Below are 922,746 nucleotides of genomic sequence, written 5' to 3'. Positions count from 1 at the left end.
TACGACCCGTCGAGCCAGAACAGGCTCGCGAGGAGAACCTGGAACGGATCCTTCTGCAGATTGACGATGTTGGTCGACTGATGACCGAGCACGTGGTTGAGATGTTTCGGCGACATCGAGTGCTGCAGGATGGTCGTCATCAGCAGGATCACGAGCCACACACAGGTCACGGGAGCCGAGCGGATTCGATCCCAGATCCACGCGCCGGCGCTCGTCAGTCGGGCCACCTCGTCTCCCACTCGTCAGCCCCGGTGATCAGTGTGCCGGTCGAGCGACGCTCGCGCCGGGGACCGGGACACACTCAGCGCGCGATGAGCCGCACGACGATGCCGAGCACGATCCCGATCGCCCCGGCGATCGCACCCACCGTCGCCCACCACGTGAGGTCGTTGGCCAGCGCATCGGTGGCCGCTCGGGTCAGGGCGTTGCCGGTGGAGTGATTGACGAACTGACGGTCGACCAGCGTCGTCGCGTTCAGCGCCGCCAGCCAGCTCAGCAGGGCCGCCAGCAACCCGCCCAGACCGAGTGCGATCAGCACCGTCCCGCGCCGTCGGGCGACGAGCAGGGCAAGCAGACCGGCGATCACCGCGACCGCGGTCGCGACGTATCCGATCGTCGTGATCTGTTGTCCGACGGTGTGATACCGACCGGCCTCGAGCCCGCTACCCTCGGCCATCGGCACCTCGATCTTGCCCGGAACCGAGGTCACGAACGGCAGGTTGGCGCTCTTGAGCGCCCGGTTCACCATCGCGGTGATGTCGAGTTGCATCTCCTGGGAGCCGCCCGCGGGCGCGGGATCGAAGAGCCAAGAATGCTGCTGTCGGACGAGATCGGCGAAGTCCGCGGGGAAGTCTTGCCCCTGCGTGTAGCGCTTCGCGAACGGTTCGATCAGCGTCGACGCCCCGGGCACGTTGACCCGGGAGGACACCTGCTCGGTGATCTCGTCGGCGATGAACGCCTGCACCTGTGGGTCGTGCGCGAGCGGCGCGGCCACGTCGGCGAAACCGTCGGCATCGACCACCCGCTCGGCCGCCCACATCGACGGCAGGGCGACGACGATGGCCACCATCGCGACAAGGGTCAGCAGCGCACTGAGAAACGTTCGCACCGGCACGAGGGTACCTGTCGAGACTCGCTCACTCGTCGGCGATGACCCGGGCCCGGCCGACGATCAGCGGGTCGGGGGTGCCGACGAGCTCGTCGTTCTTGCCCTTGTAGTCGAACAGGCTGAGCACGTGACGCATCGCGTTGATCCGCGCGCGTTTCTTGTCGTTGCTCTTCACCACCGTCCAGGGCGCGATGTCGGTGTCGGTCTTGGTGAACATCGCCTCCTTGGCCGCACCGTAGGCGTCCCACTTGTCGAGCGACGCGAGGTCCATCGGGGAGAGTTTCCACTGCCGGACCGGGTCGATCTGCCGGATCGCGAAGCGGGTGCGCTGTTCGAGCGGGCTCACCGAGAACCAGAACTTCACCAGGTTGATGCCGTCGTCGACGAGCATCTTCTCGAACGCGGGGACCTGATCCATGAACTGGTCGTACTGCTCGGGGGTGCAGAAACCCATCACCCGCTCAACGCCGGCCCGGTTGTACCAGGAGCGGTCGAAGAAGACCATCTCGCCACCCGCGGGCAGATGCTGCACGTACCGCTGGAAATACCACTCGGTGGACTCGCGTTCCGAGGGCTTCTCCAGCGCGACGACCCGCGCGCCACGGGGATTGAGATGCTCGTTGAACCGCTTGATCGTCCCGCCCTTGCCCGCGGCGTCGCGGCCCTCGAACACCAGCAGGTGACGCTGGCCGGTCTGCTTGGACCATTTCTGCAGCTTCAGCAGCTCGATCTGCAGCCTGCGCTTGGTCACCTCGTACTCGCGGCGACTCATCCGCTCCTCGTACGGGTAATCCTCACGCCAGGTGTCGACGACGTTGCGTTCGGGCAGCGTCAGCAGTACCGGATCGTCGTCATCGTCGTCGTTCACCTCGAACTGGGTGGTGTCGTGCAGATCGACGAGGCTCTGCAGCGCTTCGCGCCCGTTGAGCTTGCTGAAGTCGGGGCCCAGGGTTTCCAGATCGTGCAACTCGGTCACGGATCAACGATATGCCGCGGTCACGAACGTCGCGTGTCGAAGGGGTGAACGTCGAAGGGGTGAACGAGGAGACCTTGGACCTGGGAAGTCGGACAGACCTGAGGAGTCGGACCCGTGAAATCAGTTGTGCAGGTCGATCGAGCCGTACTTCAGGCATGCCTTGCCGCTGGTGGTGTCGACGGCCGCGGCGAACCCGCCCGAGCATCCGACGCCGGGCTGACCCGAGTACGCCTGGCCTCCCCAGCCACCGATGGCGACCGAGTACCCCCCCGCGCGGGCCTGGGCGACCGAGAGCGCCTTGGGTCCGGTGGTGATGGAGTACGAGGTGCCGTTGGTGGTGGCCCCGGCCAGCGCCGAGGAACCGGGCGCCTGGTTGATCGCGGTGGCGTTGCCGCCGCGGTCGGACACGGCCACCGCCGTACCCCCACCGGTTTCCTGAGCGCTGGCGTTGCTGCCCACACCGGCGCGCGCGCCGCATCCGCTGGTGCCCTGAATCTGTTGCACCTCATGACCATTCGTCGCATTACAGGTGACCGCCTGGGCACCACCGCCACCGAGGCCGAGGCCCCAGATCGCTCCTGCGCCGCCCACCGCGACGATCAGGGCCCGTGTCGCAAACCTGTGAATACGCAACGTGAATCGGCCTCCTCGCCGTATTGGGACAGCCATCTGACGATGGCGGAAGTGAGACCAGATGGTCAGACTGAGCACAGCGTACTCCCGTCACCGACGCCGACCCGGCCGACTCGGTCACGGAACGGCATCTATTGCCCGCACACTCGTCGCCCGACCGTGACCACCCGAACGCCAACGGGGCCCGCCGATCGAAATCGACGGGCCCCGTTGGGTTTTGACGTTCGAAATCAGGCTTTTGCGCGGCGCTCCGACTCCGCGGTGAGACCTTTCTTGGCGGTCTCCACGGCGGTCTTCTGGCCACGTTTGACGAGCATGCCGGGCAACTTCACCTTGAGGTCGATCTCGAGCTCGAACTCGACGTGCGACCCGTCGCCCGACGGCGTCACCGTGTACTTGCCCTGTTGCTCGGCCAGCATCTTGGACTCGATGAGACTCCAGGAGCAGGTGTTGTCGGTCCACGCATAGGAGACGGTCTGATCGTCGTTGACGCCCGCGGCCGACACGGTCATGGTGACCTGATCGGGCGTGCCGTCGTCGTGTTCGGACACGATGGCGGCCGCCTTGTGTGGACCGGACCATTCGGGCAGGGATTCCACATCCATCAGCACCTCCATCACGACCGACGGGGGTGCAGCGACATCGAACTCGGTTCTCGCAGAGACAGCCATGCGCAGAATGTACCGCGCGGTGAGGTGCCGCGGCAGGAGAACCTCATCGGAGCAGGCCGGATCCGGCTGCGGCTCCTCAGACCTCGCGGTCGACGAGGTTCAGCGGCCACGCCTCGTCGGGGATGTCGCGCACGCCGCAGGCGATGTCGGTGGCGGTGAACCAGCCGCGGAAATGCAGGATCTCGCCGATCACCGGGTTGCGGACGGTGGCGTCGCACCGGAACCGCTGACGTTCCTCGTCCCATCCCTCGATGTACTTCATCTGGGCGCCGAACAGTCCCTTCATCCCGACCTTGGGGCCGCGGCCGAGCCAGCGCATCGGGCCGCTCTCCAGCAGTAGTTCACCGGCGTCGGTCACCGACGGCTCGATCGGGTAGAGCAGTTCGGGTCCGTCACCGAAATAGTCGACGAGGCCGGTGCGGCCGGCGACGAGCAGCGAATTCAGTTTGCGCGTCCCCGAGGTGTAGTCGAAGCTGCGCAGTACGGCCAGGTTCTCTCGACCCAGTTCGTCGGTGTAGCAGTAATGTCCCTGGCTGAACGGCACCATCCGGCTCGTCTTCGAGGGCAGCGCGTTGCGTTTGCCGTAGTACCAGAAGAACGGTGGCGGCAGCGCCGGGGTGATGTAGACCGACTCGAGGATGCCGGTCCCGATCTGGGCGACGTTCGAGGTGGAGTCGATGCTGTAGCGCCACGCGATGTTGGGGTGCAGACGGTCGAAGTCGGAGCCGAGGACATCTCGGTACACCGGTGTCACCGCCCCACCACCTCCCGCAGATGTGTGCCCCACGACATGTTTGAACGAAGAACCTACTATGTCGTCGTTCACATCGGGAGCCCGAGGTGGTCGAGAGCCCGCACGACCCCGCAGGCCCGGCGGGTGGCGATCAGTGCGCGGCGGCGGCGTCGCAGAGGCGTGCGAGCTCGCCGATCACCTGGTCGAGCGGGGCCACGCTGCGCTGCGTCTGGCACAGTCCGACGGCCCCCTCGATGGCGGCGACGACCAGGTTGGCCAGGGAATCGGCCCGCTCGGGGGCGACGCCCTCGGAGACCAGCCGGGCCGCGATCAGCCGCAGCCAGTTACCGAAGATCTCGTCGGCCTCGTCGGCGACGGACGGCTCCGATCGCCGGGCGAGGCCGCCGGCGAGGACCGGGCAGCCGAACTGGTAATCGGTGGCGACCAGCATTCGCCGCCACACGTCGCCGATCCCGATGATGGCTTCGGCGGGTGAGCCCGGATGCTGACCTCCGATGCGGGTGGCGATGAAATCACCCGCGTAGCGCACGGCCTCGGTCATCAGCTGCGTCTTGCCACCCGGGAAGTGGTGATAGATCGAGCCGCGCGGGGCCGAGCTGGCCGCGATGACATCACCGATCGAGGTGGCCGCCACACCGTCGCGACCGATCAAATCGGCGGCGTGCACGACCATGCGCTCACGCGGGCCGCGTGAGCGGGTCTTGGTCGTCACGATGTCGGTGGCCTCGTCACCCATCGGGCATCACTCCTATGTAGGCCTTCATAATGCGGCGCTTCTATGCAACCATACATAATCATGACGACCTCAACGAACACATCCGCCTCCACCGACCCGAGCGCGATGTCGGGGCTCGAGCTCCTGCGCGCCTGGCAATCCACCCCCGACGACGATCGGCCCAGCATCGGCCGGCTGCTCGGTATGCGCCCGGTCCGCATCGAGGAGGGCGAGGTGCACTTCGCCGTCACCCCCAAGGCAGACTTCGCCAACCCGCTCGGCACCGTGCACGGCGGCATCTGCGCCACCTTGCTCGACTCGGTGATGGGCTGCTCGGTCCACACCACCCTGCCCGCCGGCGTCGGCTACACCACCCTCGAACTGAAGGTGAACTACATCCGGTCGGTGGCCCTCGACGCCGACGAGCTGACCGGCGTCGGCACCGTCATCCACGTCGGCGGGCGCACCGCGACCGCCGAGGGCAAGGTGTTCGCCGCCGACGGAAAGCTCGTCGCACACGGCACGACGACATGCATCGTGTTCCGCTAGTGCCGAATCCCCAGCTCGTCGGAATACCTACTGCTGCAGCGGTATCCGAGTCCAGGGGCTCGTCGGATCGGTGAGCAGCAGGCTCAGCACAGGACGCGTGCGGGCACAGGACTCGTCGGCCGCGGCGGCCGGGTCACGGGCATCCTCGGCGGAGGCCAGCGCCCGACCCCACTCGAAGCCGAGCACAAACGCCGTCCAGTCGGCGTAGCGCTGCTGCGCGCGTCGGCCCAGGTCGATGATCGCCGCCCACGCCCAGATCTCCTCGACCAGTCCCGCACGATGACACATCCGCACCAGTTCGACGGCCTGCCCGAGTTCCCACGCCGCGGTGCTGACCGGCACCTGCTGCGGCAGGGTTCGCGAGAGCGCGATGGCCTGCGCGACGGTCCGTGCTCGGGCGGCGTCGACACCACTCGCGGCGGCGATCGCGTCGGCAGCAGCCGGGTCGAGCCGTATCGCCGACCGCGGCGCCCCCGGCTGCATGTGCGTCAGTCCTGCGAGGACGGCGTCGTAATCGGCGGTGACCAGCCCGAGGGCCAGTAGTTCGGTGGTGTCGATGGCCGACGCGGTGTCGGTGATCGCCCATGCCCGACGGATGATCTTGCGGATCGAACGATCGCTCTCGGCCATCGTCAGGTGGTCGACGGGATCCTGCGACGTGCTGACGGCGAAGAATGCGCCACACGCCAGCCCGCGGAGCTGCTCGACGGTTCCGGGGTAGCCGCTCCATCGGATCGGGCCACCGGTGACCGGCATCGGCGGCGCCGCGATGGTGGGTGGCGCGGGGACAACCGTGGGTGAGGCGGTCGCCGTGACGACGGTCGGCGAGCTCGCCACACCGTCCTCGACGCCACCCAGCGCCGCCCGCAGCGCGGCGGCGAAGTCACGACACGACGGATACCGCTGGGCGAGGTCGGCCGAGCATGCCCGGCTGGTCACGTGATCGACCTGGAGGCCGACCGTGCTCCCGAGCATGTCGATCGCGGTGCGGGCGAGTTGCGCCTGATCGTCGGCGACTTCGGCCGGGCCGGCGAAAACGAAGCCCGTCAGGTACGGGTGGCGCTGCGCGTCGAGCAGGATCTCGCCGGCCCGCAGGTCGGTGTGCGCGAGGCCGTGCGCGTGCGCATGATCGAGGGCGTCGGAGACTGCCGCGACGATGTCGGCGACCGCATCCGGCGAGAGCGGCGTCCCGGATTCGGCGAGGAGGGCCCCGACATCACTGCCGTCGACGTACGCCGTCGACACCCACGAGACCCCGTCCCCATCGCTGCCATTGTCACCACCACCGCCACTGTCACTGTCACCGCGGTCGTGGACCGGGACGATATGCGGATGCAGCAGCGACGAGGCGATGTCGACCGCGCGAGTGAACCGTGCGCGAGCGTCGGCATCGTCATCGGCCCCGGGGTGCGGCACCGTCAGGACATCGCGTCGGGGCAGCCGCGGATGGTCGGCCAGATACCGCTCACCGAGGGCACCGGGCCCCAACCTCCGCACGATCCGGTAGCCGGCGAGGTCGTCGCCCACGGACAGAGTCGTCATGAGTCAGGACGCTACCGCGAGGTCAGTTCAGGAAGGACTCCCGGAGCCGCCGTTGGTCCTCGACACCGATCTCGAGACCGCGGCTGAAATATCCCTCGATCCCGCCGTAGGCCGTGTCCACCTCTGCGAAGGCCGCGTCGAGGTAGGCGGCATCCACCCCGAGTACCGGAATCAGTAGGTCGGGATCGCCACCGGCGGCGGCGAAGTCGTCGAAGACCGGCTTGAGGGCGGGGACGAGGCGCTCGTTGGTGAGCAGATAGTCGTGGTAGACATCGTCTTTCGCGACACCCATCAGGGTGAGGAAGGATGCCGCCGCCCAGCCGGTCCGGTCCTTTCCGGTGGTGCAGTGAAAAAGCGCGGGCGCTCGATGCTCGCCGAGCAGTCCTCGATAGAAGGACCGGTAGGACGAGCGCGCGCTGGACAGCGACACCAGTTCCCGATAGGTGCCCGCAATCAGGTTCCGCGCCTTGCCCTCGGACAGTTCCTGGCCGGCCATCGCCACCGTCTTCGGATCCGACAGGAAGGCCCCGATGTTGGCCGGAATCGCCAGGGTCGCGTCGGCGAGCACGTCGAGGTGGATGTCGACGACGTCGTCGAGTTGGGGATCGGGCAACGCTTGTCGCTCGGTGGCCGAGCGCAGATCGTAAATCGTGCGCAGGCCCAGCTCTTCGAGGTGCGGCAGGTCGGCGGTGGCCATGGCGGAGAAGTCCGTCGACCGGTACAGCTTTCCCGACCCCACCGTCCGACCGTCCGCGGTCGTCCATCCGCCGAGGTCACGCAGATTCGGGAGGGTCTGGACGGGACTCGGAGCACCCGGCGAGGAGGTCATCGCACGAGTATCCCAAACGGGCACCCGCCGGGTCGTCGGACGCGACGGGGAATTCACCTCCTGTTCGGATATCCTGAACGCCGTGGTCGAGCACTCCCCCTCCGGACGTCATCCCGGTGCCCGGATCCGCAGCGCCCGCATGACGAGCGGGGTATCGCTGCGCGAGTTCTCCCGTCGCATCGGGATCAGCCCCGCGACCCTGAGCGCCACCGAGAACGAGCGGACGGGCATCAGTGTCGAACGACTCGAGACGATCGCCGCGGCGTTGGGAATTCACCCGTCGACACTGCTCGAGGACGGTCCTGCGCCCGGCTTCGACGAGTCCGGGACCACCGACGACGGCGCGGGCACCACACGGGCGTGGCGCGATTTCGGCGGCGCCGAGGTCGCCGACCCCGTCCTCGATGCGGCACTGAGTTGCATTGTGGCCAAGGGATATCACGGGTGCTCCATCCGCGACATCGCCGACGCGGCAGGCCTGTCGGTGGCGTCGCTGTACCACCATCACGAGAGCAAGCAGGGCATGCTCGTCGATCTGTTCGACCAGACGATGAACGAACTGCTCGACCGCGCGGCCGGAGCACGGGAGGACGCGGGCGGCGATCCCGTGCGCGCCTTCACCCTCATGGTGGAAAGCCTTGTCCTCTACCACAGTTACCGTCGGCGGCTGTCGTTCCTCGGCGCCACCGAGATGCGCAGCCTCCTCGAGCCCAACCGGCGCCGTATCGCCGATCGGCGCGTCGCGCTGCAGCGCATGTTCGACACGGAGGTCGATCGCGCCGCCGCGCAGGGCCGGTTCGGAGCCCCGCGCCCTCGCGACGCCTCCCGCGCGGTCGTCGGACTCTGCATCGGTGTCGCCGACTGGTACGACCCCGACGGCCCCGACACCCCCGAGCGGATCGCCGCGCTCTACACGCGGTACGCCCTCAATCTCGTCGGTTCACGCCCGTCGTAGTCCGAACATCTCCGCAATGTTCGGAAAAGCCGAACATTGCGGGCCGAAATGTGCTCCCGGTACACCCTTGACGATCGACGGTTCCTTTGTCTGATCACGGTATTGACACGCAGAAGCCCAGCAGGCACCCTTATCGAGACCGATCGATCGCTCAGTTTTCGCCGGGCGACGAGCACTCCCACCGAGAGGACCCACCCGTGACCGCATCCGAGAAGACGCTGCAAGGACGCACCGCCATCATCTCCGGCGGCAGCCGCGGAATCGGTGAGGCCATCGCGGTTCGGCTGGCCCGGGCGGGCGCCAACATCACCCTGTTGGCCAAGACCGCCGAGCCGCATCCGAAACTCCCCGGCACCATCTACACCGCGGCGCAGGCCATCGAAGAGGCCGGCGGACAGGCGCTGCCGATCGTCGGCGACATCCGTGACGACCAGCAGGTCGCCGACGCCGTCGCCGCGACCGCCGAACGCTTCGGCGGAATCGACATCGTCATCAACAACGCGAGCGCGCTCAACCTCACCGCGACCGCCGAGATCGACATGAAGCGTTACGACCTCATGCAGGACATCAACGCGCGCGGAGCATTCTCCTTGTCCCGCAGCGCAATCCCCTATCTGCGCAAGTCCGACCACGCCCATGTGCTGACCCTGTCGCCGCCGATCTCCCTGGAGCCGCACTGGTTCGACGAGATCGGCACCGCCTACACCGTGTCGAAGTTCTCCATGACGATCGTCGCCCTGGGCCTGTCACGGGAACTCGCTGCCGACGGCGTCGCGTCGAACTGCCTGTGGCCGCGCACCACCATCAGCACCGCTGCCGTGCGGAACATCCTGAGCGAGAAACTGATCGCCCGCAGCCGCAGCACCGAGATCATGTCCGATGCCGCCTACGCGATCCTGTCGAAGGACCCGGCCGCGGCCACCGGCCAGTGCTATATCGACGACGAGGTGCTCTCCGCCAACGGGGTCACCGACTTCGCGAAGTACCGCACCGTCGACAGTGACGACGAGCTGGAGCTCGATTTCTGGACGACCCGCCGATAAGGGTTGCGGTGAGATCGGCGAATCCGGTCTCACCAGGGCGTGGCCCGGGCTAGGATGATCGCCAGCGTCGGCGGTGTCCTCAAACGCGAGATCCGTCGCGACATCATCGACGCACCGGTCGGCGAGGTGGCCCGATGAGCCTCGAGGATTTCCGACATGTGCTGGGGCACTTCCCCACCGGGGTGACCGTCGTGACCGCGATGACACCGCAGGGCCCCACCGGGTTCTGCTGCCAGTCGTTCTCGTCACTGTCGCTCGACCCGCCGATGGTGCTGATCCTGCCCGCCCGGACGTCGACGACCTGGCCGCGGATCGAGGCTGCCGGACGTTTCTGTGTGAACGTCCTCGGCCACGATCAGGCCGATCTCGCACTCGGCTTCGCCCGGTCCGGCGGTGACAAGTTCGCCGGCGTCACGTGGGCGCCCGGCCACAACGGGGCACCGCGTATCGACGGCGCCTGCGCCTGGATCGAGGCCGAGGTCGCGTCGATCGGCGACGGCGGCGACCACGTCGTCGTCCACGGCCGGGTCTCCGAACTCGCCGCCGACAGTTCGGTGGCGCCGTTGATCTTTCATCGCGGCGAGTTCGCACAGCTCAACTGTGCGTGACCCTTCGCAACCCCCCACTCCAGAGAAACCGAATCGCAGGAAAACATCATGCGCGCAGCAATGTTCTACGGACAACAACACGTCGAGATCGTCGATGCCGACGAACCGACACCCTCGGCCGACCAGGTCAAGATCAAGGTGGGCTTCAACGGGATCTGCGGGTCGGATCTCCACGAATACTATGCAGGCCCCCTCAACATCCCCACCGAACCGCACCCGCTGACCGGGCAGCAGGCACCGCTGATCCTCGGTCACGAGTTCTCCGGCACCATCACCGAAATCGGTTTGGATGTCCAGGGATTCGACGTCGGCGACCGGGTCGCGGTGGAGCCCATCTACTCCTGCGGCACGTGCGACCGCTGCACGAGCGGGCATTACAACACCTGCGCCCAGATCGGCTTCCACGGGTTGATGGCCGACGGCGGGATGGCCGAGTACACCGTGGTACCCACTCGCATGCTGCACAAGCTGCCCGCGGATCTGCCGCTGGAACTCGGTGCACTGGTCGAGCCGATGTCGGTGGCCTATCACGCCGCCTGCCTCGGTGAGGTCGGACCGGGCGATCACGCCGTCGTCTTCGGTGCAGGGCCCATCGGCATCGGGCTGTGGTATGCCCTTCGAGGTCTGGGGCTCACCGACGTCACCGTCGTGGAACCGTCGGCGCCGCGTCGCGAGGCCATCGCCGCTCTCGGTGCGCGCGTACTCGATCCGACCACCGACGACGTCGTCGCGGTGATCGCCAAGGACACCGATGGCCGTGGCGCCGACGCGGTGTTCGACGCCACAGGTGTCACCGCGACCGTGGCGACCGGATTGGCATGTCTGGCAGCACGTTCGCCCTTCATCTGTGTCGCCGTCTACGAGAAGCCGATCGAGACCCCGTTGCTCAGCCTGCTGTTCGGCGAGTCCCGCATGCAGGGCTCGCTGGGCTACACGTCCGCCGATTTCGACGCGGTCATCGAACTCATGGCGGCCGGGCATTACGACACCACCGGCTGGGTCACCACCGTGCCGATCGACGACGTCGTCGCCGAGGGCTTCGACGCGCTGCACGCCGGGAAGAAGATGAAGGTCCTCATCGAACCGACCCCCGCCTGAGGTCACGGGGTCACCGGCCGATGAGCAGCCGCACCCGTCCGTCGGTGTCCTCGCGACGTGCGTTGACCCCGTAGACCTCTCGCACGAGTCGGGCGGTCAACACGTCGCCGGGCGGTCCGTCGCCGACGATCGTGCCCCGATCCATCACGACGACGCGGTCGCAGTACACCGCAGCCAGATTCAGGTCGTGCAACGCCACCACCGCCGTGAGTGGTGAGTCCGCGACCCGGGCCAGGATGTCGTGTTGGTGACGTAGATCGAGGTGATTGGTGGGTTCATCGAGCACGACGATGTCGGCGCGCTGCGCGAAGGCCCGGGCCAGCAGGACGCGTCGTCGCTCGCCGCCGGACATCTCGTGCAGGGTTCTGTCGAGTAGTCCGTCCACCTCCCACAGGCGGGCGAGTTCCTCGATGGCGCGGTGATCCTCACCCCGGTACGGCCGCCAGTCGGACATGCCGGCAGATCGCCCAAGCAACAACACGTCCCGGGCCGTGAACGGCAGTTCGCTGTACTCGTCCTGGCCGACCGATGCGACCATGCGGGCCCGCTCGGAGTCCGAGTGGGCCCGCATCGGTCGGCCACGCAGTCGGCATACGCCGCGCGTGGGTCGTGCTATCCCGGCGAGCACACGTAACAGACTCGTCTTGCCCGAGCCGTTCGGGCCGACGAGTGCGACCTTCTCACCGTCATCGACGCGTAGCGAGACCTCTCGCACCGCGATGACCCCACGGTGTTCGACGCTGACGTCCGACACCTCCACCGCTGCAGCCGAACCGGCTCCCGGCTGCGCGGCGGCGTCGGCAATGCTCACCGCGACGGCACGGTGGCAGCGGTGGCCGCCACCAGCTTCTCGAAACTGTCGACCGCCGACGGTGACGGATTGGACGAGTCGGCGGGCAGCATCACGATCCGCCCGGCGCGTACCGCTTCGAGCGTGCTCACCCCCGGTTCCGCGAGGAATTTCGCTCGGGCGTCGGCCTCGCTCTCGCCGTAACCCCCGTACTTGACCACGATCCACTCGGGTTGGCGCCGGATCAGGCTCTCGGTGGAGATCGTGGCGTAGGTCTCGTGCTGATCGGCGTAGGCATTCTGCAGTCCGGCACTGTTCAGCATGGCATTCGGCAGCCCCGACCCGCCGTACGCCGACAATGGGTCCTCGGAAGAGAAGTAGTAGACCCACGCAGCGGTGTGCCCGGTCGGCGCTCGTCGGGCGGCGGCGATCCGCTTGTCGAGTGCGCTCGCCGCAGCATCCGCGGTCGCCGACGTCCCGAACACGGTGCCCAGGCGCCGGACGTCGGCGCCGATGGTGCCCAGGTCGACCGTCGGTGCGGCATCGGTGGATGCGTCGTGTCCGCACTCGCCCTGTACCGTCAGCATCGTGATCCCCGACTTCCGAATCTGAGCGGGGTCGGCGTTGAACAGTCCGTAGCCGAAGACCAGGTCGGGGTTGGCGACGATGATGTTCTCGGTCGTCGGGTCAGAGGGATCGACGATCAGGGAGTCGTCCGGCCGGTGGGTGAGCGAGGCGGGTAGCGGCGCGCCGAATTCCCCGGTGCGCGCGATGATCTTCTGTGAGGCCCCGGCAGCGTCGAGGATCTCCACCGCTGCGGTTCCGACGGTGAGTACCCGTTCGGGCGCTTTCGCCACCGTGACATCTTTGCCGCAATCGGCCAACGTCACCGGATACCCTTGTGCCGCTGATGAATCAGCGGCTCCACCGGAGCCATCCGAACAGCCGAGCAGGATCACGGCGAGCACCGCCACGCCACCGACGACCGGAGCACGTCGAGACGACCAGAGATCTCGTAACACAGTTTCTTCCTTTTCTTTCGCGGGAGTAATTGCGGCTCAGTGCGATTCGGAGCGCCGTCGCCGGTGGAGCAGATACATCAACAGTGGGGTCCCGATCAGCGCGGTCAGGACACCCAGCGGGATCTCTCTGGGCGCCAGCGCGGTTCGGGCAAGGGCATCGGCAGCGATGAGGACCGACGCGCCGATGAGCGCGCTGGTCGGGATGAGTAATCGGTGAGTGGCGCCGACGAGGTGCCGGGCCAGATGCGGAACGACCAGACCGACGAATCCGATGGCGCCGCTGACCGCGACCGCGGCGGCGATCGCCAACGCGGACAGCACCGCAACGCGCAGTCGCAACCGTTGGGCATCGACACCGATGCTGCGGGCGACGTCGTCACCGAGCCCCACGGCGTCCAGACGCCTGCCCCAGAGCGCGAGGACGGCCACCACCAGCACACTCACGGCGACGAGTACCGGTACCTGCTGCCATGAGGACTTGCCGAGGGAGCCGAGCATCCAGAACGTCACCGCGCGCACCGCATCTCGGTTGTCGGAGAGGACGACGACCAGGTTGGTCACCGCGGCCGCGAAGTAGCCGACGGTCAGACCTGCCAGTACCAGTCGCGAACTGCTCAGCGCCCGGGCTCCGCCGAGCAGGCCCACCACCAGCATCAGCGCGACGACCGCCCCGAGAAACGCCCCGGTTGTCGCGCCGGCCACCCCGACAGCCGCGCCGAATCCCGTGGCGATCACCAGCGCCGCCCCCAGCGACGCACCTGAGGAGACGCCGAGCAGGTACGGATCGGCGAGGTCGTTACGGACGATCGCCTGCAGCGCACAGCCCGTCGCGCCGAGCACGCCGCCGACGCAGAGGCCGACGATCACTCGCGGTAAGCGCAACTCCCACAACACCGTTGCCGCCGCCGAGGTCGGGGTGGTGCCACCCGTACGGGTCAGGGCGTCGAGGACCGCACCGGGTCCGAGGGTCACCTGACCGACACCGACCATGAGCACCGCGAGCACCGGGGTGCCCACGGCCAACACGGTGAGCACCGCGGCGGGCCGGCCCCATCGCCGTCGCGCGGCGGGGGCCTCCCGGTTGACGAAAGGGCGTTTGACTCGTACGGTCACGCACAAATGATAACCGTTTCCATTAAGGCTGGGTGACATGGGGCATACCGCGCTGCTACGGCTGTGGCAGGGGCGGCGAACGACGTTGCTTGCGTTGATCGCGATCGGTGTGGCCATCGCCGCGAGTTGGCTCGCCCAGGCATTGCTCACCTCGCAGATCTTCGCCCGGGTACTCACCGGCGGTGGTTGGTCGCGCGACTCGCTCGTGCCGATCACCGTGGCGCTGGCGCTCGTGCTGATCGCGCGGCCGATCCTCGTGCTGCTCCGGCAGCTGATCGCGCAGGCCGTGATGGGGCAGATCAAGGCCGATATCCGTTCTCGCGCACTGCGTTCGTTCGTCCGCCGCAGCGCCGGCGATCCCGGGGCAGGCCGTAGCGGACGCGACCACGCCGTGGTCGTCGACGGGGTGGAGAATCTCGACGCTTACCTGTCGGGCTACGTGCCACAGATCGGTGTGACCGTCACGGTGGTGCTGGCCGCAGGAATCACCATGATCGTCATCGACCCGATGACCGGCGTCATCGCGATCTGCGCAACGATCACTCTCCCTTTCCTACCGCGCCTATGGGATCGGGCGCTGGCCGCGCGCGGGTCCGACCACTGGGACGCCTATCAGGAGTTGCACGCAGAGTTCGTCGAATCGATGCACGGGATGACGACCCTGGTGACCTTCGGTGCCGACGAACGTCGCGAGCAGCAGCTCGCCGAGGCCTCGAAGTCGCTGCTGCACCGGACACTTCGCCAGCTTCGGATCTCGTTGATCGAGTCGGGTCTCTCCGGTTTCTCCCTCGCCGCGATACCCGCGGTGGTCCTGGTGACGGTTGCCCTCGGGCGCGACCACCTCTCCGCGTTCGATGTCTTCGCCCTCGTTCTGCTCTCGATCGAACTCGTGCGCCCCTTCCGCGACCTGGCATCACAATGGCACGCAGGTTACCTCGGGACGTTCTCGGGCCCGGGAATCCTCGACCTGTTGGACGAGGAGTCGGCCCACGCAACCGCCGCATCCACCTCGCGCGCCGAATCCTTCAGTGATGCAGCGGTTCCGAGCGCCGACGAGCCGCCGCTGCGCCTGGTGTCGGTCACCGCACACCATCCGCGGGCGAGCGCACCCACCCTCATCGACGTCACGCTGACGGCCCACCCCGGGATGACGGCGATCGTCGGCGCCACCGGGTCGGGCAAGTCGACGCTGGCGGCCGTGGCATGCGGCCTGCTCGCCCCCGACTCGGGAACCGTTCTGCTGGACGGCCGCGCGCTCACCGAGGACGAGCGTCTCCGACACGTCGCTCTCGTGGCCCAGGACTGTGTGCTGTTCACGGGTACGGTGGCCGACAACATCGCTCTGGGCCTGCCGGCAGGGGCCGACGACGACGTCATCGTCCGCGCTGCCGAGACTGTCGGAATCGGCTGTGACAACGACGGTTTCACCCTGGATACGCCCGTCGGCGAGAACGGTTCGCTGGTCTCGGGCGGGCAGCGTCAACGGGTGGCGATCGCGCGCGCCCTCGTGCAGGATCGTGATCTGCTGATCCTCGACGAGGCCACCTCCGCACTCGATCCGGAGTCCGAGCGATCCGTGCTGGCGGCGTTGCGCTCGAACCATCCCGATCTACCGATCATCGCCATCACCCACCGAAGCGCGGTGGCCGACGCGGCCGATCGCGTCGTGACGGTCGATCGGGGCCGAATCGTCGCAGACAGCCAGGTAGTCGTCGCCGGCAGGCAGGAAGCCCATGACTGACCCCCGCATCCCGGCGCCAGAGACCCCGCTGGTCCCCGGAAAACCCCTTACCGCAGCTGATTCCGACGACTCCTCCGGTACCACCCTCGGCGGTGTGATCGCCCCGATCGTGGCCTTGTCCGCCCAAATGCGAGACCAGACCCGGTTGTTCGTCGGTGTGGTGGCGATCGTGTGGACGGTGCTGGTGCTCGGCATCTGCTCATCGCTGCTGTCGGTGGCGACGGCGTCGGCGCTCGTCTCCCGGGACGGTTCGGTGCCGGTGATGCTCACCGGACTCATCGCCACCGTCGTCGGGATCGGAATCGCCTCGTGGACCGAGCAGTGGTTTGCACACGTCCTCGCCTATCGCGTGATCGACACCATCCGCCTTCGGGTCCATCGGGCCATTGCCCGACTCGCCCCGCTCGGACTCGCGCGGCGCACATCCGGTGACACCATCTCCGCGGCGATGACCGATGCGGAGAGCCTCGAATGGTTCTACGCGCACACCGCAGCACAGGTGGTCGCCGGAGCCGCCGCAGGCGCCACCGTCTCGATAGGCGCCGTGGTGTGGCTCGGGCCCGTGGGTCTACTGCTGCCGCTGGCGCAGGTGATCGTCGTCGCGATACCGCTGCTGCTGTTGCCCACAGCCGTGAAACAGGGCCACGCACTGCGCAACTCGATCTCGCAGATGTCGGCGGATGCATTGGCCGCGCGCACCAGCGCCCGCGAGTCGGTACTGCTCGGCCGGCTCGACGTCGTCGCCGCGGAGGCGGCCGAGGGAACCAGACGCATCCAGCGGGCCAGGCGCGCGCTGGCGGTCCGCGGTGGCATCGAACAGGGCCTGATCGAGGCGACAACAGTCGCCATCGTGTTGGCCGCGTTGGTGTTATCGGTGCGCGCCGTCGGTGCCGGAGAGCTGGACCCGGCCATTGTGCCGGTCCTGGTCACCTTCGCCGGCGCCGGGGTCTCGCCCGCCATGGCCATCACCGGTGCGCTGGGCAAGCTCGGCGAGTCCTCGGCCGCGGCGTCTCGGGTCCACCGTCTGATCACCACCGCCGGTGTCCGCCCGACAGCGACTCGGACGGCCGCCGGAGATCCCGAGACCACCTCGGCGTCGGTGGAGATCTCCGCGCTCACCGTCCGCTATCCCGAGGCATCCGATCCGGCGGTGCACCTGCTCGATCTCACCGTCGCCGACGGTGAGACCCTCGCCATCGTGGGCCCCAGTGGCGCAGGCAAATCCACGATCGCACTGGCACTGGCCCGCCTCATCGCCGAGGAATCCGGTCGAATCCTCATCGGTGGTGTCGATGTGGCCACCCGCACACCGGAGCAAACACGGCAACACGTGATTCTCGTCGGTCAGCACGCGCACATCTTTCACGCCGATGTCCGCGACAACCTCCTGTGTCCCGAGGCCTCGGACCCCGACATCTGGAATGCGCTCGAGAACGCCCGGCTCGCCGATCACGTCCGGGGGCTGCCGGACGGTCTCGACACGATGATCTCCGAGCGCGGCGCAACATGGTCCGGCGGTGAACGCCAACGGCTGGGTCTGGCCCGCGGGCTGCTGCGCGAGCCCGATGTCCTGGTCCTCGACGAGCCGACCGCGGGGCTGGATCCGGACACCGAAGACGAGTTCCTCACGGCCCTGCGCAACGCTCGCCGGGATCGCACCACGATCATCGTGTCGCATCGCGTCGCGGTGATGCGCGCCTGCGACCGTGTCGCCCTGCTCGACGCCGGGCGAATCCTGGCCACCGGACACCACGACCAGCTGGTCGAGACCTCACCGGCCTATCGCAAGCTGATCGGCACCGCCGATGATGGCGACCCGGCCGAGTGGTCGCGGTGAGATCCGGTCGAGCCCACCGGCGAGTTGTTGTCCGCTACGAGTTGGTCGAAAGGAGGTGAATCCATGTCGGAGATCACGATCGTCGCTGTCGAAGAAGAACGTGCCGAGGAGGCGGTGCTCGCACCCAATTCCAATCATCACGGTCACGTGGCAACCGCCTTCTCCTGGGAGTGATCCCGGAGGAGCTGGTGTCGGCGCTGCCCCGGGACACGTTCCGGGGCAGCGCCTCTCGTCCTCTCGACCGTCTGAGTTCCGTTCCGTGCCGTTGCCGGCCGCCATTGTTTCCTGGAGTGTGTCATGACAACCCCACGCCCGTTGATCTCCGCCGCCATCGCGCCGGCCACCGGCGTCGAGATACGTCCACTCGACGCCACGTCGTGCGTGATCAGCCGCGGCGAATCGCATCACGTGATCGGGTTGCCCGCCGCGACTGCAGTAATACTCATGACGGCGTGGCAGGCCGGTCGCGACGACCTGATGGGTGAGGACCTCGCGCGCGCCGTCCGGCCACTGCGCGCCCTCGTCGACGCGCACGCACACTCGTCGACTCTCGCAACGGACACCGTGAGCGTGCCGGAAGTTCCCCGCCGTGGCATCAGCGCGGTCATGACCGGTGACGACGACCTCGTCGAGGCGTTCGTCGAACTGGCGCATCCCGATGACGGTCTCGTGCCCTTCGCATGGACGGGCGCTCGTGCCGCTGTCAACCGGGCGTTCACCGCGAGAACCGCTCTGGTCGTGGGCATCCGCGGTGCACGGGAGTCCGATTTGATCGACATCGATCGGATGTGCCACGACATGCGGGTGCGGTGGATACCCGTCGAGCTGACGCGCAGTCGACTGTGGGTGGGCCCTCTGGTGACCCCGGGATGCGGTGCGTCGTACGAGGATACGGCCGCACGCCGGCTCGCGGCCGCGCGGGACACCCGCGTTCACCGCGTGCTGCGCACCCCCGCGACCACCGGCGATCAAGGTGCGTCACCGGCCGAGCTGGCCCCGTTGATCTCCGCCGCGCTCGACATCATCGCCGACGGTGCCCCCGCATCGTCGGATCGCGTCGCCGGAGGAGGTGATGTCTTGCACGAGTTGTGGATCGCCGACGACGGGGTGGCCCACCGACGTCACCCCGTTCTGCCGATGCCGCACCGCACGACCGTCCATCGCGATCACACGATCGATGACCTCGTCGACGATCGCACGGGGGTCATCGTCCGCGTGCGCAGCGTCACCCATGATCGCCGCGTGCCCGCCACACTCGCCACCCGGCAAGCCGACGTCGCCGACATCCGCGCCGTCAGCCCGTGGGCCAACAACATTCTCTGCCAGGGCTCGGCGTTGGACGACGCCGAAAGCGCACGGCTGGCGGCACTCGGTGAATCCGCGGAACGCTACTGCGGCAACATCCTCGACACCCTGCCGGTCACCTGGGGCTCCTTCGACGAGCTCACCCGACGCGGCATCCCAGTGCTCGATCCGCGAGAACTGGTGCTCTACAGCGACGATCAGCATCGCTCCCCCGGATTTCCGTTCGTCCCGTTCACCCGCGATCTCCGCGTGCACTGGGTACCCGGGCTTCGTCTCGCCGACGGCTCCGACGTCCTGGTGCCCGCCTCGCTGGTCTATGTCAACTGGTACTCCGCCGGTTTCGCCGCGGCGCCGCCGACCAACTTCTGCGCCTTCGCCGGCATCGCCGCCGGACCCGACGAGGACTTCGCCGTCGCCGGCGCCCTCGAGGAGATCATCGAGCGTCACGCGACGATGGTGTGGTGGCTCAATGCCGCGCCGCTACCGGCGGTCGACGGCATCGAGATGCCCGGTCTCTCACCGGGGATGCGCCAGTTCGTGATCCACCTCGACAACGAGTTCGGCGTCCCGGTCGCGGCGTCGGTGGTGCACGACGACGTCGACGCACTGGTCAATGTCGGGTTCTCCGCCCGGCCGCGGTTCGCCGACGCCGCGCGCAAGGCGCTCACCGAGGCATTCACGCTGCAGGAGGGATCACGAGATCTGTTGCGGTCCAACGGTCTGCACTGGAAGGTGATGGCCGACGGCGAACTCAACGGGCGCGCATTCAAACCCTGGCGGGCCGACCGCGCCTACCTCGACGACTTCCGCGCCGACATGCACGACTGCGACGACCTCATGGTGCAGCAGCAGGTCTACCTCGATCCGCGGGCCCGACACCGCATGGCGCATCTGCTCGAGCCGACGACGAGTATCCCTGTGCGGACCATCGCCGAACTCCCGACCCGATCTGCCGCGGGGTATCGTGATGCGCTACTCGCGAACGGAATCGATCCGATCGTCGTCGACATCACCACCGGCGACATCGGTAGCGCGGGGATGCGCGTGGTGCGGGTCATCGCGCCGGGGACCGTCGGCAACGCGCCGGCGGCGTTTCCCTTCCTCGGCCGGTCACGGGTCCGCGACCTCGCGGTGCAACTCGGCTGGCGGACCACCCCGCTCGCCGAGGATCAACTCAACTATTTCCCGATGCCGCATGCCTGACACGCTGCGCGCCACACGAATACGACATCGCGGCGACATTCCCGTGGCATTTCGGCACCATCAGGTGTCCTTACCCCGACGCGATGGCGTCGACGCCCAGGCCGTCGTGGTCGACCTCGCTGCCGTCGATGACCCGGATTCGCTGCGGTGGGCGGCACTGCGCCACTGGTGGTCGGCCGATCACCATCGGCTGCCGCGCAGGTTCGCCGCGGGCGACGACCTGGCGGCCGAGGGCGCACCGACACTCGACGTCGCGGCCCTGGGCCTGATCGATCCCGATCTGCTCACGGAGCCGGGATGCCCGGTCACTCAACCGGATACGCACTCGCCGCGCTCCTGGGTGGCCGCCACCCGATGTCGATTGTCCGCGACCGAGGGAGCCGGGTACCGCTCCGGTTGGGTGCCCTACACCCTCGCCTTTCCGCGCGGATGGGATACCGAGCCCGGCGAGCCCCGCGATCATCCACCGTTCCTCGCCGGCCTCGGTGCGGGTCGGACCCATGCGGCCGCGGTCGCCGAGGCGTGGGCGGGCCTGGCCGTGGAGGACGCGCTGTGGCGGTGGTGGTCGGGCGACCGGCCCCAGGTCGTCGACGCCTCGGTCCCGCTGCATGCGCAGACGGCCGGCCTGTGGGCGGACTGCCCGTTGACGCTCACACTGCAGTTGTTGCCCACGTGTCTGGGTGGCGTGGTAACCCTTGCCGCGGTGGATGATTCGGAGATCGTCGCGGTGGGCGGCGGCTACGGACACGATGTGCGGGCGCAGCGCACGGCGATAGCCCGGGCGCTGTGGCAACTGGTCACCGCCCGATCCCTGGGCGAGGCAACGAGTCCCATGTACTGTGCGGGCACGTCAGGGCTGCCACCACACCGGGCCGAGCGCGACTATCTCTGCGCCGCGGGCCCGCGCCACCGTCGCCTGCTGGATCCGGTCGCCCACGTGCAGCTGCTCCTCGATCCGCTCGTACGCAATGCCGTTCACGAACGGATCGGATCCCCCGTTCTCGTCGCGAAGACTCCACTCACGCACGACGAGCACGGCCGGGCTGCGGCGCTGGAGAACCTGCCGCACGGACACGCGTGGCGCGTCGACCTGTCGCCCCCCGATGAGGCAACCGGTTGCTGCGTGCGACTTCTCGTCCCCGGTGCGGCGACGCTCCCTCTCGGCGCGTTCCCGCCCGACCCGTCGGTCACCGCTACGACGCGGGGTGCGCTCCCGTTTCCGGGCTGGTAGACCGATCCGCCGGTGGTCGGCGGGAATGGGGCGCCGTGTCCACCGACACAATGCCGTCGGTCTGGTCGGGTCCGGTGGGCATGGCGCACACGCCGTCGACGCACACCTGGCCGGCCTGCCCGATCATCTCGAGCGGCAAAGGCGACGAATCGTCGTCAGGCATCGGCGCGCTCCCGGGCCACCGTGCGCAAGGCGTCGGCGAAGGTCTCCGGCGACTGCGCGCCCGAGAGACCGTAGCGTCCGTCGATCACGAAGAACGGGACGCCACTGATGCCGTACACACGGACCTGCGCGATGTCGGCGGCCACGGCGTCGGCGTAGGTGCCGTCGGTCAGGGCGCGAAGCGCATCGTCGCGGTCGAGTCCGATGTCGGCCGCGAGATCGGCGAGGTCGGCGGCCCGTCCCACATGCCGACCTTCGGTGAAGTAGGCGCGGAACAGCCGCTCGACCATGTCGAGCTGGCGCCCTTGGGCTTTCGCGAAGTGCAGCAGTTGGTGCGCCTTGAGCGTGTTGGTGTGCTGCAGCGCGTCGAAGTCATAGGTCAGTCCCGCCTCGGCGGCGATCGCGGTGACCTGCGCCAGCATCTGCCCGACCTGGTCGCGGGGCATGCCCTTGTGGCCGACGAGGAAGTCGACCTCGGTGCCGTCGAAGTCGACCGGGGTGTCGGGGGCCAGCACGAAGCTGTGATAGGTGACGGTGACCCGATCGGCGAGACCGGATTCGGCGAGACCTGCCTCGAACTTGCGCTTGCCGATGTAGCACCACGGGCAGGCGATGTCGGACCACACGTCGACGGGGATCGTTGAACTCACGAGCGGTTCAACCGTCGTCATCGGGCCCGCATTCCGGCCCCGCGCGGCAGATACCGCAGAAGGTTCGCTCCCGACGCGACGTTCCGCGGAATCTGCGCAGACGCCGAAGGCCGGCCACCCCGTACGGGTGACCGGCCTTCGCACGTGTAACGCTATGTGAGCGTTGGGTTCTGATCAGATCAGAAGCCCATGCCGCCCATCTCGTCGCCACCCGGCATTGCCGGGGCCGGGTTCTTCTCCGGCTTGTCGGCGACGACGGCCTCGGTGGTGAGGAACAGAGCCGCGATCGAGGCTGCGTTCTGCAGCGCCGAGCGGGTGACCTTCACCGGGTCGTTGATGCCTGCGGCCAGCAGGTCCTCGTAGGTGCCGGTGCCGGCGTTGAGGCCGGTGCCCTTCGGCGAGTTGAGGATCTTGTCGGCGACGACGCCCGGCTCGAGCCCGGCGTTGAAGGCGATCTGCTTGGCCGGAGCCGACAGTGCAACCCGGACGATGTTGGCGCCGGTGGCCTCGTCACTCTCGAGCGAGAGTGCGTCGATGGCCGGCTCGGACTGCAGCAGGGCCACGCCACCGCCGGCGACGATGCCCTCTTCGACGGCAGCCTTCGCGTTGCGGACGGCGTCCTCGATGCGGTGCTTGCGCTCCTTGAGCTCGACCTCGGTGGCCGCGCCCGCCTTGATGACCGCAACACCGCCGGCCAGCTTGGCCAGGCGCTCCTGCAGCTTCTCACGGTCGTAGTCGGAGTCGCTGTTCTCGATCTCGGTGCGGATCTGCGCCACGCGACCGGCGATCGCGTCGGCATCGCCGGCGCCGTCGACGATGGTGGTCTCGTCCTTGGTCACCACGACCTTGCGGGCGGTACCGAGCAGCTCGACGCCTGCACCCTCGAGCGAGAGGCCGACCTCTTCGCTGATGACCTCGCCACCGGTGAGGATGGCGATGTCGGCCAGCATGGCCTTGCGACGGTCACCGAAGCCCGGAGCCTTGACGGCGACGGACTTGAAGGTGCCACGGATCTTGTTGACGACCAGGGTCGAAAGGGCTTCGCCCTCGACGTCCTCGGCGACGATCAGCAGCGGCTTGCCGGCCTGGATGACCTTCTCCAGCAGCGGCAGCAGATCCTTGACGGTCGAGACCTTGCCCGACACGAGCAGGATGTAGGGATCCTCGAGGACGGCTTCCTGACGATCGGCGTCGGTCACGAAGTAGCCCGAGATGTAGCCCTTGTCGAAGCGCATGCCCTCGGTGAGCTCCAGCTGCAGCCCGAAGGTGTTGGACTCCTCGACGGTGATGACGCCTTCCTTGCCGACCTTGTCCATCGCCTCGGCGATGAGCTCACCGATCGATGCGTCGCCTGCGGAGATGCCGGCCGTCTGAGCGATCTGCTCCTTGGTCTCGACCTCCTTGGCGCTCTTGAGCAGCGACTCGGTGACGGCCTCGACGGCCTTCTCGATGCCGCGCTTGAGGCCGAGCGGGTTGGCGCCGGCGGCGACGTTGCGCAGGCCCTCGCGCACGAGCGCCTGGGCGAGCACGGTGGCGGTGGTGGTGCCGTCACCCGCGACGTCGTCGGTCTTCTTGGCAACTTCCTTGACGAGCTCCGCGCCGATCTTCTCGTACGGGTCCTCGAGCTCGATTTCCTTGGCGATGGAGACACCATCGTTGGTGATGGTGGGGGCGCCCCACTTCTTCTCCAGAACGACGTTGCGACCCTTGGGGCCCAACGTCACCTTGACAGCGTCGGCGAGGCTGTTGAGGCCCCGCTCGAGGCCGCGGCGGGCCTCTTCGTCGAACGCGATTTGCTTGGCCATGGGTAAGTGATCCTCCGATAGGGGGTGACACCAGGTATCTATGGCCGGACTCGGTGCCCGCGACGGACGACCGGTGTGTCATTCGGAACCGATCTCACCGTCCCGACCTGGCACTCACGGTCCGTGAGTGCCAACGTCCGTTTTAGCACTCGGCCATGGCGAGTGCAAGGTCTGGTCGGACCTCCTCAGCCGTGGGCCACGAGCAGCGGCACGAGTTGTTCGTCGGCGGTCCACGCGCCGTGGTGCCCGATCATCCTCGCCTCGAGCGGTTCTGCGTCGCCGCGGACCAGCACGGTGCGGTCGCGGGCGACGGCCACGACATCACCGATCCGTTGCACGATGTCCGGATTCACCTCGATGCCGAACCACGCCTCGTCGACGGCCTGCTCGCGCGTGGCGACGCGGGCGTCGGCGCCGAGTTCGGTGGTCCACGTGGCGAGAACGTCGTCGCGGGCGCCGTCGGCGACGTAGAGGTGGCGCACCCGCGGTTCCCCGGCGATCATCTCCACCCCGGCCGTCCAGTGCGGGTCCGCGTCGAGATCGACGCGCCGTCCCGCGGCGAGCATGCCGTGATCACCGGTGACCGCGAGCACGGTGTCGGCCGGCAGATCCGCGGCGAGGTCGGCGACGAGTGCGTCGACGGTGCGCAGCGTCCGCACCCATTCCGGTGAGCCGGGGCCGTATCGGTGTCCGGCGGCGTCGAGGTCGGAGAGATAGGCGTAGACGAAGCCCCGGCGACCCGACCGCTGCGCCAGCGCGGTGCCCACACCCTCACGAACGAGATCGGGGGTGTTGGCGGCCAGATGGCGTCCGGTGGCGCGGAAGGCCACCTGGGTCAGGCCGGTCCCGCGGAACTCCCCGGGCATCACGTAACTGATCGACACCCCGTGCTCGGCGAGTCCGGCGAGCGCGCCGGCAAGCGGGGCGACGAGATCGGGTGGATAGGTGGCCATGGCCGATGGTCCGTCGGCAGCGTCCATGGTCCAGCGCAACGCGTTGAGCATCCGGCGCGGGCCCGTGGTGCGGCAGTGGTCGTCGGGCCGGAAGGCGTAACCGATGATGCCGTGCAGGCCGCACGCGGTACCGGTGGTCAGGCTGGTGATCGAGGTGGCGGTGGTTGCCGGGAACCCGGCCCGCAGGGTGGTGGTGTGCAGCGCCGACAGCGTCGGGGCGACGTCGGCATGACGGTGCAGCAGCCGATCGCCGAGACCGTCGACGAGCAGCAGTACGACGTCGGCGGCCGCGACTTGCGGCATCGACGCAACCGGTTGCGGACCGATACCCAACACCCCTGCGGCCCAACCCATTACACCGGCAAGGGTGTCGGGGTGGCCGGCCCATCGCGTCGGTGGGAGTTCGTCGAGCGACTCGCCGGGGATGTCGGTGGTCATGACCCGCCATTGTGCACGACGCGGCGCACGGTCAAGTCCGCAACAGCCGTACCAGCACACCTGCTGCATGGGCGCATGCGGCACGCTCCGCGCCGTCGGCGTCACCTGCCTCCAGCGCGGCAACGATCCGGCGGTGTTCGGTGACCGCGAGCCGCCGATTGACCTCGAGTGCCCACATGTCCGAGCGGTACAGGTGTGACTGGGTGTCGAGTTTGAGCAGGGCGTCGCACAAGGGCTTGTTGCCCGAGAGCGTACGGACCGCGGTGTGGAAGTCGAGGTCGAGTTCGGCGTCGCGCCGATGGTCGGCGGGGCGCTCGAGCATCTCCTCCTGACGGCGCACGTGCTCCCACAGGACTTCGAGGTCGGCGAAGGTGACGCGGGCGGTGGCCTGCCGGGCGGCGAGACCGTCGAGGACCTCGCGTACCTCGAACACCTGGCGCAGCATGTCCTCGTCGAGCACCGCGACCTTGGCCCCGACGCGCGGGGTGTATTCGGCGAGCCCCTCGACGACGAGCTGCTGCACCGCCTCGCGCACCGGGCTGCGCGACACCTCGAGCCGGGTGGCGAGCCCGGGCACGCTCAGCGGCGTCCCGGGGCCCATCGTCCCGTCGAAGATCTCGTCGCGCAGCCGACGCAGGACGGCCTGGGTCAGCAATGCCCCATCGCTGTTGTCGACGCTCATCGCCTTGCAGCGTAATCGGCGCTCACGCCGGGCGTGCCGCGCCGACCCGCGCCGCCTCCCGCTCGGCACCCTGCGGTGCGATCCCCGACTTCATGCCGGCCAGCTTGGCGTTGATGTTGTCGGCGATGGTGATCGGCGGGTATCCGGGCTGATCGGTGCGGGCACATCCGGGCAGCGTCTCGATGACGGCGTCATGGTTGCCGTCGAAGAAGAACGCCGCCGAACGCCGGCGCAGGATGCGACCATCGACGACCGGCGGATCGACGCGATGGATCGTCGAACGCCACCGGTCGTTGGTCCAGCGCGCCATCGCGTCGCCGAGATTGACGATGAGCGCACCGTCGGCGGGCTCGACGTCGTGCCAGACGCCGTCGTGGTCGAGGACCTGCAGCCCGGGTACCTGATCGGCCCACAACACGGTGAGGATCCCGAAGTCGGTGTGCGCGCCCATCCCGGTGAGCTCACCGATCAGGTCGATCTCCCCCTCGGGCAGGGTGTAGTTGTTCATCTTCAGCGCGTCGATGGAGTGGTCGACCATCGTCGCGAAGTAGCCGTCGGGAAGACCGAGCGCATCGGTGAACGCACACAACAGGATTCGGGACACGGTGCGCGCCTCGTCGAACCACCGCTCGACGGCCGGCCGGAATCCCGGGGCCGCGTCGGGCCAGGTGTTGTCGGGATAGCTCGCCACCGGCAGCCCGGATACCCCCGGGTACCAGTCACGTTCGGAGCCGACGGTGAACGCCTCGTAGAAGTCGTTCATCTGATTCGCCGCGGCCACACCGAGACTCATGCTCAGCGACTCGCTCTTGGGCGGGCTGTAACCGCGATTCTCCCCCGGCCGGGTGTAGCGCTTCTTGACCTCCAACGGCAGGGCGTAGAACTCGTCGAGTGCATCGGCCAGGCCGGTCATCACCTCCGGTGCGACGCCGTGGCCGACGATCTGGATGAAACCGACTCCGGCGCAGGCCTCATCGAGGGCACGGGCGACCTCGGCACGCGCCGACGGGTCGGCGTGCGGATCTCGGTAGGCGGAGATGTCGATGACGGGGACGTGAAACATGGTCAGCCTCTCTCGGATGTGAGATGTGAGCGGGTCTGATCAGCGGCGCCGGTGCACGAGCGCATTGAGCACGCTGAACACGGCGAACACCGCGATCCCGAACAGCGACGCGAGGATGATCGCGGCGATGAGATCCTCCGATTGCAGTCGCGAGCGGTAGATGTCGAGCAGGGTGCCGATGCCGGGCTGGCCCTTGGCGAAGAACATGTCGCCGATGATCGCACCGACGACGACGAGGCCCGACGCGGTACGGAAACCGGTCATGATCGCCGGAAGTGCCGAGGGCAGTTCGAGTTTCCACAGCCGGGCGGGAATCGACGCCCGTGACAGGGTGAACAGTTCGTGAGCTCCGCGGTCGACCGACATCAGCCCGAAGTGGGTGTTGGCGATGATCGGGAAGATCGCGATGACGACGCACACGATGGTCCGGGCGGTCATGCCGTAGCCGAACCACAATCCGATGAGCGGCACGATGGCCAGCACCGGGATCACCTGGGCCACCACCGCCCACGGGTAGATGGCGCGTTCGAGGAATGCCCCGCGACTCATCACGATGCCGATTCCCACGCCGAGTATCGCGGCCACCACGAAGCCCACCAGGCTGACCCGCGCGGTGACGAGCAGCGCGTCGAGCATGGGGTCGACGTGGGCCTTGTCGAGCAGCGAGGTGGTCAGCACCTGATGCGGTGGGGGCAGCAGGAATCGTCGCTCCGGGCTCAGGATCTGGTAGCTGACCAGGTACCACAGGGCGATCCCGACACCGAACGACAGCGCCGGGGGTGCCACCATCGCCAGGGCCTTGCGTGTGCGCGCCGCCGTTCCCGGTGACGCCGCGCGCGGCACCGCGGCGGAATCCGTCGCCGGGGCCGGGGCCTCCGTCGGGACCGGGTTCTTCGCCGGGGTCGAGTTCTTCTTCGGGACAGCGCTTGTCAGGGTCATCATGCACCTCGCAGGGTTGTGGAGACCTCGGCCACGTGGGCGGTGAAGGCCGGGTCGAATCGCAGTTCGGGGTCGCGCGGATAGGGGAAGTCGATGCGCAGATCGGCGACGATGCGGCCGGGCCGCGCGGACATGACGATGACCCGGTTGGCCAGGAACACCGCCTCCGACATCGAGTGGGTGATGAACATCGCGGTGAATCGGTGTGCGGTGTAGAGCCGCAGCAACTCCGATTGCATGTCGAGGCGGGTCATCTCGTCGAGCGCGCCGAACGGCTCGTCGAGCAACATCACCTCGGGGTCCTTGGCGAGCATGCGCGCCAACGACACCCGCATCTTCATGCCACCGGACAGCATGCGCGGCAGTTGTTTCTCGAAGCCGGTGAGCCCGACCGCCTCGATGGCGTCGGCGGCGCGGGACCTGCGCTGCGCCTTGGGCATTCCGGCGAGTTCGGCACACAGCTCGACGTTGGCCTGCACCGAACGCCACCCGAGCAGGGTGGGTTCCTGGAAGATCACGCCGACCGAGTCGGTGGCCAGGGCGACGCTGCCCGAGGTCGGCGACTCGAGACCGGCGGCCATGCGCAGCAGCGTCGACTTACCGCAGCCCGAGGGACCGACCACGGCGACGAAATCGCCTGTGGCGACGTCGAGGTCGACCTCGGCAAGGGCTTGGGTCCCGGACTCGAATCGTTTGCGCGCCCCGGCCACCGAGATGACCACTCCCTTGCGCAGGTGCCGGGCGTCCGGCTCGTTGACGGTGTCGATGAGACTCATGGGCGCTCCTGGTGCTGGGCCGGCGAGATGGCGGGTGGACGAGGTCGAGATGCGATCGCACTACATGTAGCGACCACACCGGCTGCGTGGTGACGATTCTTGATTACATGTATTGCGATCGCGTGACCTTCTGTGAACTCTATGTGTCGAACATCCTCGTCCCATCCGGTTTCACCTGCACAGATCCGGACAATCGCCAGCTCAGGTGCCATTCCCTCCGGCCGCAGACGGCCATCGCCGCTTACATGTAGCCGAGTGGCCCCACGCGGCGTTGTGTCCTACGTTTACATGCAATTCGTTCAGTCCCAGTCCAGGAGCACCCCATGCGAATCCCGACCACCTCCCTCCGCGCCGCCGTGGCCACCGCCGCGGTGGCCACCTGCCTCGCGGCCATCACCGGCTGCACCGACTCGTCGAGCACCTCCGGCGCCGCGTCGAGCCTTCCGCCCGCGCCTCCGCAGTACAACCTGGCCGCGTCGTGCCCGAAAGATGTTGTGGTGCAACTCCAGTGGCAGCCACAGTCCGACATGGCCGGCGTCATCGGCCTGCTCGGCCCGGGCTACAGCGTCAACACCGATCAGAAGTCGGCCACCGGGCCGCTCGTCTTCGACGGCAAGGACACCGGCGTCGACATCACCCTGCGCGCCGGCGGGCCGGCGATCGGATTCCAATCGGTGCCCTCGGTGATGTACTCCGACGATTCGATCGATCTCGGCTTGGTGCACGGCGACCAGATGGTCTCGGCGGCGACCGCCCAGCGCGTCGTCGGCGTGACACCGCTGCTGCAGTACAACCCGTCGATCCTCATGTGGGACCCGAAGGCCCATCCGACCTGGAAGACCATCGCCGACATCGGCAAATCCGACGCAACCGTCGTGGTGTCCAAGGACCAGGTCTTCCCGCAGTGGCTGGTGGCCAAGGGCCTGCTCAAACAAAGTCAGCTCGACACCGGATACGACGGCGCCCCGGCCCGTTTCGTCGGCGACCCGACCATCGCACAGCAGGGCTTCGCCAACTCCGAGCCGTATATCTACGAGCACGAGACGCCGTCCTGGGACAAGCCCGTCGCGTACGCGATGGTCAAGGACGCGGGCTACGACGTGTACGCCTCGAACGTCACCGTGCGCGCCGACAAACTCGACTCACTGCGCGCCTGCCTGACCAAGCTGGTCCCGATGATCCAGCAGACCGGCAAGAACTATGTCTCCGCACCCGAGGCCATCAACACCACGATCACCGACTGGGTGAGCCAGGACGTCGCGTTCACCCCCTACAGCAAGGGCGAGGCCGCCTACTCGGCGCAACTGCTCAAGGACAAGGGCGTGATCGGTCCGGATTCCGCGGGCGCCTGGGGTGGCTACGACCTCACCAAGGCCCAGACGTCGATCGATGAGCTGATCCCAGTGCTGAACAAAACGGGTGCGAACCTGCCGGCCACCCTGCCCGCCTCGCAGCTGTACACCACCGAGTTCATCGACCAGAACATTCGCTGACCAGGAGCGACAGGCGGGGATTGCGGGCGGAATAAAACTTGATAGTGGTGCGCTCAACTTGACATAAGAGTGCTTCACCGAAGCGCCCCGAGTCAAAGGAGATCATCATGGCAACCAACGGCCGTCTCGTTCCCGCCCGTCGCGCCGCGACCCCGTTCTTGAGCCCGTTCCGGATGTTCGAGGACAACCGCGGACTGCTCGACTTCTTCGACACCGCCTTCGCCGGACTCGAACCCACGCGGTTCGCCGACGCGTGGACCCCGGCGGTGACCGTCGAGGAGACCGAGAGCGCCTACATCGTCGAGGCCGAGCTGCCGGGCATCAAGCGCGAGGACATCAGCGTCGAACTCGACGACAACGTCCTGCATGTGCACGGTGAGACCACCGAGGTCGAGCGCACCGGCGAGGTACGCCATCAGACCCGGCGCACCGGCAAGTTCGACTATCGCCTCGGGGTACCGGGAGAGGTCGACACCGACAAGGTCGAGGCCACACTCACCGATGGCGTCCTGCGTCTCGAGCTCGCCAAGGCCGCACCCGCGGTCGCCCGGCGCATCGAGATCACCGACGGCTCGTCCGACGCGAGCTGACGTACCTGCCCCTTCCCCAGCGGCGCCGCCCGGAACACTTCCGGGCGGCGCCGCTGCATGGTGGGCCACTCATTCGGGTGGGCCGCTCATTCGATCGGTGTCATCTCCCCCGCTCGAGCACGCATTCTCCGCAATACCGGTGCTAACGTCACGCACGGTGGTGCGCACGGAGGGCTGTGCGCGCCCGCAGCAGGTGCGGTGCTCGATGCAGTGGAGGCGCGGGGGATGCAACGATCCGGTGAGCGACAGATCGCCGGATACCGCGTGGCCGACATCCTCGGACAAGGCGGCATGGGTACCGTCTACGCCGCCCATCACCCGCGGCTACCGCGAATGGTCGCGCTCAAGGTGCTCAACGCCTCGGTGTCGGCCGACCCCGGATTCCGCCAGCGGTTCCGACGCGAAGCGCACCTCGCCGCGACCCTCGAACATCCACACATCGTGTCGATCTACGACTGCGGTGACGACAACGGACTGCTGTGGATGAGCATGCGTCTCGTGCGCGGCACGTCGGTGGCCCAACTCGTCGCCGACGCACCGCAGGGCATGCCGGTGCCGACCGTGCTCGCCGTGCTGCGCGACACCGCCCGCGCCCTGGACTTCGGGCATCGCCGCGGCATCGTGCACCGCGACGTCAAACCCGGCAACATCCTCATCGACACCGAGATCGACCAAACCCTGCTCGGCGACTTCGGCATCGCGCGCCAGATCGGCGCCGACGACGGGCTCACCGCGGCCGGTACCTTCATCGGCACCTTCGATTACTGTTCACCCGAACAACTTTCGGCACACGAGCTCGACGGCCGATCCGATCAGTACAGCCTGGCATGTATGGCCGCCCAACTGCTGACCGGGTGCAAACCGTTCCAGGGGCCCACCGTCGCGACGATCATGAAGGCACACCTCGTCGATCCGCCGCCGTCGATCTCGGCGATGCGTCCCGACCTGTCGCCGGCCATCGACCCCGTCTTCCTGCGCGCCCTCGCGAAGAGTCCCGGCGATCGGTACCCATCCTGCGCGGAATTCGTTCACGCACTGTCGGTGGCGCTGTCGACTCCGACGCCGGTGACTCCCCCGCCGGCGTCGGTCGCTGCGACGCCATCTGCGCCCTCGCCGGCCGATGCCTACGCCCAGACCCAGGTTTCGTCGGGTTCGACACCGACGCTGGTGCCCTCGCACATCGAATTCGTCGGTGCGGCACAGGAGTTCACGTACACACTCTCGGGCATCTCGCACACCGTGGCACTCCGCCGGATACGCGCCACCCGCGATCTGCCCCAACATCGGGTGAGCGCAGGTGATCTCGGCGGATGGGTCGCCTCGGCGGACAACGTCGTCGATCAGGCGTGGGTCGGCGACCAGGCGTGGGTCGTCGGCGAGGCCCGGGTCGCCGACAATGCCGCCGTCCGCGACAACGCCTTCGTCGGCGATCGTGCCGAGATCCGCGGTACCGCACGGGTCGACGGAAATGCATCGGTGTTCGGCGAGGCCGTCGTCTCCGGCGGCGCCCGGATCTCCGGTGATGCCGAGATCATCGGGCACGCACGGGTATCGGGCACCGCGTGGGTGTACGAGGAGGCGGTCATCGACGGCGACGCCGGCGCCATCGGCAATGCCCGTGTCTGCGGCCACAGCCGCGTCGCCGAGAACGCACTGGTCGACGAGTACGCCATCCTGTCCGAGAACTGCCGGGTCGGCGGTCATGCGCGGGTGCGTGGGCACGTCCGCATCTCCGGAGCGGCCACCATTGGCGGCAGCACCGTGATCGACGGGCGCGCACGGGTTCACGGGAATGCCCAGGTGAACAGTGAGGCCCACGTCGGCGGCGATGCGGTGGTGTTCGGCGACGCCGTGATCACCGGCACGGCCCGCGTCGCCGACGACGAGGTGTCGACGGGGACGCGGGCCTGAGAACGACGGTGCCGCAGCCGCTCACGCCTGCGAGCCGGTGACCCCGCTTCCTACTTCGGACTCCACCGGGACGTCGGCGGTCGAGCGACCGGCCACGCGACCCGCACCGGTGAACCGGCTCAGGACCAGCATCAGGATCGCGCCGAGTGCCGCGCCGACCGGCCAGCTCAGCGCCGTGATGTTCTGCGACTCGGGCACCAGCGCCACCAGCGCGGCCACCACACCCGAGATCACCAGCGCCGCCACCGCGGCCGGGTTGAATCCCCGGGTGAAGTGGTAGGCGCCGTCGGGATCGACCGAATACAGATCGGCGACCTTGGTCTTCTCCTTGCGCAGCAGGTAGTAGTCGACGATGAGGATGCCGAACACCGGGCCCATCAACGAACCGACACCGCCGAGGAAGTACACGATCGCGGTCTCGCTACCCCAGACCTTCCACGGCAACACCACGATCGAGAGTACCGCGGTGATGATGCCGCCGGTCCGGAACGAGATGTACTTGGGCGCGACGTTGCTGATGTCGTAGGACGGCGAGACGAAGTTCAGCACGATGTTGATGCCCACCGTGGCGATCGCGAACAACACCGCGGCGATCACCACGACGACGTTCGAGTCGATCTTGGACACCAGCGCCACCGGGTCGAGGGTGCCGTCACCGAACACCTTGAGCGAGCACAGGGAGATGATGATCGAGAGCACCACGAATGCCGTCTCGTTGAGCGGAATACCCAGGGCGTTACCGCGTTTGATCGCCTTCTTCGATGGCGCGAACCGCGCGAAGTCGGCGTAGTTGACCAGCGGGCCGGCCATGTAGGCGATCATCAGGAAAGCGACGGCGACGAAGGCGGCGATGGTGCTCGGTAGCGACAGGACGTCGCCGACGCGCGCGTGCCAGTTGATGCTCCAGTCGGCCTGCTCGAGCATCCAGATGGCCAGTGCGATCATGCCGATCCACACCACCGGTCCCGCGAAATCCGAAGCCTTGCGGACGATTTCCATGCCGTAGCTGAGCACCAGCAACTGCACCGCCCAGAGCACCATGAAGGTGATCCAGCCCAGCGGGCTCTGCCCGAGGAAACCACCGGTGGTCCAGGATTCCATGCCCGGCCAGATGCGCACGATCAGCACGATCACCGCCAGCGATGCCAGGTAGGTCTGGATGCCGTACCAGAACACCGCGACCAATCCGCGCAACAGGGCGGGGATGTTGGCGCCGAAGATGCCGAAGGTGGCGCGGGCGAACACCGGGAACGGTACGCCCACCTTCTGCCCGGCGACACCGATCAGGTTGGAGCCCAACCAGAGTCCGAGCACACCGACGAACAGGGCGAGCATCGTCTGCCACCCCGACAGGCCCAGGGCGAGCATGCCGATGGCGAAGGTGTAGCTACCCAGGCTGTGTGCCGAGGTCATCCACAGACAGAACAGGTCCCACGAGCGCCAGGTGGCCTTGCCCTCCGCGGTGGGCGCGAGATCGGCATTGAGCAGCGCCGAACGCTCCGGCGTCTGCTGAATTGTTGTGTCGGTCATCAGTTCTCCGAAAAGTGAAGTGGGTCAATCATGCTGGGGGAAACCCAGGTTGATGCCGCCGTGTGACGGATCCAGCCACCGCGATGTGACCGCCTTCTCCCGTGTGAAGAAGGCGTAACCGGCACTGCCGTACGCCTTCGCGTCGCCGAACAGCGACGCCTTCCAACCCCCGAAACTGTGGTAGGCCACCGGAACCGGGATCGGCACGTTGATCCCGATCATCCCGACGGTGACCTCCCGCTGGAATCGTCGGGAGGCCCCACCGTCGTTGGTGAAGATCGCCGTGCCGTTTCCGTAGGGAGAAGCATTGATGATCTCGACGCCCTCGGCGAAGCCGGACACCCCGACCACCGAGAGCACCGGTCCGAAGATCTCGTCGGTGTAGGCCGCCGAGTCGAGCGGCACCCCGTCGAGCAGCGTCGGGCCCAGCCAGAATCCGTCTGTGCCGCCGTCGAACTCGCCGTCGCGACCGTCGACGACGATGCGGGCACCGTCGGCCTCGGCGATGTCGATGTAGCCCGACACCTTGTCGCGGTGCGCCGCGGTGATCAACGGACCCATGTCGCAGCCCTTGCGGCCGTCGCCGGTGCGCAGCCCGGCCATCCGGGAGGCGATCCGCTCGATCAGCTCGTCGGCGATCGAGTCGACCGCCAGCAGCACCGACACTGCCATGCATCGCTCACCGGCACTGCCGAATCCGGCGTTGACCGCGGCGTCGGCGGCCAGGTCGAGGTCGGCGTCGGGCAGCACCAGCATGTGGTTCTTCGCGCCACCGAGCGCCTGCACCCGCTTGTCGTGTGCGGTGCCGGTGGCGTAGACGTACCGCGCGATCGGCGTGGAGCCGACGAAGGAGATCGCCGGGACGTCCGGGTGGGTCAGTAGGGCGTCGACGGCCTCCTTGTCGCCGTGGACGACGTTCAGCACGCCCGGCGGCAGTCCGGCCTCGGTCATCAGCTCCGCCAGCCAGTTCGCCGCGGACGGGTCCTTCTCGCTGGGCTTGAGGATCACGGTGTTGCCGGCCGCGATGGCCAGCGGGAAGAACCACAGCGGCACCATCGCCGGGAAGTTGAACGGGCTGATGATCCCGACCACGCCCACCGGTTCACGCACCGAGTACACGTCGACGCCGGTCGAGACATTCTGGGAGAACTCACCTTTGGACAGCTGCGGCATGCTCAGGGCCAGCTCGACGACCTCGAGTCCGCGCGCGATCTCGCTGGCCGCGTCGGAGAGCACCTTGCCGTGCTCGGCGGTCAGGATCTCGGCGAGCTCGTCGCGCCGCGCGGCGAGCAGTTCGCGGAAGCGGAGCATGACCGCCTGGCGGGCCGCGATGGAGGCGTTGGCCCACCCGTCGAAGGCGCCGACGGCGGTGGCGACGGCCTGCGAGACGTCGGCGGCACTGGCCAAGCGCACCTGCTTGCTGACCTCACCGAGCGCCGGGTCGTAGACCGGAGAGGTGCGCTCGGAATCCCCCGCCCATGCCTTGCCCCCGACGTAATGGTCGAGCACCGTGGTGGTCACTTCGTCACTCCTTCGATCGTCTTGCTGGACAGTACTTCTCGATAGATGGCCATGGCCTCGCGGACCTCGTCGTCGGAGACGATGCACGGCGGGACCACGTGGATGCGGCTCTCGGCGGTGAATGCGAGCAGCCCGCGCGCGGCGAGTTCGGACTTCAGTCCGGCCACCTGCGCCGCGGGCAGCGGTTCCCGGGTGGCGCGGTCGGTGACGAGTTCGATCGCCCAGAACACGCCGACGCCACGGACCTCGCCGATGATCGGCAATTGCGCTGCCAGCGCCTCGAGTTCGGGTCCGATGACCTCGGCGCCGACACGTGCGGCGTTCTCGACGATGCCCTCCTCGGACATGGCGTCGAGGGCGGCGACGACCGACGCCGCCGCCAGCGGGTGTCCGCTGTAGGTCAGTCCGCCCGGGAAGACCCGGTGGGCGAAGGTCTCGGCGATGGCGTCGGAGATGATGACCCCGCCGATCGGCACATATCCGGAGTTGACGCCCTTGGCGAAGGCGATGAGGTCGGGCACCACGTCGTGCGGCTCGAAGGCGAACCACGTTCCGGTGCGGCCGAATCCGGCCATCACCTCGTCGGCGATGTAGACGATGCCGTACTTGTCGGCCAGTGCGCGCACGCCGGCGAGGTAGCCGGGCGGGGGAACCATGATCCCCGCGGTCCCGGGCACCGATTCGAGCAGGATCGCCGCGATGCTCGCGGGACCCTCGGCGACGATGGTCCGCTCCAGATGTGCCAGTGCCCGTTCGCATTCCTGCTCCGGGGTGCTCGCCCAGAACTCCGAACGGTAGAGGTAGGGACCGTGGAAATGGACGTGGCCACGCGCGAACTCGTTGGGCACGCGCCGCCAGTCACCGGTCGCGACGACGGCGGCACCGGTGTTGCCGTGATAGGAGCGGTAGGTGCTGAGCACCTTGTCACGGCCGGTGTGCAGGCGGGCCATGCGGATCGCGTTCTCCACCGCGTCGGCGCCGCCGTTGGTGAAGAAGACCTTGTTCAGCCCGTCGGGGGCACGCTCGACGATGCGCTTGGCGGCCTCGCCGCGAGCAAGGTTGGCCGTCGCCGGAGCGATGGTGCACAACGTCTGCGCCTGCTCGGCGATCGCCGCCACCACGCGCGGATGCTGATGCCCGATGTTGGTGTTGACCATCTGGCTGGAGAAGTCCAGATAGCTGCGCCCGGCGTCGTCCCACACCCGGCAACCGCTGCCGCCGGTGATGACCATCGGGTTCAGATCGGCCTGCGCAGACCACGAATGGAAGACGTACTGGCGGTCGAGCTGATAGGCCCGATCCTGCACCGAGCTCTCGAGAGTGCTCATCTCACTTCTCCTTTCGCACGGCGACGCCACCGCGGGTGAGGGTCGGGATGATGTGCTCGCCGTACATGCGCATCGTCTCCTCCTTGTTGTCGTGCTGGAGGTAACCGGCGAACTGGTCGACACCGAGTTTGCCGAGCGCCTCGAGTTTGGTGAGGTGGTCCTCGACGGTCCCCAGCACACAGAAGCGGTCGACGATCTCGTCGGAGACGAAGTCGGCGTGGGTGTTTCCGACCTGACCATGCTGGTTGTAGTCGTATCCCTCGCGGGTCTTGATGTAGTCGGTGAGGGCGGCGGGGATCGAACCGTCGGTGCCGTAGCGCTCGACGATGTCGGCGACGTGATTGCCGACCATGCCGCCGAACCACCGGGACTGATCACGCTGGTGATCGAGGTCGTCGCCGACGTACATCGGTGCTGCCACACAGAATTTCACGTCGTAGGGATCCCGGCCGGCATCCGAGGCCGCCGAGCGAACGGTGTCGATCATCCACGACGCGATGTCGAGATCGGCGAGTTGCAGGATGAATCCGTCGGCGATCTCACCGGTCAGCGCCAGCGCCTTCGGGCCGTAGGCGGCCACCCAGACCGGCAGTGACGAACCGGAGCTCCACGGGAGTCGGACCGTGGCCCCGTTGATCTCGACCTCACGGGAATTGCCGAGTTCGCGGATGACGTTCACCGACTCACGCAGATCACGCAGGGTGGTCGGTTTGCCGCCGGTGACCCGGACCGCCGAATCACCGCGCCCGATACCGCAGATGGTGCGGTTGCCGTACATCTCGTTGAGCGTGGCATACAGCGATGCGGTGACCGTCCAATCGCGCGTCGCGGGATTGGTGACCATCGGTCCCACCGTGACGCGCCGGGTCTCGGCGAGCATCTGGGCGAACAGCACGTAGGGCTCCTGCCACAGCACGTGCGAGTCGAACGTCCAGACATGGCTGAAGCCATGCGATTCCGCGAGGCGGGTGAGCGCGATGGTGCGCGCCGACGGCGGATGGCATTGCAGGACAACTCCGAAATCCATGATGCTCCTAGATGAGGTACTGGCTGAGTTCACGGCGGACGAATTTCCCGTGGCCCTTGGTGCCGACGTAGTCACGGTCTGCGACGACCACCGAACCGCGGGACAGGACGGTGTCGACGGCGCCGTCGATCTCGTATCCCTCCCACGCGGAGTAGTCCATGTTCATGTGGTGGGTCTTGCCCATGCCGATCGACGTGTGCCCGGCGGGGTCGTAGATCACGATGTCGGCGTCGGCGCCCGGTGCGATGACACCCTTGCGTCCGTAGAGGCCGAACATCCGGGCCGGGGTGGTCGCAGTGATCTCCACCCAGCGTTCGAGACTGATCTTGCCGTCGACCACCCCCTGGTACAGTAGGTCCATCCGGTGTTCGACCGAGCCGATGCCGTTGGGGATCTTGGTGAAATCCCCGATGCCCATGTCCTTTTGGCCCTTCATACAGAACGGGCAGTGGTCGGTGGACACCAGTTGCAGATCGTTGGTGCGCAGGGCTTGCCACACCTCGTCCTGGTGGTGATCGTGCTTGGATCGCAGCGGCGTCGAGCAGACCCACTTGGCGCCCTCGAAACCCGGTGCGCCGAGCTGATCCTCGAGCGAGAGATACAGATACTGCGGGCAGGTCTCACCGTAGACGTTCTGGCCGGCGTCGCGGGCGGCGGCGAGTTGACCGACGGCCTGCTTGGCCGAGACGTGCACGATGTAGAGCGGTGCGCCGGTGAGGTTTCCGAGCATGATCGCCCGGTGGGTGGCCTCCTCCTCCAGCTGCCAGGCGCGGGCGATGCCGTGATAGTACGGATCGGTCTTGCCGGCGGCGACGAGCTGCTCGGCCAGGACGTCGATCGCCGGGCCGTTCTCGGCGTGCATCATGGTCAGCAAGCCGGTCTCGGCCGAGACCTGCATGGCCCGCACGATCTGCGCGTCGTCGCTGTAGAAGACGCCCGGATAGGCCATGAACAGTTTGAAACTGGTGATGCCCTCGTCCTGCAGGCCGGCCATGGCGGCCAGCGAATCGGCGTTGACGTCGCCCACGATCTGGTGGAACGAGTAGTCGATCGCGCATTCACCGTCGGCCATCGAATGCCAGGTCGCCAGCGAATCCTGCAGTCGCTCACCGAACTTCTGCACGGCGAAGTCGATGATGGTGGTCGTACCACCCCACGCCGCGGCCCGCGTGCCGGTCTCGAACGTGTCGCTGGCCTGGGTGCCGCCGAACGGCATCGACATGTGGGTGTGCGCATCGATGCCGCCCGGGATGACGTACTTGCCCGTGGCGTCGATGACGGTGTCGGCGGTGGTGGCCAGATCGGCACCGAGCACCGTCGAACCGGGTTCGAGCAGGGCGACGATGCGCTCACCGTCGACCAGGACGTCGGCTGCGCCCTTGCCGGTGGCCGAGACGACGGTGCCGCCGTGGATGAATGTGGTTGCCATGGAGATCCTCTCGCGAGAAGGCGCGGTCAGCGGGCGTGGATGGCGTCGTAGCTGTCGGGGCGGCGATCGCGGTAGAACTGCCAGTCGTTGCGGACCGTGCGTACGAGGTCGAGATCGAGGTCGCGGACCACGATCTCCTCGGTGTCGGTGGAGGCGACCTCGCCGACGTAGTTGCCGCGCGGATCGGCGAAGTAGGAGCTGCCGTAGAAGGTGACCGCCTTGTCGCCGAATTCGCCGCTCTCGGTGCCGATCCGGTTGTTGGCGGCGACGAAGTACTGGTTGGCGGCCGCGGCGGCGGGCTGCTCGAGTTCCCACAGTCGGTTCGAGAGCCCGGGTTTGGTGGCCGAGGGGTTGAAGACGATCTCGGCGCCGTTCAGGCCCAGTTCCCGCCAGCCTTCGGGGAAGTGCCGGTCGTAGCAGATGTAGACGCCGACCTTGCCGACAGCGGTGTCGAAGACCGGGTAGCCGAGGTTGCCGGGCCGGAAGTAGAACTTCTCCCAGAACCGGTCGACGTCGGGGATGTGGTTCTTGCGGTACTTGCCCAGGTAGCTGCCGTCGGCGTCGATGACCGCGGCGGTGTTGTAGTAGAGGCCCGCCATCTGCTCCTCGTACACCGGCAGCACGATGACGATGCCGAGTTCCTTCGCGATCGCGGCGAAGCGTTCGGTCAGCGGACCCGGGACGGATTGCGCGTATTCGTAGTACTTGGCGTCTTCGACGATCCCGAAGTACGGGCCGTGGAAGAGCTCCTGGAAGCAGACGATGTTCGCGCCCTGAGCCGCGGCCTCGCGGGCCAGGCCCTCGTGCTTGACGACCATCGACTCCTCGTCGCCGGTCCATTCCGCCTGGGTGATCGCCGCCCTGATCACGGTCATCGCTTGTTTCCTCCGTCGTCGGTGGGACTCGTCAACTTGTGATTGAATAAATGACACTCTGGCGAGTAAACATTTCCGGAATATTTCTCACTATGGAGTATGTGTTACGACCGCGGGGCCGAAACGACAGAATCTCCTCACAAGACACTTCTCGATCCCGACCGACCGCCCCGACCGACCCACCGAGGTATCCGATGACCGTGCACGACCCCGCCACCGAGGTGACGCCGCAGCGCATCGTGATCGACGACCCCACACCTGCGGGGATCGCCGGTGCCATCGGACGGATGATCCGCAATGGTGAACTCGTCCCGGGTGATCGTTTACCCACGGTGCGCGACCTGTCCGCCCAGCTCGGGGTCTCCCCCGCGACCGTCAGCTACGGGTGGAAGGCGTTGTCCCGCTCGGGCCTGGTGGTCTCGCGCGGACGCAGCGGCACGTTCGTCGCCGACGGCGCCGTTGCACCGGAGGTGCCCCGGGTGTCGCGCACCGCGACGATGGCCCGCACCCACGGCAGCATCGGGCTCGATCTGTCGAAGGGGTCACCGGACCCCGAGCTGCTCCCCGAACTGAAGGCCGCACTGTCGAATGTGGCCGAGCGGGCCGCGACGACCAGCTATCACGATCATCCCGTGGTTCCCGAGCTCGGCGACCTGCTGCGCACCCGTTGGCCGTCCAAGGCGCAGGCACTGACCGTCGTCGACGGCGCCCTCGACGCGGTGACCCGCTCGCTGCAGGCGGTCACCCGCTTCGGTGACCGCGTCATCGTCGAGGACCCGACGTTTCCGCAGTTCCTCGATCTCCTCGACACCCTTGGCCTGCAGCACATCCCGGTGCCGATCGACCGCCACGGGCCCGATCCGGATGCGTTCGCCCGCGCGATGGCCCAGGCCCCCACGGTGGCGCTCCTGCAGCCGCGCGCCCACAACCCGACCGGTGTCAGCATGACCGCGGCCCGCGCCCGCGATCTCGCGCGTGCCGTCCGGGGGACGCGGTGCGTCGTCATCGAGGACGACCACAGCGGCGCCGCCGTCGCCGCCCCCGACATCAGCCTGGGCCGGTGGCTGCCCGATCAGGTGGTCCATGTGCGCAGCTTCTCCAAGTCACACGGCCCCGACCTGCGGATCGCCGCGATGACCGGTCCGCGCGACGTGATCGACCGGGTCACCGCCACCCGTATGCTCGGACCCAGCTGGACCCCGCGCCTGCTGCAACGGGTGCTCTATGAACTGCTCACCGACGAGACGTCCGTCGCCGCCGTCGACAACGCCCGCGCGGCGTATCGGGCCCGCCGCGCGGCACTGGTCGAGGCGTTGGCGGACAAGGGAATCGACGTGGGCGGCACCGACGGCCTCAACGTGTGGGTGCCGGTCTCCGACGAACGCAACGCATTGATCCATCTGGCCGCCAACGGCATTCAGGTCGCACCGGGTGATCCGTTCATCGTCGAGCCGCAGCGCGGTGGCGACCACGTGCGCGTCACGATCGCCACGCTGCGCGACGACGTCGAGCGGGTCGCGGCGACCCTCGCGGCAGCGGCGTCGGGAAACCAGGCGGATTTCTACCCGTTGCGGTGATCGGGGCCGGTGGTGGGGTCGGGCAGGGAGGCAGACGTCGGTTGCGCCGGAACTACCGGACACGTAATCTCGACAGAGTAGCCAACCCATCGCGGTGGGTATGGAAGTGAGCCGCAGGATTACTCGCCGGATGACGAGGCCTGCGGCTTGCGTCGTTCATCAGCCAATGACGTTGTGCAGTTCGACAGCGCCACGGAGTGCCTCGAGATAGTCCCGACGACCGATGCGCGCTTGCACTACGGCGCCGCACACAACATCGGCAATCCACAATGCCGGCTCGAGCCGACCCACAGCATGCTCGCCAAGTGAGGCAGTAGATACTCCATACACTTTCGCCGATGTCGACGGTCAGTCGCGCCCGGTTCGACGTGCACGGTGACGAGGGCGGTCACCGGCAGCTCAGCCACCGTTGCCACTAACTCCGCCCGGCGCTCCTCGCTACTGCCGTGCCAATGCACCTTGGGCTCACCAATCCGCATACTTTCCATCGTCTTGCGGAGCTCAGACACGTCGTCCTCCTCGCATAACGCGGCGGTGAGGAGATATGCGTTCGGATCGAGGTCCGGGCGCGACCGGCTCTCATCAGCCCACGCCGTCAGCATGAAAGGATCTTATCGACCGGTTGCGACAACTCTCGAGATCGGCCGCGGTCCAACTGTCCTCACCGGATCACTGATCCGACAGGGACACCTCACCGCAGCTTGCGCCGCAACAACTTCCCGGTGGCGGTGCGGGGCAGTTCGCCGACCAGCTCGATCTCGCGCGGATACTTGAAGGCCGCCAGATGATCTCGGCAGTAGTCGATGAGCTCCTGCTCGGTCGGCGCGACCATCTCCGCCGAATCCTCCTCGGCGACATCCTTTTCGGAGGCTTCCAATTCGGCAACAACAACGAAGGCTTTGACCGACTCGCCACGGTAGTCGTCGGGGATGCCGACCACCGCCGCGTCGAGCACCGCGGGATGAGTGCGCAGGACCCGTTCGACCTCGTTGGGCCAGACCTTGAAACCGGAGGCGTTGATGATCTCGCTCTTGCGGTCGATGACATAGAACCAGCCGTCGGTATCCATGAAACCGATGTCCCCGGTGCGCAATTCGCCGCCGGCGAAGGCCTCGGCGTCGGCACGAGGGTTACGCCAGTAACCGCCGATCACCTGCGGGCCGGAGACCACCAGCTCGCCGATCTGGCCGGGCGGTAGATCTGCTCCGTCATCACCGACGACGCGCACGACGGTGTCGAAGACCGGCACCCCGACCGAGAGCACCCCGGTTTCCGAGTCGAAGGGCGCCTGCGCGCCGATGGGCACCATGTGCGACGGCGACGACGTCTCGGTCAGTCCGTAGACGTTGTGGATGTAGCCTCCGAGACGATCCTGTAGGCGCGAGGCGATCGCCGGATCGATCGGCGCCCCACCGGACAACCGAAGTTCTAGGGAGTCGAGATCCCCTGGCAGCAACGATGGTTCGTCGGCGAGTGCGATGTAGGCGGTGATCACCGCAACCATGAACCGGGGCCGGGTACGGCGGATCGCGTCGAGGACGACGTCGGCCCGGAACCGGTGGGTGAGCACCAGCGGGGACCCGGTCAGCATCGACAGCGCCGCGGCCCCGATCAGGCCGGTGACATGGAACAGCGGCGAGGCGGCGAGGATCGGCTCGGCCCCGAGTGCGCACCATCGTCGGTAGACGTGCGCGCTGAACACGACGTTGGCGTGGGTCAGACACGCACCCTTCGGCGGCCCTGTGGTGCCGGAGGTGGCCATCACCACCGCGATGTCCCGCGGGCCGATCGGTCGAGGCGCAATGCCTTGTCGCGCACGCCCATTCGCGATCAGTGTGCGAAGGTCGACGGCATCGGCGACGGTGCGGCGGGTGACCTCGGCGAAGAGCCTCGGCTCGTCGACCGGACCGCTCGGTCCGTCCAGCGGTGACGTGGTGATCACGACGCGCACGCTGCTGGTTCCGTCGGCGAGCAGTGGTGAGACGACGTCGAGGTAGAGGTCGTCGAGTGCGACCAGCGCCGTCGGCGTGTGGTCGCGGAGTCGTTGCCGGAGTTCGTCGGCGGTGACCATCGGGCTGATGAGCGCGGCGATCCCTCCCGCCCGCCACGCCGCGACGAGACAGATGATGAACGCGGGGTCGTTCTGAAGGAGCATGGCGAGTCGATCGCCGGGTGCGAAGCCGCGCGCGACCAGCAGACCGGCCACCGCGTCGGCAGCCTCGTCGACCTCCCGCCACGTCATCGTTTGTCCGAGGTAGTCCAGCGCGTTGCCATCGGGCCGGTCGGCGACGGTCGCCTCGAACATCTGCAATGCATTCGCAGCGCCCGGCGTCAGGTGCGCACCCAGATCCGGGGCATAGTGGACCAGCCACGGGCGCCGGTCGTAGTCGCCGGGGCCCGGGCCGCTCGTCGATCGTCGGGGATCGAGGTCGTCTGGTGTGCGCATCGCGTGCGTGAGTGTACGGCCGCAACCCGCACAGCAGTGGTAAACGCACGAATCGCGACGCGCGCCCGACTCGGCCCGTACATTGTTCAGCGTGACTGAACCTGCGGTGGGTGCCGCGGTGCGACGAGCGCGGGAGAACGCGGGGATGACCCTGCGTGATCTCGCCGGGCGCCTCGAGGTCAGTGTCGGCACGATGAGCGCGATCGAGAACAACAAGGTCGCCGTCACCGTCGAACGACTCAACGCCGTCGCCGCGGTGCTCGGGGTAACCGCCGGCGCCCTGCTGGCCGGCGACACCTTCGTCCGTCCGACTCCGGCTCGCGGGGACGACGACTGGCGACACTTCGCCGACCTCGACCTCGACCCCGTCCTGGCCGCCGCGGTGGAGGTGTTCACCGAGACCGGCTATCACGGTGCCACCATGCGCGTGGTCGCCGGCGCGGCGGGGATCAGCGTCGCCGGGATCTATCACCACTATCGGAGCAAGCAGCAGCTACTCGTCGCGCTCTTCGACGTCATGATGACCGAGGTGCATTGGCGGATGTCGGCAGCTGCCAATGAAAATCCGCATCCGGTGCCATCTTTCGCGCTCATGGTGGAGGCGCTCGCCCTGTGCCACACGCACCGGCGCGACCTCGCCTTCATCGCCGCCACCGAGATGCGCAGCCTCGAGGAGCCCGACCGAACCCGCGTCGCCGACTCGCGACGCCGTGTCCAACAGCACCTTGACGTCGTTGCCGCGGACGCCGTGGCGGCCGGCGAGTTCACCACCCCCAACCCGCACAACACCGGCCGGGCCATCGCCACGATGTGCATGGCACTGCCCTACTGGTACTCATCCGGCGGCCCGCAATCACCGGCCGAGGTCGCCGCCGAATACGCCGAACTCGCCCTGGCGATGATGGGCCACCGAGTTCAGCAGAACTGAACTCGCCCGGCCCACTTCGTCACCCGAACACCGCTAGGCCGAGGGGGTTGACGCACCCCGGGGGCATCTGTGATGCTCATCTCACTGAACCCGGCCTGAACGATCGCTCGCACAGTTCAGAACACTCGCTCATCACTGGAGGATCAACGATGACCACCGCTCCCGAAGCCCCCCAGCTCACCGAACTCCTCGACAACGCGCCGACCAACTGGGGCAAGTGGGGCCCCGACGACGAGGTCGGCAGCCTCAACTACCTGACCGCCGAACAGGTGATCGCCGGCGCGTCGCTCATCAAGAAGGGCGCGCTGTTCACCCTGCAACGCCTGATCGGCGACCCGAAGGGCGATCCGGTCTGGCCGGGCCGCAGCCCCGCCACCCGCGAGATGATCCTCGACGAGTCGCACTGGGACGACGGTGGCGACGGCCCCGCGTTCCCCGGCGGCCTGCACTACGCCGACGACAAGATCAACGCCTTCCTGCAGGGCTCCACACAGTACGACGCGCTGGGACACGTCTGGTACGGCGGCAAGATCTGGAACGGCTTCGACGCCCGGACCACCATCGGCGGCCTCGACAAGGCCAGTGTCGAGCCGATCGCCGAGCGTGGCGTCGCCGGCCGGGCCGTGCTGCTCGACATGGCGCGCCACCGCGGCGTCGACCACCTCGGCCCGCGCGAGACCTACGATCACACCGATCTCGAAAAGTGTGCGCAGGCACAGGGAATCGAGATCAAGCCGCGCGACATCCTGATCATCAGGACCAACCATCTCGAACTATTCTTCCAGCAGGGCGACAAGTTCTACGACGACTTCTGCGAGCCGGGCCTGGTGTACTCACCCGAACTCGTGGAGTGGTTCCAGGCCAAGGAGATCCCCAACCTGGTGACCGACACCATCGCCAACGAAATCACCACCGACCCCAACAACGGGGTCGCCCTGGTGCTGCACAACGCGTTGATGCGCAACCTCGGCATCGCCTTCACCGAGATCTGTGACCTGGAGAAGCTCGCCGCCGACTGTGCCGACGACGGAGTGTACGAGTTCTTCTATGTCGCAGCACCGTTGAAGATCCACAACGCCACCGGCTCGCCGGTCAACCCGGTGGTGATCAAGTGAGCGAGGGACTCTACGCCGCGCGACCCTGGTCATCGCTGTACCCGCCGGGCACCGCCGGTGACATCACGACGGAGTACGTGTCGGGCCTCGCGTTGTTCGACGCCGCCGTCGCCGAGAATCCCGACGACGTCTTCCTGATCTACTTCGATCAGTCGTTGACCTTCGCCGAGGTCGATCGCGCCTCACGTGCCGCCGCAGTCACGTTGCGCGAGCATGGTTTCGGCGATGGTGACCGCCTCGGTCTGTACGTCCAGAACAATCCGGCGTTCGTAATCGGACTCCTCGCCGCGTGGCGGGCCGGTGGCGCCGCCGTGGCGATCAACCCGATGAACAAGGCCCGCGAGCTCACCTATCTGCTCACCGATTCCGGCGCCGTGGCATTGCTCACCCTCGACGACCTCTACACCGGTGTCGCCAAGGGGGTCATCGAGTCGGGGTCGACGTCGGTGCACACCGTGATCACGTGCTCCGCGTTGGACTTCCAGACGCGCAGCGATCCCCGGTTGTTCGCCGAGCTCGAGCGCACCCGGCCCGAGGGCACTCTCGATCTGGTGACCATCATCGACGACTTCGTCGGTGGCGACCTCCCGGATGTCTCTCCCGGGCCCGATGATCTGGCCGTCCTCGCCTACACCTCGGGAACCACAGGTAATCCCAAGGGCGCCATGAACACTCATGGCAATCTGGCGTTCAACGCGCAAACCTATCGGGACTGGACCGGACTGAAACCCGGCGAAGGAATCCTTGGTATCGCGCCGCTGTTCCACATCACCGGACTGGTCGGTCACGTCATGTTCGCGATGATCGCCCGCTCACCGCTGATCCTGGCACATCGCTTCGAGCCGTCGGTCATGCTCGACGCCATCCGTGAACACCGTCCGGTGTTCACGGTCGCCGCGATCACCGCGTTCAACGCTCTCGCGTCGGCGCCGGGTGCCGGCGCCGACGACTTCGAGAGTCTGCGCATCCTGTACTCCGGTGGCGCGCCCATCGCCCCGGCGATGGGTGATCGGCTCGAGCAGGTCTTCGGGGCCTACATCCACAACATCTACGGACTCACCGAGACCAATTCCCCGTCTCACGGTGTGCCGCTGGGTGTTCGGGCGCCGGTCGATCCCGCGTCGGGAGCGTTGTCGGTGGGTGTGCCGGTGTTCAACACGGTGGTGCGCGTCGTCGACGAGGCGGGCAACGACGTCGCTGTCGGCGAGGTCGGCGAGTTCGTGACGTCCGGCCCACAGGTGGTGGCCGGCTACTGGAACAAGCCGGAGGCCACCGAGAAATCGATCCCCGGCGGCGCCCTGCACACCGGTGACGTCGGCTTCATGGATGCCGACGGCTGGTTCTATCTCGTCGACCGCAAGAAGGACATGATCAACGCCTCGGGCTACAAAGTGTGGCCCCGTGAGGTCGAGGACGTGCTCTACACCCATCCGGCGGTGCGTGAGGCAGCAGTGGTCGGCGTGCCCGACGACTATCGTGGCGAAACCGTGAAAGCCTATGTGTCCCTTCGGGAGGGACAGTCCGTCGATCCCGATGAACTGATCGCCTTCTGCAAGGAGCAGATGGCCGCCTACAAGTACCCGCGCTCGGTGGATGTGGTCTCGGACCTCCCCAAGACCGTCACCGGCAAGATCCTGCGGCGGGAATTGCGCGACCAGGGCTGACGCCCACAGCGCCCTCCCCACCGCCGACAGCGCTCACCAGCGCCGTGACAGCGCTTAGCTGGGCGCTGTCGGCGTGTTGACGGGCGCTGTCGGCGTGTGGTTGGGCGCTGTCGGCGTGTGGGCGGACGCTGTCGGCGTGCTGGCAGGCGCCGTCGGCGCCGACAGCTCAGCTCAGCTTCTCCACGCAGACGACCTTGTGCCGCTGGTCGTAGGTGTAGTAGTTGGTTGTCGCGTCCGGGCAACCACTCTCGTCGGTCGCTCCGGGGAGTACGGCAAGGATGCGACGGGCGTCGGAATCGGTGGAGTTGCACGGGACGTGCGCCGGGTCGCCGAAGCTCGGCACCGTCATGCATTGTCCGACAACCCAATCCGTGTCGAGGCACAGCGCGCCCTGTTGTGTGCCGCCCTGGGTGACGTAGTAGGTCTGGTCGACGTCGGACGGGCAGGCCTCCTTGGTCGGCGATTTGGCCACCACCACATAGTTGGCGGGCGCCTGTCCGCAGGTCGCGTGGTCGATCTTGGCGTCCATCATCGTGCCGGACAGGTAGACGCACTGCCCGATCGCGGCGTCGAAGTCGACGTCGCCACCGGCGTCCTGGCTCTCGGTGACCGAAGAGACCGGCGTGGACTTGCTGAACGGCAGCGCCGAACAGCCGGTCAGCGCAAGCGCAATCAGCCCCGCCACCCCGAGCGCACCCACGAGTCGCGCCGACAGATATCGCACCATTCTGGATTCCCCCTTCACGCTGGCCCCCTGCCATCGCCGGAGAAACTGTACGACACATCCGGCAATGTTCCGATCCCGGGCTCGCCGATCGCGCGACAATGAGTCGGTGAATTCCGATGTCGAGTGATCTCGCGGCGATCGTGGTGGTGTTGGCCGCGCTGATCGTCGTCGGCCTCGTGGTGCTCATCCGGACCCGGCGGGTGGTCGCGACGCCGACCGAGCGTGCCGTGCACACCGCCTTGCACACGGCGTCGCTGGCCGCGCGATCGCTACGCGGCGGGCTCGGTGCCGAATCCGCGCGCGACGCCCTGCCACCTCTGCGTTCGCTGACCGCTGCGCAGGGGGTGGCCCTGTACGACGCGGACGCCGAAGCACTCGCCCACGACGACGACCCGGTGTGGACCACGCGTGTGCTGACCGCGGCCGACGCGGCGGCGGCCTCGGCGCTGGCGCAGCAGCGGCGGGTACTCGTCAACGATCCGTCCGGCCCGGACTCCCCGGTACGCGCGCTGGTCGCCGAGCCGCTGATCGCCGGGGACGCCGGCGCGGGAGCGCTCGTCGTCGCGACGGTGAGCCGCCCGGGCCCGGGCATGCTCGGCGCCATCGCGGAGGTCGCCCGGTACGTCTCCGATCAGGTGGAGCTGGCCGAACTCGACGCCTCGCGGGCGCGGCTCGACCGGGCCGAGGTCCTGGCCCTGCGCGCACAGATCAGTCCGCATTTCATCTACAACGCGCTCACCACGATCGCGTCATTCGTGCGCACCGACCCCGACCGGGCACGCGAACTGATCATCGAGTTCGCCGACTTCACCCGCTACTCGTTCCGCGCGGCGGGCGAATACACCCTGCTCTCCGACGAACTGCGCAACATCGACCGCTACCTGACCCTCGAACGCGCGCGCTTCGGCCCGGCACTCGACGTGAAACTGCATGTGGCGCCAGAAGTTCTGGGTGTTGTGCTGCCGTTCCTGGCCCTGCAGCCGCTGGTCGAGAACGCGGTGCGGCACGGGCTGGCCGCCAAGGGCGGCGGATCGATCACGATCACCGCGCGCGACGAGGGCACCGACTGCGTCATCACCGTCGAGGACGACGGCGTCGGCATGGACCCCGAGCTCCTGCGGTCTGGAGACATCGACGCGCTCGATCCGCCCGCCTCCCGAGACGAATCGGCGGGAGCCCGAGTCGGACTCACCAATGTCGACCATCGGCTGCGCGCAGCTTTCGGCAACGACTACGGCCTGGTGGTCGACACCGGCATCGGCGCGGGCACCAAGGTCGGGATGCGGGTCCCCAAATTCCGTGCCGGGGTGCGAGTATGACACCCATGGCACTGTCGGTCCTGGCTGTCGACGACGAACGCCCCGCCCTCGACGAACTGGTGTTCCTGCTGCGCCGCGCGCCCGGGATCGGCGAGGTCTTCGCCGCCGGCGACGCCACCGGAGCGCTGCGTGAACTCGGCGACCACCGGATCGACGCGGTCTTCCTCGACATCAACATGCCCGGCCTCTCGGGCATCGAATTGGCCACCGTGCTGCGCAAGCTCAGCAGTCCCCCACAGATCGTGTTCGTCACCGCGCACGACGACCGCGCGGTCGACGCATTCGACGTCGGCGCGCTGGATTACCTGCTGAAACCGTTGCGCGAGGACCGGTTACGTGAGGCGGTGGATCGGGTCGCCGCCGCGGCCGCCCCACCCACGACCACCTCCGAGTCGACCGCGCGTGACGACGACGTCATCCCCGTCGAACTGGGCGGGGTGACCTCGTTGATCCGACGGGATTCGATCTCGTGGGTCGAGGCCGTCGGCGATTACGCCCGGCTGCATTCGGCGGACGGTGCACACCTCGTGCGGATTCCGCTGTCCACCCTCGAATCCCGATGGCAGGACAAGGGATTCGCGCGTATTCACCGGTCGTATCTGGTGGCGCTGGGTATGGTGACGGGGCTGCGGGCCTCCGGCTCGACGACGATGGTGGCGGTGCGCGCCAACGGCCGTTCGGGGGCGGTGGAACTCCCGGTGAGCCGCCGGCAGGTCCGGGAACTCAAGGATCGCCTCATCCGGGACCCGATGCGCGCCTACCGAACCGGAGACGAGCAGTGACCTCGGACCGGGGCGAGACGCCTCCGGGCCCGGAGCGTCCACCGCAGCGGGAGCGGGTGGTGCTGGCCCGCCGACGCGGCGCACGCGTGGTGCGTACGCGGGTGGAGGTGCACGAGCAGACCGAGGTCGGCGACGCCCTGGTGCGCGGCCTGATGCGCGCACAGCTGGGTTTGGCGTTGCGGCTGGGCCTGAGCGTGACGGCGATCATCGCACTGGTTCCGTTGCTGGGCATCGTCTTTCCAGCGCTCGGCGAGTACACGGTGTTCGGCATCCGGGTGTCCTGGTTGGTCCTCGGGGTGCTCGTCTATCCGCTGCTGTATCTGTTCGGCAGACTCTACGTGCATCTGGCCGAGCAGGCCGAACGCGACTTCATGGGCGTCGTCGACGACGACGCGGGCGCCGGCCCCTCGGAGCACGACTGATGTCGGGGACGATCCTGACCGCGTTCGCGCTCGTCGCGGCGGCACTGGCGACCATCGTCATCGGCGCCTACGGTGGGCGCTTCGCGCGCACCACCTCGGACTTCCTGGTGGCCTCACGCAGCGTCGGCTCCCGATGGAACGCCGCCGCGGTGTCCGGTGAATACCTCTCGGCGGCATCATTTCTCGGTGTCGCCGGGCTCGTCGCCAAATACGGCGCGGATGCGCTGTGGTATCCGGTCGGCTTCACCGCGGGATACCTCGGGCTGTTGCTGTTCGTTGCTGCCCCGCTGCGACGGTCGGGCGCCTACACCGTGCCCGACTTCGCCGAGTTCCGCCTCTCGTCGAGGCCCGCACGTCAGACGGCGATGCTGGTGGTGGTCGTCGTGTGTGTGTTGTACCTGATCCCGCAGTTCCAGGGCGCCGGACTGACACTCAACATCCTGCTGGGCGTACCGGTCTGGGTGGGTGCAGTGACCGTCGGGGTGATCGTGATCGTCAACGTCGTCGGCGGTGGCATGCGCTCGATCACGTTCGTCCAGGCATTCCAGTACTGGTTGAAGCTCACCGCGATCGGGGTGCCCGCGCTGGCCCTGGTGATCGTGTTCCTCGCACACCGTGAACCGGTCGGCGAGCCCGCGCCGCCGCGCGTCGACGTCGCCACCACCGTCGACATCACCACCGACACCGTGCTGTCGGTCCCGGAGACCGCCGGGGTGCACGTCACCGGCACCATCGACGGCTCACACGTCGACGACGCCGCCTTTCGCGCGCCCGGTGAGTACACATTGAGCTCGGGCAGCACCATCCGGCTCGACGCCGGCGCGGCCACCCCGGTGGTGGCCGGCGCCCCGACGACCGGTGCGTCCTGGGTGGCGCCGGGCGGTGGGCTCGGCGGCAATCATCCCCTGTACCAGGTGTATTCGATCATCATCGCGACCTTCCTCGGCACCATGGGGCTGCCGCATGTGCTGGTGCGGTTCTACACCAACCCGGACGGACGCTCCGCTCGCCGGACCGCTCTGACTGTGATCGCCCTGCTCGGCCTGTTCTACCTGTTCCCGATGTTGCTCGGGGTCTTCGCGAGACTCTATGTGCCGCAACTGTTGATCACGGGTACCTCCGATGCCGCGGTGCTGCTGTTGCCGTCGGCGGCGATCGGCGGGGTGGCCGGCCAACTCCTCGCCGCACTCGTGGCCGCGGGCGCGATCGCCGCGTTCCTCGCGACCTCGTCGGGACTGCTCGTCAGTGTGGCCGGGGCGATCTCCACCGACGTCTTGCGTGGGCGCATCCGCGATTTCCGGGTCGCCGCCGTGATCGGCGGGGTGATCCCCATCGTGTTCAGTGTGGCCGCAACGTCTCTGGAGTTGTCGCGCACGGTCGGCCTGGTGTTCGCGGTCGCGGCCTCGACCCTGTGCCCATTGCTGATCCTCGGCATCTGGTGGCGCCGACTGACCCCCGCGGGCGCCATCGCCGGCATGCTGGTCGGTGGTCTGTCGTCGGGCACCGCAACATCATTGGCGATCGCCGGCGGTATCGGGGACACCTCGTTGGGCGGATGGCCCGCGGTCATCGTCGGCTTCCCCGCAGCGGTGACGGTGCCGCTCGCCTTCGCGACGATGATGCTCGTCAGCCTCGCCACCCGCACCCGCGTACCCGGCGACCTCTCGCGCACCTTCGCGCGGATGCACGTCCCCGAACGAGTCGGGATGGGCGTCGAACGCCTCCCCCGCGACGGGTCGGCGTAGTGAGGTCACGCGCCGTCACCAGGAGCACTCGGCGACCCGCCGAAAGTTGCCGCCCAGTACCGCGGTGATGTCCTCGGCGGCCCAACCACGTTGGGCGAGATGGCTTCCCAGGGTGACGAAAACCTCGGGCGCCATCCAGCGGATCGGCCCCCACCGCGTGTAGGACTCGTCGAACGCCTCGGGATGGTCGTGGATCTCGGCGAGGAAGTCCTCGGCGTCGAAGGAGTGATCGGTGCTGACGCCGACGTGCTCGATGCCGACGAGTTCGACCGCATACTCGAGGTGGCGGGCCATCGCCTCGAGCGTCGGGGTGTTGGGGCCGAGGAAGATCCCGACACCGGTGATGCCGACGACCCCGCCGGTCGCGGCGCACTCGCGGGCCTGATCGTCGGTGATGTTGCGAGGGTGATCCCACACACCGCGCATGCACGAATGGCTGTAGATGACGGGCTTGCTCGACACCTCGCACAGATCCAGGCCGGTGCGCACCGAGCAGTGTGAACCGTCGGGCACCATCCCGGCCGAATTCATCTCGGCGACGAGGTCTCGACCCCACGCGGTCAGTCCGGTGTCGTCGGTATCGAGGCACCCGCACCCGGCACGGTTGGCGTGGTTGTACGACGGGAGCATCGTGCGAACGCCGAGGTCGACGAACCGGGCAACGTTGTCGAGGTCACCGTCGAGGGGATTGGAGTCCTCGAGATCGAAGGCCACCGCGATCCGCCCGACCGCGGCCTCGATGTCGGACGGCGTCGTCGCGAGCGCCAGGCCCGGGTGGTCGGTGATCGCGGCCCGGAAACGCCTCAGCAGCAACGACGAATCGTCGAAGCTCTGCGGCGAGTAGCCGACGTTGACCGACACATATGTCGGCCCGTGGCGGTCGAATCGCCGCAGGTATCCGACGTCGGCGTCGGGTTGCAGCGGCAGACATGCGTGCTGATCCCACAGAAGCGTCATACGGCCATCCTCTCCCCCGTCGTGTCGTTGCGTGCCCATCGACACCGACCGTTCGTCGGGGCCGACCGACCGCCCACCGCACGGATGACCGGTTTCGTCGTGTGACCCGCGCCACCCCATTGTGTGTGACATGGACCTCATTAACTCTATGAGTCATCGACCATCACAGTTTGGGCGAACCATCACAGTTTGGGAGGATCTCGTGTCCACTGTCGACCAACCCACGCCGGCGTCGCCGCCGGCGCCCGCGCATCCGACGGGCGAGCAATACGTCGCGATGCAGGCCAGTCCGCAATTCCAGGATCTCAAGCGCACCCTGCGCCGCTTCGTGTTCCCGATGACCGCCTTCTTTCTGCTGTGGTACGCGGTGTACGTGCTGCTCGGGGCGTTCGCGCACGACTTCATGGCGACGCCTGTGTGGGGTGACATCAACCTCGGCCTCATTCTCGGCCTGTTGCAGTTCGTGACGACGTTCGTCATCACCGGGCTCTACGTCCGTTTCGCCAATCGTGACCTCGACCCCAAGGCCGAGGCGATCCGCACCGAGATGATGAACGAGGCCGCCAAATGACCACTCTCGCAGCATCTGCCGCCGTGGGTAACCCCATCGCGAACATCGCCATCTTCGTCGCCTTCGTCGCCATCACGTTGTTCGTGGTGATCCGCGCGAGCAAGAAGAACGCGTCGGCCACCGACTATTTCACCGGTGGCCGCGCGTTCTCCGGACCCCAGAACGGCATCGCCATCGCCGGTGACTATCTGTCCGCCGCGAGCTTCCTCGGCATCGCCGGCGCCATCGCCGTGTACGGCTATGACGGCTTCCTCTACTCCATCGGATTCCTCGTGGCATGGCTGGTGGCGCTGTTGCTCGTCGCCGAATTGCTGCGCAACACCGGCAAATTCACCATGGCCGACGTCTTGAGCTTCCGCCTCAAGCAGCGCCCGGTACGACTGGCGGCGGCGATCTCGACACTGGCGGTCTCGCTGTTCTATCTGCTGGCACAGATGGCCGGTGCCGGCGGCCTGGTCGCCCTGCTGCTCGACGTGACCTCACGGACCGGGCAGTCGATCGTGATCGCCGTGGTCGGCGCGCTGATGATCGTCTACGTGCTCGTCGGCGGAATGAAGGGCACCACCTGGGTGCAGATCATCAAGGCCGTGCTGCTGATCGCGGGTGCCGCGTTCATGACGGTCCTGGTGCTGGCCAAGTTCGGGCTCAACGTGTCCCACATCCTGGGCGGCGCACAGGATGCGATCAGTGGATCGTCGAGCGAAAAGGTCGCCGCCCGTGACGTTCTCGCGCCCGGCGCCAAGTACGGCGGGTCGATGGAATCGCAGATAAACTTCATCTCACTGGCCATCGCCCTGGTTCTCGGCACCGCCGGCCTTCCGCATGTGCTGATGCGTTTCTACACCGTCCCGACCGCGAAAGAGGCTCGGCGCTCGGTGGTCTGGGCGATCGCGCTCATCGGTGCGTTCTACCTGTTCACCCTCATCCTCGGTTACGGTGCCGCCGCGATCGTCGGACCCGACCGCATCCTCGCGGCCGCAGGCAAGGAGAACGCCGCAGCGCCACTGCTCGCCTTCGAACTCGGTGGCACGATCCTGCTCGGCATCATCGCGGCCGTCGCGTTCGCGACGATCCTCGCCGTCGTCGCCGGACTGACGATCACCGCCTCGGCGTCCTTCGCCCATGACATCTACGCCAGCGTCATCAAGCGCGGCAAAGTCAGCGAGGACGACCAGGTCCGCGTATCCCGCTATGCCGCAATCACTCTCGGCGTCCTCGGAATCGTGCTCGGCATTCTCGCCAACGGCCAGAACGTGGCCTTCCTGGTGGCCCTGGCGTTCGCCATCGCCGCCGCGGCCAATCTGCCGACCATCGTGTATTCGCTGTACTGGAAGCGCTTCAACACCCGCGGTGCACTGTGGAGCATCTATGGTGGCCTGGGTTCGACGCTGCTGCTCATCGTGTTCTCGCCCGCGGTCTCCGGTAAGGCCACCTCGATGGTCCCCGGTGCCGACTTCGCCTGGTTCCCGTTGGAGAATCCCGGCATCGTCTCGATCCCGTTGGCCTTCGTGCTCGGTATCGTCGGCACGCTGACCTCGCCGTCGGATCGCGGTACCCCCGAACGCAACGCCGAGATGGAGGTTCGCTCCCTGACCGGTGTGGGCGCCGAGGAGGCGGTGGCGCACTAGGACGCCATCCGGTGACCCGAAGGCGTGTCTCCCGAGGTGATCTCGGGAGACACGCCTTTACCATTCGGGCATGACCAACTGCATCTTCTGTGCGATCGTCGCGGGTACGGCACCGAGTGTCCGGGTGTCGGAAACGGAAACCACCTACGCATTCATGGACATCGCGCCGGGTAACGACGGCCATCTGCTGGTGATCCCCAAGCGCCACAGCACCGATCTACTCGACATCGACGCGCAGGATCTGACCGCGGTCACCCTCGAAGCGCAGCGGATCGCCCGCGCAGTGGTCGGCGACCTCGACGCCGACGGCGTGAATCTCCTCAACTGCTGCGGCGCCGACGCCTGGCAGACCGTCTTCCACTTCCACCTGCACGTCATCCCGCGGTACGCCGATCGGGACCGGGACCGCCTGCGACTGCCCTGGCAGCCGGGTGTCCCGGGAGATCGACAGGTGATGACGGACTTCGCGGATCGGCTGTCGGTGGCGCTGGACTGAGGGGCGCTGGGCTGAGGGGCACTGGGACGGGGCGACTCGGCGTCGCGGGGCCTCATCTCCCCAGGATGTCGTCCTCGACGTAGAGGCGCAACGCCCTCGCTCCGACGAGTGCTGTCCACACCTGGTGGTAGTCGAGGTCGTGGTACTTGTGAGCAACCTGGATCCGAATGCCGACGATCAGAGTCCACGGCTGGCCGTCGAACTCGTTGCGGAATCGCGCCGGGAGGTGCGACGCAGTGTCGCCGATGCGGCCGATCACCGCCTCGGCCGCACGTTGCTGACGCCAGCTTTCCAGGAGTGCAGGCTTTCCATCGGCGACGAGCTCCTCAGCCTCCCGACAATGGTCGATGAGGTCGTCAAGGCGGTCGAGCACGCGTTCGCCATAGCGCTCGCTGATCGAGACGCGACTCTCTTCGGGCATCAGAGAGGCACCGCATCGGCGAGGACCCGCCGGGAGAAGCGGTTGTCGGTCAGAGCACCGTCGCTGACCACGTCGACATCGACGCCCAGAAGCTCTCTCAACTCACCGATCAGAACCCCAACCTCTCCCAGATGCGTATCGGGGAGAAAGGTAACGAGGAGATCGAGGTCGCTGTTCTCGGTATCGGTTCCGCGGGCCACCGAACCGAATACGCGGACATTGTGGCCGCGGTGAGCCGAAACCATCTCACGAATCTCTTCTCGGTGTCGACCTACCAGTTCCGACGGCCGCAGCCGTGTCGCCGCGTCGACCTTGGCCGCAACATCGGCTGTGACCGTTCGCTTTCCGCCCTCATAGGCAGAGATATGTGGTTGTGCAATACCGGAGGCGTCAGCCAGTTGCGCCTGAGTCATTCCGGCGCGCCGCCGCCGCCGACCGATCTCTGCACCATCCATACCCAGAGGATATACCAAGATTGGTATCGATTCTGGTTCGTCTGACGCACAGAAGTTCACCTCTGCCGCCTTCGCGCCCCTCGCCCGGTGTTACCGGATACCCAGCACGACGACGTCGTTCACGGTGTTCGGCCGATCGTGGCGGAAGCAGGTCATCAAGATGGCGCCGGGTACCGGCAGGACCCCGGATACCTTGTCGCAAGGCGCGGGTCGCGTCGTTGCCTGCCCATCGGCGGCGATCACCGCCACGACATTCGGTCCGGTCGTGGCCACCACCCCGCTCACGATGCCATCGCCGACGGCGGCGAGTCGTTGTCCGACCGGAATCTCGTCGGGTATCCCGTTCGGATAGAGGTCGACGCCACGGATGGTCGAGGTCGACGCGCTTCGCAAATCGACCATCCCGCTCATGGTTCGGCCGTCGGCGCAATACCAGTCGGTTTGCAGGTAACGGGCCTGGCCCACCGCCCTCATCAACATATCCAGACTGGGTGTGCCGGGCACTGTCGTGACCGAATCATTCTGTGACACATCGACAATCGCCAACTTTCGCTCGTGGATCGACTGACGCTCGAAAACTGTCGCCACACGGTCACCGTCCACGGCGATGATCGACGCCTCGGAGTCCGGTGACGTCGGGAGGCCGATGTTACGCGCGACTCCCGACGTCGCATGGAATGTCACGAGCGATGGCCGCTCCCCGCAGGTCGAGATGGCCACCACCGCCGACGACGTCGTCGTCGACACCCTGAAACCACCGAAACACTCACGGGCCGGCGTCGTCCATCGCGTGTGGCCGGTGCGGACATCGAGCGCTCCGATGGTCGTTGGGCGGTCGTTGCGGTCGTAAGCGATCACCCCCACGATTGACGCTCTAGTGGCCCCGGGTACCCGAACTCGCCAACCTTCGGCGTTGGTCCACAGCCGCTCCCCCGACACGGCATCGATCCCGACGAGGGCATTCCGGTACCCCCCGTCCGAACAGGTGACCAGGACGACCTCGTGCCCGGCCGGCCCTGCAGCCCATATCCCCACCGTGCGGCAACCGAACGGTAGATCTGCGAACGATCGGGCCCACCGCCGCTGCCCGGTCTCACCGTGGTAGGCAGCCACCGAATCCCGGCCCAGCACAACGAAACCTGGTCCGGCCGGGGTCACCGAGAACGGACCGAGTGCAGGTACGGTGTAGGCGATGCGGGTTCCCAGGCTTGTCGGAATCGATGGGACGGGAACCGCTGCAACGGATTTTACGGACGACCGAGGTGTCGCCACGACGTTCGAGCCGACAGCGGCGCACACGACGACCAGACCGCCGGCAAGCGCGCCGACGAGCACGGCTCGTGTACCGGTGGTGGCCGCCGGTCCGCCCGCGCGAACCGCCGCGACCAACAGCACCGCCACCGATGCAGCCATCAACGTCAACGCCCACCGCGCGATCGCGATGACGGGCGCAACGTCGAAGCCCAACAGCTCGTCGTCGGCGTCGTTCGACGGCGATCCACGCCACGCCCATGCGGCCACCGCGACCGAGGCCGCGAGAAACACGGAGATCGCCGGGGTCACCAAGAACGCGATTCGACGCCGGACACGTCTCACCATCACCCCGGTCACGGCCGCGAACAAAACCACCGCCTGCACGATGGCCATTCCGACCACCGTGCCGAGAAAAGAAGTGACAGAACCGAAGTCACCTCCGATCAGCGTGGCGGACCGCCGACTGAAGAAGGCCACGACAGCCATCACAGCCGCGCCCAGCCCGCCTCCCGCTGCCAGGAGCGCGGCCCCCTTCGACACAGCTCGACCACACAGCTCTACCCCCATCCGACATCTCCCCCCGAGTTCCCGGCGTCAGCCGGCGTCGTTGATTCGTGCGAACGGTTGTGCCGCCTCGAGTTCGTAGGCGAGTTCGAGCAGCGTTCGCTCGTCACCGAGGTCGGTGGTGAAGTGCATGCCGAGGGGTAGGCCCTGCGAGGTCTGCGCGAGCGGCAGGCTGATACCCGGCGCGCCGGAGGTGTTGTTGGCCGGGGTGAACGCGACGTAGCGGGTCAGCCGGTCGAAGATCTCATCGAAATCGCCTGCGGGATCGAGGTATCCGATCTTCGGGGTGGTGTGTGCCAGTGTCGGCGAGAGGACCGCGTCGAAGCGGGCGAAGGTCTCCCGGAAGCGCACGGTCGACTGTTTGAGTCCGCGGATCACCGACGGCGTACGCCACATGCGGCGCAGATACAGGCGCGAGAGTCCGCGGGTGAACGGATCGAGCTTGCTGCGGTCGAAACCCTTGTCGATCATCCGTTTTCCGAATCGGTCCAACGAGAACGCCAGCATCGCCCAGTAGTCGGTGAACTGGGTGACATAAGCACGGTCGACGGGCACCGGGATGAATTCGGTGCGGTGGCCCAGGCTTTCGAGGAGTTCGGCGGTGGCGGTCAGGCCGGCCTGGGTGTCGTCGTCGAGTAACTGTCCGGTCAGCGGCTCGGTGAGCATGGCGATGCGCAGGCGCCGCTCCGACGGCCCCTCGACGAGACCCACGGGTGGGAGACCCGGTGCCGGACAGAACTTCTCGGCATCGGCGAGGAAGTGGGCGGTATCGCGCACACTGCGACTGATGACCCCGTTGGAAATGAGGTCGATGGGCATCGCCTTACCCTCGGGCGAGGCCACCACCCGGTCGCGGCTGGGTTTGAGCCCCACGAGTCCGCATGCGGCGGCCGGAATTCGGATCGAACCGCCGCCGTCGTTGCCGTGCGCGATCGGCAACGCCCCCGATGCGACGAGTGCGGCCGATCCGCCGGAGGACGCACCCGAGGAGTAGTCGGTGTCCCAGGGATTGCGGGTGGGGTCACGGTCGACGAATTCGGTCGTCGCGGTCAGGCCAAACGCCGGCAGCGTCGACGCCCCGACGATGTTCAGTCCGGTGGCGAGCAGTTGATCGGTGAACGGCTCGTTGGCGGTGGCCACCCGTTCGGAGACCGCCGCGGACCCGTGGGTCGTCGGGATACCCGCCATCAGGGTGTTGTTCTTGATGACCGAGGGCACGCCGGCGAACACCCCGCCACCGAAATCGTCGGCGGCGGCACGCTTGCGGGCACGTTCCCTGTCATCGATGGCGATCGCGTTGATCTGCGGGTTGACCCGGTCGATCCGCTCGAGCGCGGCGTCGACGGCCTCGGTCGCCGAGATCTCACCCGCGGCGATGGCCGCCGCCACACCGAGTGCGTCGGACTGCCCGAGTGCGTCGTCTCCGAATGCATGCACATGCCTCATGCGCGCCCACCCTAGCGGGCGTCGACCCTGATAGCGTCCACTCCATCCACATGCACACGAAACGGGGCCCGGGGATGACGCGACGAGCACGACGCGGACTGTTGATCGCGGTGCTGGCCATCGCAGCGCTACTCGTTCCGGTCGGTGTGGCTCCCGAGGCCCACGCGGCCGGGCACATGGTGTCGGCGGGCTCGCCGTCGGAGAAGCTCACCACCATCGTCGTGCACTCCGATGCGATGGACCGCGACATCCCGCTGACGGTGATCAAGCCGCGCGATCCGTCGCAGCCGCGAGGCGTGCTGTATCTGCTCAACGGCGCAGGCGGCGGTGAGGACAGCGCCTCCTGGCTCGCGCGGACCGACATCGAGTCGTTCTTCGCCGACAAGAACGTCTACGTCGTCATCCCCGAGCAGGGCGCATTCAGTTACTACACCGACTGGATTCGTCGTGATCCGACGCTCGGCGTCAACAAGTGGTCGACGTTCCTCGGCTCGGAGTTGCCCGCGGTCATCGACTCGACCTACCGCACGAGCGGGCGCAACGCGATCGGCGGTATCTCGTCGTCGGGAACCTCGGTGCTCAATCTGGCGATCGCGCACCGCGGGCTCTATCGGGCGGCAGCGTCCTACAGCGGTTGCGCCTCGACGTCGGACCCGTTGGGCCAGCAGTACATCAAGCTCGTCGTCGACGGTCGCGGCGGTGGCAACACCGTGAACATGTGGGGCCCCGACAACGGGCCGCTGTGGCGTGCCAACGATCCCGTCCTCAACGCGGGCAAGCTGCGCGGCACCGCGCTCTACATCTCCAACTCCAGTGGTCTGCCCGGTCCGCACGACACCCCGAAGGCGGTGCGCGACCCGATCACGCTGACCGATCAGGTGGTGCTCGGCGGCGGGATCGAGGCGGCCACCAGCATCTGCACCCAGCAACTCCTCGGACGCCTCAACGGACTGCACATCCCCTACACCGCCGACGTCGGCCGGCCGGGCACCCACTCGTGGGGCTACTGGCAGGATCAGCTCCACCGGTCATGGCCGTTCCTCCGACGCGCGATCGGCGGCTGATCAGGCGATCATCGCCATCACATCTCCGGCCAGCCGGGCGGCGAACGCGTCGTCGATGGCCTTGCCGAAGACCGCGTGGTGATAGAGCGGTGCGATGATGTGGTCGAGGATCTGCTCGACGGTCGGCGTGGACTCGCCGCGGTCGGTGGCACGGGCCACCATCTGCTGCGCCTGCGTGCGCCGAATCTCCCAGCACGGGCATTCGTCGACGAGTTCGTCGCGTGCGACGACCATCGCGCGCAAGTAGGAGCGGCGTTTGGGCCGCCCGATGTCGGCGGCGATGATCTGTGCCCAGTCGGTGAGATCGCCACGCAGACTGCCGGTATCGGGAAGATCATCCCCTTGGGTGAGGGCGGCGACCGCCACCTCCTCGACGAGTGCGGTGATCGATCCCCAGCGCCGGTAGATCGACGTCGGATTGACCCCGGCGATCTCGGCGACCTGCGGGATGGTCATGGTCTCGCGCTCGCCGGCACCGACGAGTTGTCCCACGGCGCGGTAGACGGCCTGCTGCACGCGCGCACTGCGTCCACCGGGCCGTCGTGGGTGCTGCCCCTCGTCCACCTGCACATTCGTCGCCGTTGTCGCACTCATGGAATCGATTATTGCAAACTGCGTTGCTTTAGGGGTCCATCCCGGCTAGTTTGACTAACGCAAACGTCTTTGCTTTTGCCAGCTCGTCAACTTCGGAGGTTCCCGTGTCGCGACTACATCCGCACCGCGCGTTCTGGGTGGTCACCGCCACGGTGGTGATGGTGCTGTTCGCGTCGGCGGCGCCCTCACCGCTCTATCCCGTCTACCAACAGCTGTGGGGTTTCTCGTCGTTCACCCTGACCGGCGTTTTCGCGATCTACGTCGTCACGATGCTGATCAGCCTGCTGTCGGTGGGATCGCTCTCCGATCACATCGGCCGACGGCCCGTTCTCGCGGTTGCTCTGGTCCTGCTGATCGCGAGCATGGTGTTGTTCCTGGTCGCCGACGGCGTCGGCACGCTGATGGCCGCTCGTGCGCTGCAGGGATTGGCGACCGGTGCCGCGATCGGCACCCTGACGGCGACCGTCGTCGACATGGCACCGAGCCCACGCCTGTCGTCGGCGATCACCGGGGCGGGGCCGACCATCGGTCTCGCCGGCGGGGTCGCAGTGGCCGGCGTTCTCGTTCAGTATGCTCCCCACCCTCGCTTCCTGGTCTACGAGATCGTCCTCGCCCTCTACGCCGTCCTCCTGATCGCACTGCTGATCGTGCCGGAAACGTCTGAGCGCGTGGGCTTCTCGTCACGACGTCACCTGCTCGGCACCCTGGCACCGCAGGCGTCGGTGCCCGCCGCGGTGCGCCCGCTGTTCTGGGCGGCCATCCCCGCGTTCGTGGCCACATGGTCGCTCGGTGGCCTCTACCTCTCGCTCGGCTCATCGGTGGTGGCGCGCGTATTCGGCGTCGCCAATCACGCCGAGGCGGGCCTACTGCTGTTCGTCTTCTTCGCGGCCGGCGCGCTGACCTCGTTGCTGGTCACGTCGTGGGCGCCGCAGGCCAAACTGGCCTTCGGCTATCCGGCGCTCGCCGGTGGTGCGGTCATCTCGCTGGCCGGCGTGCTCACCGAGTCACTGCCGGTGTACATCGTCGGCTCGCTGATCGCCGGATCCGGATTCGCCGGGACCTTCCTCGGCGCATTGGACTCGATCAGCGCGCAGACACCCGCTCCTGCGCGCGGCCAGGTCTTCTCGGCGGTCTTCATCGTCAGCTACGTGGCCTTCAGCGTGCCCGCGGTGATCGCCGGACTCGTCGTCGGCCACCTGGGTCTGCGCGCCACCGTCGCGATCTACGTCGGGTACGTGCTCGCACTCGCCGTCCTCGGCGGACTGGCGTCGGCGCGCACCCGCCGGCGGGCGAATCTCCGGGCCCGGGTTTGCGCCCGCGACCTCGGAGAGTATGAAGGTAGGCATGCACCTGAAATTCAGTTCAAGTGAAGAAGCCTTCCGCGACGAACTTCGGACATTTTTCACCACCGCGATCCCCAAGGACCTGCGCGAACGCTCGGCCGCCGGGAAGCTGAACTACCCCGAGGACATCGTCACCACCACCCGCATCATGAACGAGGCGGGCTACGCCGTACCGCACTGGCCGACCGAATGGGGCGGCCAGGACTGGACCCCGATCCAGCACCACATCTACCGCGAGGAGATGAGCCTCGCGTCGGTGCCCGACATGCTGCCGTTCAACGCGGGCATGATCGGGCCCGTCATCGCCCAGTTCGGGTCGCAGGAGATGAAGGAACGCTTCCTGCCCAAGACCGCCAACCTCGACATCTGGTGGTGCCAGGGCTTTTCCGAGCCCGAGGCGGGCTCGGACCTCGCGTCGCTGAAGACCCGCGCGGTGCGCGACGGCGACCACTACGTCGTCAACGGCCAGAAGACCTGGACCACCCTCGGCCAGTTCGCCGACTGGATCTTCTGCCTGTGCCGCACCGACCCCGACGTCAAGAAGCAGGCCGGCATCTCGATGCTGCTGTTCCCGATGGACACCCCCGGCGTCGAACTGCGTCCGATCCAGTTGATCGACGGCGGCTACGAGGTCAACGAGGTCTTCTTCAACGACGTGCGGGTTCCGGTGGAGAACCTCGTCGGCGAGGAGAACCAGGGGTGGACGCAGGCGAAGTTCTTGCTGGGCAACGAGCGCAGCGGTATCGCGCGCGTCGGCTACACCAAGACCAAGCTGGCCCGCGCCAAGGAACTCGCCCGTGAGATCACCGCGGCCGACGGCAAGCCGCTGATCGAGGACCCGTTCCTCGCCGCGCGCCTCGCCGAACTCGAGAACGAGATCCTCGCCCTGGAGCTGACCCAGCTGCGTGTGGTCGCATCGTCGGCCGACGGCAAGCCCAATCCCGCGTCGTCGCTGCTCAAGCTCCGCGGGAGCCAGCTGCAGCAGGAGGCGATGGAGTTGCTCGCCGACATCGCGGGCCCGGATTCGCTCCCGGTGGCCGGCCTCGATCCGGCCGCGCCCAACGGATCGGCCGACATCGAGGCCCCGGAGTGGGCGCAGCTGTCGGTGCCGACCTATCTGAACTACCGCAAGGTGACCATCTACGGCGGTTCGTCGGAGGTTCAGCGCCAGATCATCGACAAGGCCGTGCTCGGCCTGTAATCGCGCCGCACACACGACCATTCGACCTCCCGACACACGAGGAACACACATGGATTTCGAACTGTCCGAAGAACAGACGATGTTGCGCGACACCGTCCGCGACGTCCTGAGCAAGACCTACGACGTCGAGACGCTGCGCAAGGTCACCGACACCGAGCTGGGCTGGAGCCGCGACGTCTGGAAGTCGTTGGCCGACATCGGCATTCTCGGCCTGACCATCCCCGAGGAGGACGGCGGCGCCGGAGCGGGCCCCGTCGAGTTCGCCTCGGTCATGGGCGAGATCGGCCGAGCGCTGGCACCCGAGCCGTACCTGGACGCGGCGTTGGTCCCGGGTTCGCTGATCGTCGCGACCGCCGAAGGCGACCTGCGCGAGGAACTCCTCGGCGGCCTGGCCGGCGGCGAGTTGCTTTTCGCCTTCGCCCATCAGGAGGCCGGCGACCGCTGGCCTGCGGCCGCGGTGGCCACCACCGCCGCCGACGGAAAGCTCACCGGAACCAAATCGTTGGTGCCGCACGGTGATTGCGCGGACAAGCTGATCGTGTCGGCGCGCGAGAACGGCGAGGTCGGCCTGTACCTCGTCGACGCCGACGCCGAGGGCGTCACCCGCACCGCCTACCGCACCCACGATCGGCGTCGAGGCGCTCAGATCGTCTTCGACGGCGCTCCGGCCACCCGCCTCGGTTCCGGCGACGCCTCGGCACTGCTCGCCGACGTCGAGGTCGGCATCCAGACCGCACTGTGCGCGGAGGCCGTCGGCGCGATGGAACGCGCACTGGACCTCACCGTCGATTACCTCAAGACGCGCAAGCAGTTCGGGGTGACACTGGCGACGTTCCAGGCGCTGACGCACCGCGCTGCCGACATGTACGTGCAGCTCGAGCTGGCACGGTCGATGAGTTTGTATGCGACGACCGCCCTTTCCGACGGGATCGCCGACCCGGTGATCGCCTCACGCGCCAAGCTGCAGATCTGCCGCTCGGGTCGCCACATCGGGCAGGAGGCGATCCAGATGCACGGTGGTATCGGTATGACCGCCGAGTACCCGGTCGGCCATTACACGAGCCGACTGACCGCCATCAGCCACACGCTCGGCGACGCGACCGAGCACGTGCAGAGCCTGGCACGCAACGTCAACTCCTACGATCTGGTCGCCCTGTCCTGATCTCGACCCGGGCGGGGTCGGCGCCGAGACCGGTGGCGCCGACCCCCTCCGGGCACAGACTCTCCACACCCCTCAGCAGATGCCGGTGCTCGGATTCGAGCAGACGCAACAACCAGGTCATGGTGTGGGAGTACACAACCGACCCGCTACCCGCGTAAGGGTTTGACCCATCCAGGGTTTGATCTTCTTGCCCGATCGGGCGCCGGTGATGGCCTAGGGTTCTCCGCAGGGATGCGGTTCGCCGCTGACGTGTGAGAACGGGAGAGTTTCAGTGGAGATCTTGCGGGACAACCTGGCACATGGTGCGTCGTTCTCCCTGGTGGGGATCGCGCTGCTGATCGTCGGCTTCGTCGCCCTCGATCTGGTGACCCCGGGCCGGCTGCGGCAGCTGGTCTGGGTCGACCACAACCGCAACGCCACGATCCTGACCGTCTCGATGGTGATCGGACTGGTAGCGGTGATGGTCTGTTCGGTGATCGACACCGCCTATCTCGAGCTGTGGCGCGGGCTGGTCTACACCATCGTCTACGTCGCGCTGACCATCGCGGTGATGATGTGGTCGTTCGTCCTGATCGACTGGCTCACCCCCGGAAAGCTCGGCACCCTGCTGCTCGACGACGACGGCGAACATCCGGCGATCTGGGTGACCGCGACGGTCTTCCTCGGTATCGGTGCGGTGATCGCGGCGGTTCTGCTGGCCTGACGCCCCGGGCTTGTTGACCCATGAGCTTATTGACGCTTGCTCAATAAGTGCCCTAGTGTCCCCTGTGAGGACGGCGCGCGTCGTCCGGCCGGACAGACACCACGCAGGGGGAATCACCGCATGGCCGCACCACTCATCGAGGAGTCCATCGACATCGACGCCACACCCGAACAGGTGTGGGAGGTCATCTCCGACCTCAAGCGCATGGGCGAATGGAGTCCGCAGTGCGTGAAGATGATCGTGCGCGGCCCGGTGGGCTTGGGCACCAAGACGATCAACGTCAACCGCCGCGGGCCGCTGGTGTGGCCGACGACGTCGAAGATCGTCCGGTTCTCCCCCAACCAGGAGCTCGGTTTCCGGGTTGCCGAGAACCGGACCGTGTGGAGCTACACCATCACGCCGACGGCCAGCGGGGTCACTGTGACCGAGCGTCGCGAGGTCCCGGGCGGAACCACCTCGACGGTGTCGTCGGTGCTGGTCGACAAGTTGATGGGCGGCACCGAGAACTTCGAGGCCGAGCTGAAACTCGGTATGGCCGAGACACTCGGCAAGATCAAGCGCGCCGTCGAGGGCTGAGTAGCGCCCTCACCCGTCGAGTTTCTCGATGAGGGCGGGCAGGTCGGCGATCGAGTCGATGACGTGGTCGGGGACCGGCCCGAACTCGTCGCGTTGCAGGGCCGCGAGTGCTTCCTCACGGAACTTGCCGGTCCGCACGAGCACCCCGATCAGCGCCGACGCCTGCGCGCCGAGGACGTCGTTGTGCATGTCGTCGCCGACCATCACCACCTGGGTCGGCTCGAGGTTCATCATCTCCACCGCAGCGCGGAAGCCGAGTGGTGACGGTTTGCCGATGGCGCGGATCTTGCGACCCGATGCCTTCTCCAGACCCTCGAGGTAGACGCCGGTGTCGATGGCCAGCCCCTGGGCGGTCGACCAGATCATCGATCGGTGCATCGCCACCACCGGCACCCCGGCCAACATCAGCTCGAGCACGATCGACAGTGCCCGATGCGTGAACACCGGCCCCGCGCCGCCGAGCACCACCACCTGCGCCTGCGACGGGTCGTCGGTGAGGGCGATGCCGGTCATGTCGTCGGCGATCGGTCCCTCGTTGAGTACCCATGCCTTCTTGCCCGGATAGGTCTGTGCGAGGTATTCGGCGGTGAGTTTCGCCGCGGTGAGGATCTCCTCGGCCGACACCTCGAACCCGCAGCCGTTGAGGGCGTCGGCGATCTGACCGCGTGAGCGGGACGTCGTGTTGGTCAAGAACATCCGCGGCAGGCCGCGGTCGGCGAGGATGCGGACCGCCTCGACCGCGCCGGGCAGCGCCTTCCACGACGTGACCATCACACCGTCGATGTCCATCAGCAACCCGAGCGTCATCCTACAAATCTAGGGTGTGCGGGGAGAACCTGCGCGTCGGCGGTGCGTGCGCGCCGTGGGGGCGATGGCATGCTGGGCGCATGCGTACGGTCACCGAACACCAGCAGGTCGTCGCCAGTCTGTTCGGCACGCCCGAGGCGGTCTCCATGCCCGTCACTGCCGCACTGGGTCGGGTACTCGCCGCCGACGTCGTCGCCCCGATCTCGTTACCCGGCTTCGACAACTCCGCGATGGACGGCTTCGCGGTCCGCGCGGCCGACGTCGCCGCGGCCACGCCTGAGCAGCCGGTGCACCTTCGCGTCGACGCCGACATCCCGGCCGGCCGCATCGACCCGCCGCCGCTGGCACCGGGAACTGCGCACCGCATCATGACCGGCGCCCCGATGCCGGCCGGCGCCGACGCGGTGGTGCCGGTGGAACTGACCACCGCCGTATTCTCCGGTTCCGAACCCGTCGAGGGCACGCAGGTGGGCATCACCACCGCGGTGCCGACCAGTAAACACATCCGCCCGGCGGGCTCCGACATCGTCGCCGGGCAGCCCGCGCTGCCGGCCGGTACCCGGATCGGTGCCGCGCAAATCGGGCTGCTGTGCGGGCTCGGGTTCTCGACGGTGAGCGTGTTCCGGCCGATGCGGGTGGCGGTGTTGTCCACCGGGTCCGAGCTGGTGGCTCCGGGAATTCCGTTGCGGCACGGACAGATCTACGAGTCCAACGGTGCCATGCTGACCGCGGCGGCCATCGAGGCCGGCGCCGAGGCCAGGCACGTGCATTTCGTCCCCGACGACACGACCCAGTTCTTGCATCGCCTCGATGAGATCGCCGCCGACGCCGACCTCATCCTCACCTCCGGCGGGGTCAGTGCCGGCGCCTTCGAGGTCGTCAAGGAAGCGCTGGGCATGACCGGCGGGGTGGAGTTCGTGAAGGTCGCAATGCAGCCGGGGATGCCCCAGGGCTGCGGGCACTATCGCGGTCCGGCCGGACGGTCCGTGCCGATCGTGACCCTGCCCGGCAATCCGGTGAGTTCGCTGGTGTCCTTCGAGGTGTTCATCCGCGACCCACTGCGCGCCGCGATGGGCCTGCATCTGCGCCGGCAACGGTTGCGCGCGCAACTGACCACCGCCTTGACCTCACCGGCGGGCAAACGTCAGTTTCAGCGCGCGGTCTTCGTCCGCCACCCCGACGGACCGGCCGTCACCACGGTCGGGCCGCCGGCATCACATCATCTGAGCAACCTCGCGCACGCCGACGCGCTGGTCGACATCCCCGCCGAGACCGTGTCACTGGCGGCCGGCGACCTGGTGGACGTGGTTCGGCTGACGTGACCGCCGCGGCCGACGCGCGGGGCGTATTCGATGGGGATGTTTGGGTTTTCGCCACGTCGAGGTCATCGACGCGCGGGGCTGCCGGCCGACCAGATGCGGCGCCCGGCTCCGATGCCAGGCGCCGGTCGGCGTCGTGACGTCGAGGATGTGCCCGTATTCGGTGTCGATGGGCGTGTAGGTCCAGCCGTCGGCCTCCTTGGCGCGGTTGTGCGCCACGCAGGTGCCGTCGGCGTTGGCGAGCGAGGTGGGACCACCGTGCCGGTGCGGCCGGGCGTGATCGATCTCGGCGATCGGCGCATCGCAGAACGGAACCCGACACCGCCGGTCGCGCATGCGGACGAAGTGCGCGAGGCTCGACGGGAAGCACCGCGACCGCGCGTCGGCGGCCACCAGCGTGCCTTCCGCAGGCCGCACGTACAATCGCCGGATCGTCGAGGCGGTCTCGCCGTCGGGGTCGACGCCGTCGGCGATGAGCTGCCGCGCCATCTCGGCGGGGATCGGCCCGAAACCGGGGATCTCCGCCGACGCATCCCCGCCGAGCATCGTCTCGGCCGAGAGCACCAGGTTCACCGCAACCGGCACCGCGGTGGCGCTCGCCTGACCGGTGACCCGCTCGACCAGGGTGTCGGCCATGATCTGGTCTCGCGTGCGTCCGTCGGACCCGACAAGGGTGTCGGCGTGGCGTGTGAGCGCGGCGAACACCGCGATCCCCTGTGCCATCGGCAGCAGCGCCGACACCTGCGCCATCAGATCCGGGGCGGGGCGCACCGAAACCCGACGATCGCGCTCGGCTTTCGCCTTGCGGTCGACGACGGTGCGGGGTTCGAGCTCGTAGGCCAACTCCTTGGCGCGTGCGGTCAACGCCCTGTCCCCCATGCTCAGCAGAGCCTGCCGGTCCCCGGCGACGACGCGATCGATCTCCTCGCGGGATTCTCGTGTCAGATAGGCGGTTTCGCGGACCAGGATGGTCGCGCGCCACTCGGTCAGATCGCCGTCCTCGAGCGCACCCAAGGTGTGCGGCATCTCGGTGGCCAGGGCCCGCGCGAACCCGAGGAATTGGCCACCTCGTTGCGCCGACGCCTTGCGCGCCAGACCGACCTCGGCCGACAACCCCTTACCCCTCTTACCTTGGGGCACATTGCGTTCGGTTTCATCGGCGGCGCGCAGTTCGTCGAGTCGGGCGGTCTCGCGCACCTGGGCGGCCGCGGCGGCGGACTTCAGTTCTTCCAGGAAGGTGATCCGCTCGACCGCATCGGACTGTGTTGTCGCCGGCGTCATCTCGACGAGCGCACAGGCGAACTCACGAAGATCGTCGGTCGTCTCGAGCATTGCCACCCCCCCGGGTGTCCGTAACGCGTGCGTCGAAATTTTGATCTATTGTACATGTGTTCGGTGACATGTGCCACCGGTCTCGCCGGCTGTGCACAATCGCCGTCGATGCACACCGCCTCCCAGCACGTGGAGCCACCGGCGCCCGGGGCTCTAAGCTGAACGGGCGCGGCGAGCGGTCGCGTTGACGACGTCGGAGAGGATGACTGTGGCGAGGCGCCCGCGTGAGGACGCACCAGACGGATTGTCCCCGGCACATCTGGTCACCCTGGCCCGCGAGACCGTACCCCCGGTCCACCCGGCGGGCCTCCCCTTCGTCGCCGCGGCCTCGGCCGTCGCGGTGCTCGGTCGGCGTCACCGCTGGATCCGGACACCGGCCGTCCTGACCGCCGGGGCCTGCGCGGCCTTCTTCCGGCATCCCGCCCGCGTCGCGCCCACCGATCCGTTCGCGGTGGCCGCCCCGGCCGACGGGACCGTGAGTCTTCTCGACGAGGCCGTGCCACCCGCCGAGTCCGGGCTCGGCGACACCCCGCGACCCCGGGTGTCGGTGTTCCTCTCGCTGTTCGACGTCCACGTGCAGCGCGTGCCGATCGCCGGCACGGTGACCTCGGTGACCCACACGCCCGGCCGGTTCGTGTCGGCCGATCTCCCCGACGCGAGCGAGGTCAACGAGCGCACCACCATGACGATCCGCACCTCGACGGGCGCCGACATCGCGGTCGTGCAGATCGCCGGGCTGCTCGCCCGTCGAATCGTGTGCAATCCGACGGTCGGCGGCGCACTGTCGGTCGGCGACACCTACGGGCTCATCCGCTTCGGCTCGCGGGTGGACGTCTACCTGCCGCCCGGCACCACGCCGCAGGTCCGGCTCGGGCAGCGCACGATCGGCGCCGAGACGACGATCGCCGTCCTCGGTCCGGGCGCCGATCCAGCGGCAGGCCGATGAGTCCGCGCGCCGACCGGCCGGGAACCCCGCACCGCACGCCGGCGCGCGTGGCCGGACGCGTACACACCCCGGCCGAGCAGTCGCGGTTGCGGCGTCAGGCGTCGGCGGGCCGGATGTTCGTACCGTCGGCGCTGACGATCCTCGCGATCTGCGCGGGCATGACCGCGATCCGGTTCGCGTCCAACGACAACATCAATGCGGCACTGGCCCTACTCGTCGCGGCCGCGCTACTCGACGGCATCGACGGGCGGGTGGCGCGTCTGATGGGTGCCACGACCAAGATCGGCGCGGAGATCGACTCGCTCGCCGACGCCATCAATTTCGGTGTGGTGCCGGCATTCCTGGTGTATCTGACCCTGATGGAGCACGCCGACATCGGCTGGCTGATCGGCCTGGTCTACACCTGCGCGATCGTGTTGCGCCTGGCCCGCTTCAACACCCTGCTCGACGACGACGACGCACCCGCGTACACCCGCGACTTCTTCGTCGGCGTGCCCGCACCGGCCGCCGCGATCATCGCGTTGCTGCCCGTCGGGCTGCTGCAGCAGTTCGGGTCGGGCTGGTGGACGTCGCTGCCGGTGGTGTGCACGTGGCTGCTCATCGTCGCGTTCCTCGCGGCCAGCCGGGTACCGACGGCGTCGTTGAAGGCGGCGAAGGTGTCGCCGCGGGCTCTGCCGGTCCTGCTGATCCTGGTCGCCGTCGGCGCGGCACTGCTGGTGACCTTCCCCTACGTGTTGATGATCATCGGCATCGCGGGCTACGCCGCGCACATCCCGTTCGCGTGGCGCTCCCGTCGCTGGGTGGCCTCGCGCCCCGAACACTGGGACGCGCCACCACGGGAACGTCGCGCGGAGCGGCGGGCCATGGCGCGCGAGACGCCCGGACGGCGCGTCATTCCGCGGCGTCGGCAGACGATGAAGAAGTCACAGGCTCGCCTCGGCCTGCACCGGCCCGCCGGCACCGGCACAGGCACCGGCACCGGCACCGGCACCGGCACCGGCACCGGCACGATCACACCCCGTCCAGACGGCACGTCCCATCCCGACGACGCCGAGAGCCCCACCGCGTGAGCGCCCAACTCACGCTGACCGCACGCCTGAACCCGTCGGCCGGCGACGCCCGCCGCGGCATCGTGCGCGTGCACCCCGAGGCGCTCACCGCGCTCGGACTCCGCGAATGGGATGCGGTACGCATCACCGGTGCGCGCGTGAGCGCCGCCGTCGTCGCCGCTGCCCCCGCGGACTCGTCGACCGGCACGATCCTGCTCGACGACATCTCCTTCTCCAATACCGGCGTCCGCGAGAACGCCCAGGTGGTCGTCGGGCCGGTGCAGGTGCAGGCCGCCACCCGGGTGACGGTGACCGGGTCGGCGTTGGCCAGCCAGGGCGTCGACGCGCCGACCCTGCGACGCGCATTGCTCGGCAAGGTGCTATCGGTGGGCGACACCGTCTCCCTGCTCCCCCGCGACCTCGGACCCGAACTGACCGCCAGCGAGGCGGTGCGCGCCCTGGCCCGCTCCGTCGGGATCACCTGGACCACACAGCTTCTCACGGTGACCGCCACCGACCCCGGAGCGCCGGTCAGTGTGCAGCCCAACACCGCGGTGGTGTGGACCGACACCACCGCGCCGGGCGCTGTCGGCGCTGGGACGGGCGCTGTCGGCAGTGTCGGGAGCGCTGTCGGCGGGGTGACGGGCGCTGTCGGCGGCAAGGTGCGGCCGGTGGCCGAGCTCGTCGGGGTCGACGATCAGGTGGCGAAACTGACCGAGTGGCTGCGAATCACGCTCGATCAGCCCGAGGTGTTGCGCACCCTGGGTGCGGTCCCGCGCCTGGGAGTGTTGCTGACCGGCCCGGCCGGGGTGGGCAAGGCGACACTGGTACGCGCGGTAGCGGCCGGGCGGCCGCTGGCCGTGATCGACGGCCCCACCGTCGGTGCGACCGAGGCGAATTCGCGACTACGCACCGTCACCGACGCCGTGTCCTCACTGCGTCCCGGCGGCGGTGTCCTGCTGATCACCGACGTCGACGCCCTGCTACCCGCCGAGGCCGAACCGGTCTCCACACTCCTCCTCGACACGCTGCGAGAAGCGTTGGCCGGCAAGGATGATCAGCCCGGCACGATCGCACTGATCGCCACCACGACGCAACCGGCAGCGGTCGACACCCGATTGCGCGATCCCCAACTGTGCGACCGGGAGCTCTCGATCGGGCTGCCCGACGCGGCATTGCGCGGCCGGTTGCTCGCGGCCATCCTCACCGGGGTGCCCACCGAGGGCGACCTGCAGCTCTTCGAGATCGCTTCACGGACACCTGGTTTCGTCGCCGGCGATCTCGCGGCCCTAACTCGGGAGGCGGCCCTGCGGGCGGCGGCCCGGGTGACCGCGGCCGGATCGACGGCCTCACCGGCACTGACCGCCGAGGACCTGCGGGGCGCCGTCGGGGTGATCCGACCGGTGTCGCGTGCGACGTCGCCGGAGGTGTCATTGGGATCGATCACGCTCGACGACGTCGGCGACATGGTCGAGACCCGGCAGGCGCTCACCGAGGCCGTGCTGTGGCCGCTCGAACATCCCGACACGTTCACCCGTCTGGGTGTCGATCCGCCGCGCGGGGTGCTTCTCTACGGACCGCCCGGCTGCGGCAAGACCTTCGTGGTACGGGCGTTGGCCGCGTCGGGCCGGCTCTCGGTACACACGGTCAAGGGCGCCGAACTCATGGACAAGTGGGTGGGTGCCTCCGAGCGCGCGGTCCGCGACTTGTTTGACCGCGCAAGGGAATCCGCGCCCTCACTGATCTTCCTCGACGAGGTGGACGCATTGGCGCCCCGACGCGGTCAGTCGTCGGATTCCGGGGTCTCCGATCGTGTGGTCGCTGCGCTGCTCACCGAACTCGACGGCGTCGAACCGCTGGCCGACGTCGTCGTCCTCGGCGCCACCAATCGTCCGGACCTGATCGATCCGGCGTTGCTGCGGCCGGGCCGGCTCGAGCGACTGGTATTCGTCCCACCACCGGATGCGCAGGCACGCGCCGACATCCTGCACACCTCGGGACGCAACGTCCCGCTCGCCGACGACATCGACATCGAGTCGCTGGCAACAGATCTCGACGGTTACTCGGCCGCCGACTGCTCGGCACTGCTGCGGGAGGCCGCACTCTCGGCTATGCGCCGCAACATCGAGGCCGCCACGGTCACCGCCGACGACGTCGCCGACGCCCGTACCCGGGTGCGGCCGTCGCTGGACGCCGCGCAGGTGCAGAATCTCCGGGCCTACGCCCAGCGACGGTCGGAGTAGGTTGCCTCCGGCAACGCAATCGATCGACGGCCGGATCGCCGCCGAGGACACCAGAGGACTGTTGATGACGCGCACACCAGCTCAGACCACGGATTCCACCCCGGATCAGATCGAGGCGAGGATGGCTGCGGCCCACGGCGCCACCACGGCCTGGGCCGCAACCCCCGCGGCTGAGCGTGCTCTCGCCCTGTCACACGTGGCCGATGTCCTCGACAAACGTGCCGATGAACTGATCGATCTGGCCGCCGAGGAGACCCATCTGACCCTTGGACGACTGCGCGGCGAACTCGTCCGAACGACCTTCCAACTGCGCTACCTCGGCGAGTACGTCGCCGCCGGCCGGCACCTCGATCCGGTCGTCGATCACGCCGACCCCGACTGGCCGATGGGCGCACCGCGGCCCGATCTGCGCCGCACCCATCTACCGCTGGGACTCGTCCTCAACTTCGCGGCAGGCAACTTCCCGTTCGCCTTCAGCGTCCCGGGCACGGACACGGCCTCGGCACTGGCCGCGGGCTGCCCGGTGGTCGTCAAGATCCATCCCGGCCATCCGCGGCTCTCCATGCGCATCGCCGGGCTGATGTCGACCGCGCTGCACGATGCCGGTGCCCCCGACGGCGTCTTCGGTACGATCATCGGGGTCGATGCCGGGATCACAGCGCTGACCGATCCGCGGGTACGGGCTGCGACCTTCACCGGCTCCACCCGCGGCGGGCGGGCCCTGTTCGACATCGCGTCGTCGCGACCGGATCCGATACCGTTCTTCGGCGAGTTGGGCAGTGTGAACCCGGTGTTCGTCACCGCCGCGGCCGACCGCGCGCGTGGCGCGGACATCGCCGAACAGTACGTCGCCTCATTCACCCTCGGAATGGGTCAGTTCTGCACCAGCCCAGGGCTTCTCATCGTCCCCGATGGCTCGGCGACGCTTGCCGCCCTCGAACGGACCACTCTGCCCGACCCGGCACCGATGCTCACCGCATCGATGCGAGCCGGCTTCGATCGCGCGGTGGCCGAGGTCACCGCTCTCGACGGCGTGACCACGCTGCGCTGCATCGACGGTGACTCCGAACTCACTGCCGCCGTGCAACTGCACCGCACCACGGCCGCACGGGTCGTCGAGGCACCCGAGACCTTGCTCCAGGAATGCTTCGGACCGTCATCGGTCGTCGTCACCTATGCCGACCCCGGCGAGCTGACGGCGCTGGCCGCGGCACTACCCGGCCAACTCACCGCGACGATGCACGGCGAGGACTCCGACATCGACGACGTGCACTCGTTGACCGATGTTCTCGCACGCAAAGCCGGCCGGCTTCTGTGGAATCAGTGGCCGACGGGAGTGTCGGTGACCGACGCCCAGCACCACGGCGGCCCGTATCCAGCAAGCACCGCCATCCACACCACTTCGGTGGGCGCCACAGCGATTGCGCGGTTCCTCCGTCCGATCACCTACCAGAACTTCCCTGCCCGGCTGCTTCCGCCGCAGGTGGCAGGCGAACTGCCCAGCTGATCCGGGCAGCGCACCGGTGCCGGCCCGGATCAGCTGGACTGCGACTGCGGCTGCGACTGGGTGGGTGCGGCCGTCTGACCGTTGGGAGTCTGACCGACCTGGGGTCCGTTGGGGATCTGACCGTTCTGCTGACCCGGCAACTGGCCGCCTCCACCACCGGGCAACTGGCCGTTCATGCCCCCACCATTCATGCCCCCGCCCGGGAACTGGCCGTTGCCACCACCGGGGAATTGCTGCTGGGTGGTCGACGACCCGGAGTCGCCGACCACGTAGCCGGCGCCGAAACCGAGGAGCCCGAATCCCACCGCGAGTCCGATGCCGCCGGCGATGATGGCGTTCTTGGTCTTCGACGGGATGGCCTGGCCGCCCGCCGCCGCGGGCTGTGCTGCCGCCGCGGGTTCGGTTGCCGGAGCGGGCTGGGTCACCGGAGTCGTCGGGGCATCGCCCTCGTTCGGGTCGGGCACGTGAGCTTGGGTCGTGGTGTCGGTAGCCGACATGAGTCACTCTCGCTTTCGCGGGTCTGCCCGGGGCGCGTCTGAGGAGCGCTGTCGGGGGCCTGATGGAAGTGACTCCACGGTGCCGACGTCCGCTTGGTCGGGACTGCCCGATCGCTGTGAGTCGACTGTGAAACCGTCGCGATGCGACTACGTCAAGACGTGATAGAAGACCGACGTCCCCCCGGCGGCGGCCTGCGAGGTGATGCCGACGGTCACCCAGTAGGTCTTGCCGTCCTTGGATGCCGAGAGCCGCACCACGGTCTGTCCACCCTCGCTGTCGCGACCGTCCTCCTGATACCCGGCGTCGGTGAGCGCCCGGACGGCCTTGTCGATCGGATTGCCCGCATTCGCCGGCGCCTGCACCACCACATTCCACTCGTCGGTGGTGCCGTCACCGGAGATGACGTGCCCGTCGATCAGTGGGACCTGTGACGACGGGAAGTCCTTCGGCAGTCCCTCGCGCTGGGCGGGCGCGTCGTCGGAGCACCCTGCCGCGAACAGCATCAGCACAGTGGCGACGACCACAGCGAGGACCGTCGCCGCGACTCTGTCGAACCGGGGCATGCCCGCAACGGTAAGATAGACAGCGCCGGTCTCGTCCGGTGACACACCGGGACAGGCGCGTGATCGCGCCCGATCGGCGATCACCGCGACCGCGATCCGCATCCCCGTGACCACCCCGCCCACCGACCAGAGACGGAGTGCGCCCCCTTGCTCACTGTGCTGATCGCCCTGGCACTGAGCGCGCTCGTGGCACCCGGGATCATCCGCTGGATCGGCACCAAGGGCTTCTACGTCGTCGCGCTCGCCCCGTTCGGCGGGCTGCTCTGGGTGCTGACGCACTGGCCGGATTCCGACCGCGCACCCGAGGTCCAGACGCTGCAGTGGGTGCCGTCGCTGCACATGAACATCGTGATGCGGATGGACTCGCTCGCGGCGATCCTGTCGGTGCTGATCCTCGGCGTCGGCACCCTGGTCCTCTGCTACTGCGCCCACTACTTCGACGACGCGCGACCACGCGTCGCGGTGTTCGGCGGCGAGATGGTCGCCTTCGCCGCGGCCATGTTCGGTCTCGTCACCAGCGACAACATGCTGGTCCTCTACATCTTCTGGGAGCTGACGACCGTTCTGTCGTTCATGCTGGTCGGCTACTACCGCATCCGGGCGACCTCGCGGCGCTCGGCGACGCAGGCACTGCTGGTGACCACGCTGGGCGGGTTGGCGATGCTCGTCGGCATCATCATGCTCGGCGAACGGACCGGCAGCTACCTGCTCAGCGATCTGCTCGCCCACCCGCCGGCCGCGGGTGTCTACGTCGAGGTCGCGGTGGTGCTGCTGCTCGTCGGCGCCCTCAGCAAGTCGGCGATCGTGCCGTTCCACTTCTGGCTGCCCGGCGCGATGGCCGCCCCCACCCCGGTCAGCGCCTACCTGCACGCCGCGGCGATGGTCAAGGCCGGCATCTATCTCATCGGTCGTCTCGCACCGGCGTTCGCGCCGCTGCCGAGCTGGCAGATCATGGTCATCGGCCTCGGCTCGTTCACCATGCTCCTCGGTGGCTGGCGCTCGATGCGCGAACTCGACCTCAAGCTCGTACTGGCCTTCGGAACCGTCTCCCAGCTCGGGTTCATGGCGGTGCTGATGGGTATGGGCGACGCCAACGTGGCGATGGCCGGCCTGGCGATGCTGGTCGCACACGCCCTGTTCAAGGCGTCGTTGTTCATGGTGGTCGGCATCATCGACCACGCCACCGGAACCCGTGACATCCGCAAACTGGCCCGCCTCGGCCACCGGCTGCCGGTCCTGGCGGCGATCGCCGCGGTGGCCGGGGCGAGCATGGCGGGGCTGCCGTTCACGCTCGGCTTCGTCGGCAAGGAGACGGCGTTCGGCACCGTCTGGGAGACCGGGTCGCTGCAACCATGGCAGGCCGAGACCGTCGACATCGTGTTGCTCGTCGGCTCGGTGATCACCTTCGCCTACACGTGCCGCTTCCTCTGGGGCGCGTTCGGACGCAAGGTCCGCAGGCTGCCGACCCGGGCCGTCGCCAAGATGCACCCCCCGTCGCCGATGTTCCTGCTGTCGCCGCTGCTGCTGGCCGCGCTGGGTGTGATCGCCGGATTCTGGAGCGGATGGCTCGGCCACTGGTTCGAGCCGTACGCCGAGTCGCTGCCCGCCTACGGCCACGAGCTCGAGCACCTCGCGATGTGGCACGGCTTCGGGTTGCCGGTGGTGTTCTCGGTCATCGTCGTACTCGGCGGTGCGGTGCTGTTCCTGGTGTTGCGGCGCCTGCGCGACGTGGTGTTCGGCTCGCGCCCACTGATTAACGCCGACCGCATCTACGACGCCACCCTGCGTGGCGCCGACACGCTCTCGCTGTTGCTGACCCGCAATACCCAGCGCGGCTCGCTGCCGGTGACCCAGGGCGTCATCTTGTCGACGATGATCATCCTGCCCACCGTGATGCTGTTCCTCGGTAATCGGAACACCCTGCAGCCCAACGGTTTCGACTCGATGACCCAAGCCGTCATCGCGGTGATCATGGCGGCGGCGGCGCTGGCGACGGTGATCCTGCGCAACCGGCTGGCCGCGACCCTGGTGGTCGGGGTGACCGGTTACGGATGCGGCATGCTGTTCGCGCTGTACGGCGCCCCCGACCTCGCGCTCACCCAGTTCCTGGTGGAGACGCTGACGCTGGTGATCTTCGTGCTGGTGATCCGCAAACTGCCCGCCGAACCCGAACCGCGGCATGCGACCGGGTTCAAACCGCTACGGGCGGCGATCGGTCTGGCGCTGGGTGTCTCGATCGTGCTGATCGGCATGTTCGCCGCCGCCGCGCGCTCGGCCCAGCCGGTCAGCATCTCCATCCCCGAGGTCGCCTACAAGTTCGGGCACGGCGCCAACGCCGTCAACGTGCTCCTCGTCGACACCCGCGCATGGGACACCCTCGGCGAGGTGTCGGTGCTGATCGTCGCGGCCACCGGCGTCGCGTCGTTGGTGTTCCGTAACCGCCGCTTCGGCGCGGCGCCGCGGGTGGCCGACGCCGCCCGGCACTTTGGAATCACCGATGACGACGACGATCCGATCCCGCCCGACCGCACGACGTGGTTGTTGGGCAGCGAGTTCCGCGACCCGCGCCACCGGTCGATGGTGCTCGAGGCGACCACCCGTCTCATCTTCCCGACGATGGTGGTGCTCTCGGTCTACTTCTTCTACGCCGGCCACAACTCGCCCGGCGGCGGCTTCGCCGGCGGCCTGACGATGGGTCTGGCTCTGGTGCTGCGGTATCTCGCGGGCGGACGCTACGAGCTCGGTGAGGCGCTGCCAGTGGAACCGGGCACCTTCCTCGGTGCCGGCCTGCTCATCTCGGCGTCCACCGCGGTCACCTCGATGTTCCTCGGGGCCCCGGCGTTGTCGTCGGCGGTCTTCCAGATCACCGTGCCCGTCCTCGGCGACATCAAGTTCGTCACCGCGCTGTTCTTCGATCTCGGCATCTATCTGATCGTGATCGGCCTCGTGCTCGACGTCCTGCGCAGTCTCGGCGCGCGCCTCGACGTCGAGACCGGTGCCGGCTTCCCGAGCGGGCCGCTGCGCCGCCAGGACGCCGGCGAGCGTTCCGGAGGTGCGGGCCGATGAGCGTCAACCTCGGCCTGCTCGTGGTCATCGCGATCATGATCGCCTGCGGCGCCTACCTGCTGATGGAACGCAGCCTGGTGCGAATGCTGCTGGGCCTGCTGGTCGCCGGCAACGGCGTCAACCTGCTGATCCTGGTGCTGGCCGGCGGCATGGGCAATCCGCCGATCATGGGCCGATCCTCCGAAGCCCGCCCGCACGACGCCGATCCACTCGCCCAGGCGATGGTGCTCACCGCGATCGTCATCACGATGGGCGTGGCCGCGTTCATCCTCGCCATGGTCTACCGGCTGTTCGTGCTCAACCGCGACGAGGACGTCGACGACGACACCGAGGACGTCAAAGTCGCCACCAGCTCGCTGCAGTCGGCACCGGACCGCGACCGCAGCGACGACCCGGTGACCGGCGCCGACACCAGTGCGGGTGATTTCTTCGACGACGAGGGCAACCCGCTCACCGAGGAGGAGTACATCGCGCTGCACCGCGAACGGATCGAGACCGACCTGATGCCCGAGGACGCCGACGTCGTCGACGAACTCGCCGCCGATGTCGTCGACGTCATCGAGACCGGCGAGGCCTATGCGGAACCCGGCGCCGACGGCACGGACGACGCCGACGGTACGAACAGTCCCGAGGACTCCGACGGGGGGCGTTCGTGATCCCCCAGGTCTCGTGGTTCCCGGTGCTCATCACCCTGCCGACGCTGACGCCGATGCTCGCCGCGGCACTCACGTTGCTGCGCGGGCGCAACCCGCTGTTCCAGCGGATCGTGACCGTCTCGGCGCTGATCGTGACACTCGTCGCGTCGTGCATGATGCTCTACCTCACCAATGCGCACGGCACCTACTCGCTGGCGATCGGCGGCTGGGACGACAAGGGACATCCGAACGGACCGTTCGGGATCACCCTAGTCGTCGATCAGCTCGCGGCGTTGATGCTGGTGGTGGCGACGCTGGTGCTGCTGTGCGTCGTCGTCTACGCGATCGGCCAGGGTATCCGCGACGGTGCGTCCGAACAGCCGGTGTCGGTGTTCCTGCCGACCTATCTGATCCTGTGTGCCGGGGTGTGCAATTCGTTCCTCGCCGGCGACCTGTTCAATCTCTTCGTCTCCTTCGAGGTGCTGCTCGCCGCGAGCTTCGTGTTGCTCACCCTCGGCGCCACCGGCGATCGTGTGCGGGCCGGCGCGTCGTACGTGATGGTGTCGATGGTGTCGTCGCTGATCTTCTTGGTGGGCATCGCCTTCGCCTACGCGACCACCGGCACGCTCAACCTCGCCGAGATGGCGGTGCGCCTCGATCACGTGCCCGACGGCACCCGCAACGCGCTGTATGCGGTGCTGCTCGTCGCCTTCGGGATCAAGGCCGCGGTGTTCCCGCTCTCGACGTGGCTGCCCGACTCCTACCCCACCGCACCGGCGCCGGTCACCGCGGTCTTCGCCGGCCTGCTCACCAAGGTCGGTGTGTACGCGATCATGCGCACCCACACCCTGCTGTTCCCCGGCGGGTCGATGGATCCGATCCTGCTCGTCGCCGGTCTGCTGACTATGATCGTCGGCATCCTCGGTGCGATCGCACAGTCCGACATCAAGCGACTGCTGTCGTTCACCCTCGTCAGTCACATCGGCTACATGGTGTTCGGTATCGCCCTGTCCTCCGAACTCGGGATGAGCGCGGCGATCTACTACGTCGCCCACCACATCCTGGTGCAGACGACGCTGTTCCTCGTCGTCGGACTCATCGAACGACAAGCGGGGTCGGCGTCGCTGCGCCGGCTCGGCGGGCTGATCGCCAGCCCGGTGCTGGCCGCCCTCTTCCTGATCCCGGCGCTCAATCTCGGTGGTATCCCGCCGTTCTCCGGCTTCCTGGGCAAGGTGGCACTCATCCAGGCGGGCACCGAGAACGGGTCGGTACTCGCGTGGGTGCTCGTCGCCGGGTCGGTCGTCACCAGCCTGCTCACCCTGTATGTGGTGGCCCGTATCTGGACCAAGGGATTCTGGCGTCCGCGCGCCGATGCCCCCGAGGGCGAGCTCTCCGACAGCGCACCGTCGGCGCTGATCGACGAGAGCGCCGACATCGCCTTCGACGACCGCGAGGACGTCGGCCGCATGCCGATCACGATGGTCGTCCCGACCGCGCTCATGGTCGCCGCCGGGATCGCCCTGACCATCTGGGCCGGCCCGATCTTCGGATTCACCGACCGCGCGGCGACCGACATCATGAACCGCGACGTCTACATCGGATCGGTACTCGGGAGTGACCGATGAGTGAGAACCAGGAGAAACAGCCGCGTAAGAACAGGCCCGACCGCATCGCGCCGGTCAAACCCGTCGGCAAGGGGCCGGTCAAGCGACTGCTGATCAACACCGCGCGCTACTCGGTGCTGTTCTTCGCGTGGACGACGGTCAGCGCGTGGGTGTGGCTGCACAACCGGCTGCGCATCCCGCGGTGGCTGGGCAACGACAGCCGCGAGGCCGCCGTCCGCCTGTGGTCGATCGCGTGGCTCACCTTTGTGTGGGTGTTGTTGTGGGGCACCGTGTCCTGGGCGAACATCATCGCCGGGATCGTGCTGGCCGTGGCGATCGGCGTGTTGCTGCCGCTGCCGCGGGTGCCCGTCGAGGGACGAATCCACCCGCTGACGGTGCTCGCGCTGGTCGGCCGGCTCATCGTCGACTTCTTCGTCTCCAGCGCGCAGGTGGCGTGGGTGGCCGTCCGCCCGGGCAAGCCTCCGCTCGGTGCGGTGATGCGGGTGCGTGTCGCGATCAAATCCGACATGGTGCTGACCTTGGCCGTGGACTACCTGAACCTGGTACCCGGCACGATGGTGCTCGAGATCGACCACCGCCGTCGCATGCTCTACGTCCACGTCTTCGACGTACGCTCGGACAAGAAGGTCCGGCAGTTCTACAAGCAGGTGTCCTACGTGGAGCGGATGTTTATCAAGGCCTTCGAGCGTGACAGCGAATGGCATCCGAGCCCGTATCACGGCATCGACGACGACTACCACCACGTGCGGCCCGCCGACCGCGCGACTGCCCAGGGCCTCGGCGACGGGAGCAGCCGATGACCGTCATGTGGTACTTCATCGCGATCGCGCTGCTCTTCTCCGCGGTGCTGGTGATGGCCCGAATCCTGTTGGGGCCCACCACTCTCGATCGACTGGTCGCCCTCGACGCACTGATCGCGCTGTGCATGTGCGGACTGGCGGCGTGGACGGCCTACAGCGGTGACACGACGGTGGTGCCGGGCATCGTGGCGCTGTCGCTGGTGAGCTTCGTCGGGTCGGTGGCCATCGCCCGTTTCCGTGTTCGGGACGATCAAGCATGATCGCCGACATCGTCAGTGCCGTCTTCCTGACCATCGGAGCGCTCATGGCGGTCACCGCCGCGATCGGCATCCTGCGCTTCCCCGACACACTCTCGCGCATGCATTCGGCGACCAAACCCCAGACCCTGGGTCTGTTGATGATGCTGATCGGTGCGATGGTCAGCATCGGCGGCACGCACGTCGACATGGGCATGCTGGTGCTGGCCGGGCTGTTCGCGCTGATCACCGCGCCGGTGGTCGCCCACCGCATCGGCCGGCTCGTCTATCAGGAGCAGCGCGCCCAGGACGGGTTGATGTCGCGGGACCAGATGGAGCGCGGGGACCGGGACTAGCGGTGAGGCAACATCACCGCGGGTAGGTGACGATGATCTGCCCTGTGTTCCGGTTCCGCCACTGCACCCGTCGGTCGGTGTAGAGCGTCGGTACCCATTCGGCGAGGTGTTTGCGCTGGTGATCAGCCCGACACAACGGGATCAGATCACCGAGCACCGTCCATCCTCCGGCTTCGGGGTCGGCATGGTTGAAGGGTCGCCAGTGATCGAGGTCGCACAGGTGTGACGGCATCCCGCAGTACGGGTATCGGCACCAGGCATCGTTGCCCAACACCTCAGCGCGCAACGCAGCGCTGGGTGCATACGTCAATGCCCCAGGTGGTGGCACGGTGTGACCACCGTGTCCGGTCGGATCTGCCGGTGGGGCCTGTGCGCGGTCGGAGATCTGCGGGATCAACGGTCCAGCCGTGCGGGCGGATTCGGGGTAGTGGATGGTTTTCGCGATCTCGGCGAGGGTGGTCGCGTAGTCGCGGTCGATGGGCCCGTATCCCTGCAACCGGGGTACGAGAATGCCGTCCGGGTCCTTCAACACCGTCAGTACGGGTGCGCCGGGTACGACCAGGGCCCGTCCGAACGCCACCGGAACCTCATCGGGCGTCGGCTCATCCATGGGGTCGGGGATCTCGGGTTCGACGACCGGCTCGACCAACTCCACCAACTCGACTTCGGGAGCGTCGGCGTCGATAGGTTCGGGGAGCAGGTCATCCCACGCTGCCGCATCCTCGGTATCGGCGGGTGTCTCCGCCGAGTCCCTGTTGACGGCACCGCCACCCTTCGTGCACGTGGCCAGGCCACATTCGCAGTCGAGGTGCGCCCCCGGGACGCCGGTGATCTCCCCGAGGGCGATCACCCGCAGCGACCCCACGCGGCGCAGGTCTTTGCGGCAGGTCCGTTCATCGACCAGCGCGTTGATCTGCGTCGTGAGGAACACCCCGTAATGCGCGGGAACGACCGCATCCAAGGTGGAGTGTCCAGCGACATCGGGGGTGATGGTGACGTTTCCCACCAGATCGGTGAGGGTGTCACGGTCCTCGATCACACTGTCGGGGTTCATCGAAATCAGTGCAGCGTCAAGCTGTTGCGACAGCACCGGATCGGTCGTTGCCCGGGACCCGTAGTCCAAGACGATCTCCTCGAACGACATCCCGGACTCGTCATCGTCGGTGTCGGTGTCGCTGTCGGTGGTGTCGATATCCCCGCCACGCTGCGCGGCGCGCGCCATGATCGACACCCGATTCGTCGACAGTTCCCCGTTCAGATAGGCGGCACGGATCAGGGGAAACTTCTCCAACAGATCCGCCAACGCCATCCAACTCCCGGCTTTGCTGCGGGAGACCTTGAACTGCAACGACACCTCGGCCCGGCCGAGTCTCTCGGCATGCTCGACCACCGACCCCCACACACCGATCTCAGGCCGCCCCGCCAGATGCTCACGAAACACCCTCTCCGCCAACGCGGCAGCAGCCAGCACCGTCCGGGCCTCGTACTTACGCGATTGACGCAACAACTCAGGGCCGGTCTCGGTGAGCTCATCCCGCGACATCGATGCGATCGCGGCAGCATCGGCATCCGGATCGGTGAACGTCAACACACTCGACACCCGAACAACCTCCCCTCCCGCGATCGGTGATACAACCTATGGGCACAAGTGTACGAAGGGGTACCGACAAAACCGTCCCGGTGATTGCCAGGCCGGGGAAATCTGTGGACAACTCGTCGAGTGGGTAGTGGATGTGGTTGCGATGCTTGTCATCTCGCCAGGGTCTCGAGGCTCGCCGCACGCGGCTCGCACCTCGACCATCGGGGAAAGGGGCGAGCGGCGGTCAGGAAACGCTCCGTCGTTCTACTCCGGACCTTCCGTTCCGATGGTCGAGGTGCCGAGGAGCGCCAGCGACGAGGCCTCGAGACCCCGCTCGCCGACAGGTATCCGCATCACCCGCCGAACCGAACCAGCACCGGCACAAGCGGTCTCGAGGCTCGCCGCACGCGGCTCGCACCTCGACCACCGGGGGGACGGTCGAGCATCGGGAGATCCTTTCCGATGGTCGAGGTGCCGAGGAGCGCCAGCGACGAGCCTCGAGACCCCGCTCGCCGACAGGTATCCGCACCACCCGCCCAACCGAACCAGCACCGGCACAAGCGGTCTCGAGGCTCGCCGCACGCGGCTCACACCTCGACCATCGGGGGGACGGAACGAGCGTCGGAAGGGCGGAAGCGCTCGACCACCGGGGGGCAAGGGTCGACCCTCGGTCGGGAAATGCGCCGTCGTTCTACTCCGGACCTTCCATCCGATGGTCGAGGTGGACAGCGCCGGCGCGCTATTGCAGCTCCGACACCACCGAGGCCACCACGTCACGCATGTCGTGGGTCTGCGAGTACACGGCGCGCTGGCGCTGATAACTGGTGCCGCGCTCCACGATTGCGGCGACCTGCGAGAGTTCGTCGAGGCAGCGCAGGTCGGCGGCGACCGGCTCGAGCCGGACCAGCAGGTCGGCGAGGTCGTCGGTCACCAGCCGCTCGTTGCACCGTGAGTCCAGGATGACGATCGCATCGAGGCCGTAACGTGCTGCGCGCCACTTGTTTTCCTGAACCAGCCACGGCGCCATCTGCGGGAGTTCCTCGCCCGCCGACAGCCGGCGGTCGAGATCGACGACGAGACAATGGATCAGCGCGACCACCGCCGAGAGTTCGGTGAGGTTGGTCATCCCGTCGCACACCCGCACCTCGATGGTGCCCAGGTGCGGTGATGGCCGGATGTCCCAGCGGATCTCGTTGATGTGGTCGATGATCCCGGTCGTCTTCTGGTCGGCGACGAACGCCTCGAACTGGCTCCACTTCTCGAACTGGAACGGCAGGCCGGCGGTCGGCAACTGCTGGAACATCATCGCGCGGTTGCTGGCATACCCGGTGTCCTGGCCCGCCCACATCGGTGATGACGCCGACAACGCGAGCAGATGCGGATAGTAGTTGAGCAACGACGACAAGATGGGTAACACCTTGTCGCGGTGGTCGATACCGACGTGCACGTGCACACCCCAGATGAGCATCTGCCGGCCCCACCACTGGGTGCGTTCGATCAGTTCGGCGTATCGATGCCCCTCGGTGAGCAACTGCGTCGACCATTCGGCGAACGGATGGGTACCCGCGCCGTACAGGTCGACACCGAGTTCGTCGACGACGCCGCGGACCGCGTGCAGCGTGTGCGAGAGGTCGGCGACCGCCTCTGCGGTGGTGTTGCAGATGCCGGTGACGAGCTCGACGGTGTTGCGCAGCAGTTCTTTGTGGACCTTGCCGTCGAGTCCCGGGAACCTCGCGCCGACCTCGGCGAACAGATCCGCCGCCGTGTTGGACAGATCGCCGGTGACCTTGTCGGTCAGCGCGAACTCCCACTCCACCCCGAGCGTCGGGGTCGGCGAACCGCGGAATCCGATGAGGGTGTTGACCGGCATCAGTTCAGCCTCGGCGCGCCGGGTGTGGCGGCAGACTTACTGAGCCGCCGAGATTTGACCGCACGCCAGACGCGCCCCACCGTCACCGGTGCTCATCGTCTCCTCGTCCGGGCCGGGCTGGCCGTTGGAGGTGTATCGATTGGGGATGTTGGCGAAGTTGTCGGCGTTCTCGTGGATGATGATCGTCTTGTTGGCGATCTGCGACAGATCGACCGCCGACGTCGAGGTCGTCGTGGAACCCGACCCGTCGGACAGGATGTTGATCGACACGAGGTCGCCGCTCGACGGGTGACCGGTGTGCCCGTCGACCTGCAGATGGCCGCCCGCCGAGACGAACTTGTCGGCGGTGTTGCAGGTGCTGCCGGAGTGGATGTGCATCGCGTGGAATCCGGCGGGGATACCGCTGCCGGCCTTGACGGTGACGGTGACACCGAGCGCGGAGCCGCTGGGCCGGAAGACGGCCTCACCGATGTTCTTGCCGTCGGTGTTGATCAACGAGGCGGTTTCGGTCTCGCCACCGCTGGCCGGGATGTTGTCGGCGTCCACGAGACCACCCTGGGGTGCCTGGTCACCGGTCTGCACGGCGGGCGTGGTGCCCTTCTCGCTGGTCGTCGGCTCGTTGGGAGTACATGCCGCCAAGGCCAACCCGACGGCACCCGCCGACGCGAGCACCGCGAGGGCACGCATGGTCGCAGAGCCTGCTTTCGAATTGACGGTCATCTCGCTCCTCGAGTGATGTGTGATGGGACACCGGCACTCGTGCCGGCACAGATGCCGACACTCGTTCCGGTGGCAGTGCCATGGGCCCCGGCACTGAAGTATGCGGGATCGGCGGTGGGAGTGCCTGATCGGGGGTGCCCGGGATCGCCGGGTAAGGCGTGCCGGGTCATCGCTGCACCGCGACGACGGCGATACCGCCGACGCATCTGCTGAAGGAACTCCCCAGGTTCGCGCGGGAGTCGACGGTGTAGTCGTTGTCGAGGGCCTGGGCGATCTTGTCGGCCTGGTCCTTCTGCGCCGGCGACGAGTACACGACGGTGTTCTGCGAGAAGCCGCCGTCGTAGTTGCTCTGGGCGTTGATGCCGATCGTGGTGAAGCCCTTGCCCTTGAGTTCCTCGTCGACCTCGGTCGCCAGCCCGGTGACGGTGCCCGCGTTGATCACGCAGATCCGGGCGTTGCCGGTCGCCGACGACGACGTGGTGCTCGCCGGGGCGCTCGTGGTGCTCGGCACGCTGGACTGGGCGGCCTGCAACTGGGCTTCGGGATTGTCGCCGGACGTCGCCGCGTGATGCCATCCCAGGGCCACGAACACGATGGCGACCGCAAAGAGCACCATGGCGCCGGCCCGCAGTGGCAGGCGGTTCGACTCGCGATCAGCATTCATCACCGATGACCTTAACGCACATCGGCCGGTGCGCCCGCGACGCTGCCGCCGCCGCTAGGTGATCTCGAACCCGAGCCGGCGCGCGGCGCGCGCCTTCTGCCGGGACGCCCGCAGCCGGCGCAGCCGCTTGACCAACATCGGGTCGGCGGCGAGCGCCTCGGGACGGTCCACCAGGGCGTTGAGGATCTGGTAGTAGCGGGTCGCCGAGAGTCCGAACAGTTCCTTGATCGCTTCTTCCTTGGCCCCCGCGTACTTCCACCACTGCCGTTCGAAGGCGAGGATGTCGTGGTCGCGGCGCGACAGACCGTCGGGTCCGACCGCATTCGGGTCGACCGCCTGCGCACCATCGTCGGGAGTGGTCACCGAATCCGGCCGTTCACTCTGCTGCTTCTGGTCACGCGCTGCTGCGCCGTCCATCTCGCTCCCTCGAAGATCTCGCTGCAACACCTCACACCGCGCACTTTCCGACGAGCCGGCCATCGAGAATCACAGCGGTGTGGTTCGTGAATATCTAACCACGCACGGCACCGGCCGAGGTGGTGTGACTCGCGGGGGAAGCCGGCCCGGCTCACCCCGTCCCCGGCCCCCGCCGTCACCGACGGTCGACGAATATTCGCGCACAGTAATCTGTCCCGCATGGCAATCCTCCCGATCTGCATTGTCGGCGAACCGGTCCTGCATCGCGCGACCGAGCCGGTCGAACTCGACGCGCAGGGACGACCCTCGGCGGAGATCGTCACCCTGCTCGACGACATGTACGAGACGATGGACGCCGCCAACGGGGTCGGCCTGGCCGCCAACCAGGTCGGCGTCGGCAAGCGGATGTTCGTCTACGACTGCCCCGACGGCGAGTCCCGGCTGTCCACGACACGGCGTCGCGGCGAGGTCGTGAACCCGGTACTGGAGACCTCGGAGATCCCCGAGACCATGCCTGACCCCGACGACAACGACGAGGGGTGCCTGTCGGTGCCCGGCGAGCAGTTCCCGACCGGGCGGGCCGACTGGGCGCGGGTCACCGGCGTCGACCGCACGGGCGCCGAGGTCGTGCTGGAGGGCCGCGGATTCTTCGCGCGGATGCTGCAGCACGAGGTCGGCCATCTCGACGGCTTCCTCTACGTCGATGTCCTGGTCGGCCGCAACGCCCGCGCCGCCAAGAAGGCCATCAAACGCAACGGCTGGGGCGTGCCCGGACTCACCTGGGTGCCCGGCGAGCAGGCCGACCCCTTCGGCCACGACGACGACGACTGATTCCGGCGATGGCGGTGGGCGACGACGGGCCCGACCTCGGCGCATACCGGGGCGACCGCGTCGTGGTGCGCTATCTGCTGGGCGAGGCGACTCCCGCCGATTGGCGTGACTCCCCCAATCCGGCTCCGGCACACGCCGGCGGCCCCACCCAATCGGATGTGACCGGGTTCCTCGTCGACGACGGGGACCCCGTTCGCCTCGACCGGAACGGCACCGTCGAGGCGATACCACGCTCGGCGATCACCTCGTTGCGCGTGTTGTCAGCGGCTCCCGTGCGCAACAGCGAGATTCGCGCCCTCGAGCACGCCGCGGCCGCCGCCTGGCCCGGCACCGAGCAGGCGTGGATCGACGGCTGGTTGGTGCGGGCCGGTGCGGGCATCTCCCGGCGCGCCAATTCGGCCATCGCCCTTGATCGTTCGGCGCGCCTCGACCCGAACACCCGATCGGCCATCGAATCCTGGTATGCCGCCCGCGATCTGCCGACCCTGATCGCGACACCCGAACGACTGGTACCGCCCGGGGTTGACGGCGTGCCCGCGTCCACGGTCATCCACGTGTTGACCGCCGGGCCAAGCACCGATCGTCCACTCGCCGAACACCCGGACGTCACACTGCGCCCCGCCCCCACCCCTGACTGGCTTCGGGCCTATCTCGGCCCCGACACCGACATCACGGCGGCCACGCCGGTACTGGGCGCGACCCTCGACGACGCGCCGGTGACCTTCGCCGCCATCGAGGATGCGGGCTGCCCGATCGCGATCGGTCGCGGCGCGGTCACCGAATCGCCCGATGGCACACGCATGCTCGGCCTGACGGCGCTGTGGACCGATCCGACACGACGCCGCGAGCACCTCGGCGACGCCATGCTCACACGATTGCGGCAATGGGGTGCCGAGAACGGGGCCGCACGCGCGTACCTGCAGGTCGAGTCCGGCAACCGGATCGCCGGTACCTGGTATCGCGCACGCGGTTTCGCATTACATCACCGTTACCGCTACATCGAACTGCGGACGTCGTCGTGACCGGCGGGGCGAGAGGTCGCGGTACACCCACCCCGAGTCCGGCTCGGCGTCGTCGGCAGGCAGTGATCTCCGCGGCCGCGCTGGTGGTGATCGCCGTCGTCGTGATCGTGATCTGGGTGATCGACAACTCCCATGCCACGACCTCGACGCCGGGGGCCTCGTCGCCGAGCGCACACTCGAGCACACGAAGCACCTCCGCCCAGTCCACATCCACCCCATCCACATCCGCCCCGGCGGGCAGCCGGGTTCCCGCCCGGGTGCGCGAGACGCTGGCGCTCATCGATGCGGGCACGTGGCCCGCGGCAGCCAACGCACCGGGTACCCATGGCGGAATCGTGTTCCGCAACAACGAGGGTCGGCTGCCGTCGGCCACGTCATCGGGAAAGGCGATCACGTACCGCGAATGGGACGTCAACCCGAAGAGACCGGGCCGATCCCGCGACGCCGAGCGCATCGTCACCGGCAGCGACGGATCGGCCTGGTACACCGACGACCACTATCAGACCTTCGTACTCATCAGGGGCCCGACTTCATGAAGACGCACAAGACATGACGGCACAACGGGTGTCGCTGCAAGAGTTCCTGATCGGTGCCGCCGGACACGGGCCGGCGGTGGGGTTGATCGAGGGCCCCGAGGACATGGCCACCGTCGACGTGCCCCGACCGGACGACTTCCGGGTACGGGTGATCGCCGGCACCCGACTGACCACTCGCCCCGACGTGTTCGACGAGTTCGCCCGGAGTTGGCGATTCCCCGACCATTTCGGGCGCAACGCCGACGCCTTCGACGATTGCATGCGCGATCTCGATCAGCCCGCGGGGATCACCGGATTCCTCACCGTGCTCACCGACGCGCAGCACGTGCTGCCGCACGCCGACGACACATTCACCTGGTTCGCGCGGTCATTGGTGTTCTACCGGGATCACTACCGCGACTTCGCCGATCCCCCGGCCACATTCGCCGTGTTGCTCTCGACGCCGGTGTCGGCACGTCGGGCCACCCTGGCGCGGTGGCGGGCCACCGGCATCGCCGTCGCGTCGGTGATCCCCGACAGCTGAGGGATTCCCGACCGCCGGTCTCGGCGGCGCTACTGTCCCGCCGCGCGGGCCAGGGCCGGACGCAACCGGTCGAGGACGTAGACGGTGGCGTTCGGTGACGGCTCATTGAGTCCGGTGATCTGTACCTGATCCATCATCGACACCGCGCCGGTCTTCACCGAGGTGAGGTTGCGGTATCCGGGCAGCCCGACGAGGCGGGTACGCAGAGCGTCGGACTGGGTGGCCATCACCAGGACGTCGGAGTTGAGCCACGGCAGGTTCTCGGCGCTGATCTGGAATCTCGGCTGTCCGGTCGTCGTGCTCTGTTGCACCAGCCGGGGTGCCATCGTCAGTCCCAGTGAGGTGAAGAGTTTGCCCGCCCCGTCCTGCGGATCACCGAGGACCGAGATCTGGTCGGACCCATACATGTAGGCGAACGAGTACGTCTTGCCCTTCAGCCCCGGGTATTCCGCGGCGATGGCGTTGATCTTGGCGTCGACGCCGGAGATGATCTGGGTGGCCTTGCCCGGCTGATGCAGGATGGTGCCCATCAGGGTGACCATGTCCTGCCACGGATCGACCTGGGCCCCACTGATCTTGTCGATGGTCGGCGCGATCTTCGTCAGTTTGTCGAAAACCCCGCTCATCGAGGCGAATCCGGGCGCAACGATGAGGTCGGGCTTGAGGTTGGCCACATCGGCGACGATGTCCCCGTTGGGGTTGAGCGGCGTGGAGTCGGCGAGCTTGGTGCCGTACCACGGCGGGAGTTGCTTGGCGGTGGCCTGGATGGCGTCGTAGTAGCCGACCGGTTTCTGCCCGAACGACAGCAGCACATCGGTCCACTGCCCACCGAGGGTGACGATCCGCGTGGGGGTCTGCGGGATCGTCACCGACCGGCCGTCGGGCAGGTTGATCTGTACGGAGCCACCGGAATCCGACTCGTCGGGCGACGAGCAGGCGGCGAGTCCGATGATCACCGCAGCGGTGATCATCACTCCGAGCAGTGCCCGCGTCCCGGCCACGCCCGCCCTCATACCGAGCACGGGATCATGGCGTAGGAGGCGATGCCGCAGACGCTCTCGTTGGAGAGCTTCCACTTGCCGTCCAACCACAGCCATCTCATCGGCTTGTAGCGAGACCCGTTGCCCACCAAGGACATCTGAAGCTGCGCATTCATCGTGGTACCGCTCACGGTCACCGGGCCGATGATCTGATAGCTGAACCCGGAATTGGGATATGCGGCCAACAACCTCGACACGGCGTCGACCGACGTCAGTGCCTGCTGACCGCCTTGGAGTTCGGCGGCGCGGGTGGCGCGGGGTGCGCCGGTGTTCATCACGAGCTTGACCTTGGTGGTCAGCTGCGCCGGCGCCAGAGCCGCCGGGGCAACCGCCGCGGGCGCGGTGGCCTGGGGTGCGCCTGTCTGTGGTGCGGCCGGCTGCGCGGGGACCGCCGCGGTCGGGGTCACCGCGCCGGCGGCCGGTGGGACGGCCTCGGTCGGCGCCGCGGCGGGCACCTGACCCGGCGCCTGCGCCGACGGTGCCGCGGCACCCGGTGCCGCCGGCGCCTGCGCGTTTTGGGCGCCGCCGAGGTTCACCACCGTCGGCTGGGCGGCCGTATTCTGCAGTCCGTTGCGGTTGTCGACCACGAGCAGCCCGACCACCCCGATCGTGACGATCAGCGCCGAGATCACCGCGGCGACACCGGCCGACGCCAGCACCGTGGGCCAGTTGAGCGACGAGCCACCCGACACGCCCTCGTCTGGGCCTTCCGGATCTTGGCCTTCCGACTCTGCCGGCTCGACCTCTCCAGCCGCGGCTGCGTGTTGCTCGGTCGGCTGGTCGTCTCCGTAGGGGGTGTCGTAAGCCCCACTCTCGTATGCCTGACCCGGATAGCCGGGTGTGGCCCCGTGCCCCTGTGTCCCGTACGCCTGTGTCCCATGCGCCTGTGTCACTGTCGTGCTCCTGTCGTGGCAGCAGGACCTTCACTCCCCCGAAGCCCCTGTTCAGGAAAGGCTAACCTGCATACGGCATCAAACCCAAGCCCGGTTTGTACGGATGGGCGAGATTCATCCGTACGGATGCCGATCAGGACGGGGCCGCGTCGACCTGCCAGTAGGCCAGCGCCTTGACACGTTTCTTGCCGAGTCCGAATTCGGTGCGGAACACGTCGGCGACCACCCGGGTATTCACCGAATCGAGTGCCACCCAACCGAAATGGTCGGGTTGTGCCGTGGCCGCAGCACGCACCGCCTCGACGAGAGCGCTCCCGTCGGCGCCACGCGCGATCCAATGGATGGTGTCCTGTGGGCGCAGCCGGATCGGCAGGTCGCGGTCGTCGTCGTGGGAATACTCGAACCAGATCGTCGCGCCGACCTGCGGCCCCGACGACGCGCTGAGCGCGTCGAGGAGCGAGTTGATCGCGGGAAGTGAGGCCGGGTCGCCCGCGACGAGCCAGCCGGCGGGCGCGGGTTCGGGGATCGCGAACTTGGAGCCCATGAAGGTGGCGCTGATGGTGTCACCAGGCTTGGCGGCCAACGCCCATCGCAGTGCCGCGCCGTCGTGGACGGCGAACTCGATGAAGAAACTGTCGGTGGCCGGGTCCGGGTCGGCGAGGGTGTATCCACGCTGATGGGCCTTGCCGTTCGACTCGAACCACAGCCGTACCCACATCGTGGGATGGACCGGCCGATCGGTGAGCACACCACCGCCGGTGAAGCCGAGCCTGATGTAGTACTCGGTGATCTTCTCGGTGCTGGTGACCGTGAACTCGTAATCGTCGGCACGCAGCAGTTTGAGCACCGCCCCCTGCCACCCGCGCGACGGCGCCTTGTGTGTGGTCTCGGCCATGGGAGACGGCCCCTTTCCTCGAAGTCGATTCGAGGTCAGGGTAGCCTAACCAACCGGGACGGTGCCCGTGCGTTGGCTCGAACAGTTCAGACCGGTGCCATCGACACAGTTCAGACCGGTGCCATCGGCACGATCCCGGGATGGCCGTCGAGGAACTGTTTGGTGAAGGTGCACACCGGGCGTACGCGGGCGTTCTGATCCCGGATGAATGCCAGAGCCCCGCGGGTGAGCCGCGTGCCGAGCCCGTGGCCGGTGTACTCGTCGTAGAGGACGGTGTGCAGCACGGTCACCGTGCGCTGACCGTCCCTCTCCTCGATCGAGTAACCCAGGACGCCGACGAGATCGCCCGCAACCCAGAGCTCGAATCGCTCCCGATCCGGATTGTGCACGACCTGGGAGATCTGCTGCAGAATCGATTGCGCCGACTGCGGCGGGCGATGCCGGTGTTTGCGATTCATTGTGTTCATAACCCCTCATCACGTCGCGGTGACACGACAACGAAATACGAGTCGTCGGCGCCCCTCCGACGACGGACCCACCTCTGTGATCCGGGTCACACCCTACCCTACGGTTACGTAGGCGCAAGGCGTCTCGCGGAAACAACCTCCCGACCACCCGGTTACGGGTCGACGACGCGGCGGGGGTTCCGGCACCGGCGAATCCGGGTATGGTGTCGTGTGCGCGCTTCGTCGCGCACAGCTCACACAACTTCACCACGCGGGGGCTCCCACGATCCGGGGGCTGAGAGGGCGACTGGCGGTCGCCGACCGCCCGAACCTGTCCGGGTAATGCCGGCGTAGGGAGAACGCTCATGGGCACACGTGTATCCACCACCGAGGTATCCACCACCGGGGCCGTCGACAACGATATCCTCACCACCGGCCCGATTCAGGGCAGCACCAAGCACTACCTCGAGGTCGACGAACTACGGATTCCGCAGCGACGCATCCACCTCACCAACGGCGAGCATCTCGACGTCTACGACACATCAGGGCCCTACACCGATCCACGGGAGAGCATCGACGTCGCCAACGGCCTCGCCCCCACTCGCGATCAGTGGCAGCGGCCCGCCCCGGTCGACGGTGCGGCGACCCAATTGGCCTGGGCCCGAGCAGGTCTGGTGACACCGGAGATGCGGTTCATCGCTGCGCGCGAGAGCGTGGAGGTAGAGGTGGTGCGCCGCGAGGTCGCCGCCGGGCGCGCGGTGATCCCCGCCAACCATCGTCATCCGGAATCCGAACCGATGATCATCGGCAAGGCATTCGCGGTGAAAGTCAATGCCAACATCGGCAATTCGGCCGTCACCAGCTCGATCGCCGAGGAGGTCGAGAAGATGGTGTGGGCCACCCGCTGGGGCGCCGACACCATCATGGACCTCTCCACCGGCTCCGACATCCACATGACCCGCGAGTGGATCCTGCGCAATTCGCCCGTGCCGGTCGGCACGGTACCCATCTATCAGGCCCTCGAGAAGGTCAAGGGCGACCCCCTCAAGCTGACCTGGGAGATCTACCGCGACACCGTGATCGAGCAGGCCGAGCAGGGCGTCGACTACATGACCGTGCACGCCGGGGTCCTGCTGCGCTATGTCCCGCTGACCGCGCGCCGGGTCACCGGCATCGTCTCGCGCGGCGGATCGATCATGGCCGCCTGGTGTCTGGCGCACCATGAGGAATCGTTTCTCTACACACATTTCGACGAGTTGTGCGAGATCTTCGCCCGCTACGACATCACCTTCTCCCTCGGCGACGGTCTTCGTCCCGGGTCGATCGCCGACGCCAACGACGAGGCGCAGTTCGCCGAGCTACGTACCCTCGGTGAGCTCACCACGAAGGCGAAATCCCATGGTGTGCAGGTGATGATCGAGGGTCCGGGCCACGTGCCGATGCACAAGATCGCCGAGAACGTGCGCCTCGAGGAAGAACTCTGCTCCGAGGCACCGTTCTACACCCTGGGGCCTCTGGCCACCGACATCGCACCCGCGTACGACCACATCACCTCGGCGATCGGCGCCGCGATGATCGCGCAGGCCGGCACCGCGATGCTGTGCTACGTGACACCCAAGGAGCATCTGGGGCTGCCCGATCGTGACGACGTCAAGGTCGGCGTGATCACCTACAAGATCGCCGCACACTCCGCCGACCTCGCCAAGGGACATCCCCGCGCACAGGAACGCGACGACGCATTGTCCAAGGCGCGCTTCGAGTTCCGGTGGAACGACCAGTTCAACCTCGCCCTCGACCCGGACACCGCCCGCGAATACCACGACGAAACGCTGCCCGCCGAGCCGGCCAAGACCGCCCACTTCTGCTCGATGTGCGGTCCCAAGTTCTGCTCGATGCGCATCTCCGCCGACGTCCGCGCCTATGCCGAAGAGAACAATCTGGTGACCGCCGAGGACATCGACCGCAAGATCGACGAGGAGATGGCGGCCAAGTCGGCCGAGTTCGCCGATGCGGGTGGCCGGATCTACCTGCCGATCGACGCCGGGAGTTCTGCGTGACCGACGTACCCCTGTTGCCCACCGCCGCACCGGGATCGACACCCGTGCGGGTGCTGACGATTGCCGGGTCGGATTCCGGTGGTGGCGCGGGCATCCAGGCCGACCTGCGCACCTTCGCCCTGTTGGGCCTGCACGGATGCGTCGCGGTGACCGCGGTGACCGTGCAGAACTCGCTGGGCGTCAGCGGTTTTCAGGAAATCACTCCGGATGTGGTGGCCGCGCAGATCGATTCGGTGGTCTCCGACATCGGCGTGAGTGCGGCCAAGTCCGGGATGCTCGCCTCGGCACCGATCATCGCCGCCGTCGCGCAGGCGTGCGCCGATGCCGGCATCGGCCGCGACACCGACATCCCGTTCGTTCTCGACCCGGTGTGTGCGTCGATGCACGGAGATCCGCTGCTGGCCACCGAAGCCCTGGACACGTTGCGCACCACACTCTTTCCGCTGGCCACCATCGTCACCCCGAACCTCGACGAAGTACGGCTGATCACCGGCATCGAGGTGGTCGACGAGTCCACCCAGCGCGATGCCGCGCGGGCACTGCACGATCTGGGGCCGCAGTGGGCCCTGGTGAAGGGTGGGCATCTCCGGTCGAGCGATCAGAGCCCCGATCTGCTGTTCGACGGCGCGGAGTTCCACGAGTTCACACACGCACGCGTCGACACCGGCCACGACCACGGAGCCGGTGACACGCTGGCCGCGGCCACCGCTTCGGCGCTCGCCCACGGCCGTTCGGTGCCCGAGGCGGTGGCCTTCGCCAAACAGTGGGTGACGCGCGGACTCGAGGCCGCCTACCCCCTCGGCGCCGGTCACGGTCCGGTGAACCCGCTCTGGCGGGTGGAGATCAGTCCGCAAGCACCCACGCGGTGATCATGCGTGCGACAGCACGTTGACGACATTGCCGTCGGCGTCGGCGAAGAAGAACCGGCGCACACCCCACTCCTCGTCGGTCAGCGGGTGCACGATCTCGACGCCTTCGGCGAGCGCCTCGGCGTAGGCCTGGTCGACGTCGGAAACCTCCAGTGAGGCAACCGGGTTCACCGGCGCGGTGGCGTCACGGGTCATCACACTGAACTGGGCGGTGCCGCCACCGGCGGTCGCGGCATTGCCCAGTGTGGCGATCCACCCGAGGTTCATCAGCACGTCGAGCCCGAGCACCGAGCGGTAGGTCCGCACCGCGGCATCGAGATCGTCGACCGTCAGGATCGGTACCGCGCGCGAGAGTTCCATGGTGCTCATCATAGGTGGGCTGCTCGACGAAACGGTCCGCCGCAACAGGGGTCGCCACGGCCGGACACGACCCCGTAGCGTTGGCACCATGAGTTGGAACTACCTCATGGACATGGACGGCGTGCTCATCCGCGAGGAGCACCTGATCCCCGGCGCCGACGCACTGATTACGGAGTTACGCGACAACGGGATTCCGTTCACCGTGCTCACCAACAACTCGATCCGGACGCCACGCGATCTGCGTGCGCGCCTGCTGCGGACCGGCCTCGACATCCCCGAGGACGCCATCTGGACCTCGGCTCTGGCGACGGCCCGCTTCCTCGACACCCAGCGTCCGAACGGCACGGCGTATGTGGTCGGCGAGTCCGGCCTGACCACCGCCCTGCATGAAATCGGCTATGTCATCACCGATGTCGACCCCGACTACGTGGTTCTCGGCGAGACACGGACCTATTCGTTCGAGGCGATCACCACCGCGATCCGGCTCGTCGAGCGCGGCGCCCGATTCATCGCGACCAATCCGGATGCGACCGGACCGTCCACCCAGGGTTCGTTGCCGGCCACCGGTGCGGTCGCCGCGCTCATCACCCGGGCCACCAACCGCGACCCGTATTACGTGGGCAAGCCGAATCCGCTGATGATGCGTTCGGCGTTGCGGAGGATGGGGGCCCACTCGGAGAACACCCTGATGATCGGTGACCGGATGGACACCGACGTCATCTCCGGACTCGAGGCGGGCCTGCAGACGATCCTGGTGCTCTCGGGGATCTCGACGCCGGAGTCGGTGGAGCTCTACCCGTACCGGCCCACACGCGTCATCGCCTCGGTCGCCGACCTCGTCGGGCACACCGATCATCCGTTCGTCTCCGAGCCGGAGAGTCTGTAGCGCGCAACGACCCTCCGGCGGTCCCCACCACAAGAAACGACCGCCCGTTTCGTCGATCGAAGCGGGCGGTCGTTGTAGTGATCGGGCTCAGTGCGCGAGCGCCTTCGCCTTCAGGTGCTCGAATTCTTCATTGTTGATCGCACCGGAATCGAGAAGCGATTTCGCATCGGCGATCTGTTGTGCCGGAGAAGTACCCGCGACGGTCTTGATGTAATCGTCGGATTCCTTCTTGTATTCGACTGCGGCTTTCTGGGCACGCTCGGCCATTCCCTGCCCCTTGACCAGCAGGTAGGCGAGCGCCGTCAGATACGGCAGGATGATCAGGAAGATCACCCAGATCGCCTTGGACCAGCCCGAGGCCTTATGGTCACGGAACAGGTCGGCGATGATGTACCAGAGAACGATCAAGTACGCGACGAACGCGAAGATGATCACCATCGACCACAAGAAGTTCCAGAACGAATCCCACATCGGGAGTGCTCCTTAAGAGATCAGAGTGCATGGTCAGTTTTCTGACCGGACTCAGCATCTCACAAAAACATGAAATCACACCCGCAAGGCGGTCAATTCATGACCAACGTCCCCAACTGACGCCGGTTCGGCACAATCGGTGGGGTGAACGTAGAACTCGGGCTCGACACCTTCGGCGATGTGACGGTCAACGAGGCAGGCGCACCGAACTCGGCGGCCCAGTCGATCCGCGACCTGCTCGATCAAGCGGTTCTCGCCGACGAGGTCGGCGTCGACTTCCTCGGCGTGGGTGAACATCACCGCGACGACTACGCCGTCTCCGCGCCGGAGGTGGTACTCGGGGCGATCGCCGCACGCACCACCCGGATCCGGCTCGGGACGGCGGTCACCGTCCTCAGTTCCGACGACCCGATCCGCGTATTCGAGCGCTTCTCCACACTCGACGCGCTGTCGTCGGGTCGTGCGGAGGTCATCCTCGGCCGCGGATCGTTCACCGAGTCATTCCCGTTGTTCGGCTTCGACCTCGAACAGTACGAGGAACTGTTCTCCGACAAGCTGGATCTGTTCGCCCACTTGCGAACCGGCCGGCCGGTCACCTGGTCGGGGGCCACCCGCGCACCGCTGACCGCTCAGATCGTCCACCCACCGCTCGAGACTCCCCCGCTACCGACGTGGATCGCGGTCGGCGGCAGCCCGGAGTCGGTGGTGCGCGCCGCGCGGTACGGCCTACCGCTCATGCTCGCCATCATCGGCGGCGATCCCCTACGATTCGCCCCGTACGCCGACCTGTATCGACGGGCGTTGGCTCAGTTCGACAAACCGACCGACCTCCCGGTGGGCGTGCACTCACCCGGCCACGTCGCCGACACCGACGAGCAGGCCCGCGACGAACTGTGGCCGCACTACCGCGCATACGTGGCGCGGATCGGCGCCGAACGCGGTTGGCCCGCCCCGACGCGCATCGAGTTCGACCGGTCGACCGGACCCGGCGGTTCGCTCTACGTCGGTTCACCGGAGACCGTGGCGCACAAGATCGCCCACACCGTGCGGGCCTTGGGGCTCGATCGCTTCGACCTCAAGTACTCCCACGGCACACTGCCGCATCGCGCCATGATGCGCAGCGTCGAGCTCTATGGCACACAGGTCATCCCGCGGGTCCGTGAGATCCTGGGCGACGCGGTCACCGACGAGCGAGGGTGAGGGAGAAATCTCCCATCGGGTCTGTCCAGCTCGTGACGGGCGCCAGTCCCGCCTCGGCGAGTTCGCCGTGCAACACCGGCAGATCGAATTTGGTGCTGATCTCCGTCCGGATCTCGGCACCGGCCGGTAAGCGCCAACGACGTTGCAGGTCACCGAAGTAGGCGTCGATCTCCCGCCGCGCCCGCAACCACATCTCGATGCGGTGGCGCTCGGGATTCCACCGGGCGATGTGGTCGAAGTCGTCGGCGTACAGCCCGACGGCGTCGAGCCCGGTGCGCAGGACCTCGATCATGTTGCGATTGAAATCCGCTGTCACCCCGGCCTTGTCGTTGTAGGCGGCGACGAGCCGACCGGTGTCCTTGATGAGGTCGGCGCCGAGGAGGAAGTAGTCGCCGGGGGCGAGGGTGGTGGCAAGGCCGGAGAAGAAGGCGCGGCGCCCGTCGTCGTCGAAGTTGCCGATCGTCCCGCCGAGGAACACCGCCAACCGCGACCCATCGCACGACGGCAGGACCAGCCCGGTATCGGTGAAATCGGCTTCCACCGGCCGGATATCGATCCCCAGATAGTCGCCGGCGAGGATGCCTGCGGATTCGGTGAGCATCTCGGCACTGACGTCGACGGGCACGTAGACGAATCGTCCGGCCGGGCGATGGCCGATCCGCTGACCCGCGCGGGTGAACGCGTCGAGGAGCAGCCGGGTCTTGGTCGATGTGCCCGAACCGAATTCGACCATCATCGCCGCGTCCGTGGCATCGACGATGTCGTCGGCGTGATCACGCAGGATCGCGGTCTCACGTCTGGTCGGGTAGTACTCGGGTAGTCGGGTGATCTCGTCGAACAGCCTGCTGCCGCGCTCGTCGTAGAGCCATTTCGTCGGCAACACCGGCGGGGTGGACCATAATCCGGCGAGAGCGTCGGCGGCCAGCGGTGGCAGTGTCTCGACGGTCACCGGGCGAGCCTCAGTCCGGCGAACACCCACCGCGACGGTGCCGGGAAGAAATTGCGGTACGTCACGCGCTCGTGGCCGCGGGGCGTGATGGCGGCCGCGCCGCGCAGAACATGTTGATCGCTCATGAACTTTCCGTTGTATTCGCCGACCGCCCCGTTCGCCGGGACGAATCCCGGATACGGAAGATAGGCACTCGATGTCCATTCCCACACATTGCCGATCATCGCCGCCTCATCGGATCCGGCGACCGATCGGGGGTGACAACGATCCGGGTCCAACAACTCTGCACGCTGGGCACCGAGCGTGGATGCGGCGGTCTCCCATTCGAATTCGGTGGGCAGACGGGCTCCGGCCCACCGGGCGTAGGCATCTGCCTCGTAGAAGCTCACATGCAGCACCGGTTCACCGGGATCGAGCGGTCGCCGTCCCGAGAGCGTGTACGTCGTCCACTGTCCGTCGTCGTCGCGGTGCCAGTAGCCGGGCGCCTGCCAACCGGTCTGCCGCAGGTGCGCCCATCCGTCGGACAACCACAGCTCGTGGCGCCGATAACCGCCGTCGGCGATGAACTCCAGCCAGTCGGCATTGGTGACCGGGCGCTCGGCGATCTCGAAGTCCTCCAAGAAGACTCGATGCCGCGGTCCCTCGTTGTCGTAGGAGAATCCGGCTCCCGGATCGGCACCGACCTCGGTGACGCCACCGGTGACCGAACGCCATGTCATCGGACCGGGCACGCTCGGCACATCGAGTTCGCGGTCGACGTAGATCGGGCCGGGGGTGAGCGGAATCGTCGAGAACAGATGCTTGATGTCCATGAGCAGCAACTCCTGGTGTTGCTGTTCGTGATTGCAGCCCAGTTCGACGAGATCGAGTGCGGCGTCGTCGAGGGCGCCACGCGTCAGGGCACTTTCCATCGCCGCGTCCACGTAGTTGCGGTAATGCGTGATGTCGTCGACGCCCGGGCGCGTGACCAGACCCCGATCCGGTCGGGGATGGCGCTCGCCAACGGTTTCGTAGTAGCTGTTGAACAGATAGCGGTAGGTCTCGTCGTACACCACGTAGCCGGGATCACGGCGGAGGATGAACTCCTCGAAAAACCATGTGACGTGGGCCCGATGCCATTTGGCGGGGCTGGCCTCGGTCATCGACTGCGGGGTCTGGTCTTCGGGCGACAACCGGTCGGCCAGTAGGTCGGTGAGCTCCCGGACTTCTCGAAAGCGTTGCGCCGGCGACTGATCGGTGGGTACGGAGATACGTTCGGTGATGCTCACTGGAGGTCCTCCCGTGGCGTGCGGACGCGGGGTTCATCGACCCCGTCCACTCCATCGTTCCCACGACTGCGCCGACTGTCAACGAGGACAATGCGCGCATCCACCGTTCGTCCACTCCGTTCGTCGGCGTCAACTCATGGTTGACGCAACAGGGGCGTCAACCTAGAGTTGACGCATGAGCGACAACCCCACACCCACCCAATTGACCGGAGTCCGCCTCGACGACCTGATCAGCGCGATCCACAAGGTCCACGACGATCCGCTCGAACAACTCACCGACGCCATGACCGCCGCCGCCCACCTCGGCGACGTCGGCGACAGCCTCATCGGACACTTCGTCGATCAGGCCCGCCGCTCCGGCGCGTCGTGGACGCAGATCGGCGCCAGTATGGGTGTGACGAAACAGGCTGCACAGAAACGGTTTGTCGGCCGCAACCCGGCGTCCGACGAACCGAGTCCGTTCAGCCGCTTCACCCCACGAGCACGCAACGTCATCTCGTCGGCGCACAATCACGCGGTTGCCACCGGCGCACGCACCGTCGGCTCGACCCACCTGGCCCACGGACTGGCCTCCGACTCGTCGTCACTGGCCACACTGGTACTCACCGCACAGGGCGTCGACCCGACGGTCTTGACCGATACCACCGCGCCGGTGGACACCGATCCCACCGCGAATCGCGATGCCGACACCGTCCTGCCCTACGACGACGCCGCCAAAGCGGTTCTCGAACAGACGGTTCGGACGGCGCTGGAACTCGGGCACAACTACGTCGGCACCGAGCACCTGCTGCTGGCACTGTTCACCGATCAGGCCGTGGGCGCACGCCTGCGCGACGCGGGCGCCGATGCCGAGGCAACGAAGTCGGCTGTCGAAGAACAACTCTCACAGCTGAAGACCTAGCGATCGAGACGTCAGTCCTCGTCGCCGACGACATGCACCGCAGCCTCTTCGGCGCTGGCGCCCGCCCCGTCGATCCCGCAGTCGGTGGCGACGGCCTCGGCCTCGTCGTCGCGGTAGTCGCCGGCGTCGGGCGCCAGCAATCGGCCGGCGCGACGCCCGCCCACCTGATCGGCATCCTCGACGAACTCGTCGTCGGCGTCGGATTCGTGCGACCGCCAGTCGCGGCGCTCATCGGCGGCGATGTCGTCGAGCGGATCACTCGCCCCGACGTCGGGCTCCTCCTCGGAGAGCTTCTCGTCCAGCGTCTCCCCCTCGCGCATCTCCTGCGCGGTCAGCCCGTGCACGGCACCCTTGGGCGCGTAATCGGGCGGGGAGAAGCCCTCGTCCAGGACGTCGTCGACGCCACGATCATCGAGCGTGTCCTCGGGTTGCAGCTGATCGTCGGGGTCGAGGCTGTACTCGCCGTCCGAGCCTTCGGGGGTGCTGTCGTTCTCGTAACCGCTCACACTTTCACGATGCCAGGCCGCGCGACCGCGGGCCAGCATGCCCGGCCGAACGAGGTCCTTCGGCCCCGCACCGAGGCTCGGAGCGGTTACGTCTTTGTGAAACAGATCACGTTTGTGCCCGGATTCGGCGACAATGACGACTGTGATCGAGGAAATGCAGGACGAAGCCCGGTCCTTGCTCTCCGCGGGTGAATACGGACACGCGCTGGCCGAGTTCTCGGTGCTGCGCGAGATCCGGTCGCGACGTGAGGGACCGTACTCGCCGATGTATCTGTCCAACCTCCACGACTCGGTGCGCTGCATGTCGCACCTGGGCCTGTGGGCCGACGCGACGCCGCTGTGCCGCGAGTTGCACGGCAAATACGTGCGCACGCATGGGCGCGGCGAGTGCGACACCGTCGACGTCGCCAAGCACTGGGCGTGGGCGCTGGTACATCTCGACGACTACCCGCCCGCGGTCCGCCTGTATCTGCTGACCGCCGACGCCCTCTGGGACGTCGACCGCGACCAGGCCCATCGGCTCCTCGGCGCCGCGTTGGCCCATCGCCACGACCTCGACCCCGAAGCCCTGGTCACGCCGGGAACCATCGACGGGGTGGGTTTGCGCCACGCCGACGACGTCCTCGCCGACCTCGGCGATCTGCGGTCACGACTCGCCGCCGACGACCCGCCGTTCACCTGCACGACGATCGACGGGTTGGTGGCCTGAGGCGGTTCGTCATCGCCGCCCCGAGCGGCGCAGTGATTCGCGGATGAAGACGGCGTGCGGGCTGAAGTACTCGCGGGTCCGGGCGTTGAACAAGAAATAACCGGGCAGAACGATGACGAGAATCATCGAGCCCGCCGTCAACAACACATGCCACGGGCTCAGCGCAGCAGGTTCCAGCGCGACAGCGAGCACGACGGCGAGAACGGTGAAGACCGACGGAATCACCCAGATCACGATGAAGAAACGTCGCGCCCCGCGCTTCCCGCGCAGATAGCGGATCGCTGCGGTCAGACAAGCCAGCGCGTAGACGGTGATGAGCCCGGCAACGATCACACCCACGACCTCGGCATTGTTGTCGGAGATCACCAGTTCCCCGGTGTCGCGCACCTCGTAAGTTGTGGTGCGCTCGAATCCGCCTCCGTTGAGCCCCACCCCGACGATCCCGCCCACGACGGCGAACACCGTCATCACCAACTGATACACCCCGAAAACAACGACCTGCCATGGCATGGGCACCGCACTGGGCCCCTCCGGAACCGGCCACTGCGCTCCGACGAACCCGGACATCGGCAGAGCCGGCGGCGGCGCGAATCGTGGTGGTGGTGGCGGCACCGCAGAGTAGGCCAGCGGAAATCGTCTGCCCGACTCGGGTTCCGGCGTGTCCGGGTGCATCCGTCGACGCTAGGTCGCCGGGAACGCCGTGACCATCGTCCGATCGGACCAACCGGACATCACATTCACCCGATGGGGGTGGTCAGACCTCGACCGCGCGCCCACCCCGACGACGCCGGAAGACGTAGCTGTCCGCCGCGAAGTTTCCGGCGTTGGCGAATCCCACGGCCAGCAGTGCCGCGATGAGCGCGAGCGGGAACTCGTAGCCGCCGTCGTTGCTCCAGAATCCGTGATCCCAGTGCACTGTGGCGATTGCGCCGATCATGTCGATGACCAGCAGGATCGAGACCAGCGGCAGCAGCAGCCCGAGAATGAGCAGGATTCCGCCGACCAGCTCGACCCACGCCGCGTAGTACGCCGAGAACTCCGGCCAGGGAACGTTCACCGACTTGAAGAACGCCGTGGTGGCGTCGATTCCATTGGTATGGAGCTTCTGCCAGCCGTGCATGATGAAGACATAGCCCAGGATCACCCGGGCTGCCAGGAGTGCGATGCCGCGAAGACCGTTCATGTGCCACTTCCGTTTCTCGATCCGCCACGTCGTGGCGGGGCGTTGCTCTGACCGAACCCAAGATATACGGACCATGGTCCGCTTACAATCGCGGCACACCGGCATACGATGCCCACCGACCCCTCGACGGGTACTCTGAGTTTCCGCACGGTCGGTGCTCGAACAGGTGGCCCGACACGCGATCGTCACCCGGTCGAGTCCATCGCAATCAGCCCGTGACCGACCCGCGACGCCCGCGTGCCCGGAGAACCGGACCGACCATGTGACACGCCACCGAGGACGAGGGAGATGTTGAGTGCGGGGAAAGTCGGTCAAGGCATCGCGACAGCCCCTCCTCGGATCACCCGCCGACGAACTGGACCCGTACCTCCCCGACAACGGGAACCTCGGCTACCGCATCTCCCGATACGACCTGGAACTCGAGTACAAGGTCACCAGCAACCGACTCGAGGGCACCGCGACGCTCACCGCGACGTCGTACGTCGCCCTCCAACGCTTCACCCTCGATCTCGCCGGAACGCTGAGCGTCTCGCGCGTCACCGTCGACAACAAGCGGGTGCGCTATTCGCACCGCAACAAGAAACTCTCCATCACCCCGGCCGCACCGATTCCGCCGGGCGGCGCGATGACGATCGTGGTGCGCTATCACGGCTCACCGCGGCCGATCCGCGGCGCTTGGGGTGAGGTCGGCTGGGAAGAACTGACCGAGGGTGCGCTGTGCGCCAACCAACCCAACGGTGCGGCGTCGTGGTTCCCCTGCGACGACCATCCGCTCGCCAAGGCCACGTACCGGATCGCGATCACCACCGACAGCCCGTATTACGCCCTGGCCAACGGCGTCCTGGAATCCAAACGCGTACGCGCGGCCCAGACCACCTGGGTCTATCAACAGGTCGAGCCGATGTCGACGTATCTGGCGTCCATCCAGGTCGGGCCATACAAGAAGGTGTCGTTGGCCACCAAGCCGATTCCGGTCGACGCGGTGCTCCCGCCGCGACTGACCCGCAATCTCGACATCGACTTCGGCCGCCAGGTGGAGATGGTCGAGGCGTTCGTTGAGATGTTCGGCCCGTATCCGTTTCCGCGGTACACCGTGGTCGTCACCGACGATCCGCTCGAGATCCCCATTGAGGCGCAGAGCTTTTCGACATTCGGCGCCAACCATTGCGACGGCACGTCGCGCTCGGAGCGACTCGTCGCCCACGAACTCGCGCATCAGTGGTTCGGCAACTCGGTGACGCTGGCGCGGTGGCGCGACATCTGGCTGCACGAGGGATTCGCCTGCTACGCCGAGTGGTTGTGGAGCCAGCGCTCGGGAGGCCGCAGTGCCGACGAGTGGGCCCGGCACTACTACGCCAAGCTCGCCGCGAGTCCGGTGCGGGTCGCACTCGCCGACCCCGGACCGCGAAAGATGTTCGACGACTGGGTCTACAAGCGCGGAGCCATCACGCTGCACGCTCTGCGACTGACCATCGGTGACGGCAACTTCTTCGCCCTGCTACACCGCTGGACCGACAAATACCGGTACGGCTCGGTGACCACCGAGGACTTCATCGCCCTCGCGGCCAATTTCTCCTCGGCCCCGTTGCAGGACCTGTGGCAACAGTGGCTGTTCACCCCCGAGCTTCCGGCCTACCCGACACCCTGAACCACGTTGTGTGAGATCACTTCTCGCCCAGCGCGCGCACGTAGTCCTCGACGTCGTCGAATCGCGGCAGCAGACCGGACGCCCGTGCGGCGTCCAAACCCGGGGCCGCGGTGTCCTTCGCGGACAGTTCGTAGACCAGTGGACTGCCGTCGCGGGCGAGCGTCGGCCAGTCGATCCCGAGTTCGGGATCCATCGGATTGATCCCGTGCTCGGCACCCGGGTTGTAGCCCGTCGAACACAGGTAGGTGACCGTGGAGTTGTCGGCGAGCGCGCAGAAGGCATGGCCCAACCCCTCCGACAGATACACCGCGCGGCGGTCGACGTCGTCGAGTAGGACGGTGTCGTGGGTACCGAATGTCGGTGAGCCGACTCGGATGTCGACGATCACGTCGAGAATCGCTCCGGTGGCGCAGGTGACGTATTTGGCCTGTCCGGGCGGGACGTCAGCAAAGTGCACGCCGCGCAACACCCCGGCCGCCGACACCGACAGGTTCACCTGCGCGAGGTCGAAGCGGTGCCCGATGGTCTCGGCGAGGACGTCGGCCTTGAACGCCTCGGTGAACACCCCGCGCGCATCGCCGTGCAGTACCGGGGTCAGCTCCCAGGCACCGGCGATCGAGAGTTCTCGGACCTTCATGCGAATCCCTTTCCGCGGGCGAGGATGTCCAACAGATAGTCGCCGTAACCGGACTTGCGCAGTTGCTCGGCCCGGGCCGCGAGCTGATCGTCGTCGAGATATCCACGACGCCAGGCGATCTCCTCGGGGACCGCGATCTTGAGCCCCTGCCGTTGTTCGACGGTCCGCACGAAATTGCCCGCATCGAGCAGCGAATCGAAGGTGCCGGTGTCGAGCCAGGCGGTACCCCGCGGCAACACCGTGACCTTGAGTTTGCTGCGCTGCAGATAGTGGTCGTTGATGTCGGTGATCTCGTATTCTCCACGCGCACTGGGCCGTAACCCCCGTGCGATCTCGACGACGTCGTTGTCGTAGAAGTACAGACCCGGAACCGCATAGTTGGATTTCGGTGCGGCGGGCTTCTCCTCCAACGAGATCGCCGTCCCCGACTCGTCGAACTCGACGACGCCGTAGGCACCCGGCTCGGCGACCCAATACGCGAAGATCGCACCGCCGTCGACGTCGCCGAAACCCTGCAACTGTGAGCCGAGTCCGGGGCCGTAGAAGATGTTGTCGCCGAGGACGAGGGCGACCGAATCGTCGCCGATGTGATCGGCACCGAGGGTGAACGCCTGCGCGAGCCCGTCCGGCGACTCCTGCGTCACATAGCTCAGCTCGACGCCGAATTGACCGCCGTCGCCGAGCAGCCCACGGAATGCGTCGGCGTCGTTGGGCGTGGTGATGACGAGGATCTCCCGGATCCCGGCGAGCATCAGCGTCGACAGCGGGTAGTAGATCATCGGCTTGTCGTATACGGGGACCAGCTGTTTGCTCACCCCCTGCGTGATGGGGTGGAGCCGGCTGCCGGTACCCCCGGCCAGGATGATCCCGCGCATGGGTGACAGGGTAGCGGGCCGAAGTCGGACTCTCTCGGTATCCTCGTACAGCGTCATCATCGTCGACAGCGTCATCTGTCTCCGACACCGAAGGGCTCGATTCACATGCGCGTGCTGGTCACCGGGGGCGCCGGATTCATCGGCGCGAACTTCGTGCTGCGCACCGTCGAGAATCGCCCCGACGCCCGAATCCGGGTGCTGGACAAGCTGACCTACGCCGCCAATCCCGCGACTCTCGAGCCGGTCGCCGACTCCGTCGAGCTCGTCGAAGGCGACATCGCCGACGCACCGCTGGTCGAGCGCCTCGTCGCCGACTCCGACTTCGTCGTGCACTTCGCCGCCGAATCGCACAACGACAACTCCCTGGCCGATCCGTCGGCCTTCGTGCAGACCAACCTCGTGGGCACTTACACCCTGCTCGAGGCGGTCCGCCGACACCGGGTGCGTTACCACCACATCAGCACCGACGAGGTCTACGGGGACCTCGAACTCGACGACCCGGCACGCTTCACCGAGCAGACCCCCTACAACCCGTCGAGCCCCTACAGCTCCACCAAGGCCGGCAGCGACCTGCTCGTTCGTGCCTGGGTGCGCTCGTTCGGCGTCGCGGCGACCCTGTCGAACTGCTCCAACAACTACGGGCCGTATCAGCACGTGGAGAAGTTCATCCCGCGCCAGATCACCAACGTCCTGTCCGGGGTGCGGCCCCGTCTCTACGGCGACGGACGCAACGTGCGCGACTGGATTCACGTCGACGACCACAACGACGCCGTGTGGACCATCATCGATGCCGGCCGCATCGGCGAGACCTACCTCATCGGCGCCGACGGCGAGGTCGACAACCGCACCGTCGTCGAGACCATCCTGGAGTTGCTCGGGCAACCGCGCGACGCGTTCGACTTCGTCACCGACCGGCGCGGCCACGACCGCCGTTACGCGATCGACTCCACGCGGCTGCGCACCGAATTGGGTTGGCGACCACAGTATGTGGATTTCCGCTCCGGACTCGCGGCGACGATCGACTGGTATCGCGAACATCCCGACTGGTGGCGTGCGGCCAAGACGAGTGCCGAGCAGAAGTACTCGGTCACCGAGAAGATCCTGGGATAGCCCGACGCGCGGTCCCGGTCAGCTCCCGGCCTGCGCCTGCTGATGCCGCCGCGCCTTGGTGCGGTTGCCGCAGATCGCCATCGAACACCACCGCCGCGTCCCCGAACGGCTGGTGTCGAGGTACCAGAGCACGCATTGTGGATGCTGACATTGCCGAATCCGGTCGGGTACCCGTGCCAGGAGGTCGAGATAGCCTTCGGCGGCGAGCCACGGCACCGTCCATGCCGGATCATCGACGACAAGCTCGTCTTGCACCCCGTCGGCGCCGAGAGACAGCTCGCGATGCCCGTGGGCCAGAACAGCATTTAGCGCAAATCGGGATTCCTCCTCGGCGGGCCGCCGGGCCACCGCGGCGATCGCCTCCCGCGTCGTGCACAGCGCCGCACGCAATGCCGCGTCGGCCCGCTCCGGCCGGTACCGCTCGTCGAGGATCGCCGAACGCAGCCAGATCTCGACGCCGTCAACGGTTTCCAGCAGATCCTGCAGGCGGCCACCCTCGATCCAATGGGTGTCGAGAAGATCCAGCGGGAGCGGCTCGCCGAGGAGCGGGCGCGGATCGGCCTGCGAGGTCATGATCCCAGGGTAGAGGCGGGTCGCCACTTGTGCGGGCACCCCCTTGCGCCGCGGCCACTAACCCCCTAACGTCATTTAGACAGTTACACCGGCAGCATCCCGCCGACGGTGACCAGCCAGGAGGCATCATGTCCGCACCCACATCCGAGACCTCACCACTGCAGGCGGCCGCGACCGGACACGTCGCACTCAACGTCACCGACCTGGCGAGATCGGTCGATTTCTACTCGGGCGTCTTCGGTTTCGACGTGCTGGGACGCAGCGACGAGCCCGGACGGGAATTCGCTTTCCTCGGGCGCGGCGCCGAGTTGATCCTGACGCTGTGGCAACAGAGCGCCGACGAGTTCCCGACGGCCATGGCCGGCCTGCACCATCTGGCGTTCAACGTGCCAACGATCGCCGATGTCGAAGCCGCACAAGAATTCCTGCGTTCGCGGGACGTACCGTTGATCTACGACGAGATCCTCGCGCACATGCCCGGCATGACCTCGGGCGGGATCTTCTTCACCGACCCCGACGGCATCCGGATCGAGATCTGCACCGCCGAGGGCGCGCAGACTCACCCGACCCGCGACGACGGCACCCCCAGCTGCGGATTCTTCTGATGGCCACCGGCTTCCACGCCGGTGAACTGGCCGCCCAGCGCAGCGCCGGCCTGGCCGAGGCCGGCGCGCGCATGGCACGCACCATCCGATCGAGCATGCCGACACCGCTGATCGGCTTCCTCGCCGACCAGCCGTGGATTCATCTGAGCGGTATCGATGCGGCGCACCGCATCTGGGCGTCGACACTCGTCGGAGACGCCGGTCTGATCGAGGTCGTCGACGACACCACCCTGCACCTGCCGCATCCGGCCGCCGACGATCCCCTGCACCGCCTCGACGCGGGATCGGAGGTCGGGCTACTGGCCATCGACCTCACCCGGCGCCGACGGGCGCGCATCAACGGCACCGTCCACCCCGACGCCGACGGCATTCGCATCGACGTCGACCAGTGCTATGCCAACTGCCCCAAATACATTCAGAGTCGACCACACCGGCCGGCGGTCGGCACCGACCCCGTCGTGCAGACAACACGTACCGACACCGCGCACCTGACGGAGGCCGATATCGAGCTACTGCATCGCGCCGACACCGCCGTCCTCGCGACCATCGCACCCGGCTTCGGGGCGGACTGCTCGCATCGCGGCGGGATGCCCGGCTTCTTGCAGTGCGGCCCTGACGGAACCGTCATCGGCTTCGCCGATCATCCCGGCAACGCCATGTTCAACAGCCTGGGCAACCTGGAGCTCGACGACCGGGCCGGTCTGACCGTCCCCGACTTCGATACGGGTGCGTTGCTGCAGATCACCGGTCGCGCCACGGTGCGGTATGCGACGCCGGAAGAACGGACCGTCGAGATCACCGTCGGCCACGTCGTGCACCGCTCCGGGGTGCTGCCGTGGCGATACGGTCCGGTCGAATACTCCCCGGCCTCGATCGCGGTCGCGAGCGACCACTGACCGAGCCGGTGCAACACATCCGGCACACACCGGCCGCACGAGCACTTCCCAGCCCGACCTTCTACCGTGGTGCTCATGCGCGTACTCGTCAGCGGCGGTGCCGGCTACATCGGCTCCCACACGGTGATCAAACTCGTCGAGGCCGGCCACGATGTGGTGATCGTCGACGACTTCTCCAACGCCAAACCGACGGTGATCGGCCGGCTCGAGGCGCTCACCGGGGTCCACCTGCCGGTTCATGCGTTCAACCTGACCGACTACGACAAGACCGAACATCTCTTCGCCGGTGAGCAGATCGACGCGGTCATCCATTTCGCGGGGTTCAAGGCGGTCGGCGAGTCGGTCGCCAAACCGCTCGACTATTACCAGAACAACCTCGATTCGACGTTCTCGCTGCTACGCGCCATGCGCCGCCACGACGTTCACACGCTGGTGTTCTCGTCGTCGGCGACGGTGTACGGCGCCGAGCCGGTGCTGCCGATGACCGAGGACTCCCCGACCTCGGCCACCAACCCGTACGGGTGGACCAAGGTGATGATCGAACAGGTCCTGCGCGACGTCGCCGCGTCCGACGAGTCGTGGCGGATCGCGGCACTGCGCTACTTCAACCCCGTCGGCGCGCATCCGAGCGGGCAGATCGGCGAGGACCCCTCCGGCATCCCCAACAACCTCATGCCCTTCGTCGCGCAGGTCGCCGTCGGGCGGCGCGAGAAACTGTCGGTGTTCGGTGACGACTACCCCACCCCCGACGGCACGGGTGTGCGCGACTACATCCACGTCGACGATCTCGCGGCCGGTCACGTCGCGGCACTCGAGCGCGTCGGCAGCCACGACGAGCCGATGTCGGTGTGGAATCTCGGTACCGGACAAGGCATTTCGGTTCTCGAGGTGATCAAGGCCTTCGAGCGGGCCAGCGGCCGGGAGATCCCGTACGAGATCGCCCCGCGACGCCCCGGTGACATCGCCGCCTCCTACGCCGACCCGTCGCGCGCCAACGCCGATCTGCGCTGGTATGCGACGAAGACGATCGACGACATGTGCGCCGACACCTGGCGGTGGCAGTCGAACAACCCGAACGGCTATCCCGACGCCTGATCGCGAGTTCCGCGGCGTCGACCCCGACGGGGACGATGTCCGGAATGAGACGCTCGCCTCGGAGATACTTGTAGTTCTACAATCTTTGTATGTCCACAAGCATCTCCGCGACGGAGCTGACCCCGCGTCACAAGATGATCATCCTGGCGACGTGTTGCATGAGCCTGCTGATCGTCTCGATGGACGCGACGATCGTGAACGTCGCGCTCCCGTCGATCCGCACCGAGTTGCATGCGTCGGTGTCATCACTGCAATGGGTCATCGACATCTACACGCTGGTGCTGGCCGCCCTGCTGATGCTCTCGGGTGCGACGGCCGACCGCTACGGACGCAAGCGCATGTTCCAGATCGGGCTGACGATCTTCGCGATCGGCTCACTGGCCTGCAGTCTTGCGCCCTCGGTGGCGGTGCTCGTCGCCGCCCGCGCCCTGCAGGCCATCGGCGGCTCGATGCTCAACCCGGTCGCGATGTCGATCATCACCCAGGTCTTCGTCGAGCCCAAGGAACGCGCTCGGGCCATCGGCATGTGGGGTGCGGTGGTCGGCATCTCGATGGCGCTCGGCCCGATGATCGGCGGCGTGCTCATCGATCTCATCGACTGGCGCGCGGTCTTCTGGGTGAACCTGCCGATCTGCGCCGCAGCGATCGTGCTGACCGCGATCTTCGTGCCCGAGTCACGCTCGCCGGTGATGCGGACCCTCGACCCGATCGGGCAGGTGCTCGCGGTGATCACCCTGGCCGCGGTGGTCTACGGATTGATCGAGGGCCCGGTCCAGGGCTGGGGCTCACCGGCGACCATCGCCGTATTCGTCGTTGCCGCACTCGCTTTCGTCGGATTCCTGATCGCCGAACGGCACCACGTCGACCCGTTCATCGACCTGCGGTTCTTCCGCAGTGTGCCGTTCTCCTCGGCCACGCTGATCGCGGTCTGCGCATTCGCCAGTTGGGGTGCGTTCTTGTTCCTGATGTCGCTGTACCTGCAGGACGTGCGCGGTCTGTCGGCCATCCAGACCGGCGCCATGTTGCTGCCGCCCGCGATGGCGGTGTTGATCCTCTCGCCACTGTCCGGGCGTGCCGTCGGGCGCTTCGGCACACGACCGTCGCTGGTGCTGGCCGGCATCGCGATGCTGATCAGTTCCGCGCTGATGACGACCATCGAGCGGGACACCTCGCTGGTGACGATCGGGATCATCTTCGCCATCTTCGGGATCGGCTTCGGTGCGATCAACGCGCCGATCACCAACTCCGCGGTCAGCGGGATGCCGCGCCATCGTGCAGGCGCCGCGTCGGCGGTCGCCTCCACCAGCCGGCAGGTCGGCGTGAGCATCGGTGTGGCATTGGCCGGCAGCATCACCGGCGTCGCCGCATCCGGGATCGGGCCGGAGTTCACCGCCGACATGCACCCGATGTGGATTCTGGTGGTCATCTTCAGCGCGATCATCCTCGTCCTGGGCCTGGTGTCGACGACGCGCTGGGGACAGAACACCGCCGCCGACGTATCGGCACGCCTCATCGAACCGGAGACCGCCGATGTCTGAGCACGACACCGACACGTCGACGATCGACAGCCTCGTCGACGACGTCTGGCAGGCGATGATCACCCTCGTCTTCGACTCCCGCGACCCATGGCGGCGTGACGTGGTCGCGGCAACCGGCTTGCCGTTCAGCCGAATCCGCGTGCTCCGACGAGTGGCGCAGGGACCGACGCCGCTCAAGGAACTCGCCCGCGCGGCCACCATGGATCCGCCCGCGGTCTCGGTGGCGGTCTCCGATCTCGAGTCGGCGGGCTACGTCGTCCGCAAGGTCACCGAGCAGGATCGACGGTGCAAGTACGTGCATCTGACCGATGCCGGGCGCGCGGTGCTCGACGTCGTGGCCGCCGTCCCCGATCCGGCTCCGCCACAACTGCGTTCACTCGACGCCGACCAACTCCGCCGCCTGAGTGCGGCGTTGGGTCAGGGAGTCGAACCCGCCGCGCCCGCCTGAGCGCCTGCCGCACGATCGTCGAGGTCGGGGCGATACATCCGGTGCCCGACCCCCACGATCGCCAGGCACACCAGTGCCGCACCCACACCGAACAGGAACATCTCCGGATAGGTCAGGGCGCCGAATGTCTGTGAGAGCCAGGCCAACACGGCCGGGACCGCGAACCCCAGATAGGTGACGCCGTAGAACACCGCGCTCAGACCCGCCAGATCCTCGGGACCGGATATCCTCTGGACCTCCAACAGCCCCGCGATCATCGCCATGCCGTATCCACAGCCCAGCACGGTCGCGGCGACCAGGGACAGCCAAATCGTCAGCACGTGAGCGGCCAACGCCGCCAAGCCCATTCCGATCGCGAGCACCACCAGGGCGCTCACGACCCCGCGGACACCGTCGGGGTCGTCGATGCGTCGCCCCACCGATTGGATGCCGAAACCGGCGGCCAGCCCGAGCACACAGCACAGCGCGGCGAAGGCGATCGGTGCGCCGGACGTGCGCACCGACATCAATGCGGGGATCACCGCATACGCCGTGGCGCACGCACCGAACACCCACGGCGCCACCGGTAACACGACGAGCAGAAAGCGTCGGTGCCCGGCCGACGGGATCTTCAGATCGTCGACGAGTCGGCCCGGATTCTGTTGCCGCTCGCGGGTTTCGGGGACCTGCAGGATCAACAGCACGGCGATGGCGGCGATCGAGATGTTCACCGCGTAGGCCAGCACGTGCGGCCACGGCGCCCATTGGGCCAGTGCCCCGGCGACACCCGCGCCGACGCCGAAGCCCGCGGTCAGGCTCATCGCGCCGCGTCGAGCGCCCGCGGCCGCACGGTCACCGGCGCGGACACTGAGCTCGGTGATCCAGCTGCCGCCGACCGCCATCGACAGTCCCAGCGCCACACCGCTGAACACCCGCCCCACCGACAGCAGCACGATCGAATGGGCGCCGAACGCCAGGAGCAGCGAGCCGAGCGCGGCGAAGATCGGCGCCGGCAACATCAGGGGTCGGCGACCGAGTCGATCCGAGAGCGGTCCGCCGATGAGCAACGCGGGCACGATGCCGAGGACATAGAGGAACAGCAGCGCATCCACGGCGACAGCCGAGAACTCGCCACTTTGCCGATACATCACCAGCAGGGGCGTGAATTCGTTTCCGCCCCATGCGGAGGCGAACACCGCGAGTGCGACGGCCGGCCAGGTGGCGCGGCGCGCGATGCCCTCGGGCGCGGCGGTCGATGCGGTCGTCAGGGTCATCGCAGGTCTCCCGGCAGGTCGTGGACGTCACTGAGGTGACGGCGCAGCGCGGCGTCGAAGCCGTCGGCGTCGCGGCGTTCGATGAGAACGAGGAGTTCGGCGTGATCGGCGAGGATGCTCTGCGCGATCGCCGGGTCGCGCCGCACGCTCGTGGTGGTCATCCGACGATGGCGTTCGCCGAGGCCGGTGAAGAAGCCGGCGAGCAGCGCGTTGTCGCCGGCGGCCACGATGTGCTGGTGGAATTCGGCGTCGACCCGCGAGAACCGGGCGATGTCATCGTGTTCGACGAGCCGATGCTCCTCGAGATTGCGGCGCAGCGACTCGACGAGTCGCGTCGTCGCCGCATCGGCGGCGACCACCGCACGCACCGCATGGCCCTCGAGGAGTTGGCGGGCGTCGACGACGTCGCGGGCATCGCGGTCGGTCACCGGAACAACGAGGGCCCCACGTTTGGGATAGAGCCGCATCCACCCCTCGGCCTGCAGTCGCAGGAAGGCCTCGCGGACCGGGGTACGACTGACCTCGCAGCGCTGGGCGACCTCGCCTTCACTGATCAGCTCGCCGCCGGAGATCTCGTTGGTCAGGATCAGTTCCTTGACCTCGTCGTACACCCGATCGGAGGCCGAGGCAGCAGGCGAATACAACATAGACACAAGTTGCATGCTATCCGCCGGCCAACGGGAGCCACCACCGGTTTGTTGCCTGGATCACCACACCCGGACCACTGTGACCGGGGAGTGATGCGCGAGTGAGAGACTTTCAGTCATCCCGCGGCCGGTCCACACGACCGCGCGGTTCACGCGCCGGATCGTCATCGTCGCCGATTCGCGCGCACAGCCGGTGGCGTCGTCGCCACCCGAGCAGGAGGACATGACCGTGACGAGCACGGAAGACAACACCATACACCGCGTGGGCGAACCGACCATCGCCGATCATCCGATCACCGACGAAGAGATCTTCCTGGCCCACGTGGGCGGCAAACTCTCGGTGGAGCTGCGCTCCCCGATCCAGACCCAGCGGGACCTGTCGATCGCCTACACCCCCGGCGTGGCCCAGGTCTCGCGCGCGATCGACACCGACGCCGAGCTGGTCAACAAATACACCTGGACCGATCGACTCGTCGCCGTGGTCAGCGACGGCTCGGCGGTCCTCGGACTCGGTGACATCGGTCCGCGCGCATCGCTGCCGGTGATGGAGGGCAAATCGGCGCTGTTCCGCACGTTCGCCGGACTCAACTCGATCCCGATCGTCCTCGATACCAAGGACCCCGACGAGATCGTCGAGACGCTGGTGCGTCTGCGCCCGAGCTTCGGTGCGGTGAACCTCGAGGACATCTCCGCGCCACGCTGCTTCGAGATCGAACGACGGGTTATCGAGGCCCTCGACTGCCCGGTCATGCACGACGACCAGCACGGCACCGCGATCGTCGTGCTCGCCGCCCTCAAGGGCGCGGTCCGTCTGCTCGACCGCGGGCTCACCGACCTGCGGGTGGTGATCTCCGGGGCCGGCGCCGCCGGCGTCGCGTGCGCCAACATCCTTCTCGCATCCGGGATCTCCGACGTCGTGGTGCTCGACTCGAAGGGCATCGTGTCGCAGGGTCGCGACGGTCTCAACGAGTTCAAGGAGGACCTCGCCGCCCGCACCAACCCACGCGGACTCGTGGGCGGGGCGGCCGAGGCGCTCGCCGGTGCGGACGTGTTCATCGGGGTGTCGGCGGGCACGATCGACGAGGGTGTGATCGCGTCGATGAACGACGACGCCATCATCTTCGCGCTGTCCAACCCTGATCCGGAGATCCACCCGGAGATCGCCGCCAAGCACGCCGCGGTCGTCGCCACCGGGCGCAGCGACTTCCCGAATCAGATCAACAACGTGCTCGCCTTCCCCGGGGTGTTCGCCGGAGCGCTCGACGCCGGTGCCACCCGCATCACCGAGAGTATGAAACTGGCTGCCGCAGAGGCGATTCTGTCGGTGGTTGCCGAGGATCTCGCGGTGGACAAGATCGTGCCGAGCCCGCTCGACCCGCGGGTCGCACCGGCGGTGGCCGCGGCAGTCGCGGCAGCGGCGAACGCCGAGGACTGACCCACCGCGCCGACAACTCGCCTGTTTTCAGTCATTTCGAAAGTAGCCTCGGCCCAAAACCCCAGGTCGCGGGTCACGAGCTACTCGGCAGATGACTGAAAACAGGCGACCGCGCGTGATTCAAGGCCGAACGCCGGCCGATCAGTCGGATTTTTCGCGGTCCTGCCATGTGCACAGGCAGATCTCGTTGCCCTCGGCGTCGGCGAGCACCCAGAACGACGGAGCGTAGGCGTCGGTGACCAGGTGTCCGCCGGCGTCGATGGCCGCAGCCATCCGTTCCTGCACCTGATCGTGCGGCAGCCACAGATCGACGTGCATCCGACTGCGTTGCGGCCGTGGCGAATCCATCTGCTGAAACCAGATCGGGGGAAGAATCCCGGTGGGGTCGACGAGGTCGAGCGTGTCGTCGGGATCGTCGTTGTAGCCGAGGACCGTCTTCCAGAACGAGCGGATCGCGGTGATGTCCAGCGCGTCGATCGCGAGGTCGAATCGCGCGGGCGGCGCGGCGAACGGTTCGAGATCCATCTCGCGGGCGATGTCGGCAATCCGGTTCGCCAATGCGACGTCGGCATCGGTCATCCGATGCTCGCTGTGCGTGGTGAGGGACAGGTGCACCGACCCGTAGCGCAGATCGATGTCGGGATGGTGGTTGGCCTCCTCGGCGGCGTCGATGATGCGCGCGACGAATCGCCCGCCGGTCACCATGTTCCGGGTCCGGTAAGCCACCTGCAGGGCGTTGGCGATGACCCGCCACGGGTCGGCGACGGCGGCGGTGACCTCGGCGGCGGTCAGTGGGGTGTAGGAGTTGTCGCTCATGACCCGACCATACGGCCGATCACCGTTGACGAACACCGTCGTTTCGGGCATCGCCGGGATTACGCTGCTCTCATGCTGATCCCGGCCCGGCTGATGCCACGGATCGTCGAGGGAGAGGTCGACCTGGCCTTCCGTCGGTGGTCGGCGCCGCGTCTGCATCCCGGTTCGCGATTCGTCAGTCAGGGTGAACTCATCGAGATCACTTCGATCGAGCAGATCACCGATTCCGAGATCTCCGACGCCGACGCGCGTCGCGCCGGTTTCGACACCGCCGAACAGGCACGTAAGGCATTGCGCCGCACCGATGATCCCGTCTTTTGCATCGGCTTGCGGCACGCCGGCCCCGACCCGCGGATCGCCTTGCGCAACGATGCCGCGCTCTCCGCGGCCGATCTCGACGATCTGCGCACCCGCCTGGATCGGCTCGATTCCCGCGCCCCGCACGGACCGTGGACGCGAAAGGTGCTGATGCTCATCGCCCGTCGACCGGGAGTCGTGTCGACCGAACTGGCTGCCGAGGTGGGCCGTCCGCGGCCGGATTTCAAGCTCGACGTCCGCAAGCTCAAGAAGCTCGGACTCACCCACAGCCTCGAGGTCGGCTACGAGTTGTCACCGCGGGGTGAGGAATTCCTTCGACGCGAGTCCCCCAGCGAGTAGGTGTCGAGCCCATAATCGGATCCATGCCCTCGCCGCCGCCGGCCCGCTACCTCCTGCGTGCCAAGGAACTCGTCGACGCGCGGTTCGCCGAGCCGCTGACCGTCGACGACATGGCAGCCGCCGCCCGACTCTCACGCGCACACTTCTCCCGCGCATTCACCTCGGCCTACGGCGAGACCCCGCACGCCTATCTGCAGACCCGACGACTCGAACGCGCGGCGTCGATGCTGCGCAACACCGATCGCAGTGTCACCGACATCTGCATCGCCGTCGGGCTCCGCAGTGTCGGTTCGTTCACGACGAGCTTCGCCCGCGCCTACGGCAAGACCCCGACCGCCTATCGCGCGTCGTTCCCGCCCGCGGGCGATCAAGCCCATGTGCCGGCATGTGTCCTGCGCGTGTTCACCCGGCCGGCGCCCACCTCCCGCACGGCCGACCCGAACACAGCACAGGGGAAGAAGACCACGCACACCGCGGACTCCTAGGCTGAGATCACTCGAGAACCACCTCTCGACGAGCACCAACCAGGAAGGCTCACATCATGATTCGCATCGCCAGCGCCCAGCTCTGGGTGCACGACCAGGACGCCGCACTCGACTTCTGGACCGGCAAGGTCGGCCTCGAGGTCCGCCAGGACGTGACGATGCCCGAGATGGGCGGCTTCCGGTGGCTGACCGTCGGCCCGCCCGGACAGGACGACGTGTCGATCGTCCTGATGGCCATCCCTGGTCCGCCGATGATCGACGGCACCACGCAGACCGAGATCGCCGATCTCACCGCCAAGGGCTTCGCCGGCACCATCTTCCTCACCACCGACAACTGCCAGGCCGCCTACGAGGATCTGTCGGCACGCGGCGTCGAATTCACCGAGGCACCGGAGTCGCGGCCGTACGGCATCGATGCGGGCTTCCGTGATCCGTCGGGCAACAGCGTGCGGTTGACCCAGATTTCCGAGCGATTCGCGGCGTCGTAGGCGTCATACTCACACGATGACCACACGTCATCGGGCGCGGATGCGGACCCTGATCGTCACGGCGGCGGCACTTCTGGCGGCAGTGGGCGGGGGCGTCCTCGGCGCCACCGCGGCATCGGCCGCCCCGTTTCCGGTGACCACCGACGTCATCGCCGCACAGGCCGCGGGCTATCTACGTCCGGCGACCACCTCACCCCCGGGCGCCAACCTCGACCACTGCACCGACCGCCACGGCCGAGATCCGGTGATCCTGCTGCACGGCACCGCGTCGAACCAGCTCTCGGCGTGGGCCTATCTCGCTCCGACGCTGGCCAACGCCGGTTTCTGCGTGTTCAGTCTGACCTACGGACAGACGCCGTGGAGCGCGAACATCGGGGCGCTGGCCGACAAGTCCGAGTCGACGCGCGAGGTGGCGTCGTTCATCGACGCGGTGCGCGCACGGACCGGCGCGACGAAGGTCGACCTCGTCGGGCACTCGCAAGGTGGGGCGATCGCGCAACTGGTCACCCAGGTGCCCGGCAAGGCCGATCAGATCGCGACGATCGTCGACGTGTCGGCGCCCAACCGCGGGTATTCGAACTCTCCATGGGCGCCCCGGACCGCCCCGCCGCCGGCCGGCCAGGGCGACAACAGCCCCCTGCACCCGGGAATCCGCTACTTCAACCTCGCCAGCACCCACGACGAGGTGGTGTTTCCGCTGGCCAACGCACTGATGGACCCGGCGCCCAATGTCACCAACATCGTCGTCGAGTCGGTATGTCCGCACTCGGTGGTCGGGCATCTGGGGATGATCTACTCCCCGACCGTCGGCGCCCTGGTGCAGGGCGCCCTCGATCCGCGGCGTCCGGTGCCCGTGCCGTGCGGCGCGGACTTTCCCGCCTGATCCGAGGCGGTTTTTGTTCGGCGCCCGCGACTCGCTACACTCGTCAGCGCTGCCTTGCGCAGCACGCCGCCCTAGCTCAGTCGGTAGAGCAATTCACTCGTAATGAATAGGTCAGGGGTTCGATTCCCCTGGGCGGCTCCACAACCAGAGGGTTTGCCGATTCGGCTCCCCCGCATCGGCACTGACCCACCTTTTACCCACCCGGAACCGTGCCCGACCGAGATCTTCTGCGAGCCACTGCCGAGAGCGTCCGCGTGCTCATGCGCCGACGCCAGGCGAACGCGATGGCCATAAATCCGGCGTGGGTGCCACCGGACCCCGAGCTGATGGCGCTGGCCGCCGAGGTCGACGGAGTAACCCTTCGGCAAGCGAGCCGAGGCAGACGACCTCCGGGGCCGTCTCGCCGCGGTCCTGGGCGATGACTGGGAGCCGTTAGATGGTCCACGAATGGGTCCACAATCGCTTCCCCAATGTGGTCCACATTGGTGGACTACGATCATGAGCGGATACGAGCTGCGGATCACGACCAGCGCGGCAAAGTCGCTGGGCAAGCTCCTTCGCGTCGAGCAGAAGCTCATCAGCGACTCGATCAAGTCGCTGCCCGACAATCCGCGTCGGCAACTACCACGTCTACACCATTGACGACGGCGAACTCGTCATCGTGGTCGTTCATATCGGCCACCGAAGGGAGGTCTACACCCGATGAGCTATTCCATCCGCGAGGCGAAGGCCAAGTTGTCCGAGCTGATCCGAGACGCCGTAGATGAGCCAACGGTGATCTCGAACCACGGCAAACCGGCCGCGATCGTGCTGTCGCCGGAACGCTACGACGGCCTGCTTGATGAGATCGAAGACCTCCGAGATCGGCTGGCCGTGTACGAATCCCGCGACGAGCCGACGATGTCGTTCGACAAGATGCTTGCTGAACTGGGGCTCAACGACTGACGAAGCACCCCGAGCGACCGCAAGTCGAACTGACTGACCTCTTCCGAGGCACTGGACCGACTTTGTGGAGTGTGCCCCTTATCGTTTGGAGGCAGGGAAACGTTCTCCCTGAACACGATTGGGAGTACTCATGCCATGCGACAGATCCAGCGACTCGGCTGTTGTGCCGAAGCACTTCACGGAAACTGAGCGGATCGATGCGGCGAGGAAGATACTCGCGGATCGTGGAATCCTCTCCACTCGAATCGACCTTGGCGAAGCGCTGCTGGTGGATGCACGCAGCGAGCAGCAGGTCTTCTACTACGACGAGGAGGGCAGTCTCGGTGGGGAGATCGAGTAGGGATACAAAAAGAGCGCCCCACCTCAATCGATGTGGGGCGCTTTGACCTTCGCTGCATTCAAGGCGTGGATCGGGTCGTTACCCTCGTGCGAACTGTCCACTTGCACAGCAACTCTCACCGCGACAATCCTCGCCGAGGAGGTGGGCATCGAGGCGGCGGCCGAGCAGCTGTGCCACACAACACCGGAGACGACGCGCAAGCACTACCGTCAGCGTCCGAAGGTCGCCGGGGATGTGCGGCATGTCCTCGATCGCCTGGCGCCGGTGAGCTGACCCACCGTTTACCCACCGGAAATGAGCGGAATGGCGAGCGCCGGCGCGGACTGGTGGACACGGCATACCGGGACCCCTCTCACCGCCGGGGTTACGTGATGTCGAGGGCGACCGTCACCGGGAACGGTGATTCCACCGTCACCTCGCCGTTGAACTGGTCACCGACATACCCATCGGAATCCAACCTGAGAACGGTGATGGCGACCGGGGCGTCAAGGTCGATGATCCAGTAGTGTGCGATGCCGGCGTCGGCGTATTCACTGCGCTTCATCACGTGATCGGTGCGCCGCGAGCCCGGCGAGACGACCTCAACGGCCAACACCACCTGGTCAGCGGTAATCATCGAGTCATCGGCATCGGTGCGCCGCACAATCACATCAGGAATCCGCACCGTTGCCGGCGTGGCCGCGTCGATGACCACCTCGACCTCTTGCAACGCCTCGAAGCCGTCCGGAAGCTGCGCGGCCAACTGCTGCCACAACCGAGACGCCGCGCGGGAATGTGCGGGGGTGGGACGGGGAGACACGATCGCCAGGCCTTCCTGAAGCTCGACCCGCTGCTCGGGCGCCTCCGGCAACGCACGCCACTGCTCCAGCGACATCAGCTGGGGATACGCGGCAGCGGTCATACCCACGATTCTATGCACGGCAGCGGCTCTCCGAACCCGCTCAGTACAAGCTCTCATCGTGCCGTTTTCGGTCAGCGCGCGCTTGATGCACTCGTTCGATCAGCGGGAAGCTCACCCAACGCGACGACAGCGACGACGAGGGCAATGCTCACCGCGGCCGATCCCCATCCGGCGCTGCCGGATTCGACGAGTGGCGTCGCGAGCACGATGAGTATCGACCACAGCGGACCTTCGTCACCACTCTGGGATGCCAGGGGCGGTCGTCCGGCCGCCAGGGCGGCGGGGCGGGAAGGTGGACATGTCCATGGCGATGGCTGCCCCAGCCGTTCCGCGATGAACCCGACATCTGTCAGTGATGGTGTCCTCCTTACCTTCTCGTCGTGACGATGTTCGCCATATCTTCTAGCACTCGTTGGCGAAGATCGCTAGCACTATTCGGTTCGTGGTGCTATTTTGGTGTCGACAGCATCCTTTGCCGCCGGAGGTGAACGATGACAACTGTTGTAGGAGAGCAACTCTCGACCGACTTCGACGCGGGCGAGAGCATCCGGACTGCGACCATAGCCCGTCCGGCCGCAGGCTTCTGCCGTCCAATTCTCGATGAGAGCATCGCCTGGTCGGCAGCGGATCGGACGTGGCTGGTGCGGCATGGAATCGAGGTCTGTGAACTCCCTCGTCCACGTCGGCTCGACCGGACGATGCGCCTCGACCTGACGCTGCACGCAACACAGCGCGTCCTCTCTCCGCGTTCGATTGTTGCGAGTCACGAACACACCGATCTGCGCGCGGGACGCAGGCCCGACCGGCCGTCACCACATCAACGCGACCCTCCGCACCGACCGCACACCACGACAACCGTTGTCCGACAGAGGAGGTGGTTATCGAACAAGGTCCGAGACGAACACATCAACCAGACATGACGCGCGACGACCGGGTCGCTCACGACACACTGTTTCCGACACGGCTCCGACACTCCCTCGCGGAGTTGGCGGGCACCGCCCTGACGGGCGAGCAGGACACGGCGTGACCGATCCGGTCGTCGCCTTTCTGTCCGGCGGGGCCGTCTGTATCCGGCGGGGTCGCGGTCAGATCGCACGCCGGGCCTCGCCCGAATCCGAGCGCGGTGCACTACGCTTCGGCTCATGCGACACGTCGAATCGCCGGTTACACCGACCACGGAGCGCGCGTGGACATCGTCGCGATAATCCTGTCGCTCGCCGCGGCACTGCTGTTCGCGATCGCATCGGTGCTCCAGGCCGCCGGCACCCGAGGGCTGCCCGACGACGGCGCCGTCGGTGCCGGTTTCTTCGTCGCACTCTTCCGACGCAAGACGTGGCTGGCGGGCATCGCCGCCGACATCCTCGGATTCGTCGTCCAGGCCTGGGCCTTGGCGGTCGGCAGCCTGATGCTGGTGCAGCCGTTGCTGGTCACCGCGTTACTGTTCGCCCTGCCGATGGGCGCCTACTCCGAACGTCGGATGCTCACCGCGCGCGAATGGACGTGGGCTGCACTGTTGACCGCATCGCTGGTGGTGTTCATGCTGCTCGGGCAACCCACCGAGGGCATCGACGATCCACCGTTCAGCGACTGGATCATTCCGCTCGCCGTGATGATCCCCGTCGTGATCGTCTGCGTGGCAGGCGGCTCACGACTGCCACACGGCACATGGCGATCACTCACACTGGCCATCGGCGCCGGCGTCCTCCTCGGCCTCTCGGCACCGCTCACCAAGACCGGGATCGCCGCATTCCGCGACGGGCTACTCGACGGACTCGCCAGTTGGGAGTTCTGGGCGATGGCGGTCACCGCGACGCTCGGCACCCTGTGGCAGCAATCCAGCTATCAGGCCGGCGACGTCCAGACCAGCCTGCCCGCGGTCACCGTCCTCAAACCGATCATCGCAATGTCGTTGGGACTGACCATCTATGACGAGGCCCTCCGCGTCGGAAACGCGGGCGACATCGCCATCTTCGTCGCACTCGGCGTGATGCTGCTGTCGACGATCATGCTGGGTAGGCTCTCGGCTCCACCCGAGGCCGCACCGTCAGCGGTCGAGTACCGGCCGGCTCAGTAAACGAAACCCCTATCGACTGTCGGTACTTCCGTGCGCGTCGCCCCGCCGACGCGCACGGAACGCCGTACTCGCCAAGTCCCACACCACGTAGACGACCATCGCGATGACGGCGAAGATCAACCCGTCCTTCACCGACTCCCAGAAGCCCTGATGGGTGAGCAGCACATTGATGATCGTCACCACGACGAAGAAGATGACCGACGCCTCAACGTTCCTCCGCAAGTCCACAACTGAAATCATGCGGCGATCGTAAGGCACCGCATGGGCGATCAGGCTGCGGGCTGCTGCTGATCGCTCACAGTGGAGGCACCGGTGCCGCCAGTCGTCGCGGGCCCTGCCGCCGGTGAGCTCGACGGCGTCGAGGACGAGTCGTCGGTGGTCGGTGCCGGGTTCGCGGCACCCTGGTCACCCGTGGCATCGCCGGCCTGATCACCGGCGCCGGCCTGCCCGGCCGGGGTCGTCACGACAGGTGCGGGTGTCGGCGTATCTTGGTGCGGTGCACCCTGATCTGTATCCGTCGAGCCGGTGGCAAGAGTGGAATCGCCGGCTGCGGGAGCGGCCGCCGGGTTGGTCGAGGCGGGCGCCCCTGCGGTCTGTCCACCATCCCCGGCATCGGCGGTCGGGGCGTCCGTGGTCGGAGTGTCGGCGGTCGGGGCGTCGGCGGCCGACACGCTCATCAGCTCGGGCTGCACCGACCGCAACGCCGACACCGGGACCGTCGCGCTCGTCGGCAACGCGGAGGTCAGGTTGCCGGTGTTGAACGCCGGGATGGTGAACAGATCGAAGAAGTTGAACGACGAGACGTCGAAGGTCGGGATGATCTGCTGCAGAGACGTCGGGGTGCCGAGCGTCAGGGTGGGCAGGCTCAGGTAGTTGACGTAGTCGGGGCCGTTGGTGCCGTGGGTCTGCGCGGTGCCGGGGAACAGCACGAACTGCGAACCGAGCCACGAGATCCTGATCGGACCCGAGTATCCGTAATCGCTGGTGAGGGCGAGGTTCTCCGGGCCGTTCAGACTGAGGCGGAGGACGTCCTTGGTGACGTAGATCGGATCACCGGTGATCGCCTGGGCGAGGATGTCGAGCAACTGATCCTGATCGGTCAGCAGCGTCAGAACCGAGAGCGGATTGGTCAGTGCAAGTTGCACTTCCCCGGACTGCTGGCCATCGGCGACCTTGATATAGCGCGCATCGAAGGTGGCGGCGATGTTCAGACACGAACCCGCGGTCTTCGAGTTCGCGGCCGCCAAGGCACCGAGGCAGAAGACCGTGTCGTCGGGGAGATCGGCGCGGTCGATGCCGACGAAGTCCAAGACCTCACCGACCGTCATTCCGCCGATCAGTGGAACCCAGTCAGGGACGAGCTCGGTGGCCCACGCGCCATTGACGAAATCCGTCACTCCATCGGTCGCAAGGGCCAGACCGAGAATCGATAAAGCGGCCGCACTGCTTCCCGCGCCGAGCGGAATTGCGACGGCAGCGCCGGGAAGTATCGCGATCGCTGTTTCATTGCCGAATACGATTCCGAGCGACTCCAGCGTGTCTCGAACCAGATCGGGATCGATCTCAATGCCGACCGGCAGCAGCGATTCCAACACCGCGTTGATCTGATCGACCAGCTGATCGATCAGGTAGTTCGGCCCCAACGCCACCCCACCGGCGATGCCCTGGCTCTCGATCCCCAACGCCGCGATCACCTCATCCAGAGTCGCCGTCGACCAGTCGTGGATGCTCGCCAGGCCGCTGGTCACCTGCGGAATCGAGGCCTGTGCCTGGCCGTCACCGAAGGCCAGACCGGCTGTCAGGGTGGCCGACGCCGCAAGGGCGGTGGCACCCAAAGCCATACGGCGGGTGGCGGGTTCGCGTACGAGGCTGTGTCGTCCCATGGATCGGCTCCTTCAATCCGGTGTGCGAGTGGAGAAGGAGCCCCCCGACTTCCCCGTCGTGCACCGGCGACATTAATCCAGACAAACCACTCGCAAGTGTCAAATAGCAAAATCTCTCTCAGGATCGTCCGGCCGAGTGACAGGTCGAAACCCGCAGGCGACAGCCGACTGTGGCCGGATTCCCTCGGGAACCCGACCACAGTTGATTCAGCATTCTCTCAGTTCATTCACAGATGAGCGACACTCAGGCAGCGAAGACCTCCAGCCGCCGGGACTGCTCCACCGACGAATAGTGCGAGGCGTCGCCCTGGAGAATCCGGCTGCTCTGGCCGTGGATGTCGACGGGTACGTCGCCGGCGAGAGTGATCCGGTGCAGTTGACGTTTCTGGTCACCGAAGTCGGAGATGCCGTAGTGCTGGGTGGCGCGGTTGTCCCAGATGACCAGGTCACCGTAGCTCCAGTTCCATCGGAAGGTGTTCTCCAGCTTGGTGATCCGATCCTGCAGTAAGTGGTAGAGGTTCGCGAACTCCGAGGCCTTGAGTCCACGGAACTCCTTGGCGAAATGCCCCAGGAGGAGACTGCGCTCACCGGTTTCGGGATGCACGCGCACCACGGGATGCAGGGTCTCGTACTCGGTACTGGTGAACTCGGCGTAGTGCTCCTGCTTCTGGACGACGTCGATACCGCCCGACGGCTCCTTCTGGCTGACGTAGTCGTAGAGGTTGGAGTGAGTGGCCCAGAGATTCTCGACGAGCGCCCGCAACGGCGTAGGCAACTGCTCGTAGGCGGCGACCGTGGAGGCCCATGTGGTCGCACCGCCGTACGTCGGCAGCACGATCGGGCGTAGCAGCGACGCCTTGGGGATGCGGTCGACGAAGGTGACGTCGGAGTGCCAGCTGTTGGCGGCCCCTTCGATCGTCAACAGCTGATCACCGCGAGAGGTGACCGTCGGATGCGGCGCGGTCGGCTCACCGAGCAACGAGGCGAACGCATACTGACTCGCATCGTCGAGGTGCTCCTGCCCCGAGAACGCCACCACCTTGTTCACGGCGAGAGCGGTGCGGATGGCCTCGACCTGCTCGGTCGGCACGTCCCCGCCGAGGCGCACACCGTCGATCGTGGCGCCGATATGCTCCCCCAGCTTGGTGACGGTGATGCCTGCGTCCCGGTAGAGCTGTTCGGCGGCGGCCGCGCGGTCGGTGCGGGCATCGATTTGAGCCAATGTCATTGCGATCACCTTTCGTTCGTCGCCACCCACTCTCCGTGGACGCGCGGCGAACACGCATGATCTGGCTCAGGGTGATTCCAACGTCGGCGCCCGACGACGCGATGGATCACACCCGCGGGGTCAGCTCGACAATCGCGATGGGACGCGTGGTCTTGCTCTGATACTGCGCGTAGCGCCCCTTGTTGACGTCGTCGACGAGCTGCCAGCGTCGGGCGTAGTCCGGGTCGTCCGGGTAGGTGGCGCGGGCGGTGACCGCGACATGGCGACGGCCGACCTGGATCTCGACGTCCGGGATGGCCTTCAGGTTGGCCAGCCATGCGGGCGGGCGCGGTGACCCGCCGTTGGAGGCGACGACGAGATAGGTCTCGCCGTCACGGGCATAGGTCAACGCCGTCGTCCGTGGCTGCCCGCTCTTGCGTCCGGTCATGTGCAGCAGCAGGGTCGGGTTACCCATCAGCAGACGGTGCCCGATCAGACCATGACTGTGCTGGTAGATCCACTGATGCGCCTTGAGCGCGGTGACGAACAGGTCGGTCGACACCGACACGGGTGCGCTATTTCGACTCGTCGACCGGGGAGCCGCCACCCTCGGTGTCGTCGCTGGCGGTCGCGCTGGCGTCGTCGGATTCGTCCTCGTCCTTGGCGAGCGGGTCATAGCCGGGGACGCCCTCGAGCACGGTAAGTTCGTTGTCGATCGCGGCCTCGACCGCCTTGGCCTCGTCCTTGATCTTCTTGATGAACTCGGACATGTCGTCACTCCTCGTCACAGTTCGCCCGGGCCGCGGTGCACCGGGCAGACCTTCAGCGTATCGGAGCACGCCCGGTGGGCGGATTGTGACGCCCGGTCGACGAGAAACGGCGCCCGGTCGATGGTCGCCGTTCGGTGCGGCGCGGCGGAATCGGAGGCGGCTGGGTCTCGAGACCTGTTGCGGTGGTGATGATTCCGGTGCCTGCGGGACCGGATACTCACCGGTGCAACGGGTCTCGAGGCTCCGTCGCTATCGCTCCTCCGCACCTCGACCATCGGGATGGGATGGTCGGGCGTCGGGCAGGAGTGATCGACCATCGGGATGGGATGGTCGGGCGTCGGGCAGGAGTGATCGACCATCGGGATGGGATGGTCGGGTGTCGGGCAGGAGCGATCGACCAGCGGTTGGGATGGTGATCAGGCCCGCTTCAGGGTCGGGTCCTCCTCGTAGACCTCCTTGATGAGCGACATGTCGAAGATCTGCTCGGGCTTGATCTGGTAGCCGGCCTTGGCGAGGGCTTCGATGTTCTCGGCGATCAACGCGTCGGTCATGGTGAGCAGCCCGTTGGCCTTGGTGTCGTCGGAGACGACGAGAGTGTTCTGGGCGGTCGCTTCCTTGACCTGTTCGGCCTCGTCGAGTCCGAGATCCTTGCCGTACTTGGTGACGGCGAGTTTCGCCGAGCCCGCGGGATCGGCGACGGCGTCGTACCACCCCTGGATGTCGGCCTTGAGGAAGGCCTTCACCTTGTCGCGCTCGTTGTCGATGGTCTCCTGGCGCACGACGAGGGTCTCGGCGACGAGCGGCAGGTTGAAGTCCGCGAAGAGGAACGCCTTGTTCTCGAAACCCTGCTCGGCCAGCGTGATCGGCTCGTTGGTGATGTAGGCGACCCAGCCGTCGACCTCACCCTTGGTCAGCGGGGTGGGGTCGTATTGCACGGTGATCTTCTGGACGTCGGATTCGGTGAGACCGTTCGCGGTGAGCAGCGCCTTGAAGACGTTCTCGTTGGAGGCCTGCACACCGATCTTCTTACCCTTCATCTCCTGCGGGGTGTTGATGGGCTTGGCCGCCGAGGAGACGATGCAGAACGGGTTCTTCTGGAAGGTTGCCGCAACGGTTTTCAGCTTCGCGCCCTGCAGAATGACCGGAGCGGTGAGCTGCGGGGCGGTCATGCCGATCCACACCTTGTTCGACGTCAGACCCGTCTCCACGCCGGTACCCGCACCACCGCCGGTGAGCAGTTCCGGCGTGCCGACGCCCGCCTTCTGGTAGTACCCCTTCTCCAATGCCCAGTACTCACCGGCGAATTCGATGTTCTTCTGCCACGACAGCTGGACCTTCGGATTGGTCGACGACGCCCCGTTGCCGCCCGAACTGCCGCTGCTGCAGGCCGACAGCACACCGGCGGCGCCGAGCGCACCCGCTGCCCCACCTGCCATCAGCGTGTAGCGAAGAAAGGATCGGCGATCGAATCCGGCGCTCCGACCGGCGGTTCCGCGCTGAGCGGTGTGGTGCTGATTCATGGTGTGGTGTCCCCTCTTTCCGGGCTGTGCCGGGTCTTCTACCTGTTGGTTCCTCCCGGGGCGACAATGGCCCGGGACGGTGGTTCGATCAGTTCTCGCTCATGCCCATCTGCCGCAGCACCACCGTCTCGATCACGCCGACCACGGCGTAGACGATGATCGACGACACCGTGATCACCACGACCGACGCCCACAACTGGTCGTAGGCGGCGGCCGGAAGAGCTTGCTGCAGAGTGGCTCCCAGACCTTTGTTGGTTCCGAGCCACTCGGCGACGGTCGCGCCGATGAACGCGCCGGGCACCGACACCTTGGCCGCGCTGAACAGTGCGGGCACCGCCGACGGCACGGCTGAGCGTCGTAGCGCGGTCCATCGGCCGCCGCCGTAGACGGCGATGACGTCGTCGAGATGTCTTGGGGCGTTGGACAGCCCGGTCATGATCATGACCAGTGCCGGGAAGAACACGACGATTCCACCCATCACCGCGACGACGGCGACACCGCGCCCGACGACGAGCGTGATCAGCGGGGTCATCGCGACCAGTGGCACCGACCGCAGGAGCATCGCGATCGGCATGAATGTCTGTGCGGCCGGGCGGTATACGACGAACAGTGCGGCGGCCAGCACCGCGGCGATCATGCCGGTGACGAAGCCCACCGCCGCATCCTTGAGGGTGATCCACAGGTCGGCGAGGATCTGGTGACGCGAATCCGCCGCGTCGGGCGCGGTGAACAGGTAGGCGTAGACGTCGGCCGGCGTGCGCCCGATGATGGGTCCGATGTCGGGGAAGGCCAACAGGAACAGCCACCAGATCACCAGGATCAGGATCAGCGAGGCGAGCAGCGATCCGAGGAATCTCGCTACCGCCCAAAGACTTCCGGCCCCGGCGCTCATCCGAGCACCGCCAACCCCGTCGACCACCGCGTGACGAACCGCGCCACCACCGCGACGACCGCGTAACCGATACCTGCCACCAGCCCGGCGAGCAGCGCGATCGCCCACACCTGCGGGATGTCGCCGGCCTGCTGGGCGATGATCATCGCCGGTCCGGCACCTTGTTCAGGCATCGCGAGGAACTCGCCGAGTACCGCACCCAGCACCGCGGCGGGGGCGGCGATCTTGATGGCGGCCAACGTATTCGGGAGCGCGGCGACCGAGCGGACCCGCCACAGCTGCACGAGACGTCCGCCGCCGTACACCCGAACCAGATCGAGGCTGCCCTTGTGCGGCGAACGCAACCCCGACAGGGTGCCGATCATCGTCGTGAAGAACACCGAGATCGCCGCGAGGAACACGATCATCGTCTGTACCTCCGCGAAGGCCACCTGAACGATCGGTGCGACGGCGATGATCGGCGTGCAGTAGGAGATGATCGCGAGTTGGGTGGCGAGGCCCTCGACCGGCGGCACGACGATCACCAGCACCGCGAGCGCGATCGCCAGCGCGTTACCCCAGAGGAATCCGCGTAACGCCAGCGAGATGGTCGCCGAGAAATTGTCGACGTAGAACGCAGAACCCTTGTCGCCGATGGCCGTACACACCGCCCACGGGGTGGGGATGGTGCCGTGGAACCACTGCAGGGCACCGGCCATCCACCACAGCAGAATCAGACCGACGATGCCGATCGCGCCCGCGGCCCACCGGCCGGCACCCGCGCGCGACGCCGAGATGCTAGCCACCCACAGCCTCCGCGGCAGCGGGATCGGCGCCCTTCGCGCCGAACAGCAAGCCCGAGAGGTGATCGTGGATCGCGTGGAACTCGGGTGTACGCATCATCTCCGGGGTCCGGGGGCGCGGCAGATCGATGCGCACCGTCTCGATGACGCGTCCGGGCCGCGGACTCATCACCGCGACCACGTCGGAAAGGAACACCGCCTCGGCGATCCCGTGGGTGACCATCAGCGTGGTGGCGGGCTTCTCGGTCCAGATACGCAGCAATTCGATGTTCAGTCGTTGTCGGGTCATGTCGTCGAGCGCGCCGAACGGCTCGTCGAGCAACAACGCGGTCGGGCGGACGACGAGCGCGCGGGCGATCGAAACCCGCTGGCGCATACCGCCGGAGAGCACCGCGGGCTTGGCCTTCTCGAATCCGGTGAGTCCGACGAGCTCGATGAGGTCGGCGACGAGCCCATCGGCGGCGGGCATACGACCCACCTGCAGGGGCAGCTTGATGTTGGACTCCACCGACCGCCACGGCAGCAGCGCCGAGTCCTGGAAGGCGATCCCGAGTTCGTGATTACGTTGCAACTCCTTCGGGGACTGCCCGTTCATCAGTACGGTCCCCGACGTCGGGGACTCCAAACCCGCGAGGATGCGCAGAACCGTGGATTTTCCGCAGCCCGAGGGACCGAGAAGCGACAAGAACTCCCCTTCCGAGGTCTTGAGGTCGACCTCGGCGAGGGCGGTCACCGTCGACGATCCGCGGATCGTTCGAGTGGTGAATTCCTTGGTGAGTCCGGTGATGTCGAGTCCGGTGCCGGGTGGGCGCGGCGTGGCGGGAACCATGCGACGCCACATTAGGAGGGCGTCGTTTCTGTCGGGTTACCGACGCGTAACCGAGTTCGTCCACCTGAACGACGCACGCCCCGGATTCAGGTCCACGTGCCCTAGCGTGTGAGCCGTCGCAGTAGGAGGGGAATCAGTAGGAGGGGAATGACGATGAACGCACCGCAGCACCATCCGGGCCAGCCGTACCCGCAACAGCCCTACGTGGGTCCGCCACAGCCGTACCCACAACCACAGCCGTACCCGCAGCAACCGTATGCCGGGCCGTACCCGGGTCAGCCCCACCCGCCGGGCGCGTACCGCGGTGCACCAACGGGCGCGTACCGCGCGGTCTTCAAGCGGCACACCGGGATGGTGGTCGTGGCGCTGACCAGCCCCAAGCAGACGGTCGGCACCTGGCCCGAGATCCGCAAGGCCTTCTGGGCGGCACAGACGCACTGCCTCACGCTGGGCTGGTGGGGCATCATCTCGTGTCTCGCCTACAACTGGATCGCGATCTTCGGCAACATCTCCGAACTCAACCGGGTCCGCGAACTCGCCAAGCGCAACGGCGACGCCTGAGCGAGGGCCCGATCGCGCGGACTCACACCCGCTCGGACGACCGCATCGCCAGCCCGATCCGTGCGACCATCGCGTCGACGGCGAACTTCGGTTTGACGTTGACGTCGAGCGCCTCGCGGCATTCCAGCACCGCCTCCACGCATCGCAGCAACTGTTCCGGACTGGCATACGAGGCCATCGGCCGGGTCGTGTCGTCGGTCTTGTCGGGGTGCATGGCGGTCACCTGCGCACCCATCGACAGCACCAGGGCGTCGCGGTAGAGGGCGGCGAGGTCGACCAGGGCCCGATCGAGGACGTCACGGCCGACCCGGGTGGCGCGTGACTTCTGGCGCTTCTCCAGTTCTTTCAACGCCCCGGCGCTCCCGCGTGGTGCACGAGCGGTGCCCTTGCCGGTGCCGCCGGCACCGAGGGCGGTCTTGAGTTCCTCGGTCTCGGCCTCGTCGAGCTCGGCACTGATCGCCTTGGCCGCGGTCTCGGCCGAACGCACGAGATCCTCGGCCGCCTTGTACGCCGTCGAGTCGCGGGTGGCCGCCCGCGCGATCCCGAGCGCCGATTCCCGTTGCGCCCGGGCGTCGGGGTCGGTGGCCAGGCGCTTCGCGCGCCCGATGTGGCCGCCACAGACCGACGCCGCCCAGCGGGCCGCCTCGGCGTCGATGCCGTCGCGATCGACGAGCACACGCTCGATGTCGGCGGTCGACGGGGTGGTCAAGGCGATGTGCCGGCATCGCGAGCGCAGTGTGACCGAGATGTCCTCGGGGTCGACCGACGGGGCGCACAGCAGGAAGACCGTACGTGAGGGCGGTTCCTCGACGACCTTCAACAGCGCGTTCGCGGCCTGCTCGGTGAGCCGATCGGCGTCCTCGACGATCACGATCTGCCAGCGGCCCGTGCCCGGACGACGCGAGGCGACCTGCACGATCTCACGCATCGAGTCCACCGACAGGCTCAATCCCTGCGGCACGATGTTGCGGACGTCGGCGTGGGTCTGCGCCATCACCGTCGAACAGGCGCGGCACTCGCCGCAACCGATGACGTCGGGGTCCTGACACTGCAGCGCAGCGGCGAAACAGGTCGCGGCCACCGACCGACCGCTGCCCGGCGGTCCGGTGAACAACCATGCGTGGGTCATCGACGACCGCGCGGGATCGCCGAGATCCTCGTTGCCGTCGGCCTCACCGAACATCGAGACGGCACCGGCGGCGTGCTCGTCGAGTCGATTCGCCAGGCCACGCGCTGCGCGGGCGGCGTCACGCAGGTCGGCGATGACCGTCGTCTGCCCGATCATCCGGTCGAAGACATTTGTCACACCCACACCCTAAACCGCACGTCGGACACGTCCGATTCGTCGACCGCGTTTAACAATTGCAAGCAGCCAGCTACCGTAGTTGACGTGATTGAGCGTCGGTCGAGGGTGTCAAAAGCCCTGCACACGGGGAAGTGGCTGATCCGCACCCCGTGGCCGATCCTTGCGCTCGACATGCTGCGCGCCAACCTCGTCGGAGCATTGTTCACCTTCGCTTTCCTGCGGTTCGGGATGCCCGCAAGCGACTCGTTCCGCTTCGACGAGATCACCACCCTCAATCAGGCGATCTTCGCCGCCTACCTCGTGGTGGCCATGATCGTCGGGGCGGTCTTCAGCATCCAACTGTCGTTGCCGGTGCTGATCTGGCATCGGCGCCGTACCCGCCTGGACAACGAGGGCGCCCGGCGGCGTGCCCTACAACTGCCGATGCTGCTGTCGGCGGTCAACGTCGGCATGTGGCTGGTCGGCGGCATCCTGTTCACCTGCGTGAATCTGACTGTCTCGCACCGGGATGCGTTCATCGTCGCGATGGCCAGCTTCATCGGCGCAATCGTCACCTGTGTGCTCAGCTTCCTCCAGTTCGAGAAGGTGCTGCGGCCCATCACGGTAGCGGCGATGGCCAACAACCCCGACAACGCGATCGCACCGGGGGTCACCACCCGCATCACCGTGTTCTGGGTGATCAGTGTGGTGGCGCCGATGATGGTCATCATCGGGCTGATCACGATGCAACGGCTGAACTTCATCGAGACCGACGCCGCCGGGCTGCAACGGCCGATCCTGTGGATGGCGTTGGCGTCGTTGGCCTTCAGCCTGCTCGCGATCGTGCGCGTGGTGGCGGCGATCAACGACCCCATCAAACAACTTCGCCGTGCGCAGTCGAAGGTGTCCGCGGGCGATCTGAACGCCGCGGTGAAGATCTACGACGGCTCCGACCTCGGCCTGCTGCAGGCCGGTTTCAACGACATGGTGGCCGATCTGCGCGAACGTCAGCAGCTGCGCAACCTGTTCGGCCGCTACGTCGGAGAGGACGTCGCACGACGGGCCATCGAAATCGGCACCGAACTCGGCGGCGAGGAACGCTACGTGGGGGTGCTATTCGTCGACATCGTCGGCTCGACGCGCCTGGCGGTGAACCGGCCCCCGCGAGAGGTCGTCGACATGCTCAACGAGTTCTTCCGTGTGGTGGTGGCGGTGGTCGGGCGGCACGGCGGCTTCGTCAACAAATTCCAAGGCGATGCCGCACTCGCGATCTTCGGTGCGCCCCTGGATCTCGAGGACTTCGCCGGTCGCGCACTGGCGTCGGCGCGCGAGCTGCGCATCGAGCTCTACCAGACCCTCGGCGACACCGACATCGGCATCGGGGTGTCGGCGGGCAAGGCGATCGCCGGCCACATCGGTTCCGAACAGCGCCTGGAGTACACCGTCATCGGCGACCCGGTCAACGAGGCCGCCCGGCTGACCGAGCTCGCCAAGGACGAGCCGACACGTGTGCTCGGGTCGGCTCGTGCGGTGTTCCTGGCCTCGCACGAGGAGGCCGAGTACTGGGAGATCGGTGAAGGCGTCGAACTGCGCGGACGCGGCATCGAAACCCTGTTGGCGCGCCCACACGTCGACCCCATGAACACCAGCCCGATCCCGGTCACCGAGGTGCCCTGAGCACGGCTCACCTGGGCACGTACATCCGGCCGGGGCCGGATTCGGACCCCTCAGTCCTCCGACGCGTCAGGTGCCGTCTTCTTGGCCGCAGTCTTCTTTGCGGTGGTCTTCTTTGCGGTGGTCTTCTTGGCGGCCGTCTTCTTCGCCGCCGTTTTCTTGGCGGCGGTCTTCTTGGCCGGCGTCTTCTTCGCGGCCTTCTTGGTGGCCTTCTTGGCGGGTCCGCGTGCGCGGCGGTCCGCGAGCAACTCCATTGCCCGCTCAGGGGTGATGGAGGCGACCTCGTCGCCCTTGCGCAGGCTGGCGTTGGTTTCGCCGTCGGTGACGTACGGGCCGAAACGGCCGTCCTTGATCACCATCGGCTGTCCGCTGACCTCGTCGTTCTTGCCGAGTTCACGCAGCGGCGGAGCGGCAGCGGCCCGGCCTCGACGCTTGGGCTCGGAGTAGATCTTGAGGGCCTCGTCGAGGGTGATGCTGAACAACTGATCCTCGCTGGTCAGCGACCGCGAGTCGGTGCCCTTCTTCAGGTACGGGCCGTAGCGGCCGTTCTGGGCGGTGATCTCCTCGTTCGACGCCGGATCGACGCCGACCACGCGCGGCAACGACAGCAGCTTCAGCGCGTCGTCGAGCGTGACGGTGGAGATGTCCATGGTCTTGAACAGCGATCCGGTCCGCGGCTTGGGGCCCGCGGCCTTCTTGGCGGTCTTCTTCGCAGCGGTCTTCTTGGCGACCGCTTTCTTTGCGGCGGTCTTGGTGGCCGTCGAACCGCCGGAGGTCGATCCGCCCGTGCCGGCCGGGGTGTCGTCGAGCGGGACGATCTCTCCGTCACCGGCGCCGCCACCGTCACGCGGGGTGGGCCCGGCCGGGATCGTCGCCGGCGCGCCGGCCGAGCCGGAATCGTCACCGTCGTCCTCGGCAGGCAGGATCTCGGTCACATAAGGGCCGAATCTGCCCTCCTTGACCACGATTTCGTGCCCGGTCACCGGATCGGTGCCGAGTGTGCGTCCCTCCTGCGGGGTGGCGAACAGCTTCTCCGCCACGGCGAGGGTGAGCTCGTCGGGAGTCATGTCGGCGGGCAGGTTGGCCCGCTGCAGGTCCGGTTCGGCGTCGGCGCTCGCGGCGACGTTGCGTTCGAGGTACGGCCCGAACCGTCCGACGCGCACATAGACCGGTCGGCCCTGCTCGTCGTCGAACAGGCGGATCGAGTTGACCTCGCGGGCGTCGATCTCCTCGAGATTGACCCCGACGAGCTTCTTCAAGCCGCCGTGCCTGGCGATATCCGAGCCGGCTATTTCCGCGTCATGCTCGGCATTCGCGGCTGAATCACCGAAGTAGAACTCGGTGAGCCACCGGGTGCGGTTCTCCTGGCCATTGGCGATCTGATCGAGATCGTCCTCGAGGGACGCGGTGAAGTCGTAGTCGACGAGGCTCTCGAAGTAGGCCTCCAGCAAGCCGACGACGGCGAACGCGATCCACGAGGGCACCAGCGCGTTGCCCTTCTTGACCACGTAGCCACGGTCCTGGATGGTGCCGATGATCGAGGCATACGTCGACGGGCGACCGATGCCCAGCTCCTCGAGCACCTTCACCAGCGACGCCTCGGTGAAGCGGGCGGGCGGGTTGGTGGAGTGGCCGTCGGCCCGCAGCTCCGAGGCGGTCAACGACTGGCCCTCGGTCAGCTGCGGCAAACGGTTCTCGGCGTCGTCGGCCTGGCCGCCCGCCTGATCGTCGACGGTCTCGACGTAGGCCGACAAGAAGCCCGGGAAGGTGATCGTGCGACCCGACGCGGCGAAGGTGCATTCCTCGCCGCTGGAGGCGGTTCCGGTGATCCGCAGGCTCAGCGTGGTGCCCTTGGCATCGGCCATCTGGCTGGCCACCGTACGCTGCCAGATCAGCTCGTAGAGACGGAATTCATCGGTCTCCAACTGACCGGCGACCTGGCCGGGAGTCCGGAATGTCTCACCGGCCGGGCGGATCGCCTCGTGAGCTTCCTGGGCGTTCTTGACCTTTCGCGTGTACTGCCGCGGGGTCGGGTGAACGAAGTTGTCACCGTACAGTTCTCGCGCCTGGGTACGAGCGGCGTTGATGGCCGACTCGCTCAGCGTCGTCGAGTCGGTACGCATGTAGGTGATGAAGCCGTTCTCGTACAGGCGTTGCGCGATGCGCATCGTGCGGTCGGAGGAGAACCGCAACTTGCGGCCGGCTTCCTGCTGCAGCGTCGAGGTCATGAACGGCGCGTACGGCCGCCGGGTGTACGGCTTCTCCTCGACCGAGGTGACGGTCATGTCGGCGCCGTCGAGGGCACCGGCCAGCGCGGTGGCCCGGGACTCGTCGAGGACGATGACGCCGTCGGCCTTCTTCAGCACACCCTTCGGGGTGAAATCACGGCCGGTCGCGACACGGGCGTCGTCGACATTGACCAGGCGCGCGGAGAAGCTCCGCGGATTGGACGCGTCCTCCTGCGACCCGGCGGCGTTCATCGTCGCATCGATGTCCCAGTACTCCGCCGAGACGAACGCCATCCGCTCGCGTTCGCGCTCGACGATGATCCGGGTGGCCACCGACTGCACACGGCCCGCCGACAGCTTCGGCATGACCTTCTTCCACAGCACCGGGGAGACCTCGTAGCCGTAGAGACGGTCCAGGATGCGGCGGGTCTCCTGGGCATCGACGAGATCGATGTCGAGGTCGCGGGGGTTCTCCGCGGCCGCCCGGATCGCCGGCTCGGTGATCTCGTGGAACACCATCCGCTTGACCGGGATCTTCGGCTTGAGCGTCTCGAGCAGGTGCCAGGCGATCGCCTCACCCTCGCGGTCACCGTCGGTGGCGAGATAGAGCTCGTCGACGTCGCGCATCAGCGACTTGAGTTCGGTGACCGTCGACTTCTTGTCGGGTGAGACCACGTAGAGCGGTTCGAAGTTCTCGTCGACGTTCACCCCGAGCCGCGCCCACGACTGACCCTTGTACTTGGCCGGGACGTCGGCGGCGCCGCGCGGCAGGTCCCGGATGTGCCCACGGGAGGACTCGACCACATAGTTCGATCCCAGGTACCCGGCGATCTTGCGCGCCTTGGTGGGCGACTCGACGATCACGAGTCGTCGGATCGCTTTGCCGCTCGTGGGGCTTGTGGTGCTGGTCTCGGCCAACGGGGGTCCTTCGCTATCGAGTCGGTCACCGGGCGGGTGATTGTGCCCGGAGCCGCTCTTGTTCGTTCAGTGGGTTTGTACCTTATAGATAGCGCCTATTGCACATCCGAATTCCCGGCAAGGTATACCCGACGGACCGGACATCTCTCATTCTTTTAAGGAATCACCTGGTCAGACGGCTGTGAAGCATGCATCACATTTTGGCGTCATCGGCGTGGCTCCGATGCAGGGACCCGACGGACGCGGGCGTCTCGGCGATCAGTCGGCACCAGGCCACTCGCGAGCCGACGCACCGGGTGGCCGCGGGCCGACATACTCGGCCAACCGCGCCAGTCGGCGACGCCCCACCCGCAGCGCGGGCGCCCCGATCCGGTTGCCGACGAGGGTCGGAGCGATGCCGACCCGCATCAATGCAGTGGCAAGCAATGAATGCGAGTCCGGGCAATGCGCGTCGAGCCCGAGGAGATACTGTCCGGTCGGGTCGGTGCGGCCGGCCGCCAGTACCCAGAACCGCAACGCATGCGGTGTCGGGACCCACGCGGCGGGCATCGTCTTGACCGCACCCGTCGACCAGCGGCGGTGCAATTCGTCGAGATCCGGACTCGGCGCGGTGCGCGCCAGCGGATTGCCCTCGTCGGAGGCGATGACCTCGGCCTCGAGACCGACCGTCCGCACCTGCTCGGCGATCGCATCGGCACGCCACAGTTCGGCGACGACGACCGACACGCGCGTACCGATCAGCTCCGCCCCGGCATACACCGGCGCCGACTGCCCGGGACCGGCGAGCAGACCCGCCAGGTCGTCGATCGTCGGTTCGTCGGTCTCCGCGGAGAAGAACGCCAACTGACCCACGGCTATGAGACTACTGCGCCGCGCGATACCGGTGGCCCCGCGCGCCACCCGGGTCGCGATGAACCCCGGGGGCGGGCAGAGAAAACCGCTCCCGGTCTGGATGACCAGACCGGGAGCGGTTCAAGACAAACTCTTCGCGTTGCCGCGAGGTCGCCTATCAGACGGCGCGGACGCCCGTCGCCTGTGGGCCCTTCGTGCCCTGCCCGACCTCGAACTCGACGCGCTGGTTCTCTTCGAGGGTGCGGAAACCGGATCCCTGGATCTCGGAGTAGTGGACGAACACGTCGTCGGACCCCTCGTCAGGAGCGATGAAGCCGAAGCCCTTTTCCGCGTTGAACCACTTCACAGTTCCCTGTGCCATTACTGCAATCCTTCACATTCATTCGATCTGACACCGATACGAGATGTACTCGCACCGTGGCCGGTTCTGACCGCCATACCTCGAAGAAACCCCGGTGAACCGTGGACGCGGTTCGGTGAGGGAATAACTCAGTACCACGGCTGCAACCCGATTCCCCCGATCACCGCAGTGACGATGCATCGGAAGAAGCTGCGGCCGCACATAGTCAATCACGTCTGACACCGATGCGATAGTCACAGGACCAGTGGGAACGAAAATGTGGACGATTACAGCCGATTGACATCAAGCGGTAACATCTGCGCGGGCGTCACGCCAGAGCGCCACATATCGATCCGGTCTCGAATTCCCGTCGCAGAGCACGAGAACCACATTCGACTTCACGCGACACAGACGACAACAAAGAGTTATGAGCCTGCACACCTTCGGAACCGAACTCCTCCGCCGCTCCCTCGCCGGTACCGAAGCGGACTCTGGTCCTGTCACACACCTGTCCGTCATCCCATCGCGCACAGCGACTTTCACCGACTGGCCGGAATGGGTCGACGAGAACGTGCGCGAGGCATTCGAGGCAAACGGCATCACGAAACCATGGATTCATCAGGCAGCGGCAGCCGAACATGCACACTCGGGTCGGCACGTGTCCATATCCACCGGCACCGCGTCCGGGAAATCACTGGCCTACCAATTACCGATCCTGAATACGCTCCTCACCGAACCACACTCCACCGCACTGTATTTGGCTCCCACCAAAGCTCTCGGCGCCGACCAGATCCGGGCTGTCTCCGCACTGACCGCCGGCCGCGGACCCTTTGCACACCTCGCACCGTGCGCCTACGACGGCGACACCGATCCGGACATACGGCATTGGGCGCGCACACATTCCCGGTGGATCTTCACCAACCCCGACATGTTGCACATCGGGATACTCACCGGCGTGCTCTCCGGTGGCGGCGGCTCGTCGACGGGCCCGGTGCGCGGACAGTGGCGGCAGTTCTTCCGGCACCTGCGATACATCGTGATCGACGAATGTCACTACTACCGTGGGGTGTTCGGTTCACACACGGCGCTGGTCCTGCGGCGGTTGTTGCGATTGGCACGTGCGTGCGGATCGAATCCGACGGTGATCGCGGCGAGCGCGACCGTCGCCGACCCGGCGGCTGCGCTGTCCCGACTCATCGGCGAACCGGCGGTCGGGGTGACCGAGGACGGATCGCCGCGCGGCGAACGCACCATCGCCCTGTGGGAGCCCGATTTCGTGCCGGGGATCAGCGGCGAGAACGGTGCACCGGTCCGCCGGTCCGCGGGCGCCGAATCCTCAAGACTACTCGCCGATTTCGTCATCGAGGGCGCACGCACGCTGTGCTTCGGGCGCAGTCGGCGCGGAGTGGAGATCACCGCACTCGGCGCCCGTGATCTGTTGGCGCACAGCGCCCCTGAACTGGTCGACAAGGTCGCCGCCTACCGTGCCGGATACCTCGCCGAGGACCGGCGCAAACTCGAACAGGCCATCTCCTCCGGCGAACTCGTCGGCGTGGCCACCACCAACGCACTCGAACTCGGCGTCGACATCAGCGGCCTCGACGCCGTCATCATCGCCGGGTACCCGGGCACCGTCGCATCGTTCTGGCAGCAGGCCGGGCGTGCCGGTCGTCAGCGCACCTCGGGCGACGCGCTCGTGGTGCTCGTCGCCCGCGACGATCCGCTCGACACCTATCTGGTCCATCACCCGCAGGCATTGCTGGGCACGCCGGTCGAGGCGCCAGTCATCGACCCGACCAATCGCTACATCCTCGGCCCCCACCTACTCTGTGCGGCAACCGAATTCCCGCTGCAAGACGCCGAGATCGAGCAATGGCGCGCCGGCGAGCTGGTCGCCGATCTCGCGGCGCAGGGGCTGCTGCGCAGGCGCAAGGCCGGCTGGTATGCCGCGCCCGGGGTGGATCCGCACGGCGACATCGACATTCGCGGCGGCATCGGCGGACAGATCCTGATCGTCGACGCGACCACCTCGGAGTTACTCGGCACCGTCGACGCCGGACGCGCCCCGGCCACCGTGCATCCCGGGGCCGTGCACATCCATCAGGGCCGCACCTACGTCGTCGACGAACTCGACCTCGACGACGGACTGGCGCTCGCCCACCCCGAGGAGCCGGACTGGACGACCTCGGCGCGGGAAACCACCGAGATCACCATCACCGACGTCGTCGCCGCCACCGATCACGGGGTGTTGCGGACAGCGCTGGTCGACGTCGACGTCACCCATCAGGTCGTCGGCTATCTCCGTACGCTGCTCTCCGGCGAGGTGCTCGACGCCGTCGAACTCGACATGCCACGTCAGACCCTGCACACCCGCGCGGTGATGTACACGCTGCCGCCGGAGGTCCTCGCCGCCGACGGGATCGACGCGACCCGCCTGCCCGGCTCGCTGCACGCCGCCGAACACGCCGCCATCGGTCTGCTGCCGCTGATCGCGACGTGCGATCGCTGGGACATCGGTGGGCTCTCCACCAACCTGCACCCCGACACCGGACTGCCGACGGTGTTCGTCTACGACGGCTATCTGGGCGGCGCGGGGTTCGCCGAACGCGGCTACACCGAATTCGCCGCCTGGATCGCCGCCACCCGGGACGCCGTCGCCGGCTGCGGCTGCGAGAGCGGCTGCCCGTCGTGCGTGCAGTCCCCCAAGTGCGGCAACGGAAACGATCCACTCGACAAGGCCGGAGCCATCACCACCTTGTCGCTGCTGTCGGCGTTGCTCGCAGGGTGAGACGCCACCTGCGCCCGTCCGAGCATCGTCGACGCAGGTCAGCGCCCCGTGCGCAGCCTTCGCCCTCGTGAATCATCAAGGCGTCTCGGTGAATTCCGTGTCGGAGGGAACCAAACCCTCGTTTCTCGGCGATAATCGACCAATGCAGGACAGCGATGCCGGGCAGGACGGGGAAGCCGGGCTCGACCGGGACGCCGGACACACCAGGGCGCAGGGCACGATCCTGCGGCCGTGCCCGGTGTACTTCCTGCTCGCCCGCCCCACCCAGGAACCCGACCGGATGCCGTCGACGATCGGTGAGAGCGACGTGTTCTTCTCCGAGGCCGAGGCACTCGACGCCCTCGACATCCACTTCGCGTGGGCGTCGGCCAGCCTGGAGAACCCGGCCGTGGCCGATACCGCGCAGTGGTATCTGCAGAGCGCCATGGTCGGGCCCCGGATCAGCCCGTCGCTCGGTGAGGTGTACCTCGCGATTTCCGAAGGCTCCTCGGGTGACACCTGGGCAGCTGCGGGCGGCTTCCTCACCGAGGGCGAGGTGGTGCACTGGGCGCCGTTCGTCAGCGCGGTGCGCCCGCGAATCCGCACCGCGTACGGCGACGGCGTCCTGGAATTGGCCTACCGGGGTGACACGTCGGTGTATTTCGGTCAGGTGTGGTTCGCGCCGATGCATTCGGTGCGCGTGTACCCGAAGCGGATCATCGTCGGCGACGACGCCATCGGTTAGAGCACTTCGGGTTGGTTCACTGTGCCGGACCCGCCCGCGCCGCCGCCGACGCATCACGAGAACCGAAGAGCCCCAGCGTGATCGGCACGCCTACCTCGACGACGATGTCGGCGCCGTCGGTCCGACACCGACGCAGCACCACCCCCGAACGCTGATCGTCGACCACCTCCCGGGCGGTTGCGCACGCATCACCGTCACCGGAGACGTGATCGATGGCCGCAGCGAGGGCCGCGAGGTCGGCGGCCGACTGCGCCCGGTGCCGGGCGATCACCGCCGCACCGACGTAGACCAGCATCACCAGGACCGACACCACCCCGACGATGACCCCGGCCGCGGCGACGGTGGCGTAACCACGATCGTCACGGGCAAGGCGCACAAGCATTTTCACGGCGTCACCCCCGGCGCGATGTCGACCTGATCGGAGCCGTCCGGCTCCTTGGCCGCCACCGCCCGGGCCGACATCGTCAGCCCGGGCAGCGACAGCACCCGGTCGGAGACCGAGACGACGACCTTGCCGCCCTGCTCGCTCACCGCGATGGTCGCGTCGGCGCCGACCAGCCGGGCTCCGGCCGCCCGCGCCCCGGCGTCACCGGCCGCGGTCAACCGCGCGACCTCACGGGCGGCGTCGGTGCACCGGATCTCGGCGATCACCGCACCGATCGCCCCGACACCCAGGATGAGGACGGCCACGATCGCGGCGATCGCATACGCCGCCTCGACGGTGACCATGCCCGCGTCATCGTCCAAGACACGTCGCAGCACGCCACGTCGCGCCACGCCCCGACGCCGCGCTCCCATCAGCTCACCGAGGTGTTGAGGGCCTTGTTGATGATCCCGGTGAGTGCGGAAACGATGTCGTTGCCGGTGACGACGGTGTAGAGGATCGCCCCGAATGCTGCGGCAGCGATGGTGCCGATGGCGTATTCGGCGGTACTCATTCCCTCCTCGTCGCTGATCAGGCGCAACGTCTGGGCGTTGAGCCAGTCACCCGCAGCGCGGAAGCCGGGAACACCGCGTGGGTTCTCGATGGGGTCGGCATCGTCGGGAGGGCTTTGATTCATGGTGTGTGACATGGTTTTTCCTTTCGGGGTTCGGACGTTGCGGTAATTGGACGCAGCGGGCGGCGATTTGGCTCCCTCCCGGCGCAAGTTTTTCTAGGGCGTGTCCCCCAATTCCTCTGCGATGGATTTGCGAGGTCGATGGTTTCCTGGCAAGGCGGAGGAGGCGCCGTCCTGAGGTGCGAGGCACGAGCCTCGAAGGGGAGCGATAGCGGAGCTATCGTGACCGACGACAACGCCGCCAGGGGGCCATCGAGCCGCAAAGACGCGCAAAGGGAATTGGGAGACACGCCCTAGAGACCTCCCAGGGTCTGCGACGCGAGGCCGATGACCACGGGCACGATGCCCAGACAGATGAACGCCGGCAGGAAGCACAAACCCAATGGGCCGCTGACCATCACCCCGGCCCGCTCGGCGCGGGCCAGCGCTTCGTCGTGGGCACGCCGGCGGAGGTGTTCGGCGAGTTCGCCGACCCCGTCGGCGAGTGCCGACCCGGCTCGCGCCGACCGTCGGGCGAGCATCGTCAGATCCGCGAAACATTCGGCGCCGAGGTCGGTCGACGACGCCCGCCGCCGACGTCGTCGGGCACCCGGTGACACCTCGGGAGCAGCCCAGGCCCGGTCCGGGTCGGCGCCGAGTTCGAGGAGTTCTGCGGTCGAGGTCAACGGCCGCGCCAGGGACGGCGGTGCACTCGATGCCGCGACCCGGATCGCCTGTGCCACCGGTAGTCCGGCGCGTAGGCACACCGCGAGCAGGTCCAGTGCGGCCGCGGTGGCGAACGGGTCGGCCCCGCGGTCGCTCACCCCGAGGAATCGTGGTTCCCGCGTGGGCGGTGCGGGCAGATCGATCACCCGGTAGAGACGCCAACGCGCGGCCGGCCAGATCCAGCAGGCGAGGGCCATCAGGAGCACGGCCACGGCCTTCACCGGGCCACTCCCATGCGCAGACCGCCGCTCACGGGACCACGACCTTCGCGGCGATGCGATCCGCCCAGAGCAGCCCGCCCGCGACCAGACCGGTGCCCACGATCAGCAGGATTCCGCCGAGCCCACCGCCCAGCAGCGTGGACAGCGGTTGCGCACCGGTGGCCTGCCCGAGCGCGATGCCCAGGACCGGTAGTCCGGCCAGGACGGTGGCAGTGGCGCGGGGGCCGGCCATTCCGGCCCGCGTGCGTTCGACGAAGGCCTTGCGGGCCAACAGATCCGAGCGGACCGATCCCAGCAGATCGGCCAGCGGCAGCCCGTGGGTCTCCGAGGTCTGCCAGGCCACGGCGATACGCTGCCACGATTCGTCGTCGCCGTGCGTTGCCGCGGAGTCGATCAGGATGCCGCCGCCGAGCTCGGCGCGGCCGGCCAGCATCGACAGCGCTGCGGGCACCGAATCCGTCTGTCCGGTAACGCCTTCCCCGCCGGCACCGGCCATGGCCATCATCTCCGCCGCCGCGGCCGCACAGGCATGGGCGGGTGGTGCACCGACCGAGAGTTCGGCGATCATCAACGACAGCGCGGTCAACAGATCATCTCGTCGCGCGTCGACCTGCTCGGCGGTACGGCGTCGATGGGCCCGCCAGATGTGGACGCCCGCCACGATTCCCGCAGCGACCGCCGCCGCGATGCCACCGGCCAGCAGCGCACCGCAGATCCCGATCGGCACGACGAGCCGTCGGAGCACCCCGACTCCCCTGGCCTGCGGATTGCGCCCGCCCAAAGGGCGAAGACGATGGGCGGCACGCGGCGCACCCGACCACAGCACCGCGCAAGCCGCGGCACACAGGATCACTGTCATCGGGTCGCGACCATCTCGTCGAAAAGAGTTCGGTGCGAGGTGAATCCGGCACTGCGCAACCAGATCGGCACGACGGTGACCAGACCATCGGCACCGCGACGCAGGACACCGATCTCGGACAGTCCACGCGTCCCGTCGACGTTGCGGGCGACGCCGAAGACCACGTGGACGGCCGCGGCGAGCTGGCTGTGCAGGGCGTCGCGGCCCATCCCGCCCAAGGCGGCGAGCGCCTCCATCCGGGCGGGCACCTCGGCGGTCGAGTTGGCGTGCAGGGTGCCGCCGCTGCCGTCGTGTCCGGTGTTCAGGGCGGTCAGCAGATCGATCACCTCCGCACCCCGGACCTCGCCGAGAATGATCCGGTCGGGCCGCATCCGCAGCGCCTGGCGCACCAGCACCCGTACCGCAACCTCGCCCGCCCCTTCGACATTCGCCGTTCGCGCGACCAGTCGCACGACGTGCGGGTGGGTCGGCGTCAGTTCGAGCGCATCCTCGACGCACAGGACGCGTTCGGCGGCGCCCATCTGTCCGATCAGCGCACCGAGAAGCGTCGTCTTGCCCGACCCGGTGCCGCCGATGATCAGGAACGACAACCGGGCACCCAGCACCTCCCGCACGACCTCGGCCGCCTCTGCCGGAATCGCACCGGAGGCCACCATCGCATCGAAACCCATACCGGCACTGCGCAGCACGCGCAGCGACAAACAGGTGCCGTCGGCAGCCAACGGGGGGATCACCGCGTGCAGGCGGACCGTGTATCCCCGGCGTCCGACATTCGACAACTGCCCGTCGACCCACGGCTGGGCGTCGTCGAGTCGGCGTCCGGCACCCAACGCCAGCCGTCCGGCCAGCCTGCGAACCGCGGCGTCGTCGTCGAAGGTGATCCCCGAGAGTTCCAGTCCTGCACCCCGATCCACCCACACCCGGTGCGGCCCGACGACGAGGATGTCGGCGATCCCCGGCTCGGCCAGGAGTTCTTCGAGCCGGCCGGCGCCGGTCAACTCGGTCTGCAGATATCGCAGCGCGGCGAGGAGATCGGTGTCGCCGAGCACCCCACCGGCCTCGGCGCGGATCGCGTCGGCGATCACTGCCGCCGTCGGCTCCACCGCGTCGGCCGCCAACCGGGAACGCACCCGATCCAGCAGCGCCTCGTCGGTGTGTGCGCTCATCCGGTCCGCCCCGTCCCGAGCGCCCCGACACCGAGCGCCCCGACACCTTGGGCCCCGACACCACCGACACCGACGCCAAGGGCCCGGTACACCGCTCGTGCCGCGCGCCCCAACGGACTGCGCGCACCGATCCCCGGTCGTCCGCTCTCCAGCCGCGCCGGCAGTCGCGGGTCCGGTCGGTAGGCGGCGAGCAATCGCAGGTCGGCGGCCTCGGCGATCTGCGGGGCGCGCAGCCCGCCCGGCGAGGGACCACGCACGACGAGCGCGAGATCGGCGGCGTCGGCGAGCAACCGGTCGGCGATCTGGCGGGCGGCGGCACAGCCGACGACGGTCGGTGAGGTCACCAGGACGACGAGATCCACTGATTCGACCACGCCGCGAACGACGTCGGTGTCGGCGCGGGGCAGGTCGACGACCACCAGATCACCGTGCGAGCGCCCGGCGTCGATGGTGGCGAGCACCGCATCGGCGTGAACCGGGCGGGAATCGTCGCGACGGCCGGTGAGCACCGCGATCCGATCGTCGACCCGCGGCAGGGCGCGGTGCAGCGCAAGTCCGTTGACCGCACCGCCTTCGAGCGTCAGATCCGGCCATCGCAACCCCGGCCGATCCTCGATGCCGAGAATGAGGTCGAGACCGCCACCGAGGTCGTCCGCGTCGAGCAACAACACCTGCTCGCCGGCCTCACCCGCCGCCGTCGCCACGGCGGCGGCCAGCACCGACGCCCCGGCCCCACCGTGCGCACTCATCAGCGCGACTCCGCCACCGGTGGCCCGTCGTGGCGTACGCAACTCGGTCAGCGCGCGCACCAGATGCCCCTCGTCGGCCGGCAACAGGGCGGCGTCGCCGGCGCCGAGATCCATCGCCGAACGCCAGACGTCGGCGGGAGGCGCGGAGTCGGCAACCAGCAGCACCCCGGCTCGGCGCGGCACCGACGTCGAGGCCAATGCGCCCACCGCGGGCGGATCGACGACGACCGCACGAGACCGCAGCCACTCGGCGCGACAGGTCGCGGGATCACCGAGGATCAGCCGATAGCCTGCGGCCGCGGCGCACCTGGCGACGTCATCACGCAGATCGTCGTTGACGAGGGCGAGGAGGGCTTCGGTCATGAGCGCCATCGTGGCCGATTCCGGCGTCGTCGTTCTGTGTACGCGTGCGCGGAGGGTCTCGGCCTGTGGACGCAGAGAGTTCTGTGGAAGGGACCACGCGGGAAGGCACCACGCGCTTGGGAGGACGGCAACGGCGATAGGGGAATCGGCGAGCTGACTTGCTCCAGATAGAGGACAACCCCGGCCAGGGGGGGAGGAGGCCGGGGTCGTCGCGCTTCAGCCCCGGGGGGTCGGGCTGAAGGGCACCGGTCCGAAGACCGGGTACCCACGACTATACACGTTCGCACGACACTCGCAAACAACTCGCGAAACCCGGCACAACATCGTTGATTCGTCTCACTGCCTGCGGGTTTGTTGATCTGAACGAATGACACACAGCGGCAATCGCCGCCTCCTCGACCCGCATCGAGCGGGATAGCCGAACTCGACTTACAACATCGCGGAACTCCAGTACGATGCCCGAAATGAGCGATGAGCGCCCGCGGGTCCATCAGACGCCGCCGGTCGCCGCGTTCTTCGATCTCGACAAGACCGTCATCGCGAAATCGTCGGTCCTCGCCTTCAGTCGCCAGTTCTTCACCGAGGGCCTGCTCGACACCCGCACGCTGCTTCGTTCGGCCGTCACCCAGTTGAGCTTTGCCCGCTCGGCTGCCGACGCCGACCACGTCGAGCGGCTGCGCAGGCACATCACCACGATGTGTCAGGGCTGGGATGTCTCCGAGGTGAACCGGATCGTCGCGGAAACCATCGACGACGTCGTCCGGCCGCTCGTCTACAGCGGTGCGGTCGATCTCATCGACGCGCACCGGCAGAAGGGACATGCCATCGCCCTGGTATCGGCGTCGGGGCAGGAGATGGTCGAGCCGATCGGCGCCATGCTGGGCGTCGATCACGTGCGTGCCAGCCGGATGCACATCACCGACGGCCACTACACCGGCGACCTCGATTTCTATTGCTACGGGGAACAGAAGGCCGCGGCCATCCTGCAGATCGCGCAGGAGCACGGCTACGATCTCGACCTCTGCTACGCCTACTCGGATTCGGTGACCGATCTGCCGATGCTCGAGGTCGTCGGGCGGCCCACGGTGGTGAACCCCGACAAGCAATTACGCCGGCACGCCGAGGACAACGGCTGGCCGATCCTCGACTTCGACCGCGATCCGGACCCGTCGTTCGCCGGCGCGCCGGCGCTGGCCGCGGCGGTGGCCCTGGGGCTCGGCGCCGCGGTGGGATGCGGCGTCGGAATCCGTCTCACCAGGCCTCGACGCACCGCCGCGGCGAGCGTCAGCCTGCACCTCTGAAATGCCGTAAACCGTTGCACCAGTGCACCAGTCGTCGGTGACGTGAACGCCACCGAACATTGACACGCTTGAGTCTTGATGTGATCGCGATCACGGTGTACAAAGGTCATACGGAACCTCGGAAGGCAAAGTTCGCCCCGGAAGAGAAGGAGCGGACCCCCATTCCGAGCACTTCCCAGCACGAGCGGCAAGTACCCACGCGGAGCGCGCCGCATAAGGCACAAGTGTTGTGCGCCTGCGACATCGCGGCCATGTGAACGGCTACCCTCGAGGCAGCGCCCCGGCCCTCGGACAGCGCCGACGACATCATCTGATGGCGTCGTGATGGGACGAGATTGGCAGCGCCGGAACGGTATTCGGACAGATGACCGTGGTCAATCGCCGAGGCGGTACCCACAACCCACCAAGCACGCTTGGTAGCTTTCGTTCGTGCTATGCGGGCGGCGACCCGGTTTTCGAACCGGATCGCCGCCCGCAGTGTTGTGTGGACCCGGTGTTGTGTGAGCCCGGTGTTGTACCGCGCGGTCAGCCGGCCCGTGCGGCGTCGGCGATCGACTTCGCTTCTGCCGCACCGGCGGTGAGCGCCTCGCAACAGAACACGATCCACTCCCCCAGCGCTTCGGCACGGCCGGTGCCGAAGGCCTCCGCCAGTACGCGATAGTTGGCGACCCGCCGCAGCCATGTCACCTCGGGGACGCCGAGGTTGTGCGGATCAAGACCCGACGACGTACACACCAACCGCGACGCGGCGCGGGCGACGATCCCGTTGGCGGATCGAAAGGCGTTCAGGCTCAGCAATTCCCCGTGGACGACGGCCGCGAGGACCGGTGCGCCCACCCTGGTGCCGCCGGTGATCAACTGGCTGAGCAGATCCAGGCGGGTCGCGACGTCGGCATCGGCGCGCGGGCGGCCGAGTTCGTCGGGATCGTCGATGAGATCGGCGGCGGCGAGCATGTGCAATCGCGCGAAGGCCTGTGCGGGAGCACGCCGGAACACCGAGGTGAGGCTTTCCAGCGAATCACCGTCGAGTGCCTGGGCCACGCGCATGGCGCCGGCGAGGACCGGGTCGTCGAAGTCGCCGTCACGACGCAGTTCGACGCTACCGCCGTCGATGGCCGCCGATGACCGTCCGGCTCGCCAGGACGCCTCGGTGGCCGTCTTGTCCCAGCCGCGCAGGTTCGCCGGATGCCGATGCACCGCGCCCAGCGCATCGCGTGCGGCGTCGGCCGCGGCGGCCACCCCGGGCAGGTCGGCGAGCGGTGCGAGCGGGTCGGAGGTCATCCGAACACCATAATCCGCACCGCCGGAGCGACCCGCCCGGGCTGTCGCGTGAGCGAGGGTCGGCGATGGCGACCGTCAGGCCACGCCGCCCCCGAGGGGGATCGACCGGCCGGGGATCGCCTCAAGCAACGCTCGCGTGTACTCCTCGCGCGGCGCGGCGAATATCTGGTCGGCCGAACTGTGTTCGACGACGCGTCCCTTCTCCATCACCAGCACGTCGTCGGCGATCTGGCGGACCACCGCGAGGTCGTGGGTGATGAACAGATAGGTCAACCCCATCTCGTTCTGCAGGTGATCGAGCAGGGTCAGGATCTGATCCTGGACCAGCACGTCGAGCGCCGAGACCGCCTCGTCGCACACCACGACCTCCGGCTCGAGGGCCAACGCGCGCGCGATCGCCACGCGCTGGCGCTGCCCACCGGAGAGCTCGTTGGGGTAGCGATGCATCGCCGACTCCGGGAGTGCAACCCGATCGAGCAGTTCACGCACCCGCTTTTCCCGCGAGGCCTTGTCACCGATCTTGTGCACCCGCAACGGCTCCTCGATCACCCGGTAGATCGAGAACATCGGGTCGATGGAGCCGTACGGATTCTGGAACACCGGTTGGATACGACGCCGCAACGCCAGTGCCGACCGGCCGCGGACCGTCGAGACGTCGGTGCCGTCGAACTCGACACGACCCGACGTCGGCGCCAGCAGGCCGAGCACCATCTGCGCCACTGTCGACTTACCCGATCCGGACTCTCCGACGATCGCGGTGGTGGTGCCGCGCGGCACCGAGAATCCGACGTCGTCGACCGCGCGGAACGGGGTCGATTGCCACGGCACCTTGCCGCGCACCGGGAAGTCCTTCACCAGTTTGTCGGCGACGATGAGGGCATCGGAATCGGTTGTCGGCGCGCTGCTCTCGACGACTTCGGCCTCCGCATCCGGCCCGCCGGGGCGCGGTGTCGTCGTCGCCCGCATCCTGCGCCGGGCGGCCAACGAGGGTGCGGCCTGCACGAGCCGCCGGGTGTAGGCGTGCTGCGGATGCTGCAGGATCTCGGTGGCCGGACCCGATTCGACGACCCTGCCGCGATACATGACGACGATGTGGTCGGCGCGCTCGGCGGCCAATCCGAGGTCGTGCGTGATGAGCAGGACCGCGGTGCCGAGTTCGTCGGTGAGCCCGTCGAGGTGATCGAGGATCTGTCGTTGCACCGTCACATCGAGGGCCGAGGTGGGCTCATCGGCGACCAGGAGTTTCGGACGGCACGCCAGACCGATCGCGATGAGCGCGCGCTGGCGCATTCCCCCGGAGAACTCGTGGGGATACTGATTCATCCGGGATGCGGCGTCGGACATGCCTGCCTCTTCGAGGACCTCCGCGGCACGCTTCTTGGAGGCGGCACCCTTGGCGACCTTGTTGACCTCGATCGCCTCGCGAACCTGGAATCCCACCTTCCACAACGGGTTCAGGTTCGACATCGGGTCCTGTGGGACCAGACCGATTCCGGTGCCGCGCAAGTGGTCGATCTGCTTCTTCGACGCGGTCGTGAGATCCAGGCCGTCGAACATGATGGTACCGCCGGTGATCCGGCCCGTTCCGGGCAAAAGGTCGAGCACCGCGTTGGCGGTGGTGGTCTTGCCCGAGCCGGATTCGCCGACCACGGCGACGGTTTGGCCGGGATAGACGCGCAGATTCACCCCCGACACCGCGCGCGTCGGGTTCTTCGCGCTCCCGAAGGACACCTCGAGGTCCCGGATCTCCAACAGCGGGGCGACGGCGCCTGCGGTGGCGCCAGTCTCGGCGGTGGTGGGTTGTTCGGTCATCGTGTCCTCGATTTCGGGTCGAGCGAATCGCGCAGGGCATCACCCATGAGCATGAAGCTCAGAACCGTGAGGGCAAGTGCGCCTGCGGGATACAGCAGGATCGGATTGCCCGACCGCAGCAGACTCTGACCGGCGGCGATGTCGGTACCCCAGGAGACCGCCGTGGAGGGCAGCCCGATGCCGAGGTAGGACAACGTCGCCTCGGTCACGATGAACACACCGAGGGACACCGTACAGGTGACGATCACCGGGCCGAGTGCATTCGGCACCACGTGCGAGAACACGATGCGCCGCCGAGAGGCTCCCAGTGATGTCGCCGCAGTGATGAATTCGTTGTTCTTGATCGATATGGTCGCGCCGCGGGCGATGCGCGCGATCTGCGGCCAGCCGAAGACGGCGAGGATCGCCACCACCGTCCACACCGTCCGGTGGGTGAACATCTGCATGATCACGATCGCCGCCAGGATCAGCGGCAGCGCGAAAAAGACGTCGGTGACCCGCGACAGCAGCACGTCGAGCCACCCGCCGAGATATCCGGCGAGGACCCCGATCAGACCACCGACGACGAAGACCAGCAACGTGGTGCACACGCCGACGATCACCGAGTCGCGGGCCCCGAAGATGGTGCGTGCGTAAATGTCACAGCCCTGCAGGTCGGTGCCGAACCAATGCGACGAACTCGGCGGCAACAGGCTGTTGCCGCCCTGGCAGTAGCGCGGGTCCTGATGGGCGAACAGCGACGGGAACAGGCAGATCAGGATCACCAGGATGATCATGATGGAGGCGACGATGAAGGTCGGACTGGTCCGCAGCTGCAGCCAGGCGCCCTTCCAGAAACCGGCGGAGGCGCCGATGTCGCGGACCGGGTCGGCATCGAGGACCTCGACCTCGTCGTCAGGGGCGACGAAGCGGTGTTGGCCCGGCAACGGACGACCCGAAGGGTCGGGATCGCCGAGGGTTTCGGCGTCCGAGCGCAGGACCTCGGCCTCGGATTCGGGTGGGAAGAAACTGTCAGGCATAGCGGATCCTCGGATCGATCACGGCGTAGAGCAGGTCGACGACCAGGTTCGCCACGAGGTAGATGAGTACGAGCACGGTGACGATCGACACCACGGTGGGTGCCTCACCGAGACTCACACTGCGGAAGATGGTCTGACCGATCCCGTTGATGTTGAAGATGCCCTCGGTGACCACCGCACCGGCCATCAGGGCGCCGAGATCGACGCCGAGGAAGGTGATCACCGGGATCAGCGAGTTGCGCAGGATGTGCACGATCACCACCCGCGGACGGGAGGCACCCTTGGCCGTCGCGGTCCGCACGAAGTCGGCAGAAGAGTTCTCCGCCACCGAATTACGGGTTAATCGTAAGACGTAGGCGAAAGACGCCGACGCCAGAACGAAGGCCGGTAACCACAGGTGTGCGAGGTCGTCGTTGGCCCCGACGGTCACCGGTGCGATCCCCCACTTCACCCCGAAGAGGAACTGGGCGATGAAGCCGATCACGAAGATCGGGACCGCGATGACCACCAGGCTCGCGAACAGCACCGTGGCATCGAACCATCCGCCGCGGCGCAGACCGGCGATCACGCCGAACACGATGCCGAAGACGGCCTCGATGATCAGCGCGAAGATTGCGAGCCGGATGGTGACCGGAAAGGCCTGTGCCATCACGTCGGCAACGGGCCGTCCGGAGAAGGACAGGCCGAGGTTGCCGGTGAAGATCCCACTCAGATAGTGCCAATATTGTTGGAAGAAGCCGTCGTTGAGGTGATACTGCTCCCGGATCTGCTCGCGGACCGCGGGGGTCAGCGGTTTGCCGCCACCCATCGCCGCGGTCGGATCGCCCGGCAGGCTGAACACCATGAAGTAGAGCAGCAGCGTGGCCCCGAAGAAGACCGGGATCAGCTGAAGAACTCGTCGGATTGTGTACCAGAGCATGTCAATTCGTCTCTCGTGCGAAGCATCGACCCACCCGACGGGGTACCGGTCATCACCGTGCGGTGACGACCGGTACCCGCCGAGCGGGTGGGATGCCTCAGCCCTTGGTCAGGTTCGGGTAGTCGGGGAGGTTGTTCCAGGTGATGGTTCCCTTGACCCCCTGGGCCAGACCCAGTGTGGAGACGTAGTCGAACAGCGGGATCGCCGGCAGGTCCTGCAGCAGGATCTGCTGAGCGCCGTTGGCCGCTTTGTAGGCCGCGTCGTCGGTCGGCTGCGCGAGCGCGTTGTTGATCGCCGCGTCGAACTGCGGGTTGGAGTAGTCGCCGTCGTTGGAGCCGGCCCCGGTCACATAGAGCGGGTACAGGAACTCCAGCATCGACGGATAGTCACCCTGCCAGCCGGTGCGGAAGGCGGTCCTGATGGTGCGGGCGTTGACTTCCGAGCGCAGCTGCTTGAAGGTCGGCACCGACTCACCGTGGGCGTCGATACCCAGCGTGTTCTTGATGTCGTTGGAGGCCGCGTCGATCCACTCCTTGTGGCCGCCATCGTAATTGGAGGCGATCACGAAGCTGCCCGACCACGGGGCGATGGCGTTGGCCTGCGCCCACAACTGCTTGGCCTTGGCGGCGTTGTAGTCGAGCACGTCGGAGCCGGGGATGTTGGCGTCGTAGCCCGGCAACGACGACGAGGTGAAGTCGCGGGCCGGGGACCGAGTACCGGCGAAGATGTTCTGGGAGATCTGCGGACGGTTGATGGCCATCGAGATCGCCTGTCGCCGTAGGCGACCCTCCTCACCGGAGAAGTGCGGAAGCGTCTCCGGAATGGTCATCGTCAGGGTATAGGCGACGGGCTTGTTGACGACCTGTGACTCTCCGAGATCCTTCTTGTAGGTGCGCAACGCAGAGGTGGGGATGACCTCGAGCGCATCGAGATTGCCCGACTGCAGGTCGCTGTAGGCGGCGTCGGGATCCTGGTAGGCGACGAAGGTGATGCCCTTGTTCTTCGCCTTGTCGGGGCCGGGATAGTCCGGCTTGGCCTCGACGTCGATCTTCTGGTTGTGCTGCCAGTCGACGAACTTGTAGGGACCGTTGCCGATCGGCTTCTGACCGAAGGCGTTGATGTCCTTGAAGGCGACATCGGGCAGCGGCTTGAACGGGGTGAACCCGAGGCCGAGCTTGAAGTCGATGTTGGGCTGTTTGAGGGCCACGGTGAAGGTGTAGTCGTCGACGACCTTCAGTCCGGACATGGTTTTGGCCGTCGGCTTCTCCGCGGCGACCTGGTCATAGCCCTCGATGGGCTCGAAGAAGCTCTGCTGCTTCTGGGCGTTGGGCGTGTAGGCACCGAAGTTCCAGGCGTCGACGAAGTTGTGCGCCTTCACCTCGGTACCGTCGTCGAACTTCCACCCCTTCTTGATGGTGATGGTGTAGTTCTTGTTGTCGGTGGTCTCCAGCTTGTCGACCATCGCCGGGCGCGGATTGCCTTGTGCGTCATAGGCATACAGGCCGGTGAAGAGTGCGTCGACGACGCGGCCGCCGATGTTCTCGTTGGTCGTGGTGGTGATCAGACCGGTTTCGGGCTCACCGCCGTACACCCGGATGTAACCGTTGGAGTCGTCCGTCGAACTCCCGCATGCGGATAGGACGCCGGCGGCCACCACGGCCGCACCCAACGCCACCCAGATCTTCCTCAGTTTCACTCGCTATCGCCCTCCGAGGCACGCCGGTGGTAACCGGCACTATTCGACGCCGGAAGGCGCTGTACTACACCTCCGGCCGGACTTCTGCATTGCACGCGCAGCATCGTGGACCGTGCGTGGACGTGGACGTACCCGACCCTGACGGGATCGTGGCCGGAAGCTGTCAACAACCTGACCGGGAGGTAACCATACCCACGAGTCATCGGGCCGTCTCGGCGAACGGCCATTTTTCTTCGCACTGCAAACAGACACTCCGACAAAGCGCGCAGAGCCGACGACGGGACACACCGACCCCCACGAACCGACCGCTCGACGACGAGCGCGCACCTTTCGTCGCCCCGCCACCTGCAACGGGCATCCAACGTGACTACCCTCACAATAAGGATCTCGTGGCAGCCGGCTCACGTGCGGCTGCCACGCGCGATGTTGTTGCCGACCAGTGAAAGGCCAGCTCAGATGACCACTTCCGCTTCCGACACCACTCCCGGTTACCCGCCGTCGGAGGAGTTCGCGGCGCAGGCCAACGGCACCGCCGAACTGTACGACCGCGCCGAGGCCGATCGTCTGGAGTTCTGGGCGGAGCAGGCGCGCCGGCTGGAATGGGACACCGATTTCGGGGAAGTCCTCGACTGGTCGGACGCCCCGTTCGCCAAGTGGTTCGTCGGCGGCAAGCTCAATGTCTCGGTCAACTGCGTCGACCGCCATGTCGCCGCCGGCAAGGGCGATCGCGTCGCGATCCACTGGGTCGGCGAGCCCGGTGATCACCGCGACATCACCTATAGCCAGCTCAAGGACGAGGTCAGCCGCGCCGCGAACTACTTCACCGCGATCGGATTGACCGCCGGAGACCGCGTCGCGATCTACATGCCGATGGTCCCCGAGGCACTGATCTCCATGCTCGCCTGCGCGCGACTGGGCCTGACCCACTCGGTCGTGTTCGCCGGATTCTCCTCGGGCGCACTGCGTTCCCGCGTCGACGACGCCCAGGCCAAACTCGTCATCACCACCGACGGCCAGTACCGCCGCGGCAAGCCGGCACCGCTGAAGACCGCCGTCGACGAGGCCCTCGGCACCGGCGCGGACGCCGCGGAGTCGGTCGAGAAGGTCCTCGTGGTGCGCCGCACCAACCATGACGAGAACCTGCCGTGGGTCGACGGCCGCGACGTCTGGTGGGAGGACACCGTCGCCGAGCAGTCCCCCGAACACACCCCGGAGGCCTTCGACGCCGAACACCCGCTGTTTCTGCTCTACACCTCGGGCACCACCGGCAAGCCCAAGGGCATCGTGCACTCCTCGGGCGGCTACCTCACCCAGGCGTCCTACACCTTCCACTACGTCTTCGACCATAAGGAAGGCCGCGACGTCTTCTGGTGCGGCGCCGACATCGGCTGGGTGACTGGACACTCGTACCTGGTGTACGGCCCGCTGTCCAACGGCGCGACCGAGGTCGTCTACGAGGGCACCCCGAACTCCCCCAACGAGCACCGTCACTTCGAGATCATCGAAAAGTACGGCGTCACCATCTATTACATTGCGCCAACACTGATCCGCACCTTCATGAAGTGGGGACGGGAGATCCCCGACGCCCACGATCTGAGCTCGGTGCGACTGCTCGGCAGCGTCGGCGAACCGATCAACCCCGAGGCGTGGAAGTGGTACCGCGAGGTCATCGGCGGCAACTCCGCGCCCATCGTCGACACCTGGTGGCAGACCGAGACCGGCGCGATCATGATCAGCCCGCTGCCCGGGGTGACCGTCACCAAACCCGGCTCGGCGATGGCACCGCTGCCCGGTATCTCGGCCACCATCGTCGACGACGACGCCAAACCGGTCGGCGCGGGCGAGCAGGGCTACCTCGTCCTCGACAAGCCGTGGCCGTCGATGCTGCGCGGGATCTGGGGCGACGACGACCGCTACCGCGAGACCTACTGGTCCCGCTTCGCCGAACACGGCTGGTACTTCGCCGGTGACGGCGCTCGCTACGACGAGGACCACGCCCTGTGGGTGCTCGGCCGCGTCGACGACGTCATGAACGTCTCCGGCCACCGGATCTCCACCGCCGAGGTCGAATCCGCCCTCGTCGGGCACTCCGGCGTCGCCGAAGCCGCGGTCATCGGCGCCGCCGACGAGACCACCGGCCAGGGCATCGTCGCCTTCGTCATCCTGCGCGAGGGCATCGAGAACACCGGCGACGAGCTGATCGCCGAACTGCGCCAACAGGTGTCGGTGGAGATCTCCCCGATCGCCAAACCCCGCGAGATCAACGTCGTGCCCGAACTCCCCAAGACACGCTCGGGCAAGATCATGCGCCGCCTGCTCAAGGACGTCGCCGAGGGACGCGAACTCGGCGACACCTCCACCCTCGTCGACCCGTCCGTCTTCGAGGCGATCCGCGCGAAGAAGTCCTGATCGGGCCGGAGCCCGCCAGCGGCGAGAAGCGCTGCACGGCCCGCGAGATGCGCCACCGGGTGCCCCAACCCGGTGGCGCATCTCGTGTGTCGGCACCTGCCCGTCGGTCGGTGACGAGGCCGCGCCCGAGGGCGGCACTGACCACCTCGATCGGCCGACATGGCAACATATGCCCCATACCCCAGATACGGAGGATGCTGTGAGCCGAAACGAGAACGGCCGGTCTGCACCAGGAGGACGTCCGGTCCCCTCGATCCCCCTGTCCGACGCCGACCTCGGGCCCAAGGGCGAGCCGAGCATCGGCAACCTGGTCAAGGACGCGACCGCGAGCGTGTCGACGCTCGTCCGTTCCGAGGTGGCGCTGGCCAAGTCCGAGCTGGTCGCGGAGGCCAAAAAGGCCGGGGCCGGCACCGGCGCGCTCGCCGTGGCCGGGGTGACCGCACTGTATGCGAGTTTCTTCTTTTTCTTCTTCCTCGCCGAACTACTCAGCGAATGGCTGCCGCGCTGGGCGGCGTTCCTGATCGTGTTCGGATTGCTGGTCGTCATCACCGTCGTGGTCGCCATCGCCGGTTACCTGTTCTTCAAGAAGATCCGCGGACCGAAGAAGACCATCGAGACCGTCAAGGAGATCCCGTCGGTGCTGCCCAAGTCGGGCCCGCCCGTTGCCGATCGGTCCAAGATCGCGGTGCCCGACGACGCCGCCGCGACCGCGTCGGCCACCGCCGAGCACCCACGAATCCCGCCCGCCCGCGAGGGCTGAGCGATGGCCGCGCCCGACCCGTCGAGCGTTCGGCTCCCCGGCGTCTGGCGGCATCTCGACGTCCGCGCGAACGGCCTGCGGTTTCATGCCGTCGAGGTCGACGAGCCGATCGCGGATCGGCCACTGGTGTTGCTGCTGCACGGTTTCGGCGAGTTCTGGTGGAGTTGGCGTCATCAGCTGACCGCATTGACCGAGGCCGGTCATCGGGCCGTGGCGGTCGACCTGCGCGGGTACGGCGACACCGACAAACCGCCTCGTGGCTATGACGGGTGGACGCTGGCCGGTGACACCAACGGTCTCGTCCGCGCACTCGGGCACACCGACGCAACCCTGGTCGGGCACGCCGACGGCGGTTTGGTCTGCTGGGCGACGGCAACCCTGCACCCGCGCGCGGTGTCGCGCATCGCGGTGATCGCGTCACCGCATCCGCGTTCCCTGCGCCACGACGTGTTGCTGCGCGGACCGCAACGCACGGCGTTCCTCCCGAACTTCCTGCGCAATCAGCTCCCACGGTCGGCCGAGGCACGCTTGACCCGCCGCGACGGCGCCTTCATCGCACGGTATTTCGATCAACGCGCGGGCAGCGCCTGGCGCGGCACCGACGACTACGCGCAGACCGTCGGACTCAACCGCTCGGCCATCCAGATTCCCTATGTGGCGCACTCGAGTCTGGAATACCAGCGCTGGGCCTTCCGGTCGCAGTTCCGGCCCGACGGCATCCGGTTCATGCGTCTCATGCACCGCAGACTGCACATCCCGGCGCTGGCGCTGCGCGGCGCCGACGATCCCTACATCACCGACCACGCGATGCGCGAGAGCCACGAGTGGGTGGACCATCTCGACGTCCGGGAGATCCCCGACAGCGGACACTTCGCCCATCAGGAACAGCCGGACGCGGTCAACGCCGCGCTGATCGGCCTGCTGACCTCCTGAGCCAGACCTCACCGAGCGCCGGGATCACCGAGCGCAGGCCTCACCGAGCGCCGCCGATCACCTGCTGCCCGGATCACCCGGGCCGGCGGTGTGGTCGCGATGTCCGTGGGTACGTCGCCGTTCCTTCATCCGCGCCTCGTGGACGTGACGCACCCCGCCGGTCAGTTCCGCGCGCACCCGAGCCTCGGTGTCGGTGAACGCGGCGTGATAGCCGTCGTCGAATTCCTCGACGATCTGGAAGGTCCAGCGACCCTCGATCACGTTGCGGCCCACCATCTCCGTCTCGATCCGATCGGCGAGTTCGGTGTACCCGGCATCGCGCATCTCGTCGACCGCCTCCCCGAGCAGGGCGTCGGCATGCCCGACGAGCTGATGGAAGCCGTACAGATGACCCCGCGCCCGCTCGATGTATTCCAGTGCCTCCGTGACCTTTCCGGCCACCTCGGCGGTGTGGTCGTCGACGGCGCCCGGGTCGGGGGACTCATGTGCATCGCTCATTCGCGCACACACGCCCCGGTCGAGACCCGCCCGTAGCGGCCCTGGGCACGGGCGAGATCCTTCTGCACGAGAGCGGCGGTGAGTACGTAACCGGTCTCGTCGGCGGCGTTCTCCGACGTCGCGAACACCACACCGAGCACCTCGCCGGCCGAATTGAGCATCGGCCCACCGGAATTGCCCTGACGGATCACACCGCGCACCGTGTACACCTCGCGGGTGACCTGACGGTTGCGGTAGATGTTGGCGGTCGGCAGCTGGCGCATGTCGCGTACCCGCACCGCGGTCTTCTGGAACGGTCCGGCCTGCGGATATCCCAGGACGATCGCGTCGTCGCCGGTGGATGCGGTCTTCGAGGCGAATCGCAACGGCCGCGCGTCGATGCCGTCGACCCGCAGGATCGCGACGTCGTTGACGCTGTCGAAGAGCACGACGTCGGCGTCGTAGGAGGTGCCGTCGGACTGCTGGGCCTGCAGCGTCGAGGTCCCGGCGACGACGTGCGCGTTGGTCATGATCAGATCCGGGCCGACGACGAAACCGCTGCCCTCGAGGGCCTGCTGGCAGTTCGGTGCCTCGCCCTCGATCTTGACCACACTCGGCTCGGTCTGCGCGACGACCGGCAGGTCCAGCAGCGCCGGGTCGGGGGGTGCGACCTGGCCGGCGTTGGTGGTGGGGATGACGCCGTCGAGTTTGGAATCCTCGAGCAGTCGGCGGAACTCGTCGACCGGCTTCGCGGCCAGCCACCCGGGCGCCGCATCATCGACCGCGCCGAGCACCTTGGAGCCGTCGACGGCCTTGGTCAGCGCCTGCGAATGCGAACTTGCCAGCAGGGTGCCGATCAGCCACATCGCCACCAGCGCCGCGAGGGCCTGCAGCACCAGTCCGACGCCGCTGTCGATTGCCCGCAGTTCCGGTGACCGGATGCCGCCGCGGGCGGCGTGACCGAGGATCATGCCGGCGATCTCGCCGATCACCACCAGCGCGACGAGCACCCCGACGGCCGCCACCAGCTGCATCGTCGGATCGTCGATCCGGGAGATCACATGCGGCACCAGCAGAATCCCGGCGAAGGCTCCGAGGAGCACACCGAGCACGGCCAGCGCGGAGGCAACCGCGCCCTGCCGGAAACCACTGATCGCGGCGATCAGGGCGACCGCGACGACGATGATGTCGACCCACGTCGAACCGCTCATCGGCCGCCCCGGCCGTCGGCGTCGCGCAGATGGTCGGGGTGCACCGCACGGAAACCCGATTCCTGCCGGCTGCCGGCGCGTCGGATCATCTCGTCGAGCGGACGGACGTCGTCGGTGTCCCAGGCCGGCCCCCACCCGGCGGCGTCGCTGATCGCCGCGATCAGGCCGCCGGTGAAACCCCAGACGAGCAGTCCGTCGACGAAGAACGCGGGACCTTGATAGGCGCGGGCACCGAGGACCGATCGGCGCACCTGGAATCGGTTCTCCGGTGCCAAGAGCTCACGCATGCTGACGCGGGCGACGCGGGCGGTCTCGCCTTCGTCGACGACGCGCACCTCACCGGGTTCGCGCCAGTGGGCGATCACCGGGACGACGTCGAAACCCGACGGCGGGACCGGGAAGCTGGGCAAGGTCGCCAGCACGTCGACCCCCTCGGTCGCTAGGCCGGTTTCCTCGTCGGCCTCCCGCAGCGCGGTGCCGACCGGATAGTCGTCACCGGGGTCGTAGCCGCCGCCGGGGAAGGCGACCTGCCCGCTGTGTTGACGCAGGGTCGACGCGCGCTCGGTGAGCAGCACCTCGGCGTCGGCGGGCAGCCCACCGGGATAGTCGGGGTCGGCGTCGAAGGACCCCGAGAACAACACCAGCACCGCGGCCGCGCGCCGGTTCCGGTTGACCATCGCCGCCCATCGGGTGCGGTCACCGCCACGATTGAGCACGATCTCGGTCACCGAGCCGACGTCGTCGGTGAGCCGGTGCATCCACGACGGAATCCGTTCACGCGCCACCAGCGGGCCGATGTGGGGTTCGGGGTTCGGCGTCGGATCACTCGTGCTCACGTGGTGACCCCGGTCGCCATGCGGACCTGGTCGGCGATCTGCTGTGGATTCTCGAAGACCATCGGCGCGACCTTCGCGACGGAACCGTCGGCGCGCACGATGATCGTCGACGGGAACACGCGGGGAGCCCGTAGCGCGGCCGCGACCTGTCCGTCGGTGTCGAGGACGACGGGCAGATGCACCCCGAGCTCGGAGAGGAACCGCAGCACCAGGTACGGACTACCCGCGCCCTCGCGTGCGTGAACGGTCAGCACCGTCACCGCCGACCCGGCCCGCTCGGCGTAGTCGGCGAGCACGGGAAGCTCCGCGCGGCACGGCTGACACCACACCGCCCACATGTTGATGACCAGAGGTTTACCGACGGTCCCGGCGCCGAGGTCGTAGCTCGCCCCGGTCGACAGACACGGTGCCCGTACCCCGGCCAGCACCGCGGCCCCGGTCGGCGCGGGCCCGCCGACCTGCGGACACGGTGCGATCGCGGCGTCGGCGCGGGCCTGGGCCAACTGCGCGTCGTCGACCTGCACGTCGGTGGCCGAGGCGGCACCCGACGGACGGATCTGCTGGGCGTCATCGTCCGTCGACGAATCGCGCGGCCAGATCGCGACGACGAGGGCGATTACCACGACGAAGAACACGAGCGTCCATCGCGCGGCCGGGGGGAAACGAGAGCCCCGCCGGCGATCCGGCGGGGTCGGCTTCTCCACGGGCGGCAGATTGTCGGTGGTCACGACGTGATCCCCGCCAACGCCAGCAGGTGATCGGTCTCGGGCCCCTTCACCAGGGCCGCGGCGGCCGTCTTGTCCATCGGCCCGGTACCCGCCGAGGGGCAGTCCTTGGCCAGGATGCACACCCCGCACGCCGGCTTGCGCGCATGGCAGACGCGTCGGCCGTGGAAGATCACCCGGTGGGACAGATCGGTCCAGTCCTTGCGCTCGATGAGTTCGCCGACGGCATGCTCGACCTTGACCGGATCGGTCTCCTCGGTCCACTCCCAACGCCGGACCAGACGACCGAAGTGGGTGTCGACGGTGATTCCGGGAACCCCGAACGCGTTGCCCAACACCACATTTGCGGTCTTTCGGCCGAATCCGGGCAGCGTCACCAGCTCGGGCAGGGTGTGGGGCACCTCGCCGTCGAAGCGCTCCACGAGCGCCTGACCGAGCCCGATGAGCGAGTTGGTCTTGTTCCGGTAGAAGCCGGTGGGGCGGATCAATTCCTCGAGTTCGGTGCGGTCGGCCTGCGCATAGTCCAGTGCGGTGCGGTAGCGGGCGAACACCGCCGGGGTGGTCTGGTTCACGCGGACGTCGGTGCATTGCGCCGACAAGATGGTGGCCACCGACAGTTCCAGCGGAGTGGTGAAATCGAGCTCGCAATAGACGTGCGGGAAAGCCACCTTCAGCGTGCGATTCATCCGGCGGGCACGACGAACCAACCCGAGGTGGGTTTCGGCCTTCTTGGTGCCCGAACCCCTCCCCGACCTCGGCTGGGTTGTCGATGCAGCCTTCGGCTGGGCTTTCGATGCAGCCGGCTTGCGCGCGCTCACCCGACCAGGTTAGCGATGCGCGGCGGCGTGGGGCGCGGTGCGGCGCCCGACATTGCTGATGTCGACCAGCGGCGCGCTTTGGTCACAACTGGGTTACCGCGGCCGTTCTGGTTGGGAGTCGTGAGCCCGATTGTGTTTACTTGTGGCCATGCAAGGACTTGCCGTACTGCTGTTCCCGGCCGTACTGATGCTCTTCGCCCTCGGCATGGAGAAGGTCCAGTCCTGGACGGATCGCGTCACCGTGAACCGTGACAACGTTGAGGAATTCCTGTCGGCTGCCGATCCCGAGGATGTCGACACCCTGGCCCGCGAGGGCATGCCGGCCGCGTTGGACGAACTGCGCAATCGCCGGGCCGGCTGACCCGCCGCCACACCCCTGCTACTCCACCCGGCTCGTCGCGCCGGCATGCACCGCCGCGCGGGATCGCCGACGTCCGGTGTTCGCCGAGAGCAGACACGCCACCCATTACAACGCCGGTGACCCATTCAACACATATGCTGGGGGCGAGAGTAGCGTTGCAGCGGGTGTGCCAGTGGAGCACACCCGGGATTCATGAGTGAGAAGGGACTCCTTGGTGGAGGAAGTACTGGCGCGGGCAGGCATTTTTCAGGGTGTCGAGCCCTCTGCCGTAGCGGCACTGACCAAGCAGCTTCAGCCTGTCGACTTTCCGCGGGGACATGTCATCTTCCACGAGGGCGAACCCGGTGATCGGCTGTACATCATCCTGTCCGGCAAGGTGAAGGTAGGCCGTCGGTCTCCCGACGGTCGCGAGAACCTGCTGACGATCATGGGACCGTCGGACATGTTCGGCGAGCTGTCGATCTTCGATCCCGGTCCGCGCACCAGCTCGGCAACCACGGTGACCGAGGTCCGCGCGGTCTCGATGGACCGGGATGCGCTGCGCGCCTGGATCAAGGACCGCCCGGAGATCGCCGAGCAGCTCCTGCGCGTGTTGGCCCGACGTCTGCGTCGCACCAACAACAACCTCGCCGACCTGATCTTCACCGACGTGCCCGGACGTGTGGCCAAGCAGCTCCTGCAGCTGGCCCAGCGCTTCGGCACCCAGGAAGGCGGCTCGCTGCGCGTCACCCATGACCTCACGCAGGAAGAGATCGCCCAGCTCGTCGGGGCCTCGCGCGAGACCGTGAACAAGGCGCTCGCCGACTTCGCCCAGCGCGGATGGCTGCGCCTGGAGGGCAAGAGCGTGCTGATCGCCGACTCCGAGCGACTCGCCCGCCGCGCCCGCTGACCTGAGCTCGACGTTCTTCCCCCACTTTCTCGTTCTTCCCCCGACAATTTCCCGGGGACGAACGAAAGAGTGGGGGAAGAACTGTTTTCGGCCCTCGGCCGGCCGTCACAGTTGACGCAGATACTCCAGCTGCGCCTTCACCGACATCCGCGCCGCGGGCCACAACTTCTTGTCGACGTCGGCATAGACCTTGCGGACCACCTTCATCGGCTTCGCCTTCTTCGCCGACACCCCCATCTCGTCGAGCGCGGCCTGGATCTGATCGATCCGTTCCTCACGGTGCGCCTTGTAGAAGCGCGCGACGGGTTCGAGCGTCGGATGATCGGGACCGTGCGCCGGCAGCAGCGCGGCCTCGGCACCGTCCACGATCAACCGGTTCAGCGAGCCCATGTAGTCGAGCAGACTGCCGTCGGACGGATCGATGACGGTGGTCCCGCTACCCAGGATCGTGTCACCGGTGAGGATGGCGCGCTGCCCCTCGTGCTCGACGAGATAGCTGACGGAGTCGCCGGTGTGGCCGGGCGTGAACAACACCGTGATGCGCAGACCTGCGACGTCGATGACCTCGCGATCACGCAGGGGTGCGGCGTCGCGGCAGTGCGACCGCAGGCGGGCACGGGTCGGCGCACCGGTCCGCTTGGCCAGCGCGTCGATGGCGCCGGTGTGATCGAAGTGCCGGTGGGTGATCAGGGTCAGCGCGATACCCGGTTGCGCCGCAACCCTTTTCACGTGCTTCTTGTGGCGGGGCGGGCCCGGGTCGACGACGACGCATTCCGTGCTGCCCGGCGCCCGCAGAATCCACGTGTTGGTGCCGTCGAGTTCCATCACACCGGGGTTGTCGCACAACAACACCGACGCGAACGGCGTCACCTCGCGCAGTACTCCGTAGGCGGGATGCACCGGGTCGGCGTCGGCAACAGCGTCGTCGGGGACCTCGCTGTCCCGAGGGCGGTCGTCAGGGGCGGTCATGGGGCCAGGGTAATGCCGCGCCGACACCGCGGGTGAGTCAGGCTCATCCGGCGATCAGATCGTAGGACAGCTTGGCCACCATGACGACCACGACGACGAGCAGCACCCACCGCACGAACCTGCTGCCCCGGCCCAGCGCCATGTGCGCGCCGACCTGCGCCCCCACGACATTGCCCACCGCCAGCGCCAATCCGAGCAACCACAACACGTGTCCCTGCGCGGCGAACACCGCGAGCGCCCCGAGATTGGTTCCGGTGTTGATCACCTTCGCCGTCGCCGAACTCTGCACGAAATCGGTACCCACCAACGCGGTCAGCGTGATGATCAGGAAGGTTCCGGTACCCGGACCCATGAGCCCGTCGTAGAAGGCCACGACGATCCCCGCGATCGCCAGCCCGCACACCACCGACCTGCGGGACCGCGTCCGCGAGACACCCGATCCGAACCCAGGATTGAGCGCGACGAACAACCCCACGGCCACCAGCATCACCAGGACGATCGGCGTGAAGACGTCGGTGGGCAACCGACTCGCCACGAACGCTCCCGCGCCCGAACAGACTGCGGCACAGACGAATACCGGCGCCAGACGACGCGCCCGCAGCGGCACGGTGCGCGAATAACGCCACGCCGCGGACGCGGTCCCGACGACCGCGGCCAGCTTGTTGGTCGCCAGCGCCGACGCCGGAACGATCCCGGGCGCACCGATCAGCAGAGCCGGGATGAGGATCAGACCACCCCCACCGACCACCGCGTCGACCCAGCCCGCGGCCACCGCGGCGACGATCAGCGCCGCGACGACCTCAGCACTCAAGCGTCAGCGACCTCGACCACGAGTTCGACCTCCACCGGCGCCCCCAACGGCAACTCGGTGACACCGACCGCGGAGCGGGCATGCACGCCTGCGTCCCCGAAGATCTCGCCGAGCAGGTCCGAGGCGCCGTTGAGGACACCGGGCTGCCCGGTGAAGCCCGGTGCCGACGCGACGAAACCGGTCACCTTGACCACGCGCACAATCGAATCCAGTCCAACGAGTCCGTTGATCGCGGCCAACGCATTGATGGTGCACTGCCGTGCGGCCGCCGTCGCCTCATCGGGTTTGACGACACCCTCCGCGCCGGTGCAGACCTTGCCGTGAATCGACAGTTCACCGTTGACGAAGGGCAACTGCCCCGAGGTGTAGACCAGGTTCCCCGACCGGACCGCCGGTACGTAATTGGCGACCGGGGTGGGGGCCGTCGGCAGCTCGATACCCAGCTCGTCGAGTCGCTGTGTCCAAGTGCCCATTGCCTCAGCCCTTCGGCCGCTTGAGGTAGGCGACGTGCTGCTCTCCGGTGGGGCCGGGCAGCACGCTGACCAGCTCCCAGCCGTCGGCGCCCCACTGATCGAGAATCTGTTTGGTGGCGTGGGTCAGCAGCGGAACCGTCACGTATTCCCAAGCGGTGACATCACTCATGACCCCAAGCCTAGGGCATCGAGGTGGCGTGCCCGCAGGCACGATCGGGCGAACAGACCTCACCGGAGTGACCCTGGACGACGACTGAGTCGATATGGTGAATCCGTGGTGTACGACACGCCCGGGGGCGACCAGACATCCAGCGGTCGGCAGAGCCGACCCCGACCTGACGGGGTCGCAGCGATTCTCGACGACGAGGAGGCGGTGACCGCACCGAACATCTGGCCGGACTCGGCCGCCAAAGCACGTCTGCACTTCGTCTCGGGTAAGGGCGGCACCGGCAAGACCACCGTCGCCGGCGCGCTCTCGCTGGCCCTCGCTGCCGCGGGAAAGCGCGTCCTACTCGTCGAATGCGAGGGGCGCCAAGGCATCGCGCAACTCTTCGACCTGCCGCCGCTACCGCCGACCGACACCCGCATCGCCACCGCCGAGGGCGGCGGCGAGGTGTGGGCGCTGGCCCTCGACATCGAGCATGCGCTGCTGGAATACCTCGACATGTTCTACAACCTGGGCTTCGCCGGCCGGGCGATGAAGCGGATCGGTGCGATCGACTTCGTCACCACGGTCGCCCCGGGGCTGCGCGACGTCCTGATCACCGGAAAGATCAAGGAACGCATCATCGCGACCAACAAGAAGGGCGTGCGGCTCTACGACGCCGTCGTCGTCGACTCCCCGCCCACCGGCCGGATCGGCAGCTTCCTCGACGTCACCAAGGCGATGGCGGACCTCGCCAAAACCGGCCCGATCCGCAACCAGAGCGAGGGGGTGGCACGGTTGCTGCACTCGGAGGAGACCGCGATCCACCTCGTCACCCTCCTCGAAGCGATGCCGATCACCGAGACCATCGAGGCCGTCGACGAGTTGCGCGGCAAGAACCTCCGAGTCGGCAGCCTGATCATCAACCGGGTGAACCCGATGCATCTGCCGTCCGATGAGATCGACGACATCGCCGAGGGCAACGTCGACGCACAGCGGGTCGCGTCCGGGCTCGCCGACGCCGGCATCGAGGCGAGCGAAGCCGATTTCGCCGGGTTGCTCACCGAGACGATCGAACACGCCTCGCGGCTGCAGGCGCAGCAGGTGGCCAAGGCTCAACTCGACGAGGTGGAGGTCCCGACGCTGGAACTACCCACCCTCGGCGACGGGATGGATCTCGGCGGCCTCTACGAACTGGCCAATCTGCTACAGAAAGCGGGTGCCTGATGCCCCTCGACCTGAAGATGGGCTCGGTGCTCGCCGACCCGGAGACCCGCGTGGTCATCTGCTGCGGCGCCGGCGGCGTCGGCAAGACCACGACCGCCGCGGCGATGGCCCTGCACGCCGCCGAACACGGCCGCACCGTCGCGGTGCTCACGATCGACCCGGCCAAACGGCTCGCGCAGTCGTTGGGCATGAGCGAGCTGACCAACGATCCCCAACCGGTGGCCATCGACGGCACCGGATCGCTCGACGCAATGATGCTCGATATGCGCCGCACCTTCGACGAGATGGTGCAGGAGTACTCCACACCCGACCGCGCCGCGGCCATCATGGAGAACTCCTTCTACCAGACTGTCGCCGAATCCTTCTCCGGCACACAGGAATACATGGCGATGGAGAAGCTCGGCAAGCTGCTGGAGACCAACCGGTGGGACCTGATCATCGTCGACACCCCACCGTCACGCAACGCCCTGGACTTCCTCGACGCACCGCAGCGCCTCGGGTCGTTCCTGTCTGGCCGGCTGATGAAGGTGCTCGTCGGCGGCGGCCGCGGCGTCGGCCGCATGGTCACCGGCGCGATGAGCCTGGCGATGCGCGGGGTCTCCACCATCATCGGCGGCGAGATGCTGCGCGACGTCGCGACGTTCGTGCAGTCACTCGACTCGATGTTCGGCGGCTTCCAGGACCGCGCGCTCAAGACCTACGAACTGCTCAAACAGCCCGGTACCCGCTTCGCGGTGGTCGCCGCGGCCGAGCCCGACGCCCTGCGCGAGGCGGCCTTCTTCGTCGATCGCCTCTCCGAGGAGTCGATGCCGCTGGCCGGGCTCATCCTCAATCGCACCCATCCCAATCTCACCGGCATCCCCGAAGAGGTCGCGCGGGTGGCCGTCGACAAGGCCGACGACGACCTCACGCGCGGCGTGCTGCTGGTGCACGCGGAGCGGGCCGCGACGGCCAAACGTGAGGTGCACCTGCTGGGACGGTTCACCTCTGCGCATCCGACGGTGCCGATCGTCGGAGTCCCGTCCTTGCCGTTCGAGGTGGCCGACCGCGTCGCCCTGCGCGCGGTCGCCGAGCAGATCACCGGTCGGGGCTGACCTCGATCCGCCTGGGACGCCGATGGATCGCCACCGCGTACTGACGATCCTGGTGGATCGCATCGCGATCGAGGACGGACAGATTCGCCCACCCGTGATCGGGGAGGTCATCGAATTCCCCCTGCGGTTCTGGGAGTACTCGACGAGCGAGACCGGGACCGATCAGCACGACGCGATGACCATCCGTGCCCGGCTCGAACCCTCCGGCCGGCCACCGCGGCGTTTCGGTCTCGCCGACGACTCCGAAGCCACCGATCATGCGGGGCGACAAGACCTCTGGTGGAGTGGACTCCTGCGCGGCGACGGCTGGACCGCGTCATGGGACGGACAACGGCCACGGACCGGACAGGTCGAACTGACCGGCACCTTTCACGGCGTCATGGGGATCGACGCCGCGGGATCGGTACGCGGGCGCGTGACCCGAGTGCAGGTCGTTTCACACTCGTGGCAGCGGGTTCCGCCGCCACGCCGATGGAGCCTGACTCCGGGGCGCCGGCCCACCTATCGTGAGGTCGACCGCGCGCCGCGATTCTTCACCGACGACCGGTTCGACGCCGACTGCCCGTCACCGACGGACGTCGACGCCGGCGCGCTGATCGATATCGACCTCGACGACGTCGGACCGTATCCACTGCGTCCGCCGGCCGTCATCGCCGAGGTCTCCGCTGCCGGCGACGACCTGTGGGCGCTGGATGCGGTTCTGCCGCTGGTATTTCGGATCGACTCCGAACGTCGGGCAAGCGAGTACCTGTTTCCCGGCCCGGTGCGATACGGGCGGTCGGTGTGGGCGACGCCCACCGGATGCTGGATCGGCGGTCCCGACGGTACCCACCGCCTGACGCCGGGAGAGCCTGCACGGACCGTCGACGACACCCCGGTCGTCGCGGGAGCCGTTGTGGGCGAACACTATCTGGCCTGCGGTGGCGCGGGTCGGTGGAGCATCCTCGGTCCGGGCGGGGAATCACGCAGTGTCGAGGGCCCCACCGCCGTGGTCACCGCGGCGATCGCCGACGGCGATACGTTCGTCGTCCTGCTGCATTCACCGAGCCCGCACACCGACGGCGTGGTGCTGGTGCGCGTCGGCCTCGACGGCGCGATGCATGTGGGCGATCCGGTGATCCTCGACGACCACCACGACCGACCCTCGCTGCTCACCTCCCCACTCGGGATCGCCTGTTACGACAGGTTCGTCACCCTGGCACCGACTCTCGAAGCGACTGACACACAGCATGTTCCACGGCAATTCTTCGACGCCGGAACCGTCGGCGACGGGCTGTGGACCCTCGGTCACCCGCCCGACGGAACGGCGCGGTCGGGGTGGTGGCCACTACCCGGACCCACCGAGTACGACCACGGCCGCGGCCGGTTCTGGTTGCTCACCGTCCTCGACCGGGACGGTCTCACGCCGATACTCAGCGCCCCGGTGCTCTCGTCCACCGTGTCGGTCACACGCACCGACGACGGGACGCTCTGGGTGGCGGCCGGCGGGGTGCTGCAGATCCTGCGGCCGGGGACCATGCAGTGGCCGGAGCCGGTCGATCTCGGCCTGCGGTGAATGGTGCGTCCCGAACGGCCCTGTCCCCAACGATGCTGTCCCCCGAACGGACCACACACCCCCGGACACGACATCACCGGCGGGACACTCCCGCCGGTGATGTGAGTTTGTGGGTCCGGGTCAGCCCGCGACGCGCTGACGGCGACGCTGCGCCTCGAAGAACGCCGACCACGAGGTGACCTCGGGGTGCTGGCGCAACAGCGCCCGACGCTGGCGTTCGGTCATGCCGCCCCACACTCCGAATTCGACGCGGTTGTCGAGAGCGTCGGCGCCGCACTGCAACTGCACCGGGCAGTGCCGACAGATCGTGGCAGCCTTGCGCTGCGCTGCACCCCGCACGAACAGGTCATCCGGGTTCTCTCCGCGGCACCGCGCCTGCGACACCCAGGTCAACCGCGCCTCGTCTGCCGATACTGCCGCTGTTGCCATCGTTATCGCCCCTGTCTGTCGTTGTCTGCGACGACCACGTCACCGCACTGCGACTGCAACCCGCTTGCTCACCTGGACAATTGATCGAGTTTGATATCTCTAACACTCTGCCGCATCGGCTGTTAAGTGAGTCACATTCTGCCCTCAATCTAGGGATCTGTGCATGCCACCGCAACCCCTGAGGCCGAAAAACTGGCACAACCGTGCAGACTCTCAACGAAACACCTGGTCATCGCCACCGACCCCGCCGGTGCCATGCGCGGCGACGCGGGCTGCGAGGGTGTTGAGGAAATCACACGTATTCTGTCGGGGTGCCGATCTCGAAGAAGCTTGGGCCGCTCGCTGCCGCTTGCGTGCTGGCCGGCGTGCTCGTCGCCGGACTCCTGTATCCGGTCGCCAGCGGGGTGGGACTGGTGTCCAACAGAGCCGCTTCGGCAGTCGAGAATGTCTCGTCGGAATTGCTCAACGGCACCCTTCCCCAGGTCTCGACGATGACCGACGCGGCGGGCAACCCGATCGCGCTGTTGTTCGACCAGTACCGCTACGAGGTCGGCTACAACGACATCTCGCCCGACATGGTCGCCGCGATCATCTCCATCGAGGACCGCCGTTTCCTCGAGCACGACGGCGTCGACTGGAAGGGCACCATCCGCGCCGCGCTGAAGAACTCGTCCTCGGGTGAGGTCCAGCAGGGCGCGTCGACGCTGGATCAGCAGTACATCAAGAACTATCAACTCCTCGTGCTCGCGCGGACCGAGGCCGATCGGGAGGCAGCCACCGAGACCACCCCGGCACGCAAGCTGCGTGAGGTCCGGATGGCGCTGACGATGGAGCAGTCGCTCACCGAGCAGGCCAAACGCAAGGGCCTCTCCGACGCCGCGGCCAAGCAGGAGGCCAAGAAGCAGATCGTCACGCGGTATCTCAACGTGGTGCCGTTCGGCAACAACGCCTACGGCATCGAGGCCGCGTCGCAGGTGTACTTCAACAAGCACGCCAAGGACCTCACCGTCGAGCAGGCCGCACTGCTCGCGGGCATGGTGCAGTCGAGCAGCGCGCTCAACCCGTACACCAATCCGCAGGCTGCGCTGGCACGACGCAACACCGTGCTCGACACGATGATCCAGAACTTCCCCAACCGCCGCGACGAGCTGACCGCGGCCAAGGCCAAGCCGCTCGGGGTGGTCCCCAATCCCAACATCCCCACCCAGGGGTGCATCGGCGCCGGCAACAACGGATTCTTCTGCGACTACGCGCTGCAGTTCCTCGCCGCCAACGGCATCTCCCGCGACTCGGTGATGCGCAGCGGATACATCATCAAGACCACCCTCGACCCCGACGTGCAGCGTTCGGTCGAGCGCGCGGTGCAGACCCAGGCCGATCCGCACGCCGACGGCGTCGCGAGCGTGATGAGCGCGATCCGGCCGGGCACCACCGCCCATCCCGTGCTGGCGATGGCGTCGAGCCGCGACTACGGGCTCAATCAGAATGCCGACCAAACCGTGCAGCCGCAGCCGTTCTCGCTGGTCGGTGACGGTGCGGGCTCGGTGTTCAAGGTGTTCACGACGGCCGCGGCGATGGAGCAGGGCCTCGGCACCGGCTCCAACATCCCGGTCCCGTCGACACTGGCCGTGCAGGGCATGGGCAGCAGCGGCGGCTCCAACGGGTGTCCTGCCGACAGCTACTGCGTCAAGAACGACGGCCGCTATCCGGCGTCGATGTCGGTCTCCCAGGCGCTGGCCCAGTCACCGAACACCGCCTTCGTCAAGCTGTTGCAGCAGACCGGGGTGAAGCCGACCGTCGACATGGCCGTGCGCCTGGGTCTGCGCTCCTACAACACGCCGGGCACATCCGGTGACGGCGACAAGTCGATCGCCCAGTACGTCAAGGACGGCAACTTCGGTTCGTTCACCCTCGGCCCCTTCCCGGTCAACGGACTCGAGCTGTCAAATGTGGCGGCCACCCTGTCCTCGGGCGGGGTGTGGTGCCCGCCCAACCCGATCGGCTCGATCAGCACCATCAAGCGCGACGAGAACAGCAACGCGGTGCCCGGCCCCGACGGCGCACCGGTACTGACCACGGTGCCGTTCAACGCACCGGGATGTGACCGCGTCGTCGAGCAGGGTCTGGCCAACACTCTGGCCAATGCGATGAGCTTCGACGACCGAGGCGGTGGCACCTCGGCGGCGGCCGCCGGCTCGACCGGCTGGAACCTGCCGGTGTCGGCGAAGACCGGCACCACCGAGGCGCACCGCTCGGCGGCGTTCCTCGGCTTCACCAACAACATCGCCGGGTCGGTCTACGTCTACAGCGACGGTCCCAACCCGGAGGGCATCTGCACCAGCCCGCTGCGGTCCTGCTACGACGGCAACCTCTACGGCGGATACGAGCCGGCACGCACCTGGTATTCGGCGGTCCTGCCGGTCGCGAACAAGTTCGGTCCGACGAGCCTGCCACCGCAGGATCCGCAGTACGTGTCCGGCAACAGTCGCGGACGGGTCCCCGACGTCACCGGTCTGACCGCGAGCGACGCGACCGCCCGGCTGCAGGCTGCCGGCTTCAAGGTCACCCAGCTCGAGATCGACTCCCCGCGCCCGCAGGGCACCGTGGTGTTCACCGCCCCGTCGGACTCGGCGTTGCCGGGGAGCACGATCACGATCTACGTGAGCAACGGACGTCAGTCCGCGGGCGGCAGCAACGGTCCGACCCAGACGACGGTGCAGGTACCCGGCGTCGGGCCGGTGGTGATCGATCTGCCCGGCTGAGGTCGAGTCGCCGGACGGGTTGTCCGTCACGACTCTGACGCGTGCCCTCGGGCGGCGCGTATCCTGAGGAAATGTCCATCCTCGATTCTTCGACCCGGTCCTGGCGCGTGGACGGCCTTCTCCCCACGTCGACGGCAGCACGGACGCTTGCCGTCGGTGCGGGGGCTGCCGCTGCCGGACTGCTCTACTCGACGCTGATCGAGCGCAACGCATTCACCTTGCGTCACACCACGATGGCGGTGCTCGAACCCGGCGCCACCCCGTTGCGGGTCCTGCACATCAGCGACCTGCACATGATGCCCAACCAGCGACTCAAGCAGGCCTGGGTGTCCGAACTCGAAGCGCTCGAACCGGACCTGGTGATCAATACCGGCGACAACCTGGCGCATCCACAAGCGGTGCCCGCGGTGATCCAGTCCCTCGGCGGATTGCTTTCGCGCCCCGGCCTTTTCGTGTTCGGGTCGAACGACTACTTCGGTCCGACACCGAAGAATCCGTTCAAATACTTCAAAACCGAACACAAGCGCACGCACGGCGATCCCCTGCCGTGGCAGGATCTGCGGGCCGCGTTCGTCGAGCGTGGCTGGCTCGACGCCACGCACTCGGTGCGCGAACTCGAGGTCGGCGGGGTGCGGGTGGTCGCGGCAGGTGTCGACGACCCGCACATCGAACGCGACCGCTACGACACCATCGCCGGACGGCCCAATCCGCTCGCCCAGCTGCGTCTGGGTCTGACGCATTCACCCGAACCACGGGTCCTCGACCGCTTCGCCGAAGACGGATACGACCTCGTGCTCGCCGGGCACACCCACGGCGGCCAGCTGTGTCTGCCGCTCGTCGGTGCGCTCGTCACCAACTGCCACCTCGATCGCTCCCGGGTCAAGGGCGCCTCGGCTTGGGGGTCGACGATGAAGCTGCACGTCAGCGCAGGTCTGGGTACCTCGCCGTATGTTCCGGCACGGTTCTGCTGCCGGCCCGAGGCCAGTCTGCTCACCCTCACCCCGGTCTCTCACGGCGACGCCGAATTCGACGAGGACCACTCGCTGCCGCAGTTGGCCACCGACGCGCGCTGACGCGATGCCGGCAATGTCGACGCCTCCTCGCGTCCTGGCATTCGACACCTTCGGGACGGTCACCGACTGGCTCGGCGGTATCAGCGCCGCAGTGGCGCGTTCCGTGCCCGGGGTCGATGCGGTCGAGTTCGCGCGGCAGTGGCGAGCCCGCTACTCTCCCGCCATCGCTCGCGTCGAGGCCGGTGAGACCGGCTGGCGCGGACTCGACGACCTGCAGGCCGACACCCTGACCGAGGTCGCCGCACAGTTCGGCGTCGCGATCGGCGCCGACCGTGCCGCCCACCTCGTGCACGCCTGGCGCGAGATCCCCGGGTGGCCGGACTCGGCGCGCGGCCTGGCTCGTCTGCGACGTCGATTCACGGTGTGCGCGTTGAGTAATGGGAGCGTCGCATTGCTCACCGAGATGGCCAAACGCAACGGCTTCGGCTGGGATTTCATCGGCGGCTCGGATCTGTGGCATCACTACAAGCCGGCGCCGCAGACCTATCTCGGGCTGGCCGGACTGATGGAAGCGCGGCCCCACGAGGTGATGATGGTCGCGACCCACCAATCCGATCTCGACGCCGCCCGCTCCCACGGGTTACGGTCGGCCTTCATCGAGCGTCCCCTCGAGTGGGGTGACCCTGCGCTCAAAGACGATTCGGGCTCGCCGGACAATGAACTTCACGCCCGAGACCTCGACGACCTGGCCGATCAGCTGGGGTGCTGAGGGGTGCACGCGCGTTTCATCCTTTTCGGGTGATGTGACCGGCGCCGTTCGCATGTGACGATCACGACGCAGTCACTCCCGAAAGGCTCGTGATGACGTCACCCGATTCTCACCATCACCCGGTCCGCCAGGGGTTCGCCGGCGGAGCCACGATCGGCGCCGCCGCACTCCTGCTCGTCGTCGGCATCATCGGTCTCGCCGAGGGCATTTCGGCCGTCGTCAAGGACGAGTTGTTCGTCGTCGGCCCGCAGTACGTCTACCAGCTCAACCTGACCACGTGGGGCTGGATCCACATCATCCTCGGCATCATCGCAATCCTCATCGCCTTCGGCATGTTCGTCGGCGCGACCTGGGCCCGCGTGAGCGCGGTGATCATCGCGTCGCTGTCGATCATCGCCAATTTCCTCTGGATTCCCTACTTCCCGTGGTGGTCGATCCTCATCATCGCCGTCGACCTCGTCGTGATCTGGGCGGTCTGCACCTGGCAGACCGACTGAGGGCATAGCACGGCGTCAATCCCCGAACGTCCCATGTCGTCCCGCGCCCTGCGCGAATCGTGTTGCCCCGGTGACGGTATCGGCCTGGATCGACTGCAGGCCGTGCAGGTATTCGTTGTGGATGCCGTCGGGTTCGGCCATGCCTTCCTGCTCGAGCGCCGAGAGCCGGTCGTGGCGAAGGCAGGTCTGCGGGAACGCGGCGAGTTCATGCGCCAGTTCCACCGCCCGCTCCAGGGACGTCCCGGACGGCACGAGCCGATTCACCAGCCCCATGTCGAAAGCTTCACGCGCCGGCACCGCGCGGCCGGTGAGAATGAGGTCCATCGCCCGACTCGACCCGATGAGATGCGGCAACCGGACGGTGCCGCCGTCGATGAGCGGCACTCCCCAGCGTCGGCAGAACACGCCGAGCACCGCGTCGTCGTCGGCGACCCGTAGATCGGCCCAGATCGCCAGTTCCAATCCGCCCGCGACCGCGTGTCCGGAGATGGCGGCGATCACCGGCTTGCCCAGTCGCAGTCGCGTCGGTCCCATCGGCCCGTCTCCGTCGGCCTCCACCCGATTACGGGTGCTGTCGTCCGCGATGGCCTTGAGATCGGCTCCCGCGCAGAAGGTTCCGCCCTCCCCGTAGAGCACGGCCACCGACGCGCCCTCGTCGGCGTCGAAACGACGGAACGCGTCGGCGAGCGCCTGCGCGGTCGGCCCGTCGACGGCGTTGCGCCGCTCGGGTCTGTTGAGGCCGAGAATCCGCACCGGCCCGTCGGAACGTTCGAGGATCGTCTGAGTGCTCACCACTCCGATCATGCCCCCACGACCGCTGAGATGATTCGATCCGCCCGTGAGCGGGTACCCGAGGCCCATGGCCAACTATCGAGTGATCAATCCCAAGGGTTCCGTCGTCGCCACCCGCGACATCGACAACGCCGACGACGCGCACGCCTGGTTCATCGACCAGAAAGCCGACAACACCGAGCTCGGCTGGCGCATGGAGGTCGAGCACGACGGCGACTGGGCGTTCTTCGACGATTCCGAGGGTGCCGGCAACGGGTGAGGTGATGGGCGCGGCATCACGGCACGTCAGCAAAACGAGGAGGCCCTGACCAGGATTTCTCCTGGCCAGGGCCTCTTCTGCAATCTCAACCTTGCGTCGGGGTGGCGGGATTCGAACCCACGACCTCTTCGTCCCGAACGAAGCGCGCTACCAAGCTGCGCCACACCCCGTGTGCAACCTGCGATAGCTTACCCCCGATGATGCCCGGGTACTAAATCGCCTGGTAGACCGCCAAAACGGGGGCTGCGGCCCCCCGTGGGCGCCCACTGGGCGAAAGCGACGAACAGGCGCCGGAAATCCGATTACGCTGATTCACGAATCGTGCAATAACGACGGAAGGGATGGCTGTGATGAGCCAGGGGTTCGACGACGAGGCCGCCGAGTCGGCCGTCAAACAGGGTTTCGCCTTCGGGCTCACGATCGTCGCGGCGGCTCTGCTGTTCGTCGCCGGCGTGATCTCGGTCTTCGTCGGGATCTCGGCACTCAACAAGGACACATTGCTCGTCCTCGGCCAGGATTACGTCTTCGAGTTGAATCTGACAGCCTGGGGCTGGATTCACATCGTCATCGGCGTGTTGGCGGTCATCATCGCGGGTGGGCTGGCCATCGGCGCCGACTGGGCGCGGGTGGCGGCGATCATCATCGCCGCGCTGTCGATCATCACCCAGTTCCTGTGGCTGCCGCACTACCCCGCATGGTCGATCCTCATCATCGCGCTCGACGTCATCCTGATCTGGGCGGTGTGCTCGTGGAACCCGCGCCAGGTGACGCACGGTCGCACAGCCGGGCGCTGAGCCGACGCGGGACCGGACGCAGGGCGGGCAGTTCCCCACCCATCCGGGACCGGGGTCGGCGGCGAATCACCGCTCGTCCGGTACCGACGACCGAAGGGATTCCCGACCATGCCGCTCCTGCGCATGCCACACACTCGCAGAACCGTCCGCCTCCTCGTACCGCTCCTGGCCGTCCTCGGGGCCGTGGTGGCGTTGGTCGCCACCCCCGCGACCGCCGAAGCCGCGCCGGTCAAGCCGGTCACCAAGCTCGACGTCACGCGATATCTCGGCACGTGGTGGCAGCAGGCGACCATCCCGTCGTTCTTCGGTGTGCGCTGCGCGAAGGACACCAACGCCACCTACACCCAGATCAACGCGACGACCATCGGCGTTGACAACAAGTGCACCTCGTTCACCGGTCAGCCCGACGGCATCAAGGGCAAGGCGACCGTCCTCGATCCGACCACGAACGCGCAGTTGGCCGTGAGCTTCCCGGGGATTCCGAACACCATCAACACCGGGAACTTCCCCAATTACATCGTCACCTGGGTCGGTGACGCCGACGGCAACTCCGCGACCGGTCCGAAGGCAGCAAAGAGCAACGAGCCCTACCAGTATGCGATCGTCGGTGATCCGACCCGTCTCTCCGGATTCGTCCTCAGTCGCCAGAAAGTGCTGACCACCGCACAGCTGCGGATGCTGGAACGGCGCACCGCGGAGGCCGGATTCAACACGTGCACCTTCCTGATCTCTCCCACGACCGGTGGCCGATCGGATTATTCGCCGCTCTGCACCGTCTGACACCGAACGTCCCGCATACCGTCTCCACCCCCGCACGCCGCCCCGTCCGGATTGTCTTCCGGTCGGGGCGGTGTGCGGAGACGTAGCCTTGTCGGGTGACCCCGACCACCGGTGACCCGGCCCGATCCGGTCGCGTCGAGCGACTCCTCGCCGACACCTACCGCATCGCCGACGAGGTCCTCTACCCCGCGGCCGGCGACGTCGACCACAGCAGCATCGTTCCCGACTCCCACTGGCGCGAGCTCGCCGACGCCGGGCTCTATGGACTGGTCACCGGCGATCCGCCACTCGAACTCACCACCGTTCTGGAGATCGGGGAGGTGCTCGCGAGTGGATGCCTACCCACCGCGTTCACCTGGCTGCAGCATCACGGGGTGGTGATCTCGTTGTCGGGCACCGACAACGACACGCTGCGGGATCGGTATCTCGATGCGACCGTCGCCGGCCGCGTCCGGGCGGGAGTGGCCTACGCCGGTGTCGTCCCGACCCCGCCCCGGATGACGGCCGCACGCACCGAGGGCGGCTGGATTCTCGACGGGTACGCACCGTTCGTCAGCGGCTGGGGCATCGTGCACATCCTGCAGATCTCGGCCCGGGATGTACAGACCGACGACGTGATCGCGGCGATCGTCGATGTCACCCAACCGGTTCCGGGGATCGCGGTGACCCCGACCCACCTGTCGGTGTGCAACGCCACGCGGACGGTGTTCCTGAGAGTGGAGGGAGTGCGGGTCGACGACGCCGACATCGTCTCTCGCGTCAGCCTCGAGCAATTCTTCGCCACCCAGATCACCGGCCTACGCATCAACGGCATCCTTCCGTTCGGCATCCTGCGTCGTGCCACGGCCCTGCTCGAACGCGGCAGCGAGGTGAAAGCCGCTCGGACACTTCGAGAACGGGCCGGCGAGGTCCGCGCGCGCCTCGACAATGCGCTCGGCGCCGGTGACCCCGGGCCGATGATCGACGCGCGCGCCGACGCCGCCCGTCTCGCCGTCGACGCCGCCTCCGCGCTGGTCTCCGCCGACGGTGGCCGCGCCCTGCTGTCCGGCAACGACGCGCAACGTCTGGCCCGCGAATCCATGTTCACCCTCGTCGCAGCCAGTCGCCCGCAAGTGAAAGATCTTCTGGTGCAGCAGTTCAGCGGGAGCTGATCAGCTCACCGCGCAGAGCCGTAGTCCCGCAGGAACAATGCCTCGGCCAGCGCCATGTGCTCGATCTCGGACGGGTCGACGCTCTCGTTGGGCGCATGGATCAGGCAGCGCGGTTCCTCGACCCCGAAGAGCATGATCTCGGCGTCGGGAAAGGTGTTCTGCAGCACGGTACACAGCGGGATCGATCCACCCTGCCCCTGCTGCACGACCTCGGCTCCGTAGGCGGTGCTCAACGAACGCGAAATCGCCTCGAACGCAGGCCCATCGGTCGAACCCGAAAACGGCGCCCCGATCGCCTCACGCTCGACCGACACCCGCACATGCCACGGCGCGACGGCGTGCAGGTGGGCGATCAGCGCATCCTGGGCGGCCGCCGGATCCATGCCGGGTGGCACACGCAGGTTGATGCGCGCACGGGCCCGCGGGACGACCGACGCCGACGAGCCGACCACCGGCGGGCAGTCGATACCCAGCACGGTCGCCGCCGGGCGGGCCCACACCATCTCCGCGATCGATCCCGACCCGAGCACCCCGACCCCGTCGAGAACCGTTGCGTCCTTACGGAACTGGCTCTCTCGGTAATCGATGCCCGTCCACACCTGATCGGAGTCGAGCCCGGTGACGGTGGTGTTGCCCGCATCGTCACGCAGCGTGGCCAGCATGGCGATCAGGGCGGCGAGCGCATCCGGCGCCGCACCTCCGAACATTCCGGAATGCATTGCCGAGGAGAGCGTTTCGACGCTGACGACGACGTTGGCGATCCCGCGCAGACTCGTCGTCAGAGTGGGGCGACCCACTTCGATGTTGCCGGAATCGAGGATGAGGATCGCGTCGGCGCGCAACAGCTCGGGGTTCTTGGGAACGAAATCCTCGATGCCGCCGGAGCCCTGCTCCTCGGACCCCTCACCGATGATCTTGACGTTGACGCCGAGGTCGTCGCCGATCGCCCGCAGAGCAGTCAGGTGCACGGCGATGTTGCCCTTGCAGTCGGCCGCACCGCGGCCGTACCAGCGGCCGTCGCGTTCGGTCAGCGTCCACGCCGGTGAGTCCCACGCATCGGCATCGAGGGGCGGCTGCACATCGTGGTGGAAGTACAGCAGTACCGTCGGTGCGTCAGCCGGTCCGGGGATGTGTCCGGTCACCGCCTGCGATCCGTCGGCGGTGACGTGCGCCGCGACGTCGGACACGCCGGCCTCGGTGAAGGTCTCCTGCAGCCAGTCGACCATCCGAGCGCAGTCGGCGGGCGCGGGCGCGGCGGGGTCGTATACCGATTCGAAGGCCACCATCTCCGTGAGATCCGTGTGTGCCCTTCCCATCAGGTCGTGCACACGGTCTGCAAGCGCATCGTCGGTCACGTCGGTTCCTCTCGTCGTCGGCCGCCTCGACGCCACGCGCATGCCCGCGCGGCGAGGTCGTGTCCCCAAGTTAACCCTTCTGGTCGGCACCGACCGATCGGCGCAGCGACGACTGGGCACCACTCACCTGAGCGAGTTGCAGACCGCGCCAAAGACGTACACGGGACGCTGCCGCGAAGTCATCGGCCGCACAATCGGGAAACCACTACGCTGTGGTAACGGAACGAAGGCGACGCATCACTGTGAGCTCGTCCTGCCACATTCAGACCGAGATCGGTATGAATGTCTCAACCGGTGCCCAGCGGTCGTTCGATACAGCGCAATCTGCACCAGCGGAGCGAACCACACGCTGCCTCTCGATGAGGAGTACACTAAGTGACAGCCGGAGTCTCATATCTGACGGATTTCCGTTAACGCTTCCGGCGTCGCAAGGGCCGCTGTCGCTGTGGCCAGTCAGGTGAACTTCAATGATCACCACGTCTCGTATTCTCAATACTGCTCCACGCAGCCGCCTCTATGGGCACATGCGTGACTATCACAGGGCGCGTCCAGGACATTCCTCCCGCCCGGAAAGAATCGTCTCGGGCATCCAGGAAGAAGACTCCCGGGCAGTCACGGGCGATCTACTGGCCGAGTGGGACATCCTGTTCCACCCAGAGACCAGCCCGGCTACCACTGCCCAAAGTGCAATCGGCGACGTCCTGGCCCGACGGACAGTCCGTCGGGCGCGCCACTCTCGGACATCCATCCTCGATGGGGATTCCCACCCCGTCATTCTGCTGGCCACCGACGTCCCCGTGACCGAAGCCGCCCAGGTATGGCGACGAGTGATGCTCACCGCGGAACGTGGTGGAACGCTTTCAGACGTCCTGTTCCAAGCGGACTCCGCACGCCGATGACAGCACGCGCCGATCTACCGCCCATCACGCGAAAACTCAACGCCGACCTCATCGCTACCCAACGCCGCAACTCAGTGGACGCCGAAACTGCCACCGCCCTCAGGAGCCTGAGCGCGATCGTCCTCTGCGCGGTCGCCGAACTGGAAAACGATCTGATCATCACTGCGGCGGCATCCCATACACAGCCAGGAACGAGTCGCCATGATTGATAGAGTCTCACCAAGAGCGCCCAAATGCCGGTACGCAAAGCCATCGTCGGCAATGCGTACAGCACACACGGCGGCATCATCATGATTGTTATCGTCGGGGCGATCATTCTCCTCGCTGCTGTTATCGTGATTATCGCCAGCGTCGCAACCAATAGCGGCACCACACATACGTTGGCCCCCGACAGTTTCTCTGTTCTCGGCTACCACATCACCGGCTCAACTGGAACCTTGCTGCTCTACGGAGTCGTACTCGGAGCCATCGCAATGCTCGGGATCGCAACGATCCTGGTCGGGGCCCGACGATCGTCTCGACGCGGCCACGCTGCACGCCGCGACCTCAAACACTCCAGGCAAGAAGCCAAGAAGCTCAGCCACGCCCGTGACGATATGGTGACAGACCACACCATCGACCCACCCACACGCAGCCGCGAAGGGCGCCCTTCGTGACCTTGGCAAAGGACAGACCATGGCCACAGTCACCACTCGGTCTGACAAGGAATATATCGATCGACACTCCAAAGACCGGAGAATTCACACACTCCGACCCTCAGCCATGACGCTCACTTCCGAACGCGCATCCGATTACTCGGACGGAACAACGGAGACGTGGTGGGCCACCAGACGGAGCGAGTATCGCGGCATGGAAATCGCAACAACGGTCAAGACCATACAGCGAGCCGATAGCGAACTCACCAACCAAGACGTCGCCCTACTCATCAGCGACCACACCACCCCACGGACAATAAATATCCCAGTGTCAATTCTTGAACATGTGATTGCCACTCTCCAGGCTGCGAGGGCAGACGTCTCACTGGTGTGGGAACACGTGACGAAGTAGCGTTCGCTCTGTTCATTGCGGGCCGAGGGGTTACCACCGGCAAGACGTCCGAAGCACTCTCGTGTCTTGAACGAATGGATAGAGCTCACTGTCGCTCGTCGGACCTGTTCTGAGCGATGAGCGAGGTGACTCTGCACACTCAAACTAGCCTCGGCCTTTCACGGTGATTTCGTGTCGTGAATAAAGAATGGTGCCCTGACCTGGGATGATTGAACTTGCGAAGGTATCAATCGGACCAGTTCGAGGAGCACCATTCAGGTGAGTAAGTGTACGTCGTGGTACCCGTCGTTGTCTGTAGATGGTTCCGGAAGCGGGGTGGTGTCGCACGCCGGGGCGACGGTCCTGCTGCGGTGCGCCGAGAAAACCGGTCTGATCAGCGGATTGTCGACGGTGTTGGCGCCGTGGCGCAAGCCTCTGGCCACTCACGATCCGGGCAAGATCCTGCTCGACCTCGCCATCGCGGTCGCCCTGGGCGGCGATTGCTTGGCTGATATCAACCACGTCCGTGCGGATCCGGGCGTGTTCGGGCCGGTCGCCTCGGATCCGACGGTGTCGCGGCTGATCTCCACGCTGGCCACCGACGCACCGGCCGCCTTGTCGGCGATCAACGCTGCTCGCGCCGCCGCGCGGGCGCAGGCGTGGACCGCGGCCGGCACCGCAGCCCCTAACCATGACCGCGGTGTGCGGCATCCGTTGATCATCGACCTCGACGCGACGCTGGTGACCGCACACTCCGACAAAGAGCACGCCACCCCAAACTGGAAGAAAGGGTTTGGTTTTCACCCGCTATGCGCGTTCGCCGACCACCAAGCCGCCGGCACAGGGGAACCCCTCGCAATCATGTTGCGGCCAGGTAATGCCGGGTCGAACACCGCCGCCGATCACATCGCCGTCGTCGAGCAGGCCCTGGCCCAAGTACCCGGCATCGATGGTTACCGGGTGGGCAAAGCCGTGTTGATCCGTACCGATTCGGCCGGCGGTACCCACGAATTCCTCGACTATCTGACCAGACGGCGGCTGGCCTACTCGGTCGGATTCGGACTCACCGACACCATCGCCGAGATCATCGACCGACTGTCGCCGCAGGCGTGGACGCCGGCCTACGACGCCGACGGGGTCGAACGCGACGGGGCGTGGGTGGCGGAATTGACGGGCATGCTGGATCTTTCGGGCTGGCCCGAGGGCATGCGGGTGATCGTCAGGAAGGAGCGCCCGCATCCGGGGGCGCAGTTGCGGTTCACCGACTCCGACGGCATGCGACTGACCGCGTTCGCCACCAACACACCCCGCGGCCAGCTGGCCGAGCTCGAACTGCGCCACCGGCGGCGGGCGCGTTGTGAGGACCGCATCCGCACCGCCAAAGACTGCGGACTGACGAACCTTCCGCTACACGGGTTCGATCAGAACCGCATCTGGTGTGCCATCATCGCGCTCGCGTGCGAGGTGATCGCCTGGACACAGATGCTCGCCTTCGACACCACCCCAGCCCGACGGTGGGAACCCAAACGGCTACGACTACAAATCTTTTCGATCGCCGCCCGACTGACCCGTCACGCGCGACGGACCCGACTCAAACTCGCCGCCACCGCACCCCACCTCCAGTTGCTACTCGACGGACTCACCCGACTCGCAGCACTTCCCAACCCCGGCTGACCCGCTGGCCAACCTGACCACCGACTGAAAGGACAACGCACTTCGGGGCCGTGAACCCCGACGCCCACCGACGCTCGGCCACACACTCACGGCCCCGGTCCGGAATCCGGTCCTCAGACCACCCCACCGGACCAACTCACGCGGCGAGCGTCACCCCGCGAAACATCGAGGCTAGCTCACAGAGGACTCGGCGAAGGACTGCACGATCGCCTGCGCGCGACGAGGGCTCAGTCAACCAGCGAGGAGTCCTCGGCGGGATCGAGGATCGGCCGTCCCGGCCTCCGCGTCGGCGGCGTCGAGTCGGCGACGACGGTCATCTGCCGTCGATACTCTGCCGGGGTCAGACCGAGTTCGGTCCGGAATCTGCTGCGCAGGGTGGCGGCCGAGCCGAATCCGCTGGCGGCGGCGATTTCGGCGAACGTGTGTCGTTGCGGCGCCACCAACAGACCCTGCGCGCGGGCGATTCTCCTCTCGGAGATCAAGTCCGACAACGACTTCGACGAGTCGGTGAAATGCCGGTATAGATGACGCCTGCTGATGTTGAGTTCCCGGGCGATGTCGGCGACACCGAAGGTGGGGTCGGTGTGGCGGCGTGCGATGAGGTCGTCGACCGCCGCCCGCATCACCAGCGAATTGTCGCGGACCCGAAACAGATCTGTGCGCTGGTTGTCGAGAACGGCGCGCACAAGATCGATCGCCGCCAGTTCGACGTCGGGATCGAACGACGGCGCCCGTGTCAGCGACGAGAGGGCCAGTTCGCGCACGAACTGCGCGGTGGCCCGGCTCAGCAGGGTCTGGACGCGGACGGTTCGCCGCCCGAACTCCTCGCCCAGACTCTCGACGGGGATCACCACCCCGGCCGGGTCCGCCGGACCCGTGACCTCGATCACCGCCGGCTCCACAAGGGGGTACACGACGAGTTGTCCGGGACCGTACGTGGTCTGTTCCTCGCCGCGACGGATGGTGATCGACCCGGAGAAACGGGTGACCAGAACGGCAACACCGGGTTCGGAGTCGACCGTGCGTCGGTGATCTCGGTGTCGTCCATCCTGTTCGAACACACCCGGCGCGACGAGCGCACAGTACGCATGCAGGTGACGCAAGGGCCGCGCCGCGAGAACGAGATCGAAGGCCAGCGCGTCGCCGACGACTCGCGCGCACACGAGATTCGACGCGCCGGCCTGCCCACGCAGGCGCACCGCATCGCCCGCGTCGTCGACCCCGAGACCGACCTCGGGTCACCACGCCCCGCACCATCAGTGCTCGCACGTCGGCTGTCGGCGAGCGAGCGACGGTATTCGTTCGGAGCGACGGCGAATGCCGCACGGAATCGATTGCGCAAGGTCGCCGCTGATGGAAGCCAGATGCGGCGGCGATCGAATCCAGGCCCGCACCCTCGCGGTAGGCCAGCAGTTCGCGCGCGCGTTCCAGGCGGCGCGTCGCGATCATCGTGGCCGGCGAGTCATCGGTGTCGCCGAAGTAGCGATACGGATGTCGCCGACTCATGTGCAGGGTCTTCGCGATCGTCTCCGCGCTGAACTCCGGATCTCGGAAATGATGATCGATCAATGCCCGCGTGGCCTCGCGCACGTACACCGGGTCGGTGCAGACGCGGTCGGGCGACTGATCGGCCTGCCTGCGGGCGAGTATCGCCCGGACGAGGTCGATCACGGCCAGTTCCCGTGTCGAGGTCCACATCGGCACCGCGTGCGGCGACGTCGACCGCGAAGTTGCGAATGAACGCCGCAGCCGCACAGGCCAACGGCGTCCCGGTGACCACGGGGGGCGATCGGGACGCCGACGAGTCTCTGCCCAGTGATTCGACGGGAATCCAGACACCTGCGAGATCGGCGACCTCCTCGGAGGTCTGCTGGTACGGCTCGTTGTTGTCGAAGATCACGATGTGCGCGGGCGCCCGATAGGGGTGGCTGCTGCCGGCCTGGGTGAAGGTGCCCCCGCCGGGCATCGACTGTGTGCCGACCACGACATAGGGCGATGGGTACTCGGCGATGATCTCCGGGGTGCGCGCCATGGTGGACGGGGTCCGGATCAGCGCGTAGACCAACATCCCGGGCAGGGGTCGCCAGAAGACGATCTCGTCGAACGCGCCCGGATCGTCGGTGGTGATATGCAGTGCCGGGATGTAGTTGGCGATTCCCTCGGCGCCGCTGCGCCGGATGTAGCGCGTCGGGCTGGCACCGAGGAGGTCGTCGGCGCCGATCCGCGCCAGCCACGTCTGAACCGCGACCGGTGTCAGCCCCGCGGACTCGGGCTCAGCCGACCCTTCGCGCGTCGTCACCGTTCCCGCCTTTCTCCCGTCGCTGCATCCCACAGCGCAGCCCAGGGGTGCGCGGGCGGTCCTTGCCGTGGCTCTTGGCCGGCCTCGGCACACGGAGCGTCATGGCGATATCCAACCGCACCACCAATCCAACCGCACCACCACGAGCTTTCTCCACCAGCGTGGAACCGTGGAAAGGGAACTCTCACATACCCCTCACAGCCCGTCTCGGACCGGGGCGCAGCACAGGCGCGAAGCGCCGAAAGCGCAGGTGAGAAGTACGGAATCCGGCAGGCTTCCCCCGAACGGATGACGGTGCGCGCCATCTTGTCAACCGACCACGACATCGGACCGACGGCGCAGCGAAAGTGCCACAACATGGCACGAATTGTCCGATTATTGTCCCGGACTGATGCACGAATTCACGGAATTCGACAAGTCATGAGGGTGGGGGAGGCCTTTTAGGTGGCCGTCTGTTCGGTGGTCGTCTTTTCGGCGGTCGTCTTTTCGGCGGTCGCCTTTTCGGCGGTCGCCTTTTCGGTAGCCGGCGCGTCGGCGTCCGCCGGTGTGTCAGCGTCCGAGACGACGGTATCAGGGCCTGCTGCACCGGAATCTGCGGCGTCGGAACCAGCAGCACTGTCGCTCGCATAGGACTCGGCGAAGGACACGCGCGGGGTGGTGGCCGCCTGGAATGCGGCCAGACCCGCGAAGAACAGGGTCGCGAGGACGAAGACGACCGCGAGGAACAACGCTGCCCAGTGCACGATCGTCAGCGCCAGACCGTCACCGCGTGTCGCCAGGGCACCGGCGGCCGAGAGGACCGCCGCGAGCAGACACCACACGGCGCTGCGCACCCGCGGCGACACCGTCGAGACGTAGAACAGTCGCTGATAGAGCGAGGTCTCGTATTCCTCGACCGCGGCCAGTCGCACCGCATCACCGGCGGCCAGGGCGCGCAGCTCACCGGCCAATGACGCGCCGCGCCGAAGCTGTTCTGTTTCCCGATCGCGGTAGCGGACGAAGGCAACGCCCGCGACGACCACGGCCAGCAGTCCGATCCCCGCCATGACTCCCCAGTACTCCACGCCCACACGCTACCGCCGCCGCACTCGGCGACGTGCGTCAGGTCACAGCGGTCGGGTGCTGTCCGCGGAGATGCCCCTACCCGGATGCGACGACGGACCCCGCCACATGGGCGGGGTCCGTCGTCGTGATCGGTGGAGCCGAGGACCAGGCTGTCGCCCTCGCCTCCACCGGGTATCGGGGCCCTCAGGCCACCTGCGCCTGCCACATCCAGTGCAATTGCTCGAGCTTCGAGGCGAAGCCGATGAGCAGGTCCTGGGTGACCGGGTCGGCATCCTCGGTGACGTCGATGCGCTCGCGCAGACCGGCGATGACGGCCTTGAGGTTCTCGACGATCGAGACCACGACGTCGGCGTCCTTGGTCCAGCCCTCGCCGAAGCCCTTGGTAGCGGCGGTCTTGGCGACGGTCTCGGCGCGCCCGTCCGGGCTGACGCCGATGGCCGTGGCACGCTCGGCGGCCGCGTCGGTGAATTCGCGAGCGACGCTGACGAGTTCGTCGAGTTCGAGGTGCACCGACCGGAACTGGGCGCCGACGACGTTCCAGTGGGCCTGCTTGGCGATCAGTGACAGATCGATCAGGTCGACAAGGGTCTCCTGGAGGGCCTTGCCGGTGATCTCTTTCTGCTCATCACTCAGGGTGCTGGTGATGGGGGTGGACAGTGCAGTCATGGTGTGACTCCTTCCTGTGGTGCGGCCGCCCGGCTGGTGGCCGAGGGTACGCGGTGATGCGGTGGTGTCGCGGCGCCCTCAGACGCGGACCGTCAGGTGGTGATCGATGTTGCCCTTGGTGGCCTTGGAGTACGGGCAGAAGGCGTGGGCCTGCTCCGCGAGTTCCTTGGCCTTCGCCTCGTCGAGGCCGGGCAGGTAGGTCTCGATGTCGACGACGAGCCCGAAGCCGCCGTCGGACTCGTCCTTGCCGATCCCGACGGTCACGGTGACGGTGGCGTCGTCGGGGGCCGGTGTACCGGCCTGCTTGGAGGTGGCGCGCAGGGCGCCGAGGAAGCAGGCGGCATAGCCGGCGGAGAATAGTTCCTCCGGGTTGCTGCCGTCGCCGCTGCCACCGAGTTCCTTCGGCGGACGCAGTTCGAGGTCGATCTGACCACTCGCGGAGACCACTTCTCCGTCGCGGCCACCGCCACTGGCCTTGGACGAGATGCTGTATGCGGGTTCGATTGCCATGATGTCTCCTCAGTTGTCGGCCGTCCGTGGACGGCTGTTGGACGTACTGGATCGAGCGGATTGCCGGGTGTTGTCGAACTACCTTGCTCTGCAACCATTCTCGACGACTCTTCGTTCCCGAAGCGGTGAATTCGGCGAGAATTCCCGGCGTCGGGTCACGGCCCCTCGGGTTCGACGGACGCCGGCGCTGCGCCCCGGCATCGCGGACACAACCCCCAGAAGGTGATCTCGGCTTCCTCGACGAGGTAGCCGTGGTCGTGGTCGGGATTCAGACACGGTGCCGCGCCGACGACACAGTCGACGTCGGTGATCTCCCCACAAACCCGGCACACCAGGTGGTGATGGTTGTCGCCGGTCCGGGTCTCGTAGCGGACGGCCGAACCCGCGGGCTCGATCCGTCTCAGCAGCCCCTTGTCCGCGCACGTGCGCAGCACGTCGTAGACCGTCTGGGTCGATACGCCGCCGAGGTGGTCCCGCACATGGGAGGCCACGACGTCGGCGGTCGAGTGCGGGTGCCCGTGAACGAACTGCAGCACCGCGACCCGCGGTGCGGTGACGCGCATGCCCGCTCCGCGCAACTGCTGATGCAGCTGCGCGGGGATGACGTCATCGATCTCGGGCATGACCCCAGTGTAGCGCTTTTCTGGATTAACTCCAACTATTGGATCAACTCCAAAATAATGCAGGTATGCCTAACCTTTCCGGGTACGGCCCGCTCGGATGGCGGGTCGGCCGAAGCTGTCGTATCGTCTTCTGCACGAGATCGTGTGTAGCAATCGGCAAGAAGCCGATTGTTCGCGTCCGTCGGCCAACTCCTCTCTCACGTGGCCGGCGTCGAAAAGCGCACACCGTCTCATCACCACCGAGAGAGTCACACCATGAGCGACACGACGACCACCGTCGACATCCACGCGTCTGCCATCCGTACCGATCCCACCCACATCCCGGCCACCCCGATGGCCGAACTCGCCCGGGAGTCGCAGATGGGTGGTGCGGGCACCGAGACCACCGACCGTGAGGTCCGCCAGATCTCCCTGGCCGATTTCGCCGCCCGCCGCGCCGAGATCACCGAGCAACTCTGGTCGGCCGCAACCGATATCGGGTTCTTCCAGATCGTCGATCACGGCATCGACATGTCCGTGGTGAATCATGCGTTCGCCATGTCCGAACGGTTCTTCGCACTGCCGCGGGAGGTCAAGGAGCGCTATCCCCTGAAGAAGGGACAGAACGCGGGCTGGGAGTTCATGAACCAGGTGCGGCCGTCGGTCGGCACCCCGGATCAGAAGGAGTCCTACCAGTTCACCCGTCCGCGCATGGACGGATTGTGGCCCACCGAGGACGAGCTCGCCGGATTCCGCAGTACCCTGGACGATTTCGAGTCGCGGTGCCGGCGGATCGCCATGGATCTGCTCGGCTGCTTCGCCGACAAGCTCGGCTTCGATCGCGAGTTCTTCACGCGTGCACACGATCCGGCCGTCGATACCTATCAGAGCACGCTGCGACTGTTGCACTACTACCCCTTCCCCGACGAGTTGCTCGACAAGCCCAACATCTGGCGGGCCGGCGCGCACACCGATTTCGACGTGCTGACCCTGCTGTTCCAGCGATCGGGACAGGGCGGTCTACAGGTGCTACCGGGAGCCGAAACCGACAGCCAGGCATGGACTCCCGTCGAGCCCTCGGACGAGGCCATCACCTGCAACATCGGTGACATGCTGATGCGATGGTCCGACGACGCCCTGCCGTCGAACTTCCATCGGGTGCGCGCACCGCGACGCGGGGAGTACCAGGGCCCGCGCTACACCATCGCCTACTTCGCGCAGGCCAACACCGACGTGTTGATCGTGAGCGCCGCGGGCAAGTATCCGCCGATCACCGCCGCCGACTATATCGCCCAACGTCTTTCGGCCAACTTCGACGCCACGAAGGGTCGTCGATGACCACCCCGAACGGATCGCCGGCCGGCGACCGGGCGTTCACCGACGTCACCGTCCGCGTGGGCGGCACGTGGGTCGCCCACCAGGACGTGTACGTGGCCGCCGGGGTCGTCAGTGCGATCACCGACACCACCGCCTCCCCCGACACCGGACCGCCCGCGGTACTCATCCCCGGCTTCGTCAACACCCACACCCACCTGCAGCAGTCGCTGATGCGCGGAATCGCCGAATGCACACCACTTCTGGAGTGGCTGCTGGCCATCGGCGAGCAGTCGGTGGCCATCACACCGCAGCGGGCGTATCTCGCGGCGGTGGCCGCCTGCTTGGAGAGTCTCCGGTCGGGCACGACGACCGTCGTCGAGCACATGTGGCCCCATCCGTCCGATGAGGTCCACGGCGCGGTCATCGCGGCGTTGCGCGACACCGGGATTCGCGCACTGCTCGGACGTGGGGTGGCCGATCGGGCTGACGCCACCCGCAAGTGGGGCTTCGAGCCGCGGCTCATGCAACCCCTCGACGAGATCCTCGACCACATCGATCACCTACGGGCACAGGTCGACGGATCGTCGATCTCGATCGCCCTCGCGGTCCCGAATCCGCGATCGCTCACCGAGCCGGGCATGACGACGCTGCGTGAGTTCGCCCAGGAGCGTGACCTGTCGGTCTCCATCCATCTGCTGGAGACACCCACCGACGATGTGATGTGCCGTGAGCACGCCGGTGTCGGCGCCGTCGACTACCTCGATCGCGGGGGTTTCCTCTGGGACCGGGTGCTCGCGGTGCACTGTGTGGAACTCGACGAGTACGGGCAGGCGCTGCTCGCCGACCGCGGTGTGGCGATCTCGCACAACCCGTTGTCCAACATGCGGCTCGGCAGTGGCGTCGCGCCGGTGCCTGCGATGCTCGATCGAGGCCTCGCCGTGGGGCTCGGTGTCGACGGCGCGGCCAGCAACGACACCCAGGACATGCTCGAGACGCTGCGCATCGGCGCCTATGTGCAGCGGGCGGTGCATCGGCGTGCGGATCTGATGGACAACGCCACGATGCTCGACATCGCCTGCGGCGGTGCCAATGTCGCGCTCGGACTCCCCGAATCGATCGGCGGCGTCGCCGTCGGCGCCCCCGCCGATCTGACGCTCCTGCGGTTCGACCGGGATTACGCCACACTCCCCGTCCGCGATCCGGGCGCTTCGCTTCTGACCACCGGCTCCCCGCGTCTGGTGGACACGGTGATGGTCGACGGCGAGATCGTCGTCGCCGACGGCCGCAGCACGCGCGTCGACGAGGCCGAGTTCACCAAGGAGCTGATCGCCGCGACCGCCGGGTGACCGGTGGCTGCGGGCGCGGTGAGTTCCCTACCGGGCCCGCAGCATTCGCGTCGGGCGCATCCGGGTCGACTCGGGCAACCAGCGGTCGACGACACGGCGCAGGGTCATGACCGCCGACACCAGCAGCAACGCGAACTGAATCCATCCGAGTACCACGGTCCCCGACCACAGGCTCGGATAGCGGAAGAACAGATCGAGTCCCACCGGGATGCACATCAGGTTCAGGACGACGATCGTGAGGAAGAAGTTGCGGCAGTTGCGGCTGTGATGGGTGGCCGCGGCCCGGAGGAACAGATATGCGCCGAGAAGGAACAGCACAGTGATGATCAACCCGGCGACCGGCAGCACCGACGCGAAGGTGTCGATCTGACCGGCGTTGGGTTGCCCCTTCGGCGTGGCCACGGCGTCGGCGAGCATCCGATCACGGAGAAGATCTCTGATCGCTCCGAGGTTGATCGCCCCGTACACGACGCACACCAGCCCGGCCGCGGCCGCTCCCCAGAAGGCCACCCGGGCGTGGAGTGCCAACGCGGCGGGGGCGGGTCCGGGCGCGGTGGGCGGCTTCGGGTACAGGTTGGCCCGGTCCCGGTCGGCCGAGGTCCGCTGCAGTTCCGCGAGGTCCTGCGCGTCGAGCTCGGCCTGCGACGGCCTGCGGTCGGGGTCCTCGGAGGTGGGATCGATCATGGTCGCATTGTGACACTCGTCGCGTCGACGCGACGGCGCACCTGGTCAGGGGACACGGGGAGGGTGGTACCGCGAGGCCGGCCGACGAGCACCGGACCTCAGCGGCCGATCTTGAGCATGTGACCGACCGTCGCCTGCCACAACGTGCCGTCGGCAGCGATGGTGCCCGTCAGTTCCAGCGGCTCGTCGATCGGCGCGGTGCCGACCTGCCGGGTGACCACCCGCCGGCCGGTGGCGAAGTCGCTCGCGATGTAGTCGACCGGCCCGCTCTGCTGGATCGCCCCCGGCACATACGGCCCGTATCCGAGGCCGTGGATGAGGCCGTCGGCGCGGGAGAGCTTCGGCAACGACGCGAGGCGGTCGTTGTTCTCCCAGACCCGATGACAGCCGCGCGCGGTCACGTCGATGCGGGTCGACCCGCCGATGAAGCCCGCAGTCGCCGGGATCGACGGCCCCGACACCGCCATCGGCGGGTACTGATAGCCATAGGTGCTGGGGATGACCAGTGAGTCACCCCACGCCATCGGCGAGTTCTCGGTGCCCTGACCGGACGTGCCGAAGGCAGGCATCGTGCACACGAGCCGCCCGGTGTCGCTGTCTCGCACGATCAGCGACGGGCGGTGCGCGGCGTTGTCCACGATGGCCACCCAGCCGTGCCCGCCGGGACCGAAATACGTTGGCGTCGTGCCCGATCCCCACGTGAGCTGGCCGGGTTTGCGTGCCGGGCCGCGGTCGTGGGCCTGTCGCCAGATCGTGTGCGGCGCAGCACCCGGGGTCGCCCACATCTCGTACAGCGCGTGCGTGGTGAGCACCGAGACGCCACCGGGGCGGACGCTGAGTCCGTTGCCGAGGTCCTCGCCGGACGGCAGGTGCACCGAGTGCACCCGACGGTCGGTGTCGACGGTCCCGATCACACCGTGGGTGGTCGCAAACCAGATGCGGCCCAACCCATCCGGCGCCAGGCCGGTGATCGAGTCACCGGCGGGGATGTGCCCGGACACGTCGATCCGGTCGTCGACGTACACCTGCCACCCGCGGGCGGTGTGCCGGTGGGCGACGAAGAGGATCGCGTTCGAGCCGTCGGCGACGACCACCCGGTCACGGCCGTCGAGGTAGCCGTACACCCCGCCGAGCAATCCGCCCTTGGCCAGTTGAACCGACGCCAGCGGTGTGGCGGATGCCGGATCGAACAGCGTCACCGACGGAACGGCGAACCCGGCGGCAGACCGGTCTCCAGGTACACCGATGTATCTGGTGCACAACGAGACCGGCATGCCGTCGCTGCCGATGAAGGTCGCCGCGCACGCGGCACCCGGTACCGACGACGCGAGCAGTCGGGCGTCGCGGCCGGGTCCGGGGTGAGGCGTGGAGTCGGTGGACTCGAGGTCCCCGTGCATCAACGATGTGCCGACGGGACCGAGGATCGGCGGCCCCGGATCGGGCGGCGGGTCCGCCGCCGCGCGACCCGCGCCGGCGAACACCATGCCGGCGGCCAGCGCAACGACCGCTGCCGCCCGAATCCGTCGGCCCGTCATGTCACCTGGTGAGTTCGGTGAGGAGGAAATTCGTCGCCGGCAACAGTGTGGTGAGCATCGGCAGTGCGTGGTTCACCACCAGTCCCGGGAAGATCGGCGGGATGGTGTTGGTGACCATGGACACGGTGGCGCCCTGGGCTTTCCAGTCCCGATACAGCTGGGCGACCTGGTCGTACGGGATGACGTCGTCGTTGATCCCGCCCTCGAGCAACACCGGGGCGTTGGGCTTGAGCTTGCCGATCAGCTGGTCACCGACGATCTTGCGGACCTGCGGATCGGCGTTGACGATCGCCGACAAGGGTTGCCCGCTGCGGGTCCAGGAGTTGGTTCGCTGGAATCCGTAGGACAGGATCGTGTCACCGATGCATTGCGTCGACAACCGTTGCAGCGCAGTGTGTCCGGCCGCGTTGGTCTGCCGGTCGACGACGGTCTTGAGCGCCGGGTACCGGGCTTCGAGGCCGTTGATCGCGTAGCCGATGGCACCGGAGATCGCGGTGCCGTCGATGCGGTCGATCACCTTCGACAGGTCTGCGGGCGGGGCGCCGGCATAGGTGGCCTTGACGTCGAGGTCGGGTGCGTAGGTCGAGGCGAGCTCGGCCGCCGATGCCGCCGCACCACCGCCCTGCGAGTAGCCGGAGAACGCGACCGGTGAATTCGCCGGCGCTCCGGCGATCTTCAGCGCAGCGCGCGCGGCGTCGAGCATGGCGTGGCCGGATTCGAGGCGATTGACGTAGGTGTGGATGCCGGGTGTGCCCATCCCGATGTAGTCGGTGATCGCCACGCGCACACCGTTGATGAGCAGGAGGTTCATCTCCAGACCCGAGTAGTTCACCGCGATCGACGGCTTGCTCGGATCGATCGCCAACGGGAACGACATGAGCTTCGACCCGGCGCACTGATCACCCTGCCCGACGGTGCCGGGGCCGAGCACGACGGTCGGTCGTGGCCCCTTGCCGCGCCACGGTGCGGTCGGTTCGACGACGGTTCCGGTCACCGCGGCCGGCGAGCCGTCCTGGTATTCCGAGGTGTACATGACGCGCTTGGCGGTACCCGGCCACTGGTTCGGGATGCCGGGGATCTGCAGCAGCAGCGGTGACGGTTCGCTGCGGATGATCGATCCCGGTGCGCTCGCGAAGTGCGCGGGCGGTGTGTAGAAGTCGGCGGCCTGGGCCGACGGTGCTGCCAGGCTCGCTCCGGTGGCGGCCAGCGCGCCGGCGGTGAGCACCGCCGCACCCCGAATCCCCCAGGTTCGTCGTGATGAGTTCAATCCCCGAATTCGTCTCATGGCTAGGTAAGCTACCGCACAGTAACCTCGCGGGGTAGAGCCCGGTCACCCTCAGATCACGAGGCCGAGCGCCGACACCACGATCAGTCCGGTCACCGACAGGATCGTCTCCATCGCCGACCAGGTCTTGAAGGTCTGCCCGACACTCATCCCGAAATACTCCTTGACCAGCCAGAATCCGGCGTCGTTGACGTGTGAGAGGAAGACCGAGCCCGCGCCGATCGCCAGAACCACCAGCGACACCTGGCCCGAACTCAGCCCGTCGACGAGTCCGAGCATCAACGACGACGCGGTGATGGTCGCGACGGTGGCCGATCCGGTGGCGACGCGAATGAGTGCGGCGAGCACCCAGCCGAGCAGGATGACCGAGATGTTGGCGGCCGATGCCCAGTCGGCGAGCAGCGTGCCGATGCCGGTGTCGACGAGGACCTGTTTGAAGCCGCCGCCGGCCGAGACGATCAACAGGATGCCCGCGATCGGCGGCAGCGACGATCCCACACAGGACGACAGGGTGTCGCGGGTCATGCCCGATCGGCGGCCGAGGGTGAACATCGCGACGACGACGGCGATCAGCAGTGCGACCAACGGCGTGCCGAGCACGTCGAGAATCCTGCGAATCCATTGACCGTCGTCGTCGACGACGATCTCGGCGATGGCCTTGCCGAGCATCAGCACCACCGGCAGCAGGACCGTCGCGAGGGTGAGGCCGAATCCCGGCCCCTTGGGTGATCGTGCCGAAGGTGTTGCGCCGGAATCTGATTCGGACTCCTCCGGGGAACTCTCGGAGCGGGCGCCGACGGTACCCGGGTCCGCGTCGAAGGTGCGGGGCGCGTCGATGACGACCCATCGCCCGGCCAGCATGCCGAACAGCGGACCGGCAACGATGATGGTCGGAATCGCCACGGCCACACCGAGAGCCAAGGTGAGGCCGAGATCGGCATGGAGTGCGTCGATGGCGACGAGCGGTCCGGGATGCGGCGGGACGAAGCCGTGCATGGCCGAGAGTCCGGCGAGCGCCGGGATACCGATCGGGATCAGGCCGAGACCCGAGCGCCGGGCGACGAGGTAGATGACCGGCATCAACAACACCAGGCCGATCTCGAAGAACATCGGCAGCCCGATGACCGCACCCACGAGGGCCATCGCCCACGGCAGCATCCGCGGCCCGGCGTGGCCGACGATGGTGTCGACGATCTCGTCGGCACCGCCGGAATCGGCGAGCAGTTTGGCGAACATCGCGCCGAGCACGATGAGGATGCCAACCCCGGCCGCAGTCGATCCGAAGCCCGCGGTGAACGAATCGATGACCTTCGGAACCGCCTCGCCGGCAACGATTCCCACTGTGCCCGCACCCGCGATCAAGGCGAGGAAAGGATGGACCTTGGCCCACGTGATGAGGGCGACGATGACGGCGATGCCCGCGAGCGCGGCGACGACGAGATGCCAGCCGGAGCCGACCGGGTCGGGCAGTGTCGTCTCGACGGCGAGGACGGTGAGCGTGTTCATCGGGCGCCTCCGGTGGCGTCGGCGATCAGTGGTGCGGCGGCGATGCGGTCGATGATGGCGTCGACGGGCTGGTCGACGTCGACAATGACTCCACGCTCGTCGGACCCGAGCGGCTCGAGGATGTCGAACTGTGAGTGCAGCAGCGACGTCGGCATGAAGTGCCCAGGCCGGGACGCCTGCCGCCGCGCGATCACCTCGAGCGGCCCGTCGAGGTGGACGAAAACCGTGTCTGGGCAGTGGCTGCGCAACCGGTCGCGGTAGGCGCGCTTGAGCGCCGAACAACTCATCACCCCGCCGTCGCCGTGCTCACCGAGCCAGTCCCCGATGAGGTCGAGCCACGGCTGCCGATCGGTGTCGGTCAGCGCGTGACCGGCCGTCATCTTGTCGATGTTCGACTGCGGATGAAAGTCGTCGGCGTCGGCAAACGGCACCCGCAGGCGCTGCGCCAACGCGGCGCCGACCGTCGACTTTCCCGATCCGGATACTCCCATGACCACCACCGGTGACCCCATGCCTGCTCCTCTGCTGCTGTGCCACTGGTCACATAGGGTGCCTCAAAGATATGACTATTGCAAGCACCGGCTTCCAATCGTCGTCTTATATGTATCGCACGACCCTAAACAGCAGCGCTTAGCGATTGACACCCACGAATGAGAAGATGATTGGGTGACCGAGACCACTGCCGCCACCGATCGGCACGAACAGGTGCTCACCGAACTCGGGGTGCGCATCGCCTCCGGCGATCTGCCCGAGGGCGCCGTGGAGACCCTCGACGGGATCGGGACCGAGTTCGCGGTGTCCCGCACCCTGGCTCGCGAGGTGATCCGCGTACTCGAATCGATGGGACTCGTCGCGTCGCGGCGACGCGTGGGGATCACCGTGCAGCCCCGAACCCGCTGGAGTGTGTTCGATCCGCGACTGATCCGGTGGCGCCTCGACGGCGCCGATCGCGCCGCCTTCCTGCTGACGCTGTCCGAACTACGCCGGGGTATCGAGCCCGCCGCGGCCGCACTGGCCGCCCGGCGCGCCGACGAACACCAGTGCCGCGTACTCGCCGCCGCGGCCTCCGACATGGCCGTGCACGGACGGACCGGAGACCTCGACGCCTACCTGTTGGCCGACAAGATCTTTCACCGCGGCCTCCTCGAGGCCAGCGGTAACGAGATGTTCCGGGCACTGACCGGGGTGGTCGGCGAGGTCCTCACCGGCCGTACCCATCACGGCATGATGCCCGCCCGGCCCAACCCCGCGGCCATCGCACTGCACGACGACGTCGCCCGCGCGATCCGGCTCGGCGAACCCGATGCCGCCGAGAACGCCATGCGCGCAATCATCGATGAGGCGGCGCAAGCGGTCGCCGACGAGCGCAGCTGACCCGCCCACCACATATCCTGGGCGCGTTGCCCTTTCGGTCGTCAGGGATTCCAGGCGTCGGGGATTCCGGCCGTCAGGCGAAGCGCACGTTCATCGTCGCCAGCCCGAAGATCTTGCGGCCGCCGGACTTCGCGACGATGATCACCACGCCGCTGCGGGTCTCGGCGTCGAGGGACTTGATCCGCCCGCTGAACTCGATGTCGCCGCCCTCGGCGGCCGAGACCACCGCCACCTGCGACAGGCGCACCGAATAACGGGTCACCGCACCCGGATCACCCGACCAGGAGGAGACGAAACCCGCGCCGAGACCCATGGTCAGCATGCCGTGCGCGATGACGTCGGGCAGCCCGGCCAGCTTCGCGATCGACTCGTCCCAGTGAATCGGGTTGCCGTCACCGGACACCCCCGCGTAATTCACCAGATCCCCGCGGGACAGCCGGGCGTGACGCGTCGGGAGTTCGTCGCCGACCGAGAGGTCCTCGAACCGCAACGATCCCGGCTCACGGTCGACACCTCCGGTCGAGATGTGTTGCTCGCCTTCGGGTCGCACCGTCTTGTGATACTCCGCATCCGACTGCTCGGCGGAGAGCATGTTGACGTCGTGCACCATGATGCTGCGCACCGCATCGGAGATCCCCGGGTCCACCTCGTCGGCGGTCACCCCGACCACGGTGGTGTGCATCGTGTGCACCACCTCGCCGTGGGCGTCGGTGAAGGTGTTGGTGACGGTGATGAGGTCGCGTCCGGCCACCCGCCGAACAGAGGACAACTCGACGTCGGTGGTCAGTTCGTCACCGGCGACGATCGGCCGATGCTGCTCGAAGACCTGCTCGGTCTGCACATAGGTCTCGTAGCCGACGACGACCGACTCGAACAGGTCGCGGTTGGCGGCCATCGCCGGGATCGAGGTGAAGGTCAACGGCGTCACCACACCCGAATACCCCAGTTGCGCAGCGGCTTTCTCGTCCCGGTGCACCGGGTGGTAGTCCTGCACCGCACGCGCGTACTCGCGCACCTTCTCGCGACCGACCAGGTACGGCTCGTCGATCACGTAGTAATGCCCCAGCCGCGAGTCGAGGGACGGGGAGTCGGGTGCGGACATGGCGCAACGCCTTACGGTCGAAGGGGTGAGGGGATGATCGTGCGCCCGCTACGGGACGAGCAGTTCGGCGATCTGAATCGTGTTGAGCGCCGCGCCCTTACGGAGGTTGTCGCCGGAGACGAACAGTGCCAGCCCCCGCCCGTCCGGGGCACCCGGATCCGCACGGATGCGACCGACCAGCGAGTTGTCGCGGCCCGCGGCGGCCAGCGGCGTCGGAACATCGACGACCTCGACCCCCGCTGCGCCGGCGAGGATCTCCCTCGCACGCTGCGGCGAGAGCGGCTCGGCGAACTCGGCATTGATCGACAGCGAGTGCCCGGTGAACACCGGCACTCGCACGCACGTACCACTCACCAGCAACTCGGGCAGTCCGAGGATCTTGCGGGATTCGTTGCGCAGCTTCTGATCCTCGTCGGTCTCCCCCGACCCGTCGTCCACCAACGCCCCGGCCAGTGCGATCACGTCGAAGGCGATCGGCGCGACGTACTTGTCGGGTGCCGGGAAGTCGACGGACGACCCGTCGTAGACCAGTTTTTCGACGTCATCGATCACCGCGCGCGACTGCGACGCCAGTTCCTCGACGCCGGCCAGCCCGCTACCCGACACCGCCTGATACGACGAGACGATCAACCGTTGCAGACCCGCCGCATCGTGCAGCGGTTTGAGCACCGGCATCGCGGCCATGGTGGTGCAGTTGGGGTTGGCGATGATGCCCTTCGGCGGGTTCTTGGCGAGTTCGCCGTTGACCTCCGAAACCACCAGCGGCACATCGGGATCCTTGCGCCAGGCGGAGCTGTTGTCGATGACGGTCACTCCGGCGGCGGCAAAGCGCGGCGCCTGCTCGCGCGACATCGTTGCCCCCGCGGAGAAGAGTGCGATGTCGAGTCCCGACGGATCCGCGGTCGCGGCGTCCTCGACGACGATCTCGCCGTCACCCCACGGCAGCTTCTTGCCCGCCGAGCGCGACGACGCGAAGAACCGCACCGAATCGGCGGGGAACTTGCGCTCCGCCAACAGGGTTCGCATGACGCCGCCGACCTGCCCGGTCGCCCCGACGACTCCGATGGAAAGTCCCATCACAATCTCCCGTCGCTTCGCTCGCCCATGTCTCTTACCGCCCCGTTCCCGCGTAGACGACGGCTTCCTCGTCGCCACCGAGATCGAACGCCGCGTGCAGCGCGCGCACCGCGTCGTCGAGTTCGGTGTCGCGGCACAGCACCGAGATCCGGATCTCGGAGGTGGAGATGAGTTCGATGTTGATGCCGGCCTCGCTCAACGCCTCACAGAAGGTGGCGGTGACGCCGGGATGGCTCTTCATGCCCGCGCCGACCAGCGACACCTTGCCGATGTGATCGTCGTAGAGGACCTCGGTGAACCCGATCTCCTGCTGCAGCTTGGTCAGCTTCTCCACGCCGAGCGGCCCGAGCTCACGCGGCAGGGTGAAGGTGATGTCGGTCTTGCCGGTGTCGACCTTGGAGATGTTCTGCAGCACCATGTCGATGTTGATCTCGGCGTCGGCGACCGCGCGGAACACCTTGGCGGCGTAGCCCGGCCGGTCCTCGAGGCCGACGACGGTGATCTTGGCCTCGCTGCGATCGTGCGCGACGCCGGTGAGAATCGCTTCTTCCACGGGGATGTCCTCCATCGATCCGGCCACCATCGTGCCGGGTTTGGTCGAGTACGACGAGCGCACGTGAACGGGAACGTTGTATCGGCGGGCGTATTCCACGCACCGCAGCATCAGGACCTTGGCGCCGCACGCGGCCATCTCCAGCATCTCCTCGAAGGAGACGGTCTCGAGCCGGCGGGCGTCGGGCACGATGCGCGGATCGGCGGTGTAGACGCCGTCGACGTCGGTGTAGATCTCACAGACGTCGGCCTCCAACGCCGCGGCGAGCGCGACGGCGGTGGTGTCCGAGCCGCCGCGGCCCAGCGTGGTGATGTCCTTGGTGTCCTGCGAGACACCCTGGAAGCCGGCGACCAGCACGATCTTGCCCTCGTCGAGCGCCGCGCGGACGCGCCCGGGAGTGACGTCGATGATCTTGGCCGATCCGTGGCTGCTGGTGGTGATCACCCCAGCCTGCGAGCCGGTGAACGACTGCGCCTGCGCGCCGAGCGAACTGATCGCCATCGCCACCAGCGCGTTGGAGATGCGCTCACCGGAGGTCAACAGCATGTCCATCTCGCGGGCCGGAGGCGCCGGATTCACCTGCTGGGCCAGATCGAGCAGCTCATCGGTGGTGTCACCCATCGCGGAGACGACCACCACGACGTCGTTGCCCTGCTTCTTGGTTTCGACGATGCGCTCGGCGACACGACGAATCCGCTCGGCCGAGGCGACCGAGGATCCGCCATATTTCTGCACTACGAGTGCCACGTCGGCTGCCCTCCTGCAAGGTGTGTCGATGCGTTGTTTGCCGGGACAACCTTACCGGCGACGCTCGTGCACCTCGCAGCCGCCGCTCGGCGCCCTCCTGCAGGTCGCACTTTCCACAGGTCGCTGACCTACCATCTCTGCGTGTCCACCACGAGTGCCGTCGGCCGCGACGCGCGCACACCCGACCCCGTCGAACCGACGCACGCGTCGGCAGCGAGCGCACTGCCCACCCCCGAGTGGCGGTCGTGGCTCGCGCCGATCGGCATCTACCTGCTGATTCGCGCCGTCGGGATTCTCGTGCTGGCGCGGTTCGACGCGCTGCGCGGCTCGTCGCTGCGGGAGTCGTTGTCGGCGTGGGACGGCAAATGGATGCTCGCGATCGCCGAGCACGGATACGACGGTGTGCCCGTCGAGCTCACCGACGCCCGCGGCTATCACACCGCCGACACCGCCTTCGCCTTCTTTCCCGGCTATCCGTACGCCGTGGGAGCACTCGCCCACCTTCCCTTCGTCAGTCCGTTCGGTGCCGCCGTACTACTGAATCTGGTGCTCGGATGCGTGGCCGCGGTGGGGACGGCGCGGTTGGGTGTGCTGTGCGTGGAGCGGATGGCCGGGCGGACACCGATGCTCGCCACTCTCGACCACACCGACGCGGGTGACCCATATGCCCGGCGCGTCGGGCTGTATCTCGTCGCGATCTTCGCCGCGACCCCGATGTCGGTGGTCCTCAACATGGCCTACACCGAAACCCTGTTCTGTGCGCTGAGCATCTGGGCGCTGGTGGGGGTGCTGCAACGGCGGTGGGTGCTCGCCGGGATCTGCGCGTGCCTGGTCGGGACAGTGCGCCCGACCGCTGTCGTCGTCATCGGGGTGGTGATGCTGGCCGCGCTGATCGACCTGTTCGGCCGGTCTGAGTCACCGTGGTCGGGGTGGACGACCGCCCGCGCCTGGTTCGCGGTGATCCTCAGCCCGCTCGGCTACCTCGGTTACCTGGCCGTGGTGTGGGCCCAGACCGGCTCACCGACAGGATGGTTCACGATCCAGACCCAGGGCTGGGACACCCGTTTCGATTGGGGCGTCGCGGCATTCACCTTCGTCAACGATCAACTGGTGAACTCCGGCGAGGTGGCACCGGTCGCGACGTCGTGGATCATCGTCGCGACGCTGGTGATGGTGGTGGTGGCACTCTGGGCCCGGTTGCCGTGGCCGGTCCTGACCTACGGTGTCCTGGTGACGGCGTCGATCGTGGCGTCGAGTGGTCTCATGATGAGCCGGCCCCGGCTGCTGTTGCCGGCGTTCGTGCTGCTCCTGCCGCTGGCCATCGTCCTCGCCCGGGCCCGCCCGGCGATCGGGGTGGCCGTGATGGTGCCGATCGTCCTGGCCAGTTCGTGGTTCGGGGCGCACATGCTGACGGTGTACCCGCACGCCATGTAGGTTCGGGACTCTCAGCCACCCGACACTTCAGCGGCGAAACCCGCACACAGCACGCGAAGCCCGGCGTCGAGCACCGCTCGTGGGTCCGAGAGTCGGGTCGCGTCCGGGTTGCCTGCGAGGGCGGCCAGCTGCGGCAGGGTCGTCGGGTCGACGGCGAGCCGCCCGGCGATCAGGTCGGCCAGACCGCCGGCCGGTGACGGCGACGCCTCCGCACCCGGGCGCCGGAGTTGCTCACTGAGAAGCTGTTCGCCGACGGCGGCCAGCGCGACGCCGTTCACGAAGGACCAGAACGCCAGGGCCATCTCCGCCGCCCGCACGTGCCCGACGCCGACGTCGACGAATCCGGCGATGAGCCAATCGAGACCGGCCAGTGACTCGGTCCCGAAGGCATAGCGCGGCGTCGCATACGCGAGCACCACCCATGGATGGCGTTGGTAGAGCGCCCAGTCGACGTCGACGGCGATCTCGATGCGCTCGCGCCACGTGGGTGAGCAATCCTGCACCGGATACGGAAACCGGGTGCCGATCTCCTCGGCCATGGCGTGTAGCAGCGCGTCCTTGTCGGCGATGTGCCGGTACAGCGACATCGCGCCGACGCCGAGTTCGTCGGCGATCCGGCGCATCGACAGCGCGTCGAGCCCGTCGCGGTCGGCGACGACGATGGCTGCCTCGACGATCGCCGACGACGTCAGCTTCTGGACCGGCTGGGCCACCACCACGCTCCCCTCACCCCGCACTGGGAATTTTCCACTTGCGTACAGCGTACCCATATCCGTACCGTCAATGAGCGTACGTCGTACGCGGGAGCCGATCCGCGACGACGCGAACGCCACATCCACCTCGTCCCCGGATGGAAGAATCCGGACACCAGATACCCAGACCCCAGATACGGAGCCCTCCTCATGACCACCGAATGCCGCACGACCGATCAGCGCAACCGGGACACCTCGGTCGCCGATCGCCGTACCTGGCTCGGACTGGCCGTGCTGACGCTGCCCGTCCTACTGGTGTCGATGGACTTCTCGGTGCTCTATCTGGCGATCCCGTCGATCACCGATGCGCTCGACCCCAGCGCCGCCCAGCAACTCTGGATTCTCGACATCTACGGGTTCCTCATCGCCGGTCTGTTGATCACGATGGGCAATGTCGGCGACCGGCTCGGCCGGCGACGGATTCTGCTCGCCGGTGCCGCGATGTTCGGTGTCGCCTCGGTCGTCGCCGCCTTCGCCCCGAGTGCGGCGATACTCATCGCCGCCCGCGCACTGATGGGTATCGGTGGTGCGACCCTGATGCCGTCGAGTCTGTCGCTGATCGCCAACATGTTTCCGAATGCCCGTGATCGTGCTCGCGCGATCGGCGTCTGGACGGCCGCCTTCGCGGGCGGTTCGGCCATCGGTCCGGTGGTGGGAGGCATTCTGCTGCACCACTTCTGGTGGGGCGTCGTCTTCCTCATCAACGTCCCTGTGCTGGCGGTGCTGTTCGTGCTCGCACCGCGCCTGGTCCCCGAATACCGTGCACCGTCGACCGATCCCTTCGACTTCCTCGGCGTGGCGTTGTCGCTGCTGGCGATCCTGCCGATCGTGTACTCGATCAAGACGATGGCCGCCGACGGTGTCACCCCGCTCGTCGCGGTGATCGGCGTCGTCGGCGTGATCATGTTCGCGGTGTTCCTCCTGCAGCAACGTCGTACCCGAGCCCCCTTGCTCGACCTCAAGCTGTTCGGCAACGTCGCCTTCAGCGCCGCGGTCGCCTGCGCGCTCGTGGGCATGATGGCGTTGGGCGGTATGTCGTATCTGACGGGTGTGTACCTGCAGTCGGTGATGGGTCATGACGTCCTGGCCGCCGCGCTGGCCGGGCTGCCGATGGCGATCGCCGTCGCTGTCTTCTCGATCGGTGCCAGCCGGGTCTCGGCGTGGGTGGGTACCCGCACCGCGTTCATCGGGTCGGTGGTGCTCGCCGCGCTGGGCAACCTCGGGTTGCTGTGGCTGTCCACCGACAGCCCGCTGTGGATCTATCTGGTGTCGACGTCGATCGCCGGCATCGGTTACGGCGTGCAGTTCAGCCTGGTCTCCGACGTCGTCGTCGGATCGGTTCCGCCCGAACGGTCGGGTGCGGCATCCGGCATCTCCGAGACCAGCTTCGAATTGGGCACCGCACTCGGTCTGGCGCTGCTCGGCTCGCTGGCGACGCTGGTGTTCCGCGAGCACAGTTCGGGAGCCGGGTTCGGCGACACCCTCGGCGAGACCCTGCATCGAGCGACCGGCATGGGTGCCGACGGCACCGCACTCGCCGACGCGGCCCGCACGGCCTTCGTCGACGGGGTTCACGCCGCTTCGCTTGCCGCGGTGATCACGCTCACGGTGCTGGCGGTGGTGCTCGCTGTGGTGATGCGCACACCGGAGTCGGTGACGACGGAATCGGCCACGCAGACGTCGTAGGCTCGGCGAGGTGCATGCACCGATCAGGGACCGCTGGAGCGCGCGGGGATACGACCCCGAGGCCACGATCAGCACCGACGAGATCACCGACATCCTCGAGGCCGGGCGGTGGGCGCCGACGTGGGGTCGAATCCAGCCGGTGCGCTTCGTCGTCGGTCTCCGCGGCGACGCCACGTTCGAGCGGCTGGCTTCCACCCTCACTCGCGGCAACAAGGGGTGGGCGCCTGCGGCCGGCGCGCTGATCCTGGTGTGCACCAGCGACGCCGCCGACGACGCCAAACTGCACGACTACGGCGCCGTCGACCTGGGTCTCGCGGTGGCCCAGATGAGCATTCAGGCGGTATCCATGGGGATCAACCCCCATCCCATGGCCGGCTTCGACGCGAGCGACGCACGTGCGTCATTCGACGTCCCGGCCGACAAACGGCCGATGGTGATACTCGCGCTCGGCCGCCTCGCCGACGACCGCACGCTTCTCGACCCGGACGTCGCCGACCGCGACAGCCAACCCCGAGAACGGTTGCCGCTGAGCGAGATCGCGTTCGCCCGCAGGTGGGGCGAGCCGTTCGCCACCGCACAGTGATCCCGGCCTGACATCGTGACCGAGGCGGCCCGGACCCACCCGAGGGTCGGCGTGCTGGGGCCGGTCTGTGTGTTCACCGCCGCGGGCGAGCCGACGCCGGTCACCTCGGGACGTGCGCGCAGCCTGCTGGTGTCACTCGTCCTTGCCCATCCGCGACCCGTCGCCGTCGACACGCTCGTCGCCGATGCCTGGCCGGACCGGGCTCCCCAGAATCCGAACGGGGCGGTCCAGACCCAGATTTCGCGTCTCCGAAGAATTCTCGGCGCCGGTGCGATCGCCGGCTCGGCGGCGGGATATCGCTTGGTCGTCGACGGGCCGGTGTCGGATCTCGCTGTCGCCGAGAGTCTCTCACGGTCAACGCGGCCCTCCGACACCGGATGCGGTGCCGGGCTGCAGAACTGGCGCGGCCAGCCGGGCGCCGACCTCCCCGACGGCGATCTGCGCGAACGGCTCACCGCCCGTGCCGAACGTGTATTTTGCGCACTACAGGAGGCCGACTGGCGCCGGCGGCTGCGGACCGAACCACAGATCGTGGCCACCGAGTTGGCGACCGCACGCGAGGGCCGACCACTCGACGAGCATCTCGCCGCGGTACACATGCGGGCCGCCCTTGCCGCCGGAGACCCCAACGCCGCCTTGCAGATCCACGCCCGGATCGCCGCCGAGCTCGCCGAGGCGCTCGGCGCCGACCCCGGACCCGAACTGGCTGCGGCCCACAGCGCCGCGCTCACCTACGCGCCGCCGCCACGAACTCCCCCACCTCCCTCCGACGACTACCTCGCCGATCCCGAGATGATGACGCAGTTGTCCGCGGCGCTACGTGAGTCGTCGGTGGTGACGGTGCTGGGTCCCGGCGGGATCGGCAAGACACGACTGGTCACCGAGTACATCGCCGTCCATACCCCGATCAATGTCTTCGTGGATCTGTCCGCCGCGCGGTCCCCCGACGACGTGCGTGCGGCCGTGGCGGCCGCACTCGGACGCGGTGCCCTGCCCGAGCAGGGCACCGCGCCTGCACCGACACCCGGTTCGGTGTCCGCGGCCGCCATCGCCGGTGCCGCCCTGGCACACCTGGCCGCCGGCGGCGCGGTGATCGTGCTCGACGGCTGCGAGCACCTGGTCGGCTTCGTCGCCGATCTCATCACCGACATCCGTTCTCGGCGTTCGGATCTCACCATCGTGTCCACCAGCCGCATCGGGCTCGGCCTGATCGACGAGCGGGTCGTCACGGTGTCACCGTTGACCCCCGCATACGGGGCCGAACTGTTCGAACGGCGGATTCGCGCACTGCGACCGGGAATACAGACCGATGTCACGGTGCTCGCTGAGTTGTGCACTCGGCTCGACGGTTCACCGCTGGCCATCGAACTCGCGGCCGCTCAGCTACGCCACCTCTCCCCCCGCGACCTCCTCGATCGCGTCGATTCACGGTTCGAACTCCTCACCCCGACCGGCGGCGGACGCCGGCGATCACTGGCCGAGATCGTGTCGACGAGTTGGGAACTGTTGCCAGCCAACGCACAGCACGCGCTAGAGGCACTCGCCTCGCTTCCCGGTGACGTGCGCCTCGACGACGCGCTGATGTTCGCCGAGGTGACCGAGCGATCACTGGCCGAGGTCTGCAATCATTCGCTCGCCGCCGTCGTCGATCATCCAGACGGGGCGACCCGGTACCGACTCACCGAGACGGTCCGGGAGTTCGCACGAGCCCGCACCGCTGCCGATCCCGCGCGCGCAACCGCGCTGCGTCGCGAGAAGGTCGCCTGGGCGAGCCGACTCATGACCGACGTCGCGGAGAAACTGACGGGCACCGACGTCACCGCCACCCTCGCTCGGCTCGACGAGACGACCGACGCGGTGCTCGCCGTCCTCGACTCCGTCGTCGGCGACCCCGACCCGGCGGACCCCGGGGCGCCCGCCCGGCTGCTGCCGATCACCCTGTGGCGGGTGGTGCGCACCGGCGGACACCCGAACCTCGGCGACCTCGCCGAGGCAGCCGTCTCGGGCTGCGGCGACCCGGGCTGCGGCGAATCGGCCGAGATTCCCGGACTCCTCTGTGCCACCGGCTATCTCATTGCACTCGGCCGGTATCGGGCAGCCGGGCGGGCCCGTGCCGCGCTGCGCCGGACGGCGCGGCGACACCCTCCCCCCGAGCATCTCGCCCCGATCGTCGAGGCCGTGTGCGGCTCGCCACGCCGGCTCGCGTACGTGCTCGCGCGGGCCTCGCGATCGGCGAATCCGATGGTCGCCGCCGTGGCCGAGATGGCGCGCTCCGACATCGCCGAGTTCGCTGCCGCGACGTCGATGTCCCGGCGGTCGGCGCTGCGGGCGGTCGTCGCGGCCGAACGCTCCGGTCATCCATGGTTGACCGCGGCGGCACGCCACCGTCTCGGCCGCGGACACCTGCTCCTCGGCGACCGTGCCGGTGCCGCAACCTTGTTCGCGCGTGCCGCCGACGGCTATGCGGCCCTGGGATTCCTGGAAGAGAGCTCCCGCACCCGGGTCCATCAGGCGATCGCGTTGTCGGTCTCCGCGCCGGATGTCGCCGTCGAGTTGCTCGAGACCTGTCTGCGCGACTCCGGTGATTCTCCGCGAGCGTTCGTCGCGACCGCCCACGCCGCACTTGCCGATCTGCGGGTCGCCGACGATCCGTCGGGCGCTCGCCGATCTGCCGAACGCGTCATCGAGATCATCGGGCCAACCTCCGATGCCCACTGCGCCTATCTGCACGGTGTGCGCGCGGTGATCCTGCAGCGCACCGGCGAGGTGGTCGCCGCACGTCTGGCCGCCGAGTCGTTACGGGTTTCGTTGTCGCGCTTGGTCGCAGCGCCGGCCGCCAACCTGCCTGCCTTGGGCGCCGCGGCGGCCGCGGTGGCCCTCGTCACCGGCGCAGGACCCTCCGACGTCCTCGCCGCCGCCGCTCGGGGCGCCCGCTATCGGCGCGATTTCGCGGTCATCGATCTCGGTGACGGTCCGCGCTCACGACGCACCGCACTGCTCACACTCTTGCGCTGACGAGCACGTGAAAGCGAAATGAAAGCGGTGTCGGGCAGGCTCGACACCATGCTCGCCGACAGCACTCATCATGCCGACACGCTTCCCGACACCGCGATTCACGCCGAACACCTGCGCAAGACCTTCGGTGGCGTCGTCGCCGTCGACGACGTGTCGTTCACCGTGCCGCGCGGAACCATCCTGGGCGTCCTGGGCCCCAACGGCGCGGGCAAGACGACCACCGTGCGCATGCTCGCGACGCTGATCCGCCCCGACGCCGGACGCGCGACGGTCTTCGGCCGGGATGTGACCGCCCAGGCCACCGCGGTGCGTTCGCTCATCTCGCTGACCGGCCAATACGCCTCGGTCGACGAGGATCTCACCGCCGCGGAGAACCTCGAGTTGTTCGCGCGGCTGCTGGGGTTCAGCGGTCGGGCCGCGCGCGCTCGCGCCACCGATCTCATCGACCGGTTCGGGCTCAGTGCCGCCGCGCGTCGTCCGGTCAGCGGATTCTCCGGCGGCATGCGGCGCCGGGTCGATCTCGCGGCATCGATGATCCGTACCCCGGCACTGCTGTTCCTCGACGAACCGACCACCGGCCTCGACCCGACCACCCGCACCCAGGTGTGGTCCAGCGTCCGCGATCTGGTCGCACAGGGCAGCACCGTCCTGCTCACCACGCAGTATCTCGATGAGGCCGACCAACTCTCGGATTCGTTGATCGTCATCGACAAGGGCCGGGTCGTCGCCTCGGGAGACGCCGACACCCTCAAGGATCGGGTCGGCGACCGCTCGTTGGAGATCACCGTCGACCCGGTACACCTCTCCGAGGCGCGCGAGGTACTGCGCACCGCTCTGGACACCGCGGTCACCACCACACCCGAGAACGGGCAGCTGATCGCCGCGATCAGTGATCCGTCGGCCGCGGCCAGTGCGGTCGTGGCGCTCGACGGCGCGGGCATCGGTGTCGGGGAGGTCTCGGTGCGACGCCCCAGCCTCGACGACGTGTTCTTCTCCCTGACCGCGGGGCCGTCCACGGAGGTGGCGGCATGAGCGCCACCATCGAAATCCCCACGCCAGGACTGCACCTGGGCACCCCCGTCGACCACATCGGTGTCGGCAAGGCCGTCCGCGACACCATCACGATGGCGCGCCGAGGACTGTTGCGGCTCAAGCACACTCCGCAACAGCTGTTCGATGTGATCGTCATCCCGATCGTGTTCACCGTGATGTTCGCCAATATCTTCGGGGGCGCCATCGCCGGCAGCGTCGACGCCTACCTGCCGCAGCTGGTTCCGGGCGTGCTGGTTTCGGTCGCGATCACCGCGTCGGTGGTCACCGGCGTGCAACTGCGTGAGGACATGGACCGCGGTGTCTTCGACCGCTTCATCTCCCTGCCCATCGCGCGTATCGCGCCACTCGCCGGCTCGTTGATCGCCGACGTCGTGCGGTATCTCATCGCCGCGGTCATGTCCATCGGCGTCGGCATGATCCTCGGGTATCGGCCGTCGAGTGTGCTCGGCACGATCGCCGGCATTGTCCTGACCCTCTTCGCGGCCTTCGCGATCAGCTGGATCTTTGCGCTGATGGGAGTGCTCATGTCAAAAGCCTCTGCGGTTCAGGGGGTGTCGATGCTGGTGCTCATGCCACTCACGTTCACCTCCAACATCTTCGTCCCGGTGACGACGATGCCCGACTGGATGCGCACGCTCGCCGACGTCAATCCGATCTCACATCTGGTGTCGTCGCTCCGCTCCCTGATCAACGACGGTCAGGTCACCGCACACGTGGGCTGGACCCTCATCGGTGCGGTGGCGATCATCCTCGTCGTCGCGCCGATCACCGTGCGCGCCTACCTCCGTCAGGCGTGAGGTGTCCCCCGACCGGCCCGAACGTCTCACCGTCGACGACGACCTGTTCCTCCGTATGGAACACGCCCTCGGTGTCCCCGTCGTCAATCAGGCCATCTGGCGTCTTCCGGGCCGTGTCGACCCCGGTGAGTTCGCGGAGCTCGGCGACGCCCTGAGCGGCGGACGCCTGGCCCGACTGGTGAATCGGACACCGTTCCCGCAGCGCGACAGATGGATTCACACGCGCTCCGCCGGCGCCCACGCGGTCTGCGAGGAGGCAATCGCGGTGCACGAGATACCGGCGTGGGCCCGGCGGCAGGCCGAAGTCGGTGTGGATGCCGTGGTGGGCCCGGCATGGCGACTGACCGCCGTCCACGTCGACGACACCGGCGAAACCGTCGTGTCGTGGGTCAATTCGCACGTCGTCGCCGACGGCGGTGCGGTGATCACCGGTATCGAGGAAGCCGTGGTCGGCGAGACCTTCGACACTGCCGACGCCCGGGCCGGCGTGGGTGACGCGGTCCGGGACGGTGCCCGGACCCTGCTGTGTGCCGCCGATGCCGCCCGAACGCTGGTGATGTCACGGCCCGCGACCCTCACCCGCCCGCCGGCGCCGCCGGTCGAGCCGCTGCCCGCGACCGGACAGCCGGGCGTTCCCGCGCCGAGCCCATCGGTGGTGGTCACCGTCGACGAGACCGAGTTCGACTCGGCCGCAGCCGCTGTCGGCGGGACCGCCAACACCCTGTTCACGGCGGTGGTGATCGGCGTCCTCGAAGCCACCGGCCGGGTTGCCGACGGCGACGAGATCCCCGTCGGGCTACCGGTCTCGACCCGCACGCCCGGTGACCGACGGGCCAACGCCACCACCGGTGCCACCGCACTCTATCGGTTGAGTGCCGCACGACACCGCGATCTGCGTCCGCTACGCGCGGCGAGCAAGGCTGCGTTCGCCGCGGTGTCCGACGAGCCGGGAGCGCTCGAACTCCTCGGTCGGATCGCGCAACCGTTCGGCGACAGCATCGTTGCGCGTCTGGCCGCCGATGCCCGGGCACCGTTGTGCCTTGCATCGAACCTCGGATCGCTGGGCGACGATTTCGCCGGCCTGGGCTTCGGCCGACCCGGACCGGTCGCCATGCGGTCGATGACGCTGGGCGCCACCCCGGAAGTGTTGCGCCGCATGGACGGAGGCATCAGCGGATGGTCGTCACGCAGCGCCGGTCTGGTCACCCTGTGCCTGACCGCTCTCGACCCCGTTCGGGTACCCGACGAGCCGACGCTGAGGGGCCTCGTCGCCGAGGAACTCAGGCGCTGGCGGTTGCCTGCCACACTCTGGGGTGCCTGACCGCCCGCAGACCGATGCTATCGGGAAAGTCCCTGCGGCACACGCGCGTCGACGATGTCCGCGGCGGTGCGGACCGCGTGATCCGGGCTGATCATCCTCGCCGCGAAGTCAGCGGCGGCGGCGCGGACCGAGTCGCTGCGCGCGACCGTCAGGTCGTCGAACACCGTCTCGGTGGTGAGGTGTGAGAAGCGCCGCCCGGTGCCCAGCCCGAGGTCGGCGATCCGGCCGGCCCAGAACGGCTGTTCGGCGGTGAACGAGTACACGATCGCCGGGATGCCGGCACGCAGACCGGCGGCGGTGGTTCCGGCACCTCCGTGATGTATCACCGCAGCACACCGCGGCAGCAACCATGAATGATCCACTGCAGCCACGTCGTAGGTATCGGATGATTCCCCGGCTGCGGAGAACGCACCGGAATCCGAGGAAGTACTCTGCGCCCCCGGCCGATCACCGAAGGCGAACACACATCGCACCCCGTGGCGCCGGGCAGCCGCGGCGATCATCGCGCGCGTCGCCGCGGGATCGGCCATCGGCATCGACCCGAATCCCACGAACAGCGGCGGCTCCCCGGCATCGAGCCAGCGCACCAGATGCGCATCGGCACCCGATGTTTCGTCGAGCGCCGCACGTGCACGGGAGGGCAGGTCGAGAAAGCCGACAACCGGTTTGATCGACGGTCCCGGCCGCCACTGCTCGGCCAGGCCGGGCACGATGCCCGGATCGTAGGCCTGGATCTGCGGGATCTGTGCGAGGTTCAGTCGCTCCGCGCACGACGTGCGAACCGGATGCAGACCCGCTCGTCGCCGAAAGCGGTTCTCGCCGTGTCGCATCAGCGACCACACCACACCGTCGTGAGCTCGCCACGCCCGCCGCGTCCAGTGCGGTGTCCACCCGTCGGTGACCCCGGGGATCGGTCCGATCACCGTGTTCTCCGACATCGGCGCGTATCGCAGCACTGTCAGCGGCACACCGAGTTTCTCGGCCACGGCCAGCCCACGAGCCTGACACAGCGGTGCGGCGATGAGAGCATCGACCTCGGTGATCGTGGGATCGTCGTCCAGAAAGGTCGCCATCATCGCGTCGTCAAATGCCGCGATACCCGAACGCGCGGTGTCGAGCGCGAATTTCGCCGTACGCAACGGATGTGCCGTTCGCTGGGCGTCGAGTGCCTCGTCGGAGGACCATTGCCGATCGGTGTCGGCACCGATCGGCACCACCTCCCCGGCCCCGGCGGCGGTTGCCAGCGGCACCAGGTTGGGCGGAACCGCAAGCGTGACACGGTGTCCGCGGCTCGCCGACTCCAGCGCCAGACACAGACCCGGTTGGATGTCGCCTCGGCTGCCGTAGAGCAGGAACACCAGGTGCGCCCCACCGGGCGTGCCGGTACGCATGGCCGTGTGGATCACCGCCGAGTTCACCAGAACCTGTGTGGGAGACCCCACGCGGACAACTCGTCGCCGACCAGTCCCGCGAGGCGTTCGCCGTCGCCGTAGTACTCGGGCACGAAACCGGCGAACGTCATGGTGACACGGTCGCCGTACTCGACGATCCACGTCGACAGACCCGGGCCCGGCACCGCGAGATCCCGGTCGGCGCCGTCGCGCACCAGTAATCGCAGCAGGAACGACGACGCGGGCTCACCACCGATCGCGCGGACCTTCTCGTCGAGCACCCCGAGATTGGACACACTGACGTCGGGTGCCGGAACACTGCGCAATGCGATACCCAGAACGCGGCGTGGCATCATCCGGACCAGCGGCTGCAGATCGTCGGGGACGTCGGTTCCCGACGTCGCATAGGCGGCGAACGCATCTCGACTCAGTGCCCGAAGGTATCCCAGATCGTCCGGCCAGCGGTGCCGAGGGTCGATCCGCAGCCATACCCCGCCCGAGGCGTTCGCCCGCTGGTCCTCGGGCCCGCCACGCTTGCTGACCGCCACGCTCACGCGCAGCTGTTCTCCGACAGGGACTCCCGACCTGTGCACCACACCGCAGGTCACGGCGGTGTACAGGGTGTTTCCGGTGCCGCCATGGGCTTTCGAGCACGCATGCCATCGGTCACGGTCGATGTCCACGGCGACCAGGCCGGCGCGGTAGGGATCGTAGGTCGGTGCGGCCGAGACGCTTTCGGCCGTGGTCGCGGGGCGAGCCGAGTGACGTTTCTCCCGCGCCGAACGCAACGCCGCCCGGGCCGAGCGTCCCGCCGCCCGCACCTGGCGCGCGCTGTCGCGGAGATCGGCGCGCACTGCCGCCGACCCCCGCGCGCTGTGTATGCCCGGCAGCTCGACGACCGCACCGTCGGCGGCCGCGATGATCGCACGCATGATCGCCTCACCATCGGCGACGAGGTGTGAAGCCATGAGCACCACGACGCGGCGTTCCTGCGTCGTGGTGGTGGTGTGCAGGCGCCACGCCGGTCCTCGTGACGGCCGGAGATCGGTGGCGCGCAGAACCTCGTCGGCCCATGCGCCGATGGCGGCATCGTCGATACGGGCACCGGAGATCACCTGCGGCGCAGCCGGTGACCGCAACCACCGGCGCTGCGCCCCCGGTACCCGGCGCGGTCCGACACTGCGATGGAGCAGTCCGCGACTCAGCGCCTCGGCGAACCGATCGACGGCGTCGCGCCCGGGGTCGTGATCGAGGACCCAACAGTATTGGATGGATGTGCCGTAGCCGAGTTTCTCCTCGGCGAGCAGGAACGCCTCGTCCGGGCCGCTCACCCGCGGTACGGGTGGCGCCGCCGCACCGCGACGTGGTCCGGCACCGACGATGTTGCCGGGGTTGTCGACTCGCGCGGTCATGAACGTCCCATCACGGCAGACCCCGTTCGGTGGTCGAGCGCAGCAGGTTGCGGACCGAGAACGTGCCGGCGTCGGCGTCGTAGGCGCGGATCAGGACCAGGCGCGCGGCGTGGACGATGATGACCGGCGGCAGATAGCCGAACGCCGCACCGGCGGCCAGCCCGTAACGGCGATGTAGCAGCAGGGTCCGCGGCAGGAAACTCATGTACTCGGCGAACGCCGACACACCGGTCTCCATCCGCCGCGGGGACACACCCACTGTCAGCGACGCCAGGAAAGCGTTGCGCCCGTTGATATCCTGCACGCACAAGCCCATGTCGACGTCTTCGAAGATGTCGCGGCGCATGCTCACGCGCGTGCGGATCACCTGCCACACCTCGCGCCGGACCACCATGTTCGATCCGTAGAGGACCGGGATCTCGCGGGCTTCGGACGATTCTTGCGCACTCGCCCGTTCGCGACTCAGGCGCCGCGCCACCGGCCGGAGCAGCCGGACGATCCTGCTCATCGAGCCCTCGAAGGGCAGCCCGTAGGCGGCGCCCCGACCGCACAGCGCCGACCATTGGCCCTGCGAATCCGCCTCGAAGAACTCCACTATGGTCCGCGCCCACCCCGCCGGAATCCGGGTGTCGGCGTCGATGCGGGCGATGACGTCCCCGGTCGCGCTGTCCATTCCGGCATTTCGCGCATGCACAAGGCCTTGGGTGGATTCGTCGACAACCCGGATTCTCGGGGTCCTCCGTGTTCGCTCCTCGACGATCTCGCGCGTGGCGTCCGTCGAATTGTTGTCGACCACGATGATTTCGGCGATGTCGTCGATCTGGTCGATGAGCAGATCCAGGCACGTCCCGATGGTGTCCGCCTCATTGAACACCGGGATCACCACCGACAAGAGAACCCGGCCGTCATCCTGCGGCAACAACTCGACACGATCGGCATGTGCACCATCGCGAACCGCACGGGTGGTCGTCTCTGAGATCACCGTAATCCCTTGTGTCGTAGCCGATCGGCACCACGGCCGACCGACAAGGCAGATCCACCGGCATCGGCGCCGGATCGCATTGAACATCGGGTGAAGACACCGGAGAACGGTGATCGGCGAGCACGCGCATCGCCACCGTCGTCGAACATGACCCCCGTGATGTCCTTCCCTGCGGAGCTTAGGTCAGGTTCGGATGCCTGGCAATACATGGGGTTCTGGGTCACATCAACGAATTAGCATGAAAACGACCACGTCTGCCCACCGCGTCAATTCTCGGACGCGCGCCTGCCCCGATTCCTCAGGGCCGTGATGAATCATGGGAAAACCGGGTATTTTGCATCATTAACCACCGATACGGCAAGCCCGGCGAAACGTCACCTATGTCTCACCCTGCTCCGCTGGTCACCTCACTGCGTCGGCCCTAATGTCATACACGTGTCACCGTCAGCGGTTGGGGATGGCGGTCGGCACACGCCGCCGACGACCCGACGACGGGCGTGCCGACGGCATTCACGGCTATAGATGTGAAGCCTTTCTCCCCAACGGCGTTGACGCGCGGAACGGGGACCGCGCACACGCCGTTTCCGTCCGTCTAGTCACCCCGGGGGATGTCATGGAGTACACAGAGCTCGCCGACTATCCGGTCCCTGCGGGCCGCATCACCGAGTGGATCCCGACGGTCGAACCCGACCGCTGGCAATCCGACGATCGACCACTGTCGCCCAATCACACTGCACATCTCTACAATTCGGAGTCGACGTCGGAGACCGGAGATCTCGGATTGGGATCGTGGATCGGTACCGCCTTCCGGTTGCCCGGCGATTTCGATCACTCGACATTCGCCGCGGTGCTGCGCGCCTGGATCGTTCGGCACGACGCCTTCCGGACCACCGTCACCCGCCGCGGCGACACGCACGCCCGGGTGGTCGCGGTCGCTGACTCTGTGACGATCTCCGCACGGGAACAGCAGGCTCCCCCGCCCGGTGTCGGCGTCGACCGGCATCTCGAGCGGTTCTTCGCCCGTGAGGTGAGCGCCGTGCGGTGGCCACATGTCGTTGCTGTCACCATCGAGCCCGACAGCCAGATCGAGGCGGCGAAGGGCGTCACCGTCATCGTCGCCGCCGATCACTCGGTGATGGACGCCTATACCCAACTACTGCTCATCGCCGAGTTCCGCGAGATCCATCGGGCGATCGTCGAGGGTCGGACACCGGCGCTGCCGTCGTGCGGCTCCTACGTCGACCACTGCGCCCGCGAGTTCCGGACCGCCGAAACCATCACCGCCGAACACCCTGCCGTGCAGGCGTGGCGGTCCTTCCTCACCGCCGACGACGGCCGGCTACAGATGCCTCGCATCCCGTTGCCGACACAGCCCACCGGAGCGGTGGCCGACAGCGCAGGATGGCAATCCAGCATTTCTCGATGGCTGCTGACCGCGCAGGAGACCGACGCCTTCGCCGCGGCCTGTAAGAATCACGGCGCGTCGATGTCCGGTGGGGCGTTCACCGCACTCGCGGTGGCGATCCAGCGACTCACCGGCCGCACGACGACACGGTTCGTGATGCCGATGCACACGCGCACCGATCCGCAGTCGCTGGCCGCGGCCGGCTGGTATGTGGGACTCGTGCCGGTCGAGATGTCACTGGAGGGTGCCGAAAACTTCAGTGCTGCACTGGGTTCGGTCAGCAGTGGGGTGCGTAGGCATGCGGCTCTCGCACATGCGCCGCATCCGCGTATCGCCTCACTTCTCGGCATCACCGAGGCGCCACGCTTCGCCGTCTCCTTCGTCGACGGGCGGCACGTACCCGGTGCCGACGCCTGGGGCGACCGGGATCGCGCGCTGCGCAGTCGGATTCACAATCTCGACGAGGTGTACCTCTGGATCAATCGCCTCCACGAAGGGATCAACATCTCCCTTCGCTTCCCCAACAACGAGATCGCCGCGGCGTCGATCCATGATCTGCTCGCCGAGTACCGGGCGGTCCTCCTCGAGGTCGCCGGTCGCGGTGAACTGACGCTCGACACCGCGACGCCGCCGGAGCACATCTTGTCGACGACGCGCTCGGCGGAGCCGCGATGAGACTCGGTCCGGCTCACGAGTGGGCACCCGCTGCCGGTGACGTCGTGTGCTGGGCGCCGTCGGAACGGTCGCTCGCCGCGGCGGCCGTCGCCCCGCCGCATCCGGTGGGGCCGTCCTTCCTGCAGCACGACCACATCTCCTCCACGCTCCGGCACCGCGAGGCCGGGCGCGAGCACCGCGGATTCACCTGCAGCGTCATCACGGTGCACGACGATCTCGACACCGAGCGCATGACCACGGCCCTGACGGACTTCGTCCGTGCGCATGAGGGTCTTCGATCGTCGTTCCGGCTCAACGGTTCTGCGGTGACTCGGTATGTCGTCGACGTCGAGGACGTGGCATTCACGACGATTACGCTCGGTGCAATCGATCCGCATCAGCATTTGGCACAACGCCTTCCGATATCAGCGGTGTTCGATTCGTGGCCGGGCTGCGCGTTCGGGGCGGTCGTCCGTCCGGGATCGTTCGATCTGTACTACGGCGTCGATCACGCCTACGGCGACGGAGCGTCGCAGATACTCGGTATCGCCGAGATCCTGGCCCGTTACCGTGGTCTACCCGACGATCCGCTGGTCACCGATGCACACGACAGCTTCCTCGACCATGTTGCCGCCGAGGCGGCTTGCGCAGCACAGGTCTCGGCGCACTCACCGGGCGTGGCCGAGTGGCGCCGAGTGCTGGAACGGTCAGGCGGGACGATCCCCGCCTTCCCCTTACCTCTGGGGCTCGACTCCGACGACGGCGGCGTGATGATTCCACAGCCCGTGTACGTCGACGCCGACATCCTCGCCGACAGCGAGACGACGACTCGGCTGGCCGCGCTGGCGAACGCACACCACACCTCGATGACAGCGGTGATCTACGCAGCACTCGGACTGGCGCTGCGGTCAGTGGCCGACGCCGAATGGTATGCCACGGCAACCGTTGTCAGCACCCGGCGGGCCGACCACTACGCCGGCTCCCAGGGGTGGTTCTGCAATTTCGCCCCCGTGGGCTTCGAGGTGGCCGGCGACACGCTCGAGGATGTACTCGACGACGCGGCCGCTGCTCTTGCCCGATCCCGGGCGGCCGCGAGCGTCCCCGTCCATGCCGCGCTGGGCGTCCTCCTCGCCGAAGGCGCGATCGACCCGGCTGTCGTGGCGAGCCCACAGATGGTGACCTACCTGGACCTCCGATGGTTTCCGACACCTCCGAACACCACCGATCTTCTCGTCTTCACCGGCGAGGGACGTACCAGCAATGCGTCGTTGTGGATCACCCGCGATGAGGGCGGGCTCCGGATCATCACCCAGCGCCCCGACAACCCGGTGGCCGCCGACTCGGTGAGTCGCTGGTTTCGCACGCTCCGAGACATTCTCACCGCCGCAGTGGCGGCCAACACCGTGGAGGTCAGCTGATGCGCGTCACCGCCATCGATCAGGTCGAGCTGACCGGTACCCTCACCGAGATGTCGGTGACCTGGGTCGGCGCGCCCGCTCATCGCGGGCTGCCGGTCGGCTTCAACCAGGGCAACCATCTGCGGGCCCAACGCAGTGGCCGCGGGGCCTGGCTGGCCGGGAGGGTGACCCTGCCCGACGCACGTCCCGATCCGTCAAGGGTCGCGGGAGCGGTGACTCGCCTGCTCCGCGAACATGATGCCCTCCGAGCGTCTTTCACCGTGTCCGTGGTCCCGACGCAAGACATCTTCGACGCCACACAGTTTCAGGTCCGTCCCAGAGTGGTCGGGCGGGTGTGGCACGGTTTCGTGGAATCCTTGCTCACACAGCGTTGTCGGGCCGGCGAGGTTCCCGGCGTGTTCTTCGGAATCCTCGACGACACGGTGATCTGCGCGTTCGACCACGCTCACGCCGACGCAATCACCATCGACCTGGTACTCCGACGGTTGTATGAGTACTACACCGACGCGACAACGCCGTCACCTGCGACGCTGCGCTACGCCGATCGTTGTCTGATCGACGCCGCCGGGGCGTCGTCACAGAACCGGTGTGACGACGCCGACTCAACGCGACTGATGCAGGTGTGGCACGACTTCTTCACTCTCACCGAGGGTGCCGTTCCGGCGTTTCCGCTGTGCCTCGGCACCGGCCGCGCACCGCAACGAACCATCGTGACTCCTCTGCTCGATGACTCCGAATGTGCTGAACTGCTATCGGGTTCGTCGTTCGCGACGATCCTGTCGGCACTCGCCGCCGCGTTCGCCGACGTGGGTGGCCCGAAACGCCTGGCGACGCTGATCCCGATACACACACGCGGCCCCCGAACCTCCGGATGGCATGACACGGCCGGGTGGATGGTGTCCAACGCCCCGGTGGTCGTGAGTGCCGGTGACCCCGAGAGCGCAACCACGTGGTTACGTCACACATCCGAGTTGGCCGACCTGCCTCTCGATCACGTTCTGGCTCAGTGCCGTCCACACCTGCCCACCGAAGACATCTTCATGGTGTCCTACCTGGACTACCGCAAGTTCGGACCGGCACTCCCCGGCGCAGAACACATCTCGGCGGTGACGTCGACCGATACGGCGCAGTTCTGGTTCACCCGTTCCGACACCGGCCTCGAATTGCGCGTTCGTTACCCCGCGCGACCCGTCGCCGATGAGGTCATCGCCGGTCTACTGACAGCACTCCACAGCCGGTTACGCGAGCCCCGACCGGTCGCCCTACCCGCACACTGATCGAGACGTATCCGGGCAACCGGCGTACGCCGGCGCCCTTCCGACCAGACGGTCATCCGGGCCACAGTGGTCCGGTTCCAGCTCTGCTGCAGGCGGTTTCGAGGCTCGCCGCACGCGGCTCGCACCTCGACCAGCGATCTGAGATGCTCTGCCATACCCGCACCCGGTGGTCGTCCCATCCCGATGGTCGAGGTGCCGAGGAGCGCCAGCGACGAGCCTCGAGACGGTGAGAATATGGGTAGGGCTTGACCGGGTGTTCTGACTTACCTCGAGACTGACCTCGAATTGGGTGTCTTCAAGTGGACCTGTCGGCATTCGGTGAAGCCCGGAATTGACACCTGGATTCGTGATGACTGGGCCGGGTGAGGTTATGACTTCATAGGAACCTGTCGGCTGCGGTTGGTCCGACTCTTCACCGTCCTGTCTGCCTCACCCGGCGTAGTCATCCTCCACCGAAGTGAAGGAGACAGGAACCGCAATGTCGAGCATGACTGTAGAGGGGGTGTCGACGCAACCGGTGTATGCCGGGGTCGATACCCACAAAGACACCCACCACGCCGGGATCGTTGACGATGATGGCCGGCAGATCAGTGACGCGCAGTTCGGTACTGATCGGGCCGGGAACGAGGCGATGCTGGAGTGGTTGGCCCAGTGGTGGGTGCATCGGGTCGCGGTGGAACAGACCGGTAGTTACGGGTTGGGGTTGAGCACGGTGCTGCGCGAGCATGGTTACACCGTCAAAGAACTCAACCGCCCGGATCCGACGGTGCGGGCCACGGTCGGCAAGTCCGATCCGGTTGATGCCTACACCGCGGCGCAGGCGGCGCGGACCGGGCGCGCCGATATCACTCCGAAGGATCATTCCGGGATCGTTGAGTCGATCCGAATGCTGTCCACGGCAAGGGCTTCGGCGGTCAAAGCGCGTAGTGTCGCGTTGAATCAGATCCGGGATCTGGTGATCACCGCACCGGTGTTACGGGAGAAGCTGGCGGGGTTGACGACCCGGAAAATGGTGGCGGTCATCTGGTCGTGGCGACCCAATCGTGGCGAGTTGGGTGACCCGGTACAGGGTGCGAAACTCGCGTTACGGGGAATCGCCGGACGGGTCCGTGACCTCGATACCGAGATCAAGGCCTACGACACCCAACTCAACACGCTGACCCGCCGGGCCGCGCCGCGGTTGCGGGCCCGCCCGCAGGTCGGTCCGATGATCGCCGCGCAGTTGTTGGTGACCGTCGGGCAATGCCCGGACCGTATCGGTAGTGATGCGCAGTTCGCGCGGCTGGCCGGGATCGCGCCGATCCCCGCGTCCTCGGGGAAGACCAGCCGGATGCGGCTGCACCGCGGTGGGGACCGCCACGCCAACTCCGCGGTCCACCTCGTGGTCATCGGCCGGTTACGTAAACACGAGAAAGCACTCGCCTACCGCGAAAAACGACGAGCCGAGGGAATGGCCGATAAAGACATCATCCGCGCCATGAAACGCCTCGTCGCCCGCGAACTGTTCTACGCCCTCAAAGCCGATCTCAAAGACCTCGACCACACCACAAAAAACGTCTCCCAGACCCCTTGACACGTTATAGGAACGTCCCCTTGTGCAGAAGGGCTTCCGGGCCACGGGCGGCACGACACCTCGACCACCGGGTGAGGATTCCACTATGAAGTTCTCAAAGATCAGGCGCGGTCCCGGCGATGCCGGGTGCGGGGAATCAGGCTGCTGCGTCGTCGAGTCGCATGGTTCTGCGGTGATACGACGGCACTGGTTGTCGTTTCGGGTCGATGCTGGCGGGCGGGACGAGCCACGGGTGGCGGTCGAATCCCATGATGATGTCCCAGCCGTGGTGATGCACATCGTCGTGGCAACTGCTGCACAGCAAACAGCCGTTGTCGAGGTCGGTGGGACCACCATCGGCCCAGTGCTGCACGTGGTGTCCTTGGCAGCGTCCGGCGTGGGCACCGCATTTGATGCATCCACGATCACGCACCAACAACGCTTTGCGTTGTCCGGGGGTGAAGAAGCGTTTCTCTTCACCAACACTGAGCGGTACACCGTTGGGGTCGAGCACGATCTTGGTGATGGTGTTGTCACACGACAACATCCGCGCGGTGGCCTCGGTGATGGCACCCATATTCTGCAAGTCCCCGCCGAGGGCCGGGTTGTCGGCCGACCAGGTCCACAACAGGCCGTTGGTCAGTTTCGCGGAGAACGTGGTGTCGGCCAAACCTTGTGCCGCCAACTCCACGATCGTTTCGAACGCGGCGGCACAGATCTGCTCGGGCGTGCGGGGATCGGGGGACCCATCGGGTTGAGGCTTGGGCGCCGACAACGTTTCCATCAGAGTGCGGGTTTTCTCGCCGGCCACGATGTCGAGGTTCGCCGAGATTTCCAGCCGTCCGTCGTCGGTGATGCGGTCGGTGTAGCTGTTGATGTTCTTGTCCTCCGCGGCAGGTAGCCCGCCCGGCGTCTCCGCGGCGAGCTCGTTTCCCAGCTGCCGTGCGTAGAGGTTGATTTCGGCGGGGGTGAATCCGGCGAAGTAGTGTGACAGCAGTTTCTGCAGGTATTCGCAGCGTTGGACGGTGTCGAGGGGTTCGGGAGAGCGGGTGTCGATGTGCGCCAGTCCGCGGACGATGGCGTCGGCGTGTTCGGAAGAAATGGATCCGTCCGCGGCATGCGCCAACAACAGATTTACATCGGTGGTGCCGGCGACCCGCACATACCGACCTGCGACCGAGGGCGCGAAACCCATGCTGATCAACAGTTCTCGCAGTCGGGTGGTTTTGTGATCGGCGACGCCCAGCCGGTCCAGTTCGCCGGTGAGGGTGGTGGCGTGGTGATCGATCAGGTCTCGCAGCAGCAGGACCTGCTTCATCGCACCGAAGGCTTGGGGTCCGGTCATGTCCGGGTTCCATTGCAGGTTGCTGAGTTGGGTGACGATGGTGGCGAAAACTGCTTCGGCGTCAACGGTTTCCGCGTCAAGAATGGTAGTGGATTCGATCATGGGCCCCTCCCCGGTGGCTGATCGGTGTGATGGCTCCAGTGTACATCGCCAGGATGTTCGACGCAAGGGGTGGTTTGGTCAATTCTGCTTGTGGACAACGTGTTTCGGTGCTGATCTTCTGTCGGTGGGGTGTGGTAGGGGCGCGGTTTTCGCTGTAGTCGATGGATGTGGTTGCGATACCTGTCATCTCGCCGGGTCTCGAGGCCCGGCGCCTGGGGCGCCGTGCACCTCGACCATCGGGGGAGAGATTTCTCGACGGTCGGGTGGGCGGGTTACTCGACCACCGGGGGAAGAGGGGTTCGCGACGGTCGGGTGGGCGGGTTACTCGACCATCGGGGGGATGACCGTCGGGAGTGATGAGTTCGCGGCTTCACTGTGCGGACGCGGCTGGTGCAGTGGGGGCGTCTGCGAGTTCGGCTCGCGTCGGGCCCTGCCAACAATGGATGTGGTTGGGAGGCCGGTTATCTCACCGGGTCTCGAGGCTCGCCGCACGCGGCTCGCACCTCGACCACCGGGGGAGGGAAGGGATGCTCGTCGCTCGTGAAAGGGCGCCTTGACCATCAGGGGAAGAGGGTCTCGCGATTCGACGCTCTACTTCTGAACGACCGGCGCGGTGATCGGGGCGGTGACGGGAGCAGGGGCCGCGGGCGCGGCGGTTGCCACGCCACCGGAGGCGGCGGCGGTCACGATGCCGACGCCGACCACACCTATCGACAATCGACGAAACACCGGGCGGCGGATGTGCTTACGCATGGGGACTCTCCACTCCTTCTGGATTGATGTCGTCGGCGATCGGCTCGAAGCAGCGATCGACTGGAGCCAACCGTATGAGGCAATGTTGGGAGCCGGCTGTCCTCGTGCTGCTGATCGCCGGTGACCGTGGCGGTCGCGCGCTCTACAGTGAGTCGGCGATGCCCCACACCGACCCTCGACCTTCGCCACCCCCACGTCCGTCGATCAGACGTGCGTTCTTCGCCGTCCCCGACATCCGCGGGCGATGGGCTGCGGCGCTGCGCGCCGGTCTGGCATTCGCGATACCGGCCGTGGCGCTGTATCTCGTGGGTTTCGAGCGGGATGCACTTCTCGCGGCTCTCGGCGGGTTCGCCGCCTTGTATGGCGAGAAGCGGCCCTACCGGGTGCGGTGGCGGGCGGTGCTCACCGCGTCCGTCCTGCTCGTGGCGGCGTCCGCCGGGTACGGCGCCCTCGGTGCGTGGGCCGGACCCCACGCGTCAACACCCCAGGATCTGGTGATCGTCGCACTGTTGGTCGCCGGTGCAGCCCTGGTCACCTTCGGGGTCAATGCGCTGCGCCTCGGACCGCCCGGCCCGTTCTTCTTCGTGCTCACCGCGGCGGTCGCGTCCGTGGTGACGCGCCACGGGGTCGATCTCGTTCCACTCGTCGTCGCCACCACCGCCGGTGGCGTCGGAGCATTGATCGTGGCGATGGCGCCCGGGCTGTGGCGACCCCACGGCCCGGAAACGGCGGCAACCCTCGCCGCGATGGCGGCGGTGGAGGATTACCTGGACGGCAATCGTGGCGCCGATCGCGCGCGACGGCACGGCGTCGCCCTGTCGACTCTGCACGCGTGGACCGTGCTGCATGACGCTACGGCAACGAATACCGCTTTGGCACAACAGCTCTGGCAGTCGATGCATCGGCTGCACGGCGCTCGCAACCCGCTGGCGATCTCCCCGCCGCTGGGACGCCCGACGGTCGCTCACCGCCTACGCAAGGCCACGGCCCCCTTCAGCCACGCCCGGATCACCACCGGCCGGGTGATCGTGTCGGCGTTCTGCGCGGGCGCCGTCTCGGTCGTCGTCGGGCTCACCCGGCCGGATTGGGCGATCCTCGGCGCGGTGCTCGTCCTGCAGTTGGGACCGGATCGGATTCGGGGGGTCATCCGCGGCGCACACCGGCTGGCCGGCACCGTCGTCGGGCTGGTGGTCTTCGCAGCCCTTCATCTGCTCGATCTCGGCGTTCCCGCGCTCATCGTCGTGATCGCCGTGCTCAATGTGCTGATCGAGCTGACGATCGTCGGCAACTACGCGGTGGCGGTCACCTTCATCACGCCGCTGGCGATGCTCATGGGCACCCCGTCGGCCGACATCACCGTCCCGGTCCGCGATCGTTTCCTGGAGACCCTGGTGGGCGTGGTTCTGGCGATCGCCTCGATGTGGCTGGTCGGCACCCACCTGCATCGACGCAGCGCGACCCGCGCCGACGACGCCGTACTCGTCGACGTCGACCACGTGCTGGAGACGGTCACGGTGGTGCCCGTCGGAGCACCGGAATCGCTGGTCGCCCGCCGGGACCTGCAGTGGACGCTGCTGGAGTCGGAGATGACCGCGACCGACGCGGCCGGCGACGACCCACCATGGGCCCGCGAGCACTGGGCGCACCACGTGGCGGTGTGTCAGGTCGGATACGAGACACTGTCATGGTGCTGGCGTGCAAATCAGAGCCGATCGCTCGACCCGACGCTCGTCGGGATGCTGACCGAGCGCCGGTTACTGCTCGCTCCACCGGCACCGTGACCACCGGATCGACGGAGACCGAGAGGCGAGCCACCCCGTGGTTGATCCGTCGCGACCATCAGGAGTACTGTCGAGCGCATGCAGCGCGCGCTCCTTCTCGGTTGCCGCGGCGGGGTCTGAATCGACCGGCCCTCCGTCGCGGGCCTTCTTATGCGCCGGTCATCTTCCCTCTTTGACTTTCGGAGATTGACCAATGATGGCAGCAGCAGACACCTTCACCTCGGGCGCGAGTCGTATCGTCGAGCCCACCGGACCCATTCCCGCCGGCCAGCCGATCTGGAACAAGCAGCGCAGCTCGGCGATGCCCGTTCATCGTTACCGTCCCTTCGCCGACGAGGTCGAGGCCGTATCGGTTCCCGACCGCACCTGGCCCGACAAGATCATCGACCGCGCACCCCTGTGGTGTGCAGTGGACCTGCGCGACGGCAACCAGGCCCTGATCGACCCGATGAGTCCCGCCCGCAAACGTCGCATGTTCGACCTGCTGGTCCGGATGGGCTACAAGGAGATCGAGGTCGGATTCCCCTCGGCGAGCCAGACCGACTTCGACTTCGTCCGCGAGATCATCGAGGACGGCGCCATCCCCGACGACGTCACCATCCAGGTCCTCACCCAGTGCCGTGACGAACTGATCGAGCGAACCTTCGAAGCGTGCCGCGGCGCGGCGAACGTGATCGTCCACTTCTACAACTCCACCTCGGTCCTGCAGCGTCGCGTGGTGTTCCGCGCCGACAAGGGCAAGATCACCGAGATCGCCACCAACGCCGCGCGCCGGGTCCTCGAGGAGGAGAAGAAGTACCCCGACACCAACTGGCGCTACGAGTACTCCCCCGAGTCCTACACCGGCACCGAACTGAGCTACGCCAAAGAGGTGTGCGACGCGGTCACCGAGATCATCGCCCCCACCCCGGACAAGCCGATGATCATCAACCTGCCGGCGACCGTCGAGATGGCCACCCCCAACGTGTACGCGGACTCGATCGAGTGGATGAGCCGCAACCTGGCTCGCCGCGACTCGATCATCTTGAGCCTGCACCCGCACAACGACCGCGGAACCGCTGTCGCCGCAGCGGAATTGGGCTATCAGGCGGGCGCCGACCGCATCGAGGGCTGCTTGTTCGGCAACGGTGAGCGCACCGGCAACGTCTGCCTGGTCACCCTGGGCATGAATATGTTCAGCCGTGGCGTCGATCCGCAGATCAGCTTCTCCGACATCGACGAGATCCGGCGCACCGTCGAATACTGCAACCAGCTCAACGTGCCCGAGCGTCATCCGTACGGCGGCGACCTGGTCTACACCGCGTTCTCCGGCAGCCACCAGGATGCGATCAACAAGGGCCTCGACCAGATGAAGGTCGACGCCGATGCCGACGACTCCGACGTCGACGACATCACCTGGGCCGTACCGTATCTGCCGATCGATCCCAAGGATGTCGGCCGTAGCTACGAGGCCGTCATCCGCGTGAACAGCCAGTCCGGCAAGGGCGGCGTGGCCTACATCATGAAGACCGATCACGGCATGAGCCTGCCGCGGCGCCTGCAGATCGAGTTCAGCCGGGAGATCCAGAAACTCACCGACGGTGAGGGCGGCGAGGTGTCGCCGAAGGAGATGTGGGACGTCTTCGCCGACGAATACCTGCACCCGGTGCGCCCGCTCGAGCGGATGCGCCAGCGCGTGGACGCCTCCGAGATCGACGGCGGCGACGACACCATCACCGCGGTCGTGAAGGTCGACGGCGTCGAGAAGGAGATCAGCGGAACCGGTAACGGTCCGCTCGCCGCCTTCGTCGACGCCCTGGCGACAGTCGGATTCGATGTCCGGGTCCTCGACTACAGCGAGCACGCGATGACCGCGGGCGGCGACGCCAACGCCGCGTCGTACGTGGAGGCACAGGTCAACGGCGAGACCGTGTGGGGTGTGGGCGTCGCCTCGTCCATCACCACCGCCTCGTTGCGCGCAGTGGTGTCCGCAGTGAACCGGGCCCATCGGGTCACCGCGCCTGCCGACGACACCGCCGACGCCGCACCGCGGACCTGGGCTCCGTAAACCGGCGCATACCAGCCGGGCCATCACAGTCAGCCCGATGCGCGGGTGAACCCTGCCGCATCGTGTGAACGCACGGGCCGGACACACCTCGAGTGACCCTCGAATCGTGTCCGGCCCGCGCGGTGTCTCAGCGGAGATACTTTACGAGAGCCGGTGTGTGAGTTCAGTACTCGGCAATCGCCGAGACCGGCCCGCGCTCGATCGCGGCGACGAACTCGGCATGATCGGCCGCATTCACCTTGGAATACCGAGAAGCGAAACGGCGAATCGCCTTGTCGAACGTGTCGGTCTCCCCGAGATCGACATGTGGAGTTCGTTCTGGGAGTTCACCTGGTCGATGCATCGGCCGCCGAGCAGATCGCCGACGCGAAGGCCCTCCTCGACGCCGGGACCACCACCGAGGCGGAGCTCGGGGCACTGAAGGCCAAAGCACTGGCCTGATCGGCGCCGACGCGCGCGAATCGGCACTGGTCGGGGGCCGATCCGCACCAGGTCACACCCGCGGCGGACAGGTGAGTGTGAACACCTTATGCGCTGGTGAGTGGACGTGACGGCCTCGCCACGGACAATGGGAACACATGACCAACATGGAATTCCTCGCACTCGCCGCAGTGCTCGTACTCGTGGCCTGCGCCGCGGGGATCGGCGCACTCATCGGCATCATCGCCCAGTCCGGGCCGACCGCCCCAACTGCTGGGTACTCCGACGACGCCGTCCCCGCGGACATCCTTCCCGCCCGCTGATTCACGACCGGCCGGAGTCCCTCATCCGGACTCACCCCTCGTCCGAGCTCACCCGCCGGCCGCGGACGTAGACCTCGGCGATCGCCGGCTCGCGCAGCGCCATCAGCAACGCGAACAGCTCCTGTTCGCGGGCGAGATCGGCGTCGTCGGCGCGAATCCCGTTCGCCAGAACGGACTCGAGCGGCGGCCATCGCCACGGCTCGATCACCAGGAAGTCGGCTTCCTTGCCGACGTCGAGGTTGCCGAACCGATCCTCGGCGTCGAGAGCTCGCGCGCCGGCCAGCGTTCCGGTGAACAACAACTGCGCCGGATGGATCGACACACCCGCGTCTCCCGGCTCGGAGATGTGCACCTTGAACGCATCGGAGAGCACGCGGGAGATCAGCCACTCATCGCCTGCGCCGCAATCACTTCCGGCCGCCACGGTCACCCCGGAACCGACAGTTCTGCGCCACGGCATCGTGCCCGATCCGAGAAACAGCTGCGAGGTCGGGCAGTGCGCGATGGACGTCCCGGTCTCCGCCATCCGATCCAGTTCGGCGACGGTGCAGTGCACGGCGTGTGCCAGGATCGTGCGACGCCCCAGCAGACTCTCACCCCCGTGTGCCGAGCCCGGCAAGAACTTCCCATCGTAGGTGTCGAGGTAACTGTCGACCTCGAAAAGCTGTTTCACCGTGTCGATCTCACCGGTGCCCGGCCGATTGTTCTCGTTGAGGTGGGTGTGGACATACACCCCGGTGTCAGCCACGTCCGCATGCAGCTCGCCCAGAGCCCGCAACGTCTGCGTGGTCACCGACAACGTGAACCGCGGCACGATCGCGGTGTGCAACAACGACGTTGACGGATCTCCGGTATCGGTACCGTGCCAGCGTTCGATCTCCGCACGGGTCAGGGCGATGGCGTCGGCCTCGGAGGTGAGTAGCGGCTCGGCGGAATCCGGTCCGACCGTTTGGATTCCGCGTCCACTGACCAGTCGCAGCCCCACCCGGGCGGTCTCGGTGAACAACGCGTCCTGGGCATGGGTGAACGCCGACCCGAACACCATGGCCGCGGTCGTGCCGGTCGAGATCCGTCGCGTGGTGAAGTCACGGGCGATCCGCTGGGCGAACTCCGGGTCGGCGAGCCGGGCCTCGGCGGGAAAGATGCAGGTGCTCAACCACTCCAGCAGTTGCCCGCCCCCGTAGGCGTCGAGCGAATAGGTCTGCGGGAAGTGGATGTGGGCGTCGACGAATCCCGGGATCAGGTAGGCGCCATCATGGTCGACGGTGACGTCCTCGGCATCGTCGGGCATGCCGGCGCGCGGACCGCTGTAGACGATGACGCCGGTCGCGTCGTCGATCACCAGTGCGCCGTCGGCGATGTCGACCAGCGCGGCGGGCGCCTGCTGCAGCGTCGGTGCGCCGGTGATGTGGATCAGATGGCCGAGATGGATGGTCACCGGAACACGAAAACACAGCGGCGCCGATTCGGCGCGGCGAGCACCGGCGGGTGGCGGATACCGCCGGATCTCAGATGACGTGCCCGTCCCACTCGTGGTCGTGCATGAAGCCCTCGGCGAGGCCGACCCGGTACTTCAGGCAGCTGCGCACGATTCCGAGGTAGGCGACGGGAAGCGCGTAACCCGGCAGTCGGTCACCGCGTACGCCGATGACGTCGTCGAATCCGCGCAGGTCCCGGAAGTACTGCCGCATGGTTCGTCCCTGCCGCGCGTCCTCGCGCCACCCGAAGATCGTCATGCCGACCTTGATCATGGTGTGCACGTCGTCGTCGGGGACGATCAGCTCGTCGTTCTCGCCGAAGAACGCCTCGTCGACGCGATTGTGCGGCCGGAACATCATGATCCCGCTGGTGGCACGCGGATTGCACTCGATGCAGTAGAGCCCCTTCTCCGGGTGGTCGATGAAGTCGAAGCCGACCTGCCCGGTGAAATCGGTGTCGGCGAGGAACTTCTCGACCCAGTCGAAGATCGGCTGGTGCTGCGCCGAGACGAAGGACAGGCACGAGCTGCCACCGATCGCGTATTCGACGGGGTAGGTCGCGTGCGCGAAGATCTTGCCCTCCCGCACCACCGAGTACGTGCAGTAGCGATCGCCGGTCAGCCACTCCTGCGCGAGCCACGGGTTGCTCGGATCGTGATCGAGCCACTCCATCCGATCGCCCGGATACACCTTGTGCACCTTCTGCGAGCCGCGCGAGTAGCACTTCTTGACCGCGAAGGGGCCGGTGAAATCGAGCTTCTCGATGTCCTCCGGACTGTCGAGCCGCGCGAACTTCAGGGTGTCGATGCCGTGCTCGACGAGCATCTCCTGGAAGTCGTACTTGTTGTGCAACCGATTCTCGAGCTCGAAATCGGACAGGAAGAGCTCGCAGTCGGACGGGAACAGTCCCCGCATCATCGACAGGATGTCGGTCTCCTCGTGGATCGGGATGACCATGTCGACGTGTTCGTCGACGACGATCCTGGCCAGTTCACGGCAGTATTCCTGCGGCTTGAACTTGGGCGGCGGGACAAGGTGGAACGAGTCGACGGCCTTCGACACCCGGGTCAGCGCCACCGGGATCGAGTCGACGGTGGTGACCCGATGCCCGGCCGCCGCGAGCAGGCGCGCCAGATTCAGGCTGAGAAAGGACCGGCCGAAGGTGATCAGGATGTGTTTACCGGAGAAGGCCACGGGGCGAGTCTAGGCGTGTGCGCCCCGGTGGCTGCGGCGGCTGCCGGGCCGCCATGGTTTGTCGGACCCCTGCCGCATACTCACCTCACACCGCTTTCGGCCCCGACCCACGGGGCCACAGTCGGGCAAAGGGTACAAATCGATTGCATTGAGCGGGCGGGGGCGGATTACATGGAATAGCGGACCCGCGGTCATCGTTGGGATTCTCTGGATTGTTAGGTTGGCTACGTTCGGTCGGGCGGAAGGGGTGCGGCGATGCTGTTCGTGATCGGCGTCATCTCGGCATCGCTGGCCGCCGTCGCCTACGGCATGTCGACGGTGCTCCGAGCACTCGGTGCGCGCCGGGTCGCGCAGACCGAACGCGAGGACGGCGTCGTCGACACCAACGCCGCCGGCGGCCCGTCGCTGCAGTCGACCATGTCGACGCTCGTCGACCCCTCCTTCATCCTCGGCACCGTCATGGTGATCGTCGGATTCGCCGGCGGTGCGGTCGCCGCGCGGTTCCTCCCGCTGTTCCTGTCGCAGACCATCGTCTCGGCGAATCTCGTCGTGACGGCGTTGCTCGGCACGATCATGCTCAATATCGCGTTGCACACCCGCGACTGGATCGCCATCTGGCTGGTCGTGTTCTCGCTGTGCCTGCTCGGTTTCTCCTCGTCGCACACCACCGGTGAGGGCCAGGCCGACACCATCCACTGGGGCTTGTTCGGGGCGACGATCCTGTTGTCGGCTCTGGCTCTGCTCGGGGTGTACCGGCTCGGACGCCACGGCGCGATCGTCGGTGGCGCGATGGCCGGTCTGCTGTTCGGTGTCATCGCGATCGCCGTGCGCATCCTCGACGGCGTACACCCCTTCGACCTGAAGGTGCTGCTGCTCGACCCGGCCGCCTGGACCATCGCCGTCGCCGGTGCCTGCGGGTTCTTCGTGCAGACCGTCGCCCTGCAGCTCGGGGCGGTCAACGGGGTGACCGCGGTGCTCGTGGTCGGCGAGACCGCGGGCCCGAGCCTCGTCGGAGTACTGTTCCTCGGCGACACCGCCAAGGCGGGCCTCGGCTGGCTGGCCGTCGTCGGTTTCATCGGCGCCGTCGTCGGTGCGGTTCTCGTCGCCTGGTACGGCTCCGGTGATCCCGACCACTTCGGCGAGGCGCCACCGATGAAGGGCGGATGGCGGCGCGGCCGTGAGGATTTCGACGAGGAGGACGAGTTCGGCGAGCAGGAGCGTCTGGAACTGTCGCCGAACGAGAACGAATTCTGCGACGCCGACTTCACTCTCGTCGAAGAAGACCTCGAGGCCGACCTCGGCATACCGCGCGACGATGAGCATCGCCCGGCGACCCGCAACGGGCACGATCGAGCGCAGTGAACTCTCGGCGACATCCCGGCCGCGCCTTGACACCCGCACCGGTCAGCGGCAAACGTGTGAGGCATGTCGTCTGACCAGATCTCGTATGCGCGCCGCGCGTACGAGACTCTCGAGCCCTTCCACATCCTCGCCTACTTCAACCCCGGCCTCGGTGCCGCACAGGAGGCCACGGGCCTGAATCCGCACGCGTTCTATGTGGGCGCTCGTGGGGCGCCACTGGGTGAGTGTGCGCCGACGGTGGTCACCTCGGCCTTCTTCAACTTCGCTCCCACGTCGATCGCCAAGAGCTGGCCCAAGGCGGTGGCGTGTGGCCTCGAGCGGGTGTCGCAGGCGCGGTGGACGATGCTCGACGAGCAGTTGCGGACCATCCTCGGCGAGCGCGTCGACGATCCGGAGATCGCCCGTCTGGCCGATGTCTTCGCCGACGCCGGACGTACGCTGCCCTACACCGGTCGCCCGTTGGCCGCCGCGTGGGCGGAGTCGCCGGCTCCCACCGCTGCGCACCTGCGACTCTGGCACGCAGTCGCGATAGTGCGAGAATGGCGCGGCGACAACCATATTGCCGCCCTGGTCGTGAGCGGGCTCAACGGCATCGACGCCGCAGTCTTCCACGAGGCCACGCTCCCCGACCCGACCGTACGGCGGCGGTCGATGGGCCGTGCGATGACGCTGCTCACCCGCGGGTGGTCGGATCAGGACTGGGAGGCATCGGTGGATCGGCTCGTCGAGCGTGGACTCGCCGAACGCACCGACGACGGGCATCGACTGACCGCCGCAGGTGCCGCTCTCTACGACGACGTCGAGGCCACCACCGACGCTCTCGGCGAACAGCTCTGGGCCCGAACCGAGCTCCACGACGCGCTGCAGGCAATCCGGCCATACGTCAAGGCGGTCATCGACGCCGGTGTGTTGCCGGGGACGACCCGCAAGAGCTGATCAACTCGGCGATTCCGGGGTCATCGGCCATGCCGGTGCGGTAGTCCTCGAAGGGTGAACGACGTCGCCGCCATCGAAGCGCTCAAGTACCGATACCTCCGTGCCCTCGACACCAAGGACTGGGACACCTTCGCCGACACCCTGACCGACGACGTCACCGGCGAATACGGCGACTCCCTGAGCTTCACCACCCGCGATGAACTCGTCGGCTTCATGCGGACGTCGGTGGGACCCGGGGTGATCACCGAGCATCGCGTCTCGCACCCGGAAATCGAGGTGTCCGGCGATGTCGCACACGGGCGCTGGTACCTCTCGGATCGGGTGATCGTGCCCGACTTCGAGTTCATGCTCATCGGCGCCGCGTTCTACGACGACACCTACCGCCGCACCGCGGATGGTTGGCGGATCTGCGCGACCGGATACGACCGCACCTACGAGGCCCACGTCCCGCTGGCCGAGATCCCCGGCTTCACTCTGAAGGTGGGGCCGGCGATCCGGACCGGCGAGTGAGCCCAGCGTCTCCCCCGACATGACGGCGGGCAGGTCGTTGCTGCCGATGTCGGACCGCTGTGGCCCGGATACGTGTCGGCGCACCGGGTCTCGAGGCTCGTCGCTATCGCTCCTCGGCACCTCGACCACCGGATGGAAAGGCCCGGAGCATCATTCGGTCGCTCCCCCGATGGTCGACCCGTCCCCCGATGGTCGACCCCCCGATGGTCGAGGTGCGAGCCGCGTGCGGCGAGCCTCGAGACCGCTTGCGCCGGTGCTGGTTCGGTCCGACAGGGTGGTGCGGATACACCCCGACGGTCAGCGTTCGCGCAGGATGAGGTCGGCGATACCGTCGCGATCGGTGACGTCGAGTTTGGTGCAAGCCCGGTAGATGTGGCCCTCGACGGTGCGCACCGAGACGGTCAGCCGTGCGGCGATCTGCTTGTTGGACAGACCGGAGGCGACGAGGTTGGCGATTTCGCGTTCGCGGGTGGTCAGCGGCAACGGCTGGGCTGCCTCGACGAGGGCCGGGGTGCGCAGCCCACCGCAGGCTGCGGCCAGCCGGTTGGCCATCGACGACGATGCCACCGTCGCCGACCGTCGACCCGAACGATCGTGGACGGCGCTGGCCTGGGCGGCCACATCGGCCGCCGACAGACGACGACCGAGCTTCTCGAGATCGGCTGCGCAGACGTCGAGTTCGATGCCGTCACCGGCCGCGTACGCCGCAGCGTGGCGGGCGTAGATGCCCGCGAGCGGGCCGTCGATCTGCTCGGCCAGTTCGGCCAGACGGGGTCCGGCGCTGGCATCACCGAAGCGCACCGCGGTGTGCAACGCCTCCGCCTCCACTGCCAGCTGCCCGGTCTTGGCCGCCAATTCGGCTGCTGCCCAGGCACGTTCGATACCGATGGACACCGTTCCCGCGGCGGCGGCCTGCCACGCCTCGGCGACCCACAGCATCGGCCGGAACACCGCGACGTGCAGCCCGTCCCGGGCGCGTGCGCGACCCAACACCTCCTCGGCGCGGGGCGCCTCGCCCAACGCGCTGAGCGCTTGAGCCAGAAAGACATACGCGGGGAAGTTCCACGATGCCGAGTACTCGTCGCCGTCGAGGGTCGCCAGGGTCTGCTCGATACGCCGCACCACCGACGCGCAATCGCCGCGCGCCAACTCGACCGCCGACACCAGGATTCCCGACATCGCCCAGCTCAGATACTGTGCGGTGTTGGCGAATGCGACGTAGCGCTGCACCGCGTCACCGGCCGCGTCGACCCGTCCGGACAGGATCAGCCCGAGGATCTCGCCGATGCCTGCCGGGTACCGGAGCAGCCCGTCGGTGTAGCGTTCGGCCTCCCGTGCGCGACGGGCCAGCGGATCGAGTTCGTCTCCGCGACCGGACAATGCGCGCGACAACATCCCGCCGAAGACTCCCCACTCGACCGCCCACGGCAGGGCGTTCGGGGACTCCAGCGCGACGTCGGACAGCGCGATCGCGTCGGCGATGCGATTCTCGAACAGCGCGCACGCCGACGCGATGCCGTCGACGATGCGCAGCAGGTTCTCGTCGTCGACCTCGGCACGCACCTTCTCAAGGATCTCCTCGGCGCGCTCGGCCTGATTCATCACCCAGAACCTGTTGCCGACGCGCTGCAGACCGATCCGCAGCCGCAGCGGCGCGTCGAGTCCGGTGGTGTCGATGTGGGCGAGGACGTCCTCGGCCTCGTGGGGATGGCCCTGCCACATGAGTGCCCGGGAAAGCAGTTCGGCCTCGGCCGGGCCGCCGCCCTCCTCGATCGCCGCCCGCGCGAAACGTTCTCCCATCGGTGTCTGCGCCAGGTTGAGTGCGTCGTCGGCGGCCGCCGACAACAGGCCCAGATCGACCGCCGAGGTGTCGCTCTCCAGCGCCAGCTCGGCCAGCCGGATACGGTCCAGCGGGGTCGCGAGCGGACGTTCCCGCAACGCGCGCACGAGATTCCCCCGCAACCGCCGCGACGACGCGAAACCCAGCCTGCGCCGGATCACCTCACCGAACAGCGGATGGTGGAAGCCGACGTTGAGTTCGCGCCCCTCTCGCTCGATGCGCACGAGCCCGTCGATCTCGGCCTGCTCGACTGCTTCCTCACCGGCGACCTCGGCCAGCACGTCGAGGTTCAGCGGTTCACACAGGCTGAGATACTTCAGCGCGGTCAGCACCGCCTCGTCGAGCTGTTCGATACGCCCGTCGAGCAGTGAGGCGAGTTCGGAGGTGATCGCCGCGCGCCCGCGCAGCTGCCACACGCCGTTGACCTGACGCAGGGTGTTCGCCTGGCGCGCGCCATCGACAAGATGCCGCAGGAACAGCGCATTGCCTCCCGACGCCGCCCACATCCGGTCGGCCGAGTGCTCCTCGAGCTGCCCACCGAGGACCGACTCCACCAACTCCACACTCTGCTCTTTGGTGAACGGCGACAAGGTGATCCGCAGGAGATGGTTGTCCTTCCACAACGACGTCACCGCGTCCGGGACGGACTCGCCGCTGCGGACGGTCGCCACGATGTGCACGGCTCGGTCGATGGCGAGCTGATGGAGCAGCGTGGCCGAGAGCTCGTCGAGCAGATGGGCGTCGTCGACGCCGATGACCGCATTACCGCCGGCGAGCAACGATTCGCGGGCCGCCGCGAGATAGGTGACCGGATCGCTCGACGTCGCCGGGCCGACGAGGTGGGCGAAGACACCGAGCGGGATCGATCGGGCCGATTCGGTCCCGGCGACCCATCGCACTCCCGTACCGATCCCGGCCGTGACGTGTCGCGCGAGTGTTGTCTTGCCGACGCCGGAATCACCGGTCAGCACCACACCGCAGACCGCGGTCTCTTCCCGCAGGGCGGCGGAGATGGCTCGGTATTCTTTCTCGCGTTCGACCAGAGGCCAGTTCGCCATGTGGGTATTTTAGTCCTTTTATCAGCTAAAACGCAGCTTTGGTTCAGCTGTTCGACGGGCGCGGACGAGCTGGGCGGCTCACGCGTCGCGCTGATTCGCCAACCACACCCCGGCGACGAAGACGACGACGGCCCACAGCGCGAAGTACACCAGCGAGACACCGGAGTTCCAGTGGTAGTCATCGCCAGCGGTGGCCCCGGAGAGAAAACGTGATCCGTTGGCGAACGGCAGGAACGGCCCGACCCAGTCCTTCACCTTGGGCACCGCGCCGAGGATGGTCTCCACCACGAGCATCCACACCAGCACGATCGAGATCGCGCCGGCCGTCTGCCGCACCAGTGCACCGACCCCCATCGACAGCAGCACACACAGCGCCGCGTAGACGGGGATGCCCCAGATCTGCCGGATGACGGTGGCATCGCCGAAGCCGAAGCCGCCGATGCCGGCGACCAGGATGCCCACACAGATGACGGTGAGGATCAGCATCGTGACGAAGGTCAGCGACACGTAGACCGTTGCCTTCGCCAGCAACGCCGAGGTGCGCTTGGGCACCGCGAGGAACGTCGCGCGAATCGTCGAGAACCGATATTCGCTGGTGATCCCGAGGACGGCCATGATCATCAGGACGATGACGGCGAACTGGTTGAGCCCGAGGAGCGCGACGCTCAGCGCGGAGCCGTCGACACCGGCCGAGGTCGATGCCGTGGCGGTGTCGGGCCCGGCGGTCTCGTTGACATTGCTGGCCAGACTCGCGAACAGCGCGGTGACGCCGAGACTGAGGATCACCACGAGGCCCATGCACCAGTAGGGCGAGCGGATGGAGGTGAGCTTGATCTGCTCGGCGCGCAACAACTCGATCATCGGTGTCCCCCGTCCGCAGGGCCCTGCTGCGGGTGGCCACCGGGCGGTGGGTACTGGCCGGGTGGGTACTGGCCGGGTGGGTACTGGCCGGGTGGGAATTGTGCGGGCGGGTACTGGCCGGGCGGGACCTGAGCGGGTGGCGCCCATTGACCCGGCCGGCCCGACGCCTGCCCGGGTACCGGACCGAAACCCGGCGCGGGTGCGGGCGGCGCCACGGCGGCGCCCGGCTGCTCGGTGCCGCCGTGATACTCCACGGCGTGGGCGGTCATCGCCATGAACGCTTCCTCCAGCGAGGCGGTCTGCGCGACGAGTTCGTGCACGGTGACCCCGGCGGCCGCGGCGACGTCGCCGACCTGATCGGTGGTGATGTCATCAAGGGCGAGCACCGGCCGACCCTGCTGGTCCTGCTCGGGGCGCGGCGATAGTCCCGCCGAGACGAGTGCGTTGTGCAACTGCTCGGGTTGCGGGGTCCGGACCCGCACCACGGTGCGAGCCGACGCGGTGAAGTCCGACACCGAACTATCGGCGATCAACCTGCCCTGGCCGATCACCACGAGCCGCTCGGCGGTCAGTGCCATCTCGGTGAGCAGGTGGCTCGACACCAGCACCGTACGACCTTCGGCGGCCAGGGATTTCATGAAGTTGCGAATCCAGACGATGCCCTCGGGGTCGAGCCCGTTGACCGGCTCGTCGAACAGCAGGGTGTGTGGATCACCGAGCAGCGCACCGGCCAGCCCGAGCCGCTGCGACATACCCAAGGAGAAGCCGCCGGCGCGTTTGCGGGCCACCTGCGTCAGGCCGACGGTCTCGAGCACCTCGTCGGCACGCGTGGAGGGGATGCCGTTGCTCGCGGCCAGCCACCGCAGATGCGAGCGCGCACTTCGGTTGGGGTGCACCCATTTCGCGTCCAGCAGAGCGCCGACCTGACGCAGCGGATGATCGAGCTCGCGGTAGGGCTTGCCGTTGATGATGGCGCGGCCCGACGTCGGCCGGTCCAGACCCAGCATCATCCGCATCGTGGTGGACTTCCCGGCACCGTTCGGGCCGAGGAAGCCGGTGACGACCCCCGGACGGACCTCGAACGACAGGTTGTCGACGGCACGGACGTTGCCGAAGTCCTTGGTGAGGTTCTCGACACTCAGCATGCCGACGACACTACACACCGCCCGTTACCACAGGCCTGCCACTGAATGACCTCGCACCGTCGGACGAGTGGCCCGTCCGACGAACGACGCAACTCAGACCTCCGGCGAGGAGGCCAGCGCCCATCGCCGACGGGGAATCCGGCCCGCGGTGGCGGCCAATCGCCCGGCGGCGACCGCGTGCCGCATCGCCGACGCCATCCGCTCGGGATCGTCGGCGCGCGTCACCGCGGACGCCAGAAGAACTGCGTCACAACCGAGTTCCATCGCCAACGCGGCGTCACTGGCCGTGCCGATACCCGCGTCGAGGACCACCGGCACCCCTGCCGCCGACACGATCATCTCGATGTTGTGCGGGTTGCGGATACCCAGCCCGGTTCCGATGGGCGACCCCAGCGGCATCACCGCGGCGACCCCGAGATCCTCGAGCCGCGTCGCGAGCACCGGATCGTCGTTGGTGTAGGCGAGCACCGTGAAGCCGTCATCGACCAACTGCCGTGCGCCGTCGAGCAGTTCGACGGGGTCGGGCAGCAGGGTGCGGTCATCGGCGACCACCTCGAGCTTGACCCATGACGTCTCCAGTGCTTCGCGGGCGAGTTGCGCGGTCAGGACCGCCTCGGCCGCGGTGCGGCTGCCCGCGGTGTTCGGCAGCGGCGCGATCCCCAGGCGCCGCAACACATCCAGGACACCTGTCGTGCTGCCGGCATCGACCCGGCGCATCGCGACGGTCGTCAGCTCGGTGCCGGAGGCCACCAGTGCGCGTGACAGCACGTCGAGGGTGCTCGCCCCGCCCGTACCCATGATCAGTCGGGAGGTGAACTCGCGGTCGGCGATCCGCAGGGGGTCGGCGGCCGGTGAACCATCGACGGGTGGTACCCGGGTGACGCTAGCCACCTTGCACCGCCGTCACGACCTCCACGGTGGCACCGTCGTCGAGGACGGTGTCCCATCGGCTTCGCGGGACCACCGTGCCGTCGACGGCGACCGCAATCCCCTTGTCCGGCAAGCCCATCGATGCCAGTAGGTCGCGCACCGATCCGCCCGGGCGAAGCGGGCTGTCGGTGCCGTTGACCGTGATCGTCATGTCGCATTCCTCTCCTCGCGCGCACCGACGAGCGACCCGTCGTCGGCGAGCACACCCATGAACACCTCGGAGGTGTACGGCGCCAACACGATTCCGTTGCGTCCGTGGCCACCGGCGACGACGATCCGTTCATCGAGCCGTTCGATGATCGGCAATCCGTCGGGTGAGCACGGGCGAAATCCCGCGGCGGCCTCGACGAGCGCATAGTCGCGGGCGCCGGGAAAGACCTCGATCGCGTCGGCGAGCAACTCGGCGACGCCGACGGCCTGCGGCGACGGCTCGCCGGAGCGCCATTCGTCCATGTCGCCCTCGTATTGGGTTGCGCCGACAACGATTCCGTCGTGTCGCGGCACCAGGTACACCATGCGCCCGTCGACCCGTGCCCGGATCACATGACGCGGAGGTGGCACCGTCGTGCGGTCGGCGCGCAGCCGCAGCACCTCACCCTTGGCGAGATGGATCGGGGCTCCCGGCCACAGATCCGCCAGCCCGGCGCCCGCCGCGAGCAGGATGTGATCGGCGTCGTCGAGCTCGGCGAGATCGGCCACGCGGCGCGTGGTGATCCGGCCACCGGCCGCGACCAGCGCGGTTTCGAGGGCAGTGAGGAGTCGCCGATTGTCCACGGCCCCTTCACCTGTCGCGAGATAGCCGCCGCGCACCCGCGCTCCGATCGCCCGTTCCCGTGCCCGGACCCCGGCGGCGTCGATGCGGCTGAGCCGATCCACGGCGTGCGGACGGGTCGACCACACGAAGTCGGCGAGCTGGGTCAGATACGCCGCGTCGGCGGCGCTCGTCGCGACGAACAGGGAGTCGGTGGCGGTGGCGATCTGCGGGTCGCCGAGTCGCTCGATGAGCGCCGGCCATCGGCGGACCGACCGCTCGGAGATCGCGAGCAGCGCATCCTCACCGGGGTGGCCCTCACCGAGGGAGCCCAGCATCCCGCCGGCCACCCATGCCGCGCGCCGGTCTCGGCCGGCGTCGACGACGGTGACCCGCCAGTCGGCATCGGCGGCCGCAAGTGCGCAGGTCAACCCGATGACACCACCGCCGACGACGGCGAGGGTGCGGCGAGTGCCGCCCGCGGTGTCCGCGCGGTCGGCGGGGTTCATGCTCGGATGCTCATGCTCTGCAGTCCTTCCTTCGCCGGCATGATCCGGATCAGGTGTGACGGTCAGCGGGGGCGTCCCGCACTCTCAGCCCGGCGTACCCCGGACTCCCGTGTCGTGTCCTCCACCCTAACAGCGCGGCGAGGGGTGCGGGTACGCCCGTGCCCTAGCCTGTGAGACATGCCCCGAGAGAACCGGATTGCGCGCGAGAGCGCCACCACCGACGATCCACGGCGGGCACGTCTGCGTGCCGCGCGGCTCTACCTGTGCACCGACGCCCGCCGCGAACGCGGCGATCTGCTGGAGTTCGTCGACGCCGCCCTGGCCGGTGGTGTCGACCTCATCCAGTTGCGCGACAAGGGATCTCCCGGTGAGCGGGAGTTCGGGGCCCTCGAGGCCGGCGAGGAGTTGGCGCTCCTGGCGGAGATGCGCGGCGTCGTCGACGCACACGGGGCGTTGCTGTCGGTCAACGATCGCGCCGACATCGCGCTGCTCGCCGGTGCCGACGTCCTGCATCTCGGTCAGGGTGATCTGCGGCCCGAGCAGGCGCGGCGCATCGTCGGCGACGACGTGATCGTCGGGGTCTCCACCCACGATCCCGACCAGGCCCGCGCCGCGATCGCCGACGACGCCGTCGACTATTTCTGCGTCGGTCCCTGCTGGCCGACCCCGACCAAACCCGGGCGCGCTGCCCCCGGTCTCGGGCTCGTGCGGGAGGTCGGAGAGGTATCCAAGCCGTGGTTCGCGATCGGCGGCATCGACGCCGCGCGGCTGCCCGAGGTCCGCGATGCCGGAGCCCGGCGCGCGGTGGTGGTGCGCGCGATCACCGCCGCCGACGACCCGACGGCCGCTGCCGCGCAGTTGCGCGCCGGTCTTGCGTAGACCGCACCGGACGCCTTTGTCGCCCGCGGACACCCGGAACTCCCTTGCCCGCGGGTGTGCGACGGCGTTAGAGTGGCCCGATCATGTGCACACGAATCGCGCTCGTAACCCGCCGCAGCGGGGTCTGATCTGGCCGACCCCCCGCTGCGGGGTCGTTGCGCGTTCTCGTCGGTCACCTTCTCTTCGACCGAAACGATGATCCACGATGCACAGTCGTCACCTTTCCCCTGCACCCTGTTCCTGTACCGAGTCGCCCGGCGACGCGGCGCGACTACCCCGAGGTATCCGTGAGGAGGCAGACGGCATGACCTGGCAGGAATTCACCGAGCTGTACGCCGACACCGGCACGATCCGGCTCGGCTCGCTCTCGATCACCCCCGCACCGGCCGACATGATCGAATGCCGCGCGACGATGGCCTACGCCGACCGCATCATGTCGATGTCGGCCACCGCGACCGGACCGGTCGGCGCGATGACCTCGATCCTGCACGACCTCGGCGCCTCGGTGTCGATCGTGTCGTTGCACCAGCGTCCCACCGACGGCGGGTTCGCGGCGTTCCTGCTGTGCGAGCGCGACGACCGTCAGTGCTGGGCCTACGGCGACGGCGCCACCGGCGACGAAGCCAACGTCAACGCCCTCATCGCCGGCGCGAACCGACTGCTGCCCCGGTAGCGGCCGGGGCCCGTTCAGTTCTGGGGATCGAGCGCGGCGATCCGGTCCCGCAAATCGGGCCAAGCCTCACCGAATGCCGGATGCAACGGCAATTCGTCGACGTCGGCCTCGTCGACCCAGCGCAGTTCCGCCGATTCGCCGTTGGCGACGGTTCGAACGGGTTCGTCGATGTCGGCGATGACTGTTGTGTACGTCCAGCCACCCTTGGCGCGGTGGGTGACCAGCGCGGCGACCACCTCGACGTCGGCGGGGTCGAGACCCGCTTCTTCCTGCGCCTCACGCAGTGCGGTGTCGATGGCACTCTCGTGCGAGTCGCGCGCACCACCGGGTAGTCCCCACGTCCCACCCTGGTGCGACCACACCGCCCGATGTTGCAGCAATATCAATGTGCGGCCGTCGGGCTGCGGGGTGCGCAGCAACAATCCGGCTGCACCGTTGACACCCCAGTACCGTGACCCATCGGTGTCAATGACCCAGCCGTCCCCGTCTCCACGCACCGCGACTCCTGACGCCGACCGGCGATCCGGGCTCTCCGGGACTCGCCACCGACCTCCACCGTATGTGAGTGCGGCCACTGGGGCCAGGTTCGCGGAAACACCACGCGTGGTGAGTCCGAGGTCACGTGCGCGCGGCTAGGGTGGAAACAGACCGGCACCGAAAAGGCGATAAGACCCGAGGGGGCCACGTCGTCACTTCGGACGGGGATGCCGGGGCGAGGACAACGACACGAACGACCGACGAGCCAGAAGGGATCGTGTGGTGACCGGCCAGGCATCTCCCGTGCGGACGGTGCTCACCCGTGCGGGCAAGACCATCCGGCCCAATGCGTCCTCGCCACCGATCCGCCAGGTCCTCGCCGACCGTCGCGAGCTGATGTCGCTGGGGCGCACCCGAACCCAATCGCCGTTGGCCACGATGCGCCACTACGCGGGCACCACGCCCGGGAAGTTGGTGATGATCGGGGTGGTGCTCGTTATCGCCATCCTGGGCGTGGGCTGGTACGGATCGACCGTGCTGCAGGACCGCACCAACGCGCTGAAGAACATGATCGACCAGGGCGAGCCGCTCGCCGAGGCCTCACAGGTGCTCTACAGTTCGCTGTCGATCGCCGACGCCTCGGCCAATTCGGCCTTCATCTCCGGCGGGCTGGAGTCCCCCGATCTACGCAGCCGCTATTCGAATGCGCTGGCCACCGCGTCGGCGTCGTTGATGAAGGCCGCAGGCACCTCGGGGGCGCCCGGCGAGGACACCGACGACGACGATCGCGCGGTCAACGCCGACCTGCAGACCCTGGCGACGACGATCCCCGTCTACAGCGGGCTGATCGAGACCGCGCGCACCAACAACAGACTGGGCAACCCGGTGGGCAGCGCCTATCTCGGGCAGGCGTCGGCGGTGATGCACGATCAGATCCTGCCCGCGGCGCAGCGCCTCTACGAGCGCCGATCCGACGCCATCGCCGATCCCCAACGCACCCTGACCATCCCGCCCTACGGGGTGTACTTCGGGTTGCTGGTTCTCGCGCTCGCGCTGATCGGCACCTCACGCTTCCTCAAGAAACGCACCCGTCGTCGGTTCAACATCGGGGTGGTCGCCGCGTTGACCGCGATCCTCGGCGGTCTGGTCTGGCTGTTGGTGTCGGGGCTGGCCTCGGTGGCCGCGACCAATTCGGCGAAGACCGACGGCGCCGACCCGCTGCGGCAACTCACCGAGGCCCGCATCCTCACCCAGCAGGCGCGGTCGGCGGAGACCTTGTCGCTGGTCCAGCGCACCGATCAGTCCGATCTCGATCAGACCTTCTCCGGCGCCACCGCCGGGATCAGCACGATCCTCGCCGACCTCGGTGGCCAGACCAGTTCCGACGACGGCGCGTTGACCAGCACCCAGGTGCGGTCCATCACGACCGCCCTCGATCAATGGCGCGAGTCCGACCAGAAGACGCGCGCGGCCATCGAGCGCGGCGACTTCGCACAGGCCCGAACCCTCACCATCGGCGCGGACCCACAGAGCACCGCGAGCAGTTACGCCGCGGTCGATTCGTCGCTCACCGATGCCATCACCACCACCCGCACGTCGTTCCGCGACGACATCAACACCGCTCAGCGCGTCATCGGATACACCGGGTCGGGGATTCTGGTGTTGACCGTGTTCGCCGCCGTGGCACTGGCGCTCGGCCTGGTGCCGCGGGTTCGGGAGTACCGATGAGACGCCCCAGGTTGTTGGGCCGCAGGTTGTTGGGCCCCGGGTTGTTGGGCCGCAGGTTGTTGGGCCGAGATGGCGCCGTCGCGACTGTGGTGCTCGCATTCGGCCTGCTCACCACCGGTTGTGTCACCTTCACCGCACCCGACTCGCCACCGCCCGCCGCGCAGGCCATCACCCCGACCCCACCGGGCGCGGAGACCGAGACGACCACCGAACCGGTCCCCGACGCCGACGCCTGCAACGCAACGGCCAGCCTGCGACCGCCCGATCCGATGCCGGAGCCCAAGCAGATGCCACCGGGCAGCACCATGGCGGCGATCGCCGCGCGCGGGCGACTCATCGTCGGCACCGACATCGGCTCCAACCCGTTCAGCTTCCGCGACCCGATCAGCGGCGACCTGCAGGGTTTCGACGTCGACCTCGCGCGCGAAGTATCGCAGGCGATCTTCGGCGACCCCAACCGCATCGAGTTCCGGGTGCTCAGCTCCAACGATCGCATCGACGCGCTGCGCAGCGGGTCGGTGGACATGGTGGTCAAGACCATGTCGATCACCTGTGACCGGTTGGCGTCGGTCAGCTTCTCGACCCCGTATTACATTGCCTCGCAACGCATACTCGTGCTGCGCAACTCTGGGATCACCGATGTCGACGGTCTGGCCGACAAACGGGTGTGCTCGGCCCGCGGTGCCACCTCGATCGGACGGATGCAGGCCGAACAGCCACGTGCCAAGATGATCACGACCGTCACCTGGGCCGACTGTCTGGTGATGTTGCAGCAGGGCCAGGTCGACGCCGTCACCACCGACGACGCGATCCTTGCCGGCCTGGCCGCACAGGACCCGTGGGTGCAGATGGTGGGACCCGGATTCGGTTCGGAGTACTACGGCATCGGGCTCCCCCAGGGCCACGACGACATGGTGCGTTTCGTCAACGGCGTGCTCGCGCAGGACGTGGCCGACGGACGCTGGTATGCCATCTACAACCGGTGGCTCAGCAACATCGGCCCCGGTTACGGTCCACCACAGGCGATTTACCGGGACTGAGCGACGATGACCGAACACGACGACGAGGCAGACGCCGAGGTGGGTACGCAGCAGGTCGACCCCGCCGACCTCGACATCGGTACACAGCGCGCCGATCTCGGTGATCTCGACGTCGGCACACAGCGAGCTGATCCGGCCGACCTCGATCCCGGCACCCAGCGGGCAGATCTCGCCGCGCTCGTCGACACGGGCATGACGTCGTCGGGTGGTCGCACGACCACCTCCCCGGTGACCGGCTCCACCGATCCCGTCGTGCGGTCGGGGCCGGTCATCCCCACCGAGGCGCTGGCCTCGGTGGGCCACACCCGGCGCCTGGTACCCAAACGCCGTCCGCAGGTCCATGATCGGCGGCTCGGTACCGGGCTGGTCGAACTACCGAAGGTCGTCGACATCGAGCCGGCCGACGCCGTTCTGGACTTCCCAGTCATACCCGAGGGCAAGCGCACCTGCTGGCGATGTGGGCGTCCGGTGGGTCGCGACGACGGCGAGGGTGCGGGAGATCTCGCCGGCACCTGCCCGCACTGTGGTGCCCGATATTCATTCGTCCCCGGCCTGGCGCCAGGGACCGTGGTCGCCGGCCAGTACGAGATCGCCGGCGCCATCGCACACGGCGGACTGGGGTGGATCTATCTGGCGATCGACCGCAACGTGTCCGACCGTCCCGTCGTCCTCAAAGGCCTTCTCAATTCCTCGGATTCGGAGGCACAACAGGTCGCGTTGGCCGAGCGGCAGTTCCTGGCGTCGGTGAACCATCCCGGCATCGTCAAGATCTACAACTTCGTCGAGCATGTCACCGCCGACGACGAGCGTTTCGGTTACATCGTGATGGAGTACATCGGCGGCCAGACCCTCAAGCAGATCACCTCCGCCGGAGCCGATTCCGGTGGTTCGCATGCGGTGATGCCGATCGAGCAGGCGATGGCCTACATCCTCGAGGTGCTGCCCGCGATCGGGTATCTGCATTCGGTGGGACTGGTGTACAACGACGTCAAACCCGAGAACGTGATGGTCTCCAGCGACGAGGTCAAGCTCATCGATCTGGGTGCGGTGTCGGCGATCAACGGATACGGACATCTCTACGGCACACCAGGTTTCCAGGCTCCGGAGATCGTACAGACCGGGCCGCAGGTGGTCACCGACATCTACAGCATCGGTCGCACGCTGGCGGTGCTCACCCTCGACATGCCCATGGAGAAGGGCCGATATCTCGACGGGTTGCCCGACCCGGAGACCATCCCGGTGCTCGCCGATAACCCGTCGTATTACCTTCTGTTGCAACGTGCCACGGCCACCGACCCGGCAGAGCGATTCTCCTCGGCCGAGGAGATGACCACCCAGATGCTCAACGTGCTCCGCGAAACCGTCGCGGTGCACACCGGCGTGCCGCGACCCTCCCTGTCGACGGTGTTCACCCCGCAGCGCTCCACTTTTGGCACCGATCTGATGCTGGCACCGGTGGACGGCTTCTTCGACCCCAACCTCGCGGCGTTCTACGACCCCGTCGACATCGCCCATGCCCTGCCCGTGCCGTTGGTCAATCCCACCGACCCGGCCGCGGGACTTCTCAACTCGGCGGCATTGTCCGACCCCCGGCAGACCCTGGATTCCATCAATGCGGCACGGGCCGAGGGATTCTCGTCACTACTGGGTCGACGGTCGAACAACGCACACCCGTCGCTCGAGATCGATCTGGCCGAGGCCCGCGCACACCTCGAACTCGACGACGTCGACACCGCATTGTCGGTGCTGCAGAACGTGACCGCACAGCACGGTGAGTCCTGGCGGGTGGACTGGTACATGGGGATCTGCGCCCTCATGAACGACGAACCCGAACTCGCCCATGAACGATTCACCGACGTGCTGCAGGCGATGCCCGGCGAGGTGGCCCCGAAGCTCGCCGCCGCGGGAACCGCCGAGATCATCGGGCGGTGGCTGACCGACGAGAAACATCCGAGCGAGGAAGAGCCGGAACATTCCCCGGATGCACGCATCGCCGAGATGTACGACGTGGCCGATCGGCTCTACCACGACCTGTGGCTGACCGACCACAGCATCGTCACCGCTGCTTTCGGTCTCGCACGCCTGGCTGTGGCCCGAGGCGATTTCGACGCCGCGATCGAACCGCTCGACGAGGTCCCGCCGACCAGCCGGCACTACAACACCGCTCGTGCCACCGCCGTCCTCGCCCTCGTCCACGGACGCGCCCCCGAACTCGTACAGAAGCGTCAGCTCGTCGAGGCGGCACGACGCCTGGAGGCGATGCCCGACTCCGAGCCGAGGAAATCGCGTCTGCAACTGATCGTCCTCGGTACCGCGATGGGGTGGATCATGGAGCATCCCGACGAGTCGGGCGAACCCAGCACACTTCTCGGCGTTCCCTTCACCGAGCGCGGCCTGCGTGCCGGTACCGAGCGCTCGCTGCGCACCCTCGCCCGACAGATGCGCAACAACCGCGACAACCGTTTCCTCCTCGTCGACCTCGCCAATTACGTTCGGCCCGATAGCCTTTTCTGATCTCGTCAGCCCGGGAGCCGACGCCGCTTCTCCCAATGGTCGAGGTGCACGGCGCCCAGGCGCCGGGCCTCGAGACCCTCTTCCCCGATGGTCGAATAAACCCGCCCCACCCGGCCGTCGCGAACCCCTCTTCCCTCGATGGTCGAGGTGCGAGCCGCGTGCGGCGAGCCTCGAGACCCGGCGAGACAACAAGCCCCCCAACCACATCGAAAGCAAGACAAGCGAAAAACACACCCCCTACCACACCCCACCGACAGAAAGTTGACACCGAAACACGTTGTCCACAAGCACAATTGATCGGCAATACCCCTTGCATCGAACATACTTTCCTGTAGACTGGACCTATCACACCGATCAGCCACCGGGGAGGGGCCCATGATCGAATCCACTACCATTCTTGACGCGGAAACCGTTGACGCCGAAGCAGTCTTCGCCACCATCGTCACCCAACTCAGCGACCTGCAATGGAACCCGGACATGACCGGACCCCAAGCCTTCGGTGCAATGAAGCAGGTCCTGCTGCTGCGAGACCTGATCGATCACCACGCCACCACCCTCACCGGCGAACTGGACCGGCTGGGCGTCGCCGATCACAAAACCACCCGACTGCGAGAACTGTTGATCAGCATGGGTTTCGCGCCCTCGGTCGCAGGTCGGTATGTGCGGGTCGCCGGCACCACCGATGTAAATCTGTTGTTGGCGCATGCCGCGGACGGATCCATTTCTTCCGAACACGCCGACGCCATCGTCCGCGGACTGGCGCACATCGACACCCGCTCCCCCGAACCTATGGACACCGTCCAACGCTGCGAATACCTGCAGAAACTGCTGTCACACTACTTCGCCGGATTCACCCCCGCCGAAATCAACCTCTACGCACGGCAACTCGGAAACGAATTGGCGGCCGACACACCGGGCGGGTTACCTGCCGCCGAGGACAAGAACATCAACAGCTACACCGACCGCATCACCGACGACGGACGGCTGGAAATCTCAGCGAACCTCGACATCGTGGCCGGCGAGAAAACCCGCACCCTGATGGAAACCTTGTCCAAACCAAAGCCCCAACCCGACGGGTCCCCGGATCCGCGGACACCTGAGCAGATCTGTGCTGCCGCGTTTGAGACGATCGTCGAACTTGCGGCACAAGGATTGGCGGACACCACCTTCTCGGCCAAACCGACCAACGGCCTGTTGTGGACCTGGTCGGCCGACAACCCGGCACTCGGCGGCGACTTGCAGAATATGGGCGCGATCACCGAAGCCACCGCCAAGTTGCTGTCGTGTGACACGACGATCACCAAAATTATCCTCGATCCGAACGGTGTACCCCTCAGTGTTGGTGAAGAGAAACGCTTCTTCACCCCAGGCCAACGCAAAGCGTTGTTGGTCCGTGACCGTGGATGTATCAAATGCGGAACCCACGCCGGCCGCTGCCAAGGACACCACCTCGTCCACTGGAGCAAGGGTGGTCCCACCGACCTCGACAACGGCTGCCTCCTCTGCACCAGCTGCCACGACGACATCCACCACCACGGCTGGGACATCATCATGGGATTCGACCGACACCCCTGGCTGATCCCACCCGCCAGCGTCGATCCGAAACGACAACCAGTGCCGTCCTACCACCGACGCACCATGCGACTCAACGACGCAGCAGCCTGACCTACGCTGCCCCACTACCTGATTCCCTGCACCCGGCCGGCCGGGACCGCATCTGTTGTTTGAGAACTCCATAGTGAAATCCCACGGTGGTGACCCCCGGAGGGCGGGGGTCACCACCCGATGGTCGAGGTGCGAGCCGCGTGCGGCGAGCCTCGAGACCACTTGCAGCAGAGCTGGAACCGAACCACCGTGGACCGGAAGCCTGTCGACACAAGGGGCCTCGAGGCTCGTCGCTAACGCTCCTCGGCACCTCGACCACCGGGATGGGAACACCCCCAATGGTTGCGATGTCGCGCCACCCGTGGCCCGGAAACCCCTTCGACACAAAGGGTCTCGAGGCTCGTCGCTAACGCTCCTCGGCACCTCGACCACCGGGATGGGAACACCCCCAATGGTTGCGATGTCGCGCCACCCGTGGCCCGGAAACCCCTTCGACACAAAGGGTCTCGAGGCTCGTCGCTAACGCTCCTCGGCACCTCGACCACCGGGATGGGACGGGCTGGAGCATTCCCGCGCGGGGTGGGACGGCAATCCGGGAGGGACCGGTCCCCCCGATGGTCGAGGTGCGAGCCGCGTGCGGCGAGCCTCGAGACCACCTGCTATGACGCTGGATTCGGACCGCAGGACGTCACGAGCGAGCCAGCAGTTCGCGGACCGGGGCGGGCACACCGAGGACGTGGTCGGCGGGGTCGAAGTGCGACATCATGCGGCGGTAGGTGCCGGTGTAGGTCGGCCACATCACCGAGTTGCGGCCGGTCGAGTCGATATACCAGCTGCCACAACCACCGGAATTCCAGACGGTGCCACTCAGCTGGGCGTCGATATCGGCGACGTAGGCGTCGTGCGCCGCCTCGGTGACCTCGACGGTTGGTGCGTCTACGGCTTTCAGGTGCGTCAGGGCTTGCCCGATGTAGTAGGCCTGGGCTTCGAGCATCAGGATGATCGACGAATGGCCGAGATTGGTGTTGGGTCCGTACAGCAGAAAGAGATTCGGGAAATCGGGGACCTCGACGCCGCGGTATGCGCTCGGCGAACCGTGCCACACCTCATCGAGTCGCCGACCATCGCGCCCAACGATGACTTTCGCCAACGGAGGACTCGTCGGGGTGAAACCCGTCGCGAAAACGACGGTGTCGACGTCGAATTCGGTACCGTCGGCGCTCACCGCACTGGTCGGCGTCAGCGAGGAGAGAGCACCGGTCACCCTGGTGCGCGGATGCGCCAGCGCCGGATACCACTTGTTGCTGATCAGGATCCGCTTGCAACCGATGCTGAAGTCCGGTGTGAGTCGCCGGCGCAACCCCGGATCGGTGACCTGCCGACGCAGGTGCGCGAGCGAGATCGCGCGAAACGCGCGGAGGACTCGTTGGTGGTGCGCCATCGCGAACACATGGAATTCGTGGGTGAGCCACGTGAACTTCCGGGCGGCCCGGTGCGCCTTCGGGAATCGTTGATAGACAGCTCGTTCCATCGGTCCGATGGTGCGGTCCAGACGCGGGATGACCCACGAGGGCGTGCGCTGGAACACCACGAGTTCGGCCACCTTGTCGACGATCTCGGGAACCACCTGGATCGCCGACGCCCCGCTACCGATCACCGCAACCCGCCTACCCGTCAGGTCGTGCGCGTGATCCCATGCAGCCGTGTGGAAGACGGTGCCTTCGTAGGCGTCGAGCCCCTGGACCGCAGGTATCGTCGGCGCCGACAACGCACCGGGTGCCGCGATGACAAAGCGGGAACGTATCGGACCCTCGGAGGTCTCGACGCACCAACGCTGCTCGTCGGAGTCCCATGTGGCAGAGAGCACTTCGCATCCGTACCGGATCTGATCAACGAACTCGGCGGCGACGGACTCGGCGTAGTTCTTGATCTCCCATCCACGTCCGTAGGTATGAGACCAGTCCGGGTTGTCGGCGAACGACAACGAGTACAACGAGGTGGGCACGTCGCAGGCGGCACCCGGATAGCTGTTGTCGCGCCACACGCCACCGGGACTCTCGGCGCGTTCGACCGCCATCACCGTCAGATCCGGATGGTCGGTCCGCAGACGATGCAGCGCGGCAAGGCCACCGAATCCGACGCCGACGATCAGCACATCGGGTTCCGCTACAGGGTTCGTGCTCATCGGTTCAATGCCTCCATCAGCGTGGTGATCATCCGACGCGCGAACTCGCGGTCGGCGTCGGGCTCGCGCAACAGACGTGAGATCGCCAGGCCGCGCGCCAGTTCGGCGGCCAGCTCGATCTGTTCGGTCGAATACCGGCCGCCGAATACCGCGACACCGGTGGTGACGAGTTCACCGGCGATCCGCTCCTCCACCGGGATCAACGCTTCCCGCAGGACCGGGTCGGTGCGGGCGGCCACCCACAATTCCAGTGCGGCGTAGAAGAGCGGTCCGTCGAACACCTCGAGGAGCAGCGTCAGATCCTCCGCACCGCTGCCGGCGCGTTCGATGATCTCGGCCTTACGTCGATCGACGAGGCGTCCGATCGCGGCAACCACGAGAGCCTCCCGCGTGGGGAACTGGTGCAGCAGCGCCCCGCGCGACACCCCGGCCCGGCGGTTGACCTCCTGAGTGCTTGTCGCCCCGTATCCCCGCTCGATCAGTGAGGCGATCGTCGCGTCGAGCACCTTCTCCCGCGTCGCCGCCGAGCGTTGCGCCTGCGTACGCGGCACGGTTGCGGGCGCGGCATCGGTATCAGCCATAGCGGCGATCGTAGCCGCAAAATCAAAAACAGTCCAGAGTGCTTGTAAGTTTGCTCAGGCGCTTCCCCCGACCACCTCGGCCGCCTGCCGGGCGATCGCTAGCTCCTCATTCGTCGGGACCACGAGAACCGCGACCGCACTGTCGTCGGTGGAGATCCGTCGCGCCGTCCTGCTCCGCTCCGCGTTGCGGTCGGGATCGATGACGATGCCGTAGTTCTCCAGCCCGGCAAGCGCATCGGCGCGGACGCCCGCAGCGTTCTCCCCGACACCCGCGGTGAAGGTGATCGCATCCACCCGACCCAGATCGATCATGTACGCACCGATGTAGCGGCGGAGCCGGTGAATGTAGACGTCGTAGGCGAGTGTCGCGGCCTCGTCGCCACGTTCGATGCGCTCGGTGACCGACCGGAAGTCGTTGTCACCGCAGAGCCCTTTGAGACCGGAGTTCTTGTTGAGGAGGGCATCGATCTGGTCGGCGTCGAGCTTGACGACCCGATGGAGATGGAGCACGACGCCGGGATCGATGTCGCCGCTGCGGGTACCCATCACGAGCCCTTCGAGAGGCGTCATCCCCATGCTGGTGTCGATGGGGTCGCCGCCGCGTATCGCCGACGCCGACGCACCGTTGCCCAGATGCAGCACGATCTGATGCACCTCGGACGGGTCCTTGCCCAGCAGCGGCGGCACCTGCCCGGACACATACTGGTGGCTGGTCCCGTGAAACCCGTAGCGGCGGATGGCATGCAGCTTGGCCACACCGCGATCGATGGCGTAGGTCGCCGCCGCCTCGGGTAGTCCGTGAAAGAACGCGGTGTCGAAGACCGCGACCGACGGCACGTCAGGCAGCATTTCGCGGGCCGCCTCGATCCCGGTCAGGTTGGCCGGATTGTGCAGGGGTGCCAGCGAGGAGATACGGCTGATCTCACTGATGACGTGGTCGTCGATGAGTGTCGGGTGGTAGAAGGTGCGTCCACCGTGTACCACCCGATGCCCCACCGCCGAGAGTCCTGCACTGGCGAGATCGATACCGCCCGAGGCGAACAGCTCTCGCACTCGCCGGATGGCGGCGAGGTGATCCGGGAGTTCGAGCGTCTCGGTGGTCTTCGCGCCGCCTTGCTCATGGGTAATCGAACCGTCGTGGTCGCCGATCCGTTCGGCGATCCCCTCGGCCACCACGACCTCGGTATCGGGATGTACCAGTTGATATTTCAGCGACGACGAGCCCGCGTTGAGGACCAGGACCGCCCCGGCAATATGGTCACTCATGCCTCGCGCCGCCTCGTTGCCGCCATGTTCTGCGCCTGGATCGCGGTGATCGCGACGGTGTTGACGATGTCGTCGACCAGCGCGCCTCGGGACAGATCGTTGATCGGCCGCCGAATGCCTTGCAGCACCGGCCCGATGGCGACCGCTCCGGCGCTGCGCTGGACGGCTTTGTAGGTATTGTTACCGGTATTCAGGTCGGGGAAGATGAGCACCGTCGCGCGTCCGGCCACCGGCGAGTCCGGCATCTTGGTCGCCGCCACCGACGGTTCGACGGCGGCGTCGTACTGAATCGGGCCTTCCACCAATAATTGTGGGGCGCGTTCGCGGACCAGATCGGTGGCCACGCGCACCTTGTCGACGTCGGCACCGGTGCCCGAACTACCCGTCGAATACGAGAGCATGGCCACCCGCGGCTCGATGCCGAATCCGGAAGCCGTTGCCGCCGAGGAGATCGCGATGTCGGCGAGCTGCTCGGCGGTGGGGTCGGGCACGATCGCGCAGTCACCGTAGGCGAGCACCTTGTCGGCCAGACACATGAAGAACACGCTCGAGACCGTCGAGACCCCCGGCGTCGTCTTGATCACCTCGAATGCGGGCCGGATGGTGTGTGCGGTGGTGTGGGCGGCGCCCGAGACCATACCGTCGGCACGCCCGGTGTAGACCAGCATCGTGCCGAAGTACGAGACGTCACGCATCCTTTCCTGCGCCTGCTCGAAGTCGACACCCTTGTTCTTGCGCAACTCCGCATAGATCTGCGCGAACTCGTCGGTGAGCGGTGAGGTCGCGGGGTCGATGACCTGCACACCGTCGAGATCCACCCCGAGCTCGTGGGCGCGGCGCGGTACGGCCGTCTCGTCGCCGAGAATGATCAGCGACACCACCCCACGACGAAGCAATCGCCCTGCCGCGCGCAGGATTCGGTCGTCGCCGCCCTCGGGCAGCACGATGCACCGGCGGTCGGCGCGGGCCCGCACGATCAGCCCGTACTCGAACATCTGCGGCGTCATGATCGCGGGTGTCGGCACCTTGAGTACCTTCATCATCGCCTCGGGATCGATGTGGGTCTCCATCAGACCCAGTGCCGCCTCGATCTTGCGCGCCGACCCGACGGCGACGCGGCCGCGGGTGTTGGCCGCGGTGCGGGCGGTCTCGTAGGTCCCCTGCTCGCACATGATGATCGGCAGCGTCGACTGCAGACCGTCGACGAGCGCGTCGATCATCGGGTGCGGTCGCATCCCGCCATTGAGGATGATGCCCGACAGCCGCGGGAATCCTTGTGCCGCATTCGCATTGACCAGAGCGAGCAGGACGTCCGAGCGGTCGGCGGGGGCGATGACCACGGTACCTTCGGACAACCGTTCCAGGATGTGCTCGACGGTCATCCCGCCGACCATCACCTTGAGCGCTTCGCGGTCGAGGAGCTCCGGGTCGCCGCTGTACAGACTCGCCCGCAACGAATCCTTGAGTTCGGCCATCGTCGGCGCGAAGAGCACCGGCTGCTCCGGCAGACACCACGTGGGCACCGAGATCCTCGACAGCTCGGCCGCCACCGCCGACATCTGTTCGGGGTCACACCGATTCGCGATCACGGCGGCCGTGGTGGCGTGGATGGCGGCGATGTCGGCGAGTAGATGCTCGGCGGTTTCGCGCACCTCCACCGGCGTGCGTCCGGACGCGTTGAGCGCCAAGATGATCGGCGCCGAGAGGTTGGCGGCGACGCGCGCGTTGTAGGCGAGTTCGGACGGGTTGCCGACGTCGGTGTAGTCCGAGCCGATGATCACCACAGCGTCGCAGAGCGCCTCCACCGCGTGGAATCGGGCCACGATCTCGGCGATCGCGCCGTCGGGTGCGGCGTGTACCTGGTCGTAGGTGACGCCGATGCAGTCGTCGTAGTCGATGTCGGCCGAGGTATGCTCGATGAGCATCTCGACGAGGTAGTCGCGCTCGCCGGCGCCGGCCCGCGAGATCGGCCGGAACACCCCTACCCGACCGCCGGTCGCACTCAGCAGCGACAGCACGCCGAGCGCGACGGTCGACTTCCCGGTGTCGCCCTCGGCCGAGGCGATGTAGACCTTGGTGGAAACCTCCGGGCCCGACACCTCCGGGCTCGACACCACCGGGCCCGACACCACCGCCCGGTCGTTCGATCCGTCCTCGTCGGTGGCGGTGGTCGTCTCTGCACCCATGGCCGTAACCCTAGTGGTTCTGCTCGACCTCAGTCTGCCGGCCGATCGGTGGTCGGCGCTTCGTCGGGCCCATCGCTGACGATCGCGCGGACCACCAGGTCGGCGATCTGCTCGTCGGACAACGAGCTGTCGGGAACCAGCATCACCGAATAGATCACGCGCACCAGGAATTCGGCTGCCCCACGGGCGTCGGGCACCAGGTGTTGTCCGATCTCGGGCGCCATGTCGGGTAGCGCCTCGTCGACGATCCGGGCAACCAGCGATGGCCCCTCGGAGTCGGTGGTGCTGATCAACGCCCGCACGATCTCCTCGGGTTCGTGACGCAGCACATATTGCAGGGCCTCGTGCTCACGGATGTAGGGCAGCACGTGACGGATCTGGGCGCGCACCTTGCCCGCGGCATCGGATTCGGTCGCCGCCCACTCGCGCAACTGCACGCGCAACTGGGCGACCTCGCGGTCGACGATCGCGGCGACCAGCGCGTCGCGGCCACCGAACATGCGGTAGGCGGTCGCCCGTGCCACCCCGGCGTGCCGGGCCACCGAGGTCAGACTCAGCGTCTTCGCGCCGAAACGCGACACGAGTCCGACTCCCACCTCCACCATCCGATCGCGATCCACCTGAAGAACTTATCGAAGACCCCGCGTCGATGTGGAGCGCCCGCATCGGTGAGAATCGCCTCGTCCACACCTATCGAGCATCGGGGGCCGCCATGCACATCCGCGACGCCGAACCCGGCGACGTCGACGGCATCACCGTCATCTACAACCACGCCGTCGAGCACACCACCGCGATCTGGAACGACCAGCTCGTCGACGCCGACAACCGCCGCGAGTGGCTCACCGGGCGGCAGGCCGCCGGCTTCCCCGTGCTCGTCGCCGTGGAGGATGATGGCGCGGACTCCGCTGATGATTCGGCGGCAGCACATGTCCTGGGCTACGCGACCTACGGTCCGTACCGCCCGCATGACGGCTACCGCCACACCGTCGAACACTCGGTCTATGTCCGCGAGGGACAGCAGGGACGCGGTATCGGGAGCCTGTTGATGGATGCGCTGATCACCCGCGCCCGCGAGAATCGGGTACATGTGATGGTCGCGGGTATCGACGCCGCCAACACCGGGTCGATCCGCCTGCACGAACGGCTCGGTTTCTCCCGGGTGGGGTTGCTCACCGAGGTCGGGACGAAGTTCGGGTCATGGCTTGACCTCGCATTCCTCCAGCTCACGCTCGACGATCGGGCGCCCGCCGACGACTGATCGCCCGCCGCCGGGCACCTTGATGAGGCCGCGGGTGAGTGCCACCCCGAACAGGCACAGCACTCCGCCGACGATGCGCAGTGGTGTCGGGATCTCCGAGAGCAGCAGCCACGACAAGACGATGACCAGGGCCGGAACGACGAGGGTGGTCGCGGCCATCGCGCCGGCGTCGGTGCGCGAGAGGGCATACGCCCAGGTGGTGAAGGCAATCGCGGTGGGTCCGACGCCGAGGAACACCATCCAGGCGAGGTCGGCGGCCGAGGCAGAGGAAACCTCACCGATCGCGGCGGGCACGAACGGCAGGGTGACCACCAGACCGGCGACCGCGCCCCAGAAGGTCGCGGTCAGGGCGTCGACGGTGGCCAGCGCCACCTTCTGCAACAGCACGCCGGTGGCGTAGAGGACCGCGGCGAGCAGACCCAGCCCGACGCCGAGCCAGTCGGCGTGCGCTCCCCCGCCGCCGAACGTGATGAGTACGACGCCGGCGAAGGCGATGGCAATCCCGACGCTCAACTGGGTGGAGAACCCTTCGCCGAGAAAGAGTCCCGCGAAGACCGCGACGAGGATCGGGGCGAAGTTCACCAGCAGCGAGGCGGTCCCGGCGTCGATGTGGCGTTCGGCCCAGTTGAGCACCACGCTGTAGACGCCGAACCAGGCCACCCCGTAGGCCAGCACGAGCACCAGGGCCCGGCCGCGCGGCGGGCGGAACGCCGAGCGTCGAGCGCCTCGTCTGGTCTTCATGCCGGCGATGGCGACGATCACCGCGAGGGCGGCCACCGCGACGGCCAACCGCCCGAGCGCGAGCACACCGGGCGAGAATGCGTGCCCGGCCGAACGGATCGCGATGAACGACAGCGCCCACAGCGTGACCGTGGTCAGTGCGGCCAGCGCCGGGAGATTCAGGGTGCGCGATCCGAGGGTCATGGTTCTCATCGTCGACCATCGGAGACTTCAGCACAATTTCATATTTCTACACTGACCCATCAGTGTGACTGTATGGTCGTGGGCATGATCGATCCGCATCGCCTCCGCATCTTCCGCGCCGTGGTCGCCGAGGGGTCGATCGGCGGCGCCGCCGCCGCCCTCGGGTACACCCCGTCCGCGGTCAGCCAGCACATCGCCGGGCTCCAGCGCGAGACCGGACTCACGCTGATCGAACGGGTCGGGCGGGGAATCGTCCCGACCGATGCCGGCACCACGCTGGCCGCCGAGTCCTCGGCGGTCTTCGATGGTCTCGCACGCCTCGACGGTCTGGTCGCCGATCTGCGGCACGGCAACGCCGGCACCCTGCGCGTCGCCTACTTCGCGTCCGCGGGCGCCGCGTGGATGCCGGAGGTCATCGCGACCATCGGTCGCGAGTTCCCGGACACCCGACTCGATCTCCGGCTGATCGAACTGGCCGATCCCGAGGGGAGCGCACCCGACATCGAGATCTACGTGGAGAGCCCGGAGAGCGCCCTGCGCCGCGCACCGATCGTCACCCCGGTTCCCGGCTTCGACTCCGTACCGCTGGTGACCGAGGACTATCTGGTGGTCGTCGGCGAAGGCTCGGCATACGCCGCTCGCGACCGGGTGACCCTACGCGAACTCGCCGACGACGCCTGGATCGACAACGACGTGGCACGCGGACCGTGTCGCGAAGGCCTGCTGAAAGCTTGTGCCGCTGCGGGTTTCACCCCGAACTTCCGGGTCGAGACCCACGACTACGGCACGGCCATGCGCTTCGTCGCCGCCGGTGTCGGGCTGACCGTGGTGCCGGCATTGGCGGTGATCGACCTCCCTGCGGGCGTGCGCACCGTGGCGATCGCCGAGCCCACCCCGCGGCGGGCACTGGCGTTGCGCCGCCATCACCGGGCGCGGCAGAATCCGGTGGCCGAGCGCGTCATCGGCCTGCTCTACGAGCAGGTGCACCGCACGCATCCGACGGTGCAGCCCTCGTCACTGGCACCCGCCGACGTCTGACGAACCGCGAAACCTAGTCGGCGACAGCCAGTTTGCGCAACCGCGGCGCGAGATCCTTCTCGAAGTTCGCCAGGAACCGCCGCTGATCGTGGCCGGGCGCGTGGAACACCAGGTGGTTAAGGCCTGCGTCGGTGTAGAACTTGACCTTCTCGACGGCCTCGTCAGGGTCGGAGGCGACGATCCAGCGCTTGGCGACCTGCTCGATCGGCAGTTCGTCGGCCAACCGCTCCATCTCCGTCGACGAGTTGACGCTGTGCTTCTGTTCCGCGGTCAGCGACAGCGGAGCCCAGAATCGGCAGTTCTCCAGCGCCAGTTGCGGATCGGGATCGTAGGAGATCTTGATCTCGATCATCCGGTCGATCTTGGTGAAGTCGCGCTCGGCCTTCTCCGCGCCCTCCTTGACCGCCGGGATCAGCTTTTCGGTATAGAGTTCTGCACCCTTGCCGGAGGTGCAGATGAACCCGTCGCCGGCCCGTCCGGCGTAGCGCGCGACGACCGGCCCACCGGCCGCCACGTACACCGGAATCGGTTGTTCGGGAACGTCATACATGTACGCACCCTGGGTGTGGTAGTAGTCGCCGTCGAAGTCGACCTGGTCACCGGTCCACAGTTGACGCATCAGGGCGATGGCCTCGCGCAGTCGCGCGAAGCGCTCCTTGAACTCCGGCCACTCCCCCTGGAATCCGGTCGCGTACTCGTTGAGCGCCTCACCGGTGCCCACGCCGAGCATGATGCGACCCGGGTACATGCAGCCCATCGACGCGAACGCCTGGGCGATGACCGCCGGGTTGTAGCGAAACGTCGGTGTCATCACCGAGGTACCGATCTGGACCCGCTTGGTGCGTTCGCCGACCGCGGCCATCCACGCCAGTGAGAACGGCGCGTGCCCGCCGTTGTGGCGCCACGGCTGGAAGTGGTCGCTCACCGCGACCGAATCCATCCCGTGCTCCTCGGCAGCGACCGCGATCTCCACCAATTCCCGGGGATCGAACTGCTCCGCCGACGCCTTCAGTCCGAGCTTGAGTTCCTGTGCCATGCCTCCACCTCACTGCCGGCCACATCGGCGGCCACGAACCGAACGAACACTCAGTGTTCCAACCTACTCATGGAATCGATCGTCTGTCAGTGCAGCCTCCGCCACCGGCGGCCAGGGACCACCGGCGGCGGAGGGACTTAGGTAAGGCTCCATATAGACTCGCTGCGGATCCGGCGAAAGCGGCACCGAGTGCACCGGGGAGAGGTGGTGACGATGACGGCAACGGCGGCAGTACCCCCGTCGACACCCCCGTCGACGACGACCGCAACCCGGCGCCGTGTGCTCACCGTGTCGGTCGCGGTCGTCCTGATGCTGGTGGGCGCGGTGCTGTCGATGTGGATCGGCACGCGCTGGACCGACCCGGCCCAGGTGATCGACGCCCTGACCGCGGGCCGGGGCCATGGCGGCGACATCGGGATCATCGTGTGGGATCAGCGAATTCCCCGCACACTGATGGCCATCGCGGTCGGTGCGGCGATCGCCCTGTCCGGTGCGCTCGTGCAGGGCCTGACCGGCAACCCGCTCGGCGATCCGGGAGTCCTCGGCATCTCCGGCGGCGCCGCATTCTTCTCCGTGCTCGCGGTCTTCCTCTTCGGCCTGCAGAGCGTGTCGGCCTACGTGTGGTTCGCCGTCGCCGGCGCGATCATCGCGGCCGCCCTGGTCTTCGGGGTGGCCTCCCTCGGCGGCGGAGGCGCCAACCCGCTGTCACTGATCCTCGCCGGTGCGGCGTGCTCGGCGTTCTTCATCGCCGGGACGACAGCGGTGATCCTGAACGATCAGGCCAGCCTCAACCAGTACCGCTTCTGGAGTGCCGGCTCGCTGGTGGAACGCGACCTCGGCATCCTCGCCGGTGTCGCGCCGCTGATGATCGTCGGCGTGGTCGTGGCCCTGGCATGCGGCCCGTCGCTCAACGTGCTCGCCGCAGGTCCGGAACTGGCCACCGCCCTCGGCGTCCGGGTCGGAATGATCCGCGGCGCATGCTTTCTCGCCCTGACCCTGCTGGCCGCCGCGGGCACCGCGGCAGCCGGACCGATCGCCTTCCTCGGGTTGGTGGTGCCGCATATCGTGCGGCATTTCACCGGACCCGACCATCGCTGGCTACTCGTGGCGTGTATGCCCGCCGGTGCCGCGCTGATGCTCGTCGCCGACGTCATCGGCCGGGTGGTCATGCGTCCCGCCGAGGTCCAGGTCGGGGTGATCCTCGCGTTCATCGGCGTGCCGGTCTACATCTATCTGGTCCGCCGCCGCCGGATGGTGCAGACATGACGGCCACCCTTCCCCGCCCCGACGAACTCGTCTGGCCGGTACCGCGCATGCGTATCAAGCGCCGAGGGGTGCTGCTGACGCTGCTGCTGGCGGCGATCGTGGTCATCGCCGCCCTCGTCGAATTGGCGTCGGGACCCTATTTCATCCCGCTGGCCGACGTGGCGCAGGTCGTGGTCGGCGGCGGCGATCGCATCGACCGGGTGACCGTGCTCGACTGGCGGATGCCGCGGGTGCTGGTCGGTCTCGGCGTGGGTGTGGCGCTCGGTGCGGCCGGTGCGATCACCCAGTCACTGGCCCGGAATCCGTTGGCCAGCCCCGATTTGCTGGGCGTCTCGATGGGCGCCTCGGCGGCCGCCGTCACCATGCTCGTGCTACTGCCCGCGGGCCTGGTGATCGGCGGGGTCACCATCGGAACACTCGGGGCCGCGTTCCTCGGCGGCATCCTGGTGTCCGTCGTCATCACCGCGCTGGCCTACCGGGGCGGCCTGGAATCGATGCGGTTGGTGCTCATCGGGGTGGGGGTCAATGCCCTGGCCACCGCCGTCATCTCGCTGATGCTGGTGCAGTCGCGTCTGGCGCAGGCCGCCGACGTCGTGTCGTGGCTGACCGGCTCACTGGAGGCCCGTACCTGGGGACAGGTCGTCCCGCTGTGGATCACCATCGGCGTCGGGATGTCGTTGATCGCGTTGGCGGCGTTCGATTTTCGGGTCACCCATCTCGGCGACGCCGTCTCCCGCGCGCTCGGTGTACCGATCCGCACCACCCTGTTGTTGCTGTGGATCCCGGCTGTGGTGATGACCGCGGCGACGGTTGCCGCGGCCGGACCCATCACCTTCGTCGCGCTGGCCGCACCGCAACTGGCCCGGCTCCTCTACCGCAGCCCCACCCCGCCGGTGATCGGCAGCGCGCTCGTCGCGGCCGCGCTCGTCCTCTACGCCGACCTCCTCGCTCGCTACGCCCTGGGATCGGCTCCGGTCGGCATCGTGACCTCCGCCCTCGGTGCGCCGTTCCTGCTCGTCCTTCTCATTCGCGTGAATCGAAAGGTGACCGTATGAGTGCGCCCACCACCGAGGCCCTGGCCGCCCGCGGCATCAGCGTCGGCTACCGCGGCACGCCGGTGATCACCAACCTGGACCTGACCATCCCGCGCGGGCAGTTGACCTGCATCATCGGCCCCAACGGCTGCGGCAAATCGACTTTGCTCAAAGCACTTTCGAGGCTGATCCCGATCTCGTCGGGTCGCGTGGAGATCGACGGACGCGCGCTCGGTGATCTCTCGACGCGAGAACTCGCCACCGCGATGGCGGTGCTGCCGCAGAGCCCGATCGCACCGGAGGGAATCCTGGTGGCCGACCTCGTCGCCCTCGGCCGCCATCCCCACCAGAGCTGGTTGCGCCAGTGGTCGGCCGGCGACGGCGACGTGGTGCACGCGGCGCTCGCCCAGACCGGCGTGGCCGACCTGGCCGACCGCACCGTCGATTCCCTGTCCGGCGGACAGCGGCAGCGCGTGTGGATCGCGATGGTGCTCGCCCAACAGACCGACACGCTGCTCCTCGACGAGCCGACGACGTTCCTGGATCTGTCCCGCAGCCTCGAGGTCCTCGACCTCATCGACGTCCTGCACACCGAGCAGCGGCGGACGGTGGTGATGGTGCTGCACGATCTGGCGCTGGCCTGCCGCTACAGCGACGAACTGGTGGTGATGCGCGACGGCGCGGTGATCACCCAGGGCGCACCGCAGGACGTGATCACCGAAGAGATGCTGTGGGAGGTGTTCGGTCTGCGCAGCCGCGTCATCGCCGATCCGGTGTCGTCGCGTCCGCTGGTGGTACCCGTCGGCGAGCGGTGCACCGACATCGTGGCGGGGGGCCGCTCAGAATCACGGGGCCGCACCGAATGACGCAGTCGTTGCCGGAATACCACGAGTCCGACACATCCACGCTGCTGCCGATCGCGACACCGCGAGAGGTGATGGCCTACCTCGGCGCCGAGTTGCGCCGGCATCTGCCGTTGAGCATCGGGGTGACACTCACCTCCGTCATCGGCGCGGGAGCCTCGCTGGTCGCGGTGCTCGCGCTCGGTTCGATCGTCGACGCGGTCCGGGCGGGCAACGACCGCGGAATCCTCGTCGACGTCGGGATCGCGGTGGTGATCGCCGCCGTGGTGACCGCCGTGTTCACCGCGCTGTCGGAGACGTTGCTCGCCACCCTGATCGCGCGCCTGCTGGCGACGATGCGCGAGCGGGTGGTGGCCGCGGTGCTGTGTCTGCCGGTCACCCGGATCGAACGGGCCGGACACGGTGACGCGCTGTCACGGGTCGGCGCCGACATCGCGGTTCTCGTCGCGGGCTCGCGCACCGCGATCCCGGCGATCTTCAGCTCGTCGGTACTCATCGCGGTCTCGGTGGCGGGGTTGTTCACCCTCGACTGGCGCTTGGCGCTGGCCGGCCTGGGCGCCGCACCGGCCTATGTCGCGGCCATGCGCTGGTATCTGCCCCGGTCCTCGCCGAAGTATCGTGAGCTCCGCACCGCCGAGGCCGATCACATCGACCGCCTCGTCGGAGGTATCGACGGGCTGACAACAGTCCGTGCCTATGGTCTCGAGACCGCCACCCGCGACCGGATCGACGCCTCGGCCCGCTCGGTACGCGACATCTCCGTCTCGGTGTTCGGGGTACTCGAACGGTTCGTCTCACGCGAGAACCGTGCCGAATTCGTCGGTCTCTCACTGATCATCGTCGTCGGGTGGCTGCTGCTGCGCGCCGGTGACGTCAGCCTCGGCCAGGTGGCCGCGGCCACCCTGCTCTTTCATCGGCTCTTCAATCCGATCGGCGCCATCCTGACCTTCTTCGACGAGGCACAGCGGTCGGGGGCGGCGATGACCCGGGTCGTCGGGGTGATCGACACCCTCGCCCCGGGAACCCGGCCGCATCTGCCGCCCGCCGAGCCGGGGCCGGTGGAGATCGTGGTGCGCGGGCTGCGACACCACTATCACGCGAACGGCGCCCCGGCCGTCGACGACGTCGATCTGACGATCCCGGCCGGCACCAGTCTCGCGCTGGTCGGCGCGTCGGGCGCCGGTAAGACCACCATCGCCTCGCTGACCGCGGGGGTGCTCACCCCGATCGGCGCGCCGCCGGATGCGATCCGCTACAACGATGTGCCGATCTCCGGTCTCGGCGAGGACCGGATCCGCGCGTTCACGAGCGTGGCGACGCAGGAGACCCACGTGTTCGCCGGGACCCTCGCCGACGATCTGCGTCTGGCACGCCCGGACGCCGACGACGAGCAGTTGTGGTCGGCGCTGGCCGAGGTGGGCGCCGATCACTGGGTCCGCGACCTCGACGAGGCCCTCGACACCCGTATCGGCTCGGGCGGCCTCGCGCTCGACCCGATGCGCGCCCAGCAGATCGCGTTGGCACGGCTGCTGTTGCGGGACACCCCGGTGGTGGTTCTCGACGAGTCGACCGCGGAGGCCGGTTCGCGCGGCGCGGCGCGGCTCGAGGCCGCGGCGGCGGCCGTCACCCGCGGACGTACCGCGTTGATCGTGGCCCACCGCCTCAGCCAGTCGGCGGCGGCCGACGCCGTCGCCGTCATCGACGGCGGCCGGGTGGTGGAATACGGCGCCCACCGAGAACTCCTCGACGCCGACGGCCGGTACGCCGCGCTGTGGCGCGTGTGGTCGAGCGCGACCGAGCACGACGGGATTCGAGAGGACGGCGCCCGATGAGCCGGACACCCGACCGTGCCGCGGTCGCCCTGCTTCGTGATGCCGTCCGACGCAATCGCGGTGCGGTGGTGGTGGGCTCGGTACTGCTGTGCGTGTACCAGGCCGCCGAGGCGGCGGTGCCGGTACTGCTCGGCGTCATCATCGATCGTGCGATGACCTCGGGTAGCTGGTGGGCACCGGTGATCTCGATCGCGGCTCTCGGCGCGGTCATCACGTGTGTGTCGGTGTCGTGGCGCACCGCCTATCGCGGGCTGCAGCGGGCCAATGCCGGACACGTGCGCCACCTGCGGGCGATGTTGTCCGCCAAGGTGATCACCGCGCGCGACAACGATTCGCCACTGTCGCGAGACGAGTACGTCACGGTGATCGCCGAGGACACCGCGCAGGCCTCCGACATCATCGAGGTGATCCCGGTGACCATCTCCTCGGCGGTCGGCGTGCTGGCCGGTGCCGTGGTGCTGACGGTGATCGATCCGCTGCTGGGCAGCGTCGCCCTGGTCAGTACGGTGGTGTTGCTGGCCGCACTGAACCTGTTGTCGCGCAAGGTTACCCACCGTACCGAGGAACAGCAGGAGCTCATCGCCCGGGCGACCGGCGCGGTGGCCGATCTGTTGCGCGGACTGCGGCCGCTGAGCGGCTTCGCCGGGCGCGGTCCGGCATATCACCGCTATCGTGCACTGTCGGCCACGACGCGTCGCCATGCCGAACACCTGGCCCGGATCTCCGGTGTGTACGAGGGCATTTCGGCCGGCGCAGCGGCACTTCTCGTCGGCGTGGTCGGTACGCTCGCCGGCGTCCGCGCATTCTCCGGCGACATCTCCATCGGCGATCTGGTCGCGGTGGTCGGACTCAGCCAGTTCATCGCCGAGCCCCTCGGGCAGCTGAGCCGGATGCCCCGCTTTGCCGCGCTGGCACGGGGTTCGGCGCGCCGGGTGGTGCTGCTGGCTTCGGGGCGCACCGGCGACGGCGGTGCCGCGGTGACCGCCACGGCGCCGTCGGACGCGGCCGACCGCACTACGCATCCCGATCTCCTCCTGCAGGTGGACACCACCGAGATCGCGGTGACCGCAGGCGCACTCGTGGCGGTCGACTGCACCACCGATCAGGCGGCACGGGTCGCCACCGCTCTCGCCGCGGGACCCGATGCACACCACGATGCACCGTCGATCTCGGTGCGCGGCATGGAACTCCGCGATCTCGATGCGGCCGGGCTCCGCAGCGTGGTGCTCGCAGATGCGCGGCATCCGGCGATCTTCGGCGGGCGCCTCGGCGCGGTCGTCCACCCCGACGGAACGCACTACGCACCCGGTTCGGAGCCGGCGGAGATCCTCACCGAATTGGGCCTCGACGAGTTGGTCGACGACGCCGCGGCCCTGCTCGATCACCCGGTCGCCGACCGCGGCGGCAACCTCTCCGGCGGGCAGCGCCAGCGTGTGGCGCTGGCCCGCGCACTCCATGCGAATCCGGACATTCTGGTACTGGTGGATCCGACCTCTGCGGTCGACGCGGTGACCTCGGCGATTGCCGCCGATACCGTCCGCCGACGCCGGCGGGGAAAGACCACTCTCGTGCTGGCCGCGAGTCCCGCGTTTCTCCGGCTGGCCGACCATGTCGTATCTTTGGAGGACAAACAAAGGCTAGGCTAACCAAATCAGGGGTGTGTGATAGTGAAGCCAATGACCGCAACTCGCGACATGGTGGGCGTGGGATTCGGACCCGGAAACCTCGGGCTCGCGATCGCCATGAGCGAATACGACGACCCGGACCACGGACCTCCGGCCCTCGATGCAGTGTTCCTCGAACGTCGCCACACGTTCGGCTGGCACCCCGGAATGCTCCTGCCCGGGACCAACATGCAGATCTCCTTCCTCAAGGACCTTGTCACCCAACGCAATCCGCGCAGCAGATTCACCTTCGTCAACTATCTGGTGGAGAAGAACAGACTGACCGGCTTCATCAACCGGCAGACCTTCACCCCCGAGAGGGTCGAATTCGCCGACTACCTGTCCTGGGCCGCCGACAACGTCGCCGCCGATGTCCGATACGGCCGCAACGTGATCGGGATCGAGCAGATCGATCCGCATGACGACGACGCCTCGGCGGGAGCACGCTTTCGCGTGGTGACCACGCTGGACGACGGATCGGTCGAGACGTACTTCACGCGTACCGTCGTCGTCGCACTCGGTCTACGAGAACGGTTGCCGGAGTGGGCTGATCGCCCCGAGCTGACCGAGAGCGGCCGGGTGTTCCACAACCACCGCTTCCTCGACCATCTCGACGCGCTGCCGAGCGACATCGCCGGATCGGAGTTCCTGGTCGTCGGCGGTGGGCAATCGGCCGCCGAGGCCATCGACTTTCTCTACACCCGAGGCGCAGGCGTCACCTCCACATTCCACGGTTACGGCTTCGCCCCCGCCGACGACAGCCCCTTCGCCAACCAGGTGTTCGATCCCTCCGCGGTGGACGATTTCTACGCCGCGTCCGAGGATGTCCGCGCCGACCTGCTCAATCGGCACCGCTACACCAATTACTCGTGTGTCGAGCCGCAATTGCTCACCACCCTGCATGATCACCACTACCGCGAATCGGTGACCGGCCAGAGCCGTCTGCGCCTGCGACGATCGACCGCGGTGACCGGGGCCGCGCTCACCGATCAGGGACGCGTGCAGGTGGAGTTGTTCGACCGCATTCATCGCACCCGCGACACCGTCACCGTCGATGCCGTCGTGTGCGCCACCGGATTCACCTCACCCGGCGTCGAGGGCATCAGCACCATCGGCGACACGTGCGTCGTGGGCCGCGACCACCAGGCGATCGTCGACGGCACCCGCATCGCGGGTCTGTTCGTTCAGGGGGCCACCCAGGGCACCCACGGCCTCGGGGCCACCCTGCTGTCCAACATCGCCATCCGGGCCGGTGAACTGCGCTCGGCCATCATCTCCGAACTGGCGCGGCCCGAACCGACCGAATCGGAGTTCGCGGCGTCGGGGCGGGGCGGGCACCACTCGCACTCGGGCATGTGACCTCACCCCACCATCCCGGCTCGATATCACCCGGTCCGACCCATAGGGTCCGTCACCACCACGGACCGATCCGCCGGCAGCGCATGGACGTGTCTCTCGCATGCCGCCGGCGCCACAGAGAGGTTGACGATGAGTTCGCTCGGTTCGAATGTCCTCACCACCATCGCCCCGGCGTCGGTGCACCAGATGCGCTCGCGCCTCGGTGACGTGGGGGCCGGGGCCACCGCGGCCACCGTCGCACTGGCCACCGCCTGGTGGGCCGCTCGTGCCGGCACGGTCGACGGTTCACCGGTCCCGGCGGTATCGCTGCGCGTCGTCGACGGCGGACGCACCGCCGGCGAGATCGGCGCCGCAACGCTGTTCGGATCGCACTCCCCCGGCGAGGTCGGCCTGGTCGACCTGGCCGGCGGGCTGGATACCGTTGCGACGCTGCGAAACCGCACGGACAATCCCGAGGACGTCGCCGTCATCGCCGAGGTGGGATCGGTGCGGGTCAGCACCCGCCTCGACGGCGACGGGCTCGGCGTGAGCATCGACGCACCCGTCTCGCCCGACGACCTCACCGACCTCCTCGGCGATCTCATCACCCACCCCGACCGCCGCCTGGACTCCGTCCGGCCCGACACCGCCGAGCAGCGTCTGCGGCGCCAGCGTCGATGGAATGACACCGACGCCCCGCGGCGACGACCGGATGTGGTGGAACTGATCGCCGAGCACGTCCGGGCCACACCGGATGCGCTTGCCGTGATTGACGACCGGCATCGATTGTCGTATCGCGAACTATGGCTTCGCGCAGCCTCTCTGGCCGATGATCTCGAACACCACGGCATCGGTGACGAGGCGCTCGTCGGGATCGCGATGGACCGTGGGGCCGACATGGTGGTGGCCATCGTGGCCGCGCTGATGACCGGTGGCGCCTTCGTGCCGGTCGACCCCGAGTGGCCCGATACCCGCCGGCGCGACGTGATCGAGCGCGCGCAGGTACGGGTGCTCGTCACCCGCCGCGGCGCGAACTCGCCCCACGACCGCGCGAATGATCCGGCGATCATCGAATTCGACTGCGATACAGAGCTACTCGACCAGGCGGTGGATCCCGTCACGCGACCGATGCGCGGGGCCGGGCTGGCCTATGTCGTGTTCACCTCGGGATCGACCGGAAAACCCAAGGGCGCCATGATCCGGCGTGAGGCCATCGTCGAGCGACTGCTCTGGCAACGCGACGAGATCCTCGGGTTCGGCCCGACCGATGCCGCATTGTTCAAGGCGCCGTTGGCCTTCGACATCTCGATCAACGAAATCCTGCTGCCGTTGATCAGCGGCGGCCGGGTGGTGGTCGCCCATGCCGGTGGTGAGCGCGATCCGCAGTATCTGCTCGATCTGATCGCCCGCGAGCACGTCACCTTCGCCTACCTGGTCTCGTCAATGCTCGACGTGCTGCTCGCACTGGCCGACGGCGGGTCGCGGCTGGACTCGTTGCGGCACGTCTGGTGCGGCGGGGAACTGTTGACGCAGGCACTGTTCCGGCGTTTCCGGGAACAACTGCAGATCCCGATGTACCACGGTTACGGTCCGGCCGAGGCGACGATCGGTGTCTCCCACGTGATCTATGCCGGCGACGAGGATCGCATGGGCCCGTCCATCGGGTCGGCGAACCCCAACACCGCACTGTATGTACTCGACGCCGAGTTGCGGCCCAGTGTGGCCGGCGAGCCCGGCGAACTATATGCGGCCGGGTTCCTGCTCGGGCGTGGATATGTGGGCCAGGGTGATCTCACCGCGGCTCGCTACGTGGCCGATCCGTTCGGGCGGCCGGGTGAGCGCATGTACCGCACCGGCGATCTGGCCCGACGCCTCGACGACGGATCGCTGGAATTCCTCGGCCGCGCCGACAACCAGGTCAAGGTCCGCGGGATGCGCCTCGAACTCGAGGACGTCGAGGCCGGGCTGGCCGAGCATCCCGACGTGCGGATGCCCTGTGTGACACTGCAGGACGGCCGCCTGATCGGCTACGTCGTCTGCCATCAGGGCCGCCACCCGAGCGGGGCGGACATCCGGGAGTGGTCGCGGTCGGCGCTGCCCGACTACATGGTGCCCGCGACGGTGATGGTGCTCGACGCGTTCCCGATGACGGTCAACGGCAAGCTGGATCGGCGCGCGCTGCCCGATCCGGACTTCTCCGAAGCACTCGGCCCGGAACCCGATCCCGCGATCGGCGAGTCCGGCGCGGAGGCCTCCCCGGCGCTGGCCGCGGTGACCGCGGCACTCGCCGGAGCCCTCGGTGTCGACCGAATCGGCCCGGACACCGACTTCTTCGACGTCGGCGGGGATTCGTTGCGCGCCATCGGGGTCCTCGGCGCACTGCGCCGAGACGGCTGGAGCGCAACGGTGTCCGACGTCTTCGACGCCCGCACGCCGCGCGCATTGGCCACGCGCGTCACGCGCACCGGCCACCAGCCTGACCCCGACGATCGTCCGGACGGCATCGTCGACGCCATGCCGATCATCCGGTGGGCGGGCGAGATCGCCGAGCACATCCACGGATTCGTGCAGGCCGTCGAGCTCCGCGCCCCGGACGATCTCGATCAGGCTGCCGCGCAGTCCATCCTGACCGCAACGGTGCGCACACACCCGGCACTCGCGGCGACCGTCGTCACCGGGCCAGGGCTGCACCTGCGGATACCGCGCGCCGAGGAGATCGGCGTCGTTCCGGTGACCGAACTGGATTCGGCCACCACGGATGAGGGTATCGAGTGGCTGACCGGACAGCTCGATCCCGCACACGGCGTGGTCTTGGCCGCCGGTCTGCGCGTGGCGGCCGACGGCACCCGCGGACTTCTCCTCGTCATCCACCACCTGGTGATCGACGGCGTGTCCTGGGACATCCTCACCGACGACCTCACGCGCGCGATGGCGGCGCGACGCGCGGGGTCACTCGACGACTCCGGTTCTCCGACACACGATTCGGCTCCACCGGTGCAGACCGAGGGCACCTCGCTGCGGCGGTGGAGCGAACTGCTCGCCGCGGCCGCACCCGGACTCGAGGCCGACCGCACCTACTTCGACGAGGTGCTCGCCCGCCCCGACACCCCGCTGGCCGACGACCCCACGCAGCTGACCGCCCGCGTGGCCGACGAGGTGACGCGGGTGCACGAGTTCGGCGGGCCGGCCGCCGAGGCACTGCTCGGCGAGGTCGTCACCGGATACGCCGCCACCGCCGAAGCGGTGTTGATGACGGCACTGTCGCTGACCTTGGCCCGGTTCCGATCAGAACAGCGGCCGTCGGATCACCATGGGGCGCACGCCCACACCCACACCCACACCCACACTCACAGCGTCATCGAACTCGAGGGCCACGGCCGCGAGACCCGCCACATCCCGACCCCGGGTGGCGGCGAGGCCGATCTGAGCCGCACCGTCGGCTGGTTCACCACGCTGTACCCGGTGCTCGTCGACCCCGGCGCCGTCGACCTCGACGACCCCGCCGAGGTGAGCCGCGCGCTCAAGGCCGTCAAAGACCAGCTCGCCGTGGTTCCCCACCGCGGAATCGGTTACGGCATCGGACGTTATCTCGGCCCAGAAGCCGATACCGCGCTGGACCGGTCGCCGCAGGTGCTGTTCAACTATCTGGGCCGGGTCGGGACCCCCGAGGCCAAGGACTTCGCGCCGCTGGGTCCGACGGGCCAACTCGGTGAACGTCGCGACCCGCGCCAACGCCTCCCCCGTGAACTCGAGTTCAACGCCATCACCGAACCCGGCCCCGACGGAGCCGTCCTGCGCACCACGATCTCCTGGGCCGCCGGGCGATTCGGCGACGACCGGATCGACCGGCTCCTCGACCTGTGGGAACGCTCGCTCCGGGCCGTGTCCGGGATCGCTGCGCTGGCATCGCATTCGGCCGGCGACTTCGCCCTCACCCCGGGCGGTGAGGTGATCCTCGATCAGGACGAGCTCGACGCCATCGACGGTCCCGGCCTCGTCGACGTGCTGCCGCTCACGCCGCTGCAGCAGGGTATGCACTTCCACAGCATCTTCGACGGCGCACAGTCGAGTATGTATGTGGAGCAACAGATCCTGACGCTGCGCGGAACCCTCGACGTCGAGCGGCTGCGGACCGCGGCCGCGATGTTGTTGCGGCGCCGCCCGACCCTGGCCGCGGCGTTCCGGACGACACGGTCGGGTCGGGTGTATCAGGTCCTCGACACCGACTGCGCCGATCGGCTCGAGTTCACCGTGCTCGACGCGGCCACCGGACCGGCGAGCATCGACGAGATCGCCCGGGCCGATCGCGACCGCGGCTTCGATCCCGAGTCGGCACCCCTGATGCGCTACACGGTGATCCCCGACGGTGACGACCACGTCGTGGTGCAGACGGTGCACCATCTGATCGCCGACGGGTGGTCGGTGCCGATCGCGTTGCGCGAGTTGTTCGCCGCTTACCGGGATACCGGCTACCTGGATGCCGGCTACGGGGATACCGGCTACGGGGATACCGCTGAACGCGACCGCACCGAGGTGCCCGCACACCGCCTTGACCGCGGTTTCGCCGGCTACCTGCGCTGGATCGCCGCCCGCCCCCACGACGCCGACGTGGCGCGCTGGCGCGACGAACTCGCCGGTCGGCTCCATCCGGTGGTGGTGGCGCCGGGCGCCACGGCATCGAGTGCGCTATCCGAGATGTCGCTCGACGCACCGGAACTCGCAACGCTGGCGGCGCGGGCCCGTGCGGCCGGGCTGCGCCTCCCCGATGTCGTGGAAGCCGCGTGGGGATTGGCGCTGCGCCGGATGACCGGTGTCGACGATGGCACCGACGTGGTGTTCGGTTCGACCGTCTCCGGGCGGGACGCACCGGTGGACGGAATCGACGACGCCGTCGGCATGTTCATCAACACCGTGCCCGTCCGCGCGCCGGGCGCGGCGCCCACCCGGCGCGCCCGCGACCTCGTCGATGGTCTCGCCGCACACCACGATCGGGTCCGCGACTGCCTGCACATCGGCCTGACCGAAATCGCCCGCACGGCCGGACGGTCGGCGGGAGAGCTGTTCGACACCCTCGTGGTGGTGGAGATCGGCACCGGAGCCGATCAGATCGACACCAGCGGAACGGGTCTGGAGATCGTCGGCATCGTCAACGACGGCGCCCCACATTATCCGCTCACGCTGGTGATCACCCCGGACGCCCCTGCACCGCTGCGACTGATCCACGACGAGTCGGTGATCCCTCGTGCTCGCGCCGAACGCATCGCCGCGCACCTCGTCACCGCGACCACGATGCTGCTGACCGATTGCACCGTCGCGGAGGTGAGTTCGGCCCTCGATGCCCCCGATGATCACGACGAGCACAACGAGCACGACGATCGGGATGATGCGACGCTCGCGCACGTGTGGAACTCGGCGGTCCGCGCGCACCATGACCGTCCGGCACTCGGCGACCTGCGGGCCCAGTCGGCCCCGGCCACCCGCACCTACGGCGAGATCGATGCCGCTGCAACAGCACTCGCCGAGCAGATCCGCCGCGCCCTACCCGCCCTGACGGCCGGTGACCCACCACCGCGCGTCGCTTTGCTGATCGAGCGCTCGAGCCGCTTCGCCGAGGCCGTCATCGCCGCGGTACTGGCCGGGGTCACCTATGTCCCACTCGATCCGTACTCGCCGCAGCAGCGCCTCGACCTCATCGTCGACGACTGCCGGCCCGCCCTGATCGTCGCCTCTCCCGATCATGCGGGGCTCGCGAAACGCATCGCCGACGACCACATCCCGGTTCTGTGCCCCGATCCCGACCGGCGCGATTCACCCGCCGAGCCGGGCGGTGCACGCCCGCAACCACATCGCGTCCGCCCCGACGACCCCGCATACATCCTCTACACCTCCGGCTCCACCGGGGTCCCCAAGGGCGTCGTGGTGACGCACCGCAACGTCGTGTCGCTGCTACGCAACGCCGAGAGCCACGTGGTGACCGGCCCCGACGACATCTGGTGCGTCGCACACTCCTTCGCTTTCGACTTCTCGGTCTGGGAGCTGTGGGCACCGCTGCGCGCCGGCGCGCTGGCCGTCGTGGTCGATCATGCGCTGACCCGCATCCCGGCCGATCTCGCCTGCGCCCTGCGCGATGCGCGGATCACCGTGCTCAATCAGACGCCGACGGCCTTCGCCGCGCTCGACGCGACCGGCGTGACGCTTCCGGATCTGCGGTACCTGATCTTCGGCGGCGAACGTCTCGAGCCGGCACTGACCGGCCGGTGGCTGGATCGGCACCCCGGTGCGGTGGCGATCAATATGTACGGAATCACCGAGACCACGGTGCACGTCACGGCGCTGACCCTCACCGAAGGTATTCGCGAGGACTCGGGCAGCCCCATCGGCCGTCCGCTCGACGGTCTGGTGACGCATGTGCTCGACGAGCAACTCCGTCCGGTGGCGGTGGGCGACACCGGCATCCTGTACGTCTCCGGACCGCAGGTGTCGGCGGGGTACCACCGGCGTCCGGACCTGACCGCCACCCGATTCGTCGCAAACCCGTTCCGTACCACTCCTTTGCGAGCCGGTGGCGACCGTCTGTACTGCTCCGGTGACGTGGTGCGGGTGCGGGCCGACGGCGGCATGGATTACATCGGCCGGGCCGATCGGCAGGTACAGGTACGCGGCTTCCGGATCGAGACGGGCGAGGTGGAGACCGCGTTACGCCGCTCCGGTGTCGCCGGCGAGGCCGCGGTCGTGGCCGTCGACACCCCCGACGGCCCGCGTCTGCGTGCAGCGATCGTCGCCGACGGCGCACCGGGCTCCGGCGGGGATCACGCGGCTCGCGCGCGGCGTGCGGCCCGGGAGTCCCTTCCGGCGCACATGGTGCCCGACGAGGTGATCGTGGTGGATGCCCTGCCGCGCACCGTCAACGGCAAACGCGACGACGACCGGCTGCGGGAACTACTCGCCGCGATCCCCGTCACCGAGATCACCGAGGTGGCAGCACCGGACAGCGGGGATCCCCACGTCCCGGACTCGCGGGTCACCGCCGTGGCGTCGGTGATCGCCGAAGCCCTCGACGTCGACGAGGTCGGCGGCGATGACGATTTCTTCATGCTCGGCGGCGACTCTATCGTGGCGATCCGGGTGGCCAACCGCCTCGCCGCGCGCGGTGTCAAGGTGACCCCGCGCGATGTGTTCCTCGGCCGGACCCCGGCACGGATCGCCGAACGCCTCGGCGCCGACGCGGTGGCCGTCATGAGCAGTGCGGCAACCGATTCCGGAGCCGGCGCGGCACCCGCGCCGACGCCCATCCTGCTCCGCCAGCACGAGTGGGGATTCCCCGGCGACCTGGTGCAGGCACGGCTGCTCCGAACGCCGCGCGGCGTCACCGCCGATCAGCTCCGCGCTGCTCTCACCGCCGTCGTCGAGGCGCACCCGATGCTCGGCGCCGTGATCACCGGCACCGAGGCCGAAGCGGCGCTGTCGATCTCGATACCGGATTCCGGTCCGGTGGCGCCGTCGGTGCGGGAGTCGGCGTCGGCCGACCCGGTCGATGCGGTGCCTGAACTGATCGGCGACATCAGCCTCGCCGACGGCCGACCGATCGCCGCCGCCCTCCTCGACGCCGGACACGGCGTGGTGCTGCTGGCCCACCATGCGGTGGTCGACAGCGTGTCGTGGATGGTCATCATCGACGACCTCGAGCAGGCCCTGCGTGGCGGGCGTCCGGCTGCGGAGCAGAGTTCGTATGCCACGTATGCGCAGCAGGTGATGCGCGCGGCCTACAGCCCCGTCATCGCATCGGATCTCGGGCATTGGCGAGACCTGCACACCACCGAGCCTCTGGTCGCGGCAACGGTATTCGACGCAGACCGGATCACCGCCCACACCGTCGAGGTCGACGGTCCGGAGGTGGTCGTCGTCGTCGACGAGGCCGCGCCCGCGCTCGGTGGGGCGGTCACCGAGGTGATCGTCTCCCTCATGCTCGCGTCGGTCGCACGTCTGCTCGGCACCGAACCCACCCTGCTCGTCGACGTCGAAGGGCACGGTCGCCCCGATCCGGGTGAGCCGGTGCGCGGCGGCGACGCGGCACTGGACTGCGGTCGCACCGTCGGATGGTTCACCCAGATCGCACCGGTGCGGGTGGCGGCCCGCGCCGACGCCGCGGTGACTTCCCGCGAACTGACCGCGGCCCTCGCCGAGAGGCCGGACCCGCTGGGCTACATGGCCTTACGCCACGTCCACGCGCGGACGTCACGACTGCTCGCCGAGGGCGGCGCACAGATCCTGGTGAATTATCTGGGCCGCGGCGAGAGCCGTGAGGTGCTGCCCACCCCGCCGCCGACCGCCCCGCCGCGCACCCCGTACGCCGTCGAGGCCGACGTCTGGGTCAGTGGGTCACCACCGCGCCTGGTGGTGCAATTCGCCGTGGCCGAGTCGATCTCGGATATCGCCGGCCAGGAGATCACCGCCGAAACGATCACCGACGCGGTGCGGAGCAGCGTCGGTGCGCTGGCCGCCGAGATCGACCGGACGGCCGATCGCGGCCCGGTGCAGGTGCCGCCGACGGTGTTGCAGCGTGGCCTGCTGTTCCAGTCACAGGTCGCGCCGTCGGGGTCGTATCACGCGCAGACCGCGTTGACCTTCGATCGGGAGATCGACCCGGATCAGCTCGCCGAGGCGTTCGCCGACGCCGTCGTCGTGCACCCGGCGATGGGCGCGCGATTCGACCTGGCCGCGGCAACACCCACCCAGTACCTACCCGGCCGTGACGAGCGCGTGCTGTTGCCGGTCGAGGTCGTCCACACCGACGACACCTCGTCCGACGAGCACACCCTGCGGGAACGTGATCGCGCACAGCCGATTCCGCTCGATCGCTCGCCCGCAGCCCGTGCGACCATCGTCCGGCGCGCAGGCCACGGTGACACGGTGTTGTTCACCTATCACCTCGCACTGCTCGACGGGTGGTCGAGGGCGCGTTTCCTCACCGAGTTCCTCGACCGGTTGCGCGATCGCGAACAGTCCGCGGTGCGTACCCCACGGCCGGCGCGGCCCGGCTTCGCCGAGGTGGCCACGCTGCTCGAGGCCCGAGATCACCGGCAGGACCTCGCGTTCTGGCGTTCGGTTCTCGGCGGGATGGTCGGGCCGACACTGCTCGGCCGGCCCGCGGCGCTCGACGCGCCGGCCCCGGCTGCCGCGGAGGAGTTGCCGCGCAAGATCATCCGCTGCCTCGACACCACCGAGACAGCCGATCTGCTCGCGGCGGGTCGTGCACACGGGGTGACGTTGACGGCGTTGGCCACTGTTGCAATGGCGTTGACCCTGAACTGGGCGACCGGTGAGTCCGATGTGCTGTTCGGGCTGTCGGTGTCGGGGCGCGATCTGCTGGAGGTGCCCGGCATCGACGAGGTCGTCGGCGTTCTGCTCAACACCGTGCCGGTCCGTGTCGAGGTCGACGCATGGCGTCCGGTCCGGGAGATGCTGCGCAGCGTCTCCGACGATCGCGCCGCGGCGATGCCGCATGACGGGGCCGATCTCGGTGCGATCCATCGCGAGCTGGGCGTCACCGCCCTCTTCGATTCGCTGGTGGTGATCCAGAACTTCCTCGATCCGGAGGCGGCCCGCGAGACCCGGGATCGGCACGGGATTCTCACCGAGGAGGCCGAGGACTCCACCCACTTCGCGCTGACGTGGGTGTTCACCCCCGGCGACGAGATGACGCTGAAGGTCGAGTATCGCGCCGAGCTGGTCGACGAGACCATGGCGACGCGGCTGGCCGACCATGTCATGGCCGTGCTGCGGGCACTCTCGCGCACCGCTCAGGCACCGGATACGCCGTTGGCCGCCCTGCCGGTGGCATCCGATCCTGCTGTGTCAGGCCCGGATCCGGCTGCGGTGGCGGCCGCGAACGGGCCGTGGTCGTCGACCGTGGTGGACGAGTTCGCCGCGGCGGTGCGCCGCGAACCGGAGTCGGTGGCACTGGTGTGCGGCGCGGTGCGGTGGAGTCTCGGGGAGCTTGCCGATCGGATCATGCGGCTGGCCGGCCGGCTGGCGGAGGCGTCGGTCGCGCCCGGCTCGACCGTCGCGATCGCGGTTCCGCGCTCCGCCGAGGTGGTCGTCGCCATCCTCGGGGTGCTGTGGTCCGGCGCGCGTTACACGCCACTGGATCTCGAGCATCCCGACGATCGGCTGCGTGCGATCTGCGACGACTGCGATCCCGACATCGTCCTGGTCTCCGACGAGTCGAGCCGTCGCATGTCGACGGTGGTTGCCGCCAACCGGCTGATGCCGGTCACCGACGATCCCGCGGCACCGGCACTCGCCGCCTCGCGCGCCCGCGCGGACGGCGACGCGTACGTGATCTATACCTCCGGGAGCACCGGAACCCCCAAGGGCGTCGTCATCGGCCACGCCGGCCTGGCCAACATGCTGGCCAATCACCGGCGTCGGATCTTCACCCCGGCGGTGCGGGCCGCCAACCGGCGATTCCGGGTGGCCCATGCCATCTCGTTCGCCTTCGACATGTCGTGGGAGGAGTTGCTGTGGCTCGCCGAGGGTCACGAGGTGCACATCTGCGACGAGGAGTTGCGACGCGACGCCACCGGGCTCGTCACCTACGTCGCCGAGCAGCGGATCGACGTCCTCAATGTGACGCCCGGACAGGCCGATCAACTCGTGGCCGAGGGACTACTCGGGGCACAGGCACACATTCCGCCACTCATCCTGCTCGGCGGCGAGGCGGTGTCGACCACCCTGTGGGCGCGGTTGCGGGCCACCGCGGGTACCCGCGGCTACAACCTGTACGGGCCCACCGAATACACCATCAACACCCTCGGCGTGGGTACCGACGAGTCGGCCACGCCGTCCATCGGACGGCCGGTGGACAACACCGAGGTGATGATCCTCGACAAGTGGCTGCGTCCGGTTCCCGACGGGGTGGCCGGCGAGTTGTACGTCACCGGTGTCGGATTGGCTCGCGGCTACCTCCATCTCGCGGCCCGGACCGCTGCGACGATGGTGGCGTGCCCGGCCGGCGCCGCCGGTGAGCGGATGTATCGCACCGGAGATCTGGTGCGGCGCAACACCGACGGCCTGATGGACTATCTCGGCCGCACCGACGACCAGGTGAAGATCCGCGGCCATCGCGTCGATCCCGGTGAGGTGTCGGCGGTGGTGCTCGAGCGGTTCGCCGACCGCGTCCGCGATGCGGTGACGGTTGCCCGCGACGGGGTGCTGTGCTGTCATCTGGCGGCCGACACCGACGATCCGGCGGCTCTGATCGGTCTGGTGCGCAACGGTCTGCGCGATGCGCTGCCCGATTATCTGGTGCCCACCCGGTTCTCGGTGCAGGAGCGGATTCCGTTGACAATCAACGGCAAGATCGACCATGCGAAGCTCGGCGCCGGAGAGCTCGTCGAGTCCGGCGGCCGCCCATTGGCCGGGCCGCAGGAGGAGCTCGTCGCCGAACTGATGGCCGAGGCCCTCGACTGCGACGATCTCGAGGTCGATGTCGACTTCTTCGCGGTCGGCGGCCATTCGATGTCGGCGGTTCGGCTGGCCGCGCTGCTGCGTGGCGAGTTCGGCCGGCCGGTCTCGGTACGGGAGGTCTACGAGCTTCGGACCGTCTCGGCGATCGCCGCCGAATTCGGATGAGACACAATGACTGCGACCAGGTGGTCACAGCAGGTTCAGTGCCGTGTGGTGAGCTCGTCGCAGAGGTCACGGACCAGCGCGAGCCGCCACACGGCATGATCGTGGCCGCCGTCGATGACACGCATGGTCGCCCAGGCGCCGCGGTCGGCGAGCGCGGCGCGCACCGCGTCGATGTGCCGGTGCATGGCGGGCTCGCCACTGCCGACGGTGAACCGGAACGAGCGGGCCGGCGACGAGAGGTCGAACGTGTCGTCGTCGAGTTCTCCGAGGACCGCACCACCGTCGGGTCCGTCGAGTGGCCCGCCCGCCGCCGGAGCCGGCCACCAGAACGAGGGTGATTGTGCGACAACGGCATCGATACCCTGTGTCGCCGAGCCCGCGCGCGCGGCGGCCACCGCGGCACGCACCGCGGCGATTCCGCCGAGGCTCTGCGCGGCCAGGACGGTGTATCCGCGACGCAACCCGCGCCCGACGAGATCGGCGTCCACGGCGGCCAGCACCGACGTCGCCACCGCGGATGCCGTTGCGGCCGAGGTCAGTTCGTCCTCCCGCGCCGACCGGTCGAGCGGTGCGGGCAGGTAGGCCAATGCCACCGAGTCGAGCACCGACACCCACTCGGACGATCCGGCGGCCGCGGCGGCCAGCGCGGACGACAGCGGATACAGGTGCAGCCAGTCATCGCCGTCGAGCAGCAACACCACCGGGACGACGCCGTCGGCGGCGGGCCGTCGCGGAACGCTCAGGTGCATCGTCGCGCGACGGCCGAGGACGCCACGATCGAGTCGAATGCGCTGCGGGCGAGCACCTTCGGTCGCCTCGGCGGCCCCGTCGGGCGAATCCGGTCGCCACAGGTCCACCCCGTCGAGCCCCGACCGCGGCGCGTTCGGATGGGTGAGCAGCGACACCAGCCCACCCGGGCTGTCGGCGTTGAACGGGTCGGCGCCGGGTGCATCGTCACCGAGTGCGATGCGATAACTGGTTGCCGGAAAGGTGATCTCGACGCGGGCGACGCCGGGCGCCTCGGGCAGCGGCAACGACGCGCCACCCACCAGCGCCGCGAGATCGTCGGCCGCGATCGGCACGAACCCGACCGTCGGTCCGCCGTCCTCGCGGACGACGGTGGCGCCGCGCGCGTCGAGGTCGGTGATCAGCAAGGCCTCGGCACTGCCGTCGGGCAGGACGCGATACCGCGGCCAGCACGGCGATCTGCGCTCGTCCACGAGATCGAAGACCACCCCGGGGTGCGGTGTGAGCAGGTCAGCGGAGACGGGCATTTTGACCCTTTCGTGGAATTGACTCATAAGCTAAGGCTCCACTAACCTACCGTGGTGCGCGTAGTGACCTTCGGTTATCAGACCTGGGGACACCGGACTCTCACCGCGGCCCTGAAATCGGGGCACGACGTCGTCCTGGCCGTCACCCATCCCACCAGCTCCCACCCCTACGAGCAGATGTTCAGCGACTCCGTCGAGGATCTCGCGCAGGCTCACGGTGTACCGGTCCACGTGGCCCAGCGGGCCGACGACGCCCTGATCGACGCGGTGCACCAGGCGAAGCCCGACGTGATCCTGGCCAACAACTGGCGGACGTGGTTGCCCAAGAGTGTCTTCGACCTGCCCACCCACGGCACCCTCAACGTCCACGACTCCCTGTTGCCCGAGTACGCGGGATTCTCGCCGGTCCTCTGGGCCCTGCTCAATCGGGAGAGCCGCGTCGGGGTGACGGTCCACCGCATGGACGAGACGCTCGACGGCGGCCCGATCGTGGCGCAGCAGTCGATTCCGGTGGGACCGAGCGCCACCACCACCGAACTGGTGGCGGCGACCACCGAGTTGATCGAGCCCCTGGTGCTCTCGACGCTGTCGGCCCTTGCCGAGGGCACCCTCACCGATCACCAGCAGGACCCTGCTCGCGCCACGTATTTCCACAAGCGCTCCGACCGCGAGTCCCGGATCGACTTCACCGCGAGTGCCGCCGATATCGAGTTGTTGGTGCGCGCCCAGTCCGACCCGTACCCGAACGCGCACTTCCGATTCCGCGGTGAGCGGCTGCGGGTGATCCGCGCGCATGTGTCGCGGGGCCGCTTCGGCGGTACCCCCGGACGCGTCACCGTCGAATGCGAAGGCGGTATCGCGGTGGTGTGCGGATCCGACGCCCCCAATCGTCCGGCCCCGGCGATCGTCCTCGATCGTCTGCGCCTCGACGACGGCCGGGAGGTACCGGCTACCGAGTACTTCGGCACGCGTGCCGGTTATGTGGACGAAATCTGATCGGCTTCGCCGAGAGAACACTGGAGGTATGGTGACGTTCAACAAAATTCGTGGTGGTGCGATCCTGATGGCGCTCGTCGCCCTGGTGGCGGCGCTCCTCACGGCCTGCGGCTCGGATTCCGACGACTCGTCGTCGAGTGCGGCGCCGGCGGCCGAGCAGGGTGCATTGCCGGCGACCATCACCCACAAGTTCGGTTCCACCGAGGTCACCGCGGTACCCAAGCGTGTGGTGTCGCTGGGCTACACCGACCAGGACGCATTGCTCGCACTCGGCGTGGTGCCGGTGACGGTGCGCAACTGGGACGGCATGACCACCAAGGGCGCTGCGGTCGGCGCATGGGCCACCGATCTGCTCAAGGGCCAGAAGCCGGAGATCTACAACGCCGAGGAGATCGATCCGGAAGCCATCGCCGCGATGAAGCCGGATCTGATCGTCGCCGTCTACTCCGGCATCGACAAGGACACCTACGACGCGCTGTCCAAGATCGCCCCGGTGATCGCGCAGAAGGCCGACTACGCCGACTACGAGCAGCCGTGGGACGTGACCACCGAGGAGATCGGTGCCGCGGTCGGACAGCCCAAGAAGGCTGCCGAGCTCGTTGCAGGCGTGAAGAAGAAGATCACCGACCTCGGTGCCGCCCACCCGAATTGGAAGGGCAAGACGATCAGCGTCGCCACCTACGACGGCAGCGCACTGTCGGCGTTCTCCGCGGCCGATCCCCGCACGCAGTTCTTCACCTCGCTCGGCTTCGCGCCGAACACCCAGGTCGATCAGGCCGCCGGGGACAAGTTCTATGCGACGCTGTCGCTGGAGGAAGCCCGCAAGCTCGACACCGACGTGATCGTGTGGGATCAGCTGTCCTACGCACCCAAGGGCAAGCAGACGGTCCTGGACCAGAGCGCGCTGGCGAACCTGCCCGCGGTCAAGGACAACCACAGCGTCTACCTCGAGGGTGAACTCGAGAAGGCGTTCGGCTGGCAGACCGTGCTCAGCCTCGGTTACGTCGTCGACAACATCGGGACGCCGCTGGCGCAGGCCGCCGGCTGACACTCACGGCCCCCTCGACGAGGGCCCGTACCGTCACCTCTCCCCGAGGTCTCGGTACGGGCCCTTCTCGTATTCCGGACCAGTCGTTCTGCCTCGGGTTCTGGACATCAAGTTCGCTTGAAGTTCTAACCTGGCTGCCATGAGTATGGAATCGGTCGCGTGGGACGTCATGTACAAGTCGATGACCTCCCCCGACGCCACGCCCCGCAGCCCCGATCGGCGCGGCACACTGCGCCGGATCGGCGGCTTCGCCCGCCCGCATGCCCGCCGGATCGTCGCCTTCCTGGTGTTGTCGATCTTCACCGCCGTTCTGACGGTGGTGACCCCACTGCTGGCCGGGCATGTGGTCAACCTGATCACCGCACAGGACTCCGGTGCCGCCGCGGCCATCGCGGGCTTCGCCGGTCTGATCGCCGTGATCGCGGTGGCCGAGGCGGCCGCGTCGGTGGTGACGCGATGGCTCTCGGCCAACATCGGCGAGGGCCTGATCCTGGATCTGCGACGCGCGGTCTTCGACCACGTCCAGCGCATGCCCATCGCGTTTTTCACCCGCACCCGCACCGGCGCCCTGGTGAGCCGGCTCAACAACGACGTCATCGGCGCCCAACGTGCGTTCAGCGACACACTCTCGGGCGTCGTGTCGAATCTGGTGACACTGGTGCTGACGCTCGGCGTGATGATCGCGATCAGCTGGCAGATCACGGTCCTGGCGTTGATCCTGTTGCCGGTCTTCGTCATTCCGGCCCGCCGCCTCGGCAGGCGGATGGCCGCATTGTCGCGGGAGGCCGCCGAGCACAACGCCCGCATGTCGACGCAGATGACCGAGCGGTTCTCCGCTCCGGGAGCGACGCTGGTCAAACTGTTCGGACGCCCGGAGCAGGAGTCGGCGGAGTTCGCCGACCGCGCGGATCGTGTGCGCGACATCGGGGTTCGGCGCGCGATGCTGCAGACGGTGTTCATGACGGCGCTGACGTTGGTCTCGGCGCTGGCGCTCGCGTTGGTCTACGGACTCGGGGGCTGGCTGGCCGTACACCAGCACCTGTCGGCCGGGGCCGTGGTGTCCCTCGCCCTGCTGCTCACCCGCATGTACGCGCCGCTGACCGCGCTGGCCAATGCCCGCGTCGAGATCATGAGTGCGCTGGTCAGTTTCGAGCGGGTCTTCGAGGTGCTCGACCTGCAACCACTGATCGCCGACAAGCCCGACGCCGTCGACCTACCCCGTTCCGACGGCGGGGTGTCGCTGCGCTTCCGTGACGTGTCGTTCGCCTACCCGGCGGCCGACAAGGTGTCGCTGGCCTCCCTGGAAGAGGTTGCGCAACTGGATAATCGGGGTGGACAGACGGTGCTGCACCACATCGACCTCGACGTCCCCGCCGGCGGCATGGTCGCCCTCGTCGGCAGCTCCGGCGCCGGCAAGTCGACCATCGCATCGCTGGCCACCCGCCTCTACGACGTCGATGACGGCGGTATCGAGCTGGGTGGTGTGGATCTGCGTGACCTCACCGCCACCACCGTGCACCGCACCGTCGGGTTGGTCACCCAGGACGGCCACCTGTTCCACGACACCGTCCGCGCCAATCTGGTTCTGGCACAGCCGGAGGCATCCGACGACGAGATCTGGGAGGCGCTGCGCCGGGCCCGACTCGAGGAGCTGATCGCGTCGCTGCCCGAGGGCCTCGACACCGTCGTCGGCGAACGCGGCTACCGGCTCTCCGGCGGTGAGCGGCAACGGTTGACGATCGCACGACTGCTCCTGGCGAAACCGTCGGTGGTGATCCTCGACGAGGCCACCGCACACCTGGATTCGACGTCGGAGGCCGCGGTCTCCGAAGCGCTCGGCGAGGCCCTCGCCGGCCGCACCTCCATCGTCATCGCGCATCGCCTCTCGACGATCCGCGCCGCCGATCAGATCGCCGTCATCGAGGACGGCCGGATCGTCGAACGCGGCGACCACACCACGCTTCTCGCGCGCGGCGGGCGGTACGCACAGCTCTATCGCACCCAGTTCGCCGCCGACGACGACGAGGCGTGCTGCGCGGCCGGGGCGTAGGGCGTTTGCCGATTCCGCGGGTTCAGCTTTCGGGTGCGCGGCCGGTCGTGCGCCGCGCGATCAGTGTCGGCGGCAGGACGACATCACCCACCGCGTGACCGCCGAGCTGACCGACCGCCTGTGCGACGACCTCTTGCGCGAGTCGGTTGGCGTCCTGGGCCACCGTCGACAGGTCGATGTGGGCGAGTCGCGACAGGCGGGAGTCGTCGTATCCCATGACCGAGATATCTTGGGGCACAGACTTCCCTCGGCGGAGGAGCACGTCGAGGACGCCGATCGCCACCCGGTCGTTGAATGCCATGACCGCCGTCGCGGTGTCACCCTGGTCGAGCAGCGCGGTCATGGCGCTCACCCCGTCGGTCTCGGTGGCACCGCCGGGCACCACCCGCCCGTCGATTCCGAGTTCTCTTGTGCGTCTGAGGAATCCGGACACCCGATCGTCGCTGCCGCGGGCAAGCACGTCTTCGTCGAGAAGCCGATGGCCGTCACACTCGCCGACGCGGACCGCGCGATCGCGGCCGCGGCCGACGCCCGCATCGTCCTGCAGGTGGGCTTCAATCGGCGTTTCGCCCCCGGCTTCGTCGCCGCCCGCGAAGCGATCGACGCCGGCCGCATCGGCACCCCGCACCTGCTCCGGTCGCTGACCCGCGACCCCGGGCCGTTCACCGCCGACCCGGCACGCATCCCGCAGTGGACGATCTTCCTGGAGACGCTGATCCACGACTTCGACACGCTCTGCCATCTCAATCCGGGTGCCACACCGGTGTCGGTGACCGCGCACGCCGACGCACTCGTGCGGCCCGACGCGAAGTCGTCGGGACACCTCGACACCGCCGTGGTCACCATCGTCTTCGACAACGGTGCGATGGCGACCGCCGAGGCCAGCTTCTCCGCGTTGTACGGCTACGACGTGCGCGGTGAGGTCTTCGGTTCCGGTGGCATGGTCACCGCAGGCGACATCCGCCGCACCGACATGACGTGCTACACCGCCGACGGCGTCGCAGTCGACACCGCGCGACGTGACACCGATCTGCTCCGATCGGCCTACCTCGCCGAGCTCACCGCATTCACCGACGCGATCCGCAACGGGGAGTCGTCCCCGGTCGACGGCACCGATGCCCGCACCGCCCTGTCGATCGCACTCGCCGCGATCCGCAGCGTCGAGACCGGTTGCACCGTCCCGGTCGCCGACGTCGAGACCCGGCAGGACGTGCCGGCATGAGCGTGCGTCTGGCCGCGTGCGCGGAGATGCTCTATCTCGATCAGCCCTTCGGTGACCGCGTCGAGCGGATCGCCGACCACGGCATGCTCGTCGAGATCTGGGACTGGGCGACAAAGGATCTCGACGCACTCGCCGCCTCCGGGGCCGGATTCTCGTCGATGACCGGTTATCTGCGCGGCGACCTCACCACCGACGACGGGATCGCGGAACTGCTTGCCACGGCACAGGAGTCGTTGATCGCCGCGCAACGGCTGGACTGCCCGCGGCTGAACCTGCACGGCACCGGACTCGGTGAGGGCGGGCTGCCGGTGACACCCGTGGAGGTGGTCACCCCGGCGATGTGGCTGCGCGCCGCCGACACCCTGCGGCGTCTCGCCGAACTCGGCGCGGACGCCGGACGCGTATTCGTCCTGGAGAATCTGAATCTCGCGGTCGATCACCCCGGCACACCGTTCGCCGCGGCCGCCGACACCCTGGCCCTCGTGCGGGCCGTCGATCACCCGAATCTGCGCCTGAACCTCGACCTCTATCACGCGCAGATCGGGGAGGGCAATCTCATCGAACTCGTCAGCGAGGCACTGCCGTTCATCGGGGAGATCCAGGTCGCCGACGTTCCCGGTCGTTGTGAACCCGGCACCGGTGAGGTCAACTATCGAGGCGTCGCCACCGCGCTGGACCGCATCGGATACGACGGCGTCGTCGGCCTGGAGGCATGGGCACGCGACGATCCCGATGCGGCGCTCGACGCCTTTCGCGAGGCCTTCGCCCCGGCGGTCTGACCGCCACCCGCTCCCACTGGAGGTGTCAGTCGTCCTCGTCGTCGGGCTGTGCGGGCGGGGTGAGCCGCGCCTTGCGGTAGGTCATCACGAGCATCGCGATGTTCACCACGATCAGGACGATGCCGAGGGTGACCCACAGCCACCGGCCGTCGCGCCACCAGATGTAGGTGAGGAAGCCGACGCAGACCATCACGATGATCGCCCCGATGGTCACCATGCCCCGCGAGAAGGTCTGCGCGGCGCTCTGGAACTGGTGATCGGTCATGGTGACGCCGACCCTCCTGGTCTGTGGCTCGGGTGAACTCTGGGGGCACTTCAGTGCCCGATGACGATCGTCAACGCGATCGCCACCGCAATCACCACTATGGCAGCGACCACCACCAGCAGATGCGAGGACCCCGGCATCGGCCCACCCTCACGCAGCGCCCGATCGGTCCGGCGCCACCGCAGACCGCCCATGACGGCGATCGCACACCCGAGCGCCACCATCACCAGGCCCAGGGTCGTCTCCAGCGCGCGATCGGTGATGTCGGGGGCGACGTAGACGATGGCGACACCACCGGCCAGGAATCCCAGCGACGTCCGAACCCATGCGAGCAGCGTCCGCTCGGCCGCCAGCGTGAACCGCGCATCCGGCGCGCCGGCTACCCTCCCGGGCGGGTCCCGCTCGTCATCCGGCCCACTTGTTCTCTCGGTCGTCAGCGCTCTTCGCCTCCCGGATCGCGCGGCCGGCGAAGTCGGCCGACACCTCGATGGCCTCCAGTGTCTCCCGATGGTGCGAACCGAAGACCGGGAACGCGTGAATCTGCCACGAATAGCTGTGGGCCTCCGCACGGACCCCGGCCGCGTCGAGGTTCTCGACGAGATCGATGACATCGGGTTCGAGCAGTTCGTTCTCCGCGGTGATCATGATGGTCGGCGGGAAGTCCTCGAGGTCGAGGTCGGCGATGCGGCGCACCCCGGTGAAGGTGACCGGGCCGCGCAAGAAGTGCGGCGCGAGTTTGACCAACTGCGACAACGGGATATAGGCGTCGGAACGGCTGCTGCGGTCGGGATTGTCGGCCAGGTCGAGATCCAGCAGCGGCGAGAACCCGACCAGCGCCGCCGGCGCCGGGAGTCCTTGTGCGGCGGCCCCTTCGACCACCTTGGCGGCCAGGAACCCGCCCGCCGAGTCACCGGCGACGACGACGCGTCGGTATCCGCGTTCGGTGAGCAACTCCCGGTAGGCCGACATCGCGTCGCTCACCGAGGTACCGACCCCGGCTGCGGGTAACTGCCGGTAGACCAGGGAGAACACCGGCACCTCGCAGGCGCGCGAGAGTCGCGCCGCGATCGACCGATGCGTCCCCACCCCGCCGACCACGAAGGCACCGCCGTGCAGGTAGAGGATTGCGGTGTCGGAATCGCGGCGGGAGGGACCGGTGGGCAGGATCACCTCGGCGGGCCGGTCACCGAGTCGGATCTGCTCCCGGACGATGTTGTGCGGCTTGGGCCCGACGGCGAACATGCGATCGACGAGGAAGAGCCCGGCCATTCCCTGCCGGTTGAGCGGCCACAGCGACAGCAACGGCTTCAGGAACACCCGGCTACCCACCCAGATCGGATACGAGAGCGGGCTGGCCTTGCGGTGGTGGACGATCGGCATACGACTACCTCCTGTGCCGGCGTCGGGCGTGTCCGATGGGGCATGACCGGTGGACGTGTCTGCTCCAACCTCTGGTGTAAGCGAACCTACACCGAGATCAGAGTTCGTTCCGGTTGTTCGGCAGCCTTTGCGTGCAGGGTCACCGGATGCGGGAGAACGGGGACGATCGACACCTTCCGTTCACCCGTGTCCGACGCAACTCGACGACTGGTCGCGATATATTTCTCGTTCCATGTCTAGACAACGGTGGTGAGTGTGGAGATCCCAGCACAGTATTTGCTGTCGTCGCAGGCCAGCGACCCGCGAACACTCTGTGACATTCTCGACGAGACCGCCGCTCGGTATCCCGACGCGCCCGCGATCGACGACGGTGAGCGGGTGTACAGCTACGCGCAACTGCGCGCAGTGATCCGCCGCGGCGCCGACCGTCTCGCGGCGGCCGGGGTGCGGCGCGGCGGGCGTGTCGGTATCCGGATGCCGTCGGGGTCACGCGACCTCTACACCGCGATCCTCTCGGCGATCTACGCCGGAGCGGCGTATGTGCCGGTTGACGCCGACGACCCCGACGAACGCGCCGAACTCGTCTTCGGCGAGGCCGGGATCGACGTGCTGATCGACGCCGACGGCGTGCACCCGACGTCGACTCCCGAGGAACCGCATGCCGCGACCGGTGATGCCGGCGCCTGCCGTCCCACCACCGCCGACGACGCATGGATCATCTTCACCTCCGGATCGACCGGGACCCCGAAAGGTGTTGCGGTGACCCATCGCAACGCCGCGGCCTTCGTCGACGCCGAGGCCCGGCTGTTCCTCACCGACGAGCCGATCGGCCCGGGTGACCGGGTGCTGGCCGGATTGTCGGTGGCCTTCGACGCCTCGTGCGAGGAGATGTGGCTGGCCTGGCGCAACGGTGCGTGCCTGGTGCCGGCACCGCGGTCACTCGTCCGCAGCGGAATGGACCTGGGCCCGTGGCTGGTTTCCCGAGACATCACCGTCGTGTCCACCGTTCCGACACTGGCGTCGCTGTGGCCGCCGGAGGCGCTCGAGGCGGTGCGTCTGCTGATCTTCGGCGGGGAGGCGTGCCCACCGGAACTCGGTGAGCGACTGGCTGTTCCGGGTCGCGAGGTGTGGAACACCTACGGGCCCACCGAGGCGACGGTGGTGGCCTGTGCGGCACCGCTGGGTGGGCCGGGACCGGTGCGGATCGGATTACCGCTTCCCGGTTGGGATCTCGCGGTGGTCGATGCCGAGGGCCGGCCGGTCGCCGAGGGCGAGATCGGCGAGCTCATCATCGGCGGCGTCGGCCTGGCCCACTACCTGGACCCGGCCAAGGACGCCGAGAAATACGCGCCGATGCCCACCCTCGGCTGGGAACGCGCCTATCGCAGTGGTGATCTCGTCCGGCTCGACGCGCAGGGTCTGGTCTTCCAGGGGCGCGCCGACGATCAGGTGAAGGTCGGCGGTCGGCGCATCGAGCTCGGTGAGATCGACAATGCGCTGCAACATCTTCCGGGGGTGAGCGGTGCGGCCGCCGCGGTACGCCGATCGGCGGCCGGCAATGCACTGCTCGTCGGCTACCTGGTCTCCACCGACCCCGACTTCGACGTGTCGGCGGCGCACGCCCTGCTCTCCGAGCGACTGCCCGCGCCGATGGTGCCGCGACTGGCGCTCGTCGAGGAACTTCCCACCCGAACCTCCGGCAAGGTCGACCGCAACGCGCTGCCGTGGCCGCTCCCCGGGGCGGGCGCCGACGACGACGATGACGCCGACGACTTCACCGCCACCGAACAATGGCTCGCCGACCGCTGGACCGACGTCCTCGGCGCTCGCATCACCAGCGTCGACGCCGACTTCTTCACCGAGGGCGGCGGATCGCTGTCGGCGGCGCAGCTGGTGACCGCGCTGCGGGAACGGTATCCGCAGGTCACCGTCGCCGATCTCTACGATCACCCGCGGCTGGGGTCGCTGGCGCGGATGCTCGACGCGATCGCGCCGGCCACGGTCGTCGTCGAACGCGAGGTCACCCCGACCCCGCGTCGCACCGGTATCGCCCAGATCCTGCTGTCGGTGCCGCTGACCACCCTGACCGGGCTGCAGTGGGCGACGTGGCTGGGCGTGACCAACAACGTCGCGAGCACCGCGGCCCGCGCGCTCGATGTCTCGGTGCCGTGGCTGATCGAGGTGAACTGGTGGGTGGTGATCGTCGCCTTCGCGATCTTCATCACTCCGCCGGGCCGGATGCTGATTGCCGCGGCCGGAGCGCGGGCACTGCTGGCCGGCGTCACCCCCGGCGACTACCCGCGGGGCGGGTCGGTCCACGTCCGCCTGTGGGTGGCCGAGCGGCTGCTGGAGGCCGCGGGTGCGGCGAACATGTCCGGTGCACCGTGGATGATCTACCTGGCGCGAGCGCTGGGCTCGAGCATCGGCCGCGGCGTCGACCTGCACACCATCCCCCCGGTGACCGGGATGCTCACCGTCGGCGAGGGCGCGTCGATCGAACCCGAGGTCGACCTGTCGGGATGGTGGATCGACGGCGACGTCGTGCGCATCGGTGAGATCGTGATCAAGCGCGGCGCCTCGATCGGCGCCCGCTCGACGCTGGCACCGGGCGCGGTGATCGGCCGCGACGCCGAGATCGGGCCGGGCTCGGCGGTGTTCGGCCGGGTGAAGAAGGGCCAGCACTGGGCCGGTTCGCCTGCGGTCAAGGTGGGCAAGGCCGACCATCCGTGGCCGGCACATCGCCCGCCGCGACGATCGGGCTGGGTCCCGGTGTACGGGGTGTCGTCGTTGCTGCTGGCCGCGATCCCGCTGATCTCGCTGGCCGCGGGCCTGGTGGTGATCGGCACGTGGGCACTGCACGCCGATCGGCTGCGCGACGTCGCCGTCCGCGCGTTGATCCTGACCCCGGCGGCAACGCTGGTGAGCCTGGGCGTGTTCGCCGTGATCACCGCGGTGCTCGTACGACTTCTCGGCCTGGGGATGACCAAGGGGTATCACCCGGTGCGGTCGCGGGTCGGCTGGCAGGTGTGGATGACCGAACGGCTGCTCGATTCGGCACGGACGTACCTGTTCCCGCTGTACGCAAGCCTGTTGACGCCGTGGTGGTTCCGCATCCTGGGCGTCAAGGTCGGCAAGGGCACCGAGATCTCGACCGCACTGGTGTTGCCGAAGTTCACCACCATCGACGACGGTTCCTTCCTCGCCGACGACACCATGGTCGCCTCCTACGAACTCGGCGGCGGCTGGCTGCACATCGACGACGCGAAGATCGGCAAACGCTCCTTCCTCGGCAATTCCGGGATGGCCGGGCCGGGCCGCAAGGTACCCAAGAACGGCCTGGTCGCCGTGCTGTCGGCGGCTCCCGACCGGGCGAAGTCCGGCTCGAGCTGGTTGGGCAGTCCGCCGGTTCGGTTGCGCCGCACCGCCGCCCATACCGACACCTCACGCACCTTCGATCCGCCGATGCGCCTGAAGGTGGCCCGGTCGGTCATCGAGACCCTGCGTCTGATCCCGGTGATGGTGTCGTTCGTGCTCGGGCTGTTCATGCTGATCGGTCTGCAGTACATCGCTTTTCACGCGAACTACGTGATCGCCGGGTTGGTCAGCGGACTGATCCTGCTCGTCGCGGGCGCGGCGGCCTGCTGTATCGCCGCAGCCGCCAAATGGCTCGTCGTCGGACGCATCGTGGTCTCCGAGCATCCGCTGTGGAGTTCATTCGTGTGGCGCAACGAGCTCTCGGACGCGTTCGTCGAAACCGTTGCCGCACCGTGGTTCGCCAATGCCGCCACGGGTACGCCGATCCTGAACCTGTGGCTGCGGATGCTCGGCGCCACCATCGGTCGTGGCGTGTGGTGCGAAACCTACTGGCTTCCCGAGGCCGACCTGGTGACGTTGGGTGACGGTGCCACCGTCGAGCGTGGCTGCGTGGTGCAGACCCACCTGTTCCACGACCGGGTGATGGCCATCGACCGGGTGGTCCTGGAACCGGGTGCGACGATGGGCCCGCACTGCGTCGCCCTGCCCGCCTCGGGGATCGGGACGTCGGCCACGGTGGGTCCGGCGTCGTTGGTGATGCGTGGTGACGTGGTGCCCGCACACACCCGGTGGCAGGGCAATCCGATCGCGCCCTGGTTCGGCTGACGCGGCCTCTGAAGCGGCTACCCGCTTCAGAGCGTGTCGGGGCCGCTCTCGATCTTCTTGGGCAGGGTGCACAGCGTGACGATGCTGATCACGACGAGCATGATGCCGCCGACGAAGACGACGACCGTGACGGCGTACTGGCCGAGGACGATCATCACGATGCCCGCGATCACCGAGATCACGCCGGACAGGATCAGGAACCAGGTCGGGGAATGCTGTGATCCGGAGACCGCGCTGAACAGGTCGTGTACGCCCTGGAACACCCAGCCGATGCCGATGAACAGTGCGAGCAGCCACACCGCGTCACCCGGGCTGAACAGGGCGATGATGCCGACGAGCAGGGTCAGCACCCCGACGACGCCGAGCAGCGCCCGTAACCCGGTCGAAAGAAATGTCGCGGCAAATGCCTGGTAGAGCCGGAAGATCCCGGCGATGATCAGCGAGATGCCGAACAGCACGGCGAGCACGAGAGTGGTCGCGCGGGGCCAGAAGACGGCGACGAGGCCGAGCACGATCCCGACGATGGACGTCACGATCAATGCCGTGCGGACCGCGCCGATGATCTCGTTCGGGAATTGTCTGGTGTTCACACCGAATGTCATTGCCGAAGATTATCCCGAATTCGGTGTGAGGGATGAGAGGTCGGCGCAGGTTGGGCCGAAGGACTCTCGGCGGAATGGCCGGACCGCCCCGCGCATCACCCGCAGCGGGTGAACCGGTAGACAAGATCACGTGAGCGACATCGCCTTCTTCCGGCCCGACACCGATGGGCGGGTCCTGCCCCTGCCCTACTCCCGCAGCCTGTGGGCGCCGGGCACCCTGACCGGGCCGGCGGTCTGTGCGCTCGCCGCGCACGCAGCCGAGGAAGAGATCGCCGAGCCGGGGTTCCGGGCCGCGCGCTTCACCATCGACCTGTTCAAGACCGCACGCGAGGTCCCGACGGCCACCCGAGCCCGGATTCTGCGCTCCGGCGGTCGGATTCGGGTGGCCGAGGTCGACGTCGTGCAGTTCGACGGCGGCGGTGGATCACAAGACGGTGCAGCGGAGGTGATCGTGGCGCGGGCGACCGCGGTGTTCCTGCGCGAGTCGCAGAATCCGCCGGGGCAGCGCTGGCATCGTGACGCCGAGGCCCTCACCTTCTCGCCACCGGCGGTTGCGATCGACGACCTGATGCCCCGGTTCGCCTCCGATGTTGCCCGGGAGTGGGACTCCGTCATGGGCAACCATCAGCACGGATACCGCAAACGGGTGTGGACGCGGGCCATACCCACCCTCGTCGGCAGGGAGTTGACGCCGCTCGTCCGCGCCGCGACCAGCGCCGAATCGACCAGCCTGATCTGCAACTGGGGAACCACGGGGATCGGCTTCATCAATTGCGATCTGACCGTGGCCCTGTCGCGGTTGCCGCGTGGTGATCGCATCGGCGTCGAGGCCGACTCGCACACCGAGCACGACGGGATCTCGGCGTCGACGGCCGGGCTCTACGACGTCGACGGGATGTGGGGTATCGGGATGGTGACGGCGGTGAACAATGCGGCGGCCGAAATCGACTTCACCAGCATTGATGTGCGCGGGCGCTATCGCGAAGCGTGATCGCTCGGCACACGCGTGATCCGCTCGCCTTTGCTAGGGTCCACCGCATGACCCGGCCCCGTCTGCGCCCGAGATCCGTTCCCCTGGGCCCGAGAACGGCGGTGGCCATCGCGGTCACGACGATCGGCCTGATGGTGGCGGGCGTGGGCGGCGCACCGGCCGGCGCCACCACATATGCCGCAGGCATGAGCAGTACTGTCGCCCGGCTCACCGGCCCCGGCGCCATCAACGACACCGTCGGACGCTACGACATCCTCGGCACCGACCTCGGCGTCATGTGGGACAACGGACGCGGCGAGATCCTCACCGCCTTCGGCGATACCCAGTCCTTCGACGGACGGTCCCTGCTCTACGGGTCTTTGTTCCACTGGCGCTCGAATGTGTTGTTGCGCAGCACCGATCACAACCTGGCCAACGGCATGACCTTCACCGGCCACACCGGCCCACCCGGATATGCCGGCCGATTGCTCAAGCCCGACCTCCGCAAGGAGATCACCCTGATCCCGACCGCCGGTGTGGCCGTGGGCAAGACGCAATACCTGAACTTCATGTCGGTCAAACACTGGGTGGCCAACAGTCATTGGGTCACCAATTTCTCCGGCCTCGCCCGCTCCGACGACAACGGACGCACCTGGCGGCGTGTGGGACCGCAACGCCCCAACTCGGGCGGCAACGTCAAGTTCCAGATGGCCGCCTACCTCAAGGTCGGCGACACCGTGTATCAGTACGGAACACCCGACAGCCGTTGGGGCGCAGTCTATCTGGCGCGTGTCCCGGCGTCGCAGATGGAGAACATCAACGCCTACGAGTACTTCTCGAACGGCCGGTGGGTGCCGCGCGTCCCGGGTGCGGCGACACCGATCATGGCGCCGAAGAACGGCGAGATGTCGGTGGCGCGGGATTCGTATCTGGGCAAATACATTTCGCTGGTACAGACCGAGCCGGGCGTCAAACTGCGGACCGCGGATCGGCCCGAGGGACCGTGGTCGGCCGGCGAACTCGTCGTCTCCCGCGACGACCCGTACTCGGGGTACGCGCCGTTCATCCATCCGTGGTCGACGTCGGGCTCGACGCTGTATTTCACCTACTCCGTGTCGTTCGGCTATCAGGTCTATCTGATGCGGTTGCCGTTGCGTCGCGGGTGATCGCGGGTGAAATACAGCGTCGAGCGGGGACCTACCGGCCGAGCATGGCGTTCATCCGATCGATCTCGGCCTGCTGGGTGTTCTTGATCTGCGTTGCCAGCGACCGTGATTCGGGGTCGATCCCACCGGCAAGTTCCGCATCGGCCATGGCGATCGCCCCTTGGTGATGGGCGATCATGCCCTGCAACCACAACGTGTCGAATTGCGCGCCACGGGCGTCCTCGAGTGACTCCATCTGCGCGTCGGACATCATCCCGCCCATGTCACCGCTCATCGAGTGACCGCCGTGGCCGCCCTCGTCGTCGACCGCGACGCCCCACGACTTCAGCCGTGCGGTCATCTGATCGATCTCGGGCTGCTGGGCGTTCCTGATCTGCGTTGCCAGCGCACGCAATTGGGGATTGTCGGTACGGCTGGGCACCAGGTCGGCCATCTCGACCGCCTGCTCGTGGTGCGGGATCATCATCTGGTTGAACATGACATCGGCCTGGTTGTGCGCCGCGTTCTGGGTCGACGAGGTTGCCGTCGTGCCGTGCCCCGAGGACTCGTGCCCGGCGGGCGACGAGGACTCCGACGACGAACAGCCCGCCACGATCAATGTGGCCGCGGCGAGTGCCGTTGCCGCCGAGGCGGCCCTGCGGGTGGTGCGAAGAGACATCTGAAAGCTCCTGTGTGAGAGTCGATATGGCTGTGATGACTGGTCCGGGACCGGTCCATCAGCAGCGGATCACCGACAGGCTCAGATGTGTGGGCTGCGCCCAGGGCGGTGGTCGCCCGAGGTGCCCGAGGAGTGCGGGGGCGATGCCCACCAGGGCGGGCAGCGCCGCGAATCCCCAGACGAGCACCAACAGAATGATCGGCGGCAGTGGCGCGTCGTCGGCGCGCACGAAGACGCAGTGATGACCCAGGACGCAGTCGCCTGCGTCGCTCATGTGAGAGACTTCCGGGTCCGCGGCGTCGGTCATCGTCGCGGCGCTGTGGTGTTCAGTGCCGTAGTGTTCGGCGCTGTGGTGCGTTGCAGCATGTGCCTCGCGCGGGGTGCCGGCGACGAGGGAGTGCATGAGCAGCACCGCGATGGCGAGCAGCCCGATGACGCAGACCCGAAGCAACCACTGCCGGTGGTCGATTCGTGGTGCGCGCATCGCCGACCAGCCTAACCGGCGGGGCGGCTCAGCCGACGGGCGACGCCTCGGCGTCTACCTGCGCCCTGCGTCTGTTGCGTGGCGCGATGAGCTTGCGGTCGACGAGTTGGTAGACGGCGACGACGAGGGCCGCCAACGCCCAGCCGAGCAAGATGTCGAACACGTAGTGCTCGGCGGTGTAGACGAGGGTGAACGCCATCGCGAACGCGTAACCCAGGAACAGTGTTCGGCCGAGCGCTTTGACGCGCGGCCACATGAACAGGGCGAGCAGCATCGTCAGCGCGGCGTGCAGCGAGGGGATGGCGGCGACCAGGTTGGATTTCCCCTGACCGATCTCGATGAGGTTGGACGCGACGTGGATGTTGAGGAACTCCCACCCGCGCGCGGAGATCCGTTCGACGTACGGTGCCGCGCCGGCGTGACTCGGGTCGAACGGGCCGAGGATCCCGCCGGGCTGGGTGGCCTGCGGGGTGGTCATGCAGATCGCCTCGCGCGGTCCGTCGGCGACCTCTGCGGAGGTGCACCGGGCGGCCGCCCATGGTGGTGCGGCGGGAACGAACGTGTATCCGATGAGCCCGAGGAATGTGGTGGCGATGAAGCATGCGGCGAAGCGTCGCCACGTCGCCCGGTCGCGCAGCCACAGGATGGCCGCGAGCGCGTAGGGGACGACGAAGTACGACATGTAGACGACGCTGGTGATGACCTCCCACCACGGCGCCGACGGCGACTTCAGGTGCTCCTGCAGCCACACCGTGGGAACCACCCCGAAGATGTCCTTGTCGACGTCGGGGGCGAGGTGCCAGGCCACCGGGACCTGGATGAACTCGGCGACATTGCGGGTCCAGTCGTAGAGCAGCAGGATCAGCGCGAACGGCGCCCAGTCGATGACGACCGTGATGACGCGGCGGCGCCCGATACTGGCCGCGATCAGCCCGAGGCACAGCAAGATGATCAGACGGGTGCGGTCGAAGGCGAGCCCGTGCTCGATGATCTCCCACACCATGAACAGCGCCCACGCGACGATCGCGACGCGACGGACCATCGTCAGGTCGCGGCGCTTCTCGGGTTCGGACTCCATCTCGGCGGCTGCGGCGATGTCGGCGAGGATCGGTCCGAGTTCCGGCGGGTCGTCCGCGCCGGATGTCGCGTCGGTCCCCGCGTCGTCGGTCCCCGCCTCCTCGACGCCGGGATCGTCGACGCCGGGATTGTCGCCCTGTTCCGCTACGGATTCGCGTACGACCTGCTCAGGGGCCTGCCGTCGGCGGCGGTCGTCCGGCGAGGGCACATCGATTGCCTCGTCAACACTCACGCGAAACCGCCTCTTCATCACCGCACTACCGACACGTAACCCGCAGTCAGCCTAATGAACATTCCTGAATGTGGCCGGTCGCCTCGCCCCTTCGCACGTCAGGAGTGCCGAAGATGCCGACGGGCCGACGCTGGTCGACCTTGCGACCTAGACTTCGAGTGGGACGCATCACACGCGCCTGCGATTGTGAGACACGTGCCCGATCAGCAAGGCCGGCATCCGGTCAGGAGGTTGTAGATGCCCAACAGGTTCCTGCGCTACGGCGATCAGCGCTACATCATCACCAAGGAAGCCGAAGCGCGGCTCGACCGTGCGCTCGAGTCCGTGTACTCGCACGGCGGCGGTCATCAGTGGTTGAACCTGTACCCCGACACCGAGGCACCGTGCCGACTGCTGATCGCGTCCGGCGTACCGATCACCGTCGAGACCGAACCCAACGACTGAGCAGCTCCGATCCGCGGGGTGCGGGCTGCAGGGCTCGGGTCGGGGTGCGCGCCCTAAGCTGGCAACCATGCGCATCGGAGCTCACTTGCGGGAGGACGACGACCCGCTGACCACCGCAACGGACCTCGGCGTCGACGTCTTCCAGATGTTCGTCACCGATCCTCAGAAGTGGAAGAAGCCGGTCCCCCGCCCGGACGCGCAAGCCTTCCGCGAATCCCCGATCGACGTCGTCGTCCACTCGAGCTATCAAATCAATGTGGCCAGTCTGAACAACCGGCTCCGCATGCCCTCCCGCAAGGCCGTCGAGGAGCAGGCCGCCGCGGCCGCCGACCTCGGCGCATTCGGTCTCGTCGTCCACGGCGGCCACCTGCGCGACGGGGAGGATTCAGCAGAAGGGTTTGCCAACTGGCGCAAGCTGTTCGACCGTCAGGTCGACAAGGGCGGCTTCGGGGTCCCGATCCTCATCGAGAACACCGCGGGCGGCGACCATGCGATGGCCCGAACCCTCGAGGCCATCGATCGGCTCTGGGAGGCGGTCGGCGACTTCGAGCAGGCCGGCTTCTGCCTCGACACCTGTCACGCGTGGGCCGGCGGCGAGGATCTCGTCGGACTCGTCGAGCGGGTCCGGGAGATCACCGGGCGCATCGATCTGGTGCATCTCAACAACTCCCGCGACGAATTCGACTCCGGCCGCGACCGTCACGCGAACCTGGCGTCGGGGCACATCGACCCCGAGGTTCTCGTCGCCGTCGCGGCGGCGGCCGACGCGCCCATCATCCTGGAGACGCCGGCCGAAGGAATCCCCGACGATCTCGACTACCTGCGGTCGGCCCTGTAGCGCCCCGGCGATCGAGGCGCCCTGTTTCTGATGGTCGAGGACCTTCCCCCGATGGTCGAGGCGCCTTTTCCTGGTGGTCGAGGACTTTCCCCCCGATGGTCGAGGTGCGAGGCGCGTGCGCCGAGCCTCGAGACCCGGTGAGCCGCAGCTGGTTCCACCCCACAGCGAAACCCCGTCACCGCGGATAGGTGACGATCACCTGCCCCGTCCGCCGGCTCCGCCACTGCACCCTCCGATCCAGAATGAGCATCGGCACCCATTCGGCGAGATGCTTGCGTTGGTGATCGGCCCGGCACAGCGGGATGAGGTCACCGAGCACCGTCCACCCGCCGACCTCGGGGTCGGTGTGGTTGAACGGTCGCCAATGATCGAGGTCGCACTGGTGCGACGGCATCCCGCAGTACGGAAACCGGCACCAGGCGTCGTTGGCGAGCACCTCAGCGCGCAAGGCGGCGCTGGGTGCATAGGTCAATGCCCCAGGGGGTGGCACGGTAAAACCGCCGTGTCCGGTCGGATCTGCCGGTGGGGCTTGGGGTCGGTCGGAGATCTGCGGGATGAGTGGTCCCGCAGCGCGGGCGGTTTCGGGGTAGTGGATGGTTTTCGCTATCTCGGCGAGGGTGGTGGCGTAGTCGGGGTCGATGGGCCCGTACCCCTGCAACCGGGGCACCAGCACACCGTCAGGGTCCTTCAACACCGTCAACACAGGTGCGCCGGGCACGACCAGGGCACGTCCGAACGCCACCGGAACCTCATCCGGCGTCGGTGGGTTCATCGGGTCGGGGACGTCGGGTTCGGCGACCGGCTCCACCAACTCGACTTCGGGAGCGTCCGCGTCGGCAGGTTCGGGTAGCAAGTCGTCCCACGCTGCCGCATCGGCAGCGTCAGCGGGTGTCTCCGCCGACCCGTTGCTGTCGGTGCCGCCACCTCGTTTCGGGCAATCATCTTGTCCACATTCGCAGTCGAGCCGGGCGCCGGGGACGCCGGTGATCTCCCCGAGGGCGATCACCCGCAGCGATCCCACGCGGCGCGGGTCTTTGCGGCAGGTGCGTTTGTCGATGAGGGCGTTGATCTGCGTCGTGAGGAACACCCCGTAATGGGCGGGAACGACCGCATCCAAGGTGGAGTGTCCAGCGACATCGGGGGTGATGGTGACGTTTCCCACCAGATCGGTGATGGTGTCACGGTCCTCGATCACACTGTCGGGGTTCATCGAAATCAACGCAGCGTCGAGTTGTTGCGACAGCACTGGGTCGGTGGTGGCGCGGGATCCGTAGTCCAGGACGATCTCTTCGAACGTCATCTCCTCGTTGTCACCGGACTCGTCACCGGTATCGACGCTGTCGGTGTCGGTGTCCTCGCCACGCTGCGCGGCGCGCGCCATGATCGAGACCCGATTCGTCGACAGTTCCCCATTCAGGTAGACGGCGCGGATCAGGGGGAACTTCTCCAACAGATCCGCCAACGCTATCCAGTTGCCGGCTTTGCTGCGGGAGACCTTGAACTGCAACGACACTTCGGCCCGGCCGAGTCTCTCGGCATGTTCGATCACCGACCCCCACACACCGGTCTCAGGCCGCCCGGCCAGATGCTCACGAAACACCCGCTCCGCCAACGCGGCAGCGGCCAGGACTGTCCGGGCCTCGTATTTGCGGGACTGGCGGAGCAGGTCCGGGCCGGTTTCGGTGAGCTCGTCGCGTGTCATGGCTGTGATCGCGGCAGCGTCGGCATCCGGGTCGGTGAACGTCAACACACTCGACATCCGAACAACCTCCCCTCCCGTGATCGGTGATTCAACCTATGGGCACAAGTGTACGAAGGGGTACCGACAAAACCGTCCCGGTGATTGCCAGGCCGGGGAAATCTGTGGACAAGTCGTCGAGTGGGTAGTGGATGTGGTTGCGATGCTTGTCATCTCACCGGGTCTCGAGGCTCGCCGCACGCGGCTCGCACCTCGACCACCGGGGAAAGGGGCGAGCGTCGGAAGGTGAAAGCGCTCCGCCGTCGGGGGAAGGCGCAAGCATCGGTCAGGAAACGCGCCGTCGTTCTACTCCGGACCTTTCCATCCGATGGTCGAGGTGCCGAGGAGCGCCAGCGACGAGCCTCGAGACCCCGCTCGCCGACAGGTATCCACACCACCTGCCGAACCGAACCAGCACCGGCGCAGGCGATCTCGAGGCTCGCCGCACGCGGCTCACACCTCGACCACCGGGGAAAGGGGCGAGCGTCGGAAGGTGAAAGCGCTCCGCCGTCGGGGGAAGGCGCAAGCATCGGTCAGGAAACGCGCCGTCGTTCTACTCCGATGGTCGAGGTGCCGAGGAGCGATAGCGACGAGCCTCGAGACCCCGCTCGCCGACAGGTATCCACACCACCCGTCCAACCGAACCAGCACCGGCACAAGCAGTCTCGAGGCTCGCCGCACGCGGCTCGCACCTCGACCACCGGGAAGGAACGGTCGAGCATCGGCGGCGGAAGCGCTCCACCGTCCGGGGGAGGGGTGACAATCGGTCAGGAAACGCGCCGTCGTTCTACTCTGGACCTTTCCATCCGATGGTCGAGGTGCCGAGGAGCGCCAGCGAAGAGCCTCGAGACCCCGCTCGCCGATCAGTATCCACACCACCCGACGAACCGAACCAGCACCGGCACAAGCAGTCTCGAGGCTCACCGCACGCGGCTCGCACCTCGACCACCGGAGGGAAGGAGCGAGCATCGGGTGGTGGAAGGGCCGAACATCCGGTGCAGGAAGCGCTCGACCACCGAACACGTCGAGCGATCAGGTCGAGCGATCAGACCGCGGCGTCGAGCCTCGTGCGCTGCTCGTCGGTGAGGGTCAGTTCGGCGGCGTCGAGGGCGGCGTCGAGTTGGGCCGGCGTGCTGACGCCGACGATCGGCCGGATCACCGGGGAACCACCGAGTAGCCAGGCGAGGACGACCTGACCGGGAGTGGCACCGAGTTCATCTGCGACGCCATGCAATTCGGCCAGGCGTCGGGTTGTGCCCGGGTGGTCGTAGGCTTCGGGGAACGGTCGGTCGGCGCGGTCGAAACTGCCCTGGATCAGCGGACTGTACGCCCACAGTTCGATCTCGGGATGGGTGGTGACGTAGTCGATGGTCTCTTCGGTGACGAATCCGAAGCGGTGATCCTTACCCGGCACGGCGGTGTCCGGACGGGGTCGGACGTACGACGTCGACAACTGCAGTGCGGTGAACGGCGCGGTGCCGGCGACCGACGCGAGGGCGCGCGCCTGCTCCACGCGCCATGTCGGATGGTTCGAGATACCGATCCGGCCGACCACGCCGTCGTCGACGAGCCGGCCGAACGTCGAGACCACTTCGGCCATCGGAGTCTGCCGGTCTTCCAGGTGTGCCCAGTACAGATCGATGTGATCGACCTGAAGTCGCGCGAGACTCGCCTCGATCGACCGCATGACGACGTCGTGACCGAGACCGACAACCTCACCCGGCCGTCCGGGGACGGGCTCCGGCCCGACCTTCGTCGCCAGCGTCACCTGTTCGCGCACTCCGGGGTTGTCGGCGAACCACCGACCGAGCATCTCTTCGCTCTGTCCGCCCGAGCCCGTCCCCGATGCCCAGAACGCGTAGCAATCCGCGGTGTCGAGCGTTGTTCCGCCGCGTTCCAGGAATCGCTCGATCAGCACCCGGGAAGTGGCATCGTCGGTGCGCGTGCCGAAGTACATACATCCGAGGACCAGGGAATCAGTGGGCATGCGGACAGGCTAGCCGCCGGGGTTTTCGATAACGGCCCAGAGATTCGCGATACAGCACATCGCGCTTGCAGAAGTTAGCGGACGTCACAGAGATCCCGGCTTGTCGACCCTGCAAACGAGTTGTATCCTGGGGTTACCGGCGAGTAACTTAGCGGTCGTTCGGTCGTGTTCCTTCAGAACATCCTCCGGGCACTTGCGCGAGTTCACCTGTCGACACATCCAGCGACCACCCGCGAGGGATTCAGCCCGCGTCAGATAGGAATCCAAATGGGCCACTACAAGAGCAACATGCGCGACCTGCAGTTCAACCTCTTCGAGGTCTTCGAGCTGGACAAGGTGCTCGAGTCGGGGGAGTTCGGCGATCTGGATCACGAGACCGCCGTAGACATGCTCCGCGAGGTCCGGACTCTCGCCGAGGGCCCGATCGCGGAATCCTTCGCCGAGGCCGACCGCAATCCGCCGGTCTTCGACCCGGAAACCCACAGCGTCACCATCCCCGAGAGCTTCAAGAAGTCCTACAACGCCCTCGTCGAGGGTGGCTGGGACAAGGTCGGCGTCAACGAGGAACTCGGCGGCATGCCGGCGCCCCGATCGCTGTACTGGGCGATCGGTGAGATGATTCTCGGCGCGAACCCGCCGGTGTTCATGTACGCCGCAGGCTCGGGCTTCGCGAACATCTTCTACGACAACGGAACCGACGAGCAGAAGAAGTGGGCAGCCATCTGCTCCGAGCGCGGCTGGGGCGCCACGATGGTGCTCACCGAGCCCGACGCCGGCTCGGACGTGGGCGCCGGACGCACCAAGGCCGTCCAGCAGGAGGACGGCTCCTGGCACATCGACGGGGTGAAGCGCTTCATCACCTCCGCCGACCAGGACATGACCGAGAACATCTTCCACCTGGTGCTCGCCCGCCCCGAGGGTGCGGGCCCGGGCACCAAGGGGCTGTCGCTGTTCTTCGTCCCGAAGTTCCATTTCGACTTCGAGACCGGCGAACTCGGCGAGCGCAACGGCGCCTTCGTCACCAACGTCGAGCACAAGATGGGCATCAAGGCGTCGGCCACTTGTGAGGTCACCTTCGGCCAGCACGGCGTCCCGGCCAAGGGCTGGCTCGTCGGCGAGGTCCACAAGGGCATCGCGCAGATGTTCCAGGTGATCGAGCACGCGCGAATGATGGTGGGCACCAAGGCGATCTCGACACTGTCGACCGGTTACCTCAATGCTCTCGACTACGCCAAGGAGCGCGTGCAGGGCGCCGACATGGTGCAGATGACCGACAAGGCCGCGCCGCGGGTCACCATCACCCATCACCCCGACGTTCGTCGTTCGCTGATGACCCAGAAGGCCTACGCGGAGGGGCTGCGCGCGATCTACCTCTACACCGCCTCGCACCAGGATTCCGTTGCCGCACAGATCGTCTCCGGCGCCGATCCCGAGATGGCACACCGCGTCAACGACCTGCTGCTGCCGATCGTCAAGGGTGTCGGCTCCGAGCGTGCCTACGCCAACCTCGGTCATGAGTCGCTGCAGACCTTCGGTGGTTCGGGCTTCCTGCAGGATTACCCGATCGAGCAGTACATCCGCGACTCGAAGATCGACTCCCTCTACGAGGGCACGACGGCCATCCAGGCGCAGGACTTCTTCTTCCGCAAGATCATTCGCGACAAGGGTCAGGCCCTCGCGCATGTTGCCGGGCAGATCCAGTCGTTCATCGACACCGAGGCCGGCAACGGCCGTCTCAAGGCCGAGCGCGCGCTGCTCAAGACCGCCCTCGAGGACGTGCAGGCGATGGCCGCATCCCTAACCGGCGACCTGATGGGCGCGCAGGAGAACCCGAAGGACCTCTACAAGGTGGGTCTGGGCTCGGTGCGCTTCCTGATGTCGGTCGGCGATCTGCTCATCGGCTGGCTGCTCCTGCGCCAGTCCGAGATCGCGCTGGCCAAGCTCGATGAGGGCGTGACCGGCGACGACAAGTCCTTCTACGAGGGCAAGGTCGCCGTCGCGAGCTTCTTCGCCAAGAACATGCTGCCGCTGCTCACCTCGATCCGTACCACCGTCGAGAACATCGACGGCGAGATCATGGAGCTCGACGAAGCCGCCTTCTGACACAACAGAACACCGCACGAGCCGAGGGGCCGGGATCTCCGTCGAGATCCCGGCCCCTCGGCGTCGGCGCATACTGGACGACGTGAGCGCACGGACCTTCCGGATGCACTCCGTCTGGCAACTGCCCTTCGACCACCACACCGTGCTGGCCGCACTCGCCGACGCCGACTCCTACCCCACCTGGTGGCCGCAGGTCCGCGAGGCCACGAGGGTCGACGACACCTCCGGCGATGCGGTACTGCGGTCACTGCTGCCGATATCGCTTCGGGTGCATGTGCACGAGGACGTCGTCGATCCCGCGGCCGGCGTCCTGCAGGCACGCGTCGACGGCGACCTGACGGGGTGGACCCGGTGGACCATTCACGCGTGTACGTCCGCCGACTGCTGTCGGGCCGAGTTCCGTCAGGTCGTCGACCTCACCTCACCGATGCCGCTCCCCCTCATCCGGGTCGGCCGTCCGGTGTTGTACGCCAACCACCGGTACATGATGTGGTCGGGCAGGCGCGGCCTGATCCGGCATCTGAATTCGGCGAGGCCGTCCGGCGAATTCTCATATTGACACGCTTCGCAGGCACCGATCGGCACCCATGGCCGGGCGCGCATACGTAGCGTGAGATGCGGGGGCGTGAGACCGGGGGACCCGACCACGTGAGGTGACACCAGATGAAGGCACTCGTTTTCCACGGTCCCGGCCAGAAGGCCTGGGAGGACGTCCCCGATCCGAAGCTCAGCGAACCCACCGACGTCATCGTCAAGATGGACACGACGACGATCTGCGGCACCGACCTGCACATCCTCAAGGGCGACGTTCCCGCGGTCACTCCCGGACGCATCCTCGGACACGAGGGAGTCGGCACGATCACCGAGGTCGGCGACGCCGTGACCACGTTGGCCGTCGGCGACCAGGTGATCCTGTCCTGCATTTCCTCGTGCGGGAAATGCTCGTTCTGCAAACAGGGCGTCTACTCGCACTGCCTCGGCAGCGAGGGCACGTCGGGTATCGGCTGGATCTTCGGCCATCTCATCGACGGCACCCAAGCCGAGTACGTGCGGGTGCCCTACGCCGAGAACTCGGTCCACAAGCTGCCGTCGGCGGTCAGCCCCGAGCAGGGCACGTTGCTCTCCGACATCCTGCCCACCGGCCACGAGATCGGGGTCCGCCACGGGGCGGTGAAACCCGGTGATGTGGTCGCGGTGATCGGCACCGGCCCGGTCGGTCTCGCCGCCATCGCCACCGCGGGTCTCTACGGGCCCAGCCGGGTCATCGCCGTCGATATCGACGCCAACCGGGTCGAACAGGCCCGCCGGTTCGGGGCGACCGACGGTGTCGTGTCGACCGCGTCTGGTTGGCGCGAGGATATCCTGGCGATGACCGACGGACTCGGCGTCGACGTCGTGATCGAGGCCGTCGGCATTCCCGACACGTTCCAGATGTGCCTCGACATCGTCCGCCCCGCAGGCCATGTCGCCAATGTCGGTGTACACGGCAAGCCCGTCGAGTTGCCCATCCAGGACCTCTGGATCTCCAACATCGTGATGTCGATGGGCCTGGTGAACACCAATACCCTTGGCACACTTCTGAAGTTGGTGGCACAACGTCGGATCGACCCGGAACCGTTCATCAGCCACCGATTCGGGCTCGGCGAGATCATCGACGCCTACGATGTGTTCTCCCGAGCGGCAGAAACCAAGGCGCTCAAGGTGATCATGAGCGTCTGAGGTCCCCCGAGAACCACCACGGCCGCGCCGGATCCGAGGATCCGACGCGGCCGTGACCGTGAGAGAACTTGTGCCAGAACTACTTCGGTGGCATCCGGATGCCGCCGTCGACGCGGACGACCTCGGCGTTCATGTAGGAGTTGGTGACGAGCTCGACGACCATCGACGCGAGTTCGTCGGGTACACCGAGACGACGCGGGAACAGCACCGACTCGCCGAGCTTGGCCTTGAACGCCTCGGCGGCCTCACCCTCACCGTAGATCGGGGTGTCGATCAGGCCGGGGGCGACGGTGTTGACGCGCACGCCCACGGCCGCGAGGTCACGCGCGACCGGCAGGGTCATGCCGACGACGCCGCCCTTGGACGACGAGTACGACGCCTGGCCGATCTGGCCGTCGAAAGCCGCGACACTCGCCATGTTGACGATCGCGCCCCGCTCGTTCGATTCCAGCGGCTCGTTGCGGCTCATCGCGGTGGCAGCCAGCCGGATGGCGTCGAAGGTGCCGATCAGGTTGATCGCGATGACCTTCTTGTACGCGTCGAGGTTGTGCGCGGATGCGAAGTCACCGTCCTTGCCGATGGTGCGCTGCGCCCAGCCGATACCGGCCGAGTTCACCAGCACCCGCAGCGGGCCGAGCTCGGTCGCCTGGTTGACGGCGTTCTCGAGATCATCGGTCTTGGTCACGTCCACCGCGACGAACTTGCCGTCGACCTCCTTGGCGAGTTCACCGCCCTTTTCTGCGTTGAGGTCGGCGATGATGACCTTCGCCCCCTTGGCCGCCAGCTGGCGAACCACCGCGGCGCCGATGCCCGACGCCCCACCCGTCACGATTGCACTTGCTCCGTTGATATCCACGTCGACAGACTACGACGCCCTGTGACTGGTCTAACAACCCGGGGCCGAGCGATCAGTCGGTAAGTGACCGGGCCGCGAACAACGCGACGAGCTCAGCCCGCCTCGCGGACTCCATCGAGGGGTCCAGCCGCCCGCACCTGCGCAACTCGCACACCCCGTGCAGCGCGCTCCACAGCAGTTCCGCGCGCACCTGAACGCCGACGTCCTCACCGAGGGCATCCCCGCCACCGAGCGCCTCGACGAAGGTCGAGAATGCGCGACGCATGATCTCAGGAGTCTCGTCGTGAGCGAACCGCGCGGCGATCGGCATGGCGAACATCGCCTCGTACGTGGCCGGGTTGCGTTGCGCGAAAGCAAGATACGCATCGATCAGGCCACCGACCCGACCTTCGGAGTCCGTGTCGCCGGACACCGAGTCGCCGGACACCGAGGCAACGAATTCCGCGAATCCGAGCATCGCCACCGCCGTCACGATCTCGTCGCGCCCCCCGGGAAAGTGCTGATAGAGCACCGGCGGCGTGTACTCGATCTCATCGGCCAGCCGGCGGGTGGTCACCGCGGACCATCCGTCACGCTCGGCCAACACCCGCGCCGCCTCGACGACCCTGTCCCGACGTTCGGCACGCTCTCGTGCGCGCCGATCCTGTGCACCCATGGTCGAAAAATTACCATTGATAGATTTTGTTATCGCTGTTAGATTTATTTCCATCGGTAACTACCAGAAAGGTGCGAACGATGACAACGAGCTTCATCCAGTCGGCGATCGCGATCTCGGTGATGACCAACGCGGTCATCTACGGCATCGACGTGTTCTCCGGCCTGATCATGCGGCCGGTGTACACCCGGGTCGACACAGCGACGATGACCGTCATGGCAGGTCTCGGTCATCACTACGGCGACAAGCGACTGCCGATCGTCGGCATCACGGGCTATGCGACGGCCGTCGCCGCGATGATCGCCGCGTTCGTCACCGGCCACTCCGGTACGGCCCTGTGGTGCACGGTTGCGGTGGCCGCATTGACGGTGTGGCTCGCCCTCTATGCCTTCGTCGCCAAACCGATCAACACACGGCAAACTGGTGCGGCGCTCAGTGGTGTCATCCCCTCCGACGCCGAGGAACTGCAGGAGCGATGGGACTCGGTGATGCCGGCGCGCATCGCATTGCAGACCGTCGCGCTCGCCGCACTCGTCATTGCCCTGGCGATCTGAGCGGCAATCATGACCAGCATCCTGTGGTGGATAGGGGCGGCGATCGGTGTGGCGATCGCGCTGGGCATCATCGTGATCGGCGCCGCCTATTTGGCCCGCAGCGCCACCAACGCCGCCGGTTTCGGCCTGCCGACATCACTGTCGCCCCACGACCGTGGATGGTGGCAGGTCAAAGGGATTCGTGACGTGACATCCGGTGTTCTGGTACTCGCATTCCTTGTTGCCGGCACCGATCGCGTGCCCCTGCTCCTCGGCGTGCTGGCGCTGATCCCGCTCGGCGACATGCTGATCGTGCTCGGGCAACACGGCAGCCGATCCCGCGCACTCGGGATCCACGGGGTGACGGCGGTGGTTCTGCTCGGCGCCTGCATTCTCACCGCGGTCGGGCAGGCGCCGTGGTGACCGTGTCGAGGTCGAGGAGAACGCGTACTGCCGCGAGGTCCTGGGCACCGAGGCCCACGGAGACGAACATCGTGATCTCGTCGTCCCCGGCACGGCCGATCGCGTCTCCGCTAATGACCGCCCCCAGGTCGGTGGCAACATCGGCGAGGTCGACGACTCCATGCCGCAGGGCCGCAACGACGGCCCCGGAGGTTGTCCTGGCGGTGGCCACATCGTCGACGATCACCCGCGACCGGCGGAGCGCCTCGGCGTCGATCTCCCGATGATCCGGCCGGGGTGGCGCACCGACGACATTCAGATGCGTTCCGGCGCGCAGCCATTCGCCGCGCAGGATCGGCGTCGGTGACGGCGTAAGTGTGCAGACGATGTCGGCACGAGAACAGACCTCACGGGGATCGTCGACCACCTGAACGTCACAATCGAAGTGGCTGATCGCACTGACGAACTCCTGCGTACGCCGAGCGGATCGGGACCAGACGACGACGGTGTCGAGGCTGTCGATGCGCGCGATCAGGAACCGCACGTGCTCGAGGGCCAGCCGGCCCGCACCGATCACCCCGAGAACACGGGCACCCGCGGCCGCGAGATGACTCGATGCCACCGCGCTCGCCGCCGCGGTCCGGGCGGCCGTCAACCGACCACCCGCCAGGATCGCCCGCACCCGACCCGAGTCGATGTCGGTGACCAGGATCGTCGAGAGTTGGCGTGGTGCACCGCGGTTGGCCCGATCCGGTGAGTCGGTCATGATCTTCGCGACGCACACACCGTCGATCGCCGACACCGCGATCATCGGATGCACCGCCGCCTGCGTTCCCGGCACCACGATGTCGGCGGCCACCGGGTTGACGACGACGCCACGATGCAGATCGATGTGCACCTGCTCCACCGCAGCCATCAGACGCAGTGGGTCGAGGAGGCGGTCGATCGTCTCGTCGTCGACGGCCACCCCCTCGACACACTGACCGGTCATCGCACCGGGTGGGCGGCCGAAACCACCAGTGCCGACTCGTCGACCAGATCACCATAGGCCATAGGGGTGCGGATCATCTTCTCGTCGAACAGGATTCGGAGCCAGCGATCGGTGGCACCCGGGTCGATACGCGGGGTGTCCCAGGTCCTCGACGCCTGCAGCCGGGTGCAGGACTGCGCCAGGTGGGCCGGGTCGGCGGTGGGCCAGTGCTCGGCCATCAGCGGCGCCAGATCCTCGATCTGCGCAGTCGCCAACAGATCCATCGCCTCGCCGATCGCGTCGACGAAGCCGGCGAGAGCCGGCACGAGCTCGTCGAAACGATCACGACGACAATAGAAGACACTGTTGGGCCCGAGTCCCCCGGAGACCGTGTAGTCGATCGCGATGCTGCCGTCGCGCCGGCGTTGTGCCGCCAGCGCGTTGGACAGATCGAGCACGATCGCGTCCCCGAGTCCGCCGCGGAACAGGTCCAGGTACATCGGCGTCGAGAGGTCCCGCAGGAAGGTGACCGATCGCGGATCGGCTCCGGCCTCTCGCATCAGTCCGGCGGTGAACGCATACGGGGCGCTGCCGCCGATGCCGGGCGCGAGGATCGTCGTCCCCTCCATGCTGTTCCACGAGAACTCCTGGGCCTGCTCGGCGTCACGAACCACCAGCGCCTTGGGGAATTGGTGGTTCAGCTGGGCAAAAGTGGTGAATTCGGTTGTGGTGCCGTGGTACATCGCCGGCACCCAGAGGCCGCCCAGCGCGACCTCCGCGGAGTTGTCTGCGAGATCATCGAGGACCCCGGTCCACGGGTCGCGTGCGATGAACTCGACATCAAGGCCACGTCGGGCGAAGAGACCGTCGGAGTCGGCGAGGTAGGCGGGCAGATAGTTCAGAGCGTGGGAGGTCGCACTGATGGTCAGGCGTTGCATTGCAGAACCTTTCGGTAATGGATGGATCGTCAACGTGCGGAAAGGGTTTGATCTAGGACTCGGCGTGGATCTCTTCCAGGGACCGCCCGAAGGTCTCGGGGCCGAATCGGGCGGCGACAACCAGGAGTGCGTACATCGCGGCGATCATCAGGAAGACGCCGGCAACGCCGGCGAGGCCGAAGAAGTACAGCGCGGCGAACGGCATGACCGCACCCGCCACATTGCCGATGCCGTTGACCACCGAGGCGCCCATCGCCCGCACCGAGGTCGGGAAGAGCTCCGGCGCCCACACCGAGAGCATGGTGTTGAGCAGCATCGTGAAGAACTGGAACACCGCGCCGAGGATGAGGATGGTGGCCACCGAATCGGCGAAGGCGGCGAAACAAATCGCCGAGGCGCAGCCGAGCGTGGCCGCCGACATGACGGTGATCCTCCGCGGTACCCGCCCCGCGAGAACTGCTGCGGCGCAGGCACCGACAAGACTGCCGATGTTCATGATCATGGTGAACACGAGCGAGTCGGTCAGCGAGTATCCGCGTGACACCAACAGGATCGGCATCAGGAACAGCAGCGTGACCTGCGCTCCGAAAGACATCCACGACGCCGTCCCGATGGCCGCGGTACGGCGGAGGTTGCTGCCGCGAAAGACCTCCACGATCGACACCCGTTGCGCCACCACCGGGATGTCGGTGGTGGCCACGAACGAGGTCGGCGAGCCCTTGCGACGAAGATCCGAAAGCCGTTTCCCACCAAGACGGTTCAGGCTCTCGTTGGCTTCGTCGACGCGTCCCTTGTCCACCAGGAAGCGTGGCGACTCCGGAAGGTAGCGACGGAACGCGACGACCAGCAATGCGGGCACCGCGAGAATGACGTAGGTCCAGCGCCAGGAGTGCGCGTCGCCACCGAGGAGTCCGCCGAGCGGTCCGAGGACCAGCGCGAAGAAGCCGAAGGAGGCGATGTTGCCGATTCCCCCGGAAGAGATGTTCAGACTCGCCAGCACCGACCCGCGATAGCGGGTGGCCACGACCTCCGCGAGCAACGCGAGACCGACGGTGAACTCACCACCCAATCCGACACCGACGATGAACCGGCTGCAGAGCAGCATCTCGTAGTTGACGGCCACCGCGCTGATCAGTCCCCCGAGCGTGTAGATCAGCAGGTTGAAACTGAGTGCGAACCGCCGGCCCCACCGATCGGCGGCGTAACCGCCGATCAGTCGTCCGACGAGCCCTCCGATCACGGTCGCTGTGTTGATCGCGGTGAGTTGGGCGTTGCCGATCCCCAGCGCGTCCTTGATCAGGGGGCCCATGGAACCGGTGGAGTTCTGTTCGAGACTGTCGAAGAACAGCCCAGCCATCAGCAGAACGATCACCCAGCCCTGGGCGCGGGAGAATCCGATACGGTCCAGGGCTGCGGCGAGCGATCCCGTCGCCACGGCATCGCGACCGTTCTGCGGGGAATCGCCTGCGGACGGGGTGGGCTCGGGTGTGGAGGAGACGTCTTTCGGCGCGGCCGAAGGTGAGGTGGTGGACATGAGCGTGTGCTCCAGGTGAGAGGTGGAAGTGGATTGCCGCAGCACCGCGACCCCTAAAGTTGTATACAAACAGTGTTGCATACCGGTGAACTACCGCGTCAATTGCGTTACTTAGTGAATCCTCTACCCATGTTCGTATACGAAACTCTCACTCTTGATCTACGAACCGTTCCTCGTCCTTCCGGAGGTGTTCCTCCATCAAGAATCCGGCCTGAACCACTGCACCACTGACGATCGCGTGTGCAATGGCCATGTGATCGAGAGTCGCTCCGTGTCGATCGTCGCCGAGTGCCCACGCCACACGGCGATTGACATCGGCAAGCATCGTTGCGAGCTGCGAGTTGCCGGCACCGGTCACGACCAGTTCGTGAAAGGAGGGTCCGTCACCGGCGCGTACGGGTCGTTCCGAGCGCGCGACCGCGGCCAGTTCGTCGACGCTCACGCCGCCGCGCCGCTCGGCGGCCAACTGTGCCGCGAGCACCTCGAGCCCCCGGCGCACCTGGAGCAGCCCGAGACCGTCGGTACGGGGCGCCTGGGCGACCGTGGCTCCGCGATACCGCACCGTGAGTACAAAGCCCTCGGACTCCAGCTGCGCCAGCGCTTCTCGAACCGGCACCCGCGAGACACCGAAACGTTTGGCGATTGATTCTTCGATCAGGCGCTGCCCCGCAGGGAGGTCGCCGCCGAGGATTTCCTCGCGCAGCGTCTCGGCGATCAGGTCTTTGGGGGAACGATCGTCGGTTCTCTGGGCCACATCCACGCACTGCAGTTTAGGGCGAGGACATGTGGAGCGCCGTCGGCGAACTGCAGAGCGCTGTCGGCGGTGAGAAGAGCGCTGTCGGCGTCAGATGCACCGCACGGTCGGCTCGGGCGCGTAGCGCACGGTCCGCGTGTGCCGGCTGATCAGTGCGCCGCTGCGGGCATCGGTGATGACCCGGGTGTCGCTGGTGGTGAATCCGCGGCTGCCGCGACTCGCGATGCAGTCGGGCCCGCGCGGCACCCGCCGCACCTCCGGCGCGGTGTAGGCGTAGCGCTCACCGGTGATCGACTGGACCTCGACACTTCTCGTGCCCCACAGCCGAACCGTCACCGACGACGGACTCCACGTGGTCTCGATCAGGACGCCGTGGCGCGAGGTGTTGCCGATGACGAGGTCGATGGCGCCCTCGAACACCGTCGCCTCCCGCGCTTCGGGGTACCGCGAGATGTAGTAGGCGTGTTCGGTGTGGTCGACGTCGGCGAGTCCGGCGAAGTAGGCGGCGTTGTAGAGCGTGGTGGCGAACTGGGAGATACCGCCGCCCACCGCGTTCGACGCGCGGCCGTGATCGATGATCGTCGAGCTGACGTAGCCCTGCGCGGTGCCCCGCGGCCCGGTGTGGGTGTTGAGGGAGAAGTTCTTGCCCGGCAGGATCAGCGCGCCGTCGACCTCGGCCGCCACCAGCCGGATGTTCTCGCCGGACGCCGACGAGAAACCGCCGGTGGTGTACTCACCGATCACCTCGGTGACCCCGAGCGAACGGGCCTTCTCGGTGGACAGCGCGGGCGGCACCGTCCGGTAGACGGCTGCGGCGGTGCGTCGCCCGGCGCCGACGACGGCGCGTTCGAGTGCGGCGAAGGTCTTGTCCCAGTCGACGTGTGCACCGTCGCGGGCCGGCACGACGCGCGGGCGGCCCGTCGCCAGCGAGAATCTCGCATCGGCGGGCCGGGTCTCGGAGTCGCGGAGCGCGGCCAGCGCCGCACGACCGCGTTCGCGGTCGACGTGCGCGACGAGCCCGCCCCGCCCGTCCGGAACGAAGGTGAGGATGGCGCCGATCTGCCTGGGTGACAGACTCACCCGAACGCCTCCGCGACCGGTGATCTCGACGTCGTCGGACACCGCACGCGCCGCCGGACCCGCGACGGTCGCCCGCACCACCTCGGCACTCACGGTCGGCGCGAACGGTTCCATCGGCAGCTCCACGACATCACCGTCGAGCCACTCGCGGGCCAGCACCGCGCGCGCCGCGTCACGGTCGACGCGCCGACCGGCGGCGGGCAGATCGGCGACCGGGCGGGCCCCGTCGTAGTGCACCCCACCGTCCACCGCCGACCGTTCCAGATCGCGATGGAGACCGGCGATCGCCTCGTCGAAGCGCGCGGCGTCGACACGGACCACCGGCGCGACGTCGTGTGTGCGGCCGAAGAGGGCCAGGAATCGGGTGAGCGGACTGCGCGGCTGACGTTGCAGCGCCGTCGCGGTGGCATCGGCGTCGAATGCCACGCCCAACGCTGCGGCGTCGACGGTGGCCGAGCCCGACTCGGTGCGCAACCGCACGGGCTCACCGGCCTGCTGTGTCACCTCGTCGAGCCGGTGGTCCAGGCGAACCGGGGACAGGTTGCCGACGTCGCGGCCTGCGGTGACCGCTCCGCGGGCGGTGTGCCCCGAGGTGACCAGGAGATCCATGGACAACGTCAGAAGTATGACGGAGATCACACCCGTGGTGATTCGTGCGCCCACCCGCCATCGACGTCGCCGCGCTGAACTCACGCTGTCACTCATACCGAACAAATCCGGCCAATGCGACTCCGATGGCTTCTCCCCATAACGCAATCGAGGGCCTGACCGGCGATTACACGCTGATCAGGCCCTCTGTGAGAGGCGCTCCGGTTGAGCTGTCGGGTCGGGGGTCTGACAGCTCAACCGAAGCTACCCCGTATATCTACGGGACTTTCGCCTTCGTTACAACACGGGGTGTCCATTGATCGGACGAATCGTGCGGCGAAGAATCTCACTCAGCCTTCGATGATCGCGGTGACGCCCTGGCCGCCCGCGGCGCAGATCGAGATCAGCGCGCGACCGCCGCCGTTCTCCTTGATCTGCTTGGCCGCCTGGGCCACGATGCGTCCGCCGGTCGCGGCGAAGGGGTGTCCCGCAGCCAGCGACGAGCCGTTGACGTTGAGCTTGCTGCGGTCGATCGCGCCGAGCGCCTTGTCCAGGCCCAGCCGCTCCTTGCAGTACTCCTCGGACTCCCACGCCTGCAGCGTCGCGAGCACCACCGAGGCGAAGGCCTCGTGGATCTCGTAGAAGTCGAAGTCCTGCAAGGTGAGGCCGTTGCGCTCGAGCAGTCGCGGGACGGCGTAGGTCGGGGCCATCAGCAGGCCGTCGGGGCCGTTGACGTAGTCGACCGCCGCGGACTCGGAGTCGACAAAGTACGCCAGCACCGGAATGCCCTTCTCCTGCGCCCACTCATCGCTGGCGAGCAGCACGGTCGACGCACCGTCGGTCAGCGGCGTCGAATTGCCCGCGGTCATCGTGGCGTCGCCCAGCGACACCCCGAAGACCGGCTTGAGCTTGGCGAGCTTCTCGGCACTCGAGTCGCCGCGCAGGTTCTGATCACGGGTCAGGCCGAGGAACGGGGTGACCAGGTCGTCGAAGAAACCGGCGTCGTAGGCGGCGGCCATCTTCTGGTGGCTGGCCGCGGCGAGAGCGTCCTGGTCGGCGCGCTTGATGCCGAACTCCTTGGCGGTGATCGCCGCGTGCTCGCCCATCGACATCCCGGTGCGGGGCTCGCCGTTGCGCGGGATCTCGATGCCGAGCTTGGGCAGCGCCTTGAGGAGTCCGAGGACCTGATCCTGGGTGCTGCGGGCCCGGTTCACCTCGAGCAGGCCACGACGGAAGCCCTCGGAGACACCGATGGGTGCGTCGGAGGTGGTGTCGACGCCGCCGCCGACCGCGACGTCGTAGCGACCGCGTGCGATGCCGTCGGCGACGGCGGTGATCGCCTGCAGGCCGGTGCCGCACGCCTGCTGGATGTCGAAGGCCGGGGTGTAGGGCGAGAGCGCCGATCCCAGCACGGACTCGCGGATGAGATTGAAATCACGCGACAGCTTCAACACCGCGCCGCCGGCCACCATGCCGAGGCGTTCGCCCTGGAGGCTGTAGCGACTGACGAGGCCGTCGAGGGCCGCGGTGAACATGTCTTGGTTGCTGACCTTGGCATATGCCTTGTCCTGCCGCGCGAACGGAATGCGGTTGCCGCCGAGGATCGCAACCGGGCGCTCGGTGCGGGTCTTGGGTGTGTTGGCCACGAGAGATCTCCCAGGTGTCGATTGGTACCTTTAACGTATTCTTACTCCAGAGTAAGTTAGATGTCGAACGGCGCTCCCCCCAGCAGCGTCCTCGATCACACCGAGCGTGAGAACAATTCAGAGGAGATTCACGTGGCTGCCAACTCCACGACCGCAGGCCTGTACTCGAGTTTCGTGCACTCCGGGCCGGGTGCGTTCATCGCCAAGCAGGCCGGACTGCCCGTCCCGCCGCCCCTGCGGCGCTACAAGGCCTCCGAGCCGCCGCTGCCGGGACCGGTGTTGCTCGGCGGGTCCGGCCGTCTCGTCGAGCCGTTGCGTGAGCTCCTCTCGGGTCCCGACTACACGCTGATCGAGAACGCCACCACCGGCCGCAGCGCCGACAAGTACGGCGGTCTGGTCTTCGACGCCACCGGGATCACCTCCCCCGCCGAGCTCGAGCAGCTCTTCGAGTTCTTCCAGCCGATCATGCGCTCGACCGCGGCGTGTGCACGCTTCGTCGTGCTCGGCACCACCCCCGAACTCGTCACCGATCCCGACGAGCACATCGCCCAGCGGGCCCTCGAGGGATTCACCCGCTCGCTCGGCAAGGAACTCCTCAAGGGTTCGACCGTGCAACTCGTCTACGTCTCCCCCGACGCCAAGACCGGGCTCACCGGTCTGGAGTCGACGCTGCGCTTCGTGCTGTCGGCGAAGTCGGCCTTCGTCGACGCCCAGGTGATCCGGGTCGGCGCCGACGATGCCACCGCTCCCGCGAGCTGGGACAAGCCGCTCGAGGGCAAGGTGGCCGTGGTGACCGGTGCCGCCCGCGGTATCGGTGCGACGATCGCTGAGGTGTTGGCCCGCGACGGCGCCCACGTGATCTGCGCCGACATCCCGGCTGCCGGTGAGGCCCTCGCCGAGACCGCCAACAAGGTCGGCGGCACCTCGCTGCCGCTCGACGTCAGCGCACCCGACGCCGGCGAGAAGCTCGCCGAGCACGCGCTCACCCGCCACGGCGGCATCGACATCATCGTCAACAACGCCGGCATCACCCGCGACAAGTTGCTCGCGAACATGGATGCGGCGCGCTGGAATTCGGTGATCTCGGTCAACCTGATCGCGCCGCAGCAACTGGTCAACGCGCTCGTGCAGAAGAACGCGTTGAAGCCCGGCGGCGCGGTGATCGACGTGTCGTCGATCGCGGGTATCGCGGGTAACCGCGGCCAGACCAACTACGGCGCCTCCAAGGCCGGCGTGATCGGTCTCGTCGACACCTATGCCCCGCTGCTCGCCGAAAAGGGCATCACGATCAACGCCGTCGCCCCCGGTTTCATCGAGACCAAGATGACCGCCGCGATCCCGCTGGCCACCCGCGAGGCCGGCCGCCTGATGAGTTCGCTGCAGCAGGGCGGGCAGACCGTCGACGTCGCCGAAACCGTTGCCTACTTTGCCAATCCGGCCTCCAACGCCATCACCGGCAACGTGGTCCGGGTCTGCGGCCAGGGATTCCTGGGGGCGTGATGAGCAAGACCATCACCCTCTCGTCGCCGCCGAGCACCGCCGACGTCTACTCCAAGGCGGTCACCGCGATGCTCCCGGTGATCGGCAAGCCCGGCCGGATTCGCGCCGACGCGACCATCCCGGACCGGCGCTACCGGCTCGAGAACATCCGTATCGATCCGGATCGGCTGCTGGCCTACACCCGGGCGACCGGACAGCAGTTCGGCCCGACGTTGCCGATCACCTACCCGTTCGTGCTGCAGTTCCCGCTGGCCATGAAGATCATGACCGACGGCGACTTCCCTTTCGGCGCAGTCGGTTCGGTGCATCTGGAGAACACGATCACGCGACTGCGTCCGATCGGGATCGACGAGCCGCTGACCATCGAGAATCACGCCGAGAATCTGCGTGAACACCGCAAGGGCATGCTCGTCGACATGGTCTCGGAGATCAGCGTCGGCACCGAGCTGGTGACCCGGCAGGTGGCGACGTTCCTCAAGCAGCAACGCACCAGCCTCTCCGACGAACCGCGCGGGCCGGCTCCTCGGGATCAGGCGCCACCGCCTCCGGATGCGGTGCTCGCAGTGGATCTGGCGAAGATCCGCGAATACGCGGCGGCCTCGGGGGATCGCAATCCGATCCACATGGGCGATCTCACCGCCAAGGCGTTCGGCTTCCCGAAGGCCATCGCGCACGGGATGTGGAGTGCGGCAGCGGCTGTCGCCAATGTCGAGGCGCAACTGCCCGACGCCGTCACCTACACGGTGCGGTGGGGTAAGCCGATTCTGTTGCCGGCCAAGGTGAACGTCTACACGCATAGATTAGACGGCGCCGGGAGCTTCGATATCTCGATTCTGAACCGGCGCAAGGGGTATCCGCATCTGACGGCGACCACCCGCACCAACTGAGGCACCACGGATACCAGAACTCCCGCCCGGCAGTGCCGGGCGGGAGTTCTGCGTTCGTACCGGTGATTCGTCTCAGGAGGGGGTGTGGATTCCGACGCCCTTCAGGCCGCGCCAGGTGATGCCGACCAGCAGATCGGTGGCGGTCTCGAGGTCGACGTCGCCCTCGCTCATGCGGTCGGCGACGGCCTCACCGGCGCCGACGAGGGCGATCGCGGTGAGCTCGAAATCGATGTCGAGCGCCCCCTCGACCGTGGTGCCGCGACGGATCAGATCCGACACCATGTCGACGATGTGGCGACGGCTGGTGCTGACGGTGTCGGCGAAGGCGGCCGAGCCGACGGCCACGCGGTAGAGCACCCGCCAGGACTCGCGGTTCTCGTCGACGTACCGGAGGAATTCCCGCACCACTGTGCGGGCCTGCTCGCTCTGGCGGAGTTTGGGATCGAAACCGACCGCCATCGCGTCGATGAATCGGCCGCCTTCGCGGGCGATACATGCGCTGAACAGCTCTTCCTTGGACCCGTAGTACAGGTAGAGCATCGGTTTGCTAATCTTCGCCTGGGCTGCGATCGAATCCATGGACGTGTCCCGGAAGCCGTTCTCGGCGAACACCGAGACCGCGGCGTCGAGCATCTGCTGCTCGCGCACCGCGCGGGGCAGTCGTTTGGTCCCGCCGACCATGATGGCTCCTCACACTCGCCACACCCCCGCCGCGCGGCAGGGATCAGATCATCTTACCGTTCAGTAAGATTCAGCGGTAACCAGCCGCCCGCAACGCGGCGAGGACCTCCGATCGAGACCCACCCCCGAAGCGCCGGCGAATACGGGCGACGTGATGCTCGACGGTCTTCGCCGAGATGAACAACCGAGCGCCGATCTCGGCGTACGTGCAGCCGGCGAGAAGCTCGTGGGCGACCTGCGCCTCACGATCGGTCAACGGCCCCGATGGGGGTGTGAGCTGCGGGGATGGCGCTTCGGCGCTCGTCGGACGCGGGCTCGGCAGGTCGGGTGCGGCGGTGTCGGCGCACAGACGGGCGGCGTCCGTCGGTGCGCCGATGGCGACCAGTCCGGTGCGGGCCTGCACCACCCGCGGATCGTCGATCGGTGTTGCGGCGAAGGCCAGATCGTGCACGACACGCGCGGCCGCCGCCAGGGTCGCGGTGCGCTCGTCGCCGGGATTCGCCGACAGCGCCGTCTCGAGCCGGGCGAGCCGGTCCTCGGTGCCCGTCCGGTCACCGGCGGCGGCGCACGCGCGGATCGCGTACCAGTTCCACGTCACCGCCCAACCGCTCATGGTTCCGATTCCGGCGACGACCTCGTCGAATGCGGCGACCTGACCCCGTACGCGCGCCTGTTCGCCCGCTGCGGCGAGTGACAGCCACAACTCGCCGAGGGTGAGGGTGTCGGCGAGCCCGAACTCGACGGCAGCCGCCGCACGCAGTACCTGTCCGCAGCCGCCGGGAGTCGGCAGCGGGCCGAGCGCGGCGACCTCCGCACGCACCCGATCGGCGGGCGTGGGCGTGACCGGCGTAAGCGTCGGCGCGCCCGCCGCGGTGTGCGGATCGAGCAGCAGCGCAATCCACCGCAGGGCGAGATCACGGCGGTCGGCGTCGAAGACCTCGTCGGCCACCACCCGGGCGGCGAGGACATCCCCGGATTGCACGGCGAGCATCAGCGCGGGCCACGCGATGTCGTCACGATCGGTCAGCATCGGCAGCGCCCGCAGCAGTCCGTCGAGCGTAGGGCCGCTGATCGGCTCACCGAACAGGGCTCGCAGCGCGTCACGTTGCGCCGTGCGCGCGGCCGTCGGCGCCGCACCGGTGTCGGTCAGGTAGTGGGCGGCGGCGTCGCGATCCCCGACGTCGAGCAAGGCGCGGACCGCCGTGATCGGTTGCGTCGCAGCATACTTAGGGCCCAGCCAGCGAATGAGGTCGGCGGCGTGCGACGGCCGGCCGGCGGCGAGCGCGATCCGCGCCGCCAGAATGGTCGGGGCGACGTGTGTGGCCGCAGGACTCGTTGCGGCTCCGATGATCTCGTCGACGATCCGTGATGCACGGTGGACGTCACCGGCGGCCAGCGCCAGATGTGCTCGGCGCATGGCGATCTCGGACGCATCACCACCGGCGCCCGCGGCCGCGGTCAGGAGCACCTCCGCCTCCGACGCCGACGCCCGGGCCGCCGCCTCGAGCAGCGCCGCACTCACCCGGGGCTCACGAATACCCAGTTCCGCTGCGGCCATCGCATCACCCGGCGAGATCGAGCCGACTCCCATGCGGCGCACCACGCTCGCGCGCCGTACCTGCGCAACACGCCCCGGACCCAGGGTCTCCACCAGCGGTCCCCGAGCGGTCGGCACCAGGGTGTCGGAGCTCAGGAGCAGACCACTGCCCCGAGCCCGGTCGACCGCGGTGATCGCGCTCTGCTCGTCGATGTCGAGGGCCTCGGCGACCACCGAGGTGTCGAGCCCGTTGCCCTCGACGGCGACGGCGAGGGCGCCGAGCACGGCGTCATCGAGATGCTCCAGGCGCCGCCGGTACGCCTTCCGTGCGAGCACCGCCGCCCTCTCGACGGGATTGAGCGGAGGCGAATCCGGATGTGCCGCACCGAACTCGGATGCCAGCGTCACGAGGATCTCGTCGATGAGGCCCGGTGCACCCGCGCACGTGCGTCGGATGTGGGAGGCCTGCGTCGGATCGAGGTCGACGCGCCGCAGCAGGGCCCGATCGAGCACCCACGCGGTCGACACCGGAGTGCACACGCGAACTCCGCCACCCGGACGGGACCGTTGGATGAGACCGGTGATCATGGTGTCGCGCAACCTGTTCTCGGTCGCGGCGAGCACGGCGAGGTGACCGTCGTCGAGCGCCGAACGCAACCGGGCGATGCTCGCGACGGGCCAGGCATGGACGTCGTCGGCGACCACGACGGGCCGGCGACCGTGGGTGTCGGGCGTCTGCGCATCCCGTGGGATGCCGACGACGACCCGCGCACCGGCGGCACGCAGGCGTTCGGCGAGGCTCGTCAGCGCCCGCGACCGGCCGCTGCCGGGCGGACCGACCAGAACGGCGAGATCGAGACCGCAATCGTGGTGGCCGAGTTCGTCGACGACGCGGAGCGCCCAGGGATCGGAATCATCGGCGGGCAGAGGCGCCACGGCGGGGGCCGCGAGGCCCTCGCTCACGGGCACGCCGGAAGTCCGACGAGACCACAGGTGATCTGACCGACGCCACCGAGGACGTCGCCGGGCAACTGGCGCACCGCGCCACCGATTCCGCCACCCGAGCCACTGTTGCCGGAGCCGGAGCCGCCGGACGACGTACCACCGCCAGAGCCGTCGTCGGTGCCGCCGGTGTCGGTGTTCCCGGTGCCGCTACCGCTGCCCGTGCCCCCGTTTGTCGCGCCACCGTTGTCGGTACCCCCGTTGGAGGTCGACGGCTGCGGTGCCGCGGTGGACGCGGCCGGTTGACCGGGCTGCGCGCCGCTCGAGGCGGCCGGGGCACCGGCGGCCGTCGAGGTGGGCGCTCCGGTGGTGGCAGTGCGCCCGGCGGTTCCCGTCGTCGCGGCGGCACCGCCCGACCTCGACGTCGTCGGGCCACCGGCCGCGGCGGACGCCGCCGTCGATCGCGCGGGGGTCGATGCCCCGTGTGCTCCGCTGGGCACCGCACCCTCGGCCGGCGCGGGTGTCGCCGGCTTGGTCGAGCCGACGAGTCCGGTACCCACCGACAATCCGGCGGCAGTGAACACCGCGATGACCGCCACACCGAGCGCAACCAGAACACCGCGCTTGCGATTGGAGAGGCGTTGCGCCGGAGCACTTTCGGAGACCGGTGCCGGTTCGACGGCGTGGATCGGGGCGGGTGCGGGCAGGGGCGCGGCCGCGGCAAGCAGCGCGGTGGCGTCGTCGGGGCCACCGGCAGCGGCAAGACGGTCCGCAGCAAGACGGTCTGCGGAGATCAACGCCGCGCCCACCGCGGCGGCGCCCGACGGATCGGGGTCGAGGATCACCGGGATGTGCAGTGCAGATTCGAGCAGTTCGGAGACGATGGGGACCGACGAGCCGCCGCCGACCGCGACGATCGCCGCCACCCGACGCGGATCGACGCCCGCGGCGGCGAGCGCGTCGCGCACGAGGCTCACCGATTCCAGCACCGGCCCACGCACCAGCTCGTCGACGTCCTCCCGCACGAGCCGGGCCTGCGTGCGATGCTCTCCGACCGAGATGTCCACGGCGGTACCGGTATCCGTCGACAGCCGCTCCTTCGCGGTGCGGCAGCGCCCGCGGAGTTCGGTGAGGTCGGCGAGGATCGAGGGATTGTCGACGGAGGCGCCCAACGTGTGGCCGAGCCCGGTGGCCTCCAGGGTGTGATCGAGCAGTAGCCGGTCGATGTCGCGGCCGCTCACCAGCGTCGAGGTCAGCGGGCGCGTCAACGGTGTCGGATCGGTACCGGCGGCGAGCACCGTCACCGTGGTGGCGGACGCACCGAAGTCGTAGACGACGACGGGATCACCGTCGGCGAAGGCCCCCGTGCTGTGTTCGGCGGCGGTCACCGCGGTCACCGCCGCACTCGTCCAGTCGCAGCGGTCCGCGGTGAGCCCGGTGGCCGCCTGCACCGCGCGGCCGACGTCGGCGATCACCGCCGGAGACCACCCGTCGGGGACCGCGAACGTCACATGCACGGTCTGGGGGTCCGCGCCGGTGGCATCTAGTATCTCGGTGAGCAGCCGATGGACGGCCTGCGCGTAGAGCGCCTCGGCGAACACCGGATCCCCTGCGGCGTCGACGAGACCGACCGGATCGCCGATGCGATGCAAGAAGTCGTCACGTCCGGCGAGCTCGACCGTCGGACGGGTGACGGTACCCGCCCAGCCGTCGGCGTACGCACCGACCGCGATCGAGAGGTCGGTGCCGATCTTGATGCCGATCGCCAACGCGGTCGCCGCCTCATGATCGCCCACACCCCCGGCCGGCTCGGGTGTCGCGTCATGCCGGATGTCGACGGTCATCGTCTCTCCTCAGTCTCCTCAACCGGCGTGGACGCGCCGGGTGACCCGCAGGTCACACTGCTCATCATGTCGCGACAGCCCGGCGTGTCGTTAGCCGACAGGGCAAAGATGGGGGATTTTCCCCGCATTGGTCACCCGGCGCATGGGCCGTAGGGGAAACACCCCCTCGCCGGGCGTGTCAGGGGGTGGCCGGGCAAGGGGGGATTTTTCCCCGATGTGCCGGCCCGGCGGTCGCCATAGCGTGGTCGTCATCCACCGCATGTCATTTGAGGAGACTTCCCATGAGCAGCAACAATGCCGTTCTCGACTTCATCCTGGGGCTGTTGCGCGACGACGAAGCCCTTGAGGGGTATTGCCGATCGCCGCAGACCGTGCTCGCCGCGGCCGGACTCAGTGGGGTCAGCCCGGCCGAGGTGGCCGCGGCGGCACCGTTGGTCGCCGGCGGCGGCACCGGTGGCGCGCTCGGCGCCATCGCCGGTGCAGGCGGCGCTGTGGGTGCAGGCGGCGCTGTGGGCGGCGGGGCGCTCGGCGGGCTGGGCATCGGCGGCGGGGCATTGGGCGGACTCGGTCTCGGCGGCGCAGCACTGGGCGGACTGGGCCTCGGCGGCGCAGCGCTGGGTGGTGTCGGGCTGGGTGGTCTCGGGCTGGGCGGTGTGAACGTCGGCGGATTCTCTCTCGGCTCCATCGACTTCGGCAGCGTCCTCGGCGGCATCGGGGTCGGCGGCGCCGATCTCTCCGGATTCGCCTTGACCGCAATCGATCTCGGCGGCATCGCCTTCGCCGAGCTGGACCTCGCCGGACAACTCGCGGTCGGACTCGCGGCGACCCTGGCCGCAGGCGTCGGCGCGGGCGGCGCGGTCGCCGGCCAACTGGGTGCCGCGCTCGGCGGCGCATTCGACCTGCTGCTCGGCGGTGACGCCCTGGTCGGGGGTGCACTCGGCAGCGGAGCCGAGATCGGCGGCCACCTGGCAACGACGCTGATCGGTGCGCTGGGCTTCGGCGGCGAGCTCGCCGCCCAACTGTCGTCCTCGCTCACCGCGGTGCTGTCCGTCGGTGCCGGTCTCGTGGGAGCAGGAAGTGCCGAACTCGGCGCCGTACTGTCGGCCGGGCTGACCGCGGGTGGCCAGATCGCCGGAGCGTTCGCCGCGTCGCTGGGCGCCACCCTCGGTGCCGCGCTCGGCGCGGGCGGAGCCCTCGGAGCCGACTTCGCGGCCGGACTGACCGCAGGCCTGGACGCCGCCACCGCGCTCGGTGCGAGTCTCTCGGGTGTCCTGGACCTCGGTGCAGGCGCGTCGGCCGCGCTGGGCACCGCACTGACCGGCACATTCGCCGCGGCAGGTGGGGTCGGTGCCGAACTGACCGGGCTTCTCGACGCCGGCGCCGTCGCCTCCCTCGCCGGCGAGCTGACCACCACCCTGTCGGGTGCACTCGCGACCGGTCTGGCCGCCGGCGGTTCGGTGGCCGCCGGGCTCGGCGGTGCGCTGGGCGCCGCGCTGGCCGGCAGTGCAGCCGCTGCCGGTGGCATCGCGTTGACCGCGGGCGCCGGGGCCGGTACCGCGATGTCGGCGGCACTGACCGCGGCACTCGGGATCGGTGGCGCGGGCGGCGCCGGACTGACGGCCGCACTCGACTCCGCCCTTTCCGGCGGCATCTCCACGGCCCTGTCCGGAGGACTCGCGACGGCCCTCGACGCACACACCGACCTGGGCGCCGCTCTCGGAGCAAGCCTGGCCTCGACCCTGGGCGCAGGCGGTGCCGTCGCCGGCGACCTCGGTGCCGCGTTGGGTGCCGCGCTCGCCGGCGGAATCGACGCCAACGGCACCGTGAGCGGCCTGCTCGCCACCGGCGCGGGCCTCGACACCGCGCTCGGCGCCACCCTGAACTCGACCCTCGGCGCCACGATCGGCTCGGCGCTCGGCGCCTCCACCGCTCTCGATCTCGGCGGCGCGCTGGCCGGCGTGCTCGACACCGCCGGGGTGGGCGGCGCGCAACTGTCGGCGTTGCTCGACGGTGGCCTCGCCGGGGGGCTGGCGACCGAACTCGGCGCCGTCGGCGGACTCGGCGGCGACCTCGCCGCCGCGCTCGGCGGGTCGCTCGGCGGGATGCTCGCCGCGGCCACCGGCATCGACGGAAGCCTCAGCGGCGCAACGCAAGCCACATTGGGGCAGGTCCTCGCGGCCGACCTGGGTACCGCTCTGGGCGTCGACGGGGCACTGATCGGGCAACTCGGGGGCGCCCTCGACACAGCACTCGGTGGTCAACTCGCCGGTGGTGGACTGATCGGCGGTGGACTGATCGGGGGCCTCGACTCCGCGGCGCTCACCGCGACGACCGGCGAGCTGTCCGGCGCGCTGTCCTCCGCACTCGGCGGTGGCGGCGAGATCGGCTCCGCGCTCGGCGGATCGTTCGGGGCCGTCCTCGGTTCGGCCCTCGGTGGTGACCTCGGCGGCGCCGTCGCCGGCTCGCTCGTCGACGGCGCCGATCTCGGCACCTCTTTGACCTCGGCGCTCGGCGGCGCCTTGAACCTCGACACCGGCCAGGCCGGGTCGATCACCGCGGGCCTCACCTCGACACTCGAAGCCGGCGGCGGCATCGACCGGATCGTCGACGCCGACCTCGTCGCCGTCGCGCAGCCCGCCCTGACACTCGGCCAGAACGGCATCGTCGGCAGTGGTGTGATCTCCGCCGGCGGTGGCGCAGCCCTGCAGACCGCGGCGATCGCCGACGGCCTCGCCGGCGCCGGCTCGGACCTCACCGGCGGTCTGGGGCTCTCGACCGATCTCAACCACACGCCCGACCTCGGACTGGGACTGACGGGCACGTCCGACGCGGGCCACCACCTCGGCGCAACGGTGGACGGGGCGTTGGACGGCAGCCTCGGCGCGCTCGGCGGCGCCGGACTCACCGGCGCGGGTACCGGCGAGTCGGGCATCGGCACCGGCACCGATCTGGGCACCGGGCTCACCCACGTCGGCAATGATCTGACCGGTGGTCTGGGCCTCGGTGGGGGCGGCGCGGCCGCCGGCGGGCTCGTTGGCGAGATCGGCTCGCACCTCGGTGGGCTGACCGGCGGTGACGCCGGCGGTTCGATCGACGGTCACGGCCTGGCCGGTACCGCACTCTCCGGCCTGCAGAACACGACGACCACCGAGGGCACCGTCACCGAAAGCGGCCACGGCGCACTCGGATCGATCGCCCAGGTCGGCGCGAACGGTATCGGCCTGGGACCGGGCACCACCGATCCGGGCACTTCCGACCCGGGCTCGTCCGGTCTGACGGCCGGCGCTTTGGGTACCGGCGCAACCGATTCCGGCACAACGGGTTCCGCGGCCGCGGACAACCCGCTCGGCCACACCCTCGACGCCACCACCCACGCGACCGGCGATCTCACCTCGGGCCTGTCCGGAGGACTCGAGAGCGGCCTCGGGGGTGGCCTGACCGGCGCCGATTCCGGCACCGAGTCCACGACCCCGCATCCCGATGCCGGACACGGCATCGGGGGCCACGAAGGACTTCTCGGCGGCTGACGACGACGTCCACCGTCGCGCGCGTGGCCTCACGGCTCGCGCCGCCGAGGAGATGGTGGTCGGTGATCTCCTCGGGGATCACCGACCACATCCCCCCTGCCCTTTCCCTGCCCGCGTGACCGGAGCCGCGGGCAGGGAAAGGGTCTTCGCTTTCTCACCGGGATGCCGCGACCCGAAGGCACCGGTCGGGCTACCGTGGGAGCACCATGTCGCACACATCCGCCGAACAACAGGTCATGTATCCGGCCGCGCCACAAGACAACACGCCGAATACTCCCGCGCCGCACGGCGCCGCGCCCGCTTCCTCCGATCTTCGCCCCACCGGATCGACGATCTCCGATCTCATCGGTCGGGTCGCGGCACTGGCGGCACAGACCCGGCGCGACGACCTGACCGCCCGCTTGCAGGGCGCCCACGCGAGACTCTCCGATCCCCGACTGCGCATCGTCGTCGTCGGCAACCTCAAACAGGGCAAGAGCCAGTTCGTCAACGCGTTGCTGAACCTGGGTGTGTGCGCGGTGGGCGACGACGAGAGCACCGCCGTGCCCACGCTGATCTCCCACGCCGAGCAGCCCGCCGCCCAGCTGGTGGTCGCCGGCACCGACCAGCCGATCCCGATCCCCTTCGACGAGGTCACCGCCGTCACCCCCTCCAGCACCCACACCCAGGGACGCGAGGTGATGCGACTGGAGATCACCGCGCCCGGACCACTGCTGGCCGACGGACTCGTCGTGATCGACACCCCGGGCGTCGGGGGCCACGGACATCCTTATGCCGCAACAACTCTCGGAATGGTCGCGGCCGCCGATGCGGTGTTCATGGTGACCGACGCCAGCCAGGAGTTCACCGCACCCGAGATGGCGTTTCTGCGTCAGGTGGTCGATCTGTGCCCGACCGTGGCCTGCCTGCTCACCAAGACCGACCTCTACCCGCACTGGCGTCGGATCGCCGACGCCGACCGCGGACACCTGCAGACCGCGGGCATCGACATCCCGCTGCTTCCCGTCTCGTCGACGATGCGCGCCCACGCCCTGCGTCTCGGCGACGAACAACTCAATGCCGAGGCGGGTTTCGCCGACCTCTATCGGTATCTCCGGGAAACCGTGGTGCCCTCGGCACGGCGGTCCGCGCGCACCGCGGCCGGCACCGACCTGCGGACCGTCTCCGAGCATCTGGCCCTGACCCTGGGCAGTGAGCTTGCGGCACTGAAGAATCCGGAGACCGCCGATCGTGCGGTGCGAGGTCTGCGCGAGGCCCGGGCCAAGGCCGAGGAACTGCGTCGGTCGTCCTCACACTGGCAGCAGACCCTCACCGACGGGATCTCCGACCTGGCCGCCGACATCGATCACGACCTGCGGGACCGGCTGCGGGCGGTGACCCGGGAGGCCGAGCGCGCCATCGACGACGGCGATCCAGAGAAGGACTGGGATCGGTTGTCGGAGTGGCTGATCGATCAGACCGCGACCGCGGTCGGCGACAATTTCGTGTGGGCGCATGAACGCTCGGTGTGGCTGGCCGAGCGGCTCGCGGAGCACTTCGCCGAGGCCGGCTACGCCGATCTGCCGGCCATCGACTTCGCCGGTGTCGACGGCATCCTCGATTCCGTCACCGAGCTCAGCGCGCCCAACACGTCGTCGATGTCGATCACCCAGAAGGTGATCGTCGGGATGCGCGGCTCCTACGGCGGCGTGCTGATGTTCGGGTTGATCTCCACGATGATGGGTATGGCGCTGATCAATCCGGTGTCGGTGGGTGCGGGATTGTTGTTAGGCAGCAAGGCTTATCGCGACGACAAGCAGGCCCGGCTCGCCGATCGCCGCAACAAGGCCAAGGTGGTGGTGCGTTCGTTCACCGACGACGTCAGCTTCCAGGTCGGCAAGGAATCCCGCGACCGGTTGCGCACGATGCAGCGCATCCTGCGCGATCACTTCGCCGAGATCGCCGAACAGGCGGCCCGTTCGATCAACGAGTCGCTCAGCGCCGCGCAATCGGCGGCGGCACTGGAGGATTCCGAGCGCGCCACCCGGGTGGCGACGCTGGAGAGCGAGTTGTCGGCGGTGGCGGCGCTGCGTCGCGCGGCCGAGGAGATCACCGGAAACCAGATCACCGGACCGGCCGCCTGATGAGTCCCGCACCCGGCCGCACTCCCCAGGCTCCCGACCTCATCGCGGCCGCGCGCACGGCCATGGCCGGCGATCGACGCGCACTCGATCGAATCGAGGAGTGTGAACGACAACTCCACGCGCCCTTGCGGATCGCGCTTACCGGCTCGCTGAAGGCGGGCAAGTCCACCCTGCTCAATGCCCTGGTCGGGCAGGACATCGCGCCGACCGACGCCACCGAGTGCACGCGGGTGGTCACCTGGTATCGCCGGGGCCGCACGGCGTCGGTCACCGCATGCGTCGATGACGGTGCCGCCGTTGCGGTTCCGGTGACCCGCATCGACGGCCGGCTCGGCTTCGACCTCGGGACCCTGACCGCTGATCGTCTCGATCGCATCGAGGTCACCTGGCCGACACGGGCGCTCGAGCATCGCGCGCTGGTCGACACCCCGGGGCTGGCGTCGTTGTCGTCGGACCTGTCGGCGTCGACCGAACGTCTCCTCGCACCCGAGGACGGGCGACCTCGGGTGGATGCGGTCGTCTATCTGCTGCGCACGCTCACCGCCGCCGATTCCGCCATGCTGCGGCGGATCACGGCGGCCATGGGCTCCTCGGCCGGTCCGCTCGGGGTCGTCGGGGTGGTCTCCCGGGCCGACGAGCTCGGCGCCGGGCGGGTGGATGCGATGCTGTCGGCGCAGGAGATCGCCGCACGTCTGACCGGCGAACTCACCCGCAACGGCCTGTGTCACTCGGTCCTCCCGGTGTCGGGGCTGCTGGCGTTGGGGGCACAGACGTTGCGGGAGAGGGAGTTCCGGGCGCTGCTCGCACTGGCCTCGGTGTCCGCCGACGATCTGGAGTCGGCGTTGCTGAGTATGGACCGGTTCACCCGCCCGGACATCCTGCCCGCGGTCGACCCGCAGGCCCGGCAGGCCCTGGCCGACCGGCTGGGCGTCTTCGGCATCCGACTGGCGGTGACGTTGATCCGGTTCGGGACGACGACGTCGTCGGCACTGTCGGCGGAGTTGCTGGCGCGCAGCGGCCTTTCGGAGCTCAGCTCCCTGATCACCGTGCAGTTCGGTCAGCGGGCCTGGCAGCTCAAGTCGCATTCGGCTCTGCGGACCCTCGACGGAGTGCTCACCGGAAGCCCGGAACCCGCGGCAGCCCAACTGCGTTCGTCGGTGCGACGTGCGCTCGCCGACACCCACGGCTTCCGCGAGCTGCGGTTGATCGGCGCCGTGCGGGCCGGACGGATCGGTCTGCCCGCCGAGACACTCGACGAGTTGAGCCGTCTCGTCGGGGACCGCGGCGTGCACGCGACCGTCCGTCTGGGGCTTGCGCACGACGCGACCCCGAATGAGGTGCGCGGCGCGGCCATCGACGCGGCCGGCAGGTGGCGGACGCGCGCGGCCCACCCGCTCGCCGATCCGCAGGTCGTCGATGCCGCCATGGTGGCGGTGCGCAGCGCCGAGGGCATTCTCGCCGACCTCGGTCGGCCGGACCCGTCGACGGGCCCGCCCATCGGCCGGACCACCGGCTGGACCCTCAACGCAGGGTCACACCGCCGTCCGGAATGAGGACCGCCACACCCGCGAGAACCCCGGCGAGCGCCGCCGCCGACGGCAGGTACCACGACACCCACATCATCGGCAGAACCGTATCGGTATCGGCGGGCAGCGAACTCGTCGTCACGATCCACGCGATTGCCAGCAGCGTCACGAGGACCGCCGAGCCGACCAGCACGGGCCGAGCCGCTGCCGCACCCTGACGCACGAGCAGCGCACCGAGGACCGCCGCGACGACGGCCAGCACCGCGACACCCGCGGCGACCAGCAGCGCGATGGACACGGTGGTGGAGACATCGGCGGCACTCGCGCCCTGATTGTCGGCCGCGAGCTCGGCACGCAGAGCAGTCGTCAACGCGTCACGCGACATCAGCACCACCACCGCGGCGACGACCAGCAGGACCACCTCGAGCGCCGCGAATCCGACGGCCAGATGTGTGCGACGCGTGCGCACGACCGGAGGCTGCGCCAACGGGGTGACGGCAACGCGCGGGCGTGGCGGCGGCGGCCGATGCGGCGGATGGGGATCACTCACGCGTGTTCACCCCGCTTTCCTCCGGCGGTCATCAGCACCGCAGTTGTCCCTTCGCCTTGAGGATGCGCACGACCGACTCGTCGACGCGCGACTGGCGCAGTTTCCCGGAACGAACCGCGGACTCGAGGCTGTCGAGGACGGCGGTCACCTTGTCGGTGGTGATCCACAGGGCGATGTCGCCGCCGGCGACGAGGAAGCGCTGCACCGCCTGCGGCAGCGGATACCGCTGGGTGATGGCACCCATCCCCGACAGGTCGTCGGAGAAGACGACGCCGTCGAAGGCCGGGCCGCCGTAGGGCTGCCCGGTCCGCAACATACGCATGGCGTTGACGCTCAGACTGGCCGGTGTGTCGCCAACGGTCAGTCCGGGCACGATCAGATGCCCGACCATCACCGCCGCATTTCCCGGATTTGCCAGCAGCGTCTTGTAGGGGACGAGATCGCTGCGCTCGAGTTGCGTGAGCGGCGGTGTGCGCACGACACCGAGGTGGGAGTCGCCCGAACCGTGTCCGTGCCCCGGGAAGTGTTTGAACACCGGCATCACACCGGCGGATTGGAGTCCTTCGGCGAAGGCCTGGGCGTATCGGGCCACGGTGGCCGGATCGTCGGAGAACGAACGGTCGCCGATGACCGCGTCGTCGGGTTCGTCACTGACGTCGGCGTCGGGGGCGAAGTCCACGGTGATGCCCAGCGCCCGCATCTTCTTGCCCTCGCTCGCCGCGAGGGCACGGACCTGTTCGGGCGTCTTGGTGCGGGCGAGTTCACGCGCCGACGGGCTGTCGACTCCGAGGGAGGACAACCGGGAGACGCGGCCGCCCTCCTGGTCGACGGTGACCATCAACGGGATCGACGAGGCGGCGGTGACCTTCTCGAGGGCGGCCGGGTCGGTGAGGATCGACTTGTCGGTCCAGCTGCCGATGAAGATGCCGCCCACCGGCTCTCGCTTGACCAACGACAGCGCGTCGGCGGTTCCGGTCACCCCGACGACGATCGACTGGCCCAGCTTCTGTCGCAGCGACATCTTCGCCAGGGTCGCCGCACCGCAACCGACGGGCGCCGCGGCACTCGTGGACGCGGCCACCGACGACCGGGTCGACGCCGACGAGGACGTGCTCGACGACGTCGGGGCGGCCGACGAGGAGGAGTCGGTGCCGCAGCCGACCACGGCGATACTTGTCACCGCCACCAGCGCGATCAGGTCACGAACCTGGCGAAAACGGCGTCGTCGAGTTGGGCCCATGGCACGAGTGTTGCATGTACCCTTGGGCAATGGACTCTCGACACCGGGAGCAGGGCGCGCGGACCGACTCCGCCCCGGCTGAGTCCGTGTCCGGCTCCGGTCCGGTTCCCCAGTCGGTGATGATCGCGTTCGACGGCGGCGCCAATTCCGAGCGGGCCATCACCTACGCCGCCCACTTCCTGCGGGCGACGACCGCACACGTGGTCACGGCCTGGCAGCCGGGCTCGTTGAATCCGGCGCGGCTGTCGAGTCTCTCGGCCGGCATCCAGCCCTTCGTCGACACCTCTCCGCTCGAACTCGACGTCGATGATGCCCTGCGCACGGAGGCCGCCGAGACCAACACGCGTGGCGTCGAGATGGCGCGGAACGCGGGCCTCGATGCGACCGGAACGCTGGTGGAGGTGGAGTCGACGGTGTGGGGTGCCCTGGTCGCCGCTGCCGATGCCCTCGACGTCGACCTGTTGGTGACGGGTACCCGCGGCGACTCCGGGCTCAAGGCGCTCCTGCGATCCAATGTGGCCGGCCGCGTGCTGAAGCACTGTCACCGACCGGTGTTCATCGTTCCGGCCAAGTGCGACAAGCAATTTCCGGTGACACCGTGATCCCAGGTGACACCGTGATCCCCGCGGCGTCTTGCGCTCACGCGCCGATGGTGCCATCCTTGACAGTCATGACTACCGGAAAGGCGGCCACCGCCTCCCTCGCGTGAGCCCCGTGCCGTTCCACCGAGCCGGCATCGATCGCCGGAAGATATTCTCCAGCAATCATTTTCCACCAACACCACCAGGTGACTCGGAGTCGTCGGCGATCGCCGACCACCTGATCCACACCCGCGAGGCCTGGCTCGAGCACGGACTCGACACCCGGCGGGCCGATCGCACCACCACCGAAGCCGCGATCTCCGATCTCTACCGGATCGCCAAAAACCCTCCCCCACAATTCATCTGGGAGAGTTCACCGCACGCAGCGGTGCGGTCCATCCGGACCGAGAAGCTCGACACCACGACAGCTCCCGGACGTGACGACGCCCCCAATCGGATCGCCGCGATGCTGGCACGCTCACGCGACGCCGTCGAGAAGCGTCTCGATCGGCTGACGCCGGCCTTCCCGAATGCACGTGCGACCGCCGGACATACACGAGCCCTGAGCCCGGCGGAGGCACTCGAGAGCGGAGCCGACGTCGTCGACGTCATCCGGGAAACCATCCGGGACTCGTTGCGCACCAGCCTCTTCGACAACATCGGCCGTCCGATCAAGTCGACGCTGCCGGTGATGCCCGGCGTCGGCACGTGGTTCGGCCAGCACGAGGCGCATCGCAGCGCGTTCGGGCTCGTCGTCCACCGATGGGGGTTGGTGCGGCTGCCGCCAGACGAAGTCGAACTCCTCGAGATCACCACGGCCCTGGCCGTTTCCGCCGGGTGGTGGTGGGCATTCGACGACGTCTGCGTCCTTGCCGAACGGCCCGTATCGGTGAGTACCGAACCCATCCCGTACAGCCCGCACGGCACACGGCGGCTGCATTCCGACGACGGTCGCGCCGTCGCCTACGCCGACGGCTGTGCCGTCCACGCCATTCACGGAACGATCGTGCCGCAGTGGGTGATCGACGATCCGACACCCGAGCGCATCGCCGCCGAACGCAACATCGAGATCCGCCGCACCGCGATCGAACGCATCGGCTGGGATCGATGGATCGACGACGCCGGGATGCAGCTGATCGACGAGTCCGACGATCCCGGTAACGAGGCGGCCACTCTCACGCTGTACGCCAGCCCACGGCAATGGCGGACCAATCAACGAATCCTGGTGGTGACCAACGGCTCCCGGGAACGCGATGGCCGGCGCCGGCGCTACGGCATCCACGTGCCCGGCTGGGTGCCCACCGCTCTGACCGCCGCGGCCTGGACCTACGGTCTCGACGCCGCCGACTACGCCCAACTCGTGCGCCGAACCTGAGGCGCATCCCGCCTACCACCGCACCGGAACACACCACCGCACCAGAACACACGCGAGACACACATGACTTCAACGGCATCGGTCACCACCACCCTCGCCGAACTCACCGAGCAGAGTGGTCTCGGCGTCCTCGATCACCTCGACACCGCACTCACCATCCCGGTCACCGCCGGGCTGCAGGCGCAGGGCGACCTCCTCGTGGTCCCGTGGCGCATGGTCGCCGCCGCCGAGGCGCGGTCGGGGGCGTCGATGACGCCCACACCGGTGCCGCCGACAGGCATCGAGATCCTCCGTAGCGCCGGCGGCGGCAACCCGCACACCCTGCTCGCCGACGGGGAGTGCACCTGGACCGGGCGATGGTTCGTCGATGGCGACGGCTTGACCCTCGGCTTCGTCGACGCATCGTCGGTCGCCTACCTGCTACATCCCGAGCACGGCGCGAGCGGGATCGCCCCCGGCCGGTACGTCATCCGCCGCCAACGCGAGGCGGCCGACGAGCTCTACGGACTCGCCTGGCCGTTCAGCCGATTCAGTCGCTTGGACGGGTCCCGGCTGGTTGCCGACTGAACGCGGGCACGGCGAGGCACCCGCGCGCTCACGCGAGCGCTCTGCGCGCCGATGGTAGTTTGGCCACCATGCGCAACAACCGCCTGATCGCCGGAGCCGTCGCCGGAGTTGCCGGCATCCTGGTCGGACTCGGCGCGGTGCTCCTCGGCGGGGTCCTGTCGGCGCAGACGAGCCCGTCGACGGACCTGAACAACATCAATCCGAACAGCGGCTTCGTCCAGGGCTCGGTGGACTACGGATCACGGGGTGGCTCCGGCGACAGCCAGTGAATTCGAGCGACCCGGCCGCAGTGAGCTCGAGCGACCCGGCCGCAGTGAGCTCGAGCGACCCGGCCGCGCAGCGCACGCTTGAGCGCCGCGGCGGAGCCGCCCTGGGACACAGCGGTGTGGCGGTCGCCGCCCTCGTCGCGCTGGTCGTCTCGTTCCTGCAGTCGCCCGGCCTGACCGCCGCCGACACCAAACTCGACCTCACCGCCAACCCGCTCGGCTTCCTCGCGCGCGCGGCGCACCTCTGGACGCCGCAGGCACCGCTGGGCCAGGTGCAGAACCAGGCCTACGGCTACTTCTTCCCGCACGGGGCGTTCTACGCGGCCGGTGAGCTGATCGGTCTTGCGCCGTGGGTGACCCAGCGGCTGTGGTGGGCGGTGCTCCTGCTCGTCGGCTTCGTCGGTCTCGTCCGTCTTGCCGAGGCGCTGGCCGTGGGATCGATGGGCTCACGTCTGCTGGCCGGCGCGATCTTCGTGTTGTCGCCGCGGGTGTTGACGACGATCGGCTCGATCTCGTCGGAAACACTGCCGATGATGCTGGCCCCCTGGGTGCTACTGCCGGTGGTACATGCGCTGGATCGCCGCGACGACACGCCCGTGTGGCGGCACGCGATGCGCTCGGCGGTGGCCGTCGCGCTGATGGGCGCGGTCAACGCGGTCGCCACGCTCGCGGCATTGGGCGTCGCGGTCGTGTGGTTTCTGCTGTGCGCACGCACCGACGTGCGCCGGTGGTGGCGCTTCGGGGTTGCTTGGGCGGCCGGGCTGACGCTGGGATGCGCGTGGTGGATCGTGCCACTGCTCATCCTGTCGCGGGTGTCGCCGCCGTTCCTGGATTTCATCGAGTCGTCGCGGGTGACCACCGAGTGGACGTCGCTGACCGAGGTGCTGCGCGGCACGAGTTCGTGGACACCGTTCGTCTCCACCGAGCGCGTGGCGGGCGCCGTGCTGGTGACCCAGCCCGCCGCGGTCCTGGCGACCGGCACCCTGGCCGCCGCGGGATTGGCCGGATTGTGCATGCGGCACATGCCGTATCGGCGACGCTGGATCGCGATCCTGACGATTGGGCTGCTGCTCATGTGCACCGGATACGCGGGCGGGCTCGGGTCACCGATCGCCGAGCCGGTCCGGGTGTTCCTCGACGGCCCGGGCGCATTCCTGCGCAACGTCCACAAATTCGAGCCGTTCGTGCGGCTGCCGTTGGTGCTCGGTGTCGCACACCTGTTGGCGCGCGTTCCGCTGCCGGGGTCGGCGCCGACCCGAGAGTGGTTGCGGGCGTTCGCACATCCGCAACGATCACGGCCGGTGGCCGCGGCGCTGGTCGTCCTCGTCGCCTCGGCCGGCGCCGGCTCGCTGATGTGGACCGGTCAACTCGCCCCCGACGGCGCATATCGCGCCATCCCGGACTACTGGACGCAGACGGCGTCGTGGCTCGGTGCGCACGCCCACGACGGTGTATCCCAGGGTGGTGTCTCCCAGAACGGTGTCGAACAACGGGCGCTTGTCGTTCCGGGTGCACCGTCGGCCGATCAGTTGTGGGGATTGACGCGTGATGAGCCACTGCAACCACTTGCCGACTCCCCGTGGGCCATCCGTGACGCGATCCCGCTGACGCCGCCGGGGGCGATCCGGGCTCTCGACTCGGTCCAGCGCGATCTGGCCGACGGGCGGGCATCGCCGGGTCTCGCTGCGACACTGGCCGATCAGGGGATCGGCATCGTCGTGTTGCGCGCCGATCTCGACCCCGACACCTCGCGGTCGGCGCGTCCGCTGCTGGCCCAACAGGCCCTCGACGGGTCGCCCGGCCTGACCCGTGCTGCGTCGTTCGGTCCGCTGGTGAGCCAGCCCAGCGCCAAGGGTGTGGTGCGCGACAACGGTTTACGCCCACCGATGCGCGCAATCCAGATCTACCGGGTCGATGCGGCGGGCGGCACGGGTCCGTCGCTGACCGATACCGCGTCGATGCCGCGTGTCGCCGGAGGACCCGAAGCGCTTGCCGCACTGGCGGATCTGCGTGCACGGTTGGGTGAACCCCCCGCCGGCCCCACACTGATGCAGGCCGACGCGCAACGCGCAGACCTGCCGTCGGTGCCGGTGATCCTCACCGACACCCCGGCCGACCGGGAGACCGATTTCGGCCGTGTCGACGACCACAGCTCGGCGATCCGTGCGCCCGGGGATCCGCGCCGGACGCAGAATGCGGCTCCGGATTATCCCGTTGCCGGACAACCACTCACCGAAGGGCAATGGCTTCTCGACAACCAGCCGGACGGGGTGCGGGTCTCGACGTCGGGGTCGGCGTCCGATGCCACCCAGCCCGGACAGACCTCACCGGCGAACTCCGCGGCCGCCGCCTTCGACGGTGATCCCTCCACGGCGTGGGTGTCGGCAGGTCTCACCTCGGCGGTCGGACAGTGGATGCGCCTGGACTTCGACCGTCCGCGAAGCGATCTCGCCCTGCGGCTGACAACAGCGAAGGCACTCGGACCGGACGTCTCGTCGATCGTGGTGACCACCGAGGCCGGGTCGACCGTGGTCTCCGGTCTCCAACCCGGCAAGCCCGTGACGGTCACCGCACCGAGCGGACCGACCCGGTGGGTGCAGATCCGCGCCTCGGCCACCGACGACGGCAGCGCCGGAAACCAGTTCGCGCTCGGCGAGGTCGGGGTCATCGATCTGGCGTCCGGGCTGCCGCTGACCATCCGCCACCGCGTCGTCCTACCCCGGGTTGCACCGGGTACACCGGTGGCGGGATGGCTTCTCACCCAAGAACTCTCCGGGCGCTCGACGTGTGTGAACCAACCCGGTGGCCCGGACGATGACTCACCCGCGGCGCGGGTGCTGTGTGCGTCGGGTCTGGGGTTGAGTCCCGAGACACCGGGGGTGATGACGCGCGCGCTCTCGGTCCCCGACGGCGTCGACGTCACGCCCGCGGTGGTGCTGCGACCCACACCCGGGGACGGACTCGACGCGTTGCTGCGCACGCCGGCAACGGTGCGGGCGACCGGGGCGTCGGAGGTCAACGATCCGCGCGGGTCGAGCCAGGCCGCCGTCGATGGCGATCCCGGAACCGTATGGACCGCAGCCGAACCCACCAAGAAGGGCGACAAACCCACTCTGACCCTGACGCTGCCGGCGCCGCAGGAGGTGCAGAGCCTGCGAATCCTCGCGCCCTCCGGCGGCTATCCGGCCGCGCCGACCGAGGTGGCGGTGGATCTCGGGACCGGCCCCCAACGGGTCCACGTCGGCGCCGACGGCGTAGTCGGTCTGCGGCCGGCGGTCACCGATCGCATCACCCTCACCATGCTCGACCGCACCGACCTCCTCGACGTCAACAGTCTCGGATTCGCCAGTCGCGCACCGGTCGGCATCGCCGACATCACGATCTCCCCCGCCCCGCCCACCGCGCCACCACTGAGCAGGCCCATCGACATCGGCTGCGATGCAGGCATCGGGATCACGGTGTCGGGTCAGGTGATCGGCCTGTCGGTACACACCACCGCCGCCGCGTTGCGTGACGGGGAGCCGGTGGTGGCCCGCCCGTGCTCATCGGCGCCGATCCGTCTGCCCGCGGGTGAGCAGGAGTTGTCGGTGAATCCGGGGCGGGCGTTCACCGTCGACACCACCTGGTTGGGCAACACCGCGATGCCCACTGCGACCGCCGCCGGTGCCGTGACCCGTCCGAAGGTCGAGCAGTGGCAGTCGACTGCGCGCAGCGTGCGCGTCGATGCCGCGCCGACCGCCCGGATTCTGTCGGTGCCGGAGAGCACCAATCCCGGATGGGTGGCCGAATTGGGCAGTCGTACACTCGATCCCGTCGTCGTGGACGGCTGGCAGCAGGGGTGGCAGGTGCCGGCCGGTGCATCCGGCACGGTGACGTTGAAGTTCCGGTGGGACAGCGTCTACCGGTGGTCGCTGATCGTCGGATTCGTCTTGCTCGCACTACTTTTCGCGGCAGCGTTCCTCCCGTGGCGGCGTCGGGCCGGCCTGTCCCCCGCTCCGGTTCCCGTTGCGCCGGTGGGCGGTACGGCGGTGGGCGATAGGGCGGTGGCCTGCGTCGGTGCGCTCGGTTGGCTGGCCGCGTCGTGGCTGCTCGCCGGATGGTGGGCGGTGCTGATCAGCGTGCTCGCCGGGGCGGCGGTCGTACTCGCCCGGTCGCGGGTGATCGTGGTCGCCTGCTTCGTCGTGATGATGCTCGCCACGGTGGGATTGGCGTCGGGGCCCTGGCATGCGACGACCGGGTACCACGGCTTCTCGTGGTGGGTTCAGTTGCCGGCGTTCGTCGCGGTGTCGCTGGTGATCTCCTCGGCGATGCCGTCCTCGGTGCGGCGTTGGTTCTCGCGACTGCGTGCACGCCGCGCGCTTTCGCGACGGCGCAACCAGTCCCGGGCCGGTTCCTCGACGAAGGCGTAGCTCGCCGCCGAGATCCCGATCGAGAGCACCGCGGTGAGGCACCACACCAGGATCGTGTTGCCGGAGAACGGCACGATCCCGAAGAGCGGGAACACCACGGCGAGCACCGCGACGTGCCAGATGAAGATGCCGTAGGACCAGCGGCCCAACGCGGCCATGACCGGTGAGGTGAGGAATCGGAACCGCGCCCGCACCCGCGGCGAGTTCCCGAACGGCTTCTCGCACACCAGGGGCGCGAGAAGGGCGAATGCGCACAGCGCGCCGAGTGCCATCTTCACGGCGAACTGCCACTGCGCGAGGACGCCGAGCCCGGTGGGTCCGGCGATCGGCGTGCACGCCAGACCGTAGGAGACGACGAACAGTGCCAGCATCGGCCACCGACGGGCACCGATGCGCTCGATCACGCGGGTGATCCTCGACTGCTCACCGAAGTCGGCAGCGCCGGCCACCTCCGCGATGACCAGGCCTGCGACGAACCACGGCAGGTGGCCGAACACCCAGTTCGTCGGCTCGGTTCCGTCGGGAAGCGGCAGCGCCCGGGCCACCCAGGCCCAGCCGAGGCTGATCACGCCGAGACCCAGCAGCGCAGGTACCCGGGCGCTCACCCGCGCTCCGCGCAACCACATCAACGCGGCCCCGAGGATCGGCAGCAGCAGATAGAAGGCCACCTCGACCGACAGGCTCCACATCTGGGTCAGTCCGGCGGTCAGCGACAGCGGCACGAACACCTGGGTGAGCGTCAGATTGGCGAGCCAGACGGTGAGGTCGGCGCCGCGCGCCTCGGGCAGCAGCGTCAGTACCACGACGACGACCACCACGTATGCCGGCCAGATGCGTACCACCCGGTGCCGCAGATATCGCCGCACCGACGGCGGGCGAGCCTGCCGATGCGCCGCGGCCACCCAGTTGCGCCACAGCAGGAACCCGGACAGCGCGAAGAACAGGGCTACGGCGAGGTCGAGCCGACCCAGGATCGGGCCGATCACCGGCGTGCTCACCACACCGGTCTGGAAAGCGACGTGGGTGGTCAGGACGCCCAGCGCTGCCACCGCACGCATGCCCTCGAGTTGCGGGAAGAATCGCCGGTATTCGGGGGCGCCGGGAGCGCAGCGAGCGGACCCGGTCGACGGGGCGCGGGTGACTGTGGTGGCATCGGGCGTGGGCTGGGTGGACATTCTGGAGAACACCGTAGCCGTCCTGAGTCGGGTGTGGTGACCGCGTACGCTCGCCGTTATGCCCGAGCCCGGCGCCGACGACCGCCCCCGCCCGAGCCGCTGGTCGACGCGCGACCTGCTCGGGCCGACCATCATCTTCCTCGGCGGATTCCTCCTGGCGGCCGCGCTGGCGCTGCCGACGCTGCTGGTGGGGCAGCTCGAGCTCATCCCGCTCTCGACCGACGTGACCACCGTCGCCACCAGCGTCCCGACCGGTGACGAGGGCGCCGCGCAGGCCTCGTCATCGGGGTCGGGGTCGCCCGCTCCGACTGCCACCATCCTGGATCGCTGCTCGCTTAACACCCCGACCGCACGCACCCTGCCGGCCACGCTGGTCCGGCAACAACGCCTGGTCGCGGTCCGCCCGGCCGACAAACGGGTGATCACCCTGCAGGCGGGCACGTCGGTGCAGGGCGACCGCATCTGGCTCGACGGCCGCATCGCCGACGCCGACGCCACCCGCCCCGGATCCGAGGTGCCACCCGCGTCCGGCGAAGCGGCGTGCACGGATCCGACGTTGTCGGCGTTCAAGGATCGCGTGACCCTCTCGCGCCGCTCCGCGACACCCGATCTGGGCGCCAACAGCACCGGGGCGCGGGGCAATTCGGAGATCCAGTACGACAGCAACGCGGTGCCGGTCGGAGCGCCGGACCGCACCGGCTACACCTACGTCCTGCCGTTCGGGGTGAGCGTCGCCGAACACACCTTCTTCGATCCGACGACCCGGCGGTCGGTGCCGCTGACTCCGCAGGGCGACGCGCAGGTCGACGGCCGCAGCGCGCAACGCTTCGTCGCCGAGGTCCCCGACACCGACCTCGACGCCACCCGTTCCGGGGTGCCCGACGGCGTGCCGCCGACCCGGATCACGCGTCCGGCGTCGTGGTTCGGTGTCGGCGGCGATCCGGCGCGGCAACTCACCGCGACCCTGCATCAGAGCTCCCGGTGGGAACTGTCGGTCGACACCTCGACCGGTACGATCCTCGACGAGCGGGTCACCATCGATCAGGCCTATCGTCTCCCCGACCCGGCGTTCGCCGACTTCCGCCTGACGAATCTGCAGGCGACCTTCGCCTACGACGACGCCACCCGGAGCCGGTTGTCCGACCTGGCCGGGAGTCTGTCGACGCCGGTGGTGATCTGGGGTCGGGTCGTGCCGATCGTCGCCGCGGTCCTCGGCGTCGTCGCCGTGGTCGGCGGGCTGGTGCTGACGATCGGGTCGCGTCGGGCGGGCGAGTAACCCGGTAACCCGAAGCAGCCCAACGATCGTCAGGCCGGCCGGCGCACCTCATCCGCCTCGATGGGCGTGCGGCTCATCGCCCGCACGCAGTCGATGCCGGTCGCCACGGCGGCCGCGGTCACGGCCACGGCGGCCGTGACCGCGAGCGCAACGACGGAATCGACGACGCAGACGATCACGATCACCTCGATCCCGACGACCAGCCAGGTCACCGCGGAGGCGCGGGTGCGATCGGCCGCGATCGCCGACAACAGCAGGACCTGCAGCACGGCCATCGCCGAGCCGGTGTAGGCGAACAGCCACAGCAGTCCCACCAGCGGTCGGTAGGCGTCGCCGACGACGAGTGGCACCAACGGACCCAGAGCGGCGGCGGCCACCGTGAGGATCACCCCGATCGACGCGACCACCGCCACCGCCTGGCGCAGGGCGGTCTGCGAGCGCGCGGGATCGGCGAGCCGCGGATAGAAGACGACGCCGATGGCCTGTGGCAGCCAGAAGGCGGCCTTGGTCGCGACCGCGCCGAGGGCATACACCCCGGCATCGTCGGGGTGTAGCACGGTTCCCGACAGCAGCAGGTCGATCGAGACCGCCACGATCAGCACCAGTTGCACCTGCGAGGCGCGCAGCACTCCCGCGGCACTCACCCCGGTGGTGGTGTCCGGGTTGGCTCCGTTCACACCGGGGAGTCGCCGGGTGCGGCCGGTATCGGCGCGGCGGACCACCCCGACCGCCGACCACACGACGGCAGCGGCGACGGCCGTGCCGAGGGTGCCGACGGCGAGCCCCCACGTCGGGCCGGCGCCGAATGCGAAGGCCACCAGCATCGGCACCGACCGCGCGATGCCGACCGCCCCGAGTACCCATGCCAGCGCGCGGAACTCCCCGAGCCCCTGAAGGACGCCCTGACCGGCGGCGATCACCACGAGCAGCGGTGCAGCCGCGAGGGCAGCAGCCGTGGCGGCCGCGCCGGTCCGGGCCACCGCGACGACCACCGGGACGGCAACGAGCGCGAGTACGACGACGGCCGCAACCGTCGTCGCCGTGACCCGGGCGAGCCCGGAACCGCGTCCGCGGACCACCTCGCGGGCGATCACCGACTGCAACGCCAACGCGGGGACACCGAGGACGAGCATCGCCGACAGCAGTCGCGCGAACTGCCCGTAATCGCCCGGCGCAAGCCACCGTCCGGCCCCGACATAGACGACATAGGCCGCGAGATTCGCCGCCATCGACCCGGCGGCCACCGATCCCAGCGCGCCCACCAGCCCGCGCATCCGGATCGCTGTCGCCATGCGCTCAAGTGTGCCGCACCGGGGCGTGCCGAGTGTTCGCGCTGTTGGGGATGTCGGGGCCGACGGGCACCTCGGCGGGGTGTGAAACGATGGAACGGATTCATCGTCGATCACCACTCGAGAAGGCCAGGATGTACGACCAGCAGAACACCACCGTCGACCCCGACACGAGCGACATCGGCTCGCGGATCGACCCGGTACTCGCGCGCAGCTGGCTGCTCGTCAACGGTGCCCAGTACGAGCGGTTCGCCCCGGCCGCCCGTTCGCGCGCCGACATCGTCGTTCTCGACATCGAGGACGCCGTCGCACCCAAGGACAAGGTCGCCGCCCGCGAGAACGTGCTGCGGTGGCTGGCCACCGAGTCCGACGACCATCCGGGCGGACCGGGAGACTGGGTGCGGGTCAACGGTTTCGGCACTCCGTGGTGGGCCGACGACCTCGACGCGCTGGCCACGACGTCGGTCGGCGGGGTGATGCTGGCGATGGTGGAGTCGGTCGACCACGTCACCGAGACCGCGAAGCGTCTGCCCAACGTGCCGATCGTCGCGCTGGTCGAGACCGCCCGCGGACTCGAGCGGATCAGCGAGATCGCCACGGCGAAAGGTACTTTCCGTCTCGCATTCGGCATCGGCGATTTTCGGCGGGACACCGGCTTCGGTGACAACCCGGCCACCCTGGCCTATGCACGGTCGCGGTTTACCATCGCCGCCAAGGCCGCCCACCTGCCCAGCGCCATCGACGGCCCGACGGTGGGGTCGGGGGCGCTGAAGTTGTCGGAGGCGACCGCGGTGAGCGTGGAGTTCGGCATGACCGGCAAGATCTGTCTGACCCCCGACCAATGCGCCCCGGTCAACGAGGGGCTGTCACCGTCACCCGACGACATCAGTTGGGCGCGTGAGTTCTTCGCCGATTTCGAGCGCGACGGCGGCGAGATCCGCAACGGATCGGATCTGCCGCGCATCGCCCGCGCCACCAAGATCCTCGACCTGGCGCGCGCCTACGCCGTCACCGAGTCCGACTACGACGTCGATCCCGGACACGCGTCGGCCCCCTCCGACACCTACCACTACTGATCCGCGGGCGAGGGAAGACGTTGCGCCCGTGACCAACCCGCGGCTGCTACCGATCCTCTACGGGGTCGGCGCGGTGCTGTCGGCGGTGATCGTCGGGCCCCTGTTCGGCGGCGGGTACCTGCTGTACCGGGATGCGGTGTCGACGCCGCGGTCCTTCGTCACCGATGCCGCGCTCGGGATCGGTCCGCTCGCACCTCGTGCGGTTCCCCAGGATTGGTTCGTGGCGGTGGCCGGGTCGGTCGTCGGCGGCGGCGTGGTGGTTCTGGTGGCCCTCGCTGCCGCGGTGCTGTTCGCGGCGGTGGGGTTCGGGCGCTTGGCCTTTCGGCTGGTCCCCGGGGCCGGGCGCTCCGGAGCGGTGGCCGCGGCCGTGGTCACGGTGTGGAATCCTTTTGTCGCCGAACGCCTGCTGCAGGGAAACTGGAGTCTGCTCGTCGGATACGCCGCGCTCGGGTGGATCGTCGTGGCGGTCGCCGATGTCGCCGAGGGGCGCGCACGTGGGCGGTGGGTCGGGTGGGCGCAGGTGGGTGGGTTGCTCGCGGTCGCCGGGTTGACGCCGACGGGGTCGGTGATGGCGGCAGTGATCGCCGGGGTGACCGCGGTGTCCTGTACCGGTATCCGACGGTGGCGCATGTTTGCCGGACTCGGTGCGCTCTGGGCGTGTTCGGCGTTGCCGTGGTTGGTGTCCGCGGTGATCGGTAGTGGATCGATCGCCTCCGACGGACCGGCCGGGGTACGCGCGTTCTCGCTGCGGTCCGAGCCGCTGTTGGGTCCGCTCGGCACCGCACTGGGTTTGGGTGGGATCTGGAACTCCGACGCCGTGCCGACGAGCCGCACGATCTGGTGGGCTGCGATCGCCACCGCGTGCTTGCTGGTGGTGATCGTCGCCGGATCGGTGTGGTTGTGGCGCAGCCGTTCTGCGTCGCAGGCTCCGGGTCTGTTGCGTGGTGTGGCAGCGTTGGCGGCGGTCGTCATCGTGCTGGTCGCGGTGACCGCGGCGGGCCTGGGGCAGGCGGCACTGGGGGCTGTCGTCGACGCTGTTCCCGGTGCCGGCTTGGTGCGCGATACCCAGAAGTTCTTGGCCCTGGTGATGCCGTTCGTGGCACTGGCTTCGGCGGCCGCGGTGGTGGCGCTGCGGCGTTATGTGCCTGCGGGTTTCGCGCTCGCGGCCATTGCTCTGCTGGTGATCGCCCCGTTGCCGGAACTGGCGTGGGGGGTCGGCGGCCGGATCACTCCGGTGCACTACCCCGACGACTGGACGAAGGCTGCCGCCATGGTGCCCGCCGACCGCGGTGCGGTGGCGTTGTGGCCGCCCGGCACGGTGCGCCAATACTCCTTCGCCGAGGGACCGTCGCTGGACCCGACGACCCGGATGGTGCGTGCGCCGGTCATCGAATCGGGCGAGCTACGGGTCGACGGCGTCGTCGTCGATCACGCCGATCACACTGCAGCGCAGGTGAATCGTGTTCTGCTCAGCGGAGGGAACCCGCGTGCGCTGTCCGACCTCGGCGTCGGCTGGGTGCTCGTCGAGCGCGGTCCCCAGAGCTCCGTTCCAGCGGAGCTCGCCGACCTGACACCGGTGATTTCGGGACCCGATCTGATGCTGTTCGATCTCGGCGGGGCGGTGACGCCGCGGGCATCGTCGATGTCGCGGGATTGGGCCTGGGCGGCACACGTCATCTGGGCGCTGATGATGGTCGTCGGCGCGCTCGCCGCGGTCATCGAGAGGCTGGTGAATGTCGTTCAGCGACAGGCGTCGCGCAGGACGCGGAGCATCTCGTCGCACGTCGTCGACCACGAGTAGCGCTGCGACTTGTGCTGCGCCGCGCGGCCGAGCCGGCGCGCCTCGTCCGGGTTGTCGACGAGTTTGCGGGTGGCGCTGAGGAACTCGTCCATCCCGTCGACCAGCAGACCGGTCCGCCCGTCGTCGATCGATTCGGCCAGCCCGGCCGAACTCCGATACCCGATCGTGGGCACGCCGTGTTGAGCGGCTTCCATCACGGCGAGCCCCCACCCCTCCTTGCGCGACGGCATGAGGTGAACACGTGCCTGCGCGAGGATCTCGTGCTTTCGCACCTCGTTCACGTGACCGTGAAACGTGACCGCCCCACTCACCCCGAGAGTATCTGCGGTGCTGCGCAATTCGCCGGACCACCAGCCGTCGCCGATGACGTCTAGCTCGGCGTCGACTCCGGCCCGGCGGAGATCGGCCAGCACGGTCAGCGCGTGCTCGACCTGCTTGTGCGGAACCAGCCGCGACAACACACACAGGCGCGGGATCGATGTAATTGTGCCCGGCGATTTCACGTCGGCGGGCACGGGATCGAGGCCGTTACGGATCACGTCGATGCGGGCGTCGTCGACGCCGAGACCCACGAGCTCGCTACGCGACGGCCCGGACACTGTCACGTAGCGGCTGCGCCGGTGCACCCACGGCGACAGAGTGGACTCGATGAACCAGCCGAGTCGCCCGAGCGCCCGACCGGCGACCGGCCACTGTTCGCGGTGGCAGTGATGGACCAGCACGACCGTCGGTGCGATGCGGGTCAGAGCGGCGAAGAAGGGCACGCCGTTCTGGGTGTCGATGACCACATCGGGCACACGGCCGGCGAGGGGCCCTCGGCCCATCCGGGCGGCCAGCAGGAGACCGAGTGCTCGGGGATACACCGAGATCCGGCCGCCGGCCCGCACGAATCGGATGCCGTCGCGACGCTCGTCGTCGGGAGCACCGGGGTACGCCGCGGTCAGATACGTCACCTCGACACCTCGCTGCGCCAGCTCTGCGCCCACCCGTTCGAGATAGGTCTCGCTGCCACCGCCTTGCGGGTGGCCAGTATCTCGCCAGCAGAGGAGCAGCACGTGGGTGGGAGGTGTCATCGCTTCACCAGGGTACCGACCGCTGGGGCGGCGTAGCGGCAGCATCCGGCCCGTGCCGCAGCGGTAGCATCCCGCCTGTGCCCGCACCGACCGAGAAGATGCGCCGACTCGCGACATTCCGTCGCGCAGCCGGCCTGCTGTCGGACTTTCGGTACGAACAGACCGATCCCGCACGCTTCTACGGCGCACTTGCCCGTGACACCGCGGCCATGGTCGGCGCGTTCGCCGACCTCGACGATTTGGTCATCCTCGACGTCGGCGGCGGTCCTGGCTACTTCGCCGACGCATTCGGTGCGTGTGGCGCCCACTACCTGGCGGTCGAACCCGATCCGACGGAAATGCACGCGGGCGGTCTCGAACATCGCGGCACTGTGCGCGCCTCCGGTCAGGCACTTCCTTTCGCCGACGACTCGATGGACGTGACATTGTCGTCCAACGTCGTCGAGCACACCTCACGACCGTGGCAGATGTGCGACGAGATGATCCGCGTGACCCGCCCCGGCGGACTCGTCATTGTCAGCTACACCTTGTGGTGGGGCCCCTTCGGTGGCCACGAAATGGGCCTTACCCACTACGCGGGTGGCCACCGGGCCGCTCGCTGGTACACCCGACGGCACGGACATCCGCCCAAGAACCTCTACGGCACTTCCCTTTTCGCGGTCACCGCGACGGCCGGCCTACGTTGGGCCCACAGCCGATCCGACGACACCACGCTGATCGCCGCTTTCCCCCGCTACCTTCCGGCACCGTCCTGGTGGGTACTGCGCGTCCCGGTGCTCCGCGAGTTCCTGGCCACCAATCTCGTTGTGGTACTGCGCAAGAACTAGCACGACTCGAATCCCCGATGGTCGAGGTCTTCCCCCGATGGTCGGCGCCCGCTGGGGAGCCCCCCCGGGACAGTCGAGCAACCCGCCCTACCCGACCGTCGCCCCCGACGGCCGAGCAACCCTCTATCCCGATGGCCGAGAACCTTTCCCCCGATGGCCGTAACCCTTTCCCTCGATGGTCGAGGTGCGAGCCGCGTGCGGCGAGCCTCGAGACCCGGCGAGATGACCAGCCTCCCAACCACATCGAAAGCAAAACAAACGAAAACCGCACCCACTACCTCACTCCACCGACAGAGAATCGACGCCGAAACACGTTGTCCACAAGCAGAATTGATCAAACCACCCCTTGCGTCGAACACACTGGCGATGTACACTGGAGCCATCACACCGATCAGCCACCGGGGAGGGGCCCATGATCGAATCCACCACAGTCCTTGACACCGAATCCGTTGATGCCGAAGCAGTCTTCGCCGCCACCGTCACCCAACTCAGCGACCTGCAATGGAACCCGGAGATGACCGGACCCCAAGCTTTCGGTGCGATGAAACAAGTCCTACTGTTGCGCAATCTGGTCGATCACCACGCCACCACCCTCACCGGCGAACTGGACCGCCTCGGCGTGGCGGGTCATAAGACCACCCGACTACGGGAGTTGTTGATCAGCATGGGTTTCGCGCCCGCCGTCGCAGGTCGGTACGTGCGTATCTCGGCCACTACCGATATCGATCTGTTGTTGACACATGCTGCTGACGGGTCCATCTCGTCCGAACACGCCGACGCCATCGTCCGCGGACTGGCACACATCGACACCCGCTCCCCCGAACCACTCGACACCGTCCAACGCTGTGAATACCTGCAGAAACTCCTCTCGCACTACTTCGCCGGATTCACCCCCGCCGAGATCAACCTCTACGCACGGCAGCTGGGTAACGAGCTCGCTGCGGAGATGCCTGGCGGGTTACCGGCCTCAGAGGACAAGAGAATCAACTCCTACACCGACCGCATCACCGACGACGGACGGCTGGAGATCTCGGCGAACCTCGACATCATTGCGGGCGAGAAAACCAGAACTTTGATGGAAACCTTGTCGGCACCGAAACCTCAGCCCGACGGGTCCCCGGATCCGCGGACACCCGAACAGATCTGCGCCGCCGCGTTCGAGACGATCGTGGAGTTGGCGGCACAAGGCTTGGCGGACACCACGTTCTCGGCCAAACCGACGAACGGACTGTTGTGGACGTGGTCGGCGGACAACCCGGCACTCGGCGGGGATCTGCAGAACATGGGTGCCATCACCGAAGCCACCGCGAGAATGTTGTCGTGTGACACCACGATCACCAGAATCATGCTCGATCAGAATGGGGTACCGCTCAGTGTCGGTGAAGAGAAGCGCTTCTTCACCCCAGGGCAACGCAAAGCGTTGTTGGTGCGGGATCGTGCGTGTATCAAATGCGGTGCCCACGCCGGACGTTGCCAAGGACACCATGTGCACCACTGGGCCGATGGTGGTCCCACCGACCTCGATAACGGTTGCCTGCTGTGCAGCAGTTGTCATGATGATGTGCACCACCACGGATGGGACATCATCATCGGATTCGACCGACACCCGTGGCTGATCCCGCCCGCCAGCGTGGACCCGAAACGCCGACCGGTACCGTCCTACCACCGCCGCACCATGCGACTCGACGACACCGCCGCCTGACCTACCCTGCCCCACTACCTGATTCCCTGCACCCGGCCTCGCCGGGACCGCATCTGTTGTTTGAGAACTCCATAGAGAAGACCACCCGGTGGTCGAGGTGTCGTGCCGACCGTGGCCCGGAATCCTTTCGGCACAAGGGGTCTCGAGGCTCGTCGCTGTCGCTCCTCACACCTCGACCACCGGGTTGGACGGATCCGGGAAGTCAGGTCCCTCCGATGGTCGAGGTGCGAGCCGCGTGCGGCGAGCCTCGAGACCGGCTGCGCCAGCGCTGGAACCGAACCACCGTGGACCGGAATCCTTTCGGCACAACGGGTCTCGAGGCTCGTCGCTGGCGCTCCTCGGCACCTCGACCACCGGGCGAAAAGGGCCGAGCATCACAGACCGATGGTCGAGGTGCGAGCCGCGTGCGGCGAGCCTCGAGACCGGCTGCGCCGGTGCTGGAACCGGGCCACGGTGGACCGGATACCCATCGGTGCAACGGGTGAAGCGATGGTCAGTTCGGCAGGTCCGCCACGCAGCGGAGGAGACCACCGTTACTCGTGGTCGAGGTCAGCTGTTCGCGACCGTGCATGATGGTGCAGGTCACCGGACCGCGAACGACGATTGCGGTGAGTTCGGCCGAACCGCCGGTGACCGTCGTCGTCATCGACCATGGCGCGGCGGTCACCGGATCGATGACGAACTCCGAGCCCTTGCGGTAGCGCACACCGGCAACGTCACCGCTGCCGGTCAATTGGTAGACGACAGCTCCCGCGGTGACCCGCGCGGTGGTCGTCTCCTCCGTTGTCGTCTCGGTGGTGGTCGTGGTTGTGGGTGTAGTGGTCGACGGCGTCGCCGACACCGAACTCGTCGTCGGCGACGCCGTCGAATCACCACCACCAGTGCTCCGGACGACGAGCACTGCGACGACCACGATCAACACCAGGGCCGCGATCACCGCAAGCGCCAGGATCAGGGTCCGCCGACCCCCGCCTCCGCTGCCCCCGGACGGCGGCTCACCGTACGGTCCGGTGGGCGGCGGGCCGCCCGGCTCCTGACCGTAGCCCTGCGTATAAGCCCCCTGGGGGTAACCCGACTGGGGGTAACCCGACTGGTCATATCCCGTCTGGCCATACCCGGTCTGGGGATAACCCGCGTCGGGGTACTCCGCCGGATTCTGCTCAGGGTCGAACGCACGCGTGTGCGGCGGCGGACGATTCGGATCCCACGGATCTTCCGGTGGCTGAGTCATGCGCCGATTGTGCCAAACCGGGGCCGCCAACCCCGACAACCCGGAGAACTCATCCTTCGGCGATCGCCTCGAGCGGTTTCGTCCGCGCAGCCCGCACCGCGGGCCACAACGCGGCCAACACGCCGACCGCGGCCGAGGCGAGCAGCGTCCAGCCCATCAAGCTCCACGGCAGCACCGGATCACCGAGCCCCCACCGGGCGAGCGTGCGCACCAGAGCCCAACCGATCACCGAACCCAGAACGACGCCGAGGACGGCCCCGTAGATCGCGATCAGCACCGACTCCAGATAGATGGTCCGTCTGATCTGACTGCGCAGGGTTCCGATCGCGCGCAGCATGCCGATCTCGCGTTTGCGCTCCACCACCGACAGCGCGAGTGTGTTGATGATGCCGAGGACCGCGATGAGCAGGGCGAGACCGAGCATGGCGTACAACGTCGCGAGCATCTGATCAATCTGCTCGGAGATGCTGCTCTTGTATTGCTCGCGGGTCTCCACCTGCACCGTCAGATACCCCGACGTCGCGTTCTCGAGATCGGTGCGCAGGGTGTCGAGGTTAGTACCGGGTGCCGCCTTCACGAACAGCCCGAACGTGATCCGGCTCGTTTCCGGCATGACCTTCTCATACACCTGCGAGCCAACCATCCACGGCTGCAGCGCCTCGTTGTCCTGGTACACGCCGGCGATCGTGACCGGCACCTGCGACCCGTCGGCCGAGGTGAAGGTCAGGGTCTGCCCACGTTTCCAGCCACGCTCGTTGGCGGTGCGTTCACTGATGAACATCCCGTCGGCCGGCAGCTTGTCGGATGCACCGTCGAGCATGTTCAATACCGACACACCATTGAGATCACCACCGAGAGCGGCGAACCCGGTGCGCGGCTGACCGTCGATACGCGCCGACACGATGCCGAACGACACGGCGTCGGAGATGCCCGGCACCTTGGTGACCGCCCCGGCCACCGACTCGGGCACCGGCGAATTGTTGGTGCCCGCAACGATGTAGTCGGCCCGGATACCCGCGTCGACGGCCTGATCGACGGTTCCCTTGAACGAGGCGCCGAGGGTGCCGATCACGGCGACCAGCATCAGACCGAGGGTCAGCGCGAACGCGGTCGCCGCGCTGCGTCGTGGATTGCGCACCGCGTTGGTCCGGGCCAACCGTCCGACCGTGCCGAACGGCGCACCGATCACCCGGCCGAGACCACCCACGATGGGTTTGGACAGTGCCGGTCCGGCCAACACCGATGCGACGATCGCCGCACCAGCGCCGATACCGACCACCACCGCGCGCAATAGGCCTGCGCCCATCGCGCCCCACGCGATCGTGCCGATGGCGATCAGCAAGAAGACGACGCCGACCAGCGTCCGATTACGGAGCGGCGCAGCACCTTCGGTGACCCCGGCACGCATCGCCTCCACCGGGGACACCCGTGCGGCACGGACCGCGGGCACCCACGCGCTGACCATCGTGACGACGATCCCGACGAACAGCGCGGCGAGCACCGCCCACACACCGACCTGCAGGGAACCACTCGGCAGACCCGACGCGGAACCAACCACCGCCTTCAACACCGCGGCCAATCCGATGCCGACACCGAGCCCGACGAGCCCGCCGATGACGCCGACGACGAACGCCTCGAAGAGCACCGAGCGCGACACCTGACGCCGGCTGGCACCGATGGCGCGCAGCAGGGCCAGTTCACGATTGCGTTGCGCGACGATCATCGAGAAGGTGTTGTAGATGATGAAGGTACCGACGATGAGCCCGATTGCCGCGAATGCCAACAGGATTCCGGTGAAAATGGTCAGGAACTGGTTGACCTGGGCCTTCTCGTCCGCGCGCACCTGGTCGCCGGTACGCACCTTGTACTCGTCGGTGTCGACGAGCGCCGACACCCGCTTGGCGAGTTCGTCGGCGGATACCCCGGACACCGCGGACATGTCGACCACCGCGACATGCGAACCGTCGGAAAAGATGTCGGACGCGGTTTGCTGGTCGAACTGGACGTTGACGTACCCGCCGGTCGAGGTGGGCAGGTCGACGAGGCCGACGACGGTCACCTCCAACGGCTGCGTACTACCTTGTCCGATCACGAGTTTCGTCTTCGATCCGACCTTCAGGCCACCCTTGTCGGCGGCCGAGGAGTTGAGCACGATCTCGTTCTGCCCATTGGGCGCCCGGCCACCGGGCAGCAGTCTCTCCGAGGAGATCGCCTGATCCGGCGGAATGTAGGCGGTGGCGATACTCGGGGCACCACCGGTCTGCAGCGCCTTGCCGTCGGCGCCGGCGATCGTCACCGGCCCCTGCTGATTGGTGACGATCTTGTCGATCCCCAACTCCTGCTTACGATCCCGGAGCTGGTCGACGACGCTGTCAGGCACACCGTCGGAGGTCGATCGTTGCGGCGTGATCTCGACGGCCACACCTTGTGCCGCGCCTTCGAAGATCGAGTTGAACGCGTGGGAGATGGTGGAGGTGAACACGATCGACCCGGCAACGAACGAGGTACCCAGGACGATCGAGAAGACGGTCAGGAACAATCGGAGCTTGTGCGCACGCAGGTTTCGCAGGGAGACCTTGCGCATCACCGATGATGCGGCCATTGGTCAGCGAGCCTCGTGGCGCCCGCGGGGCGTTCCGTCGGTCGGGTTGACCGGGGCGGTGGCCTGGCCGGCGGCAGGTGCACCGGAGTCCGTGGTGCCGGTGAGCCCGTCGACCGGTGTCGCGTCCCCCGGCTTGTCATCCCCCGGTTTGTCATCGAGGTGACGCATGACCTCGAACACGTCGTCGGCGGTGGGGCGGGTCAGCTCCCGCACGATGTTGCCGTCGGCGAGGAAGACCACACGGTCGGCGTAGGACGCGGCGCGAGGATCGTGGGTGACGATGACGACGGTCTGCCCGAACTCGTCGGTGGCCGCGCGCAGGATCGCGAGAACCTCTCCGGAGGAGCGGGAATCGAGGTTGCCGGTCGGCTCGTCACCGAAGATGATGTCGGGCTTGCCGACCAGTGCGCGTGCACACGCGACGCGCTGCTGCTGGCCGCCCGACAGTTCGGTCGGTAGGTGGCCGAGCCGATCCCCGATGCCGAGGCGGCCGATGACGGTGTCGAACCACTCCTTGTCCACCGGTCGGCCGGCGATGTCGAGCGGCAGGGTGATGTTCTCGGCCGCGGTCAGGGTGGGCACCAGATTGAACGACTGGAACACGAAGCCGATGCGGTCGCGGCGGAGTTTGGTCATCTCCTTGTCGGAGAGCCCGGTGAGGGCGACGTCACCGATGTAGGCGCGACCCCCGGTGGCGTCGTCGAGACCGGCGAGGCAGTGCATCAGCGTCGACTTCCCCGACCCCGACGGCCCCATGATCGCGGTGAACTGTCCGGCGGCGAACTCGATGGTCACGCCACGCAGAGCGTGAACGGCGGTGTCACCTGTTCCGTAGACCTTGGTCAGACCCTCGGATCCGGCCGCGGCGGCGGTGCCGCGCGGTTGCGTCATCTCTGCGTGCGCTGATGTCATGGCCACCACGGTGCCAGGTCGGCGCCGGAATGGCCATCGGGGTTGTCCCTGAACTCACCCCGGTCGCGGGCGTGGCCCGTGTCCGGGTGTGGGTCAGCGACGTGGGAAGCGCACCTCGATCGCGTGCACGCGGGTCGGTCCGGCGAACATGTTGTTGGTGACGACGTAGAGCATCCGGGCCCGATAGTTCTGTCCGCGGACGTCGGGAAGCCAATTGCCCCATGCCATTCCGGACATGTTGCCGGTCACCAGATTCGGCAACGGGTTGGCCGAGAAGATCTCGGTCTTGGACATCGCCTTCTCGGAGCCGGAGAGCTTGGCCTTGCCGGTCACCGCGTCGGCGCCGCGGGTGGTGGCCCAGTAGATGCTCGTCACTCGTCCGCGACCGCGTTCGAGGACCAGGTAGTCGGTGTTGTTGACGGCGATGACGTCGGCGGCGACCTTGCCGGGGTCGGTGCGGTAGACGTACTCGCTCTGCCCGCGACCCGATCCGAAGGTCAGCAGCCGGGCCGCGTTACCCGGATCCTGGCGCAGCCCGCCGGCGGTGATCACACTGATCTGTCCGCGCGGCCCGACGGCCACCCCGGTGAGTCCCTTCTGGCCGTTGACACCTGCGGTCCGCGTCGGGCGCCACGCAGAGGGCAGCGGGAGATCTCGGACGAACGTACCGAACGGGCCGATCTGACGGACGAACTGATGCGCCCCGCCGCTCACGACGACGTAGCCACCACCGACCGACCGGATGCCCTCGAACTGCGCATCACCGGGCAGCAGCGGCAGATTCAGCGGGCTGAGTACGGTACCACCGCCGGTGAAGCGCGGGACGCCGAGCTGACCGACCGACGGGTAGTAGTCGATGTGGGTGGTGTAGAAGCGGGCGGGACCGGCACGACCGACATCGGTCGAGATCATCGCGTAGTCGCCGTTGGCGGTCTGGTCGATACCCGAAATAGCCCCGAAAGACGGTATGCCGGGCACGATCTCGGTGTCGACATATCGCGAGGTGGCCATGGATTGGCCGGGAACCGGCGAACCGGGCACCGCCGTCGCCACGCCGGATCCGATGGTCAGCGAGACGGCGAGCGCCGAAACGAACGCTGCCCCCCATGAGCGAAGTCTCATAGGGGGCAACGATACCTCAGGAGTCCCGTGTCATCTCAACGGATGATCGAGGCTTTCAGGCGAGGCGCTGTTTGAGCTGGTCGAGCTCGTCGGACAGGCTCGTCGGCAGCTTCTCACCGACGAAGTCGAACAGCTCCTCGATGAGCGGCAACTCGCGGCGCCATTCCTCGGGGTCGAAATCGAGTGCGGCAGCGAGATCTTCGGCGGGCAGATCGAGGCCGGCGACGTCGATTTCGTCGGGCTTGGCGACGATGCCGATCGGGGTGTTGACGCCCTCGTTCTCGCCTTCGATGCGTCCGATGATCCACTTGAGCACGCGGCTGTTCTCGCCGAAGCCGGGCCACAGGAAGCGACCATCGTCACCACGACGGAACCAGTTGACGTAGAAGACCTTCGGGAGCTTCGACGCGTCAGCGTTCTTGCCGAGATTGATCCAGTGCGCGAAGTAGTCGCCCACGTGGTAGCCCATGAACGGGAGCATCGCCATCGGGTCGCGACGGACGGTGCCGACCTTGCCTTCGGCGGCGGCGGTCTGCTCGGAACCGACGGTGGCGCCCATGAACACGCCGTTCTGCCAGTCACGGGCCTCGGTCACCAGCGGGACCGTGGTCTTGCGACGACCACCGAACAGGATCGCCGAGATCGGCACACCCTGCGGGTCGTCCCATTCCTGCGCCAGCGACGGGCACTGGGAAATCGGGGTGCAGTATCGAGAATTCGGGTGTGCGGCCTTGTGATCGGACTCGGGCGTCCACTCGTTGCCGAGCCAGTCGGTCAGGTGCGCGGGGGTCTCGCCGCCGATGCCCTCCCACCAGATGTCACCGTCGTCGGTCAGTGCGACGTTGGTGTAGAGCGTGTTACCGGCCTCGATGGTCTTCATCGCGTTCGGGTTGGAGTCCTCGCTGGTGCCGGGAGCGACACCGAAGAACCCGAATTCGGGGTTGATCGCGTAGAGACGGCCGTCGTCACCGAAGCGCATCCACGCGATGTCGTCGCCGACGGTCTCGGCTTTCCATCCGGGGATGGTGGGCTGGATCATCGCGAGGTTGGTCTTGCCGCACGCGCTCGGGAAGGCCGCGGCGACGAAGTACACCTTGTTCTGCGGGCTGGTCAGCTTCAGGATCAGCATGTGCTCGGCCAGCCAGCCCTCGTCGCGGGCGATGACCGACGCGATGCGTAGCGCGTAGCACTTCTTGCCCAGCAGCGCGTTTCCGCCGTAACCCGAACCGTAGGACCAGATCTCACGATCCTCGGGGAAGTGGGTGATGTACTTGTCGGGGTTGCACGGCCAGGGCACGTCGGCCTGGCCGGGCTCGAGCGGGGCACCCACGGAGTGCAGACCCTTGACGAAGAAGCCGTCGTCGCCCAGTGCCTCGAGAACCTTCGGGCCGACGCGGGTCATGATGCGCATCGACAGCACGACGTACTCGGAGTCGGTGAGCTCGACACCGAGCTTCGGGTCGTCGGAGCCGAGGGGGCCCATGCAGAAGGGGATGACGAACATGGTGCGGCCGCGCATGCTGCCCCGGTACAGCTCGGTCATGGTCGCGCGCATCTCGGCGGGGTCGACCCAGTTGTTCGTGGGGCCGGCCTCTTCGGCGGTATTGGCGCAGATGAAGGTGCGCGATTCGACGCGCGCGACGTCGGCGGGGTCGGACTTGGCGAGATAGGAGTTGGGCTTGCGATCCTCGTTGAGTTTGACCAGCGTCCCGGCCTCGACCAGCTCCGCGGTCAGCCGCTCCCACTCCTCGTCGCTACCGTCGGACCACACCACCCGGTCGGGCTGGGTCAGCTCGGCGACTTCGGCGACCCATGCCAGCAGGCCCGCGTGTGAGGTCGGGGCGCTGTCGGGATCCAATCCGGGAATGGTTGCTGAGGTCATATCTCCTCCTCGGAGTTGGCCACCATCCATGGTGACCGAGGGTACGGCGGCTTATCCCCAGGATACGGTCGCCGAACGTCCGCTAGGTGGCGGGGTTAACAGATGCGGTATATGCCACATTTCCATAGGTCCACTTACGACAGTCGGCAACCCACGAAACGCCGTGACCTGCGATATCACCCCCGAATGGCGGTTTGAGATCCTCGCGAAAGTCCGATTCACTCCCTATCGCGCGAGCCCCGCAGGCCCTTGCGCGACCCGTCGGCGGGCTCGTTGCGCGCGTCCTGGTGTCAGTCGAGCCTGCCCGAATCGGTCGGCACCCAGGTGCGTCCGTCGGCGGCCAGACGGTGCGCCTCGTAGTCGCCGTCGGAGCCGATTCGGGTGACGGTATCGACGCGCCCGTCGTGATCGCGGTCGGTGTAGACGGTCATGCCGTCGGGGCCGGTCCGGGTCAACGAGTCGGCGACACCGTCGGCGTCGGTGTCGACGTCGGCGGGACCGAGATCCCACACCCGACCGTCCTCATACATCCACAGGTGGTCGTCGGCACCTGCGGCGGACTCCTCACCGGGTAGCGGGGTGTCGGGGAGTCCGGCGAGGTGGGCCGCGTCCTCGATCTCCGCGTCGCCATGCCACAGCCCGGCGGCCGCGTCGTCGTCCGGGTCCCCGCCCTCGCCCAGTACGAACGGTTCCATCAGTGCTCACTCCTCATGACCGGCTCACTCCTCATGACCGCGGGTGCGGTGGTCGTCTCGGTCCGTGTCGGCGTTCGCGTCGCCTCGGCCAGCTGTGTCGCCACCGCGCGCCGCAGCTCGGTCAACCGAACCGACTCCGAGGTGGCCCCGGCCGGTTGCACGGCACGCAGCCGGCGCAGGGTCGCGTCGATCTCGGCGACGTCGGCGGCGACGTGGCGGACCCGGCGTTCATGATGCCGGGTGATCTGCCCGGCCAGACGTGACTCGGCCTCGGTGCTCCGTGAGGCGATGCGCTGTTCGAGCCGGCCGCGAGCCTCGGTGAGCACTTCTGCCGAGAAGGACCGCAGATCGGTGCGCCGCGCGGCCGCGCGTCGGATCCGGATCACCCAGAACGCCACGGCCACGCCGATCACCAGGGTCAACGGCATCGAGATCCATTGCAGCGTGTGCACCGACGCCATCGGCGAGACGATGAGGCGTCCGACGCCGACCCCGGTGGACGCACCGATGAGCACCATCAATGCATCCTCGGCGCCTCGACGACCGGCCGGCGGGGCACGACGGACCGCCGCTGCCGCCTGCCCCGCCGGACCGGGACCGCGCCCCTGCTCGTCGCCGTCGACCCCGAGCAGTGCCGTCGCCCCGACGGCCTCGAGCCGGTCGTCGAGGGCGGTATCGACTCGGTGGTTGATCTGTGCGATCTCGGTGTCCAACCAGGTCAGGTGGGTCGCCAGCTCGTCGGGTGTGGCATGCGCACAGCGCCGGTTCGCCGCGGCGAGCAGCGCCCGGAATCCGGTCTGTGCGTCGGCGACGGTGGCCGTGCGAACGCCGGCGACCCCGGCGCGTACCGCGGCGAGACGGTCGGTCCGTCCGCGGTCACGGGTGGCCACCAGAGTGCGGCGGCGACGCATCAGTTCCTCCGGGTCGGTGTGCGCGGTGGCGGTCGCGGCGAGATGGTCGTCGCGGATACACCGGTCCAGTGCCGCCACACATGCCGCGAGCCGGGCCTGCTCGACGCGCTGCTCGACCGGGCGCGTCAGACCCTCCTGCATCCAGGCCACCAGGTCGGCGAACCCGGACTCGTCGACCGCGCCGGCCAGCGCAGCCGCCGCCGACACCGCGAACACCGGGAGCTTCTCGGCGGGATCGAGAACGGCGCGGTGCGCGCGCAGCCGTCGCGGCCACTCCCAGAATGCGTCGATTCCGGTACACACGAGGGCCACCGTGCCCACCTCGGTCCGCAACCGCATGAACAGTTCGACCTCGTCGGCGTCGAGATCCGACGACGGATCCAGCACCATCAGGCCCGCGCCGAACCCGCCGGTCACCGGACCGGAACCGGCCACCGACATCGGCAGATCGGGGGCGACCTCACCGCAGGCGGCCAGCAGATCCTCGACGGCCGTATCCACCCCGCCGGCCACCACAATCGACGCCCCGAGCTCGGGCATGCTCGTCACATCGAAGCCGGTCGCCTGCCACACCTGGTGGTAGATCTCATCAGTACCGGTCCCACCTGAACCGACACCACCCGTACCGACACCATCCGGGCTGATCTGCGCCGCGGTCACGTTCACCGCACCACCTCCGGCACGCGCAGCAACTGCTCGATCCCCTCGCGCGCGACCCCTGCGACGGCCAGACCCTCCAGGCGGTCGCGGACCGCGCTCTCCCGACGTGCCCGGACCTCGCCGACACACGCGGCGACCATCGGGACGAGCGCCTCCATGCCGCTGAGCCGGTGCAACGTCGCGTTGAGACCGGCGGCGTCGGCCACCGCGCCGGCACCCATCAGGTCCAGAGCGGTCTCGATACCGAACCGGTCCAGGCGCCGCAGCAAGCCGCGTCGCAGCGTGCGTTCGCGTCCGCCGGGATCGCCGACGAGGAAGTGCCCGGCCATCGACGGCATCTGCTCGTCGCGGGCGACGAGGTCGGCGAGAAAGGTCCACTCCGCCTCGGTGACATCAGCACAGGCGAGAAGCGCCGAGACCGCCGTGACCGGTCGGCCCAGCACCCGGGCGGCATCGGCCGCTGCGTGCGCGGCGTCGCGCGGATCGGGATGGGTGTCGGCCTTGCCGAGGACGACGATCGTGCGATCGACGGGCAACGAGGCAAGGATCTCGTGGTCGGCGCGGCGTACCGCGGCCACGATCACGTGCACCCGGAGATCGGCGCCGTCGATCGCGTCGGGGTCCTCGCCCGGTCCGAGCGCGCCGACCCGCAAGCGTTCGCGCACCGCCCGCGTCATGGTGTCGCGCCCGGTGCCCGGACGGCCGGTGACCGCGATCGTCAGGGCACGCCGGTGATGGCTCGCCGACGCCGACACCTCGGCGCGCACCGCGGCGGGCAGGACGTCACACACCGCCGACGGAGCGCCGTCGAGCACACGCGCCAGCTCACCACGTCGGTCGGTCATTCACCTCTCCCCCACATCTCCCCTGGTCTGGCAGCCTAACCCGGACAAGCCCGACCTGCGTCACAGAAATACACAGGCCCAGGGTGTCGAGGATGACCTCGTCACGGCGATAGGACACGATGGACCGGTGAACACTGACCGACCGGTGCCCCCTGCCGCCGACGCCACCGCGCGTGAGCAGGGCGATTCCGTCCGGAACCAGCCCGCCGGTGAGTACGCCGATCGGTCCCGGCTGTACCCGCGGGTGACGAGCTTCCGGTTCCGCCGCGGCACCCTGACGCCCAACCAGCAGCGCAATTGGGAGACCCTGTGGCCCCGCCTCGGCCGAGATCTGGCGACCGGAGCCGATCAGACGCCGGAGCCGCCGATGGACATGACCGCCGCGTTCGGCCGGGACGCGCCGCGGATCCTCGAGGTCGGCAGCGGCACCGGGATCTCGACCGCGGCGATGGCGCAGGCCGAACCCGACGTCGACGTCGTCGCCGTCGAGGTCTACAAACCGGGACTCGCCCAGCTACTCGGCCTGATCGACCGGGGCGGTCTCACCAACGTCCGGATGATCCGCGGTGACGCACTGGTGGTGCTGCGGGAACTGATCCGGCCGCGCAGTCTCACCGGTATCCGGGTCTTCTTTCCCGACCCGTGGCCCAAGTCCCGCCACCACAAACGCCGCTTCATCCAGCGCGGCACCGTCGAATTGATGGCCGATCGGCTCGTCGACGGCGGCATTCTGCACATCGCCACCGACCACGCCGACTACGCCGAGTGGATCGCCGAGATCCTGGCCACCCAGGACCCGGCCGCGCCGCACGTCGTGCCGGCGACCCGCCCGACGCCCATCTCACTGAGCCGGCCGACGACGAAATTCGAGGGACGCGCCGAACGCGAGGGCCGCGACGTCAACGAGTTCGTCTACGTCAAGCCGCCGCAGGACCCACCCACCAGGGCCGAGGAGAATCGATGAACGACGCCGCACCGACCCCGCCCGGCGGTCGATTCGCCGACACGATCGCCGGCCAGAGCGGCGCCCCGCGCATGCTGCTGGTCTGGGACGCACCGAACATGGACATGGGGCTCGGCGCGATCCTCGGCGGCCGGCCGACCGCGGCACACCGCCCCCGCTTCGACGCCCTCGGACGGTGGATGCTGACCCGGACAGCCGATCTGTCCGGTCGGCGCGCGGTCGGCGACGTGGACCTCGACACAGCCGCCGACGGCTCGGCGGCCGGGCGTCCGGTGGAACCCGAGGCGACCGTGTTCACCAACATCGTGCCTGGTAGCGCCGATGTCGTGCGGCCGTGGGTGGAGGCCTTGCGCAACGTCGGGTACGCCGTGTTCGCCAAGCCCAAGGTGTCCGAGGACAGCGACGTCGACTCCGACATGCTCGACCACATCGAGTTGCGCAGGCACACTGTGGGGTTAGCCGGACTGATCGTGGCGTCTGCCGACGGGCAGGCGTTCCGGGAACCACTGTTGGAGATCGTCGCCGACGGTGTCCCGGTCACCGTGATCGGTTTCCGCGAACACGCCAGCTGGGCGTTGACGACCGACGAACTCGAGTTCGTCGATCTCGAAGACATCCCCGGCGTGTTCCGCGAACCGCTACCGCGTATCGGCCTGGACTCGCTGCCCGACGAGGGTGCGTGGCTGGCGCCGTTCCGGCCGCTGTCGGCGCTTCTCCGGTGAGCCGGCCGGCATAACCGCAGGAACGAGGCGTCGGGGGCCTCACGGGCAGTACCTCAGGGAGAGCTCAGGAGGCGCTGCGACAATTCTTCCCCGGACTTTCAGAAAGGACTCGGCGTGTTCGGAGCCATCGGCACATTCGTCTATCGGATGCGCTTCGCCGTCATCGCCGTCCTGGTGGTGTTGATGGGCGGACTGGGGCTCTACGGCCTCGGACTCAGCAAACATCTCAGCCAGAGCGGCTGGTTCGATCCGACGTCGCAGTCGTCGAAGGGTTCGGTCGTCGCCGACACCGCCCTCGGCCGCGATCACCGCTCCGACGTCATCCTGCTGATCACCGCCCCGCCCGGCACCAAGGTGACCGACCCGCAGATCAGCACGAAGGTCGAGAAGTTCGTCGACGACATGCTGACCAAGTACCCGACGATCGTGCAGCGCGCCTACAACGGCGACACCTCCACACCGCAGGGCGAGCAGTCGGCGCTACGCAACAATCAGCAGGTCATCGACCCGTTCTTCACGCCGACCGACGCCGCGGGCAAGGCTGCGCAGGACATCGTCAGATCCCGCACGATCACCCCTGATCAGCAGCGGGCGTTCATCAGCATCGGTGTCGCCGGCAACGACGACACCACGGTGCTCAACAACTTCAAGACGATCGAGCCGTTCTTCGACAACATCGCGCAGCGCTACGACCTACCGGCCGGCACCACGTTCCAACTCGCCGGCCTGCAGCCGGTCGCGGGCGCGATGGCGCGCGGCATGGACGCCGACATCCACCGCGCCGAGATCATCGCCCTGCCGCTGGTCGCGTTGATGCTGTTCTTCATCTTCGGCGGTGTCATCGCCGCCTGTCTGCCGGTCTTCATCGGCGGTCTGACGATCGCCGGCTCGCTGGGCATCATGAATGCGATCGCCCAGATCACCGAGCTGAACATCTTCGCCCAATCGGTGGTCACCCTGATCGGTCTGGGTATCGCCATCGACTACGGCCTGTTCATCGTCAGCCGGTTCCGAGAAGAACTCGCCGAGGGGTATTCGACGAAGGCCGCGGTACGAAGAACCGTGATGACCGCCGGACAGACGGTGGTGTTCTCGGCGACGATCATCGTCGCGGCGATCGCGTGTCTGCTGATCATGCCGCAGGGCTTCCTCAAGTCGGTGGCCTACGGCGCGATCGCATCGGTGTCACTGGCGGCGATCCTCTCGATCACCGTGCTGCCCGCGCTCCTGGCCATCCTCGGGCCGCGCGTCGACGCGTTCTCGCTGCGCTGGATGCTCTCCTACACCCTGTTCCCGATCGTCCGGAAGTTCTCCCCGTCCGGCGCCGATCGGCTCGACCACCGCGTCGCCGACCTCACCGGCCGCACCAAGTCGCGCGAAGAGATCGAGAACGGATTCTGGGGTCGGCTCTCGGGCTGGGTGATGAAGCATCCGGTGGCCACCGCGGTGCCCACCGTGCTGTTGCTGCTGGTGCTGACGATCCCGTTCGGCGGCATCAAGTTCGGTGGTATCAGCGAGCAGTATCTGCCGCCGGACAATCCGAGCCGGGTCGCACAGGAAGCCTTCGACAAGTACTTCCCGACCGAACGCACCGAGGACATCAAGCTCGTCATCATGTACGACGAGAACAACTCGTCGGCGGGTAATGCGATTTCGCAGATCGCCGACGAGGCGAACAAGATCCCCGGCTTCACCAAGAAATTCAGCTCCTCCGCCGATGACGGCGCCCTGACCGGCAGCTACGGCTCGTCGGGGCTGCAGGTGCTGCAGATGTCGGCGGGTCTGGTGAATCGCGACACCGCGGGTGAGGCCATCAAGGACCTGCGCAAGATCGATGTGCCCAGCGGTATGCGCATGTGGGTGGCCGGCACACCGGCGCTCACCCAGGACTCCATTGATGCTCTGCTGCAACGGCTTCCGTTGATGGCACTGATGCTCGTGCTGATCACCGGACTGTTGATGTTCTTGGCGTTCGGGTCGGTGGTGTTGCCGATCAAGGCGGCGTTGATGTCGGTGTTGGGTCTCGGCGCCACGCTGGGCATCCTGACGTGGATCTTCGTCGACGGCCATGGCGCAGGCATCGCCAACTTCACACCCGGCCCGCTGTTTGCCGCGGTGCTGGTTCTGATCATCGCCATCGTGTTCGGTCTGTCGACGGACTACGAGATATTCCTGTTGTCCCGCATGGTCGAAGCGAGACAACGCGGGGCGTCGACGACGGAGGCGATCCGCGTCGGCACCGCGCTGACCGGTCGCATCATCACCGCGGCCGCCGCCATTCTCGTGGTGGTCACCGGCGCGTTCGGCCTGTCCGAGATCGTGATGATGAAGTACATCGCGTACGGCATGATCGCCGCACTCATCTTGGACGCCACCGTCATTCGCATGCTGTTGGTGCCGTCGGTGATGAAGCTGCTCGGCGACGACTGCTGGTGGGCACCGCGGTGGATGCGCACGCTGCAGCGAAAGATCGGTCTGGGCGAGATCATTCTCGACGAGGAGCCCGACGACAAGCGTCCCGACGCCGTCGCGCCGCGCGCGATCAGCGCGGGCACCCTGGTCTCGGAGGTTCCGACGTCGGTGATGGCCGCAGCACCGTCGGCCGCGGGTACGCGACGCCGCGCCGGTCGGGCCACCCCGCAAACGGTGGAACCGGGCGGACCCCGCAGGCCCTCAGCACCCGCATCGGCCGCATCCCCATTGACGTCGAATCACGCCCGGCCGCAACGGGTTTCCACCCAGAAGGTTCCGGCGCACAAAGTTCCCACACCGCCGGCCACCGCTCGACGCGGTCCGTCCGCACCTCCGTCGGGTGACATGCCGGCGCCGCGCGTGACGACCGGCCCCCGCCCGAAGATACCTCGGCCGGTGGCCTCCGCACCCGCCGACGCACCGCCGGTCCCGCCGCGGCGTTACTCGCCGAACACACAGGACCGCCCCGATACCGGCGGGTGGAGCCTCGGCGAGGGCGGCATCCGACTCAGTGCTCCCGGCCCGGTCGCAGGAGCAACGGAATCGCCCGGCGCGCCGAACACTTCGGGCGCTTCGGGCGCAGCACGGCCGCAACCACCGGGTACGCCGCAACCACCGAACGCGCCGCGCCCCCGAACGGCACCGCCGGCGTCGGGCCGGCCCCAGCGGGGCACTCAATCGCAGCCGGGCACTCAATCCCAGCCGGGTCACCGTGCACGTCCCGACGTGACCCGCCGTCCGCCGACACCGCCGTCAGCACCACCGCCCTCGGGACCTCCACCCGGCAGCGCGAGCGGGCCACAACCGGGACCGGGATCACCGCTGTCGCGTCGGCCCGAGCTCGACCAGACCGGCCAGCGTCCGCTGGCCGCATCGTTGAGCCCGGAGGAACGCTCTCGACGCGGTCGCCCGGCCCCCACCGAGGCACGTCCCGACCGTCCCTCCCCCATGGATCGTGGTCTGTCGCAGGGATCGTCGCGGCTGGTGCCGCCACGCGCCGTCAGTGATCCGACCACCGCGGACCCGACCACCACGGACCCGACCACCACGGCCGACGTCCCCGATCCGGCCGCACCAGGTCGTGCCGGACCCGATCGCGCGGGTGCGGCGTCCGCCGACGACCCGCGAGCCGCCTCGCCGGGCCGTGACCGGACGACATCGGATCGTCATGCCCGCGACACCGAGGACGACGATCGGATCAGCGTGCACGAGTTGCTGCGTCGCAGCCGCAGCAACCAGACGGGCGACTGAGACCTCAGGGCTTGCGGCCGGAATCCTCCGGGCCCGCTTCCGTGCGATCGGAGTTCTCCCGGTCGGGCTCCTGCCCGTTGCGGTCGGCGTCCGCATCGTCGTCGCCGATCTCCTCGGCGAGTTGTTCGGCGTCGACGATCGCCTGATCGAGATGTAATCGATCCCAGATCGGCGGATCGGGTGCCGCCTCGAACCCCTTGTCGCCCTTGATCACCTCGGTCAGCGGGGTGCCGCGCAGATAGCGGATCGCGGTGTTGGCGAAGGCGATCACGGGCACGGCGAGCAGACCGCCGACGATTCCGGAGGCGACAATGCCCGCGCCGATCCCGAGGACCACGGCAACCGGATGTAATCGCACCGAACGACCCATCAGGAACGGTTGCAGCACATGCCCTTCGAGTTGCATGACGCCGACGAGGATCGCCAGCACGATGACCGCGGTCAACCAACCCTGGGTGACCAGCGCGATGATCACCGCGAGGGTCCCGCTGATCAGCGCACCGACGATCGGGATGAAGGAGAACAGAAAGATCACCGTGGCCAGCGGAAGCGCCAGCGGCACACGGAGAATCGCCAGGCCGATCCCGATGCAGACGGCGTCGACGAGCGCGACCACAACGGTCGCACGCACATACGCCACCAACGTTCCGAAACCGGCGACCCCGGCCGCGACGACCTTCTCCCGGGAGCCGCGCGGGATCAGATGCGCACAGAACTCCCAGATCTGACCGCCCCCGTAGAGGAAGAAGATCATCAGGAAGATCATCAACAGCAGGCCGGTGACCAGCTCGGTAGCGGTGGTCGCGGTGGCGAGTGCGCCGCTGGCGAGCTTTGCCTGATTGTGCTGCATCAGGTCGATGATGTTGTTGCCGAGATGATTGACCTGCGAGGGGTCGATACCCAATGGCCCGTTGGTCAACCACTTTCGCGTCTGGTCGACCGTCGCGACCACCTCATTGGTCAACTGCGGGAACCCACTGACGAAGGCCCGCCCGACAAAGGTCAGCACACCCGCGACCACGCCGAGCGCAGTGAGCATCACGATGACGACCGCCAGCGACCGCGGAACCCGACGGCGATTGAGGAAATCGACGGCGGGCACCAAGAACGCCGACAGCAGAATCGCCAATGCCAGTGGCACCGTGACCTCGTCGAACTTCTTGAACAACCGACCCACGACGTAGATCGCCGCCAGGATCAGCAGAAGTCGCCAACTCCACTCGGCCGCCTTGCGGACCATCGGATGTACCGACGACCGGTCGAGGTCGGCCAGACCCCGACCTGGCTGGGACACACCTGGCTGGGACCCGTCGTCACCGTCGCCGGACGCGGAGCCCGCCGGGGAACCATCGTTCACAATTGTCAGCGTAGCGGTCGTTAGGGTGATGGCTATGTCATCGGAGCATCCGTCGGTCGGCGCGCATCCGGCATTGCGTCGCCGATTCTGGTGGCTCCGATGGGTATTGCTCGCGTTGGTGATCGCGATTCTCGCGGTCGAGGTGGTGCTGATCTGGCCCAAACTCGAGCAGGTCTGGCACCGAACCGGCGATCTGGACTGGGTGTGGCTGGTGGCGTGCGTCGTCGCGGCCGTGCTCTCGATGGACAGCTTCGCCCAGGTCCAGCGGGCGCTGCTGCGCTCGGCCGGGGTACGGGTCCGGCAGCTGCAATCGTTGGCGGTGGTGCTGGCGGCCAACTCGTTGTCGCAGACGATGCCCGGCGGTCAGGTGCTGGCGCCTGCGTTCACCTATCGGGAAACCCGCAAGTGGGGTGCCACGCCGGTCGTCGCGTCCTGGCAGGTGGTGATGTCGGGATTGCTGGCGGGCGTGGGTCTGGCCGTCCTCGGTTTCGGCGGCGCGGTGCTCGCCGGCGCCAAGACCAACCCGTTCTCGCTGATGTTCTCGATCGTCGGCTTCGTCGCCGTCGCGCTCGTCCTGCAGTACCTGGCCACCCACCCCGAGTCGCTGCAGTCCACCGGCGAACGGGTTCTGGGCTGGTACAACCATCTGCGCAACAAGCCCGAGGACTCGGGCCTGGAGCGATTCAACGAGGTCCTCGAACAGCTCCGCGCGGTGCAGTTGACCCGCCGCGACACCACCATCGCGTTCGGCTGGAGCATGTTCAACTGGGTCACCGACATCGCCTGTCTGATGTTCGCGTGCTGGGCGGTCGGCGTGCACCCGTCGATCTCGGGGGTGATGGTCGCCTACGCCGCCGGCAAGGCGGTGGGCACCGCGGTGCCGCTGCTGCCCGGTGGGATCGGTGTCGTCGATGCGGTCCTGGTGCCGGCGTTGACCACCGCGGGCATGCCGGCCGCGGACGCGCTGACCGCCGTGCTGGTCTATCGGATCGTCAGCTACGTGCTGATCGCGGCCGTCGGATGGGTCGTCATCCTGGCGAAGTTCCGGACGGGTATCCGCGACAAGGGAGAACTCGAGGCCACCTACGACCGCGAACGCGAGATGGTGATCGACGAGCTCGAGGAGCACGACGAGCCCGGCACATCCGACCAAACACCGCGCGCCGAGGGCCGCCCGGATCCTCCGAATGACGGAGCGAGTTCGGCCTGACGAGGATTTCGGGCTACCGTGGATGACCATGTCGAGTCCTGACATGGCCACCAGGGGGGCCAGGTCCCAGTCACAGGCGTCTGCACACGTGCAGTTGCCGGTCACCGCACTCGTCGACATCGTCGCCGTATCCGTGTTCGTGCTGATCGGACGGGCCTCACACCACAACGGTTTCAACCCGCTCGGTGTGGCTCAGACGCTGTGGCCGTTCCTCGCCGGGACAGCGGTCGGCTGGTCGATCGTCTACGTCTACTCCCACGTCCGTTCCAGCGATTGGTTCGGTCGCGACTTCCGCCCGGAGCGCCTGGCACCGGCCGGGTTGGCCATCTGGTTCTGCACCGTCACCGTCGGCATGATCCTGCGGTATCTGCTCCACGAGGGCACCGAGGTGAGCTTCATCATCGTCGCGACACTGTTCCTCGGCCTGGTGCTCCTGGGCTGGCGGGCGCTGGCAGCTCTGATCCTGCGACGCACGGCGACTGCCGAACCGCCCCGACCGGCCGACGCCGCGCAGTAGCCGGCCACGATCGGGCCTCGGTCCACACCGGGTCGCGGTTGATGACTCAGTTGATCCGGAAGTACTTCTGCGCCACCTGCAGTGCTGCTGTCCCCGACTTCGGCCCCTCGGTGTAGATGACGATGACCTTGCCGCCCTGGACGCCGACGAACCACCCGGGACCCTCGGGCCCGTTGGTGCCGACAAGCGCACGCAATCCGGGAGCGCTGGTGAGGTCACTGGCGTCGCCGGACTTGGCGGTGCTCGTCATCGCGGCCCAGATCGGAGTGGTCAGTCCGGCATCGAGATTCCCCAGCGACCCGCCCGCAACCTTGGTCGGCACACCGTTGATGACGTAGGGCGCCACCGAGTTCATCGTGCCCGACGCACTGCGCGCCATCGCCACCCCGAGCGCGGCCATGTTGGTCATCGACATCCGCGATGCCGCCGACTGCAGGTCGATCGTCGCGACGCCCGACCCCTGGGTCGGTGCGCTGGCGCCGGGGATGGTGAACTGCACGCCCAGGCCGAGCCGATCGAGCACCTGATCGGTGGTCTCCTGGTTTGCGCGGGCCGACTTGTCGACGGCGGCGAGCACCGGGTCGAGGGTGGTGCCGACGGGGTAGGCGGCGTCGAGGTTGTTGCCCCGGTCGGCCGCGTAATCATTCTGTGCCACACCGAGAATCGCCCCGGTCTTCGCGTCGAGCGCCATGATCGTCGCCGGCTGGCCGACCTCGACGGCGGCGTCACCGAGACTGAGCTGTACGCCCTGATCGACCGAGGTGGACACGGCAGGCCCAGTCGGGCCCTGCTCTCCGTCGAGCCGCTGCGGGGCCAATCCCGGCCCGACCATCTGCACCTGCCAGCCGGCGGTGGCGTCGCGAATGGCCTGCCAGTAATTGGTCAGACCCGCCTCCAACGGTGAGGACAGGCGCCGATCGGCCATGACGAGCATGCCGGCCTTGCGCACCGAGACCCCGGGCACCGACGCCGGGTCACGACTGAGAACAGCCATGTCGGAGTTGCGCAGGGTGACCGCGGTGATGGCCTGACCCGGCGTCTGGGCCAGCCTCTGATTGATCACCGAGGTGGTGATCAGGGGGGCGATCGGGGCGAGCGCGTTGGCCAATGCCGCCGCAGAGGCGTTGACGTTGCGGGTCTGGGTGGGGTCGAGGACGATCTCGTTGACCGGCTGCAGATACATGAACGTCTTGCCGGAGCGGCTGGTGACCGTCGGCGCCGGTGTGGCATCGGTGCGGATCTCCCGCAGGTTGCCGCCCGCGGGCAGCCCCGGATAGATCACGCCCGGGTCCCAGGTGACCTTCCACCCGGTCGACAGGTGCCGCGCACCGCCGGAGGTGGTCGAGGTGAAGCTGTGGTCGGCGTCGAACTTCCACGTCGTCTGCAGGGAGAACGACGCGGTGCCGTCGCTGTATTCGACCGGCTTGCGGACCTCGACGTCGACCTCACGGGCGTTCATCGCCTGGAAGGTCTGGGTGAAGGACTCACCGGCCTGGCCGGGTGCGGTGGTCAGCGACGCCGTCGCCGCCGCGTCCTGGCGTCCCCACGCGGCGGCGAAGGCATTGATCGCCGACTTGGCACCGGTGTCGGGGGTCGGTGCGACCAACTCCTTGATGCCGAATGCGGCCGCACAGATCAGCACGACGCACGCGGCCAGCACCGCCCACTTCACACGAGAACCCATAGTCACAATTTTCACTCTAGTCACACGCGATTTCGATCCCGTGGGCTTGCAGTCGGGATTCGGACCGGTCACGATCGTGTCTCGTGCCGCGGTTTTCTCGCGGGCGACCGTCTTCGTCAGTGACACGACGCCCTTGTCGGACGCGCCGCCCGTCCCGCTGTCGCGTGCGGTGGGTGCCGCGATTGTCGACGTGGGCGACCTGGGCTGGGTGTCGGCGCGCGAGTGCTTGGCAGTATGCATGGGGTCTAGACGCACGGGGTCTGGACGCACGGCGTCGGGGCGCGACGCCGCAGCGGACCGAGTACCGGATCGCGGGGGCATGTCACCAGCGCGGGGGCGCGGGGTCGGCGGCGGCGCTTGCCGCCGGGATGGCCCGACCGCCCGCTCCGCGGCCGGAGCTCCGGGTACCGCACGCCTGTTGACAGCGGGTGAGCGGCCGGGGGCGCGGACCGGCGTTCTGTCGTCGAAGCGGCGATCGCGGGGCCCGCGAGGTGCGGGCCGCACCTCGGCTTCGTCGTCCGCGGCGCGATGACGACCCGACGGCGACCGTGGCGAGGGCTGCGGAGTGCGGGCAGCGCGGGACGGGCCCGAATCCGTGCTGCTCTCGGATGCCCATAATGGGGTATGGGCTACACGGTCATTCGGGCCGGAGACAGGAGCCTGACGGCGACCGCCTGGCTCACCTCCTACCATTGCTTCTCCTTCGGGGATCACTATGATCCAGCCAACACCCATCATGGTGCCCTAATTGCATCTAATGAAGAATTTTTACCGCCCGATTGTGGTTTCGGATCACATCATCATCAAGAATCCGAGATCGTCACATGGGTGAGCTCGGGCTCGCTGGTCCACCGTGACTCCGCGGGCCATGCGGGCGTGGTGGTCCCCGGCCTGGCCCAACGCATGAGCGCCGGACGCGGTATCGACCACTCCGAGCGCAACGATCCCTGGCCCGATCTGCCGGGGTCGGGTACCTCGACCACGCACTACGTGCAGATGTGGGTCATGCCCGACAGTCACGGTCTGTCCCCCTCCTATGCCCAGCGCGACATCTCCGCGGAGCTGTCCACCGGCGCCCTGGTGACGGTGGCCTCCGGCGATCCCACCCACGAGGCGGCCATTTCGATCGCGAACGCCGGCGCGACACTGTATGCCGCCCGACCCGCGGCGGGCTCGACGATCCAGCTCCCCGGGGCACGGTTCACCCATCTGTTCGTCGTCACCGGGTCGGTGGATTTCTCGGTGGTCGCCGACGCCCCGCAGGCAACCATCGAGCTCGGCGCCGGGGACTCCGCACGTGGAATCGACGTCGGCGACGCGGTGCTGACGGCCGGCGAGAACGCCGAGATCCTGTACTGGGCGATGAACTCGGCACTCGGAGAGTTCTGAGCCGGATCAGGGCCCGGGGTGGCGACGGCGGCGATCCTGGCACTTGCTGAACCGCTCGCGACGAGGTGGTGTTCGGACCATTTCGCAGCGGTGATGTGATCGGATCGTCGCGTATCCACAGGGCGCCTGATTGCCGCTGCAGGATGTCGCCTGCGGCTGCCATGATTGACCGCATGCCCCCGCCGCCTCAGTCGTCGAACACGGTGATGACCCTTCAGGACCGTCCGGTCTACGGATTCGGCCAGGTCGATCACATCCTCGGCCTCAAACCCGGGACAGCGGGGCGATGGATCGATGGGTATCGGCGCGGCGGAAAAACGTATCCGCCGATCATTCGACCACGGCGGTCCGGTGACGAGATCGTGACGTGGGGAGAGTTCATCGAAGCTCGGCTCCTTGCCGAGTATCGAGGCGAGGGTGCACTGGTCGCCAGAATGCGGCCGGCGATTGAGAAGCTGCGCGAGCGATTGAATACGCGATACCCGTTGGCATCGGCCAAACTGTGGCTGGCCGTGGAGAATCGTGAGCTGGTCTGGCAGGTTCAGGAGCAGGTTGGGTTGGACAAGCGACTGTTCTTGGTCGTGATACGCAACGACCAGGAAATGCTCCACTGGTCGCGGGAGGCTCAGGACTTCGCCGATTCGCTCCACTGGAGTGAGGAGGACACCGACGCCGCGTACCCCGATAGACAGATCGTCAGTCTGAATCCGGACCCCAGCATCCGGGAGGTCGTCGTCGACCCCATGCAACGATTCGGGGAACCGACAACCCGGGGAGTCCCGACCGACATCATCCGCGAACTCTACGCGGCGGGCGATCCCATCGATATGATCGCCGATCTATACGAGCTGTCTCCCCACCAGGTCGAAGCCGCAGTGCGATACGAGCTGAAGTCTGCTGACGCGTACTCAGCGCGAGCGAGCTGACGAGTGCGGCGAGCGCGGGATCGAACGTATGGTCGCGGTGGAGCACCTGGTCCGATTCTATGTCGACGAAAGTGCGCTGGGACTCGGACGCGCGCTGGCAGCTGCCCGTAAGGACACGATCCACGTCGGCCACCCACTGATCCCGGAGTGTCCACCCGGGGTATTGGACCCCGACTGGATACCGGCGGTGGCTTCGCGCAACCTCATAGTCATTGCCCGGGACAAGAAGCTCCGTACAAAACCCGTTGAGGTACAAGCACTCTGGAATAGTGGGCTGCGGGTCTTCAACATCGGCGGCAAGCGAGACATGTCGACGTGGGACTGGCTGAGCCGAGTCGTCAGGTACTGGCCGAGGATGGAAGAGATCGTCCACGATCGTCCCGTCGGACCGTGGATCTACATGCTCAACGAGGGCAACATAGTCGAGTACGTACCAGGTGCGGCTCGGCGATCGAGCCCCAACGGAACTCGATGATCAGCCGCCGACAGGAGCCTGCGAGACCAACCGCGTCGGCGCTGCCTCAGTAATACCGCCCGACCAGCTGCGCGCGTACCCGGCTGTTGTGTTCGTTCGCCGCGGTGCACGCCCAGACCATGCAGCCGATCCACGCCAGAAACAGCGGAATCCCCACCGTGAAGATCGACAGCAGCGCGGCCAGGACGTACACGCCCAGCATGACCAGCCCGCCGGTGACCGTGGAGTAAAACATGCCGAGCGGGCCGAAGAAGAAGGTCAAGACCAGCGCCACACCGACACTCTTTTCACTGCCGACCACAACGACCGGCGGGTACTGGCCGACGGGCACCGGAACCGGCACGTACCCATACGGGGCCGGCGACGGGTACACCGGACCGGCCACCGGCGGCGGTGCCGGAGCGGGCGGGGCCGCCGGAAACCACTCGCCTGCAGACGGCAATTGTCCCGAGGACTGGTGCCCCGACGGGAACTGGCCGGAGGGCGGACGCGAATCAGGCATCTCGGGATACATGGCGTGCAACTTACCCAGCACCACCGACAGCCGCCGGCCAAACGCAAGACCCGACTCGATCTCATCCGAAGCCCCTACCCGGCCATGCCGGCTGACGGATCGCGACGGCGGTGACAGGATGGAACGCGTGACTGTGTCGAATACTTCTCTCCCCGCTTCCGGACTGGACCTCGACTGGGTCGACGACGCCGTGCGCGTCCAGGACGACCTGTTCACCCACGTCAACGGCAAGTGGTTGGAGTCCCACACCATCCCCGAGGACCGATCGGTCGACGGTGCCTTCCACGTGCTGCGCGATCGCGCCGAGGAGAACGTCCGCGACATCATCGTCGAAGCCGCCGAATCGAATCCCGAGAGCGGCACCGACGCCGCCAAGATCGGCGATCTCTACGGCTCCTTCATGGACACCGAGCACATCGAAGCGCTCGGCATCGGCCCGATCTCCGGCGAGCTCGAGGCCATCGCCGCGATCTCCGACGTGAGCGAACTCTCCGCGCGCATGGGTCGCCTGCAGCGGCACGGCGTCGGCGGGCTCTTCGCGTTCTACGTCGACACCGACGCCCGCCAGTCCGATCGCTACCTCGTGCACGTCGTGCAGTCGGGACTCGGCCTGCCCGACGAGTCCTACTACCGCGAGGACAAGCACGCCGCGACGCTGGACGCCTATCGGGCGCATGTGGCGAAGATGTTCACGCTCGCCGGCTTTGACGATGCCGACGACCGGGCGGCCACGGTACTGCGTCTGGAGACCGCGATCGCCGGCCACCACTGGGATGTGGTCCGCCGTCGCGACGCGGAGCTCACTTACAACCTGATGAGTCTCGGCGAGTTCGGTTCCGCGGCATCGGGTTTCGATCTGCACTCGTGGTTCGGCGGTTTGGGCACGGTCGGCGACACCACCTTCGCCGAGGTGGTCGTGGGGCAGCCGTCGTTCGTCACCGACGTCTCGGCGCTCGTCGCCCAGGCCCCCGTGTCGGACTGGACGACCTGGTTGTCGTGGCGGTTGCTGCGCACAGCGGCACCGTATCTGTCCTCGGTGTTCGTCGAGGAGAACTTCGATTTCTACGGTCGCACCCTGACCGGCGCGGAGACCAATCGGGACCGCTGGAAGCGGGGCGTGGGCTTCGTCGAGAACGCGATGGGCTTCGCCGTCGGACGACTGTATGTGGCCAAGCATTTCCCGCCCGAGGCCAAGGCGCGGATGGATGAATTGATCGGCAATCTCGTCGAGGCCTACCGTCGGAACATCTCCGAGTTGGAGTGGATGACCCCGGCCACCCGGGAGAAGGCGCTGACCAAGCTCGACAAGTTCACCCCGAAGATCGGCTACCCGGCGCGCTGGCGCGACTACGGCGCATTGACCGTCGACCGTGGCGATCTCATCGGAAATGTTGCGCGCGCTGCATCTTTCGAGCAGGATCGGGAGTTCGCGAAGATCGGCGCACCGGTCGACCGCGACGAGTGGTTCATGACACCGCAGACGGTCAACGCCTACTACAACCCGGGGATGAACGAGATCGTCTTCCCCGCGGCCATCTTGCAGCCACCGTTCTTCGATCCCGATGCCGACGACGCCGCCAACTACGGCGGCATCGGCGCGGTGATCGGCCACGAGATCGGCCACGGGTTCGACGATCAGGGCGCCAAGTACGACGGCGACGGCAACCTCGTGAACTGGTGGAGCGACGCCGACCGCGCCGAATTCTCCACTCGCACCCGCACACTCATCGATCAATACAACGAGTTCACACCCGAGGGTCTCGACGAGAAGTACAAGGTGAACGGCGAGTTCACCATCGGCGAGAACATCGGCGACCTCGGCGGGTTGTCGATCGCACTCGTGGCCTACGATCTCGCGACCTCGGGGACCGACGTGCCCGAGATCGACGGCCTCACCGGAACCCAGCGGGTGTTCTACAGCTGGGCGCAGATCTGGCGCACCAAAACCCGGGAGGCCGAGGCCATCCGCCGACTGTCGATCGATCCGCACTCGCCGCCGGAGTTCCGCTGCAACGGGGTCGTCCGGAATATCGACGCGTTCTACGAGGCGTTCGGCGTCACCGAGGGCGATGCTCTGTTCCTCCCGGACGCCGACCGTGTCCGGATCTGGTGAACCGCATCGCCGTCGGCTGATCGGCGGCCACGAGGTCACCCGCCTCGAGATGGCCGCCGGCGTGGTACGGCCGATCGCGGCGGGCGTGATCTTGCTGTTCGGTTACTTCCTGTTGCCGATCAACGCCGCGAGCAACTCCAAGGCCCTGGGGTTCCTGGTCGGTGTTGCATTGCTGATCGCGTTCTGCGGCTACGAGATCCACCACTTCCTGCGGTCACCGTACCCGGTGGTCACCGCCCTCGAGATGTTGGTGGCGCTGGCCACGTTCTACGTGATCGCCTTCGCGACAATGTATTTCATCTTCTCCGACTATGATTACGGTAGTTTCACCGAGAAACTCACCCGGATCGACGCGCTGTACTTCAGTCTGACGGTGTTCACGACCACCGGCTTCGGCGACATCGCTGCCGTCGCTCAGGAAACCCGTGTCGCGGTGTCGATCCAGATGGTCAGCACCTTTGCCCTGCTCGGCCTCGGAATCCGGTTCCTGAGCCTGCTGGTCAGTGCACGACGCACACCGACCGGCCACAACGGGCCGGTCGGTTAGCGCGGTGTCGAACTTCGGTGTCGAACCCCGGGCAGGTCAGTAGTCGTCGTCGCCGTAGACGATCATGCCGCGAATGTTCTTGCCCGACAGCATGTCGTCGTAGGCCTCGTTGATCTGATCCTGCCGGTAGGTGGTGGTGATCAGATCCGAGAGGTTCAGCCGCCCGGCCCGATACTCGCGCAACAGGTTCGGGATCTGGGTACGCGGTCCGGTACCGCCGAAGATCGCACCCTGGACCCGCTTCTGCAGCAGGGTCAGCTCGAACAGGTTGAGCTTGACGTCCATCGAGGCGAAGTTACCCATGCCGGTGACGACCACCTGGCCGCCCTTGCCGGTCAGGCTCAACGCCGGCGCGATGATGTCACCGAAGATCTCGCCGACGGTGATCACCGTGGTGTTGGCCATCTTGCCCCAGGTGATCTCGCCCAGAACCGGAGCGGCCTCCTCGATCGAGGCGAAGGTGTGTGTCGCTCCGAGCTTCTCGGCCATCTGCAGTTTGAACGGCACCGGGTCGATGGCGACCACGTAGCGCGCGCCGGCCGCGGCCGCACCCTGGATCGAGTTGATCCCGACGCCGCCGATGCCGATGACGACCACCGTGTCGCCGGTGTGGGTGTCGCCGATCTCGACAGCCGATCCCCATCCGGTGGCCACACCGCAACCGAGCAGCGCCGCCTCGCGCAGCGGGATGTCGTCCTCGATCTTGACCAGCGATGCCTCGTTGACGGTGATGTAGGGCGCGAAGGTGCCGAGCAGACACATCGGCGTCACTGGCGTGCCGTCGGCAGTGTGCAGGCGGTGGGTGTCATCCGAGATCGACAGTCCCGTCAGCAGCCGTGCACCCTCGTCGCAGATGTTCTGCAACCCGCGCGAGCACGGTTCGCAGGTGCCGCAGGCCGGGATGAATGCGGTGACGACGTGATCACCTTCGGCCAGCCGCGTCACACCCGGACCGACCTTGGTGACCACCCCAGCGCCCTCGTGTCCGCCGAGCACCGGCATCGGTGCCGGGCTGTCGCCAGTGCGCAGGTGGTGGTCGGAATGGCACAGCCCGGACGCGGCCAAGCGCACCTGGACCTCGCCGGCGACCGGGTCGCCGACCTCGATCTCCTCGATCTGCCACGGTTGTCCGGGTTCGCGCAGGATCGCGCCCTTGGTCTTCATGGTTCTGCCCCTTTCTCGGCACAGTCAGATGCCCCGGTCGCCATCGTCGTCCATCCATGCACGCCTCGGCATGGATTTCGTGAGATAGGTTCCGCCGCACAACATCTACACAACAACCGGCGTCGTCCCCACCGCGATCGGTACGCAAGTACCGACGCGGACGGTTCGCCGGGCACCAGGACCCCTCCGATCCCGCCGCGGCACCGAATGGCTTCCGGACTCGTGAAAGGATGACCGCATGGCCAGTTCGGAAATGCCCGACTCTCGACCTTCCCGGCGCTCGTTTCTGCGCTGGCTGATCCCGGCCCTGCTGATCCTGGTGTGGCTGATCATCGGCGGGGGGCTCGGGCCGTTCGCCGGGAAGCTCGCCTCGGTCTCGACCAACGACAACACCGCGTTCCTGCCGGCCTCGGCAGAGTCGACCCAGGTCAACGATCAACTGTCCCGGTTCCAGGACACCACCGAGATCCCGGCGATAGTGATCGCTGTCCGCGATTCGGGGATCACCGCCGCCGACCGCGCCTACCTCACCGAGCAGACCCAGCGTCTGCAGGGCAAAGAAGGCTTCGCATCGGCGTTCTCGCCGGTCATCGGCTCCAAGGACGGCAAGGCCGCCGAGGTCTTCATCCCGATCTCCACCAAGGGCGAGCCCGCCGACACCGTCAAGACGTTGCGGGACTCGCTGGCCAATCCACCCAACGGCCTCGAGGTCAAGGTCACCGGCCCGGCCGGGCAGGTCGCCGACCTCGGCGAGGCGTTCGCCGGCATCGACGGTCTGCTGCTGCTGGTGGCCGGTGCCGTCGTCGTGCTCATCCTCGTCGTCGTCTACCGCAGCCCGATCCTGCCGTTCGTCGTGCTCATCTCGGCGGTCTTCGCGCTCGGTCTGGCCTCGGGGGCGGTGTACTTCGCCGCCGATCAAGGCTGGCTCGAACTCAACGGGCAGAGCCAGGGCATCCTGTTCATCCTGGTCTTCGGCGCCGCCACCGACTACGCGCTGCTGCTGGTGTCGCGGTTCCGGGAGGAACTGATGCACACCGCCGACAAGTACACGGCGCTACGCCGGGCGTGGCGGGCCACCATCGAGCCGGTGTCGGCGTCGGCGGGCACGGTCATTCTCGGCGTGCTGTGCCTGCTGTTCTCCGACCTCAACTCCAACCGCAGCCTCGGACCGGTCGCCGCCCTCGGGATCGTCGCCTCGTTCCTGGCGTCGATGACCTTCTTGCCGGCCGCACTGGCCCTGCTCGGCGGAGCCGCGTTCTGGCCGTTGCGCCCGCACCTGGTCGAGACCGCAGAACCCGGGAACACCGACCCCGACTCCGACTCCGACAACACAAAGTCCGGCGCCACCAACGCCGACTTCGACGACGCCACCTCGAACACCCATCGCTTCTGGTACACGATCGCCCAGTGGGTCGCGACGCGCCCCCGTACCGTGTGGATCGCAACGTTGATCCTGCTGGTCATCGGTGCGTCGTTCGCCCCGATGTTCAAGGCCGACGGCATCGCCCAGACCGACTTCTTCCTCGGTGACGTCGATTCGGTTGCCGGCGCGCAACTGCAGGCACAGCATTTCGACGCCGGTGCCGGCACCCCGACGTGGATTCTCACCCGTGCCGATCGCGCCGACGAGGTCGTCGCCGCGACCCGTGGTGTCGACGGTGTCGCGCAGGTCAGTGTGCTCAGCAGCAACGGCGCGCCCGTAGTCCGCGACGGCGAGGTCGCGGTGGAGGCCACTCTGTCGGACAACGCCGAGTCCCTCGCCGCGCAGGACACCGTCGACCGCATCCGCACCGAGGTGCATGCGATCTCCGGGGCCGACGCGAGGGTCGGTGGTACGACGGCCGTCGACCTCGACACCCGCACCACCGCGATCCACGATCGCAATCTGATCATCCCGATCGTGCTCATCGTCGTGCTGGCGGTGCTGATCCTGTTGCTGCGCAGCATCCTCGCGCCGGTGTTGCTGCTGGCGACCACGGTGTTGTCGTTCGCGACCACGCTCGGTGTGGCGGCCCTGCTCTTCAACGGCCCCTTCGGTTTCCCCGGCGCCGACCCGGTGGTCCCGTTGTTCGCGTTCGTGTTCCTCGTCGCACTGGGTATCGACTACAACATCTTCTTGATGACCCGGGTGCGTGAGGAGTCGATCCGGCACGGTACCCGCGCGGGCATCATCCGCGGGTTGACCTCTACCGGTGGCGTCATCACTTCTGCCGGTGTGGTTCTCGCCGCCACCTTCGCGGCCCTCGCGGTGATCCCGCTGCTGTTCCTCGCGCAGGTCGCGTTCCTCGTGGCCTTCGGCGTCCTCGTCGACACACTGATCGTGCGGACCCTGCTCGTACCCGCCCTGTCCCTCGACATCGGCAGCCGCATCTGGTGGCCAAGCAGCTTGTTCCGCAAGAGATCCGAGCCCGATAAGGACTCCGACGATTCGATCATCACCGGCACATCGGCGACGGGGGGCAGCGTTTCCTGAGGGTTACGTGATTTCGGACCCGACCGGCGGGTAACCCGATAGCGTCGAATTCACCGCACTGGGAAAGCAGGTGACCCCCCGATGACTCTCGGCCAACAGACTCTCGCCGAACACTCCACCCCGACGCGGGCGGACTTCGCCTCGCTGCGTCGCGGTGGACTGAACTGGGACTCGTTTCCCTTGCGGCTGTTCGTGAAAGGCAATGGGCGGTTCTGGGATCCGTCCGCGATCGACTTCAGCCGCGATGCCGAGGACTGGCACGAGATCACCGACGAGCAACGACGCAGCACGACGTTTCTGGTCAGTCAGTTCATCGCGGGTGAAGAAGCCGTCACCCAGGACATCCAGCCGTTCATGAAGGCGATGGCTGCCGAGGGGCGCTTCGGCGACGAGATGTATCTGTCGCAGTTCTGCTTCGAGGAGGCCAAGCACACGCAGGTGTTCCGTCGCTGGATGGATGCGGTGGGGCTCGACGACGATCTGCAGTCCTTCGTCGCCGACAACCCGTACTACCGCCAGCTGTTCTACGAGGAGTTGCCGCAGAGCCTGCACGTCCTCGACCACGATCCGTCCCCGCTCAATCAGATCCGAGCCAGCGTCACCTACAACCACGTCATCGAGGGGTCGCTGGCGTTGACGGGTTATCACGCGTGGCAGACCGTGTGCACCCGGCACGGCATCTTCCCCGGCATGCAGCGGTTGATCCGGTTCATCGGCGACGACGAGCGGCGCCACATGGCGTGGGGGACGTTCACCTGCCGTCGTCATGTGGCCGCCGACGACTCGCTGTGGGAGGCGATCAACACCCGAATGGGCGAGCTGATGCCGTTGGCGCTGGGCATGATCACGTGGGTCAACGAGCAGTTCGACGAGCAGCCTTTCGGCTTGGACAACAACGAGTTCCTCGCTTACGCCGCCGACCGGGCGCAGCGACGGCTGCATGCGATCGAGTCGGCCCGCGGTCGCGACGTCGCCGAGATCGATCTCGACTACTCCCCTGCCGAACTCGAGGAGCGGTTCGGTGAGGAGGAGGCCGAAGCGCTCGGCACCTGACGGCCGACCCCGATGACAAACAACTAGAACACGTTCTAGTCTGTGGGGGTGGATGTCTCCTTTGACGCGACCCGACGCGAGCTGACGACCGACAAGGGCGTGCTGCGCTACCACGAGGCCGGCGCCGCCGATGCACCGCCGCTGATCCTGCTCCACGGCTCCGGCCCGGGCGTGACCGGATGGCGCAACTACCGCGGTAACCTCGGCTTTTTCGCCCGGACCCATCACTGCTACGTCATCGAGTTCCCCGGCTTCGGGGTCAGCGATGCGTGGGAGGGCATGCCGGTGCTGACCGCCGGCAAGTCGGTGATCACCTTCATGGACGCACTCGGGATCGCCTCGGCGCCGATGATCGGTAACTCGATGGGCGGCGTCGTCGGGGTGAACCTGGCCATCCGCAAACCCGATCGCGTCGAGAAGCTGGTGACCATCGGCGGCGTCGGCCCCAACCTGTTCAGCCCCAGCCCGAGCGAAGGCCTCCGTCTCCTGCAGGAGTTCGCCGACGACCCCAATCGCGACAAACTCGTCCGTTGGCTGACCGCGATGGTCTACGACCGCACCCTCGTCACCGAGGAACTCATCAGTGAGCGCTGGGAGGTGGCGATGAATCCCGACGCCTTGGCCACGGCCAGAACGATGTACGGCTCAGCATCTTTCGAGATGCAACAGCAGTTCATGGCGACCGCCGACATCCCGCCGTACTGGGCAATGATGCACAAGATTTCCTGCCCGACGCTGCTCACCTGGGGCCGCGACGACCGGGTCAGTCCCCCCGACATGGCGCTGGCGCCGATGCGGTGGATCCCTGACGCACAACTGCATGTCTTTCCGCGGTGCGGCCATTGGGTGATGATCGAGGCCAAGGATGCCTTCGAGGCGACGGTGGCGGCGTTCCTGGCGAGCTGACCGGCGGCCTTGTCTGTTGATCTACTCGGGAAACGATTCCGGCGAGAGATTCTCGTCACGACCTTCCGCAATGGCGAGAATGTGCGGATCCTGTTGTCGCCCGGCCGCTTTGTCAGCGGCAAGTACCATTCGTGCCGCGGCGCGCCGAGCAGCCGGGGCAAGAGGAGTGCGCCGGGTGTAGATCGCGGCGTGCTGTGGTCATGTGCCGTCCTGTCGATCATTGTCGTTCTGATCGCTCGCATTGTCACGTGTTCGGTGGCCGAACAGTCTTGTCCGGCCCCAACTCGAGAACACGTCGGCCTCGGTCTTCGTAACCAGCGGCGACGTCTGCAGCTTTGCCATGACGTCGAATATCCACAACCCGTCCTGATCGGCCTGCCGCACTTGGAAGGCCGCCCGGCCACCTGCACTACTTCGGCGAGCCCACCCCGCGTCCACCGATCGGTTGACCCAGGTGTGGTCATCCGGTGGATCCGCTGCCCGTCCGATCCGGCCATGCTGGATGTCATGGCAATGATCGAGGTCGCAGGACTGACGAAACGCTACGGCGACAAGCAGGTTGTTCGTGGTGTCGATTTCGAGGTGGCGCAGGGCGAGATCTTCGGCATCCTCGGTCCCAACGGCGCAGGCAAGACGACGACGGTCGAGTGCATCGGCGGTCTTCGCAAGCGCGACGGCGGGCACGTCCGCGTCGCCGGATTCGACCCGGCCGACGAGGACCGCGGTCTGCGGGAGGCACTCGGAATCCAGTTGCAGGAGAGCCGACTTCCCGACAAGCAGACCGTCGGTGAGGTGATGCGGTTGTATTCGAGTTTCTACGACGCACCGCGCGACTGGCGGGAACTGCTCGAGCGGCTCGACATGCGCGCACACGAACGCACCTACTTCGCGAAGCTCTCGGGCGGGCAGAAGCAGCGGCTGTCGGTGGCCTTGGCGCTCATCGGCAATCCGAAGGTCGCGATCCTCGACGAGCTCACCACCGGCCTCGACCCCAGCGCCCGCCGCGAGGTATGGGGCCTGCTCGAGGACCTCAAGGACACCGGCGTCACCCTACTGCTCGTCAGCCACTTCATGGAGGAGGCCGAGCGCCTGTGCGACCGCGTCGCGGTGATCGACGACGGACGGGTCGTCGCGCTCGACACCCCGGCGGAGTTGGCGGCGTCGGTGCACGCCGACCAGCGAATGTCGTTCGTACCCAACGCCATTGTCGACGTCGACGCTCTGAGCGCGTTACCCGACGTCCACCGCATCGACCACAGCGGCGAGAGGGTGATCGTCACCGGAACCGACAACGTGGCGTCGGCGGTCATCATCGCGCTGCACGAGCGCGGAATCGCCTGCCGCAAGCTGCGCGTCGACCAGCCGAGCCTCGACGACGCCTTCCTGGCGCTCACCACCGCAACCGAGCCCGACCCCTCAACCGACGCCGATACCGACACGACACAAGGAGCCCGACGATGAGCGCCGCCACTGCCATGATCGCCTCGGAAGCCCGGCTTCTCGTACGCAACCCGGGTGTCGTTCTCTGGACGGTGATCCTGCCGGTCGCCGCGGCGATCGTGATCGCCTCCATCCCGGCCGCCCGCAAGCCCGTCGGCTCCTTCGGTGGCCTGAGCACCTTTCAGGTGTACCAGCCCATCCTGGTGCTGTTCGTGCTGTCGATGCTCGCCGTCCAGGCGCTGCCCGACGTCCTCACCCGGTACCGGGAAATGGGTGTGCTCAAACGATTACGCACCACCCCGGTCTCCCCTTTCCTGCTGTTGACCGCCCAGTTCGTGCTCATCATGGGTGTGTCGCTGGTGTGCCTCGCGCTGATCGTGGTGATCCCCGGCATCATCTCCGGCCAATGGCCGCACCATCTGTTCGGCTTCGTCGTCAGCTATCTGCTGTCGTGCTGGGCGTTCCTGGGCCTGGGCATGGTGATCGCGTCGCTGTTCCGTAATGCCAAGGTGGCCGCAGGATTCGGCACCCTCGCGTTCTTCGTACTGCAGTTCTTTGCGGGCCTGTGGATTCCGCGGTCGACGATGCCCGGATGGATGCATACGATCTCGAATCTGACGCCGTCGGGCGCGGGCACCCAGGCACTGGTGGACACGGCGACCACGGGCTGGCCCCCGATCGGCTTCTTCGGCACACTGGTCGTGTGGGGAGCACTCGCCACGATCATCGCGATGCGGACCTTCCAGTGGGAGTAGCCGCGGTGGAGAACCGCGCGGCGCCACACCTTGGCCCGCGCGGCGGCACCCGACCCCGCAGCATCCTCGCGCACCGCATTCCCGAGCGCGAGCCCCGCGGCCGGTGGATCGACCGCCCGACCACGCTGACCTGGCCGGATACGTTGCTGCCGCCGCAATCGGAGGTGTGGGGGCTGCGCGTACTCAACCTCGCGGGACTGGTGGTCGCCCAACTCGTGCCGGCGACACATCTGCACCATGTGATCGGTGCCGTCCTGATGCTGACGTTGATGGCGTTCACCGAATTCTGGATCCGGATCGACATCTCGCCGATGTGGCGTCGGTTCGCGGTGTTCGGGATCACCACCGCCCTGTTGGCCGCCGCGATCGCCGTGACGCCGATGGCCGGGATCGCGTCATGGGCCGGCTACATGCTCTACGCTTCGCTGTTCACCGGGCCGCCGATGCTGCTGTGCGTCGCCGGCTCGTGTGTGCTGATGACCGCCACCCAGCGCAACGGCTGGCACAACCTTGCCGACCCGTGGTGGGCCTCGGTTCTGTGCTGGGTGCTCAACGTGGTGATCGGCCTGGCGGTGGTGGCCGTCATCGATGCGCGCGAGTCCACCCTGCTGCGTCGTCGGGAACTCACCGACGAGCTGATCGCCGAACGCTCTCGCAATGCCGAACTCCAGCAGGAACTCATCGAGCAGGCCCGCCGCAGTGGTGTCCACGACGAGCGGGCCCGGTTGGCGCGCGAGCTGCACGACACCGTCGCCCAGGGCTTCGTCGCCGTCGTCACCCAGCTCGAATCGATCGACGAGGACGATCTCGCGTCCTCGGTGCGCGATCGCGTCGAGAACGCGAAAGCCCTTGCACGCGAAGGGCTCGGCGAGGCGCGTCGAGCGGTCAACGCGCTGCAGCCGTTGCCGCTGGCGGCCCGACCTTTGGCCATCGTCCTGCAGGAGCAACTCGCGGTGTTCTCCCGACGCCACGACATCTCGGCGACACTACGGGTCGAGGGCTCGCCACGTCCTCTCGTGGGCGACGATGCGCTGCTGCGGATCACCCAGGAATCCCTGGCCAACGTGGCCCGTCATTCCGGCGCCACCCAGGTGGTGACGACCCTGACCTACCTCGACGACACCCTGCTGCTCGACATCCGGGACAACGGGCGCGGCTTCACCCCCGCCGAGACGCGGCGTTGTCCGGACGGCGGTTTCGGGTTGACCGCCATGGCCGAACGCGCCGCACTGATCGACGGGACGCTTGAGATCGAGGCCGAACCGGGAGCCGGCTGTGTCATCTCGGTGGCGGTACCGTTCCCCTCCCCGACCGATCACCTGGCCACACCGCCTGCGGATCGAGCGGAGACGACACGATGATGCGCGACGCCACGGATGCGACGATCAGCATCGTCGTGGTCGACGACCACCCGGTGGTACGCGACGGTATTCGCGGCATGCTCGAGCGGGAGCCGGAGATGTCGGTGATCGGCGAGGCCGCCGACGGAGCCGAGGCACTCACCACGATCGCCCGACTGCACCCCGACGTCGTACTGATGGATCTACGGATGCCCGGGCTCGACGGGGTGGGCGCGATCCGAGTGCTGCGAGCGGAGAACCCGGACGCGCCACGGATACTCGTGCTCACCACCTACGACACCGACACCGACATCAGGGCCGCGGTCGACGCCGGGGCCGACGGATACCTGCTCAAGGCGACGCCTCGTGCGGATCTCATCGCCGCGGTACGCCGCGCCGCGGCCGGTCAGAGCGTCCTGGACCCGAGCGCTGCGGCAAGTCTGATGAGCCGCAATCGGTTCGAGGCGCTGACCGAACGCGAATGCGAGGTGCTGCGCGCGGTGGCCGGTGGCGGCACCAATCGCCAGGTGGCCGCCGAACTGATGATCAGCGAGGCCACGGTCAAGACGCACCTGCTGCGGCTCTACCCCAAGCTCGGCGTGAAGGACCGCGCCGCAGCGGTGCGGGTGGCCTTCGAGCGCGGCTTGATCCGCTGAGCGTTTATTCGCTTGCGCCCTCGCCACCTGCCCTGGCAGAGTTCACTCCCGCACGAGAGAGCAGCCGATCGCGGGGTACCGTCGATCATGTTCTGCGCGTTGTACTCTCGCGCATCCATTTAAGGTATGGCTACGGTCCGTGCTACGGCACCGGGGTTCGACTCCCCACTCGGCACCGCCCCCGGGAACCCCGGTGGGCCTCGGTCCTGCGGCCACGCGTGGAGGTCTCGCGCGTGTCCCCACCGACGCACCCGCCCGCGGGCGGTGTCCGCCGCCATACACCGCCGCCGAAGGGAGGTTCGCCTTGTCCATCATCACATCCGCATTCGCCACGGTCTCCGTCCCGGCCGGCCATTGCGTCCTCGAATACCGCCGTGGACGACTGTCCCGGACTCTGACACCCGGCCAGTACCGTCGGCGTCGGACGGCAACCCACACCTGGCTCGACATGCGTGCGCGCGTCATCTCGGTTGCACCGCAGGAGATCCTCACGGCCGAGGGAGTGTCGGTGCGCGTGACGGTGGCCCTGCGCGCGACGATCACCGACCCCGTCGCCTTCGTCGAACAGTCCAACGACCCCTGGTCGGCCATCTACCTCTCGGCTCAGGTCGCGCTGCGCGACGCCTGTGCGTCGGTGTCCCTCGAGGATCTGATGGCACGTGGTGATGCGGTCGACATGGGCGTCGTGCTCGCCGCTGCGCGAACGGTCGGTGCGACCGTGGGTGTGACCGTCGCCGAGGCGCTGCTCAAGGACGTCATCGTGCCGAGTGAGATCCGTTCGGCGGCAACCGAGCTGATCTCCGCCAAGGCACGCGGCCTGGCCAAGCTGGAGACCGCACGGGCGGAGACGGCTGCGTTGCGCTCACTCGCCAACGCCGGACGCGTGCTCGACGCACACCCGGCACTGGCCCAGTTGCGCCTGGTCCAGGAAGCGCCGTATGGCACCAGGCTGGTGTTGTCGGTGGGCGATGCTGCGCAAGTGGGTGATTCGGCTGCCGCGCCGGTGGCCGACGACGACTGACGCAACCGTCGCCACCGACGACGACACCCGGGGAGGAAAGATTCCTCCCCGGGTGTCTCACTCGTCCCCTAGGGATTTCCTGCGGACGAAAGCAAAAGTGGGGGAAGAAGATTCTTCCCCCACTTTCACGTATCGCTCAGCTCATCAAGTGGCTCAGTACTTCTCGCCCTTGTTCGCCTTCTCCACCAGCGAGGCCGGCGGCTCGAACTGTGCGCCGTACTTCTTGGCCAGTTCGCGGGAGCGCTCGACGAAGCCGGCCAGGCCGCCTTCGTACTGGTTCATGTACTGCACCACACCGCCGGTCCAGGCCGGGAAGCCGATGCCGAAGATCGAGCCGATGTTGGCGTCGGGCACCGAGGTGATGACGCCTTCCTCGATGCAGCGTGCGGTCTCGACGGCCTCGGCGAAGAGCATGCGCTCCTTGAGGTCCTCGAGCGACTGCTGGCTGCTGCCGGAGTTGAACTTCTCCCGCAGGCCCTGCCACAGCTGTACGCGCTTGCCGTTCTCGTCGTACTCGTAGAAGCCGGCGCCTTCCTTCTTGCCGGGACGGCCCTGCTCGACGAGGTAGTCGATGACGGCGAATGATCCGTGCTGCGGGAATTCCTTGCCCTCCGCCTCGGCGGCGGCCTGGGATTCCTTACGGATCTTCTGCATCAGGATGAGGTTGAGCTCATCGGAGAGCTGCAGCGGTGCGGCCGGGTATCCGGCCTGGGTGCCGGCGTGCTCGACCAGCGCCGGTTCCACACCTTCGCCGACGGCCGCGATGGCCTCGTTGATGAAGGTGCCGATGACCCGGCTGGTGAAGAACCCGCGGCTGTCGTTGACCACGATCGGGGTCTTACGGATCTGCAGCGTGTAGTCGATCACCTTGGCCAGCACAGCATCCGAGGTCTTCTCCCCACGGATGATCTCCACCAGCGGCATCTTGTCGACCGGCGAGAAGAAGTGGATACCGATGAAGTCCTCCTGGCGCTTGACGCCCTGGGCGAGGATCGTGATCGGCAGCGTCGAGGTGTTCGAGCCGAGCACCGCGTCGGGTTCGACGACGTCCTCGATCTCCTGGAACACCTTGTTCTTCACCTCGACCGACTCGAAAGCGGCCTCGATGACCAGATCGACACCCTTGAAGTCGGCGGCGTCGACCGTCGGCGTGATCCGCGCGAGCAGCGCGTCACTCTTCTCCTGGGTGGTCTTGCCCCGCGAGAGCGCCTTCTCCTCGAGCTTCTCCGAGTAGCCCTTGCCCCGCTTGGCGGCCTCGATGTCGACGTCCTTGAGGACGACCTCGATACCGGCCTTGGCCGAGACGTAGGCGATCGCCGCACCCATCATGCCCGCGCCGATGACGCCGACCTTCTTGGCGGTGTACTTGTCGTAGCCCTCCGGCCGCGAGCCACCGTTGTTGATGTGCTGCAGGTCGAAGAAGAACGCCTTGATCATATTCTGCGCGACCTGACCGGTCACCAGCGACACGAAGTAGCGGGTCTCGACGATGTCGGCGGTGTCGACGTCGACATAGGCGCCCTCGATGGCCGCGGCCAGGATGGCGCGCGGAGCCGGCATGTTGGCGCCCTTGATCTGCTTGCGCAGGATCGCCGGGAAGGCGGGCAGGTTGGCCGCCACCGACGGATTGGTGACCGCACCACCGGGCATCTTGTAGCCCTTGACATCCCACGGCTGGACCGCTTCGGGGTTGGCCTTGATCCATTCCTTGGCGGCCGGCACGAGTTCCTCGACCGAACCGACGAGCTCGTCGACCAGACCGGTCTCCTTGGCCTTGGCGGCGTTGAACCGCGGACCCTGCAGGAGCACGTTCATCAGCGCGGCCTGGAAGCCGAGCAGACGCACGGTACGCACGACGCCACCGCCACCGGGCAGCAGGCCGAGGGTGACCTCGGGCAGACCGATCTGGACACCCTTGATGTCCGCGGCGATGCGATGGTGGGTGTGCAGCGCGAGCTCGAGGCCGCCACCGAGTGCAGCACCGTTGATCGCAGCGACGACCGGCTTGCCGAGGGTCTCGAGCCGACGCAGCACCTTCTTCATGCCGTTGGTGCGCTCGGTGATCGCGGTGGCGATCTCCTCTTTGGTCTGGGTCTGCTCGGCGGTCATGTCCTTGAGGTCACCGCCGGCGAAGAAGGTCTTCTTCGCCGAGGTGATGACGACACCGGTGATGTCGTCCTTCTCCGCCTCGAGACGATCGACCGTGGCGGCAATCGAGTCCATGAACGTCTGGTTCATGGTGTTGGCGCCCTGGCTCTTGTCGTCCATGGTCAGGATGACGACGCCGTCGGCATCCTTCTCCCAATTGATCATGTTGTCACTCATGGTTGTTCGCAGATTCCTTTGGTGAGGTGGCCGTCAGAGACGCTCGATGATGGTCGCGACGCCCATGCCGCCGCCGATGCACAGGGTGACCAGGCCGTAACGACCGCCGGTGCGCTCGAGCTCGTCGAGGCAGGTACCGAAGATCATCGCACCGGTCGCCCCGAGCGGGTGACCCATCGCAATCGCGCCGCCGTTGACGTTGACCTTCTCGTGCGGGATCTTCAGATCCTTCATCCACTTCATGACGACCGACGCGAACGCCTCGTTCAGCTCGAACACGTCGATGTCGTCGACGGTCAGCCCGGCCTTCTTCAGCGCCAGCTCGGTCGCCGGGGTCGGACCCGTCAGCATGATCGAGGGCTCCGAGCCGACCTCGGCGAAGGCCACCACGCGACCGCGCGGGGTCAGGCCGTTGCGCTTGCCGGCCGCCTCACTGCCCAGCAGCACGACCGCGGCACCGTCGACGATGCCAGAGCTGTTGCCACCGGTGTGGACGTGGTTGATCTTCTCGAGGAAGGGGTACTTCTGCATGATCACGTCGTCGAACCCGGCCATCTCGGCGAGCGCGGCGAAGGCGGGCTTGAGCTTGCCGAGCGATTCGACCGTGGTGCCCGGACGACGATGCTCGTCGTGATCGAGCACGATCACCCCATTGATGTCACGAACCGGAACCACCGACTTGGCGAAGTAGCCACTCGCCCATGCCTTTTCCGCACGATTCTGCGACTCCACTGCGTAGCCGTCGACGTCCTCGCGGCTGAAGCCCTCGATGGTGGCGATGGTGTCGGCACCGATGCCCTGCGGGGTGATGTAGTGGTCATAGGCGGTCGCCGGGTCCATGAACAGGGCGCCGCCGTCGGAGCCCATCGGGACACGGCTCATCGACTCCACGCCACCGGCGAGGACCAGATCGTCGAAGCCGGAGGCGACCTTCGATGCCGCCATGTTGGTGGCCTCCAGACCCGACGCGCAGAAGCGGTCGATCTGGGTACCGGGGACGGTCTCGGGCAGACCGCTGTTGAGAGCCGCGGTGCGGGCGATGACGCCGCCCTGCTCGCCGACCGGCGACACGACACCCAAGATCACGTCGTTGATCTCTGCCGGGTCGAGTCCCCCGTGCCGGGCGAGAACCTCGTTGATGATCCCCGATGCGAGATCAACCGGCTTGACGCTGTGCAGCGCTCCGCCGCGCTGCTTGCCACGCGGCGTACGCAACGCCTCGTAGATGAATGCTTGATCGGCCACGATGCTGTGTTCCTTTCACATGAACCGGAGACGGTTACCACGACAGGCTAACGCGGAATAACTTATTTGGCCATACCCTGAGGTCAACACTTGATCTGGACCGGCATTTCTGCGCTATGGTCGATTCACCATGCCTAGCCCGAAGCCCACCCGCGCCCGACCGGCCGACCGCAAGCGGCAGCTCGCCGACCACGCGGCGACGCTGTTCGCCGAGCGCGGCTATACCCAGGTCGCCCTCGCCGACATCGCGCGGGCCGCCGGTGTCACCGCACCCTCGGTCTACCGGCACTTCGCCGACAAGCACGCCTTGCTGTTGGCCGCGGTGATGGGTGGCGTGGACGAGTTGGAGGCGTGCACCGACCGGTTGCTCGACGGCACCGACTCGAGCCCGGAGGAACTCGTCGACGCGGTGTGTTCGATCGGGGTGCGCAGGCCCGCGGCCACGTCACTGTGGCGCTCAGCCAGCCAGCACCTCAGCGAGGAGGAGAACCGGGTGATCGTCCTGCGCATCCGCGGCGTCATGCACCGATGGGCCGGGGTCCTCGCCGCGGGCACCGGCATGCCCGAGCGCGAGGCCGTCGAATTGTGTTGGGCGACGCTGAGCGTCGCCGGAAGTCTGGGCGTGCACAACGCGCGCCTGTCGGCCACCCGGTCGTTGGCCGAGCTCAAGATCCTCGTGCATCGGCTGATCACCCTGCGCCCCGACTCCGCCCCGCCGATGGTGCCTGCGCCGGTGATGTCCGGCGGATCACGGACGCGCCGCGACGAGATCCTCGACGCCGCAGCCGAATTGTTCGCCCGACGCGGCTATGCCGGTGTGGGCGTGGACGATATCGGTGCTGCGGTGGGGATCACCGGTCCGAGTGTCTACCGGCACTTCAGTTCGAAGCTCGCCATCCTCGTCGGCATCGGCCGGCGCAGCGCCACCCGGTTGGAGGCAGGCGCGATGGCCGCTCATTCGACCACGTCGGACAGCGCGAAACTCCTGTCCCTGCTGGTCGATTCGTACGTCTCGACGCTCACCTCCAGCCCGGACCTGTCGGTCGGCTTCAACAACTCGGCGGTCTTCATCGGCCAGTCCGACGCCGCCGACCTGCTCGACGTCCAGCGCAACTACGTCGCCCGCTGGGTCGACCTGATGACGCGCACTCGTCCCGACCTCGACCGGCCGGAGGCAGGCGTGGCCGTACACGCGGCGCTGTCGATCGTCAACGACGCCGTCCGCGTCCGACGCGGCACCTCGCGCCCCGACTTCCCGGCCCGGATGGCGTATCTGATGAAAGGAATCCTGGGGGTCTGACGGACGCGGCCCGCCATCGTCCCAGCGGCGTCGCCGCCATCGTCCCAGCGCGTCGCCATCGTCACAGCGCGTCGCCACCGTTGCTAGACTCACCGGGACCACGACGACGGGAGCCCGCCCCGATGAGTTCCGCCGCTGATTCCGGTGAGCCACGCTTTTCCCGCGACGAGCTCATCGCCGAACTGGGGATCTCACCGGAGTACGCCGAGAGGCTGTGGAACGCCTTCGGTTTCGCGCATCGGACCACGACGGACAAGATCTTCACCCCCGACGAGGTCGATGCCCTGCGGCTGTTCGCCGGTTCCGAGGAGACCCTGCCGGAGCAGGCCCAGATCGCCACCGCCCGGGCGATCGGACAGACGATGTCGCGTCTGACCGAGTGGCAGGCCGACCAGATCCTGGATCTCGATCGCGATCCGGACGTCCCGTGGACCCGCGAGCAGATGATCGGCGCCATCGACGTCATCCAGCGGTTGATCTGGCGGCGTCACCTCAAGATCGCGCTCGAGCGCGACGTCGCCCGCGACTCCGACGAGGAGCACGATCTCGTGGTCGGTTTCGCCGACATCGTCGGCTATACGAGCCTGTCGCGACGCATCGGGATGGGCGAACTCGAGGATCTGCTCGAGAACTTCGAGGAACGCACCTTCGACATCGTCACCGACCGCGGTGGTCACGTCGTCAAGACCCTCGGCGACGCGGTCATGTTCAGCTTCGACGACAGTGCCGAGGCAGCCGCTGCGGCGCTGGCGATCCAGCGGCTCAGCGACAATGGGCCGATTCCGCCCCTACGGGTCGGGCTCGCCCGCGGCGCAGTCCTGAGCAGGCTCGGCGACCTGTTCGGTGAACCGGTCAACATCGCTGCCCGGCTGTGTGGTTCGGCCCGACCGGGTACCGTCCTGGTCGACGAGGCCCTGGCCGCCGACCTCACCGATGTCGAGCCGTTTCACCTGCGGTCGATCTCGCCGCTGTCGGTGCGCGGTTATCGCAAACTGCGGGCCAAGGTCCTGGAGGCCAACAAGTACTACGAGGGTGATCCGGCAGCGCCGTAGATCGCGACCTCGGTGGCCTTCACGGTCAGCACGACGTCGGTTCCCGGACTCAGATCGAGCTCGATGACCGACGCCCAGGTCACCTCGGCGCCGATCCGGTGAGTACCACATCGAGTGCGGACCAATACCCGATCACCCTGCGGTATCACGTCTTCCACGACTCCGTGCCAGCTGTTGCGGGGACTGCCCTGCGGTGGCCGGAGATACACCGCCACCGCGCGAGGCGAGAATGCCGCCGCCGCCCGACCGACGACTGCGGATTCGGCCGCGGTACCGACCACCCGGATGCCGTCGTCGGCGACGACGGTGCCCGCGTCACGCAACTGCCCGACGATGAGGTTCGTTCCGGCCAGCGTCGCCGCGAACGCCGATTCGGGTCGGGTGAGCACGGAGGTGGTCGAGCCGGTCTGCACGATGCGGGCGTCGTCGATCACCGCAATCCGATCGGCCAGGCTGACCACGTCGATGAGATCGTGGGTGACCAGCACCGTCATCCCGGCACGGTCGGCGAGGAGACGACGCATCAGCGAACGCATCTGTTGTGCCACATCGACATCGAGCGCGGCGAACGGTTCGTCGAGCAACAACACCTCGGGTTCGGTGGCCAGCGCCCGCGCGATCGCGACCCGCTGCGCCTGCCCACCGGACAGCCCCGACGGCATGCGGTCGGCGAGGTCGGCCACCCCGACCGCGTCGAGCCAGCGCTGTGCCCGATTCCGGATGTCCTTGCGCGACAACCCGGCCGCCGCCGGGCCGAATTCGACGTTGCGCCGCACCGACAGATGACCGAACAGTCTGGCCTTCTGCTCGAGCAACACCACCGACCGACGGTGTGGCTCCACAAAGGTCCGGTCGCCCTGCAGAATTCGCGATCCGACCGCGACCCGGGAATTCGGGGTGCGACGCAGACCCGCCACGATCGAGAGCAAGGTCGACTTCCCGGCTCCGTTCGGGCCGATGATGCCGAGGGTGTCGCCGGGCGCGACCTCGATATCGGCGACCAGATCGGGGACAGCACACCGCACGGACGCTCGAAAACCCTGCTGCTCCAGCGAGTTCATCGCCACACCGGTCATGTCGCCACCTCGCTCGAGCGCCTCAGGTGGACACCGACGACGATCACCAGGGCCACCACCATCAACACCAGGGCGAGCGGCAACGCCTGGCTGGGGTCGTTGATCGCGTCGAGGTAGATCTTGAGCGGTGCGGTCTGCGTGGTTCCGGGAAGGTTCCCGGCGAAGGTGATGGTGGCGCCGAATTCGCCGAGTGCGCGGGCGAATGCCAGGACGCCGCCGGCCAACAGTGCCGGACGGGCCATGGGCAACGTCACCCGCCACAGGGTGCGCGTCGGCGAGGCACCGAGGGTCGCCGCGATCCGCTCGAACCCCTGATCGCCGCTGCGCAACGCGCCCTCCACGCTGAGCACCAGAAACGGCAGTGCCACAAAGGTTTGCGCGATCACCACCGCCGGAGTGGTGAAGGCCAGCGTGATGCCGACGCGATCGAGGTACTGCCCGACGAGACCGTATCGACCGAGCGCGTAGAGCAAGGCCACTCCCCCGACCACCGGCGGCAACACCAGCGGCAGCAGCACCAGTGCGCGGACGATCCGCACGACGACGCCGTCGTAGCGGGCGAACACGATGGCCATCGGCACGCCGAGCAGCACGCAGACCACGGTGGACACCACCGCGGTGACCACCCCCAACCGCAGTGCCGCAACGGAATCCGGTGAGGTCACCGAGGAGACGAAGATCCCCCACGGCATCCGCACGATGATCGCCAGGGGCCCGATGAGGATCAGTGCCACCCCCAGGAGGGCGGGCAGATGTATCCATCGGGGAACGCGGCGCATCCTTGGATCGGCGAGGTCAGTTCGGCGCGGCGAAACCGGCGTCGGTGAGGATCTTCTGACCGGTCTCCCCGAGCACGAAGCTCATGAAATCGGTTGCCTGCTGCTGATGTTTGCCCGCCTTGAGGGTGGCGATCGGGTAGTTGTTGACGACCTTGGCGAAGGCCGCGTCGTCGACCACCGTCACCTTACCGGGCACCGTCTTGGCATCGGTCACATACACCAGTCCGGCGTCGGCCTCACCGGAGGTGACCTTGGTGAGCACCGCGGTCACCGACGACTCCTCGCTCACCGGCTTGACGTCGACGCCGGTGCCGCGCTCGACCTCTGCGGTGGCTGCACCACAGGGCACCTCGACGGCGCAGACCACGGTGCGGATCGACGGATCGGCCAGACTCGCGAAATCGCGCACGCCCTTGGGGTTTCCGTTCGCGGTCACGATCACCAGGGTGTTGCGGGCGAAGATCTGGGGCGAGTTCACGAGATCGCCGAGTTTGCCCATGGTCGGTTCGTCGGCGGTCGCGATGACGTCGGCCGAGGCACCCTGCTTGATCTGGTTCACCAGCGCCGACGACCCGGCGAAGTTCAGTGTGACATCGACGTCGGAATGCTGCTTCTCATACGCGGCCTCGATCTCGGTGAACGTCTTCTTCAACGACGCCGCCGCGTAGACCGTCAACGGGGTCTTGTCGTTGTCGTCGGAAGAACAACCCGCCGCGAGGCCGGTGATGAGCGCCGCGGCGCTCGCCAGGCACGCCAAGCGGGTCACACGTCGAACCGTGGTCATCTGTACTCCTTGTCGGGGTTGGGGAAGAACGGGAACGCTCACGGGCAACGGGTCACAGATCCGCCGCCGCACGTTCGACGATGACGGTGGTCGCCTTGACCACCGCGGTCGCCACGACACCCGGCTCCAGTTCGAGTTCGCGGGCCGCCTCGGCGCTCATCAGCGAGGTCACGGCGAACGGCCCGCATTGCAGCCCCACCTTGGCCATCACCCCGTCCATCTCGACGTCGGTGACCAATCCGGTGAACCGGTTGCGTGCCGAGGTCAGCATCGGTGAGGTCGCGGCATCGGCGTGTGCGCGTTCGACGGCGATCTCGGCCAGGCGCGCGCCGTCGACCGTCGTGACCCCGGCCGACCCACCTGCGCTGTCGGTGCTCGCGGGTAACGTTCCGGCCGCAATCCATCGCCGCACGGTGTCGTCGCTGACGCCCAACAGGAGCGCCGCATCACGAATCCGGATCGGGGACATGACCTGTAGCTTATCCGCAGATTCGGAGTATTCGCCGCCCACTATCCGTATTCACGGATGTTGACTGGTGTTTGCACGCTCACCGATGAATTGCGGGCCCCGTCGCAGTCCATACCTTCGAGCACCGCCGGCACCGAGAAATTCGCTGGCCAACCCACCCGTCCCGTCTACTAGCGTGGAGCACCATGACCCCAGAACCCACCCCCGGCGACCGTCCCGCGATCGAAGCCGTCGATCTGGTCAAGACCTTCGGCGACTTCACCGCCGTCGACGGCGTCTCGTTTTCCGTGGCCCCGGGGTCGGTACTCGGGCTGCTCGGACCCAACGGGGCCGGCAAGACGACGATCGTGCGCATGATGACGACGCTGTCCACCCCGACGAGCGGCACCGCGCGCATCGCCGGTCACGACGTCATCGCCGAACCCGACGCCGTGCGGCGGAACATGGGCCTGACCGGCCAGGCCGCCACCGTCGACGAGATCCTCACCGGACGCGAGAACCTCAAGATGATCGGCGGGCTCTACGGCATCGGTCGCCGCGACCTCGCCCGGCGCGGCGACGAACTCCTCGAACAGTTCTCGTTGACCGACGCCGCCGACAAACAGGTCCGCTCGTACTCGGGTGGCATGCGCCGACGACTCGACCTGGCCGTGAGCCTCTTGGCCGCGCCTCCGGTGCTGTTCCTCGACGAACCGACCACCGGCCTCGATCCGCGCAGCCGCAACGAACTGTGGGACGTGTTGCGCGAGTTGGTGAAATCCGGGACCACCTTGTTGCTGACCACCCAGTACCTGGAGGAAGCCGATCAGCTCGCCGACGACATCGTCGTCATCGACCGCGGCGTGATCATCGCCCACGGCACCCCGCTGCAGCTGAAACAACAGGCAGGCGCGGCCAGCGTGGTGATCACCGTCTCCGACGACGCCGACCTCCCGCAAGCACGGGACCTGTTGTCACGCAGCGGCAATGAGGTCTTCGTCGACGAAAACGCGCGGACCGTGACCACCGCTGCCGCGGGTTTGTCGGATCTGACACGCATCGCCGGCTGGTTCGACGACTCACAGATCGCCGTCGACGACCTCGGCCTGGTTCGTCCGAGCCTCGACGACGTCTTCCTCTCCCTCACCGGCCATCGCGCCGAAGACGCCTCTGCCGACGATGAATCGGCCAACGAAGGAGCAGCATGACCACCACGAGCGCCTCCACCACCGCGACCACCCGTGCCGATCGACCTGCGGTACACCAGACGAACCTGGCGCAGCAGTCATGGATCATGGTGCGCCGTAATCTCATCCATACCCGTCGCATGCCCGAGATGCTGTCGGACGTAACGATTCAGCCGATCATGTTCGTCGTGCTGTTCGCCTTCGTCTTCGGTCCGGCGATCAGCCTCGGCGTGCCCGGGGTGAGCTACAAGGAGTACCTGCTGCCCGGCATCATGGGGCAGACGATCGTGTTCACCGCGTTCATCGTCGCCACCGGTATCACCGCCGACCTGGAGAAGGGCATCGTCGATCGCTTCCGGTCGTTGCCGATTCGCCGGTCCTCGGTGCTGGTCGGACGCAGCATCGCCAGCCTGATCCACTCCTCGATCGGCATCGTCGTGATGGCCCTGACCGGGCTGATCATCGGATGGCGCATCACCACCTCGGTCGCCGAGGGGGCGCTGGGCTTCGCCCTGGTGTTGCTGTTCGGTTTCGGCATGATCTGGTTCGGCGTGCTGATCGGCTCGTGGCTACGCAGCGTCGAGGCCGTCAACGGGTTCATGTTCTCGATCCTGTTCCCGATCACCTTCGTCTCCAACGCCTTCGTGCCCACCCAGAACATGCAGCCGTGGCTGCGGGCGATCGCGGAGTGGAACCCGATGTCGGCGCTGGTGCAGGCCATGCGAGTGCTCTGGGGCAATGGCCCCGACGCCGCAGCCGACGCCGCCTGGCCGTTGCGTCATCCCGAACTGGCAACGCTCATCTGGGCGATCATCCTGACCGCGATCTTCTCCCCGTTCGCGCTGCGCAACTACGCCAAGCGCACGGCCAACTGACCCGGCTGGGGCACCCCGCCGCCGATGGTCGACGCGCTTCACCCCGATGGTCGAGGTGCGTAGGAGCGATAGCGACGAAGCCTCGAGACCCCTTGTGCCGACGCTGGTTCCGACCCAGCACCGGCCGACGACGGTCTCGAGGCTCCTCGCCCCAGGGGGCTCGTCACACCTCGACCAACGATCACGGGAGACCATCGATCCGGGGGGCACCCCGACCACCCAACCATCGACCGGCCCCCCACCCCGATGGTCGAGGTGCGCAGGAGCGATAGCGACGAAGCCTCGAGACCCCCTGCGCCAACACTGAACCACCTCGACCAACGACAAGCGACCACCCCACCCCGATGGTCGAGGTGCGCAGGAGCGATAGCGACGAAGCCTCGAGACCCCTTGTGCCGAAGCTGGTTCCGGACTACTCCGTGACCGCGAGCGCGGCGAGCGGATCGCTGTAGACGGCGTCGAGGGAGACCGCGCCGGCCGCCTGTTGCTGGACCGTCGTGCCCGAATGCGAGACGCGCACATCACGATTGGGGACCACCGAGGTCTCCCGCAGCGATCCGGCGACGATGGGCAGGGTCGCCGGGTAGTCGGTGAAGGCCTGCCCGCCGAGGATCACGTGATCGGGGTTGAAGATGTCGGCGATCAGCGCCACCGTGCGGCCGAGTACCTGGGCACGCTCCTCGAGCAGGGCACGGGCGGTCGCGTCACCGCCACGAGCCAGCGCCAACACTGCGTCGATGTCGTTGACCGGCAGACCCAGCGACTGCGCCGCCTCGACGATGCCGGTGTCGGACACGGTCGGCTCGAGCCGGCCGGTCCGATTCGGGTCGAGCAGGGTGGTGCCCGACGCGGGGAAGTGCCCGATCACCGGCGGCCCACCCGCCGGGGTGTGCACGGTGCCGTCGACGCTGAACGCGATCCCGACCATCTCGCGGGCGTAGAAGTACAGGAAGCTCGACCGCTGATCGGCGTCGGACCCGCTGGGGTTCACGACCAGCTCGGCGGCGGCCATGGCCTCCACGTGCGAGGCCACCGACACCGGCAGCCCCACCGACTCGGCGATGACCTGCCCGACCGGAGCGTTCTCCCAGCCCAGGCGCGGGTGATCGACGAATCCGCCGGGCGACACCCGTCCGCCGACGGCCACGCCGGCCCAGAGGACGCGGCGGTTGTTCCAGCGGCCGAGGAAGCGTTGGGCGCTCTCGCCGATCGCGGCGAGGGTTTGTTCGGGGGTGTCGGCGATCGGGGTGGGGATCTGGATCGCGCCGACCACGCGGTGCAGCAGATCGTGAGTGGTGATGGAGGTGACCTTGTAGCCGATGTGGATGCCCAGGGTCAGGAACGTCGAGACGTTGAGCTCGAAGGGCAGTCGCGGCCGACCGATGGCGCCGGCCGGTGCGAGATCGGCGCGTTCACGCAGCAGTCCGGCCTTGAGTAGTGCGCCGACCTGGCGGTTGACCGTCGAGATGGACAGTCCGGTGAGTTCGGCGGCTTCGTCCCGGAACACCGGTCCCGAGAGTCGGGCGGTGCGCAGCACCAGCGCGGAGGGCTTGGTGGAGAGTTCGAGTTGCGGGGTCGCTACGTGGATACCTCGACCCCCCTTGCGCGGCGTCCGCGGATCGACCCGGGCGGACGCACCGGGGATCGGGCGGGGCCGAACGATGCGCGGCGAGGCTGAGGTCGGTGCGTTGGCGATGCGGGTGCGGTGATCGATCGTTGCGGTCATGAGTGAATGTGTCCTCGTGAATGTGCCACAGGCTGCCATGGGCGTCCAACGGTCGAGCGTCTCGACGGGGCGTGCGGCGCCGAGGCCGTCAGCACCGCGATGGCGTTGTGGGAAGGGTTGTCGAAAGGGGATAGAGATCGCGGGCGTCGGAGAAGGACGCGGAGAGACTTGGCGATCAGGACATTCGGCAACAACACAGGACACGAGCGAACGGCAGACGACAACCCAGGGCGGTGATCATGTAGGTCACCTCCGGGATGCGGCTGTTCTCGCTGCACGTCATGGAGCTCAAGCTAGCAATCGGCGTACCGCATCCGCAAGCGTGCACGTGCATACGTCACACCCCGGCAACACGCGCCCTGAACTGCACACATGAGCGTTCACCGGCGATGATAGGGCGAGCGCAGTGCGTCGACCCGGGTTTGACGCACGCCGCACAAAAGTCGCCGCGTCCCGTCATCGCGTCGTGAGTCTGTCAATCACCTGGAAGCTGTCGGAGGGGCGTCGTAGCCTTGTCTGCATGTCCGTCACCCCCGCCACACCCCAGGCGACGACACCCCAGGCGACGACTCTGTCCTCCGGCCCCTCCGACGCCGAGTTCCTCGCGGCCACCGAGCCCTTCCGGCGCGAGATCATCGCCCACTGCTATCGCATGATGGGGTCGCATCACGACGCCGAAGACCTCACCCAGGAAACCTATCTACGCGCATGGCGCGGATATGAGAACTACGACGGGCGCGCGTCGGTGCGCACGTGGTTGCACAAGATCGCCACCAACACCTGTTTGACGGCGCTGGGCAGCAGCCAGCGCCGTCCGCTGCCGTCCGGGCTCGGCGGCGACGCGTACGACCCCACCGACACCCTCACCCAGGACCACGAGGTCCCCTGGCTCGAGCCGTACGCCGGCACCGTCGACGAGATCACGCCGGGCGACGACGCCGACCCCGCCTACGTCGTCGGCGCACGTGAGTCGATCCGCCTCGCATTCATCGCCGCCCTGCAACACTTGCCCGAGCGTCAGCGCGCCGTTCTGATCCTGCGGGATGTGCTGCAGTGGAAGGCGTCCGAGGTCGCCGAGACCATCGGCGTCACCACCGCCACGGTCAACAGCCTCCTCCAACGCGCTCGGGAGCAGCTGAAAAATATTCGCGCCGAAGAGGATTCGACACCCACCCTGGACGACGACGCGAAGCGCGAGTTACTCGCCAAGTACGTTTCAGCCTTCGAACGCTATGACGTCGACGCCATCGTCGACATGTTCACCGATTCCTCGATCTGGGAGATGCCGCCGTTCACCGGTTGGTATCTCGGTGGCGATGCCATCGGCACACTCATCCGCGGCAATTGCCCTGCCGAGAAGGCCGGTGATCAGATCCTGCTGCCCACCATCGCCAACGGGCAGCCGGCCTTCGGTTTGTACATGCGCGAGCCCGACGGCATCCATCGCCCGTTCCAGCTACAGGTTCTCGAGTTCGACCCCGAAGCCCGTGCGGTCGCCCACGTGGTCGCCTTCTTCAGCGAGACCATGGAACAGGACTTCGCCCGGTTCGGATTGCCGCCCACCCCGTACGACGCTCCTGCGACGTCCGGGCCCAGCGCTTTTCACCAGCCGGACTGAGCGGCACTCCACGTCAGGCGATGTTCTCCGACGCCGCCCCGGTATCTCGCCGCGGGCGCCCGCAGCCCTTCGCCCGGTACATGGCCTCGTCGGCCTGTTCCACCAGCTCGTCGAACAGGTTGGCCGACAACGGCTCTGCCGCGGTGGCGATTCCCGTCGATACCGTGATCGGCGGATCGGGAAACGCACTGATGGCGCGGGCGGCAGCACGGGCGCACGCCCGGAAGCGGTGGTCGCCGCCCCGCCGATCACCACGAATTCGTCACCGCCGACGCGCGCGATCAGTGCCTCGGGACCGAAGACCTCGGTGAGAACCGCAGCGACCCGGGTGAGCACGGCGTCGCCGGCACCGTGTCCGAAGGTGTCGTTCACGTGTTTGAAGTCGTCGACGTCGACCAGCATCACGCCGCACGCATCACCGGTGACCGGGTGCGCCCCCGACTCGGCATCGAGACGTGCGAGATGGTCGTCGAGGCCACGCCGGTTGGCGACGCCGGTCAACGGATCGCACAGCGAGTCGTCGGAGTTGGTACGCATCACCCAGTAGCCGAACTGCACGACCGGCAGGCCCGCACACACCATCATCTCCCCCAGCGCCTTCGACAACCCGACTCCGACGAGGATCGCGAACCCCTGCTCCCGGGCCAGCAGAACCAGCAGGACCACGAGGACCGCGCCCGTGACCGTGAGGTGGACGGCCTGCACGCTCGGTGTGGAGAACAATGCGACCACGACGCCGAGGATGGCGAAGAACGAGATGCCGGCGATACCGGTGATGCGATCGGAGTGTTGCAGGCAGGCGGCTCCGATGGTGATGTCCCCGACGATGACCAGCCCGATGATCTCTCGCTGGCTGGGCCACGGCCCCAGCCACCGCAGCGCCCACACCACGCCCACCATGGCGCAGATCCACAAGATCATGCGGCTGCTCGAGTAGGCCAGTTGCACCCCCACAATCGCGTTGAGCAGCGCCGCCAGAGCCATCACCAGCCCGCCGAGCGCGCAGCAATGGGCCAGGAATCGGCCCCACCCGCGCCGGGCGCAGAACTCGCGTAGCCACCGCCCCTCGTCGCCGGAGCGTGACCATTCGCCGATGAGTTCCCGAACCGGACGACGACCGACCCCGCTCCGTTGTTGACCCGTCCGCGACTGGCCTGTGTGCGTCTTCTCCACCTCACAGTCCTCCCCACCGCATCCGCAGTCCGGAGCCCCGAACGGACCATTGCGGTTCACTGAAACAAAGAATCGTGTTCAGCAAGCGCAACGTTACCGCTGAGTCAGGTATCCGTCATTCGCTTCGGCAACCCGGGGCGCCGGCGATCTGTGCGCCGTCCATCCACACGAACTCCCAGGCGTGCCCGTCGGGGTCGCAGAAGCTGCGCGCGTACATGAAACCGAGGTCGTCGGCGTCGCGCAGCGGCGTGGCCCCGGCGTCGAACGCCGCGTCGGCGCATCGGTCCACCGCGGCCCGCGACGACGCCGACAACGCCAGGACCGCCTCTCGCCCCGCACGCAGATCGGCCACCGGCGACGATGCGTATCCACGAAATCGGTTGCGGCGATGCATGATCACCATGGTCTGTTGATTCACCGGCATACACAGGGTGGACCGATCGCAGAACATCTCGTCGAAGACGAATCCGAGCCGACCGAAGAACTCACGCGACCGCGACACGTTGGCGACGGGCAGATTGACGAACATCATCGCCACCACCCGCCGCCCGGTGCGGAGTCGCCCGGTGCGGGGCCACACCGTCCGGAGGAGGGTGTAGGGGGATCGCAGCTGTGCATCGTCACCAAGGACTGACCCGTCGGCGCCGGGGAAGTCATCGGCACCCTCGCGGTCACCGGCGCCGAGGCCACCAATAGGCTCGATTCATGGGTGTCATCTACTTGGTGCGGCACGGTCAGGCCGATCCGCAGGCGTACGGGATCGTCGGGTCGCAGGCCTCGAGCGCCTCCGGTGAGATCGGCGGGCTCACCCCGACCGGGATCGTGCAGGCCGGCCTAACCGGCGATCTCCTCGCCGCGCAGACAGCGCGGATCACCACGGCCATCTGCGGCGATCTGCCGCGCCAGCGCGACACCCTCGCCGGGGTGCTGAGCCGCTTCGACGATGCGCCCGAGGCGGTGGTCGACCCACGCTGGAACGAGTACGCGCTGCCCGCGCTGGTCGGCGAGGCGAGCGCGGCCGAGTTCGCCGACGGTCGCAACTACCAGAAAAAACTCGACGATTCGCTGTCGGCCTGGATCGATCGCGACGGCACCCCGGATGCCGCGCACGACGGCAGCGGCGAGACCTACCGCGCATTCCGCGAGCGGGTGGACGCCGCCGGGCACGACGCCGCCGCGCACGCGGGCAGCGGCCAGACGGTGCTGGTGGTGTCCTCGGCGGGCGTGATCGCCCAGTGGCTCGCCGACCTGTGGGATGTGCCCCCGCAGCGCTGGCCCGCGGTGGCACGCGCGATGATCAACGCGTCGGTGACCAAGCTGATCGTCGGGCGTCGCGGTGTCTCGGTGGTCTCGGTCAACGAGCACACCCACCTCGACGACCGCGACGGCGGCGTAGCGACATTCCGATAGGGACTACCTCCGAGTGGTCACCCCACGTACCGCAAACCCGCGGCAATGAACTCCGCCGTCGCCTCCGATGCCTTCTCGGCGCCGGCCTCGGGGGATGCTCCGGCCCGGGCGCGGTGGCTGATGCCCTCGGCGATCACACCGAGTTTGAGGCTCGCCAACGCGAGGTAGAAGTCCCAGTCCCCCAGGTCGTTTCCGGTCGCGGTCACGTAGCGCTGGGCGATTTCGGAGGCCGAGGGATACCGCGGACTGGTCCATGCGGCGTCGAATCCGAGAACGGTGTCGAAGACCGGTTCGCGGTAGATACACATCAGGGCGACGTCGGTGATCGGGTCGCCGAGCGTCGACATCTCCCAATCCACCACCGCGGCAACCTTTCCGGGGTCGGTGGCGTCGAGGATGGTGTTGTCGACCCGGTAGTCGCCGTGCACGATCGTCGCGCGGGCCTCCTGTGGGACGCGGTCGGCGAGGATGCCACACAGCCGTTCCACATCGGGCAGCTCTCGGGTCTTGACGATGCCCCACTGACGCGCCCACAGTTTCACCTGGCGAGCGGCAAAGCCTGCGGGACGCCCGAATTCGCCGAGCCCGACCTTCTCGAAGTCGACGGCGTGCAGCGCCGCGAGGGTGGCGACGAGCCCGTCGAGGTTACGGTCGACCTCCGCATCGGAGAGCGCGTCGAGTTCTGCGGCGGTCCGGATGACGGTTCCGTCGATGAATTCGACGATGGTGCACGGCGCACCGAGGACCGCACCGTCGGCGTCGAAGGCGACGGTCGGCGCCACCGGGACGTCGGTGGCACCGAGCGCGCTGGTCACCGTCCACTCCCGCGCCATGTCGTGCGCGGACGGTGTGAGGCCTCCGGTGGGGGGGCGCCGGGCAATCCACTTCTTCACGCCGTCGGTGACCGAGAACGTCAGGTTGGACTTGCCGCCGCTGACCAGATCGATCTGCAGATCACCGGCGACGTCGACGTCGTTGTCCTCCAGGAACTTTCGCAGAACCGCGGGATCGAGGACGCTCCGGGGATCGAATGCGGTGCTCACTTGGCGGCCTCCGCGGCCGCAGCAGCCTTGCGGGCACGCCCGATGGTGCGACGGGCGATCGCCCACCGGTGCACCTCGGACGGTCCGTCGTAGACGCGGAAAGGCCGCAGTTCGTTGTGCAGGCGGGCGAGCGGCAGGTCGTCGGAGACGCCGGTGCCTCCACACATCTGGATGGAGCGATCCGCGATCCGGGTGAATGCCTCGGCGGCAAAGGTTTTCGCTATCGATGTCTCGTTGGACGCGTGGCCGCCGCGATCGAGCTCCGCACACGCCTTGACCAGCAGCGCACGGGCGGCCGCGAGGTCGATCTCATTGTCGGCGATCATCTGCTGGATCATGCCGAGGTCGGCGAGTTTGCCGCCGAAACCCTCACGGTGCGAGACATAGTCGACGGCGACGTCCTGACAACGCACCGCCGATCCCATCCAGCGCATCACGTGCGTCATGCGCGCCGGACCGAGCCGCACCTGGGCGTAGCGGTATCCCTCGTCGACTTCACCGAGCACGTCGGCATCGGGGACGAAGACGTCGGTGAACCGGACCTCGCAGTGACCGCCGACCATCGACCGGTCGGTGGTGTGGATGTGGCGGCCCACGGCGATGCCCTCGCGGTCGGCCGGAGCCAGGAACATCGTCGCACCGCCCCGGTCGCCGGGCGAGCCGGCGGTGCGAGCCATGATGATGAAGAATCCGGCGCCGTCGGCTCCGGTGATGAATCGCTTCTCGCCGTTGATCTTCCAGCCGCCGTCGACCTTGGTCGCGGCGGTGGCGAGGGCGTTGGGGTCCGAGCCGGCACCGGGCGACGGCTCGCTCATCGCGAACGCCGAGCGCACATCACCGGCCGCCAGGGGCGCGAGATAGGTGTGCCGCTGCTCTTCGCTCGCGATGTGGGCGAGCATGTGCACGTTGCCCTCGTCGGGCGCGCCGATGTGCAGCGCCACCGGGCCGAAGGTCGAGTAGCCGGCCGCCTCGAAGACCGGAGCGCGATCGGACATGTCGAGGCCGAGACCGCCGAATTCCACCGGCGCGTGCGGCGCGAAGATGCCCTCCGCCTTGGCCTTGGCGTTCATCTCCCGGCGGATCTCGTCGCCGCCTGCGGCTTCGATGTCACCGGCGAAGCGCTCCTCGATCGGCAGCACGTACTCTTTGATGAAGCGGGAGGTCTTGGCGACCAGATTCTCGACGTCGGCGCCGTAACTCAGGTCAATGGGCATTCGGTCTCCTCAACTGAAGCCCGATCAGCCGATGCCGACCGAGCGTTCGCTCTGTCGAGACCACACCTTGCCACCCCACCGGTCGTGGGTCAAGCGCTCAGCCCCGTCGGTAGCCGACGATCTCGCGGGCGAGAACCAGGTTCCGCCGGATCAATTCGTCGGCGCCGAGTTCGCCGTCGAGCTTGAACCAGGTCGACACGCCGACGCACATGGTCGCCACGGCACGCGCGGCATCCTTCGGGTACTCGGTCTCGAAGTCGCCCGCCTCCACCCCGGCGAAGACGATCTCATCGACCATGTGTTGCTGCCGATCCCGGTGCCCGATGTAGGTGGGCTTGTAGGAGTCGTCGAGGCTGCGGATCTCGGTCGATCCGACGAAGGCCTGTTCGCGGCGGTACATGTGGAAACGCAGCAGCGACTCGACGACGGCGTCGAAGCGTCTCACCGGCTCGGGCCCCGCCTCGCGGATCGCCTGCTCGGAGCGGGCCAGCAGATCGGTCATGGTGCGCTCGAGCAGGCCCTGCAGCAGCGACTGCTTGGACGGGTAGTGGTGATACAGCCCGGGCACCGACAGGCCGGCGCGTGCGGCGATCTCCCGGACCGAGGTGCCGTGATAGCCGTGCTCGGCGAAGGCGGCCAGCGCGGCGGCCAGCGGCACCGGCAGCTCGGCCTCGCCGTAATCGCGCCACGACGACGTGGTCTGCACACCCTCCGAGGCATGTGTTCCCTCGGGAACATCCGACCGGGAATCCGCTGCCGCCTCCTCGACCCCTGTGTCACCCACTCCGTCGCTCATGGCTCCAACATATCGTCACCACCGTCGGTGACCGCACCCACCAGCGACATCATCAGCCGCACGCTCAGCGCGACGAGCTCGTCGCGACCCAGCGGGATCTCCTCGTCGAGCCATGTGGAGACCAGACGACCGAGCCCCCCGACCTGGAACTGGGCCGCGGCGATGGCTTCCGGACCGACCTCCGTCGCGAGCGCATCGGAGGCGGTGTGCAGGGTCAACATCGCGAACAACCCGGTGGATTCGTTGCGTTTGGCGGCCACGACCGGCGACAGCAACGACGGCGAGAACAGCAACTGCCCCTTGCGCCGGTCGGCGTCGACGATGTCGACGATCGCACCGACGGCACCGGAGACCTTGCCGGCCACGCCGACGCCGGCGGCGAAGGCGGTCAGCGCCGCCTCCGAGATCTCCTCGATGACCCGGTCGAACGTGGCCGCCACCAGCGCGTCTGCCGACTCGAAACTCTCGTAGAAGTAGCGCGGGTTGAGCCCGGAGGCGCGGCAGATACCGCGCACCGTGACCGCCCCCTCGGCATCGAGGAGCTCCAGCGTCGCGTCCATCAGCGCCTCACGGCGACGGGAGATGCGCTCGTCGCCGTCGACGCCCCCATAGGAACGCAGCGGCGCACCGGCAGCCTGCGGGTCGGCGCGCACGGCATCCGGTTCGGACTGCGGTGTCTCATCGCGCGAGGAGCCGTCGGTCACGGCTCCCATCTTGTCATCCTCCCTTGACATCTTTCGGCGAGAACAGGTTCAATCAATCAGGAAACATCCGTTACCAGATTGCGCGACTCGAGGGGTTTCGCGCACATCCGGTCCGATCGGAGGTCGGGACATGACCACACAAGACGCCGCAGCACTCGGCAATTCAGGGCCACTCGGTAATTCAGCGGCACTCGGCGATTCACCACTGGCGCACGACAGCGCCCTCGAGGCCAACCTCGCCGCTCCCGCCCCGGATACCGAATTCCTGCCGCGCGCGGCGCGGATGTCGCGTGCCGAGCTCGACGCCCTGCCCGCGGCGAACATGGAGATGCTGGGCATCGCGACGCTGGCCGGTCCGGCCAACGTGATCATGCAGCTGGCGCTGCCGGCCGTCGGCTACGGCGTCTACGAGAGCCAGGTGGATTCGGGCAACCTGTTCAAGCATCCGGTCAAGCGCACCCGCACCACGCTCGCCTACCTCGCGGTCGCGGCCAGCGGCGATCCCAAGGTGCGCAAGGCCTATCGCCGCGCGGTCGGACGCTCGCACGCCAAGGTGCGCTCCACACCCGAGAGCCCGGTGAAGTACAACGCCTTCGATCCCGAGCTGCAACTGTGGGTTGCGGCCTGCCTCTACAAGGGCTGGGAGGACGTGCAGCGCATCTTCGGCGACCCCGACGCGATCACCGAGGAGGCTTACCAGGCCGGTGCCGTCATGGGCACCACCTTGCAGATGCCACGAGAGATGTGGCCGGCGACCCGCGCCGACTTCGACGACTACTGGAACGGCATGATCGATCGGCTCGAGATCGATCCGGTCATCCGCGAGCACCTCATGTCGATCGCTCGCATGGAGTTCGCCCACCCGATCGTCTCCCGGCTGTTCGGGTGGCATTCGGAGATCTTCACCCTCGGCTTCTTGCCCGAGGGCTTCCGCGCCGCCATGGGCATCGAGATGAAGCCGTGGCAGCAGCGATTCTTCGACGTGCACAACGCGATTGCCCGCGCGATCATCCAACGCCTGCCGAAGCCCTTGCGCGCCTTCCCGTTCAACCTGCTGCTCGCCGACGTGAAGTGGCGAATGCGGACCAAGCGCCCGCTGGTCTGAGGTCGCGGGCGGGTGTCAGATCCGCCGCAGCGCGTCGGTGCCCACTTCGTCCACCGAGCTGACGCCGGCCAGTCCGAGCGTGAGATCCAGCTCGGCGATGATGTTGGCCACCACGTCCCGGGCGCCGTCGGCGCCGGCGATCGCCAGCCCGTACATGTGCGGGCGACCGATGCACACCGCGTCGGCGCCGAGTGCCAGCGCCTTGAACACGTCTGCACCGGTGTAGATCCCGGAGTCGACGAGGACCTTGCACCGCCCGTCGACGACCGGTGCGATGTCGGTGAGCGCGTCCAGTGAGCTGATCTCACCGTCGATCTGGCGGCCACCGTGATTGGACACGATGATGCCGTCCACCCCCGCGTCGACGGCAGCGCGGGCGTCGTCGGGATGCAGCACTCCCTTGAGGACGATCGGCAGCGACGTCCGCTCACGCAGGGAGGCGATCTCGGTCCAGCTCAGCGACGGACGCGAGTAGATGTCGAGGAAGGTCTGCACACCCACGCGCGGTTCGGGTCGGATCAGGTTGCGCAGCAACGTTCCCGGCGTGTTGCGGGCTATCGAGAACAGGGTCTTGAGGGCGCCGAGGGAGATCTCGGGTCTCTCGCCGGACGCACCCGCGGCGAGGCCGGCGACGATCTCGGTGAACCGTGGGTCGGAGGTGTACTGGGCGATGCCCTCACCCTTGGCGAAGGGCAGCGAACCGAGGTTCAGGTCCTGGGGCCGCCATCCGAGCATCGTGGTGTCGAGGGTGACGGCGACGGCCTGGGCGCCGGCGTTCTCGGCGCGGCGCAACAGCGAGTCGACGAGATCGTCGTCGGTGGACCAGTACAGCTGAAACCAGCGTGGCGCAACGGATTTCACACGATCCATCTCGGCGGCCACCCGTTCCATCGGCGCACTGCCCTGATTGGAGAAGATGTAGGGCACACCGAGTTCGGCAGCCGCGTGCCCGATGTGGACGTCGGCGTCACGCATGGCCAGCCCGCCCGCCCCCACCGGCGCGAACAGGATCGGCGCGGGCAGCCGGGCGCCGAACAATTCCGTCTCGAGGCTGCGCTGCGACACGTCGCGCAGCACTCGCGGCACGATCGCCCACCGATCCAGGGCGGCCCGGTTGGCCGCCATCGTCCGGCCCTCCCCCGCACCGCCGGCGATGTAGGCCCACGCCCGCTGCGACATCGCCTTACGGGCACGACGCTCGAGTTCGGCGAAGTCGGTGGGCACCGCGGGGCGCCGGTCGTGAATGCCCGCGGTGTAGATGTCGTTCTGGCGGATGCGTCCCCACCCCGGCGTGGTCATCGCGACCTCCTCGTGTCGGCAGCCCGTGCGACGTCCGTCGTCGGGCATCGCAGTCGAAGATACGCACCGCTCACCCGGCGAGGCTGTGTGCGGTCCGGCCGTGGGCGAGCACGCGCTTGCGCGCCACGAGCCCCTGCACCCCGAGGCTGATGCCGAGGAACACCAGGATCGTCGCGCTCTCGAGCCCGCCGAGGCTGCCCCGTGGCTCGCCGAAGACCGTGGGGCCGAACACCGCGATGGCGAGGTGGGCGCCGATGGCGACGAACCACAGCGCGATGGTGACCGCATTGCCCCGCCGCACCATCACCCCGGCGGCGTTGCGGTAGATGTGCATCGTGTGAGCGCGCGGCACGGCGATGAGCGCGGCCACCACGAACCCGAGCAGTGTCGAGACGACCTCCCCGACCGTCACCCGCGGTGCGTGTTGGAGGTAGTTCACGGAGCTGACGACGCCGATCACCAGCAGGATCGCCGGGAGTTTCAGCGGGTTGTCTTTGATGGGCCGCTCGGTGAGTTGGCGGTAGAAGATGTAGCCGAGGACGATGACGCCGACCGCGATCGGCAGAGCTGTGTTTGTGGTCATGCCTCCACTCTCGCCAACTCTCGCGGCGAGGTCGTCCACCCCGGGGTGGATGCCGGGTTGATCTCTGCGCGTGCGACTCCGCGAGCGGGCACACCCTCGATACGGTGAGTCGTGCCCAGCATTGCGCGTGTTCTCAACCCCGGGCGGGCGAGCCCCGACGTCCTCGCGGTGCGGTATGCGGTCTGCGCGCTGGTGATCGCCTCGGCGGTGCTCGACACGACGTCGGTGCCACCGTGGCGCGTGGCGCCGGGCTGGATCGCCACCGCGGTTCTCGTGGTCTGCCTGGTGCGTGGGGGCATGCAACCCATGACCGCGCCGCGCTTTCTCGCCGCCACCTCACTCGGTGACTCGGCGATCGTCATCGGGGCCGCCTCGGTCGTCGGCGTCGCCTTCGCCGGCGGCGCGACCGTGTGGGTTCCCCAACTCGGCGTGGCCGCGTCCGCGCTCGCGCCCGTTGCCCTCCCCATGACCGCCGCCCTGGCCGCCGTCCCGATGCTCGCGCTGACGGTCCATTGGTCACAACTGCATCAATCCGGGTGGACGCTGGCGATCAATCTGATGGTCGCCGTGGTGGTGTTCGGGTGGGTGCATCTTCGGCGCTACCGGCGTGAGGTCACCGAAGTCGCTGCGGCACAACAGGAGATCATCGATTCCGAGCGCGCGCGTGCCGTCGAGGCGGAGAACCGTCGGGTGCTCGCCGCCCAACTCCACGACGTACTCGCCCACACCTTGTCCGGGTTGATCATCACCCTGCAGGGCGCCGCGCTCATCGCCCGACGCGAGGGCGTCTCCGCCGATCTCGCCGAGAAGCTGGACACCGCAACGAACTTGGCGAAGGACGGCCTCGGTGAGGCACGAGAAGCGGTCCGATCGTTGCGCGACGGACCCGCTGCGAGCGCCGCACCGTTGAGCGCCTGGCTGGAGCCGACGCTCCAACGTCTCGGTTCCGCAACCGGATTGCAGGTGACGGTCGCGGGTTCGCCCGACGATCTCGACGCCGAGTGGACCGCCGTCGCCCGATCGGTGGTGATGGAGGGGCTGACCAACTCGTTACGCCACGCCGCGGGTGCACCGGTGCGCATCGAGTTCGGGGTCGAGGGCCTCCGGATGCTCTCCGTCGGCGATCCCGACGGGTTCACCGATCGCGAACACGACAGCGGCGGATACGGTTTGGCCGGTCTCGCCGAACGGGTCGCGGCGGCCGGCGGTAGGCTGACCCACGGCCCGTGCGAGGAAGGATTCGAGCTCATCATGGCGGTGACGACGTGACGGTGACGGTGGTGATCGCCGACGATCAGACCGTGGTGCGCGAGGGCCTGCGGTCGATGCTCTCGCTGTTCGACACCATCGCGGTCCTCGGGGTAGCGGCCTCGGCCGAATCCGCCCTCGACCTCGTCGCCGGGACCGACCCCGACGTACTGCTCACCGATCTCCGCATGCCCGGCATCGGCGGCATCGAGGGAATACGACGGCTGCGCGCCGACGGATCACGCACTGCCGCAGTGGCATTGACGACCTACGACGACGACACCACGATCGTCGAGGCACTCGACGCCGGGGCCGTCGGATTCCTCAACAAGGACGCCGATCCCGAGGCCATCGAGGCGGCGGTGCTCGCCGCGGCCGGCGGTCGGTCGATGCTCGACGAGAAGGCGTTGCGCGCGGTCTTGTCCCACGAGCGGTCGGCTGCGCCGGCAGCACCGACCGAGGCGCCCGACGGTCTCACCGAACGCGAGGTGGAGGTGCTCGGCCTGATCGCGCAGGCGATGTCGAACCAACAGATAGCCTCCCACCTCGTCGTCGGCGTGAGCACCGTCAAGACCCACGTCAACCACCTGCTCGCCAAGACCGCATGCCGCGACCGTGCGGCGCTGGTGGCCTACGCGTATCGGCACGGCCTGGTCTGAGCCCGCGAGGCGCTGCGAATGTGTGCCGACTTCGGGTTTGTGCGTCCTGCAGGACACACATCGCCGAGGTCGACACACAAACGCACCGGTGTCGACGCCCTACGCCGACCCCACCAGCGCAGCGCCCATCCCGATCATGACCACGGCGACGACGGCGTCGAGGATGCGCCATGCGACGGGTTTGGCGAAGATCGGCGCCATGCGGCGACCACCGCCGCCCAGCAGTGAGAACCAGATCAGGCTCGCGCAGCAGGCGCCGATCGCGAAGGCCCACTTGCCGTTTCCGTGGCTGTTGGCGATGGCGCCCATGGTGAGCACGGTGTCGAGATAGACGTGCGGATTGAGCCAGGTGAGGGCCAGCGCGGTGCCGATCGCCACCCAGCGGCTCGCCGTGGTGACCTCGCCGGCGTTGTCGACGATCGCCTCCCGACTGCGCAGACAGCGACGGGCGGCCATCAGCCCGAGCACGATCACATACGCCCCGCCGAGGTACTTGGCCGCGGTCACCACGCTCGGGTGGGCGTTCACGAGCGCACCGAGGCCGGCCACGCCCGCGGTGATGAGCACGACGTCGGAGATCGCGCAGACCGCCACCACCGGGGCCACATGGACGCGTCGCACACCCTGCTGCAGAACGAAGATGTTCTGCGGTCCGATCGCGATGATCAGCCCGGCGCCGGTCAGCAGGCCGGCCAGCGCCGGCAGCAGGAATGCGTTCATAACGACAACGCTAGGAGCGTCAAAATCCGAAGACCAGCGAATGCTTCTCATGAATCATTAGAGTGACTTAATATGGATGTCAGTCAGGACGGCCTGCAGACGCTGGCGACCGTGTTGCGTGCCGGCACTTTCGAGGCCGCGGCGGCACAGTTGCACGTCACGCCGTCGGCGATCAGCCAGCGCATCAAGGCCATGGAGCACTCCGTCGGTCGGGTGCTGGTCCAGCGCACCAAACCGGTGCGGGCGACGCGTGACGGGGAGGTGTTGCTCCGTCTGGCCGAACAGTGGGAACTGCTGGCCACCGAGGCGCGGCTGGAGCTGGCGGGCGCGCCCTCCGACGGCGCTCACGACGCCGACCAACCCCTCGTGCACCTACCGATCGCGGCCAACGCCGACTCGCTGGCCACCTGGCTGCTGCCCGCGCTGGCCCGCTTTCATCACGGCCATCTGGCCGCCGTCGAGGTGATCCGCGACGACGAGAGCCGCAACGCCGACCATCTGCGGACCGGTGAGGTGCTGGGGGCGATCAGCTCGGTCCCGGACCGCATCCGCGGCTGCCGGATGCAGACGCTCGGCGTCATGCGCTACATCCCGGTCGCCACCCCGGACTACCTGGCCCGATGGATGCCGGACGGTCCGACCGAGGCCGCGTTGGCCCGGGCGCCGATGGTGCAGTACGACCGCAGCGACAATCTGCAGCGCGAGGTACTGCGCATGCTCAGTCCGTCACCGGCCGATCCGCCGGCGGTCTACATCCCGGCCTCCACCGAGTACCACCGAGCGGTCGAATACGGGATGGGCTGGGGAGCGGTGCCGCGGGTGCAGATCGCCGACGCGCTCGACTCGGGACGCCTGGTCACCTTCACCGACCGGCGCGTCGACGTCCCGCTCTACTGGCATTACTGGAAGCTCGCCTCGCCCCTGCTCTCGGCACTGACGGAGTCGATCGTCGAGGCCGCCGCGGAGTTCCTCGGCGCGGCGGATCAGTCCTGATCGGACGCCCTGACGTGGTCGGCGTCGACATATGCCGACGCCGACATCTCGTCGTGCATCACCGCGACGGCCGGCCCGGGAGTGGACAGATCGAGCGGGTGATCGATCTCGTCACGCCACAGTCGGGCCGCGACGTAGAAGACCGCCGCGAAGGGGACCGGCGCCAGTCCGCACACCACGAACGTCGCGGTGAGTCCGATCGCGTGGCTGACGGGGGCCGCCAACGCCATCGACACCGGCATCAGCACCACCGAGACGAAGAAATCCAGGCTGGCCACCCGGCCCAGCAGCGCAGGCGGGACGCGGCGCTGTAACAGCGTGCCCCACAACACCATCGGCCCGTCGAACAGCACCCCCATGATGAATCCGGCGATGATGAACACCCACGTGTGCCCGGCAACACCCATGAGCACCAACGGGATCGACGACCAGCCCCACAGTCCGAACATCAACGTGAGGTATCGCCGCGGCATCGGGATCGAGGCGAACACCAGCGAGCTGATCGCAGCGCCGGCGCCGAAGGCTGCAAGCACCAGCGAATGATCACCGGCGCCGCCGTGCACCCGCTCCTGCAACGCGAACGGGATGAGTACCTCGATCGGCCCCATCGTCGCCAGCACGAGGATGGTCGCGAAGAACAGCGTCGACCACAACCACGGGGTGCGCCACATGTAGGCGAATCCCTCCGCCAGATCGCTGACGATCGAGGCAATCGCGGGACCGCGCAAGGTCTTCGGGTCACGACGCAACGGCACCGGACGCATCCGCAGATAGCACAGTGCCGAGCCGACACTGGCCACCGCGGCGACGAGCGCCGCCTGGGCGGGCGCGGCCGCGGCGATCACCGCTCCGGCGATCATCGGGCCGGCCGCCTGGAACAGCACCGGCCGGACGATGCCCTCGATGCCGTTGGCGGCCTGGAGTTCATCGGCGGCGACGATGCCCGGCAACAACGCCGAGTATGCGGGGTAGTACATGCCCGTGGTGATCCCGCCGAAGACGGCCGCCACGGCCACGATGGGCATCGTCAGGACCCCGCCGATCGCGCAGAACGCCACGACCGCGAAGACCGCCATCTTGACGATCTCGAGCCCGATGATGATGGAACGCTGCGACACCCGGTCGGCTAGCACGCCGCCGGCCAGCGTCGAGATCACCATGCCGACCGCGGCCAGGCCGGTCGCCAGCGACACCTGGCCCGGTCCCCCGCCGAGACCGATAACCTGCCACACCAGCGTGATCGTCCACACGCCGTCGGAGAACAGGGCGAACATCAGGCCCGCAGCGAGCAACCGGTACTGCCCACCGCCGAAGGGGCGCAGCGCGCGCGGCAGGGTGGACGTCGACGAACTCACCTCACGAGCTTGCCCGACACCGGGCGTCGGCGGCCACCGATTTTCGCCGCGCGCGACTCAGCTCGCGCGGCGTGAGGTCTTCTTCGCCGCGGTCTTCGACTCGTCGTCGGATCCCGACGACGCCGTCTTCTTCGCCGGAGCCTTCTTCGCTGCGGCCTTCTTGGCCGGCGCCTTCTTTGCGGCCGTTTTCTTCGCCGGAGCCTTCTTGGCGGCCCTCTTCGCCGGCGCCTTCGATGCGCCGACGTCGTCGGCCTCCTCGGCCGGCCCGCGGTCCTTCACCGATGCCCGCAGCGCGGCGAGCAGATCAGCGACCTCGGAGTCCTCATCCTCGGTGGAGTTCTCCTCGGCTTCCGGGAATGCCTCGGAGCCATCGGATTTCGCGTCGATCAGTTTGGCCAGTTCTTCCTGATAGGTATCGGAGAACTCGCTCGGGTCGTAGTCCTGCGCCATCGAATCGATCAGCGACGACGCCATCGTCAGTTCCTGGTCCCGGATCTCGACGTCGTCGTCGAGGAAACCGAAGTCGGGCTTGCGGACCTCGTCGGGCCACAACAGCGTCTGCAGCGTCATCACGCCGGGCTCGATGACCCGCAGTGCCGCCATCCGGGTCCGGTTGCGCAGGGTGAACGACGCGATGGCGAGCCGGTCGGTTTCCTGCAGCGCCCGCGCGAGCAGCACATAGGCCTTCGGTGACTTCGACGACGGTTCGAGATAGTAGGGCTTGTCGAAGTAGATCGGATCGACCTGGTCGACCGGCACGAATTCCAGAATCGAGATCTCCGGACTCTTCTGCACGGGCAGGGACGCGAGATCGTCCTTGGTGAGGATCACCGTGTCGCCCGCCGAGGATTCGTAGGCGTTGGCGATGTCGGAGAACTCAACCTCGGTGTCGGTACCCTCACGGACCCGTCGATAGCGGATGCGGGTGCCATCGGAGGAGTCGACCTGATAGGACTTCCGGTCGTGGCTTTCCGTGGCCGAATAGACCTTGACCGGCACGTTGACCAGACCAAAGCTCAGATCGCCCTTCCAGATCGAGCGCATGGTCGCCATTGTGCCATCCTCACCCGGTCTCTGCGGGTCCCACGCCCATCTCGGACGTGGCAGGCTTGAACCATGGCGTCCGGGCAGACACTCGAGGTGGATGGGCACACCATCTCGGTGACCAACCTGGCCAAGGTGCTCTATCCGTCGACCGGCACCCGCAAGTTCGACGTCATCGACTATTACGCGCGGATCGCCGAGGTGATGCTCCCGCATCTCGCCGATCGTCTCGTCACCCGCAAACGCTGGCCCAACGGCGTCGACTCCACCCCGTTCTTCGAGAAGTCGGTCCCCGAGGGCATCCCCGACTGGGTGACCCGGCGCGGAGTCGAACACAGCAGCCGGATCATCGAGTACGTCGTCGCCGATTCGCCCGCAACACTGGTGTGGCTGGCGCAGATGGCGGCACTCGAGTTGCACACGCCGCAATGGCGACTGCCCCGAGACGATGCCCTCGCCGACTTCGCCGCCGAGGGTCCCAGGGCCAATCGTCTCGTCCTCGACCTCGATCCCGGGCCCGGGGTCACTCTCGCGCAGTGCGGTGACATCGCCCGCGACATCCACGACATGCTCGACGCCGCCGGACTGGATTCGTACCCGGTCACCAGTGGTGGCAAGGGAATTCACGTGTATGCGAGGTTCCCGACCCCGGTGTCGGCGGATTCGGCGCGAACGGTCGCCAAGCAGATCGCCACCTCACTGGCCCAGCAGCAGCCCGATCTGGTCACCGCGACCATGGCGAAATCCGAACGGCCCCACAAAGTATTCATCGATTGGAGCCAGAACAGCGCGTCCAAGACCACACTCGCGCCGTATTCCCTGCGGGGCCGCGAGCAGCCGTGGGTGGCCGCACCCCGGACCTGGGACGAGATGGCCGATCCCGACCTGACGCAGTTGCTCTACACCGAGGTCCTCGAACGGATCGAGGAGTATGGGGATCTCCTCGACGGACTCGACGACGATGGGCCGCCGGCCGGACCCGACGACTCGGGCGACTCGGGCGATGCGGTTGATATTGCGGTACAGCCCGATTCGGGCACCTCCGAGAGTGGTCAGGTGATCAACCTGCGCGAGTACCGCCGCAAACGCAACGCCGCGGTCACCCCGGAACCCTTCGGTGACAAAAGGTTCAGGGACACCGAATTCACGAAGTCACGATCCGGCAAGGACGAGGCCCGGGTATCACGTGGGCAGGAGCCGGGTGGGCCGATCTTCGTGATCCAGGAACACCACGCCCGTCGGTTGCACTACGACTTCCGGCTCGAACACGATGGTGTGCTGGTGAGTTGGGCCGTGCCGAAGAACCTGCCCGACGATCCCGACCAGAACCGTCTCGCCGTGCAGACCGAGGACCATCCCATGGACTACGCCGACTTCTCCGGCGACATCCCGGCCGGCGAGTACGGCGGCGGACATGTGGAGATCTGGGATCGCGGCACCTATGAGACCGAGAAGTGGCGCGCCGACGAGATCATCGTCCGGCTGCACGGTGACCGCATCCAAGGCCGGTACGCGCTGATCAAGACCGGCGAGAAGAACTGGCTCGCCCACCTGATGAGCGACGAACCACGACCGATCCTCCCGGAGAGCCTGCGCGATCCACGGCCGATGCTGGCCACCGACGAATCCATCGACAAACTCGACTCGAAGGACTGGGCCTTCGAGGGCAAGTGGGACGGGTATCGTCTCCTGGTCCGCTATATCGGTGGCGAATTCAAGCTCACCTCGCGCTCCGGCCTGGACATGACCGCCGACTTTCCCGAACTCGCCTGCATCACCGACGAACTCGGACTGATCGATGTCGTCCTCGACGGTGAGGTTGTCGCCCTCGATGCCACCGGCCGCACCAATTTCACATTGCTCGCCGGACGCAGATCCGCCGACGAGGACGTCACCCTCAAGCTGTATCTGTTCGACCTGCTCTACCTGAACGGGACGTCGCTGCTCCGCAAACCGTGGTCGCAGCGTCGCGAGCTGCTCGAGGAACTGGCCCCGGCCTTCCGCCGATCCCGCTACGTCGAGGTACCGCCGCTACTACCCGGGCCGGGCGCGGCGGCCGCCGAGTACAGCCGGGAACACGGGATGGAAGGCGTTGTCGCAAAACGTCGTTCGTCGACCTATCAGCAGGGGCGACGATCGAATTCGTGGCTCAAGCACAAGAACTGGAGCGACATCGAAGTCGTGATCGGCGGCTGGCGTCCGGGCCGCGGGAACCGCGCACACACCATCGGCTCTCTGCTGCTCGGCCTGCCCGAGGAGACCGGCCTGCGCTACGTGGGCCGCGTCGGTACCGGCTTCACCGAAGCCCAACTCAGCGCTCTCGCAGAAGAACTCGAGCCGCTGACCATCCGGCGGTCGCCGTTCCTGGACAAACTGGACCGGCCGGTCGCGGCGAATGCGGTGTGGGTACTGCCGAAGATCGTCGGCGAGGTGCGGTTCATGGACTGGACGAGCACCGGTCATCTCCGACATCCGAGCTGGCGGGGAATCCGGCGTGACAAACTCCCCGGCGACCTCTGACACACCCTCACTCCACTGCGATCGAAAGGACGATGATGACCGAGACCACCGGAGAGATGCTCACCATCACTGCGGCCGACGGGCCCGCCGAGGCGTACATGGCGCGGCCGGTGTCGGCCGACGCCGACGCCACCTGGCCCGGAGTGCTGTTTCTCATCGACGCGATCGGTCTGCGTCCGCAGATCGAGACGATGGTCGATCGGATCGCTTCGTGGGGCTATGTGGTGTTGGCGCCCAACGTGTTCTACCGCAGCGGCAGTGCTGCCGAGACCTCGCCGGACGGGCCGCTCCTCGACGATGACAGCCGAGCCGCCTTCTTCGCCGGGGTGCGACCCCGCATGCAGGCGCTCACCACCGACCTTGCCCGGCGTGATCTCGGCTCGTACCTCGATGCGCTGCATACTCAACCCGGGGTGCGGCCCGGTGCCATCGGTGTAACCGGATACTGCATGGGCGGACGGTTGGCGCTGTTGGCCGCCGCCACCCGTCCCGATGATGTTGCCGCCGTGGGCATGTTCCACACCGGCGGGGTGGTGACCGACGCTCCCGACAGCCCGCATCTGTCACTGGGCGACGTGCGCGCGGAGGTCCTCGCCGTGCACGCCGACCATGATCAGTCGATGCCCCCGGAGGCGATCGCCCAGTTCGAGCACGCCCTCACCTCGAGCGGGGTGACTCATCACGCGAGCGTGTATCCCGGTGCGGCGCACGGCTACACGATGGCCGACACCGCACCGTACAACCACGACGCGGCCGAGTACCACTACGCGGAGCTACAGAAGTTGTTCGACCGTACGCTGCACTGAGTCCGCGTCGAACGTCACAAGCCTTGACGGTCCCGCTGGCCGGCGACGAAACGTGTGGCCATGGTCTGCATGAGCCCGGGCGAGAACCGCGCGAACCGCCAGGCCATCCGGGCCTGCGCGGGCACCACGAGCAACGGTTGATGGCGCTCGATCGCCCGAAGGGTGTCCGACGCCAGGCGATCCGCCGGATACGGCGTCCGAATCCCTTGGCCCGAAAGGTAATACGTCCGCCCGGTGAAGCCACCGACGCCGTCGGCGTCGAGCATCGGGGTTTCCACCGCAGCCGGGCAGACCACGAGCACCCCCACCCCGTGCGCGGCGGCCTCGGTCCGCAACGCCAACGACAATCCGACGATCGCGTGTTTGCTCATCACGTAGCTGGTGAGCAAACCGGCCGCGGTGAGCCCGGCCATCGACGCGGTGTTGACGATGTGGCCCGATCCCTGCCGGATCATGTGCGGATACGCCGCGGTGACACCGTGCACGACGCCGCGGATGTTGACGTCGATGACCGCATCCCACTGCTCGGCCGCGAGTTCCTCGGTGTTGCCGCCCAGTGCGATCCCCGCGTTGTTGAACATCAGGTCGATGTGTCCGTGGTCGGCGACCACCGAGTCCACGACGGACCGTACGGCGTCGGCGTCGGCGTCGGTGACGTCGAGACCGACGGCACGGGCGTGTTCCGATCCGGTCGATTGCGCTGTTCTCGTCGCAGCCTGCTCGTCGATGTCGGCGCACCACACGTGGACACCGGCACTCGCGAGAGCCCGCGTGAAAGCCGCGCCGATCCCCGACCCGCCGCCGGTGACCACGGCCGTTCGGCCCGCGAGCGCGTGGTCGTCTCTATCTGCTTGCCGACGTCGCCTCATCGGGCAACCTTGACAGTGGGTGCATCAAGTGTCAATGACGTGGGTGCTCTCCGACACACCCGGCGCCGCACGTTCGCCCCTCGGCGCGCTCGCGTGATCTGATGCGGCTAGCCTCAGGGGTCAGTCGACAAGGGAGTGTGAGTGTTCGTCGTTGCCCATATCAGCGACCTCCATTTCAACGGAACACGGTTCAACCGTGCCCGGATCGAGTCGACCCTGAGTTACCTCAACGCGCGCGCCGACGGCATCGACGCGTTACTGGTCACCGGCGACATCGCCGACGAGGGCACACCGCGCGAGTATGTCGAGGCTTACCGTGTCCTGGATTCGCCGCTGCCGACGCTGGTCACCGTCGGCAACCACGACCTGCGTGAGAATTACAGCGAGGTACTCGGCGATGAGCGCAGCACGGCACCGGTCAACTCTTCGTTGCTCGTCGACGACGTGTTGTTGCTGTCGGTGGACAGTTCCATCCCCGGTCGCAACGACGGCTACCTCGACGACGACACCCTCGCGTGGATGTCCGCGCAGATCGACGCCGTCGGCGCCGATACCCGCGTCCTGGTGGCCTTTCACCATCCCCCCGTCACCATCGGCATGACCTTCATGGACACCATCCGCCAAACCGGTGAGGAGCGCCTCGCCGAGCTCGTGGCGACCCACCCGAACATCGTCGGCTTCGTTTGCGGTCACGCACATTCGGCGTGCGTCACCCGCTTCGCCGACCGGCCCCTGGCCATCGCCCCGGGCGTCGCCTCCACGCTGAACCTCCCGTTCGAAGGTACCGAGATCATCAACCGTGGCCAGCCACCGGGCATCGCATTCCACCTGATCGACGGCGACCGCCTCATCACCCATTTCCGCTCGGTGATGTTCTGAGCCCCGCCATCGATGGGTGAGGCGTGACGTCCCCCGATGGTCGAGGTGCGAGCCGCGTGCGGCGAGCCTCGAGACTGATTGCCAGAGAGCAGGTTCCGACACCACGCACACCGAATACTCTTCAGCACAAGAGGTCTCGAGGCTCCGTCGCTAAAGCTCCTCCGCACCTCGACCACCGGGTTGAAGACCGACTACCGGGCAGGACAGCCCCTCCCCGAGTAGATCACTACGTCACCCCCGATGGTCGAGGTGCGAGCCGCGTGCGGCGAGCCTCGAGACCGATTGCTACGGTGCTGGTTTCGGACCACTAGTGGTCGACGACCGGCTCCCGCTCCAGCATCCGGCTGACGTGGTGGCCCACGCCGGCGGCGTGCAGACCGGTCTGCGACACCTCGTAGACGCGGCCGGTCCGGATGTCGAAGTACAGACCGATAATTCGCAGGGAGGATTCGGCGGCGGCGCGGCCGGCGAGGTGGTGCCGACTCAGGGTTTCGACCTGTTTGGCGACGTTGACCACGGCGAGCTGGTCGATCTCGGTGAAACCCATGGCGGCAGCGGCACGTCCGGCCGGATGCCCCAGACGCATCGCGCTCACACTGGGCACCCCATGGCGCAGCCAGCGGGCCATCGACGTGTCGGCCGGAGCGGTATCGGCCTGCAGATGCAATGCGCGCATCGCGCCGCAGGACGAATGTCCGCACACCACCACCGAACTGACACCGACCTCGCTGATCGCGAAGTCCAGGGCGGCCTCGATCGAGCAGTCCGCGTGATCACCGGTCGGCACCAGGTTGCCCACGTTGCGCAGGGTGAACAGGTCACCCGGTCCGCTCGAGGTGATGATGTTGGGCATGATCCGGGAATCGGCACAGGTCAGGAAGAACGCGTCGGGCTCCTGATAGTCCACCACGTCGGACAGGTGCCCGCGCAGGACCTCGGCATGATCGCGGTGGTACTCGGTGACACCGGCCATGATCGAGCGCAACGGCGCCGGAACCTCGGCGACCTGCTCGTCGTCGGCGACGGTCGATCGGCTACGCCACGGGGTCAGGCCGACGATGCCGCCGGTATGGCGTCGCGGCGGAGCCTGCCAGGCGTGTTCGATTCGGGCACGGCCACGTTCGAGGATGATCACCTCACCACCGGCCGCGCGGCGGGCCCGAATCCAGTCCTCGAGCATCTCCGACGCGGCGTGGTCGAGGAAGTCGGTGTCGAGCTCGATCGTGACAGGCGCACCCTCCGGAATCCGGCGCAACAGGCTGTTCATCCGGGGCAGCGACAGGAAGCTCAACGAGCCACGCACTCGGACGATGTGGCGGCCGTCGGGCTGCTCCTCGGTGTGGGTGTCGGGGCGGATGACGCGCCACAGCACCAGAACCACGGCCAGTGCCAGACCGATCGCAACACCCTCGAGCAGATTGAGGAACACCACGGCCGTCACGGTGACGCCGTAAACCCACAGATCACCGGTCCGCAGAGCGGTTTTCATGTGTGCGAGCTTGACCAGCTGCATGCCGATGACCACCAGCAGCCCGGCCAACGCGGCGGTCGGGATCTGCTCGACGAGCGCGGTGAGGAACACCGCGAAGACGAACACCCAGACCCCGTGCAGGATCGCCGACCACCGCGTCCGCGCACCGGTCGCGACGTTGGTGGAGCTGCGCACGATGACACCGGTGACCGGCAGCCCGCCGAGCACACCCGACACCATGTTCGCGCTGCCCTGCCCGAGCAGTTCGCGGTTGAAGTTGCTGCGCGGGCCGTCGTGCATCTTGTCCACGGCAACCGCCGACAGCAGCGACTCGACGCTGGCGATCAGAGCCACCGTCAGCACGCCGAGGATGAACGCCGACCAGTTCCCGCGCGGGAGCTCGGGGAGCGCAATGGACTCGAAGAAGTTGCCGTCCAGTGTGATTCGCTTGACGTCGAGGCCTGCGATCATCGCCACCACCGTGGCGAGGACGATGGCACCGAGCGGACCGGGGACCTTGCGGACGGTCGCGGGCAGCCGCGGCCAGGCCAGCAACGCGGCGATGACGAGAAGTCCCACCGACGCCTCCGCGACATTCAACTCGATCAATTGATCGGGTAGTCCGGTGATGTTGGCAACCGCCGAACTCGACGAACTCCCACCGAGCAGAACATGAATCTGCTGGAGCGCGATGGTGATTCCGATACCGGCGAGCATCGCGTGTACGACCACCGGTGCGATCGCCAGTGCCGCCCCGGCGATTCGGCTGAGCCCGAACAGGATCTGCAGCACACCGGCGCACACGGTGATCGCGCAGGTGACCTTCCACCCGAAGTTGGCGACGAGCTCGGCCACGACCACCGTCAACCCGGCAGCCGGACCCGAAACCTGAAGGGGGCTACCGCCTATCACACCGGCGACCACACCGCCGATGACTGCGGCGATGAGACCGGCCATCACCGGGGCACCCGAGGCGATCGCGATTCCGATCGACAGCGGCAACGCCACGAGGAACACGACGAGCGATGCCGGCAGATCGTAGCGAATCACTTCTCGTATGGCCGGTCTTGAATGTATGTGCGATCGATCCCCGATTTTTGGCATGGGTCCGAAAGTACCGATAGCGCGTTACGTCCGTGTTGACCGATACGTGTGAAATGGGGTGAGAACAGCCGAAATACGGTGACGACTGTGTGCGACGTCACCGTATTTGGGGCGCGTGATATGACATTGGCATCACTTTCGCGCACAAACAAAAGAATGCTTTGTATCAATTCCGTCGACGGAGTCCGAGAACGACGAGCAATTCGGGCCGGCGCAACACCAGACCGATCCACAGCAGCACCCCGAGATACACCGCAAACAAGGTGAAGCTGAACACCGGCGATTCGATGCGCATGTTCGCCGTGACCGCTCCCCCGAGGTACGCGGTCAGCCCAAGGGCACCGAGAACGGCAGTACGCGGGATGAGGAAGACGATCAGGCACACGGCGAGAACGATTCCCATCACGGTTGCCTGTCCGAGCGGAAAGCCCAGCGACTCCATCGAGTCCACGACGGCCTGGGGCCGGGCCAGCTTGCCCGCGACGTCGAAAACCAGGAACGCCGCCACCACGACGGTGATGACGATCCCGACGATGCGCGCCGGTCGTCGGGATCCGTTGGCGGCGCCCGGGGCGGTGGTGCCGACGGCGGTGGTCGAGTCGATGGTGTTCATGATGTCCTCCGGGGTGGTCATCCCCGCCCTGGTGGCGGGGTGGGTACCACTACAGACCCCTCGGCACGCGAGAACTCATCGGTCGAACCGACCGCTCTATTGTCCGCCGCTCGACCCCGACTCCAGTAGCTCCTTGAGGATCTTGCCGCCGATGTCGTCGATGAGACCGGGGCCGACGTCGGGTAGTTGATCCGAGGGCAGCAGCGGGCTTCGGCTCGCCGGGATGCCCGCGGTGCGGGTTGCCTCGACGCGGATTCCGGTCTGCTTGTCCTTGGGCAGCGGCGTCGCGTTCTTCGCGAGATCGGTGTCGGTGGTGATGGATTGCACCACGCGCAACCCGGTCGCCGCGAAATCGGCTGCGGCGCGACGGATGTGGTTGGGCGAGGTGGCCAGGACCACGTCGCTAATGCCGCGTGCGGCCAGGAGTTTGGCGGTGTTCTGCGCGTTGGCGACGGTGGAGACCGAGGAGTCCTCGGTGAGGATGCGCGAGGCGTCGATCCCGTTGTCGGTCAGCCACTTCTTCATCACCGCGGCCTCGGTGACCCCGTTCTGCGGCTTGCCGCCGGTGACGACGATCGGGGCCGTCGGCATCGCTGCCGCCTCGGCCTTGCCTGCCGCGAGACGCTTGATCAATTCCGGGGCGGGCTTACCCTGTGGCGACAGCCCGAAGCCGAGGATCACGATGGCCGGATTCCCCGACACCGTCGTGGGTTCGGTGCTCGGCACGATGGCCGCGGCCGCGGTGACGCCGTCGATGATGGACCGAGCGGTCTTGGCCAGCAACGGATTGATCACCGACAGTCGATTCACCGCTGCCTTGCCGGCTGCGGCGTCCGACACCTGGTCGGCCCAGATGGCTTGCAGCGCCAGGGATTGCCCGTCGGCCGGCGACAGTGTCAGCGCCTGCTGGAGATCGGCGAGACCGGCCGGCACGTCGCCGGCGGAGAACTTCTGCTGCGCGGCGTTGTAGAGGGTGGCCGGGTCGACGCTGACCGCTGCCGTCGTCACGTGATGCTCCGATGACGACGGCAGGGTTCCGACGACGACACCGGTGATCGCCGACGCCGCGAGGACGACGCCCGTGGTTCGACGAAACCTTCTTTTCACTCTGGTCACACCAGTCACTGGAGTAACAGTAGGGCGAGGTGGGTGCGGCTGCCAGCCAGAGCCGGTCTCATCTCGATAACCGTCGGTCTCGGTTCGACAACACCGGAACACGACAGCCCCGACACACGACGGCGCCCCGCCCGGGTGGCGAACACCGCGTCGCACAGGATTCACGGTGGTCGCTCCGCAGGCGGGGCGTCGGGGTGTGGCGGTCAGGGCTCCTTACAGAGCCTTGAGCTCCTCGATGACCGAGTCGACGGACTTCTTGGCGTCGCCGAACAGCATGGAGGTGTGATCGAGATAGAACAGCGGGTTCTCGATGCCGGCGTAGCCGGAACTCATGCCGCGCTTGAGCACGATCACCGATCGCGCCTGGTCGACGTTGAGGATCGGCATGCCGTGGATCGGCGAGCCCGGATCGTTGCGCGCCGCCGGGTTGGTGACGTCGTTGGCGCCGATCACGATCGCGACATCGGTGCGAGCGAACTCGCCGTTGATGTCGTCCATCTCCTTCATCGCGTCGTAGGGCACATCCGCTTCTGCCAGAAGCACGTTCATGTGTCCGGGCATACGGCCGGCGACCGGGTGGATGGCGTATTTGACCTCGACGCCCTTGGCCTCGAGCAGGGTCGCCATCTCCTTGACGGTGTGCTGGGCCTGCGCGACCGCGAGACCGTAGCCCGGCACCACGATCACCTGGTTGGCGTAGGCCATCTGGATCGCGGCGTCGGCGGCCGAGGTCGCCTTGACCGTGCCGCCCTCGGCTCCACTGCCACCGACTCCGGCGTCGTCACCGCCGCCGAAGGCGCCGAAGATGATGGCCGGAATCGACCGGTTCATCGCCTTGGCCATCAGGTTGGTGAGAATCGAACCCGAGGCACCGACGATCATGCCGGCCACGATCATCGCCTGGTTGTTGAGCGCGAGACCCGCGGCCGCTGCCGACAGACCCGTCATCGCGTTGAGCAGCGAGATGACCACCGGCATGTCGGCGCCGCCGATCGGGAACACCACGAACAGGCCCATCACGCCGGCGACCACGAGCAGCGCCACGATCCAGTACCACGGCGTGGCCGACGTCGAGTCGGCCGAGACACCGATGAAGACGGCGATCGCGATGGCCGCGATGGCCAGCACGATGTTGGCGAACTGGAAGGCCTTGGCGGCCTTGACCAGCTTCTTCTCGAAGTTCTTGTTCAGCAGCTCCTGCAGCTTCGCGAACGCCACCAGCGAGCCCCAGAACGAGATCGAACCGATGATCGCCGCGAACAGCGACCCGACGATGACGTGCACGTCGGGTGTCTCGTGCAGCTGGGTGAAGCCATCGGACTCGATGTACTCCGACCATGCAATCAACGCGACGGTGCCACCGCCGACGCCGTTGAACAGCGCCACCAGCTGCGGCATCGCGGTCATCTTGGTCTTGAGCGCCGGCGGAATGCCCAGCGCCACACCGACCGCGAGGCCGACGACGATCAGAATCCAGTTGATTCCCGGCACCCCGGCGTCGCCGGCGTTGTTGTAGACACCGAGGAGGGTCGCGACGATGGCGATTCCCATGCCGACCGCGGCGATCCAGTTGCCGCGCACCGCAGTCTTCGGGCCGGTCAAGCCCATCAGACCGTAGATGAACAGGGAGAACGCGACGATGTAGAGGGCGGTGACGCCGTACCCGAGGGCCTCGGAGACCTGCCCGGAGTCACCGCTGAAGTTGGCAACCGCCGGAATGTAGGGAACGTAGGTAGAAGCAACGACGGTGGTGCTCACTTGGTGGTCTCCTTCTTACCCTTGAACATGCCCAGCATGCGGTCGGTGACGGCGAACCCGCCGACCACGTTGAGCGTTCCGAACACCAGCGCGACGAACGCGATGATGCGCACGCCCCAGTTGGCGTCGGCGGGCAGCGATCCCAGCACCACCAGCGCACCGAGCACGACGATGCCGTGGATGGCGTTGGTTCCCGACATCAGCGGGGTGTGCAGGGTGTTGGGGACCTTCGAGATGACGGCGAAACCCACGAATCCCGCCAGAACGAGAATCGCGATGTTGGCCAATAGTTCGGTGTACATCAGGCCGACACCTCCTTGTCGCGTGTCACGCACGCGGCGGCAATGACCTCGTCCTCGAAATCCGGTGCCAGCGTCCCGGATTCATCGAGCATCAGATCGATCAGGGCGAACACGTTCTTGGCGTAGAGCTCGCTGGCGTGCTCGGGCATGGTGGCCGGCAGGTTCAGCGGCGAGGTGATGGTGACGTCGTGTTTGACGACGGTCTGTCCCGGCTCGGTGAGCTCGCAGTTGCCGCCGGTCTCCCCGGCCAGGTCGACGATCACGCTGCCCGGCTTCATGCCCTCCACCGCAGCGGCGGTGACCAGGCGCGGAGCCGGCCGACCCGGCACCAACGCGGTGGTGATCACCACGTCGAAACCCTTGATCGCGTCCTCGAGCGCCTGCTGCTGCTGGGCCCGTTCGTCCTCGGTCAGCTCTCGGGCGTATCCGCCCTCACCGGCGGCGTCGATACCGAGATCGAGCCACTGGGCACCGACCGAACGCACCTGCTCGGCGACCTCGGGCCGCACGTCGTAGCCGGTGGTTCGCGCGCCCAGACGCTTGGCCGTGGCCAGCGCCTGCAATCCGGCCACACCCACTCCGAGGATCAGCGCGGTCGCCGGCTTCACCGTGCCAGCGGCGGTGGTCAGCATCGGGAAGAACCGCGTCGACAGATCTGCGGCGACGATGACCGACTTGTAGCCCGAGACGTTGGCCTGCGAGCTCAGCGCGTCCATCACCTGTGCGCGCGAGATACGCGGAATGGCCTCGACGGCGTAGGCCTCCACTCCCGCGTCGCGCAGTGCACCGATCTTGTTGTCGGCGTTGCGTGGAGCCAGGAAACCGATCAGTTTCTGACCACTGCGCAACTTGCCGATCTCGGCATCGGAGGGCGGCGATACCCGCAGCACCACATCGGCCGAATACGGATCGCCGATCGTCGCCCCCGCGTCGACGTATTCCGAATCCGGGATCAGCGCCCCGAGACCGGCCCCCTCTTCCACGATCACGGGGACTTTCTTGCCCACCAGCGACGCGACGACCTTCGGGACCAGCGCCACACGACGCTCTCCGGAGGCCGTTTCGCGCACGACACCCACACTCATTGCTATTCGTTGTCTTTCGTTGTCGTCGGTTGTCAGCGACTCATCACGTTGCGACTTGTCAGGTGTGCATCGACGACGACGACGAACGATCGGCCCGGTCGGTGCGCTGATCGGCCGTGCCGCAGCGATGCGGTCGGGGTGGGGCAACGGATTGCGTCGCCACCTGAGAAAAACGTGCGACGAACATAGCATGACCTCAGGTGACGCTGATCGTGGGCGTTGAATTGCTCACTTTTGCTTGACTCGGCGCATCCCGGTCGTCGACGGCCTCGAAACGGTTAGTGAGCGGGATGGCCGAGCGAGGCGAGCAGTGCCGCGAGCTCGGCGGGCGTCGGCAGCCGCGGCGGCTGCGTCCGGGCGGCCGGGCGGGTCGAGCCGAACCGCGGCTGCACGGCCGGGGCCGGGTGCGCGCGCCGCTGGGCCGCCCGGGCATCGGGATCGGTCACCGGGACGTCCCAGCCAAGGCGCGCGAACAGCGACTGCTGCACCTCCCGCGGGGTCGGCACACGGTTGCCCGCGGCGTCGGCCGACGGCTGTCCCGGTTCGGGCACCGGGATCAGGCGGTCGAGTGTCTCGTCGAAGTTCGCCGGGAGTGGCACGCCTTCCTTGCGCAGCCACATGCCCCAGGGGTTGCCGCCGTCGAGAACGACGTAGGTGGTGTTGCCCGACGACCAGGTGCGCTCGACAGGGAACTTGTTGACCTGATCGCCGAACTTGCCGTGGATGGTGGCACCGGGTGCGAGGTAGAACGCCCAGCCGAGTGGATCGGCGATCGGATTGGCCATGTCGCACACCAGATCCCCCTTGATGCAGTAGGAGATGACGCGGGTGGTGCCGGTGGCGGCCGGGTCGCGCGGGCCGTTGGTGTAGGCGCCGGGCAGCACGCTCGGGAAGACGTTTTCGGCTCCGGTGCCGGGGAAGCGGGTGTCGGCGCCGGTCACCACGACGACGTTGCCGTCGGGGATCGCGCCGGGCACCCCGGCGGCGTACTGCTGATGGAGCAGGTAGGCGACGTTCATCGCTACCGCGGACCCCTGTGAATATCCACTGAGGACGATGGTTCCCTTGCGTCCCTGGGCAATCCACGCGCGCCGCGCGTCGGCAAGTCCGGTGGCGGTGCCCTCGTCGACCGAGGTGTTGTACGCGTCATGCCCGACGATGCCCACCGGTCGTCCGGCGACGGTGAAGCCGAACGCCTCGGGATAGTCGACGATCTGCACGTTCGGCCGATAAGGGTCGAAGAATCCGAGTCCGACGGTGCGCTCGTACTGATCGGCGCCCGCCGGTGCGGAGCCTCCGACGATGTCGTGGGCGCTGATCGGATCGAAGTCGGTGGTACCGGGCGCGAGAACGACCGTCGAGTCACGGCCGAGATCGGGTGGCAGCCAACTCGGTTGCTGTCGGATCGTGGGCAGACCATCGTCGGTCGCGGCGTTCGCGGCTCCTGCGGCCATCGGGATGACCGCACACACGGCCGCGGCACATACCGCGGTGACACCCACGAAGACCCGACGCACGCGACCCACCTTTCAACCGGCCCCCGCGGCCGACCCTAGCGGGGTCGGCGGGTCGGCGCTATCGGGCCGAGGCCGTCGTGGGCGTGTCGTCCGAATTCGACTGGGGCGACCGGGTCTGGGATAACTCTGGCTGGGACGACACGGTCTGGGACGACACCGGCTGGGACGTCGTTGCCGTGACACTTGTCGTTGTCGTCGGAGTCGCTGCTGTCGACGTGGCGGTGGTGGTCGGCGCAGTGGTAGATGGTTGTGCGACAGTCGTTTCGGCCGAGGTGGTCGCAGGTTGGGGTGACGCAGCCTGGGTCGATGCCGCCGAGGTGGTCGCGGCGGTGCTCGCCGACGCCCTCGATGCCGACTTGTTCGATGCCGTCGGCGCGGGCAGCACCGAGCGGTAGTCGGCTTGGCACGCGGATGGGGTGGCGGCGCAGGCGTCGGGGTCGTGCACGGGGACGTCGAGGCCGAGCCGCGCGTAGAGGAGTTCCTGCAGTTCTCGCGGCGTCGGCACCTCGTAGGCGCTCAACTGTTGGCGGAGTGCGTCGGGCATCGGGATGCGCAGGTCGGCGAGGGTCGACCGGTGACCGGGCATGGGCACCGGAACGAGGGTGCTCAGGACGTCGTCCACTTCCTTGGGGACCGGAATCCCGAGGTCGCGCAACATCATTCCCCAGGGATTTCCACCGTCGTAGACGATGTAGGTGGTGTTGCCACTGTCGCTCGTCCATTCCTTGGCGATGGAGTACTCGTTGATCCGGTAGGTGAGAAAAGCGTGCACATAGAAGCCGGGGAGCAGGTAGAAGAACGTCGAGACGGGATTGATCAGCGGGTTGCCGACGCCGCAGGTGGCATCGCCGCGCACGCAGTAGGTGTAGACGGCGATGTCGCCGGTGTCGGCGGGGTTGCGGTCACCGTTGGTGTACATGCCGGGCAGAAAGCTCGGAACGACGTTCTCGACCCCGGTGTGCGGGAAGCGCGAGTCGGCGCCGACGATGACGGCGAGCTGATCGTCGGGGATGTCGCCGATCCCCTGAAGGTTCTTCTGGTGCAACAGGTATGCGACATTCATGGCGATCGGCGCGCTCTGCGAGTAGCCGTTGATGACGACGGTGCCCGCCGGTTTCTGGGCGTGTGCGGTTTCGGCGTCGCGCACCCCGTTGATCGACCCGACCTCCACCGAATGGGTGAAGGTGTCCGAGCCGGCGAGATAGATCGGGAAACCGAACGGGTCGATGCCGAACGCCGCCGGGTAGGAGACGGTGTCGATCGACGGCGCGGCGTGCGGGTCGACGATCGTCTTGCCGTCGGCGTCGGTCGTGACGCCGCCGAACAGTCCGATACCGAGGGTGCGGGCGACCTGGTCGCTGCCGTCATAGTCGGTGGTGCCGGGGATCAGGACCACCACGTCGCCGTTGTCGAGGTGCGGCGCCCACGAGGGTGTCTCGATGATGGTCGGCTTGGCCTGATCGATCGTCGCCGGCGGGTTGAGATCGGGGAAGACGATCGGCCCGATCTGCAGCGCATGCGCCATCCCCGGCTGAAAGCCCGGTTGTACGAACATGATCGCGGTGGCGAACGCCACCGCGACCGTCAGCATCGAGCGCCGCACGCGCATGTGTCTCCCTGAGAGATCCGTCGTCCAACCCGGCGGAACCGACACCTCGCCGGCCCGCGACAGCGCCCCGCCCGCGTCGAGAGGTGAGTGTAACGGGAGGTCGCCGGGATGGCCGCGTTTGCGCGGTTCTGTGACCGTCCCGCCGCGGCACGGCACTCAGGAGATGGTGTAGGTCCGTGAATCCAGGCCGGTCGCGCCGTCGGGCACCGGGTCGGCGGTCGCCGAGGTCTGCACCTGTCCGTCCTTGCCGATCGCCCGACACGTGACGGTGTGCTGCCCGGCGCCGGCCTGCCACACGTACTTCCACGGCCGCCAGGTGTCGTCGCTGTAGTCGGTGGCCAGCGTTGCCTGCTCCCACGGGCCGTCGTCGATGCGGACCTCGACGCCGGCGATCCCGGTGTGTTGGTGCCAGGAGGTGCCGGCCAGGACCACTTGTCCGGCAGGCAGATCCGAGCTCGACGGCCGGTCGATACGTGAGGAGATCTTGATCGGTCCCAGCTGTGACCACCCGCGCGAGGTCCAGTACGCCTGCGCCTTGTCGAAGGTGGTGAGCTCCCAGTCGACGACCCACTTGGTGGCCGAGACGTATCCGTAGAGACCCGGGATCACCTGCCGCACCGGGTAGCCGTGCTCGACCGGTAGCGGCTGGCCGTTCATCCCGATCGCCAGCAATGCGTCCCGGTTGTCGGTGATCGCCGATACCGGTGTGCCGCAGGTCCATCCGTCGGAGCTGGTGGAGTACAGCATGTTCGCGCCGGGGCGCACGCCTGCGCGGTCGAGGAGGTCTTTCATCCGGACCCCGAGCCAGCGGGCGTTGCCGATCAGGTCGCCGCCGACCTCGTTGGACACACACGTCAGGGTGACCAGCCGTTCGGTCATCGGCATCGCCAGCAGGTCGTCCCAGGAGAGGGTGAACTCGTTGTCGACCATGCCGTGCACCCGCAATTGCCAGTCGCCGGTGGTCAACTGTGGCACCTGTAGGGCGGTGTCGATCCGGTAGAAGTCGGCGTTGCCCGTGACGAACGGGGTCGCGCCCGGTACCCCGATGTCGGCCGACGCCGGTACCGGCGGTGCCGGAGAGGCCGGGGCGGGCAATCGCAGCGAGTTGCGGTCGGCGATGGTCTTGGCGGCACCGGCGAGCAGCGTCCGTCCGAGCGCGCCGACGGCGACGGCGGCCGCGGCGATCCCGGCGGCGGTCAGCACGAAGCGGCGTGAGGCGGGCGCGTGCAGCATTCCGGTGCCGTCGTCGGGGTCCGCGGTCGGGGCCGTCTGGGCCCGGGTCGCTTCCGCGTCGGCGTCGAGGATGCCGACGAGGACCCGCAGGGCGATCACCCCGGCCGCGCCCGCGAACAGCGAGGGCAGCATGTACATCGCCGAGGCTCCGGGGCGCCCGAGGGATGCGACGACCCCGACGATCGCGAACACCACGATGACGATCGATCCGATCGGCGGTCGGCGGCGTTCAGTCACCCCGCACACCCCGGCGAGGATCGCGATGACCACACCCATCACCACGAACAGCGCGAGCTTGTCGGAGGTGCCGAAGGTGCTGATCGCCCACTCCCGCATCCACAGCGGCGAGTGGTCGACGACGCTCGATCCGACGGCGAAGTACGGCGAGGATTCCGGTGAGATGAACGCGGCCACCAGTTCGCCGACCCCGAGGGCGGCGGCGACGGCGATGATGCCGGTGAGCGCGTTCACCGGTATCGGCACGCGCCGCTCGGGTGCGTGCCGGACGGTGTCGGGGTCGGGGTCGAGTCCGGAGGCCACACCCATTGATACGCCGAGAGCGGCGGATGTGTCGTCGAAAGGCGGCGCCGGGTCGGTCGGATGCCGGACCCGGCCGTGACCGAACGACCCGACAATACTAGAACGTGTTCTATTTCGTGGGTTAGGCTGATGACCATGGCAGCGGACACAGCGATTCCCGAGACCGTCGCACTCGGATCGGTCGACGAATTCAGCGACGAGGTCGACGTGGTGGTCGTCGGCCTCGGCATCGCGGGCGGATGTGCCGCGGTGGAGGCGGCCACCGCAGGCGCACGCGTGCTGGTTCTCGAACGCGCAGCTCAGGCCGGCGGGACGACGGCGCTCGCCGGCGGCCACTTCTACCTCGGTGGCGGCACGGCAGTCCAGCAGGCGACCGGCTTCGAGGACTCAGCGGAGGAGATGGAGCGCTACATCACCGCGGTGTCGCGCGATCCCGAGCCGGAGAAGATCCACGCCTACTGCGTCGACAGCGTCGATCACTTCGAGTGGCTGGAGAATCTCGGCTTCGCCTTCGAGCGCAGCTACTACCCGGAGAAGGCGGTGGTCCAGCCCGAGACGCAGGGGTTGATGTACACCGGCAACGAGAAGGTCTGGCCGTTCAAGGACATGGCCAAGCCTGCGCCGCGTGGCCACAAGGTGCCCGTCCCCGGTGACACCGGCGGAGCGGCGATGGTCGTCGAACTGCTGGTGAAGCGGCTCGCCGAACTCGGCGTCGAGGTCCGGTACGAGACCGGTGCACGCAATCTCGTCGTCGACGACGAGGGCTCGGTGGCCGGCGTGGCATGGCGCTCGATCTCCGGCGAGCACGGGGTCATCGGCGCCCGTGGGGTGATCATCGCCGCGGGTGGCTTCGTGATGAACCCGGCGATGGTCGCCGAGCACGTGCCGTGGCTGACCGAGAAGCCGTTCGTGTTGGGCAACACCTACGACGACGGGCTCGGCCTGCGGATGGGGGTGTCGGCGGGGGCCGTCCTCAAGCACATGGATCAGGCGTTCTGCACCGCGCCGGTGTATCCGCCGTCGATCCTGCTGACCGGGATCGCGGTGAACACGAACGGCGACCGATTCGTCGCCGAGGACTCCTATCACTCGCGGACGTCGGCTTTCGTTCTCGAACAACCGGATTCGACGGCGTACCTCGTCGTCGACGAAGCACACATGCAACGGCCGCGGATGCCGCTGGTGCCACTGATCGACGGGTACGAGACGGTCGCGGAAATGGAACAGGCCCTGGACATTCCGTCGGGCAACCTGCAGAAGACCCTGGACCGCTACAACACCCACGCGGCCGAGGGTGAAGACCCCGATTTCCACAAGTCCGCGGAATTCCTTGCGCCACAGGATCACGGGCCGTGGGCTGTGTTCGACATGAGTCTGGGCAAGGCGATGTACGCGGGCTTCACGATGGGCGGGATGGCCACATCGGTCGACGGCGAGGTCCTCGGCGCCGACGGCTCCCCCATCGCGGGCCTCTACGCGGCCGGGGCGTGCGCGGCCAACATCGCGCAGGACAGCAAGGGTTACGCCAGCGGCACCCAGTTGGGCGAGGGCTCCTACTTCGGCCGGCGGGCCGGGCGGCATGCCGCGGGGCGGGCGGCAGGGTAACCACGGGCGCGTCCGTTGCGACGGTCCACGGGTGTGATCGGTCGAGCGTCCACTCAGCGCGCGTACGGCCGAAAACCCCGCAGCCGCAGGCTGTTGGCGACCACGAACACCGATGAGAAGGCCATCGCCGCTCCGGCGATCATCGGGTTCAGCAGTCCCGCCGCCGCGATCGGCAACGCGGCGACGTTGTATCCGAAGGCCCAGAACAGGTTTCCCTTGATGGTACGCAGCGTGCGCCGCGAGAGCGCGATGGCGTCGACCACCTTGCGCAGATCACCGTCGACGATGGTGAGGTCGGCGGCCGCGATCGCGACGTCGGTTCCGGTACCCATCGACACACCGAGATCGGCCTGGGCGAGCGCGGCGGCGTCGTTGATGCCGTCCCCGACCATCGCCACCGTCTTACCCTGACGCTGGAAGTCCTTGACCGCGTTCACCTTTTCCTCGGGCCGCACCTCGGCGATCACCTGGTCGATGCCGACCACGCCGGCCACGAAACGGGCCGCGCCGGCGTTGTCACCGGTCAGCAGCACGGGTGTCAGGCCCATGCGTTTGAGTTCCGAGATCGCTTCTCGTGACGACTCTTTCACCGTGTCGGCGACGACGATCACCCCGTACTCGGTGCTGCCATCACCGTCGATGGCGATGATCACCGCGGTCGCTCCCCGTTCGTGGGCGGCGTCGAGTGCCCGGCGCAGCGTCGTGGGTAGCCGCTCACCGAGTTCCCGGGGGCTGCCGACGCGCACCTTCTCGCCGCCCACGATCCCGCTGACGCCGACTCCCTCGGTGCTGGTGAAGTCGGCGACGTCGTCGATCGGAAGATGCTGGGCGGCAGCGACAATGGCCTTGGCGAGAGGATGTTCGGATGCAGACTCGACGGCCGCAGCAGCCGTCAGGAGGCGATCGGCGTCGACCCCGTCGGCGGGCTGGACCTTCTCGACCTGCATGACACCGGTGGTGACGGTACCGGTCTTGTCCAGCAGTACGGTGTCGATCCGCCGTGTCTGTTCGAGAACCTCGGGGCCGGTCAACAGAATTCCCAGCTGCGCACCTCGACCGGTGCCCACCATCAGCGCGGTCGGTGTCGCCAACCCCAGCGCACACGGGCAGGCGATGATCAGCACGGAGACCGCCGCGGTGAACGCGAAGCCCACCGGCGAATCCGACGCGACCGCCGCTCCCAGCCAGAATCCCAGTGCGGCAACGGCAATTGCGATCACCACGGGAACGAACCAGGCGGAGATCCGGTCGGCGAGGCGCTGCGCCCCGGCCTTGCCGGCCTGGGCGTCGGCGACCATCCGGGTCATCTGGGCCAGCGCGGTGTCGGCGCCGACGTGGGTCGCCCGCACCAGCAGTCGGCCGCTGGTGTTGATCGTCGCGCCGACCACCGCGTCGCCGGGGCCGACCTCGGTCGGCATCGACTCCCCGGTCACCATCGACGCGTCGACCGCCGAGGCGCCGCCGACGACGACGCCGTCGGTGGCGATCTTCTCACCGGGCCGCACGACGAATTCGTCGCCGACCGCCAGCTGCGCGATCGGAATCCGCTGTTCGACACCGTCGCGTACGACGGCAACATCCTTGGCGCCCAGGCGCATCAGCGCGCGCAGTGCGTCACCGGCGGTGCGCGTCGCGCGCTTCTCCAGGTATCTACCGAGGAGCAGGAAGGTCGTGACGCCCGCCGCGGCCTCGAGGTAGATATTGGCGCCGCCGTCGCCGCGTTGTGGGATCAGGTCGAAGCCATGAGTCATGCCGGGTTCGCCTGCGGTGCCGAGGAACAATGCGTAGAGCGACCACCCGAAGGCGGCGAGCGTCCCCATCGACACCAGGGTGTCCATGGTGGTGGCGCCGTGACGCAGGTTCACCCAGGCGGCGCGGTGGAATGGCCACGCACCCCACACCACCACGGGTGCGGCGAGCGTCAACGACAGCCACTGCCAGTAGGTGAACTGCCACGCCGGGACCATCGCGAGCACGACGACCGGGATGGTCAGGGCCGCGCTGATCAGCACTCGGGTGCGCAGCGCGTCGAGATCCGGGTCGGCGTCGGCGTCGTCGGGCGCCGACGGGCCGTCGTCGACAGGTGCGGCGTCGTACCCCGCGGATCGGATGGCCTCGATGAGCGCGGCGGTATCCACATCGGAGGGATGCTCGACGTGGGCGCGTTCGGTCGCGAAGTTGACGGTGGCGTGCACGCCGTCGAGTTTGTTGAGCTTGCGCTCGATGCGGTTGGCGCACGACGCACAGGTCATCCCCTCGACGTCGAGGTCGAGGCGTTCGGTGGTGGGTGCGGTCATCGGTGACCTCCGTGGAGATCGGTGGTGGTCGAGTGATGTTCGGGCACTGCCACTCCCGTGTCGGGCGCGACCGCATGCCCGACGGCGAACGCGATGGCGAACACCGCCGCGAGCGCCACCAGGAAGGCGGCGACCCGCACGACGGTGCTCGACGCGACGGTGTTCGGGGTCATGTGCGGGTCACACCAATTGGTAGCCGGCTTCGGTGACGGCGCGGGCGACCGCCTCGCGATCGAGGGGCGTATCGCTGGTCACCTCCACCCGTCCCGAATCGACGGTCACGTCGACGCTGCGGACACCGGGGATCTCCTCGATCTCCTCGCGAACCGACGCGGCGCAGTGACCGCAGGTCATGCCGGTGACAGTGTAGATCTCGCTCGCCATGAGCACAACTCCTTGTCAGTGGATAATCACTTGTGGGACAGCATATTTCAGGATTTAACCAGACGCGCGATGGCCTGCACGGCCTCGTCGACCTTGGCCTTGCCCTCGGCGTCGCCCTCCTGGGCCGCCCGGACCACACAGTGATTCATGTGCTCCTCGAGCAGGCCGAGACTGACCGCCTGCAGGGCCTTGGTCATCGCCGAGACCTGGGTCAGGATGTCGATGCAGTACTTCTCTTCTTCGACCATCCGCTGCAGACCGCGAGCCTGGCCCTCGATCCGCCGAAGGCGGCGCAGATAGTCATCCTTGTTGCCCATGTAGCCATGTTCGGCGTGATCCATGATGTCCTCCTCGGGCACCGAGCCTTGATACCCCCTACAGGTATACGCCGCCGCGTCGGTAAACACTACCCCCCTAGGGTATGGGTGTGTGTGACGGAGACAGCGCTGTCGGCGCGGTGGAGAGCGCTGTCGACGGGGTGGAGGGCGCTGTCGGCGGTCAGTCGCGACGCAGCGCGGCGGCCAGTCGAGACAGAGCCGTCGCGACGTCGTCAAGAGCGTCGCCGACCTCGGTCAAGCCCAGAGTCGGCTGCGGATCATCTGATGCCCCGGCCGATTCCCGGGCCGAGTACTCCGAGGGCGCCGGCGCCACAGGTCGCGAGGCCGATGTGGCAGCCGCGTACGGCTCGTCCGGCGCGAAGGCGGGCTCCGGGCGCGACGCGGGAATGTCGAAACTGTGGCGTCGGCCGTGATACGGGGTCTGATCGTGCGGGGGCGCCGAGTCGGTGGACCGACGGCCGCCCCGATAGTCCGACTCCTCGGCCGTCGGCGGTTCGGGCATGGAGAGCTCGGGACGAGAGGGTTCGGGCCTGGGCGGCTCCGGCATCCGATGCGACCCGCGGGCACCTACCCCGGCGACCGGCAGGTCACCGGTGGACGGACCGTGGGATCCGCTCGCACCCGGTGTCGTCGGGCCCTGCGTCGAGTACTCCGGCCCGGGGGCCGAGGAGTGCACCCCGGCATGTCCGTGGCCACCCGCGGCCATCCCGGACATCGCTGTCGGCGCATGGCCATTGGACCGGACGTAGCGGTGCGGCCCGGGGTGACCGTGAAAGTAGAGGCACGGGGCGTTCTCCAACGAGCGCACCGGGCACGGATTGCGTTCGATCAGCGACTGCGCGTGGGGGTCGAAATCGTTCCACTCCAGCCAGAATCGGCGATCATTGCGCGGCGTGATGCTGCCGTCGGTCGCGTGATTGCCGCGGTGACCGATCGGCAGACGACATTCGAGCATCCACCCGGCCGACTCGGGGAGTCCCAGCGCGCGGCGTTCGGCGGCCGTACTGACCACCGTCGACCAGCAACCCTCGCTGTCCATCGAACCTCCCATTCGCGCGGTCCGACCGCGCTGTGCCCGGTGGGTCCACGCGACGTCCACCGAGGGCGGACCTGCCGCACCGACAGCCTGCTCGTCACCGTGTGCGGTTATGAAACGCGACCCCCGCCGGTCAGTGTACGAAGGAAGACCCGTCGGGGCTACCCCGGGAGGCTCACCGGCGCGGCGTCGGCGACCTCGGCAATCACACCGCGCTCCAGACCGAAATACCTCGACCTCACGTCGACGTCGGACCGCGGGAAGTCCGATCGCACGTGGCAGCCGCGTGACTCGCGGCGCGCGGCGGCCGCGGCCACGACCACACCGGCAGCCAGGGTCAGTGACGCGTCTTCGGCGTCGGCGACCCCGACGATCCGGCGCCTCGGCGCCGACGCCAGCAGCGTTGCAACCTCGGCGAGGCCGGAGGCGTCGCGGCGCAGCGCGACGTGTCGGCTCATCGCATCCTGGAGGGTCCTGCGGTCGAGCGCGGGCAGATCCCCGTCACCGTGCACCCCGTCACCGTGCACCTCGTCACCGTGCACCTCGTCGACTGCGGCTCCCCTGATCGCGTCGCGATCGGCCACCGCGACGCCGGCCGCGCGGATGCCCATGACCACGCCCTCCAGAAGGCTGTTGGAGGCGAGGCGATTCGCTCCGTGCAGACCGGTGCGGGCCACCTCGCCGGCCGCGAGCAGACCGGGCACCCCGGTGCGGGCGACGGTGTCGGTGACCACGCCACCGCACTGGTAGTGCGCCCCGGGCACCACCGGGATCAGACCGGATTCGACGGACAGCCCGGCCGCCCGCACACCCGCGGTGACCGTAGGGAACCGGTCGGCGAAACGATCAATACCCGAAACATCGAGGTAGACGCACGGATGACCGGTGCGGTCGAGGGCAGCCATCGCGGCGTTGGCGACGACGTCGCGGGGAGCGAGATCGCCCAGCGGATGCACGCCCGCGGTCACCGACGCTCCGTTGACGTCGACGAGCCGGCCGCCCTCGCCGCGGATCGCCTCGGTCACCAGGGTGCGCCGCCCGCGCTCGCCCGGCGTGTACAGCATCGTCGGATGGAACTGGATGAACTCGAGGTCGGCGACGCGGGCTCCGGCGCGCAGTGCCAGCGCGATTCCGTCGCCGGTGGCCCCGGACGGGTTGGTCGTGGCCGCATACAGATGCCCCGCACCGCCGGTGGCCAACAGAACCGTCGGTGCCGACACGACGCCGGGCTCGCCGACCACTCCGTCGACGCCGCTGCGTAGGTAGGAGATGCCGACGACACGGCCGACGACGTCGGTGAGCACCCGAGTCACCACCGATTCGTCGAGGCATTCGATGCCGCCCGCGGCCTGCGCCTCGCGCAGCGCCGACCACAATGCGCGTTGCACGGCCGCGCCGGTCGCGTCGCCACCGGCGTGCAGGATGCGCCGTACCCGGTGGCCACCCTCTCGGGTCCGAGCCAGCGCACCGGTGTGATCACGGTCGAATTGTGTTCCCCACGAGATCAATTCGGAGACCGCGGCCCAGCCTGCGTCGAGGATGGGGCGGCTCGCGACGGGATCGCTCAGGCCTGCGCCGGCAGCCAGGGTGTCGGCGAGGTGCGAGTCGACGGAGTCGGCGGGGTTGTCGGGCATGACCACCGCGACACCACCCTGGGCGTAGAAGGTGGCGGTCGGCTGCTCGGTGCGGTCGGTCTGCCATCGCGGACCCTTGTGCACCAGTACGACGCGGAGTCCGGCTGCCCGCGCGGTGAGTGCCGCGGCGATACCCGCCACTCCGGCGCCGACCACGACGAGGTCGGCGGATCGTGACACGGCCATGGTCCACCTCTTTCCTTGCTCCCGTCACGGCGGCTGCGGCGACGTGACTCTCTCCTGCGAACAACCCGCGGAGCACGTTTTCGATTCCCAGTCGAAAACCTCTCCCGGCGGACTCTACGCCACCGCGTCCGCCCGACATACCCATTAGGTGCGCAGATGCGCACATGTTGGTACGGTTCGTCCTGTGCGAACCCTGCTCACCAACCCGACGTTCGGCCGGCTCTATCTGGCGCAGATCGTGTCGCTGGCCGGGACCGGGCTGATGACGGTCGCGCTCGGACTACTCGCCTACCGCCTGGCCGGCGACGACGCGGCACAGGTCCTCGGTGCGGCGCTGGCGGTCAAGATGGTGGCGTACGTGGTGATGGCGCCGGTCATGCGCGCCCTGCTCGCACGGTTCTCCCCGGCCCGGGTGCTCATCGGCGCGGATCTGACCCGCACGGCCATGGCGGCGTGCCTGCCGTGGGTGGAGCACACTTGGCAGATCTACCTGCTCATCTTCGCCCTGCAGACGGCGTCGGCGACGTTCACGCCGACGTTCTCCGCGACGCTGGCCCACGTCGTCGCCGACGAGGACGACTACATCGCCGCGGTCTCGGCGTCGCGAGCCGCCTACGATCTCGAGGCGCTGCTCAGCCCGCTGCTCGCGGCCGCATTGTTGACCGTGTGGTCCTACTCGACACTCTTCGCCTGCACCGCAGTCGGTTTCGTGTGCTCGGCGCTGCTCGTGCGCTCCTCGGGGCTACACCGCACCCACCTCACCTCTCCGACGATGGCCACCTTTGTGGACAGGCTCGGCTCGGGTGCGCGAATCATGTTCGGCCACCGAGTGTTCCGTCGTATCCTGTGGGCCAACCTCGCCGTCGCGGCGGCCACCGCGGTGGTATTCGTCGGCACCGTCGTCTACGTCCGCGCCGATCTGCACGGCAGCGACTCGACCGTCGCCGTCGCGCTGGCGGCTTTCGGCGGCGGATCACTGGTGGCGACGCTGCTCGTACCCGTGCTGTCCCGTCGTGCGGGGGTCTCGGCGGTGCTGTTCGTCGGCGCGGGCGGGTGCGTCGTCGGGTTGGCCGGTGCCGCCTGGTGGTTGGCCGCGCGGCCCAGTACCGCGGCCCTGCTGCTGACCTGGGTGGTGCTCGGCGCGGCCACCTCACTGGTCAACACCACCGTGCCCCGGCTGATCCGCGACCGCACCCCGACCGCGGTGCGCGACGACGTCTTCGCCGCGCAGTTCTCGCTGTCGCACGCCGGATTCCTGCTCGCCTACTCGATCGCCGGGTGGGGCCCGGCACTCGTCGGTTCGGCAGGAACGGTCGGCGCGTTGGCCGCGCTGGCCGCGGTGGCCACCGGATTCGCGGCGTGGACCGGGCGCGTTGACACCGCCGACGAGTCCGCGTCGTCGCCCGCGCGGCTCGCGATCTCTCCCCTACGATGACCTCACGGCGCGCCCGAGCCGCCGCACCGCAAGCGAGGTCAGGTGGACGAGGTCAGATGAAGGTCGAGGACGACTCACCGGCGCCGAGTCTGCACCATCGCGTACACGCCGACCCCGAGCTGTTCGGCACCGCGGCATCGACCTTCGCGATGCTCGCCGACCCGACGCGCCTGCACCTGCTGTGGCTGCTCAGCGAGGGCGAATCCGACGTCTCCGCGCTCACCACCGCGGTCGGCGCGTCACGCACCGCGGTCAGCCAGCACCTGGCCAAACTGCGTTTCACCGGACTCGTCGACACCCGCAGGGACGGCCGGCGGATGATCTATCGCATCCGCGACGGCCACGTGAGCCGTCTCGTCGCCGAGGCCATCAATCATGCCGACCATCGCGTCACCGGGGAACCCGCCCACGAGTAGCTCCCGTTCGCCCTGGGAGCCCCGATGTCCCTGGGAGCAGGGTGGACGAGGTGGCGCTCGGTACACTGGCCGGCGGTGACGATCATGAACAAACCCCTTGTCAACACCCCCCGCACGGAACCCTCCGGTCTTCTCGATCCGCATGAGCAGGGATCGGTGCGCACGCAGTTGCGACCGGTCTCGCCGCTGTCGGAGGCCTACCGATTCGGTTCGACGGCCGTGCACGCCACGGCCGGCGTGGCCCGGTTCGCGCTCGGCACCGCCACCGACGCGCTGCGGCTACGCCCGCCGACCGCACAGCGCACGGCCCGACGCGCGGCACATGAGGTCCGCACCACCTTCGAGCACCTCGGACCCACCTATGTGAAGCTCGGTCAGCTGGTCGCATCGAGCCCGGGAGTGTTCACCGAGACACTGGCGTCGGAGTTCGAGTCGCTACTCGACCGGGTCTCCCCGGCCGACGATGCCGACATCCGTGCTCTGTTCATCGAGGAGTTCGGCCGGCCGCCGGAGGACGTGTTCGCGACCTTCGACACCGAGCCGATCGCGTCGGCGTCGATCGCCCAGGTCCACACGGCCACACTCGCCGACGGCACCGAGGTCGTCGTGAAGATCCAACGGCCGGGCATCGGTGAACGGCTGGCACCCGACGTCGCCATCCTCGATCGCCTCGCCGCGCTGGCCGAACTGTCGGAGTACGGCCGCATGCTCAGCGCCCGGCACGTCGTCGAGGACTTCGCGACCGGCCTCGACGCGGAGCTGGATTTCCGCAATGAGGCGTCGACGATGCGCGAGTGGTACGAATGCCTGCGCCCGGGCCCGTTCGGCGACCGGGTACGTGTGCCCGCGGTCTACGACGAGTTCACCACCGCCCGCGTGCTGACGATGGAACGCATCTACGCCACCCGCATCGACGATGCCGCGGCAGTCCGCGCCGCCGGGCACGACGGTGTTGCACTGTGCCGCAATCTCCTTCTGTCCCTTCTGGAGTCGGCGTTCCACGGTGGCCTGTTCCACGGCGACCTGCATGCGGGCAACGTGCTCGTCGACGACGCGGGCCAGCTCGTGCTGCTCGACTTCGGCATCGTCGGACGATTCACCCCACGCACGCGACGCATCCTGCGTCAGCTCGTCGTGGATCTGATCGTGCGCAACGACTACGAATCGGCGGGGCGCGCGATCTTCCTGCTCGGCGCGGTGCGCAATCCCGGCTCGACCACCGCGGGCGGCGCCGACATCGAGAAGGTTGCCAAGCCGTTGTCGAACACCGACCTCGGCTCGATGAGCTACACCGATCTGGGACGTCAGCTCGCTGCCGTCGCGCGCGCCCACGACGCCCGGCTGCCGCGCGAGCTGGTGCTGGTGGGCAAGCAACTCCTCTACGTCGAGAAGTACATGAAGTTGCTGGCCCCGCGGTGGAAGGCGATGAGCGACCGCGAGATCTACGGGTACATGGCCGGGATCATGAAAGAGGCCGAGCGTGATCGTCGATCGACGGGATCCGCAGGCCGCTGAGCCGATGGCGAGGCGTTGGGCCGCGCCGCGGGCACCCGCCATTAGGGTGGAACGCAGTCGCGAGCGCCCGACGATGGCTCGACGTCGCCAACCCTAGGGAGACGATTGATGAAACGAGTGTTGCCGGCGCTGCTGGCGTTCTTCGGCGTGGCCTGCATCACCGCCGCGATCGCCATTCCGCTGGCCCTGGTCCCGCAACTCCGGGTGGTTCCACTCGATCTCGACATCACGTCCAATGCGACCACCGTGCCGGCCGACGGTTCTCCCGGTGAACGCTTCCCGGCGGTGATCTTCGATCGCTGCTCGATCGGTCAGGCCAAGGCCGAAACCCTGCAGGCGCACCTGACCCAGCAGCGCCGGTCGGTGATCGTCGACCCGTCGGATCGTCGGCAGGCCACCGTCCAGTCCGCACAGACCGTGCAGGTCGACCGCACGCGCACCGCGGGCGGTGACGAGGCGCAGCCACCGGCACCCAACGCCAACGGCGATCTGGAGTGCAATGACGGCCTGCTGACCGCGAGCATCGACCGGGTTTCGGTGAGCCGCAAGACGTCGGTGCCGAACGGCACGGTCAGCTCCCTGCAGGTCGAGGCCGCCCCCAAGGGCGTCGACGCCAAGGACGTGTCGGTCCAGCTCACCAACCGCAAGGGCTTCCAGTACAAGTTCCCGTTCGACACCAAGAAGCGCTCGTACCTGGTCTACGACCTCAACACCCGCCAGGACACCGACGCCAAGTTCGTCGGCGAACAGACCATCGACGGCGTCAAGACCTACCACTTCCGGACCCAGGTCCCCGAGACCGATCTGTCGACACTGCCCAACCCGCAGAACGAGGCCGCGCTCGGCACCATGCTGACGATGCCGGCCAAGTGGTGGGGCATCTCCGGTGCCGGCGTGCGACCCAACGACCAGGTCAACATGCACCGCTACGCGACGGCGACCCGTGACCTGTGGGTCGAACCGGAGACCGGCACCATCGTCGACGGCCGCGAGGATCAGCATCAGTACTTCCGGTCGCCGTACAAGGACGACGACTCCACCCCCGCCGCGGTGCGCAACTATCAACTCGACGCACTGAAGGGCACTTTCGCCTGGACCGATGGCACCGTCTCCGAGCAGGCGTCGAAAGCCAAGCACTACATGGGATTGCTCAAACTCGGCAATCTCTGGTTGCCGTTGATTCTCGGCATCGTCGGTGTGCTCCTGCTGCTCGCGTGGCTGCTGTTGCTGCTGCGCGCCCGCCGCAACCGCCCGACCGATCCCGACGACGACCTGGACCGCGGAGATCTCGCGGCCGGCGAAGGTGGCGCCGAGGTGCCCGACGGTGACGAGGCCGGTTGGGACGAGCCCGGTTCGGAGGAGCCGACCGTCGTCGAGCCGCGCGGTGCCGCTGCGGCGGCGGCACCGACGGCGGTCATCGCCTCCCAGCGCTCCCGCCACAGTGCACCGCAGTCCCCCAATCCCGAGGACGACGACAGCGCCTATCTGTGGGATCGGCCCACCCAACGCATCCCCCGCGTCGAGGGACCGGCACCGAAGATCGACGGCGATCGGGACTTCCGGTCGATCGACGATTCACCGTCGGCGTCAACGGGTTCCGATGAGATCGCCCATGACGGCGGCGCCCACGAGAAGAGTGACCCCGACGACGAGACATCAGCCTTCCGGCGGCCGCCGGCGGAGTAGCCGATCGCGGGCGGCCGGTCGTCGCGGGCGGTGATGATCGCCCGCGGTGGATCGGGGGCCTGCAGATCGAGGCCCAGCGCACGGGCCCGTGGGGATTGTCGGGTCCCCCACGCCCGTGGCTCCCACCTCGCAATTGTGTAAGTCGGCTTATACCGTGGCTGACTGAGCGTCCGGCGAGGTGAACGAGGTGAGCATATGTGGCGTTTCGGTGCTCTTGGCTGCGCGCTGGGCGGCGCGGTCGCCGGTGTGCTGATCTCGACGTCCGTCGCGGCGCGGCAGGCGGCACAGGTGCTCTTCCCGACGCGGGCCGCGCGCCCCAGCGCCGTCCCGGAGCAGCCGAGTGGCCGAGCGGATGCCGTCCGCCGACCCTTGTGAGGTCTCGTTACACAACGAATGAGGGCCGGTGATCAATGATCACCGGCCCTCATTCGTGTTCGTTCAGGCGCTCGCGGGCGTCCGGACTCCGATCAGTCGATCAGAAGAACGCCGGGGCGAAGGTCGTACGCCAGGACTGCTTGAAATCGTCCTGCCAGTAGGTCCACCAGTGGTCACCATCGGGGGTGATCCGGGTCGTCAGGTGCAACGGCAGGGTGCGCAGGCGGGCGATGTAGATCTGGCTGCTGGTCGACGCGGCGACCTCGAGCGGGACCATCTGGGCAAAGTGCACCGGATTGAAGTTCGCGCTGCCCGGGGTGATCGACGAGTCGTACTTGCTGCCCATGCCGGTGCCGGCCGAGACGTAGACGTAGTGACCCGAGAGGTTGCCCGCCGAGAGGAACGGGTCGTTCTGGAACCACTCACCGGCCGGGTAGAAGCCCCACATGTTGTTGGGGTCGCCGCCCATGGTCGAGACCGAGGCCTGGATGCCCTGGGTGAACCCGGGCATGGTCACCGTCGGGTAGCCGCTGTAGGACGCGACGGCCTTGTAGAAGCCCGGGTGACGCGAGGCCAGGTTCAGCGCCGAGGTGCCCGACATCGACAGTCCGGCGATGCCGTTGCGCTTGTTGTCACTGCCGTGCTTGGCAGCCATGTAGGCGGGCAGTTCGCGGGTCAGGAAGGTCTCCCACTTGTTGATGCCCAGCTTGGGGTCGGGGCGCTCCCAGTCGGTGTAGAAGCTGCCGCCACCACCGAACGGGATCACGACGTTGGTGCCCTTGCCGGCCATCCAGTTCGCGACGTTGGTGTTGATCAGCCAACCACTGCTGTTGTTCGGGGCACGCAGGCCGTCGAGGAGGTACAGCGTGGGCTTGTTGGCACCCGCCCCTCCGTCGACGATGCACACCGGAACGGAGCGGTGCATGGCGGCGGAGTAGACGTTCTCCACTCCGCAGCCGTTGGCAGCATGGGCGGCTGGCGCGGCAACCGTGGTGACGCCGGCAACGGCGGCCAAGGCCACCATTCCCGCCACCAGGCGCTTACGGGCGCGAGTCAGCATCAGTTGTCAATCCTTACGATCGTGACCCGAGCGGGCTCGTTCACATGGGTGGTGCGGGGTGGTGGCGGCTCTCCGCCCGGGGCGATCCCCGTCGCGGCCGATAGTAACGGCCCCATAACACCGCGGCAAAGGCGTTCGCGGGGCCACCACCCACTGCGACAGATCCTGCCAGGCTCGGGTGACTGCCGTCACCTGCGCCAATCACGGTTGGACGTCGACTTGATCACATCGGAAAAAGAATTCTGAGATGCGGTCCGAAATGTCCTGAGAGTCCTTAAAGAGTTGCGCGTGAATGTGCGCCACGCCGCAGCGGTGCCGATCAGGTGTCGGGCGCACTACTGTCGGTGTCGACTCTCTAGGAGGTCCAGTGACTCAGCAGCAGCAGGCCGATGCGATTGTCGTCGGGGCCGGTTTGGCCGGACTTGTCGCCACCTACGAGCTCACCCGCGCCGGGCGCAAGGTGATCGTCGTCGATCAGGAGAATCGCAACAATCTCGGCGGACAGGCGTTCTGGTCGTTGGGTGGGCTGTTCCTCGTCGACACCCCCGAGCAACGACGTCTCGGCATCCACGACTCCGCTGAACTGGCGCTGCAGGACTGGATGGGCTCGGCCGGCTTCGACCGCGACGACGAGGACTACTGGCCGCGGCAGTGGGCGCGGGCCTACGTCGACTTCGCGGCGACCGAGAAGCGGCAATACCTGCACGACCTGGGCCTGCGGGCACCACTGGTGGGCTGGGCCGAGCGCGGCGGCGGATTCGCCGACGGCCACGGCAACTCGGTTCCGCGATTCCACCTGACCTGGGGTACCGGCCCCGAGGTGGTGCGGATCTTCTCCGAGCCGGTGCTCGACGCCGAGCGGCGCGGCCTGGTCGAGTTCCGTTTCCGCCATCGCGTAGACGACATCGTCGTCGAGGACGGCGCGGCGGTCGGGGTGCGCGGCGCCGTGCTCGAGCCCACCGACCTCGAGCGCGGGAAGGCGTCGAGCCGCGAAGTGGTCGGCGACTTCGAGATCCGCGCCGGCGCCGTCGTCCTCACCACCGGCGGGATCGGCCACAACCACGATCTGATCCGCGAGAACTGGCCGGTCGAGCGCCTGGGTCCGGCGCCGAAGACGATGATCGCCGGCGTACCCGCCCACGTGGACGGCCGGATGCTCGGCATCGCCGAGGGCGCGGGCGCGAGTCTGGTGAATCGCGATCGGATGTGGCATTACACCGAGGGCATTATCAACTGGGACCCGATCTGGCCCAACCACGCCATCCGGATCATCCCCGGGCCCTCGTCGATCTGGCTCGACGCCAACGGCGACCGGCTGGCCCCGCCGAACTTCCCCGGCTTCGACACCAACTCGACGATGAAGGCAATCCTCGCGACCGGTCACGACTACTCGTGGTTCATCCTCACGCAATCGATCATCGAGAAGGAGTTCATGCTCTCGGGTTCCGAGCAGAACCCGGATCTGACGCGCAAGGATCTCAAGTTTGCCGCCAAGAGTCGCCTGGCCAAGGGTGCGCCCGGACCGGTGGCCGCGTTCGTCGAACACGGTGAGGACTTCGTCGTCGCCGACAACCTCGCCGAACTCGTGAACGGGATGAACACGATCACCCGCGGACCCCACCTGGATCTGCAGAAGGTCGAACGCATCATCTCCGCGCGCGACGCCGACGTCGACAACAAGTTCTCCAAGGACGCGCAGCTGATGGCCATCACCAATGCGCGGCAGTATCTCGGCGACAAGGTGGCCCGAGTGGCCAAGCCGCACAGGATCCTCGACCCCGAGCACGGCCCACTGATCGCGGTGCGGCTGAACATCTTGACCCGCAAGACCCTCGGTGGACTAGAGACCAACCTCGATTCGGCGGTCATGCGTCCCGACGGGTCGGTCTTCGACGGCCTCTACGCCGCCGGAGAGGTCGCCGGTTTCGGTGGCGGCGGTGTCCACGGCTACAACGCTCTCGAGGGCACCTTCCTCGGTGGCTGCATCTTCTCCGGCCGGGTTGCGGGGCGGGCGATTGCGCGGAAATGAGCAGGCGCGGATCGCGGACGCGGACGCGCCTCATCGGTACGACCGGTGCGCTACTCGTCCTCATCGGCATCACTGCCTGTGACTTCGACGCGGGTGTGCCTCGACTGAAGTCGATCGACGCCGACGAGATGACGGCGGCGCTCGACGACGAAGAACTCCGACTCGTCGATGGCTGGGCTTTCGGCCAGGCATTCCAGCAGGACAACGCCTTCGTCGGCAAACCGAATGTCTATGCCCGCTACGACGGGGCACCCGACACCATCGAGACCACGAGAAATCATCCGCCGGGGCCCACCTACTCGGCGTTCTCACCGACCACCTGCGACAGCGTGGCCGCCGAGAGTGTCCGGCACAAGAACCTCGGGTTCTCTTGCGTCCCCGGCCTGCGCCTGTTCGAATCACATCGAGGCACCCCCGGCGACCTCCAGTCGGTGACTGCCCTGATCCTCGGCGACGGGGTCTCCGCCCATCTCTACGTCAACATCGAGGGAACTTGATCCACATATCCTGAAAAGGCTTGCCTGATCTCATCTTTCGCAGGGTTGCCTCAGTACCCACGACCATCCGGGCAGTCGGATAGGGTAGACGACGTGCCGGTACCGCAGACGATCCTGACACGCAAGACCAAACACGCCCTGTTCCTGGTCATGACGATCAACGAGGGCGGAGAGTCCGGCGTCCGCGATTTCCTCGCCGAGCTGGGCTCCCGTATCAACTCGGTCTCTTCTCGGGCGCCCGACCAGGCGCTCGCCGGAATAATCTCGATCGGCTCGGCCGCCTGGGATCGCCTCTTCGACGGCCCGCGCCCGCGATCACTGCGGCCGTTCGTCGTCTACGAAGGGCCGGCGCATACCGCACCGGCCACCCCGGCCGATCTACTCCTGCACATCAAGGCCGATCAGGCCGACCTCTGTTACGAACTCGGCAGACTGGCCATGAATGATCTCGGCGACGCGGTCACCGTCGTCGACGAGGTCCACGGCTTCCGCTACTTCGACCTGCGTGACCTGACCGGCTTCGTCGATGGCAGCGAGAACCCGGTGGGGCAGGCGGCGATCGACGCGATCACCGTCGGCGACGAGGACCCGGCATTCGCCGGTGGCAGTTACGTCGCCATTCAGCGCTACCTCACCGACTTCGCCGCCTGGAACGCGATCGGCGTCACCGAACAGGAAAACGCGATCGGCAGAACCAAATTGGACAACGTCGAGATGTCCGACGACGTCAAACCCGCCAACTCGCACATCGCGCTCAACGTCGTCGAGAACGCCGACGGCGAGGAGATCGACGTCGTCCGTGACAACATGCCCTACGGAAACGTCTCCGGCACCGGCGAACTCGGCACTGGGGAGGCCGGCACCTTCTACATCGCGTACTCCTCGGGCCCCGATGTCACCGAGGAGATGCTGCGCAAGATGTTCATCGGCGACCCGCCGGGCAACTACGACCGGCTCCTGGACTTCACCACTGCGGTAACCGGCGCCCAATTCTTCACCCCGACAGTCGACTTCCTCGACGCCTTGCCCCCGGCTCCGGCCGTCGGCACCGACTCCGACGACGCCCCGACCGCAACCGCCGAACCGACACCCACCCCGCCGTCGCGTCCGAGCGACGGGTCGTTGGGCATCGGTTCACTGCACTGACGCGCACTGCCACCCGATCGATCCGACCCACCACCAAGGAGACGCCTCATGAACAACCTGCATCGCGAACTCGCGCCCATCTCCACCTCGGCGTGGGAGGCGATCGAAGAAGAGGCGACCCGCTCGTTCAAGCGCAACAGCGCCGGACGTCGGATCGTCGACGTCAAGGGCCCCCTCGGACTCGAGGCGTCGTCGGTCACCCGCGGGCATCGATCCAAGATCGATTCCCCCGCCGACGGCATTCTCGCCTTTCAGCGCCATGTGCAGCCGCTCGTCGAACTGAAGGTTCCGTTCACCGTCACCCGCGAGGCCATCGACGACGTCGACCGCGGCGCCGAGGACTCCGACTGGGATCCGGTCGTCGACGCCGCGCGCCAACTCGCGCTTGCCGAAGATCAAGCGATCTTCGAAGGCTATGCGGCCGCGGGGATCTCCGGCATTCGCGCCGAGACCAGCGCAGCACCCATCGCGTTGCCGGAGGATGTCCGCGACTACCCGGAGGCCTTCAGCCAGGCCCTCTCGACCCTCAAGCTCGCCTCCATCGACGGCCCGTATTCGATCGCCGTCTCCGCCGAGGTCTACAACCTGATCAATGAGACCTCCAACCACGGCTACCCGATCCGCCAGCACATCCAACGGTTGATCGACGGCGACATCGTGTGGGCGCCTGCAATCTCCGGCGCATTTGTATTGTCCACCCGTGGTGGCGATTTCGAGCTGACCATCGGTCAGGATGTCTCCATCGGCTACGACTCGCACGACGGCGACACGGTCAACCTCTACTTCCAGGAGTCCTTCACCTACCTCACCTACACCGGCGAGGCGGCGATTGCGTTGACGAAGGGCTGAGCCGAGGCCGTTGACGGCTGGAGTGATTGGGCATCGGGAGCCACCGTCGATCCACGCCGGGCGCCGCCAAGCACACCATGGGCGTCCGGGCTCTCCTCATGGGGGGTCCTGCACCGATGGGCCGTCACCCGCTGTGCAGGCGATGACGGCAGCAACGTGGGCGGGATCGTCGATCGGAACGAGGTGGCCACTGTCGTCGAAGCGGTGCTCGACGAGGTCGTCGGCAACACGCTCCAGCTGCCGCGCCGGTGCGCTCACAACCTGAGCTCTCCAGAAACGCCGGGATGGATCAGCCTGGGCACTTCCCAATGTCCCGTGACGAGTGGGCAGACCGCCTATTGCGAACGTCGACCAAGCAGGACCACAGGTAGTAATAGTCGTCATCTCTGACCCCCAGTACTTCTCGAGCGGTTGAGGCCGGCAGGCAAATGCAGCTGAGAGTGCTCTACGTGGTCCAATGTGACTGCGTCGCCAATGGACGTCGAGCACGTCATCGGACACCTTGATGCCTGGGGCTCCCGCGAAAAGATGGACACGGTCAGCTTGATTGCTGACTTGCGTGTGAGCTGATCTCGAAGTAGATGGGTGAGATCATCCCTAACGAACTGTGCCTCCTGTCATGATTGTAGAAGCGGATATAATTGTCAAGTCCTGCAGTAAGATTCGCGCGAGTGGTGAACGCGTGTCGCTTGTAATATTCGTGCTTGACCGTCGACCACAACGACTCAGCGCCGGCGTTATCCCAGTGATATCCGAGGTCCAGACAGCATCAAGACGGCCCCGATCAAAGACCCGCCCCACCCGGTCGGGTGGGAACGACGCCGTCGGATCGACCACGGTCGTCGTGACCGTGAACGTGCGGGGGCTGATGCCCTCGATACCCATCTCGGCCATGATCTTGGCGACGGTATTCTCCGAGACCGACACGCCCTCGTCGTGCAAGTCGGCGGTGATCCGCGGGGAGCCGTAGGTGCGTTGCGATCTCTTCCAGTGAGCCACAACCTTGACTTCGAGATCACGGCGACGCTGCTGTCGCGCGGTGAGTTCGCCACGCTGCTGACGACCCGCCCACGCATAGTATCCCGAGCGTGAAACCCCCAGCAGTTCAACAAGAGCAGTGATGTCATGGCCGGCGCACTCCGCGGCGATGAGTTCATAACAGCTCACCGGTGTTGCTGTGCCGCAAAGTACGCCGAGACTTTTTCAGGAACGCAATGTCGCGGTCCTTCTCGGCGGCCTCGGCACGTAACCGCACCAACTCCGCGCGCTCACCGGCACTGAGCTCACCGAGGGGCGGAGCTGCCCGCCCCTCGGTGATCACTCCGTCGCGAATGCGTTCGGCGCGAACCCATTTGCCCAGCAGATTCTCATGCACGTTCAACTCACGAGCGACCTCAGAGATCGGGCGGCCGCCATCAATCACCCGACGAGCAGCCTCCGCCTTGAACTCAGGCGTAAACGACCGACGCGTCCTCGACATAGTGACATCCTTCCAGCAGGGCCCATAGCCCCACTATCTCGGGTGTCCACTCAAACTGGGGAACCTCAGTCGAGTACGTTCTCCACGCCCGCCTGACCGTTCGCCGACAGGCCCCACAGATATGCCCGCCCGATCAGCACCGCTCGCGCACCCAACGCCAGCGCCTTCACCACGTCGCTGCCGCGCCGAATCCCGCCGTCGAGGGTGATCTCGACCTGATCACCCACCGCATCGTCGACGCGCATCACGCCCTTGAGCATGAACGGCCCATCCCACTGCTCACGCAGCCATGCCACGTCCTCCCACGTCGGCAACGGGGTGCCCATCCATTCGCCGTACGCCCCGAAGAATGCCGGGGCCGGACCGCCCGTGGGCGGCGTCAGGTTCGGGGTCGTCAGATCGGGAATCTTTCCGGTCTTGGCGAACTCCCACAACCACTTCGGGCGTACGACGCCTTCCGGCGCGAACTGGACCATCGCCCTGAGGTCCATCTTCTCCGGGATCGACGGGCCACCCCAATCTCGGCCGTTGGAGAACGACCAGTCCAGGGTCATGATCAGCCCGACCGCCCCGGCTGCGCGTGCGCGCTCCATCCGCTGCAACAAGATCTCACGCGATCCGACCCAGTACATCTGAAAGAAGGTCTGCGGATTCGCCGCCGCGACCTCCTCGACGGACTTGCTGGCGAACGAGGAGATCCCGATCGGAATACCCCGCGCTGCAGTAGCTCTCGCGACGGCGACCTCACCGTCCGGGTGCACCGCCTGCACGCCCGTCGGAGAGATCATCACCGGGAACGACAGCGTCTGCCCCATCACCGTCGTCGACAGATCACGCTTGTCCGACAGCCCGGCCACGTGCGGGGCGAAGTCGAGTTCACCGAACGCCGCCATGTTGTCGTCGATCGTCAGTCCGCGCTCCGAGCCTGCCACCAGAGCGGCGTACACGGACTCGGTAGACGCTTCTTCGCACGCCGTTGCGCTTCGGCAACGGTCTCGAACCACGCACTCTTGGCCGTTACTGTGCCTTCTGTTTCATGACTGTTTCTGCTTCCATTCCTGCGAGCGGATTCTCGTCACAGATCTTCGCCGGCGGACGCATCATCAACGTGAGCGGCACCGACTTTCGTGGGGTCTTGCGCTGACCGGTACGGGAATGGTCGACACTGGACTTGGGGATCTCCCCCGCCGCCACCAACGCCAATTCACCGTTCCCGATGACACATTCGGGATCCGGCCCGTCCATCGGCAGGCCCGTGAAGAATTTCGCGCCATACATCCGCCACGGCACGCGTCGAAGTGGGCGCACTTGGTGCGCGCGCCCGAAGTCTGCGGCGAGCGCAGATCCTGGAACAACTCCGATGTCTGCCACACCGACTGGAACCCGCCCATTCCGGGTGATGTCGCTGTCGCAGGACGCGCGTCGCGGACGATGTTGCCGGCGAGGAAGTTCTCGTGAATGGCGAACGGGCACGCGTACACGTCGCCGATCGGATCGATCAGACACACCACCCGCCCGGCACCACAGAGGTTGAGCCCGGGCAGAGCGTCACCGAACGCCGAGAGATGGAAGAACGAATCCCCGGTCAACACACCCTCACCGTTGGCGACGAGCCAGTTGAGTTGTACAGCTCGCGCTGCTGACGCTTTGAAGTCGTCGAGCTGACTCACGTTGTGTCGGGTGACGACGACCGAGATCCTCGCGTCCCGAAAGCCGGCCTCCTTCAAGTTCTCCAACGCCCGGCACGCCATGTCGAACGAACCGGGTCCGCGGACCGCATCGTTGACCTCGGCGGTTGCGCCGTCGATGGAGATCTGGATATCGACGTAATCCGACGCGGCCAACCGCGCGGCCACCTTCTTGTCAATCTTGACCCCGTTGGTGGAGAACTTCACACCTACCTGATGCGCGGTCGCATAATCGACGAGCTCCCAGAAGTCCGAGCGCACCGTCGGCTCCCCACCACCGATATTGACGTAGAACACCTGCATCTTCTGCAGCTCGTCGATGATCGACTTGCACTGCTCGGTGCTCAGTTCGCGCGCATCACGGCGACCCGACGAGCTCAGACAGTGCACACACGACAGATTGCAGGCGTAGGTCAGCTCCCACGTCAAGCAGATGGGCGCGTCGAGTCCGAGTTCGAACTGGTCGACCAATTTGCCTACCGGAGCGGGCCTTTCGAGAGTAGAAGTCATGGGAGATCCTCGTCTGAGATTTCAGGAGTGGTGTCCGGCGAGGCTGCGACGGACAGGGCGCGGTCGAACCCTCGTGGGGCTCGACGTGACCGGGAAAGTCAAAGCTCGGTGATCATCCGCGAATCGGCCAGCGTTGCAAACGCTTTGGTGTACGGGGCCATCCCCGATTCCGAAATACCTGCGGCCGCGATCGCGGCGCGCATGTTCGGATGATCAGGAAGGTGAGGTGATGATCGCCACAATCGTGCGGTTCTTCAGGAAACGAGAGCTTGCGAGTCCCGAAGTGGTACAGCAGCGCCCCGAACGACTCGGGACGCAGCGCCACATGCGGATGCAATGCCCACGGCAGATCCAGATCGAAGGAATCCTGCACTGCGGTAGTCATGATCGGTACACGCCGCACATGCCGTCGATGGATACTTCCTCCACCAACGACTCTTCGACCAGATCGGACTCGACGACAGCGGTACCGACCACGGCATTCTCGTTGCTCTTCGACATCTGAAACCTCCAGTGGTAGTGGGTAGGCCACACTCGGAACGAACAGCGGCTTGAATCACTACAGCAATGACACCCGGTGCATAAAGACAGAGTTCGGAGAAGAAAGATGGCGAAAAGCAGAAAGTCTGCACCCCGGGTGGGTCGACGTCCGTCGACCACGAGGAGTGAGTTGAGCGATGTGGGCATAGAACTGCTCTCCTCGAAGGGATTCGAGGAGACCAGCGTCGACGACATAGCCGACGCGGCAGGCATCGCTCGACGCACGTTCTTCCGTTACTTCCCCTCCAAGAATGCGGTTCCTTGGGGAGATTTCGACACTCAACTCGCAGCGCTGAGGGCACATCTGAACGGCCTACCCGCGGACATAGAGCTCGCCGATGGACTACGTTCCGCGTTGTTGCAGTTCAACACTTTCCCCGAAGAAGCCGCGGTGCACCGGCAACGTATGGCGTTGATACTGAGCAATCCTGCACTGCAAAGCTATTCGATGGTCATGTACGAGGGCACCCACCCGCTCTACACCGGACTCCGCACTGAAGATCATGCGGCGTCGCGACCGGTCGAACGGCTACGCGCAGGTCGGGTCGGACCGAAGCGCCGTCCCTACGCCGTTGCGTGGGAGCGCCGAACAGTCTCAGCTTCGCGCTGCAACCGCCGCGCGAAGCTCGACCTTGGTGATCTTGCCCCCCGCGCTCTTGGGTAGGTCGTCGAAAATTTCGAGACGCTCGGGAAATTTGAACTTTGCAACCTCCTGATCCTCGAGAAAGTCCGTCAATTCCGACAACGTCAGGTGCTTACCGGCCTTGAGCACTACGCACGCACACGTTCGCTCGCCGTACACCGCGTCGGGGATCCCGATGACGGAGACCTCCGCGATAGCGGGGTGCCGGTAGAGGTGAAGCTCTAGTTCCTGGGGGCTGATGTTCTGGCCACCACGGATGATCAGGTCCTTGGCGCGTCCGACGATGCTCAGGTAGCCCTCCGCGTCGATACGCCCCAGATCACCGGACGAGTACCACCCGTCATCACCGAAAGCGGCCTCGGTGTGGTGTGGCTCGTTGAAGTAACCGAAGCTCTTCGTCGGCCCGCGCCAGAGGATCTCGCCGGACTGCCCGGGAAGCACGTCCTCGCCGAGCGCATCGACCAACCGCACATCGCTGTCGACATCCGGCTTACCGACGGTGAAGTGACGCTTTTCCGGCGGGTCGGTGATGGCGGTCATTGTGGGGACACCGCCGTCGGACGTGCCGTAGCAGACGTGCCCGACGCAGCCGAACACCTTCTCCATCATCTCGGCCGCCTCCGGAGGCATCGCGGCACCCGCGTTCGTGAATGCGCGCAGGGGCGTGAAGTCTCGCGAGTCGAGGCGAGAATCCTGCAGGAGCTTGACGACCTGCGTTGGAATGGCGGTGGCCAGTGTGGCCCTCTCCGATTCGAGGAGGTCGAGCGCCTCCTCGACATCCCAGTGCTCGAGCAGGACCGAGCTTGCCCCTGCGAGAAGGGGCCCCAGGACGGCGAAGACATACCCGGTGGCTCCAGTGTTGGCGGGTGCCAGTCCGACTGCAACGTCGTCCGCTGTCACGTTGCAGCTACGGATGAACCGCTGCATGAAGTTCCACAGGTTGTTGTCGGTCCACTGCGACATCTTGGGCAGCGCCGTGGTGCCCGAGGTGACCATGACGAAGCGGGGGACATTCGGATCTCGCTCGATCGAGACCTGCGGGGTATCGGCAACCGAGATTTCCTCGAAGGCGAAGTCGCTGCCACTGCGATCGCCGCGGCTGGTCCCTACTGATTGCAGATGTGGTAGCTGGGGCCGAATCTTCTCGATCAACTGCAGGTAGTCGAACTCGGGAGTCGTAGGCGGCACCATCACGATCCGAGCCTGGGACGTCTTCAGAAGATGAATTACCTCGGCACCCCGCCACGCGTTAGACAGCGGGAGGAACATGAGGTCGGCGCGATCGCAGGCAAGGTGGGTGATGGCCAGCGAAACACTGTTGGGCGTTTGGAGGGCGACGCACGCACCCGGCTCCAATCCCTGCTTAAGTAGCCACGTCGCCACCGAATGGCTGCGGCGGACGAGTTCGGCGTATGTCAACCGCTCGTGCTGGTCGGCGACGGCAGGCGCGTCGGGTCGGCGGCAGGCGTAGTCGTCGATGACCGAGTGGAGCGGACGGTCCTGCCAGATGCCCTTCGCATAGTTGGCCTCGATCATGTCGAGAGTCAGCGGACGCAGCGCCACGAGTAATTCCTCCTTGTATTGCACAGCTCTGGAATGTCGACCAGACCTTATCTATGATCACAATAGCCATGTTTCCCTCCGAAAGGAATACATCATCGACCAATCACCAGATGCCGGACGAGCCAGCCCGGCAATACCGAGAACCCCCGATACCCTCTACGACCGAGACGTCCGGACCCGGCTCTACCGGCAGGACCCGCAGACGATCCGAGCGGTGGCGACCCTGCAGGACGACTCCTTCGGGCCGGGCGGTTTCGCAACCGTCCACGACATGAAGCTGACGGTCGACGTCGACGAAGCCAGCATGAGGATCGATACGGTCGAGGCCGACATGGTGGGACATCCCCATCGCACGTGCCCCAGCACCCTGCGAGCCATGGACCAACTGATCGGCCTGACGATTGGCCCGGGATATTTTCGCGAGCTCCGCGAGCGCTTCGGTGGCAATCGCGGATGCAACCACCTGCACACGATGGCTCAACACATCGGGACCGTCGTCTCGCTGTCGTTCGCGGCGCGCGTGGTTGAGAACGACATCGAGGCCCAGGCGCTCCCCCACGAACGGTGGATGCTTCGCGTCGTCGAGAAAGAACCGCGGGTTATCGACTCGTGCGCAATCTGGCGTCGGGACGGCGAGCTCGCCACCAGAATGCTCGGTTCGGACACCTGACGGTTCGGCAGGGGCAGTCTCGCGCCCCTGCCGAACCGTCAGGCACCGAAATATGCTGCTTTGAGCTCGTCTTCGGTCAGTCGCTCCCCCGGCAGAGCGCGCAACGAATTCACCCAGACGCATGACGCTGGTGGTGTCACAGAATTCCAGAGCGAGATCGCTGTTCTGCTCGACGATCACCATGGAGAGCTGCGTCTCGCGCCGCAGCAGTGCCAGGCGCTCGTAGATCTGTTCGACGACGACAGGGGCCAGACCGAACGACGGTTCGTCGAGCAAGATCAGCCGCGGCTGCGACATCAACGCCCGGCCGATTGCGACCATCTGCTGCTGCCCACCCGAAAGCAAGGACGCCAGCTGGTTGCGCTTGTCGGCCAATATGGGGAACAGGTCGTAGATGCGGTCGCGGTTGTCATGGATGACGGCTCGCGACGATCGCGGCCAGAACCGGTAGGCACCCAACTCGATGTTCTCGGCGACCGACAAGAATCCCACGATCTCGTGACCTTCGGCCACCAGGACGATCCCCCGACGCACCGCGGTGGACGGCGTCAGTCGGTGAAGCTCTTGCCGTCGAGGGTGACCGTGCCACTGCGAGGCCGGAGCTGACCGGACAGGACCCTCATCAACGTGGTCTTTCCTGCACCATTGGCACCGAGCACTCCGACCGCCGATCCCTCCGGCACCTCTAGACATACACCGTGCAGCACGTCGCCGTGACCGTAACCGGCCGTCACATCGTCGATCGACAGAGTGCTCACAGTGCAGCTCCTCCCAGGTAGGCAGTGACGACGTCACGGCGCGCAAGAACTTCCTCGGTCTCGCCCTCGGCGAGGATTCACCCGCCGGACAGCACGATCAACCGCCTGCACACCGAGGCGACGAACTGGACGTTGTGGTCGATCAGGACGACACCGACACCCCGTGCCGCGACGGCACGGATCGCGGCGGCGATCTCGTCACGCTCTCCGCCGCTCAGTCCGGCCCCCGGCTCGTCGAGCAGCAGAAATGCCGGCTCCAGGGCCAAGGCACGGGCGATCTCGGCGCGCCTGAGCACGCCGTACGGGAGATCGGCGGCCCGCGTGAAGGCATGCTCGTGCACACCCATCAGCTCGAGCAAGCCGAGGGCGAATGCATACGCTTCGTCATCGTCGGTGCGGCTGCGCGGAGAGTGGAAGAACTCCCCGAGTAGGTTCGCCCTCGAGTACGCCGCTCGACCCAACATCACGTTGGTTACCAGGTCGAAGGTCGGAATCAGGCGAGCGCTCTGCAACGTCCGCACGACGCCCCGCCGGGCAACCTCGTAGGGCTGCAACCCGACCAGGGTCTCGTCATCGAGACACACCTCGCCGGTCGACGGCCGAACGAGGCAGGAGATGAGATTGACGACATCACACAAGCTCGCCGACCGTTCCGGCCAGAGGAATTTCCATCGCGCCCCCGAGCAGAAGTGACTGATACTACGAAACGGCCAACATCGCGACCTTTCCGCTTTCTCTAACTATAGTTGTCATAGATTACTGAACATTCCGACCGAAGGAACGAGACATGAGCACACCGACACAGCCCGATCTTCAGCGATCCGTCGCATTCATCTCGGGCGCGGCCCGTGGTCAAGGGCGATCACATGCGGTCCGGCTCGCCAAATCCGGCGCGAAGATCATCGGCTTCGACCTGTGCCGTCAGATCGACACCGTTCCGTTCGACGGGGCGACGCCGGAAGACCTCGTGGAAACCGAACGACTCGTCAAGGAAGCCGGCGGGGAGATGGTCGCCATCGAGGCAGACGCCCGCTCGCAGGAGGAGGTCGACGCCGCCCTCAGGAGCGGACTCGACGCCTTCGGCAGAGTGGACATCGTCCTCGGCAACGCCGGCATCATCAACAACTACAAGAAGACATGGGAGCTCGACGACGAGGACTTCCGCAATGTCATCGATGTCAACATCATCGGCGTGTGGCACACCGTCAAGGCTGCGATTCCCCAGATGATCGAGCAGGGCGAGGGCGGAGCCATCGTGCTGACCGGTTCGACGGCCTCGGCCTCAGGTATCCCGAACCTTGCCCCCTACGTCGCCTCCAAGCATGCAGTTCTCGGCTTGGTTCGCACTCTGGCCAAGGAACTGGGCCGCTACAAGATTCGCGTCAACGCCGTCACGCCCGGCAACTGCAATACCCCCATGTTCGACAACGACGGCATCCGCCGCCTCTACGTGCCCGGCACCGACGCTCCCGACGAGGACCTGTTCCTGCAGCGAGCCGCGGCGATGTCGCCGATGCGCAACCCCTACGTCGAGCCCGAGGACGTCTCGGAGGCGATTGCTTTCCTCGTCTCCCCGCTCGGCCGGCTGATCTCCGGTGCGATGTTGCCCGTCGACGGTGGCACCGCCACTCCCTGATCACCGGTCCACGGGGTGGCGACGTTCCCGTTCCGCACCATCAGCCACCGGAAGGTCAGCCGTGCCAAGAGCATCTCGTCGGAGGTCCCACTATCGGCTGACCTACGTGGTGCTGATCGCTGCCGCGATCGGCTTCTCCTTGCTGCAGTCGTTGACCTCGCCGGTGCTGGGCCTGATCAGCGAGCACCTCGGCACCGACCGCAACACGGTCACCTGGGTGTTGACCGCCTACCTGATCTCGGCGGCCGTCTGCACGCCGATCATCGGACGGATGGGCGATCGCGTCGGCAAGGAACGCATGCTCGTCGTGTCGATGTGTGCACTGGCGCTCGGCTGCCTCGCGGGGGTCTTCGCCCCGACCATCGGCTGGCTGATCGCCGCGCGAATCCTGCAGGGTGTGGGCGGCGGTGCCGTGCCACTGTGCTTCGGCATCATCCGTGACGAGTTCCCCGAACAGAACATCGCCGGAGCCGTGGGGTTCACGGCTTCCGTGGTGGCTGTCGGGGGCGGGGTCGGCGTCGTCGTCGCGGGCCCGATCCTCGACGTGTTCGCCTACACAGGCCTGTTCTGGGTGCCGTTCGTTGTCACCTCGGCGGCTGCGATCGCGGCCTATCTGCTCGTCCCGGACTCTCCCGTACGAACACCTGCGCCCATCAGTGTGCTGCCCGCGGTGCTGCTGTCGAGCTGGCTCGTCGCCTTCCTGGTGCCGCTCAGCCAGGGATCGCGCTGGGGCTGGGCGTCGCCACTGGTGATCGGACTGATCCTGCTGTCCGCGCTGCTGTGCTGGGCGTGGGTGTATGTCGAGCTACACAGCAAGGCCCCTCTCATCGACATGGCGATGATGAGCAAGCGCGCGGTGTGGACCTGCAACGTCGTAGCGCTGGTGCTGGGATGGACACTGTTCTCGGCGTTCGCCTTCCTGCCACAGTTCGCCCAGGTCGACAGCTCGAACGGGTACGGCTTCAGCGCCTCGGTCACGACGTCGGGCCTACTCGTCCTGCCCGCGGCCGTGGCCATGGTGCTGATGGGCTTGTTCTCGCCCTGGCTCGCCCGCAAGGTCGGTGCCCGGACGGTCGTGTTCGTCGGATGCCTGACGATGTCGGGTGCCATGGCCGTGCTGACGTTCGCACACGGCACGTTGGCGCACTTCTACATCGCCAACGGCATCCTGGGTATAGGACAAGGCATGGTCATCTCGTGCATGGCGGGTCTCGTCGTCGCTGCGGTGCCGCCGGACCAGACCGGCGTCGCCAGTGGCATGAACGCCAACATCCGTAACGTGGGCGGATCGATCGGTGCGGCTGTGTCGTCGATGATCATCACCGCGCATGTGAGCACCGATGGTGTCCCAGCCGAGTCGGGCTTCACCTGGGCGTTCGGGACGATGTCCGCGACAATGGCCCTGGTGTCCATCGCCGCACTGGCCATCCCGTCGACGAGCCAGAAGCGCCTGGTCGACGAGCTGGCCGTCACACCCACTCCTACCGTCGACGACGCACTCACGCCGTGACTCTCCTACGACGAGAACCGTGGCCCGGCAAGTGTTGCCGGGCCACGGTTCTCGTCGTGAATGGATGTGGCAGGTGTCAGGATTCGAGCACGTGCCGAGCGATGACGAGCCGCTGAATCTCGGCGGTGCCCTCCTCGAACCAGAATCCGCGAGCATCACGGTAGATGCGCTCGATGGGTGCCTCCTTGGTGTAGCCGTACCCACCGTGCACGCGAAGCGACAGATCGGTCACGCGGCCGACCATGTTCAGGTTGAACAGCTTTGCCGTCGCCGCTGCCGCAGTGAAGTCGGCACCCGCGTCACACAGCTCGGCGGCGGTGCGGACGAGGCCGCGACCGGCGTTCACGTCGGCGTACATGTCGGCGAGGTGCGTTTGGATGGCCTGGCGCTCGGAGATCGGCTTACCGAAAGTGACGCGCCGCTTGGCGAACTCCTTAGCCTCGTCGAGCGCGCGCTGCGCGAGGCCGACCATGCAGTTCGACAGTGAGACACGGCTGTAGTCGAGGAAGGTGAGCGCCACGTCGAGACCCTCGCCCAGCTCTCCGAGCCGCATACTGTCGTCGACGAACATGTCGTTGTAGCGCAACCAGGCGTGACCGGTGCCGTGCAGACCCATGGTGTGCTGAGTCGCATCGATCTCGAAACCCTCGGTGTTTCGAGGAACCAGGAACGCCGTGAGCGAATCCTTGGCACCACGATCGTCCGTAGCGACCACCAGGATGAAGTGGTCGGCTCTGTCGGCGAAGGTGATCAGATGCTTCTCGCCCGACATCCGCCAGCCATTGCCGTCGCGGCGGGCTTCGGACTTCAGGTCCCTCCCCGTGCCGCCTGCGGCTTCGGTGAGGCAGAAGGCCACTACGGCCTCTCCGGCGGCGATGTCGCGCACGATCGACCGCTGCTGCTCGTTTCCGAAACGCACCAATGGGCGCCACACGCCGTTGGTCAGGTGCACCAACATGCGGCCCGAGCCGTGACCCTGCGCTGCGCCCTCGAGGTACGGGAGGTACTCGCGCACCGTCATGCCCCAGCCGCCGTACTCGGTCGGAATCGTCATCCGGTAAGCGCCCGCATCGGCCGCCCTCTTCAGCAGGTCCTCAGGGATGACGTCGGTCTCCTCGATCGGACCCGAAGCAGGCTCGTATTCATTGAGAAAGAAGTCGGTGAAGTCTTGGACTGTCGGCTGAATCATGAAAATCTCCTCGTGATAACTAGGTAAAACTAGTGTAACTATAGTAATAGTTACGTCTAGGAGTTGCAGCAAATTCTTTTACCGACCAAGGATGGTCGGCCGGACGGTGCCCTCGACACAGGCAGTCCATACCATGTTCGACACTCGTCGTACTCCACGTCACCTGCCGTTGCGGCAGGTGGAACATTCCGAACGGAGAAGGCCATGACCATCGAGGCGAACTACGACGTGACGATGCAGGCAATCGTTCGTTACGCGGGGGCGAGCGGAGACTTCACCCCGGTGCACTACGACACCGAGGCACTGACGGCGGCCGGCTACGACACGTTCTTCGCGATGGGCATGCTTGCTGCCGGCAGACTCGGCGGTCTGGTCGCAACGACCTACGGTGACGACAGCGTGCGCTCGCTGCACACCCGCTTCCGTCACCGCTCCAATGTCGGCACCACTGTCACTCTCCGACTCCATCCGAGTGGATCGATCGACGACGACGGGTGCATGAACGTTCGTCTCGAAGCGCTCGACGACAGTGGCACCGTCATCGCCGACGGCGACGCCCGAGTCCTGGCTACCGAACAGACACCCGCGTGACCACGCGCGACACACCGACAGTCCTGCAGCACCGGTTCGTCGAGATCTCCCCCGGCTCGGTCACCGTGCGCCGCGCCGACGCACCCACGGAGCCTGCACCCGGCGAGGCACTCGTCAGGGTGCTGGCCTGCGGCATCTGCGGCACCGACGTGTCGCTACTGCATGGAATGCCCCTGCCCCGCGGAGCCGACTACCCCCTACGTCCGGGCCACGAGGTCGCGGGCGAGATCGTGGCCATCGAAGGCCCCAGCAACGAGGTCTCCGTCGGTGACCGCGTGGTGCTGCACCCACTGGCACCGTGCGAGACGTGCGCGGAATGCACGTCCGGGCGCGAGCACTACTGCACCCGGACTCGTATGCTCGGCATCCATTCCCCGGGCGGGCTATCGGACCGGATCTGTTGGCCCACGTCGCGCATGGTGGTGGCCAACGGCATCGAGCCGACGCAGGCAGCCATCCTCGCCGACGCCGTCGCCACGGCGCAGCGCGCCGTGACCCTTGCTCGACTCCCAGCAGGTGGAAGCCTCTGCGTGCTGGGTGCGGGCGGCGTCGGCACCCACGTGCTCGAGCTGCTTCGAATCGCCGACCCGACGGCAACGCTGGTCGCCGTGGCCAACTCCTCGGCCAGCACGGCACGCTTGGAAGCCCTGGGATTTCCGGCCTTGCAGGGGCTCGACGGCATCGTGCGACGCCTCCGTGAGCGGTTCGATCCGTTCGACGTCGTCGTCGACTTCTCGGGCCAGGACGCGGCCCCGACACAGGGAATCCGACTACTCAGGCCCGGCGGAACATTGCTGTTCGGATCGGTACTCATCGGAGACCTGAACACCGGAAATGCCACGACCGTGCAGGTGCGCGAGCTCACCGTCAAGGGCGTCTATTCGGCGACAATGGACGACCTCCGCCAGGTGGTCGCGCTGGCCAGGAGCGGACGACTCGACCTGTCCCACAGCGTCAGCCACGTCGCCGATCTCGGGGATGCCGCCGAAGCGTTCGCTCTGCTCGAGCGGCGCCCACCCGGCCTGGTTCGCATGGTGCTGACGACCGGCAACTGATCTCAAGGACACCATAATTATGCATACGATAGGTATAGATTACTCCTATGTCTTCCACTTCCGAACGCCATGCCATCATCACCGGAACCGCATCGGGCCTCGGCCACGCATTGGTCGATCGTCTCCACGACAACGGCTGGCGCGTCACTGGTCTCGACCGGGCCGGAGCCACCGGTGACCTGACCTTCGACGCCGACGTCACCGACGTCTCGGCGATCGATCAGGCCGTGGCTGCCGCGGCTGCCGAGTTCGGCCGCATCGACGCCGTAGCCACCTGCGCAGGCGTTTTCGTCAACTCCCTCTCGCCGGTCCATGCGCTCACGCACGAGACTTGGACCACGACTCTCGGGGTCAACCTGACCGGATCCTTCAATCTGGCCAAAGCAACCCTCCCTCACCTCATCGAGAGCAAGGGAGCCATCGTCCTGGTCTCGAGCACCGCAGCCGAGCACTCGCAGCCCGGTGGCGCCGCCTACGCCGCGTCGAAGGCCGGCGTGCGAGCACTGGCTCGCTCGATCGCCCTCGAGTACGCCATGCACGGCGTGCGCGCCTGCTCGGTTTCTCCGGGCTATATGCAGACCGGCATGACCGCAAAGGTACTCAGCCGCAACGAGATCCGCGCTGACGTCGAGGCGAGCATCCCGCTCGGGCGCGTCTCCGACCCCGCCGAAGTGGCCGAGGTGATGTCGTTCCTCCTCGGCTCCGGCGCGTCGTTCCTCACCGGCGAAGACGTGACGGTCGACGGCGGCGGCGGTCTGATGGCGTACGTCGACAAGGGCCATGTCTCAAGCATGTGGTCTCGCTACGAGCGCAACCTGGAGCGGCGGACCGAGTCGTGACAGTTCAGCCCGCAGGTCGTGATCGAGGGTCGACCCTCCCCTTGCGAACTAAGCGCGACCGGCCCCTCGGACCGTCACGAGGGTGCCGGCCTCGAGCGCAGCGGTCGCCATCTTTCGCAGCTCGCCTCGTCGCACCTTGCCGATGTCGGTCAGCGGGAACTTTTGTACGAGCAGCAGCGCCTCGGGCCAGAGATGAGTCCCGACACCCCCTGACCTCAAGTGAGCGGTGATCGTCTCCAGGTCGATCGACGGGTCACCCACCACGACGACGCAGACCCGCTCGCCCAGGCGATCGTCGGGAATTCCGACCGCTGCCACTCGTTCGATTCCGGAAAGCCCTTCAATCGCCCGCTCCACATCGTCCGGGACGATATTGTGGCCGCCGCGGATGATGAGTTCCTTGTCGCGGCCGGTCGGGTGCAGCAGACCATGCTCGTCGACGAAGCCGAGATCACCGGCGAAGAAGAACCCGTCGGCGTTGAAGGCGGCGTCGGTGGCTGCCTGGTCGTCGAAGTACCCGGCGAACGTAGCCGAACTGCGAGTGCCGATGTGTCCGACCCGACCGGCTTCGAGACGCACCCGCCGGGCTTCGTCGAACACCGCCAGCTCGGTGCCGGGGCACGCCTGACCGGCGGAGACGTCGGCCAACTCGACCGGTGTACCCGGGCGGGTGAAGGTAGCGGCCTGGTTCTCGGTGCACCCGTACATCGAGATTACCTCGGCACCGAGCAGCTCGCGGATCGCTTGCCGCACCGAGGGTTTGGTCGCCGCACCGCCGATCAGCACGTACTGCAGCGGCACAGGACGTGGGTCTGCGGCATACGCTTCGAGGACGTCGTTGGCGTGCGTCGGGGTGAGAAAAACGCCGCGGATGTTGTGCTCACGCATCAGCTCGAGCGTCCGTGTGGCGCTGAACCGTTCCAAGAACACAACCATTCCTCCCGAGAGCAGTGCTGGGAGGAAGCTGTAGAGCCAGCCTGCGTTGTGGGCCATCGGCGGCACGACCAGCCACGCGTCGTCCATGCCGTGGCCGAGCGCCTCGACTACGGGGCGCAGCGCCGCGAGCTTGGTATTGGTGGTGTTGATGATTCCCTTGGGCAGACCGGTGGTGCCCGAGGTGAACATCAGATCGAGAACGTCGTCGGCATCACCGACGGCATCGGACCGGTTCCATTCCGGGCGTCGACCGCTGACGATGTCGTGCCACAGCACATCGTCTGTGACGATGTCGATGCCCGCAGCAACGAGCTCCTCGACCCGCCGCGGATCGAGACCCGCCGCGATCATGGTGCGCGCCCCAACTCGCTGGGCAACCGCAACCACCTCGGCCGCACGCATGCTCAGGTTGAGCGGGACGATCACCGCACCCAGTGCATTGATTGCGATGTTTGCGACACCGAAGATCGACGAGTTCGGCAGCTGGATCAGCACCGGAGTGCCCGCGACGACTCCACGGTCCGCCAGCATGCCCGCCACGGTTTCGACCGCGAGGACCATCTCGGCGCGCGTCACGGAGCCGCGCTCGTCGACCAGCGCCGGAGCCAGAGGACGTGCCTCGGCATGGCGCAGGACGAGGCCGAACAGAGTGTCGTCCTGCCACTCCCCCGACGCGTGAAAACCACGGGCCATCGACGGTGTGACGGTGGTGAGGTAGCGGCGCATGTCATTTTCCTCTGCTGTGTGGTCGGTGAAAGGCCGGCCTAGCCGACGATGACGAGCGACCGCCGAACACTGACGGCGAGTGTGCCGTCCGGTCGGGCCAGGTCGATGGCGAACATCGCGATACGCAAGGGGCCGGAACGGCCCGTTCGCTCTTCGACACCGGTGAGCACGACCTCGCCGGTCAGCTCGTCACCGACCCGCAGGGGGCCGCCGGGGTAGGTTATGTCCTCGGTTCCGTGCAGCACCGAGCCGAGGTCGATGCCGCGGTCGGACAGGATGCTCGCGACGGCAGGGCCGAAGACCTCGATCGCTGCCGGAAACGTCGGCGGCGCGAACTGCACGTCAGAGCAGTACGGAAGACCTACCGCGGCCCGAAACTCCGAAACCTTGCCGCGTTCCACCAGGAGGCTTGCCGGACGTCGGTCGCCGATCACTGCGCCGCGGCAGTGAAGTGCGGCGGCCTCTTCTCGGCGAAAGCAGCCAACCCCTCCCGGGCGTCGGGCCCGACGACAAGATGCGCCGCTGCGTCGATCTCGAGGTCGAGTCCGTCGTCGGTGATGGCCCGCGGCCTCGACATGCGCTTCATGAACGCCATACCGGTGGCACTGCGGGACGCCATCTTCGTGCCGAAGGCCCAGACGTCGTCGAGGAACGTATCGGCGGAGAAGACGTCTTGCACGAGCCCGATCGACCTGGCCTGCTCGGCGTCGAGCGTCTCGCCGGTGAACATCAGCCATCGGGCGGCCCGCGATCCGACTGCGTCGGTGAGGCGTTGCGAACCACCGCCGCCGGGAACGAGGCCGAAGTTGGCGTGCACATCGCCGATCTTGGCGGCCGAACTGGCCACCATGTAGTCCGCGGCGAGAGCGAGCTCCAAGCCGCCGGCCAAGGTCAGTCCGTTCAGAGCCGCGATGACGGGCTTGGGACTGGCATCCATCGCCGAGAAGGCAGACTTCCACGACAGCAGTAGCTGACGGAACGCGGCCGAGTCTCGGGTTACCTCTGCGGCCTCGATGAGATCGGCTCCCGCGCAGAAGGCCCGACCTGCCCCGGTGATGACGACGACCCGCACCTGGGTGTCGGCGCTGCATCGTGCAAGCTCCTGACCCAACGCAGCGACGAGCTCGGCACTGAGGGCATTCATCTGATCCGGCCGGTTCAGGGTCAGCAGGGCGACCCCGCCCCGCTGCTCCGCCGTCACCACGTTCGACATATTCATCCCTTCCAAATCTGTGACTACTATTATCATATCCACACGGGTCGGTCCGCGACCCCAATTTCCCGGAGGTCCAGTGAGCGAGCTGTCCAGGATCTCGATCCTGCTGTCCAACATTCCGCAGACCGGGGACCTACTCCGCTTCGCAGCGACCGTCGAGTCCAGCGGCTACGAACGGGTGTGGCTTGCCGAGACGATAGGAATCGAAGCCGGAGCGATCGGAGGTGCCATCGCGGCGACCACCTCACTCCAGGTCGGCACAGCGATCGTCCCTGTCTACAGTCGGAGCCCGGCCCTGCTCGCCATGATGGCCTCGTCCTGGTCGCACATCGGCAACGGCAGGCAAGTCAACATCGGCATCGGCTCGGGTGGCCAGCGCATCATCGAACGCTGGCACGGCGTCGACTTCACCAAGCCCGCCACCACGACGCGCGACACCATCGCCATCATGCGCCAGGCACTGGCCGGCGAACGCACCGACGTCGACGGCAAGATGCGTCGTTCCAACGGGTTCTCCCTGGCCTCGGGCCCCACCGACAACGTCAAGATCTTCATCGGCGGCATGGGCCCCGTCATGGTCGACCTCGCCGCAGAGCAAGCCGACGGACTCATCGTCACCTGGTTGTCACCGAGAGTGGTCGAAGGTTTCCGCGCCACGTTCAACGAGGCCATCACCTCCCACGGTCGCCGGCACAGCGACGTCGAGCTCGTGGCACGCGCCTACGTCGCCGTCACCGACACCCCCGAACTCGCCCGCGAGGAAGTGCGCAAGGAAATGGTCGAGTACATCATCTCGCCGCCCTACGGTCGCTACTTCAGTTCGGTCGGCTTCGACGACGAGGTCCAGGCCGTGAACGCTGCATTCACTGCCCGCGACCGTGCAGGCGCCGTACAGGCCGTCAGCGACCGGCTGCTCGACGACGTACTGATCGCGGGCACCAGCGGGGACGAGGTCGCCGACCGGCTGCGCGCCTATGTGGCAGCGGGTGCGGACGACGTCATGATCCAGCCGGTGCCCGACTACAGGGGCGGGAACTACCAGCGCACGATCGAGGACGTCGCCCGCGCGCTGGGCTAGCGCGGTGGCAGCAAGAGCTCGGCCAGACCCGAGCCCACCAGCGGGGCAGGAATCGGCGAGTAGATCATCGTGGCGTCCGCGACGCCGTCGAAGCGCGCGTCGAGCACCTGACGCAGTTCGTCGGGAGGGCCGGTCACAGCGATGGCTTCAACCACTTCGTCCGGCACAAACTCGCCCGCTGCCCGCGGCCCACCCTCTTTCATCGCAGCGTTGAGGAGGGGTTGCAGGTCGGTCCAGCCCTCGGTCTCGAGGACCTGTTTGTACGCGGTCGTAGACCCGAAGATACCGATCTGCTGGCGGATCGCGCGGAACGAGGCAGCACGCGATTCGTCGTCCGAACCAGTGACCACCCAGGCCGGCACCACCAGCGAGATCTCGGCGGGATCCCGACCGACCTTCTCGGCACCCCACCTGATCGACGGCCAGATGACCGACTCGAGGTAGCCGCGAGTGTGCAGCGGATGCGCGATCAGTCCGTCGGCCACCTCCCCGGCCAGCTCGGCAATGCGCACGTTCACGCCCGAGACGTATACCGGGATGTGCGGGTGTTCGATCGGACCGGGGTCGAAGTGGTCGGTCAGCAGGGTGTGCTGGTAGAACTCGCCCTCGTAGCGCAGGCGACCGTCGCCCTGGAATGCTCCCCAGATTGCCCGCAGCGCCTGAATGTAGTCGCGTAGGCGCGCGATCGGCAGTGACCATTCCACGCTGAACCTGCGCTCGGCGTGGGCCTTCACCTGCGTTCCGAGACCCAGGACGAACCTGCCCTCGGAGGCCCGCGACAACTCCCACGCCGACTGCGCAACGGCGAAGGGCGAACGGGCGAAAGCGACCGACACTGCAGTACCGATACGCAATTCGTCGGTGGCCAGCAGGGCGGTGGCGGATGCGGCGAACGGATCGGCCACGGTCTCCGACACCCAGCCACACCCGAAGCCCTGCTGCTCCGCCTCGACCGCTCCGGTGCCGGCCTGCCGCAGATGCTGCGAGATCAGCGGGTCTACTCGGACCATGACCTACCTCCGCGCAGACTCGATGCCGCCGCACGACGGTGCTCGAGGTCAGCCACGGATAGCTGCTATCCGCGCATCACGATCGGCATTCGGGACATTGTTGGCCGTTCCAAACACGTTGTTGCGCAACTCCAGAGCCATGCCGGTGCCGAAGTCGCCCGTGAGCCCGACATTGATGAGCATCTTGATCTCCCTGACAGAACGGGGCGAGTTCGCTGCGATCATGCTCGCGAGTTCGAGCGCCGCCCCGTCGAGCTCGGCGCGGGGCACGACCCGGCTGACGAAACCGGCCTCGCGTGCCTCCTGGGCAGGCAGCGGCCGAGAGGTGAGCATCAACTCCCTGGCCAGCGCACCACCCACCCGTCGCGGCATGCGCTGACTCTCGCCGCCGGTCGGAACCAGCCCGAGTGACGCATGGGTGTCGCGGAACCGCGCATCGTCGCTGGCGACGATCAGATCGCAGCAGTAGGACAGCAAGAAGCCGCCCGTGATGGCCCAGCCGTGGACGGCCGCGATGACCGGGACCCGCAAGTTTTCGATCAGGCTCCACAAGTCGGTGCGCCCGATGTCCATGGCGTCCTCGGCACCGAAGTGCTCGGACAGGTCGGCTCCCGCGCAGAACGCCCGACCGTTGCCACGCAGGATAACCGCGCGGACGCTCTCGTCGACCTCGATACGCCGCAGCTCACTGAGCAGCCGGGTCATCAGCTCGCGCGAGATCGCGTTGAGTTGATCGGGTCGGTTGAGCGTCAGGCGACGTACGCCGTCCGCCGGTTCATCGACGAGGAGCACATCGGTCATCAGGGCCTCTTGGTGTCGTAGGGAACGAATTCGCGCCCGAACAGCTCGCGCGCGATGATGATCTTCTGGACCTGCGCCGTACCGTCGGCGATCTCGACCGCCAAGGTGTCGCGCAGGCGTTGCTCGTGCGGGTACTCACTGGCATAGCCGTAGTTGCCGAACGTCAGCAGCGCATCGTGGATCGCGCGGCCCGACACCAGCGGGCCGATCCACTTCGCCATCGCGGCATCGGCGGTGTGCGGTAGACCCTGCGTTCGCTTCCAGAGCGCCTTGTAGCAGATCAGCCGAGCCGACTCCAGGTGCACGGTGTGCTCGGCCAGCGGGAAAGAGATCCCCTCGAACTTCGACAGCGTCGACCCGAAGACCTCGCGGTGACGAGCATGTTCGACGGCCTCGTCGATCGATGCCTGGGCACATCCGATGCCGGTGAGAGCCAGCAGCGGGCGGGTGAAGTCGAAGTTGTTCATGACCGTACGGAAGGCCTCCCCCTCCCCGCCGATCAACGCGTCTGCGGGGATGTCGACGTCGACCATCGAGATGGTGCCGCGGCCGACCGGCAGCCAGCCGGGGTCGGGGGTCGACGACATCGTGACGCCGGGCCGGTCCATATCGACGAAGAAAGCCGAAACCTTCGCTGCTCCCGATTCGCTCTGCGTTTTGGCGAAGATGATGGCCGCGGTCGCCCACGGGATGGCCGTGATCGAAGTCTTCTCGCCGTTGAGCCGCCAGCCCGACTCGGTCTTGACGGCCTTGGTACGCATGGCGGCGGCGTCGGAGCCGGATCCGGGCTCGGTGAGGCCGAGCGCGACCATGCGCTCACCGCTGACGATCGCCGGCATCCATTCCTCCTGGAGCCTGCGGACGGCGTGCTCTCTCATGATAGAGGTGATGATGAGCGGCGGGAGAACACAGTTCGAGATGTTGAAGTCCGCGTACGCCAACTCCTCCATCATGATGCCGACCGACTCGAAATCCGGTTCCTCTTCACCGCCCCATTCGGGGCCTGCAAGCATCCCCAGCAGCCCGAGCTCGGCAACCCGCCGATGCTCCTTCCAGGGAAATTCGGCCACTTTGGCGCGCGCCAGATATCCGGGTGCCAATTCCTTGGCACCGAAGCGGCGCACCATGTCACGGATCGATGACTGCTGATCGTTCAGGCCGAAATCCACAGTGACATCCGTTCTCTTCCACTGGCCGCGTACGTGCAGATACTCATGCGGTCCAGCCGCCGTCGACGGCCAGAACCTGTCCGGTGATGTAGCTCGCCTCGGGCGATGCCAGGAACGCCACGGCCGGACCGAGCTCGTCCGGATCACCCCATCGCCGCATGGGTGATTGACCGAGCGACCATTTCTCCTTCACCGGATCGGCGCGGAAACCGTCGGTCATATCGGTGCGGAACATGCCGGGGGCCACGGCGTTGACGGTGATGCCCGAGCGGGCCACCTCGACCGCGGTGCACTGTGTGAGCGAGATCAACGCGGCCTTGGACATCGCATAGGCGGTCGACCCGGGCACGCCTCGCACTGCCGAGGTGGAGACGACGTTGACGATCCGGCCCGACTTCCGCTCACGCATGTGGCGGAGCACCTCACGTGTCGCTACCAGTGCAGACGTCGTGTTGACCCGGACCAAACGCTCCCAGACCTCGACCTCGACCTCATTGATTCCGCCGAACTCGAACGCGCCGGCGTTGTTGACGAGAACCTGGATCGGTCCGACGGATTCTTCGACGTGAGCAATCATCGCCACGACCTGGTCGGGTTCGCCGACGTCGAGTGCATGGGGTGTGGCGGCTGCGCCCAGGGCCTCGATCGCGCCGACCGCGTCGGCCAGCGTGCTCTCGTCGCGCGCGGCCAGCACGAGGTCGTGTCCGGACCGGGCCAGAGCCGCAGCCATCGCCAACCCAAGACCACGGCTGGCTCCGGTGACCAAGGCCAGGGGACGGCCGGCCGGGGAGCTCATGCGTTCGCTCCGCGCTCGGCTACGACCTTGTCGTCGAGAAGAGACTCGATCTCGGCACCGGTGAACCCACGCTCGGCCAGCACCTCGACGGTGTGTTGGCCCTGACGCGGGGCACCGATGGTCTCGGGTGGAATGGAACCGTTGATTCGGAAGGGCGGTGCCAGCACGTTGATCGGTACGTCGACGGCGGGCCGGACAAGGCCTCGCGCCTGCGCATGGGGACTGGCGAACATCTGCTCGTAACTGTTGACCAGGCTGACGCAGCAGTCTCGGCCCTCGATCAGCTCGGCGACTTCGTCGCGGGTCAAGGCAGCGAACGTCGCCGTCAAGCGGTCGATGGCCTCGACTCGGCGCGAGTCGTCCCACTGGGCGTCCTTCAGATCGTCGAGGCCGAAAACCTCACACACACCGACCCAGAACTGCGACTCGAACGCGCCGACGGCCACCTGGCCGTCGAGAAGCTCGTAGACCCGGTAGTGAGCCCGGTTGCCGCCGGTCGTGTGCGTCTTGGGTGGCATCGGCGCACCTGCGAGCACGTCCGCGGACAAGGGGCTGGGCAGTACAGCGACCCCCTCGGCGAGCGAGCAGTCCAGCCAACCGCCCTCGCCGGTTGCGCGCGCCTGCACCAACAGGGCCATGACACCCATCGCAGGAATGAGTCCGCCTCCGATCTGGTCCGCGAACGGCACCTCGATGGCAAACGATCCACCGTCGGGGCCGACGAGCCGCTCTTGAACCCCGGCGAACGCCATCGCGTTGATATCGTGGGCAGCAATGCCGCTGAGCGGGCCGCTGGCTCCGTATCCGCTGATCGATGCGACGACGAGGCTGGGTCGCCTGGCACGCAACACCGACTCACCGATTCCCAGCCGGTCCAAGACGCCCGACCGGAAGGAGTCGATGACGACATCGGCGGTATCGACGAGCCGCAGGAAGACCTCCACACCCTCGGGACGCTTGAGATCGATCACGACCGACCGCTTGGCACGGTTGACGTTGTGATGCGACGCGCTCTGGCCGTCGACGATCAGGCCGACTTCGCGCATGTAATCACCCGCGCCGGGGTCTTCGATCTTGATGACCTCGGCACCGAGCGCTCCGAGCAGGTACGCGGCGTAGTTACCGGGAAGGAGGCGAGTGAGGTCGAGGACGCGGACGCCCCGCAGCGGTGTCGACATGGACCGGCAATCTCCCTTGATTAATGACTATTGAACATATGTATCAGCCAAGGTGTGAAGCCAGGAAGAAGTAGTTCCACCAGGTGGATCACCTGGTGGAACAGGGACAGATCAGGAGCTGCGCGCCAACTTCGGTCCGTGTGTGTATAGCGCATCGAGGCGTTCGGCGGGACTGCCGAGTAGCTCCCTGCTCACGCGCCCCCGCTTGACGAACAGATGTGGGTCGTACTCCCACGTGAACCCGACGCCGCCGTGAACCTGGACCGCATCGCGCGCTACCCGGGTCAGTGCGTCGGTCGCGGCCCGCACGGCCATCGGCACCGATGCGAGAGCCTGCGGACGGTCGTCGGCTTCGACGTGGCACGCAGCCAAGTAGACCGCCGACGTAGCGAGCTCGATATCGACCAGCGCGTCGGCGAGACGGTGCTTGACCCCTTGGAAGGCCCCGATCGGCTGACCGAACTGACGACGATCGGTGGCGTAGGCGGCGGCCGATTCCAGCGCCTGACGAGCGGAACCGAGCGACTCCCCGGCCAGCGCGACCGAGGCCCGCAGCGCACCACGGGCAAAGACATCGTCGGCATCGCGAACGATGAGCTGTGCCTGCGAGTGCGCGAGCTCGACGGTGCAGAGGGTACGGGTCGGATCGATCGAGTCGTCGGCCGTCACCGCGGCCGCCGCGGGATCGACCGTGAACAGGCCGGTCGTGCCGTCCGGCAACACCGCAGCGATCAACAGCGTATCGGCGACATCGGCCTGCAGGACCAGCCGCTTGACGCCGGTCAGCGTCCACCCTGTCGTACCGTCCGTGGCTGTTGTGGCCACCTCTGACGCCGCCCATGCACCGCCGGCGTCGGGGACAGCGGCGACGACGATGTGACCGCCGCACAGATCGGCGATCGACGACCGCACCTCGTCACCCGGGTCGTCGACCGCCAGCAACAGGCTCAGCGCCAGACCTGTGGACGCGAGCAGCGGGCCGGAGTAGAGGCGGCGGCCGGCCTCGTGCATCACGAGGCTCAGTTCGACCGTCGACATACCGGTGCCGTCGAGCGATTCGGGGACGTCGACGCCCTGAACGCCGAGCTCCGCGGCCATCCGGGCCCACACATCGCGGTCGAAGGCGGTTCCGGCTTCGAGCAGGGCGCGGGTGGCGGTCAGCGGCGCGCGCGCATCGAGATAGTCCGAGAGGACCTGGGTCAGGCCTTCTTGCTCGGACGTAAGTGAGAACTTCATCGGATCATTGCACCCATCTGACAGGTCGGGAGATCAGCTCGGGATATTTGCGGTTCCAGAACTCGCCTGCCTCACAGACGTGGGCATGCATGGCTTCGGCTGCGGCGTCCGGGTTGCGTGTGCGTAGGGCCTCGACGACCTTCTCGTGCGCAGCCGCGACCGCGACCCTCCGGCGAGCGGTGTACGCCACGCCCACCACGGCACCATCCGCGATCGACTTGAGCGTGTCGTTGAAGACCCTCAGTACGGCGCTGCCGGTGAATTCGGCGATCTTGGCGTGGAAGAGCTGGTTCTCGGCCAGGAAGATGTCGTGATCCCCTGAACCCTCGCGCATACGCGCGGCGCTGGCGCTCAACTCCTCCAACTGCTCGTCGGTGATGCGTTCTGCCGCCAGCCTGGCCATCATCGGCTCCAGCGCGGTGCGCGCATCGAGAACGTCCTTGAGAGATCCACCGCTGAACTGCAGGATCAACGTCAGGCCCTCACGCAGGTCGTCGCCGCGTGGTCGACGCACGATCGGTCCTCCGCCGGGCCCGGGACGCACCGTGATCACCCCGCGCGTCTCCAGCAGACGCAACGCTTCGCGCAGTGTGGTGCGCCCGACCTCGAAGACTTCGACGAGCTGCTTCTCATTGGGCAGCTTGGTGCCCTCGGCCAGATCGTTGTCGACTATGTGGTTGACGAGCTCGCGCGCAACCCGCTCGGATGTCTTCATCGAACGTGAGGACTTCATCGAGCCTGCGGATAGTGTCGATCCGGTCATCACAGAACCTCTCGGTACAAATTGTCTCGATCGGCTCCCGTGCAGGAAACCAGCTATTCCTGCACATGGTAGTACTCCGGATTCGGTCCGGCTGACGACGCAACTCCGACCAGCAGCTCGCCTGACAAGGGTCATTGAAGACCGTAGACCCGCCGAGCGGCACCGCTCTTCAGAAGGTCGCGGGCCGTGTCCTTGAGGCCCAGCCCGTCGATGGCGGCCAGCGAATCGCTGTAATCCATCACGGGATAATCGGTGCCCCACAACACTTTTCCCCGCCCACGCGTATTGGCGAATGCCACCAGCGACGGGTCCCAGTACTTGGGGTGATGGGCGGAGGTACCGATAAAGACGTTGCGGTGCTTCCAGGCCAGGGCAATTAGCTCCTCGACCCAGGGCCAGCCCGTGTGCGCTCCGACGATGGTCAGCTCGGGGAAGTCGAGCGCGATGTCGTCGATCAGGATCGGACGCCCCATTTCCGACGGCATGCGCTCGGCCGAGTGGCCGACCTGCATCGTCACCGGAATACCGAGCTCGGCGCACTTGGCGTAGAACGGATAGAACCTACGGTGATTGACCGGCAGATTGAATCCGTAGGAATGCAGGTGCGCGCCGACGAAGTGCCCCGTCTTGTGCCACTCCTCTAGGCGACGCACACCGGACATGCCCTCACGGGGGTCGATGCCGAACATGGCCTTCAGGCGTCCCTCGGGAGCAGCCTCGATGAGCTCGACGACCGCCTCCTCCTTGACGTCCCAGACCAGCTGACCGGTGTCGAACGACCCCATCTTGGCCGACGGGATGATCGCGACGTCGACGTCGGCAGCGTCCATGTACGCCACGAACTCGTCGACCGTCTTGCCGGTGAACTTCAAACCCCACCACTCGACAACGTCGGCGACCTCTCGTGGATCCTCGAAGGTCTGCTTGATGCCCTCGTCCGTGAAGATGTTGCACCAGTAGTCGATAGCACCCATGGTCGTTGCTCCTTGTTCTGCGCCGGCCCGGTCGGCGGCGGTCGAGAGGGGACGTGCGGCGGAATGGTGGGTCAGTACGTGGCATTCGTGGTCATCTCGGGAGCCTCAGCACCCGCTCGCCGAGGATGTTGCGCTGAACCTCGGACGTCCCTCCGGCCAGCGTTGCCCCATGGCTCGCGAGGAACGCGTGACGCCAGGGTTCGCCGTCCGCGCCGGTCAGGAATTCACGGCCGAGTGTGTCGGCCCCGAAGCCCGCGACCTCCTGCTGCAGTTCGGACGAGGTCAGCTTGAGTACCGACATACGCGGATCGGTGGCCGAGTCGGTGGCCGACGAGAGCAACCGGAACCACGTCCAGCGCAGCAGCTGCACGCGCGAGAACAGCTCGGCCCAACGCCGACGGAACGGGACGTCGTCGATGCCCCGCTGCTCGGCCGCAGACCTCAAGTCGGTCAGGGAGGTACTCAGGCCGATCGCGAGCGAACCCAGCATGCGCCGCTCGCGACCAAGGATCGACATCGCGACGGCCCAGCCGCCGCCCACCTCTCCGAGCAGGTCGTCCGGTCCTACTGCGACGTCGTCGAGGAACACCTCGTTGAACTTGGACTCCCCGTCCATCTGCAGGATGGGGCGTACCTCGATGCCCGGCCGGTCCATCGGGACGGCGAAGCAGCTCAGGCCGCGGTGCCGCTCCTGAGCGGAATCCGTGCGGGCCAGTAGCAGGCCATATTGAGCGTAGTGCGCCCCGCTGGTCCAGACTTTCTGGCCGGAGACGCGCCAGCCGTCGTCGGCGGCGACGGCCTTGGTCGAGATGGCCGCGAGGTCGGATCCTGCTCCCGGCTCCGAGAAGAGTTGACACCACACCTCGTCACCACGGCGAAGCGGCTCCAAAAGTGCCTTCTTCTGCTGCTCGGTGCCGAAGGAGATGAGGATCGGACCCGCAAGCTCCATGCTCACGAAACTCAACTGACGCGGGAGGTGCCGGCGCGCGAGCGTCTCGGCGAAAATCGCCTGCTCGGCCACCGTGGCCCCTGCACCGTACGGTTCGGGCCACGACAGAGCCGCCCATCCACCGTCGACGAGCGCGCGCTGCCAGGCGCGACCGGCGGGAATGTCATCGCCCGTCGGCGTAGCGCCGTAGTCACGAAGCCCCTCGGGCAACTCGACCCCGTCGAGCCACTCGGTGAGCCGCTCTCGAAACTGTGCCTCGCGGGGCTCGAGATCGAGGTTCATCAGCTCGCCATGTAGAGGCCGCCGTCGACGCAGAGCACCTGCCCCGTCACGTAGGCCCCTCCATCGGAGGCGAGGAATGTGAATGCCGCCGCGATCTCGTCGGGCTCCCCGAACCGGCCGAGCGGAATCGACTCGAGGAACCGGCCGGCCAACTTGTCGTCGACGCGTAGCTTCTCGGTCATGGGGGTCGCCGCGACCGGCGCGATCGCATTGACTCTGATCCCCCGACGCGCCAACTCCTTGGCCGAGGATTTCGTCATGGCGGTGATCGCGCCCTTGGCAGCCGAATAATTGATCTGTCCGATCGTGCCCTGCAAGCCCGCCGACGAGGTGACGTTGATGATCAAACCGTCGACATCTGCCTCGATCATGCGTCGGGCCGCCTCACTGGTTCCCAGGAACGTGCCGCGCGTGTGTACCCGCAGTACCAGGTCGAAGTCGTCGACCGCCATCTTGTGCAGCATGGCCGGCCGTGTGATGCCCGCATTGTTGACCCAGACTCTCGGCACGCCGAGCTGCAACACCGCAGCATCGGCCAAGGCGATGACATCTGGCTCGGACGAGACGTCGGCGGCAGCGCAAACCGCAGTGCCGCCGACCGCGATGATCTCTTGTGCAACCGAGGCGGCCCGCTCGCCGTCGATGTCGGAGACCATGACCGCATCGCCCTGTGCGGCGAACGCCATTGCGACCGAACGGCCTAGGCCCTGTCCCGCACCGGTGACGACGACACAGCGCTTGATGTCAGACATTCGACGACTCCAGGATCGTGACAGCGCCGACTGCGGTCGGCCCACCGATGTTGTGGGCCAGTCCCCAACGCGGGTCCCGGACCTGGTTGACGGCCTCGCCGCGCAGCTGCTCGAACAGCTCGACGCATTGGGCAACTCCGGTCGCGCCCGGCGGATGGCCCTTGGCCTTGAGACCGCCGCTAGGATTGACCGGCAGGCGTCCGCCTACCTCCGTTTCACCCGACGAAATCAACTTCTTGGCCTCGCCGCGGTCGCAGAAGCCGAGGTCCTCGTAGTTCATCAGTTCGATGCCCGAGAAGCAGTCGTGCACCTCGGCTACATCGATGTCCGAAGGGCCGATCCCCGCCATGTCGTACGCGGCACGTGCCGCTCGGACCGTGGCGGGGAAAGTCGTCATATCGGCCTTGTGCGCGTGCATCACGCGGTCGAGGCCCAGCCCGACGCCACGGACCCAGACCGGGGAGTCGGTGAAATCCCGGGCGACGTCCTCGCTGGTGAGAATCAATGCCGCGGCACCATCGCTCTGTGGGGTGCAGTCGAGCACACCGAACGGCCCGACGACGCGCGGTGCGGCGAGAACTTTCTCGATCGTCACCTCGAACCGCAGTTGGGCGACGGGGTTGGTGACGGCATTATGGTGATTCTTGACCGCGACCTGGGCCAGGTGTTGGGGCTCGACGTCGAACTCGTGCATGTATCGCACGACATGAAGTGCGAAGCTGGCCGGCGCGATGAGACCAAGAGGGTAGTCCCACGCGCGATCGCGGGCCAGCCCCATCCAGTCCCAGAAGGTGGAGGTCGCGGGCGTCTCACGGATCTTGTCGGCACCGATCACCAATGCAATATCGACCGCACCGCTGGCGATTGCGTGATAAGCGATTCGTACCGCATCATTGCCTGTGGCGCACTGGTTCTCGATGCGCGTGATCGGGATGTCGAGCAGGCCGCACGAGTCGGCGAGCACGCCCGCCGGGTGGCCGTCCGAACTCTGCAGCTGACCGAACCAGGCGGCCTGGATCTGCGAGCGGTCCATGCCGTTGTCGACCGATGCGAGTGTGTTCTGAAGCGCCGCCGGAAGCAGCTCCTTCATACCCTGGTCGAAACGCTCACCGAAGGGGACCATGCCCGCTCCGACGATTGCGACTTTCCTCATGCGTTGATCTCCGATCGGGCGACGCCCTGGAACGAGTAGCCGTAGTCGGGAACGCCCTCGCGCCTGGCGACGATGCGCAGGACCAACCGGCCTTTGTCTCCGATGGCGGTGCCGGGCGCAACAGCATCTGCCACCTGTGCGAGCACCCGCACCGGCGAGTCGTCGAGACCGATGATCGCCACGGCGTACGGCCCGGGAACTCCAGGTACCGGAGTGTGGACGGTGACCGTGGTGTAGACCTCGCCGGTGCGTGGCAGCTCGACCGGATGGGTGGCGTCGTATCTGTCGCAGTTCAAGCAGACGAGCCGGGGCGGATAACTGATTTCGCCACACTCGCACCGGGCAGCTGTGAGACCGACCTTGGCATCGAAGGCGCGGGCGTAGGCCGGCATGGAGAACGGAATCTCCGCGTCGACCTTCATGACGGGCCGCTTCGCGGCGGCGATGGCCTCTCGACTCTCGCGGCGCACGATGACCGTTCCACCAGCCGCGACGTCGACGGCGATACCGCTGGCGGTGTCGAGGGCGATCAGACGGGCCGAGGACCCGGCATCGGCGAGCTGCGCGAGCACCGTGATGGGTGACGCGGCTCCCACCGTCGGAGAGTCGGTCGGTCGAGCACCGAGCCGCTGGGCGTCGCGCGAGGCGAGACCGGCGACGTAGGAGTCGAACTCGGACGATCCGAGAGCGCCGAGCAACGGTGCCGTGGCGAGCTCGCGCTCGACCCTGCCGTCGTTGTAGATCGCAGCGCCGGGCTCGCCCACGTGCCGCACCCGCATGGGCAGGCTCCCCACCACGCGCTGTGCACCTTGCAGAGCCAGACCTTCCCCGGCAGTGCCGATGAGCGCCGCAGCCGACAGGGTGCTGGGGTCGTCGACGTCGACGCCGATGACCATGGTGCCCGCCGGGTTGGACAGCAAGGCGTCGAGCGTGGCCGAAGCCCCGCCCACCCGCAGCTCCACCGGGACGTCGGCGACGAGGCCGAGGGATCGCGAGACCACGCGTAGCCCGGCTCCGTCGAGTACGTCCGGGGTTCGGGTGACGATCACGATGCGCCCGATCTCGGCCGAGTCGTCGAGAATCGTTTCTGCTGCGGCAACGGCCAAGGTCACGACGTCTTCGTCGGCTCCTGCGCTACGACCCCGCCCGGTGTCCCAGACGGGCTCGTAGGTACCCATGCGTGAAACGGTCACTTGCGTGCACCCCGGCCGGAGAGCATTTCGCGAGCGATCAACACGTGATGAATCTCGTTGGTGCCCTCGACAATCTGGAACACCTTGGAATCGCGATAGGCCCGCGCCACCGGGAACTCGTCGGACACTCCGTAGGCACCGTGAATCTGAACTGCCTCGGTGGCGACCCTCTGGAACACGTCGGCTGCGTACATCTTGGCCATACTCGTCTGGACGCGGCCTCGGTCGCCGGAGTCGAGGGTGCGGGCGCAATCCTCGACGAGGAGCCGCGCTGCTTGAATTCCTGTCGCCATATCGGCGATCTTCTGCTGGATCTGCTGGTAAGTCCCGATCGGGTTCCCGCCAACGGAACGCTCGTTGGCGTACTCGACGGAGGCATCGAGGCACAACTGCGCTGCGCCGACCGAGCGGGCGGCCACGCCCAGACGTCCCCGTTCGACGGCGGTCATGGCGACGTCGAACCCGTGGCCCTCCTCACCGAGCAGTGCCTCGGGCCCGACCCGCACGTTGTCGAGCACCAGCTCGCCCGAACAGATCGGGCGGAAGCCGAGCTTGTTCTTGAACGGGTGGACCGACAGGCCGGGTGTGTCCTTGGGGATCACGAAGGCCGTGATTCCGCCGTGGCGTTTGGATGTGTCGCTACTGGCGAACGTCACGAAGAACGAGGCGAGGTCGAGGTTGGAGATCCACGTCTTGGCTCCGTTGATGATGAAATCGTCGCCGTCGCGCTTGTAGGTCGTCTGCATGCCGGCGACGTCGCTGCCCGACTGCGGCTCGGTGACTCCGGCCCCGCCGAACATCTCGCCGCGGGCGAGCGGGGTGAGCCACTGCTTCTTCTGATCGTCGGTGCCGAACATCTGCAGGCCACAGCCGACGAGGGCCGACGGCATGCTCATGATGACGCCCAGGCAATGGTCGACGCGTGAGATCTCTTCGATGATCGCGGTGTAGGTGACGTGGTCGAGACCCGCGCCGCCCCATTCTTCGGGCACCGTCCCGCCCATCAGCCCGAGACGGCCCATGTTGTCGAGGATGTCGCGGGGCAGTTGCTCGGCGAGGTCGTACTCCCTCACACGCGGGGCGACCTCACGCTGCGCGAAATCGCGAACGAGGGAGACCAGCGCTTGCCGATCCTCGATGGATGTCGTCACATACACTCCTACCGTAGTATTTGATGATAACTATAGTAATAGATTTGGGTATGCGCAAGAAATCCGCGTTCAACTCGAATGGCCGCGACCGGCCCCGGTTGGCAACGGTTCGCCATAGGTGCACGTACCGCGATCGAGGACAACCTCACCGCGTTGATTCACCGTCCGGAACCGTGCGACGCCGGCTCCCTGGCGCCAGAGGTGGACGTCGAGTCGATCACCGGGGATCACCGGCCGCGAGAACCGCGCACTCATGCCGTGGAAGCGGGACGCGTCGGAGTCACAGAACGCGTGCATCAGCGCCCGGCCCGTGAACCCATAGGTGCACAGACCGTGCAGGATCGGCACCTGGAATCCGGCTCGGCGCGCGAAGACGGGATCGGTGTGCAGCGGATTGAGGTCGCCCGACAGCCGGTAGAGCAGGGCCTGATCAGCGCGAGTCTCCATCGGGACCACGACGTCGGGTTCGCGGTCGGGGACAGCCTCCGGGCCCGCCGGCCCACGGCCCCCACCCCAGCCGCCCGCACCCTTGACGAACAGCGTCGAGACCGACCGAAACACCGGCTCACCCGTCCGCGGGTCCACTCCACTGGTCGCCAACTCGATCAGGGCATCGCTCCCCTTGTCGTGCAGCCCTGTCACCTCGGTCGTCAGCAGGACGGAACCCTCCGGCGGGAGCGTCGCCATCAACTGCACTTCCTGCGAGCCGTGCACGATTCTGGTGAAGTCGAGCTCACCCAGCTGGGCGTAGATCCGACGCAGCCGCGCGGCCACCACCACAGCGAACGTGGGGAGCACCTGCAACGGCGCACCCTCGGAGCACTCCGTGGTCAGGTCGAGCTCTGCCGTCGCATCGACCGAGCCCGCACCGACACCCAAGGCGTACAGCAGACAATCACGGGTCGTCCACGACTCCTCCACCGGACCCACGGATCTTCCTACTGCCTCGACATCGATCATGCGCTCTCCTCGCCCGCCGTGCTCCAACCCTCAGTATCTATGCTTATCATTTGCATGATTGATTCGAGCAGGCGCATGGCCCGTCCGCTGGAACACAAGGGGCATCCGACATGGCCGGCGCGAGAGGATGAACCAATGGGTAACAGCACGAGCGCCACGATCGCAGCGCAGCTTCGTCCCGGAATGCGGGTTGCGATCGCCGACGGTGCCGGCGCACCGCTCTCCCTCGTCGACGATCTGACCGACGCAGCCCGGTCCGTCGGCGGCATCTCCCTCGTTCTCGGCTGGTGTCTCGCGCTACCCGTGCGCCTGGACCGGGACGCCTTCACCGACATCCGCACCGTAATGGGCGGTTTCGCCCTACAGCCTGCGATCGACGACGGCGTAGTGCGCCGCGTTCCGGCGCGACTGGGTGGCCTTCCATCGCTCCTCACCGGTCCGCTGCGGCCCGATCTGCTCATTGCCGGACTCACCCGCGACAACGCCGGCTGGCACTGGGGCACCGAGGTCTCATGGATGGCCAGCGTCGTCGACGCGGGCGTTCCCGTGCTGGCCGAGCACAACGAGGCCTTGCCTCGAACGTCCGGCGACCCCGTTGTCCCACAGGACCAGGTGACCGTCGTATCGCACGTCGAGCGCTCCCCCATCGCGGTACCGTCGGCCACCTTCGACGACACGTCTCGGCAGATCGCGGCCCACATTGCGGACCTCGTGCCGGAGGGTGCTTGCGTCCAGTACGGTCCGGGGCCACTCGCCGACGCCGTGTTCGACGCGCTGACGGTGCCGATCCGCATCCGCTCCGGCATGATCAACCAGTCCGTGCTGAGCCTCGAACGCCGCGGACTACTGCTCGACACTCCCGTTTCGACCTACGTCGTCGGCAGCCCCGAGGTCTACGTATGGGCCGATGGGCGTGCAGTCACGACGCGCCTCGAGAAGACCCACGACCTCTCGGTGGCCCGTGGGCGGCCGTTCGTCACGATCAACACCGCCCTCGAGGTCGACACCTCCGGCGCCGTCAACATCGAGGGCATCGCGGGGCGCGCAGTCGCAGGACCGGGTGGCCACCCCGACTTCGCGCTTGCCGGCCACCGTTCCGTCGGCGGACTCAGCATCATCGCCACCCCCAGCACCCGACGCGGGCGTCGAACGCTGGTCGACCGACTGACCTTCCCGGCCTCGACCCCGCGCAGCGACGTCGACATCGTCGTGACCGAGCACGGGCGAGCCGACCTCCGCGGACTGGACGACGTCGAGCGCGCCGCCGAACTGGCCCGCATCTGGTCCTCCGATTGCGCCGCGGCATCAGAACCCTGCTGATCGAGAAGGACCCGTCGACCGAGCACTATGCGACGATGGACCGGTCCAACGCGGAAGATGGCGATGTAGCGACGGCTCGGTATCGCCGACCGAGTGTGGGAGCTCGGTTACTCGGCGTACAGCTCGACGGACGTCTCCATCACGACCCGTCCGGTCGATGAGCCGATCCTGGAAGTGGCCCACTCACGGGTGCGGCACCCACGGCCAGTACTTGGCTGTCGCACCACCGTCCACGGTGATGTTGGTGCCCGTGATCATCGCCGAGTCATCGGATGCCAGGAACACCACGGACGGCACGTAGTCGCTCGGCGACGGCAATCGGTTCATCGGGATCTGACCGTAGAAGTCGTTGGAGTACTGATTGTCCGGCGACTTCGCCCCGCGCAGCATGGCCTCCATCGCGGGGTCGTCGGGCTGAGTGGCGGTGGGGGTGAACCCGTTCACGCGAATGTCGTGGGTGGCCAACTCCATCGCAGCCGACCGAGTGAAGTTGATCAACCCACTCTTGGCCGTCGAGTAGCCGATGTTGCCTGCTTGTCCCTGCCAGGCCGCGGTCGAGAGAACGTTGACGACACTGCCGCCCCGTCCGCCCTCGATCATCGCCCCGGCTGCCGCCCGGGTGAAGACCAAGGCCCCCGTCAGGCAGATGTCCACCTGGCGCCGGAACTCCTGGACGGGCATCGTCATGACGCCCTTGTGGTTGAACATCATGGCGTTGTTCACCAGGATGTCGACCCGGCCCCACCGCTCGGTTGCCTGCCGCACCACGTCCTCCGCATGCACGGAGTCCGTGACGTCTCCGGCGACAGCGAACGCCTCGCCACCGGCCGAGATGATGCTTGCCGCCGTCGCCTCGGCCACGGACTGCACCAGGTCGGTGCAGACCACTCTGGCTCCCTCGGCCGCCAAACCGGCGGCCAGCGCCCCACCGATATTGGCGCTGGCCCCCGTGACGATCGCCGTCCTACCATCCAGACGGTTCACAGGATGATGCTGACCTTGCCGTGCGGCCGAAGTGCGTCGAGCACCATGACGGACTTGCGGCTGATGAACCGGAAGCCGGTGACCTCGTCGCGTTCCACGATGTGTCGGTACTGGCCGACGTACGTGTCCAGCACCCCCGAGTGCACCCGGTAGACCGCGAAGTTTGCCAGGACATACAGTCGATCGCCCTCGGCTTCCATCGCCCGGACGTTCGAGATCATCCGCCGGGTCGCCGAGTGCGGGTACTCGGCGTGTGCGGCCCGTGTGAGCAACGAGTTGACCCGCTGTTCGAGTAGAAATCGATCGTCGTGGACCAGAAAGAGATCCTTCGATGGATCGCCGTCCGGACGGTCGGTCGTCGGTATTTCGTAGTAGCCCTCCGGCGCGAACAGGTCGAGCCATTCGTGCAGGCGCCACTGGTCGAGTAGCTCGGCCTCCTCGAACAGGAACTGTTCGATGTCGACCAGGACATCGCGAGCTACCGTCGACCGGAGATCGGATTGTGTCGTCAAACTCATGAAACTTCTTCTTTCGTCGTGACGGTGGTGGACCGGCCGTCAGCCGGCGAGACGGCCGACGAGCTCGCGGGCGACGATGATGCGCTGGACCTGGCCCGAGCCCTCGAAGATGTCCATGATCTTGACGTCGCGGTACCACTTCTCAAGCAGCAGCTCCTTGCTGGTGCCTTCCGGTCCCAACAGCTGCATGCAGCGTCGGATGATGCGGTCGCACGTCTGCGGCGCGAAGCCCTTCGCGATCGCCGGGTTGTACTTGTTGGGGGTGCCGTTGTCCATCACGAAGGCGGCCTTGTAATTGATTCGACGGGACCGCTCCTGCGCCATGTTCATCGCATCGAGATCCCGCTCCACCGCCGCCCAGCGCTGAACGGAGAACCCGGCCTGCTGCTCCTTGAGGAGCTTGGTGGTCACGTCGATCGCGGCCTGAGCCAGGCCGACCGCTATTCCCGCCATGTTTGGTCGATTGTTCGCCAGGGCAGTCAAGGCACCGCGCTGGCCCGATACCTGTGGGCCGTCGTCGACGGCACCAGCGGCGTTCCAGCCGAGACGGTTCTCCAGCGGCACGCGGCACCCCTGAAAAAGGAGCTCGGATGTCTGCCAGCTGCGGATACCGAGCTTGTCCTCGTTCTCCTTGGCGATCGAGAATCCGGGCGTCCCGCGGGGCACGACGAAGCAGGCGATACCCTTGGCACCCAGGGACTTGTCTGCGTTGGCGAACACGGTGATGTAGTCCGCGCGCGCACCGTTGGTGCAGTACATCTTCGAACCGTTGATCACCCAGGAGTCACCGTCTTGCACCGCAGTGGTGGCAACCTGCGAGGTGTCGGAACCGAAGCCCGGCTCGGTCAGCGCGAAGCCGGTCTCCAACTTCCCCTCCATGACCGGGTCGTACCACTGCTTGATCTGCGCGGGAGTTCCCATCGCATCGACGACGAGCTGGCCGATACCGCGCCCGGGCAAGCCCAGTCCCCACACGTCGCCGTAGTTCAGGTTCTCGTAGTAGGACATCTGCGTGGCCCAGTAGCCGTCTTTGAAGGGCTCGAGCCTGTCGGTGTCGGAGTCCTCGCGGCCCAGCGGCACGGGCGAGCTGTGAATGATGTCCTGCCAGTTTTCCGGGACCTTCTTGTTGGTGTCGGCTGCGCGGGCGTGCGGGCGAAGTGCGGCGGCCGACCATTCGCGCAACTCCTGGCCATAGCGCTGCAGTTCCGGGCTCAGCTCGAACGTGGTGGTGCTCATGCGTGCTCCTCGATGGTGGGGAAGGTGAAAGTGATGGTGACGGTCATCGTCAGACGACGGCGTGGAAGGACGAGGCGCTGGGATCGAAGTCGAGCGTCGACAAGGTCGCTGCCGTCCGGTACCACAGCTCGACGGGGTACTCACGGATGAAGCCGTGCCCGCCCAGCACCTGCACCGCATGGCGGGTGGACTCCGATGCGTTCTCGCTGGCGTAGGCCACGGCCGATGACGTGACCGCGGAGATGCGCTCGATGTCACCGTCGTTGTCCATCAGCGATGCTGCTTCGAGCACCTCGAGACGCGCCTGCTCGGTACGGAAGAAGGCCTCGGCGAGCGGGAACGAGATGCCCTGGAACGAGGCGATCGGCTTACCGAATGCCACCCGATTCTTGGCGTACTCAGCGGCGTATTCCATTGCGCGTTGGGCCATTCCGGTCTGTGCGGAGGCAACCGCGAGCCGCAGCCACTCGACGCTCTTCTGCAGGCCCTCGGAACCGAGCAGATTCGCTCGCGGGACGAGGACGTCGAAATCGATGCTGGCCAGATCGGCCGCATCGAGCGCCAAGGACTTGTCCCGCACCCCCACGCTCACGCCGTCCGCGGTGCGCGGCACGATGACGGCACGCAGGGCGCGTGTGGAGGGGTCGACGCCGACGACGATGATCGACTCGGCCTGTCCGGAGAACGGAACGCCGACCTTGCGGCCAACGACGCGGACGTTCTCGCCCTCGTCGACGATGGTCGTCTCGAGCTCGGACGCTCCGCGGCCGAATCCCTCGTACAGTGCAACCGAGCCGCGGTTGTCGAGGTCCTGCGACGCCCCGAGGACGCCCGCCTGATGCTGGGGGGTGCCGTGCCGGGAGAGCAGTAGCGATGGGGCACCGCTCCAGACGGCCGCCAGCGTGATTCCGGCGTCACCGTAGGCGAGGTTCTCGACGGCCGTCATGTATGTGACGGCACTGGGAATGCCTCCGCCGCCGAGTTCCTCGCTGACTGGGGCGGTAAGTCCCGTTTCGACGACGGCCTTCCAGGTCTTCGCCGGGACGGCCGACTCTGCTTCGACATCCCGTGCCACTGGGTACAGCACCTCCAGGCCCAGCTCTCGCGTCATCTCCGCGACGGCTTCCTGCTCTTCGTCCTGCGCCAGGTAGATCATGAACTCTCCTCGGTGGTCGTTACGTGCACGCCTCGCCGCTAGGCGCTGGCCTCCAGACGATGCTGCGTCGTGCGTCACGTACCGACAATCCGTTGTTCCGCTCCCCGGAAGCCGCAGCGCCCGCCGAGACCGACCGCCGTTAGCGTCCGGAGCGCGTGAACACGCGGTGACGGAAGGGAGCCGGAATGCAGTCGGGACTGGCCGGAAAGATCGCACTCGTAACGGGAGGCAGCCGCGGTATCGGCCGCGCGAGCGCACTGGCCCTCGCCGCCGAGGGCGCTCGGGTGTGTGTGGTCGGCCGCGACAGCAAGATGCTGGACGAGGTGGTCGATCGGGCCGAGGGGTCCGCTGTCTCGGTCGCTGCCGACCTCTCGACCGAGGACGGGTGTGGTCGGGCCTACGACGCCTGCGTCGAGTCATGGGGCTCTCCCGACATTTTGGTGAATTGCGCGGGCTCCGCCGGGATGGGTCCGGTGCTCGACCTCCGCCGGTCCGACATCGACGACGCACTCCGACTCAAGCTGCACGGCTACCTGACGATGGCGCAGCTCGTGGCGCCGGAGATGAGGCGTCGTGGGTGGGGTCGCATCGTCAACATCTCCGGCGGTGCCGGTGCCAGCCCCACCTCGACGAACCTGCCCACGAGCCTGGCCAACGTCGCCGTGCACAACCTCACGCGAGCCCTGAGCGACGAGTTGTCAGCCGACGGCGTCCTCGTCAATGTCGTGGCACCGGGCCTCACTTGCACCGACCGCGCCGCCGACCTGTTCCGGGCTGCGGCCGAGGACACGGGCCGAGACGTCGATGCGCTGATCGCCGAGGCCGGTGCTGAAGTGCCGGCCGGTCGTGCGGCTGGGCCCGAGGAAGTCGCCGCCGTCGTCTACTTCCTCAGCTCCGAACTGTGCAGCTACATCCACGGCTCGGCCATCTACATGGACGGCGGGGCTCGACGGAGCACGCCATGACCGATTCACATGCTCCGAAAATTATCGACACCATGCCACCAGGAGTCCCTATGACCACCCCACTCGACATCCGACGCGACGGTGACGTCGTGATCCTCACGCTCAACCGGCCGAATAAGTTGAACGCGCTGAACGCAGAGCTGCTCCGACAGCTCTGTCGCGCTGGTCGACGCCGACGCCGACGCCACCATCGCCGCACGGCGGACACGACACACAACCGCACGGCGACCGCACGCTGAGCGGGCCCACTGGTTCCGTCGGCCGGAACATCATCTGGGTCGGGCGCTTCGGCGCGGGGATCGTGCAGACACCGACGAAAGGGAAATACCATGCTCGATGACGTCACCGTGCTCGAGGTTGGGGACCGAGTCTCGACCAGTTTTGCAGGCAAGATGCTCCGCGATGCCGGAGCGACCGTCGTTCGGGTCGAGGTGCACGCACGACCTGAGCTCGATACCGCGGATCACGACTTCGCGGCCTTCCTGCACGGCGGCAAACACTCCGTACTGCTGAAATCGCTGCACGACATCTCGTCCGACGTCCCGGGCCTGGTGTCCAGGGCCGACGCCGTGGTGTGCGACGGAAACGACCCCGAGATCCTGGCGGCCGTACGAGCTCTCCGTGAGCAGCAGCCCGACCTCGTCGTGGTGTCGATCTCCGATTACGGCCTGAACGGTGCAGCGCCTTCGGCACCGGCCACCGAGTTCACCCTGCAGGCCGAGTGCGGTCTCACAGCCGTGCACCCCACGGGTGACCGGCCTCCCGTGTACACCGGAATCGACATGGGCGAGTACACCGCAGGCCTGAACGCGGCGATCGGTGTCGTCGGCGGCCTGCTCGCCACCGAGGCCGGCGCACGCGGCGTCGACGCCGACATCTCGCAGTTCGAATCAATGGTCGGCACCCTGCAGATCCCGTGGGTGTTCTCGCAGCACGACCACCATTCCCCGTACACCTACCCGCAAGCAGCGGTTCCTGGTATCGAGAAGGCCGCGGACGGCTGGGCGTGTGTGGTGTCCGTGACCCCGCAGCAGTGGATCGACTTCAAGGCGATGGCGAACATCCCGGAGCTCGAGGACCCCCGTTTCAACGAACTCGTGGACCGGCAGGCCCTGACAGCAGAGCTCACACCGCTGATCCGCTCCTTCACCGAGCGATACACGGTCGCCGAGCTCGTCGACATGGGGGCCAGGGCGCGCGTGCCCATCGTCCCGGTCGCCACCTCCGCGACCGTTCCCGAGCTGCCTCCGTACACGACCCGCGGCACATTCGTCTCTCACCCCGACGGCTTCCTGCAGCCGCGGCCCGCGTTCCGTCTCGAGGGCGATTCGTGGCAGATCGGCGTGCTGGCGGAGCCGGGCCGCGACAACGACGTCGACTGGGGGTCGCGACCGGAGCGCACCGTGCGCACCGATGCCGATCCGGCCCGTCCGCTGGCGGGGATCCGAGTGCTCGATTTCGGCAGCTTCCAGGCCGGACCGTTGGTGACCCGTAACTTGTCCTCGTACGGGGCCGACGTCATCAAGGTCGAGTCGGTCACCCGCCCCGACCTGATGCGGTTCGGCGGTCCGCTTCCCACCGCTCCCGATCTGTGGGAGCGTGGGGCCAGCTTCACGGCCACCAACTGGGGTAAGCGGTCGGTCACGGCCGACATGAAAGACCCGGAAGGTCACGAGATCGTCGAGCGGCTGGTCGCGGTGAGCGATCTCGTGCTTGAGAATTTCTCGCCGCGCGTGATGGAAAAGGCCGGGTTCGACGTCGCAGGCATCCGTCGCCTACAGCCCCATGCCATCGTGATGCGGCTGCCCGCGTGGGGACTGACCGGACCGTGGAAAGACCTCCCCGGGTTCACGTTCTCGGCCGACGCCACCTCAGGGCTCAGCGACATGACCGGCTACCCGGACGGCGAGCCCCTGCTGACCAGCACTGCGTACGACCCAATCGCCGCCGATATGTCCACGTTCGTGGCTCTCGCAGCGCTCCGACGCAAAATCTCGACCGGACGCGGCGCTGCCATCGAGGTGTCACTGTGCGACGTCGCACCCCAGACGACGGCCCAGGCCGTCATCTCCTCCAGCCGCACCGGTGTGCGGGTCGAACGTCGAGGCAACGACGCCCCGGGCATCTCACCCCAGGGCATGTACCGCGCGTCCGACGGAGCCTGGGTGGCCGTGTCGATCGCCACCGACGAGAACTGGCGCGCCCTCGCCGACATCACCGGTGGCGCACCGTGGGCCACGGCAGCCGGTCGGGTCGAGCTCGCCGGCCGCCTGGCCGAACGCGATTCCATCGACGCTGACCTGGGCACCTTTGTCGGCGGCAGGCAGTCGGGCGAACTCGTCGCACTCCTGCGCAGCGCCGGCGTCCCCGCTGCAATCATGCAGTCGGGCATGCAGGCTCATCAGCACCCGGCAGTGCAGGCTCGCGGCCGAAGCGTCGAGGTGACGCACTTCGTCAACGGTTCCAAGCAGCACCTCGCCTCGCCGGTCAAGCTCTCGAGCCAGCCCGACACGGCCCTTGCCATCCCACGGCCGTCGCCGATATTCGGCGAACACAACGACGAGGTCCTTCTCGAACTTGGTTACACCGCAGAGAGCATTCAGCGGCTTCGTAAAGACGGCAAGATCGGTGATTCCCCCTTCGGCATGCCGATCGGGGAGCGTCCGCCCGCGCGAGGCGAGTAGTCGACGGGTCGGGGCCGGACGGCCCCGACCCTTCCCTCGACGAGGGACTCTAGTCCAGGGAGAACTCAGGTGAAGCGCGGCGGCTCCAACATCCTCGCCAGCGCGAACCACTCACGCATTCGGTCCGGGTCTGCCGCGATGCGCCGCATCGGGGCGAACTCCTGCTCGACGGCTGCGTCATCCTCCAGGTTGTAGACGAACTTCTTGCGCTCGGACGATGTCGGTGACGAGTACTCGACGAAGTTCTGGCGCCGCTCCTCGGCCCACCGGTCGAGTAGCGATTCGTCGGACTTGTCGGAGACGACGGCCGCTAGTACCTCGGTCAGGGCGAACGAGTCGAAGAGGCCCCCGGACATACCGTGACCGCTCGCAGGGTTGGTGAGATGGGCCGCATCGCCGATGATCATGACGCGACCGACGCGGAACGTTGCGGCCGCGCGCTGGTGGATGCGATAGTTCGCCCAGTCGAAGCTCGCGTCGGCGACCTCGGGCGAGAGCGCGTGCGACAGGACACGGGGCAATCGCTCGCCGATGGTGTCCTCCGGCAAGAGCCTGTCCTCGGCGTAGATGTACCTCCACCGAGAGCCGGGATCGATGCACGCGACGATAGCCCCGAAGCGGGGGTCGATCACGTACCCGGCACCGTGCATGCCGAGCATCTCAAGATTTGCGTCGATCTCGACCGAGATGAGGCGTTCCGGCCAGGTTATACCCGTGAACGGGAGGCCGAGTCGTCGTCGCACTGCGCTTCGTGAACCATCGGCACCCACGACCCACCCGGCACGCAGCGTGACCTCGCCCGAAGGTCCGTCGAACGTCACGGTCACTCCGGCGTCGTCCTGCGCGAGATCGGTCAACGCCGAGCTCAGCAGGATCGTCACGTCACGGAACTCGCCGAGGTGCTCGAGCAGGATCCTCGTCACCTCGTGCTGGCGGACGTGGAGGTTGAACGGGAAGGGTGACTCGTCGGCCAGCACACCGAGGTCCAAGGTCAACGTCTCGCCGGTGGACCCGACACGATAGAACTGATGCGGCTCGCTGTTTCCGGCCCGGAGAAGGTCGTCGAGGATGCCGAGGCCATCGAGCCATGGCAGTACGTTCCAGTGATAAACGAGGTCTCCTGGCGTTGTGCCGGCCTGGTTTTCGGCTTCGAGCACCGTGACGCCGACACCTGCGCGTGCCAGACCGAGAGCGTGGATCAGCCCGACCGGGCCGCCACCGACGACGATGACCTCGTGTGCGTTCACAATTCCATCCTGCCGTGATCGTCGTATCCGTCAAACCGTCGCGGAAACCGCAGGCAGGCCAAGGAACCCCGTGGCGTTGACCGAGAGGATCCGTTCTACGACATCGTCGTCGAGAATGTGTGCGCCCGCAGCCTCCCGGACGAACGAGCCTGCTGCGGTAAAAAGGTCAGGGAAGAACGGGTGATCGGTGCCCACCATGACCTTGTCGGCACCGAACCTGTGCACGAGGAGCCGCAGGTGTTCGGGATCGAGCACCAATGTGTCCACCCAGAGTGATCGCATGCGCTCGTCCACGGCATCGACCGGACCGGAACCCCACACCTCGTGTGCCTTGCGTAGTCGGGGGTAGACCCAGCCGAACGCGCCGCACCCGTGGGCCAAACCGATCCGCAAGCGCGGGAACTCCTCGAGCACGCCACCGAAGACCAGTGCCGTCGCGGCCATCGAGGTATCGGTCAGCATGCCCATGCCGAAGTCGTAGAGCTGACCGGTGCGCCTAACTGCCCCTCCGCCCCCACCTACCGGGTGGATGAAGACGGCCGCACCCAGTCGCTCGGCGGCCTCCCAGAACGGCGTCAGTGACGGATCGTCGAGTTCGGTGCCGGCGATCGTGGTGCCGATCTCTACGCCACGAAGACCGAGGTCCCTCATCAAGCGTTCGAGCTCGGCAGCGGCACCGGTCGGATTTTGCAATGCGACGGTCCCCAGACCGACCAGCCGCCCACCCGACGTGTCCACGTCGGCGGCGAGCGCGTCGTTGACGGCAGCCGAGTACTCCTGTGCGGCTTCCGCGGACGCACCGTACGTGAGCATCACCGGAACCGGCGAGACGACCTGAAGCCGTACTCCGGCCTCATCCATGGCCTGCACGCGGTGCGCGACGTCCCAGAGCTGCGAGTCGACGGCCCGGAACACCCGCTCACCGATCATGATGCGCCCCGACCTGTCGCCGTCGACGATCAGAGAGGGCAGCACCTCACCCGAGGTGGCGGCGAAAGCGCTCAGCGAGGACGGGAAATGGTGGGCGTGTGCATCCACGACGGTCGACCGGGCGATGCTCGGATCTGGCTGACTCATGGGCAAGCTCCTCGGGGTCGGTCCGGCGGGTTCGGCGTCGTCCGACCGTAAGGAGTCCCGACCTGCCCCGACGAGATAGCGTTCCGGAGAGCAGAACTGCAGCTGAGTAGTCCTGCGGGTGGTCGGGCTATCCTGTGTGACGCGTACCACGCGGCATTCCGAGTGGGCTCGACCGCGTAGACAGGGGTGACATCAGTGACCGACGCCCAGGCCGGCGGCGTAGGCGCGAAGGAGACACCGTCGATCCTGACCAAGGCTTTCGACGTTCTCTACGCGTTCAACCAGAACGAGCGGGTCATGACGATGAGTCAGCTGGCCCGCGCCTCGGGTCTGCCGAAGTCGACGGTCCACCGGTTGCTCGCGCGCCTGGTCGAGCTCGGGGCCATCGAGCACCACCGCTCCGGCTACAAGCTCGGCCTCGGGCTCATGCAGCTGGGCGCGACGACCCCGGCCGCGAAGATGCGCGACCAGGCAATCCCATATCTGGTGGCGCTCCAACGCTGGAGCCGACAAACGGTCACTTTCGCAGTGCTACGCGAATTCGACGTCGTATACCTCGAGAAGCTCGCACCGGCGGACTCGCCGTCGACGCGCGTGAGCATCGGTGCCCGATTGCCATCCAACTGCACTGCGATCGGCAAGGCCCTGCTGTCCTACGAAGACCTCGACGACCTGGCCGACTTCTTACCCCTTCGGCTACATCAGATGACACCGCACTCCATCACCGATGCCGACGACTTGATCGAGCACCTGCGCGTCGTCCGTAGGGAGGGCATAGCGCGCGAGCACAACGAAGCACAGATGGGTCTCGAGGGGGTAGCGGCACCGGTGGTGGTCAACGGGTTCGCGGTCGGTGCGATCGCGATCAACTACGGACCGAACGCACCGGCCAGTGGACGGGTCGACGCTGCGCTGCGCGACACCACGGCCCAGCTGTCGGCTCATCTGCGGTCGTACGTCGTCGGTGCCCCCGAGCACGAGCTGCTCGTGCCGCGCACTCTGTCCGATCCGCCGCCCTGGGGCTGAGGCTGTTCTGGTGGTAGACGTCTCGGGGCGGCTGCCGCGCGTGCGGCAACCGCCCCTTCGACTCAGCGGTAGACGGCGAACGTCTTGTTCGAGTTGAGTACCTCGGTCTCGATGAACTCGCTCCAGTCCAACGTCAGGCCCAGCTCCTTGACTGCGCCCAGCAGGCAGAACCAGTTCAGCATCTCGTGCTGTCCCGCGGACACGATGTCGGTGACGGTCTTCGACGTCCAGTCGTCGAAGTCGCCGGCCACCATGGAGTCGTAGAGAGCACGATCCGCTTCGGTATCGGGCCGCAGGTGCCAGTCCTTGTCGTTGAGGAAGGCGTGCGACCAGCTGGCCGAGGCGACCAGGGCCACCCTTCTGTCGCTGTCCCGCAGCGACTTGCCCACTGCCTGGCCGAACTCGAAGCAGCGCTTGGGCGACGGGCCGGGTGGATCCAGGTCCTCGCCCTTGAGAATTTCCGAGAAGGGCGCGATTCCGCCGCGACGCGCGATCACGTGCTCGCCGTAGCAGTTCACGGCTATCGGAATGATGGGGTACGGGAACTCTCGCCCCACGTTCTCGTAGTCCAGGAAGATCTGTGTATTCGCGAACGCATGCGGGAAATGGTGGATTTCGGGCCGTGGCTCGTACGAATACGCGACGTCGACTCCGTTCGTCAACACGTCTTTGGCAATCTTCTTGGCAAAGGTCTGGTCACCGCGCATGACGAACGACTGGCCGTCCGGCAGGTCCCATGCATTGGGCACGCGCAACACCTCAAGGACACCGAACGGGTCGATCTCCGTATCGGGGTAGGCGAGGATACAGAACGAGGGAATGACTTCCTCGCGGAAGTTCTCGTACTGGTCGTCACCCCACACGATGACGACATCGGGATCGAACTCGTCGAGCGCCTCACGGCACTTGCTGAGTCCGGAAAGCAATGCGGTGCGGTGGCGGCCGGCGGCAGCCGTTCCCTGATCGTCCGACCACTCCTCCCGTGCCAGCGCAGACCAGTTCGCGGGGTCCTTGCGGTCCGCCGGGATGTCAGGATCCGTCAGGACCATCTTCATGAGGTTCGCCATGAAGGGATCCTTCGCGGCGAGCATGGGGTAATGGGTGATGCCGAGACCGAGCACTTCTGCCATGGTCACTCCTTGTCGTTGACGTGCGCGTATGCAGGTGCCGCGAGCACGGCACCGACGGCTGGGACGACGGTCTTCGGCCGCCGTCCCAGCCCGGTTGCTCAGGCCCGGTTGTTCAGGCCTGCGCCACGAGCTCCTTGATTTCGGGGCGGCGGTCGGAGACGCCCGCAGCGTCGGCCGTCGCGCGCGAGACCTGTCCATCGCGGAAGAACTCCACGTAGACGGGGTTGAACAGGTCGGGACGGTCGGTCTGGCCCTGGTGTCCGCACTCGTCCGGGTAGAAGAACTGCACATTCGGCAGACGATCTTCCTGCATGTAGCCCCACTCGACGGGGGTGAGCACGTCCTGCCGGCCGTACAGGTAGATGCCGGGGATGGTCATCTTGTCGAAGCGGCCCTTGGTCGACATCCGCGCGCGAAGGTTCTCGTCGTCCCACTCCCTGAATCCTGCGAACGCGTGCACATTCGGGAGGAACGCGGGGTATGACTCCGCATGACGCGAGGCCGCTTGGTAACGCATTTCGACGAGGTCGTCGTTGATGGACTCGGGGCGATGGAGGATGGAGGACATCATGTTGCGCATGCCGTCCCTCGTCCCGTCGTAGACCGACAGCTCGAGCCGGCCCTTCGGCTTCTCGAGGCCTTCCATGATGTCGCCGACGTCTCCGGCGATCAACAGGTAGCTCAGCACCCGCTCAGGGTGGGCCGTCACGTAGCAGACGGTGTTCATGCACCCCATCGAGTTGCCGGAGAGATGGAACTTGTCCAGGCCGACAGCCGTCACGAACTCGTGGAGGAAGTCGGTGTGGTCGTGCAGCCCCTTCGGCCGGTACTGCTCAGCCGTATCGGACAGGCCGAATGCCGGCATGTCCGGGCAGTAGACGCGAAAGCCGTTTTCTGCCAGGTTGGCGGCGATGTAACGCCAGCCGGCCGAACCCGACGAACCGGGAAGTCCGCCGTGCAGCAAGACCACCGCAGGACCGCTCTCACCGGCGAACATGTAGTGCGCTTTGGCTCCGCTGCCGAGACGGACCCACTGACTCGACATGCCCGGAACCTCGATGATGCCTTCTTCTGTCAATGCCATTGAACTCTCCTCTTCGCATGACCGCGGCACCGTGTGGCGACGCGGATGTAGTGGACCGGTTGGTCAGGTAGCGGGGTCGAGACCCAGGACCATGTCGAGGTCGCCGACCATCGATCCCGTGGTGATTGCCTTGCGGCACTTCATGAACAGGCGCGGATCGTCGACCACGAGCGCGCCGACCACCCGACCTTCGTGGGACGTGTAGATCGCCGCGAACGGTGGGCTGTCGACGGCACCCACAGCCCGACCGAGCTCGCCGGCCGCGGGACGGCCGACTATCTGGATTCGCTGTCCGTATTGGTCCGACCACACGTACGGGGGCGGAGGCGCGGGCGCGTCGGCGCCCATGATCGATGCCGCGACCACGCCGCCGTGCTCGTTCGCGTTCGTCCAGTGCTCGATGCGCACGAGGCCGTCCGCGTGCGGACTCGGCCACCGGGCCACATCGCCTGCGGCGTACACGCGCTCGGCGCCCACGGCCCGCAGTCGCTCGTCACAGACGACCCCGTTGTCGAGGGGCAGACCGGACGACTCGAGCCAGCCGGTCGCCGGGGTGGCACCGATGCCCACCACCACCAGGTCCGCGCGCAGTGTCCGCCCGTCGGTGAGAGTCACGCCGTCCACCCGGCTGCCGCCGACGAGGGCGGCGACTCCGACGCCGGTGTGCATCGTGACGCCGTTGAGGGTGTGGAGGCGGCTCAGCTCGGCCCCCACCTCCTCGCCGAGGACATGAGACATCGGGATCACCTGCGGCTCGACGACATCGACCCGCACACCGTGTGAACGTGCTGCAGCCGCGAACTCGGCGCCGATGAAACCCGCACCGATCACAACGACGTCGCTGGCTGTCATCAGCTGCGAGCGGACAGCGTCGGCGTCGTCTGCTGTGCGTAGCGTGTGGACTCCCTGCAGGCCTTCACTTCCCGGCAGCGTCCTCGGGCTGACACCCGTCGCGATGACCAGGTCATCGAAGCGATACGTCTGCCCGTCCGATGCCGTCACGGACCGGTTCACGAGGTCCAGGCTCTCCGCCCGGACTCCAAGCCGCAGGTCGACGTCGAGCTCGACGAGCTGCTCGGCGGTCAGCAGTGGCACCGGTGTACCTGCCCCGTCGCCCAGCATTTCCTTGGAGATCGGCGGCTTGTCGTACGGGAAGTGGCGCTCCTCGCCCAGCATCGTGATCGAGTCGGTGTAGCCCCGCCCTCGAAGCGCTTGAGCGGTACGGACGCCCGCCACGGATGCGCCGACAATCAAAGTTCCCATGAAGACGATGTTCGAGCCGAACTCGCTGCGCCTCAACGTTGCGTGCCGATGGCTGGAACCGTCGGCGGAGTTCTCGAGAGCTCAGGTGACGAGTACGTGCACCGAACCGTCGGCATCCACCTCGACGGCATAGGTCGCCAGCGCGACGGTGGCCGGGAAACACAGCGGCTTGCCGGTCTGAATATCGAAGCGCGCCATGTGAAGTGGGCAGAGCACTTCGTTGTCCTCGAGGTCGCTGTCCTCTCCCAGTGACCACTGCTCGTGCGTGCAGCTGTCGGCGGTCGCGAAGAACTCCCCCGCCGTGTTTCGGAACAAGGCAACCGCGGGATCACCCTTGACCGTCAGTGAGCTGCCGGGCTGTAGGTCGTCGGCCGCGCATGCGAAACGCCGTTCCATTGTTCGAGTGCTCTCCATCGTCGTCTCATTTCCTCGCGCGGCCGGACCGCCGCATCCGGCGATGGTCTCTCCGGCCGCGGGGACGATCCAGACCTGGTTTCAGCGAACGGAACGCCCACCGCCTGCGGGTGTGTTCCAAGATTCGTCGGTGCGCTGTCCTGTCGGGACGGCCCGTCCACCGTTCCGGTCAGTGGCAATGCTCGTTGCCGGGCGGACCACGGCCCGGAGAGAGTGCTGCGGTATCGATCTCGCTCGGGGATCTGCAGGCATCGGGTCTGCCGGTCACCGAAGGTGCGGAGCGCGACCTGCAGCTGCGCATGTCGGATGTAGACAATTCGTGAAGGAGAGCAAGACATGGCGTTGACCGATGAGGGCATCATCGAGGTACCGGGCATGGCCAGTCGGTGGGTGCGACTCGCCAGCGGCGCAAAGGCGCATTACATGACCTCGGGGGACAGCGGCCCTGCCGTCCTGTTGCTCCATGGCGGCCTGCCCGGCTCGTCCGGCACTGCTGGTTGGCGTCTCATGGCACCGTTTTTGGGCAAGAACGGCTTTAGGGTGTACGCACCCGACATGCCGGGCTACGGACTGTCCGATGCTTCGCCGCAACACCGCCCCAAGGGCTTGCACACACAGGTCGACTTCATCCAAGAGTTCGTCACCGCGCTGTGCCTGGACAAGTTTCATATCGCCGGCAACTCGATGGGATGCATGAACTCGGTCAACTACCTCGTGTCACACCCGGAAAATATCCTCAGCTTCGCCTTAATCGCCGGGGAGCTCGGTGACATCACGGCACATCTCACTCGTCCCACCGGCGATGCCGCCGTCCCCATTTACGACGGCACTCCAGAAAGCATGCGCGCCATGATGAGCGCGATCATCTACCGCCCTGAAGCCATCAGCGACGATCTGGTGACGATGCGACATTCGGCGTCAGTGAGACACGCCGAGGGGGCACCGGCTTATTTCGCCGCCATGATGGAATACGTCAATCAGCACATGTCGGATCCGAACATCGCGGCCCGCCTGTCGACGAAGGGTCGACTCGACAAGCTCGAGATCCCCGGTGTGTACCTCTACGGCCAAGACGATGTGCTGACCCCGGTCGAGTGGGGCCATAAGCAGGAGACGGTTCTGCCGAAGGTGCAGTTCTTTTTCCCTGCCGAGTGCGGCCATCAGGGCCAGACGGACCAACCGGAAATATTCAACCAGCTGTTTCTGGAGTTCTTCCGCGACGGCAAGATCTCGCGGCAGACAGCCGATGCGGCCGGCATCTCGAAGCACCGACCCGAGAACCCGAGCATCGTCGCGCAAGCCTGACCGTCGACCCGATGTCCAGATGACCGGCAACGGTCGAGATTCTGGGTGGGTCGACGGGGCCGGCTGAAGCACAGCTGCCTCTGGGCAGATCGCTTGCTCCCTCAACCAGACAGATGCCCGGCCGCCGCGAGAAGATCGCAGCAGCCGGGCATCGTCATGAAAAGGACTACGACGGAGTCAGTTGACCCTCGAAGTCGTACAGCTTGCCTTCGTCCCAACCCTCGGCGGTCCAGGTCTGCAGGTACGCCGACTCGATGGCAATTTGGTCTTCCAGTCCGTCGAGCTTGACGCGCACACCCGGCAACATGAGCGGCGGCTCGAAATCGAGATGCTGCGCGGCTTCGAGTAGACCGAGCCGCAGACCGGCACGAAATAGACGACGAACCCGCCGATGATCGGTCCCCAGAAGCTGGCGCTGCCGCCGATCAACATGCCGACGAGCAAGTTGATCGTGAGCAGCAGGGTGAACGAATCCGGGGTGATAATCCCGTTGATCACTCCGAAGAAGCCGCCGGCGAGCCCGGCAATGGCGGCTGAGATTCCGAAGAGCACCGTCCGCACGAAGGCCCGGTTGACGCCCATCACGACGCCGGCCGCTTCTTTGTCGCGCAGCGCCACGATGCCGCGTCCGAGCCCGCTGCGCATGATGTTGCGGACCACGAGGCGGCAAAGAGCAAGCGCGATCGACACCGCCCAGAAAATCCAGATCGTGCGACCGAGTGCACCGGAGAAGTACTCAAGGTCCTCCGGCGGCCGAAAGCTGATGCCCTGCAGGCCACGTGAGCCCCCGGTCAGGTCGTCGAAGCGGCGGATCAGGGTTGGGAACAGGATGCCGACGGCCAACGTCATCAGCGCTAGGTAAGTCCCCTGCAATCGCGCCCACGCACTGTGACCCAGGGCACAGGCGGCCGCCAATCGGGTTCCATTGGTCGGAACCTTCGCAAAAAGCGCAGATTCGGCGCCGATTCACCGACCCTGAGCGGTCCGTCCTGCGTTCCAGTGCCCGGGACGACGCGTTCCCGAGCCCTCCTCGTCGCAGGACGATGAAATCTCCCGGTGACCGGTGCCCCGGTCCGGGTCGACGACATCAGGAGTGCTGTCCATGACATCCGCCATTCGCATCAGACCGCGCATGGACACCGTCGATTCCGGGTCGGGACGCGTCCCCATAGCCCAGCTGGACCTGGGCGGTATCCCCCGCGGTGGGGTGCTGATACTCAGCGCCGGAGGCGACTTCGAGGCAAACGCCGCGCAGCACCTCAACGAACTCGCCACCCATGGCTACGAAGGCATCGCCGCGGATCTCGACGCGATCGAGGGCACCGACGGGCAGCTCGTCGAGGTCGTGGGTTCGCTGCTGAGCCATCTCCGGCGCCGCGACTGGGAGGACGAGCAAGTCGGGATAATCGGCTATGGCCGAGGCGGACACCTGGCGCTGCTCTCAAGCGCTCGCTTCGGACTCGGCGCGGCCGTCAGTGTCTCGCCGACTGCGATGACCGCGGGCGACGGTCACCTGTCGGCGGCCGTGGTCGCACTCGCCTCCCGGATCCGAACACCGTGGCTGGGGATGTTCGGCGAGGACGACCCCGCGGTTTCTGCGACGGCCTACGACGAGCTCGACACCACACTGCGCGACGACGCCCCCGTCTTCACCCAGTTGGTGCGCTACCCGGGTGTCGGTGCCGACTTCCATCGACCGTCCAGTGAGTCGATCGAGATAGCAGCGTCGTACGACTACTGGCAGCGCACGGTCGAGTGGCTCAACCTGCGGGTGCAGCCGCGGCTGACGCCGCTCGCGATCGCCTTTAACGAACGGCGCTCTCTCCTGACTTCCGACCGCCACGCCCAGAACCAACTCTGACCCATCAACAGGAAGATGTGACATGTCCGACTACGTACTCGACGACCGCGAGATGCCGCAGTTCAAGGTGAACCGCGAGACCATGATCGACTCTGCCGTTCTCATGCAGGAGCAGAAGAAGGTATTCGACAAGTGCTGGCTCTACGTCGGTCACGAGTCCGAGCTCGCGAAGCCCAACAGCTTCAAGACACGCAAGCTGGCCGGGCGGCCCATCATCTTCGCTCGCGACGGCAAGGGGCAGGTCCGCGTATGGCTCAACTCGTGCCCGCACCGCGGTGCCATGATCTGCCGCGAGCCCGAGGGCAACGCTCGGTTCATGACGTGCTTCTACCACGGGTGGACGTTCAACGTTGCCGGCGAGCAGGTCTCGATGCCGGGCGATCAGGCTTACGGCGAGAACTTCGAGCGTCCGGGTCTGGCCAAGCCGCCGCGACTGTCGTCGTACCGAGGCTTCGTGTTCGCCAGCTTCGATCCTGACATCGTCGATCTCGAGACGTACCTGGCCGGAGCCAAGGAGTACATCGACCTGATCGCCGACCAGTCCGAGATCGGCATGCAGGTCATCGAGGGAACACACGAATACTCCGTCAAGGCCAACTGGAAGCTCCTGGTAGAGAACAGCATCGACGGTTACCACGCGATGTCGACCCACCAGCGCTACTTCGAGATGGTCGCGGCGTCCAGGGAAGGCTTGGACATGTCGCTGGTCGGCAAGGAGCGCGGTATCGCACTCGGAAACGGCCACGCCGTCGTCGCCTCACCCCCCGGCACCGAGGAGCTCCTCGGGCGTCCACTCTCGCCGGAGGGCCACGCCGAGCGCGCGGCGCGCTATGCGGCCATCGCCGAGAAGCACGGCGAGGAGTGGGCGACCCGTTTGCGTGGCAGCCGAAACTTGGTGATCTTCCCCAACCTGATCATTATCGACCTCGTCATGGGGGTCGTCGTCCGCAAGATCGACCCCATCACCCCCGATTACATGGAGGTGAGCGCATGGCACATCGTGCCTCCCGAAGAGGGGCCGGATTTGCTCGCGCAGCGGTTGGACAACTTCCTGACCTTTTGGGGTCCCGGCGGCTTGGCCTCCCCCGATGATGTCGAAGCGCTCGAGAGCGCGCAGCGCGGCTTTGCTACGCACAAGGAGCTGGGTTGGTCCGACATCTCTCGCGGCATGTCCGCGTCGGTCGTCTCCGGCCAGGACGAGCTACAGATGCGCGCATGGTGGCGGCGATGGAACGAGCTCGTGACGGGTGAGGTTCTGCCCCCGGAGGAGAAGGATCCCGTCGGACTTCCGTTCAGCGGCAGGCGTCTCGAATTGACCCTCGCCGACGACGCGGCGACGGCCGACGCAGGCTGACGTTCGCGCGCACGATCGACGAAGCCCGGCTGCCCCGATATTCGGGGCAGCCGGGCTTGGTTCTTACTGACTACGAATTTATACGCGGTGCGCGTCGATCCAATCTCGATCTCGCACCACACGCTTGAGCAACTTGCCGGAGGCGTTCCTCGGCAGAGCGCTCACCAGCTCCACGGAGGTCGGACATTTGTAGCCGGCCAGGTGCAGGCGAGCGAAGTCCGCAACTGCTTCGACGGTGCTGGGATCTTCTGCCGTCGGCACCACGACGGCCTTCACGGTCTCGCCCCATCGCTCGGACGGCACTCCGATCACGGCCACGTCGGCAACGCCCGGGCAGGCCACGAGCACCTTCTCGACCTCGACGGGATACACGTTCTCACCGCCGCTGATGATCATGTCCTTGATGCGGTCGCGGAGGTACAGGTAGCCGTCGAGCATGTAGCCGCCGTCGCCGCTGCGTAGAAATCCGTCGCTGGTGAATGCCTCGGCCGTGCGGTCGGGTGCCCGGAAGTAGCCGCTCATCACCGTGGGGGCCTTAACGCAGATCTCGCCGGTTTCTCCCGCGGGTAGCTCGGTACCGGTCAGCGGGTCGATAATCTTCACGACGACTCCAGGCAGCGCACGTCCCACCGACCGCAGTCGTTCGGGGTGCTCGGCGTCGAGATGGTCCTCGACCCGCAACACGGAGATGCCGTTGACTTCTGTCAGGCCATAGAGCTGCACCAGGCCACACTTAAAACCGTCGATACACCGTGCCAGCAGCGTGGGTGTGATGGGCGATCCGCAGTACGAGATGATCTCGAGGCTGCTCAGGTCGCGCGCCATCGCGCTCGGCCGCGAGAGTATGTCGTTGAGTAGCGTCGGTACCAGCATCATGCTCGTGATGGAGTAGCGCTCCACCGCCGCTGCGAGCGCGTCGGGCGACGTGTCCGCGGACATCACGAGATGCGCACCTGCCCGCAGAGCGATGGTCGCAGCGCCGGCGCCCCCTGCGTGGAAGATCGGAATGGCCACGAGCATGGTCGACTTGTCGGTGATTCCCATCGCGTCCGCACTCAGTGAGACACCCTGCAGCGCAGCGTGAGTGAACAGCGCCCCCTTGGGTAGGCCGGTGGTGCCGGAGGTGTACATCTGCAACGCGATGTCGTCGGCTGCCGCTGCCTGCTGACCATTCGGCGCCGTGGGCTCGTGCTCGGCCAGCCAGTGTTCGTAGTCCCACTGCTCGTCGCCGTTCGAGCCGTCGCCCCCGAAGTGCACGGCCGGGATAGACGAGGACGACGACGCGTCGGCCCACAGCTGAGCGAACTCGTCCTGGACGAATGCGAGCGCAGAAGTCGAATGCTCGACGACCTGCGCCATCTCCGGTGCCGCAAGCCTCCAGTTGACCGCGGTCAGGACCGTGCCAGCCATCGACGAGGCGACCGCGAGTTCGATGAACACTGTGCTGTTGCGGCCCAGGTAAATGATCCGTGCGCCGCGCCCGAACGGTGTCAGACCGGCTGCCAGACGGCGGCAGCGTTCCATGACCTCGGCCCAGCTCCTGGTCGTGTCGCCGGAGGTGAGGCACGGCGCGTTCGGGGTGACCGTGGCCCAGTGGGCACACCGGTCGGCCAGCGTGACGTCGGATAACGGTGGCAGCTGCGCAAGGGTGGTCATGCTGGTCCGATCATGCGAGAGGCGCCTGCGGCGGCCTCCATCGACAACCGTCCCCATGCGGCCAGCTGCACGTCGATCGATCGAGCGGCGGTGATGCTGGGAACACACAGCGAGATGGAGGCCACCGGCCTACCCCGGCCCATGATGGGTGCCGCGACGCACACCCATCCCTGACATGCCTCCTCGCGCTCACTGGCGAAACCGACTCGCCGGGTGTGTGCCAGCTGCTGCGACTTGGAGACGGAATACGGGGTGATCCGCGGTAGTGGCTTCGACATGACCGATTCGACCCTGGCTCGGTCCTCGAACGCCAGCAGCGCCTTGCCGAGGGCGGTGCAGTTAGCGGGGACGCGTCCGCCGACCCGACTCGGCAATCGGGTGCCGGCGGGCTTGGTCAGCTTATCGAGGTATAGAACATCGAACCCGTCGAGTACTGCGAGGTGAACGGCCATGGCGTCACTGCGCTCGAAGAGCCACGCCATCGACTGGTACGCCATCTCTCGAATTCGCTCGTGCTGCACGCCTGCGGACGTCCGCTGGGCCGTGGCGAGCGCACCACCCGCGACATACTTGGCATCCAGCCGTCCCACGAAGTCACGGTCCGCGAGTTCCTTCAACAGGCGATGTGCCGTGCTCTTGGGAAGCCCGACGTGGGCCGCGATCTCGGTCACCCGGAACGGCTTGCCACCGCGGCCGGAGATGTACTCGATCATCTGGAGCACTTTGCCGACCGAAGACTGCGCGTCTCCGCCCGAATCGGCCCTCGCCAACGTCATGTCGATAGTCACACCGCACCAACTTCCTGCTCACCCGCACGACCCGCTCGCGACAACGGCGGATCTCACAATCATAGTCAATGATAGTCATCAATTGGCTCGTTTCTGGCGGTTTCACCGATGAGCAGTCCGCCGACGTACCGAGGAGAATCGTGAGCGAGTCACAGCCCTGAACGGACGGCGCTTCGGGACCACCGCCGACGTCGCCGATGTCGTCGAATTCCTGGCTACCGACCTGTCCGGGTACGTCACCGGCGAGTGCATTCGAGTCACAAGGGAACCGAGCTGGTCATGGTCATGGGCAGCTGAGAGATCTGCACGGCAGAAGTCGGCCACGTTCCAGCACCCGGAACATGGACGGGCGAGCGAGGTGGCACGCGCCGACAATGACGGCACCACCACGACGAAACGAGAGCCTCATGACTGACACTTCGACATCAGCGACAACGGCCGTATCCGAGGCAGTCGTTCGCCTCGAGTCCGCCACCGCGACCTCGACCCCGTGCCCACCCGTGCGTGACCTCTTGGGTGCCACAGACATGGACCTGGCTTACCAGGTGCAACGCGAGCTCGCGGAACACCGCATCCGCGGCGGAGCGCGCGTCGTGGGCCGCAAGATCGGCCTGACGTCGGAGGCTGTGCAGAAGCAGCTCGGCGTCGACTCCCCCGATTTCGGGATTCTGTTCGACGACATGCGCCGCACCGGCGACGAGGCCATCGACACCGACACTCTGCTGCAGCCCAAGATCGAGGCAGAAATTGCCTTCGTACTCTCCGAGGACCTCGACGGCGAGGATTTCTCGCGCGAGCGGATTCGCGCTGCGATCGAGTACGCCACGGCAGCGCTCGAGATCGTCGACAGCCGTATCGACGGCTGGGACATCACGATCGTCGATACCATCGCCGACAACGGATCGAGCGCCCTCTTCCTGCTGGGCGACGAGCGCCTCGGCCTCGACGACTTCGATCCTGTCGCGGCCACGATGACGATGTCCATCAATGGCAACACTGTCTCTCAGGGCACGGGCGCTGCATGTCTCGGCGATCCGCTGGTCGCGGTGGCCTGGTTGGCGCATACGGCAGCGTCGCAGGGTCAGCCCCTGCTCGCGGGGCAGATCATTCTCTCTGGTGCTCTGGGTCCTATGGCCCCCGTCGCTGCCGGCGACCACGTCACGGCCGACATCGCGCCGTTCGGACGCATCACTGCCACATTCGAAAAAGGGAGCGCCGCATGACCCGCACAAAGGTCGCCGTGATCGGTTCCGGCAACATCGGAACCGATCTCATGTTCAAGGTCCTGCGACTGTCCCAGACGCTGGAGATGGCCGCCGTAGTGGGTATCGACCCGAAGTCCGATGGACTCGCACGTGCCGTGAAACACGGCGTGCCGATCACCTCGGACGGCGTCGACGGGCTCATCTCGATGCCCGACTTCGACGACATCGCGATCATTTTCGACGCGACCTCGGCAAAGGCTCACGAGGCCAACGCGATCCGGCTCGCTCCGTTCGGCAAACGTCTCATCGATCTGACGCCTGCCGCGATCGGTCCGTACGTGGTTCCCCCGGTGAACCTCGACGAACATATCGACAACGACAACGTCAACATGGTGACATGCGGTGGGCAGGCCACGATTCCAATCGTCGCCGCCATTTCGCAGGTGACACCCGTGCCGTATGCAGAGATCGTCGCGTCGATCGCGTCACGATCGGCCGGCCCCGGCACTCGGGCGAACATCGACGAGTTCACCGAGACCACCTCCGCGGCGATCGAGGCGGTTGGCGGAGCTCACCGCGGCAAGGCCATCATCGTGCTCAATCCCGCCGAGCCCCCGCTGATCATGCGCGATACCGTGCTGGCTCTGATCGGCGACGCCGACCACGACGAGATCCGCACCTCGATCGAGCAGATGGTGGCCTGCGTGGCGGCCTACGTGCCCGGTTACCGCCTCAAGCAGGAGGTACAGATCCTGCCGATCCCTGCCGACCAACCAGTCCATACTCTCGCCCCCGAGGGCTCTCCGCCCGTCACTCACCAGGTGAGCGTGTTCCTCGAGGTAGAGGGAGCAGCGCATTATCTCCCCGCATATGCCGGAAACCTCGACATCATGACGTCGGCCGCCCTCCGAGTGGCCGAGAGCATGGCAGCCCGACTCGAGCCACTGAAGGTGGACGCATGACCGAAATTTTCGTCCAGGACGTGACTCTGCGGGATGGCATGCATGCTATTCGGCACCGCATTCAACCCGCCGATATCCGTAGGATCGTCGCAGCACTCGACGCTGCGGGCGTCGACGCTATCGAGGTCTCCCACGGAGACGGGCTCGCGGGCGGCAGTCTCAATTACGGGCCCGGCAGCCACACCGACTGGGAGTGGCTCGAAGCTGCAGCCGAGACCATCTCGAATGCCCGCCTCACGACGCTCCTGCTGCCGGGCATCGGCACGATCCATGACCTGAAGCGGGCCTACGACCTCGGGGTACGGTCGGTCCGCATCGCCACCCACTGCACCGAGGCAGACGTCTCCGCTCAGCACATCGCAACGGCGCGCGAACTCGGCATGGACGTGTCCGGGTTCCTGATGATGAGCCATATGTCCCCGGCTGCGGACCTCGCCGCGCAGGCGGTGCTGATGGAGTCCTATGGCGCGCACTGCGTCTACGTCACCGACTCAGGCGGTCATCTGACCATGAAGGGCGTGACCGAGCGCGTCGACGCCTACCGCGGCGTCCTGAAAGCCGAGACGGAGATCGGTATCCACGCGCATCAGAATCTGTCTCTGTCCGTTGCGAACAGCATCGTGGCGGTCGAGGCCGGTGCCTACCGCGTCGACGCCTCGCTCGCGGGCCTGGGTGCCGGTGCCGGTAACTGCCCGATCGAGCCGTTCGTCGCGGTCGCGAATCTGGAGGGCTGGAATCACTGCTGTGATCTGTCGGCTCTGGAGGACGCGGCGGACGACCTGGTCAGGCCGCTCATGGATCGACCGGTTCAGGTCGATCGCGAGACGTTGTCGTTGGGCTATGCGGGCGTGTACTCGAGCTTCCTTCGTCACGCAGAGACCGCGTCGGAGCGATACGACGTGGACGTGCGCACCATCCTCACCGAGGTCGGTCGTCGACGGCTGGTCGGCGGCCAGGAGGACATGATCGTCGACATCGCACTCGACATGGTCTCTGCTCGGTCGTGATGACGTCCATGCGTGCCATCAAGCTGACCGAGGTCGGCGTCGTTCGGGAAGTCGAGGTGAATCGACCGCAGCTCGGTCACGGCGAGGTGCTGATCGAGGTCGCCGCGGCAGGCGTGTGCCAGACCGATGTGTCGGTGCGGTCGGCCGACCGGGCCATCGTCCCCGTCGGGACAACGCTCGGCCACGAGATCGCCGGTGTCGTGGTCGAGGTGTCGGACGACGTAGAGGGCAGGTCCGTCGGCGACCCCGTCGTGGTCTACCCGGTATGGGCGTGCGGCGTCTGCTCCATGTGCATCGAGGGACGGCAGAACGCCTGCCGTGGTACCGGCGGCCGGCTGCGGGTCCCCTCCGCACCCGGCATGAGCCACGACGGTGGCATGGCCGAGTTGGTGGCTGTGCCTGCGCGTTGGACGGTCTCGGCGCTCGGCGTCGATCCCGAACTCGCGGCGGTACTGCCCGACGCCGGGTTGGTTCCTTATCACACTATACGCACCCAGCTGGAACTTCTTCGGCCCGGTTCGACGGCCGTAGTGGTCGGGGTAGGCGGACTCGGTCAGTTCGCCGTGGCGATTCTGCGGGCGCTCACCCCAGCTCGCATCATCGCCGTGGATACCTCCCCCCGCAGTCTCGAGGCCGTGGCAGGCCGGGTCGACCTGGCCGTGAACGCAACCGACCCCGACGCGATCGCTCACATCCTCTGTGCGACGGGCGGGTACGGGGCCGAGCTGGTGCTCGACTTCGTGGGTGTCGACGCGACGCTCGCACTCGACGTCGGCGTTGTGGCCCCGTACGGCGCAATCCGTGTACCAGGGCTGGGCGGGGGCGTTTACGAGTTCAAGACCGCGAAGCAGTCTCGCGGACTCCCGTTCGGTGCCACTCTTGCGCGCAGCTACAGCGGCACCCTGCGTGATCTCGTCGAGCTCGTGGAGTTGGCCCGCGCCGGACGACTCGATGTGGATCTCGTGCGGTATTCGTTCGGTGACGCCATGCAGGCGTTCGACGATCTGGCTCGTGGTGATGTTCGTGGCCGGGCAGTCCTGATCAGATAGGTCGCCGACGCCTGCGCGCCGATGCCGCTGTGTCAACGGCCGGCGAGTCTACGATGTCCGTCGACTCGCCGGGATCGCGCTGCAGGTGCACCGATCCGGTCACCGAGTCGACCCCGGCCCGGGACGGACGAATACTTCGTCGTTGGCGTGGATCACGTAGTCGCCATTGCCGTCGATGGTGACGGCGGGGACGATCGCGGCCAGTGGACGGAGCGCGGCACCCTCGAGTACTTCGCGCGCCGAGGCCGCCCGCGCAATTGCTCTGAGCACCGACTCCGTCGGGGGTAGGACGATGCACTGACCCGCCTTCCCGTCATCGAGCACGCGCTGCGCAGACTCCCAGCCGGCCGAATCCCCCTCCGAGCTCACCGAGCCGGTGCTGATGCCTGCCGGCAGTACGGCGACGAAGAAGAACGTGTCGTAGCGTCGGCTCTCGCTGTCGGGCGTCACCCATCGCATCCAGGGTTCCAGCGGCGCGACGTTCATCGCTCCACCCAGCTCCACCACGAGATCGGCCATCGATCGCTCTCGCGACTCGACCTGTCGGCGTTCCTCCTCATGGTCCTGCAAGACCATCGGCTCGATCAGCAGTGCCCCGGTCTCCTCGAACAACTCTCGTAGGGCGGCCGCGACGACCAGTCGAGCCGTCTCGGTGTCGGTGCCCAGTCGGTCCGCGAAATTCTCGGCCGAGCCTCCGCTCCATGGGATGGACGGATCGGCGTCCCGGGGGTCCACCCCACCGCCCGGGAACACCATCGCTCCGGGCGCGAAGGCCATGGACATCGCGCGTCGCATCATCCACACCTCGACACCGCTCTCGCCGTCGCGAACCGCCACGACGGTCGACGCAAGTCGCGCCTGTGCCACACCGACAGTGCTGCCTTCACTCACGGGGTCTCCTGTCCTGGTCGGGCCGAGCGGACGCGTGGATCCACTGTGCCTCGCACAGAGTCGAGTCCGAAGCCCGTGATCCGGCTGTCAGAACAGATCGGGTGTCACCCACCTCCCCGCGCCGGTCACCGGAACCGTCGGCTTCGTCCCCGTCCCCCGTTCCGCGCGCTGGAACAGACGGGGTTGTGTAGTCACCGACGCATCTAGTCTCACACTCGATAAAGCCGCACAACACATCCGGAGGGTCGAGTGAAAGTTGCACTGATCGGAGCATCCGGTGCCGTCGGAATTCCTCTCACCCGAGAGCTGGCGTCACGCGGACATCAGGTGACGGCCATTTCTACGCACCCGGACAGGGTCCCCGCCATCGACGGCGTCACGTCCATCGCAGGCAACGCCGACGACCGCGAGACGTTGCCCCAGCAGATCGCTGGACACGACGTGGTCATCTCGTCCATCCAGTTCCTCAAGATCGATCACTCCGCGTTGATCGACTCCGTCAGAAAGTCGAGGGTCCCGCGTTACTTCGTCAACGGCGGCTGCGGCATCCTGCGGGTGCCTGGCACGACGACCCGGCTGATGGACACACCCGACTTCCCGGCACCGGCAGCCCGGCCCGCCGAAGCGGCCTCTCACTTCTTCGAGCTGATCCAGCAGGAGACGGAGCTGAACTGGACGTACCTGTGCCCTCCTCCTGGAATCGGGCCCGGTGAGCGAACTGGAGTCTTTCGCGTAGGTCGCGAAGAGGTACTGACCCGCCCGGACGGTCCGCCCGCGATATCGCTCGACGATTACGCGATCGCGATCGTCGACGAGCTTGAGGACCCATCGCTGATACGCCAGCGCTTCACGGTGGGCTACTGACGCCTGACGCAGGTTCGGTAGACCACAACACTTGCACTACCCATTCCGGGGAGAGACATCATGACGGAAACGGTATTGGTCGCGGGAGCTCGCACGCCCATCGGAAAGTTGGCGGGAGCCTTGAGTTCGCTCACCGCTCCCGAACTCGGAGCCCACGCAATCAGGGGAGCCCTGGCCAGAGCCGGTGTCGATGCCTTCGCTGTCGACACGGTGATCATGGGCAACGTCGTACAGGCCGGAGTCGGCCCCAATCCGGCGCGACAGGCCGCTGCGGCAGCGGGGATTTCGCTCGGGACAACAGCTGTCACCATCAACAACTTGTGCCTGTCCGGCCTGCAGGCAATCGCCGACGGTGACCGTCTGATCCGAGCAGATGATGCGGACATCGTCGTCGCCGGCGGCATGGAGTCGATGACCGGAGCCCCCCACCTGGCTCGCGGGGCCAGGACCGGGTTCCGTTACGGTGCAGCATCTCTCGAAGACTCATTGGATCGTGACGCCTTGATCTGCGCCTTCGATCATGTGGCGATGGGTGAGGCGACGGACGGCTATGTCGACGGGACCGATCTGGACCGCACGGCTCAGGATGCCTTCGCCGCCCGATCACACCGGTTGGCAGCCGCTGCAACCGAAGACAGGACTTTCGCAGACGAGATCGTCCCCGTCGAGATCACCTCCAGGCGAGGGTCGACCACCGTGACCGACGACGAGGGGATCCGCGCGAACACCACCGTGGACAATCTCGGCAAACTCCGTCCGGCATTTCTCGCCGACGGCACCATCACCGCTGGGTCGGCGTCGCAGCTGTCGGACGGCGGCGCTGCCGTCGTTCTGATGAGCAAGGCCAAGGCAATCGAGCTGGGAATCGAGTGGCTCGCCGAGCTGGGCGCTTCGGCGTTCGTTGCCGGTCGCGACACCTCGCTGCTCTATCAGCCGGCCAACGCCATAGCCGCCGCGCTCGCGAAAGACGGCACGCTCGACGCGACCGATCTCGACTTGATCGAGATGAACGAAGCGTTCGCAGCGGTAGCTCTGGCTTCGATCGGGAGGCTCGGCGTGGACCCCGATCGTGTCAACATCCACGGCGGGGCCATCGCTCTGGGTCATCCCGTCGGGATGTCGGGTGCGCGGCTTGCGTTGTCGTTGGCGCACTCACTGAAACGTCGCGGCGGCGGAATCGGGGCCGCAGCGCTCTGCGGCGGCGGTGGCCAGGGCAACGCGCTGATTCTCCGTAGCTGAACCCGATGAAGGTCGCCCCACAGCGGTTCAGGCTGGTCGTGGTCCATTCCGGCGAACGTCATCTGCCGCGACGTGCTGATCGACGAGACCGGTGAACCTACGGCCGGCACGTACTTCACGGCATGGCTCGAGCGCGACCGCAGGGGATGATCGGGACCAACCGTGTCTGCGCCGAGCAGACGGTTGCTCGGCTGTGGGAGGACGCCGGCAACGGCGCGCTGTCGGGCGAGGTCAACTCGCGCGATGCTTTGCGAGTGCTGTTGGCGAACAACGGTTCCGACCCGATCGAATGGGACGGTTGGCGCGCGATCGATGCGGTCGAGCGCGAGCGCGGATCGCATGAGTCTCGACCGAGAGTGAAGTTCGTGGCAATAGAAGACATGATCGCGTGCACAAAATCTTGATCGCCGTCTCCGAAACGACGTCGAAAGGCCAATACCGGCTCTTCGAAGTTAGGCGGGCACTGCTCAGCAGTGGAATTGCTGGTTGTTGGCCCGCTGGGCGCGGGTGCAGTGGAATCGTATCCGGCGGCGTGAGTTCTCGGTGTTGCGGAATCCGCAGGCGACGCGTTCGACCTGTTTCACGAGCCGGTTGTAGCCCTCGGTGCGGGCGTTGGTCAGCCCGGTCTGCACGAACGCCAAGACTGCCGGCCACCAGGCCTCGATGGTGGTCGCCAGCCGGGTAAGTTCGGGGATCTTGGCATCAGCGCACCACATGTAGAACCGGTAGAGTCGGCGACGGATCTCGCTGTTGTCCACACCCTGATGTGCAGCGGAAAGCAGTTGCCGCAGTTCATCTTTCGCAATGTGGGCCAACAAGATCTGGCCACTGGGATCGTGGTCGATCAGTGCGTTCCACATCGTCGCGAATGACCTGTCCGACAGCCGTTCCCGTGCACTGAGCAGACGCCGCCGGTTGGCCCACTCCGGATCCTGTCTGCGGCCACGTCGGCCGTGGGTGTCGACGGTGACCCGCCGACGCACCGCGGTGACCATGTCGTTGGCCAGCTTGACCAGATGAAAATGATCAACTACCAGCTGCGCGTTCGGCGGCAAGGTGTCGGTGACCGCGGCGGCGTAGGCGGCCGACGGATCGATCACCACGTAGCTGACCTGGTCGCGGAACTGCGCCGACTGTGAGTTCAGCCAGTCGGTCAGGCCTTGCTGGTACGTCCCTCGGTCTGCCCCAGCAGGCCCTGAGCGCCGCTGAGGTTGATCCACCCCGGCTTTTCCGGAGAGCTCAGGTTGTGAGTGCCCCCTCCGGATTGAGGGTGCGCATGTGATCGTAATGGAGTCGCTCAGCGTGGTCGGGGGTGAGGTCGTCGCAGTAACTGTGTGGGCGTTCACGGTTGTAGAACGCCACCCATTCGGCCGTGCCCAGTGACAGTTCGGTCGCACCGTGAAATCGCGGCTGGTTGTCGACGAGTTCGTTCTTGTAGTCAGAGTTCACCGACTCCGCGAGCGCGTTGTCGTAGCTATCCCCAACGCTGCCAATAGAAGCAGCGATGCCTTCCTCGGCCAACCGCTGCCCGAACACAATCGCTGTGTACTGCGATCCCGCGTCTGAATGGTGTATGAGTCTCGTTAAATCAACTACACCGCAACGCTTTCGGTTGTCTATCGCGTTGTTGATGGCATCGGTAACCAGGTTCACTGTCATTTCCGAGGCCACTTTCCAGCCGACAATCTTGCGGGCGAACACATCGATAACGAACGCCGTGTACGCCCACCCCGACTCGGTGCGGCAGTAGGTAAAATCGGCTACCCACAACCGATGTGGTGCCGCAGCATAGAACTGTCTGTCGACCAGATCCGCCGGCCGCGACACTGCCGCATCAGGGATGGTCGTACGCACTCGCTTCTTCTTACTCGCGCCATGCCATCCCATCTCCCGCATCACTCGTTCAACAGTACATCGAGCAACATCAATACCACTGCTGCGCAATACTATCCATGTCTTGCGTGAACCCAGAACCCGCATCAGCGGTCGCTTCCGGCGCAAAGCGAAGATCGCATCGATGACCTGCGCATCGGCGAACATGCGGGCGCTCGGACCGCGGTTGATGTGATCATAGTAAGTGGACGGGGCGATGCAAATACCATGCTCGCAGAGCACGGCGCACATCGAATCGACGCCCCAGACAAGGCCATCCGCACCCACCTGATGTCCCTGGTGAGTGCGGATGAACTCCACAATTAGCGGTGCGGCCGGTCGATCTCGGCCGCGAAGAAAGCCGGCGCCGCCTTCAGGATCCCGTTCGCTCGTTTGAGCTCGGCCACCTCGCGCTTGAGTCGTCGAATCTCCTCGCTATCGGCCTTGGCTGGCGCGCTGGCGGCGCCCGACGGCGCCTTGCGCACCCACTGGCGAACCGTCTCCGCCGAGCCGACTCCGAGCAAATCCGCAGTCTTGCCCATCGCCGCCCACTCGGTGGACCCCTGAGCCACCAACTGCTCGACCATGTCCACCGCGTCGCGCTTCAACTCATCCGAGTATCGCTTCGATCCTGCCACTGCCATAGGTTTCATTCTCCCTTGAGACGAACCCTCCGGAAACACCGGGACGGATCAGAACGAGCCCGATCGCAGCGTGGGGATCTTCACCGACACATCCCCGGCCGGGGTCGATACCGTCTTGACTCGGTGCCCGTTACGGTGCACCGTGCGCTCTGCAGACCGCTCGTAACGGCCGGCGCCAATCTTTTCGGTGGCCTCGGCCTCGATCAACGCCTGTAGTCCGGCACGGACCAGCTCAGCGAACATCGATCCGGAATCAGCGGAGGTCAGTGCATCGAGCTGGGCGAGCAACGCAGAATGGTCGGGGGTCATCGCGTGTGTGTCCTCACGGTGAGTCACTGTGGTCGGTAACTCGCTGACCACGACGCGATGGCCCACCCACAGCCCCAACGACACGCCGCACCAGACCGAACCGGACTCAGCTGACGTCACCCCCGAAACCCCACCACCCCAGGGGACTCACCCTGATGCACATCTTCCGCAGGCGCGATCACCCTGATGCTGCGCATCGGCGACTCCGCTCACCTGACCATCCTGACACTTCTTGCGAATTCGGCAAGCAAGCTTGCTGAATGGGCTTGACTTCGTATGGTCGGTCATATGAGCGAGAATCCCGCGCAACGCCAGCACTCCGCCCCTCCCCAGAGCTCGGAGCACGGCGGTCACGTCGACTACCCCACGATCGAGCGGCACTGCGATGTCGCGGTGATCGGCGGCTCAGCCGCAGGCCTCGGCGGGGCTTTGCAGCTTGCGCGTCAGCGTCGCAGCGTCGTCGTGGTCGATGACGGCACTCCCCGCAATGCTCCGGCTGCGCATATGCACGGCTATCTGGGGCATGAGGGCGCAGCCCCCGAGGAGCTGATTGCCCTCGGGCGTGCGGAGGTGCGCAGCTACGGCGGGGAGGTGCTCACCGGCCGAGTCACTGGTGTGCGCCGTGGCGATGACGGCAAGTTCAGGCTCGACCTCACCGGCGGCCACACGCTGGTGGCCCGCCGGGTTCTCGTCGCAACTGGCCTGACCGACCAGCTCCCGGCGATCGACGGCCTCGCCGAGCAGTGGGGGCGCGGCGTGGTCCACTGTCCGTTCTGCCATGGCTTCGAGGTCCGCGACCAGCGCCTGGTGCAGATCGTCACCCAACCGTTGAGCCTGCACCCGACCCCGCTGTTCCGGCACCTGACCAACCAGCTGACTGTCGTGCTACACGATCCGAACGGAATCGACGAGGGGGTCATCGACGCCCTCGACGCCTCCGGCGTCGTCATCGAACGCGACAGGGTGGCCCGAGTTCTCACCGGGCCGAAAGGTGAAGTATCCGGCGTCGAACTCAGCAACGGTCGCGTCCTCGAAGCCGACGCCGTTGTGGTCGGCTCGCGGTTCCACGCCCGTGCCGAGGTGCTGGGCGGGATCGGACTCACCACCACTGCGCACCCCACCGGCGCCGGCGACGTCCTCGCGGTCGACCCGCGCGGTGAAACCACCGTGTCCGGGGTCTACGCGGCCGGCAATGTCACCGACCCGAGCCTGCAAGTGCTGCCCTCGGCGGCACAAGGCAGCCAGGTCGGAGCCATGATCGCCTTCAGTCTCGCCGAGGAGGACCTGCGCAACGCCGCTCGGCTCTCCGGTGAGCAAGCCGATTGGGATCACCGCTACGGCAGCGCAGATCGAGCCTGGAGCGCCAACCCCAACGGCACGCTCGTCCACGAGGTCACCGGCCTGACATCCGGCCGAGCCCTCGACGTCGGAGCAGGCGAGGGCGCTGACGCTCTTTGGCTGGCCGAACACGGGTGGAAGGTAACCGCCACCGATATCTCGGGCAACGCCCTCGCCCGAGTGCGCGCCGAGGCCGAGCGCCGCGGGCTCGCCATCGACCTCCTACGCAGCGACGTCAACGACCCGGCGCCCTTCGGCGCCGAGACCTTCGATCTGGTGTCGCTGCAGTACGGCTCGTTCAAGCGCACGCCCGACCAGTGCGGTCTGCGTAACCTGCTCGATGCCGTTGCCCTCGGCGGCACGCTCCTGGTCGTGCACCACGACCTCACCCCGATGCTCGAGCCGATAGACGTGGCGACCCAGACCCGGATCTACGACGCCGAGGCGTTCGTCGGCATCGATGAGATAGCCGCCGCGCTCACCGCCGACCCAGAAACCTGGCACATCAAAGTCCACGAGACTCGGCCACGGCCCCCAGGTGCGGCCAGTACCCACCATGTCGTCGACGTCGTGCTTCGCGCCACCCGACGGACGATCTGATCACACCACACGCCTGCTAGGGCATCATTCCGGTCCCTGATCGGCGGTGACGAACAACATGCAAGCGTTTAAGGTCGTTAGTGCCATGGCCCACGTTCGCTGCCGCGCGGCTTGACCTTCACGTCGGGGCCCGGGCACGCGCGTCCGAACACCTTCGCGGCGCCGAGTTCGGTGAGCAGGTCGCGGGCGTGGTCCTTGCCGCTGGAAGCCACCACTTCATAGCCGAGTTTGGCCAGCAGGTCAGCCGCCACGATGCCCGCGCCACCCGACGCGCGCGTCACGAGGATCTTGCCGCCTTCGGGGCGAAGTCCACGGTCCAGCGCGTTCGGCGTACCCACCATGGCGAGACACGCCGGTCTCCTGGCCGCGCAACAGAACCGCACGGCGTGGGTGCACTGACGTCGTGTCAGGTGGTGGGGTCGGCGTGCGCCGCCGCGGCCGCCCGCAGTGTGCTCGACACGGCGCGAATCCGGGGAAGTCGCTGTAGTTCACGCGGTACGACCAGCCAGTAGGACCGTTTGAGCGAGACCTGCTGTGCCAGCACACGGGTGAGACGTCTATCCGCGCTGCCGAGGTACTCGGGCAGCACGGCGATACCGAGCCCGGCGGCGCAGGCCTCGCATTGACCGGCCAGGTTGTTCGTCTGGATGCGGGTGCGATGGTCGGGAACCAGCTCGTCGAGCAGACGAAGGGCGGGTACGTCGAGCAGGGATTCGACATAGCCGATCAGCGTGTGTTCGTACAGGTCGTGCGCCTCGGTGATGGCTGCGCGGGATTCGATCGCCGCGCGCATGAAGGAGGTGTTCCTGACCAGAACCGCCGCCGAATGGGACAGTGTCTTCGGTGAGGGCAAGTTCCCGGGCGCGTCACAACAGTGGCTCGAGGAGTGGATCGCCGATCCTCATGTGCAGCAAGCCCATCTGGCGATCCCCGTCGCCGACCCGGAGTACGGGACCATGATGCAACCGGGCCCGATGGTCTGGCTGGGCGACAGCGCCGATCTCAGCGCGACGCCTCGCCCGCGCCGATGGGGCACCGTCGATGAGGCTCTCAACGAGTTCGAGCGCGTGATCCGTCCCGAACGGGCGTCTGCGGCTGCGGGCGCCGACCTCTGGCTCGACGGGGTGCGGGTACTCGATCTGTGCAATGTCATCGCGGGCCCGCACTCCGCCGGGTTCCTCGCCCGCTTCGGCGCCGATGTCATCAAGATCGATCCGGCACAGCCGCTCTACGACCCGTGGAACACCGTGGTGTTCGGCATGACCCACGGGCGGGGAAAGCAATCCGTGCTTGTCGACCTCCGCAGTGAGCAGGGGCGAGAGGTGCTCGAGAAGTTGGTCGCCTGCGTCGACGTTGTCGTGTGGAATGCCACAGACCCGCAGGTGGCCTCATTGGGCCTCGACCGAGATACGTTGCACCGCTTGAATCCTCGTGCCGTCTTCTGTCAGCTGGACTGCTTCAGCGGTACTCGCCGAGGACGGCGTACCGAGTATCTCGGCTACGACGACCTCATCCAGGCCGCGACCGGCATCATGCTCCGATTCGGGGGATCGATGTCGACGCCCGAGGAGCACGCACACGTCGGCACCATCGACGTGATGTGCGGATTCGCCGCAGCGCTGGGGATCGGGGCGGCGCTGTTCCACCGCGAGGTGACCGGTCACGCGGAACGGGCCCGGACCTCGCTGGCGGCCCTGACCGGTCTGGCGCAGATGCCGTTCTTTCACACCTTCCCCGGCAGAGGGTCGTTTGACGAGCCCAGTGGTCCAACGGCGAGGGGCTATGGGTCGCTCGAACGGCTGTACACCGCCGGAGACGGCCAGGTGATCATGATCGCGGCGACAGAGCAGGACCTTCCTCGACTGGCCACCCTCACCGGGCTCGACAGCCTCGCCGAGGTATCCGAGGCGGAGCGGGAGACGTATTTGGAAGCCGCCTTCCTCCGTGCCGATTCGGCGTGGTGGGAGAAGGCGCTGCGCGGCATCGATGTCGCGGTCGCGCGGTGTGTCGACATGGGCAGCCTGCGAGCGGCGTACACCCGCGAGGCGGACGGTACCGTCGGCACCAGCACGGGGAGCAGCTACGCGTTCTCCCGATTCGCCGACCATCCGAGCGGCCACGCAGTCACACAACTCGACCCGATCGGCGTACGCCCCTCGCGAGCCGGCGTGCTCGCTCCCACGCCGACGGAGAAGTACGGCACGTCGACGAATGACGTGCTACGGTCGGTCGGTTTCGCCCACGACGCGATCAAGAAGCTCGTGGCCGGCGGCGCCGTCTCGGTCAGCTGGAGCGAGGAGTACTTGCCGTCATGACCTCGAGAGACGTTCTCGGCAAAGGCCTGTCGGCGATCTACGTGGTCATCACACTCACCGTGCTCGTGTCCATGGCAGTGCTGCTGTCACTCGGTCACTTGGCGCTGTTCACCGTGTCGCGATGCGGTCGAGTGTTCGGCTCCTCCGTCGCCTGAGGGTCGGCCGCGCCGGCACTCACCGTCAACGTCGACGAGGCATCAGGACGCCCGGACGCTGCCGGCGGTTCGCGTGTCCCTGCTGCCCCACACCACCACGGGCGCGAGCTCTGACATACGCGATGCTGACGAATCTTGGGCATACCCGTCGCAGGCGGCGGCGTCGAGTCCGCCCCGGAACTGCTGAAACCAGATTCGTTCGGCGGCGGCGGCATGGTTGATCAACGAGATCGGTGTCGTTGACGACGGCACCAGATGCAAGCAGCACATCGCCGGCCGCCCGCCGGGAATCGCTCTCATCCAGCTGACTCGTGCACTATGTACTGACGGCGGTGAGAGAATCGACCCACGGCCACTGAATGGCCATGGCGTAGAACGAAGGACGCGGACATTTCATCTCCGCCCACGCGGCGTCGCGACGACCGATCAGGATGTTTCCGCGATACGGAGCATCCATGGGTCTGGCACACACCCGTGAGCGCATCGTGGACAACGATCATGACCTCGATGCGTGCCACGTCGAGACCGCCGACAGCGGCAAATCGGACCGCAGTCGTGAACTGATCGGACGCCACGGCAAACCGTTCGCCGAGAGAACGTCGGCGTTGCTACCGTCAATCAGGTGATCGCCCCATGCTGACCCGTCTGATCCGGACCTACCTGTCCCGCTACCCAGCGCACATCACCGCGGTGATCCTGCTGCAACTCGTGGCGACGGTGGCCATGCTGTATCTGCCCACACTCAACGCCGACATCATCGACAAGGGCGTCGCCAAGGGCGACACCGGCTACATCCTGCGGATCGGCGCGTGGATGCTGGCGGTGACCGTCGTCCAGATCGTGTGCACGCTGATCGCCCAGTACTTCGGTGCGCGGGCCGCGCTCGGCGCCGGCCGCGACATCCGCCACGATCTGCTGCACCGCGTCAACTCGTTCTCCGCGCGCGAGGTCGGCACCTTCGGCGCACCGTCGCTGATCACACGCACCACCAACGACGTGCAGCAGGTGCAACTCCTGCTCGTGATGAGCACCGCCATCCTGGTGATGGCACCGATCATGTGTATCGGCGGCATCGTCATGGGCGTCCATGTGGCGCCGGGATTGTCGTGGGTACTGCTGATCGCCGTGCCGATCCTCGGCATCACGATGGGCTTCATCATCGCCCGGATGATCCCTGGCTTCCGCGCCATGCAGGAGCGCCTCGACGCCATCAACCGCATCATGCGTGAGCAGATCACCGGTATCCGCGTGGTGCGGGCGTTCGTGCGCGAACGCCATGAGATGCAACGGTTCTCCGTCGCCAATGACCAGTTGAGCGACGCGTCGTTGCGGGTGGGCCGCATGATGGCCCTGATGTTCCCATCGGTCACCGTGATCACCAATGTGACGATTGTCGCGATCATTTGGTTCGGTGGTCACGCGGTCTCCGACGGCAGCGCCCAGATCGGGGTACTGACGGCGATGATGAGCTACGTCATGCAGATCATGATGTCGGTGATGATGGCGTCGTTCCTGGCGATGATGGCGCCGCGCGCCGCGGTGTGCGCCGAACGCATCTGCGAGGTCCTCGACACCGAGACGTCGGTCGTACCGTCGAAAACCCCGGTCGGGTTCACCGGCGATCCCGCCTCGGTCGAGTTCGACGCCGCGCAGTTCCGGTATCCGGGAGCCGACGAGAACGTGTTGTCCGACATCACCTTCGAGGTGCGCCCGGGTACCACCACCGCCGTCGTCGGGTCCACCGGCTCGGGCAAGACCACGCTGCTCGGCCTGGTCCCACGACTCATCGACGTCACCGAGGGCGCGGTGCGCGTCGGCGGCACCGACGTCCGCGAGCTCGATCCCGATCAGCTGCGGTCGGTGATCGGGCTGGTTCCACAACGGCCCTACCTGTTCTCCGGGACGGTGGCCACCAATGTCCGTCACGGCAAACCCGACGCCACCGACGAGGAGGTGTGGGCGGCACTGGAGATCGCGCAGGCAACCGATTTCGTCTCCGCAATGCCCCAGCAACTCGACACCCCGATCGCGCAGGGCGGTACCACTGTCTCGGGCGGACAGCGCCAGCGTCTGGCGATCGCGCGGGCATTGGTCCGGCGGCCGTCGGTCTATCTGTTCGACGACTCGTTCTCCGCACTCGACCTGACCACCGACGCGAAACTGCGTGCTGCCCTTGGGTCCGCGACCGCCGATGCCGCGGTGATCATCGTGGCCCAACGCATCTCGACCATCGTCGACGCCGACCAGATCGTCGTCCTCGACCGCGGCCACGTCGTCGGTCTCGGTACCCACGACGAATTGCTCACCTCCTGCGAGACCTACGCCGAGATCGCGCGTTCGCAGCTGTCGATCGGAGAACCCGCATGACCCGCCCCGCAGGCGGCCCGGGTCCCGGCCGCGGCCCAATGGCCGCAGGCCCCGTCCTGGAGAAGCCCAAGTCGTTCGGGGCATCGATGAAACGTCTTGTGCGCCTACTGATGGCCTATCGGTGGCGCATGGCTACGGTGCTGACCGCCATCGTCGGGTCGGTCATCCTCCTCGCGGCGGCACCACGCATTCTGGGCCACGCCACCGATCTCATCTTCGACGGTGCGATCGGCAAGGCGTTGCCGTCGGGGATCACCAAGGAGCAGGCCGTCGAGGGGTTGCGTGCGCGCGGGCAGGGCACCTTCGCCGACATGGTGTCGGCGATGAACCTGACCCCGGGCGTCGGGATCGACTTCACCACCGTCGCCTGGACGCTGCTGATCGTGCTGATCTGTTACGTGGCGTCATCCCTGTTGTCGTGGTTGGCGTTCCGGATTCTCAATGTCATCGTGGTCAACACGGTGCGTGAGTTGCGTGCCGAAATCGAACAGAAGGTGCATCGGCTTCCACTGCGCTACTACGACACCACCCCACGCGGTGACCTGCTGAGCCGGGTGACCAACGACCTCGACAACCTGTCACAGGGCTTGCAGCAGACCATTTCCCAGTTCGTGAACTCGGTGCTGACGGTCATCGCACTGTTGGTGGTGATGATCTGGATCTCGCCGCTGCTGGCGCTGATCGCGGTGGTGACGGTTCCGCTGGCGGTGGCCGCGACCACGATCATCGCCCGAAGGTCCAAGCCGCACTTCATCTCCCAGTGGTCCTCGACCGGAAAGCTCAACTCCCAGATCGAGGAAGCGTTCACCGGGCACGAACTGGTCAAGGTGTTCGGTCGGCAGCGCGAGGTCGAGCAGACCTTCGACGAACGCAACGAGAAGCTCTACCAGTCGAGTTGGCGTGCACAGTTCATCTCAGGCATGGTCATGCCGACCATCATGTTCCTGGGCAACCTCAACTACGTGGCCGTCGCCGTGGTCGGCGGCCTGCGGGTGGCGTCGGGATCGCTGAGTCTCGGTGAGGTGCAGGCGTTCATCCAGTACTCGCGACAGTTCACCCAGCCCCTCACCCAGATCGGCTCGATGATCAACCTGATGCAGAGCAGCGTCGCCTCCGCCGAGCGCATCTTCGAGATCCTCGACGCCGAGGAACAGACCCCCGATCCGGCGCAGCCGCTGAGTCCGTCGGAGGACAAGGGCCGCATCGAGTTCGACGACGTCGCGTTCCGCTATCTGCCGGACAAGCCCCTGATCGAGGACCTGTCGCTGGTGGCGCGTCCCGGGCACATGGTCGCGATCGTCGGACCCACCGGCGCCGGCAAGACGACGCTGGTGAATCTGATCATGCGGTTCTACGACGTCGACTCCGGGCAGATCCGCCTCGACGGTGTGGAGACTCGCGCGATGACGCGCGACGACCTGCGTGAGCGAACCGGGATGGTGCTCCAGGATTCGTGGCTGTTCGGCGGGACGATCTACGACAACATCGCCTACGGCGACCCGACCGCCAGCCGCGAGGAGGTCATGGCCGCGGCGATGACCAGCCACGTCGACCACTTCGTCCGTATCCTGCCCGACGGCTACGACACCGTCCTCGACGACGAGGGGGGTGGCGTGAGTGCCGGTGAGCGACAGCTCATCACGATCGCCCGTGCCTTCCTCGCGCGACCGACGATCCTGATCCTCGACGAGGCAACCAGCTCGGTGGACACCCGCACCGAGTTGCTGATCCAGCAAGCCATGGCCAACCTGCGGGCCGATCGCACGAGTTTCGTGATCGCCCATCGTCTTTCGACGATCCGCGACGCCGACACGATCATCGTCATGGAGGACGGGCACATCGTCGAACAGGGTGATCACGAGGAGTTGCTGGCGGCCCAGGGCGCCTACTGTCGCCTCTACCGCAGCCAGTTCGCGGGCGCGCTGGACACCGACTGATCGAGCCCCGGCCAGAAGACTGCTAGCGCCTCTACAGCCGACTACCAAGAAGCCCCGGTACACAGGATCATCACCGCCGCAACGGATGCGGCGATCCGAAAGACCGAGATGGGGTTTTCATGAAGATTCGTCTGGTGACCATGGGCGTGGGTGGGGCCGCGGTGCTCGCCGCGGTGTTGACGGGCTGCTCGTCGACCGACAGCTCGTCGACGCCGACCAACGCCGCCGCCACGTCCTCGTCGGCGTCGTCGACCTCCACCACCGCGGGCTCGACCCGTGCCACCGAGATGGCGGCATTCGACAAGTGCATGGCCAACAACGGCGTCACCATGCCGGCGCACAACGGGATGCGGCGACGGTCCGAGGACGGGACGCCGCCGTCGGGTGCACCGGCCGGAGCGCCCTCGGGTGCGCCCGGCCAGGCACCCGAGAGCGGTTCGGGCGGCGGTACTCCCCCGGCTCGTCAGCACACCATGACGGCGCCCCCGGGGGTCGATCAGGCCACCTGGACCAAGGCCCTGGCCGCGTGTAAGTCGCTGGAACCGACCCGGCGTACCCAGCCGACCTCGTGACCGACCGGCTGCGGGGCCCATCCGGGGTCCCGCGGCCCGGTCAGGATTGGCCGCGCTCCAATTCGCCTGCAATGCCGCGTTCGAGTTGTTCGGCGGCCGGCGTTGGCACGTCGATGAGGCCGTCGAGCTCGGCTCGAGCCTTGCGGTAGGCGGCCTGCCGCTCGGCCGGGGTGGCTGCGGCGTCGGCGGCGACGGAGATGAGTTTGCGTGCGCGGTCCAGGGATTCGCGCTCGATGGGCGAGAAGTCCGATTGTTTGCGGCGTCGCGCCTCACGCTCGGCGGCGTCGAAGGACGCGGCATAGACACCGACGGCGTCGCGGTACTCGGCGAAGGTCTCCGGATCGAGGGTTTCACCGGGTGCGGGTCGCATGTCGTCGGCGCGCACCTTGGCCTGATGAAAGGCCAGGGTGAGCGGTTCACGCATGTCGATGAGCATCGGGAACTCGATGAGCGTCGCGAGGTCGAGTTCGTAGGCGAACCATTTCTCGTTGATCTCGTCGTGTCGTTTGAGAACCTTCGTCACCTGGGCCTTGTCGGCACGGGTGCTGCGCAGTTCCTCGGCCTTGGCGGTCGCCTTGATGCGCGCGAGTTCGATCTTGTCGCGTCGGCGCTTCTCGTTGTATCGGGCGACGTGGTTGGCCCAGCCGCCGACGATGCCGCCGACCGGGAAGATCAGCCACCAGTAGTCGCCCGCGAAGTGGAGGAATTGGTCCACGTCACAACCTTACCGGGCTATCGCACTGTGGATAGGGTGAGTGGATGGCCGACCCCGACGCCCCGGAACTGCTCGTCGAGCACATCGACGCGTGGCGGGAGTGGCTCGCCGGGCATCACGCGTCGGCGTCCGGGGTGTGGCTTGTGTTCTGGCGCAAAGAATCCGGCCACGAACCCCTTGACTATGACGACGCCGTCCGGGAGGCGTTGTGTTGGGGGTGGATCGATGGGGTCACCCGCACGATCGACGCGCATCGTCGTGGCATGTGGTTCACCCGGCGCGGACGCGGCAGCGCGTGGGCGGCGTCGAACAAACAACGGGTCGCCGAGCTCATCGACTCCGGCCGGATGCAGCCACCCGGCCTGGCCGTCATCGACGACGCGAAGGCACGCGGCCTGTGGAACCTGCTCGACGACGCCGAGGCCGGCGTCGAGCATCCCGACCTGACGGTCGCGCTGGATGCGAACCCGACGGCTCGCGCCCACTGGGACGCGTTCCCGCCGGGGGCACGCAAGGCCGCCCTCACCCAGATCGCCATGGCACGCAAACCCGAGACGAAGGCGCGTCGGATCACCGTCATCGTCGAGAAGGCCGCCCGCGACGAACGGCCGTGAAGCCTTACAGATCCGGAATCGGCAGGTCGAGGTTGGGTGTGACGATGCCGCCGTCGACCTCGATGATCTTGCCGGTCAGGTACGCGCCGGCGGGCGAGGCGAGATACACCGCGGCCGCGGCGACGTCGGCGGGGTCGCCGAGTCGGTGGAGGGGCGTCGCACCCTCGATGGTGGTGCGCATGGTCTCGTCGGCGGCGACGATGTCGAGGGCCGAGGTGAGGATCGCCCCGGGCGCGATGCCGTTGACGCGGATGCGCGGATTGAGGTCCGTCGCCGCGAGCCGGGTGTAGTGGGCCAGCGCGGCCTTCGCCGTGCCGTAGGCGGCATAGGCGCGCCCCGGTGTGCGGCCCACCGCCGAGGTGATGTTGATGATCGAGCCGCCGTCGGCGTTGGCCAGCAGATGCGGCACCGACGCCCGCACCAGCGCGTGTGCGCCGGTCACGTTGAACGTGAACGCGTCGGTGAGGTGGTGGGGTTTGGTGTCGAGCAGCGGCCGTGGGAGCGCCCCGCCGACGTTGTTGACGACGGTGTCGAGGCGGCCGAACTCGTCGATCGCCGCCTGCGCCAGGGCGGCGACGGTGTCGGGGTCGGCGAGATCGGCGGCCACGACGTGCGCCCGCCGACCCCGCGCGGCCACCTCGTCGGCGACGGCGTCGAGCTGCTCGGCGGTGCGTGCGCTGATCAGCACGTCGGCGCCCGCCTCGGCGAAGCCGATGGCGATCGCCGCACCGAGTCCGCGGCCCGCGCCGGTGACGATGGCAACGGTGTCGGTCATCCGGAACCTGTCGAGTATCACGACTCGACAATGCCACAGAACTAGAACGTGTTCTAGTGATTGGTGGAGCGGGTGACGTTCTTCCTCGGGAGTTTCGTTCGTCCCCCGGCAATTGCTGAGGGACGAACGAAATGCTTCAGGAAGAACATTCCTCCCCTACCTTTTTGCCCGCTTGATCAGGCCGACGCACCGGCCACCCAACTCATGTCGGGATAACGTTCTCCCGCCGGACGCAACGCCGAGAGGCGATCGAGTTGCTCGGCGGTGAGCGTCACCGACAGCGCGCCGATGTTCTCGTCGAGGTAGGTGCGGCGCTTGGTGCCCGGGATCGGTACGACGTCGTCGCCCTGGGCGAGCAGCCAGGCCAGCGCGACCTGCCCGGCTGTCGCGTCGACTTCGCTTGCAACCGATCCGATCTCGTGGACGAGGGCGAGGTTGTGGTCGAGGTTCTCGGCCTGCCAGCGCGGCAAGGTGGCGCGAAAGTCACCCGCGCCGGGTGCGGCGGCGGCCGCCGAGCCGGTGAGCATGCCGCGACCGAGCGGACTGTAGGGCACCACGGTCACACCGAGTTCACGCGCCGCCGGTACGTCGGAGGTCTCGATGTCGCGGCTGAACAGCGACCACTCCGATTGCAGAGCGGCGATCGGATGCACGGCCGACGCTCGCCGGAGGGTGTCGGCGCCAGCCTCACTGAGGCCGAGTTCGCGGACCTTGCCCGCGGCCACGAGGTCGGCCATCGCGCCGACGGTCTCCTCGATCGGCCGGGTCGGGTCCACTCGGTGCAGGTAGTAGAGGTCGATGACGTCGACGCCCAGGCGCTGCAGCGACGCGTCGACACAGCGTCGGACGTAGTCGGGTGACCCGTCGACACCGCTGGGCAATCCGGTGTCGGGATCGGTGAGAATCCCGAACTTGGTGGCGAGGACGATCTCGTCGCGGCGATCGGCGAGCACCATCGACAGCAGCTTCTCGTTGGCGCCGCCACCGTACATGTCGGCGGTGTCGAGCAGGGTGATCCCGGTGTCGAGAGCGTGGTGCAGGGTGGCGAGTGCTTCGTCCTGGTCGGCCGGGCCGTAGGCGAAACTCATTCCCATACAGCCCAATCCGATGCCGGAGACCTCGAGGGAGCCGATGCGGCGGGGAGCGCGGGGGGTCATGGTTGGGTCCTTCCTCCATAGGTGGCGATCTTGTATTCGGTGGCCGCGAGGGACAGCGTCAGTTCGGCGATCTGTCTGCGGATGGTGTCGCGGTGTTCGAGCAACATGTCGAGGCGTTCATCGACGGTGTCGTCTCCGGCGTCGACGAGCTCGACGTAGTGCTGGAGATCTCGGATTGCCATGCCGGACAACCGCATCCGGGTCAAGAAGACGAGTCGGCGCATCGCGTCGGCGTCGTAGATCCGGTTGCCGACGGCGTCGCGGGGTACCTCGACGAGCCCGATGCGCTCGTAGTAGCGCAGGGTGTGCGGCGAGATGTCGAGCGCGTCGGCGGCCTGCGCGACGCTCATCGGTTCGGCGATCTCGTCGAGGCCAACGAGGGAGTGGATCACCTCCACCGACAGCGGTCCGTCGAGGCCGCCGAGCGCGTCGAGGGCCTTGCGCATCAGGTGTTCTGTGCTCATGGCAGCAACGCTAGGCCTTTGAGCGCGCTCGAAGGCAAGGCCGAACGCTGAACACTCTTCCGCGGGGTTTTCGTTCTTCCGGCGGAAATCTCTGGGGGAGGAACCGGAAAGTAGGGGAAGAACGGTCTTCCCCTACTCTTGGGCCTCTTGGGCCGCGGCCGGCGACTCAGTAGTCGCGGTCGGCCGACACCGTGGAGATCAACTCTTCCCCGGCGACGAACCGCCGGAGATTCTCAGCCACCCACGGCGCGAGTTCCCGCGTCAGCCCCGACGACGGGTTCGCGATGTGCGGGGTGATGATGCAGTTGGGCAACGACCACAGCGGGTCGTCGGCGGCCGGCGGCTCAGGATCGGTGACATCGAGTGCGGCACCGGCAATCTCACCACCGCGCAGTGCCCAATAGAGGGCTTGTTGATCAACGAGGGGCCCACGCGCGACATTGACGATCCAGCAGTGCGCCGGCAGCGCGGCCAGACTCTCGGCGTTGATCAGGTGGTGGGTTTCCGGCGTCGACGGCGCCGCGAGCACGACGTGGTCGGTGCGACGCCACACCTCGTCCATCCGCGACGACGGCAGCGTCTCGTCGGCGCCCTCGACCGGTCGGCCCGACCGGTTGACCGCGAGCACCCGCGCGCCACCGGCCTTGAGTCGCGGCGTCAGCGACGCACCGATTCCGCCCGCGCCCACGATCGCCACCGTCGCACCGCGCAACGTGCGCACCGCGGTGTCGATGGGTTCTTTGTCCCAGTGGTCGCGAATCGACGTGTGGATCTGTCGCAGCCCGGTGAGCAGCAGCGCCAGCGCGTGCTCGGCGACGTTCTCGGCGTAGAAGCCCGACGCGTTGGTCCAGGTCCGCTTGTCGTCGAGTACCCCGGCGTTGACGAACCCCTCGATCCCGGCCGTCTTGAGCGCCACCCACTCGACGGCGTCGGGCAGCGCGGGGAAGCCGTCGGGGTCGCCGAGCCAGACCAGCACCCGCGCCTCGTCGAGTCCGACGATTTCTCCGCCCGCCTCCTCGACGGCGGCGACGACGTGCTCGTCACGGGTCGGTTCGACGGCCACCGGCACCCGCGTGGTCACGAGCGCACCTGCGCGATCTCGCGGGCCGCCGAGGTCGCGAGGCGGTCGGCGATCTCGTTGTAGTGATCACCGTTGTGGCCCTTGACCCAGCGCCACTCCACCTGGTGCCGCTTCTCCTCGTCGATCAGACGCTTCCACAGGTCGGCGTTCTTCACCGGCTTCTTGTCGGCGGTCTTCCAGCCGTTGCGCTGCCAGCCGGCGACCCACTTCATGATGCCGTTGCGCACGTAGCTGGAGTCGGTGTAGAGGATCACCGTCGACGGCCGCTTCAGCGCGGCGAGGCCCTCGATCGCCGCCTGCAACTCCATCTTGTTGTTGGTGGTGTCGGGCGCCGAGCCGGAGATCTCCTTCTCGGTGCCCTTGTACCGCAACACCGCTCCCCATCCACCGGGACCCGGATTACCCAGGCAGGCGCCATCGGTGGAGATCTCCACGACATCGTCGGAACCGGGGGCCGTGTCAGGATCGTTCGCCATTCCTCCGAGATTACGAGACACGCAACGCTTGCACGAAACGACTAGGGTGGAGACATGCCTGTCTGGGATCCGACGCGCTATCTCCAGTTCGCCGACGCCCGCTCGCGACCATTTCTCGACCTCATCGCGCGCGTCCCGATCGAGCCCGCCACGATCATCGACCTCGGCTGCGGGCCCGGCCACCTCACCCGCTATCTGCGTGCACGCTGGCCCGACGCGCACATCCTCGGTATCGATTCGTCGGCGGAAATGATCGACGAGGCGCTGCGCTCCAATTCCGATCCCGACGCCAACTACGACGTCCACGACGTCACCACCTGGAAGCCGTACGAACCGGTCGACCTGATCGTCTCCAACGCGATGTTCCAATGGGTCCCCGACCAGTTCTCGGTGATCGGCGACCTCCTCGACCATCTGACGCCCGGCGGCGCCTTCGCCGTGCAGGTCCCCAACAACGCGAGTTCGGCCACCCACACGTTGCTCGACGAACTCTCCCGCGAGGAGCCCTACACCGAGCACCTGCACGATGTGCGGCGGCTGCCGACCACCGGTCCGCAGGAGTACCTGGAGTTCTTCGCCGACCGCGGCTACTCCGTCGACGCCTGGGAGACGACCTACCTGCACGTCCTCGACGGCGAGGACCCGGTGTTCGAGTGGATTTCCGGGACCGGCGCGCGTCCGTTCCTGCAAGGTCTGCCCGACGACCTCGTCGACGGCTTCACCGACGAGTACAAGGCGCGTCTGCGTGCGGCGTTCCCGTCGCGGCCCTGGGGGACGCCGCTGCCGTTCCGGCGGACCTTCGCCGTCGCCTCCCCGCAACCGCACATCTGAACTGCTCAGGTGGCGTGGCCCCCGCCCGGTCGCACCCCGGTGTAGACGCCCTCGGGGCGAAACCGTAGCCGCGGCGCCTGGTATTCCTCGAGCGCATGCGCGATCCAGCCCGCGATCCGTGCCAGTGCGAAGATCGTCTCGGCGGCGTCCGGACGCATCCGGTACCGCAACGCCAGTGCCGCCAGAGCCAGGTCGGAGTTGACGAAGGTCGACGGCCCGACGGCGTCGACGATGGCGGCGACCGCAGGCTGCACGCGTCGATCACCACCACCGCTGCGCGCCAGCATCTCCAGCAGAACCGTCGCCCGGGGATCGCTGGCCCGGTAGATCACGTGGCCGGTCCCGGGGATGTGGGTGTCTGCATAGAGGGCGTCGGCGATGGCCGCGGTCGGGTCGTCGAGGGCGTCGGCGAGGAATCGGTAGGCCAATGTGGTTGCGCCACCGTGCATCGGGCCGTCGAAGGCACCGAGTCCGGCGCCGACGACGGCGTAGACGCTGCCCCGTGCGCTGGCCGCGACCCGCGCGGCGACGGTGCCTGCGGCCAGGTCGTGGTCGGCGAGCGCGACCAGTGCGGCGTTGAGCACCTTGACCGCGCGTGGTGTCGCGGGTTCGTCGGTCAGGCGTGGCCACAGTCTTTGTGCCAGTGAACCTTCCGATTCCAATTCTTCTGTCGACGGCCCGGGGGCCAGTGCGTCGACGGCGGTGACGAGGACGCGGGTGGCCTTCTCGGTGACGGCTGCGGGTTCGATGTGATGGCGCAACGGGTCTCGAGCCCCGAGCAGGTCGACGGTGAGCCGGATCCGGTCCAGCCCGCGCGAGTTGGTTCCGGCGACACGTCGCACCGCCGCACCGATCCCCCGCGCGGGCGCGGCCTCATTCCCCCGCGCGGGCGCGGCCTCATTCCACGGTTCGCCCCAGAGCAATTGGGCGACATCCTCATAGCTCGTCGTGCGGGCGAGGTCGGCGACGTCGTGGCCACGATAGTGCAGCCGATCGTCGTGCAGATAGGTCAGCTGGGTGCGGATGCGTTCGGCGACGCCGGCCGGCGGCCGATGTCGCGAGCCCTGCAGGAGCCCGTCGACCTCGTCGACGGCGAACATACTGCCGTCGTATCCGGCGATGCGGGAACTGTGCAGGCGCCCGCGGCTGACGTAGGCGTAGACGGTGGAGAGCTTGACGCCCAACACCTTCGCGACCTGCTCGGTGGTCAGGTAGTCGCGCCCGTCGTGCCGGATGGGTGTCGGGAATCGGCGGGTGTGCGGGCGGGTCACACATTGATTGAATCAACATTGACCACACCGCTCAACCTCGCCACCCTGAGAGCACGGAGCCGCCGACGGAGCGGTCTCCAGCAGCGTCAGGAGTTGTGATGACCGAACCACTGATCGCCCCGCCGGGGCTACACGACCTCGTCGTCGCCGACACCGAGATCGGCGACGTGCGTGGCGCCGAGGGCTTCTACCACTACCGCCAGTACTCGGCGATCGAGTTGGCGCGCACCCGCTCATTCGAGGAGGTGTGGTTCCTGTTCCTGTACGGCCATCTGCCGAGTGCCGCCGAACTCGACGATTTCGTCGAGGTGGTGCACCGGATGTCGGTGCTGCCGCCCGAGGTCGGGGGCATCCTCACCACGGCGGCGCTGCTCGGTGGTGAGCGGGACTCGTTGTCGGGGCTGCGCACCGTGCTCTCGGCGGCGGGCAGCGCGACCGGGGTCCGGCCGCTCTGGGACAGCGATGACGAACAGCGCCGCACCGACGCCATTCGGGTGGCCGCCCTCACCCCGACGATCCTCGGTGCGCTCGCCCGCATCCGTGCCGGTGAGGAGCCGCTGCAGCCGCGCCGCGACCTGTCCGCGGCGGCCAACTGGCTGTACCTGATATCCGGTCGGGAGCCGACGCAGGAGCACGTGCGGGCCATCGAGCACTATCTGATCGCCACGATCGACCACGGTTTCAACGCATCGACGTTCACCGCCCGGGTCATCGCCTCCACCGGCGCCGACGTCGTCGCGGCGGTGTGCGGGGCCATCGGTTCGTTCTCGGGGCCGCTGCACGGTGGTGCACCCGATCGCGCACTCGATGCGCTGGACGAGATCGCCGCGTTCGGAGACCCCGCCGAGTGGGCCCGTCGTCAGATCGACGAGCACCGGCGCATCATGGGGTTCGGGCATGCCGTCTATCGCACTGCTGATCCGCGCGCAATGATGTTGCGGGACATTGCCGGTGAACTCGGCGGGCCCCTCGTCGAGCAGGCCATCGCCGCCGAGGCAGCCATCACCGAGGTCCTGGCACAGGCCCACCCCGATCAGCCGCGGTACGCCAACGTCGAGTTCTATGCCGGTGTGGTGATGGAGTGCTGCGGCGTGCCGCGGTCGATGTTCACGCCGACCTTCGCGGTCAGTCGGGTCGTGGGTTGGTGTGCGAACATCCTCGAGCAGGCCCGCTCTCGCAAGATCATCCGTCCCGCCGCACGGTATGTCGGTCCGCCCCCTGCCGAACCCGCCGCCGTGCCAGACTGATCGCATGGCACGACCGGTCTTTCTCATCCGCGCGATCAACGTCGGGGGCGCAAAACTACCGATGGCGGAATTGCGCGCCATGGCAACCGAACTCGGCGCCACCGATGTGACGACCCATATCGCGTCCGGCAATCTGATCTGCACACCACCCGACTCCGCCGACGACTTCGCACGTGCACTCGAGACCGCCATCGAGGAGCGCTTCGGCTTCTCCCGTGAGGTAATTGCCCGGTCGGCGACGCAACTCCGTGACGCACTCGAGGCCTACCCGTTCGAGGCAAGCGAAGAGAAGTTCGCGCATATCTATTTCCTGACCGGTGAACCCGACACCAACAAGGCAGAAGCCTTCGTGGCCAAGGACTTCGGCGCCGACGAACTAGCGCTCATCGGCACCGAACTGCACATCCACTACGCGGCGGGCGTCGCCGGGACCACGCTGAGCGTGCCGAAGATCGCCCGCGGACTCGGGGTGACGGGGACCGGCCGCAACCTGCGGACGGTGCGCACACTGGTCGATCTCGCCGAGGCCTGAACCCGGCGCCGCCGCTCAAACGCGCAGCAGTGCCACCGGTCAGACGCGCAGCAGCGCCGCGGTGACGGCTTCGATGTCCTCGCGTTGTTTCTCGAACGGCGCTTCCCACAGTTTGCGGGGCAGTTCCTCGAGTTGTTCGACCACACCCTCGAGCTGTTGCAGGCGGTCGGTCTTGTCGTCGCCGTCGAGATCGGCCGCCGCGATCAGCTGATCGTCGAGGGCGAAGACGGCGTCGTCGAGCCGGTTGCGGTCGGCCAGAGTCGCCTTGTCGTGCGGGATCGCCGGATTCTGGTGCACGTCGGCGATCGCGTACCGAACCCGCCGGTGCAGCAACGCCTCCGGTGAGGTTGCCGTCGTCCAGTTGTCGGGGGCGCGGCTCGGTTTGCCCGGGATCAGGTCGGTCGACCGCGCGAACGCCCGGACCCGCTTGTCGGAATCCCAGGCGAACCAGATCGCGCCGATCAGGATGAACAGTGCGACGAAAACGATGACGCCGATGACAACGATCGCGATGGCCGACATAGTGCGACCTTAGCCCAGTCCCGTCGCGACCCTGCGCGGCTGCGGCACCGGCAGGCGGGACCACGTCATGCGAGCGGCTCCGTCGCATGCGCGGCGCGGACCGCCGCGGCGTTGACGCGAGTGAGCACCCGGTGCAGGTCCTCGAGGTCGGCGAGGTCCACGCCGAGGGCGTCGACGACCGCCGGCGGGATCGACAGCGCCTGCTCGCGCAGCGCCCACGCGGTGTCGGTGAGGGCGATATCGACATTGCGTTCGTCGTCGTCACGGCGGCGACGTTCGATCAGCCCGTTGGTCTCCAGCCGCTTCAGTAGCGGTGAGAGCGTCGCCGAATCGAGTTGCAGCACCGCGCCGAGGTCCTTGACCGCGCGGGGCGAGGACTCCCACAGCGCGAGCATCACCAGGTATTGCGGGTGGGTCAGGCCGAGGGGCTCGAGCAGTCGGCGATAGATGCGCAGGACCGATCGGTTGGCGACGGCCAGGGCGAAACACACCTGTCGCTCCAGCAGCAACGGGTTCTCGCCGAGGTCCGGTCCGGCGACCACCTCCGGTTCGCCGATTGTCGCTTCCGCCATGTCCCTCCACCCGATGACTCCACTGATGCCTCACATGGTAGGCCCGGCGGCCGGGGGCGGTCCGCTCGACGGTTTGCCCGCCACCCAGTCCTCGATGGTCAGTCCCCACTTGCCGAAGCGATCGTCGAATCCGGCGGCGCGCGTGGCGGCCCGTGCCTTTTTGGCCGGTGAATAGTGACGGCCGGCCCACCGAGAGTGTGGTCGGGCCAGACGGATCGCGCCGATCCAGCCGACCGGCGGAATGAACGCGCCGACCGCGGCGGTCGAGTACTTGCCCTTCTCGACGCACACCAGGACACAGACGATGTGGATCGGCAGCACCACCAGCACGCCCCAATTCCCGTGCAGCTGCGCGTTGTCCGCGGCGGTGGTGTCGTCGAAGGGATTGACGCCCAATGCCAATAGCCCGAGAACAGCCGTGGTCAGCGACACCACCTGTACCGAGAGTTGGCCCTCGGTGCTCCAGTAGACGTCGCCGAGATGCAGGATCAAGGCGAACTCGTCGAGGACCAGGCTCGCGCCGACGCCGATGAGGACCGCGGCGATCAGCGCGCCCGGACGATGGCCGGCAACGGTCACCGACATCACCGCACCGACCAACAACAACACCAGCCCCGGCACGGCGTGGTGAATGTGCACGCCGCCGCGCACATTGTTGTGGAAGGGACCTCGGCCGGCGCGGATCAACCGCGTGATGGTGCGGGTGATGACAAAGGTCAGCAGGAACGCGAGGAACAGCAACGACAGCGGCAACCGGCCCGAATGCCAGAAGGTGTCGACGGCGCTCACGGCAGCGTCAGGCGCCCGCGGTGATCCCGGTGCGGCGCTGCTCGATGATGAGGCAACGGTCCTCGACGTAGAGCAGGCCGGCCGATTCGGCGATTTCCCTGGCCTCCTGTGAAGCGATACCCAACTGCAGCCAGAGTGCGGTGGCGCCGGCGGCCACGGCCTGCCGGGCGATCTCCGGGGTGTCGGCGGACGGGCGGAAGACGTCGACGAGACCGATGTGTTCGGGCACGTCGGCCAGCGTCGGGTACACCTGCTCCCCGACGATCTCGGTGGCGGTGGGATTGACCGGGATGATCCGCCATCCCTTCGACTTCATGTACTCCGGAACCTCGTTGGCGGCCTTGGTCGGATTCGCACTGGCCCCGACCACCGTGATGGTGTCGTAGGTGCGCAGGATCTGTTCGACAACCTCATCGGTGCTCATGGCGCCAGTTTAGGGCGTTTCGCCCCGGCGCCGAACGTAAGCTGTGATCCGGGGGCGGAGAAGGAGCGGTAGATGCAGCTGACCCACCCGATCCATCAGGCATTCTCGCGTGGTTTCTATTCCGATTCGGGCCGCGACTACGAGGTCCGACTGTTGCTCGGCTACTGCACATCCGGGGGCGCCGACGCCGGGGAGGTTCTCGCGACCATCGACGCCCTCAACTCCGGGCACGAGCAGGCGTGGGCCGATGCCTGGCTGGCGGCGGGCCGTCGGGTGGCCGGCGCTGCGCGCGACTCGTTTGCCCACGGGCACCGAGAGAGCGCAGCGTCGGCGTATCTGCGTGCGGCGAACTATCTCTCGACCGCCTTCGACGGCCTCGACGGGGTGGGTACCGAGACGCAACGCATGACGGTGTTCGCCGAACACCGCGCCGCGTGGGACGGCTTCGTCGGCGCCGGCTCCTTTGCGGCACAACGCCTTTCCATCCCCTATGACGGAACCACCATGCCCGGCTGGTTGGTGCGGCCCGCCGACGACGATCGGCCCCGCCCGACACTGGTGTTGGTGAACGGGAGCGACGGGTCGATTTCGGCTCTGTGGTGTGCGGCCGGGCACGCCGCACTCACCCGGGGATACAACGTCGTGCTGTTCGACGGCCCGGGGCAGCAGTCGATGCTGTTCGAGAAATCGGAGCTGTTCCGCCCCGATTGGGAGGCGGTGCTGACCCCGGTCACCGACACCGTCATCGCGCAGCCGAGTGTGGACGCGCAACGCCTTGCGGTATACGGGATTTCACAGGCCGGTTTCTGGGTGCCGCAGGCGTTGTCCGTGGAGCACCGTTATCGGGCGGCCGTGGTCGATCCCGGGGTGATCGATGTGTCGGCGTCGTGGACGACACACCTGCCGAAATCGTTGGTGGGCATGCTCGACGATCCCTCGAAGGCGAAGCGATTCGATCAGGAGATGGCCCTCGGGCTGACCGGACAGAAAGCAACCCAACGCATGTGGGCGTGGCGGGCACGACCTTATGGGCACAACGGGCAGTACTTCGACACGATGCGCGAGGTCATGCGCTACCGCCTCGACGCCGATGCGGCCACCGCGATCACCACCCCGATGTTGATCACCGCCCCCGAACACGAGCAGTTCTGGCCCGGGCAATCGGCCCGGCTGGCTGCGATGCTGACCGGAACGTCGTCGACCGTCGTCGATTTCACCGCCGCCGAGGGCGCCAGTTGGCACTGCCAGCCGATGGGCCGGGCGGTGACCGCCGAGCGGATGTTCGACTGGCTCGACGACGCTCTCGAGGTGAGTGCGTGATGGTGGGCCGTCAGGGAAAGCGGGATGCGTTCGAGGGTCTGGATCTCGCGTCTCTGAACGGGACCCGTGCGGTGGTCACCGGCGCCACCAACGGATTGGGGTTGGCGACGGCGCGTGCACTCGCCCGCGCGGGTGCCTCGGTGATCCTGCCCGCCCGTGACGTCGAGTTGGGGCGCCGCCGCGCCGACGAGTTCGGCGGCGACTGTTCGGTGGTTCGGCTCGACCTCGCGGATCTGTCGTCGGTGCGCGACTGCGCGGCATCCATCGAGGGGCCCATCGACTTCCTCGTCAACAACGCCGGCATGTTCCCGCACACGCACTCCCAAACCGTCGACGGATTCGAACTCGGCATCGGCACCAATTTCCTCGGCCCGTTCGCCTTCACCAATCTCCTTCTCGCACAGGTCCGCCGACGCATCGTGTGCGTCGCGTCCGACGCCCACAAGGCCGCGCGGATCGATCCGGACGATCTCAACTACTCCGACGCGTCGTGGAGCCCACCGCGCGCCTATGCCCGATCCAAGCTCGCGGTGATGTTGTGGGGTCTGGAGCTCGACCGGCGCTTGCGCACAACGGGTTCGCCGATCGAGACGATGTTGACCACGCCCGGTTGGGTGGCGTCCAACATCTCCAACAAACCGCACCTTGGACTGGCGCATCGCATCGTCCGCGGCGGTGCCGAACTGTTCGCCAACGACGTCGACGCCGGTGCCGCCACCACGATCTACTGCCTCACCCAGCCGATCGCGACCGGGAGCTACGTCGGCGTCGACGGCATCGGCGCGCTGCGCGGGCGGCCGGTGCTGTTCGGCCGCTCCGCCACGGCCTGCGATTTCACGCTCGCCGGCCGGCTTTGGGAGGCGGCCGAAAGGCTCACGGGGACGGGGTTCTGAGTTCTGCCACGCTGTCCTCCGGCCGGACGATTCGTAAGCCGAACGGCCCTGATCTCAGACAGCATTTGATTACGGTCCCTTTACCTGCATCAGCGTTCAAAGGAGTCCGTCGCAGTGACCACCCCTCCCCCGCCCGGCAGCGGCGACCCCAACCCGTATGAGCCCCAGCAGCCATACGGACAACAGCCCTACGGCCAGCAGCCATACCCCTACCCGCCTCAGCCACCGCCGAAGAAGCGGAAGATCTGGCCGTGGATTCTCGGTGGCGTCATCCTCGTGTTCGTTCTCATCATCGGCGGTTGCGTTGCTCTCGTGGGCACTGCAGCCAACGAGGTCGACAAGCAGTCGAAGAAGGAGGTCGAGGTCACGTATCGCGTGAGCGGTACCGGAACTGCGTCGATCACCTGGACCGACAAGGACTTCAACATCGCGCAGGCGACGAATGTCACGCTTCCCTGGGAAAAGAAGGTCACCGTCACAGGCTTCGCGAAGGCAGCATCGCTCACCGTCACCAATGACGAGTCCGATACCGCGTCGACCAAGTGCGAGATCATCGTCGGCGACCAGGTGAAGTACACACAGACCGCGACGGGTCCGTACGCATCGGCGACCTGCACCGGCAGCGTCGACTAGTACGGCGACTCGGCGTCGCCCGATCCGTCTCGTCGGGTCGGGTGACGCGCCAACCCTTCAGGTCCACCGCAACCCTGATTCAGCGAGGACCGATGCGTTTCCGCCGAATCATTATGTTATGTATTACTTTTCATCGTCCGACTCCACGAGCAGTGAGCGTCGCCGCACGATCGTGGTCACCGACGTGGCCAGCAGGAGTCCGCCCGCAGCGATCCAGAGCACCGCGTCGGGAATGCGGGTGTACGCGTATGCACCGGCAATGGCTCCGGCGGACAAGGCAATCCACATCGCCAGGTAACGCAACCACGCGGTGCGGGACCCACCGAAGAAGCCGTCCACCAGCCGCTGCCCGGCCTTGACCAGGGTTCCGGTCATGTAGGTCAACCCGATCGACACCTCGCCTCCGCGCTGAAACGTGGCGTTGAGCACGCCCATCGCCACCGAGATCACCAGGATCGCAGGCACTCCGACACCCAGCGACTGGGCGAGGGCGGAGCAACCGACGATCCCCGTGGTCGCCCACAACACCACCACTCTGCCGTGCGCGAAGCGTGACAGCACCGACCCGGCGACGACGCCGAAGAAGAACAGCCCGATCAGCCCGGCGGCCCGCCCGGCCTGCACCCAGTCACCGGAGGCGGCATTCGCGGCCGCCCTGGTGGTGTTGCCGCTCATGAAGGACACGAAGAAGCCACCGAGATGCAGGAAGCCGACGGCGTCGAGGTAGCCGGCGATCGCCGCCAACACCATTGCCAGCGCCAGTTCCCGCCTGCGTATCGAGTGCACTCGCGGATTGTGGCACACACGTGCGGGATGCAGCCCACCACGAGGCGAGATGTAGCAGAAGGTCACGCCATGGGCGAACGTTCTGCTACAACGTGCGGATACGACGACGTCGACCGGCGGAGGGAACGTCATGGCTTCTCGAGCCTCGGCTCGCCATGCAACGCATCCTTGACCTGCGTAAACAGTGACGAGCACATGGCGGCCAAGTCAGCGAAAGCCTTTGAGGCGTGACTCGCCGCCGATCGAGTCCGGTATCGCACCTGCTTCAAGTGCTGATCGCGCCGGGACGAAGCCGCGGGTCAGTTGCCATCACCTAGGGGTGCTCACTGCTGTCGGCGAGACGAATAGCCATGATCGAGTCGAGGAGTTCGACGATCGGAGTGTCCTCTTGCATGAGCATGTCATCACCAAACGACCACGCCAGGCTGCCCGGATCACGAGTATCGAACATGTAAGCCACTCGACGACCGTTATGCCCGATGACACCCATCTCGAGCGGTGTGGGCGCGTCACCGATACTCACGGGCACGTTGTCGGAGTTCGTAACAGTGATCGGCCCGATATCGTCGAGCACGCCCGTCAGCGAGGCATATTCTTCCATCGTCATCCAATCGGCGACCGAATCGATGCCGTTGTCGAACCAGTGATCGGCGAGAAGTCCGTCGTGGAGCGACGATGTGAACTGGCGCAGACGGACGGGCACACTGTCCCAGAATGTTGGCACCGCGGCGGGATTCAGATTGGGAAGCAAGCCCACTTTCGCAATCGGCCGATGCTCCCCAGTCTCCTTCCGCACATAGAAACTGAAGTAGAACAGGCCGATCTCCAGGTTCTCGCTGCCCGGCCGCGAGAACTGCGCAACCCGAACATGAGTGCCGAACTCTGCGATGGCGTTCGCCATCCTGGGCAGGTACTCGCGAAGACGATCGGCAGCGACACGCACTCCTGCCCGACCAGGTGCGTGGTGTGCATCGAACCAGTACTGCGGAATCGCAACATCGCCGCCGGCCTGCTCGGGAGAGTCAACGAACTCGAAGTGCCGCCCGTTGGCGCGACGTATCGCTCGGAACAACTGTGGAATATCAAGTCCCGATGAGGATGTCATTGAAATGTCATCTTTCGCTGATCGGAGAATGTGTCAAAACGCTGAGACGCGGCCCGCCGTTGACGAGTTCGGCGACAATCAGCATCCCTGCTCAGGGATGCTCGCTACTAGCGGCAAGCCGGGTGGAAATGACAGAGTCCAGTACATCGCCGATCGGCGCATCTTGTTGCATGAGCATGTCGTCACCGAACGACCATGCCAGACCGCCTGGATCACGGGTATCGAACATGTAGGCAACCCGACGGCCGTTGTGTCCAATGACCCCCATCTCCGGCGGCTTGGGCGCGTAGCTGATGTCGACGGCCTGGTAGCTGGAATCGGAAACCGTCACTGGTCCGATGTCGTCGAGCACCCCGGTCAGCGACGCGTACTCCTCCATCGTCATCCAATCGGCCACCGAATCGATGCCGTTGTCGAAAAAGTCATCCTCCACCAGTCCGTCATGAACCACAGCGGTGAACTCGCGCAGCTTCGATGGAGCGCTGTCCCAAAACTTCGGCACTGCGGTAGGAGCTGGATTGGGGAGCGAACCAACCAACGCCAATGGCCAGCGCTCGTGGGTTTCCTTGCGCACGTAGTAGCTGATGTAGAACAGGCCAATATGCGTGTCGTCGTCAACTTTATTCCGCGAGAACCTTGCCACTCTCACGTCAGTGCAGAACTCCGCGATGGCGTTCGCCGTCCTCGGCAGGTACTCACGAAGGCGATCGGCTGCGATACGCACTCCCGCTCGCCCCGGAGCGTGATGCGCCTCAAACCAATATCCGGGAATCGCTACCTCACCGCCGACCTGCTCCGGCGAGTCAACGAACTCGAAGTGCCGCCCCCTCTGCCTGGCCCTGGTCAGCAACATGTCAGGCAGTTCTGTCTCCGATGCATTCGACACCTCGATACCACCCTTTCTCGAATGTGTGGATTAGAGCGCAAAATCACCCGCAGGAAGACCACGCTAGCGGCATTGGTGACGGAACGCGTACCAACAATCACGTTCTGGCCGATGGTATCGGCTCAGAGCAACCTGCAAAGCAATGTATTGCTGAATCAGCATTCATAGGCGATGGCTTCTTTGATTGCCAGACGTCGGCGGACGGATCGTGGTGGTGGGATGAGCATGCGACTCAACGCTTGCGGCGACACTCTGACGTCAGGGTGCGAGCGTAGGAAGAACAACGTGGACGCCAGGGCGTTGGGTTCCACAGTGAAGTCCTTGGATCGAATCACATGCTCGACCGTGTCGACGTTGGTCCTCGGCTCTGCAGCGGTCAGGTCGACCGATGTGCCCGGTGGGCAACTGAACCGAATGCACGGTTGATCGCCAGCGGACCGTTCGATATCGGCGATGAGTTCAACGGAATCGGTAAGCGGCACCTGCCAGCAGTCGCGTCGAATCTTGACCAATACTGTGTGATCGGTGATTCTAATGAAACTTCGTGAGCGAATGACCGAAGCTGCAACAAGCCCGTACAGAACGGCACACAAGCACGGAACACCGGCATAAAGAAAGATGCGCGGCATCACCCCGCTGGTACCGCCGACAATTGCCGACAGAAACACCGCCCCGATGGCGGTGAGAGTATAGGCCTGCGAGGACCGAGCCCACACCCTGTACCCAATGCGGAGTTCCGATACCTCAGTCACCAGTGCAGGTTTCTCCGAGACGATTCCCGACGAGAGCATCCCAAGGCCTCCCGCCACCAATACCGTTGCCCACACTATTGATTGTCCGATGGCAAACATTCCCATCCCGATCATGACAATCGCCAAGACTCGCGACACCCAACCAAGGGGATTTGGCCACAGCTTTATCCACCGAAAGTCATCCGGCATATCCCTGTGGTCGCCGTAGCAGCTAGCATTTTCTGGCACACGTCCATCTCTCACATACTGCACAATCGAATTGGCGAGCGAGTGCACCGGCATCTGCTTTTCGTCAGTCAGTACACGCTGCGCCTACCTATCGATTGTTCCGATCCACGAGATCCACAAAACGTGGGAGCAACCGGGTCGCGAAAACGCAGTCTTCTCGTCTCCCTTGGCATCGCCGAAACCGAACAGTCACGTCCGGACCCCAACACTCGACCGCCAGGCATCCACCTCGACTCATGAGACCGCAAAAGGAACGTCACGGCTTTCGAACCCCAGTCCCGCCACTCAGCACATCCTTGACCTGCAAGAAAGGGCGACCCGTAGTGACAACGCAACGTCGCGAGCGCTGAGCAGCTCGAGCCAACAACGACCGGCCAGCGCGCGACTACTTCAGATTCATTGGGTAGCGCTCTGGGGGTTTCCCAGTAGTCTCCATGGCGACTATGAACGCGAGCACGTCGTCCTTATTGAAGCCCGTCCTGGCATGGTATTCGAAGTCGGCAACGAACATCACCGACAGCTTCATGCAGTGGATTATTTCCGTCAGTTGAGCAGTAGACAATTCCCGCCCCGGAAGGGCGTCGAAGTATCCGATAATTGCATCCCAAACTTCGGATCTGGAATTACCGGTCGTCAAACGAAGATATTCGTCAGGGGCCGCCTCCACCCCGTCAATCGCTGAGCTTTGCATCAGTTGAGTTTCTATGTCACTAAAATGCAAGGCAAGACTCCTATCTGAGCTTATCATCAAAGTAGCGCCGTCCGGCGGAAGGACTAAAAGCAGTTCCCTCGCCGTTCGGATCATAAATGACTACGGCGCCTCGTTGTCCGTTCCACCAGGCTTCCCGATTATTACTGAGTGTCTTGTGGTCTTGAGGTGGCGCCCATCGGATCGTGCGGTAGATCATATCGATGTACTCGTCTCGCGTGGTAATACCTCGGGGAAGGTCGCCTCTCGCCTGGTGTTTGGCGAAGCCGTGGCCGTTGCCGATATCGAGCGCCTTATCCATCGCGTCGGCATCATTGACCACTTTCACAATACCGAGGACATCGCCATTCGATGTGCGATTGACTCGCGTGTTACCCGAGCCTTCGCTCCACTGCATCGTCGACACATGCCGAACAACCACCGTATCAAGTTCGTTGACCTTGATGTGTCCCTTCACACCTGTGGGCGTGTACTCGATCTTTGCCTGGTCGGTGACATCCTTGCCGTTGACCCAGACCCGCACCTTGTTGCGAGTCATCCGAGCATCTCCGTTGGAGACGATAGGTGTCGCGTTGTCAGAAAAGGTGAGTGTGCCGGTCTTCTGCCCGGGGTCGGGGTAATACCTCATATTTCCCGTCACCTGAACATCGCCCTGCCATCCCCCACGGATCGGAAGATCTTCGTCTGGATAGGCATACTCTCGGCCATCGGTGATCGGGAACGGGATCTCGTCGTCAGCCAACGTCCGGTAGTTGCCTGGAATCCTGAGTCCCTTGCTGTATCTCGACAGCCTTGAACGTGCCCGCGGATTGGCCGCGGCGAATGCCGCCGCCCCCGCGACCACCCACGCCGCCAACGGGATCTCCGGCTGTTTCGAGCCGGAATCCAGAGCATGGGGCGGGGTACCTGGTTCGGGATTCGCAGTGACCGCGCCCGGTACCGTCGTCACCGCAGGAACAGCGGTAGAAGGCACCACCGGTATCTGCCCGGTGTTGTCGCCCGGAGGTACCGATTGCGGTGCTGTCGGCCGGACACCGCCAGTGTTCGGGTTGGTCGGCCCGGAGCCGCCGTTGCCACCACCTGCTGGCGGCTGTGGGGTGGCTTGTCCGGGGACGGTCACGATCGGTGTGCCGTTCCCTGAATCGCTCCGGGTTTGGTGCACACCTGGTTACTGGTGTGTCTCCACGGGTGTGGCGACAACTTGAGTGTAGTAGTTCCTTTCGGCTTCTATCGGTGGGATCCGTCCGAGACGGTGCATCAGTCGACGGGTGTTGTACCAGTGGACCCACCGGGCGGTGAGGTGCTCGACGTCGCCAACCCGACGTAATGGGCCGGTTCGAAACGGTGAATCCTCGCGTACCGCTTCGGTTTTGTACAACCCGATCGTCGTTTCGGCTAACGCATTGTCATAGGCGTCGCCGACGGTGCCGATCGAGGCGAGGAGCCCCGATAACTCGAGAGTCTCCCCACACCGCACGGACGTGTATTGCGACCCGGCATCCGAGTGATGAATAGTGTTGCCCAACATCGGATTGCCCTCCTCCTCTCGCAGGTTGGCGGCGTGGCGGATCGCGGTCCGCACGAACCTGTCGGTCTTCGAGCGCGAGCATTCCCAGCCGACGATCCGGCCGGCGAACGCATCGATCACGAACGCCGTATACGCGAAGAAACCATCCGCCAGCGGCACATAGGTGAAGTCGGCCACCACCAGAACGTTCGGTGCGGGTACCGCGAATTGGCGTTTGACCAGATCCGCAGCCCGCGCCGCAGCCGGGTCAGCAACCGTAGTGCGGACCTTCTTGCGTCTGGTCACCCCGCGCCAGCCGTTGGCGCGCATCAGTCGCTCCACTGTGCACCGGGCCACTTCGATACCCTCACGGCGCAGGTGAGCCCACATCTTCACCGCCCCGTACAGCGACTCTGGTGTGCGCTCACCGTCCGCGTCAGGCTCGTAGTAGCCGGCCAGCACCTCGGTGATCGTGATGTCCCACAACGCCCGCTTCGACAGCGGCCGTGAGCGCCACGCATAGTAGGTTCTCGGGGAGATCGGTGCACCGTGCTCGGTGAGCACACGACAGATCTGAGCGACCCCGAACCGAGCACAATGCTCGGCGATGAACGCGCACACTACCGATGTCGCGGGTCGCTCTCCCGCGCGAAGAAAGACGTTGCCGCTTTGAGGATTTCGACTGTCTCCTCCAGCTCGGACACCTTGCGTTTGAGCGCCCGCACCTCCGCAGCCTCTTCCCGAGTCACCCCCGGCTTGTCCCCGGAATCGATCTCGTGTTGACGGACCCACTTCCGCAATGTCTCCGAGGTGATCTTCAACCGCTTTGCGGTCGCGGTGATCGCCGCCCACTCACTCGGATACTCCCCGCGATGCTCAACGACCAACCGCACAGCCTTGGCCCGCGTCGCCTCGTCGTACTTCTTCGGCATGATGCCAACCTTCCCTCACAAAGAGGTGTGCACCAAACCCGGGGATGTTCACCCTTCGCCCGGGCCGGGCCCGATGTTGGAGCCAACCTGCGGGCCGCCTGACCCCGCGCCGTTGGCGCCGGTCGCGGGTGCCGGGGTGTTCGTGGTTGGTTGGAAGGTGTTGGTGGGTACCGAGATGCACGGCCAGTTCGATCCGTATTGGGCACGCATCTGATCACACAACGCATCTGGCAGGTCCCCGGTAACCGGTCCAGGTAGTTCCAGAGCCGGTTCCTCGTTGTGATCGTCAGTCGATCTCGCAGCCCACGGGGTGATGTTGGTGGGTGCATCCGGCAGCGTACTCGGCCGGGGTTTGGTAGCCCAGCGCTGAATGTCGGTGTCGGTGGTTGTGGTCGTCTTTGAAGTCGTCGATGACCACGCGGGCCTCGAGCAGGGTGGGCCAGCAGTTGCGGTTCAAACACTCGTCGCGCAACCGATTGTTGAACGACTCGATGAACCCGTTGTTCCACGGTGTGCCGGGCGGAATGTAGGAGATCCCGACCGACCCTGCACAGAACGCCTGCAGGGCTTCTGAGATGAACTGGAGGGCCGTTGTCCATGCGCAGCACCATCGGTGGGCCACCGGCGATCGCGAATGTCTTCTCCAACTCCTCGATCAACCGCTCAGCCGGAATCGAGCGGTCCACGATGTTCAGCAACGACATCCGGGTGTGTTCGTCAACCATGGACGCGATCTTGATCTTCTTCCCATCCACGGTGGAATCGAACTGAAAGTCCAATGCCCACAACACTTTCGGTGCGTCCGCGACAACGACCGGGACCGATGACTGGCCGGCGCGTTTGCGGCGCGGAGCGCGCCGCACTTGCAGGCCCTCTTCTTTCCACAACCGATGCACTTTCTTCTTGTTGATCTCGATGCCGTCGTCGAAGCGCAGGTGCGCCCACGCGCGCCGGAACCCGTGCCGGGGGTTCTTGCGGGCATACGTGCGTAGCTGCTCGCGCAGTGCGGCGTCGGGATCGGCCGGGGTGTGCGCTTGCGGCAGCCGACGATAGGCGGAACGGGAAAGCCCAACTACCCTGCACGCCATCCGTTCTGACATGTTCTTGACGTCCTTGAGCATGTCGATGGCGGCGCGTTTGGCGGTCGGGCTCAGAATTTTCCCCTGGCGATCTCCCGCAGCGCGTCTTTCTCCAACTCGGCATCGGCGAGCAACCGCTTGAGTCGGCTGTTCTGCTCGCGCAGCTCTTTGAGTTCCTTCGCGGCGTCGCCGTCCATACCGCCGTACTGGCGGCGCCAGTTGTACAAGGTGGCCGCCGACACCTCGAGATCGGCGGCGATCTCCTCGCCGGTCTTGCCTTCCGCGGCCAACTCGTCGGCCCGGCGCAGCTTGCGCACGATGTCCTCCGCCGAATGACGCTTCCGTCCTGCCATGTTCTTCATCGTCCCTTCTCCGCCCTCATCAGGGCAATCAGGACTCTAAAACCACCCGGGCCGGTTCACTGGGGACACGCCACGATCACCCACGGGCCGTAGGAGTTTCGACGGCGCTGCCACGGTGCAGGCCATACTCGCGGCGACGATCGCCCGGTAGAAGCCGAAACCGGTCGGCCCGGCTTCGTCACCGACCTCGACCGGGCCGACCAACGCGAGTAACCAGACGATGATCGACCGATAGTCCGGTGTCAACCGCGCTGTGCGAACCTCGCCGCTGGACACATCACGTGCGTGCGCAACCACAGATCGCGCATGGACGTCCACACCGACACTTGTACCCTGAGTAATCACCGGAGGCCTCGGACAGTCTGCAATGTGGCTCTACCAGTGTGATCTGGCAATCCACGTCCAACTTGCAGCTCGAGGCCTTCGGCCCCGAACCTCCTCATACCGTCTAGACGGCGAGCGCTGCTGCTATCTGGTTTGCGTCGTCGACCCCGAGTGCGGACAACCCCTCAACGTACCCAATAAGCAACCCTGCGCCCGATCGAGTCGCGCTGAACTTTTCCGGGTCTAACGTTGCATCGTCGATGTGGATGTGGTGGAGAACGCGCGGTCCCAGGTACGTAAGCCACCCAGGAATACCTTTGATCAGCGCACCATCGCCAGCAGGATCGAGCCCGAAGCCATTGCATGCACGAAGTGCAGCGCCACCGGACACCGAGGCTACGTCGGGGCGAAGTCCGTCGACGACACCGTTGAACACGGCCCTCAACGGTGTCTCGTCAGGCGACCCCTGACTACTGACAGCGCCATGCAACATCTCAGGTCGTTCGATATTGATGGTCACTGCGACACTGTCCAGTGATTGGCCGTCCCCGGTCGCGATATGGATGACCAGCTCTACCGCGGCACCGGGCACCGCGGTGGTATCCGCATTGACCACACGGATTTCGTGCTGGGGAACCCACGCATCCAGCGCCATCGGTGGCGTTAACCACGCGTCGATAGTCCGGACGTCCTCCGACGTACGAAGAGGCATCGCTGGCACGTGGTCAGCACTGACGGGTACCCATCGTGCTGACGCCCAGAACCCCGACGTGCTCTCGAGCGCTTCGAACATGCTGCCCAGAAGGTCGAATGGGTCGGCTGTAGGGTCGGCTGCAGACGCGGCGTTCACCGCGAACAGCCCACCGCGCTCCACCGGCAGTTCACGCTCAAACGCGTGAAAAAAGTCCCGCTCACGCGCCCACCGGGCACCTTCGAGCAACCCCGTGGAGGGAGGAGCTGGTTCGTTTCCCGACAGATAACCGGCTCTTCAGGATTGACGGTGCGTGAAACAGGTTCTATCGACCACAAGATGTAGGTCGGATTTGCGGGTGTGAGCCGCGTGATGTGGGCGGGTCCTGTGGTGTGAAGATGAAAGCTCCTACACACTCATCCGAACACTCACAGGACCCATGACGCAGCGTAGCGCTATTGCCGACACGATTTGCCGCACCATCGAGTTGGGGGTGACGATCACCGATGCCGCCGTCGACGGCCAGGACCGTACCCACCTGTTCTGCCAGCTCCTGGACCCGAAGAACATGTGCCCGTCCTGCGGGCAGGCCGGGCAGTTGCGTGATCATGTCGACCGTGAGGTCGCCGATCTGCCGATCGTCGGGCATCCGACCCGGCTGCACCTGACGGTGCCCCGCTACACGTGCGGCAACGACGCCTGCGCGACGTCGGTGTTCCGGGCCGACCTGGGCGCGATCGTGGCCCCGCGTGCGCAGGTCACCCGCCGTACCACCACCTGGATCATGCGGTCGATGATCTGCGACAAGATGTCGGTCACCGCGGCGGCGGCCGCGGTGGGGTTGAGCTGGAACACCGTCAACACCCTGGCGTGTGAGGCGGCGAAGACGCTGGCCGCCGCACCCGCACGCCTGGCCGGCGTCCGCGTATTAGGCGTGGATGAACACAAGTGGAAACATGTTCGCGGCCAGGGTGATCCGAGTTTCGTGACGGTACTGGTCGACCTGACCCCAATCGTGGACGGTACCGGTCCGGCCCGGTTGTTGGATATGGTCGCCGGGCGCTCCAAAGCCGCGTTGAAGGACTGGCTCGACGCGCGTGATCCGGCGTTCCGCGACCGTATCCGGGTGGTCACGATGGACGGGTTCACCGGCTACCGCACCGCCACCGCCGAATCCCTCGACAAGGCACGGGCAGTGATGGACCCCTTCCACGTCGTACACCTCGCCGCAGAGAAACTCACCCTGTGTCGTCAACGCGTGCAACAGGATACGTGCGGACATCGAGGCCGCAGCGGGGATCCGCTCTACGGCATCCGCCGCACCCTGCTGACCCGGATCGGGCTGCTCACCGATAACCAGAAAACCCGCCTACGCACGGGCCTGGACGCCCGGGAGGAGCACGTGGCGGTGGCCATCACCTACGCGATCTATCAGGATCTGATCGACGCTTACGACCAGTCCAACAAGCGGGACGGGAAGATCGCGATGTACAAGCTGCTCAAACGTATCCATACCGGCCTACCCGCCGGCCTCGCCGAGGTAGCGCAACTCGGACGGTCGTTGTGGGCCCGACGTGCCGAGATCCTCGCCTACTTCGACACCGGCGCCTCCAACGGCCCCGTCGAAGCCATCAACGGGCGCCTCGAGCACCTCCGGGGTATCGCACTCGGGTTCCGCAACCTCAAGCACTACATCTTGCGGTCACTCATCCACTCCGGCCAACTCGCAGAAAGCCTGAATGCACTCTGAATTAGGAAGAGCCAGATAACCTGACAAGTACCCGCGCGCGTACTCCGACTGCACGATGATGTCGCGAGGATGTGCAGATTGCCCCACACGGTCACGGAGGCTGAAGACGCTCACCAGCCCTCGGAAAGTGTGTGGGTTACCGCTGATCACGAAGGGCTCGTCACCGTATCCGGCAACTCGCACCACCAGCCGAGAATCGGCCCAACCGGGTAGATCAAACCCTGAATCACGGCTCCGACTATCAGATGTCATCGTGTGTGCCCGTTCGGATATACATCGATGTGTTTACCTGTCTTAGGGTCGGTGACATCCCAGTGTTCACCACCGTGCCCGGATTTGTCCCAAGTCCATATCCGTCCCTTCTCATCCGGAAAACCCCCACCCCTTTTCGGCTTTGGAGATCCATCAGGTTTGCGCTCTATATTTTTCGGCGGTACATAGGGTACTTCACCGCCTGTCGGCAGCTTGTTGGCGTGGTTGCCGCTCCCCCATTCAGGATGAGGAACATCCGCGCCGTTGCCATTTGTGGGCGAGTTGTTGTTGTCGATGTGTAGTTGGTCCCATAGCCATTGCAGTGCGTGGCGGAAGGCTTCGGCGCCGTTGATGGCTTGGGATAGCAGCCACGTCATGATTGCCACACGCCGGGCAGCAGTCCTTCGGGTCCAGGAGCTGGCAAAACAGGTGGGTGCGGTCTTCGCCGTCGATGGCGGCGTCGGTGATGGTGACGCCGAGTTCGATCGTGCGGCAAATCGTGTCGGCAATAGCGCTACGCTGCGTCATGGGTCACATCTTGGCGGTCGTCGGCGTCTTTCCGTACGAGCGCAAATTCATCATGCATTTCGCTACGAAGGTCGCGACCGTCGCCGCGAACAACCGACATCTCTTCTTCAATACACGGGACGCGACCAGACAACTCGTTCACACTCGTCTCTACACGATCGATACGCGTATCCGTCGCATCGAATCGCTGGTCGACACGCGTGAATGCTGTCTGCATATACTTGAACATTTGCTTCATCTGCGTGTCGAGCTGGGAGAATTGATCGTCGTTCAAATATTACTATTATATATCGATAGGCGAGCGATTCAAGAGAGAAGTTCGTCGGACATAGGGCTGAATAGCACCTCGGAATTGTCCGCATACCGATAGTTAGCCCGCGCAGTGCGAATAATTGAAGCAGTCCTCGCAGGGTCAGCGGTGCGCCCGTAGATAGTATTCCGGTGGAATATCTCCAGTATTGTAATACGAGTAGAACAATTTGGCAGCTTCTTCGGCATCAAAAACTTCATGTTCGTAGACCTTGAGCGCATGGGAACCGAACCTAATTTCGACCCCCGGATTGCCCGAATCCGGGTCAGTGTGCAGACGGCCCACGGTGAAAAGTGTGCCATCGCCATTCTTATCAGTCTTTCGAATTTCGACGGTCATCTTCTCTGACGATCCTGCGGCTTGAATGAACTCATGTTGACTTAGTTTTACTTCTTCCGCGGATAGTTCGTCACGCCATCCCGGCCGCACCAATCGAGACAGCGTGCGGGTCGAACGATTCACGCCGTCGAACGCCAGAAATGGCATACGGAAGTTGTAAAGAGTCTCGTGCGGACCTATCCATGCCGTGTCCGGAAAATCCGTAAGTAGATGTGTCGGAGTCGCCATCTCTAATTTCCCCCTGCGGACGTATTGGGTATGGCGGGAACCTCATAATCGCGCACGCCAGTAACGTCAACTGTATCACCATTGGGTAGTTTTACCCTGGCCGGGTTGTCAGGCGCCACGGCCTTGTCAAAGCTTCTCTGACGTGCGTCTTTTGTGGCAGTGCCACTCTTTATCTCTACGCCGGTGTAGGTGCCGTCGCCGTTTGGTATCAGACCGTCGTAGTATCGAGGCGTGGGGAAGCCTGGCAGGCGTGCGGCCTTCTTCTGACGAATGCCCCGGGTTTGTTTGTTCCAGCTCGTCCAGCTTCGTATCCTCTGCCGCCTTTCCGTTGTTCGACCCACCGTTGCCGTCGGTGAATTGTCCCAGCTCGTTTCGTCCTGGCTCGGGCGATGAGTCATTCGATGTGGCTGCCAATATACCGCCCGCAGCGAGGAGCAGGACGCCTGCGCCCAAAACCCAGGGGGCCAACGGGCCGCTGGCGACCGTACCTTCGGTGGATAGCCCAGTTCCAGCGATCGCCAGCCCGCCAGCTGCCTGCGCCATCGCATCTGGTGCGTTCGATGGTGCGGCGTCGGGGTTTTCCTCAAGATTCCGGACGTGTTCACCGATCCGCTCGCGGAGGTTTAGCGCCTCTTCAGGCGTTGGATCGTTGAGCGTCGCAATCTCGTCTGGTGTCAGATACTGTATCCAGTTCGGATTCGTCCCGTCCCCGTAGCGGACATAGCCGTACTCCTGGTTTCCTTCATCCCAGGTGACAACGGTGTAAATCAGCTTACCCGTAGTATCACGAACCTCGAGATAGTCAACGGTGCGGTTACCGAGCTCTGGAATTGTCTGGCTGTAGCGCGTCGAACTCGAGCCATCCTGCAGAACAACACGTTCCGACGGAGTGCCTAGTGGACTCTCGCCGTGCTCGACGTGATCAACCGATAGCGCCTTGTTTACCGTAGTCGTGGTGAACGTCTGCCCGTTGGCAAGGGAGAGATGCAGGGTGTCATAAACGACTCCAGCATCATCGGACATCCTCGTAACTGTTGCATTTCCACCGTTTTGCAGCCGGAGGTTCTGCCCGGGTTCGGGCATATCATTCGTGAGGTTGACGATATCCTGCGCCGTGAGCCCATCAGCTTGAGTGGTCGGCGTAAACACCGTGTCACCATTCGGCGCCGTCTCTACTCGACTGTTCGGTATGAGTGTGGTCAGCAGCTGCTGCTGTTCGGCGGTCAAAGGCCGGGTGACCGTGATCAGATCTCCGTACTTAGGGGTGACCCAGTAGGTGTTGGAACCGGTAACAGTGCCGTCTCCGTTAGGAGTGAGCGTCGTATCGGCTCCCCAAGTATTCCCGGACGAAGTGACCGTCGGATTGCCACTGGTCGGCGGGTTGCCGAGCACATCTGGTATGTCCTGCGCTGTGACGCCTTGCTGCGGTGGCGGGCCAGCGGGAGGTGAGCCCTGTGGGTTATTGCTGACCATTCCCGGCGTTTGCGAAATCGACGGAAGTACTTCAAGCGTGCTGGGGTCCGTCCAGACCCATTCTGATCCGTTCCACACGTACGGGTCCGCCAGGATCGGATACAGCGCGTTCGGTGCGGGTTCGACGTGCTGGACCAGGTCACCGTTCTCATCGACGGTGTACCAGGTCTTCTGTGGCCGACCAGCGGCATCGAACGCCCATGGTTTCGCGATCTGGCTGACTGGTTTCCCGGTGGCGTCGTAGACGGTCGCTGACCCGTCCGGATTCACCCCGATATGCCCACCTGGTGGGACATCTTCTTGGAACACATAGCTTTTCGGGCTGCTCGGGTCATTGATCAACACCAGCTGCGACTGACCCACCGTCGCCCGCTCTGATCCGCCACGCCGCAACAACGACCAACTCCGCAGCCCGCCAGCGGACGCTGCGCGGCGTGCCCGCGGATTCGCCGTAGCGAATGCCGCCGCACCTGCCACGACCCATGCCGCGAGCGGGATGTCGGGCTGCTTCGAGCCGGAATCCAACGCATGGGGCGGGGTACCTGGTTCAGGGTTCGCAGTGACCGCGCCCGGTACCGGCGTCACCGCAGGAACAGCGATAGAAGGCACCACCGGAACCTGCCCGGTGGTGTCGCCCGGGGGTACCGGTTGCGATGCGGTCGGACGGACACCGCCAGCGTTCGGGGTGGTTGGTGCCGGTCCGCCGTTGCCGACACCTGGTGGCGGTTGCGGGGCAGCTTGTCCGGGCACAGTCACGATGGGTGTGCCGTTGCCTTCGCCCGGTCCAGGCCCGATATTGCTACCGACCTGCGGACCACCCGAGCCCGCGCCGTTGGCGCCGGTCGTGGGTGCCGGGGTGTTCGTGGTCGGTTGGAAGGTGTTGGTGGGTACCGAGATACACGGCCAGTTCGAGCCGTACTGGGCGCGCATCTGATCACACAACGCATCGGCGTGTGCCGGAGCCGGATCGCTACCGAGTGCGGCTACCGTGACCCCACCGCCGATCGCCAACACCGCAGCGGCCACCAGGCCGGCGCCGAGCCGGCGGTGCGGAAGCCGGTGACGCCCCCGACGAGGCTTCACCGTCACCGGCCCTTGTGGGCGATCGTCGTATCGCTGACTGCCGGAAATCACTTCTTGTTGCCCCACATCAGGGCACCCAGGATCGCATCCGCACCGGCCCAGAACCAGCGCCCGGCAATCGACATCACCAGAAAGAACACCAGGAACACCGGGATCACACCCCACCGGCCCGACCACACCCCAAGACTCGACAGGTTCGCCGCCGCCAGCACCAACAGCACGCAGCCAACGAGGAACAACACCACCTTCAGCACCGGCACCCCACCGCTATTGGAGGGATCGTCCGGCGCAGGAGTCGGGTCAGCCTCATCGGCCGAGCGACCGGCGTGGTCCGCCGTCGTGGAGAGTTCGGTGGTCGGCGCTTCGGCGTCGAAACGGTGCGCGCCTCCCGATGCAGACGATGAAGTTGGAGCAGTCATACGGGATCACAGCCCTTCCTGGAGAAAATCGAAGAACGAGCAGAGACAACGTCGTGACTCACGCAGCGCGCAACCACGCACGACGGGGTGGAGGCCAATGCCGACGGGTCACAGGTAGTGGGGTTTGCCGTACACGTTGATCGTGTTGTCGTTCAACGCTGTTGACACACTCACCGTCACGTACGCGCGGAGGGCGACCGGCCCCAAACAGCCGTCGACCTTCACATGCACGCCGTCGACGGTGATGCCGGCTTTCCCGGTCTGCATCTTCTTCGACCCGAACGGGATATCGGCGATCGTGCCCGGCCGCAACGTCGTAGAGATGTTCGGGGTGACCGTCGCACCGATCACCACCGCCGGCGGATAGGAAATGTTCATCTGCGCCGACGGGCCACCGGAGATCCCGACCGTGGCGCCCGACGTCACATCAGTGTTGCAGCCGATCTGAAACCCTGCTGCGACAGTGCCCGCCTGCACCGGCACCGAACCCGACCCGGCGATCACACCCTCACCCTTCAAGGACAGGAAACCCTCACGGGTCCACGGTGATTGATTAAGCGGCGGCACCGAACGCACCTGCTCATGGGACTTGATCGCCGAGACCACCCACCCGTCATCCGTCCGTTTGGTCGTCTGCTGATCAGCAAACGAACTCGGGGCAGCACCAGATGCACCCGCCCCGACCACCGACGCGGCCACCGCCAGCGCCGCACACACACCTGTCAGCCGCGATCGTCCCCACACCCGACTGCCATCGCACACCACGGCAACCCCCTCACCACATCAGTGCATCACAACAAAAATGTGATACCAGATTCTGAACTGTCCTCGAATACCCAAGCACGACCCACAGAGTTCGGCAACCTAAAGATCGACATCGGTTTCCTTGATTCGGCAAGTGTGCTGGTCACAGCGACACACGAGAATTCCGGACCGGAAACAATCCCCAAGAATGGGGACACAGACCGGCAGTCAGGCCGTTTCCCCAACATCTAGACAGCCGGCCATCCACCTCGACACACAAAAGCGATGAGCCGCGACACCGAATGTCAACGATGCCGCGACTCATCAAACTGCGGAAGCGGAGGGATTTGAACCCCCGGTGGTTTTACCCACGCTCGCTTTCAAGGCGAGTGCATTCGGCCGCTCTGCCACGCTTCCCTGCCGAAAAGGGTACGTGAGGGCCCTGCAACCGGCCGAATCGGCTCACGGGTCGTCATCGATCTCTTGACGCGTCGCCAGCTGGTGGATGCGGCCCGTGCACGCAGCGCGCCTACCAGCACCGACCGCGCTCAGTGGCCGCCCTGTGCCACGATCGGGTGATGCGTGCCGTCACCGTTTCTTCGTCAGGCGATCTGTCCGTCTCCACCATCGACGATCCGGTCGCCGACCTCGGCGAGGTCGTCATCGACGTCGTCTCGGCCGGGGTGAACCGCGCCGATCTGCTCCAACGTCGCGGCAACTATCCGCCGCCGCCCGGCGCGCCGGAGACCCTCGGGCTCGAGGTCTCGGGCCGGATCAGCGAGGTCGGGGCACGGGTGTCGGGCTGGTCTGTCGGCGACGAGGTGTGCGCACTGCTCGCCGGCGGCGGATACGCCGAGAGGGTGGCGGTTCCCGCGGCGCAGGTGTTGCCGGTCCCGGCCGGGGTTCTTCTCGCCGACGCGGCGGCGCTACCGGAGGTGGCGTGCACGGTGGTCTCCAACGTCATCGAGGCCGGTGGCCTGCGAGCTGGTGAACTGCTCCTCGTCCACGGCGGATCGAGCGGTATCGGCACCCACGCCATCCAGCTCGCCCACGCACTCGGCGCCCGCGTCGCCGTCACCGCACGTACCGCGGCGAAGCTCGATCGATGCGCCGGGTTCGGTGCCGACGTCCTGATCAATTACGCCACAGACGATTTCGTGGAGGTGATCACCGAAAGCGGAGGCGCCGACGTCATCCTCGACATCATCGGCGCAAAGTATCTGGCGCAGAACATCTCTGCGCTGCGCACCGGCGGCCGCCTGGTCATCATCGGCATGCAGGGCGGCACCAAGGCCGAATTGTCGATCGCCGCGCTGATGGGTAAACGCGCGTCGGTGATCGGGACGACGCTGCGATCCCGACCGGTCGATGGGGACGGCGGCAAGGCCCAGATCGTCACGCACACGCGAACGGTGACCTGGCCGCTGATCGAGGCGGGCAAGGTGCTGCCGGTCATCGACAGCGTCTACGACCTCGACGACGCCGCGGCAGCGCATGATCGCCTCGACAGCGGCGAGGCGATCGGCAAGGTGTTGCTGCGCGTGGCCGCAGTCTGATCACCGCAGACTGATCACCCAAAGCCGGTTACCCCCGGCGCCAAGAGCTGGCGGCTCAGCCGAGCCCGTCCGAACAGGGGCGGGCCGAGGAGCCGTCGCGGATCTTGCCGAAGATGCGGCGGAGGGACTCGAACTCCTCCGTGGTGAGCACCTCGATGACATGCTTACGGACCACCGCGTCGCGGATGTCGAGTTGTGCGCGCAGTTGGGCCCGTCCGTGGTCGGTGAGGCGGACCAGTCGGTGCCGGGCATCCGAGCGCGAGTGCACACGTTCGAGGATTTCGTCCTCGATGAGGCGGGCGACCACGCGTGACACCGTGCTCACGCCGGCATGCATGGCCGCGGCTATCTCACTGATCCCGATCGTTTCACGGGCGGCGATGATCTCGAGCACCCGCATGTCGTTGACCGAGACCCCCGCGGCGCTGAAGCCCGCGGTCACCTCGGCCATCAGGGCCCAGCCCCCGTCGACGAAAGCACTCCACACGGCCAACTCGTCGTCGGACAGCCGCGCGGACTCCTCGGTGTTCACTTTCCACAAAATAGTGCACCAGAGCAGAACTTACTAACTCAGTGGGTCGGGCGACCGACAAAAGTTGTCCACTTCACGCCAGCGAACCGAGTGTCCGCACGAGATGGTCGACCTCGTACGGCGTCGAATACGGTCCGAGCCCGACGGTGACAGCTCCTCCGAAATCGCCGGCGCCCATGCGGGCGAGCGCACGGCTCGGCAGGTCGGCGAGCGCACAGATCCCGTTGTCGGCGAGTCTGCGCACCACGGTGTCGGCCCCGACCCCGTCGACGGCGAAGCTGACCAACGGGACCCGGTTGTCGCTCTTGCCGATCACCGACACGTGATTGAGCTGGTCAAGTGAGTTGATGAGGTAGAAACCGAGCCGCTGCAGGTACTCGTTGACGCCGTCGAGAGCAGTGGTCAGTCGTCGCCGACGCTTACCCAGAGCAGTCTCGTCGAGACTTGCGAGATGTTCGACGGAAGCCACCACGCCGGCCAGTAGGGCGCCTTGATGCTCGTCGATCTCGAGTCGCTCAGGCCCCACCGCATGCGGATCCGATGACATCGTGTTCAACCGGTCGATCGCCCGCGGCTCGGCGAAGACCATCGCCGCCATCCGCGGCCCACCCCACCGTTCGGCGGACACGACGACGACGTCGGCACCGAGTTCGTCGATGTCGAGCGGAAGGTAGGGCGCGGCACTCGACGCATCGACGACGACCATCGCGCCGACCTCCCGCGCCCGCGCGGCGATGTCGCTGACATCGGTGAGGGTGCCCAGCGTCGACGAGGCCAGGGGAACCGCCACCACAGCGGTGTGCCGGTCGATCAGGTCGTCGTACTGCCAGGCCGGCAGTTCTCCGGTTTCGACGTCGATCTCGGCCCACCGCAGCGTGCCACCGACGCGGTCGACGACGCGCACCCACGGCAGGATGTTCGGCTCGTCGTCCTGGCGGCTGACGACGACGTTGCCCGACAGCCATGTGTTGGGGTTGATCGCCTCGGCGAGCGTCCACAGCAACACCGACCGCGACGGTCCGAGGACCACGCCGGCGGCCTGCCCGGCCACCAGGTCGGCGATGGCCCGACGGGCACCGTCGAGGGCATCGGCGGTCTCGCGCGCCGCCGGATACCGCCCCCGCGCCGATGCCCCGAGCTGGCGGAACCCACGGGACACCGCGCTGGCCACAGAGTCCGGGATCACCATCCCGGCCTGCGGATCGAAGCGAATCCAGCCGTCGCCGAGCGAGGGAAAAAGTCCACGCGCATGGGCGACATCGAAGGGCATGGCCCCACGATAGACGCGGCCTGTGCGCCGATCAGCGGGTATCCGATGACCGGTTCCGTACGTCGGGCGCAAGCCGGTTGGGCACAATGGAGGACATGGTCATTGACGGCAACAATGCGAATCCCTTCGGCACCCCCGATCGCGACGGAGCGTCCGAGACCGACAACGATTCGGTCGTCATCCTGGGTGCCGACTCGCCGCTGGGTACCCAGGCCGCGGCGCAGGGTTCGTCCTCGGAGTCCTCCGACGGTTCCAGCGTCGCCGACATGGTCGAGCAGCCGGCGAAGGTCATGCGGATCGGCACGATGATCAAGCAACTCCTGGAAGAGGTCCGTGCGGCTCCGCTCGACGAGGCGAGCCGCAACCGGCTGCGCGAGATCCACGAGTCGTCGATCCGCGAACTCGAGGACGGGCTGGCACCGGAGCTGCGCGAGGAGCTCGAGCGGCTCGCCCTGCCGTTCACCGACGACACCACCCCGTCCGACGCCGAGCTGCGGATCGCCCAGGCCCAGCTCGTCGGCTGGCTCGAGGGGCTCTTCCACGGCATCCAGACCGCACTGTTCGCCCAGCAGATGGCCGCTCGCGCTCAACTCGAGCAGATGCGTCAGGGTGCGCTGCCACCGGGGATGACACCGTCGGCGGGCGGACACGGCAGCACCGGCCAGTACCTCTGATCGGCACCTCTGAACGCCGGCGGTGGGCCCGGCGCTTGTATGCTGTGGCCTCGTGTCAGCCGAAGTGATGCAGGGGCGGGTCCCACCGCCGCCCACAGGTGCGACGTCGCGGTCCATGCGCCGGGCGTTCGACGACCTGTCGGCGGGTCTGAACGCCCGCGAACTGTGGCTGCATCTCGGGTGGCAGGACATCAAGCAGCGCTACCGCCGCTCGTTGCTCGGTCCCCTGTGGATCACCATCGCCACCGGTGTCACCGCGGTCGCGATGGGCCTGCTCTACGGCGAGCTGTTCCACATGGACATCAAGTCGTTCCTGCCGTACGTGACGCTCGGGTTCATCTTCTGGAACTTCATCCAGAACTCGATCCTCGAGGGCGCCGAGGTGTTCTCGAAGAACGAAGGACTGATCAAACAGCTGCCGTCGCCGGTGAGCGTGCACGTCTACCGGATGGTATGGCGGCAGCTGATCATCTTCGCCCACAACATCGTCATCTATATCGCGATCCTGATCATCTTCCCGCAGCCGCTGAATTGGACTGCCCTGCTGGTCATCCCGGCCATCGCGCTGTTCGTCATCAACGGTGTGTGGGTGTCGATCGTCTTCGGCATCCTCTCGACCCGCTTCCGCGACATCGGCCAGTTGCTGACCACCGCGGTGCAGTTGGTGTTCTTCATGACGCCGATCATCTGGACCACCGAGAACCTCGGCAAGCAGACCGGAGAGAAGTCCGAGCGACTCAAACTCGTCGAACTCAACCCGATGTATCACTACCTCGACATCGCGCGCGGCCCGCTGCTCGGTGAGTCGGTGGCCTTCTATCACTGGGCGGTCGTGATCGGCTGCACGATCGTCGGCTGGCTGATGGCGTTGGCCGTGATGCGCAACTACCGCGCCCGCGTGGCCTACTGGGTGTGACCGGCGGAGATAGGGCGACAACCATGGCGACCAGCAAGAGCACTGTCCGGGTGGACACCTGGGATGCGTGTGTCGACTTCCCGATATTCGACGCCAAGACGCGCTCGCTGAAGAAATCGGTGATCGGTGCGGCCGGCGGCGTGATCGGCGCCAATGCGTCGAACGTGATCGTCGTCGAGGCCCTCAAGAACATCAATCTGCATCTCGAGCACGGCGATCGCGTCGGATTGGTCGGGCACAACGGTGCCGGTAAGTCGACGTTGCTGCGACTGCTGTCGGGGATCTACGAGCCGACGCGCGGCCACTGTCAGGTGACCGGCCGCGTCGCGCCTGTCTTCGACCTCGGGGTCGGCATGGATCCGGAGATCTCCGGCTACGAGAACATCATCATCCGCGGCATGTTCCTGGGACTGACCCGCAAGGAGATGCTCAAGAAGACCGACGAGATCGCGGAGTTCTCCGAGCTCGGCGACTACCTGAACATGCCGCTGCGCACCTACTCCACCGGTATGCGGGTGCGACTCGCCCTCGGCGTGGTGACCAGCATCGATCCGGAGATCCTCATCCTCGATGAGGGCATCGGCGCCGTCGACGCCGAGTTCATGAAGAAGGCGCGGACCCGCCTTGAGGCGCTCGTGGAGCGCTCGGGCATCCTCGTCTTCGCCAGCCACTCCAACGAGTTCCTCGCGCAGCTGTGCGACCGCGCCCTGTGGATCGATCACGGCGAGGTGCGCATGGACGGCGGCATCGAGGATGTGGTGAACGCCTATGAGGGCCCCGAGGCAGCATCGCATGTGCGTGAGGTTCTCGACGGCCTGAAGAAGGAAGCCGACACCGCCGAATGAGCATGCGCGACAAGATCGTTGCGGTCGTCGTCACCCATCGCCGCGCGGAGCTGCTGGCCGCATCACTGTCGGTCCTCGCCACGCAGACTCGGCCCGTCGGCCACATCGTCGTCGTCGACAACGCCAATGAGGCAGCGGTCGCCGAACTCGTTGCCGCTCAGCCTGTTCCGACAACGTATCTGGGGTCCGAGCGGAATCTCGGTGGGGCGGGCGGTTTCGCGCTGGGCATGCTGCACGCACTGGCCCTCGGCGCCGACTGGGTGTGGTGCGCCGACGACGACGGCCGACCCGAGGGGCCCGAGGTTCTCGAGATCCTGCTGGGCTGCGCGACCCGCCACGACCTCGCCGAGGTGTCACCGGTGGTCGTCAACATCGACGATCCGGACACCCTTGCATTTCCGCTTCGACGCGGAATCGCCTGGCGGCGTAAGCGTTCCGAGCTGTTCGAGAACGGCGAGGACAGCGGCAACGATCTGTTGCCCGGCATCGCGTCGCTGTTCAACGGAGCCCTGTTCCGCGCGGACACGCTGGACATGGTCGGCGTGCCGGACCTGCGTCTGTTCTTCCGCGGTGACGAGGTCGAGATGCATCGCCGGCTGCAGCGGTCCGGTCTGCCATTCGGAACCTGTTTGACCACTGCGTATCTGCACCCCTACGGCTCCGACGAGTTCCGGCCGATCATGGGCGGCCGGATGCACACCCAGTACCCGGACAACCCGACCAAACGATTCTTCACCTACCGCAACCGCGGCTACCTGATGAGCCAGCCCGGGATGCGCAAGCTGCTCCCGCAGGAGTATGCACGATTCGGCTGGTACTTCCTGGTACAACAGCACGACGTCAAGGGCTTCTCCGAGTGGCTGCGCCTGCAGCGGCTCGGCCGGCGGGAGCGGTTCGTCCGGCCGGAGTGAGGGGTGATTCACCCCGGTTTGTCGACCCCGATCGAGCTGTCTCGCGGCGTTAGCGCTGCCCTTCCCGAACCTTGCCCCACAAAACTAGAACATGTTCTACTGTGGAGACGGACCACGACGGGCTATCCGGGGAGTAGAGCATGCGTTTCACCTTCGCCGAGGCGATGACCGATCCGGCCTACTACGCGCCGCTGGCGCAGGCCGCCGAGGCAGCGGGCTATGCGGGGTTCACGATTCCGGACTCACTCGCCTACCCCGAGGAGTCCGACGCGACCTATCCGTACACGCCCGACGGCAACCGGGAGTTCCTCGAGGGCAAGGCGTTCATCGAGACCTTCATCGAGGCGGCCGCCCTGGGAGCGGTCACCTCGACGATTCGCTTCACACCGTTCGTACTCAAGCTACCGGTCCGCCCGCCGGCCCTCGTCGCCAAACAGGCAAGTTCGGTTGCGTACCTGACCAACAACCGGCTCGCGCTCGGGGTCGGCACGAGCCCCTGGCCCGAGGACTACGACTTCATGGGGGTCGACTTCCGCAGGCGCGGAAAGCGTATGGACGAGTGCATGGACATCTTCCGTGGGCTCACCTCCGGGGAATACTTCGAGTTCCACGGCGAGTTCTACGACATCCCGAAGATCAAGATGGCCCCTGCGCCGACCGAACCGATTCCCCTGCTCGTCGGCGGCCATGCCGATGCCGCACTACGCCGAGCGGTGGTCCGCGGCGACGGCTGGATGCACGGCGGTGGACCGCCCGAGGAACTCGACGCCCTGCTCGACAAGATCACCGACATCCGCAAGGCCGAGGGAAAACTCAACGATCCCTTCGAGATTCACGTCATCTCGCTCGACGCCTATACCGTCGATGGCTGTAAACGTTTGGAGGACAAAGGCATCACCGATGTCATCGTCGGCTTCCGGTTGCCCTACATCGTCGGCGACGATACCGAACCCCTACAGAAGAAGCTCGATCACTTGAACTGGTACGCCGACAATGTGATCGCCAAGGTCAACGGCTGAGGGCAGCGATCACTTCTTCCGCACGTCGGTGACGATTCGCGTCATATCGTCGAGAAAGCGCTCGATGAGCCGCAGTTCGGTTTGATCGTAGGCCTTCAGTGCCTCCACTGCTGGAATGATGAGCGGTCCGAAGAAGCCGCGACCGACCGCTCGCGCATGTTCGGTCACCCCGACGAGTATCCGGCGCCGGTCGTCGCAATCCGGTGTTCGCACGACCATCCCGGCTCGTTCGAGCCGATCAAGAATCGCGGTTACTGTCGCAGAGTTGAGTCCACCAAGGGTCCGACCGAGCACCGCCGGCGTGGCCACCCCGCCGTCGCATTCGGCCTCCAGCAGAATGATCAACGCCCGCAGATCCGTGGAGTGAAGTCCCTCGGATTTCGCGAACTGCGCTCCGAATAGGTCCAATTCGACCGTCAACGCTCGCAGATCACGGATGAGCCGATACTCCGGTCGCGAATCGTCGAGGTTGTCGTCGCGGGCCACCGCTCGACAGTACCTCATCAATCAATTACCTTGTTCATCAACTTAAACGATGTTTGAGGGGACTGATATGGCCGATGCACACGCGTTCACCTCAACCCATGCCGGTCGCCAGTTCTTCGACCACTACCAAGCTCTGCGTGAGCGCTGGCCGACAGACGCCACGGACGCCGATCTGCCATCCCGATTCGGCACGACTCACACGACATCATGGGGCCGCAGCACCGGCACGGATCTCATGCTCCTGCCAGGAGCCGGTGCGACACTGACGGAGTGGTTCGCCGTCGCCCGATCTCTGGGCCGGCACCGGCGGTGTCACACGGTGGACTTCATCGGAGACCCCGGGCTCTCCGTCCCTGGACGAGACCGCATTCGGTCGGTCGACGATGTTCTCGAGTGGCTCGAAACGACGATGACATCTCTGCACGCAGCCCGACCCATCCTTGTCGGTCACTCCTACGGCGCGATGGTCGCCCTGGCCTTTGCACTCCGGCATCCGGAACAGGTGAGCGGACTGGTGCTACTCGACCCCAATTCATGTTTCGGACCAATGCGGATGCAATACCTCGCCCACGCGGTACCGATTCTGCTGCGGCCGAGTCGCTCTCGACAGCGGAAGTTTCTCGAATGGGAAACCGGCGGTGCCGCGTTGGATCATCAGTGGCTCGAATTGTCAGCGATCGGCGCCGCGCACTTCCCCTCTACTCGACCACGCGTCCCGCGTCGACCGAAGACGGCGACCCTGGCTGGGTTGGCGGTGCCGGTGTCGGTGATCCTCGCCGCAAACAGCAGAGTCCACGACGTCGGCAAGATCGCCGACTCTGCCCGAAACTCTCTGCCTCACTGCCATATTGACATCATCGATGGGGCCACGCACCACTCACTTCCCATGTTGCCACAGCCGGCCGTCACCACAGTGCTCACTTCCACGTGCACCCAGTTTGCCGGTGGGTGACCCGCGGAGCGTCGAACCGATGCAACTCGAATGCCGACAGTCACCCATCACACCCCACCGACATGCAATTTGAGTGGGCTGGGCACTCAATCCCGTTGTCCACAAGCACCTTTCCCTGCACAGATCTGTCGAACACCTTGCCTTACTCCGTATGCTCGAGTGCCATGGAGGCATGGTACCGATCAGCCACCGGGGAGGGGCCCATGATCCACACCACCACAACTCTCGACGTCAAAGACGTTGACGCCGAGGCACTCTTCGCCACCATCGTCACCCAACTCGGCAATCCGTCACACTAGTCACGTGTTCTCTCCATTCCAGTAGGGAACCAACACTGGTTCCGGCCCGGGAGAGCGGCAGGCAAGACTATTGACGGGACACAGATGACGCGGCTACGTCATCAGGTCAAGCTCCTATCAAGCAACCCGCACACCCGGGCCGGGGCCGATGAACCAGAGCGGACAAGTCCTGTTCAGGACACGAAGTCAGTCTCGAGGAGGGCCACACCCCGGTCCATCACCCACAACCTAATACGGCTGCACCCCTAATCCTCACCGTCTCGAGGCTCGCCGCTGGCGCTCCTCGGCACCTCGACCACCGGGATGGGGAACGGCCCGATTCATCAATCGCTGGTCGAGGTGTGAGCCACGTGCGGCGAACCTCAAGACCGACTGAGCGATGGGAAGAAGCGTGCCCGGGCGTTCGGTCCCGCTCAGCGCTGCATGCGCACGACCTGCGAATGGTTGAACTGCTTGCGGCCGGTGATGTGGAGTCCGGCGGCCGAGATCTCTCGGTAAAGCTCCGAATTGGTGAAGTGGAACGGTTGGAAGAACCAGTCCGACATGCCGCCGGGGTAGAGCACCGATGCGCGTGAACGTTCACCGTCGGTGACCACCCACATCACCGCGCAGCCCTGCGCGAACCCTCGGTACGCCGACACCGGCTTCGGGACGTCCCACAGTCGACCCGACTGCGCGGCATCGATTTTCGGTCCGATGTCGCGGAGGCCGGCGAAGTCCCCCGGCTTGGTCTGCAACACCACCCGCTGCGACTCCGGACTCCACGACGGCGCTCCGTCGAAGGCGACGCAATCCCCTGGCGCGGCGTGCTCACCGATGTAGTCGCCCACGGCGGAGAAATCGGTGCCGCCCATACGGCCGTACGGGCCACGCTGAGCGAGGTATTCCGGTGTCGCGGCAGCTGCGAGCGCCACCAGCACAACCACGCTGATCCACCGGTTCTCGCGGGCCACCGTCCTCGCCGACCACGCAAGCAGAAGGGCCAGGGCGGGCACCGCGAACACCAGATACCTGGGGGCATACAACTGGGTCCCGGTCCACGAGATGGCGAAAACCACCACTGCCGGAACCAACAGCCAACACCAGGCGAGTATGAACAGCCCGGTGCGCTCGACCGACCACGTCAACACCGCCGCCACGAGCGCGACGGCCACCACCACACCGGCGACGATCAGATACGGCCACGACCCGACGAAGAACTCCCACAGGGCGTAGGTCACCACCCGCTGCACCGACATCTCCGGAATCCACGAGATCTGCCCACGCTGACCGTGGACCCACCAGGCGAACGGTGATACGACGATCACCACTGCCATCACCGTGACACCGAAGCCACGAAATGCGCTGCGCTGCCACAACACCAGGTAAGCGGCATGCGCCACGAGCAGGGTGACCGCGAGAAAGAACCACATCACGGCAACGATCGCAACGACCCCGTAGCCCAACCACCACCATCGGCCACGGTCGGCAGCCACGACGAGCAACCAGGTCAGCACGACCGCCAAGAACAGCGTGCCCGCATAGGACCGGGCCTCGCTGCCCGCCCACATCACCCGCGGGACGGTGAGGAGCACCAGCCCGGCCATCACCCCGAAGGGCAGGTCCCACAAGCGATTCGCGAGCACAACCAACGCCGCGGCGGCCGCGCCGACCGCGATCGCCGACGGTAAACGCACCGAGAACTCCGACAACCCGAAGAGCGCCGTCCACAGCTTGAGCACAAGGTAGTACAGGGCGTGCACACCGTCGGTGTGGTGCACAAGCGAAAACAGTTGCGCGTAGCTGCGATCGACCGCCGAGACGGTGGCGGCTTCGTCGTACCAGAAGGACGGACGCCACGAACCCAGCGCCGAGAACAGCACACCGACCACACCGACGACCGAGCAGGCGACGAGCAATCGCCGCCGGTCGGTGCGTGGCGCCTCAGTCGCCGTCGAAAAGTCGTTGCCAGTTCTCATGACTCGTGAGTTCCGGCAGCGCCGCCTGCCATTGCGCGGCCAACGCCGGTGCATTCTTTCGCAGGTCCAGACACAGCGTGGCGAGCTCGCGAAGCTGTCGCACCGCGATCTGCTTGTCACGCCGACGGATTCGGACGCCGGTCTGCGACGCGTCGGTGACGATCGCCTCCGCGAACAGACCCACATGCCACCAGCGGGCGCTGTGTGCCGGGATGGCCACCCGCCCACCGCCGACACGACCGAGCACCTGCTGCACCACCCGCTTGACCATCACCTGATCGAGCTTCTTGTCCTGCGGTTCATGGCCTTTGGTGACGATGCGCGGGTCGCCGACCAACCCTTCGACGGCTTCGTGGCGCACCGTGTCGGGATAGTGCGAGCGCAGCTCCGACAGCTCGGCGAGTTTGGTGCGTCCACCGTCGGCGAGGATCGACGGGCCGGACATGAAGTCTCGTACCGCAAGCAGGAAGGTTTCGGCCAGTCCGTACTGCATCGAGACGATGTGCCCGGTGATCTCGCGGGCCACGGTGGTGGCGACCTCCGTCGGATCGAACCGCCCGTGGATCGAGGCGACGATCAGCGCGTTCCGCCAGCTGAAGTATCGCGACCAGTCGTCGTAATCCTTCAGGTGGAAATCGGCATGCCACACACCGGCATTGGGCAGGGTCACCGTCGCGAATCCGGCCTTGCGGGCCCGGATGCCGAACTCGATGTCGTCCCATTGGAAGAACAGCGGCAACGACAGCCCCGCGGCAACGACTGCCTCGGCCGGCAACAGACACGTCCACCAGCCGTTCCAGCCGGCGTCGCTGCGCGCATCCTGATGCTTCTTGAGCGCGTTGAGCCCCGACTTGCCGAAAGCACCGGGAGTTCCGGCCTTGAGCTCGTCGAGAGCCTCCCACTCGCTGGTCATGTGCACGCGATAGGTCTCCGACAACAACAGCATCTGCGCGCCGACGATGACCGGGCGGGATGCATTGTTGGCCAGCGCCGACAGGCGCACCACCGTCTCCGGCTCGCAGAGGATGTCGTCGTCCATGACGACGATGTCGGTCGCGCATTCGCCGGTCTTCGTCAGCTCGTGGATGCCGCGGTTGAATCCCCCCGCGCCACCGAGATTCGGCTGGATCAGGTACTGAAGCCGGTGCCCCAGAACATCTTTGACCTTCGGAAAGTCCTCGTGGGCGTCGACGCGCGCGGTGCCCTGGTCGACGACGTACACCGACTCGATCAGGTCCAGCGCCACCGGGTCCGAGGCCAAGGTGAGCAGCGTGGAGATGGCGTCGGCGGGACGGTTGTGCGTACACATCACCACCGACATCAGCCGGTTGCGCTGCGGCCGCGGCACCGACCACGTCACCTCCCAGATCCGTGCACCACCGCCGATTGCGGTGGCGTCGAACCAGATTGCGCCACCGTCGACGAAGCGCCGAACGTCGAGGTCGAGAACCGCCCGGCCATGACCGGTCACCTCGACGGCGTCGATCGGACGCCACCGCCCGCTCGGATCGGAGGCCTTGATCTCCACTCGCAACAGCGCATCGGGCGCGCACTCGTGATCGAACTCCAGCCGGACCGACGAGATCGTGGTGTAACGCTGCCAATAGCTTGCGGCGAATCGGCCGAAATACGTATTGGTACTGAGGATCGCACCGGACTCCATCCGGACCGCGGTCCGATCCGAGCGCACCAACGCGGCGTTGGCGTCGACGTACATCCCCGGAACCACACGGGGATTCGGCCCGGCGAACAGAGTTCGCTGTACCAACATCCGGTCATTTTCCTGCTGCATCGGCCCTCGATATTCGGTGGACGTGGCGAGTTGCGGTCACCCCAACCCGAACCGAGACTAGCTCACAGCGAACCATCAGCGACGCGCCCGACACGACGTGCCCGTTGCCGCCACATACTGTTCATCGCGTCCCCGACCACCCACCGTTACCTATCGATATCGGCAAGCGCCGCTCCGGCAGCGTGAAACCCGCACATGCCGTGCACACCACCGCCCGGCGCGGTCGACGACGAGCACAGATAGACCCCGTCCACGCCGGTACCGTACGGCCGCACCGTGACCCGAGGCCGCGCCACGAGGTGCAGCAGATCATTCGGTCCGCCTCCGATGTCACCGGCTACGTAGTTCGGATTGTCCTGTGCCAGTTGGGCCGGTGAGGTGACGCGCATGTCGACGATGCGATCGGCGAAACCCGGCGCGAATCGCTCGATCTGCGCGGTGATCGCCTCGGCCGCCGGCCCGTCGTATCCGGCGGGCACATGGGCGTACGCCCACAACGGACACAGGTTGCCCGCCGCACGACCCGGGTCGGCGAGCCACTGCTGTCCGACCAGGGTGAACGGCCGTTGCGGCATCGTCCCGGCGAGCACCTGTCGTTCGGCGTCCGCGATCTCGGTGTAGGTCCCGCCGAGGTGGACCGTGCCGGCACGGTCGCAGCCCGGTGCGGTCCAGCCGACCTCACCGTCGATCACGTAGTCGACCTTGAACGCCGCCGCACGCGGTCGTCGGCGCCCGAAGGTGCGGCGTATCCGACGGGGCATCGCATCGCCGAGGATCTGCGCGGCGGCCTCCGGCAACACGTCGAGCACCACGACGTCGGCGTCGGCGAGATCGGCGCGATCACGCACGTGCACCCCGGTACGGACGTGGCCACCGAGATCACCGAGCAGCGCCGCCAGCGCTGCGGTGATCGACGACGAGCCGCCCTGCGCGACCGGCCACCCGTGGCGATGCCCGGCAGCCACGAGCATGACGCCGGCCGCCGACGACCCCGGCCGGTCGAGCCGGGTGAAGCCGTGCGCGGCCATCCCGGTGAGCAGCGCACGCGCCTGCGGGGTGCGTAGGAAGCGCGCCAGGACCGTCGCGGGCGGCAGCACCCGCAGGCCCGTGCGAGCGAGGACCAGCGGATGCCGTGGCAGGTGCGCGACGGGCCGGAGGATCTCCGAGGCGACGTCATCCATCCGCGCCGCAAGCGGGCCGAACAGCGCCTTCCATCGCACGCCGTCGACTCCGAGCGCCCGCGCGGTCGCGTCGAGATCGCTGTACAGCAGTCCGGCGGTACCGTCGTCGAGGGGATGGGCGCAGTCGATCTCCGGCCACCGCCATCGCAGCCCGTACCGCTCCAGCGGCAACGACGCGAGGAACGGTGAGGCCACCCCGAGCGGATGGAACGCCGAGCAGTGGTCGTGCAGGACACCCGGCCGCATCAGCTCGCTGCTGCGTGTTCCGCCACCGATGTCCGCGGCCGCCTCGAGCACCTCGACGTCGAGCCCGGCCTGCGCCAGGCGAACGGCGGCGGCCAGCCCGTTCGGGCCGGAACCGACGACGACCGCACGGGTCATTTGATCTTGAAGATCACCGCGTGCTGAACGATGAAGTTGATGATCGTCGCCAGGCCCTGAGCGATGACGTAGGCGAGGAGGCTGTACCAGAACTCCTCTGGCCACAGGTCCGACAGAAAGGTGTAGACACCGACATTGACGACGAACGTCACGCAATAGAGCACGGCGACGGCGACGAAGCGGGCCATGCTGGGTTCGGCGCGGAAGGTCCAGCGTCGATTGACGATGTAGGCGGTGGTGGTGCCACAGACGAAGCCGACCGCCTTGGCGAATCCGGCCGGCACCCCGAGGCCGTACTGCAAAAGGTAGGTGAGACCGAAGTCGAGGATGCCCGAACCGACGCCGGTGACGATGAACCGGAAGATCTGCGTCGCCAGCGGGACGTTGGTGGACGCCTCCTGATCGTCGAGCGGCAGCTCGGGGACCATCGGCGCATGTCGGGTCGCGAAATCGTCGTGCCCGATCTCGTGCGGGCTCGTCTCGTGCGGGCCGTTCGGCTCACCGGGGATGGGGTCTGGCACGCTGCCACCCTAGACCCTCGGACACCTCGCCCGTTCAGAACTCCTCTTCGATGTCGGAGTTGCGCGCTGCACCCTCACCGCGGTCGAGTTCTTCGAGATCGGTGAGGTCGCCCGCGTCGAGTTCGAAGTCGAACAGATCGATGTTCTCGAGCTGACGACCCTTGTGTGAGGACTTGGGCACCACCCCGATCTCCTGCTGCACCGCCCACCGCAACGCGATCTGGGTGGGCGACTTGCCGTACTTGCGGGCCAACCGGATGATCGTGGCGTCGCCGAGCATGCCCTCCTTACGCCCGGTCGGGTGCCACGCCTGCGCATGGATTCCCTTGTCCTGCATGAACTGTCGCAGATCACCGCGAGCCAACGCGGGCGAGCACTGGATCTGGTTCACCTCGGGCCACCGACCGGTCTCGTCGTAGAGCGCCTGCAGGTGATGTTCCCGGAAATTGGAGACGCCGGGCACCCGGATGAACCCCTCGTCGGCCAGCGTGAGCAGCGCCTTCCAGGCGTCGACCATCCGGCCCAGACTCGGGCACGGCCAGTGGATCAGGTAGACGTCGATCCAGGACACCCCGAGCCGACGCGCACTCTCCTTGGCGGCAGTGATCGCCTCGTCGAAGCCCTGGTCGCCACCACCGAGCTTGGTCTGCACAATCACCTCGGAGCGGTCGATCTGCGACTCCTCGATCCCCATGCCCACGCTGAGCTCGTTGGAGTAGCGCGATGCGGTGTCGAGCAACCGGTACCCGGAGTCGAGCGCGTGGGAAACCGCCTGCGCGCACGGCATTCCGAGCATGTCGAAGGTGCCGAGGCCGACCAGCGGCAACGCGAATCCGGACGCGAGGGTGACCGACGGTATGTCCACCTGCCCAGGATATGGGGCAAGACGGTGGCTGCGCCCGACAACTCGAGATGGCCCGACAACTTCGAGACCAAGCCGCCACGGCGGGGACCCGATGACGATAGGTTCGATCCATGTTCCACCGCCTGCCGCGCACCCGCCGTCTCACCCTCGCCTCAGTCGCCATCGCCACGCTGATCTCACTGCCGGCGCTGGCCACCGCTCCGGCCCACGCCGACGACGACGCCACCCCCGCTCCGGTCACCTCCGGACTCGACGCCACCGGATACTCCGGACCGACCGGCGCACCGGGCGCCCTGATCACGCAGGTGCCGTTGGCGTCGTCGGTGAGCATCCCCGCAGCCGGTCGTGCCTACCGTGTCCTGTACTCAACGCGTGACATCCACGGGCGCCCGGCGGTCAGTTCCGGCGAGGTGCTCCTGCCCAAGCGGCCCGCACCGGCCGGTGGATATCCGGTGATCGCGTGGGCGCACGGCACCACCGGCCTCGGCGACAACTGCGCGCCATCGGTGCTGCCGCACAGCGACCGCGACGCCACCTACCTGGGCCATTGGCTCGATCAGGGGTATGCGATCGTCGCCACCGACTACGTCGGGCTCGGCACACCGGGCTTCATGAACTACCTGAGCGGGACCGCGGAAGCCCAGTCGGTGGTCGACTCGGTCCGCGCGGCGCAGCAGATGGATCTACCGCTGGCCAAGAAGTGGGCGATCGTCGGCCAGTCGCAGGGCGCCGGCGCCGCACTCAACGCCGCGCGCCGTGCGACCGCACTCTCGGCGGGCAGCGGACTGGACTACCGCGGTGTGGTCGCCACCGGCACCCCGGCCAACATCGAGCAGGTCGTGGCGCTCGGCGCGCCGGCCCCGGTCGCCCTGCCGACCGCGCTGAACATCTACACCGCCTACATCCTCGCCGGCTTCGCCGACGCCCGCCCCGACCTGAACGTGCCGGGCATCCTCACCCCGCAGGGCCGGCAGATCATCGCGAAGGCCCACACGCTCTGCTACGCGGAGATGCAACCGGTCGTCCAGGGCGTCACCCTCGGCGAGTTCCTCGCCAGGCCGGTCTCGTCGATCCCCAACGTGCGCGCAGCGCTGACGGAATACATGGGCACCCCGTTCTCGGGGTACGACCGGCCGATCTTCCTCGGGCAGGGACTCCTCGACACCGATGTGCCGGCCCCGTCGGCGTTGTCGTTGTACGCGCAGATGGTCGCGGCGGGACAGCCCGTCGACTTCCACGTCTATCCGACGCAGGACCACTCGGGGACCGTGCTCGCCTCGATGCCCGACTCCACCCCATTCGTCGCGCGAATCCTGAAGTAGCCCAACATGACCGCCACGGCGACCTATGACGACGTCATCATCGGCGCCGGGCATAACGGGCTGACCGCGGCGGCTTACCTGGCACGGGCGGGCCGATCCGTGCTGGTACTCGAGGTCGCCGACCACGTGGGCGGCGCGGCCGTCTCGGCGATGACGTTTCCCGGTGTCGCAGCACGGCTTTCGCGCTACTCCTACCTGGTGTCGCTGATGCCGCGCGAGATCATCGCCGACCTCGAACTCGACGTCGAACTGATCCGGCGACGGTATTCGTCCTACACGCCACTGCCGTCGAATCCCGCGCACGGCCTGCTCGTCGACACCGCCGACGAGCCGGCCACCGCCGCCGCCTTCGCGCGTGCCACCGGCAGCGACACCGAATTCGGGGCGTGGCAATGGGTGTACGAGCGGATGGGCGAGATCGCGCGGCGCCTGTTCCCCACCCTGATCGAGCCGCTGCGATCGGCAAGCGAGATCCGCGCGCGGGTGACCGACGGGGACTCCTCCCTCGCCGAGATGTGGGAGTTGCTCACCACCCGGCCGCTCGGCGAGCTCATCGAGCGGTACTTCGACGACGACGTGGTGCGCGGGATCGTCGCGACCGACGGGCTGATCGGCACCTTCGCCGACCTGCACGACCCGTCCCTGCGGCAGAACATCTGCTTCCTCTACCACCTCATCGGCGGCGGTACCGGCGACTGGGATGTCCCGGTCGGCGGGATGGGAGCGGTCTCGGGCGCGCTGTATCAGGCGGCGCTGGCCGCCGGCGCGGCGATCCACACGAACTGCCGGGTGGTCGGCGTCGACCCAGCCGACGGGACCGTCGAGTACGTGCGCACCGAGGCGAACGCCACCGAAGCGGGTGGGCATCGACAACGGATTGGTCGGGTGCGGGGCTCGATGGTGCATGCGGCGTGCGCGCCGGTGGTGCTCAACACCATGCTCGACGACCCCGTCGACACCGAGCACGCGCCGCGCGGCGCCCAGCTCAAGATCAACCTGCTACTCGACCGGCTGCCGGAGTTGCGGGACCCGAACGTCGACCCTCGGGCCGCGTTCGCGGGCACCTTCCACATCAACGAGTCCTACGAGCAACTCCACACCGCCTGGGCGCAGGCCCGCCGCGACGAGGTACCCGAGGTACCGCCCTGCGAGATCTATTGCCACACATTGTCGGACACGTCGATCCTGGGCACCGATCTCGCCGGCAAACACACCCTGACCCTGTTCGGCCTGCACATGCCGCCCGAGGTGTTCGCCGCGCCCGGCGCGACGACCCACGCCGTCGAGGCCACCCTGGCGTCCTTGGATTCGGTTCTCGCCGAGCCGATCGCGTCGGTGATCGCGACCGACGTCCACGGCAACGCCTGCATCGAGGCTAAGACGCCCCTGGATCTCGAGGATGCCGTGGGCTTGCCCGGCGGCAACATCTTCCACCGCTCGCTGCAGTGGCCGTGGGCACCTGAGGACGCCGGCGTCGGCACCTGGGGCGTCGAGACGCGGCACCCGCGGCTGCTGCTGTGCGGCGCCGGAGCCCGCCGCGGTGGCGGGGTCAGCGGCATTCCGGGACGCAATACGGCGGCGGCCGTACTGGGCTGGTGAGGCACTCCGAGCCCGCCGACCCGCCCGGCCCGTCGGCGCGGGCGGGTACTCTCTACCCCGATGTCTACTGAAGAATTGCTGCCGATCACGACCCGCACGCTGGTCGGATGGTCGCGCACCACCCCCATCGAAGGGCATGTCCTCTCGACGCCGTATCCCGAGGTCATCGCCGAGGCAGTGGCCCGGGTCGCCGACGACAACGCCGACAAACCCGACTACCTCAAGCGTGGCGTGATCGCCCGCGGGCTCGGGCGTTCGTACAACGAGTCGGGCCAGAATTCCGGCGGCCTCACCATCGACATGACGCCGCTGACGCGCATCCACTCCCTCGACGAGGAGACCGGGATCGTCGATGTCGACGCGGGATTGTCGATCGATCACCTGATGAAGGTGGTCGTGCCACGTGGCTTCTGGGTGCCGGTGATGCCGGGGACCCGACAGGTGACCATCGGTGGGGCCATCGCGCATGACATCCACGGCAAGAACCATCACAGTATGGGCAGTTTCGGTGATCACCTCACCGAGATGCAGTTGCTCGTCGCCGACGGTCGGATTCTGACGCTCACCCCCGACGGTTCGTCCGACGATCCCGATGGCAGCATCTTCTGGGCGACGATTGCAGGGATCGGCCTGACCGGCATCGTGCTGCGCGCCAAGATCGCGCTCAAGCGCACCGAGACCGCGTACTTCTACGCCGACACCTTCACCACCAACAGCCTCGACGAGACGATCGACCTGCATCTCGGGCAGCGCTACGAGGACGGTTTCGAGTACGCGTCGGGCTGGTTCGACACCATCAGCGGACCGCCGAAGCTCGGCCGCGGCAGCTTCAGCCGCGGTAACCTCGCCACCCTCGATCAGCTTCCGGACAAACTCAAGCGCGACCCGCTGAAATTCGACCCGAAGCCGCTGATCACCCTGCCGAACATCTTCCCGCGCTACCTCGACAACAAGCTCGACTTCTCGCTGGTGGGAGAGTTCTACTACCGGCTCGGCTCCAACAAGCGCAACATCATCGAGAGCCTGCCGCAGTTCTATCACCCGCTGGATCTGATCGCGGAGTGGAACAATGCCTACGGCCGCGGCGGCGGCTACCCGCGGGGCGGTGGCTTCACCCAGTACCAGTTCATCGTGCCGACGGGGAACGAGGCCGAGTTCAAGAAGATCATCACCGACATCCAGGCGTCGGGGCACGTCAGCTTCCTCAACGTGATCAAGCTGTTCGGCGACGGCAACCGCGCACCGCTGAGCTTCCCGTTCCGGGGCTGGAACGTCTGCCTCGACTTCCCGCTGCGCAAGGGGCTCGCCGAGTTCCTCAACGACCTCGACCGCCGCGTGATGGAGATGGGCGGACGCCTCTACACCGCCAAGGATTCGCGGACCTCGGCCGAGAGCTTCCACAAGATGTATCCCGAGATCGATTCGTGGATCGCGACGCGGCGGGCGATCGACCCGAACGGCGTGTTCATGTCCGACATGGCGCGCCGCCTCGAACTCGCCTGATCCCACTCCCCCACAACAGCTTTCCGGAGCTGTCGACACCAGAGAGATTCGTTCATGTTCAACGCCGTTGGCGCACCGCAATCCATCCTCGTCCTCGGCGGCAGTTCCGAGATCGGTCTGGCGATCGCGGGTGAATTCCTCAAGCGCGGCCCGGCACGCGTCGTCCTGGCCGTGGTGCCCGGCGACCGGGCCGCCGACGCCGCCGTCACCACCGTGAAGTCGGCCGGCGCCACCGAGGTCGAGGTGATCGACTTCGATGCACTGAAGCCCGAGACCCACCCCGAGGTCATCGAGAAGGCCTTCGCCGGCGGCGACATCGACCTGGCGATCGTGGCGGCGGGCGTGCAGTTCGACGACGAGGCCGTCTGGCAGGACCACAAGAAGGCCGTCACCGAGGTGACGATCAATTACACCGCCGCCGTCAGCGTCGGCGTCCTACTCGGCGAGAAGTTCAAGCAGCAGGGCCACGGACAGATCGTCGCCATGAGTTCGGTTGCCGGCGAACGGGTTCGGCGCTCCAATTTCCTCTACGGCTCGTCCAAGGCCGGACTCGACGGGTTCTACCTCGGTCTCGGTGAGGCGCTCGCCCCGTCGGGCGCCCACGTGCTGGTCGTCCGCCCGGGCCAGGTCCGCACGCGGCTGTCGGCGAACGTCGCCGAGGCTCCGCTCACGGTCAACAAGGAGGACGTCGCGCGTGCCGTCGTCGCCGGCGTCGATGCCCACAAGGAGATCATCTGGGTGCCGGGTCCGTTCCGGTTCATCATGATGGGGCTGCGCCATGTGCCGCGGAAGGTGTTCCGCAAGCTGCCGGTGTAGCTGTCCTGCCGGTGTGGTTGTCCTGCCGGTGTGGTTGTCGTCGACCGGCACGTGGATGTAGCAGAAGGTCACGCCATGGGCGAACGTTCTGCTACGTCTGTGTTCGACATCTGCGCGATCAGGCGCCGCAGCCGGGTGATCCGTGGCCTGACCGGCACCACGTCAACTCCGAACCGGTTTCGCCGAGACCCGTCGTGACCAGGATCTCCGTGCCCGCGGAATCGACTGTCGGCGTTGCGGTGAACGTCTGGCCGGTGGCCATACCGCCGACGCCGGCGCCCGACCTCTCGATCAACCCGGTGAACGTCGCGGTGATCACGCCCCGGTCGATGGTCCAGGTGAATCCCCATTTCTCGCCGTCGATGGCGTTGGCACCCAAGAACACCGACCCGGTGGTGTGGTCGCCGTTGAACGTCAACGAACTCTCGTGACGCTGCCAGGCTCCGAGGTAGGCCGACGCACCGATACCGTGACCCGGCGGAAGGGGGTTGGTGGTCGGCGGTCGAGTGCCGACGGGAGACGCCGGCGCGTCCCCGGTGGTGGTCTCGACCGGACTGGTAGCGATGGTGCTCGTCGCGACGGTACCGGACACCGGTGCCGACGCACGCGTGGTCTGCGTCGCGGTCACCGTGACCACACTCGACGCCGACGACGCGGTGCCGGTGTCGGCGCACCCGGTCACCAGCGGTAAGGCCGCCACGGCGGCCACGACTCCTACCCACACCCAACGGTGGCGCATGACGAACCCCTATTCCTTAGCCGAGCAAAGTTGCGGACAAGGATGTGATCGCCGTCATGACCGGGCCGGTTACCGTGGTCGGCCGGTTGACCGACCACGCGAGACCCGGCGGCGTGGACCCTCAGGGCGCGCGTCGCTCCCACGCCTGATGGAGCAGGTCGTCGACGAGCGCGTCGTCGGCGACGTCGAGATCGACCTCGAGGGCGGAAAGCTTCTTGCCCCAATAGAACTCGCGACATGAGTCGGGATGACTCACCGCCTCCGAACGGATGCCGTGCTCGTCGAGCATGACGCGCAACCGATTCGACGTCGGCAGGGTGGCGATGATCCTGCCGCCGAGCCGGAACGACGGGAAGCCGTGGTGGTCACGTTCGACCACATCGGGGAGGGCGAGCGCGAGATCGCGGACGACGCTCTCGGCGGTCACGGGCCCTCCAGCGTGGTGTGTGGAAGTGCCCGCCCGTGGAGTTGCAACAGTCCGGACCGGTCGTCGTGCCGCGTTGCGTCGGGGGTCGACGCGCTGATGGTGGCCATGACTATGAAGACTAGAAGCTGACGCCGCGTCCGATGCAAGCCTCGACAGTGAGCATTTACCGACGCCGTCGGGGTCCGGGTACAGGCGCTACTGCTAGAACTGGTGGCGTGACGTCAACGCAGAGAACGGCCACCGACGCCCCCCGACCGCCCGGGGCCGCGGCCCGTCGCCTCGCGAATCCGCACGTCATCACCGTGATCGAGCTGGTCGTGGCCGTCGTGATCGGCGGAGTCGTCGCAATGGTCGGACTCAAGGTGATCGACGCCGTCCAGTGGCCCGCGTTCAATTCGTCGAACGTCACTCGGGCGTTGACCACCGTCGGTCAGGTGATCGCGGTGCTGCTTCTCGTGGGCGCGGCGATCCTGTATCGCTACGGCCGGTCGCGATGGCTGACCACGCTGGTGTCCACGGTCGGCGTGGCCGGGCTGGTCACCGCCACCCTCGGCATGCCGCTCGGTGCGACCCGGCTCTATCTGTTCGGCCTCTCGGTCGATCAGCAGTTCCGCACCGAGTACCTGACCCGGATGACCTCGAGCCCGCATCTGGCGGACATGACCTACGTCGATCTGCCGCCGTACTATCCGGCCGGCTGGTTCTGGTGGGGTGGGCGGTTCGCCAACGCGATGGGTCAGCCCGGCTGGGAGGCCTACAAGCCCTGGGCCATCCTGACGATCGCGGTGGCCGCCGCGATCGGTGTGGTGCTGTGGAACCGGATGCTCGGCGCCGATCGGGGCGCGGCGGTCGCATTGGCGGTCACGGTGACCACCCTAATGCAGGCCTCCCCCGAACCGTATGCGGCGGTGCTGATCCTGATCGGCATCCCGCTGCTGATCCCGATGATGTACGGCCTGCGCGGACACGGACGTCTCGCCGACGGCCCATCAGGGCGGTTGCGTTCGGGGACCAGTTGGTGGGCGGTCGTCGCGGGTGGGGTGTTCCTCGGACTGTGCGCCGCCTCGTACACCCTCTATGCCGGACTGTTCGCCGGGGTTGCGGTCCTGATGGCGCTGGCGGTGATCGCCGTCGGCTGGCGTGGCGTGGCGAACAAGGCCGTTGCCGCGCAAGCGGTTTCCGCGACGAGGCGGAGCCTGGTCATCGCGGTGGCGGTGCGGCTGATCGTCATGGCGGTGATCTCGGGCCTGATCGCACTGCTGGTGTGGACGCCGTATCTGCTGGCGCGGCTGCGTAACGAACCGTCGAGCGGGGGCACCGCCGAGCACTATCTCCCCGGCCGCGGATCGGTGCTGCCGCTACCGATGTTCGAGTTGAGTCTGACCGGTGCGATCACGATGATCGGGCTGCTGTGGATTCTGCTGCGGTTCCGGCAGCGCACGGTGGCACTGACTTTCGGGATCACCGTCGTCGGCATCTACCTGTTCTGCCTGTTGTCGATGCTGCGCACCGCCACCGGCTCCACTCTGCTCTCCTTCCGCCTCGAGCCGATCCTGATCGCGGTGCTCGCCGCCGCGGGTGTGCTGGGCGTCGTCGATCTCGCACGCTGGGCGGTAGGGCGCTTCGGCGACATCCGCGTCGTCATCGGTGTCGTGGCGGCGATCGCGGCCGTGGCCATGGCGCAAGGGATTCCGGACTATCTCTCCAACGAGATCAACACCGCCTACACCGACACCGACGGCTTCGGGCAACGCGCCGACCAACGGCCGGCCGGCGCCGAATCGTTCTTCCCGCAGATCGATCGGCTGATCACCGAACAGACCGGACGACCGGCCACCGACAACGTGGTGCTCACCGCCGACTACGGCTTCCTCTCGGTCTACCCGTACTGGGGATTCCAGGGGTTAACCTCGCATTACGCCAATCCGCTTGCCGAGTTCGACAAGCGCGCCGCGACCATCGAGAAGTGGACGCAGGCAACGACTCCCGACGAGATGATCAACCAGCTCGAGCGTTCGCCGTGGCGGGCACCCAACGTCTTCCTGTTCCGCTACTCCGCGGGCGGATACACGCTGCGGCTGGCGCAGGACGTCTACCCCAACGACCCGAACGTCAAGCGCTATACGGTCACCTTCGACCCCAAGGCCTTCGCCGACCCACGGTTCGAGGTCACCGAGGTCGGGCCCTTCGTGCTGGTCGTGCGGAAGTGAGGCCATGATCATGCCGGCCGAGAAGATGGTGATCAGCCGGGTCGACGGCGCGTCGTCGACCGCCTGGTTCATCGGCACCGCAGCCGTCAACTGGGTTGTCCTGCAAGATGATTCCGGAGTGACCCTGATCGACGGCGGGTATCCGCGTCAGGCGGCCCTGGTCGAGGAGTCGATCACGAAGGTCGGTGCGAGCCCGTCCGACATCCGGGGTGCACTGCTCACCCATGCCCACGTCGATCACATCGGCGGACTGGTGAGTCTCGCCGCGCGTCATGGCTTTCCGGTGTTCGCCGACCCGGACGAAGTGGGCCACGCCCGCCGCGACTATTTGCAGCAGGCGTCGCCGATCGGCATCGCATCGGTCGCCCATCGGCCGCGCGTCTGGCGCTGGCTGGCCGAGGTCGTGCCGTTGGGTGTGTTGAGCCGCAAGGGTATCGGGTCGACCCAGCCGTTTGCGCACTCCGCGGATGTGCCGCGTCCGCTCGATCTGCCGGGCGCGCCGGTGCCGGTGGCGTCGCACGGGCACACCGACGGTCACAGCGCCTACCTTGTCGCCGACGGGGCGGTACTGGTGTCCGGGGATGCACTGGTCAGCGATCACCCGATCTCGGGAATCTCCGGCTGCCAGTGCATCCCCGACGTCTTCCAGCACGACGTGGCCGCCGCCCGGCGCAGCGTGGAGGTGTTCACCACTCTCGATGCGAGAGTCCTGTTCCCCGGCCACGGCCCGCGTGTCGACGGCTCGGTGGCCGAGATGGCACGTGAGGCATTGGCGCGCTAGGGGTTGTCGGGGCCGCCTTCGGCGAGCTCCTTGATCGTCGTCAGGCGGCGCTCCCATCCGCGGGCGATCACCTCGAGGCTGCGAGCCACTTCGGAGAGCCGTGCGCCGACGGCCTCGTAGCGCACCTCGCGGCCCACCTTGACCGGCTCGACGAGCCCCGCGTCGGTGAGCACCTTGAGGTGTTTGGCGATGCCCTGCCGCGAGATCGGGAGTTGGGTGGCCAGCGCCGACGCCGACGCCGGGCGCCGGCCGAGTTCGACGAGCACCTGCCAGCGGGTGTCGTCGGCGAGCGCCGCGAACACCCCGACCGGAGCCGGGCGGGTGGAACTCTGCTCAGGCACGCGAATGTTCCTCGGTGAGAGCGGCTCTGGCCAACTCGAGCTCGAATCGCCAACCCTCGGTATGATCCTCCAGCCGCGACCGGCGATTGACATCGGACTCGTCGAGCGAGGCGAACCCACTCTCGGCAACCTTCACCTCGACACCGGAATCGGTGGGGGTGAGCCAGAATTCGACGAGCGTGGAGGTGCTCGACGGATCGTCGGCGTCGATGAGCCAGCGGAACGCGGCGTAGCGGGGCTCGTCGAGTTCGACGATCAGCATCGAGAAACTGCCGTGCACCGGGTCGACGACGGTGGTGATGCCGTCGCGGGTCTCGATCCGATGCTCGGTGAGGGTCTTGTCGTTGATGTACCAGCCGGGTTCGCTGACGAGATCCCAGACCCGTTGCACGGGTGCGTCGATGAGGACCTGGTGCTCGATGCGGTCGAGGTCGGTGGTCATGAGAGGGCCTTTCGCCGGAGGATTATGTGCAACTCGATAGTTGCACCAATGATCCGGATGCGCAACCATTGGGTTGCAGTCAGGGTCGGTCGGTGTCGACGATCTCGGCCAGCCGTCGGATGGCGAACTCGTAGCCGCGGATGCCGTAGCCGACGATGATCCCGGCCGCGAGCGGCGAGACGTAGGAGTGATGCCGGAAGGCCTCCCGCTTGTGCACGTTGCTGATGTGCACCTCCATGATCGGCACCTCGGGGATCACCAGCGCATCGGCCAGCGCCACCGACGTGTGGGTCCAGCCGGCCGGGTTGATCACGATGCCCGACACCTGGCCACGCGCCTCGTGAATCCAATCGATCATCTCGCCCTCATGGTTGGTCTGCGCGGCCCGCAACCCGAAACCGACGTCGGCAGCCGTGCGCTCTGCGAGGGCGACGACGTCGGCGAGGGTGTCTGCGCCGTAGATGTCCGGTTGCCGCAAACCCAGGGTGTTGAGGTTGGGTCCGTTGAGCAGCAGGATCGGCAGTCGTTGCGCGTCAGAGGCGGAATCGGTCGACATGAGCGTCAGCCTAGTGCGATCTCGGCGCGCACAGGCCACCCACTACCATCACTGTTTGTGCCAGCAGCGTTGACGGTCGGGCGAGCGAAGCTCGGAGCAATCATCACGGGCCTGCTCGGCCTCTTTCTCGCTCTCGCGACGCCGTTCATGCCGGTCAACCAGACCACCGCGCAGATCACCTGGCCGCAGGACGGTCAGATCAATTCGGTCACCGCACCCCTGATCAGCTACGTCCCGATCGACCTCGACGTCAGCGTGCCGTGTTCGGCGGTCGGCGAACTGCGCGGCGGGCAGTCGGTGCTGTTGTCGACGACGCCCAAGGGGGCGGAGAAGTCACCCGAGCGCGGCCTGTTCATCCGCAAGACCGGCGCTGCGACCGATCCGGCCGACAAGCAGACCGTCGAGGTCGTCAATCGCAACGTGCCACTGGTGTCGGCGACCGTCGCGCAGATCGACGCACAGAACTGCCGCGACATCGTCGTGCACGCCGACTCCGACGAGGTGACCGCCGAATTCGTCGGGATGACCAACGACAAGGGCGAGTCACTGTCGGGCACCACCGGCGACCGCGACCTCTACACCTCCGATCAGCGCCCGCAGGTCACCGGCCTGTTCACCGATCTGACCGGGCCGGCCGCGTCGCTGCCCGGCCTGCACGCCCACGTCACCATCGACTCCCGCTACACCTCCACGCCGACGATCCTCAAGTGGCTGGTCCTCATCGTCGGCATCGTGTGCACCCTGCTGTCGTTGATGGCTTTGGCCGCGCTGGATTCGACCGACGAGCGCAAGCACCGTCGGATCTTCCCGGCGCGCTGGTGGCGCCTCAACGTTCGCGACTACGTGGTGTTGATCGCGCTGCTGGTGTGGCATTTCATCGGACCCAACACCTCCGACGACGGCTATCTGATGACGATGGCCCGCGTCGCGCAGAACAGTGAGTACACCGCCAACTACTTCCGCTGGTACGGCGCTCCCGAGGCGCCCTTCGGCTGGTACTACGAGGCGTTCGGCCTGCTCAGCCACGTGTCGGTGGCCAGTCCGTGGATGCGGTTGCCGGCTTTGCTGTGCGGGGTCGTGTCGTGGCTGATCATCAGCCACGAGGTGCTGCCGCGGCTGGGCCGGGCGGCCATCACCCGGCCCGGCGTTGCCTGGACCGCGGCGTTCGTCTTCCTTGCGTCGTGGTTCCCGTTCAACAACGGTCTTCGTCCCGAACCCATCATCTGCCTCGGCGCGCTGCTGACCTGGTGCTCGGTCGAGCGATCGATCGCGACGGGCCGGCTCCTACCCGCGGCGCTGGCGTGCTTGTTCGGCGCATTCAGCCTTGCCGCCGGACCGACCGGATTACTGGCCGTCGCCGCGTTGATCGCCGGCGCCAGACCGATGATCCTGGCGCTCATCAAGCGCGCACGCGTGATCGGCAACGGGTGGCGGTCGTTCCTCGCGCTGCTCGCCCCGATACTCGCGGCGGGAACCTTCGTCATCTTCGTGGTCTTCTCGAATCTGACGCTGCGTTCCTTCCTGGATTCGTCGAAGATGAAGTCGGCGCTCGGGCCGTCGCTGCATTGGTACAACGAGATCGACCGCTACTCTTCGCTGTTCGCGTTCTCCGCGGACGGCTCCATCGCCCGGCGCTTCGCCGTGCTGGCGATGATCCTCGGGATGGTGGTCTCGGCGGCGGTACTGATCCGCAAGTCCCGCATCCCCGGCACCGCCATCGGTCCGACCCGACGAATCGTCGGAATCACGTTCGCGTCGTTGGTGTTCCTGATGTTCACGCCCACCAAGTGGACCCACCACTTCGGTGTGTTCGCCGGTCTCGCAGCGGCATTGGCCGCCATCGCCGCGATCGCGGCCAGCCAGAGCGCGATGCATTCGCGCCGCAACCGCACGCTGTATGCGGCGCTGGTGTTCTTCATCGTCGGACTCGCGTTCGCCGGCCCCAACTCGTACTACTACTCCTCGGCATGGGGAATGCCGTGGGGCGTCGATCAGCCGACCATCGTCGTGCGTCTGGGCACATTGTTCCTGGCGGTCGCACTGCTGTTGTTGTTGCTGGCGTTGTGGTTCCACTTCCGTGAACCGTTCACCGGGACAGACCCCGATGCCGAGCCGGACGACCAGTGGAAGTCGGAGAAGCATCCCTGGTATCGGCGCACCTGGCACTCCCTCGCCGGGGCCCCGCTGGCCTGGGTGGCCGCACTGGTGGTGGTCTTCGAGCTCGTCACCGCCGCGTTCGCCGGTATCCACCAAAGTGATTCGTACTCGGTACCCCGCTCCAACCTGGAGGCGCTGGCGGGCAAGCAGTGTGGCATGGCCGACAAGATCTGGGTGGAGGAGAACCCCAGCAACTACGAGTTGTCGCCGGTCGACAAGACACTCACCGATCCGCTCGCCGGACCTGCGACCCAGCCGACGTCGTCGACGGAGCCGGCGACGACCGGCTTCGGTCCCGACGCCGTCCCCGAGGATCTCGATACCAAAACCCCTGCGGGCGCACTCGGAGTACTCGCCGGAGACGCCGCGGCCGACCCCGACGTGTTGATCGCCAACGCCGGCGGCACCGGTGGTGGCGAGGAGAGCACACCGGGCGTCAACGGCAGCCACGCCGCCCTGCCCTTCGAACTCGATCCGTCGAAAACCCCGGTACTGGGCAGCTATTCGAAGGACGATCAGACCCCGGCACATCTGACGTCGGGCTGGTACGCACTGCCGACGGACTATCGGGATCGCCCGCTGGTGACCTTCTCCATCGCCGGGCAGTTCGACAATCCGCAGGATCTGGTACTGGAGTACACCACCGGCAAGATCGGGTCGACCACCCGCGATGCCGACTTGTCGGCAACCGGATCGGTGAACATGATCGACCCCGGGCCCATGCCGTCGTGGCGCAATGTGCGGGTGCCCACCACGGATCTGCCCGACAACATCACCGCGGTCCGCATCGTCGCCACCGACGACAATCTCGCCTCGGATCGCTACATCATCGTCACCCCGCCGCGGCTGCCGCAGATGCGGACGCTACAGGACGTCGTCGGGTCCACCGCTCCGGTGCACGTCGACTGGACCTCAGGGTTGGTGTTCCCGTGCCAACGGCCGTTCACCCACCACGACGGTGTCGCCGAACTACCGCAGTGGCGCATCGAACCCGGCGCGGATCTGTCCGCGGCGGTCTCGGCATGGCAGGACGCCTTCGGCGGCGGCCCGATCGGCTGGGAGCAGGTACTGCTCGAACCTACCGCCCTGGCAACGTATCTGAAGGGTGACGTCGGTCGCGACTGGGGCTCCCTGGAACGGCTGGTCCCCTACGACAACGTGACCCGCCACGCCGAGATCACCACCGGCACCGCGACCCGCAGCGGACTCTGGGCTCCGGCGCCGATCCGGCACTGAGCTCACCGCCGGGGCCCTACCCGATGGTCGAGTCCGTTCCCGATCGTCGAGCCGCTTCCCGATGGTCGGACCGCTTCCCGATCGTCGACCCGCTTCCTGATCGTCGGACCCGCTTCCTGATCGTCGGACCCTTTCCTGATCGTCGACCCCTTTCCCGATGGTCGAGGTGCGTAGGAGCGATAGCGACGAAGCCTCGAGACCCGGCGAGATAACAAGTATCGCAATCACATCCACCACCCGAAAGCCAAACGCGAGCCGATTTCGCGGACGCCCCCGCTGCACCATTCACGCCTAGACGTAGGGGCCGCGTACACATTACTCCCGCAGACAAGGCGCCCTCCCATCGTCGAGAACCCTCCCCTCCCGATACTCGAGAACCCGTCCCCCCGATGGTCGAGGTGCGAGCCGCGTGCGGCGAGCCTCGAGACCGACTGCACCCGCGCTGGATTCGGACCACCGTGGCCCGGAATCCCGTCGACACAACAGGTCTCGAGGCTCGTCGCTAGCGCTCCTCGGCACCTCGACCGTCGGGATGGGGCGGCCATCGGGGTGAGAAGGACACGGGACGGGAAGGCGTCAGCACCCTTCCGTGGCGAGTCATCTTCCCCCGATGGTCGAGGTGCGAGCCGCGTGCGGCGAGCCTCGAGACCGCTTGCAGCAGAGCTGGAACCTAACCACCTCGGCCCGGAATCCCATCAGCACAACAGGTCTCGAGGCTCGTCGCTAGCGCTCCTCGGCACCTCGACCATCGATCTAAGTGAGCGCTGTCGGCGAACTGATGAGCGCCATCGGCGCGGTGGTGAGCGCTGTCGGCATGGTGGCAGGCGCTGTCGGCGCGGTGGTGGGCGCTGTCGGCGTCAGTTCATGATGGCGCGCATGGGTCCCGGGGTCCAGAGGCCGGTGTGGGTGTCCTGGGTGACGACGAGATCGGCAGGCGTCTGGTCGACCAGCGGGGTGAGCCGCTGCAGGCTGCCCCAGTCCTTCGCCCACGAGTTACGCAGGTACGACGGCAGCACCGTCGCCGACAGATCGTTGTCGACCATGCCGAGCGGACCGCCGTAGTTACCGGCCATCCAGTTGCGCGAGTTGACCCGTTCGCCGTCGGCGTCGGGGGTGATCCGCCACTTCGGGATCTCCCAGATGCCGTTGTGTACCTCGGCCGGCCGCTGGCACGGGAACGCCAGGGCGACCTCCCAGTCGAGCAGCGTCGGATCCTTACTGCCGACAAGGTCGTTCAGTGTCACCATCGGGGTCACCCGCGGCGGGGTCACCGCGAGCCAGCCCGAGGGATCCGACGACGTGTCGGCCGCGACCACGCGCACGACACTCGCCCGTGGCGGCGCGGTGTCGAGCGGGAACCGCATGTTGCGCCATGCGGGGTCGGTGGCGATCCCCAGCGGCACCTGCGAGGCAACCGTGGTCACCGAGCCGTCGGGCTCGACACGACCGAACTCGAGCCGCAGCTCCGGCCCCGGATGGGTGACGGCCAGGTCGTCGATGTAGCCGACGGTGCCCGCCACCGACAGCGTCACCAGCGGTGCATCGGGGCTGCGCTTGGGCAGCTGATACCACTCGGAGGTCAGCGAGGCGCGGCTACCCGGGGCACCGTAGCTCCCGAGCACCGGCACCTTGGCCGGGTCGAGACCGAAGGGCAGCTTCACCGACGAGCCGTTGACACCCTTCGTCGCGGTGGTACCACCTGCGGTATCGGCTGTGCCGGTGGAGTTCTCGCCCGTGTCTGTGGCCGCGTTGGGGTCAGTCTGAGTAGGGTCCTGCTGATCGGAGTCGGCGTCGTTGTCGTCGTCGTAGGTGGTCTGCAGATCCGTCGCCACCCCGTTGGGGGTGAATCCGACCATGTCCTTGCCGGCCAGCGCCGCACCCGGCGACGAGTTCTCTTGTCCGGCAACCCGTGCCGGGGAGAGCAAGCCCTTGTTGGGGTCGGCTTCGACGAGGATCGCATCGGCCAGCGCGCACGGGTTGCCACGCAGGGCGTTGACGTTGGAACTCGCCCACGACCACGAACCACGTTGGGTCTGAATTGCTTTGGCGAAGGAGATCATGTTGAACACGAGCACGACAGCGAGCACGATCGCCAGCGAGTAGGTGGGCATCCGGCCGAGGAACCCGCGGGCGCCGGAGGTCGGCTCGACAATCGGCTCACCCAGTTGGGCGCGGCGGTCGTCGCGAAAATACTGCCAGGCACCGACCAGCGTGATGATGACGGCGATCAGCAGAATCGGTTGGTAGAGCTTGATTCCGGCCACATTCGGGGTGTCGTCGCCCCACGGGATGCCGTAACTGCCGACGTACCACCATTGGTTACGGCCGGTGAAGACGACGGCGAGTACGTAGGTGGCCGCCGCGGCGATGAAGGTCCGATTGCATCGTCGGCGGATCACCTGCGGGGAGATGAACGCGGTCGCCGCGGCGACGAGCACACCGGTCAACGTGGCGAAGGCGCCGTACTGATGGGTGGCCTTGGTCGGCGAGAAGGCCAGCACGCCAACGGCTCCGGCGAGGATCGCGACGATCCGCCACAACGGCGCGGTGGCGATGCCGGGTACTCGACGCCTACTCAACAGCACCAGCACGATCAGGATGACCGCGAAGAGCGTCATGAAGATCCCGACCCGGCGGGCAATCGACCCGTCGGTGGTGGGGTTCTGCAGGATGTAGTACCGCATGGCCTCGGTCCACCATTTGTTGGTGGGTCCGACGATCCCCTGCACCTTGACACCCTCGAGAATGGAGGCGAGCGGCTGGTCGGCGAATATCTCGTAGAGCACCAGCAAACCCGAGGCGAGGATCGGGGTCAGCGTGGGGAACCAGCCGTCGCGTCGAATCCGGAAGCGCAAGCGTACGAAGATCGGTCGCAACGCCGCGATCAGGGCGACCGCCGCGATGGCACCGGCCGGGTGGACGGTCAACGTGAAGGCCGCGACGACGATCGCCAGGGTCAGCGGGAAGAGGCGTCCGGTCGCCACGGAACGCTCCACCAACAACCATGTGGCGAGGATGCCGACGGCCAGGAACGGTTCCACACGCAGACCGTTGTTGAACGCCAGCCACACCGCGAGGAAGGCGAAGGCACCGGCCCAGCGGGCCGCACGCGAATTGCGGACCGCGCTGCCGATCCGGCCAAAGGCCCCGCGCGAGAGCATGAACCAGCACAGGACACCGAAGATCAACGGCAGCAGCCGAAGCCACGGGGTGGCAGTGCTGACCTGCATCCACAGCGCGAGATACTGGTAGTGCCACCCGAACGGGTCCTGCGGCACACCGAAATACCGGTAGTAGTTGTCGAGATAGCCTGCGCCGGGAGCGATCCGACCAACGGTGACCTGGTATCCGTCGTCGGCGGTGTTGCCGCCGACGAACAGCCAGATGATCAGCACCGCGACGACCAGCGCATCCAGGACGCTCATATGCCACCACGGCTTACGACCGGGCGGCAGCGCAGGGGCATCGTCCTCGTCGTCCCCCCGGGGCCGCTTCATCCGGCCCGGGAGCAGGCGGCGGCGTCTGCGTCCGTCCTGGGTGTCGAGGACCGCCAACGCGATCATCGAGGCGATGCTCATGACGATACCGACCAGCGCCGCAGCGAGTTTCAGTGTCGTGGGGCTCGACACGAAGCGGGTGTCGACGGTCGACGAGTACGACAGTCCCGTGGTGTCGACGGTGGGCGGCAGGTCGGTGTACACACCGATGATCTGCGGGCGGGCGTTGGGATCGTCGAGGCGGAACGAGGTCGATGCACCGTCGGCCGCCGAGAAGCCCTGGATCTCACCGCGGATACCGGAGGTATCGGCGTGGATGACGATCGTGCAGGCCGGAGTGCTCTGCGCCTGCGCACGGGGGACGTTGAGCAGAACGGCATTTCGTTGGGCGACCAGCAACCGGTCGGTGGTCGCGCGGACGAACAGCCCCACCTTGCCCGCCTCGGCCCCGTTCTCCGGGACGGTGCTCACGAGCACTCCGCCCCGGGCCGGCAGGTCGGCGGCGAGCCGACACGGAACGCTCAGGTCGAGGTTGGTCGGCGTGTAGGAAACGTTCGGCGCCAAGATGTTCTCGACACCGGACGCATTCTGCGAGGTCGGCTGGGGCCACTTGATCTGCACCTTGGTGTAGGTGACCGGCAGCGCCGCCATCGCGAGCGCCAGCACGATGCCGATCAGGCCGGCGACGACCGCGACGATCCGTGCGATGCGGATCCGGCGGCTACGGCCGGCGTGCACGGGTGTCGTGGTGGTCTCAGTCATTCTCGCTCACCACCCTGATCGCTCCGCTCCTGGTCCAACCCCATTCCGTCGTGTCGCCCATGCGCACCGTCGCCGGTCGCGCATCGGGCACCAACGGTGTCAGTTGTTGCAGCGCACCCCAATCCCGGTACCAGTCACCCTGCAGATACGTCGCCATCGTGCTCGCCGAGGTCAACGCGTCTGCGGTGGTGAGGATGCCACCACCGGAGGTCGCCGACTGCCATGACTTGGATTTGGAGAATGTCGTGGTGCGATCGGGGGTGATCCGCCACTGCGGGATCTGGCTGATCCCATTGGTCACGGTGATCGGATGCTGGCACGGGAACTGGCTGCCGACCGACAGATCCAGCAACACCGGCGCGGTGGAACCGACGAGGTTCTGCAGCGTCTCCAGCCGCGGCGCACGGGGCGGGGTGAAGGCCAGCCACTGATCGTTGGCGAGGTTGTCGTCGACGGCCACGATCCGCATCGCGGTGGCGCCCGCGGGCACCGACGACATCGGGATACGCAGGTTGCGCCATGGGCGGTTGGGACGGTCCGGTCCGGGATCGAGGGGCACGACCGACGGCCCGATCTGCCGGAAATCACCGGAGGCGCTGGAGGTTCCGAACTCGACGGTCAACGAGCGGCCGGGGGTGATCACCCCGTCCTGATCGACGGAGAACACCGGCCCGGCAGCGGTGATGACGATCAGCGGCGAGGAGGTGCGGGCCGGCAGCGCGTACGGCATCGAGGTGAGGGTCGCGGTGCCGTTGTCGTGGCCGTAGCTGCCCATGACCGGTGTGCGGGCCGGATCGAGGCCGAACGGCAGTGCCGCGGTGGAGCCGTTGACGCCCTTGGGGCCGACTCCGCCGGTGGTGCCCGGTTGCGCACCGGTGACCACGAACGGCCGGGAGGGGTCGGCGCCGGTGTTGATGGTGCCCGCGCTCACCGTCGTCGAGTCGGGTGTGAGATCCCCGGCGACCCCGTTGGGGTCGAAGCCCTCGGACTTCCCGGCGAGTGCCCGGGAGATGTCCTCGGTTCCGATCGGTCGCAGCGCACCGGTGTTCGGGTCGGGTTCGACGAGGACCTGATCGGCCATCCCGCACGGATTGCCGGTCAGCGCGCGCAGGTTGGCGCTGGCGGTGGTGTACGAATCCGACCGGGCGACAGCGGCCTTGGCGAACAGCAGCAACTCGATGAGCACCACCAGCGTCGCGATGATCGCCATCGGCGAGGAAGCGATCGCGGTCTTCACCCACCCCGGGGTGCGCGAATTCTCCCGCATCCGGCCGTGTTCGGCGTCGACGTCGATGCGCAGGTGGAACCAGACCGCGGCGGCGAGCGCGAGCACCGTGAGCACCAGGAAGATGCTCGAGAGTTGTTGACCTTCCAGCACCGGCGCTTTGTCGAACCATGAGATACCGAAGTCGTACGCCCAGCCCCAGGCGTTCTGGCCCGCGACGGCGACCGCGCAGGCGAACAACAGGCCGGCGATGTAGACGCAGAGGTTGCGGGCTGAGCGGCGTGCCGATTCGGCCACGGCCACCGCGGCGACGGCGGCCAGTGCGGCCGCGACGCCTGCATACACACCGAACTGCATCGTCCACTTGGTGGGAGTGAACGACAGCAGCAGCATCGACAGCCCGAAGGTGCCGATCAGGCGCCACACCGGCGCCGGGTCGACGCCACGAACATGCTTGCGGCGCAACATGACAGCGATGGTGACAAAGACCGCGGCGAGTAGCAGCACAACCGGAACGCGGCGTACGAGGGTACCGTCCTGGCTGCTGAGTGTCAGGTAGTAGTAGCGCAGGAACTCCTGGTACCACGACAGCACCGGACCGACGGTGTAGCGCACCCGAACCGCCTCGGCGACGGCAGCCAGCGTCTGGTCGCGGAAGACGATGATGACGACCACCCCGGCCATCGCCGCGACCGGGGCGAGCGTCGCGAGCAGACCGTGTTCTGCGGCGCGGCGGCGCACGTTGCGCAGCATCGGCCGCGAACCGGCCACCAGGATCGCGACCGCGATGAGTCCCTGCGGTGCGGCCGCGAGAGTCATCCCGGCGGCCAGTGTGGCGCCGAGGGCCGGCAACATCCGGCGGGTGGCGATCGCCTGCTCGACACCCCACCAGGTCAGCAGCGAGCCGAGCACGATGATCGGTTCGGAGCGCAGGCCGCTGTCGAGCGGCATCCAGAACGCGACGAACACTGCTGCGGCGGTGAACATCGCCCACTGTGAGCGGCGCACCGCGCCACCGAGTCGCGGCAGCAGCACCCGGCTCAGGATGAACCAGCCGATCAGCCCGGCAACCAGCGCGGGCAGGCGCATCCAGATGCCCGCCGTCGAGATCTGCGACCAGTGCGCGAGGAACGAGTAGTACCAGTCGAACGGCGCCTCGGGGATGCCGTAGAAGCGGTAGTAGTCGGCGAGGTATCCGGCGTCGACACTGTTGCGGCCCATCTCCAGGATGTAGCCGTCGTCGGGGCTGCCCGCACCCAGAAAATGCCACACCACCAGGACCGCGGTGACTGCGAGGTCGACGGCGCGCGGCATGAGAAGCCGGCGGACGTCGGGCAGGCCGATGCGCCGGTGATAGCCGCCGAGGATGTCGAGGGCCGCGACGGCGACAGCCGCGACGAGTGCGGCGAGTACGCCGAAGATCATCACGGTCAGCTTGATCGCCGACGGGGTGGTGTCGAAGCGGTTGTCGACGGCGATGCGGGCGGCCATGCCCGACGTCGAGTCCAGGTCGGTGAACAGTCCCGCGACCTGGGGCTGGTCGGCGGCTTCGGCGGTGCCCTGCGCTGCGGGTCCCGGCACTCCGACGAAGCGTGCGTGGGTGATCCCGGCGGTGTCGGTCCGCGAGACCCACACGTGCAGGCGTTGGCAGGTGGCGAGTTGTTCGGGCGTGGCGCTCGCCAGCTGGGAGTTGCGCACCGCGGCCGTCACGCCGCTGGAACCGGCGGTGATGAACAGGCCGGAATCGGTGGCCTTCTGCGCACTGCGCGGCATCGTCGACACGAGGACCGTCGATCCGGTCCCCGTCTTCCCGACGGCATCGGCGAGCACCCGGCAGTCGACGGTCACATCGAGGTTCGACGGCGTTTGTGCGACCAGCGGGGCGGTCACCGACAGCGACTGGGGCTGCGGCCACGTGATGGTCGCGGTGTGGGCGGTGACCGGCAGGAACGGCGTCAGGACCGCGGCGACGACGGCGATCAGTCCGGCCACCACGGCCACGATCGACCAGGTGCGTGGATTCGACGGGATCGCGATCCCACCGATGTGCAGGGTGCGTCGATCGCCACGCCGATCGGGCGTGGTGGACATCGGCGTCGCGGGCTCAGTCATCTCAGACCGACACAGTAGTGGACGCTTACTGAGAGCCGTCTCAGTAGTGCTCGATCACCGGGCCCGCCGCAGCGCTTCGCCCGGCATGCCTTCGTCACATAGCATCAGTCATCGTGCCTGCGACAGCGCCGTCTTCACTGTCCGACGCGGACCGGCCGACGGGGTCGCCGACGGTCCGTTCTGCACCGATCACGTTGATCGCCGTCATCGCGGGTGTCGTGGGCGCGGTGCTGTGTGTGATCACCCCGCTGTTGCCGGTGAGCGTGACGCAGGCGTCCTTCGACTGGCCGCAGCATTCGGTGGGCGCGCAGGCGACGACGCCGTCGGTGACGGCGCCGCTGATCGCGCAGACGGCCGAGTCCCTCGACGTCACGATCGACTGCGCCGTGCTGCGCGGCCTGCCCGCCGCCGGCGGCGTGGTGCTCGCGACGATGCCGACGGCTGCTCCCGACTCGAAGGCCAAGGCCCTGTACGTGACGGCCACCCGGGATGCGGTGTCGGTGACCTTCCGCAACGTGGCGGCCGCCTCGATCCCGCGCAGCGAGCTCGCCGGGTGTGCGCGGCTTCATGTGTTCTCCTCGGCGACCGCGACGGGAGCGGAGTTCGCCGGGCCGAGCGGTGCACGAGTCGGCACCTCGGCCGGCGATCTGGGCGCCGACGCTCGGCCGCAGATCGACGGGATGTTCACCGATCTGTCCACCGCGCAGGTGCTGGCCGCCGGGTCGGGGGTGCGGGCGCACGTGCAGATCGACAATCGGTACGAGAGCACGCCGTCGACGCTGAAGCTGCTCGTGATGATCCTCGCGGTGCTCTGCGTTCTGGTGTCACTCGCGGCGTTGTTCTGGCTGGACCGGCTCGGCCGGTATCGACGACGGGTCGGTGCGCGCCCCCGATGGGCGCGGCGGCTGCGCCCATCGCCGACCGATCTCGTGGTGACCGCGGTGTTGGGCGTGTGGACATTGTTGGGCGCGGGGACACCCGACGACGGTTACATCCTGAACATGGGACGCACCGCGGGTTCGTTCGGTTACCTCGCGGATTACTACCGTTTCTACGGGATCCCCGAGGCGCCCTTCGACTGGTATTACGCATTCCTGGGGCACTGGTCGGCGCTGTCGCCTGCACTGTTGTGGATGTTGGTGCCGCAACTCGTTGCGGGACTGGCGAGTTGGTTCGTCCTGAGTCGGGTGTTGTTGCCGCGACTCGGTGGCGCCGTGAGCCGTTCGCGGTGGGCGATGTGGTCGGCGGCATTGGTGTTCGCAGCGTTCTGGCTGCCGTTCTGCAGTGGGTTGCGCAGCGAGTCGATGATCGTCCTGGGGTCGTTGCTGACCTGGTGGGCCGCCGAGAAGGCCATCGCCACACGGGCTCTGCTCCCGGCCGCCCTCGCCGCGATCGCGGCCGGGTTCACCCTCGCGCTGGCCCCGCAGGGACTCATCGGGGTGGCCATCCTGATCGTGGCGGCACGGCCGCTGCTGCACATCCTGCTGGCCCGCCGGCGCGAGGCGGGTCTGGCGCCGCTGGTCGCACCGATCGTCGCTGCCGGGGTGCTGGTGCTCGTCGTCGTCTTCCGTGATCAGACGTTGGCGACGGTGATCGAGGCGACCAAGGTCCGGTATGTGACCGGACCGGTCATCGACTGGAATCAGGAGTATCTGCGCTACTACTTCTTGACGGTCAACACCAAGGACGGCTCACTGACGCGGCGGGTGCCGGTGCTGTTGTTGCTGGCGGCGCTGATCGTGACGGTGGCGGTCATGTTGCGGCGCAGCCGGATCAGTGGGGTGGCGCCGGGTCCCGCGTGGCGGTTGATCGGGGCCGTCGGGGTGAGTTTGCTGTTGCTGGCGTTCACCCCGACCAAGTGGACCATCCAGTTCGGCATCTTCGCCGGTCTGGCGGCGGCGCTGGCCGCCACCGCGACCGTGGCGGTGGCCCAGTCGGCGGCGCGCTCCACGCGCAACCTGACGGTGTTCGTCTCCGGGTTGTTCTTCGCGCTCGCTGCGGCGATGGCCGGCAAGAATGCCTGGCCGTATGCCTACGAGTACGGCATCTCGTGGTTCGATCGGGCGCCGGTGGTGGCCGGTATCGGTGTGTCGACGATCTTTCTGGTACTCGCGGTTGTTGCTGCGGCACTTGCGGTGTGGCAACACCTGCGCCTGGACTACGTCGCCAATCGCGGACTCGCGCACGGCGACGGGCACAGCCGCGCCGATCGCCGGCGCCTGGTTGTCGCGTCGTCGCCGATCGCGATCATCGCAGCGTTGATGGTGATCTCCGAGGTGCTGGTGTTCGCCAAGGCGGTGGCGGTCCGGTATCCGGCGTTCACGGTGTTCGGCGAGAATCTGAACACGGTGCGCGGCAACAGTTGTGGCATGGCCGACCAGGTCCTCGTCGAGTCGGACCCCAACGCGAGCATGTTGCGCCCGGCGGGCGGCGAGACGGCGTCGGCGGCGTTGTCGGGCACGCGATCCGGTGCGACGTCGGTCGGCTTCTCCCCCGACGGTGTTCCCGGCGATCTCACGCCCAAGCCCGGTAGTGCTCGTCCCGGTCAGATGAATGTGGCCGCACCCTTTTCCCAGCCGTTCGCCATCACCGGCGGGCTCGGCGCGGGAACCACCGGCGGGCGCGGACCGCGGACCGTCAACAGCTCCACCGCGGCCCTCCCGTTCGGCCTCGATCCCGCGACGACGCCGGTGCTCGGCAGTTACGGCTACAACGGCGAGGCCCGGCTGACCACCGACTGGTACGACCTGCCGGCGCGCAATTCGACTCCGCTGCTGGTGTTCTCGGCCGCCGGATCGGTGGCGAGCATCGACATGTTCGGGGTGTACATCTTCGGCCGGCAGGTGGTGGTGCAGTTCGGCAGGCCGGGACCGGACGGCTCCTTCGAGCAGGTCGGTCCCGACGTGTCGCCGATCGATCCCGGTCCGGTGATCGCGAATCGGCCGTGGCGCAATCTCCGGGTGCCGATGGCGGCGGCACCGCCGGCGGCCACGGTGATGCGGCTGTCACTGCTCGACGACAATCTCGGTGAGGATCAGTTCTTGGTGATCACCCCTCCGCGGGCGCCGAAACTGGCGACGCTGCAACAGGTTGTCGGTTCCGATGCGCCGACGCTGATCGACTTCAGCGTGGCCGCGCACTTCCCGTGCCAGCAGCCGTTGCAGGTCACCCACGGGGTCGCGCAGGTACCCCGGTGGCGCGTCCAACCCGACTTCGTGACCGCGAACTCACAGTCGAAGACCTGGGAGGACGCCGACGACGGTGGCCTACTGGCCATTTCGGAGAGTACGACGTCGGCGCAGACGGTGCCGACGTATCTGTCCGGCGACTGGTACCAGGGCTGGGGAGCACTGGAGAAACTCACGCCGCTGGCCGCGGGCGCCCCCACCGCTGCGCTGACCGTCGGCACGAGCACTCGCTGGGGCTGGTCACGGACGGGATCGATCAGGGTGGAGTCGTCGGATGATCAGTGAGGATCGACAGAACGATGTCGCCGAAGGGACACCCGGTATTCGGACCCGGGGTACTCGGACCCGGGGTATTGGGACCCGGGGTATTGGGACACAGCCCGGTGGTCGCGGCGTGCGGATCGCCGCCGCGGTCACCGGACTCGTGGGCTTCCTCCTGGCGATCCTCACCCCACTGCTGCCGGTGAATCAGTCCACGGCCGAACTGAACTGGCCGCAGGGATCGGCGGTCGGCAACGTCGCCACGCCGCTGGTGGCCTTCGTGCCGATCGACATGGACGTCGCGGTGCCGTGCTCGCTGGCCGCCGAGCTGCCGGCGTCGGGCGGGATGTTGCTCTCGACGCTGCCCGAGGGCGGGCAGCAGGCGTCGGCGCGGGCACTGTTCGTCCGTGCAACATCCGATTCGCTGGTGGTCACCGACCGCGACGTGGTCCTGCTCAGCACCCCGCGTGCAGCTGCGCAGTCGAATCCGAACTGTCGCATCCTCTTCCATGCCGACGGCACCGGTGTCTCGGCGCGCTTCGCCGACGGACCCGGGTCGGCATCGTCGGCACCGACCTTGCCCGGCGACGGCCAGCACACCTTCTCGGTACCCGATCAGCAGATGCGCCCGCAGATCGTCGGCGTCTACACCGACCTCCCCGCAACAGCGTCCCGCGAGGGTCTACGCCTGCACGCCACCATCGACACCCGGTATGTGAACTCCCCGACCACGCTCAAGATCATCGTCATCGTCCTGGGAATCGCGATGACGATCGCGTCGTTGGTGTCACTGGGCGTTCTCGACCATCGGGATGGTCGGGGGCACAAGCGTTTCCTGCCATCGGGGTGGTGGACGATCCGCGCGCCCGACGTCGTGGTGTTCGTGATCCTGGCGTTCTGGTGGATCGCCGGCGCCAACACCTCCGACGACGGCTACAACTTCACCGTCGGCCGGATCACCGACGCTGCCGGATACGCCGACAACTACTTCCGCTACTTCGGGGTACCGCAGGACCCGTTCGGCTGGCACTTCCAGGTGATCGCCGCGATGACCCACGTCAGTCTCGCCGCGCCGTGGATGCGGTTGCCCGCGTTCGCTCTCGGTCTGCTCGGCTGGTGGTTGATCTCGCGTGAGGTGATTCCGCGGTTGGGTCGCGCGGTACGTCACAGCACCCCGGCGGTGTGGTCGGCGGCCTTCGTCTACCTCGCGATCTGGTTGCCCTACAACAACGGTCTGCGTCCCGAACCCGGCGAGGCGGTGGGCGCGTTGCTGACGTGGTGCTGCGTCGAGCGTGCGATCGCCACGCGACGGTTGCTGCCGTACGCCGTCGCGGTGATCACCGCGGCGTTCACCCTGGCGCTCGCGCCCGGTGGTCTGATGGCGGTGGCCGCCCTGCTCGCCGGCGTCCGGCCGATGGTGAAGGCCGTGGTGACCCGACGTCGCCGTGACGGTCTGGTGCCGATGCTGGCGCCGATCCTCGCCGCGGGCACCGCGGTGCTGTTCGAGATCTTCGCCGCACAACCGCTGATGCCGCTGCTCGTCGGCAATCGGGTCGCCACCGACGTCGGCCCGACCCTGGAGTGGTGGGAGGAGCCGGTTCGGTATTACTACCTGATCCTGCCCACCGCCGACGGTACGTTGACGCGACGCTTCGGGATTCTGGTGATGATCCTGTGCCTGGTCGTCGTGCTGCTGCGGCTGTTGCGCCGTGTTCACCCGAACGGCATTGCCCGCGCGCCGATCTGGCGACTGATCGCGGTGACCCTCGGCACCATGTTCTTCATCTCGTTCACACCCACCAAGTGGACCCACCACTTCGGTGTGTACGCCGGCATCGCCGGTGGTCTGGCCGCCGCGGCCGGGGCCATGATGGCGCCGGCCATCCTGCGGTCGCGCCGCAACCGAACCTTCTTCGCCGCAGCGCTTCTCGCGGTGACCGGCATCTCGTTCACCGGCACCAACGGCTGGTGGTTCGTCGGTAGTTACGGTGTCCCGTGGTGGGATCGGCCGCCGTCGCTGGCCGGCGTGCAATTCGGCTGGGTATTCCTGGTGCTCGCGGTCATCACCGCGGCGGTCGGGCTGTGGTTCCATTTCCGCGACGACTACGTCGACGAGCAGACCCGCACGGGCCACTCCGAGCACTGGTACTCGCGGCTGAAATTCTCGCCGCTACCGGTCATCTCGTGCTTTGTCATCGTGTTCACCGTCGCCACCTTTGCCAAAGGCGCCTACGCGCAGCGCGATTCGTTCTCCTGGCTCAACTCCAACATGCGCGCGCTCACCGGCAACTCGTGCGGTCTGGCGGACGACGTGCTCGTGGAGGCGAACCCGAACACCGGCCTGCTGCGCCCGGCTGCCGTCGACGGACGTCCGGCACCCGACACCTCCGCCGCGCTGGCCGGCACCCCGACCGGTCTGCCACCGAATGGTTTCTCCCCCAACGGGGTTCCCAACCAACTCAGCGTCGACACCACCGAGGACGACAGCGCGTCGTCGGCGACCAACAGTGCGCAGTCGGGGGCCGGCGCCACCGAGTCCTCGTCGTCGGACGACTCCGCACAGGGCGGTACTGCCGGCGGTCAGGGCGCCCGCGGTGTCAACGGCTCGACGGTGCAGTTGCCCTTCGGATTGAGCCCATCACAGACGCCGGTTCTGGGCACCTACGGGTCGCCGACCGGGACCGGAAGCCTGACCACGTCCTGGTATTCGATGCCGGCACCCTCGGATACGGCACCGTTGTTGACGATCGCGGTCGCCGGATCGGTGCAGGCCACCGACGGGGTCGGCGTCGTCCATCCCGGCCAGCAGGTGATCGCGCGGTTCGGCCGGCTCGGCGCCGACGGGCGCGTGACACCGCTGGGTACGATGACGCCACTCGACATCGGCGAGGCGCCGACCTGGCGCAATCTGCGCTTCCCCCTGGCGAATTCGCCGGCACGAGCAGACGTCGTGCGCATCGAGGTGCGCGACACCGCCGGCGCACCCGCCGAATGGGTGGCGCTCACCCCGCCGCGGATCACCACCATGGCCACCCTCAACGACGTCGTCGGGCGCACCGATCCGGTGTTCATCGACTGGCTGCCCGGCATGGTGTTCCCCTGCCAGCAACCGATGGCCGTGAAAGACGGTGTGCTGCAGGTACCCAAGTGGCGGATCATGCCGGACGCCGACGCCACCCGCAAGAACAGCCAGACCTGGATGGCCGGTACGGCAGGTGGCCCACTCGGCATCACGGAGGCCATGCTGATCCCCACCCTGTTGCCGACGTATCTGCGCAACAACTGGGCGCGGGATTGGGGTGGCCTGCAACGATTCGCCGAGATCGATCCGGCACCACCGGCGCAGCTCGATCTCGGTACTGCGCGGCGATCGGGGCTCTACAACCCGGCACCGATGCGCTCGAGCGGTTATTGACGATCGTCTGCGCCGAGGAACCTCACTCTCGTGGCGTTATCCGATCGTTACCGACCATTTCGGTTCCGTGACGCATACCGGGTGAGACTTGGGCAGGCTCGACCTCGGTCATAGCGTTGCGGCATGACCACATTCACCGCTCCCGGACTCAGCAGCGAAACCGCTTCTACCGTCACGAAGATCCTGCAGGAGCGTCTCAGTGCGCTCAATGATCTGCACCTGACGCTCAAGCACGTGCATTGGAATGTCGTCGGCGCGAACTTCATCGGCGTGCACGAGATGATCGACCCACAGGTCGAGCTGGTGCGCGGCTATGCCGACACCATCGCCGAACGCATCGCCACCCTCGGCGAATCGCCGAAGGGAACGGCCAAGGCGATCGAGGCCGACCGCTCGTGGGACGACTATTCGATCGGACGAGATACCGCTCAGGCCCACCTCGGCGCGCTGAATCTGGTGTACGACGGTTTCATCACCTCCCAGCGCGATGCGATCGCCACCACCGGCGAACTCGACCCGGTGACCGAGGACATCCTGATCGGTCAGACCGCTGAGCTGGAGAAGTTCCAGTGGTTCGTTCGCGCGCACCTCGAGAGCTACACCGGCGACCTCGCGACGGCCGGCCAGACCACCGAGGCCGACGCCGCAGCCGCGGCACGCAGCTGAAAACCTGCTCATGCCAAACGATTCCGCTCCTGCGGCCGCGGATGCCCGCCATCCGGCCATGATCCACCCCGCCGCCGGTGATGCCGAGGTCTCCGCGACCCCGGCGTCACCGGACTCCGGGCAGTCCCGCGTCGGCTTCTGGTGGTGGGCCATGATCGTGGCGGTCATCATCTGGATGACCGTGATGGCCGTGGGCTTCGTCGGCTCGATCCTGCTCGCCCTGGCCCTCGTCGGGTTCTTTGTTATCCTGGCCGCAGGCACGGTGTTCGCACTGTCCCGGCTCTGAGCGATCCGCCCTCCGAGAGATCTGCCCCTGGGGTGATTCACCGGAGTACCGGGGAGAATCCTCTGCCGATACACCGGATGTGAAGCCAACCGCATCCCACCGCCTGGCCGCAAGTAGTCGAACGACAGTCACCAGTGATTGTCCGGATCTTGAGGACACGAGAGGCAGATGGACGTGGTAATCGATGACATCCCAGCCTGGTCAGATCGCAGCGGAGAGCGGATTCACCCTCTTCGATGATCTGGAGCTCCACATGCAATTCGCACCGGTGTGTCGATTGCACGACGGCGCCGTCGCCGCCGTCGAACTCACCTTGCGTGGTCCCACCGGGACGCGCCTGGGTACTGCGCGAGCACTGCGCCGCGCTGCCCGTCTGATGGAACAACACCAGGTCCTCGACCGCCGCAGGAACGAGTATGCGGCCACGCCGACGGCGCAGTCGATCGCCAAGATCCTGCCGCTGCTGGTGCCGATGGACCTCGAACTCATCGACGGCCTCGACGACGACACCCGCGAACGGCTCGAGCAGCGAGTGCTCGTGGTACTCCCCGACGCCGTCGAACGCAGTCCCCAACGCACCCTGGCGCGGGTCGCCCGGGCACGGCAGGAAGGACGCATCGTCTGCGTCGACGGCCTGACCAGCAGCGATCAGGCGGCGACGCTGCTCTCACTGGTGGAACCCGACATCGTCATCACCGGCGCCGACCTCCTCGACGCCGTCATCGAACCCGACGGCACCAACCTCGACCCGGCCCGGCTGGCGCACACCCTTGCCGCGCACACCGAACGTTCGCACGCCGTCGTCATCGCCGACGGTGTCGACACCGAGGCCAAACGCGTCGCCGCGATGACCCTGGGTGCGTCCTTCGGGACGGGCGCGCTGTATCCGTCCGTCGAGTCACCGGCGGCGCTGCAGACCGCGACCGTCGTCGCACTGCCCGAGCTGCCCGTGTGGTCGACGCCGCCGCCCGAGGCGGCCACGCCCTACGCCATCGCCTCGGCATCGCTGACGCCGCGGCTGGGCAACAAACGGCTGCTGATCGAGATGAGCAAGGCACTCGAGGAGCAGGCAGCGATCGGCGGTGCCGCCGTCGTCGTCGGGACCTTCCAGCACGCCCGGCATTTCACCGAGCGCACCGCAGCACGCTGGCGTGCCATGTCCGAACGGACCGGGCTGGCCGGCGTGTACGGGGTCGATCTCGTCGACGTCCGCGACGGCAACGTGCATCGCGCGCCACTGGCCCCCGACGACGACCTGGTCAACGAATGGAACGTCGCCGTGCTCGGTCCGCACTTCGCCGCGCTGCTCTCGGCGCGCGATCAGCACTGCGGCGCAGACGATCTGGATCGCACCTTCGACTTCGTCCAGAGTTATGACCGGCTCACAGTCACGCAGGCGGTGCATTCGATCCTGCAACGCTTCGCCTGAATCACCCGCCCTGCGCGGGCATACCACCGGTGATGCTCAGCCTCACCTTGCTTGCGCAGCGCGGCTTTCGGCGTTTGGGTGGGTTCATGACCCCTCTCGACGGCGCGACTGCCGAGCACGATCCGGCAGAGCCGCCGCATCAGCATTCGGGCGAACCCCATGCCGGGGGATCTCTGTCGAACCGCCTCAACTGGTTACGCGCCGGCGTGCTCGGCGCAAACGACGGCATCGTCTCCACCGCGGGAATCGTGATCGGTGTGGCCGCCGCGACCACCGACCGGGGACCGATCTTCACAGCGGGAATCGCCGGGCTCGCAGCCGGGGCGGTGTCGATGGCGCTCGGTGAGTACGTGTCGGTGAGCACGCAGCGAGACACCGAGAAAGCGTTGCTGGCCAAGGAGAGCCGCGAACTCCGGGAGCAGCCGCAGGCGGAATTCGACGAGCTCGTCGGCTTGTACGAGGAGAAGGGGCTCACGCACGAGACCGCGTGCCGCGTGGCCACCGAACTGACGGCCCGCGATGCCTTCGAGGCCCACGTCGATGTCGAACTCGGGATCGACCCACACGAACTGACCAAGCCATGGCTGGCGGCCGCGTCGTCGGCGGTGTCGTTTCTCAGCGGGGCGCTGCTGCCGATGCTGGCGATCCTGATCCCGCCCGCGTCGCTGCGTATCCCGATCACCTTCGCCGCGGTCGTCGCCGCGCTGGCGATCACCGGATTCACCGGCGCTCGGCTCGGCGGCTCCTCACCATGGCGACCGGTGTGCCGCGTCGTGGTCGGCGGCGCGCTAGCGATGATCGTGACATTCGCGATCGGGCGCCTCGTCGGGCATGCGGTTGGGTGAGCGGCGGAACCAGCACCGGTGCAAGGGGTCTCGAGGCCCGGCGCCTGGGGCGCCGGGCACCTCGACCATCCCCCGATGGTCGAGGTGCGAGGAGCGATAGCGACGAGCCTCGAGACCGCCTGCCGCGGTGCTGGTTCCGAACCACCGCACCCCGAGCGCACGCGACGGGATCGTCAGATCGGCATCAGGAAGTGCTTGCGCGGGGTGCGGATCATCTGCTTGTCCCGCAACTGCGCCAACGCTTTCCGTAGCTGGAGTCGGGTTTCGGCGGGTTCGATGACGGCATCGATGTAGCCGCGCTCGGCGGCGAGGTACGGCGTGGCCATCATCGTGTTGTAGAAGTCGATGAAGTCGCGACGAACCTTGTCGGCCTCGGCGGCCGACAAGCCCTCGGTCTGGCGACGGGTGAGCACAGCCGCCGCCGATTCCGCACCCATCACCGCGATCTTGGCCGAGGGCCACGCGAAGTTGAGGTCGGCGCCGAGTTGCTTGGAACCCATCACCGCGTACGCACCGCCATAGGCCTTGCGCAGCACCACCGTGATCTTCGGGACGTCCGCCTCGACGTAGGCGTAGAGGAAGCGGCCCGAACGTCGGATCGTCGCCTTCTGCTCCTCGGCCAGACCCGGGAGGATGCCCGGGGTGTCGACGAGGAAGATCAGCGGGATACCGAAAGCGTTGCAGATGCGCACGAATCGCGCAGCCTTCTCCGACGAGTCGGTGTCGAGGGTGCCCGCCATCACGCTCGGCTGGTTGGCGACCACCCCGACGGCATGTCCGTCGACGCGCGCGTATCCGGTGATGATGTTGGGGGCGAACAACTCTCCGACCTCAAGGAACGCACCGTCGTCGAACAGCTTGATGATGATGTCGTGCATGTCGTAACCGGCGTTGTCGTAGTCCGGCATGAACGAGTTCAGCGAGAGATCGGAATCGGTGATCTCGGGCTCGAGCCCGGGATTGATCACCGGCGGCTTCTCGTAGCAGCTCGACGGCATGTACTGCAGATACTCGCGGACCCACTCGAACGCGGCTTTCTCGTCGGCGGCGACGTGGTGGATGTTGCCCCACCGCGCCTGATTGTGCGCGCTGCCGAGGTCTTCGGCCGAGATCTCTTCGCCTGTGGTCTGTTTGATGATGTCGGGACCGGTGACGAACATGTACGACTTGTCCTCGACGGCGACGAGGATGTCGGTGTTGGCCGGGGTGTACACGGCGCCACCGGCGCACTTGCCGAGGATGATCGAGATCTGCGGGGCGAGCCCGGACAGCAGGTCATTGCGCCGACCCATCTCGGCGTACCAGGCGAGCGAGGTCACCGCATCCTGGATACGCGCACCGGCCGAGTCGTTGATGCCGACCATCGGGCAACCGATCCTGCCGGCCCACTCCATCAGCGCGGACACCTTGCGCCCGAACATCTCTCCGACGGTGCCGCCATGCACCGACTGGTCGTGGGAGAACGCCGCGACCGGACGTCCGTGCACCAGACCATGACCGGTCACCACGCCGTCGCCGTACCCGGTCTCGGCGGCGCCGGGCATCTTGGCCAGGGCACCGATCTCGATGAAGGTACCAGGGTCGAAGAGCATCGCCAGCCGCTCACGCGGGGAGAAGATGCCCTTCTTCGCACGCTTGGCGACCGCCCTCTCCCCGGCCGGCTCCTTGGCGAGTTCGAGCTTGGCCCTCAGGTCGGCGAGTTTGGCTGCGGTGGTGTCCATGTGATCCTCTGCGTGGTCCGCGGTATCGCGGTCTGTCACTTGCTGGTGGTGGAACCGACGGTACCGAGTCGGCGGGTCAGATCGGCGCCGATCCTGCCGATGTACGGCTCGTCGACGATCGACAGGTGATCACCGCCGATGTGGATGATCTCGAGGTCGTCGACCACCTCACCCCACCGGCCGTCCTCGTCGATCTCCGCCCACTGCGGCTCGAGTTCGATTGCGCCATCGTGCATCTTGTCGGCGCGATACAACACGACCTTGCCACCGTAGGGCGTCGGGGAGATGTTGGTGAGCGCGCGGTTGTCGATGAACGAGGTGCGCTGGTGCTCGATGATGCCGCCGGGAATCTTGGTGCCCGACATCGACATCATCTCCATGATGATCGCGAACTGCCCCTCGTCGTCGGCCTCGACGAGCCGATCCATCGGGATCGGGATGTCGGCGTCGAGATCGTAGTTGCGGATCGCGAAGTCCTTCCACCGCTCCAGTCGTGCCCGCTTGGTGTCAGGGGTCTCCACGACATCGTGGCGAGGACGGACGACGTCGATGAGACCGACGAAGTCGACCTCCTCGCCTGCGTCGCGCAACACCTGCGCGGCACCGTAGGCGAGCGCGCCGCCGAGCGACCAGCCGACCAGAACGTACGGGCCGTGCGGCTGCACCTCGCGCAGGCGTGGCATGTACTGCCGCACACGCTCTTCGATGCTGCCCTCGACCCTGTCGAAACCGATGACCGGCGCCGACTCCGGCAGCCGCTTGAGCAGCGCCTCGTACGCCGAGGTGTTACCGCCGGCTGGGTGGAACAGCAGCACCGGCGTCGGGTCACCGGCCTGCGGGTCGTAGGTCTTCTTCCCGTCGATCAGTCGCAGGTAGCGCACAAATCCGTCGGTGTCGGCGGCCGCGTCGAGGAACTCGCGAACATAGTTAGACATCTCCTCGATGGTCTCCGAATCGAGGATGTCCTCCACGTCGATGTCACCACCGGTGCGCTCGTTGAGCTTGTCGGTGAGAGCTTGTGCCACATCCTCTTCGAGGACCGGGAGCTTGTTGAAGATGCCGCCGGCCGAGCGTTTGGTGACCACCGCATACACCCCGAAGGTGAGCCGTTCGGCGGCGTCACGCGGCGGGACGTCGGAGCCCGCGGCCTCGGCGACCGCGGCCTGCGAGGTGAGATCCGCGGGCTTCTGAGCGCTGTCGGCGGGAGCGGGAGCGCTGTCGGCGACGGAGGGAGCGCTGTCGGCGGGAGCGGGAGCGCTGTCAGCGGGAGCCGGAGCGCTGTCGGCGCGTTTGGCGTTCTGCTCGTCGATGTAGGCGTTGAGCGCGGCGGTGTCGAGTTCGCCTCCGCCGGCGGCATTCTCGGCGAGGTCGTCGAGTTCGTCGCGGTGATGGACCGCGTAGTTCACGAACTTGGAGACGTCGGAGAGATTCGCCTGCCGCATGGCCTGGAGTTGCAGCTGCGGGATGTCGAACTCGAATTCGACGCGATTCTTGATGCGCACGGCCATCAGCGAATCGAGGCCCAACTCGACGAGCGGGATCTCGCGGGGCAGATCCTCCGGGTCGTAACCCATGGATTCGCCGACGATGATCGCGAGCCGGTCGTCGATCGACTCACCGGATTGCGGGTCCCACTTGTTGCCGATGTCGTCGATGATCTCGTCCTCGACGACCACCGAGTTGTCGATGTAGCCGACCTTGCGCGGATCGATGGCGCCGTCGGCGGGTTGGGGGGCGCTGTCGGCGGGTTGGGGGGCGCCGTCGGCGGTACCGGCGACGGTGACGACCGCCTCGAACAGCAGGCGGAAGTTCTTGTCGTGCTTGGCATGCACGGTCACCGACGCACCACCCGGGTGCGGGCTCAGCGTCGTCGTGAGCGTTCCCTCGCCAGCACCGGCACCGATCTCGCCGTGGGCCACCGCGGCACCGACCGTCACCTCGGCGAGGACCTGTGCGGCCGCGGCACGGACCAGCTCACGCACGTCGGTGACCGCGCCGGCGTTGACCTCCCAGGCATGCCGGCCGTCGGGCAGCGCCACGTGTGCACCGGGGATCGATCCGCTGCCACCACCGGAATTCACGGTGGCCTTGAGCCAGTACGGCTTTCGCTCGAAGCGGGTGCGCGGGATGTCGGCGAACGCGCGGCCGGCGCCGGTGCCGAACAGCGACGCGACATCGACGGCGTGACCGTGCACGTACAGCTTCATCAGGGCATTGATGACGCCGAAGCTCTCGTCTTCCTTGCGGCGCAGCGTCTCGATCAGCTCGGCGTTCTGGAGTCCGGCCGAGAACGTCACCGCCGCAACGGAGATCAGGACCGCCGGGTTGGGCGAGAGTTCGAGGAAGGTGCGGTGACCGTTCTCCACCGACTTCGCGATGGCCTGCGAGAACCACACGCTGTGGCGCAGTCCCTTGAGGAAGTAGTCGATGGTGTGCACCGGCTCGTGCCCGGGACGATAGAAGGTCTCGCGGTCCACCGAGCTGTAGAACCCGACGGTCGGGCGCAGTGGTTCGATTCCGGTGAGCTCGTAGGCCAATTCGCCGAGCAGCGGGTCCATTTGCGAGGTGTGGCTCGCACCCTTCGTCTGCAGTTTGCGGCCGAGTTTGCCCTCCTTCTCGGCGCGCTCGACGATGGCGTCGACCTGCGGCTCTGGACCACCGATGACGGTGTGAGTCGGCGCCGCATAGACACAGATCTCGAGGTCCGGGTAGTCGACGAGGACGTCGTTGATGTCCTCGGCGGAGTACTCGACGAGCGCCATCAGCCGGATGTCGTCGCCGGTGAGCATCGACTCACCCTCACCCATCAGACGCGAGCGCTGACAGATCACCCGTGTCGCATCCTCGAGCGAGAGACCACCACTGATGTAGGCGGCCGAGGCCTCCCCCATCGAATGCGGTACCAGCACACCGGGTTGCGCGCCGAAGTGGCGCAACGTGTCGGCGAGGGCGACCTGGATGGTGTAGATGCCGACCTGGCTGGTCTCGATGCCGTAGGTCTGTGCGTCGTCGAGGAACATCTCGACGATGGAGTATCCGAGTTCGCGCTGCACGAGGTGATCGACGCGGTCGGCGTACTTGGCGAACACCGGATTCTCGGTGTAGAGCTGTTTGGCCATCTTGCGGTGCTGCGACCCGAAGCCGCTCAGCAACCACACCGCCGATGCGGCGTCCGGCGAATCCGCCGAGTACACAAGCGGATTGGCCTTGCCCTCGGCCACCGCACGGACACCCTTCACGGCGTCCTCGTGGGAGCGGGCCATGACGACGGCGCGCGACCGCCCATGGTTGCGGTGCGCGAGCGCCCGTCCGATGTCGGCGAGCGGGGTGGCTTGTCCGGCATCGGATTCGAGCCACTTGAGCAGATCGGCGGCCGCCTTGCGGCGCCGCGACGGCAGGAACGCCGAGATCACCAGGGGCACCACCGACCCGTCGACCGCGCATGGCGCGAAGTCGTCGGCCGGATCACGTTCGGCGACAACGGCATCGGCTTCAGGAGCGACCGACTGCGCGGCGAGTACCGCACGTTCGGCCTCGGTGAGGAAGTCCTCGTCGTCGTCGAGGTCGGTGGCCGGTGTCTCGGCGGCGGCCGCGTCGGCCAGATCGGCGACGGCGGCCGGTTCTTCGAGGTCGCCCGGGAGTACCTCGCGGACGATGACGTGGGCGTTGGTGCCGCCGAAGCCGAATCCGGACACCCCGGCGATGGCGTGCCCGGAGTAGCGCGGCCACTCGGTGATCTCGTTGGTGACCTTGAGTCCGGTCGCCTCGAACTGGATGTAGGGGTTGGGTCCGGCGTAGTTCAAGGAGGCCGGAATCTTGTTGTGCCCCATGGACAACACGACCTTGGCCAGTGCACCGGCACCGGCTGCGGACTCCATGTGCCCGAAGTTCGTCTTGGCCGATCCGAGCAGCGCGGGGGCACCGACGACACGTCCGCGACCAACCACCCGGCCCAGTGCGTCGGCCTCGATCGGATCACCGAGAATGGTGCCGGTGCCGTGGGCCTCGACGTAGTCGACCTGACGCGGATCGAGTGCGGCGTCGGCATACGCCGATCGCAGAACCTCCACCTGCGCTTCGGGATTGGGCGCGAAGATGCCGTTGGAACGGCCGTCGGAGTTGACCGCCGTACCGGAGATCACCGCGAGGACCTGATCGCCGTCACGGCGGGCGTCGGCGAGCCGTTTGAGGACGAACAGACCACCACCCTCGGAGCGCACCATGCCGTCGGCGTCGGCGGAGAAGGCCTTGATGTGCCCGTCCTTGGCGACCGCGCCGATCGTGTCGAAACCGACGGTGGCAGCCGGGGTGAGGATCATGTTGACGCCACCGGCCAGGGCGACCTCGGACTCGCCCGAACGCAGGCTCTGCACGGCCTGGTGGACGGCCACCAGCGACGACGAGCACGCGGTGTCGATGGCGACCGACGGGCCGTGGAAGTCGAAGAAGTAGGAGACGCGGTTGGCGATGATCGAGGTGGCGGTGCCGGTCAGGGCGTAGGCCGCGGTCTCGTCGGAGCCCTCACCGAGACCGAGAGCGGCCATCAGCTGGTAGTCGTTGGTGGAGGTGCCGACGAAGACGCCGACGCTGCCACCCTTGAGGTCGCTGGCCGGGATGCGTGCGTGTTCGAGGGCTTCCCACGTCAGTTCGAGCGCGAGCCGCTGCTGCGGATCGACCATCTCGACCTCGCGCGGGCTCATCTGGAAGAAGTCGGCGTCGAACGACTTGACGTCGTCGAGGTATCCGCCGCGCAGGTTGCGCTTCTCGAGGACCTCGGCCATCCGCGGGTCGGCCTTGAACTCGGTCCAGCGATCGTCGGGGAGGTCGGAGATGCCGTCACGGCCCTCGATCAGGGCCTCCCACGTCGACTCCGGCGACTGACCGGCCTTCGGGAATCGCGTGGAGAGCCCGACGATGGCGATGTCGTCGGCGTCGCTGCGCTCGCGCTCCCAGAAACGGTCGGCGTCGGTGTCGATGCCCTCGTCGGGATCGCCCTCGATGATGCGCGTCGCCAGAGTTGCAATTGTCGGATGGTTGTACACGACGGTCGCGCTCAGGATGACGCCGGTCTTGTCCTCGACGTCGGCGGCCAGCGCCACCGCATCCCGCGAGGACAGACCGAGTTCCTCCATCGGGCGATCGACAGAGATCTGATCGGCCGGTACACCGGTGGCCCGCGCCACCCAGTCACGCAACCAATCGCGTAGCTCGGGGACGGTCAGCCCACCGGCGGTCTCCCCGTCGGTGCTGGTGGCGTCGACCTGGTTGTTCGGCTCGTCGTTATTCAGTTCAGACATCGTTTCTCAGGGTACTTGGCGACGGCTCGATGGCCGCGCGGGTTCGTGACGGCGGCCGGCCGACGCGGAGGATGTGCGGCGAAAGGCTTCGCTGCGCTACACGCCCGCATCTGGGAAGGCCGTCTGCTTGTACCCACCTCGCAGGCTGCCGTCGATGTAGGCGGCCTTGGTCGCGCGGCGGGCGATCTTGCCGCTGGAGGTGCGTGGGATGGACCCGGCGGGGACGAGCAGGATGTCGCGGGCCATGACGCCGTGGCGTCCGGCGATGGCCGCGCGCACGGTGTCGGCGACTTCTTGCGGGTCGTGGCGTTTACCCGGTCCGCGCTCGGCGACGATCACGAGTTGTTCGGAAGCGTCGTCGGGGTCGAAGGTCAGTCCGCTCGTGGATTGTTCGAAGACCACCTTGGGCAGTTCGTTGGCCGGGACCGCGAAGGCCGCGACGAATCCGGGGCGCAGGGCCGGACTGGCTTCTTGCGCACTGAATTCGAGGTCCTGCGGGTAGTGGTTGCGGCCGTCGACGATCACCAGGTCCTTGACGCGGCCGGTGATGTAGAGCTCGCCGTCGAGCCACACGCCGTAGTCGCCGGTGCGCATCCAGGTGGCGTCGGCGGGGGCGCCGTCGGTGTGGCTGTTCTGCGCGAGCGGGGTGGTGATCGTGTTCTCGAAGGTGTCCTTGGTTTCCTGCGGCTTGTTCCAGTAGCCGGCGCCGATGTTGAGGCCGTGCAGCCAGATCTCGCCGACCTCGCCGTCGGCCTTCTCGATGCCCACGCCGTTCTCGTCGTATTCGGCGGCGTCGACGATCGCGGCCCACTGGCTGAGCGCGACCTGTCCACAGGAGACCTGGGCGACGGCGTTGGGCGCGTCGGAGTCGATGACCTTCATCCGGCCGGCGTTGAGCTCTTCGCGGTCGACGTAGATGACCTTGGCTTCGTTGTCGCGTTGGGTGGCCGACACGAACAGGGTGGCCTCAGCCATGCCGTAGCACGGCTTGATCGCGGTCTTGGGCAGTCCGTACGGGCCGAATGCCTCGTTGAATTTCTTCATCGAGCTGACGGTCACCGGCTCGGAGCCGTTGATCAGGCCGATGACGTTGGAGAGGTCGAGTTTCTCCCCTTCCTTCGGCAGGCCGCGGGCGGCGGCGTGCTCGTAGGCGAAGTTGGGGGCGGCGGCGTAGGTGGGTGCGTTGTCGTCGTCGGCGGCGAGCTCGCGAATCCAGCGGCCGGGCCTGCGCACGAAGGCCTGCGGGCTCATGATGGTGATGTACTTGCCGCCGAGAGCGGGCAGGATCACCGTGAGCAGGCCCATGTCGTGGAACATCGGAAGCCAGGTGACGCCGCGGGCATTGCGGTCGATCTCGATGCAGTCGTAGATCTGCAGGACGTTGGCGGCCACCGCCTGGTAAGTGATCTCCACGCCTGCGGGTACGCGCGTCGAGCCCGATGTGTATTGCAGGTAGGCGACGGTGTCCTTGTTGTGGTCCTTGCCGGCGATGGGTGCGACCCAGCTCGAGCCGACCGAGTCGGGCACGGCGTCGACGGCGATGACGCGGGGACGTTCCTTGGCCGGGCGGTCGGCGAAGAAGTTGCGCACCGCTTCGGCGGATTTGGTGGAGGTGAGGATCGCGGTCGGCTCGCAGTCGGAGAGCACCGCGGTCAACCGGTCGGTGTGACCGGGCTCGTCGGGGCTGAACAGCGGAACCGCGACGTTGCTCGCGTACAGCGCGGCGAAGAAGCCGATCACGTATTCGAGCGATTGCGGGGCGAGAATGGCGACGCGGTCGCCGTGTTTGGTGACCTGTTGCAGCCGTGCCGCCACTGCACGGAGTCGCTTGCCGAACTGTGCCCAGGTGAGATCCTGACGTTCGCCCTCGCGCTCCCGGCTGTAGTCGATGTAGCGGTAGGCGAGTGTGTCGGCGGCATCGCGGACGTTGCGCTCGACGTAGTCGACGAGTGTCGCGTCCTCGGTGAAGTGCAGCTGACCGTTCTCGTCGAGGAACTGCTCAAATTCAGTCTTCAGCATTCATTACTCCTGTGGCCCCCACGTTCCTGCCCCCATTTGGGCATATCGTGCGTACCTCGTGGCACACCCCGCGGCGCCCGACCGCGCTGCTCGGTTCAGTGTGACCCTCAGGTCGTTCCTTGCCGTGCACCGGTGGTCGTGTCGGTACCCATTCGTCCGTGGACCGCGTCGGTCGCGGTCGCACGACACTTCCCAACCCTTTCGCTCACTTCGTGATCGTCATGTCCACCTTGACTCCACCGCAGTGCGATCACTCCACTGCAGCAGCCTTTCACCGGCGGTTGTCGTGCGGCTTCCTGCCCCCGGACCGAGGACACACTTTACTCTCCCTTGAGGAGCGAAATGACCGGCGCGAAGGCATCCATCTGCGTCGGGAACACCCCGACGTAGGACATCGAGGTGCGCCGCCGCACCTCGCGGATCTGGTCGGCGATCTCCTCGAACGATCCGATCGCGATGTACGGCGAGTTCAGCACGTCGTCGACGGTGAACTCGGTGTCGCGTTCGATGTTCGGCGGATACCCCTGCTCGAGTGCCTTGAGCGCCATCTCTGCAGTGGACTGCCGATCGTCGGTGATGACGATGACCGCGATCGTCCAGTTGAGCTCGATCTCGGCGAACCGGTCGCCCGCGGCCTGCCGGATGCGGTCGACCCGCTCGGCGGTCTTCTCGATGGTCATGTCCGACAGCTTCATCCGCCCGTCGGGGGTGGTGCCCGGCGCCACGGAGATGATGTCGGCGTGCTTGGCGGCCAGTGCGAGCATCTTGGGTCCGCCACCGCCGACGGCGATCGGCGGACGCGGCCCCTGACGCGGTCGCGGGCTGCCCTCGAGCCCCTTCATCTGGTAGAACTCGCCGTCGAAGTCGACGGTCTCCCCGCGCATGAGCTTGTCGAGGATCGTCAACGATTCATCGAGCCGCCGGATACGCACACCCGGGGATTCGAACTCGATGCCCGCCTTGTCGAACTCCTCCTTGAGCCAGCCCGCACCGATCCCGAGTTCCAGGCGGCCCTTACTCAGGACGTCGATGGTGTTGGCCTCCTTGGCCAACAGCGCCGGATGCCGGAAGCCGTTCGCGAGAACCGACGTCGCCAGCCTGATGCGGTCGGTGGCCTGGCTCAGCGCTCCCAGTGCGGCCAGCGGGCCGACCTGGTTGCCGAGGTGATCGGGTACGGCAAAGGTGTCGTATCCGTATTCCTCGGCGGTCTGGGCCAACTTCACGAACTTGCGGGCGCCGCCCTCGTCCTTGTTGCCCTCACCACCGGCGCCGAACCGGAACGCGCGCAGCGTGGTCTCGCCGCCACCGGTCCCGGTGGTCTCGCCCTGGGTCATTGGTTCTCCTCGTCGCGTTCGCGGCGTCGTCATGAGCTCTCGTGGCCGTGCGGGGCGTCCCCATTCCACAGGACACCGCCGAGCCAGCCCACAACGTTAATGCAGCAGGTCGGCGCCGCCCAAACGGATCGGTCCCCGCTCAGCGCCTTCCCAGACACCCCGCAGCACGCGACGCCCTGACGTGGGCGCTCAGTTGTGCGCCGGACGCGGGGCCTCGTCGATGAGTCCGTTGACCCAGCCGCGCATCCACTGGGTCGCGGTCGCGCCGTCGAGAGACCAGTACCGCGGCGTCGCATACATCGCGTGCACCGGGTTGTTGATCGCACTCGCCAGTTGGCTCACGGCACTCAACGGATTCGACGCCGTCGGTGCGTCGCAGATGAGATCACCTGGGGCACAAATGGATACGACCTTGCTCTGGAGATCCCCGAAGCCACCGGGACGCGGGCCGGTCATCGTGGTCCCCGGCACCAGCGACCCCATACCCGCGAGCGCGATCTCGGCACCGACGCCGGGCGGGTTCGGCCCGATGTCACGCTGATCGCCGGGCTGACGGCGACCGTCGGCGATGAGTCCGACCCCGAGGACGAGGTCGGCGTCGGACTGCGGCAGGACGTTCCCACGGCCGTTGCCGATCGCCGAGGCGAGGTCGCCGCCGATGACCGCACCCTGTGAGAAACCGACGATGACGTAGCGCGTCAGCGGGCAGTGCTCGTGGGTGGAGATGATCTTGCCCGCGGCACGCTTGTAGCCCTGGGTACGCGAGTCGTTGTAGCTGCTCTGCCGGTCGTTGAGGTTCGTGGGATTCCGGAACTCGGCGATGTAGGGCACCGTGTAGACCTCGGTGCGCGACTCGGGGAATTCACTCTTGATCGCCTTGGAGACGCGCAGCAGCAACGATGCCGGCTTGGACCTCGGATTCAGCGGATCGTCGTTCGGCGTGGACTCCCAGGTGCCCGGGATCACCAGCGTCAACACGTCGGCGCAGTCGGCGGGCTGGGCCTCCGGCCGGTTCGGTGGCGTCGTCGTCGATGGGCCACCACCGCGCGGCGGTGCCGGCGGGCCCTCGACGATGCCCTTGATCCAGATCACGATCAGCACGATCGCGATGACGGCGATCAGTGCGACCGCGAGCATCAGCAGGCGCAGCGCACGTGAGGTCCGTGAGCGTTTCTTCCGGGCGTTCACAGGTCGGTTGCCGCTAGCAATAGTTGTCCTGGGCGGCCTTGATCACCTTGTCGGCCTTGGCATTGGCCTCCGCCGTGTTCTGGGTGCCGGGCGCGACCAGTGCGGTGACGTACGCCTTGGTGGTCACCGGGTCGGTGTTCTTCTTCTGCGCGTCGCAGACGTAGGTGGCCAGCGACAGCGCGACACCGTTGTCGGTGTCACCGAGCAGCGTGACGTTCTGGCTGCGCAGGGCCTGCAGGTATCGCTTGGCCTTGTCGTCGAGCGGCGCTCCGTCGGGCGCGGTGAGTTGTCCCGATGCCGGTGCCGCGGAACCGGGCGTGGTGGCCGGCAACGCGGACCCGCCGGTGGTCGAGGTGGCGCCGACCGAAGCCTGGCCGGATTCCGGCGTGCTCGACGCCGAGGCACTCGACGGCGCGGAGTACAGCGACGTCGTGGTGACCGGATTGCTGGTGATCGGGGCGCTCGCCGTGGAATCGTCCGAACACGCCGCCAGTGACCCCAGCGCGAACGCCACGCCGGTCATCAGCACACCCAGCCTCAAGAACTTCGTCATCATCTCTTCCTCGTCACGCATCACCGATGCCGCCTCGAACCCTCCGACCCCTGGTTCGACCGGGGCGCGCCGGTGACCACGTACACACATGTGGTGGTTTGTCCCAACCGCCAGCAAGGCTACCCAACAAGACGAACATCATTCGTCACCGGAGCCACCTCACCTGCGCAAACATTGCGATTCCACAGTGAGATCTCAGGACGCACACACGCGGCACCCGATGTCCGGTGCCGCGTGTGTGAGCTGGATCTATCGCGCGAGTTGCGCACCGCCCTTCGGCGACCAGTTGATCCGGCCGTGCTCGAAGGTCTGCGTCTTGCCACCATCGCGACCCCACGGCATCTCACCGCTGGTCGGCAGACCGAGCTTGCCGCCGGGTCCGCCCGCGCCGACGTAGGCGCCGCCGATCGCGCCGCCGACCACCTGCGGCCCCTTCGGCCCGGTGATGATCCGCCCCTCGGCGAAGTCCTGGGCACGCCCGCCGGGTACCCCGTACTCCGGCGTCAGGCACACTCCGAGCCGAGCCGGGCCGGCGACCTTCTTGAACGCCGGGCTGACCCCGCAGGCCACCTTGTCACCGTTGAGACCGAGCGCCGCGGCCGCCTGCGGCCATGCCTGATGCATCTCGAATTCCCAGTAGGGCCAGGTATGGGTACCCGACGCCCGGTAGACAGCCTGCCCGGGAATTCCCAACTGATTCAACTTGATTGCGAACTGCTGCGAGGTGACCCGGGAGAGCAGCTCGAGTCCCACGCCGGAGTAGTTGGTCGCGAGCATCGGAATGTCGGACGGTTTGTCGTACGGGCCGACCATGCCGTTGCCCGACGAGATGTAGAGACTCGTGCCCCGCAGTTTGTCGGCGAGCAGGTACGGGTCGTGAGCCTTCCACTCCGGATCGCTGGGCGGGCCGAACATCTTCATCGCGTCGTAGCCACCACCGTCACGCAGGGCGAACTGGATGGCCTGCGGCATCCCGTAGGACGTCAGCTGCAGGATGCCGGAGAACGACGCGGCGAACTTGTAGTACCCGGGGTTGCGTGCCGCGAGCATCATGGCCGCCGAGCCACCCATCGAGAGCCCCTCGATGCCACGCACATCCGTTGAGCGCCAATCACCCTCGATGATCGGCGGGAGCTCGTGGATGAGGAAGGTCTCCCACTTGTAGTTCTTGCCCTTGTCGGTTTCCTTCCAGTCGGTGTAGAAACTCGACTCGCCACCGATCGGCAGGATGACGTTGACGTTCTTGTCCTTGTAGAAATCGACCACGTCGGTGTTGAGAACCCAGCCGCTCTGATCGTCCTGCGCACGCAAACCGTCGAGCATGGTCAGCTGCGGGAACCGCGCCGTCGGATTGGCCCACCAGTCACGGGCCAGCAGAATCTGGACCTGGATCTCGGTGTTCATCGACGGGGAGAACACCCAGAGCGCGACGCGACGGTCGGTGTACCAGAACACCTTGGTGACGCGGGCGGGCTGGGTCGGCGCCGGAGAGGCCGCGGGGGTGGCCGCCGGGGCCGGGGCCGCGGGGCTCGCCGGGGCCGCCGGTGCCGGGCTCGCGGGCGCCGGAGGCGCCGCCGGACTCGCGGGCGCCGGGGCCGGCGCCGGGGCGCCGACGGCGTCCTGCTGGCCGATGAGGGCCCAACCGAGCGCCACCAGCACGACCACCACCATCGTGATGACGACTCGTGGCGTTCGCCGGCTCATCGCACCGCGAGGGGCCGTACGCCCACTCGTTCGCCCCGCACTCACTGTTCGCATACCCTCGCGCTCCTTCGCACCCCTGATGGTCGACGCATCGCGGTCGGCGACCGCGTCGACTCAGTGGCCCCTCAAGTCACAGAAATCTCACTGGTGTCATTACGCCTCAGGTGTTTCTTACACGTCGCACCCCGCGTTGGCGCGACGCCACGCTGTGGCGGGTGAGATTTTTGTGACTTCTGTGATGAGAGTTGCGTGGATTGCCGGTCATGCCGGACCAACGAGACAACCCCGGCCGACACCGTGTGGTGGCGGCCGGGGTTGTCCCGTGAACTCAGTTGATCAGTCGAACTCAGTTGATCAGTTGAAGAAGCCTCGCGAATAGGCGTTCCAGACCATGTCCTGCCAGTAGCCCCAGGCGTGGGTGCCGTTGGCGTAGTAGCTCATGATCGGCAGGCCGTTGATGAAGGCGAGTCCTTCGAAGGCCTTGGCCTGGGTGAACGCGAGGAACTCCAGCGTCGAACCCTTGAACAGGTCGTCGAAGACGTTCGGCAGCGCGTTGTACTTGCCGAAGAGTCCGTTACCGGAACCGACGAACAGTTTCAGGCCCTGCATGCGGTTGATACGCAGCGACGGGTCGTTGTCGTACCAGCGGCCGTCCCACGGCGGACCCCACATGGCGTCGACGTTCCACGGCTGCGGCGCGACGTCGAGCATCGCCAGACGGATCATCGTGTGCATGCCGGGGGCACTGAGGAAGTTGTAGCCCGACAGCGAGCCGGCGGCGTAGTAGAGGTCGCGACGCTTGGAGGCCAGGACCAGCGCGGCGTTACCGCCCATCGACACGCCCATGATGGCGTACTTGCCGTTCTTGCCCTGGAATCCGTTGGCCCGGAGTGCCTGCGGGAGGCGGTTGTTGATCACGCACTCCCACATGTAGCGGCTCTGCTGGCCGTTGAAGTTACTGGGCGCGTTCCAGTTGGTGTAGAAGCTGGCCGGTCCACCGATCGGCTCGACGACGTTGACGCCGCGATTGACCAGTTCCTGGACGTTGGTGTTGATCTCCCAGCCGGAGAAGTCGTACTGGGCGCGCATGCCGTCGAGCAGGATGACGGTGCGCTTGTTCTGCGGCTTGAACCAGGTACGCACCTGGACCTTGCCGGGAGCCATGGACTTGTTGCCGAAGGCGCCGTTGGTGGGCATGCCGCAGGCATCGATCCAGAGGGTCTTCCGGAAGCCCGTGCCATTGACGCGTGCATCGGCCTGGCCCGTTCCGACCACTGCTCCGATCAGACCCGCGACGGTCATCACGGCGACAACGATCGCCACGAACCGTGCACTGAGTCCCGTGGACGCCTTCGGTTTCAGTTCACCTACACCCATCGACCTGCATTCTCCCTCTGTCACCGGTTCCGACGCAGTCACACCATCGCGTCGAACTCCGGACTACACCTCTGCGACGTCCGATCCCCCACACCGAACCCTCGCGCTTCTTGCGCACGAGGAACCCCCGGCAGCCTATTGCAGCCACCGAACCCTGACAAACTCTGTGATGTCTCTCACAGCTCTCTCAGGTTGGTGCGGACGGATCGGTCCCACCGCATTCTCACGGTCGGTCTATCGGTCGCACTGCGCGGCACGTTACCGATTCGAGATAATTTCTCGCAACTTCCTCTGATGCTGCGCGCAGGTTCCTCACAGCGTCCGCGCTTCCGCGGTCAGCGCGGGTGGATACGCGGAGGCATCGTCAAACCGCAGTGCTCGATCTCGTATTCGGGGTTGCGGTCGATGCGATAGTCGGTGAACGTGAACGACTGGATCAGGTTGCTCTTGAACCGCTGCCACGTCCACGGCGCCTCGTAGGAGGCGATCCGATCCCGGGTGGCCGGGCACGTCAAAGCCACCTGCGCCTGACGGACGACGTCCTCGTCGAGGAACCCGGGCAGGATCGGGGCCCGCGGAACCGCTCCGGCCTCGGCGACCACCCACTCGGTCGGCAGTACCTTGTCGTGACCGATGCGGCCGTCGTCGAGGCGCTCGGTGTGCGCGGCGATCGGATACGCCAGCCCCATCTGGTCGATGACCCGCACATCCAGCGGTGCATTCATGCTCGTCATGCCGAGATTGAGGAAGAACACCGTCAGATGGCGCTTGTCCTGCGGGGTGTTGGCGGGCAGGCGGGCGATGTACCACTGGTCGTAGTCGAAGGACGCGATCAGCACACCGCCCTCCTTCTGATACTGCGCGATGTCCTCGACCATCGCCTTCATGCGCGGATAGTCCAGGTAATCCTTGGCGGTGACCGGGTTCTCGATGCCCATGTTGGTGACGTAGAAGCGTCGCTCGTCGACGATGCCGCTGCGGCCGATGTCGATGCCGGCGTTGGGCAGGACATCCTCGTGGACGATCGCAGCCCAGGCGATGGTGGTGATCCACATGGCTGCGAGGACGGTCGAGCCGACCAGTTGCAGGCGTGTGCGGCGGGCGCGCAGAGCGCCGTCGGCGTCAGCGAGAGCGCCGTCGGTGTCGGCGAGAGCGCCGTCGGCGTCGGCGAGAGCGCTGTCGGCGTTGGCGGGGGCGGGCCGGCGCGTGCGGCGGAAGGCCGCGGCGACTCCGCGCACCGGGATGGTCACCGGAATCACCATGAGCGGCAACAACATCACGAACAGCGGCGTCAGCAGGACGCGGCCGTGCATGAAGTCGCCGCCCTGACGCAGCCAGTACACGCCGACGATGAAGCCGGCGAGCACCATCGCGGTGACCACCGCGCCCGGCGTCTGCAGACGCCGCGACCACGACGCCAACCGGGCACGCATCGACCTCGGGGCCTGCGACGCCGGCTCGGGCCGGGTGGGGCTGAGCTTGCGTGCGCGCACCCCGACAGCGAGCAGGATGCCCGCGACGAGCGCGAGGACGACCGGCAACAGCAACGTGTAGGGCCCGAAGAGGTTGGCCAGGTAGAGGAAGCCCTGATGCCACTTGGAACCGCTGGCGTCCTTGGCGACGGCCGGGTTGGGAACCAAAAGTGCGTAGTAGCCCATCCGGAAGATCTGGTAGCCCACCGGGAGGATTGCGGCGAAGACGACGATGCCGACACGCATCTTCCACGTCTGGGGCGCCAGGAACACCAGCACCAGGGCGATCCCGCCGATGACCGTGAGCTCGGGCCGAACCAGCGGCGCCAGTCCGGCCCAGAAGGCGAGGAACAGCGTGGCCGCCGAACCGGCTCGCGTCGCGTCGGCCCCGGACGGGCGCCGACACCAGGAGATCAGCAGACACCACAGCACCGCAGCCCAGAAGATACAGAGCCCGTTCTCCAGGCCACTGGTCGCGAAGTCGCGTGCCGGCGGCAACGCGATGTAGATGATCGGGCCGAGCGGAAGCAGCAGTGTGTAGCCGTCGCCGGTGATCCCACCGAGGCGTCGGCGCAGCAGGCGGGCGGTTCCGTACATCGCGATGGGTACCGCCGACACCGACAACACCAGCGCCACCCACAGGGCGACGTACTCGAGTTGGCCGTCGGTCACCCACGCCCAGAACCACAGCAGGTAGGTCCACGCCGTGGAGGTGTTGGCCTCCACCCGCTCCCCGGCGTTGAACACCGGCCCGTTGCCCGCGAACAGGTTGCGCAGGGTGCGCAGCACGATGAGTCCGTCGTCGGCGATCCAACGCCGCTGCCACGCGCCGATGGCGAAGAAGGTGGTGACGGTGATGGCACCTATCAGGAAGCTGATGACGGCGGTCCACTCGCGGCCACCCCAACGGCGCCACGCGCCCACGTCGACCGTGCGCTTCTTCTCGCCGACCGTGCGCTTCTTTACGTTGACCGTGCGCTCATCTTCATCGACCGGGCGCTCGTTGTCATCGACCGTGCGCTCGTTCGCGCCGACCGGGCGCTCCTCGTCGGGCCCGTCGCCGCCGAGATTCAGGCGCAGCCACTGGGTGGGCGCGTCGTCCTCGGGCAACTGCCCTCGCCCGTGATCTGAAGACTGCCCTCGATCAGGAGACTGCATAGACCGCGACACCCACGCATACTATCCAGGCCACCGCCAGGACCTGCAGTACGCGGTCACCGAGAACGATCTCCTCGGGTTCTCCGGCCTGACCACCGTCGATGTCGACGGCGTAACGCAGGATCGCGATGGTGAACGGCACCATCGACACGGCGTAGGCGACGTTGGTGTCGTGGCCGGAGTTCTTGTCGAAGGCCCACAGTCCGTAGAAGAGGACGACGGCCGTGGCCGCCAGCGTCCACACGAACCGCAGGTAGCTGGTGGTGTAGTACTGCAGCGCCTTGCGGATCTTGGCGCCGGTGCGCTCGGCGAGCTGCAACTCGGCGTAGCGTTTGCCGGCCGCCATGAACAGCGCACCTGCGGCCATCACCAGCAGGAACCACTGGGAGAGGCGGATCTCGGCCGCCACACCACCGGCGATGGCGCGCAACACGAAGCCCGACGAGACGATGCAGATGTCGATGACGGCCTGGTTCTTCAGCCCGAAGCAGTAACCGAGCTGGATGACCAGATAGATCGCGATGACCACGGCGGTCTGCCAGTTGGCGATGAGCGCCACCCCGATCGATCCCGCACCCAGCACCACCGCGAGGCCGTAGGCCAGCGGCACCGGGACCACGCCGGCGGCGATCGGCCGGAACCGCTTGGTCGGATGGTTGCGGTCCGACTCGACGTCCATCGCGTCGTTGACCAGGTAGATGCAGGAGGCGACGAGGCAGAAGGCGATGAACGCCAGGCCGACGCGTCCCATCGCACCGGCGTTGGTCAGGGCATCGCTACCCGCGGCCAGCGGAGCGGCGAGGACGAGGACGTTCTTCACCCACTGACGTGGCCGGACGGCCTTGATCAGCCCGGTGGCCAGGTTCTTGGGCGGGCCCTTGACCTTTCCGTGCTCGATCGGCTCCTCGCTCATGCCTTCTCCTTAGTGGACTTGCCGCCGACGACCCGCCCCACGAGGAGACGCGCTGTCGACCCCGGCATCAGCGCCACTGCGCCGACACGGGCAGCAGCACCTGCGAGCCGGGTGGATCGCGGGTGGCGGGCCGCGGTGTCGGCGGCACGCTCGATGAACTGATCGCCGACGACGACGGCACCGGCGCTCAGTGCGCCGATCGCGGCTCCGGCGGCGACATCGCTCGGATAATGCACCCCGAGAACCAGTCGCGAGGTGAGCATAGGCGGCACCAGCACCGCCGGAAGCAGGTAGGGCGGCAAACCCGCGGCCCGGCCGATGAGGACCGCCGCGGCCGTCGTCGACGTGGCGTGCGACGACGGGAAACTCAGTCGACTCGGTGTGGACACCCCGACCCGGATCCGCGGATCGTGTGGGCGCTTGCGCCGGACGATGCGCTTGATCATCACCGATGCCGCGTGCGCGCCGAAGGCCCCCGCGCCGGCCTCGAGCCAGCGGCGTTGCGCGGTGGCGTCGTCGCGTCGCACGGCCAGCCCCCAGCCGACGGCGCTGATCGCCAGCCAGCCGAGGGAGTGCTCGCCGAAGTGTGAAAGACCGCGGGCGGCGGGCACGACGCCGGGCGCCTCGAGCAGCACACCCTGGACACCGATCAGTGCGGCGACCTCACCCGTCGGGTCCGCGGTCTGCGCCGTGACGGCCGGTGATGGGCCCCGATCAGTCGATTCCGAAGACACGCGCCCAGCTCTCCTTACTGGTCAGGTCCCGGTGTTGGGCGCGGTAGCGCTCCGTCAACTCGGGGAACCTCTCATTGAGTTCACGTACCAGCGCCGCGGATTCACGCGCGAGGGCGATCATCTTGTCGCGGTCGCGCTGGCGATACACCACGCCGCGGCCGTCGGCGGTGGTGACGGTGACGCCGTCGACCCGGCCGAGAGAGAACCACCGGGCCTCGATCGGCGGGTAATTGGCCTGGGGCACTTCGTGATGCCGCGGATCGGCCGGACGCATGTTGTTGACGATCGCCCCGGCCAGCGCCCGCAGCTTGGTGACCGGGTTGCTCGGCACCGTCGTCCCCAGATGCGTTGCCTCACCACTGGTTCGGGGCAACTCGGTCGCCGACGGCAGGACCACGGCATCCGGGTACTCCTTGCGCATGGCGGCGATCTTCGGCAGCGCGGTCGGCAGCAGCGAGCGGATGTGGTCGGGGCCGGCGAGGAAGTCGCGGATCGCCTCGTTCTGGATAGCCACCGTCGAATACTCAAGGCAGAGAAGGTGTTTGGCGGTTGCCTTGACCATGGACTGCAGAATGCCCTTGATCGGACCGTCGTGGTGGATCGCGGCGACGACGAGCCGGTTGCGCAGGTGGAAGTACGCCTGCCAGTCGATGGCGTCGTCCTTGTCGCTCCACGCCATGTGCCAGATCGCGATCCCGGGAACCGTCGCCGTCGGGTATCCGGCCTTGCCTGCGCGCAAAGCGAATTCCCAGTCGTCCCACTTGATGAACAGCGGCATCGGCAGGCCGACCTCCTCGGCGCAGACACGCGGGATCATGCACATCCACCAGCCGTTGCCCTCGACGTCTATCCGGCGGTGCAGGTTCTTCGAGTTCTCCCGGTCACGCAGCGGGTACTCGGCGAAGTCGTGGTCGTATTCCACGAACGGCGCCGCCGTCCACATGAAGGTGTGGTGGTTGATGACCTCACCCATGCAGTGCAGGTGACTGCGGTCCTGCAGGTTCAGCATTTGCCCGCCCACCAGCATGGGGGTGCGGGCGAACCGCGACATCGCCAACGCACGCAGAATCGAGTCGGGCTCGATCGCGATGTCGTCGTCCATGTACAGGACGTAGGGGGAGTCGGTCAGCCGCAACGCCTCGTACATGATCCGCGAGTAGCCACCGGAACCACCGAGGTTGCCCTGATCGAAGATGTGCAGCCGATCGCCCAGTGCCGCAGCGGCTTGCTCGTATCCGGGCTCGTCGACGACCTTGCGGGTGCCCTGATCGGGCATCAGCACCGCGTCGATCACCTCGTCCACCAACGGATCCGAGGTGAGTGCGGCGAGAGCGTTCACCGCGTCGGTGGGCCGGTTGAACGTCGGGATGCCGACGGTGACACGTTTGGTGTCCGGACCGCTGGGCACCGGGATCGTCGAATACCATCCGGCAGAGACGATTTCGGTCTCGGTGTCGGTGGTGACGTCGAACCAGATCCATCCGCCGTCCTCGAACGGTCCGAGGTCGAGCTCGAATTCGATGGTGCCACGACCGTTTTCGTCGATGGGGACCAGATCGCCACCGATGCCGATGCGCGAGCCGTCGACCTTGGAGCGGTAGAGATCGACGCGGCAGGTGCCGATCACCTCGACGCGCAACACCACCGAGGTGAGGATCGACCAGCGTCGCCAGTAGGCCGCGGCGAAGGCGTTGAAGTAGCTCTCGAAGCTGACCTCGGACTCCGCGCCGAGAATCACCGAGGTGCGGCTCGGGGCGTGGGCACGGCGCGCATTGCTCGCGGATTCGACGAGATAGAGCGAACGCACGTCGATGGGTTCGCCGGGCCGGGGGAAGATGACCCGCTGCAGCAGTTGGACCGCCGTGGAGTCGGGTTCGGCCGCCGACGGCGCGGTCACGTTCTCCTGTTGGGCAGGGGTCACACTCATTACTCCGCTCTGGTCTGCGAATGCACTGTCATCGCCGGTGGTCGTGCTCGGGCACTACGCGTCGGGATCCACCAGCGCCGCACCGTCTCGCAGGTGTGGCGCCAAGGTGTTCTCGAACATCGTGAGCGCACTGGCGATGGCCATGTGCATGTCCAGGTACTGATAGGTGCCCAACCGTCCACCGAAGAGCACCTTGGAGTCGGTGGTCTCGGTCTTGGCCAGGGCTCGGTAGGACGCGAGCATCTCTCGGTCCTCGGGGGTGTTGATCGGGTAGTACGGCTCGTCGTCGTCCTTCGCGAAACGCCCGTACTCCCGCATGATGACCGTCTTGTCGGTGGGGTAGGTGTCGCGTTCGGGGTGGAAGTGCCGGAATTCGTGGATACGCGTGTAGGGCACGTCGGCGTCGTTGTAGTTCATCACCGGGGTGCCCTGGAAGTCGCCGGTGGGCAGCACCTCGGTCTCGAAGTCGAGGGTGCGCCAGCCGAGGCGTCCGGCGGAGTAGCCGAAGTAGAGGTCGAGTGGGCCGGTGTAGACGACGGGCGCGTCGGGGCTCTGCGCACGCAGCTCGTCGCGCACGTCGAACCAGTCGGTGTCCAGGCGCACCTCGATGCGCTCGTCGGCGGCCATGTTCTCCAGCCACGCGGTGTAACCGTCGACGGGGAGGCCCTCATAGGTGTCGTTGAAGTACCGGTTGTCGAAGGTGTAGCGCACCGGCAGGCGGGTGATGTTGGCGGCCGGGAGGTTCTTCGGGTCGGTCTCCCACTGCTTGGCGGTGTAGTGCTTGATGAACGCCTCGTACAGCGGGCGTCCGATCAGGCTGATCGCCTTCTCCTCGAAGTTCGCCGCGTTCTTCGTGTCGATCTCGGCGGCCTGCTCGGCGATGAGCGCGCGCGCCTCGTCGGGGCTGAAGTACCGGCCGAAGAACTGACTGACCAGACCCAAGCCCATCGGGAACTGGTAGGCCTGACCGTTGTGCATCGCGAACACGCGGTGCTGATAGCCGGTGAAGTCGGTGAAGCGGTTGACGTAGTCCCACACCTTCTGGTTGGAGGTGTGGAACAGGTGCGCACCGTACTTGTGGATCTCGATGCCGGTCGTCGGTTCGGCCTCGGAATACGCGTTGCCGCCGAGATGGCCTCGACGCTCGATCACCAGGACACGTTTGCCCAGTTCGGCGGCGGCACGCTCGGCGACGGTGAGACCGAAGAATCCGGAGCCGACGACGATCAGGTCATAGGGGCCGGAGCGGGGCGAATCGGCGCTGGTATTGGATGCCACGGGTGTTCAGGGTAACCGACCCGACCAAGGGAATCCCAAAGCCGGCAGCGATGTGGCGGGTCGGGATGCGCGGCCGATGTCGTCCGTCCGCAGGAGCGACGTTCACCTGCGAGTCCGGTAACCTGAGAGTTTCATACCGGCCTTCAGCCATTGGGCCTGCAACTCCCGATATCGCCGTTCAGGGATCCTCCCGACCGCGCGAATGAGTTCAGGGGCCGCCCGTGCCGAACGCATCACCTTTCTCCCACGACTCCGATCGTCTCGCCGTCGATCGAATCGTCGTGGTGATTCCCGCCCACAACGAGCGCGACCTGCTACCGGCCTGCCTGCGCGCCGTGCGGGTCGCCGCGGACGCGGTGCCTGTCCCGGTGCAGGTCGGGGTGGTTCTCGACAGTTGCACCGACGGGTCCGCCGAGGTGGTCGGCGCCGAGGTCCGGTCGGTCGTCGGCGAGTTCGGCACGGTCGGGGCGGCTCGGGCCGCCGGCGTCGCGGCATTGCTGCGCGGTGGTGCTCCCGAGACCGACCCCGAGCGGACCTGGGTGGCCACCACCGACGCCGATTCCGAGGTGCCCGGCAACTGGCTGCAGCGCCATCTGACGCGCGCGGCCGAGGGCGCGCTCGCCTACGCCGGCACGGTGACACCCAAGGACTGGACGCGGTGGCCGGCGGCGCTGGCAGATCGCTACCGGCGTCTGTATCGCGATCACGACGGCCACCGTCATATCCATGGGGCGAATCTGGGGGTGCGCGCCGACGCCTACCTGGCGGTCGGCGGATTCGGCGAGCTGCCGCACGACGAGGACGTCGACCTGATCGAACGCCTGGAGTCGGCGGGTGTCTCGATCGCCTGGTGCGCGCAGGCCCCGGTGGCGACCTCGACACGTCGGCACGGCCGCGCTCCCGAGGGCTTCGCGGCGCATCTGCGCTCGCTCTCGCCGACCGGACGGCGCTCGGCATGACCCCTCCCGCCACTCCCCCGCCTGGAATACCCCCGCCCGCCACCCCGGCAGCCCGGGCCCGCCGGATCGCCGACGATCTCGGCGATCGGGTGCCGCATCCGGGTGAGGGCGACACCGCCGCACGCTGGCGTCTGCTCGCCGACCTCACCCACGACGACATCGCGGTCGGCCGGCTCGTCGAGGCCCACCTCGACGCGCGCACGATTCTGCATGAGATCGATTCCGGTACAACCGAATACGGGTCCTTCTGGGGCGTGTGGGCGGCCGAGCCGCCACGCCCTCGGATCGAAGCGAGCCGCACCGATCGCGGGTGGCGGCTGCGCGGCGCGAAGCCGTGGTGCTCGGGTGTGCAGACGTGCACGCACGCCCTGGTGACCGCCGACGTCGACGATGGCGCCCGCGCCCTGTTCGCCGTGGACCTCAGCGAGGCGGGCGTGCGTCGCGAAACCACCGAGTGGGCCGCGGCGGGGATGAGCACCACCGAAACCGGCACCGTGCATCTCGATGACGTACCGGCCCGCCCGATCGGTCCCCCCGGTGCCTACCTTGATCGTCCCGGGTTCTTCCACGGCGGCATTGGCGTGGCCGCGTGCTGGTGGGGCGGGGCACGCAAGGTCGCCGATGCGGTTTACCGCACGTCCCCGGCCGACGACGTGACCGCGATGCATCTCGGCGCGATCGACGCCCGCCTACTGGCCGGATTCGCCATGCTCGAGCAGGCGGCCGGCATCGTCGACGCGCACCCCGCCGACCTCGACGGGGCGCGACGCCTCGCACTGTCGGTCCGCTGGTCCGTCGAGCAGGTGGCCACCGAGGTCATCGACCGGGTGGCGCGGGCCCTCGGTCCGACGCCGTTGGTGCGCGACCCCGAGCACGCGCAGGCCGTCGCCGACCTCGAGGTCTACCTTCGGCAATCCCATGCCGAGCGGGATCTGATCGACCTCGGACGGCTCACCGAGTCCCCGCTGTTCGGCCGCTTCGCCGGCCGCGACGGCATCACCCTCGAGTCCGGAGCAGGTACGCGATGACCACCATCGGCCCCTCACCCACCCAGTTGCGCTTCGCCGGGCGACCGATCGACATTCCCGGCACCCCCGAATCACACTGGCGCGAATGGCTTTCGAGTCGCACTCCGGCCGATCTCGCGGTGACGGTCGACCGGCTGATCGTCCTCGGCGCCCACCCCGACGACGAGGTGCTCGGCGTCGGCGGGATCATGTCCACCGCCGCCCGGGCCGGCGTCGCGGTCACCGTGGTCTGCATGTCGGACGGTTCGGGATCACATCCCGGGTCGGCGACGGTCTCGCCCGAACGACTGGTGATGCGGCGCCATCTCGAACTCGACACGGCCGCAACCCTCCTCGGCCTCGACCGACCACGGTGGCACGGCCTGCCCGACGGCGAGCTCGCCGCCCACCACGAGGCGATGTGCCGCATCGTCGAGGACTACCTCGATGCCTGTGGCGACGAGTCGGTGGCCGTACTCGCGGTCTGGTCCGGCGACGGTCACCCCGATCACGAGGCGCTCGGAAACTGCGCCCGCGAGGTGTGCACCCGCCGCGGCGTGCCACTCTGGATGTACCCGATCTGGATGTGGCACTGGGCAACTCCCGGCGACGACGCCGTGCCGTGGGATCGTCTGCGCCGTGCGCCGTTGTCCCCGTTGGAGGTTGCGGTCAAACACGCCGCCGTCCACGCCTTCGCCTCGCAGGTCCGGCCACTGTCCGACAACCCGGCCGACAAGGCGATCCTGCCGACGCATGTGCTGGCCCATCTCACCCGGCCGACCGAATACGTGTTCACCTGATGGCCGCGCTGCGTCGCCCCGATGACGGCCCGAAGACGTTGCCGGAGAACTACTTCGACGACGCCTACCGCGACACCGACGATCCCTGGGGATTCACCGACCGCTGGTACGAACAACGCAAGTATGCCCTGACGCTGGCGTCGCTCACCGCACCACGCTACCGGCGGATCTTCGAGCCCGGTTGTTCCATCGGCGTGCTGAGCGCCGCGCTCGCCGACCGCAGCGAGGAGATCGCATGTATCGACGTCAGTGCGCGGGCGGTGGAACTCGCCGTACGCCGGCTGGCCACCACCGACGCCCGGGTCAGCGTGTCCACCGGCGATCTGACCGGTCCGTGGCCGCCGGGCACCTTCGACCTCATCGTGCTCAGCGAGGTGCTCTACTACCTCGGTGACGCCGACCTCGACGCCGTCGTCGAGCGACTGCCCGGGGCGTTGACCGACGACGGCGAGGTGATCGCGGTCCACTGGCGGTGGCCGGTGGCCGACTATCCACAGACCGGCGACGCGGTCCACGACCGGCTGCTGCGCTCGCCCCTGTCGCACTATTCGGGCTATCGGGACAGAGACCTTTGCCTGGATGTGTTCCATCGCGCTCCGCGCGACAGCGTCGCCCAGCGCGAGGGCCTCACTCCCGGCTGACCGGGCGCACCGCGCTCGAGGTGCGCGGTAATCTCAGGAGTTGCGTCGCGGGATGCGCGCACAGCCGTCCACGGACCATCAAGTCGTCGGCAGCAAGGAGTTGAGGGGATGACGCAGGACATCACCACCCGGATCACCGAGGTGATCAACGATCTACGGGTTGAGAGCAACGACCAGGAGGCCGTGCTGCGCGCGATCTCGAAGGCCGCCGTGGACACGATCGACAACGCCGAGTATGCGAGTGTCACGCTGGTCACCCGGGGGAAGATCGAGACGCCGGTGATGTTCGGCGACCTCGCGGGCAAATGTGACGATCTCCAGCGCGAACTCGGCGAGGGCCCGTGTGTCCGCGCCGCCGTCGACGACACCACCGTGCGCATCGACGACCTGGGCGCCGACCCGCGATGGCCTCGGTTCGCTGCTGCCGCAAGCGCATTGGGCGTCGCCTCGATGGCCTGCTTCTGCCTCTACATCGACGGCAACGACTTCGGCGCACTCAACCTGCACAGCACCACCCCCTACGCCTTCGACGACGAGACCTGCTCGTTGGCCGAGTTGTTCGCCGCGCATTGCGCCACCACCTTCGGTGCCGTCCGGGAGAAAGAACAACTGCGCAATGCGCTCGGGTCGCGTGACCTGATCGGACAGGCCAAGGGCATGCTGATGGAGCGCTATCGGATCGACGCCGAGGCGGCGTTCCTGCTCCTCGCGCGCCTGTCGCAGGAGTCGAACACCAAGCTCGTCGACGTGGCCGCCAACGTCGTCGTGGCCGGCCCCGGCAACTGACCGGCCCCACCGGTTCCGCCCTAGCGCAGGACGTTGGCCTTCGGGAAGCCGAGGACCGGGATGCCGCCGCGCGCCCGGAAGTTCTTGTAGCCGCGGCCGGCGAGCACGTGCGCGCCGGTCTGCTTGGAGAAGAACAGCATTCCCTGCTGGAAGAGTTGGGTGACGCCGGCGCCGTCGGGCGTCAGGGTCGGTACCCCGAGTGCGGTCCCGAGCGTTCCGGGGACGTCACCCAGGCTGCCGAGCAGCCCCTGGAACGCCGCGGCCGCGGTGCTCACCAGATCACCGGCACCGGGCACCACCTGATCGGCGATCCCGCCGAGCGATCCCGCGTCCAGCGATCCGAGGTCGAGGGAGCCGAGTCCGCCGGCCGGGCCGGTCGGTGGCTTCACGATCTGCGGCGGGGTGCGCTGGCCCTGCACGGCGAACCAGTCGGATTTGAGGCCCAGCTTCATGCGTGCGTCCTCGCCGGACGCCTCGACACTGCGGCCGCCGCCGGTGGCACGCACCTTGAGTGCACGCCCGTTCTCCGCACCGAGCCCGTTGGCCTGGATCACCTCGAAGCTGTCCAGACTCGGCAGACCGAACGCGCTCGCGATGGCGCTGGGACTGATCGTGGTGGTCCAGTTGTGGTTCGGTGATGCGGCGTCCCCGTCGTCGACGACTGCCGGGAACCGGCCGCCGGCGGTGTATCCGCCTGTGGATGAGGAGAATTCGGTGAACGCCGGCTGGCCGTTCTGCAGCAGGATCTGACCCGCCGTCGCGTCGGCGGCCTGGTCGCCGCCCGGGTCTTCGCCGGTCACGCCGCCGTAGACCTGCGAGTTCTGGGTGTCATCGATCTTCTTGCCGCTCGCGATCGCCGCCAGCGCGTAGGTGCGGGCGGCCACGGCCTGGGCCTTCAGCGCCTCCATACCGCCGGAGGTGGCCCAGCCGGGCACGCTCTCCTTGGCGATGACACCTTTGACGTAGTCATCGACGTTGAGCCGATTGGTGACCCGTCCGCCGTCGAGGCCGAGGGACCCGCGGAACGGTTCGTTGGATCCGCAGAACTTGAGGAATTCGTTGGCCGGCCGGTTCGGGGCGGTGTTGACCGGATCGGCGAATGCGGCGTTGACGGTGCGTACGACGGGACCGCCACATCCGGCGGTGATCGAGGCGGTGCTGCCGCTGACGGTGACCGCCTGGTTCGGCGCGACCGGTTGCCCACCGACGGACATGCCCGCGTCCGATCGCACACTCACGCCGCCGCTCTTGTTCGACAGGGCGACGTTGACGATCGGGTTGGCCGGGCGGCCGAACGTCGTGCCCCCGTAGAAGTGCTGCAGGATCTGCCGATACGACCAGCCCTGCTTGGCGTAGCCGTAGGCGCCGTACTGTCCCATCCCGCGACCATGGCCGAAGCCGTGGCCGATCAGCGTGATCTCCGAGCCGGCCGTCAGGCCTATCTCGACACGGTCCGACGCGGTGACGCCGACGAGGCCGACGCCGCCCACGAGTGCGGTGGCCGACACGGCACCGATGACCGTCGACATCCGCCGACGCCGGGCGTGGCCCGGTCGGGTGCGGATGGTCAGGACTCGGCCGACCAGGGACGTCACTGCCACGAGGTCTCGTTTCTCATGATCGAATGTTACGTATGTGAATAGTGGGACTCATGTGACGATAGACAAGTCACTTGAATATCACCAACCACAGGAGATAACAACCGCATCACGAGTTGTCTCGATGCGGCGTGGGCGCACGGCAGCACCGCGGCGACCACGACACGATCGGCGCGGCACGCCCAACCGACCCGAGGGAGCTGAGAAGACCAGTGCGGTATCCACGACGTAAGCCCTCGGTGGTCCTTGCCGCCGTGGCGATGACCCTCGGCGCGGCCTTGTTCGTCGATCTCGGTTCCGATCGCTCGACGCCGTCGGTGCGACCGGTCGACACCCATCGCTCGACCGGGCCCGGCGACGCCGGCGCCATCGATTCCACCTCCAGCGACCCCACCGGCGCCGACCCCACCGGCATCGATACCGTCGACCTCCGCGAGGTCCCGAATGCGGTGGTCGGGCTCGCGCGGTCCGGCCTGGCTCGCGCCGGGATCCGGCTGCCGGAGATCGATCTGTCCGCGCTCCCCCTGCCCACCGCGACAGCGCCCGCCACGTCGCCGACAGCGCCCTCCACTGCCCCGACAGCGCCCTCTACCTCCGCGACAGCGCCCTCCACCTCGGCGACAGCGCCCTCGACGTCGCCGACAGCGCCCGGCCGCCGGCCGGTCGGCGCCTTGGTCAAGCATCTCGTGCGGGACACCCCGTTCAAGATGGTCGGATTCACGTGGAACAAACCGGTCTGGGACGACGCCGAGGACGCGACGATGATGCTGCGGGCCAAGGACCCGGTTCGCGGGTGGGGTGACTGGGTCGAACTCGAGCCCATCCAGACCTCCGCCGACCCCTCGGCCGAGCACCCCGGCGGCACCGAACCCGTGTGGGTGGGGGCCGCCAAGGAGATCCAGCTCGCGCTCACCGATGGGCAGAGCGCCATTCCGGCCGCCGACTCCACCGGCGCCGGCCTGGCCGATCTCGTGGTCGGCTCCGCCGGGGAGGTCCTGAAGAACCTCGCGAGCACCGTGCTGCCGGAGCTGACGGCGACACTGCTGAGCCCCGACAGCCTGCTCTCATTGGGGTCATCGATGCTGACGACCCTCTCGGGTGGCCCGCAGGTGATCTCGCGCGCGGCGTGGGGCGCCGACGAGAACATCCGCTGCTCGCAGCCGGCGATCTCCCCCACGCTGAACGGCGCGATCGTCCACCACACCGCGGGCAGCAACGACTACACCCCGCAACAGTCGGCGGAGATCGTGCGCGGTATCTACGCGTATCACGCACGAACCCTGAACTGGTGCGACATCGGCTACAACGTGCTCGTTGACAAGTACGGGCAGATCTTCGAAGGCGCGTTCGGCGGCCTCGACCGCAACGTCGAGGGCACCCACACCGGCGGCTTCAACAAGAACACCGTCGGCGTCTCGATGATCGGCAATCTCGACGAGGTCGCACCGAGCGGCCAGATGCTCGCCGCTGTCGGCCGATTCCTCAAGTGGCGTCTGAACCGGGCCGGCCTCAACCCCGCCGCGACGGCCACGCTGACGTCGGAATACTTCTCCGACAGCAAGTTTCCGCCCGGAACGCAGACGCACCTACCGGTGATCGCCGGTCATCGCGACTACAACAACACCAGTTGCCCTGGTATTCAGGGATATCCGGCCCTCGATCAGATCCGGGCACTCGCCGGTGCGGCGGCACCGCCCGCGCCCGAATCCCCGGCGCCCGACGCACCGGCCCCCGAGGCGCCGGCACCAGCACCCGCGCAGTAGTGGATGACGCTGCCCGGCTGGACATCACACCTCACCGAACCACCTCGCCAGCACGCGGGCGACCCCGTCCTCGTTGTTGCCGACGGTGATCTCGTCGGCCGCGGCGAGCGCGGCCGGGTGTGCGTGACCCATGGCGACACCGTGTGACGCCCACGTGAGCATCTCGACGTCGTTGGGCATGTCCCCGAACGCGACGGTCGTCGACCCGTCACCGCCGTTGTGGTCCAGCAGCTTTCGAAGCCCGGAGGCTTTGTGGGTGTCGGGCAGCGAGAGCTCGACGAGTCCGTTGTCGGTGGAGAAAGTGATCTGCGCCAGGTCGCCGACGGCTCCGGAAAGTCGTTGCGCAATCTCCGAACTCGGCATACCGGGGGCGCGGACGAGGAGTTTGACGGCGGGTTCGGTGTAGATCTCCTCGTCACCGACCTCGACATGGTCGGGGTTGAGCCACGCGTGTTGATAGCCCGCGGTGGCCACGAACGGCGCGGTGGCGGCGTCATGCGCGGATCGACCCACCCGTTCGGCGGCGATGCCGCACCCGGGGATCCGTGCCTGGGCGATCGCCCCGAGTTCGACGAGGACCTCCGGCGACAGTGTCGCCGAGGAGATGATGCGATCGTGCTCGACGTCGTAGAGGATGGCACCGTTGGCGCACACCGCATGTCGCACACGGATGCGCGACGGGTCGAACTGGTCGGTGATCTCGGCGATCCACCGGGGCGGACGGCCGGTGGCGAGCACGAACTCGGCGCCGGCGGCACACGCGTTGGCCAGGATCGTCTTGGTGTACTCCGACACCCGGTTCTCGTCGTCGATCAGCGTGCCGTCGACGTCGCTGGCGATCAATGTTGGCCGTGAGATGGTCACCGGCTCCTTGTCTTCGACGTTCATCTACGCGACTTCCCTTCTCGTTCAGCCGCTTTCGCCGCGCGTGCCGCCGCCTTGCGTTGTGCTTCCTCGTCCTCGATGACCGCAGCCTGCTCCGGGGTGGGTGCGGTGCCGCCGAGTCGCGTCGGCACCCAGAACTCACCGGCCGGATGCGGGTAGGCGTCCTGCACCTCGTGCAGCACCTCGGCCATCTGCGCGCGCAACCGCGCGGTCTGCTCCTCGACGTCGGCGTCGGCGGGCACGTGGATCGGCGTCCCGTAGCCGACGGCGATCGGGATACCCGCCCGCCCCATCCGACGCTTGCCGCCCTTGGTCCACTGCCGCTGCGCTCCCCACACGATCGTCGGGATCATCGGGACCTGCGCCTCGAGTGCCATGCGCACCGCGCCGGTCTTGAATTCCTTGAGCTCGAAGCTGCGACTGATCGTCGCCTCCGGGTACACCACGACGATCTCACCGGAGCGCAGCGACTCGACGGCCGCACGATAGGCGTCGGTGCCCTGCGAACGGTCGACGGGGATCGTGCGGGTGTGGTTCACCAGGAATCGCATGATGGCGACGTCCATGACCTCGGACTTGATCATGAACCGCGCCCGCCGCCCGACCCGGTACAGACCGAGCGCCGCGGGCAGGAAATCGACGTAGGCGGTGTGATTCACCACCAGCACCGCGCCGCCCCGGGTGGGGATGTTGTCGAGCCCGGTGAACCGCAGATCCACCTTCTGCACGCGGGCGAGGGTGTTCGCGATGATCTCCAGGGCCCGGAACACCGGTTCCCGATCCGCGTTGGTCATGCGGTCAGACTATCGGGTCACCGCCCGCACGAGACTTCGCCTCACGGCCTCGCGCGCAGCGGTCCGGCCGTCGATGCGCGCACCCTCAGTGACGTCTCGACCAGGGCGGGACCGGGCGGACGCCCCTCGAGGACGTCGCAGATGGCCCGCACCGCGATTCGCCCGGTGCTGCGCGGCGCGAGATCGACGGCGGTGATGTCGGGGCGGGAGAACACGTAGGCGGCGGTGTCGGTGTAGCCGGCGAGCAGCATCTGATGCGGCACCTCGATGCCGTGGGAGAGGAGTACGTCCAGAGCCAACCGGGCCGCGCCGTCGGGCGCCGCGACAATCGCGTCGGGCGCATCGTCGAGCACCGCGGTCACCTCGGCGATGATCTGTTCGGGGTCGGTCGCGAAGTTCACGTCACGCACGCGAACGTCGTGGTCGGATTCGGCGAAAAGCCGATGTAAGTCGGCACCGAAGGCGGTGGTCGACGGGGGTACCAGCGCCGCGATACGACGCGCTCCCTGATCGGCCAGATGGGTGAGCAGTGTCTCCACGCCGTGGCGGTGGTCGATCGTCACCACTGCGACGGCCGTGGAGTCCGGCGAGAGGTCACGCTCCAGGGTGACATGCGGAACCGGAAGTCCGCGAACGGTTTCCATCACCGGGTCGGTGAGACTCGGGTCGGAGACGATCAGCCCGTCGAGCGTCAGTGCGGCCATCTGCTCGCGCCGGATACCGGGCGGCACGAGGGTGATCGCGAGCCCCTCGCCGATGGCCGCCTCGGCCGCCCCCTGCATCAGTTGCAGGTAGTAGTCGAGGCCGACCGTCTCCTCGGGGATGAACAGTCCGATCACCCCGGCGGTTCCCGAGCGCAATCCGCGGGCCACCGCACTGGCCACATACCCGAGCCCCGACGCCACCTCGAGGATGTGGGCACGCGTGCGGTCGGCAACGCGGCCGCGGCCGGCCAACGCATCCGATGCCGTCGTGGTGGACACCCCTGCGGCCCGGGCCACGTCGTGCAGGGTCGCACGGCGAGAACTCATGAGGACCACAGTAGGCGCGCCGATGGTCGCCGGTCTGCATCGGGCAGGCCCGGCGCAGGGCGCGGGAACCACGTCGGAGGAAATGTTAACTACATGTTACGAAATGCTGATTCAAGTGGCCGGAACGTTCCGGCACGGCTGTTATGGACACCATACCTCGCCCGAGGTCACTGATTCCGCACAGCAGAGAGGGGCAGTCGGTGGCAGCAGATCTCGTCATCACCGGTGCCGCAGTGTTCGACCACCCCGGCGTCGCCGCCGTGGCCGTCACCGCAGGCCGCATCAGCGCGATCGGTGCGGCGGCCGAGGAGCTCATCGGTCCCGACACCCGGGTGCTGACCACTCCGGGTGGCCTCGTCCTGCCCGGATTCGTCGACGCCCACGTCCACGCACCGTTCGCCGGGCGCAACCTGAACTGCTTGTGGCTCAACGACACCGAGGGCAAGAGCGCCTACCTCCAGCAGATCGCCGACTACGCGGCCGCGCATCCGGAGTTGCCGTGGATCGTCGGCGGTGGCTGGGCCATGGAGTACTTCCCAGGCGGCACACCCGACCGTCGCGACCTCGACGCCGTGGTCGGCGACCGGCCGGTGTTCCTGATGAACCGCGACGTCCACGGCGCCTGGGTCAATACCAGGGCGCTGGAGATCGCCGGCATCGACGAGCACACGCCCGACCCGATCGACGGCCGATACGAGCGCGATGCCCAGGGATTTCCGACCGGGACGCTGCACGAAGGAGCGGCTTACGCCTTCGACGCCGTCCACGTGCCCCGACCCGATCTCGCCGGGTGGCGCGCGGCGATCGTCACCGCACAACGCCACCTGCACTCCCTCGGCATCACCGGCTGGCAGGATGCGTGGGTCACCCCCGACACCCTGGCCGCCTACCGCGATCTCGGCGACGACGACGGGCTGACCGCCCGCGTCGTCGGCGCGCTGTGGTGGGATCGCCACGCCGGACTCGAACAGCTCGAACTGTTCGCCGCACAGCGTGAACACGGTGCGGCACGGAACTTCTCGCCGACGACGGTCAAGATCATGGCCGACGGGGTGATGGAGAACTACACCGGCGCCCTCCTCGAACCCTATTGCTCCTGCGTGGACCACCCCGGTGCGGGCAGCAACACCGGCAGTGGGCTCAGCTACGTCGATCCCGACACCCTGCAGCATGCGGTGACCGCGTTGGACGCAGCGGGTTTCCAGGTGCACATGCACGCGATCGGCGACCGCGCCGCCCGCGACTGCCTCGACGCCGTCGAGCGTGCCCGTATAGCCAACGGCCCCAACGATCTTCGTCATCACATCGCCCACCTGCAACTGGTTCACCCCGATGACCTCCCGCGGTTCGCCGCGCTGGATGTGGTGGCCAATCTGCAGGCGTACTGGGCCCAGCACGAACCACAGATGGATGCGCTGACGATCCCGTTCCTCGGCGAACGCCGTGCCGCGCTCCAATTCCCCTTCGCCGATCTCGTCGCCCACGGCACGCGCATCGCGATGGGCAGCGACTGGGCGGTGACCACCGCCGACCCGCTGGCCCAGATCGAGGTCGCCATCACCCGCCGCGACCCCGACCACCGCGATGCCGAACCGTTCCTGCCCTGGCAGGCACTCGATCTCGACACCGCGCTACGCGCCTTCACCGCCGGATCGGCGTATGTGAACCACGACCCGTCGGGCGGACGGATCGCCGTCGGCGCCCGCGCCGACCTCGCCGTCCTCGACCTCGACATCACCCGCTCAGCCCAGCTGCCCACCGACGCCGTCGTCGTCACCACCATCGCCGGTGGCGCCGTGGTCCATCACCGAGGAGATCACTGATGTCCGAACCCACGACCCCATCCAGCCCGAGCGAACCCGGCTCTGCCACACCGTCATCGGGACATCTGAACCGAGTCCTCGGGCTACCCGAGCTGATCTTCTTCGGTTTGGCGTACATGGTGCCGCTCACCGTGTTCACCACATACGGCGTGGTCACCGACGGCACCGAGGGCCACCTGCCGGGTGCCTACGTCATCACGCTGGCCACCATGATCTTCACCGCGCTGAGCTACGGCGCCATGGTTCGCATCCATCCCGTCGCAGGCTCGGCCTACTCCTACACGCAGCGGTCGTTCGGCGGGTCCGTCGGCTTCGCCGCGGGATGGGCACTGCTGTTGGACTACATCTTCCTACCCATGATCAACTTCCTGGTCATCGGCATCTTCGTCAACGCGCTGTGGCCCGCGGTCCCCGCCTGGGTCTGGGTGGTCGCCTCCATCGCGGTGGTCACCGCCCTCAATGTGCTCGGCATCAAGATGGTGACCCGATTCAACTACGCGCTCATCGTCTTCCAGGTCGTCTTCATCGTCGTCTTCGTCGCCCTGGCCATCCGCCACATCACCGGCGACGCCGGCACCCCGTCGATCGGCTCGGTGTTCTTCGGCAATGCCCAGATGGGTCTGCTGTTCTCCGGGGCGGCCATCCTGTGCCTGTCGTTCCTCGGTTTCGACGCGATCTCCACCCTGTCGGAGGAGACCCGCGACCCCCGTCGACTCATCCCCCGCGCCATCCTCCTCGTGACGGTCATCGGCGGCGGGCTTTTCATCGTCGTCTCGCTCGTCGCCTCACTGTCCTTCCCCGACTACGTCAACTTCACCGACGTCGACTCGGCGGCGAACGATGTGATGGTTCGGGTCGGCGGGACCGCGTTGGAAACCTTCTTCACCGCCGCCTATGTGGCCGGGTGTTTCGCCTCGGCGTTGGCCTCACAGGCCAGCGTGGGCCGCATCCTGTACGCCATGGGACGCGACGCCACCCTGCCCAAGCAGATCTTCGGCCGGATCAACGCGCGATTCGCGACGCCGGCCAACGCGATCGTCATCGTCGGCGCGGTGTCGTTGGTCGCGCTGACCATCAGCCTGTCCACCGCGGCGGAGATGGTGAGCTTCGGCGCTCTCGTCGCCTTCTCGATGGTCAATCTCTCGGTGATCAAGATCTATCTCATCGAGCAACGGCGACGCAGCGTCACCGACCTGGTGCGTTTCGGTGTGCTGCCGCTGATCGGGTTCGGATTGACGATGTGGCTGTGGACCAGTCTGTCGGCCACCGCCATCACCGTCGGGCTGGTGTGGCTCGCGGTCGGCGTCACCTATCTGATCTTCCTCACCCGGGGATTCCGGCGTCCTGCCCCGACGCTCGACATGCGTGAGGAGTCGGTACCGGCCGCCGACCCGGTCTGACCGCACGGCACCGCTACGCGCCCGGCTGCGGCTCCCCGCCCTGCTCGTCGCGCTCGGCCCGCCGCGCAGCCTTGGCCGCCTGCTCCTGTGCGTCCATCCGGTTGGCCTCCTCGAGCGTCGGCGCCGATCCGCCGAGCCGGGCGGGCACCCAGAACTCACCCTTCGGGTGCTCGCCGTAGGCATCCTGCAGCTCGAGCAACTTCTCGCTCATCACCTTGTGCAACTGCGCGGTGATGGCCTCGGCGTCGCCGACGGGCTCGATCGGCTCGGCCACGCCGATCGCGATCTTGTAGCCGGTCCGGCCCAGACGCTTGGGATGGCCCTTGGTCCACACCCGCTGGGCGCCCCAGATGACGGTCGGGATGATCGGGGCGTCGGCCTCAAGGGCCATGCGCGCGGCCCCGGACTTGAACTCCTTGAGCTCGAAGCTGCGACTGATCGTCGCCTCCGGGTACACACCGACGAGTTCGCCGCTCTTGAGATAGCTGACGGCGTCGTGATAGCTCTGCGCCCCGTTGGCCCGGTCGACGGGAATGTGCTTGAGCGCCCGCATGATCGGGCCCGAGTACCGGTTGTCGAAGACCTCTTTCTTCGCCATGAATCGCACATAGCGCTTACCCTGCAGATACGCGGGGATGCCGGCGTAGGTGAAGTCCAGGTAGCCGGTGTGATTGATCGCAACCACGCCCGGACCCGACTTGGGGACGTTCTCGACACCGGAGATGGTGAACTTCAGTCCTTCGGCCAGCCACAACAACCGCGCAGTGGTGATCACGGTGGAGTACACGGGTTCCATGGGTCGAGCTTAGTGGTCGCGCCGACGAAGCCGTGGCATCAGGCGACTCCGCCGCGGTCACATCAGCGACTCCGTCGCGGTGACACGAGGCGACCGTCGCGGTGACCGAACTCATGGCCATCTCGTGCATCCGCGCGCCCGGCCGAACCGAAGTCCATGCGAGAAGGCACGTCCACCTGCGCTGCCCCTGCTCTCAGCTCGACGATGTTCCAGCTCGACGGTGTTCCAGCTCAACGACACCCCACCCCGACGCACGCCCAGCCTGCCCCCGGAGAGGTTCATGCCCACCACCGAACTGCAATCGACCGTCGCGACCACCCGCGCGGTGCTCGGCCCGTTCTACGACTTCCGCGAGATGATCCTCGCCGCGGTACTCGCCGCCCTCGCCGGTGCGACCGGCGCGGCGGCCTGGCTCTATTCGGCCGGCTGGTACGTGACGTTCATGACCGGCAACACCGAGCGAATGGTCCTCGAGCACTACCAGGGCGCCCACCGGTTGGGATTCACCGCCCTGGCCACCGTCGTCGCCTTCTGCTGTGGCGTCGTGGTGGCGACCCTCGCACGTATCACGCTGTGGCGCAAGGCACGTCACGGAGCAACCGTGTTGACGGCCGCGTCCACGACGACCGCCTTCGTCTGGGACTCGGCGATCAACACGACCGACCAGGACTACGGTGCGGGCCCGGTGCTGTGTCTGGCCTTCGGTCTCGGCGCACTCAACACCTCCATCAGCCGCAAAGGTGAGGTGGTGATGCCCCTCTCATACGTCACCGGAACCCTGGTGAAGATCGGCCAAGGCGCCGGCCTGCATCTCGCGGGCGTCAAACGATGGGGCTGGGTGGCCCACGCCACCACCTACGCGGGCTTCCTGGCCGGTGCCGCGATCGGCGGGGCCTTGTTCACGGTGTTCGGGGAGAACAATTCGCTGGCGACGCTCGCAGTGGTGGCCGCGATCATCGCCGTCGTGACCTGGCGGTTGGATCACCCGAAGTTCCTGGTTCGCGACCGTCACTGAGACCTCGAACACCCAACCAGGTACCGAGGGCCCACGACGGGGTCGGCGCGGGTCGATAGATTGGATGGGCAACGCGTCACCGCGCGCAGCCCCGCGCACCCCCTCCGAAAGGCCAAACGTGCAGATCACCAGCATCGGTCACGCCGGATTCCACATCCAGACCACCGCCGGGTCGATCCTTTGCGATCCCTGGACCAATCCCGCCTACTTCGCGTCCTGGGTGCCCTTCCCCGACAACTCGGAGCTGGATTGGAAGAGTCTCGGGCAGTGCGACTACCTCTACGTCTCGCATCTGCATCGCGATCATTTCGACGAGCAGAACCTGCGCGACAACGTCAGCAAGGACGCCACGGTCCTGTTGCCCGACTACCCGGTCCCCGACCTCAAGCGTGAGCTCGAGAAGCTGGGCTTCACCAAGTTCGTCGAGACCACCGACTCGCAGAAGATCACCGTCGACGGCCCGAAGGGATCGCTCGACGTGATGATCATCGCGTTGCGTGCCCCTGCCGACGGGCCGATCGGCGACTCGGGACTCATCGTCTCCGACGGCGAGACGACGGTCTTCAACATGAACGACGCCCGGCCCATCGATCTCGACGTCGTCGGTGAGCAGTTCGGGCACGTCGACGTGCACCTGCTGCAGTATTCCGGGGCGATCTGGTACCCGATGGTCTACGACATCCCCCGCCGGTCCAAGGCCAACTTCGCCGCGCAGAAACGCCAGCGTGGCATGGATCGTGCCCGCTCCTACATCGAGCAGGTCGGTGCGACCTGGGTGGTGCCGTCGGCCGGTCCGCCGATGTTCCTCGACGAGGACCTGTTCTCGCTCAACGACTTCGGGTCCGGGATCGAGGATGCCGACAACCCGCGGCCGGGCGATGTGACGTCGATCTTCCCGGATCAGGAGACTTTCCTGGAACAGATGCGCATCCACGGCACCGACGACGGTGAGAAGCACCGCGGGCTGATGATGGTCTCGGGGTCGGTCGCCGACTTCACCGGGTCGACACTCAACGAGATCAGCCATCCCTATGCGCCGCACGAGGTTTTCGGCGAGAACAAGCAGGCCTATCTCGAGCGGATGAAGGAGAAGTTCGCCCCGGTCATCGCCGCGGAGAAGGCCACCTGGGCCCCTGTCGACGGCGACCCGCTGCTTCCCGAACTCAAGGAACTGTTCGAGCCGATCATGGCCGCCTCGGACCTGATCTGCGATGGCATCGGCTATCCGGTCGGCCTCGTGATGGGCGAGGAGACCGTCGTCCTGGACTTCCCCAACCGCATCGTGCGGGAACCCAAAGAGGGAGAAGGCAAGTACCGCTACGGTTTCCGGATAGCACCCGAAATCGTGCGAACCGTACTGCGCGACGACGAGCCGGACTGGGTCAACACGATCTTCCTCTCCACGCGGTTCACCACGTGGCGCATCGGCGGGTACAACGAATTCCTGTACACCTTTTTCAAGTGCCTCACCGACGAGCGGATCGCCTACGCCGACGGCTGGTTCTCGGAGGCGCATGACGACTCGGCGTCGATCACCAAGGACGGCTGGGAGATCCAGCGTCGATGCCCGCACCTCAAAGCCGACCTGAGTAAGTTTGGCGTGATCGAGGGCGAGAAGCTGACGTGCAATCTCCATGGCTGGCAATGGGATCTGCCGACCGGCCGCTGCCTGACGTCGAAGGGCCACGAATTGCGTTCCAGCCGACTGGAGTAGCGGCACTACTCGGTCACGACCGCCCCTACCCCCGATGGTCGAGGTGCCGAGGAGCGCTAGCGACGAGCCTCGAGACCTGTTGTGCCGACGGGCGTCCGGTCCACGGTGGTCCGAATCCAGCGCCGGTGCAGGCGGTCTCGAGGCTCGCCGCACGCGGCTCGCACCTCGACCATCGAGGGGTGACGATGCTCTCGAAGGATGCTCCGCCCTTCCCACACCCGGTGGCCCTTCCCACCCGACGGCCCATCCCATCCCGATGGTCGAGGTGCCGAGGAGCGCCAGCGACGAGACTCGAGACATGTTGTGCCGAGAGGCTTCCGGGCCACGGCGGTTCAGTTCCAGCTCTGCTGCAAGCGGTCTCGAGGCTCGCCGCACGCGGCTCGCACCTCGACCATCGGAGGGCCGTTCCCACCCCGGGTTTCGTGCCCGATGGCCGTCCCATCCCGGTGGTCGAGGTGCCGAGGAGCGCCAGCGACGAGCCTCGAGACATGTTGTGCCGAGAGGCTTCCGGGCCACGGCGGTTCAGTTCCAGCTCTGCTGCAAGCGGTCTCGAGGCTCGCCGCACGCGGCTCGCACCTCGACCATCGGAGGGCCGTTCCCACCCCGGGTTTCGTGCCCGATGGCCGTCCCATCCCGGTGGTCGAGGTGCCGAGGAGCGTTAGCGACGAGCCTCGAGACCCCTTGTGCCGATGGGATTCCGGGCCACGGACACTCGAACACCTCGACCATCGGGAGGGGTTTCTCTATGGAGTTCTCAAAGATCAGATGCGGTCCCGGCCAGGCCGGGTGCGGGGATTCAGGTAGTGGGGCAGGGTAGGTCAGGCTGCGGCGTCGTCGAGTCGCATGGTGCGCCGGTGATACGACGGCACTGGTTGTCGTTGCGGATCCACGCTGGCGGGTGGGATCAGCCAGGGGTGTCGGTCGAATCTGATGATGAGGTCCCAGCCGTGGTGGTGGACGTCGTCGTGGCAGCTGGTGCACAGTAGGCAGCCGTTGTCGAGGTCGGTGGGCCCGTCATCGGCCCAGTGGTGCACGTGGTGTGCTTGGCAGCGGCCGGCGTGGGCGCCGCATTTGATGCATCCACGATCACGCACGAGTAAGGCTTTCCGTTGTCCGGGGGTGAACAACCGTTCTTTGAGTCCGACGTCGAGGGGTACGCCGTCGGTGTTGAGGATGATTTTGGTGATCGTGGTGTCACACGACAGCATTCGGGCGGTCGCTTCGGTGATCGGACCCATGTTCTGCAAGTCCCCGCCGAGTGCCGGGTTGTCGGCTGACCAGGTCCACAACAGGCCGTTGGTGGGTGTGGCCGAGAAGGTGGTGTCGGCCACTCCTTGTGCCGCGAGTTCGACGATCGTTTCGAACGCGGCGGCACAGATCTGCTCGGGCGTCCGCGGATCGGGCGACCCATCAGGCTGAGGTTTCGGCGCCGACAAGGTTTCCATCAAAGTGCGGGTTTTCTCCCCGGCGACGATGTCGAGGTTCGCCGAGATCTCCAACCGTCCGTCGTCGGTGATGCGGTCGGTGTAGGAGTTGATCGTCTTGTCGTCGGCGGCCGGTGACCCACCGGGCGTCTCCGCGGCGAGCTCGTTACCCAACTGCCGCGCGTAGAGCTTGATCTCGGCGGGAGTGAAACCGGCGAAGTAGTGCGACAGCAGTTTCCGGAGGTATTCACACCGTTGGACGGTGTCGAGTGGTTCGGGGGACCGGGTGTCGATGTGCGCCAACCCGCGCACGATGGCGTCGGCGTGTTCGGAAGAAATGGACCCGTCCGCAGCATGCGCCAACAACAGATCAATGTCGCTGGTGGCCGAGATCCGCACGTACCGACCTGCGACCGAGGGCGCGAAGCCCATGCTGATCAACAGTTCTCGCAGTCGGGTGGTTTTGTGGTCGGCGACCCCGAGTCGGTTCATTTCGCCGGCGAGGGTGGTGGCGTGGTGATCAACCAGGTTCCGCAACAACAGGACTTGTTTCATCGCGCCGAAGGCTTGGGGTCCGGTCATGTCCGGGTTCCATTGTAGGTCGCTGAGTTGGGTGACGATGGTGGCGAAGACTGTTTCGGCGTCAACGTCTTTGACGTCGAGAGTTGTGGTGGTGTCGATCATGGCCCCTCCCCGGTGGCTGATCGGCGTGATGGGTCCAGTGTACCTCGCCAGGGTGTTCGACGCAAGGGTGTTTTGGTCAATTGTGCTTGTGGACAACGTGTTTCGGCCTAGAAATTCTGTCGGTGGGGTGTGGTAGGGGGTGTGCGTTTCGTTTGTCTTGCTGTCGATGTGGTTGGGATGCTTGTAGTCTCGCCGGGTCTCGAGGCCCGGCGCCTGGGGCGCCGTGCACCTCGACCATCGGGGAAGAGGGGTTCGCGACGGTCGGGTGGGGCGGGTTATTCGACCATCGGGGGGGCGTTGACCGTCGGGAACTATGCGTCCGCGGCTCCACTGTGCAGACGCGGCTGGTGCAGCGGGGGTGTTTGTAAACCCGGCTCGCGTTCAAGTCGTGCGACGGTGGATGTGGTTGGGAGGCTTGTTGTCTCACCGGGTCTCGAGGCTCGCCGCACGCGGCTCGCACCTCGACCATCGGGGGGACGGTCTCGGCCATCGGATGGGGGGGTGCTCGACCATCGGGGAAAGGTCTCCGCCATCGGATGGGAGGTGTTCGAGTATCCCTTATCCCCGACCTCACCGCTTCGCCCGATCCCGGTCGTCCGCAGTCGAGAACAGTTGCCACACCGGCCCGGTCAGCAACCAGATGACGGTGACCACCCCGAGTATCCCGAATGTCCCGCGGAGGTCGGCGGCTTGCTGATCGTCGGCCACGGTCACAGACAGGAGTAGCACCGCGCCCGCGGCGATCGCCGCCGCGATCAACCACAGCCCGAACAGCGCGAGCTCCTGGCGCATGGCGGCAGCACCACCGCGAGGTGGTCGGGCCGGGGCCGGGGCACCGGCGAACCAGTGCGCAAAACATGCGTCGGCCCAGGTGACGATCGAATGACCGAAGGCCACGGTGACTCCCAGGTAGATCCCGGCCAGCCGGTGCACCGTGGTCACCTCGGTGCCGTGTGAAAGGTCAACGGCCACAGCGGCGAGCAGGAACAGATCCACCAACGGCACCAGCGCCAAGACCACCGTCGACGCCCGACGCCTGCGCAGGATGTACCGAATCGACAACCCGGCGCACACCAGCACCCAGAACCCGATCTCGCACCCGACGATGACCCACAGGACCGGCGATCGCAACACTTCATCCGTCATGTCACCACGGTCGCGCGGACACCGACCCGACCGCATCGGCCATCCCATCGAGCGCACCTGCGCCGGAAGAAGTCATCCTTTCGTCGGATGACCGGGATGTCGGCTCGTGCAACGATGGGGTCATGTGGCGACTTCCGGTGTCCCGCGCACTGCTCAACGACGCCGGCCTCACCCTGCTGTTCCTAACCCTCGGCGTCAGCCTGTTCGCATCCGGCCTCGGGGTACTCGACGAGAACGCAAGCCCGCTACCGACGTGGTTCTGCATGGTCTCGCTGGGTATCGCGGCGTGCTTTCAACTGTGTCGTTCGCGGCATCCGGCCGTCGCGCTGACCGGGGTCAGTGCAGCACTGGCACTCGATTCACTGACCGTCCCGTCGATCGGGGTGTGGTTGGTGTTCTCCGACATCGTCTACTCCACGTGCGTCTACGGCGGTGCCCGCCTCGTCCGCGTGCTGTACGGGTTGGCCGCCGTCGTGTCGGTCGCGACGTTCTTGCTGGTGTCCGTCGTCGCCCACGATGATTGGCGGTTGCTCTTGATCTGTGTGCTCTGGTTGCTCGCGCTGATCGGCTCGCCACTCGCGTATGGGCTGGCCGTGCGCGAACACCGCAGCGCGTTGTCACTGGAACGCAAACACTCGCGGGCACTCGCCGAACTCGGCGAGCGCGAGCAGATCGAGGCCGTCGCCGATGAGCGTCGCCGCCTGGCCCGCGAACTGCACGACGTGATCGCCGGTCGGCTGTCGGCGATCGCGGTGCAATCGGCTGCGGCGCTACAGTATCCGGAGAACACCGCCCTCGCGGGGAAAGCACTGGCCGCGGTCCGGGCAAGTAGCGTCGAGGCCCTGACCGAGATGCGCGGACTGATCGACCTGCTCTCCGACGGCAGCGAACAGACCGCCGACGGCCGGCACACCACTGCCGGTCTGCGACGTATCGACCGGCTGGCCGCGCCCATCGCCGAGTCCGGCACCGACATCACCGTGGACGTACCTGCGACGATCACCGCCGCCGACAGCATCGACGCGCTACCGCCGGTCGTCGACATCGCCGCGTACCGCATCGTCGCCGAAGCGTTGACGAATGCCGCCACACATGCACCGGGACAACCGATCCGGGTGAAGATCACCCACGCCGACGACACCCTGGTCCTCGACGTCTGCAATCGACTCGCCGCCCACCACGATCACCATCCGGCCGGCGATCGTCACACCGGGCGCGGCCTGGTCAACATGCGCACTCGCGCCCACGCGGTCGGCGGGGCGCTCTGCGTCGAGCGCGGTACCGACGAATTCCGGCTCACCGCAACGCTTCCGACAGCTCACCCCGAGGCAGGGGGATTTCACCCGTGACGACGATCCTGATCGCCGACGACCACGCCGCCATCAGGGCCGGGCTGCGGATGATGCTCGAGCCTGCCGAGGGTATCGAGGTCATCGGGGAGGCCATCGACGGCGACCAGGCGATCACCGGCGCCCGCGACCTGCGGCCCGACGTCGTGCTGATGGACGTCCGGATGCCCGGGACCGATGGCATCCGCGCCACCGAAGTGATTGTCGGCGAGAACATCTGCCCGGTTGTCGTCCTCACGACCTTCGATCTCGACGAGTACGTCTTCGGCGCACTGCGGGCCGGGGCGAGTGGTTTTCTGTTGAAAACGGCGTCGGCGGAGGCCATCATCGATGCCGTCCGCGCCGTGGTGCGTGGTGACGCGGCATTGTCGCCGGAGGTCACCCGCCGCGTCGTCGACGCCGTCCGAACCACGCCCGGCGGCTCACGCACTCCCCCGCCCACCGCACTCGACGATCTCACCGCCCGCGAGAGAGACGTGTTGCGTTGTCTCGGAGATGGTTTGGCCAACGCGGAGATCGCGTCGACGCTGTTCATCACCGAGGCGACGGTGAAGACGCACCTGTCGCGCGTGTTGATGAAACTCGGCCTCGAATCGCGGGTGCAGGCTGCGATCCTGGTGCGCGACCTGGGTGGGGTGTGACCTCAGCACCCACCCGCAGGCCGCCCGGCGAACCGGCCCTGCAAGAAAGTCCACGCGTCGGCGGTGAACGGCCCGAAGGCGCGGAGGTGATCGTCACCCCGGTAGACGTGCACCGCCGTGGGAAGCCCACGGCTGCAATAGCTTCTCGCAAGTCCGACGACGTCGCCGACCAGCATCACCCCGTCGCCGCGGCCGTCGGCGTCGCCGATGCCGAGCATCATCGGTGTGCGCGGTGTCCCGACCGATCCCATGATGTTGGCGTCGATGGCCGCCGGGATTCCGGGAACGTCGAGTAGGGACGGGTATTGCGGCTTGAGCAGCGACGAGTCGGTCAATCCCGGGTATTTGCCGAGGAAATCGTTGATGCACTCCCCGCGAATCTCATTGAGAACCTGTGTTCCCTTGGGAGACAGATACTGTCCGATGCCGATGTCGTAGGTGCGGTCGTAGACGTTCATCAGCGCGGGGATGACCGCCGACCACCGCGGCGTGCCGTTGACGTAGGGCAGGTTGTGTGCCGGGTTCACGAGCACTCCCCCGGCCGCGGCACCGACCAGATTCAGCTCGGGCGCATAGGCCGGGGCGAGTTCGGCGCCGAAGCCGGTGGGGATGGAGCCACCGGAATAGCCGAACAGAACGACCGGCGTGGACGCCGGGACACCCAGATGGCGCTCGGCGGCGCGGATGCTGTCGAGCGCCGCATACGCCGATTCCCGGCCGATCGTCCACCGCAGTTGCGGCCCTTCATAATCGGGCACCACGACGGTGTATCCCGCGGCGACCATCGTGGTGATCATGGCGAGATCGATGGGCGCGGCTTGTGACGCTCCGCCACGGAGCGTGTACGACGGATCGCATTGGCTGCCGAGCGCATCGTAGAACTCGTGATAGGACACGATCTTTCGCGTCGATCCGGGCGCGGCTCCGGGCGGGGAGATGATGGTGGTCACCGTCGACGACGGGTTGCCGAACGTGTCGGTCGTCCGATAGAGCAACTGGGTCGCCTGCGCCGGCAGGCCCCTTCCGGCGTAGCCGAGGGCGACCTCACGCTGCCGCAGGATCGCCCCGGGCCGCGCCGACGACAGCCCGGCGGGCGGTGTGTAGAACGGGTCGGCACTCGGCGGGGCCGGCGGCGCGGCGTGGGCCGGCCCGGCCGACAGTCCGCCCGCCACCAACGCGCACAGAGCCAAGAACACGATCACTACAAGAGCGCGGCGCCGCGCGCGTCCGGGGGTCGACATGTCAGTCATTGTGTCGTGCGGGGCCCGGTTTCGTGCAATAAACAGCCGAGCACTTCAGCGGCGCGCACCGCGCCCTTCGGCCAATTGCGTCAAACCGGCCAGCAGCGTGGACGCCTGCTCGTCGGGCGCAACAGCCCCCGGGGATGCGGCCCACGCCGCCAGAATCTCCATGAAGCCGCCGAGCAGGAACGTGGTCAATGTGTCCGCCGACACCGAGCCCGACCCACTTCCGCCCGAGCGCAGACTCACGACGATCTCCTCGCATTGCGGCCGCAGCCGCGAGCGGAAGACCTCTGCGCATCGCTGAGAAGCCAGACTGGGGTAGAGATTTCGGTAACACTCCATGTTGTCGACGACGAAGCCCATCAGCGCCGCGATCACCTCCTGCGGACCGGCATCCACGGCGACGGCTTTGTCGAGCCGGTCGACCACCGCGGCCACGATCGCGTCGTCGCGATCGGTGAAGTGCAGGTAGAAGGCCGGACGGCTCACGCCGGAGAGCCGCACGATGTCGCTCACCGAGATGGTCTCCACGCGACGTTCGAGCATCAACTGCCACGCGGCAGCCTTCAGTTCTCCGCGAGCCTTCTCGGCCCGCGGATCGAGGCTGGCCGACCGTGATGCCATACGTCGAACCCTAGCAGGCATCACCCTTTTGTTTACAAGTGTCTACGACAGCGCTAGCATTGCCACCATCAGCGGTTCTCCGACGGATTCAACGATGCATCCGATATCGCGGCTCACACGCCCCGGAGACCTCCGACACCCCAGACCCACAACCAGCCCCGCAGTGAGGTTCGTGATGAGCGAAACATCCACCCTGACAAACGGTTCCGATGAGACTGCCGCGGAGTCGACAGGCGACGACACCAGCCCGTTCCCACCCGACCCCCGATCACCCAAGAAGGTTTTCCTGGGCGCGCTGATCTTCCCGATCTTCATGATGGTGGTGATGCCGCTGCTCTACAGCTGGGGCCTGCACTCCCCGACGCCACACGACATGAAGGTGGCGATCATCGGCGACACGAGCACCTCCCAGCAGATGGCCTCGGCGATTACCACCCAGTCCGACGGCAGCTTCGCGGTGAGTACCGTCGCGGATCCGGGAGCGGCCCGCGCCGCGATCGACGACCTCGACATCCGAGGTGCCTGGAACCCGGTCACCAACGACGTCTACGTGGCATCGGCGGGCGGACCCATCGCCAGTAACACCGCCGAGACGTTCCTGAGTGCCGTTGCGCAGAAACAGAATCCGGACAAACCGGTGAACGTCATCGACGTCACCCCGCCAAACAGCAACGACAAACTGGCCAACTCACTGCTCTTCGTCGGGTTGGCCGCGGTGCTCGGTGGTTTCTCATTCGCATCGGCTCTACGCATGGCGGTGGGCGGATTGAGCCTGCGGGTCGAGCTCATTCTTCTGGCGGTCTTCGGCGCATTGCTCACCACGATCCCGACCTTCATCGCCTACTCGGTGTACGGCAGCCTCGACTCCGGCTTCATCAAAGCCGCGCTCCTCGCATATGCGGGTCTGCTCACCGTGGGATGCTTCCACCTCGGGGCCATGCGGCTCATCGGACCCGTCGCGATCATTCCGACCGTGTTCATCATGGTCCTGATGGGCATACCGGCCTCGGGGGCGGCGATACCCGCCGAGATGGTGCCCGGCTTCCTCGGCACCATGAATCGGATCCTGCCCACCCCCGCACTTCTCGATGGTCTGCGACGACTCATCTACTTCCCTGACGCAAGCATGGGCGCCACCCTGTCCACGCTGGCACTGTGGGCACTGCTGGGAATGGTGATGATCGCCTTGGCGGCGATGCGTCACTCGGCCAAGCCGGAGGAGAACAGCCTGCAGGGCCCCGGCTTCCGGCATTTCTTCGGCGACAACCGGGAGGTCACCGCAGCCCAGCATGCGCGGCGCAAGGCACTGGCCGGCGCCGCCGTGGTCCCGATCTTCCTCGTGACCTTCTTGCCGCTCACCTTCATCGGACTGTTCCACAACCCGACGCCGCACGAGATGAAGGTCGCCATCGTCGGCACCGATCAGGCTGTGACACAACAGCTCACGACCCAGCTCGAGAAAGTCACCGGTGACGGGTTCGAGTTCACCTCGGTTCCTGATGCCGGTACTGCGCGAGAGCAGTTGCAGCAGCTGGAGATCCGCGGCGCCTACGATCCCGCGAGCGCAACGCTCACCCTCGCGGGCGCGGGCAACCTGCAGGCCACGCAGGTGGTCAAGCAGGTCTTCGGTCCGGTGGCCGCGGCGTCGGGCAAGACGCTACAGGTCGACGACGTCGCGCCGTTGCCCACAAGCGACCTCGTCGGTGCCGGCGTACTCTACCTCGGCCTCGGAGCCATCCTCGGCGGCTATCTGAGCGCGATGATCGCCTACATGCTGGGCCGCGGTCTGGGCCTGCGATGGCAGGTCGGTGCAATCGTCGTGATCTCGGCTGTGTGCGCCCTCGCGCAGGTCCTCATCAGCTACCAATGGATCGGCATCTTGCACCACAACGAGATCGCGGTCGCGGCAACGCTGTTCGTGATCGCTCTGACGTGCGGCCTGTTCCAACTCGGTGGGTCGATGCTCATCGGGCCACTGATGATGATGGTCAGCATGCTCGTACTCATCTTCCTCGGCGTCTCGACATCGGGCATCGCGGTGGGCACCGACATGGCCCCGGCGTTCTATCGGGTGCTGCATCCGATACTTCCGACGTCCAACGGATTCGAGGCGCTCAAACGCATCGCCTACTTCGACGGCACCGACGCGTGGTCGAAGAACCTGTGGATCCTGGTCCTCTGGTTGGCGGTCAGCGCCGCCATGGTGGTCGGTGGGGTACTCCTCAAGCGTGCCGGACGCGGTCCCACCCCGCCGCCGATCAACATGGAACCCGAACAGTAGGAGCGATGGCGGTGGAGGTGGCGCCTCAGCCCGCCGCCTCCACATCCGCCACCGCCGACGACATGGCGACGATGATGGCACCGGCGATCGCCACAAAGAACGCGACGGCGGCGACCACCGCCCAGCCGTGCCGAACGGTGTCGCCGAGCAACACGATGCCCGCGACGCCGGGCACCACGGTCTCCCCGACCACCAACGACGCCGCGGCGGCGCTGACCGACCCGGTCTGCAGTGCGACGGTGAACAGGTAGAACCCGCCCACCCCGCACACCACGACCGCGTAGGCGGCCGGATCGGTCAACAGTCGGCCGAGGTCGAACGGGGAGACACCGTCGACGACACGCACAGCGATCGCGAGAACCCCGAACAGCACGCCACCGAGCAGACCGGCCCCAACGGCGACGCGCGCTCCGGAGAACCGCATCACCACCAGACCGAATCCGATCAGCACGGCACCGGCGATCAGCACACCCCAATGCAGGGATCGTCCGGCGTCGTCGTGACCCTCGTCGCCGGCCGCGATACCGAGGACGGTGAGCGCGGCGATGACCAGCACGATGCCCGTCCAGTCACGCACCGACAACCGGGCGTGCAGCACCACCATCGCCAGCAGCGCGGTGACCACCAGATTCGCGGCGATGATCGGCTGCGCGACAAACAGTGGCATGGTGCGCGCCGCAACCATGTTCCCGATGAATCCGAGCGCGTCGAGAGCGAAGCCGATCAGGAACGAGACGGTGATCATCGCCGCGAACGTCGAGGCTGCGCTCGGCACCTCGTCATGCTGTGCACCGTCGTCGACCTCGGCGGCACCGCGCGCCTGCAGCACCGACGCGGTGCCGTAGGCCAGGGCGGCCAGAACGGCGGCGATGAACCCGACGATCACGCCTCAGTCCTTGCCGGTGCCGTGATCGGAGCCCGATTCCAATGCCGCACGCGGCGGCGCGGATTCGAGCGGACGCGGCCGATGCTCGTGGTGGTAGGCCGCGGCCTCGGCGTGCTCGACGGCCTGCACCGCACTCGACGACGACACGATGACACCGCCGATGACCGCGGCGATGAACGCGATGGTGGTGGGGATCTCCCAGCCGTTGGTGATGGTGTCGCCGAGCAGCAGGATGCCGATCGCACCCGGGATCACCGTCTCCCCGACGACGAGCGCGGCGGCGGCACCGTTGACCGAGCCGGTCTGCAACGCCACGGTGAACAGGTAGAAGCCGAGAATGCCGCTGAAGGCGAGTCCGTAGAGCGCCGGGTCGGTGAGTAGATGTGACGCCGAGAACGGCGAGAGGCCGTGCAGGACACGCGAAGCCACCGCCATGACGCCGAACATCGCGCCGGCGACGAGCCCGGTGGCCGAGGCGATGTGTTTGTGCAGCACCCGCATCAACACCAGCCCGAGACCGAACAGCACGAACGTCGCGACCAGCGTCGCCCAGTGCATCCACTGCTCGTTGCGGGTTCCCTCGGGTCCCGCGCCGACGGCGAGGAGGACGAGCGCGGCGATGACGACCGCGCCCGCGATCCAGTCCCGCGTCCGCAACGACACGTGCAGGATCACCATGGCGAGCACCGCGGTGACCACCAGCCGCGCGGCGATGATCGACTGCGACAGGAACAACGGAATGAGCCGCGCGGAGAGAATCGTTGCGCCGAAACCGATCACGTCGAAGAACAGACCCAGCAGAAACGGCCACTTGATCATGGTGCGGGCCGTGGATCGCAGACTCGGATGCGCCCGCTTGGCGGCCTTCGTCGTCGTCGTCGCGGTCGCCGTGCCGCCGGAGTTCGCCGGGGCGGCGGCGCGCTGTTCTGCGGCTTCTCGTCGGGCGGTCCATTCGGCGGCCATCGACTGCAGGACCGCGGCCAACGCGAACGCCACCGAACCGATGACCGCGGCGATGACACCGGCCATCATCGCGCACTCACCGCCATCTCGTGCCCTGCCGTTTCCACGCGACTGTCATCCCTGCGCGACCGTCATGTCATGCCCATCTGTGCGCTGCCGATCCCGCCATCATGCCGGGGTCAGCACCTCCGTGCCGACAAACCGGGCCAACTCCTCGGGCAGACGTACCGAGCCGTCGGGCTGTTGATGGTTCTCCAGGATCGCCACCAGCCAGCGGGTGGTCGCCAGCGTGCCGTTGAGGGTTGCCGCGGTCTGCGGTTTCCCGGACTCGTCGCGGTAACGGATCGAGAGCCGACGGGCCTGGAACGTCGTGCAGTTCGACGTCGAGGTCAGCTCGCGGTAGGTGTTCTGCGTCGGAACCCATGCCTCGCAGTCGAACTTGCGGGCTGCCGACGATCCCAGGTCACCTCCGGCCACATCGATGACGCGGTAGGGCACGTCGATCGCGGCCAGCATCTCCTTCTCCCACGCCAGCAGTTTCTGGTGTTCGGCCTCGGCGTCCTCGGGTTTGCAGTAGATGAAGCCCTCGACCTTGTCGAACTGGTGCACGCGGATGATGCCCCGGGTGTCCTTGCCGTAGGAGCCGGCTTCGCGGCGGAAACACGTCGACCAGCCGGCGTAGCGCTTCGGCCCGTCGGACAGGTCGAGGATCTCGTTCATGTGATAGCCGGCCAACGGCACCTCCGAGGTGCCGACGAGGTACAGGTCGTCCTCCTTGTCGAGGTGATAGACCTCGTCGGCGTGGGCGCCGAGGAATCCGGTGCCGCCCATGACCTCCGGACGCACCAGCACCGGCGGGACCATCAACGTGAAGCCGTTGGCGGTGGCCTTCTGCGCCGCCATGGTGAGCAGGCCGAGTTGCAACAGCGCGCCCTGCCCGGTGAGGAAGTAGAACCGCGACCCCGACACCTTCGCGCCGCGCTCCATGTCGATCAAACCGAGCGACTCGCCGAGTTCGAGATGGTCCTTCGGGTTCTCGATGGTCGGCGGCTCCCCGATGTGCTCGAGCACCACATAGTCGTCCTCGCCGCCGGCCGGCGCGCCCTCGACGATGTTGGAGATCGCGATGTGCGCGGCCTGCGACCGTTCGTCGGCATCGTTCTGGCGCGCGACCGCGGCCTTGACCTGCTCGGCGAGCTCCTTGCCCTTGGCCAGCAGCGCGGTCTTCTCCTCGCCCGACGCCTTGCCGACCTGCTTGCCCAACGTCTTCTGTTCCGAACGCAGGGAGTCGGCCTCGACGATCGCCGCACGTCGCGCGGCGTCGGCGTCGAGGAGTTGGTCCACCAGGCCGGAGTCCTCGCCACGAGCCTGCTGCGAGGCGCGGACACGGTCGGGATCTTCGCGCACAATCTTGAGGTCGATCACGATGTCAAACCCTACTTGACCTGGCCGGGCCCGCCCGGATCAGGAGTGCAGCGCTCAGCGCCGGCTCAGCGGTTCCACAGGGCGAGATAATCGTCGCGCCCGAACATGACGGCCGTGTCGTGGGCGGTGGGTGTGCCTGCGTGCGGGTCGGCGCCCGCCTCGAGCAGCGTCGCGACGACGTCGTCATGGCCCTTGAACACCGCACCGGCCAGCGGGCTCTGCCCGCGATCGTTGGCGAGGTTCACGTCGGCACCGTGGGCGGCGATCGCGGCGACGGCGTCGGCGTGGCCGTGATAAGCCGCGAGCATCAACAGCGAATCACCGGACTGATTGCGCAGGTCGACGGGGACTCCGGCATCCAGATAGGCCGCAAGATCGGCGGCCACGCCCCGGCGGGCCAGGTCGAACAGGCGGGTCGCCAGTGCGACGACCTCCGGATCGATCTCGTCGGGTTCGGGACTCACCCGGCCGAGTGTAGGTACGACGGGGCCGTGGCGCCCTCGGTGATCGCCGAGCCACCAGGCATCATGGAGGACGATGAGTGACGAAGCCCACCGCGATGAGGCGGACGAGGACCAGGCGAACGAGACCGTCGACCTGAGCAAGTCCGGCGATCCCGCGGCGAACGAGCAGACCACCCAGCTCACGCCGATCGCCGACGACACCGCGACCCGACCACAGGCGTGGTCGGCGGCCGGGGCGAGTGACGACTCGGACGCCACCGATTTCGGGGACGCCGCTGATTTCGGGGACACTGATTTCGAGCCCGCCGACGCGGACGCCGACGCGCCCGCGGCCGACTCCCGCGGATGGCTGCAGCGCAATGCGGTGCGGGTCGGGCTGGCCGCGATCGTCGTCGGCGCCCTCGTTGCCGCCGGGGTGGCGTTCGCCATGGGTACCTTCAACGATCGCGGCAGCGTGGGCGGCACCGACATCGGACAGAGTGAACGCCTCGCGGAGAACGCCTTCACCCGATCGGTCGCCGGGGACTGCCTGACCTGGCCGGAGAACCGGCCGGGTGATCCGGCGAAGGTCGACTGCGCCTCCGAGCACCGGTTCGAGGTGGCCGGCGCCCTGAACACCGCGCTGCTGCCGGGGTCGGAGTTCGGCGACTCCGCGGCGTGGCCCGGGCCTGAGCGATTCGGTCAGATCCGCGACGAGCAGTGCCCGGTGATCGTCAACCGCTACCTCAACGGTCGCCTCGATCCCGATGGCCGGTTCTCGGTGGGACTGATGTACCCGTCGGATCAGCAGTGGGCCAAGGGAGCTCGCGAGTTACGCTGCGGTCTGCAGATCACCGGCGCCGACGGCACGCCACAGTTGTTCTCCGGCAAGGTCGGCGAGCAGGACCAGTCCTTCCAGTGGCCGGCAGGCACCTGCATCGGCATCGATGCCTCGACGCGTCGCGTGGCGTCGCCGCCGACGGTGGTCAATTGTTCAGAGCCGCATGCCTTCCAGACCACCGGCATCGTCGATCTCGCACAGCGTTTCGGTGACGCCACCTCAGGCAAGCCGTGGCCGGGCGAGAAGGCGCAGAACGAGTATCTGACGACGATCTGCCCCGGTCAGGCCGAGCGATTCGTCGGCGGCAAGCAGAAACTCGACGCCACCACCCTCAACACCCAGTGGTCGGTGATCAGCGAACCCCGCTGGCTGTCGGGAAGCCGAAAGGTCGTGTGCTTCTTGGGGCTTCCCGACCGCGGCGGCTTCGCGACCCTCGTCGGCGACGCGCGTGGCACCGTCCTGGTCAACGGGAAGGTTCCGCAGCCGCCCGCGCCGGGCCCGTCCGGGCGCGCCACCCCGACGCCGGTCCCGCTGCCGCCGGGGGTCACCCCCAACCCGTTCGAAACCGCCGCACCGGCCGGGTAGGGACCGATGACCGTACACATGCGCGACGAGGAATTCGAAGAACTCGTCGGCGACGCCCTCGACGCGATCCCGTCCGAACTCACCGACGCGATGAGCAACGTGGTCATCCTGATCGAGCCGCGCAACCCCGAATCCCCGAACATCCTGGGACTGTATTCCGGTGTGGCACTGACCAAACGGACCCACGACTACGGCGGGTTCCTGCCCGACACGATCCACATCTACCGGGAGCCAATCCTCGCCATGTGCCACACCCGCGAGCAGGTGGTGCGGGAAGTGGCGATCACCGTGATGCACGAGGTCGGGCACCACTTCGGCATCGACGACGAGTGGCTGCACGCCAACGGGTGGGGCTGAGGACTGTTCCTGCGTGGCTCTTCCTACGTCACAGCCGGTTCCTGCGTGGCGGGCGGTTCAGCCCATCGGGTTGTCGCCCACCGAGTCGTCGGTGACGACGAGCGGCTCGTCGACGGCCTCGTCGAACGGCGCCCGGCTGGCGCCCCACCGATGGCACACCCACAGACCGTCGCGATACTCGAGTTCGACGCTGCCGGTGTTCGGCAGATGCGTTGCGGCGGCGAACTTCCCGTCGATCCCCGCCAACCGTGCGGCGACGAGCCGGATGGCCGCACCGTGGCTGACGACGACCACGTCGGTGGCGTCGGGACCGCTCAGGTAGGTGGCGGCGAGTTCGTCGATGGCCGGCAGGTAGCGGTCGTACACCATCTGCAGCGATTCGCCGCCCGGGATGCGGGTGTCGGGGGCGCCGGAGTACCAGGCGTCGAGGACATCCCGGAACACCCCGTGCGCCTCGTCGTCGCTGCGGTCCTCCAGTTCACCGGCCTGCACCTCGTGGATGCCCTCGACGATGCGCGGCTCCACCTCCCACACCGAGCTGATCAGTTCGGCGGTCTGCTGGGCGCGCCGCGCCAGTGAGCTGACCAGGACGGCCGGGCGCTGCGGGTGTTCGGCGATGATGCCGCGGTTCTCCAGACCGTATCGAACACCTTGGCGGACACCGAAATCGGTGAGCGCGGCTCCCGGTAACGCGGTGTCGAGGCGACGCATCACATTCGACGTCGTCTCACCGTGCCGTACCAGGTGCAACCGGGCCATCAGTCCTCTCCTCTGCGTATCCGGGCCAACCACTGCGCGTCGGCGTCATGGTCGGGCGGCGGGGTGCCACCACCACTGCCCATCGGCCACGAACCGAGAAACGTTATCCGCTCGGAGCGCCGGTGCAGCGCCTGCAACGCCTCGGCGATCGCGGCGTCGTCGACGTGGCCGACCGCATCGAGGAAGAACCGGTACTGCCCGGGCATGGTCACCCCACGTTCGAGGTCGCGCCGCGGTCGGGACTGGATTCGGGTGAGATCGATTCCCCGCGAAGCAAATTCGTTCATCGCCGACATGAGGCTGCCGGGCTCGTTGGCCAGTTCGAGGATCACCGACGAGCGGTCCGCCCCGGTGCGTGGCAGCGGCGCGGACGGACGCCCGATGAGCAGGAATCGGGTGACGGCGTCGGCGGCATCACACACTCCGTCGGCCAACACCCCCAGCCCGGACGATTCCGCGGCGAGCCGGGTGGATACCGCCGCGTCGGCGCGCCCGTCGGCAGCGTCGACCGCGGCCGCCGCGTTGGACGTCGCGGTGACGAATTCAGCTCCCGGGAACAGCTTTTCGATGCTTTCCCGTACCTGCGCCGAGGCCACCGGGTACGCGGCGATCGTGCGCACATCGGCGACAGCGGTGCCTGGACGGGCGGCGATGGTGAAGGCGATGTCGAGGTCGCATTCGGCGAAGACCTGCACGCGCGGCACCACGGCGCGGGGGTCGGGCACCAGCGCGTCCATCGTGGCCGGCACCGACCCCTCCAGCGAGCTCTCGATCGGCACGCATGCGAACTCGGCGCGACCGGATCGGACCGCCTCGATGGTGGCGACCGGACTCTTCTCGGGCTGCTTGTCGATGTTGCTCGCGGTGCCACCGGTCAGTGCAGACAGAAGTGACGCGTCGGCGAGGAACTTGTCGAGGGCCATCTCGGTGAAGGTTCCCGGCGGGCCGAAGTACGCGAACTGTGTCACGACAAGAGCCTAATCGAGAAAGCTGTCGAGATCGCCTCAGCGCGAGTCTCACCATTGACGACAGACGGATCGAGTTTTAGGTTAGGGTTACCTTCATTCCAATCGGTTCGGCGACGAACCGCGGGTACCGCAGCACGACCAGTGAGGATCGCCATGACACGTGCCATCACCGACCGCCCGTCGGACGCCGAGGTGATCGCGACGGCCTGCCGCCGGGCCGATGCGGCCATGCTCGCCATGGAGGATCCGACACAAACATCGAGCAGTGAACCGACGCCGGTGGATCTGGTGCATCTGTTCGAGTCGCAGGCGTTCTTGCTCGTCCCCACCGACTGCGAGGCGATCGTCATGGCCGGCGACGCCGCCGACGGGGTGCCGGCGATGGTCGAGATCACCGACTGCGCACCTATCGACCTGCGCGAACGCGTCCGATCACTGGTCTGGCTGAACGGCACCGCCCACGCAGTGCCCCGCAACCTCGAGCGTGACCTGGCCGTCGAGATCGCCACCGAGCACCCCAACGGCGGCCTGCTCGACATCGGTCACGGCCGGTCGATGATCCGGCTGCAGGTCGATCGCGCCGTCGTCGCGAGCAGTTCTGGTGCCGCGGCCGTCGCGGCCGGCGAACTCGCCGTCGCCGATCCCGACCCGTTCTGGGAGTACGAGGGCGAGTGGATCGCCCACCTCGACGCCGACCACGCCGACGTCGTCGGCCAACTCGCCCGCAAACTCCCGCGCGACCTGCGCAAAGGCCGCGTGCGTCCGCTCGGACTCGACCGCTTCGGCATCCGCTTCCGCGTCGAGGGCGCCGACGGCGACGCCGACGTCCGCCTCCCCTTCCCCCGCCCGGTCACCGACGTCGGCGAACTCTCCCGAGCGCTGCGCTCCCTGGCCGGCTGCCCGTTCATGAACAGCCTGCCGGACTGACCGTTCCCGGTGCCGGTGTCGGGCACCAGCCGCGACGCCAAGCCAACCCCGCGGCGCCAGCCAATCTCCGATGGTCGAGGTGCGAGGCGCCCCAGGCGCCGAGCCTCGAGACCCCGGTAAGCCGACAACGAAACACCACCCCCGTTCACCTCTCCCCACCTCCCCGCGTCCTGCATGATGGCTGCCATGTGGCGCCAACTCGTCGGTTTTGCGGTCTTCGCCGGAGCGTTGTCGGCCTTCATCGCGTCGATTGGTGGACTCGGTTTTTCCGGGCAGGGCTTCTCGGTGACATGGGGGCCGGGCACCTACGACGCCGGTTTCGTTGATACCGGCGTCGCTACATCACTTGCGGCCTCAGCAGCAATCGGCGCACTCCTCGGCTTCATCCTCGGAGCGGTGTTGAGGTGGGCAGGCGTCCGCGTCTCCGGAGCGACCGACAACCGGCTCGGCCGCGTGGTGTGCGCAGGTCTGCTCGGCGTGATCGTCGGGTTGTCGCCGGCGCTCGTCATCGTTGGCACCGCCTTCGCCGGACGCGTGGACTACGACGTGACCACACAACTGGCCGCCTACGGGATCAGTGCCGTCCTCGCCTACGTCCTCAGCGTCGCCGCCGTCTACCTGGTCCTGCGAATGTCGAGGGATTCCCATAGGGAGACAACGGCATTGGCGACCGCAGTCGCATTGCCTCTCGGTGCGGCCGCCGCCACCGGCACTGGTGTCGCCGTTGCGCGGCACCTCGGGTACACCACCGATATGACGACCTGGGTCGCGACCGTTCTCGCCGCCACCGCGGTCGTCGCCGCGACCTTCGCCCTCGCCCGTGGCTGGGCACTACGGTCGGGGCCGACCGGAAGCGCCGCATCCGACCAGGATTCTCCGCAGCCGGCCCTGTGACCGATGCCCTGACCTGTTTTCAGTCATTCCCGAAGTAGCTGCGGCACAAAAGCCCAGGTCAGATCTCGTGGCTTCTTTCGAAATGACTGAAAACAGGCGATCGACGGGCAGCTAGCGGCGGCTGCGACGTTCGCTCCAGCAAGATCACTTGACTAACTATTCTTCACTTGAGAATTTCAAGCGCATGCGTAGCTACGGCCAGTACTGCGGGCTCGCTCGATCGCTCGAAGTGGTCGGCGACCGATGGAACCTGCTGATCGTGCGCGAACTTCTGATGTCCCCGGCTCGCTATCGCGACCTTCTCGACCGGCTTCCCGGCATCGCGACCAACCTGCTCGCCAGTCGACTCCGCGATCTCGAGACCGCCGGCGTTCTCGAACGCCGGCTGACGGGCACGGGCAGCACCGTCGAGTACGCGTTGACGCCGTGGGGCGCGCAGCTACGCGAACCCATCGAGGGCTTCATCCGCTGGTCGACTCCGTTGATGATCCGCGGCCCGGAGGGCGACGAATTCCGGCTCGAATGGCTGGCCCTCGCCGTTCCGGCGTTGCTCGACAGGCGCGTGACCGACCGCTCGGCCCCGACGATCGGGCTTGACGTGGGTGACGAACCGCTGCAATTGCGAACGACGCGTTACGGATTCGAGGTCTTGCCGCACGACGGTCGCGACCTCGTCGCCACGGTGCGCGCCGAGCCCGCCTACGTTCTCGGGCTGGCCGCAGGCGCCTTCACTCTCGACGACGCACTGGCGCTGTCGCTGATCGAGATCGACGGCGACGAGTCGGCGGTGCGCGCCGCATTCGCTGCGTGAGACGCGATTTCGACTCAGCGCTCAGCTCGGTACCGGGAACCAACGGTCGCCGTCCCAGGTCCACTCCACGGGATCGCCGTCAACAGCAATGGCAGCGAGATCGAGCCACCATGTGGCATCGGGGTCCCACCCCGCGAGCACGGTGGCGCAGTCGTTGTCGGCCAACGGAATTGCGATTCCGGGGGTCGAAAGGTACCCGTGAACGCTGAGGTGCACAGCGTCATACTCGGTGACGACCTCGGACCAATCCGGGATGAACCAGCGACCATCGCGTCCCGTGGTGTGGTACCAGTCCGTCCGCTTCGAATCGGTCACCTCGAGCGGATAGGCATCGACCAGGTCGGCCCAGTCCTCGGGTGAGGCGATTTCGCAGACTCGTGGAGATGGGGTCACAGCAACCTTCCACACGCGGGCGTCGTCTTTCGACCACGAGTCCTCGTCCAGGGCGAGAAGTGTCGCCCCGAGTTCGGGGAGGGCTCGGGTTGTTTCCACCGTTTTGCTGGGCCATCCCGGGATCGACCACCATTCACTTGAAGCTCCGGAACAGGGATGACTAATCCGCCGAGCGCGATGGCGTGCTTCCGCCCTCGTGACGTGACGGCGCCACTCGTCGAGTTCGGCGGTGGCTTCGAGCTGCGGGCGTGTCCATTCCGGCCAGGACTCGGAGGACGACTTGAAGTGGGCCAATCGCTGCCCGTCGAGGTCTATCGGTTCCGCCCACCACGCGGTGTGGGGTGCGGCCATCACGGCGTCGGCAATCGGTCGGAACGCAGCAACGACCTCCGGATCGGCGAGTAGCACGTCCTCGTCATCGGGCGGCTGCCAGTAGCGGGCGAAGTCCACCGCCATTCTCAACGCCCAGAGGAGGTCCAATTCGGAGAACGCCGATACTCGCGGGATGTCCATGGCCGCGATCTCCGCACAGGCCTCGGTCGGAGTATCAGCTCGCCTCCGCTCGGCCTGCAGGACATCGCCATCGCTGTTGCAGAGGTACACGACGTTGGCACAGAAACGCCTGCCGCGCGGCGAGGCCAGAATATCCACAGGACTCATTCTGGTGATTCTATTGGCGCGACAAGTCCTTTCGTCCGCCGACGAACGGGCTTGGGGTTCGCGATGGGCTCGCGCCACTCCGCTGTAACAGAGTCGAGAGCGGCAGAGTTTGGATCTGCTCCCAAGTACCGGGTACCGGCGCGGGCGATGAGTCACCTCACTCAACACGCTCGTGCTCACTCACCCACTTCCAGGTCGACGAGAAGTAACTCCTGACTGGTTGCTCCTGCAGCGAGAACCTCTGGTGCGACGCCAAGTTCAGTTAATACTTCCATTCCCGCTATCGGCCGGAGGCTTTGGAAGTATCCAAGAGAGCGCGTCATGACCAGGTTCTCCGACGTTCGACAGTCCATGACGACCGACACGAGCTGCATGCGGGTCACCATCCCGGAGGTCACGGCAGCCATCACAGTGTCCGACGGCGCGGAGGTGCCAAGGGCTTTCACTGCCCCGGTCAGAACCATTGGGTCCGGAAAGACGTCATACCCACGGCAATCAATCCGTGCCCCGCCGCGTACGGCGATCCCACTGACCGTCGCGCGTTTCAGGCCAAACATCCGGATCGGCGGCGCCGCCGGCGTTGGGTAGAGAGTCATCGCCATCTGCAATCCCGGCCGAAGACCCGACCACCAATTGGCGAACTCGCTGTTCCAGAACAGGCGCCAGTGAACGCGTTGGCCCAAGCGAGGCAGTCCCAGTTGCCGATACGCGCGGTAGTCGACGTACACCGGCAGGATCATCGCCATCCTTGGCCGCCATCGGTGCCCGGTCCTGCGGGAAGAACTGAGTCACGGACCATTTCGGCGACGTCGACGACCTGCTGCGCCTGTGCGGGCGGGTCGGGCAGGCGGATCAATCGTCGGTTCTCGCAGAGCCAGAATCCCTGATTGTTTCGGGCGATCCGTATAGGGGTTCGGTCGACGTACCAACGATGAAGAGTCACCAGGGTGCACGGATCGATGATGGTCACCACCACCCGTCGCTCCTGAGGACCACCAGACAGCGCATGACTGCGCATATTGTCCGGCGAGGTGTCACCATCGAATCCGCTGACCACCGCCGAGATCCAGGCTTCGTCGCCGAGGCATCCGCCGTACAGCGGTTCGTCGGCGAGTTCTTCGGCGGGTGCGAGGGTGAGATCGTTGTTCACGGTGGCCACCTGCCGACCGAGGAAGAGACGTAACGGTTTGCCCGCCAGAAACATTGGTGCGTATCTCGTTGGCGACGACAATTTCGGCCCCACTGTCACCGTGCCCGTCGTCGAGACGCGAAAGAGCCGAGTTGCTCCGGATGTCTTATCCCACATATGTAGTGCGACGATCCATCCCGGAGACACTGCATCATCGATCCCGATCGAAGTGACGGCGTCGCTCGCAACAGCTAGATCAACCGTGATCGGCGCTGAATCCACGCGATGGATCGTCCACACGTCATCGTCTGTCTGGACGAGCACCACGTCACCATGAGCGGCGATGTGTACGACACGGCGGCTGTCAATCAACTGCCCCGCACCGGCTATCGGTATCCAGAACAGACCCGATTCGCCAAAGAACCAACACCCGAGCGACGCCGCCGCAACCGAGTGGAAGGCTTCCGAAGGTGCAGGCAACAGATACTCCGTTGCCTGTGCGCGTGCCGGCTCGTAGCGCACGACGATCGGTAACTCGGCATCGACAACCCACAGCGAATCCCCGTCGGCCGACAGCGAACTCGGGACGATGCGGGGCCGTAGCTGCGCAGGCGGAACGTCGTCAAGGTCCAGGTCGATCAGACCGGCGGTGTCCCAAATGCAGAGCCCGTCGGAATTCAGGGTGGGATCGTGGTCGAAGCCTTGTGGCATGACTTCGACATCACGATAGGACCACGGCGCCTCGGTCTCCGTTTCCCAGCCACCGTCAGCAGTCTGCCGATACGCCACGGTGATCAGTTGAACTCGGGTGATCCGTCCGCGCACGCGCCCGGTGTCCAGATGCAGACCTGAGGAGAATTGGCCGGTGACCTCGACGTGACCGGTTCTCGGCCGCTCGCCGTGCCACGTCGCCGACCAACCGTCGCCGCGCAGCACGCCGCGCCACCACCACCTGCCGTCAGACGTTCCCGTATCGGCGATATGTGTCGGCCCCCGCGCGTCCAGATCGAGCACACCGCGCACCGTCACGACATCGCGTTTCGGAGCATCCGACGGTGACGATCGAATCTCGCTGAAGCACAACGGGAACTCGGTGACCGCCCCAACCCGAGGAGGCGACATCGCCTTGTCCATGACGGACTTTTCCACAACATGCACCCGGAGAGTGCGGTGGCGCCTCATGCGCCTTTCTGCAGAATCGACATGGAACGCAGGCTAGCACAAGCACCGGAGCCGGATACGCGGTTCGTGGACTCTCCGCCACGCTTGAGCCGAAGGCACAGACACCCCAAGGTCAGTTGACATCACCACGGAAACCTCACTACCCCAGCGGACTTGCCCGCATCCGGCGCCATGACACCATGAACCCATGGACGACCACGACGACCGTGAAACGGCAATGCCGCGCCGAGTCTGGCAGGTGCTGCACGTTGTCGCGACCATCGCGGTCCCCTGGGCATTTGCCGGGTACTACCTGCGCTCACATCAATCGTCGATCATCGGTGCGGCCCATTTCGTTGCGGATTATCACGTGAAAGCTGCAACGGCTGCAGGTGTCCTGCTGGCGAGCACCGCGCTACTACGCCTCTTCGGTCGCAGTGTCGCCGCGACGGGACCTTTCGCCGCGATGTGGGCGATGGCGATGGCCTTCGCCATCTCTCAGGCTCGCGAATATGGCGGCGAGTTCTCCTGTCGGGTCGAGTTGTGCATGCCCGACTTCGGCCTGTTCATCACGGCCGTTCCGTTCGCAGTTGTCGTGTCCTTCGCCGTCATTGGATCGGCCCTGATCAATTACGCATTTCGCAAGAACAATAGGGCTTCACCGATGACGCTACAGTGACGGCATGGAACGACAGATAACGTACGAAGACTACCTCTGGACAGAAAACGCAGGCACCGCCGGAGAGTTCCAAGCCTTTTGCCTTTCCCTCGTCGAGAACGCGAACGTTGATGACGTGCTCGCTCAGCTTCCGGTAATCGAGGATCTGGGATCTATGAATTTCCGGGAAGAGCTGCGATTCCGCTCCTACGACGACTGGGACCCAGAGAGATCGCTGGTCGGGCTGTTCCAGCATGATTCGTGGACAGTCCTGTTCGAGGTCAACGGATTCGCCGGAGTCACTCCCCAGATCGCTCTACCCTTGTCCAACGGACGTCGTATCGTAAGTCACTACTACAGCGACGGTAACGGCAGCGGCACCTTCAAGATCTACGAAGACGGACGGCTCGCAGCAAGTTTCGAACCAACACTCGGCATTGTTGACCTGTGGACCGACGAACCGAACATGTCGACCACCCTATCCACCTTGATGCGAAAATCCGGCTTTGACCAAGCACCGAATGACCACTTACTGGACGGCAGGAAGCACAACCGCGCAGCAACATTCGCGCTGATGGAACGGCTGACCGGGGTTCAGCTGCAACCAACGGCCATCGCGGATGCCACATTTACATTTGTCCGCGTGCAGTTGCCGCGCCCATAATCAGGAGAAACCTGAGCACCTGCGGAGTTGGTTTGGCGATATTGCACGAGATCGCCGGCGAGAACACCTGACCCTGTCACTCATAAACGGGGTCGATGCCCTCACTGGCGCAGAGTGCGGACACCCGATCAATTCAATCCCACCCCGTAGTATTCGAGTCCGAAGTAGAACCATGAGATCGGTGTACTGGTCACCAACGACCCGGCGAGGAACCAGCGGCCTGCGCGGCGGGTTCGTGGCCACAGGATCAGGGCAACACCTGGCAGATTCGCGGCCAGCCAGCTCAGTGTCCAGGGCAGCCAGTAGGTGACGGTGAGGTCCTTCTTGCCTGGGGTCGCATTGATCTCTGGCAGGTCCAACCAGTGTCGCAGGAACAGCGCCAACGGTAAGGGGATCAAGACGCCGACCACTGCCCCGACGAGCAGGCCAAGACCGCCCACCAGACATCCCTGCGTGCTCGACGAGGGTTTCACCTCAGAGGGGTGCCGAATCTGCGGCGGTTGCGGCACCAGAAGGCTGTCGCTCCAATGAAGGGCAACCCAATGATGACGACAGCCCACACCACTCCGACCGCCTTGCCCGTGGGCTCCGAAACGACGGACCACAGAGCGATCGGCAGCATCACCATCCAGACAGCTATCAGCCCCATTCCAGCGAACACCAACAGAGCATCTGTGGTTCCGATCCCAGACATTCTGTTCTCGCAGTGGCCGATTACCGCACAATCAGCCAGATTGATGGTGCCGCTCATACCGTTCGAGAGTACCGAAACATCGTCGGGCGCCGGCCAGGACCTGAGGCCACCAATCGCGAGATTGCCATGTTCAGCACGTTAGGATCGCCCTGTGGGATGGATTCAAGGACTGTGGATCGCGCTCGCCGGGCTCGGCTTCCTTCTGGACGTGAGGATCGGTTGAGCTACCTCGATGCTAACGAGAAAGTACTCACCGCGGCATGGACACCCGCGCGCGGTGTGGAGATCACCGAATCGGCCCTTCCTGATGTGTGGTCTCAGGCGCTGAACCGGTTGGGACACGACCTGCACGTACGCCAGTACAACGGAGAGATCCAGAGAATCGACTGGGTCGCGAAGTATGACAGCAATGACGGATGGGTGTTTCTTCTCAGCGATGTCTCGGTGGCGGGCCGTGGCCGGCAAGGTCTCGGGATGTCCGGCTCCGGCGTCAAAATCGACAACGACGTCGAAACCGTTCTGACCACGATTGCCGATCTCGTCCAGGATCAGGTGGCCCGCGCCCACGTGGCATGGCCGTGGAGCGACGACGGCGGATTCCTGGCCCCACACCTCGTCGCTCACGTCGCAACGTGGTGCAAGGGCGAGACCCACGTTCCGATTGGCAGTCTGTAACACGCAAGTGGTCAGATGACGCAGGAAGACAGGGCTTCACGTCTGCAACACCAGGCGTCTCCTCCGCGAGGATGTGCGAGCTGATCGCATGCCGCCGGCCTCGTGAGTAAGCACTTGGCAGGTCCCCGATAACCGGTCCAGGCAGTTCTAGAGCCAGTTCCTTGTTGTGATCGTCAGTCGATCTCGCAGCCCACGGGGTGATGTTGGTGGGTGCATCCGGCAGCGTACTCGGACGGGATGGGCTTAGATGCTGATTCCGTGGGTCTGGAGTAGCTGGTAGTCGTCGTCGCTGCGTGCCTGGATGTAGGCGGCGAGGTTCGGGTAGGTGACGAGTGGGTCGTCGGCGGTGTCGAACACGACTCCGGGGGTTGTGGGCGCGGGTTCGGTGGCGGGTATGGCTGCGATGACCAGCAGTCCACCGATCCCTGGGTCTTTCACCCCGATGGGCAGCAAACGTTGGTAGCCGGGATATCCGTCGGGGTCATTCGCCGGATCGCCGCCGGAAGTCCAGAATGCTCTGTGTCCCTCTTCGACGGCGTGCCAGGACTGGATCACGTTGTCGTTGTGGATGTCGGCGCCGAGGTCGCCGGCGGGTAGCAGGTTCTGCCACCGGTAGAGGTGTCGCCACCCGTTGGTGATCTGTAGCAGTTCCCGGTAGTGGGGATCGAGATGCACACCGAGACGTTCCTCTGCCGCGACGATCTCAGATTCGGGTGCAGGAGGGTAGGTGATCGTGGCGATGTCCTCGTCGAACAGCCCGGACGCGACGAGCGCGTCGTTGAGCTGCCGCTGACGGGCAATGAGATATTCCCAGTTCACCACTTGACGGCTCACTTTCAGTGTCTTCTCGCACGTCAATCCTGAAAAGCCCTCATAGCCCTTTACGGCGCGCCAACTACTGCCTCGCAACCCTGACCGTAGCGGAAGGCGGCTGAGGACATTCGAAGAGCTTGCCTGCGTAAGAGTTCGACTTCTGCTTAATCGCACTTTTCAGCTCTTCAGTTTGATCAACAATACGAGTCAATACAACTCCGAGATGGATCGTGTTTTTCGTACTCGCGCAAACACTAACAACAGTCCACACAGAATCATCGAAGAGCGACTCTGACGACGCCTGCCCATGATTGAACGGGGGGGTTATATCATAACCATTGACAGGCGGGTAGTCGCCTCGCGGTCGGCTATTCACACCCAACGCCGAATTGGCCTGGGCAAGAGTCTCTCCGATTAAGTCCGCAATTCTGAGCGTTGAATAGCCACTCGTGGTCTCCGATTCAGACGAGGCGGTCACAGTTTGCGATGAGGGAGCAGAGCCTTTGCCTGTGTCACATCCAATGAGGGCGGTCCCGATACAGGCCAGCATGGCGACCGCTACATACCACCTAATCCTCCTCAGGACAGTCCGCATGTTACTCCCCTATCGGGTTCAAGGAATTTCGCAATGTGTTCCTGAGCTGGCGTTTCTATCGCCGGCTGGTAGTACCGAACTATCGTGAGATTATAGTCGGGCCACGCATAGAACCGCTGACCCACCTTCATCGGAGGGGATTCGCAGCGTACCTCGTAGCCCTGCGTCTTGCTAACCGACACACCTGCGGTCGCAGCCAGGTAGGCCGAACTAGCGGTTACATCGCCACTAATTTGAGTAGTTCGACTGTCTGACTGCGCGATAATGCACTTCGAATCGTTTGTTATCACACCACATGAAGCTACTTCCTGAATTCCGTAGGCCCGGGGGGTCAACCCGCCCTAGGCGCGAGTACTGGACGCAGTATGGCGATGACGTTTCTGCGACATTGCCCACATGCGGGGGTGGAGTCATCTGGTAACCAGGCGCGCATTTCAAGTTGCGATTGGAGTAGTTCTCGACTATCGGTGATCCCGCACCGGCGGGAGTTTGAGATGGTACCGGGACGATCGGCGTCGTTCCGGGTGCAGGGATGTCGGTTGCGCCGTGGGCGTTGATGTTGGGTCCGCCACCAGAACCGGGAGTGGTGGTCGTCGGCATCGACGGCGCGGTCACCGACGGCTGGGTGGTGGTGGGTGTTTGTGTTGCGGGGTCTTGGCATACGTACGGCGGGGTGGGTGCCGGGGCGTCGGAGATGGATTTTCCGGGGTGGGTGGCGACCCAGCCTTGTTTCCAGGTCTGGTTGTAGGCGGCGGTTTCGCGGGCACACCGTTCGGCGGGGGTTTCCGCACCAGCAGGTGTCGAGGCGGTCAGCGCAACCATGACTTCGATCACGGCGAGGACGAGCACACCGGTCACCAGGTGCATTGGCCGCCGTGCTCGTGCCGGGGGTTTGGGGGTAGGGGGCATCACAACGTTGTCCTTCAAGGGGAAAGCCGGAGGCTATCGGAGTTTATGAGCGACGTGGGTTAGAGCCAGGTGCGGGCGCTGTAGACGTTCAATGTGTCGTCGGCGGTGGGGGTGGATACCGAGAAACGGGCGATGACCCGGACGGTGGTGGGGGCCGAGGCAGCCGTCGACGGAGACGTGAGCCCGTTTGATCCGGATGGACGCATGATCGGTGGTCAATGTCTTTTTCCCGAGCGAGATCTCGGTGATCTTGCCGGGCGCGATCTTCGCCGAGATCGACCGCGACACCGACGCCGAGGCGCCGACGGTGGCGCCGGGGACTCCGCTGATGGTGACGCCGACGTTGGGGCCGGCGGAGAACCCGAGGCCGAGGGTGGCACCGTCGGAGACGTCAATCTGGCAGCCTACGACCAGGAACTGTTCGAGCACAGCCGAATTCACCGGCTGGTTCCCGTTGCCGGAAATCTTCGCACCGACCCGGGCAGAGATCCAGCCTTCCCGGCTCGTGGCGGCGTTGGCGATGTTGCTCATCGGGTTCACCACCAACTCGTTGGCCCGTAACTCGATGTTCCAGCCGTCATCGGTGGTGTCGTGATCATAGGTCGAGGCCAATGGTGTCGGCGTTGCTTGCGCTCCCCCACCGCCGGCCCATAGCGCCGATACCGCCGCGCACACCGCGACACCCTGAAACAGGCTGCGTGACAGGCGGTGACGTGACCGACGATGATCCAACGAACCCAGGCTACTCATGATGACCCCCAAGTCACTGTGCCGATGCGCGAGGACCACCACATGGCGGCTGTCGTGATCCCGGAATTCACTACCGCAAAGAATTCGAACAGAGAATCGCACACTTGACAACCTGAACACACGAGGGGGCATGGCACCGACCACGAGAGTCTCGAATGATCGCGTCTCGCGCAGAGGCGTTATCGGCTTTGACAATGAGATATGCCATTGGCTATCCCTGAATCTGCGAGGTCACTTCGCCATACTCGACATCGCCGACATTCAGACGCACACCCATCACTCCTGCGATGCATACGGCCTCGTCGGCGTCCTCGGTGACATACTCGCCGGACATTCCGGCCTCGAACCACCGAAACGCCAGCCACCCTGCGACAGCGACGAAAGCGAGGACGACTGCAGCCACTGCCACCGGAATCCACACCCCTGCGTTTCGCACACCCCACTGTTGCACAGTGTCAACACGATCAGCACTCATCGGCGTCGACCAGAAGTCTCGACCCGAACGCCTACGATGAGAAAGCTCTCCTCCACCAGATTCTCCGATCGATTGGAGTTCGTTAGTGTCCAAGACGGTTCCGCTGTCCTGGTTCTTCGTGGTGATGGCCGCGGCGCTCGTCGCGGTGCGGTCAACTCATCAATCTGCCGGCGAGACCACTGGCCAGGTATTGCTGATTCTGCTGGCCGCTGCCATCGTCAGCGCTATCGCCGCCCAGCAACGCGATGCCAAATCAACAGGTGGAGGCGGAGACACAGCGCCCCCACCATTCGATCCCGACAACGGCACATGAATCTTGTTGCCCTGGAGTCCGTATGGGCAATGAAGTTCCGTGTCCGCGCCCAGCCGAAGATCACTTTCGCAGAACCATTCCGCCCTTTAGCGTGAGAGCATGTCGACAACAGGAGTGGTGACCGTCTGGCACCAGGCCGAGGGCTGGGGCATCGTCGCATCCCCTTCCCTGCCGGGTGCTGCCTCGGCAGACGTTTTCGGCATCAGGGGCGAAGCTGTCGCCGACCACAGCGTTGGGCCCATGTTGGGTTTCCGGCCGGGAACCGAGGTGGAGTTCGAATACTCACGTGCCGAAATCCCTGTCAACGGATGCGATTTCTTGATCCATGCTGTGTGGTCGGTCGGCGTTACCCCGGGGAAGCGTTCTCCCTCTCCATATTCGGGAACGTTGTGGAACAGCGTCGGCAAGGCCGGACCCGACGGCTTGACGACGATGCGCGAAGCCGTTATCGACGACTCGCAGGTTCCGCAAGTGGAGAAGCCGAGTCTGCCCAGCACCGTGGGTACCGTTCGCGTCTGGCATAGCGAGGACGGTTGGGGTGTGCTCGATTCCGAGGCCACACCCGGAGGTGCATGGGCGCACTTCAGCGAGGTCGTCGGTGACGGATTCCGCTCGTTGACCCCCGGGCAAGAGGTGGAGTTCGAGTACGAGGAGCGTGGCGTCGACGAATACCCGCACCGGGCGAACAACATTCGCAGTCACTGAACGAGGACACCCGAGGAGAGGACACAGCACATGTCGGTACAGCCGTGCTCGGATGAGGCGGCAGCGCAGTGGATCCTTGATCAGGACCGCGAGTGGTATGACCTGACGGCACGCGGTCCACTCGGGTATGAACGGACCGCGCGTCTTCGGTTCATCCCCGATCCCGCCTATGTCGGTCAGCGCGAGAGCGACGCCGAGATTCCCGACCACATCGCCTCTGGCCCAACCGAACTGTGGCAGATTGCCGTCGCGACATCACTCCTGCGAAACCACACCGCCACTCCCGAGTACTGTTACTTCCTGATCTGGGAGGGGTGGCCCTACCCGGAGTACAAGTCGACAGCCGCCGCGCAGGTGGACCTGCGCGGCGGGGTATTTGATTCCGAGACGATCGTCCGCAGCTACTACCTATTTCGCGGCAGCTCAGATCTTTTCGCGTGGACCGAACCGAGTGAGTCCGGTGCGCACCAACCGCCTCTGGAAAAGCTGCTGCCACTGCCTTCGTTCATCTGGCCGAGCGATCGCGCCTGGTGCATCACCAAGGACGTCGACCCGCATTTCGCAAGCATCGGCGCAAACACCCGGGCCGTCGACGAGTTGCTTTCGGACACTCGGATCGACGTCGTCGTGGACGACCCCACGAGCGAACCACCTCGATACACCTGACTCATCGCGTCACGGGGTACCGGGCCTCGCCCCACGTCTCCTCCCTCTCGCCTATTTTCAGTCATTCTCAAAGTAGCCTCGGCGCAAAACCCCAGGTCACGGCGCTCGGATACCTCACCCGATGACTGAAAACAGGCGACCGACCGCACACAATGCCCCATCAGCACCCCTACCCTCCGGATCTCCGCGCCTCACACATCCGCCCCGTAGGCTGACGTCCCATGCGACTCTCGTCCCTCGTGCGTCCCGCAGCACAGCAGGTCGTCGATGTGGTCACCGACCGGCGCGAGCGCCGCGGGCTGATCATCGAGTTGGTCATCGTCGGCATCCTCACCTTCGGATTCTCGGCGATCTCGGCAATCCTGTCGCTGATCGAGCTGCAGATGACCAGCGGCGTCGGCAACGCAACGGTGGCACTGAATCCCAGCCAGTCCACGGTGGGCGCGATCGATTTCCTCCGACAACTCATGAGCGCCGTCCGCCTGTATGCGATAGGCGCTCTCGGCGCGTATCTGCTGTGGCGCGGCGGTGTCATCCTCGGCCGTGTGGGCCTCGGCCGCATCCGCACCCCCGACATCCCGCCCGGTCTGCTACTGGCCGCGGTCGTCGGCCTGCCTGGCCTCGGATTGGTGGCCGTCGCGCGCGCACTGGGGATCAACGCACATCTGATCCCCAGCGAGCCCGGCCCGTGGTGGCACTGGGTGCTCTACATCCTGCTCGCCATCGGCAACGCGGCCGCCGAGGAGATCGTCGTCGTCGCGTATTTCATCACGCGACTGCGCCAACTCGGGCTGTCGGAGAACGGGTCGCTGGCCGCCAGCGCGATACTGCGTGGCGGATATCACCTGTACCAGGGCGTCGGCGCGGGCATCGGAAACGTGGTGATGGGACTGATCTTCGGTCGGTACTACCAGCTCACCAACCGGGTATGGCCGCTGGTCATCGCGCACGCGGTCATCGACGTCGTCGCATTTGTCGGATATGCACTGCTGCACAACCACCTGTCGTGGGTGGGGTGAGCTGCGCCCCCTGCGGTCACGACCCCGAACACAACCGCACGAATGACACGGACACGCCTGAGCCGTCGGTACATTCAATGAGGTGAACCAGCCAGAACCGCCGAATGCGGGACGACGCGGCGGTCCTCCGCCCGCCCCGCCGCGGCGGAATCCGGCACCGATGGGACCACCTCCTCCGCACCACGGCCCCCGGGGCCCGTACCCGCCGGGCCAATTCCCGCGCGGCGCCGATCGCCGACCCCCGGTTCCGCAGAACCCGCGGCCGCCCGGACGCCCCACACCTGCAGCACCCGACGCCGCCGACCCGACGCGCCGGGTCGCGCCACCGAACCGTCCGCGCAGCGACGTCTACGAACCACCTAAGGCCTATTCGGGCGTCCCCGGGTACGCACCGCCACAACAGCCCGAGCCGATCCCCGGGCGCGAGCGCCCGACCCGCAAGCCGGTGCCGGCGCAGAGCCGATCCGCCTCCGACGCGCCGCCGCGCAGGCCGCGCCCCGACGCCCCGCGTCCGGTCGCCCCCAAGGAACCCGACCGGCGCAAGCGCGCGCTGCGTCGCCCGCGTGGCGCCCGTCGCCTGACCCGCCGCAGAGTCGGAACCATCCTGCTGGTGCTGTTACTCGTCCTGGTGATCACGCCGGTGGCGTTGATGTTCTACTACGACTCCAAACTGCACCGGGTCGACGCACTCGCCCCGTACGCCGGTAAGCCCGCGAGCACCCCGGGGACCACCTGGTTGATCGTCGGCACCGATGCGCGCAGCGGCCTCACCGAGGAGCAACGCAAACAGTTGTCGACCGGTGACGACTCGGGAGCGCGCACCGACACGATGATGTTGATCTACAAGCCGCCGTCGGGGAAGGCGACGATCATCAGCATCCCGCGTGATCTCTACGTCCCGATCCCCGGGCAGGGCAGCCATAAGATCAACGCCGCCTTCAACTTCGGTGGCCCGACCCTGTTGATCCAGACCGTCGAAGGACTGTCCGGGGTGCACATCGACCACTACGCCGAGATCGGATTCGGCGGCTTCGACACCCTCGTCGACGCCGTCGGCGGCGTACACATGTGCATCGACACCCCTCTGCGAGATCCCAAGGCCGGGTTGAATCTCAAAGCCGGCTGCCAGACCCTGAACGGCACACAGGCATTGGGCTTCGTGCGCACCCGAGCCTTCGCCGACGCCGACCTCATGCGCGTGCAGAACCAACGAAAGTTCCTGGCGGCGTTGATGGCCAAGGCGACCAGCCCGTCGGTGCTGTTGAATCCGTTCCGGCTGTTCCCGTTCGTCAACGGCACGGTCGATACCCTGACCGTCGACAACGGCACGCACATCTGGGATCTCGCGCGGCTCGCGTGGTGGCTACGCAGTTCACCGCAGACGATCACCACCCCCAACGGAGGTCCCGTGGACACCGACGACGGCAGTTCGCTGGCCGTCGACGACACGACGAAACAGTTCTTCGACGCCCTGCGCCAAGGTCAGCAGATTCCCCGGGAATACCTCGACCAACCGGCCGGCTGACACCATCCGGGAAGCCCAAAAGATAGGCGAGACTTGCCTTTCTAAGGCTTCACTGGGATGAAATGCCCTGCTCACGCCCTCTACTCTGTCCGCTATGAGCACTCCCGAACGCACCAAGTTCCACCAGTTGCTGCATGACCAGATCGGCAACGAGTTCGCCGCGTCGCAGCAGTACATCGCCGTCGCGGTCTACTACGACAACCACGACATGCCGCAGCTGGCCAAGCACTTCTATGCGCAGTCCGTGGAGGAACGCAACCACGCCATGATGGTCGTGCAGTATTTCCTCGACCGCGACATGGAGGTCGAAATCCCCGGAATCGATGCTCCGCGAAACGATTTCGCCGACTATCGAGCTCCCATCGACCTGGCTCTCGAACAGGAACGTCGGGTGACCCAGCAGATCGTCGACCTGGCCAAGTCGGCCCGCGACAGCGGCGACTATCTCGGCGAACAGTTCATGCAGTGGTTCCTGAAGGAACAGGTCGAGGAGGTCGCCACCATGACGACGTTGCAGACCATCGCCGAGCGCGCCAACGGCAACCTGTTCGATCTGGAGAACTTCGTCGAGCGCGAGGTGAACGGTCCGGCCGCACCCGATGCCACTGCGCCCACTGCGGCCGGCGGCAACCTCTGACGATGGGCACGTCATACCACCCTGACCGAGTGTCCGAATAGTCGGTTTTGTTCACCGATCAGGAAGAAACTCTGCCGATATTCAGCCATTCTTCAGCAGCGTCGGGCAGGGTGGGCCCATGGCTTCATCGCGTGTGAACCCTCAGAGAGGCATCAGCTCCCGAGCCGACCGGCGCACCACGGTGCCACGCTGGTTCGCCGCCATGGCGGCGGTGTACGGAACCGCCGTGACCTTCCTGGCCGTGGCGTTCCTGCTGGGTGCGAGCACGTGGTCGCATTCGGCCAGCGGCAGTGCCATCGCCGACGGCTTCGCCCGCTGGTGGCCATCGGCGAGCCTGGCCGCGGCGATCGTGGCGATCGTCCTGGTCACCTTCGGTGCCGCCGCCTCCCGCCGACGTCGTACACGCGCGCGGGTGCCGCGCATTTGACGGCCCACCGCGCCGCGCCTCAGCGCAGCGTGACCTGCCGACCGCGGATGCCGTCGCGCGAACTGCGTTCCTCGATGGTCAGCTCGGCGGTCTCGGCGAGCGCATCGGTGAGCCACCCGTCGAACTGATCCAGCGCGTCGTACCACTCCTCGTGATGACGCTCGTTGTCGAGGTCGAACACCGGCACCAGCAGTCCGTGGGTGCGGAACGATCCGGCGAAGCGCGACCCCTCCCCCAGCGTCAGCCGCCCTGCGGCGTGCAGTCGCGCGAGGGCGGTCATGACGTCGTCCTCCGGTTCGGGCCGGACCCAGCGCAGGTGAGCCCGTTCTCCGGCATCGACCCACCAGGGTGCCCCGTTGCCGCTGTCGACGTGCATACGGGCGGTGGGCAGCACGGTTTCGTTGGCGCGCTCGAGCATCGCCGCGATCTCCGGCGGCATCTCGTTGCCCGGCGGGAACCACCACGAGAAATCGTTGTGCACGATGATCGGCAGCTGCGCGTCGACGTCGAGGATGTCGGCGAGCTCGGGGCCATCGGTCTCCTCGCCGCCGTGCCGGTACTCGTTTCCGGGGCCGGTGTGTGCAGCCCATTCGATGGCCGCCGCGAGCGCCCGATTCAGGTCATCGGGGTCGGGATCGGTCTGCAATGCCGCCAAACCCTCTGTGGCGCCGCGTACTTCACGGGTGATCGCCGCGACCGCGCCGGGCAGGATGGTGGCCAGCGCGACGTTGTTGCGCGTCGGATCCGGTGTCGGGGGGGCCGGCGTGGTGTCGTCGGGCATCACCGACGTCAACTCCGGTTGCGGTGGTCCGGGCTCGATGAGGTCGAGCACCGCGGTCGCCGACGGGACGAAGGCACGCAACGCCACCAGGTCACACTCGGCGGCGAGACCGGCGAACGGGCGCGGCGATGGCTCGAGCGCGGCCGCCGCCCGCGCCTTGCGTGCGGCCACCCGCTCGGCTCGATTACTTCCCGGACGCGGCCCGCTACCCCGTTTGCTCTTCTTGCCCATGGGTCCACCCTCTCACGGACGCCGACGGCGCCGACGCGTGCGCCTGTTGCACGTCAGTCGACGGTGACGAGCCAGTCGCGCACCTTCTGCGGGTGGTTGGTGGCGATCCAGCGAACGCCGAGGTCGGCACACAGCTGGACGTCGGCCGCCTCGTCGACGGTCCAGCAGTAGGTGACGCGGCCCGCGGCGGCGGCCTTGTCGACGAGTTCGGGATGCATCCGCAGCGTCTCCACCGACGGGCCGATGCCGGTGGCGCCGACGGCGGTCGCGGCGCTGCCACCGAGGACGCGCGCGGTCTCGCCGAGCAGGATGGTCGGCAGGATCGGCGCGTGCCGGCGGATGCGCCACACCCCCGCCGACGAGAACGAGATGACCACGGCCCGACTGTGATCCGCCGACGGCGGGGTCGCCACACCGAAGTCGTGCAGGGTGGATAGCAGTTGTTGTTCGACGAGGCTACCGAAGCGCACCGGATGCTTGGTCTCGATGAACAACCGCACCGGGCGACGCCAGTCCAGGGTCAGTGTCAGCAATTCGGCGAGGGTCAGGACCTTGGCCGGGCCACCCCCGGCATGCCAGCTGCCGAAGTCCAGTTCGCGCAGTTGCGCCAGCGTCATCTCGCTGACGATGCCGGTGCCGTCGGAGGTGCGGTCAACCGTGCGGTCGTGGATGCACACCAGCTCGTGGTCGGCGGTCAGGCGGACGTCGCACTCGAGTCCGTCGGCACCTTGTTCGAGCGCGAGTTCGTAAGCGGCCAAGGTGTGTTCGGCCACATCGGCAGATGCACCGCGATGTGCGACGACCGCCGGTTTACCCGACCGCGAGACCTGCTCGGCGAGGTTCATGCGACCACCACCCATCGGTGTGCGGGGACTTTCGGTTCGGCGGAGCTCCCCGAGAACACCGCGGGCAACCGATGTGCGGCCCAGAAGGCGAACGCCGCCGAGACCGCCGCGGTGAGCACGACCATGAACAGGGCGTTCGCGCCGGTCTGGATGGAGCCGGACGCCGCACCCACCCACCAGGTGATGCCGGTGAGCACGGCGATCACGTTGACCACCGTCCAACCCACCCAGAGCTTGCGCAACCGGGTACGCGCGGCACTGCGAGCGACGTCGTCGAGCATCTCGGCGGGTTCCTGCAACAGCAGCACGGCGCCGGCGACATTGACCAGCGGGACCGCGGCCAGCGGAATGCTCTGCCACCGCGGACGTGGGTCGAAAAACCCCCGCGCGCCGAAGGTTTCGGCTCGCACGGCCAGAACCCACCGGACGAAGACGACGGTCGCGTAGACGAATCCGGCGATCGCCAGCATGCCCGCGGCCAACACCAGCACCGTGCTCAGACCGATCAACCAGCCGGGCAGCGTCGTCGATCGGTTGATCACCAGCAAGAGATAGCGCAGCAGGTGCGCGCACGTCGACGCGACGAACGCGGCCCCGGCGATCTGCAAGGCACCGGTCAGTGCCACCCCCAGGCGGGCGGGAGAGTTGCGCGGCTCATCCTCGGTGACCGGGGTGTCGACGAGACCCCACCGAGGGAGGTAGACGTACCGCGGGATCAGCCGCGGGCCGGTACGCCGTGGCGGGCGCGGCGGCGGCAGGGTGTCGGCCGGGCGGCGGGCCACCCATCGCACCCGGCGGCCGCCGTACATCCGCGGCGGACCAGACGGTGGGCGCACACCGGTCGGGCGCGCACCGGACTGCTGCGGAGCCGCCGGACCGTAGGCGGCCGGACGCGGCGGCGCGCTCGGCGCCTGCTGGTGGGCGGCGACGACCGCGGCGGCGTCGGCGTCGGAGGCCACGACGGTCAGCGGACCACCGCACCGGGGACAGCGGTCACGTCCGTCGCGGTGCGGAGCCTGGATGCGGCAACGCGGGCAGAGGTCGAGCATCCTCAGACCGGCCCCGATCCGGTTTCCACCGGTTTGCCGTTCTCGCGCCAGGCCAGCATCCCGCCACGCACACAGCTGCCGTCGTAGCCGACCTGCAGCAGATACTGCAGGACCCGCATCGACCGCCCGCTCGAGTGACAGATGACGTAGAGGTCGGTGCCGGGATCGATCTCGTCGAGTCGGCCCGGGACCTCGCCGAGGGGAATGTGCACGGCGCCGCGGACGTGGCCGTCGACCCACTCGTCGTCCTCACGGACGTCGAGCAGTACCTTGTCGGTGGCGGTGCTGAAGTCGTTCGGCAGCTCGGTCACGGGAACCTGTGGAATCTCGCCCATGCTCACCGATCCATCGTCGCACAGGGGCGGCGCCGCCGACCGCGCCGCCGCGAGAAGGCCGGCGGGCGATCCACCGCACTACACCCCGACTTGACATTCGTCCAAACCCGGACCGCCGACTATGTAGGTCTGCATAATGCTATCCACATGCACGTGCACGCCTGCTGTGACCTGAGACACAGCAGACCATCAAGGTGTGGATGAGACTGTGGAATCTGTGGAGAACCGGACACGGTCAACCGACCCACTGTGACGGCGGTCACGAGTTTGCAACAGCAGCGCGTCAAACAGTTCACGACAGTGCAGCGCTTGAGCGAAATGAGCAGTTCACAGTTATCCCCACATCCTGTGGATAACGTGGGGACAACAACCGGCCGCACGGATGATTCGCGTCACAACAGCACGCATGAGTGTCCCGAATTCGCACCGCGAGCCGGCTTCGGCCCGTCAGCGCAACCGCACCGCGCTGGCACGTTCGAGCGCACTCACCGCGCCGCCGATCAACTCCTCGGCGACCACCGACGCCCGGACCTGATCGCCGACGATCCGCGCGAGCAGCGGTTTGGGGGCGTCGACGACGGTGATCTCGGCGTCGGGATAGTGCTCGGCCACCACCGACCGCATGACCCCGATGCCGTCGACGAGTCCCAGTTCGGCAGCCCGCTCGCCGATCCACACGTCCCCGGTGAACAAGACGTCTTCGTCGGCGGCCAGTCGTTTACCGCGGCGTTGGCGCACCCACCGGATGAACGTCTCGTGGAGTTGGTGCTGCAACCCCTGCAACCATTCGACGTCGTCGGCCTTCTCCGGCGAGAAGGAGTCGAGCCGCACCTTGTTCTCACCGGCCGAGTACAGACGCCGTTCCACCCCGAGCCGACCGAGGACATCGACGAACCCGAAGCCGGACGACACCACACCGATCGAGCCGACGAGCGAGGTGTGGGCGGCATAGATCTCGTCGGCCGCACATGCGATCCAGTACCCGCCGGAGGCGACGACATCCTCGCAGAACGCCAGGACGCGCACGCCCTTCTCCGAGGCGAGTTGCCGGATGCGTTCGGCAATGTACTCCGACTGCGTCGGCGACCCACCGGGCGAATTGATGACGATGACGACCGCGCGCAGATGCTCGATGCCGAAGGCGCGTGTGAGAACCGGCTCGACGCTCGTCGTCGACAATCCCGGCCGCCCCGGACCGCCATGGCCGATCACCCCGTCCAGGCGCACCACGGCAACCTTGTCCGACCGCTTGTGCGCCAGCTTCTTCGCTATCCGCCCCAGCGGTCCACGGCTCATCCCACCGAGCCTAGGGCATCGGTGGGATGCGGGTCCCCCACCTAGACTGCTGACGTGCAGATCCGCTGGCTCACGGCGTTCCTGGACTTCGGAGCGTCGCAATTCGGGACCGAGGTCACCTATTGGCGCGCGATCACCGGATCGACGGTGTCACCCCCGCGCGGTGAGCACCGCGAATTCGCCACGCTCGAGCCCTTCAGCGGCGACGCCCATCTGCGGGTGCAGCGGGTGCAGGACGGCGCCGGTGGCGTTCACCTCGACATCCACGTCGAGGACCCGCGGGCCGCGGCCATCGAGGCCGGCGACCTGGGGGCGACCCTCGTCGCCGATCACCCGACCCATCTGGTCTACGACTCCCCCGCCGGTATGCGGTTCTGCCTGGTGCCCGCGGTGGGCTCGCCGCGTCGTGCCCGTCCGATCCGGTGGCCGGAGGACACGATCTCGATCATCGACCAGATCTGTATCGATGTACCGGCATCTCTGTTCGATCGCGAGGTCGTCTTCTGGTCACAGTTGACGGGCTGGCCGACGAGCCAGCGGGCGCGTGCCGAATTCGTCGCGCTACGCCGCGACCCCGCATTGAGCCTGGGAATCCTGTTGCAGCGCTTGGATTCCGCAGGTGATTCCGGCGGTGGCACCGAAACCGACAAGGGCACCGATACCAACAGGGGCACCGGGCAAGCGTCGGCCCATCTCGACCTGGCCACCACGTCGGTCGACGACGAGGTGGGCCGTCACGAGGACTGGGGTGCCCGCGTCGTGGCGCGGTACCCGTCGTGGACGGTGATGGCCGACCCGGTCGGCAGGTACTACTGCATCACCGACCGGAATCCGCGGACGGGGCAGTGACATCGGTGTTGCTGACATCGGTGTTGCTTCGACGCACCCACTCCCGCAATCGGGTGATCTCGGCGTCGAGTTCGGTCCGCACGACGCGGCTCGGCATACCGAACAGGTCGGTCTCCACGGTGTCGGTGCCCGGCGGTATCCGCCAGGTGCCGGCCAGCCGGCCGTCGACGAGGACGAAGCCCGGGGAGCGCCCGTTGGGGGTGACGGTCCGCGCGAACAGGTCGTCGTCGGCGATGCGGGCCCGATCGCCCTGGGCGACGAGGACGTGATCGAATGGCGCGATCAGCCGGACGGGCGCGGGCTCGTCCTCGTCGGCGAGGTCGAGACCTTCGAGGTCGTAAAGGGTCTGCCCCTGCGGTCCGGTGTAGGCGGCCAGCTCCCACTCGCGCTCCATCTGTTCCACGAGCGGACGTAACCCCTTGAGCCCCGACCACTTTCCGATCGCGCTTACCGACGCCGGGCCGAAGCCGCGCAGGTAGAGCCGGATCAGTTCGCGGCGGGCTTCCTCGCCGTCGAGCGCCGGGTCACCGGGACCGATCCAGTCGTCGAGAAGTGCATAGGTCGGGCGGCCACTGCCCCGCCAGAGCCCGCGCGGCGGGGTCTGCACGAGCGGCAATGCGCATCGTGCCATCGCGGTCAGCGTCGACGGCTTCTCTCCGGGATGCCGTTCGGCGAGAGCGCGTCCGAGCTCGTCGCCTCCGAGCGGGCCGTCGCCCAACAACTCCCGGGCATCGTCGATCACCGCCGCCGGGGTGGTCGACGCGAGCTTGGATGCGTGCGCCGAGCGCAGTTCGCCGTCGAGGACCGGCTGCGCGAGCGGACGAATCCAGCGGGCGTCGGCGCCGTCGACGAGAAAGACGGTGCCGCGCAGCAACGTCATCCGCACGACCTCCCGGTCGGTGAGCAGCTCATCGAGTTCGTCGGGTTCGAAACCCTCGATGCGGCACTGTAATCCGAAGAAAGCGGCTTTCGGGTCCTGCGACTGCATGCCGACGAGCCGGTCGATCACCTCGATGGCGTCCTCATCGGCGCGGGCGAGCAGATGTTGACGACGCAGCAGTGTGCGATTCCACTGCCCGGCGGTGATGGATGGGAGCACCGCCGCGGATCAGGTCGGGTAGGTGACGCCGGTGGCCGCGTGGCAGCGATACCCGTGCGGGTTCTTCGCGAGGTACTGCTGGTGATAGTCCTCGGCGTAGTAGAAATGTCCGTCACCGGCCCGCTCGAGGGCTGCGATCTCGGTGGTGATCGGCCCCAGACCGGCGGCGTCGAGTGCTTTCTGGAAGGTGGCCGCACTCGCCTTGGCCGTCTCGGCGTCGGCATCGGAAAGGGTGAAGATCGCCGAACGGTACTGGGTGCCGATGTCGTTGCCCTGCCGCATCTCCTGCGTCGGGTCGTGGTTCTCCCAGAAGATCTGCAGGATCTTCTCAAGGCTGACCTGCGTGGGATCGAATACGACCAGCGTCGACTCCGTGTGCCCGGTGCGAGCGGTGCAGGTCTCCTCATAGGTCGGGTTGGGTGTGTAACCGCCGGCGTAGCCGACCGCGGTGGTCCACACTCCCGGAACCTGCCAGAAGATCTCCTCGATACCCCAGAAGCAACCGCCGGCCAGGACAACCGCCGAGAGCCCGTCGGGAAAGACGCCGATGCCGGGTCCGTCGTCGGCGGATTCACCACGCATCGGGTGGTGCAACACGATGTTCTCCGCGGCGAGTGGGACCGGCGTCGCACGACCCGGCAACGCCGCATCGGCCGAGATCAGCTGCTGTTTTCCGGAGCGGGAGGTGAGGAGCTCGTCAAGCCACGACATGCCGTCCAGTCTACGCGGGTCGCCGGGTGCGAAGTTGAGCCCGAACTGCCCGTGTGTTTATGATGGCGAAGACCGCTGTGATATCCGTCACTGAGAAGTCCGACTCGACAGCCCCGAGGCGCCTGGTCCACCACGCGACCCGCATACCCGTAAGGACGACGATGGCCACTGATGCGACCCACGATCTTCGTCCGTCGCTCACGCGTGGCCAGTCGATTCCCCGCCCCACCTACAACGTTCGCTCGTCGTGCATCGGCATCGGTCTGAGCATCTTCGCGCTCGTCGTGTTGCTCGTCGCGCTCGCCCTCTGGTGAGGGTGCAGCATCCGGAGCGATTCGCTCACAGCGAAGCGATACCCGGTATGAATCCCGCAAATCCATTGTGCTTCTTGGATTCTCGTTGACCACACCTCGTCAATACCTCAACCCTGCTTGAACTTTGTTGGGCCGTGTTTGTTGCATTCCCACAAACACTGGGGAAGGCTGGAAGCATCCGCGAGGCGGCGTCCACCCTGGGCGATCACGCGCGCGTCGATAGTGAAAGCAACACCCGAACGGCATGTGCCCAAGGGGGTATGTGCGCAGAGAGGATTACCGTGGCTGAATACACCTTGCCGGATCTCCCTTACGACTACGCGGCACTGGAGCCGCACATCTCCGGCAGGATCATGGAGCTCCATCACGACAAGCACCACGCCACCTACGTCAAGGGCGCCAACGACACCCTCGACAAACTGGCCGAGGCTCGTGCAGACGGCTCGATCGCCGGCAAGGTCTACGGACTGTCGGCAACCCTGTCGTTCCACCTGGGTGGCCACACCAACCACTCGATCTTCTGGAAGAACCTGTCGCCGAACGGTGGCGACAAGCCCGAGGGCGACCTGGCCGCGGCCATCGACGACCAGTTCGGTGGCTTCGACAAGTTCCAGGCCCACTTCACCGCTGCGGCGACCACGCTGCAGGGGTCGGGCTGGGCGATCCTGGGCTACGACACCATCGGTGGCAAGCTCGTGATCCTGCAGCTGACCGACCAGAGCGGCAACATCCCCGCCGCGATCATCCCGGTCGTCATGCTCGACATGTGGGAGCACGCCTTCTACCTCGACTACCAGAACGTCAAGCCGGACTACGTCAAGGCCTGGTGGAACGTGGTCAACTGGGCCGACGCCGCCGAGCGCTTCGGCCGGGCGACCTCGCAGGGCAAGGGCCTCATCGTCCCCGCCTGAGTTCTTCGTCTTCACCGCCGACGGCGGCCGACCCTCTGCGGGTCGGCCGCCGTCGGCCGTTGTGCAGGCCCCCTACAGGCACGATCGTTGCCTCGGCGAACCGTTGGTGTCCCAGATTCTGGTCGTCAGGTGACGAAGCGACGGATGAGCGGTGACAGGTAATTGGAGCGCCAGACCCTGCGGTTGTGTCCGCCGAACTTGTCAAGGCGTTTGAGACCAGTGAGTATCAGGTGTTTGTCGGGTAACGCTCCTCTGGTGTGTTGATCCAGGCCGTGTCGGGCATGCCGCAGATCTTGGGGGAGGGGTCGGTGCGGCCGAATCGTTCGGGATGGGCGCAACGGGCAGCGGCGTGGGTGTCCGAACGTTGATCGGCGACGGCCAGCGCGCCGGTCGTGGGGCGTCAGCGGGCGTGTGCAGGCACTACGGCGACGATCCAATTGTGTTTGAAGTGGAACGAGACATCAACCCCTGGGCCCATCGGCCAATCCGCCCGATGCCAATGCTGCCGCACTTGTCGATCAGCGGCGCGGGAGAACTCGATCGCATCGACCCGACCGAGCGTTCCGCAGCTGACATTCTCGATCTACCGGATCACTGGCGGCGCTGATTTCCCGCAACTCATTAGGGGGCGGGAGGCCGCTGGGCGTCGCGGCTGGCCGCGTTGATGACGGCGTCGAGCAGTCCCGGCGCGGCCGCGTCGACATCGCTGCGCCGGAGCGTGTTCATCTTCATGGTTCCTTCGTAGTGTTGCTCGATGATTCCGGCTTGGCGCAGAACCTTGAAGTGGTGCGTTCGTGTTGAGTACGTGACATCGATATCGAATGCGCCGCAGACGATCTCGTGTTCAGATTCGGCGAGCTGGCGCACGATGCTTCGTCGCACTGGATCAGCGAGAGCATCGAGCAGGCCCTGCAGCGTGATATCCCGCGCCGGCAGGTGATCAGTGATGCGCTCGCTGGTCTTGGTAGCCAATTCAGGGCCCGCTTCTCTCGTCCTACTCGGTGCGACGCCACCATACTACGACACGCATCATACCTCGACGGCAGTGAAATTTGACCATCATCGTAATTTGACGGTTATCGTAATAGGTGCTCCAATGGGACCGCGACCCCTACTGACGGGGCTCGACGAGATCGATATCGCCCTGCAACCGCCGGCTCATGCAGCTCCGCGGTCTAGACCGTCCACAAACGATGCCCGTCACGGAGAAATCGATGACACCCTCAAAGTGTGGCGCTCCGCCACTATCGACCGACTCGGCAGTAGCCAAACCCGCAGCGCGAGCTGGACTCATCCTGGCCGCGCTCGCCGCTGGTTTCGTCATGGCCTCTCTCGACGTCACTGTCGTCAACGTTGCCGGCGCCGACATTCAGCAGTACCTTGGCGCCTCGCTCGGCGAGCTCACCTGGATCATCGACGGCTATGTCCTGACCTTCGCATCACTGCTGATGCTCGGCGGCGCCCTGGCCAACAGGTTGGGAGCCAGAAGGCTCTACATCTCGGGCATGGTCGTATTCTTCGTCGCGTCACTGGCCTGTGCGCTGTCGCCCAGCGCTGGTGTCCTGATCGCCGCCCGCCTGGTCCAGGGTGCCGGTGCGGCATTGTTCATGCCCAGCTCACTGTCGCTACTGGTTTTCGCCTTCCCTGAAAAACGGCTGCGCACAAAGATGCTCGGTCTTTGGTCAGCGATCGTGGCCACCGCAGCTGGGCTGGGACCCACCATCGGCGGACTACTCGTCGGACTGTTCGGTTGGCAAAGCATCTTCCTGATCAACCTGCCGGTCGGAATCCTCGGCATCGTCCTGACGATGCGTTACATCGCGCCCGCCGCAGGGCGCGAGATCCGAATCGCAGTCCCCGGACACGGTCTGTGGATCGCAGCACTGGCGGCGTTGAGTTTCGCGCTGATTGAAGGGCCGCGCCGCGGCTGGGTGTCCGGACCGGTCCTGACCGCCTACATCGTCCTGATCATCGCCGCAGCGGTGCTCATCGGGTACGAGCGGAGGGTCGTTGATCTAGTGATGCCGTGGGAATTGTTCCGCCGCAAAGCTTTTACCGGCGCCAACTCCGTCGGTTTCCTGTTCAACCTCGCGCTCTACGGCAGCATGTTCATGCTCGCGCTCTACCTGCAGCACGCCCGCGGAGCCACCCCGTTCGAAGCAGGACTGCAACTACTTCCCATGACTATTTGGTTCCCATTGGGCAACCTCGTCTACTCCAGGATCTCCGCCAAATTCTCCAACGGGGCGATGTTGACGCTGTTTCTGGTGATTGCGGCGGTGGCATCACTGACGATGATCACCGTATCGTCCTCGATGCCATACTGGCTGCTGGCGCTGGCCGTCGGCATCGCGAATATCGGGGCCGGAATCATCTCTCCAGGCATGACCGCAGCACTCGTCGACTCAGCAGGAACCGAGCACGCCAACGTCGCCGGCTCAGTGCTCAACGCCAACCGACAAATCGGCACCCTCGTAGGAATCGCAATCATGAGCGTCATCCTCAGCAGCGCCAACGACTGGAACAGCGCCGCAGCCGTGTCCTTCCTGGTGATCGGCGTCGCCTACGCCACCGCAGCCGTTGGAGCATGGCTTCTCATCCAGCGCCCCGAACACATGCTGACGTCACGGTGAAACACGAACCGATCGCTTCGCGCGAAGCATCAGCTTGCGTAGACTGCTGGAACGTAACGCGACATTGTCGGCGAACAGTGTTGCAGCACAGCTAGTTTAGTCACCATCGACGAAATGTTCGTCCGATCCAGAGCAAGGGTGAGAGTAATACAGGAAGACATGAGAGTTGGTCGGCACTGGGCCTGAGTCCGCGAAACCCTGAGAAGTGTGGCCCGCTCAGGCTGCGGTCGTTGTGCGACGCAGTGCTGTGGACTCGATCGTCATCCACCGTAAACCGTCGAACTGTTGGTTTGCGGTACGACTCTGTGGATGGAGATCAGTGGTCGTGCGAGCTGCTGATCTGTTTGCGGGTCAGCGCGGCCTGGTCACCGATCAAGTGGCCGACGCCGGGTCGAAGCTCGACGGTCGCCGTCGGCAGCAGACGTCGAATTCGTCCGACTGCGGCTCGGGCATCGAGCATCCGGTCGCGTGCCCCGTACGCAGCGCTTACCTGTGCGCGGATCCGCTCGAGGTCCGTGCTGTCGTGTTCGGGAAGGAGGTCGGTGCGTGGCCTGAAGTACGTGAATGTCCGGAGCGCGAAGGCGTCGAGGTCTCGCTGTAGCGGCGTACGCTCCGGCGCGGAAGCGTGGGGTCCGGTGAGATATGTGAGGGCAGACCGGCGCCCCCGCTCACCGAGCGAGGTGAGTACGCCGGCGAGAACGAGCGGAAGCATCCGCCGGCGTGCGAATCCGCTCGCTGACTGGAGGACGAGATGAGCTACGAGTTCGGGGTTGCGGGCTGCTAGGGCGGTCGCGATCCAGCCGCCGATCGAGACACCCACGACGATGGCGGGTTGGCCGGCCAGCGCGCGCACAACTTGTGCTGACCAGTCCGCTTGCTCGTTCGCCCTGAACGGTACGCGGGTTGAGGTGCTCGGTCCGGGCTCACCAGGCAGGTCGACCGCGTGGACGCGATATTCGTCCGATAATCCGACGATTGTGGAGGCCCAGGAAAGTGCTGTTGCTCCTGAACCGTGCAGCAGGACGACCGGGATGCCGTCGCTCGCACCAGCAGTGATCACGCCAATAGGTCCGATCGTGGTCGGGATGGCATGCCGGACGACGTGGGGCAGGTGCTCGTCGATGAGGGCGTCGTACATGCGTCGGAGTTCGGCTGCGCCTTCGGCGTTGCGAAACCGGTGGTCGTCACTCACGGGTGGCCTCCATCGCGTTGCTGATGCGGGCCAGGATGTCCAGCGCTTTGTCGAGGGACCCGGTTGCCACGACCTGCAGTGCACTATTCCCTGGGATGCGGGCGACCTGAAGCGTCAGCCCTGAAGCCCCGCCGACGACGTTCAACAGCGTGAACACGCGTTCTTCCTGGCGGCGGTCGGCGGCCTCAATCCGAACAACCACGGTTGCGGAGGCCGTCGCTTCATCACCGGAGAGGCCGGCCGAGCGCGCAGTCGGGGACGGCCCCGGCCGGCCCATTAGTTCGAGGTCCTCGAGTTGGATGCGGTACTGCTTGCCGATCCGAGTCGCTCGCAGCCGACCCGAACGGATGTACCCGCGGATGGTGCGAGGGCGGAGCTGCAAAAGGTCCGCCACATCGTCAACGCTCAACAAGTCGTGCACAGACATATACTGACACAAACAACTATGAACGCACATATTGATCCCACCAGCGCGGCCTCGACACCGCATCGTTCTCGGCACGGCCGCAAGCCGTCCTCGCCGTCGGCACGTCGGCAGACCTTTGCCTTGCCGATCTCGACGCCCCTCCACGCGCAGTGCGTGGTCGAACCGGACTTCTTCGTCCGCGACATGATCACGTGGGCCGCTCACCCGACTCCCCGTCGACGCGGTCGTGCCGCGTCTCCTCACCGAGGTTGAGCGCGGCACGCCCCAGGCGCGAAGCCAGGCTCTGCACACACTGTCGAAGATCGCGGACGTATCCACGCACTCGGCCGTGGTCGCGTCCATCCCGAACACCGACGACGAGGTCGCGCGGACCGCGTGGCGCGCCGCAGTCGCCACCGTGCCCGCCGCGGAGCCTCCGCCCTGGGGCGAGGCGCTCGTCAATCACCTCGGACGTGGTGACCGCGCCGTCCAGCTCAGCCTGAGCCAGGCCCGCATCGCACTCGGCGAGGACATCGTGACGCCTCTGCTCGAACCACATGTGGATGACCCGCACGCCGCCGCGACCCTCCGGCTCCACGGGGATCTGGCCAGCAACATAGGCATGGCCAGACACACGCCGATAGCCGGCCGACGACGATCTCCCGGCAGGCCGACCCCATGTACGCTTCGAGCCGGGTGTCGAGCGCGCGACGCGCCAACTGTCGGATGGCGCCGCAATTGGTGTCCGCCGCCGAACCGCAGAGTTTCCCCAAGAGCATCGGTCGGACCGGCCCCACGTCGTTCGTGCTGAACTTCGACGCCGAGAAAGAACCGGACAAGTTCGATGTGATCTACGAGAACAAGCTGATCGCCACCACTGGATGGCGCGGTTCTGAATCGGCGAACAAATTCAATCGACCTCTTTCGGGACTGGGCTCGGGAAGCATCAGAGTCGCGGTACCGCGGGGCTCTTCCTCGGTAGTCACTGTGCGGGTTTCCACAGATTCGGAAAGCACGGTCTGGCATTTCACCGCCCAGTGCCCCAACTGATCGGATCCACCTGCGCCCGGGGCGGGGCGATCAGAGCATCACTGTCGCCGTGATCGCCCCGGCGCAGGCGACGGCAACGATGCCGAGCACCACCCAGTCCCGCCGATGCGGTCGGGACGGGTAGGCGGTGAGGCGGCCGGTGCCGCCGCGCGCGGTGATCGCCTCGGCCATCTCCTCGGCACGGCGTAGTGCCGAACTCATCGCCGCGACCACCATGTCGATGATGCCCATCTCGGCGGCCGGGTGTCCGGAGTCGGCGGGCGCGGTCGGTCGCAGCCGGTGTGCCGCGCGCAGCAGACGTAGCTCCTCGATGAGCATCGGCAGGCCACGTAGGCACAGGGCGATCGAGACGGCCCACTCGTCGACGGGCAGCCGCAGCCATCGCAGTGGGCGCATCAACGTCGCGATCGCGGGCGCGACGTCGGCCAGCGGCGTCGTCCAGATGACCAGGATGGAGGTGGCGACCAGCACCAGGCCCAACGCGGTGGCCCGCGCGAACACGACCACCGCGGCAACACTGACCGCGGCGTTGACGGCCGCCCCGATGAGCAGCAGCCCCCAGAACCACCACGGCGGCCGTGGGATCGCGCCCAACGGAATGCCGGCGATCAGTGCGGTGATCACCAGCACCGCGGCAACCATGCCGAGTGCCGGCCACGACGGCAACACCCAGGTCATCACGCTGAGCACGAGAACCACGAGGAGCTTTGTGCCCGCCCAGAGCCGGTGGATCACCGAGTCGCCGGGCACCTGACGTAAAGGCACCGTACGCATCGTCATTCGTGAGACCTCTTTCCGCGGAACAGCGTCGGCCGGGCGGCGTCGGTCACCTCGGGCTCGTGCGGGCCGATGTCGAGTGCGGGACCGTCGTCGACGTGGTCGGTGCCGCCTTCGGTGAGGACACCGCGCACCAGATGGACGCGACGATCGCAGACCTCGCCGAGGGACGTGAAGTCGTGGGAGATGATCACGATCGTCATCCCCGCACGCCGTAACCCGGCGAGCACGCCGATGACCTCGGTGCGGGCCCCGGGGTCGAGTCCGGCCAGCGGCTCATCGAGGACGAGTACCTCCGGCCGGCGGGCCAGCAGACCGGCGAGCACCACCCGGCGCATCTGACCGCCCGAGAGCGAGTCGGTGCGGGCGGCGGCGATCGAGCGCGGCAGACCCACCGACTCCAGGGCCCGCGCCACCTCGGCGGTACCGACCTTCTCGCCGCCGGCGGCCATGATCTCCTCGCCGACGTTCTGCTTCTGGATCTGCAGACGCGCGTGCTGGAAGGCCAGCCCCACCTCACCGACCTTGCCGGTGACCTTCGCCCAGTCACCGTCCTCGGCGAGTTCGCACGTGCCCTCCGACGGCGCGATCAGTCCGGCCATGATCCACGCGAGAGTTGTTTTCCCCGAACCGTTTCCACCGACGATCAGCAGACCGTCACCGCGATCGACCGTCAGCGACACCGCGCTCAGGGCCCGCACCTCCCACGGCGAACCCGCGAGGTAGGTGTGCCCGACGTCGGTCAGCCGCAACAGCGGCGCGCGGTGGCCGATCGCGTGGGTCTCGCCGACGGCCTCCGGTCGCGTCTCGCCGCCCGGTCCGGTGGCGGGAAACCACGTCGGCGACCCGGGGACCACCCGGCCGTCGACGATGTGCACGACGCGGTCGGCGGCCGCGGCCTCCGAGGCACGGTGGGTGATCAACACGACGGCGACGCCGCGGGTCCGCGGCAGGGCGGTGAGCAGTGCCATGATCTCCTCGCGGCCCTGCGGGTCGACCATCGAGGTCACCTCGTCGGCGATGAGTAGCGCGGGATCACGGGCAAGCGCCCCGGCGATGGCCAGGCGCTGCTGTTGCCCGCCGGACAGATCCGAGGTCTCACGTTCGCCGAGGCCGGCCAGTCCCACCTCGGCGAGCAGCGCCTCGACGTCGACGTCGGCGCCCGCGGGCAGACCCCAGACGACGTCGTCGGCGACCCGGGAGCCCAGCATCTGCGTCTCCGGGCGCTGCAACACCATGGCGGTGCCGCCGAGGCGGCCGAGGCCCGCAGCACCCGGGCGGGTCAGGGCGCCCGCCGACGGGCGTCGTCCGGCCAGGATCTTGGCCAGCGTCGACTTGCCCGATCCGTTGGCGCCGACGACGGCGATGAACTCGCCCGGATCGATGGTCATGTCGATGCCGCGCAGGATGCGCCGCCCGTCCGGCTCGTAGGAGAACTCGACGCCGCGCAGGGTCATCGGCAACGGGGCGATGACGGTGTCGTCACCGACGGTGAGCTCTGCGTCCCCGGCGTCGAGGGTGTCCTCGCTGGGCACGTCGGAGAGCCGTTCGATCACCGCACCCAGAATCCACCAGGCCACGACGATGGTGAGGAAGGTGCCGACCGCACCCGACACCAGGATCCACAGCCACCACCAGTCGACGATGCTGGTGCGGAAGCTGTTGATCCCGTGGGCAATTCCGTCCCCGATCGAGGGGATCTTCCCGATCCAGCGGGCCGCGCCCTCGAGCGAGTTGGATAACGCGGCCAGCACCAGCTCGCGCAGGGGCTTGAGGATCAGCAGGATCAGCACGGTCACCGCGGCCACGACGGGCGCCACGATGGTGGCCGCGGCCAGCATCGCCGGCACGCCACGGCCGCGTCGCTTGAGTTCGCCGATGATGCCGCCGAGGACCGCCGAGCCGAACACCGACAACGCGGCACCGCTGCCGGCCATCGCGAAGGCCACCCCGGTGGTCGCGACCGCCGCCGCGACGGTGGCGCGCGGGCGCGTCCGGGCGGCGATCAGGGCGAGCGGCACCGGGGCCAGTACGCGCACCGCGCTGGCGAGTGGGATGACCGCGGCGATGACGACGGCGGCCACGGCCAGCCCGCCGAAGATCGCGATCGAGGCTATTTCGACCGGGCGCAGCGGTCCGCGGGGTGCACTCGGCTTCCCCGCCGAAGGTGTCTCGGTCTTTCTTCGCACCCCACCAGTGTGCCTGGACGTGCTGGGCAGCCTGCCGCGGCGTCGGCGCACAGGGTCCGCACCAGGCTGTGAACGCGAAGTGTAAAAGTACCGTCACATCCCGGTGATTCGAGTTGTCGCGGCGCTGGGAAGGGTGGATATTTTTTTCACCGGTTGTTCGCCGGCCGGTTCAGGTAATACCTCGCCAGGAGGGAGTCACCATGCAGTCCACCGCGATCGGACTCACGCCGGTTCACCAGGAAGGCGAACTCAACGGCATCCTCATCTCCGGCCGCTGGCCGGAATCGACCCTCGAATGGACCCAGACCCTGGTGGCCTCGGTCCGCATCGCCTGCCGACCCGGGTTCTTGCCGACCACCACGATCTTCGGCGTCGTCGAGGAACGCCCGGAGGAGGCCGCCGACGACGCCGTCGGGATGATGGTCGCCGTCGGCAACGTGGTCGACGACAGCTTCTTGGAGGCCGGGCGCTTTCTCACCAATCCGCCCGCCCTGTTGATGCTGCACCCGCCCTCACGGACCCGTCCGTCGCTGCCGGAGTGCTCGCAGGTGGCCTCGGGGTGCGTGCTGTTGCCCGGACTGCCCGAACTCGGCCTCGAGCACCGCGCCGGGTGGGCCGAGGCCGAGGCCGACGGAACAGTGGTGAACCTGCGCAATCAGGTCGGAATCGACCCGGGCGCCGACCCGGACACCGCGGTGCTGGCGATGCTTCTCGCAGCGTAAGCCGCCCAAGCCTTCCGCGCCGCCGGCCGGATCGATTTTTAAGGGTACCCAAACTTTCGATTTTGAGCCCCCTACCTGCGGAAATACGGCTGCGCGAGACGTTGCGGGCGGCACTGAGGTATGGCTAACGTGGCCGTCATGATTGCTGCCCTCCTTCTGAGCTTCGGCGTGATCTTCGTCGCCGAACTCGGCGACAAGTCGCAGCTGATGGCCATGACCTACGCGCTGCGCTACAAGTGGTGGATCGTCCTCGCCGCCATCACCGTGGCGACCACCGCCGTTCACGCGGTGTCGGTGTTCTTCGGCCATTTCCTGGGTCTGTCGATCCCGTCGGACATGCTCTCGATCTGCGGCGGCCTGGCCATGCTGATCTTCGGCCTGTGGACACTGCGCGGCGACGACCTCGACGACGACGAGAAGACCAAGGCCGATCGCGTCGGCACCTCGGTCTTCCTCGCCGTGATGTCGTCGTTCTTCCTCGCCGAACTCGGCGACAAGACGATGCTCGCGACGATCACCCTGGCCACCGACAACGACTGGGTCGGCGTGTGGATCGGCTCGACGATCGGCATGGTCGCCGCCGACGCCCTGGCGATCGTGGTGGGCATGCTGCTCGGCAAGCATCTGCCCGAGCGCGTCATCTCCCTCGGTGCCGCGGTGCTGTTCTTCGTCTTCGCCGGCTGGCTGCTGTTCGAGGGCCTCACGGCGGCGAGTACCCCGGTCGTCATCGGGACCATCTCCGCAGTGGTCGTGCTCATCGGCGTCGGCTCGGTCTACATCCGCCACGTCCACCGGCGTCGCCGGGCGAACGAAGCGAACGCGGTGTCCGATCAGAACGCGGTGCCCGATCAGCAGGGCTCCGATCAGCAGGTGGACGAGCAGCGGGTGGACGAGCAGCGGGAGCAGGGGTCCGAACAGCACGTGGTTGATCACACACCCGATCAGCCGAGTCGGACCGACGGGTCCCGATAGCCGGTCGGCCTCGACATGTCCTAGGGTGTTCGGGGAAAACACCGAACGAACGATCGGCCAGGGGTGTTTGACCTCAGGCCGGACCCGAAAGGACATGAAACGATGGACGTCTCCGGCTCCTCCGTCATCGTCACCGGCGCCGCCTCCGGCCTCGGTGCGGCCACCGCGGCCCGCTTCGCCGCGGACGGCGCCGAGGTCTTCGGCCTCGATCTGCAGGCGGGTATCGACAAGGCCACCGCCGACGGTGCCCCGGGCGGTGTGAGCTTCATCGCCACCGACGTCACCAGCGAGGACGAGGTGTCGGCAGCCATCGACACCATCGCCGGGTCGGGCGCTCCGCTGCGTGTGGCGGTCAACTGCGCCGGTGTTGGCTGGGCGTCGCGCATCCTCAGCAAGAAGGGCCCGCACGATCTCGACCTGTTCCGCAAGATCATCGACATCAACCTCATCGGCACGTTCAACGTGATGCGGTTGGCCGCCAATCGGATGCAGCAGGAGCCGGCGGTCGGCGATGACGGTGCACGTGGCGTCATCATCAACACCGCGTCGGTGGCCGCGTTCGAGGGTCAGATCGGTCAGATCGCCTACGCCGCATCCAAGGGCGGTGTCCATGCGATGACGATCTCGGCCGCCCGCGATCTCGCCCAGGTGGGCGTGCGCGTGTGCACGATCGCGCCGGGCACCATCAAGACCCCGATGCTCGCCGGGATCACCCCGGAGTTCCAGAAGACCCTCGCCGAGGGCATCCCGTTCCCGCAGCGTCTCGGCGAACCCGACGAGTACGCCCAACTCGCCGAGTTCATCGTCGCCCACGACTACCTCAACGGCGAGACGATCCGGATGGACGGCGCACTGCGCATGGCGCCGCGCTGAGGACTTGTTCGACCCTCGGGGCCGGTCAACGGGCGACGTGCCGGCCCCGGGGATGTTCCTCTGAATCTTCTTCCTGGAGAAAGCGTTTCGGCTCCTTGGGCGCGTCGGTGTCGTCGATATCGGCGCAGTCGGTGTCCGCGTCGTCGGCGTCGATGTCGGGCAGCGCCGCGACCGCCGCAGACAGTTCGAGCAGCGGGGCCGCGTCGCCCTCGAGACCGTCATCGAGAGCGGGCAGCAGGGCGCGCACCGCCCCCGATCGAACCCCCTCTGCCTTGCGCCGCTCGACCGCCATCCGCACCATCCCGGCGCGCACGTCGATACCCGCGTAGTCGAAGGCGTCGGAGAGGAACGGGCTCAATTGCGCGAGGGCGTCGCGGATCTCGACCACCCGGCGATGCAGCAGCGCCGTCGGCGACATGCGCCCGGGATCAGGCAGGACCACCTCGGGGACGGCGTCGGTCACCAGATCCCACAGCGGCAACAGGTCCTGCGCGGCCCGACGGCGCCGACGATTCGCGGTGAGTCCCTGCCACTTCGAACGCAGCATCGGGAAACTGATACCGAACAGGAACCCGACGACACCGAGCACCTCGAGCCATCGGCTGGTGGTCAACAGCCACGACGCGTCGATCACGCCGGTCGCGTTGCCGAGCACGTAGACGATCTGCACGACCGAGCCGATCGCCAGCAGTCCCAGCCCGGCGATCAGCAGGATCAGCGCGGTGCGCATGTACCCGTCGGCGTGCGTCACATACTTGGCGACGCTGCGCACGCAGGCGAAGAACCCATACGCCAGATAGCCGCAGGCGATCAGATAGAACAGCGCATAACCCCAGTTGGTCAGCGTCCATTGACTCAGTGACGCATCGCGCATCTCCTCGGGCACGAACGACAGGCTCACCTGCAGCCCGATCAGTGCCGCGACGAGTGGGATGGCCTCGACGCCGGCACGCCGCTCACGGGTCACCGAGCGTCCGGGATAGAAGAACACGATGATCAAGGCGGCCACTCCCAGCGCCAGCAGACCATAGAGGACGACCCTCGAAGACCCGGCGAACAACCAGTCGTCGAGGGTGTGCGCGACCGAGTCGTTGTCGACGACGAAGGCCAGGGTCAACGCCGTGACCGCCACCGTCATGGCGAAGGCCTGCAAGCCACCGCCGTGCCGACGAAGTTGGTCGATCCGCCAGCACAACGCCGCGGCGAAGATGACCAGCGCGAGCACATTGATCACTGCCGGCGCCGTCAGCCATCGCGTGGCGAGGACCTCGGCGGCCAACGGATGCACCGACATCACAGCCACCCCTTGTGGCCTCCGAGAAGGCGCTGCAGCCCGCGGATCTCCGGGTCGGCGGAACTGTGCCCGACGCCGTCGCTGGCCTTGGCCGCCCACGTGAGGATCATCGATGCCAGGGTCTCGGCCTCACGTTCGCGGTCGTCGTCGTAGCAGGTGCCGCGCAGTGACGAGTCGGCGTCAGCGGCGCTGAGCCCGGCGAGCACTTCCGGCATGCTCGCAAGCATCTGATGACCGGCGATGAGATGCGCGAACTCGTGGATGACGATCTGATCGCGATGCCAGCGCGTGGTGTTGACCTGGTGGAAGAAGTAGTCGGCGTCTTCGGCGGCCAGCCACACCCCATTGGGCACCCCCGCCGGAAGCGGATGCGCGATGAGGCGGATCGGCCGTCCCCTGCGTTCACCGAAGCGGTCGCAGAGCTGATCGACGTCGAGCGGCAGATCGAGGTCGAGCGGGGCGAGTACCGAGCGGCACAGCGACCACATCTCGCGCGAACTGCGCATGGGACATCCTCCTCGTCGTGGCGGAGCGGGTCCGCGGCGACGACGGAGATCAGTCCTCGATCTCCTTGCCGCCGACGACGCGCAGCCGCGCATCGGCCTGCTCTTCGGTCAACCCCGCTGCCACGATATCCGGCGGATCCTTCGGCAGCCCCTGCTGCTCGCGCAGAACCTTGATGAGCTCGTTGACCACGGTCACCGAATCGCTGGACAGACCGGCCAGACGGAACGCCGCGAGCTGCACGTTCGTGTCGGCTTGCAGGCGCATCAGGTCGATCTCGTCCCGGGTGCGCTGGGCCGCCCGATCCTCGAGGAAGTAGTGCACGTCCACGCCGAACGCGGCCGCGATCCCCTCGACGGTACGAAACGACGGCGACTTGGCCTTACCCGAGCGCAACTGGCTCAGGTAGGACTCGCCGAGTCGGAATCCGCGCTCGGTCGATCGCGCCGCGATCGCCTTGGCGCTGTACGCGCGGCCATTGGGCCCCGGCACAGTGCGGAACAGCTCTTCCAATCTGCGCGCGAACAGGCCGGGGTCGGTGTCGACCGGCTTGTCTTTGTCGATCGCCCCCGTCGTCGAACCCGCGGGCCGTTCATCGCCTCGTGACGTCATACCTTCTCCGAAACCTGAAACTTGCATTTGCAAACATTAAAGACCGTAAACCCGAGATTCCGCAACGGCAGCTATCATCAAACTTCGCACGACCGCGTCCTCGGGATCTACTTCAGCCGCACAGCCAGTACTCCTGAAGCTTTTGTGGTGTTGGTCACAGTCAATGTGACAGGGGTCCATTGGCCGTGATCAGTCTGTGATCCTACAGTCACAGATCGGTGAATACGAGGCAAACACGGCCGTGCGAACAGTAATGGATCACTCGGAAATCGGGAGATCCACCCGACGACAGCAGGAGAGACCAGCGATGGGACGGCACCGCACACCGACGCCGCGTCGGCATCGAGGTGTGCCGTTACTCACGCTGCTCGCCACATTGATGCTGATGGTCGGCGCCGGGGTCGGGGTGGCCGTTGCCTCGCCGCCGAGCGGGACCGGCCCCACCGGCGGCGGGATCTGGTTCACCTGCTGCTCACATACGCAGCCGACCGGAAGCGGCAGCCAGTCGCCTGGTTCGTCCGGATCGTCCTCGTCATCCCCGTCGGGGTCGTCGCCGTCGGGCGGCGGCAGCGCTGGGGTCCCGACCTACACCCCACCTACCTACACCCCACCGACCGTGTCGACGTCCACCTCGTCGACGGGCAACGTGGTGAATCCGCAGCGTGAGCGGCCTGCGCCGACGGCCACCGCGCCCGCACCCGCGGCACCCGCGGTACCCGCCGCACCGGTGCCGCCGGTCGTGCCCGTCGCACCACCTGCCGCAGGTGCGGGTGGAGCCGATGGGGTTCCCGGGACATCCGCTCCGCACACCGGCCGATCGACACCGAATTCCGCTCCGACGGGTTCTCCGGCGCCGGCCGCACCCGCACCGCGCGCCACCACACCACGGCCGGTCACGACGGCTCCGCAGGCGGCACCCGCCGCGGAACCAAAAGTCACCCTCGCCGGCGTCGGCGGCTTCTTCCGCGATATCTCGCCAGGCCTGTTGCTATTGCTCGGCGCCGTCGCGCTCGTCGGCACCGGGCCGTTCCTCGACGCCCTGCGTTCGACGCGCCTCTGACCGTCGACGCAAGGTCAGCAACTCTTCTTGATAGGGGACGCGCCGAGCGAGGTCGGGATCGGTCCAGTCGCCGTCCATCCATTCCCGCAACACCTTGGTGGCGAGCACGTCGTCCTCGTTGTAGGCCAACAGCCGATCACGTTGGGAGAGATCGAGTTCGGTGGTGCCCAGCGCGACAGCCGCCTTGTACCAATCCATCGACGCGGCGCCGCCGGCCTCGTCGTCGCGCCAGGTGAAACCGGCGACGGGAGCGACCTTCTTCAAGCCTTTGCCCTGCGGGCACACGAAATTCGCGCTCACCGCCTCATAGATGTCGACCCACTCGGACGAATCGATGAACGCCTGGATCTCGGCGCGGGTGGGGATGCCCGGTGCGCCGGCGAACCGATCGGCCGAGGAGAGTAACCACCGGTTCTCGGCCTGCTGCGAATAGCAGTAGGCGGCAAAGGTTTTCCCGCTCTCGTGCGCGGCCTGCCGTTCGGCGTTCAACCACGCCCAGAACTCGGCGAACGAGCGCGCCTCGTCGGCGGTTGGCAGCGGATGCCAGGTGACGAACGGGCGATAGCGCACCGGCCGGTCGCGGTCGACGTTGTCGGTGAGCAGCGTGCCCCACAGGTAGGCGCCGTCCTCGCCGTAGCTCTCCATGTCGACGTCGACCTCCACGTCGGCCCGCTGCACCAGGGGGCGCTCGACCCGGCGCACCAGGGGCACGTCGGTGAGCCAGGCGATCGCGTTGACCACGGCGTCGTCGAAGGCCACGTTCGACGGCCACGACTGCGGCGCCGGCCCCTCGTAGCGGGCGAGCTGGTCGACGGTCCGGATTCCCGCCTCGGTCAGGGTGCCGGCCTGCCCCGAGGAGACCACGAGGCTGATGTCGCGGCGCGCCTCGAGTTCGGGACCACATCTCTCCCACCACGGGCAGCTGCGGCACTCGGAGACCCGGCGCGGTGCGGTCAGCACCGACCCCGCGGCGATGGCCTGTCGCCGCTCGAACACCGACCGGTAGTCGGGCAGCGTCGTTCCGATGCGGTGCACGACGATGCAATCGATGTCCAGGCCGATCACGCCAGCGCACAGGTCCGGTTCGTCACGCGTCGGGGCCAGACCCTCATCGAGCAGCATCTGGGTCAGATGGGCCAGACGTAGCTGGTCACGACGGTGGTTGCGGATCGTGCGGTGTGGGTCGGGGGTAGGCACCCAGCCCCACAGCGGGCTGGTCAGTAGCGCCGCCGTGCCCTCGGCGGGCGCACCGCGTCGCGGCTTGGCCGGATACGACGCCCGATGATTCACCACGATGATCGGGAGATAGCCGTCGTCGACGCGGACGAGAAGTTCCGAATGTCCCCGACGACCACGGTCGGGGTCGATCGGCAGCGTCGCATTCCAGATCCAGTGCGCACCCTCGTCGCATGCCTGCAACGTCCGCGCCGCCCGCTGTGCCGACGAACCCTGGCCGACGGTGACGAACGTGTTCGGCTCCTGGTCGCTGTGGATGGCACGCAGCAGGTCACGAACACGATCCCGATGCAACGCCGCAGCCTCGGTGCGACGCGCGGCCTCGGGCGTCTGCGGACGGTCCCAGGCCATGTCGGGGTGCGCGGAATCCAGGGCGAGGCGATGTTCGCACCCGGCGAGGTCACGGGCATGCAGCAGGCTCGGCACCGTCGTCGCCACCTCCTGCTGTCCCCGGTTGTGCGGTATCGCCCGTCACAGTCTGTTTCCGAGCCTATGTAATGCTTGTGTCGGTGGGTTCACCATCGCGGTTGCGCGCGTCATGTCGCGATCGTGTAGGTGGACTCGTACAGGTGGACAAAGACTCGGCAGTCCCAGCGAAAGGTGCCCCGATGGGTGTGTTCTCGTCCGACGGTAGAAGCCGTGCCGAACGGCGAGCCGAGGCCAAAGCACTGAAGGCCAAGGCGAAGCTCGAGGCAAAGTTCGAATCCAAGGATCGCCGCAAGGCCGCCAAGGAACGCCGCAAGGCGGAGCACAAGCTGCGGGGCAAAGAGCTCAAGGTCGAGCAGAAGACTGCGAAGAAAGCCGCCAAGGCCGACCGCAAGGCGAGCAAGGCGCAGGTGAAGGTCGCGCAGGCCGAGGCCAAGACGGTGGCCGCGAAGGCGAAGGCTGCCGCCGATGCCAAGCCCTACAGCCCGGCGAGCGTGCGTCGCTATCTGACGGTCGGACGGCTCGTCGCACCGATCGTCGCGCCGGTTGTGTATCGCGCCGCTGTGGCCGCGCGGGGTCGGCTCTCGTCGATGCAGGCCGAGCGGGTCGGCGTCGCACCGGATGTGCTGCGCCAGTTCTCCGGACACGGTGCGAGCCTCGCCGCACGGATCGCCACCGCCCGCACTTCCCTGGACAAGGTGGCCGCGCAGGACACCACCGCCGACGCCAAGGCCTTTGTCGACGCGATCGGCAAGCGTCTGGACAACCTCGCCATCGCGGTGGACGCCGCCGAGGCGATGGCCACGGGGCAGCGACGCACCACGCACCGCGCGATCGAGGACGAACTCGGCGCGATCGACGCCGACATCCTCGCCAGGCTCGGCGTCCGGTCCTGAGCGACGTGGGCGCCCGGTAACGGCACCCGGTGACGGCGTCGTGCTGTGTCCGGGGTGTCCGTGTCCGGTGTGTGCACGTGTCTAGGATTGGTTTCGCCACGTCAGCGACACGCGAGGGAGCGACCGCACCATGACCGACCCGGATCCGAACAAGGCGCACCCATCGTCCGACGGGCGGACGGCCGGGAGTGGTGCACCGGAGGCGGGCTCCGACACGGCCGGTCACAGCGCACCGGCCAAGAAGGCCGCCAAGAAGAGCCCGGCGAAGAAAGCACCCGCCAAGAAGGCCCCGCCGAAGACCTCTGACGTCGAGGAAACCGCCGCCGACAAGGCCGCAACCGACAAGCCGGCGGCCAAGAAGACCCCCGCGAAGAAGGCACCGGCAAGGAAAGCCGCGGCGAAGAAGGCACCGGCAAGGAAAGCCGCGGCGAAGAAGGCACCGGCAAGGAAAGCCGCGGCGAAGAAGTCCGCTCCGAAGAAGGCCACCGCCGAGAAAGCCCCAGTGAAGAAGGCGCCGGCGAAGAAGGCACCGCCCACCAAGCGGCCGTCACCGAGCGCGGGTACCGCGCCGGCCAAGAAGGCGCCACCCAAGTCGGCTCCCCCGTCACCGGAACCGACACCGGCCCATGCCGCTATCGAACCCGAACTGCCCTTCGACGAGTCGGCGGCCGCCGAGCCCACCACCGAAGCCGTGACGTCCACCCCCTCGGCTTCCGAGCAGCCTGCGTCCGCAGAATCCGACAGCGCCGCGGAATCCGGCAGCACGGCGATCGTCGACGTCGTCGCCGAATCCGATGCTCAGCGAGCCACTTTCGCCCAGCTGCGCGCCGGCGCCCCCACGGAACTCCCCTATCCCGTTCGTGTGCCGGTCGTCGTCGGCGGCGGACTACTCGCCGTCCTCCTGCTCCTCATCGAGGTACTTCGGCGTCGGCGGAGCTGACCGACCCTGGCCGCGGTTCGGTGTCTCTGGTGCCTACTCGCCGCGTAGCGCTCCTCGACACCTCGACCATCGGGATGGGAGGTTCCCCCCGCTGGTCGAGGTGCAAGCCGCCCGTGGCCCGGAATCCCTTCGGCACAAGGGGTCTCGAGGCTCGTCGCTAGCGCTCCTCGACACCTCGACCATCGGGATGGGAGGCTTCCCCCCGCTGGTTGAGGTGCGAGCCGCGACCGCGAATACAGTTTCCACCGAATTGGGTCAAAAACCCCGAAAAACGGGGTCGGATGCCCGCTCCGGTGGAAGTTATATTCGTATCGACCGCGACCATCGCATGAAGACGAGCTCCACCCACCGCGGCGTCGGCTCCTCAGGCGATGCGATTGAGGATCGCCTCGGCCACCTGCTCGGGGCGGCGTTGCGGAATCCAGTGGTCGACGCCTTCGAGGACGATGAAATCGTAAGGGGCATCCACCATCTGGGCACAACCACGGGCACCGGCCCGGGACAGGTAGATGTCGCCGTCACTCCAGATGTGGGTGGTCGGCACCGTGACCTTGCGGTTCATCAGACCACGATCGCCGTACTTCAGTGCGCGATACCAGTTGAGTCCGCCGGTCAGTGCACCGTAGTCGATGATGTCGGCCTGCAGCTGCTCGGCGAAGCCGGGCGGACCGAAACGTGCCGCCCGCGGGTTGGACATGCCTTTGCTCAGCGCCCATTCCGCGAATCCCGGGATCTGGAACACCCCCATGTACCACGACCGCAGCAGCTGGCCGCGCGGCATCGCGCGCAGATAGGCCCCCGGATGCGGAACCGCGAGTGCGGTCAGCGTGGCGACGCGATCGGGATGATCGGCGGCGACGGCCCACGCCACTCCCGATCCCCAATCATGGCCCACCAGATGGATTTTCGGGGCATTAAGTGCATCCGCCAGCGCGATGACGTCGCGGGCGAGCTCGGAGATCCGGTAATCACGGACGGCGGCCGGACGCGCCCGCGGGGAGTATCCGCGCTGATCGGGGGCAACAGTGCGGTAGCCGCGTTCGTTCAGGATCGGGGTGACCAGGTTCCAGCACGAGGCGCGCTCGGGGAATCCATGCAGCAACACGATCGGGATATCGGCGCCCGGCACCTCCCCCGACCCCACATTGCCTGAGTCGATCACATCGAAAACACATCCGTCCCTGCCGAATTCACTGATCCGGCCGGTCTCGCCGGTATTGCCGTCGTCCGTCATCATGCCTCCCGTCCATGACCGCCGAAGTCGTTCCGGCGGCAGCGCACTGATCGACAGTAGCGTGTCCGGCGCTCATCGAACCCGCTCACCGTTCACTGCCCCCGGTCCGCTCGGTCCGGACATAGGTGGCCGGGGGTTTCCCGACGATGCGACTGAACGCGCGCGTGAGATGCGATTGGTCGCTGAATCCCAGGCGCACCGCCGTGTCGGCCCAGTCGACGTCTCCGCCCGCATTGGCGATGGCCGCGACGTCGAGCATCCGGAACCGCTGGATGACCCACTTCGGTCCGATGCCCACGTACTCACCGAACTGCCGCTGCAACGTCCGCAAACTCACGCCCGCCTGTGCGGCGAGTTGCTCGGCACGAGTGATGGACGGGTCGTGTTCGGCCGCCTCGGCGAGCGCGGCGACTTCATCGATCACCGGGTCGTCGACGGGATCACGCTCGGCGAGCCACCGGACGGCGATCGTCACCAACTCGTCGTCGCCCGCGGACGGATCGAGGAGTTGCCGCGCGACCTCATGGTCATCGACGCCGAGCACGTCGGCCACCGTGCGCACCGATCGGGTCCACGCACTCACCGGACCGTCGAGGAACCCCCGAAACCCACCGGCACGGAAGGCGATGCCGAACACCTGGCCATCGTCGGTGAGCGTCCGCGAGAACCGGCTCTCCCCCACGCCATGCACCCAGAGCCTGCCGTCCTCGGCGGCGACGTGCACCACAGGTTGCGGAATGACCTGCTGCTCATGAATTTCGACGGTGGACCAGCGCACGATCCAGAAGTAGTCGACCCAGCGAGCGAGATCGGTAGGCGCACGCAGACGCGACACCCGGAACGGCATCGCGGCGGCAGGTCCGATGATCGCCCGTGGCCCGCGGCCCAGCACGGGCTGCGTGGTGAAGCCCTCGTTTCCGTCCTCGCTCATCACAACCAGTGTCGATCCGATGTCGCGTTTGTACAAGACCACACCCGCACCCCAACCGCACCCTGGAGCCATGAGCACCTCATCGACGTCCCGGACAAACTCCGTCACAGCCACATTCCAGGTCACCTCGTGGAACGAGGAGAAGATCTACACCACCGACGACCGCACCGTCGAGATCAGCGGCGTCACCTACCCGGCGCGGGGGTTCAGCCGCGCCGACGTCGCCTACTCCTACCAGGGTGACGTCACGGGCACGGGCACCCTCGCCTACCTGCTCACCTACATCGAGGGCGCCGACGCCCCGACTGCGGGCTTCGAGGCGTTCGAGGGTTCGATCGATGGCCACGAGGGCAGTCTCGTGCTGCGGCACAACGGTTTCCACAACGCCACCGGCGTGCACGAGACGGTCGAGATCGTCGAGGGCCTCGGCACCGGCGGTCTGGCAGCCATGCGCGGACACGCCGAGATCGACCTGGCCGGCCACAGCGACGACGGCTACCCGATCACCTTTCACTACACGATGGAATGAGCAATCCACCCGGGCCCACCAGCACGGCAGCCGCGACCGATTCGGTCGAGGCTGCCGTGGTCTGGCGGGCGTGATCAGACCGAGCGGTCAGATCAGCTTGTACACCGTCTGCCCGCCGACTGTCATCGCGGTGAAGTTCTGCGACACCCAGGTCGAGATCTCCGAATTACCGCCGGGACCGCCGCCCGATCCGCCGATGTAGTAGGCGATCTTGCCCTCCGACACCATCTTCTTGAATTCGTCGAGCGTGGGCGCGGGGTCGTTGCTCCAGCCGCCGATGGCCATCACCGACTTGCCGGTCGCGATCTCGATCCCCGACGCCGACTGCGATCCGTTGGTCGCCGCCGCCCAGGTGGTGTTGGTGGACTGCAGCAGCTTGACCAGATCGCTGTTCGACGAGACGTCGCCACCGAAACCACCCATGCCACCGCCACGTCGTCCCTGCTGATCCGAACCGTTCTGGGCCGAACCGTTTTGGGCCGAACCGTTTTGGGCCGAACCGTTCTGGGACGTGGTCCCCGACGGCGGGGTCCCCTGGGTACCCTGCGTCGAGCCGTGCTGCCCACCTTGTCCGCCGAAGCCACCCATGCCACCGGGTCCGCCCATACCGCCACCGGCCGAGGAGGTCTGCACCGCGGTCGGGATCGACCCGGTGTGTGCGGTGGCCGCGGTCGCGATCGAGAAGGCTGCGGTACCACCGAATCCGGCGAGTGCACCGGCCAGCACCGAGGCGGCCACGACCTTCTTCAGGCCCAGCACGCTTCCGGCGATCACACCGATCACGGCGACGACGGCCACCACACCGATCAGCCACCGGCACCAGACCGGACCCCAGTCGTTGCGATTGAGCAGCACGATGGCCCACCATGCGGCCAGCCCGATCATGGCGGCCATCGCGATGCGTCCGTCCCAGTGCGCCCGCCGCCGCCACGCGAACACCGATCCCAGACCGACCAGCGCGCCGATCGCCGGGGCCAGCGCCACCGTGTAGTACGGGTGGATGGTGCCGCTCATGTAGCTGAAGATCATCCCGGTCACCAGCAGCCAGCCACCCCAGGTGACGATGGCGCCGGACTCGACGCGGGCAACACCGTTGCGGTAGTTGAAGATCGGGAAGCTGCGGATCATCAGGTACACCCCGAAGGCCACCACGAACAGCGCCACCGGCAACAGCCAGGAGATCTCGTTGCCCATCTCCGAGCCGAACAGTCGATTCAGACCCGTCGAACCGCCGAAGGAGCCACCGGCCTGCCCGCCACCGGGGCCACCGCCGCCGCCCGGGCCGTTACCGCCACTGATGCGACCCAGCCCGTTGTAGCCGAGCACCAGATTCATGAACGAGTTGTCGGTGGAACCCCCGATGTAGGGCCGCGAGCTCGCCGGGACGAGGATCGTGACCAGCACGAACCAGCCCGCCGACACCACCAGCGCCACCGCGGCGAGCAGGAGCTGCCCGATCCGCTTGAGCCAGCCGTTGTTCGCGAACAGCAGGTAGGCCAGCGCGAATGCCGGCAGCACCAGCAGGCCCTGCATCATCTTGGTGAGGAACGCGAAGCCCAGCGCGACACCAACCAGGGCCAGCCAGCGGCCCGAGTTGGTCGCGATCGCCCGCGCCGTGCAGTAGGCCGCGGCCACCATCAACAGCACCAGCAGCGCGTCGGGGTTGTTGAAGCGGAACATCAGAGCGGCTGCCGGGGTGAACGCCAGAACGGCGCCGGCGATGAGGCCGGCCGCGGTGCCCTGGCGGGGATCGGCGATGACGCGGCGCATCGTCGCGTACATCAACGCGACCGCCGCGACGCCCATGATCGCCTGCGGGGCAAGCACCGCCCAGGAGTTCATCCCGAAGATCCGCACCGACAACCCGGTCACCCACAGCGAGGCCGGCGGCTTGTCGACGGTGATGAAGCTCGATGGATCCAGCGCGCCGAAGAACCAGGCACGCCAGCTCTGCGACCCCGCCCAGGCCGCCGCGGCGTAGAAGGTGTTGGCGTAGCCGCTGGCCGAGAGGTTCCACAGATAGAGAACGCCGGTGACGGTCAACAGGCCGGTCAGGCTCAGCTTGCTCCACGGCATCGGTCGCCCGCTGCGCCGATGGCTCGGCGGGGCGGCGTCGTCGGATGGCGGCGACGAACTCGGCCGATCCAGAATTGCGGTCATCATTCCTCCTGTCGCGAGACCTTCACGTCTCGGCGTTGCTCACTGCGTGTGTTGCCGGGGTGGACGTACGCCGGGCGATCCGCCCCGCCAGTGCACTGGCCTCGTTCATGCGGTGCACTGCATCGGGTTCAAGAATGATGTCCGGTTCTCCAGCCCGACTGGACGACGACTGGGAGAAGCCTGTGAGCGTGTGCGCGGTGTTGGATTACTCACACTTCCCTGTTACCTGGGCTTTCGCGTTTGTCAAAACCGTTACCGAAGCGAATTGTGGAACGTGAATGTGTTCGCGATCGCGAGGTAATGATGGACAACCGGATGTCGTATCGGCGGGGGGCCGCGTATCTACCGTGGTCCCACAATCCGTTGATGCGGCGCGGCGATCGGATGATCGCCACCGCGGTCGTCACGTCCGTCATGATCCTTCTCCTGGCGATCCCACTGAGCGTGTGGGCGGCCGATGCCACCTATCGCTCGGTCACCGACCGCGCCGACGCCGCGATCCCCATCTCCGCCACGGTCGTCAGCGTCTCCGACTCCGATCCGACCGCCGTCGAGACCACCGCCACCGTCTCGTGGCGCACTTCTTCGGGCGTGCACACCGATTCGACGTCGGTGCCCCGCGGCACCAAGGACGGCTCCACCACCCCGGCGTGGACCACTCCGGACGGCACCCGGCTCCAGGATCACCCCGGCCCCACCGAACGCGTTCTGGGCGCGGTGTGGGTGGGTGTGCTGGCGTGGTGTGCGATGTTCGCGCTGGTACTGAGTGGCGTCACCATGGTCCGACGCCGGGTCGCACGCGCCCACGACGTCCTGTGGGACCGCGAGTGGTCGCAGGCGGGCAACGCCAACGGCTGGGCGTCGCGCTGAACCTCAGCCCGGCCCGTCGACCCCGCTCGGCCGTGCCGGAGTCGTTCGGACGGGGTTCGGGACCACCGGCACGAACGCGTTGGCGGCGCGACCGTTCAGGGTCGGGGAGAGCCCGTTGATGAACGTCAGGACCTGGGCCGACTGCGCCGGCGGGTACGGCGTCGGGACGTAGTCGTTGTACGACTCGGTGCGTGACACCCGCGTCGGGATCACCCGGAAATCGACGCCGCGCACCGCGGTACCGGCCATGTCGAAGCGGGTTTGCAGGATGAAGGTGCGTTTGTCGGTGGGGCTGCTGTTGCCACCGAACGCGAAGTTGCCGAACGAATACGCGATCAGCTTGCCCCGATAGATCTCCATGGACTGGATGACGTGGGGATGGGTTCCGACGACGAGGTCGGCGCCCGCGTCGATCGCGAGATGGGCGAGCTCGGTCTGCACGCCGTACGGTTCGTGTTCGCTCTCGATGCCCCAATGCATGAACGGGATCACCACGTCGGCGCCGCGGGCTCGCAGGGACTTGATGTCCGACACCAGCTTTCGACGCATCTGCACACTGTCGGTCCACGCCTGATACCCGACGAAGCCGAACGTCACGCCCTTGATCATGGTCAGGTTGTCCAGGTCGTACCCCGACCCCTCGCTCTCGTCACCGGTGCCGAAGTACCCGACACCGACACCCCGGAGCGCGGCGAGCGTGTCGTCGAAACCGACCTGGCCGTAATCGAAGGTGTGATTGTTGGCGACGGTCACCACGTCGATCCCGCCCGCGGGCAGAGTCGCCGCGAGCGCCGGATCGCCATGGAAGTGATAGACCTCGCCCTCCCCCTTGTAGCGCTGGGTGCCGCGGCGCGTGAGTGCCACCTCGAAGTTGGCGACGGTCGGGTCGTCCGCGTCGAACAGCGCTTTGACGTTCTGGAAGAAGTAGTCCGGCCGCCGCCCGTTGTCCGCCCACACCGTCGGCAACGACGTCGCCGTGGAGAACTTGTCGTCGGTGCCCAGGATGTTGTCACCGGTGAAACTCAGCACGAGCTGCTGGGCACGGGGCGTCGGGGGCGTGGCAACCATGGGCCCGGGCACGACCCGCGCGACCGGTGCAGCCGTCGTCGACGACGACGCCGACGAGGCCGCCACCACCCCGACCACGACGGCGATCAGCACGACCAGCCAGACGCCGGAACGTCGGCGCACACTCGCGAACACTCTTGCATCCAACCGGATTCGCACGCTGCGCGCGTGTCGGCTGATCAGGGGATTTCAGGTCCCGGAGGGGCCGGAAGGGGCTGGAACCGTCGGTATTCGAGTGCTCGAGAACGCGGTCAGCGACCGGGCAGATACTTCAGCGCGCGCATCGCGAACGGCGTCGCCGCGCGATAGAGGCCCTGCGGGATGCCGGGTGCGCGATCGATGCCGATGAACCGCTGCTCGGCGATCGTCTGCGGCTCGGTGTATTTGAGCAGGCCCTCCTCGCCGTGCCGGCGCCCGACGCCGGAGATGCCCATGCCGCCCATCGGAGCTGCTGTCGACGCCCACGCCGCGGCATAGCCCTCGTTGATGTTGACCGTGCCGGCCCGCAGCTTCTCGGCGATCCGCTGGGCCTCGTCACTGCTGCCCGCCCACACGCTGGCGTTGAGTCCGTAGTCGGTGTCGTTGGCGAGTTTGATGGCCTCGTCGATCGAGTCGACCGGGTACACCGACACCACCGGACCGAAGGTCTCGTTGGCGAAGCACTCCATCGCATCGGTGACTCCGGTGAGCACGGTCGGCTCAAAGAAGAACGGTCCCAGGTCGGCGCGGCGCTTGCCGCCCGCGATCACCGTGGCGCCCTTGGCCACTGCGTCGTCGACGTGCGCCTGGGCGGTGTCGACCTGGGCGGCCGAGGCGAGCGAGCCCATGTCGGCACTGAAGTCGTAGGTGGCGCCCAGGCGCATGCCGCGGACGAATGCACCGAACTTCTCGATGAACTCGTCGGCGATGATCGAGTCGACGTAGAGGCGCTCGATGGAGATGCACAACTGCCCGGAGTTCGAGTAGCAGGCGCGGGCGGCGCCCTCGACGGCGCGGTCGATGTCGGCGCCCGCGGTGACGATCATCGGGTTCTTGCCGCCGAGTTCGGCGGAGAAGCCGATCAGACGGCGGCCGGCCTGCTCGGCGAGCGTGGCGCCGGTGGCCGACGAGCCGGTGAACATGACGTAGTCGGTGGTGGCGACGATCGCTTGTCCGACAACACTTCCCGGGCCTGGAACGACTGCGAACAACTCGGCGGGCAGGCCCGCCTCGTAGAGCAGTTCGGCCAGGGCCAGCGCACAGTACGGGGTCTGGCTGTCGGGTTTGATGACCACGCCGTTGCCGGCGAGCAGCGCGGCCACGGCGTCGGAGACGGCGAGGGTCAGCGGATAGTTCCACGGGCTGATCACGCCGACGACGCCCTTGGGCTGATAACGCACCCGCACACTCGTCGCGCCCGGGATGATGCCCTTGACCTTGCGGTCGGCGAGCATCTTGGGGCCCGCGGTGGCGTAGTGCCGCGCGGTCAGCGCGACGTCGATGACCTCTTCCTGGGCGTAGACGCGCGCCTTGCCGGTCTCGGCCTGCGCGATGTCCATCAGCGACGCCGCGTTGCGGTGCACCAGTTCGGAGAATTTGTCGAGGACCTTGGCGCGCTCCTGCGGGCTGCGGGCGGCCCAGCCCTCCTGGGCGACGCGGGCGCGGGCGACCGCGGTCTCCAGATCGGCGGCGGTGCCGACCGGGATGGTGGCCATCTCGACACCGCTGAACGCCTCGAGGACCGGGCGGGTGGGCCGGTCGGCGGCGTTGTCGATGGCGACGAGCGCACCGAGGCGGGCGAAGTATTCGGGAGTGGGTCGGGCCATGATCTGTGCGCTCCTCGTCAGCGATCGGGAGATGGGTGTGCCGGTCAGACGGCGGCGACGAGCACGATGCCGTCGTCGTCGGAGTAGAGGGTGTCGCCGGGGACGAAGGTGATGCCGCCGAGGTCGATGGGCACGTCGCGCTCACCTGCACCGGTCTTGGTGGACTTGCGCGGGTTGGTGCCCAGTGCCTTCACCCCGATCTGCATACCGCCAATCGTTTTCGCGTCGCGGATCGCGCCGTTGACGATGACGCCGGCCCAACCGTTGGACCGGCCGAGTTCGGCGATCAGGTCGCCGACCAGTGCGGTGTGCACCGACGCGTCGCCGTCGACGACGAGGACACCACCGGGGTTGGATTCGCCGAGCACCGACTTGAGCAGGGCGTTGTCCTGGAAGCAGCGCACGGTGCTCACACGGCCGACGAACTCGCGCACGCCGCCGTACTGGGTGAACTGGACGTCGCAGCTACGGACATCGGCACCGATCTCGTCGACCAGGTCGGCGGTCGGGGTGAAGGTGAGCTCACTCATGCCGACCAGCATAGGTGTAACCGCAACCAACAGGTAATGACCCCTGCCTAGCCGACAGCGCCCTTCACCTCGCCGGCAGCGCCTTCGAGACGCGTCCTCAAGCGCTCTCGGCGTCGAAACGAGCGCTGTCGGCGACAAAACAGGCGCTCTCGGCGTCGAGACGAGCGCCGTCGGCGACGGTCACCCCTCGTCGGGCTTGACCAACGGGAACGGCAGCGATTCGCGGATCGACTGGCCGGTGATCAGCATGACGACGCGGTCGACGCCGACACCGAGCCCGCCGGTGGGCGGCATCGCGTATTCGAGTGCCTCGAGGAAGTCCTCGTCGAGTTCCATCGCCTCCGGATCGCCGTCGGCGGCCAGGATCGATTGCGCCGTCAGCCGTTTGCGTTGTTCGACCGGATCGGTGAGTTCGGTGTAGGCGGTGCCGAGTTCGACGCCCCAGGCGACGAGATCCCACCGTTCGGCGACGCCCGCGCGGCTGCGGTGCGCACGCGTCAGCGGCGAGGTCGAGGTGGGGAAGTCGATGTAGAACGTCGGGAACGTCGTGCGGTCCTCACCGAGGTGCTCGTACAGTTCGAGCACCAGTGCCCCCGCATCCCAGTCGGGGCGGTGAGCGATCTCCAGCCGATCACAGATCCGACGCAGGTCGTCGGCGCTGGTCTCCGGTGCGATCTCCTCACCGGCACCCTCGGAGACCACCTCGTGCACGGTCTTGACCGGCCAGTCGCCGGAGATGTCGATGCGCTCGACGGTGCCGTCGTCGCCGGTCCGGTAGATCACCGGCTCACCGTGCGCCGCGGTCGCGGCGAACTGGATCATCTCCCGGGTCAGATCGAGCATCTTCAGGTAATCACTGTGCGCCTCATAGGCTTCGAGGCTGGTGAACTCGGGGTTGTGGCTGAAGTCGACGCCTTCGTTGCGGAAGTTCCGCCCGATCTCGTAGACCTTCTCCACCCCACCGACACAGAGTCGCTTGAGATACAGCTCGGGTGCGATACGCAGATACAAATCGAGGTTGTAGGCGTTGATGTGCGTCTGGAACGGGGTGGCGTTGGCGCCGCCGTGGATTCGCTGCAGGATCGGCGTCTCCACCTCCAGGAAGTCGCGTGCGGCGAGGAAGTCGCGCAGCGCCTTGACGACGACGCTGCGGGTCTTGAGCAGGTCCCGGCTGCGGGCGTTGGTCGCCAGATCCAGATAGCGTTGGCGCACACGGGCTTCCGGGTCGGTCAGACCGGCCCACTTGTCGGGCAGCGGGCGCAGGCATTTGCCGTTGATCCGCCACGCGTCGATCAGCACCGACAGTTCGCCCTTGCGGCTCTCGCCGAGCATGCCACGCACCTCGACGAGATCACCGAGGTCCACGTCGGAGCCGAAATCCGGTGTGCCCGGAATGATCCGGGAGTCCTCGATGAGCAGCTGCACCTGTCCCGACCAGTCGTGGAGGTCGGCGAAGATCACCTTGCCGAAGTCGCGCAACCGGGTGATCCGGCCGGCGATGGTGACCTGGGTGCCCTGCGGCAGTTCCCGGGCCGCGGCGATGGTGTGGGTGGGCGCGTCGGCCGGCGGGTACGGGTCGAAGCCCTCGGCGACGAGCCGTTCGAGCTTGGCCATCCGCACCCGGACCTGCTCGGGCCGATGCACGGTGACCGCCTGTTGATCGGCCTCCTCGGCGAACTGCGCGACGAGCGCATCGACGTCGATTCCCGGCGGCACCGAGGGCTCGCCGGCTTCGTACTGTTCCTTGCGGCCGAAGCGCGGTAGGCGCACGAAGCCCTCGGTGACGATGCTCGCCAGCCCCGCGCGCGGGAGCATGCGGGCGTCCTCGAAGCACAGGTATCGCGGCTGCCAGTCCGGCAGGTACTTCGCGTTGGAGCGGTAGAGCGACTCCATCTGGAAGAACCGTGAGCCGAACATCAATGCCGAGTAGCTCGCCCGCATCACCGGGCCGGCGCCGATCTGCCCGCCGTGCTCGAAGAAGGCGCGGAAGGTCGCGAAGTTCAGGGAGATGTCGGTGACGCCGACCTGTTCGGCACGCTGGCACAGCTCGACGACCATCGTCTCCACCACGCCGTTGACGCCGTTGCGGTCGCGGCGCATCAGGTCGAGCGACACCCCTCGCCGCCCCCACGGGACGAAGGACAGCAGGCCGATGACCTTCTCGTCGTCGGTGCCCTCGTTCTGGATCGCCTCGACGAGCAGGCAGTTGCCGTCGGCGGGATCACCGAGACGCGAGAGCGCCATCGCGAAGCCGCGTTCCTCGTCGGTGTCGCGCCACGCGTCGGCGCGGGCAACCGCCTCGGCCATCTGTGCGTCCGACAATTCACTGTGCCGCCGGATTCGTACCGTGACCCCGGCCCGCCGGTTACGGGTGACCGCCTGGCGCACGCTCTTCATCGCCGGTCCCGACAGCGTGAAGTCGCGGGTGTGGATGATCGCCTCGTCACCGATGTTGAGCGTGCCGAAGCCGGCGGCGTCGTAGGCCTCGGCGCCACGCTCGCTGGCACCCATCGCCGCCGGATGCCAGCCGTACCGCTCGCACAGGGTCAGGAACTCCGCGATCGCCCCCGACCACGAGTCCGGGTCGCCTATCGGATCACCGCCGGCCAGTCCGACGCCGAGTTCGACGCGATAGGTGATCGCCGCCCGACCGTCGAGCGAGAACACCACGGCCTTGTCGCGACGGGTGGAGAAGTAGGCCAGCGAATCGTCGTCGCCGAACCGGTCGATGAGCGCGCGGATCAGTCGTTCGTCCTCCGCGGTCATCAGCGATTTGAGCCGCTGCGACCGGAACAGCACGATCGCGGCGGCAATCAGGGCGACGGCTCCGAACAGTCCCAGCAACCCGTTGATCCACGGGTGGGTGTGATGGCCGTCGAAGGTGCGCTGATCGATGGTCGCGAAGGCGACGACGCGGTTGAAGGCGTACGGCAGACGCTCCCCCGACTCCAGGCTGCCGGGCACCAGCACCACCAGACCCCAGCCCAGCATGGTGGCGACCACCAGCCCGGTGATCAGCACACCGAGCGCCCGGAGCAACGCGGCGCGGCGGACCCGGGTGTAGAACTGCCGGAACGTGAGAACCAGGAAGAACAGGATGGCCACCTGTATCGCCAGCCCGACCCCGGTGTTGATCCGCTCGGTGCGGGTCATATCCAGGTCGGAGCCGATGGCCGGGATCAGCAGCAGTGCGTTGGTGAGCATGAACAGCACCAGCAGGATGACGCAGATCCACCAGGCGATGCGTTTGCGGGCGGCGAGCGCGATCGCCACCAACGCCAGCACATAGGCCCACGCGAAGCTCGTCTCGGGCATCGCGACGATGTAGTTGTCGACGTAGTCGCGAGGTACGTGAATCCAATGCCGGAAGAACGGAAAGATACTCGACGCCAACGCAATTGCCGCCATGACACCCACGACGGTGCCGGCGATCCGTGGCGCGTTGTGCCCGAAACCCCGGGGATGCCGGATCTGGTCGAGCAGATCCGCCGAACGGCGTTCGGCCGCTGTCCGATCCGGCGGCACCGATCCGTGCTGCTTCTCGTCGTCGGGGGCCTGCTGCACTCCGGTCTCGACCACCATGACAGACAACCTTAGTGCGCGGTTCGGCTCGCCGGGAACGCTTGCCGTCTGCCAGGATGACGGTGTGTTCGACGTTGCGATCAGTGATCAGGTCATCCGGCTCGGCCAGTTCCTGAAACTGGCCAACCTCATCGACTCCGGCGCGGAGGCCAAGGAGGTCATCGCCGACGGATTGGTCTGCGTCAACGGCGACGTGGAGACCCGACGCGGCCGTCAGCTCGTGGTCGGCGACGTCGTCGAATTGGGCGGGCAGTCCGCGCGTGTCTCGGCCGGATGAATCCCACCGACCGGGGCCAACGGCAGCGGCCCGCTCCGGCTCAACCGTGGAGTCGATTCAGCCGTGGAGTCGACGGAGCTCGGCAGCGGTGATCAGTCGCTCGGCCTCGGCCGGGAACATTCGTGCCTGACGGCGGGGCCGTCGGATGGACAGCGCCCCGAGCCGGGCGGGTCGACGGGGCCCGTGGAGTGTCTCAGCCAACTTCATGACTCAACGCTTCCCTGAATCAATACAACGGATACTAACTTTGTCTTACTGTAGCGGCGGTTCTCGAACTCGCAACCGCACCCGTGTACGTCGATGATGACACGGAGATCGTTACCGCCCTGGTAGCGACGCGCGACCCGGTGACCTGCGGGAAATCACCACGTGTCGAAGATCACGCCAGCCCGGCGAGGTAGTCGTGCGCCCATTGCACCGCCGTCACGCCCGGCTTGACCTGGTACGTCGCATAGTCGCCGTGCGATCCGGACTGGATGAACTTGTTGAATTCGATGATCTGCTCGCGCGCCCGCGCGTTGCTCAGCTCCTGAACGATCCGCCCCGGGCCGCCCTGGGTGAGCATCTCGTTGACGATCGCCGCCGCCTCGAGCTGGTACTGCCCGTACTGGCTGGGCGTCGGATCGCTTGTCTCGGCGAGGTAGCCGACAACGCGCGTGACGTAGTAGTCGCGCGGGGTGTTGCAGTAGAGATCACTCGGCACGCAGATCTGGCGGGTGACCGGCGTCAGCCATCCCATGCCGCCGATACGGGGTCCGCCACTGCCCTGGCCGGTCAGCGGGGGTCCCACCAGAGGATCCTTCGACGAACGACGCGGATCGGCGAGGAGCACCACCCCGGCGACCTGCTGCGGACGCACCCGCTCGGTGCCCGCGCCGACCTCGGAGGCGAAGTCGCCCGCGGCGTCGGCGCCCTGGCTGTACCCGGTCAGCGCGATCTTGGTGGCCGGGCAGCTTCGCAGCATGGTGACCGCGAGGCCGGTGACGTTCGAGACCGCCTGCGCCTTGGACTTGCCGTAGATCGCCTTCTCCCAGGGGAATGCGGTCGCGTCATAGCGCACGTAGGCGACCTGGGTGTCGGCGCCGAGACCGGAGGTCACGTCACCGAGCAGTCCGGGTCCGTCGGCCCACGTGCCCGGCACCGCGATGACATAGAGCCGCGGGCAGTCGGCGGCGTGCGCCGTGCCACCCGTCGCGACCGCGCCGATCGCAGCGATGAGCAGGGTCAGGACCATCACGAACAGCTTGCGCACGAGCGCCTCCCCTTCAATCGTGGCCATCCGTCCGGGTCCTGCAGAACCGGCGACCACCGACCAATACCCGAACGAGTTTAGGACCGGGGAGACGGTCCGCAAACCCTTCGGCGACGAAATACCGGTGAACGACACCGCCTATCGGACAAAGGAGCCATGCTGTGGTCAACGTCTCGCGCACCTTCACCGTCGACCGTCCCCGCGACGAGGTCGTCACCTATCTCCGCGACTTCGCCAACGCGGAGCAATGGGATCCGGGAACCGTCGAATGCACGCAAAACACCCGGGGCCCAATCGGTCTCGGCACCAGCTGGCATAACAAGACCAAGCTGTACGGCATCTCCACCGAGCTCACCTACGAACTCACCCGCGACGACCCCGACCACCTCGTGTTCACCGGTTCCAACAAGACCGCCACGACGACCGACGACCTCTCGTTCACCGACGCCGGGAACGGCCGCACCTCGATCACCTATGCCGCGACCGTCGATTTCCAGCGGTTCGGCGCCATCGCCGAACCGATCTTCGGGGTCATCTTCAACCGTCTCGCCGACTCGGTGCCCAAGGAGATGACCAAGGCCCTCGAAGGCCGGTCGAACTGATCGCCGCCGAGCTGATCACCACCGATTGAGCACGCCCTCCGCAGACGACTCGACCGGTGACCGGCGCCCCAGGCGGGGCCGCCGACCACCGGTCGTCGTGATCGTTGCGCCTCAGCGCTGGGCGACCTGAGTGGGGTAAATCGGAGCGGGCAGATCGGTGCGGCCGGCGAGATACTGATCGGCGGCCGCCGCGGCCGAACGACCCTCGGCGATCGCCCACACGATCAGCGACTGACCGCGGCCGGCGTCGCCGGCGACGAAGACGTTCTCCTGGCCGACGGCCCGGAACTCGTCGTCCCGCTTGATGTTTCCGCGCTGGTCGTATTCGACGCCGAGCTTGTCGAGCAGGTCGGCGCGTTCGGGTCCGACGAAGCCCATCGCCAGCAGCACCAGGTCGCACTCGAGCTCGAAGTCACTGCCCTCGACCTTTTCGAAACGACCGTCACGCATGACCACCTCGTGCGCCTTGAGGCCGGTGACCTTGCCGTTCTCGCCGACGAACATCTCGGTGTTGACCGAGAACACCCGCTCGCCACCCTCCTCGTGGGCCGAGGAGACGCGGTACATCAGCGGGTAGGTCGGCCACGGGGTGGACTCGGCGCGCTCCTGCGGCGGGCGCGGCATGATCTCGAATTGGTGCACGATCTCGGCGCCCTGACGCAGCGAGGTACCGAGGCAGTCGGCGCCGGTGTCGCCGCCGCCGATGATGACGACCTTCTTGCCCTTCGCGGTGATCTGGCCGTCGACGGTGTCGCCGAGCTGTACGCGGTTGGCCTGCGGCAGGAACTCCATCGCCTGGTGGATGCCGTCGAGTTCGCGGCCCTCGATCGGCAGATCGCGGCCGATGGTCGAGCCCATCGCCAGGATGACGGCGTCGAAGTCCTCACGCAGTTGCGCGATGGTGATGTCGACCCCGACGTTGACACCGGTGCGGAACACCGTGCCCTCGGCCTTCATCTGCTCGAGACGACGGTCGATGTGGCGCTTCTCCATCTTGAATTCGGGGATGCCGTAGCGCAGCAGGCCGCCGATGCGGTCGGCCCGCTCGTAGACATAGACGGTGTGACCGGCGCGGGTGAGCTGCTGTGCGGCGGCCAGTCCCGCGGGCCCGGACCCGACGACGGCGATGTTCTTGCCGGTGTGCTCGGTCGGCAGTACCGGGGTGACCAGTCCACTGTCCCAGGCGTTGTCGATCAGCTCGACCTCCACCTGCTTGATGGTGACCGGCGGCTGATTGATGCCGAGGACGCACGACGCCTCGCACGGCGCCGGGCACAACCGTCCGGTGAACTCCGGGAAGTTGTTGGTGGCGTGCAGACGTTCGATCCCGTCGTCCCACCGATCCTTGTACACCAGGTCATTCCACTCGGGAATGAGATTGCCCAGCGGACAACCGTTGTGGCAGAACGGGATACCGCAGTCCATGCACCGGCTGGCCTGGCTCTGCAGGTGGTCCTTGCTGAAGTCGGTGTAGACCTCTTTCCAGTCGAGCAGGCGCAGGTCGACCGGACGACGGTCGGGCAGCTCCCGCTCGGTGTGCTTGAGGAATCCTCTGGGGTCAGCCACGTGCGGCCTCCATGATCGCTTCGTTCACGTCTCGTCCATCTCGCTCGGCGTCCGCGGCGGCTGCCAGCACACGCTTGAAGTCGCGCGGCATCACCTTGGCGAACTGTGTCTGCGTGGTCTCCCACTGCTCGATCAGTGCTGCGGCAACCGGTGATTCGGTTTCGTCGCGGTGCTCGGTGATGATGCCCGCGAGGAACTCGAGATCCTCGTCATCGAGCGGTTCGAGTTCGACGAGCTCGGGATTGAGGTTGTCGGCGAAGTTCTGCTGCGGGTCATACACATAGGCGATCCCGCCGGACATGCCCGCGGCAAAGTTGCGTCCGGTGCCGCCGAGGACAACCACACGACCGCCCGTCATGTACTCGCAACCATGGTCGCCGACGCCCTCGACGACCGCGGTGGCACCCGAGTTGCGCACGCAGAACCGCTCACCGACCACACCGCGCAAGAAGATCTTGCCCGCCGTCGCACCGAATCCGATGACGTTGCCGGCGATGATGTTCTCCTCGGCGACGAATCCGTCCGGGGCGTTGCGCGCCGGACGCACCACGATGCGCCCGCCCGAGAGTCCCTTGCCGACGAAGTCGTTGGCGTCGCCCTCGAGGCGCAGCGTGATGCCCTTGGGCACGAACGCACCGAAGCTGTTGCCCGCCGAGCCGGTGAAGTCGATCATGATCGTCCCGTCCGGGAGACCTTGCGCGCCATAGGCCTTGGTGACCTCGTGGCCGAGCATCGTGCCGACGGTGCGGTTCACGTTGGTGATCTTCGACGAGAAGCTCACCCGGGTTCCGTGGTCGATCGCCTCCCGGCTCTGCGCGATCAGCTGCTGATCGAGCGCCTTGTCGAGACCGTGATCCTGCACGCCGGAGCAGTACAGGTCCTGGTTCATGAACGGCGACTCGGTCTCGGCGAGCACCGAGGACAGGTCGAGCTTGCCGGCCTTCGCCGAACCCCAGTGCGACAGCGCCTTTCCGGTGTCGAGGGCCTCGACGTGGCCGACCGCCTCCTGCAGGGTGCGGAAGCCCAGACGGGCCAGCAACTCGCGGACCTCCTCGGCGATGAAGAGGAAGAAGTTCTCCACGAACTCCGGCTTGCCGGTGAAACGCTCACGCAGCAACGGATTCTGGGTGGCCACACCCACCGGGCAGGTGTCGAGGTGGCACACGCGCATCATGATGCAACCCGACACCACCAGTGGTGCGGTGGCGAACCCGAATTCCTCGGCGCCAAGCAGCGCGGCGACCACCACGTCGCGTCCGGTCTTGAGCTGGCCGTCGACCTGTACCGAGATGCGATCGCGAAGACCGTTGAGCAGCAACGTCTGCTGGGTCTCGGCCAGACCGATCTCCCACGGCGCACCCGCATGCTTGAGCGAGGTGAGCGGCGAGGCGCCGGTTCCGCCGTCGTGTCCGGAGATGAGCACGACGTCGGCGTGTGCCTTGGACACACCCGCGGCGACGGTGCCCACACCGATCTCGCTGACGAGCTTGACGTGGATGCGCGCCTGCGGGTTCGCGTTCTTCAGGTCGTGGATCAGCTGGGCCAGATCCTCGATCGAGTAGATGTCGTGGTGCGGCGGCGGCGAGATCAGCCCGACACCGGGAGTGGAGCCACGCACCTCGGCGACCCACGGGTACACCTTGTGCGGCGGCAACTGGCCACCCTCGCCGGGCTTGGCGCCCTGCGCCATCTTGATCTGGATGTCGGTGCAGTTGCTCAGGTAGTGCGAGTGCACACCGAAACGGCCCGACGCGACCTGCTTGATCGCGCTGCGGCGCCAGTCACCGTTCTCGTCGTGGTGGAAGCGACGCGGATCCTCGCCGCCCTCACCGGAATTCGAGCGTCCACCGAGACGGTTCATCGCGATCGCCAGGGTCTCGTGCGCCTCGGCCGAGATCGAGCCGAAGCTCATCGCACCCGTCGAGAATCGCTTGACGATGTCGCGTGCCGATTCGACCTTGTCGATCGGGATCGGGTCACGGTCACCGAAGTTGAAGTCGAACAGACCGCGCAGCGTCGCGAGCTTGCGCGACTGGTCGTCGACGAGCTTGGTGTATTCCTTGAACACCTTGTACTGACCGGTGCGCGTCGAATGCTGGAGCTTGAACACCGTGTCCGGGTTGAACAGGTGGTACTCGCCCTCACGGCGCCACTGGTATTCACCGCCGACCGGCAGTTCACGGTGGGCCCGCTCGCTGGGACGGTCGTTGAACGCCAACGCATGCCGGGCGGCGACGTCGGCGGCGATCTCGTCGAGACCAATTCCGCCGAGCTGGCTGCGCAGCCCCGTGAAGAACTCGTCGACGGTGTCCTGGTTGATGCCGATGACCTGGAACAGCTGGGCGCCGGTGTAGGAGGCGAGGGTGGAGATACCCATCTTGCTCATCACCTTGAGCACGCCCTTGCTCGCGGCCTTGATGTAGTTGGCGCGGGCGGTCTCGAAGTCGACGTCACCCAGCGCGCCCCGCTCGACCATGTCCTCGATCGACTCGAAGGCCATGTACGGATTGACCGCCGCCGCACCGAATCCCACGAGAGTGGCGACGTGGTGGACCTCGCGGCAGTCACCGGACTCGATGATCAGGCCGACGCGGGTGCGCTTGCGCTCGCGCACCAGGTGGTGGTGCACGGCCGCGGTCAGCAGCAGCGACGGGATCGGGGCCAGGGTCTCATCGGATTCGCGGTCGCTCAGGATGATCAGGTTCACCCCGTCGGCAATCGCAGCGCTGACCTTGGCGCGGACCTCGTCGAGAGCCGCACGCAGACCGGCACCGCCCTCGGCGACCGGGTACAGGCCGTGGATGTGGGCGCTGCGGAAGTCCGGCAGGTTCGGGTCGTCGTTGATCCGGACGAGCTTGGCGAGGTGGTCGTTGTCGAGAACCGGTGTCGGCAGGACGATCTGCCGGCACGACTGCGAGCTCGGATGCAGCAGATCGGCCTCAGAACCAATGGTCCCGCCGATCGCGGTGACGATCTCCTCGCGGATCGCGTCCAGCGGCGGGTTGGTGACCTGGGCGAACATCTGCTGGAAGTAGTCGAACAGCATCCGCGGCCGGGCCGAGAGCACCGCGATCGGGGTGTCGGTGCCCATCGAGCCGATCGCCTCGGCACCGGTGCGCGCCATCGGCGCCACCAGCAGGTCGAGCTCCTCGGTGGTGTACCCGAAGGTCAACTGCCGCAGGGTGACCCGGTGATGCGACATGTGCTGGTGCGGCAACGCCTTGACGTTGTCGATGTGCACCAGACCCTTGTCGAGCCACTCCTGGTACGGGTGCTCGGCGGCGAGCTGATCCTTGATCTCCTCGTCGTCGACGATGCGGCCGGCGGCGGTGTCCACCAGGAACATCCGGCCGGGCTGCAGCCGCATCTTCTGCACGACGTCGGCGTGGTCGATGTCGAGGACGCCGACCTCCGAGGCCATCACGACCAGGCCGTCCTTGGTGACCCAGATCCGGCTGGGGCGCAAGCCGTTACGGTCGAGGACGGCGCCGACGACGGTGCCGTCGGTGAAGCAGACCGAGGCCGGTCCGTCCCACGGCTCCATCAGCGTGGCGTGGTACTCGTAGAACGCCTTGTGCTCGGGCTTCATCGACTCGTGACGCTCCCAGGCCTCCGGGATCATCATCAGCACCGCGTGCGGCAGGCTGCGGCCACCGAGGTGCAGCATCTCGAGGACCTCGTCGAACCGCGCGGTGTCCGACGCGCCCGGCGTGCACACCGGGAAGATCTTCTGCGAGACGTCGTCACCGAACAACTCGGTGTCGATGAGCGCCTCACGGGCCCGCATCCAGTTCTCGTTACCGGTGACGGTGTTGATCTCGCCGTTGTGGGCGACGCGCCGGAACGGATGCGCCAGCGGCCACGACGGGAAGGTGTTGGTGGAGAAGCGCGAGTGCACCAGGCCCAGTGCGCTCTCGACCCGCGAGTCCTGCAGGTCCAGATAGAACTCGCGCAGCTGCGGGGTGGTCAGCATGCCCTTGTAGACGAAGGTCTTGCCGGACAGGCTCGGGAAGTACACGGTCTCGCGGCCCGGGCCGTCGGCGCCCGCACCCTTGGTGCCGAGTTCGTTCTGGACGCGCTTGCGCACCACGAAGGCCCGGCGTTCGATCACCATGCCGTCGGGATCGGGCGTGCCCTCGGGCAGCGCGATGAACACCTGGCGGAAGGTCGGCATCGCGTCGCGGGCGAGTGCGCCGAGACCGTTCTCGTTGACCGGCACCTCGCGCCAGCCGAGCATCCGCAGCCCCTCGGCCTCGACGATCTTCTCGACCGATTCGCACGCCTCGGCGGCGTCCTTGGAGCCCTGCGGCAGGAAGGCGATACCGGTGGCGTAGCCGCCCTCGGCGGGCAGCTCGAAGTCGACGACCTCACGCAGGAAGCGGTCGGGAACCTGGATCATGATGCCGGCGCCGTCACCGGTGTTCGGTTCGGCACCCGCGGCTCCGCGGTGCTCGAGGTTGATCAGCGCGGTGATGGCCTTGTCCACGATGTCCCGGCTGCGTCGACCGTGCATGTCGACGACGAAGGCGACACCGCAGGCGTCGTGCTCGTGGATGGGGTCGTACAGCCCTGTGGGACCAGGAGCATGCTTCATAATCTGCCTCACTTCGCGCGCGACGTTGCGCACCGATTGACCCGTATACGTCTGTGCGGACGCGACACCGTCACCTGTGCCCTCGGAAGAACCGAAACCATGGGCTGACCTGGTTCTTCCGACGATCCGACGGTGGCGTCCCCGAGGTCAGCGCCGTTGCTGACACCTGGACCCGGCAGTCGTTGCCAGGCAGGAACCACCCTGCTCGCTAAGCATTGTCAGGTATTTTCTCACGCGCGGTGCCCAGTATCGAAATCCGGCTACCACATCGACGCCGACGTCGCAGCGTATGGCGCACAACGAGTGTGTCCGTGGTCCCGCCGCCGACAGCGCTCTATCTCCTCGCCGACAGCGCCCTTCTCCTCGTCGACAGCGCTCTTCTCACCGCCCACAGCGCCCTCCTCCATGCCGACAGCGTCTTTCTCCATGCCGACAGCGCCTTTCTCCTCGCTGACAGCGCTCTCCCCGACGCCGAGAGCGCTCTTCTCACCACCGACAGCGCTTTCCCTACGCCGACAGCGCCCAATTCGCTCATGCCGGGCCGCCCGTCGTCCTACTGTCGATTTCGTGAACGCCGCCGCCCCTGAACTGTCCGATCCTGCGGGACCCCCGCACCCCGCCACCCACATCGGTCCGGGTTCACGCCGGTCGCACGCACTCAACAGCTATCTGAGCCGGGTCAGCCGACCGCTGATGGCGGCCACCCGCTACGGCCCGTCGCCACTGGCGGTCCGGCTGCTGCGGGCCACGCGGCCGGGCGTGAACCGCTCGCTGGCTGCGATGTGCCCGGTCCCGGTGGGCACCGCGGTGCTCCCGATCGCCACCCGTCACGGCGACGGCCAGGTGCGCGGCGAGTGGGTGGGCACAGTCGACGCCCACGGCCCCGGCCTCACCCGCGGGCGTGATCGGCCGATCATCTATTACCTGCACGGCTCGGGGTACGTGGTGTGTTCGCCGCGCACGCATCGGGGTCTGGTCGCGCGGTTGAGCAGGCAGACCGGATTCCTCGCGTTCAGCCTCGACTATCGCCTCGGTCCCGAATACCGGTGGCCGACCGGAGGGGACGACACCATCCGCGGCTATCACTGGCTGCTCGACCAGGGCATCGACGCCGACCGGATCGTCGTGGCCGGGGATTCGGCGGGCGGTCATCTCGCGTTGGATCTGCTCGCCGACAATCACCGGACCGGCACCCCGCAACCCAGCGCCATGGTGCTGTTCTCCCCGCTCTACGATCCCAGCTTCGCCACCGCCGTCGCACACGAACGCTCAGGGGCGCGCGATCCGATCATCGATGCCGTTGCGGCGCAGAAGATCCTGCGCCTCTACACCGGCGACGCCGATCCCGACCACCCCCGGATGCGCATCCCGCTCGACGACGGGATCACGTTGCCGCGCACTCTGATCCAGTACGGCGGCCTCGAGGTGATGGGTCAGGACGCCCGCGACTACCACCAGGCACTGGTGCGCGCCGGCGCAGACGCACAGATCGAGGCCTGGCGCGGACAGGGCCACGTCTTCCAGATGTTCGGCCGACTCACGCCCGACGCCCGCCCGGCTGTCCGACGCGCCACCGCATTCCTGACCGAATCCGTGACCGCACTCTGAAATCCTCTCCCCCACATCGATTCCCGTCAGGAGCGACCATGTCCGACATCGACGACCTCATGTCCCGCCTACCCATGTCCGAGATCGCCGGTCGGCTCGGTGTCGACGAGGCGACCGCCCACTCGGCGGTGGCACAGGCGCTTCCGGCGTTGGTCGGCGGTCTCGAACACCACGCCGGTGACGAGCAGGGCGCTCGGAACATCACCGGGGCTCTCGCCCAACACGACAACGATCTCGCGCAGGGCCAGATCAGCCTCGGCGACGTCGACACCGCCGACGGCGAGAAGATCGTCTCGCACATCTTCGGCAACAAGACCGGGAACGTCGCGTCGGCGGTCAGTGGTCAGGTGCCCGCTGCGGCCGTCGATCAGGGGCTGATCCAGAAGCTCCTTCCGATCCTCGCGCCCATCGTGATGAGCTACCTGGCGTCGAAGTTACTCAAGGGCGGAGAGGGCCGATCCGGTGGCGGTGCAGGGGATCTCGGATCGATCCTCGGCGGCGCGCTGGGTGGCGGCGCGGGCGGCGGCCTCGGCTCCATCCTGGGCGGCGTGCTCGGCGGTGGCGGCAAGGGAGGCGGTCTCGGCGATCTGCTGGGCGGAATCCTGGGCGGCCGCAAGTAGTTCCGGCAGCCGCATGTGGCTGTGATCGGGCGCAGCGCAAGGGGCCCAGCGCGCAGTGCCAACTCCTCAGCCCACCGACCCCCGCTCCGACCCGGAGCCTTGTCGATCAGGCGCGCGGGCGAGCCTGCGGTCGAGCGGGACCTGCCACTCGAGGTCTATCTGTTGGTCCAGCGCCGCAAGACGTTCGGTGATCGGTGGCAGCTGATCGGCCGGGCAGCGGCGCGCGAGTGTCTCGTACAGCGCGCGCAGACGTCGGTGGACCTGCGCCTGCCCGTGACTGTGTCGGCGGATCTCGTCGGTGCCGATGGCGACGTAGTCGGCCCAGCTCCGTCGGTACCCACCGACCAGGGTGGCTCGTGTGGAGAGCAGGTCCGCACGCACGCGGGGCGCCAGCATCAGCAGCAGATCCTCGGTGTGGTCGAGCGCGAGGACGACAGTGCTCGGGTCGTTGCCCGCACTGGAGATCGCCTTGAGGGCGATGTCGGAGATCGATTGCAGCGCAGCCGCGGGGCTCACCGACGGTTGGTGGATATCCCCGAAGAGTAAGCAGCGCAACACCTTGTGGGCGGCGATCGAGTCGCGGTGCTCACCGCTGACGGCGATCACCCCGACGTCGTGCGGGACGTGATCGCCCACGGCGACCAGCAGGTCGAATCGCACGTTCCCGGAAACGGCGTATCGCTGTAATTTCGCGACGTTGACCGCCAGCAGCACCCGGCCGCGGGTCGCGGTCTCCTTGAGGTGGATGATGCGCCGCGCATCGTCGGGATGCCCGGAGTCCACGGCGGGTGGGCCGACGGGTACCACAGCGGCGTGCGTAGCGTGTTCCGGAACCTCCTCTGCAACAACCTCCTCTGCGGCAACCTCCCCTGCGGCAACCTCGCCGGGAAACTGGCGGCGGATCGCCGAGCGGCCGTCTGCGGCGATCCAGCGCATGAGTTGCGCGGAGTTGAGGACGGTGCCGACCTTGGCCACCAGCGCGATGAACAGGAAGGCCGAGACGACGGTCAGCAGTGCGGCGATCGCCGTCGACACCCCGGGCGTGGTGTCGTCGGGTTCGGCCAGCGCCAGGTCCATCGCCACCATCACACTGAACACGAAGGTGGCCAGGAAGAACCCGATCGACCAGCGCATCACCGGCTCGCGTTGCAGCCGAGGGATGACACGCACCGAGATCTGCGACGCCCCGAACTGCATCGCCAGGGTGACCGCGGTGAACACCAGACCGGTCAGCGTGGCCATTGCTCCCGCGATGACCCCCAACACCGTGGCCAAGGTCCCCGAATCCACCTGCAGCCCCAGCGATTCGTCGAGGGTGATGCACAGGATCGCGGCAATCACCGCCAGCACCACCAGGATCACCGGCAGACGCCAGGTCGGCACCGCCCGCAGTTCGCGACGGGTCCGTCGCCATCGGGTGGCTGTCGCCACCGCATTGGGGGCGGCCACCTTCGGCGGCAGCGCAGCCGGGGTCACCGGGAGCACGGGCGGGAGATCGGGGACGCCGAAGCGGCCGGCGAGCGCCTCCTGGACCACGATCTTCCAGCGGATCAGCGGCTCTCGATAGCGGATCTCACGGCGGATCGCCTTGTCGAGCTTGCCCTCTTTACCTCCGTAGAACCAGCGCGCCCACGGTGATCGGGGCCGGGCCACGCGAAAGGTCCCGAACAGCAACAGGAACGGGATGAACATCCCGATCAGCCCGGTCCACAGCTTGCCCTTCATCAGGGTGATCACCGCCAGCACCACATTGGCGGTGACGATCACCGCGGCAACGATCCGGGTACCCGGGTCGGGGCCGGCGGCGATCTCGGTGGCCGCATCGGAGAAGCCGAGCGGCCGTAACCCGAGGAGAAACAGCACCCCGATCGCGATCGCGACGAAGACCGCGTCGACCGACGAGCGGCCTTCCTTCTCCCAGTACACGTCTCGCAGATGCAGGATCAGCGCAAACTCGTCGAGCACCAACGCGCAACCGATCCCGAAGATCGCCGCGAGCACACAGTCGGCGATCGGGGTGTCGAAGCGCGAGAGCGCCACCAGACCGAACCCCGACAACAGCATCGCGATGACACCGAAGAACTCGTGATGCAGATGCATCCCGCCTGGCGTGACGTTGCCCGGCCACCAGCGCACCTGCGCGCGGATGAGCCGCACACTGATCCGGATGAACAGGAATGTCGCGATGAACGCGAGGAGGAACAGCAACAGCGGTAGACGACCGGTGGCCACGATGGCGTGGTCGAACCAGTGGGTCATCGTCGTGCCCTGTCTCGGTTGGCGTGTCGGTCTCGGGTACACCCGGGTCGATGCCGGTGAGCTTACCGCCGTGCCGGGTCCCGATTGCCGGACATCGTCGATCACGGCCCCGTCTCGCGCTATCGTGGACCCACTCACATGAGGTCGGGGGCCACGATGACGTCAGCACGTTCCGGTGCCGCACGCATTCGACTGGACGAGACATCGCTGCTGTGGCGTTTTCTCGCCGATCGACGGTTCGTGATGTCGATCTGCCGAGCGGTGTCATTGCAGATGTTGCACCCTTCGATCGCCGCGGCGACACACGAGTTCTCCATCGTTCCGCGCCGGGTGTTCGTGCACAAGCAACGCACGGTGCCGTGCATCATCCGGTCGGGGTATGACGCCGACTTCGACGAGGTGCGCCTCATCCGCTACAGCCACGACTCGTTTCGCGGACACCGACCGGACGGACGGGCGTATCACGCACTGAATCCGTCGGTGTTCTTCTTCGAGCACGCCACCTACGTGGATGCCCTGTTCACCTGTGTCGAGGTGTTCTTCGGTGGTCTCGACGCCGACGATGAGCGTCGGCTCTACGACGAGACCTGTGAGTGGTATCGGCGGTACGGGATATCGGCGCGCGAGATGCCCGCCTCGCTCGACGAGTTCGGCGACTACTTCACCCACGCGCTGGCCACCGAACTCGATCCGGTACCGGGCCTCGGCTGGTATCGGGATCAGTTGCCACGCCCGGATTATTGGCTGTTCCAACAACTTCCAACGCGGGCGATGCGGGCGATGCAGCATCCGGTCGCCGCGCAGATGTTGGGGATCACGGTCTCGGCGACCGACCGCCGGGCGCTCGCGCGCTTCGCCGGGCGTCTGCGGACTATGGACGCGGTGCGCCCGCGCCGCAACATCCATCCCGACGATTTGGCCGACAAGGTCCTCGCCGCCCGCCGCGGCGTTCAGACGATCGCGGCGAGACCGTAGAGCGCCGAATGCACGGCGATGTCGGTTTCCGAGCCGAGTTGTTGTGCGGCGGACAGTACTTCGACGGCGAGTCGACGCGCCGCGTCCGACGGTGCGGGTCGCTCGGTCTGCAATGTGATGCCGCGTACGTTGTGGCGCAGTTCCATCGGTGCCGCGCCCGGGCCCGTCGCCACGAACTCCCACTCCCCTGCACGTAGCACCGCCGGTTTCGCGGCACGGAGCAATCTGGCGGGTTGTTCGGCCTGATAGACGAGTCCGGGTACGTCGGCGAACGCGCCGATGGCCGTACGCGCGCCCGCCGGCGATGTCAGCACCGCGGCGAGAACCCTCGTCGCGGAATCGACGTCGAACTTCCCGGACTCTGGGATGGTCATGATCAGAAGGACAGGACCGGCGAGGGACGCACCGGGGTGGGCTCTCCGGTCCGCCGTACCGCGGTGCCGATCACGAAGAACTCCAATGTGTGTGGTCCCCACACCCATTCGGACACCGAGAACTGCACCCCGACGATGCCCGTGCCCCCGTCACGTTCGGCCTCGGCCTGCATGCGGGTCATCGCGAGCTCGCGTGCCTCATAGTAGGCCTGTGTCCACTGCGGCATCTCCACGTTGCGGCCCATCTGCTTGAGCGTCTGCATGAAGCCCTGCACCGCAACGTGATACACACAGTTACCCAAGGTGAATGCAACGGGCGCGTACCCAGCCTGCGAGAGTTTGAACAGGTCCTGACCCGACAGATGCGAGCTGAACGCCCGCCCGTCGGGACGACGATAGGCGCCGGGCTTCGCGGTGAACCGCACCGCGGTGCCGATCGCCAGGTATTCGATGTGTTCCGGCGAGGCGCCGTGAGGGCGCCATTCCAGTCGGACACCGACGATCCCATCGGCGTGCAGTGCGTCGGCCTCGGCCTGCATTCGCGCCATTGCGTTCTCGCGGACGTTGTACATCGCCGAGGTGAGCACCTGCATCTCCGTGCTCTGCCGGATCGACGCGGTCTGGATGCCGACGTGATACACCGACGTCCCCATCACCAGACCCAGCGGCTCGAATCCCGCCGATTCGAGTAGGACGAATTCGTCGATCGACAGATCCGAGGTGAAGAGCCGACCACTCTCGGCGAGCCGCGCACTCGCAACGGGGTCCAACGGAGCATTCACTGGCCTTACCTCCCTGATCACCTCGCGGGGAACTCACCCCACCACGCGAGTATGACACCATTGCGCCGCTCGGCCGATGGAGCTCGGTTGACCGAATTACCTTGCCCACCAGTCAATCCGAACCTATCGGATAAACCACCCGGATGTACCGGACCTCGAGACCTATTGCTCCGCTGCCGATCCCACACCACCCGCGGCATACTCTCCGACAAAAGCCCGAAACCGCTCGGCCGCCACCGGAAGTGGGCGCGGCCTAAACCAGGTCAACCCGATCTCACGTGTCTCACCCGCCAGCGGGACGAACACGACGTCGGCGACCCGGTTCGCATCGTCGACGGGGACCACACCCACGCCCAGACCCGCCCCGACCAGCCCGGCGATCGTTGCGAGCTCGGCCGACTCGAAGGTGATGGTCGGGGTGATGTCGGCCGCCGCACACAGTTCGTCGAAGATCCGGCGCATGCCGAATCCGTGTTGCATGACGATGAACTCCTCGTCGGCGGCCTCTGCCAGACCGATACCCGCCCGACCGGCGAAGCGATGCCCGCGCGGCACCACGAGTGCCAGATTCTGTTGCGCGATCGGCTGCCACGCCATGTCGGTCCGCATCGGCCGCGGCGCCACGATGGCCAGATCGGCGTCACCGGTCTCGATGTGCTCGACGACGGTGGCCACGGAGTCCTGCGCAAGGGTGAATCCCGCACCCGGATTGCGCTCGCGGAACGCCCGGATGAGCTGCGGCACGAGGGTGATGCCGAACGAATGCAGGAACGCCAGCCGAACCACACCGCGGGTCGGTCGTCGCATGTCGTCGATCTCGCGGCGCGCGGCGTCGAGTTGCGCGTGCGCACGTCGCGCCCGTTCGAGATACACGCGGCCGTAGGCGTTCAGCGCCAGTCGCCGGCCACGCCGATCGAACAGGGCAACGCCGATCTCTCGCTCGAGCCTGCCCACGAACCGTGACAGGGTCGGCTGCGAGACGGCGAGCCGCTCACCGGCCGCCGTCAGGTTCTCGGCCTCGGCAATGGTGATGAACCACTCGATCTCGTCATGCACCATGCCATGCTAGCTGCGCTTATTCAGTAATGAATAGACCAGTGCACAAAGATTCATTTTGAGCATGTGGAGAGTCGGCTCACGCTGGAACAGTGAGCACCACAGCAGACGGCATCGCCGCACCCGCGCTTCCCGAGACCCGTCACGCCCTCGGCTCGCCGGGCTATCGGCGCGCCACCGTCGCCCTGTTCGCGGCCGGTATGACGACGTTCATGGCTCTGTACTACGTGCAGGCCCTGCTCCCGCATCTGTCGGAGCACTTCGGGACATCGCCGACGACGTCGGCGCTCGCGATCTCACTGACCACCGGTTTCCTCGCGATCGCGATCATCCCGGCGAGTGTCGCGTCGGAGCGTTTCGGGCGCGTGCGGGTCATGGTGATCTCGGCGGTCGCTGCGTCAGCGATCGGCGTCGTGTTGCCGTGGTCGCCGTCGATCGAGATCCTGCTCGCCGGACGCGCCCTCCAAGGCGTTCTGTGCGCGGGGGTGCCTGCGGTGGCGATGGCCTATCTCGCCGAGGAGGTCGAGGGCCGCTCGTTGGGCACCGCGATGGGCCGCTACGTCGCGGGCACCACCATCGGCGGTCTCGTCGGCCGGCTCATCCCCGGGTTCGCCGTCGACGTGATGTCGTGGCAGTGGGCACTGGAGATCGCGTGTCTGGCCTCACTCGGTTTCGCGCTGCTCTTCTGGCGGACGATCCCGGCGTCCCGATTCTTCACCCCGCGTCGGGTATCCCCGTCGGCCACCGCGCGAAACCTCTTGTCACACCTCGCCGATCGCCGTTTACTGCCGCTGTTCTTCATCGGTTTCGTGTTGATGGGTGGCTTCGTGACGGTCTACAACTACCTCACCTATCGGCTGCTGCAGAGTCCGTTCGACCTCGGCGAGGCGGTGATCGCGTCGATCTTCTTCATGTACCTCGCCGGCACCACTTCCTCGGCGCTGGCCGGCCGGCTCGGCGACCGCATCGGCCGCCGTCCGGTGCTCGCCGCCTCGATCGTGGTGATGCTCACCGGCCTGGGAATCACTGTCCCCGAACATCTCTGGTCGGTACTGGTGGGCATGTTCCTGTTCACCGCGGGCTTCTTCGGGGCACACTCGGTGGCGAGCGGCGCGGTGTCGGCGCGGGCCACCACCCATCGCGCCGAGGCGTCGTCGTTGTACCTGTTCCACTACTACCTCGGCAGCTCCGTGGTGGGAGCCGTTGGCGGCCTGGTGTTCTCGTCGTTCGGCTGGAGCGGTGTCGCCATCTTCGTCGGTGTGCTGGGCATCACCGGCCTGGGACTGGCGATGATGCGGTCCGGGACCACCGACGACGAGACCGGGCAGGGCTGACGTCTGATTCCTCGCGGACCGGACGAGCTGGATGTCGTTTACGACGAGGTGGCCACAATCGTCCGTGAACGGTATCGCCGCCGACCTGCGACCGCGCGATCCCTCCCACTGTCAGCAATATGGCGCGACTGGCCACGGGACCTCACCGTGGTCGCCGTGGCCATCGGCGCTTCAATAGCTGAACGTGGTAGCGCCGTCGCCGATCCACTCCCAGAGCTGGACGGTGCCGCCCATCTCGGCGCCGGGGATGAAGGTGCCCGGGTCGAGTTTCTTGGAGTTCACGCAGATGGGGCAGACGAGGTAGCGGCCACCTGCCGTCTCGTAACGCTCCATCAGACTTTCCAGAGGCGGGCAACCAGCGCAGGCAGTGCCGACGGCTACCCCCTTCACCACCAGCCGGACCGCTTCCTTGGTGAGGAAAATCGTTGTGGGACGGCCGCTTTCCGCTGCGGCAACGGCGACGAGGAACGCCACGGTCACCTTCTCGGTGTCTTCGAGGCCGGTGGTCAGGCTGATGGCAGCCTTGTTCTCGTTCATGTCCGCTCCTTCGGTGTGTCAAGCGTTTTCGACACCACCGACGCTATTGCTCAACCTCCTCCCGACGAATCCGTGCCGACCGCCATGTCAGTGAGTCAATCGGTCGGGACGGTGGCGGACAATGCGGTGGTTCGACGACGCTCAGCCGCCCAACAGACGCGCGACGGCCGCCGCTCGCGCCGACCGTCCACGCAGGCCCAACTTGGTGTAAATACTGGTGAGATGCCGCTCCACGGTGCGCACCGAAATCGACAACTCCCGCGCGATCTGCGAGTTGTCGATACCGCGGCCGACAAGCCGAATGACATCGAGTTCACGGTGACTGAGACTGCGCACCGCGCTTGGCGTGTCAACCGCGGACACCGCATCGGCGGAGATGAACGATCGGATCTCATGGACCACATCGGTCCAGACCGGCTCGTCGGAAAGAGTGATGTGATTGTCACTGTCCAACGTCATCAGGCGGGCGCCCGCGATGCCGGTGGCGAGCTGTCGGCCCTCGGCGAAGGGATTGACTCGGTCGCCCCTCGCGTGAACGACCAAGGTCGGCTGTGTGATCGCCGGAAGCAACGCACGCACGTCGGCAATCCCCCGCTCGTATCGTGATCGTGTGGCGTTGTCGGCAGTCGTCGCCCGGGCCTGCAGGTCGTCGAGCCATGAGGCCTGTTCCTCGGTGGCCCCGGGGATCATCAGCTGGGTGAACACCCGCCGAAAAGTGCTGTCGGGCCGCGCCCATCCCACCTTGATCAGCTGTTGGAGCGTGCGTTCGAGTTCCATCTCGCCGTCATCGCGATCGATGGCGGCGTACGTGCCATAGAGAATCAGCCGGCTCACTCGCTCGGGACACCGTGCGGCGTAGGCGATCGCGACGGGACCGCCCTGAGACATGCCCAGGATCGCGCATCGGTTCAGACCGGCCGCTTCGATGACAGCGGCGAGATCGTCGACACGCGCGTCCAATCCGAAATCCTCGACGTCCCAGTCCGACATGCCAAAACCGCGCTCGTCATAACGGATCACCGTCGCGATCTGCCCCAGATCGATCAGGAAGTGCCGCCAGACCGGGCTCTGCCAATCGAATTCCAAATGGCTCAGCCAGCACGAGGCCAACAGCAGCGGCGGACCCGCGCCGTGCACGGCGTAGGCGATCCGAGTACCGTCCGCGCTGCGGCAGAATCGCGTGTCCCGGGTCGCCGAGTTCGACGTGGCCGTCGGCGCCATCAGTCGAGGATACCGGCTCGCACCTCACTTTTCTCCGCCCGCATCCAACGGTTCGGACCGACGCTTCGGTGTCCGCGGGGCAGGCAGAGGTACGGCCGGCCTTGCGGTGATCACCGGTCCGAGCAGCGTACTGCGATGACCACCCCACATGCCCCGACCTGAGATGCCGTAGCGCATGAGCACCATCGTCTTCGTCCACGCCCATCCAGACGACGAGGCCACGTCCACTGTAGGCAGCATGATCCGCGCCGCAGCAGAACTCGCCGCCGGATCGGCGTGGTGCTGATCGACCGTGATGATGTCTATCGTGGCTATGGCTGCTTGAGCCACTGGGTGACCGTGGCCTCGGTGACGTGTTCACCGAGGGCCGGCAACGGAATCGGCGTCGCGGTATGCAGTGCGATTGTCATCAGATGGTCAGCTCCCCGCTGCGCCGACGAGGTCGAGCGCGGCACGCACGATGCTGTCGGTGTCGATGCCGTGGTGGCGGTAGACGTCATCGAGTGATCCGACCTGGCCGAAGTGGCTGACGCCGAGCGCGGCACCGGCGACTCCGCGGATACCGGTGAGGAATGCCAAGGTGTGCGGGTGGCCGTCGAGGACGGTGACCATCGGGGTGGCCCGATCGGCCGGGAACGCCTGGTCGAGAATCCAGGTGGGCGCCTCGGCGAGACCACGCCGTGCCTGTTGCGCCTCGAAGAGCAGGCCCGGACTGGTGACACACACGACGTCTGCCGCGATGTCCTGAGCGGCCAAACGATCTGCAGCCGCCAGGGTTTCGGTCATCAACGCGCCCATACCGACGAGGGTGACCACCGGATCGGCAACCCTGCGCAGCGGGTAGGCCCCGGCGACCACCTGACGGCGCCGACGTTCCCGGGCCGCGGGATCGGTGGGCACCGCGGCCAGCGTCTGATCGACCGGCCGGGTCGACAGGCGAAGGTACGCCGAACTCCCATCGGGGCGTCCGAGCAGACGCATCGCCGCGAGCAGTGTCCATTCGGTCTCGATCACGAACGCGGGTTCCCAGCTGACGCAGCCGGGTTGTTCGAGACCGATCGAAGGAGTCGTGATCGACTGGTGGGCGCCGCCTTCCGCGGCAAGGGTGACCCCCGACGGCGTACCGACCAGGATCGATTGACCGCCGGCATAGATGCCGTAGGACCACGGTTCCAGAGCTCGCTCCACGAACGGGTCGTACATCACGCCGATGGGAAACAGCGGCTGGCCCCAGCGGCTCCAGGTGGCCCCCAGCTCACCCATCAGCCCAACGAGATTCGTCTCCGCGATCCCGAGCTCCATGTGCTGACCGGTCGGCTTCTCCCGCCAGTGCATGATCGTCTCGGCGTCGTCGTCGAACCAGTTTCGTCGCTCGGCCGGCGACCAGATCTCCACCTTGTTCAGCCACCCGGCGAGGTTCGTCGTCGAGCTGACGTCCGGGCTCACGGTGACGATGCGTTCGGCCGCCTCCGGGGCGTCGCGGGTCAGGGCGAGTAGCGCCCGACCCAGAGCGGCCTGCGTGGTCGACGTCCCGCCCGGTGTGCGGCCGAGATCATCAGGAACCGTTGGCGGAGTGTGCATCTGAATCGGCGCGCGGGCCAGTCGGCGTGCGGTCTGCGCGCACATCCGTCCCGCGTCGGTCTCGGGGTCGAATCGGGCCCACGGATGTCGGGCATCCATCGTCATCGCCGCTGCCAACTCGTCGAACTGCTCCACCGTCAACAGCGACGAGTGATTCTGCGGGTGTCCCTCGGTGGGCAGACCGTGTCCCTTGATCGTGTACGCGATGATGACCGTCGGCCGGGTGTCGTCGATGTCGGCGAACGCCTGACGCAACGCGTCGAGATCGTGGCCACCCAGGTTGCGAATTGCGGCCGTCAGGGTCGCATCGTCGAGTCCCGCAACGAGAGTGGCGATCTCCGGCGCCCGCTCCCCGTCACCGGGCATCCGCGCCCGCAATTCTTCTGCGGTACAACGCAACAGCCTCTGGTACTCGGCGTTGGGCATGCCCAGGATGCGCTCGCGCAACGCATCTCCGCCCGGACGGGTGAACAGTGTCTCGAGGAGCCTGCCGAATTTGACGGTGATCACCTGCCAGCCGGCGGCGTCGAACATGCTCGCCAGACGCCCGGCCGCGATGTTCGGGACCACCCGATCCAGCGACTGTCGGTTGAGGTCGACGATCCACACGATCTCGCCGAGATCACGGACCGACGGGTCGAGAATCGCCTCCCACACCGCTCCCTCGTCGAGTTCGGCATCGCCGACCAAGGAGTACTGACGCCCCGTACCGGCCGGGCCGATCTTGGCGTCGACATAGCGACGAGCGATGGCACCCCAGATCGGTGCCGTGGCACCGATCCCGACAGACCCGGTGGAGTAGTCGGCGGGATCGGGATCCTTGGTGCGGCTCGGATAGGACTGGAGCCCGCCGAACTCACGCAACGTCGTGAGATAGCGCTCGTCGAGGTTGCCCAACAGGTAGTTGATCGCATGCAGCACAGGCGATGCGTGCGGTTTCACCGACACCCGGTCGGCGTCGGTGAGATGTTCGAACCACAGTGCGGTCATGATCGACGTGATCGACGCGGACGAGGCCTGGTGGCCGCCGACCTTCAGCCCGGACGGGTTGGGGCGAACGCGATTCGCGTGATGAATGATGGCCGTGGACAACCACAGCACACGCTCCTCGATGCTGCGGAGGGCGTCCGGCGTGACGGTGTCGGCGGGGCGCTCGGACGGATCGAGTATCTGTGCTGACTTCATGGGAGGCATCCTTACCCGGTTCTGTGTGCAGAACTCACCTCTCAGTCGACCACCGGCCCGCAGATCAATCAAACGGTGCCAGGAGATCTCAGCATTGTGCACACCATCCCTCCGAAGGCCGGATCATCGGTGAGCAGTCTGCGCAACGGCGCCGAAACCGGTTGTGTGCCAGCGCGGCCGCTGTGGCAGTCGGCCCGCTCTGCGCTCCCGGCGCCGGTGCCGGTCGGGGGTCACTCGGCAATCAACCGTTCCAGCAACCCGGAGATCCGGTAGTCGACCAGTTTCCGCATCACGAGTGCGGTGGTCGTCCGGGTGACCCCGGGGATGTCGAGAATCTGGCCGGCGATTCGATACAGATCATCCGCATCGCGGGCGACGACATGCACGAGCAGGTCACTGATCCCGCTGAGCCCATGGACCTCGACGACCTCGGGAACATCACCCAGCGCTTCACCGATCGGCGTCAGCTGGCTCTGGGTGACATTCGTCAGGATGAACGCCGTGAGCGGGTAACCCAACGCCGCCGGATCGATGCTGCGTTCGAAGGAGCGCAACACTCCCCGTTGCTCCAGCTTCGACAGCCGGGCTTGCACGGTGTTCCGCGAGAGTTGCGTCCGATCCGCGATCGCCAGCACGGTGGCTCGTGGATCCTCGGCGAGCGCGGCCAGGATGCTCCCGTCTATGGCATCCACCGCCGCGGGCGGCTGGGAGTTGGGCATGGTGACAACTTTCCGAATCCGTGCGCATACCGGCATGCGCTGCGGGCGTGCGTTCACGACAGTGCTGCAAGCAGCGTACTGCCACGACCGCCCCGGATATCCCGACCTGAGATGCTGTAGGGCATGAGCACCATCGTCTTCGTCCACGCCCATCCCGACGATGAGGCCACGTCCACTGCAGGCAGCATGATCCGCGCCGCACGCGAGGGGCACCGGGTGGTCGTCGTCTACTGCACCGACGGCGACCCGGGAGAACACGGCGACGGCGACGTGCCCGATGATCTGGCTCCCGGAGAAACGGTGGCGATGAGACGGCGCGGTGAAGCCGAGGCGTCGGCGGCGATCACCGGCACCGCCCGCGTGGCGTGGCTCGGATACGCCGATTCGGGGATGACCGGATGGACCCAGAACGGCACCGACGGCGTCTTCTCCCGCGCGCCCGTCGAGGAAGCGGCTCGACGTCTGGCCGACATCCTCGACGAGGAGGACGCCGACGTCGTCATCGGCTACGACTGGCACGGCGGCTACGGTCACCCCGATCACGTGATGCTGCACCACACCACCCGCGCCGCAGCAGAACTCGCCGCCAGGCGACCACGCTATCTGGAGGTCACGATGAATCGTGACCTCATGCGGCAGATGTTCGTCCTGGCCGCCGAGATGGGCCTGTTCGGCGAAAAGGAGTCCGCCGGCGAGAACGACCCTGCCCGCGAGAACGACGCCGGCGGATTCGACCCGGATGCCCCGGGCGACGACGGCAATCCGATCGGCACACCGGAAGTCGAATTGCATTGGGCCGTCGATCTCGGCGACGACGTGGCGGCCAAACGCGAAGCGTTGGCCTGCCACGCCAGCCAGAGCGACGTTCGTCAGCTACTGGCGATACCTGTCGAGGCGTTCCCGTTCGCCTTCGGCACCGAGCATTACATCGAACCCGGCCGGCCACCCGGCATGGTGCGGGGCTGGTGGCTCGACGCGGGCTGACACCCCGGCATCACAACGGGTTACGACGATCCGGGGTTACGCGGCTCCCGGGCTATGACGATCCGAAGCTCGGGAGTTCGAGGCCGCCCAGCGAGCCGTTGCCACTCCGGACCGCGAAGTTGGTCGTGCAGCCGTTGAAGGTCACGTTGTCGACGTGCACGGTGCCGCTGCCGCTGTTGGGCTGGCTGGAGATCCCGTAATACTCGACGACCGTGGTCTTTCCGCCGGAGTTGGCGGCGGTGGTCAGCTCGGCGAGGGTGCCGGTCTGGCCCCGCGGGATCGTGCCCAGGGCGCGGGTTGCCCGCCATTGATCGGACGACGCGGCGTCAGGCGCACCCGCTACGTCGGAAGCCGACCAGACCAGCGTCGCAAAGCCATTCCCTTCACCGGTGTTCGCGCCGGTCACCCGGATCTGCCAGTTCGCATTGCCCGTGGACTTGTGGAAGGTCAACGGCTTTCCGGCCAGCTGGGTCAACGGCAGATCACCCGCCGAGTGGTACGACGCCTGCCGCGGCACCTGCGGACTCGTCGTGAACTGCAGTGATCCGTCGTCGTCGTTCACGTTGGTGGCCGTGATCTTGCCTGCCAGACCGGTCTCGTCCGGGAAGCTGTTCCCCCAGCCGTTCGGAGCCGTCGGTGTCGCGATCCGCGCGCAGTTCGCCGACGACACCGGCGCCGCCGACGCCGTTGCCGGGACCATCAGGGATGCGGCACCCACAACCGCTCCGGCCGCAAGCACACTGGTCATCACACGTTTCATCAGGTATTCGCCTCCGTCACATCACCATTGGTGGACTTGGTTGCACTACGCAACAGACTCGACGGTAACGCGGCAAATATCGGCTACCCACGGTTTCGGACATTTCCCCCGATGAGACGACAGGCGCCCTCGACACGACGAATGCCCGCCGGCTCGCCGAGCGAGCCAACGGGCACGTGTCGATTGGACCTCGTGGGAACGATCAGACGCCGACCGCCGCGCCGGTCAACGGCGGGTTCGCCGACAGCACGGCATTCTCATCCTCGCTGAAAGCCCTTGCCCGCGAGAGGAATCGCACTCCCTCGGGGGACTCGAGGCTGAATCCGGCGCCACGTCCGGGTACCACGTCGAGGATCAACTGCGTGTGTTTCCACAGTTCGAACTGGTCGCCGTTGATCCAGACCCGTACCGCCGGAATGGGTTCGGGCAGATCGATCTCGCCGACCAGCACGTCGCGCTGGCCCACTCGGTACTCCCCGACGGGGTAGCACATGGGGGCGGAACCGTCACAGCATCCACCGGACTGGTGGATCATGAGTCCGCCGTGCAGCTCCGACAACTTGGTCAGGAGCTGCACGGCGGCGTCTGTGGCGACCACCCGATCAGGAACGTTCTGTTCGGTGGTCATCGTTGCACCTCTTCTTCGGTTTAGAAGAATCCCTTCGCACTCTGAGCGTATCCGACCAGGAGGTTCTTGGTCTGCTGGTAGTGCTCGAGCATCATCAGGTGGGTTTCGCGTCCGATGCCGGACTGCTTGTATCCACCGAACGCGGCGTGGGCCGGGTAGTCGTGGTAGGTGTTGGTCCACACACGACCGGCCTGGATCTCGCGGCCCGCACGGTAGGCGGTGGCACCGTCACGGCTCCACACGCCGGCACCGAGTCCGTAGAGGGTGTCGTTGGCGATGTGGATGGCGTCTGCGTAGTCCTTGAAGGTGGTCACGGCCAGCACCGGGCCGAAGATCTCTTCCTGGAAGATGCGCATCTTGTTGTGGCCGTCGAACACCGTCGGCTTGATGTAGTAGCCGCCCGAGAGGTCGCCGCCGAGGTCGGCCGGCTCGCCACCGATGAGGACCTTCGCGCCCTCTTCCTTGCCGATGGCCAGGTAGGAGCTGATCTTCTCGAACTGGTCGTTGGAGGCCTGGGCGCCCATCATGGTGTCGGTGTCGAGCGGGTTGCCCTGCTTGATCTTCGAGACACGGTCGACGGCCTTGCCGATGAAGTCGTCGTAGATGTCCTCCTGGATGAGCGCGCGGCTCGGGCAGGTGCAGACCTCACCCTGGTTCAGTGCGAACATCGAGAAGCCCTCGAGCGCACGATCGAGGAAGCCGTCGTCGGCGCTCATCACATCGTTGAAGAAGATGTTGGGGCTCTTGCCGCCGAGCTCGAGGGTGACCGGGATCAGATTCTCCGACGCGTACTGCATGATCAGGCGGCCGGTGGTGGTCTCACCGGTGAAGGCGATCTTACGGATGCGGTTGCTCGATGCGAGCGGCTTGCCCGCTTCCACGCCGAAGCCGTTGACGACGTTGATCACGCCTGCGGGCAGTAGGTCGGCGATCAGGCTCATGACGTAGAGGATCGACGCGGGGGTCTGCTCGGCAGGCTTGAGGACGACCGCGTTACCTGCGGCGAGCGCGGGGGCGAGCTTCCACACGGCCATGAGGATCGGGAAGTTCCAGGGGATGATCTGACCGACCACACCCAGCGGCTCGTGGAAGTGGTAGGCGACGGTGTCCTCGTCGACCTCCGAGATCGAGCCCTCCTGGGCGCGCAGGGCGCCGGCGAAGTAGCGGAAGTGGTCGACGGCGAGCGGGATGTCGGCGGCGAGGGTCTCGCGGACCGCCTTACCGTTGTCCCAGGTCTCGGCGACGGCGATCTTCTCCAGGTTCTCCTCGAGACGATCGGCGATGCGCAGCAGCACCAGCGAACGCTCGGCGACCGAGGTCTTGCCCCACTGCGGTGCGGCCTTGTGCGCGGCATCGAGTGCGAGATCGATGTCCTCGGCGGTCGATCGGGCGACCTCGCAGAAGGTCTTGCCGTCGACCGGCGACGGATTCTCGAAGTACTGACCCTTCACCGGCGGGGTCCACTGACCACCGATCCAGTTGTCGTAACGCGACTCAAAGCTCATCACCGAACCCTCGGTACCCGGCTTCGCGTAAACAGTCATGTGTGTCCAGCTCCTCAATGCAGTAACAGGCGTCCGGCCAGTTGCGGGATGCCACACCGAGCCGCGACGGCAGTCGGTGTGATCTGTTCCACAGAGTAGGAGGGCTGTGGTTGCAGCCACGTTGCAGATGCGTTCGCAACGTTGGATCGCCACGAAACAGCAGGTCAGGTCCCGTGATCAGCCGGCCCGATCCACTAGCCGTTGGCCCGACGTTGGGTCAGCCGAAAAGACTAATTCGCGGCAATTCCCTGGTGCGCAAGGGGCAATTCGCGGTACTCAAGTCGTGGACAGCGCCCGCAACCGATACTATCCATTTTTAGCAATCTGATTCATTATTCGAAATATGCCAGGCCGAGTCGCCAAGAGGGTGGTGCCACGATGGTTCTCGCTCAGAATGAGCCCGCGCAACATGATCCCGCGCAACGCAGCACGGCCGGTGCTCGCGACGAGTCCGAACCGCGCCCGCTCGTCACGTTGGGCGTCGGGCTGCTGCTCGTGGTGCTGTGCATCGTCACCACCATCTCGGCAGCGCTGCTACTCATCGGTTCGATGCCCGACGCGCAGCCCTGAGGGCGCGGCAACGCCGACGCGAAATATAACTTCCACGGATCCGGCGCGACACGCCGTGATTTTCGGGTCGGTGGCCCGCTCACGTGGAATCTGTATTCGTACAAGGCGCCATGACGCGGAGTGGCCACATCCTCGGACGCCTCGCGCCATAGGCCGGGTCAGACCCCGTACCGCTTGTCCAGCAACCTGATTCGCCCGCCGACCACGGCACGGTCGGGATGTCCCACGGGGAGACGGTGCTCGAGTCGACGCCACGCGACGAGATCATCGCGACCGTGGATCGATGACGTCCAGGTCCGCAGGGCCCCGACATCTCCCTCGGCGATCACCCGTGACCGCACATCCTCACGGACCACCTCGAAGATCTCGGCGATGCCCGGCGCCGTCGACTCCACCAGCAGTCCACCGCGGCCGAGTTCGTCGATCACCGACGACAGTTCGCCGCGCTCGGCGATACGCCGGCGCAGGTCGGCGACGTCGGAGGTCATGTCGACGGTCAGGCGGTACGGCCGTGAGGTGACCACGTCGTTGCCGAGATCACGGCGCAGCCTCGAGATCTCGGCGCGCACGGTGACCGGGTCGATACCGTCGCCGGCCAGGTGCATGGCGAGTTGTTCGGTGTTGAGACCCTCGGGATACTCCTGCAGCAGCAACAGGATCTCGGCGTGACGGCGCGAGAGCGTCCGCTCACCGGCCGGATCGCCCTCCCGATGCCATCGATAACCGTCGTCGCCCAACACCGTCAGCCGCGCATCGCCGTTGTCCGCAGATGCGAAGGTCGCCGGGTCGGCCAGGTTGACCGCCTGGGACTGCAGTTCACGCTCGACTGCGGCCACCACCGATCGGACGGCGGCCAGGGCGAACGGTGCGGCCACCTCACGACCGCCGGTCACGTCGATGACGCCGATGACATGTCCGGTCACCGGGTCGTGGACGGGCGCGGCGGCACAGCTGAAATCCTGCACCGAGCCCGCGAAGTGTTCCGGGCCGATCACCTGCACACCCTTGCCGACCGCGAGCGCCAGGCCCGGGGCATTGGTGCCGACAACGTCCTCGCTCCAGACCGAACCCTCGACGAAGTTGATGCGGCTCGCCCGATCGACGGCGTCGGTGCTGCCCTCGACCCACAGCAGTCGGCCGACCTGATCGGTGAGGGCGACGACGACGCCGGAGTCGGCGATGTCGTCGAGCATCAACGACTGCACGAGCGGGCGCACCGACGTGATCGGATGGGCCTCGCGGTATCGCGTGAACTCGGCCATCGTCATGCTCGCGCTGGTGTCGTCCTCGGGAAGCGCCTCGATCGGATCGACCCCTCGCGACAACGACCTCGACCACGAATCGCGCACCACCGAACGCACCGCGTCGGACGGCGGTGTGATGCCGGAGAGGAAATCCTCATAGGCACGCCGGATGCGCGACGAGCCGAGTTCGGTCATAGGTCTTCTCTCAATTGCCTCTGTGCGGTCGATTATGCCAACTCTGGTGTGACGCGGGCTACAGGTGGCCTTGTCATCAGCCCGAACGACGTCGAATGCACCCGCGAGGGGTCACCGCGACCCGAGGGGTCAGGGCAGCCAGGCGTTGCGGCGCGGGTACCTCGCCCGCAGGTAACTGTAGAGATACGTGCTGATCAGCAGTGCGACCGCACTCCCGACGGCCGGCCACAAGAAAATGTTGTTCATCGAATCCCGGATCGCCGCGACCGCCCAACCGATGGCGAGCAGGATCAGCGCGATCGTCGCGAGCAGGCGGATCACCAGGACGACGGTGGTGATGACCCACCACACGGTGACACGTGCACGCTCGGCGTCCGGGGCCATGCGCACAGGTTAGCCAGGGCCGAGGACACCACGCATGAAATCGGGCATACCCCGCGGCCCCCTGTTCGGCGTGACGGCGGCCGACGGTTGCCCAACGTTGCACCACGATCATCCACGACAGCGGACAATGGGCGTATGCGCACACTCCTCAACATCATCTGGTTGGTGCTCTGCGGGTTCTGGATGGCGATCGGATACGTCGTCGCCGGAATCATCTGCTGCATCCTGATCATCACGATCCCGTTCGGCATCGCATCCTTCCGCATCGCCAACTACGCCCTGTGGCCGTTCGGGAGGACCGTCGTGCGCAAACCACAGGCCGGTGCGGCGTCGACGATCGGCAACATCATCTGGCTGATCTTCGCCGGGATCTGGCTGGCCATCGGGCACATCACCTCCGGCATCGCGATGTGCCTGACGATCATCGGCATCCCGCTGGGCATCGCGAGTTTCAAGATGGTGCCGCTGTCACTGTTGCCACTCGGCGCCGAGATCGTCGACGCCGACCAGCCGCAGGCCGGCTACATCGCCGCCCCACCCCCACCGCAGCGGTACTGACCCATCCAAACGGCCGTCGAGTCCGAACCTCGGGCATGACAACCTCGGGTCCACCGGTACCCCACACCGGCCGTCCCCACCGAGTCGCGGTGGTGGGCAGTGGCGTCGCGGGTCTGGTTGCCGCCTACCGACTCTCCGCCGACGCCGACGTCACCCTGTACGAGGCAGATCACCGTCTCGGTGGCCACGCCCACACACACTCGATCACGCCGCCCGGGGCCGGCGGCACCGTCGCCGTCGACTCCGGGTTCATCGTCCACAACGACCGCACCTATCCCACTCTGCTACGGCTCTTCGACGAGCTCGCGGTGCCGACGCAGGAGACCGACATGTCGATGTCGGTGCACTCCGAACGCACCGGTCTGGAGTACGCGGGAGCCCTGGGTCTCTCGGGGCTCATCCCGACAGTGCGCACCCTCACCCGGGGCCGCTATCTGTGGATGCTCGGCGAGGTCGTGCGTTTCCATCGCGCGGCACGCAAGGTCCTCGACACCCCTGACTCCGACGAGCCGATCACCGAGTTCGTCGCCCGCGAGGAACTGTCGGACTACTTCGTCGACAACTTCCTGCTCCCGCTGATCGCCGCGGTGTGGTCGTGTGACGCGCGCACCGCGCAGGCCTATCCGGCGCGCTACCTGTTCACCTTCCTCTCCCACCACGGGATGCTGTCAGTATTCGGGTCACCCACGTGGCGGACCGTCGTCGGCGGTTCGATCACCTACGTCGACGCCGTCGCCGACCACCTCCGTGCCCATGGCGGTCGCATCCACCTCGGCGCGCCGGTGCGCTCCGTCGAGGATCTCGGTACCGATGTCGCGGTCACCGCCGACGGTCACCCCACCGAGCAGTTCGACGCCGTCGTCCTCGCGACCCACCCGCATCAGGCCCTCACCGCACTCGACCACCCGACCGCCGCACAGCAACGCGTCCTGGGCGCCATCTCCTACTGCGCGAAACCCGCTGTCCTACACACCGATATCTCATTGCTGCCGCGCGCCCGCCGGGCCTGGGCGTCGTGGAATTACCAGATCCGCGCCGACCACGCACCGACCGACGCGCTCGACGGCTCCGGCGTCGCCGTCACCTATGACATGACTCGTCTGATGCGACTGCCCACCGCCGACCCCCGCATGCTCGTCACCCTCGGCCGGACCGACCTCGTCGACGAATCGACGATTCTCGCCGAGATGACTTACGAGCATCCGATCTACACCACCGAATCGGTTGCTGCACAAGCACTCCTCCCCGACATCGGGAGCGACCGCATCGTATTCGCCGGCGCCTACCACGGGTGGGGATTCCACGAGGACGGCGCGGCGTCGGGCGAGCGTGCCGCCCGGCGGCTGGCCGATTCCCTCCACCGCGTGGCCACCGAATCCGTTGTTCTCCAGGATGATCCGACATGACCGGCCCGGCATCGCCCGCGACCCGGTTTCCGGCCGTCGTCGCCACGCGCATCACCCACACCCGGCGTTCACCGCTGCGCCATACGTTCACCTACCGCAGCAGTTCGTGGCTCATCGATGTCGACGCACCACCCCGGTTTCGTGGTCCGCTGCGCCTGGCCGCCGATGTCCGGGCCGCCGACCATTTCCCGGAGCCGATGCGGCCGGGACAGTCGCTGCGGCAGCGTCTCGACGGTCATCTGCGCAGCGCGGGTGTCGCACCCGCCGACGGCCCGGTGTGCGCCCTGCTCTCGCCTCGCGTCGCCGGATACACGTTCAATCCGCTCAGCGTCTTCTGGTGCCACGATGCCGACGGCGCCCTCGCACATGTGGTGGCCGAGGTGCACAACACCTACGGCGAGCGTCACTGCTACATCGTGACGCCCGACGCCGACGGCCGGGCCGAGGTGGACAAGGAGTTCTACGTCTCACCGTTCCACGACGTCTCCGGCCGCTATCGGCTACGTGTCCCCGAGCCGGATGACCAAGGCCGCGTGTCGGTCTCGATCATCCTCGACCGTCCGGGAGCCGGGCCCTTCGTCGCCGCCCTGACCGGGCACGCCCGCCCGGCGACGGCTCGTGCGATCGTCGGAGCCCAACTGCGCACGCCTCTCGCCCCGCTCGTCGTCTCCGCCCGAATCCGACTGCAGGGCATCGGATTATGGGCCCGCCGACTCCCGGTCCAACCCCGTCCCGATCATCTCGTTCATTCCACTCTCGCCTCCACCGCGACGAAAGGACACCGATGAGCACCCCCATCCATCGGCCCGACGACTCCGAGGTCACCCCACCCGACGCCGGACGCTGGCCCGACGCCGCCGCGATCCCCACCGGCCGATCCGCGCGGGTCCGCGGCGCCGCGGCGTCCTGGCTGTTCCGGCACGCCACCGCCGGGCTCGACGTGCGCATCGAGTATCCGGACGGCACTAGAGGCGGCCGCCGCACCGACGATGTGCAGCCGCGCATGATCATTCGGCGCCCCAACGACTTCGCGCGACGGGTCGGGTGCCACGGGTTGATCGGATTCGGCGAGTCCTTCATGGCCGGCGACTGGAGCACCGACGACCTCGTCGGCGTCCTCACCCCGTTCGCCTCCCGGGTCGCGCGACTGGTCCCCCGACCCCTACAGGCGCTGCGCCGGGTGGTGCTGCCGAAACACCCCGAGGACGAAGAGAACACGACGGCCAACACCCGCTCCAACATCTCGCGCCACTACGACCTGTCCAACGACTTGTTCGCCACCTTCCTCGACGAGACGATTACGTATTCGAGCGCACTGTTCGCCGACCCCGCGGTCTCGGCCGAACATGCCGTGCTGCACCCACTCTGGGATGATCTCGCCGACGCCCAGCGTCGTAAGGTGGACCGGCTGCTCGACCTCGCCGGCGTCGGGGAGGGCACGCGCCTACTCGAGATCGGAACGGGCTGGGGCGAACTGTGCCTGCGCGCCGCGGCCCGCGGGGCCACGGTCCGTTCGGTCACCCTGTCCTCCGAGCAGCGCGAGCTGGCGTTGCGTCGCGTCGCCGACGCCGGGTTCGCCGACAAGGTGCAGATCGATCTCCTCGACTACCGCGAGGTCGACGGCACCTACGACGCCGTCGTGTCGGTCGAGATGATCGAGGCCGTCGGCGAAAAGTATTGGCCTACATACTTCTCCACCATCGACCGCATCCTCGCGCCCGGCGGGAAGGTCGCGATCCAGGCCATCACCATGCCGCACGATCGCATGCGCGCGTCCCGCCACACCTACACCTGGGTGCACAAGTACATCTTCCCCGGCGGTCAGCTCACCTCGCTGCCCGCGCTACGCGCCGTCACCGACAAGCACACGACGCTGCGGCTGACCGACTCGCTGTCGATGGGCGCGCACTACGCCGAGACGCTGAGGCTCTGGCGCGAACGCTTCGATTCCCACCGGCGCCGGATCGCCGACCTCGGCTTCGACTCCACCTTCATGCGGATGTGGCAGTTCTATCTCGCTTACTCCGAGGCCGGATTCCGGGCGGGATACCTCGACGTCCACCAGTTGCTGTTCACCCGCGGCTCGGCCGACACGACTTCCCGGGAGCGGTCATGACCGGTTGGACGGGATTCCTCATCCTGACATTGTCGTCGCTGATCCTGCTCGCGGTGATGCAGGCGATCACCTTCGCGATCGGCTATCGCATCGGGCGTTTCAACGTCGTCGACGTCACGTGGGGCCTCGGATTCGTCGCGGTCGCCTGGCTGTCACTGATTCTCGGCGGCGGTGACCCCACGCGCCGTTGGCTGCTCGCGCTCGGCGTGAGCGTGTGGGGGCTGAGACTGGCGTGGCACATGGTGGGCAAATCGAAGGGCAAGGGCGAGGACCCGCGCTACACCGAGATGCTGGAACGTTCCGGCGGCAACGGTTTCGCGGTCGTCGCCCGCAAGATCTTCGCGACGCAGGGGGCCGCGCAGTGGTTCGTGTCGCTGCCGATCCAGGTGTCGGCGGTCGCCGGCCCCACACCCGCACTCGCATGGATCGTCGGCGGCCTCGGCATCGCACTGTTCACGCTCGGGCTGTGCTTCGAGGCGATCGGCGATGCGCAACTGCGCGCCTTCAAGGCCGACCCCGCCAACAAGGGCGCGATCATGGATCGCGGGCTCTGGGCGTGGACGCGTCACCCCAACTACTTCGGCGACGCGTCGGTGTGGTGGGGAATCTGGCTGCTCGCGGCGACATCGGGGGCGATGGCCACCGGCCCCACACTCGTCCCGTGTCCCGGCGTCCTCACCGTCCTGTCACCGGTGGTGATGACCTACTTCCTCGTATTCGCCACCGGCGCCCGGTTGCTGGAGAAGTCGATGAGCACGCGACCCGGCTATCCCGAGTACCAGCAACGCACCTCGTACTTCTTCCCGCTGCCGCCCTCGTCGACGCCAACGGCCGACTCCCGCGCTACGCCATGACCGCCGGGTTGGCGGTGGCCCGGCCGTCAGGCCGCACCATGACACAGCCAGCAGGCCGCCCGGTGTCACCGTTGATCGGCCCGTCGACGACCGCACCGGGTGTTCTCCGGGCGAGCCGGGCACCCGAATCGTTGAGTGCCCCCCTGCCGCGGGTTAGGGTGATCGGCGATGAGATCAGAGGCGTCGAGGTGACGGCAACCGACGGCCGCGAGGATGCGGCACTGCCGGATCTGCTGGCGCGGATCGCCGACGGCGACTCGGCGGCCTTCGCCGAGTTCTATGACCGGACCGGGGATCGCGTGTACGGCATGGTTCTTCGCGTTCTGCGCGATCCGGGATACAGCGAGGAGACCACGCAGGAGGTGTTCCTGCAGGTGTGGCGGTCGGCCGACAAGTTCGATCCGGCGGCCGGGTCGGCGTTGAGCTGGCTGATCACCCTGGCGCACCGACGCGCGGTCGATCGGGTGCGCTCCGAGGTCGCCGGCGATCGGCGGGAGACCACCTACAGCCAGGCCACGGCGTCGATCGCCTTCGATCAGGTCGCCGACGCCGTTGAGGTCCGTGAGGCACGTGAACGTGTCATCAACTGCCTGGGCAGTCTCACCGACATCCAGCGCGAGTCGGTGTCGCTGGCGTATTACCGCGGGCTGACGTACCGGGAGGTCGCCGAGCAGCTCTCGGTCGCCCTACCGACGATCAAGTCGCGCATCCGGGACGGTTTGGCGCGTCTGCGGGAATGCCTGGGGGATCGGGATGTCTGACGACGAGTTGCTCGCGATGGCGCCGCTGATGGGACTCGATGCCCTGTCGCCGGCAGAACTGGACTCGGTCCGACGCCGGCGTGCGCAGGCCGACGACGCGGTGCGCGCGGAGTTCGACGCGCTCGTGGCCGCGACCCGGGAGACGATGGCCTCGGTCAGCGCGTCGACCGCCATGACCCCGCCCGCCGAGCTGCGTGCCCGGCTGTTGGCTGCGGCCACGGCCGAGGCCCGCGACACCGCTCGCCCGACCACCGCCGGGGTCCGCGAGATCCGCCCGCGATCGACCGACGACGTCGCACGCTCGGATGCCCCGGGGGCCGGGGCGTCGGGCGGTGCCGCGACAGTTCCCGACGGCACCCGGACCGGACGTCGGATCGCCTATCTCGCTGCTGCCGCGGTGGTCGCCGTCGCGGTCGGAGCCATCGGATGGGCGATCGGCAGTGGACTGTCGAGCAAGACCACCACCGAACAGCCCACCGCAGCCAAGGTGTTCAGCGCCAAGGACGTTCGGACGAGCTCCGGGTCGGTGGCCACCGGTCGGGCGTCGGTGACCTACTCCGAGCGCGCCGACGCAGCGGTCCTCGTGATGAACGATGTGCCGCCGCCCCAGCCCGGCACCGTCTACCAGATGTGGCTGCTCGGCCCGCAGGGCACCACCTTGGCCGGCACGATGACCGACAAGGACATCGCGCCGTCGACGACTGCGGTCATCCCCCATATCGGCGACGCGACGGCGTTGGGCTTCAGCGTCGAACCCGCCGCCGGCGCAACGTCTCCCGGTTCGATCGTCGCCGAGCTCCCGCTGCGCTGATCATGGCGCCCAGACCGGCTCACGTCCTCTCGGTGACGGGAGCCGGCGCAGCCATGAGCTCCTCACCTATTGACAGAACACCGGGCTGGCACAACACTTGTTGCAACAGATGCGCAGAGTTGCGCACGAAGCAACACCGAGAACCGTCGTCCGTAGGCGCTCGCGCACGTCCACGCGCCCGTGCGAGCCCTGACCGCCACCGTGGGCGCGTCCCACGCACTCGTTCGTGTTCGCTGTCTCGTCATGTTCATCCCGTCTTCGTCACCCCCGTCTTCGTCACCAGTCGTGAGAACACCATCCACCATCGCGGAGAGGCCACTTCACGTGAGCACCACCGATCAGTCCGTCTCGTCGAACACCTTTTCATCGCCGCTTTTGGGCGAGGCCCAACTGTTCACCGCCGGGCGGTGGCATCACGCCGCCGACGGCGGTACCCGCGAGATCATCAACCCCGCCCTCGGTGAGAGCTTCATCCGAGTCGACGAGGCCACCTCCGAGGATGTGACCGCGGCGATCGCGGCGGCCCGCACCACCTTCGACGACGGCCGGTGGCCGGCCACCCCGGTCGCCGAGCGCGCCGCACTGCTACGCCGCATCGCCGATCTACTCGTTCGGGACAAGGCCGAACTCGCCCGTATCGAGACACTCGACACCGGAAAAACGCTGGCCGAGAGCGAGATCGACATCGACGACGTCGAATCGGTTTTCCGTTATTACGCAAGTCTGGTGGAGACCGAGGCCGATCGGGCCGTCGACACCGGGGTGCCCGGGGTGATCAGCCGAGTGGTGCGCGAACCCATCGGGGTCTGTGTGCTGATCGCACCGTGGAACTATCCACTTCTGCAGATCTCGTGGAAGATCGCCCCTGCGTTGGCCGCTGGTTGCACAATGGTCGCCAAGCCCAGCGAGGTCACCCCGCTGAGCACCATTGCGTTCGTCCGGTTGTGCGAGGAGGCCGGTGTGCCTGCAGGTGTGCTGAATCTCGTTCAGGGAGCTGGCTCCTCGCTGGGCTCCGCCCTCACCGACACCGACGAGGTCGATTTCATCTCCTTCACCGGCGGGCTCGCCACCGGGCGGATCATCTCCGAGACCGCCGCGCGCCACGTCACCAAGGTCGCCGTCGAACTCGGCGGAAAGAATCCGCACATCGTCTTCGCCGACGCCGACTGGGACTCGTCGGTCGAACAGGTACTCGCCGGGGTGTTCCTGCACTCGGGCCAGGTCTGCTCATCCGGCACGCGGCTCATCGTCCACGAATCGATCGCCGACGACTTCGTCGACGCCCTCGTCGCCCGGGCCGACCAGATCGTCATGGGCAACGGACTCGACCCGGCCGCCAAGACCGGTCCCCTGGTGTCGCAGGCCCAGTTGGACAAGATGACCGCCCACGTCGCGTCGGCCATCGCCGAGGGCGCACAGTTGCGCTGCGGCGGTGGACATCCCGAACGTGAGGGACTCGCACCCGGCGGATACTGGTTCGCGCCCACCATCTTCGACCACTGCGATCGCACGATGTCGGTGGTCCGCGACGAGACCTTCGGACCGATCCTCACCGTCGAGCGATTCGATACCGAGGAGCAGGCACTCACCCTGGGCAACGACACCGATTACGGGCTGGCGGCCGGGGTGCGCACCTCCGACGCCGCGTTGGGCGAACGCATGGTGCGCGGCCTGCGCCACGGCACGGTGTGGCTCAACGACTTCGGCTACTACACCCCGGCAGCCGAATGGGGCGGATTCGGGAAGTCCGGCAACGGACGTGAACTCGGCCCCACCGGTCTCGCGGAATACCAAGAGAACAAACATATCTGGCACAACACCGCGCCGTCGGCGTCGCAGTGGTTCACTCCGCGCGAGGATGATCAACAGAAGGACGATCAATGAGTACAGCTCCCACTGGTGCGCCGAAGGATTCGGCGGACGAATCGTACGGCCTGTCCGACTTCGGCTACAAGGAGTCCCTCGACCGCTCCATCGGCAAGTTCGCCAGCTTCGCCGCGGGCGTCAGCTACATCTCGATCCTGACCGGCACCTTCCAGCTGTTCTACGTCGGTTTCGGCAACGCCGGCCCGGCCTATCTGTGGTCATGGCCGATGGTCTTCGTCGGGCAGCTCTGCGTCGCACTGTGTTTCATGGAGCTCGCCGCAAAATATCCGGTGGCCGGATCGGTCTACAACTGGGCCAAGCGACTCGGGAGCCAACGCGTTGGATGGTCGGCGGGCTGGCTGATGTTCACCGCATCGGTGGTCACTCTCGCGGCGGTCGCCCTGGCGATGCAGCTCAATCTGCCCCGACTGTGGAGCGGCTTCCAGATCTACGGCAGCGGTGACGATGCCACCGACTATGCGGTCAATGCGGTCATCCTTGGCGCGATCCTCATCGCTCTGACCACGGCCATCAACGCCTGGAGCGTCCGGCTGATGTCATTGATCAATTCCGTCGGTGTGTTCGTCGAGCTGATCGCGGCGGTGTTGATCGCGATCATTCTGGCCTGCAACATCACTCGTGGTCCGCAGATCTTCTTCTCCACCAACGGCTATGGCGCGGGCGAGAGCAGCGGCTATCTTGGGGCGTTCCTGATCGCGTCGCTGGCCTCCGGGTACGTGATGTACGGCTTCGACACCGCGAGTTCGCTCGGTGAGGAGACCGTCGAACCCCGCCGAACCGCACCCAAGGCGATCCTGCGGGCCATTCTCGCCTCGTTCGTGATCGGCGGTGCCATCCTGGTATTCGCGATCATGGCCGCGCCGAACCTGTCGGATCCGAAGCTCGGTGACGCCTCCGGTGGCCTGCAGTACATTGTCGAGCAGGTGATGTGGGGGCCGGCGAGCAAGGTCTTCCTCGTCGCGATCGTCGTCGCGGTCTTCGTCTGCTCACTGGCCGTGCACACCGCGGCCATTCGGCTGATGTTCGCGATGGCCCGCGACAATGCCCTGCCCTTCGGTGAGAAACTCGCCAAGGTCGATCCCGTCCGGCAGACTCCGGTGATCCCGTCGCTGGTGATCGGGGTCGTCGCCGTCCTCATTCTGGTCATCAATGTCGGTCAGCCCAAGATCTTCACCGTGCTGACCTCCATCGCGATCATCATGATCTACCTGGCCTACCTCTTGGTCACCGGGCCGTTGCTGGCCAAGCGGTTTCGCGGGGAGTGGCCGCCGAAGGACCTGGCCGAGGGCGGATACTTCACCATGGGCCGGTGGGGCCTGCCGGTGAACATCGTCGCCGTGGTCTGGGGTGTGGGCATGGCGCTCAACCTCGCGTGGCCACGCTCGGAGATCTATGGCGAACCCTGGTACAACACCTGGGGCGCCTTCGTCTACATCGGCATCATCTTCGGCGTCGGCTTCCTCTGGTACCTCACCGTCGGCCGTCGCCACATCGGCGTGCTCGAATCCCACTCCACCGCAACAAAGCTGCCCACCGCCGACGAGATCGGCGGCGGACTGTGAGCGACTGTCCTGCCGGTCGTATCCCGCCTCGCCACCTCACCCCCGAAAGGATCTGAGCACGCTCATGACCTCTTACGACTACGTCATCGCCGGTGGCGGGACCGCCGGATGTGTGCTCGCCGCACGCCTTTCCGAGGATCCGGCGGTCACGGTCTGCCTGATCGAGGCCGGGCCCAGCGACGTCGACGATCCGAACATCCTGGTACTCAAGGAATGGATGCATCTACTCGACTCCGGGTACGACTGGGACTATCCGGTCGAACCACAGGAGCGCGGGAACAGCTTCATGCGTCACGCCCGCGCCAAGGTGCTCGGCGGGTGCTCCTCACACAATTCGTGTATCGCGTTCTGGCCGTTGGCCCAGGGACTGCGCAACTGGGAGGCGGCCGGCGCGACCGGCTGGGGGCCCGACGGCGTGCTGCCCTACGTGTCCCGCGTCGAGAACAACGTCGCCGACGGCGACTATCAGGGCTATCCGCACGGCCATGACGGACCGGTCCGGTTGCGTGACGTTCCGCCGGTGGACCCGTGCGGCCAGGCCGTCCTCGACGCCGCCGCGAAGGTCGGTCTGCCCACCGTGCAGTTCAATCGCGACCAGTGGCATCTCAACGGTGCCGGATGGTTTCAGATCAACGCCAACGAGGCCGGCGAGCGCATGTCGACCTCGCACGCGTACCTGCATCCCATTCTCGGCACCCGCCCCAACCTCACCGTGCTCACCGACAGCTGGATCAGCGAGATCCTAATCGACGATTCGTTGCGCGCCACCGGAGTTCGATTCCAACGCCCCGACCTCACCGGCTATGACGAGGTGACCGCCAACCACGAGGTGATCGTCACCGCCGGTGCCATCGATACGCCGAAACTCTTGATGCTCAGCGGGATCGGACCGGCCGAGCATCTGCGCGAGATGGGCGTGACCGTGCGCGTCGACTCCCCCGGCGTCGGGGAGAATCTCGACGACCACGTCGAGGGACTGGTGTTCTGGGAGGCCGCCCGCCCGATGGTCACCGACTCCACCCAGTGGTGGGAGATCGGATTGTTCACCACCACCCAGGAGGGGCTGGACCATTCGGATCTGATGATGCACTACGGCAGTGTGCCCTTCGACATGAACACCCTGCGCTGGGGCTATCCGACCACCGAGAACGGATTCTGCCTGACCCCCAACGTCACCCAGGGACGATCACGCGGAACCGTACGTCTGCGGTCACGGGATTTCCGGGACCGGCCCAAGGTCGACCCGCGCTACTTCACCGATCCGGACGGCCACGACGAACGCGTCATGCTCGCCGGTGTCAAGCTCGCCCGCCGGATCGCCGAGCAGTCACCGCTGCGGGAATGGGTGGCCCGCGAACTCGCCCCGGGCCCCGACGTCACCACCGACGACGAGATCATCGACTACTTCCACAAGACCCACAACACCGTCTACCACCCGGCCGCCACCGCGCGAATGGGTGCCGTCAGCGACCCGATGGCGGTGCTCGATCCAACGCTCAAGGTCAAGGGGGTCAGCGGTTTACGGGTTGTCGACGCGTCGGCGATGCCCAATCTGCCGATCGTCAACCCCAACATCACGGTGATGACGATGGCCGAGAAATGCGCCGACCTGATCCGGTCCGGTACCTGAGTGATGGCCGGGTCCGAGGACTCCGACACCGTCGAATTCCTGGGAGCCCATTCACCTTTCCAGGAGCTGGCCGACGACGAGCTGGCACGGATCGCCGCCGGCGCGAGTATCCGTCGATTCCGTTCCGGCGAGGTCATCGCCGAATACGGTGACGGCTCCGCGGATGCGGTGTTCATGGTCCGCTCCGGGCGGGTGGAGCTGACGGCTCCGGGAGCAGATCTCGACCACCCGGACGTGTTCGAATCACTCGGCCCAGGAGCGTTGTTCGGTTACATACCGCTCATCATCGGCGGCGAGGCTCGGTTCGTCGCACGTGCTGCCGAGCCGGCGTCGGCCATCGCATTGCCCGCCGACGAGGTACGCGTTGTGCTCGGCAGACGGTCGGGATTGACCTTTCTCGCCGAGTCGGCCTGGCAGTCCATCTCCGCCCGGCCCGCACCCACCGCAGGCTGGTCGTCGACGACGCGGGTGTCGTCGTTGATCCGTGACGCTCCGGTGTTCGTCGCTCCCCACACGCCCGTGGTCGAGGCGGTGCGTGCGATGGGTGCGGCCGGGCAGTCATGTGTGCTGGTCGAGTTGCCCGACGGCACACTGGGAATCGTCACCGAAGGCGACGTCACCCACCGCGTCGTCGGTGCCGGACGATCACCGGGTGTGCCGGTCGCCGAGGTGATGACCGCACCGGCGCGCTCCGTCGACGCCGGGCGCTACGCGATCACCACCTGGCTGGAGATGTTGGAGGCCGGCGTTCGTCACATGCCGGTGTGTTCTCCGCGCGGCCGCGCCATCGGGGTACTCGAGGAGACCGATCTGCTGGTCGCCGCGAGCCGTGGCGGCTCACTGCAACGACGAATCGCTCATTCCACCGATGTCGCCGCACTCGCATCGGCAACCCAGGCCATGCCACGCTTGGCCGATGACCTCGTCAGCGCGGGGCTCGACGCCGAATCCACCTGCGGTGTGCTGTCGTTGATCATCGACACCACAGCCCGCCGTGCCGTCGAACTCGCCCTCGAAGACCACCCCGAGCTGTCGGGCTTCGCCTGGATCACCCTGGGTAGCGTGGCGCGCCGGGAGGCCATGCCGTCCTCCGACGTGGACTCCGCCCTCAGCTGGATCGACGACGGCGACCGTTCGGCAGACGAATTCCGCGCGTTGGCCCGTCGCACCCACACGATCCTCGACGACTGCGGTCTACCCGCCGACACCAACGGTGCCGTCGCCTTCTCCCCGAGCTTCTCGCGATCCTGCGACGACTGGCTGCTCGCGGCACGCCGATGGTTGACAGCACCACTCGCCGACCACGGTCTCATCATGTCGTCACTGCTGATCGACGGGCGCGTCATCCTCGGCCCCGAGAGTCTGCACACAGCCCCCTCGGCATTCTCGTCGATGCCCGCCGACCATCCCGAAGCCCTACGCCTGCAACTACTCAACGCGCTGTCGCTGCGGCCCCGCGTACGGAGCCTGCGTGACGTCCTGTCCCGACGCGGCGGCACCGTCGACCTGAAGGCGCACGTCATCGCACCCATCGTGAACCTCGCGCGCTGGGCCGGCCTGACTGCGGGCATCACCTCCGCCCCCACTCCTGCGCGCCTGCACAGCGCCGTCGACGTGGGCACCCTCACCTCCGCGGAAGCCTCACTGCTGCACGAGGTTTTCGCGATGACCCAGCGCCTGCGGCTTCGTCACCAGATCACCCAACTCCGCGCCGGCCACACCCCCGGAGACGTCATCGTCCTCAGCGACCTGTCCCCCTTGGAACGCAGCATGCTCAGCGAAGGCGTTCGCGAGATCAGCGACATCCAGCGCCGGGTCCGCACGCGAATCACGGTGCCCCTCAACTGACTTGCGGCGCCTGCTCCAAACACTCGAGTAGTTTCGCGATCGAGCGGCCTGCCCCGATAGTCGACAACCTTCCCCCGATGATCGAGAACCGTCCCCTCCCGATGGTCGAGGTGCCTCGAGTCCGCTTGTGCCGAAGCTGGAAACGAACCACCGTAGCCCGGAATCCCTTCAGCACACTAGGTCTCGAGGCTCGTCGCTAACGCTCCTCGGCACCTCGACCACCGGGATGAGACGGCTCCCCTCGATGGTCGAGGTGCGAGCCGCGTGCGGCGATCCTCGAGACCTCTTGTGCCGAAGCTAGAATCGAACCACCGTGGCCCGGATACCCGTCGGCACACCAGGTCTCGAGGCTCGTCGCTAACGCTCCTCGGCACCTCGACCACCGGAGTGGGTCGGCCATCGGGCGGGAAGCGCGGAGCATCCTTCAAAGGCGAGTCGTCTTTCCCCCGCTGGTCGAGGTGCGAGCCGCGTGCGGCGAGCCTCGAGACCGCTTGCGCCGAAGCTGGAATCGGACCACACCCTCACCGCAGGAGCCCGCGCACCGCATCGATGGTGTCGGCGAGGTCGGCGGTCTTGTCTGGGCGGTACCGCAGCACGCGGGCGAATCGGAGCGCCACTCCACCCGGGTACCGCGAACTGCGTTGTACACCATCGAGTTCGATCTCGACGACGATCTCGGGATGCAGGTAGACCGTCCACGAATCGCGGCGGTCTTCGTGTTTCGGGAACTCCTCGGTCTGCCACTGGAGCAGTTTGTCGGTGAGCCCCTTGAACGTCTTGCCGACCATCACCGGGGGTCCACCATCGGGATCACGTGCCCCCAGATGGATGTTCGAGAGGTATCCGGTCCTGCGCCCCGACCCCCACTCGGCGGCGAGGACGACGAGGTCGAGGGTGTGCACCGGCTTCACCTTCTGCCAGGCCTTGCCCCGTCGACCGGCCGCGTACGGTCCCGACAACGACTTCACCATGACGCCCTCGTGACCGGCGGCCAATGCGGCCTCGAGGGTTTGCCGGGCCTGCTCGGGCGTCGGATTGCGTACCGATGTGATCCGCAGATGCGGCGCAAACGAATCCAGCGCGTCGAGCCGCTCGACGAGGGGCCGGTCGATCAGATCCTCGCCGTCGAGGTGGAGACAATCGAAGAAGAAGGGGCGCAACAACCGCGGACCACTGTCGACCCCGGCGTCCTCCTCCACCATCGACCCGAACCGACTCATCGTCTCCTGGAACGGGCGAGGCCGGCCGTCGTCGAACAGGGTCAGGGTCTCCCCGTCGAGGATCACCGAGCGCAGCGGCAGTTCTCGTACTGCCGCAACGAGATCCGGCACCCGTGCCGTCACGTCGTTGAGGGTACGGGTGAAGACGGCCACCTCATCACCGTCGCGGTGCACCTGGATGCGGGCTCCGTCGAGTTTGTGGTCGACGACGAGATCCGGTCCGAGACTCGCCAACGCCGAGTCGAGATCCTCCGCGGGTGTCGCCAGCATCGGCGACACCGCCCGCCCCACCTGCAGGCCGATGCCTTCCAAGACGGCACGGCCACCGTCGATCGCCGACGTCGCGGTCTCCGACAGGGACCCGGTGAGCATGTGCGCTCGACGGACCAGTGGTGCGGGTTGATCCGACACCGCGATGATCGCCTCCACCATCACCCCGGCGAGCGCACCCTGCCGCAGTTCGCCGGTGAGCAGCCTGAGCAAGAAGTTCTGTTCGTCGGCGGTGGCGCGGCCGAAGAGGTTGCCCAGCAACTCCGCTCGGGCGGGCACCGACCCGGCACCTGACGTCGTCGCCAACCGGGTGAAGGTGTCGTCGACCTCTGCCACCGTCAGCAGCGACTCCTCGTCGGATATCGGCGCCGCATCGATTCCTCGGACGGTGCGCCAGCCGATTCCGAGGCGTCCCTGCGGGATCTCACCCGACAACCACGCCACCACAAGACCCACCTCGTCGGCGGCGATGGCGAGGAGTTCGCGCAGCACAGCGGTTTTCGCGGTGCGGGAGCGTGTCGCCGCAACCGCGGTCGACGCCTGCACCACCGACGAGAAACGCATCAGTGTCCCCGGGTTTCCGGTGGGAGGTCGAGCGCGGACGGATCGTATCCGGGCGGCGCGGAATCCGGATGTGCCTGTAGGTAGGCGCGCAGCGCATCCTCGAGCGAGGCGAAGACGTGGTCGGGATTCAACTCGGCGAGTATCCCGTCGGTGCGCAATGTCTGCTGCAACTCGGGATCGACGCCGGCGAGCGCGAAATGCGCACCGCGGGAATGGATGTAGCCGATCAGGTCGGTGAGCACCGTCGACGCCGAATAGTCGACGTCGGTCATCGCCGACGCGTCGAGCACCAGCCACCGCACGGGGTCCGGCGCCTGCTTCACCAGATGCATGACGTCGTCGGAGAAGCGACCGGCGTTGGCGTAGAACAGCTCCGCGTCGTACCGGAACACGATCAAGCCCGGTAACGACTGGCTGCCCGGCGTCGCCGACTCGTACCGTGGCCGGCCGCCACCGCTGACGCCCAGCACGAAACGTTCGGGCCGGTATTGGCGTCGAACCAGTTCCAGCAGCGAGACGACCATGGACGCGACGATACCGACCTGCACACCGAACACCACGACGATGACCGCGGTGAGTACCGCGATACCGAACTCGACCCGCCGGACCCGACAGATCCGGACGAAGCCGTGGACGTCGATGAGGCGCAGCGCGATCAGGAACACGATCGCCGCCAGCACGGCATGCGGCAGACGGGCCAGCACGCCGGTGGCGAACACCACCACCAGCAGCGCGATCACCGCCATCGTCAGATTCGCGACCTGGGTCCGCCCGCGTTGGTCGTCGAGGAGTTGGGTCTTGGTGGGGCTGCCGTTGACGACGAAGGTGCCGGAGAAGCCCGCCACCAAATTGGCCCCCGACAGACCCAGGACGTCGCGGTTGATGTCGGCGTTCTGCCCGTGCCGCTGCGCGAAGCTGCGAGCGGTCGCGGCACTCTGGGCGAGGATCACCAGCGCGCAACCGAATGCGACGGTGGTGGCCTTGGCGATCTCCCCCAATCCCATTCCTCCCGAGCCCATTCCGCCCGGCCACCCGAAGTCCGGGAGGCCACCGTGGACCGAGCCGATCACCGGAACGCGCTCGGACCACCCGAAGGCTGCAACGGCGACGATCGACCCGATGACCACGACGACGGCGGCCGGGAAACGGGGCATCAGGCGCCCGCCAGCCAGCAGCGCGACCAGGGTCACCGCGGCAAAACCGACCGCTCCCCAGTTGATGTCGCCGAGGTGGCTGAGGATCGCCCACCACCGTGACCAGATCGACCCGTCGGTGCTCGACATTCCCAGCATTCCCGGGACCTGGCCGGTCATGACGGTGACACCGGTGCCGGCGAGGAATCCGACGAGCACCGAGGTGGACAAGAAGTCGCCGAGGAATCCCAGGCGCAGGAGTCGGGCCACCGCGAGCAGTCCACCGGTGACGATCGCGATCAGGCACGCCCACTGCAGCCATGCCTGCGAGTCCGGCACCAGCCCCGCAACGCCGAGCCCGGCGATACCCGATGCCAGCAGCGCCGCGGTCGCCGAGTCCGCGCCGACGACCATCAGCCGGGACGAGCCGATCAGCGCGAACACGATCGTCGGCAGGATGATCGTGTACAGCCCGGCGACGACCGGCACATGCGCGATGGCGCTGTATCCCATCGATTCGGGGATCGCCACGGCCGCGAGGGTGCATCCCGCGACCAGGTCGGTCCGCAGCCACGAGCGCTGATAGCCGGCCAATGCCGGCGGAACCAGCCGCGTCAGCGCTCCCCGCTTCATCCCGCCAGGCTAGTGGTTTGTCCACCGGAATCGGCGGCAAGCATCCGGTGAAATACTCGTCGATCCGACAAGTCGGACGGCGCCACGACAGCAGCCCCCGATCCGGTTGACATCGCCCGACATAGACTTCACACTTGTTGCATCACGTGCGCGGTGTTGCGCATAGTGCAACTACAGACGCCGATGCGGTCGCTGGGGTGGTTCGCGGAGCCCGCCCACCCGGTACGCATATCCACATATCGATTACCACGTGAAAATCACTGGCCAAGAGAGGCATTCATCTCCCATGACCGCACACGTCGTCGCGGGCGCCGCCGAGGCGGGAGCCGAATCCGACCGACTCGACCCGGCCGCCAGAGCGCTCCTCGACGAGCGCGTCGTCGGCGAGAGCCTGCCCGCCCCGTTCTACGTCGACCGGGAGTGGTTCGACCGCGACCTCGACGAGGTCTTCGCCAAGCGGTGGATCTTCGTCGCCACCGAAGCCGAGATCGCCGAGCCCGGTGACTACCTCACGGTGAATCTCGGCCGAAGTTCGGTCATCATCGCCCGCGACGACGAGCAGGTCGTCCGTGCCCACCACAACGTCTGCCGGCACCGCGGCGCCCGGCTGCTCACCGACGACCACGGCAGCACCGGCACCATCGTCTGCGCCTACCACTCCTGGACATACGGCATAGACGGTCGGCTGATGTTCGCCGACGCGCAGGCGCCCGGCTTCGACAAGAAATGCTTCTCACTCCGGCCGGTCGCGCTCCGCACGATCGCCGGGCTGATCTTCATCTGCCTCGCCGACGAGCCGCCCGCCGACATCGACGAGGTCGCCGCGATCGTCACGCCCTACCTCGAACCCCACGGCCTCGCGAACGCCAAGGTCGCCAAACAGACCGATCTCATCGAGAACGGCAACTGGAAACTCACCATGGAGAACAACCGCGAGTGCTATCACTGCGGTGGGCATCCGGAACTGCTCAACGTGTTCTTCCCGATCTGGGGTTTCGCCGACTCCGACGCCATCCCCGAACGGCTCCGTCCCGCCACCGCCCGATATCGTCAGGCCACCGACGAGATGACCGACCTGTGGCGACAACGCGGACTTCCCTATGACCGGATCGTTCAACTCGACACGCGCACAACCGGATTCCACATCGAGCGTGAGCCGATGGATCTTGCCGGGGAATCGTTCACCCTCGACGGTACCGTCGCCTGCACCCGCCCACTCGCCGACGCCCTTCCCGATCGCCGACTCGGCCGCCTCTCGATGCACCTGCAACCCAACATGTGGCTACACATCACCGGCGACCACGCCGTGCTGTTCTCGGCCATCCCGCTCGCCCCCGACCAAACCCTCGTGCGCACCACGTGGCTGGTCCACGCCGACGCCGTCGAAGGCATCGACTACGACCTCGACCGGCTGACCGGCGTCTGGGAGATCACCAACCAGCAGGACGCCGACCTCGTCGCGCTCGCCCATCAGGGCATCGCCGACCCCGCCTACCTTCCCGGCCCGTACGGCCCGTCCGAGGTCCAGGTCGAGGCCTTCATCAACTGGTACATCACCACATTGCGCACCACACTGGGCACCACACCTGCAGTGGCGCAAGCGGTGTCACAGATTCCGGAGAGCGCCTGATGAGCGACGAACACCTGCTGGTCTGCGTCGAACGCACCCCGGCCACCCACGACATGACGACATTCACCTTCCGCACCGTCGAACCCCACACCTTCGTGTTCAACCCCGGGCAGTTCCTCACCATCGGGGTCACCATCGACGGCCGCACCGTGCAACGCTGCTACAGCATCTCCTCACCACCCACCCGCCCCGACACCCTGTCCATCTCGGTCAAACGCAAGACCGGCGGCCACGTGTCGAACTGGTTGCACGACAACATGACACCGGGCATGACGATGACCGCCAGCGGCCCCCTCGGCCGATTCAGCTACATGGGCAAAGGCGCCGAACGCTACCTGTTCATCTCCGCGGGCAGCGGGATCACCCCCATCATGTCGATGATCCGCGCCGCCACCGACGGCACCACGTCCGGGCCGTACCGCTCCGGCGAGCAGACCGACATCGTGTTCATCCACAGCGCCCGCACCCTCGAGGACATCCCGTTCCGCGCCGAACTCGAACAACTCTCCGTCGCCCATCCCGGACTCGACGTGGCCTTCGCGCTCACCCGCGCACATCTCGACGACCCGACGGCAACCGCTCCCCGGCGCCTCGACGCCGACACCCTCCTACGCATGTGCCCCGACCTCGCCGACCGTGAGGTATTCCTCTGCGGCCCCGGCCAATTCCGCAGCGGCGTCCGATCCGCACTGGTCGCCTCCGGCGCGACTCTCGCCCACATCCACGAGGAGAGCTTCGGCTTCGTCCTACCCACGCCCACCGACGACGACGGCCCCGGCATCACCGTCGACTTCACCCGCCGCGCCCGCCGCGTCAACGTCACCGCGGGCAGCAGCATCCTCGCCGCCGCCGCGGCCGCAGGCGTCACCCTGCCCTCGACCTGTGGCGTCGGCCTGTGCGGCTCCTGCAAGGTCACCAAGGTCTCCGGCGACGTCGTCATGAACCATCAGGGCGGCATCCGCAACCGCGAGATCGAGCAGGGCAAGATCCTGCTCTGCTGCTCCGAACCCATCACCCCCGTCGTCATCGATTTCTGAGGACACCATGACATCCGACCCTGCTCCCGGCGCCGACACAATTCGGCCCGCTCGCTCCGCTCCCGGCGCCGGGCTCCCCGAGCACCCAGACTTCCTCTGGCACAACCCCGACCCCCAACCCACCTACGACGTCGTCATCGTCGGCGGCGGCGGACACGGGCTCGCCACCGCCCACTACCTCGCCCGCAATCACGGCATCACCAATGTCGCCGTCCTCGAACGTGGTTGGCTCGCCGGCGGCAACATGGCCCGCAACACCACGCTCATCCGGTCCAACTACCTGTGGGACGAGAGCGCAGGCATCTACGAGCACGCACTGAAGCTGTGGGAGGGTCTCGAGGAAGAGCTCGGATATCCGATCCTGTTCAGCCAGCGGGGCGTTCTCAATCTCGCACACACCGAGCAGGACGTCCGCGACTCCGTTCGCCGGGTCGAGGCCAACCGGCTCAACGGAATCGACGCCGAGTGGCTCGACCCCAAACAGGTCGCCGAGATCTGCCCGATCGTCAACACCTCCGCCGACATCCGGTACCCGGTCATGGGGGCGACCTTCCAGCCGCGCGGCGGGATCGCCAAGCATGACTGGGTCGCTTGGGGATTCGCGCGCAGCGCCAGCACCGCGGGCATCGACATCATCCAGAACTGCGAGGTCACCGGGTTCGAGACCACCGACGGGAAGGTCACCGCGGTCAACACCTCGCGCGGGCGCATCGGGGCGGGCACCGTCGCCCTGTGTGCGGCCGGGCACACCTCCACTCTCACCGATCAACTGGGCTTCGGCTTGCCGCTGCAATCCCATCCGCTGCAGGCGCTCGTCTCCGAACTCCTCGAACCCGTCCACCCGACCGTCGTCATGTCGAATGCGGTGCACGTCTATGTCTCCCAGGCGCACAAGGGAGAACTCGTGATGGGTGCGGGCGTCGACTCCTACAACGGCTACGGCCAGCGCGGCGCGTTCCACATCATCGAACGCCAGATGGCCGCCGCCGTCGAGCTGTTCCCGATCTTCGCCCGCGCCCGGCTGTTGCGGACCTGGGGCGGCATCGTCGACGTCACCCCCGACGCCTCCCCGATCCTCGGTGCCACCCCCTACGACAACCTCTTCGTCAATTGCGGTTGGGGCACCGGTGGATTCAAGGCGACACCAGCCGTCGGATGGTGCCTGGCCCACACCATCGCGACCGGCGCTCCCCACCCGATCAACGCCCCGTTCACCATCGACCGGTTCACCACCGGCCGACTCATCGACGAGCACGGCGCGGCCGCCGTGGCGCACTAGTCCACCGGCCCACCAGTGCAGATCATCGACTCCACCCAAGCCCGGAGAACCCCATGCAACTGATTCCCTGCCCGCACTGCGGGCCGCGCGAGGAGACCGAGTTCCATTACGGCGCCGCCGCGGGTGTCGAGTATCCCGCGCAGCCGCAGACCCTCGACGACGACGAGTGGGCCGACTATCTGTTCTTCCGTCCGAACCCGAAAGGTGTTCTCGCCGAACGCTGGTGCCACAGCGCCGGCTGCCGACGGTGGTTCACCATCACCCGGGACACCGTGACCTACCGGTTTACCGGCACGCCGGTGGCCGCCCCGGTGTCGACCTCAGTTCCCGGGCCACGCCGATGACCCACTCACTCACCGATCTCCGCACCCCCGCCGGTGGCCGCATCGACCGCACCCGGCCCATCGACTTCGTGTTCGACGGCGTCACCTACACCGGCTACGCCGGCGACACCCTGGCCTCGGCACTGCTGGCCAACGGCGTCCGCACCATCACCAGCAGCGTCAATCTCGGTCGGGTCCGCGGGATCACCGGCTCCTGGTCGGAGGATGCCACCGCCCAGGTCGGTATCGACGCCCCCTACAGCGAACCGATGGTGCCGGCCACCATGATCGAACTCTGTCCCGGACTCACCGCGCACGGCGTCCCCGGATGGGGCAAGCTGTCCGCCGACATCGATACCGCCCGTTACGATTCGCTGCACCACCATCCCGAGGTGCTCGTCGTCGGCGCGGGTGCCGCCGGTCTGATGGCGGCGGTGATGGCCGCCCGCGCCGGCGTGCGGGTCATGCTCGTCGACGAACGCCCCGAACCCGGCGGCGCCACGCCCGACGCCCCGTGGGTCGCCGACGCGGTCACCGAGTTCGACGCGCACCCACACACCACCCGCCTCGTCCGCACCACCGCATTCGGCGGCTACGACGACGGATTCGTGCTGGCGGTGGAGCGTCGCACGGACCATCTCGGCGAAGCTTGTCCACTCGGGGCACCGACCCGGATCTCGCGGCAACGCGTACACCGCATCCGGGCGAAACGGATCGTCCTCGCGACCGGCGCGCATGAGCGCCCGATCGTGTTCGGCAGCAACGACCTTCCCGGCGTGATGCTCGCCGGCGCCGCCGCCGACTACCTCCACCGATACGGCGTACTCGTCGGTCGCGAAGCCGTGATGTTCACCGCCGGCGACTCCGCGTACGCCGATGCCTTCGCCCTCGCCGAATCGGGTGTGCACATCGCGGCCCTCGTCGATGTTCGGGCGCACGTCTCGTCGGATCTTCTCGAGCGCGCCACCCATCTCGGGATCGACGTTCGCACCTCCGGCGCGGTGGTGCGAGCCATCGGCGACGAGTGCGTCGAGGCCGTGGAGTTGCTCGACGGCACCATCATTCGCTGTGACACCGTGCTGGTCTCGGGTGGTTGGAACCCCGCCGCGCACCTGTGGAGCCAGATGCGGGGCACCATCGCCTTCGACGCCGACGCAGCAGCCTTCCTGCCGACCGGCACCCTGCCGACCACCGACATCGCCGGCGCCGCAGCGGGATTGCTGACCACCGGCTCCTGCCTGACCGACGGCAGGCGCGCCGGCCTCGCCGCGTTGCGTGCCCTCGGCGCGGTCCTACCCGAGTACCGCGGTGTACCGCGCACCGCCGACCGCACCCCGGCCGCGACCGCCGTGTACTGGCATGTGCCGCAGTCGGAGCCGACGTTGTCCTTCGTGGACCTGCAGCGCGACGCCACCGTCGCCGACATCGGGCGCGCGGTCGGCGCGGGTATGCGCTCGGTGGAACATGTCAAGCGCTACACCACCATCGGCACCGCCCACGATCAGGGCAAGACATCGGGGATCGTCGCCTCCGGCATCGTCGCCGAACTCCTCGGGGTCGACGTCTCCGACGCCGGCACCACCACCTTCCGTCCGCCCTACACGCCGGTGTCGTTCACCGCGCTGGCCGGACGCAACCGCGGCGACCTCTACGATCCGATCCGCCGGACCCCGTTGCACGAGTGGCACATCGAGCGTGGTGCGATCTTCGAGGACGTCGGGCAGTGGAAACGTCCGCGGTTCTACCCGCGCGGCGGCGAGGACATGGAATCGGCGGTGCTGCGCGAATGTGGTGCCGTCCGTTCGGGAGTCGGCATCCTCGACGGATCCACCCTCGGGGTCATCGACGTGGCCGGCCCGGACGCACCGGTCTTCCTCGATCTGCTCTACACCAACCTGATGAGCACCCTGAAGGTCGGCAAGGTGCGCTATGGCGTCATGTGCGGGCCGGACGGGATGGTCCTCGATGACGGCACGGTGATGCGGATCGCCGAGGACCGCTACACCGTCTACACCACCACCGGCAACGCCGCGACGATCCTGGACTGGATGGAGGAATGGCATCAGACCGAGTGGCCGCATCTGCAGGTGTTCACGACGTCGCTGACCGACCATGTTGCCACGTTCCCGGTGGTCGGGCCGCACTCGCGTGCGGTCGTCGGCGCGGTATTCCCCGACCTCGACGTCACCAATCAGGCGTTCGGCTTCATGGACTGGCGCGACACCTCCTTCGGCGGGGTCCCGGTGCGGTTGGGCCGGGTGAGTTTCTCCGGCGAGCTCGCCTACGAGGTCAACGTGGCCGCCGAGTACGCCGAAACCCTGTGGCGTGCACTGATCGACGCGGGCGCACCGTACGGCATCACCCCGTACGGCACCGAGACGATGCACGTGCTGCGCGCCGAGAAGGGATACCCGATCATCGGGCAGGACACCGACGGCACCGTCACCCCGCACGATCTCGGCATGAGCTGGGTGGTGTCGAAGAAGAAGGCCGACTTCCTCGGCAAACGCTCCTTCGACCGGCCGTCGAATCAGGACCCGAACCGCAAGCACCTGGTGGGATTGCTGCCCACCGACAGCGCCACGAAGCTTCCGGAGGGATCGCAGATCATCGCCCACCGTGCCGACCGCACGCTGCCGGCACCGCCGGTCGGGATGCTCGGGCACGTCACCTCGAGTTACCGCAGCGCCGAACTCGGACGGCCGTTCGCCCTCGCACTCGTCAAGGGCGGACGTGAGCGGATCGGCGCCCTCCTCGACGTGCCGATCGGTGACCGGCTGATCGAAGTCGAGGTCACCACAACGGTCTTCGTCGATCCGGAAGGAGCTCGTCGTGATGGCTGAGCACACCTGCACCTCCCGCTCGCCCCTGCACGGCTGGGCGAGCGCCTTCGACGCCCTCGCCCCTGCGGTGCGGCTATGCGAGTCACCCGTTGCCCAGGTGGTGGTGCGGACCACCGACGAGGACGCGATCACGCGGTTGGATCTGCCGTCTGCGTGCCAGGTCCGTCGAGACGGCGCGGATGACGGCGAGGTGGCTATCTGGCTGGGCCCCGACGAATGGCTGCTGTACCGGCCCGGAATCCCCGGGCACGAATATCTCGCCGAGGTCACCGGGCGACTCGCCGACACCCGACCCGGCACCTATCTGATGGATGCCACCGGCCAGCGCACCCGCGTACTCCTGGCGGGCGAGCATGCGCACACCGTCCTCGCACACGGCTGCGCGATCGACCTCGCACCGACCTCGTTCGGTGCGAACGAGGCCGCACAGACACTGCTCGCGCAGACCGGGGTGATCCTGCACCGCACCGGCGACGACCCGGAGTCGGGTTTCGCCCTGCTGGTTCGTTCGTCCTTCGCCGACCATCTCGCCCACTGGCTGCTCGACGCGGCAGCGGAGTACTGCCAGAACCCCGCGGTAGCTGAAGACCGCACCCGCACAGAAGGACCCGGCCATGTCTGACACGTTCATCCTCACCCTGCGCTGTCCGTCGCGCAGCGGCATCATGCATGCGGTCTCGTCGTTTCTCTACAGTCACGGATGCGAGGTGGCCGATCACCGGCAGTTCGACGACCCGCTCACCCACACGTTGTTCGTACGCACCGAGTTCGTGTGCGCGCGCGAGGCCGGCGCCGAAGACATGACGCGCGCCTTCGAGTACCTCGCAGCCGGCATCGACGCCGAGTTCACGATCACCGATCAAGCGCCGCAACGCATCCTGGTGATGGTCTCGACGCTCGGCCACTGCCTCAACGACCTCGTGTTCCGTTGGCGCTCGGGCACCCTCGGCGGCGACCTGGTCGCGGTGGTGTCCAACCACACGGCTCTCGAACCGATGGCGGTCTCGGCCGGCCTGCCGTTCCATCACGTGCCCGTCACCCCGGATACCAAGGCGCAGGCCGAATCCCGACTGCTCGGACTCGTCGACGAGTACGACGCCGACCTCGTCGTACTTGCCCGGTACATGCAGATCCTCTCCGACGAGACGTGTACCGCGCTGCGTGGCAGGGCGATCAACATCCATCACTCGTTCCTGCCGGGCTTCAAGGGCGCCAAGCCCTACCACCAGGCACACCAGCGAGGTGTCAAGTATGTCGGCGCCACCGCGCACTACGTGACCCCCGACCTCGACGAGGGACCGATCATCGAGCAGGAGGTGATCCGCATCGACCACACCCACGACCCGCGCCGCCTGGCCACCGTCGGCAGCGACGCCGAGGCACTCGCGCTCTCGCGAGCCGTGCGCTGGCACAGCGAGAATCGCGTCCTGATGAACGGCACCAGCACCGTCGTCTTCAGCTGACCCCGACCCGAAAGAACCCTCCCATGAGCACACCGAAAGTCGTGATCGTCGGCGCCGGGATCGTCGGCACCTCGCTGGCCGACGAATTGACCGGGCGCGGCTGGACCGACGTCACCGTCGTCGACCGCGGTCCGCTGTTCGCCACCGGCGGATCGACCTCGCACGCACCGGGACTGGTCTTCGCGACCAACCCGTCGAAGACGATGACCGAGTTGGCGTCCTACACGTGCGAGAAGTTCTCGGCGCTGACCCATCCCGACGGATGGTGCTTCAACCACGTCGGCGGACTCGAGGTGGCGACCACCGACGTGCGGTGGGGCGATCTGCACCGCAAGGCCGGGTGGGCCGCATCCCGTGGCGTCGACCACGAGTTGCTCACCCCCGCACAATGTGTCGCGAAGTATCCGTTGCTCGACCCCGACCTGATCCTCGGCGGGCTGTACACACCGCGCGACGGGCTCGCCAAGGCGTTGCGTGCGGTGGAGGCGCAGGCCGCTCGCGCCACCGAGCGGGGCGCACGGTTCGTGGGCCATCAGGAGGTCGTTGACGTCATCGAGTCCAATGGCTCTGTTCGGGGCGTGCGCACCACCACCGGGACCTTTGACGCCGACATCGTCGTGTGCTGCACCGGATTCTGGGGCCGGGAGTTCGGCCGTCGGGTGGGCCTGACGATCCCGTTGGTACCGATGGCCCACCAGTACGCCTACACCACTCCGCTGACCTCGCGAAAGGGCGTCAATTCGGCTGTCGCCGAGGCGTCGCTGCCGATCCTGCGTCACCAGGATCAGGACCTCTACTACCGCGAGCACGGTGACCGGCTGGGTATCGGCTACTACGGTCACCGGCCGATGCCGACCGATGTCTCCGCCCTCGACCACGAGTCGACGATCTCCCTCGAGGAGATGCCGTCGAAGGTGATGTTCACCCCCGACGATTTCGCGCAGGCGTGGGAGCAGAGCACGCGATTGCTCCCCGAGCTGGCCGGCGGCAAGGTGGAGGAGGGATTCAACGGGATCTTCTCATTCACCCCCGACGGACATTCGGTGGTCGGCGAACACCGTGAACTGCACGGCTTCTGGGTGGCCGAGGCCGTGTGGGTGACCCACTCCGCGGGCATCGCACGCACCGTCGCCGAGTCGATGATCGACGGTGCCGCCTCCGTCGACACCCACGAGTTCGATCTGTACCGGTTCGAGGAGGCCGGGCTGACCGACGACGCGATCCTCGCCACGAGCTCACAGTCGTTCGTAGAGGTCTACGACGTCATCCACCCGCACGATCAGCGCACTGCGCCGCGGCAGGTGCGGACCAGCCCGTTCTACGATCGTCAGGTCGCGCTCGGCGCGCAGTTCTGGGAGGCCGGCTTCTGGGAGCGGCCCGCATGGTTCGAGGCCAACCAGGGTCTGCTCGACGACCTCGTCGCCGGCGGATTCGGGATACCGGAACGTGATTCGTGGTCGGCACGGCACTGGTCGCCGATCTCCGTCGCCGAAGCCGCGCACACCCGCAGTCACGTCGCCCTGTACGACATGACCCCACTCACCCGCTACGAACTGTCCGGGCCGGGCGCTCTCGATCTGCTGCAACGGCTGACCACCAACAATCTCGACAAGTCGGTGGGATCAGTGACCTACACCCTCATGCTCGACCAGAAGGGCGGTGTGCGTTCGGATCTGACGGTCGCCCGGCTCTCCGAGGATGTGTTCCAGGTCGGCGCCAACGGTCCCGTCGACTTCGACTGGATCGCCCGACACCTGCCCACCGACGGGGTGACCCTGCGCGACATCACCGGCGCCAACTGCTGTCTTGGCCTCTGGGGGCCCTCGGCGCGGGAGGTGCTGGCGCCACTGACACCCACCGACCTCACCAACGAGGGGCTCAAGTACTTCCGGTGTGTACGGACGACGATCGGACCGATTCCGGTCACGCTGATGCGGGTGTCCTACGTCGGCGAACTCGGCTGGGAGATCTACACCGGCGCCGAGTACGGGCGCGGCCTGTGGGATCTGTTGATGAGCGCCGGGCACGAGCACCAGATCATCCCCGCGGGTCGAATCGCGTTCAACGCGTTGCGGATCGAAAAGGGCTACCGGTCGGCCGGCACCGACATGACCACCGAGCACACCCCGGACGCCGCCGGTCTGGGCTTCGCGGTCCGCATGAGCAAGGACGACTTCGTGGGCAAGAGCGCAGTGGCCGAACGCGTCTCGACGACTCGCCTGCGGACCCTGCGATTCACCGATCCCGCGGCCGTCGTCCTCGGCAAGGAGCCGGTATCGGTGGGCGGTGGGGTCGTCGGCTACATCACCAGCGCGGGCTGGTCGCCGACGCAGCGGGCGTGCCTGGCCTACGCGTGGCTGCCCGCCGACCTCGAAGACGGCGTCGAGGTGTCCGTCGCCTATCAACGCACCACCTATCGGGCCGTGCTCGGCCCCGACGTCTCCGTCGACCCCGCGATGTCGCGCATCCGGAAGTAATCGCCGTGACCTCGGTGTTCGATCCCCCACTGGGGTGGTCGGCTAGAGTTGGTCGGGTCATGCCCACCAAGGAGAGCAACCCGTCCGAGAACCCCGGCTCCGGCGCCGTCCAGTCGGTCGACCGGGCCCTGCAGATCCTCGAGCTCATCGGGCAGCACGGCGCGGCCGGCGTCACCGAACTCGCCGCCGAACTCGGCGTGCACAAGTCGACGGTCTCGCGTGTCATCGGCTCGCTGGAGGCACGCGGCTTCGTCGAACAGGAGCCCGTCGGCCGCAAGTACCGCATCGGCTTCACCGTGGTGCGACTGGCCAGTTCGACCAGCGCCACGCTCGACCTGTCCAAACAGGGACAGGAGATCTGCGAGATGCTCGCCGCGAAACTCGGCGAGACCGCCAACATCGCCGTACTCGGCGGCACACAGGCGGTCAACATCGTTGAGGCACAGGGCACCTCGAGTGTTGCGCTGCAGACCTGGATCGGTCAGACCTCTCCGGCGCATGCCACGTCGTCGGGCAAGACCCTACTCGCCGCGCTATCCGACGACGAGGTGCGCGCCACCTTCGCCGCCGGACTGCCGAGCTACACCGAACACACCATCACCGAGATCGACGCCCTACTCGCCGATCTCGCCCGTATCCGCGACCGCGGGTGGGCGATCGCCGAGGAAGAACTGGAACTCGGGCTCGTCGCGGTCGCCGCACCCATCCGCGATCACAGCGGCGCCGTGATCGGCGCGTTGAGTGTGTCGGGACCGAGATACCGCCTCGATCCCGACGACGCCCCCACCCTCGCCGCCACTGTGCAGCGAGCCGCCGCGGAACTCAACGCACGCTTCGGTTTCCGCGGCTGACGCCGGTCGTCGGTGGGCCCGGATTCCCATCGGTGCGGCGGGTCTCGAGGCTCGGCGCCTGGGGCGCCGAGCACCTCGACCATCGGGGGAAAACCGGGTTCGCCAACCGCAACCGATCGACGGCGACTTCCCCGAACGCAACCGACCTACCGACTGCGACTTTGATCGCTGGTCGAGGTGCGAGCTGCGTGCGGCGAGCCTCGAGACCCACTTACGCCGCAGCTGGTTCCGATCACCAGGCAAAACGCCGCTCGGCCACCCGGGGATGGCCTCACCCACACGCGAGCAACACCCCACTCGCTGGTCGAGGTGCGAGCCGCGTGCGGCGAGCCTCGAGGCCACCTGCGCCGCAGCTGGTTCCGGCCGTCAGGCAAAACGCCTCAGGCCGGCTCGGCCACCCCTGCCTCTCGCGACGCAGAATCCTTGCGTGACAACACCGATCCCAGTGCGAGCTGACCGGCACCCACGAAGACGAGCAGCAGCAACGCCCAGCAGAACAGCGCTGCGGAATCACCCTCGTTCTGGATGGGGAGCAGGCCGTCGCCCTGATGCTTCCAGAAGTAGGCGACGGCCATCGATCCCGATCCGATGAGCGCCGCGACGCGGGTCCCGACCCCGAGCATGATCAGCAGCCCGCCGACGAACTGGATGGCCGCAGCCCACCACGACGGCCAGGCACCGAAGTCCGCGGTCTGACCGCTGTACGGCGCCACCGGCCACGCGAACAGCGTGGACGTGCCGTGGCAGAAGAACAGGAAGCCGACGACGATCCGGAAGATCCCGATCGCCCACGGGGAGAGTTTCTCAAGTGAGGTTAGCATTGCCTAATAGTGACAGTGTTTGCGTATGCAACCAATAGTCCGGCAATCAACTGTGAGCCACTCCATAGATCGCGATCATCTGGCCCCGCAGACCCCGACTCAGTTGCCGCGCTTGATCCATTCCTCCAGGTGCGGTGCCTCGGCGGCAACGGTGGTGCCGTCGCCGTGACCGGTGTAGACCTTGGTCTCCGGATCGAGGGTGAAGATCTTGGTCCTGATGGACTCGATGATCGTCGGGAAGCTCGAGAACGAGCGCCCCGTCGCCCCCGGCCCGCCCTGGAACAGAGTGTCACCGCTGAACAGCACGCCGGCCTCCGGCGCGTAGATCACCGAGGAGCCCGGCGAATGTCCCGGGGTGTTGATGACCGTCAGCGCGGTGCCCGCGACCTCGATCTCCTGGCCGTCGGCGAGATCGCCATGGCCGACGTCGGGATGGGTGTCGTTCCACAGCATGTCGTCACCGGGATGCAGCAGGATCGGTGCACCCGTCTCCTGCGACAACTCCGGTGCGACGGTGATGTGGTCATTGTGCCCGTGGGTCAACAGGATCGCCTTGACGGTGCGACCGCCGACCGCGTCGAGGATCGGCGCAGCCTTGTGCGCCGCGTCGATGATGACGACCTCGCTGTCGTCACCGACGATCCAGATGTTGTTGTCGACGTCCCAGGTGCCGCCGTCGAGGCTGAAAGTGCCTGAGGTGACCACGTTCTCGATCTGCAGGGGCATTAGAGTTCCACCACCGAACGCAGCACCTTACCGGCCTCCATCGCCGAGAACGCGTCCTCGACGTCGCCGAGTCCGACACGTTCGGTGACGAACTTCTCCAGCGGGAGACGACCCTGCTCGTAGAGGTCGATGAGCATCGGGAAGTCCCGCTCGGGCAGGCAGTCGCCGTACCAGGAGGACTTCAAAGCACCACCGCGAGAGAAGAAGTCGACCAGCGGGAGCTCGAGGGTCATCTCCGGGGTCGGCACGCCGACGAGCACCACGGTGCCGGCGAGGTCACGGGCGTAGAAGGCCTGCTTGTAGGTTTCGGGTCGGCCGACGGCGTCGACGATGACGTCCACCCCGTTGCCGTCGGTGAGATCCTGCACGGCGGTGATCACGTCGTCGACCTCGGCACCGTTGATGGTGTGGGTGGCGCCGAGATCGGTGGCCCACTCCAGCTTTGCCGGGTCGCGGTCGATCGCGATGATGGTTGTGGCACCGGCCAGCCGCGCGCCGGCGATGGCGGCGTCACCGACACCACCGCAGCCGATGACGGCCACCGAATCACCGCGGCCCACGTTGCCGGTGTTCATGGCCGCACCCAGACCCGCCATCACACCGCAGCCGAGCAGTCCGGCCACCGCCGGGTCGGTCTCGGGATTGACCTTGGTGCACTGCAATTCGTGGATCAGCGTCTTTTCGATGAACGCGCCGATGCCCAGGGCAGGGGTGAGTTCGGTGCCGTCGGTCAGCGTCATCGACTTCGACGCGTTGAAGGTGTTGAAGCAATACCACGGACGGCCCCGCTTGCAGGCGCGGCACTCACCGCACACCGCACGCCAGTTGAGGACGACGAAGTCGCCGACCTCGACGTGACTGACGTCGGACCCGACGGTCTCGACGATGCCCGCCGCCTCGTGCCCGAGCAGGAAGGGGTACTCGTCGTTGATCCCGCCCTGCTTGTAGGCGAGGTCGGTGTGGCAGACACCGCATGCCTGGATCTTCACGATCACGTCGCGGGGCCCGGGATCGGGGACCACCACATCGACGAGCTCCGTCGGAGCACCCTTGCTCCGCGAGATGACTCCCTTGACCGTCTGCTCCGACATATCCGCTTCTCGATCCTCTCGATACGACTCTGGTTGGGGACAACGCTGGACTGCGCCATGCAGTCGTAGTAGTCCCGTCCCAGTCTCACGGCGCCGACGAACACATGCATCCGCCCGAATGGATGGTTCTACCTAGACGAAAGTACAGCCGCCCCCGACCCGTCGAGAATGATCACTGCGCCGTGATACCCGCCCGGGCCGCGAGCAGACCGGCTTCCCCGCGGTTGGAGACCTGCAGTTTCTGCAGGATCGAGGTGACGTGGAACTTGATCGTGGATTCGCTGACACCGAGATCAGTGGCGATCGACTTGTTGCGTCGCCCGAGGGCCAGATGCCCCAGCACCTCGACCTCCCGCGGATTGAGCGACGACAGCAGATCCTCGGAGGGCCGCGCGTCGGGAGTCTGCAGCGGGATGTGCGCCGACACCCGACTGCCCCAGCCGGGGATCGTCTCGACCTCGAGGCGACCGTCGAGCGCCTGCAGCCGTCCGGCCAGCTGGCGCCGCAACGCGTCCCCATCGAGTTCGCCGCTGCCCTGGTCACGGACGTCGACGACGAGATCGTCACCTTGCGCATCCCAGGAGATCCGCACCCGCACGAGGTGCGCCTGGGCGACGACCGCCACCGCAACGGCACGAACGATCGCCCGCGCGGCGTGCGCGATCTCCCCGGGCAACGACCGGCCGGCGGCGGTCGGTCCACCGAAGTCGACCTCGGCGTCGACGTGCCGCAGGACCGGTTCGAGTTCGGCCTGCAACCGGGAGAATGCGGTGGCCAACGCCTCGGTCGCCAGCTTGTGGTCGGCATCGCCGACCGTGCGCAATGCGATCAGCGCCGACGACGCGGCGTCGGCGGCGCGAGTGCGGGCTGTCCGATCGTCGAGGTCGCGGGCACGCAGCGTGGTCAGGATCGCCGCGAGGGTGTCCTCGTGGGTCTCGGTCAGCTGGGTGATGGTGCGCGCCCGCTCACTCGACGCCGCCCGCGACTCGGCGAGATAATCCGGGCTGGCCTGGGCGACCTGCTGGCGGATCGAGACCGCGACGATCGCAAACCAGGCGCGCAACAGCTTCGGCGACCCCGACAACGCCCGCTTGGGCACCAGGACGAGCAGCGTGTCGGTCTCGTCGCGCACCACCCGCACCCGACGCGACGCGCCCCCGACCACCGCGTCGCGCTCGATCACCTCACCGACGACCGTCTCGTCCTTGATCGCATCGAGTTCGGCGATGGTGACCCGATCGACGATCGCCGGGTCGCCGGCCACCTTGCGGGGACGCCCGGTGCACTCGCGGGTGAAGATGACCAGCGCGTCGTGCGGACACTGCGACGTCAGGAACCGGGAGAACCGGGCCGCGATCTCCGGCAGCGGTCCGTCGATGACGGTGCGCAGTCGTTGCCAGCCGTCGGGGTCGCTCGTCACGTTCCCATTCTGGCTGACCGCGGTGGGGTGACAACGACCGCGCCCCGGCTTCTCCCGTACCCGGATGCCCGGTCAGAAGGTGATCAACGGTTTGACGATGTTGTCGCGCTTCTCGGCCATCATGACGAACGCGTCCTCGACGTCGTCGAAGCCGAAGCGATGAGTGGTCATCACCGTCGGGTCGACCTTGCCGGTCGTCATCAGGGTGAACAGCCGCGACATCCGGTCACTGCCACCGGTACACAGTCCGGTCCGAATGGTCTTGTCGCCCATGCCCAGTCCCCACGCCGTCAGAGCCAGAGGCAGCGGCGCCGGATTCTCGCCGTGATACCCGATGTTCGACAACGTGCCACCGGCCTTGAGGCAGGCCAACGCGGCCTCGAAGGTCTGCGGGAAGCCGAGCGCCTCGATCGAGGCATCCACGCCGACGCCACCGGTGAGGTCCATGATCTGCGCGACGGGATCACCGTCGGTGAAGTCGACGATGTCGTCGGCACCGAAACGCTTTGCCAGAGCAATGCGTTCGGGACGTGACTCGACGGCGATGATCCGCCCCGCACCCCGCAGTTTCGCCCCGATGGTGGCACACAATCCGACCGCACCCTGCGCGAAGATCGCCACGGTGTCCCCGATCTCGATCTGCGCATGCTCGGCCCCCATCAGTCCGGTGCTGAGCATGTCGCAGGCGTACACCGCGGCGTCGTCGCTCAACTCGTCCGGGATCGGGGCGAGATTCCCCTGCGCCGCCGGCACCAGGAAGTACTCGGCCATGTTGCCGTCGACCTGCGCGGTGTACTTGTAGCCGCCGAGGAGCCCACCGCATTGGCTGGTGAAACCCCGCTGACAGTAGGAACATTCGAAGCACGGCGTCACCGCGTTCACCGCGACGCGCTGGCCCTCGGTGAAACCGGTGACCGCGGAGCCGAGTGCGGCGATCACACCCACCGACTCATGTCCGAGGGTGCGCCCGTTCTCGACGGGCAGCGCACCCTTGACGGTGTGCACATCCGAGGTGCAGATCAGTGCGGCGGTGGTCTTCACCAGGGCTTCGTTGGGGCCCGGTGTGGGTATGGGCTTCTCGACGATCGCGGTCTTACCGATCTCGAGCATCGTGAAGGTCTTCATCAAGGCGGACATGTGGCTCATCCTTTGGTTTCGGGAAAAGAGAAGTGGTTTCGGAAAGCGAAGAAGGTGTGGCAGTACCCGGATGCGGGCAAGAGTGATCAGCCCGCCATGCCGGGGGGCGGCATGGCGGGCCGAGGTGCGGATGATCCCGCACCGCTACTCCTCGGACGTCCGGCCCCCGGGGCCGGCCCGTGCAGGGGCTAGCTCTTCAGGGCGTCGTAGAAGGCCGTCTCGAACTCCATGTACTTGGTGAACGAGGTCGGGTCGCCGAACGGCAGGATCTGGGTGGCCCAGTACCCGCCGTATCCGTTCTGCCGGTCGATCCAGTAGAAGAGATTGGCCAGCCCCGCCCATCCCTGGGCACCTGCCGGGCGGCCGGTCGGCGCCGTCTCGTTGTTGATCATGAACGGCAACGACCACGACTTCGACTGTCCCGGGAAGAATTCCGCGTCGTTGGACAGCGACGGGATGACGCCCGGCAGCATGGTGACCGGCAGATCACCGAGATGATTGCGCAGCGCCATCTCCACGGTCTCGGCCTTGAGGACCCGACCACCCTCGCCCACACCGCCGTTGAGCCACATCCGGATGAACTTCATGTAGTCACCGACGGTCCCGTACAGGCCGTGTCCACCGAAGTCCACCTCCGGCGGCGACGGTAGTTCGAGACCCATCGGGGTCAGCGAGCCGTCGGCGTTGCGCGCGTGGATCTCGGTCAGATGCGACCGGAAGTCCTCGCGCAGAATGAAACTCATGTTCTCGATGCCGAGCGGGGCGAAGATGCGTTCGTCGAACACCTCACCGAGCCGCTTTCCGCGCAACCCCTCGACCACCTGACCGACCCAGTCGATGTTGGTTCCGTACTGCCACCGCTCGCCCGGATCGAAGAGCAGCGGTGTCATCAGCGCCGCCCGACTGGCCGTGGTGACGCTGGGCTGCCCCTTCTCCTCGGCGAGCCGGCTATAGATCTCGTCGAAGAAGTCGTAGCCGAATCCTCCGGTGTGCGTGAGCAATTGGCGGGTGGTCGGCACCGACTTCGGTGCCCGCAGGATCGGTTCGCCGGCGTCGTCGAAGCCTTCGATCACCTGCAGGGTGCCGATGGCGGGCGCATAGGTGCTCGCCGGCGCGTCGAGGTCGAGCAGGCCCTCTTCCACCAGCTGCAGCGCCGCGGTCGCGGTGATCGCCTTGGTGGTGGAGAAGATCGCGAACACGTCGTCGGTGGTCATCGGAGCCGACCCGCCCAGGCTGCGTTGGCCCGCAGCTCCGGAATACACGGTGCGGTCACGATCGGTCACCATCGCCACCACGCCGGGCACGCGGGCGTCCCCGGTGACGGCCTCGGCCAGAATCCGATCGGCGGCACTGGTGAACGCGGAGACATCGAGTGAAGAGAATGTGCTGGTCATAGCTTTATCCTTTCACGGATATGATCTGGATCACACTGTCCGTCAGGACAGTGCGAAACCCTTGTAGCCGGCCGCAGCGGCCTCGAGCGTCGCGTCCCGGTAGGCGCCGACGCCGCCGACGTAGGACAGGACCCGACGTGGCTTGCCGGGCACATTCGACCCGACGTACCAGGAGTTGGTCTTGGAGATGAGGTTCGCGTCGGCGAGTTCGTCGTGGTGGGCGACCCAGGCTTCCTCACCCTCGGCAGTCGGCTCGATGACCGTCTTGCCGGTGGCGCGCATGTGCCGGATGGCCTCGCTGATCCACTCGGTCTGCTGTTGCAGGCAGGTCGTCATGTTGCACAGCGCCGCCGACGGCGCCAACGGGACCGCGGTGGTCAGCATGTTCGGGTAGCCGTGCACCATCAGGCCCATCGTCGTGCGGATGTCGCGACTCCAGTCGTCGGCGAGGCTGCGGCCGTCGCGACCACGGATGTCGATGCGGGTGAGCGCACCGGTGCCGGCGTCGAATCCGGTCGCCATGATGATGACGTCGAGCTCGTGCACGGTGCCGTCGGCGAGCTCGATGCCGTTCTCCCGGATGCGGGTGATGGGGTTGTCGCGCACCGGAACCGCGGTCACGTTGTCGCGGTGGTAGACCTCGAGATAGTTGGTCTCCAGCGGCACCCGGTGCGTGCCGAAGCCGTAGTCGCTCGGGATCAGCAGGTCGCACAGCTCCGGGTCGACGAGACGGGCGCGCATCTTCTCCCGGACGAACTCCGAGACCTCTTCGCTGACCTGTTCGTCGGAGAAGATCTCGGCGAACGAGGCGAGCCAGAGCTTCAGCGAACCGTTCTCGTAGTCGTCCTCGAGCCGCGCCCGACGCTGCTCGGGGGTGAGATCCTCCCAGGCGTCGGTGAAGTCGTACTCGAATCCGGTGAACGTGTGCGGCAGGGTGTCCTTCAGTTCACCGAATCGCGACTTGTACCAGGCGACCTCGTCGGGGCCGTAGGACGGATTCTTCATCGGCAGCGCGTACTGCGGGGTGCGGATGAACACCTTCAGCTCGTCGACGTCGGCGGCAATGGACTGGATGACCTGGATTCCGGTCGCGCCGTTGCCGATCACGCCGACGCGCTTGCCCGCGAAGTCGATGCCCTCCTTGGGCCAACGCGCGGTGTGCACGAGCTGACCACCGAAGTCGGACTGTCCGGGGAACAGATCCTTCATCGGCGCCGAGAGCATCCCGCAGCAGGTGATGAGGAACTGCGCGTCGATGGTGTCGCCGTCGGCTGTGGTCAGAGTCCACCGGTTGCGGTCCTCGTCGAAGACGGCGCTGGTGATCTCGGTTTCGAGCGAGATGTCACGGCGCAGGTCGAGCGAGTCGGCGACGTAGTTGAGCCACCGTTCGATCTCCTCCTGCCCGGGGAAACGCTGGCTCCAGCTCCACCCGTTGTAGAGGTCCTCGTCGAACAGATACTGGTAGATGTAGGCCTCCGAATCGAAGCGGGCGCCCGGATAGCGGTTCCAGTACCACGTGCCCCCGACGCCGGACGCCTTGTCATAGGCCCGCACCTCGAGTCCCTGCTCGCGCAGCATGTGCAGCTCGTACAGGCCGGCGACTCCCGTGCCGATCACGGCCGCGTCGAGTGTGGTTGTTGCCATTGTTCCTCCTGATTGTGATGGTGCTCACGTTCGAAGGCCAGTGTCGAGAGTGTCCGGGCACTCCCGGGTGTCCCAAATTGGGACACCATTCCTGACCCACCGGACGGTGTCGTCGCAGTTGAGGGCGTTGCATAATCGGCTTTGTGCGGCAGGTCACAATAGAGGGGGATCAACGAGAGGAGGACGCGCGACGATGACCGATATCCGTGAGCGGCAGCTCCGCATCGCAGCCGCCCGGGCAGATTTTCTCGAGTACGGGCCCGCAGGTGCCGCGGGTGTCGACGACGTGGTCGCGGCATCCTGGGAGCGCAGCCACGATGCCGGCGTCGACGCCGATCGCTACACCGTGGCGTTCTCCTCCGACATCGACTTCGATTCCCGATTGGCCCGCTGCGCGCAACCGGTGATCGAGCGCCTCGCCCGGGACATGTCCGACGTCCCGGTCACCATCGCCCTGACCGACGCCAAGGCACGCATCGTCGACCGGCGCGATTGCTCCACGGCCGTCGGCCGCGTGCTCGACCGCGTCGACTTCCAGCGCGGGTTCTGCTTCGACGAGAGCGGCGTCGGAACCAACGGCGTCGGAACGGTTTTCGAGGTCGGAGCACCCGTCACCGTGGTGGGCAGCGAGCATTTCAACCAGTCGCTCGTACAGTTCGCCTGCGCCGGCGCCCCGGTCTTCGACCCGTTGACCGGACGCGTCGCCGGGGTCCTCGACGCCAGCATGCTCGCCGACACCTGGAATCCCTTGGTGGACGCCCTGATTCGCTCGGCCGCCGCCGACATCGGCCGCAATCTGCTACTCGACCGCAGCCAGGCCAAACGCGCACTGTTCGAGACCTACCTGCGCGCCGACTCCCGTCCTCGCCAAGCGGTGATGGCCGTCGGCAGTGCCACCCCCCAGCTCACCGGGGCCGATACCGTCATGGCCAATGAGCTTGCGCGAGAGATGCTCTCACCTGCCGACCAGGAACGCGTGGTGGAGTTCACCCGCTTCTTGATGTCCCGCCACGATCCCGGTGCCCGTCGGGTCACCCTCGACGACGGGCGCAGCATCCGGTTGCGATCAACCTCCATCACCTACAACGGCGACACCGTGGGCATGGTGTTGTTGCTCGACGAAGACCATGACGTGCCGTCGGGTTCGGTTCGGCTGCAAGCGCTTCGGTCACTGTCGACGCCGATCGCGCGGAGCGAGCCGGCGAGCAGCCCGGCGTGGCAGGCCGCCCGAGCCGAGGCACTTGCCGCCCTCGAATCGGGGACCGGTGTACTGGTCATCGGCGAGCCGGGCTCGGGTCGATTGAGCCTGATCGCCGAGGCCTTCCACGAGGTGTACGGCGACGCCCCGGTGGTCGTGATCGACGCGCAGCGCGTGGAACGGGGCGAGCAGGTCGCCGGACCCGAGAACGCCGTCGACGACTGCGCACTGCTGGTGATCCGACATCTGGACAAGGTCTCGGCCACCACCGTGGACACCGTGACAGACCTGGTGGCTGCCGCGACCGACGCGGGTTACCTTCTCGCGGTCACGATCGAACCTCCCACCGATGAGCATCCGTCGGTGGTCACGCTGCCGGGTATCGGCCAGTCCGTCACCATCCCACCGCTGCGGTTGCGGGGCACCGATCTCAACACCATCGTCGTGCGAGTCGTCAAGGCCCTTGCACCACAACGCAACAGCCGGATCAGCCCGAAGGCGATGCGCATCCTTGCCGCCTATTCGTGGCCCGGCAACATCCCACAACTCCGCGAAGCGCTCGCCGAGGCCCTGCGCAGACGACCCGTCGGCGAGATCCAGCCCGACGACCTGCCCGGGTACTGCCGTGCGAACACCACCCGCGCGCTGACGACCCTCGAGGCCACCGAACGCGACGCGATCATCGCCGCACTCACCGAATGCGACGGCAACAGGGTCCGCGCAGCCGCGTCATTGGGACTCTCGCGCAGCTCGCTGTACCGAAAGATCCACGCGTACGGCATCTCCGGGATGTAAGGCCGAGCACTGCTCCAGTGCCCTGAAAGACACTGTGCCCTGTGCTACTTCAAGGCTTCGAGGAGTTGGGCCTTCGTCATCGACGAATAGCCCTTGATGCCCTTGGTCTTTGCCTGTGCCCGCAGCTCGGCGACCGTCGGGCCGCGACCGGACGACTTGGGTGAAGGCGCCCTGGTCGGCGCTGCCGGCTTCTTGGCTGGTGCAGACTTCTTGGCGGGCGCCGTCGGTGGTTTGGCGGGCGCTGTCGCGGTCGTGGCGGGCGCCGTCGGTGGTTTGGCGGGCGCTGTCGCGGTCGTGGCGGGCGCTGTCGGCGGTTTTGCGGGTGCTGCCGGCTCTGGCTTGTCCGGCTCCGGCTTGTCGCCACCCAGGCCGACGACCTTCAACACCTCGGCGCGCAGTGCCGCCACATCACCTTCGGCGCGGCTGATCCGCTTGCGCGCAGCCTTCTCGACCTTGGCCAGCTCCTTGGTGAGGCGACCGATTTCCGCCTCGAGTCGCTTGATCGCCCGATCCTTCTTACCTGCCCCGTCCTTCTTGCTCACGCCCGCTGTCCTCCCTCGTCAACCAGCTGTTTGGGGACCAGGGTAAGTGGGAAACACCCTCACGGAGTGGACTCACACGCCCGGGACCCGAACTTTCCGGGCATCACGGCCCGCTCCCGTCACCAGCATGGATCACACGAGAGGAGAAGATCATGCCGCAGCAAGAGGATCCCGGCCCGTCGGTCAAGGACGACGAGCTCTACGAAAAGCTCCGCGATGAGGGCAACTCCAAGGAGAAGTCCGCGCGGATCGCCAATGCCGCCGCCAACGAGGGCCGCTCATCGGTGGGCTCCAAGGGCGGTCGCTCCGGCTCGTACGAGGACTGGACCGTCGATGAACTCCGATCGCGCGCCAAGGAACTCGACATCTCCGGATACTCGTCGATGAAGAAGGACGAACTGATCGAGACGCTCCGCGACCACTGAGGCAGCCATCGAGGCGACTCGGGCCCGCGACATTCGAATACAGATTCCACGTGAGCGGCTCACCGACCCCGATAATCGGGGTTTTCGGGCCAACTTTGTGGAATCTGTATTCGTACTCGGCCGGATGTGCCGGTCTCAGGCGTAGATGGACTTGTACACCAGGTAGGCCTCCATCGACTGGGGCCCGAGTTCACGTCCGATGCCGCTGTCCTTGACGCCACCGAACGGCGCGCCCGGATCGGGCATGTACCGGTTGATGCCGATGGTTCCGGTGCGCACCCGCCGCGCCACATCCTTGCCGCGGTCGGGATCGGAGGTCCACACCGAACCACCGAGGCCGTAGTCGGAGTCGTTGGCCAGTCGGATCGCGTCGTCGGTGTCGGAGTAGCGGATCACCGAGAGGACCGGACCGAAGATCTCCTCCTGCGCGATGGTCGAGTGGTTGTCGACGTCGGCGAACAGGGTCGGTTGCACGAACCAGCCTCGGTCGCGTTCGCTGCGACCACCGCCGACCACGACGCGCGCTCCGTCACCCTTGCCCTTCTCGATGTAGCCCTCCACCCGATCGCGATGGGTGCGGCTGGCCATCGGGCCGATCATCGTCGACTCGTCGAGCGCATCGCCGACCGACAAGCTGCTCATGAACGCCGCCAGGGTGTCGACGACCTCGTCATATCGGTTGTCGGGAGCCAGGATTCGGGTTCCGAGGTAGCAGGTCTGGCCGTTGTTGACCAGCAGGCTCTCGAAGAGTCGCTCGCCCATCACCGACAGGTCGAGATTGGCGTCGTCGAGGACGATCGCGGCCGACTTGCCGCCGAGTTCCAGGGTCACCGGTCGCAGCAACTGCCCGCAGGTGGCCGCGATCTGCCGGCCGGCCGCGGTCGACCCGGTGAACGCCACCTTGTCGACGTCGCGGTGCGAGACCAGGTAGGCGCCGGTCTCCCGGCCACCGGGCACCACATTGACGACGCCGTCGGGGATGTCGCTCTCGGCGACGGCCTCGGCGAACAAGAAGGCGTCGAGCACCGTTTCCGGTGACGGTTTGAGCACGATCGCGCAGCCGGCGGCCAGCGCCGGACCGTACTTGAACGCGGCGAGTGCCTGCGGATAGTTCCACGGGACGATCGCCCCGACCACACCGACCGGTTCCCGACGCACCAGCGTCGTTCCACCGAAGAGGTGATCCTGCTCGACCTCGAAGGTGAACCCGCGGGCCAGCCCCGCGTAGTAGCGCAGCAGGGTCAGTGGCACGCCGGTCTCGAGCTGACTCGAGATGGCGATCGGCATGCCGTTCTGCGCCGAGACCCGGCGGGCCATCTCCTCGCCTTTGGTCTCGAGGATGTCGGCGAGTTGTTCCATCGCATCGGCCCGGCGCGACGGTTCCCATCGTGCCCAGCCCTGCGGATCGTCGAACGCCGCTCGCGCTGCGGCGACCGCGGCGTCCACATCGGCCTCGACCGCGGCCGGCACCACACCGATCTGTTCCTCGGTGCTCGACGACACGACCTCGATCTGTTCACCCGATGCCGGGGCTACCCACTGTCCGCCGATGAAGAGTTTGTCGTAGGTGATCATTCACGCCTCTTGAGATGTCCCAGCACTCACTTCCCTGTGCTGCGGGTCACAAACCAGTGTGCCGTAGCCGCCGAGCGGCGACACCCGCTTCTGCAGCACATCGGCATGAGCTTTCACTGAGTGAAAGTCTGATGTGGCGGCTGTGACAGCGCCCTCTCTACCGTGTGCTCAACCAGAGGAGTCACATGTCCGCCTTCACCAGCACCACCCGCACGCAGGTCGCGATCGTCGGCGGCGGCCCGGCCGGCCTGATGCTCTCGCACCTGCTGCATCGGGCCGGAATCGAGAGCACCGTCCTCGACACCAGGACCTACGAGCAGATCGAGACCACCCATCGCGCCGGAATCCTGGAGCGGGACAGCGTCCGGTTGCTCGTCGAATCCGGGGTCGGCGACCGCGTCCTCACCGACGGCCACGAGCACCAGGGCATCGACCTGCGCTTCGACGGCGTCAGCCATCGCGTCGACTTCCAGAAACTCGTCGGCGCCTCGTGCTGGCTCTACCCGCAGACCGACGTGTTCATCGATCTACACGCGGCACGGGTTCGTGACGGCGGCGACCTCCGCTACGGCATCGCCGACACAGCGGTCACCGACCACCGCGACGACCCTCGTGTGGCTTACACCGATACCGATGGGCGTCACGAGATCAGGGCCGACCTCGTCGTCGGCGCCGATGGCTCGCGCAGCATCTGTCGCGACCTCGTCGCCGACCCACAGCGATTATTCCGCGAGTACCCGTTCGCCTGGTTCGGCATCCTCACCGAGGCTCCGCGTAGCGCACCCGAATTGATCTACACCCGCTCCCCGTTCGGCTTCGCACTGATCAGTCAGCGCACGGAGTCGGTGCAGCGCATGTACTTCCAGTGCGACCCGGCCGAGAATCCCGACGACTGGTCCGACGACCGGATCTGGGCCGAACTGCAGCGCCGACTGGCAGGACCGGACGATTTCTCGTTGCAGGAGGGCCCGATCATCGACAAGAGCGTGCTGCCGTTCCGCAGCTTCGTGCAGACCCCGATGCGCGACGGAAAGCTACTCCTCGCCGGCGATGCGGCACATACGGTTCCGCCGACCGGCGCCAAAGGGCTCAACCTCGCCCTAACCGACGTCCGGGTGTTGGCCGAGACCATCGAACGAACCCTGCTCGCGGACGACGAGACGGCACTGGACTCCTACACCGAGCGGGCGCTCGCCCGCGTCTGGAAGGCTCAGCACTTCTCGTACTGGATGACGACGATGCTGCACAAGGCTTCCGACGCATCGGACTTCGACGAGCGCCGCCAACTCGGCGAACTCGAAACCCTGACCGCCTCCGGGGCCGGATCGGCCTATCTCGCCGAGGGATACACCGGCTGGCCCTCGATTTGATCCGGAGGGTGTCCGATGCCCCCCCCGATGACCCCCCGATGGTCGAGAAGCCATCCCTCCCCGATGGCCCTTCCCCCGATGATCGAGCAGCCCTTTCTTCCCGATGGTCGAGGAGCCCCGCGCGAGCGTAGCGAGCCGGAGCGTCTCGAGACCACCGCAAGCCGACGCTGGAATTTCGCAACTCCGGAACCAGCAGCAACACAACAGGTCTCGAGGCTCCGTCGCTAGCGCTCCTCCACACCTCGACCACCGTGTGATACGGCACCGCCGCTCACGGGAGATGACCCAGCGATGGTTAACCACCGTGTAGAGAACCACCCACCCGGGAGGGCGCCCCGAGCGAGCGCCCGATCCCTTGCGCGGCAACCTGTAACGCGGCGACGATCCGCGGTAGTCGGCCGCTGATCGATGGCACCACCATGCCGAGGGCGGCGACCACTCCGTCCGGACCGCGCACCGGGACGGCCACCGAGCAGGCGCCGAGCGTCATCTCCTCGACGGTTGTCGCGTAGCCCTCGACGTGAACGCGGCGCAGCTGGTCGTCGAGGAGCTTCGGGTTCACGATGGTGTGCGCAGTGATGCGCGTGAGCGAGGCCATCACCTCCTCGCGAATATCGTTGGGGGCGTATGCGAGTAACACCTTCCCGACGCCGGTGGCGGCCAACGGGAGCCGCCCGCCGACCCGGCTGACGACCGGCACCGACTCCTTTCCGGAGATGCGATCGAGATACAGCGCGGCGGTACCCTCCCGGATGGCCAGATGCACGGTCGCCGTGGTCGCGGCGTAGAGGTCGTGGAGAAAGGGTTCGGCGACCTCCCGAATCCCCGACTGGATCGGCGCGAGAAGTCCGAGATCCCACAGGCGTCTGCCGATCACGTACCGGCCGTCGGGTCGGCGCACCAGCGCACCCCACCGTTCGAGCTCGCCCGCGAGACGATGCGCGGTCGGCAGCGGAAGACCAGCGTGCACGGCCATTTCGGACAGCGAGAGCACCCGATGAGTGGAATCGAATGTGCCGAGTAACGCGAGCGTGCGCGCCGCCACCGACGCGCCCGGCGTCGAGGTGTTACCGGCCATCGATGGTCACGGCGCCAGAGCGGAGCGCCGTCGTTTCGCCGGTGACCGCCGGCCGCGGCCGGACCATCAGAGTTCCCGCAGGTAACAGAGCATCCGGTAGTCCTCACCGGGCTCGATGTTGGTGAACCCGTGCCGCTCGTAGAAGCGTCGGGTGTCGGTGTCGATCTCGTCGACGTTGATGAGCATCTCGATCGCGTCGCGGTCCAGCACCTCGTCGACGGCCCGGGTGAGCAGGGCGGTGCCGATGCCCCCGTCCCGGAGCGCGGGCACGACGTACAACTCCTCCAACTGCGCGAGCGGCCCGTCGCCGTACGGGGTCGGGCGGAGCGTCAGGTAGGCGAATCCGGTGGGCTCCCCGTCGGACTCGGCCAGCACGACGAGCACGTCGTCACGGGCGAGCAGGCGGGTGAAGCGGCCGGCGAACTCGTCGGCGCTTGGGGTCGGACTATCGAACTCGGTGTTGAAGTCGAACAGCAGCCGACCGACGACCGCCGCATCGGCCGGGCCGGCCAGGCGGACGAGGCGGCCCGGGACGGTCATGACACTCACGGCAGCAGACCGGAGCGCCGCGCGATCACCACTGCCTCCAATCGGCTTGTGGCACCGAGCTTTCGCATCGCGTCCTTCACATAGCCCTTGGCGGTCTGGACGCCGATGCCCAGTGAGTCGGCGATTCGTGCGTTGGGATAGCCGAGCGCGGCCAGCGCCAGTACGTCCTGCTCGCGGCGGGTCAACGCCGCCGACTCGTGGTCGGGTGTGGCGTCGAGTAGGCCGTCGGTGATGCGGCCGATCGCGGCGGCGACCTCGGCGTCGTCGACCGAGCGCGCGAGGTCACGCAGTTGTGCATATGCCTCGGTCAACCGAACGCGCAGCGCGTCGGCCTCGGGTTGGGCCGCCGCGGTCTCGACGGATGTCCGGGCGGCGACGATCTGCTGTTCGAGGGTGCGAGCCTCCACGGCGAGGGCGTCGAGTGCGCGGTCGCCGAGCGGATCGTCGGTGCGCAAGGCGCCGTAGATCACCGCCACCGGTGTCCGGTCGACGATCACGGGTGCCGCGGCCATCGCCCGCAGGCCCTCCGTCGCGATGACCGCGTTGTAGCGGTGGGTGATCCGCGGCGTCTTCAGATAGTCGTCGACGACCATCGGCCGGTTGGTGGCCACCACCTTGCCGCCGAGTCCGTGCCCGATGTCGACGGCAACACCGTTGAGCGCACCGACGGTGTGACCGACGAAGTGACTCAGGCGCAGGCCGCGCCCGCTCTGCACGACACCACCGAAGGCAAGTGAGACACCGCTGGCCCGGCGCAATCGGCGCAGCGCGTCGGTGACCGGCGCCGCGAGTGATTCGGGCATCTCGGTCACCTCCTCCGGTCCTGTGCTCCCCCTCTTCGGGGGGTGGCACGCAGTGTCGGTCGCGGCAGACAATCCATGCGACTGTGATTCAGCTTACTCATGAGGCCCAGGTGAGACCATGACCCAGACCGCTCCCGCGCATCCCTCCGTCGAGGCCGAGGTGGCAGCGTTGCTGGCCGAGTTCGGCGCGGACGACGCGAATGCCGCGACCCTGCTCGTCGACCGGCACGACCCGGATGCCGTCGCGTTCGTGACGGTCGGCACCAGCGGCGACGCCCTCGTCACCACCCGCATCACCTACGGCGACCTGGCCGCGCAGTCGCGGAAGTTCGCGACCGCCCTGGCCGGGCTCGGCGTCGAGCGCGGTTCACGGGTCGGTGTGTTGATGGGCAAGCGCGTCGAGCTGGTGGTCACGTTGCTGGCACTCGCCCGCCTCGGCGCGGTCTACATCCCGCTGTTCACCGCGTTCGCGACACCGGCGATCGAGATGCGGCTACGTGGAGGCGACGCCGGCGTCGTGGTGACCGAGGCCAGTCAGGTCGGCAAACTCGACGGAATCGACGGTTTGACCACGGTGGTCGCCGGCGCCGAGAGCCTGGCGGAAAGCGGTTCGGGAACCTACGATTTCGACACCCTGCTCGCCGCGAGTGCGCCCTGGGAGGATTCGGTGGCCGTCGGCGGTGCCGGGCACCTGATCCTGTTGTTCACCAGCGGAACCACGGGGGCGCCCAAGGGGGTTCCGGTTCCGGTGCGCGCACTGGCGGCGATGGTCACGTACATGCATTTTGGTCTCGACGTGACCGACGACGACGTGTTCTGGAATGCCGCCGACCCGGGCTGGGCCTACGGCCTGTATTACGGCATCCTCGGTCCGCTGGCCACCGGACGCCCGAACATCTTGCTGCAAGCCGGTTTCACGCCGGAGCTGACCGCTCGCATTCTCGGCGAGCTGGGCGTCACCAACTTCGCTGCTGCCCCGACGGTGTATCGCGCGCTGAGCAAGAGCGGTGCGATCGAGGGCTTTTCGCTGCGGCATGCGTCGTCGGCGGGTGAGCCTCTCACACCTGATGTGATCGCTTGGGCGACAGACGCATTGGGCACCGAGGTGCGTGACCACTACGGCCAGACCGAGCACGGCATGTTCATCAACAACCATTGGGCCCCGGAAGTGCGGCGACCGCTGATCCCCGGATCGATGGGCCAGCCGATGCCCGGTTTCGCCACCGGCATCGTCGACGGACAGGTCGCGATCGACGTATCGGCCAGTCCGGCACTGTGGTTCACCGGCTACCTCGACGATCCGGAGAAGACCGCGGCCCGATTCACCGAGGACGGGCGCTGGTACCTGACCGGCGACACGGGCCGGGTCGACGAGAACGGCAACTACTTCTTCAGCGCTCGGGACGACGACGTGATCATCATGGCCGGCTACCGGATCGGACCATTCGACGTCGAGAGCGTGCTGATCACCCATCCGTCGGTGATCGACGTCGCCGTCGTCGGCCGGCCGGACGAGCTGCGTGGTGAGGTCCTCGAGGCCTTCGTCGTGCTCGCCGACGGTGTGGTCGGCGACGACGCCCTGGAGGCCGAGCTGCAGCAGCTGGTCAAGACGGGTTTCGCCGCGCATGCCTATCCGCGCAGCGTGCATTTCGTCGACGCGCTGCCCAAGACACCGAGCGGCAAGATCCAGCGGTTCGTCCTGCGGCAGACGTAGTCACCGGCCACCGCGCGCCAAGCGCCGCACCGACTCGGGGATCTCGGTGCCCGTCGCGGGAATCGGGTCGTCGTAGACGGTGCGGACGGGCACGACGCCGGTCCAGTTGTCGGTGTCGACACCGGGACCTCCGCCGCGGGCCTTGGCAATCCACTGACCGTCGACGATCGGCATCCGCAGGGCGATCGTCGCGGCACGCTCCTTGCCGGTGATCGGCGGCGTCTCGCCGACGCGGCCCGGGATCAGCTTGTCCGACAAGGCTTCCAATGCGGCCAGGTCGTCGTCGGCGCGTTCGGGGATTCCGCGCACCACCGCGGACCGATAGTTCGCGGAATGGTCGAAGAGACTGTCGGCCACCACGATGGCGTCGAGGACGAACACGGTGAACGTCGACGGCACACCCTCGGCCACATGACGCAATGCGCCTGCGGCGATCGATCCGTGCATGAGGATGTCGTCGCCGTCGCGGGCGAAGAGCAACGGCACCGACCACGGCCACCCATCGACGACGGTCGAGAGGGTTCCGACGAGGACCGAGTCGAGGACGTCGTCGAGCAACGCGCGGTCGCCACCGCGAGTCGGCTTGCGGCGCAGAGTCGACAGTTCGGCGGGTTCATCGGAGTACGAGGAGGGCTCGGGCATGAGGGCATGGTGCGCGTCGCGCGGCTTCCCGGCAACAGATTTCCCTTCCCGAGAAAATGCGGACCGGACCTGTCCGCATTGGTTCGTAGTTTCGGTGGTGGCCGCGAACCACTCCGAAAGGCACCATCATGGCCGGCACCTACACCTCCGTCACCCTCACCGTCGACGTCACCGGCGAGAAGGCCGACGTCTTGACCCTGTTGGAGGATCAGCGAGCGATGTTCCTGGTGACCTTGCGCGATCTCGACGACGAGCAGGCCCGCCGCCGCAGCACCGTGAGCGAGTTGACGCTCGGCGGTCTCCTCAAGCACCTGACGATGGTGCAGCGCGAGCACACCCAGACCATCCTCGACCGCGACCCGAACTCCGAGATCCACATGGAGAACCTCGAGCACGGATACGAGCTCACCGACGGCGAGACGCTCGAGGAGTGGCTCACCGCCTACCGGGATGCCGCACTCGCCTACGACGCGGTGATCGCCGAGGTCGGTTCGCTCGACGAACTGATCCCCCAGGCGACCGCGCCGTGGCAACCCGAGCGGGAGTGGTGGACGGTACGCAAGATGGCCCTGCACATGTTGCGCGAGACCGCCCATCACAGTGGTCACGCCGACATCATCCGCGAGGCTCTCGACGGCCGGACGACGATGGCCGCGCTGTTCGATTTCGGCGACCAGGCCTGAGGGCGAGACGGTATCGGTCCGTGTTCATCGCGACGAATCGGACGTCTGTTACGTCGGTGTAGTCCGTTCGGGTGGATTTCTCGATCAGCCGACCTAATCCACCCGAACGCGGTTGCCCCTGCTCAGAGCCGCTCACAATACTTGTGGCTCGAGGAACACACCACCACCGATCCGTGCGGCGAACCTCGCCGGGCACGGGCGTACGTAGGAGACCGAGCAGATGTCGTACTACCCACCGGGGCCACCCACGTATCCGTCGATGCCGTTCGGCGCCGTGCCGCCCGAACCGCAACCGCGTAATCGCCGCAATCTCACGTTGATCCTCGCCGCGATCGTCGCGGTGCTCGCGCTCGTGTTCGCCTCGGTCGTGGTGATCGTGCTGAAGAACAAGAAGGGCGAGTTCCACATCCCCTTCCTGTCGCTGACGTCCGCGGACGCACCGGGTGATGCGCCGTTCATGGCGCAGCCGAACCTGACCAACAAGCCGCTCGACAACGGTCTGCGCCTGAGCGCGCAGACCGGCGCGCCGAATCAGGGCACGCGACTGGTCAGCGGCACCACGCCGGGCCTTTACGTCGGTGGGTCCACCAGCTGCGATCCGGCCGGTCTGGGGAACTTCCTCGCGCAACACCCCTCCCAGGCGGCGGCGTGGGCGAGTGTCTACGGGATCAGCACGCAGGCCATACCCTACTACCTCGACACCCTGACGCCGGTGATCCTCTCGGCCGACACCTGGGTGACCAACTACAGCTACACCGGCGGTTCGGCGGTGCCGTTCCAGGATGTGCTGCAGGCCGGCACCTCGGTTCTCGTCGACAGCGCCGGCGTTCCCCGGGTGCGCTGCCAGTGCGGTAATCCGCTCGGGCCGGCCGCCTCAGCCCCCATCGGCGGGTACCGGATCCGCGGGACCCATTGGCAGGGTTATCAGGTCAACTACATCACCCGCGTCGCCTACAACACGCAGAACGTCACCGTCGTCAACAACACCACGACCGTGATCAATCAGGCTCCGGCCCAGGCGAATACGCCGGCCGCCGGTGCTGCCGCGCTGTTGACGCTGCTCAATCCCGATACCCGTCAGCTCTTCGATCGCACGGTCGGCGGGTTGCTGGATCTGTCGGGTCAGCCGCCGCTGACCGAGGCGCTGCCGACGCCAGCATCACTCAACGTACCGCTGGCCGCGCGCAGCGACGAGGCTGCGACACAGAACGGGCTCGCCCGGGCAGGCGAGACGGCTGCCGCGCCGGAGGTCACGCAGATGGCCGAATCCAATGGCAACACACCGCCGACCGAGGGCCAGACCACCGAAGCCGCGTCGGGCACCGAATCGGGAACCGACACCTCGACCGCAGACCCGACATCGAGCGAGGAGACCTCGGCGTCGAGCAGCACCACGACGTCGTCCGACACCAGTTCGAGCGCGAGCAGCTCGTCGGCGGCGGCACCCTCGCCCACCGTCTTCAGCGGTAGCGGTGATTCCATCGGCAGCTTCAGCTTCACCGAGAACAATCAGTCGGTGACGTGCCAGGCGCCATCGCAGGAGACCACCGGCTCGGTCTCGCTCACCTGTAGCGACGGGTTGTCGCGGACGGTGTACCAGAGTTCGCTGTCGCAATCGTCGGTCACCTCGGCCACCGACTCGACCGGAATCTGGCGATTGTCCTTGGGCAGTAGCTCGGTGCCGATCACCTCGGCCACGTGGCAGACGTTGATCGCGACCACCACCGAAACGACCACGGTGGAGACCCCGACGACGACGGAGACCACAGAGGTTCCGACGACGACCGAGGAAACCACCACGGAAACATCGGAAGAAGCCACCGAGACACCGACGACAACTCCGGCGGGCTGACCCCCGTGCGCCGGGCCTTGAGACCACCCGCACCGAAACCAGCACCACCGCAGCCGGTCTCGAGGCCCGTCGCCAACGCTCCTCACACCTCGACCACCGACCCGGGAACCCCCCATCACCGGTCTGCCCCCCCCGATCTGGGGCAACCACGACGCGGTCGCCTCCCCCCGATGGTCGAGGTGCACGGCGCCCCAGGCGCCGGGCCTCGAGACCACCCGCACCGATCAGGGGACGCCCCTTCACCGGGCTGAACCACCGATCAGGGGAAGCCGCGCCTCCGGGCTGAACCACCGATCTGGGATCTGGGGACGCCGTGTCACCGGTCTAAACCACCGACCCGGGGCACCCTCCGACGACGACCTCCACCAGCCGGGCATCGGCGTCGATCACCAGGTGATCGGCGGCGTATCCGGGGAGTAGATCCCCGACGTCGTCGAGCCCGATCGCGCGGGCCGGTGTGCGCGAACACATCTCGACGGCGGCGATCACTGCCTCGCGGGTGATGGGGCCACCGTCGGACAGCCCGTGCGCGGCGCGGCGGAACAGCAGGTCCATGGTGGCGGTGCTGCCGGCGATCGCGCCGGTCTCCCTGACGCGGGCCACACCGTCGGTCACGTCAACGTCGAGCACTCCGAGACGATAAGAGCCGTCCGACATTCCCGCCGCCGACATGGCGTCGGTGACCAGCGCGATCCGCCGCGGACCGGCGACCCGTTCGACGTAGGACGCGAGGTCACGATGTACATGCACTCCGTCACCGACGAGCTCGACGGTGACGCGGTCGTCGCCCAGGAGGGCGAGTACCGGTCCGGGTTCGCGATGTCGTAGCGGCCGCATGGCATTGAACAGGTGGGTGCCCACGCGCGCGCCGGCGTCGATCGCGGCGCGGGTCTGCTCGTAGGTTGCCTCGGTATGTCCCACCGCGGCAACGACTCCCGCGTCGGCAATGCACCGAATGGCATCGAGTCCCCCGTCGAGTTCGGGGGCGATGGTGACCATGCGGACGGCACCACCCCCGGCGCGCAACAGCGCCGCGACCTCCTCCGGGTCCGGATCGCGCAGCGTCCTGGGATCGTGTGCACCGCACCGTGCGTGCGAGAGCCACGGCCCTTCGAGGTGGATGCCGGCGATCACTCCGGCCTCAACTTGCTCGCGCAGTGCTGCGACCTGATCTAGCAGCGCCGACGGCGACGCGCTCACCAGACTGGCGAGAGTGGTTGTGGTGCCATGTGTTCGGTGAAAAGCCGCCGCCGCGACGATCTCCTCGGTGACACCATCGGTGTAGCCGGTGCCACCACCGCCGTGCACGTGCATGTCGACAAACCCGGGAATGACGGTGGCGTCCGGGAATTCGCGGTCGGGCGGGGTCGGCGGCGCACCCTCCCCGACGGCGACGATCCGGCTGTCGTACATGGTGAACCAGCCGGGCTCCAGCGCTCGCCCGCCGCTGATGACGCGGCCGGCGGCGACGGTGATGACAGTCATCTGCGGTGTCCCCTACAGCGTCTCGGTGACCTTGCGCAGACCGCGAGGAGTGTCCGGGTCGCCGCCGCGGGCGATGGCGAGGTGCAGGGCGAGCTGCTGGAACGGGATGATCTCAAGCAACGGCGACAACGCATCCGGGGCTCCGGTCGGCAACACGAAGCCACCGGTCAGCCCGGACACATACTCGGCGGCCCCGACCCCGAAGACGTCGGCGTCGCGCTCGGCGAGCCGCTCCAACACCGGCTGCATCGCCGCGCCACCGGCACCCTCGGGAACCACCGCGAGCACCGGTACCTGCGGGTCGACGGTGGCCAGCGGTCCGTGCAACAGGTCGGCGCCGGAGAACGCCTGCGCCGACAGGTAGGAAGTCTCCATCAGTTTCAGCGCCGCCTCGCGAGCCGTCGGATACGAATAGCCGCGGCCGGTCGTCACGAGCCGCTGCGCAAACCGATACCGCTGCGCCACCTCTCGCACCCGATCCTCGCCGTCGAGGACCCTCTCCCCCAGATCGGGTAGCGCCGACGCAGCAGCAGCACCGTCACGGCCGAGGATCGACTCCGAGAGCAGATACAGCGCAAGCAGTTCCGCAGTGTAGGACTTGGTGGCGGCCACCGACCGTTCGGCTCCGGCATGGACCTGCAGGTCGAACTCCGCGGCGTCGGCCAGCGGTGACGCCGCGGCGTTGGTGATCGCCACCGTGAGCGCTCCCTGCTCCCGGGCCACCTGTACCGACTGCACCAGATCGGGTGACCCGCCGGACTGGCTGACCGCGATGTAGAGCACGTCGCGCAGGTCCGGGCGGGCACCGTAGACCGTCATCGTCGACGGTGAGACCAGCCCGGCGGGCAGTCCGTGGCGGATCTCGATGAGATACTTGCCGTAGAGCGCGGCATGGTCGCTGGTGCCGCGTGCAACGAACTGGACGAATCGTGGTCGACGCGCGGCGATCCGAGCAGCAACATCTCGAATCTCGGCATGCCCGTCGCGCAACAGATTTCGCCAGACGTCGGGTTGTTCGGCGATCTCGGCGGCCATCAGGTGTCCGGGTCGGTCGGTGAGGACGGTGTTCATGGTTCTCCTTCGAGAAGTCTCGGCCGGTGGGCCGGTCAGTGGGTCAGTGGGTCAGTGGGCGTCGACGAGGGATGCGGCCAGGCGCACCGCGCCGTGGACCGGGTCGACCTCGAGTACGCGGATGTCGGTGATACCCCTCGGAGCGATGAGCTCGCGAATCCGGTTCTGTAACAAGGGCTGATGGACCACCTGGCCGCCGGCGAGGACCACCGGTCCGGTCGATCCGAGCATCTGGGCGACCGTGCCGACGAGTTCGGCCAGTGCGTGGGCCGCGGCCTCCACGATCTCCAGGGCACGCTCGTCGGCCACCGCGGCGCGCTCGAACACGACATGGGCACGGCGCGCCCAATATTGGCGGTCGGCACGTGTGTAGAACAGGTCATGCAGGTCGAGTACCTCGCCGACCCCGCATTCCTCCGCCAGGCGCAGCGACAACGGTGCCGGGGCCAGCCCCTGATCGTTGTCGTGCAAGGCGCGCCGAACCACCTCGCGCGCAACCCAATAGCCGCTGCCCTCGTCGCCGAGCAGGTGTCCCCACCCGCCGGCCCGACGCGAACACCCGTCACGCCGACCCCAGGCGACCGCACCGGTGCCGGAGATCACCGCGATGCCCTCATCGAGGCCCGCGGCGGCGAGGATCAGGTGGGTGTCATGGACGACCCCGACCCGTGCTCCCGGAACACGCTGGGCCAAAAGGTTTTCCAGACGTTCGATACTCGCCGGGGTGTCGACACCGGCCGATCCGGCCAGCACCGTGTGCACACCGTCGGGACCACCGAGCTTCTCGATCGCGGCGTCGAGTTGACGTCCGGCCTCCTCCACCCCCATGGAGGAGACATTGGCGCTGCCGACGATGGTCTCGGCGACGACGGTGCCGTTCTCGGCGCGCACCGCGTGGGTCTTCGATCCGCCGATGTCGAAGGCGAGGGTGACACTGGGGTTCGCGCCTGATGGGTCGGTGACGATACTCATCGGACAACCTTGGTCTGTCGGGGCGACGCGTCGGCGATCGCTTCGGGCCACCGGCCACCGCTGCGCCAATAGTGTTGGATGTCTTCGAGCTTACGGCCCTTGGTCTCGGGCGCCAGGAAGAAGACGAACACCAGACCGACCAGCGCGAATCCGCCGAAGACCGCGAAGGTGCCCGCGCCGCCGATGACGTTGATCAGCGAGAGCGTGAACGCGGCGACGATGGCGTTGGCCACCAGGTCCGAGGTCAGCATGAGCGACGATCCGTTGGCGCGCAGCCGCGCCGGGAACGCCTCGCCGGCGTACACCCAGACCAGCGCGCCGAAGCCGAAGGAGAATCCCATGGTGAACAGGACCAGGCCCGCGAATCCCAACACGTGCGCGGTGGTACCGGCGCCGTGTAGTGGGCCGTAGGTCACGATCAGCACGACCGTCGCGATCACCATGGCGCCGATCCCGCCCAGCAGGATCGGGCGTCGGCCCAACCGGTCGACGGTGAACAGCGAGATCAGCACGGCGGCCAGACCGGCGATCTGCACGAAGGCCGGCAGCATCAAGGTGCCGAAGTCACCGGAGAAACCCATGTCCTCGAACAGCTTCGGGCTGTAGTAGACGACGGCGTTGATGCCAGTGATCTGGATGAGGAAGCCCAGTCCGACGACGAAGACGGTCGCGCGAATCCACGGCCGGCGGAACATCTCCCCGAGCGAGCCGCCGGATTCCTCGGTGAGTGCCTGCCGCATCTCCTCGATCTCGGTGTCGATGTCGGCGTCGGGTTCGATGTTGCGCAGCGTCGCCCGGGCCTCGTCGAGCCTTCCCTTGGAGACGTACCAGCGTGGGGTGTCGGGCATGACGGCGACCAGGGCGGTCACCGCGAGCGCTGGGATCGCGGCGATGCCGAGCATCCAGCGCCAGGCGCCGTGGCCGGCGAGGAAGTACCCGACCACATAGCCGCCGATGATGCCGACGATGGTCGCGACCTGATAGGCCACCAGCATCGCTCCGCGCGAACGTGGCGGGGCGGATTCGGCGACGAAGACCGGTACCACCACGATCGACACACCGACGGTCACGCCGAGCAGCAACCGTGCCGCGAGGAGGACGGTGTGCGTCGGCGACAGCGCGCTGAACAGCGCGAACAAGCAGTAGGTGGCCGCGACGAGGACCATCGAGCGCTTACGGCCGAGGCGGTTGGCCAGCCAGCCGGCTCCGATGGCGCCCACGATCTCCCCGATCACGACCGCTGTCGCGAGCGCCTGCTTGCCGGCATCGCCGAGGCCGAAGTCGGCGCCGATGAACTTCAGGGCCGCGCCGATGTTGCTGCTGTCGTAGCCGTAGATCACGCCGATGCTGGCGGCGGCGATACCCACCATCAGTCCGGACGTGCCTCGTGTCCCGACCGGTGGTCGGGTTGCCGGGTGGGTCGTCATCGGGGTACCTCCGCGAGGTCTGGATTGGTGTATACCAATGTGTTGGCGGTCTCAGATTGGCATATACCAATCTGGTTCGTCAATGGGTACGCTCGCATTCATGCCGACGCCTCCTGCGACAACACGCAACCGCGGACCGCGGTACTTCCAGGTCAAGGTTGCGCTCCAACAGCGCATCGGCGACCTGGAACCGGGAATGTCGTTACCGCCCGAACGCAAGCTCGCCACCGAGCTCGGTACCTCGCGCACGACCCTGCGCCGGGCGTTGGCCGAGCTCACCGCCGAGGGCGTGCTCAGCAGTACTCAGGGCAGCGGAAACTTCGTCACGCCACCGAAATTGGTGCACGTGCGCCAGCTGACGTCGTTCAGCGACGACCTCGGCGCGCAGGGTCGCACCGTGGATTCGGAGATACTCGACGCCGGCCACGCCCCGGCCGACGCCGACCTCGCCGCGCGACTGGAGATCCCGACGGGCACCCCCATCCATCGGCTCACCCGTCTGCGCATCGTCAACGATGAACCACTGGCGCTCGAAACCGCGCACATCCCAGGCGAATTCGACAACTTCGCGCACGACGTCGCCGTGAACGGCTCGCTGTATGCGACGCTGCGGGCCCGCGGGATCGTCATCTGCGACGTCGAGGACAGCGTGCAGACCGCACTCGCCGTCCCAGATCAGGCGGCTCACCTGCGGGTCGCCACCGGGACCCCATTGCTCCAGATCGAGAGAACCTCACGCGACGCGGACGGGACCTGCGTCGAGTGGACCCGCTCCTACTACCGAGGCGACCGCGTGCGGTTCGTCGCACGCGGTCGCCTCGGCGGGTGATGCGGGTGGTGATAAGCGCCGATCAGGCGCTCGCCGACTCCAATTGCGCATCGGCGCCGGACTGCACCGGCAGTGTCCGCGTGAATTCGAGGTTCGGGTCGGCGACGTCGGAATCGAAGGACTTACGATCCCGGTAGTAGCTCATCGACATCGTCCACGGTTCTGCCACACCCTGTTTCGGCAGGTTGTCGAGCGACCGCTGCACGTAGCCGGCCCCGAAGTCGAGCAGCGGACGGGTCTGCATGCCGGGGTCGGCGATCGGGCGCACGGCGGGATACCCGCGGGCATCCATGTAGGCGAGCAGCCGGCAGAAGTGCTCGCACAGCAGGCCCACCTTGAGGGTCCACGACGAGTTGGTGTAGCCGATGGCGAGCGCGAAATTCGGTACGCCACTGAGCATGAACCCGCGGTAGGCGACGGTGTCGGGCATCGAGACGGGCACGCCGTCGATGCTCAGCTCCACGCCCCCGAACAGCTGCAGATTCAATCCGGTGGCGGTGACGATGACGTCGGCCTCGAGTTCCTCACCGCTTTCTAGCAGGATGCCGTTCTCGGTGAAGGTTGCGATGCGGTCGGTGACCACCGACGCCTTGCCCTGCCGAATGGTGCGGAACAGGTCGCCGTCGGGCACCGCACACAACCGCTGATCCCACGGGTTGTAGGGCGGGTTGAAGTGTTTGTCGACGTCGAAGCCCTCGGGCAGCAGCTTCTTGTTGATCGCACGGATCACCTTGCGCGACGCCTTCGGGAAACGCTGGCAGGCTTCGTACAGAACACGTTGTTGCGCAATGTTCTTCGCGCGTGCGAGCGCGTAACCACGCTTGTCGCCGAGGACGGCGCGGCCGATGTTGGCAACCGGATCGTGCTTGGGCAGCGGGACGATGTAGGTCGGGGTGCGCTGCAGCATGGTGATGTGACCTGCGGTCTTGGCCATCGCGGGCAGCAATGTCACCGCGGTGGCGCCGGAGCCGATCACCACGACCTTCTTGCCCGAGTAGTCGAGGTCGGCGGGCCAGTGCTGCGGATGGATGATCTGCCCGCGGAATCGCTCGCGCCCCTCGAACTGCGGGGTGAAGCCCTCGTCGTAGTTGTAGTAGCCGGCGCCGGAGAACAGCCAGTTGGCCTTCATCTGGAACCGCTCGCCGGTGTCGGTGCGCTCGATGTCGACCGTCCACAGGCATTCCTGCGACGACCACTGCGCCGCGTGCACCTTGTGCCGGTAGCGGATCTTGTCGCCGATGTTGTCCTCGTCGATCGCCTCGTAGAGGTAGTCGAGGATGCGCTCGGCGTCGGCGATGGACTGCTTGTCGGTCCACGGCTTGAACTCGAACCCGAAGGTGTGCAGATCGGAGTCCGAGCGGATGCCGGGGTACTTGAACAGATTCCACGTGCCGCCCGCCACGTCGCGACCCTCGAGGATCACGAAGGACTTCTGCGGCACCATCGTCGTCAGATAGTGGGCAGCACCGATGCCGGAGATCCCGGCACCGACGATGAGCACGTCGACGGTCTCGACGGGGGTGGTGGTCTGGGGCACGGTCTCTCCTCGGGGCTGGGCCTCGCCGGTGTCGGGGCGTGGCTGCGACGCTCGCTCCAATATGACACTCAGCATTGTCACGATCCAGAATGCCCCCGTCCAGCCGATCTCGCCAGTGACATTGTGCCCATGATGAGCGCGGGCCACGGTGCACAATGTGCACATGGACGTTGAGTGGCCCCAGGTGTCGACGCGCACGAAGGATCTGATCCGTACCGGCGCGCAGCTCATCCTCGATCCGCCGGAGCCGTGGGTCGAACAGCTCCACGAGGCGTCGCTGTCCGGGGCCCGGATGCGTGCGGTCGCCGAGGACCCGGTGCTGGCGGCGGGCACGCGCCGCACGAACTGGGCCAACACCTTACGCTGGGCGCTGCACAACATCGACTCGCCCGGGGAGCGGGTACCCGCGCAGCTGACTCCCGAGATCATGCTCGCCACCCACGACCTGGTACGTCGCGGACTCGACGAGGCTTCGCTCGACGCCTTCCGCACCGCGCAGAGCGTCGCGTGGCGCCTGTGGATGGACATCTGCTTCGGTCTCACCACCGACCCCGCCGAACTCCGCGAACTCCTCGACGTGACCTCACTGTCGATCTCGACGTTCATCGACGACACGGTCACTGCGATGAGCGAGCAGATGCGCGCCGAACGCGAAGAACTCGCGCGCGGCACACATGCCCGCCGCCGCGAGGCCGTCACCCTCGTTCTCGAAGGCGCCCCGATCCCGTCGGCGCGCGCCGAGGCGCAACTCGGTTATCGCCTCGCCGGGCCGCACATCTCCGTCGTGTTGTGGAGCGCGACGCCCGACGCCGCACCGGATCTCGAGGCCGCAGCCGACATCCTCGCCCGATCCGCGGAGGCCACCACGCGACTGACGGTCACCGCCAGCGCCACCTCCTGGTGGTTGTGGCTCCCGGTCGACGGGCTCGGCGCACCCGACCTGTCGTCGCTGCCCGGCGTCCGGGTCTCCGCCGGCCGACCGGGCACCGACGTCGACGGATTCCGATCCAGCCACTTCCAGGCGATGACCACCCAACGGCGCCATGCCCGGCTGGGTGCGACACGGCAGATCGTCCACTACGACGACATCCGCCTGGTGTCGCTGTTGACCTCCGACACCGCAGCCGGCGACGAATTCGTCACCGACACCCTCGGCGCACTCGCCGACGCGGACGCCGACCTCATCGAGACGCTACGCACCTGGATCAGGCTGCAGTGCAACACCTCTCGCACGGCAGAAGTACTCTACACCCACCGCAACACCGTGATTCGCCGTCTCGACCGCGCCGACGACCTACTCCCCCGACCGCTCGCCGATACCGTCGTCGACGTGGCCGCCGCCCTCGAAGTCCTGCGCTGGCGGGAGTGACGGCGTCGGATGCGTTTCGGCGTCGGCGGGCGGCGAGCCGTTCCCGATGGTCGAGGTGCGAGCCGCGTGCGGCGAGCCTCGAGACCCCCAGCCGCACAGCTGGTTCCGAATCACAAGCGAAACAACCACCCAGCCCGAACCGCACCCGTGCTACAAACAGACCCATGACCCGTCTCCGGTGGGCGTCGACTGCCGCACTCACGGTGAGCGCCGCCCTGCTCACCGCATGCACCGGACCCTCCACCACCCCGCAGCCGACCTCAGCCTCGTCGACCTCCCACACGTCATCCGCGACGATCCGCCCGGTGTCCTCGACGACGCCGATTCCGCCGGTGTCGGCAGCTGCCCGACAGGTGGGATTCGTCGATGTGCGATCGGTGGTGCCGTCGACCGTCGTCGATCTGCGCTACGCGACGCCGCACAACTTCGTCGGGGTGCAGCTCTACCCGATGGGCGCACGGTGTCTCGTCCACGAGTCCCTGGCCGCCGGACTGCGCACCGCGGCGGCGGCGCTGCGCACATCGGGTGACACCCTGGTGTTCTGGGACTGCTATCGGCCGCACTCGGTGCAGCAGACCATGTTCGAGAAGGTGCCCGACCCGGCGTGGGTGGCCGCGCCGGGGCCGTACTCGCGCAGTCACGAGTCGGGTCGGTCGGTGGACGTCTCACTGGCGACACACCAACCCGGGTGCCCGGTCGATCGGCGTCGCGCCGACCTGTGCCTTCTCGACATGGGTACCGACTTCGACTCGTTCACCCCGCAGGCCACAGCCTTCGCGACGGCAGGGGTTTCGGTTGCCGCGCAACGCAACCGCGCGCGTCTACGTGAGGCGATGTCGGCGGGCGGGCTGTCGGTCTATTCCGGTGAGTGGTGGCACTTCGACGGTGCCGGTGCCGACGTCGCGCGGCCGATCATCGACGTCCCGGTGACCTGAGGCACTGGCCCAGAACACCATTCAGCTCCGGCGCAACACCGAGGTGATGACCAGGGTCCGCCCCTGGGATTGGGAGTAGTAGCTCGACCGGTAGGCCACGGTGCCGTCGGCGGAGGGCGTCACCTCGATCTGCGAGGTGACGCAGGTGCCCTGGGTGATCTGCTCGGTCAGGGTGACCGTCGATCCCCGCCGCGAGTTCTCCGTCCACGTACCCGCGCACCCGAGTTGCGGGTAGTGGACGGTCGCGGTGAGCGGTGCGGTATCGGATATCTGCGCGACGACGTCGAATCCGGTCTGATCCCCGGTCACACTGCCACGCCAGTTCCCGGCGAGCGAGGCTGCCACGGGCGGGGTCGTTTGTCCGGTGGTCGGCGATCCGGTGGTCGGTGCAGCGGTGGGCGCCGACGCCGCGGCCGGTGACGACCCTGTCGAGGTATCGGTGCCCCGCGTCGCGACCAGCACGACCGCGACGATGGCGCCCACGAGCATCAGTGCGAGTCCGGCGAGGAGCCACGGCAGCACGCCATGACGCCTGCGGACGGGCGGTGCCGGAACAGGCTGGATCGGCATCGCCGCAGACGGCACACCCATCGGCGGCGGCGCAGTCGGCACGCCCGTCGGTCGCGGTCCGCGCGGCGGCGGTGGTGGACGCAGACCGTCACCGCGTCCGGGTGTCTGGTGCGGACCGAGGATCGTGGCCGGGGCCGGCTGCCGATCACCGACGATCGTCGTCGGGCCCGGGTTGGCGTCCACCGCGCGTGCCGCTGCCGCCGCGAAGGCGCCTGCGGAGCCGTGACGCTCGTCAGGGCGCTTGGCCAGCGCTTGCGCGATCACGTCGTCGATCGCCTCGGGAAGGTCGGGGCGCAGCGCCGTGCATCGCGGCACGGGCGCGTAGGTGTGTGCGCTGATCAATCCGGCCGCGTCGGTCCGGTCGAACACCGCCCGGCCGGTGAGCAGTTCGTAGAGTGTGCAGCCCAGGGCGTACTCGTCGACGGCGGGGGTGAGCGCGGTGTCGGTGAACATCTCCGGCGCCGCGTAGGCGAGCGTGGCGATCACATTGCCGGTCGCGGTGAGCCCGGTGGATTCCGACATCAGCCGGGCGATCCCGAAATCGGCGATCAATGCGCGTCGCGCCACGGCGGGTCGGTCCCAGGCGGGGGTGACGAGGATGTTGGCCGGTTTGACGTCGCGATGCAGTGTGCCCTGTGCGTGGGCGTGGTCGAGACCTGCGGCCACCTGGGTGATGAGGTCGACGATCGGGGCGGCGGGCAGCGGTTCGGTCGCCTCGCGCAGGATCGCCGCCGCGTCGGTGCCCTCGACGTACTGCATCGCCATCCACATGGTGTCGCCGTCGATCCCGGCGTCCTGCACGGCAACGATGTTCGGGTGATCGAGGCGGGCCGCGAGATCGACCTCACGGCGAAAGCGTTCGCGGAACTCCAGATTGGCTCCCACACTCGACGACAACACCTTGAGGGCCTGCCGGCGCGGCAGTCGCGGATGCGCGACGAGGTAGACGGTACCCATGCCGCCGGAGCCCAGGTGGCCGATGATCGTGTACCCGCCGACCACATCGTTCTCACGCAGCGGCGCGCCGGCATCGTCCACGACCATCTCCTCATTGCTGGGTGCCCGTTCACCATGACAACCACATCCGGCCCATTCCAGCAGACTCCGGACAATTCGGCCGCATGACGGACAGACGGCGCAATCAGATGTTCATCTCACAACCCCCGTTAAATCCTGGACGCCTCCCCGAAGCGGCGGTACCCTGGGCGCGCTGTCACACACGAGACGACGAAGGGAGGTGGCGCAGATGATCTCGCAGACCGCATGGCGAGACGACAACGAATTCGGTTGTCGGCGTGGACTGTCGGACGACGGTCGCACGACGGCCCCGATGTATCGATTCCACCCCTGCGCCACCGGCCCCGGAAACCTCTGCGGCTGATCCGGAAACGGTGACGCTCCCAGCAGAGTTCGTCATCGTCTTTCAGGAGTAGCCATGACCATTTTTGTCACCAACGCCGGTTTGCAGATACTCGCGCGCGTCACCTGGCGCCGGGCCGCGGTCCTGTTGACCACCGGTGTCGCACGCAACGTCGAGGGCACCCCCCTGGTGCGCACCGTGCATTCGCCGAGCATCAGCCTGCCCATTCATCAGGTGGTCGCGATCAAGCGTGATGCCTACCGTCCGTATGCCGGAAAGACGATGGACTCCTACGCCTCTGGCGCCTCGATCCTGCGTCGCGATCAGTGGATCTGTGCGTACTGCGAGGGCCCGGCCGACACCGTCGACCACATCGTGCCCCAATCACGCGGTGGCGCATCGACGTTCGGGAATCAGGTCGCGGCATGCAAGTCGTGCAACGGCTTCAAGGCCGATCGCACGCCGCGAGAGGCCGGAATCGCCCTGCGGCATGCACCGTTCGTCTACGACCCGTGGGCGCAGGACCAAAAAGAAGTCTGGGAGTTGTTCACTCTCGGAAGACAACTCGAGTAACCGCCGGTAGGCGGGGAGAGGAGACCGCCGATGACCGCCCCGGAGTTGCGTCCCCTCTCCCTGCCACTGTCGATGCTGTTACGATCCACCCTCGACGTCGACTGGGCGGCAGCCGCCTGCGCGGCCGTCGGCGAGAATCCCGAGGACTGGTTCCCGTTTCCCACCGACGACTATTCCCATGCCGCGTCGGTGTGCGCGGCGTGCCCGATCCGCGAGGGCTGCGAGCAGTGGGGCCGACGCAACCGGATGAGCGGCGTGTGGGGTGGTGTCCGGTTGGAGAACGGCCGCGAGCGGCCGTGACGGTCCGGGATGTCGACGAAATCCGCTTCCCGTCGCCACCGGTGTGCGATTGTTGAATTCAGGTCGAATACCCCCAACCGGACACCAGGCCTGCCCGGGTCAGGAGTCACCATGTCACGCAACACCATTCGACTCACCGCCATCGCAGCAGCGACATCCGCCGCAGTAGCCGCCGGCCTGATCGGAGCGGGCGACGCGCACGCCGCACCCGCCATGCCCGGCGGCTACTACGCGGGGACGGTGACGAGCTTCCCGCCGGGCAACATCGTCTGGTACGGCAAGTCGTTCACCGGATCGTCGGTCATCAACAACACCGCGATCGGCTGGGCGTTCCCCGGCCGGGTGTATCCGGGGCGCTCGGTACTCGACAACGCCGAGGTCGTCGTCATCGACTACAGCGGCACCCCGGTCGGATTCGTCCGCGACGAGCTGACCCCCGACGGCCGCGGCGGATACTGGGGCCGATCGATCAACGGCCGCACCACCCTGCTGACCTTCCACCTCTCCCGCGGCTGAACCCGCGGGCCCGACTTCTTCGGCGACTTCGGCCGATTCGCTGCGCCCGCGCCCGTGCTCGTCACACGATGGGGAGCACGAGCATCACGAGGAGGTCACCGGTGACAACTACCGACGAGCCCACCACCAGCGGCGACGAGCCGATCACCGTCGACACCGACGTCGTCATCATCGGAGCGGGATTGTCGGGGATCGACGTAGCCTATCGCCTGCGCGAACGCAACCCCGACGTGCGCTACGTCATCCTGGAGCGCCGCCCACGGATCGGCGGCACCTGGGATCTGTTCCGGTATCCGGGTGTGCGCTCCGATAGTGACATCTTCTCGCTGAGCTATCCGTTCCAACCGTGGCGGCGACCGGAGGCACTCGCCGACGGCGGGCACATCCGCGACTACCTGGTGCACACCGCGCACGCGCACGGCATCGATACCCACATGCGGTTCGATCGCCGGGTCGAGGGCGCCGACTGGGATTCGAGCACCGACACCTGGACGGTCTCCGCCGAGCAGGGCGAGTCCCACCCGGCCGAGCGCTATCGTTGTCGTTTCGTCGCGCTGGCCACCGGGTACTACGACTACGACCACCCCTACACACCGCCGTTTCCCGGTCTCGACGACTTCACCGGACCGGTCGTCCACCCGCAGCTCTGGCCCGAGGATCTCGACTACGCCGGCAAGCGCATCGTCGTCATCGGCAGCGGCGCGACCGCGGTCAGCCTCATCCCGGCGCTGGCCCGCACCGCCGCACACGTGACGATGTTGCAGCGTTCGCCGTCCTACATCTACTCCTCGCCGCAGAAGCAGGTCTTCGCGCCGCTGGTGCGGAAAGTATTGCCGCGCAATGCGGCCCATCGTGTCGTCCGGTCGCGATACGCGCTGCAGACCGCCGCGCTGGTGCACGCCACCCATCGATTTCCCGCGCTGGGGCGCAAACTCATCCGCTCCGGCGTCGTCAAGAACCTGCCGGCGGACTATCCCGTCGACGTCCACTTCAATCCCACCTACGATCCGTGGGATCAGCGGATGTGTATGGTCCCCGACGCCGACCTGTTCCAGGCGATCGCGTCGGGGTCGGTGGAGATGGTCACCGACCACATCGAGCGTCTCGACGCCACCGGTGTCACCCTGACCTCCGGGCGTCATCTCGACGCCGACATCGTCGTCACCGCGACCGGCCTGCAATTACAGGCCTTCGGCGGGATCACCCTGCGCATCGACGGCGCCGAGGTGAAGCCCCATGACCGGTTCCTGTTCAAGAGTCGCTTCCTCGAGGACGTACCGAATCTCGCGTGGTCGCTGGGCTACACGAATGCGTCGTGGACGTTGCGCGCCGACATGACCGCCCAGTCGATTGCCGAACTCGTCGCCTACATGCGCGAGCACGGCTACACCCACGCCTACCCGCATCTGGGCGAGCGGTCGATGCCGTCGAAGTCCATCTGGGATCTGCAGGCCGGTTACGTGCTGCGTTCGCCGGAGGCCTACCCCAAGTCGGGGACGCGCGGGGCGTGGGAGGTCCGGCACAACTATTACCGTGACCTGCTCGATCACCATCGCGACAAGGTCGACGACGGGCTGGTGTTCGGCCGCGCGCCGGTCACCGCCGATCACGCCTGACGCCCGGGAACACCCGTTCACCGGAGGGGGTGACGGGGACCACATCCGACTTGTACACTGACGGCATTGACACAAAGATCTCAGTTTGTGTCTAGATGACCCGGCGGAGCGCTCCGCCGACGATGTGGGAGGTCAGACGATGCCGACGGTGGCGAAGCGATTCCAGAAGGCGCTGGCAACGGCCACGTCCGTGTACCCACGACCCACCAAGGTGCTGGCCGAGCCGCCGGCCGGCTCCGGCCTGAAGCCGGTGTTGGGCGACGCGGGTCTGCCGTTCTTCGGCAACACCTTCGAGGCACTCGCCGATCCCCTCGGCAGCGCGATGGAACGGTTCGAGAAGTACGGGCCGGTGTCGTGGTCGGGGTCGCTCAACATGGACATGGTCACCCTCGTCGGCCCCGAGGCGATCGAATGCGCGTGGATGAACCGCGAGAAAGCATTCTCCAGCGAGGAGGGCTGGGAGCCGCTCATCGGGCCGTTCTTCCGGCGCGGGGTCATGCTGCTGGACTTCGGTGAGCACATGCATCACCGCCGGATCATGCAGCAGGCGTTCGCCAAGCCACGACTGACCCGCTACCTCGATCTCATGACCCCCCACATCGAGAAGACCCTCGCGAATTGGGATGTGGGACGCGGCTTCCCGATGTACACCCAGACCAAGGAACTGTTGCTGTCACTGGCGTCGGAGGTGTTCGTCGGCTCAACCCTGGCCGCCGACGAGAATCAACGCCTCGAGCAGGCCTTCGAAGCCGCGGTCCGCGGTGGGCAGGCGCTCATCCGGTCCGACGTCGGAAACTTCACCTGGGCGCGCGGCCTGCGCGGGCGTGAGTTGCTGCAGGAGTACTTCCGCTCCGAGATCCCCGCCCGGCGCGCAGGCAACGGCGACGACCTGTTCTCGGTGCTGTGCCACAGCGAGGACGACGAGGGCAACACCTTCTCCGACGAGGACGTCGTGAACCACATGATCTTCGTCATGATGGCCGCCCACGACACCTCGACCATCGCGCTGTCGATGATGACGCACTACCTGGGCCGCAATCCGGAATGGCAGCAACGACTTCGGGACGAATCGCTGGCCCTGGGCAAGGACACCCTCGACTACGACGACCAGGACGCGCTGCCCAGCATGGATCTCGCGTTCAAGGAGACCTTGCGCATCAACGCCCCGGTCGGCATGTTGTTCCGAAAAGCCATCGCCGACACCGACATCCTCGGCCACTTCGTGCCGGCGGGCACCATCATCGCGATCCACCCGTGGGCGACGATGCTGCGCGAGGAATGGTGGCCCGAGCCCACCAAGTGGGATCCCGGACGGTTCTCCCCGGAACGCCGCGAAGACAAGGTGCACCGCTTCGCCTGGTCCCCCTTCGGCGGCGGCGCACACAAGTGCATCGGCCTGTATTTCGGTGGGATGGAAGTGAAGTCGATCCTGCACCAGATGCTGCTGCGCTTCGAGTGGACCGTTCCCGCCGACTACCGTCTCGATCTCGAATACGGCACCGGCCCCACCCCCGCCGACGGCCTGCCCATCGACATCCGCAGGCGGTAGACCCGGCGCGCGCCGATCCGTATGACATGACACCCGGAATCCGGCGGAATTGTCATACCGATCGGCCGCATCGCCAATCCGGCGACTCCGCCACCGGCTTCCGGCATCATCGGCGTAGGCGCGTTCACCGACGCGCCATCGCCGACCACGGAGTCTCCATGACCGACCCGATCAGTACAGCACCGACGATCCCGACGCTCATGGACGACGCCGTCGCCCGCACCCCCGACGCCCCGTTCCTCGTCACGCCCGAGGGCACGTGGTCGTACGCGCAGGTCCGCGACACCGCCGACCAACTGGCCCGCGCGTTGCAGACCATCGGCGTCGGCCCGGGCGACCGGGTGGCGCTCGCGGCTCCGAACTGCGCGGAGTGGATCATCACGCTGATCGGCGCCACCCGGGTCGGCGCGACCGTGGTGGCGCTCAACGTCCTCTACCGCGAGGCCGAACTCGACTACATGCTCAACGAGTCCGGGGCGACGGTGCTCATCTGCGCCGCCGAACACCACGGCTTCGATTTCGTCTCCTTCCTCGACGATTTCCGCAAACGCCTGCCCGGGGTGAACCACTACGTCTTCCTGCACGGTGCGGGTTTCTCGACCAGCCGCACCTGGCAGCACCTCATCGATTCCGCACCCGACGTCGACGGCGAGTGGGAGCCGGTTCCGATCCTCACGCCCGCGGTGCTGCTCTACACCTCGGGTACCACCGGAGCACCCAAGGGCGCCATGCTCACCCACGCGAGCCTGCTCGCCTCGGCGCGTGCGCAGGCCGCTCACCTCGAGCAACGTCCCGACGACGCCGTAATCGCGCACATGCCGTTCAATCACGTCGGCGGCCTGACGTGCACCGTCCTCGCGGCGATGACGGTCGGCGCACGACTCATCCTGGTGCCCGGCTTCCATCCGCAGCAGTCGCTGGCCGCGATCGTCGCGCACGGCGCCACCATGTGTGTGGGTGTGCCGACGATGTTCGCGTTGATGGAGGCCGAACCGACCTTCGCCGACGCCGACCTCTCGCGGGTCCGGACCTGTGTGATCGGCGGATCGAATGTCGATCCCGCGCTCGGGCGACGCGTCATCGACGCCTTCCCCGGTGCGCGCCTGGCCAATCTGTACGGACTGTCGGAAACCTCGGGTGGCTGCATCATCTCCGCCGAGGGCGATGACCTCGACACGCTCGTCGAGACCCTCGGCGTTGCCATCGGCGACTTCCGGGCGCGTGTCGTCGACGCCGACGACAACGAGGTCGAGACCGGCGCCGACGGGGAACTCCAGATCGCCGGTGACTGTGTGGCGGCCGGCTACTGGCAACGCCCGGATGCGACGACCGACGCCTTCGGAACCGACGGCTGGCTGCGCACCGGCGACATGGCGACCGCGCGCCCCGACGGGCACATCGTGCTGCGGGGACGCCGCAAGGAGATGTACGCGGCGGCTACAACGTGTATCCCGCGGAGGTCGAGAACGTGCTGACGTCGCATCCGCATGTGGTGCTGGCCGCGGTCATCGGGGTGCCCGACGAGACCTACGGCGAGGTGGGCGTGGCGTTCGTGGTGCTCGACGACGTCATCGACGTGGCCGAGTTGCGTGCACTGTGTGCCGAGCAACTCGCGCGCTACAAGCAGCCCGAGGAGATCGTCGTCGTCGATTCCCTGCCGCTCACGCCGTCGGGCAAGATCAAGAAAGCCGACATCAAGAAGAGTCATTTGTCGTCAGCCGGGTGACATTCACCGCTTGTCGTCAACAATGTCGGGACGATGTAATCTTTCGCGCATTCCTTGACACCAGATCGCGACATTTGCTGCGGTGACAGGAATACCTTTCACCGCGTAGTGTCCTGTGGGTCCACAATTTCACGGGGATTACGAATGGATCTTCAGTGCTACGTTTGCGTGCCCGAATTGTCCTGTTCGCCTCCATCTTCGCCGTCCTCGCCGGGCTGATCACCGCGGCCCCAGCCCACGCGGCCCCAGCCAGATTTCAGGCCGACGCCGAGGGCACGACCGTATTGACTTGTCAGCCATTAGATTTCAATGCGGGCAATCTGTTCGACCTGATGAACACCACGTTGAGCGGGTTCGCACCGTCGCACGGCACGCCGGTGACGGTGCCCTCGAACGCCGATTTGACGATGGCCGGATTGAATGCCGGGCGCGACGCATTGAACACCGCAATCATGAATACTCCCGGTAGGAAGATCGTTTTCGGCTACTCGCGCGGTGCGCAGATCGCCTCGGAATGGCTCCGGTACTACGCGAGCAAACCGGCTCTTCAGGATTGACGGTGCGTGAAACAGGTTCTATCGACCACAAGATGTAGGTCGGATTTGCGGGTGTGAGCCGCGTGATGTGGGCGGGTCCTGTGGTGTGAAGATGAAAGCTCCTACACACTCATCCGAACACTCACAGGACCCATGACGCAGCGTAGCGCTATTGCCGACACGATTTGCCGCACCATCGAGTTGGGGGTGACGATCACCGATGCCGCCGTCGACGGCCAGGACCGTACCCACCTGTTCTGCCAGCTCCTGGACCCGAAGAACATGTGCCCGTCCTGCGGGCAGGCCGGGCAGTTGCGTGATCATGTCGACCGTGAGGTCGCCGATCTGCCGATCGTCGGGCATCCGACCCGGCTGCACCTGACGGTGCCCCGATACACGTGCGGCAACGACGCCTGCGCGACGTCGGTGTTCCGGGCCGACCTGGGCGCGATCGTGGCCCCGCGTGCGCAGGTCACCCGCCGTACCACCACCTGGATCATGCGGTCGATGATCTGCGACAAGATGTCGGTCACCGCGGCGGCGGCCGCGGTGGGGTTGAGCTGGAACACCGTCAACACCCTGGCGTGTGAGGCGGCGAAGACGCTGGCCGCCGCACCCGCACGCCTGGCCGGCGTCCGCGTATTAGGCGTGGATGAACACAAGTGGAAACATGTTCGCGGCCAGGGTGATCCGAGTTTCGTGACGGTACTGGTCGACCTGACCCCAATCGTGGACGGTACCGGTCCGGCCCGGTTGTTGGATATGGTCGCCGGGCGCTCCAAAGCCGCGTTGAAGGACTGGCTCGACGCGCGTGATCCGGCGTTCCGCGACCGTATCCGGGTGGTCACGATGGACGGGTTCACCGGCTACCGCACCGCCACCGCCGAATCCCTCGACAAGGCACGGGCAGTGATGGACCCCTTCCACGTCGTACACCTCGCCGCAGAGAAACTCACCCTGTGTCGTCAACGCGTGCAACAGGATACGTGCGGACATCGAGGCCGCAGCGGGGATCCGCTCTACGGCATCCGCCGCACCCTGCTGACCCGGATCGGGCTGCTCACCGATAACCAGAAAACCCGCCTACGCACGGGCCTGGACGCCCGGGAGGAGCACGTGGCGGTGGCCATCACCTACGCGATCTATCAGGATCTGATCGACGCTTACGACCAGTCCAACAAGCGGGACGGGAAGATCGCGATGTACAAGCTGCTCAAACGTATCCATACCGGCCTACCCGCCGGCCTCGCCGAGGTAGCGCAACTCGGACGGTCGTTGTGGGCCCGACGTGCCGAGATCCTCGCCTACTTCGACACCGGCGCCTCCAACGGCCCCGTCGAAGCCATCAACGGGCGCCTCGAGCACCTCCGGGGTATCGCACTCGGGTTCCGCAACCTCAAGCACTACATCTTGCGGTCACTCATCCACTCCGGCCAACTCGCAGAAAGCCTGAATGCACTCTGAATTAGGAAGAGCCAGCAAACCGGACGCCCCTGACGCCGATGATCTTTCCTTCGTACTGATCGGGAATCCGCAACGACGCCTCGGCGGCGCACCAGGGAAAACGCTCGACGGCGTGCAGCTGCTGCCCACCCCCGAGACCACGCAATACACCGTCACCGACCTCAGCCGCCGCTGGGACGGCTGGGCCAACACCGACAACTGGCCCGATGGCCCCAGCTTCAGCGCCTCGAACTACCTGAACACGGTCGGCCGGTGGATCGTTCACTCCAACTACACCCAGCAATCGGTCACCGATCCCGCCAACATGACCCGCGCCGTCGTCGGCCACACCACCTATGTGGTGACGCCCTGACGCCGCGGTGACCGACTCATGAGTCCGCGTCCTTGCTCGGGAGCTTCCATCCGAATGTCGCCGTCGGCGGCGCGTTCCGCGCGTAGAGGCGAGCCGGTCGCCCCCCGGCCACCCTCGTCACCGGCTCTCCCGCGCCGTCGACCTGCGGCGCGAGAAGCGGCTGCACCCGCCGGTTGAACGAATCCCGCATCAGCCGTCGGCCGAGGATGGCCTCGTGCAGTTCCCGCAGCTCGGTGAGGGTGTAGGGCGTCGGTAGCAGGTTGTCGGGATCCGGACGGTCCTCATAGCGTTCGCGAAGACTGTCGGTGGCGGCTGCAATGATCTGGTCATGGTCGTAGAGCAGTGGCTCGGCTGACTCCAACGCACCGGTAGGAGTGACCGGGACCAGCTCACCGACCACGCTCGTCAGCTGCGCGGCAGGCAGCGCGACGGCATGTGCGATCGAGATCGTCCACCCGCGGGGATCGCGATCAGGATCGTCGAACACCCGCAGCAGATGCGGGTGGACGCGGTCGGGCGAGAGCCCCAATTTGAGTTCGAGCACCTCGCGCACGGTGTCGGCGACGCTGCGCCGCTCGCGGATGAATCGTCCGGGCAGCATCGCGGTACCGGCGTCATCGCGCTGGATGACCACGTTCAGGTGTGCGTCGACGACGCTGAGTACGGCGATGTCGACGGCGACGCTGGGTCGCGGATAGTCGGTCAGACGACTGCTTCTCCCGGCGGCCACCACCAAAGACTATGCGAATGTCTGCGCAAAGTAGTAATCTCACAATCGCGCAAAGTCGCCTCGGTCCGATGCCGGCGCCTGACCTTCTTTCCGGTGGTCGAGGTGCGAAAGGCGCGCTAGCGCCTGAGCCTCGAGACCCCCTGCACCGCTGCTGTTTCCCGCCCCAATCCCCCTACCACCCACCCACCCCCGAAACCGGAGGAGCCACCCATGCCCCACCCCGACCGCGCTTACGGCGCCCTGCTCGGGACCGCCGTCGGCGATGCCCTCGGCGTTCCCTACGAGTTCTCCCGACGCCTCACCGCCGACGAGACACCGGAGATGACCGGCGGCGGTCTGGGCGGTTATGAACCCGGCGAGTGGAGCGACGACACCACCATGGCCGTCGCGATCGCGCTGGCCGTCGCCGACGGCCACGACCTCACCTCGGCCACCGGACTCGACGCCGTGGCACGCGGATTCCTGCGCTGGTACCGGGATTTCGACGGGAGCCCACCGGATATCGGCAATCAGACCCGAGCAGTACTCGCTGCCACCGACCGCCGACTCCGCACCGACCCGGACGCGCACGTCGGCGCGATCATGCGAGAGGAATCGCTGGTCTTCGCCGCCGATCACCCCCGCTCGGCGGGCAACGGCGCCTTGATGCGCACCGCGCCGGTGGTTCTCGCGCATCCCGACGACCGCGACGCCCTCGCCCGGGCTGCCCGTGCGGTCGCGGGTCTCACCCACTCCGACGCCCTCGCCGGGGACTCGTGCGTCCTGTGGTGCGAGGCGATCCGTGTCGCCATCACCGAGGAGCGCATCGACGTCGGCGCCGGCCTCGACCTGATCCCTGCGACCCGTCGCGACCAGTGGTCGTCGTGGATCGATGAGGCCACAACCAAGTCGCCAAGCCTGTTTGCGCCCAACGGTTTCACTGTCACCGCACTTCAAGCGGCCACCGCCGCCGTCATGCAGACCACCGCCGACGATCCGACGACACACCTCACCGAGGCGTTGTATGCGGCGATCCGGATCGGCGATGACACCGATACCGTCGCGGCCATCACCGGCGGACTCCTCGGCGCCCGGTGGGGTGCGAGCGCCATTCCCGAACACTACCGAGGTGCCGTGCACGGATGGCCGTTCGTCGACTCCCGTCCCACCGACGCCGACGACTTGCAACGTCTGTCGACCGAAGCCATCACGAGGTAAACCTCAGCCGCACAGCCTATCCCGGCCCCGACACCCGGCCGGGCGCCCAGTCCAGGAAAGCCTGCAGGGGTCGTGAAACCGCGCGCCCACGGGGCCAGGCGATCACCACGGCGACCGGCTCGGGTGCGGGATCCAGTTCGCGGACGATCAGTTTTCGTCCTTCGTGGCTGGTGTCGGAGGCAGGCCGGTTCACCAGCACGCTGTAGCCGAGCCCACGGCCGACGAGGGAGCGGGCGAGTTCGTAGTTGCCGGTGACGTATTCGACGCGCGGGCTCACCCCGGCGGCGGCCATCAGCGCCGAGGTGTTCTGCCAGGCGGGCGCCACGTCGAACTGGATGAACGGGTCGTCGGCAAACTCGCGCAACGACACCCGCTCGGCGTCGGCGAGGCGGTGATCTGCCGGCAGCAGGACGTGGGCGCGAACCTGATAGAGCGCACGGGTGTGCGGCAGCCCGGTGATGTCGCGGTCGTAGAGAATCGCCGCGTCGACCCGGCCGTCATCCAGCGCGGCGAGCAACTCGTCGCCCGACCCCTCGGTGAAGTCCACCTCGACCCGCGGGTGCGCCCGCCCGAAGCCGTCGAGGATCGCCGGCAGCAACGACGCCGACAACGTCGAGTAGATGCCGAGCATGAAGTGGCCGCGGATCTGACCGTCGGAGACCGGCGCGAGATCACGGGCGGCCGCCAGCAGCGCGCGGGCCTGCGGCAGGAGTGCTCGACCGGCGGTGGTCAAGGTGACCCCATGTGCGCGCCGACGAATCAGTAACGCCTCACCGAGGTGTTTCTCCAGCTCGGTGACCGCGGTGTTCACCGCCGACGGCGACGAATGCAACGCACCCGCGGCGTGCGCGATGGTGGCGTGGTCGGCGACAGCGACGAAACACTCCAGTTGACGCAGGGTGAAGTCCGGCATTCATCGATTCTGTCGTGTTTTCAGCACGAAATTCACCGCTTTACGCGTGTTTGATTGCCTGGTGCACTCAGAGGTGACCGCGACCACAGCACCGACCCTCATCCAGCCAGGATCACCCCATCCCACCGAGGAGTCCCCGATGACCACCACCTCACCTGCACACCCGGCAGTCACCGCCGACTGGGTCACCCTCGACGATCTGCACCGCGACCCTTTCCCGATCTATGCACGACTGCGCCGCGAGACCCCGGTTGCCTACGTGCCCGCGGCCGGTCGGTTCTTCGTGACCCGCTATCACGACGTGCACACCGTCGACCACAATCCCGACACCTTCAGCGCCGACGAGACGAACTCACTGATGAAGCGGGCGATGGGACATTCGATGCTGCGCAAGGACGATCCCGCGCATGCCGTCCAGCGCGCCTCCTACGGCGGAGTACTCAAACCCCGCGCAATCACACAGGTCTGGAGCGCTCGCTTCGCCGAGAACTTCGAGCGTTTCTTCGCCGAGTTCACCGCCAAGGGCCCGGGCACCGACCTCGTCACCGATTTCGCCGCCCCCTACGCCGCCGAAAACCTGCGCGTCGTCCTGGGTTTCGAGAACGCCACCCACGAGGACATGCTGCGGTGGAGTCAGACCATGATCAACGGCACCGGCAACTACGCCGACGACCCGCAGGTGTGGGAGGCCGCGCGCCGCTCTTACGACGAGGTCGATCAGGCGCTCGACGAGATGCTCACCCGGGTGCGCACCACCCCTGACGACTCGCTGATCTCCCACATCGCGGCCTTCGGAGATGACGAGGTCACCCTCGCCGATACCCGTGCCAATCTCAAGATGTCGATCGGCGGCGGCATCAACGAACCCCGTGACGCGTTGGCCACCACGGTGTGGGCACTTCTCGAACGGCCGGATCAGCTCACCGCGGTCCACGAAAAGGGCTGTTGGAAAGACGCTTTCGAGGAGAGCGTCCGGTGGGTGGCGCCGATCGGGATGTATCCCCGGCAGACCACGCGTGCGGTCGAGCTCGGCGGCACGCTGTTGCCGGCCGGCGCGAAGCTCGGTGTGGTCGCGTTGAGCGCCAATCGTGACGAGGAGGTCTTCGAGCGCGCCGACGACTACGACGTGTTCCGCCCCAAGGTGCCGCACCTCGGCTTCGGGGGCGGTACGCACTTCTGTGCGGGCGCATGGGTGGCCCGTTCCCAGGTCGCCGACATCGCCCTCCCCGCCCTCTTCGATCGCCTGCCCGGGCTGCGACTCGACCCGGAGCAACCCGCCCGCATCGAGGGGTGGGTGTTCCGCGGCATGACCGCCCTACCGGTGCGCTGGTAGCCGAAAACCACTACCGCACAAGAAAGAAGGATCACGATGCCACAGATCACGTATCGCCATCCCGACGGCACCGTCGACCACGTGGAGGTCGACACCGGCATCTCCGTGATGCGCGCGGCCCTGGAGAACGGTGTCGCCGGCATCGTCGGCGAATGCGGCGGCCAGGCGATGTGTGCGACCTGCCACGTCTACGTCGACGACGCCGCGGCGTTGCCGCCGATCGGCGACGACGAGGAGGAGATGCTCGACTGCACCGCCACCGACCGCACCGACGCCTCGCGGCTCGGCTGCCAACTCCGCAGCGGTGAGCACTTCTCCGCTCTGGCCGTCCGCGTCCCCGAAGCGCAGGTGTGACGATGGATTCGGTGGTGATCGTCGGCGCCGGGCATGCCGGCGTCGAGGCCTCGGATGCGTTGCGCCGCAATGGTTACGACGGTGATGTGACGCTGGTGGACCGTGCCGGCCATCTCCCCTACCAGCGTCCACCACTGTCCAAGGATTACGTCACCTCGGCCGCAAGCCCGTCACCACTGCCGTTGCGACCCTCGACGTTCTACGACGACAACGGCATCGACCTGCGCCTCGGTGTCGGTGTCGGCGGGATCGATCGCGATCGGCACACGGTGAGGCTCGCCGACGGCGCCGTACTGTCCTTCGACCATCTCGTCCTCGCCACCGGCGCCCAACCACGCCGATTGAGCTGCCCCGGAGACGATCTCGACGGCGTTCACCATCTGCACACCGTCGACGACGCCGCCCGCCTCCATGCAGCCCTCACCGAGGCGAGCAGGGTGGTCGTCGTCGGCGCCGGCTTCATCGGACTCGAATTCGCCTCGGCGGCCATCGATCGCGGCGTTGCGGTGACCGTCCTCGACGTCGCCGACCGTCCGATGGCCCGGGTGCTCAGCGCCTCGAGCTCAGAACTCTTCGCCGACCTCCACGAAAGCCGCGGTGTGCAATTGTGTTTCGGTGCTGGAGTGCAGCGCATCGACGGTTCCGGCGGCCATGTGACAGCGGTCGTGGACGACTCGGGAACCCGCCATCCCGCCGACCTCGTGGTCGTCGGCATCGGCGCCGTCCCCGACACCCGTCTCGCCCGCGATTCCGGGCTCACCGTCGACAACGGTGTCATCGTCGACGAGTACCTGCGCACCGATGACCCGCACATCTTCGCCGTCGGCGATGCGGCGTCGTTCCCCGGTCACCACACCGCCGGACGAGTGCGACTTGAAGCCGTCCTGAACGCCACCGATCAGGCGCGCTGCGTCGCCGCGACGATCTGCGGTGCGCCACTGCCCTATTCCGCGGTGCCGTGGTTCTGGACGGTGCAATGCGGGCGCAAGTTGCAGATCGCCGGCCTGCCCAGTCCTGCCGAGGAGATCGTGCGACTCGGCGATCCGCCCGCGGGCAAGGGCAGCATCCTCGGCTTCGTTGACAACTCCCTGGCATGGGTCGAGAGCGTCGGCGCACCCGCCGATCACCTCGCCGCCCGCACGCTACTCACCCACCGACCGGCCCCGCTGACGCCGGAACAGGCCCACGAACCGAGCTTCTCCCTCAAGGCTCACGCCAAGTCGGTACGCGCTCAGCTCGACGCATCCGAGCCATTGGTTACGTTGTGACAGAACGGTTCTCCGCACCGCCGGCACCCAACGAGTTGCCCGATAACGCTGTTCGGAAAGCACTTCGCCGACTACGCTGGAGGAGTTGACCGAAGGAGTCCCAGTGACGAGCGCACCACCCGCCGGCCGCACTGCCGGCACCGCCCAGCCGCCGGTCGCGTTCGCCACCGAGTCGGCGCTGGCGTGGCAGCGGGTGGTGTCGCGGTCGTTCGTGCCGTTGATGGTCGACGACCTCTCCGACGGTCATTTCGCGGGCACCATCCGCGGCCGCGTCATCGACGAGGTCTTCTTCTCGCGGCTCGCCGTCACCCCGCACGAGGTCCATCGCACGCCGGCCCTCATCGAGGCGTCGGAGCGGCTGTTCTACAAGATCACGCTGATGATCGACGGTGCCGGGGAGCTGGTGCAGGACGGGCGCACGGCGTTGATGTCGCCGGGCAGTATCAGCGTCTACGACACCGCACGCCCCTATGACCTGCGGTTTGCCGGTGATATTGACGCCGTGGTCATCATGTTCCCGCGGGATCTGATCGACCCGAGTCCCGATCACGTTCGCGCGATCACCGCGATCTCGTTGGGCCGGGAGGAGTCACTGACGCGATTGGTGGCGCCGCTACTGACCGAGATCTCGACGGATTTCGCCTCGGTCGAGGGTCCCGCCGCGGCGCGGGTGGTGCGCACGACGATCGACCTGATCTCGGCGTTGCTGAGCACCGCGGCACTCGCACGAGCCGTCGAGAGCGGCTCGCCCGGGCACCTGCCCCTGATGCTGCGGATTCGCGAGTACATCGGCGAAAACCTGCGCAACAGTGACCTCAATCCGGACGCGATCGCGCGGGCGGTGTACATTTCGACCCGTCATCTGCACGAGGTGTTCCACGAGCAGGGCACGACGGTCTCGGCGTGGATTCGTGAGCAGCGTATCGAGGCCATTCGCCGCGACCTGGCCGATCCGATGCATGCCCATCGCGCGATTGCCGACGTCGCCGCGTCGTGGGGTTACCCTGACGCCTCCCACTTCTCGCGGACATTCCGCAAGCAGGTCGGCATGTCGCCCAGCGCATTTCGCCGGTCCGCCGGTTAGGCGGCGGTCTCCACAGACGCAACGGGCTCGTTCGGACTCCGATGTCGGTCACACCGACTCCGATTTCGTGGCACAGTGGATTCTACTCGACAACACCACTGTCGAATTGCCCGGAATTCTCGGAAAGGACTGCTGTATGAGCAACAAGAACGAACGCGAAGAAGAGATCGAGCACGAGGAGAAGGCGAAGCAGGAGGAGCGCGACCGTCTCGAGCGCGAAGAAGAACGTCGGCTCAGCTGAGAGTCGGCCGCACTCCCCCACCTGCGACCACGGTCAGGTGGTGGCAACCGGGTAGTCGATCACAACGGCGCCACGGGTGGTGTAGTTGGCCACATCTGCTTGCACCGCTTGGCCAACAGTTGATGCCAAGGCCGCGCCCACTGAGTCGCCATCGGGGAAGTCTGCCTCGAAGATCGCAAAGTACGGGCTCTCGGGTACGGCGTGCACCGACAAGCTGTAGCGCCAGGCGAGCATCCCGGGCAGAGACGCCGCGAGCGGCAGATGGGTGTTCTCGTAATACTCGCGGAAGTGGTTGGGATCGTCTGGAGTCGGGTACAGCACAACGAGTTTGTGCATCAGGCGACCTTCCCGCTCGCCGTTGCCGCCCCGAGTGAGGCGTGCCGGGCGATCGCGGCGTCCACACGCTCCGGGGTGGCCACCATGTCACCGTTGCGGTGGGGGTGGCTGAAGTTCTCGGTGAATTCGTCACAGAGCGTGCGCATCTGGGACATCGCACCCAACAGCTTCTGCAGATGCGGTGGCGTCGGGGTGGCGATCATGGTGTTGACCCAGGCGCTGAGTCCGTCGACGCGTTCGCGTCGGCGCAGGGCGACCTTCTTCGCGAACCGTTCGTCGACGATCTCGTCCTCGATGATCGCGTCGGCAACGACCTGCGCTTCGAAGGATGCCGAGTTCGCGCCCTGGCCGGTGACCGGGTCGACGGTGGAGTGGGCGTCGCCGAGCGCGAGGACGACGGTGCCGTCGTCGAGGAGCCGGTAGTCGTCGCGGATCACCGGCCGCACCGCGCCCTGCAGGATGTCGCCGGGCCGCATGAGCCTGAAGCGGGACTGATCGATGCGCTCGTAGACCGTCGGGTGATGCACCTTGAGTTTGTCGAGCAGCAGCTGCCGGTAGGCATCGGGGTCGTCGGATTCCTTCTGCGTCATCAGGATCTCGAGATCGCCGCCGGGCACGTTCTCGCAGAGCAGCGCGCTGGCCCAGCCGTCGAAGGTGGTGATCGGCAGGTCGAGGAGTTCGCCGTGGCCGGGCGAGATGCTCATGGTCACCGCGCGCGGGTCGGTCTGCTCGACGCCGTCCCAGAATCCGACCGCGAGGTGACGCTGCGGCTTCGCGTACGGCGAGACGTCGGGTCGTTCGCCGAAGTACTCGCCGAACGACCGCTTGCCGGCGGCCACCACGACCAGATCATGCTCCCGGCCCAGCGCCGCGAAGTCCGACGGCTCGATGTTGCGGATCTCGATGGTGCCGCCGCGATTCTCGTACTCGGCCATCAACCTGGGCAGATAGATGCGGTAGTCGAGGACTCGGGAGGGTCGCAGAAAGTCGCCGCGGAAGACCGGTGGGCCGTCGGGCACGTTGAGGTGGTGGTAGTGCACCTGGTAGCCGTACTCCTCGGCGGGCCAGAAGTTGACGCCCATCGCCGCCTCGCGGGCGATGGTCGGCGCGTGGTGCGAGACGCTGTTCTGCGGTCGGCCCGCGGCCACCTGCTCGGCGGTCTGGTTGGTGTAGATACGCGTGGTGACACCGGCCTGCTGCAGGAGCAGGGCGAGGTGTAATCCGGCGGTACCTGCGCCGATGATTCCGATGTCGGGCGTGTCTGGCATGTGACTCTCCTTGGTGACGCGTGCGCCGTGGGGCGCTCGACGACGATGTCGGTGGAGCCATGGTGCGCCGCCGGCGGGGGCTGTGACACCCACCTCAGGGCGTCTCGCTCTGTGACACACAACTCCCGCGCGCATCGTCAAGTCGGCGATGTCGGCGTCGCCGGCGCTCTGGACCCGGGGTGCACGAGACTGTGCATTCCGCGCGCGACGCGCTCAACAGCACGTGTGCCCATTGCCGCGGTGTCCGAGGCGGCCCTAACGTCTGCGGTCATCGCCCACCGGACCTTGTAGGAGACTCGCGATGACCCTCACCGACGCACCACCCACCCCTCATCTGCGCGGCGGATTCGGCCGCTTCGCCACCGGCGTCGCCGTGGTGACCTTCGACGGCACCGACGCCGACGGAACCACCAAACGCCATGGGCTGACCGTCAATTCGTTCACCTCGGTGTCCATGGACCCGCCGTTGGTGTTGGTCTCCATCCAGCGCAACGTCCGCGCACACGCCCTGTTGACCGGAAACCCGTTCACTGTCAACGTCCTCGGCGCCGAACAACGCGACCTCGCCATGCACTTCGCCGGCCGGCCCAACCAGGAACCCCGCTGGATCGAGGGCAGTCACGCGCCCCGCCTGGCCGACACCGCCTCCTGGTTCACCTGCACCCCCTGGGCCGAATACGACGGCGGCGACCACACGCTGTTCGTCGGCCGCGTCGAGGACTTCGGCTACCGCACCGGCGACTGCCTGGGCTTCCTCGACGGTGGGTTCGTCACCGTCCGGCCGTGACGCCCTTGGGCGGCCGAGGTTCTCCTCCCGACGACCTCCGGCACCCCTGCCGATGGCCTCCGGCGCCCCGCTCCTCCTCCCGATGGTCGAGGTGCGAGGGCCCCAGGCGCCGAGCCTCGAGACCCCGCACGACGACAACGCACTCACCCCCGCAGGATCGACGTCATCTTCTTCCCACGCGCCACCTCGTCGACGAGCTTGTCCATGTACCGGATCTTCTGCATCAGCGGGTCGTCGATCTCCTCGACGCGGTACCCGCAGATCTTGCCGGTGATCAACGACGTATTCGGATTCATCTGCGGCGCCTCGGCGAAGAAGGCCTCCAGATCCACCTCGACGTCGACGGCTTTGCGCAGCCCGTCGGCGTCGTAACCGGTGAGCCAGCAGATGACCTGATCGACCTCGGCCTGGGTGTGCCCTTTCCGCTCGACCTTCTGCACGTAGAGCGGATAGATGCTGGCGAACGGCATCCGGAGGAGTCTGTCGGCAGGCATGCTGTGGTCCTTCGCGGGTGGGCGGTTTGTCTGATCCGAACCTACTCTTCCACGTCCACTCCGTGACGAACCGCGAAGCCACTGAGGTCATCGTCATAGCCTTGTCCGAGCATCCTCAACCGCCACTGGGTCTTTCGTCGGTAAATCTCGGCGATGATCATCGACCGTTCAGTTGTCGCGGCGTCCAGCACCGCGGAGGCAACGGTGGCGGCCGGGGTATCGACACTGACCGACAGAGCACCCAGCTCTCCGAATGTCATCTCTTCGATCGCGGCGCCGATGGTGACGCGCTCGACCTCGGCGGGCACGGACTGCAGGTCGACATGGACACCTTGCTCACAGTCGCCGTCGATGGACAGAGTCAATGCGCCATCGGGACTCGTCGGTTGATTGAAGAACACGAACTCATCATCGGACAACACTCTCTCGTCGTCACCGAGTTCAAAGGCGACGACGTCGACCTCAGGCGACTTGGCTCGCGCAACCGTCCATGCCACGTTCACGGTGAACGTCATGAGACCGGCGGGGAGGTCGATCACCGCGCCAGGAGGCATCATTGCGGGCGTCCACTCCTGTTGTGATGAGTCGGCGTCGTCGCGCTTCTCAGCCGGATCGGCGCCGATCCCTAGCGCAGCGTCGATGTGGTGCATCTCAAGGATCGTCAACGATCGGTCACGAACTCTGGGCATCCGTGGATCCCCAGCGCCGCCGTCGAGCAGCAGTACGTCGGTCACCCCCGCGGTCAGATTGATTGCCGGTGCCGCACCCAATTGAACGATCCGCGAACGCATCACGGTCGCCTCGACATGACTACCGCCCATCACCAGCACCCGGCGGCCGGCCCATGGGCCCCGGACAGGAGTCGCTGGCGCCGGCTCGACCGACGGAGCATCGATGATCGTCACGACCTCGATCGACTCCGGTGCCGATTTGAGCACTCCAGCAACGATATCCGAGCAAAGACGCAACACCGTACTCTCGTCGACCACAGTGATACCCAGCTCAGCCGCACGCTGGAGCTTTCGCGAGTCCGGCGCATCCTGGTTGGCCACGACCAGGCCGGTCCTGCCACTGATACTGTTCATCACGTCGAGCCCGGCGTCCGACAGGCGCCGACCCAACTCCGTACGCGGCAATCGGGTTGGACCAGTGATCACGACCTTGGTGCCCTGAATCAAACCCACCGTCGACCTATAGCGTCCCGGATCACGCCATGGGCAGGGCACGCGCGTCACTTTGTCGGGATATGCACGAGACGCGCCCGCACAGCCAACGATCGGAAGACCGAGCCCCAACGAATTCGCAAGGTCAACGCAGTGGCGAAAGACTTCCGCCAGTGTCTTCACGTCGTCGCGCGCATCGTGGGCGCTTGCCTGTGGGATACCCCAGTACGCCGCGAGCGTCCCCAACTTCACGTTGGGTACGTTCAACTGCAATCGCCGCGCAAGCGTGACAGTGCACAAGCGATGACTGATCGGCAACGTCGCACCGAATCGGCGTGCCTCTTCGACGAGGAATCCGTGGTCAAAAGAGGCATTGTGCGCGACGAGCGTTCGCCCGGTGAGCATGCGATCCAGATATGGCAGGGTTGCGTCGAACGATGGAGCGCCGCGTAGGCGCTCGCGAGTCAGGTGATGAATGTGCACCGGACCGGGATCACAGTCCGCGTCAATGAGAGTCGCGTACTCTTCCTGCACTCTCCCGGACGAGTCCAACGTCATCGCCGCCAGACTGAGGACACGGTCGCGGCGCGCACTCGTCCCGGAGGTTTCGACATCGACCAGAACCCACTCACCCATCTCGCCTCCGCATTGCCATGCCCTGTTTAACGGGCTGTCTACGCGCCGATTCTCCCGCAGTGGGCCGACACTACAGCGGAGATCACGTGTCGTTTGTTCAGGGGGATTCTCGAGATATCGCCGGCAACAGCCGCATGGCAACGAGAATCAACCGACTCTACGAGAACTCCTCACGTACTGCTCCGCACGATCAGCTCCGGTTCCAGCAGCACCGACTCCGGCTCCTCACCGGCAAGCACTTGCATCAGCAAACCCACGGCGCGCCTGCCCATCTCGTGCATCGGGGAGCGGATCGTCGTCAGCGGCAACGCCCCGGCCGAAGCCAGTGGGGTATCGTTGTAGCCCACGAGCGCGACGTCGTCGGGGACGCGTAACCCCGCGTCACGCAGCGCGCCGAGCGCACCCAGTGCGGCAAAGTCGTTGGTGGCGAACAGCGCATCCGGCACCTCGCCTCGCTCGAGGATCTGTTCGACCGCTCGTCGGCCACCGGCAGGGTCGAATCCCGAATAGATGACGGCCGACTCGGGAACCTCGATGCCGTTGTCGGACAGCGCTTCCACCGCACCACGCGTGCGGTCTCTGGCCGTCGAGGTGAACTCCAGGCCCGCCACGACGCAGACCTTCTTACGGCCGGTGTCGGCGAGGTGTTGTCCCACCAGCCGGCCGCCGAGTACGTCGTCGACCGTCGCCGACGGATAGGAGCCCGCGCTCCTCGATACGAGAGTGAACTTGATGCCTTGTGCGTCAACCTCATCGAGGAACTCGTGATCGAGGTGGGCATCACCGAAGATCAGTCCGTCGACCCGACGGTCGATCATCGCCTTGGTACGTGCGCGCTGCGCCTCGAGCCGGTCCAGCGAGTTGGTCACGAACGTCGACAGACCCGCTTCGCCTGCGGCCTCCTCGATCCCCTCATAGATGGTTGCCAGGACGTAGTCCTGGAGACGCGGCACCAACACCCCGATGAGCCCCGAGCGCCGCGTACGCAGGCTCGACGCCTGCGGATTGGGTGAGTAGCCGTTCTCCGTGGCGAAGGTGCGAATCCGTCCAACCGTGTCTGCCGAGGCCCAGCGCAACGCATCGTCACCGGGGGTGTTCAGCACTCGTGAAACCGTCGATGGGCTGACGCCGAGCTCGGTGGCGATCATCCGCAAAGTCAGGGGTCCACGCACCCGCCCCATGGTGCCTCCTCCCTCGACGTCGGTGCCCCACGTTACAAGAGCCGTTACACAAACGTTTGGCGCAATTTACACAAACGATTGCCACAAACGTTTGTGTTGTGGTTTGCTGATCGGCATGACCCAGTTCACACCCAGCGCGCCACCGTCTCCGACGTGCGCCGATACGGCGATGAGGTGGCCCTGATGCACAGGATTGCCCTCATCGGAACCGGTGGGACAATCGCCTCCACTTCGACCTCAACCGGAGTCGTCGCCACCCGAACCGTCACCGACCTTCTCGGGACCACCGGACTCGCCGACGTGGAGGTCGAGTCGATCGATCTCATGACGGTGGGCTCCTACCGAATGACGCCTGCGCACCTACGCCGGATCAGCGACACCGTTGCCCAACTCCTCGAGCGCACCGAGAATCCCGTCGACGGCATCGTCATCACCCACGGCACCGACACCATGGAGGAGACAGCCTTCCTCCTCGACCTGGTCCACGCCGACGCGCGACCGGTCGTCCTCACCGGCGCGCAACGCGCCAGCGATGCGCCGCACGGCGACGGTCCCCGGAATCTGGCCGACGCGGTCGCGGTGGCGGCCGACCCGCATGCCCGTAAGCTCGGCACGTTGGTCGTCTTCGCCGGACAGATCCTTCCCGCCGCCGGGACCCGCAAGCTCCGCACCCGCGCCCTCGACGCGTTCGGCTCCACCACGCGTGAGCCGCTGGGCGAGGTCGCCGACGGCAAGGTCGTCATCCGAGAAACGCCCACGCGACCCGCTGCGCTCCCCCGTCCCACCGACGCCTTCGACTCCACCCGCGTCGACATCATCGAGGTGTACCCCGGCGCCGATGCAACCCTGATCAACGCGGCGGTGGCCGCCGGTGCACGCGGAATCGTGCTGGCCGGCACCGGAATCGGCAACGCCAACCCGACGATCGTCGACACCTGCCGCCAACTCGCCGGTGACGGCATCCCGACAATTCTGGCCAGCCGGGTCCCGTTCGGCGAGGTCGCCGCCGTCTACGGGCACGGCGGCGGCACCGACATGGTGGCTGCCGGCGCGATCCTGTCCGGTTCACTGCCGGCCACCCAGGCACGCATCCTGCTCTCCCTGCTGCTGTCCCAATCATCGGACATCACAACCACTCTCACCCACATCATCGATACCTACACACCCACTCAGGAGGACTGACATGGCCAAGGACATCTTTGTCGCATTCGGGATCGACGTCGACGCCGTCGGCGGCTGGCTCGGCTCGTACGGCGGTGAGAACTCCCCGGGTGACATCTCCCGCGGTATCTTCGCCGGCGAGGTCGGGGTCCCGCGGCTCAACCAGCTGCTCGAACGCCATCAACTCCCGGCGACCTGGTTCTGGCCCGGCCACTCCATCGAGACGTTCCCCGAACAGTTCGACGCCGTGGTCGCCGCCGGACACGAGATCGGACTCCACGGTTACAGCCACGAGAATCCGATCGCGATGTCACGCGAGCAGGAGTCGGAGATCCTCGACCACTGCATCGACCTCATCGACACCCGTACCGGCAAGCGCCCCACCGGATATGTCGCACCGTGGTGGGAGTTCAGCAAGGTGACCAACGAACTGCTGATCGAGCGTGGCATCGCCTACGACCACTCCCTCATGCACCGCGATTTCGAGCCCTACTACGTGCGTGTCGGGGACTCGTGGACACCCATCGACTACGACCAGCCCGCCGCCACCTGGATGAAACCACTGCAGCGCGGTCAGGAGACCGACCTCGTCGAGATCCCGGCCAGCTGGTATCTCGACGACCTGCCTCCGATGATGTTCATCAAGGGCAGCCCCAACAGCCACGGATTCGTCAATCCACGGCACATCGAGGAGATGTGGCGCGATCAGTTCGACTGGGTGTATCGCGAGATGGATTATGCGGTCTTCACTTTCACCATTCATCCCGATGTGTCCGGCCGACCGCAGGTGCTGTTGATGCTCGAGCGACTGATCGAGCACATCAATGGCCACGACGGGGTCACCTGGACGACCTTCGACGCCATCGCCTCCGACTTCAAGTCCCGCCGGCCGCGCCAGAGCTGACCGGCAAAAGACCCGACGACGTGTCACCCCCTCCCCTCCGCTCTCACACCCTTTGACGAGAAAGACCCTCAGATGCCCACCCAATCCTCCACGCAGCTCGGACTGCGCCGGGTGACCGGCCGAGAAACCCGCCGCGCCTCCGGAATCGCCTTCTTCGCCTGGACAATCGCCGTCTACGACTTCATCCTGTTCGGGACATTGCTCCCGCGAATCGAGGAGTCGTTCGGCTGGACCACCAGCCACGCCCTGCTCGTCTCCACCCTCGTCAGCGTCGGGACCGCGATCGTCGTGCTCCTCGTCGGGCCGATGGTCGACAAGCTGGGACGACGCAAGGGCATGATCATCTCCGTCGCCGGGACCGCCGCGTCGTCGGCCGCGACCGCTGCCACCTTCGGCGCCGGATCACTGATCGGTGTGCGCTCGATCAGCGGCCTCGGTCTGGCGGAGCAGTCGGTCAACGCCACCTACCTCAACGAACTATATGAGCTGACCGAGGACGAGAAGATCAAGCGCCGCAAGGGCTTCGTCTACTCGATGGTGCAAACCGGATGGCCCGCGGGCGCGCTCATCGCAGCCGGCTTCGTCGCCATCGTGACCTCGATCTTCGGTGCCGACTCGTGGCGCATCGCGTTCCTCCTGGCCACCGTTCCCGCGGTGATCGTTGCCCTGATCTGCCGCTCGCTCAAGGAAAGTCCGCAGTTCGAGGCCCATCAGGCCATCAAGAAGCTGCGGGCGGACGGCCGCGACGAGGAAGCCGCAGCGCTGGCCACGGCCACCGCCACCGTCGAGCAGACCGCCGCGCCGTTCAAACGGATCTTCCAGGGTAAGCACCTGCGCAACACCCTCGTACTCTCAGCGGCGTGGTTGCTCAATTGGTTTGGCATCCAGACGTTCTCCGTCCTCGGCACCACCGTGCTGGAGAAGGGCAAGGACATCGATGCCTCGAGCACCCTGCTCCTCGTCGTCGTCTCCAATCTCGTTGCCGTTGCCGGATATCTGGCCCACGGGTGGGCGGGTGACCGATTCGGGCGCCGCAACACCATCGCGGTCGGCTGGCTGCTCGCCGGAGTGTTCTTCGCGGCTATGCTGCTCGGTCCGTCCGGCCAGCTCTACGTCATGGTGACCTACATGATGGGCCTGTTCTTCCTCCTGGGACCGTACGCGGCCATCATGTTCTTCCAGGCCGAGTGCTTCGACACCGATTGCCGGGCAACAGGTTCGGCGTTCATCGGTGCGATGTCCCAGCCCGGGGCGATCATCTCGGGCTTCATCCTCACCGCCCTGACCGCGGCATCCATCGGCTACTCGACCGCGGCGCTCTGGGTGGGCGCGCTCGGCGCGGTGGCCTCCGGAGTGGTCGTTCTCGGTGCACGCAAGGTGTCGTCGCCGACTCCAGCGGTCGAGAACGCCGAGGTCACGTCATGAGTGAGAATCCCGTCGCGATGATCACCGGCGCGGCGTCCGGCATCGGGGCAGCGACATCGGTCTGCCTCGCCGAACGGGGGGTGCGCGTGGGTATCGGCACCTTCAGCGGCGATCCGCACGACCCCGAACACACTCAACGTGCAGTACACGACGCCGGCGGTGAGGGACAGATCGTTGAGGTCGACGTCCGATCGACGGACTCGGTGAATGCGTTCGCCGAAAGCCTCGTCGCCGCCTGGGGTCGGCTCGACATCGTGGTGGCCAACGCCGGCATCCTACGGCAGGCCTCGTTCACGGACCTGCGCGACGAGCAGTGGCACGACCTCCTCGACGTCGACCTGCACGGTGTGATGCGCACGGCACGAGCAGGTTTGCGTCACATGGGTGCCGGCGGCTCGGTGACCGCGGTGTCGTCGATCGCCGGCGGTGTATACGGGTGGCAGGATCACGCCCACTACGCCACCGCCAAAGCCGGTGTCCTCGGGTTGATCCGCAGCATCGCCGTCGAATTCGGGCCCCGACAGATTCGGGCTAACGCCGTCATCCCGGGTCTGATCCGCACGCCACAGTCCTCCGACGCGATCAATTCGCTCGGTCCGGAAGGACTGGATCGAGCGGGCGATTACATCCCCTGGGGCCGAGTCGGGGATCCGCGTGAGGTCGCCGAGGTCATCGGCTTCCTGTCGAGTCCAGCGGCGTCGTACGTGAGCGGTCAGGCCGTCGTCGTCGACGGCGCGCTGACCACCGCGATGCGCGACTGAGAGGAGCACGCAGATGTCTGACCTTCTGAAAGGCAAGCGCGCCTTGGTGACCGGCGGCGCATCAGGTATCGGCCTGGCGATCGGATCGGCATTCGTCGACTCCGGCGCCACCGTCGTGCTGGCCGACCGCAACCCGGTGGTCGCGACCGTTGCCTCCGAAATCGGTTCCGAGGGAGTCATTCTCGATGCGACGTCGGAGTCGGCAATCGTTGGCCTCGTGTCCGACATGGTGGCCCAGCTCGGTGGGATCGACATCCTGGTGTGTTCCCATGGAATTCTCACCCAGGCGCCGGCATCCGAGATGACGAGCGCCCAGTGGCGCGAGACGATCGACATCGATCTGACCAGTGTGTTCATGCTCAACCGGGCGGTGTTGCCGGCAATGGTGTCGCAGAAAGACGGCCGCATCATCAATGTCGCGTCGCAATTGGCGATCAAAGGTGGAGTGTCACTGGCGCACTACGCCGCCGCCAAAGCGGGCGTCATCGCGATGACCAAGTCCATCGCGCAGGAGGTCGCCGGCGACGGCGTTTTGGTCAATGCGATCGCGCCTGGACCCATCGAGACGCCCCTGGTCGACGGTATCGACGACGACTGGAAGCGAGCCAAGCGTGCCGAATTGCCGTTGGGCCGCTTCGGCACACCCGAGGAGGTGGCACCGACCGCGGTTCTGCTCGCGTCGAATCCGGGCGGGAATTTGTACGTCGGGCAGGTCCTGGGTCCCAACTCCGGAGACGTGATGCCCTGATGTGTGGTGGATGTGCCGGGGCGCCGGTGGACTGGGCCGCTCGCTGGGTGAGCGGGCCGCGTCGGCGGGCGGCGGTTGCCCGTCGGCTCGCGCCACTGGCTCCCCGGCTGTCCATCAGGGTGATCACTCAGGGGTGGACGGTCGGCACCGCAACGGGAGCCACCCACGTGTGCCGGACCTACGACGACCTCGTCGCCACCGTCGCACTGCACAGCGGCCATCCCGTTGCTCACCTCGCCCAGGTCGGGTTGGGCCCGGACTGGGACGAGGCGAGAAGGGCCGATTTACCTCACCAGAGGTCGTAGGAGACGTTCACGTTCGGGTATCCGATCTCGATGCGCGGGGCGTTGATGAAGTAGTGGCCGCCGCCGGAGGTTCCGGTCATCGCGGTGTTCACGTTGCCCGCCATGTTCTCGATCTCATAGGTGGCGCGCGGCCCGAAGGCACCGATCCGGTAGTTGACGAAGTTCGTCTCCTCCGGGCTGTTCGGGGCGTTGGAGACCACGATCTCCGAGGCTCCGGGAGCCAGTGTCTGCCGCGGGGCCTGTACCCACTGGCCGGTGCCGGCCGTGGCGCCGTCCAACCATTCGGTCTTGTCGGTGTGGTTGGTGATCGTCATCGCGATCGTGGGCTCACCGGGATGGGTGACCGGGACGGTGCCCGCGCTGGCCAGTCCGGCACCGCCCAGTGCCAGGCCGGTGGCAATGCCGATGCCGGCGATTCCGGCGAGTGCGCGGTTCTTCATGCTCTTCGAGATGTTCATGATGTTCCTCCTGTTCCGCGGGTCCTGGCCGGGAGTGGTCGGGGCTGGCGAAGTCGTTCGTTCTGACATCACTGACTTTGCCCGCCGAGCACCCGTTCCGAACCCCGCCGATCGGCGGATCCACCGGTGGATTCGTGCCTCCCCCGATCGGGGGAGGCACGAGTACGAATACAACTTCCACCGATGTGGTCCAAAACGCCCGATTTTCGGGGTCGGTGACGCGCTCACGTGGAATCTGTATTCGTATCGCGGACGTGTCAGGCCGACCAATCCTCGACAAGCGATCGGTCGTAGTCCGCGGCCGCGGCGGGAGCGCGCAGATGGTCACCGCGTCTGAGGATCGCCGCGAGGGTTTCGGCGACTTCGTCCCACGCGAACATCACGCGCTTGTAGGAGAACCGCAGCGGCAGGTAACCCAGCCGGTGCGCCATCTCGTCGCGGATGCGGTCTGCTTCACGCTGTTCCGGTGAGAGATCATGAAAATTGATGCTGTCAAGTTCGATGATCAGTCGCTTGCCGACGACGAGATCGACCCGTCCGATTCCCTGAATGGTCACCTGCACTGCCACCGACAACCCCATCGCGAGCAGCCGCAGTCGCATGATGGATTCGGTCCCCGACTCGGCTCGATCGTCGCAACGGTCCAGCAATTTCCGAATTCGTTCGGGAGCGGCGGCGAACACCTCGCGCAGATCGCACATCTCAGCGAGACCTCGGTGAAGGATCGAGTCGCACACCGCGATGATCCCTTCGGTGTCCAGACACTTGATGGCGTGGGCGAGAGCGGTGAGGACGTCGTCGACAGGGTAGATCTCCGGGAGCGGACGGCCGTAGCGGCGACAGAAGCGGTTCGCCCGACCACTGCGATGCCCGGACTCCCGCGACCGCACGTGAACCCGATTCCCGTACGGCGGCACCCACACGTCGTGCAGGTCGAGCGCGGTCACACAACTGCACACCCCGTTGGCGGCAACAGCCTCCGCCACGCGGCTATCGGCGTACGGGGTCGCGTACCACCCGCGGCGAAGAGGACGTAGATCTCCGCTCTTGGCCATTCGGGTCACCTGTGATTGGCCCATTCCGCGTCGGGTGAGTTCAGCGAACGAGAAGACACCGAACCAGCGGTCATCGGCGGCTGAGGTGAGATCGGCGGGAGTCATGACCCGAGAGTGTGCCGTGCGATTGCCCGGATTCCGGGCCTCGATCGCGCTCCGCGGCGAATCTGTGGACAACCGCGGTACCCGACAGCCCGGGTGTGAATACAGCTTCCACCTGAGCGGACCACCGACCCCGATTTTCGGCCGTTTTCGCGCGATTCGGTGGAAGTTATATTCGCACCCCCCGCGTGCCCGGTCCCCAAGCCCCGGACACCCCGTTCACCCACCAAGCGCTCGCTTGGTTTGTTAGGTTCGGTCACGGCACAGTGATCGAGGAGCGCGAACACGAATGGGATTTCTCCAGCAGAACACCCCTGACATCGACTTTCCCACCTGGAGCCAGGGCAGCCGCGCCGAAAAGATCAAGCCGATGGCGCGGCACTGGGCCGAGGTCGGTTTCGGTACGCCGGTGGCGTTGCACTTGCTCTACGTCGGCAAGATCCTCGCCTACATCGTCATCGGCTGGGCGATCGTGGTGGCCACGCCCGGTATCCACGGCATCCTCGATGTCACCTCCTGGTACAACGAGCCGATCGTCTTCCAGAAGGTCGTGCTCTACACGATGTTGTTCGAGGTCGTCGGATTCGGTTGCGGCTTCGGCCCTCTCAACAACCGATTCTTTCCGCCGATGGGGTCGATCCTCTACTGGTTGCGCCTCAAGACCATTCGCCAGCCACCCTGGCCCCAGGTCCCACTCACCGCCGGCGACACCCGCGGCCCCTTCGACATCACCCTCTACGCGGCACTCCTGGTGATGATCGTGGTGGCACTCGCGAGCTCGGGATCACGCTCGACCGGCGACCTGCACTCCGATGCCGGGGTTCTGCCGATCTGGCAGATCGCGACGATCATCGCACTGCTCGCAGTCCTGGGCCTGCGCGACAAGACGGTCTTCCTCGCCGCCCGCGGCGAGGTGTACGGCGCGTTCTGCGTGACGTTCCTGTTCGTCAGCACCGACATGATCCTCGGCGCCAAACTCGTCTTCCTCGTCATCTGGGTCGGCGCGGCGACGAGCAAACTCAACAAGCACTTCCCGTTCGTGATCGCCACGATGATGTCGAACAACCCGATCTGGCGGTCACCGGCCATCAAACGCACGTTCTTCGAACACTTTCCGGACGACCTGCGTCCCGGACGGCGCTCCCGCTGGATCGCACACGTCTCCACCGCCGTCGAGGGCTTGGTGCCACTGGTGTTGTTCTTCTCCAGCGGCGGATGGCTCACCGCGGTTGCCGCCGGTGTCATGCTCGTCTTCCACTTCGGCATCCTCTCGTCGATCCCGATGGGCGTACCGCTGGAGTGGAACGTCTTCATGATGTTCGGGATCGTCGCCGTCTTCATCGGACACCCGGGTATCGGCCTCGCCGATCTTCACTCCCCGTGGCCGATCGTGCTGTTCTGCGTGTCCGCGGGCACCGTCATCGTGGGAAATCTGTTCCCGCGCAAGGTGTCGTTCCTACCCGGGATGCGTTACTACGCAGGAAACTGGGACACCTCGCTGTGGTGTGTGAAGCCATCGGCGTCGGCGAAGATCGAGAGCGGCATCGTCGCCATCGCATCCATGCCCACCGCGCAACTCGAACGGTTCTACGGCAGCCCGGAGGCCGCCCAGATCCCGCTGTACATGGGATATGCGTTCCGCGCGTTCAACAGTCACGGCAGGGCGCTGTTCACCCTCGCCCACCGGGCCATGGCCCCGCACGACGAGACCGGCTACGTTCTCACCGATGGTGAACGCATCTGCAGCACCGCGATGGGCTGGAACTTCGGCGACGGTCACCTGTCCAACGAGCAGCTCATCGAATCCCTGCAACGCCGTTGCCATTTCGAGCCGGGCGAGGTCCGCATCGTCCTGCTCGACGCCCAACCCATCCAGCATCAGACCCAGCAGTACCGCCTCGTCGACGCCGCCACCGGCGAATTCGAACGTGGCTACGTCAACGTCGCCGACCTCGTCACCCGCCAACCCTGGGACGACGACGTGCCGGTCACCACGACCTGGCGGGCCACCAGCACATAGTCCGTTCAGCCCGTGATCCGTTCAGCCCGTAGTCCGTTCGGACGGTTACACCCGCTTTCACCCGAATGGCCGACAACGGTCGCCCCGATCCCTGCGTAATGTCCGGGAACGACCCGCTGTCCCTTCCACCACTTCGGGAGTCTTCGTGAATCGATTGAGAACCCTTGGCGCCGCGGCACTCTGCGCTGCCGCACTCGCGGTGACCCTGCCCGCCACGGCACATGCCGGCGGCACCAAGGATCCGCAGTACAGCCATCCGCCTGCCACGACGGCGCCGAGCACCGGTTGCTCGGATCGCGCGCCGTTCGTGGGCGACTGGGTCGGCTACGGGGCCAAGGAGATCGTCCTCGACAACAACGGCAGCGGCAAGATCACGTTCGGCGACAACACCGCCAACACCGAGACGTGGACGCTGACCTGGAATCCCCAGCGCGCCGAAATCTTCCAGAAATGCGGAATCCTGACCACGATCGACCGCCCGATCAGCAAGACCGGCGCAGGCAGCAAGGGCGTGCTCGCCGCAGGCCAGCAGTATCAGGCGATCATCGGGCAGCGCGGCGAACACAACGCACTGCTGCTCGCGGTCTATCCACAAGCGGACTCCGTCGTGTTCTGTCGCAAGGGTGAGGACCTCTCGACCTGCGGATGACCGACGGCGCACTCATCCCCGATACACGGTGTCGATCGTCAGCCGCTGCCCACCGAGGTGAGGGGCACGCGGGCTGACGGTCACGTCGTATGCGCCCGGCGCACCGGGTGAGACGATGTCGGCGCCGGGCAGGCCGATGAATCCCGGTCCCGAGAAGTGGCGGGTGAAGGTCGCGGTGTGTCCGTCGGCACGGCTCGTGAAGACGAAATCGACGTCGAGAGAACATGACCCGACGCCGTGGAGGGTGCCATTGGCGACGAGGTCGGCTTCGTTGGGGTAGTGACTGACACCTGCGGTGAGGGTTCCCGCACACGCTCCGGTGCTCGCCAGCGTGTACAGGGTGGTGCTGGTGTTGCCGTCGTCGGCTGCGGCGGCACCGGTTCCGAGTGTCGTGGCGATGGCCGCGGTCGCGGCGATGGCTGCCCAGCGCGCGACCGTGCCCCGCGAAGTCGGTGATGGAGTCGATGTCATGGAGCTCTCCTTCTCCCCGACTCGTGACTGTGTGGGGGATGTCGCTGCGGCCGGCCGGATCGTTACCACTGCGAACATTCTCCCCCGTGCGACCGCACCCGCACGCCGCTGCGCTCCCCGGCACCCCACACTCGGTGGCGTATAGTCCCAGGTAGCTGATTCGCACTCATACCCAACGTGGACGCGTGGTCGTGTGTTGGTCATCCGATGCGGGAAGACCGCAAGTCAGGAATGTGCGCAGTGAATGCAACCCCCGGCCGACCCTCGGTGACTCTCGGCCCCACGCGAGTCCGCCTGTGCAGCGACCCGAAAGCCGCGGTGGCCGGGGCCTGGTATCCCTACACCGTCCAGATCGCCGACGAGTTGAGCCGGTTGTCGACGGCGGTGGCGCCGGTCCTCGGGGAGATCACGGCGATCGAGGTCAATTGGCAGAGCTTCCGCCGGTATCCCGGTCTCGATTCTGCGGATGCGCCTGCGGTCCCGCCGCTGATGACGCTGACGACACCCACGACGACGGCGACGCTACTGGTGATCCCGTCGCGCACCGGGTCGGCGCTGGCCGCACTGCTCCTGCGTCTGGCCGGTCAGACCGAGATCACCGACGGTCGCATCCATTCACTGGATGCCCGTCGCGCCCAGCAGATCCTGGCGCGGGCCGGGCAGTATCTCGCAACCGCCTGACCCGCACGCACACTCAGGTCCGGGAGCGCTGCACCAGCCCGAGGATCCACAGCAGGATCACCGATCCGAGGATCGCGGTGAACAGCGTGAACCACCAGCCTCCGGACGCGGTGTCGACGAAGAAGCTCAACAGGAAGCCGCCGATCAGCGCGCCGACGATGCCGATCACGATGTTGAGTAGCAGACCCGAGCCGCCGCCCTTCATGATCTTCCCGGCGATCCAGCCGGCGAGGGCGCCGATGATGATGTAGCCGATCCAGCCGACGCTTGTGGTGGTCGACGATCGGGCGAGAATCTCTGTTGCCGCGAGTGTGGTCATCGTGAACTCCTCTGGTTGGTTCCGTTGCCCCTGAGGGCGACGGTAGTCCACACGGGGCGCCGTCGTGGCCGATCGCTGTGGGCCCAAAGCTCGGCACCCGGCCGTCACCGTCGTAACCTCGACCGATGACCTCCGAGTTCGCCCTGCTTGCCGAGATCGCCGACGAGATCGGCCGCACCGAACCGCTGCCGCAGGTCACTCGCGTCGACGCCGACGTCGCCGGACAGCGGATCAGCGCGCTCGCGTGGACGCCCGCGTCACCACGGGTGGTGTTGCTGCACGGCGGCGGGCAGAACGCCCACACCTGGGACACGATGCTGTTGCACCTCGACGTGCCCGCCCTCGCCGTCGACCTGCCCGGCCACGGGCATTCGTCGTGGCGCGACGATCACGACTACCGCCCTCACGTCAGTGCCGACACCCTCCTCCCGGTCCTGCGTGAACTTGCCCCCGATGCCGACCTCGTCGTCGGGATGTCGCTCGGCGGTTTGACGACGCTGCGGATCGCCGCGATCGCTCCCGACTCGGTACCGCGGGCCGTCCTCGTCGACGTCACTCCGGAATCACCGCGTCGCGCTGCCGATCTCACTGCTGCGGCGCGCGGCACGGTCGCGTTGATCGAAGGGCCGCAGGAGTTCTCGACACTCGAGGAGATCGTCGACCTCACCGCGGCCGCGTCCCCTAATCGCTCCCGCGGATCGGTCCGTCGGGGCGTCATCCACAACACCCGACAACGCGACGACGGTGTGTGGGTCTGGCGTTACGACCGGATGCGTGAAGCTCCCGATCCGGCGCCGCTGTGGGACGACCTCGCTGCGGTCCGTGCACCGCTCACCCTCGTCGAAGGTGGACGGTCGGCGTTCACGACCGATGACGACATCGCGCGCGTCCGCGAGCTGCAGCCGACGACTCAGGTGATCACCGTCGCCGACGCGGGCCACTCGGTGCAGAGCGACGCGCCGGCCGAGCTGGCGGAAATCATTCGCCGACAACTTGATTGAGCCTCCCGGCCCCGCTACTCGTCGTCACTCATCCCGCGTCGGGACAGTTCGTTGGCGTCGGCCCATCCGACGATGTCGCCGCGATTGATGGCGACGGCGAGCAGGTCGGGGAAGGCGTCGGGGGTGCAGGCGAAGGCCGGAATGCCCATGGCCGCCAGTGCTCCGGCGATCTCACGGTCGAACGCCGGTGCGCCCTCATCGGACAACGCGAGCAGCACCACCACCTGCGCACCCGCGGCCTGCATGTGGGCGACCCGCTTGAGCATCTCGTCGCGCACCCCGCCCTCGTACAGGTCGGAGATGAGCACGAAGATACTGTCGTTGGGCCGGGTGATCAGGTCCTGGCAGTACGCGATGGCGCGGTTGATGTCGGTCCCACCGCCGAGCGCGGTCCCGAACAGCACGTCCACCGGGTCGTCGAGGTGATCGGTGAGGTCGACGACTTCGGTGTCAAAGACCACCAGCGAGGTCCGCACCGACCGCATGGTCGCGATCACCGCACCGAAGATCGAGGCGTACACAATGGATCTCGCCATCGACCCGGACTGGTCGATCGCGAGGATGATGTCCTTGCTCACCACCTGGGCGCGCCGCCCATGCCCGACGAGGCGTTCGGGAACGATGGTCTTCTGCTCCGGCAGGTAGTTGTGCAGGTTACGCGCGATCGTGGCATTCCAGTCGATGTCACGAAGTTTCGGTCGGTGCACGCGGCTGGCACGGTCCACCGCGGCACCGACGGCGCTGCGTGTGCGTTCGGCGATCCGCTTCTCGACCTCGTCGACGACCTTGCGTACCAACGCCCGCGCGGAAGCCTTGGAGCTCTCCGGGATCGCGCGGCCGAGGCCGATCAAGGTGGTGACCATGTCGACGTCGGGTTCGACGCTGTCGATCAGCTCCGGTTCGGTGAGCAACGCATGCAGGTTCAGCCGGGTCACGGCATCGTGCTGCATCACCTGAACGACGGTGGACGGAAAGTACTTTCGGATGTCACCGAGCCACCGCGCGACCGACGGCGCTGATGCCCCGAGTCCGCCGCGTCTGTTGGTGGAGTCTGCGTCGTAGAGTGCGGCGAGTGCGCCGTCCATCTCGAGGTCGGCGCCGCCGAGTCCGGCGAACTGTTCGGCGGCGGGGTCGCCGAGGACGAGCCGCCATCGCCGGTCACGCTGGTTCGCTCCGTCTTCCGCCGGGACTGTGGGCTGTTCGGTCATGGCAACCCCAGGAGTGCGGCGATCGTGGCCACCGCGGGCGCGGCGAGCTCGGCGTCGAAGGTGGTGGCGGCGTCGGCATTCTGGTTGCCTCGACTCTGATCAAGGGAGGCGACACGGTTGCCGATGTTGCGTCGCACCGATCGGTCGAACAGACCGAAGGTTCTGCGCAGCAACGGAAGTACGTCGGTGAAGTCTTGTTCGGTCAGCCCGGTGAGCCAGCCGTCGAGGACGGCGAGCAATTCCCGATCGTGCACCAGCAACAGTCCACCGTCACCCAGGAAGCCCTCGATCCATTGGGCTTTCGCGGTCGGCGTGGCGCCGCTCGAGAGGGCGAACCGTACCCGCGTCGCGGCGTCGACGGTGTCGATGTGGTCGCCGTCGAGCAGTAGCCGGGTCGCCCGGCCCACGAGGAGCCCGTTGACGTCGGTGCGGTCGGCGATGATCCGCACGGCGGCGGTCCACCGGGTGCGGTCGTCGTCGGAGAGCAACGCGACCGTCTCGTGGACAGCGTCGACGTGCTCCTTGAACGAGCGGGCGGCGTCGTCGTTGAGGTTGGAGACGGCGCCGGGGATGCCGATGCAGATACGCAGCAGCAACGACGAGGCGACCTCGCCGAGTGCACCGGTGTCGGTGCCGCGGACATCGCCGTAGCGCCGGGCCCGTCCCAGCGCCGGCAGCGCGGACATCAGTTGCGCCACATCGTGGTCGACGGCGACCCGGTCGGCCAGTGCGGAGAGCACCGCGGGCACTGCGTCGACGAGCTCGGCGGGCAACGCCGCCTCGAGCGCGCCGGTGACGTCACCCAGGGACTCGCCGCGGCCGGCGCGGTCGACGATCTTTGCGGTCGCCGCGGCGCGCACCGTGGTTCCCCACACCGATGCCATCACCACGTCGATCACGAACTCGGGTCGCCACGCCAGGGTCCATCCCTCCTTGAACGTGCCGGTTCCCCGCACCTCGGCGGGTGTTCCCCACGGGACGCCGAGGATCGCGAGGCGATGCAGCAGCAGTGATTTCGCCTTGTCGGCGGGTTTGCGAAGATCGACGACGAGTTCCCGGGCGACCGGATCCATTTTCAGCCGAGCGGATTTCGCGGCGGCGGTCACGTCGGCCTGCAGGGGCACGACGGGCGCGTCGTCGGGGACGCCGCCGAGTCGCTCCCCGATCACCGCTTCGCGGTACATGAGGTCGGCGAGGCCCGAATCGCCTTGACACATCACCGATAGCGTGGCCTCGTTGATCTCGGCGAGCCCGGGCAGCGGCCGGTGGCGCATCAGTGCGAGCGCGTCGGCGAGGCGTGCGGTCTCGATGATGTGCGCCGACGACACGTCGATGTCCTTGTCCCGCAGCAGGTTGGCTTGATGGATGAGCCAGCGCACCACGACTTCGTCGGTGGTGGCGAACAGATGGTGGTACCAGCCCGGTGAGATGACGCCGGCGGCGTAGCCGGATGCGCTGGCGAGGCGGGAGTGAGTCCACGGCACCCACGCCACCCGGCTGCGGACCTTGGGCATCCCCTTGAGTAGCCGGGTGTCGGCGACGGCGGGTGGGAGTTTCCCGGACACCGCCGGGACATGCCATGCCCCGCAGACGATCACCACGCGCTCCGTGCCGGGCGCCTTGAGTGTCTTGCGGAGCACCTGCCGCATGTGGGCCTCGCGGCGTGCCTCATGCAGGCGTTCGGGATTCGGTTCGTCGGCCTCGATGAGTGTCTCGTCGTCGCGCAGTGCGGTCATGGCGTCGGCGATCGCCTCGAATCCGCCGGTTTCGCCACGGGTTTCGACGACGTCGTCCCACCAGCGTTCGGGATCGCTGTAGCCGGCCGCGGCGGCGAGCCGGCCGATCGGATCAGCGGCGAGCCGTCCGATCGGGTCGGCGCGTGTGGGGTCGAACTCCTGGTCCCGATCAACCGGTCCGGCGTGATGGGCCAGGACGAGGGAGGTCGGCAGGTCACAGAACTCGACGGGCACACCTGCCCGGGTGGCCCACCGCATCGCCTGCCATTCCGGGGAGAACTCGGCGAACGGCCAGAACGCGGCGCGGGACGGGTCGTCGGCGGCGTAGCCGAGGAGCGCGACCGGCGGCGTCATTCCGGGGTCGGCGATGGCGGCGATCAGGTCCGACGCGTCGGCCGGACCCTCGATGAGCACGGCGTCGGGCCGGATGCGGTCGAGTTCACCGAGAACCGCTCGCGCCGAACCGGGACCGTGATGGCGGATGCCGAGCACATAGGTACCCGGAGCCACGGCGGGTGCGCTGAGGACCTCGACGGTGGTGGGTGGCATGTGCTCAGCTCAGTGCCGATCGGGCGGCACGGTAGAAGTCGGCCCAGTCGTCGCGTTCGCGCACAACGCTTTCCAGGTATTCGGTCCAGACGACGGCGTCGGCGGACGGGTCCTTGATGACCGCGCCCTGGATTCCGGCGGCGACGTCGGCGGGGCGCAGCACACCGTCGCCGAAGTGCGCCGACATGGCGATGCCGTGGGTGATCACCGAGATGGCCTCCGCGGTCGAGAGGGTCCCGCTGGGTGTTTTGACCTTGGCGCGGCCGTCCTCGGTGACCCCGGACCGCAGTTCGCGGAAGACGGTCACCACGCGGCGGATCTCGTCGGCGGCGGTGGGCAGGTCGGGTAGTTCCAGTGTCTTGCCCAGTGCGGCAACGCGTTGGGTGACGATGGAGACTTCTTCGTCGGCGCTGGCGGGCAGCGGCAGCACGACCGTGTTGAAGCGTCGGCGGAGCGCCGAGGAGAGGTCGTTGACGCCGCGGTCCCGGTCGTTGGCGGTGGCGATGACGCTGAATCCCTTGGTGGCCTGCACTTCCATGCCGAGTTCGGGGATCGGGAGCGTCTTCTCCGACAGGATCGTGATGAGCGCGTCCTGCACGTCGGAGGGGATGCGTGTCAGTTCTTCGAGGCGCGCGATCTTGCCCTGCTGCATGGCGATCATGATCGGCGAAGGCACCAGCGCCTCGGTCGACGGTCCTTCGGCGATGAGCCGGGCGTAGTTCCAGCCGTACCGGATCGCTTCCTCCGGTGTGCCTGCGGTGCCTTGTACGAGCAGCGTCGAGGTTTCGCTGATGGCCGCGGAGAGATGTTCGGACACCCAGGTTTTGGCAGTGCCGGGCACGCCGAGGAGCAGCAGGGCGCGGTCGGTGGCCAGGGTCGCCACCGCCACTTCCATGATGCGGCGTGGCCCGATGTACTTCGGGGTGATGACGGTGCCGTCGTCGAGGGTGCCGCCGAGTAGGTAGGTGACGACCGCCGACGGCGACAGCAGCCAGCTGGCCGGTCGGGCGGCGGTATCGGTGCGGGCCAACGCTTCCAGCTCTGCGGCGTAGAGCTGCTCGGCGTGTGGGCGGAGGAGTTCGTTGTCGGTGGTCACTCAAGCTCCCTATCTAGGACGGATCGGATGCGTAGCGCCTCGGCGAGCGTGGCAAGTTGGGTGGTCACGACCGGATAAGTCTCCCGCGCGGCGTCGACCGTCGCCCGCCAGGTATCGGTGGCGGGTAGTCCGGTTGCCAACATGTCGAACCAGGTGGCGGTGGCGCGCGGAATGAACTTCTGGCTCACCACCATCTTCAGGACAGCGGTGAATGCGCTGCGCGCCAGCGCTTCCGGCCACGGCGACGGCAGAGCACCGAGGGCGACGAGCTGCCGCTCCACCGTCAGCGCCGCGAATGTGTCGATGACGACCTGCCGATCCGCGAGCGACACCACCATTGGCAACGCTTCGCGTTGGGCGAGAAGCGCCGTGGCCCAGCGGGAGTCGGAAAAGGCGACGGCTGCCGTGCACAGTCCGTGGATCAGCCCGATCTCGTCGGGGTCGATCGCGGCGACGATCTCGTCGGGTGACAGCTCGAAGTACTCCTCCCACGATCGCGGCGGGATTCTCGAGACCAGTTGCGTCAGGACATGTCTGCCGAGTCCGATACCGCGGGGCGCGGTCAAGGAGATCCCGTCGCGGGCCAGCGCGGGATCGGGTGCGGTGGGCAGGGTGACGCGCACGATGTGGCGGCGAACGAGCCCTCGTCGTTGCGTGCCGAGTTCGAGGAGGGCACTCGCCGCGGCGATCAGGCGTTGTCGGTGCGCCGACCCGTCGAGGTGGTCGAGGATCTCCGCGGCACTGGCACGCACCTTGGCACGACGATCGTCAAGCGCGCGTTCGAGGAAGTCCTCGTCGGCTGCCGACAACCGACGAGCGAGGAGGGGCAGCAACAGTTCCCGGTCCGGTCCGCTCTCCGTCGCCCAGCCGGACGCGAGGAGTTCGCGGGCGGCGTCGGGGTCACGGTCGCGCAGTGCGGTGAGGTACGCCACGCGGTCGGCGAGTTCGCCGTGGGTCCAGTCCGAGTCGTCGAGATCATCTGTGACGGTGAGGGTTGCGGCGTCGTCGAAAGCCGCTTTCAGCTCGGGCGCGTGACGGGCGAGCCACCGGCCGCGGGGGCCGACGATCACGGTGATCGCCGGGCGGACGTCGGCAGATCGTGCGGTGCGTCGCAGCAGGTCGGGCAGCATCGACGGCGGCGGGCGCAGACCCGACGCCGCGAGCCGTTGCAGGCACCACTTCGCCATCCCCGGCGACAGCGTGAGTGCTCGCTCGGCGTACGCGGCGGCCAGTGCCGACATCGGAGGCCGTGGATCGTCGGGTTCCTCGGGAATGGCTATGGCGCTGAATGTTTCACATCCTGTCGCGGTGCGTGCTGCAGCGGTCAATGCGGCCATTTGCAGGCTGAGCACCGCCGGGTCGAGGGTGTCGGCGGTGAGGTGCTCACCGATGAGCGGGTCGGCGCCGGCGAGTCCGATCGGTCGGGTGCGTACGCCCACCAGCGCCGCCGACACCACCTCGTCCCAGGTGCTCACAGTCCGATCACCGTGCCGTCCACCAGCACCGACGCCACGTCGAGTCCCTGCGGGCCGAGGTCACCGAACACAGCGACGTGTGCGCCGCCGGTGAGCGCGAGCAGCAGCGACCACCGATCGGCGAGGCCGGTGAGCGGGACCGCGGTGGTGTCGGCGTCGATGAGCGCGGGCGTCGCGTCGTCGGTGCGGCCGAGCCGGCCGGAGACGAGGACCGGCCAGGTCTGTGCCCACGGGTCGTCGGCGATCGCGCGGGCGCGGACGTGTCGGGCGGCGGTGAGGGTCATCGGCTCCAGTGTGCCGACGGGGTCGGCGGACGGTGCATCCGATGGTGGTGTGGTGTCGTCGTAGACGCATCGCAGGCGTGGTGTGCCCGGGTAGAAGTGCATGGTGGTGGCGATCGCCTCGCCGGTGACCGGTCGCAGTGGCAGGGTCGCGCCGGTGGGCGCGTAGTCGAGCACCATGCCGTAGCGGCGCGAGGTGGCGCCCCACAGCCAGGTGCGTCGGCTCAGCAGGCCATCCTCGTCGGTGTCGCGGCGGCCCACGCACAACCAGGTGTCGGCGATTCCGTCGGCGGCGAGTACGTCAGCTTTGGCTGTCGGATAGCCGACGTGTCTGCGGACGGTGGCCGCGAGGTCGTCGGGGAGTTCGTCGAGGCGTTGGTGGGCGACGCTCAACGACCACAGGCGGCCCAGCTCTTCGAGGAGGCGGGCGGGCCAGTCGACCGCGGCGGAATCAACGCCGGAGAACAGCGCGGGCAGGCGTCGGACGCGGGTGGCCAGTCCGGGCGCCTGGGCGTCGACGAGCCGTGCGGCGACGGCGTCGAATCGTCGGTAGGCGTCGATCTCCGCACCGGCGAGGCCGTTGCCGACCTGATCGGTCAGCCACAGCTGTAGTTCGTCGATACCGGAGCGAACCCTTTCGACGCGCTGCGCGGCGGTCTTGGCGGCGCGGTCGGGATCTTTCGGCGCGGACGGTTCGGCGGATTTCTTGGTCGCGCGATCGGCACGTCCGGCCTGCCATGCCGCGGCGTAGTCGGCGGGTTGGGCGGCGTCGGGGACTTCGTTCTGCGACCACAGCAACAGCAGTCCGAGTGCGTGTTTACACGGGAATTTGCGTGACGGACATGAGCATTTGTAGGCGGGCGCGCCGATGTCGACGATCGTTTGATACGGCGTCTTTCCGCTGCCCTTGCACAGGCCCCAGACCAGGGTGTCGGTGGCGCCGGTGCCCGTCCACGGGGTGGGGGTGGCGAGTTTCTGGCCGGCCTTGACCGACGACGCGTCGGGTGCGAGCGCCAACACCTGATCCGCCGACCATCGCCCACCCATGGCAGACAATCAACCACAGTTCACTGACGTGCACCATGGGTGGTGGTCAGTGTCATCCGGGTGGGCGACCGTCGTCACTCGACAGCTATCCGCTCGGTGATTGACGTTGGTCGGCGAGAACCAGTACCGGTTGCGGCTAGATGTATGGCTAGTGGAACGCTATTTCTGCGGCTGGAATCGATTCATGACGACAGTGCCACTCGGTGAAGCCAAGGACAAGCTCTCGGCGCTCATCGACAGCGCCGCGACCACGCACGACATCATCACGATCACCAAACACGGCAAACCGGCTGCGGTGCTCATGTCGGCCGACGACCTCGAATCGCTGCACGAGACGATCTACTGGCTCTCGAGGTCCGGGACCCGCGACGACATGGCTACTGCCGACGCCGAGTACTCGGCCGGCCACACGACTTCTCTCGAGGATTTGCGCGCCGAACACGGCATGCCGCCCGAATGAGCGAGGACCCCGGCTGCTCGCCCGACCCGTACCGGGTCGAGGTCGCATCCCCAGCCCGTCGCGACCTCGAGCGACTCCCCTCCCGGATCGTCCACGCCGTCATCGAGTTCATCTCCGGCCCCCTTGCCGAAAACCCCCACCGGCTCGGCAAGCCGTTGCGCGACCAACTCGAAGGCCTCCGTAGTGCCCGCCGCGGCGACTATCGCATCCTGCTCCGCATCGACGATTCCGGCCACACGATCATCATCGTCAGAATCGACCACCGCGCTCACGCCTACCGCGCCTGACTCGACTGTGGCACTGCGTATCCAGGCACTCGCCGATGCGGATCACCGTGGAGCCGGACCTCGCTGCTCCAATACCGTTGTGAGCGTGAGTGTTTGCACTATCTCCACCTCATCGGGCACAGATACTCGCACACGCAGGCCACTCATGCTCAGCAGTTTCTCGGCTCGGCACAGAAGTCGTCGTCGTCGATCGCTCGGGTCATCTTCCAGTAGTCGATGATCCGCCACGGCAGTACCGCCACCACTCGACCGTCGGAGTTTCGGTACCAGTTGGTCATCGCCGGATGCGTCCACACCATCTGGGCATGCGCGGCGTCGACGGCCCGGTTGTACTCGTCGGTGACATCGGATCTCACCTCCAGGGCGCCGATCTTGTTGCGCAGCATCAGATCGATCGCCGAGCGCACGTACCGGACCTGGCACTCCAGGATGCTGATGAAGCTCCCGCCGTGGCCGAGTGCGGTGTTGGGTCCGGTGAGGATGAACAGGTTGGGAAAGTCGGGGGCGGTGATCCCGAGGTAAGCGTGGGCGTCGTTTTCACCCCACACCTGTACCGTCGACCGACCGCTGCGGCCGCGAACCTCCATCGGGTACAGGAAGCGGTCACTGTGGAAACCCGTTGCGAAAACGATGATGTCGGCGTCGTGCTCCACGCCCGCCGCGTCGACGAGGCCGGTCGGCGTGATCTCGGTGACGGCGTGCGGCACCAACTGCACGTGGGGTCGGCGCAGCATCGCATACCAGCCATTGTCGAGCAGCATGCGTTTGCCGAACGGCGGGTAATCCGGTGTCGACAGCGCGATCAGATCGTCTCGATCGCCGAGTTGCTCACGCAGGTAGCGCTCATAGAACCGGCGGTGGCCGTGGTTGGCACCGTTGATCGAGACGGTCGGTTCCTCCCAGGCGGGATCGCGTTGCAGGGTCGAATGCACCTTGTCGTTGAAGATCCACGACAATCTGGCTCGATACCATTCCCGGTAACCCGGTACGTGATTCATCAGCCAGTGCACGTCGTCGCCCACAGGCGAGAAGTAGTCGTCATTGGGGGCGATCCATTGCGGCGACCGTTGGAAAACCGCCAGTGAGGCCACCTCGTCGACGATCGCCGGGCCGATCTGCATCGCGCTCGCGCCGGAGCCGACGATGGCCACTCGTTTGCCACGCAACGCGCCCGGCTCGTCGAGATGTGCCGGCCAGTGCGCGGAGTGGAAGATCTCGCCACCGAAGGTGTCCATTCCGGGAAGGTCCGGCGTCTTGGGCCGATTGAGCAGTCCCACTGCGCTGATCACCAGGTTTGCCTGCAACACCTCAGTGCCGCCGTCGCCCTGTCGGGCCGTCACCGTCCACTGCTGGGCGTCCGCGTCATAGATCGCGGACTCGACCTCCACGCCGAAGCGGACCCGGTCGCGGATCGAATGACGATCTGCGTACGCGGCCAGGTACTGCTGCACCTCGTCCCGCTTCCCGAAATGTGTCGACCAGTCATGATCGAATCCGGAGATGCAGTACAGATAGCTCGGGGTATCCACTCCGGCTCCGGGATACCGGTTCTCCCACCATGATCCGCCGACCTCGTCGTTCTTCTCCAGGATGATGTGTCGGATCCCGGCGGCGCTCAGCTGCACCGACATGAGCATCCCCGCGACGCCGGCCCCGATGACCACCGCCGACAGACCCGCCGTCGTGGTGTCGGGCGCGGACGGGGCGTCGACGGTCGTGTGCCCGCCGACGATCTCGGCCATCATCGGGCTGAACTCATAGGGCACCGGCTCACCGGCGGTGAAGTCGAGAACGGCGGCGACGAGGTCGGCGCTCGGCGGCACCCGCTTGGGCCGGCCGGCCGCATCCCAGGCGAGTACGGCGTCGGTCACCGCGTCGCAGATCTCCCGCTGCACATCGGCATCGAGTCCCCCGCTGCTGTTGTCGTCCATTCCACGTGACCGTGTCGGCCGGTATCGCTCGGAGAGCCAGCGGTCGTCGCCGGTCATCTCCACCAGGATCGCGATCAACGTCGGAATGTTGCCCGCGCGGACTGCCGTGCGCAGACGGTCGGCGTCGAGGCCTGCGGGGTCCAGGCCGGGTGTGATGCTTGCCGTCATGCCATCAACTAACCATTGTTAGTTACGTTCGGTCAAGGCCCGTGCAAGTCAAGCAAATGGCTCTTGACAGCCTCCCTTGCTCATGTAACCGTGATCCACATCATGCTAACTGCGGTTAGTGGATCACCTGAACAGGAGTCACGATGGAACTCAGCGAAGCGATGCGCTCAACAGGAACCTGCCGCTACTTCAGCGATAAGTACGTCGAGGACGACGTGCTGTACCAGGCGCTCGATCACGCCCGGTTCGGCCCGCAGGGCGGTAACCGTCAGCCGGTGCGCTGGGTCATCGTCCGCGACGATGTCGTCAAGCAGCGTCTCGCCGAGCTGTACCTGCCGTACTGGGAGGCCTACTACGCGGCGGTCATCGAAGGCAGCAAAGCAGTCGGTGCGGTGCCCGCCACCGTCGAGAGCGCCAACTACTTCGCCCACCATCTCGGTGAGGTGCCCGTCCTGGTCGTCGTGTGCGCAGAGGTCGAAGGGCTCCACCCGACCGACAACGCACTCGATCGTCTCAGTGTCGTTGGCGGCGCGTCGATCTACCCGACGGTGCAGAATCTGACGCTTGCCCTGCGGGAGCAAGGCATTGCCAGCGCGCTCACCACCCTGCTCTGTGCCGAGGAGCCCGCGGTCAAGGAGCTGCTGCACATCCCAGACGGATTCCTCACCGCGGCGCATGTCGCCGTCGGTTATCCACGAGACGGATTCCCGCGCAAACTCACTCGCACTCCGGTCGAGGAGATCGCGTTCCTCGACCGCTTCGACGCCCCGATGTTCACGTGACCGCCGGCACCGAGGATCTCACCCGCGGATTGACCGCGACCCAACGGTCCCCGCTCGGACGGGCGACGATCGGTGATCATCTCAGACGACTCGCCCGTTCCCAGCCGAACAAGGCGGCGATCATCTCCTATACCGCCGACGGCACACGCACCGCCACCACCTACCGAGAGCTCAACGCGTCGGCCAACCGCTTCGCGCACGCGCTGCGCACCGCCGGTGTCGGCAGGGGCGACGGGATCGCGGTGATGGGCCGCAACCGGGTCGAGAACATCATCGCCTACTACGGCGCGCTCAAGATCGGCGCTTACTATTCGGGGCTCAGCCCGCTGTTCGGGGCGCGCGAAATCGCCCAGCAGATCGAACATCTCGAGCCGACGGTACTGGTGGTCGCCGCCGAGAACGCCGAGCTCGCCGCGCCGATCGCCGAGAAGTGCGGCGCCGCGGTCATCGTCATCGGTGATCCGCCGAACCCTGCGTGGACCTCCTTCGACGCAGCGCTGGCCGCGGCGTCCGACGTCGACCCCGACGCCGATGTCGACGAGCACGACATCGCGATGATCGTCTATACCAGCGGCACCGAGTCGGCGCCCAAGGGCGTGGTGATCCCCCACCGCAACTACCTGATCTCCACCGCACCCGCCTACACCTGGGGGCTTCGGTGTCTGCCCGACGACGTGTGGCTCTACGTCATGCCCTTCCACACCATCGCCGGTATCGGCTCACTGACGTCGCTCACCCTGCTGGGCGCCACGCTGGTGCTGCCGCCGTCGGTGGACCCCGGCGAGTCGTTGAGAATCATTCGGGACGAACAAATCTCGGTGATCGCGCAGACCCCGACCTTCTACATCGCCCTGGCCAATCACGCCGACTTCGGTGCCGACACCGTCGGCACGGTGCGGCGTTGCCTCACCTACGGCGGCCAGGTCTCGCCGTTCGCCGTCGACGCGTGGGCGCAGGCGTCCCCGGAGTCGGTGTGGGGCACCTACTGGGGCCAGTCCGAACTGACCCAACTGGGGTCGGTGGGCTGGTTCAAAGAACTGCGTGACGTCCCCGATCACGACCCGACCTGGATCGGCAAACCCGTTGGACATCTGGAGATCAGGGTGGTCGACGGTAACGGGGACGATGCCGAGGAGGGTGAACTCCTCTGCCGCACACCCTCGGTGATGCTCGGATATTTCAAGGACCCCGAACGCACCGCCGCCGTGTTCGAGGACGGCTGGGTACACACCGGCGATATCGTGCGCGTCGACGATGACGGTAACCTGTTCTTCCGGGATCGCCGCAAGGACATGATCAAGACCGGCGGGTTCAACGTGTCGTCGCAGGAGGTCGAGCGGGTGTTGCAACAGCATCCCGGGGTTCAACGCGCAGCGGTCGTGGGACTACCGGACGACTACTGGTCGGAGGCGGTCACCGCGTTCGTCGTTCTCCAGGACGATGCCGGCGTCACCGCCGAGGAACTGCGTCAGCACTGCCGCGCGGACCTCGCAGGGTTCAAGGTACCCAAGGTGATTCACCTCGTGACCGACCTGCCGACCGATCCGCAGGGAAAACTCCTCAAACGTGAACTCCGACGTCAGTACGGGAAGAGTTGAGCGACGTGGGCGACGTCACCCCGCTCGACCCCGACCGTCCGGGCGAGACCCCCGCTCGTCCTCGGCTGCGACGCGACGAGATCGTCGCCACCGCCGCCGCCTACTTTGCCGATCACGGCTACAGCAATGCCGGGATGCGTGACATCGCCGAGGCCGTCGGTATCAAAGGTGCGAGTCTGTACAACCACTTTCATTCCAAGGAGGAGATCCTCTACGAGATCGCGCTCCAGATGACCCGTGATCCACAGGTGCATCTGCAGGTCCTCGACGGAGACGGCACACCGGTGCAGCGGCTGACCGCGCTCGTCGAGATCCACATCCGGCACCTCGCCGCGCACCGCGTGGAACACCTTGTGTCGCTGCGGGAGTTGTCGGCCCTGTTGCCCGAGCATCGCGCCATCGTCACCGATTATCGAAAGTACTACCAGCGGCGTGTGCGGGACGTCATCGCGGCCGGCGCGCGGGCCGGTCAGTTCGAGGTTCGCGACGCCGCACAGGCGGCGATCGCCGTGCTCGATGTGATGAACGGCATCAGCTGGTGGCTGCGCGACAATCACGACGTCGATCAACTCGTCGCCGACTACACCGATTTCACCATTCGCGGGATTCTCCATGCGCCCCAGGACGACCCGTGAGCGGACCGCTGGAGGGCATTCGGGTGCTCGAGATGGCCGGTCTCGGCCCGACCCCGCATGCGTGCATGGTGCTCGCCGATCTCGGTGCCGACGTCGTCCAGATCCGCCGGCCCGGCGGCACCGTGGGGCCGGACGGCATCGCCGATGCCGACGCAGGCCTGTGGCGCGGACGACGCGTCATCGACGCAGACCTCAAGGATCCCGACACCATCGGCGCACTGCGACAACTCCTCTCGCACGCCGACATTCTCGTCGAGGGTTTTCGCCCTGGTGTGATGGAACGGCTGGGCCTCGGTCCTGACGAGGTTCTCGAGTTCGCTCCGCACCTGATCTATGCTCGCATGACCGGCTGGGGTCAGGGCGGCTCGTATCAACACGTCGTCGGGCACGACATCAATTACCTTGCGATGAGCGGCATCCTGGACGCCATGGGGCCCGCAGGCGCACCGCCCGTACCACCGTTGTCGCTGGTCGCCGACTTCGGCGGCGGTTCGATGTTCCTCGTGGTCGGGGTGCTGGCGGCCTTGTTCGAACGGGAACGGTCCGGCGGCCAGGTGGTCGACGCCGCTATGACCGACGGGGCCGGAGTGCTCGCCCAGCTGCAGTGGTCGTGGAAGTCGGCGGGGCGATGGGCGCCGCGCGAGACAGGTAATCTGCTCGACGGTTCGGCGCCCTTCTACTGCACCTACGCGTGCGCCGACGGCTACGTTGCCGTCGGCGCCCTCGAAGAACCATTCTGGCGCAACCTGATCGAGGTACTCGAGCTCCGCGACCTCCCCGACCGGTGGGATCGGGCGAACTGGCCCGTCCTGCGCGATGCGCTCGCCGCGCGCTTTGCGTGCGCGACCCGTGCCGCCTGGACATCTGCTTTCGACGGCGTCGATGCCTGTGTCACAGCAGTTCTCGATTTCGACGAGGCCGCGCGGCACCCTTATGCGCGTGAACGCAGGAGCTATGTCGAGGTCGGCGGACGGGTACAGCCGGCTCCGGCACCACGATTCTCCCGATCGGTACCGCGAGCTCCGGTGGAGGCGAGTGCCTCGAGTATCGACTCGGTGCTCGAGGAGTGGGACTGATCGCCGCTCGGATGCGGTCCGGCTGACCCATACCGGCCCGCGTGGGCATAGCCTGGGCCTACCACGTCGTCGATCGCAGGGAGCGCACTACATGTCCGAGCAGTTCGAGATCAGCCGCGTGATCCAGGCCGATCCGGCAACCATCTTTTCCGTCCTCACCTCGCCCGACGGGCACGTCACCATCGACAGTTCGGGGATGCTGCAGAGCGCCGAGGGCTCGCCGGTGTCGGCGGTGGGGGACGAGTTCGTCGTGCACATGGATCGCGAGTCACTCAACGATCTTCCGATGGGCAAGTACGACGTGCGGGTGATCATCACCGGCTTCGAGCAGGACCGGTGGATCGAGTGGACGATCGCCGGCACTGTCCGCCCGCCGCTGGATCACCGTTATGGCTATCGCCTGGAGGCCACCGACGACGGCACGCGGGTGACCACGTACTACGACTGGAGTCGCGTGACCAACGAGGACATCAAGGGCCGGTTCCCGATCATCCCCGAGGCCGGTCTGCGCGCCACGTTGGGGATTCTCGCGCGAACAGTGGAGTCGCACTGAACAATTCGCCGCCGACAAGGGAGGCACCATGAGCAGGCTGACGATCACCCGCGAAGTGCTCGGCCCCTGGTCGCTGGACACCAGCCGTGAATTCTGGGAAGGATTCACCCCCTCCGCGTTGCGCGGCACGCAGGAGTCGGGGCGGTTGTCGACGGTGTTCCGGGTCGACGCCGACTGGTCGGCCGCACGGGTCACCGTGACCCAGCGTGAGCAGACCGCGGAGATCGAAGTGAGCGGCGACGGTGATCTCGACGCGGCCGCCGAGCAGACCGCACGCTTCCTCGCCCTCGACGTCGACGCCCGCCAGTGGCCCGCCGTCGGCGCGCGTGACCCGGTGATCGGACGCGCGCAGCGAGCGCTTCCGGGTTTGCGGCCCTGCGGTTTTCACTCCGCCTACGAGGCCGCCGCGTGGTCGGTGCTCTCGCAGCGGGTGCGCATCGCCCAGGCCGCGGCGACCCGTGCCGCCATCACCGACCGCTTCGGTGACGACGGAGCCTTTCCTGCGCCGGCTCGACTCGCCGACCTCGACATCGACCTCCCCGGCCGCAAACTCGAGTACCTCCACGCTGTCGCCGACGCCGCCGAGCAGGGCGCACTCGACACCGCCGCGCTGCGGGCGATGGACCCGCAGGACGCGATCACCGAGGTGCAACGCATCAAGGGCATCGGGCCGTTCGCCGCCGAACTGATCGTGCTGCGCGGTGCCAACGCCCCCGATTACGCGCCCGCCAACGAACGCCGCCTCACCGCCGAGGTGGCGCAGTTGTACGGCCCCGACGCCGTACTCGCCGAAATTGCGAACGCGTGGAAGCCTTTTCGGACGTGGGCGTCGGTGTATCTGCGGGCGCGGGCCGAAGGCGGGCGATCAATATGACGCTGCGCCCGGATTCCGGGGGTTACGTCATACTGATGCGGTTTAGGTGGTGCCGCCACACGCGGCGACGGCGCCCTCACCCGACTTCGTGTCGGTGGCAATCACTTTGCCGCCTTCTTTGATGGTGCAGGTGATGCTTCCCGAGTCGTCGACGCCGTTACTGGCGGCCAGGCTCACGGGTTTGAGCGAGCCGGCGAACGAGACGTCCATCGTCCATGGCACCGACTCACTCTGCGCCTCGGAGACCGTGCCACCCGATGTCATGTACGCGATGAAGGCGCTCGACCCGTCGCCGGTGACCTGGTAGGTCACCGTCACCGGCCCATTGACCTTGTTCTCGACACTCTTGCCGAAGCCGACCAGCGCGACGACCGCCACCACGACAACGATGAGGAGGGTGACTCCGCCACCGAGAATCCACGGCCACACCGGACGCTTCTTCGGCGGCGGAAAGCCCGGACCGCCCTGGCCGGGTTGCGGATACCCGGGCTGCTGGTAACCGGGTTGCGCGTATCCCGGATATCCCTGTTGCGGATAACCCTGCTGCGCATATCCCTGCTCGGGGTATCCGGGTTGCTGATAGCCCGGCGGCTGCGAATATCCAGGCTGCTGGGAGTACCCGGGTTGCTGCACCGGCTGACCCAGCTGCGTCGGCTGGTCGAACTGTGACGGGCCCTGATTCGGGTCGTTCCACGGATTCTGCGGGCCGGACATGACGTTCCCCTTCGCCTTCGATGAACAGCGACGCCGCCGATCGAGACGTCGTCGCCACACCGAGTTCACCACCTGAAGCGCGCGGGCTCGGCATATCTGTAGAAAGACTAAACCAGCGGGCCGTCCGGTCGGTGGCGCAGGTCCTTGCGCCGATCGACGTCAAGCGCAGGTCCGGGCGCACGCGACGCCGGTTATCTCCGTTTCGTGCCAATAGCCGGTCATTTTCTTGCGTCCAGCCAAGTGGTCTTCGAGGTCGCGGGCACTCACTCATTTCGGCTCAACAGGCGCTTTGCGAATTTCGGCACATGATCGTCGATCTTTGAATCGTCAGGCACACAGAACTTCTCGCTGAACGATGCGGCGGCAGTTCCGCGTTCCCGCCAACCGTCTGCATACCGGAGTATGCACAATGCAGCGGCTCTTTGATAACCCATCCTCACTTCCCGAAATCTTGCCGATGCCAGCTATCCAAGCTCGTCGTCGAGTGTCCCTCGAGCGGTGGAATCTGGTTCAGAAATACCAGCCTTGGGTGTGAAGACTGATACACCTGATCGGTGCAGAACAGGAACAGCATTCGACGTGCTCTCGCGGGCGCGACAGCAGCCATCGCCCTCACCCTTGGCGTCTTGGCCGGCCCCGCACTGGTCAGTGATCTCGGCGCAGCCCATGCCCAGACGCTTCCCGGCGCCAGCCAGGCCAAGGCTACGAGCTGCAAATCTGGCTACTACCGCAACTCCAATGGCCGATGTGTGCACGTTCCGGACGGCAACTCCGGCGGTGCGACCTTCCGATGCAAGGACGGCACCTACAGCCACGCGCAACATCGGCAGGGAGCGTGCTCTCGGCACGGGGGCATCGCCGGGCCCGCGAACAGCGGAGACGGAAACGGCAGCCTCGGCGCGCTGTTTGGTAGCAGTTAGATTCAGGTCGCGGCCGACACTAATCGCTCGATTCGAAAGCTGAACCGCACCAACGCCAGCGCATGAGCACCGGGCAGGTTCCTCACCCTGCCCGTCCGGTTGCCGGTGCCCATGGGATTGCCGTCGTGAATCGACGTCGCGTCCTAACTATTCCGCGACCGTCACTCGACACGATATTGCTGCGCGAAGATAACTGCCGATCTCGCCCGAGGATGGGAGCCGACGAAACGGTGAACCGCTAACGACTATATTGCGGGCCATCGATTTTCGCCGGCGCTACCTACTTCACCTGCGCCCCATCCCCCATCACCGCTCCCTCGCGACGCGGGTCGGCTCCGCCGATCCACCCGCCTCCCGATCGCCACAGGGCACTCAGTCCGCTGGACTGATCGGCTACCGACACCTGCTCACCGCGTTGCCGCAGACCCATGACGAGTGGATCGTTCGCGCCATCGTCGGCGGTGTTGACCAACGGATGCTCACCACCGACGTTCGACACCGGCGTGTTGGCCGTGCCGAAGTCGATCATCGACACCGCCTGCTGCGGGTTGAGGTTCCAATCGAGCATGCCGACAAGTGTTTTCACGACGAACTGGATGATCACCGACCCGCCGGGCGAACCGAGTGCGCCGACGAGGGTGTCCGGGGCGCCGTTGGTGCCGGGTCTCATCACGATCGTCGGCGCCATCGATGAGCGCGGCCGCTTGCCCGGCGACACCCGGTTGGCCAGCAGCGCACCGGAGGCGTCGCGGGGTTCGGCGGAGAAGTCGGTGAGTTGGTTGTTGAGGATGAACCCGTCGACCATGTGGAAGCTGCCGAACGCCGACTCGACGGTGGTGGTCATCGTGGCGACGTTGCCGTAGCGGTCGGCGACGGTGATGTGGCTGGTGCCGTGCTCGGTGCCAGGATAGGCGCCGAGTGGGACGTCGCCCAGGTTGCCGGGCTGGGCCTCGCCGAGCGAGGTGTTCGGGCGGATTAGTGCGGCACGCTGTTTGAGGTAGGCCGGGTCGAGCATGGTGGCCACGCCGCGGCCGGGCAGCGGTATGAAGTCGGGGTCGGCGACGTACTTGTCTCGGTCGGCGTACGCGAGGCGTTCGGCCTCGTCCACCAGATGCACGGCCGCGGGATTGGGCCGTCCGCCGTCACGGTTCACGTCGGTGGGTCCCATGGCCGGCAGGTCGAAGTTCGACAGGATGCCCATAGTGGAGGCGACGGTGATGCCGCCCGACGACGGACCGGGCATCGCGACGATGCGGTAACCGCGGTAGTTGGTGGAGACCGGGTCGCGGCGCTTGGCCTGGTAATTGGCGAGGTCGGCGGTGGTCATCAGGCTGGGCGTCATCCCGGCGGCCGTCGATCCGGACTTCTCGACGATGGCCTGCGCGATCGGTCCGGTGTAGAGCGCCTGCGCGCCGTCGGTGGCGAGCGCTCCGAGGGTCTTGGCGTAGGCCGGATTGGCTAGACGGGTCCCGGTGGTCTTGGGTGTGCCGTCGGGGTTGAGGAAGTAACTGCGCGCCTCGTCGTCGACGGCGAGTTGTTTCGACGAGTCGGCGATCGCGGCAGCCAGTCGGGGTGAGATGTCGAAGCCGTTGTCCGACAGCTGTATCGCCGGATCGAACAGCGACTTCCACGACGTCCGCCCGTACTGGTTGTGCATCAGCTCGAGCATTCGGACGGCGCCGGGCACGCCGATGGAGCGACCCGATGCCCGCGCGTTCGGCTGTGGCGCCCGCTGATCGGTGGGACTGATGTAGCGCAGGTAGTCCTCGGTGGCCGCGGCAGGTGCGGTTTCGCGGCCGTCGAACGCGCTGACGGAATGGCTGGCAGCGTCGTAGTAGAGGGCGAACGCTCCCCCGCCGACGCCCGACGATTGCGGCTCGACCAGTCCGAGGACCGTTTGCGCGGCGACGAGGGCATCGGCGGCGGTACCGCCGTCCCGCAGCACATCGCAGGCCGCCTGGGTGGCGAGCGGATTGGCGGTCGCGGCGGCGTAGGACTCGGTCTGCACGGGCTGCATGCCGGTGCGGTAGCCGGTGGCCGTCTCGGGGCGGGTGGAGATGTCGGCCGACGGCTGCGGGGAACCGCTGGCATCGAGTTGTGTGCCAGTGGCGATCTCTCCGCAGGTCACGGGCTTGGCAGTCGACTCCAAGTTGTCGGTCGAGCAGGCAGCGAAGATGAGTGCGGGCGCAACGACGAGAGCAGCGACCCGCAGCAGGTGGGTGGTGCGAGGTGGACGGCGCATGCGTATCAACCCTAGACCGTGACCTCGTTGTACGGCTGCAGTCGACAAACGAAGCAAAGGCGAGTTGTGCCTATTGATGTCGGCCACTCGTGATCTACTCCCAATCGTGACCGATCCGCTCGTTCCTGGCATTTACGAGTCTGTCGTGACGGAGACCCTAGACCTGTTGTTGAACAGCATGATCGCGCGACAACATCCAGCTTGAAGCTAGCCCGGCCGGCCCACCAGTCCCGACGCCGAAGCCCGGTGAAACACGCAGACGTCAGAGATCGGCGACACGCCCGCACCCAATGCCGACCTGCACCCGCTCAACACAACTCACCACACCCTTCAAAGCTGATCGATGGATCGAGGCTTAGGCATAATCACCCACCGGACTGTTCTGTTGGGCAAACCGCGGCGCCATCATCTCCATCTGCTCGAACACCGTGGTGATGGCCGCCGGCTGTTTGTCAGGCGGGTACTTGTACTTAACCAACAGACGCTTGATCGAGGACCGCAGCTTGGCGCGTACATCGTCGCGTACGGTCCAGTCGAACTTCGTATCCCGCTGCATGATGCCGACCAAATCCCTCGCGATCTGAGCGAGAACATCGTCGCCCTGAAATTCGACCGCCGATTCGTTCTTGGCGACGGCGTCATAGAACGCTAGCTCGTCCTCCGACAAAGCGGGCGTGAAGCGCTTTCCGCGATTACCTTCGGCAGCAACTTCTTTGGCCATCTCGATCAGTTCAGCGATTACCTCCGCGGACGTGATCTGCTGATTGGTGTACTTGTTCATCAGCTTTGTGATTCGTTCCGAGAAGTCGCGCTGTCGAATGATGTTGTTCTTGGTGGCTCGGGTAGATTCCTCGTTCAGTGTTGCCCGCAGCGCCTCGATCGCCAGGTGCGGGTTGGATGCGGCTTTGGCCTTGGCCTCGAAGTCGGGACCGAGATCCGACAGCGACGGCTTCGGAAGGCCGGCGGCGTCGTAGATGTCGACGATCTCACCACTCGCCGTGGACGACGCGACCAGCTTGGACAGCAGCCGCTTGACCTCTTCGGGTACGGGTCTTCCCCCGGCCTGCCGCTCGGCGGCGTCGAACTTGCCCATCCACACTCGAACTTCTTCATAGAACTGGACCGTCGGCCGCAGCTCTTCCATCGTCCGCTTACCGCCTGCGAGTGCCCAGGCCCGCGCTAGGTTCGCTGCGAGTGAGCGGTACCGCGCGCCGAGTGTCTCTTCGTCGTCATTCACCTGGTTGCCGGGTGTCTCGGGAGATCTCAGATAGTCGGTCAGGCCGACCGCGGCCTTCATCCAACCGCGGTCCGACTCGTTGACCTTGGCGCGCCAGTCGTAGCCTGCACACACTGCGTCGAGTTGTTTGAGGAGTTCCCGGGTGAGCGCGACCGCTTCGTCGATGTCGCGACCGACGGGCTGCTTGGCTTGGTCGGTCTCGGTGTACTCGGCCAGGGCCTGTTGCAGATTGTCGGCGAGGGGCGCGTACGCGACCAAGAGTCCTGACGGCTTGCCGCGGAACGTCCGGTTCACACGTGCCAGGGTCTGCATCAACAGCGCACCCTTGAGCGGCCGGTCCAGGTACAGCGTGTGCAGGGGAGGTGCATCGAACCCGGTCAGCATCATGTCCTTGACGATGACGAGTTGCAGCTCGTCGTCAGCGTCCTTCAGACGTTTCTGGATGATCTTGTTCTGCGCATCGCGTCGTACGTGTTTGGCGACCAGCCCCTGATCCTTGGCGCTGCCCGAGTAGACGACCTTGATGACGCCTTTGTCGACCGCGTCGTCATGCCACTCGGGGTGCAGCGCGACGATTTCCTCGTACAGTCTTGCCGCGATGTCACGGGTGGCGGCGACGATGAATGCCTTTCCGCGGGTGGAGATGAAGCACTCCATCGATTCGGATCGCCCGTCCCAATGGCCGACGATGTCGGCGGCCAGCGACTTGAGACGTTCCGGCGCACCGTATACGGCGTTGATGACCGCAACGGATTGCTCGATCTGTGCCCGCTCGGCATCGTCGAGCCCGGCGGTTGCCTCATCCGCTGCCCGGTCGAGATCACCTTCGGTGACGTCGTCGGCGAGTCCGACCTTGATCAGTCGCGGCTCGAAGTAGACCGGAACGGTGGCGCCGTCTTCGACCGCACGCGTGAGGTCATAGATGTCGATATAGGGGCCGAACACTTCGCGGGTGTTGCGTTCGGCAAAGGAGATCGGCGTTCCGGTGAACGCGATCAGGGTGGCGTTGGGGACCGCGTCGGCGAGGTGTCTCGCATAGCCGTCGAGGTCGTCGTAGTGGCTGCGATGTGCTTCATCCACGATCACGATGACGTTGCGACGATCGGTCAGGAGCGGATGATCCGCACCTGCTTCTCGTTCTTCCTGGGTGCGACTGAACTTCTGCAACGTGGTGAAGTAGATGCCACCGGTGGTGCGGTTCGACAGTTCATCGCGCAGTTGCTCACGCTTCGTCACCTTGACCGGCGACTCATCCAGGAGTTCGGAGCGATTGAACGTCTCGAACAATTGGCCATCGAGCTCCCGCCGGTCGGTGACAACGACCAAGGTCGGGTTCTTGAGTTTCGGTTGACGCGCGACAAGGTGTGCGTAGAGCTCCATCTCCATCGACTTGCCCGAGCCCTGGGTGTGCCAGACGACTCCGGCCTTACCAGTGCTCTCCGCCGCCGCAACTGTGTTGCCCACCGCCTTGGTGACCGCGAAGTACTGATGCGGCTTGGCAATTCGCTTGACGTACCCGTCAGCGCCGGTGTCGAACGCGGTAAAGTTGCGTTGAAGTTGCAGAAACCGCTCCGGGTTGAACACACCGTCGATTAGGTACTCGAGTTCGAGACCCATCTTGTCTGGATCCGTCGCGTGGCCGGTGGTGACCGGTGTCCCGTCGTCGTCGACGTTCCAGGGCGCATAGTGCTCGAGCGGGGTGAATGGTGTGCCGTACTTGGCGGTGATCCCGTCGCTGATCACGGATACGACCGTGAAGCGAAACACCATAGGGAACTCGTGGAGGTACGTCTCCAGCTGGGCGTGCGCAGACGCGAGATCAGCGTGCTCGGAACCGGCTTGCTTGAGTTCGAAGAAGGCGACCGGCAGACCGTTGAGGTACAGCACCACATCAAAGCGTCGATGGTGCTCGGAGTTGCGGACGGTCACCTGTTTTACGGCGAGTAGCTCGTTGTCCTCGGGGCGTGTTCCGACGAGCCCGATCGTCGGGGTCTGCTCGAGCCCCTCGTGGTCGATATAACTGATGCCGCGGTAGCCCTTGACCAGATACTCATGGAGGCGGTGGTTCTCGGCGATCGCGTCCTGTGATTGCGGCGCCAAGATCGCTGCCCGTGCCTGCACCAGATACTCGTACGGCACAGCCGGGTTGAGCTCCCGCATCTTGGCGAGCAACCGATCGGGTAGGACGATGTCGTCCCAGGAGGTGCGGCCGTTCTCGGTTCCTGGCGCGATGTCGGTACCGTGCATCGGTCGCCATTCCTGGTCGCCCAGCCACTCCAATGCCTGTGCTTCCCATTCAGATTCGGAGATCATGCTCATTTTGAGTCCTCATTCGTGAGTCGATATGTCTGACGACTGCTGTGCCGCTGCCCGATTCGCTGGACACGGCCCGCGTCGATTAGTTTGGTGAGGCGGCGTAGGACCGCCCGATAGTTCATTCCCAGTGCGGCCTCGATGGCGCGGGCGGTCACATGGCCCGTGCCTATGGCCTGTTCGACAGCATCGAGGTCGGCGGCTATCCCCTCTGTGCTCGAGTACGACGAATCGGCTGAACGCTTATGGGACATCGGTGACTCTGCCACCGCGATAGCCCGATCCGACAGCTGATAGCTCGCGTACCGCTTGCCACCGATGACCACCAACAAGTCCCGGTCCACCAAATCTCGCAGCGCCGAACCGGCCGCGAGCCGATCGAGACCCCACGCCTGCAGCATGACGTTGGTTACCCGCCCGGTCACCCGCGCCATTGCTAGTGCGAGATCTTGGGTCGACGTCAGATCAGCTTCGCCGAGGCTGCTGATCCACTCGGTCACGTCGACACCGAGAAGGCCATGTCCAGTCACAGTGACCCGCACATGTCCGGGGCTGACGTCGAATCGCGCTGGACTCATGCCTGCCTGACGCAGCGACCGCATCGCGTTGGGAAGTCCGCTTTCACGGTTCTCCCCGATCGACTCGTTGCTGTGTGCGTCGACCGGAATGTCAGCCAGCAGCTTGGCCACTGCGGCGTTTCGAGACGACGAGCGTTGTTCTGCCGTGCCAAGGGAGCGTGCAGAAACATCGCCGAACAGTCCGCCGGGGCTGTTGACGACGAGTCGATCGAGGTAGAGCTCGATCTGGACGTGCATGCCTCGCGATGCCGGGCTGTAATCCCGGTGCATGATGGCGTTGACGACGAGTTCGCGGATGACGTCCAGCGGGTAGTCGTAGCGGTCCTCGCGGTAGAGACCCTTCACGACCGCCGCCTTGCGCACGTTACGACGCAGCGCCTCCTCCACGGTCGCCACCATGTCGGAGATCGGACCGTCGACGGTCACGTTGTCCAGGAACCGCACTCCGTCGGGGGACTGGTCGCCGATCTGGATGCCTGGTGACACGACGACGGCGACGAAGAGTTGCGGGAGGAACTGCTGTGGGTAGTTGCCGAGCGAGATGACGCCGGCCAGGGTTGGCACACACTGACCGTAGACACGGGTGACCACGTTCAGTCGCGCCAACGCCTCCTTGGCTTCCAGATTGCGAAAGGTCCGCGGATGCCGATCTCGGGCCCGGCGGATCAGTCGATCGACGAGCTCGCTGTCGAGGTCGTCCAGCGTGGCGTCGGTGATCGGTTCGAGGTCGTGCTTCGGCTGCGTGCGGTTGGCCAGCAGCTGGGCAACTTCGTAGGCGGACAGGACGCGGTCACCGTCGCCGCCGCGGGTGAACGAGCCCTGATGGTGACCGCGCATCTTGACGTAGCACGGCTTGTCCAGCGGGTCGATCACGTCGATGTCCGCTCGGACGATGAGCGCGCCCTCGAACTCCTCGATCTCGATCGCCGGCCGCAGCGGTGGCTCCATCTGGTCGGCACAGGCCGTGGCCAACGCGTCACGCATCGCCCGGACGTTGAAGCCGGGCGCCGGCGCGAACCCGTCAGCTTCGGAGAGCCCGGGGAGCAGAATTCCGCCGTCTCCGTTCGCGAATGCGCTTAGCGACTCCACGACGTCCTTGGGCAGACCGCCCGCCGCCGACTTGACCTCCACCTGTGTGAGGTCGGTCCATAACCTGCGCAAACGCGCAACGAGATCGACTGTGTTCATCTCACCTCCTCCGACTCTGACACTCTGACGGGATTCGCTCGACCTCGGCGTCAGACCAGCCCGCCGACCTCTTCCTCAGCTTCCTTGACTGTTACCTTGCCGGACATGAGGAGGGGGAGGAGTTGGTCGCGGGTGTGGGCGAGAGCTTCGTTCTCCGCCGAGCAAGCGTGCTGCAGCTCAATCAAGGCGCGCTGTTCAGCGCCAATTCGACGTTGCGTGGCCTCGTCTGGAACAGGGATAGACAGTGACCCGATGTCTTTGAGATTCACATAGGGCGCCATGTCGCTCTTATGCATGACCAAAGCCAGCTGACGCTGAATATCGTCACTGAGAGACCAACCGACCAGGTACCCATAGTCCAATGCCGAGGCCTCTGGCAGTCGGAAGTAGCAGCACTGCGGGCTGTAAACCGCATTTCCGACTGACTCAGGCACAATCGCAATTCTTCCAACTGTGCCCTTCGTGGTGAGCACGATGTCTCGAGGCAGCGCCACCTTCCTACCCATCTGCCGGGAGAAGGCGGCCGAGACAAAGTCCGAACCCGACAAACGAACCACCGAATCCTTCACATCGGCGGCACGGATGATCCGGAAACCGGACATCGCGAGTTCTGACTTCTTGGTCCGGTATCCATCACCGTATTCAAGTTGCCCTTTGGCGAAAAGCTCGGCCAGGGAATTCGCATTCTCCAAAGTCGTTGAGAACGACTCGCCGAACGATGAGGCGGCCAGTTCCGCTGCCCGCCTGGAGACACGACCGTTCGCCACGATCTTGTCGTCGAGGGCGCCGAGGACTTCGGCGATGGCCTTTCTGGTACTGGGCAGTGGCACAGTCAAGGCAATGGACTCCATAGCCGCTCTCGACAGCTTCGGCTGTGCACTACCGGTCAAGTATCCAGAGATATCGCTCAACGCGAGAGCATGCTCCAGAAACCTCGTATCGAACGAATACTTTCCTGTCACCACATGAGCGTGATTATTCACCCAGATCTTTCCGTCTGCGCGAAACGCGATCGGCGTCGAACGCGATCTGAGATTCTCCCCGTCCTCGGCAATCAACAGAAATTCACCCTCGTGGGTGTAGCCGTCGACCGAGTCAACCACTCCACTTGCCCCATAGTATGGGGTTTCGCCACTCACGCGGTCCGTCGACTTAATTGGCCTCCTCTGAGAGTTGTAGACCTCAATGAGATCTCCGAGCCGCACCCTAGTCCACTCACCCATCGACCCGCTCCATTTGCATCCGTACAACCTTCTCCATTCGCGCCGACTCATCCAGCGCCGCAAACAGTTCGGTCTTCAGCCGCGCAATCTTCTCGTCGATCGGCTCACCGTCGTCTTCGACCACGGCCGCCCCGACATACCGGCCAGGCGTGAGTGCGTAGCCGGCAGCTTTGATCTCCTCGAGCGTCGCCGACCTGCAGAAGCCCGGAACATCCTCGTACTCGAGGCCTTTCGCCGCGGCAGAGGAAGACCCACGCCACGCATGGAAGGTGTCGCCGATCTTGACGATCTCATCTTCCGTGAGTGCCCGCTCGGCGCGATCCACCATGTAGCCCATCTCGCGGGCATCGATGAACAGCACCTGACCACTGCGGTCAATCGAGCCCTGCGGGCCCTTTGTCTTATCCTTGGCGAAGAACCACAGGCACACCGGGATTCCGGTGCTACGGAACAACTGTGTGGGTAGCGCAATCATGCACGAGACGAGGTCTGCATCAACGATCTCGGCACGAATATCGTCTTCGCCGTTGCTGTTCGACGACATCGACCCATTGGCGAGTACCACGCCGGCCTTGCCACCGGGGGCGAGCTTGTACAGGATGTGTTGCAGCCACGCGTAGTTGGCATTGCGAGCCGGCGGAACGCCGAAACGCCAGCGGGGGTCCTCTTCGTTTCGCGACCAGTCTTTGATGTTGAACGGCGGGTTGGCCATTACGTAGTCCATCTGTACATCTGCGTGCTGGTCTCGCGCGAAGGTGTCGCCCCAGCGAGAACCGAGGCCGTTGTTGTCGATGCCGTGGATGGCCAGGTTCATCTTCGCCATCCGCCAGGTTTCCTCAATAGCCTCCTGGCCATAGACCGAGACCTGCTTTGGGTCGCCGTCGTGCTCATAGATGAACTGTTCGGTCTGCACGAACATGCCGCCCGAACCGCAGCACGGGTCGTACACGCGACCCTTGGTCGGCTCAAGGACCTCGACAATCACCCGAACCACGCTGCGTGGCGTGAAGAACTCGCCACCCCGCTTGCCTTCCGCTCGAGCGAAGTTGCCGAGGAAGTACTCGTACACCTCGCCCATCAGGTCGCGAGCCTTGTGGTCGCCCTGGCGACTGAATCGAGCGCTGTTGAACAGGTCAACGAGTTCACCGAGGCGTCGTTGATCGATGTTGTCGCGGTTGTAGATTCGCGGCAGCGTTCCGCCCAGCGACTTGTTGGCTGCGATCACCGCATCCATGGCCTCGTCGATCAGCTGGCCGATGTTCTTGTCGGGAGTACCGTCACCGGGAGTGAAGCCTTTGGCGTTGTCCGCGAGGAACGACCACCGCGCGATCGGCGGGACGACGAAGACGCCCGCGCCGTGATACTCGGTGGTGTCGTCGATGACTTCGTCTATCTGCTCCTCGTCGAAGCCGTCGGCAGTCAGTTCACGCCGAATCTCTTCGCGTCGCTCGTCATAGGAGTCGGACACGTACTTGAGGAAAACCAACCCGAGGATCACGTCCTTGTACTGGCTCGCCGACAGCGAGCCCCGCAGCTTGTCGGCAGCCTTCCACAACGTGTCCTTGAGTTCCTTCATCGTGGACGGAGCCGTCAGCTCCGCCTTTCGTCGTGCAGCCATCTGTGTAAATTCCCTTCTCATCACGCTGTATCGGTGGTTACTGTGGTTGCTGTTGCCGTTATCCCAACGGTGGTCTTGTCGGCGTCCAGCGAGATCTCGCCTTCGGCGATCCCATCAATGAGTGCGCCAATCAAGTCCGTCGCTGCGGCGGCCTTCTGTTCGACGGCGCGCTGGTAGCCGGTGACCTCCGCCAAGGCTGCTTCCAAGCGAGCGGCTTCGTCCGCCGCGAGTTCGGGCACGCACCACTTCCGCCATCCACTGCCTGGTGCGCACCGTGTGTTGATGATCGCCGCGATGGTGTGCGGTCCGAACGGCGCATTGCGATTGATGCGCAGAATCTTTGCCGGCGTCGCGACGAGCGACCCACCGGCCGCGTCGATGACGGCACGCGGCGTTGGCTTCTCGACAAAAACGATGTCGCCGGGCTCGGTCCGGCGGGCCCTGCGGTAGCGCTGGGCAGCATCGAACGGGTCCAGCCGAAACGGACGATCGGGTAGCACAGCGACCGTCCCCTCCGGGTCGGCATCCTCCGGGCCGATCCTATTGCCGGACATGACCTTGACCAGCTTCTGTTCGATCAACTCGTCGATCGAAAACTGTTGTGTCCGAAACCGACCTGCCGACGGGGAGATCAGGATGTCGACGGTTGGTGCCGGTTCAGACGTCTGCAGCGTGGCCTCATGGACCCGATCAGCATGCGATGCGGCACGTCGGGGATGCAGACGCTGGGCCTGAGTACCCTGCGGGACAACGGTTCCGCTGGTTCGGATGCGCAACATCTCCCGCGGTCGAGTGAACCGGAACGCTCTGCGGACGTCATGGTCAAGTGCCGCGGCGATGTCGCTCGCGAGGTCACCGAGCTCCGTCGGGTCGAGCGTGTTGAGGTCTGCCACCTGTAGGCGGTCGACCCCTGCGCCGCCCTTGCAGATCCACATCGCCTGACTCTGTCGGTGCGCCTCGCGCCATATGCCGCGCGGGAGACGCAGCGCCGCAACCGTATTGCTGATTTTGAGCGTCTCCGACCTGCGCCGCTGAAGGTCGCCGGCGAGATGATCGGTCAACGCGGCTGCCGAGGCCACGATCACCCCCACGTCTCCGTCGTTCAGCTCGAGCAGGACCCCATCGACGGCCTCCAGGACGTCCGCGATCTCGGCTCCGAGCAGCGAGGTGACCGATACCGCCGGGCCGCGTGGAGCGGTGTCTGTCTCCACCTCAGCGATGATGGCTCGCCGCCTGAGACTACGTGGATCGCCCACTTGTCCGTCGACCACAAGCCGACCACCGACATCTGCGACGGCAAGCGCCAGATCAGGTGCACCGGCGGGCACGATGGCTACGTCGTCGCCGACGTGAGCCACCGCGACCTCGACAACGTGGCGCATTAGCTCCATCGCCTCATCGGTCAGGTCTCGGGCGCCCCGGGCTCGGCCGAGGCGTCCTCGCTCCAACCGTGCAAGGGCATCGGGGGTACCGAGGGACGCATCGATGAGCTGCTCGGTGAACGTCAACGTATCGGTGTCGACATCGAGCGACTCGACCTCGCTGACGATCAGCTCATCGGCCGGGTCGGCTGCCACTGCCGCGGCCACAAGGTCTGCGTGTGACGCTCTTGCCAAGTCCACGCCTGCCAGCGCGTACAGCGCCAACAGGAGTACCACGTCGTCGTACCGGACGCCGTCGGTCAGAGAGTATGCACCGACGTCAAGGTGCTGTTCCTCTCGGTTCTTCCCCCTGCCGGTCCGCTCCAACCACGCCATGATGTCTGCTTCATCGAAGTGCTCGACTGTGTCGACGGTGGTGACCGGCGTCGGAAACGGGATCAGTTCTCCACGCACCACCGGACGTTTCCGCCACTGGCTGACGGCCGGCCGCGATACCCTCGCCAGGACTGCGATGTCCTGCATCGTCAGTGTGCTCACCGGTCGGTCACCTCCTCGTGGCGTCGTTGCAGGCAATACCGAGAACCTTAATCGCTCGATCGCCGCCTACAAGTTGATTCACTGGTAAGGGGGCTTAACAGTGAATGCACTTGTGATCCTAAATGCGCCATCGCAATCTGGGTGCGGCAGCCGATCCGCGACCGCCACGAGCCGTAGGAGGCCAACATGATCGATTCACCCAGCTCCGCGCACTTCGATGCCGACACCACCTCGGTGGTGATCGAGAACGTGACGGTGACCGACAAGGCCGTCGTGCGCGAAGCCCAGCGATGGACAACCGGGGAACGCGGTGCACTTGTCGATGACCCCGCCACCTTGGCCGAGGCCGATCTCGCCGGGTTTGTTGCCAAGGCGCTCACTGTCGGAGCCCATGCGCTCTCGGCCACCGGCCAAGCGCAGGAAGCGCAGGCACTGGAACGAATGATCACTGAGCTCGGCGAGAAGGCCAGCACGTCGACCGCGGAAGCCGCAGCGATGACCGACCGTAGCGTCAAAGCCGCGTCGGAGGCCGTGACCAAGGCAGCCGCCGACGCGCAGAAGGCGTTCCGGGAGGCGGACGAGGCGACGCGCAAGTCGCTGACCGAGGCGATCGCCACCATGCGGCAAGAGACCGAAGCGGAACTCAAGCGTCTTTTTGGCGGCACCGACCCGGAGGTGATCGACCGGTTCGCACCGTTGCTCGAGCAGTTCGCCGCCAATCTGGACAAGCGAGCGGCTGCGAACACCACCGAGCTGTTGACCAAGGCCGCCAAGCAGTTCGATCCCACCGATCCTGCGTCGCCGATGGCCAAGCACTCCGCTGAGCTCGCCAAGCGCCAGGAGTCGCTCACCGAGCAGCTGACGAAGCAGCACTCGGAGCTGTCCGAGCGTCTCGACATCGTGGTGACTGCGTTGCGGGTCGCCGAGGCGAAGGCATCGGTCAGCAAGGTCTCCCCCATCAAGGGCGGTACCTACGAGAACGAGATCCACGAGGTCCTTCAGACCATCGCCGCCGGTATGGGTGACGAGTACTGCGAGACCGGAACCGTCGTCGGCGCAATCCCTCGATCGAAGAAGGGAGACGGAGTACTTACCGTTGACGGGGGCGCTGCCCGTGTGGTCGTCGAGGTGACCGACTCCAAGCGAGATGGGTGGGGTGCGTACTTCGACGAAGCCGAGCGCAACCGCCAGGCCGACGCGGCTGTCGGGCTCGTCCGGAGCGCCGAGCAGAACTGCGGTGAGACGATCCGTGTGCTGGGAAAGCGCCGGATCGTCCTCGCCTTCGACCCGCTCAACGACGACTCCGATCTCCTGCGCACCGTCATCATGCTGCTGCGCGCGTCTGCGCTCACCGCAGCGAACCGATCCGGAGCGCACGAGATCGCGACAGCCGAAGAGAAGATCACCGCCGCCGTCGAGCAGCTGAGCGGAATCGACGACATTAAGAAGACCGCCGGTGCCATCGAGAAGAACGCACAGAAGATCGAGAAGTCCTGCAGCACGGTTTACTCGGTTATCGACCGGCTCTTAAGTGAGGCGCTGGCCGCGCTGGCAGGGGTCGCCGACGACGAGGCCCAGCCCGAGTCGGACCGTGGGGCAGCCTGATAGCCGAACCTGACACAGCTGCCTCCGGCGATGGCATCGCCGGAGGTGGACTGCACGGTCCACATCGGCTGGTATCCGTTGCTGTCTCGGCTACACCGGACGCCCACCTGCATTACCTCCGATTTCACCTATGCACAGATCAAGGAGAAGTACGGGACGTTGCGCTGCTACGTGGATTTCGGCGAGACCGTCGATGAGTTCACGCTTGGTGTCTGTGACGCGCGTTAACGGACGACTCACCGGAGGTATGCTGAATTCTCCGGCAATCGCGATTCCCTACCGACAGACCGAGGACTGCTCAACACCTTGTGCGATGTGTTGCATTCGATCGGGGCACGTTTGATGCGGCGCACAGCTTAGATTCGTTCTCTACCCAGAACCTCCAACACGAAGCGGTCAGAGAGCCTACCCTTGCGTCTGATCTATCAAGAACTCATTGATGACAACCTGTGGCTAACGCCGACCGCAAGTCCATGACCGCCGGTACGCTATCCCCTCGAACAAGTGGAGCCGTAACTCTGCGTTGCAGCAAAGACTACTGCGTGAGCTAGGTATTCCGATTGCCTCGAAAGACAATCCACGACGAGTCGCCCAACAGAACACCCCGACAAATAGAGATGCCTCGGCCGTGTAGCGTTCGCCGCCAAGGCGCATCAGATGCGCCGCGCTTTGTTGAAATCTGTCTATCCACGTTAGGAAATCGTCCGATAAAACCAAACCCACCATCCAGGCTATTCAACGCTCAGTCCATTTAGACCACTCTGCGCGCGGGACTATTCTACCCAAAACTGACTTATCCTTGGGTCGTCCTTTTGCGCGAGAATGTCTTCCGCGGAGACCGTCAGTCTGAGCCGATACTTCGCCCGCCCACTAGATGCAAATGATTCTCTCTTTGCTAGCTCGTTGCGCATTAGTCGCCGCGCGAACTCCCGCCACTCCTTGTGATTTGGGATATCAGAATCAAGCCTTGCATCAATTAGCGACCAGTCATCCGCTTTTATGATCACAGTCGTGGCACCTCTACTGATGAGAACCCTAAGAATCGCCTTGTAGGTATCTAGCTCAGCATTGGGCGTCGTCACTTCAATCTTTCTATCGACAACCTCCGCACCTCTATCGACAAGCACGGCTGCAATTTCCGATGGCCGGTAGATGAACTCTCCTGAGCAAACAACATTCTCAACTAGATTCGATGAGATATTCGTCGCCCCGGCGAGGTTCTGTCCATTAACGGTAAGTTGCCGGATAGATGTTCCACTCAGGTCGACGCCCCACCCCTTCTTTCCAGGCAGCTTGAGCGACTCCAGCTGACAGTTGCCTAACAACAGTTTACCGCTGAATCCCGACAAGTTGAGTTCATCAGATACGGTTGCACCAGATATTTCCCACTGCCCATCGACCGACTCTCCTCGCTCAATCACGGCCGAGATAATGCTTCCGATGTTTACTGACTGATTTGAGCCCAGCTCTGATACCATCCCGCCGTAACGCCGATCAGCTATTTCGATCAAATGAGATCGCGAAGTCTCATCTGAAATGATTCGGTCTACCGTCCCATCTCTCCATGGAGAGGCCCGCAAGAGTCGCTGCACGTCCGCGGTACGCGAGTCGGAACCTGCAAGATACCGGATTATGGAACCGGCAAGAAAGAAGTCATAAAACACTTCGTGGGTGAACCCGAATTGATGCCTTTGACCGGACTGCGCAGCAATTGTACACATTGTAGAAAGACGCTCTCGCAGCCCCTTCCGTGCGCGCAGCTCTTCGCCAATTGCCATCTCAGCGAGATACTCGAGCTCTGGCAATGTGATGATCCGCTCCGAGTTCTCTGACATTGTTTCCGCAGCATGTTCGAATAATTGTTCGATCTCCACAGCGGTCATTAGCGCCCCATCCCCGATAGAATCTGTAAGTTTCCCAGACTCTCTCTTAATGTAGCTACTTACGAGGTAACTCAGTGCTGAGGTACCATTCGATGATGCTTCATCACTTAGGTGCAACTCTACGAAGGCGTGCGCGAAGAATGGGAGACGAAGAGCATGCCTTTCACCCTTGGGTAAGGAACGGACTAGATGTCCCTCCAGGCCGAAAGTTGCCGCATACTCAATTACCTTTGCCTCAGTCCACGGCAATAGCGTCGCTATACGATGTCGAACTGCTGGCGCGTCCGGACCAACCGCACGGTTAACGCTGGACCGGTACTGGTTCAGATAGTAGCTTGATCGTGCGGAAATCACCATTGCCCCTCTACCGCCCAGCGCAGCCAGCCAACCTTTAAGCGATCCGATCGCATCAGAATACGAGGAATCACCAACAAACTCGTCGAAGCCGTCAATCATTATGGCTAGGAGCCCGTTTCGAGACAGGGTGCCGACAGATTGCTGGGTTAACGCTCTGGTGGTGGCAACTGCCGCGTCTATTGCGTCGTTAATATTCGACATCGCATTCCCGTGGGCGCGCACATACAGAAGCAGGGGTAAACTGTACCCATCGTTGGATTCTGCAACCTTATCGCTCTGGTCGATTGCAGCCTGCAACATGCACCTAGTCTTTCCTGCACCAGCGTCAGCATTTATGAAGAGGATATGCGTCTGACCGCTAAGGCCGCCTAGGTCCTCGAGCATTTTTTTGATCACGTCCGAAAAGTCAGTACGTCTAGGTCGCGATCCATCCAAGTCTGTGACCCGCACCTCGGGGTACACAAGTGATCGATCTGATGCAAGTCTGAAGCCCAGCATTTCCGCTTCCTGAGCAATAATGCTATCCAGCTCTCTTCTGTAGAAATGCGACAGTCTCTTAGCTACGTTAGACCATCCAGTTATTTCCGTAAGAAGTCGTGAGTAAGGGGTCCATGATCCGCTGTCATCTCGCCATAGCCGCTGAAAATCAGCGGCCAGACGGAATGTATCAGCTCGATTCTGTGATCCTGTACCGAATGCACGGGTCCAGAAAACCGTGAACTCACTTTGCTGGTCGAGGAAGGTCGGCTTCGTATCAGCCTCGGCAAAGGTGGACAAATCGTTTATGGCGTCCGAATGGAAGGCCGATATCTGCAACTCATCATTTCGGGATAGATCGTGTTCCCTAATAAATTTGACAATCTCCGGTTTAGATTTTTCACCAATACTTGTATCGAAAGAGGAGCCACCATGCACACTGAAAGTGTAGGATGACTGTTTCGCCCTGGAGTAGAGGTTCCATGTGCCAGCTGAAGTCGAGTGTATCAAAGGGTAGATATCGATCACGGAATTTTCCTGATCATCAATGATGGAACACTCTCCTCCAGAGTATTCAACCCTGCATGATGAAAGAAAATTGACAATCAGGTCTGAGACTGCGTCGACTTCACGGTTTATATCGATATCATCCGGAATCGGCGAGCTGTGAGAGGCAAGATTTCTGATGCTAGTTATAGTTCTCGGCTTACCGGAGTCCGGCAGTTTGACCGGTGTCCCTATCACACCAATCACCTGATCCACCAGGCTCTGGATCCTAGACAGATTCTGCGTACCTTCGTCTATATCTTTCGAGATACCTTTCAGGGTTGCGATCAAGGTCCCGAAACCGAGTGATCTGTTCAGCTTTGCCCCTGATATACCGGAGTGCCGAACGTAGCCGGTAGCCAGAATTGCGACAAACCGCAGTTGAAAGTCGAGAATTGGGAGGGCGTGATAGATTGTTCGATGCGGATTCTCGGATTCTGCATAAGAGTGATACATCGTGTCATAGACTTCGGTGGCCGCCAGCTCCGACAACAGTTCATCCTTCGCTTGTATGCGTCGCACGCTGTTGGTCTAACGCATTTGGATAGTTCTGCTCACATTTTAGCCGCTCATACGAGGTCATCCGCCCTCCGGGCCGCGCACTAGTCCTTGGTTGTTCGCAATAGGGTCAATTTCGCGAGCATAGTAACCTAGCATAGGTAATGCGTGCGCACACTCTGTTCTTGAACTACGAGTCAGCTCTCATCTACTTAGAAAGGGAGCGTGCCGCCTGTATGCACCAGCATCGGAACCAACTCTCGATGAAATCGCTCAGTACCCGCTGTCGCTGTAATGAGTAGTCGGAAGTTGGCGCGTCCACACCTCTGGGATTCGCCGATCCGGCCCCAACGGTAATCTTCTTCCGCGCATACGCCTCCCAGCCAGGGAGTAAACGCGATTCCGGCTGCGGTAGATCGGAGAGCACGTTGGTCACAAGCAGATAATAGGAACTCTTAGTCACAAGTGCTCGCTCATCATCATTCAGCTCCGTCGGTTCGTTCGTCCGCCGTCCACCCTCCACCTGTAACTGAATATTGCGCGAATCTTCAAAGTTGTCATCGATTATTGCGACACAGAGGCTACTTGCAACGTCGCGCAGCCAGGTCCCAGTAGTCTCGATCTCCCGATTCAATTCCGTTCCAGCGAGAGCAGCTGACTCCACAACCTCGGCGTCGTAACGGGCCGCAACGAATCGCTGATATATTGCTGACCGTCGGTCGCGGTCCGCGTACACAATCTCGGTAAGTGCACGCGTCATTTCGGCATAGGCAGACAAGAGACGCCCGGACACGAGCGATCGTCGGCTGGCTTTAGTCGTTTGCCGAGTAAACCATGCCGAAGCTGCTGCACCAACTGCTGCCACCGCAGCGGTCGTCGCCGAAACCCATTCCATAAGTAGAGAATACCCGGCACCGATTCTTTGCGTGCGGACAATTCGATCCAAGCCATGGGTCGGAGGGTGGTTCGACTCTTCGGCGAGCCATCGTGCCGACTCCAGCCTGACGACCGGATCAAACCCGACCGCAAAGTGCGCCGGTGGTTCAGCGATCTCGGCGTCCCGGTCGATCCTCAGCTCACGAAGGACTACATTCCTGGCTGCGGCTCCCGTGTGCTCGAAAGAGCTTGGCCACAACGTCACGCCGTGGGAGATCGACCACGCGATCTGGCTGGCCGCTCGACGCTGATCGAGAGTTGACTCGGATCGTCACCAATTTCAGGCTGTCCCCGATCAGACGATCCGTCCGCCTTGTCGGATGTGTCGGTTACATTCGGTCCACCCCCACAGCAGTACGGAGAGCCTCATGACCGAACACGCACTCGAGCCGGTTCCGGTGTGGACCCTCGCCACCCGCGAGGTCCAGATCCCGTCCATCGTCGACGACAAGGCGTCGATGACACCCGAGCGGCTGGACAGTCTCCGCAACGCGCTGGCCGCGTTCAGCGAGGCGCCGATCGCGACGTTGGAGGCGTACGCGCTGCCCAAGAAGGTCGAGCGCTCGAGTGGCATTCACCTGGCCAGTGCCAGCCCGCTCGCGCAGCACTTGGCGCAGCTGGTCAAGCAGACTCCAAAGGTCACCCACGATGGTGCAGAGACCCTCTACCGCATGGTCGTGCCGGCCAAGGTCGCCGCGCCGATGGGCAGCGGGATCGTCAAGCCGATGGCGTCCAAGGCCGCAGCCAACGGCATTCACAGCGCGCTCGTCGGAGGATCGAAGATCGCCGGCCAGGCGACGTTCGTCCCCGTCGCCGCGGGAAAGGCCGCGACCGCCGGAGCTGCCGGTGGTTCCGCTGCCACCGCCGGTGTCGCGGCTGCGGGGGCCGGCGCGCTGACCGTGGCCGCGCCGCTGGTGCTGATGGCTGTCGCGGTCGGAGTGAGCGCGTACGCCGATCAGCAACGCCGTCAGGCGATGGAGCGGATGACCGAGCTCCTCGAGAAACTCGACGCACACAATCTCGAAGACGAACAGCATCGTCTGGAGGGATGCCGCAGCGCCATCACCAAGGCCACCGCCATTCTGCTCGACGAGGGCAAGCTCGGCGTCACGCTCGGCCTCGAACCCGCGGTCAACATCATCGACACGGCCATGGTCAAGGCCGAATCGCGGCTTCGAAGCTGGAGAAGTCGCTCGACGGGCTCGGCGACGGAAAGGTCGAAGTCAACGAGCTGACGAAGGCCATTCCCGGCATCGATCAGCGCAACAGCGAGTTCTATGCGCATCTCGAACTTGCCCAAGCCGCCATTGCGATGAAGCGACGCACCCTCGTCCTGCAGGCCCTCGAGCACGCTCAGCTCTCCCAGAGCAACCCGTTCGAACGCTTCCTGCAGACCCTTGAGGTGGAGCAACGCGAGATCGACGCGCTCGATGGGCGCATGCGAAAGGTGCTCCTGCACTTGTCGTCGCTGCGGCTTGACCGCTCTCACGGCATCCGAGACTTTGTCTTTTCCTCGGGAGACGTCGACAAGCTGATCAACACGGGTGAGAACCTCCGCCAGCTCGGAGACTTGGCAACACTCCCCGCGCATCGCCCGGACGTGACCATCGAGATCGCCCAGGAGCAGGACGGCTCGGTCACCGTCTTTCCCGCACTGGCCGGCTGATTCGAGAAGCTGGGACGCAATGGGAAATATCAACGGCCGCAACGCCGACTCACGCGTTGTCGCCAGCAAGATGGACCGGATTCGTGAGCCGCATGTTCGATTGCTCAACGAGCTCGCCGACCGCATCGCCAACGCGGAGGGCTTCCAGCGCCGTGAGGTGCCCTACGTCGACCCGGACACCGGCGGTATCCACGCCCGGACGCTCGTGCTGCTGGACAACCCCTCGACCAAGGCCGAGTCCGGCTCGGGTTCGGGGCTGCTGAGCCTGGACAACAACGATCGAACCGCCCGCTACTGCCGAGAGGCGTACGCGCGGCACGGCGTTGCATGGTCGGACGTCGTGCACTGGAATGTCGTGCCGTTCCCGGTCTCGGGTGTGAAGAACGGCGGTTCAACGCCAGACGAACGCGCCCGAGGCGTGCGCTGGACCCGGGAAGTGGTCGATCTCCTCCCCGATCTCGAGATCGTGCTCCTCCTCGGGGCCGCAGCCCGCGACGGTTGGAAGCGGGCCGCCATCACGCGCGACGGACTGTACGTTCCCGCGGGCAACATCCCCCACTGCTCGATGCGGGGACTCAACACTGCGGGCGGACGAGAGCGGTTCGAGGCTGCGATAGCCGATGTGGCAGAGCGGCTTCGGTGACTACGAACACCGGCTCCAGGTCCCAGTGCTCCCGGTGAACCCGATTCTGTCGTAGGCCTCGCCTACCGTGTGTTCAGAACACCTAGGAGGTCTCATGGCTACAACCATTGTTGATGGCTCCCTGAACTTTTCGTTCCCGGAGATCGACCAGGCCGCGATCCTGCACATCACCTTCCACCGGACGCTGCGTGTGCCCGATGACGCGACCACTTACGGCCTTCCGCCTGGTCTCGGCGAGTTCGACCTGCGGCAGGTGGGTGAGCGCAACGACGTCATCATGCCGATGTGGCAGGCCGAGGCCTCCTGGATCGGCTTCTCCTCACCCACGCAGTATCCGTTCCTGATCAAGGTGGGCGTCGGTGGGGTCAATGCGATCACTGGTGACCCGTACTCCCCCGTTCCCGACTTCGGGTCGGAGGACTATCTGGAATCCGATACCCAGCCGTGGCTCGACGGATTCCGTGTCGACGACACCACCGTGCGACAGTTCGTCGCGATGCCTCTGGGCACGGGCTACACCGTCGCCGAACAACTCTCCGGCAAAGACACCGGAACCATCGAGTTCTCCGTCGTGCCGATCAAGGCCGAGGTCTGGGCCCAGCGCGAAGTCATAGCGCCTCCCACACTGGACTTCTGCGCGTGCCCACCCGCGGACGGTGACGGCATGGGCTTCGGCGCCGGCGGAAGTATCAAACAGTCGATCGCCACTCCCCTCGAGTCACACGACAACTGGTGCGACACCGCCCAGTCGAGTGCAACGGTGAAGATCGTGAACTCAACTGCGTGGCAGACGCTCACAGACGAGCCACCGCATCACCCTCCCCTGACCATCGACGAGTACCGCGCTTACGGATACCCGTGGTTTGCTTGGTACGACGATTCCTTGGCACGCCAAGGGGAGTCGCCCTTCGCATCCGCACGAACGGTGAAACACGTCGGTGACTCCCTGTGCGAGCAACCACTGCCCGACAACCCCACCTTCACGCCACCGACGCCGATTGTGCTCGGTCCAAGAATCTAGGAAAATCATGTCTTCCAAGAGTTCTGACACAAATCCGCTGCTCGTCGGCGCGGTGTTGGTGATCGGCGCAGTCATCTGGTTCGTGATCCATTTCTGGTACCTCGTCGTCGGACTGATCGTAGCCGGGGCCCTTGTGTTCGTCGTGATCAAGTTGGCCCAACGGAACGCCGCGCGACGTGAACATCTCGAGGCCGAAAGACCGCGATGCTGGCGCGTTGCGAGGAAGAGAACAAGCGATACGACGCCGATCCGGAGCGCTATCTCTCAGCACTGCACCCAGACTCGACGATGGGGACACAGAACTGACAACCCAACCCGCCGATCATCTCCCCGCATGTCCACCACCCGGAGGAACCTCCCGCGAAATCGGACTCTTCGGACGTAATGAGTGCGTACCGTTCTGGCGATGCACCCCACCGTGGGCGTGGAACATCAGGAGGATCGGTAACGATGAAGACGGTATCTCGTTGTGTGGCAGCTCTATCGGTGACCTTCGCCGTCATACTTACAGCGTCCGCGTGTAGCACCTCGTCCTCGGACGCCACCTCGACGACCACACCCGCTGTCGTGCCGAATACGGTCACCACGACCACCGAGGTCCTGCCTTCGACCACGGTCGCCACGACGCAGAGTGCGGTTCCGCCGGCGGCAACCACGACCGCAGCGGCCGAACCGGCAACCATGCCGAACGTCGTCTGTATGAACCTGCAGGCCGCGCAGAACGCCATCCAGCGAGCCGGAGTGTTCTTCTCCCGCAGCGAGGATGCAACCGGCGAGGGCCGAAGCCAAATCGTCGACAGCAACTGGATCGTCGTGTCGCAGACCCCTCCCGCGGGTAGCCCAGTGACCGAGGGCCAGGCCGTATTGTCGGCGGTGAAGATCGGCGAGCCGAATCCCTGCTGAGCACTGAGCCGCCCAGCTTCGTCTCACCCGGGAGCTCCGCCTGCAGCGCCACCACCCGCACTACACTCCACCGATCCCCTCACCCTCGGCCAACAACTGGTCGCGGTCCTGGAGGGCGGGCACCGCACGGCGACTTACAAGCTCGCGGTGATGGTTGCGTTACTGGATCTCGCGGTCGAGTCGGTACCCGACGATCCGGGTGCCGCGGTGTCAATCGATCTCGACGACCTCACCGAGCGGGTGATGGCGCTCTACTGGACGCAGCTTCGGCCGCTGGACGAAAAGTCGCACGTAATCCTCCGCCAGTCCAACGACGGGCGCGGCGTCGTGTTCAGTCAGCTCACTGCACTGCGTGCTGCGTGTGCCACGGCGCGGCTGCGTCAGATTCCGATCGAGAGCGCCAAAATGGCTGTGCCACAGGAGTACCAGGCAGCGCAGTCGGCGATCAAGAAGAACCTGGTGCGTTATCCGCTGAAGCTCCTGCAACGCGTCGGCACCGGCACTTATGAGTGTTTCCTCTACGACGACTCGTGGTTGGGCACCGATTCGACGCGCGTCATCGACGCTCACGGCAATCAGATCGAACTGTTCCCCGGTGTCTGCCACACCCTCGCCCGCCTCGCCCCGCTGGTCAAGCCTGCGTTCCAGCTCGCCTGGGTCGACGACGTGCGACGCATGAACCGTGAGGTTCTCGGCGATGAGCCCGATATCGCCGCGCACCTCTTCGGCACCGAACGCGTCTCCCTCGCCCGACCGGCCGAAGTCCTTGCCGACCACTTCGGCAACGACTGCTTCTACTGCAACACGCGGCTACGCGCGGGATGCCACGTCGATCACGTACTCCCGTGGTCGCGCGTCGGCATCGACGGACTGACCAACCTCGTGCTGGCATGCCAATCCTGCAACAGCAGCAAGTCCGACCTCCTCCCAGCGCCGGCACACGTCATACGGGCACTCGACCGCGGTCGCTCCGTCCTCGACTCCCTCACCGAAACCATCCACTGGCCAAGCCAATTCGATCGCATCGTCTCCGCCTCCCACGGCCTGTACTCGACGCAACCCTCCACCACGCCGACGTGGTACGCCCCCAAACGCATCGAACCCCTGCAGCGCGGCGACTTCCGGTGGACGGACGCTCAGCTCTGACCCGACCCTGTCGGTACCCACGTCTACTGTGCAAGTCACCCCGCCACCTGCGGGGACACTCACCGCTGACGATGGAGCTGCATGACCACCTCTCCCGAACAGATCATCACCGACACCTGGCGAGAGTTCACCGAGGATCTCGTCGGCCGACTCGGCGACCTCGCCCCCGGACGATTCGACTTCCTCGAATGCTTCCGTGCCTCAGATCGTCTCCAGCTCATCACCTTCCGCGCCACCAAACCCGGACGCATTCGCTGCACCATTACCGACGACGCGCTGGGCGACGACGGCCACAGCGATGCGGCGCTGACCAGCGCCGGTTTCCGTCACCTACCCAGCCGCCGTGAACACGTCCTCGACATCACCCGACACCAGCACGGAGTGACCGCCGTCCACTGCATCCGACTCCTGCGCGAGACCTGGGACATCCCGTTTCCCACGTTCCTGTTGCTGCGCGACGCCTGCAGGACTGCAACACCGTTCGCGTGCGACGCGCCACTGTACTCGGCCGCCACCAAACGCCATCTGTGGGCGGTACCCGACCTCGAGGACTGACCCCCACACCGTCCTGTGGATAACCAACACGGCCCCACCCGCGGGCCGTGTTAGGTTCATCCCCGACCGGACAAACGGGACATACGGGGGTGTGGTGGACGTCGATCCAGATGCGTTGCGCGCATTCGGAACACAGGTGACGCAGACGTCGCAGGCGGTGGCCGACGCCCACCTAGCCGACGCGATCACGGGTGCCGGGCGGTGCATTCCCGGGTCGACCACGGCGTACACCGCAGCTCTCGTCGGCGAGGGATTCGTCGATCTCGTCGACACCTTTGCCCGCCACCTCGACGCGATGGGTGCGGCCGTGCGGGGCAGCGCCAACAACTACGTCGCCCAAGACACCGATGTCGCCACCGCTCTCTCATCGGTGTGGGAGTCCTGACACCGCATGCTGCCCAGTCGTTCTCGCCTGCAGAGCTGGCAACCCGAACAACTCACCGAAGCCGCCGACACCGTAAAGACCGCGGGGTCGGCCATAGAGACCGCGGCAGAGTACGCGGCGGGGCAATGCGCCGGACTGCCCGAGTACCAGGGGTGGACGGGTCCGGCGCAAACCGCTGCCCAGCAGTCGTTCGATCAGGCCAAGCGTGCGGCGTATGCGATCGCCGATGCGGCCGAGGCCGTCTCGGGTGCATTGACGATCGGGGCACACGATCTTGCGTGGGCACGGTCGTCGCTGCTCGATCACGTGACCGCTGTGGAGTCCGGCGATCTATGGGTGAACGACCTCTGGGTGGTCCTGATCCGACCGAAGGAGTACACGTCGGCGGCGCTGGTGGAGCTACGTAAGCAACGGGATTCGGCGCAGGCGGCGACCAATTCCAAACTCCTCGCCGTCGGCACCGCCGACGACTCGACTGCCAACAGCCTGCGCGCGGCGGCACAGTCACATGCCGTCACCCTGCCGCAGGCGCCCACCATGATGGAGGCGATGATCAACACCCGTGCGGCTCCTCCGCAGGACGAGGTACCCAATCCGGCTGAACTCATGGGGCAGCTCCGGCAGGGCCAGATCCGCGACGTCGACGCCGCGACCACGATCGCCCGCGTCGACACCGACACCGTCGTCAACGGCTCGACGACGACTGTGCTCATGCAGGACGGTGGTCGGACCGTGATCACCGACCGCACGACGTCGGCGGTCGGGAACGACGGCGTCGTCGAGGCGGGGTTCGCCGCGGACGACACTCTCGCCTCGCACACCGAAACTCAGTACGATCCGCAGGGCAACCTGGTGGTCGCCATCAACGAAACCCGCGGCGACCGTTCGGGAACCGTTGCCACACGCGTCCAAGTCCCGTCGGGCGGTGCGTACAAGGTGGTGGCCGCCGACGGCGCCAAGAAGGGGTGGACGCTCAACCCCGACGGCACCCGCAACGAAGACCTGCCGGCCGACGCCGGCTACTTCACCCATCCGAGCGAAACACTGTTCGGCGCAGGCATGACGTCGATGGAAGTGGCCGCCAAGAACGGACACCTCGAAGCCGGCCCGATCGCCCGCGCCGGCATAGCATCGGGGATGAAGTTCGGCGGCCCCGCGCTGTCAATCGCGGTGACCGCCTCCGACATCATCAACGCCGACAACAACTACGAGGCATGCCGGACACTGATGAGCGGGGTCATGGGCGGCGCGGGCGGATGGGCCATGGGCGCGGCAGTAGCCGGGCTGTCAGCCCCGGCCGGCCCCTTGGCCGTACTCGGTGCCGGTGCCGGCGCTGCCGCCGGCACCTGGGTATTCGGCAAAGCAGGCGACGAGATCGGGCGGTTGGTGTGCCCGAAATGACGACACGACAACAACTTCCGCTGCCCACGGTGTGGAAGCGGGCGCAACAACTGACCGCACTCTTCGGTCTGATGGTCACTGTGTGCGGCGTCTGGATCCTGGTGGTGGCGGCGATCGGAGCGCAGGATCGCACACCGGCGCACGAGATCTATCTGCTGTCCTGGGGTGTCACGTTCACCATCCTCGGCCTCAACATGTTCGTCCTGCTGTCCATCGACAGACGTTCGCTTGCCCGCGCACCGGTGCGATCGACCGCCAGCGGGCTGGTGATCGACGTGCGTCCGCGGTCATGGGCACTATTGCCGAGCTCGCTCGCAGCGTTCATCGGTTGTCTGGCAATCGGTTACGGCGTACACACCGGGACGGTCACCAACATGGCCGAACCCGGAGACGAGACGCCGGTGACGATCATGATGCTGGTTGGTGCAGCTCTCTGCTTCTGCGGAATCGTCGCCGCGTTCCGACCACGCACGGGCGTCGCAGTGATCCTGACGCCGACAACAGTGACCTTCGAACCGGGCACCAGGCGGGAATTCACCACACCGTGGGAGGCACTTCTGGAGCTGCGGCCCGTGCGGTTCAAAGCAACGATGCGCGTCGAAGTGCGTTCCCTGGCAGGCCGAACCGACTACGACGCATCGCTGTCATGCGTGGGACCACTCACCCTGCACACACTGCTGCACTACTACTGGCAGCATCCGCAAGCACGGGACGAGCTCGCAGACCGGCGCAGCCGGGAACGACTCCTTGAGCGCCGCTTCGGAATCGAGTGATCTCACGCCTTCGGCGTCGGCGCCGCCTCGGCCTTGCGGAACGGGCCCGTCACCCACTGCCGCGAGATCCGCGGTTCCGGTTGTCCGGCAACAGAGGTCACCGTGCGGTCGCGGGCCGGACGGCCGGCGAGTCGGTGCGAGAGCCACGAGACAGCCAGCGGCCCCGACAGCGGCAGCAGCGAGTAGTGCTCACTGAGTTGATCACGCACATACATCACCGACGCCCCGTTCTCGCGGTAACGCTCAACCAGGCTGTCGATGTCGTCGACGTCGATCACCTCGTCGCGCACCGCCTGCACCACCAGCAGCGGGATGGTCGGTGTGTGGCTGCCGAGTTGGATGTCGGTCATCATCTCGGCGATCTCGGGCTGCGCGAGCATGTCGGCGACCGGGATGTCGAGGTAATCGTCGACGTCATGATTCTTGAATTCGCGCAATGCTTCCGGTGTTCCGGTGCGGGCGATCGCGTCGAGGTTGCGCCGGCCCGCCTCGGTGGCGTGCTCGTTGATGGCGGCGTCGAGCGCGGGGTAGACGCGCCGCAGCCCGGCGATCACCATGATCGGCAGCGCGGCGTGGAATCCACCGTTGAGACGCAGCAGCGCGGAGGCCATGTTGCCGACCGGCGAGCCGAGGACCGCGCCGATCAGGTTCAGTTCCGGTGCGTACGTCGGTGCCATTTCGGCAGCCCACGCGGTGGCCAGTCCGCCACCGGAGTAGCCCCACATACCGACCGGCACGTCGGGGGCCAGGTCGAGTTCGGGGAGTGCGAGGGCCGCGCGGATACCGTCGAGCGTGCGATATCCGGGTTCACGGGGCGCACCCCACGCACCGAGCATGCCCTCGTGGTCGGGAATCGACACCGCCCATCCCTTCGCGAGTGCGCGCCGCACCACCAGGAACTCAAACGGCGCGACCGCGCGCCGCGCCCCTGTCCCCTTGCGTAACGCGTACGACGGGAAACAACTCGACGTGACGGCGTCGATCGCGCACTGGAACGACAGCAGCTGGAACTTGGCCCCGGTCGCTCGGCGTCGCGGCAGGACGATGGTGGTCGCGGCGACGCAGGCCACACCGTTGAGGTCGGTGGAGCGGTACAGCACCTGCCAGCCCATGTTGCGGTGATGCGAGGTCCAGAAGTCCTTGAGCTCCACCTGCCGCGTCCGGATGATCTCGCCCGGCTTCAGGCTCTCCAAGCCCTTCGGCGCGTCGTAGAAATCGTCCTCGGTGGGCAGGATCGGCGCAGGAGCCTCGTCCACGGCGTCCGCGTCGTGCGCCGCTGCATTCGCCGTGCTCAGGTCGGCAACCATCACACACCTCTTTTCCGTGTCGCGGCACCCGCACACCAGGTCAGGCGGGTGCAGGTGCCCTCTACGTTCTTCAACGGTTGGGGGCCGCACAGCCATTCCAGCATTGCCAGGTTCAGGGCGTACTTTCAGGTTCGACGAGTCGACGCGCACGCAAGGAGAACCATCGTGACCATGACCACTCTCGACCCGATGACCGCGCTGATCGTCATCGACATGCAGCGCGGGATCGCGTTCCGTGACGATCTGGCGCCGCACCCGACGGCGCAGGTCATCGATCGGATCGGCGAGCTGGTCACCGCCTTCCGCGCGCACGATCTGCCGGTGGTGATGGTCAACGTCACGGGCATTCCGCTCGGCCGAACCGACCGCAACGCCGGGCAGCCGGCGCGCACCATCGCACCGGAGACCACCGAGTTCATCGACGAGCTCGCTCCCGAGCCCGGCGACATCGTCGTCACCAAACACTCGCGCAGCGCATTCGTCGGTACCGGGCTGGCCGAGACGCTGCGGGCGCGTGGCGTCACGCAGGTCGTCGTGGCCGGTATCGCCAGCGGCGCAGGCGTGGAGTCGACCGCCCGCGACGCCCACGAAGCGGGCTTCCATGTGTCACTACCGACGGATGCGATGACCGACTCGAACGCCGAGCGTCACGCGCACAGCGTCGAGTCGATCTTCCCGCAGATCTCCGAGACCGGTTCAACAGCAGACGTTCTCGCACTCCTCCCCGCGGTCGCCGCCCGCCGTCAGTGACCGATCTGCTCGTCGAGCCAGTCGAACATCCTCTGGCCGGTCAGGGCTCGCGCCATGGGCTGGCAGTGCCAGCTGGCACCTTCGGCCGCGGTGAACTCGACAAGAGTGGTGGCGGCACCGGACATGTCGGCCAGCTGCTGGGATTGTCCGGGCCAGAACTGTTCGCCCTCGGGTGCGGTGATGAACATCGGTGTCCGGATCAAGCCGGCGATCTCGGGCGTGAGTGTGTAGCGCGCAACAGCTTTCATCGTGTCCGCGTAGCCCGCTTGGCCGTAGGGTCGTGCACGCCAGTCCCACATCTTCTTGGTGGATTTGCTCATCTTCATGCCGATGGCCATCATCTGGTCGAAGTCGTGGTCCTTGCCGTCTTCGATCTTCTTGGCCAGCGAGTGCCCGACGTTCTCCAGCCACGACGTCTCGACGCGCACCACGCCCGGGTCGGCAATGGCTGCGGCATAACGATGTTCGTACGCCAACGCGCGAGGCACCCAGTAGCCGGCCTGGCTGATGCCGTACACGGCAAGTCGGCGGGTATCGACTCCGGGGAGTCCGACGACGACATCGGTGACCGGCGTCAGCACGGCCTCCCAGTCCGGGCGGAACAGCATGCCCTGCTCGAAGAGCATCGACTGCTGACCGGGCCCATCGAACATCACCACCCGATAGCCGCGGGCGAGCGCGCCGTGTGCAGCCGCCGACCACTGGCCGGTGACGGCGCCGTCGCTGCCGTTGACCATCACCAGTGTCGGTCGCGGCGAGTCGCCCGCGCCGGCCGGCGAGAGATACCAGCCGGGTAGCCGGGTGTTCTCGTACGGGATCGAAAGTCGTTGCGCATCAAACGGTCCGTGGTCGATGAACTTCTCCCACGCCGCGCGGTGTTCGGCGAAGATCGGCATCCTGTCGTCGTCGTCGGCAATACCCTCGAGCGCGTCGAATGCCTGCGCCAGGTAGGTGGCGGCCCGGAGGTAGGCGAATCCCGCGCTGTAGCGGTGCCCGGATGCCGCGGAGGCGTCGGCCTCGCTGCGGAGCCGGCGGCCGAGGTTGTGCCAGGCGGTGAACCAGTCGCGATCGTGGCCTTCGCCGATGCCGTTGATGGTGGCAAAGATCTCGCCCACATCGGCGGCGCCCGATGTGCAGTAGCCGAGCAAACAGCGAACGTCGAAGTCCCGGCCGGCATCGTTATAGAAGCCGTTGCCGTAGGCGGTGTGGATGGCGTGCGGAGTGCGCATGGTGCTGATGCACTTTCTCTCGTGCGTACCCCGATGGGGCAGGAGCTGGTGTCGGACGACTGCCGCCGATCAGCGGATGATGTTGTGCGGTACGAGGTCACCGATGTTGGTCGGCGGCAGCGCACGGACGGCGACCATGATGGCGTCGCAGACGAGCCCGCTGGGGACGCCCGTCTGGCACACATAGTGCCCGGTTTTGTCCCAGTTCAGGCAGTGCCCCTCGAAGCAGTAGGTCAGGCCGTCTGCGGTGCGCGACCACGGCGGCGTCGGGGGCTTGGGCACGTTCACCGGGTTGGCCGACGCCACGCCCGCGGTTCCGAGGAGGGCCGCACCTGTCATTGCGGTGGCGGCGAGGGCACGGAGGATGGTCTTCGTCATGACGGTGGTTCTTCCTGTCGGGAGGATCAGTGATCGGTGCACCAACTGTGCTCTACTGCACAGGTGCCAGGCGTCCGTGCAATGACAGAGATTTTCTTGCCACTGCCCGCCGCGACCGATTCGCACTAATCTGAGTTCATGGTGCGGACGCTCAAGCCGGATCGTCAGACGACGATCAAGGCGTTATACGCCGCCCTTGCCACGGCCGTTGCCGGGACGTCGCCCTCCGCGCCCACCACCCTGGTCCTCACCGCTGGTCCGGGCACCGGAAAATCGCACACGCTCGCCCTGCTGCGCTCGGAGCTCCCGGTGCGCAGTCGATACGCCTGCGCCGACGATCTGTCGTGGCGGCAACCGTTCATGCTGGCTGCTGCCCTCGTAGGGGTGGACCTGCCCTCGACGATCCCCGATGGGTTCGCCGACGTGCTCTACGCCGAGGTCGACGCGTTGTGCTCCGACGGCCCGCTCCTTCTGCTTATCGACGACGCGCACCATGCCGACGCGTCATCGCTGGAACTGCTGTTGCAGTTGTCCGCGGCGGCACGGGATCTGCCGCTCGTCCTGGTGGTGGGGCGCCGCCCCCTACCCGAGCGTGAGCTGCTGAGCCGCCTCATCGCGCGGCCTCAGGTGGCGCAGTGGTCGTTGCCGCCGATGCGGGACAAGGAGATCGCCCAGCTGTGTCGCGACCTTCTCGGCGCCGACCCCGACGACTCCCTGGTTGCCGCACTCGCGCCGGCCGGCGGCAATCCGTTGCACGCGATCTCCTTGCTCCGCACCCTCGAACAGTCCGGCGGGCTACGCGTCTCCGGTGGCCGCGTCGGTGTGTCCGACGATGCGTCGGTCCGACAGCCCGAGGATGACCACGACGCCGTCGCCGAGCATCTCGCCCTACTCGACCCACAAGGTCGCGACCTCACCCAACGTCTCGCGGTCTGGGGTACCCCGGCCACCCTCGCCGACCTCGCCGCCATCGACGACACCCGGCCCGCGTCGTTGGTCGCCGCCGCCCAGTCGGCCGTCGATGCCGGCATCCTCGTCGCCGCCGACGACGGCACCCTGGCCTTCACACACGACCTCTACGCCGAGGTCACCTACGAGCATCTCGCGCCGGCTTTCCGGTCGGTCTTGCACGACGCGATTGCCGATCTCCCGCAAACGACAGCCAGTCCGCACCGTGAGGCCCATCACCGGCTGGCATCGGGGACCGATGAGCAGGCGACGCGCACCGCGGTGCAGCGCGCCCGATCCGAGTTGGAAAACGCCCCCGCGGTGACCGTCGACCTCCTCGACACCCTCGCCGAACGTCCGGCCGCCACCACCACCGGTTCGGCCGGCGTTCATCTGCCCCTCGCGGTGGCGCTTGCCCGCACCGGCCAGTTCAATCGCGCCGCGGACGCCGCAGCCGAGGGCCTGATCCACACCGCCGACCTAGACGAATTCGCCTCGCTGCGCGCCGTGCAGTTGTTCTCACACACCGCGCGCGGCGACACCGCCAGCGCGCGTGATCTCATCGATGACACCCTCGCGTTACCCGTCGATGACGACGTGGCCCAACGCCTGCAGGCGCTGCGCTGGCACGTCGATCTCTTGGAGGGTTCCGCGCCGGTGCCCGATCAGCCATTCTTCAGCGCCGACACGGACCTCAGTACGCTGCCCGCGCCGGCGCTGACCTCGGAGGGACTGCGGTTGTTCCTCACCGGCCGTCTCAACGACGGCCTCAAGCTGACCTTGCGGGCGTCGGCGCAGCAACCATCCGATCAGACCAACCGGACACTGGGCACCTCCTCGGCCGACATCTGGCCACCGCTGATCGAGCTCTTCGCTCGAGGTCCGGCAGCTGCCGCCGACCTGTTGGCGGGGATAACGCATGTGCGTACCGCGCGGGGCACCGACTGGATGGCTGCCTATCACGAATTCACCAACGCCGGAATCGAACTGGGCCTCGGACGGCTGGACAATGCGGCCGCAACGTGGGATGCCGGACTGGATCTTGCGGCCTCCGCCGACATGGGCTGGACCTCGATCGCCGACGGCGGACGCGCACTGGTCGACGTCTTGCGTGGAGACCTTGCCGCAGCATCGAGCCGCCTCGAGGCATGGGCGGGCAACGCCCTTCCCGACCAATTCGGGATCGATATCCACGCGCGCGTGGCGAACCTCCTGCTCGAGGCGCGCCGGAAACTGAGACCGGCCGCCGCGGGTATGGGAGCGGTCTTCACGCGCGCGGTGTCGCGACGGCTATACGCGCAGCTGCCAACTCTGGCGGTGGACTGCGCACGACTGGGAGTCCGGGCACAGGACCTGGCGCTCCTGGAGATGGTCGCCGACACCCTCGAGGATTTGGGTGAGCCCTCCACCTCCTATGCGGGCGCGCATACCTCGCTGGCGCTGGCGCGGTGCGCTGCGTCGCTCGGACGAATCGACCTACACGCGTTGATCGCGGTCGGCCTGGAGTCGGCCGAGGTATTCCGCGCCTCGGGCGACCAGGTGCTCCGATCTTGGGCGCTGGAGGAGATCGCCTGTGCAACGGCAACTCTCGGCGACAGAGACAAAGGCCGAGAGTACGGACGATCGGCGTTGGCGCTGACTCAGGGTATGGGTGCGGTGACGGTGTCAACGCGCATCGCATCCCGCCTGCGGCCCATGGGCCTGCGGTTGGATCCGAGCAAGATTCGAGAACGTCCCACCCATGGCTGGAAGGCCCTGACCCCGACAGAGCGGACGGTCGCCGAGTTGGTGGCCACCGGCGCCTCGGGACCCGACATCGCCAGTCAGCTGGTGATCTCCACCCGGACCGTGCAAACCCACGTGTCGCACGCCCTGACCAAGTTAGGCCTGCGGACCCGCGTAGAGCTCGCAGCGTATGTGACGACGAATCAGCAAGAGTAAGGCGGAGTTCCCGCCAGGCGCTGCTCGCCTCATTCCAGCGACCGCCCCTCATCGTCGGTGATCGGTCCGTCGTACTCGAGCAGCACCCGACGGCGGTCGAGTTCATCGAAGAGGACCCGAAGCGTGTCGGCCATGTGCCCCGAGATCGGGTGCGACGTACCGGTGCGAATGCGGACCGCCTGATCGTCGTCGAATTCGAGATCGAGCAGCACCTTCGAGATACGTTGAGCAAGAACACTGTCGGGCACCTCGAAGGTCGCACATGCGAATCCGGCGTCCTCGATCACATCGACCTCGACCAGCATCTCCGGCGAGGCAGTCACGTACGACGACACGGACCCGTAAGTAGTCGGCGTGTGCCCCACGCGGCCGGCCCACGTGACGTCGACAGAGCGCAACAGCAACTCGGTCCGCGTGGTCACCGCGGACTCGACCTCACTCATCGTCAGCTCACTCGTACAGGCCGAGCCGGACACCCCGAACCTCCGGGAATAGTGCACCGCCACCTACTTCCCCCCGATCAACTCCCGAATGTCGTCGGCGCCGATCGCCGACCCGAACAGGTCGCCGTCGTCGACCACGGCGGTGAACAGTTCGCGCTTGCGTTCTTGTAGCGCAACGACTTTCTCCTCGATGGTGCCCGCCGACACCAGGCGGTAGACGTTGACCGGGCGGGTCTGTCCGATGCGGTGGGCGCGGTCGACGGCTTGCGCTTCGGTCGCGGGGTTCCACCATGGGTCGCAGACGAAGCAGTAGTCGGCCTCGGTGAGGTTCAGGCCAAACCCACCGGCCTTGAGGCTGATCAGGAACACCTGCGTCTTACCGCCGGTGAACCGCTTGATCTCCGTGGCGCGCTGGGTCGCCGACATCGACCCGTCGAGGTAGCTGACGTCGAGACCCATATCGACCAGCCGCTCCTCGATGAGCCGCAGGAATCCGGTGAACTGGCTGAACACCAACGCGGAGTGGCCTTCTGCGATGAGGTCCGGGAGTTGTTCGGCCAGGTAGTCGATCTTCGCCGACGCGATCCCGGCATGCTGATCCTCGACGAGCCCGGCGTGCAAACTCAGCTGCCGCAGCATGGTCAGCGACCGGAAGATCGCGAAGCGGTTCTCATCGAAGTCGCCGAGCAGCCCGAGCACCTTCTGCCGTTCCCGGGTCAGGCGGGTCTGATAGATCTTGTCGTGCTTGGTGTTCAGATCGATGGAGAGAACCTGCTCCTGCTTGGCGGGCAGATCCGCGGCGACCTGCTCCTTGGTGCGGCGCAGCATGACGGGCCGAATCCGGCGGCGCAGCAACGCCAGCCGCTCGGGCGCCACCCCGGATTCGATGGGCTTGCGGAAATACTCGGTGAACGTCTTCGGTGAGGAGAACAACCCGGGCGCGGTCAGCGACAGCAACGACCACAACTCCATCAGGTTGTTCTCCATCGGGGTGCCGGTAATGGCGAGTTTGAAATCGGCCCGCAACCGTCGAGCACACTGGTGGCCCTTGGAGTTGTGGTTCTTGACGAACTGGGCTTCGTCGAAGATGACGCCGGTCCAGTCGGCCTCGTCGAACTCCTCGAACCCGATGCGCATCAACGCATACGAGGTGATGACGATCTGCTTGCCGGCGATCCGCTCGGCGAGCGGGACCCCGACGCGGGCGCTGGTCGCGGTGACGGTGAGAACCTCGAGGTCAGGGGTGAAGCGCGCGGCCTCGGCGGCCCAGTTGGAGATGACGCTGGTGGGTGCGACCACCAGGAAACGTCCGTCCGGTTCGTCGTGGAGCGCCGACGCGATCATCGCGAGGGTCTGCACCGTCTTGCCCAGCCCCATGTCGTCGGCGAGGATGCCACCGATCCTGTTCTCCCACAGAAAGTTCAGCCAGTTCAAACCTTCGGCCTGATAATCGCGGAGTTCGGCGGTGAAGCCCTCGGGGAGCGCGCACGGTGCGGGCGGTTGCGCTGCGGCGAGGCGTTTCATCCGCGCCTCCCACTCGGCGAGTTCCTTGTCGACGACGCCGAGTGCCATCAGCTCGTCCCACAGGGTGGCGTTGTGGGAGCGTTGGCGTACCTTGCCGTTCTCGAGTTCGCCGAGCGCACGGGCCTCGTCGATGAGTTCGGCCAGCCGCTTCAGTTCCGGGTTATCCAACGCGAAGTAGATGCCGTTGGGTAGCAGCATGTGGGTGGCCTTGCCGGACAGTTCCCGCACGATGTCGGCGAGGGCGACCTTGTTGCCACCGATGTCGATGGTGATGGTCAGCCCGAACCAGTCGGAATTGCCGAAGTCCTTCCCGCCGAACGAGATCTGCGGTGGTGAGTCCGCCTCACGGTAATCGAGCACCTCACCCTCGAAGATCACCTCCACCCCGAGCTCCCGAAGTTGTGGCAGCACCTCGACGTGCAGCATCGCCGCCTCCAGCGGCGCGAATCGCAACGGCCGGGTGAGCGCCGGGATGTCGGCGGCCTCGATCAGCGACTTGGCCGGGGTGACGAGCAGACGGTTCAGGTCCGTCGCGCGGTTCAGGTCCGTCGCGTGATTCGACGACGCGATGCGGTGGCGGACGGCTTGCCTCCGCCAGTCGCCGCACAGCGTCGCCGCGTGCATCAGGAGCGGCCTGATGCTCGCCCACGCCTGCTGCTCCGCGTCGAGATCACGAAGCCGCGACGGGTGATCGACGGGAAAGACCCGTTGGCGTCCGTTGACGTCGTAGGCGACCTCCCAGGTCACCTCGGAGCCCCCGTCGTCGGAGCGGACGGTGAGCTGCAGTTGTGGGCCGCTGACCTCGGCGTCGACCAGCGCATCCTCGACCACCTCGACCGCCATCGACTCGGCCAGCCGCGGAAGCATCTCGGTGGCGAACTCGTCGATGTCGGCTGCGGGGATGCGCGCCGAACGATTCGCGAACAAGTTCTTGAGCGCCTCGATAGACGCCGGCGGGGTGAACGGACCCATGAGCAACGTCTTGTCGGATCGCGCGAAGATCCCGTGTGGCTCGGGGTCGCCGAGGAGCCCGGCGGGCGATCCGTCCCAGATGTGGCCGTCGATCACGAGGTTCGGCGAGACGACGAGTCCGTCGTCATCGCGCGTCACCACGAGTTGCGCCGACGACTCCTTGACCAGCTGGACCTCGGAGGTGCGGGTGGTCTTGGCGTGCGGCACCAGGACCACCCCGGCGTCGACCGCGGCTGCGAGCAGGTCCCAGATGTCGGCAGGTGCGTCCTCGAGCCGAAAGACCTGGTCACGGGCGTATCGGTCACCGATCCGCATCGCACGGCCGATGGCCCGTACCCGGCGGAGGTGCTCGGGCACGAAATCCTCGACCGCGCGGTCCTGTCCGGACGATCCCCACACCGGCCGAACCTCCGGCTCGATCGAATTCCACGACACCCCGGTACGTACCCACGAGCCGGTCTTTCCCGGCGTCACCAGGCGCAGGGTGGGCCCGGTCATCTTCTTCGGTCCGCCGCCGGGCATCTCGATCAGAATGCCCAGGGGTGCGGTCCCGACAGTGGTTGTCGCCTCGTCGCGGACGAGTCCGTCGAGGAGCAATCGCCAGGGGGCGATCGAGGTGGTGGCGCGCCGCGGCTGTGCGGCCGCACTCGCGGTCAACAGCAACGCGACGAGGTGTTTGCAGTCGACACCGACAGGGCACGTGCACCACGCGTCGGTGAGGTCGTACTCGCCGCCGACTCTCGAGAAGCTGGCCTCGACGTCATAGACCATGCCGCGCGAGCCATCACACTGCCCCACCAGATGCCGACCGTCCGCCGTCCAGGTGAGACCGGAGATCCGCCCCTCGTCGGCATAGGCCACCCCGCGGGAGACGGTCGGTCCGTCGAACTCCGCGCGGAGGTAGCTCTCGTCCATATCCAGTGGCTGCAGTGGTGCCATGCGCCCGAGAGTATCGAGGGGCTCCGACATTCTCGGGGCACGACGCGGAGGGCTGTGGCTGGTGTGCATGCTGGTCACGGATGTGATCGGCGTAATCTCGCCCATGGTCGCGGGGTGCAATGTCATCCTCGTAAATCAGGCACCACCGATCAGGAGAACTGATGCGCAGCACCATGCAAGACGTCCCGTTGTCGATCGCGCAGATCCTGCGCCACGGCAGTACCGTCCACGGCACCGCCGAGGTCATCACGTGGATGGGAACCGAATCGCGCCGCCGCAGCTACGCCGAGGTGGGGCGCCGCAGCGCCGCACTCGCCAACGCTCTGCGCGGACTCGGCGTCACCGGCGATCAGCGGGTGGGCACCTTCATGTGGAACAACGCCGAGCATCTCGAGGCCTACCTGGCGGTGCCGGCGATGGGCGCGGTGCTGCACACCCTCAACATCCGGCTGTTCCCCGAGCAGCTGGTGTTCGTCGCCAACCACGGCGAGGATCACGTCATCATCGTCGACCCGACGCTGCTGCCACTGCTCAACCCGCAACTGCCCGAGCTGAGCACCGTCAAGCACATCATCGTCACCGGCGAGGACACCTCCGGCGTCGAGGCGCCCGAGGGCATGACGGTCCACTCGTACGAGGCGTTGATCGCCGATCAGCCGGGCACCTTCGACTGGCCCGAGGTCGACGAGCGTGACGCCGCCGCGATGTGTTACACCTCCGGCACCACCGGCGACCCGAAAGGTGTTGCCTACTCCCATCGTTCGATCTATCTGCATTCGATGCAGGTGTGCATGACCGAGGGCCCGGCACTCAAGCAGGGCGACCGGGCGCTGGCCGTGGTCCCGCAGTTCCACGCCATGTCGTGGGGACTTCCCTACGCGGCGTTCATGATCGGTGCGTCACTGATCATGCCCGACAGGTTCTTGCAGCCCGAGCCGCTGGCCGCCCTGATCGCCGCCGAGCAGCCGACGTTCGCCGCGGCCGTCCCGACCATCTGGCAGGGCCTGCACCAGTATCTCGAGCAGCATCCGCAGGACATCTCGTGCATGCATGACGTCCTCATCGGCGGGTCGGCGGTGCCGCCATCGCTGATGCACATCTTCCAGGAGCAACACGACATCCAGGTGTTGCACGCCTGGGGCATGACCGAGACCTCCCCGTTGGGGTCGGTCGCACGCCCGCCGGCCGGCACCGAGGGTGAGGAGCGCTGGCGCTACCGCTACACGCAGGGCCGGTTCCCGGCGTCGGTGCAGGCGCGCATCGTCGACGACGGCACCGTGTTGCCGAATGATGGTGAGAGCGTTGGCGAACTCGAGGTCCGCGGACCGTGGATCACCGGCGCCTACTACGGCGTCGACGCACCCGAGAAGTTCGACGACGGCTGGCTGCGCACCGGCGACGTCGGCACCATCACCCCCGACGGCTACCTCACGCTGACCGACCGCACCAAGGACATCATCAAGTCCGGCGGCGAGTGGATCTCGTCGGTGGATCTGGAGAACGCCGTCATGGGGCATCCCGACGTCATCGAAGCCGCCGTCATCGGCGTGCCCGACCCCAAGTGGGACGAGCGGCCGCTGGTGGCCGTGGTGCTGCGCGAGGGCTCCGACGCGACACCGGACTCGCTGCGAGAGTTCTTGTCCGACAAGGTCGCCAAGTGGCAGCTGCCGGAGAACTGGACGGTCATCAACGAGGTCCCGAAGACCAGTGTCGGCAAGTTCGACAAGAAGCGCCTGCGCTCGCAGTACCACGACGGCGGGTTGTCGGTGACGCAGCTCTGAGGGTGGGGGTCCGTCTACCCTGAACCCCATGGCGCGAGTGCACAAGCAGGGCCGTCGCGAGCTGATCGACGATCTTCGCGCGGCCCTGTCCACGGCACTCGCGCCGACCGGCACCTCTCGTGGTGCCGCGAAGGCCCCGGCGCCGACGACGCTGATCCTCACCGCCGGCCCGGGTGCCGGTAAGTCGCACACGCTGGCGCAGTTGCGGTCCGAGGTCAATGTGCGGGCGACGTGGACCTCGGCCCACGAGTTGTCGTGGCGGCAGCCGTTCGCGGTGGCCGCCGCACTCGTCGGCGCCGACCTGCCCGCGGTGATCCCCGACGGCTACGGCGACAGCCTGTACGACCGCGTCGACGCGATGTGTGCCGACGGTCCGCTCGCGCTGTTCCTCGACGACGCGCATCATGCCGATGCGGAGTCCCTCACCCTGCTCACGCGGTTGTCGGCGGCGGCGCGTGATCTACCGCTGGTGGTGGTCGTCGGACGCCGACCGCTGCCCGAGCGAGAACTGTTGACCCGCTTGGCTGCTCGCCCGACAGCACGCGAATGGTCACTACCGGCGATGTCGGGCAACGAGATCGCCGCAGTGTGCCGCGAGGTCATCGGCGCCGAGCCGGACCGCGCCCTGCTCGGCGCGCTGGCCGCCGCCCACGGCAATCCGATGCACGCGATCTCGCTGCTGCGCACCCTCGATCAGTCGGGTGATCTGATCATCACCGACGGCCGCGCCACCCTGGGCGCCGGGGCGAGTGCCCGCGTGTCGACGGGCGATCGCGATGCCGTCGCCGAGCATCTGGCACTGCTGGATTCGCGGGCTCGCGACCTGACGCAGAAGCTCGCAGTGTGGGGCGGACCGGCGACCCTCATCGACCTCGCCGCCATCGACAACGCAGCGCCGGCCTCTCTGATCGGTGCCGCCCAGTCGGCCACCGATGCCGGCATCCTCACCGCCGACGAGGACGGAACCCTGTCGTTCACCCACGACCTGTACGCCGACGTCACCTACCAGCAGCTCGCGCCGGCATTCCGCACGATCCTGCACGACGCCATCGCCGACCTGCCACAGACCCGCGGCGATCACCAGCGCGAAACCCATCACCGACTCGCCTCCGGGACCGACCCGAACGCCATCGCCGACGCGGTCCGCCGGGCCCGAGATGACCTCACCCACTCGCCCGCAGTGGTCGTCGACCTCCTCGATCCCCTCGCCCGGCAGGGCGACACCGCAACGGGCGTGCACCTGCCGCTCTCGGTCGCCCTCGCGCGCACCGGACAGCTCACTCGCGCGGCCACCACCGCCACCGAGGGGCTCGCGCACAGCACCGACCCCGAGGAATTCGCCGGCCTGCGCGGTGTCCAGCTGTTCGCGCTCGTCGCGCGCGGCGAGACCCACCAAGCCCGGGCGCTCGTCGACGAGACCCTCGCCCTGCCCATCGATGACGCCGTCGCCGAACGCCTCGGTGATCTCCGGCGACACGTCGGGCTCCTCGAGGGGCTCTCGCCGGTCCCGACGACTCCGTTCGTCGACGTCTCCACCGACCTGAGCCGACGCTCGGCACCCGGATTGACCACCGAGGGGCTGCGTCTGTTCCTCTTGGGACATCTCGACGCCGGGCTGCAGCTGACCTTGCAGGCCTCGGCCCGCGAGACCACCGACCCGGCCGGCCGTGGACCGCACCCCACCTCCGCCGACATCTGGCCGCCGCTGATCGAGCTGTACGCACGCGGCCCGGCCGCGGCCGCCGATCTCCTCACCGGCATGACCCGACTACGGACCAGTCGTGGCACCGACTGGATGACCGCATATCACGAATTCACCAGGGCAGGAATAGAACTCGGACTCGGACACCTCGACAATGCGGCCGCCACATGGGATGCCGGACTGGAGCTCGCCGCCGGCGCCGACATGGGGTGGACGTCGCTGGCCGACGGCGGGCGCGCGATGATCGACGTCCTGCGCGGTGACCTCGCCGCAGCAGCCGCACGACTCGACGACTGGTCATCCGGCGACGCGCCCGACCAGTTCGGCATCAAGGTGCACGACCGCGTGCAGACCCTGCTGCTGGAATCCCGGCGCAAACTGCGTCCCGCCGCCGCGGCGGCCACCGCCAACTGGGCCTCACTGATGCAGCGACGGCTGTTCACCCACGCCACGACGTTCTCCCTCGACTTCGCCCGGATCGGCACCCGAGCCCAGGACCTGAACCTTGTCGAGGCGGTGGCCGACGGCCTCGCCGCATCCGGAGCCACCGAGCTGCCCTACCTCCGAGCCGTCGCGGCGTTGGCCGGCGCCCGCTGCGATGCGTCGCTCGGGCGCCGTGATCTGCGCGCGGTGGTCGAGGTGGGCCAAGAATCGGCGGAGGTCCTGCACGCCGCGGGCGATCAATTGGTCGAGGCATCCGCCTGGGAAGAAACTGCTTGTGCCGCAGCAGCTCTGGGTGACACCGAAGCCGCTCGGGAGTACGCGCGGGCCGCGCTGATGCTCACCCAGGGCATGGGAGCGGTCACCGCGTCATCCCGGATCGTCTCGCGCCTGCGGCCGATGGGGGTGCGCATGGACCCGAACACGGTCCGCGATCGGCCCACCCACGGCTGGGACAGTCTGACGCCCACCGAACGCACTGTCGCCGACCTGGTGGCGACGGGAGCCTCCGGCGCCGACGTCGCCGACCAACTGTTCATCTCGCCGCGCACCGTCCAGACCCATGTGTCGCACGCACTGGCGAAACTGGGGCTGAAAACCCGCGTTGAGCTGGCCGCTTACGTCGCCGGTAGGCATCGGGACTGACCCTACCCAGGTCCCGTTGGCAGAGAAATCTCCGTGGTTGGCAGAGAAATCTCCGTGATGACACAGATGTCTGCGTCATCGGCACGGACGAGAGTGGACAACAGAACGGCACACCACCAGCCCGACCACTCCGACAAGGACACACGCCATGAACGCACTCCTCATGATCCTGGGGCTCGCCCCCTGGTTCGTCTTCTCGCTCGTCGCCCAGAACAACGGCGACAACGTCGCCCTCGCGGCAGGGGTCGCGTGCGCGATTGCCTTCGCGATGGCCGCCTGGGGCGCCTTCCGCGGCCGCAGCTGGAAGATCCTCGACGTCACCGCCATCGCCGTCTTCGGCATCCTCGCCGTGGTCGGGCTCTTCACCGGCCCGCAACTCGCCGACACGCTCGCCAACTTCGCCCGCGGCGGACTGACGTTCGTGCTGGCGGCAATCATGCTGATCTCGGTGTTCACCATTCCCTTCACCGAGCAGTACGCCCGCGAGAGCGTCGACCCGGCACTGTGGCATTCACCGATCTTCCGTGAGAAAAACCGTCGGATCAGCCTGGTGTGGGCGGGCGCGGTGTTCCTCATGGGCTGCTCCCACGTCGTCGCCGGAGTTCTCGCCGACAACGCCGCACCCGGCACCGCTCCGGGCAACGTCATCCTCAACTGGGTGATCCCGATCGTGCTGATCGTCCTGGCCGTCAAGCAGACCCAGCGCATCGCCGGTGCCCAGGTCCCCGCCACGGCCACCACCACCTCACATCAGGCCTGAAAGGCGCCCGCCATGAGTCTCACCTCGCCCTCCACCCGGCCGGCCCCGGTCGACCTCGCTCACCACAGCCACCTCACCGGGGTGTTCGCCCCGCAACGCGAGGAGGTCGACGTCGCCGATCTCACCGTCCACGGTGACCTGCCAAACAACCTGCGCGGCAGCTATCTTCGCAACGGCCCCAACCCGCGCTTCGACCCGATCGGCTCCTACGTCTACCCGCTCGACGGCGACGCGATGGTGCACCGCATCAGCATCGCCGACGGCGCGGTGCGTTACACCAACAGGTTCGTCCGCACGCCGATGGTGGTCGCCGAAGAGGCTGCCGGACAAGCACTCTGGTCGGGAATCACCGACGGCTACGCGCCGGGCGCCGACGAGGTCGGACCGGAGCTCGCGGGCACCTTCCGCCAATTGCCCGACATCAACATCGTCTCGCACTCGGGACGTCTGATGGCGATGGCCGAATCCGACCGCCCCTACCTGCTCGACCCGGCAGATCTCTCGACGCTGGGCCCCACCGACTGCGCGGGCGCGATGACCGTGGGCAGTACCGCCCACCCGAAGCTCGATCCGACGACCGGTGAGCTGGTCCTGTTCAACTACGCCCTCGACGCGCCATACCTCACGTGGTCGGTGATCGCCGCCGACGGAACCGTCACCCGCACACCCACTCCCGTCGACGGACTGACCGAGCCGGTGATGATTCACGACATGGCGCTCACCGCACGGTATGTGGTGCTGTTCGTGTGCCCTCTCGTCTTCGACATCGAGGCGATGCTCACCGGTGGGTCACTGCTGTCGTGGCGTCCCGACGACGGCACCCGGATCGCGCTGATCCCCCGCGACGGCGGCCCGATCCGATGGGTGCAGACCGACCCGTTCTGGGTGTGGCACTTCGCGAACGCCTTCGACAATGCCGACGGCACCATCACCGTCGACTACGTCGAGTGGACCTACCCCGGAGGCTTCGCCGACGTGAAGCGCCCGGCGTCGTCGACGCTGACCCGGGCGGTGATCGACCCGAACTGCGGGATCGTGCGCACAGTCCTGAGCGACCACGCACACAACATGGAGTTCCCGCGCGTCGACGACCGACTGCTCACCGAAAACCATCGCCGGATCGCCACCGTCGGGCACGGACCCCACGACAGCGGCGTCCGCGACAGCCTCTGGTTCCACGATCTGGCCGCCGACACCGAAATCTGTTGGACCCCTGGCGTTGCCATCGGTGAGCAGATCTTCATCCCAGGCGAGAGCCACGACTACTGGGGTGCGATCGGCACCGATCCCGACTCGATGCGCTCGAGGTTCTATCTCCTCGACGCCGACCGGCCGGCCGACGGACCGATCGCAACGGTCGACCTGCCGATCCGCGTGCCGGCGGGACTACACGGGGCGTGGGTGGCCGGGGACTGAGAAGCTGGTTGCGCAACCGGATCAGTGCAGACTCGCCGTGACGACCTCGGCCAGGTACGCCGGTCCCGTCACATTCGCAGCATGTCCCTGTCCCGAGAGTATTTGGTGTGCAACGACATCGGGTAGCACGCCGCCGAGTTCTGCCAGACGTCGGCGCAGGTGTGGTGGGCTGTCCTCGCCTTCGATGAAGGTCACCGGCAGCCCGACCGTGCGATAGCGGTCGACGCCGACGCCGAGGCCGTCGATGGCCTCGGTGTCGGCGAGTTGCCCGGCTGCGTGGCGGGTCATGTACTCGGCCGTGGTGGGGTTGCCCAACAGATGCGTCACCAGGTGGTCGGGCATGCCGACGATGTCGCGCAGATGGATCCGCATGGCCTGTGCGGCGTCACCGGCATCGAAGGCTGCCCGCGCGGCCTGTCCCGCGCTGCCACCGATCAGACTGGTGGTGGGGACCGGCGGCTCGTAGAGCACCAACTCGGAGAACAGGTTCGGATGCTCGACGGCCGCACACAGAAGGGCCGTCGCTCCTGACGAGTGCCCGACCCCGATGACCGGTGCACCACTGGCCCACACCACCGCCGCGATGTCGCTCACCTCTCGGCTCATGGTGTGCGGCAGTGTGATCATCGCGTCTGGCTCGTAGATCCGCCGGTTCATGATCACCATCCGATGCGCGTCGGCGAGGTGCTCGGCAACGGCGCTCCACGAGGTCGCGTCCCCACCGCCGGGTGGCACGACGAGGATCGTGGGACCGGCACCGTAGATGTGCGCCGACAGGATGTGTCCGTCGTCGGCGATCGCGGTCAGCGTTGTCATACCGAGAGGGTCGCGCAGGTGGCTGTCGTGGCGCTGTCGTCGGCTTACGCGCAGGGGCAAGCGTTGCAGGGGGTTGCCCGCACCTGGAGGTCGTGCAACGCTCCGCAACCCTGTCACCACCTTGTGATGCAGCTCATAGTGTTGCGGACTGCCCAACGCAGAACTCGAGGAGCGCAGTGCCATGACGATGACCACCGGTGTCGAACCGCCCGCCGACCAGCAGAATCCGGCGCCACCGCCGGACTCGCGACGATGGCTGCTGTTCGGGGTGTCCAACCTCGCGGTCGTGGTGGTGGTCTCGGTGCTCAGCTGGTATCTGCTCGCCGATCCGACGTCGAGCCCGTGGCACTTCTATCCGTTGCCGTTCAACGCGGCACTGTTCTGGGCGATTCTGTTCATCGTGTTCATCGGCTTCAACTCCGAGTTCGTCGGATTCGACCGACTCCGACAGCCGATGCGCGGCATCGCCGTTCTCGTTTCGACGGCGGTCTTCGCCGTCGCGGTGACCTGGCTGCTCGGTAGCGGCCTGGGTGCGCTGTTCCCCGACTTCGCCGGTTCCCGCGCCGGCGGCATGGGCTACTTCTCGGGCGCCCTGTTCGTGTTGTTCGGGTTCGGGACGTGGGTGATGGTGGTGCTCAACTGGCAGCACTGGCCATGGACCGCGCTGGGGATGAAGCAACCGTTGATCGGACTGTGCGAGATCGCATTCGTGGCCATCCCCACGCTGGCGCTCTACATCGTCATCGGACTGCCGGCCGTATCGTCGTCGGTGACCAATCCGATGATGTCGCTCGACACCGTACTCGGATGGTTCTATTCGATTGTGGTGTCGGTGATCCTGACCGGTCAGACACTCGACAACTGGCCATGGAAGCTGTTCGGCGGCGGTGGTCGGACGGCACTTGCCGCGACGATCGGCAACGCCCTGCTGGGGACGGCGATCTACTTCGTGATGCTCCCGTTGGCCAAACTGCTCGTCGGTTCCCAGGCCTCGGCCGAGTTGGGCAACACCATCCATCAGTTCCCCGCACAGATCGGTGTGTGCTGGGCATTCTGGATGATCTTCTGGGCGAACGGCTTCGGCAACCGATTCGCACCCGGGGTCCGTGCCGTACTGACCTTCGTCCTGGCCATCGGAACCTTCCTGCTCTACTACCGGTTCGCGGCCGGTCACGTCCTCCACGAGCCCGCCGTCGCCTCCGGATTGTCCGGTAATGCATTGGGATTCGTCGACTGGCTGGTGCTGTGGACACTGATCTACGTCGTCGCATTCCAGTCGATGGGGTTGCGCCGGCTTGTCGACGATCCGGAGTCGGCGGACGTCGGTTAGCGAGGATTCGGCTGCAGCCGAGCCCGGCCTCGCCTGTTTTCAGTCATTCTGCGAGCAGCTCTGCGGCAAAAGCCCAGGTCGCGAGCGCTGGCTACTTTACGAATGACTGAAAACAGGCGAGTGGTCGTGGCTGCGCCTCTGAACTGGCCATGAAGTGTCGATAACGCACCGGAGATTCTCTATGCTGAATCGATGTGGCTGGGGATACTCATCGGGGCCGGATCGCTCGTGCTACCCGCCGCCCTGCTCGCGCTGTTTGCCAGACATCTTCGGCGCCGACAACGGCAGCGCACCCTCGGGGGTTACAACAGTGCCGTACTGGGCTACACCTACGGCGGGGTTCCCGCCTACGATCCACCAGCACGTACCGACAGTGCTGCGTGGACAACGACAATCGAGCAGCACCCTCCCGATGAGGATGTCACCACTTGACGACATGTGGGATGCGTCCGACTCGCCGTCGGGATGGACGTGGTACGAAACCAGCTTCGGCACAAGGGGTCTCGAGGCTCGTCGCTGGCGCTCCTCGGCACCTCGACCAGCGGGTGGGGACACCAGCGACAGCGGGACATTGTCGGCGAGCGGGCGCTCAACCAGCGGGTGGGGACACCAGCGACAGCGGGACATTGACGGCAAGCGGGCGCTCGACCAGCAGGTGGGGACAACCGCAGGCCATCGATCCCCAGCAAAGGGTCGGACTTAGCGCGCATATTGCCAAATTCGCCCATAACGCTTACGGATTCGCGGAAAGCGTGGACCATTACCTAGGCTAAGAAAATGCCTGACCCTGCACCTGCCGGCCACAGGCCGTCGCCTCTGCACTGGGCGCACGCCCACGTCGTCGAGCGTCATCTGCATTCGTTGGCCGCGCTCATCCGCCGCAAGCCTCCGCTGACACAGGAGTCGATCACCGTCGTCGACCAGCCGATGCTCAAGCGAGCGATCGGGGCGGCGGCGCTGGGAAACATGATGGAGTGGTTCGACTTCGGTGTGTACGGCTACCTCGCCGCCACTCTCGGCAAGGTCTTCTATCCGGATGCGTCGTCGAGCGCGCAGCTGCTGGCCACCTTCGCGACCTTCGCCGCGGCGTTCCTCGTGCGTCCGCTCGGCGGATTCTTCTTCGGCCCGCTCGGTGATCGGGTCGGCAGGCAGAAGGTGCTCGCCGTCACGATGATCATGATGGCCGCCGGCACCTTCGCGGTCGGCTGCATCCCGTCCTACGGCGCCATCGGAATCTGGGCACCGATCCTTTTGCTCGTGGCGCGCATGATCCAGGGGTTCTCCACCGGAGGTGAATACGGTGGAGCCACCACCTTCATCGCGGAGTACTCCCCCGATCGCCGACGCGGATTCCTGGGCAGCTGGCTCGATTTCGGCACGTTCATCGGTTACTCGCTCGGCTCCCTGATGGTGACCGTGCTCAATGCTGCGCTCGGCGACGACACAATGACGTCGTGGGGGTGGCGCATTCCGTTCTTCATCGCGGGTCCGATGGGACTGATCGGCCTCTACCTGCGGATGCGGTTGGAAGACACACCGGCATTTCAGAGACAGCTCGACGAGCACGACGCCAAGGTCAAACAGACCGAGAGCGCCGGCCGCGAGATCGGCACCATCTTCGTTCGCTTCTGGCGACCGCTGCTGGTGTGTATCGGCCTGGTCATTCTCTACAACGTCACCAACTACATGATCACCGCTTATCTACCAACCTATTTCACCGACGTCGTCGGTCGCGGCCAGCTCAGCTCCGACCTCCTGGTCTTGCTGTCGATGCTGGTGGTGGTCGCCCTGATCGTCTTCCTCGGTCGGCTGAGCGACCACATCGGCCGCCGACCCATCTTCGCGATCGGCGCGATCGGCCAAATCGTGGTCGCCGTACCGTGTTTCATCCTGTTCGGAATGGACACCATCTGGACGCCGATCGTCGCATGCGTGGTGTTCGGCGTCATCCTGGCATGCTTCGCCGCGCCGACCGCCTCGACGCTGCCCGCCCTGTTCCCGACCTCGGTACGCTACGGAGCGCTGTCGATCGGATTCAACATCGCGGTCTCGGCATTCGGCGGTACCACCCCGCTGGTCACCTCGGCGCTGGTGAGCGCCACCGGCAATCACCTGATGCCCGGCTTTTATCTGATCGGTAGCGGGATCGTCGGTCTGGTTGCCGTCGTGTTCCTCCGCGAATCCGCCCGGCAACCGCTGAACGGCTCTCCACCACAGGTGGATTCACCGGACGAGGCCGAACGCACCTATGTTGCGGCCCGAGAATCGGCGGCGTCGCTGAGTGCCTGATGCGGGCGCTGCTCTCAGACCGAGCAGTTCGGCGAGGTCACGTCCGCTCCGCCGGCGATCCGGCTGACGACGCCATTGCTGATGGTAAACGAGAGTTGTCCACCAGGGACTGTGGCGAAGTAACCCGGTCGGGCGAAGGGACCGTTCTGCGGAATCGGTTGAGCGTCAGGGTAGGCGGCGGTCACGGCACTTTGCGGGTCGCCGAGTCCGACACCCTTCTCGGTGGTGACCGCGGGACCGGTGGCGCTGGTACCGGTGGCCACCACGCACCGGACGGGATCGCCGTCGACGTAGAACTCGTTCTGCCCGCGCACCGCAGGACCGCGTGCTCCGTCACCCTTGGGAACGTCAATCCCGTTGCTGCGACGGCTGCTTGTACCGACATGCCGACCTTGACCACCCCCGATGACGTGGGCGTCAGCTGATTTCCGGACCAGGCACCGGAACCCGATGCGGCCGTTGCTGATGGCGGCTGTCGATGAGCCGGTGTCGGGCGAAGTCGGGTCGACGTAGTCGCCCTAGCAGATCTTGATGGATCGGCTCGGGTCGAAGTGTTCGCCGTGCTGCGGGAAGAACCATTCGATGGCCCGATACCGCTGGGCACCGTCGCAGGTACCGAGGTCGAAGGCGACGACGGTTGCTTGTTCGGCATGTTGCTCGGCAACGATCTCACCGGAGCCTCCGTACAGGGCCGAGCCGGTTCCGGTGGCCTGCGGGCCGCCCCATGACGACCACACCACGTTGTTGACGATCCCGGTGGGATCACCACCGTTGAAGATCTCCGACGGCCGGACCTCGCCGTATCCCTTTTGATAGGGGCTCCACACCTGGCCGAGCGTCGCGTTGACCACCAGTGGCGCCGTACTCGATGACGCAGTCGGGTCAACGGCAGACGACTGCTCCCCGGACGGCGATCCGTTCACCGACGTGCACGCCGCCGTCGCGGTGAGCAGTGCCGCACAACCAAGAGTGAGCATCGCCCGGGCAAATCGCATCGTGTCTCCTTGAAAGTTCCTGCGGCGCAGGCCCGGAGCGTAACAGCGCAGCAACCCTGCAGCCGGCTGATCGGCCTGGCACGTGCCCGAATTCGTGTGTTCGGACGATAGAACTCACCAGCATTTCCCTGATCTCCGACAAATCCGACACGGCGGTGGTGGGTTGCTCATTTCGTAGTACCGCCCATGCGCCACACAGCTTCTATTTAGGGTGACTAAAAGGTGCCGCAATTGCCGTTGGCACAGTTTGTTGCGTGATGCGCAAAACCTGGGTGCCTGCTGGAAGGAGGAGATGTGACCATCTCGCCCGAGACCGACAGCGCGACCACCGCGTCCGCAGCCGGGCCCGCGCTACGCGCCGAGCATGTCTACAAGGTGTTCGGACGCCGACCCGACGAGGCCGTCACCCGCCTGCGCGGGGGCGCTGACGCCGACGACGTGAAGGACCTCGGTACCGCCGCAGTCATCGACGCCACCTTCGATGTCGCGCCCGGTGAGATCTTCGTCGTGGTGGGTCTGTCCGGATCGGGCAAGTCGACGTTGATCCGCACCCTCAACGGACTGTGGAAACCTTCGGCCGGTTAGGTGTTCATCGGCGACGTCGACCTCGCCGCGGTGAACGACAAGCACCTGCGGCAGATCCGCCGCGACTCGATCTCCATGGTGTTCCAGCACTTTGCGCTTCTGCCGCACCGCAGTGTGCGTGACAACGCGGCCTATGCGCTGCGGGAGAGGGGAATCGCCAAGACCGAGCGGCTCGAGCGCGCCGACCACTGGCTCGAGACGGTCGGCCTGCACGGGTGGGGCGACCGTTATCCCCGCCAGTTGTCCGGCGGTATGCAACAGCGCGTCGGATTGGCGCGTGCTCTGGCCGCCGAGACGCCGATCCTGTTGATGGACGAGGCCTTTTCGGCACTCGACCCGCTGATCCGCCGGGAGATGCAGGATCAACTCGTCGAATTGCAGGCGTCCCTGGGCAAGACGATCGTGTTCATCACCCATGATCTCAACGAGGCGATGTACGTCGGCGACCGGATCGCCGTCATGCGGTCCGGCCGCATCGTCCAGATCGGTTCGGCCGAACAGATTCTCACCGAGCCCGCCAACGACTACGTCGCCAAGTTCACCGCCGAGGTCGACCGCACCCGCGTGCTGACCGCAGCGTCGGTGCTGCAACCCGCGCCGGTGGTACTGCCCGTCACCGCCGGACCGCGGGAGGCGATCCTCGCGATGCGTCACCACCAGACCGATCGCGCGCTGGTCACCGACGACGGCCGACTGCTGGGTTACCTCACCGACGACGACATCGCCACCATGCCCGACGATCCGCCGGATCTGCGGCCGCTCGTCCGCACCGACTCGCTGGTCCGGGTCGGCGCCTCGACGCCGATCGCGGAATTGTTCGCCCCGTCAGCGCGATCCGCAGCGCCGCTGGTGGTGACCGACGACGACGGCCGGCTGCGCGGTGTGATCCCACGGACCGGCCTGCTGGCCGCGCTCGCCCCGCGTGAGGAGGACAACGTATGAGCTTCGTCAACCCGCGCATCCACGTCGGCGACGCCATCGAGTCGGCCTTCAATTGGCTGACCGACCATGCCGGTTGGCTGTTCGACGCCATCAAGACGGTCATCACCGGTCTCTACGATGCGTTCAACACGGTGCTGTCGAGTCCGCCGTACTACGTGATGATCGTGATCTTCGCGGTGCTGGCACTGCTGGCCGCCGGCTGGCGGCAGGGGTGGAAGCTCGCGATCTTCGCGGTGATCGGCTTCTACTTCATCCGCGCCTTCGACCAGTGGGTCAACGCGATGAACACCATTGCGCTGGTCCTTGTCTCGGTGATCATCGCGCTGATCATCGCACTGCCCATCGGTATCCTCGCCGCCCGCAGCCGGGTGGTGTCCTCGATCGTGCGCCCCGTTCTCGACCTGATGCAGACGCTGCCCGGGCTGGTCTACCTGGTCCCGGTGATCATCGTCTTCGGCATCGGTCCCACCCCGGGTGTGGTGTCGACACTCATCTTCGCCATGCCCCCGGGTATCCGCTTGACCGAGTTGGCGATCCGTCAGGTCGATCCCGAAGTGGTCGAGGCCGGACAGGCTTTCGGCTCCAGCCCGGCTCGCATCCTCGGCCAGATACAGATCCCGTTGGCCATGCCCACGATCATGGCGGGTATCAATCAGGTCATCATGCTGGCGCTGTCGATGGTCGTCATCGCCGGATTCGCCGGCGCCGGCGGGCTCGGCGGCCAGGTCAACGAGGCGTTGCAGACGCTCAACCTCTCGCTCGGTTCCGAAGCCGGTCTGGCCGTGGTGATCATCGCCGTCTACCTCGACCGGCTGAGTTCGGCGATCGGCAACCGCGGCCGCGTCGCACAACTCTGAACACCCGAGACCGTGAAGTAGTGAAGTGAAGTAGGGAAAGAGGGTAG

The 922,746-nt window shown here is 66.9% G+C and carries 809 protein-coding genes, 3 tRNA genes and 16 pseudogenes (1 of these 828 running past the window's edge); 395 read left to right on the top strand and 433 right to left on the bottom strand.

From position 1 onward, the window contains the following. The 7 genes from J6U32_RS07060 to J6U32_RS07030 form a co-directional block, all read right to left on the bottom strand. A protein-coding gene (locus tag J6U32_RS07060) for a rhomboid-like protein (RefSeq protein WP_208794231.1) crosses the window boundary here: on the bottom strand, positions 1-239 show its beginning. The gene continues 469 nt to the left of window position 1, outside the view; only the first 239 of its 708 coding nucleotides appear in the window; it begins with the start codon at positions 237-239; its stop codon lies beyond the left edge, outside the window. A gap of 62 nt (positions 240-301) precedes the next feature. Beyond that, positions 302-1,108, bottom strand: coding sequence for a hypothetical protein (locus J6U32_RS07055; protein ID WP_244332663.1), 807 nt, complete (start codon positions 1,106-1,108; stop codon positions 302-304). A gap of 28 nt (positions 1,109-1,136) precedes the next feature. Continuing rightward, positions 1,137-2,084, bottom strand: coding sequence for a polyphosphate kinase 2 (gene ppk2 / locus J6U32_RS07050; protein ID WP_208794227.1), 948 nt, complete (start codon positions 2,082-2,084; stop codon positions 1,137-1,139). 120 nt (positions 2,085-2,204) lie between these two features. Continuing rightward, the gene (locus tag J6U32_RS07045; RefSeq protein WP_208794224.1) at positions 2,205-2,717 is read right to left on the bottom strand and encodes a DUF6764 family protein; all 513 of its coding nucleotides are present in this window, start codon (positions 2,715-2,717) and stop codon (positions 2,205-2,207) included. Between the two features lie 230 nt (positions 2,718-2,947). Beyond that, the gene (locus J6U32_RS07040) at positions 2,948-3,388 is read right to left on the bottom strand and encodes an SRPBCC family protein (protein WP_014358903.1); all 441 of its coding nucleotides are present in this window, start codon (positions 3,386-3,388) and stop codon (positions 2,948-2,950) included. A gap of 76 nt (positions 3,389-3,464) precedes the next feature. Continuing rightward, positions 3,465-4,142 carry a DUF4166 domain-containing protein gene (locus tag J6U32_RS07035; RefSeq protein WP_208794223.1) on the bottom strand — a complete coding sequence of 226 codons (678 nt, stop codon included), beginning with the start codon at positions 4,140-4,142 and terminating at the stop codon, positions 3,465-3,467. A gap of 130 nt (positions 4,143-4,272) precedes the next feature. Continuing rightward, positions 4,273-4,878 carry a TetR/AcrR family transcriptional regulator gene (locus J6U32_RS07030; protein WP_208794221.1) on the bottom strand — a complete coding sequence of 202 codons (606 nt, stop codon included), beginning with the start codon at positions 4,876-4,878 and terminating at the stop codon, positions 4,273-4,275. A gap of 42 nt (positions 4,879-4,920) precedes the next feature. Here J6U32_RS07030 and J6U32_RS07025 point away from each other — a divergent pair, with 42 nt between their 5' ends. Then, positions 4,921-5,406: a PaaI family thioesterase gene (locus tag J6U32_RS07025; RefSeq protein ID WP_208794219.1), complete on the top strand. Its 486-nt coding sequence runs from the start codon at positions 4,921-4,923 to the stop codon at positions 5,404-5,406. A 27-nt stretch (positions 5,407-5,433) separates the two neighbouring features. On the opposite strand, the gene J6U32_RS07020 is transcribed toward J6U32_RS07025, so the two are convergent. Both J6U32_RS07020 and J6U32_RS07015 read right to left on the bottom strand, forming a co-directional pair. Then, entirely contained in the window at positions 5,434-6,948 is a 1,515-nt protein-coding gene (locus J6U32_RS07020) for a DUF1266 domain-containing protein (protein WP_208794217.1), read from the bottom strand. Positions 6,949-6,970: 22 nt separating this feature from the next. Further along, a complete protein-coding gene (locus J6U32_RS07015) occupies positions 6,971-7,777 on the bottom strand; it encodes a tyrosine-protein phosphatase (RefSeq protein ID WP_208794216.1) in 807 nt (268 codons plus the stop codon). An 82-nt stretch (positions 7,778-7,859) separates the two neighbouring features. Between J6U32_RS07015 and J6U32_RS07010 the strand changes: the two genes are divergently transcribed. From J6U32_RS07010 to J6U32_RS06995, 4 genes are all read left to right on the top strand, one after another. After that, positions 7,860-8,732 (top strand): TetR family transcriptional regulator, encoded by an 873-nt coding sequence (locus J6U32_RS07010; RefSeq protein ID WP_208794214.1) that lies wholly within the window; start codon positions 7,860-7,862, stop codon positions 8,730-8,732. A gap of 197 nt (positions 8,733-8,929) precedes the next feature. After that, the gene (locus J6U32_RS07005; protein ID WP_208794212.1) at positions 8,930-9,775 is read left to right on the top strand and encodes an SDR family oxidoreductase; all 846 of its coding nucleotides are present in this window, start codon (positions 8,930-8,932) and stop codon (positions 9,773-9,775) included. 134 nt (positions 9,776-9,909) lie between these two features. Then, positions 9,910-10,383, top strand: a complete 474-nt coding sequence (locus tag J6U32_RS07000; RefSeq protein ID WP_208794210.1) for a flavin reductase family protein — start codon at positions 9,910-9,912, stop codon at positions 10,381-10,383. A 48-nt stretch (positions 10,384-10,431) separates the two neighbouring features. After that, positions 10,432-11,481, top strand: a complete 1,050-nt coding sequence (locus tag J6U32_RS06995; protein WP_208794209.1) for a 2,3-butanediol dehydrogenase — start codon at positions 10,432-10,434, stop codon at positions 11,479-11,481. Between the two features lie 10 nt (positions 11,482-11,491). On the opposite strand, the gene J6U32_RS06990 is transcribed toward J6U32_RS06995, so the two are convergent. From J6U32_RS06990 to J6U32_RS06980, 3 genes are all read right to left on the bottom strand, one after another. Next, the gene (locus J6U32_RS06990) at positions 11,492-12,292 is read right to left on the bottom strand and encodes an ABC transporter ATP-binding protein (protein WP_208794207.1); all 801 of its coding nucleotides are present in this window, start codon (positions 12,290-12,292) and stop codon (positions 11,492-11,494) included. Then, positions 12,289-13,161 carry an ABC transporter substrate-binding protein gene (locus tag J6U32_RS06985; protein ID WP_208794205.1) on the bottom strand — a complete coding sequence of 291 codons (873 nt, stop codon included), beginning with the start codon at positions 13,159-13,161 and terminating at the stop codon, positions 12,289-12,291. The genes J6U32_RS06990 and J6U32_RS06985 overlap by 4 nt, the downstream gene beginning before the upstream one ends. Positions 13,162-13,329: 168 nt before the next feature. Continuing rightward, positions 13,330-14,406: a FecCD family ABC transporter permease gene (locus J6U32_RS06980; RefSeq protein ID WP_208794203.1), complete on the bottom strand. Its 1,077-nt coding sequence runs from the start codon at positions 14,404-14,406 to the stop codon at positions 13,330-13,332. A gap of 37 nt (positions 14,407-14,443) precedes the next feature. On the opposite strand from J6U32_RS06980, the gene J6U32_RS06975 reads away from it, so the two are divergent. From J6U32_RS06975 to J6U32_RS06960, 4 genes are all read left to right on the top strand, one after another. Beyond that, complete coding sequence (locus J6U32_RS06975; protein WP_208794201.1) at positions 14,444-16,147, top strand: ABC transporter ATP-binding protein/permease; 1,704 nt, start codon at positions 14,444-14,446, stop codon at positions 16,145-16,147. Continuing rightward, complete coding sequence (locus J6U32_RS06970) at positions 16,140-17,984, top strand: amino acid ABC transporter ATP-binding/permease protein (protein ID WP_208794199.1); 1,845 nt, start codon at positions 16,140-16,142, stop codon at positions 17,982-17,984. The genes J6U32_RS06975 and J6U32_RS06970 overlap by 8 nt, the downstream gene beginning before the upstream one ends. Before the next feature lie 297 nt (positions 17,985-18,281). Continuing rightward, on the top strand, positions 18,282-20,492 hold the full coding sequence (locus J6U32_RS06965) for a YcaO-like family protein (RefSeq protein ID WP_208794197.1): 2,211 nt from the start codon (positions 18,282-18,284) through the stop codon (positions 20,490-20,492). 43 nt (positions 20,493-20,535) lie between these two features. Then, the gene (locus J6U32_RS06960) at positions 20,536-21,723 is read left to right on the top strand and encodes a YcaO-like family protein (RefSeq protein WP_208794195.1); all 1,188 of its coding nucleotides are present in this window, start codon (positions 20,536-20,538) and stop codon (positions 21,721-21,723) included. A gap of 155 nt (positions 21,724-21,878) precedes the next feature. Here the strand turns inward: J6U32_RS06960 and J6U32_RS06955 are convergent, their stop codons facing one another. The 7 genes from J6U32_RS06955 to J6U32_RS06925 all read right to left on the bottom strand — a co-directional run bounded on the left by J6U32_RS06955 (position 21,879) and on the right by J6U32_RS06925 (position 29,191). Continuing rightward, on the bottom strand, positions 21,879-22,535 hold the full coding sequence (locus J6U32_RS06955; RefSeq protein ID WP_432276985.1) for a DsbA family oxidoreductase: 657 nt from the start codon (positions 22,533-22,535) through the stop codon (positions 21,879-21,881). A gap of 179 nt (positions 22,536-22,714) precedes the next feature. Further along, positions 22,715-24,340 carry a chaperonin GroEL gene (groL, locus tag J6U32_RS06950; RefSeq protein ID WP_208794191.1) on the bottom strand — a complete coding sequence of 542 codons (1,626 nt, stop codon included), beginning with the start codon at positions 24,338-24,340 and terminating at the stop codon, positions 22,715-22,717. A gap of 185 nt (positions 24,341-24,525) precedes the next feature. After that, on the bottom strand, positions 24,526-25,731 hold the full coding sequence (locus J6U32_RS06945) for an alkaline phosphatase family protein (protein WP_208794190.1): 1,206 nt from the start codon (positions 25,729-25,731) through the stop codon (positions 24,526-24,528). Between the two features lie 31 nt (positions 25,732-25,762). After that, positions 25,763-26,413, bottom strand: a complete 651-nt coding sequence (locus J6U32_RS06940) for a GntR family transcriptional regulator (RefSeq protein WP_208794189.1) — start codon at positions 26,411-26,413, stop codon at positions 25,763-25,765. A gap of 22 nt (positions 26,414-26,435) precedes the next feature. Continuing rightward, positions 26,436-27,476, bottom strand: coding sequence for an isopenicillin N synthase family dioxygenase (locus J6U32_RS06935; RefSeq protein WP_208794188.1), 1,041 nt, complete (start codon positions 27,474-27,476; stop codon positions 26,436-26,438). Positions 27,477-27,515: 39 nt separating this feature from the next. Beyond that, complete coding sequence (locus J6U32_RS06930; RefSeq protein WP_208794187.1) at positions 27,516-28,418, bottom strand: ABC transporter permease; 903 nt, start codon at positions 28,416-28,418, stop codon at positions 27,516-27,518. Beyond that, positions 28,415-29,191 carry an ABC transporter ATP-binding protein gene (locus tag J6U32_RS06925; protein WP_208794186.1) on the bottom strand — a complete coding sequence of 259 codons (777 nt, stop codon included), beginning with the start codon at positions 29,189-29,191 and terminating at the stop codon, positions 28,415-28,417. The genes J6U32_RS06930 and J6U32_RS06925 overlap by 4 nt, the downstream gene beginning before the upstream one ends. A 323-nt stretch (positions 29,192-29,514) precedes the next feature. On the opposite strand from J6U32_RS06925, the gene J6U32_RS06920 reads away from it, so the two are divergent. From J6U32_RS06920 to J6U32_RS06910, 3 genes are all read left to right on the top strand, one after another. Then, positions 29,515-30,684, top strand: coding sequence for a nitrate ABC transporter substrate-binding protein (locus J6U32_RS06920; RefSeq protein WP_208794185.1), 1,170 nt, complete (start codon positions 29,515-29,517; stop codon positions 30,682-30,684). A gap of 107 nt (positions 30,685-30,791) precedes the next feature. Then, complete coding sequence (locus tag J6U32_RS06915; protein WP_208794184.1) at positions 30,792-31,274, top strand: Hsp20/alpha crystallin family protein; 483 nt, start codon at positions 30,792-30,794, stop codon at positions 31,272-31,274. Positions 31,275-31,472: 198 nt separating this feature from the next. Then, positions 31,473-33,185, top strand: coding sequence for a protein kinase domain-containing protein (locus J6U32_RS06910; RefSeq protein ID WP_244332661.1), 1,713 nt, complete (start codon positions 31,473-31,475; stop codon positions 33,183-33,185). A 21-nt stretch (positions 33,186-33,206) separates the two neighbouring features. On the opposite strand, the gene J6U32_RS06905 is transcribed toward J6U32_RS06910, so the two are convergent. Genes J6U32_RS06905 through J6U32_RS06880 form a run of 6 tightly spaced genes read right to left on the bottom strand, consistent with a single transcriptional unit; the run spans position 33,207 to position 40,895 of the window. Next, positions 33,207-34,715, bottom strand: coding sequence for an NCS1 family nucleobase:cation symporter-1 (locus J6U32_RS06905; protein ID WP_208794183.1), 1,509 nt, complete (start codon positions 34,713-34,715; stop codon positions 33,207-33,209). A 24-nt stretch (positions 34,716-34,739) separates the two neighbouring features. Further along, positions 34,740-36,236, bottom strand: a complete 1,497-nt coding sequence (locus J6U32_RS06900; protein ID WP_208794181.1) for a CoA-acylating methylmalonate-semialdehyde dehydrogenase — start codon at positions 36,234-36,236, stop codon at positions 34,740-34,742. Next, entirely contained in the window at positions 36,233-37,564 is a 1,332-nt protein-coding gene (locus tag J6U32_RS06895) for an aspartate aminotransferase family protein (RefSeq protein WP_208794179.1), read from the bottom strand. The genes J6U32_RS06900 and J6U32_RS06895 overlap by 4 nt, the downstream gene beginning before the upstream one ends. A gap of 1 nt (position 37,565) precedes the next feature. Beyond that, complete coding sequence (locus tag J6U32_RS06890) at positions 37,566-38,591, bottom strand: TIGR03842 family LLM class F420-dependent oxidoreductase (protein ID WP_208794177.1); 1,026 nt, start codon at positions 38,589-38,591, stop codon at positions 37,566-37,568. A 7-nt stretch (positions 38,592-38,598) separates the two neighbouring features. Beyond that, positions 38,599-40,020, bottom strand: a complete 1,422-nt coding sequence (gene hydA, locus J6U32_RS06885; RefSeq protein ID WP_014358887.1) for a dihydropyrimidinase — start codon at positions 40,018-40,020, stop codon at positions 38,599-38,601. Positions 40,021-40,046: 26 nt separating this feature from the next. Beyond that, positions 40,047-40,895: a nitrilase-related carbon-nitrogen hydrolase gene (locus J6U32_RS06880; RefSeq protein ID WP_208794176.1), complete on the bottom strand. Its 849-nt coding sequence runs from the start codon at positions 40,893-40,895 to the stop codon at positions 40,047-40,049. A 194-nt stretch (positions 40,896-41,089) separates the two neighbouring features. On the opposite strand from J6U32_RS06880, the gene J6U32_RS06875 reads away from it, so the two are divergent. After that, positions 41,090-42,472: a PLP-dependent aminotransferase family protein gene (locus tag J6U32_RS06875; protein ID WP_208794174.1), complete on the top strand. Its 1,383-nt coding sequence runs from the start codon at positions 41,090-41,092 to the stop codon at positions 42,470-42,472. 236 nt (positions 42,473-42,708) lie between these two features. Here J6U32_RS06875 and J6U32_RS06870 read toward each other — a convergent pair whose 3' ends face one another. After that, a complete protein-coding gene (locus J6U32_RS06870; RefSeq protein WP_244332659.1) occupies positions 42,709-43,074 on the bottom strand; it encodes a hypothetical protein in 366 nt (121 codons plus the stop codon). 89 nt (positions 43,075-43,163) lie between these two features. Then, positions 43,164-44,918, bottom strand: coding sequence for an AMP-binding protein (locus J6U32_RS06865; protein WP_208794172.1), 1,755 nt, complete (start codon positions 44,916-44,918; stop codon positions 43,164-43,166). A 145-nt stretch (positions 44,919-45,063) separates the two neighbouring features. Here J6U32_RS06865 and J6U32_RS06860 point away from each other — a divergent pair, with 145 nt between their 5' ends. The 3 genes from J6U32_RS06860 to J6U32_RS06850 all read left to right on the top strand — a co-directional run bounded on the left by J6U32_RS06860 (position 45,064) and on the right by J6U32_RS06850 (position 48,625). Beyond that, a complete protein-coding gene (locus J6U32_RS06860) occupies positions 45,064-45,846 on the top strand; it encodes a TetR family transcriptional regulator (RefSeq protein ID WP_244332895.1) in 783 nt (260 codons plus the stop codon). 149 nt (positions 45,847-45,995) lie between these two features. Beyond that, the gene (locus J6U32_RS06855; protein WP_020172383.1) at positions 45,996-46,961 is read left to right on the top strand and encodes a cyclase family protein; all 966 of its coding nucleotides are present in this window, start codon (positions 45,996-45,998) and stop codon (positions 46,959-46,961) included. Beyond that, positions 46,958-48,625 (top strand): class I adenylate-forming enzyme family protein, encoded by a 1,668-nt coding sequence (locus tag J6U32_RS06850; RefSeq protein ID WP_208794169.1) that lies wholly within the window; start codon positions 46,958-46,960, stop codon positions 48,623-48,625. The genes J6U32_RS06855 and J6U32_RS06850 overlap by 4 nt, the downstream gene beginning before the upstream one ends. A gap of 166 nt (positions 48,626-48,791) precedes the next feature. On the opposite strand, the gene lppU is transcribed toward J6U32_RS06850, so the two are convergent. Further along, positions 48,792-49,352 (bottom strand): LppU family putative lipoprotein, encoded by a 561-nt coding sequence (gene lppU / locus J6U32_RS06845; RefSeq protein WP_208794167.1) that lies wholly within the window; start codon positions 49,350-49,352, stop codon positions 48,792-48,794. A 116-nt stretch (positions 49,353-49,468) separates the two neighbouring features. On the opposite strand from lppU, the gene J6U32_RS06840 reads away from it, so the two are divergent. Genes J6U32_RS06840 through J6U32_RS06825 form a run of 4 tightly spaced genes read left to right on the top strand, consistent with a single transcriptional unit; the run spans position 49,469 to position 53,620 of the window. Beyond that, positions 49,469-50,671 (top strand): sensor histidine kinase, encoded by a 1,203-nt coding sequence (locus J6U32_RS06840; RefSeq protein ID WP_208794165.1) that lies wholly within the window; start codon positions 49,469-49,471, stop codon positions 50,669-50,671. A 5-nt stretch (positions 50,672-50,676) separates the two neighbouring features. Next, positions 50,677-51,453 carry a LytR/AlgR family response regulator transcription factor gene (locus tag J6U32_RS06835; protein ID WP_425324144.1) on the top strand — a complete coding sequence of 259 codons (777 nt, stop codon included), beginning with the start codon at positions 50,677-50,679 and terminating at the stop codon, positions 51,451-51,453. Continuing rightward, positions 51,450-51,875: a hypothetical protein gene (locus tag J6U32_RS06830; RefSeq protein WP_108772657.1), complete on the top strand. Its 426-nt coding sequence runs from the start codon at positions 51,450-51,452 to the stop codon at positions 51,873-51,875. The genes J6U32_RS06835 and J6U32_RS06830 overlap by 4 nt, the downstream gene beginning before the upstream one ends. Beyond that, on the top strand, positions 51,875-53,620 hold the full coding sequence (locus J6U32_RS06825) for a cation acetate symporter (RefSeq protein WP_208794162.1): 1,746 nt from the start codon (positions 51,875-51,877) through the stop codon (positions 53,618-53,620). Before J6U32_RS06830 ends, J6U32_RS06825 begins: the two co-directional genes overlap by 1 nt. A gap of 15 nt (positions 53,621-53,635) precedes the next feature. Here the strand turns inward: J6U32_RS06825 and J6U32_RS06820 are convergent, their stop codons facing one another. Further along, positions 53,636-54,577 carry a dipeptidase gene (locus tag J6U32_RS06820; protein ID WP_208794161.1) on the bottom strand — a complete coding sequence of 314 codons (942 nt, stop codon included), beginning with the start codon at positions 54,575-54,577 and terminating at the stop codon, positions 53,636-53,638. Between the two features lie 202 nt (positions 54,578-54,779). On the opposite strand from J6U32_RS06820, the gene J6U32_RS06815 reads away from it, so the two are divergent. The 3 genes from J6U32_RS06815 to J6U32_RS06805 all read left to right on the top strand — a co-directional run bounded on the left by J6U32_RS06815 (position 54,780) and on the right by J6U32_RS06805 (position 57,272). Further along, positions 54,780-55,148, top strand: a complete 369-nt coding sequence (locus J6U32_RS06815) for a DUF485 domain-containing protein (RefSeq protein ID WP_208794159.1) — start codon at positions 54,780-54,782, stop codon at positions 55,146-55,148. Further along, a complete protein-coding gene (locus tag J6U32_RS06810) occupies positions 55,145-56,776 on the top strand; it encodes a solute symporter family protein (RefSeq protein ID WP_208794158.1) in 1,632 nt (543 codons plus the stop codon). The genes J6U32_RS06815 and J6U32_RS06810 overlap by 4 nt, the downstream gene beginning before the upstream one ends. Before the next feature lie 70 nt (positions 56,777-56,846). After that, positions 56,847-57,272, top strand: a complete 426-nt coding sequence (locus J6U32_RS06805) for an HIT family protein (RefSeq protein ID WP_208794157.1) — start codon at positions 56,847-56,849, stop codon at positions 57,270-57,272. 52 nt (positions 57,273-57,324) lie between these two features. Here the strand turns inward: J6U32_RS06805 and J6U32_RS06800 are convergent, their stop codons facing one another. The 4 genes from J6U32_RS06800 to J6U32_RS06785 all read right to left on the bottom strand — a co-directional run bounded on the left by J6U32_RS06800 (position 57,325) and on the right by J6U32_RS06785 (position 61,412). Further along, positions 57,325-57,693, bottom strand: a complete 369-nt coding sequence (locus J6U32_RS06800; RefSeq protein ID WP_208794155.1) for a HepT-like ribonuclease domain-containing protein — start codon at positions 57,691-57,693, stop codon at positions 57,325-57,327. Continuing rightward, positions 57,693-58,148 (bottom strand): XRE family transcriptional regulator, encoded by a 456-nt coding sequence (locus J6U32_RS06795; protein WP_208794153.1) that lies wholly within the window; start codon positions 58,146-58,148, stop codon positions 57,693-57,695. Before J6U32_RS06795 ends, J6U32_RS06800 begins: the two co-directional genes overlap by 1 nt. 90 nt (positions 58,149-58,238) lie before the next feature. Next, positions 58,239-59,795, bottom strand: coding sequence for a PQQ-binding-like beta-propeller repeat protein (locus tag J6U32_RS06790; RefSeq protein ID WP_208794151.1), 1,557 nt, complete (start codon positions 59,793-59,795; stop codon positions 58,239-58,241). Positions 59,796-59,996: 201 nt separating this feature from the next. Further along, a complete protein-coding gene (locus tag J6U32_RS06785; RefSeq protein ID WP_208794149.1) occupies positions 59,997-61,412 on the bottom strand; it encodes an amidase in 1,416 nt (471 codons plus the stop codon). A 74-nt stretch (positions 61,413-61,486) separates the two neighbouring features. Here J6U32_RS06785 and J6U32_RS06780 point away from each other — a divergent pair, with 74 nt between their 5' ends. Further along, positions 61,487-62,476, top strand: a complete 990-nt coding sequence (locus J6U32_RS06780; RefSeq protein WP_208794147.1) for an alpha/beta hydrolase — start codon at positions 61,487-61,489, stop codon at positions 62,474-62,476. Here the strand turns inward: J6U32_RS06780 and J6U32_RS06775 are convergent, their stop codons facing one another. Then, positions 62,477-63,070: a TetR/AcrR family transcriptional regulator gene (locus tag J6U32_RS06775; RefSeq protein WP_208794145.1), complete on the bottom strand. Its 594-nt coding sequence runs from the start codon at positions 63,068-63,070 to the stop codon at positions 62,477-62,479. A gap of 104 nt (positions 63,071-63,174) precedes the next feature. On the opposite strand from J6U32_RS06775, the gene J6U32_RS06770 reads away from it, so the two are divergent. From J6U32_RS06770 to J6U32_RS06750, 5 genes are all read left to right on the top strand, one after another. Further along, positions 63,175-64,440 carry an MFS transporter gene (locus J6U32_RS06770; protein ID WP_208794143.1) on the top strand — a complete coding sequence of 422 codons (1,266 nt, stop codon included), beginning with the start codon at positions 63,175-63,177 and terminating at the stop codon, positions 64,438-64,440. Beyond that, the gene (locus J6U32_RS06765; RefSeq protein ID WP_006372444.1) at positions 64,415-65,614 is read left to right on the top strand and encodes an acyl-CoA dehydrogenase family protein; all 1,200 of its coding nucleotides are present in this window, start codon (positions 64,415-64,417) and stop codon (positions 65,612-65,614) included. The genes J6U32_RS06770 and J6U32_RS06765 overlap by 26 nt, the downstream gene beginning before the upstream one ends. A gap of 49 nt (positions 65,615-65,663) precedes the next feature. Continuing rightward, positions 65,664-66,776, top strand: coding sequence for an acyl-CoA dehydrogenase family protein (locus J6U32_RS06760; RefSeq protein ID WP_208794141.1), 1,113 nt, complete (start codon positions 65,664-65,666; stop codon positions 66,774-66,776). Between the two features lie 271 nt (positions 66,777-67,047). Continuing rightward, positions 67,048-67,479, top strand: a complete 432-nt coding sequence (locus J6U32_RS06755) for a DUF350 domain-containing protein (protein WP_208794139.1) — start codon at positions 67,048-67,050, stop codon at positions 67,477-67,479. 120 nt (positions 67,480-67,599) lie between these two features. Beyond that, positions 67,600-68,055: an SRPBCC family protein gene (locus tag J6U32_RS06750; protein WP_020172411.1), complete on the top strand. Its 456-nt coding sequence runs from the start codon at positions 67,600-67,602 to the stop codon at positions 68,053-68,055. 9 nt (positions 68,056-68,064) lie between these two features. Here the strand turns inward: J6U32_RS06750 and J6U32_RS06745 are convergent, their stop codons facing one another. Beyond that, a complete protein-coding gene (locus J6U32_RS06745; protein ID WP_014358867.1) occupies positions 68,065-68,862 on the bottom strand; it encodes an HAD-IIA family hydrolase in 798 nt (265 codons plus the stop codon). Positions 68,863-68,942: 80 nt separating this feature from the next. Here J6U32_RS06745 and moeA point away from each other — a divergent pair, with 80 nt between their 5' ends. Then, a complete protein-coding gene (gene moeA / locus J6U32_RS06740) occupies positions 68,943-70,184 on the top strand; it encodes a molybdopterin molybdotransferase MoeA (protein WP_208794137.1) in 1,242 nt (413 codons plus the stop codon). Here moeA and J6U32_RS06735 read toward each other — a convergent pair. Then, complete coding sequence (locus J6U32_RS06735) at positions 70,140-71,513, bottom strand: HNH endonuclease (protein WP_208794135.1); 1,374 nt, start codon at positions 71,511-71,513, stop codon at positions 70,140-70,142. The two genes, moeA and J6U32_RS06735, sit on opposite strands and share 45 nt — an antisense overlap. Positions 71,514-71,721: 208 nt before the next feature. On the opposite strand from J6U32_RS06735, the gene J6U32_RS06730 reads away from it, so the two are divergent. From J6U32_RS06730 to J6U32_RS06715, 4 genes are all read left to right on the top strand, one after another. Next, complete coding sequence (locus J6U32_RS06730) at positions 71,722-72,459, top strand: phosphatidylserine decarboxylase (protein ID WP_208795987.1); 738 nt, start codon at positions 71,722-71,724, stop codon at positions 72,457-72,459. Beyond that, positions 72,456-73,529, top strand: coding sequence for a CDP-alcohol phosphatidyltransferase family protein (locus J6U32_RS06725; RefSeq protein WP_208794133.1), 1,074 nt, complete (start codon positions 72,456-72,458; stop codon positions 73,527-73,529). Before J6U32_RS06730 ends, J6U32_RS06725 begins: the two co-directional genes overlap by 4 nt. Continuing rightward, positions 73,526-75,751, top strand: coding sequence for an AAA family ATPase (locus tag J6U32_RS06720; RefSeq protein WP_208794132.1), 2,226 nt, complete (start codon positions 73,526-73,528; stop codon positions 75,749-75,751). The genes J6U32_RS06725 and J6U32_RS06720 overlap by 4 nt, the downstream gene beginning before the upstream one ends. A gap of 64 nt (positions 75,752-75,815) precedes the next feature. Continuing rightward, positions 75,816-77,258, top strand: coding sequence for an aldehyde dehydrogenase (NADP(+)) (locus J6U32_RS06715; RefSeq protein ID WP_208794130.1), 1,443 nt, complete (start codon positions 75,816-75,818; stop codon positions 77,256-77,258). Between the two features lie 29 nt (positions 77,259-77,287). On the opposite strand, the gene J6U32_RS06710 is transcribed toward J6U32_RS06715, so the two are convergent. Continuing rightward, positions 77,288-77,722, bottom strand: coding sequence for a hypothetical protein (locus J6U32_RS06710; protein WP_244332657.1), 435 nt, complete (start codon positions 77,720-77,722; stop codon positions 77,288-77,290). 180 nt (positions 77,723-77,902) lie between these two features. Then, positions 77,903-78,319, bottom strand: a complete 417-nt coding sequence (locus tag J6U32_RS06705) for a hypothetical protein (protein WP_244332655.1) — start codon at positions 78,317-78,319, stop codon at positions 77,903-77,905. 147 nt (positions 78,320-78,466) lie between these two features. Here J6U32_RS06705 and J6U32_RS06700 point away from each other — a divergent pair, with 147 nt between their 5' ends. The 6 genes from J6U32_RS06700 to mnhG are packed head-to-tail and all read left to right on the top strand — an operon-like array spanning position 78,467 to position 85,037. Next, on the top strand, positions 78,467-81,385 hold the full coding sequence (locus J6U32_RS06700; protein WP_208794124.1) for a Na+/H+ antiporter subunit A: 2,919 nt from the start codon (positions 78,467-78,469) through the stop codon (positions 81,383-81,385). Further along, positions 81,382-82,041: a Na(+)/H(+) antiporter subunit C gene (locus J6U32_RS06695; RefSeq protein ID WP_208794122.1), complete on the top strand. Its 660-nt coding sequence runs from the start codon at positions 81,382-81,384 to the stop codon at positions 82,039-82,041. The genes J6U32_RS06700 and J6U32_RS06695 overlap by 4 nt, the downstream gene beginning before the upstream one ends. Continuing rightward, entirely contained in the window at positions 82,038-83,645 is a 1,608-nt protein-coding gene (locus J6U32_RS06690) for a Na+/H+ antiporter subunit D (RefSeq protein ID WP_208794120.1), read from the top strand. The genes J6U32_RS06695 and J6U32_RS06690 overlap by 4 nt, the downstream gene beginning before the upstream one ends. Next, complete coding sequence (locus tag J6U32_RS06685; RefSeq protein ID WP_208794119.1) at positions 83,642-84,445, top strand: Na+/H+ antiporter subunit E; 804 nt, start codon at positions 83,642-83,644, stop codon at positions 84,443-84,445. The genes J6U32_RS06690 and J6U32_RS06685 overlap by 4 nt, the downstream gene beginning before the upstream one ends. Continuing rightward, on the top strand, positions 84,442-84,705 hold the full coding sequence (locus J6U32_RS06680; RefSeq protein WP_208794117.1) for a monovalent cation/H+ antiporter complex subunit F: 264 nt from the start codon (positions 84,442-84,444) through the stop codon (positions 84,703-84,705). Before J6U32_RS06685 ends, J6U32_RS06680 begins: the two co-directional genes overlap by 4 nt. Next, positions 84,702-85,037 (top strand): monovalent cation/H(+) antiporter subunit G, encoded by a 336-nt coding sequence (mnhG, locus tag J6U32_RS06675; protein WP_006372425.1) that lies wholly within the window; start codon positions 84,702-84,704, stop codon positions 85,035-85,037. Before J6U32_RS06680 ends, mnhG begins: the two co-directional genes overlap by 4 nt. Before the next feature lie 13 nt (positions 85,038-85,050). Here the strand turns inward: mnhG and J6U32_RS06670 are convergent, their stop codons facing one another. From J6U32_RS06670 to J6U32_RS06650, 5 genes are all read right to left on the bottom strand, one after another. Next, a complete protein-coding gene (locus J6U32_RS06670; protein WP_208794109.1) occupies positions 85,051-86,637 on the bottom strand; it encodes an HNH endonuclease signature motif containing protein in 1,587 nt (528 codons plus the stop codon). A gap of 718 nt (positions 86,638-87,355) precedes the next feature. Beyond that, on the bottom strand, positions 87,356-88,486 hold the full coding sequence (locus tag J6U32_RS06665; protein WP_208794108.1) for a glutamate--cysteine ligase: 1,131 nt from the start codon (positions 88,484-88,486) through the stop codon (positions 87,356-87,358). Between the two features lie 36 nt (positions 88,487-88,522). After that, positions 88,523-89,206 carry a superoxide dismutase family protein gene (locus J6U32_RS06660; RefSeq protein WP_208794107.1) on the bottom strand — a complete coding sequence of 228 codons (684 nt, stop codon included), beginning with the start codon at positions 89,204-89,206 and terminating at the stop codon, positions 88,523-88,525. 166 nt (positions 89,207-89,372) lie between these two features. Further along, positions 89,373-89,870, bottom strand: coding sequence for a LytR C-terminal domain-containing protein (locus J6U32_RS06655; protein WP_208794106.1), 498 nt, complete (start codon positions 89,868-89,870; stop codon positions 89,373-89,375). A 54-nt stretch (positions 89,871-89,924) separates the two neighbouring features. Beyond that, positions 89,925-90,287, bottom strand: a complete 363-nt coding sequence (locus tag J6U32_RS06650) for a DUF3263 domain-containing protein (protein ID WP_208794105.1) — start codon at positions 90,285-90,287, stop codon at positions 89,925-89,927. A 219-nt stretch (positions 90,288-90,506) separates the two neighbouring features. Here J6U32_RS06650 and J6U32_RS06645 point away from each other — a divergent pair, with 219 nt between their 5' ends. Genes J6U32_RS06645 through J6U32_RS06630 form a run of 4 tightly spaced genes read left to right on the top strand, consistent with a single transcriptional unit; the run spans position 90,507 to position 93,199 of the window. Then, complete coding sequence (locus tag J6U32_RS06645) at positions 90,507-91,118, top strand: peptide deformylase (protein ID WP_208794104.1); 612 nt, start codon at positions 90,507-90,509, stop codon at positions 91,116-91,118. 8 nt (positions 91,119-91,126) lie between these two features. Continuing rightward, the gene (locus tag J6U32_RS06640) at positions 91,127-92,140 is read left to right on the top strand and encodes an N-acetylglutamate synthase, CG3035 family (RefSeq protein ID WP_208794103.1); all 1,014 of its coding nucleotides are present in this window, start codon (positions 91,127-91,129) and stop codon (positions 92,138-92,140) included. Then, positions 92,137-92,676: a ribonuclease domain-containing protein gene (locus tag J6U32_RS06635; protein WP_208794102.1), complete on the top strand. Its 540-nt coding sequence runs from the start codon at positions 92,137-92,139 to the stop codon at positions 92,674-92,676. Before J6U32_RS06640 ends, J6U32_RS06635 begins: the two co-directional genes overlap by 4 nt. Positions 92,677-92,689: 13 nt before the next feature. Then, positions 92,690-93,199: a barstar family protein gene (locus J6U32_RS06630; RefSeq protein ID WP_208794100.1), complete on the top strand. Its 510-nt coding sequence runs from the start codon at positions 92,690-92,692 to the stop codon at positions 93,197-93,199. Positions 93,200-93,228: 29 nt separating this feature from the next. Here J6U32_RS06630 and J6U32_RS06625 read toward each other — a convergent pair whose 3' ends face one another. From J6U32_RS06625 to J6U32_RS06610, 4 genes are all read right to left on the bottom strand, one after another. After that, the gene (locus J6U32_RS06625) at positions 93,229-94,170 is read right to left on the bottom strand and encodes an ABC transporter substrate-binding protein (RefSeq protein ID WP_432276993.1); all 942 of its coding nucleotides are present in this window, start codon (positions 94,168-94,170) and stop codon (positions 93,229-93,231) included. Between the two features lie 38 nt (positions 94,171-94,208). Beyond that, the gene (locus J6U32_RS06620) at positions 94,209-95,132 is read right to left on the bottom strand and encodes a hypothetical protein (protein WP_208794098.1); all 924 of its coding nucleotides are present in this window, start codon (positions 95,130-95,132) and stop codon (positions 94,209-94,211) included. A 133-nt stretch (positions 95,133-95,265) separates the two neighbouring features. Then, positions 95,266-96,027, bottom strand: a complete 762-nt coding sequence (locus J6U32_RS06615; protein ID WP_208794096.1) for a siderophore-interacting protein — start codon at positions 96,025-96,027, stop codon at positions 95,266-95,268. Positions 96,028-96,137: 110 nt separating this feature from the next. Further along, the gene (locus J6U32_RS06610; protein WP_208795986.1) at positions 96,138-96,485 is read right to left on the bottom strand and encodes a GNAT family N-acetyltransferase; all 348 of its coding nucleotides are present in this window, start codon (positions 96,483-96,485) and stop codon (positions 96,138-96,140) included. A 353-nt stretch (positions 96,486-96,838) separates the two neighbouring features. Between J6U32_RS06610 and thiC the strand changes: the two genes are divergently transcribed. Continuing rightward, the gene (gene thiC / locus J6U32_RS06605; protein WP_244332653.1) at positions 96,839-98,530 is read left to right on the top strand and encodes a phosphomethylpyrimidine synthase ThiC; all 1,692 of its coding nucleotides are present in this window, start codon (positions 96,839-96,841) and stop codon (positions 98,528-98,530) included. Next, positions 98,527-99,399 carry a bifunctional hydroxymethylpyrimidine kinase/phosphomethylpyrimidine kinase gene (gene thiD / locus J6U32_RS06600; protein ID WP_208794089.1) on the top strand — a complete coding sequence of 291 codons (873 nt, stop codon included), beginning with the start codon at positions 98,527-98,529 and terminating at the stop codon, positions 99,397-99,399. The genes thiC and thiD overlap by 4 nt, the downstream gene beginning before the upstream one ends. Here the strand turns inward: thiD and J6U32_RS06595 are convergent, their stop codons facing one another. Then, positions 99,400-99,759: a VOC family protein gene (locus tag J6U32_RS06595; protein ID WP_208794087.1), complete on the bottom strand. Its 360-nt coding sequence runs from the start codon at positions 99,757-99,759 to the stop codon at positions 99,400-99,402. 88 nt (positions 99,760-99,847) lie between these two features. Here J6U32_RS06595 and J6U32_RS06590 point away from each other — a divergent pair, with 88 nt between their 5' ends. Continuing rightward, positions 99,848-100,645 carry an HAD-IIA family hydrolase gene (locus tag J6U32_RS06590; protein WP_208794085.1) on the top strand — a complete coding sequence of 266 codons (798 nt, stop codon included), beginning with the start codon at positions 99,848-99,850 and terminating at the stop codon, positions 100,643-100,645. 87 nt (positions 100,646-100,732) lie between these two features. Here the strand turns inward: J6U32_RS06590 and J6U32_RS06585 are convergent, their stop codons facing one another. Further along, positions 100,733-101,116 carry an SHOCT domain-containing protein gene (locus J6U32_RS06585; RefSeq protein ID WP_006372401.1) on the bottom strand — a complete coding sequence of 128 codons (384 nt, stop codon included), beginning with the start codon at positions 101,114-101,116 and terminating at the stop codon, positions 100,733-100,735. 144 nt (positions 101,117-101,260) lie between these two features. Between J6U32_RS06585 and J6U32_RS06580 the strand changes: the two genes are divergently transcribed. Beyond that, positions 101,261-102,316: an LLM class flavin-dependent oxidoreductase gene (locus J6U32_RS06580; protein ID WP_208794084.1), complete on the top strand. Its 1,056-nt coding sequence runs from the start codon at positions 101,261-101,263 to the stop codon at positions 102,314-102,316. Here the strand turns inward: J6U32_RS06580 and egtD are convergent. Next, a complete protein-coding gene (gene egtD / locus J6U32_RS06575; protein WP_208794082.1) occupies positions 102,297-103,265 on the bottom strand; it encodes an L-histidine N(alpha)-methyltransferase in 969 nt (322 codons plus the stop codon). The two genes, J6U32_RS06580 and egtD, sit on opposite strands and share 20 nt — an antisense overlap. Continuing rightward, entirely contained in the window at positions 103,262-104,533 is a 1,272-nt protein-coding gene (egtB, locus tag J6U32_RS06570; protein WP_208794080.1) for an ergothioneine biosynthesis protein EgtB, read from the bottom strand. Before egtB ends, egtD begins: the two co-directional genes overlap by 4 nt. A 175-nt stretch (positions 104,534-104,708) precedes the next feature. On the opposite strand from egtB, the gene J6U32_RS06565 reads away from it, so the two are divergent. Then, entirely contained in the window at positions 104,709-105,434 is a 726-nt protein-coding gene (locus J6U32_RS06565) for a Clp protease N-terminal domain-containing protein (protein WP_208794078.1), read from the top strand. Between the two features lie 11 nt (positions 105,435-105,445). Here the strand turns inward: J6U32_RS06565 and J6U32_RS06560 are convergent, their stop codons facing one another. Beyond that, positions 105,446-105,979 carry a DUF5709 domain-containing protein gene (locus J6U32_RS06560; RefSeq protein WP_208794076.1) on the bottom strand — a complete coding sequence of 178 codons (534 nt, stop codon included), beginning with the start codon at positions 105,977-105,979 and terminating at the stop codon, positions 105,446-105,448. Between the two features lie 94 nt (positions 105,980-106,073). On the opposite strand from J6U32_RS06560, the gene J6U32_RS06555 reads away from it, so the two are divergent. Further along, positions 106,074-106,649 carry a hypothetical protein gene (locus J6U32_RS06555; RefSeq protein WP_208794074.1) on the top strand — a complete coding sequence of 192 codons (576 nt, stop codon included), beginning with the start codon at positions 106,074-106,076 and terminating at the stop codon, positions 106,647-106,649. Between the two features lie 9 nt (positions 106,650-106,658). Here J6U32_RS06555 and J6U32_RS06550 read toward each other — a convergent pair whose 3' ends face one another. Both J6U32_RS06550 and J6U32_RS06545 read right to left on the bottom strand, forming a co-directional pair. Then, entirely contained in the window at positions 106,659-107,321 is a 663-nt protein-coding gene (locus tag J6U32_RS06550) for a hypothetical protein (RefSeq protein WP_208794072.1), read from the bottom strand. A gap of 82 nt (positions 107,322-107,403) precedes the next feature. After that, on the bottom strand, positions 107,404-107,832 hold the full coding sequence (locus J6U32_RS06545) for a DoxX family protein (RefSeq protein WP_208794071.1): 429 nt from the start codon (positions 107,830-107,832) through the stop codon (positions 107,404-107,406). Between the two features lie 295 nt (positions 107,833-108,127). Between J6U32_RS06545 and J6U32_RS06540 the strand changes: the two genes are divergently transcribed. Next, the gene (locus J6U32_RS06540; protein ID WP_208794069.1) at positions 108,128-109,480 is read left to right on the top strand and encodes a M1 family metallopeptidase; all 1,353 of its coding nucleotides are present in this window, start codon (positions 108,128-108,130) and stop codon (positions 109,478-109,480) included. 16 nt (positions 109,481-109,496) lie between these two features. Here J6U32_RS06540 and J6U32_RS06535 read toward each other — a convergent pair whose 3' ends face one another. Both J6U32_RS06535 and rfbA read right to left on the bottom strand, forming a co-directional pair. After that, on the bottom strand, positions 109,497-110,117 hold the full coding sequence (locus J6U32_RS06535) for a dTDP-4-dehydrorhamnose 3,5-epimerase family protein (protein ID WP_208794067.1): 621 nt from the start codon (positions 110,115-110,117) through the stop codon (positions 109,497-109,499). Beyond that, positions 110,114-110,992 carry a glucose-1-phosphate thymidylyltransferase RfbA gene (rfbA, locus tag J6U32_RS06530; protein WP_208794065.1) on the bottom strand — a complete coding sequence of 293 codons (879 nt, stop codon included), beginning with the start codon at positions 110,990-110,992 and terminating at the stop codon, positions 110,114-110,116. The genes J6U32_RS06535 and rfbA overlap by 4 nt, the downstream gene beginning before the upstream one ends. Before the next feature lie 105 nt (positions 110,993-111,097). Between rfbA and rfbB the strand changes: the two genes are divergently transcribed. Then, positions 111,098-112,102 carry a dTDP-glucose 4,6-dehydratase gene (rfbB, locus tag J6U32_RS06525; RefSeq protein ID WP_208794055.1) on the top strand — a complete coding sequence of 335 codons (1,005 nt, stop codon included), beginning with the start codon at positions 111,098-111,100 and terminating at the stop codon, positions 112,100-112,102. Positions 112,103-112,120: 18 nt separating this feature from the next. Here the strand turns inward: rfbB and J6U32_RS06520 are convergent, their stop codons facing one another. Continuing rightward, entirely contained in the window at positions 112,121-112,675 is a 555-nt protein-coding gene (locus tag J6U32_RS06520; RefSeq protein WP_208794054.1) for a CGNR zinc finger domain-containing protein, read from the bottom strand. A 128-nt stretch (positions 112,676-112,803) separates the two neighbouring features. Between J6U32_RS06520 and J6U32_RS06515 the strand changes: the two genes are divergently transcribed. The 5 genes from J6U32_RS06515 (at position 112,804) to J6U32_RS06495 (ending at position 117,257) form a co-directional block, all read left to right on the top strand. Next, on the top strand, positions 112,804-113,280 hold the full coding sequence (locus J6U32_RS06515; protein ID WP_208794053.1) for a VOC family protein: 477 nt from the start codon (positions 112,804-112,806) through the stop codon (positions 113,278-113,280). Next, complete coding sequence (locus tag J6U32_RS06510) at positions 113,280-114,176, top strand: pyridoxamine 5'-phosphate oxidase family protein (RefSeq protein ID WP_208794052.1); 897 nt, start codon at positions 113,280-113,282, stop codon at positions 114,174-114,176. The genes J6U32_RS06515 and J6U32_RS06510 overlap by 1 nt, the downstream gene beginning before the upstream one ends. Before the next feature lie 75 nt (positions 114,177-114,251). Beyond that, positions 114,252-115,271: a UDP-glucose 4-epimerase GalE gene (gene galE / locus J6U32_RS06505; protein WP_208794051.1), complete on the top strand. Its 1,020-nt coding sequence runs from the start codon at positions 114,252-114,254 to the stop codon at positions 115,269-115,271. 89 nt (positions 115,272-115,360) lie between these two features. Beyond that, entirely contained in the window at positions 115,361-116,809 is a 1,449-nt protein-coding gene (locus J6U32_RS06500; RefSeq protein WP_208794050.1) for a DHA2 family efflux MFS transporter permease subunit, read from the top strand. Next, entirely contained in the window at positions 116,802-117,257 is a 456-nt protein-coding gene (locus J6U32_RS06495; protein WP_208794049.1) for a MarR family winged helix-turn-helix transcriptional regulator, read from the top strand. Before J6U32_RS06500 ends, J6U32_RS06495 begins: the two co-directional genes overlap by 8 nt. Here the strand turns inward: J6U32_RS06495 and J6U32_RS06490 are convergent. Continuing rightward, complete coding sequence (locus J6U32_RS06490; RefSeq protein WP_208794048.1) at positions 117,227-118,510, bottom strand: MFS transporter; 1,284 nt, start codon at positions 118,508-118,510, stop codon at positions 117,227-117,229. The genes J6U32_RS06495 and J6U32_RS06490 overlap by 31 nt on opposite strands. Continuing rightward, positions 118,507-119,157 (bottom strand): GntR family transcriptional regulator, encoded by a 651-nt coding sequence (locus J6U32_RS06485; RefSeq protein ID WP_208795984.1) that lies wholly within the window; start codon positions 119,155-119,157, stop codon positions 118,507-118,509. Before J6U32_RS06485 ends, J6U32_RS06490 begins: the two co-directional genes overlap by 4 nt. A 223-nt stretch (positions 119,158-119,380) precedes the next feature. On the opposite strand from J6U32_RS06485, the gene J6U32_RS06480 reads away from it, so the two are divergent. Then, entirely contained in the window at positions 119,381-120,592 is a 1,212-nt protein-coding gene (locus J6U32_RS06480) for an NAD(P)-dependent malic enzyme (RefSeq protein ID WP_208794047.1), read from the top strand. A 141-nt stretch (positions 120,593-120,733) separates the two neighbouring features. Here the strand turns inward: J6U32_RS06480 and J6U32_RS06475 are convergent, their stop codons facing one another. Continuing rightward, the gene (locus J6U32_RS06475) at positions 120,734-121,408 is read right to left on the bottom strand and encodes a VOC family protein (RefSeq protein WP_208794046.1); all 675 of its coding nucleotides are present in this window, start codon (positions 121,406-121,408) and stop codon (positions 120,734-120,736) included. A gap of 72 nt (positions 121,409-121,480) precedes the next feature. On the opposite strand from J6U32_RS06475, the gene J6U32_RS06470 reads away from it, so the two are divergent. The 10 genes from J6U32_RS06470 (at position 121,481) to J6U32_RS06430 (ending at position 125,479) form a co-directional block, all read left to right on the top strand. Further along, the gene (locus J6U32_RS06470; RefSeq protein WP_208794045.1) at positions 121,481-122,065 is read left to right on the top strand and encodes a hypothetical protein; all 585 of its coding nucleotides are present in this window, start codon (positions 121,481-121,483) and stop codon (positions 122,063-122,065) included. Between the two features lie 23 nt (positions 122,066-122,088). After that, positions 122,089-122,550 (top strand): helix-turn-helix domain-containing protein, encoded by a 462-nt coding sequence (locus J6U32_RS06465; RefSeq protein WP_014358802.1) that lies wholly within the window; start codon positions 122,089-122,091, stop codon positions 122,548-122,550. A 56-nt stretch (positions 122,551-122,606) separates the two neighbouring features. Then, positions 122,607-123,038: a VOC family protein gene (locus J6U32_RS06460; RefSeq protein WP_208794044.1), complete on the top strand. Its 432-nt coding sequence runs from the start codon at positions 122,607-122,609 to the stop codon at positions 123,036-123,038. Between the two features lie 40 nt (positions 123,039-123,078). Further along, complete coding sequence (locus J6U32_RS06455; protein ID WP_208795983.1) at positions 123,079-123,921, top strand: esterase/lipase family protein; 843 nt, start codon at positions 123,079-123,081, stop codon at positions 123,919-123,921. Between the two features lie 65 nt (positions 123,922-123,986). Further along, positions 123,987-124,062, top strand: a tRNA-Thr gene (locus J6U32_RS06450). A 357-nt stretch (positions 124,063-124,419) separates the two neighbouring features. Then, positions 124,420-124,563 carry a type II toxin-antitoxin system RelE family toxin gene (locus J6U32_RS06445; RefSeq protein WP_244332651.1) on the top strand — a complete coding sequence of 48 codons (144 nt, stop codon included), beginning with the start codon at positions 124,420-124,422 and terminating at the stop codon, positions 124,561-124,563. Continuing rightward, positions 124,529-124,627 (top strand): type II toxin-antitoxin system RelE family toxin, encoded by a 99-nt coding sequence (locus tag J6U32_RS27270; RefSeq protein ID WP_338837764.1) that lies wholly within the window; start codon positions 124,529-124,531, stop codon positions 124,625-124,627. Before J6U32_RS06445 ends, J6U32_RS27270 begins: the two co-directional genes overlap by 35 nt. Beyond that, positions 124,624-124,866, top strand: a complete 243-nt coding sequence (locus J6U32_RS06440) for a type II toxin-antitoxin system Phd/YefM family antitoxin (RefSeq protein WP_208794043.1) — start codon at positions 124,624-124,626, stop codon at positions 124,864-124,866. The genes J6U32_RS27270 and J6U32_RS06440 overlap by 4 nt, the downstream gene beginning before the upstream one ends. A gap of 163 nt (positions 124,867-125,029) precedes the next feature. Further along, positions 125,030-125,206 carry a hypothetical protein gene (locus tag J6U32_RS06435; RefSeq protein ID WP_208794042.1) on the top strand — a complete coding sequence of 59 codons (177 nt, stop codon included), beginning with the start codon at positions 125,030-125,032 and terminating at the stop codon, positions 125,204-125,206. A 42-nt stretch (positions 125,207-125,248) separates the two neighbouring features. Then, a complete protein-coding gene (locus J6U32_RS06430; RefSeq protein WP_208794041.1) occupies positions 125,249-125,479 on the top strand; it encodes a hypothetical protein in 231 nt (76 codons plus the stop codon). A gap of 91 nt (positions 125,480-125,570) precedes the next feature. On the opposite strand, the gene J6U32_RS06425 is transcribed toward J6U32_RS06430, so the two are convergent. After that, on the bottom strand, positions 125,571-126,107 hold the full coding sequence (locus J6U32_RS06425; RefSeq protein ID WP_208794040.1) for a Uma2 family endonuclease: 537 nt from the start codon (positions 126,105-126,107) through the stop codon (positions 125,571-125,573). Between the two features lie 1,186 nt (positions 126,108-127,293). Here J6U32_RS06425 and J6U32_RS06420 point away from each other — a divergent pair. Next, positions 127,294-128,181, top strand: coding sequence for a DMT family transporter (locus J6U32_RS06420; RefSeq protein WP_208794039.1), 888 nt, complete (start codon positions 127,294-127,296; stop codon positions 128,179-128,181). Positions 128,182-128,190: 9 nt separating this feature from the next. Here J6U32_RS06420 and J6U32_RS06415 read toward each other — a convergent pair whose 3' ends face one another. The 9 genes from J6U32_RS06415 to J6U32_RS06375 all read right to left on the bottom strand — a co-directional run bounded on the left by J6U32_RS06415 (position 128,191) and on the right by J6U32_RS06375 (position 136,076). Continuing rightward, a complete protein-coding gene (locus J6U32_RS06415; protein WP_208794038.1) occupies positions 128,191-128,421 on the bottom strand; it encodes a hypothetical protein in 231 nt (76 codons plus the stop codon). 29 nt (positions 128,422-128,450) lie between these two features. After that, positions 128,451-130,064 carry a hypothetical protein gene (locus J6U32_RS06410; RefSeq protein ID WP_208794037.1) on the bottom strand — a complete coding sequence of 538 codons (1,614 nt, stop codon included), beginning with the start codon at positions 130,062-130,064 and terminating at the stop codon, positions 128,451-128,453. A 244-nt stretch (positions 130,065-130,308) separates the two neighbouring features. Then, on the bottom strand, positions 130,309-131,292 hold the full coding sequence (locus tag J6U32_RS06405; RefSeq protein WP_208794036.1) for a TauD/TfdA dioxygenase family protein: 984 nt from the start codon (positions 131,290-131,292) through the stop codon (positions 130,309-130,311). Between the two features lie 106 nt (positions 131,293-131,398). Beyond that, complete coding sequence (locus tag J6U32_RS06400; RefSeq protein WP_208794035.1) at positions 131,399-131,839, bottom strand: nitroreductase family deazaflavin-dependent oxidoreductase; 441 nt, start codon at positions 131,837-131,839, stop codon at positions 131,399-131,401. Between the two features lie 7 nt (positions 131,840-131,846). Then, positions 131,847-132,041, bottom strand: coding sequence for a hypothetical protein (locus J6U32_RS06395; RefSeq protein WP_208794034.1), 195 nt, complete (start codon positions 132,039-132,041; stop codon positions 131,847-131,849). Positions 132,042-132,457: 416 nt separating this feature from the next. After that, positions 132,458-133,561, bottom strand: coding sequence for an ABC transporter substrate-binding protein (locus J6U32_RS06390; protein WP_208794033.1), 1,104 nt, complete (start codon positions 133,559-133,561; stop codon positions 132,458-132,460). An 88-nt stretch (positions 133,562-133,649) separates the two neighbouring features. After that, entirely contained in the window at positions 133,650-134,453 is an 804-nt protein-coding gene (locus tag J6U32_RS06385) for an ABC transporter permease (protein WP_208794032.1), read from the bottom strand. Next, complete coding sequence (locus tag J6U32_RS06380) at positions 134,450-135,238, bottom strand: ABC transporter permease (protein ID WP_208794031.1); 789 nt, start codon at positions 135,236-135,238, stop codon at positions 134,450-134,452. Before J6U32_RS06380 ends, J6U32_RS06385 begins: the two co-directional genes overlap by 4 nt. Further along, complete coding sequence (locus J6U32_RS06375; RefSeq protein ID WP_208794030.1) at positions 135,231-136,076, bottom strand: ABC transporter ATP-binding protein; 846 nt, start codon at positions 136,074-136,076, stop codon at positions 135,231-135,233. Before J6U32_RS06375 ends, J6U32_RS06380 begins: the two co-directional genes overlap by 8 nt. 141 nt (positions 136,077-136,217) lie before the next feature. Here J6U32_RS06375 and J6U32_RS27265 point away from each other — a divergent pair, with 141 nt between their 5' ends. Beyond that, positions 136,218-136,625, top strand: a complete 408-nt coding sequence (locus J6U32_RS27265; RefSeq protein WP_244332649.1) for a hypothetical protein — start codon at positions 136,218-136,220, stop codon at positions 136,623-136,625. A 22-nt stretch (positions 136,626-136,647) separates the two neighbouring features. On the opposite strand, the gene J6U32_RS06365 is transcribed toward J6U32_RS27265, so the two are convergent. Then, positions 136,648-137,931: a DNA polymerase III subunit delta' gene (locus J6U32_RS06365; protein ID WP_208794029.1), complete on the bottom strand. Its 1,284-nt coding sequence runs from the start codon at positions 137,929-137,931 to the stop codon at positions 136,648-136,650. Positions 137,932-138,102: 171 nt separating this feature from the next. On the opposite strand from J6U32_RS06365, the gene J6U32_RS06360 reads away from it, so the two are divergent. Then, entirely contained in the window at positions 138,103-139,587 is a 1,485-nt protein-coding gene (locus J6U32_RS06360) for an adenylate/guanylate cyclase domain-containing protein (protein ID WP_244332891.1), read from the top strand. 50 nt (positions 139,588-139,637) lie between these two features. Here J6U32_RS06360 and topA read toward each other — a convergent pair whose 3' ends face one another. The 3 genes from topA to J6U32_RS06345 all read right to left on the bottom strand — a co-directional run bounded on the left by topA (position 139,638) and on the right by J6U32_RS06345 (position 143,943). After that, positions 139,638-142,730 (bottom strand): type I DNA topoisomerase, encoded by a 3,093-nt coding sequence (gene topA, locus J6U32_RS06355; protein WP_208794028.1) that lies wholly within the window; start codon positions 142,728-142,730, stop codon positions 139,638-139,640. A 258-nt stretch (positions 142,731-142,988) separates the two neighbouring features. Next, positions 142,989-143,582, bottom strand: a complete 594-nt coding sequence (locus J6U32_RS06350) for a hypothetical protein (protein ID WP_208794027.1) — start codon at positions 143,580-143,582, stop codon at positions 142,989-142,991. A 157-nt stretch (positions 143,583-143,739) separates the two neighbouring features. Beyond that, positions 143,740-143,943 carry a cold-shock protein gene (locus tag J6U32_RS06345; protein ID WP_004022110.1) on the bottom strand — a complete coding sequence of 68 codons (204 nt, stop codon included), beginning with the start codon at positions 143,941-143,943 and terminating at the stop codon, positions 143,740-143,742. Positions 143,944-144,349: 406 nt separating this feature from the next. Between J6U32_RS06345 and J6U32_RS06340 the strand changes: the two genes are divergently transcribed. After that, positions 144,350-146,710, top strand: a complete 2,361-nt coding sequence (locus J6U32_RS06340) for a DEAD/DEAH box helicase (RefSeq protein ID WP_208794026.1) — start codon at positions 144,350-144,352, stop codon at positions 146,708-146,710. Positions 146,711-146,852: 142 nt separating this feature from the next. Continuing rightward, on the top strand, positions 146,853-147,434 hold the full coding sequence (locus J6U32_RS06335) for a hypothetical protein (RefSeq protein WP_208794025.1): 582 nt from the start codon (positions 146,853-146,855) through the stop codon (positions 147,432-147,434). Between the two features lie 16 nt (positions 147,435-147,450). On the opposite strand, the gene J6U32_RS06330 is transcribed toward J6U32_RS06335, so the two are convergent. The 7 genes from J6U32_RS06330 to ssd form a co-directional block, all read right to left on the bottom strand. After that, on the bottom strand, positions 147,451-147,816 hold the full coding sequence (locus J6U32_RS06330; RefSeq protein ID WP_208795980.1) for an Rv3654c family TadE-like protein: 366 nt from the start codon (positions 147,814-147,816) through the stop codon (positions 147,451-147,453). A 2-nt stretch (positions 147,817-147,818) separates the two neighbouring features. Continuing rightward, on the bottom strand, positions 147,819-148,232 hold the full coding sequence (locus J6U32_RS06325; RefSeq protein ID WP_208794024.1) for a TadE family type IV pilus minor pilin: 414 nt from the start codon (positions 148,230-148,232) through the stop codon (positions 147,819-147,821). Continuing rightward, positions 148,232-148,507, bottom strand: coding sequence for a DUF4244 domain-containing protein (locus tag J6U32_RS06320; protein WP_208794023.1), 276 nt, complete (start codon positions 148,505-148,507; stop codon positions 148,232-148,234). The genes J6U32_RS06325 and J6U32_RS06320 overlap by 1 nt, the downstream gene beginning before the upstream one ends. Before the next feature lie 278 nt (positions 148,508-148,785). After that, positions 148,786-149,418 carry a type II secretion system F family protein gene (locus J6U32_RS06315; RefSeq protein ID WP_208794022.1) on the bottom strand — a complete coding sequence of 211 codons (633 nt, stop codon included), beginning with the start codon at positions 149,416-149,418 and terminating at the stop codon, positions 148,786-148,788. A 28-nt stretch (positions 149,419-149,446) separates the two neighbouring features. Continuing rightward, a complete protein-coding gene (locus tag J6U32_RS06310) occupies positions 149,447-150,277 on the bottom strand; it encodes a type II secretion system F family protein (RefSeq protein ID WP_208794021.1) in 831 nt (276 codons plus the stop codon). Further along, positions 150,274-151,443, bottom strand: a complete 1,170-nt coding sequence (locus tag J6U32_RS06305; RefSeq protein WP_208794020.1) for a TadA family conjugal transfer-associated ATPase — start codon at positions 151,441-151,443, stop codon at positions 150,274-150,276. The genes J6U32_RS06310 and J6U32_RS06305 overlap by 4 nt, the downstream gene beginning before the upstream one ends. Further along, complete coding sequence (gene ssd, locus J6U32_RS06300; protein WP_208794019.1) at positions 151,440-152,555, bottom strand: septum site-determining protein Ssd; 1,116 nt, start codon at positions 152,553-152,555, stop codon at positions 151,440-151,442. Before ssd ends, J6U32_RS06305 begins: the two co-directional genes overlap by 4 nt. A 464-nt stretch (positions 152,556-153,019) precedes the next feature. On the opposite strand from ssd, the gene J6U32_RS06295 reads away from it, so the two are divergent. Beyond that, positions 153,020-153,856, top strand: coding sequence for an HAD family hydrolase (locus tag J6U32_RS06295; protein WP_208794018.1), 837 nt, complete (start codon positions 153,020-153,022; stop codon positions 153,854-153,856). 525 nt (positions 153,857-154,381) lie between these two features. Here J6U32_RS06295 and J6U32_RS06290 read toward each other — a convergent pair. From J6U32_RS06290 to J6U32_RS06270, 5 genes are all read right to left on the bottom strand, one after another. Continuing rightward, positions 154,382-155,137 (bottom strand): oxidoreductase, encoded by a 756-nt coding sequence (locus J6U32_RS06290; protein WP_208794017.1) that lies wholly within the window; start codon positions 155,135-155,137, stop codon positions 154,382-154,384. A gap of 75 nt (positions 155,138-155,212) precedes the next feature. Further along, positions 155,213-156,949 carry a dipeptide ABC transporter ATP-binding protein gene (locus J6U32_RS06285; RefSeq protein ID WP_208794016.1) on the bottom strand — a complete coding sequence of 579 codons (1,737 nt, stop codon included), beginning with the start codon at positions 156,947-156,949 and terminating at the stop codon, positions 155,213-155,215. Beyond that, complete coding sequence (locus tag J6U32_RS06280; RefSeq protein ID WP_208794015.1) at positions 156,946-157,968, bottom strand: ABC transporter permease; 1,023 nt, start codon at positions 157,966-157,968, stop codon at positions 156,946-156,948. Before J6U32_RS06280 ends, J6U32_RS06285 begins: the two co-directional genes overlap by 4 nt. After that, positions 157,961-158,887, bottom strand: coding sequence for an ABC transporter permease (locus J6U32_RS06275; protein WP_208794014.1), 927 nt, complete (start codon positions 158,885-158,887; stop codon positions 157,961-157,963). Before J6U32_RS06275 ends, J6U32_RS06280 begins: the two co-directional genes overlap by 8 nt. Positions 158,888-158,984: 97 nt before the next feature. Then, entirely contained in the window at positions 158,985-160,583 is a 1,599-nt protein-coding gene (locus J6U32_RS06270) for a peptide ABC transporter substrate-binding protein (RefSeq protein ID WP_208794013.1), read from the bottom strand. A 456-nt stretch (positions 160,584-161,039) separates the two neighbouring features. Between J6U32_RS06270 and acs the strand changes: the two genes are divergently transcribed. The 3 genes from acs (at position 161,040) to J6U32_RS06255 (ending at position 164,685) form a co-directional block, all read left to right on the top strand. Continuing rightward, the gene (gene acs / locus J6U32_RS06265; protein WP_208794012.1) at positions 161,040-162,992 is read left to right on the top strand and encodes an acetate--CoA ligase; all 1,953 of its coding nucleotides are present in this window, start codon (positions 161,040-161,042) and stop codon (positions 162,990-162,992) included. 199 nt (positions 162,993-163,191) lie between these two features. Beyond that, entirely contained in the window at positions 163,192-163,752 is a 561-nt protein-coding gene (locus J6U32_RS06260; RefSeq protein ID WP_208794011.1) for a phage holin family protein, read from the top strand. 3 nt (positions 163,753-163,755) lie between these two features. Next, positions 163,756-164,685 carry an alpha/beta fold hydrolase gene (locus J6U32_RS06255; RefSeq protein WP_208794010.1) on the top strand — a complete coding sequence of 310 codons (930 nt, stop codon included), beginning with the start codon at positions 163,756-163,758 and terminating at the stop codon, positions 164,683-164,685. Between the two features lie 57 nt (positions 164,686-164,742). On the opposite strand, the gene J6U32_RS06250 is transcribed toward J6U32_RS06255, so the two are convergent. The 5 genes from J6U32_RS06250 to nth are packed head-to-tail and all read right to left on the bottom strand — an operon-like array spanning position 164,743 to position 168,752. Continuing rightward, positions 164,743-165,183: a hypothetical protein gene (locus J6U32_RS06250; RefSeq protein ID WP_208794009.1), complete on the bottom strand. Its 441-nt coding sequence runs from the start codon at positions 165,181-165,183 to the stop codon at positions 164,743-164,745. Beyond that, positions 165,180-166,373 (bottom strand): MarP family serine protease, encoded by a 1,194-nt coding sequence (locus J6U32_RS06245; RefSeq protein ID WP_208794008.1) that lies wholly within the window; start codon positions 166,371-166,373, stop codon positions 165,180-165,182. The genes J6U32_RS06250 and J6U32_RS06245 overlap by 4 nt, the downstream gene beginning before the upstream one ends. Beyond that, positions 166,370-167,209, bottom strand: coding sequence for an NUDIX hydrolase (locus J6U32_RS06240; RefSeq protein ID WP_208794007.1), 840 nt, complete (start codon positions 167,207-167,209; stop codon positions 166,370-166,372). The genes J6U32_RS06245 and J6U32_RS06240 overlap by 4 nt, the downstream gene beginning before the upstream one ends. After that, positions 167,206-167,937 carry a TlpA disulfide reductase family protein gene (locus J6U32_RS06235; RefSeq protein WP_208794006.1) on the bottom strand — a complete coding sequence of 244 codons (732 nt, stop codon included), beginning with the start codon at positions 167,935-167,937 and terminating at the stop codon, positions 167,206-167,208. The genes J6U32_RS06240 and J6U32_RS06235 overlap by 4 nt, the downstream gene beginning before the upstream one ends. Continuing rightward, the gene (gene nth, locus J6U32_RS06230; protein ID WP_208794005.1) at positions 167,934-168,752 is read right to left on the bottom strand and encodes an endonuclease III; all 819 of its coding nucleotides are present in this window, start codon (positions 168,750-168,752) and stop codon (positions 167,934-167,936) included. The genes J6U32_RS06235 and nth overlap by 4 nt, the downstream gene beginning before the upstream one ends. A 148-nt stretch (positions 168,753-168,900) precedes the next feature. On the opposite strand from nth, the gene J6U32_RS06225 reads away from it, so the two are divergent. Both J6U32_RS06225 and J6U32_RS06220 read left to right on the top strand, forming a co-directional pair. Then, positions 168,901-169,113 carry a hypothetical protein gene (locus tag J6U32_RS06225; protein WP_208794004.1) on the top strand — a complete coding sequence of 71 codons (213 nt, stop codon included), beginning with the start codon at positions 168,901-168,903 and terminating at the stop codon, positions 169,111-169,113. A 214-nt stretch (positions 169,114-169,327) separates the two neighbouring features. Beyond that, positions 169,328-170,002, top strand: a complete 675-nt coding sequence (locus J6U32_RS06220; protein ID WP_006373149.1) for a Crp/Fnr family transcriptional regulator — start codon at positions 169,328-169,330, stop codon at positions 170,000-170,002. 105 nt (positions 170,003-170,107) lie between these two features. Here the strand turns inward: J6U32_RS06220 and J6U32_RS06215 are convergent, their stop codons facing one another. From J6U32_RS06215 to J6U32_RS06200, 4 genes are read right to left on the bottom strand one after another with little or no spacing between them, the layout of a single operon-like run. Then, positions 170,108-170,971, bottom strand: coding sequence for an MBL fold metallo-hydrolase (locus tag J6U32_RS06215; RefSeq protein WP_208794003.1), 864 nt, complete (start codon positions 170,969-170,971; stop codon positions 170,108-170,110). A 43-nt stretch (positions 170,972-171,014) separates the two neighbouring features. Next, positions 171,015-171,782: a TSUP family transporter gene (locus J6U32_RS06210; protein ID WP_208794002.1), complete on the bottom strand. Its 768-nt coding sequence runs from the start codon at positions 171,780-171,782 to the stop codon at positions 171,015-171,017. Further along, positions 171,779-172,255 carry a RidA family protein gene (locus tag J6U32_RS06205; protein ID WP_208794001.1) on the bottom strand — a complete coding sequence of 159 codons (477 nt, stop codon included), beginning with the start codon at positions 172,253-172,255 and terminating at the stop codon, positions 171,779-171,781. The genes J6U32_RS06210 and J6U32_RS06205 overlap by 4 nt, the downstream gene beginning before the upstream one ends. Positions 172,256-172,259: 4 nt before the next feature. Continuing rightward, positions 172,260-172,424 carry a DUF4177 domain-containing protein gene (locus tag J6U32_RS06200; protein WP_006373145.1) on the bottom strand — a complete coding sequence of 55 codons (165 nt, stop codon included), beginning with the start codon at positions 172,422-172,424 and terminating at the stop codon, positions 172,260-172,262. A gap of 183 nt (positions 172,425-172,607) precedes the next feature. On the opposite strand from J6U32_RS06200, the gene J6U32_RS06195 reads away from it, so the two are divergent. Genes J6U32_RS06195 through J6U32_RS06185 form a run of 3 tightly spaced genes read left to right on the top strand, consistent with a single transcriptional unit; the run spans position 172,608 to position 176,276 of the window. Then, a complete protein-coding gene (locus J6U32_RS06195; RefSeq protein ID WP_244332889.1) occupies positions 172,608-173,627 on the top strand; it encodes an ArsA-related P-loop ATPase in 1,020 nt (339 codons plus the stop codon). Beyond that, positions 173,627-174,721: an ArsA family ATPase gene (locus tag J6U32_RS06190; protein WP_208794000.1), complete on the top strand. Its 1,095-nt coding sequence runs from the start codon at positions 173,627-173,629 to the stop codon at positions 174,719-174,721. The genes J6U32_RS06195 and J6U32_RS06190 overlap by 1 nt, the downstream gene beginning before the upstream one ends. A 22-nt stretch (positions 174,722-174,743) precedes the next feature. Continuing rightward, a complete protein-coding gene (locus J6U32_RS06185) occupies positions 174,744-176,276 on the top strand; it encodes a hypothetical protein (RefSeq protein WP_208793999.1) in 1,533 nt (510 codons plus the stop codon). Between the two features lie 120 nt (positions 176,277-176,396). Here J6U32_RS06185 and J6U32_RS06180 read toward each other — a convergent pair whose 3' ends face one another. Next, entirely contained in the window at positions 176,397-176,705 is a 309-nt protein-coding gene (locus J6U32_RS06180) for a WhiB family transcriptional regulator (protein ID WP_006373141.1), read from the bottom strand. 311 nt (positions 176,706-177,016) lie between these two features. Here J6U32_RS06180 and J6U32_RS06175 point away from each other — a divergent pair, with 311 nt between their 5' ends. From J6U32_RS06175 to J6U32_RS06160, 4 genes are all read left to right on the top strand, one after another. Further along, entirely contained in the window at positions 177,017-179,467 is a 2,451-nt protein-coding gene (locus J6U32_RS06175) for a penicillin-binding protein (RefSeq protein WP_006373140.1), read from the top strand. 71 nt (positions 179,468-179,538) lie between these two features. Continuing rightward, a complete protein-coding gene (locus J6U32_RS06170; protein WP_208793998.1) occupies positions 179,539-180,540 on the top strand; it encodes a metallophosphoesterase in 1,002 nt (333 codons plus the stop codon). A 13-nt stretch (positions 180,541-180,553) separates the two neighbouring features. After that, complete coding sequence (locus tag J6U32_RS06165) at positions 180,554-181,249, top strand: haloacid dehalogenase type II (RefSeq protein ID WP_208793997.1); 696 nt, start codon at positions 180,554-180,556, stop codon at positions 181,247-181,249. Between the two features lie 92 nt (positions 181,250-181,341). Beyond that, positions 181,342-181,746 (top strand): DUF7144 family membrane protein, encoded by a 405-nt coding sequence (locus J6U32_RS06160; RefSeq protein ID WP_006373136.1) that lies wholly within the window; start codon positions 181,342-181,344, stop codon positions 181,744-181,746. A gap of 15 nt (positions 181,747-181,761) precedes the next feature. Here J6U32_RS06160 and J6U32_RS06155 read toward each other — a convergent pair whose 3' ends face one another. Next, complete coding sequence (locus J6U32_RS06155; RefSeq protein WP_208793996.1) at positions 181,762-182,550, bottom strand: crotonase/enoyl-CoA hydratase family protein; 789 nt, start codon at positions 182,548-182,550, stop codon at positions 181,762-181,764. 55 nt (positions 182,551-182,605) lie between these two features. On the opposite strand from J6U32_RS06155, the gene J6U32_RS06150 reads away from it, so the two are divergent. Beyond that, entirely contained in the window at positions 182,606-182,797 is a 192-nt protein-coding gene (locus J6U32_RS06150) for a hypothetical protein (protein WP_006373134.1), read from the top strand. Positions 182,798-182,893: 96 nt separating this feature from the next. Here J6U32_RS06150 and J6U32_RS06145 read toward each other — a convergent pair. Beyond that, a tRNA-Pro gene (locus tag J6U32_RS06145) sits at positions 182,894-182,967 on the bottom strand. Positions 182,968-183,147: 180 nt separating this feature from the next. On the opposite strand from J6U32_RS06145, the gene J6U32_RS06140 reads away from it, so the two are divergent. From J6U32_RS06140 to J6U32_RS06130, 3 genes are all read left to right on the top strand, one after another. Next, complete coding sequence (locus tag J6U32_RS06140) at positions 183,148-183,591, top strand: DUF7144 family membrane protein (protein ID WP_035734934.1); 444 nt, start codon at positions 183,148-183,150, stop codon at positions 183,589-183,591. Positions 183,592-183,699: 108 nt separating this feature from the next. Continuing rightward, positions 183,700-184,371, top strand: coding sequence for a lipocalin family protein (locus J6U32_RS06135; RefSeq protein ID WP_208793995.1), 672 nt, complete (start codon positions 183,700-183,702; stop codon positions 184,369-184,371). 95 nt (positions 184,372-184,466) lie between these two features. Next, positions 184,467-185,522 (top strand): acyl-CoA dehydrogenase family protein, encoded by a 1,056-nt coding sequence (locus J6U32_RS06130; RefSeq protein WP_208793994.1) that lies wholly within the window; start codon positions 184,467-184,469, stop codon positions 185,520-185,522. Between the two features lie 5 nt (positions 185,523-185,527). On the opposite strand, the gene J6U32_RS06125 is transcribed toward J6U32_RS06130, so the two are convergent. After that, on the bottom strand, positions 185,528-186,877 hold the full coding sequence (locus J6U32_RS06125) for a dipeptidase (protein ID WP_208793993.1): 1,350 nt from the start codon (positions 186,875-186,877) through the stop codon (positions 185,528-185,530). A 467-nt stretch (positions 186,878-187,344) separates the two neighbouring features. Between J6U32_RS06125 and J6U32_RS27815 the strand changes: the two genes are divergently transcribed. From J6U32_RS27815 to J6U32_RS06110, 4 genes are all read left to right on the top strand, one after another. Further along, positions 187,345-187,776, top strand: a complete 432-nt coding sequence (locus tag J6U32_RS27815; RefSeq protein WP_006373129.1) for a hypothetical protein — start codon at positions 187,345-187,347, stop codon at positions 187,774-187,776. Next, entirely contained in the window at positions 187,773-187,985 is a 213-nt protein-coding gene (locus J6U32_RS06120; protein WP_133092138.1) for a hypothetical protein, read from the top strand. Before J6U32_RS27815 ends, J6U32_RS06120 begins: the two co-directional genes overlap by 4 nt. 24 nt (positions 187,986-188,009) lie before the next feature. Further along, the gene (locus tag J6U32_RS06115; RefSeq protein ID WP_006373128.1) at positions 188,010-188,432 is read left to right on the top strand and encodes a hypothetical protein; all 423 of its coding nucleotides are present in this window, start codon (positions 188,010-188,012) and stop codon (positions 188,430-188,432) included. Between the two features lie 649 nt (positions 188,433-189,081). Further along, positions 189,082-190,476, top strand: a complete 1,395-nt coding sequence (locus tag J6U32_RS06110) for an IS1380 family transposase (protein WP_026920371.1) — start codon at positions 189,082-189,084, stop codon at positions 190,474-190,476. A 227-nt stretch (positions 190,477-190,703) separates the two neighbouring features. Here J6U32_RS06110 and J6U32_RS06105 read toward each other — a convergent pair whose 3' ends face one another. The 7 genes and pseudogenes from J6U32_RS06105 to J6U32_RS06080 all read right to left on the bottom strand — a co-directional run bounded on the left by J6U32_RS06105 (position 190,704) and on the right by J6U32_RS06080 (position 195,639). Next, a complete protein-coding gene (locus tag J6U32_RS06105) occupies positions 190,704-191,675 on the bottom strand; it encodes an AraC family transcriptional regulator (RefSeq protein WP_244332647.1) in 972 nt (323 codons plus the stop codon). Between the two features lie 208 nt (positions 191,676-191,883). Next, positions 191,884-191,982, bottom strand: a pseudogene (locus tag J6U32_RS27810) (AraC family transcriptional regulator); the annotation flags it as partial. After that, entirely contained in the window at positions 191,939-192,775 is an 837-nt protein-coding gene (locus tag J6U32_RS27255; RefSeq protein WP_244332645.1) for an AraC family transcriptional regulator, read from the bottom strand. The gene J6U32_RS27255 and the pseudogene J6U32_RS27810, both read right to left, overlap by 44 nt. A 440-nt stretch (positions 192,776-193,215) precedes the next feature. Next, positions 193,216-193,845 carry a histidine kinase gene (locus J6U32_RS06095; protein WP_208793992.1) on the bottom strand — a complete coding sequence of 210 codons (630 nt, stop codon included), beginning with the start codon at positions 193,843-193,845 and terminating at the stop codon, positions 193,216-193,218. A 178-nt stretch (positions 193,846-194,023) separates the two neighbouring features. After that, positions 194,024-194,506 carry a Dps family protein gene (locus tag J6U32_RS06090; RefSeq protein WP_020172511.1) on the bottom strand — a complete coding sequence of 161 codons (483 nt, stop codon included), beginning with the start codon at positions 194,504-194,506 and terminating at the stop codon, positions 194,024-194,026. A gap of 78 nt (positions 194,507-194,584) precedes the next feature. After that, a complete protein-coding gene (locus J6U32_RS06085) occupies positions 194,585-195,016 on the bottom strand; it encodes an organic hydroperoxide resistance protein (protein WP_020172512.1) in 432 nt (143 codons plus the stop codon). Between the two features lie 155 nt (positions 195,017-195,171). Then, the gene (locus J6U32_RS06080; RefSeq protein WP_020172513.1) at positions 195,172-195,639 is read right to left on the bottom strand and encodes a Fur family transcriptional regulator; all 468 of its coding nucleotides are present in this window, start codon (positions 195,637-195,639) and stop codon (positions 195,172-195,174) included. 255 nt (positions 195,640-195,894) lie between these two features. On the opposite strand from J6U32_RS06080, the gene J6U32_RS06075 reads away from it, so the two are divergent. Together J6U32_RS06075 and J6U32_RS06070 are read left to right on the top strand one after the other, a co-directional pair. After that, a complete protein-coding gene (locus J6U32_RS06075; RefSeq protein ID WP_208793991.1) occupies positions 195,895-196,956 on the top strand; it encodes an isopenicillin N synthase family dioxygenase in 1,062 nt (353 codons plus the stop codon). Next, a complete protein-coding gene (locus tag J6U32_RS06070; protein ID WP_208793990.1) occupies positions 196,953-198,281 on the top strand; it encodes an amidohydrolase family protein in 1,329 nt (442 codons plus the stop codon). Before J6U32_RS06075 ends, J6U32_RS06070 begins: the two co-directional genes overlap by 4 nt. A 27-nt stretch (positions 198,282-198,308) precedes the next feature. On the opposite strand, the gene J6U32_RS06065 is transcribed toward J6U32_RS06070, so the two are convergent. From J6U32_RS06065 to J6U32_RS06045, 5 genes are all read right to left on the bottom strand, one after another. Then, complete coding sequence (locus tag J6U32_RS06065) at positions 198,309-198,965, bottom strand: hypothetical protein (protein WP_020172516.1); 657 nt, start codon at positions 198,963-198,965, stop codon at positions 198,309-198,311. Between the two features lie 98 nt (positions 198,966-199,063). Next, positions 199,064-200,500 carry a hypothetical protein gene (locus J6U32_RS06060; RefSeq protein WP_208793989.1) on the bottom strand — a complete coding sequence of 479 codons (1,437 nt, stop codon included), beginning with the start codon at positions 200,498-200,500 and terminating at the stop codon, positions 199,064-199,066. Position 200,501: 1 nt separating this feature from the next. Then, a complete protein-coding gene (locus tag J6U32_RS06055) occupies positions 200,502-201,785 on the bottom strand; it encodes a lipase family protein (RefSeq protein WP_208793988.1) in 1,284 nt (427 codons plus the stop codon). Between the two features lie 51 nt (positions 201,786-201,836). Then, positions 201,837-203,291: a GntP family permease gene (locus tag J6U32_RS06050; RefSeq protein WP_208793987.1), complete on the bottom strand. Its 1,455-nt coding sequence runs from the start codon at positions 203,289-203,291 to the stop codon at positions 201,837-201,839. Continuing rightward, positions 203,288-203,803 carry a gluconokinase gene (locus J6U32_RS06045; protein WP_208793986.1) on the bottom strand — a complete coding sequence of 172 codons (516 nt, stop codon included), beginning with the start codon at positions 203,801-203,803 and terminating at the stop codon, positions 203,288-203,290. The genes J6U32_RS06050 and J6U32_RS06045 overlap by 4 nt, the downstream gene beginning before the upstream one ends. A 154-nt stretch (positions 203,804-203,957) precedes the next feature. On the opposite strand from J6U32_RS06045, the gene J6U32_RS06040 reads away from it, so the two are divergent. Continuing rightward, positions 203,958-204,665, top strand: a complete 708-nt coding sequence (locus J6U32_RS06040) for a FadR/GntR family transcriptional regulator (protein ID WP_208793985.1) — start codon at positions 203,958-203,960, stop codon at positions 204,663-204,665. Positions 204,666-204,738: 73 nt separating this feature from the next. Here the strand turns inward: J6U32_RS06040 and J6U32_RS06035 are convergent, their stop codons facing one another. Genes J6U32_RS06035 through J6U32_RS06025 form a run of 3 tightly spaced genes read right to left on the bottom strand, consistent with a single transcriptional unit; the run spans position 204,739 to position 208,144 of the window. Beyond that, positions 204,739-205,767 carry a fused (3R)-hydroxyacyl-ACP dehydratase subunits HadA/HadB gene (locus J6U32_RS06035; RefSeq protein ID WP_208793984.1) on the bottom strand — a complete coding sequence of 343 codons (1,029 nt, stop codon included), beginning with the start codon at positions 205,765-205,767 and terminating at the stop codon, positions 204,739-204,741. A 48-nt stretch (positions 205,768-205,815) separates the two neighbouring features. Continuing rightward, positions 205,816-206,844, bottom strand: a complete 1,029-nt coding sequence (locus tag J6U32_RS06030) for an aspartate-semialdehyde dehydrogenase (RefSeq protein WP_208793983.1) — start codon at positions 206,842-206,844, stop codon at positions 205,816-205,818. A 34-nt stretch (positions 206,845-206,878) separates the two neighbouring features. Beyond that, positions 206,879-208,144 (bottom strand): aspartate kinase, encoded by a 1,266-nt coding sequence (locus tag J6U32_RS06025; protein ID WP_006369521.1) that lies wholly within the window; start codon positions 208,142-208,144, stop codon positions 206,879-206,881. A gap of 141 nt (positions 208,145-208,285) precedes the next feature. Here J6U32_RS06025 and J6U32_RS06020 point away from each other — a divergent pair, with 141 nt between their 5' ends. Beyond that, a complete protein-coding gene (locus J6U32_RS06020) occupies positions 208,286-209,578 on the top strand; it encodes a hypothetical protein (protein ID WP_208793982.1) in 1,293 nt (430 codons plus the stop codon). A gap of 11 nt (positions 209,579-209,589) precedes the next feature. On the opposite strand, the gene J6U32_RS06015 is transcribed toward J6U32_RS06020, so the two are convergent. Further along, positions 209,590-210,348: a TetR/AcrR family transcriptional regulator gene (locus tag J6U32_RS06015; RefSeq protein ID WP_244332644.1), complete on the bottom strand. Its 759-nt coding sequence runs from the start codon at positions 210,346-210,348 to the stop codon at positions 209,590-209,592. Between the two features lie 132 nt (positions 210,349-210,480). Here J6U32_RS06015 and J6U32_RS06010 point away from each other — a divergent pair, with 132 nt between their 5' ends. Genes J6U32_RS06010 through J6U32_RS05985 form a run of 6 tightly spaced genes read left to right on the top strand, consistent with a single transcriptional unit; the run spans position 210,481 to position 218,785 of the window. Next, positions 210,481-212,016, top strand: a complete 1,536-nt coding sequence (locus tag J6U32_RS06010; protein ID WP_208793980.1) for an MFS transporter — start codon at positions 210,481-210,483, stop codon at positions 212,014-212,016. Positions 212,017-212,026: 10 nt separating this feature from the next. After that, the gene (locus J6U32_RS06005) at positions 212,027-212,599 is read left to right on the top strand and encodes a nitroreductase family protein (protein ID WP_208793979.1); all 573 of its coding nucleotides are present in this window, start codon (positions 212,027-212,029) and stop codon (positions 212,597-212,599) included. 15 nt (positions 212,600-212,614) lie between these two features. Further along, on the top strand, positions 212,615-215,614 hold the full coding sequence (locus J6U32_RS06000) for a BTAD domain-containing putative transcriptional regulator (protein WP_208793978.1): 3,000 nt from the start codon (positions 212,615-212,617) through the stop codon (positions 215,612-215,614). A 48-nt stretch (positions 215,615-215,662) separates the two neighbouring features. Beyond that, positions 215,663-216,646 (top strand): ATP-binding cassette domain-containing protein, encoded by a 984-nt coding sequence (locus J6U32_RS05995; RefSeq protein WP_208795979.1) that lies wholly within the window; start codon positions 215,663-215,665, stop codon positions 216,644-216,646. Further along, positions 216,643-217,464: an ABC transporter permease gene (locus J6U32_RS05990; RefSeq protein ID WP_208793977.1), complete on the top strand. Its 822-nt coding sequence runs from the start codon at positions 216,643-216,645 to the stop codon at positions 217,462-217,464. Before J6U32_RS05995 ends, J6U32_RS05990 begins: the two co-directional genes overlap by 4 nt. A 1-nt stretch (position 217,465) precedes the next feature. Further along, positions 217,466-218,785 (top strand): hypothetical protein, encoded by a 1,320-nt coding sequence (locus J6U32_RS05985; RefSeq protein WP_208793976.1) that lies wholly within the window; start codon positions 217,466-217,468, stop codon positions 218,783-218,785. Between the two features lie 17 nt (positions 218,786-218,802). On the opposite strand, the gene J6U32_RS05980 is transcribed toward J6U32_RS05985, so the two are convergent. Genes J6U32_RS05980 through J6U32_RS05970 form a run of 3 tightly spaced genes read right to left on the bottom strand, consistent with a single transcriptional unit; the run spans position 218,803 to position 222,570 of the window. After that, entirely contained in the window at positions 218,803-220,176 is a 1,374-nt protein-coding gene (locus tag J6U32_RS05980; protein WP_208795978.1) for a glycosyltransferase, read from the bottom strand. 23 nt (positions 220,177-220,199) lie between these two features. After that, complete coding sequence (locus tag J6U32_RS05975) at positions 220,200-221,588, bottom strand: hypothetical protein (protein WP_244332643.1); 1,389 nt, start codon at positions 221,586-221,588, stop codon at positions 220,200-220,202. A 10-nt stretch (positions 221,589-221,598) separates the two neighbouring features. Next, entirely contained in the window at positions 221,599-222,570 is a 972-nt protein-coding gene (locus J6U32_RS05970; RefSeq protein WP_208793975.1) for a glycosyltransferase family 2 protein, read from the bottom strand. 613 nt (positions 222,571-223,183) lie between these two features. Here J6U32_RS05970 and J6U32_RS05965 point away from each other — a divergent pair. The 4 genes from J6U32_RS05965 to J6U32_RS05950 all read left to right on the top strand — a co-directional run bounded on the left by J6U32_RS05965 (position 223,184) and on the right by J6U32_RS05950 (position 228,897). Beyond that, entirely contained in the window at positions 223,184-224,650 is a 1,467-nt protein-coding gene (locus J6U32_RS05965; RefSeq protein ID WP_208793974.1) for a condensation domain-containing protein, read from the top strand. Beyond that, positions 224,647-226,047, top strand: coding sequence for a condensation domain-containing protein (locus tag J6U32_RS05960; protein ID WP_208793973.1), 1,401 nt, complete (start codon positions 224,647-224,649; stop codon positions 226,045-226,047). Before J6U32_RS05965 ends, J6U32_RS05960 begins: the two co-directional genes overlap by 4 nt. Next, positions 226,047-227,324 (top strand): hypothetical protein, encoded by a 1,278-nt coding sequence (locus J6U32_RS05955; protein WP_208793972.1) that lies wholly within the window; start codon positions 226,047-226,049, stop codon positions 227,322-227,324. The genes J6U32_RS05960 and J6U32_RS05955 overlap by 1 nt, the downstream gene beginning before the upstream one ends. 478 nt (positions 227,325-227,802) lie before the next feature. Beyond that, on the top strand, positions 227,803-228,897 hold the full coding sequence (locus tag J6U32_RS05950) for an IS110 family transposase (protein ID WP_208792828.1): 1,095 nt from the start codon (positions 227,803-227,805) through the stop codon (positions 228,895-228,897). A gap of 136 nt (positions 228,898-229,033) precedes the next feature. On the opposite strand, the gene J6U32_RS05945 is transcribed toward J6U32_RS05950, so the two are convergent. Together J6U32_RS05945 and J6U32_RS05940 are read right to left on the bottom strand one after the other, a co-directional pair. After that, positions 229,034-230,323, bottom strand: a complete 1,290-nt coding sequence (locus tag J6U32_RS05945) for an HNH endonuclease (protein WP_208793971.1) — start codon at positions 230,321-230,323, stop codon at positions 229,034-229,036. A gap of 591 nt (positions 230,324-230,914) precedes the next feature. Continuing rightward, positions 230,915-231,076, bottom strand: coding sequence for a hypothetical protein (locus tag J6U32_RS05940; protein ID WP_208793970.1), 162 nt, complete (start codon positions 231,074-231,076; stop codon positions 230,915-230,917). A 158-nt stretch (positions 231,077-231,234) separates the two neighbouring features. Here J6U32_RS05940 and J6U32_RS05935 point away from each other — a divergent pair, with 158 nt between their 5' ends. The 4 genes from J6U32_RS05935 (at position 231,235) to J6U32_RS05925 (ending at position 235,647) form a co-directional block, all read left to right on the top strand. Beyond that, positions 231,235-232,857, top strand: coding sequence for an FUSC family protein (locus J6U32_RS05935; RefSeq protein WP_208795976.1), 1,623 nt, complete (start codon positions 231,235-231,237; stop codon positions 232,855-232,857). A gap of 196 nt (positions 232,858-233,053) precedes the next feature. After that, complete coding sequence (gene leuA / locus J6U32_RS05930; protein ID WP_208795975.1) at positions 233,054-234,904, top strand: 2-isopropylmalate synthase; 1,851 nt, start codon at positions 233,054-233,056, stop codon at positions 234,902-234,904. Between the two features lie 306 nt (positions 234,905-235,210). Then, positions 235,211-235,345 carry a hypothetical protein gene (locus J6U32_RS27630; RefSeq protein ID WP_280118992.1) on the top strand — a complete coding sequence of 45 codons (135 nt, stop codon included), beginning with the start codon at positions 235,211-235,213 and terminating at the stop codon, positions 235,343-235,345. Positions 235,346-235,482: 137 nt separating this feature from the next. Further along, positions 235,483-235,647, top strand: coding sequence for a hypothetical protein (locus J6U32_RS05925; RefSeq protein WP_208793969.1), 165 nt, complete (start codon positions 235,483-235,485; stop codon positions 235,645-235,647). Between the two features lie 31 nt (positions 235,648-235,678). Here the strand turns inward: J6U32_RS05925 and J6U32_RS05920 are convergent, their stop codons facing one another. Together J6U32_RS05920 and J6U32_RS05915 are read right to left on the bottom strand one after the other, a co-directional pair. Then, positions 235,679-237,085 carry an amidohydrolase family protein gene (locus J6U32_RS05920; RefSeq protein WP_208793968.1) on the bottom strand — a complete coding sequence of 469 codons (1,407 nt, stop codon included), beginning with the start codon at positions 237,083-237,085 and terminating at the stop codon, positions 235,679-235,681. Positions 237,086-237,155: 70 nt separating this feature from the next. Then, positions 237,156-238,319: a carboxylate--amine ligase gene (locus J6U32_RS05915; RefSeq protein WP_208793967.1), complete on the bottom strand. Its 1,164-nt coding sequence runs from the start codon at positions 238,317-238,319 to the stop codon at positions 237,156-237,158. Between the two features lie 255 nt (positions 238,320-238,574). Between J6U32_RS05915 and J6U32_RS05910 the strand changes: the two genes are divergently transcribed. The 3 genes from J6U32_RS05910 (at position 238,575) to J6U32_RS05900 (ending at position 241,127) form a co-directional block, all read left to right on the top strand. Further along, entirely contained in the window at positions 238,575-239,681 is a 1,107-nt protein-coding gene (locus J6U32_RS05910; protein WP_208793966.1) for a DMT family transporter, read from the top strand. Between the two features lie 63 nt (positions 239,682-239,744). Next, complete coding sequence (locus J6U32_RS05905) at positions 239,745-240,617, top strand: SCO6745 family protein (RefSeq protein WP_208793965.1); 873 nt, start codon at positions 239,745-239,747, stop codon at positions 240,615-240,617. A gap of 54 nt (positions 240,618-240,671) precedes the next feature. Further along, on the top strand, positions 240,672-241,127 hold the full coding sequence (locus J6U32_RS05900; protein ID WP_208793964.1) for a nuclear transport factor 2 family protein: 456 nt from the start codon (positions 240,672-240,674) through the stop codon (positions 241,125-241,127). A gap of 297 nt (positions 241,128-241,424) precedes the next feature. On the opposite strand, the gene J6U32_RS05895 is transcribed toward J6U32_RS05900, so the two are convergent. The 6 genes from J6U32_RS05895 to J6U32_RS05870 all read right to left on the bottom strand — a co-directional run bounded on the left by J6U32_RS05895 (position 241,425) and on the right by J6U32_RS05870 (position 248,221). Continuing rightward, complete coding sequence (locus J6U32_RS05895; protein ID WP_208793963.1) at positions 241,425-244,025, bottom strand: helix-turn-helix transcriptional regulator; 2,601 nt, start codon at positions 244,023-244,025, stop codon at positions 241,425-241,427. Between the two features lie 78 nt (positions 244,026-244,103). Next, on the bottom strand, positions 244,104-244,886 hold the full coding sequence (locus J6U32_RS05890; RefSeq protein ID WP_208793962.1) for an ABC transporter permease: 783 nt from the start codon (positions 244,884-244,886) through the stop codon (positions 244,104-244,106). After that, entirely contained in the window at positions 244,883-246,031 is a 1,149-nt protein-coding gene (locus tag J6U32_RS05885; protein ID WP_208793961.1) for an ABC transporter ATP-binding protein, read from the bottom strand. The genes J6U32_RS05890 and J6U32_RS05885 overlap by 4 nt, the downstream gene beginning before the upstream one ends. 93 nt (positions 246,032-246,124) lie before the next feature. Continuing rightward, complete coding sequence (locus tag J6U32_RS05880) at positions 246,125-246,922, bottom strand: thiazole synthase (RefSeq protein WP_208793960.1); 798 nt, start codon at positions 246,920-246,922, stop codon at positions 246,125-246,127. Then, positions 246,915-247,112, bottom strand: coding sequence for a sulfur carrier protein ThiS (gene thiS, locus J6U32_RS05875; protein WP_208793959.1), 198 nt, complete (start codon positions 247,110-247,112; stop codon positions 246,915-246,917). Before thiS ends, J6U32_RS05880 begins: the two co-directional genes overlap by 8 nt. After that, positions 247,109-248,221, bottom strand: a complete 1,113-nt coding sequence (locus tag J6U32_RS05870; RefSeq protein ID WP_208793958.1) for an FAD-dependent oxidoreductase — start codon at positions 248,219-248,221, stop codon at positions 247,109-247,111. Before J6U32_RS05870 ends, thiS begins: the two co-directional genes overlap by 4 nt. A gap of 177 nt (positions 248,222-248,398) precedes the next feature. Here J6U32_RS05870 and thiE point away from each other — a divergent pair, with 177 nt between their 5' ends. Both thiE and J6U32_RS05860 read left to right on the top strand, forming a co-directional pair. Continuing rightward, a complete protein-coding gene (thiE, locus tag J6U32_RS05865; RefSeq protein ID WP_208793957.1) occupies positions 248,399-249,100 on the top strand; it encodes a thiamine phosphate synthase in 702 nt (233 codons plus the stop codon). A gap of 304 nt (positions 249,101-249,404) precedes the next feature. Beyond that, complete coding sequence (locus tag J6U32_RS05860; RefSeq protein WP_208793956.1) at positions 249,405-249,773, top strand: hypothetical protein; 369 nt, start codon at positions 249,405-249,407, stop codon at positions 249,771-249,773. A gap of 14 nt (positions 249,774-249,787) precedes the next feature. Here J6U32_RS05860 and J6U32_RS05855 read toward each other — a convergent pair whose 3' ends face one another. After that, positions 249,788-250,270 carry an NUDIX hydrolase gene (locus J6U32_RS05855; RefSeq protein ID WP_208793955.1) on the bottom strand — a complete coding sequence of 161 codons (483 nt, stop codon included), beginning with the start codon at positions 250,268-250,270 and terminating at the stop codon, positions 249,788-249,790. A gap of 262 nt (positions 250,271-250,532) precedes the next feature. Here J6U32_RS05855 and J6U32_RS05850 point away from each other — a divergent pair, with 262 nt between their 5' ends. The 4 genes from J6U32_RS05850 (at position 250,533) to J6U32_RS05835 (ending at position 257,197) form a co-directional block, all read left to right on the top strand. Continuing rightward, positions 250,533-251,978: a hypothetical protein gene (locus J6U32_RS05850; RefSeq protein WP_208793954.1), complete on the top strand. Its 1,446-nt coding sequence runs from the start codon at positions 250,533-250,535 to the stop codon at positions 251,976-251,978. Next, on the top strand, positions 251,975-253,018 hold the full coding sequence (locus tag J6U32_RS05845; protein ID WP_432276984.1) for a transporter substrate-binding domain-containing protein: 1,044 nt from the start codon (positions 251,975-251,977) through the stop codon (positions 253,016-253,018). The genes J6U32_RS05850 and J6U32_RS05845 overlap by 4 nt, the downstream gene beginning before the upstream one ends. Before the next feature lie 6 nt (positions 253,019-253,024). After that, positions 253,025-255,532, top strand: a complete 2,508-nt coding sequence (locus J6U32_RS05840) for a serine/threonine-protein kinase PknG (protein WP_208793953.1) — start codon at positions 253,025-253,027, stop codon at positions 255,530-255,532. A gap of 375 nt (positions 255,533-255,907) precedes the next feature. Then, the gene (locus tag J6U32_RS05835) at positions 255,908-257,197 is read left to right on the top strand and encodes an HNH endonuclease (RefSeq protein ID WP_208793952.1); all 1,290 of its coding nucleotides are present in this window, start codon (positions 255,908-255,910) and stop codon (positions 257,195-257,197) included. A 628-nt stretch (positions 257,198-257,825) separates the two neighbouring features. On the opposite strand, the gene J6U32_RS05830 is transcribed toward J6U32_RS05835, so the two are convergent. Genes J6U32_RS05830 through J6U32_RS05810 form a run of 5 tightly spaced genes read right to left on the bottom strand, consistent with a single transcriptional unit; the run spans position 257,826 to position 263,975 of the window. Next, on the bottom strand, positions 257,826-259,322 hold the full coding sequence (locus J6U32_RS05830; protein ID WP_208793951.1) for a flavin-containing monooxygenase: 1,497 nt from the start codon (positions 259,320-259,322) through the stop codon (positions 257,826-257,828). Next, positions 259,319-259,903: a TetR/AcrR family transcriptional regulator gene (locus J6U32_RS05825; RefSeq protein ID WP_208793950.1), complete on the bottom strand. Its 585-nt coding sequence runs from the start codon at positions 259,901-259,903 to the stop codon at positions 259,319-259,321. The genes J6U32_RS05830 and J6U32_RS05825 overlap by 4 nt, the downstream gene beginning before the upstream one ends. Positions 259,904-259,957: 54 nt before the next feature. Then, entirely contained in the window at positions 259,958-261,169 is a 1,212-nt protein-coding gene (locus J6U32_RS05820) for an acetate kinase (RefSeq protein WP_208793949.1), read from the bottom strand. Next, complete coding sequence (gene pta, locus J6U32_RS05815; protein WP_208793948.1) at positions 261,166-263,355, bottom strand: phosphate acetyltransferase; 2,190 nt, start codon at positions 263,353-263,355, stop codon at positions 261,166-261,168. The genes J6U32_RS05820 and pta overlap by 4 nt, the downstream gene beginning before the upstream one ends. Before the next feature lie 29 nt (positions 263,356-263,384). Continuing rightward, on the bottom strand, positions 263,385-263,975 hold the full coding sequence (locus J6U32_RS05810) for a TetR/AcrR family transcriptional regulator (RefSeq protein ID WP_208793947.1): 591 nt from the start codon (positions 263,973-263,975) through the stop codon (positions 263,385-263,387). A gap of 29 nt (positions 263,976-264,004) precedes the next feature. Between J6U32_RS05810 and J6U32_RS05805 the strand changes: the two genes are divergently transcribed. Continuing rightward, positions 264,005-264,613 (top strand): GNAT family N-acetyltransferase, encoded by a 609-nt coding sequence (locus J6U32_RS05805; RefSeq protein WP_280118975.1) that lies wholly within the window; start codon positions 264,005-264,007, stop codon positions 264,611-264,613. Here the strand turns inward: J6U32_RS05805 and J6U32_RS05800 are convergent. Further along, positions 264,551-265,546, bottom strand: coding sequence for a DMT family transporter (locus J6U32_RS05800; RefSeq protein WP_208793946.1), 996 nt, complete (start codon positions 265,544-265,546; stop codon positions 264,551-264,553). The genes J6U32_RS05805 and J6U32_RS05800 overlap by 63 nt on opposite strands. Positions 265,547-265,621: 75 nt before the next feature. On the opposite strand from J6U32_RS05800, the gene J6U32_RS05795 reads away from it, so the two are divergent. Further along, positions 265,622-266,575: a LysR family transcriptional regulator gene (locus tag J6U32_RS05795; protein ID WP_244332641.1), complete on the top strand. Its 954-nt coding sequence runs from the start codon at positions 265,622-265,624 to the stop codon at positions 266,573-266,575. 13 nt (positions 266,576-266,588) lie between these two features. On the opposite strand, the gene fgd is transcribed toward J6U32_RS05795, so the two are convergent. Continuing rightward, on the bottom strand, positions 266,589-267,611 hold the full coding sequence (fgd, locus tag J6U32_RS05790; protein WP_208793944.1) for a glucose-6-phosphate dehydrogenase (coenzyme-F420): 1,023 nt from the start codon (positions 267,609-267,611) through the stop codon (positions 266,589-266,591). A gap of 213 nt (positions 267,612-267,824) precedes the next feature. On the opposite strand from fgd, the gene J6U32_RS05785 reads away from it, so the two are divergent. The 7 genes from J6U32_RS05785 (at position 267,825) to J6U32_RS05755 (ending at position 287,242) form a co-directional block, all read left to right on the top strand. Then, complete coding sequence (locus J6U32_RS05785; protein ID WP_244332640.1) at positions 267,825-268,877, top strand: FecCD family ABC transporter permease; 1,053 nt, start codon at positions 267,825-267,827, stop codon at positions 268,875-268,877. Then, positions 268,874-269,932: a FecCD family ABC transporter permease gene (locus J6U32_RS05780; protein WP_006369470.1), complete on the top strand. Its 1,059-nt coding sequence runs from the start codon at positions 268,874-268,876 to the stop codon at positions 269,930-269,932. The genes J6U32_RS05785 and J6U32_RS05780 overlap by 4 nt, the downstream gene beginning before the upstream one ends. Continuing rightward, a complete protein-coding gene (locus J6U32_RS05775; protein ID WP_208793942.1) occupies positions 269,929-270,777 on the top strand; it encodes an ABC transporter ATP-binding protein in 849 nt (282 codons plus the stop codon). Before J6U32_RS05780 ends, J6U32_RS05775 begins: the two co-directional genes overlap by 4 nt. Further along, positions 270,774-272,606: an ABC transporter ATP-binding protein gene (locus J6U32_RS05770; protein WP_208793941.1), complete on the top strand. Its 1,833-nt coding sequence runs from the start codon at positions 270,774-270,776 to the stop codon at positions 272,604-272,606. The genes J6U32_RS05775 and J6U32_RS05770 overlap by 4 nt, the downstream gene beginning before the upstream one ends. Next, on the top strand, positions 272,603-274,252 hold the full coding sequence (locus tag J6U32_RS05765) for an ABC transporter transmembrane domain-containing protein (RefSeq protein ID WP_208793940.1): 1,650 nt from the start codon (positions 272,603-272,605) through the stop codon (positions 274,250-274,252). Before J6U32_RS05770 ends, J6U32_RS05765 begins: the two co-directional genes overlap by 4 nt. A 30-nt stretch (positions 274,253-274,282) precedes the next feature. Continuing rightward, on the top strand, positions 274,283-275,629 hold the full coding sequence (locus tag J6U32_RS05760) for a lysine N(6)-hydroxylase/L-ornithine N(5)-oxygenase family protein (RefSeq protein WP_208793939.1): 1,347 nt from the start codon (positions 274,283-274,285) through the stop codon (positions 275,627-275,629). Positions 275,630-275,758: 129 nt separating this feature from the next. Continuing rightward, positions 275,759-287,242, top strand: coding sequence for a non-ribosomal peptide synthetase (locus J6U32_RS05755; RefSeq protein ID WP_208793938.1), 11,484 nt, complete (start codon positions 275,759-275,761; stop codon positions 287,240-287,242). A 35-nt stretch (positions 287,243-287,277) separates the two neighbouring features. Here the strand turns inward: J6U32_RS05755 and J6U32_RS05750 are convergent, their stop codons facing one another. Next, on the bottom strand, positions 287,278-288,516 hold the full coding sequence (locus tag J6U32_RS05750) for an alpha/beta hydrolase-fold protein (RefSeq protein WP_208793937.1): 1,239 nt from the start codon (positions 288,514-288,516) through the stop codon (positions 287,278-287,280). Positions 288,517-288,570: 54 nt separating this feature from the next. Between J6U32_RS05750 and J6U32_RS05745 the strand changes: the two genes are divergently transcribed. The 3 genes from J6U32_RS05745 to J6U32_RS05735 all read left to right on the top strand — a co-directional run bounded on the left by J6U32_RS05745 (position 288,571) and on the right by J6U32_RS05735 (position 292,610). Continuing rightward, positions 288,571-289,512, top strand: coding sequence for a methionyl-tRNA formyltransferase (locus tag J6U32_RS05745; RefSeq protein WP_208793936.1), 942 nt, complete (start codon positions 288,571-288,573; stop codon positions 289,510-289,512). A gap of 28 nt (positions 289,513-289,540) precedes the next feature. Continuing rightward, positions 289,541-290,560: an iron-siderophore ABC transporter substrate-binding protein gene (locus J6U32_RS05740; RefSeq protein ID WP_208793935.1), complete on the top strand. Its 1,020-nt coding sequence runs from the start codon at positions 289,541-289,543 to the stop codon at positions 290,558-290,560. 139 nt (positions 290,561-290,699) lie between these two features. Further along, complete coding sequence (locus tag J6U32_RS05735; protein ID WP_208793934.1) at positions 290,700-292,610, top strand: ABC transporter ATP-binding protein; 1,911 nt, start codon at positions 290,700-290,702, stop codon at positions 292,608-292,610. A gap of 22 nt (positions 292,611-292,632) precedes the next feature. Here the strand turns inward: J6U32_RS05735 and J6U32_RS05730 are convergent, their stop codons facing one another. Beyond that, a complete protein-coding gene (locus J6U32_RS05730; RefSeq protein WP_244332639.1) occupies positions 292,633-293,043 on the bottom strand; it encodes a substrate-binding domain-containing protein in 411 nt (136 codons plus the stop codon). 9 nt (positions 293,044-293,052) lie between these two features. Between J6U32_RS05730 and J6U32_RS05725 the strand changes: the two are divergent. After that, positions 293,053-293,832: pseudogene (locus J6U32_RS05725) on the top strand (Gfo/Idh/MocA family protein); the annotation flags it as partial. Beyond that, a complete protein-coding gene (locus tag J6U32_RS05720; RefSeq protein WP_208793933.1) occupies positions 293,829-294,611 on the top strand; it encodes a TIM barrel protein in 783 nt (260 codons plus the stop codon). The pseudogene J6U32_RS05725 and the gene J6U32_RS05720, both read left to right, overlap by 4 nt. A gap of 25 nt (positions 294,612-294,636) precedes the next feature. Here J6U32_RS05720 and J6U32_RS05715 read toward each other — a convergent pair whose 3' ends face one another. From J6U32_RS05715 to J6U32_RS05705, 3 genes are all read right to left on the bottom strand, one after another. Next, positions 294,637-294,876: a hypothetical protein gene (locus J6U32_RS05715; protein WP_208793932.1), complete on the bottom strand. Its 240-nt coding sequence runs from the start codon at positions 294,874-294,876 to the stop codon at positions 294,637-294,639. A 50-nt stretch (positions 294,877-294,926) separates the two neighbouring features. Then, positions 294,927-295,178: a hypothetical protein gene (locus tag J6U32_RS05710; RefSeq protein WP_348273374.1), complete on the bottom strand. Its 252-nt coding sequence runs from the start codon at positions 295,176-295,178 to the stop codon at positions 294,927-294,929. A gap of 103 nt (positions 295,179-295,281) precedes the next feature. Beyond that, positions 295,282-296,256, bottom strand: a complete 975-nt coding sequence (locus tag J6U32_RS05705) for an alpha/beta hydrolase (protein WP_208793931.1) — start codon at positions 296,254-296,256, stop codon at positions 295,282-295,284. A gap of 246 nt (positions 296,257-296,502) precedes the next feature. Between J6U32_RS05705 and J6U32_RS05700 the strand changes: the two genes are divergently transcribed. Further along, positions 296,503-300,396, top strand: a complete 3,894-nt coding sequence (locus tag J6U32_RS05700) for a Pls/PosA family non-ribosomal peptide synthetase (protein ID WP_208793930.1) — start codon at positions 296,503-296,505, stop codon at positions 300,394-300,396. A gap of 26 nt (positions 300,397-300,422) precedes the next feature. Here the strand turns inward: J6U32_RS05700 and J6U32_RS05695 are convergent, their stop codons facing one another. Further along, a complete protein-coding gene (locus J6U32_RS05695) occupies positions 300,423-300,998 on the bottom strand; it encodes an HdeD family acid-resistance protein (protein WP_208793929.1) in 576 nt (191 codons plus the stop codon). A gap of 130 nt (positions 300,999-301,128) precedes the next feature. Between J6U32_RS05695 and J6U32_RS05690 the strand changes: the two genes are divergently transcribed. Then, positions 301,129-301,989 (top strand): acyl-CoA thioesterase domain-containing protein, encoded by an 861-nt coding sequence (locus tag J6U32_RS05690; protein WP_208793928.1) that lies wholly within the window; start codon positions 301,129-301,131, stop codon positions 301,987-301,989. Positions 301,990-302,090: 101 nt separating this feature from the next. Continuing rightward, entirely contained in the window at positions 302,091-303,134 is a 1,044-nt protein-coding gene (locus tag J6U32_RS05685) for a DUF4185 domain-containing protein (RefSeq protein ID WP_208795971.1), read from the top strand. Between the two features lie 31 nt (positions 303,135-303,165). Here J6U32_RS05685 and J6U32_RS05680 read toward each other — a convergent pair whose 3' ends face one another. The 3 genes from J6U32_RS05680 to J6U32_RS05670 are packed head-to-tail and all read right to left on the bottom strand — an operon-like array spanning position 303,166 to position 305,585. Then, on the bottom strand, positions 303,166-303,792 hold the full coding sequence (locus tag J6U32_RS05680; protein ID WP_208793927.1) for a DUF305 domain-containing protein: 627 nt from the start codon (positions 303,790-303,792) through the stop codon (positions 303,166-303,168). A gap of 58 nt (positions 303,793-303,850) precedes the next feature. After that, the gene (locus J6U32_RS05675) at positions 303,851-304,276 is read right to left on the bottom strand and encodes a DUF6153 family protein (protein ID WP_208793926.1); all 426 of its coding nucleotides are present in this window, start codon (positions 304,274-304,276) and stop codon (positions 303,851-303,853) included. 28 nt (positions 304,277-304,304) lie between these two features. Continuing rightward, on the bottom strand, positions 304,305-305,585 hold the full coding sequence (locus J6U32_RS05670; protein ID WP_208793925.1) for a phosphatase PAP2 family protein: 1,281 nt from the start codon (positions 305,583-305,585) through the stop codon (positions 304,305-304,307). A gap of 237 nt (positions 305,586-305,822) precedes the next feature. Between J6U32_RS05670 and J6U32_RS05665 the strand changes: the two genes are divergently transcribed. Together J6U32_RS05665 and J6U32_RS05660 are read left to right on the top strand one after the other, a co-directional pair. Next, the gene (locus tag J6U32_RS05665) at positions 305,823-306,029 is read left to right on the top strand and encodes a hypothetical protein (protein ID WP_006369443.1); all 207 of its coding nucleotides are present in this window, start codon (positions 305,823-305,825) and stop codon (positions 306,027-306,029) included. A 67-nt stretch (positions 306,030-306,096) separates the two neighbouring features. After that, on the top strand, positions 306,097-306,867 hold the full coding sequence (locus J6U32_RS05660) for a deoxyribonuclease IV (protein ID WP_208793924.1): 771 nt from the start codon (positions 306,097-306,099) through the stop codon (positions 306,865-306,867). Between the two features lie 175 nt (positions 306,868-307,042). On the opposite strand, the gene J6U32_RS05655 is transcribed toward J6U32_RS05660, so the two are convergent. Both J6U32_RS05655 and J6U32_RS05650 read right to left on the bottom strand, forming a co-directional pair. After that, positions 307,043-308,626, bottom strand: coding sequence for an HNH endonuclease signature motif containing protein (locus J6U32_RS05655; RefSeq protein WP_208793923.1), 1,584 nt, complete (start codon positions 308,624-308,626; stop codon positions 307,043-307,045). 1,024 nt (positions 308,627-309,650) lie between these two features. Further along, positions 309,651-310,592, bottom strand: a complete 942-nt coding sequence (locus J6U32_RS05650) for an aldo/keto reductase (protein ID WP_208793922.1) — start codon at positions 310,590-310,592, stop codon at positions 309,651-309,653. Between the two features lie 267 nt (positions 310,593-310,859). On the opposite strand from J6U32_RS05650, the gene J6U32_RS05645 reads away from it, so the two are divergent. From J6U32_RS05645 to J6U32_RS05635, 3 genes are all read left to right on the top strand, one after another. Further along, positions 310,860-312,695, top strand: coding sequence for an acyl-CoA dehydrogenase (locus J6U32_RS05645; RefSeq protein ID WP_208793921.1), 1,836 nt, complete (start codon positions 310,860-310,862; stop codon positions 312,693-312,695). An 82-nt stretch (positions 312,696-312,777) separates the two neighbouring features. Further along, complete coding sequence (locus tag J6U32_RS05640; protein WP_244332637.1) at positions 312,778-313,254, top strand: SRPBCC family protein; 477 nt, start codon at positions 312,778-312,780, stop codon at positions 313,252-313,254. Between the two features lie 104 nt (positions 313,255-313,358). Then, positions 313,359-314,414: a zinc-dependent alcohol dehydrogenase family protein gene (locus J6U32_RS05635; RefSeq protein WP_208793920.1), complete on the top strand. Its 1,056-nt coding sequence runs from the start codon at positions 313,359-313,361 to the stop codon at positions 314,412-314,414. A 79-nt stretch (positions 314,415-314,493) separates the two neighbouring features. Here J6U32_RS05635 and J6U32_RS05630 read toward each other — a convergent pair whose 3' ends face one another. Beyond that, a complete protein-coding gene (locus tag J6U32_RS05630) occupies positions 314,494-315,270 on the bottom strand; it encodes an SDR family NAD(P)-dependent oxidoreductase (RefSeq protein ID WP_208793919.1) in 777 nt (258 codons plus the stop codon). Positions 315,271-315,322: 52 nt separating this feature from the next. Further along, a complete protein-coding gene (locus J6U32_RS05625; RefSeq protein WP_208793918.1) occupies positions 315,323-315,925 on the bottom strand; it encodes a TetR/AcrR family transcriptional regulator in 603 nt (200 codons plus the stop codon). A gap of 80 nt (positions 315,926-316,005) precedes the next feature. Between J6U32_RS05625 and J6U32_RS05620 the strand changes: the two genes are divergently transcribed. Both J6U32_RS05620 and J6U32_RS05615 read left to right on the top strand, forming a co-directional pair. Continuing rightward, positions 316,006-316,479, top strand: coding sequence for a DUF1772 domain-containing protein (locus tag J6U32_RS05620; protein WP_208793917.1), 474 nt, complete (start codon positions 316,006-316,008; stop codon positions 316,477-316,479). A 9-nt stretch (positions 316,480-316,488) separates the two neighbouring features. After that, the gene (locus J6U32_RS05615) at positions 316,489-316,881 is read left to right on the top strand and encodes a DUF4267 domain-containing protein (protein ID WP_208793916.1); all 393 of its coding nucleotides are present in this window, start codon (positions 316,489-316,491) and stop codon (positions 316,879-316,881) included. Here the strand turns inward: J6U32_RS05615 and J6U32_RS05610 are convergent. The 6 genes from J6U32_RS05610 to J6U32_RS05585 form a co-directional block, all read right to left on the bottom strand. Next, positions 316,853-317,851, bottom strand: a complete 999-nt coding sequence (locus J6U32_RS05610) for an ornithine cyclodeaminase family protein (protein ID WP_208793915.1) — start codon at positions 317,849-317,851, stop codon at positions 316,853-316,855. The two genes, J6U32_RS05615 and J6U32_RS05610, sit on opposite strands and share 29 nt — an antisense overlap. Continuing rightward, positions 317,848-318,768, bottom strand: coding sequence for an ABC transporter substrate-binding protein (locus tag J6U32_RS05605; RefSeq protein ID WP_208793914.1), 921 nt, complete (start codon positions 318,766-318,768; stop codon positions 317,848-317,850). The genes J6U32_RS05610 and J6U32_RS05605 overlap by 4 nt, the downstream gene beginning before the upstream one ends. 52 nt (positions 318,769-318,820) lie before the next feature. Beyond that, positions 318,821-320,302, bottom strand: a complete 1,482-nt coding sequence (locus tag J6U32_RS05600) for an MFS transporter (RefSeq protein ID WP_244332635.1) — start codon at positions 320,300-320,302, stop codon at positions 318,821-318,823. A 148-nt stretch (positions 320,303-320,450) separates the two neighbouring features. After that, positions 320,451-321,062 carry a GntR family transcriptional regulator gene (locus J6U32_RS05595; RefSeq protein ID WP_208793913.1) on the bottom strand — a complete coding sequence of 204 codons (612 nt, stop codon included), beginning with the start codon at positions 321,060-321,062 and terminating at the stop codon, positions 320,451-320,453. Positions 321,063-321,146: 84 nt separating this feature from the next. Next, on the bottom strand, positions 321,147-322,841 hold the full coding sequence (locus J6U32_RS05590; protein WP_432276983.1) for a VanW family protein: 1,695 nt from the start codon (positions 322,839-322,841) through the stop codon (positions 321,147-321,149). 233 nt (positions 322,842-323,074) lie between these two features. After that, complete coding sequence (locus J6U32_RS05585; RefSeq protein WP_208793912.1) at positions 323,075-324,370, bottom strand: acetyl-CoA C-acetyltransferase; 1,296 nt, start codon at positions 324,368-324,370, stop codon at positions 323,075-323,077. A 132-nt stretch (positions 324,371-324,502) separates the two neighbouring features. On the opposite strand from J6U32_RS05585, the gene J6U32_RS05580 reads away from it, so the two are divergent. Together J6U32_RS05580 and J6U32_RS05575 are read left to right on the top strand one after the other, a co-directional pair. Next, positions 324,503-325,870, top strand: coding sequence for a 3-oxoacyl-ACP reductase (locus J6U32_RS05580; RefSeq protein ID WP_208793911.1), 1,368 nt, complete (start codon positions 324,503-324,505; stop codon positions 325,868-325,870). Then, positions 325,870-326,757, top strand: a complete 888-nt coding sequence (locus J6U32_RS05575; RefSeq protein ID WP_208793910.1) for a MaoC family dehydratase — start codon at positions 325,870-325,872, stop codon at positions 326,755-326,757. The genes J6U32_RS05580 and J6U32_RS05575 overlap by 1 nt, the downstream gene beginning before the upstream one ends. Before the next feature lie 72 nt (positions 326,758-326,829). On the opposite strand, the gene J6U32_RS05570 is transcribed toward J6U32_RS05575, so the two are convergent. From J6U32_RS05570 to J6U32_RS05560, 3 genes are all read right to left on the bottom strand, one after another. Next, on the bottom strand, positions 326,830-327,438 hold the full coding sequence (locus J6U32_RS05570; RefSeq protein WP_208793909.1) for a TetR/AcrR family transcriptional regulator: 609 nt from the start codon (positions 327,436-327,438) through the stop codon (positions 326,830-326,832). A gap of 70 nt (positions 327,439-327,508) precedes the next feature. Continuing rightward, on the bottom strand, positions 327,509-329,944 hold the full coding sequence (locus tag J6U32_RS05565; RefSeq protein WP_208793908.1) for a helix-turn-helix domain-containing protein: 2,436 nt from the start codon (positions 329,942-329,944) through the stop codon (positions 327,509-327,511). Further along, complete coding sequence (locus tag J6U32_RS05560; RefSeq protein ID WP_208793907.1) at positions 329,935-331,761, bottom strand: Hsp70 family protein; 1,827 nt, start codon at positions 331,759-331,761, stop codon at positions 329,935-329,937. Before J6U32_RS05560 ends, J6U32_RS05565 begins: the two co-directional genes overlap by 10 nt. A 281-nt stretch (positions 331,762-332,042) precedes the next feature. On the opposite strand from J6U32_RS05560, the gene J6U32_RS05555 reads away from it, so the two are divergent. The 3 genes from J6U32_RS05555 (at position 332,043) to J6U32_RS05545 (ending at position 338,964) form a co-directional block, all read left to right on the top strand. Further along, on the top strand, positions 332,043-335,288 hold the full coding sequence (locus J6U32_RS05555; protein WP_208793906.1) for an IniB N-terminal domain-containing protein: 3,246 nt from the start codon (positions 332,043-332,045) through the stop codon (positions 335,286-335,288). A 206-nt stretch (positions 335,289-335,494) separates the two neighbouring features. Beyond that, positions 335,495-337,411 carry a dynamin family protein gene (locus J6U32_RS05550; RefSeq protein ID WP_208793905.1) on the top strand — a complete coding sequence of 639 codons (1,917 nt, stop codon included), beginning with the start codon at positions 335,495-335,497 and terminating at the stop codon, positions 337,409-337,411. Continuing rightward, positions 337,411-338,964: a dynamin family protein gene (locus J6U32_RS05545; protein ID WP_208793904.1), complete on the top strand. Its 1,554-nt coding sequence runs from the start codon at positions 337,411-337,413 to the stop codon at positions 338,962-338,964. Before J6U32_RS05550 ends, J6U32_RS05545 begins: the two co-directional genes overlap by 1 nt. Here J6U32_RS05545 and J6U32_RS05540 read toward each other — a convergent pair. After that, positions 338,933-339,487, bottom strand: coding sequence for a hypothetical protein (locus J6U32_RS05540; protein WP_208793903.1), 555 nt, complete (start codon positions 339,485-339,487; stop codon positions 338,933-338,935). The two genes, J6U32_RS05545 and J6U32_RS05540, sit on opposite strands and share 32 nt — an antisense overlap. Before the next feature lie 31 nt (positions 339,488-339,518). Further along, a complete protein-coding gene (locus tag J6U32_RS05535) occupies positions 339,519-340,727 on the bottom strand; it encodes a glycoside hydrolase family 3 N-terminal domain-containing protein (RefSeq protein WP_208793902.1) in 1,209 nt (402 codons plus the stop codon). 14 nt (positions 340,728-340,741) lie between these two features. On the opposite strand from J6U32_RS05535, the gene J6U32_RS05530 reads away from it, so the two are divergent. The 5 genes from J6U32_RS05530 (at position 340,742) to J6U32_RS27805 (ending at position 347,925) form a co-directional block, all read left to right on the top strand. Then, positions 340,742-341,329, top strand: a complete 588-nt coding sequence (locus J6U32_RS05530; protein WP_208793901.1) for a universal stress protein — start codon at positions 340,742-340,744, stop codon at positions 341,327-341,329. Between the two features lie 103 nt (positions 341,330-341,432). Then, a complete protein-coding gene (locus J6U32_RS05525; protein WP_244332633.1) occupies positions 341,433-342,683 on the top strand; it encodes a DUF6745 domain-containing protein in 1,251 nt (416 codons plus the stop codon). Between the two features lie 63 nt (positions 342,684-342,746). Further along, the gene (locus tag J6U32_RS05520; RefSeq protein ID WP_208793900.1) at positions 342,747-343,250 is read left to right on the top strand and encodes a hypothetical protein; all 504 of its coding nucleotides are present in this window, start codon (positions 342,747-342,749) and stop codon (positions 343,248-343,250) included. A gap of 68 nt (positions 343,251-343,318) precedes the next feature. Continuing rightward, entirely contained in the window at positions 343,319-343,519 is a 201-nt protein-coding gene (locus J6U32_RS05515; RefSeq protein WP_006369416.1) for a DUF2613 domain-containing protein, read from the top strand. A 44-nt stretch (positions 343,520-343,563) separates the two neighbouring features. Further along, the gene (locus tag J6U32_RS27805; RefSeq protein WP_425324112.1) at positions 343,564-347,925 is read left to right on the top strand and encodes an alpha-(1->3)-arabinofuranosyltransferase domain-containing protein; all 4,362 of its coding nucleotides are present in this window, start codon (positions 343,564-343,566) and stop codon (positions 347,923-347,925) included. Between the two features lie 59 nt (positions 347,926-347,984). Here the strand turns inward: J6U32_RS27805 and J6U32_RS05505 are convergent. Then, a pseudogene (locus J6U32_RS05505) lies at positions 347,985-348,983 on the bottom strand (acyltransferase family protein); the annotation flags it as partial. 175 nt (positions 348,984-349,158) lie between these two features. Here J6U32_RS05505 and J6U32_RS05500 point away from each other — a divergent pair. Beyond that, positions 349,159-350,376, top strand: a complete 1,218-nt coding sequence (locus J6U32_RS05500; RefSeq protein WP_208793898.1) for a DUF3068 domain-containing protein — start codon at positions 349,159-349,161, stop codon at positions 350,374-350,376. A gap of 29 nt (positions 350,377-350,405) precedes the next feature. Here the strand turns inward: J6U32_RS05500 and J6U32_RS05495 are convergent, their stop codons facing one another. Beyond that, on the bottom strand, positions 350,406-351,668 hold the full coding sequence (locus tag J6U32_RS05495) for a polysaccharide biosynthesis protein (RefSeq protein WP_244332631.1): 1,263 nt from the start codon (positions 351,666-351,668) through the stop codon (positions 350,406-350,408). A 131-nt stretch (positions 351,669-351,799) separates the two neighbouring features. On the opposite strand from J6U32_RS05495, the gene J6U32_RS05490 reads away from it, so the two are divergent. Beyond that, complete coding sequence (locus J6U32_RS05490) at positions 351,800-352,741, top strand: HpcH/HpaI aldolase/citrate lyase family protein (protein ID WP_079931378.1); 942 nt, start codon at positions 351,800-351,802, stop codon at positions 352,739-352,741. A 28-nt stretch (positions 352,742-352,769) separates the two neighbouring features. Beyond that, positions 352,770-354,542 (top strand): hypothetical protein, encoded by a 1,773-nt coding sequence (locus J6U32_RS05485; protein ID WP_208793897.1) that lies wholly within the window; start codon positions 352,770-352,772, stop codon positions 354,540-354,542. On the opposite strand, the gene J6U32_RS05480 is transcribed toward J6U32_RS05485, so the two are convergent. Next, positions 354,482-355,615 carry a glycosyltransferase family 4 protein gene (locus tag J6U32_RS05480; protein WP_208793896.1) on the bottom strand — a complete coding sequence of 378 codons (1,134 nt, stop codon included), beginning with the start codon at positions 355,613-355,615 and terminating at the stop codon, positions 354,482-354,484. The two genes, J6U32_RS05485 and J6U32_RS05480, sit on opposite strands and share 61 nt — an antisense overlap. Before the next feature lie 98 nt (positions 355,616-355,713). On the opposite strand from J6U32_RS05480, the gene J6U32_RS05475 reads away from it, so the two are divergent. Further along, positions 355,714-356,442 (top strand): class I SAM-dependent methyltransferase, encoded by a 729-nt coding sequence (locus J6U32_RS05475; protein ID WP_208795965.1) that lies wholly within the window; start codon positions 355,714-355,716, stop codon positions 356,440-356,442. Between the two features lie 412 nt (positions 356,443-356,854). Then, positions 356,855-358,144 carry an HNH endonuclease signature motif containing protein gene (locus J6U32_RS05470; protein WP_208793895.1) on the top strand — a complete coding sequence of 430 codons (1,290 nt, stop codon included), beginning with the start codon at positions 356,855-356,857 and terminating at the stop codon, positions 358,142-358,144. Between the two features lie 493 nt (positions 358,145-358,637). Here the strand turns inward: J6U32_RS05470 and J6U32_RS27245 are convergent, their stop codons facing one another. The 8 genes from J6U32_RS27245 to J6U32_RS05430 all read right to left on the bottom strand — a co-directional run bounded on the left by J6U32_RS27245 (position 358,638) and on the right by J6U32_RS05430 (position 369,004). Beyond that, a complete protein-coding gene (locus tag J6U32_RS27245) occupies positions 358,638-359,375 on the bottom strand; it encodes a hypothetical protein (protein WP_244332629.1) in 738 nt (245 codons plus the stop codon). Positions 359,376-359,424: 49 nt separating this feature from the next. Beyond that, a complete protein-coding gene (locus tag J6U32_RS05460) occupies positions 359,425-361,977 on the bottom strand; it encodes an ABC transporter permease (RefSeq protein ID WP_208793894.1) in 2,553 nt (850 codons plus the stop codon). A gap of 3 nt (positions 361,978-361,980) precedes the next feature. Beyond that, positions 361,981-362,889 (bottom strand): ABC transporter ATP-binding protein, encoded by a 909-nt coding sequence (locus J6U32_RS05455; protein WP_432276981.1) that lies wholly within the window; start codon positions 362,887-362,889, stop codon positions 361,981-361,983. Positions 362,890-362,982: 93 nt separating this feature from the next. Further along, positions 362,983-364,011 (bottom strand): esterase-like activity of phytase family protein, encoded by a 1,029-nt coding sequence (locus tag J6U32_RS05450; RefSeq protein ID WP_208793893.1) that lies wholly within the window; start codon positions 364,009-364,011, stop codon positions 362,983-362,985. A gap of 55 nt (positions 364,012-364,066) precedes the next feature. Next, entirely contained in the window at positions 364,067-365,893 is a 1,827-nt protein-coding gene (locus J6U32_RS05445) for a phosphoenolpyruvate carboxykinase (GTP) (protein WP_208793892.1), read from the bottom strand. 290 nt (positions 365,894-366,183) lie between these two features. Further along, complete coding sequence (locus J6U32_RS05440) at positions 366,184-366,588, bottom strand: DUF6802 family protein (protein ID WP_208793891.1); 405 nt, start codon at positions 366,586-366,588, stop codon at positions 366,184-366,186. After that, positions 366,588-368,165 (bottom strand): hypothetical protein, encoded by a 1,578-nt coding sequence (locus tag J6U32_RS05435; protein WP_208793890.1) that lies wholly within the window; start codon positions 368,163-368,165, stop codon positions 366,588-366,590. Before J6U32_RS05435 ends, J6U32_RS05440 begins: the two co-directional genes overlap by 1 nt. Beyond that, positions 368,162-369,004 carry a hypothetical protein gene (locus tag J6U32_RS05430; RefSeq protein ID WP_208793889.1) on the bottom strand — a complete coding sequence of 281 codons (843 nt, stop codon included), beginning with the start codon at positions 369,002-369,004 and terminating at the stop codon, positions 368,162-368,164. Before J6U32_RS05430 ends, J6U32_RS05435 begins: the two co-directional genes overlap by 4 nt. Before the next feature lie 145 nt (positions 369,005-369,149). Here J6U32_RS05430 and trmB point away from each other — a divergent pair, with 145 nt between their 5' ends. The 3 genes from trmB to J6U32_RS05415 all read left to right on the top strand — a co-directional run bounded on the left by trmB (position 369,150) and on the right by J6U32_RS05415 (position 374,413). Next, a complete protein-coding gene (gene trmB, locus J6U32_RS05425) occupies positions 369,150-369,968 on the top strand; it encodes a tRNA (guanosine(46)-N7)-methyltransferase TrmB (RefSeq protein WP_208795962.1) in 819 nt (272 codons plus the stop codon). Further along, a complete protein-coding gene (locus J6U32_RS05420; protein ID WP_208793888.1) occupies positions 369,965-370,690 on the top strand; it encodes an NYN domain-containing protein in 726 nt (241 codons plus the stop codon). The genes trmB and J6U32_RS05420 overlap by 4 nt, the downstream gene beginning before the upstream one ends. A gap of 114 nt (positions 370,691-370,804) precedes the next feature. Beyond that, on the top strand, positions 370,805-374,413 hold the full coding sequence (locus tag J6U32_RS05415; protein ID WP_208793887.1) for an MMPL family transporter: 3,609 nt from the start codon (positions 370,805-370,807) through the stop codon (positions 374,411-374,413). 4 nt (positions 374,414-374,417) lie between these two features. On the opposite strand, the gene J6U32_RS05410 is transcribed toward J6U32_RS05415, so the two are convergent. Further along, the gene (locus tag J6U32_RS05410) at positions 374,418-375,707 is read right to left on the bottom strand and encodes an AI-2E family transporter (protein ID WP_208795961.1); all 1,290 of its coding nucleotides are present in this window, start codon (positions 375,705-375,707) and stop codon (positions 374,418-374,420) included. Between the two features lie 97 nt (positions 375,708-375,804). Between J6U32_RS05410 and J6U32_RS05405 the strand changes: the two genes are divergently transcribed. Together J6U32_RS05405 and J6U32_RS05400 are read left to right on the top strand one after the other, a co-directional pair. Beyond that, positions 375,805-376,980, top strand: a complete 1,176-nt coding sequence (locus tag J6U32_RS05405) for a lysylphosphatidylglycerol synthase transmembrane domain-containing protein (protein ID WP_208793886.1) — start codon at positions 375,805-375,807, stop codon at positions 376,978-376,980. Between the two features lie 43 nt (positions 376,981-377,023). Next, the gene (locus tag J6U32_RS05400; RefSeq protein WP_196813464.1) at positions 377,024-377,497 is read left to right on the top strand and encodes a DUF3054 domain-containing protein; all 474 of its coding nucleotides are present in this window, start codon (positions 377,024-377,026) and stop codon (positions 377,495-377,497) included. A 46-nt stretch (positions 377,498-377,543) separates the two neighbouring features. On the opposite strand, the gene J6U32_RS05395 is transcribed toward J6U32_RS05400, so the two are convergent. Then, positions 377,544-379,181 (bottom strand): NTF2-like N-terminal transpeptidase domain-containing protein, encoded by a 1,638-nt coding sequence (locus J6U32_RS05395; protein ID WP_208793885.1) that lies wholly within the window; start codon positions 379,179-379,181, stop codon positions 377,544-377,546. 624 nt (positions 379,182-379,805) lie between these two features. On the opposite strand from J6U32_RS05395, the gene J6U32_RS05390 reads away from it, so the two are divergent. From J6U32_RS05390 to J6U32_RS05380, 3 genes are all read left to right on the top strand, one after another. Beyond that, the gene (locus tag J6U32_RS05390; protein WP_208793884.1) at positions 379,806-380,570 is read left to right on the top strand and encodes a pirin family protein; all 765 of its coding nucleotides are present in this window, start codon (positions 379,806-379,808) and stop codon (positions 380,568-380,570) included. 95 nt (positions 380,571-380,665) lie between these two features. Beyond that, positions 380,666-381,496: a DUF433 domain-containing protein gene (locus tag J6U32_RS05385; RefSeq protein ID WP_208793883.1), complete on the top strand. Its 831-nt coding sequence runs from the start codon at positions 380,666-380,668 to the stop codon at positions 381,494-381,496. A gap of 28 nt (positions 381,497-381,524) precedes the next feature. Then, positions 381,525-381,971 carry a hypothetical protein gene (locus tag J6U32_RS05380; RefSeq protein ID WP_208793882.1) on the top strand — a complete coding sequence of 149 codons (447 nt, stop codon included), beginning with the start codon at positions 381,525-381,527 and terminating at the stop codon, positions 381,969-381,971. Between the two features lie 46 nt (positions 381,972-382,017). Here J6U32_RS05380 and J6U32_RS05375 read toward each other — a convergent pair whose 3' ends face one another. Then, complete coding sequence (locus J6U32_RS05375; RefSeq protein WP_244332625.1) at positions 382,018-382,485, bottom strand: hypothetical protein; 468 nt, start codon at positions 382,483-382,485, stop codon at positions 382,018-382,020. A 118-nt stretch (positions 382,486-382,603) separates the two neighbouring features. Here J6U32_RS05375 and J6U32_RS05370 point away from each other — a divergent pair, with 118 nt between their 5' ends. Further along, on the top strand, positions 382,604-384,598 hold the full coding sequence (locus J6U32_RS05370; RefSeq protein ID WP_208793880.1) for a M13 family metallopeptidase: 1,995 nt from the start codon (positions 382,604-382,606) through the stop codon (positions 384,596-384,598). Beyond that, positions 384,582-385,145, top strand: coding sequence for a potassium channel family protein (locus J6U32_RS05365; protein WP_244332623.1), 564 nt, complete (start codon positions 384,582-384,584; stop codon positions 385,143-385,145). The genes J6U32_RS05370 and J6U32_RS05365 overlap by 17 nt, the downstream gene beginning before the upstream one ends. A 36-nt stretch (positions 385,146-385,181) precedes the next feature. Here J6U32_RS05365 and J6U32_RS05360 read toward each other — a convergent pair whose 3' ends face one another. Beyond that, a complete protein-coding gene (locus tag J6U32_RS05360; protein ID WP_208793878.1) occupies positions 385,182-386,309 on the bottom strand; it encodes an NDMA-dependent alcohol dehydrogenase in 1,128 nt (375 codons plus the stop codon). Between the two features lie 238 nt (positions 386,310-386,547). On the opposite strand from J6U32_RS05360, the gene J6U32_RS05355 reads away from it, so the two are divergent. The 8 genes from J6U32_RS05355 to J6U32_RS05320 all read left to right on the top strand — a co-directional run bounded on the left by J6U32_RS05355 (position 386,548) and on the right by J6U32_RS05320 (position 395,953). Then, positions 386,548-388,782: an MMPL family transporter gene (locus J6U32_RS05355; protein WP_208793877.1), complete on the top strand. Its 2,235-nt coding sequence runs from the start codon at positions 386,548-386,550 to the stop codon at positions 388,780-388,782. Positions 388,783-388,863: 81 nt separating this feature from the next. Continuing rightward, positions 388,864-389,835: a R2-like ligand-binding oxidase gene (locus J6U32_RS05350; protein WP_208793876.1), complete on the top strand. Its 972-nt coding sequence runs from the start codon at positions 388,864-388,866 to the stop codon at positions 389,833-389,835. Positions 389,836-389,883: 48 nt separating this feature from the next. After that, positions 389,884-390,741, top strand: coding sequence for an alpha/beta fold hydrolase (locus J6U32_RS05345; RefSeq protein ID WP_208793875.1), 858 nt, complete (start codon positions 389,884-389,886; stop codon positions 390,739-390,741). 507 nt (positions 390,742-391,248) lie between these two features. Continuing rightward, the gene (locus J6U32_RS05340) at positions 391,249-392,202 is read left to right on the top strand and encodes an ABC transporter ATP-binding protein (RefSeq protein WP_208793874.1); all 954 of its coding nucleotides are present in this window, start codon (positions 391,249-391,251) and stop codon (positions 392,200-392,202) included. Further along, complete coding sequence (locus tag J6U32_RS05335) at positions 392,199-392,936, top strand: ABC transporter permease (protein ID WP_006369381.1); 738 nt, start codon at positions 392,199-392,201, stop codon at positions 392,934-392,936. Before J6U32_RS05340 ends, J6U32_RS05335 begins: the two co-directional genes overlap by 4 nt. 143 nt (positions 392,937-393,079) lie before the next feature. Next, the gene (locus J6U32_RS05330; protein WP_208795960.1) at positions 393,080-394,297 is read left to right on the top strand and encodes a sensor histidine kinase; all 1,218 of its coding nucleotides are present in this window, start codon (positions 393,080-393,082) and stop codon (positions 394,295-394,297) included. Beyond that, positions 394,294-394,932 (top strand): response regulator, encoded by a 639-nt coding sequence (locus J6U32_RS05325; protein ID WP_432276980.1) that lies wholly within the window; start codon positions 394,294-394,296, stop codon positions 394,930-394,932. Before J6U32_RS05330 ends, J6U32_RS05325 begins: the two co-directional genes overlap by 4 nt. A 304-nt stretch (positions 394,933-395,236) precedes the next feature. Continuing rightward, positions 395,237-395,953 carry a slipin family protein gene (locus J6U32_RS05320; protein WP_208793873.1) on the top strand — a complete coding sequence of 239 codons (717 nt, stop codon included), beginning with the start codon at positions 395,237-395,239 and terminating at the stop codon, positions 395,951-395,953. A 153-nt stretch (positions 395,954-396,106) separates the two neighbouring features. Here J6U32_RS05320 and J6U32_RS05315 read toward each other — a convergent pair whose 3' ends face one another. Continuing rightward, positions 396,107-398,278, bottom strand: coding sequence for a 3-hydroxyacyl-CoA dehydrogenase NAD-binding domain-containing protein (locus J6U32_RS05315; protein ID WP_208793872.1), 2,172 nt, complete (start codon positions 398,276-398,278; stop codon positions 396,107-396,109). A gap of 33 nt (positions 398,279-398,311) precedes the next feature. After that, entirely contained in the window at positions 398,312-399,523 is a 1,212-nt protein-coding gene (locus tag J6U32_RS05310; protein WP_208793871.1) for an acetyl-CoA C-acetyltransferase, read from the bottom strand. 130 nt (positions 399,524-399,653) lie between these two features. On the opposite strand from J6U32_RS05310, the gene J6U32_RS05305 reads away from it, so the two are divergent. Further along, positions 399,654-400,823, top strand: coding sequence for a TetR/AcrR family transcriptional regulator (locus tag J6U32_RS05305; protein ID WP_208793870.1), 1,170 nt, complete (start codon positions 399,654-399,656; stop codon positions 400,821-400,823). A 122-nt stretch (positions 400,824-400,945) separates the two neighbouring features. Then, positions 400,946-401,875, top strand: coding sequence for an adenylate/guanylate cyclase domain-containing protein (locus tag J6U32_RS05300; protein ID WP_208793869.1), 930 nt, complete (start codon positions 400,946-400,948; stop codon positions 401,873-401,875). Here the strand turns inward: J6U32_RS05300 and J6U32_RS05295 are convergent. From J6U32_RS05295 to J6U32_RS05280, 4 genes are read right to left on the bottom strand one after another with little or no spacing between them, the layout of a single operon-like run. Next, positions 401,848-402,951, bottom strand: coding sequence for a sulfate/molybdate ABC transporter ATP-binding protein (locus J6U32_RS05295; protein ID WP_208793868.1), 1,104 nt, complete (start codon positions 402,949-402,951; stop codon positions 401,848-401,850). The genes J6U32_RS05300 and J6U32_RS05295 overlap by 28 nt on opposite strands. Beyond that, the gene (locus J6U32_RS05290; protein ID WP_208793867.1) at positions 402,948-403,730 is read right to left on the bottom strand and encodes an ABC transporter permease; all 783 of its coding nucleotides are present in this window, start codon (positions 403,728-403,730) and stop codon (positions 402,948-402,950) included. Before J6U32_RS05290 ends, J6U32_RS05295 begins: the two co-directional genes overlap by 4 nt. A 16-nt stretch (positions 403,731-403,746) precedes the next feature. After that, the gene (modA, locus tag J6U32_RS05285; protein WP_208793866.1) at positions 403,747-404,514 is read right to left on the bottom strand and encodes a molybdate ABC transporter substrate-binding protein; all 768 of its coding nucleotides are present in this window, start codon (positions 404,512-404,514) and stop codon (positions 403,747-403,749) included. Positions 404,515-404,566: 52 nt separating this feature from the next. Next, positions 404,567-404,983 carry a TOBE domain-containing protein gene (locus J6U32_RS05280; RefSeq protein WP_208793865.1) on the bottom strand — a complete coding sequence of 139 codons (417 nt, stop codon included), beginning with the start codon at positions 404,981-404,983 and terminating at the stop codon, positions 404,567-404,569. 185 nt (positions 404,984-405,168) lie between these two features. On the opposite strand from J6U32_RS05280, the gene J6U32_RS05275 reads away from it, so the two are divergent. Together J6U32_RS05275 and J6U32_RS05270 are read left to right on the top strand one after the other, a co-directional pair. Further along, the gene (locus tag J6U32_RS05275) at positions 405,169-406,170 is read left to right on the top strand and encodes an ATP-binding cassette domain-containing protein (RefSeq protein WP_208793864.1); all 1,002 of its coding nucleotides are present in this window, start codon (positions 405,169-405,171) and stop codon (positions 406,168-406,170) included. Then, entirely contained in the window at positions 406,167-407,024 is an 858-nt protein-coding gene (locus tag J6U32_RS05270; protein WP_208793863.1) for an ABC transporter permease, read from the top strand. Before J6U32_RS05275 ends, J6U32_RS05270 begins: the two co-directional genes overlap by 4 nt. Positions 407,025-407,436: 412 nt before the next feature. Here J6U32_RS05270 and J6U32_RS05265 read toward each other — a convergent pair whose 3' ends face one another. Further along, positions 407,437-408,750: an ROK family protein gene (locus tag J6U32_RS05265; protein ID WP_244332619.1), complete on the bottom strand. Its 1,314-nt coding sequence runs from the start codon at positions 408,748-408,750 to the stop codon at positions 407,437-407,439. 520 nt (positions 408,751-409,270) lie between these two features. Between J6U32_RS05265 and J6U32_RS05260 the strand changes: the two genes are divergently transcribed. Next, positions 409,271-410,368: a sigma-70 family RNA polymerase sigma factor gene (locus tag J6U32_RS05260; protein WP_208793861.1), complete on the top strand. Its 1,098-nt coding sequence runs from the start codon at positions 409,271-409,273 to the stop codon at positions 410,366-410,368. Positions 410,369-410,671: 303 nt separating this feature from the next. On the opposite strand, the pseudogene J6U32_RS27240 reads toward J6U32_RS05260, so the two are convergent. Both J6U32_RS27240 and J6U32_RS05250 read right to left on the bottom strand, forming a co-directional pair. After that, a pseudogene (locus J6U32_RS27240) lies at positions 410,672-410,905 on the bottom strand (GGDEF domain-containing protein); the annotation flags it as partial. A gap of 751 nt (positions 410,906-411,656) precedes the next feature. Further along, positions 411,657-412,073, bottom strand: coding sequence for a VOC family protein (locus J6U32_RS05250; RefSeq protein ID WP_208795958.1), 417 nt, complete (start codon positions 412,071-412,073; stop codon positions 411,657-411,659). Between the two features lie 173 nt (positions 412,074-412,246). Here J6U32_RS05250 and J6U32_RS05245 point away from each other — a divergent pair, with 173 nt between their 5' ends. Further along, the gene (locus J6U32_RS05245; protein ID WP_208793860.1) at positions 412,247-412,951 is read left to right on the top strand and encodes a histidine phosphatase family protein; all 705 of its coding nucleotides are present in this window, start codon (positions 412,247-412,249) and stop codon (positions 412,949-412,951) included. Between the two features lie 17 nt (positions 412,952-412,968). On the opposite strand, the gene J6U32_RS05240 is transcribed toward J6U32_RS05245, so the two are convergent. The 4 genes from J6U32_RS05240 to J6U32_RS05225 all read right to left on the bottom strand — a co-directional run bounded on the left by J6U32_RS05240 (position 412,969) and on the right by J6U32_RS05225 (position 416,717). Beyond that, entirely contained in the window at positions 412,969-413,994 is a 1,026-nt protein-coding gene (locus tag J6U32_RS05240) for a phosphotransferase family protein (RefSeq protein WP_208793859.1), read from the bottom strand. Further along, complete coding sequence (locus J6U32_RS05235) at positions 413,991-415,208, bottom strand: acyl-CoA dehydrogenase family protein (RefSeq protein WP_208793858.1); 1,218 nt, start codon at positions 415,206-415,208, stop codon at positions 413,991-413,993. Before J6U32_RS05235 ends, J6U32_RS05240 begins: the two co-directional genes overlap by 4 nt. 97 nt (positions 415,209-415,305) lie before the next feature. Then, a complete protein-coding gene (locus tag J6U32_RS05230; protein ID WP_208793857.1) occupies positions 415,306-416,004 on the bottom strand; it encodes a TetR/AcrR family transcriptional regulator in 699 nt (232 codons plus the stop codon). Next, complete coding sequence (locus J6U32_RS05225; protein WP_244332617.1) at positions 416,001-416,717, bottom strand: TetR/AcrR family transcriptional regulator; 717 nt, start codon at positions 416,715-416,717, stop codon at positions 416,001-416,003. Before J6U32_RS05225 ends, J6U32_RS05230 begins: the two co-directional genes overlap by 4 nt. Positions 416,718-416,838: 121 nt before the next feature. Between J6U32_RS05225 and J6U32_RS05220 the strand changes: the two genes are divergently transcribed. Further along, a complete protein-coding gene (locus J6U32_RS05220) occupies positions 416,839-417,813 on the top strand; it encodes an oxygenase MpaB family protein (protein WP_208793855.1) in 975 nt (324 codons plus the stop codon). A 15-nt stretch (positions 417,814-417,828) separates the two neighbouring features. On the opposite strand, the gene J6U32_RS05215 is transcribed toward J6U32_RS05220, so the two are convergent. Continuing rightward, positions 417,829-419,112, bottom strand: coding sequence for an alpha-hydroxy-acid oxidizing protein (locus J6U32_RS05215; protein WP_208793854.1), 1,284 nt, complete (start codon positions 419,110-419,112; stop codon positions 417,829-417,831). Positions 419,113-419,182: 70 nt separating this feature from the next. Then, entirely contained in the window at positions 419,183-419,695 is a 513-nt protein-coding gene (locus J6U32_RS05210; RefSeq protein WP_208793853.1) for a hypothetical protein, read from the bottom strand. 111 nt (positions 419,696-419,806) lie between these two features. On the opposite strand from J6U32_RS05210, the gene J6U32_RS05205 reads away from it, so the two are divergent. Both J6U32_RS05205 and J6U32_RS05200 read left to right on the top strand, forming a co-directional pair. Then, positions 419,807-420,964 carry a sensor histidine kinase gene (locus J6U32_RS05205; protein ID WP_208793852.1) on the top strand — a complete coding sequence of 386 codons (1,158 nt, stop codon included), beginning with the start codon at positions 419,807-419,809 and terminating at the stop codon, positions 420,962-420,964. Next, positions 420,961-421,602 carry a response regulator gene (locus tag J6U32_RS05200; RefSeq protein WP_208793851.1) on the top strand — a complete coding sequence of 214 codons (642 nt, stop codon included), beginning with the start codon at positions 420,961-420,963 and terminating at the stop codon, positions 421,600-421,602. Before J6U32_RS05205 ends, J6U32_RS05200 begins: the two co-directional genes overlap by 4 nt. Before the next feature lie 99 nt (positions 421,603-421,701). Here J6U32_RS05200 and J6U32_RS05195 read toward each other — a convergent pair whose 3' ends face one another. Beyond that, positions 421,702-422,322 (bottom strand): LysE/ArgO family amino acid transporter, encoded by a 621-nt coding sequence (locus J6U32_RS05195; RefSeq protein WP_208793850.1) that lies wholly within the window; start codon positions 422,320-422,322, stop codon positions 421,702-421,704. A gap of 72 nt (positions 422,323-422,394) precedes the next feature. Here J6U32_RS05195 and J6U32_RS05190 point away from each other — a divergent pair, with 72 nt between their 5' ends. After that, the gene (locus J6U32_RS05190) at positions 422,395-423,315 is read left to right on the top strand and encodes a LysR family transcriptional regulator ArgP (RefSeq protein WP_208793849.1); all 921 of its coding nucleotides are present in this window, start codon (positions 422,395-422,397) and stop codon (positions 423,313-423,315) included. Here the strand turns inward: J6U32_RS05190 and J6U32_RS05185 are convergent. Together J6U32_RS05185 and J6U32_RS05180 are read right to left on the bottom strand one after the other, a co-directional pair. Then, positions 423,306-424,670 carry an MFS transporter gene (locus J6U32_RS05185; RefSeq protein ID WP_208793848.1) on the bottom strand — a complete coding sequence of 455 codons (1,365 nt, stop codon included), beginning with the start codon at positions 424,668-424,670 and terminating at the stop codon, positions 423,306-423,308. The genes J6U32_RS05190 and J6U32_RS05185 overlap by 10 nt on opposite strands. A 57-nt stretch (positions 424,671-424,727) precedes the next feature. Next, positions 424,728-425,723 carry a Ku protein gene (locus J6U32_RS05180; RefSeq protein ID WP_208793847.1) on the bottom strand — a complete coding sequence of 332 codons (996 nt, stop codon included), beginning with the start codon at positions 425,721-425,723 and terminating at the stop codon, positions 424,728-424,730. A 63-nt stretch (positions 425,724-425,786) separates the two neighbouring features. On the opposite strand from J6U32_RS05180, the gene J6U32_RS05175 reads away from it, so the two are divergent. Continuing rightward, complete coding sequence (locus J6U32_RS05175) at positions 425,787-428,234, top strand: ATP-dependent DNA ligase (RefSeq protein WP_208793846.1); 2,448 nt, start codon at positions 425,787-425,789, stop codon at positions 428,232-428,234. A 35-nt stretch (positions 428,235-428,269) separates the two neighbouring features. Continuing rightward, complete coding sequence (locus J6U32_RS05170) at positions 428,270-429,040, top strand: dienelactone hydrolase family protein (RefSeq protein ID WP_208793845.1); 771 nt, start codon at positions 428,270-428,272, stop codon at positions 429,038-429,040. A 14-nt stretch (positions 429,041-429,054) separates the two neighbouring features. Here J6U32_RS05170 and J6U32_RS05165 read toward each other — a convergent pair whose 3' ends face one another. Then, entirely contained in the window at positions 429,055-429,909 is an 855-nt protein-coding gene (locus J6U32_RS05165; protein ID WP_208793844.1) for an SDR family NAD(P)-dependent oxidoreductase, read from the bottom strand. A 141-nt stretch (positions 429,910-430,050) separates the two neighbouring features. On the opposite strand from J6U32_RS05165, the gene J6U32_RS05160 reads away from it, so the two are divergent. Continuing rightward, positions 430,051-430,788, top strand: coding sequence for a metallophosphoesterase (locus J6U32_RS05160; protein ID WP_208793843.1), 738 nt, complete (start codon positions 430,051-430,053; stop codon positions 430,786-430,788). Between the two features lie 307 nt (positions 430,789-431,095). Here the strand turns inward: J6U32_RS05160 and J6U32_RS05155 are convergent, their stop codons facing one another. From J6U32_RS05155 to J6U32_RS05115, 9 genes are all read right to left on the bottom strand, one after another. Next, a complete protein-coding gene (locus J6U32_RS05155; RefSeq protein ID WP_244332615.1) occupies positions 431,096-433,363 on the bottom strand; it encodes a solute carrier family 23 protein in 2,268 nt (755 codons plus the stop codon). A gap of 166 nt (positions 433,364-433,529) precedes the next feature. Next, entirely contained in the window at positions 433,530-433,976 is a 447-nt protein-coding gene (locus tag J6U32_RS05150) for a DoxX family protein (RefSeq protein ID WP_425324142.1), read from the bottom strand. 96 nt (positions 433,977-434,072) lie between these two features. Next, on the bottom strand, positions 434,073-435,092 hold the full coding sequence (locus tag J6U32_RS05145; RefSeq protein ID WP_208793840.1) for a YdcF family protein: 1,020 nt from the start codon (positions 435,090-435,092) through the stop codon (positions 434,073-434,075). Positions 435,093-435,305: 213 nt separating this feature from the next. Continuing rightward, positions 435,306-436,811, bottom strand: coding sequence for an NAD(P)(+) transhydrogenase (Re/Si-specific) subunit beta (locus tag J6U32_RS05140; RefSeq protein ID WP_208795957.1), 1,506 nt, complete (start codon positions 436,809-436,811; stop codon positions 435,306-435,308). A 35-nt stretch (positions 436,812-436,846) separates the two neighbouring features. Beyond that, positions 436,847-437,152 carry an NAD(P) transhydrogenase subunit alpha gene (locus J6U32_RS05135; RefSeq protein ID WP_006369335.1) on the bottom strand — a complete coding sequence of 102 codons (306 nt, stop codon included), beginning with the start codon at positions 437,150-437,152 and terminating at the stop codon, positions 436,847-436,849. Continuing rightward, positions 437,152-438,237 carry an NAD(P) transhydrogenase subunit alpha gene (locus J6U32_RS05130; protein ID WP_208793839.1) on the bottom strand — a complete coding sequence of 362 codons (1,086 nt, stop codon included), beginning with the start codon at positions 438,235-438,237 and terminating at the stop codon, positions 437,152-437,154. The genes J6U32_RS05135 and J6U32_RS05130 overlap by 1 nt, the downstream gene beginning before the upstream one ends. 278 nt (positions 438,238-438,515) lie before the next feature. Continuing rightward, a complete protein-coding gene (locus tag J6U32_RS05125; RefSeq protein ID WP_244332612.1) occupies positions 438,516-439,754 on the bottom strand; it encodes a cutinase family protein in 1,239 nt (412 codons plus the stop codon). A gap of 58 nt (positions 439,755-439,812) precedes the next feature. Then, on the bottom strand, positions 439,813-441,363 hold the full coding sequence (locus J6U32_RS05120; protein ID WP_244332610.1) for a PE-PPE domain-containing protein: 1,551 nt from the start codon (positions 441,361-441,363) through the stop codon (positions 439,813-439,815). A 156-nt stretch (positions 441,364-441,519) separates the two neighbouring features. After that, positions 441,520-443,142 (bottom strand): molybdopterin-dependent oxidoreductase, encoded by a 1,623-nt coding sequence (locus J6U32_RS05115; protein WP_208793837.1) that lies wholly within the window; start codon positions 443,140-443,142, stop codon positions 441,520-441,522. Positions 443,143-443,271: 129 nt separating this feature from the next. Here J6U32_RS05115 and J6U32_RS05110 point away from each other — a divergent pair, with 129 nt between their 5' ends. Further along, a complete protein-coding gene (locus J6U32_RS05110) occupies positions 443,272-444,741 on the top strand; it encodes an FAD-binding protein (protein ID WP_208793836.1) in 1,470 nt (489 codons plus the stop codon). 53 nt (positions 444,742-444,794) lie between these two features. Here the strand turns inward: J6U32_RS05110 and J6U32_RS05105 are convergent, their stop codons facing one another. The 6 genes from J6U32_RS05105 to nadB all read right to left on the bottom strand — a co-directional run bounded on the left by J6U32_RS05105 (position 444,795) and on the right by nadB (position 450,616). Then, entirely contained in the window at positions 444,795-447,038 is a 2,244-nt protein-coding gene (locus J6U32_RS05105; RefSeq protein ID WP_208793835.1) for a heavy metal translocating P-type ATPase, read from the bottom strand. Next, positions 447,035-447,211: a hypothetical protein gene (locus J6U32_RS05100; RefSeq protein ID WP_208793834.1), complete on the bottom strand. Its 177-nt coding sequence runs from the start codon at positions 447,209-447,211 to the stop codon at positions 447,035-447,037. Before J6U32_RS05100 ends, J6U32_RS05105 begins: the two co-directional genes overlap by 4 nt. Positions 447,212-447,218: 7 nt before the next feature. Then, positions 447,219-447,422 carry a heavy-metal-associated domain-containing protein gene (locus J6U32_RS05095; protein ID WP_208793833.1) on the bottom strand — a complete coding sequence of 68 codons (204 nt, stop codon included), beginning with the start codon at positions 447,420-447,422 and terminating at the stop codon, positions 447,219-447,221. 47 nt (positions 447,423-447,469) lie between these two features. Then, positions 447,470-447,763 (bottom strand): metal-sensitive transcriptional regulator, encoded by a 294-nt coding sequence (locus J6U32_RS05090; protein WP_208793832.1) that lies wholly within the window; start codon positions 447,761-447,763, stop codon positions 447,470-447,472. A 157-nt stretch (positions 447,764-447,920) separates the two neighbouring features. Further along, positions 447,921-448,799 (bottom strand): hypothetical protein, encoded by an 879-nt coding sequence (locus tag J6U32_RS05085; protein ID WP_208793831.1) that lies wholly within the window; start codon positions 448,797-448,799, stop codon positions 447,921-447,923. A gap of 158 nt (positions 448,800-448,957) precedes the next feature. Further along, positions 448,958-450,616 carry an L-aspartate oxidase gene (gene nadB / locus J6U32_RS05080; protein WP_208793830.1) on the bottom strand — a complete coding sequence of 553 codons (1,659 nt, stop codon included), beginning with the start codon at positions 450,614-450,616 and terminating at the stop codon, positions 448,958-448,960. A 184-nt stretch (positions 450,617-450,800) separates the two neighbouring features. Here nadB and J6U32_RS05075 point away from each other — a divergent pair, with 184 nt between their 5' ends. The 5 genes from J6U32_RS05075 (at position 450,801) to J6U32_RS05055 (ending at position 456,043) form a co-directional block, all read left to right on the top strand. After that, positions 450,801-452,051 (top strand): MFS transporter, encoded by a 1,251-nt coding sequence (locus tag J6U32_RS05075; protein ID WP_208793829.1) that lies wholly within the window; start codon positions 450,801-450,803, stop codon positions 452,049-452,051. A 56-nt stretch (positions 452,052-452,107) separates the two neighbouring features. Next, complete coding sequence (locus J6U32_RS05070; protein ID WP_208793828.1) at positions 452,108-452,467, top strand: ArsR/SmtB family transcription factor; 360 nt, start codon at positions 452,108-452,110, stop codon at positions 452,465-452,467. 75 nt (positions 452,468-452,542) lie between these two features. Then, positions 452,543-453,982, top strand: a complete 1,440-nt coding sequence (locus tag J6U32_RS05065; RefSeq protein WP_244332608.1) for an ABC1 kinase family protein — start codon at positions 452,543-452,545, stop codon at positions 453,980-453,982. Positions 453,983-454,090: 108 nt separating this feature from the next. Beyond that, positions 454,091-455,668, top strand: a complete 1,578-nt coding sequence (locus tag J6U32_RS05060; RefSeq protein ID WP_244332606.1) for a DUF3068 domain-containing protein — start codon at positions 454,091-454,093, stop codon at positions 455,666-455,668. A gap of 195 nt (positions 455,669-455,863) precedes the next feature. Then, positions 455,864-456,043 carry a hypothetical protein gene (locus J6U32_RS05055; protein ID WP_208793826.1) on the top strand — a complete coding sequence of 60 codons (180 nt, stop codon included), beginning with the start codon at positions 455,864-455,866 and terminating at the stop codon, positions 456,041-456,043. 100 nt (positions 456,044-456,143) lie between these two features. On the opposite strand, the gene J6U32_RS05050 is transcribed toward J6U32_RS05055, so the two are convergent. Further along, entirely contained in the window at positions 456,144-457,103 is a 960-nt protein-coding gene (locus J6U32_RS05050; RefSeq protein ID WP_208793825.1) for an alpha/beta hydrolase, read from the bottom strand. Between the two features lie 367 nt (positions 457,104-457,470). Here J6U32_RS05050 and J6U32_RS05045 point away from each other — a divergent pair, with 367 nt between their 5' ends. The 4 genes from J6U32_RS05045 to J6U32_RS05030 all read left to right on the top strand — a co-directional run bounded on the left by J6U32_RS05045 (position 457,471) and on the right by J6U32_RS05030 (position 461,624). Next, positions 457,471-459,132: an FAD-binding dehydrogenase gene (locus J6U32_RS05045; protein ID WP_208793824.1), complete on the top strand. Its 1,662-nt coding sequence runs from the start codon at positions 457,471-457,473 to the stop codon at positions 459,130-459,132. Continuing rightward, positions 459,129-459,629, top strand: coding sequence for a hypothetical protein (locus J6U32_RS05040; RefSeq protein WP_208793823.1), 501 nt, complete (start codon positions 459,129-459,131; stop codon positions 459,627-459,629). Before J6U32_RS05045 ends, J6U32_RS05040 begins: the two co-directional genes overlap by 4 nt. A gap of 93 nt (positions 459,630-459,722) precedes the next feature. Beyond that, positions 459,723-460,775, top strand: coding sequence for a Dyp-type peroxidase (locus J6U32_RS05035; RefSeq protein ID WP_208793822.1), 1,053 nt, complete (start codon positions 459,723-459,725; stop codon positions 460,773-460,775). A 48-nt stretch (positions 460,776-460,823) separates the two neighbouring features. Continuing rightward, complete coding sequence (locus tag J6U32_RS05030; RefSeq protein ID WP_208793821.1) at positions 460,824-461,624, top strand: family 1 encapsulin nanocompartment shell protein; 801 nt, start codon at positions 460,824-460,826, stop codon at positions 461,622-461,624. A gap of 96 nt (positions 461,625-461,720) precedes the next feature. On the opposite strand, the gene J6U32_RS05025 is transcribed toward J6U32_RS05030, so the two are convergent. From J6U32_RS05025 to mftA, 8 genes and pseudogenes are all read right to left on the bottom strand, one after another. Further along, on the bottom strand, positions 461,721-461,882 hold the full coding sequence (locus J6U32_RS05025; RefSeq protein WP_208793820.1) for a hypothetical protein: 162 nt from the start codon (positions 461,880-461,882) through the stop codon (positions 461,721-461,723). A 280-nt stretch (positions 461,883-462,162) separates the two neighbouring features. Beyond that, entirely contained in the window at positions 462,163-462,345 is a 183-nt protein-coding gene (locus J6U32_RS27800; protein WP_425324108.1) for an IS3 family transposase, read from the bottom strand. Positions 462,346-462,542: 197 nt separating this feature from the next. Then, positions 462,543-462,623 (bottom strand): annotated as a pseudogene (locus J6U32_RS27795) (IS3 family transposase); the annotation flags it as partial. 154 nt (positions 462,624-462,777) lie between these two features. Then, positions 462,778-463,104, bottom strand: coding sequence for a transposase (locus J6U32_RS05015; RefSeq protein ID WP_208793818.1), 327 nt, complete (start codon positions 463,102-463,104; stop codon positions 462,778-462,780). Positions 463,105-463,172: 68 nt separating this feature from the next. Next, positions 463,173-464,119: pseudogene (locus tag J6U32_RS05010) on the bottom strand (alpha-hydroxy-acid oxidizing protein); the annotation flags it as partial. 2 nt (positions 464,120-464,121) lie between these two features. Beyond that, a pseudogene (gene mftC / locus J6U32_RS05005) lies at positions 464,122-465,302 on the bottom strand (mycofactocin radical SAM maturase). Positions 465,303-465,400: 98 nt separating this feature from the next. Continuing rightward, positions 465,401-465,687: pseudogene (mftB, locus tag J6U32_RS05000) on the bottom strand (mycofactocin biosynthesis chaperone MftB). Further along, entirely contained in the window at positions 465,684-465,803 is a 120-nt protein-coding gene (mftA, locus tag J6U32_RS04995) for a mycofactocin precursor MftA (RefSeq protein WP_208793817.1), read from the bottom strand. Before mftA ends, mftB begins: the two are co-directional and overlap by 4 nt. A gap of 106 nt (positions 465,804-465,909) precedes the next feature. Between mftA and J6U32_RS04990 the strand changes: the two genes are divergently transcribed. After that, entirely contained in the window at positions 465,910-466,506 is a 597-nt protein-coding gene (locus J6U32_RS04990) for a TetR family transcriptional regulator (protein WP_244332604.1), read from the top strand. Here the strand turns inward: J6U32_RS04990 and J6U32_RS04985 are convergent. Further along, positions 466,438-468,048 (bottom strand): AMP-binding protein, encoded by a 1,611-nt coding sequence (locus J6U32_RS04985; protein ID WP_208793816.1) that lies wholly within the window; start codon positions 468,046-468,048, stop codon positions 466,438-466,440. The two genes, J6U32_RS04990 and J6U32_RS04985, sit on opposite strands and share 69 nt — an antisense overlap. Here J6U32_RS04985 and J6U32_RS27790 point away from each other — a divergent pair. Further along, positions 468,020-468,718 (top strand): DUF2889 domain-containing protein, encoded by a 699-nt coding sequence (locus J6U32_RS27790; RefSeq protein WP_425324141.1) that lies wholly within the window; start codon positions 468,020-468,022, stop codon positions 468,716-468,718. The two genes, J6U32_RS04985 and J6U32_RS27790, sit on opposite strands and share 29 nt — an antisense overlap. Positions 468,719-469,039: 321 nt before the next feature. Here the strand turns inward: J6U32_RS27790 and J6U32_RS27785 are convergent. Beyond that, positions 469,040-469,377: pseudogene (locus J6U32_RS27785) on the bottom strand (ATP-binding cassette domain-containing protein); the annotation flags it as partial. A gap of 176 nt (positions 469,378-469,553) precedes the next feature. Beyond that, a complete protein-coding gene (locus J6U32_RS04970; protein ID WP_208793813.1) occupies positions 469,554-470,114 on the bottom strand; it encodes an ATP-binding cassette domain-containing protein in 561 nt (186 codons plus the stop codon). A 149-nt stretch (positions 470,115-470,263) separates the two neighbouring features. Here J6U32_RS04970 and J6U32_RS04965 point away from each other — a divergent pair, with 149 nt between their 5' ends. Together J6U32_RS04965 and J6U32_RS04960 are read left to right on the top strand one after the other, a co-directional pair. Continuing rightward, positions 470,264-471,112 (top strand): mycofactocin-coupled SDR family oxidoreductase, encoded by an 849-nt coding sequence (locus J6U32_RS04965; protein WP_208793812.1) that lies wholly within the window; start codon positions 470,264-470,266, stop codon positions 471,110-471,112. Positions 471,113-471,173: 61 nt separating this feature from the next. Continuing rightward, a complete protein-coding gene (locus J6U32_RS04960; protein ID WP_208793811.1) occupies positions 471,174-472,622 on the top strand; it encodes an MFS transporter in 1,449 nt (482 codons plus the stop codon). A gap of 76 nt (positions 472,623-472,698) precedes the next feature. Here J6U32_RS04960 and J6U32_RS04955 read toward each other — a convergent pair whose 3' ends face one another. After that, the gene (locus tag J6U32_RS04955) at positions 472,699-473,883 is read right to left on the bottom strand and encodes an acyl-CoA dehydrogenase family protein (protein WP_208793810.1); all 1,185 of its coding nucleotides are present in this window, start codon (positions 473,881-473,883) and stop codon (positions 472,699-472,701) included. A 132-nt stretch (positions 473,884-474,015) separates the two neighbouring features. On the opposite strand from J6U32_RS04955, the gene J6U32_RS04950 reads away from it, so the two are divergent. From J6U32_RS04950 to J6U32_RS04940, 3 genes are read left to right on the top strand one after another with little or no spacing between them, the layout of a single operon-like run. Beyond that, positions 474,016-474,402, top strand: coding sequence for a MaoC/PaaZ C-terminal domain-containing protein (locus J6U32_RS04950; protein ID WP_208793809.1), 387 nt, complete (start codon positions 474,016-474,018; stop codon positions 474,400-474,402). Continuing rightward, the gene (locus tag J6U32_RS04945; protein ID WP_208793808.1) at positions 474,399-475,457 is read left to right on the top strand and encodes a zinc-dependent alcohol dehydrogenase; all 1,059 of its coding nucleotides are present in this window, start codon (positions 474,399-474,401) and stop codon (positions 475,455-475,457) included. The genes J6U32_RS04950 and J6U32_RS04945 overlap by 4 nt, the downstream gene beginning before the upstream one ends. A gap of 47 nt (positions 475,458-475,504) precedes the next feature. Beyond that, positions 475,505-476,296: an SDR family NAD(P)-dependent oxidoreductase gene (locus J6U32_RS04940; protein WP_208793807.1), complete on the top strand. Its 792-nt coding sequence runs from the start codon at positions 475,505-475,507 to the stop codon at positions 476,294-476,296. Positions 476,297-476,344: 48 nt separating this feature from the next. Here the strand turns inward: J6U32_RS04940 and J6U32_RS04935 are convergent, their stop codons facing one another. Genes J6U32_RS04935 through J6U32_RS04925 form a run of 3 tightly spaced genes read right to left on the bottom strand, consistent with a single transcriptional unit; the run spans position 476,345 to position 479,171 of the window. Beyond that, a complete protein-coding gene (locus tag J6U32_RS04935; RefSeq protein ID WP_208793806.1) occupies positions 476,345-477,958 on the bottom strand; it encodes a class I adenylate-forming enzyme family protein in 1,614 nt (537 codons plus the stop codon). A gap of 38 nt (positions 477,959-477,996) precedes the next feature. After that, complete coding sequence (locus J6U32_RS04930; protein WP_208793805.1) at positions 477,997-478,359, bottom strand: FAS1-like dehydratase domain-containing protein; 363 nt, start codon at positions 478,357-478,359, stop codon at positions 477,997-477,999. A 29-nt stretch (positions 478,360-478,388) separates the two neighbouring features. Beyond that, entirely contained in the window at positions 478,389-479,171 is a 783-nt protein-coding gene (locus J6U32_RS04925) for an enoyl-CoA hydratase/isomerase family protein (protein ID WP_208793804.1), read from the bottom strand. 79 nt (positions 479,172-479,250) lie between these two features. On the opposite strand from J6U32_RS04925, the gene J6U32_RS04920 reads away from it, so the two are divergent. Next, positions 479,251-480,252 carry an LLM class flavin-dependent oxidoreductase gene (locus J6U32_RS04920; protein WP_208793803.1) on the top strand — a complete coding sequence of 334 codons (1,002 nt, stop codon included), beginning with the start codon at positions 479,251-479,253 and terminating at the stop codon, positions 480,250-480,252. Here the strand turns inward: J6U32_RS04920 and J6U32_RS04915 are convergent. The 14 genes from J6U32_RS04915 to J6U32_RS04850 form a co-directional block, all read right to left on the bottom strand. After that, complete coding sequence (locus tag J6U32_RS04915) at positions 480,249-481,262, bottom strand: TIGR03617 family F420-dependent LLM class oxidoreductase (RefSeq protein ID WP_208793802.1); 1,014 nt, start codon at positions 481,260-481,262, stop codon at positions 480,249-480,251. The two genes, J6U32_RS04920 and J6U32_RS04915, sit on opposite strands and share 4 nt — an antisense overlap. Positions 481,263-481,310: 48 nt before the next feature. Beyond that, positions 481,311-482,054, bottom strand: a complete 744-nt coding sequence (locus J6U32_RS04910) for an enoyl-CoA hydratase/isomerase family protein (protein WP_208793801.1) — start codon at positions 482,052-482,054, stop codon at positions 481,311-481,313. An 8-nt stretch (positions 482,055-482,062) separates the two neighbouring features. Beyond that, entirely contained in the window at positions 482,063-483,232 is a 1,170-nt protein-coding gene (locus J6U32_RS04905; protein WP_208793800.1) for an acyl-CoA dehydrogenase family protein, read from the bottom strand. 43 nt (positions 483,233-483,275) lie between these two features. Continuing rightward, the gene (locus J6U32_RS04900) at positions 483,276-484,028 is read right to left on the bottom strand and encodes an SDR family NAD(P)-dependent oxidoreductase (protein ID WP_208793799.1); all 753 of its coding nucleotides are present in this window, start codon (positions 484,026-484,028) and stop codon (positions 483,276-483,278) included. Beyond that, positions 484,025-485,206 (bottom strand): CaiB/BaiF CoA transferase family protein, encoded by a 1,182-nt coding sequence (locus tag J6U32_RS04895; RefSeq protein WP_208793798.1) that lies wholly within the window; start codon positions 485,204-485,206, stop codon positions 484,025-484,027. The genes J6U32_RS04900 and J6U32_RS04895 overlap by 4 nt, the downstream gene beginning before the upstream one ends. 111 nt (positions 485,207-485,317) lie before the next feature. Further along, a complete protein-coding gene (locus tag J6U32_RS04890) occupies positions 485,318-486,442 on the bottom strand; it encodes an acyl-CoA dehydrogenase family protein (RefSeq protein ID WP_208793797.1) in 1,125 nt (374 codons plus the stop codon). 4 nt (positions 486,443-486,446) lie between these two features. Then, entirely contained in the window at positions 486,447-487,205 is a 759-nt protein-coding gene (locus J6U32_RS04885; RefSeq protein ID WP_208793796.1) for a FadR/GntR family transcriptional regulator, read from the bottom strand. 131 nt (positions 487,206-487,336) lie between these two features. Beyond that, positions 487,337-488,179, bottom strand: a complete 843-nt coding sequence (locus J6U32_RS04880) for an amidohydrolase family protein (RefSeq protein ID WP_208793795.1) — start codon at positions 488,177-488,179, stop codon at positions 487,337-487,339. 91 nt (positions 488,180-488,270) lie between these two features. Further along, positions 488,271-489,410, bottom strand: a complete 1,140-nt coding sequence (locus J6U32_RS04875; RefSeq protein WP_208793794.1) for an acyl-CoA dehydrogenase family protein — start codon at positions 489,408-489,410, stop codon at positions 488,271-488,273. Next, positions 489,410-490,162: an SDR family NAD(P)-dependent oxidoreductase gene (locus J6U32_RS04870; protein ID WP_208793793.1), complete on the bottom strand. Its 753-nt coding sequence runs from the start codon at positions 490,160-490,162 to the stop codon at positions 489,410-489,412. The genes J6U32_RS04875 and J6U32_RS04870 overlap by 1 nt, the downstream gene beginning before the upstream one ends. Next, on the bottom strand, positions 490,155-491,315 hold the full coding sequence (locus J6U32_RS04865) for a thiolase C-terminal domain-containing protein (protein ID WP_208793792.1): 1,161 nt from the start codon (positions 491,313-491,315) through the stop codon (positions 490,155-490,157). Before J6U32_RS04865 ends, J6U32_RS04870 begins: the two co-directional genes overlap by 8 nt. Further along, a complete protein-coding gene (locus J6U32_RS04860) occupies positions 491,312-492,493 on the bottom strand; it encodes a Zn-ribbon domain-containing OB-fold protein (protein WP_208793791.1) in 1,182 nt (393 codons plus the stop codon). The genes J6U32_RS04865 and J6U32_RS04860 overlap by 4 nt, the downstream gene beginning before the upstream one ends. An 11-nt stretch (positions 492,494-492,504) precedes the next feature. After that, positions 492,505-493,659, bottom strand: a complete 1,155-nt coding sequence (locus J6U32_RS04855; protein WP_208793790.1) for an acyl-CoA dehydrogenase family protein — start codon at positions 493,657-493,659, stop codon at positions 492,505-492,507. A gap of 69 nt (positions 493,660-493,728) precedes the next feature. Beyond that, the gene (locus J6U32_RS04850) at positions 493,729-494,619 is read right to left on the bottom strand and encodes a MaoC/PaaZ C-terminal domain-containing protein (RefSeq protein ID WP_208793789.1); all 891 of its coding nucleotides are present in this window, start codon (positions 494,617-494,619) and stop codon (positions 493,729-493,731) included. 135 nt (positions 494,620-494,754) lie between these two features. Between J6U32_RS04850 and J6U32_RS04845 the strand changes: the two genes are divergently transcribed. Beyond that, on the top strand, positions 494,755-495,939 hold the full coding sequence (locus tag J6U32_RS04845; RefSeq protein WP_208793788.1) for an acetyl-CoA hydrolase/transferase C-terminal domain-containing protein: 1,185 nt from the start codon (positions 494,755-494,757) through the stop codon (positions 495,937-495,939). Between the two features lie 183 nt (positions 495,940-496,122). On the opposite strand, the gene J6U32_RS04840 is transcribed toward J6U32_RS04845, so the two are convergent. Genes J6U32_RS04840 through J6U32_RS04825 form a run of 4 tightly spaced genes read right to left on the bottom strand, consistent with a single transcriptional unit; the run spans position 496,123 to position 499,833 of the window. Further along, entirely contained in the window at positions 496,123-496,923 is an 801-nt protein-coding gene (locus J6U32_RS04840; protein WP_208793787.1) for an SDR family NAD(P)-dependent oxidoreductase, read from the bottom strand. Continuing rightward, positions 496,920-497,441 (bottom strand): aromatic-ring-hydroxylating dioxygenase subunit beta, encoded by a 522-nt coding sequence (locus tag J6U32_RS04835; RefSeq protein WP_208793786.1) that lies wholly within the window; start codon positions 497,439-497,441, stop codon positions 496,920-496,922. Before J6U32_RS04835 ends, J6U32_RS04840 begins: the two co-directional genes overlap by 4 nt. Positions 497,442-497,480: 39 nt before the next feature. Further along, positions 497,481-498,677, bottom strand: a complete 1,197-nt coding sequence (locus tag J6U32_RS04830; RefSeq protein WP_208793785.1) for an acyl-CoA dehydrogenase family protein — start codon at positions 498,675-498,677, stop codon at positions 497,481-497,483. A gap of 49 nt (positions 498,678-498,726) precedes the next feature. After that, the gene (locus tag J6U32_RS04825) at positions 498,727-499,833 is read right to left on the bottom strand and encodes an acyl-CoA dehydrogenase family protein (RefSeq protein ID WP_208793784.1); all 1,107 of its coding nucleotides are present in this window, start codon (positions 499,831-499,833) and stop codon (positions 498,727-498,729) included. A 185-nt stretch (positions 499,834-500,018) separates the two neighbouring features. Here J6U32_RS04825 and J6U32_RS04820 point away from each other — a divergent pair, with 185 nt between their 5' ends. Further along, positions 500,019-500,798 carry an SDR family NAD(P)-dependent oxidoreductase gene (locus J6U32_RS04820; protein WP_208793783.1) on the top strand — a complete coding sequence of 260 codons (780 nt, stop codon included), beginning with the start codon at positions 500,019-500,021 and terminating at the stop codon, positions 500,796-500,798. Between the two features lie 329 nt (positions 500,799-501,127). After that, complete coding sequence (locus J6U32_RS04815) at positions 501,128-503,482, top strand: CaiB/BaiF CoA-transferase family protein (protein WP_208793782.1); 2,355 nt, start codon at positions 501,128-501,130, stop codon at positions 503,480-503,482. Positions 503,483-503,547: 65 nt separating this feature from the next. Here J6U32_RS04815 and J6U32_RS04810 read toward each other — a convergent pair whose 3' ends face one another. Further along, the gene (locus J6U32_RS04810) at positions 503,548-504,729 is read right to left on the bottom strand and encodes an FAD-dependent oxidoreductase (protein WP_208793781.1); all 1,182 of its coding nucleotides are present in this window, start codon (positions 504,727-504,729) and stop codon (positions 503,548-503,550) included. Positions 504,730-504,759: 30 nt separating this feature from the next. Further along, the gene (locus J6U32_RS04805) at positions 504,760-505,806 is read right to left on the bottom strand and encodes an amidohydrolase family protein (RefSeq protein WP_208793780.1); all 1,047 of its coding nucleotides are present in this window, start codon (positions 505,804-505,806) and stop codon (positions 504,760-504,762) included. A gap of 195 nt (positions 505,807-506,001) precedes the next feature. Between J6U32_RS04805 and J6U32_RS04800 the strand changes: the two genes are divergently transcribed. Further along, positions 506,002-506,832, top strand: a complete 831-nt coding sequence (locus J6U32_RS04800; RefSeq protein WP_244332602.1) for an IclR family transcriptional regulator — start codon at positions 506,002-506,004, stop codon at positions 506,830-506,832. Positions 506,833-506,894: 62 nt separating this feature from the next. On the opposite strand, the gene J6U32_RS04795 is transcribed toward J6U32_RS04800, so the two are convergent. From J6U32_RS04795 to J6U32_RS04780, 4 genes are all read right to left on the bottom strand, one after another. Further along, positions 506,895-507,962: an extradiol ring-cleavage dioxygenase gene (locus J6U32_RS04795; protein WP_208793779.1), complete on the bottom strand. Its 1,068-nt coding sequence runs from the start codon at positions 507,960-507,962 to the stop codon at positions 506,895-506,897. 112 nt (positions 507,963-508,074) lie between these two features. Then, positions 508,075-509,046, bottom strand: coding sequence for an alpha/beta fold hydrolase (locus J6U32_RS04790; protein ID WP_208793778.1), 972 nt, complete (start codon positions 509,044-509,046; stop codon positions 508,075-508,077). A 63-nt stretch (positions 509,047-509,109) separates the two neighbouring features. After that, complete coding sequence (locus J6U32_RS04785) at positions 509,110-510,309, bottom strand: NAD(P)/FAD-dependent oxidoreductase (protein ID WP_208793777.1); 1,200 nt, start codon at positions 510,307-510,309, stop codon at positions 509,110-509,112. Positions 510,310-510,390: 81 nt separating this feature from the next. After that, positions 510,391-510,705, bottom strand: coding sequence for a non-heme iron oxygenase ferredoxin subunit (locus J6U32_RS04780; RefSeq protein ID WP_244332600.1), 315 nt, complete (start codon positions 510,703-510,705; stop codon positions 510,391-510,393). Between the two features lie 354 nt (positions 510,706-511,059). On the opposite strand from J6U32_RS04780, the gene J6U32_RS04775 reads away from it, so the two are divergent. Further along, positions 511,060-512,028 (top strand): alpha/beta fold hydrolase, encoded by a 969-nt coding sequence (locus J6U32_RS04775; protein ID WP_208793775.1) that lies wholly within the window; start codon positions 511,060-511,062, stop codon positions 512,026-512,028. 177 nt (positions 512,029-512,205) lie between these two features. Here the strand turns inward: J6U32_RS04775 and J6U32_RS04770 are convergent, their stop codons facing one another. Beyond that, positions 512,206-512,877 carry a branched-chain amino acid ABC transporter permease gene (locus tag J6U32_RS04770; RefSeq protein WP_244332598.1) on the bottom strand — a complete coding sequence of 224 codons (672 nt, stop codon included), beginning with the start codon at positions 512,875-512,877 and terminating at the stop codon, positions 512,206-512,208. 253 nt (positions 512,878-513,130) lie between these two features. On the opposite strand from J6U32_RS04770, the gene J6U32_RS04765 reads away from it, so the two are divergent. Both J6U32_RS04765 and J6U32_RS04760 read left to right on the top strand, forming a co-directional pair. After that, positions 513,131-513,889: a dienelactone hydrolase family protein gene (locus tag J6U32_RS04765; protein ID WP_208793773.1), complete on the top strand. Its 759-nt coding sequence runs from the start codon at positions 513,131-513,133 to the stop codon at positions 513,887-513,889. Between the two features lie 22 nt (positions 513,890-513,911). Further along, positions 513,912-515,243 (top strand): aromatic ring-hydroxylating oxygenase subunit alpha, encoded by a 1,332-nt coding sequence (locus J6U32_RS04760; protein ID WP_208793772.1) that lies wholly within the window; start codon positions 513,912-513,914, stop codon positions 515,241-515,243. Between the two features lie 78 nt (positions 515,244-515,321). On the opposite strand, the gene J6U32_RS04755 is transcribed toward J6U32_RS04760, so the two are convergent. Beyond that, a complete protein-coding gene (locus J6U32_RS04755) occupies positions 515,322-516,899 on the bottom strand; it encodes an AMP-binding protein (RefSeq protein WP_208793771.1) in 1,578 nt (525 codons plus the stop codon). Continuing rightward, positions 516,896-517,675, bottom strand: coding sequence for an IclR family transcriptional regulator (locus tag J6U32_RS04750; RefSeq protein ID WP_280118974.1), 780 nt, complete (start codon positions 517,673-517,675; stop codon positions 516,896-516,898). Before J6U32_RS04750 ends, J6U32_RS04755 begins: the two co-directional genes overlap by 4 nt. A gap of 386 nt (positions 517,676-518,061) precedes the next feature. Here J6U32_RS04750 and J6U32_RS04745 point away from each other — a divergent pair, with 386 nt between their 5' ends. From J6U32_RS04745 to J6U32_RS04730, 4 genes are read left to right on the top strand one after another with little or no spacing between them, the layout of a single operon-like run. Next, positions 518,062-518,910, top strand: coding sequence for a 2-keto-4-pentenoate hydratase (locus tag J6U32_RS04745; protein ID WP_425324107.1), 849 nt, complete (start codon positions 518,062-518,064; stop codon positions 518,908-518,910). Next, positions 518,907-519,854 (top strand): acetaldehyde dehydrogenase (acetylating), encoded by a 948-nt coding sequence (locus tag J6U32_RS04740; protein ID WP_208793768.1) that lies wholly within the window; start codon positions 518,907-518,909, stop codon positions 519,852-519,854. The genes J6U32_RS04745 and J6U32_RS04740 overlap by 4 nt, the downstream gene beginning before the upstream one ends. Beyond that, positions 519,851-520,861, top strand: coding sequence for a 4-hydroxy-2-oxovalerate aldolase (gene dmpG, locus J6U32_RS04735; RefSeq protein WP_208793767.1), 1,011 nt, complete (start codon positions 519,851-519,853; stop codon positions 520,859-520,861). The genes J6U32_RS04740 and dmpG overlap by 4 nt, the downstream gene beginning before the upstream one ends. Then, positions 520,861-521,910, top strand: a complete 1,050-nt coding sequence (locus tag J6U32_RS04730) for an alcohol dehydrogenase catalytic domain-containing protein (protein ID WP_208793766.1) — start codon at positions 520,861-520,863, stop codon at positions 521,908-521,910. The genes dmpG and J6U32_RS04730 overlap by 1 nt, the downstream gene beginning before the upstream one ends. 99 nt (positions 521,911-522,009) lie before the next feature. Here J6U32_RS04730 and J6U32_RS04725 read toward each other — a convergent pair whose 3' ends face one another. Further along, entirely contained in the window at positions 522,010-522,801 is a 792-nt protein-coding gene (locus J6U32_RS04725; RefSeq protein ID WP_208793765.1) for an NUDIX hydrolase, read from the bottom strand. A 249-nt stretch (positions 522,802-523,050) separates the two neighbouring features. On the opposite strand from J6U32_RS04725, the gene J6U32_RS04720 reads away from it, so the two are divergent. The 3 genes from J6U32_RS04720 to J6U32_RS04710 all read left to right on the top strand — a co-directional run bounded on the left by J6U32_RS04720 (position 523,051) and on the right by J6U32_RS04710 (position 525,308). Then, positions 523,051-523,665: an NAD(P)-dependent oxidoreductase gene (locus tag J6U32_RS04720; protein WP_208793764.1), complete on the top strand. Its 615-nt coding sequence runs from the start codon at positions 523,051-523,053 to the stop codon at positions 523,663-523,665. 60 nt (positions 523,666-523,725) lie between these two features. After that, positions 523,726-524,904, top strand: a complete 1,179-nt coding sequence (locus tag J6U32_RS04715) for an acetyl-CoA C-acyltransferase (protein WP_208793763.1) — start codon at positions 523,726-523,728, stop codon at positions 524,902-524,904. Positions 524,905-525,050: 146 nt separating this feature from the next. Further along, complete coding sequence (locus J6U32_RS04710; protein WP_208793762.1) at positions 525,051-525,308, top strand: hypothetical protein; 258 nt, start codon at positions 525,051-525,053, stop codon at positions 525,306-525,308. A 63-nt stretch (positions 525,309-525,371) separates the two neighbouring features. Here J6U32_RS04710 and J6U32_RS04705 read toward each other — a convergent pair whose 3' ends face one another. The 3 genes and pseudogenes from J6U32_RS04705 to J6U32_RS04695 all read right to left on the bottom strand — a co-directional run. Beyond that, complete coding sequence (locus J6U32_RS04705; RefSeq protein ID WP_208793761.1) at positions 525,372-526,124, bottom strand: transposase; 753 nt, start codon at positions 526,122-526,124, stop codon at positions 525,372-525,374. 19 nt (positions 526,125-526,143) lie between these two features. Then, a protein-coding gene (locus J6U32_RS04700; protein WP_208795954.1) for an IS3 family transposase occupies positions 526,144-527,414 on the bottom strand; the annotation gives its coding sequence in 2 pieces (ribosomal slippage) (positions 526,144-527,138 and positions 527,138-527,414; 1,272 coding nt in all). 57 nt (positions 527,415-527,471) lie between these two features. Next, a pseudogene (locus tag J6U32_RS04695) lies at positions 527,472-527,729 on the bottom strand (transposase); the annotation flags it as partial. A gap of 288 nt (positions 527,730-528,017) precedes the next feature. On the opposite strand from J6U32_RS04695, the gene J6U32_RS04690 reads away from it, so the two are divergent. Continuing rightward, complete coding sequence (locus J6U32_RS04690) at positions 528,018-529,667, top strand: FAD-dependent oxidoreductase (protein ID WP_208793760.1); 1,650 nt, start codon at positions 528,018-528,020, stop codon at positions 529,665-529,667. A gap of 77 nt (positions 529,668-529,744) precedes the next feature. Here J6U32_RS04690 and J6U32_RS04685 read toward each other — a convergent pair whose 3' ends face one another. Together J6U32_RS04685 and J6U32_RS04680 are read right to left on the bottom strand one after the other, a co-directional pair. Then, positions 529,745-530,008 carry a hypothetical protein gene (locus J6U32_RS04685; RefSeq protein WP_208793759.1) on the bottom strand — a complete coding sequence of 88 codons (264 nt, stop codon included), beginning with the start codon at positions 530,006-530,008 and terminating at the stop codon, positions 529,745-529,747. Positions 530,009-530,073: 65 nt separating this feature from the next. Further along, positions 530,074-530,460, bottom strand: a complete 387-nt coding sequence (locus J6U32_RS04680; RefSeq protein ID WP_208793758.1) for a LysR substrate-binding domain-containing protein — start codon at positions 530,458-530,460, stop codon at positions 530,074-530,076. On the opposite strand from J6U32_RS04680, the gene J6U32_RS04675 reads away from it, so the two are divergent. Together J6U32_RS04675 and J6U32_RS04670 are read left to right on the top strand one after the other, a co-directional pair. Next, on the top strand, positions 530,459-531,982 hold the full coding sequence (locus J6U32_RS04675; RefSeq protein ID WP_208793757.1) for a CoA transferase: 1,524 nt from the start codon (positions 530,459-530,461) through the stop codon (positions 531,980-531,982). The genes J6U32_RS04680 and J6U32_RS04675 overlap by 2 nt on opposite strands. Continuing rightward, positions 531,979-532,137, top strand: coding sequence for a hypothetical protein (locus J6U32_RS04670; protein WP_208793756.1), 159 nt, complete (start codon positions 531,979-531,981; stop codon positions 532,135-532,137). The genes J6U32_RS04675 and J6U32_RS04670 overlap by 4 nt, the downstream gene beginning before the upstream one ends. 42 nt (positions 532,138-532,179) lie before the next feature. On the opposite strand, the gene J6U32_RS27780 is transcribed toward J6U32_RS04670, so the two are convergent. Continuing rightward, on the bottom strand, positions 532,180-532,407 hold the full coding sequence (locus J6U32_RS27780; RefSeq protein WP_425324140.1) for a DUF664 domain-containing protein: 228 nt from the start codon (positions 532,405-532,407) through the stop codon (positions 532,180-532,182). A 185-nt stretch (positions 532,408-532,592) separates the two neighbouring features. Between J6U32_RS27780 and J6U32_RS04660 the strand changes: the two genes are divergently transcribed. The 4 genes from J6U32_RS04660 (at position 532,593) to J6U32_RS04645 (ending at position 537,013) form a co-directional block, all read left to right on the top strand. After that, a complete protein-coding gene (locus J6U32_RS04660) occupies positions 532,593-532,763 on the top strand; it encodes a hypothetical protein (RefSeq protein ID WP_208793754.1) in 171 nt (56 codons plus the stop codon). 7 nt (positions 532,764-532,770) lie between these two features. Beyond that, on the top strand, positions 532,771-534,504 hold the full coding sequence (locus J6U32_RS04655; protein ID WP_208793753.1) for an ABC transporter ATP-binding protein: 1,734 nt from the start codon (positions 532,771-532,773) through the stop codon (positions 534,502-534,504). Next, positions 534,501-536,441 carry an ABC transporter ATP-binding protein gene (locus J6U32_RS04650; RefSeq protein WP_208793752.1) on the top strand — a complete coding sequence of 647 codons (1,941 nt, stop codon included), beginning with the start codon at positions 534,501-534,503 and terminating at the stop codon, positions 536,439-536,441. The genes J6U32_RS04655 and J6U32_RS04650 overlap by 4 nt, the downstream gene beginning before the upstream one ends. Positions 536,442-536,560: 119 nt before the next feature. Further along, positions 536,561-537,013 (top strand): hypothetical protein, encoded by a 453-nt coding sequence (locus J6U32_RS04645; protein ID WP_208793751.1) that lies wholly within the window; start codon positions 536,561-536,563, stop codon positions 537,011-537,013. Between the two features lie 40 nt (positions 537,014-537,053). On the opposite strand, the gene J6U32_RS04640 is transcribed toward J6U32_RS04645, so the two are convergent. Beyond that, entirely contained in the window at positions 537,054-537,728 is a 675-nt protein-coding gene (locus J6U32_RS04640) for a hypothetical protein (protein WP_006369304.1), read from the bottom strand. Positions 537,729-537,772: 44 nt separating this feature from the next. Between J6U32_RS04640 and J6U32_RS04635 the strand changes: the two genes are divergently transcribed. After that, positions 537,773-538,342: a YdeI/OmpD-associated family protein gene (locus J6U32_RS04635; RefSeq protein ID WP_208793750.1), complete on the top strand. Its 570-nt coding sequence runs from the start codon at positions 537,773-537,775 to the stop codon at positions 538,340-538,342. A gap of 4 nt (positions 538,343-538,346) precedes the next feature. On the opposite strand, the gene J6U32_RS04630 is transcribed toward J6U32_RS04635, so the two are convergent. The 5 genes from J6U32_RS04630 to rnhA form a co-directional block, all read right to left on the bottom strand. After that, the gene (locus J6U32_RS04630; protein WP_208793749.1) at positions 538,347-539,138 is read right to left on the bottom strand and encodes an SDR family oxidoreductase; all 792 of its coding nucleotides are present in this window, start codon (positions 539,136-539,138) and stop codon (positions 538,347-538,349) included. Between the two features lie 155 nt (positions 539,139-539,293). Then, entirely contained in the window at positions 539,294-540,274 is a 981-nt protein-coding gene (locus J6U32_RS04625; RefSeq protein ID WP_208793748.1) for an aldo/keto reductase, read from the bottom strand. Then, on the bottom strand, positions 540,271-540,738 hold the full coding sequence (locus J6U32_RS04620; protein WP_208793747.1) for a MerR family transcriptional regulator: 468 nt from the start codon (positions 540,736-540,738) through the stop codon (positions 540,271-540,273). The genes J6U32_RS04625 and J6U32_RS04620 overlap by 4 nt, the downstream gene beginning before the upstream one ends. Before the next feature lie 166 nt (positions 540,739-540,904). Then, on the bottom strand, positions 540,905-541,819 hold the full coding sequence (locus J6U32_RS04615) for a D-isomer specific 2-hydroxyacid dehydrogenase family protein (RefSeq protein WP_208793746.1): 915 nt from the start codon (positions 541,817-541,819) through the stop codon (positions 540,905-540,907). Next, complete coding sequence (gene rnhA / locus J6U32_RS04610) at positions 541,816-542,295, bottom strand: ribonuclease HI (RefSeq protein WP_208793745.1); 480 nt, start codon at positions 542,293-542,295, stop codon at positions 541,816-541,818. The genes J6U32_RS04615 and rnhA overlap by 4 nt, the downstream gene beginning before the upstream one ends. A gap of 54 nt (positions 542,296-542,349) precedes the next feature. Between rnhA and J6U32_RS04605 the strand changes: the two genes are divergently transcribed. Next, positions 542,350-543,126 carry a methyltransferase domain-containing protein gene (locus tag J6U32_RS04605; RefSeq protein WP_208793744.1) on the top strand — a complete coding sequence of 259 codons (777 nt, stop codon included), beginning with the start codon at positions 542,350-542,352 and terminating at the stop codon, positions 543,124-543,126. A gap of 5 nt (positions 543,127-543,131) precedes the next feature. On the opposite strand, the gene J6U32_RS04600 is transcribed toward J6U32_RS04605, so the two are convergent. Then, positions 543,132-544,397, bottom strand: coding sequence for a citrate synthase (locus J6U32_RS04600; protein WP_208793743.1), 1,266 nt, complete (start codon positions 544,395-544,397; stop codon positions 543,132-543,134). 98 nt (positions 544,398-544,495) lie between these two features. Here J6U32_RS04600 and J6U32_RS04595 point away from each other — a divergent pair, with 98 nt between their 5' ends. Together J6U32_RS04595 and J6U32_RS04590 are read left to right on the top strand one after the other, a co-directional pair. Then, entirely contained in the window at positions 544,496-545,644 is a 1,149-nt protein-coding gene (locus J6U32_RS04595) for a citrate/2-methylcitrate synthase (RefSeq protein ID WP_208793742.1), read from the top strand. A 4-nt stretch (positions 545,645-545,648) separates the two neighbouring features. Beyond that, positions 545,649-546,176 carry a DUF1697 domain-containing protein gene (locus J6U32_RS04590; protein ID WP_208793741.1) on the top strand — a complete coding sequence of 176 codons (528 nt, stop codon included), beginning with the start codon at positions 545,649-545,651 and terminating at the stop codon, positions 546,174-546,176. Between the two features lie 39 nt (positions 546,177-546,215). Here J6U32_RS04590 and J6U32_RS04585 read toward each other — a convergent pair whose 3' ends face one another. The 4 genes from J6U32_RS04585 to J6U32_RS04570 all read right to left on the bottom strand — a co-directional run bounded on the left by J6U32_RS04585 (position 546,216) and on the right by J6U32_RS04570 (position 548,483). Further along, positions 546,216-546,698, bottom strand: a complete 483-nt coding sequence (locus tag J6U32_RS04585) for a hypothetical protein (RefSeq protein WP_208793740.1) — start codon at positions 546,696-546,698, stop codon at positions 546,216-546,218. A 65-nt stretch (positions 546,699-546,763) separates the two neighbouring features. Continuing rightward, positions 546,764-547,270, bottom strand: a complete 507-nt coding sequence (locus J6U32_RS04580; protein WP_208793739.1) for a MarR family winged helix-turn-helix transcriptional regulator — start codon at positions 547,268-547,270, stop codon at positions 546,764-546,766. A gap of 30 nt (positions 547,271-547,300) precedes the next feature. Next, the gene (locus J6U32_RS04575; RefSeq protein ID WP_208793738.1) at positions 547,301-548,059 is read right to left on the bottom strand and encodes a hypothetical protein; all 759 of its coding nucleotides are present in this window, start codon (positions 548,057-548,059) and stop codon (positions 547,301-547,303) included. A gap of 7 nt (positions 548,060-548,066) precedes the next feature. Continuing rightward, positions 548,067-548,483 (bottom strand): CoA-binding protein, encoded by a 417-nt coding sequence (locus J6U32_RS04570; protein WP_208793737.1) that lies wholly within the window; start codon positions 548,481-548,483, stop codon positions 548,067-548,069. 72 nt (positions 548,484-548,555) lie between these two features. Between J6U32_RS04570 and J6U32_RS04565 the strand changes: the two genes are divergently transcribed. From J6U32_RS04565 to J6U32_RS04555, 3 genes are all read left to right on the top strand, one after another. Then, positions 548,556-549,803, top strand: coding sequence for an alpha/beta hydrolase family protein (locus J6U32_RS04565; protein WP_208793736.1), 1,248 nt, complete (start codon positions 548,556-548,558; stop codon positions 549,801-549,803). Further along, positions 549,803-550,696, top strand: coding sequence for an SDR family NAD(P)-dependent oxidoreductase (locus tag J6U32_RS04560; protein WP_208795953.1), 894 nt, complete (start codon positions 549,803-549,805; stop codon positions 550,694-550,696). The genes J6U32_RS04565 and J6U32_RS04560 overlap by 1 nt, the downstream gene beginning before the upstream one ends. 114 nt (positions 550,697-550,810) lie before the next feature. Beyond that, positions 550,811-551,329, top strand: a complete 519-nt coding sequence (locus J6U32_RS04555; RefSeq protein WP_208793735.1) for an MmpS family transport accessory protein — start codon at positions 550,811-550,813, stop codon at positions 551,327-551,329. A 123-nt stretch (positions 551,330-551,452) separates the two neighbouring features. Here the strand turns inward: J6U32_RS04555 and J6U32_RS04550 are convergent, their stop codons facing one another. The 9 genes and pseudogenes from J6U32_RS04550 to J6U32_RS04510 form a co-directional block, all read right to left on the bottom strand. Further along, on the bottom strand, positions 551,453-552,091 hold the full coding sequence (locus J6U32_RS04550; RefSeq protein ID WP_208795952.1) for a YoaK family protein: 639 nt from the start codon (positions 552,089-552,091) through the stop codon (positions 551,453-551,455). Positions 552,092-552,428: 337 nt separating this feature from the next. Then, complete coding sequence (locus tag J6U32_RS04545; protein ID WP_208793734.1) at positions 552,429-553,220, bottom strand: hypothetical protein; 792 nt, start codon at positions 553,218-553,220, stop codon at positions 552,429-552,431. A gap of 91 nt (positions 553,221-553,311) precedes the next feature. Further along, positions 553,312-554,106, bottom strand: coding sequence for a hypothetical protein (locus J6U32_RS04540; RefSeq protein WP_208793733.1), 795 nt, complete (start codon positions 554,104-554,106; stop codon positions 553,312-553,314). A 155-nt stretch (positions 554,107-554,261) separates the two neighbouring features. Further along, positions 554,262-555,134 carry a hypothetical protein gene (locus tag J6U32_RS04535; protein WP_208793732.1) on the bottom strand — a complete coding sequence of 291 codons (873 nt, stop codon included), beginning with the start codon at positions 555,132-555,134 and terminating at the stop codon, positions 554,262-554,264. A gap of 337 nt (positions 555,135-555,471) precedes the next feature. After that, positions 555,472-555,777, bottom strand: coding sequence for a hypothetical protein (locus J6U32_RS04530; protein ID WP_208793731.1), 306 nt, complete (start codon positions 555,775-555,777; stop codon positions 555,472-555,474). A gap of 40 nt (positions 555,778-555,817) precedes the next feature. Beyond that, the gene (locus tag J6U32_RS04525) at positions 555,818-556,915 is read right to left on the bottom strand and encodes a hypothetical protein (protein ID WP_208793730.1); all 1,098 of its coding nucleotides are present in this window, start codon (positions 556,913-556,915) and stop codon (positions 555,818-555,820) included. Positions 556,916-556,963: 48 nt separating this feature from the next. After that, positions 556,964-558,234 (bottom strand): IS3 family transposase gene (locus tag J6U32_RS04520; RefSeq protein WP_208793729.1). Its coding sequence is split into 2 segments (ribosomal slippage): positions 556,964-557,961 and positions 557,961-558,234, totalling 1,272 coding nucleotides; the frame shifts between segments, so codons are not numbered across the junction. 286 nt (positions 558,235-558,520) lie between these two features. Beyond that, positions 558,521-559,666, bottom strand: a pseudogene (locus tag J6U32_RS04515) (IS3 family transposase). Positions 559,667-560,123: 457 nt separating this feature from the next. Further along, positions 560,124-560,654, bottom strand: a complete 531-nt coding sequence (locus tag J6U32_RS04510; protein WP_208793728.1) for a hypothetical protein — start codon at positions 560,652-560,654, stop codon at positions 560,124-560,126. A 475-nt stretch (positions 560,655-561,129) separates the two neighbouring features. Here J6U32_RS04510 and J6U32_RS04505 point away from each other — a divergent pair, with 475 nt between their 5' ends. Beyond that, positions 561,130-562,440, top strand: a complete 1,311-nt coding sequence (locus tag J6U32_RS04505) for an ISL3 family transposase (protein ID WP_208791341.1) — start codon at positions 561,130-561,132, stop codon at positions 562,438-562,440. A 248-nt stretch (positions 562,441-562,688) separates the two neighbouring features. Here J6U32_RS04505 and J6U32_RS04500 read toward each other — a convergent pair whose 3' ends face one another. The 8 genes and pseudogenes from J6U32_RS04500 to J6U32_RS04470 form a co-directional block, all read right to left on the bottom strand. After that, positions 562,689-563,078, bottom strand: a complete 390-nt coding sequence (locus J6U32_RS04500) for a polymorphic toxin type 37 domain-containing protein (protein WP_208793727.1) — start codon at positions 563,076-563,078, stop codon at positions 562,689-562,691. Continuing rightward, a pseudogene (locus J6U32_RS27225) lies at positions 563,074-563,220 on the bottom strand (ISL3 family transposase); the annotation flags it as partial. The pseudogene J6U32_RS27225 and the gene J6U32_RS04500, both read right to left, overlap by 5 nt. Next, positions 563,207-563,494 carry a hypothetical protein gene (locus tag J6U32_RS04495; RefSeq protein ID WP_208793726.1) on the bottom strand — a complete coding sequence of 96 codons (288 nt, stop codon included), beginning with the start codon at positions 563,492-563,494 and terminating at the stop codon, positions 563,207-563,209. The pseudogene J6U32_RS27225 and the gene J6U32_RS04495, both read right to left, overlap by 14 nt. 138 nt (positions 563,495-563,632) lie before the next feature. Then, positions 563,633-564,016, bottom strand: coding sequence for a hypothetical protein (locus J6U32_RS04490; RefSeq protein ID WP_208793725.1), 384 nt, complete (start codon positions 564,014-564,016; stop codon positions 563,633-563,635). 207 nt (positions 564,017-564,223) lie between these two features. Then, complete coding sequence (locus J6U32_RS04485; protein WP_208793724.1) at positions 564,224-566,596, bottom strand: hypothetical protein; 2,373 nt, start codon at positions 566,594-566,596, stop codon at positions 564,224-564,226. Positions 566,597-566,700: 104 nt separating this feature from the next. Next, complete coding sequence (locus J6U32_RS27220; RefSeq protein WP_244332595.1) at positions 566,701-567,072, bottom strand: hypothetical protein; 372 nt, start codon at positions 567,070-567,072, stop codon at positions 566,701-566,703. A 108-nt stretch (positions 567,073-567,180) separates the two neighbouring features. Beyond that, complete coding sequence (locus tag J6U32_RS04475) at positions 567,181-567,789, bottom strand: MspA family porin (RefSeq protein ID WP_244332593.1); 609 nt, start codon at positions 567,787-567,789, stop codon at positions 567,181-567,183. A 359-nt stretch (positions 567,790-568,148) separates the two neighbouring features. After that, a tRNA-Ser gene (locus J6U32_RS04470) sits at positions 568,149-568,233 on the bottom strand. Positions 568,234-568,394: 161 nt separating this feature from the next. Between J6U32_RS04470 and J6U32_RS04465 the strand changes: the two genes are divergently transcribed. Next, positions 568,395-569,372, top strand: coding sequence for an NAD(P)H-quinone oxidoreductase (locus J6U32_RS04465; RefSeq protein WP_208793722.1), 978 nt, complete (start codon positions 568,395-568,397; stop codon positions 569,370-569,372). Between the two features lie 55 nt (positions 569,373-569,427). On the opposite strand, the gene J6U32_RS04460 is transcribed toward J6U32_RS04465, so the two are convergent. Together J6U32_RS04460 and J6U32_RS04455 are read right to left on the bottom strand one after the other, a co-directional pair. Then, the gene (locus tag J6U32_RS04460; RefSeq protein WP_208793721.1) at positions 569,428-569,904 is read right to left on the bottom strand and encodes a MarR family winged helix-turn-helix transcriptional regulator; all 477 of its coding nucleotides are present in this window, start codon (positions 569,902-569,904) and stop codon (positions 569,428-569,430) included. 73 nt (positions 569,905-569,977) lie between these two features. Then, complete coding sequence (locus J6U32_RS04455; protein ID WP_208793720.1) at positions 569,978-571,174, bottom strand: aminotransferase class V-fold PLP-dependent enzyme; 1,197 nt, start codon at positions 571,172-571,174, stop codon at positions 569,978-569,980. Between the two features lie 95 nt (positions 571,175-571,269). Here J6U32_RS04455 and J6U32_RS04450 point away from each other — a divergent pair, with 95 nt between their 5' ends. The 5 genes from J6U32_RS04450 to J6U32_RS04430 all read left to right on the top strand — a co-directional run bounded on the left by J6U32_RS04450 (position 571,270) and on the right by J6U32_RS04430 (position 575,539). Continuing rightward, a complete protein-coding gene (locus J6U32_RS04450; protein WP_425324106.1) occupies positions 571,270-571,848 on the top strand; it encodes a bacterial proteasome activator family protein in 579 nt (192 codons plus the stop codon). Positions 571,849-571,915: 67 nt separating this feature from the next. Beyond that, complete coding sequence (gene wzm, locus J6U32_RS04445; RefSeq protein WP_165776348.1) at positions 571,916-572,764, top strand: galactan export ABC transporter permease subunit Wzm/RfbD; 849 nt, start codon at positions 571,916-571,918, stop codon at positions 572,762-572,764. A 23-nt stretch (positions 572,765-572,787) separates the two neighbouring features. Then, positions 572,788-573,609 carry a galactan export ABC transporter ATP-binding subunit Wzt/RfbE gene (gene wzt, locus J6U32_RS04440; protein WP_006369281.1) on the top strand — a complete coding sequence of 274 codons (822 nt, stop codon included), beginning with the start codon at positions 572,788-572,790 and terminating at the stop codon, positions 573,607-573,609. After that, positions 573,606-574,520 (top strand): galactofuranosyltransferase GlfT1, encoded by a 915-nt coding sequence (glfT1, locus tag J6U32_RS04435; RefSeq protein WP_280118973.1) that lies wholly within the window; start codon positions 573,606-573,608, stop codon positions 574,518-574,520. The genes wzt and glfT1 overlap by 4 nt, the downstream gene beginning before the upstream one ends. A gap of 140 nt (positions 574,521-574,660) precedes the next feature. Further along, positions 574,661-575,539, top strand: a complete 879-nt coding sequence (locus J6U32_RS04430; protein ID WP_208793718.1) for a TIGR03619 family F420-dependent LLM class oxidoreductase — start codon at positions 574,661-574,663, stop codon at positions 575,537-575,539. Positions 575,540-575,548: 9 nt separating this feature from the next. On the opposite strand, the gene J6U32_RS04425 is transcribed toward J6U32_RS04430, so the two are convergent. Further along, a complete protein-coding gene (locus J6U32_RS04425) occupies positions 575,549-576,025 on the bottom strand; it encodes a MarR family winged helix-turn-helix transcriptional regulator (RefSeq protein ID WP_208793717.1) in 477 nt (158 codons plus the stop codon). A gap of 49 nt (positions 576,026-576,074) precedes the next feature. Here J6U32_RS04425 and J6U32_RS04420 point away from each other — a divergent pair, with 49 nt between their 5' ends. Beyond that, a complete protein-coding gene (locus tag J6U32_RS04420; protein ID WP_348273369.1) occupies positions 576,075-576,977 on the top strand; it encodes an alpha/beta fold hydrolase in 903 nt (300 codons plus the stop codon). A gap of 712 nt (positions 576,978-577,689) precedes the next feature. Here the strand turns inward: J6U32_RS04420 and J6U32_RS04415 are convergent. The 5 genes from J6U32_RS04415 to J6U32_RS04395 form a co-directional block, all read right to left on the bottom strand. After that, positions 577,690-579,234 (bottom strand): glycosyltransferase family 39 protein, encoded by a 1,545-nt coding sequence (locus tag J6U32_RS04415; protein WP_208793715.1) that lies wholly within the window; start codon positions 579,232-579,234, stop codon positions 577,690-577,692. Next, positions 579,200-581,026 (bottom strand): glycosyltransferase, encoded by a 1,827-nt coding sequence (locus tag J6U32_RS04410; protein WP_208793714.1) that lies wholly within the window; start codon positions 581,024-581,026, stop codon positions 579,200-579,202. Before J6U32_RS04410 ends, J6U32_RS04415 begins: the two co-directional genes overlap by 35 nt. A gap of 146 nt (positions 581,027-581,172) precedes the next feature. Beyond that, on the bottom strand, positions 581,173-582,588 hold the full coding sequence (locus tag J6U32_RS04405) for a phytoene desaturase family protein (protein ID WP_208793713.1): 1,416 nt from the start codon (positions 582,586-582,588) through the stop codon (positions 581,173-581,175). After that, complete coding sequence (locus J6U32_RS04400; RefSeq protein WP_244332591.1) at positions 582,585-583,109, bottom strand: GtrA family protein; 525 nt, start codon at positions 583,107-583,109, stop codon at positions 582,585-582,587. The genes J6U32_RS04405 and J6U32_RS04400 overlap by 4 nt, the downstream gene beginning before the upstream one ends. Positions 583,110-583,143: 34 nt before the next feature. Then, positions 583,144-583,974 (bottom strand): aldo/keto reductase, encoded by an 831-nt coding sequence (locus J6U32_RS04395; protein ID WP_208793712.1) that lies wholly within the window; start codon positions 583,972-583,974, stop codon positions 583,144-583,146. Between the two features lie 110 nt (positions 583,975-584,084). Between J6U32_RS04395 and J6U32_RS04390 the strand changes: the two genes are divergently transcribed. Genes J6U32_RS04390 through J6U32_RS04375 form a run of 4 tightly spaced genes read left to right on the top strand, consistent with a single transcriptional unit; the run spans position 584,085 to position 589,214 of the window. Continuing rightward, the gene (locus J6U32_RS04390; RefSeq protein ID WP_208793711.1) at positions 584,085-585,296 is read left to right on the top strand and encodes an alpha/beta hydrolase family protein; all 1,212 of its coding nucleotides are present in this window, start codon (positions 584,085-584,087) and stop codon (positions 585,294-585,296) included. A 6-nt stretch (positions 585,297-585,302) separates the two neighbouring features. Next, positions 585,303-586,895 (top strand): phytoene desaturase family protein, encoded by a 1,593-nt coding sequence (locus J6U32_RS04385; RefSeq protein WP_208793710.1) that lies wholly within the window; start codon positions 585,303-585,305, stop codon positions 586,893-586,895. A gap of 60 nt (positions 586,896-586,955) precedes the next feature. Beyond that, the gene (locus J6U32_RS04380) at positions 586,956-588,398 is read left to right on the top strand and encodes an FAD-binding oxidoreductase (RefSeq protein WP_014358514.1); all 1,443 of its coding nucleotides are present in this window, start codon (positions 586,956-586,958) and stop codon (positions 588,396-588,398) included. A 54-nt stretch (positions 588,399-588,452) separates the two neighbouring features. Continuing rightward, positions 588,453-589,214 (top strand): decaprenylphospho-beta-D-erythro-pentofuranosid-2-ulose 2-reductase, encoded by a 762-nt coding sequence (locus tag J6U32_RS04375; RefSeq protein WP_208793709.1) that lies wholly within the window; start codon positions 588,453-588,455, stop codon positions 589,212-589,214. A 118-nt stretch (positions 589,215-589,332) separates the two neighbouring features. Here J6U32_RS04375 and J6U32_RS04370 read toward each other — a convergent pair whose 3' ends face one another. Then, positions 589,333-589,923 carry a hypothetical protein gene (locus J6U32_RS04370; RefSeq protein WP_208793708.1) on the bottom strand — a complete coding sequence of 197 codons (591 nt, stop codon included), beginning with the start codon at positions 589,921-589,923 and terminating at the stop codon, positions 589,333-589,335. A gap of 151 nt (positions 589,924-590,074) precedes the next feature. Beyond that, the gene (locus J6U32_RS04365; protein ID WP_208793707.1) at positions 590,075-590,380 is read right to left on the bottom strand and encodes a hypothetical protein; all 306 of its coding nucleotides are present in this window, start codon (positions 590,378-590,380) and stop codon (positions 590,075-590,077) included. A 215-nt stretch (positions 590,381-590,595) separates the two neighbouring features. Here J6U32_RS04365 and J6U32_RS04360 point away from each other — a divergent pair, with 215 nt between their 5' ends. Together J6U32_RS04360 and J6U32_RS04355 are read left to right on the top strand one after the other, a co-directional pair. Next, positions 590,596-592,590: a galactan 5-O-arabinofuranosyltransferase gene (locus J6U32_RS04360; protein ID WP_208793706.1), complete on the top strand. Its 1,995-nt coding sequence runs from the start codon at positions 590,596-590,598 to the stop codon at positions 592,588-592,590. Positions 592,591-592,594: 4 nt separating this feature from the next. Continuing rightward, positions 592,595-593,371, top strand: coding sequence for an MBL fold metallo-hydrolase (locus J6U32_RS04355; protein ID WP_208793705.1), 777 nt, complete (start codon positions 592,595-592,597; stop codon positions 593,369-593,371). Here J6U32_RS04355 and J6U32_RS04350 read toward each other — a convergent pair. The 3 genes from J6U32_RS04350 to aroQ form a co-directional block, all read right to left on the bottom strand. Further along, positions 593,368-593,712: an ArsR/SmtB family transcription factor gene (locus J6U32_RS04350; protein WP_244332589.1), complete on the bottom strand. Its 345-nt coding sequence runs from the start codon at positions 593,710-593,712 to the stop codon at positions 593,368-593,370. The genes J6U32_RS04355 and J6U32_RS04350 overlap by 4 nt on opposite strands. Beyond that, positions 593,705-594,154: an SRPBCC domain-containing protein gene (locus J6U32_RS04345; RefSeq protein ID WP_208793704.1), complete on the bottom strand. Its 450-nt coding sequence runs from the start codon at positions 594,152-594,154 to the stop codon at positions 593,705-593,707. The genes J6U32_RS04350 and J6U32_RS04345 overlap by 8 nt, the downstream gene beginning before the upstream one ends. Positions 594,155-594,233: 79 nt before the next feature. Next, a complete protein-coding gene (aroQ, locus tag J6U32_RS04340; RefSeq protein WP_208793703.1) occupies positions 594,234-594,710 on the bottom strand; it encodes a type II 3-dehydroquinate dehydratase in 477 nt (158 codons plus the stop codon). A 57-nt stretch (positions 594,711-594,767) separates the two neighbouring features. On the opposite strand from aroQ, the gene J6U32_RS04335 reads away from it, so the two are divergent. Continuing rightward, positions 594,768-598,103: an arabinosyltransferase domain-containing protein gene (locus J6U32_RS04335; RefSeq protein ID WP_208793702.1), complete on the top strand. Its 3,336-nt coding sequence runs from the start codon at positions 594,768-594,770 to the stop codon at positions 598,101-598,103. A 670-nt stretch (positions 598,104-598,773) separates the two neighbouring features. On the opposite strand, the pseudogene J6U32_RS27775 reads toward J6U32_RS04335, so the two are convergent. From J6U32_RS27775 to J6U32_RS04325, 3 genes and pseudogenes are all read right to left on the bottom strand, one after another. Next, a pseudogene (locus J6U32_RS27775) lies at positions 598,774-598,914 on the bottom strand (hypothetical protein); the annotation flags it as partial. A gap of 46 nt (positions 598,915-598,960) precedes the next feature. After that, a complete protein-coding gene (locus tag J6U32_RS04330; protein ID WP_208793701.1) occupies positions 598,961-602,362 on the bottom strand; it encodes an arabinosyltransferase domain-containing protein in 3,402 nt (1,133 codons plus the stop codon). Then, positions 602,355-605,699, bottom strand: a complete 3,345-nt coding sequence (locus tag J6U32_RS04325) for an arabinosyltransferase domain-containing protein (protein WP_208793700.1) — start codon at positions 605,697-605,699, stop codon at positions 602,355-602,357. Before J6U32_RS04325 ends, J6U32_RS04330 begins: the two co-directional genes overlap by 8 nt. 113 nt (positions 605,700-605,812) lie before the next feature. On the opposite strand from J6U32_RS04325, the gene J6U32_RS04320 reads away from it, so the two are divergent. The 6 genes from J6U32_RS04320 (at position 605,813) to J6U32_RS04295 (ending at position 615,789) form a co-directional block, all read left to right on the top strand. Next, the gene (locus J6U32_RS04320) at positions 605,813-609,172 is read left to right on the top strand and encodes an arabinosyltransferase domain-containing protein (protein ID WP_208793699.1); all 3,360 of its coding nucleotides are present in this window, start codon (positions 605,813-605,815) and stop codon (positions 609,170-609,172) included. Between the two features lie 109 nt (positions 609,173-609,281). Beyond that, a complete protein-coding gene (locus tag J6U32_RS04315; protein WP_208793698.1) occupies positions 609,282-612,563 on the top strand; it encodes an arabinosyltransferase domain-containing protein in 3,282 nt (1,093 codons plus the stop codon). Positions 612,564-612,686: 123 nt separating this feature from the next. After that, positions 612,687-613,229: a Dps family protein gene (locus tag J6U32_RS04310; RefSeq protein ID WP_208793697.1), complete on the top strand. Its 543-nt coding sequence runs from the start codon at positions 612,687-612,689 to the stop codon at positions 613,227-613,229. A gap of 10 nt (positions 613,230-613,239) precedes the next feature. Continuing rightward, a complete protein-coding gene (locus tag J6U32_RS04305; protein ID WP_244332587.1) occupies positions 613,240-613,515 on the top strand; it encodes a hypothetical protein in 276 nt (91 codons plus the stop codon). A 184-nt stretch (positions 613,516-613,699) separates the two neighbouring features. Beyond that, entirely contained in the window at positions 613,700-614,944 is a 1,245-nt protein-coding gene (locus J6U32_RS04300; protein WP_208793696.1) for a DICT sensory domain-containing protein, read from the top strand. An 86-nt stretch (positions 614,945-615,030) separates the two neighbouring features. Continuing rightward, positions 615,031-615,789: a VIT1/CCC1 transporter family protein gene (locus J6U32_RS04295; protein ID WP_208793695.1), complete on the top strand. Its 759-nt coding sequence runs from the start codon at positions 615,031-615,033 to the stop codon at positions 615,787-615,789. Between the two features lie 173 nt (positions 615,790-615,962). On the opposite strand, the gene J6U32_RS04290 is transcribed toward J6U32_RS04295, so the two are convergent. The 13 genes from J6U32_RS04290 to glf form a co-directional block, all read right to left on the bottom strand. Next, positions 615,963-617,510 carry an acyl-CoA carboxylase subunit beta gene (locus J6U32_RS04290; protein ID WP_208793694.1) on the bottom strand — a complete coding sequence of 516 codons (1,548 nt, stop codon included), beginning with the start codon at positions 617,508-617,510 and terminating at the stop codon, positions 615,963-615,965. Between the two features lie 35 nt (positions 617,511-617,545). Next, entirely contained in the window at positions 617,546-622,807 is a 5,262-nt protein-coding gene (gene pks13, locus J6U32_RS04285; RefSeq protein ID WP_244332585.1) for a polyketide synthase Pks13, read from the bottom strand. A 96-nt stretch (positions 622,808-622,903) separates the two neighbouring features. After that, entirely contained in the window at positions 622,904-624,826 is a 1,923-nt protein-coding gene (gene fadD32 / locus J6U32_RS04280) for a long-chain-fatty-acid--AMP ligase FadD32 (RefSeq protein WP_208793693.1), read from the bottom strand. A 320-nt stretch (positions 624,827-625,146) separates the two neighbouring features. Further along, positions 625,147-626,160 carry an LLM class F420-dependent oxidoreductase gene (locus J6U32_RS04275; RefSeq protein WP_208793692.1) on the bottom strand — a complete coding sequence of 338 codons (1,014 nt, stop codon included), beginning with the start codon at positions 626,158-626,160 and terminating at the stop codon, positions 625,147-625,149. Positions 626,161-626,349: 189 nt separating this feature from the next. Continuing rightward, positions 626,350-627,348, bottom strand: coding sequence for a cutinase family protein (locus J6U32_RS04270; RefSeq protein ID WP_280118972.1), 999 nt, complete (start codon positions 627,346-627,348; stop codon positions 626,350-626,352). Between the two features lie 13 nt (positions 627,349-627,361). Next, positions 627,362-627,901 (bottom strand): DUF732 domain-containing protein, encoded by a 540-nt coding sequence (locus J6U32_RS04265; RefSeq protein WP_338836998.1) that lies wholly within the window; start codon positions 627,899-627,901, stop codon positions 627,362-627,364. A 249-nt stretch (positions 627,902-628,150) separates the two neighbouring features. After that, entirely contained in the window at positions 628,151-629,605 is a 1,455-nt protein-coding gene (locus tag J6U32_RS04260) for an alpha/beta hydrolase-fold protein (RefSeq protein WP_425324105.1), read from the bottom strand. Positions 629,606-629,959: 354 nt separating this feature from the next. After that, positions 629,960-630,982 (bottom strand): alpha/beta hydrolase, encoded by a 1,023-nt coding sequence (locus J6U32_RS04255; RefSeq protein WP_208793691.1) that lies wholly within the window; start codon positions 630,980-630,982, stop codon positions 629,960-629,962. 335 nt (positions 630,983-631,317) lie between these two features. Beyond that, a complete protein-coding gene (gene zomB, locus J6U32_RS04250; protein ID WP_208793690.1) occupies positions 631,318-633,564 on the bottom strand; it encodes a flagellar motor control protein ZomB in 2,247 nt (748 codons plus the stop codon). A 34-nt stretch (positions 633,565-633,598) separates the two neighbouring features. Next, positions 633,599-634,525, bottom strand: coding sequence for a decaprenyl-phosphate phosphoribosyltransferase (locus J6U32_RS04245; RefSeq protein WP_208793689.1), 927 nt, complete (start codon positions 634,523-634,525; stop codon positions 633,599-633,601). Then, positions 634,522-635,259 carry a phosphatase PAP2 family protein gene (locus J6U32_RS04240; protein ID WP_208793688.1) on the bottom strand — a complete coding sequence of 246 codons (738 nt, stop codon included), beginning with the start codon at positions 635,257-635,259 and terminating at the stop codon, positions 634,522-634,524. Before J6U32_RS04240 ends, J6U32_RS04245 begins: the two co-directional genes overlap by 4 nt. Continuing rightward, positions 635,240-637,186 (bottom strand): glycosyltransferase, encoded by a 1,947-nt coding sequence (locus J6U32_RS04235; RefSeq protein ID WP_208793687.1) that lies wholly within the window; start codon positions 637,184-637,186, stop codon positions 635,240-635,242. Before J6U32_RS04235 ends, J6U32_RS04240 begins: the two co-directional genes overlap by 20 nt. A 54-nt stretch (positions 637,187-637,240) precedes the next feature. After that, entirely contained in the window at positions 637,241-638,464 is a 1,224-nt protein-coding gene (gene glf, locus J6U32_RS04230) for a UDP-galactopyranose mutase (RefSeq protein WP_208793686.1), read from the bottom strand. Positions 638,465-638,685: 221 nt separating this feature from the next. Between glf and J6U32_RS04225 the strand changes: the two genes are divergently transcribed. The 5 genes from J6U32_RS04225 (at position 638,686) to J6U32_RS04205 (ending at position 642,657) form a co-directional block, all read left to right on the top strand. Further along, complete coding sequence (locus J6U32_RS04225) at positions 638,686-639,423, top strand: glycosyltransferase (RefSeq protein WP_208793685.1); 738 nt, start codon at positions 638,686-638,688, stop codon at positions 639,421-639,423. After that, a complete protein-coding gene (locus J6U32_RS04220) occupies positions 639,420-640,451 on the top strand; it encodes an acyl-CoA dehydrogenase family protein (RefSeq protein WP_208793684.1) in 1,032 nt (343 codons plus the stop codon). The genes J6U32_RS04225 and J6U32_RS04220 overlap by 4 nt, the downstream gene beginning before the upstream one ends. Further along, positions 640,448-641,230 (top strand): PIG-L deacetylase family protein, encoded by a 783-nt coding sequence (locus J6U32_RS04215; RefSeq protein WP_208793683.1) that lies wholly within the window; start codon positions 640,448-640,450, stop codon positions 641,228-641,230. The genes J6U32_RS04220 and J6U32_RS04215 overlap by 4 nt, the downstream gene beginning before the upstream one ends. Next, positions 641,230-641,871, top strand: coding sequence for a class I SAM-dependent DNA methyltransferase (locus tag J6U32_RS04210; RefSeq protein ID WP_208793682.1), 642 nt, complete (start codon positions 641,230-641,232; stop codon positions 641,869-641,871). Before J6U32_RS04215 ends, J6U32_RS04210 begins: the two co-directional genes overlap by 1 nt. 108 nt (positions 641,872-641,979) lie before the next feature. Next, the gene (locus J6U32_RS04205) at positions 641,980-642,657 is read left to right on the top strand and encodes a GAF and ANTAR domain-containing protein (RefSeq protein ID WP_208793681.1); all 678 of its coding nucleotides are present in this window, start codon (positions 641,980-641,982) and stop codon (positions 642,655-642,657) included. Positions 642,658-642,677: 20 nt separating this feature from the next. On the opposite strand, the gene J6U32_RS04200 is transcribed toward J6U32_RS04205, so the two are convergent. Beyond that, positions 642,678-644,252 (bottom strand): SpoIID/LytB domain-containing protein, encoded by a 1,575-nt coding sequence (locus J6U32_RS04200; protein ID WP_208795943.1) that lies wholly within the window; start codon positions 644,250-644,252, stop codon positions 642,678-642,680. Between the two features lie 215 nt (positions 644,253-644,467). On the opposite strand from J6U32_RS04200, the gene J6U32_RS04195 reads away from it, so the two are divergent. Next, positions 644,468-646,018, top strand: coding sequence for an N-acetylmuramoyl-L-alanine amidase (locus J6U32_RS04195; RefSeq protein WP_244332583.1), 1,551 nt, complete (start codon positions 644,468-644,470; stop codon positions 646,016-646,018). 24 nt (positions 646,019-646,042) lie between these two features. Here J6U32_RS04195 and J6U32_RS04190 read toward each other — a convergent pair whose 3' ends face one another. The 3 genes from J6U32_RS04190 to J6U32_RS04180 are packed head-to-tail and all read right to left on the bottom strand — an operon-like array spanning position 646,043 to position 648,728. Then, positions 646,043-646,906: an HAD family hydrolase gene (locus tag J6U32_RS04190; RefSeq protein ID WP_208793679.1), complete on the bottom strand. Its 864-nt coding sequence runs from the start codon at positions 646,904-646,906 to the stop codon at positions 646,043-646,045. Continuing rightward, positions 646,903-647,697, bottom strand: a complete 795-nt coding sequence (locus tag J6U32_RS04185) for a lysophospholipid acyltransferase family protein (protein WP_208793678.1) — start codon at positions 647,695-647,697, stop codon at positions 646,903-646,905. The genes J6U32_RS04190 and J6U32_RS04185 overlap by 4 nt, the downstream gene beginning before the upstream one ends. Positions 647,698-647,738: 41 nt before the next feature. Further along, positions 647,739-648,728 carry a LacI family DNA-binding transcriptional regulator gene (locus tag J6U32_RS04180; protein WP_208793677.1) on the bottom strand — a complete coding sequence of 330 codons (990 nt, stop codon included), beginning with the start codon at positions 648,726-648,728 and terminating at the stop codon, positions 647,739-647,741. A 200-nt stretch (positions 648,729-648,928) separates the two neighbouring features. On the opposite strand from J6U32_RS04180, the gene J6U32_RS04175 reads away from it, so the two are divergent. Further along, positions 648,929-650,551 carry an amidohydrolase gene (locus J6U32_RS04175; protein WP_208793676.1) on the top strand — a complete coding sequence of 541 codons (1,623 nt, stop codon included), beginning with the start codon at positions 648,929-648,931 and terminating at the stop codon, positions 650,549-650,551. Continuing rightward, the gene (locus J6U32_RS04170; protein WP_208793675.1) at positions 650,551-651,951 is read left to right on the top strand and encodes an APC family permease; all 1,401 of its coding nucleotides are present in this window, start codon (positions 650,551-650,553) and stop codon (positions 651,949-651,951) included. The genes J6U32_RS04175 and J6U32_RS04170 overlap by 1 nt, the downstream gene beginning before the upstream one ends. Before the next feature lie 13 nt (positions 651,952-651,964). Here J6U32_RS04170 and J6U32_RS04165 read toward each other — a convergent pair whose 3' ends face one another. Continuing rightward, the gene (locus tag J6U32_RS04165; protein WP_208793674.1) at positions 651,965-652,747 is read right to left on the bottom strand and encodes a lysophospholipid acyltransferase family protein; all 783 of its coding nucleotides are present in this window, start codon (positions 652,745-652,747) and stop codon (positions 651,965-651,967) included. Between the two features lie 280 nt (positions 652,748-653,027). On the opposite strand from J6U32_RS04165, the gene J6U32_RS04160 reads away from it, so the two are divergent. Both J6U32_RS04160 and J6U32_RS04155 read left to right on the top strand, forming a co-directional pair. After that, on the top strand, positions 653,028-653,762 hold the full coding sequence (locus J6U32_RS04160) for a YoaK family protein (protein WP_208793673.1): 735 nt from the start codon (positions 653,028-653,030) through the stop codon (positions 653,760-653,762). Positions 653,763-653,880: 118 nt separating this feature from the next. After that, a complete protein-coding gene (locus tag J6U32_RS04155; protein WP_208793672.1) occupies positions 653,881-655,476 on the top strand; it encodes a Rieske 2Fe-2S domain-containing protein in 1,596 nt (531 codons plus the stop codon). An 818-nt stretch (positions 655,477-656,294) separates the two neighbouring features. Here J6U32_RS04155 and J6U32_RS04150 read toward each other — a convergent pair. Further along, positions 656,295-657,584, bottom strand: coding sequence for an HNH endonuclease (locus tag J6U32_RS04150; RefSeq protein ID WP_208793671.1), 1,290 nt, complete (start codon positions 657,582-657,584; stop codon positions 656,295-656,297). A 570-nt stretch (positions 657,585-658,154) separates the two neighbouring features. Continuing rightward, entirely contained in the window at positions 658,155-658,730 is a 576-nt protein-coding gene (locus tag J6U32_RS04145; RefSeq protein WP_244332573.1) for a hypothetical protein, read from the bottom strand. Between the two features lie 122 nt (positions 658,731-658,852). Between J6U32_RS04145 and J6U32_RS04140 the strand changes: the two genes are divergently transcribed. Continuing rightward, positions 658,853-660,079 carry a sensor histidine kinase gene (locus J6U32_RS04140; RefSeq protein ID WP_208793669.1) on the top strand — a complete coding sequence of 409 codons (1,227 nt, stop codon included), beginning with the start codon at positions 658,853-658,855 and terminating at the stop codon, positions 660,077-660,079. After that, positions 660,076-660,720 (top strand): response regulator, encoded by a 645-nt coding sequence (locus tag J6U32_RS04135; RefSeq protein WP_208793668.1) that lies wholly within the window; start codon positions 660,076-660,078, stop codon positions 660,718-660,720. Before J6U32_RS04140 ends, J6U32_RS04135 begins: the two co-directional genes overlap by 4 nt. A 2-nt stretch (positions 660,721-660,722) precedes the next feature. On the opposite strand, the gene J6U32_RS04130 is transcribed toward J6U32_RS04135, so the two are convergent. Next, entirely contained in the window at positions 660,723-661,970 is a 1,248-nt protein-coding gene (locus J6U32_RS04130) for a lipase family protein (RefSeq protein ID WP_425324104.1), read from the bottom strand. A 45-nt stretch (positions 661,971-662,015) separates the two neighbouring features. Then, positions 662,016-662,588, bottom strand: coding sequence for a TetR/AcrR family transcriptional regulator (locus tag J6U32_RS04125; RefSeq protein WP_208793667.1), 573 nt, complete (start codon positions 662,586-662,588; stop codon positions 662,016-662,018). A 175-nt stretch (positions 662,589-662,763) separates the two neighbouring features. Here J6U32_RS04125 and J6U32_RS04120 point away from each other — a divergent pair, with 175 nt between their 5' ends. Further along, positions 662,764-664,869, top strand: coding sequence for a DUF3533 domain-containing protein (locus tag J6U32_RS04120; protein ID WP_208793666.1), 2,106 nt, complete (start codon positions 662,764-662,766; stop codon positions 664,867-664,869). Positions 664,870-664,894: 25 nt separating this feature from the next. Here J6U32_RS04120 and J6U32_RS04115 read toward each other — a convergent pair whose 3' ends face one another. From J6U32_RS04115 to J6U32_RS04100, 4 genes are all read right to left on the bottom strand, one after another. Continuing rightward, the gene (locus tag J6U32_RS04115; protein ID WP_208793665.1) at positions 664,895-665,755 is read right to left on the bottom strand and encodes a DMT family transporter; all 861 of its coding nucleotides are present in this window, start codon (positions 665,753-665,755) and stop codon (positions 664,895-664,897) included. A gap of 3 nt (positions 665,756-665,758) precedes the next feature. Continuing rightward, positions 665,759-666,787: a DMT family transporter gene (locus J6U32_RS04110; RefSeq protein WP_208793664.1), complete on the bottom strand. Its 1,029-nt coding sequence runs from the start codon at positions 666,785-666,787 to the stop codon at positions 665,759-665,761. Positions 666,788-666,886: 99 nt separating this feature from the next. Further along, positions 666,887-668,143 (bottom strand): serine--tRNA ligase, encoded by a 1,257-nt coding sequence (serS, locus tag J6U32_RS04105; protein ID WP_208793663.1) that lies wholly within the window; start codon positions 668,141-668,143, stop codon positions 666,887-666,889. A gap of 65 nt (positions 668,144-668,208) precedes the next feature. Further along, positions 668,209-668,607, bottom strand: a complete 399-nt coding sequence (locus J6U32_RS04100; RefSeq protein WP_208793662.1) for an ankyrin repeat domain-containing protein — start codon at positions 668,605-668,607, stop codon at positions 668,209-668,211. A 73-nt stretch (positions 668,608-668,680) separates the two neighbouring features. On the opposite strand from J6U32_RS04100, the gene J6U32_RS04095 reads away from it, so the two are divergent. Both J6U32_RS04095 and J6U32_RS04090 read left to right on the top strand, forming a co-directional pair. Next, positions 668,681-670,012, top strand: a complete 1,332-nt coding sequence (locus J6U32_RS04095) for a septum formation family protein (RefSeq protein ID WP_208793661.1) — start codon at positions 668,681-668,683, stop codon at positions 670,010-670,012. A 6-nt stretch (positions 670,013-670,018) separates the two neighbouring features. Beyond that, the gene (locus J6U32_RS04090; protein ID WP_006369204.1) at positions 670,019-670,369 is read left to right on the top strand and encodes a metallopeptidase family protein; all 351 of its coding nucleotides are present in this window, start codon (positions 670,019-670,021) and stop codon (positions 670,367-670,369) included. Between the two features lie 57 nt (positions 670,370-670,426). Here J6U32_RS04090 and J6U32_RS04085 read toward each other — a convergent pair whose 3' ends face one another. After that, positions 670,427-671,128 carry a histidine phosphatase family protein gene (locus J6U32_RS04085; RefSeq protein WP_208793660.1) on the bottom strand — a complete coding sequence of 234 codons (702 nt, stop codon included), beginning with the start codon at positions 671,126-671,128 and terminating at the stop codon, positions 670,427-670,429. After that, the gene (gene pheA / locus J6U32_RS04080; protein ID WP_208793659.1) at positions 671,128-672,096 is read right to left on the bottom strand and encodes a prephenate dehydratase; all 969 of its coding nucleotides are present in this window, start codon (positions 672,094-672,096) and stop codon (positions 671,128-671,130) included. The genes J6U32_RS04085 and pheA overlap by 1 nt, the downstream gene beginning before the upstream one ends. A gap of 153 nt (positions 672,097-672,249) precedes the next feature. Between pheA and J6U32_RS04075 the strand changes: the two genes are divergently transcribed. From J6U32_RS04075 to J6U32_RS04065, 3 genes are all read left to right on the top strand, one after another. After that, the gene (locus tag J6U32_RS04075) at positions 672,250-673,023 is read left to right on the top strand and encodes a DUF2470 domain-containing protein (protein WP_079928447.1); all 774 of its coding nucleotides are present in this window, start codon (positions 672,250-672,252) and stop codon (positions 673,021-673,023) included. Positions 673,024-673,209: 186 nt separating this feature from the next. Beyond that, complete coding sequence (locus J6U32_RS04070) at positions 673,210-673,917, top strand: hypothetical protein (protein WP_244332571.1); 708 nt, start codon at positions 673,210-673,212, stop codon at positions 673,915-673,917. A gap of 184 nt (positions 673,918-674,101) precedes the next feature. Further along, positions 674,102-674,728, top strand: a complete 627-nt coding sequence (locus J6U32_RS04065) for a winged helix-turn-helix transcriptional regulator (protein ID WP_208793657.1) — start codon at positions 674,102-674,104, stop codon at positions 674,726-674,728. A gap of 21 nt (positions 674,729-674,749) precedes the next feature. Here J6U32_RS04065 and J6U32_RS04060 read toward each other — a convergent pair whose 3' ends face one another. From J6U32_RS04060 to J6U32_RS04050, 3 genes are all read right to left on the bottom strand, one after another. Beyond that, positions 674,750-675,781 (bottom strand): hypothetical protein, encoded by a 1,032-nt coding sequence (locus J6U32_RS04060; protein WP_208793656.1) that lies wholly within the window; start codon positions 675,779-675,781, stop codon positions 674,750-674,752. A gap of 176 nt (positions 675,782-675,957) precedes the next feature. Continuing rightward, positions 675,958-676,521: a hypothetical protein gene (locus J6U32_RS04055; protein WP_208793655.1), complete on the bottom strand. Its 564-nt coding sequence runs from the start codon at positions 676,519-676,521 to the stop codon at positions 675,958-675,960. Further along, positions 676,518-677,924, bottom strand: coding sequence for a hypothetical protein (locus tag J6U32_RS04050; RefSeq protein WP_208793654.1), 1,407 nt, complete (start codon positions 677,922-677,924; stop codon positions 676,518-676,520). The genes J6U32_RS04055 and J6U32_RS04050 overlap by 4 nt, the downstream gene beginning before the upstream one ends. A gap of 355 nt (positions 677,925-678,279) precedes the next feature. Between J6U32_RS04050 and J6U32_RS04045 the strand changes: the two genes are divergently transcribed. Then, complete coding sequence (locus tag J6U32_RS04045; protein ID WP_208793653.1) at positions 678,280-678,750, top strand: hypothetical protein; 471 nt, start codon at positions 678,280-678,282, stop codon at positions 678,748-678,750. 4 nt (positions 678,751-678,754) lie between these two features. Further along, positions 678,755-679,393 carry a DUF6461 domain-containing protein gene (locus tag J6U32_RS04040; RefSeq protein ID WP_208793652.1) on the top strand — a complete coding sequence of 213 codons (639 nt, stop codon included), beginning with the start codon at positions 678,755-678,757 and terminating at the stop codon, positions 679,391-679,393. Between the two features lie 128 nt (positions 679,394-679,521). On the opposite strand, the gene J6U32_RS04035 is transcribed toward J6U32_RS04040, so the two are convergent. Together J6U32_RS04035 and J6U32_RS04030 are read right to left on the bottom strand one after the other, a co-directional pair. Further along, positions 679,522-679,833, bottom strand: a complete 312-nt coding sequence (locus tag J6U32_RS04035; protein ID WP_208793651.1) for a hypothetical protein — start codon at positions 679,831-679,833, stop codon at positions 679,522-679,524. 29 nt (positions 679,834-679,862) lie between these two features. Then, complete coding sequence (locus J6U32_RS04030; protein ID WP_208793650.1) at positions 679,863-680,144, bottom strand: hypothetical protein; 282 nt, start codon at positions 680,142-680,144, stop codon at positions 679,863-679,865. A gap of 162 nt (positions 680,145-680,306) precedes the next feature. Between J6U32_RS04030 and J6U32_RS04025 the strand changes: the two genes are divergently transcribed. Beyond that, positions 680,307-680,762, top strand: coding sequence for a hypothetical protein (locus tag J6U32_RS04025; RefSeq protein WP_208793649.1), 456 nt, complete (start codon positions 680,307-680,309; stop codon positions 680,760-680,762). A gap of 243 nt (positions 680,763-681,005) precedes the next feature. On the opposite strand, the gene J6U32_RS04020 is transcribed toward J6U32_RS04025, so the two are convergent. Then, a complete protein-coding gene (locus tag J6U32_RS04020) occupies positions 681,006-681,596 on the bottom strand; it encodes an SMI1/KNR4 family protein (protein WP_208793648.1) in 591 nt (196 codons plus the stop codon). A gap of 1,106 nt (positions 681,597-682,702) precedes the next feature. On the opposite strand from J6U32_RS04020, the gene J6U32_RS04015 reads away from it, so the two are divergent. Beyond that, positions 682,703-682,918: a hypothetical protein gene (locus J6U32_RS04015; protein WP_208793647.1), complete on the top strand. Its 216-nt coding sequence runs from the start codon at positions 682,703-682,705 to the stop codon at positions 682,916-682,918. A 220-nt stretch (positions 682,919-683,138) separates the two neighbouring features. Here the strand turns inward: J6U32_RS04015 and J6U32_RS04010 are convergent. Then, positions 683,139-683,829, bottom strand: a pseudogene (locus J6U32_RS04010) (MspA family porin). A gap of 211 nt (positions 683,830-684,040) precedes the next feature. After that, positions 684,041-684,238: a hypothetical protein gene (locus J6U32_RS04005; RefSeq protein WP_208793646.1), complete on the bottom strand. Its 198-nt coding sequence runs from the start codon at positions 684,236-684,238 to the stop codon at positions 684,041-684,043. A gap of 151 nt (positions 684,239-684,389) precedes the next feature. Here J6U32_RS04005 and J6U32_RS04000 point away from each other — a divergent pair, with 151 nt between their 5' ends. The 7 genes from J6U32_RS04000 (at position 684,390) to J6U32_RS03970 (ending at position 689,596) form a co-directional block, all read left to right on the top strand. Further along, on the top strand, positions 684,390-684,617 hold the full coding sequence (locus tag J6U32_RS04000; RefSeq protein ID WP_208793645.1) for a hypothetical protein: 228 nt from the start codon (positions 684,390-684,392) through the stop codon (positions 684,615-684,617). A 99-nt stretch (positions 684,618-684,716) separates the two neighbouring features. Continuing rightward, on the top strand, positions 684,717-685,322 hold the full coding sequence (locus J6U32_RS27210; RefSeq protein ID WP_244332569.1) for a cold-shock protein: 606 nt from the start codon (positions 684,717-684,719) through the stop codon (positions 685,320-685,322). A 30-nt stretch (positions 685,323-685,352) separates the two neighbouring features. Beyond that, on the top strand, positions 685,353-685,988 hold the full coding sequence (locus J6U32_RS03990; protein ID WP_208796358.1) for a hypothetical protein: 636 nt from the start codon (positions 685,353-685,355) through the stop codon (positions 685,986-685,988). Positions 685,989-686,209: 221 nt separating this feature from the next. Then, positions 686,210-687,007 carry a CPBP family intramembrane glutamic endopeptidase gene (locus J6U32_RS03985; RefSeq protein WP_208793644.1) on the top strand — a complete coding sequence of 266 codons (798 nt, stop codon included), beginning with the start codon at positions 686,210-686,212 and terminating at the stop codon, positions 687,005-687,007. A 160-nt stretch (positions 687,008-687,167) separates the two neighbouring features. Next, positions 687,168-688,532: an LCP family protein gene (locus tag J6U32_RS03980; RefSeq protein WP_244332566.1), complete on the top strand. Its 1,365-nt coding sequence runs from the start codon at positions 687,168-687,170 to the stop codon at positions 688,530-688,532. Positions 688,533-688,626: 94 nt separating this feature from the next. Further along, complete coding sequence (locus J6U32_RS03975; protein WP_208793643.1) at positions 688,627-689,169, top strand: ferritin; 543 nt, start codon at positions 688,627-688,629, stop codon at positions 689,167-689,169. Between the two features lie 118 nt (positions 689,170-689,287). Further along, complete coding sequence (locus tag J6U32_RS03970) at positions 689,288-689,596, top strand: hypothetical protein (RefSeq protein WP_244332564.1); 309 nt, start codon at positions 689,288-689,290, stop codon at positions 689,594-689,596. Between the two features lie 19 nt (positions 689,597-689,615). On the opposite strand, the gene J6U32_RS03965 is transcribed toward J6U32_RS03970, so the two are convergent. The 5 genes from J6U32_RS03965 to J6U32_RS03945 form a co-directional block, all read right to left on the bottom strand. Continuing rightward, positions 689,616-690,608: a DUF5926 family protein gene (locus J6U32_RS03965; RefSeq protein ID WP_208793642.1), complete on the bottom strand. Its 993-nt coding sequence runs from the start codon at positions 690,606-690,608 to the stop codon at positions 689,616-689,618. A 53-nt stretch (positions 690,609-690,661) separates the two neighbouring features. Further along, positions 690,662-691,453 carry a glycerophosphodiester phosphodiesterase gene (locus J6U32_RS03960; protein WP_014358433.1) on the bottom strand — a complete coding sequence of 264 codons (792 nt, stop codon included), beginning with the start codon at positions 691,451-691,453 and terminating at the stop codon, positions 690,662-690,664. Then, entirely contained in the window at positions 691,450-692,412 is a 963-nt protein-coding gene (locus J6U32_RS03955) for a DUF4328 domain-containing protein (RefSeq protein ID WP_338836993.1), read from the bottom strand. Before J6U32_RS03955 ends, J6U32_RS03960 begins: the two co-directional genes overlap by 4 nt. A gap of 92 nt (positions 692,413-692,504) precedes the next feature. Continuing rightward, positions 692,505-692,837 carry a rhodanese-like domain-containing protein gene (locus tag J6U32_RS03950; RefSeq protein WP_208795938.1) on the bottom strand — a complete coding sequence of 111 codons (333 nt, stop codon included), beginning with the start codon at positions 692,835-692,837 and terminating at the stop codon, positions 692,505-692,507. Positions 692,838-693,284: 447 nt separating this feature from the next. Continuing rightward, on the bottom strand, positions 693,285-694,133 hold the full coding sequence (locus J6U32_RS03945; RefSeq protein WP_208793640.1) for a S49 family peptidase: 849 nt from the start codon (positions 694,131-694,133) through the stop codon (positions 693,285-693,287). A gap of 54 nt (positions 694,134-694,187) precedes the next feature. Here J6U32_RS03945 and J6U32_RS03940 point away from each other — a divergent pair, with 54 nt between their 5' ends. Continuing rightward, entirely contained in the window at positions 694,188-694,982 is a 795-nt protein-coding gene (locus J6U32_RS03940; protein WP_208793639.1) for a VOC family protein, read from the top strand. On the opposite strand, the gene J6U32_RS03935 is transcribed toward J6U32_RS03940, so the two are convergent. Beyond that, a complete protein-coding gene (locus tag J6U32_RS03935; protein WP_208793638.1) occupies positions 694,951-696,081 on the bottom strand; it encodes a winged helix DNA-binding domain-containing protein in 1,131 nt (376 codons plus the stop codon). The genes J6U32_RS03940 and J6U32_RS03935 overlap by 32 nt on opposite strands. Positions 696,082-696,090: 9 nt before the next feature. Further along, positions 696,091-696,792: a peptide-methionine (S)-S-oxide reductase MsrA gene (msrA, locus tag J6U32_RS03930; protein WP_208793637.1), complete on the bottom strand. Its 702-nt coding sequence runs from the start codon at positions 696,790-696,792 to the stop codon at positions 696,091-696,093. A gap of 161 nt (positions 696,793-696,953) precedes the next feature. Here msrA and J6U32_RS03925 point away from each other — a divergent pair, with 161 nt between their 5' ends. The 3 genes from J6U32_RS03925 to J6U32_RS03915 all read left to right on the top strand — a co-directional run bounded on the left by J6U32_RS03925 (position 696,954) and on the right by J6U32_RS03915 (position 698,624). Continuing rightward, complete coding sequence (locus J6U32_RS03925) at positions 696,954-697,106, top strand: hypothetical protein (RefSeq protein ID WP_014358428.1); 153 nt, start codon at positions 696,954-696,956, stop codon at positions 697,104-697,106. A 281-nt stretch (positions 697,107-697,387) separates the two neighbouring features. Beyond that, positions 697,388-698,017, top strand: a complete 630-nt coding sequence (locus J6U32_RS03920; protein ID WP_006369159.1) for a superoxide dismutase — start codon at positions 697,388-697,390, stop codon at positions 698,015-698,017. Positions 698,018-698,345: 328 nt separating this feature from the next. After that, the gene (locus J6U32_RS03915; RefSeq protein ID WP_208793636.1) at positions 698,346-698,624 is read left to right on the top strand and encodes a hypothetical protein; all 279 of its coding nucleotides are present in this window, start codon (positions 698,346-698,348) and stop codon (positions 698,622-698,624) included. Between the two features lie 14 nt (positions 698,625-698,638). Here J6U32_RS03915 and J6U32_RS03910 read toward each other — a convergent pair whose 3' ends face one another. Further along, on the bottom strand, positions 698,639-698,989 hold the full coding sequence (locus tag J6U32_RS03910) for an ArsR/SmtB family transcription factor (protein ID WP_208793635.1): 351 nt from the start codon (positions 698,987-698,989) through the stop codon (positions 698,639-698,641). A gap of 188 nt (positions 698,990-699,177) precedes the next feature. On the opposite strand from J6U32_RS03910, the gene J6U32_RS03905 reads away from it, so the two are divergent. Beyond that, positions 699,178-700,650, top strand: a complete 1,473-nt coding sequence (locus J6U32_RS03905; RefSeq protein ID WP_244332562.1) for an MFS transporter — start codon at positions 699,178-699,180, stop codon at positions 700,648-700,650. Between the two features lie 316 nt (positions 700,651-700,966). Here the strand turns inward: J6U32_RS03905 and J6U32_RS03900 are convergent, their stop codons facing one another. Together J6U32_RS03900 and J6U32_RS03895 are read right to left on the bottom strand one after the other, a co-directional pair. Then, positions 700,967-701,842 carry an alpha/beta fold hydrolase gene (locus J6U32_RS03900; protein ID WP_208793634.1) on the bottom strand — a complete coding sequence of 292 codons (876 nt, stop codon included), beginning with the start codon at positions 701,840-701,842 and terminating at the stop codon, positions 700,967-700,969. Beyond that, positions 701,835-702,263, bottom strand: a complete 429-nt coding sequence (locus J6U32_RS03895) for a helix-turn-helix domain-containing protein (RefSeq protein ID WP_425324103.1) — start codon at positions 702,261-702,263, stop codon at positions 701,835-701,837. Before J6U32_RS03895 ends, J6U32_RS03900 begins: the two co-directional genes overlap by 8 nt. A gap of 663 nt (positions 702,264-702,926) precedes the next feature. Here J6U32_RS03895 and J6U32_RS03890 point away from each other — a divergent pair. After that, positions 702,927-703,298, top strand: a complete 372-nt coding sequence (locus J6U32_RS03890) for a hypothetical protein (protein ID WP_208793632.1) — start codon at positions 702,927-702,929, stop codon at positions 703,296-703,298. 30 nt (positions 703,299-703,328) lie between these two features. On the opposite strand, the gene J6U32_RS03885 is transcribed toward J6U32_RS03890, so the two are convergent. Both J6U32_RS03885 and J6U32_RS03880 read right to left on the bottom strand, forming a co-directional pair. After that, on the bottom strand, positions 703,329-704,078 hold the full coding sequence (locus J6U32_RS03885) for an energy-coupling factor transporter transmembrane component T family protein (protein ID WP_208793631.1): 750 nt from the start codon (positions 704,076-704,078) through the stop codon (positions 703,329-703,331). Beyond that, a complete protein-coding gene (locus J6U32_RS03880; protein WP_208793630.1) occupies positions 704,075-706,264 on the bottom strand; it encodes an ABC transporter ATP-binding protein in 2,190 nt (729 codons plus the stop codon). The genes J6U32_RS03885 and J6U32_RS03880 overlap by 4 nt, the downstream gene beginning before the upstream one ends. Positions 706,265-706,464: 200 nt before the next feature. On the opposite strand from J6U32_RS03880, the gene J6U32_RS03875 reads away from it, so the two are divergent. The 3 genes from J6U32_RS03875 to J6U32_RS03865 all read left to right on the top strand — a co-directional run bounded on the left by J6U32_RS03875 (position 706,465) and on the right by J6U32_RS03865 (position 708,831). After that, entirely contained in the window at positions 706,465-706,986 is a 522-nt protein-coding gene (locus tag J6U32_RS03875; protein WP_006369149.1) for a hypothetical protein, read from the top strand. Positions 706,987-707,124: 138 nt separating this feature from the next. Further along, entirely contained in the window at positions 707,125-707,958 is an 834-nt protein-coding gene (locus J6U32_RS03870; RefSeq protein WP_208793629.1) for a TMEM165/GDT1 family protein, read from the top strand. 102 nt (positions 707,959-708,060) lie between these two features. Then, positions 708,061-708,831, top strand: a complete 771-nt coding sequence (locus J6U32_RS03865) for an SDR family NAD(P)-dependent oxidoreductase (RefSeq protein WP_208793628.1) — start codon at positions 708,061-708,063, stop codon at positions 708,829-708,831. A gap of 25 nt (positions 708,832-708,856) precedes the next feature. Here J6U32_RS03865 and J6U32_RS03860 read toward each other — a convergent pair whose 3' ends face one another. The 3 genes from J6U32_RS03860 to J6U32_RS03850 are packed head-to-tail and all read right to left on the bottom strand — an operon-like array spanning position 708,857 to position 711,241. Further along, positions 708,857-710,125, bottom strand: a complete 1,269-nt coding sequence (locus J6U32_RS03860) for an MAB_1171c family putative transporter (protein ID WP_208793627.1) — start codon at positions 710,123-710,125, stop codon at positions 708,857-708,859. Beyond that, positions 710,125-710,631: a hypothetical protein gene (locus J6U32_RS03855; protein WP_014358421.1), complete on the bottom strand. Its 507-nt coding sequence runs from the start codon at positions 710,629-710,631 to the stop codon at positions 710,125-710,127. The genes J6U32_RS03860 and J6U32_RS03855 overlap by 1 nt, the downstream gene beginning before the upstream one ends. 49 nt (positions 710,632-710,680) lie before the next feature. Beyond that, entirely contained in the window at positions 710,681-711,241 is a 561-nt protein-coding gene (locus tag J6U32_RS03850; RefSeq protein WP_014358420.1) for a helix-turn-helix transcriptional regulator, read from the bottom strand. Positions 711,242-711,548: 307 nt separating this feature from the next. Between J6U32_RS03850 and J6U32_RS03845 the strand changes: the two genes are divergently transcribed. Next, complete coding sequence (locus J6U32_RS03845) at positions 711,549-712,301, top strand: hypothetical protein (protein ID WP_208793626.1); 753 nt, start codon at positions 711,549-711,551, stop codon at positions 712,299-712,301. Here J6U32_RS03845 and J6U32_RS03840 read toward each other — a convergent pair. Then, complete coding sequence (locus J6U32_RS03840; protein ID WP_244332560.1) at positions 712,230-713,975, bottom strand: TM0106 family RecB-like putative nuclease; 1,746 nt, start codon at positions 713,973-713,975, stop codon at positions 712,230-712,232. The two genes, J6U32_RS03845 and J6U32_RS03840, sit on opposite strands and share 72 nt — an antisense overlap. A 170-nt stretch (positions 713,976-714,145) precedes the next feature. Between J6U32_RS03840 and J6U32_RS03835 the strand changes: the two genes are divergently transcribed. Together J6U32_RS03835 and J6U32_RS03830 are read left to right on the top strand one after the other, a co-directional pair. Beyond that, entirely contained in the window at positions 714,146-714,859 is a 714-nt protein-coding gene (locus tag J6U32_RS03835) for a DUF6474 family protein (protein WP_208793625.1), read from the top strand. A gap of 130 nt (positions 714,860-714,989) precedes the next feature. Then, the gene (locus tag J6U32_RS03830; protein WP_208793624.1) at positions 714,990-715,799 is read left to right on the top strand and encodes a hypothetical protein; all 810 of its coding nucleotides are present in this window, start codon (positions 714,990-714,992) and stop codon (positions 715,797-715,799) included. A 364-nt stretch (positions 715,800-716,163) separates the two neighbouring features. Here the strand turns inward: J6U32_RS03830 and J6U32_RS03825 are convergent, their stop codons facing one another. Together J6U32_RS03825 and J6U32_RS03820 are read right to left on the bottom strand one after the other, a co-directional pair. Then, entirely contained in the window at positions 716,164-717,036 is an 873-nt protein-coding gene (locus tag J6U32_RS03825) for an alpha/beta fold hydrolase (RefSeq protein WP_208793623.1), read from the bottom strand. Between the two features lie 82 nt (positions 717,037-717,118). Beyond that, complete coding sequence (locus tag J6U32_RS03820; RefSeq protein ID WP_208793622.1) at positions 717,119-717,964, bottom strand: helix-turn-helix domain-containing protein; 846 nt, start codon at positions 717,962-717,964, stop codon at positions 717,119-717,121. 70 nt (positions 717,965-718,034) lie between these two features. Here J6U32_RS03820 and J6U32_RS03815 point away from each other — a divergent pair, with 70 nt between their 5' ends. Next, a complete protein-coding gene (locus J6U32_RS03815; RefSeq protein WP_208793621.1) occupies positions 718,035-718,493 on the top strand; it encodes a DUF3224 domain-containing protein in 459 nt (152 codons plus the stop codon). 87 nt (positions 718,494-718,580) lie between these two features. On the opposite strand, the gene J6U32_RS03810 is transcribed toward J6U32_RS03815, so the two are convergent. Then, positions 718,581-720,653, bottom strand: coding sequence for an ArnT family glycosyltransferase (locus J6U32_RS03810; protein WP_208793620.1), 2,073 nt, complete (start codon positions 720,651-720,653; stop codon positions 718,581-718,583). A 366-nt stretch (positions 720,654-721,019) separates the two neighbouring features. Here J6U32_RS03810 and J6U32_RS03805 point away from each other — a divergent pair, with 366 nt between their 5' ends. Next, positions 721,020-721,523 carry an Rv1733c family protein gene (locus J6U32_RS03805; RefSeq protein WP_244332558.1) on the top strand — a complete coding sequence of 168 codons (504 nt, stop codon included), beginning with the start codon at positions 721,020-721,022 and terminating at the stop codon, positions 721,521-721,523. Positions 721,524-721,526: 3 nt separating this feature from the next. On the opposite strand, the gene J6U32_RS03800 is transcribed toward J6U32_RS03805, so the two are convergent. The 4 genes from J6U32_RS03800 to lysX form a co-directional block, all read right to left on the bottom strand. After that, complete coding sequence (locus tag J6U32_RS03800; RefSeq protein ID WP_208793618.1) at positions 721,527-722,726, bottom strand: CapA family protein; 1,200 nt, start codon at positions 722,724-722,726, stop codon at positions 721,527-721,529. Positions 722,727-722,842: 116 nt separating this feature from the next. Beyond that, positions 722,843-724,399, bottom strand: a complete 1,557-nt coding sequence (locus tag J6U32_RS03795) for a succinic semialdehyde dehydrogenase (protein ID WP_280118986.1) — start codon at positions 724,397-724,399, stop codon at positions 722,843-722,845. Between the two features lie 41 nt (positions 724,400-724,440). Continuing rightward, the gene (gene rraA, locus J6U32_RS03790) at positions 724,441-724,938 is read right to left on the bottom strand and encodes a ribonuclease E activity regulator RraA (RefSeq protein WP_208793616.1); all 498 of its coding nucleotides are present in this window, start codon (positions 724,936-724,938) and stop codon (positions 724,441-724,443) included. A gap of 168 nt (positions 724,939-725,106) precedes the next feature. Beyond that, positions 725,107-728,508 (bottom strand): bifunctional lysylphosphatidylglycerol synthetase/lysine--tRNA ligase LysX, encoded by a 3,402-nt coding sequence (gene lysX, locus J6U32_RS03785; protein WP_208793615.1) that lies wholly within the window; start codon positions 728,506-728,508, stop codon positions 725,107-725,109. A 64-nt stretch (positions 728,509-728,572) separates the two neighbouring features. On the opposite strand from lysX, the gene J6U32_RS03780 reads away from it, so the two are divergent. Then, positions 728,573-728,785 (top strand): RNA-binding S4 domain-containing protein, encoded by a 213-nt coding sequence (locus tag J6U32_RS03780; protein WP_006369130.1) that lies wholly within the window; start codon positions 728,573-728,575, stop codon positions 728,783-728,785. A 379-nt stretch (positions 728,786-729,164) separates the two neighbouring features. Here the strand turns inward: J6U32_RS03780 and J6U32_RS03775 are convergent, their stop codons facing one another. After that, complete coding sequence (locus J6U32_RS03775; RefSeq protein ID WP_208793614.1) at positions 729,165-730,064, bottom strand: cutinase family protein; 900 nt, start codon at positions 730,062-730,064, stop codon at positions 729,165-729,167. Positions 730,065-730,198: 134 nt separating this feature from the next. Here J6U32_RS03775 and J6U32_RS03770 point away from each other — a divergent pair, with 134 nt between their 5' ends. Continuing rightward, positions 730,199-730,639: an SRPBCC family protein gene (locus tag J6U32_RS03770; protein WP_208793613.1), complete on the top strand. Its 441-nt coding sequence runs from the start codon at positions 730,199-730,201 to the stop codon at positions 730,637-730,639. Positions 730,640-730,750: 111 nt separating this feature from the next. Here the strand turns inward: J6U32_RS03770 and J6U32_RS03765 are convergent, their stop codons facing one another. The 3 genes from J6U32_RS03765 to J6U32_RS03755 form a co-directional block, all read right to left on the bottom strand. Then, complete coding sequence (locus J6U32_RS03765; RefSeq protein ID WP_208793612.1) at positions 730,751-732,205, bottom strand: glutamate synthase subunit beta; 1,455 nt, start codon at positions 732,203-732,205, stop codon at positions 730,751-730,753. After that, positions 732,198-736,799 (bottom strand): glutamate synthase large subunit, encoded by a 4,602-nt coding sequence (gltB, locus tag J6U32_RS03760; RefSeq protein WP_208793611.1) that lies wholly within the window; start codon positions 736,797-736,799, stop codon positions 732,198-732,200. The genes J6U32_RS03765 and gltB overlap by 8 nt, the downstream gene beginning before the upstream one ends. 334 nt (positions 736,800-737,133) lie before the next feature. Next, positions 737,134-737,334 (bottom strand): hypothetical protein, encoded by a 201-nt coding sequence (locus J6U32_RS03755; protein ID WP_208793610.1) that lies wholly within the window; start codon positions 737,332-737,334, stop codon positions 737,134-737,136. Between the two features lie 32 nt (positions 737,335-737,366). Between J6U32_RS03755 and J6U32_RS03750 the strand changes: the two genes are divergently transcribed. Both J6U32_RS03750 and J6U32_RS03745 read left to right on the top strand, forming a co-directional pair. Then, positions 737,367-738,407 (top strand): alpha/beta hydrolase, encoded by a 1,041-nt coding sequence (locus tag J6U32_RS03750; protein ID WP_208793609.1) that lies wholly within the window; start codon positions 737,367-737,369, stop codon positions 738,405-738,407. Positions 738,408-738,445: 38 nt separating this feature from the next. Continuing rightward, complete coding sequence (locus tag J6U32_RS03745; RefSeq protein ID WP_208793608.1) at positions 738,446-739,027, top strand: DUF937 domain-containing protein; 582 nt, start codon at positions 738,446-738,448, stop codon at positions 739,025-739,027. 66 nt (positions 739,028-739,093) lie between these two features. Here the strand turns inward: J6U32_RS03745 and J6U32_RS03740 are convergent, their stop codons facing one another. After that, positions 739,094-741,286 carry a DUF2254 domain-containing protein gene (locus J6U32_RS03740; RefSeq protein WP_208793607.1) on the bottom strand — a complete coding sequence of 731 codons (2,193 nt, stop codon included), beginning with the start codon at positions 741,284-741,286 and terminating at the stop codon, positions 739,094-739,096. 156 nt (positions 741,287-741,442) lie between these two features. On the opposite strand from J6U32_RS03740, the gene J6U32_RS03735 reads away from it, so the two are divergent. Next, positions 741,443-742,261, top strand: coding sequence for an oxygenase MpaB family protein (locus J6U32_RS03735; RefSeq protein ID WP_208793606.1), 819 nt, complete (start codon positions 741,443-741,445; stop codon positions 742,259-742,261). On the opposite strand, the gene J6U32_RS03730 is transcribed toward J6U32_RS03735, so the two are convergent. The 3 genes from J6U32_RS03730 to J6U32_RS03720 form a co-directional block, all read right to left on the bottom strand. After that, entirely contained in the window at positions 742,237-742,635 is a 399-nt protein-coding gene (locus J6U32_RS03730; protein ID WP_208793605.1) for a hypothetical protein, read from the bottom strand. The two genes, J6U32_RS03735 and J6U32_RS03730, sit on opposite strands and share 25 nt — an antisense overlap. A gap of 2 nt (positions 742,636-742,637) precedes the next feature. Beyond that, positions 742,638-743,417 (bottom strand): heavy metal-binding domain-containing protein, encoded by a 780-nt coding sequence (locus J6U32_RS03725; RefSeq protein ID WP_208793604.1) that lies wholly within the window; start codon positions 743,415-743,417, stop codon positions 742,638-742,640. A gap of 162 nt (positions 743,418-743,579) precedes the next feature. Further along, the gene (locus tag J6U32_RS03720; RefSeq protein WP_208793603.1) at positions 743,580-744,476 is read right to left on the bottom strand and encodes a LysR substrate-binding domain-containing protein; all 897 of its coding nucleotides are present in this window, start codon (positions 744,474-744,476) and stop codon (positions 743,580-743,582) included. Positions 744,477-744,565: 89 nt separating this feature from the next. Between J6U32_RS03720 and J6U32_RS03715 the strand changes: the two genes are divergently transcribed. Further along, positions 744,566-745,807 carry an MFS transporter gene (locus J6U32_RS03715; protein ID WP_208793602.1) on the top strand — a complete coding sequence of 414 codons (1,242 nt, stop codon included), beginning with the start codon at positions 744,566-744,568 and terminating at the stop codon, positions 745,805-745,807. Positions 745,808-745,978: 171 nt separating this feature from the next. Here J6U32_RS03715 and J6U32_RS03710 read toward each other — a convergent pair whose 3' ends face one another. The 4 genes from J6U32_RS03710 to J6U32_RS03690 form a co-directional block, all read right to left on the bottom strand. Next, on the bottom strand, positions 745,979-746,344 hold the full coding sequence (locus J6U32_RS03710; protein WP_208793601.1) for a DsrE family protein: 366 nt from the start codon (positions 746,342-746,344) through the stop codon (positions 745,979-745,981). Between the two features lie 141 nt (positions 746,345-746,485). Further along, positions 746,486-747,565, bottom strand: a complete 1,080-nt coding sequence (locus J6U32_RS03705) for an alpha/beta fold hydrolase (protein ID WP_208793600.1) — start codon at positions 747,563-747,565, stop codon at positions 746,486-746,488. 417 nt (positions 747,566-747,982) lie between these two features. After that, positions 747,983-750,331 carry a transketolase-like TK C-terminal-containing protein gene (locus J6U32_RS03695; RefSeq protein WP_208793599.1) on the bottom strand — a complete coding sequence of 783 codons (2,349 nt, stop codon included), beginning with the start codon at positions 750,329-750,331 and terminating at the stop codon, positions 747,983-747,985. Between the two features lie 230 nt (positions 750,332-750,561). Continuing rightward, positions 750,562-751,050, bottom strand: a complete 489-nt coding sequence (locus J6U32_RS03690) for an Lrp/AsnC family transcriptional regulator (protein ID WP_208793598.1) — start codon at positions 751,048-751,050, stop codon at positions 750,562-750,564. Between the two features lie 123 nt (positions 751,051-751,173). On the opposite strand from J6U32_RS03690, the gene J6U32_RS03685 reads away from it, so the two are divergent. Beyond that, positions 751,174-752,034, top strand: coding sequence for a PIG-L deacetylase family protein (locus J6U32_RS03685; protein WP_208793597.1), 861 nt, complete (start codon positions 751,174-751,176; stop codon positions 752,032-752,034). Between the two features lie 52 nt (positions 752,035-752,086). Here the strand turns inward: J6U32_RS03685 and J6U32_RS03680 are convergent, their stop codons facing one another. The 3 genes from J6U32_RS03680 to exaC all read right to left on the bottom strand — a co-directional run bounded on the left by J6U32_RS03680 (position 752,087) and on the right by exaC (position 754,966). After that, on the bottom strand, positions 752,087-752,794 hold the full coding sequence (locus tag J6U32_RS03680; RefSeq protein ID WP_208793596.1) for a hypothetical protein: 708 nt from the start codon (positions 752,792-752,794) through the stop codon (positions 752,087-752,089). Between the two features lie 202 nt (positions 752,795-752,996). Continuing rightward, positions 752,997-753,422, bottom strand: coding sequence for a DUF779 domain-containing protein (locus tag J6U32_RS03675; RefSeq protein WP_006369114.1), 426 nt, complete (start codon positions 753,420-753,422; stop codon positions 752,997-752,999). Between the two features lie 20 nt (positions 753,423-753,442). After that, positions 753,443-754,966, bottom strand: coding sequence for an acetaldehyde dehydrogenase ExaC (exaC, locus tag J6U32_RS03670; RefSeq protein ID WP_079928414.1), 1,524 nt, complete (start codon positions 754,964-754,966; stop codon positions 753,443-753,445). A gap of 378 nt (positions 754,967-755,344) precedes the next feature. On the opposite strand from exaC, the gene J6U32_RS03665 reads away from it, so the two are divergent. Further along, positions 755,345-755,536 carry a hypothetical protein gene (locus J6U32_RS03665; protein WP_208793595.1) on the top strand — a complete coding sequence of 64 codons (192 nt, stop codon included), beginning with the start codon at positions 755,345-755,347 and terminating at the stop codon, positions 755,534-755,536. A 158-nt stretch (positions 755,537-755,694) separates the two neighbouring features. On the opposite strand, the gene J6U32_RS03660 is transcribed toward J6U32_RS03665, so the two are convergent. Continuing rightward, the gene (locus tag J6U32_RS03660) at positions 755,695-756,975 is read right to left on the bottom strand and encodes a GAF domain-containing protein (RefSeq protein ID WP_208793594.1); all 1,281 of its coding nucleotides are present in this window, start codon (positions 756,973-756,975) and stop codon (positions 755,695-755,697) included. 129 nt (positions 756,976-757,104) lie between these two features. Continuing rightward, the gene (locus tag J6U32_RS03655) at positions 757,105-757,359 is read right to left on the bottom strand and encodes a hypothetical protein (RefSeq protein ID WP_208793593.1); all 255 of its coding nucleotides are present in this window, start codon (positions 757,357-757,359) and stop codon (positions 757,105-757,107) included. A gap of 135 nt (positions 757,360-757,494) precedes the next feature. Between J6U32_RS03655 and J6U32_RS03650 the strand changes: the two genes are divergently transcribed. The 11 genes from J6U32_RS03650 (at position 757,495) to J6U32_RS03600 (ending at position 770,792) form a co-directional block, all read left to right on the top strand. Continuing rightward, on the top strand, positions 757,495-757,917 hold the full coding sequence (locus J6U32_RS03650) for a YccF domain-containing protein (protein WP_208793592.1): 423 nt from the start codon (positions 757,495-757,497) through the stop codon (positions 757,915-757,917). 35 nt (positions 757,918-757,952) lie between these two features. After that, entirely contained in the window at positions 757,953-759,323 is a 1,371-nt protein-coding gene (locus J6U32_RS03645) for an NAD(P)/FAD-dependent oxidoreductase (RefSeq protein WP_208793591.1), read from the top strand. Continuing rightward, entirely contained in the window at positions 759,320-760,111 is a 792-nt protein-coding gene (locus tag J6U32_RS03640) for a DUF1365 domain-containing protein (RefSeq protein ID WP_208793590.1), read from the top strand. The genes J6U32_RS03645 and J6U32_RS03640 overlap by 4 nt, the downstream gene beginning before the upstream one ends. Further along, the gene (locus J6U32_RS03635) at positions 760,108-761,439 is read left to right on the top strand and encodes an SAM-dependent methyltransferase (protein ID WP_208793589.1); all 1,332 of its coding nucleotides are present in this window, start codon (positions 760,108-760,110) and stop codon (positions 761,437-761,439) included. Before J6U32_RS03640 ends, J6U32_RS03635 begins: the two co-directional genes overlap by 4 nt. Beyond that, entirely contained in the window at positions 761,436-762,293 is an 858-nt protein-coding gene (locus J6U32_RS03630; RefSeq protein WP_208793588.1) for a DUF1295 domain-containing protein, read from the top strand. The genes J6U32_RS03635 and J6U32_RS03630 overlap by 4 nt, the downstream gene beginning before the upstream one ends. Positions 762,294-762,481: 188 nt before the next feature. Beyond that, positions 762,482-763,054 (top strand): ECF RNA polymerase sigma factor SigK, encoded by a 573-nt coding sequence (gene sigK / locus J6U32_RS03625; protein ID WP_208795935.1) that lies wholly within the window; start codon positions 762,482-762,484, stop codon positions 763,052-763,054. Next, positions 763,047-763,865: an anti-sigma factor gene (locus tag J6U32_RS03620; protein ID WP_208793587.1), complete on the top strand. Its 819-nt coding sequence runs from the start codon at positions 763,047-763,049 to the stop codon at positions 763,863-763,865. The genes sigK and J6U32_RS03620 overlap by 8 nt, the downstream gene beginning before the upstream one ends. Before the next feature lie 375 nt (positions 763,866-764,240). Beyond that, entirely contained in the window at positions 764,241-765,749 is a 1,509-nt protein-coding gene (locus J6U32_RS03615) for an aldehyde dehydrogenase family protein (RefSeq protein WP_208795934.1), read from the top strand. Beyond that, positions 765,746-767,314, top strand: coding sequence for an APC family permease (locus J6U32_RS03610; RefSeq protein WP_208793586.1), 1,569 nt, complete (start codon positions 765,746-765,748; stop codon positions 767,312-767,314). Before J6U32_RS03615 ends, J6U32_RS03610 begins: the two co-directional genes overlap by 4 nt. 64 nt (positions 767,315-767,378) lie before the next feature. After that, positions 767,379-768,944 carry a GMC family oxidoreductase gene (locus J6U32_RS03605; RefSeq protein ID WP_208793585.1) on the top strand — a complete coding sequence of 522 codons (1,566 nt, stop codon included), beginning with the start codon at positions 767,379-767,381 and terminating at the stop codon, positions 768,942-768,944. A 3-nt stretch (positions 768,945-768,947) separates the two neighbouring features. Next, on the top strand, positions 768,948-770,792 hold the full coding sequence (locus J6U32_RS03600) for a putative nucleotidyltransferase substrate binding domain-containing protein (protein WP_244332878.1): 1,845 nt from the start codon (positions 768,948-768,950) through the stop codon (positions 770,790-770,792). Positions 770,793-771,313: 521 nt separating this feature from the next. On the opposite strand, the gene J6U32_RS03595 is transcribed toward J6U32_RS03600, so the two are convergent. Both J6U32_RS03595 and J6U32_RS03590 read right to left on the bottom strand, forming a co-directional pair. Beyond that, positions 771,314-772,846 carry an ATP-dependent DNA ligase gene (locus J6U32_RS03595; RefSeq protein WP_208793583.1) on the bottom strand — a complete coding sequence of 511 codons (1,533 nt, stop codon included), beginning with the start codon at positions 772,844-772,846 and terminating at the stop codon, positions 771,314-771,316. Continuing rightward, positions 772,846-774,612, bottom strand: coding sequence for a SulP family inorganic anion transporter (locus J6U32_RS03590; protein ID WP_208793582.1), 1,767 nt, complete (start codon positions 774,610-774,612; stop codon positions 772,846-772,848). Before J6U32_RS03590 ends, J6U32_RS03595 begins: the two co-directional genes overlap by 1 nt. A 286-nt stretch (positions 774,613-774,898) precedes the next feature. Between J6U32_RS03590 and J6U32_RS03585 the strand changes: the two genes are divergently transcribed. The 9 genes from J6U32_RS03585 to J6U32_RS03545 are packed head-to-tail and all read left to right on the top strand — an operon-like array spanning position 774,899 to position 786,515. Continuing rightward, positions 774,899-776,242: an aromatic ring-hydroxylating oxygenase subunit alpha gene (locus tag J6U32_RS03585; RefSeq protein ID WP_208793581.1), complete on the top strand. Its 1,344-nt coding sequence runs from the start codon at positions 774,899-774,901 to the stop codon at positions 776,240-776,242. After that, positions 776,242-777,279, top strand: coding sequence for a hybrid-cluster NAD(P)-dependent oxidoreductase (locus J6U32_RS03580; RefSeq protein ID WP_208793580.1), 1,038 nt, complete (start codon positions 776,242-776,244; stop codon positions 777,277-777,279). The genes J6U32_RS03585 and J6U32_RS03580 overlap by 1 nt, the downstream gene beginning before the upstream one ends. A gap of 7 nt (positions 777,280-777,286) precedes the next feature. Further along, positions 777,287-778,558: a sarcosine oxidase subunit beta family protein gene (locus tag J6U32_RS03575; protein ID WP_208793579.1), complete on the top strand. Its 1,272-nt coding sequence runs from the start codon at positions 777,287-777,289 to the stop codon at positions 778,556-778,558. A 53-nt stretch (positions 778,559-778,611) separates the two neighbouring features. Further along, positions 778,612-778,902: a sarcosine oxidase subunit delta gene (locus tag J6U32_RS03570; protein ID WP_208793578.1), complete on the top strand. Its 291-nt coding sequence runs from the start codon at positions 778,612-778,614 to the stop codon at positions 778,900-778,902. After that, positions 778,899-781,724 carry an FAD-dependent oxidoreductase gene (locus J6U32_RS03565; protein WP_208793577.1) on the top strand — a complete coding sequence of 942 codons (2,826 nt, stop codon included), beginning with the start codon at positions 778,899-778,901 and terminating at the stop codon, positions 781,722-781,724. The genes J6U32_RS03570 and J6U32_RS03565 overlap by 4 nt, the downstream gene beginning before the upstream one ends. After that, a complete protein-coding gene (locus J6U32_RS03560) occupies positions 781,717-782,346 on the top strand; it encodes a sarcosine oxidase subunit gamma (protein WP_208793576.1) in 630 nt (209 codons plus the stop codon). Before J6U32_RS03565 ends, J6U32_RS03560 begins: the two co-directional genes overlap by 8 nt. Continuing rightward, complete coding sequence (gene purU, locus J6U32_RS03555; protein ID WP_208793575.1) at positions 782,339-783,187, top strand: formyltetrahydrofolate deformylase; 849 nt, start codon at positions 782,339-782,341, stop codon at positions 783,185-783,187. The genes J6U32_RS03560 and purU overlap by 8 nt, the downstream gene beginning before the upstream one ends. Positions 783,188-783,210: 23 nt before the next feature. Then, positions 783,211-785,664: a GcvT family protein gene (locus J6U32_RS03550; protein WP_208793574.1), complete on the top strand. Its 2,454-nt coding sequence runs from the start codon at positions 783,211-783,213 to the stop codon at positions 785,662-785,664. A gap of 59 nt (positions 785,665-785,723) precedes the next feature. Further along, complete coding sequence (locus J6U32_RS03545) at positions 785,724-786,515, top strand: IclR family transcriptional regulator (RefSeq protein ID WP_208793573.1); 792 nt, start codon at positions 785,724-785,726, stop codon at positions 786,513-786,515. A 380-nt stretch (positions 786,516-786,895) separates the two neighbouring features. Here the strand turns inward: J6U32_RS03545 and J6U32_RS03540 are convergent, their stop codons facing one another. The 7 genes from J6U32_RS03540 to J6U32_RS03510 all read right to left on the bottom strand — a co-directional run bounded on the left by J6U32_RS03540 (position 786,896) and on the right by J6U32_RS03510 (position 794,748). Further along, positions 786,896-787,336, bottom strand: coding sequence for a DoxX family protein (locus J6U32_RS03540; RefSeq protein ID WP_208793572.1), 441 nt, complete (start codon positions 787,334-787,336; stop codon positions 786,896-786,898). 99 nt (positions 787,337-787,435) lie between these two features. Next, positions 787,436-788,062, bottom strand: coding sequence for an MBL fold metallo-hydrolase (locus J6U32_RS03535; protein ID WP_208793571.1), 627 nt, complete (start codon positions 788,060-788,062; stop codon positions 787,436-787,438). After that, complete coding sequence (locus tag J6U32_RS03530; protein ID WP_006369072.1) at positions 788,062-789,153, bottom strand: S-(hydroxymethyl)mycothiol dehydrogenase; 1,092 nt, start codon at positions 789,151-789,153, stop codon at positions 788,062-788,064. Before J6U32_RS03530 ends, J6U32_RS03535 begins: the two co-directional genes overlap by 1 nt. 172 nt (positions 789,154-789,325) lie before the next feature. Beyond that, positions 789,326-790,573, bottom strand: coding sequence for a helix-turn-helix transcriptional regulator (locus J6U32_RS03525; RefSeq protein ID WP_208793570.1), 1,248 nt, complete (start codon positions 790,571-790,573; stop codon positions 789,326-789,328). 72 nt (positions 790,574-790,645) lie between these two features. Next, complete coding sequence (locus J6U32_RS03520; protein ID WP_208793569.1) at positions 790,646-791,710, bottom strand: NAD(P)-dependent alcohol dehydrogenase; 1,065 nt, start codon at positions 791,708-791,710, stop codon at positions 790,646-790,648. Positions 791,711-791,898: 188 nt separating this feature from the next. Next, positions 791,899-793,104, bottom strand: coding sequence for a serine hydrolase domain-containing protein (locus tag J6U32_RS03515; protein WP_208793568.1), 1,206 nt, complete (start codon positions 793,102-793,104; stop codon positions 791,899-791,901). Between the two features lie 42 nt (positions 793,105-793,146). Then, positions 793,147-794,748 (bottom strand): flavin-containing monooxygenase, encoded by a 1,602-nt coding sequence (locus tag J6U32_RS03510; RefSeq protein WP_208793567.1) that lies wholly within the window; start codon positions 794,746-794,748, stop codon positions 793,147-793,149. Between the two features lie 193 nt (positions 794,749-794,941). Here J6U32_RS03510 and J6U32_RS03505 point away from each other — a divergent pair, with 193 nt between their 5' ends. Then, positions 794,942-796,741, top strand: coding sequence for a sigma-54-dependent Fis family transcriptional regulator (locus J6U32_RS03505; RefSeq protein ID WP_208793566.1), 1,800 nt, complete (start codon positions 794,942-794,944; stop codon positions 796,739-796,741). A 44-nt stretch (positions 796,742-796,785) separates the two neighbouring features. Here J6U32_RS03505 and J6U32_RS03500 read toward each other — a convergent pair whose 3' ends face one another. Next, the gene (locus tag J6U32_RS03500) at positions 796,786-797,283 is read right to left on the bottom strand and encodes a Rho termination factor N-terminal domain-containing protein (RefSeq protein ID WP_208793565.1); all 498 of its coding nucleotides are present in this window, start codon (positions 797,281-797,283) and stop codon (positions 796,786-796,788) included. Between the two features lie 152 nt (positions 797,284-797,435). Here J6U32_RS03500 and J6U32_RS03495 point away from each other — a divergent pair, with 152 nt between their 5' ends. Further along, complete coding sequence (locus J6U32_RS03495) at positions 797,436-797,708, top strand: DUF7218 family protein (protein ID WP_006369065.1); 273 nt, start codon at positions 797,436-797,438, stop codon at positions 797,706-797,708. Positions 797,709-797,843: 135 nt separating this feature from the next. Here J6U32_RS03495 and J6U32_RS03490 read toward each other — a convergent pair whose 3' ends face one another. Further along, on the bottom strand, positions 797,844-799,283 hold the full coding sequence (locus tag J6U32_RS03490; RefSeq protein WP_208793564.1) for an aldehyde dehydrogenase: 1,440 nt from the start codon (positions 799,281-799,283) through the stop codon (positions 797,844-797,846). A 185-nt stretch (positions 799,284-799,468) separates the two neighbouring features. On the opposite strand from J6U32_RS03490, the gene J6U32_RS03485 reads away from it, so the two are divergent. Beyond that, positions 799,469-800,653, top strand: coding sequence for a 4-hydroxybenzoate 3-monooxygenase (locus J6U32_RS03485; protein WP_208793563.1), 1,185 nt, complete (start codon positions 799,469-799,471; stop codon positions 800,651-800,653). 295 nt (positions 800,654-800,948) lie between these two features. Here J6U32_RS03485 and J6U32_RS03480 read toward each other — a convergent pair whose 3' ends face one another. The 3 genes from J6U32_RS03480 to J6U32_RS03470 all read right to left on the bottom strand — a co-directional run bounded on the left by J6U32_RS03480 (position 800,949) and on the right by J6U32_RS03470 (position 803,083). Then, the gene (locus tag J6U32_RS03480; RefSeq protein ID WP_208793562.1) at positions 800,949-801,731 is read right to left on the bottom strand and encodes an IclR family transcriptional regulator; all 783 of its coding nucleotides are present in this window, start codon (positions 801,729-801,731) and stop codon (positions 800,949-800,951) included. A 66-nt stretch (positions 801,732-801,797) separates the two neighbouring features. Then, on the bottom strand, positions 801,798-802,271 hold the full coding sequence (locus J6U32_RS03475) for a GNAT family N-acetyltransferase (RefSeq protein WP_208793561.1): 474 nt from the start codon (positions 802,269-802,271) through the stop codon (positions 801,798-801,800). Between the two features lie 5 nt (positions 802,272-802,276). Next, complete coding sequence (locus tag J6U32_RS03470; RefSeq protein ID WP_208793560.1) at positions 802,277-803,083, bottom strand: LuxR C-terminal-related transcriptional regulator; 807 nt, start codon at positions 803,081-803,083, stop codon at positions 802,277-802,279. Positions 803,084-803,201: 118 nt separating this feature from the next. Between J6U32_RS03470 and J6U32_RS03465 the strand changes: the two genes are divergently transcribed. Continuing rightward, positions 803,202-804,797, top strand: coding sequence for an AMP-binding protein (locus J6U32_RS03465; RefSeq protein ID WP_208793559.1), 1,596 nt, complete (start codon positions 803,202-803,204; stop codon positions 804,795-804,797). Here the strand turns inward: J6U32_RS03465 and J6U32_RS03460 are convergent, their stop codons facing one another. Beyond that, positions 804,798-805,439, bottom strand: coding sequence for a pyridoxamine 5'-phosphate oxidase family protein (locus J6U32_RS03460; protein WP_208793558.1), 642 nt, complete (start codon positions 805,437-805,439; stop codon positions 804,798-804,800). It abuts the gene before it with no gap. A gap of 128 nt (positions 805,440-805,567) precedes the next feature. Between J6U32_RS03460 and J6U32_RS03455 the strand changes: the two genes are divergently transcribed. After that, positions 805,568-806,122 carry a DinB family protein gene (locus J6U32_RS03455; protein ID WP_208793557.1) on the top strand — a complete coding sequence of 185 codons (555 nt, stop codon included), beginning with the start codon at positions 805,568-805,570 and terminating at the stop codon, positions 806,120-806,122. Positions 806,123-806,342: 220 nt separating this feature from the next. Further along, positions 806,343-807,974 carry a DUF6777 domain-containing protein gene (locus tag J6U32_RS03450; protein ID WP_208793556.1) on the top strand — a complete coding sequence of 544 codons (1,632 nt, stop codon included), beginning with the start codon at positions 806,343-806,345 and terminating at the stop codon, positions 807,972-807,974. A gap of 324 nt (positions 807,975-808,298) precedes the next feature. Here J6U32_RS03450 and nagA read toward each other — a convergent pair whose 3' ends face one another. The 4 genes from nagA to J6U32_RS03430 form a co-directional block, all read right to left on the bottom strand. Beyond that, complete coding sequence (gene nagA / locus J6U32_RS03445) at positions 808,299-809,459, bottom strand: N-acetylglucosamine-6-phosphate deacetylase (protein WP_208793555.1); 1,161 nt, start codon at positions 809,457-809,459, stop codon at positions 808,299-808,301. Between the two features lie 12 nt (positions 809,460-809,471). Then, complete coding sequence (locus tag J6U32_RS03440; protein ID WP_208795933.1) at positions 809,472-810,494, bottom strand: SIS domain-containing protein; 1,023 nt, start codon at positions 810,492-810,494, stop codon at positions 809,472-809,474. Positions 810,495-810,581: 87 nt separating this feature from the next. Then, entirely contained in the window at positions 810,582-811,502 is a 921-nt protein-coding gene (locus J6U32_RS03435; protein ID WP_208793554.1) for an N-acetylglucosamine kinase, read from the bottom strand. Next, positions 811,499-812,929, bottom strand: a complete 1,431-nt coding sequence (locus J6U32_RS03430) for a sugar porter family MFS transporter (RefSeq protein ID WP_208793553.1) — start codon at positions 812,927-812,929, stop codon at positions 811,499-811,501. The genes J6U32_RS03435 and J6U32_RS03430 overlap by 4 nt, the downstream gene beginning before the upstream one ends. Positions 812,930-813,011: 82 nt before the next feature. On the opposite strand from J6U32_RS03430, the gene J6U32_RS03425 reads away from it, so the two are divergent. Beyond that, entirely contained in the window at positions 813,012-813,758 is a 747-nt protein-coding gene (locus J6U32_RS03425; RefSeq protein ID WP_208793552.1) for a GntR family transcriptional regulator, read from the top strand. Between the two features lie 22 nt (positions 813,759-813,780). Here J6U32_RS03425 and J6U32_RS03420 read toward each other — a convergent pair whose 3' ends face one another. Further along, the gene (locus J6U32_RS03420) at positions 813,781-815,295 is read right to left on the bottom strand and encodes a flavin-containing monooxygenase (protein WP_208793551.1); all 1,515 of its coding nucleotides are present in this window, start codon (positions 815,293-815,295) and stop codon (positions 813,781-813,783) included. Between the two features lie 148 nt (positions 815,296-815,443). Here J6U32_RS03420 and J6U32_RS03415 point away from each other — a divergent pair, with 148 nt between their 5' ends. Continuing rightward, entirely contained in the window at positions 815,444-816,664 is a 1,221-nt protein-coding gene (locus tag J6U32_RS03415) for a PucR family transcriptional regulator (RefSeq protein WP_208793550.1), read from the top strand. Positions 816,665-816,828: 164 nt separating this feature from the next. Then, a complete protein-coding gene (locus tag J6U32_RS03410; RefSeq protein ID WP_208793549.1) occupies positions 816,829-817,599 on the top strand; it encodes a M15 family metallopeptidase in 771 nt (256 codons plus the stop codon). 21 nt (positions 817,600-817,620) lie between these two features. Here the strand turns inward: J6U32_RS03410 and J6U32_RS03405 are convergent, their stop codons facing one another. Further along, positions 817,621-819,213, bottom strand: coding sequence for a serine/threonine-protein kinase (locus J6U32_RS03405; protein ID WP_208793548.1), 1,593 nt, complete (start codon positions 819,211-819,213; stop codon positions 817,621-817,623). Positions 819,214-819,604: 391 nt separating this feature from the next. Here J6U32_RS03405 and J6U32_RS03400 point away from each other — a divergent pair, with 391 nt between their 5' ends. The 10 genes from J6U32_RS03400 to J6U32_RS03360 all read left to right on the top strand — a co-directional run bounded on the left by J6U32_RS03400 (position 819,605) and on the right by J6U32_RS03360 (position 828,161). Further along, positions 819,605-820,102, top strand: a complete 498-nt coding sequence (locus tag J6U32_RS03400; protein ID WP_208793547.1) for an HNH endonuclease — start codon at positions 819,605-819,607, stop codon at positions 820,100-820,102. Positions 820,103-820,132: 30 nt separating this feature from the next. Continuing rightward, a complete protein-coding gene (locus J6U32_RS03395) occupies positions 820,133-820,402 on the top strand; it encodes a WhiB family transcriptional regulator (protein WP_208793546.1) in 270 nt (89 codons plus the stop codon). Between the two features lie 111 nt (positions 820,403-820,513). Then, positions 820,514-820,918 (top strand): hypothetical protein, encoded by a 405-nt coding sequence (locus J6U32_RS03390; RefSeq protein ID WP_208793545.1) that lies wholly within the window; start codon positions 820,514-820,516, stop codon positions 820,916-820,918. A gap of 101 nt (positions 820,919-821,019) precedes the next feature. After that, on the top strand, positions 821,020-822,534 hold the full coding sequence (locus J6U32_RS03385) for a flavin-containing monooxygenase (protein ID WP_208793544.1): 1,515 nt from the start codon (positions 821,020-821,022) through the stop codon (positions 822,532-822,534). Between the two features lie 139 nt (positions 822,535-822,673). After that, positions 822,674-824,083: a cytochrome P450 gene (locus tag J6U32_RS03380; RefSeq protein ID WP_208793543.1), complete on the top strand. Its 1,410-nt coding sequence runs from the start codon at positions 822,674-822,676 to the stop codon at positions 824,081-824,083. A 158-nt stretch (positions 824,084-824,241) separates the two neighbouring features. Continuing rightward, positions 824,242-825,558 (top strand): class I adenylate-forming enzyme family protein, encoded by a 1,317-nt coding sequence (locus J6U32_RS03375; protein ID WP_244332555.1) that lies wholly within the window; start codon positions 824,242-824,244, stop codon positions 825,556-825,558. After that, positions 825,552-825,809, top strand: a complete 258-nt coding sequence (locus J6U32_RS27205) for an AMP-binding enzyme (RefSeq protein WP_244332553.1) — start codon at positions 825,552-825,554, stop codon at positions 825,807-825,809. The genes J6U32_RS03375 and J6U32_RS27205 overlap by 7 nt, the downstream gene beginning before the upstream one ends. A 155-nt stretch (positions 825,810-825,964) precedes the next feature. Beyond that, complete coding sequence (locus tag J6U32_RS03370; protein WP_244332551.1) at positions 825,965-826,366, top strand: hypothetical protein; 402 nt, start codon at positions 825,965-825,967, stop codon at positions 826,364-826,366. 132 nt (positions 826,367-826,498) lie between these two features. Beyond that, the gene (locus J6U32_RS03365) at positions 826,499-827,809 is read left to right on the top strand and encodes an ISL3 family transposase (RefSeq protein ID WP_208791341.1); all 1,311 of its coding nucleotides are present in this window, start codon (positions 826,499-826,501) and stop codon (positions 827,807-827,809) included. Beyond that, positions 827,799-828,161 (top strand): PE-PPE domain-containing protein, encoded by a 363-nt coding sequence (locus J6U32_RS03360; RefSeq protein WP_244332550.1) that lies wholly within the window; start codon positions 827,799-827,801, stop codon positions 828,159-828,161. The genes J6U32_RS03365 and J6U32_RS03360 overlap by 11 nt, the downstream gene beginning before the upstream one ends. 16 nt (positions 828,162-828,177) lie before the next feature. Here J6U32_RS03360 and J6U32_RS03355 read toward each other — a convergent pair whose 3' ends face one another. Then, entirely contained in the window at positions 828,178-828,891 is a 714-nt protein-coding gene (locus tag J6U32_RS03355; RefSeq protein ID WP_208793542.1) for an NUDIX hydrolase, read from the bottom strand. A gap of 210 nt (positions 828,892-829,101) precedes the next feature. On the opposite strand from J6U32_RS03355, the gene J6U32_RS03350 reads away from it, so the two are divergent. Further along, the gene (locus tag J6U32_RS03350) at positions 829,102-830,088 is read left to right on the top strand and encodes an ADP-ribosylglycohydrolase family protein (RefSeq protein WP_208793541.1); all 987 of its coding nucleotides are present in this window, start codon (positions 829,102-829,104) and stop codon (positions 830,086-830,088) included. 16 nt (positions 830,089-830,104) lie between these two features. Here the strand turns inward: J6U32_RS03350 and J6U32_RS03345 are convergent, their stop codons facing one another. Next, positions 830,105-831,001, bottom strand: coding sequence for a LysR family transcriptional regulator (locus J6U32_RS03345; RefSeq protein WP_208793540.1), 897 nt, complete (start codon positions 830,999-831,001; stop codon positions 830,105-830,107). 139 nt (positions 831,002-831,140) lie between these two features. On the opposite strand from J6U32_RS03345, the gene J6U32_RS03340 reads away from it, so the two are divergent. From J6U32_RS03340 to J6U32_RS03325, 4 genes are all read left to right on the top strand, one after another. Beyond that, the gene (locus J6U32_RS03340) at positions 831,141-832,334 is read left to right on the top strand and encodes a cytochrome P450 (RefSeq protein WP_208793539.1); all 1,194 of its coding nucleotides are present in this window, start codon (positions 831,141-831,143) and stop codon (positions 832,332-832,334) included. 36 nt (positions 832,335-832,370) lie between these two features. Further along, positions 832,371-832,688 carry a 2Fe-2S iron-sulfur cluster-binding protein gene (locus tag J6U32_RS03335; protein WP_014358334.1) on the top strand — a complete coding sequence of 106 codons (318 nt, stop codon included), beginning with the start codon at positions 832,371-832,373 and terminating at the stop codon, positions 832,686-832,688. Positions 832,689-832,690: 2 nt separating this feature from the next. Further along, a complete protein-coding gene (locus J6U32_RS03330) occupies positions 832,691-833,956 on the top strand; it encodes an NAD(P)/FAD-dependent oxidoreductase (RefSeq protein ID WP_244332549.1) in 1,266 nt (421 codons plus the stop codon). Between the two features lie 103 nt (positions 833,957-834,059). Beyond that, positions 834,060-835,040: a helix-turn-helix domain-containing protein gene (locus J6U32_RS03325; RefSeq protein WP_208793537.1), complete on the top strand. Its 981-nt coding sequence runs from the start codon at positions 834,060-834,062 to the stop codon at positions 835,038-835,040. 274 nt (positions 835,041-835,314) lie between these two features. Here J6U32_RS03325 and J6U32_RS03320 read toward each other — a convergent pair whose 3' ends face one another. Together J6U32_RS03320 and J6U32_RS03315 are read right to left on the bottom strand one after the other, a co-directional pair. Next, a complete protein-coding gene (locus J6U32_RS03320) occupies positions 835,315-835,617 on the bottom strand; it encodes an EthD family reductase (RefSeq protein ID WP_208793536.1) in 303 nt (100 codons plus the stop codon). Next, positions 835,617-836,885 (bottom strand): styrene monooxygenase/indole monooxygenase family protein, encoded by a 1,269-nt coding sequence (locus tag J6U32_RS03315; protein ID WP_006369021.1) that lies wholly within the window; start codon positions 836,883-836,885, stop codon positions 835,617-835,619. The genes J6U32_RS03320 and J6U32_RS03315 overlap by 1 nt, the downstream gene beginning before the upstream one ends. Before the next feature lie 301 nt (positions 836,886-837,186). On the opposite strand from J6U32_RS03315, the gene J6U32_RS03310 reads away from it, so the two are divergent. Then, on the top strand, positions 837,187-837,672 hold the full coding sequence (locus J6U32_RS03310) for a flavin reductase family protein (protein ID WP_208793535.1): 486 nt from the start codon (positions 837,187-837,189) through the stop codon (positions 837,670-837,672). Positions 837,673-837,815: 143 nt separating this feature from the next. Here J6U32_RS03310 and J6U32_RS03305 read toward each other — a convergent pair whose 3' ends face one another. From J6U32_RS03305 to J6U32_RS03295, 3 genes are all read right to left on the bottom strand, one after another. Further along, entirely contained in the window at positions 837,816-838,166 is a 351-nt protein-coding gene (locus tag J6U32_RS03305; RefSeq protein WP_208793534.1) for a DUF2200 domain-containing protein, read from the bottom strand. 41 nt (positions 838,167-838,207) lie between these two features. Then, a complete protein-coding gene (locus J6U32_RS03300; protein WP_208793533.1) occupies positions 838,208-839,965 on the bottom strand; it encodes a TerD family protein in 1,758 nt (585 codons plus the stop codon). A gap of 170 nt (positions 839,966-840,135) precedes the next feature. Beyond that, a complete protein-coding gene (locus J6U32_RS03295; protein ID WP_208793532.1) occupies positions 840,136-841,146 on the bottom strand; it encodes a LacI family DNA-binding transcriptional regulator in 1,011 nt (336 codons plus the stop codon). A gap of 183 nt (positions 841,147-841,329) precedes the next feature. Here J6U32_RS03295 and J6U32_RS03290 point away from each other — a divergent pair, with 183 nt between their 5' ends. From J6U32_RS03290 to J6U32_RS03270, 5 genes are all read left to right on the top strand, one after another. Then, positions 841,330-842,328: an asparaginase gene (locus J6U32_RS03290; RefSeq protein ID WP_208793531.1), complete on the top strand. Its 999-nt coding sequence runs from the start codon at positions 841,330-841,332 to the stop codon at positions 842,326-842,328. 1 nt (position 842,329) lies between these two features. Next, positions 842,330-843,211, top strand: coding sequence for a polysaccharide deacetylase family protein (locus J6U32_RS03285; RefSeq protein ID WP_006369015.1), 882 nt, complete (start codon positions 842,330-842,332; stop codon positions 843,209-843,211). Between the two features lie 72 nt (positions 843,212-843,283). Beyond that, the gene (locus J6U32_RS03280) at positions 843,284-844,636 is read left to right on the top strand and encodes an MFS transporter (RefSeq protein WP_014358326.1); all 1,353 of its coding nucleotides are present in this window, start codon (positions 843,284-843,286) and stop codon (positions 844,634-844,636) included. Continuing rightward, on the top strand, positions 844,633-845,397 hold the full coding sequence (locus tag J6U32_RS03275; RefSeq protein WP_208793530.1) for an SDR family NAD(P)-dependent oxidoreductase: 765 nt from the start codon (positions 844,633-844,635) through the stop codon (positions 845,395-845,397). Before J6U32_RS03280 ends, J6U32_RS03275 begins: the two co-directional genes overlap by 4 nt. A 13-nt stretch (positions 845,398-845,410) precedes the next feature. Then, the gene (locus J6U32_RS03270) at positions 845,411-846,145 is read left to right on the top strand and encodes an SDR family NAD(P)-dependent oxidoreductase (protein WP_208793529.1); all 735 of its coding nucleotides are present in this window, start codon (positions 845,411-845,413) and stop codon (positions 846,143-846,145) included. A 289-nt stretch (positions 846,146-846,434) separates the two neighbouring features. On the opposite strand, the gene J6U32_RS03265 is transcribed toward J6U32_RS03270, so the two are convergent. Continuing rightward, on the bottom strand, positions 846,435-846,908 hold the full coding sequence (locus J6U32_RS03265; RefSeq protein ID WP_208793528.1) for a hypothetical protein: 474 nt from the start codon (positions 846,906-846,908) through the stop codon (positions 846,435-846,437). A gap of 257 nt (positions 846,909-847,165) precedes the next feature. Then, a complete protein-coding gene (locus tag J6U32_RS03260; protein ID WP_208793527.1) occupies positions 847,166-848,068 on the bottom strand; it encodes a type IV toxin-antitoxin system AbiEi family antitoxin domain-containing protein in 903 nt (300 codons plus the stop codon). Between the two features lie 286 nt (positions 848,069-848,354). Here J6U32_RS03260 and J6U32_RS03255 point away from each other — a divergent pair, with 286 nt between their 5' ends. Next, entirely contained in the window at positions 848,355-850,085 is a 1,731-nt protein-coding gene (locus tag J6U32_RS03255) for a DUF3556 domain-containing protein (RefSeq protein ID WP_208793526.1), read from the top strand. 145 nt (positions 850,086-850,230) lie between these two features. Beyond that, positions 850,231-850,734: a hypothetical protein gene (locus J6U32_RS03250; RefSeq protein WP_208793525.1), complete on the top strand. Its 504-nt coding sequence runs from the start codon at positions 850,231-850,233 to the stop codon at positions 850,732-850,734. Between the two features lie 12 nt (positions 850,735-850,746). Here J6U32_RS03250 and J6U32_RS03245 read toward each other — a convergent pair whose 3' ends face one another. After that, complete coding sequence (locus tag J6U32_RS03245) at positions 850,747-851,205, bottom strand: hypothetical protein (protein ID WP_208793524.1); 459 nt, start codon at positions 851,203-851,205, stop codon at positions 850,747-850,749. Positions 851,206-851,445: 240 nt separating this feature from the next. On the opposite strand from J6U32_RS03245, the gene J6U32_RS03240 reads away from it, so the two are divergent. Beyond that, the gene (locus tag J6U32_RS03240) at positions 851,446-851,886 is read left to right on the top strand and encodes a DUF5994 family protein (protein ID WP_244332547.1); all 441 of its coding nucleotides are present in this window, start codon (positions 851,446-851,448) and stop codon (positions 851,884-851,886) included. 13 nt (positions 851,887-851,899) lie between these two features. Here J6U32_RS03240 and J6U32_RS03235 read toward each other — a convergent pair whose 3' ends face one another. Further along, the gene (locus J6U32_RS03235) at positions 851,900-852,205 is read right to left on the bottom strand and encodes a GlsB/YeaQ/YmgE family stress response membrane protein (protein WP_006369004.1); all 306 of its coding nucleotides are present in this window, start codon (positions 852,203-852,205) and stop codon (positions 851,900-851,902) included. A gap of 125 nt (positions 852,206-852,330) precedes the next feature. On the opposite strand from J6U32_RS03235, the gene J6U32_RS03230 reads away from it, so the two are divergent. Next, on the top strand, positions 852,331-853,206 hold the full coding sequence (locus J6U32_RS03230) for an alpha/beta fold hydrolase (RefSeq protein ID WP_208793522.1): 876 nt from the start codon (positions 852,331-852,333) through the stop codon (positions 853,204-853,206). A gap of 14 nt (positions 853,207-853,220) precedes the next feature. On the opposite strand, the gene J6U32_RS03225 is transcribed toward J6U32_RS03230, so the two are convergent. Genes J6U32_RS03225 through J6U32_RS03205 form a run of 5 tightly spaced genes read right to left on the bottom strand, consistent with a single transcriptional unit; the run spans position 853,221 to position 860,598 of the window. Continuing rightward, a complete protein-coding gene (locus J6U32_RS03225; protein WP_208793521.1) occupies positions 853,221-854,414 on the bottom strand; it encodes a VWA domain-containing protein in 1,194 nt (397 codons plus the stop codon). After that, positions 854,411-856,699 (bottom strand): DUF5682 family protein, encoded by a 2,289-nt coding sequence (locus J6U32_RS03220; protein ID WP_208793520.1) that lies wholly within the window; start codon positions 856,697-856,699, stop codon positions 854,411-854,413. Before J6U32_RS03220 ends, J6U32_RS03225 begins: the two co-directional genes overlap by 4 nt. A 4-nt stretch (positions 856,700-856,703) precedes the next feature. Continuing rightward, complete coding sequence (locus J6U32_RS03215) at positions 856,704-857,795, bottom strand: ATP-binding protein (RefSeq protein WP_208793519.1); 1,092 nt, start codon at positions 857,793-857,795, stop codon at positions 856,704-856,706. Next, positions 857,792-859,270, bottom strand: a complete 1,479-nt coding sequence (locus J6U32_RS03210) for a DUF5691 domain-containing protein (protein ID WP_208793518.1) — start codon at positions 859,268-859,270, stop codon at positions 857,792-857,794. Before J6U32_RS03210 ends, J6U32_RS03215 begins: the two co-directional genes overlap by 4 nt. After that, positions 859,267-860,598 carry an SWIM zinc finger family protein gene (locus J6U32_RS03205; RefSeq protein ID WP_208795932.1) on the bottom strand — a complete coding sequence of 444 codons (1,332 nt, stop codon included), beginning with the start codon at positions 860,596-860,598 and terminating at the stop codon, positions 859,267-859,269. The genes J6U32_RS03210 and J6U32_RS03205 overlap by 4 nt, the downstream gene beginning before the upstream one ends. A gap of 184 nt (positions 860,599-860,782) precedes the next feature. On the opposite strand from J6U32_RS03205, the gene J6U32_RS03200 reads away from it, so the two are divergent. Continuing rightward, entirely contained in the window at positions 860,783-861,058 is a 276-nt protein-coding gene (locus J6U32_RS03200) for a type II toxin-antitoxin system Phd/YefM family antitoxin (protein WP_208793517.1), read from the top strand. Further along, on the top strand, positions 861,055-861,345 hold the full coding sequence (locus J6U32_RS03195; RefSeq protein ID WP_208793516.1) for a type II toxin-antitoxin system RelE family toxin: 291 nt from the start codon (positions 861,055-861,057) through the stop codon (positions 861,343-861,345). Before J6U32_RS03200 ends, J6U32_RS03195 begins: the two co-directional genes overlap by 4 nt. Positions 861,346-861,494: 149 nt before the next feature. Here the strand turns inward: J6U32_RS03195 and J6U32_RS03190 are convergent, their stop codons facing one another. Continuing rightward, positions 861,495-863,444: a flavin-containing monooxygenase gene (locus J6U32_RS03190; RefSeq protein WP_208793515.1), complete on the bottom strand. Its 1,950-nt coding sequence runs from the start codon at positions 863,442-863,444 to the stop codon at positions 861,495-861,497. A 143-nt stretch (positions 863,445-863,587) separates the two neighbouring features. Between J6U32_RS03190 and J6U32_RS03185 the strand changes: the two genes are divergently transcribed. The 6 genes from J6U32_RS03185 (at position 863,588) to J6U32_RS03160 (ending at position 868,962) form a co-directional block, all read left to right on the top strand. Next, a complete protein-coding gene (locus tag J6U32_RS03185; RefSeq protein ID WP_208793514.1) occupies positions 863,588-864,226 on the top strand; it encodes a nitroreductase family protein in 639 nt (212 codons plus the stop codon). Further along, positions 864,223-865,824 carry a class I adenylate-forming enzyme family protein gene (locus J6U32_RS03180; RefSeq protein WP_208793513.1) on the top strand — a complete coding sequence of 534 codons (1,602 nt, stop codon included), beginning with the start codon at positions 864,223-864,225 and terminating at the stop codon, positions 865,822-865,824. Before J6U32_RS03185 ends, J6U32_RS03180 begins: the two co-directional genes overlap by 4 nt. Before the next feature lie 5 nt (positions 865,825-865,829). Next, on the top strand, positions 865,830-866,459 hold the full coding sequence (locus J6U32_RS03175; protein ID WP_244332546.1) for a TetR/AcrR family transcriptional regulator: 630 nt from the start codon (positions 865,830-865,832) through the stop codon (positions 866,457-866,459). After that, a complete protein-coding gene (locus tag J6U32_RS03170) occupies positions 866,456-867,535 on the top strand; it encodes a CaiB/BaiF CoA transferase family protein (protein WP_208793511.1) in 1,080 nt (359 codons plus the stop codon). Before J6U32_RS03175 ends, J6U32_RS03170 begins: the two co-directional genes overlap by 4 nt. Positions 867,536-867,626: 91 nt before the next feature. After that, a complete protein-coding gene (locus J6U32_RS03165; protein WP_208793510.1) occupies positions 867,627-868,088 on the top strand; it encodes an SRPBCC family protein in 462 nt (153 codons plus the stop codon). Between the two features lie 28 nt (positions 868,089-868,116). After that, entirely contained in the window at positions 868,117-868,962 is an 846-nt protein-coding gene (locus J6U32_RS03160; RefSeq protein WP_208793509.1) for a DNA-3-methyladenine glycosylase family protein, read from the top strand. A gap of 42 nt (positions 868,963-869,004) precedes the next feature. Here J6U32_RS03160 and J6U32_RS03155 read toward each other — a convergent pair whose 3' ends face one another. Beyond that, on the bottom strand, positions 869,005-869,676 hold the full coding sequence (locus J6U32_RS03155) for a hypothetical protein (RefSeq protein WP_244332545.1): 672 nt from the start codon (positions 869,674-869,676) through the stop codon (positions 869,005-869,007). A gap of 554 nt (positions 869,677-870,230) precedes the next feature. Here J6U32_RS03155 and J6U32_RS03150 point away from each other — a divergent pair. After that, complete coding sequence (locus J6U32_RS03150) at positions 870,231-870,596, top strand: DUF3761 domain-containing protein (RefSeq protein WP_208793508.1); 366 nt, start codon at positions 870,231-870,233, stop codon at positions 870,594-870,596. A 280-nt stretch (positions 870,597-870,876) separates the two neighbouring features. Here the strand turns inward: J6U32_RS03150 and ggt are convergent, their stop codons facing one another. From ggt to J6U32_RS03120, 6 genes are all read right to left on the bottom strand, one after another. Further along, on the bottom strand, positions 870,877-872,838 hold the full coding sequence (ggt, locus tag J6U32_RS03145; protein WP_208793507.1) for a gamma-glutamyltransferase: 1,962 nt from the start codon (positions 872,836-872,838) through the stop codon (positions 870,877-870,879). A 355-nt stretch (positions 872,839-873,193) separates the two neighbouring features. Further along, entirely contained in the window at positions 873,194-876,394 is a 3,201-nt protein-coding gene (locus J6U32_RS03140) for a type I restriction endonuclease subunit R (protein WP_208793506.1), read from the bottom strand. Continuing rightward, positions 876,391-878,154 (bottom strand): ATP-binding protein, encoded by a 1,764-nt coding sequence (locus J6U32_RS03135; protein WP_208793505.1) that lies wholly within the window; start codon positions 878,152-878,154, stop codon positions 876,391-876,393. The genes J6U32_RS03140 and J6U32_RS03135 overlap by 4 nt, the downstream gene beginning before the upstream one ends. A gap of 50 nt (positions 878,155-878,204) precedes the next feature. Beyond that, positions 878,205-879,377, bottom strand: a complete 1,173-nt coding sequence (locus J6U32_RS03130; RefSeq protein ID WP_208793504.1) for a restriction endonuclease subunit S — start codon at positions 879,375-879,377, stop codon at positions 878,205-878,207. Further along, positions 879,370-880,995: a type I restriction-modification system subunit M gene (locus tag J6U32_RS03125; protein WP_208793503.1), complete on the bottom strand. Its 1,626-nt coding sequence runs from the start codon at positions 880,993-880,995 to the stop codon at positions 879,370-879,372. The genes J6U32_RS03130 and J6U32_RS03125 overlap by 8 nt, the downstream gene beginning before the upstream one ends. Before the next feature lie 20 nt (positions 880,996-881,015). Next, the gene (locus J6U32_RS03120) at positions 881,016-882,353 is read right to left on the bottom strand and encodes a hypothetical protein (protein WP_208793502.1); all 1,338 of its coding nucleotides are present in this window, start codon (positions 882,351-882,353) and stop codon (positions 881,016-881,018) included. A 747-nt stretch (positions 882,354-883,100) separates the two neighbouring features. On the opposite strand from J6U32_RS03120, the gene J6U32_RS03115 reads away from it, so the two are divergent. Both J6U32_RS03115 and J6U32_RS03110 read left to right on the top strand, forming a co-directional pair. Further along, positions 883,101-884,519: a Fis family transcriptional regulator gene (locus J6U32_RS03115; RefSeq protein ID WP_208793501.1), complete on the top strand. Its 1,419-nt coding sequence runs from the start codon at positions 883,101-883,103 to the stop codon at positions 884,517-884,519. Between the two features lie 30 nt (positions 884,520-884,549). Then, positions 884,550-884,747 (top strand): hypothetical protein, encoded by a 198-nt coding sequence (locus tag J6U32_RS03110; RefSeq protein ID WP_208793500.1) that lies wholly within the window; start codon positions 884,550-884,552, stop codon positions 884,745-884,747. 545 nt (positions 884,748-885,292) lie between these two features. Here the strand turns inward: J6U32_RS03110 and J6U32_RS03105 are convergent. Beyond that, entirely contained in the window at positions 885,293-888,274 is a 2,982-nt protein-coding gene (locus J6U32_RS03105; protein WP_208793499.1) for an NACHT domain-containing protein, read from the bottom strand. A gap of 1,310 nt (positions 888,275-889,584) precedes the next feature. Between J6U32_RS03105 and J6U32_RS03100 the strand changes: the two are divergent. The 9 genes and pseudogenes from J6U32_RS03100 (at position 889,585) to J6U32_RS03060 (ending at position 897,709) form a co-directional block, all read left to right on the top strand. After that, positions 889,585-890,882 (top strand): annotated as a pseudogene (locus J6U32_RS03100) (hypothetical protein). A 19-nt stretch (positions 890,883-890,901) separates the two neighbouring features. After that, positions 890,902-891,525, top strand: coding sequence for a uracil-DNA glycosylase (locus J6U32_RS03095; RefSeq protein WP_208793498.1), 624 nt, complete (start codon positions 890,902-890,904; stop codon positions 891,523-891,525). Positions 891,526-891,619: 94 nt separating this feature from the next. Continuing rightward, the gene (locus tag J6U32_RS03090) at positions 891,620-892,546 is read left to right on the top strand and encodes a hypothetical protein (protein ID WP_208793497.1); all 927 of its coding nucleotides are present in this window, start codon (positions 891,620-891,622) and stop codon (positions 892,544-892,546) included. Positions 892,547-893,245: 699 nt separating this feature from the next. After that, positions 893,246-893,449, top strand: coding sequence for a PASTA domain-containing protein (locus J6U32_RS27200; RefSeq protein WP_006372037.1), 204 nt, complete (start codon positions 893,246-893,248; stop codon positions 893,447-893,449). A gap of 150 nt (positions 893,450-893,599) precedes the next feature. Beyond that, complete coding sequence (locus tag J6U32_RS03080; protein WP_244332543.1) at positions 893,600-894,595, top strand: HNH endonuclease; 996 nt, start codon at positions 893,600-893,602, stop codon at positions 894,593-894,595. A gap of 81 nt (positions 894,596-894,676) precedes the next feature. Beyond that, positions 894,677-895,150, top strand: a complete 474-nt coding sequence (locus J6U32_RS03075) for a TY-Chap domain-containing protein (RefSeq protein WP_208793495.1) — start codon at positions 894,677-894,679, stop codon at positions 895,148-895,150. Positions 895,151-895,244: 94 nt separating this feature from the next. Next, positions 895,245-895,535, top strand: a complete 291-nt coding sequence (locus tag J6U32_RS03070) for a hypothetical protein (RefSeq protein ID WP_244332541.1) — start codon at positions 895,245-895,247, stop codon at positions 895,533-895,535. 6 nt (positions 895,536-895,541) lie between these two features. After that, complete coding sequence (locus J6U32_RS03065) at positions 895,542-896,936, top strand: hypothetical protein (RefSeq protein ID WP_208793494.1); 1,395 nt, start codon at positions 895,542-895,544, stop codon at positions 896,934-896,936. Then, positions 896,933-897,709: a hypothetical protein gene (locus J6U32_RS03060; protein ID WP_208793493.1), complete on the top strand. Its 777-nt coding sequence runs from the start codon at positions 896,933-896,935 to the stop codon at positions 897,707-897,709. The genes J6U32_RS03065 and J6U32_RS03060 overlap by 4 nt, the downstream gene beginning before the upstream one ends. Before the next feature lie 2 nt (positions 897,710-897,711). On the opposite strand, the gene J6U32_RS03055 is transcribed toward J6U32_RS03060, so the two are convergent. Continuing rightward, a complete protein-coding gene (locus J6U32_RS03055) occupies positions 897,712-899,016 on the bottom strand; it encodes a lipase family protein (protein ID WP_208793492.1) in 1,305 nt (434 codons plus the stop codon). Between the two features lie 165 nt (positions 899,017-899,181). On the opposite strand from J6U32_RS03055, the gene J6U32_RS03050 reads away from it, so the two are divergent. Next, positions 899,182-899,766, top strand: coding sequence for a cysteine hydrolase family protein (locus tag J6U32_RS03050; protein WP_208793491.1), 585 nt, complete (start codon positions 899,182-899,184; stop codon positions 899,764-899,766). On the opposite strand, the gene J6U32_RS03045 is transcribed toward J6U32_RS03050, so the two are convergent. After that, positions 899,760-900,995 carry an alpha/beta hydrolase family protein gene (locus J6U32_RS03045; protein ID WP_208793490.1) on the bottom strand — a complete coding sequence of 412 codons (1,236 nt, stop codon included), beginning with the start codon at positions 900,993-900,995 and terminating at the stop codon, positions 899,760-899,762. The genes J6U32_RS03050 and J6U32_RS03045 overlap by 7 nt on opposite strands. Before the next feature lie 69 nt (positions 900,996-901,064). Further along, a complete protein-coding gene (locus tag J6U32_RS03040; protein WP_208793489.1) occupies positions 901,065-901,373 on the bottom strand; it encodes a hypothetical protein in 309 nt (102 codons plus the stop codon). 138 nt (positions 901,374-901,511) lie between these two features. On the opposite strand from J6U32_RS03040, the gene J6U32_RS03035 reads away from it, so the two are divergent. Beyond that, positions 901,512-904,262, top strand: a complete 2,751-nt coding sequence (locus tag J6U32_RS03035) for a helix-turn-helix transcriptional regulator (RefSeq protein WP_208793488.1) — start codon at positions 901,512-901,514, stop codon at positions 904,260-904,262. A gap of 29 nt (positions 904,263-904,291) precedes the next feature. Here the strand turns inward: J6U32_RS03035 and J6U32_RS03030 are convergent, their stop codons facing one another. Together J6U32_RS03030 and J6U32_RS03025 are read right to left on the bottom strand one after the other, a co-directional pair. Continuing rightward, complete coding sequence (locus tag J6U32_RS03030) at positions 904,292-904,705, bottom strand: hypothetical protein (protein WP_244332539.1); 414 nt, start codon at positions 904,703-904,705, stop codon at positions 904,292-904,294. 63 nt (positions 904,706-904,768) lie between these two features. Next, positions 904,769-908,140, bottom strand: coding sequence for a DEAD/DEAH box helicase (locus J6U32_RS03025; protein ID WP_208793487.1), 3,372 nt, complete (start codon positions 908,138-908,140; stop codon positions 904,769-904,771). A 161-nt stretch (positions 908,141-908,301) separates the two neighbouring features. Here J6U32_RS03025 and J6U32_RS03020 point away from each other — a divergent pair, with 161 nt between their 5' ends. The 4 genes from J6U32_RS03020 to J6U32_RS03005 all read left to right on the top strand — a co-directional run bounded on the left by J6U32_RS03020 (position 908,302) and on the right by J6U32_RS03005 (position 914,885). Further along, the gene (locus J6U32_RS03020; protein ID WP_208793486.1) at positions 908,302-909,921 is read left to right on the top strand and encodes a long-chain fatty acid--CoA ligase; all 1,620 of its coding nucleotides are present in this window, start codon (positions 908,302-908,304) and stop codon (positions 909,919-909,921) included. Between the two features lie 28 nt (positions 909,922-909,949). Further along, entirely contained in the window at positions 909,950-912,709 is a 2,760-nt protein-coding gene (locus tag J6U32_RS03015; protein WP_208793485.1) for a helix-turn-helix transcriptional regulator, read from the top strand. 148 nt (positions 912,710-912,857) lie between these two features. Further along, complete coding sequence (locus J6U32_RS03010; protein WP_208793484.1) at positions 912,858-913,469, top strand: hypothetical protein; 612 nt, start codon at positions 912,858-912,860, stop codon at positions 913,467-913,469. A 12-nt stretch (positions 913,470-913,481) separates the two neighbouring features. After that, on the top strand, positions 913,482-914,885 hold the full coding sequence (locus J6U32_RS03005) for a carotenoid oxygenase family protein (RefSeq protein ID WP_208793483.1): 1,404 nt from the start codon (positions 913,482-913,484) through the stop codon (positions 914,883-914,885). A gap of 21 nt (positions 914,886-914,906) precedes the next feature. Here the strand turns inward: J6U32_RS03005 and J6U32_RS03000 are convergent, their stop codons facing one another. Then, positions 914,907-915,701 (bottom strand): alpha/beta fold hydrolase, encoded by a 795-nt coding sequence (locus J6U32_RS03000; RefSeq protein ID WP_208793482.1) that lies wholly within the window; start codon positions 915,699-915,701, stop codon positions 914,907-914,909. 181 nt (positions 915,702-915,882) lie between these two features. On the opposite strand from J6U32_RS03000, the gene J6U32_RS02995 reads away from it, so the two are divergent. From J6U32_RS02995 to J6U32_RS02985, 3 genes are all read left to right on the top strand, one after another. After that, on the top strand, positions 915,883-917,031 hold the full coding sequence (locus J6U32_RS02995) for a hypothetical protein (protein ID WP_208793481.1): 1,149 nt from the start codon (positions 915,883-915,885) through the stop codon (positions 917,029-917,031). A 192-nt stretch (positions 917,032-917,223) separates the two neighbouring features. Next, positions 917,224-917,463 carry a hypothetical protein gene (locus J6U32_RS02990; protein ID WP_208793480.1) on the top strand — a complete coding sequence of 80 codons (240 nt, stop codon included), beginning with the start codon at positions 917,224-917,226 and terminating at the stop codon, positions 917,461-917,463. 345 nt (positions 917,464-917,808) lie between these two features. Continuing rightward, positions 917,809-919,320 carry an MFS transporter gene (locus J6U32_RS02985; protein WP_208793479.1) on the top strand — a complete coding sequence of 504 codons (1,512 nt, stop codon included), beginning with the start codon at positions 917,809-917,811 and terminating at the stop codon, positions 919,318-919,320. Positions 919,321-919,334: 14 nt separating this feature from the next. On the opposite strand, the gene J6U32_RS27195 is transcribed toward J6U32_RS02985, so the two are convergent. Continuing rightward, complete coding sequence (locus J6U32_RS27195) at positions 919,335-919,634, bottom strand: hypothetical protein (RefSeq protein ID WP_244332537.1); 300 nt, start codon at positions 919,632-919,634, stop codon at positions 919,335-919,337. 204 nt (positions 919,635-919,838) lie between these two features. Next, entirely contained in the window at positions 919,839-920,315 is a 477-nt protein-coding gene (locus J6U32_RS27190; RefSeq protein WP_244332535.1) for a hypothetical protein, read from the bottom strand. Positions 920,316-920,609: 294 nt separating this feature from the next. On the opposite strand from J6U32_RS27190, the pseudogene J6U32_RS27770 reads away from it, so the two are divergent. The 3 genes and pseudogenes from J6U32_RS27770 to J6U32_RS02970 all read left to right on the top strand — a co-directional run. After that, positions 920,610-921,164, top strand: a pseudogene (locus tag J6U32_RS27770) (ATP-binding cassette domain-containing protein); the annotation flags it as partial. Beyond that, entirely contained in the window at positions 921,153-921,842 is a 690-nt protein-coding gene (locus tag J6U32_RS27765) for a CBS domain-containing protein (protein ID WP_432276992.1), read from the top strand. The pseudogene J6U32_RS27770 and the gene J6U32_RS27765, both read left to right, overlap by 12 nt. Then, entirely contained in the window at positions 921,839-922,699 is an 861-nt protein-coding gene (locus J6U32_RS02970; RefSeq protein WP_208793478.1) for an ABC transporter permease, read from the top strand. The genes J6U32_RS27765 and J6U32_RS02970 overlap by 4 nt, the downstream gene beginning before the upstream one ends. The last annotated feature ends 47 nt before the right edge of the window (positions 922,700-922,746 follow it).

It is taken from the genome of Gordonia polyisoprenivorans (assembly GCF_017654315.1).
In the GTDB taxonomy this organism is placed as follows: Bacteria; Actinomycetota; Actinomycetes; order Mycobacteriales; family Mycobacteriaceae; genus Gordonia; species Gordonia polyisoprenivorans_A.
The sequence above is the reverse complement of the archived record's forward strand: the minus strand, read 5'-3'. Positions and strand labels throughout refer to the sequence as shown.

Excerpts from the sequence above, each read along its gene's own strand:
- J6U32_RS05170 (WP_208793845.1), top strand. The coding sequence starts at position 428,270 with ATGACCGAGACCACCGGAGAGATGCTCACCATCACTGCGGCCGACGGG.
- J6U32_RS05760 (WP_208793939.1), top strand. The coding sequence starts at position 274,283 with ATGACCGCAACTCGCGACATGGTGGGCGTGGGATTCGGACCCGGAAAC.
- J6U32_RS04140 (WP_208793669.1), top strand. The coding sequence starts at position 658,853 with ATGTGGCGACTTCCGGTGTCCCGCGCACTGCTCAACGACGCCGGCCTC.
- J6U32_RS04245 (WP_208793689.1), bottom strand. The coding sequence starts at position 634,525 with ATGAGCGAGGAGCCGATCGAGCACGGAAAGGTCAAGGGCCCGCCCAAG.
- J6U32_RS04055 (WP_208793655.1), bottom strand. The coding sequence starts at position 676,521 with ATGATCCTGCCGGTGTACGTCGACTACCGCGCGTATCGGCAACTGGGA.
- J6U32_RS03820 (WP_208793622.1), bottom strand. The coding sequence starts at position 717,964 with ATGAGCGAGGACGGAAACGAGGGCTTCACCACGCAGCCCGTGCTGGGC.
- J6U32_RS03515 (WP_208793568.1), bottom strand. The coding sequence starts at position 793,104 with ATGACCAGCACATTCTCTTCACTCGATGTCTCCGCGTTCACCAGTGCC.
- J6U32_RS06150 (WP_006373134.1), top strand. The coding sequence starts at position 182,606 with ATGGCCAACTATCGAGTGATCAATCCCAAGGGTTCCGTCGTCGCCACC.
- J6U32_RS06645 (WP_208794104.1), top strand. The coding sequence starts at position 90,507 with ATGGCAATCCTCCCGATCTGCATTGTCGGCGAACCGGTCCTGCATCGC.
- J6U32_RS03340 (WP_208793539.1), top strand. The coding sequence starts at position 831,141 with ATGACCACCACCTCACCTGCACACCCGGCAGTCACCGCCGACTGGGTC.
- J6U32_RS05230 (WP_208793857.1), bottom strand. The coding sequence starts at position 416,004 with ATGAGCGACGGAGTGGGTGACACAGGGGTCGAGGAGGCGGCAGCGGAT.
- J6U32_RS04820 (WP_208793783.1), top strand. The coding sequence starts at position 500,019 with ATGCAGTCGGGACTGGCCGGAAAGATCGCACTCGTAACGGGAGGCAGC.
- J6U32_RS04345 (WP_208793704.1), bottom strand. The coding sequence starts at position 594,154 with ATGACCACCGACCTCGACCGCATCGAGCACCAGGTCCTCATCGACGCA.
- J6U32_RS06185 (WP_208793999.1), top strand. The coding sequence starts at position 174,744 with ATGGATCGCCACCGCGTACTGACGATCCTGGTGGATCGCATCGCGATC.
- J6U32_RS06295 (WP_208794018.1), top strand. The coding sequence starts at position 153,020 with ATGAGCGATGAGCGCCCGCGGGTCCATCAGACGCCGCCGGTCGCCGCG.
- J6U32_RS04915 (WP_208793802.1), bottom strand. The coding sequence starts at position 481,262 with ATGGTCCGAGTAGACCCGCTGATCTCGCAGCATCTGCGGCAGGCCGGC.
- J6U32_RS05455 (WP_432276981.1), bottom strand. The coding sequence starts at position 362,889 with ATGACATCAGCGCACGCAGAGATGACGCAACCGCGCGGCACCGCCGCC.
- J6U32_RS03480 (WP_208793562.1), bottom strand. The coding sequence starts at position 801,731 with ATGGCCGGTAACACCTCGACGCCGGGCGCGTCGGTGGCGGCGCGCACG.
- J6U32_RS06215 (WP_208794003.1), bottom strand. The coding sequence starts at position 170,971 with ATGACCGCCCCTGACGACCGCCCTCGGGACAGCGAGGTCCCCGACGAC.
- J6U32_RS03990 (WP_208796358.1), top strand. The coding sequence starts at position 685,353 with ATGTCGGTACAGCCGTGCTCGGATGAGGCGGCAGCGCAGTGGATCCTT.
- J6U32_RS03635 (WP_208793589.1), top strand. The coding sequence starts at position 760,108 with ATGAGCACCCCCATCCATCGGCCCGACGACTCCGAGGTCACCCCACCC.
- J6U32_RS05520 (WP_208793900.1), top strand. The coding sequence starts at position 342,747 with ATGACTTCAACGGCATCGGTCACCACCACCCTCGCCGAACTCACCGAG.
- J6U32_RS03755 (WP_208793610.1), bottom strand. The coding sequence starts at position 737,334 with ATGAGCGAATTGGGCGCTGTCGGCGTAGGGAAAGCGCTGTCGGTGGTG.
- J6U32_RS04885 (WP_208793796.1), bottom strand. The coding sequence starts at position 487,205 with ATGACCGGATCGACACTATCCGCAGGCTCGATGAAGTCCTCACGTTCG.
- J6U32_RS06445 (WP_244332651.1), top strand. The coding sequence starts at position 124,420 with ATGAGCGGATACGAGCTGCGGATCACGACCAGCGCGGCAAAGTCGCTG.
- J6U32_RS06120 (WP_133092138.1), top strand. The coding sequence starts at position 187,773 with ATGACAGCACGCGCCGATCTACCGCCCATCACGCGAAAACTCAACGCC.
- J6U32_RS03110 (WP_208793500.1), top strand. The coding sequence starts at position 884,550 with ATGGCATCGCCGGAGGTGGACTGCACGGTCCACATCGGCTGGTATCCG.
- J6U32_RS03185 (WP_208793514.1), top strand. The coding sequence starts at position 863,588 with ATGGAACTCAGCGAAGCGATGCGCTCAACAGGAACCTGCCGCTACTTC.
- J6U32_RS03975 (WP_208793643.1), top strand. The coding sequence starts at position 688,627 with ATGAGCACTCCCGAACGCACCAAGTTCCACCAGTTGCTGCATGACCAG.
- J6U32_RS05615 (WP_208793916.1), top strand. The coding sequence starts at position 316,489 with ATGACCAGCATCCTGTGGTGGATAGGGGCGGCGATCGGTGTGGCGATC.
- J6U32_RS04325 (WP_208793700.1), bottom strand. The coding sequence starts at position 605,699 with ATGACTGAGCCCGCGACGCCGATGTCCACCACGCCCGATCGGCGTGGC.
- J6U32_RS27265 (WP_244332649.1), top strand. The coding sequence starts at position 136,218 with ATGAACGCACCGCAGCACCATCCGGGCCAGCCGTACCCGCAACAGCCC.
- J6U32_RS03135 (WP_208793505.1), bottom strand. The coding sequence starts at position 878,154 with ATGAACACAGTCGATCTCGTTGCGCGTTTGCGCAGGTTATGGACCGAC.
- J6U32_RS06065 (WP_020172516.1), bottom strand. The coding sequence starts at position 198,965 with ATGATCGATCCCACCTCCGAGGACCCCGACCGCAGGCCGTCGCAGGCC.
- J6U32_RS06655 (WP_208794106.1), bottom strand. The coding sequence starts at position 89,870 with ATGAATGCTGATCGCGAGTCGAACCGCCTGCCACTGCGGGCCGGCGCC.
- J6U32_RS05660 (WP_208793924.1), top strand. The coding sequence starts at position 306,097 with ATGCGCATCGGAGCTCACTTGCGGGAGGACGACGACCCGCTGACCACC.
- J6U32_RS06515 (WP_208794053.1), top strand. The coding sequence starts at position 112,804 with ATGTCCGCACCCACATCCGAGACCTCACCACTGCAGGCGGCCGCGACC.
- J6U32_RS05550 (WP_208793905.1), top strand. The coding sequence starts at position 335,495 with ATGTCGCACACATCCGCCGAACAACAGGTCATGTATCCGGCCGCGCCA.
- J6U32_RS04180 (WP_208793677.1), bottom strand. The coding sequence starts at position 648,728 with ATGAGTTCTCGCCGTGCGACCCTGCACGACGTGGCCCGGGCCGCAGGG.
- J6U32_RS03650 (WP_208793592.1), top strand. The coding sequence starts at position 757,495 with ATGCGCACACTCCTCAACATCATCTGGTTGGTGCTCTGCGGGTTCTGG.
- J6U32_RS03980 (WP_244332566.1), top strand. The coding sequence starts at position 687,168 with ATGGGACCACCTCCTCCGCACCACGGCCCCCGGGGCCCGTACCCGCCG.
- J6U32_RS04355 (WP_208793705.1), top strand. The coding sequence starts at position 592,595 with ATGATCATGCCGGCCGAGAAGATGGTGATCAGCCGGGTCGACGGCGCG.
- J6U32_RS04420 (WP_348273369.1), top strand. The coding sequence starts at position 576,075 with ATGTTTGAGGGGACTGATATGGCCGATGCACACGCGTTCACCTCAACC.
- J6U32_RS06550 (WP_208794072.1), bottom strand. The coding sequence starts at position 107,321 with ATGCACCCGGACACGCCGGAACCCGAGTCGGGCAGACGATTTCCGCTG.
- J6U32_RS03545 (WP_208793573.1), top strand. The coding sequence starts at position 785,724 with ATGCCCACCAAGGAGAGCAACCCGTCCGAGAACCCCGGCTCCGGCGCC.
- J6U32_RS03745 (WP_208793608.1), top strand. The coding sequence starts at position 738,446 with ATGTCCGACATCGACGACCTCATGTCCCGCCTACCCATGTCCGAGATC.
- J6U32_RS06340 (WP_208794026.1), top strand. The coding sequence starts at position 144,350 with ATGAGCCTGCACACCTTCGGAACCGAACTCCTCCGCCGCTCCCTCGCC.
- J6U32_RS05955 (WP_208793972.1), top strand. The coding sequence starts at position 226,047 with ATGCGCGTCACCGCCATCGATCAGGTCGAGCTGACCGGTACCCTCACC.
- nagA (WP_208793555.1), bottom strand. The coding sequence starts at position 809,459 with ATGACTGTCATCACCGTCGCCGCCGGCCGCGTCATCAGCGGCGGGCGA.
- J6U32_RS04295 (WP_208793695.1), top strand. The coding sequence starts at position 615,031 with ATGACCCCTCTCGACGGCGCGACTGCCGAGCACGATCCGGCAGAGCCG.
- J6U32_RS03440 (WP_208795933.1), bottom strand. The coding sequence starts at position 810,494 with ATGGCCGCCGAGATCGCCGAACAACCCGACGTCTGGCGAAATCTGTTG.
- J6U32_RS04635 (WP_208793750.1), top strand. The coding sequence starts at position 537,773 with ATGGCCGACCCCGACGCCCCGGAACTGCTCGTCGAGCACATCGACGCG.
- J6U32_RS04880 (WP_208793795.1), bottom strand. The coding sequence starts at position 488,179 with ATGGGTGCTATCGACTACTGGTGCAACATCTTCACGGACGAGGGCATC.
- nadB (WP_208793830.1), bottom strand. The coding sequence starts at position 450,616 with ATGGCCGTGTCACGATCCGCCGACCTCGTCGTGGTCGGCGCCGGAGTG.
- J6U32_RS04145 (WP_244332573.1), bottom strand. The coding sequence starts at position 658,730 with ATGACGGATGAAGTGTTGCGATCGCCGGTCCTGTGGGTCATCGTCGGG.
- J6U32_RS04415 (WP_208793715.1), bottom strand. The coding sequence starts at position 579,234 with ATGAGAACTGGCAACGACTTTTCGACGGCGACTGAGGCGCCACGCACC.
- J6U32_RS03985 (WP_208793644.1), top strand. The coding sequence starts at position 686,210 with ATGCGACTCTCGTCCCTCGTGCGTCCCGCAGCACAGCAGGTCGTCGAT.
- J6U32_RS06115 (WP_006373128.1), top strand. The coding sequence starts at position 188,010 with ATGCCGGTACGCAAAGCCATCGTCGGCAATGCGTACAGCACACACGGC.
- J6U32_RS06035 (WP_208793984.1), bottom strand. The coding sequence starts at position 205,767 with ATGTCCGCACCCGACTCCCCGTCCCTCGACTCGCGGCTGGGGCATTAC.
- J6U32_RS03380 (WP_208793543.1), top strand. The coding sequence starts at position 822,674 with ATGCCGACGGTGGCGAAGCGATTCCAGAAGGCGCTGGCAACGGCCACG.
- J6U32_RS05085 (WP_208793831.1), bottom strand. The coding sequence starts at position 448,799 with ATGGACAGCGAGGGTTGCTGGTCGACGGTGGTCAGTACGGCCGCCGAA.
- J6U32_RS03585 (WP_208793581.1), top strand. The coding sequence starts at position 774,899 with ATGACCGCACACGTCGTCGCGGGCGCCGCCGAGGCGGGAGCCGAATCC.
- J6U32_RS05935 (WP_208795976.1), top strand. The coding sequence starts at position 231,235 with ATGCCCCACACCGACCCTCGACCTTCGCCACCCCCACGTCCGTCGATC.
- J6U32_RS05775 (WP_208793942.1), top strand. The coding sequence starts at position 269,929 with ATGAGTGCGCCCACCACCGAGGCCCTGGCCGCCCGCGGCATCAGCGTC.
- J6U32_RS03125 (WP_208793503.1), bottom strand. The coding sequence starts at position 880,995 with ATGGCTGCACGACGAAAGGCGGAGCTGACGGCTCCGTCCACGATGAAG.
- J6U32_RS04330 (WP_208793701.1), bottom strand. The coding sequence starts at position 602,362 with ATGACTGAGACCACCACGACACCCGTGCACGCCGGCCGTAGCCGCCGG.
- J6U32_RS06865 (WP_208794172.1), bottom strand. The coding sequence starts at position 44,918 with ATGCGCACACCAGACGACCTCGATCCCCGACGATCGACGAGCGGCCCG.
- J6U32_RS06160 (WP_006373136.1), top strand. The coding sequence starts at position 181,342 with ATGACGTCACCCGATTCTCACCATCACCCGGTCCGCCAGGGGTTCGCC.
- J6U32_RS03845 (WP_208793626.1), top strand. The coding sequence starts at position 711,549 with ATGGGACGGCACCGCACACCGACGCCGCGTCGGCATCGAGGTGTGCCG.
- J6U32_RS27200 (WP_006372037.1), top strand. The coding sequence starts at position 893,246 with ATGAACCTGCAGGCCGCGCAGAACGCCATCCAGCGAGCCGGAGTGTTC.
- J6U32_RS03455 (WP_208793557.1), top strand. The coding sequence starts at position 805,568 with ATGGCCGGCACCTACACCTCCGTCACCCTCACCGTCGACGTCACCGGC.
- J6U32_RS05210 (WP_208793853.1), bottom strand. The coding sequence starts at position 419,695 with ATGACCACAAACACAGCTCTGCCGATCGCGGTCGGCGTCATCGTCCTC.
- J6U32_RS07025 (WP_208794219.1), top strand. The coding sequence starts at position 4,921 with ATGCAACCATACATAATCATGACGACCTCAACGAACACATCCGCCTCC.
- J6U32_RS03330 (WP_244332549.1), top strand. The coding sequence starts at position 832,691 with ATGGATTCGGTGGTGATCGTCGGCGCCGGGCATGCCGGCGTCGAGGCC.
- lppU (WP_208794167.1), bottom strand. The coding sequence starts at position 49,352 with ATGGTGCGATATCTGTCGGCGCGACTCGTGGGTGCGCTCGGGGTGGCG.
- J6U32_RS04865 (WP_208793792.1), bottom strand. The coding sequence starts at position 491,315 with ATGAGGAAAGTCGCAATCGTCGGAGCGGGCATGGTCCCCTTCGGTGAG.
- J6U32_RS04190 (WP_208793679.1), bottom strand. The coding sequence starts at position 646,906 with ATGAACGTCGAAGACAAGGAGCCGGTGACCATCTCACGGCCAACATTG.
- J6U32_RS05860 (WP_208793956.1), top strand. The coding sequence starts at position 249,405 with ATGACCTGGCAGGAATTCACCGAGCTGTACGCCGACACCGGCACGATC.
- J6U32_RS05545 (WP_208793904.1), top strand. The coding sequence starts at position 337,411 with ATGAGTCCCGCACCCGGCCGCACTCCCCAGGCTCCCGACCTCATCGCG.
- J6U32_RS06715 (WP_208794130.1), top strand. The coding sequence starts at position 75,816 with ATGACGCGCACACCAGCTCAGACCACGGATTCCACCCCGGATCAGATC.
- J6U32_RS06335 (WP_208794025.1), top strand. The coding sequence starts at position 146,853 with ATGCAGGACAGCGATGCCGGGCAGGACGGGGAAGCCGGGCTCGACCGG.
- J6U32_RS06310 (WP_208794021.1), bottom strand. The coding sequence starts at position 150,277 with ATGACAGTGATCCTGTGTGCCGCGGCTTGCGCGGTGCTGTGGTCGGGT.
- J6U32_RS04755 (WP_208793771.1), bottom strand. The coding sequence starts at position 516,899 with ATGACCACCCTTGCGCAGCTGCCACCGTTATCCGACGTCACGCTGGCC.
- J6U32_RS06280 (WP_208794015.1), bottom strand. The coding sequence starts at position 157,968 with ATGCCTGACAGTTTCTTCCCACCCGAATCCGAGGCCGAGGTCCTGCGC.
- J6U32_RS04085 (WP_208793660.1), bottom strand. The coding sequence starts at position 671,128 with ATGGCCCGGTTGCACCTGGTACGGCACGGTGAGACGACGTCGAATGTG.
- J6U32_RS06840 (WP_208794165.1), top strand. The coding sequence starts at position 49,469 with ATGTCGAGTGATCTCGCGGCGATCGTGGTGGTGTTGGCCGCGCTGATC.
- J6U32_RS03010 (WP_208793484.1), top strand. The coding sequence starts at position 912,858 with ATGAACGCACTCCTCATGATCCTGGGGCTCGCCCCCTGGTTCGTCTTC.
- J6U32_RS03300 (WP_208793533.1), bottom strand. The coding sequence starts at position 839,965 with ATGGGTGAGTGGGTTCTGGTCGATGTCGAAACCTCCGGGACGAGTGCG.
- J6U32_RS05885 (WP_208793961.1), bottom strand. The coding sequence starts at position 246,031 with ATGCTGAGTGTCGAGAACCTCACCAAGGACTTCGGCAACGTCCGTGCC.
- J6U32_RS03140 (WP_208793506.1), bottom strand. The coding sequence starts at position 876,394 with ATGAGCATGATCTCCGAATCTGAATGGGAAGCACAGGCATTGGAGTGG.
- J6U32_RS04505 (WP_208791341.1), top strand. The coding sequence starts at position 561,130 with ATGACGCAGCGTAGCGCTATTGCCGACACGATTTGCCGCACCATCGAG.
- J6U32_RS05380 (WP_208793882.1), top strand. The coding sequence starts at position 381,525 with ATGGTCGCGGTGGAGCACCTGGTCCGATTCTATGTCGACGAAAGTGCG.
- J6U32_RS04205 (WP_208793681.1), top strand. The coding sequence starts at position 641,980 with ATGACGCAGGACATCACCACCCGGATCACCGAGGTGATCAACGATCTA.
- J6U32_RS03230 (WP_208793522.1), top strand. The coding sequence starts at position 852,331 with ATGACCTCCGAGTTCGCCCTGCTTGCCGAGATCGCCGACGAGATCGGC.
- J6U32_RS05990 (WP_208793977.1), top strand. The coding sequence starts at position 216,643 with ATGAGCGCCACCATCGAAATCCCCACGCCAGGACTGCACCTGGGCACC.
- J6U32_RS03285 (WP_006369015.1), top strand. The coding sequence starts at position 842,330 with ATGGCCAAGGACATCTTTGTCGCATTCGGGATCGACGTCGACGCCGTC.
- J6U32_RS06640 (WP_208794103.1), top strand. The coding sequence starts at position 91,127 with ATGGCGGTGGGCGACGACGGGCCCGACCTCGGCGCATACCGGGGCGAC.
- J6U32_RS04675 (WP_208793757.1), top strand. The coding sequence starts at position 530,459 with ATGAAGGAGGTGTTCCTGACCAGAACCGCCGCCGAATGGGACAGTGTC.
- J6U32_RS05530 (WP_208793901.1), top strand. The coding sequence starts at position 340,742 with ATGTACCCTTGGGCAATGGACTCTCGACACCGGGAGCAGGGCGCGCGG.
- J6U32_RS07040 (WP_014358903.1), bottom strand. The coding sequence starts at position 3,388 with ATGGCTGTCTCTGCGAGAACCGAGTTCGATGTCGCTGCACCCCCGTCG.
- J6U32_RS03620 (WP_208793587.1), top strand. The coding sequence starts at position 763,047 with ATGTCTGACGACGAGTTGCTCGCGATGGCGCCGCTGATGGGACTCGAT.
- J6U32_RS06345 (WP_004022110.1), bottom strand. The coding sequence starts at position 143,943 with ATGGCACAGGGAACTGTGAAGTGGTTCAACGCGGAAAAGGGCTTCGGC.
- J6U32_RS06745 (WP_014358867.1), bottom strand. The coding sequence starts at position 68,862 with ATGACGCTCGGGTTGCTGATGGACATCGACGGTGTGATGGTCACGTCG.
- J6U32_RS03405 (WP_208793548.1), bottom strand. The coding sequence starts at position 819,213 with ATGGTCGTGGACGATGCCGGCGCGCCGCTGCGTGAGAACGATGTGGTC.
- J6U32_RS04170 (WP_208793675.1), top strand. The coding sequence starts at position 650,551 with ATGTCCGAACCCACGACCCCATCCAGCCCGAGCGAACCCGGCTCTGCC.
- J6U32_RS03490 (WP_208793564.1), bottom strand. The coding sequence starts at position 799,283 with ATGATCACCTACGACAAACTCTTCATCGGCGGACAGTGGGTAGCCCCG.
- fadD32 (WP_208793693.1), bottom strand. The coding sequence starts at position 624,826 with ATGCTGAAGACTGAATTTGAGCAGTTCCTCGACGAGAACGGTCAGCTG.
- J6U32_RS04680 (WP_208793758.1), bottom strand. The coding sequence starts at position 530,460 with ATGCGCGCGGCGATCGAATCCCGCGCAGCCATCACCGAGGCGCACGAC.
- J6U32_RS05215 (WP_208793854.1), bottom strand. The coding sequence starts at position 419,112 with ATGACCACGCCGGGGTGGGGACGCATCCGCCAGAACGACATCTACACC.
- J6U32_RS27790 (WP_425324141.1), top strand. The coding sequence starts at position 468,020 with ATGTCGAGAGTCAGCGGACGCAGCGCCACGAGTAATTCCTCCTTGTAT.
- J6U32_RS04390 (WP_208793711.1), top strand. The coding sequence starts at position 584,085 with ATGTTCCACCGCCTGCCGCGCACCCGCCGTCTCACCCTCGCCTCAGTC.
- J6U32_RS05335 (WP_006369381.1), top strand. The coding sequence starts at position 392,199 with ATGAGCGCCGCCACTGCCATGATCGCCTCGGAAGCCCGGCTTCTCGTA.
- J6U32_RS02995 (WP_208793481.1), top strand. The coding sequence starts at position 915,883 with ATGACGATGACCACCGGTGTCGAACCGCCCGCCGACCAGCAGAATCCG.
- J6U32_RS04650 (WP_208793752.1), top strand. The coding sequence starts at position 534,501 with ATGACCCGCCCCGCAGGCGGCCCGGGTCCCGGCCGCGGCCCAATGGCC.
- rnhA (WP_208793745.1), bottom strand. The coding sequence starts at position 542,295 with ATGGCGAACGATCCTGACACGGCCCCCGGTTCCGACGATGTCGTGGAG.
- J6U32_RS06045 (WP_208793986.1), bottom strand. The coding sequence starts at position 203,803 with ATGGGGTCACCGGTGGTGGTCATGGGAGTATCCGGATCGGGAAAGTCG.
- J6U32_RS03665 (WP_208793595.1), top strand. The coding sequence starts at position 755,345 with ATGGTTCTCGCTCAGAATGAGCCCGCGCAACATGATCCCGCGCAACGC.
- J6U32_RS06480 (WP_208794047.1), top strand. The coding sequence starts at position 119,381 with ATGACCGTGACGAGCACGGAAGACAACACCATACACCGCGTGGGCGAA.
- J6U32_RS27765 (WP_432276992.1), top strand. The coding sequence starts at position 921,153 with ATGCAACAGCGCGTCGGATTGGCGCGTGCTCTGGCCGCCGAGACGCCG.
- J6U32_RS06535 (WP_208794067.1), bottom strand. The coding sequence starts at position 110,117 with ATGAAGGTCCGAGAACTCTCGATCGCCGGTGCCTGGGAGCTGACCCCG.
- J6U32_RS04690 (WP_208793760.1), top strand. The coding sequence starts at position 528,018 with ATGAGCGAGAATCCCGCGCAACGCCAGCACTCCGCCCCTCCCCAGAGC.
- J6U32_RS05965 (WP_208793974.1), top strand. The coding sequence starts at position 223,184 with ATGGAGTACACAGAGCTCGCCGACTATCCGGTCCCTGCGGGCCGCATC.
- J6U32_RS06415 (WP_208794038.1), bottom strand. The coding sequence starts at position 128,421 with ATGATTTCAGTTGTGGACTTGCGGAGGAACGTTGAGGCGTCGGTCATC.
- J6U32_RS04925 (WP_208793804.1), bottom strand. The coding sequence starts at position 479,171 with ATGTCGAACGTGGTGACGGCGGAGCAGCGGGGCGGGGTCGCCCTGCTG.
- J6U32_RS04760 (WP_208793772.1), top strand. The coding sequence starts at position 513,912 with ATGTCCGACTACGTACTCGACGACCGCGAGATGCCGCAGTTCAAGGTG.
- J6U32_RS06180 (WP_006373141.1), bottom strand. The coding sequence starts at position 176,705 with ATGGCAACAGCGGCAGTATCGGCAGACGAGGCGCGGTTGACCTGGGTG.
- J6U32_RS03190 (WP_208793515.1), bottom strand. The coding sequence starts at position 863,444 with ATGACGGCAAGCATCACACCCGGCCTGGACCCCGCAGGCCTCGACGCC.
- J6U32_RS03535 (WP_208793571.1), bottom strand. The coding sequence starts at position 788,062 with ATGCCCCTGCAGATCGAGAACGTGGTCACCTCAGGCACTTTCAGCCTC.
- J6U32_RS05535 (WP_208793902.1), bottom strand. The coding sequence starts at position 340,727 with ATGGGCCCAACTCGACGACGCCGTTTTCGCCAGGTTCGTGACCTGATC.
- J6U32_RS06055 (WP_208793988.1), bottom strand. The coding sequence starts at position 201,785 with ATGAGACGAATTCGGGGATTGAACTCATCACGACGAACCTGGGGGATT.
- J6U32_RS05120 (WP_244332610.1), bottom strand. The coding sequence starts at position 441,363 with ATGCGCGTGCGGCGCTCGATGCTGACGGTCGCGGTGGCGTTCGCCACC.
- J6U32_RS06890 (WP_208794177.1), bottom strand. The coding sequence starts at position 38,591 with ATGGATTTCGGAGTTGTCCTGCAATGCCATCCGCCGTCGGCGCGCACC.
- J6U32_RS06155 (WP_208793996.1), bottom strand. The coding sequence starts at position 182,550 with ATGATCGGAGTGGTGAGCACTCAGACGATCCTCGAACGTTCCGACGGG.
- J6U32_RS05450 (WP_208793893.1), bottom strand. The coding sequence starts at position 364,011 with ATGAGACTTCGCTCATGGGGGGCAGCGTTCGTTTCGGCGCTCGCCGTC.
- J6U32_RS05740 (WP_208793935.1), top strand. The coding sequence starts at position 289,541 with ATGGTGACGTTCAACAAAATTCGTGGTGGTGCGATCCTGATGGCGCTC.
- J6U32_RS05090 (WP_208793832.1), bottom strand. The coding sequence starts at position 447,763 with ATGGATCACGCCGAACATGGCTACATGGGCAACAAGGATGACTATCTG.
- J6U32_RS05890 (WP_208793962.1), bottom strand. The coding sequence starts at position 244,886 with ATGATCGAGTTGTTGCGCGCCGAGCAGATCAAGCTCACCTCCATCCGC.
- J6U32_RS06725 (WP_208794133.1), top strand. The coding sequence starts at position 72,456 with ATGAGTCCGCGCGCCGACCGGCCGGGAACCCCGCACCGCACGCCGGCG.
- J6U32_RS04465 (WP_208793722.1), top strand. The coding sequence starts at position 568,395 with ATGCGTGCCGTCACCGTTTCTTCGTCAGGCGATCTGTCCGTCTCCACC.
- J6U32_RS06500 (WP_208794050.1), top strand. The coding sequence starts at position 115,361 with ATGTCCACAAGCATCTCCGCGACGGAGCTGACCCCGCGTCACAAGATG.
- J6U32_RS06485 (WP_208795984.1), bottom strand. The coding sequence starts at position 119,157 with ATGTTGTATTCGCCTGCTGCCTCGGCCTCCGATCGGGTGTACGACGAG.
- J6U32_RS04625 (WP_208793748.1), bottom strand. The coding sequence starts at position 540,274 with ATGACCCCCCGCGCTCCCCGCCGCATCGGCTCCCTCGAGGTCTCCGGC.
- J6U32_RS05070 (WP_208793828.1), top strand. The coding sequence starts at position 452,108 with ATGAAGGTCGAGGACGACTCACCGGCGCCGAGTCTGCACCATCGCGTA.
- J6U32_RS05715 (WP_208793932.1), bottom strand. The coding sequence starts at position 294,876 with ATGACCGATCACCAGTTCCAGAGCGCCGCGCAGACCTTCTCGCGGGGC.
- J6U32_RS06975 (WP_208794201.1), top strand. The coding sequence starts at position 14,444 with ATGGGGCATACCGCGCTGCTACGGCTGTGGCAGGGGCGGCGAACGACG.
- J6U32_RS04015 (WP_208793647.1), top strand. The coding sequence starts at position 682,703 with ATGTCGGTTGCGCCGTGGGCGTTGATGTTGGGTCCGCCACCAGAACCG.
- J6U32_RS03915 (WP_208793636.1), top strand. The coding sequence starts at position 698,346 with ATGGGCGCAACGGGCAGCGGCGTGGGTGTCCGAACGTTGATCGGCGAC.
- J6U32_RS06565 (WP_208794078.1), top strand. The coding sequence starts at position 104,709 with ATGAGCGACAACCCCACACCCACCCAATTGACCGGAGTCCGCCTCGAC.
- mftA (WP_208793817.1), bottom strand. The coding sequence starts at position 465,803 with ATGTCGAAGAGCAACGAGAATGCCGTGGTCGGTACCGCTGTCGTCGAG.
- J6U32_RS05165 (WP_208793844.1), bottom strand. The coding sequence starts at position 429,909 with ATGAGGCGACGTCGGCAAGCAGATAGAGACGACCACGCGCTCGCGGGC.
- J6U32_RS06695 (WP_208794122.1), top strand. The coding sequence starts at position 81,382 with ATGAGCGTCAACCTCGGCCTGCTCGTGGTCATCGCGATCATGATCGCC.
- J6U32_RS04220 (WP_208793684.1), top strand. The coding sequence starts at position 639,420 with ATGACCCCTCCCGCCACTCCCCCGCCTGGAATACCCCCGCCCGCCACC.
- J6U32_RS06520 (WP_208794054.1), bottom strand. The coding sequence starts at position 112,675 with ATGACCTCGCAGGCCGATCCGCGCCCGCTCCTCGGCGAGCCGCTCCCG.
- J6U32_RS05785 (WP_244332640.1), top strand. The coding sequence starts at position 267,825 with ATGACGGCAACGGCGGCAGTACCCCCGTCGACACCCCCGTCGACGACG.
- J6U32_RS03645 (WP_208793591.1), top strand. The coding sequence starts at position 757,953 with ATGACAACCTCGGGTCCACCGGTACCCCACACCGGCCGTCCCCACCGA.
- J6U32_RS05300 (WP_208793869.1), top strand. The coding sequence starts at position 400,946 with ATGAGTTCCGCCGCTGATTCCGGTGAGCCACGCTTTTCCCGCGACGAG.
- J6U32_RS06285 (WP_208794016.1), bottom strand. The coding sequence starts at position 156,949 with ATGACCGAACAACCCACCACCGCCGAGACTGGCGCCACCGCAGGCGCC.
- J6U32_RS06680 (WP_208794117.1), top strand. The coding sequence starts at position 84,442 with ATGACCGTCATGTGGTACTTCATCGCGATCGCGCTGCTCTTCTCCGCG.
- J6U32_RS03850 (WP_014358420.1), bottom strand. The coding sequence starts at position 711,241 with ATGACGTCACGAGGCGATGAACGGCCCGCGGGTTCGACGACGGGGGCG.
- rfbB (WP_208794055.1), top strand. The coding sequence starts at position 111,098 with ATGCGCGTGCTGGTCACCGGGGGCGCCGGATTCATCGGCGCGAACTTC.
- J6U32_RS03075 (WP_208793495.1), top strand. The coding sequence starts at position 894,677 with ATGACCACCTCTCCCGAACAGATCATCACCGACACCTGGCGAGAGTTC.
- J6U32_RS06140 (WP_035734934.1), top strand. The coding sequence starts at position 183,148 with ATGAGCCAGGGGTTCGACGACGAGGCCGCCGAGTCGGCCGTCAAACAG.
- J6U32_RS05295 (WP_208793868.1), bottom strand. The coding sequence starts at position 402,951 with ATGACCGGTGTGGCGATGAACTCGCTGGAGCAGCAGGGTTTTCGAGCG.
- J6U32_RS04595 (WP_208793742.1), top strand. The coding sequence starts at position 544,496 with ATGACCGAACCACTGATCGCCCCGCCGGGGCTACACGACCTCGTCGTC.
- J6U32_RS03345 (WP_208793540.1), bottom strand. The coding sequence starts at position 831,001 with ATGCCGGACTTCACCCTGCGTCAACTGGAGTGTTTCGTCGCTGTCGCC.
- J6U32_RS06395 (WP_208794034.1), bottom strand. The coding sequence starts at position 132,041 with ATGTCCGAGTTCATCAAGAAGATCAAGGACGAGGCCAAGGCGGTCGAG.
- J6U32_RS06925 (WP_208794186.1), bottom strand. The coding sequence starts at position 29,191 with ATGAGTCTCATCGACACCGTCAACGAGCCGGACGCCCGGCACCTGCGC.
- J6U32_RS03200 (WP_208793517.1), top strand. The coding sequence starts at position 860,783 with ATGACGACAGTGCCACTCGGTGAAGCCAAGGACAAGCTCTCGGCGCTC.
- J6U32_RS06785 (WP_208794149.1), bottom strand. The coding sequence starts at position 61,412 with ATGAGGCATGTGCATGCATTCGGAGACGACGCACTCGGGCAGTCCGAC.
- J6U32_RS06855 (WP_020172383.1), top strand. The coding sequence starts at position 45,996 with ATGACCACCGCTCCCGAAGCCCCCCAGCTCACCGAACTCCTCGACAAC.
- J6U32_RS02985 (WP_208793479.1), top strand. The coding sequence starts at position 917,809 with ATGCCTGACCCTGCACCTGCCGGCCACAGGCCGTCGCCTCTGCACTGG.
- J6U32_RS04685 (WP_208793759.1), bottom strand. The coding sequence starts at position 530,008 with ATGGTGGGTACGCCGAACGCGCTGGACCGTGGACTTCGCCCCGAAGGC.
- J6U32_RS05735 (WP_208793934.1), top strand. The coding sequence starts at position 290,700 with ATGAGTATGGAATCGGTCGCGTGGGACGTCATGTACAAGTCGATGACC.
- J6U32_RS03255 (WP_208793526.1), top strand. The coding sequence starts at position 848,355 with ATGGGATTTCTCCAGCAGAACACCCCTGACATCGACTTTCCCACCTGG.
- J6U32_RS07020 (WP_208794217.1), bottom strand. The coding sequence starts at position 6,948 with ATGACGACTCTGTCCGTGGGCGACGACCTCGCCGGCTACCGGATCGTG.
- J6U32_RS03430 (WP_208793553.1), bottom strand. The coding sequence starts at position 812,929 with ATGACGACCCACCCGGCAACCCGACCACCGGTCGGGACACGAGGCACG.
- J6U32_RS03735 (WP_208793606.1), top strand. The coding sequence starts at position 741,443 with ATGACGTCAGCACGTTCCGGTGCCGCACGCATTCGACTGGACGAGACA.
- J6U32_RS03550 (WP_208793574.1), top strand. The coding sequence starts at position 783,211 with ATGAGCACACCGAAAGTCGTGATCGTCGGCGCCGGGATCGTCGGCACC.
- J6U32_RS05960 (WP_208793973.1), top strand. The coding sequence starts at position 224,647 with ATGAGACTCGGTCCGGCTCACGAGTGGGCACCCGCTGCCGGTGACGTC.
- J6U32_RS05155 (WP_244332615.1), bottom strand. The coding sequence starts at position 433,363 with ATGCCAAAAATCGGGGATCGATCGCACATACATTCAAGACCGGCCATA.
- J6U32_RS03220 (WP_208793520.1), bottom strand. The coding sequence starts at position 856,699 with ATGCCACCCACCACCGTCGAGGTCCTCAGCGCACCCGCCGTGGCTCCG.
- J6U32_RS06275 (WP_208794014.1), bottom strand. The coding sequence starts at position 158,887 with ATGCTCTGGTACACAATCCGACGAGTTCTTCAGCTGATCCCGGTCTTC.
- J6U32_RS03680 (WP_208793596.1), bottom strand. The coding sequence starts at position 752,794 with ATGAAACGTGTGATGACCAGTGTGCTTGCGGCCGGAGCGGTTGTGGGT.
- J6U32_RS05055 (WP_208793826.1), top strand. The coding sequence starts at position 455,864 with ATGTGGCGTTTCGGTGCTCTTGGCTGCGCGCTGGGCGGCGCGGTCGCC.
- J6U32_RS04545 (WP_208793734.1), bottom strand. The coding sequence starts at position 553,220 with ATGACATCCTCATCGGGACTTGATATTCCACAGTTGTTCCGAGCGATA.
- J6U32_RS04410 (WP_208793714.1), bottom strand. The coding sequence starts at position 581,026 with ATGCAGCAGGAAAATGACCGGATGTTGGTACAGCGAACTCTGTTCGCC.
- pta (WP_208793948.1), bottom strand. The coding sequence starts at position 263,355 with ATGGGTGCAGAGACGACCACCGCCACCGACGAGGACGGATCGAACGAC.
- J6U32_RS03040 (WP_208793489.1), bottom strand. The coding sequence starts at position 901,373 with ATGACGAAGACCATCCTCCGTGCCCTCGCCGCCACCGCAATGACAGGT.
- J6U32_RS03775 (WP_208793614.1), bottom strand. The coding sequence starts at position 730,064 with ATGGCCACGATTGAAGGGGAGGCGCTCGTGCGCAAGCTGTTCGTGATG.
- J6U32_RS03655 (WP_208793593.1), bottom strand. The coding sequence starts at position 757,359 with ATGGCCCCGGACGCCGAGCGTGCACGTGTCACCGTGTGGTGGGTCATC.
- J6U32_RS05305 (WP_208793870.1), top strand. The coding sequence starts at position 399,654 with ATGCCTAGCCCGAAGCCCACCCGCGCCCGACCGGCCGACCGCAAGCGG.
- J6U32_RS05980 (WP_208795978.1), bottom strand. The coding sequence starts at position 220,176 with ATGCGTACCGGCACGCCCGGTGGGGCGCACCTGGTGTTCCTGCTCTAC.
- J6U32_RS05940 (WP_208793970.1), bottom strand. The coding sequence starts at position 231,076 with ATGCGTAAGCACATCCGCCGCCCGGTGTTTCGTCGATTGTCGATAGGT.
- J6U32_RS04805 (WP_208793780.1), bottom strand. The coding sequence starts at position 505,806 with ATGAGTCAGCCAGATCCGAGCATCGCCCGGTCGACCGTCGTGGATGCA.
- J6U32_RS05175 (WP_208793846.1), top strand. The coding sequence starts at position 425,787 with ATGGCGTCCGGGCAGACACTCGAGGTGGATGGGCACACCATCTCGGTG.
- J6U32_RS03005 (WP_208793483.1), top strand. The coding sequence starts at position 913,482 with ATGAGTCTCACCTCGCCCTCCACCCGGCCGGCCCCGGTCGACCTCGCT.
- J6U32_RS05260 (WP_208793861.1), top strand. The coding sequence starts at position 409,271 with ATGTCCGTCACCCCCGCCACACCCCAGGCGACGACACCCCAGGCGACG.
- J6U32_RS05480 (WP_208793896.1), bottom strand. The coding sequence starts at position 355,615 with ATGACACCTCCCACCCACGTGCTGCTCCTCTGCTGGCGAGATACTGGC.
- J6U32_RS05115 (WP_208793837.1), bottom strand. The coding sequence starts at position 443,142 with ATGGGTGTGGCCTCCGGACTCGACCCCGACCCCGACACCGTCCGGCAC.
- J6U32_RS03870 (WP_208793629.1), top strand. The coding sequence starts at position 707,125 with ATGATTGCTGCCCTCCTTCTGAGCTTCGGCGTGATCTTCGTCGCCGAA.
- J6U32_RS06895 (WP_208794179.1), bottom strand. The coding sequence starts at position 37,564 with ATGAGCACTCTCGAGAGCTCGGTGCAGGATCGGGCCTATCAGCTCGAC.
- J6U32_RS06660 (WP_208794107.1), bottom strand. The coding sequence starts at position 89,206 with ATGACCGTCAATTCGAAAGCAGGCTCTGCGACCATGCGTGCCCTCGCG.
- J6U32_RS03225 (WP_208793521.1), bottom strand. The coding sequence starts at position 854,414 with ATGACCGAACAGCCCACAGTCCCGGCGGAAGACGGAGCGAACCAGCGT.
- J6U32_RS05770 (WP_208793941.1), top strand. The coding sequence starts at position 270,774 with ATGACGCAGTCGTTGCCGGAATACCACGAGTCCGACACATCCACGCTG.
- J6U32_RS06805 (WP_208794157.1), top strand. The coding sequence starts at position 56,847 with ATGACCAACTGCATCTTCTGTGCGATCGTCGCGGGTACGGCACCGAGT.
- J6U32_RS03260 (WP_208793527.1), bottom strand. The coding sequence starts at position 848,068 with ATGACTCCCGCCGATCTCACCTCAGCCGCCGATGACCGCTGGTTCGGT.
- J6U32_RS02970 (WP_208793478.1), top strand. The coding sequence starts at position 921,839 with ATGAGCTTCGTCAACCCGCGCATCCACGTCGGCGACGCCATCGAGTCG.
- mnhG (WP_006372425.1), top strand. The coding sequence starts at position 84,702 with ATGATCGCCGACATCGTCAGTGCCGTCTTCCTGACCATCGGAGCGCTC.
- J6U32_RS03400 (WP_208793547.1), top strand. The coding sequence starts at position 819,605 with ATGACCATTTTTGTCACCAACGCCGGTTTGCAGATACTCGCGCGCGTC.
- J6U32_RS03960 (WP_014358433.1), bottom strand. The coding sequence starts at position 691,453 with ATGAACCTCGCCGAGCAGGTCTCGCGGTCGGGTAAACCGGCGGTCGTC.
- J6U32_RS06650 (WP_208794105.1), bottom strand. The coding sequence starts at position 90,287 with ATGGACGGCGCAGCAGCGCGTGACCAGAAGCAGCAGAGTGAACGGCCG.
- J6U32_RS05555 (WP_208793906.1), top strand. The coding sequence starts at position 332,043 with ATGAGCAGCAACAATGCCGTTCTCGACTTCATCCTGGGGCTGTTGCGC.
- J6U32_RS03365 (WP_208791341.1), top strand. The coding sequence starts at position 826,499 with ATGACGCAGCGTAGCGCTATTGCCGACACGATTTGCCGCACCATCGAG.
- J6U32_RS06015 (WP_244332644.1), bottom strand. The coding sequence starts at position 210,348 with ATGGGTACGCTGTACGCAAGTGGAAAATTCCCAGTGCGGGGTGAGGGG.
- J6U32_RS03805 (WP_244332558.1), top strand. The coding sequence starts at position 721,020 with ATGCGGCGCGGCGATCGGATGATCGCCACCGCGGTCGTCACGTCCGTC.
- J6U32_RS05925 (WP_208793969.1), top strand. The coding sequence starts at position 235,483 with ATGACCAACATGGAATTCCTCGCACTCGCCGCAGTGCTCGTACTCGTG.
- J6U32_RS04590 (WP_208793741.1), top strand. The coding sequence starts at position 545,649 with ATGGCACGACCGGTCTTTCTCATCCGCGCGATCAACGTCGGGGGCGCA.
- J6U32_RS04130 (WP_425324104.1), bottom strand. The coding sequence starts at position 661,970 with ATGACTGACATGTCGACCCCCGGACGCGCGCGGCGCCGCGCTCTTGTA.
- J6U32_RS04830 (WP_208793785.1), bottom strand. The coding sequence starts at position 498,677 with ATGAGCACCACCACGTTCGAGCTGAGCCCGGAACTGCAGCGCTATGGC.
- J6U32_RS04565 (WP_208793736.1), top strand. The coding sequence starts at position 548,556 with ATGCAGCTGACCCACCCGATCCATCAGGCATTCTCGCGTGGTTTCTAT.
- J6U32_RS04740 (WP_208793768.1), top strand. The coding sequence starts at position 518,907 with ATGACCCGCACAAAGGTCGCCGTGATCGGTTCCGGCAACATCGGAACC.
- J6U32_RS03595 (WP_208793583.1), bottom strand. The coding sequence starts at position 772,846 with ATGCGTTTCTCGTCGGTGGTGCAGGCGTCGACCGCGGTTGCGGCGACA.
- J6U32_RS27220 (WP_244332595.1), bottom strand. The coding sequence starts at position 567,072 with ATGACTGCTCCAACTTCATCGTCTGCATCGGGAGGCGCGCACCGTTTC.
- J6U32_RS04570 (WP_208793737.1), bottom strand. The coding sequence starts at position 548,483 with ATGAGCACCGATGAGGTTGTCGAACAGATCCTGCGCACCTACGACACC.
- J6U32_RS04300 (WP_208793696.1), top strand. The coding sequence starts at position 613,700 with ATGACATCCCAGCCTGGTCAGATCGCAGCGGAGAGCGGATTCACCCTC.
- wzm (WP_165776348.1), top strand. The coding sequence starts at position 571,916 with ATGCAGGGGCGGGTCCCACCGCCGCCCACAGGTGCGACGTCGCGGTCC.
- J6U32_RS06820 (WP_208794161.1), bottom strand. The coding sequence starts at position 54,577 with ATGACGCTTCTGTGGGATCAGCACGCATGTCTGCCGCTGCAACCCGAC.
- J6U32_RS05680 (WP_208793927.1), bottom strand. The coding sequence starts at position 303,792 with ATGTCTCTTCGCACCACCCGCAGGGCCGCCTCGGCGGCAACGGCACTC.
- J6U32_RS04385 (WP_208793710.1), top strand. The coding sequence starts at position 585,303 with ATGACCGCCACGGCGACCTATGACGACGTCATCATCGGCGCCGGGCAT.
- J6U32_RS05400 (WP_196813464.1), top strand. The coding sequence starts at position 377,024 with ATGGCCACCAGGGGGGCCAGGTCCCAGTCACAGGCGTCTGCACACGTG.
- lysX (WP_208793615.1), bottom strand. The coding sequence starts at position 728,508 with ATGGTGGTCGAGACCGGAGTGCAGCAGGCCCCCGACGACGAGAAGCAG.
- J6U32_RS05475 (WP_208795965.1), top strand. The coding sequence starts at position 355,714 with ATGCGCCGACTCGCGACATTCCGTCGCGCAGCCGGCCTGCTGTCGGAC.
- J6U32_RS03540 (WP_208793572.1), bottom strand. The coding sequence starts at position 787,336 with ATGCTAACCTCACTTGAGAAACTCTCCCCGTGGGCGATCGGGATCTTC.
- J6U32_RS04770 (WP_244332598.1), bottom strand. The coding sequence starts at position 512,877 with ATGACGTTGGCCGTCGGCATCCTGTTCCCAACCCTGATCCGCCGCTTC.
- J6U32_RS05110 (WP_208793836.1), top strand. The coding sequence starts at position 443,272 with ATGGCAGCGGACACAGCGATTCCCGAGACCGTCGCACTCGGATCGGTC.
- J6U32_RS05695 (WP_208793929.1), bottom strand. The coding sequence starts at position 300,998 with ATGACATTCGGTGTGAACACCAGACAATTCCCGAACGAGATCATCGGC.
- J6U32_RS03270 (WP_208793529.1), top strand. The coding sequence starts at position 845,411 with ATGTCTGACCTTCTGAAAGGCAAGCGCGCCTTGGTGACCGGCGGCGCA.
- J6U32_RS06170 (WP_208793998.1), top strand. The coding sequence starts at position 179,539 with ATGTCCATCCTCGATTCTTCGACCCGGTCCTGGCGCGTGGACGGCCTT.
- J6U32_RS06545 (WP_208794071.1), bottom strand. The coding sequence starts at position 107,832 with ATGAACGGTCTTCGCGGCATCGCACTCCTGGCAGCCCGGGTGATCCTG.
- J6U32_RS06410 (WP_208794037.1), bottom strand. The coding sequence starts at position 130,064 with ATGGGACGACACAGCCTCGTACGCGAACCCGCCACCCGCCGTATGGCT.
- J6U32_RS06970 (WP_208794199.1), top strand. The coding sequence starts at position 16,140 with ATGACTGACCCCCGCATCCCGGCGCCAGAGACCCCGCTGGTCCCCGGA.
- J6U32_RS06245 (WP_208794008.1), bottom strand. The coding sequence starts at position 166,373 with ATGAGCGGTTCGACGTGGGTCGACATCATCGTCGTCGCGGTCGCCCTG.
- wzt (WP_006369281.1), top strand. The coding sequence starts at position 572,788 with ATGGCGACCAGCAAGAGCACTGTCCGGGTGGACACCTGGGATGCGTGT.
- J6U32_RS04730 (WP_208793766.1), top strand. The coding sequence starts at position 520,861 with ATGACGTCCATGCGTGCCATCAAGCTGACCGAGGTCGGCGTCGTTCGG.
- J6U32_RS03130 (WP_208793504.1), bottom strand. The coding sequence starts at position 879,377 with ATGGGTGAGTGGACTAGGGTGCGGCTCGGAGATCTCATTGAGGTCTAC.
- J6U32_RS06705 (WP_244332655.1), bottom strand. The coding sequence starts at position 78,319 with ATGCCCCGGTTCGACAGAGTCGCGGCGACGGTCCTCGCTGTGGTCGTC.
- J6U32_RS06625 (WP_432276993.1), bottom strand. The coding sequence starts at position 94,170 with ATGATCACCGCTGCGGTGATCATCGGACTCGCCGCCTGCTCGTCGCCC.
- J6U32_RS03710 (WP_208793601.1), bottom strand. The coding sequence starts at position 746,344 with ATGAACGAGAACAAGGCTGCCATCAGCCTGACCACCGGCCTCGAAGAC.
- J6U32_RS05515 (WP_006369416.1), top strand. The coding sequence starts at position 343,319 with ATGCGCAACAACCGCCTGATCGCCGGAGCCGTCGCCGGAGTTGCCGGC.
- J6U32_RS06585 (WP_006372401.1), bottom strand. The coding sequence starts at position 101,116 with ATGTGGGATTCGTTCTGGAACTTCTTGTGGTCGATGGTGATCATCTTC.
- J6U32_RS05040 (WP_208793823.1), top strand. The coding sequence starts at position 459,129 with ATGAGCAGGCGCGGATCGCGGACGCGGACGCGCCTCATCGGTACGACC.
- groL (WP_208794191.1), bottom strand. The coding sequence starts at position 24,340 with ATGGCCAAGCAAATCGCGTTCGACGAAGAGGCCCGCCGCGGCCTCGAG.
- J6U32_RS06665 (WP_208794108.1), bottom strand. The coding sequence starts at position 88,486 with ATGCCGGTCAACACCCTCATCGGATTCCGCGGTTCGCCGACCCCGACG.
- J6U32_RS05840 (WP_208793953.1), top strand. The coding sequence starts at position 253,025 with ATGACCGAACACGACGACGAGGCAGACGCCGAGGTGGGTACGCAGCAG.
- J6U32_RS06385 (WP_208794032.1), bottom strand. The coding sequence starts at position 134,453 with ATGAGCGCCGGGGCCGGAAGTCTTTGGGCGGTAGCGAGATTCCTCGGA.
- J6U32_RS04090 (WP_006369204.1), top strand. The coding sequence starts at position 670,019 with ATGACCGTACACATGCGCGACGAGGAATTCGAAGAACTCGTCGGCGAC.
- J6U32_RS05130 (WP_208793839.1), bottom strand. The coding sequence starts at position 438,237 with ATGAGTGTGGGTGTCGTGCGCGAAACGGCCTCCGGAGAGCGTCGTGTG.
- J6U32_RS06590 (WP_208794085.1), top strand. The coding sequence starts at position 99,848 with ATGAGTTGGAACTACCTCATGGACATGGACGGCGTGCTCATCCGCGAG.
- J6U32_RS04160 (WP_208793673.1), top strand. The coding sequence starts at position 653,028 with ATGCCCACCACCGAACTGCAATCGACCGTCGCGACCACCCGCGCGGTG.
- J6U32_RS03095 (WP_208793498.1), top strand. The coding sequence starts at position 890,902 with ATGGGAAATATCAACGGCCGCAACGCCGACTCACGCGTTGTCGCCAGC.
- J6U32_RS05805 (WP_280118975.1), top strand. The coding sequence starts at position 264,005 with ATGTGGAGCGCCCGCATCGGTGAGAATCGCCTCGTCCACACCTATCGA.
- aroQ (WP_208793703.1), bottom strand. The coding sequence starts at position 594,710 with ATGTCGACCGATTCCGCCTCTGACGCGCAACGACTGCCGATCCTGCTG.
- J6U32_RS03610 (WP_208793586.1), top strand. The coding sequence starts at position 765,746 with ATGAGTACAGCTCCCACTGGTGCGCCGAAGGATTCGGCGGACGAATCG.
- J6U32_RS06795 (WP_208794153.1), bottom strand. The coding sequence starts at position 58,148 with ATGGATGGTGCAGAGATCGGTCGGCGGCGGCGGCGCGCCGGAATGACT.
- J6U32_RS05490 (WP_079931378.1), top strand. The coding sequence starts at position 351,800 with ATGTACGACCAGCAGAACACCACCGTCGACCCCGACACGAGCGACATC.
- J6U32_RS06325 (WP_208794024.1), bottom strand. The coding sequence starts at position 148,232 with ATGGGAGCGCGGCGTCGGGGCGTGGCGCGACGTGGCGTGCTGCGACGT.
- J6U32_RS03730 (WP_208793605.1), bottom strand. The coding sequence starts at position 742,635 with ATGACCATCCCAGAGTCCGGGAAGTTCGACGTCGATTCCGCGACGAGG.
- J6U32_RS05905 (WP_208793965.1), top strand. The coding sequence starts at position 239,745 with ATGTCGTCTGACCAGATCTCGTATGCGCGCCGCGCGTACGAGACTCTC.
- J6U32_RS06860 (WP_244332895.1), top strand. The coding sequence starts at position 45,064 with ATGACCCTGCGTGATCTCGCCGGGCGCCTCGAGGTCAGTGTCGGCACG.
- J6U32_RS06255 (WP_208794010.1), top strand. The coding sequence starts at position 163,756 with ATGGCCGCGCCCGACCCGTCGAGCGTTCGGCTCCCCGGCGTCTGGCGG.
- dmpG (WP_208793767.1), top strand. The coding sequence starts at position 519,851 with ATGACCGAAATTTTCGTCCAGGACGTGACTCTGCGGGATGGCATGCAT.
- J6U32_RS06090 (WP_020172511.1), bottom strand. The coding sequence starts at position 194,506 with ATGACTGCACTGTCCACCCCCATCACCAGCACCCTGAGTGATGAGCAG.
- J6U32_RS03885 (WP_208793631.1), bottom strand. The coding sequence starts at position 704,078 with ATGACGATGCGTACGGTGCCTTTACGTCAGGTGCCCGGCGACTCGGTG.
- J6U32_RS04860 (WP_208793791.1), bottom strand. The coding sequence starts at position 492,493 with ATGGGTACCTACGAGCCCGTCTGGGACACCGGGCGGGGTCGTAGCGCA.
- J6U32_RS05225 (WP_244332617.1), bottom strand. The coding sequence starts at position 416,717 with ATGGGAGCCGTGACCGACGGCTCCTCGCGCGATGAGACACCGCAGTCC.
- J6U32_RS05390 (WP_208793884.1), top strand. The coding sequence starts at position 379,806 with ATGGGCTACACGGTCATTCGGGCCGGAGACAGGAGCCTGACGGCGACC.
- J6U32_RS03360 (WP_244332550.1), top strand. The coding sequence starts at position 827,799 with ATGCACTCTGAATTAGGAAGAGCCAGCAAACCGGACGCCCCTGACGCC.
- J6U32_RS03630 (WP_208793588.1), top strand. The coding sequence starts at position 761,436 with ATGACCGGTTGGACGGGATTCCTCATCCTGACATTGTCGTCGCTGATC.
- J6U32_RS04255 (WP_208793691.1), bottom strand. The coding sequence starts at position 630,982 with ATGGGTGTAGGTGAACTGAAACCGAAGGCGTCCACGGGACTCAGTGCA.
- J6U32_RS03860 (WP_208793627.1), bottom strand. The coding sequence starts at position 710,125 with ATGTCGGTGCATCCGTTGGCCGCCGAGGTCCTCGCCACGCGATGGCTG.
- J6U32_RS05610 (WP_208793915.1), bottom strand. The coding sequence starts at position 317,851 with ATGACCGGTCAGTGTGTCGAGGGGGTGGCCGTCGACGACGAGACGATC.
- J6U32_RS05720 (WP_208793933.1), top strand. The coding sequence starts at position 293,829 with ATGAGCGTGCGTCTGGCCGCGTGCGCGGAGATGCTCTATCTCGATCAG.
- J6U32_RS03315 (WP_006369021.1), bottom strand. The coding sequence starts at position 836,885 with ATGCCAGACACGCCCGACATCGGAATCATCGGCGCAGGTACCGCCGGA.
- J6U32_RS04835 (WP_208793786.1), bottom strand. The coding sequence starts at position 497,441 with ATGAGTTTGACGACACAATCCGATCTCCGGTCGACGGTAGCTCGCGAT.
- J6U32_RS05445 (WP_208793892.1), bottom strand. The coding sequence starts at position 365,893 with ATGACCTCAGCAACCATTCCCGGATTGGATCCCGACAGCGCCCCGACC.
- J6U32_RS06615 (WP_208794096.1), bottom strand. The coding sequence starts at position 96,027 with ATGGCCGAGACCACACACAAGGCGCCGTCGCGCGGGTGGCAGGGGGCG.
- J6U32_RS27190 (WP_244332535.1), bottom strand. The coding sequence starts at position 920,315 with ATGCGATTTGCCCGGGCGATGCTCACTCTTGGTTGTGCGGCACTGCTC.
- J6U32_RS06875 (WP_208794174.1), top strand. The coding sequence starts at position 41,090 with ATGACCGTGCACGACCCCGCCACCGAGGTGACGCCGCAGCGCATCGTG.
- J6U32_RS05060 (WP_244332606.1), top strand. The coding sequence starts at position 454,091 with ATGAAACGAGTGTTGCCGGCGCTGCTGGCGTTCTTCGGCGTGGCCTGC.
- J6U32_RS03460 (WP_208793558.1), bottom strand. The coding sequence starts at position 805,439 with ATGCCCGAGCCCTCCTCGTACTCCGATGAACCCGCCGAACTGTCGACT.
- J6U32_RS03890 (WP_208793632.1), top strand. The coding sequence starts at position 702,927 with ATGTACGCTTCGAGCCGGGTGTCGAGCGCGCGACGCGCCAACTGTCGG.
- J6U32_RS03035 (WP_208793488.1), top strand. The coding sequence starts at position 901,512 with ATGGTGCGGACGCTCAAGCCGGATCGTCAGACGACGATCAAGGCGTTA.
- J6U32_RS06935 (WP_208794188.1), bottom strand. The coding sequence starts at position 27,476 with ATGTTTCACGTCCCCGTCATCGACATCTCCGCCTACCGAGATCCGCAC.
- J6U32_RS04305 (WP_244332587.1), top strand. The coding sequence starts at position 613,240 with ATGCCAAACGATTCCGCTCCTGCGGCCGCGGATGCCCGCCATCCGGCC.
- J6U32_RS03295 (WP_208793532.1), bottom strand. The coding sequence starts at position 841,146 with ATGGGGCGGGTGCGTGGACCCCTGACTTTGCGGATGATCGCCACCGAG.
- J6U32_RS05350 (WP_208793876.1), top strand. The coding sequence starts at position 388,864 with ATGACTCTCGGCCAACAGACTCTCGCCGAACACTCCACCCCGACGCGG.
- J6U32_RS03320 (WP_208793536.1), bottom strand. The coding sequence starts at position 835,617 with ATGCACAAACTCGTTGTGCTGTACCCGACTCCAGACGATCCCAACCAC.
- J6U32_RS03375 (WP_244332555.1), top strand. The coding sequence starts at position 824,242 with ATGACCGACCCGATCAGTACAGCACCGACGATCCCGACGCTCATGGAC.
- J6U32_RS03475 (WP_208793561.1), bottom strand. The coding sequence starts at position 802,271 with ATGACCGTCCCGGGCCGCCTCGTCCGCCTGGCCGGCCCGGCCGATGCG.
- J6U32_RS03570 (WP_208793578.1), top strand. The coding sequence starts at position 778,612 with ATGCAACTGATTCCCTGCCCGCACTGCGGGCCGCGCGAGGAGACCGAG.
- J6U32_RS04870 (WP_208793793.1), bottom strand. The coding sequence starts at position 490,162 with ATGTCTGACATCAAGCGCTGTGTCGTCGTCACCGGTGCGGGACAGGGC.
- J6U32_RS06165 (WP_208793997.1), top strand. The coding sequence starts at position 180,554 with ATGTCGACGCCTCCTCGCGTCCTGGCATTCGACACCTTCGGGACGGTC.
- J6U32_RS04450 (WP_425324106.1), top strand. The coding sequence starts at position 571,270 with ATGGTCATTGACGGCAACAATGCGAATCCCTTCGGCACCCCCGATCGC.
- J6U32_RS05030 (WP_208793821.1), top strand. The coding sequence starts at position 460,824 with ATGAACAACCTGCATCGCGAACTCGCGCCCATCTCCACCTCGGCGTGG.
- J6U32_RS06825 (WP_208794162.1), top strand. The coding sequence starts at position 51,875 with ATGTCGGGGACGATCCTGACCGCGTTCGCGCTCGTCGCGGCGGCACTG.
- J6U32_RS06790 (WP_208794151.1), bottom strand. The coding sequence starts at position 59,795 with ATGGCCATCGTGCAGGCGGTGGTTTTGTTCGCGGCCGTGACCGGGGTG.
- J6U32_RS27815 (WP_006373129.1), top strand. The coding sequence starts at position 187,345 with ATGATCACCACGTCTCGTATTCTCAATACTGCTCCACGCAGCCGCCTC.
- J6U32_RS06060 (WP_208793989.1), bottom strand. The coding sequence starts at position 200,500 with ATGACGGGCCGACGGATTCGGGCGGCAGCGGTCGTTGCGCTGGCCGCC.
- J6U32_RS03865 (WP_208793628.1), top strand. The coding sequence starts at position 708,061 with ATGGACGTCTCCGGCTCCTCCGTCATCGTCACCGGCGCCGCCTCCGGC.
- J6U32_RS03965 (WP_208793642.1), bottom strand. The coding sequence starts at position 690,608 with ATGGGCAAGAAGAGCAAACGGGGTAGCGGGCCGCGTCCGGGAAGTAAT.
- J6U32_RS05650 (WP_208793922.1), bottom strand. The coding sequence starts at position 310,592 with ATGCCCACTGATTCCCTGGTCCTCGGATGTATGTACTTCGGCACGCGC.
- J6U32_RS06595 (WP_208794087.1), bottom strand. The coding sequence starts at position 99,759 with ATGGAACTCTCGCGCGCGGTACCGATCCTGACGGTCGACGATCTCGAT.
- J6U32_RS05430 (WP_208793889.1), bottom strand. The coding sequence starts at position 369,004 with ATGACCGACCGACGTGGTGAGCTGGCGCGTGTGCTCGACGGCGCTCCG.
- rfbA (WP_208794065.1), bottom strand. The coding sequence starts at position 110,992 with ATGCGCGGGATCATCCTGGCCGGGGGTACCGGCAGCCGGCTCCACCCC.
- J6U32_RS06360 (WP_244332891.1), top strand. The coding sequence starts at position 138,103 with ATGCTGCGCGCCAACCTCGTCGGAGCATTGTTCACCTTCGCTTTCCTG.
- J6U32_RS04060 (WP_208793656.1), bottom strand. The coding sequence starts at position 675,781 with ATGAGTCCTGTGGATATTCTGGCCTCGCCGCGCGGCAGGCGTTTCTGT.
- J6U32_RS05340 (WP_208793874.1), top strand. The coding sequence starts at position 391,249 with ATGGCAATGATCGAGGTCGCAGGACTGACGAAACGCTACGGCGACAAG.
- J6U32_RS06800 (WP_208794155.1), bottom strand. The coding sequence starts at position 57,693 with ATGCCCGAAGAGAGTCGCGTCTCGATCAGCGAGCGCTATGGCGAACGC.
- J6U32_RS03000 (WP_208793482.1), bottom strand. The coding sequence starts at position 915,701 with ATGACAACGCTGACCGCGATCGCCGACGACGGACACATCCTGTCGGCG.
- J6U32_RS05570 (WP_208793909.1), bottom strand. The coding sequence starts at position 327,438 with ATGGTCGGCGGGACCAAACGACTGCCCCGCGCGGTGCGCGAGCAGCAG.
- J6U32_RS03530 (WP_006369072.1), bottom strand. The coding sequence starts at position 789,153 with ATGTCGGAGCAGACGGTCAAGGGAGTCATCTCGCGGAGCAAGGGTGCT.
- J6U32_RS05825 (WP_208793950.1), bottom strand. The coding sequence starts at position 259,903 with ATGGCTGATACCGATGCCGCGCCCGCAACCGTGCCGCGTACGCAGGCG.
- J6U32_RS04890 (WP_208793797.1), bottom strand. The coding sequence starts at position 486,442 with ATGAAGTTCTCACTTACGTCCGAGCAAGAAGGCCTGACCCAGGTCCTC.
- J6U32_RS06780 (WP_208794147.1), top strand. The coding sequence starts at position 61,487 with ATGACGCGACGAGCACGACGCGGACTGTTGATCGCGGTGCTGGCCATC.
- J6U32_RS06510 (WP_208794052.1), top strand. The coding sequence starts at position 113,280 with ATGGCCACCGGCTTCCACGCCGGTGAACTGGCCGCCCAGCGCAGCGCC.
- J6U32_RS06320 (WP_208794023.1), bottom strand. The coding sequence starts at position 148,507 with ATGTCACACACCATGAATCAAAGCCCTCCCGACGATGCCGACCCCATC.
- J6U32_RS04660 (WP_208793754.1), top strand. The coding sequence starts at position 532,593 with ATGGGTCTGGCACACACCCGTGAGCGCATCGTGGACAACGATCATGAC.
- J6U32_RS27780 (WP_425324140.1), bottom strand. The coding sequence starts at position 532,407 with ATGTGCTGCTTGCATCTGGTGCCGTCGTCAACGACACCGATCTCGTTG.
- msrA (WP_208793637.1), bottom strand. The coding sequence starts at position 696,792 with ATGTCGTGGCTTGACGAGCTCCTCACCTCCCGCTCCGGAAAACAGCAG.
- J6U32_RS03510 (WP_208793567.1), bottom strand. The coding sequence starts at position 794,748 with ATGGCAACAACCACACTCGACGCGGCCGTGATCGGCACGGGAGTCGCC.
- J6U32_RS04815 (WP_208793782.1), top strand. The coding sequence starts at position 501,128 with ATGCTCGATGACGTCACCGTGCTCGAGGTTGGGGACCGAGTCTCGACC.
- J6U32_RS03290 (WP_208793531.1), top strand. The coding sequence starts at position 841,330 with ATGCACAGGATTGCCCTCATCGGAACCGGTGGGACAATCGCCTCCACT.
- J6U32_RS06685 (WP_208794119.1), top strand. The coding sequence starts at position 83,642 with ATGAGTGAGAACCAGGAGAAACAGCCGCGTAAGAACAGGCCCGACCGC.
- J6U32_RS04030 (WP_208793650.1), bottom strand. The coding sequence starts at position 680,144 with ATGAGCGGCACCATCAATCTGGCTGATTGTGCGGTAATCGGCCACTGC.
- J6U32_RS04580 (WP_208793739.1), bottom strand. The coding sequence starts at position 547,270 with ATGGCGGAAGCGACAATCGGCGAACCGGAGGTGGTCGCCGGACCGGAC.
- J6U32_RS06765 (WP_006372444.1), top strand. The coding sequence starts at position 64,415 with ATGCACCTGAAATTCAGTTCAAGTGAAGAAGCCTTCCGCGACGAACTT.
- J6U32_RS06735 (WP_208794135.1), bottom strand. The coding sequence starts at position 71,513 with ATGCTCGAGACGACCGACGATCTTCGTGAGTTCGCCTGTGCGCTCGTC.
- J6U32_RS03520 (WP_208793569.1), bottom strand. The coding sequence starts at position 791,710 with ATGTCCGCCTTGATGAAGACCTTCACGATGCTCGAGATCGGTAAGACC.
- J6U32_RS04645 (WP_208793751.1), top strand. The coding sequence starts at position 536,561 with ATGAAGATTCGTCTGGTGACCATGGGCGTGGGTGGGGCCGCGGTGCTC.
- J6U32_RS03160 (WP_208793509.1), top strand. The coding sequence starts at position 868,117 with ATGAGCAGGCTGACGATCACCCGCGAAGTGCTCGGCCCCTGGTCGCTG.
- J6U32_RS05870 (WP_208793958.1), bottom strand. The coding sequence starts at position 248,221 with ATGAACCCCGCCGACCGCGCGGACACCGCGGGCGGCACTCGCCGCACC.
- J6U32_RS03560 (WP_208793576.1), top strand. The coding sequence starts at position 781,717 with ATGGCTGAGCACACCTGCACCTCCCGCTCGCCCCTGCACGGCTGGGCG.
- J6U32_RS05220 (WP_208793855.1), top strand. The coding sequence starts at position 416,839 with ATGACCACACAAGACGCCGCAGCACTCGGCAATTCAGGGCCACTCGGT.
- J6U32_RS06070 (WP_208793990.1), top strand. The coding sequence starts at position 196,953 with ATGACCACCCCGAACGGATCGCCGGCCGGCGACCGGGCGTTCACCGAC.
- J6U32_RS03640 (WP_208793590.1), top strand. The coding sequence starts at position 759,320 with ATGACCGGCCCGGCATCGCCCGCGACCCGGTTTCCGGCCGTCGTCGCC.
- J6U32_RS06455 (WP_208795983.1), top strand. The coding sequence starts at position 123,079 with ATGCGGACCCTGATCGTCACGGCGGCGGCACTTCTGGCGGCAGTGGGC.
- J6U32_RS05780 (WP_006369470.1), top strand. The coding sequence starts at position 268,874 with ATGACGGCCACCCTTCCCCGCCCCGACGAACTCGTCTGGCCGGTACCG.
- J6U32_RS27210 (WP_244332569.1), top strand. The coding sequence starts at position 684,717 with ATGTCGACAACAGGAGTGGTGACCGTCTGGCACCAGGCCGAGGGCTGG.
- J6U32_RS05375 (WP_244332625.1), bottom strand. The coding sequence starts at position 382,485 with ATGTATCCCGAGATGCCTGATTCGCGTCCGCCCTCCGGCCAGTTCCCG.
- J6U32_RS06200 (WP_006373145.1), bottom strand. The coding sequence starts at position 172,424 with ATGAGTGATGTCACCGCTTGGGAATACGTGACGGTTCCGCTGCTGACC.
- J6U32_RS05050 (WP_208793825.1), bottom strand. The coding sequence starts at position 457,103 with ATGCTGACTCGCGCCCGTAAGCGCCTGGTGGCGGGAATGGTGGCCTTG.
- J6U32_RS05355 (WP_208793877.1), top strand. The coding sequence starts at position 386,548 with ATGGCCAGTTCGGAAATGCCCGACTCTCGACCTTCCCGGCGCTCGTTT.
- J6U32_RS06050 (WP_208793987.1), bottom strand. The coding sequence starts at position 203,291 with ATGAACACGCTCACCGTCCTCGCCGTCGAGACGACACTGCCCGACCCG.
- glfT1 (WP_280118973.1), top strand. The coding sequence starts at position 573,606 with ATGAGCATGCGCGACAAGATCGTTGCGGTCGTCGTCACCCATCGCCGC.
- J6U32_RS05665 (WP_006369443.1), top strand. The coding sequence starts at position 305,823 with ATGCCCAACAGGTTCCTGCGCTACGGCGATCAGCGCTACATCATCACC.
- J6U32_RS03815 (WP_208793621.1), top strand. The coding sequence starts at position 718,035 with ATGAGCACCTCATCGACGTCCCGGACAAACTCCGTCACAGCCACATTC.
- J6U32_RS04375 (WP_208793709.1), top strand. The coding sequence starts at position 588,453 with ATGTTCAACGCCGTTGGCGCACCGCAATCCATCCTCGTCCTCGGCGGC.
- J6U32_RS06930 (WP_208794187.1), bottom strand. The coding sequence starts at position 28,418 with ATGATGACCCTGACAAGCGCTGTCCCGAAGAAGAACTCGACCCCGGCG.
- J6U32_RS06750 (WP_020172411.1), top strand. The coding sequence starts at position 67,600 with ATGGCCGCACCACTCATCGAGGAGTCCATCGACATCGACGCCACACCC.
- J6U32_RS05750 (WP_208793937.1), bottom strand. The coding sequence starts at position 288,516 with ATGCCCGTCTCCGCTGACCTGCTCACACCGCACCCCGGGGTGGTCTTC.
- J6U32_RS04560 (WP_208795953.1), top strand. The coding sequence starts at position 549,803 with ATGGTGGGCCGTCAGGGAAAGCGGGATGCGTTCGAGGGTCTGGATCTC.
- J6U32_RS03905 (WP_244332562.1), top strand. The coding sequence starts at position 699,178 with ATGCAGCTCCGCGGTCTAGACCGTCCACAAACGATGCCCGTCACGGAG.
- J6U32_RS03580 (WP_208793580.1), top strand. The coding sequence starts at position 776,242 with ATGAGCGACGAACACCTGCTGGTCTGCGTCGAACGCACCCCGGCCACC.
- J6U32_RS04795 (WP_208793779.1), bottom strand. The coding sequence starts at position 507,962 with ATGGCAGAAGTGCTCGGTCTCGGCATCACCCATTACCCCATGCTCGCC.
- J6U32_RS04210 (WP_208793682.1), top strand. The coding sequence starts at position 641,230 with ATGGCCGCGCTGCGTCGCCCCGATGACGGCCCGAAGACGTTGCCGGAG.
- J6U32_RS05280 (WP_208793865.1), bottom strand. The coding sequence starts at position 404,983 with ATGTCCCCGATCCGGATTCGTGATGCGGCGCTCCTGTTGGGCGTCAGC.
- J6U32_RS05605 (WP_208793914.1), bottom strand. The coding sequence starts at position 318,768 with ATGCAACGCCTGACCATCAGTGCGACCTCCCACGCTCTGAACTATCTG.
- galE (WP_208794051.1), top strand. The coding sequence starts at position 114,252 with ATGCGCGTACTCGTCAGCGGCGGTGCCGGCTACATCGGCTCCCACACG.
- J6U32_RS06290 (WP_208794017.1), bottom strand. The coding sequence starts at position 155,137 with ATGACCTCCGACCCGCTCGCACCGCTCGCCGACCTGCCCGGGGTGGCC.
- J6U32_RS04405 (WP_208793713.1), bottom strand. The coding sequence starts at position 582,588 with ATGACCCGTGCGGTCGTCGTCGGTTCCGGCCCGAACGGGCTGGCCGCC.
- J6U32_RS04710 (WP_208793762.1), top strand. The coding sequence starts at position 525,051 with ATGATCGGGACCAACCGTGTCTGCGCCGAGCAGACGGTTGCTCGGCTG.
- J6U32_RS04605 (WP_208793744.1), top strand. The coding sequence starts at position 542,350 with ATGCCTGTCTGGGATCCGACGCGCTATCTCCAGTTCGCCGACGCCCGC.
- J6U32_RS03575 (WP_208793579.1), top strand. The coding sequence starts at position 777,287 with ATGACATCCGACCCTGCTCCCGGCGCCGACACAATTCGGCCCGCTCGC.
- J6U32_RS03205 (WP_208795932.1), bottom strand. The coding sequence starts at position 860,598 with ATGGGTGGGCGATGGTCGGCGGATCAGGTGTTGGCGCTCGCACCCGAC.
- J6U32_RS03055 (WP_208793492.1), bottom strand. The coding sequence starts at position 899,016 with ATGGTTGCCGACCTGAGCACGGCGAATGCAGCGGCGCACGACGCGGAC.
- J6U32_RS03690 (WP_208793598.1), bottom strand. The coding sequence starts at position 751,050 with ATGCCCAACTCCCAGCCGCCCGCGGCGGTGGATGCCATAGACGGGAGC.
- J6U32_RS04895 (WP_208793798.1), bottom strand. The coding sequence starts at position 485,206 with ATGTCGACACCGCTGCGGGGCGTCCGCGTCCTCGACCTCACTCGCCTC.
- J6U32_RS06810 (WP_208794158.1), top strand. The coding sequence starts at position 55,145 with ATGACCACTCTCGCAGCATCTGCCGCCGTGGGTAACCCCATCGCGAAC.
- J6U32_RS05370 (WP_208793880.1), top strand. The coding sequence starts at position 382,604 with ATGGAACGCGTGACTGTGTCGAATACTTCTCTCCCCGCTTCCGGACTG.
- J6U32_RS05440 (WP_208793891.1), bottom strand. The coding sequence starts at position 366,588 with ATGGAACCGTTCGTACTGGGCGAGGGCGGGGACCCGGACGACGACGCG.
- J6U32_RS05095 (WP_208793833.1), bottom strand. The coding sequence starts at position 447,422 with ATGGCGAGCGAGATCTACACTGTCACCGGCATGACCTGCGGTCACTGC.
- J6U32_RS03950 (WP_208795938.1), bottom strand. The coding sequence starts at position 692,837 with ATGGGCGAGATTCCACAGGTTCCCGTGACCGAGCTGCCGAACGACTTC.
- J6U32_RS03115 (WP_208793501.1), top strand. The coding sequence starts at position 883,101 with ATGATCGATTCACCCAGCTCCGCGCACTTCGATGCCGACACCACCTCG.
- J6U32_RS03450 (WP_208793556.1), top strand. The coding sequence starts at position 806,343 with ATGTCGTACTACCCACCGGGGCCACCCACGTATCCGTCGATGCCGTTC.
- J6U32_RS05600 (WP_244332635.1), bottom strand. The coding sequence starts at position 320,302 with ATGTCCACCACCTCACCTTCGGCCGCGCCGAAAGACGTCTCCTCCACA.
- J6U32_RS06460 (WP_208794044.1), top strand. The coding sequence starts at position 122,607 with ATGATTCGCATCGCCAGCGCCCAGCTCTGGGTGCACGACCAGGACGCC.
- J6U32_RS27245 (WP_244332629.1), bottom strand. The coding sequence starts at position 359,375 with ATGACTCAGCCACCGGAAGATCCGTGGGATCCGAATCGTCCGCCGCCG.
- purU (WP_208793575.1), top strand. The coding sequence starts at position 782,339 with ATGTCTGACACGTTCATCCTCACCCTGCGCTGTCCGTCGCGCAGCGGC.
- J6U32_RS05100 (WP_208793834.1), bottom strand. The coding sequence starts at position 447,211 with ATGACCCCGAACACCGTCGCGTCGAGCACCGTCGTGCGGGTCGCCGCC.
- J6U32_RS03505 (WP_208793566.1), top strand. The coding sequence starts at position 794,942 with ATGACCGATATCCGTGAGCGGCAGCTCCGCATCGCAGCCGCCCGGGCA.
- J6U32_RS04380 (WP_014358514.1), top strand. The coding sequence starts at position 586,956 with ATGTCTACTGAAGAATTGCTGCCGATCACGACCCGCACGCTGGTCGGA.
- J6U32_RS05705 (WP_208793931.1), bottom strand. The coding sequence starts at position 296,256 with ATGCCGATCGTCCACCACCGCAAGGCCAGCCCGCTCTCGTATCCGATC.
- J6U32_RS05195 (WP_208793850.1), bottom strand. The coding sequence starts at position 422,322 with ATGAACGCATTCCTGCTGCCGGCGCTGGCCGGCCTGCTGACCGGCGCC.
- J6U32_RS03600 (WP_244332878.1), top strand. The coding sequence starts at position 768,948 with ATGGCCGGGTCCGAGGACTCCGACACCGTCGAATTCCTGGGAGCCCAT.
- J6U32_RS05575 (WP_208793910.1), top strand. The coding sequence starts at position 325,870 with ATGAGCAAGACCATCACCCTCTCGTCGCCGCCGAGCACCGCCGACGTC.
- J6U32_RS03435 (WP_208793554.1), bottom strand. The coding sequence starts at position 811,502 with ATGAGTATCGTCACCGACCCATCAGGCGCGAACCCCAGTGTCACCCTC.
- J6U32_RS05460 (WP_208793894.1), bottom strand. The coding sequence starts at position 361,977 with ATGGCCGCATCATCGGTGATGCGCAAGGTCTCCCTGCGAAACCTGCGT.
- J6U32_RS04275 (WP_208793692.1), bottom strand. The coding sequence starts at position 626,160 with ATGACCCAGGGCGAGACCACCGGGACCGGTGGCGGCGAGACCACGCTG.
- hydA (WP_014358887.1), bottom strand. The coding sequence starts at position 40,020 with ATGGCAACCACATTCATCCACGGCGGCACCGTCGTCTCGGCCACCGGC.
- J6U32_RS06465 (WP_014358802.1), top strand. The coding sequence starts at position 122,089 with ATGCCCTCGCCGCCGCCGGCCCGCTACCTCCTGCGTGCCAAGGAACTC.
- J6U32_RS03395 (WP_208793546.1), top strand. The coding sequence starts at position 820,133 with ATGACCGCCCCGGAGTTGCGTCCCCTCTCCCTGCCACTGTCGATGCTG.
- J6U32_RS04585 (WP_208793740.1), bottom strand. The coding sequence starts at position 546,698 with ATGTCGGCCATCGCGATCGTTGTCATCGGCGTCATCGTTTTCGTCGCA.
- thiC (WP_244332653.1), top strand. The coding sequence starts at position 96,839 with ATGGGCACACGTGTATCCACCACCGAGGTATCCACCACCGGGGCCGTC.
- J6U32_RS03020 (WP_208793486.1), top strand. The coding sequence starts at position 908,302 with ATGCGCAGCACCATGCAAGACGTCCCGTTGTCGATCGCGCAGATCCTG.
- J6U32_RS07030 (WP_208794221.1), bottom strand. The coding sequence starts at position 4,878 with ATGGGTGACGAGGCCACCGACATCGTGACGACCAAGACCCGCTCACGC.
- J6U32_RS07015 (WP_208794216.1), bottom strand. The coding sequence starts at position 7,777 with ATGACCTCCTCGCCGGGTGCTCCGAGTCCCGTCCAGACCCTCCCGAAT.
- J6U32_RS05625 (WP_208793918.1), bottom strand. The coding sequence starts at position 315,925 with ATGGGTGCACAGGATCGGCGCGCACGAGAGCGTGCCGAACGTCGGGAC.
- J6U32_RS03970 (WP_244332564.1), top strand. The coding sequence starts at position 689,288 with ATGGCTTCATCGCGTGTGAACCCTCAGAGAGGCATCAGCTCCCGAGCC.
- J6U32_RS05265 (WP_244332619.1), bottom strand. The coding sequence starts at position 408,750 with ATGACCGCAACGATCGATCACCGCACCCGCATCGCCAACGCACCGACC.
- J6U32_RS03350 (WP_208793541.1), top strand. The coding sequence starts at position 829,102 with ATGCCCCACCCCGACCGCGCTTACGGCGCCCTGCTCGGGACCGCCGTC.
- J6U32_RS06425 (WP_208794040.1), bottom strand. The coding sequence starts at position 126,107 with ATGACCGCTGCCGCGTATCCCCAGCTGATGTCGCTGGAGCAGTGGCGT.
- J6U32_RS05635 (WP_208793920.1), top strand. The coding sequence starts at position 313,359 with ATGAAGGCACTCGTTTTCCACGGTCCCGGCCAGAAGGCCTGGGAGGAC.
- J6U32_RS06560 (WP_208794076.1), bottom strand. The coding sequence starts at position 105,979 with ATGCTGGCCCGCGGTCGCGCGGCCTGGCATCGTGAAAGTGTGAGCGGT.
- J6U32_RS03155 (WP_244332545.1), bottom strand. The coding sequence starts at position 869,676 with ATGTCCGGCCCGCAGAATCCGTGGAACGACCCGAATCAGGGCCCGTCA.
- J6U32_RS04125 (WP_208793667.1), bottom strand. The coding sequence starts at position 662,588 with ATGGCATCACGGTCGGCCAGCCTCGATCCGCGGGCCGAGAAGGCTCGC.
- J6U32_RS05755 (WP_208793938.1), top strand. The coding sequence starts at position 275,759 with ATGAGTTCGCTCGGTTCGAATGTCCTCACCACCATCGCCCCGGCGTCG.
- J6U32_RS03045 (WP_208793490.1), bottom strand. The coding sequence starts at position 900,995 with ATGCGCACTCCGCACGCCATCCACACCGCCTACGGCAACGGCTTCTAT.
- pks13 (WP_244332585.1), bottom strand. The coding sequence starts at position 622,807 with ATGTCTGAACTGAATAACGACGAGCCGAACAACCAGGTCGACGCCACC.
- J6U32_RS05795 (WP_244332641.1), top strand. The coding sequence starts at position 265,622 with ATGATCGATCCGCATCGCCTCCGCATCTTCCGCGCCGTGGTCGCCGAG.
- J6U32_RS03675 (WP_006369114.1), bottom strand. The coding sequence starts at position 753,422 with ATGACCACCGAACAGAACGTTCCTGATCGGGTGGTCGCCACAGACGCC.
- J6U32_RS04790 (WP_208793778.1), bottom strand. The coding sequence starts at position 509,046 with ATGGCATTGACAGAAGAAGGCATCATCGAGGTTCCGGGCATGTCGAGT.
- J6U32_RS04780 (WP_244332600.1), bottom strand. The coding sequence starts at position 510,705 with ATGGAACGGCGTTTCGCATGCGCGGCCGACGACCTACAGCCCGGCAGC.
- gltB (WP_208793611.1), bottom strand. The coding sequence starts at position 736,799 with ATGAAGCATGCTCCTGGTCCCACAGGGCTGTACGACCCCATCCACGAG.
- J6U32_RS06905 (WP_208794183.1), bottom strand. The coding sequence starts at position 34,715 with ATGACCGACACAACAATTCAGCAGACGCCGGAGCGTTCGGCGCTGCTC.
- J6U32_RS06390 (WP_208794033.1), bottom strand. The coding sequence starts at position 133,561 with ATGAATCAGCACCACACCGCTCAGCGCGGAACCGCCGGTCGGAGCGCC.
- J6U32_RS03660 (WP_208793594.1), bottom strand. The coding sequence starts at position 756,975 with ATGACCGAACTCGGCTCGTCGCGCATCCGGCGTGCCTATGAGGATTTC.
- J6U32_RS04150 (WP_208793671.1), bottom strand. The coding sequence starts at position 657,584 with ATGATCGACACCACCACAACTCTCGACGTCAAAGACGTTGACGCCGAA.
- J6U32_RS06995 (WP_208794209.1), top strand. The coding sequence starts at position 10,432 with ATGCGCGCAGCAATGTTCTACGGACAACAACACGTCGAGATCGTCGAT.
- J6U32_RS03810 (WP_208793620.1), bottom strand. The coding sequence starts at position 720,653 with ATGACCGCAATTCTGGATCGGCCGAGTTCGTCGCCGCCATCCGACGAC.
- J6U32_RS03060 (WP_208793493.1), top strand. The coding sequence starts at position 896,933 with ATGACGACACGACAACAACTTCCGCTGCCCACGGTGTGGAAGCGGGCG.
- J6U32_RS05645 (WP_208793921.1), top strand. The coding sequence starts at position 310,860 with ATGGGCCACTACAAGAGCAACATGCGCGACCTGCAGTTCAACCTCTTC.
- J6U32_RS05275 (WP_208793864.1), top strand. The coding sequence starts at position 405,169 with ATGACCCCAGAACCCACCCCCGGCGACCGTCCCGCGATCGAAGCCGTC.
- J6U32_RS05105 (WP_208793835.1), bottom strand. The coding sequence starts at position 447,038 with ATGACCGCACCCACCACCGAACGCCTCGACCTCGACGTCGAGGGGATG.
- J6U32_RS03495 (WP_006369065.1), top strand. The coding sequence starts at position 797,436 with ATGCCGCAGCAAGAGGATCCCGGCCCGTCGGTCAAGGACGACGAGCTC.
- J6U32_RS06010 (WP_208793980.1), top strand. The coding sequence starts at position 210,481 with ATGACCACCGAATGCCGCACGACCGATCAGCGCAACCGGGACACCTCG.
- J6U32_RS05500 (WP_208793898.1), top strand. The coding sequence starts at position 349,159 with ATGCCCGAGCCCGGCGCCGACGACCGCCCCCGCCCGAGCCGCTGGTCG.
- J6U32_RS03310 (WP_208793535.1), top strand. The coding sequence starts at position 837,187 with ATGACCCTCACCGACGCACCACCCACCCCTCATCTGCGCGGCGGATTC.
- J6U32_RS05315 (WP_208793872.1), bottom strand. The coding sequence starts at position 398,278 with ATGAGTGACAACATGATCAATTGGGAGAAGGATGCCGACGGCGTCGTC.
- J6U32_RS05270 (WP_208793863.1), top strand. The coding sequence starts at position 406,167 with ATGACCACCACGAGCGCCTCCACCACCGCGACCACCCGTGCCGATCGA.
- J6U32_RS05975 (WP_244332643.1), bottom strand. The coding sequence starts at position 221,588 with ATGACCGCGCGAGTCGACAACCCCGGCAACATCGTCGGTGCCGGACCA.
- J6U32_RS05835 (WP_208793952.1), top strand. The coding sequence starts at position 255,908 with ATGATCGAATCCACTACCATTCTTGACGCGGAAACCGTTGACGCCGAA.
- J6U32_RS06760 (WP_208794141.1), top strand. The coding sequence starts at position 65,664 with ATGGATTTCGAACTGTCCGAAGAACAGACGATGTTGCGCGACACCGTC.
- J6U32_RS04430 (WP_208793718.1), top strand. The coding sequence starts at position 574,661 with ATGCGTTTCACCTTCGCCGAGGCGATGACCGATCCGGCCTACTACGCG.
- J6U32_RS04260 (WP_425324105.1), bottom strand. The coding sequence starts at position 629,605 with ATGAGCCGGCGAACGCCACGAGTCGTCATCACGATGGTGGTGGTCGTG.
- thiE (WP_208793957.1), top strand. The coding sequence starts at position 248,399 with ATGCCCCGAGAGAACCGGATTGCGCGCGAGAGCGCCACCACCGACGAT.
- J6U32_RS04185 (WP_208793678.1), bottom strand. The coding sequence starts at position 647,697 with ATGACCAACGCGGATCGGGAACCGGTGTTCCGGGCCCTGGAGATCATC.
- J6U32_RS06495 (WP_208794049.1), top strand. The coding sequence starts at position 116,802 with ATGTCTGAGCACGACACCGACACGTCGACGATCGACAGCCTCGTCGAC.
- J6U32_RS05405 (WP_208793886.1), top strand. The coding sequence starts at position 375,805 with ATGTCATCGGAGCATCCGTCGGTCGGCGCGCATCCGGCATTGCGTCGC.
- J6U32_RS05190 (WP_208793849.1), top strand. The coding sequence starts at position 422,395 with ATGGATGTCAGTCAGGACGGCCTGCAGACGCTGGCGACCGTGTTGCGT.
- J6U32_RS03280 (WP_014358326.1), top strand. The coding sequence starts at position 843,284 with ATGCCCACCCAATCCTCCACGCAGCTCGGACTGCGCCGGGTGACCGGC.
- J6U32_RS06555 (WP_208794074.1), top strand. The coding sequence starts at position 106,074 with ATGACGACTGTGATCGAGGAAATGCAGGACGAAGCCCGGTCCTTGCTC.
- J6U32_RS04070 (WP_244332571.1), top strand. The coding sequence starts at position 673,210 with ATGTGGCGCCAACTCGTCGGTTTTGCGGTCTTCGCCGGAGCGTTGTCG.
- J6U32_RS04785 (WP_208793777.1), bottom strand. The coding sequence starts at position 510,309 with ATGGGAACTTTGATTGTCGGCGCATCCGTGGCGGGCGTCCGTACCGCT.
- J6U32_RS03875 (WP_006369149.1), top strand. The coding sequence starts at position 706,465 with ATGCAGTCCACCGCGATCGGACTCACGCCGGTTCACCAGGAAGGCGAA.
- J6U32_RS05675 (WP_208793926.1), bottom strand. The coding sequence starts at position 304,276 with ATGCGCGCACCACGAATCGACCACCGGCAGTGGTTGCTTCGGGTCTGC.
- J6U32_RS03025 (WP_208793487.1), bottom strand. The coding sequence starts at position 908,140 with ATGGCACCACTGCAGCCACTGGATATGGACGAGAGCTACCTCCGCGCG.
- J6U32_RS04165 (WP_208793674.1), bottom strand. The coding sequence starts at position 652,747 with ATGGAACCCGTGTACTCCACCGTGATCACCACTGCGCGGTTGTTGTGG.
- J6U32_RS06405 (WP_208794036.1), bottom strand. The coding sequence starts at position 131,292 with ATGACATTGGCTCAAATCGATGCCCGCACCGACCGCGCGGCCGCCGCC.
- J6U32_RS03855 (WP_014358421.1), bottom strand. The coding sequence starts at position 710,631 with ATGCGCAGTTCGCGCGAGATGTGGTCGCTGTGCCGCTCGGTACTCGCC.
- J6U32_RS03080 (WP_244332543.1), top strand. The coding sequence starts at position 893,600 with ATGGTTGCGTTACTGGATCTCGCGGTCGAGTCGGTACCCGACGATCCG.
- J6U32_RS06630 (WP_208794100.1), top strand. The coding sequence starts at position 92,690 with ATGACGGCACAACGGGTGTCGCTGCAAGAGTTCCTGATCGGTGCCGCC.
- J6U32_RS04110 (WP_208793664.1), bottom strand. The coding sequence starts at position 666,787 with ATGATGGCCGGTGTCATCGCCGCGGTCATCGGTTCGGTGGCGTTCGCG.
- J6U32_RS04310 (WP_208793697.1), top strand. The coding sequence starts at position 612,687 with ATGACCACATTCACCGCTCCCGGACTCAGCAGCGAAACCGCTTCTACC.
- J6U32_RS06915 (WP_208794184.1), top strand. The coding sequence starts at position 30,792 with ATGGCAACCAACGGCCGTCTCGTTCCCGCCCGTCGCGCCGCGACCCCG.
- ssd (WP_208794019.1), bottom strand. The coding sequence starts at position 152,555 with ATGACCGAAGCCCTCCTCGCCCTCGTCAACGACGATCTGCGTGATGAC.
- J6U32_RS03425 (WP_208793552.1), top strand. The coding sequence starts at position 813,012 with ATGGGTACGCTCGCATTCATGCCGACGCCTCCTGCGACAACACGCAAC.
- J6U32_RS05895 (WP_208793963.1), bottom strand. The coding sequence starts at position 244,025 with ATGGCGAACTGGCCTCTGGTCGAACGCGAGAAAGAATACCGAGCCATC.
- J6U32_RS05135 (WP_006369335.1), bottom strand. The coding sequence starts at position 437,152 with ATGTACACCGAACTATTGGCCAACATCGCGATTCTCGTTCTGGCGGGA.
- J6U32_RS03030 (WP_244332539.1), bottom strand. The coding sequence starts at position 904,705 with ATGAGTGAGGTCGAGTCCGCGGTGACCACGCGGACCGAGTTGCTGTTG.
- J6U32_RS05655 (WP_208793923.1), bottom strand. The coding sequence starts at position 308,626 with ATGTCGAGTGTGTTGACGTTCACCGACCCGGATGCCGACGCTGCCGCG.
- J6U32_RS03165 (WP_208793510.1), top strand. The coding sequence starts at position 867,627 with ATGTCCGAGCAGTTCGAGATCAGCCGCGTGATCCAGGCCGATCCGGCA.
- J6U32_RS06075 (WP_208793991.1), top strand. The coding sequence starts at position 195,895 with ATGAGCGACACGACGACCACCGTCGACATCCACGCGTCTGCCATCCGT.
- J6U32_RS04455 (WP_208793720.1), bottom strand. The coding sequence starts at position 571,174 with ATGCCCTTCGATGTCGCCCATGCGCGTGGACTTTTTCCCTCGCTCGGC.
- J6U32_RS06190 (WP_208794000.1), top strand. The coding sequence starts at position 173,627 with ATGCCCCTCGACCTGAAGATGGGCTCGGTGCTCGCCGACCCGGAGACC.
- J6U32_RS06610 (WP_208795986.1), bottom strand. The coding sequence starts at position 96,485 with ATGAATCGCAAACACCGGCATCGCCCGCCGCAGTCGGCGCAATCGATT.
- J6U32_RS05470 (WP_208793895.1), top strand. The coding sequence starts at position 356,855 with ATGATCGAATCCACCACAGTCCTTGACACCGAATCCGTTGATGCCGAA.
- J6U32_RS04875 (WP_208793794.1), bottom strand. The coding sequence starts at position 489,410 with ATGAACCTCGATCTCGAGCCCCGCGAGGCACAGTTTCGAGAGCGGCTC.
- J6U32_RS05250 (WP_208795958.1), bottom strand. The coding sequence starts at position 412,073 with ATGATGTTCGTCAATCTGCCCGTCGCCAACGTGTCGCGGTCGCGTGAG.
- J6U32_RS03835 (WP_208793625.1), top strand. The coding sequence starts at position 714,146 with ATGGGTGTGTTCTCGTCCGACGGTAGAAGCCGTGCCGAACGGCGAGCC.
- J6U32_RS04825 (WP_208793784.1), bottom strand. The coding sequence starts at position 499,833 with ATGATCTACCTGGCGCAGGACGAAGAGCAGGAAGCCGTCGCGGAGATG.
- J6U32_RS05910 (WP_208793966.1), top strand. The coding sequence starts at position 238,575 with ATGCTGTTCGTGATCGGCGTCATCTCGGCATCGCTGGCCGCCGTCGCC.
- J6U32_RS04745 (WP_425324107.1), top strand. The coding sequence starts at position 518,062 with ATGACGGCACCACCACGACGAAACGAGAGCCTCATGACTGACACTTCG.
- J6U32_RS06135 (WP_208793995.1), top strand. The coding sequence starts at position 183,700 with ATGCCGCTCCTGCGCATGCCACACACTCGCAGAACCGTCCGCCTCCTC.
- J6U32_RS03275 (WP_208793530.1), top strand. The coding sequence starts at position 844,633 with ATGAGTGAGAATCCCGTCGCGATGATCACCGGCGCGGCGTCCGGCATC.
- J6U32_RS03590 (WP_208793582.1), bottom strand. The coding sequence starts at position 774,612 with ATGAAGCGGGGAGCGCTGACGCGGCTGGTTCCGCCGGCATTGGCCGGC.
- J6U32_RS05950 (WP_208792828.1), top strand. The coding sequence starts at position 227,803 with ATGTCGAGCATGACTGTAGAGGGGGTGTCGACGCAACCGGTGTATGCC.
- exaC (WP_079928414.1), bottom strand. The coding sequence starts at position 754,966 with ATGACTGTTTACGCGAAGCCGGGTACCGAGGGTTCGGTGATGAGCTTT.
- J6U32_RS04950 (WP_208793809.1), top strand. The coding sequence starts at position 474,016 with ATGACCATCGAGGCGAACTACGACGTGACGATGCAGGCAATCGTTCGT.
- rraA (WP_208793616.1), bottom strand. The coding sequence starts at position 724,938 with ATGCTGGTCGGCATGAGTGAGCTCACCTTCACCCCGACCGCCGACCTG.
- J6U32_RS04715 (WP_208793763.1), top strand. The coding sequence starts at position 523,726 with ATGACGGAAACGGTATTGGTCGCGGGAGCTCGCACGCCCATCGGAAAG.
- J6U32_RS03245 (WP_208793524.1), bottom strand. The coding sequence starts at position 851,205 with ATGACATCGACTCCATCACCGACTTCGCGGGGCACGGTCGCGCGCTGG.
- J6U32_RS06880 (WP_208794176.1), bottom strand. The coding sequence starts at position 40,895 with ATGACCGTGATCAGGGCGGCGATCACCCAGGCGGAATGGACCGGCGAC.
- J6U32_RS06205 (WP_208794001.1), bottom strand. The coding sequence starts at position 172,255 with ATGGGCACTTGGACACAGCGACTCGACGAGCTGGGTATCGAGCTGCCG.
- J6U32_RS03090 (WP_208793497.1), top strand. The coding sequence starts at position 891,620 with ATGGCTACAACCATTGTTGATGGCTCCCTGAACTTTTCGTTCCCGGAG.
- J6U32_RS06475 (WP_208794046.1), bottom strand. The coding sequence starts at position 121,408 with ATGAGCGACAACTCCTACACCCCACTGACCGCCGCCGAGGTCACCGCC.
- J6U32_RS05620 (WP_208793917.1), top strand. The coding sequence starts at position 316,006 with ATGACAACGAGCTTCATCCAGTCGGCGATCGCGATCTCGGTGATGACC.
- modA (WP_208793866.1), bottom strand. The coding sequence starts at position 404,514 with ATGACCACGGTTCGACGTGTGACCCGCTTGGCGTGCCTGGCGAGCGCC.
- J6U32_RS05290 (WP_208793867.1), bottom strand. The coding sequence starts at position 403,730 with ATGCGCCGCGTTCCCCGATGGATACATCTGCCCGCCCTCCTGGGGGTG.
- J6U32_RS04530 (WP_208793731.1), bottom strand. The coding sequence starts at position 555,777 with ATGCAAAGCTCAGCGATTGACGGGGTGGAGGCGGCCCCTGACGAATAT.
- J6U32_RS06375 (WP_208794030.1), bottom strand. The coding sequence starts at position 136,076 with ATGTGGCGTCGCATGGTTCCCGCCACGCCGCGCCCACCCGGCACCGGA.
- fgd (WP_208793944.1), bottom strand. The coding sequence starts at position 267,611 with ATGGCACAGGAACTCAAGCTCGGACTGAAGGCGTCGGCGGAGCAGTTC.
- J6U32_RS03410 (WP_208793549.1), top strand. The coding sequence starts at position 816,829 with ATGACCCGTCTCCGGTGGGCGTCGACTGCCGCACTCACGGTGAGCGCC.
- J6U32_RS03195 (WP_208793516.1), top strand. The coding sequence starts at position 861,055 with ATGAGCGAGGACCCCGGCTGCTCGCCCGACCCGTACCGGGTCGAGGTC.
- J6U32_RS04290 (WP_208793694.1), bottom strand. The coding sequence starts at position 617,510 with ATGGACACCACCGCAGCCAAACTCGCCGACCTGAGGGCCAAGCTCGAA.
- J6U32_RS06250 (WP_208794009.1), bottom strand. The coding sequence starts at position 165,183 with ATGAGCGATGCACATGAGTCCCCCGACCCGGGCGCCGTCGACGACCAC.
- J6U32_RS03740 (WP_208793607.1), bottom strand. The coding sequence starts at position 741,286 with ATGACCCACTGGTTCGACCACGCCATCGTGGCCACCGGTCGTCTACCG.
- J6U32_RS04845 (WP_208793788.1), top strand. The coding sequence starts at position 494,755 with ATGGGTAACAGCACGAGCGCCACGATCGCAGCGCAGCTTCGTCCCGGA.
- J6U32_RS05590 (WP_432276983.1), bottom strand. The coding sequence starts at position 322,841 with ATGAGTGACAGCGTGAGTTCAGCGCGGCGACGTCGATGGCGGGTGGGC.
- J6U32_RS06945 (WP_208794190.1), bottom strand. The coding sequence starts at position 25,731 with ATGACCACCGACATCCCCGGCGAGTCGCTCGACGAACTCCCACCGACG.
- J6U32_RS04670 (WP_208793756.1), top strand. The coding sequence starts at position 531,979 with ATGACCTCGAGAGACGTTCTCGGCAAAGGCCTGTCGGCGATCTACGTG.
- J6U32_RS06305 (WP_208794020.1), bottom strand. The coding sequence starts at position 151,443 with ATGAGCGCACACACCGACGAGGCGCTGCTGGATCGGGTGCGTTCCCGG.
- J6U32_RS05945 (WP_208793971.1), bottom strand. The coding sequence starts at position 230,323 with ATGATCGAATCCACTACCATTCTTGACGCGGAAACCGTTGACGCCGAA.
- J6U32_RS05360 (WP_208793878.1), bottom strand. The coding sequence starts at position 386,309 with ATGAAGACCAAGGGCGCGATCCTGCGCGAACCCGGACAACCGTGGCAG.
- J6U32_RS06440 (WP_208794043.1), top strand. The coding sequence starts at position 124,624 with ATGAGCTATTCCATCCGCGAGGCGAAGGCCAAGTTGTCCGAGCTGATC.
- J6U32_RS05845 (WP_432276984.1), top strand. The coding sequence starts at position 251,975 with ATGAGACGCCCCAGGTTGTTGGGCCGCAGGTTGTTGGGCCCCGGGTTG.
- J6U32_RS06920 (WP_208794185.1), top strand. The coding sequence starts at position 29,515 with ATGCGAATCCCGACCACCTCCCTCCGCGCCGCCGTGGCCACCGCCGCG.
- J6U32_RS04040 (WP_208793652.1), top strand. The coding sequence starts at position 678,755 with ATGGAACGACAGATAACGTACGAAGACTACCTCTGGACAGAAAACGCA.
- J6U32_RS02990 (WP_208793480.1), top strand. The coding sequence starts at position 917,224 with ATGTGGCTGGGGATACTCATCGGGGCCGGATCGCTCGTGCTACCCGCC.
- J6U32_RS03825 (WP_208793623.1), bottom strand. The coding sequence starts at position 717,036 with ATGATGACGGACGACGGCAATACCGGCGAGACCGGCCGGATCAGTGAA.
- J6U32_RS03065 (WP_208793494.1), top strand. The coding sequence starts at position 895,542 with ATGCTGCCCAGTCGTTCTCGCCTGCAGAGCTGGCAACCCGAACAACTC.
- J6U32_RS05150 (WP_425324142.1), bottom strand. The coding sequence starts at position 433,976 with ATGAACACCATCGACTCGACCACCGCCGTCGGCACCACCGCCCCGGGC.
- J6U32_RS06225 (WP_208794004.1), top strand. The coding sequence starts at position 168,901 with ATGCAAGGACTTGCCGTACTGCTGTTCCCGGCCGTACTGATGCTCTTC.
- J6U32_RS03335 (WP_014358334.1), top strand. The coding sequence starts at position 832,371 with ATGCCACAGATCACGTATCGCCATCCCGACGGCACCGTCGACCACGTG.
- J6U32_RS04935 (WP_208793806.1), bottom strand. The coding sequence starts at position 477,958 with ATGCGCCGCTACCTCACCACCGTCACACCGTCGATGGCCCGTGGTTTT.
- J6U32_RS04095 (WP_208793661.1), top strand. The coding sequence starts at position 668,681 with ATGAGTGACGAAGCCCACCGCGATGAGGCGGACGAGGACCAGGCGAAC.
- J6U32_RS03605 (WP_208793585.1), top strand. The coding sequence starts at position 767,379 with ATGACCTCTTACGACTACGTCATCGCCGGTGGCGGGACCGCCGGATGT.
- J6U32_RS06940 (WP_208794189.1), bottom strand. The coding sequence starts at position 26,413 with ATGAGCGTCGACAACAGCGATGGGGCATTGCTGACCCAGGCCGTCCTG.
- J6U32_RS03390 (WP_208793545.1), top strand. The coding sequence starts at position 820,514 with ATGTCACGCAACACCATTCGACTCACCGCCATCGCAGCAGCGACATCC.
- J6U32_RS03015 (WP_208793485.1), top strand. The coding sequence starts at position 909,950 with ATGGCGCGAGTGCACAAGCAGGGCCGTCGCGAGCTGATCGACGATCTT.
- J6U32_RS04120 (WP_208793666.1), top strand. The coding sequence starts at position 662,764 with ATGAGCGAAACATCCACCCTGACAAACGGTTCCGATGAGACTGCCGCG.
- J6U32_RS03565 (WP_208793577.1), top strand. The coding sequence starts at position 778,899 with ATGACCCACTCACTCACCGATCTCCGCACCCCCGCCGGTGGCCGCATC.
- J6U32_RS04235 (WP_208793687.1), bottom strand. The coding sequence starts at position 637,186 with ATGAGTGTGACCCCTGCCCAACAGGAGAACGTGACCGCGCCGTCGGCG.
- J6U32_RS06965 (WP_208794197.1), top strand. The coding sequence starts at position 18,282 with ATGACAACCCCACGCCCGTTGATCTCCGCCGCCATCGCGCCGGCCACC.
- J6U32_RS04775 (WP_208793775.1), top strand. The coding sequence starts at position 511,060 with ATGGCGTTGACCGATGAGGGCATCATCGAGGTACCGGGCATGGCCAGT.
- J6U32_RS05995 (WP_208795979.1), top strand. The coding sequence starts at position 215,663 with ATGCTCGCCGACAGCACTCATCATGCCGACACGCTTCCCGACACCGCG.
- J6U32_RS03465 (WP_208793559.1), top strand. The coding sequence starts at position 803,202 with ATGACCCAGACCGCTCCCGCGCATCCCTCCGTCGAGGCCGAGGTGGCA.
- ggt (WP_208793507.1), bottom strand. The coding sequence starts at position 872,838 with ATGCGCCGTCCACCTCGCACCACCCACCTGCTGCGGGTCGCTGCTCTC.
- J6U32_RS05325 (WP_432276980.1), top strand. The coding sequence starts at position 394,294 with ATGATGCGCGACGCCACGGATGCGACGATCAGCATCGTCGTGGTCGAC.
- J6U32_RS04765 (WP_208793773.1), top strand. The coding sequence starts at position 513,131 with ATGACATCCGCCATTCGCATCAGACCGCGCATGGACACCGTCGATTCC.
- J6U32_RS05765 (WP_208793940.1), top strand. The coding sequence starts at position 272,603 with ATGAGCCGGACACCCGACCGTGCCGCGGTCGCCCTGCTTCGTGATGCC.
- J6U32_RS05015 (WP_208793818.1), bottom strand. The coding sequence starts at position 463,104 with ATGTCGAGGACGCGTCGGTCGTTTACGCCTGAGTTCAAGGCGGAGGCT.
- J6U32_RS04900 (WP_208793799.1), bottom strand. The coding sequence starts at position 484,028 with ATGAGCTCCCCGGCCGGCCGTCCCCTGGCCTTGGTCACCGGAGCCAGC.
- J6U32_RS03485 (WP_208793563.1), top strand. The coding sequence starts at position 799,469 with ATGTCCGCCTTCACCAGCACCACCCGCACGCAGGTCGCGATCGTCGGC.
- J6U32_RS04215 (WP_208793683.1), top strand. The coding sequence starts at position 640,448 with ATGACCACCATCGGCCCCTCACCCACCCAGTTGCGCTTCGCCGGGCGA.
- acs (WP_208794012.1), top strand. The coding sequence starts at position 161,040 with ATGACCACTTCCGCTTCCGACACCACTCCCGGTTACCCGCCGTCGGAG.
- J6U32_RS05245 (WP_208793860.1), top strand. The coding sequence starts at position 412,247 with ATGGGTGTCATCTACTTGGTGCGGCACGGTCAGGCCGATCCGCAGGCG.
- J6U32_RS03305 (WP_208793534.1), bottom strand. The coding sequence starts at position 838,166 with ATGCCTGCCGACAGACTCCTCCGGATGCCGTTCGCCAGCATCTATCCG.
- J6U32_RS03685 (WP_208793597.1), top strand. The coding sequence starts at position 751,174 with ATGAGCACCATCGTCTTCGTCCACGCCCATCCCGACGATGAGGCCACG.
- J6U32_RS04620 (WP_208793747.1), bottom strand. The coding sequence starts at position 540,738 with ATGAGCACAGAACACCTGATGCGCAAGGCCCTCGACGCGCTCGGCGGC.
- J6U32_RS04940 (WP_208793807.1), top strand. The coding sequence starts at position 475,505 with ATGTCTTCCACTTCCGAACGCCATGCCATCATCACCGGAACCGCATCG.
- J6U32_RS06080 (WP_020172513.1), bottom strand. The coding sequence starts at position 195,639 with ATGCCCGAGATCGATGACGTCATCCCCGCGCAGCTGCATCAGCAGTTG.
- J6U32_RS03695 (WP_208793599.1), bottom strand. The coding sequence starts at position 750,331 with ATGAAGTCAGCACAGATACTCGATCCGTCCGAGCGCCCCGCCGACACC.
- J6U32_RS04750 (WP_280118974.1), bottom strand. The coding sequence starts at position 517,675 with ATGACGTTGGCGAGGGCCGATTCGGGCGGAGACGCGCAGTCTTCGGTC.
- J6U32_RS04990 (WP_244332604.1), top strand. The coding sequence starts at position 465,910 with ATGGCGAAAAGCAGAAAGTCTGCACCCCGGGTGGGTCGACGTCCGTCG.
- J6U32_RS06775 (WP_208794145.1), bottom strand. The coding sequence starts at position 63,070 with ATGAGTGCGACAACGGCGACGAATGTGCAGGTGGACGAGGGGCAGCAC.
- J6U32_RS06470 (WP_208794045.1), top strand. The coding sequence starts at position 121,481 with ATGCTGATCCCGGCCCGGCTGATGCCACGGATCGTCGAGGGAGAGGTC.
- J6U32_RS05830 (WP_208793951.1), bottom strand. The coding sequence starts at position 259,322 with ATGAGCACGAACCCTGTAGCGGAACCCGATGTGCTGATCGTCGGCGTC.
- J6U32_RS06490 (WP_208794048.1), bottom strand. The coding sequence starts at position 118,510 with ATGACCCTGACGACCGCATCGACCGCCGCGCCCGAGGGCATCGCGCGC.
- J6U32_RS06835 (WP_425324144.1), top strand. The coding sequence starts at position 50,677 with ATGGCACTGTCGGTCCTGGCTGTCGACGACGAACGCCCCGCCCTCGAC.
- J6U32_RS06330 (WP_208795980.1), bottom strand. The coding sequence starts at position 147,816 with ATGCTTGTGCGCCTTGCCCGTGACGATCGTGGTTACGCCACCGTCGCC.
- J6U32_RS04045 (WP_208793653.1), top strand. The coding sequence starts at position 678,280 with ATGGACGACCACGACGACCGTGAAACGGCAATGCCGCGCCGAGTCTGG.
- J6U32_RS05180 (WP_208793847.1), bottom strand. The coding sequence starts at position 425,723 with ATGGCGACCATGCGCTCGATCTGGAAGGGCGATCTGAGCTTTGGTCTG.
- moeA (WP_208794137.1), top strand. The coding sequence starts at position 68,943 with ATGCGTACGGTCACCGAACACCAGCAGGTCGTCGCCAGTCTGTTCGGC.
- J6U32_RS03945 (WP_208793640.1), bottom strand. The coding sequence starts at position 694,133 with ATGAGCCGTGGACCGCTGGGGCGGATAGCGAAGAAGCTGGCGCACAAG.
- J6U32_RS04510 (WP_208793728.1), bottom strand. The coding sequence starts at position 560,654 with ATGGCGCTGGATGCGTGGGTTCCCCAGCACGAAATCCGTGTGGTCAAT.
- J6U32_RS07000 (WP_208794210.1), top strand. The coding sequence starts at position 9,910 with ATGAGCCTCGAGGATTTCCGACATGTGCTGGGGCACTTCCCCACCGGG.
- J6U32_RS05420 (WP_208793888.1), top strand. The coding sequence starts at position 369,965 with ATGAACGACGCCGCACCGACCCCGCCCGGCGGTCGATTCGCCGACACG.
- J6U32_RS04265 (WP_338836998.1), bottom strand. The coding sequence starts at position 627,901 with ATGACGAAGTTCTTGAGGCTGGGTGTGCTGATGACCGGCGTGGCGTTC.
- J6U32_RS05820 (WP_208793949.1), bottom strand. The coding sequence starts at position 261,169 with ATGAGTGACCATATTGCCGGGGCGGTCCTGGTCCTCAACGCGGGCTCG.
- J6U32_RS05560 (WP_208793907.1), bottom strand. The coding sequence starts at position 331,761 with ATGACCGTCGACATCCGGCATGACGCGACACCCGAGCCGGCCGGGGGT.
- thiS (WP_208793959.1), bottom strand. The coding sequence starts at position 247,112 with ATGACGATCACGGTCAACGGCACCGACAGCCCGCTTCGCCCGGGCGGA.
- J6U32_RS04065 (WP_208793657.1), top strand. The coding sequence starts at position 674,102 with ATGCGTAGCTACGGCCAGTACTGCGGGCTCGCTCGATCGCTCGAAGTG.
- J6U32_RS03235 (WP_006369004.1), bottom strand. The coding sequence starts at position 852,205 with ATGACCACACTCGCGGCAACAGAGATTCTCGCCCGATCGTCGACCACC.
- J6U32_RS06030 (WP_208793983.1), bottom strand. The coding sequence starts at position 206,844 with ATGGGACTTTCCATCGGAGTCGTCGGGGCGACCGGGCAGGTCGGCGGC.
- J6U32_RS06870 (WP_244332659.1), bottom strand. The coding sequence starts at position 43,074 with ATGCTGACGGCGTGGGCTGATGAGAGCCGGTCGCGCCCGGACCTCGAT.
- J6U32_RS03720 (WP_208793603.1), bottom strand. The coding sequence starts at position 744,476 with ATGGTGCATGACGAGATCGAGTGGTTCATCACCATTGCCGAGGCCGAG.
- J6U32_RS05800 (WP_208793946.1), bottom strand. The coding sequence starts at position 265,546 with ATGAGAACCATGACCCTCGGATCGCGCACCCTGAATCTCCCGGCGCTG.
- J6U32_RS03925 (WP_014358428.1), top strand. The coding sequence starts at position 696,954 with ATGGCCACTGATGCGACCCACGATCTTCGTCCGTCGCTCACGCGTGGC.
- J6U32_RS04850 (WP_208793789.1), bottom strand. The coding sequence starts at position 494,619 with ATGATCGATGTCGAGGCAGTAGGAAGATCCGTGGGTCCGGTGGAGGAG.
- J6U32_RS05395 (WP_208793885.1), bottom strand. The coding sequence starts at position 379,181 with ATGGGTTCTCGTGTGAAGTGGGCGGTGCTGGCCGCGTGCGTCGTGCTG.
- J6U32_RS04490 (WP_208793725.1), bottom strand. The coding sequence starts at position 564,016 with ATGCCATTTCTGGCGTTCGACGGCGTGAATCGTTCGACCCGCACGCTG.
- leuA (WP_208795975.1), top strand. The coding sequence starts at position 233,054 with ATGGCAGCAGCAGACACCTTCACCTCGGGCGCGAGTCGTATCGTCGAG.
- J6U32_RS04655 (WP_208793753.1), top strand. The coding sequence starts at position 532,771 with ATGCTGACCCGTCTGATCCGGACCTACCTGTCCCGCTACCCAGCGCAC.
- J6U32_RS03470 (WP_208793560.1), bottom strand. The coding sequence starts at position 803,083 with ATGCCCGAATCACTCGCGGCGCCGGTCACCGACGCGCTGCGCCGATTG.
- J6U32_RS05495 (WP_244332631.1), bottom strand. The coding sequence starts at position 351,668 with ATGGCGACAGCGATCCGGATGCGCGGGCTGGTGGGCGCGCTGGGATCG.
- J6U32_RS05235 (WP_208793858.1), bottom strand. The coding sequence starts at position 415,208 with ATGCCCATTGACCTGAGTTACGGCGCCGACGTCGAGAATCTGGTCGCC.
- J6U32_RS03830 (WP_208793624.1), top strand. The coding sequence starts at position 714,990 with ATGACCGACCCGGATCCGAACAAGGCGCACCCATCGTCCGACGGGCGG.
- J6U32_RS06085 (WP_020172512.1), bottom strand. The coding sequence starts at position 195,016 with ATGGCAATCGAACCCGCATACAGCATCTCGTCCAAGGCCAGTGGCGGT.
- J6U32_RS04075 (WP_079928447.1), top strand. The coding sequence starts at position 672,250 with ATGACACGTGCCATCACCGACCGCCCGTCGGACGCCGAGGTGATCGCG.
- J6U32_RS03705 (WP_208793600.1), bottom strand. The coding sequence starts at position 747,565 with ATGGCGCCGACGGCCACGTCGAACTCGGCGACCCGGGACACGCGATTC.
- J6U32_RS04965 (WP_208793812.1), top strand. The coding sequence starts at position 470,264 with ATGAGCACACCGACACAGCCCGATCTTCAGCGATCCGTCGCATTCATC.
- J6U32_RS03265 (WP_208793528.1), bottom strand. The coding sequence starts at position 846,908 with ATGAACATCTCGAAGAGCATGAAGAACCGCGCACTCGCCGGAATCGCC.